The organism is Stenotrophomonas sp. TWI1151, assembly GCF_039673135.1.
In the GTDB taxonomy this organism is placed as follows: Bacteria; Pseudomonadota; Gammaproteobacteria; order Xanthomonadales; family Xanthomonadaceae; genus Stenotrophomonas.
The window spans coordinates 1-915,932 of sequence record NZ_JBDJLA010000001.1 but is presented as its reverse complement, the minus strand read 5'-3'; the positions used below and the strand labels follow the sequence as shown (position 1 = coordinate 915,932).

The 915,932-nt window shown below is 66.2% G+C and carries 790 protein-coding genes, 12 tRNA genes, 6 pseudogenes and 1 riboswitch; of the genes and pseudogenes, 430 read left to right on the top strand and 378 right to left on the bottom strand.

Features of this window, described 5'->3' with window-relative positions; all coding sequences use genetic code 11:
- Positions 1 to 29: 29 nt before the first annotated feature.
- Both gyrA and ABE422_RS04035 read left to right on the top strand, forming a co-directional pair.
- Positions 30 to 2,729 (top strand): DNA gyrase subunit A, encoded by a 2,700-nt coding sequence (gene gyrA, locus ABE422_RS04040; RefSeq protein WP_313210711.1) that lies wholly within the window; start codon positions 30 to 32, stop codon positions 2,727 to 2,729.
- 201 nt (positions 2,730 to 2,930) lie between these two features.
- Positions 2,931 to 5,423, top strand: a complete 2,493-nt coding sequence (locus ABE422_RS04035) for a membrane-bound PQQ-dependent dehydrogenase, glucose/quinate/shikimate family (protein ID WP_346482524.1) — start codon at positions 2,931 to 2,933, stop codon at positions 5,421 to 5,423.
- Positions 5,424 to 5,506: 83 nt separating this feature from the next.
- Here the strand turns inward: ABE422_RS04035 and ABE422_RS04030 are convergent, their stop codons facing one another.
- Complete coding sequence (locus ABE422_RS04030) at positions 5,507 to 5,899, bottom strand: DUF3037 domain-containing protein (RefSeq protein ID WP_313210715.1); 393 nt, start codon at positions 5,897 to 5,899, stop codon at positions 5,507 to 5,509.
- Entirely contained in the window at positions 5,877 to 6,653 is a 777-nt protein-coding gene (locus ABE422_RS04025; RefSeq protein ID WP_346462666.1) for a HipA family kinase, read from the bottom strand. Before ABE422_RS04025 ends, ABE422_RS04030 begins: the two co-directional genes overlap by 23 nt.
- Positions 6,654 to 6,926: 273 nt before the next feature.
- On the opposite strand from ABE422_RS04025, the gene ABE422_RS04020 reads away from it, so the two are divergent.
- The 4 genes from ABE422_RS04020 (at position 6,927) to ABE422_RS04005 (ending at position 12,994) form a co-directional block, all read left to right on the top strand.
- On the top strand, positions 6,927 to 9,335 hold the full coding sequence (locus ABE422_RS04020) for a prolyl oligopeptidase family serine peptidase (protein ID WP_346482543.1): 2,409 nt from the start codon (positions 6,927 to 6,929) through the stop codon (positions 9,333 to 9,335).
- Positions 9,336 to 9,601: 266 nt separating this feature from the next.
- Positions 9,602 to 11,899 (top strand): patatin-like phospholipase family protein, encoded by a 2,298-nt coding sequence (locus ABE422_RS04015; RefSeq protein ID WP_346482523.1) that lies wholly within the window; start codon positions 9,602 to 9,604, stop codon positions 11,897 to 11,899.
- A gap of 96 nt (positions 11,900 to 11,995) precedes the next feature.
- Positions 11,996 to 12,307: a hypothetical protein gene (locus ABE422_RS04010; RefSeq protein ID WP_346482522.1), complete on the top strand. Its 312-nt coding sequence runs from the start codon at positions 11,996 to 11,998 to the stop codon at positions 12,305 to 12,307.
- Positions 12,308 to 12,322: 15 nt separating this feature from the next.
- Positions 12,323 to 12,994 carry an HAD family hydrolase gene (locus ABE422_RS04005; RefSeq protein ID WP_346465922.1) on the top strand — a complete coding sequence of 224 codons (672 nt, stop codon included), beginning with the start codon at positions 12,323 to 12,325 and terminating at the stop codon, positions 12,992 to 12,994.
- 32 nt (positions 12,995 to 13,026) lie between these two features.
- Here ABE422_RS04005 and ABE422_RS04000 read toward each other — a convergent pair whose 3' ends face one another.
- On the bottom strand, positions 13,027 to 13,566 hold the full coding sequence (locus ABE422_RS04000) for a thioesterase family protein (RefSeq protein WP_346482521.1): 540 nt from the start codon (positions 13,564 to 13,566) through the stop codon (positions 13,027 to 13,029).
- Between the two features lie 82 nt (positions 13,567 to 13,648).
- Here ABE422_RS04000 and ABE422_RS03995 point away from each other — a divergent pair, with 82 nt between their 5' ends.
- Both ABE422_RS03995 and ABE422_RS03990 read left to right on the top strand, forming a co-directional pair.
- The gene (locus ABE422_RS03995; RefSeq protein WP_313210729.1) at positions 13,649 to 14,224 is read left to right on the top strand and encodes a TetR/AcrR family transcriptional regulator; all 576 of its coding nucleotides are present in this window, start codon (positions 13,649 to 13,651) and stop codon (positions 14,222 to 14,224) included.
- 133 nt (positions 14,225 to 14,357) lie between these two features.
- The gene (locus ABE422_RS03990) at positions 14,358 to 15,044 is read left to right on the top strand and encodes an SGNH/GDSL hydrolase family protein (RefSeq protein WP_346482542.1); all 687 of its coding nucleotides are present in this window, start codon (positions 14,358 to 14,360) and stop codon (positions 15,042 to 15,044) included.
- Between the two features lie 20 nt (positions 15,045 to 15,064).
- Here ABE422_RS03990 and ABE422_RS03985 read toward each other — a convergent pair whose 3' ends face one another.
- Positions 15,065 to 15,748, bottom strand: coding sequence for a MarC family protein (locus ABE422_RS03985; protein ID WP_346482520.1), 684 nt, complete (start codon positions 15,746 to 15,748; stop codon positions 15,065 to 15,067).
- Between the two features lie 204 nt (positions 15,749 to 15,952).
- Between ABE422_RS03985 and ABE422_RS03980 the strand changes: the two genes are divergently transcribed.
- From ABE422_RS03980 to ABE422_RS03965, 4 genes are read left to right on the top strand one after another with little or no spacing between them, the layout of a single operon-like run.
- Positions 15,953 to 16,321 carry a hypothetical protein gene (locus ABE422_RS03980; protein WP_346477655.1) on the top strand — a complete coding sequence of 123 codons (369 nt, stop codon included), beginning with the start codon at positions 15,953 to 15,955 and terminating at the stop codon, positions 16,319 to 16,321.
- Positions 16,322 to 16,357: 36 nt separating this feature from the next.
- Entirely contained in the window at positions 16,358 to 17,947 is a 1,590-nt protein-coding gene (locus ABE422_RS03975) for a multicopper oxidase domain-containing protein (RefSeq protein WP_346477654.1), read from the top strand.
- Positions 17,947 to 19,095: a hypothetical protein gene (locus ABE422_RS03970; RefSeq protein WP_346482519.1), complete on the top strand. Its 1,149-nt coding sequence runs from the start codon at positions 17,947 to 17,949 to the stop codon at positions 19,093 to 19,095. The genes ABE422_RS03975 and ABE422_RS03970 overlap by 1 nt, the downstream gene beginning before the upstream one ends.
- A gap of 1 nt (position 19,096) precedes the next feature.
- Positions 19,097 to 19,696, top strand: a complete 600-nt coding sequence (locus ABE422_RS03965; protein WP_346482518.1) for an SCO family protein — start codon at positions 19,097 to 19,099, stop codon at positions 19,694 to 19,696.
- Here ABE422_RS03965 and ABE422_RS03960 read toward each other — a convergent pair whose 3' ends face one another.
- On the bottom strand, positions 19,697 to 19,981 hold the full coding sequence (locus ABE422_RS03960; protein ID WP_046273347.1) for a hypothetical protein: 285 nt from the start codon (positions 19,979 to 19,981) through the stop codon (positions 19,697 to 19,699). It abuts the gene before it with no gap.
- A 380-nt stretch (positions 19,982 to 20,361) separates the two neighbouring features.
- On the opposite strand from ABE422_RS03960, the gene ABE422_RS03955 reads away from it, so the two are divergent.
- The gene (locus ABE422_RS03955) at positions 20,362 to 21,129 is read left to right on the top strand and encodes a cyclic nucleotide-binding domain-containing protein (protein WP_346482517.1); all 768 of its coding nucleotides are present in this window, start codon (positions 20,362 to 20,364) and stop codon (positions 21,127 to 21,129) included.
- Positions 21,130 to 21,157: 28 nt separating this feature from the next.
- On the opposite strand, the gene ABE422_RS03950 is transcribed toward ABE422_RS03955, so the two are convergent.
- From ABE422_RS03950 to hutI, 7 genes are all read right to left on the bottom strand, one after another.
- Positions 21,158 to 23,290, bottom strand: coding sequence for a TonB-dependent receptor (locus ABE422_RS03950; RefSeq protein ID WP_346482516.1), 2,133 nt, complete (start codon positions 23,288 to 23,290; stop codon positions 21,158 to 21,160).
- Positions 23,291 to 23,524: 234 nt separating this feature from the next.
- Entirely contained in the window at positions 23,525 to 23,779 is a 255-nt protein-coding gene (locus ABE422_RS03945) for a hypothetical protein (protein WP_346482515.1), read from the bottom strand.
- Entirely contained in the window at positions 23,745 to 24,827 is a 1,083-nt protein-coding gene (locus tag ABE422_RS03940) for a serine hydrolase domain-containing protein (protein WP_346482514.1), read from the bottom strand. The genes ABE422_RS03945 and ABE422_RS03940 overlap by 35 nt, the downstream gene beginning before the upstream one ends.
- Before the next feature lie 116 nt (positions 24,828 to 24,943).
- Entirely contained in the window at positions 24,944 to 26,611 is a 1,668-nt protein-coding gene (hutU, locus tag ABE422_RS03935; protein ID WP_346482513.1) for a urocanate hydratase, read from the bottom strand.
- The gene (hutG, locus tag ABE422_RS03930) at positions 26,608 to 27,441 is read right to left on the bottom strand and encodes an N-formylglutamate deformylase (RefSeq protein WP_313218760.1); all 834 of its coding nucleotides are present in this window, start codon (positions 27,439 to 27,441) and stop codon (positions 26,608 to 26,610) included. Before hutG ends, hutU begins: the two co-directional genes overlap by 4 nt.
- A complete protein-coding gene (hutH, locus tag ABE422_RS03925) occupies positions 27,438 to 28,979 on the bottom strand; it encodes a histidine ammonia-lyase (protein ID WP_346465927.1) in 1,542 nt (513 codons plus the stop codon). The genes hutG and hutH overlap by 4 nt, the downstream gene beginning before the upstream one ends.
- Positions 28,980 to 29,002: 23 nt before the next feature.
- A complete protein-coding gene (hutI, locus tag ABE422_RS03920) occupies positions 29,003 to 30,202 on the bottom strand; it encodes an imidazolonepropionase (protein ID WP_313218757.1) in 1,200 nt (399 codons plus the stop codon).
- A 63-nt stretch (positions 30,203 to 30,265) separates the two neighbouring features.
- On the opposite strand from hutI, the gene ABE422_RS03915 reads away from it, so the two are divergent.
- Both ABE422_RS03915 and hutC read left to right on the top strand, forming a co-directional pair.
- Entirely contained in the window at positions 30,266 to 31,642 is a 1,377-nt protein-coding gene (locus ABE422_RS03915) for a formimidoylglutamate deiminase (RefSeq protein WP_346482512.1), read from the top strand.
- A gap of 27 nt (positions 31,643 to 31,669) precedes the next feature.
- Positions 31,670 to 32,398 carry a histidine utilization repressor gene (gene hutC, locus ABE422_RS03910; RefSeq protein ID WP_313210751.1) on the top strand — a complete coding sequence of 243 codons (729 nt, stop codon included), beginning with the start codon at positions 31,670 to 31,672 and terminating at the stop codon, positions 32,396 to 32,398.
- 3 nt (positions 32,399 to 32,401) lie between these two features.
- Here hutC and ABE422_RS03905 read toward each other — a convergent pair whose 3' ends face one another.
- The 3 genes from ABE422_RS03905 to ABE422_RS03895 form a co-directional block, all read right to left on the bottom strand.
- On the bottom strand, positions 32,402 to 33,415 hold the full coding sequence (locus ABE422_RS03905) for a restriction endonuclease (RefSeq protein ID WP_346482511.1): 1,014 nt from the start codon (positions 33,413 to 33,415) through the stop codon (positions 32,402 to 32,404).
- A gap of 274 nt (positions 33,416 to 33,689) precedes the next feature.
- Entirely contained in the window at positions 33,690 to 34,184 is a 495-nt protein-coding gene (locus ABE422_RS03900) for a phasin family protein (RefSeq protein WP_313210755.1), read from the bottom strand.
- A gap of 98 nt (positions 34,185 to 34,282) precedes the next feature.
- Complete coding sequence (locus tag ABE422_RS03895) at positions 34,283 to 34,558, bottom strand: polyhydroxyalkanoic acid system family protein (protein WP_313210757.1); 276 nt, start codon at positions 34,556 to 34,558, stop codon at positions 34,283 to 34,285.
- Positions 34,559 to 34,679: 121 nt separating this feature from the next.
- Here ABE422_RS03895 and ABE422_RS03890 point away from each other — a divergent pair, with 121 nt between their 5' ends.
- The 4 genes from ABE422_RS03890 (at position 34,680) to aroA (ending at position 39,497) form a co-directional block, all read left to right on the top strand.
- A complete protein-coding gene (locus tag ABE422_RS03890) occupies positions 34,680 to 35,480 on the top strand; it encodes an FHA domain-containing protein (protein ID WP_313218752.1) in 801 nt (266 codons plus the stop codon).
- Between the two features lie 252 nt (positions 35,481 to 35,732).
- Positions 35,733 to 36,818 (top strand): 3-phosphoserine/phosphohydroxythreonine transaminase, encoded by a 1,086-nt coding sequence (serC, locus tag ABE422_RS03885; RefSeq protein WP_102787964.1) that lies wholly within the window; start codon positions 35,733 to 35,735, stop codon positions 36,816 to 36,818.
- 51 nt (positions 36,819 to 36,869) lie between these two features.
- A complete protein-coding gene (gene pheA, locus ABE422_RS03880) occupies positions 36,870 to 38,066 on the top strand; it encodes a prephenate dehydratase (protein WP_102787963.1) in 1,197 nt (398 codons plus the stop codon).
- 117 nt (positions 38,067 to 38,183) lie between these two features.
- Entirely contained in the window at positions 38,184 to 39,497 is a 1,314-nt protein-coding gene (aroA, locus tag ABE422_RS03875; RefSeq protein ID WP_346482510.1) for a 3-phosphoshikimate 1-carboxyvinyltransferase, read from the top strand.
- 162 nt (positions 39,498 to 39,659) lie between these two features.
- On the opposite strand, the gene ABE422_RS03870 is transcribed toward aroA, so the two are convergent.
- Positions 39,660 to 40,238, bottom strand: a complete 579-nt coding sequence (locus ABE422_RS03870) for an energy transducer TonB (protein ID WP_313212491.1) — start codon at positions 40,236 to 40,238, stop codon at positions 39,660 to 39,662.
- A 148-nt stretch (positions 40,239 to 40,386) separates the two neighbouring features.
- Positions 40,387 to 41,022: an energy transducer TonB gene (locus ABE422_RS03865; protein ID WP_313212492.1), complete on the bottom strand. Its 636-nt coding sequence runs from the start codon at positions 41,020 to 41,022 to the stop codon at positions 40,387 to 40,389.
- Positions 41,023 to 41,134: 112 nt separating this feature from the next.
- Between ABE422_RS03865 and serS the strand changes: the two genes are divergently transcribed.
- Positions 41,135 to 42,415, top strand: a complete 1,281-nt coding sequence (gene serS / locus ABE422_RS03860; protein WP_346482509.1) for a serine--tRNA ligase — start codon at positions 41,135 to 41,137, stop codon at positions 42,413 to 42,415.
- A 126-nt stretch (positions 42,416 to 42,541) separates the two neighbouring features.
- On the opposite strand, the gene ABE422_RS03855 is transcribed toward serS, so the two are convergent.
- The gene (locus tag ABE422_RS03855) at positions 42,542 to 42,901 is read right to left on the bottom strand and encodes an SH3 domain-containing protein (protein ID WP_346462646.1); all 360 of its coding nucleotides are present in this window, start codon (positions 42,899 to 42,901) and stop codon (positions 42,542 to 42,544) included.
- Between the two features lie 381 nt (positions 42,902 to 43,282).
- Between ABE422_RS03855 and ABE422_RS03850 the strand changes: the two genes are divergently transcribed.
- Positions 43,283 to 43,876: a hypothetical protein gene (locus tag ABE422_RS03850; RefSeq protein ID WP_346482508.1), complete on the top strand. Its 594-nt coding sequence runs from the start codon at positions 43,283 to 43,285 to the stop codon at positions 43,874 to 43,876.
- A 103-nt stretch (positions 43,877 to 43,979) separates the two neighbouring features.
- Here ABE422_RS03850 and ABE422_RS03845 read toward each other — a convergent pair whose 3' ends face one another.
- Entirely contained in the window at positions 43,980 to 44,561 is a 582-nt protein-coding gene (locus ABE422_RS03845) for an NAD(P)H-dependent oxidoreductase (protein WP_346462644.1), read from the bottom strand.
- A 123-nt stretch (positions 44,562 to 44,684) separates the two neighbouring features.
- On the opposite strand from ABE422_RS03845, the gene ABE422_RS03840 reads away from it, so the two are divergent.
- The 4 genes from ABE422_RS03840 (at position 44,685) to ABE422_RS03825 (ending at position 48,595) form a co-directional block, all read left to right on the top strand.
- The gene (locus ABE422_RS03840) at positions 44,685 to 45,677 is read left to right on the top strand and encodes a LysR substrate-binding domain-containing protein (RefSeq protein ID WP_019184298.1); all 993 of its coding nucleotides are present in this window, start codon (positions 44,685 to 44,687) and stop codon (positions 45,675 to 45,677) included.
- 154 nt (positions 45,678 to 45,831) lie between these two features.
- Positions 45,832 to 45,921 (top strand) — tRNA-Ser (locus ABE422_RS03835).
- Positions 45,922 to 46,005: 84 nt separating this feature from the next.
- Complete coding sequence (locus ABE422_RS03830) at positions 46,006 to 47,472, top strand: site-specific integrase (RefSeq protein WP_346482507.1); 1,467 nt, start codon at positions 46,006 to 46,008, stop codon at positions 47,470 to 47,472.
- 385 nt (positions 47,473 to 47,857) lie between these two features.
- Positions 47,858 to 48,595 carry a hypothetical protein gene (locus ABE422_RS03825; RefSeq protein ID WP_346482506.1) on the top strand — a complete coding sequence of 246 codons (738 nt, stop codon included), beginning with the start codon at positions 47,858 to 47,860 and terminating at the stop codon, positions 48,593 to 48,595.
- Positions 48,596 to 48,848: 253 nt separating this feature from the next.
- On the opposite strand, the gene ABE422_RS03820 is transcribed toward ABE422_RS03825, so the two are convergent.
- The 4 genes from ABE422_RS03820 to ABE422_RS03805 are packed head-to-tail and all read right to left on the bottom strand — an operon-like array spanning position 48,849 to position 50,656.
- Positions 48,849 to 49,136 carry a hypothetical protein gene (locus tag ABE422_RS03820; protein WP_346482541.1) on the bottom strand — a complete coding sequence of 96 codons (288 nt, stop codon included), beginning with the start codon at positions 49,134 to 49,136 and terminating at the stop codon, positions 48,849 to 48,851.
- 12 nt (positions 49,137 to 49,148) lie between these two features.
- Complete coding sequence (locus ABE422_RS03815) at positions 49,149 to 49,610, bottom strand: hypothetical protein (protein WP_346482505.1); 462 nt, start codon at positions 49,608 to 49,610, stop codon at positions 49,149 to 49,151.
- A gap of 7 nt (positions 49,611 to 49,617) precedes the next feature.
- Positions 49,618 to 49,938 carry a hypothetical protein gene (locus ABE422_RS03810; RefSeq protein WP_346482504.1) on the bottom strand — a complete coding sequence of 107 codons (321 nt, stop codon included), beginning with the start codon at positions 49,936 to 49,938 and terminating at the stop codon, positions 49,618 to 49,620.
- Positions 49,939 to 49,969: 31 nt separating this feature from the next.
- Entirely contained in the window at positions 49,970 to 50,656 is a 687-nt protein-coding gene (locus ABE422_RS03805) for a hypothetical protein (protein WP_346482503.1), read from the bottom strand.
- Positions 50,657 to 50,833: 177 nt separating this feature from the next.
- Here ABE422_RS03805 and ABE422_RS03800 point away from each other — a divergent pair, with 177 nt between their 5' ends.
- From ABE422_RS03800 to ABE422_RS03785, 4 genes are all read left to right on the top strand, one after another.
- Complete coding sequence (locus ABE422_RS03800) at positions 50,834 to 51,172, top strand: helix-turn-helix transcriptional regulator (protein WP_346482502.1); 339 nt, start codon at positions 50,834 to 50,836, stop codon at positions 51,170 to 51,172.
- 112 nt (positions 51,173 to 51,284) lie between these two features.
- On the top strand, positions 51,285 to 52,337 hold the full coding sequence (locus ABE422_RS03795) for a CHAT domain-containing protein (RefSeq protein WP_346482501.1): 1,053 nt from the start codon (positions 51,285 to 51,287) through the stop codon (positions 52,335 to 52,337).
- Between the two features lie 172 nt (positions 52,338 to 52,509).
- Complete coding sequence (locus ABE422_RS03790; RefSeq protein WP_346482500.1) at positions 52,510 to 53,475, top strand: hypothetical protein; 966 nt, start codon at positions 52,510 to 52,512, stop codon at positions 53,473 to 53,475.
- A gap of 27 nt (positions 53,476 to 53,502) precedes the next feature.
- Positions 53,503 to 55,326 (top strand): P-loop NTPase fold protein, encoded by a 1,824-nt coding sequence (locus tag ABE422_RS03785; protein ID WP_346482499.1) that lies wholly within the window; start codon positions 53,503 to 53,505, stop codon positions 55,324 to 55,326.
- A 117-nt stretch (positions 55,327 to 55,443) separates the two neighbouring features.
- Here ABE422_RS03785 and ABE422_RS03780 read toward each other — a convergent pair whose 3' ends face one another.
- From ABE422_RS03780 to traD, 5 genes are all read right to left on the bottom strand, one after another.
- Positions 55,444 to 55,812 carry an H-NS histone family protein gene (locus tag ABE422_RS03780; protein ID WP_346482498.1) on the bottom strand — a complete coding sequence of 123 codons (369 nt, stop codon included), beginning with the start codon at positions 55,810 to 55,812 and terminating at the stop codon, positions 55,444 to 55,446.
- A 124-nt stretch (positions 55,813 to 55,936) separates the two neighbouring features.
- Positions 55,937 to 57,337 carry a site-specific integrase gene (locus tag ABE422_RS03775; protein ID WP_346482497.1) on the bottom strand — a complete coding sequence of 467 codons (1,401 nt, stop codon included), beginning with the start codon at positions 57,335 to 57,337 and terminating at the stop codon, positions 55,937 to 55,939.
- A 314-nt stretch (positions 57,338 to 57,651) separates the two neighbouring features.
- Positions 57,652 to 58,347, bottom strand: a complete 696-nt coding sequence (locus ABE422_RS03770; RefSeq protein ID WP_346482496.1) for a hypothetical protein — start codon at positions 58,345 to 58,347, stop codon at positions 57,652 to 57,654.
- A 54-nt stretch (positions 58,348 to 58,401) separates the two neighbouring features.
- A complete protein-coding gene (locus ABE422_RS03765; protein ID WP_346482495.1) occupies positions 58,402 to 59,925 on the bottom strand; it encodes a hypothetical protein in 1,524 nt (507 codons plus the stop codon).
- A gap of 286 nt (positions 59,926 to 60,211) precedes the next feature.
- Complete coding sequence (gene traD, locus ABE422_RS03760) at positions 60,212 to 60,517, bottom strand: conjugal transfer protein TraD (RefSeq protein WP_080347497.1); 306 nt, start codon at positions 60,515 to 60,517, stop codon at positions 60,212 to 60,214.
- 261 nt (positions 60,518 to 60,778) lie between these two features.
- On the opposite strand from traD, the gene mobQ reads away from it, so the two are divergent.
- The 4 genes from mobQ to ABE422_RS03740 all read left to right on the top strand — a co-directional run bounded on the left by mobQ (position 60,779) and on the right by ABE422_RS03740 (position 66,870).
- On the top strand, positions 60,779 to 62,362 hold the full coding sequence (mobQ, locus tag ABE422_RS03755; RefSeq protein WP_346482494.1) for a MobQ family relaxase: 1,584 nt from the start codon (positions 60,779 to 60,781) through the stop codon (positions 62,360 to 62,362).
- Positions 62,363 to 63,209: 847 nt separating this feature from the next.
- Positions 63,210 to 64,436 carry an ABC-three component system protein gene (locus tag ABE422_RS03750; protein WP_346482493.1) on the top strand — a complete coding sequence of 409 codons (1,227 nt, stop codon included), beginning with the start codon at positions 63,210 to 63,212 and terminating at the stop codon, positions 64,434 to 64,436.
- Entirely contained in the window at positions 64,433 to 64,915 is a 483-nt protein-coding gene (locus tag ABE422_RS03745; RefSeq protein WP_080347496.1) for a three component ABC system middle component, read from the top strand. The genes ABE422_RS03750 and ABE422_RS03745 overlap by 4 nt, the downstream gene beginning before the upstream one ends.
- Positions 64,912 to 66,870 (top strand): DUF3732 domain-containing protein, encoded by a 1,959-nt coding sequence (locus ABE422_RS03740; RefSeq protein WP_049444353.1) that lies wholly within the window; start codon positions 64,912 to 64,914, stop codon positions 66,868 to 66,870. Before ABE422_RS03745 ends, ABE422_RS03740 begins: the two co-directional genes overlap by 4 nt.
- A 185-nt stretch (positions 66,871 to 67,055) precedes the next feature.
- On the opposite strand, the gene ABE422_RS03735 is transcribed toward ABE422_RS03740, so the two are convergent.
- A complete protein-coding gene (locus tag ABE422_RS03735; RefSeq protein ID WP_346482492.1) occupies positions 67,056 to 68,027 on the bottom strand; it encodes an AraC family transcriptional regulator in 972 nt (323 codons plus the stop codon).
- A 104-nt stretch (positions 68,028 to 68,131) separates the two neighbouring features.
- On the opposite strand from ABE422_RS03735, the gene ABE422_RS03730 reads away from it, so the two are divergent.
- Together ABE422_RS03730 and ABE422_RS03725 are read left to right on the top strand one after the other, a co-directional pair.
- Complete coding sequence (locus tag ABE422_RS03730) at positions 68,132 to 69,376, top strand: MFS transporter (protein WP_346482491.1); 1,245 nt, start codon at positions 68,132 to 68,134, stop codon at positions 69,374 to 69,376.
- 75 nt (positions 69,377 to 69,451) lie between these two features.
- Positions 69,452 to 70,147 carry a thermonuclease family protein gene (locus ABE422_RS03725; protein ID WP_346482490.1) on the top strand — a complete coding sequence of 232 codons (696 nt, stop codon included), beginning with the start codon at positions 69,452 to 69,454 and terminating at the stop codon, positions 70,145 to 70,147.
- Positions 70,148 to 70,152: 5 nt separating this feature from the next.
- On the opposite strand, the gene ABE422_RS03720 is transcribed toward ABE422_RS03725, so the two are convergent.
- The 6 genes from ABE422_RS03720 to ABE422_RS03695 all read right to left on the bottom strand — a co-directional run bounded on the left by ABE422_RS03720 (position 70,153) and on the right by ABE422_RS03695 (position 75,029).
- Positions 70,153 to 70,515 carry a hypothetical protein gene (locus tag ABE422_RS03720; protein ID WP_346482489.1) on the bottom strand — a complete coding sequence of 121 codons (363 nt, stop codon included), beginning with the start codon at positions 70,513 to 70,515 and terminating at the stop codon, positions 70,153 to 70,155.
- 54 nt (positions 70,516 to 70,569) lie between these two features.
- Positions 70,570 to 70,695 carry a hypothetical protein gene (locus tag ABE422_RS03715; RefSeq protein WP_256774474.1) on the bottom strand — a complete coding sequence of 42 codons (126 nt, stop codon included), beginning with the start codon at positions 70,693 to 70,695 and terminating at the stop codon, positions 70,570 to 70,572.
- Positions 70,692 to 71,822, bottom strand: a complete 1,131-nt coding sequence (locus ABE422_RS03710) for a PepSY-associated TM helix domain-containing protein (RefSeq protein ID WP_346482488.1) — start codon at positions 71,820 to 71,822, stop codon at positions 70,692 to 70,694. Before ABE422_RS03710 ends, ABE422_RS03715 begins: the two co-directional genes overlap by 4 nt.
- 8 nt (positions 71,823 to 71,830) lie before the next feature.
- Positions 71,831 to 73,978: a TonB-dependent siderophore receptor gene (locus ABE422_RS03705; RefSeq protein WP_346482487.1), complete on the bottom strand. Its 2,148-nt coding sequence runs from the start codon at positions 73,976 to 73,978 to the stop codon at positions 71,831 to 71,833.
- A 95-nt stretch (positions 73,979 to 74,073) separates the two neighbouring features.
- Positions 74,074 to 74,484, bottom strand: coding sequence for a DUF6624 domain-containing protein (locus ABE422_RS03700; protein ID WP_346482486.1), 411 nt, complete (start codon positions 74,482 to 74,484; stop codon positions 74,074 to 74,076).
- Positions 74,481 to 75,029: a DUF805 domain-containing protein gene (locus ABE422_RS03695; RefSeq protein WP_346465934.1), complete on the bottom strand. Its 549-nt coding sequence runs from the start codon at positions 75,027 to 75,029 to the stop codon at positions 74,481 to 74,483. Before ABE422_RS03695 ends, ABE422_RS03700 begins: the two co-directional genes overlap by 4 nt.
- Positions 75,030 to 75,195: 166 nt before the next feature.
- Between ABE422_RS03695 and ABE422_RS03690 the strand changes: the two genes are divergently transcribed.
- Together ABE422_RS03690 and ABE422_RS03685 are read left to right on the top strand one after the other, a co-directional pair.
- Entirely contained in the window at positions 75,196 to 76,107 is a 912-nt protein-coding gene (locus tag ABE422_RS03690) for an NAD(P)/FAD-dependent oxidoreductase (RefSeq protein WP_346482485.1), read from the top strand.
- A gap of 60 nt (positions 76,108 to 76,167) precedes the next feature.
- Entirely contained in the window at positions 76,168 to 76,854 is a 687-nt protein-coding gene (locus tag ABE422_RS03685; protein ID WP_346482484.1) for a class I SAM-dependent methyltransferase, read from the top strand.
- 51 nt (positions 76,855 to 76,905) lie between these two features.
- Here the strand turns inward: ABE422_RS03685 and ABE422_RS03680 are convergent, their stop codons facing one another.
- From ABE422_RS03680 to ABE422_RS03670, 3 genes are all read right to left on the bottom strand, one after another.
- Entirely contained in the window at positions 76,906 to 77,076 is a 171-nt protein-coding gene (locus tag ABE422_RS03680; protein ID WP_019184192.1) for a CsbD family protein, read from the bottom strand.
- 147 nt (positions 77,077 to 77,223) lie between these two features.
- Entirely contained in the window at positions 77,224 to 77,967 is a 744-nt protein-coding gene (locus ABE422_RS03675; protein WP_346482483.1) for an SOS response-associated peptidase family protein, read from the bottom strand.
- Positions 77,968 to 78,042: 75 nt separating this feature from the next.
- Positions 78,043 to 79,002, bottom strand: coding sequence for a cation diffusion facilitator family transporter (locus ABE422_RS03670; RefSeq protein ID WP_313212511.1), 960 nt, complete (start codon positions 79,000 to 79,002; stop codon positions 78,043 to 78,045).
- Positions 79,003 to 79,285: 283 nt separating this feature from the next.
- Here ABE422_RS03670 and ABE422_RS03665 point away from each other — a divergent pair, with 283 nt between their 5' ends.
- Positions 79,286 to 82,165: a PAS domain S-box protein gene (locus ABE422_RS03665; protein WP_346482482.1), complete on the top strand. Its 2,880-nt coding sequence runs from the start codon at positions 79,286 to 79,288 to the stop codon at positions 82,163 to 82,165.
- A gap of 15 nt (positions 82,166 to 82,180) precedes the next feature.
- Here the strand turns inward: ABE422_RS03665 and ABE422_RS03660 are convergent, their stop codons facing one another.
- The 11 genes from ABE422_RS03660 to ABE422_RS03610 all read right to left on the bottom strand — a co-directional run bounded on the left by ABE422_RS03660 (position 82,181) and on the right by ABE422_RS03610 (position 95,040).
- Positions 82,181 to 82,561, bottom strand: coding sequence for a response regulator (locus ABE422_RS03660; protein WP_313212663.1), 381 nt, complete (start codon positions 82,559 to 82,561; stop codon positions 82,181 to 82,183).
- A gap of 144 nt (positions 82,562 to 82,705) precedes the next feature.
- Positions 82,706 to 85,129 carry a PAS domain-containing protein gene (locus ABE422_RS03655; protein WP_346482481.1) on the bottom strand — a complete coding sequence of 808 codons (2,424 nt, stop codon included), beginning with the start codon at positions 85,127 to 85,129 and terminating at the stop codon, positions 82,706 to 82,708.
- Positions 85,122 to 85,595: a response regulator gene (locus ABE422_RS03650; protein ID WP_313212661.1), complete on the bottom strand. Its 474-nt coding sequence runs from the start codon at positions 85,593 to 85,595 to the stop codon at positions 85,122 to 85,124. Before ABE422_RS03650 ends, ABE422_RS03655 begins: the two co-directional genes overlap by 8 nt.
- The gene (locus tag ABE422_RS03645; protein WP_346482480.1) at positions 85,592 to 87,829 is read right to left on the bottom strand and encodes an ATP-binding protein; all 2,238 of its coding nucleotides are present in this window, start codon (positions 87,827 to 87,829) and stop codon (positions 85,592 to 85,594) included. The genes ABE422_RS03650 and ABE422_RS03645 overlap by 4 nt, the downstream gene beginning before the upstream one ends.
- A 176-nt stretch (positions 87,830 to 88,005) precedes the next feature.
- Positions 88,006 to 90,570 carry a TonB-dependent receptor gene (locus ABE422_RS03640; RefSeq protein WP_346480807.1) on the bottom strand — a complete coding sequence of 855 codons (2,565 nt, stop codon included), beginning with the start codon at positions 90,568 to 90,570 and terminating at the stop codon, positions 88,006 to 88,008.
- Positions 90,571 to 90,714: 144 nt separating this feature from the next.
- Positions 90,715 to 91,251: a TlpA disulfide reductase family protein gene (locus ABE422_RS03635; protein WP_313212658.1), complete on the bottom strand. Its 537-nt coding sequence runs from the start codon at positions 91,249 to 91,251 to the stop codon at positions 90,715 to 90,717.
- The gene (locus tag ABE422_RS03630; RefSeq protein WP_346482479.1) at positions 91,248 to 92,249 is read right to left on the bottom strand and encodes a cytochrome c peroxidase; all 1,002 of its coding nucleotides are present in this window, start codon (positions 92,247 to 92,249) and stop codon (positions 91,248 to 91,250) included. The genes ABE422_RS03635 and ABE422_RS03630 overlap by 4 nt, the downstream gene beginning before the upstream one ends.
- 13 nt (positions 92,250 to 92,262) lie before the next feature.
- Positions 92,263 to 92,712: a protein-disulfide reductase DsbD domain-containing protein gene (locus ABE422_RS03625; protein ID WP_313212656.1), complete on the bottom strand. Its 450-nt coding sequence runs from the start codon at positions 92,710 to 92,712 to the stop codon at positions 92,263 to 92,265.
- Positions 92,709 to 93,290, bottom strand: a complete 582-nt coding sequence (locus tag ABE422_RS03620) for a YceI family protein (protein ID WP_346462628.1) — start codon at positions 93,288 to 93,290, stop codon at positions 92,709 to 92,711. Before ABE422_RS03620 ends, ABE422_RS03625 begins: the two co-directional genes overlap by 4 nt.
- A 116-nt stretch (positions 93,291 to 93,406) precedes the next feature.
- Positions 93,407 to 94,756, bottom strand: coding sequence for a TlpA disulfide reductase family protein (locus ABE422_RS03615; protein ID WP_346482478.1), 1,350 nt, complete (start codon positions 94,754 to 94,756; stop codon positions 93,407 to 93,409).
- Positions 94,753 to 95,040 carry a hypothetical protein gene (locus ABE422_RS03610; RefSeq protein ID WP_313212653.1) on the bottom strand — a complete coding sequence of 96 codons (288 nt, stop codon included), beginning with the start codon at positions 95,038 to 95,040 and terminating at the stop codon, positions 94,753 to 94,755. The genes ABE422_RS03615 and ABE422_RS03610 overlap by 4 nt, the downstream gene beginning before the upstream one ends.
- A 65-nt stretch (positions 95,041 to 95,105) precedes the next feature.
- Between ABE422_RS03610 and ABE422_RS03605 the strand changes: the two genes are divergently transcribed.
- The 9 genes from ABE422_RS03605 (at position 95,106) to ABE422_RS03565 (ending at position 103,517) form a co-directional block, all read left to right on the top strand.
- On the top strand, positions 95,106 to 95,738 hold the full coding sequence (locus ABE422_RS03605) for a hypothetical protein (protein WP_346462627.1): 633 nt from the start codon (positions 95,106 to 95,108) through the stop codon (positions 95,736 to 95,738).
- A gap of 116 nt (positions 95,739 to 95,854) precedes the next feature.
- Positions 95,855 to 96,892, top strand: coding sequence for a hypothetical protein (locus ABE422_RS03600; protein WP_346480811.1), 1,038 nt, complete (start codon positions 95,855 to 95,857; stop codon positions 96,890 to 96,892).
- Positions 96,893 to 97,247: 355 nt separating this feature from the next.
- Positions 97,248 to 98,108 (top strand): STAS domain-containing protein, encoded by an 861-nt coding sequence (locus ABE422_RS03595; protein WP_313212650.1) that lies wholly within the window; start codon positions 97,248 to 97,250, stop codon positions 98,106 to 98,108.
- 1 nt (position 98,109) lies between these two features.
- The gene (locus ABE422_RS03590; protein WP_019184175.1) at positions 98,110 to 98,481 is read left to right on the top strand and encodes an STAS domain-containing protein; all 372 of its coding nucleotides are present in this window, start codon (positions 98,110 to 98,112) and stop codon (positions 98,479 to 98,481) included.
- Entirely contained in the window at positions 98,478 to 98,879 is a 402-nt protein-coding gene (locus ABE422_RS03585) for an anti-sigma regulatory factor (protein WP_346462626.1), read from the top strand. The genes ABE422_RS03590 and ABE422_RS03585 overlap by 4 nt, the downstream gene beginning before the upstream one ends.
- Positions 98,870 to 99,886, top strand: coding sequence for an ATP-binding protein (locus ABE422_RS03580; RefSeq protein WP_346482477.1), 1,017 nt, complete (start codon positions 98,870 to 98,872; stop codon positions 99,884 to 99,886). Before ABE422_RS03585 ends, ABE422_RS03580 begins: the two co-directional genes overlap by 10 nt.
- A complete protein-coding gene (locus ABE422_RS03575) occupies positions 99,883 to 100,743 on the top strand; it encodes an ATP-binding protein (protein WP_346482476.1) in 861 nt (286 codons plus the stop codon). Before ABE422_RS03580 ends, ABE422_RS03575 begins: the two co-directional genes overlap by 4 nt.
- A complete protein-coding gene (locus ABE422_RS03570) occupies positions 100,730 to 102,673 on the top strand; it encodes a response regulator (RefSeq protein WP_346480812.1) in 1,944 nt (647 codons plus the stop codon). Before ABE422_RS03575 ends, ABE422_RS03570 begins: the two co-directional genes overlap by 14 nt.
- A gap of 55 nt (positions 102,674 to 102,728) precedes the next feature.
- Positions 102,729 to 103,517: a CHAD domain-containing protein gene (locus ABE422_RS03565; RefSeq protein ID WP_346482475.1), complete on the top strand. Its 789-nt coding sequence runs from the start codon at positions 102,729 to 102,731 to the stop codon at positions 103,515 to 103,517.
- Between the two features lie 18 nt (positions 103,518 to 103,535).
- Here the strand turns inward: ABE422_RS03565 and ABE422_RS03560 are convergent, their stop codons facing one another.
- The 3 genes from ABE422_RS03560 to ABE422_RS03550 form a co-directional block, all read right to left on the bottom strand.
- Complete coding sequence (locus ABE422_RS03560; RefSeq protein ID WP_346482474.1) at positions 103,536 to 106,280, bottom strand: UvrD-helicase domain-containing protein; 2,745 nt, start codon at positions 106,278 to 106,280, stop codon at positions 103,536 to 103,538.
- A gap of 146 nt (positions 106,281 to 106,426) precedes the next feature.
- Complete coding sequence (locus ABE422_RS03555; RefSeq protein ID WP_313218693.1) at positions 106,427 to 107,641, bottom strand: MFS transporter; 1,215 nt, start codon at positions 107,639 to 107,641, stop codon at positions 106,427 to 106,429.
- A 163-nt stretch (positions 107,642 to 107,804) separates the two neighbouring features.
- Positions 107,805 to 108,023 (bottom strand): hypothetical protein, encoded by a 219-nt coding sequence (locus tag ABE422_RS03550; RefSeq protein WP_313211127.1) that lies wholly within the window; start codon positions 108,021 to 108,023, stop codon positions 107,805 to 107,807.
- A gap of 160 nt (positions 108,024 to 108,183) precedes the next feature.
- Between ABE422_RS03550 and ABE422_RS03545 the strand changes: the two genes are divergently transcribed.
- On the top strand, positions 108,184 to 109,179 hold the full coding sequence (locus ABE422_RS03545) for a GAF domain-containing protein (protein ID WP_346482473.1): 996 nt from the start codon (positions 108,184 to 108,186) through the stop codon (positions 109,177 to 109,179).
- A gap of 38 nt (positions 109,180 to 109,217) precedes the next feature.
- Here the strand turns inward: ABE422_RS03545 and ABE422_RS03540 are convergent, their stop codons facing one another.
- The 4 genes from ABE422_RS03540 to ABE422_RS03525 form a co-directional block, all read right to left on the bottom strand.
- Positions 109,218 to 109,457, bottom strand: a complete 240-nt coding sequence (locus ABE422_RS03540; protein WP_313211129.1) for a DUF1653 domain-containing protein — start codon at positions 109,455 to 109,457, stop codon at positions 109,218 to 109,220.
- A 64-nt stretch (positions 109,458 to 109,521) separates the two neighbouring features.
- A complete protein-coding gene (locus ABE422_RS03535) occupies positions 109,522 to 111,276 on the bottom strand; it encodes an EAL domain-containing protein (protein ID WP_346482472.1) in 1,755 nt (584 codons plus the stop codon).
- A gap of 140 nt (positions 111,277 to 111,416) precedes the next feature.
- Positions 111,417 to 111,785, bottom strand: a complete 369-nt coding sequence (locus ABE422_RS03530) for a response regulator (RefSeq protein WP_121037386.1) — start codon at positions 111,783 to 111,785, stop codon at positions 111,417 to 111,419.
- Positions 111,778 to 112,935, bottom strand: a complete 1,158-nt coding sequence (locus ABE422_RS03525; RefSeq protein ID WP_346482471.1) for an ATP-binding protein — start codon at positions 112,933 to 112,935, stop codon at positions 111,778 to 111,780. The genes ABE422_RS03530 and ABE422_RS03525 overlap by 8 nt, the downstream gene beginning before the upstream one ends.
- A gap of 154 nt (positions 112,936 to 113,089) precedes the next feature.
- On the opposite strand from ABE422_RS03525, the gene ABE422_RS03520 reads away from it, so the two are divergent.
- From ABE422_RS03520 to ABE422_RS03505, 4 genes are read left to right on the top strand one after another with little or no spacing between them, the layout of a single operon-like run.
- Positions 113,090 to 116,200, top strand: coding sequence for a response regulator (locus ABE422_RS03520; protein WP_346482470.1), 3,111 nt, complete (start codon positions 113,090 to 113,092; stop codon positions 116,198 to 116,200).
- Positions 116,173 to 117,021 carry a CheR family methyltransferase gene (locus ABE422_RS03515; protein WP_346462618.1) on the top strand — a complete coding sequence of 283 codons (849 nt, stop codon included), beginning with the start codon at positions 116,173 to 116,175 and terminating at the stop codon, positions 117,019 to 117,021. Before ABE422_RS03520 ends, ABE422_RS03515 begins: the two co-directional genes overlap by 28 nt.
- Positions 117,021 to 117,605 carry a chemotaxis protein CheB gene (locus ABE422_RS03510; protein WP_282257514.1) on the top strand — a complete coding sequence of 195 codons (585 nt, stop codon included), beginning with the start codon at positions 117,021 to 117,023 and terminating at the stop codon, positions 117,603 to 117,605. Before ABE422_RS03515 ends, ABE422_RS03510 begins: the two co-directional genes overlap by 1 nt.
- Positions 117,602 to 118,720, top strand: a complete 1,119-nt coding sequence (locus ABE422_RS03505) for a hybrid sensor histidine kinase/response regulator (protein ID WP_313211133.1) — start codon at positions 117,602 to 117,604, stop codon at positions 118,718 to 118,720. The genes ABE422_RS03510 and ABE422_RS03505 overlap by 4 nt, the downstream gene beginning before the upstream one ends.
- A 45-nt stretch (positions 118,721 to 118,765) precedes the next feature.
- Here ABE422_RS03505 and ABE422_RS03500 read toward each other — a convergent pair whose 3' ends face one another.
- The 3 genes from ABE422_RS03500 to ABE422_RS03490 form a co-directional block, all read right to left on the bottom strand.
- The gene (locus ABE422_RS03500; protein WP_313218681.1) at positions 118,766 to 118,948 is read right to left on the bottom strand and encodes a hypothetical protein; all 183 of its coding nucleotides are present in this window, start codon (positions 118,946 to 118,948) and stop codon (positions 118,766 to 118,768) included.
- 61 nt (positions 118,949 to 119,009) lie between these two features.
- The gene (locus ABE422_RS03495) at positions 119,010 to 119,189 is read right to left on the bottom strand and encodes a hypothetical protein (protein WP_313211135.1); all 180 of its coding nucleotides are present in this window, start codon (positions 119,187 to 119,189) and stop codon (positions 119,010 to 119,012) included.
- Between the two features lie 175 nt (positions 119,190 to 119,364).
- On the bottom strand, positions 119,365 to 119,979 hold the full coding sequence (locus ABE422_RS03490; protein ID WP_313211136.1) for a TlpA disulfide reductase family protein: 615 nt from the start codon (positions 119,977 to 119,979) through the stop codon (positions 119,365 to 119,367).
- Positions 119,980 to 120,220: 241 nt separating this feature from the next.
- On the opposite strand from ABE422_RS03490, the gene mntR reads away from it, so the two are divergent.
- From mntR to ABE422_RS03465, 5 genes are all read left to right on the top strand, one after another.
- Positions 120,221 to 120,679 carry a manganese-binding transcriptional regulator MntR gene (mntR, locus tag ABE422_RS03485; RefSeq protein ID WP_313211137.1) on the top strand — a complete coding sequence of 153 codons (459 nt, stop codon included), beginning with the start codon at positions 120,221 to 120,223 and terminating at the stop codon, positions 120,677 to 120,679.
- Positions 120,672 to 121,196: a tRNA adenosine(34) deaminase TadA gene (gene tadA, locus ABE422_RS03480; RefSeq protein ID WP_313211138.1), complete on the top strand. Its 525-nt coding sequence runs from the start codon at positions 120,672 to 120,674 to the stop codon at positions 121,194 to 121,196. Before mntR ends, tadA begins: the two co-directional genes overlap by 8 nt.
- Before the next feature lie 100 nt (positions 121,197 to 121,296).
- The gene (orn, locus tag ABE422_RS03475; protein ID WP_346480819.1) at positions 121,297 to 121,866 is read left to right on the top strand and encodes an oligoribonuclease; all 570 of its coding nucleotides are present in this window, start codon (positions 121,297 to 121,299) and stop codon (positions 121,864 to 121,866) included.
- A gap of 114 nt (positions 121,867 to 121,980) precedes the next feature.
- Positions 121,981 to 122,841, top strand: coding sequence for an EcsC family protein (locus ABE422_RS03470; protein WP_346482540.1), 861 nt, complete (start codon positions 121,981 to 121,983; stop codon positions 122,839 to 122,841).
- Between the two features lie 118 nt (positions 122,842 to 122,959).
- Positions 122,960 to 124,072, top strand: coding sequence for an alkene reductase (locus ABE422_RS03465; protein ID WP_346482469.1), 1,113 nt, complete (start codon positions 122,960 to 122,962; stop codon positions 124,070 to 124,072).
- Between the two features lie 546 nt (positions 124,073 to 124,618).
- Here ABE422_RS03465 and ABE422_RS03460 read toward each other — a convergent pair.
- Positions 124,619 to 125,086, bottom strand: coding sequence for a transposase (locus tag ABE422_RS03460; RefSeq protein ID WP_346482468.1), 468 nt, complete (start codon positions 125,084 to 125,086; stop codon positions 124,619 to 124,621).
- A 212-nt stretch (positions 125,087 to 125,298) separates the two neighbouring features.
- Complete coding sequence (gene ppsA / locus ABE422_RS03455) at positions 125,299 to 127,677, bottom strand: phosphoenolpyruvate synthase (RefSeq protein ID WP_313211142.1); 2,379 nt, start codon at positions 127,675 to 127,677, stop codon at positions 125,299 to 125,301.
- 143 nt (positions 127,678 to 127,820) lie between these two features.
- On the opposite strand from ppsA, the gene ABE422_RS03450 reads away from it, so the two are divergent.
- From ABE422_RS03450 to ABE422_RS03440, 3 genes are all read left to right on the top strand, one after another.
- Positions 127,821 to 128,642, top strand: a complete 822-nt coding sequence (locus ABE422_RS03450) for a pyruvate, water dikinase regulatory protein (protein ID WP_019184148.1) — start codon at positions 127,821 to 127,823, stop codon at positions 128,640 to 128,642.
- A gap of 82 nt (positions 128,643 to 128,724) precedes the next feature.
- Complete coding sequence (locus tag ABE422_RS03445; protein WP_313211143.1) at positions 128,725 to 129,234, top strand: DUF1249 domain-containing protein; 510 nt, start codon at positions 128,725 to 128,727, stop codon at positions 129,232 to 129,234.
- A 57-nt stretch (positions 129,235 to 129,291) separates the two neighbouring features.
- Complete coding sequence (locus ABE422_RS03440; protein ID WP_313211144.1) at positions 129,292 to 129,780, top strand: 8-oxo-dGTP diphosphatase; 489 nt, start codon at positions 129,292 to 129,294, stop codon at positions 129,778 to 129,780.
- Between the two features lie 18 nt (positions 129,781 to 129,798).
- Here the strand turns inward: ABE422_RS03440 and ABE422_RS03435 are convergent, their stop codons facing one another.
- Complete coding sequence (locus ABE422_RS03435) at positions 129,799 to 130,449, bottom strand: methyltransferase domain-containing protein (RefSeq protein WP_313211145.1); 651 nt, start codon at positions 130,447 to 130,449, stop codon at positions 129,799 to 129,801.
- 375 nt (positions 130,450 to 130,824) lie between these two features.
- On the opposite strand from ABE422_RS03435, the gene ABE422_RS03430 reads away from it, so the two are divergent.
- The 10 genes from ABE422_RS03430 (at position 130,825) to ABE422_RS03385 (ending at position 142,273) form a co-directional block, all read left to right on the top strand.
- Entirely contained in the window at positions 130,825 to 131,439 is a 615-nt protein-coding gene (locus ABE422_RS03430; protein ID WP_070474651.1) for a CDP-alcohol phosphatidyltransferase family protein, read from the top strand.
- Between the two features lie 52 nt (positions 131,440 to 131,491).
- The gene (gene phaE, locus ABE422_RS03425; RefSeq protein ID WP_346482467.1) at positions 131,492 to 132,580 is read left to right on the top strand and encodes a class III poly(R)-hydroxyalkanoic acid synthase subunit PhaE; all 1,089 of its coding nucleotides are present in this window, start codon (positions 131,492 to 131,494) and stop codon (positions 132,578 to 132,580) included.
- The gene (phaC, locus tag ABE422_RS03420; RefSeq protein WP_313211147.1) at positions 132,577 to 133,647 is read left to right on the top strand and encodes a class III poly(R)-hydroxyalkanoic acid synthase subunit PhaC; all 1,071 of its coding nucleotides are present in this window, start codon (positions 132,577 to 132,579) and stop codon (positions 133,645 to 133,647) included. The genes phaE and phaC overlap by 4 nt, the downstream gene beginning before the upstream one ends.
- Entirely contained in the window at positions 133,644 to 134,015 is a 372-nt protein-coding gene (locus ABE422_RS03415; RefSeq protein ID WP_313211148.1) for a YfeK family protein, read from the top strand. Before phaC ends, ABE422_RS03415 begins: the two co-directional genes overlap by 4 nt.
- 47 nt (positions 134,016 to 134,062) lie before the next feature.
- A complete protein-coding gene (locus ABE422_RS03410; protein WP_123729552.1) occupies positions 134,063 to 134,266 on the top strand; it encodes a PspC domain-containing protein in 204 nt (67 codons plus the stop codon).
- Positions 134,263 to 134,721 (top strand): hypothetical protein, encoded by a 459-nt coding sequence (locus ABE422_RS03405; protein WP_313218668.1) that lies wholly within the window; start codon positions 134,263 to 134,265, stop codon positions 134,719 to 134,721. The genes ABE422_RS03410 and ABE422_RS03405 overlap by 4 nt, the downstream gene beginning before the upstream one ends.
- A 159-nt stretch (positions 134,722 to 134,880) precedes the next feature.
- Positions 134,881 to 135,096, top strand: a complete 216-nt coding sequence (locus tag ABE422_RS03400; RefSeq protein WP_313211150.1) for a hypothetical protein — start codon at positions 134,881 to 134,883, stop codon at positions 135,094 to 135,096.
- 206 nt (positions 135,097 to 135,302) lie between these two features.
- Complete coding sequence (locus ABE422_RS03395; RefSeq protein WP_346482466.1) at positions 135,303 to 137,678, top strand: Tex family protein; 2,376 nt, start codon at positions 135,303 to 135,305, stop codon at positions 137,676 to 137,678.
- Between the two features lie 251 nt (positions 137,679 to 137,929).
- Positions 137,930 to 140,128, top strand: coding sequence for a PAS domain S-box protein (locus ABE422_RS03390; protein ID WP_313211152.1), 2,199 nt, complete (start codon positions 137,930 to 137,932; stop codon positions 140,126 to 140,128).
- Between the two features lie 282 nt (positions 140,129 to 140,410).
- Positions 140,411 to 142,273 (top strand): methyl-accepting chemotaxis protein, encoded by a 1,863-nt coding sequence (locus tag ABE422_RS03385; protein WP_346482465.1) that lies wholly within the window; start codon positions 140,411 to 140,413, stop codon positions 142,271 to 142,273.
- A gap of 53 nt (positions 142,274 to 142,326) precedes the next feature.
- Here ABE422_RS03385 and ABE422_RS03380 read toward each other — a convergent pair.
- Positions 142,327 to 142,413, bottom strand: a tRNA-Leu gene (locus ABE422_RS03380).
- A 124-nt stretch (positions 142,414 to 142,537) separates the two neighbouring features.
- Between ABE422_RS03380 and ABE422_RS03375 the strand changes: the two genes are divergently transcribed.
- A complete protein-coding gene (locus ABE422_RS03375) occupies positions 142,538 to 142,918 on the top strand; it encodes a response regulator (protein ID WP_313218662.1) in 381 nt (126 codons plus the stop codon).
- A gap of 7 nt (positions 142,919 to 142,925) precedes the next feature.
- On the opposite strand, the gene ABE422_RS03370 is transcribed toward ABE422_RS03375, so the two are convergent.
- Positions 142,926 to 143,882 (bottom strand): SOS response-associated peptidase family protein, encoded by a 957-nt coding sequence (locus ABE422_RS03370; RefSeq protein WP_346482464.1) that lies wholly within the window; start codon positions 143,880 to 143,882, stop codon positions 142,926 to 142,928.
- Between the two features lie 106 nt (positions 143,883 to 143,988).
- Between ABE422_RS03370 and ABE422_RS03365 the strand changes: the two genes are divergently transcribed.
- Entirely contained in the window at positions 143,989 to 144,405 is a 417-nt protein-coding gene (locus ABE422_RS03365; RefSeq protein WP_102789523.1) for a GNAT family N-acetyltransferase, read from the top strand.
- Between the two features lie 50 nt (positions 144,406 to 144,455).
- On the opposite strand, the gene ABE422_RS03360 is transcribed toward ABE422_RS03365, so the two are convergent.
- From ABE422_RS03360 to ABE422_RS03315, 10 genes are all read right to left on the bottom strand, one after another.
- Positions 144,456 to 144,531: transfer RNA gene (locus tag ABE422_RS03360), tRNA-Glu, on the bottom strand.
- Between the two features lie 49 nt (positions 144,532 to 144,580).
- Positions 144,581 to 144,656, bottom strand: a tRNA-Ala gene (locus tag ABE422_RS03355).
- A gap of 105 nt (positions 144,657 to 144,761) precedes the next feature.
- Positions 144,762 to 144,837, bottom strand: a tRNA-Glu gene (locus ABE422_RS03350).
- Between the two features lie 49 nt (positions 144,838 to 144,886).
- Positions 144,887 to 144,962, bottom strand: a tRNA-Ala gene (locus ABE422_RS03345).
- A 134-nt stretch (positions 144,963 to 145,096) separates the two neighbouring features.
- Positions 145,097 to 145,172, bottom strand: a tRNA-Glu gene (locus ABE422_RS03340).
- Positions 145,173 to 145,222: 50 nt separating this feature from the next.
- Positions 145,223 to 145,298, bottom strand: a tRNA-Ala gene (locus ABE422_RS03335).
- Between the two features lie 224 nt (positions 145,299 to 145,522).
- Positions 145,523 to 145,598 (bottom strand) — tRNA-Glu (locus tag ABE422_RS03330).
- Between the two features lie 53 nt (positions 145,599 to 145,651).
- Positions 145,652 to 145,727: transfer RNA gene (locus ABE422_RS03325), tRNA-Ala, on the bottom strand.
- 82 nt (positions 145,728 to 145,809) lie between these two features.
- Positions 145,810 to 148,095, bottom strand: a complete 2,286-nt coding sequence (locus ABE422_RS03320) for a heavy metal translocating P-type ATPase (protein ID WP_346482539.1) — start codon at positions 148,093 to 148,095, stop codon at positions 145,810 to 145,812.
- An 83-nt stretch (positions 148,096 to 148,178) separates the two neighbouring features.
- Complete coding sequence (locus ABE422_RS03315; protein WP_313218658.1) at positions 148,179 to 148,577, bottom strand: heavy metal-responsive transcriptional regulator; 399 nt, start codon at positions 148,575 to 148,577, stop codon at positions 148,179 to 148,181.
- Between the two features lie 210 nt (positions 148,578 to 148,787).
- Here ABE422_RS03315 and ABE422_RS03310 point away from each other — a divergent pair, with 210 nt between their 5' ends.
- The 10 genes from ABE422_RS03310 (at position 148,788) to map (ending at position 159,779) form a co-directional block, all read left to right on the top strand.
- Positions 148,788 to 149,852 (top strand): helix-turn-helix domain-containing protein, encoded by a 1,065-nt coding sequence (locus tag ABE422_RS03310; RefSeq protein WP_346482463.1) that lies wholly within the window; start codon positions 148,788 to 148,790, stop codon positions 149,850 to 149,852.
- 114 nt (positions 149,853 to 149,966) lie between these two features.
- A complete protein-coding gene (locus tag ABE422_RS03305) occupies positions 149,967 to 150,767 on the top strand; it encodes a TlpA disulfide reductase family protein (RefSeq protein WP_313211158.1) in 801 nt (266 codons plus the stop codon).
- 39 nt (positions 150,768 to 150,806) lie between these two features.
- Complete coding sequence (dsbG, locus tag ABE422_RS03300) at positions 150,807 to 151,619, top strand: thiol:disulfide interchange protein DsbG (RefSeq protein WP_346482462.1); 813 nt, start codon at positions 150,807 to 150,809, stop codon at positions 151,617 to 151,619.
- Positions 151,620 to 152,105: 486 nt separating this feature from the next.
- The gene (locus ABE422_RS03295) at positions 152,106 to 153,539 is read left to right on the top strand and encodes a DcaP family trimeric outer membrane transporter (protein ID WP_346482461.1); all 1,434 of its coding nucleotides are present in this window, start codon (positions 152,106 to 152,108) and stop codon (positions 153,537 to 153,539) included.
- Between the two features lie 51 nt (positions 153,540 to 153,590).
- Positions 153,591 to 154,940 carry an arginine/agmatine antiporter gene (gene adiC, locus ABE422_RS03290; protein WP_346482460.1) on the top strand — a complete coding sequence of 450 codons (1,350 nt, stop codon included), beginning with the start codon at positions 153,591 to 153,593 and terminating at the stop codon, positions 154,938 to 154,940.
- Between the two features lie 21 nt (positions 154,941 to 154,961).
- Entirely contained in the window at positions 154,962 to 157,250 is a 2,289-nt protein-coding gene (locus ABE422_RS03285) for an Orn/Lys/Arg decarboxylase N-terminal domain-containing protein (RefSeq protein WP_346462606.1), read from the top strand.
- A 28-nt stretch (positions 157,251 to 157,278) separates the two neighbouring features.
- Positions 157,279 to 158,181 (top strand): cation diffusion facilitator family transporter, encoded by a 903-nt coding sequence (locus tag ABE422_RS03280; RefSeq protein WP_313211162.1) that lies wholly within the window; start codon positions 157,279 to 157,281, stop codon positions 158,179 to 158,181.
- Positions 158,182 to 158,294: 113 nt separating this feature from the next.
- Positions 158,295 to 158,726, top strand: a complete 432-nt coding sequence (locus tag ABE422_RS03275; protein WP_346480841.1) for a RidA family protein — start codon at positions 158,295 to 158,297, stop codon at positions 158,724 to 158,726.
- 76 nt (positions 158,727 to 158,802) lie between these two features.
- Positions 158,803 to 159,015, top strand: coding sequence for a ParD-like family protein (locus tag ABE422_RS03270; protein ID WP_346482459.1), 213 nt, complete (start codon positions 158,803 to 158,805; stop codon positions 159,013 to 159,015).
- Positions 159,012 to 159,779, top strand: coding sequence for a type I methionyl aminopeptidase (gene map, locus ABE422_RS03265; protein ID WP_313211165.1), 768 nt, complete (start codon positions 159,012 to 159,014; stop codon positions 159,777 to 159,779). The genes ABE422_RS03270 and map overlap by 4 nt, the downstream gene beginning before the upstream one ends.
- A 6-nt stretch (positions 159,780 to 159,785) precedes the next feature.
- Here the strand turns inward: map and ABE422_RS03260 are convergent, their stop codons facing one another.
- Both ABE422_RS03260 and ABE422_RS03255 read right to left on the bottom strand, forming a co-directional pair.
- On the bottom strand, positions 159,786 to 160,562 hold the full coding sequence (locus ABE422_RS03260; RefSeq protein WP_346482458.1) for a response regulator: 777 nt from the start codon (positions 160,560 to 160,562) through the stop codon (positions 159,786 to 159,788).
- Positions 160,559 to 161,683, bottom strand: a complete 1,125-nt coding sequence (locus ABE422_RS03255; RefSeq protein ID WP_346462598.1) for a histidine kinase — start codon at positions 161,681 to 161,683, stop codon at positions 160,559 to 160,561. Before ABE422_RS03255 ends, ABE422_RS03260 begins: the two co-directional genes overlap by 4 nt.
- Before the next feature lie 183 nt (positions 161,684 to 161,866).
- On the opposite strand from ABE422_RS03255, the gene ABE422_RS03250 reads away from it, so the two are divergent.
- Complete coding sequence (locus tag ABE422_RS03250) at positions 161,867 to 162,244, top strand: hypothetical protein (RefSeq protein ID WP_313211168.1); 378 nt, start codon at positions 161,867 to 161,869, stop codon at positions 162,242 to 162,244.
- 35 nt (positions 162,245 to 162,279) lie between these two features.
- Here the strand turns inward: ABE422_RS03250 and ABE422_RS03245 are convergent, their stop codons facing one another.
- Entirely contained in the window at positions 162,280 to 163,197 is a 918-nt protein-coding gene (locus ABE422_RS03245; protein WP_346482457.1) for a LysR family transcriptional regulator, read from the bottom strand.
- A gap of 140 nt (positions 163,198 to 163,337) precedes the next feature.
- Between ABE422_RS03245 and ABE422_RS03240 the strand changes: the two genes are divergently transcribed.
- The 5 genes from ABE422_RS03240 (at position 163,338) to pnuC (ending at position 170,198) form a co-directional block, all read left to right on the top strand.
- Positions 163,338 to 163,727 carry a RidA family protein gene (locus ABE422_RS03240; protein ID WP_346482456.1) on the top strand — a complete coding sequence of 130 codons (390 nt, stop codon included), beginning with the start codon at positions 163,338 to 163,340 and terminating at the stop codon, positions 163,725 to 163,727.
- 72 nt (positions 163,728 to 163,799) lie between these two features.
- The gene (locus tag ABE422_RS03235; RefSeq protein ID WP_346480843.1) at positions 163,800 to 165,998 is read left to right on the top strand and encodes a hypothetical protein; all 2,199 of its coding nucleotides are present in this window, start codon (positions 163,800 to 163,802) and stop codon (positions 165,996 to 165,998) included.
- Positions 165,999 to 166,100: 102 nt separating this feature from the next.
- On the top strand, positions 166,101 to 167,237 hold the full coding sequence (locus ABE422_RS03230; RefSeq protein ID WP_346482455.1) for a phosphotransferase: 1,137 nt from the start codon (positions 166,101 to 166,103) through the stop codon (positions 167,235 to 167,237).
- 39 nt (positions 167,238 to 167,276) lie between these two features.
- Positions 167,277 to 167,372: riboswitch (TPP riboswitch) on the top strand.
- A 67-nt stretch (positions 167,373 to 167,439) separates the two neighbouring features.
- Positions 167,440 to 169,605 carry a TonB-dependent siderophore receptor gene (locus ABE422_RS03225; protein ID WP_346480845.1) on the top strand — a complete coding sequence of 722 codons (2,166 nt, stop codon included), beginning with the start codon at positions 167,440 to 167,442 and terminating at the stop codon, positions 169,603 to 169,605.
- Entirely contained in the window at positions 169,602 to 170,198 is a 597-nt protein-coding gene (gene pnuC, locus ABE422_RS03220; protein ID WP_346482454.1) for a nicotinamide riboside transporter PnuC, read from the top strand. The genes ABE422_RS03225 and pnuC overlap by 4 nt, the downstream gene beginning before the upstream one ends.
- 48 nt (positions 170,199 to 170,246) lie before the next feature.
- Here the strand turns inward: pnuC and ABE422_RS03215 are convergent, their stop codons facing one another.
- From ABE422_RS03215 to ABE422_RS03200, 4 genes are all read right to left on the bottom strand, one after another.
- Entirely contained in the window at positions 170,247 to 172,301 is a 2,055-nt protein-coding gene (locus ABE422_RS03215; protein ID WP_313218639.1) for a TonB-dependent receptor, read from the bottom strand.
- Between the two features lie 191 nt (positions 172,302 to 172,492).
- Positions 172,493 to 173,422, bottom strand: coding sequence for a hypothetical protein (locus ABE422_RS03210; protein ID WP_346482453.1), 930 nt, complete (start codon positions 173,420 to 173,422; stop codon positions 172,493 to 172,495).
- 80 nt (positions 173,423 to 173,502) lie between these two features.
- Positions 173,503 to 173,919, bottom strand: a complete 417-nt coding sequence (locus ABE422_RS03205; protein WP_313212804.1) for an H-NS family nucleoid-associated regulatory protein — start codon at positions 173,917 to 173,919, stop codon at positions 173,503 to 173,505.
- Positions 173,920 to 173,994: 75 nt separating this feature from the next.
- Entirely contained in the window at positions 173,995 to 175,242 is a 1,248-nt protein-coding gene (locus tag ABE422_RS03200) for a VCBS repeat-containing protein (RefSeq protein ID WP_346482452.1), read from the bottom strand.
- A gap of 219 nt (positions 175,243 to 175,461) precedes the next feature.
- On the opposite strand from ABE422_RS03200, the gene ABE422_RS03195 reads away from it, so the two are divergent.
- The gene (locus tag ABE422_RS03195; RefSeq protein WP_259259764.1) at positions 175,462 to 175,839 is read left to right on the top strand and encodes a hypothetical protein; all 378 of its coding nucleotides are present in this window, start codon (positions 175,462 to 175,464) and stop codon (positions 175,837 to 175,839) included.
- A 160-nt stretch (positions 175,840 to 175,999) separates the two neighbouring features.
- Here the strand turns inward: ABE422_RS03195 and ABE422_RS03190 are convergent, their stop codons facing one another.
- Positions 176,000 to 176,248, bottom strand: coding sequence for a hypothetical protein (locus tag ABE422_RS03190; RefSeq protein WP_346482451.1), 249 nt, complete (start codon positions 176,246 to 176,248; stop codon positions 176,000 to 176,002).
- 1,027 nt (positions 176,249 to 177,275) lie between these two features.
- Between ABE422_RS03190 and ABE422_RS03185 the strand changes: the two genes are divergently transcribed.
- The 9 genes from ABE422_RS03185 to ABE422_RS03145 all read left to right on the top strand — a co-directional run bounded on the left by ABE422_RS03185 (position 177,276) and on the right by ABE422_RS03145 (position 191,806).
- Positions 177,276 to 178,919 carry a hypothetical protein gene (locus ABE422_RS03185; RefSeq protein WP_346482450.1) on the top strand — a complete coding sequence of 548 codons (1,644 nt, stop codon included), beginning with the start codon at positions 177,276 to 177,278 and terminating at the stop codon, positions 178,917 to 178,919.
- Entirely contained in the window at positions 178,916 to 181,960 is a 3,045-nt protein-coding gene (locus ABE422_RS03180; protein WP_346482449.1) for an AAA family ATPase, read from the top strand. The genes ABE422_RS03185 and ABE422_RS03180 overlap by 4 nt, the downstream gene beginning before the upstream one ends.
- Before the next feature lie 1,211 nt (positions 181,961 to 183,171).
- Entirely contained in the window at positions 183,172 to 183,435 is a 264-nt protein-coding gene (locus ABE422_RS03175) for a hypothetical protein (protein ID WP_346480851.1), read from the top strand.
- Between the two features lie 199 nt (positions 183,436 to 183,634).
- Positions 183,635 to 184,264, top strand: coding sequence for a TetR/AcrR family transcriptional regulator (locus tag ABE422_RS03170; RefSeq protein WP_346482448.1), 630 nt, complete (start codon positions 183,635 to 183,637; stop codon positions 184,262 to 184,264).
- 62 nt (positions 184,265 to 184,326) lie between these two features.
- The gene (locus ABE422_RS03165; RefSeq protein WP_346482447.1) at positions 184,327 to 185,439 is read left to right on the top strand and encodes an efflux RND transporter periplasmic adaptor subunit; all 1,113 of its coding nucleotides are present in this window, start codon (positions 184,327 to 184,329) and stop codon (positions 185,437 to 185,439) included.
- A complete protein-coding gene (locus tag ABE422_RS03160; protein ID WP_346482446.1) occupies positions 185,436 to 188,501 on the top strand; it encodes an efflux RND transporter permease subunit in 3,066 nt (1,021 codons plus the stop codon). The genes ABE422_RS03165 and ABE422_RS03160 overlap by 4 nt, the downstream gene beginning before the upstream one ends.
- A gap of 35 nt (positions 188,502 to 188,536) precedes the next feature.
- Entirely contained in the window at positions 188,537 to 189,814 is a 1,278-nt protein-coding gene (fabF, locus tag ABE422_RS03155; RefSeq protein ID WP_346462583.1) for a beta-ketoacyl-ACP synthase II, read from the top strand.
- Complete coding sequence (locus ABE422_RS03150; RefSeq protein WP_313218626.1) at positions 189,811 to 190,422, top strand: helix-turn-helix domain-containing protein; 612 nt, start codon at positions 189,811 to 189,813, stop codon at positions 190,420 to 190,422. The genes fabF and ABE422_RS03150 overlap by 4 nt, the downstream gene beginning before the upstream one ends.
- Before the next feature lie 76 nt (positions 190,423 to 190,498).
- The gene (locus ABE422_RS03145; protein WP_346482445.1) at positions 190,499 to 191,806 is read left to right on the top strand and encodes a hypothetical protein; all 1,308 of its coding nucleotides are present in this window, start codon (positions 190,499 to 190,501) and stop codon (positions 191,804 to 191,806) included.
- Between the two features lie 24 nt (positions 191,807 to 191,830).
- Here ABE422_RS03145 and ABE422_RS03140 read toward each other — a convergent pair whose 3' ends face one another.
- From ABE422_RS03140 to ABE422_RS03125, 4 genes are all read right to left on the bottom strand, one after another.
- Positions 191,831 to 192,832 carry an NADP-dependent oxidoreductase gene (locus ABE422_RS03140; protein WP_346482444.1) on the bottom strand — a complete coding sequence of 334 codons (1,002 nt, stop codon included), beginning with the start codon at positions 192,830 to 192,832 and terminating at the stop codon, positions 191,831 to 191,833.
- A 63-nt stretch (positions 192,833 to 192,895) separates the two neighbouring features.
- The gene (locus ABE422_RS03135) at positions 192,896 to 193,759 is read right to left on the bottom strand and encodes an alpha/beta hydrolase (protein ID WP_346482443.1); all 864 of its coding nucleotides are present in this window, start codon (positions 193,757 to 193,759) and stop codon (positions 192,896 to 192,898) included.
- A gap of 26 nt (positions 193,760 to 193,785) precedes the next feature.
- Positions 193,786 to 194,574, bottom strand: coding sequence for an SDR family oxidoreductase (locus ABE422_RS03130; RefSeq protein WP_313218622.1), 789 nt, complete (start codon positions 194,572 to 194,574; stop codon positions 193,786 to 193,788).
- Positions 194,575 to 194,633: 59 nt separating this feature from the next.
- A complete protein-coding gene (locus tag ABE422_RS03125) occupies positions 194,634 to 195,731 on the bottom strand; it encodes an alkene reductase (protein ID WP_346482442.1) in 1,098 nt (365 codons plus the stop codon).
- 178 nt (positions 195,732 to 195,909) lie between these two features.
- On the opposite strand from ABE422_RS03125, the gene ABE422_RS03120 reads away from it, so the two are divergent.
- The 3 genes from ABE422_RS03120 (at position 195,910) to ABE422_RS03110 (ending at position 197,911) form a co-directional block, all read left to right on the top strand.
- Positions 195,910 to 196,491, top strand: coding sequence for a TetR family transcriptional regulator (locus ABE422_RS03120; protein ID WP_346482441.1), 582 nt, complete (start codon positions 195,910 to 195,912; stop codon positions 196,489 to 196,491).
- A 313-nt stretch (positions 196,492 to 196,804) separates the two neighbouring features.
- Positions 196,805 to 197,074, top strand: a complete 270-nt coding sequence (locus tag ABE422_RS03115; protein ID WP_121037094.1) for a hypothetical protein — start codon at positions 196,805 to 196,807, stop codon at positions 197,072 to 197,074.
- A 156-nt stretch (positions 197,075 to 197,230) separates the two neighbouring features.
- A complete protein-coding gene (locus tag ABE422_RS03110) occupies positions 197,231 to 197,911 on the top strand; it encodes a hypothetical protein (RefSeq protein ID WP_313212376.1) in 681 nt (226 codons plus the stop codon).
- Between the two features lie 127 nt (positions 197,912 to 198,038).
- Here ABE422_RS03110 and ABE422_RS03105 read toward each other — a convergent pair whose 3' ends face one another.
- Positions 198,039 to 199,409 carry an FAD-dependent oxidoreductase gene (locus ABE422_RS03105; protein ID WP_346482440.1) on the bottom strand — a complete coding sequence of 457 codons (1,371 nt, stop codon included), beginning with the start codon at positions 199,407 to 199,409 and terminating at the stop codon, positions 198,039 to 198,041.
- Positions 199,410 to 199,457: 48 nt separating this feature from the next.
- On the opposite strand from ABE422_RS03105, the gene ABE422_RS03100 reads away from it, so the two are divergent.
- From ABE422_RS03100 to ABE422_RS03090, 3 genes are all read left to right on the top strand, one after another.
- Positions 199,458 to 199,943 carry a MarR family winged helix-turn-helix transcriptional regulator gene (locus ABE422_RS03100; RefSeq protein WP_313218618.1) on the top strand — a complete coding sequence of 162 codons (486 nt, stop codon included), beginning with the start codon at positions 199,458 to 199,460 and terminating at the stop codon, positions 199,941 to 199,943.
- An 84-nt stretch (positions 199,944 to 200,027) separates the two neighbouring features.
- A complete protein-coding gene (locus ABE422_RS03095) occupies positions 200,028 to 200,828 on the top strand; it encodes a trypsin-like serine protease (RefSeq protein ID WP_346482439.1) in 801 nt (266 codons plus the stop codon).
- Between the two features lie 108 nt (positions 200,829 to 200,936).
- Positions 200,937 to 201,524, top strand: coding sequence for a hypothetical protein (locus tag ABE422_RS03090; RefSeq protein WP_346466193.1), 588 nt, complete (start codon positions 200,937 to 200,939; stop codon positions 201,522 to 201,524).
- Between the two features lie 7 nt (positions 201,525 to 201,531).
- Here ABE422_RS03090 and ABE422_RS03085 read toward each other — a convergent pair whose 3' ends face one another.
- Positions 201,532 to 203,028, bottom strand: a complete 1,497-nt coding sequence (locus ABE422_RS03085; protein ID WP_346482438.1) for an MFS transporter — start codon at positions 203,026 to 203,028, stop codon at positions 201,532 to 201,534.
- 130 nt (positions 203,029 to 203,158) lie between these two features.
- On the opposite strand from ABE422_RS03085, the gene ABE422_RS03080 reads away from it, so the two are divergent.
- The 3 genes from ABE422_RS03080 to ABE422_RS03070 all read left to right on the top strand — a co-directional run bounded on the left by ABE422_RS03080 (position 203,159) and on the right by ABE422_RS03070 (position 205,665).
- Complete coding sequence (locus tag ABE422_RS03080) at positions 203,159 to 203,788, top strand: TetR/AcrR family transcriptional regulator (RefSeq protein WP_313212382.1); 630 nt, start codon at positions 203,159 to 203,161, stop codon at positions 203,786 to 203,788.
- Positions 203,789 to 204,121: 333 nt separating this feature from the next.
- Positions 204,122 to 204,592 (top strand): lysozyme inhibitor LprI family protein, encoded by a 471-nt coding sequence (locus ABE422_RS03075; protein WP_346482437.1) that lies wholly within the window; start codon positions 204,122 to 204,124, stop codon positions 204,590 to 204,592.
- Positions 204,593 to 204,678: 86 nt separating this feature from the next.
- Complete coding sequence (locus ABE422_RS03070; RefSeq protein WP_313212384.1) at positions 204,679 to 205,665, top strand: MDR family oxidoreductase; 987 nt, start codon at positions 204,679 to 204,681, stop codon at positions 205,663 to 205,665.
- A 13-nt stretch (positions 205,666 to 205,678) separates the two neighbouring features.
- Here ABE422_RS03070 and ABE422_RS03065 read toward each other — a convergent pair whose 3' ends face one another.
- From ABE422_RS03065 to ABE422_RS03020, 10 genes are all read right to left on the bottom strand, one after another.
- On the bottom strand, positions 205,679 to 206,986 hold the full coding sequence (locus ABE422_RS03065; RefSeq protein WP_070470811.1) for a chloride channel protein: 1,308 nt from the start codon (positions 206,984 to 206,986) through the stop codon (positions 205,679 to 205,681).
- 358 nt (positions 206,987 to 207,344) lie between these two features.
- Positions 207,345 to 207,500: a hypothetical protein gene (locus ABE422_RS03060; RefSeq protein ID WP_167390404.1), complete on the bottom strand. Its 156-nt coding sequence runs from the start codon at positions 207,498 to 207,500 to the stop codon at positions 207,345 to 207,347.
- Positions 207,501 to 207,570: 70 nt separating this feature from the next.
- On the bottom strand, positions 207,571 to 207,693 hold the full coding sequence (locus ABE422_RS03055; RefSeq protein ID WP_302476400.1) for a hypothetical protein: 123 nt from the start codon (positions 207,691 to 207,693) through the stop codon (positions 207,571 to 207,573).
- Entirely contained in the window at positions 207,690 to 208,457 is a 768-nt protein-coding gene (locus ABE422_RS03050; RefSeq protein ID WP_070470808.1) for a YggS family pyridoxal phosphate-dependent enzyme, read from the bottom strand. The genes ABE422_RS03055 and ABE422_RS03050 overlap by 4 nt, the downstream gene beginning before the upstream one ends.
- Positions 208,458 to 208,568: 111 nt before the next feature.
- Entirely contained in the window at positions 208,569 to 209,075 is a 507-nt protein-coding gene (locus ABE422_RS03045) for a hypothetical protein (RefSeq protein ID WP_070470806.1), read from the bottom strand.
- 111 nt (positions 209,076 to 209,186) lie between these two features.
- Positions 209,187 to 212,288 (bottom strand): error-prone DNA polymerase, encoded by a 3,102-nt coding sequence (locus tag ABE422_RS03040; protein ID WP_346482436.1) that lies wholly within the window; start codon positions 212,286 to 212,288, stop codon positions 209,187 to 209,189.
- Positions 212,285 to 213,700 (bottom strand): DNA polymerase Y family protein, encoded by a 1,416-nt coding sequence (locus ABE422_RS03035; RefSeq protein WP_313212387.1) that lies wholly within the window; start codon positions 213,698 to 213,700, stop codon positions 212,285 to 212,287. The genes ABE422_RS03040 and ABE422_RS03035 overlap by 4 nt, the downstream gene beginning before the upstream one ends.
- A gap of 9 nt (positions 213,701 to 213,709) precedes the next feature.
- Positions 213,710 to 214,327, bottom strand: a complete 618-nt coding sequence (imuA, locus tag ABE422_RS03030) for a translesion DNA synthesis-associated protein ImuA (protein WP_088433373.1) — start codon at positions 214,325 to 214,327, stop codon at positions 213,710 to 213,712.
- A 256-nt stretch (positions 214,328 to 214,583) separates the two neighbouring features.
- The gene (locus ABE422_RS03025; RefSeq protein ID WP_313212388.1) at positions 214,584 to 215,018 is read right to left on the bottom strand and encodes a VOC family protein; all 435 of its coding nucleotides are present in this window, start codon (positions 215,016 to 215,018) and stop codon (positions 214,584 to 214,586) included.
- Positions 214,940 to 216,286: an MFS transporter gene (locus tag ABE422_RS03020; RefSeq protein ID WP_346482435.1), complete on the bottom strand. Its 1,347-nt coding sequence runs from the start codon at positions 216,284 to 216,286 to the stop codon at positions 214,940 to 214,942. The genes ABE422_RS03025 and ABE422_RS03020 overlap by 79 nt, the downstream gene beginning before the upstream one ends.
- A 75-nt stretch (positions 216,287 to 216,361) precedes the next feature.
- On the opposite strand from ABE422_RS03020, the gene ABE422_RS03015 reads away from it, so the two are divergent.
- Together ABE422_RS03015 and ABE422_RS03010 are read left to right on the top strand one after the other, a co-directional pair.
- Positions 216,362 to 216,805 carry a helix-turn-helix domain-containing protein gene (locus ABE422_RS03015; RefSeq protein WP_313218603.1) on the top strand — a complete coding sequence of 148 codons (444 nt, stop codon included), beginning with the start codon at positions 216,362 to 216,364 and terminating at the stop codon, positions 216,803 to 216,805.
- A 267-nt stretch (positions 216,806 to 217,072) separates the two neighbouring features.
- Positions 217,073 to 219,892 carry a glycoside hydrolase family 3 C-terminal domain-containing protein gene (locus ABE422_RS03010; protein WP_346462549.1) on the top strand — a complete coding sequence of 940 codons (2,820 nt, stop codon included), beginning with the start codon at positions 217,073 to 217,075 and terminating at the stop codon, positions 219,890 to 219,892.
- A gap of 100 nt (positions 219,893 to 219,992) precedes the next feature.
- Here ABE422_RS03010 and ABE422_RS03005 read toward each other — a convergent pair whose 3' ends face one another.
- On the bottom strand, positions 219,993 to 220,889 hold the full coding sequence (locus tag ABE422_RS03005) for a LysR family transcriptional regulator (protein WP_346482434.1): 897 nt from the start codon (positions 220,887 to 220,889) through the stop codon (positions 219,993 to 219,995).
- A gap of 106 nt (positions 220,890 to 220,995) precedes the next feature.
- On the opposite strand from ABE422_RS03005, the gene ABE422_RS03000 reads away from it, so the two are divergent.
- The 4 genes from ABE422_RS03000 to ABE422_RS02985 all read left to right on the top strand — a co-directional run bounded on the left by ABE422_RS03000 (position 220,996) and on the right by ABE422_RS02985 (position 226,731).
- The gene (locus ABE422_RS03000; protein ID WP_346482433.1) at positions 220,996 to 222,351 is read left to right on the top strand and encodes an MFS transporter; all 1,356 of its coding nucleotides are present in this window, start codon (positions 220,996 to 220,998) and stop codon (positions 222,349 to 222,351) included.
- Positions 222,348 to 222,743 carry a hypothetical protein gene (locus tag ABE422_RS02995; RefSeq protein ID WP_313212394.1) on the top strand — a complete coding sequence of 132 codons (396 nt, stop codon included), beginning with the start codon at positions 222,348 to 222,350 and terminating at the stop codon, positions 222,741 to 222,743. The genes ABE422_RS03000 and ABE422_RS02995 overlap by 4 nt, the downstream gene beginning before the upstream one ends.
- Before the next feature lie 98 nt (positions 222,744 to 222,841).
- Positions 222,842 to 224,737 carry a CocE/NonD family hydrolase gene (locus tag ABE422_RS02990; protein WP_346482432.1) on the top strand — a complete coding sequence of 632 codons (1,896 nt, stop codon included), beginning with the start codon at positions 222,842 to 222,844 and terminating at the stop codon, positions 224,735 to 224,737.
- Between the two features lie 122 nt (positions 224,738 to 224,859).
- Positions 224,860 to 226,731 (top strand): hypothetical protein, encoded by a 1,872-nt coding sequence (locus tag ABE422_RS02985; protein WP_346482431.1) that lies wholly within the window; start codon positions 224,860 to 224,862, stop codon positions 226,729 to 226,731.
- A gap of 11 nt (positions 226,732 to 226,742) precedes the next feature.
- Here ABE422_RS02985 and ABE422_RS02980 read toward each other — a convergent pair whose 3' ends face one another.
- A complete protein-coding gene (locus ABE422_RS02980) occupies positions 226,743 to 227,837 on the bottom strand; it encodes an alkene reductase (protein ID WP_313218592.1) in 1,095 nt (364 codons plus the stop codon).
- Positions 227,838 to 228,045: 208 nt separating this feature from the next.
- Here ABE422_RS02980 and ABE422_RS02975 point away from each other — a divergent pair, with 208 nt between their 5' ends.
- From ABE422_RS02975 to dld, 7 genes are all read left to right on the top strand, one after another.
- Positions 228,046 to 228,804, top strand: a complete 759-nt coding sequence (locus ABE422_RS02975) for an SDR family NAD(P)-dependent oxidoreductase (protein WP_313218590.1) — start codon at positions 228,046 to 228,048, stop codon at positions 228,802 to 228,804.
- 99 nt (positions 228,805 to 228,903) lie between these two features.
- Positions 228,904 to 229,362 (top strand): MgtC/SapB family protein, encoded by a 459-nt coding sequence (locus ABE422_RS02970; protein WP_313211440.1) that lies wholly within the window; start codon positions 228,904 to 228,906, stop codon positions 229,360 to 229,362.
- Positions 229,359 to 229,793: a VOC family protein gene (locus tag ABE422_RS02965; protein WP_313211439.1), complete on the top strand. Its 435-nt coding sequence runs from the start codon at positions 229,359 to 229,361 to the stop codon at positions 229,791 to 229,793. The genes ABE422_RS02970 and ABE422_RS02965 overlap by 4 nt, the downstream gene beginning before the upstream one ends.
- Before the next feature lie 185 nt (positions 229,794 to 229,978).
- Positions 229,979 to 231,637, top strand: a complete 1,659-nt coding sequence (gene lldP, locus ABE422_RS02960) for an L-lactate permease (RefSeq protein WP_313211438.1) — start codon at positions 229,979 to 229,981, stop codon at positions 231,635 to 231,637.
- A 67-nt stretch (positions 231,638 to 231,704) separates the two neighbouring features.
- On the top strand, positions 231,705 to 232,469 hold the full coding sequence (lldR, locus tag ABE422_RS02955) for a transcriptional regulator LldR (RefSeq protein WP_313211437.1): 765 nt from the start codon (positions 231,705 to 231,707) through the stop codon (positions 232,467 to 232,469).
- A 3-nt stretch (positions 232,470 to 232,472) separates the two neighbouring features.
- Positions 232,473 to 233,633, top strand: a complete 1,161-nt coding sequence (lldD, locus tag ABE422_RS02950; protein ID WP_313218585.1) for an FMN-dependent L-lactate dehydrogenase LldD — start codon at positions 232,473 to 232,475, stop codon at positions 233,631 to 233,633.
- A complete protein-coding gene (gene dld, locus ABE422_RS02945; protein ID WP_313218584.1) occupies positions 233,630 to 235,351 on the top strand; it encodes a D-lactate dehydrogenase in 1,722 nt (573 codons plus the stop codon). Before lldD ends, dld begins: the two co-directional genes overlap by 4 nt.
- Before the next feature lie 79 nt (positions 235,352 to 235,430).
- Here dld and ABE422_RS02940 read toward each other — a convergent pair whose 3' ends face one another.
- Positions 235,431 to 235,736, bottom strand: a complete 306-nt coding sequence (locus ABE422_RS02940) for a hypothetical protein (RefSeq protein ID WP_313211434.1) — start codon at positions 235,734 to 235,736, stop codon at positions 235,431 to 235,433.
- A 170-nt stretch (positions 235,737 to 235,906) separates the two neighbouring features.
- Between ABE422_RS02940 and ABE422_RS02935 the strand changes: the two genes are divergently transcribed.
- The 4 genes from ABE422_RS02935 to ABE422_RS02920 all read left to right on the top strand — a co-directional run bounded on the left by ABE422_RS02935 (position 235,907) and on the right by ABE422_RS02920 (position 239,073).
- Complete coding sequence (locus ABE422_RS02935) at positions 235,907 to 236,401, top strand: DUF1543 domain-containing protein (RefSeq protein ID WP_313211433.1); 495 nt, start codon at positions 235,907 to 235,909, stop codon at positions 236,399 to 236,401.
- A 100-nt stretch (positions 236,402 to 236,501) separates the two neighbouring features.
- Entirely contained in the window at positions 236,502 to 237,131 is a 630-nt protein-coding gene (locus ABE422_RS02930; protein WP_313218581.1) for a decarboxylase, read from the top strand.
- An 86-nt stretch (positions 237,132 to 237,217) separates the two neighbouring features.
- Complete coding sequence (locus tag ABE422_RS02925; protein WP_313211430.1) at positions 237,218 to 238,006, top strand: CDP-diacylglycerol diphosphatase; 789 nt, start codon at positions 237,218 to 237,220, stop codon at positions 238,004 to 238,006.
- A 299-nt stretch (positions 238,007 to 238,305) separates the two neighbouring features.
- Positions 238,306 to 239,073, top strand: a complete 768-nt coding sequence (locus ABE422_RS02920; RefSeq protein WP_346482430.1) for a SapC family protein — start codon at positions 238,306 to 238,308, stop codon at positions 239,071 to 239,073.
- 75 nt (positions 239,074 to 239,148) lie between these two features.
- Here the strand turns inward: ABE422_RS02920 and ABE422_RS02915 are convergent, their stop codons facing one another.
- On the bottom strand, positions 239,149 to 239,865 hold the full coding sequence (locus ABE422_RS02915) for an MgtC/SapB family protein (protein WP_313218578.1): 717 nt from the start codon (positions 239,863 to 239,865) through the stop codon (positions 239,149 to 239,151).
- A gap of 164 nt (positions 239,866 to 240,029) precedes the next feature.
- On the opposite strand from ABE422_RS02915, the gene ABE422_RS02910 reads away from it, so the two are divergent.
- Positions 240,030 to 242,753 carry a TonB-dependent receptor gene (locus ABE422_RS02910; RefSeq protein WP_346480873.1) on the top strand — a complete coding sequence of 908 codons (2,724 nt, stop codon included), beginning with the start codon at positions 240,030 to 240,032 and terminating at the stop codon, positions 242,751 to 242,753.
- A gap of 61 nt (positions 242,754 to 242,814) precedes the next feature.
- Here the strand turns inward: ABE422_RS02910 and ABE422_RS02905 are convergent, their stop codons facing one another.
- Positions 242,815 to 243,453: a LysE family translocator gene (locus tag ABE422_RS02905; protein WP_313211426.1), complete on the bottom strand. Its 639-nt coding sequence runs from the start codon at positions 243,451 to 243,453 to the stop codon at positions 242,815 to 242,817.
- A 79-nt stretch (positions 243,454 to 243,532) separates the two neighbouring features.
- The gene (locus ABE422_RS02900) at positions 243,533 to 244,405 is read right to left on the bottom strand and encodes an AraC family transcriptional regulator (RefSeq protein ID WP_346462527.1); all 873 of its coding nucleotides are present in this window, start codon (positions 244,403 to 244,405) and stop codon (positions 243,533 to 243,535) included.
- Positions 244,406 to 244,410: 5 nt separating this feature from the next.
- Between ABE422_RS02900 and ABE422_RS02895 the strand changes: the two genes are divergently transcribed.
- Together ABE422_RS02895 and ABE422_RS02890 are read left to right on the top strand one after the other, a co-directional pair.
- Complete coding sequence (locus ABE422_RS02895; protein WP_346482429.1) at positions 244,411 to 244,878, top strand: GNAT family N-acetyltransferase; 468 nt, start codon at positions 244,411 to 244,413, stop codon at positions 244,876 to 244,878.
- Positions 244,879 to 245,005: 127 nt separating this feature from the next.
- A complete protein-coding gene (locus ABE422_RS02890; protein ID WP_346482428.1) occupies positions 245,006 to 245,440 on the top strand; it encodes a hypothetical protein in 435 nt (144 codons plus the stop codon).
- A gap of 29 nt (positions 245,441 to 245,469) precedes the next feature.
- On the opposite strand, the gene ABE422_RS02885 is transcribed toward ABE422_RS02890, so the two are convergent.
- From ABE422_RS02885 to ABE422_RS02820, 14 genes are all read right to left on the bottom strand, one after another.
- On the bottom strand, positions 245,470 to 246,858 hold the full coding sequence (locus tag ABE422_RS02885) for a serine hydrolase (RefSeq protein WP_346462522.1): 1,389 nt from the start codon (positions 246,856 to 246,858) through the stop codon (positions 245,470 to 245,472).
- A gap of 118 nt (positions 246,859 to 246,976) precedes the next feature.
- The gene (locus tag ABE422_RS02880) at positions 246,977 to 247,696 is read right to left on the bottom strand and encodes a DUF2968 domain-containing protein (RefSeq protein ID WP_346482427.1); all 720 of its coding nucleotides are present in this window, start codon (positions 247,694 to 247,696) and stop codon (positions 246,977 to 246,979) included.
- A gap of 92 nt (positions 247,697 to 247,788) precedes the next feature.
- A complete protein-coding gene (locus ABE422_RS02875; protein WP_346482426.1) occupies positions 247,789 to 249,960 on the bottom strand; it encodes a TadG family pilus assembly protein in 2,172 nt (723 codons plus the stop codon).
- 13 nt (positions 249,961 to 249,973) lie between these two features.
- Positions 249,974 to 250,417, bottom strand: coding sequence for a DUF3613 domain-containing protein (locus ABE422_RS02870; RefSeq protein WP_346482425.1), 444 nt, complete (start codon positions 250,415 to 250,417; stop codon positions 249,974 to 249,976).
- A gap of 14 nt (positions 250,418 to 250,431) precedes the next feature.
- Positions 250,432 to 251,358: a tetratricopeptide repeat protein gene (locus ABE422_RS02865; protein WP_346482424.1), complete on the bottom strand. Its 927-nt coding sequence runs from the start codon at positions 251,356 to 251,358 to the stop codon at positions 250,432 to 250,434.
- A gap of 5 nt (positions 251,359 to 251,363) precedes the next feature.
- The gene (locus ABE422_RS02860) at positions 251,364 to 252,314 is read right to left on the bottom strand and encodes a type II secretion system F family protein (protein WP_346482423.1); all 951 of its coding nucleotides are present in this window, start codon (positions 252,312 to 252,314) and stop codon (positions 251,364 to 251,366) included.
- Positions 252,315 to 252,347: 33 nt separating this feature from the next.
- Positions 252,348 to 253,286 carry a type II secretion system F family protein gene (locus ABE422_RS02855; RefSeq protein ID WP_346482422.1) on the bottom strand — a complete coding sequence of 313 codons (939 nt, stop codon included), beginning with the start codon at positions 253,284 to 253,286 and terminating at the stop codon, positions 252,348 to 252,350.
- A gap of 2 nt (positions 253,287 to 253,288) precedes the next feature.
- Entirely contained in the window at positions 253,289 to 254,641 is a 1,353-nt protein-coding gene (locus tag ABE422_RS02850) for a CpaF family protein (protein ID WP_313211414.1), read from the bottom strand.
- Positions 254,626 to 255,861 (bottom strand): fimbrial protein, encoded by a 1,236-nt coding sequence (locus ABE422_RS02845; protein WP_346482421.1) that lies wholly within the window; start codon positions 255,859 to 255,861, stop codon positions 254,626 to 254,628. Before ABE422_RS02845 ends, ABE422_RS02850 begins: the two co-directional genes overlap by 16 nt.
- Positions 255,862 to 255,928: 67 nt before the next feature.
- Positions 255,929 to 257,296, bottom strand: coding sequence for a type II and III secretion system protein family protein (locus tag ABE422_RS02840; protein ID WP_313211412.1), 1,368 nt, complete (start codon positions 257,294 to 257,296; stop codon positions 255,929 to 255,931).
- A gap of 19 nt (positions 257,297 to 257,315) precedes the next feature.
- The gene (gene cpaB / locus ABE422_RS02835) at positions 257,316 to 258,353 is read right to left on the bottom strand and encodes a Flp pilus assembly protein CpaB (protein WP_346482420.1); all 1,038 of its coding nucleotides are present in this window, start codon (positions 258,351 to 258,353) and stop codon (positions 257,316 to 257,318) included.
- A gap of 19 nt (positions 258,354 to 258,372) precedes the next feature.
- Positions 258,373 to 258,861: a pilus assembly protein gene (locus ABE422_RS02830; RefSeq protein ID WP_313211410.1), complete on the bottom strand. Its 489-nt coding sequence runs from the start codon at positions 258,859 to 258,861 to the stop codon at positions 258,373 to 258,375.
- Positions 258,858 to 259,403: an A24 family peptidase gene (locus tag ABE422_RS02825; RefSeq protein WP_313218557.1), complete on the bottom strand. Its 546-nt coding sequence runs from the start codon at positions 259,401 to 259,403 to the stop codon at positions 258,858 to 258,860. The genes ABE422_RS02830 and ABE422_RS02825 overlap by 4 nt, the downstream gene beginning before the upstream one ends.
- Positions 259,404 to 259,503: 100 nt before the next feature.
- Positions 259,504 to 259,692 carry a Flp family type IVb pilin gene (locus tag ABE422_RS02820; RefSeq protein WP_019184693.1) on the bottom strand — a complete coding sequence of 63 codons (189 nt, stop codon included), beginning with the start codon at positions 259,690 to 259,692 and terminating at the stop codon, positions 259,504 to 259,506.
- 835 nt (positions 259,693 to 260,527) lie between these two features.
- Between ABE422_RS02820 and ABE422_RS02815 the strand changes: the two genes are divergently transcribed.
- The 3 genes from ABE422_RS02815 to ABE422_RS02805 all read left to right on the top strand — a co-directional run bounded on the left by ABE422_RS02815 (position 260,528) and on the right by ABE422_RS02805 (position 267,242).
- Complete coding sequence (locus ABE422_RS02815; RefSeq protein ID WP_313211408.1) at positions 260,528 to 261,517, top strand: helix-turn-helix domain-containing protein; 990 nt, start codon at positions 260,528 to 260,530, stop codon at positions 261,515 to 261,517.
- Between the two features lie 215 nt (positions 261,518 to 261,732).
- Positions 261,733 to 266,310 carry a YadA-like family protein gene (locus ABE422_RS02810; protein WP_346482419.1) on the top strand — a complete coding sequence of 1,526 codons (4,578 nt, stop codon included), beginning with the start codon at positions 261,733 to 261,735 and terminating at the stop codon, positions 266,308 to 266,310.
- Positions 266,311 to 266,387: 77 nt separating this feature from the next.
- Positions 266,388 to 267,242 carry an OmpA family protein gene (locus ABE422_RS02805; RefSeq protein ID WP_313211447.1) on the top strand — a complete coding sequence of 285 codons (855 nt, stop codon included), beginning with the start codon at positions 266,388 to 266,390 and terminating at the stop codon, positions 267,240 to 267,242.
- A gap of 198 nt (positions 267,243 to 267,440) precedes the next feature.
- Here the strand turns inward: ABE422_RS02805 and ABE422_RS02800 are convergent.
- The 3 genes and pseudogenes from ABE422_RS02800 to ABE422_RS02790 all read right to left on the bottom strand — a co-directional run.
- Positions 267,441 to 267,920 (bottom strand): annotated as a pseudogene (locus ABE422_RS02800) (fasciclin domain-containing protein); the annotation flags it as partial.
- A gap of 399 nt (positions 267,921 to 268,319) precedes the next feature.
- On the bottom strand, positions 268,320 to 269,207 hold the full coding sequence (locus ABE422_RS02795) for a phosphatase PAP2 family protein (RefSeq protein WP_346482418.1): 888 nt from the start codon (positions 269,205 to 269,207) through the stop codon (positions 268,320 to 268,322).
- An 88-nt stretch (positions 269,208 to 269,295) separates the two neighbouring features.
- The gene (locus ABE422_RS02790) at positions 269,296 to 270,858 is read right to left on the bottom strand and encodes a sensor histidine kinase (protein ID WP_346482417.1); all 1,563 of its coding nucleotides are present in this window, start codon (positions 270,856 to 270,858) and stop codon (positions 269,296 to 269,298) included.
- 349 nt (positions 270,859 to 271,207) lie between these two features.
- Here ABE422_RS02790 and ABE422_RS02785 point away from each other — a divergent pair, with 349 nt between their 5' ends.
- From ABE422_RS02785 to ABE422_RS02775, 3 genes are all read left to right on the top strand, one after another.
- Positions 271,208 to 272,179, top strand: coding sequence for a helix-turn-helix domain-containing protein (locus ABE422_RS02785; protein ID WP_167390386.1), 972 nt, complete (start codon positions 271,208 to 271,210; stop codon positions 272,177 to 272,179).
- A gap of 204 nt (positions 272,180 to 272,383) precedes the next feature.
- Complete coding sequence (locus tag ABE422_RS02780; protein ID WP_346482416.1) at positions 272,384 to 273,034, top strand: response regulator transcription factor; 651 nt, start codon at positions 272,384 to 272,386, stop codon at positions 273,032 to 273,034.
- A gap of 116 nt (positions 273,035 to 273,150) precedes the next feature.
- Positions 273,151 to 273,558 carry a response regulator transcription factor gene (locus ABE422_RS02775; protein WP_070470723.1) on the top strand — a complete coding sequence of 136 codons (408 nt, stop codon included), beginning with the start codon at positions 273,151 to 273,153 and terminating at the stop codon, positions 273,556 to 273,558.
- A 21-nt stretch (positions 273,559 to 273,579) separates the two neighbouring features.
- Here ABE422_RS02775 and ABE422_RS02770 read toward each other — a convergent pair whose 3' ends face one another.
- A complete protein-coding gene (locus ABE422_RS02770) occupies positions 273,580 to 274,752 on the bottom strand; it encodes a hypothetical protein (RefSeq protein WP_146027620.1) in 1,173 nt (390 codons plus the stop codon).
- A 186-nt stretch (positions 274,753 to 274,938) separates the two neighbouring features.
- Here ABE422_RS02770 and ABE422_RS02765 point away from each other — a divergent pair, with 186 nt between their 5' ends.
- From ABE422_RS02765 to ABE422_RS02720, 10 genes are all read left to right on the top strand, one after another.
- Complete coding sequence (locus ABE422_RS02765) at positions 274,939 to 275,343, top strand: hypothetical protein (RefSeq protein WP_083298698.1); 405 nt, start codon at positions 274,939 to 274,941, stop codon at positions 275,341 to 275,343.
- On the top strand, positions 275,340 to 275,879 hold the full coding sequence (locus ABE422_RS02760) for a DUF202 domain-containing protein (protein ID WP_254427870.1): 540 nt from the start codon (positions 275,340 to 275,342) through the stop codon (positions 275,877 to 275,879). The genes ABE422_RS02765 and ABE422_RS02760 overlap by 4 nt, the downstream gene beginning before the upstream one ends.
- Positions 275,876 to 276,802: a formylglycine-generating enzyme family protein gene (locus ABE422_RS02755; RefSeq protein ID WP_346466178.1), complete on the top strand. Its 927-nt coding sequence runs from the start codon at positions 275,876 to 275,878 to the stop codon at positions 276,800 to 276,802. Before ABE422_RS02760 ends, ABE422_RS02755 begins: the two co-directional genes overlap by 4 nt.
- Positions 276,803 to 276,844: 42 nt before the next feature.
- Positions 276,845 to 277,228 carry a DUF1622 domain-containing protein gene (locus tag ABE422_RS02750; protein ID WP_121036991.1) on the top strand — a complete coding sequence of 128 codons (384 nt, stop codon included), beginning with the start codon at positions 276,845 to 276,847 and terminating at the stop codon, positions 277,226 to 277,228.
- Positions 277,229 to 277,271: 43 nt separating this feature from the next.
- Positions 277,272 to 278,249, top strand: coding sequence for a transporter (locus tag ABE422_RS02745; RefSeq protein ID WP_346482415.1), 978 nt, complete (start codon positions 277,272 to 277,274; stop codon positions 278,247 to 278,249).
- A gap of 52 nt (positions 278,250 to 278,301) precedes the next feature.
- Positions 278,302 to 279,120 carry a DUF2092 domain-containing protein gene (locus ABE422_RS02740; RefSeq protein WP_346466176.1) on the top strand — a complete coding sequence of 273 codons (819 nt, stop codon included), beginning with the start codon at positions 278,302 to 278,304 and terminating at the stop codon, positions 279,118 to 279,120.
- Between the two features lies 1 nt (position 279,121).
- Entirely contained in the window at positions 279,122 to 279,631 is a 510-nt protein-coding gene (locus tag ABE422_RS02735) for a hypothetical protein (protein WP_070470733.1), read from the top strand.
- 156 nt (positions 279,632 to 279,787) lie between these two features.
- Positions 279,788 to 280,336, top strand: coding sequence for a DUF4136 domain-containing protein (locus tag ABE422_RS02730; RefSeq protein WP_070470735.1), 549 nt, complete (start codon positions 279,788 to 279,790; stop codon positions 280,334 to 280,336).
- A 109-nt stretch (positions 280,337 to 280,445) separates the two neighbouring features.
- Entirely contained in the window at positions 280,446 to 281,639 is a 1,194-nt protein-coding gene (locus ABE422_RS02725) for a BamA/TamA family outer membrane protein (protein WP_346482414.1), read from the top strand.
- Positions 281,630 to 283,927: a patatin-like phospholipase family protein gene (locus tag ABE422_RS02720; protein WP_346482413.1), complete on the top strand. Its 2,298-nt coding sequence runs from the start codon at positions 281,630 to 281,632 to the stop codon at positions 283,925 to 283,927. The genes ABE422_RS02725 and ABE422_RS02720 overlap by 10 nt, the downstream gene beginning before the upstream one ends.
- 181 nt (positions 283,928 to 284,108) lie before the next feature.
- On the opposite strand, the gene ABE422_RS02715 is transcribed toward ABE422_RS02720, so the two are convergent.
- The 6 genes from ABE422_RS02715 to ABE422_RS02690 all read right to left on the bottom strand — a co-directional run bounded on the left by ABE422_RS02715 (position 284,109) and on the right by ABE422_RS02690 (position 289,196).
- Positions 284,109 to 284,285 carry a hypothetical protein gene (locus ABE422_RS02715; RefSeq protein WP_167390385.1) on the bottom strand — a complete coding sequence of 59 codons (177 nt, stop codon included), beginning with the start codon at positions 284,283 to 284,285 and terminating at the stop codon, positions 284,109 to 284,111.
- Between the two features lie 22 nt (positions 284,286 to 284,307).
- The gene (locus tag ABE422_RS02710; RefSeq protein WP_346480894.1) at positions 284,308 to 284,904 is read right to left on the bottom strand and encodes a YSC84-related protein; all 597 of its coding nucleotides are present in this window, start codon (positions 284,902 to 284,904) and stop codon (positions 284,308 to 284,310) included.
- A gap of 11 nt (positions 284,905 to 284,915) precedes the next feature.
- Positions 284,916 to 285,734, bottom strand: a complete 819-nt coding sequence (locus tag ABE422_RS02705) for a hypothetical protein (protein ID WP_346466172.1) — start codon at positions 285,732 to 285,734, stop codon at positions 284,916 to 284,918.
- The gene (locus tag ABE422_RS02700; protein ID WP_217350029.1) at positions 285,731 to 285,898 is read right to left on the bottom strand and encodes a DUF6515 family protein; all 168 of its coding nucleotides are present in this window, start codon (positions 285,896 to 285,898) and stop codon (positions 285,731 to 285,733) included. Before ABE422_RS02700 ends, ABE422_RS02705 begins: the two co-directional genes overlap by 4 nt.
- A 467-nt stretch (positions 285,899 to 286,365) precedes the next feature.
- Positions 286,366 to 287,148, bottom strand: coding sequence for a DUF2092 domain-containing protein (locus ABE422_RS02695; RefSeq protein ID WP_102789324.1), 783 nt, complete (start codon positions 287,146 to 287,148; stop codon positions 286,366 to 286,368).
- 155 nt (positions 287,149 to 287,303) lie between these two features.
- Positions 287,304 to 289,196, bottom strand: a complete 1,893-nt coding sequence (locus ABE422_RS02690; protein ID WP_346482412.1) for a DUF885 domain-containing protein — start codon at positions 289,194 to 289,196, stop codon at positions 287,304 to 287,306.
- Positions 289,197 to 289,617: 421 nt separating this feature from the next.
- Here ABE422_RS02690 and ABE422_RS02685 point away from each other — a divergent pair, with 421 nt between their 5' ends.
- On the top strand, positions 289,618 to 292,293 hold the full coding sequence (locus tag ABE422_RS02685; RefSeq protein WP_346482411.1) for a TonB-dependent receptor: 2,676 nt from the start codon (positions 289,618 to 289,620) through the stop codon (positions 292,291 to 292,293).
- Positions 292,290 to 293,513 (top strand): histidinol-phosphate transaminase, encoded by a 1,224-nt coding sequence (locus tag ABE422_RS02680; RefSeq protein WP_346482410.1) that lies wholly within the window; start codon positions 292,290 to 292,292, stop codon positions 293,511 to 293,513. Before ABE422_RS02685 ends, ABE422_RS02680 begins: the two co-directional genes overlap by 4 nt.
- Before the next feature lie 18 nt (positions 293,514 to 293,531).
- Here ABE422_RS02680 and ABE422_RS02675 read toward each other — a convergent pair whose 3' ends face one another.
- Positions 293,532 to 295,319, bottom strand: a complete 1,788-nt coding sequence (locus ABE422_RS02675) for an FAD-binding protein (protein WP_346482409.1) — start codon at positions 295,317 to 295,319, stop codon at positions 293,532 to 293,534.
- A 249-nt stretch (positions 295,320 to 295,568) separates the two neighbouring features.
- Here ABE422_RS02675 and ABE422_RS02670 point away from each other — a divergent pair, with 249 nt between their 5' ends.
- The 7 genes from ABE422_RS02670 (at position 295,569) to ABE422_RS02640 (ending at position 307,374) form a co-directional block, all read left to right on the top strand.
- Positions 295,569 to 300,362: an ATP-dependent helicase gene (locus ABE422_RS02670; protein WP_346482408.1), complete on the top strand. Its 4,794-nt coding sequence runs from the start codon at positions 295,569 to 295,571 to the stop codon at positions 300,360 to 300,362.
- A gap of 102 nt (positions 300,363 to 300,464) precedes the next feature.
- A complete protein-coding gene (locus ABE422_RS02665; protein ID WP_346482407.1) occupies positions 300,465 to 302,036 on the top strand; it encodes an arylsulfatase in 1,572 nt (523 codons plus the stop codon).
- Between the two features lie 144 nt (positions 302,037 to 302,180).
- Positions 302,181 to 302,597 carry a DUF2231 domain-containing protein gene (locus tag ABE422_RS02660; RefSeq protein ID WP_070473908.1) on the top strand — a complete coding sequence of 139 codons (417 nt, stop codon included), beginning with the start codon at positions 302,181 to 302,183 and terminating at the stop codon, positions 302,595 to 302,597.
- Positions 302,594 to 303,907 (top strand): sorbosone dehydrogenase family protein, encoded by a 1,314-nt coding sequence (locus ABE422_RS02655; protein ID WP_346482406.1) that lies wholly within the window; start codon positions 302,594 to 302,596, stop codon positions 303,905 to 303,907. Before ABE422_RS02660 ends, ABE422_RS02655 begins: the two co-directional genes overlap by 4 nt.
- Positions 303,908 to 304,027: 120 nt before the next feature.
- Entirely contained in the window at positions 304,028 to 306,568 is a 2,541-nt protein-coding gene (locus ABE422_RS02650) for a heavy metal translocating P-type ATPase (protein ID WP_346482405.1), read from the top strand.
- Positions 306,565 to 307,065 carry a Cu(I)-responsive transcriptional regulator gene (gene cueR / locus ABE422_RS02645; RefSeq protein ID WP_346466741.1) on the top strand — a complete coding sequence of 167 codons (501 nt, stop codon included), beginning with the start codon at positions 306,565 to 306,567 and terminating at the stop codon, positions 307,063 to 307,065. The genes ABE422_RS02650 and cueR overlap by 4 nt, the downstream gene beginning before the upstream one ends.
- A 114-nt stretch (positions 307,066 to 307,179) precedes the next feature.
- Positions 307,180 to 307,374 carry a heavy-metal-associated domain-containing protein gene (locus ABE422_RS02640; protein ID WP_346482404.1) on the top strand — a complete coding sequence of 65 codons (195 nt, stop codon included), beginning with the start codon at positions 307,180 to 307,182 and terminating at the stop codon, positions 307,372 to 307,374.
- A 114-nt stretch (positions 307,375 to 307,488) separates the two neighbouring features.
- Here ABE422_RS02640 and ABE422_RS02635 read toward each other — a convergent pair whose 3' ends face one another.
- Complete coding sequence (locus ABE422_RS02635) at positions 307,489 to 308,181, bottom strand: type 1 glutamine amidotransferase domain-containing protein (RefSeq protein ID WP_346482403.1); 693 nt, start codon at positions 308,179 to 308,181, stop codon at positions 307,489 to 307,491.
- Between the two features lie 95 nt (positions 308,182 to 308,276).
- On the bottom strand, positions 308,277 to 308,876 hold the full coding sequence (locus ABE422_RS02630) for a TetR/AcrR family transcriptional regulator (protein ID WP_346466743.1): 600 nt from the start codon (positions 308,874 to 308,876) through the stop codon (positions 308,277 to 308,279).
- Between the two features lie 173 nt (positions 308,877 to 309,049).
- On the opposite strand from ABE422_RS02630, the gene ABE422_RS02625 reads away from it, so the two are divergent.
- The gene (locus ABE422_RS02625; protein WP_083298829.1) at positions 309,050 to 309,319 is read left to right on the top strand and encodes a hypothetical protein; all 270 of its coding nucleotides are present in this window, start codon (positions 309,050 to 309,052) and stop codon (positions 309,317 to 309,319) included.
- 19 nt (positions 309,320 to 309,338) lie between these two features.
- On the opposite strand, the gene ABE422_RS02620 is transcribed toward ABE422_RS02625, so the two are convergent.
- Positions 309,339 to 310,703, bottom strand: a complete 1,365-nt coding sequence (locus tag ABE422_RS02620; protein WP_346480903.1) for a PLP-dependent aminotransferase family protein — start codon at positions 310,701 to 310,703, stop codon at positions 309,339 to 309,341.
- A 190-nt stretch (positions 310,704 to 310,893) separates the two neighbouring features.
- Here ABE422_RS02620 and cyoA point away from each other — a divergent pair, with 190 nt between their 5' ends.
- The 7 genes from cyoA to ABE422_RS02585 are packed head-to-tail and all read left to right on the top strand — an operon-like array spanning position 310,894 to position 317,363.
- The gene (gene cyoA, locus ABE422_RS02615) at positions 310,894 to 311,868 is read left to right on the top strand and encodes a ubiquinol oxidase subunit II (protein WP_346482402.1); all 975 of its coding nucleotides are present in this window, start codon (positions 310,894 to 310,896) and stop codon (positions 311,866 to 311,868) included.
- 2 nt (positions 311,869 to 311,870) lie between these two features.
- The gene (cyoB, locus tag ABE422_RS02610; RefSeq protein ID WP_346482401.1) at positions 311,871 to 313,850 is read left to right on the top strand and encodes a cytochrome o ubiquinol oxidase subunit I; all 1,980 of its coding nucleotides are present in this window, start codon (positions 311,871 to 311,873) and stop codon (positions 313,848 to 313,850) included.
- On the top strand, positions 313,847 to 314,485 hold the full coding sequence (gene cyoC / locus ABE422_RS02605; RefSeq protein ID WP_313211984.1) for a cytochrome o ubiquinol oxidase subunit III: 639 nt from the start codon (positions 313,847 to 313,849) through the stop codon (positions 314,483 to 314,485). Before cyoB ends, cyoC begins: the two co-directional genes overlap by 4 nt.
- The gene (cyoD, locus tag ABE422_RS02600; RefSeq protein WP_346482400.1) at positions 314,482 to 314,835 is read left to right on the top strand and encodes a cytochrome o ubiquinol oxidase subunit IV; all 354 of its coding nucleotides are present in this window, start codon (positions 314,482 to 314,484) and stop codon (positions 314,833 to 314,835) included. Before cyoC ends, cyoD begins: the two co-directional genes overlap by 4 nt.
- Entirely contained in the window at positions 314,832 to 315,314 is a 483-nt protein-coding gene (locus tag ABE422_RS02595) for a copper chaperone PCu(A)C (RefSeq protein ID WP_346482399.1), read from the top strand. Before cyoD ends, ABE422_RS02595 begins: the two co-directional genes overlap by 4 nt.
- Complete coding sequence (locus ABE422_RS02590; protein ID WP_313211978.1) at positions 315,311 to 315,880, top strand: SCO family protein; 570 nt, start codon at positions 315,311 to 315,313, stop codon at positions 315,878 to 315,880. The genes ABE422_RS02595 and ABE422_RS02590 overlap by 4 nt, the downstream gene beginning before the upstream one ends.
- 37 nt (positions 315,881 to 315,917) lie before the next feature.
- Positions 315,918 to 317,363, top strand: coding sequence for an MFS transporter (locus ABE422_RS02585; RefSeq protein ID WP_346482398.1), 1,446 nt, complete (start codon positions 315,918 to 315,920; stop codon positions 317,361 to 317,363).
- Positions 317,364 to 317,451: 88 nt separating this feature from the next.
- Here the strand turns inward: ABE422_RS02585 and ABE422_RS02580 are convergent, their stop codons facing one another.
- Both ABE422_RS02580 and ABE422_RS02575 read right to left on the bottom strand, forming a co-directional pair.
- Positions 317,452 to 318,285 (bottom strand): class I SAM-dependent methyltransferase, encoded by an 834-nt coding sequence (locus tag ABE422_RS02580; RefSeq protein ID WP_346482397.1) that lies wholly within the window; start codon positions 318,283 to 318,285, stop codon positions 317,452 to 317,454.
- Between the two features lie 85 nt (positions 318,286 to 318,370).
- Positions 318,371 to 319,642 (bottom strand): Nramp family divalent metal transporter, encoded by a 1,272-nt coding sequence (locus ABE422_RS02575; RefSeq protein WP_313218519.1) that lies wholly within the window; start codon positions 319,640 to 319,642, stop codon positions 318,371 to 318,373.
- A 185-nt stretch (positions 319,643 to 319,827) separates the two neighbouring features.
- Here ABE422_RS02575 and ABE422_RS02570 point away from each other — a divergent pair, with 185 nt between their 5' ends.
- On the top strand, positions 319,828 to 320,598 hold the full coding sequence (locus tag ABE422_RS02570; RefSeq protein WP_346482396.1) for a hypothetical protein: 771 nt from the start codon (positions 319,828 to 319,830) through the stop codon (positions 320,596 to 320,598).
- Positions 320,599 to 320,650: 52 nt separating this feature from the next.
- Positions 320,651 to 321,628: a zinc-binding dehydrogenase gene (locus ABE422_RS02565; protein WP_346482395.1), complete on the top strand. Its 978-nt coding sequence runs from the start codon at positions 320,651 to 320,653 to the stop codon at positions 321,626 to 321,628.
- A 115-nt stretch (positions 321,629 to 321,743) separates the two neighbouring features.
- Here the strand turns inward: ABE422_RS02565 and ABE422_RS02560 are convergent, their stop codons facing one another.
- Complete coding sequence (locus tag ABE422_RS02560; protein ID WP_346482538.1) at positions 321,744 to 322,637, bottom strand: LysR family transcriptional regulator; 894 nt, start codon at positions 322,635 to 322,637, stop codon at positions 321,744 to 321,746.
- A 201-nt stretch (positions 322,638 to 322,838) separates the two neighbouring features.
- Here ABE422_RS02560 and ABE422_RS02555 point away from each other — a divergent pair, with 201 nt between their 5' ends.
- From ABE422_RS02555 to ABE422_RS02545, 3 genes are all read left to right on the top strand, one after another.
- On the top strand, positions 322,839 to 323,303 hold the full coding sequence (locus tag ABE422_RS02555; protein WP_313211968.1) for a cupin domain-containing protein: 465 nt from the start codon (positions 322,839 to 322,841) through the stop codon (positions 323,301 to 323,303).
- Between the two features lie 78 nt (positions 323,304 to 323,381).
- Entirely contained in the window at positions 323,382 to 324,038 is a 657-nt protein-coding gene (locus ABE422_RS02550; protein WP_346482394.1) for an SDR family oxidoreductase, read from the top strand.
- A 64-nt stretch (positions 324,039 to 324,102) separates the two neighbouring features.
- Entirely contained in the window at positions 324,103 to 325,029 is a 927-nt protein-coding gene (locus tag ABE422_RS02545) for a M14 family metallocarboxypeptidase (RefSeq protein ID WP_313211965.1), read from the top strand.
- Here ABE422_RS02545 and ABE422_RS02540 read toward each other — a convergent pair.
- Complete coding sequence (locus ABE422_RS02540; RefSeq protein WP_346482393.1) at positions 325,002 to 325,868, bottom strand: LysR family transcriptional regulator; 867 nt, start codon at positions 325,866 to 325,868, stop codon at positions 325,002 to 325,004. The genes ABE422_RS02545 and ABE422_RS02540 overlap by 28 nt on opposite strands.
- A gap of 109 nt (positions 325,869 to 325,977) precedes the next feature.
- Between ABE422_RS02540 and ABE422_RS02535 the strand changes: the two genes are divergently transcribed.
- Entirely contained in the window at positions 325,978 to 326,349 is a 372-nt protein-coding gene (locus tag ABE422_RS02535; RefSeq protein ID WP_313211963.1) for a multidrug efflux SMR transporter, read from the top strand.
- On the top strand, positions 326,346 to 326,666 hold the full coding sequence (locus ABE422_RS02530) for a multidrug efflux SMR transporter (RefSeq protein WP_313218506.1): 321 nt from the start codon (positions 326,346 to 326,348) through the stop codon (positions 326,664 to 326,666). Before ABE422_RS02535 ends, ABE422_RS02530 begins: the two co-directional genes overlap by 4 nt.
- Before the next feature lie 7 nt (positions 326,667 to 326,673).
- Here the strand turns inward: ABE422_RS02530 and ABE422_RS02525 are convergent, their stop codons facing one another.
- Positions 326,674 to 327,507 (bottom strand): isocitrate lyase/phosphoenolpyruvate mutase family protein, encoded by an 834-nt coding sequence (locus ABE422_RS02525; protein ID WP_313218504.1) that lies wholly within the window; start codon positions 327,505 to 327,507, stop codon positions 326,674 to 326,676.
- 209 nt (positions 327,508 to 327,716) lie between these two features.
- Here ABE422_RS02525 and ABE422_RS02520 point away from each other — a divergent pair, with 209 nt between their 5' ends.
- Positions 327,717 to 327,917 carry a hypothetical protein gene (locus ABE422_RS02520; protein ID WP_313211960.1) on the top strand — a complete coding sequence of 67 codons (201 nt, stop codon included), beginning with the start codon at positions 327,717 to 327,719 and terminating at the stop codon, positions 327,915 to 327,917.
- Positions 327,918 to 327,939: 22 nt separating this feature from the next.
- On the opposite strand, the gene ABE422_RS02515 is transcribed toward ABE422_RS02520, so the two are convergent.
- From ABE422_RS02515 to ABE422_RS02505, 3 genes are all read right to left on the bottom strand, one after another.
- Positions 327,940 to 329,088 (bottom strand): MFS transporter, encoded by a 1,149-nt coding sequence (locus ABE422_RS02515; protein ID WP_346466430.1) that lies wholly within the window; start codon positions 329,086 to 329,088, stop codon positions 327,940 to 327,942.
- Positions 329,089 to 329,100: 12 nt separating this feature from the next.
- Positions 329,101 to 329,880, bottom strand: a complete 780-nt coding sequence (locus tag ABE422_RS02510; protein WP_346480916.1) for a DeoR/GlpR family DNA-binding transcription regulator — start codon at positions 329,878 to 329,880, stop codon at positions 329,101 to 329,103.
- A 173-nt stretch (positions 329,881 to 330,053) separates the two neighbouring features.
- Positions 330,054 to 330,962, bottom strand: coding sequence for a LysR family transcriptional regulator (locus tag ABE422_RS02505; RefSeq protein WP_346482392.1), 909 nt, complete (start codon positions 330,960 to 330,962; stop codon positions 330,054 to 330,056).
- Positions 330,963 to 331,063: 101 nt separating this feature from the next.
- On the opposite strand from ABE422_RS02505, the gene ABE422_RS02500 reads away from it, so the two are divergent.
- The 5 genes from ABE422_RS02500 to ABE422_RS02480 all read left to right on the top strand — a co-directional run bounded on the left by ABE422_RS02500 (position 331,064) and on the right by ABE422_RS02480 (position 351,950).
- Positions 331,064 to 331,825, top strand: coding sequence for an SDR family oxidoreductase (locus ABE422_RS02500; RefSeq protein WP_313211954.1), 762 nt, complete (start codon positions 331,064 to 331,066; stop codon positions 331,823 to 331,825).
- Between the two features lie 159 nt (positions 331,826 to 331,984).
- On the top strand, positions 331,985 to 332,740 hold the full coding sequence (locus ABE422_RS02495; RefSeq protein WP_313211953.1) for a SapC family protein: 756 nt from the start codon (positions 331,985 to 331,987) through the stop codon (positions 332,738 to 332,740).
- A gap of 99 nt (positions 332,741 to 332,839) precedes the next feature.
- Positions 332,840 to 349,894: a leukotoxin LktA family filamentous adhesin gene (locus ABE422_RS02490; protein ID WP_346482391.1), complete on the top strand. Its 17,055-nt coding sequence runs from the start codon at positions 332,840 to 332,842 to the stop codon at positions 349,892 to 349,894.
- Positions 349,895 to 349,914: 20 nt separating this feature from the next.
- Positions 349,915 to 351,525 (top strand): ShlB/FhaC/HecB family hemolysin secretion/activation protein, encoded by a 1,611-nt coding sequence (locus ABE422_RS02485; RefSeq protein WP_346462465.1) that lies wholly within the window; start codon positions 349,915 to 349,917, stop codon positions 351,523 to 351,525.
- Between the two features lie 113 nt (positions 351,526 to 351,638).
- Entirely contained in the window at positions 351,639 to 351,950 is a 312-nt protein-coding gene (locus ABE422_RS02480; protein WP_346462699.1) for a DUF3817 domain-containing protein, read from the top strand.
- A gap of 52 nt (positions 351,951 to 352,002) precedes the next feature.
- Here ABE422_RS02480 and ABE422_RS02475 read toward each other — a convergent pair whose 3' ends face one another.
- The 4 genes and pseudogenes from ABE422_RS02475 to ABE422_RS02460 form a co-directional block, all read right to left on the bottom strand.
- Positions 352,003 to 352,326 carry a thioredoxin family protein gene (locus ABE422_RS02475; protein WP_313211947.1) on the bottom strand — a complete coding sequence of 108 codons (324 nt, stop codon included), beginning with the start codon at positions 352,324 to 352,326 and terminating at the stop codon, positions 352,003 to 352,005.
- Positions 352,320 to 352,784, bottom strand: coding sequence for a flavodoxin (locus ABE422_RS02470; protein ID WP_313211946.1), 465 nt, complete (start codon positions 352,782 to 352,784; stop codon positions 352,320 to 352,322). The genes ABE422_RS02475 and ABE422_RS02470 overlap by 7 nt, the downstream gene beginning before the upstream one ends.
- 12 nt (positions 352,785 to 352,796) lie before the next feature.
- A complete protein-coding gene (locus ABE422_RS02465) occupies positions 352,797 to 353,837 on the bottom strand; it encodes a ribonucleotide-diphosphate reductase subunit beta (protein ID WP_313211945.1) in 1,041 nt (346 codons plus the stop codon).
- 81 nt (positions 353,838 to 353,918) lie between these two features.
- Positions 353,919 to 356,222 (bottom strand): annotated as a pseudogene (locus ABE422_RS02460) (ribonucleoside-diphosphate reductase subunit alpha); the annotation flags it as partial.
- 549 nt (positions 356,223 to 356,771) lie between these two features.
- Here ABE422_RS02460 and ABE422_RS02455 point away from each other — a divergent pair.
- From ABE422_RS02455 to ABE422_RS02395, 13 genes are all read left to right on the top strand, one after another.
- The gene (locus ABE422_RS02455; RefSeq protein ID WP_313211944.1) at positions 356,772 to 357,971 is read left to right on the top strand and encodes an MFS transporter; all 1,200 of its coding nucleotides are present in this window, start codon (positions 356,772 to 356,774) and stop codon (positions 357,969 to 357,971) included.
- The gene (locus tag ABE422_RS02450) at positions 357,968 to 359,146 is read left to right on the top strand and encodes an isochorismate synthase (RefSeq protein WP_313211943.1); all 1,179 of its coding nucleotides are present in this window, start codon (positions 357,968 to 357,970) and stop codon (positions 359,144 to 359,146) included. Before ABE422_RS02455 ends, ABE422_RS02450 begins: the two co-directional genes overlap by 4 nt.
- 16 nt (positions 359,147 to 359,162) lie before the next feature.
- Positions 359,163 to 360,815 (top strand): AMP-binding protein, encoded by a 1,653-nt coding sequence (locus ABE422_RS02445; protein WP_313218492.1) that lies wholly within the window; start codon positions 359,163 to 359,165, stop codon positions 360,813 to 360,815.
- Entirely contained in the window at positions 360,815 to 361,450 is a 636-nt protein-coding gene (locus ABE422_RS02440; RefSeq protein ID WP_313212179.1) for an isochorismatase family protein, read from the top strand. Before ABE422_RS02445 ends, ABE422_RS02440 begins: the two co-directional genes overlap by 1 nt.
- Positions 361,447 to 361,698, top strand: a complete 252-nt coding sequence (locus tag ABE422_RS02435) for a phosphopantetheine-binding protein (RefSeq protein WP_313212178.1) — start codon at positions 361,447 to 361,449, stop codon at positions 361,696 to 361,698. The genes ABE422_RS02440 and ABE422_RS02435 overlap by 4 nt, the downstream gene beginning before the upstream one ends.
- The gene (locus ABE422_RS02430; protein WP_346482390.1) at positions 361,695 to 365,606 is read left to right on the top strand and encodes an amino acid adenylation domain-containing protein; all 3,912 of its coding nucleotides are present in this window, start codon (positions 361,695 to 361,697) and stop codon (positions 365,604 to 365,606) included. The genes ABE422_RS02435 and ABE422_RS02430 overlap by 4 nt, the downstream gene beginning before the upstream one ends.
- On the top strand, positions 365,603 to 366,373 hold the full coding sequence (locus ABE422_RS02425) for a 2,3-dihydro-2,3-dihydroxybenzoate dehydrogenase (RefSeq protein WP_313212176.1): 771 nt from the start codon (positions 365,603 to 365,605) through the stop codon (positions 366,371 to 366,373). Before ABE422_RS02430 ends, ABE422_RS02425 begins: the two co-directional genes overlap by 4 nt.
- Before the next feature lie 222 nt (positions 366,374 to 366,595).
- Positions 366,596 to 367,225 carry a response regulator transcription factor gene (locus ABE422_RS02420; protein WP_313212175.1) on the top strand — a complete coding sequence of 210 codons (630 nt, stop codon included), beginning with the start codon at positions 366,596 to 366,598 and terminating at the stop codon, positions 367,223 to 367,225.
- Between the two features lie 264 nt (positions 367,226 to 367,489).
- Positions 367,490 to 367,993 (top strand): CS1 type fimbrial major subunit, encoded by a 504-nt coding sequence (locus ABE422_RS02415; RefSeq protein WP_070425221.1) that lies wholly within the window; start codon positions 367,490 to 367,492, stop codon positions 367,991 to 367,993.
- Between the two features lie 51 nt (positions 367,994 to 368,044).
- A complete protein-coding gene (locus tag ABE422_RS02410; RefSeq protein WP_346462459.1) occupies positions 368,045 to 370,768 on the top strand; it encodes a TcfC E-set like domain-containing protein in 2,724 nt (907 codons plus the stop codon).
- Positions 370,765 to 371,895: a CfaE/CblD family pilus tip adhesin gene (locus ABE422_RS02405; RefSeq protein ID WP_313212172.1), complete on the top strand. Its 1,131-nt coding sequence runs from the start codon at positions 370,765 to 370,767 to the stop codon at positions 371,893 to 371,895. Before ABE422_RS02410 ends, ABE422_RS02405 begins: the two co-directional genes overlap by 4 nt.
- A 17-nt stretch (positions 371,896 to 371,912) precedes the next feature.
- Positions 371,913 to 372,608 carry a giant cable pilus chaperone protein gene (locus ABE422_RS02400; RefSeq protein WP_019184595.1) on the top strand — a complete coding sequence of 232 codons (696 nt, stop codon included), beginning with the start codon at positions 371,913 to 371,915 and terminating at the stop codon, positions 372,606 to 372,608.
- A 69-nt stretch (positions 372,609 to 372,677) separates the two neighbouring features.
- Complete coding sequence (locus ABE422_RS02395; protein WP_346482389.1) at positions 372,678 to 376,730, top strand: ESPR-type extended signal peptide-containing protein; 4,053 nt, start codon at positions 372,678 to 372,680, stop codon at positions 376,728 to 376,730.
- A 120-nt stretch (positions 376,731 to 376,850) separates the two neighbouring features.
- Here ABE422_RS02395 and ABE422_RS02390 read toward each other — a convergent pair whose 3' ends face one another.
- Positions 376,851 to 379,190: an ATP-binding protein gene (locus ABE422_RS02390; protein WP_346482388.1), complete on the bottom strand. Its 2,340-nt coding sequence runs from the start codon at positions 379,188 to 379,190 to the stop codon at positions 376,851 to 376,853.
- A gap of 389 nt (positions 379,191 to 379,579) precedes the next feature.
- Between ABE422_RS02390 and ABE422_RS02385 the strand changes: the two genes are divergently transcribed.
- Positions 379,580 to 379,825 (top strand): hypothetical protein, encoded by a 246-nt coding sequence (locus ABE422_RS02385; RefSeq protein WP_019184591.1) that lies wholly within the window; start codon positions 379,580 to 379,582, stop codon positions 379,823 to 379,825.
- Positions 379,826 to 379,829: 4 nt separating this feature from the next.
- Here ABE422_RS02385 and ABE422_RS02380 read toward each other — a convergent pair whose 3' ends face one another.
- From ABE422_RS02380 to ABE422_RS02310, 15 genes are all read right to left on the bottom strand, one after another.
- On the bottom strand, positions 379,830 to 380,549 hold the full coding sequence (locus tag ABE422_RS02380) for a GntR family transcriptional regulator (protein WP_313212168.1): 720 nt from the start codon (positions 380,547 to 380,549) through the stop codon (positions 379,830 to 379,832).
- A gap of 75 nt (positions 380,550 to 380,624) precedes the next feature.
- Complete coding sequence (locus ABE422_RS02375) at positions 380,625 to 381,968, bottom strand: SLC13 family permease (protein WP_123729373.1); 1,344 nt, start codon at positions 381,966 to 381,968, stop codon at positions 380,625 to 380,627.
- An 87-nt stretch (positions 381,969 to 382,055) separates the two neighbouring features.
- Complete coding sequence (gene mdcH, locus ABE422_RS02370) at positions 382,056 to 382,973, bottom strand: malonate decarboxylase subunit epsilon (protein WP_346482387.1); 918 nt, start codon at positions 382,971 to 382,973, stop codon at positions 382,056 to 382,058.
- Positions 382,970 to 383,836, bottom strand: coding sequence for a triphosphoribosyl-dephospho-CoA synthase MdcB (gene mdcB, locus ABE422_RS02365; protein WP_346482386.1), 867 nt, complete (start codon positions 383,834 to 383,836; stop codon positions 382,970 to 382,972). Before mdcB ends, mdcH begins: the two co-directional genes overlap by 4 nt.
- A complete protein-coding gene (gene mdcG, locus ABE422_RS02360) occupies positions 383,833 to 384,471 on the bottom strand; it encodes a malonate decarboxylase holo-[acyl-carrier-protein] synthase (protein WP_346482385.1) in 639 nt (212 codons plus the stop codon). The genes mdcB and mdcG overlap by 4 nt, the downstream gene beginning before the upstream one ends.
- Positions 384,472 to 384,474: 3 nt before the next feature.
- A complete protein-coding gene (gene mdcE / locus ABE422_RS02355; RefSeq protein ID WP_346482384.1) occupies positions 384,475 to 385,179 on the bottom strand; it encodes a biotin-independent malonate decarboxylase subunit gamma in 705 nt (234 codons plus the stop codon).
- A complete protein-coding gene (locus ABE422_RS02350) occupies positions 385,170 to 386,066 on the bottom strand; it encodes a biotin-independent malonate decarboxylase subunit beta (protein WP_346482383.1) in 897 nt (298 codons plus the stop codon). Before ABE422_RS02350 ends, mdcE begins: the two co-directional genes overlap by 10 nt.
- Complete coding sequence (gene mdcC, locus ABE422_RS02345; RefSeq protein ID WP_121036901.1) at positions 386,063 to 386,383, bottom strand: malonate decarboxylase acyl carrier protein; 321 nt, start codon at positions 386,381 to 386,383, stop codon at positions 386,063 to 386,065. Before mdcC ends, ABE422_RS02350 begins: the two co-directional genes overlap by 4 nt.
- Before the next feature lie 10 nt (positions 386,384 to 386,393).
- Entirely contained in the window at positions 386,394 to 388,037 is a 1,644-nt protein-coding gene (gene mdcA, locus ABE422_RS02340) for a malonate decarboxylase subunit alpha (RefSeq protein WP_346462444.1), read from the bottom strand.
- Positions 388,038 to 388,331: 294 nt separating this feature from the next.
- Positions 388,332 to 388,937 (bottom strand): DUF2894 domain-containing protein, encoded by a 606-nt coding sequence (locus ABE422_RS02335; RefSeq protein WP_346482382.1) that lies wholly within the window; start codon positions 388,935 to 388,937, stop codon positions 388,332 to 388,334.
- Positions 388,927 to 389,574, bottom strand: a complete 648-nt coding sequence (locus ABE422_RS02330; RefSeq protein WP_346482381.1) for an OmpA family protein — start codon at positions 389,572 to 389,574, stop codon at positions 388,927 to 388,929. The genes ABE422_RS02335 and ABE422_RS02330 overlap by 11 nt, the downstream gene beginning before the upstream one ends.
- Positions 389,571 to 391,976: a DUF802 domain-containing protein gene (locus tag ABE422_RS02325; RefSeq protein WP_346482379.1), complete on the bottom strand. Its 2,406-nt coding sequence runs from the start codon at positions 391,974 to 391,976 to the stop codon at positions 389,571 to 389,573. Before ABE422_RS02325 ends, ABE422_RS02330 begins: the two co-directional genes overlap by 4 nt.
- A 10-nt stretch (positions 391,977 to 391,986) precedes the next feature.
- Positions 391,987 to 392,664, bottom strand: coding sequence for a DUF3348 domain-containing protein (locus ABE422_RS02320; protein ID WP_346482378.1), 678 nt, complete (start codon positions 392,662 to 392,664; stop codon positions 391,987 to 391,989).
- A 78-nt stretch (positions 392,665 to 392,742) separates the two neighbouring features.
- Positions 392,743 to 393,927 carry a hypothetical protein gene (locus ABE422_RS02315; RefSeq protein ID WP_346480943.1) on the bottom strand — a complete coding sequence of 395 codons (1,185 nt, stop codon included), beginning with the start codon at positions 393,925 to 393,927 and terminating at the stop codon, positions 392,743 to 392,745.
- 75 nt (positions 393,928 to 394,002) lie between these two features.
- Complete coding sequence (locus ABE422_RS02310) at positions 394,003 to 394,995, bottom strand: aldo/keto reductase (protein ID WP_313212150.1); 993 nt, start codon at positions 394,993 to 394,995, stop codon at positions 394,003 to 394,005.
- Positions 394,996 to 395,169: 174 nt separating this feature from the next.
- Between ABE422_RS02310 and ABE422_RS02305 the strand changes: the two genes are divergently transcribed.
- From ABE422_RS02305 to ABE422_RS02275, 7 genes are all read left to right on the top strand, one after another.
- On the top strand, positions 395,170 to 396,282 hold the full coding sequence (locus ABE422_RS02305; protein ID WP_346482376.1) for an alpha/beta hydrolase fold domain-containing protein: 1,113 nt from the start codon (positions 395,170 to 395,172) through the stop codon (positions 396,280 to 396,282).
- Between the two features lie 116 nt (positions 396,283 to 396,398).
- Positions 396,399 to 396,812, top strand: a complete 414-nt coding sequence (locus tag ABE422_RS02300; RefSeq protein ID WP_313212149.1) for a host attachment family protein — start codon at positions 396,399 to 396,401, stop codon at positions 396,810 to 396,812.
- A 9-nt stretch (positions 396,813 to 396,821) separates the two neighbouring features.
- Positions 396,822 to 397,151, top strand: coding sequence for a thioredoxin family protein (locus tag ABE422_RS02295; RefSeq protein WP_346482375.1), 330 nt, complete (start codon positions 396,822 to 396,824; stop codon positions 397,149 to 397,151).
- Positions 397,152 to 397,518: 367 nt separating this feature from the next.
- Positions 397,519 to 399,006: a glycine betaine/L-proline transporter ProP gene (proP, locus tag ABE422_RS02290; protein WP_313212147.1), complete on the top strand. Its 1,488-nt coding sequence runs from the start codon at positions 397,519 to 397,521 to the stop codon at positions 399,004 to 399,006.
- A gap of 190 nt (positions 399,007 to 399,196) precedes the next feature.
- Complete coding sequence (locus tag ABE422_RS02285; RefSeq protein WP_313218471.1) at positions 399,197 to 401,491, top strand: GH92 family glycosyl hydrolase; 2,295 nt, start codon at positions 399,197 to 399,199, stop codon at positions 401,489 to 401,491.
- Positions 401,492 to 401,584: 93 nt separating this feature from the next.
- On the top strand, positions 401,585 to 401,926 hold the full coding sequence (locus ABE422_RS02280; protein WP_261996700.1) for a type II toxin-antitoxin system prevent-host-death family antitoxin: 342 nt from the start codon (positions 401,585 to 401,587) through the stop codon (positions 401,924 to 401,926).
- Between the two features lie 3 nt (positions 401,927 to 401,929).
- Entirely contained in the window at positions 401,930 to 402,553 is a 624-nt protein-coding gene (locus ABE422_RS02275; protein WP_179458840.1) for an AAA family ATPase, read from the top strand.
- 3 nt (positions 402,554 to 402,556) lie between these two features.
- Here ABE422_RS02275 and ABE422_RS02270 read toward each other — a convergent pair whose 3' ends face one another.
- Positions 402,557 to 403,126 carry a LysE/ArgO family amino acid transporter gene (locus tag ABE422_RS02270; protein WP_313209926.1) on the bottom strand — a complete coding sequence of 190 codons (570 nt, stop codon included), beginning with the start codon at positions 403,124 to 403,126 and terminating at the stop codon, positions 402,557 to 402,559.
- A gap of 47 nt (positions 403,127 to 403,173) precedes the next feature.
- On the opposite strand from ABE422_RS02270, the pseudogene ABE422_RS02265 reads away from it, so the two are divergent.
- Positions 403,174 to 403,965 (top strand): annotated as a pseudogene (locus tag ABE422_RS02265) (ArgP/LysG family DNA-binding transcriptional regulator); the annotation flags it as partial.
- 15 nt (positions 403,966 to 403,980) lie between these two features.
- Here the strand turns inward: ABE422_RS02265 and ABE422_RS02260 are convergent.
- From ABE422_RS02260 to ABE422_RS02245, 4 genes are all read right to left on the bottom strand, one after another.
- Positions 403,981 to 405,060 carry a catalase family protein gene (locus ABE422_RS02260; protein ID WP_313209901.1) on the bottom strand — a complete coding sequence of 360 codons (1,080 nt, stop codon included), beginning with the start codon at positions 405,058 to 405,060 and terminating at the stop codon, positions 403,981 to 403,983.
- Positions 405,061 to 405,169: 109 nt separating this feature from the next.
- A complete protein-coding gene (locus tag ABE422_RS02255) occupies positions 405,170 to 405,667 on the bottom strand; it encodes a ferritin-like domain-containing protein (RefSeq protein WP_313209899.1) in 498 nt (165 codons plus the stop codon).
- A 91-nt stretch (positions 405,668 to 405,758) separates the two neighbouring features.
- A complete protein-coding gene (locus ABE422_RS02250; protein WP_313209897.1) occupies positions 405,759 to 406,337 on the bottom strand; it encodes a M23 family metallopeptidase in 579 nt (192 codons plus the stop codon).
- A complete protein-coding gene (locus ABE422_RS02245) occupies positions 406,334 to 406,954 on the bottom strand; it encodes a DNA-3-methyladenine glycosylase (protein ID WP_346482373.1) in 621 nt (206 codons plus the stop codon). The genes ABE422_RS02250 and ABE422_RS02245 overlap by 4 nt, the downstream gene beginning before the upstream one ends.
- Before the next feature lie 179 nt (positions 406,955 to 407,133).
- Here ABE422_RS02245 and xth point away from each other — a divergent pair.
- Both xth and ABE422_RS02235 read left to right on the top strand, forming a co-directional pair.
- A pseudogene (gene xth / locus ABE422_RS02240) lies at positions 407,134 to 407,910 on the top strand (exodeoxyribonuclease III); the annotation flags it as partial.
- A 104-nt stretch (positions 407,911 to 408,014) separates the two neighbouring features.
- Positions 408,015 to 408,812 carry a helix-turn-helix transcriptional regulator gene (locus ABE422_RS02235; protein ID WP_346482372.1) on the top strand — a complete coding sequence of 266 codons (798 nt, stop codon included), beginning with the start codon at positions 408,015 to 408,017 and terminating at the stop codon, positions 408,810 to 408,812.
- Between the two features lie 10 nt (positions 408,813 to 408,822).
- On the opposite strand, the gene ABE422_RS02230 is transcribed toward ABE422_RS02235, so the two are convergent.
- Positions 408,823 to 410,046, bottom strand: coding sequence for an MFS transporter (locus ABE422_RS02230; RefSeq protein ID WP_313218466.1), 1,224 nt, complete (start codon positions 410,044 to 410,046; stop codon positions 408,823 to 408,825).
- A 273-nt stretch (positions 410,047 to 410,319) separates the two neighbouring features.
- On the opposite strand from ABE422_RS02230, the gene ABE422_RS02225 reads away from it, so the two are divergent.
- Both ABE422_RS02225 and ABE422_RS02220 read left to right on the top strand, forming a co-directional pair.
- Positions 410,320 to 410,454 (top strand): hypothetical protein, encoded by a 135-nt coding sequence (locus ABE422_RS02225; protein WP_313209886.1) that lies wholly within the window; start codon positions 410,320 to 410,322, stop codon positions 410,452 to 410,454.
- A gap of 62 nt (positions 410,455 to 410,516) precedes the next feature.
- Complete coding sequence (locus ABE422_RS02220) at positions 410,517 to 411,983, top strand: serine hydrolase domain-containing protein (RefSeq protein ID WP_313218465.1); 1,467 nt, start codon at positions 410,517 to 410,519, stop codon at positions 411,981 to 411,983.
- On the opposite strand, the gene ABE422_RS02215 is transcribed toward ABE422_RS02220, so the two are convergent.
- The 5 genes from ABE422_RS02215 to ABE422_RS02195 form a co-directional block, all read right to left on the bottom strand.
- On the bottom strand, positions 411,922 to 412,674 hold the full coding sequence (locus ABE422_RS02215) for a sulfite exporter TauE/SafE family protein (protein WP_313218464.1): 753 nt from the start codon (positions 412,672 to 412,674) through the stop codon (positions 411,922 to 411,924). The genes ABE422_RS02220 and ABE422_RS02215 overlap by 62 nt on opposite strands.
- 9 nt (positions 412,675 to 412,683) lie before the next feature.
- Positions 412,684 to 413,631: a prolyl aminopeptidase gene (gene pip / locus ABE422_RS02210; protein ID WP_313218462.1), complete on the bottom strand. Its 948-nt coding sequence runs from the start codon at positions 413,629 to 413,631 to the stop codon at positions 412,684 to 412,686.
- A gap of 69 nt (positions 413,632 to 413,700) precedes the next feature.
- On the bottom strand, positions 413,701 to 413,967 hold the full coding sequence (locus ABE422_RS02205; RefSeq protein ID WP_313209877.1) for a hypothetical protein: 267 nt from the start codon (positions 413,965 to 413,967) through the stop codon (positions 413,701 to 413,703).
- Complete coding sequence (locus ABE422_RS02200; RefSeq protein ID WP_346482370.1) at positions 413,964 to 415,310, bottom strand: TFIIB-type zinc ribbon-containing protein; 1,347 nt, start codon at positions 415,308 to 415,310, stop codon at positions 413,964 to 413,966. Before ABE422_RS02200 ends, ABE422_RS02205 begins: the two co-directional genes overlap by 4 nt.
- 21 nt (positions 415,311 to 415,331) lie before the next feature.
- Positions 415,332 to 416,471, bottom strand: coding sequence for an SPFH domain-containing protein (locus ABE422_RS02195; RefSeq protein ID WP_123729339.1), 1,140 nt, complete (start codon positions 416,469 to 416,471; stop codon positions 415,332 to 415,334).
- 197 nt (positions 416,472 to 416,668) lie between these two features.
- On the opposite strand from ABE422_RS02195, the gene ABE422_RS02190 reads away from it, so the two are divergent.
- Complete coding sequence (locus ABE422_RS02190; protein WP_313218458.1) at positions 416,669 to 417,295, top strand: sigma-70 family RNA polymerase sigma factor; 627 nt, start codon at positions 416,669 to 416,671, stop codon at positions 417,293 to 417,295.
- The gene (locus ABE422_RS02185) at positions 417,292 to 417,966 is read left to right on the top strand and encodes a ChrR family anti-sigma-E factor (protein WP_346482369.1); all 675 of its coding nucleotides are present in this window, start codon (positions 417,292 to 417,294) and stop codon (positions 417,964 to 417,966) included. The genes ABE422_RS02190 and ABE422_RS02185 overlap by 4 nt, the downstream gene beginning before the upstream one ends.
- Positions 417,967 to 418,031: 65 nt before the next feature.
- Here the strand turns inward: ABE422_RS02185 and ABE422_RS02180 are convergent, their stop codons facing one another.
- The 4 genes from ABE422_RS02180 to ABE422_RS02165 form a co-directional block, all read right to left on the bottom strand.
- Positions 418,032 to 419,738, bottom strand: a complete 1,707-nt coding sequence (locus ABE422_RS02180; protein ID WP_346482367.1) for a sensor domain-containing phosphodiesterase — start codon at positions 419,736 to 419,738, stop codon at positions 418,032 to 418,034.
- Positions 419,739 to 419,879: 141 nt separating this feature from the next.
- Positions 419,880 to 421,466: an SDR family oxidoreductase gene (locus ABE422_RS02175; protein WP_313218452.1), complete on the bottom strand. Its 1,587-nt coding sequence runs from the start codon at positions 421,464 to 421,466 to the stop codon at positions 419,880 to 419,882.
- A gap of 208 nt (positions 421,467 to 421,674) precedes the next feature.
- Positions 421,675 to 421,869 (bottom strand): hypothetical protein, encoded by a 195-nt coding sequence (locus ABE422_RS02170; RefSeq protein ID WP_313209863.1) that lies wholly within the window; start codon positions 421,867 to 421,869, stop codon positions 421,675 to 421,677.
- Positions 421,870 to 421,875: 6 nt separating this feature from the next.
- The gene (locus ABE422_RS02165) at positions 421,876 to 422,127 is read right to left on the bottom strand and encodes a hypothetical protein (protein ID WP_313209861.1); all 252 of its coding nucleotides are present in this window, start codon (positions 422,125 to 422,127) and stop codon (positions 421,876 to 421,878) included.
- A gap of 182 nt (positions 422,128 to 422,309) precedes the next feature.
- Here ABE422_RS02165 and ABE422_RS02160 point away from each other — a divergent pair, with 182 nt between their 5' ends.
- The 5 genes from ABE422_RS02160 to ABE422_RS02140 all read left to right on the top strand — a co-directional run bounded on the left by ABE422_RS02160 (position 422,310) and on the right by ABE422_RS02140 (position 427,577).
- A complete protein-coding gene (locus tag ABE422_RS02160) occupies positions 422,310 to 422,855 on the top strand; it encodes a sugar dehydrogenase complex small subunit (RefSeq protein WP_313218450.1) in 546 nt (181 codons plus the stop codon).
- Positions 422,856 to 422,901: 46 nt separating this feature from the next.
- The gene (locus tag ABE422_RS02155) at positions 422,902 to 424,542 is read left to right on the top strand and encodes a GMC family oxidoreductase (protein WP_346482366.1); all 1,641 of its coding nucleotides are present in this window, start codon (positions 422,902 to 422,904) and stop codon (positions 424,540 to 424,542) included.
- Positions 424,539 to 425,936, top strand: coding sequence for a cytochrome c (locus ABE422_RS02150; protein WP_346482365.1), 1,398 nt, complete (start codon positions 424,539 to 424,541; stop codon positions 425,934 to 425,936). The genes ABE422_RS02155 and ABE422_RS02150 overlap by 4 nt, the downstream gene beginning before the upstream one ends.
- On the top strand, positions 425,933 to 427,204 hold the full coding sequence (locus ABE422_RS02145) for a carbohydrate porin (RefSeq protein WP_346482364.1): 1,272 nt from the start codon (positions 425,933 to 425,935) through the stop codon (positions 427,202 to 427,204). Before ABE422_RS02150 ends, ABE422_RS02145 begins: the two co-directional genes overlap by 4 nt.
- Before the next feature lie 82 nt (positions 427,205 to 427,286).
- On the top strand, positions 427,287 to 427,577 hold the full coding sequence (locus ABE422_RS02140; RefSeq protein WP_346462409.1) for a hypothetical protein: 291 nt from the start codon (positions 427,287 to 427,289) through the stop codon (positions 427,575 to 427,577).
- A gap of 41 nt (positions 427,578 to 427,618) precedes the next feature.
- Here the strand turns inward: ABE422_RS02140 and ABE422_RS02135 are convergent, their stop codons facing one another.
- The 3 genes from ABE422_RS02135 to ABE422_RS02125 form a co-directional block, all read right to left on the bottom strand.
- Positions 427,619 to 428,866 (bottom strand): arsenic transporter, encoded by a 1,248-nt coding sequence (locus tag ABE422_RS02135; protein WP_346482363.1) that lies wholly within the window; start codon positions 428,864 to 428,866, stop codon positions 427,619 to 427,621.
- A 31-nt stretch (positions 428,867 to 428,897) separates the two neighbouring features.
- The gene (locus ABE422_RS02130; RefSeq protein ID WP_346482362.1) at positions 428,898 to 430,157 is read right to left on the bottom strand and encodes an MFS transporter; all 1,260 of its coding nucleotides are present in this window, start codon (positions 430,155 to 430,157) and stop codon (positions 428,898 to 428,900) included.
- Between the two features lie 153 nt (positions 430,158 to 430,310).
- On the bottom strand, positions 430,311 to 430,781 hold the full coding sequence (locus tag ABE422_RS02125) for a hypothetical protein (protein WP_346482361.1): 471 nt from the start codon (positions 430,779 to 430,781) through the stop codon (positions 430,311 to 430,313).
- Between the two features lie 184 nt (positions 430,782 to 430,965).
- Between ABE422_RS02125 and ABE422_RS02120 the strand changes: the two genes are divergently transcribed.
- Positions 430,966 to 431,322: a YkgJ family cysteine cluster protein gene (locus ABE422_RS02120; protein ID WP_123729320.1), complete on the top strand. Its 357-nt coding sequence runs from the start codon at positions 430,966 to 430,968 to the stop codon at positions 431,320 to 431,322.
- A 29-nt stretch (positions 431,323 to 431,351) separates the two neighbouring features.
- Here ABE422_RS02120 and ABE422_RS02115 read toward each other — a convergent pair whose 3' ends face one another.
- The 7 genes from ABE422_RS02115 to ABE422_RS02085 all read right to left on the bottom strand — a co-directional run bounded on the left by ABE422_RS02115 (position 431,352) and on the right by ABE422_RS02085 (position 440,147).
- The gene (locus ABE422_RS02115) at positions 431,352 to 432,464 is read right to left on the bottom strand and encodes an ABC transporter permease (RefSeq protein WP_313209839.1); all 1,113 of its coding nucleotides are present in this window, start codon (positions 432,462 to 432,464) and stop codon (positions 431,352 to 431,354) included.
- Positions 432,461 to 433,648, bottom strand: coding sequence for an ABC transporter permease (locus tag ABE422_RS02110; protein WP_346482359.1), 1,188 nt, complete (start codon positions 433,646 to 433,648; stop codon positions 432,461 to 432,463). Before ABE422_RS02110 ends, ABE422_RS02115 begins: the two co-directional genes overlap by 4 nt.
- Positions 433,645 to 434,661, bottom strand: a complete 1,017-nt coding sequence (locus tag ABE422_RS02105) for an efflux RND transporter periplasmic adaptor subunit (RefSeq protein ID WP_313209835.1) — start codon at positions 434,659 to 434,661, stop codon at positions 433,645 to 433,647. The genes ABE422_RS02110 and ABE422_RS02105 overlap by 4 nt, the downstream gene beginning before the upstream one ends.
- Entirely contained in the window at positions 434,654 to 435,997 is a 1,344-nt protein-coding gene (locus ABE422_RS02100; protein WP_346482358.1) for a TolC family protein, read from the bottom strand. Before ABE422_RS02100 ends, ABE422_RS02105 begins: the two co-directional genes overlap by 8 nt.
- A 127-nt stretch (positions 435,998 to 436,124) precedes the next feature.
- Positions 436,125 to 437,534: a PepSY domain-containing protein gene (locus ABE422_RS02095; RefSeq protein WP_346482357.1), complete on the bottom strand. Its 1,410-nt coding sequence runs from the start codon at positions 437,532 to 437,534 to the stop codon at positions 436,125 to 436,127.
- Between the two features lies 1 nt (position 437,535).
- Positions 437,536 to 439,575, bottom strand: coding sequence for a TonB-dependent receptor (locus tag ABE422_RS02090; RefSeq protein ID WP_346482356.1), 2,040 nt, complete (start codon positions 439,573 to 439,575; stop codon positions 437,536 to 437,538).
- A gap of 173 nt (positions 439,576 to 439,748) precedes the next feature.
- Positions 439,749 to 440,147 carry a hypothetical protein gene (locus ABE422_RS02085; RefSeq protein WP_346482537.1) on the bottom strand — a complete coding sequence of 133 codons (399 nt, stop codon included), beginning with the start codon at positions 440,145 to 440,147 and terminating at the stop codon, positions 439,749 to 439,751.
- A 344-nt stretch (positions 440,148 to 440,491) separates the two neighbouring features.
- On the opposite strand from ABE422_RS02085, the gene ABE422_RS02080 reads away from it, so the two are divergent.
- The 9 genes from ABE422_RS02080 to ABE422_RS02040 all read left to right on the top strand — a co-directional run bounded on the left by ABE422_RS02080 (position 440,492) and on the right by ABE422_RS02040 (position 451,730).
- Positions 440,492 to 441,550 (top strand): alpha/beta hydrolase, encoded by a 1,059-nt coding sequence (locus ABE422_RS02080; RefSeq protein WP_346482355.1) that lies wholly within the window; start codon positions 440,492 to 440,494, stop codon positions 441,548 to 441,550.
- Positions 441,550 to 443,169, top strand: a complete 1,620-nt coding sequence (locus tag ABE422_RS02075) for a D-aminoacylase (RefSeq protein ID WP_346482354.1) — start codon at positions 441,550 to 441,552, stop codon at positions 443,167 to 443,169. Before ABE422_RS02080 ends, ABE422_RS02075 begins: the two co-directional genes overlap by 1 nt.
- A gap of 37 nt (positions 443,170 to 443,206) precedes the next feature.
- Complete coding sequence (locus ABE422_RS02070; RefSeq protein WP_346482353.1) at positions 443,207 to 443,743, top strand: hypothetical protein; 537 nt, start codon at positions 443,207 to 443,209, stop codon at positions 443,741 to 443,743.
- On the top strand, positions 443,724 to 444,695 hold the full coding sequence (locus tag ABE422_RS02065; protein ID WP_346482352.1) for a serine hydrolase: 972 nt from the start codon (positions 443,724 to 443,726) through the stop codon (positions 444,693 to 444,695). The genes ABE422_RS02070 and ABE422_RS02065 overlap by 20 nt, the downstream gene beginning before the upstream one ends.
- A 184-nt stretch (positions 444,696 to 444,879) precedes the next feature.
- Positions 444,880 to 445,878 carry a dipeptide epimerase gene (locus ABE422_RS02060; RefSeq protein ID WP_313218426.1) on the top strand — a complete coding sequence of 333 codons (999 nt, stop codon included), beginning with the start codon at positions 444,880 to 444,882 and terminating at the stop codon, positions 445,876 to 445,878.
- A gap of 245 nt (positions 445,879 to 446,123) precedes the next feature.
- Complete coding sequence (locus ABE422_RS02055) at positions 446,124 to 448,355, top strand: TonB-dependent receptor (protein ID WP_346482351.1); 2,232 nt, start codon at positions 446,124 to 446,126, stop codon at positions 448,353 to 448,355.
- 109 nt (positions 448,356 to 448,464) lie between these two features.
- Entirely contained in the window at positions 448,465 to 449,400 is a 936-nt protein-coding gene (locus tag ABE422_RS02050) for a hypothetical protein (protein ID WP_346482350.1), read from the top strand.
- Positions 449,401 to 449,550: 150 nt separating this feature from the next.
- Positions 449,551 to 450,456, top strand: a complete 906-nt coding sequence (locus ABE422_RS02045; protein WP_313209800.1) for a LysR substrate-binding domain-containing protein — start codon at positions 449,551 to 449,553, stop codon at positions 450,454 to 450,456.
- 101 nt (positions 450,457 to 450,557) lie between these two features.
- On the top strand, positions 450,558 to 451,730 hold the full coding sequence (locus tag ABE422_RS02040) for an MFS transporter (protein ID WP_346482349.1): 1,173 nt from the start codon (positions 450,558 to 450,560) through the stop codon (positions 451,728 to 451,730).
- Between the two features lie 58 nt (positions 451,731 to 451,788).
- Here ABE422_RS02040 and ABE422_RS02035 read toward each other — a convergent pair whose 3' ends face one another.
- The 3 genes from ABE422_RS02035 to ABE422_RS02025 all read right to left on the bottom strand — a co-directional run bounded on the left by ABE422_RS02035 (position 451,789) and on the right by ABE422_RS02025 (position 455,229).
- Complete coding sequence (locus ABE422_RS02035) at positions 451,789 to 452,976, bottom strand: hypothetical protein (RefSeq protein WP_313209795.1); 1,188 nt, start codon at positions 452,974 to 452,976, stop codon at positions 451,789 to 451,791.
- Between the two features lie 77 nt (positions 452,977 to 453,053).
- A complete protein-coding gene (locus ABE422_RS02030) occupies positions 453,054 to 454,808 on the bottom strand; it encodes an autotransporter outer membrane beta-barrel domain-containing protein (RefSeq protein ID WP_346482348.1) in 1,755 nt (584 codons plus the stop codon).
- 7 nt (positions 454,809 to 454,815) lie between these two features.
- A complete protein-coding gene (locus ABE422_RS02025) occupies positions 454,816 to 455,229 on the bottom strand; it encodes a hypothetical protein (protein ID WP_346482347.1) in 414 nt (137 codons plus the stop codon).
- Position 455,230: 1 nt separating this feature from the next.
- Here ABE422_RS02025 and ABE422_RS02020 point away from each other — a divergent pair, with 1 nt between their 5' ends.
- On the top strand, positions 455,231 to 456,430 hold the full coding sequence (locus ABE422_RS02020; protein ID WP_346482346.1) for a hypothetical protein: 1,200 nt from the start codon (positions 455,231 to 455,233) through the stop codon (positions 456,428 to 456,430).
- Here ABE422_RS02020 and ABE422_RS02015 read toward each other — a convergent pair.
- Positions 456,322 to 456,840, bottom strand: a complete 519-nt coding sequence (locus tag ABE422_RS02015; protein WP_346482345.1) for a hypothetical protein — start codon at positions 456,838 to 456,840, stop codon at positions 456,322 to 456,324. The genes ABE422_RS02020 and ABE422_RS02015 overlap by 109 nt on opposite strands.
- Before the next feature lie 294 nt (positions 456,841 to 457,134).
- Between ABE422_RS02015 and ABE422_RS02010 the strand changes: the two genes are divergently transcribed.
- From ABE422_RS02010 to ABE422_RS01990, 5 genes are all read left to right on the top strand, one after another.
- On the top strand, positions 457,135 to 458,790 hold the full coding sequence (locus ABE422_RS02010) for an acetolactate synthase large subunit (protein WP_346482344.1): 1,656 nt from the start codon (positions 457,135 to 457,137) through the stop codon (positions 458,788 to 458,790).
- Positions 458,791 to 458,824: 34 nt separating this feature from the next.
- The gene (locus ABE422_RS02005) at positions 458,825 to 460,207 is read left to right on the top strand and encodes an aldehyde dehydrogenase family protein (protein WP_346482342.1); all 1,383 of its coding nucleotides are present in this window, start codon (positions 458,825 to 458,827) and stop codon (positions 460,205 to 460,207) included.
- A gap of 7 nt (positions 460,208 to 460,214) precedes the next feature.
- Positions 460,215 to 460,682, top strand: coding sequence for a hypothetical protein (locus ABE422_RS02000; RefSeq protein WP_313209785.1), 468 nt, complete (start codon positions 460,215 to 460,217; stop codon positions 460,680 to 460,682).
- 155 nt (positions 460,683 to 460,837) lie between these two features.
- Positions 460,838 to 461,365 (top strand): DUF6622 family protein, encoded by a 528-nt coding sequence (locus ABE422_RS01995; RefSeq protein ID WP_313209782.1) that lies wholly within the window; start codon positions 460,838 to 460,840, stop codon positions 461,363 to 461,365.
- A gap of 130 nt (positions 461,366 to 461,495) precedes the next feature.
- Entirely contained in the window at positions 461,496 to 462,020 is a 525-nt protein-coding gene (locus tag ABE422_RS01990) for a GNAT family N-acetyltransferase (protein WP_313218412.1), read from the top strand.
- A gap of 12 nt (positions 462,021 to 462,032) precedes the next feature.
- Here ABE422_RS01990 and ABE422_RS01985 read toward each other — a convergent pair whose 3' ends face one another.
- Complete coding sequence (locus tag ABE422_RS01985) at positions 462,033 to 463,121, bottom strand: LacI family DNA-binding transcriptional regulator (protein WP_346482341.1); 1,089 nt, start codon at positions 463,119 to 463,121, stop codon at positions 462,033 to 462,035.
- Positions 463,122 to 463,419: 298 nt separating this feature from the next.
- On the opposite strand from ABE422_RS01985, the gene ABE422_RS01980 reads away from it, so the two are divergent.
- From ABE422_RS01980 to ABE422_RS01945, 8 genes are all read left to right on the top strand, one after another.
- On the top strand, positions 463,420 to 466,551 hold the full coding sequence (locus ABE422_RS01980) for a TonB-dependent receptor (protein WP_313209776.1): 3,132 nt from the start codon (positions 463,420 to 463,422) through the stop codon (positions 466,549 to 466,551).
- Between the two features lie 68 nt (positions 466,552 to 466,619).
- Positions 466,620 to 467,378 (top strand): SapC family protein, encoded by a 759-nt coding sequence (locus ABE422_RS01975; protein WP_313209774.1) that lies wholly within the window; start codon positions 466,620 to 466,622, stop codon positions 467,376 to 467,378.
- Positions 467,379 to 467,381: 3 nt separating this feature from the next.
- The gene (locus ABE422_RS01970) at positions 467,382 to 468,401 is read left to right on the top strand and encodes a cupin-like domain-containing protein (protein ID WP_313218408.1); all 1,020 of its coding nucleotides are present in this window, start codon (positions 467,382 to 467,384) and stop codon (positions 468,399 to 468,401) included.
- Positions 468,402 to 468,414: 13 nt separating this feature from the next.
- Entirely contained in the window at positions 468,415 to 469,944 is a 1,530-nt protein-coding gene (locus tag ABE422_RS01965) for a tryptophan halogenase family protein (protein WP_313218406.1), read from the top strand.
- A gap of 64 nt (positions 469,945 to 470,008) precedes the next feature.
- Positions 470,009 to 471,502 (top strand): xylulokinase, encoded by a 1,494-nt coding sequence (gene xylB / locus ABE422_RS01960; RefSeq protein ID WP_313218404.1) that lies wholly within the window; start codon positions 470,009 to 470,011, stop codon positions 471,500 to 471,502.
- Between the two features lie 42 nt (positions 471,503 to 471,544).
- Positions 471,545 to 472,879 carry a xylose isomerase gene (gene xylA, locus ABE422_RS01955; protein ID WP_313209767.1) on the top strand — a complete coding sequence of 445 codons (1,335 nt, stop codon included), beginning with the start codon at positions 471,545 to 471,547 and terminating at the stop codon, positions 472,877 to 472,879.
- 47 nt (positions 472,880 to 472,926) lie between these two features.
- A complete protein-coding gene (locus ABE422_RS01950) occupies positions 472,927 to 474,336 on the top strand; it encodes a sugar porter family MFS transporter (RefSeq protein ID WP_313209765.1) in 1,410 nt (469 codons plus the stop codon).
- Positions 474,333 to 476,897, top strand: coding sequence for an exo 1,3/1,4-beta-D-glucan glucohydrolase (locus ABE422_RS01945; RefSeq protein WP_346482340.1), 2,565 nt, complete (start codon positions 474,333 to 474,335; stop codon positions 476,895 to 476,897). Before ABE422_RS01950 ends, ABE422_RS01945 begins: the two co-directional genes overlap by 4 nt.
- Before the next feature lie 17 nt (positions 476,898 to 476,914).
- Here the strand turns inward: ABE422_RS01945 and ABE422_RS01940 are convergent, their stop codons facing one another.
- Complete coding sequence (locus tag ABE422_RS01940) at positions 476,915 to 477,970, bottom strand: LacI family DNA-binding transcriptional regulator (protein WP_313209761.1); 1,056 nt, start codon at positions 477,968 to 477,970, stop codon at positions 476,915 to 476,917.
- A 111-nt stretch (positions 477,971 to 478,081) separates the two neighbouring features.
- On the opposite strand from ABE422_RS01940, the gene ABE422_RS01935 reads away from it, so the two are divergent.
- From ABE422_RS01935 to ABE422_RS01895, 9 genes and pseudogenes are all read left to right on the top strand, one after another.
- Entirely contained in the window at positions 478,082 to 480,196 is a 2,115-nt protein-coding gene (locus ABE422_RS01935; RefSeq protein ID WP_313209921.1) for an alpha-glucuronidase family glycosyl hydrolase, read from the top strand.
- Positions 480,193 to 482,205 carry a sialate O-acetylesterase gene (locus ABE422_RS01930; RefSeq protein ID WP_346482339.1) on the top strand — a complete coding sequence of 671 codons (2,013 nt, stop codon included), beginning with the start codon at positions 480,193 to 480,195 and terminating at the stop codon, positions 482,203 to 482,205. The genes ABE422_RS01935 and ABE422_RS01930 overlap by 4 nt, the downstream gene beginning before the upstream one ends.
- A complete protein-coding gene (locus tag ABE422_RS01925) occupies positions 482,205 to 483,896 on the top strand; it encodes a glycoside hydrolase family 43 protein (protein WP_346482337.1) in 1,692 nt (563 codons plus the stop codon). Before ABE422_RS01930 ends, ABE422_RS01925 begins: the two co-directional genes overlap by 1 nt.
- Positions 483,897 to 483,967: 71 nt before the next feature.
- Complete coding sequence (locus tag ABE422_RS01920; RefSeq protein WP_346467168.1) at positions 483,968 to 486,592, top strand: glycoside hydrolase family 3 C-terminal domain-containing protein; 2,625 nt, start codon at positions 483,968 to 483,970, stop codon at positions 486,590 to 486,592.
- Positions 486,585 to 488,066 (top strand): annotated as a pseudogene (locus ABE422_RS01915) (MFS transporter); the annotation flags it as partial. The gene ABE422_RS01920 and the pseudogene ABE422_RS01915, both read left to right, overlap by 8 nt.
- A gap of 48 nt (positions 488,067 to 488,114) precedes the next feature.
- Positions 488,115 to 489,065 carry a glycoside hydrolase family 43 protein gene (locus tag ABE422_RS01910; RefSeq protein WP_346467169.1) on the top strand — a complete coding sequence of 317 codons (951 nt, stop codon included), beginning with the start codon at positions 488,115 to 488,117 and terminating at the stop codon, positions 489,063 to 489,065.
- Positions 489,055 to 489,894 (top strand): aldose epimerase, encoded by an 840-nt coding sequence (locus tag ABE422_RS01905; RefSeq protein WP_346462355.1) that lies wholly within the window; start codon positions 489,055 to 489,057, stop codon positions 489,892 to 489,894. Before ABE422_RS01910 ends, ABE422_RS01905 begins: the two co-directional genes overlap by 11 nt.
- Positions 489,895 to 489,999: 105 nt before the next feature.
- On the top strand, positions 490,000 to 490,710 hold the full coding sequence (locus tag ABE422_RS01900) for a hypothetical protein (protein WP_346467090.1): 711 nt from the start codon (positions 490,000 to 490,002) through the stop codon (positions 490,708 to 490,710).
- A gap of 137 nt (positions 490,711 to 490,847) precedes the next feature.
- Positions 490,848 to 491,744 carry a BRCT domain-containing protein gene (locus ABE422_RS01895; RefSeq protein ID WP_346467091.1) on the top strand — a complete coding sequence of 299 codons (897 nt, stop codon included), beginning with the start codon at positions 490,848 to 490,850 and terminating at the stop codon, positions 491,742 to 491,744.
- Positions 491,745 to 491,753: 9 nt separating this feature from the next.
- Here the strand turns inward: ABE422_RS01895 and ABE422_RS01890 are convergent, their stop codons facing one another.
- The gene (locus ABE422_RS01890; RefSeq protein ID WP_346466462.1) at positions 491,754 to 493,325 is read right to left on the bottom strand and encodes a PQQ-dependent sugar dehydrogenase; all 1,572 of its coding nucleotides are present in this window, start codon (positions 493,323 to 493,325) and stop codon (positions 491,754 to 491,756) included.
- 152 nt (positions 493,326 to 493,477) lie between these two features.
- Between ABE422_RS01890 and ABE422_RS01885 the strand changes: the two genes are divergently transcribed.
- Positions 493,478 to 494,869 (top strand): aldehyde dehydrogenase family protein, encoded by a 1,392-nt coding sequence (locus ABE422_RS01885; RefSeq protein ID WP_346467092.1) that lies wholly within the window; start codon positions 493,478 to 493,480, stop codon positions 494,867 to 494,869.
- A 141-nt stretch (positions 494,870 to 495,010) separates the two neighbouring features.
- On the opposite strand, the gene ABE422_RS01880 is transcribed toward ABE422_RS01885, so the two are convergent.
- The 5 genes from ABE422_RS01880 to ABE422_RS01860 are packed head-to-tail and all read right to left on the bottom strand — an operon-like array spanning position 495,011 to position 498,081.
- Positions 495,011 to 496,081: an ArsO family NAD(P)H-dependent flavin-containing monooxygenase gene (locus tag ABE422_RS01880; protein WP_346467093.1), complete on the bottom strand. Its 1,071-nt coding sequence runs from the start codon at positions 496,079 to 496,081 to the stop codon at positions 495,011 to 495,013.
- A gap of 24 nt (positions 496,082 to 496,105) precedes the next feature.
- Positions 496,106 to 496,384: an FAD-dependent oxidoreductase gene (locus ABE422_RS01875; RefSeq protein WP_346467094.1), complete on the bottom strand. Its 279-nt coding sequence runs from the start codon at positions 496,382 to 496,384 to the stop codon at positions 496,106 to 496,108.
- Between the two features lie 3 nt (positions 496,385 to 496,387).
- Positions 496,388 to 497,446, bottom strand: a complete 1,059-nt coding sequence (arsB, locus tag ABE422_RS01870) for an ACR3 family arsenite efflux transporter (RefSeq protein ID WP_346467095.1) — start codon at positions 497,444 to 497,446, stop codon at positions 496,388 to 496,390.
- Between the two features lie 20 nt (positions 497,447 to 497,466).
- Positions 497,467 to 497,739, bottom strand: coding sequence for a hypothetical protein (locus ABE422_RS01865; RefSeq protein WP_346467096.1), 273 nt, complete (start codon positions 497,737 to 497,739; stop codon positions 497,467 to 497,469).
- A 27-nt stretch (positions 497,740 to 497,766) separates the two neighbouring features.
- Positions 497,767 to 498,081 (bottom strand): metalloregulator ArsR/SmtB family transcription factor, encoded by a 315-nt coding sequence (locus ABE422_RS01860; RefSeq protein ID WP_046272489.1) that lies wholly within the window; start codon positions 498,079 to 498,081, stop codon positions 497,767 to 497,769.
- Positions 498,082 to 498,122: 41 nt separating this feature from the next.
- Between ABE422_RS01860 and arsH the strand changes: the two genes are divergently transcribed.
- Both arsH and arsC read left to right on the top strand, forming a co-directional pair.
- Complete coding sequence (gene arsH, locus ABE422_RS01855) at positions 498,123 to 498,863, top strand: arsenical resistance protein ArsH (RefSeq protein ID WP_346467097.1); 741 nt, start codon at positions 498,123 to 498,125, stop codon at positions 498,861 to 498,863.
- A complete protein-coding gene (arsC, locus tag ABE422_RS01850) occupies positions 498,860 to 499,279 on the top strand; it encodes an arsenate reductase (glutaredoxin) (RefSeq protein WP_346467098.1) in 420 nt (139 codons plus the stop codon). Before arsH ends, arsC begins: the two co-directional genes overlap by 4 nt.
- Before the next feature lie 324 nt (positions 499,280 to 499,603).
- Here arsC and ABE422_RS01845 read toward each other — a convergent pair whose 3' ends face one another.
- The gene (locus ABE422_RS01845) at positions 499,604 to 500,020 is read right to left on the bottom strand and encodes a hypothetical protein (RefSeq protein ID WP_346467099.1); all 417 of its coding nucleotides are present in this window, start codon (positions 500,018 to 500,020) and stop codon (positions 499,604 to 499,606) included.
- 391 nt (positions 500,021 to 500,411) lie between these two features.
- Here ABE422_RS01845 and ABE422_RS01840 point away from each other — a divergent pair, with 391 nt between their 5' ends.
- The gene (locus ABE422_RS01840) at positions 500,412 to 500,612 is read left to right on the top strand and encodes an antitoxin (protein WP_282262339.1); all 201 of its coding nucleotides are present in this window, start codon (positions 500,412 to 500,414) and stop codon (positions 500,610 to 500,612) included.
- A 2-nt stretch (positions 500,613 to 500,614) separates the two neighbouring features.
- Here the strand turns inward: ABE422_RS01840 and ABE422_RS01835 are convergent, their stop codons facing one another.
- Positions 500,615 to 501,544 carry a DNA-binding protein gene (locus tag ABE422_RS01835; RefSeq protein WP_282262341.1) on the bottom strand — a complete coding sequence of 310 codons (930 nt, stop codon included), beginning with the start codon at positions 501,542 to 501,544 and terminating at the stop codon, positions 500,615 to 500,617.
- A 122-nt stretch (positions 501,545 to 501,666) separates the two neighbouring features.
- Between ABE422_RS01835 and ABE422_RS01830 the strand changes: the two genes are divergently transcribed.
- The 4 genes from ABE422_RS01830 (at position 501,667) to ABE422_RS01815 (ending at position 505,492) form a co-directional block, all read left to right on the top strand.
- Complete coding sequence (locus ABE422_RS01830) at positions 501,667 to 502,728, top strand: site-specific integrase (RefSeq protein ID WP_346467100.1); 1,062 nt, start codon at positions 501,667 to 501,669, stop codon at positions 502,726 to 502,728.
- A gap of 81 nt (positions 502,729 to 502,809) precedes the next feature.
- Positions 502,810 to 503,928, top strand: coding sequence for a DUF262 domain-containing protein (locus tag ABE422_RS01825; RefSeq protein ID WP_346467101.1), 1,119 nt, complete (start codon positions 502,810 to 502,812; stop codon positions 503,926 to 503,928).
- Between the two features lie 23 nt (positions 503,929 to 503,951).
- A complete protein-coding gene (locus tag ABE422_RS01820) occupies positions 503,952 to 504,572 on the top strand; it encodes an MAE_28990/MAE_18760 family HEPN-like nuclease (protein WP_346467102.1) in 621 nt (206 codons plus the stop codon).
- Positions 504,573 to 504,640: 68 nt separating this feature from the next.
- The gene (locus tag ABE422_RS01815; protein WP_346467103.1) at positions 504,641 to 505,492 is read left to right on the top strand and encodes an abortive infection family protein; all 852 of its coding nucleotides are present in this window, start codon (positions 504,641 to 504,643) and stop codon (positions 505,490 to 505,492) included.
- 174 nt (positions 505,493 to 505,666) lie between these two features.
- Here the strand turns inward: ABE422_RS01815 and ABE422_RS01810 are convergent, their stop codons facing one another.
- From ABE422_RS01810 to ABE422_RS01790, 5 genes are read right to left on the bottom strand one after another with little or no spacing between them, the layout of a single operon-like run.
- Complete coding sequence (locus tag ABE422_RS01810) at positions 505,667 to 506,137, bottom strand: nuclear transport factor 2 family protein (RefSeq protein ID WP_313212626.1); 471 nt, start codon at positions 506,135 to 506,137, stop codon at positions 505,667 to 505,669.
- A 12-nt stretch (positions 506,138 to 506,149) separates the two neighbouring features.
- Positions 506,150 to 507,145 carry a saccharopine dehydrogenase NADP-binding domain-containing protein gene (locus ABE422_RS01805; RefSeq protein ID WP_346467170.1) on the bottom strand — a complete coding sequence of 332 codons (996 nt, stop codon included), beginning with the start codon at positions 507,143 to 507,145 and terminating at the stop codon, positions 506,150 to 506,152.
- A gap of 30 nt (positions 507,146 to 507,175) precedes the next feature.
- Positions 507,176 to 507,529, bottom strand: a complete 354-nt coding sequence (locus tag ABE422_RS01800; RefSeq protein WP_346467104.1) for a nuclear transport factor 2 family protein — start codon at positions 507,527 to 507,529, stop codon at positions 507,176 to 507,178.
- Positions 507,522 to 507,926 (bottom strand): VOC family protein, encoded by a 405-nt coding sequence (locus ABE422_RS01795; RefSeq protein ID WP_313212623.1) that lies wholly within the window; start codon positions 507,924 to 507,926, stop codon positions 507,522 to 507,524. Before ABE422_RS01795 ends, ABE422_RS01800 begins: the two co-directional genes overlap by 8 nt.
- A gap of 19 nt (positions 507,927 to 507,945) precedes the next feature.
- The gene (locus ABE422_RS01790) at positions 507,946 to 508,689 is read right to left on the bottom strand and encodes an SDR family oxidoreductase (protein ID WP_313212622.1); all 744 of its coding nucleotides are present in this window, start codon (positions 508,687 to 508,689) and stop codon (positions 507,946 to 507,948) included.
- A 138-nt stretch (positions 508,690 to 508,827) separates the two neighbouring features.
- On the opposite strand from ABE422_RS01790, the gene ABE422_RS01785 reads away from it, so the two are divergent.
- Entirely contained in the window at positions 508,828 to 509,736 is a 909-nt protein-coding gene (locus ABE422_RS01785) for an AraC family transcriptional regulator (RefSeq protein WP_192083500.1), read from the top strand.
- A gap of 25 nt (positions 509,737 to 509,761) precedes the next feature.
- Here ABE422_RS01785 and ABE422_RS01780 read toward each other — a convergent pair whose 3' ends face one another.
- Positions 509,762 to 510,505, bottom strand: a complete 744-nt coding sequence (locus tag ABE422_RS01780; protein ID WP_192083499.1) for an SDR family oxidoreductase — start codon at positions 510,503 to 510,505, stop codon at positions 509,762 to 509,764.
- Between the two features lie 129 nt (positions 510,506 to 510,634).
- On the opposite strand from ABE422_RS01780, the gene ABE422_RS01775 reads away from it, so the two are divergent.
- Positions 510,635 to 511,273 (top strand): TetR/AcrR family transcriptional regulator, encoded by a 639-nt coding sequence (locus ABE422_RS01775; RefSeq protein ID WP_192083498.1) that lies wholly within the window; start codon positions 510,635 to 510,637, stop codon positions 511,271 to 511,273.
- A complete protein-coding gene (locus ABE422_RS01770) occupies positions 511,270 to 511,665 on the top strand; it encodes a VOC family protein (protein WP_192083497.1) in 396 nt (131 codons plus the stop codon). Before ABE422_RS01775 ends, ABE422_RS01770 begins: the two co-directional genes overlap by 4 nt.
- A 700-nt stretch (positions 511,666 to 512,365) precedes the next feature.
- Here the strand turns inward: ABE422_RS01770 and ABE422_RS01765 are convergent.
- From ABE422_RS01765 to ABE422_RS01755, 3 genes are all read right to left on the bottom strand, one after another.
- Positions 512,366 to 512,710, bottom strand: a complete 345-nt coding sequence (locus ABE422_RS01765) for a hypothetical protein (RefSeq protein ID WP_346467105.1) — start codon at positions 512,708 to 512,710, stop codon at positions 512,366 to 512,368.
- 831 nt (positions 512,711 to 513,541) lie between these two features.
- Complete coding sequence (locus ABE422_RS01760; protein WP_313212620.1) at positions 513,542 to 514,051, bottom strand: ferritin-like domain-containing protein; 510 nt, start codon at positions 514,049 to 514,051, stop codon at positions 513,542 to 513,544.
- A 100-nt stretch (positions 514,052 to 514,151) separates the two neighbouring features.
- Positions 514,152 to 514,505 carry a response regulator gene (locus ABE422_RS01755; RefSeq protein WP_019184262.1) on the bottom strand — a complete coding sequence of 118 codons (354 nt, stop codon included), beginning with the start codon at positions 514,503 to 514,505 and terminating at the stop codon, positions 514,152 to 514,154.
- A 184-nt stretch (positions 514,506 to 514,689) separates the two neighbouring features.
- On the opposite strand from ABE422_RS01755, the gene ABE422_RS01750 reads away from it, so the two are divergent.
- The 3 genes from ABE422_RS01750 (at position 514,690) to ABE422_RS01740 (ending at position 516,674) form a co-directional block, all read left to right on the top strand.
- The gene (locus ABE422_RS01750) at positions 514,690 to 515,832 is read left to right on the top strand and encodes a PAS domain S-box protein (protein ID WP_346482336.1); all 1,143 of its coding nucleotides are present in this window, start codon (positions 514,690 to 514,692) and stop codon (positions 515,830 to 515,832) included.
- 1 nt (position 515,833) lies between these two features.
- Positions 515,834 to 516,190 carry a response regulator gene (locus tag ABE422_RS01745; RefSeq protein WP_282261692.1) on the top strand — a complete coding sequence of 119 codons (357 nt, stop codon included), beginning with the start codon at positions 515,834 to 515,836 and terminating at the stop codon, positions 516,188 to 516,190.
- Between the two features lie 115 nt (positions 516,191 to 516,305).
- The gene (locus ABE422_RS01740) at positions 516,306 to 516,674 is read left to right on the top strand and encodes a response regulator (RefSeq protein WP_282261695.1); all 369 of its coding nucleotides are present in this window, start codon (positions 516,306 to 516,308) and stop codon (positions 516,672 to 516,674) included.
- 257 nt (positions 516,675 to 516,931) lie between these two features.
- Here the strand turns inward: ABE422_RS01740 and ABE422_RS01735 are convergent, their stop codons facing one another.
- Positions 516,932 to 517,633: a glycosyltransferase gene (locus tag ABE422_RS01735; protein WP_282261697.1), complete on the bottom strand. Its 702-nt coding sequence runs from the start codon at positions 517,631 to 517,633 to the stop codon at positions 516,932 to 516,934.
- A gap of 180 nt (positions 517,634 to 517,813) precedes the next feature.
- Between ABE422_RS01735 and ABE422_RS01730 the strand changes: the two genes are divergently transcribed.
- The 7 genes from ABE422_RS01730 to ABE422_RS01700 all read left to right on the top strand — a co-directional run bounded on the left by ABE422_RS01730 (position 517,814) and on the right by ABE422_RS01700 (position 523,132).
- Positions 517,814 to 517,978, top strand: coding sequence for a hypothetical protein (locus ABE422_RS01730; protein WP_282261698.1), 165 nt, complete (start codon positions 517,814 to 517,816; stop codon positions 517,976 to 517,978).
- A gap of 40 nt (positions 517,979 to 518,018) precedes the next feature.
- Positions 518,019 to 518,504 (top strand): DUF4126 domain-containing protein, encoded by a 486-nt coding sequence (locus tag ABE422_RS01725; protein WP_282261699.1) that lies wholly within the window; start codon positions 518,019 to 518,021, stop codon positions 518,502 to 518,504.
- Positions 518,501 to 518,887: a sensory rhodopsin transducer gene (locus tag ABE422_RS01720; protein WP_313218350.1), complete on the top strand. Its 387-nt coding sequence runs from the start codon at positions 518,501 to 518,503 to the stop codon at positions 518,885 to 518,887. Before ABE422_RS01725 ends, ABE422_RS01720 begins: the two co-directional genes overlap by 4 nt.
- 107 nt (positions 518,888 to 518,994) lie before the next feature.
- Complete coding sequence (locus ABE422_RS01715; RefSeq protein ID WP_346482335.1) at positions 518,995 to 519,861, top strand: SDR family oxidoreductase; 867 nt, start codon at positions 518,995 to 518,997, stop codon at positions 519,859 to 519,861.
- A 33-nt stretch (positions 519,862 to 519,894) separates the two neighbouring features.
- Positions 519,895 to 520,794: an SDR family oxidoreductase gene (locus ABE422_RS01710; RefSeq protein ID WP_346467108.1), complete on the top strand. Its 900-nt coding sequence runs from the start codon at positions 519,895 to 519,897 to the stop codon at positions 520,792 to 520,794.
- Positions 520,791 to 522,614, top strand: coding sequence for a glycoside hydrolase family 15 protein (locus tag ABE422_RS01705; protein WP_346482334.1), 1,824 nt, complete (start codon positions 520,791 to 520,793; stop codon positions 522,612 to 522,614). Before ABE422_RS01710 ends, ABE422_RS01705 begins: the two co-directional genes overlap by 4 nt.
- Positions 522,615 to 522,628: 14 nt before the next feature.
- The gene (locus ABE422_RS01700; RefSeq protein WP_346482536.1) at positions 522,629 to 523,132 is read left to right on the top strand and encodes a glycoside hydrolase family 15 protein; all 504 of its coding nucleotides are present in this window, start codon (positions 522,629 to 522,631) and stop codon (positions 523,130 to 523,132) included.
- A gap of 538 nt (positions 523,133 to 523,670) precedes the next feature.
- On the opposite strand, the gene ABE422_RS01695 is transcribed toward ABE422_RS01700, so the two are convergent.
- Genes ABE422_RS01695 through ABE422_RS01685 form a run of 3 tightly spaced genes read right to left on the bottom strand, consistent with a single transcriptional unit; the run spans position 523,671 to position 527,308 of the window.
- Positions 523,671 to 524,480, bottom strand: coding sequence for an OBAP family protein (locus ABE422_RS01695; RefSeq protein ID WP_282261705.1), 810 nt, complete (start codon positions 524,478 to 524,480; stop codon positions 523,671 to 523,673).
- A gap of 41 nt (positions 524,481 to 524,521) precedes the next feature.
- Positions 524,522 to 527,119 (bottom strand): DNA ligase D, encoded by a 2,598-nt coding sequence (gene ligD, locus ABE422_RS01690; RefSeq protein ID WP_346482333.1) that lies wholly within the window; start codon positions 527,117 to 527,119, stop codon positions 524,522 to 524,524.
- A gap of 12 nt (positions 527,120 to 527,131) precedes the next feature.
- Positions 527,132 to 527,308, bottom strand: a complete 177-nt coding sequence (locus tag ABE422_RS01685) for a DUF3606 domain-containing protein (RefSeq protein WP_346467112.1) — start codon at positions 527,306 to 527,308, stop codon at positions 527,132 to 527,134.
- A gap of 1,158 nt (positions 527,309 to 528,466) precedes the next feature.
- Here ABE422_RS01685 and ABE422_RS01680 point away from each other — a divergent pair.
- The 5 genes from ABE422_RS01680 to ABE422_RS01660 all read left to right on the top strand — a co-directional run bounded on the left by ABE422_RS01680 (position 528,467) and on the right by ABE422_RS01660 (position 531,136).
- Complete coding sequence (locus tag ABE422_RS01680) at positions 528,467 to 528,889, top strand: low affinity iron permease family protein (RefSeq protein WP_282261711.1); 423 nt, start codon at positions 528,467 to 528,469, stop codon at positions 528,887 to 528,889.
- 84 nt (positions 528,890 to 528,973) lie between these two features.
- Complete coding sequence (locus tag ABE422_RS01675) at positions 528,974 to 529,471, top strand: ferritin-like domain-containing protein (RefSeq protein ID WP_313218342.1); 498 nt, start codon at positions 528,974 to 528,976, stop codon at positions 529,469 to 529,471.
- Positions 529,472 to 529,482: 11 nt separating this feature from the next.
- The gene (locus tag ABE422_RS01670; RefSeq protein ID WP_346482332.1) at positions 529,483 to 529,830 is read left to right on the top strand and encodes a hypothetical protein; all 348 of its coding nucleotides are present in this window, start codon (positions 529,483 to 529,485) and stop codon (positions 529,828 to 529,830) included.
- Positions 529,831 to 529,924: 94 nt separating this feature from the next.
- A complete protein-coding gene (locus ABE422_RS01665) occupies positions 529,925 to 530,563 on the top strand; it encodes a DUF6766 family protein (RefSeq protein ID WP_346467113.1) in 639 nt (212 codons plus the stop codon).
- Positions 530,564 to 530,578: 15 nt separating this feature from the next.
- Positions 530,579 to 531,136 carry an isochorismatase family cysteine hydrolase gene (locus ABE422_RS01660; protein ID WP_313218340.1) on the top strand — a complete coding sequence of 186 codons (558 nt, stop codon included), beginning with the start codon at positions 530,579 to 530,581 and terminating at the stop codon, positions 531,134 to 531,136.
- A gap of 191 nt (positions 531,137 to 531,327) precedes the next feature.
- Here the strand turns inward: ABE422_RS01660 and ABE422_RS01655 are convergent, their stop codons facing one another.
- Both ABE422_RS01655 and ABE422_RS01650 read right to left on the bottom strand, forming a co-directional pair.
- Complete coding sequence (locus ABE422_RS01655; RefSeq protein ID WP_282261718.1) at positions 531,328 to 531,474, bottom strand: hypothetical protein; 147 nt, start codon at positions 531,472 to 531,474, stop codon at positions 531,328 to 531,330.
- Between the two features lie 181 nt (positions 531,475 to 531,655).
- Positions 531,656 to 532,036, bottom strand: coding sequence for a hypothetical protein (locus ABE422_RS01650; protein WP_346482331.1), 381 nt, complete (start codon positions 532,034 to 532,036; stop codon positions 531,656 to 531,658).
- Between the two features lie 302 nt (positions 532,037 to 532,338).
- Between ABE422_RS01650 and ABE422_RS01645 the strand changes: the two genes are divergently transcribed.
- Positions 532,339 to 532,986 carry a hypothetical protein gene (locus ABE422_RS01645; RefSeq protein ID WP_346467114.1) on the top strand — a complete coding sequence of 216 codons (648 nt, stop codon included), beginning with the start codon at positions 532,339 to 532,341 and terminating at the stop codon, positions 532,984 to 532,986.
- A 47-nt stretch (positions 532,987 to 533,033) separates the two neighbouring features.
- Here ABE422_RS01645 and ABE422_RS01640 read toward each other — a convergent pair whose 3' ends face one another.
- Both ABE422_RS01640 and ABE422_RS01635 read right to left on the bottom strand, forming a co-directional pair.
- Positions 533,034 to 533,591, bottom strand: coding sequence for an autotransporter outer membrane beta-barrel domain-containing protein (locus ABE422_RS01640; RefSeq protein ID WP_282261724.1), 558 nt, complete (start codon positions 533,589 to 533,591; stop codon positions 533,034 to 533,036).
- Between the two features lie 766 nt (positions 533,592 to 534,357).
- Complete coding sequence (locus ABE422_RS01635) at positions 534,358 to 534,993, bottom strand: hypothetical protein (RefSeq protein WP_346467115.1); 636 nt, start codon at positions 534,991 to 534,993, stop codon at positions 534,358 to 534,360.
- Between the two features lie 413 nt (positions 534,994 to 535,406).
- On the opposite strand from ABE422_RS01635, the gene ABE422_RS01630 reads away from it, so the two are divergent.
- Together ABE422_RS01630 and ABE422_RS01625 are read left to right on the top strand one after the other, a co-directional pair.
- On the top strand, positions 535,407 to 544,118 hold the full coding sequence (locus ABE422_RS01630) for a glucoamylase family protein (RefSeq protein WP_346482330.1): 8,712 nt from the start codon (positions 535,407 to 535,409) through the stop codon (positions 544,116 to 544,118).
- The gene (locus ABE422_RS01625) at positions 544,115 to 544,375 is read left to right on the top strand and encodes a hypothetical protein (protein WP_346481011.1); all 261 of its coding nucleotides are present in this window, start codon (positions 544,115 to 544,117) and stop codon (positions 544,373 to 544,375) included. Before ABE422_RS01630 ends, ABE422_RS01625 begins: the two co-directional genes overlap by 4 nt.
- 27 nt (positions 544,376 to 544,402) lie before the next feature.
- Here ABE422_RS01625 and ABE422_RS01620 read toward each other — a convergent pair whose 3' ends face one another.
- The 7 genes from ABE422_RS01620 to ABE422_RS01590 all read right to left on the bottom strand — a co-directional run bounded on the left by ABE422_RS01620 (position 544,403) and on the right by ABE422_RS01590 (position 550,927).
- On the bottom strand, positions 544,403 to 545,746 hold the full coding sequence (locus tag ABE422_RS01620) for a DcaP family trimeric outer membrane transporter (protein WP_346482329.1): 1,344 nt from the start codon (positions 545,744 to 545,746) through the stop codon (positions 544,403 to 544,405).
- Positions 545,747 to 545,836: 90 nt separating this feature from the next.
- On the bottom strand, positions 545,837 to 546,625 hold the full coding sequence (dmpH, locus tag ABE422_RS01615; RefSeq protein ID WP_346482327.1) for a 2-oxo-3-hexenedioate decarboxylase: 789 nt from the start codon (positions 546,623 to 546,625) through the stop codon (positions 545,837 to 545,839).
- Positions 546,622 to 547,662 (bottom strand): 4-hydroxy-2-oxovalerate aldolase, encoded by a 1,041-nt coding sequence (gene dmpG, locus ABE422_RS01610; RefSeq protein ID WP_346482326.1) that lies wholly within the window; start codon positions 547,660 to 547,662, stop codon positions 546,622 to 546,624. Before dmpG ends, dmpH begins: the two co-directional genes overlap by 4 nt.
- 10 nt (positions 547,663 to 547,672) lie before the next feature.
- On the bottom strand, positions 547,673 to 548,611 hold the full coding sequence (locus tag ABE422_RS01605; RefSeq protein WP_346482324.1) for an acetaldehyde dehydrogenase (acetylating): 939 nt from the start codon (positions 548,609 to 548,611) through the stop codon (positions 547,673 to 547,675).
- A gap of 40 nt (positions 548,612 to 548,651) precedes the next feature.
- Positions 548,652 to 549,446, bottom strand: a complete 795-nt coding sequence (locus ABE422_RS01600; RefSeq protein WP_346482323.1) for a fumarylacetoacetate hydrolase family protein — start codon at positions 549,444 to 549,446, stop codon at positions 548,652 to 548,654.
- Entirely contained in the window at positions 549,443 to 549,646 is a 204-nt protein-coding gene (locus ABE422_RS01595; RefSeq protein ID WP_346482322.1) for a tautomerase family protein, read from the bottom strand. Before ABE422_RS01595 ends, ABE422_RS01600 begins: the two co-directional genes overlap by 4 nt.
- A gap of 18 nt (positions 549,647 to 549,664) precedes the next feature.
- Positions 549,665 to 550,927 carry an MFS transporter gene (locus tag ABE422_RS01590; RefSeq protein WP_346482321.1) on the bottom strand — a complete coding sequence of 421 codons (1,263 nt, stop codon included), beginning with the start codon at positions 550,925 to 550,927 and terminating at the stop codon, positions 549,665 to 549,667.
- A 147-nt stretch (positions 550,928 to 551,074) separates the two neighbouring features.
- Between ABE422_RS01590 and ABE422_RS01585 the strand changes: the two genes are divergently transcribed.
- Both ABE422_RS01585 and ABE422_RS01580 read left to right on the top strand, forming a co-directional pair.
- Positions 551,075 to 551,746, top strand: a complete 672-nt coding sequence (locus tag ABE422_RS01585; protein ID WP_313211010.1) for a hypothetical protein — start codon at positions 551,075 to 551,077, stop codon at positions 551,744 to 551,746.
- 64 nt (positions 551,747 to 551,810) lie between these two features.
- The gene (locus tag ABE422_RS01580; RefSeq protein ID WP_346482319.1) at positions 551,811 to 552,668 is read left to right on the top strand and encodes an IclR family transcriptional regulator; all 858 of its coding nucleotides are present in this window, start codon (positions 551,811 to 551,813) and stop codon (positions 552,666 to 552,668) included.
- A gap of 21 nt (positions 552,669 to 552,689) precedes the next feature.
- On the opposite strand, the gene ABE422_RS01575 is transcribed toward ABE422_RS01580, so the two are convergent.
- The 4 genes from ABE422_RS01575 to ABE422_RS01560 all read right to left on the bottom strand — a co-directional run bounded on the left by ABE422_RS01575 (position 552,690) and on the right by ABE422_RS01560 (position 559,039).
- The gene (locus ABE422_RS01575; RefSeq protein WP_313211012.1) at positions 552,690 to 553,421 is read right to left on the bottom strand and encodes a hypothetical protein; all 732 of its coding nucleotides are present in this window, start codon (positions 553,419 to 553,421) and stop codon (positions 552,690 to 552,692) included.
- Between the two features lie 91 nt (positions 553,422 to 553,512).
- Entirely contained in the window at positions 553,513 to 556,617 is a 3,105-nt protein-coding gene (locus tag ABE422_RS01570) for a CusA/CzcA family heavy metal efflux RND transporter (protein WP_346482318.1), read from the bottom strand.
- Entirely contained in the window at positions 556,614 to 557,792 is a 1,179-nt protein-coding gene (locus ABE422_RS01565; RefSeq protein ID WP_346482316.1) for an efflux RND transporter periplasmic adaptor subunit, read from the bottom strand. Before ABE422_RS01565 ends, ABE422_RS01570 begins: the two co-directional genes overlap by 4 nt.
- Positions 557,789 to 559,039 (bottom strand): TolC family protein, encoded by a 1,251-nt coding sequence (locus ABE422_RS01560; protein ID WP_346482315.1) that lies wholly within the window; start codon positions 559,037 to 559,039, stop codon positions 557,789 to 557,791. The genes ABE422_RS01565 and ABE422_RS01560 overlap by 4 nt, the downstream gene beginning before the upstream one ends.
- 62 nt (positions 559,040 to 559,101) lie before the next feature.
- On the opposite strand from ABE422_RS01560, the gene ABE422_RS01555 reads away from it, so the two are divergent.
- Both ABE422_RS01555 and ABE422_RS01550 read left to right on the top strand, forming a co-directional pair.
- Entirely contained in the window at positions 559,102 to 559,776 is a 675-nt protein-coding gene (locus ABE422_RS01555; protein ID WP_152153215.1) for a response regulator, read from the top strand.
- Entirely contained in the window at positions 559,769 to 561,166 is a 1,398-nt protein-coding gene (locus tag ABE422_RS01550) for a sensor histidine kinase (protein ID WP_313211017.1), read from the top strand. Before ABE422_RS01555 ends, ABE422_RS01550 begins: the two co-directional genes overlap by 8 nt.
- 6 nt (positions 561,167 to 561,172) lie before the next feature.
- On the opposite strand, the gene ABE422_RS01545 is transcribed toward ABE422_RS01550, so the two are convergent.
- Positions 561,173 to 561,868 carry a hypothetical protein gene (locus ABE422_RS01545; protein ID WP_313211018.1) on the bottom strand — a complete coding sequence of 232 codons (696 nt, stop codon included), beginning with the start codon at positions 561,866 to 561,868 and terminating at the stop codon, positions 561,173 to 561,175.
- A gap of 80 nt (positions 561,869 to 561,948) precedes the next feature.
- Positions 561,949 to 564,942 carry a TonB-dependent receptor gene (locus tag ABE422_RS01540; protein WP_346482314.1) on the bottom strand — a complete coding sequence of 998 codons (2,994 nt, stop codon included), beginning with the start codon at positions 564,940 to 564,942 and terminating at the stop codon, positions 561,949 to 561,951.
- A gap of 306 nt (positions 564,943 to 565,248) precedes the next feature.
- Between ABE422_RS01540 and ABE422_RS01535 the strand changes: the two genes are divergently transcribed.
- Entirely contained in the window at positions 565,249 to 566,802 is a 1,554-nt protein-coding gene (locus ABE422_RS01535) for a thioredoxin family protein (RefSeq protein WP_346482313.1), read from the top strand.
- Positions 566,803 to 566,815: 13 nt separating this feature from the next.
- On the opposite strand, the gene ABE422_RS01530 is transcribed toward ABE422_RS01535, so the two are convergent.
- From ABE422_RS01530 to fusA, 4 genes are all read right to left on the bottom strand, one after another.
- The gene (locus ABE422_RS01530; RefSeq protein ID WP_346482312.1) at positions 566,816 to 569,569 is read right to left on the bottom strand and encodes a serine/threonine-protein kinase; all 2,754 of its coding nucleotides are present in this window, start codon (positions 569,567 to 569,569) and stop codon (positions 566,816 to 566,818) included.
- A 33-nt stretch (positions 569,570 to 569,602) separates the two neighbouring features.
- Entirely contained in the window at positions 569,603 to 570,160 is a 558-nt protein-coding gene (locus ABE422_RS01525; RefSeq protein ID WP_346482311.1) for an ECF-type sigma factor, read from the bottom strand.
- Positions 570,161 to 570,280: 120 nt separating this feature from the next.
- Positions 570,281 to 571,207 carry a M14 family metallocarboxypeptidase gene (locus tag ABE422_RS01520; protein ID WP_346482309.1) on the bottom strand — a complete coding sequence of 309 codons (927 nt, stop codon included), beginning with the start codon at positions 571,205 to 571,207 and terminating at the stop codon, positions 570,281 to 570,283.
- A gap of 165 nt (positions 571,208 to 571,372) precedes the next feature.
- The gene (fusA, locus tag ABE422_RS01515; RefSeq protein ID WP_346481026.1) at positions 571,373 to 573,415 is read right to left on the bottom strand and encodes an elongation factor G; all 2,043 of its coding nucleotides are present in this window, start codon (positions 573,413 to 573,415) and stop codon (positions 571,373 to 571,375) included.
- 567 nt (positions 573,416 to 573,982) lie between these two features.
- Between fusA and ABE422_RS01510 the strand changes: the two genes are divergently transcribed.
- Positions 573,983 to 576,181, top strand: coding sequence for a TonB-dependent siderophore receptor (locus ABE422_RS01510; protein ID WP_346482308.1), 2,199 nt, complete (start codon positions 573,983 to 573,985; stop codon positions 576,179 to 576,181).
- 30 nt (positions 576,182 to 576,211) lie between these two features.
- Here the strand turns inward: ABE422_RS01510 and ABE422_RS01505 are convergent, their stop codons facing one another.
- From ABE422_RS01505 to ABE422_RS01475, 7 genes are all read right to left on the bottom strand, one after another.
- On the bottom strand, positions 576,212 to 576,979 hold the full coding sequence (locus tag ABE422_RS01505; protein ID WP_313211025.1) for a heme ABC transporter ATP-binding protein: 768 nt from the start codon (positions 576,977 to 576,979) through the stop codon (positions 576,212 to 576,214).
- Positions 576,976 to 578,010, bottom strand: coding sequence for an iron ABC transporter permease (locus ABE422_RS01500; RefSeq protein WP_313219192.1), 1,035 nt, complete (start codon positions 578,008 to 578,010; stop codon positions 576,976 to 576,978). Before ABE422_RS01500 ends, ABE422_RS01505 begins: the two co-directional genes overlap by 4 nt.
- A gap of 20 nt (positions 578,011 to 578,030) precedes the next feature.
- The gene (locus ABE422_RS01495) at positions 578,031 to 579,065 is read right to left on the bottom strand and encodes an ABC transporter substrate-binding protein (protein ID WP_313211026.1); all 1,035 of its coding nucleotides are present in this window, start codon (positions 579,063 to 579,065) and stop codon (positions 578,031 to 578,033) included.
- A gap of 69 nt (positions 579,066 to 579,134) precedes the next feature.
- Positions 579,135 to 580,517, bottom strand: a complete 1,383-nt coding sequence (locus ABE422_RS01490; protein WP_346482306.1) for an ATP-binding protein — start codon at positions 580,515 to 580,517, stop codon at positions 579,135 to 579,137.
- 122 nt (positions 580,518 to 580,639) lie between these two features.
- Complete coding sequence (locus ABE422_RS01485) at positions 580,640 to 581,647, bottom strand: alpha/beta hydrolase-fold protein (protein ID WP_346482304.1); 1,008 nt, start codon at positions 581,645 to 581,647, stop codon at positions 580,640 to 580,642.
- Between the two features lie 82 nt (positions 581,648 to 581,729).
- Positions 581,730 to 582,545 carry a hypothetical protein gene (locus tag ABE422_RS01480; protein WP_346482303.1) on the bottom strand — a complete coding sequence of 272 codons (816 nt, stop codon included), beginning with the start codon at positions 582,543 to 582,545 and terminating at the stop codon, positions 581,730 to 581,732.
- 27 nt (positions 582,546 to 582,572) lie between these two features.
- Positions 582,573 to 583,133 (bottom strand): TetR/AcrR family transcriptional regulator, encoded by a 561-nt coding sequence (locus ABE422_RS01475; RefSeq protein ID WP_346482302.1) that lies wholly within the window; start codon positions 583,131 to 583,133, stop codon positions 582,573 to 582,575.
- A gap of 119 nt (positions 583,134 to 583,252) precedes the next feature.
- Between ABE422_RS01475 and ABE422_RS01470 the strand changes: the two genes are divergently transcribed.
- Positions 583,253 to 583,858, top strand: a complete 606-nt coding sequence (locus ABE422_RS01470) for an NAD(P)H-dependent oxidoreductase (RefSeq protein WP_346482301.1) — start codon at positions 583,253 to 583,255, stop codon at positions 583,856 to 583,858.
- Between the two features lie 170 nt (positions 583,859 to 584,028).
- On the opposite strand, the gene ABE422_RS01465 is transcribed toward ABE422_RS01470, so the two are convergent.
- Together ABE422_RS01465 and ABE422_RS01460 are read right to left on the bottom strand one after the other, a co-directional pair.
- Positions 584,029 to 585,474, bottom strand: a complete 1,446-nt coding sequence (locus ABE422_RS01465; RefSeq protein ID WP_346482300.1) for an amidohydrolase family protein — start codon at positions 585,472 to 585,474, stop codon at positions 584,029 to 584,031.
- 113 nt (positions 585,475 to 585,587) lie between these two features.
- On the bottom strand, positions 585,588 to 586,193 hold the full coding sequence (locus ABE422_RS01460; RefSeq protein ID WP_346482299.1) for a glutathione S-transferase family protein: 606 nt from the start codon (positions 586,191 to 586,193) through the stop codon (positions 585,588 to 585,590).
- A gap of 72 nt (positions 586,194 to 586,265) precedes the next feature.
- On the opposite strand from ABE422_RS01460, the gene ABE422_RS01455 reads away from it, so the two are divergent.
- Both ABE422_RS01455 and ABE422_RS01450 read left to right on the top strand, forming a co-directional pair.
- Positions 586,266 to 587,303, top strand: a complete 1,038-nt coding sequence (locus ABE422_RS01455; RefSeq protein ID WP_346482298.1) for a YafY family protein — start codon at positions 586,266 to 586,268, stop codon at positions 587,301 to 587,303.
- A 51-nt stretch (positions 587,304 to 587,354) separates the two neighbouring features.
- A complete protein-coding gene (locus ABE422_RS01450) occupies positions 587,355 to 588,248 on the top strand; it encodes a LysR substrate-binding domain-containing protein (protein WP_346482296.1) in 894 nt (297 codons plus the stop codon).
- Here the strand turns inward: ABE422_RS01450 and ABE422_RS01445 are convergent.
- From ABE422_RS01445 to ABE422_RS01420, 6 genes are all read right to left on the bottom strand, one after another.
- Positions 588,241 to 588,513: a hypothetical protein gene (locus tag ABE422_RS01445; protein ID WP_019184750.1), complete on the bottom strand. Its 273-nt coding sequence runs from the start codon at positions 588,511 to 588,513 to the stop codon at positions 588,241 to 588,243. The two genes, ABE422_RS01450 and ABE422_RS01445, sit on opposite strands and share 8 nt — an antisense overlap.
- Positions 588,514 to 588,608: 95 nt before the next feature.
- Positions 588,609 to 589,007 carry a fluoride efflux transporter CrcB gene (gene crcB, locus ABE422_RS01440; RefSeq protein ID WP_313211036.1) on the bottom strand — a complete coding sequence of 133 codons (399 nt, stop codon included), beginning with the start codon at positions 589,005 to 589,007 and terminating at the stop codon, positions 588,609 to 588,611.
- Positions 589,007 to 590,308: a replication-associated recombination protein A gene (locus ABE422_RS01435; protein WP_346482295.1), complete on the bottom strand. Its 1,302-nt coding sequence runs from the start codon at positions 590,306 to 590,308 to the stop codon at positions 589,007 to 589,009. Before ABE422_RS01435 ends, crcB begins: the two co-directional genes overlap by 1 nt.
- Before the next feature lie 121 nt (positions 590,309 to 590,429).
- Positions 590,430 to 591,068 (bottom strand): outer membrane lipoprotein chaperone LolA, encoded by a 639-nt coding sequence (lolA, locus tag ABE422_RS01430; RefSeq protein ID WP_070471577.1) that lies wholly within the window; start codon positions 591,066 to 591,068, stop codon positions 590,430 to 590,432.
- Positions 591,069 to 591,175: 107 nt separating this feature from the next.
- Positions 591,176 to 593,149 (bottom strand): DUF3857 domain-containing protein, encoded by a 1,974-nt coding sequence (locus tag ABE422_RS01425; protein WP_346482535.1) that lies wholly within the window; start codon positions 593,147 to 593,149, stop codon positions 591,176 to 591,178.
- Between the two features lie 78 nt (positions 593,150 to 593,227).
- On the bottom strand, positions 593,228 to 595,585 hold the full coding sequence (locus ABE422_RS01420) for a DNA translocase FtsK (protein ID WP_121036781.1): 2,358 nt from the start codon (positions 595,583 to 595,585) through the stop codon (positions 593,228 to 593,230).
- A 255-nt stretch (positions 595,586 to 595,840) separates the two neighbouring features.
- Between ABE422_RS01420 and trxB the strand changes: the two genes are divergently transcribed.
- The 5 genes from trxB to ABE422_RS01395 all read left to right on the top strand — a co-directional run bounded on the left by trxB (position 595,841) and on the right by ABE422_RS01395 (position 599,674).
- Positions 595,841 to 596,803, top strand: a complete 963-nt coding sequence (gene trxB, locus ABE422_RS01415) for a thioredoxin-disulfide reductase (protein ID WP_102788476.1) — start codon at positions 595,841 to 595,843, stop codon at positions 596,801 to 596,803.
- A 114-nt stretch (positions 596,804 to 596,917) separates the two neighbouring features.
- The gene (locus ABE422_RS01410) at positions 596,918 to 598,045 is read left to right on the top strand and encodes a GNAT family N-acetyltransferase (RefSeq protein ID WP_346482293.1); all 1,128 of its coding nucleotides are present in this window, start codon (positions 596,918 to 596,920) and stop codon (positions 598,043 to 598,045) included.
- Positions 598,042 to 598,791, top strand: coding sequence for a leucyl/phenylalanyl-tRNA--protein transferase (gene aat / locus ABE422_RS01405; protein WP_346482292.1), 750 nt, complete (start codon positions 598,042 to 598,044; stop codon positions 598,789 to 598,791). Before ABE422_RS01410 ends, aat begins: the two co-directional genes overlap by 4 nt.
- 86 nt (positions 598,792 to 598,877) lie before the next feature.
- Positions 598,878 to 599,096, top strand: coding sequence for a translation initiation factor IF-1 (gene infA / locus ABE422_RS01400; RefSeq protein WP_005409596.1), 219 nt, complete (start codon positions 598,878 to 598,880; stop codon positions 599,094 to 599,096).
- A 215-nt stretch (positions 599,097 to 599,311) separates the two neighbouring features.
- Positions 599,312 to 599,674 carry a hypothetical protein gene (locus ABE422_RS01395; protein ID WP_070471582.1) on the top strand — a complete coding sequence of 121 codons (363 nt, stop codon included), beginning with the start codon at positions 599,312 to 599,314 and terminating at the stop codon, positions 599,672 to 599,674.
- 82 nt (positions 599,675 to 599,756) lie between these two features.
- On the opposite strand, the gene clpA is transcribed toward ABE422_RS01395, so the two are convergent.
- Together clpA and clpS are read right to left on the bottom strand one after the other, a co-directional pair.
- Positions 599,757 to 602,036: an ATP-dependent Clp protease ATP-binding subunit ClpA gene (gene clpA / locus ABE422_RS01390; RefSeq protein WP_313212303.1), complete on the bottom strand. Its 2,280-nt coding sequence runs from the start codon at positions 602,034 to 602,036 to the stop codon at positions 599,757 to 599,759.
- Between the two features lie 374 nt (positions 602,037 to 602,410).
- Positions 602,411 to 602,743, bottom strand: a complete 333-nt coding sequence (gene clpS / locus ABE422_RS01385) for an ATP-dependent Clp protease adapter ClpS (RefSeq protein ID WP_121036775.1) — start codon at positions 602,741 to 602,743, stop codon at positions 602,411 to 602,413.
- A 94-nt stretch (positions 602,744 to 602,837) separates the two neighbouring features.
- Between clpS and ABE422_RS01380 the strand changes: the two genes are divergently transcribed.
- From ABE422_RS01380 to ABE422_RS01355, 6 genes are all read left to right on the top strand, one after another.
- On the top strand, positions 602,838 to 603,302 hold the full coding sequence (locus ABE422_RS01380) for a YbjN domain-containing protein (protein WP_313212302.1): 465 nt from the start codon (positions 602,838 to 602,840) through the stop codon (positions 603,300 to 603,302).
- A 1-nt stretch (position 603,303) separates the two neighbouring features.
- The gene (locus tag ABE422_RS01375; RefSeq protein WP_313212301.1) at positions 603,304 to 603,765 is read left to right on the top strand and encodes an NUDIX hydrolase; all 462 of its coding nucleotides are present in this window, start codon (positions 603,304 to 603,306) and stop codon (positions 603,763 to 603,765) included.
- Entirely contained in the window at positions 603,762 to 604,901 is a 1,140-nt protein-coding gene (mnmA, locus tag ABE422_RS01370) for a tRNA 2-thiouridine(34) synthase MnmA (protein ID WP_313218289.1), read from the top strand. Before ABE422_RS01375 ends, mnmA begins: the two co-directional genes overlap by 4 nt.
- Complete coding sequence (gene hflD / locus ABE422_RS01365; RefSeq protein ID WP_152150794.1) at positions 604,898 to 605,512, top strand: high frequency lysogenization protein HflD; 615 nt, start codon at positions 604,898 to 604,900, stop codon at positions 605,510 to 605,512. The genes mnmA and hflD overlap by 4 nt, the downstream gene beginning before the upstream one ends.
- Positions 605,513 to 605,658: 146 nt before the next feature.
- A complete protein-coding gene (locus ABE422_RS01360) occupies positions 605,659 to 606,849 on the top strand; it encodes a methyl-accepting chemotaxis protein (RefSeq protein WP_346482291.1) in 1,191 nt (396 codons plus the stop codon).
- A gap of 99 nt (positions 606,850 to 606,948) precedes the next feature.
- On the top strand, positions 606,949 to 607,245 hold the full coding sequence (locus ABE422_RS01355; protein ID WP_313218288.1) for a hypothetical protein: 297 nt from the start codon (positions 606,949 to 606,951) through the stop codon (positions 607,243 to 607,245).
- Positions 607,246 to 607,614: 369 nt separating this feature from the next.
- Here ABE422_RS01355 and ABE422_RS01350 read toward each other — a convergent pair whose 3' ends face one another.
- Entirely contained in the window at positions 607,615 to 610,401 is a 2,787-nt protein-coding gene (locus tag ABE422_RS01350) for an EAL domain-containing protein (protein WP_346482290.1), read from the bottom strand.
- A gap of 150 nt (positions 610,402 to 610,551) precedes the next feature.
- Here ABE422_RS01350 and ABE422_RS01345 point away from each other — a divergent pair, with 150 nt between their 5' ends.
- Both ABE422_RS01345 and ABE422_RS01340 read left to right on the top strand, forming a co-directional pair.
- Positions 610,552 to 612,657 carry a PAS domain S-box protein gene (locus tag ABE422_RS01345; RefSeq protein ID WP_346462275.1) on the top strand — a complete coding sequence of 702 codons (2,106 nt, stop codon included), beginning with the start codon at positions 610,552 to 610,554 and terminating at the stop codon, positions 612,655 to 612,657.
- Positions 612,658 to 612,660: 3 nt separating this feature from the next.
- The gene (locus tag ABE422_RS01340) at positions 612,661 to 614,418 is read left to right on the top strand and encodes an EAL domain-containing protein (RefSeq protein WP_346482289.1); all 1,758 of its coding nucleotides are present in this window, start codon (positions 612,661 to 612,663) and stop codon (positions 614,416 to 614,418) included.
- A gap of 198 nt (positions 614,419 to 614,616) precedes the next feature.
- On the opposite strand, the gene ABE422_RS01335 is transcribed toward ABE422_RS01340, so the two are convergent.
- The 4 genes from ABE422_RS01335 to flgA all read right to left on the bottom strand — a co-directional run bounded on the left by ABE422_RS01335 (position 614,617) and on the right by flgA (position 617,319).
- Complete coding sequence (locus ABE422_RS01335) at positions 614,617 to 615,840, bottom strand: ATP-binding protein (protein WP_313212295.1); 1,224 nt, start codon at positions 615,838 to 615,840, stop codon at positions 614,617 to 614,619.
- 84 nt (positions 615,841 to 615,924) lie between these two features.
- The gene (locus ABE422_RS01330; RefSeq protein ID WP_026070037.1) at positions 615,925 to 616,257 is read right to left on the bottom strand and encodes a hypothetical protein; all 333 of its coding nucleotides are present in this window, start codon (positions 616,255 to 616,257) and stop codon (positions 615,925 to 615,927) included.
- Positions 616,258 to 616,259: 2 nt separating this feature from the next.
- On the bottom strand, positions 616,260 to 616,562 hold the full coding sequence (gene flgM, locus ABE422_RS01325) for a flagellar biosynthesis anti-sigma factor FlgM (RefSeq protein ID WP_313212294.1): 303 nt from the start codon (positions 616,560 to 616,562) through the stop codon (positions 616,260 to 616,262).
- A gap of 109 nt (positions 616,563 to 616,671) precedes the next feature.
- Positions 616,672 to 617,319 (bottom strand): flagellar basal body P-ring formation chaperone FlgA, encoded by a 648-nt coding sequence (gene flgA / locus ABE422_RS01320; RefSeq protein WP_313218283.1) that lies wholly within the window; start codon positions 617,317 to 617,319, stop codon positions 616,672 to 616,674.
- Positions 617,320 to 617,424: 105 nt separating this feature from the next.
- On the opposite strand from flgA, the gene ABE422_RS01315 reads away from it, so the two are divergent.
- The 58 genes and pseudogenes from ABE422_RS01315 (at position 617,425) to ABE422_RS01030 (ending at position 677,305) form a co-directional block, all read left to right on the top strand.
- Positions 617,425 to 618,369, top strand: a complete 945-nt coding sequence (locus ABE422_RS01315; protein ID WP_070471614.1) for a chemotaxis protein — start codon at positions 617,425 to 617,427, stop codon at positions 618,367 to 618,369.
- 230 nt (positions 618,370 to 618,599) lie between these two features.
- On the top strand, positions 618,600 to 618,995 hold the full coding sequence (gene flgB, locus ABE422_RS01310) for a flagellar basal body rod protein FlgB (protein ID WP_152150781.1): 396 nt from the start codon (positions 618,600 to 618,602) through the stop codon (positions 618,993 to 618,995).
- A gap of 3 nt (positions 618,996 to 618,998) precedes the next feature.
- Positions 618,999 to 619,406, top strand: coding sequence for a flagellar basal body rod protein FlgC (flgC, locus tag ABE422_RS01305; RefSeq protein ID WP_088435081.1), 408 nt, complete (start codon positions 618,999 to 619,001; stop codon positions 619,404 to 619,406).
- A 26-nt stretch (positions 619,407 to 619,432) separates the two neighbouring features.
- Entirely contained in the window at positions 619,433 to 620,119 is a 687-nt protein-coding gene (locus ABE422_RS01300) for a flagellar hook capping FlgD N-terminal domain-containing protein (protein WP_313212292.1), read from the top strand.
- 31 nt (positions 620,120 to 620,150) lie between these two features.
- Positions 620,151 to 621,374 carry a flagellar hook protein FlgE gene (gene flgE, locus ABE422_RS01295; protein ID WP_313212291.1) on the top strand — a complete coding sequence of 408 codons (1,224 nt, stop codon included), beginning with the start codon at positions 620,151 to 620,153 and terminating at the stop codon, positions 621,372 to 621,374.
- A gap of 32 nt (positions 621,375 to 621,406) precedes the next feature.
- Positions 621,407 to 622,162 carry a flagellar basal body rod protein FlgF gene (locus ABE422_RS01290; protein ID WP_121036760.1) on the top strand — a complete coding sequence of 252 codons (756 nt, stop codon included), beginning with the start codon at positions 621,407 to 621,409 and terminating at the stop codon, positions 622,160 to 622,162.
- A gap of 105 nt (positions 622,163 to 622,267) precedes the next feature.
- Complete coding sequence (gene flgG, locus ABE422_RS01285) at positions 622,268 to 623,053, top strand: flagellar basal-body rod protein FlgG (RefSeq protein ID WP_102788470.1); 786 nt, start codon at positions 622,268 to 622,270, stop codon at positions 623,051 to 623,053.
- Between the two features lie 22 nt (positions 623,054 to 623,075).
- Positions 623,076 to 623,768 (top strand): flagellar basal body L-ring protein FlgH, encoded by a 693-nt coding sequence (gene flgH / locus ABE422_RS01280; RefSeq protein WP_346482288.1) that lies wholly within the window; start codon positions 623,076 to 623,078, stop codon positions 623,766 to 623,768.
- A 106-nt stretch (positions 623,769 to 623,874) separates the two neighbouring features.
- The gene (locus ABE422_RS01275) at positions 623,875 to 624,990 is read left to right on the top strand and encodes a flagellar basal body P-ring protein FlgI (protein ID WP_346462694.1); all 1,116 of its coding nucleotides are present in this window, start codon (positions 623,875 to 623,877) and stop codon (positions 624,988 to 624,990) included.
- 1 nt (position 624,991) lies between these two features.
- Entirely contained in the window at positions 624,992 to 626,206 is a 1,215-nt protein-coding gene (gene flgJ, locus ABE422_RS01270) for a flagellar assembly peptidoglycan hydrolase FlgJ (RefSeq protein ID WP_346482287.1), read from the top strand.
- Positions 626,207 to 626,214: 8 nt separating this feature from the next.
- Positions 626,215 to 628,095: a flagellar hook-associated protein FlgK gene (flgK, locus tag ABE422_RS01265; RefSeq protein ID WP_346482286.1), complete on the top strand. Its 1,881-nt coding sequence runs from the start codon at positions 626,215 to 626,217 to the stop codon at positions 628,093 to 628,095.
- On the top strand, positions 628,092 to 629,300 hold the full coding sequence (flgL, locus tag ABE422_RS01260; RefSeq protein ID WP_346482285.1) for a flagellar hook-associated protein FlgL: 1,209 nt from the start codon (positions 628,092 to 628,094) through the stop codon (positions 629,298 to 629,300). Before flgK ends, flgL begins: the two co-directional genes overlap by 4 nt.
- Positions 629,301 to 629,386: 86 nt before the next feature.
- Positions 629,387 to 630,928 carry a flagellin gene (locus tag ABE422_RS01255; RefSeq protein ID WP_346482284.1) on the top strand — a complete coding sequence of 514 codons (1,542 nt, stop codon included), beginning with the start codon at positions 629,387 to 629,389 and terminating at the stop codon, positions 630,926 to 630,928.
- Between the two features lie 223 nt (positions 630,929 to 631,151).
- The gene (locus ABE422_RS01250; RefSeq protein ID WP_346482283.1) at positions 631,152 to 632,702 is read left to right on the top strand and encodes a flagellin; all 1,551 of its coding nucleotides are present in this window, start codon (positions 631,152 to 631,154) and stop codon (positions 632,700 to 632,702) included.
- A gap of 183 nt (positions 632,703 to 632,885) precedes the next feature.
- Positions 632,886 to 634,226, top strand: a complete 1,341-nt coding sequence (fliD, locus tag ABE422_RS01245; protein WP_346481047.1) for a flagellar filament capping protein FliD — start codon at positions 632,886 to 632,888, stop codon at positions 634,224 to 634,226.
- A gap of 137 nt (positions 634,227 to 634,363) precedes the next feature.
- The gene (gene fliS / locus ABE422_RS01240; RefSeq protein WP_019184789.1) at positions 634,364 to 634,783 is read left to right on the top strand and encodes a flagellar export chaperone FliS; all 420 of its coding nucleotides are present in this window, start codon (positions 634,364 to 634,366) and stop codon (positions 634,781 to 634,783) included.
- Positions 634,780 to 635,067: a hypothetical protein gene (locus tag ABE422_RS01235; RefSeq protein WP_019184790.1), complete on the top strand. Its 288-nt coding sequence runs from the start codon at positions 634,780 to 634,782 to the stop codon at positions 635,065 to 635,067. Before fliS ends, ABE422_RS01235 begins: the two co-directional genes overlap by 4 nt.
- Positions 635,064 to 635,363, top strand: a complete 300-nt coding sequence (locus ABE422_RS01230; RefSeq protein ID WP_346482282.1) for a hypothetical protein — start codon at positions 635,064 to 635,066, stop codon at positions 635,361 to 635,363. Before ABE422_RS01235 ends, ABE422_RS01230 begins: the two co-directional genes overlap by 4 nt.
- Complete coding sequence (locus tag ABE422_RS01225; protein ID WP_313218271.1) at positions 635,360 to 635,941, top strand: PilZ domain-containing protein; 582 nt, start codon at positions 635,360 to 635,362, stop codon at positions 635,939 to 635,941. Before ABE422_RS01230 ends, ABE422_RS01225 begins: the two co-directional genes overlap by 4 nt.
- Before the next feature lie 87 nt (positions 635,942 to 636,028).
- Positions 636,029 to 636,661: a response regulator transcription factor gene (locus tag ABE422_RS01220; protein WP_121036749.1), complete on the top strand. Its 633-nt coding sequence runs from the start codon at positions 636,029 to 636,031 to the stop codon at positions 636,659 to 636,661.
- 264 nt (positions 636,662 to 636,925) lie between these two features.
- Positions 636,926 to 638,338: an RNA polymerase factor sigma-54 gene (gene rpoN / locus ABE422_RS01215; protein ID WP_313218269.1), complete on the top strand. Its 1,413-nt coding sequence runs from the start codon at positions 636,926 to 636,928 to the stop codon at positions 638,336 to 638,338.
- A gap of 14 nt (positions 638,339 to 638,352) precedes the next feature.
- Complete coding sequence (locus ABE422_RS01210; protein WP_026070040.1) at positions 638,353 to 638,730, top strand: response regulator transcription factor; 378 nt, start codon at positions 638,353 to 638,355, stop codon at positions 638,728 to 638,730.
- On the top strand, positions 638,727 to 640,223 hold the full coding sequence (locus tag ABE422_RS01205) for a sigma-54 dependent transcriptional regulator (protein ID WP_313211862.1): 1,497 nt from the start codon (positions 638,727 to 638,729) through the stop codon (positions 640,221 to 640,223). Before ABE422_RS01210 ends, ABE422_RS01205 begins: the two co-directional genes overlap by 4 nt.
- Positions 640,224 to 640,533: 310 nt before the next feature.
- On the top strand, positions 640,534 to 640,896 hold the full coding sequence (gene fliE, locus ABE422_RS01200; protein WP_313211863.1) for a flagellar hook-basal body complex protein FliE: 363 nt from the start codon (positions 640,534 to 640,536) through the stop codon (positions 640,894 to 640,896).
- Positions 640,897 to 640,908: 12 nt separating this feature from the next.
- Entirely contained in the window at positions 640,909 to 642,549 is a 1,641-nt protein-coding gene (fliF, locus tag ABE422_RS01195; RefSeq protein WP_346482281.1) for a flagellar basal-body MS-ring/collar protein FliF, read from the top strand.
- A 13-nt stretch (positions 642,550 to 642,562) separates the two neighbouring features.
- Positions 642,563 to 643,549, top strand: a complete 987-nt coding sequence (gene fliG / locus ABE422_RS01190) for a flagellar motor switch protein FliG (protein ID WP_026070041.1) — start codon at positions 642,563 to 642,565, stop codon at positions 643,547 to 643,549.
- Complete coding sequence (locus ABE422_RS01185) at positions 643,546 to 644,181, top strand: FliH/SctL family protein (RefSeq protein ID WP_088435059.1); 636 nt, start codon at positions 643,546 to 643,548, stop codon at positions 644,179 to 644,181. Before fliG ends, ABE422_RS01185 begins: the two co-directional genes overlap by 4 nt.
- Positions 644,178 to 645,557: a FliI/YscN family ATPase gene (locus ABE422_RS01180; RefSeq protein ID WP_346482280.1), complete on the top strand. Its 1,380-nt coding sequence runs from the start codon at positions 644,178 to 644,180 to the stop codon at positions 645,555 to 645,557. Before ABE422_RS01185 ends, ABE422_RS01180 begins: the two co-directional genes overlap by 4 nt.
- A gap of 3 nt (positions 645,558 to 645,560) precedes the next feature.
- Positions 645,561 to 646,019 (top strand): flagellar export protein FliJ, encoded by a 459-nt coding sequence (fliJ, locus tag ABE422_RS01175; RefSeq protein WP_070471607.1) that lies wholly within the window; start codon positions 645,561 to 645,563, stop codon positions 646,017 to 646,019.
- Positions 646,019 to 647,170: a flagellar hook-length control protein FliK gene (locus ABE422_RS01170; RefSeq protein WP_346482279.1), complete on the top strand. Its 1,152-nt coding sequence runs from the start codon at positions 646,019 to 646,021 to the stop codon at positions 647,168 to 647,170. Before fliJ ends, ABE422_RS01170 begins: the two co-directional genes overlap by 1 nt.
- Positions 647,171 to 647,284: 114 nt before the next feature.
- Positions 647,285 to 647,803 carry a flagellar basal body-associated FliL family protein gene (locus tag ABE422_RS01165; protein ID WP_313211868.1) on the top strand — a complete coding sequence of 173 codons (519 nt, stop codon included), beginning with the start codon at positions 647,285 to 647,287 and terminating at the stop codon, positions 647,801 to 647,803.
- A gap of 8 nt (positions 647,804 to 647,811) precedes the next feature.
- Entirely contained in the window at positions 647,812 to 648,819 is a 1,008-nt protein-coding gene (fliM, locus tag ABE422_RS01160; protein WP_313211869.1) for a flagellar motor switch protein FliM, read from the top strand.
- Positions 648,816 to 649,154 carry a flagellar motor switch protein FliN gene (fliN, locus tag ABE422_RS01155; RefSeq protein WP_121036738.1) on the top strand — a complete coding sequence of 113 codons (339 nt, stop codon included), beginning with the start codon at positions 648,816 to 648,818 and terminating at the stop codon, positions 649,152 to 649,154. The genes fliM and fliN overlap by 4 nt, the downstream gene beginning before the upstream one ends.
- Positions 649,151 to 649,552, top strand: coding sequence for a flagellar biosynthetic protein FliO (fliO, locus tag ABE422_RS01150; RefSeq protein WP_346482278.1), 402 nt, complete (start codon positions 649,151 to 649,153; stop codon positions 649,550 to 649,552). Before fliN ends, fliO begins: the two co-directional genes overlap by 4 nt.
- A 2-nt stretch (positions 649,553 to 649,554) precedes the next feature.
- A complete protein-coding gene (gene fliP, locus ABE422_RS01145; protein WP_121036736.1) occupies positions 649,555 to 650,337 on the top strand; it encodes a flagellar type III secretion system pore protein FliP in 783 nt (260 codons plus the stop codon).
- A gap of 39 nt (positions 650,338 to 650,376) precedes the next feature.
- The gene (locus tag ABE422_RS01140; protein WP_019184809.1) at positions 650,377 to 650,646 is read left to right on the top strand and encodes a flagellar biosynthetic protein FliQ; all 270 of its coding nucleotides are present in this window, start codon (positions 650,377 to 650,379) and stop codon (positions 650,644 to 650,646) included.
- Positions 650,647 to 650,656: 10 nt separating this feature from the next.
- Positions 650,657 to 651,448: a flagellar biosynthetic protein FliR gene (gene fliR / locus ABE422_RS01135; protein ID WP_313211871.1), complete on the top strand. Its 792-nt coding sequence runs from the start codon at positions 650,657 to 650,659 to the stop codon at positions 651,446 to 651,448.
- A 205-nt stretch (positions 651,449 to 651,653) separates the two neighbouring features.
- On the top strand, positions 651,654 to 653,798 hold the full coding sequence (locus tag ABE422_RS01130) for an EAL domain-containing protein (RefSeq protein ID WP_346482534.1): 2,145 nt from the start codon (positions 651,654 to 651,656) through the stop codon (positions 653,796 to 653,798).
- Between the two features lie 173 nt (positions 653,799 to 653,971).
- Positions 653,972 to 655,102, top strand: coding sequence for a flagellar biosynthesis protein FlhB (gene flhB / locus ABE422_RS01125; RefSeq protein WP_346482277.1), 1,131 nt, complete (start codon positions 653,972 to 653,974; stop codon positions 655,100 to 655,102).
- 17 nt (positions 655,103 to 655,119) lie between these two features.
- Positions 655,120 to 657,201: a flagellar biosynthesis protein FlhA gene (flhA, locus tag ABE422_RS01120; protein WP_183073735.1), complete on the top strand. Its 2,082-nt coding sequence runs from the start codon at positions 655,120 to 655,122 to the stop codon at positions 657,199 to 657,201.
- A 149-nt stretch (positions 657,202 to 657,350) separates the two neighbouring features.
- Positions 657,351 to 658,997, top strand: coding sequence for a flagellar biosynthesis protein FlhF (gene flhF / locus ABE422_RS01115; RefSeq protein WP_346482276.1), 1,647 nt, complete (start codon positions 657,351 to 657,353; stop codon positions 658,995 to 658,997).
- Positions 658,984 to 659,871, top strand: a complete 888-nt coding sequence (locus tag ABE422_RS01110; protein ID WP_313211874.1) for a MinD/ParA family protein — start codon at positions 658,984 to 658,986, stop codon at positions 659,869 to 659,871. Before flhF ends, ABE422_RS01110 begins: the two co-directional genes overlap by 14 nt.
- Positions 659,868 to 660,614 carry an RNA polymerase sigma factor FliA gene (locus ABE422_RS01105; protein WP_019182907.1) on the top strand — a complete coding sequence of 249 codons (747 nt, stop codon included), beginning with the start codon at positions 659,868 to 659,870 and terminating at the stop codon, positions 660,612 to 660,614. Before ABE422_RS01110 ends, ABE422_RS01105 begins: the two co-directional genes overlap by 4 nt.
- 16 nt (positions 660,615 to 660,630) lie before the next feature.
- On the top strand, positions 660,631 to 661,023 hold the full coding sequence (gene cheY, locus ABE422_RS01100) for a chemotaxis response regulator CheY (RefSeq protein ID WP_019182908.1): 393 nt from the start codon (positions 660,631 to 660,633) through the stop codon (positions 661,021 to 661,023).
- Positions 661,023 to 661,637, top strand: a complete 615-nt coding sequence (locus ABE422_RS01095; protein ID WP_088435045.1) for a protein phosphatase CheZ — start codon at positions 661,023 to 661,025, stop codon at positions 661,635 to 661,637. The genes cheY and ABE422_RS01095 overlap by 1 nt, the downstream gene beginning before the upstream one ends.
- 5 nt (positions 661,638 to 661,642) lie before the next feature.
- Positions 661,643 to 663,466, top strand: a complete 1,824-nt coding sequence (locus ABE422_RS01090) for a chemotaxis protein CheA (protein WP_346482275.1) — start codon at positions 661,643 to 661,645, stop codon at positions 663,464 to 663,466.
- A 113-nt stretch (positions 663,467 to 663,579) separates the two neighbouring features.
- Positions 663,580 to 664,320, top strand: coding sequence for a flagellar motor protein (locus ABE422_RS01085; protein WP_121036725.1), 741 nt, complete (start codon positions 663,580 to 663,582; stop codon positions 664,318 to 664,320).
- 1 nt (position 664,321) lies between these two features.
- Positions 664,322 to 665,167, top strand: a pseudogene (motD, locus tag ABE422_RS01080) (flagellar motor protein MotD); the annotation flags it as partial.
- A gap of 161 nt (positions 665,168 to 665,328) precedes the next feature.
- A complete protein-coding gene (locus ABE422_RS01075) occupies positions 665,329 to 666,111 on the top strand; it encodes a ParA family protein (RefSeq protein WP_346482274.1) in 783 nt (260 codons plus the stop codon).
- On the top strand, positions 666,108 to 667,262 hold the full coding sequence (locus tag ABE422_RS01070; RefSeq protein ID WP_346482273.1) for a chemotaxis protein CheW: 1,155 nt from the start codon (positions 666,108 to 666,110) through the stop codon (positions 667,260 to 667,262). The genes ABE422_RS01075 and ABE422_RS01070 overlap by 4 nt, the downstream gene beginning before the upstream one ends.
- A gap of 70 nt (positions 667,263 to 667,332) precedes the next feature.
- On the top strand, positions 667,333 to 667,641 hold the full coding sequence (locus ABE422_RS01065; RefSeq protein WP_313211878.1) for an STAS domain-containing protein: 309 nt from the start codon (positions 667,333 to 667,335) through the stop codon (positions 667,639 to 667,641).
- On the top strand, positions 667,638 to 668,003 hold the full coding sequence (locus ABE422_RS01060) for a response regulator (RefSeq protein WP_088435039.1): 366 nt from the start codon (positions 667,638 to 667,640) through the stop codon (positions 668,001 to 668,003). The genes ABE422_RS01065 and ABE422_RS01060 overlap by 4 nt, the downstream gene beginning before the upstream one ends.
- A gap of 45 nt (positions 668,004 to 668,048) precedes the next feature.
- A complete protein-coding gene (locus tag ABE422_RS01055; RefSeq protein WP_313211879.1) occupies positions 668,049 to 670,025 on the top strand; it encodes a chemotaxis protein CheA in 1,977 nt (658 codons plus the stop codon).
- Between the two features lie 386 nt (positions 670,026 to 670,411).
- The gene (locus ABE422_RS01050; RefSeq protein WP_346481185.1) at positions 670,412 to 672,655 is read left to right on the top strand and encodes a methyl-accepting chemotaxis protein; all 2,244 of its coding nucleotides are present in this window, start codon (positions 670,412 to 670,414) and stop codon (positions 672,653 to 672,655) included.
- Positions 672,656 to 672,837: 182 nt separating this feature from the next.
- Positions 672,838 to 673,617, top strand: coding sequence for a flagellar regulator YcgR PilZN domain-containing protein (locus tag ABE422_RS01045; protein WP_346482272.1), 780 nt, complete (start codon positions 672,838 to 672,840; stop codon positions 673,615 to 673,617).
- Positions 673,618 to 673,799: 182 nt separating this feature from the next.
- Positions 673,800 to 674,291 carry a chemotaxis protein CheW gene (locus ABE422_RS01040; RefSeq protein ID WP_121036718.1) on the top strand — a complete coding sequence of 164 codons (492 nt, stop codon included), beginning with the start codon at positions 673,800 to 673,802 and terminating at the stop codon, positions 674,289 to 674,291.
- A 173-nt stretch (positions 674,292 to 674,464) separates the two neighbouring features.
- Complete coding sequence (locus tag ABE422_RS01035) at positions 674,465 to 674,848, top strand: hypothetical protein (RefSeq protein WP_088435034.1); 384 nt, start codon at positions 674,465 to 674,467, stop codon at positions 674,846 to 674,848.
- Positions 674,849 to 674,944: 96 nt separating this feature from the next.
- Positions 674,945 to 677,305, top strand: coding sequence for a methyl-accepting chemotaxis protein (locus ABE422_RS01030; protein WP_346482271.1), 2,361 nt, complete (start codon positions 674,945 to 674,947; stop codon positions 677,303 to 677,305).
- Here the strand turns inward: ABE422_RS01030 and ABE422_RS01025 are convergent.
- Positions 677,302 to 677,472: a hypothetical protein gene (locus ABE422_RS01025; RefSeq protein ID WP_313211890.1), complete on the bottom strand. Its 171-nt coding sequence runs from the start codon at positions 677,470 to 677,472 to the stop codon at positions 677,302 to 677,304. The two genes, ABE422_RS01030 and ABE422_RS01025, sit on opposite strands and share 4 nt — an antisense overlap.
- A gap of 51 nt (positions 677,473 to 677,523) precedes the next feature.
- Between ABE422_RS01025 and ABE422_RS01020 the strand changes: the two genes are divergently transcribed.
- The 4 genes from ABE422_RS01020 to ABE422_RS01005 are packed head-to-tail and all read left to right on the top strand — an operon-like array spanning position 677,524 to position 682,380.
- Complete coding sequence (locus ABE422_RS01020; protein ID WP_346482270.1) at positions 677,524 to 679,806, top strand: methyl-accepting chemotaxis protein; 2,283 nt, start codon at positions 677,524 to 677,526, stop codon at positions 679,804 to 679,806.
- A 53-nt stretch (positions 679,807 to 679,859) separates the two neighbouring features.
- Entirely contained in the window at positions 679,860 to 680,720 is an 861-nt protein-coding gene (locus ABE422_RS01015) for a CheR family methyltransferase (RefSeq protein ID WP_313212465.1), read from the top strand.
- Complete coding sequence (gene cheD / locus ABE422_RS01010; RefSeq protein WP_313212466.1) at positions 680,717 to 681,313, top strand: chemoreceptor glutamine deamidase CheD; 597 nt, start codon at positions 680,717 to 680,719, stop codon at positions 681,311 to 681,313. Before ABE422_RS01015 ends, cheD begins: the two co-directional genes overlap by 4 nt.
- Positions 681,310 to 682,380, top strand: a complete 1,071-nt coding sequence (locus ABE422_RS01005; protein ID WP_346462221.1) for a chemotaxis response regulator protein-glutamate methylesterase — start codon at positions 681,310 to 681,312, stop codon at positions 682,378 to 682,380. Before cheD ends, ABE422_RS01005 begins: the two co-directional genes overlap by 4 nt.
- Positions 682,381 to 682,401: 21 nt before the next feature.
- Here the strand turns inward: ABE422_RS01005 and ABE422_RS01000 are convergent, their stop codons facing one another.
- From ABE422_RS01000 to ABE422_RS00975, 6 genes are all read right to left on the bottom strand, one after another.
- Positions 682,402 to 683,277: an amidohydrolase family protein gene (locus ABE422_RS01000; RefSeq protein WP_346482269.1), complete on the bottom strand. Its 876-nt coding sequence runs from the start codon at positions 683,275 to 683,277 to the stop codon at positions 682,402 to 682,404.
- 11 nt (positions 683,278 to 683,288) lie between these two features.
- A complete protein-coding gene (locus ABE422_RS00995) occupies positions 683,289 to 684,311 on the bottom strand; it encodes an amidohydrolase family protein (protein WP_313212469.1) in 1,023 nt (340 codons plus the stop codon).
- Between the two features lie 23 nt (positions 684,312 to 684,334).
- The gene (locus ABE422_RS00990; RefSeq protein WP_313218243.1) at positions 684,335 to 685,630 is read right to left on the bottom strand and encodes a carbohydrate porin; all 1,296 of its coding nucleotides are present in this window, start codon (positions 685,628 to 685,630) and stop codon (positions 684,335 to 684,337) included.
- A 76-nt stretch (positions 685,631 to 685,706) separates the two neighbouring features.
- Positions 685,707 to 687,020: a C4-dicarboxylate transporter DctA gene (gene dctA, locus ABE422_RS00985; RefSeq protein ID WP_313218241.1), complete on the bottom strand. Its 1,314-nt coding sequence runs from the start codon at positions 687,018 to 687,020 to the stop codon at positions 685,707 to 685,709.
- Between the two features lie 42 nt (positions 687,021 to 687,062).
- Positions 687,063 to 688,118, bottom strand: coding sequence for a 4-oxalomesaconate tautomerase (locus ABE422_RS00980; RefSeq protein ID WP_313212472.1), 1,056 nt, complete (start codon positions 688,116 to 688,118; stop codon positions 687,063 to 687,065).
- A complete protein-coding gene (locus tag ABE422_RS00975) occupies positions 688,111 to 688,782 on the bottom strand; it encodes a 4-carboxy-4-hydroxy-2-oxoadipate aldolase/oxaloacetate decarboxylase (protein ID WP_313212473.1) in 672 nt (223 codons plus the stop codon). Before ABE422_RS00975 ends, ABE422_RS00980 begins: the two co-directional genes overlap by 8 nt.
- A 101-nt stretch (positions 688,783 to 688,883) precedes the next feature.
- Here ABE422_RS00975 and ABE422_RS00970 point away from each other — a divergent pair, with 101 nt between their 5' ends.
- Entirely contained in the window at positions 688,884 to 690,137 is a 1,254-nt protein-coding gene (locus ABE422_RS00970; RefSeq protein WP_346482268.1) for a LysR family transcriptional regulator, read from the top strand.
- Positions 690,138 to 690,240: 103 nt separating this feature from the next.
- Here the strand turns inward: ABE422_RS00970 and acnB are convergent, their stop codons facing one another.
- Genes acnB through ABE422_RS00955 form a run of 3 tightly spaced genes read right to left on the bottom strand, consistent with a single transcriptional unit; the run spans position 690,241 to position 693,506 of the window.
- Positions 690,241 to 692,826 carry a bifunctional aconitate hydratase 2/2-methylisocitrate dehydratase gene (gene acnB / locus ABE422_RS00965; RefSeq protein ID WP_313212475.1) on the bottom strand — a complete coding sequence of 862 codons (2,586 nt, stop codon included), beginning with the start codon at positions 692,824 to 692,826 and terminating at the stop codon, positions 690,241 to 690,243.
- Between the two features lie 49 nt (positions 692,827 to 692,875).
- Positions 692,876 to 693,274 (bottom strand): type II toxin-antitoxin system VapC family toxin, encoded by a 399-nt coding sequence (locus ABE422_RS00960; protein ID WP_346482533.1) that lies wholly within the window; start codon positions 693,272 to 693,274, stop codon positions 692,876 to 692,878.
- Positions 693,275 to 693,281: 7 nt separating this feature from the next.
- Positions 693,282 to 693,506 carry an AbrB/MazE/SpoVT family DNA-binding domain-containing protein gene (locus tag ABE422_RS00955; RefSeq protein WP_123729167.1) on the bottom strand — a complete coding sequence of 75 codons (225 nt, stop codon included), beginning with the start codon at positions 693,504 to 693,506 and terminating at the stop codon, positions 693,282 to 693,284.
- Positions 693,507 to 693,706: 200 nt separating this feature from the next.
- Here ABE422_RS00955 and bamE point away from each other — a divergent pair, with 200 nt between their 5' ends.
- The 6 genes from bamE to ABE422_RS00925 all read left to right on the top strand — a co-directional run bounded on the left by bamE (position 693,707) and on the right by ABE422_RS00925 (position 701,261).
- Entirely contained in the window at positions 693,707 to 694,084 is a 378-nt protein-coding gene (gene bamE / locus ABE422_RS00950) for an outer membrane protein assembly factor BamE (RefSeq protein ID WP_346462216.1), read from the top strand.
- 247 nt (positions 694,085 to 694,331) lie between these two features.
- Complete coding sequence (gene acnA, locus ABE422_RS00945) at positions 694,332 to 697,088, top strand: aconitate hydratase AcnA (protein ID WP_313212477.1); 2,757 nt, start codon at positions 694,332 to 694,334, stop codon at positions 697,086 to 697,088.
- A gap of 232 nt (positions 697,089 to 697,320) precedes the next feature.
- Positions 697,321 to 697,692 carry a type II toxin-antitoxin system prevent-host-death family antitoxin gene (locus tag ABE422_RS00940; RefSeq protein WP_313218235.1) on the top strand — a complete coding sequence of 124 codons (372 nt, stop codon included), beginning with the start codon at positions 697,321 to 697,323 and terminating at the stop codon, positions 697,690 to 697,692.
- The gene (locus tag ABE422_RS00935; RefSeq protein WP_346462211.1) at positions 697,692 to 698,357 is read left to right on the top strand and encodes a hypothetical protein; all 666 of its coding nucleotides are present in this window, start codon (positions 697,692 to 697,694) and stop codon (positions 698,355 to 698,357) included. Before ABE422_RS00940 ends, ABE422_RS00935 begins: the two co-directional genes overlap by 1 nt.
- A 199-nt stretch (positions 698,358 to 698,556) precedes the next feature.
- The gene (locus tag ABE422_RS00930; RefSeq protein WP_346482267.1) at positions 698,557 to 700,233 is read left to right on the top strand and encodes a long-chain fatty acid--CoA ligase; all 1,677 of its coding nucleotides are present in this window, start codon (positions 698,557 to 698,559) and stop codon (positions 700,231 to 700,233) included.
- Between the two features lie 158 nt (positions 700,234 to 700,391).
- Positions 700,392 to 701,261, top strand: coding sequence for a crotonase/enoyl-CoA hydratase family protein (locus tag ABE422_RS00925; RefSeq protein WP_346482266.1), 870 nt, complete (start codon positions 700,392 to 700,394; stop codon positions 701,259 to 701,261).
- Between the two features lie 50 nt (positions 701,262 to 701,311).
- Here ABE422_RS00925 and ABE422_RS00920 read toward each other — a convergent pair whose 3' ends face one another.
- The 4 genes from ABE422_RS00920 to prfB form a co-directional block, all read right to left on the bottom strand.
- On the bottom strand, positions 701,312 to 703,486 hold the full coding sequence (locus ABE422_RS00920; protein WP_346482265.1) for an ATP-binding protein: 2,175 nt from the start codon (positions 703,484 to 703,486) through the stop codon (positions 701,312 to 701,314).
- A 1-nt stretch (position 703,487) separates the two neighbouring features.
- On the bottom strand, positions 703,488 to 704,627 hold the full coding sequence (locus ABE422_RS00915) for a two-component system response regulator (RefSeq protein WP_313218230.1): 1,140 nt from the start codon (positions 704,625 to 704,627) through the stop codon (positions 703,488 to 703,490).
- Between the two features lie 201 nt (positions 704,628 to 704,828).
- On the bottom strand, positions 704,829 to 706,346 hold the full coding sequence (gene lysS / locus ABE422_RS00910) for a lysine--tRNA ligase (protein ID WP_313218228.1): 1,518 nt from the start codon (positions 706,344 to 706,346) through the stop codon (positions 704,829 to 704,831).
- Positions 706,347 to 706,473: 127 nt separating this feature from the next.
- A protein-coding gene (gene prfB, locus ABE422_RS00905) for a peptide chain release factor 2 (protein ID WP_179459037.1) occupies positions 706,474 to 707,599 on the bottom strand; the annotation gives its coding sequence in 2 pieces (ribosomal slippage) (positions 706,474 to 707,523 and positions 707,525 to 707,599; 1,125 coding nt in all).
- A gap of 204 nt (positions 707,600 to 707,803) precedes the next feature.
- Between prfB and ABE422_RS00900 the strand changes: the two genes are divergently transcribed.
- The gene (locus ABE422_RS00900) at positions 707,804 to 708,553 is read left to right on the top strand and encodes a M48 family metallopeptidase (protein WP_313212485.1); all 750 of its coding nucleotides are present in this window, start codon (positions 707,804 to 707,806) and stop codon (positions 708,551 to 708,553) included.
- A 50-nt stretch (positions 708,554 to 708,603) separates the two neighbouring features.
- On the opposite strand, the gene ABE422_RS00895 is transcribed toward ABE422_RS00900, so the two are convergent.
- A complete protein-coding gene (locus ABE422_RS00895) occupies positions 708,604 to 709,473 on the bottom strand; it encodes a LytTR family DNA-binding domain-containing protein (RefSeq protein ID WP_346482264.1) in 870 nt (289 codons plus the stop codon).
- 190 nt (positions 709,474 to 709,663) lie between these two features.
- Between ABE422_RS00895 and ABE422_RS00890 the strand changes: the two genes are divergently transcribed.
- The gene (locus ABE422_RS00890; RefSeq protein ID WP_346482263.1) at positions 709,664 to 710,677 is read left to right on the top strand and encodes a phosphatase PAP2 family protein; all 1,014 of its coding nucleotides are present in this window, start codon (positions 709,664 to 709,666) and stop codon (positions 710,675 to 710,677) included.
- On the opposite strand, the gene ABE422_RS00885 is transcribed toward ABE422_RS00890, so the two are convergent.
- Positions 710,616 to 713,495: a VIT domain-containing protein gene (locus ABE422_RS00885; protein ID WP_346482262.1), complete on the bottom strand. Its 2,880-nt coding sequence runs from the start codon at positions 713,493 to 713,495 to the stop codon at positions 710,616 to 710,618. The two genes, ABE422_RS00890 and ABE422_RS00885, sit on opposite strands and share 62 nt — an antisense overlap.
- Positions 713,496 to 713,643: 148 nt before the next feature.
- Between ABE422_RS00885 and ABE422_RS00880 the strand changes: the two genes are divergently transcribed.
- Complete coding sequence (locus ABE422_RS00880) at positions 713,644 to 714,693, top strand: DUF1176 domain-containing protein (protein WP_346482261.1); 1,050 nt, start codon at positions 713,644 to 713,646, stop codon at positions 714,691 to 714,693.
- Between the two features lie 39 nt (positions 714,694 to 714,732).
- Here the strand turns inward: ABE422_RS00880 and ABE422_RS00875 are convergent, their stop codons facing one another.
- The 8 genes from ABE422_RS00875 to dapB all read right to left on the bottom strand — a co-directional run bounded on the left by ABE422_RS00875 (position 714,733) and on the right by dapB (position 724,549).
- Positions 714,733 to 715,377 (bottom strand): hypothetical protein, encoded by a 645-nt coding sequence (locus ABE422_RS00875; protein ID WP_346462204.1) that lies wholly within the window; start codon positions 715,375 to 715,377, stop codon positions 714,733 to 714,735.
- The gene (gene recJ / locus ABE422_RS00870) at positions 715,370 to 717,034 is read right to left on the bottom strand and encodes a single-stranded-DNA-specific exonuclease RecJ (protein WP_346482532.1); all 1,665 of its coding nucleotides are present in this window, start codon (positions 717,032 to 717,034) and stop codon (positions 715,370 to 715,372) included. The genes ABE422_RS00875 and recJ overlap by 8 nt, the downstream gene beginning before the upstream one ends.
- A 155-nt stretch (positions 717,035 to 717,189) precedes the next feature.
- Complete coding sequence (locus ABE422_RS00865) at positions 717,190 to 718,110, bottom strand: phosphoglycerate mutase (RefSeq protein WP_313212713.1); 921 nt, start codon at positions 718,108 to 718,110, stop codon at positions 717,190 to 717,192.
- A gap of 5 nt (positions 718,111 to 718,115) precedes the next feature.
- Positions 718,116 to 718,580 (bottom strand): transcription elongation factor GreA, encoded by a 465-nt coding sequence (greA, locus tag ABE422_RS00860; protein WP_026069738.1) that lies wholly within the window; start codon positions 718,578 to 718,580, stop codon positions 718,116 to 718,118.
- Between the two features lie 8 nt (positions 718,581 to 718,588).
- Positions 718,589 to 721,831 (bottom strand): carbamoyl-phosphate synthase large subunit, encoded by a 3,243-nt coding sequence (gene carB, locus ABE422_RS00855; protein ID WP_313218218.1) that lies wholly within the window; start codon positions 721,829 to 721,831, stop codon positions 718,589 to 718,591.
- Positions 721,832 to 721,885: 54 nt separating this feature from the next.
- Positions 721,886 to 722,440, bottom strand: coding sequence for a hypothetical protein (locus ABE422_RS00850; protein WP_346462690.1), 555 nt, complete (start codon positions 722,438 to 722,440; stop codon positions 721,886 to 721,888).
- On the bottom strand, positions 722,440 to 723,570 hold the full coding sequence (gene carA, locus ABE422_RS00845) for a glutamine-hydrolyzing carbamoyl-phosphate synthase small subunit (protein WP_313212716.1): 1,131 nt from the start codon (positions 723,568 to 723,570) through the stop codon (positions 722,440 to 722,442). The genes ABE422_RS00850 and carA overlap by 1 nt, the downstream gene beginning before the upstream one ends.
- 241 nt (positions 723,571 to 723,811) lie before the next feature.
- Positions 723,812 to 724,549, bottom strand: coding sequence for a 4-hydroxy-tetrahydrodipicolinate reductase (gene dapB / locus ABE422_RS00840; protein WP_313212717.1), 738 nt, complete (start codon positions 724,547 to 724,549; stop codon positions 723,812 to 723,814).
- A gap of 192 nt (positions 724,550 to 724,741) precedes the next feature.
- Here dapB and ABE422_RS00835 point away from each other — a divergent pair, with 192 nt between their 5' ends.
- The gene (locus tag ABE422_RS00835) at positions 724,742 to 725,143 is read left to right on the top strand and encodes a MerR family transcriptional regulator (protein ID WP_313212718.1); all 402 of its coding nucleotides are present in this window, start codon (positions 724,742 to 724,744) and stop codon (positions 725,141 to 725,143) included.
- A gap of 54 nt (positions 725,144 to 725,197) precedes the next feature.
- Positions 725,198 to 725,779 carry an NAD(P)H-dependent oxidoreductase gene (locus ABE422_RS00830; protein WP_346482260.1) on the top strand — a complete coding sequence of 194 codons (582 nt, stop codon included), beginning with the start codon at positions 725,198 to 725,200 and terminating at the stop codon, positions 725,777 to 725,779.
- Between the two features lie 45 nt (positions 725,780 to 725,824).
- Here ABE422_RS00830 and ABE422_RS00825 read toward each other — a convergent pair whose 3' ends face one another.
- From ABE422_RS00825 to ABE422_RS00815, 3 genes are read right to left on the bottom strand one after another with little or no spacing between them, the layout of a single operon-like run.
- Entirely contained in the window at positions 725,825 to 726,079 is a 255-nt protein-coding gene (locus ABE422_RS00825) for a DUF6587 family protein (RefSeq protein ID WP_346482259.1), read from the bottom strand.
- On the bottom strand, positions 726,079 to 727,938 hold the full coding sequence (locus tag ABE422_RS00820; RefSeq protein WP_313218212.1) for a ferrous iron transporter B: 1,860 nt from the start codon (positions 727,936 to 727,938) through the stop codon (positions 726,079 to 726,081). Before ABE422_RS00820 ends, ABE422_RS00825 begins: the two co-directional genes overlap by 1 nt.
- A complete protein-coding gene (locus tag ABE422_RS00815; RefSeq protein ID WP_313212722.1) occupies positions 727,935 to 728,192 on the bottom strand; it encodes a FeoA family protein in 258 nt (85 codons plus the stop codon). The genes ABE422_RS00820 and ABE422_RS00815 overlap by 4 nt, the downstream gene beginning before the upstream one ends.
- A gap of 114 nt (positions 728,193 to 728,306) precedes the next feature.
- Between ABE422_RS00815 and ABE422_RS00810 the strand changes: the two genes are divergently transcribed.
- The 7 genes from ABE422_RS00810 to ABE422_RS00780 all read left to right on the top strand — a co-directional run bounded on the left by ABE422_RS00810 (position 728,307) and on the right by ABE422_RS00780 (position 735,049).
- A complete protein-coding gene (locus ABE422_RS00810) occupies positions 728,307 to 729,095 on the top strand; it encodes an enoyl-CoA hydratase-related protein (protein ID WP_313218210.1) in 789 nt (262 codons plus the stop codon).
- Between the two features lie 11 nt (positions 729,096 to 729,106).
- Positions 729,107 to 729,493, top strand: a complete 387-nt coding sequence (locus ABE422_RS00805) for a VOC family protein (protein WP_313212724.1) — start codon at positions 729,107 to 729,109, stop codon at positions 729,491 to 729,493.
- 168 nt (positions 729,494 to 729,661) lie between these two features.
- Positions 729,662 to 730,555, top strand: coding sequence for a hydroxymethylglutaryl-CoA lyase (locus ABE422_RS00800; RefSeq protein WP_313212825.1), 894 nt, complete (start codon positions 729,662 to 729,664; stop codon positions 730,553 to 730,555).
- Positions 730,552 to 733,140 carry an EAL domain-containing protein gene (locus ABE422_RS00795; RefSeq protein WP_346482258.1) on the top strand — a complete coding sequence of 863 codons (2,589 nt, stop codon included), beginning with the start codon at positions 730,552 to 730,554 and terminating at the stop codon, positions 733,138 to 733,140. Before ABE422_RS00800 ends, ABE422_RS00795 begins: the two co-directional genes overlap by 4 nt.
- Before the next feature lie 52 nt (positions 733,141 to 733,192).
- Positions 733,193 to 733,963, top strand: coding sequence for an SDR family NAD(P)-dependent oxidoreductase (locus ABE422_RS00790; protein ID WP_102788428.1), 771 nt, complete (start codon positions 733,193 to 733,195; stop codon positions 733,961 to 733,963).
- A gap of 68 nt (positions 733,964 to 734,031) precedes the next feature.
- Entirely contained in the window at positions 734,032 to 734,598 is a 567-nt protein-coding gene (yeiP, locus tag ABE422_RS00785) for an elongation factor P-like protein YeiP (protein ID WP_121036675.1), read from the top strand.
- Complete coding sequence (locus ABE422_RS00780; protein ID WP_346465091.1) at positions 734,588 to 735,049, top strand: hypothetical protein; 462 nt, start codon at positions 734,588 to 734,590, stop codon at positions 735,047 to 735,049. The genes yeiP and ABE422_RS00780 overlap by 11 nt, the downstream gene beginning before the upstream one ends.
- Before the next feature lie 60 nt (positions 735,050 to 735,109).
- Here ABE422_RS00780 and ABE422_RS00775 read toward each other — a convergent pair whose 3' ends face one another.
- Both ABE422_RS00775 and ABE422_RS00770 read right to left on the bottom strand, forming a co-directional pair.
- The gene (locus ABE422_RS00775) at positions 735,110 to 735,853 is read right to left on the bottom strand and encodes an MliC family protein (RefSeq protein WP_346482257.1); all 744 of its coding nucleotides are present in this window, start codon (positions 735,851 to 735,853) and stop codon (positions 735,110 to 735,112) included.
- A 103-nt stretch (positions 735,854 to 735,956) separates the two neighbouring features.
- Positions 735,957 to 736,352 carry a nuclear transport factor 2 family protein gene (locus ABE422_RS00770; protein WP_346482256.1) on the bottom strand — a complete coding sequence of 132 codons (396 nt, stop codon included), beginning with the start codon at positions 736,350 to 736,352 and terminating at the stop codon, positions 735,957 to 735,959.
- A gap of 222 nt (positions 736,353 to 736,574) precedes the next feature.
- Here ABE422_RS00770 and ABE422_RS00765 point away from each other — a divergent pair, with 222 nt between their 5' ends.
- The gene (locus ABE422_RS00765; RefSeq protein WP_313212835.1) at positions 736,575 to 737,324 is read left to right on the top strand and encodes a response regulator; all 750 of its coding nucleotides are present in this window, start codon (positions 736,575 to 736,577) and stop codon (positions 737,322 to 737,324) included.
- Positions 737,324 to 738,391 (top strand): ATP-binding protein, encoded by a 1,068-nt coding sequence (locus ABE422_RS00760; protein WP_346482255.1) that lies wholly within the window; start codon positions 737,324 to 737,326, stop codon positions 738,389 to 738,391. Before ABE422_RS00765 ends, ABE422_RS00760 begins: the two co-directional genes overlap by 1 nt.
- Here ABE422_RS00760 and ABE422_RS00755 read toward each other — a convergent pair.
- The 3 genes from ABE422_RS00755 to ABE422_RS00745 form a co-directional block, all read right to left on the bottom strand.
- Entirely contained in the window at positions 738,369 to 740,186 is a 1,818-nt protein-coding gene (locus ABE422_RS00755; protein ID WP_346482254.1) for a DUF4105 domain-containing protein, read from the bottom strand. The genes ABE422_RS00760 and ABE422_RS00755 overlap by 23 nt on opposite strands.
- Positions 740,186 to 740,482 (bottom strand): DUF2388 domain-containing protein, encoded by a 297-nt coding sequence (locus tag ABE422_RS00750; RefSeq protein WP_272713931.1) that lies wholly within the window; start codon positions 740,480 to 740,482, stop codon positions 740,186 to 740,188. Before ABE422_RS00750 ends, ABE422_RS00755 begins: the two co-directional genes overlap by 1 nt.
- A gap of 61 nt (positions 740,483 to 740,543) precedes the next feature.
- Positions 740,544 to 741,932, bottom strand: a complete 1,389-nt coding sequence (locus tag ABE422_RS00745; RefSeq protein ID WP_346482253.1) for an FAD-binding oxidoreductase — start codon at positions 741,930 to 741,932, stop codon at positions 740,544 to 740,546.
- A 205-nt stretch (positions 741,933 to 742,137) separates the two neighbouring features.
- Here ABE422_RS00745 and serA point away from each other — a divergent pair, with 205 nt between their 5' ends.
- Positions 742,138 to 743,379 carry a phosphoglycerate dehydrogenase gene (serA, locus tag ABE422_RS00740; RefSeq protein WP_313212845.1) on the top strand — a complete coding sequence of 414 codons (1,242 nt, stop codon included), beginning with the start codon at positions 742,138 to 742,140 and terminating at the stop codon, positions 743,377 to 743,379.
- A 113-nt stretch (positions 743,380 to 743,492) separates the two neighbouring features.
- On the opposite strand, the gene ABE422_RS00735 is transcribed toward serA, so the two are convergent.
- Positions 743,493 to 744,077, bottom strand: a complete 585-nt coding sequence (locus tag ABE422_RS00735; protein WP_313212847.1) for an NUDIX hydrolase — start codon at positions 744,075 to 744,077, stop codon at positions 743,493 to 743,495.
- A gap of 185 nt (positions 744,078 to 744,262) precedes the next feature.
- Here ABE422_RS00735 and ABE422_RS00730 point away from each other — a divergent pair, with 185 nt between their 5' ends.
- The 5 genes from ABE422_RS00730 (at position 744,263) to mtnC (ending at position 749,373) form a co-directional block, all read left to right on the top strand.
- Positions 744,263 to 745,741: an amino acid permease gene (locus ABE422_RS00730; protein ID WP_313218194.1), complete on the top strand. Its 1,479-nt coding sequence runs from the start codon at positions 744,263 to 744,265 to the stop codon at positions 745,739 to 745,741.
- A 69-nt stretch (positions 745,742 to 745,810) separates the two neighbouring features.
- Entirely contained in the window at positions 745,811 to 747,235 is a 1,425-nt protein-coding gene (locus tag ABE422_RS00725) for an amino acid permease (protein ID WP_313211775.1), read from the top strand.
- 113 nt (positions 747,236 to 747,348) lie between these two features.
- Positions 747,349 to 747,990, top strand: a complete 642-nt coding sequence (locus tag ABE422_RS00720; protein WP_346482252.1) for a methylthioribulose 1-phosphate dehydratase — start codon at positions 747,349 to 747,351, stop codon at positions 747,988 to 747,990.
- Positions 747,991 to 748,107: 117 nt separating this feature from the next.
- Positions 748,108 to 748,671 (top strand): acireductone dioxygenase, encoded by a 564-nt coding sequence (locus ABE422_RS00715; RefSeq protein WP_313218192.1) that lies wholly within the window; start codon positions 748,108 to 748,110, stop codon positions 748,669 to 748,671.
- A 3-nt stretch (positions 748,672 to 748,674) separates the two neighbouring features.
- Positions 748,675 to 749,373, top strand: coding sequence for an acireductone synthase (mtnC, locus tag ABE422_RS00710; protein WP_123729131.1), 699 nt, complete (start codon positions 748,675 to 748,677; stop codon positions 749,371 to 749,373).
- 316 nt (positions 749,374 to 749,689) lie between these two features.
- On the opposite strand, the gene ABE422_RS00705 is transcribed toward mtnC, so the two are convergent.
- The 6 genes from ABE422_RS00705 to ABE422_RS00680 all read right to left on the bottom strand — a co-directional run bounded on the left by ABE422_RS00705 (position 749,690) and on the right by ABE422_RS00680 (position 759,633).
- Positions 749,690 to 752,347 carry a glycoside hydrolase family 2 protein gene (locus ABE422_RS00705; RefSeq protein WP_346482251.1) on the bottom strand — a complete coding sequence of 886 codons (2,658 nt, stop codon included), beginning with the start codon at positions 752,345 to 752,347 and terminating at the stop codon, positions 749,690 to 749,692.
- An 89-nt stretch (positions 752,348 to 752,436) separates the two neighbouring features.
- On the bottom strand, positions 752,437 to 753,630 hold the full coding sequence (locus ABE422_RS00700) for an AGE family epimerase/isomerase (RefSeq protein ID WP_346482250.1): 1,194 nt from the start codon (positions 753,628 to 753,630) through the stop codon (positions 752,437 to 752,439).
- Complete coding sequence (locus ABE422_RS00695) at positions 753,627 to 754,622, bottom strand: carbohydrate kinase (RefSeq protein ID WP_313211780.1); 996 nt, start codon at positions 754,620 to 754,622, stop codon at positions 753,627 to 753,629. Before ABE422_RS00695 ends, ABE422_RS00700 begins: the two co-directional genes overlap by 4 nt.
- 7 nt (positions 754,623 to 754,629) lie before the next feature.
- Positions 754,630 to 755,874: an L-fucose:H+ symporter permease gene (fucP, locus tag ABE422_RS00690; protein ID WP_346482249.1), complete on the bottom strand. Its 1,245-nt coding sequence runs from the start codon at positions 755,872 to 755,874 to the stop codon at positions 754,630 to 754,632.
- A 110-nt stretch (positions 755,875 to 755,984) separates the two neighbouring features.
- Complete coding sequence (locus ABE422_RS00685; RefSeq protein ID WP_313219179.1) at positions 755,985 to 757,028, bottom strand: LacI family DNA-binding transcriptional regulator; 1,044 nt, start codon at positions 757,026 to 757,028, stop codon at positions 755,985 to 755,987.
- Positions 757,029 to 757,146: 118 nt separating this feature from the next.
- Positions 757,147 to 759,633, bottom strand: coding sequence for a GH92 family glycosyl hydrolase (locus ABE422_RS00680; RefSeq protein WP_346481210.1), 2,487 nt, complete (start codon positions 759,631 to 759,633; stop codon positions 757,147 to 757,149).
- A 569-nt stretch (positions 759,634 to 760,202) separates the two neighbouring features.
- Between ABE422_RS00680 and ABE422_RS00675 the strand changes: the two genes are divergently transcribed.
- Complete coding sequence (locus ABE422_RS00675) at positions 760,203 to 763,286, top strand: TonB-dependent receptor (RefSeq protein ID WP_346465111.1); 3,084 nt, start codon at positions 760,203 to 760,205, stop codon at positions 763,284 to 763,286.
- 79 nt (positions 763,287 to 763,365) lie between these two features.
- On the opposite strand, the gene ABE422_RS00670 is transcribed toward ABE422_RS00675, so the two are convergent.
- From ABE422_RS00670 to hisS, 15 genes are all read right to left on the bottom strand, one after another.
- Entirely contained in the window at positions 763,366 to 764,097 is a 732-nt protein-coding gene (locus ABE422_RS00670) for a copper homeostasis protein CutC (protein ID WP_346482248.1), read from the bottom strand.
- Positions 764,094 to 765,092: a N(4)-(beta-N-acetylglucosaminyl)-L-asparaginase gene (locus ABE422_RS00665; protein WP_313218176.1), complete on the bottom strand. Its 999-nt coding sequence runs from the start codon at positions 765,090 to 765,092 to the stop codon at positions 764,094 to 764,096. The genes ABE422_RS00670 and ABE422_RS00665 overlap by 4 nt, the downstream gene beginning before the upstream one ends.
- A 33-nt stretch (positions 765,093 to 765,125) precedes the next feature.
- Positions 765,126 to 766,127, bottom strand: coding sequence for a glucokinase (locus ABE422_RS00660; RefSeq protein ID WP_346482247.1), 1,002 nt, complete (start codon positions 766,125 to 766,127; stop codon positions 765,126 to 765,128).
- A 145-nt stretch (positions 766,128 to 766,272) separates the two neighbouring features.
- On the bottom strand, positions 766,273 to 767,871 hold the full coding sequence (locus ABE422_RS00655; protein ID WP_346482246.1) for a calcineurin-like phosphoesterase family protein: 1,599 nt from the start codon (positions 767,869 to 767,871) through the stop codon (positions 766,273 to 766,275).
- Positions 767,872 to 767,964: 93 nt separating this feature from the next.
- Entirely contained in the window at positions 767,965 to 768,591 is a 627-nt protein-coding gene (gene hisIE / locus ABE422_RS00650; RefSeq protein WP_346482531.1) for a bifunctional phosphoribosyl-AMP cyclohydrolase/phosphoribosyl-ATP diphosphatase HisIE, read from the bottom strand.
- A 1-nt stretch (position 768,592) separates the two neighbouring features.
- Positions 768,593 to 769,369, bottom strand: coding sequence for an imidazole glycerol phosphate synthase subunit HisF (gene hisF / locus ABE422_RS00645; protein ID WP_152150670.1), 777 nt, complete (start codon positions 769,367 to 769,369; stop codon positions 768,593 to 768,595).
- Positions 769,363 to 770,097, bottom strand: coding sequence for a 1-(5-phosphoribosyl)-5-[(5-phosphoribosylamino)methylideneamino]imidazole-4-carboxamide isomerase (hisA, locus tag ABE422_RS00640; RefSeq protein ID WP_346482245.1), 735 nt, complete (start codon positions 770,095 to 770,097; stop codon positions 769,363 to 769,365). The genes hisF and hisA overlap by 7 nt, the downstream gene beginning before the upstream one ends.
- Positions 770,094 to 770,696: an imidazole glycerol phosphate synthase subunit HisH gene (hisH, locus tag ABE422_RS00635; protein ID WP_313211798.1), complete on the bottom strand. Its 603-nt coding sequence runs from the start codon at positions 770,694 to 770,696 to the stop codon at positions 770,094 to 770,096. Before hisH ends, hisA begins: the two co-directional genes overlap by 4 nt.
- A complete protein-coding gene (hisB, locus tag ABE422_RS00630; RefSeq protein WP_346482244.1) occupies positions 770,693 to 771,766 on the bottom strand; it encodes a bifunctional histidinol-phosphatase/imidazoleglycerol-phosphate dehydratase HisB in 1,074 nt (357 codons plus the stop codon). Before hisB ends, hisH begins: the two co-directional genes overlap by 4 nt.
- Positions 771,763 to 772,851, bottom strand: a complete 1,089-nt coding sequence (hisC, locus tag ABE422_RS00625; RefSeq protein WP_346482243.1) for a histidinol-phosphate transaminase — start codon at positions 772,849 to 772,851, stop codon at positions 771,763 to 771,765. Before hisC ends, hisB begins: the two co-directional genes overlap by 4 nt.
- On the bottom strand, positions 772,848 to 774,143 hold the full coding sequence (gene hisD / locus ABE422_RS00620) for a histidinol dehydrogenase (protein WP_346482242.1): 1,296 nt from the start codon (positions 774,141 to 774,143) through the stop codon (positions 772,848 to 772,850). The genes hisC and hisD overlap by 4 nt, the downstream gene beginning before the upstream one ends.
- On the bottom strand, positions 774,140 to 775,051 hold the full coding sequence (hisG, locus tag ABE422_RS00615; protein ID WP_102788409.1) for an ATP phosphoribosyltransferase: 912 nt from the start codon (positions 775,049 to 775,051) through the stop codon (positions 774,140 to 774,142). Before hisG ends, hisD begins: the two co-directional genes overlap by 4 nt.
- Before the next feature lie 12 nt (positions 775,052 to 775,063).
- Complete coding sequence (locus tag ABE422_RS00610; protein ID WP_346482241.1) at positions 775,064 to 775,384, bottom strand: YerC/YecD family TrpR-related protein; 321 nt, start codon at positions 775,382 to 775,384, stop codon at positions 775,064 to 775,066.
- A gap of 216 nt (positions 775,385 to 775,600) precedes the next feature.
- On the bottom strand, positions 775,601 to 775,894 hold the full coding sequence (locus ABE422_RS00605) for a hypothetical protein (RefSeq protein ID WP_314404750.1): 294 nt from the start codon (positions 775,892 to 775,894) through the stop codon (positions 775,601 to 775,603).
- The gene (gene hisS / locus ABE422_RS00600; RefSeq protein WP_341986726.1) at positions 775,891 to 777,288 is read right to left on the bottom strand and encodes a histidine--tRNA ligase; all 1,398 of its coding nucleotides are present in this window, start codon (positions 777,286 to 777,288) and stop codon (positions 775,891 to 775,893) included. Before hisS ends, ABE422_RS00605 begins: the two co-directional genes overlap by 4 nt.
- A 141-nt stretch (positions 777,289 to 777,429) precedes the next feature.
- Here hisS and ABE422_RS00595 point away from each other — a divergent pair, with 141 nt between their 5' ends.
- Positions 777,430 to 778,191, top strand: a complete 762-nt coding sequence (locus ABE422_RS00595; RefSeq protein WP_346482240.1) for a helix-turn-helix domain-containing protein — start codon at positions 777,430 to 777,432, stop codon at positions 778,189 to 778,191.
- Between the two features lie 7 nt (positions 778,192 to 778,198).
- On the opposite strand, the gene thrC is transcribed toward ABE422_RS00595, so the two are convergent.
- The 6 genes from thrC to ABE422_RS00565 all read right to left on the bottom strand — a co-directional run bounded on the left by thrC (position 778,199) and on the right by ABE422_RS00565 (position 785,026).
- On the bottom strand, positions 778,199 to 779,491 hold the full coding sequence (thrC, locus tag ABE422_RS00590; protein WP_313218157.1) for a threonine synthase: 1,293 nt from the start codon (positions 779,489 to 779,491) through the stop codon (positions 778,199 to 778,201).
- 31 nt (positions 779,492 to 779,522) lie between these two features.
- Positions 779,523 to 780,455 (bottom strand): homoserine kinase, encoded by a 933-nt coding sequence (locus ABE422_RS00585; RefSeq protein WP_346482239.1) that lies wholly within the window; start codon positions 780,453 to 780,455, stop codon positions 779,523 to 779,525.
- Entirely contained in the window at positions 780,452 to 782,974 is a 2,523-nt protein-coding gene (thrA, locus tag ABE422_RS00580; protein ID WP_346482238.1) for a bifunctional aspartate kinase/homoserine dehydrogenase I, read from the bottom strand. The genes ABE422_RS00585 and thrA overlap by 4 nt, the downstream gene beginning before the upstream one ends.
- Before the next feature lie 89 nt (positions 782,975 to 783,063).
- Positions 783,064 to 783,192 carry a hypothetical protein gene (locus tag ABE422_RS00575; protein WP_346465131.1) on the bottom strand — a complete coding sequence of 43 codons (129 nt, stop codon included), beginning with the start codon at positions 783,190 to 783,192 and terminating at the stop codon, positions 783,064 to 783,066.
- A gap of 129 nt (positions 783,193 to 783,321) precedes the next feature.
- The gene (locus ABE422_RS00570) at positions 783,322 to 784,269 is read right to left on the bottom strand and encodes a DMT family transporter (RefSeq protein WP_346482237.1); all 948 of its coding nucleotides are present in this window, start codon (positions 784,267 to 784,269) and stop codon (positions 783,322 to 783,324) included.
- Between the two features lie 67 nt (positions 784,270 to 784,336).
- Entirely contained in the window at positions 784,337 to 785,026 is a 690-nt protein-coding gene (locus ABE422_RS00565; protein WP_313218151.1) for an AraC family transcriptional regulator, read from the bottom strand.
- A 103-nt stretch (positions 785,027 to 785,129) separates the two neighbouring features.
- Here ABE422_RS00565 and ABE422_RS00560 point away from each other — a divergent pair, with 103 nt between their 5' ends.
- Entirely contained in the window at positions 785,130 to 785,618 is a 489-nt protein-coding gene (locus tag ABE422_RS00560) for a GNAT family N-acetyltransferase (protein ID WP_346482236.1), read from the top strand.
- 54 nt (positions 785,619 to 785,672) lie between these two features.
- Here the strand turns inward: ABE422_RS00560 and ABE422_RS00555 are convergent, their stop codons facing one another.
- From ABE422_RS00555 to ABE422_RS00510, 10 genes are all read right to left on the bottom strand, one after another.
- Positions 785,673 to 785,960: a hypothetical protein gene (locus ABE422_RS00555; protein ID WP_046272599.1), complete on the bottom strand. Its 288-nt coding sequence runs from the start codon at positions 785,958 to 785,960 to the stop codon at positions 785,673 to 785,675.
- A gap of 201 nt (positions 785,961 to 786,161) precedes the next feature.
- On the bottom strand, positions 786,162 to 786,611 hold the full coding sequence (locus ABE422_RS00550) for a PA2169 family four-helix-bundle protein (RefSeq protein WP_019183020.1): 450 nt from the start codon (positions 786,609 to 786,611) through the stop codon (positions 786,162 to 786,164).
- Between the two features lie 169 nt (positions 786,612 to 786,780).
- A complete protein-coding gene (locus ABE422_RS00545; RefSeq protein WP_346482235.1) occupies positions 786,781 to 787,050 on the bottom strand; it encodes a PQ-loop domain-containing transporter in 270 nt (89 codons plus the stop codon).
- Positions 787,050 to 787,763, bottom strand: coding sequence for a glycosyltransferase (locus ABE422_RS00540; protein ID WP_346482234.1), 714 nt, complete (start codon positions 787,761 to 787,763; stop codon positions 787,050 to 787,052). The genes ABE422_RS00545 and ABE422_RS00540 overlap by 1 nt, the downstream gene beginning before the upstream one ends.
- Positions 787,760 to 788,356, bottom strand: a complete 597-nt coding sequence (locus tag ABE422_RS00535; RefSeq protein ID WP_346482530.1) for a class I SAM-dependent methyltransferase — start codon at positions 788,354 to 788,356, stop codon at positions 787,760 to 787,762. The genes ABE422_RS00540 and ABE422_RS00535 overlap by 4 nt, the downstream gene beginning before the upstream one ends.
- Positions 788,344 to 789,102 carry a PIG-L deacetylase family protein gene (locus ABE422_RS00530; protein WP_346482233.1) on the bottom strand — a complete coding sequence of 253 codons (759 nt, stop codon included), beginning with the start codon at positions 789,100 to 789,102 and terminating at the stop codon, positions 788,344 to 788,346. Before ABE422_RS00530 ends, ABE422_RS00535 begins: the two co-directional genes overlap by 13 nt.
- Positions 789,090 to 790,082, bottom strand: coding sequence for an acyl-CoA dehydrogenase (locus ABE422_RS00525; protein WP_346482232.1), 993 nt, complete (start codon positions 790,080 to 790,082; stop codon positions 789,090 to 789,092). The genes ABE422_RS00530 and ABE422_RS00525 overlap by 13 nt, the downstream gene beginning before the upstream one ends.
- A gap of 1 nt (position 790,083) precedes the next feature.
- Positions 790,084 to 791,247, bottom strand: coding sequence for a zinc-dependent alcohol dehydrogenase (locus ABE422_RS00520; protein ID WP_313211835.1), 1,164 nt, complete (start codon positions 791,245 to 791,247; stop codon positions 790,084 to 790,086).
- Positions 791,248 to 791,439: 192 nt separating this feature from the next.
- Complete coding sequence (locus ABE422_RS00515) at positions 791,440 to 791,679, bottom strand: hypothetical protein (RefSeq protein WP_346482231.1); 240 nt, start codon at positions 791,677 to 791,679, stop codon at positions 791,440 to 791,442.
- 92 nt (positions 791,680 to 791,771) lie between these two features.
- Positions 791,772 to 792,260: a YetF domain-containing protein gene (locus tag ABE422_RS00510; RefSeq protein WP_346482230.1), complete on the bottom strand. Its 489-nt coding sequence runs from the start codon at positions 792,258 to 792,260 to the stop codon at positions 791,772 to 791,774.
- Positions 792,261 to 792,416: 156 nt separating this feature from the next.
- Here ABE422_RS00510 and ABE422_RS00505 point away from each other — a divergent pair, with 156 nt between their 5' ends.
- Positions 792,417 to 792,788 carry a hypothetical protein gene (locus ABE422_RS00505; RefSeq protein WP_346482229.1) on the top strand — a complete coding sequence of 124 codons (372 nt, stop codon included), beginning with the start codon at positions 792,417 to 792,419 and terminating at the stop codon, positions 792,786 to 792,788.
- A gap of 353 nt (positions 792,789 to 793,141) precedes the next feature.
- On the opposite strand, the gene ABE422_RS00500 is transcribed toward ABE422_RS00505, so the two are convergent.
- The 3 genes from ABE422_RS00500 to ABE422_RS00490 all read right to left on the bottom strand — a co-directional run bounded on the left by ABE422_RS00500 (position 793,142) and on the right by ABE422_RS00490 (position 795,089).
- Positions 793,142 to 793,208: transfer RNA gene (locus ABE422_RS00500), tRNA-Ser, on the bottom strand.
- Positions 793,209 to 793,660: 452 nt separating this feature from the next.
- Positions 793,661 to 794,881 (bottom strand): acyltransferase, encoded by a 1,221-nt coding sequence (locus ABE422_RS00495; RefSeq protein WP_346482228.1) that lies wholly within the window; start codon positions 794,879 to 794,881, stop codon positions 793,661 to 793,663.
- A 131-nt stretch (positions 794,882 to 795,012) separates the two neighbouring features.
- A tRNA-Arg gene (locus ABE422_RS00490) sits at positions 795,013 to 795,089 on the bottom strand.
- 151 nt (positions 795,090 to 795,240) lie between these two features.
- On the opposite strand from ABE422_RS00490, the gene ABE422_RS00485 reads away from it, so the two are divergent.
- The 6 genes from ABE422_RS00485 to ABE422_RS00460 all read left to right on the top strand — a co-directional run bounded on the left by ABE422_RS00485 (position 795,241) and on the right by ABE422_RS00460 (position 801,098).
- A complete protein-coding gene (locus ABE422_RS00485; protein ID WP_346482227.1) occupies positions 795,241 to 795,834 on the top strand; it encodes a phosphatase PAP2 family protein in 594 nt (197 codons plus the stop codon).
- Positions 795,835 to 795,943: 109 nt separating this feature from the next.
- Entirely contained in the window at positions 795,944 to 796,267 is a 324-nt protein-coding gene (locus ABE422_RS00480) for a hypothetical protein (RefSeq protein ID WP_346482226.1), read from the top strand.
- An 82-nt stretch (positions 796,268 to 796,349) separates the two neighbouring features.
- On the top strand, positions 796,350 to 797,462 hold the full coding sequence (locus tag ABE422_RS00475; protein WP_346482225.1) for a polysaccharide biosynthesis/export family protein: 1,113 nt from the start codon (positions 796,350 to 796,352) through the stop codon (positions 797,460 to 797,462).
- Between the two features lie 139 nt (positions 797,463 to 797,601).
- Positions 797,602 to 798,153 carry a YjbF family lipoprotein gene (locus tag ABE422_RS00470; protein WP_346482224.1) on the top strand — a complete coding sequence of 184 codons (552 nt, stop codon included), beginning with the start codon at positions 797,602 to 797,604 and terminating at the stop codon, positions 798,151 to 798,153.
- Between the two features lie 3 nt (positions 798,154 to 798,156).
- Positions 798,157 to 798,909 (top strand): capsule biosynthesis GfcC D2 domain-containing protein, encoded by a 753-nt coding sequence (locus ABE422_RS00465; RefSeq protein ID WP_346482223.1) that lies wholly within the window; start codon positions 798,157 to 798,159, stop codon positions 798,907 to 798,909.
- A gap of 14 nt (positions 798,910 to 798,923) precedes the next feature.
- Positions 798,924 to 801,098: a YjbH domain-containing protein gene (locus tag ABE422_RS00460; RefSeq protein WP_346482222.1), complete on the top strand. Its 2,175-nt coding sequence runs from the start codon at positions 798,924 to 798,926 to the stop codon at positions 801,096 to 801,098.
- 52 nt (positions 801,099 to 801,150) lie between these two features.
- Here the strand turns inward: ABE422_RS00460 and ABE422_RS00455 are convergent, their stop codons facing one another.
- The 9 genes from ABE422_RS00455 to ABE422_RS00415 all read right to left on the bottom strand — a co-directional run bounded on the left by ABE422_RS00455 (position 801,151) and on the right by ABE422_RS00415 (position 812,334).
- Positions 801,151 to 801,837, bottom strand: a complete 687-nt coding sequence (locus tag ABE422_RS00455; protein WP_346482221.1) for an acyltransferase — start codon at positions 801,835 to 801,837, stop codon at positions 801,151 to 801,153.
- Between the two features lie 42 nt (positions 801,838 to 801,879).
- Positions 801,880 to 802,689, bottom strand: coding sequence for a hypothetical protein (locus tag ABE422_RS00450; protein WP_346482220.1), 810 nt, complete (start codon positions 802,687 to 802,689; stop codon positions 801,880 to 801,882).
- Positions 802,686 to 803,858 carry a DUF1972 domain-containing protein gene (locus tag ABE422_RS00445; RefSeq protein ID WP_346482219.1) on the bottom strand — a complete coding sequence of 391 codons (1,173 nt, stop codon included), beginning with the start codon at positions 803,856 to 803,858 and terminating at the stop codon, positions 802,686 to 802,688. Before ABE422_RS00445 ends, ABE422_RS00450 begins: the two co-directional genes overlap by 4 nt.
- A complete protein-coding gene (locus tag ABE422_RS00440) occupies positions 803,851 to 805,170 on the bottom strand; it encodes an O-antigen ligase family protein (RefSeq protein WP_346482218.1) in 1,320 nt (439 codons plus the stop codon). The genes ABE422_RS00445 and ABE422_RS00440 overlap by 8 nt, the downstream gene beginning before the upstream one ends.
- Positions 805,171 to 805,342: 172 nt before the next feature.
- The gene (locus ABE422_RS00435) at positions 805,343 to 806,431 is read right to left on the bottom strand and encodes a glycosyltransferase family 4 protein (RefSeq protein ID WP_346482217.1); all 1,089 of its coding nucleotides are present in this window, start codon (positions 806,429 to 806,431) and stop codon (positions 805,343 to 805,345) included.
- 72 nt (positions 806,432 to 806,503) lie between these two features.
- Positions 806,504 to 807,928, bottom strand: a complete 1,425-nt coding sequence (locus ABE422_RS00430; protein WP_346482216.1) for a lipopolysaccharide biosynthesis protein — start codon at positions 807,926 to 807,928, stop codon at positions 806,504 to 806,506.
- Positions 807,929 to 808,091: 163 nt separating this feature from the next.
- Positions 808,092 to 810,302, bottom strand: a complete 2,211-nt coding sequence (locus ABE422_RS00425; RefSeq protein ID WP_346482215.1) for a polysaccharide biosynthesis tyrosine autokinase — start codon at positions 810,300 to 810,302, stop codon at positions 808,092 to 808,094.
- Positions 810,303 to 810,350: 48 nt separating this feature from the next.
- Positions 810,351 to 810,785, bottom strand: a complete 435-nt coding sequence (locus ABE422_RS00420; protein ID WP_346482214.1) for a low molecular weight protein-tyrosine-phosphatase — start codon at positions 810,783 to 810,785, stop codon at positions 810,351 to 810,353.
- Positions 810,786 to 810,927: 142 nt separating this feature from the next.
- Entirely contained in the window at positions 810,928 to 812,334 is a 1,407-nt protein-coding gene (locus tag ABE422_RS00415) for an undecaprenyl-phosphate glucose phosphotransferase (RefSeq protein WP_346482529.1), read from the bottom strand.
- 387 nt (positions 812,335 to 812,721) lie between these two features.
- Here ABE422_RS00415 and ABE422_RS00410 point away from each other — a divergent pair, with 387 nt between their 5' ends.
- Genes ABE422_RS00410 through ABE422_RS00380 form a run of 7 tightly spaced genes read left to right on the top strand, consistent with a single transcriptional unit; the run spans position 812,722 to position 819,183 of the window.
- Positions 812,722 to 814,254: an aldehyde dehydrogenase family protein gene (locus ABE422_RS00410; RefSeq protein ID WP_319623922.1), complete on the top strand. Its 1,533-nt coding sequence runs from the start codon at positions 812,722 to 812,724 to the stop codon at positions 814,252 to 814,254.
- Positions 814,254 to 815,039: an SDR family oxidoreductase gene (locus ABE422_RS00405; RefSeq protein ID WP_313218108.1), complete on the top strand. Its 786-nt coding sequence runs from the start codon at positions 814,254 to 814,256 to the stop codon at positions 815,037 to 815,039. The genes ABE422_RS00410 and ABE422_RS00405 overlap by 1 nt, the downstream gene beginning before the upstream one ends.
- 50 nt (positions 815,040 to 815,089) lie before the next feature.
- A complete protein-coding gene (locus ABE422_RS00400) occupies positions 815,090 to 815,374 on the top strand; it encodes a DUF4190 domain-containing protein (RefSeq protein WP_313212673.1) in 285 nt (94 codons plus the stop codon).
- Positions 815,375 to 815,381: 7 nt separating this feature from the next.
- Positions 815,382 to 816,152: a class I SAM-dependent methyltransferase gene (locus ABE422_RS00395; protein WP_346482213.1), complete on the top strand. Its 771-nt coding sequence runs from the start codon at positions 815,382 to 815,384 to the stop codon at positions 816,150 to 816,152.
- A 9-nt stretch (positions 816,153 to 816,161) separates the two neighbouring features.
- Positions 816,162 to 817,217, top strand: a complete 1,056-nt coding sequence (locus ABE422_RS00390; RefSeq protein ID WP_313218104.1) for a quinone-dependent dihydroorotate dehydrogenase — start codon at positions 816,162 to 816,164, stop codon at positions 817,215 to 817,217.
- Positions 817,214 to 818,263, top strand: coding sequence for a UDP-N-acetylmuramate dehydrogenase (gene murB, locus ABE422_RS00385; RefSeq protein WP_102788374.1), 1,050 nt, complete (start codon positions 817,214 to 817,216; stop codon positions 818,261 to 818,263). The genes ABE422_RS00390 and murB overlap by 4 nt, the downstream gene beginning before the upstream one ends.
- A 32-nt stretch (positions 818,264 to 818,295) precedes the next feature.
- Positions 818,296 to 819,183, top strand: coding sequence for a DMT family transporter (locus tag ABE422_RS00380; RefSeq protein WP_313219175.1), 888 nt, complete (start codon positions 818,296 to 818,298; stop codon positions 819,181 to 819,183).
- A 114-nt stretch (positions 819,184 to 819,297) separates the two neighbouring features.
- Here the strand turns inward: ABE422_RS00380 and ABE422_RS00375 are convergent, their stop codons facing one another.
- Positions 819,298 to 820,464 carry a nucleotide sugar dehydrogenase gene (locus tag ABE422_RS00375; RefSeq protein ID WP_346482212.1) on the bottom strand — a complete coding sequence of 389 codons (1,167 nt, stop codon included), beginning with the start codon at positions 820,462 to 820,464 and terminating at the stop codon, positions 819,298 to 819,300.
- A 332-nt stretch (positions 820,465 to 820,796) separates the two neighbouring features.
- On the opposite strand from ABE422_RS00375, the gene ABE422_RS00370 reads away from it, so the two are divergent.
- The 3 genes from ABE422_RS00370 (at position 820,797) to ABE422_RS00360 (ending at position 825,706) form a co-directional block, all read left to right on the top strand.
- Positions 820,797 to 821,147: a helix-turn-helix transcriptional regulator gene (locus tag ABE422_RS00370; protein WP_313218099.1), complete on the top strand. Its 351-nt coding sequence runs from the start codon at positions 820,797 to 820,799 to the stop codon at positions 821,145 to 821,147.
- Positions 821,144 to 822,451 carry a HipA domain-containing protein gene (locus ABE422_RS00365; RefSeq protein ID WP_346463106.1) on the top strand — a complete coding sequence of 436 codons (1,308 nt, stop codon included), beginning with the start codon at positions 821,144 to 821,146 and terminating at the stop codon, positions 822,449 to 822,451. The genes ABE422_RS00370 and ABE422_RS00365 overlap by 4 nt, the downstream gene beginning before the upstream one ends.
- Before the next feature lie 135 nt (positions 822,452 to 822,586).
- Entirely contained in the window at positions 822,587 to 825,706 is a 3,120-nt protein-coding gene (locus ABE422_RS00360; protein ID WP_346482211.1) for a discoidin domain-containing protein, read from the top strand.
- A 12-nt stretch (positions 825,707 to 825,718) separates the two neighbouring features.
- On the opposite strand, the gene ABE422_RS00355 is transcribed toward ABE422_RS00360, so the two are convergent.
- Positions 825,719 to 826,354 (bottom strand): cupin domain-containing protein, encoded by a 636-nt coding sequence (locus ABE422_RS00355; RefSeq protein ID WP_070427228.1) that lies wholly within the window; start codon positions 826,352 to 826,354, stop codon positions 825,719 to 825,721.
- Positions 826,355 to 826,743: 389 nt separating this feature from the next.
- On the opposite strand from ABE422_RS00355, the gene ABE422_RS00350 reads away from it, so the two are divergent.
- The 8 genes from ABE422_RS00350 to ABE422_RS00315 all read left to right on the top strand — a co-directional run bounded on the left by ABE422_RS00350 (position 826,744) and on the right by ABE422_RS00315 (position 839,150).
- Positions 826,744 to 828,618, top strand: a complete 1,875-nt coding sequence (locus tag ABE422_RS00350) for a serine hydrolase domain-containing protein (RefSeq protein WP_346482210.1) — start codon at positions 826,744 to 826,746, stop codon at positions 828,616 to 828,618.
- Between the two features lie 33 nt (positions 828,619 to 828,651).
- Complete coding sequence (locus tag ABE422_RS00345) at positions 828,652 to 829,650, top strand: dipeptide epimerase (RefSeq protein ID WP_346463102.1); 999 nt, start codon at positions 828,652 to 828,654, stop codon at positions 829,648 to 829,650.
- Positions 829,647 to 831,647 carry a serine hydrolase domain-containing protein gene (locus ABE422_RS00340; protein WP_346482209.1) on the top strand — a complete coding sequence of 667 codons (2,001 nt, stop codon included), beginning with the start codon at positions 829,647 to 829,649 and terminating at the stop codon, positions 831,645 to 831,647. The genes ABE422_RS00345 and ABE422_RS00340 overlap by 4 nt, the downstream gene beginning before the upstream one ends.
- 19 nt (positions 831,648 to 831,666) lie before the next feature.
- Positions 831,667 to 832,998 carry a peptide MFS transporter gene (locus ABE422_RS00335; RefSeq protein ID WP_313212691.1) on the top strand — a complete coding sequence of 444 codons (1,332 nt, stop codon included), beginning with the start codon at positions 831,667 to 831,669 and terminating at the stop codon, positions 832,996 to 832,998.
- A 514-nt stretch (positions 832,999 to 833,512) separates the two neighbouring features.
- Positions 833,513 to 835,720, top strand: coding sequence for a TonB-dependent receptor (locus tag ABE422_RS00330; protein WP_346482208.1), 2,208 nt, complete (start codon positions 833,513 to 833,515; stop codon positions 835,718 to 835,720).
- Positions 835,721 to 835,912: 192 nt separating this feature from the next.
- Positions 835,913 to 836,956 carry a DUF1611 domain-containing protein gene (locus ABE422_RS00325; protein ID WP_313212689.1) on the top strand — a complete coding sequence of 348 codons (1,044 nt, stop codon included), beginning with the start codon at positions 835,913 to 835,915 and terminating at the stop codon, positions 836,954 to 836,956.
- Positions 836,953 to 837,957: a class A beta-lactamase gene (gene bla / locus ABE422_RS00320; protein WP_313212688.1), complete on the top strand. Its 1,005-nt coding sequence runs from the start codon at positions 836,953 to 836,955 to the stop codon at positions 837,955 to 837,957. Before ABE422_RS00325 ends, bla begins: the two co-directional genes overlap by 4 nt.
- The gene (locus ABE422_RS00315) at positions 837,954 to 839,150 is read left to right on the top strand and encodes a hypothetical protein (protein ID WP_346482207.1); all 1,197 of its coding nucleotides are present in this window, start codon (positions 837,954 to 837,956) and stop codon (positions 839,148 to 839,150) included. The genes bla and ABE422_RS00315 overlap by 4 nt, the downstream gene beginning before the upstream one ends.
- On the opposite strand, the gene ABE422_RS00310 is transcribed toward ABE422_RS00315, so the two are convergent.
- Positions 839,120 to 840,031 (bottom strand): LysR substrate-binding domain-containing protein, encoded by a 912-nt coding sequence (locus ABE422_RS00310; protein WP_313212686.1) that lies wholly within the window; start codon positions 840,029 to 840,031, stop codon positions 839,120 to 839,122. The genes ABE422_RS00315 and ABE422_RS00310 overlap by 31 nt on opposite strands.
- Before the next feature lie 262 nt (positions 840,032 to 840,293).
- Between ABE422_RS00310 and ABE422_RS00305 the strand changes: the two genes are divergently transcribed.
- Genes ABE422_RS00305 through lpdA form a run of 4 tightly spaced genes read left to right on the top strand, consistent with a single transcriptional unit; the run spans position 840,294 to position 845,349 of the window.
- Positions 840,294 to 841,544: a 3-methyl-2-oxobutanoate dehydrogenase (2-methylpropanoyl-transferring) subunit alpha gene (locus ABE422_RS00305; protein WP_070427219.1), complete on the top strand. Its 1,251-nt coding sequence runs from the start codon at positions 840,294 to 840,296 to the stop codon at positions 841,542 to 841,544.
- A gap of 4 nt (positions 841,545 to 841,548) precedes the next feature.
- Positions 841,549 to 842,592, top strand: coding sequence for an alpha-ketoacid dehydrogenase subunit beta (locus ABE422_RS00300; RefSeq protein ID WP_070427218.1), 1,044 nt, complete (start codon positions 841,549 to 841,551; stop codon positions 842,590 to 842,592).
- 3 nt (positions 842,593 to 842,595) lie between these two features.
- Complete coding sequence (locus ABE422_RS00295; RefSeq protein ID WP_070427217.1) at positions 842,596 to 843,939, top strand: dihydrolipoamide acetyltransferase family protein; 1,344 nt, start codon at positions 842,596 to 842,598, stop codon at positions 843,937 to 843,939.
- Between the two features lie 3 nt (positions 843,940 to 843,942).
- A complete protein-coding gene (lpdA, locus tag ABE422_RS00290; RefSeq protein WP_346482206.1) occupies positions 843,943 to 845,349 on the top strand; it encodes a dihydrolipoyl dehydrogenase in 1,407 nt (468 codons plus the stop codon).
- Between the two features lie 162 nt (positions 845,350 to 845,511).
- Here the strand turns inward: lpdA and ABE422_RS00285 are convergent, their stop codons facing one another.
- Together ABE422_RS00285 and ABE422_RS00280 are read right to left on the bottom strand one after the other, a co-directional pair.
- On the bottom strand, positions 845,512 to 847,977 hold the full coding sequence (locus ABE422_RS00285; RefSeq protein ID WP_346482205.1) for a M20/M25/M40 family metallo-hydrolase: 2,466 nt from the start codon (positions 847,975 to 847,977) through the stop codon (positions 845,512 to 845,514).
- A 129-nt stretch (positions 847,978 to 848,106) separates the two neighbouring features.
- On the bottom strand, positions 848,107 to 848,553 hold the full coding sequence (locus ABE422_RS00280; RefSeq protein WP_346482204.1) for a PACE efflux transporter: 447 nt from the start codon (positions 848,551 to 848,553) through the stop codon (positions 848,107 to 848,109).
- Between the two features lie 96 nt (positions 848,554 to 848,649).
- Between ABE422_RS00280 and ABE422_RS00275 the strand changes: the two genes are divergently transcribed.
- Complete coding sequence (locus ABE422_RS00275; protein ID WP_346482203.1) at positions 848,650 to 849,534, top strand: LysR family transcriptional regulator; 885 nt, start codon at positions 848,650 to 848,652, stop codon at positions 849,532 to 849,534.
- A 94-nt stretch (positions 849,535 to 849,628) separates the two neighbouring features.
- Here ABE422_RS00275 and guaA read toward each other — a convergent pair whose 3' ends face one another.
- From guaA to ndk, 12 genes are all read right to left on the bottom strand, one after another.
- A complete protein-coding gene (guaA, locus tag ABE422_RS00270; RefSeq protein WP_346482202.1) occupies positions 849,629 to 851,194 on the bottom strand; it encodes a glutamine-hydrolyzing GMP synthase in 1,566 nt (521 codons plus the stop codon).
- A gap of 111 nt (positions 851,195 to 851,305) precedes the next feature.
- Positions 851,306 to 852,763: an IMP dehydrogenase gene (gene guaB / locus ABE422_RS00265; RefSeq protein ID WP_123729717.1), complete on the bottom strand. Its 1,458-nt coding sequence runs from the start codon at positions 852,761 to 852,763 to the stop codon at positions 851,306 to 851,308.
- 393 nt (positions 852,764 to 853,156) lie between these two features.
- Positions 853,157 to 854,038 carry a bifunctional methylenetetrahydrofolate dehydrogenase/methenyltetrahydrofolate cyclohydrolase FolD gene (folD, locus tag ABE422_RS00260; protein ID WP_346482201.1) on the bottom strand — a complete coding sequence of 294 codons (882 nt, stop codon included), beginning with the start codon at positions 854,036 to 854,038 and terminating at the stop codon, positions 853,157 to 853,159.
- 139 nt (positions 854,039 to 854,177) lie between these two features.
- Positions 854,178 to 856,004 carry a monovalent cation:proton antiporter-2 (CPA2) family protein gene (locus ABE422_RS00255; RefSeq protein ID WP_313212314.1) on the bottom strand — a complete coding sequence of 609 codons (1,827 nt, stop codon included), beginning with the start codon at positions 856,002 to 856,004 and terminating at the stop codon, positions 854,178 to 854,180.
- Positions 856,005 to 856,255: 251 nt separating this feature from the next.
- On the bottom strand, positions 856,256 to 857,395 hold the full coding sequence (moeB, locus tag ABE422_RS00250; protein ID WP_346482200.1) for a molybdopterin-synthase adenylyltransferase MoeB: 1,140 nt from the start codon (positions 857,393 to 857,395) through the stop codon (positions 856,256 to 856,258).
- A gap of 137 nt (positions 857,396 to 857,532) precedes the next feature.
- Entirely contained in the window at positions 857,533 to 858,924 is a 1,392-nt protein-coding gene (gene der / locus ABE422_RS00245; RefSeq protein WP_259261070.1) for a ribosome biogenesis GTPase Der, read from the bottom strand.
- A 12-nt stretch (positions 858,925 to 858,936) separates the two neighbouring features.
- A complete protein-coding gene (gene bamB, locus ABE422_RS00240) occupies positions 858,937 to 860,145 on the bottom strand; it encodes an outer membrane protein assembly factor BamB (RefSeq protein WP_313212316.1) in 1,209 nt (402 codons plus the stop codon).
- Positions 860,145 to 860,783, bottom strand: coding sequence for a tetratricopeptide repeat protein (locus ABE422_RS00235; protein WP_019183086.1), 639 nt, complete (start codon positions 860,781 to 860,783; stop codon positions 860,145 to 860,147). Before ABE422_RS00235 ends, bamB begins: the two co-directional genes overlap by 1 nt.
- A 59-nt stretch (positions 860,784 to 860,842) precedes the next feature.
- Entirely contained in the window at positions 860,843 to 861,706 is an 864-nt protein-coding gene (locus ABE422_RS00230; RefSeq protein WP_313218068.1) for a RodZ domain-containing protein, read from the bottom strand.
- Positions 861,707 to 861,712: 6 nt separating this feature from the next.
- On the bottom strand, positions 861,713 to 862,510 hold the full coding sequence (gene pilW / locus ABE422_RS00225) for a type IV pilus biogenesis/stability protein PilW (RefSeq protein ID WP_313212319.1): 798 nt from the start codon (positions 862,508 to 862,510) through the stop codon (positions 861,713 to 861,715).
- A complete protein-coding gene (rlmN, locus tag ABE422_RS00220) occupies positions 862,497 to 863,702 on the bottom strand; it encodes a 23S rRNA (adenine(2503)-C(2))-methyltransferase RlmN (protein WP_313218066.1) in 1,206 nt (401 codons plus the stop codon). Before rlmN ends, pilW begins: the two co-directional genes overlap by 14 nt.
- Before the next feature lie 10 nt (positions 863,703 to 863,712).
- Entirely contained in the window at positions 863,713 to 864,138 is a 426-nt protein-coding gene (gene ndk / locus ABE422_RS00215; RefSeq protein ID WP_008265389.1) for a nucleoside-diphosphate kinase, read from the bottom strand.
- 319 nt (positions 864,139 to 864,457) lie between these two features.
- On the opposite strand from ndk, the gene ABE422_RS00210 reads away from it, so the two are divergent.
- From ABE422_RS00210 to ABE422_RS00200, 3 genes are read left to right on the top strand one after another with little or no spacing between them, the layout of a single operon-like run.
- A complete protein-coding gene (locus ABE422_RS00210) occupies positions 864,458 to 865,120 on the top strand; it encodes a TetR family transcriptional regulator (RefSeq protein WP_346482199.1) in 663 nt (220 codons plus the stop codon).
- Between the two features lie 44 nt (positions 865,121 to 865,164).
- Positions 865,165 to 867,537, top strand: coding sequence for a 3-hydroxyacyl-CoA dehydrogenase/enoyl-CoA hydratase family protein (locus ABE422_RS00205; RefSeq protein WP_346482198.1), 2,373 nt, complete (start codon positions 865,165 to 865,167; stop codon positions 867,535 to 867,537).
- 22 nt (positions 867,538 to 867,559) lie between these two features.
- Complete coding sequence (locus ABE422_RS00200; protein ID WP_141058424.1) at positions 867,560 to 868,768, top strand: acetyl-CoA C-acyltransferase; 1,209 nt, start codon at positions 867,560 to 867,562, stop codon at positions 868,766 to 868,768.
- Positions 868,769 to 869,165: 397 nt separating this feature from the next.
- On the opposite strand, the gene galU is transcribed toward ABE422_RS00200, so the two are convergent.
- The 8 genes from galU to cmk all read right to left on the bottom strand — a co-directional run bounded on the left by galU (position 869,166) and on the right by cmk (position 877,470).
- The gene (gene galU / locus ABE422_RS00195) at positions 869,166 to 870,047 is read right to left on the bottom strand and encodes a UTP--glucose-1-phosphate uridylyltransferase GalU (RefSeq protein WP_313212327.1); all 882 of its coding nucleotides are present in this window, start codon (positions 870,045 to 870,047) and stop codon (positions 869,166 to 869,168) included.
- Positions 870,047 to 871,954 carry a nucleoside-diphosphate sugar epimerase/dehydratase gene (locus ABE422_RS00190; RefSeq protein ID WP_313212328.1) on the bottom strand — a complete coding sequence of 636 codons (1,908 nt, stop codon included), beginning with the start codon at positions 871,952 to 871,954 and terminating at the stop codon, positions 870,047 to 870,049. The genes galU and ABE422_RS00190 overlap by 1 nt, the downstream gene beginning before the upstream one ends.
- Before the next feature lie 16 nt (positions 871,955 to 871,970).
- Positions 871,971 to 872,945, bottom strand: a complete 975-nt coding sequence (locus tag ABE422_RS00185) for a glycosyltransferase family 4 protein (protein ID WP_346465215.1) — start codon at positions 872,943 to 872,945, stop codon at positions 871,971 to 871,973.
- Positions 872,946 to 872,948: 3 nt separating this feature from the next.
- Complete coding sequence (gene lapB / locus ABE422_RS00180) at positions 872,949 to 874,127, bottom strand: lipopolysaccharide assembly protein LapB (protein WP_121042140.1); 1,179 nt, start codon at positions 874,125 to 874,127, stop codon at positions 872,949 to 872,951.
- A gap of 6 nt (positions 874,128 to 874,133) precedes the next feature.
- Positions 874,134 to 874,418 carry a LapA family protein gene (locus ABE422_RS00175; RefSeq protein ID WP_313212332.1) on the bottom strand — a complete coding sequence of 95 codons (285 nt, stop codon included), beginning with the start codon at positions 874,416 to 874,418 and terminating at the stop codon, positions 874,134 to 874,136.
- Between the two features lie 98 nt (positions 874,419 to 874,516).
- A complete protein-coding gene (locus ABE422_RS00170; RefSeq protein WP_019183098.1) occupies positions 874,517 to 874,822 on the bottom strand; it encodes an integration host factor subunit beta in 306 nt (101 codons plus the stop codon).
- Positions 874,823 to 874,909: 87 nt separating this feature from the next.
- The gene (rpsA, locus tag ABE422_RS00165) at positions 874,910 to 876,595 is read right to left on the bottom strand and encodes a 30S ribosomal protein S1 (RefSeq protein ID WP_121042136.1); all 1,686 of its coding nucleotides are present in this window, start codon (positions 876,593 to 876,595) and stop codon (positions 874,910 to 874,912) included.
- Positions 876,596 to 876,789: 194 nt separating this feature from the next.
- Positions 876,790 to 877,470, bottom strand: coding sequence for a (d)CMP kinase (cmk, locus tag ABE422_RS00160; protein ID WP_046273768.1), 681 nt, complete (start codon positions 877,468 to 877,470; stop codon positions 876,790 to 876,792).
- A 194-nt stretch (positions 877,471 to 877,664) separates the two neighbouring features.
- On the opposite strand from cmk, the gene ykgO reads away from it, so the two are divergent.
- From ykgO to ABE422_RS00130, 6 genes are all read left to right on the top strand, one after another.
- On the top strand, positions 877,665 to 877,790 hold the full coding sequence (gene ykgO, locus ABE422_RS00155; protein WP_057628212.1) for a type B 50S ribosomal protein L36: 126 nt from the start codon (positions 877,665 to 877,667) through the stop codon (positions 877,788 to 877,790).
- A gap of 181 nt (positions 877,791 to 877,971) precedes the next feature.
- Positions 877,972 to 878,298, top strand: coding sequence for a hypothetical protein (locus tag ABE422_RS00150; protein WP_123729053.1), 327 nt, complete (start codon positions 877,972 to 877,974; stop codon positions 878,296 to 878,298).
- Between the two features lie 46 nt (positions 878,299 to 878,344).
- Entirely contained in the window at positions 878,345 to 879,379 is a 1,035-nt protein-coding gene (locus ABE422_RS00145) for an agmatine deiminase family protein (protein WP_346482197.1), read from the top strand.
- A gap of 329 nt (positions 879,380 to 879,708) precedes the next feature.
- Complete coding sequence (locus tag ABE422_RS00140; RefSeq protein WP_152151648.1) at positions 879,709 to 880,596, top strand: carbon-nitrogen hydrolase; 888 nt, start codon at positions 879,709 to 879,711, stop codon at positions 880,594 to 880,596.
- Between the two features lie 19 nt (positions 880,597 to 880,615).
- Positions 880,616 to 881,146: an N-acetyltransferase family protein gene (locus tag ABE422_RS00135; protein ID WP_313218056.1), complete on the top strand. Its 531-nt coding sequence runs from the start codon at positions 880,616 to 880,618 to the stop codon at positions 881,144 to 881,146.
- Between the two features lie 4 nt (positions 881,147 to 881,150).
- Positions 881,151 to 882,371, top strand: coding sequence for a TraB/GumN family protein (locus ABE422_RS00130; protein WP_123729051.1), 1,221 nt, complete (start codon positions 881,151 to 881,153; stop codon positions 882,369 to 882,371).
- A 298-nt stretch (positions 882,372 to 882,669) separates the two neighbouring features.
- On the opposite strand, the gene ABE422_RS00125 is transcribed toward ABE422_RS00130, so the two are convergent.
- Genes ABE422_RS00125 through ABE422_RS00115 form a run of 3 tightly spaced genes read right to left on the bottom strand, consistent with a single transcriptional unit; the run spans position 882,670 to position 890,413 of the window.
- Positions 882,670 to 885,765 carry an efflux RND transporter permease subunit gene (locus ABE422_RS00125; RefSeq protein ID WP_346481323.1) on the bottom strand — a complete coding sequence of 1,032 codons (3,096 nt, stop codon included), beginning with the start codon at positions 885,763 to 885,765 and terminating at the stop codon, positions 882,670 to 882,672.
- Positions 885,762 to 889,271 (bottom strand): efflux RND transporter permease subunit, encoded by a 3,510-nt coding sequence (locus tag ABE422_RS00120; RefSeq protein WP_346482196.1) that lies wholly within the window; start codon positions 889,269 to 889,271, stop codon positions 885,762 to 885,764. Before ABE422_RS00120 ends, ABE422_RS00125 begins: the two co-directional genes overlap by 4 nt.
- Positions 889,268 to 890,413, bottom strand: coding sequence for an efflux RND transporter periplasmic adaptor subunit (locus ABE422_RS00115; RefSeq protein ID WP_313211586.1), 1,146 nt, complete (start codon positions 890,411 to 890,413; stop codon positions 889,268 to 889,270). The genes ABE422_RS00120 and ABE422_RS00115 overlap by 4 nt, the downstream gene beginning before the upstream one ends.
- A gap of 204 nt (positions 890,414 to 890,617) precedes the next feature.
- Between ABE422_RS00115 and ABE422_RS00110 the strand changes: the two genes are divergently transcribed.
- Both ABE422_RS00110 and ABE422_RS00105 read left to right on the top strand, forming a co-directional pair.
- Positions 890,618 to 891,010: a c-type cytochrome gene (locus ABE422_RS00110; RefSeq protein WP_019183109.1), complete on the top strand. Its 393-nt coding sequence runs from the start codon at positions 890,618 to 890,620 to the stop codon at positions 891,008 to 891,010.
- A gap of 8 nt (positions 891,011 to 891,018) precedes the next feature.
- Positions 891,019 to 891,480, top strand: a complete 462-nt coding sequence (locus tag ABE422_RS00105; protein ID WP_019183110.1) for a cytochrome c — start codon at positions 891,019 to 891,021, stop codon at positions 891,478 to 891,480.
- Positions 891,481 to 891,646: 166 nt separating this feature from the next.
- On the opposite strand, the gene ABE422_RS00100 is transcribed toward ABE422_RS00105, so the two are convergent.
- Together ABE422_RS00100 and ABE422_RS00095 are read right to left on the bottom strand one after the other, a co-directional pair.
- Positions 891,647 to 893,530: an ATP-binding cassette domain-containing protein gene (locus tag ABE422_RS00100; protein ID WP_313211584.1), complete on the bottom strand. Its 1,884-nt coding sequence runs from the start codon at positions 893,528 to 893,530 to the stop codon at positions 891,647 to 891,649.
- A gap of 35 nt (positions 893,531 to 893,565) precedes the next feature.
- A complete protein-coding gene (locus ABE422_RS00095; RefSeq protein WP_346482195.1) occupies positions 893,566 to 894,462 on the bottom strand; it encodes a LysR family transcriptional regulator in 897 nt (298 codons plus the stop codon).
- A 104-nt stretch (positions 894,463 to 894,566) separates the two neighbouring features.
- On the opposite strand from ABE422_RS00095, the gene ABE422_RS00090 reads away from it, so the two are divergent.
- Positions 894,567 to 895,643 (top strand): YeiH family protein, encoded by a 1,077-nt coding sequence (locus tag ABE422_RS00090; RefSeq protein WP_346482194.1) that lies wholly within the window; start codon positions 894,567 to 894,569, stop codon positions 895,641 to 895,643.
- A 33-nt stretch (positions 895,644 to 895,676) separates the two neighbouring features.
- Positions 895,677 to 897,059, top strand: a complete 1,383-nt coding sequence (gene dbpA / locus ABE422_RS00085) for an ATP-dependent RNA helicase DbpA (protein WP_259260417.1) — start codon at positions 895,677 to 895,679, stop codon at positions 897,057 to 897,059.
- A gap of 145 nt (positions 897,060 to 897,204) precedes the next feature.
- Here the strand turns inward: dbpA and ABE422_RS00080 are convergent, their stop codons facing one another.
- From ABE422_RS00080 to ABE422_RS00065, 4 genes are all read right to left on the bottom strand, one after another.
- Entirely contained in the window at positions 897,205 to 897,741 is a 537-nt protein-coding gene (locus ABE422_RS00080; RefSeq protein ID WP_123729042.1) for an adenine phosphoribosyltransferase, read from the bottom strand.
- A 42-nt stretch (positions 897,742 to 897,783) separates the two neighbouring features.
- A complete protein-coding gene (locus tag ABE422_RS00075) occupies positions 897,784 to 899,349 on the bottom strand; it encodes a protein adenylyltransferase SelO family protein (protein WP_313218046.1) in 1,566 nt (521 codons plus the stop codon).
- Positions 899,350 to 899,386: 37 nt separating this feature from the next.
- Complete coding sequence (locus ABE422_RS00070) at positions 899,387 to 900,079, bottom strand: glutathione S-transferase (protein ID WP_313211580.1); 693 nt, start codon at positions 900,077 to 900,079, stop codon at positions 899,387 to 899,389.
- Between the two features lie 208 nt (positions 900,080 to 900,287).
- The gene (locus ABE422_RS00065; RefSeq protein ID WP_017356920.1) at positions 900,288 to 900,497 is read right to left on the bottom strand and encodes a cold-shock protein; all 210 of its coding nucleotides are present in this window, start codon (positions 900,495 to 900,497) and stop codon (positions 900,288 to 900,290) included.
- Positions 900,498 to 900,798: 301 nt separating this feature from the next.
- Between ABE422_RS00065 and ABE422_RS00060 the strand changes: the two genes are divergently transcribed.
- Positions 900,799 to 901,275 (top strand): YaiI/YqxD family protein, encoded by a 477-nt coding sequence (locus tag ABE422_RS00060; RefSeq protein WP_346482102.1) that lies wholly within the window; start codon positions 900,799 to 900,801, stop codon positions 901,273 to 901,275.
- Between the two features lie 127 nt (positions 901,276 to 901,402).
- On the opposite strand, the gene ABE422_RS00055 is transcribed toward ABE422_RS00060, so the two are convergent.
- Positions 901,403 to 902,287, bottom strand: coding sequence for a pseudouridine synthase (locus ABE422_RS00055; RefSeq protein ID WP_346482193.1), 885 nt, complete (start codon positions 902,285 to 902,287; stop codon positions 901,403 to 901,405).
- 41 nt (positions 902,288 to 902,328) lie between these two features.
- On the opposite strand from ABE422_RS00055, the gene ABE422_RS00050 reads away from it, so the two are divergent.
- The 3 genes from ABE422_RS00050 (at position 902,329) to ABE422_RS00040 (ending at position 906,223) form a co-directional block, all read left to right on the top strand.
- Entirely contained in the window at positions 902,329 to 902,880 is a 552-nt protein-coding gene (locus tag ABE422_RS00050) for a YaeQ family protein (RefSeq protein ID WP_346482100.1), read from the top strand.
- Positions 902,877 to 904,061: an NAD(P)/FAD-dependent oxidoreductase gene (locus ABE422_RS00045; protein ID WP_313218039.1), complete on the top strand. Its 1,185-nt coding sequence runs from the start codon at positions 902,877 to 902,879 to the stop codon at positions 904,059 to 904,061. Before ABE422_RS00050 ends, ABE422_RS00045 begins: the two co-directional genes overlap by 4 nt.
- Positions 904,062 to 904,153: 92 nt before the next feature.
- Positions 904,154 to 906,223, top strand: coding sequence for an EAL domain-containing protein (locus ABE422_RS00040; RefSeq protein ID WP_313211575.1), 2,070 nt, complete (start codon positions 904,154 to 904,156; stop codon positions 906,221 to 906,223).
- Between the two features lie 166 nt (positions 906,224 to 906,389).
- On the opposite strand, the gene fabV is transcribed toward ABE422_RS00040, so the two are convergent.
- The 6 genes from fabV to queA all read right to left on the bottom strand — a co-directional run bounded on the left by fabV (position 906,390) and on the right by queA (position 914,122).
- Positions 906,390 to 907,649: an enoyl-ACP reductase FabV gene (fabV, locus tag ABE422_RS00035; RefSeq protein ID WP_313211574.1), complete on the bottom strand. Its 1,260-nt coding sequence runs from the start codon at positions 907,647 to 907,649 to the stop codon at positions 906,390 to 906,392.
- Between the two features lie 838 nt (positions 907,650 to 908,487).
- Entirely contained in the window at positions 908,488 to 909,462 is a 975-nt protein-coding gene (secF, locus tag ABE422_RS00030; RefSeq protein ID WP_313211573.1) for a protein translocase subunit SecF, read from the bottom strand.
- A 19-nt stretch (positions 909,463 to 909,481) separates the two neighbouring features.
- Positions 909,482 to 911,335, bottom strand: a complete 1,854-nt coding sequence (gene secD, locus ABE422_RS00025; protein WP_313211572.1) for a protein translocase subunit SecD — start codon at positions 911,333 to 911,335, stop codon at positions 909,482 to 909,484.
- Positions 911,336 to 911,393: 58 nt separating this feature from the next.
- Positions 911,394 to 911,738, bottom strand: coding sequence for a preprotein translocase subunit YajC (gene yajC, locus ABE422_RS00020; protein ID WP_019183141.1), 345 nt, complete (start codon positions 911,736 to 911,738; stop codon positions 911,394 to 911,396).
- 155 nt (positions 911,739 to 911,893) lie between these two features.
- Positions 911,894 to 913,024, bottom strand: coding sequence for a tRNA guanosine(34) transglycosylase Tgt (tgt, locus tag ABE422_RS00015; RefSeq protein WP_176989755.1), 1,131 nt, complete (start codon positions 913,022 to 913,024; stop codon positions 911,894 to 911,896).
- 66 nt (positions 913,025 to 913,090) lie between these two features.
- Complete coding sequence (gene queA, locus ABE422_RS00010; RefSeq protein WP_346482192.1) at positions 913,091 to 914,122, bottom strand: tRNA preQ1(34) S-adenosylmethionine ribosyltransferase-isomerase QueA; 1,032 nt, start codon at positions 914,120 to 914,122, stop codon at positions 913,091 to 913,093.
- 247 nt (positions 914,123 to 914,369) lie between these two features.
- Here queA and ABE422_RS00005 point away from each other — a divergent pair, with 247 nt between their 5' ends.
- Complete coding sequence (locus ABE422_RS00005; protein ID WP_313218031.1) at positions 914,370 to 915,866, top strand: aminotransferase class III-fold pyridoxal phosphate-dependent enzyme; 1,497 nt, start codon at positions 914,370 to 914,372, stop codon at positions 915,864 to 915,866.
- Positions 915,867 to 915,932: the final 66 nt, after the last annotated feature.

Sequence of the window (915,932 nt, the reverse complement as noted above, 5' to 3'; positions counted from 1 at the left end):
CTGGACCGCTACCAGACAACGGAACCCGAATGGCAGAAACCGCCAAGGAAATCATCCAGGTCAACCTGGAAGACGAGATGCGCAAGAGTTACCTCGATTACGCGATGAGCGTGATCGTGGGGCGCGCACTCCCGGATGCGCGCGATGGCCTCAAGCCGGTGCATCGCCGCGTGCTGTTCGCGATGAGTGAACTCAACGCGCACGCCAACAAGCCTTACTTCAAGTCGGCGCGTATCGTCGGTGACGTCATCGGTAAGTACCACCCGCATGGCGATCAGTCGGTGTACGACACGCTGGTGCGTCTGGCGCAGCCGTTCTCGCTGCGTTACATGCTGGTCGATGGCCAGGGTAACTTCGGTTCGGTCGACGGCGACTCCGCCGCCGCGATGCGATACACCGAAGCCCGCATGTCCAAGCTCACCCATGAGCTGATGGCGGACATCGAGAAGGAAACGGTCGATTTCCAGCCCAACTACGACGAGAAGGAACTGGAACCGACGGTCATGCCGACCCGGTTCCCGAACCTGCTGGTCAATGGTTCGGCCGGTATCGCGGTGGGTATGGCGACCAACATCCCGCCGCACAACCTGACCGAATCGATCAACGCCTGCATCGCGCTGATCGACAATCCCGAGATCGACGTCGATGGCCTGATGGAGTTCATCCCGGGCCCGGACTTCCCGACCGCAGGCATCATCAACGGCACCGCCGGCATCGTTGCCGGGTACCGGACCGGTCGTGGCCGTGTGCGCATCCGCGCCAAGGCCGAGGTCGAAGTGGCCGACAACGGCCGCGAATCGATCATCGTGACCGAGATCCCGTACCAGGTGAACAAGGCCCGGTTGATCGAGAAGATCGCCGAGCTGGTCAAGGAAAAGAAGCTCGAAGGCATCAGCGAACTGCGCGATGAGTCCGACAAGGACGGCATGCGCATCTTCATCGAGATCAAGCGTGGCGAGTCGGCGGAAGTTGTGTTGAACAACCTCTACCAGCAGACCCAGATGGAGTCGGTGTTCGGCATCAACATGGTGGCGCTGGTCGATGGCCGCCCGCAGTTGATGAACCTCAAGCAGATGCTCGAGGCCTTCGTGCGCCACCGCCGCGAAGTGGTCACCCGCCGCACCGTGTTCGAGCTGCGCAAGGCGCGTGCCCGTGCGCACGTGCTGGAAGGCCTGACCGTCGCGCTGGCCAACATCGACGAGATGATCGAACTGATCAAGACCTCGCCGAACCCCACCGAGGCGCGCGAACGCATGCTCGCCCGTCTGTGGGAGCCGGGCCTGGTCGGCTCGATGCTGGGCGCCGCCGGTGCCGAAGCGTCGCGTCCGGATGATCTGCCCAAGGGTGTGGGCCTGCTCGAGGGCGGCTACCAGCTGACCGAGATCCAGGCGACCCAGATCCTGGAAATGCGCCTGCACCGCCTGACCGGGCTGGAGCAGGACCGCCTGACCGACGAGTACAAGCAGCTGCTGGAAGTGATCGCCGGGTTGATCGAAATCCTGGAAGATCCCGACCGTCTGCTGCAGGTCATCCGCGAAGAGCTGATCAACGTGCGCACCGAGTTCGGTGACGAACGCCGCACCGAAATCCGCCACAGCGAAGAAGACCTGGACATCCTCGACCTGATCGCCCCGGAAGACGTGGTGGTCACCCTGTCGCACGCCGGCTATGCCAAGCGCCAGCCGGTCAGCGCCTACCGGGCCCAGCGCCGCGGTGGCCGTGGCCGCAGCGCCGCGTCGACCAAGGAAGAGGATTTCATCGAGCAGCTGTGGCTGGTCAACACGCACGACACGCTGCTGACCTTCACCAGCGCAGGCAAGGTGTTCTGGCTGCCGGTGCATCAGCTGCCGGAAGCCGGTTCCAACGCCCGTGGCCGCCCGATCATCAACTGGATTCCGCTGGAAGCCGGTGAGCGGGTGCAGGCCGTGCTGCCGGTGCGTGAGTATGCCGAAGGCCAGTTCGTGTTCTTCGCTACCCGCAACGGTACCGTCAAGAAGACCCCGCTCAGCGAGTTCGCGTTCCGTCTGGCACGCGGCAAGATCGCGATCAACCTCGATGAGGGGGACGCACTGGTCGGCGTCGGCCTGACCGACGGTGAGCGCGACATCCTGCTGTTCGCCTCCAACGGCAAGACCGTGCGCTTCGGTGAGGACAAGGTCCGCTCGATGGGCCGTACCGCTACCGGCGTGCGCGGCATCAAGATGCCCAAGGGCGAGGAAGTGGTCAGTCTGATCGTGGCCGAGAGTGCGGGCGGCAGTGAAGACGAGAACGAGGATGAGAGCCAGGTCGACGAGACCGTGATCGACAGCGGTGATGCCGTGATCGAGAACGGGGCTGACGACGACAATGCGCTGTACATCCTGACCGCGACCGAGAACGGCTACGGCAAGCGCACCCCGCTGCCGGATTACCCGCGCAAGGGCCGTGGCACCCAAGGCGTGATCGGCATCCAGACCACCGAGCGCAACGGCAAGCTGGTGCGTGCGGTGCTGATGGGGCCGCGCGACGAAGTGCTGCTGATTTCCGATGGTGGCACCCTGGTGCGGACCCGTGGTTCGGAAATCTCGCGCGTCGGCCGCAACACCCAGGGCGTGACCCTGATCCGACTGTCCAAGGAAGAGAAGCTCCAGGCCGTTGAACGCATGGATGCTTCGCTGGACGAGGGTGTGGAAGAAGAGGCACCGGCAGCCGTCGAGGCCAGCCCGGTGGTGGCACCGCCGGAGGCGTAAGCCTGCCAGTGGGAGCCACACGGAGAACGCCGGCACACGCCGGCGTTTTTCGTTGGAGGGCAGGGACTTGCCGGGTTTCATCTTCGGCTGTGCCGACGTTGGCGACCGCTGCAAAGAACGCGCAACGTTCACGACCCCGGTGGGATAAGAGCCGCGGGGCCGGCAGCAACGTCGGCGATCTTCGCGCTTCAGGAGAAACCGATGTCCACCACGACGCAGACCCGCCACCGCCGCCATTGGCTGGTGGCTGTGCTGGCAATTGTCATTCTGTTGCTGGGCGTTGTATTCACCGCGGGGGGCGCCTGGCTCGCCAGCCTCGGTGGTTCCTGGTACTACGTGCTGGCCGGTGTCGGCCTGTTGATCTCCGGCGTACAGCTGTGGCGGGGCCGTTATAGCGGCGCACTGTGGTTCGCGCTGGTGTTCGTCGGCACGTTGTTGTGGACGTGGTGGGAGTCGGGCAGCAATTACTGGCGCTGGGTGCCGCGCCTGGGCCTGATCGTGGCCATCGGCTTCGTGCTGTCGCTGCTGTTGCCCACGCTGGATCGTCCGGTTTCGCGCAAGGTCTCGCGTGGCATCGCCGGCGTGCTCGCGCTGGTGTTCGTCGCCGCCTTCACCCTGGCCTTCGTGCCCCACGGCGTCACGGCCGCGCAGGGCGCGTTTCCCGAACCGATGACCAGCACCGGCCTGACCCCGACCGCCGATGCGCCCCTGCAGCCGGCCGACCGGCCGGTCGATGGCGACTGGGCCGCCTATGGCCGCAACAATGCCGCCACGCGCTTCTCGCCCCTGCAGCAGATCACCCCGGACAACGTCGGCAAGCTTGAACAGGCCTGGTTGTTCCGCACCGGGGATCTGCCGGAGAAGCGCTGGGGCGCGGAAACGACGCCGCTGAAAGTCGGCGACAGCCTGTACCTGTGCACCGCGCGCAACCAGCTGGTCGCGCTCAACGCCGCCGATGGCACCGAGCGCTGGCGCTATGACCCCAAGGTCAAGGACAAGTCCATTCCCTACACCGCGGCCTGCCGGGGCGTCTCCTACTACGAAGTGCCGGCTACCGCGCAGGACACCGCGCTGAACGATGTCGCCGCCGATCTTGCCGTCCCCAGTGGCGTGCCGGTGCTGACCCAGGTGCCGCGCGGTGCCTGCGCCGCCCGCATCATCGAAGGCACCCTGGATGGTCGACTGATCGCAGTCGATGCCGCGACCGGCAAGCCGTGCACGGGCTTCGGCAACAACGGCCAGGTCGACATCACCGTCGGCATGGGCGACAGCCCCGCCGGCTATGTCTCCATCACCTCACCGCCGGCGATCGTGCAGGGCGTGATCGTGACTGGCCACCAGGTGCTGGATGGCCAGCGCCGCGACGCGCCGTCCGGCGTGATCCAGGCCTACGATGCCGTCACCGGCAAGTTGCGCTGGGCCTGGGACATGGTCCGCCCGGAGCGCAACGGCGCACCGCCGCCGGGTGAGACCTATACCCGCGGCACCCCCAACATGTGGACCACCGCGACCGGCGACGACGCACTCGGCCTGGTCTACCTGCCGATGGGCAACTCGGCCGGCGATTACTGGAGTGGTTCGCGCACCGAAAACGAAAACAGGTACGCCACCTCGCTGGTGGCGATCGACGTCAACACCGGCAAGCCGGCCTGGCACTTCCAGGCGGTGCGCAAGGATGTCTGGGATTACGACATGGGCTCGCAGGCGACCCTGATCGACTACCCGACCGCCGCCGGCAAGGTCCCGGCGCTGCTGCTGCCCACCAAGCAGGGCGATATGTACATCCTCGACCGCCGCACCGGCAAGCTGCTGACCCCGGCCGAAGAGCGCAAGGTGCCCACCGGTGGCGTCGAGCCGGAACAGCGTTCGCCGACCCAGCTGTTCTCGCTGTATCACACGCTGCGCAAGCCGGACCTCACCGAGCGCGACATGTGGGGCATGACCCCGATCGATCAGCTGGTGTGCCGCATCCAGTTCCGTGAAGCCAGCTACGAAGGCTTCTATACCCCGCCGACCGTGGACCGTCATTCCATCGAATATCCCGGCTACAACGGTGGCTCGGACTGGGGCAGCGTTGCCGTGGATCCGCGCCGCGGCGTGATCGTGGCCAACTACAACGACATGCCCAACTACAACCGGCTGGTGCCGCGCGAAAAGGCGGACAAGCTGGGCTGGCTGCCGCGCGAGGACGTCAAAGCGGACAAGGGCGGCGCGGAAGGCGCGGGGGATCCGCAGGTGGGCACGCCGTATGCCATCGACGTCGACGCCGGCTGGCGCCTGCCGTTCACCAAGCTGCTGTGCAAGCAGCCGCCGTACGGCGGCATCCGCGCCGTCGACCTGCGCACCGGCAAGACGCTGTGGGACCGCCCGTTCGGTAGTGCGCGCGGCAATGGGCCCTTCGGCATCCGCTCCGGCCTGCCGATCGAAATCGGTACGCCGAACAATGGGGGCTCGGTAGTGACGGCCAGTGGACTGATCTTCATTGCGGCGGCAACCGATGATCTGCTGCGCGCGATCGATCTGAAGACCGGCAAGGAACTGTGGCATGCCAAGCTTCCCGCGGGCGGCCAGGCCAACCCGATGATCTATGAATTTGCTGGGCGCCAGTACGTGGTCATCATGGCCGGCGGCCACCACTTCATGGAAACCCCGGCAGGCGATTACGTGATCGCCTACGCGCTGCCGAAGGGGTGAGGGGCAGGGCCGCGGTTCGCGCGGCCCGCAATGCCAGTGACACAGCACCGGGCTCTGCCCGGTGGCTGGTCAGGATCGACGCACTACGCCGGCACCCGCACCATCTTCCGCATCAGATGCGCCACCACACCTGACGGATCGGCGGTGCGGCCCACATGCGTACTCGACATCTGCACCACCGAGCTGCGCTTGGCGGTCAGGAAATGGAAGCGTGCGCGCGCGGGCAACTGCGCAATGGGGCCTGCGTTCGCGTCGCCGCGGCAGATTGCCACGATGGCATCCAGCCACGGCTGCAGGCCTTCGATATCCAGGGCCGGCGCGAAGGCGCGCAGCCGTTCCAGATCCAGCTCGATCGCCGCTTCCAGGTGCTTGGCGCCCGGGCAGGACACGATCACCCCGACGTTGATGAACTCCTCGCGCTCGACGCGGGGCACCACGCGGATCACCGCATAGTCATACGTGTGCAGTGTGGGCACGGACGGCCTCCTGGACAAAGGCGGCGCGGACGCGAAGACGGTGTTGCAGGTAATCGATGTACGCCTGGCGGTAGGCGGTCGGGCTGTTGAAGGCGGGTTCGTCCACCAGCCAGCTGTCCGGCACCAGGCCGACGATGCGCTCGATCTCCGCATCGGGCAGCATCACCGCGAGACCGGCATCGACCTCGGCAATCTGCGTGGCGACAGGCAGCAGTACATGATCGCGGATCAGCACGAAGGGCTTCTTGCAGGCCTCGCCGGCACTGGCCCAATCGTGATGGAAGTACATCGCTGCACCATGGTCGATCAGGTACAGCTTGCGATGCCACACCATCAGGTTGGGATTGCGGGCGGTGCGGTCCACGTTGCTGGTGAACGCATCGAACCACACGATCTTCGAGGCCAGCTCGGCGTCGGGTTGCATCGCGGCCGGGTCGTAGTTGATCGCGCCGGGCAGGTAATCACTGCCCAGGTTCAGGCCTTCGCTGGCGCGGATCAGGTCCTGGATCTCCGGGTCCGGCTCGGTCCGCGCGAACTCGCGGTCCAGTTCGACGAACAGGATCTCCGGAATCGGCAGGCCGAGCGTCCGGGCGATTTCACCTGCGATCAGTTCGGCGATCAGGGCCTTGGGCCCTTGGCCGGCGCCGCGGAATTTGAGCACCACCATGCCGTCGTCGTCGGTCTCGACCACGGCGGGCAGGGAGCCGCCTTCGCGCAGCGGGGTGACATATCGGAGGGCGTGCACGGTCCGCACAGCAGGGCACCTGGAAGCAGTTGAACGACAAGGGTACCGCACCGCGATACCGGTCTCGATGACCGCCTGCGGCAGGCTTTGCCGGATCAGGTGAAAAGCCGCCGGCCATTTCTTCTGGCCCATCTTCGGGAAGGACGGCAGTGCTAGATTCGAGACGTGCCGACCGACGACCCTGCCGTGCCGGCTCCCACCATATCCAAGGGGACACGCATGCTTGCTCGTACGTTCTGGTCCACGGCGTTCACCGTGACAGCCTTCGCCACGCTGGGCACGATGCCCGCCCATGCCAGTGGCTACGCCACACCACCGGAGAGCCTGCTCAAGGTGCTCAAGGCACCGCCGCCGCCGACCCCCAGTGTCGATCCGACCGGCCAGCGCCTGCTGCTGACCACCACGCAGACCTATCCTTCGATCACCCGCGTTGCCCAGCCGTACCTGAAGCTGGCCGGTGTGCGCCTGGAGCCGAAAAACCGCAGCCGCCACGACACCCCGGGTGGCTACGGCATACCACCGTGCGTGGGCGACTTCACCGTGGTGGAGACCGCCACCGGCCGCTCCACCAAGGTGGCGCTGCCCAACGGGTGCGCCGGCATGGCGCAATGGTCGGCCGATGGCCAGCGCTTTGCGTTCCAGAACGTGGCCGATGACAGCGTGCAGCTGTGGGTTGGCGATGCGGCCACCGGCCAGGTCCGCCAGGTGCCGAGCGTGGCGCTCAACCCGATCTTCGGCAGCACCGTGCAGTGGCTCGGTGGCAGCCAGCAGTTGCTGGTCAAGCTGGTTCCCGCCAGGCAGGGCTCGGCACCGTCGGCGGACGGTGCGATCGGCCCGGACATCCAGGAGTCGCTGGGGACTGCCGGTGAGAGCAGCACCTATGAGGCCCGCGATACGCTGACCAGTGCCTACGATGAAGCGCTGTTCGCCTATTACGGCCAATCGCAGCTGGCGGTGGTGGATACCGCCTCCAACACGGTGCGTACCGTCGGTGCCCCGGCGCTGTTGGACAGCATCGGGGCCGCGCCGGATGGCGTGCACGTATTCACCAGGACGCTCAAGGCGCCGTTCTCGCATGCGGTGACCTACCAGCGTTTCGCCAATGACGTGGCGGTGCTGGATATCGTCAGCGGCCGCAGCACGCCGATCGCCAGCCTGCCGCTGGCCGACCGCGTCCCGGTTCACGGCGTACCGGAAGGCCCGCGCGATTTCGATTGGCGCGCGACCGATCCGGCCACGCTGGTGTATGCCGAAGCCTTGGACAAAGGCGATTGGAAAGTCACCGTGCCGCAGCGTGACCGCGTGCTGATGCTCAAGGCGCCGTTTACTGCCAAACCGAGCGAGATCGCCCGTACCACGCAGCGTTTCGAAGGCCTGGCGTGGACCGCGCAGCCTGACGTCGCTTTCCTGGACGAGAACGACGAGAACCGCCACTGGCGCCAGACCCGCATCGTCAACGTGGACAACCCGAAGCAGGAAGGTCGCCTGCTGTGGGATCTCTCCAGTGATGAGCTGTACGAGGACCCGGGCAATTTCGTGTACCAGCGCCTGCCCACCGGCGCCTACGTGGTGCGCCAGGAAGGCAATAGCGTGTTCCTGCGCGGGCAGGGCGCTTCGCCGCAGGGGGATCGTCCCTTCCTGGATGCCCTCAACCTCGACAGCCTGAAAACCGAGCGCCTGTTCCGCAGCGATGCCGATGCCTATGAGCAGTTCATCGGCTTCAGCGCCCTCCCGGGCCACCTGATCACGTGGCACCAATCGGTGACCGATGCGCCGAATGCGTTCGTGCGCCTGCTGGGCGAGCGGGTCGCGGCCGCCAGGGCGGGCGAAGCGCAGTTCGTGTCCAAAGCGGACGCACTGACCCACCTGGTGGATCCAACCCCGGAAGTGCGCCAGATCAAGAAGCGCCTGGTCACCTACAAGCGCGCCGACGGCGTGGACCTGTCGTTCACCCTGTACACCCCGCCGGGTTACAAGGAAGGCCAGCGTGTCCCGGCGATTTTGTACGCGTACCCGGCTGACTTCGCCAACGCCGCGCAGGCAGGACAGGTGTCTGGTTCGCAGCAGACGTTCACCCGCCTGGCGCCGTACCGGCTGATGCTGCTGGCCGGCTACGCGATCATCGACAATGCCTCGTTCCCGATCGTCGGCGACCCGAAAACCGCCTACAACACGTATCTGGAACAGCTTGAGGCCGATGCCAAGGCCGCGGTGGACAAGGCGGTGGACCTGGGTGTGGTCGACCGCAACCGGATCGGTGTCACCGGGCACAGCCATGGGGGCCTGATGACCGCCAACCTGATCGCGCATACCGACCTGTTCAAGGCCGGTGTCGCCACCAGTGGGTCGTACAACAAGACGTTCACCCCGTTCGGTTTCCAGAACGAACGCCGCTCGGTCTGGCAGGCGCAGGACGTGTATCTGAAGGCCTCACCGTTCTTCTATGCCGACAAGATCAAGCTGCCGCTGCTGCTGGTCCACGGCGAGGATGACGCCAACCCGGGCACCGAGCCGTTCCAGTCGCGCAAGCTGTTCCAGGCGATCCGCGGCAACGGGGGCACCACCCGCCTGGTGATGCTGCCGCACGAACCGCACTGGTACACCGCGCTGGAATCCAATGAGCAGCTGGTGTCGGAAATGCTGACCTGGTTCGATACCTACGTGAAGAATGCGCCGCCGGCCAAGCACTGAGGTAAGGCATCGGTAGCGCCGTTCATCAGTCAGCTGCGCTTCGCATCAGACCCACGGCCGCCCTCGATGGGCGGCCGTTCTGCGTTCCGGGCGGGTGATGGAATTACACTCGGGGCAGACCACAAGGACGCAGGCATGGATATCCAGTCGTGGGGACCGGCGGGCAGCGGTGTCGTCGGCGCCGTCACCGCACCACGATCCGGGCTGCCAACGCCCTGTTCTTCGTGGGATTACCAGGGGGCGTGGACCGGGGAATGAGGGATCGAATGCAGCAGTCACCACTACAACCCACCGGTACTGCCACGCGGCGTGGGTGCAGCCGCTGGCTGTTCGTCCTGGCAGCGCTGGCGTGCGCCCCGCTCATGGCGGTGGCGCAGACCGCTCCAGCATCCGTTGATTCGGCAACGCAGGATCCCGACCGCCCCCGCACCTGCCTGGTGCTCGGCGGCGGTGGTGCCCGCGGCGCGGCCCACATCGGCGTGCTCAAGGTGCTCGAGCGCGAGCGCGTACCGATCGACTGCATCGTCGGCACCTCGATGGGCGCGGTGGTCGGCGGTCTGTATGCCTCCGGCTACACCGCCGATGAGATCGAGGCGGTGCTGGACCGGATCGACTGGGCCGAGGTGCTGCGCGACAAACCGCCACGCGATGAGCGCAGCATGCGCCGCAAGGAAGATGACCTGCGCCTGCTGGGCGGCGTCGAAGTCGGCCTGAGCAACGGCAAGATCGCGTTCCCGCAGGGCCTGATCCAGGGTCAGAAGCTGGAGATGCTGCTGCGCCGCCTGCTGCTGCCGACCTGGCAGGTGCGCGACTTCGATCATTTGCCGATTCCGTTCCGGGCCATCGCCACCGATATCGTCAGCGGCGAGAAGGTGGTGTTCGCGCAGGGCGACCTGGCGTTGGCCATCCGCGCGAGCATGTCGGTGCCGGGCGTGTTCGCGCCGGTGCGCTATGAGGACCATCTGCTGGTCGATGGTGGTGTGGTCGACAATGTCCCGATCGATGAAGCGCGGCGGCTGGGAGCGCAGCGGTTGATCGTGTCGCGGGTCGGCTCGCCGCTGATGACCGAGGCGCAGCTGGATTCACCGTTGGCGATCAGTCACCAGATGGCCAGCGTACTGATGCAGCGCGAGGTACTGGCGCAGTTGGCCACGCTCGGCCCGCAGGATCTGCTGATCACGCCGCCGCTGGGCGACATGGGCAGCCAGGATTTCAACCGCTCGCCGCAGGCCGTCGGTGTCGGTGAGCAGGCGGCGCAGGCTGAGGTCGCGGCGGTTCGTCGCTTCCAGGTGGACGATACTCGCTACGCCGCCTTCCAGCGCCAGCATCGGCCGCCGGCGTATGAAACGCCGATCGTGGCCTTCATCGATGTGCTGCGCGATAAGACACGTACCGCACGCTATATCGAGCAGCGGCTGCAGCCGGAGGTCGGCCAGCCGCTGGCGCCGGACCGCGTGGAGGAGAAGGTGGCCACGGCCTACGGCGAAGGTCGCTACCAGCAGGTGCAGTGGCGGCTGGAGGAGCGCGACGGGCAGCAGGGCCTGGTGCTCGCACCGCAGGACAAACGCTGGGGCCCGGATTTCCTGCACTTCGCGCTGCGCCTGTCCGACGACTTCGACGGCAGCAGTAATTACCAGCTGATCACCGAGCTGACCCGGACCGGCCTCAGCGAGCAGGGCGCCGAGCTCAAGCTGCGCCTGGGGCTGGGCGAAGTGGAAGAGGCGTTCGCCGAGTACTACCGGCCGTTCGGCAGTAGTGGCCGGCATGCACTGTCCACCTATGCCAAGTACCGCGCCACCGATCTGGACCTGGCGCTGATGCGCGGCGGCGCACTCGCCGAGTTCCGTTACAGCCAGTGGCTGGGTGGACTGCGCTGGGCATATTCGCCACATCCGGATTGGGAAATCGCGCTGTTCGGCGAGCGCGGCCGTGAGCGCCTGCGCCTGGACGTCGGCAACCCGACCGAGCTGGGCAATTACCGCGCGGACATGGGCAGCGTCGGCTGGCAGCTGCGCCACGATTCGATCGACAGCTCGGCCTTCCCCAGTCGCGGCCAGCGCGTGTCACTGACACGCCAGCACTATCTCGATGCGCTCGGCACCGACAATTCGGCGGCGGTGACGCGGGTGCAGTGGGATGGGGCATGGGCGCACGGCCACAACCGCTGGCTGGGGGGCCTGCGCGCCTCCTCGGCACACGGCGGCGACGATCTGCTGGCCACCTACGGCTTCCTGGGCGGGTTGGGCAATCTGTCCGGGTACCCGGAAGAATCCATCTTCGCGCCGCAGACCGCGCTGGCCCGGGTGGTGTATTACCGTCGCGTCGCGCACGCCGACTCTCTGCTCACCATCCCGCTGTACGTCGGCGGCAGTGTGGAGTGGGGCGGATTCTGGCAGCGCCGTGAGGATGTCAGCCTTGATGGCATGCAGACCGCGGGCAGCGTGTTCGTCGGTGCCGATACGTTCCTTGGGCCGGTGTTCCTGGGGTATGGGCGCGCGCAGGGTGGACACGACTCGTTCTATTTGACCTTCGGCTCATTGCTGCGGACGCTGGATGGGTTCTGAGCTGACAGGCGCAGTGACGTCCCGCAGCGCGCCCCGCGCTTTATCCTGTGCAGCCGCACCCATGATGTGATGCCGATGAAACCGATGTTCCTGTCATTGTTGCTGCTGCTGTTCGCCGGCCACGTGCATGCCGCTGATGCCCCGGCGTTGCCCGCAGCCTGGACGCAGATCGGTATTACCGTCGGCATGCCGTACGCGCAGGCCAAGGCATTGCTGCTCACAGCGGGCTGGATCGCCGGTGCGCCGGACAATGAGGGTGACCCCGTCTTCGCCGCGCATCCCGAGGTGGATTGCGGGCAGGGCTGGGACGCGATCTGCTCGGCAGGCTTCCATCGCGGAAACGAGGCTTACGGGTTGGTGCTCACACCGACCGATGACGACAAACTGCTGGTGCAAGGCATCTTCTGAAAGGAGCTGATACGGATGTCGCACCGAAACGTGGTGGTGTTCGATTTCGACTTGACGCTGACCCGCTGGGAAACGGCAAGCCGGTTCTTCAAATGTCTGCTGCGACGCCAGCCATGGCGGATTGCCGGTGTGGTGCTCGCGCTGCCGGTGCTGGCGCCACTGTGGGCATTGCCGCGCACGCGACACCTCCCGGTACGCTTTGCCGTGTGGATGGCGACGTTCGGACGCAGCCACGAGACACTGGCCAGGCTCGCCGTGGCACATGCCGATGAGGTGTTCGCCGGGCCTGACCCTGTATTCCTGCCCCAGGGCGTGGAGCGACTGCGCCACCATCTTGCCCAAGGCGACGAGGTTGTCATCGCCACCGGCTGCTGGGAGCCGTTGGCGCGTGCGTTGCTGGAACGCGAAGGTCTGAAGGACGTACCGCTGGTCGCCTCGACCCTGCGGCCGTGTGTCGGCGGTTGGGTCAGCGAAAAACACTGTCTTGGCGCCAACAAGATTCCCATGCTGACCGAGCGCGGGTATCCGCCACCGTGGCGCACGGCCTACACCGATCATCGCGCGGACCTGCCGCTACTGCGCAACAGCGAGCAGTGGTATCTGGTCAGCCCGGGGGAGAAGTGCCTGCGCCTGATCGAACAGACGATGATGACCAAGGCGCAGATCCTTCCTTGGCGCAACGCCTGAGCGCTCCCGTCACTGCGCGACCAGCGCGAGCCTCAGTCCTCTTTCATCGCCACTTCCGCCGCGAGCAACGCCTGCGCGGCCTTGCTCAGTTCCGGCGAAGGCACGATGGGCGCGCCGATGGCCTCCATCATCTGATCGGTGGAGACGAACCGGCGATGCCGGCGGTCGTAGATGCCGGTGATCAGCAGGGCACGCGTGGCGACCTTTTCCTCCTCGCCGATCAGCACCCGCTGCTCCATGATGATGCGCGTGCCGACCCAGCCGGCCAGACGGGTTTCCAGCACGAAGCGCTGGAACGGCTTGAGCTCCCGCCGGAACTGGATGCTGCCTCCGCTGACGATCGGGGCCCACTTGGAGCGCCATGCCACCCGGTCCAGGCCCATCCGGAACACCAGATCCAGCCGGCCCAGGTCGAAGATCGTCCAATAGCGGCCGTTGGTCATGTGCAGGTTGCTGTCGATGTCGTTGGGCAGCACCCGGAAGTTCAAGCGCGACACCGCGAACGGCGCGCTCAACTTCGGGCGGAATGGCGAGGACAGCAGCAGGAACAGGAGGCGGAACCAGAGATTCATGGGCAGGGACGCTCATCTATAACAGGTGTCATAATCGAAATACGCTAATCTATGACACTCGTCTTAGCAAGGAGTCCGGCTCATGAGTGCACGTCATTCCGATGCACCGCAGCGCGTCGTGGCTGCGGCCGCGGAAATGCTGGCCACCTACGGACTCAATGCCTCCAGCGTCCGTGAGGTCGCCAGGCGCGCGCAGGCGCCGTTCGGCTCCACCTACCACCACTTCCCTGGCGGCAAGCAGCAGGTCCTGGCCGAAGCCACGACCTTGGCGGGCACCAAGGTGGATGCGCTGCTCGATACCTGCCTGCAGGGAGCGGCCCCCGACGGGCTGTACCTGTTCCTGGCAGCGTGGCGCGAACGCTTGATCCGTTCGGATTTCCACGTGGGGTGCCCGGTGCTTGCGGCGGCGGTCGAAGAGCCGATCGACGATGCCCCCGACGATGCACGGCGGGCCGCGGCCGAGGTATTTGCGCGCTGGGAAGCCCGTCTGACCGAAGCGCTGGCCCGCGGTGGCCGCTCGCCCGAGCAGGCCAACGGCATTGCGACCATGATCATCGCCAGCATCGAGGGCGCGGTGGCGATGAGCCGGGCCACGCGCGACATCGGCCCGTTTGATCGCGTCGCAGCGCAGCTTGTTTCCCTGGTCGCCGATCGCTGAGACTGTCGGCCTGCCGCAACCGGAGTGCCGCGCTTTGACCGCCTTGATCCGTTCCACCGTGTTCGCCGCGACGCTCGCCGCGTGCGCCCTGCATCCGAGTGCGCACGCGCAGGAGTCACCTGCGACCAATCCGCTGTATCGGGTGCCTGCCGAGCAGGCGACGCCCGCGCAGATCACGGAGATGCAGCAGCGCCTGCTGGACTGGCCACAGCTGCAGCGCTACCGCGGCGAGAACGCCGCGCTGGCACCGGTCGCGCCGGGGACGAAGCGCGTGGTGTTCTACGGCGACTCGATCACCGAGGGCTGGGGACCGACCGGCAGCGAGCGTTTCTTCCCGGGCAAGCCCTACGTCAACCGGGGTATTTCCGGGCAGACCACGGCGCAGATGCTGTTGCGCTTCCAGCAGGACGTCATCGCACTGAAGCCGGCGCTGGTCGTGATCCTCGCCGGCACCAACGATATCGCCGGCAATACCGGGCCCACCACGCAGGCGATGATCGAAGACAACCTGCATGCGATGGTGGAACTGGCGCAGGCGCACAACATCCGCATCGTGTTGGCCTCGGTGCTGCCGGTCAGCGATTACCCGTGGCAACCCGGCGTGCAGCCCGCGGGCAAAGTGACGGCGCTCAATCGGGTGTTGCGTGCTTACGCGGAGGAGCAGGGTCTGGTCTATCTGGATTACCACACGGCCATGACCAACAAAGACGGCGGCCTCGACCCGGAACTGGCTGCCGATGGCGTGCATCCCACGCCGGCCGGTTACGCGAAGATGGTGCCGTTGGCCGAAGCGGCGATTGCCCTGGCACAGGGGCGCTGAAGCAATCCCCGGGTCGCGGCTTACCGTGCCGCCTGCTGCGCGAGCAGCTCGGACAGACCGAGCCACCCGATCCGCACGCCGATGCACAGAATCACGAATGCCAGCAGCCGCAGCACCACCTGGGTGCCGGTGCGACCCAGCAGTGACTGCAGTCGCCCGGCGTAGCGCATGCACAGGTAGATCAAGGCGCACAGTGCAAGCAATGCGCACGCGGCGGCTGCGATGTGCACGGCCTCCGGCCCCTGTGCCGGTGAGCTCGTGCCAACCGCGATGGCCACCGCGATGGATCCCGGCCCCACGGTAAGGGGCAGGGTGAAGGGATAGAACAGCAATGAGTCCAGCGAGGCCTCCGCATCGTCGCGGGCCTCCTGCTGGGCGGCGCCGGCCAGCGAGCCATGCTCGCCCTGCGCGGGTGCCTGCAGCAGGCGCCACCCGGTCACCGCGATCACCAGCCCGCCCGCCAGCCGCAGCACCGGGATCGAGATGCCGAAGAACGACAGTACATAGGCCCCGATGCCGATCCAGGCGGCAAGCATCACCAGGCTGTTGAAGGCCACCGCGCGGGCCAGCCGGCTGCGCTGGGCGGTGGTGGCTTCAGGCACGATGCCGAGGACCATCAGCGCCGCGCCCGGCGGATTGATCACCGGGAGCAGGCTGGTGAAGATCACCAGGAAGGTATGGCTGAAGTCGTTCCACATGGCCATGTTTGCTCGCAACACGCGGGGAGCCGCGCCCTACGATGCGGCCAGGTCGGTGAAGGCGGCTTGATCCTGGTCAAGGGGCTGAATGCGCCGGTCGCGCACGGCAAGGCGTCCCGGCTTGATCTAGGTCATGCGTCGGGGCGGCAGCGCTCGCTACCGTGGGGTGGCCTGTGACCGGCGCAGGTCCGAACGCTCCGAGCGAGACCCATGCACGAGCCAGCCTCTCCCCCACCTGCAGCGGACAAGCCGCCAACACATGCGGCCTCCCTGGACGAGGACATCTGCGTCCACATCTTCACCACCTCGGCCGCGATGCTGGGCGTGTGCATGACCGTGGTCGGCGTGCTGCACGTGGTCACGGTACTGCGCCAGGTCGACACCCTCGGCGATGACCTGCTCAGCATCAACTCGCTGATCTACCTGGCCGCGTGCCTGAGCGCCTATTGGGCGCTGCGTACGCGGCGACGCAGGCGCAACCAGTTCCTGGAGGGGATGGCCGACTGGCTGTTCCTGACCGGCCTGGTGGTCAGCACCATTGCCACCGGTTTCATCACCTGGGCCATCGCCGGCACCTGACGCGCCGTTCCCTTCTTCTCTCCAGCAGGTATCGCCATGGCTCTGTCCCGCACCGCAGCGATCACCCCGCGCAGCCGGCAGCGGCGACGGCTGCTCGATGCCTGTCTCGTTGCCCTGACCGGCGTGCTGCTGTGGGTTGGCGCGACGATGGCGCAGGCACCGCCGGACAGCGCGGACCCGGGCGCAGCGCTGCAGGCCCCCACGGAAATCCGCTACGGGGCCGATGGCATCAGCGCGGGCACGCTGCGCGCGGCGATGTCGGCGGTATCCGTGGGCGGGCAGCCATATCGCGCGCTGGTCTTCAACGGCAACTACGACGCCCCGCTGATCCGCACGCGACCCGGTGGCACGGTGGCGATCACGCTGGACAACCAGATGGACGAGAAGACCAATCTCCACTTCCATGGGATGACGGTCACGCCGCTGGACTCGGGTGACAGCATCTTCCGCGAGGTTGGCCCGCACGAGAAAGGGCTGTACCGTTTCAAGCTGCCCCCCGATCACAGCCCGGGCGCCTACTGGTACCACAGCCATTTCCACGGCGGCGCGCAGCGCCAGGTGGAGTCGGGCATCGCCGGGCCTATCCTGGTCGACGGCATCCTCGATCCGTTCCCGGAACTGAAGGGCATCCAGGAGCGCGTTCTGGTCCTGCGCAATTTCCAGAAGACCCGTACCGGCAGGCTGGCCAGCGAGATCGTGACCAGCGCGCCATCGATCCGGACAGTCAACGGGCAGGGCGATCCAGTGATCGCCATCGAGCCCGGCGAAACCCAGCTGTGGCACCTGCTCAACATCTCCGCCAACCAGTACTTCCGCATCCGCATCAACGGGCAGAACGTGCAGATCCTGTCGCGCGACGGCAATACGGTGAACAAGCGGGTGATGACCGATGAACTGCTGATCGGGCCGTCCGCGCGTTTCAGCATTCTGGTGGTCGGCCCGTCCGCGGGCGATCACCCGGTCGAGCTGGCCGCCGGCAATACGGGTGCGGCAGGTGACCAGTACAAGGGCGCGCGCATCGCGACCCTGCGTGCCGGCGGAGCAGCTGTGGCCACCCGGGCGATCACCAGCGCATATCCGGTGTTGGAAGATCTGAGCAATGTGCGTGTGGCCAATGTCCGCCAGTTCGCCTTCCAGGATTCGGCGACTGACGGCGACGCCTTCCTGATCAATGGCGAGCGCTTCGATCCACGCCGGGTGAACACCACCGTCAAACTCGGCGATGTCGAGGAGTGGCGCCTGTACAACCCGTCCCAGGAGCTGCATCAGTTCCATATCCACCAGACCGATTTCCAGGTGGTGGCGATCAACGACAAGCCCGTCCCGTTCAGTGGGTACCGCGATACGGTGTTCATCCCGACCCGCGGTTCGATCACGTTGCGCATTCCGTTCCGTGATCCGGTGATGCTGGGCAAGTTCGTGTACCACTGCCACATCCTCGAGCACGAGGACGGCGGAATGATGCAGGTGATTCAGGTGGTACGCCCGGAGGACTACGCGCAGGCGGTCAAGCTGGCGCCGCTTGGTGGCATCTACGGCGACAACCAGACCTGCAGCTATCTCAGGAACACCGGCCGCGACTTCGCGCTGCCGGCCAACGTGCAGCTGCCTGCGGAGGTGCCGTGATGCGCATCGTGTGCAGATCCCCTCTGTGTGCCGGGCTTGTTGCCGGGCTGGGCCTGCTGGCCAGCCCGGGCGCGCATGCCGACAAGGGCTATTACCCGAACCTGGGCATGGATTACAACGCGGTGATGCAGTACGACGTCAGTCGCACGGAAGGCAGTGGCGTGACCTCCCCGCGCAACACCACGGATTTCTATCTGGACATCCAGAGCAGCTTCTACATCCGCTTCAGCCCCAATGACCAGCTGCGGCTGTCCACCGAGTTCAACCCGGTCAATCCGCCCGCCGCCGGTGAAAAGCGCACTTTCGGCGATCTCGGGCTGGTGGTGAACGAGCTCAACTACTACAAGCTGACCCAGCACACCCAGCTGCAGATCGGCAAGCTGCAGGTGCCGTTCGGGCGTGCGATGGATGCTTCGCCCGGCCTGTATACCAACGATTTCGTCGCCGCCTACGACCTTGGCGGGATGCTGGGCGCCACGTACGCCTACCGCTGGTTCGGCCAGAAAGTCGGGATGATCGAAGGCGGGCTCAACCTGTACATCGCTGACACCACCGAGCTGAGCCGGCCTTTCCTGCGCAGCGGTGCGCGGGCGCAGCGCTCGGACGGCGGGCCGGCCAACACCGGCAAGCTCGATTCCTATGCGGTCACCGTGAACTGGGATGCGATTCCGGCGCTGCCGTTCCTGGAGATGCAGGCCGGCTACATGCGCAACCGCGCCGGCGTCGCGCAGCCCGACAGTGGGCCGGCCGATGACGAAGTGATCCGCATTGTGTCCGCGCGCTACATCTGGGCACCCGATTCCAGCGCGGACCTGGATACGACGCTGCGGTTCCGCTATTTCGATATCGTGCCGCTGGTCGAGTACGCGGATGTGCAGAATGAGAATGCGATCGCCGGCAATGACACGCGCTATCTGACGACCTCGGTCACCGTCGACTACGGGCGCTGGGTCTTCGGGGCGACACGTACCGACAAGCGCCGCCCGTGGGCGGCCGGTGCGGGCCGGCATGACTATCTTAACGAAGTGAGCTGCGGCTATCGCGTGACCGGCCAGCTCAGTATCGGGGTCTCAATCGGCAGCCAGGCAGTGGGTGGGCAGGAGGCCAACCTGGTCGGCATGGCGCTGTCCTACAACGGAGCGCACTGAGATGGGGCGCACTCTGTGGACAGTGGCGTGGGTGGGGATCGCGCTTCTGGCGCTACCGGCGTGGTCAGCCTCGCCAGCCAACCCGATCGGCGGTGGTTTCACGCTGGTCGACCAGGACGGGAAGGTAGTCACCGATCGCAGTTTCCATGGCAGGCCGGTGCTGCTGTACTTCGGCTTCACGGCCTGCCCGGATGTCTGCCCGACCGACCTCGCACGGCTGGTGCGCATTGCGCAGCGGGTGCGCGCACTCGGTGGGCCGCCGCTGAAAACGATCTTCGTCAGCGTCGATCCGGCACGCGACACGCCGTCGAAAATGAAGGCCTATGTATCGCTGTTCGGTCCCGATGTGATCGGGCTGACCGGCACCCCTGCGCAGATCGCGGCGGTTACCGATCGCTATCACGTGTATTACCAGAAGGTGCCCTACGGCAAGCAGGGCCAGTACATGATGGATCACTCGACGTTCGTGTTCCTGCTTGATCGCGAGGGCCGCTATGTCGACCATTTCGGGCGCACCGTCGACGAAGCCGCGGTGGCAGGCGATATCGCCGCCGGGCTGGGCGGGACGTCGCCTCGAGCGCACGCGGCCCGGCAGCGATGATCAGGGGCGGCCGCGGTCGTTGGCCGAATTCGCCGCCATCCGCAATTCCTGATCCGCCTGGATCAACAGCTGGCGTGCACGCTCTGCATGGCCGCCGAGGCGCGAATTGTTGTCCTGCTGTGCCACGCCGATCAGTTGGTAGGCCTGCACGATGTGTTCCTGTGCGGTGCGGAGGTTGCCATGGCGCTCGCCGATGTTGACGGTGGGCGCCTGCGCCAGGGCGAGCCCGGCGAGGCCAAGGGCGCCGACCAGAGCAAGGGGGGCGAGAAGGGAATGAGGCTTCATGGGATCGACTCCGGAAAGGACAGGACGTCCGGACGGTACCCCGCTGCGCCCGGTAGGGGACACATTACGACCGCCTGGTAACGGTCAGCTTGATGTGGGTCAAGCGCGCAGCGCTTCGCCGGATTTCCTCGACGGCGGAACTGAACGCTTCAGCCTGGCGCGCGCCCGGAGAGGGCTCGACGGCATAAACCAGTAGAAATACTGATCGTTCGGATATTGCACAACGCCGCGGCTCAAAACAGTATGAATCCGCCACCGGCAAGGGCAGCAGTATCAGTGCGGATGGGGTGTGTCAGTCACAGGGGGAAAGGCGGCAGGTGCAGTACCTGCCAGACGCGCCCGCGCACCGGGTGACGCAGCATCGCAGGAGGCCCACGATCATGCGCATCCTCTCTGGCACGCCGTTGGCGCTGCGCTGCGCATGCCGTTCCTGCCCGCTGGGTCCGGGGTGCTTTCCGGGATCCGCCGATGCGGCCCATCTGCAGGAGTTGGAGAGGCTGGTCGAGCACACGATGCCCGTGCATGCCGGCCATCTGTTGTTCCGGCAAGGTGATCGGTTCCAGTACCTCACGGCGATCCGTTTGGGCACGGTCAAGACCTATGCAGTGGATCGCGAAGGCCGCGAGCAGACCCTCGGCTTCCACATGCCGGGTGATTTCCTCGGCCTCAGTGCCATCGATGAAGAGCGCTACCCCTGCAATGCGGTGGCGCTGGATACCGTGAGCCTGTGCCGGCTGCCGTTCCACGAGATCGCGGAACTGGCCACGAGAATGCCGATGCTGCAGGCCACGTTGTTCCGGTTGATGAGTCGTGACATCGCCCGCGCCACCCAGTTGGCGTGCAACAGCATGGCCGACGAGCGGCTGGCCGCGTTCCTGATCGACATGGCCGACCGCATGGCGGCGCGGGGCTACGCCCCGAACCGGTGGCAGTTCACGATGTCGCGGATGGATATCGCCAGCTACCTGCGGCTCGCACCGGAAACCCTGAGCCGGTTGTTGCGCCGCTTCCAGGCGGAAGGGCTGGTGACTGTAGAGGGGCGTGATGTCGAAGTACGCGGCCGCGACCGCCTGCAGGCATTGGCGGCCGCCGACCCCATGCGGCGGAGCGCTGCAGCCGGCGTGCAGGTCCGCAACCAGGCGGCCTAGCGCGGCATGCAGTAGCGGGCCCTGTCGCTCAATCAAAGCGCCAGCGCACCCCGGCATACACACCGCGCCCATCACCCGGCGTCGATCGCGCGACATCCTTGCCCGCATCGTCATAGCCCGGGGTTACCGTGGCGGCATAGTGGCGGTCGCTCAGGTTGCGCAGTTCTGCCCAGGCCTGCCAGCGGCCACCGGGGGCGTCGTAGCCGATGCGGGTGCCGAAGATTACGTGGCTGTCGGCGGCCATGCTGTTGGCATAGTCGACGAACATTTTCGACGCGTACTCGGTGTTCAGCCCGGCGTAGAAGCCGGCCGGGTGGTCGTAGCGCAGCTCGGCCTGGTAGTAGTGGCGCGGCAGGCCGGGCAGGCGATTGCTGCCGAAGCGTGCATCATCGCGGTAGCGGAAGTCGCTGAAGGTGTAGGCCTGGCGCAATGACAGCCGCCCGCCGACGCCCTGCCACAGCGCACTGTCCAGGCCGGCTTCGATGCCACGGTGCACGGTCGGGCTGGCGTTGGATTCGGTGATGAACAGGTTTGGCACCGGTTGCACTTCCACGGTGAGCAGTTCGTGGTTGAGGCGTGCGTAATAGCCGGTCAGCTCCCAACGGCCGAGTGCGCTGTCGCCGCGCGCGCCGAGTTCCAGCGTGGTCGCGGTCTGGTTGTCCAGGTTCACCGGTCCGCGCTGGCGGCCCGTGGAGGCACCGTTGCCGGCGGCGAAGTACTGGTTCGAGCCCCAGATCATCGACCACGGATGCGCCGGTTCCAGCGAGCGGCTCAGGTTGCCGAACCACTGCGTCTGCGGGGTCTGCTGCCAGGTGAAGCCCAGCCGCGGCGCGTAATCCCACTGGCGCTCGGACAGTTTCTCCGGCGTCGCCGGCCAAGTGACTTGCACATCGCGGCGGGTGTGGATCAATGCCATGCCGGTCTGCAGGCGCAGCGTGTCGCTCAGTCCCAGATCATTGCCGATGTGGAGCACGCTGTCGGTGCCGTAATGCTCAAAGTCGCGGGTGTGCGTGCCGGCCGCGTACCCGTTGCTGGCGAAGCGCAGGGTCTCGCGCACGTTGGCATCCAGATCGTGGGTCACGCGCAGTCCGATCGTGGTCACGCTGTCATGCCCGAACATCGCGTGCCGGCGGCGGTAGTCGAGCGTGCCGTTGAGGTTGGCGTAGTCCAGCTGCTGGCGGTACAGGCTCTCGTTCAAGTCCATCGGGTACTTGTGATACACGAGGCCGGCCTGCAGCGACGCATCTTCATCGATGGTGTAGGTGGTGGTGTTGCCGATCCAGGTGCTGCCCGGCTGCGGGCGGCGCGCGTCGATCGCCAGGTTGGCCGGATTGGCAGCGCGGGGATCGTTGCGGATCTGCGCGCGGGTCAGGCGCCCCGGGGTTTCGTGATCGGTCTCGCGGTAGCGCAGGAAGAAGCGCGTCTCCAGATCCGGCGTGAGCTGCCAGCCGACGTTGGCCACCGCACCCTTGCCCTTGCCGGCGGCGTGCTGCTGATAGCCGTCGTACTCGGTGTCGGTGTAGGCGATGAAGTAATCGACCGCGTCCTGCACGCCACCCAGGCTGATCCCGCGCTTCTGGTACCCGCGTGCGCCGGCTTCGTAGTGCAGCTCCAGCCCCGGCGTATCGCGGCCGCTGCGGGTGATGTAGTTGATCGCACCGCCCAGCGCCAGGGCACCGCGCTCGAACCCGTTGGCACCGCGCAGCACTTCGACGCGGCCCAGCCACAGCGGCTCAAGCAGCTCGTACGGCGTGCCACCCGGGCCGGTCAGCGGCAGGCCATCCAGCGAGACCGACAAGCCGGAGGCATGCGCACCCGGCGCCCGGTTGAGGCCCGAACCGCGGATGGAGACCTTGACGCCTTCATTGCCGGCGCTCTGCGCGCTGATGCCGGGCTGGTAGGCGAGTACATCGGCCGTGCCGGCGACGCGGCCCTGGCCCACCTGCGCCAGATCCACCACGTTGCCTGCACCGGGGACCCGGTCGAGCGCGCGGCGCGCAGCCTCGGTGGCGTCGGCGGCAGTGACGTTGACCGCGTCCAGAGTGACGGCCTGGCCAGCAGGGGCGGCGCGGGCGGTGTCGGTGGCGGCAAGGCTGGCCAGCAGGGCGGCGGCGAGCATGGAAAGGGCAGGGGCGGTGGAGCGATTCGGGAGGACAGTCATTCGTGCGCGCTATCAGTGTCGACAGGGCGCGTGTTGGCGCGACACCCTGTCAACTTAATGTGGGGCGCGCAAGTTAACAGGATGTGGGGGTGTTCGTCACCCTTGTGGGGCGTATGGGTGACGAACGCCGACGGCGGGATGTCGGTAGTGCCGGCCGCTGGCCGGCTCGCCAGGATCTACGCGATCCCGTCGCGTGAGACCCATGATCGCGTGGTTGCCGGCCCGCGGCCGGCATTACCGGGCCGCTGCCAGCGCTTTCGACTTGGCGTACAGCCGTTCGGCCTGCTTCGCGTCGCCCAAGGCGGCATACGTTTCTGCCAGGCTGTCCCAGGCATTGGCCGAGCGCGGGAACAGCGTCGCGTTGAAGGCGAACAGCGGCAGCGCGGTGGCATGGCCCAGGTTCTCGGCCACCGCGTAGCCCACGCGGTTGATGTCCTGCTCCAGCATCGGCTGATCACCGCGCCCGGTAGTGATGAGCCACTGTTTCAACGCGGTTGTGCGTGCGGCCGTCTGCGGCTCCAGTGCGTAGGTGATCAGCCTTTCCGACAAGGCCTCGCGAGGGAACTGCATCGGGGCCACCACCGTCATGCCCCACGAAGCGGTACTCGCCGCTTTCTTCGAATTCCCAACCCGTGGAGAAGCCGCTGCGCCGTCCGTTGTCCAGCAACTGTGGCTGCCACAGCTGCTGCAGCGTGGCACGACCCACCAGCTCACCGCGGGTCAGGGCCATCAGGAAGCGGTCCAGATCACCGACGGTGGTATGCAGTGCGGCATGCCCGTAGGCATAGGGTTGCCAGGCGATGTCGTCTTCGCGCTGCAGGGCGCCCTGCTTGCCGATGTAGGCGATGGCGATCTCGTGGCGCGCATCCGTCGCCGGGCCGAGCGAGGTATGCGTCATCGACAGCGGTCGCAGCACGCGGTCTCGTACGATCTGCGCATAGGGCTGCTGGTATTGCGCTTCCAACAGCGCGGTGAGGACCAGATAGTTGGTCTGCGTGTACCGGTTGGCGGTACCCGGCGTGAACTGGAGCGGCGCCCCGGCAAGTTCCTTGAACACCTCTGCCGGCGTGGCCTGGAAGCGGCGGTTGCCCTGCGAGGTGATCACCTCACCATCCCGATACTGGAAGTACTCGGGAACGCCGGACGCATGGTTGAGGAACTGCCGCACGGTGATCGCCTGCCAGGCCTCGGGCAGATCGGGAAGATAGCGGCTGGCCGGTGCATCCAGCTCGACCCTGCCGGCCTCCACCCGTTGCATGACCAGAGCGCTGACCAGCAGTTTGGCCAGGGAGTAAGCATTGAACACCGTTTCGGCGGTCACCGCCCGATGCGTGGTGACGTCGGCCTCTCCGGCGACGGCCTGTGCGAGAAGCGCGCCGTTGTGCCGTATCAGCACCGACTGCCCGGCGATGCCATAGCGCTCCGCGTTGGCGTGGAGCTGACGGGAGATCCGAGCGTCGAGGTCATCGGCACGAGTGGCGCCGGACGGCGTCGATACCGCGAGCAGCAGGACCGCGACAAAGGCGAAACGACGCATTGCGGGCATCCTCGTGGGTGAGCCCGCACAGTAGGAAGCGCTGGCACCCCGGTCAATGCGGCGGAAGTCACCCCTGGTCGTGAAAGGCCCCGACCGTCGGCCGGGGCCTACCCACATCAGCCCAGAATCCCAGGCAGATCCAGGCCCTTGTCCTTCGCACACTCCACCGCGATGTCATACCCCGCGTCGGCATGCCGCATCACGCCCGTGGCCGGGTCGTTCCACAGCACGCGCGCGATGCGCTTGGCCGCGGCTTCGGTGCCATCGCAGACGATGACCATGCCCGAATGCTGCGAGAAGCCCATGCCGACGCCGCCGCCGTGGTGCAGCGAGACCCAGGTGGCACCGCTGGCGGTGTTGAGCAGGGCGTTGAGCAGCGGCCAGTCGGAGACGGCATCGGAACCGTCCTGCATGGCCTCGGTTTCGCGGTTGGGCGAGGCGACGCTGCCCGAGTCCAGGTGATCACGGCCGATCACCACCGGCGCCTTCAGCTCGCCATTGGCGACCATCTCGTTGAAGGCAAGGCCCAGTCGATCACGATCGCCCAGGCCAACCCAGCAGATGCGCGCGGGCAGGCCCTGGAACTTGATCTTCTCGGCGGCCATGTCCAGCCAGCGGTGCAGGTGCGGGTTGTCCGGGATCAGCTCCTTGACCTTCGCATCGGTCTTGGCGATGTCCTCCGGATCGCCGCTCAGCGCGGCCCAGCGGAACGGGCCGATGCCGCGGCAGAACAGCGGGCGGATGTAGGCAGGCACGAAGCCGGGGAAGTCGAAGGCATCTTCCACACCTTCTTCCAGCGCCATCTGGCGCAGGTTGTTGCCGTAGTCCACGGTCGGTACGCCGAGCGAGTGGAAACCAAGCATGGCGCGGATGTGGTTGGCCATCGATTCGCGCGCGGCCGCTTCCACTTCCTTCGGTGCGGAGACGCGCTTGTCGTCCCATTCTTCCACCGTCCAGCCCTGCGGCAGGTAGCCGTTGACCGGGTCGTGCGCGGAGGTCTGGTCGGTCAGCAGGTCCGGCTTGACGCCCCGGATCAGCAGCTCGTCCAGCACGTCGGCGACATTGCCGAGCAGGCCGACCGAGAGCGGCTTCTTCGCGGTGCAGGATGCCTCGATCAGGCGCAGCGCTTCGTCGAGGTCGTCGGTCCAGGTGTCCAGATACCCGGTGCGCAGACGCATCTCGATGCTGCTCTTGCGGCATTCCACCGCCAGGCAGGAGGCGCCGGCCATCACCGCGGCCAGCGGCTGTGCGCCGCCCATTCCACCGAGCCCACCGGTGAACAGCCACTTGCCGGCCAGGCTGCCGTTGTAATGCTGGCGGCCCATTTCCACGAAGGTCTCGTAAGTGCCCTGCAAGATGCCCTGGGCGCCGATGTAGATCCAGCTGCCCGCGGTCATCTGGCCGTACATCGCGAGGCCCTTCTTGTCGAGCTCGTTGAAGTGGTCCCAGTTGGCCCACCGCGGCACCAGGTTGGAGTTGGCGATCAGCACGCGCGGGGCATCGACGTGGGTGCGGAACACGCCGACCGGCTTGCCGGACTGCACCAGCAGGGTCTGGTCATCTTCGAGCCGCTGCAGGGTCTCGATGATTTTGTCGTAGCTCTCCCAGTCGCGCGCCGCGCGGCCGATGCCACCGTAGACCACCAGCTCCTGCGGGCGCTCGGCCACGTCCGGGTGCAGGTTGTTCATCAGCATGCGCAGCGGGGCTTCGGTCAGCCAGCTCTTGCAGGTCAGCGTGGTGCCGGTCGGGGCGAGGATGGTGCGGGTGGAATCGAGACGGGTCATGCAGCACTCCGGGACGTAGCGAAGTCGAGACAGGCATCGAGCACCTGCTGCAGCGTGGCGCGCAGCGGGGCGGCGTGATCGGGATCCAATGGCGTGGGCCAGCTGTGCTCATCCACGGCCTCGGGCTCGTGCAGGTAGCCGCGGCAGGCCAGCTCCATCTGCAGCGTATGCACGCCGCCGGGGATGTCGCTGTAATGGCGGGTGATGTAGCCGCCCTTGAAGCGGCCGTTGCGCACATGGCTCATGCCGCTCATCGCGCACAGGTTGTCGACCACGTCGGTCAGCGCGTTGTCGCAGGTGGTATCGCCGTTGGTGCCGAGGTTGAACTGCGGCAGCTGGCCATCGAACAGGTGCGGGATGTGCGAGCGGATCGAGTGCGCGTCATACACCACCACGGTGCCGTGCAGGGCACGCAGGCGCGCGATCTCCGCGGCGAGGGCGTCGTGGTAGGGCGCGAACCAGGTATCGCGGCGGCGCGCGATTTCCGCTTCGTCCGGGCCGTGGCCATCGCGGTACAGCGGCTGGTTGTCGAAGGTGGTCAGCGGGCACAGGCCGGTGGTGTTCTGGCCCGGGTACAGCGAGGTGCCGCTGGGGTCGCGGTTGACGTCGATGACCGAGCGCGACACCGCGGTGCGCACCGTGGTGGCGCCCATCTGCTGCGCGAAGCCGTACAGCTCATGCACCCACCAGTCGGCGTCGCGGCGGGCCAGCCACGGCGACACGAACTGCGCGGCCAGTGCATCGGGCAGCTCGGTGCCGGTGTGCGGGAAGCTGACGATCAACGGCACATCGCCGCGGTGGATCTGCAGCCAATCCGGTGGGGTCGTCATGCCAGCGGCTCCAGCGGCGGCAGGATGTCGGCCAGCCCTTCAGCCAGCACGCCACTGCGCACCAGGTCGGTCGCGGCCACCATGTCCGGGTGGAAGTAACGGTCGTCTTCCAGCGTCGGCACCTGTGCGCGCAGGCGCTGGCGCACCGCTTCCAGCGCATCGCTGGAGCGCAGCGGGGCATGGAAATCGCAGCCCTGTGCAGCGGCGAGCAGCTCGATGCCGATCACATTGGCCGCGTTCTCGGCCATCGCCATCAGGCGGCGTGCACCGTGCGCGGCCATCGAGACGTGATCTTCCTGGTTGGCCGAGGTCGGGATCGAGTCGACGCTGGCCGGGTAGGCGCGCTGCTTGTTTTCCGAGACCAGCGCCGCGGCGGTGACCTGCGGAATCATGAAGCCGGAATTCAAGCCGGGCTTCGGGGTGAGGAAGGCCGGCAGCCCGGACAGGGCCGGGTCGACCAGCATCGCGGTGCGACGCTCGCTGATCGAGCCGATTTCGCACACGGCCATCGCCAGCATGTCCGCCGCGAAAGCGACCGGCTCGGCGTGGAAATTGCCGCCGCTCAGTGCCTCATTGGTATCGGTGAATACCAGCGGATTGTCGGACACGCCGTTGGCTTCGATCGCCAGCGTGGTGGCGGCCTGGCGCATCACGTCGAACGCGGCGCCCATGACCTGCGGCTGGCAGCGCAGGCAGTACGGATCCTGCACGCGCACGTCGTTGTCGCGGTGCGATTCGCGGATCGCCGAGCCCTGCATCAGGGTGCGCAGCGCGGCGGCGGTGGCGATCTGCCCGCGCTGGCCACGGATGCTGTGGATGCGCGGATCGAACGGGGTGTCCGAGCCCTTGGCTGCTTCCACCGACAGCGCGCCGGTGACCAGCGCCGCGCGGAACACGGTATCGATCGCGAACAGACCGGCCAGTGCATAGGCGGTGGAGTACTGGGTGCCGTTGAGCAGCGCCAGGCCTTCCTTCGCGCCCAGTACCAGCGGGGCCAGGCCGACCTTGGCCAGCGCCTCGGCCGCCGGAAGGCGCTCGCCCGACACGAAGGCTTCGCCCACGCCGATCATCACGCTGGCCAGGTGCGAGAGCGGGGCCAGATCGCCGGAGGCACCGACCGAGCCCTGGCACGGAATCACCGGAATGAAGTCGTGCTGCAGGAAGGCTTCCAGCAGGGCCAGCGTCTGCGGGCGGATCCCCGAGGCGCCCTGGGCGAGGCTGGCCAGCTTCAACGCCATCATCAGGCGCACCACCGGTGCGGGCATCGGCTCGCCGACGCCGGCGGCATGCGAAAGCACGATATTGCGCTGCAGGGTTTCCAGGTCGTCGCGCTCGATGCGCACGCTGGCCAACTTGCCGAAGCCGGTATTGATGCCGTACACCGGTGCGCCCTTGGCGACGATGTCGGCCACGGTCTGCGCGCTGCGCAGCACGGCCGCGGCCGAGGCCGGGTCCAGCCGCACCCGCGCGCCGTCATGGATCGCGCGCCATTGCGCCAGCGTGACGGCGCCGGGGTGCAGGGTCAGGGTAGTGCTCATGAAATCTCCAGACATCACTAGATTCAGACGGGTTGGCCGCGCATCACGCGGCCGTGCAGGGGGTTGAAACCCATGCGGTAGACGAGGTCGGCAGGCGCCTCGATGTCCCACAGGGCGAGGTTGCAGTCCAGGCCGACGGCGAGCCGGCCAATCCGGTCCTGCCGGCCAAGGGCGCGCGCCGCTTCACGGGTGAAGCCGGCGATGCACTCCGCCACGGTCATGCGGAACAGGGTGGCGGCCATGTTCATCGCCAGCAGCGGGCTGGTCAGCGGCGAGGTGCCGGGGTTGGAATCGGTGGCCAGCGCCAGTGGTACGCCGGCCGCCCGCAGGTCGGCGATCGGGGGCAGGGTGGTATCGCGGGTGAAATAGAACGCGCCCGGCAGCAGCACCGCCACGGTGCCGGCGCTGCGCATCGCGGCGATGCCGTCGGCGTCGAGGTGTTCGATATGGTCGGCCGACAGTGCGCCGTGACGTGCCGCCAGGGCGGCACCGTGCTGGTTGCTGAGCTGCTCGGCATGGATCTTGATCGCCAGCCCGTGTTGCTGCGCGGCGAGGAAGACCTGCTCGGCCTGTGCGGCGCTGAAGGCGATGTTCTCGCAGAACACGTCTACCGCCTCGGCCAGCCCGGCCGCCGAAACGGCCGGAATCATGACGTTGCAGACCTCGTCGATGTACTCCTGCGCTTCGCGGCCCGGCGGGATCGCATGCGCGCCGAGGAAGGTCGGCACGATCTCGACCGCGCGCTGGCGGCCCAGCTCGCGCGCGACGGTCAGCTGCTTGGTCTCATCGGCCAGGGTCAACCCGTAACCGGATTTGATCTCGAGCGTGGTGATGCCTTCGGCCAGCATGGCGTCCAGCCGTGGCAGGCTCGCGGCGAGCAGGTCGGCCTCGCTGGCGGCGCGGGTGGCCCGCACGGTGGAGACGATGCCGCCGCCGGCGCGGGCGATGTCGGCATAGCTCACGCCCTGCAGGCGCTGCTCGAACTCGCCGGCGCGGTTGCCGGCATAAACCAGGTGGGTGTGGCAGTCGATCAGGCCGGGGCTGATCCAGCGCCCGGCGCAGTCGATACGCTGGACCGGCTGCAGGTGATCGGCAGATCCGGCCGCACCGACATGCACGATGCGCCCATCGGTCGCGGCGATGACGCCCTCCTCGATCACGCCCAGGCCCGGGCCGTCGACGGTGATCAGGTTGGCGTGGTACCAGAGGGTGTCACAGTGCATGGCAGCAACCACATCGGTGTATATGTCTATACAATATAGACGCCTCTTCCGGGATGTCCAGTAATGCCAGCCACCCCCGCACCGATCCTTCGTTTCCACGCCGCTCATGCGCTGCTGCCACATGGCTGGGCGCGCGATGTGCGCATCCTCAGCCAAGGCGGCAGGTTCATCGAGGTGACCGAAGATGTGTCGGCCGCGCCGGGCGATACCGCGTTGGCGATCGCGGTGCCGGGCCTGGGCAACCTGCACAGCCACGCTTTCCAGCGCGGCATGGCCGGACTGACCGAGATCGGCGGCAACAGCGGCGACAGCTTCTGGAGCTGGCGTGAGCTGATGTACCGCTTCCTGGCGCATCTGCAGCCCGAGGCCATGCAGGCGATCGCCGAGCAGGCCTATGTGGAAATGCTGGAATCCGGCTTCACCCGGGTCGGGGAGTTCCATTACCTGCACCATGGCCCGGACGGCGCGGCCTATGCCAACCGTGCCGAGATGGCCGAGCGTATCGCGGCCGCTGCCCGGTCCAGCGGCATCGGCCTGACCCTGCTGCCGGTGTTCTACGCGCATGCCGATTTCGGCGGCGCCGCGCCAAATCCGGCCCAGCGCCGGCTGATCCACGATGTCGACGGGTTTGCTGCGCTGCTGCAGGGCTGCACGCGCGCGCTGCAGGACCGGGACGATGCGGTGCTCGGTTTCGCCCCGCACAGCCTGCGCGCGGTGACCGGCGAGGAATTGTCGGCGTTGCTGCCGCTCAATAGCGGGCCCGTCCACATCCACATCGCCGAACAGACCCGCGAGGTCGATGCCTGCGTCGCCTGGAGCGGCATGCGGCCGGTGCAGTGGCTGTACGAACACGCGCCGGTGGATGCGCGCTGGTGCCTGGTGCATGCCACCCACATCACCGAGGCGGAGATGCAGCAGATCGTCGCCAGCCGTGCGGTGGCCGGGCTGTGCCCGATCACCGAGGCGAACCTGGGTGACGGCCTGTTCCCGATGCAGGCCTTCGCACGTGCCGGCGGCCGGTTCGGCGTGGGCTCGGATTCCAACGTGCTGATCGACGCGGCCGAAGAGCTGCGCCTGCTCGAGTACGGCCAGCGCCTGCAACTGCGCGGGCGCAATGTGCTGGCCCCGGGCGATGGGCAGTCCACCGGCCGCTGGCTGTACGAGCAGTCGTTGAACGGTGCTGCACAGGCGCTGGGCGTGACCACCGGGCTGCAGGCCGGTGCGCCGGCCGACCTGGTCGAACTCGATCCGGACCACCCGGCGCTGATCACCCGCGACGGAGACGCCTTGCTTGACAGCTGGGTGTTCGCCGCACGTAATGGCGCCGTGCGATCGGTGTGGCGCCAAGGGCGCCAGTGGGTCCGTGATGGTCGCCACCCGCAACGCGAGGCGGTGGCCGCACGGTTCGCCGCGGCACTTCGACCGTTGTTGAGGGTCTGATCAGACCCTCCCATGCAGGAATCCAGAGTGACGGGCAAGAAAGCAGCAACCCTCAATCAGCGCATCCGTGCTGATCTGGAAAGCCGCATCCTCAGTGGACAGTGGGAGCCTGGCTTCCGCATCCCCTACGAACACGAGCTGATGGAGCAGTACGGCTGCTCGCGGATGACCGTGAACAAGGTGCTGACCGCGTTGGCCGAGAGCGGCATGATCGAGCGCCGCCGCCGTGCGGGCTCGTTCGTCGCGCGCCAGCCGCCGCACCTGGAACAGGTGGCGCTGGAGATTCCCGACATCGCGATGGCGGTGGAAGCGCGCGGGCACGTCTATGGCTACCAGCTGCTGGAGCGTGCCTACCGGCGACCGCGCGAGCAGGTAGCGGAGGAAACCACCCTGGCCGGCGGCGAGAAGCTGCTGGCGATCCGCTGCCTGCACCTGGCCGATGGCCGGCCGCTGGCGCTGGAGCACCGCCTGATCAGCCCGGTCGGCGTGCCGGAGGTGTTGGCGGTGGATTTCGAGACCACGGCGCCGGGCAGCTGGCTGCTGCAGAACGTCTCGTGGACACGCGCCCAGCACCGGATCAGTGCCTGGGGCGCGGATGAGGCGGCCGCCACGCTGCTGCAGGTCAAACCCGGCACGGCGTGCCTGGTCATCGACCGCCTTACCTGGCGCGGCGAGCAGCCGATCACCTGCGTGCGGCAGATGTTCCTGGGCGATGCCTACGATCTGGTTGCCCGTTTCTCGCCGGGCGCGCGCTGAGCCTTACAGTGTGGTGCACTGCCGCCAGCGGACCGGCTCATCCACGCCGGGGCGCGGGTTGAGCTGGATGCGCACGGTGCGCAGCGCCGGGTAGCGGGTCACTTCCTCGCAGATCAGCGGCCAGATCGCATCGATTTCGCCGGTGCGGTTGATCGCCAGCGTCTGCCGGGTCAGCCAGATGCCACTGGCCACGCCGGGGCGGCTGGCCACGTTGCGTGACAGTTCCTGCTGATAGCGGTCCAGCGTGGCGTCGTCCGGGTTCGCTTCCATTGCAGGCGGGGCGGCGTCGGCAGCGCGGCCAGCGGTCTCGGGGGCGGCGGGGGCCGGTGCCGCCGGCGTGGGCTGGGTGCCGGCCGGCGCGGGTGTTTTCGCTGCAGCCGGCGCGGCCGCCGCAGTTTCGTCGTCGGCCCACTCCGTTTCCAGCCCGGCGGTCAGCGAGCCCAGCCCGACCATCAGGCCCAGCGTCGCCGCGCCCAGTGCCGCGATCGAGATGCGGCGGAGGGCTTCGCCACGGGCACCGGCCTCGACACGGGCCTCCATGTCGCCCGGCAGGTAGGGCTTCAGCAACGGCCACAGCAGCGGGCCGTCGAGGACCTCGACGCTCTGTTTTTCAGCGGCGATGCGTCCATCGCGCTCGACCTTGCCCTCGGTGATCAGGATGCCGCCACGCGCACCGGCCAGGCGCGCGGCGGCGCCCAGTTCGTTCACCGCCGCCGTGCCGATCCGGTAGGCGCGCCCGTGCTTGCAGGAGAGCAGCCAGCGCTGCGGCCCGTCGTGCATCAGGAAATCGCTGCGGGGTTCGCGGCTGTCCACGGCCTCGTCCGGCACGTCCTGCAGCCCGCGCTGCTCGTACATCGCGCGCCGCACGATCAGGGAAAACTCGCGCCAGTGCATGCCGGCCAAGGCATTCAGGCCGAGCTGGGTCTCCTTGCGCTTCCGTTTGATCAGCCAGAAGTAGGCCGTGGCCAGGAACCAGGCGATGAGGGCCAACAGCAGGGCCAGAATCCAGGAGAGCATGCAGGGGGATATGAACAGGGAAGTGCGATAGACAGTTTATATGCGCCTTTGCACGTCAGCGGCGCGTCGTTTTCGAGCCGGTTCGCATCCGGCGGTCACGTCGGTGACGGCCGTCTCACTTTGCGGGGCCTTGCGGTAGCAGCGCCCACAAAAAACCCGCCAATCCAGAGCCGTGAGGGGAGGGAACAAACGGCGGTGGAAGCGATTGGCGGGTCGATTTCGATTGTCAACAAAGTCGTGCTGCTTTGCAACAAACGTGGTCGGATCAGTTCAGTCAGGCGTCGGAGGTCGGCGACTGGTGCGTACCCGGCGACGGATCGGCCGACGGCGAGGCGTTGCGGGCCTCGGCACGGTTGACCCGGGTGTTGAGCGCATCGATCCGGGCATTGAGCGCGGCGACATCCTCGGCGGTCGGGATGTGGAGACGCTTCAGCACGCCCTGGACCCGGTCATCGAAGGCCTTCTCGACCTTGTCCCAGGTGCCGCTGGCCTTTTCACGGGCCTCGCCGAGGTGTTCCTCGACATTGTCGCGCCAGCGCGGTGTATCGCCGGTCTGCTCGCGGTTGCGGGCCTCGATGTTCTCGCCTTCCTTGACCAGGTTGTCGAAGACACGGCTGCCTTCGGCCTGCGCACGCCCGAAGGCGCCCAGACCCGCCAGCCATATCTGCTGGGCCGAATCGGTCAGCTTGCGCGAGAAGCGCTCGGCCTGATCCTGCAGCGAGGGCTTCTCGCCGGGGATGCGATCGTCGAAGTCGTTGGGTGAATGCATGGGGCGATCCCTTGGGTGGACACCCTTGGATCGTATGCATCGCCGGCTTCAAGCGGTGTGATGGCCGGCGCCTGTGCAGCGCCGGGCCGGGCGTCGGTTCAGCCGAGCTTTTCCTGCAACACGCGCTGGATCTCGCTTTCCACCATGCCCTTCATGGCCGAGAGCAGGAAGCCGAGCTTGGCGGTGACCTGCACCTGGCCGGGCTGCAGCGCGATCGCGCCGTCCACGCCGGAGCCGCTGAAATTCAACACGTCGCCCACCCAGTTGGACTGCAGACCGAAACGCTCGGACAGTTTGGCGGCGACTTCTTCGATGGCTTTGCGCGCATTTTCGGCGGGCAGGGAGTGGGCGTGACGGATATCGATGGTGGACATACAGCCTCCTGGCGGACAACGGCGCGGATTTGGGCGTGCATTGTGCGCATCCTCAGGCACAACTCCAAGGTCTGCGTCACACTTCTTCTTCCCTGACAGTCAACCTGCTAGGCTGCGCCGCGTGCAGAACCTGCTAGTTCACTTTACTCAACGCCAACATCCCGACCAGCCCCTGCGGCCCGGGGTGCAGCGCATCGTGCGTCATGCATCGGGCACCGTCCGGCTTTGCGATGACGCCCCCGGCACCTTGCTGCTGGCCCAGTTCTGCCTGGATGACCGCGGCCTGTGGCTGCAGGTCGCCAACGGCATCCGCGGCATCCACGTCAACGGCCGCCCGGTGCGCCGGATGGCGCTGCTGCGCGCCGGCGACGCCGTCTACGCCGACGGCGTGGAGATGGTGGTGCAGGGCGATTGCGAAGCTGTCGCGCACGCGCCGCCACGCAGCGATGATGGCGGCGACGACCAGCGCCTGTTGCGCGGGGTCGGCGGCCAGCACCACGGGCGCAGCTTCACCCTGGATCGTCCGCGCGTGATCGGGCGGGGGCCGGAGGCGGACATCGTCATCGACGACCCTGCCTTCGCCGAACAGCACGCCCGCCTGGAGCAGCATGGGGAGCGCCTGCTGCTGCGCGACCTGGGCGCCGGCGAGTCCACGCGGGTCAATGGCGTCACCGTTCGCCATTGCTGGCTGCAGCCGGGCGATCAGCTGGTCTTCGATGCCCAGCACCGCTTCGTGCTCGAAGTCCCACACGACGGCCGCAAGCGCATCGTGATCGACGAAGAGGACGACGGCTTCGAGGCACGCCAGCGCCCGGAACCGGTGGCTGCGCCCAAACGGGTGAGTCGCTGGCCGTGGCTGTTGGCCAGTGCGTTGCTGCTGGCCGCAGCGCTCAGCGGCCTGCTCTGGTTCGGGGCGCGGTAAACGTCATCGCATCCGCGCTGACGCCCCGTGATTTGCTACGCAAACCACGGGCCCCCGCGTGACATTGCTTCCAGACCCCGCCGCGTCGCGGCGCCCCCTGACTCAGGGGGCTCGCCTCCAGACATATGGCGGTGGCTCTGGCAGACAGCCGGGCCCTGGATAGATTCGTTTGCAACCAAATTCGCCTTGTCCTGCAAGGCCTAAAGGCTGGTGCGCTGCGGCATACTAGGGGTCTTGCCCCATAGGTGTGACATGACGCGCGCGTTCAATTTCAGTGCCGGCCCTGCAACGTTGCCGGAATCGGTCCTGCGCCAGGCGCAGGAAGAGATGTTGGAGTGGAACGGCGCGGGCGCCTCCATTGTCGAAATGAGCCACCGCGGCCCGGAGTTCATGGCCGTCGCCGCCCAGGCCGAGGCCGATCTGCGTCGCCTTATCGGCATCCCGGACGACTACGCGGTGCTGTTCCTGGCCGGTGGCGCGACCACCCAGCAGGCCCTGCTCGCACTCAACTTCGCCCAGCCCGGGCAGACCGTGGATTACGTGCTCACCGGGCACTGGGGCAAGACCGCGATCAAGCAGGTCAGCCCTTACGTCACGGTCAACGTCGCCGCGAGCAGCGAAGCCAATGGCTTCCACGACATCCCGGCACGCGCCAGCTGGCAGCTCTCCGATGACGCGGCCTACGTGCACATCACCGCCAACGAAACCATCCATGGTGTCGAGTTCCGTGACACCCCGGACGTGGGTGACGTGCCGCTGTTCGCCGATTTCAGCTCCTCGATCGCCAGCGAGCCGCTGGATGTCAGCAAGTACGGCCTGATCTATGCCGGCGCGCAGAAGAACCTCGGCCCGGTCGGCGTCTCGGTGGTGATCGTGCGCCGCGACCTGCTCGAGCGCAGCGGCCAGCCGCGTGCGGACATCTTCGATTACCGCTCGCACGTCGCGCGCGATTCCATGCTCAACACCCCGCCGACCTGGAACTGGTACCTGGCCGGGCTGGTGTTCCAGTGGATGCTGGCCGAAGGCGGCGTGGAAGAATTCGCCCGCCGCAACGCGGTCAAGTCGGGCCTGATCTACGGGGCGATCGACCAGTCCGGCGGCTTCTACCGCAATGAAGTCGTCCCGGCCGCACGCTCGCGCATGAACATCCCGTTCTTCCTGCCGGATGACACGCTCAACGCGCGTTTCGTCAGTGAATCCAAAGCGGCCGGCCTGCTGGCGCTGAAGGGCCACAAGGCGGTCGGCGGCATCCGCGCCTCGCTGTACAACGCCATGCCGGTGGAGGGCGCGCAGGCGCTGGCCGCCTTCATGCGCGATTTCCAGCAGCGCAACGGCTGACGCATTCGTTTTTCCCGGGGCGCTCGCCGCCCCACCGCAATTGGAACCCAGATGGCCACCAAACCCGCCAAGCCCAAGGCTGCCAAGCCAGCGCCGACCCCGCCCAAGGCGGCTGCCCCCGCGAAGAAGGCCAAGGCCGCCAAGCGCGATGCCGCGCCGGCCGTTGCCGCGCCCGTGCTCTCGGACGTGCGCGCCAAGATCGACCATATCGACCGCAGCATCCAGGCGCTGATCGCCGAGCGCGCCAACTTCGCCCACCAGGTCGGCAAGGCCAAGGGCAAGCTCGCTGCCGCCGTGGATTACTACCGCCCCGAGCGCGAAGCGCAGGTGCTGCGCATGGTGGTGGACCGCAATGAGGGCCCGCTCAGCGATGAAGTGCTGGTCCACGTCTACCGCGAAATCATGTCGGCCTGCCTGGCCCAGCAGGAGCCGCTGAAGATCGGCTACCTCGGTCCGGAAGGCACCTTCAGCCAGCAAGCCGTGCTCAAGCACTTCGGGCGCTCGGCGCTGGGTCTGCCGCTGGCCAGCATCGAGGAAGTCTTCCAGGAAGTGGAAGCGGGCAACGCCGATTTCGGCGTGGTGCCGGTGGAGAACTCGGGGCAGGGCACCATCCAGATCACCCTGGACATGTTCCTGACCTCCAACCTGAAGATCTGTGGCGAAGTGGAGCTGCGCGTGCAGCAGTACCTGATGTCGCGCAGTGGTCGGCTGGAGGATGTCGAGCGCGTGTATGGCCACCCGCAGTCGTTCATGCAAACCTCCTCGTGGCTGCGCGCCAACCTGCCCAAGGCCGAGAAGATTCCGGTCTCCAGCAACGCCGAAGGCGCGCGCCGCGCCCGCAATGCCGATGACGCGGCGGCGATCGGCGGCGAGAGTGCCGGGCATGTGTACGGCCTGAAGAAGGTGGTGACCAAGCCGATCCAGAACGATGCGGACAACACCACGCGCTTCCTGGTCATCGGCCGCAACATCTTCCCCACCTCCGGCCACGACCGCACCTCGGTGCTGGTGTTCATCCACGACAAGCCCGGTGCACTGTTCGACGTGCTCAGCCCGTTCGCGCGGCATGGCATCAGCATGAACCGGATCGAGTCGCGCCCCTCGCACAACGCCAAGTGGGAGTACGGCTTCTTCATCGATCTGGCCGGCCATGTCGACGACGAGGCGATGCAGGCGGCCCTGGCCGAACTGAAAGCCCACTCGGCGCAGATCAAGATCCTCGGCTCCTATCCGGTCGCCGTGCCCTGATCCAAACGGCGCAGCCGCCTCGCGCGCTGCGCCCGGCCCGGCGCCCGTGTGGGCGCTGTGGCCCCTCCCGTACACCGTTGCATCGCCGCTGCGGCGGCCCGCCCCCTAGGATTTCCGATGACCGCATCTCCGTACTGGATCGCCCACAAGGGCCAGCCCCTGCAGGGCAGCCTGACCATTCCCGGTGACAAGTCCGTCTCGCACCGCTCGGTGATGTTTGCCGCGCTGGCCGATGGCGTGTCGCGCATCGATGGCTTCCTGGAGGGCGAAGACACCCGCGCCACCGCCGCGATCTTTTCGCAGATGGGCGTGCGCATCGACACCCCGTCGCCCTCGCAGCGCATCGTGCACGGCGTCGGCGTGGATGGCCTGAAGGCACCGGGCGCCCCGCTGGACTGCGGAAACGCCGGCACCGGCATGCGTCTGCTGGCCGGGCTGCTGGCTGCACAGCCGTTTGACTCGGTGATGGTCGGCGACGAATCGCTGTCGCGCCGCCCGATGCGCCGCGTGACCGGTCCGCTGGCCGAGATGGGTGCGAAGATCGATACCGAGGCCGATGGCACCCCGCCACTGCGGGTGCATGGTGGCCAAGCGCTGCACGGCATTGCATTCGCCTCGCCGGTGGCCAGCGCGCAGGTCAAATCCGCCGTGCTGCTGGCCGGTCTGTATGCCGATGGCGAAACGTCTGTCACCGAGCCGCACCCGACCCGCGATTACAGCGAACGCATGCTGCGTGCATTCGGTGTGGATATCGAGTTTTCGCCGGGCAAGGCACGCCTGCGTGGCGGCCAGCGGCTGCGCCCGACCGATATCGTGGTGCCGGCCGATTTCTCCTCGGCGGCGTTCTTCCTGGTGGCGGCGAGCGTGATCCCAGGCTCCGAGCTGCGCCTGCGTGCGGTGGGCCTCAACCCGCGCCGTACCGGGCTGCTCGCGGCGCTGCGCCTGATGGGCGCGGACATCACCGAAGAAAACCATGCCGAGCAGGGTGGGGAAGCGGTGGCTGATCTGGTGGTGCGGCATGCGCCGCTGCACGGCGCCGAGATTCCCGAAGCGCTGGTGCCGGACATGATCGACGAGTTCCCGGCCTTGTTCGTCGCGGCGGCGGCGGCACAGGGCAACACCGTGGTGCGCGGTGCGGCCGAATTGCGGGTCAAGGAATCGGATCGTCTGGCCGCAATGGCGACGGGCCTGCGCACGCTGGGCGTGCAGGTCGATGAAACCGATGATGGCGCCACGATCCACGGTGGCGCCGGGCTTGGCAGCGGCACCATCGAGAGCCACGGCGACCACCGCATCGCGATGGCCTTCGCGATTGCCGGCCAGCTCAGCAGCGGCGAAGTGCGGGTCAATGACATCGCCAACGTGGCGACGTCCTTCCCGGATTTCGATGGCCTGGCGACCGGTGCGGGTTTCGGGCTTCGCGCCGGCTGAGGTAGCGCCGGGTTCTGCCGGGCTGCTGCTTCCAGATGTCAGGTATGCGTGGTTGCCGGGCAGCGCCCGGCACTACCTTGACCTCGCGCGGACGCCGTGCTCCGCAGAACAAAAAAGGGAGGCCATTGGCCTCCCTTTTCGTTTCCGCCTCAGTGCATCCGCTTAGCGCTCCGTACGGAAGTCCACCGGGACGCGCACCACGCTCGCCACTGCGCGGCCGTTATTCATCGCCGGCTCGAACTTCCAGTCGCGCACGGTGGTCAGCACCGCACGATCCAGATCGCGATCACGCGTACCGCTGCGCTGCACGATGTTGGCGTCGGTCACCTGGCCACGGGTATCCACGTTGAGGCTGGCCACCACGCTGCCCTGCACGCCGCTGCGCAGCGCCGTACGCGGGTAGACCGGCTTGGCATTGCTCGCCAGCGGGCGGGCCTCACGGTTGCGTACGGCCGGCGTCGCCTTGCGCTGCTCGGCGGCCGGTGCGGCCTGGCGCGCAGCGGGTGCCGGCGTGGTCGCCACCGGTGCGGTCTCGGTAGCGGGCAACATGCGCTGGCCCACCGGCGCCTCGTTGGTATCGCCCGGGGTGGCATAACGCAGCCACACCAGCGCAGCGGCGAACATCGCGACGATCAACGCCACCCACAACCAGGGTGACGTACGGCGATGGGCGGGCTCATCGATCACGTCGCGCTGATGCTGCGGCGAGCGGGGCATGTCCGGGGCATGGGTAACACTCATGGCTGACTCCTGGTGTCGATGTGACACCCGCAGTCTTGCCCGGACACGGTTGCGGATGTGTCAGCGCACCGTCAACGCGACGACTGCATTCCCATCGAGGTTCAGTTTGCTGAGCCGTTGCACAATCGCCGCACGTGGCGGCGATGAATCACCGCGGCGTGAAGTCGAACGGCACTTCCAGGCTGCCAGGCACTGGCACACCGTTGTTCTGCGCCGGCTGGAAACGCCAGCGACGCACCGCATCGGACGCTGCGCGGTCAAGGTCGCGTGAACCGCTGCGCTGGATCAACGTCACGGCCGATGGATAGCCGGTGGCATCCACATCCACGCGCACCACCACCGTTCCACTGTCACCGCGGCGCAAGGCGGCCGGCGGGTAACTCGGCGGCGGCGACTGGTCAGCAATCGGCTGCGGGCGGTCGCTCGGCGCCATGGCCGTGGGCGCGGCGGGTGCGGCGGGCGCAGCCGGGGCGGCCGGCGGTGGCGGCGGGGCCGTCTCCACCAGCTGCGGCTTTTCCTCGTTGACCGGCGGGGCCTTGGCGTCGGGCATGTCGCTGGAGCCGGCGGCAGCGGCCAACGGCTCGGGCAGCGGCACCACCTCGGCCACCTGGGCGGGGGTCTGCGCGGCCGGGTCGGCTTTGTAGAAGTCGTTGTTGCGGCTGCTCAGCCATACCACCAGGAACAGCAGCAGGCCCACGCCGAAGGCGATCGCGGCGATCACGAGGCTGCGGCGGGGCAGGTGGAAGGTGATGTTCTTGCCAGAAGTCGAGCGGGGAGCAGACATGGGGCATACCGTATGGATCACCGCGATTCTGCCACGCCCGGGATGAACCGGCGGCAGAAAAACGCATAACAGGCGATAATCCCCCTCCGAATCCGTAGACCCCTCTGCCGCCATGCTCGATCCAGCCCTGCTCCGCCAACAGCCCGCCGACCTTGCCGAACGCCTGCGCACCTCGCGCGGTTTCGAGCTGGATGTCTCCGGGCTGGAGTCGCTGGAAGCCGATCGCAAGCGCATCCAGGTGCGCACGCAGGAGCTGCAGAGCCTGCGCAACAGTCGTTCCAAGGCCATCGGCCAGGCCAAGGCCAAGGGCGAGGACGTCTCGGCGATCATGGCCGAGGTGGCCGCGTTCGCCGATGAGCTGAAGGCCTCGGAAGTGGCCCTGGATGCGCTGCGCGAGAAAATCGAAGCGATCGCGCTGGGCATTCCGAACCTGCCCGCCGAGGATGTGCCGGCCGGCAAGGATGAATCGGACAATGTCGAACAGAAGCGCTGGGGCACCCCGCGCGCGTTCGATTTCCCGGTGCTGGACCACGTCGAGCTCGGCGCCCGCAACCGCTGGCTGGATGGCGAGACCGCGGCCAAGCTGTCCGGCTCGCGCTTCACCGTGCTGCGTGGCCCGATCGCCCGCCTGCACCGCGCGCTGGCGCAGTTCATGCTCGATCTGCACACCGGCGAGCACGGCTATGAAGAAACCAACGTGCCCGCCCTGGTCAATGCCGAGTCGCTGCGCGGTACCAGCCAGCTGCCGAAGTTCGAGGACGACCTGTTCAAGACCGCCGTGGGCGAATCCACGCGCTACCTGATCCCGACCTCGGAAGTGCCGCTGACCAACATCGTGCGCGACGAGATCATCGACGCCGAGCAGCTGCCGCTGCGCATGACCGCCCATTCGCTGTGCTTCCGTGCCGAAGCCGGCAGTGGCGGCCGCGACGTGCGCGGCATGATCCGCCAGCACCAGTTCGAGAAGGTGGAGCTGGTCGCCGGGTGCACCCCGGCGCAGAGCGATGAAGAGCACCAGCGCATGACCCGCTGTGCGGAAGTCGTGCTGGAAAAGCTCGGCCTGCCGTACCGCAAGGTGCTGCTGTGCACCGGCGACATGGGCTTCTCGGCCATCAAGACCTATGACCTGGAAGTGTGGCTGCCCTCGCAGGACACCTACCGCGAAATTTCCTCGTGCTCGAACTGCGGTGATTTCCAGGCGCGCCGCATGCAGGCCCGCTGGCGCAACCCGGAGACCAGCAAGCCCGAGCTGCTGCACACGCTCAACGGTTCGGGCGTGGCGGTTGGCCGCGCGATGATCGCGGTGATGGAGAACTACCAGAACGCCGACGGCAGCATCACCGTGCCGGACGTGCTCAAGCCCTACATGGGCGGCATGGACGTCATCGGCTGATCCAGCGCCGTGACGCATGAAAAAACCCGCCGAACGGCGGGTTTTTTGTTGGCGCCCCGGTAGAGCCACCCCATGGGTGGCTGCCGTTCCGGTCATGCATCACCTGCAGCCACCCATGGGGTGGCTCTACCCGTCCGTCATCGGCGCCAACACGCCCAGCGGCACCCAGCCGGACGTGGTGCCGCCAACCAGCTCGCACCACACCCAGCTGTTGAGCACGCGCTCACCGCGCACGTGCTGGCCCACGTCCACATCCAGTTCGCGCGCACAGTAAGCCTCGGCCGCCATCGCATCGCCCTGCGCGTTCCTGCCGATCACCTGCGCCGGTACCCAGCCTGCAGCCTGGCCCGGTGTCTCGCACAGATACCAGTTGTCCCAGCCTTCGGGCCCCTGGTAGCGCTCGCCGACCTGCAGCGGATCGCCGGGCTGCAGGGTGATCGGGTGGGGGAACTCGCTGCGGTGGGTCTGGACGACGCGGTAATCCATGCGGAATCAGCTGTGTGCAAAGGGCCCCCAGCTTAGCGGCCATTCCCGCGACGCCGCAGCGTTGATTGCGTCATCGGTGCGGCTTCCAGAAAGGAAGAGGGGCAGGTCAGAAAGTGCCTTGATTACATGTAGGAGAAGTTGACGGCCGAGTGGGCGGCACGCGGCGTGGAGGGCCGCAGAGACGGCAGGCACGGGGCTTCGTGGATTGAGCATCCGGTGGGCGGCCCGCACGGCCCTCACGTCGCGGTGTGATCGACGCCCATTTCCTGCGGCACACAGCGAACAGGCTGGGCACTGACCTCTACTTCCACAGGACGCCCGGTGAATACAGCGGCTGCACCCCTCCCATCCTCAAATCCCGCCGGCATCGCTGCATGGCTGATGCTGGGCATCGCCTGGCTGTGCTTCCTGATCCCGTTTCCGGGGCTCGGGATGTTCCTCGGCTGGCCGCTCAATCTGGTCGCCTTCATCCTGGCCGTCGTGGCGATGGCCAAGGGCGGCGCCGGCAAAGGCGTCGCCCAGCTATTGCTGTCCCTTGTCGCCTCCCCGGTGGTCTACCTCGTGGGCGTCGTGGTATTCGCCGGCGCCGTCAGCGCGATCAGTCAGCCGGCGCCCGATGCCCAGACCCACGCGGACAAGGGTAGCCAGCAGGACACCGCGGTCGCGCCCGTCGCGCCTGTCGAAATCACGGCGCGCCAGCTCTATCGGGACTACGAGGCCAATGAGGTCGCCGCCGACGTCCTGTACAAAGGCAAGCGACTGCTGATCTCAGGTGAAGTTGCCAGCATCCAGACAGATCTGATGGATAAGCCGCAGGTGCAGCTGAAGGCCGGAACCGTCAACCAGGTGATGATCTCCGGCCTCTCCAGGGAAGAGGCCGGCGCGCTCGGCAAAGGCGACACTGTGCTCGCGGCCTGCACGGGCAACGGCATGATCCTGGGATCACCGGTGACACGCGACTGCGAACTCCAGTAGGGCGGGGCCGCGTTCAAAAAAAAGATGGCCCCGGAAGGGGCCATCTCTGCCACACCCACACCGTCACGACGAGGGGGAGGGAACGGTGTGGGTCCCGCGTGGATCAGGCTGCGGCGAGTGCTTCCGGCTGCGGCAGCGCGGCCAGGGCCTGGGCAATCGCGTCGGTGCGGTGCTGCGGCGAGTAGGCGATGCCCTCGGCCCGCACGAATTCGACGTTGTCGATGCCGAAGAAGGCGAAGACCTGGCGCAGGTACGGATCCTGGAAATCGGTCGGGGCGCCGGTGTGCAGGCCGCCGCGGCTGCTGGCCACGATCACGCGCTTGCCGCCGGCCAGGCCCACCGGGCCGTTCTCGGTGTACTTGAAGGTGCGCCCGGCCACGGCCAGGCGGTCAATCCACGCCTTGAGGGTGGAGGCGACGCTGAAGTTGTACATTGGGGAGCCGATGACAACCACGTCGGCCGCCAGGAACTGCTCCAGCACCTGCTCGGCATCGGCTACCTCGGCCGGGTCGGACTGGGCCAGGGACGAGCTGCGCAGGTGCGCAACGGGCTGGGCATCGAGGTCGCGGTAGCTCACCTCCAGGCCCGGGACCTGGTCGCGCCACTGCTGGACCACGGCGGCGGAGAGCTGGCGGGAGACCGAGTTTTCGCCAAGCACGCTGGCGTCGATGTGAAGAAGCTTCATGGCAATCACCTGATTCTGGGGGAGGGGCGGTAGATGCCGCCGACGGAGATCAGGTTAGGTTGTTGCCTGTTTGGAATAAAGGTGGTTGAATACCACGTATTGTTCTATATCTGGAACTTCGGTATGCAAGACCTCAACGACCTCTACTACTTCGCCATGGTGGTGGATCATGGTGGCTTCGCCGCAGCAGAACGCGCGCTCGGCATCCCCAAATCCCGCCTGAGCCGCCGTATCAGCCAGCTGGAAACCGATCTGGGCGTCCGCCTGCTGCAGCGCTCCACGCGCCGCTTCGCGGTGACCGACGTCGGTACCAGCGTGCATCGCCACGCGCAGACCATGCTCGCCGAGGCCCAGGCCGCGCGTGAGGTGGTCGACCGCCTCAGCGCCGAGCCACGTGGCCTCGTCCGCGCCAGCGTGCCGGTCTCGCTCGCGCAGATGCAGCTGCCCAAGCTGCTGCCGATCTTCCTGGCGCAGTACCCCAAGGTGCGGCTGCAGCTGAACATCAGCAACCGCCGCGTGGACATCATCAACGAAGGCTACGACGTCGCCCTGCGCGTGCGCTCTCGCCTGGATGACGATGGCAGCCTGGTGATGCGCAGCTTCGGCCAGGTGCAGGAACTGCTGGTGGCCAGCCCCAAGTACCTCGATCGCGCCGGCCGCCCGAAAGACCCGGACGAGCTGACCAATCACGTCACCCTGAGCATCAGCGAAGACGAAGCCCGTCAGCGCTGGGAACTGCACGGCCCCGAGGGCGCGGTCCGCCGCGTGGACCTGCAGCCGCGCGTGGCCGGTTTCGATTTCCCGCTGCTGCAGAGCATGGTCAAGGACGGCTTCGGCATCACCATGCTGCCGGAAACCGTCTGTGCCGACGCCGTGCGCAACGGCGAACTGGAAGTAGTGCTGCCGGACTGGTCGCTGCCGCAGGGCATCTGCCACGCCGTCTTCGCCTCCCGCCGCGGTCTGCTGCCGGCGGTGCGCGTGTTCATCGACTTCCTGGCCGAGCACCTGCCGCCGCAGCTGGAGGCTTCGCGTCTGGACTGCGGTGGCGCGTGCGAGCGGGCCAAGGAGAAGATCAAGGCCAGTGCGCTGGGTGCGTTGGCGGTGGATGCGGGCTGAGCCCGACCGCTGGCGGGTGGGCAAATCCCACCTGAAATGCGAGAATGCGACCCCCGGCCCATGCCGGGGAGCCATGCCGGACGGGGCGCTGCCCCGACCGGTTGCCTGGGTTGCAATGACCTGGGCACGCGGGGTGCGGAAGCGCTGCCGATACGGAGAGATGGCCGAGCGGTTTAAGGCACCGGTCTTGAAAACCGGCGAAGGGTCATTCCTTCCGTGGGTTCGAATCCCACTCTCTCCGCCAAAAGACCCTAACTCGTTGATTTTTAATTGAAATCATCGATTAGGTCGGATTGGAAAGCAGGAAGCATGCAGAGGAAACACTCGCATGCGCATCCCCCATCATTTGAGCCGGTCATCCACCGGCCGCTGGTCGTTCGTCCAGCGCGTTCCTACTGATTTGCAAGCCGTGCTCGATTGCCGGCTCATCAAGCGCACCCTCAAGACCCACGATCTCGCCCAGGCGCACGTGCGTGCAGTCGTGCTTGGAGCGGGCTATGCTCGGCTCTTCGCACAGTTGAAGGATCAACGCGTGGACAAGCTCAGCAAGCAGGAAGCCGATCTGCTCATCGCTCGCCTGACGAGCGCCGAGAACCTCCGTGAACTGACGTTGGACCGCACGCGTCAACCGGATGGGACGGTGACGGAGCGGTGGCAAATCGACAGTCCCAAGGACCTCAAGCTGTATCGGCAGTTGATGGAGCTTGAAGCAACCGCGGGAGGGATCTCTCAATCCCTCGCAGTAACCGTGCCGTCCCTGTTTGGCTCTGCATACGCCGGCAGCCACAAAGGTCTGGCCTCCACGCCTGCCATTGAGACGATGACGCTGGGCAAGGCTCGGGATGCATTCTTGGCGACGCTCAAGGGTTCGACTCTGCCCAAGACCTATACGATCAAGAAGACGGCCATTGAGGCATTGGTGGCCTACCTGGGGCCGAAGGCGAAGGTTCACGCCATTACCAGGTCCGACCTAGCGCGGTGGTATCAGGACATGCGTGAGAAGGGCGCTTCAACGCCAACGCTCACCAACAAGCAGAGCTACATCGGTGGCAAAGGTGGCTTCTTCGAGTGGGCCATGGCGTCGGGACACTACCCCAAGGGCGACAACCCGGCCAGCGGCCATGTCAGCTATTCCCAGCGCGAGAAGCGGGCGCGGAAGAAACTGGGGTTCAAGGCCTACGACAGAGCCCAGATCCACGCCCTGTTTGCCCCCGAGGCGCTTGCCAAGCTGTCCGAGGCGGCCCGCTGGGCCTCCCTCCTTGGGCTCTATACGGGGGCGAGGGCGTCAGAGGTCGGCCAGTTGCTGGTCCGAGACGTGTTCGAGGAGGACGGCATTCCGTGCCTCCGTATCTCCGACGAAGGCGAGCACCAGAAAGTGAAAACCGAGGTCAGCCTTCGTACGGTTCCTCTCCATCCTGAGCTCCTCAAGATGGGCTTCCTGGATTGGGTCGATGGCAAGAGTAAAGCCGGTGAAACCAGGCTGTTCCCGGCGGCCAAAGCCACTGCCGTGAACGGACAGGGGAACTGGATCACCAAAGCGTTCAGTCGACACTTGGCTGAGGTCGGGAAGAACTGGGAGCCAGCCAAGCGCGGGTTCCACTCGCTCAGGAAGACGTTTATCCAAGAGTTGCAGGGGGCTGGCGTGGTGTCGGAACTCAGGGCCCAGATTGTTGGGCATGAACTCGATGACGAGCACCATTCGACCTACAGTCGTGATTTCACAGCGGTGGAGAAACTCAACGGAGTTGGTGCGCATTCGCCAGGCTTAACTTCCCTTGTTTGGGACTTGCGGTGACATCGCCTGCGTGCGCATTGGCGAAGCATCGGCAAGGCTTGGGAGTGTTCCTAGCCTCTATGGTCGAGGGTAGGCACTTTGCCGTGAACCCATTGGCGGGCATGTATGCGATTGCCAGAGCGGACTTGGAAGACACTGGCTCGCCTTTAACTGACGCCGACTCGGAGGCGATTATCGAACCGGTCGGGTTTCCGATCTTGGCATCGAAATGCCGCGATCGGTGGTTTTTCGTTCCAGGCTTGGGGCTCTACTGAGGGGTTCTGGTCAACGAGAGTAGGCGGCTTATGCGAGCGTTTTGGCTGGATGGTAAATTTTAGCTTATATGCTGGTTCTAAGTGATGGGCGTATTCTTGTCGCGTGGCACAGCTTGAGGAAGGGGGGGGGGTTGGGGATTTACGTTGATCCGGGAAACAAGACGGTTTATTTCCATCAGTCAAATGAAAGAGTAGATAGCTCGCCTGGCAGGAATCCTTCACGTCAGAAGTCATCTGCTGGTGATGAGGTGTTTTCAATATTCAGGAGGGTGAGGTCGGATGATGGACGCGATGGAAATCCTCTCATATACGCTCTAAAAGGGAAGGATGGCTTCACCATTTCGCGCAAAGAGGTTGGCAAGTTCATCCCTGATCTTGATGTCTCCATTGGCGGTCTCTTGCCGCATGTCAATATTGATGGCGTTATGGCGGCTCCCTCGTCGCACAAAATTGCGAGCATTCTCGCAAAGAGGATATCGAAGGCAGCAAATCTGCCGCTGCTGTCTTGTGGATTTGTTAAGAAGAGTAATGGGCTTGTCGCTAGCGAGCTCTTTCATAAAATGAATGCTGGGGGCATGGATAAGAAGCAGCGGGTGACAGTCCGCAGAATTATTCGTATCTTAAATAAGAATCCGCGCGCGGATTTCGCGATGAAGAACCTGAGTGTGGCTGACAGGTTCCACGTAGAGCCAATTCAGTGGGATGGTTCTGTTCAGTTCCCGGTTAATTTATCAATACTTCTTGTGGATGATTTGCTGGCTAGTGGGCAGTCTATGGGGGTGATGAAGAGGCAGTTGCTTCAGCTAGGGACGCCTAGAGTCCAATGTGTCTGTCTCCTGGGGTCCTTAGACAGGTATGTGAAGCTATAGGGGTTGACCGGGAGGCGAAGATCAGATAAGTTTGGCGCAGACCGTCAATATGCCCGACGGTCGTTAAATATGTAGGGTCAACTTGCGACACGTAAAAGAATTTGGGTTGACCCATGGGTCCGCGGTGCACCTGGTGAGGGTCAGGACGTAAGGTTCAAATACTCATCGTTTGGCTAGGTAGCGGCTAGCATAGTTCTCGGGGCCCGGCATTGCCGGGCCCCGTCTATTTTTGTGTTGCGTATTGCACTTCTATTCACTCATTGCTGCTTGGCTTAGAGTTGGTGCGCGGTGTTTGGCGGCCTATTTTTGCTTGGCTTGAAGAGAAGAACATCGGCAGCCCACTCAGTACGGCGAAGGCCCTGAACGCGTCCATCAGGGTGAGGGTGGTCATGACCCGCCGCTGCCACCGCGCGAAGCCTTTGTCCCGCGCCTGAGCCACACGGGCCTCGGCCGGATGCCGCGGTGCCGCCTTCCGGCTTGCGCGTCGGACCATAAACGGCCCGACGACGCATCCCAGAGGTCCGATGGGAAGCCGGAGCAGCCCGAAACCAGGCTACGGCGACGACGTCGATCGGACCAGGGTGTAGACCACTCCACCCAAGGCCGGCACCACCACGTGTGCCGGCACCAATGCCAGGACGAGCAGGCTGAAGATCGCCCGGGCTTGCTCAGGATGTGGCAGCAGGTCGGCAAAGCCCATTCCCTGGAAAGCTGCCATGTGGATGGCCGCCAGGATGGCCCAGGTCACGAAGAACCCTTTCCAGAACCCGCCGCGCTGGGGCGAGGGTGGGGCGTACGATTGGCCTTGGGCCTCCTCCTGGCGCGGATAGGCCCGGGCGTTGATCCAGTAGAGAAAGCCCAGCACGGTCCAGATGGCCAAGCCGCCCGCGATGGCGAGCCAGCCCAGCGGGGCGCCCTGCTGCAGGGCCTCAAGGCCACCGGCCACGAACAACAAGCCGGCGCCTCCCAGCAGGACCGTCGCGCAACCGACATGGGCGTAAGAACGCGTGGTCATAGCGGCCTCAGAGCTTGTGGGCGGCCCATTCGCCGGATGCTTTCGAAAAGCGAACCGGCTGAACGAATGGCCGCGCCTGGGCGACGCCACCGATGTCGAGGACGACCGAGCCGCCCACGTCGCAGATCACCCCCTCGGCCGTTTTCGATTTCTTGCAGCCGCTGAGGCTGAAATCTCGGTATTCCTTCACCCAGACCTGGCTTCCCAGCACCCGTTCAAACTCGGCAGTGATGGCCTTCTGAGCCTGTTCGTCGGAGGGTTTGCTGCCGCAGGCCGCCAGCGCCAAAACGGTGGTCACGGCGAAAGCGATGGTCCTGATCGTGTTCATGAGGGTCTCTTCCTAGTTGAGGGTTGGGGTCTTACTTGTCGCGGTTGTCGGCCGGATCGAAGCCGGCGATCCACATGCGGGTGTCGCGGAAAGGCGTGAGCATTCCCGAGGGGCCGGGATACAGGTCGTCCGCCCGCAGGAAACCGGAGACCCAGGCGGCGCTCAAAGCCACTTTTCGGGCCTGCCACGCCACACCGTCGCGGGTAGTGCGCACGTTGAACGGTTCGCGGGGCGGGCTAGGGCCAGTGTTCCGGTCGTCGCCGGTGTTCGGCTTCCCGGGGCGAACCCTCAGGCCCACCATCAGGTCGGTGGTGGCCTTGGCCCGGGCGTTGCTGTTGAGCTCCGCTTCTTCCCCCAGGTCGTCCCGGATGGTCAACGCCGCATCCGCGCATGCCTGGAAGGTCTCGGTGGTGGAGGCGGTAGCGCTCGTCCAGATCCGGGCCTCTACGGTCCAACAAGGAAGGGAGGCACCCCATTCGCGGAAGGTCAGGGCGACCCGCGGCCAGTCCAGTCGGCCCTGCTGCGCGCTTTGGTGGTCCTCGTTCTTGAACAGCCCGTTGATGCGGCCCGCACCACTGATCGGGGTGTAGAGCGGACCATTGGCCGACACGGAGCCGGTTGCCGGCTTGGCCCCCAGTGCTTGCTGGCCGGCGTCTTTCAGGCTCTTACCCAGCTGACGGAAGAGGCCGGGCTTCGTCTCAGCGGGTGCTTGGGCCAAGGCGGGGAAGCTGGCGATGGCCCAGTGCGAGGAGCGTGACGGCTCCTTGTCGTGCGTGCTGCATGGGTAAGCCCCCTGTAGACCACCGGCGTGGTGGCATTTACGATAATCGCAGATGTGCAATCCGGTTCCAACCGTCAGACTTGGAGGGAGTTAAGCTGTGGTGCAAGATTCCGGATGCCGCAACCCAAGACGCCCGCGACGGTCTATGGCAAGCGACTGCGCAGTGCGCGGGTCGCGAAGGGCTGGACGCAAGCCCAGCTCGCCGAGCGCATCGGCATGGTCGACTCCGTCTCGGGAGCGACGAGGGTGAGCCGCTACGAAACAGGACAGCACGATCCTGACCCAGCCACTTCAGAGGCTCTGGCGAAAGCGCTAGGTCTTCCGGTGGCCTACTTTCACGCCACCTCCGACACTCTTGCTGAGGTGATCCTGTTGGTATCAAAGCTACCTGTGTCCAAGCAGAAGGAAGCTCTTAAGCGCCTGCGTGAGATCGCCGATTCGAGCGATAGATAGTCCAGGCGGGCTTCGTCTCAAGGCGTGATACACGCGGCTGGCAAAGTCAGCCCCATTCGGTGGCTTGTAGACCCAGACCCGTCTCTAGACTGAATTCAAGCAGGAGTAAGCGATGTCGGTAGATCTGCGACGGCGCGCAGTGGAGGTGGTGCAAAAGACCATTGCGCGGCTACAGACTGAGAAGTCGCGCGAAGTAGGCAAAGCGGCAGCTGAGCGAAAGAAGGCTCTGGATGCCTCGGCCGCGGCGGCACGGACGAAGTCGTTGCCTACGAAGATGGCCAAGCTTAAAGACGCCCAGCGGTATGAGGCGAGCGCGGTAGCCCTTGAAAAGAAAGTCGCTGACCTAGAATCCAAACTGGCGCGGGAGCAAGTGAAGCTTAGTGATGCTAATAAGCAGCTCACGACCGTGCTGCAGCAGGACGAGAGAAAGCGGGCGGCTATGCAAAAGCGTGAACGTGCGTCCCAAGTCGTAGAGCTCTCGCGAGTTCAAGGTCGTCTAACTCAGTACGACCAGCTCCATCGAACCACGGCGGACACGTTAAGGCGTTTGCAGGAGCTTCCCGAGCGTCTTACGGTGCTTTTCCTTGCCTCCAATCCCATCGATCAACAGCCGCTCCGGCTAGACGAGGAGGCTAGGTCCATCCACGAGATGGTGCGGAAGTCTGAGCACCGCGACGTGGTGAGGCTGGAATCTAGGTGGGCGGTTCAACCGCTGGATGTGCTTCAAGCCATCAATGAATGCAAGCCGGGTGTTGTGCACTTCAGTGGTCACGGGTCTGAAGATGATGAAATTTTGTTCCAAGACAGCGCCGGCCGAACGAAGCTGATTAGTAAAGAAGCCATCGTGCAGACCATGATGGCTGCATCCGGCGACATCCAGCTCGTGTTCTTCAATACCTGTTTTTCCCACAGCCAAGCGGCCGCAATCGTAGAGCACGTGCCCTGCGCGATTGGAATGAACACAGCCATCGGCGATCAGGCGGCTCGCGTCTTTGCCGCGCAGTTCTATTCCGCAGTTGGATTTGGGCTTTCTGTAGCGATGGCCTTTAACCAAGCCAAGGCGGCCCTCATGCTGGAGGGGATCAATGAAGCGCGGACGCCTGAGCTGTTCGCTGCGCCAGGGGTTGATCTTTCAGGCGTATTTCTTGTCCGGCCAGAAGGATAGAGCGAGGTTACCCGCTATTTTGTCCGTGCCAGTTTTAGGAATTCTCCTTGGCTGCCTGCGGGATAGTCAGCGCTGTTCTTCAACTTTGGGCAGTGCCGCGTGGGCGCATGGCTTAAGAACCCAACTCCCAGGCCGATAGGGGCATGACTTGCTGCTACGTGAGGACAAGGACGTGAGGAAGACACTGATTTTTGGAAACGGGCTGGGAATGGCGCTCGATCCCAATCTGTTCTCGCTTGATGGCGCGATTGGACGGGCATGGGAAGGTGAGGGCATCTTTGATCCGGAGACCCGGGCGCTGGTGCGCTGTTGTCTAGTAGACGATGGCGACACGGAGCGGCCCCATGGGGAGGACGACTTGGATGCGCTTCAGTTGGTGGTGTCGTCGTGTGATTTTCTGGATAGGATGAGCCAAGGCGGAGCGCATTGGCTTAGTTTGCACGGACAGCAGTTCCCTGCCGCTGTGCGTAAGTTTCTTTATCAGACGGCCCTCCAGTTCCATCAATGTGAAGTCGTTCTTCCGATGGAGTTCGCGCAGCCGCTGGCCGCTTTCCTTCACGATACGCATTCTCACGTCGCGACCCTCAACTACGACAATCTGCTGTATCAGCGAATGATCGAAGCCTACGTCCTGAGAGGCTACGGTGGCGCATTGGTAGATGGGATGCTGACCGCTGGCTTCGCTTGCGAGAACTTGGAGCGTAGACAGGGGAGAACTTTCGGATACTACCTTCATCTTCACGGTTCGCCGCTTTTCGTAGACCAGGATGGCATTACCCGAAAGCTGGCGCAGGCAGAGTTGAGAGAGGCTGGGGATGTTGTGGGCTCGCATATCGTGCTTACGCACGTCAAGCATAAACCCACCGTGATTGCGGCCTCTCCCTTATTGCAGAGCTATTGGAACCACTTGGAGCTGGCCCTGGCTGAATCTGAGGAGGTCATCTTGTTCGGCTATTCAGGGCTGGACACTCACCTCAACGAACTGCTTGAGCGGCGCTCCCCTGAAAGAATTCGCGTTGTTGAGTGGCAGGGTGCAGGGGAGCAGGCTGATCGCGAGCTATTCTGGGGGAAGTCCTTGGGCAAGAATGCCACCGTTCTTCGCTTGGCTAACGTGTTGGATTTCACCGAGTGGGCCTGACGCCGGGGTAGGAAACTGGTTGTAGTTTTGGCCTTGCCAGAAGCGTTGGTCGGTCAGCAGCATTGCATTAGGGCACTTTTCGATAAAGGGGACTTTCTTATGCAACAACTGGACAACTACCTGCGAGCGCCTCAGCCGGGCTACGCTGTGCTGATTTCCGGGGACTGGGGCGTTGGGAAGTCTTACCAATGGGAACGCTACGCCTTGCGACTGTCAGAGCGTTCGCCGATCACCATTTCTGCGGCGGGGCTTGAGACGCTGGAGGATCTCGAACGGACTTTGCTCCAGGCATCAATAACCCTAGCAGTCCCCGGTGTCGTTGCAGAAGTGGGATCTGTGCTCGGAAAAGCATTGCTTCGCGTGGCAAAAATTGAGCCAAAAGACATTACTTGGCGCGCGGAGCTGACCCGTGAAAAGACTGTGGTCTGCATCGACGATATCGAACGTTTTGCAGGTTCCTTCAGCATCATCTTCGGCTTTGTCGTCAATCTCATTGACCGCAGTGGTGTTCATTGTGTCCTCATCGCTGACGAAGCTCGCGCCGGAGAGAGGTTTGATGATTTCGGGAAGTATAAGGAGCGAATTGTTGGCGCTACCATCCATGTGGATCCTAATCTTCCGGAGTTTTGTGAACTGACCATTAATGGCTTCTCGGACGACAGGTCGCGTCAGGTTCTTGAAGGAGGAGTCGAGCAGATTACTAGCCTCATCGAGAGTGCTCGCGTCACCAACTTGCGAACAGTCAGGACGGTGATCGGCGAGATGAAAAGATTGGCCGAAGCGCTTCCGCAGGACTCAATAGATCAATTTTTCAAGAGTTCCCTGCCAAGCGCAGTGTTCTTCTGGACAGTTGCCCTTGCCCGTGATGCCAATGGACGCGAGTTGGTCAGGAAGGTCTTCTCGACCGATCAGGTGGGCATCATGCTTGCCCTTCACGACGTGATGAAGGAGAAGGGGCAGGCCACGGAAGATGAGACATCCTCCCTCTCATCCACGCTGGAGCAACTTGGACTAAGCGCGGCTGTCCACAGTTGGCCCGCGTCGCAAGAGTTCATCGATCACATGCGTGGATCGGCGGCCGTCGACTACCAAATTATCGCAGCTCAGTTTGGGCTGCTCCCCGAGGTTCGGCCTTATGATCCCCTCACGATCATCGGAGATTACGCCTCTGCTACCGATGAAGAAGTGCAGGCGGCCATCAGTTGCGCCCAGTCCGAACTGGTAACGGGTGGTCAGAATGGACAAGCGGTCAAGCTGTCTCGGATCTTCAGCATCTATAGAAGCCTCTATTTCCTCAGCTTTAAAGGGGTGTTCGTCGAGACCCAAGAAGAGTGGACTCAAAACGTGCTGCGCCAGCTGGATTTTTATCTCGACGCACCTGATCTCATCGATTGCGACGGTTATGAAGTTTGGCCGGCCGACTACAGTGCCGAAGAAAAGGAAGTAATCGCTAAGTGTGACGAGATCGTCGAGGTCGCCCGACAGCATGCAAAGGGAGTGGCGAGCACGGGTGCACTTTCCTGGATTCTCAGCGGGAAAGGCGTGGCACCCGATACAGACACCACGCCTGTGTTCAGTTCTGCACCGCCACCGGAGGACTTCCTAATAAAGCTTCGAGAAAACGGCATAGCGGCCGTCATCCGTTTGACTAAAGCTTTTCGGAAGCGGCTCAATGTCATCAATTCGCCTGATTACGTGGGTGGGGACAGGGACTACGCCCAGCAGCTCATGATCTGCATCGAGCGGGGCGTTCCCTCCAAGCGCCCAATGACGTTGCTTGATGCGGAACTCAGGCAAGCGATGACCTACCTTCGCTCCTTCGTTCAAAAAGTTGATAGCTATAAGCGCTAATCCGCATGGCCTCCCCGGGCTCCGGAGAATGCCTGAGCACTAGCACGTTGCCTTCCCTGGCACTGGTGCTCAATCGGGCTCGCGCGGTCACGTAACTCTAGTCTATCGAGCAAGGGCTCATTCGATGAGAAAATCGCTGGGCGACTTGCCCTTCTGGACCAGCGCAGCAAGCCACCTCGGTTGGCGGCCTCGGCCGGACCAGGTTTCGCTAGGGTTGGCCGGATTGCGGTATTTAGGGGCCACCTTACTGCCGGCCGTCTTCGCGGGCTTGCGGCCGGTCCGCTTCTTGGATGTATCGGAAGAGGCCGTTGAAACCGATCCGTAAAGCTCCTCAATCGTGTAACCGTGGTCTTTGACGTATTGGTTGATCTTGGCTCGCATGGCCGCAGCCTTGGGTCGGGTTAGCACCTTGGTTTGCTGCTTTTCTGCCTGAGCGATCAGGGTCTTGAGTTCTTTGGCCGACAGGCCGCTGACATCGACGGTCATCTTTTTTTGATCCGAGCGTTGAGGTCTTTAGCGTAATTCCAAATGGGATTCGATGCGAACGCTCCCTGACGAGCCCTGGCCGACCTTCAGGACTTGGTTGGGGCCTGGGCAACACCTTTTGGCCTCATGGATAGAACTTGCTCCGATCGCCCAATTGTTCCGCAAACTGCCCACGCTGGTAACGTGGCAGTTCCACGTTGGGCTGATATAGCTCCAGGGCACTGATCTGCTTGCTCCGGGTGACCTGTGGTTTCTTGTGGAGGTAGTGCTTGCGCAACACCTGGACCCGATCCCGGGGATCGGTGCTGTGGCCGGTGACCAGCGCAATCTCCTTCTCCGGAACATCGTTCACATCGAGCTCGGTCGCCAGAGTGTGGCGGAAGGCATGGAACCCGATCCCTTTGGCGAACCCAAGGCTCTTCAGGTAGCGGCCGAAATCCACCACGAATTGCTGACTGTAACGGGCGTTGGTCTCTCCGGTCTTCCGGTTCACGCCGGCAGACAGGAGGGGGAACAGCCGCGGGTGGCCAGTGGCCTTCATGTCTTCGACGAACTCGATGAAACCGGCGTCCAAAAGGGGCTTGGCGATGGGGACGATGCGCATGCACCCAGCTCCCTTCATGCTTTGCCGGCTCCGCCGTTGGCGCTTCGGATCAGCGGCGAGATCCTCATCGATGGTCTTTTGGAAGGCGATGCACCAGACGCCGCGCTCCTGGAGGATGTCGGTCAGCTTCAGCTGGCAGACCTCGTTGACCCGAGCGCCCGTGAAAAGGCCAATCATAGGGGCCCACCAATACTGCGGCTTCTTCGCCCAGGGGATGAAGGTGGCCGGGTCGAAGATGGCCTGCAGGTCCCCGTCTTCGAACAGGCGGATGGCTTTGTCGGGATCGATGGTGTGATCTTCTTTGGGTTTGCGGAACGCCTTCATGGGCGAGGACGCGATGGCTTGCCCGTTGACTAGGTGGTTGAAGAAAGCGACCAGGAAGCGGCGGTGGCGCTCTTCGGTGGCCCGAGCCAAGGGTGCCACGTCCTGCGCTTGGCCCAAGGCGATCGCGTCCTTGTAGCTGAGGCGCTTCAATCGGGGATCAGACAGCAGGTTCCTCGGGGTCCAGCGCAGCAGTTGCCACAATGCTTGGATGTGCTTGTAATCCACGCGGCAGGCCGAAATGTTGCCGCAGGTCAGCAGGAGAAGCTTCAGGGTGCGTTCGGTGGCGTGCACTGTCTTGGGATCCAGCTGCCGGCGACGCATGTCCGCGAGATGATCATCGATCTCTTTGGCCAAGGGACGCGCTGGTGTCCCCATCGGCAGTTGCTGGGGATACCGGGTGCCGCTTCTCAGGGTGTTCTTGCGGCCGGTCTCGTCCAAGGCAGCCAGGATGCATTCCTGGAGATTGATAGCCGCCTCGCGACCTTGGATGGTGGCTCTGTCGATGCGGAAGCGACCGATATGGACGCCTTCCAAATGAAGGGTGCCGAAGGGCGATGCGATGTAGTCGGTGAGTGCTGCGGAGGGGAGAGCGGTCATTGGTTCACTTCCATCTGGGGGATGGAAGTACGGATAAAACAGGCCGCAAATTCGTCAACCGGGTTAATACAAAAATTTGCACGCCGCGTAACCACCCTAGGCGTTGCATTGCTGACGAGGTCGCTTCTCGGAAACGACTGAATCCGTTATCAGTGCGAAACCCTATAGAACAAGGGGTTTTCTCGAAATTTACTTCGATTTATCGCAGTCAATTCCGTACTGTTTGCACAATATTGACTAACAAGTAAGGGGCTTGGATGGCTGATTTTATATTAACACACGTTAAATGGGTGGTGGAGCTGTTAGGTTATCAGTTATTCGCTTTGGTCGGAACTTGCATCGCCATCCGGGAAGTTCTTCTTCCTCAGTTCCTCGATCGCCCTCCTATCTCTGTCTCTCTCGCCTTGCCGATCGTCGCTCGAGAAGCTATCCACTTTCAACCTGACCGATCCGCGCAAAACTGGGCTAAGTCGCTCGTCAATGTGCTTGAGCGAACTTGCGAGCTGGATCAGCGGGTCGTTGCCGAGGCGGCTAACGCCTGAATGGTCGTTCATGCTCAACGTGTAGATGTTGGATTGAATTTCACTCGCATTCGCTGCTTTGCGCCACGTGATCTCAAGCTGATAGACATTCCCCTTGAGGTGCGCGAACTCGCAGAGATAGCTCGACAAGCCCTGCCCGGGCTTTAGGACACTGAGGCGCTGGAGAGGGATTGCGTCGCCCGAACGCGGCTCTCCGTTTGTAAGTGGAGGGTCGAAGTGGATCGCGATGTCGTAGGCAGTAGCGTTGCCCGTGTTGTCCACGTTGAGGTCAAAGTGAGTGAGGGACCAACGGTTGGGCACAAGGGTCGCTACAACATGGGGCTGAGCGGACGCCTCTGCCATGCGCTTGGTTTCAACGGCTAGGACACGGGTAACCCTGAAGAGAAAGTAGGTGGCGACAGCAGTGAGCACAGTGGCCAGCGCTCCGGTCCCCGCTACCAAGAAACTAATCACCTGATCGGTATTCATACTGTCCTTTTGCTCAGGCCCCTAAGGGCGAGGTTATGGGGCTGCCGGCGGCGTCTAGCTAGCGGGCCTCACAGTAGCGAGAACTCCCAACATCGACTTCGCTGCCTGTCGCTTTTCCACCTCTTCTCCAACCTTCTCCTTCCCATAACCCCAAGCGGCGCCGGCAATGGCCGCTGCTGGGACGGCGGCAGCGATAAGAGGGGCTAGGCTGGGAAGTAGGGTGGCCGTTGCTGCAGCGCTCGCACCTATGAGACCCCCAGCCACGGCTGCGGCCTTCTTCGGGGCATATTTGCGCTCGATCTCCGCCAGGACCTTCTTCTGTCTTTGAACTAGGGAGCTCAAACCATGGCTGACTTCTCTAACCATTGCGTCGGTCTCAATGGGACCGGCCGTCGCCAGCTGACTGGTGTATTTATTAAGCTCCTCTCGGAACCAGCGGTGCTCATTGTTGACGAGTAGGTTGGCAAGCGTTGCAACCGGGATGTTGGCCAGCCATGAAAGGCTATCGTCCTGAATTGACCTGAGGGTCTGAAAAGCCTGCTCAGATAGAATGTCTTTCGACCGGAGTTCCATTGCACTGGCCAAGGAAATCTTTTCGAAGTAGTGCCAATGAACCGGTTGAGACAGCAAGGGCTGAGCTCCCATTTCACTGGCATTTTCCAGTAGGTGATATTGGGGGCGCAGTCGCTCCAAAACTCCGTAGGTGAGCAATACGCCCGTGGGCAGCCGCTTCAGTTCTTCCAGATAGTCAGTTGCCCTGACGCCTTCAAGCTCTTGGAGGTATCGACTGGCGGCTTCGGTAGGCGGCAGAATAATGTTGGGCCGAGCCCCGGGCGCAACAAAGAGACCGGAGGGCATCAATGCTGCTAGGAACGCGTCTTCATGGTGCAGGGCATAGTCGAACACACCCTCGATGGAAGAGACTTCTCCGTTGCACAAGGGGCCGAGTAGCCTTACGGCCAGCTGTTCGATACCAAGTTTGGTGTGCGCATCCCGTTCCTCAAGCTGTTCTTCGAAGCTCGGGAAGACGAAGACGGGGGGCACCGGCAACTCAGCTTCAACCAAGGGGCGCAGACGAAGGACATAGAAGAGCTGGATGGCGAGCTGTAGATGGACAGCGTTAAGGCTCAGGTTTGATCCTATGAAGGGATAGATGGGATCGGGGATGAGCTGGGTGTCAGCGTAAAGACCCGTGATCCGGACGGCATTCAGAGCGGATGGTCCGAATGTCCTCTGGCCTCCGGTCACGAGCCTCATTCCACCCAGGGTCTTGGCATGTCGGAAGGTCTCTACCGCATGCTTCTGATAGAACTCTTCTAGCTCTTCAATGGCGCGATTGACAGAAGAGCCAAATAGACTCGGTTGATCCTGGATGCGCGACAGGATGAGTGGCTTTATTTCCTTCTCGTCATCGATGAGGCCGTGCGCGCGACCCGTGATGCCGCTGAAGAGATTGTTGAACAGCTGGAAAAGCTCAGCCTGTAACTCTGAAGCAGGTTTTGGGCTTGCAGCGGGGCTATCTTCCGGTGAAGGCTGCCGGTCCATTGCGGTGGCAGCAGCGAACGACTTCGCCATCATGACTGTCTCTCTAGACAAGCCTGTCGGGTCCACTAAGCCGAGGGCAGTCAACGGCGCCGACGTAAGCTCATCTGCAATGCGTTGGAGGTGTGGAGGAAGATGCAGTCGTCCCTCCAATATCGCTTTGCGAGCCAGTAGGAGTCCATGAGCAGTTGACGAGTCCTTTTCATCCGCGCGATTCATGAAGTTTTCCAGGTCGATTGTCGGTGCTTGATGGAGAACGCCCGCCATAAGCATGCCACTCGACCAGAGTGATCCACAAGACAGGATGGCGGTATGCCTGGTGCTACTCTTGCGAGCCGCCGAGACGCTCAATGCCCCGTGATCGGGCAGCAGCGCTTAGCGCTTGGTTTTTCCTATTCGTAATGTGCTCTAACAACGCCCCAAGGAGCTCTGCATCGTCGAGTTCGTTGGCACCAGCCAAGAAGATCAAATCGGCTACCCGCTTGCGTCGCTTTGCTTCCTCTCTCCTCGCCGTTTCCCTAGCTTTTGATTGAAGGCGCTGGTTGGCTAGGAGCTCTCTCGCTTGCAGCTGAGCCAATCGTTCCGTGGCTCGGTGGATTTGGTCTCGGTAGTGATTTGTTGCGGCCATGTGCTTCTCCTGGAATGGCCCTCGAGTCAAACATGCAAACGGGCATCGTCAAGTTCTGGGCGGTCTCGAACATTTACTCGGCGTAGGAGTGTCGCAATGTTGAAGCGCCCGACAATAGAGAGAAGAGCAAGAGTGCACCTAGGCGTTCCTGCGGAACGCGTGCGCAAAGGGCTTCGCCCCTTGAACCCCAATCGCTTTCAGCGCTTGCGAAAATCCAATACCACGGCATAAACAAAGCCACATCCACTGCTTTGGAGCCGCATGGCCATCTACCACGCCAACGTCAAAACTTTCAGTCGAGCCAAAGGCCACTCGTCCATTGCCGCTGCCGCTTACCGCGCTGGGCTTCTTCTCGAAGACACGCGCACCGGGCAACGTCACGACTACCGCCGGCGAGACGGCGTGGTCGAAACACGCTGCATCATCCCTGAGCATTCGCCCGATTGGGCCTTGGTGCCTGCCGCACTCTGGACGGAAGCAGAGGCGGCGGAGCGTCGCAAGGACTCTACTATCGCGAGGGAGTTCGAGTTCGCGCTGCCCCACGAGCTTGACGATGACCAGCGATCGTCCCTCGCTCTCGCAGTGGCGCGGGCATTGGTGGACCGCTACGGCTTTGCCGCACAAGCCAGCATCCACAGTCCTGGCAGCAAAGGAGGCATGAATTGGCATGTCCACATCCTTACAACAACCCGCCGGCTTGGCCCTGACGGCTTCCTGGACAAAACCCGAGAGCTCGACGGGGGACCTGCGGGCCGGGCCGAGGTCGAGTGGATCCGGGAACTGGTGGCCGCGACGACGAATGCGCATCTGGAAGCTGCGAACTTGGACGTTCGCGTGGATCACCGCAGTCTGAAGGCCCAGGCAGACGACGCGCTGGCACGCGGCGACCTCGTGGCCGCTGCGGTGCTATCGAGGGCTCCCACGCGACACTTGGGGAAGGACGCGTCTGCCATCGAACGCCGAGGGGAGCACTCAGAGCTAGGGGAGAGGAACAGGTCCATTCAAAAGGCCAACGGGGATGCCTTGGATGAACTGCTAGCAACGTTTGAACAGGAAGGCCGGGCCATGCAGGTTCCAGAGGGGCACGATGAAGCGCGGGCCCAACAGGAGGCGAAGCGATCGAGCATCAATCAGTCGCTTGCCTTCTCCGATGGCCAGATCGTCGTCTCAAAGGGATTGGGTAAAGCCATTGACCAGAGGCGCTTAGACGGCAGCGACGAGGATGTGACAAGCGAAGGCCCGTCTGTTGAGGCAATTCGGATTGAGCTGGTCCGCCAAGGTGAACTGCTCAGGGATCAATTGGTCGTCCATGCGCTCCATTCCACGCTGAGGTTGGTCAATGCACTGGCGAGCGGAGAAGTGGTTCCCGAAGAGTGCAAGGAGCATCGTTCTGCGCTCAACGGGCTGCTAATCGGCTTGAAGAGGTTCGCCGCAGCGTTGGTCCGTTTCCCGAAGCGCCTTAAGGCTGTGCGTCGTTCAATCCGGTTGCGCCACATAGCCGAGCAGGCGTGGGACGACTTCGTGGCGAACCACCCGGAGCCCGGTGTGTCTTGGACGGCTCGTGAGTGGGCCAGACGCCGCGGCCGCCGGTTGGCAGCTCTGGAGCAGCGGTCTGCTGAGTTGGCCGCAGCCCAAGCTGCCGCAACCCCGGAGCAAGAGGCGATCGTGGCCGAAGAGCTGCGGTCACGGGCTGAGTGCCTGGAAGCTGCGAGCCGGGCGGTCTTGGCGCGTTGCTCTGGTCCCGCCGAGCCAGCAACAGAAGCGTTGCAGACTATCCAGGAGGCGACGGTCGCGGTCCACGCGCCCCAGCTGGGCCTGCGCCTGCGGCGCCCCCGGTTGCACTAAACGCAATGAGCCCCGCTTAGCGGGGCTCCTCTCGTTTCAGGTGGCATCCTTCAGTGAACAGAAGGCCCCGAGTGCCGCGACACCGAAGGTGAGGTGCTCTTCTTGGCGCGATTGCGCCGCCACTCCTCTGTGGGGATGAACGTGCGGTCTACCACGGCTTCACGTGTGCGCGTTTGGGGGACCGGCGTTGGGGGTGTGAACTTGGCACCCCGTGGCTGGTCCTCCTCCCACTGTCGAATCAGTTCGGCGGACACGTCCAAGGCATGCCTCACGTCTTCGACGCGATCGCTCAATTGGCGAGAGGCTCTCCGGGACATGAGTCCGATAAGCAGTTGGCTGGCGATTTGGAACTGTGGGTGGGACAGCATAGTTGGTCCTCTTAGCGTTGATGGTGCAATCATCAAAGCGTGGATCGCCTCAAAAGCAAGGGTAGAGACCGAGGCCCTACTCACAGAAATGAATCTTAGTTTCTTCATGCAATCGGTAACTCCTGCGAAAGCTTAGGAATATGCGAAGAGGGGCGAGTCTGCACTCTGCTGTCAGCGACGGCCGTAGTCTGGATCTCCCCACGCTCCGAAAGCGCTGAGGACTGCCATTTCAGGGAGGAGCTGAGAGAGGGGGAAGGCCAGATTTGCCTACCATGATCGGTCTCCAGAAGGCTATCCGGCACCGCGTCTTCCGTTTGGCTGCCGCGTCCTGACCTGGATGTCGGAGTGTCTGGGCACATGGGCGAGATCTAGCGCGATTCGGTCTCTTGTCCCCTGAGTGGAGGGGCTGTCGGAATTGTTAGGTTGATTTTCTGAGTAATCGCAAATATGTTAAGCATGTGTGAGTGCAGGGGGCGCCCATGTCCACGGAAAGCGATTCAGGTCAATCGGGTTTACACTCAGCTGAGGCATCTGCGCTGGGCTTCTATTACCAATCGTTGTTTGCTCTAAAGACATTGCTCGAGTTGGACTCGGACAATGCCGCTGTAGCTATCGAGCGACTGGACGATGTAGAGGTAGTTGCGGATAAGCAGACGCTGCTTCTTCAGTTGAAGCACTCGTTGAGCGCCACACCTGCCCCAATCACCCTGGCTTCACGAGCGCTTTGGAAGACGCTCAAGGCGTGGATCGATACGCTGCCGAAGCTATCCATTGCGGAAACAGTTCTGCATCTTGTCGCAGTTGGGCATGTCCCAGCAGGAAGCCCTCTCCTAGCACTTTTACAGGAAGGATCTGACCGGGAGGAGCTCATCGACGCGCTGGTCGCCGAGGCCACTCGTGTTGTTGAAAAGCGTGCAGAAGCTAAGGCTGCGAAGAAGGATTTGCCATACGCTGACCGTGCTGACGGGTGTGAGGCCCTCTTAAATCTGCCCGCGCTTGGTCGCGAAGCGCTAGTGAGAAGGATAAGAATTCACCCTAATTCGCCCAATATCGCGCTGATTGAGAGTGAAATTGCTAAGAGTTTGAAGTTGTTGCCATCCGAGCAGCGGGCGCTCGTGGCGTCCAGGCTCGTCGCATGGTGGGACAGAGAAGTCATTTATTCGCTGTGCGGTCAGCGCGATAGAGCCATTGCCAAGTTGGAAGTCCAAGCTCAAATCTCGTCGATCATCGGGGAGATTGAGTCTGGTTTGCTTCATGCAGACTTCTCAGGAGCCAAGCCTCCGCCTTCGCACGAGCCTGATTCGATGCTTCTTCGACAGATCCGCCTTGTGTGCGGCAGTAAGACAGACGAGAACAAGGCGACCGTGGAAGAATGGCGTGCCCGCGCTCAACGCTCCAAGTGGGTTGAGGATAATCCCGCTATGGCTTCCACTATCAATCGACACGATGAACACCTTTGCGAAGAGTGGTCGAATCGACACGAACAAATGACTGAGGACTGTCAGTTTTCTGGTGAGTCTGAAAAATGCACAAAAGGCTTGGCCTTGCTGCGTTGGACGCATGAGGATGCCCCGGGAGCCGTTGAGGCAATTGCGGCAAAGTGGAGCGCTGTGTTCTACGTGAGGGGCAGCTACCAGGTGCTAGCGGTGGATAAGAGGGTAGGGTGGCATCCAGACTACATCCACCGTCTGGAGGATGACGTGTGAGAGGCACTTATGACGTGTTCGCTGAGTCGAATCCCGCATTCTGTGCCTATGCATTGAATCGGTTTATCGAAGCTTTTGAATCTTTCAATGCCGATGGGCCAGAACTTCCCCTTTGTTACCTCGCACTTCCCATCGCGTTATCAGGTGACTTGTCTCAGACATTTGAAGGGACAAACAAAAATACTGGCCTGCTCGAGTGGTTGACGAGGCGGCCCGAGGTGCAGATTGAATTGGTTGATCGACTAAACGGATCAATCGCAGTCGTTACGGAAGCGGTCCGTTTCAGTTGTTTCATGAAGGTTCTGACTTTGCAAGATGGGCGATTGAAGTTAGGTCCAAAGAAGCTAAAAAAAAGCGCTGTAAATGGACTGAGCGCAGGGCCTGCTTCGGTGATCAGGAGTTCAGAGCGACTTGGCTACTGGTTCGCAATGGCAGGTTCGGCACGGACGACATTTGATATGATGGGGCTTACTGTATGAAGCGCTGGAATGTGCTTGACATCTTCTTCCTGGGCGTCGAAGGTCAGCGCCGCATAGTGACTCTAAAGCCGGACCAAGTGAACATCATTACGGGTGCTTCTGGGACCGGAAAGTCGGCTCTTATCAAGGCCATCGATTACTGCCTAGGATCCAGCAAGTGCGAACTGCCGGCGCATGTGCGTCGCAGAGCGCTCGCGGTAGGCGTGCGATGGGCAAAGGGTGATGAGCAAATCATCGTCGGACGAATCATTCCGCCGGTTGGACAACAAACCAGCGGAAGGATGTTTGTTTCCAAAGGGCGAGATTTGGAAATTCCCTCGAGCGTAGATCGCTTTGAGGGCAGTAGCACGGTCTCCGCAGCTAAGGCTTTTTTAGAGCGAGCTTTTGGCATCGGCGACACAGATAGTCCGGCTACTGATTTTGTGTCGAAGGGGCGCGCGAGTGTTCGTCAAGTCACGCCCTATCTTTTCCTAACCAAAGAGGTCATCGACAGCGAGACGGTGTTGCTCCACGGCTTGGAAAAACTGGAGAAAGCTAAAGACATTGTTGCAACCTTGCCTTACTTTCTGCGAGCAACCGACGAGGAGAGCATTCTCGCGGAGCGTCGTTTGCGTCAGTTGCAAAGAGGTCTGGAGATTGCAGAGGCAAGGGAGCAGGCGAAGGCATCCTCCGATAGCTTAATGATGAATCGTGCGCTCGGACTACTAACAGAGGCTAGACAGATTGGACTCGTGCGCGCCGGTGCGTCCTTCTCCGAAGAGCAGGAGGTCTTGCAAGCCCTGCGGGAAATTCTGAGCGGGCGTATGATCGAAGGAGAGCAGCCTTCCGACGACGAGCTTTCCGTGCTGCACGCATCTCGTCGTCAAGTTCTTGCACAGCTAGAAGTTGTGAGAAGAAGATCCAGAGCGACCAAGTCGGCGATCAGAGAGTCTTCCGGCTACCAGGGGGCGGTGAAGCAGCAACATGAGAAGTTAATGCTTGTTGATCACTTAAAGTTGAGCGATGTTTCACATGTCTGCCCAGTGTGTGATAGCCCGTCGGATCGAGGTCGGGAAGTGGCAGCTGCATTGCAATCAGCTTTGTTCAAGGTGCGCAATGAGAGCATGGTTGCCGACCGTGTCAAGCCTCAGTTGCTTGAGGTCGATACTGAGTTGGATAGCGAAGCGCAGCGCTTAAACAATGAGCTTCGGCGCATAGATAGCCGCATTGAAGGTTGGCTAGGTCAAAGTGAAAGAGCGCGCGAGCTCACCAGCCTGGCGCAGCTTCACAGCCATCTAAAGGGGCGAATCTCTTACTTTGTCGAGAATATTGTTGATGAGTCGCCAAGGTTGGGGGTGGACTTAGAGGCTTTAAGAGCAGAGATTGATGAGCTTGAGGCACTTGCGAACAGGGACGCTAGGAACGTTCGACTGCAGATCGCGGAACGCAAGGTATCCGGGTTTGCATCAGAAGCGCTAAAACAGTTGCCTACCGTCGCCCCGTGTGTTGGAGCTGAACTAGAGTTTCTATCGCGAGGTCCAGATGTAGTGATGATCGAGGGTGGTAGCAACGCGGTCCTCCGTATGCCTGATGTGGGATCTGATCAGAATTACTTGGCTATTCACATCGCACTGTGCTTCGCTCTTCATCGCTACTTTGAACTGGTAAATTCACCCGTGCCGGGATTGTTAGTTCTGGATCAGGTTAGCCGCCCCTATTTCCCTGCCAAAGGTGATGATTATGACGTCAGTGAAATCGGGGCTGGCGTAGAAGATGAGGATACTCAGGCGATGAGGCAGCATATCGATTTCCTTTTTCGAGAGACGAAACTCCGCAGCGGTCTCCAAGTGCTCCTGATCGAGCATGCCTATTTTGCTGATGACGCGAGGTATAGGGAGGCTACTCGGGAGCGTTGGACCAGGAAGTCAAAGGAGGCGCTGATCCCTCTCGATTGGCCTGTGCGCAAGGATGCCTGACAGCCCTGGCAGAAGGTGTCCTGTTCAGGCACTGGATGTGGGGATACTTGACCAGCTATGATCAAGGAAACTTCGAAAGGAAACCTGCCCGGCAGGCTTTCTGCAACGGTTTGAAGGGGTTGGGTCGAAGGTGATCCGATCCCACTCTCTCCGCCAATGTTCGAACACAGGGCTTGCGCTGCCCCCTACGGAGAGGCCAAGGCGCGACCCCGCCGAGTCGCGCCAGGCGAGTGCCCCATGACGCGCTTATACGCCCGACTGAAAGCAGCCTGCGACGCGTAGCCAAGACGCTCTGCCACTACCTCGATGGATAGATTCTGTTGGCTCAACCATTGACTCGCCAATTGCATGCGAAGCTCAGTCACGTATCGCAGAGGCGCGGTCCCAATGACGCTCTGGAACCGGTCTGCAAAGACCGAACGCGAGATGTTCGATTCCGCAGCCAGTGCTTCGACAGTCCAGTCACGCCCAGGGTCTCTGTGCAGGGCAAGCAACGACAGCGACAGACGAGGGTCGCGCATGGCCACGACTAGGCCCGAAGTTCCGTCGCAACCGCGCTCGACCCAGTCACGGACGATCATGGCGGCGACTGCATCCGCGAGGCGGGCGAGTATTCCTGCATAGCCAATGCGTCCGGAGCACACCTCGCGCTTCATCGCGTCGACCATCGGCAACAGCCCGGTGAACGGAGTGGCGTTGCCATCGGCCAGCATCACCGCCGGCATCACCTTGCTCAACCCTTGCATGCCACCCAGATCGAACACCATGCATCCGTGGAAGAGCACAGCGCTTGGCACGGCATGGGTGCTCGGGCATGTGTCTATCCCGCTCACCGCGTCGCCTAGTGGGGCGGCGTATATCGTTTCCAGACACTGGACGGGATGGTCCTCGCCCGACAGCAACGCGTGGCCGTCTCCGCGGGGAAGCAGCACGACATCCCCGGCGGAGAGAAGGTATTGGCTGCCGTCCGCGCCACGAAGAATCGCATTGCCCACGGCCAGGTAATGGAAGTAGGCATGGCCTGGCTTCTGTGCAAATTCAAGCCCAAAGGTCGGCCCGGTCTGAATGCGTCGGTATTGAACGCCATGCAGCCGCATGCCGGTCAGCAGCTCGCTGATCAGGTCGGAGGACTGGGACAGGTGTGGAGCGTGGCTCACTGAGGCGGCCCGGGGTTTCGATCAAAAATACAGGTTGGACAATCATAGATCATCCTGACCTGGCTCCCTAGACTCTCGGCTGCACCAATGCACTGGGATCTGTGATGAGCAATAACGTAGTTGATGCCGCGAACACGCCTGATTCGTTGGCGAGGGGGAGCGGGGAGCCGTCCTCATCGGCATGGGTGGCCGTGTTTTCGCTGGCCATGGGGGTCTTTGGGCTGCTCACGGCGGAATATCTGCCTGCCAGCCTGTTGACGCCGATGGCGGCGGATCTGGGGGTGTCGGAGGCGCTGGCCGGTCAAGCCGTGACGGTCACCGCTGTAGTCGCCCTGTTCGCTGGCCTGCTTGTGCCTCGGCTGACCCGTTCGATCGACAGGCGCCTGGTGCTGTTGAGTTTCACGGCTCTGATGATCCTCTCCAACGCCCTGGTGGCGTTGTCGTCCAGCATGGCGGTCCTGCTGGTGATGCGCGTCCTGCTGGGCATCGCGCTGGGCGGTTTCTGGAGCATGGCAGCTGCCGTGGCCATGCGGTTGGTGCCGCCACAGCGCGTGCCTCGCGCGCTTTCCATCATCTTCAGCGGCATTGCGGTCGGCACGGTGGTGTCGGTTCCTTTGGGGAGCTACCTCGGCGGGCTGCTGGGCTGGCGCAGCGCCTTCTGGGCCGCGACGGCGGTGGGTGGACTCACGTTTGCGTTCCAGTGGTTCACGCTGCCCCGAATGGCACCGCGCAAGGCGGCGCTCCCGGAGTCGGTGGTGGGCCTATTGCGCCGGCCAGGCATTGCGGTCGGAATGCTGGGCTGCGTTCTGGCGCACACCGGTCAGTACTCGCTCTTTACTTACATCCGCCCTACGTTGGAGAGCCTGGGGCAGATGAGCGCTGATGGCCTGGCGCTGATTCTGCTCGGATTCGGTGTGGCGAACTTTGTCGGCACACTCCTGGCCGGCTGGCTCATGGAGCGCAGCTTGAAAGTCACGTTGGTGATCATGCCCGCTTTGGTCGGCGTCGCCGCGCTAGGCATGGTGCTGTTGCCGGTGGGCGTTGGCGGGCTTTCGATGCTGGTCGCGCTCTGGGGCCTGGCCTTCGGTGGCGTGCCTGTTGCCTGGTCGAGCTGGGTCGCGCGCGCAGTGCCCGATCAGGCCGAGAGTGCCGGCGGGATGGTGGTCGCTGCGGTGCAGTCCTCCATCGCAGCGGGCGCCGCCTTGGGCGGTCTGGTGTTTGGGCTGGGGGGCATCGTTGCCGTCCTCACCGTTGCTGCGGCAGTAATGCTGCTCGCCAGCCTGCTCATTGCGTTGAGGGTCAGGGTGAGCCCGCCGACGTTGTCGGCAGGTCAGGCGTTTCATATTTAGCCGACAGTCGACCACTTCCGCTAGAGTGTCGCACCCCGTTGAACTGGCGCTCGCACCCGAGCATGCGCTTAGAGGATGTCGTTGTTGATGGTGTTGAAAGGTCTGTCGGTTTTGCTTTTGGTTGTTGCTTCAGTTCCTGGTGCGGCAGCAGAGCTGGTCGGCCGCGCGACGGTCACGGACGGGGACACCCTTATCGTGGCGAAGCAGCGCATTCGCCTGTGGGGCATCGATGCGCCGGAAAGCGCCCAGCAATGCACCACCAACGACGGACGTGCTTGGCCCTGTGGCCGACGGTCCGCTGCTGCGCTGGACGGCTATGTGCTGGACAAGACGGTTCGTTGCCAGCCCAAGGACACGGACCGCTACGGTCGGGTGGTGGCGGAGTGCTTTGTACAGGGGCAGTCGGTCAATCAGCGGATGGTGCGCGCCGGTTGGGCGGTCGCGTATCGCCAATACGCGACGGCATTCATCGCAGACGAAGCCGACGCGCGCCAGCACCAGCGGAACCTCTGGCAGGGGACGTTCCAGATGCCAGCTGACTATCGTCGCAGCAAACGTGAGCAGACGGCACGACAAGCCCCGGTGGCCGCGCAGCCGGCGCCGGGCGGATGCCGCATCAAGGGCAACATCTCCCGCGAAGGCAGGAAGATCTACCACGTGCCCGGCCAGCGGGACTACGCGCGCACGAGCATCGACCTGGGCCACGGCGAGCGCATGTTCTGCAGCGCGTCGGATGCACTGCGAGCGGGGTGGCAGCCGGCGAAGCGCTGAGCGTCTCAAACCCTCCCATACAGGCGGCGACGCAGCGCGCCCGCCGCTGCCGCGATTACCATCGCCGGCAAGGCCAGGACCAGGGCATATACCAGCCCGGCCAGCAGCAACGGTCCAACGCCGGACATCACGGCCACCACCGGCACCTGCAGCGCCACGAGCAACAGTCCCCATAGCCACGCCTTCCGGGGGAAACAGGCGCCTAGCACTGCAGCGATGCCCAGTGCGATGGGATAGACGACGGTCCAGAACGCAGGCGCGTCCCAAGGCTCACCGCCGGGCGTCCGCCAGGCCACCAGCACCCAAAACACCACGCCGACCTTCAGCGTGACAGCACTGGCTGCAAGAAGATTTCCCGTCATCCGCATCGTTGCTCTCCTGCACGAACATCCAGCATGCCATTGTTCGATGGGCGAGCGCGTCTACTTCATTGCCTCCAGCGGCACCAGCGACGCCCACACCAGCAGCAGGGCCAGCCACAGCCAGCGCCAGCGACCCATGCCGTGCCACGCCGCGCGCCAGGGGCCGGGTAGCTTTTCATGACTCATGTCTGCCGCCTTTTAGCCGCTGATCGCAGCGAATCCACTGTGCGAAGTCCGTAGAGATACACGCCGGTGAAGCACAGGCCGGTCAACAGCGTGCCGGCCAGCAACCACAGCAGTCGGATGGACCAACCGCCGAAGCTGCCGAAGTGCAGGGGGTCAGCCATTTCGGCGATGCGCTGGTGGATCCCCAGCGCACGGCCGTCATGCATGCCGATCACGTGCCCGGTGCGCAGGTCCACGGCGATATTGTTCGCCCGTTCCCGCACCAGCCAGGCGTCGGCCTCCCCCATGAACAGGATGCTCCCGCCATCGCGTGCGGGGATGGCGCCGAGGATGTCGAGGGGGGGCCATTGCTGGCGGACGGTCTGCACAGCGGCGTCGACGGCGGCCGGGTCGACCGCGGCAGCGCGGTCATCGCCCTTGGCCAGCCGCATGGTCGGCGCGGCCGGTGCATCGCCGCCGAGGGATTCGATCAGATACCACGCCCCGGTCAACCCGATCAGCAGCAGAAACCAGAGTGACCACACCCCGGCCAACCGATGCACATCCCCCCACAGGCGGCGCGGTCTCGAGGCGTCAGGCCGTTTGAAGAAACCGCGCCACCACTTCTTGTAGATGTACAGGCTGCTCAACAGCGACAACAGCAACGGGATGGACAGCGCCGCCACCAGTGGCACGCCCCAGGCCACCGGCAGCATCAGGTGGCGGTGGGTGTTGCGCAGCAGCCGCTGCGTATTGAACCAACCGGTGTCGCCGGTCACCTGCGCCGTGTAGGGATTGATCCAGACAAAGCGTCGCTTGCCATCGGGCAGGCGCATCTGCGCGCGCGCCGCGAACAGGCGCGTGTGGCCGGCGGAGATGCCTTCCAGCTCCCAGTCCGGATGTGCCGCCTGCGCGGCATGGATGACCGGCCCCCAGCCGGCGTGCTCACCACCATCGGCGGCGCGCATGGGGGCGTGCAGCAGCCAGTCGATCTCCTGCGAGAACACCGCCAGCGTGCCGGTGAGGCAGACAAAGCCCATGAAAAGGCAGAGCTTGAGGCCGAGCCAGCTGTGCAGGTCGAACCACAGGCGGCGCCCACTCCCGCTGCGCGCAGGGCGGTCAGGATGCGCTGGCGTAGGCTGGCGCATGGGCAGGCTCAGAAGGCGTACGCCGCTTGCACGTATACGCGGCGTGGCTCACCCGGGAAGTGGCCGGTGCGCTCGGTGAAGCCACTGGCGGCATAGACCTTGTCGAACAGGTTTTTGACGTTGGCCTGGAACTGCCACTGCTGCCACTGCGTCTTCCAGCTCATGTCGAACACGGTGTACGGCTTGACCCGTTGGCCATCCAGGCTGACGCGCTCATCCACGTAATCGGCGCCGAAGCCGATGGCGGAGTTGATCGCCGGCAGGTCGTAGCGCGTCCACAGGCCGAGCTTGTTCTGCGGCGCATTGGCGAAGCGATCACCCGAAGCATTGGTGATGCCGTTGCTGCCGGCATCCTTCACCCGCGCATCGTTGTAGGCGTAGGTCAGGTTGAGCACCCAGCGGTCGGTGACATCGGCCAGCAGATCCAGCTCCATGCCCGTACTGCGCACCAGGCCCAGGGAGGCCAGCTGGTTGACGCCGTCCACGATCTCGCCGGTGGCCTGCACGATATTGCTGCGGTCGATCCGGTACGCGGCCAGGTTCAGGGTGACGCGCTCGGCCAGCAGGGATTTCAACCCGACTTCCCATTGTCTGCTGCGCTCTGCATCGAACGGGCCGCCCGCTTCGGCGCTCTGGTTGGCCGCGCTCTGGGGCATGAAACCGCTGGCGATGTTGGCGTAGACATTGACGCCTTCCCGCACGGTGTACGTGCTGCCCAGCCGCCAGCTGATGTCGTTGCCATCCACGGCGGTGCCGGCAATGCGGTCATCGTCCTTGAAGCCATCCCAACGCAGTCCGGCCAGCACATGCCAGCGCGGGGTCAGCGTCAGTTCGTCCTGCAGGTAGCCGCCATAGCGCTTGCTGCGCGTGCTCGTGCTGCGCCAGGGCAGGGCGGCCAGGGTGTAGTCGCGCCACGAACTTGCGCCATACACCGGGTTGAACAGGTCGATGCCCGGCACCGGGCCGGCACCCCGCGCCAGATCCGCGCTGTTGGCCGTCTGCGCGGTGAAGTCGGCATCCTGCTGGTACACATCGGCACCGAACAGCACCTTGTGCTCGATGCTGCCGGTGCTGACGCGCCACACGGCGTTGCCGTTGGCGGTAAATGCATCGTTGTCGCGGATCTGGTTGCGCAGCTGGCGGGTCATCCATTCGGGCACGCCGTCGCGGTTTCGGTCGATCAGCCCCATCGGCTCGTGGTAGATCTGATGCTCGTTGTTCTCGAACCAGCGCGCACCCACATCAACGTCCAAATTAGCGCTGGGTGAGAAGCGGTACTGCGCCAGCGCAACCTTGGCGCGCATGTCGAGAAAATCGGTGGCTTCGTTATGGTTCCAACGACGGTCGGTCAGAAAACTGCCGTTGTCGTCCACCGGCACGCCACGCAGGCGGTTGCCGCCCAGGTTCTGGGTGATGTCGGTGAACTGCAGGGTCAACTCGCCGGTGTCGCCCACGTCGAAGGCCAGCGACGCATCACCGATCACGCTTTCGCTGTCCGCGTTCCAGCGCACACCCTGTTCGGTGTCGCCATACAGCCCGGCGCGGTAACGCACGCTGCCCGCGGTGTTCAGCGGCCCGGTGGCCTCGATCGACGCCGCCCGGAAATCGTTGTTGCCGGCCTGCAGTTCGATACGGCGCTCGGGTGTGGCTTTGGGCTTGCGCGTCACGTAGTTGATGACGCCGCCAGCGTCACCGCCGCCGTACAGGGCGCCGGCCGGTCCCTTCAGGACTTCCACACGCTCGATGTTGAACAGCTGCGGCACCGAAAAGCCGGCATAGGGGTCGCCGCGCAGGCCGTCATACAGCACGTTTTCCTGGCGGAAGCCGCGCAGGGTCACGCCGGCATAGCTGAAGAAACTGATGCCGCTGATGCTGCGGTACAGGTCGGTGATCTGGCGGGCCGCCTGGTCTTCAATCAGCTCACGCGGCACCACCTGGATGGACTGCGGCACCAGCGCCAACGGCGTATCCGTCCGCGTGCCCACCGTGGCGTCGTCCACCCGGTAAAGCGTCTGGGCGCGACCGAGCACCTGCACGGCGTCCAGCTGGCGCACATCGGGCGAGGAGGGGGAGGAGGGCGGGGCCGCATGGGCCGACGCGCAGGCCAAGGTCAGGGCCAGGCCCAGGGCAGAGAGACGAAGCGATGGGCGGGTCATCGGGCGCGGGGAGGGGGTAGGTGCGAATGAGAAATATTAACATGTAGGGAGGTGTAGTGACGGTTGCTCGGCACCGCCGCTGATCCTGCGGCAGCCTACCTGACCTGCTTGCCGTACATCTCCGACAGCATCGCCTTGTAAGCGTCCAACGGCTGCAACCCAACCGCCCTCCGCCGTGCATCCAAGGTTGTCAGATCCTCGGTAGGCCGAAGCTCCAAGACCCCATGCCCGGCGTCAGCGAACTGGGTCCCGTAGCGCTGCGGCTTCCCCTGCGCCAGCAACACCCGATCGGTCAGCAGTGCCATGTCCGCAGGGTCGGCATCACCCGCCTCGCTGGCCTTCTGCATCAATGCCAACGCCTGCGCCTGGTGAGCGTCGCCGCGCGGGTCGCAGGGTAAGAGCGTATCGACCTTGAACGCATCGCAGTTCTTCCATGAAGGGCGTACAGGAAACGTAGCCGCTACCCTGCCAGAGAATTCAAGCCCTCGTCCCGCCGCTTGGGTCATGCGTCCGGTTGCATGAGGTCTGGTTCACGCGAGCCAAAGCGGTTCGATCCCGGCGTAGGGGGAAGCAGCATCAACGGGAAGAACACGAACACGCCCAACGGCACGAGGACGAGGAGCGCCAGCCAACCGGACTCGTCGATATCGTGAAGCCGCCGGATCGTGACGGCGATCAGGGGAATCACGAGCACAGGGGCCAGCAGCGCCGCCAGCACCATGCCCGTGATGACCCATCCGGCACTGTAGGTCCACATCATCATGGCGTAGCAACCGCCAAGCACGCCGAAGGCAAGCAGCGCGAACGCCCAGAATTCCCTGCGGCTGGCGCGGCCGGAGAACGTGCTGTAGCGCCTCATCGGGAGAAGTGCCAGTGCAATGCCGCGGGTTACGCCCGGCCAGCGGAGAGGTGTCGTAGAGAAGATCGATGTCATGCGGGCTTCATCCAAATGGCCTGTTGGCGACACGGCATTGCGCAGATACGTGCTGTCGCTTGCCTTCGGGACGGGTTGTGCGACGCCCGAGGCGGTGCTTGTTCGGTTGTATAGCATGGCGAATTCCAGTGCCTGCTGAACTGCCCTGCGGCGATAGAGGCACCTCGGTGTCCGGCTCGATAGCGCGCTGTGATGCAGGGGCTCACACGCTGTACGCGCGACGTTGATCCCGCCTCACGCACTCTGGCGCATTCGTCACTCTGCGAGCTCGCAGGACAGCGCCATGGCCGATCTGCGTCTTGATCGTTTTGATGTGGTCATCATCGGCGGCAGCTACGCCGGCATGTCCGCAGCGCTGCAGCTGGTCCGCGCCCGGCGCAACGTGCTGATCATCGACGGGGGAAAGCCGCGCAACCGGAATGCGCGCGTCGCCCATGGCTTCCTCGGCAGGGAAGGCCTGCCGCCGGCAGACATCGCCTCCCAGGCCCGCGACGAGCTGCTGCGCTATCCCACCCTGAGGTGGCTCACCGGTACTGCGGTGTCGGCGCAGGCGATCGATGACGGCGGAAGGTTCCAGGTCACGGTCGAAGACCGCCAGACATTCGTGGCGGATCGAGTGATCCTGGCCCACGGGGTGACCGACGACCTGCCCGACATCGACGGCATCGGCGAACGCTGGGGCCGGAGCGTTTTTCATTGCCCGTACTGCCACGGCTACGAGGTGTTCGAAGGGCGCATCGGGGTGATTGGCTGTGCGAAGGATGGCGGCGCGGCCCAGGCCCTGTTGCTCTGCGACTGGGGTCGGATCACGCTGTTCTGCAGCCAGGCATCCGCCAGGATCGATGCGGAGCAGCATGCACGGCTGGAGGCGTGCGGCGTCGTGATCGAGTCGGCCCAGGTGCAGCGCGTGGAGGACACCGCCACCGTGGTGCTCGCCGATGGGCGGCGGGTGGAGGTGGATGCGCTGTTCATCTCGCCGCACTCGCGGCTGTCTACGGATCTCGCCGAGCAGTTGGGCTGCGAATTGAAGGATGGCGGCTGCATCACCACCGATTCGGCCAAACAGACCACGGTGCCGGGCGTGTTTGCCTGCGGCGATGCGGCCCGGATGGCGGGCAGCATCGCGTTGGCAGTGGGCGAGGGCGCGCTGGCAGGTGTGGCGGTGCACCACTCGCTGATGGGGCTGCTGGAGTGACGCAGTCTTAATGTAACTAAGTGTGTTACATTAAGGTTCGCTGCAACCAAGGTGGTCCGGATGTCCTTCTCTGATCCTGATGCCGTCGCCCAGTACGCCGACAACCTGGTCCGTCAGGTGCCCGGCGTCCACGCGCTGCACCAGATGACCCACGTCCTGCTGGCCGAACACGTGCCACCGCAGGGGCGCGTATTGGTCCTGGGGGCGGGCGGTGGCATGGAGCTGAAGGCATTCGCGGAAGCGAGTCCCAGCTGGCGCTTCACCGGCGTGGATCCGTCCGCCGAGATGCTTGGATTGGCGAAGCGCGTGTTGGGAGTCGAACTGTCTGCCCGCGTGGAGATGATCGAAGGCTATATCGACAGCACGCCGGATACCGCGTTCGATGGTGCCACCTGCTTGCTGACGCTGCATTTCCTGTCAGCGGAAGACCGTCTCGAGACGCTGTGCGCACTAAGGCGCCGCCTCAAGCCAGGTGCACCGTTGATCATCGCGCACCACAGCGTGCCGAGCGGCCCGTTGGAGAAACACAGGTGCTTCCAGCGCTGGGCTGCGTTCGTAGCGGCGCGCGGTCTGGCGGGAGAGACGGCAGCTGCACGTGCCGATAGCATCGCCAACCGGCTGCCCACGTTGTCGCCGGAGCAAGAGGTCGCGATGCTGGAGGAGGCGGGATTCGAGCGGCCGGATTTGTTCTATGCCGCGCTGTCATTCAGAGGTTGGGTGGCGTACGCCGGCGATGCACACGGCTAACCTCCCACTGCTCTCTGCCCGAGGTGGGTCAGAGAGCGGTGGGGTCAAGACTCAGCGCCGAGCGTCGTCGCGCGCCTTGCCCACGTCGCTTTGGACTTCGCCAACACCCTTCTGGATCTTGCCTTCCACTTCTTTCGTCTTGTCGCCGGTGACCTTGCCCACGACTTCCTTTACGGTGCCCTTGACCTGGTTCTTGGCGCCTTCAGTGCGATTCTTGTCCATGGTTGACTCCACGATTGGTTAGAGAGAGGGCCCGTGTTGCTGGGCATCTCCACCCTGACGGCAGAGCGGTGGCGCGAAGGTGAAATTCGCCGCGGGCGCGGAATCCATTCAAGCGCCGGAAAGGTTGATGCTCACGTGCGCTGCACGTCACTCCTCCGCATCGCGTTCATCCCATCCATCGCCATCCCATGGCTGCGGTTCGGTGCTGGCTACGGTGGTATCCGGATCGACAGGCTCCAACAGGGTGTAATCGTCACGCGAAGGATCACGAAACGCGCGGCTGACCGGATAGGCTTCCAACGCCGGGGTGGAGGCGTGGGTACGCAATGCCGCAGGCGTCTGGAAGGCGCCACTCAACCAGTCCAGGGCGGTGGCCGGCGCGATGAAGATCGGCCCGTCCGGTGTGAGTGGGGAAGGGATCGCGCTGTTGGGGCCGGTCAATATGGTGAAGCTGTCCAGCTGCTGGCCGTCGTCGCTTTCCCAGTGCTCCCACAAGCCCGCTGCGAGCAGCGCGAGGCCATCCTTGCGCTGCACGAACAGGGGCCAGGGGGGCCGGCGCTCGCGATCCCATTTGTAGTAGCCGGTCATGGGCAACACGCACGGGCGCTGCGCCCAGGCCTGCGCGTAGATGCGGCTGCGTGGCGCGCGGTCAAGCCGTGCGGTCACCGTGGTATACGGCGTGGCCGGCTCCTTGGACCAACGCGGCACCAAGCCCCACACCATGTCGGCCACGGCGATGGAGCCGTCATGGTCGCGCGCGAGCACCGTGGCCACGCCCCCCTTGGCGATGTTGTAGTGGTCCGGCGCGGCCGCCAGCGTCCGCGCCAGCGCAGCAGGAAGGCCAGCGGGAAGTGACTCGCTATCAGCGATGGCTTGTGCGAAACGGCGCATGGCAGGTGAGCATCCAACGGCATCCGTGACGGTGTCGTGCGCACCGCCTGCGATGCTGCACGCGTTGCACGGGGGTCACGTGTCGGGATGGGGTTCCCCCAACGCTGCCCGCCGCGCCTGGAACACTTCCGGCGTCTGCGGCTTCACGAACAGCGCGACCAGCTCGGGGTACTCGGCTTTCACCGTCTTTTCAATCCGCGTGATGCAGGCCTCGATCTGTGGGGTGGTGCGATCGTCCTCGAACTCCGCACTCAGCATCGCGACCACCTGGTCCGGGCCCATCTGCATCGTGGTCACGCCATTGGCGCGGCGCAGGTCCGCATCGTGGGTGGCGACGGCCAGAATGCGTTTGGCGACACTCGGGTGCGCGGGCTCACCGACCAGCAGGCCCTTGGTCTCGCGGGCAAGCAGGAAGGCGGTGACCGCCAGCACGCCGGCGATGCACAGCGACGCCACGCCATCCAGGATCGGCATGTCCAGCAACTGCGCGGCAAGCAGGCCGACCAGCGCAAAAGCCAGGCCGAGCAGGGCGGCGCTGTCTTCCAGCAGCACGGTGAAGGTGGAGGGATCCTTGCTGCGGCGGAACGCCTCGAAGTAACCCATCGCCCCCTTGGTGGCGCGGAACTCGCGCAGCGCGATCCACCATGAGGTGCCTTCGAAGACAAAGGAGATGCCCAGCACCACGTAACTGATCAGGTGGTTGGTGGCCGGCTCGGGGTGGCGGATGTGCTGGATGCCTTCATAGGCCGATACACCGGCACCGGCTGCGAACACCAGCAGCGCCACGATGAAACTCCAGAAGTACAGCTCGCGCCCGTAGCCGAAGGGATGGAGCGTATCCGGCTTCTGCTCGGCACGGCGCAGGCCGTACAACAGCAGCAGCTCGTTGATGGTGTCCACCAGCGAGTGGACACCCTCGCTGAGCATCGCCGAGCTGCCGGAGATGCCGGCGGCGACAAACTTGGCGATGGCGATGGCCAGGTTGCCGGCAAGGGCGGCATAGATGACGAGACGGGAGCCGGTTGGCTTGGCCATGGCAGTCGTGGGGTGGGGAGGGTGCGCGCATCATCGCCAACGGTGCGTCCCGGGCGCGTGCACATCCCGCCAAACGCTGGCACCGGCTCCCGGCCTTGACATGGATTTGCCCCGCTTGGCTTACATTGCTTTCCGCCTTCCGGCTGGCCCCCGCTGCCTGCCGTTCCCCCAGCTCCTGCAATGCCTTCAGTTCAAGGTTCGGTGCCCCGATGATGTCCATCCTTCCCTGGTCTGCCGCGCAGCTGCGCGGCACGCGCGCCCCGGTGGTGCTGGAGCGGTGCGCATGAGCGCAGTGGCGGGGCGCTTTCCCGGCAGCACCGGGCCGATGGCCGAGCAGGTCCGTGCACTGGCGTGGCAGGCGACACCGGTGGGGCCGATCGAGACCTGGCCGGGCGCGTTGCGCAATGCCGTCAATCTGATCCTGGCCTCGCCCGAAAGCATGTACGTGGTCTGGGGCGATGACCTGACATTCTTCTTCAACGATGCCTACAGCCCGATTCTGGGGCCCCGCCTGGAGGGCGCGCTGGGCGCACCGTTGAGGGAGCTGTGGGCCGATGCCTGGGACGCTGTACGCGCGCCGATCGAGAACGCCTTCGCCGGTGAATCCTCCCGCTACGAGAACCTGCCGGTGTCAATGAGCCGCCAGGGCGTTCCTGAAGAGACCTGGTGGACGTTCTCGTTTTCGCCGATATTCCTCGATGATGGCAGGGTCGGCGGCGCGTTCTGCGTGACCAACGAGGTGACCAGCATCATCGTGGCCCAGCAGCGCCTGGCCCAGGAGAACGAGCGGCTCATCGCGCTGTTCGACAAGTCGCCGATGTTCATGGCCTTCCTCAGTGGGCCCGAGCATCGGGTCGAGTTGGCCAATCCGGGTTACCAACGGCTGGTTGGCAATCGCCATGTGCTCGGCAAGTCGATCCGGGACGCGCTGCCGGAAATCGTCGAGCTGGGCTTCCTGCCGCTGCTGGACGAGGTGTACCGCACCGGCAAGCCGTATATCGGCAGCGAGGTGGTGTACGAGGCGCCGTTCCCGAGCGATCCGTCCTCGGCCCGGCGCATGCTGGATATCGTCTTCCAGCCGGTGGCGGGTGAGGATGGCAATACGGCAGGCGTCTTCGTGCAAGGCCTGGACGTCACCTCCCACATCGAGCTGCAGCGCACGATGCGGCAGGTGGAGGCGCGCAATCGCCAGATCATCGACAGTGCCAGCGATTACGCGATCGTCGCCTCGGACCTGCAGGGCAGGGTGACCCTGTGGAATGCCGGGGCCGAGCACATCTTCGGCTGGACCGAGGCGGAGATGCTGGGTCAGAACGTGGAGGTGATCTACACCGCTGACGATATCCAGGCCCAGCGCTTGCGGCACAACCAGGGCGTCTCGATCGCATCGGGTGGGGTCAGTGGTGAGCGCTGGCTGGCGCGCAGGTCCGGCGAGCGCTTCTGGGCCAGCGGGGCGATGACCGTGCTGCGCGATGAAGATGGCGCCGTGCTGGGCTTCGTCAAGGTACTGGGCGACCGCACCCAGGAGCGCCGCGCCGGCGATGCACTGGCCCATAGCGAGCGCCGCCTCGGCGCGCTGGTGAGCGCCTCCTCGCAGTCACTGTATGCGGTCACCGCGGACTGGCGCGAGATGCGTCAGATTCTGGCGACCGGGCCGGTGGCACAGGACGAGAGCCTGCCTGCGGTCACCGACTGGCGAGAACGCTACGTACACCCCGATGATCTCGCCCTGCTCGAGCAGGCCATTGCGCGTGCGATGGCGCAGCGGCTGCCGCTGGAACTGGAGCACCGCACCCTGCTCGCCGATGGCAGTGTGCGTTGGGTGCAGATGCGTGCGGTGCCCTTGCTGGACAGCGCCGGTGAGATCACCGAGTGGTTCGGTACCGCCTCGGATGTGACCGAGCGGCGCCAGGCCGAAGAGCAGCTGCGCGAATTGACCTTGACCCTGGAAGAGCGCGTGCAGACCCGCAGCGCCGCGTTGCAGGTGGCCGAGGAGCGGCTGCGGCAAAGTCAGAAGATGGAGGCCGTGGGTCAGTTGACCGGTGGCCTGGCGCATGACTTCAACAACCTGCTGACCGCCATCTCGGTGGGGCTGGAGCTGCTGGAGCTGCGCATCGATCAGCGGCGCTATGACGACATCGGCCGCTACCTGGAGATGGCGCAGTCCAGCGCGTCGCGTGCCACGGCGCTCACCCAGCGCCTGCTGGCGTTCTCCCGCCGGCAGACGCTCGCACCCACGCCGGTAGTGGCCGATGCGATGGTGCGCGGCATGCTGGATATCATCTCGCGCACGCTGGGGCCTTCGATCGCGATCTCCACGCAGTTGGCGTCCGATCCCTGGGCGGTACTGGTGGATGTGCCGCAGATGGAAAATGCGCTGCTGAATCTGTGCATCAATGCCCGCGACGCGATGCCCGACGGGGGGCCGCTATGGATCAGCGCGGCCAACGTGAGCCTGCGTGGCGAGAGTGCGGCGGCGCTGGATACGCCGCCCGGCGATTACGTCCGGCTGGCCGTCAAGGACGCAGGAACCGGCATGGACGCGGCGGTGATCGAAAAGGTGTTCGAGCCGTTCTTCACCACCAAGCCGATCGGGCAGGGCACAGGTCTCGGGCTGTCGATGATCTATGGGTTCACCCGCCAATCCGGCGGACAGGTGCGGATTGATTCCCAGGTTGGCCACGGCACCACGGTGGAACTCTATCTGCCGCGCTTCATCGGCGAGAGCCCCGCGGACGCCGCCGAAGAAACCTTACAGGACCTGCCGGCGTGTTCAGCGCCCAGCGTCGGCACGATTCTGGTGGTGGAAGACGAGGAAGCGATCCGCGCGCTGTTGACCGAGGTGCTTGGCGGCGCGGGTTACAGGGTGTTGCAGGCACCGGAAGGCGGCCAGGCCATCGACCTGCTGCGCTCTGACGAAACGATCGACCTGTTGATCACCGATGTGGGGCTGACCGGTGGGCTCAATGGTCGTCAGGTCGCTGATGCCGGCCGCCAGGTGCGCCCTGCGTTGCCGGTGTTGTTCATCACCGGCTACGCGGCGTCGGCAGCGGTGGGCGCGGGCCAGCTGGAGGACGGCATGGAAGTGCTGACCAAGCCCTTTACGGCTGCGGAACTGGAGCGACGCGCCCGCGCGCTGCTGGCGATCAGGAACCCGTCGTGACCAGGTCAGCTGCTGTCAGAGCAGCGACCTGACCGAGGTCACCAGCTGCTTGAGCGTGAAGGGCTTGCGCAGCAGCTTGATGTCCTCGCCGCGGAAGTCGGGCCGGGCTCCGGCGGGGCCCGCGTAGCCGGTGACCAGCAGGATCGGCATGGCCGGATGCAGGGTCGTGGCGATCGTGGCCAGATCGCGGCCGTCCATGCCGGGCAGGCCGACATCGGAGACCAGCAGGTCGAACGGGCCGTCGTGCCTGAGGCATCCCAGCGCGGCCTCGGCATCGCCGACGTCGAGGACATCGAAGCCATCGTCGCTGAGGATGTCCTTGGTCATCTCCCGGATGGGCGCATCGTCTTCGACGAGAAGCACGCGGCATCGTGGGTGGGTTCGTGCAGCAGTCATTGCGGGCGGAGATCCTCGTGGCGTGCAGCCACCTGTGCGGATCTCCACCTTAGCGCCCGTGCGTGTTAGCCGGCCGTGCATCGCGCGCCAGCCCCATGTCATGACCGGGGGCGGGTGCCCGTCACGGCACCGCTGGCGATGGCCTCAATTCAAGGCGGTGCCGCTCTGGGTGGGGCTTTCATCCAACAGGGCGGTGCGGATGGACCGCGCCAGATCGCTGCGGGTGAAGGGCTTGGCCAACAGGGCGATGGTGCGGCCAACGGTGCCGCTTGCGTCGATATCGCGCGGATAGCCCGAGGTGAACAGCACCCGCAGGCCGGGCTTGTGGGCCAGTGCCTGCTTGGCCAGGGCCCAGCCGGACATGCCCGGCATCACGATGTCGGAGAACAGCAGATCCACGCTGACGTCGGTGCGATCCAGCAACCGCAGCGCCGAGGGGCCGTCATGCGCTTCGAGCACGCGATAGCCCAGCTGGCGCAGGGTATCCACGGTGTAGGCGCGCACATCGTCGTTGTCCTCGGCGACCAGTACGGTCGTTTCCGCCTCGACCTCGAAGGCGTCCAGCGCCTGTGCATCGGCCGGGCGCACGCTCGGCAGGGCGGCGGCCGAGCGCGGGAACAACAGCGTGATCGTGGTGCCGCTGCCCTCGGTGGAATCGAGCAGAACGTGCCCGCCGGACTGCTTGGCGAAGCCATACACCATCGACAGGCCCAACCCGGTGCCACGGCCGACCTCCTTGGTGGTGAAGAACGGCTCGAACACCCGCGCCATGACCTCCGGCGGCATGCCCTGGCCGCTGTCACGGACGCGCACCATGGCGTACTGGCCGGGCGGGACATCCGGGTGCTGCGCCGCGTAATCCTTGTCCAGGTGGATGTTGTCCATCTCGATGGTCAGGCGGCCGCCCTCGGGCATGGCATCGCGTGCATTCACCGCCAGGTTGAGGATCGAGGCTTCCAGCTGGCTCGGATCGATCTCCACGCACCAGATATCCGGGCTGTGCACCATGTCGATCTGCACCAGCTCGCCCAGCGAACGTTTGAGCATGTCCTGCATGCCGCGCATCTCTTCGTTCAGATCCACCGGCATGTTCTTCAGCGGCTGCCGGCGCGAGAAGGCGAGCAGGCGCTGGGTGACGTTGGCCGCACGCATGACGCCTTTCATCGCGTTGTCGAGCGCGCGTGAGGAATTGCCTGCCGTGTCGCCGAGCCGGTCGGTCAGCATCTTGGCGTACTCGATATTGCCGGCGATGACGGTCAGGATGTTGTTGAAATCATGCGCGATGCCACCGGTCAGCTGGCCCACCGCCTCGATTTTCTGGCTGTGCCGCAGCGCTTCTTCGGCCTGCCGCCGCGCGGTGGTTTCCACGGCCTCGGAGACGACGGCGGTGATCCGTGCCTGATGGTCGAACAGGGGGCGGAAGGAGAAATCGAACGTGCGCTTGCCGGTCGGCAGGCGCAGTTCCAGTTCGTGGCGCGACGCCGTGCCCGCCGCAGCCTCCAGGATGGCGGTGCAGACCACGCCGGGAACGCCGGGCGTGTCGGCGAACCACGCCGATTCGCAGTACAGGTTGCCGCGCACGTCCTGCTTGTCCGCCAGGATGGCGGCCAGCGAGGCCGAATTGGTGTCGATGATGTGGCCATCCAGGGTCAGCAGGTTCTGGTGCTGGAAACTGGATTCGAACAGCGCCTGCAGCCGGCTTTCGCTCCGGTGCAGTGCCGAGGTCCGCTCATCCACCTGGCGCTCCAGGGACTCGTTGCTGGCCTTCAGCAACGACTGCGCTTGCTTGAGGTCGCTGATATCGCGCGCCATCGCGTAGTAGCCCAGCACCGACCCATCCGGTGCCAGTTCGGGTACGCAGTCCACCTGGGCATGGCGGGCGGCACCGTTGCTGCGCAGGGAGAGCATGTCGAAGCTGACTTTCTCCCCCAGCAGCACCCGGTCGAGATGCTGCTGGATGCTGTTGAAGGTGTCCTCGCCGACGACCTCGCGGGTGTGCCGGCCGATCAGGCTGTCGGGCGTGCGGCCGTGCCACTCGACATAGGCATTGTTGGCGAAGCGGTAGCGATGGTCGTGACCGAAGTAGGCGATCAGCGCGGGCAGCGAATCGGTGATCAGCTTCAGCCGCTGGTGGCTGTCGTGCAGTTCGGCCTCGATACGCAGCAGCCGGCGGCGCTCCTGGGCTTCATGGATGGCCCGGACAACGGCATCGGGCAGGCGCTGCAGGCGCGACTTGACCACATAGTCGCGCGCCCCGCGCTTGAGCGCCTGCACGGCGAGCTCTTCGGTGAGCGTGCCCGAAACGAAGAGGAAGGGAATCTGGGGGGCGATCTCGCTGGCCAGGGCAAGGGCAGCGTCGCCATCGAAGCCTGGCAGCACGTGGTCGGCCAGGATCACATCGAACGAGGCGGTGGTCAGGGCATCGAGCATGCCCTGGTGCGACCAGGTGCGTTGGGCCGTGAACGGGATCCCGGCGCGGCGCAGCTGCGCGGTGATCAGCTCTGCATCCAATGCACTGTCTTCGACCATCAGGATCCTGATGGTCTTGGTTGTGGCGGCCTCAGCCATCGTTTCTACTCTTCCCGCCGAACAATGTGCCGTGGGGTGGCGGCTGGTTGGTGATGCCCCAGAACATGCCCAGGCCCTGGATCGCCTCGAGGAATTCCTTGAAGTCCACCGGCTTGACCACGAAGGCGTTGACGCCCAGCTCGTAGCTGCGGATCAGGTCCTGCTCCTCGCGCGAGGAGGTCAGCATCACCACCGGGGTGCTGCTCAGGGCGCGGTCGCTGCGGATTTCCTTGAGCACTTCCAGGCCATTGAGCTTGGGCAGTTTCAAATCCAGCAGCACCACCACCGGGCCACCGTGCATGGCGCCTTCATAGGGACCCTGGCAGCGGAGATACTCCAGCGCTTCCACGCCGTCGCGCACATGGGTCACGTCGTTGAGCAGCTGGCAGCGCGCAAGCGCCGCCATGGTCAGCTCAGCGTCTTTCGGGTTGTCTTCTACGAGCAGGATCGGTCGCAGATCTCTCATAGGTGGTCTCCAGTAACAAAGGGGATGGTGAAATAGAAGGTGGCGCCGGCGCCTACCTGGCCTTCGGCCCAGGTCCGGCCGCCATGGCGGGTGATGATGCGGTGCACGTTGGCCAGGCCGATGCCGGTGCCTTCGTACTCATCGACGTGATGCAGCCGCTGGAACACGCCGAACAGCTTGTCCACATAGCGCATGTCGAAACCGCAGCCATTGTCTTTCACGAAGAAGATGTCCTCCGTGTCATTGCGTTCGTGTCCGATCTCGATGCGTGGCTCGGGCGTGTCGCGGGTGAACTTGATCGCATTGGACAGCAGGTTCTGCCAGACCAGCCGCAGCATGCCCGGATCGGCCAGCACCTTGGGCAGGGCGGCGATCCTCCAGTCGATGGCGCGCCCGGTGTACTCCATGTCGAGCTTGCGGCGCACGTCGTCGGCCAGGGCGGTCATGTCCATCGCGATCTGGCCCATGGTCGAGCGGCCCATCTGCGAGAAGCTGAGCAGGTCATCCACCAGCGTCCCTGCCGATTTTGCCGACTCCACGATGGTCTCGAGGAATCTCTTTTCTGAATCGTTCAATCGCTCGCCGGCCGAGGACCACAGCAGTTCCGAGTAACCGACGATGTGGCGGAACGGCGCCCGCAGGTCATGGCTGACCGAATAGGAGAACGCTTCGAGCTCCTTGTTGCTGCGGAGCAGTTGTTCATTCAACGCCGCCATCTCCTCGGCCTTGCGCAGCACGATGTCCACGATCGCGGTGCGCAGCTCCAGCGCGGCATCACGGTCCACCTCGTTCCAGGGCAGCGACTGCTCGCGCACCGTCTGCTTCCAGCCTTCGAAGGAGGTGCGTGGCGACAGTGGCTGATCGGTCTCTACCTTGCGTGGGTCACCGCCCCAGCGAACGGTGCGGACGACCTCCGGCCGGAACCAGATCACGAAGCTGTCGTGGATCTGCGAGATCGAGATGGCCAGCACGCCACTGGCGACGCCGGCGAAAGCTTCGGCGTGCTGCCATTGCTGCGGGAGCGTGTCGGTGCAGAAAATGTCGCCATCGATCGGCTGGGCGGTCAACCACTGGACCAGCTGCATCACCTGGGGCTGGCTCGGGCAGTCGCCGTGCAGGATGCATTCGCCACGGTGCACGATCGCCGCACCGGCCGATTGGGTCAGTGCGAGCAGGCTGCGTTGATCGCGGCCGAGCGCGGCCATGAAGTCGGTATCGCCGGCCATCCGGCCGAGCAGCCGCACCTGGATGGCGCGGCGTGCAATGCGTTCTTCGACCAGCACCGCGCGCTGTTTCAGCGAAATCTGCAGCGACAGGATCTGGCCGATGAACTCGCAGGCCGTGCGCACGTGGTACGGCACGCGGCGCGCGAGCTGGTTGTGGCAGGAGATCAGGCCCCACAGTTCGCCCTCGCACAGCACCGAGACCGACATCGATGCACCGGTGCCCATGTTGCGCATGTACTGCAGGTGCACCGGGGAGACGCTGCGCAGCATGGCCGGGCCGAGGTCGGTGGGCGGCGCCTCGGCGATCGCGGGCACGCGCACCAGCGGCACCGGGGTGTAGTGGCTGTCAGCGATCAGCCGGATCCGGTTCTGCCGGTACAGCTCACGCGCCTGCGCGGGAATGTCCGATTCCGGGAAGCGCAGATCGAGGTAGGAGGGCAACACGCTGTTGCGGTCCTCGGCCACGACCGCACCGTTCCAGTCCGGGTCGAACTGGTAGATCATCGTGCGGTCGAAGCCGGTCAGCTCGCGGATATGCACGGCGGCGATCTCACACAGGGCCTGCGTGGTGGGCGCCCGCTCGATCGCAGCCATGAAGCGGCGGATCGAGGGATAGAGGTCTTCCAGCGAGCCTGGCTCGCCCGGCACCGGGGCCTCCAGCTCGATGATGACGTCATCCCCGATGCGGTGCGCCACCGTAGGGTGGTGGCCGGCCGTGCCGACCGGATGCGCGCCAAGGAATTGCGAGGCACCTTGCTCCAGCGCTACCAGCAGCGGCCTGCAGTGGGCCAGCGTACCGCCGAGCACTGCCTCCAGGGGCTGGCCCAGCGGATCGCCCAGCACCTCGATGAGCTCCGGTCGCGCGACGGCGCGGGCCTTGACGGTCAAGGTGAAGTGATCGAGGACCAGGATCAATCCGTAGGGCTGGATCGCGCCAGGGGTGCGGATCGGCTCACGCGCGCAGCTGGACAGATCCAAGGCGCTTGCGCCGGAATTCCTCGAGGACATTCATTGACTCCTGCTCGTTGCCAGTGGTGACCACCGCGCGAATGGCACGGCGTCGCCTGGTCGTCAGGAGCTCACACCGTCCACTGCGACGCGGTGTGCCACAGTTCCCTCATTTTTGCATAGGCGATCATCCTGGTCCGTGAGGATGAGACGGGGTTCCTTGCGTTGCTGGAATGCTAGTCCCAACGGTAACGCACCGTCGCCGACCACAGCCCGCCCGAGCCATCGACCGGGCCGCCATTGGCGTACCGGTAGTATTCGTTCGCGGCGAGCAGCGGCTCAGGCAGTTTCGTGACCTTGCGGTCGAAGACGTTGTTGGCGTTCAAGGCCACGTCCCAGCCACCGGGCAGGGTGGCGCCCAGCTGCAGATCGGTGATCCACAGGCCGCCGATGTCATACGCGATCTCGGCCTGGCCGGCATACGGCCCGCTGGTGGCCACCGTGGTGGGGGAGCCATAGCGCTGGATATCGCCATAACGGCTCTGGCGCAGGCCGACCCGGTAGCGGCCGAGCGACCAGTCCAGGCCAAGCACCTGGCGGGACTTCGGCGCCTTGTACAGCAGTTCGTTCTGCGAGCCGGTGCTGAAGACCGGCACATTGAAGGCCGCCAACACCGCGGGCGTGGGGGCCAGGCCGGTGATCTTCGCGCGGGTATGGCTGCTGGCCAGGGTCCAGCGCAGGGCACCGGCGCGGCCAAGATCCCAGCGCCCTTCCAGCGTCGCCTCCACGCCTTCGGTGCGGGTGTCGGCGGCATTGATGAAGTAGCGCACACCGTCCTGGGCACCGAGCCCGACCGAGGTCACCAGCGCACCGGAGCCGGGATACAGGCCCTCGCGGAAGGTGGTGGACAGGGCAATGCGATCGTCCACATCGATGCGGTAGGCATCCACGGTCAGTGATGCGCCCTGCCACGGCTCGGCCACGATCCCCAGGCTGAGGCTGCGCGAGGTTTCCGGGCGCAGTGGCTGCGCGCCCAGGGCGATGGCCTGCGGCGAGCCGGCCTGCAGGATGTGGTCGGTGTAGAAATTGCCATTGGAGGTGTTGCGGTAGGCCTGCGCGGCCAAGGAGGGAGCCTGGAAGCCGTTGCTGATCGTGCCGCGCAGGGCAAGCCGGGGGTGCAGGGCAAAGCGGGTCGAAAGGCGGCCGGTGCTCTCGCTGCCGAAATCGGAGTAGCGCTCGTGCCGGCCGGCAAGGTCCACGCGCCAGCGTGTGCCCAGATCGGCAGCGACGCCCACGTACACCGCGCCGCTGTCGCGGCTGACATCCACCGCATCTTCCGGCCGATAGCCGGGCAGGGCCTGCGAGCCGCCCAGGCCGATGCCCAGTACGGTGCCGGCATACGGACCATCCAGCACCCGCTGCCCGCCATGGGTATAGGACTGTACGTCGCCGGCGCCGATCCGGTAGCGCTCGTCGCGGTACTCCGCACCCGCGCTGAGCTCCAGTGGCGCGGCCAGCCACGCGGTCTGCAGCTGGCGGCGCACATCCAGATTGTGGGTCCAGGCGCTGTAGCGCAGGTCGCCGATATAGAAGTCGGTCTGGCTGTCCAGCCCATAAGTGGGGTTGATGCTGTTGTGCAGGTTGATGTCCATCGCATCGCGCCCGTAGCCGCTGCTGAGGTCCCAATCCCACTCGCCGAACTGGCCGCGCACGCCCAGCGTCAGCGCGCCATCGTTCTCGTCGATGTGCTCGGTGGGGGCGAAGCCATCCGGATCGATGGCCCGGACCACTTCGTTGCGCAGTGGCTGGCGGAAGTTCTGCGGTGCCCATGCATCGCGCTGGGCGAGCGTCAGCAGCCCGTAGGCCTCTACCGTCGCCGCCAGAGGCAGGCTGGCATTGGCGGTGGCGGTCTTGGTGCGGAACGCGCGGATGCCACGATTGCGCCAGGCATTGTTGTCGCGGGTCGCTTCGCGCGGATCGGGCGTGGCACCGGCGGGCAGCGTCGGGTTGCTGGCCTGGTTGCCCCCCGGGCGGATCGCATTGCCGGCGGCGTCCCTGGGGAAGTAGTACAGGAAGGTGTCGCGGGCGGGGCTGGTGTAGTTGGTGGCGTGCTGGTCGTCCAGCTGGGCGGCCAGGTGCAGATAGCCGCCGTCGCCGATGCCGAAACCGGCATCGGCCTGCACCACGCGGGAGCGACCCTCGCCGGCGAAGTAGGTGCCATCGCGGTAGGAGACGTTGCCGCCACGCGCCGCCTTGTTGGTGACGATATTGATCACCCCGGCGATGGCGTCCGAGCCATAGATCGCCGAGGCGCCATCGCGCAGCACTTCGATGCGTTCGATCGCCCCGGTGGGGATCAGGGCGAGATCGGCCGGTGCGGCGCCGCCGAAACCACCGGCGCCCAGCAGTGCGGTGGCGTGGCGGCGTTTGCCATCCACCAGCACCAGCACGTGGCTGGCGTTGAGGCCGCGCAGCTGTCCGGCGCGCACCATGCTGTTCAGATCGCCGGTTTCCAGCGGCAGGTTGAAGCTGGGCACGGTGGTGTTGAGCACATCCAGCAGGCTCGTCGCGTTGGCCGCGCGGATGTCGTCGGCCGACAGCACGTCGATCGGTGACGCGCTTTCGCGCACGGTGCGGCCTTGCGCGCGGGTGCCGGTCACGGTGACGGTATCGAGCGTGGCGGTGCTGGTAGCGGTGATGGCACTGGCATTCGTCTCCGGCGCTGCGTGGGCGGCAAGCGGCAGGGAGAGCGCGGAAACGATGGCGAGGGCCAACGGCAGGCGATGGTGCGTGGACAGCATGGAAGATCCCCAGGGAGAAGAAAGGCCGATGCGCAGGGACATGCGGCGGGCAGGCTACGGCGGTAGTGCCGGATCAGCAGGTGCGGTGACGCAGCGCACCCGGACAACAGCGTTCGGCCGCGGCGGCGATGCGCCGGGCGTGGATCACGGCGCGCCCCTCGCGGCAGCGGCCCAGCGCTCGAGATCGGCCGGATGCAGCGGTCCGTTGTGGACCTGCAGCACCGTGCCCTGCGCATCGATCAACACCGAGAAGGGCAGCGTGCCGATGCGGTTGCCGAACGAGGCGGCGGTACCGGGGGGGCCGTCGCTCTCCACCAGTTGCGGATAGGTGAGCTGAAGCTGGTCGCGCAGGGCGTTGGCAGCCTCGATGTCGTCCAGTGCGATGCCGACCACCTGCACGCCGTTCGGCAGCGGTGCCTGCGCCTGCGAGAAATGCTGCAGGTCCGGCAGCTCCTTCAGGCAGGGCCCGCACCAGCTGGCCCAGTAATTGAGCAGCACCGGGCGGCCGCGCCATTGCGCCAGCGCCGCCGGGGCGCCGTCCAGATCGGTCCAGTGCAGGGCAGGTGCCGCCTGGCCGGCAGGGGCGGGGGGTGTTGGCGGGGCGGCGTGCGATGCCAGGGGCAGCGCGAGCATCAGTGCGGTGGCCAGCAGCGCCGGCAGGTGCGAAGCAGGAGAAGTCATGGAGGGGAGGCCGTCGAAGACGTCGCACGCGACGCGAAGCGGTCATCGGTCAGGGTGTGCAGGAACTGTTCGATATCGTCGATCTCCGCTTCGGTCAGGTGCAGCGGATCGCGCAGCTGTGCATCACGGCCGATCGAATCGGGGATCACCTTGCCGGGGTCGTCGTAGTACACGATCACCTCGCGCAGGGTCTTGAACATGCCGTTGTGCATGTACGGCGCGGTCAGTGCGACGTTGCGCAGGCCGGGTACCTTGAACTCGCCCTTCTGCGTGGGATCGCCGGTGATGCCGCCGCGGCCCTCGTCATTGAACTCGCGGCCGTTGTAGATGCCGATGTTCTTGAACCGGTCCGAGGTGAAATCCTCGCCGGCGTGGCAGCTCACGCACTGGGCCTTGGTGATGAACAGCAGGCGGCCGCGCTTGGCAGCGTTGCTGATCGCGTCTTCCTGGCCGAGCGCATAGCGGTCGTAGGGACTGTCCACGGTATTGAGGGTCTTCTGGTAGGCGCCCAGCGCCCGGCCCAGCGTCCGCGGGCTGGGTGCGGCGTTGTAGGTTGCCTGGAAGCGCGCGACCCACGCCGGGTCTGCAAGCAGTCGGGCCACTGCCTGATCCACCGGCAGATCCATTTCCAGCGGATTGGCGATCGGCGCCAGGGCCTGCTCTTCCAGGGTTTCGCTGCGGCCATCCCAGAAGAAGCGGGTCCGCCCGGCACTGTTCATCACGCTGGGGGTATTGCGGGTGCCCACACGGCCTTCCACGCCCAGGCTGAGCGCACGGTCATCGGCGAATGCGCGGGCAGGCTGGTGGCAGCTGGCGCACGACACCGTGCGGTCGCGCGACAGGATGGGATCGAAGAACAACTGGCGGCCCAGCTGGGCGCGTGGGTTGTCGGAGAGATCGCCGTCGTAGGTCGGGGCATCGGCGGAAAACACCGGCGCCAGTACCGCAACGCCGATCAGCGCGGCCAGCAGGGCAAGGGAGCGGACAGGGCGGGGCATGGTGGCGCCGCGCTCAACGCGCGGCGATCTCCTGCTGGACCAGCTCGCACAGCCCACTCTCTTCGAAGCACACCTGGGCACGCAGGGTGCCGTTTACCGGTCCGGTGCCGGCGGCGACCGGCAGGCGCAGCTGACCGCGTTCGCTGAAGTAGGTATAGCGATACTCGCCGGCGAAACTGCGGCCGTGCCCTTCGCGCGGCGCGACCGAGTGCAGCGGTCCCTGCGCCTGTTCGCCACCGGCCAGGGTCACCCGCGCCGCCCGCGGGCCGATCTGCGGTTGCTCGAAATCGGAGGCATACAGGATCCAACCCGGTTCGATGCGGGCGTCGATCACCAGCTCACGGGTGCCGTCGGGGCGCGCTTCCACGCGCGGATCGAGTGCGACTTTCGGGGTGTCGGCGGCGGCCGCGCCGAACGGGATGAGCAGCAACGCGGCAACCCACGGGGCAAGGCTGCGACTCACTCCTTCGCCCCCTGGCCCTCGGTGGTGATGCGCAGCTGCACCTCGTCGGCGATATTGGGCAGGAACCCGGTCAGGCCGAACTCGCTGCGGCGGATGACGGCGGTGGCGTTGAAGCCGATCGTGGGCACCTTGCGGCTGGGATGCTCACCCACCTTGTTGAGGGTGGCGTCGAGTACGACCGGACGGGTCACCCCATGCAGCGTCAGATCACCGGTGATTTTCAGGCGGCCGGTGCCTTGCGGCACGACCGAGGTACTGCGGAAGCTGGCCTGCGGGTGCTTGGCGACATCGAACAGCTTGTCGCCCTTGACGATCTCGTCCAGTTTCGGAACGTGGGTGGCCAGCTCGGCCAGCGGCAGCTCCACCTGCACCTGCGACGCAGCGGGCTTGGCCGCATCGTAGATGAGCGTGCCGCTGCTGATCGCCGCGCGGCCGGTCGGGAAGGAGAAGCCGTTGTGGTTCCAGGTGAACAGCACATCGGTGTGGGTGGGGTCGAGCTGATAGGTCACCGGTGCGGCGGTCGCCACGGCGGGCACGGCGGCCGCGGTGAACAGGGCCAACAGGAGGGCAGTACGCATGTGAGGTTCTCTGGGCAGTGGCGCGCGGCCGCCCGCGGCATCACGAAGAGACCGTGCCGGGCAGGCAGCGCAGGAGCGGGTGAGCAACGGCCAGACGCGCTGGCCGCTGCAGCGGGTTACGGGGCGATCGCCAGTGATGTGGTCGTCGCCGGGGCGGCGGGAGCAGCGGCGCTGGCCGCGTACGGATCCGGTTCGGCGATCAGCCCATCAAGCAGGCTGTTGAAGCGGGTCACGTAGTCCTGGTGATACTCACCGGTGACCGTGCCGGTGTAGCCGGTATAGATCTCGCGGACCTTGCCGTCGCGGCCGATGATGATCGTGGTCGGGAAGGCGGCCATGTAATTGAGCCCCTTGAGTTTCTCGGTGGCGACTTTCTTGTCGGCGATACCGCCGAACACGATGTCGTAACGGATGTCGAAATAATCCTTGAAGGTGGTCAGGGTCTTCTGGAAATAATCGAAGTTGTCTTCCTGCTCGAAGGCGACGGCCACCGCTTCCACCCCACGGTGCTGGTTCTGCTTGAACCACGGCGCCAGGAAGTAGGTCTGGTCGGTGCAGTTGGGGCACCAGGTGCCGATCACTTCAACGATCACCACCTTGCCGCGGTACTTGTCGTCCTGAAGCGTGACCGGCTTGCCCTGCAGATCGGGGAAGCTGAAATCAATGCGATCCTGGCCATCCTTGAGGAAGGTGAGCTTGTACGGATCGGGCAGCTCCACCTTGTCGCTCTTCTCGGCCTCGAACTTGACCACGTTGTAAATGCCGCTGCCGAACGCGCCCTGGATGTTGCCGTCCTCATCGATCGTGCCGCGGATCAGCAACGGGCTCGGCCCGCTGAAGCCGGACAGATAGAAGCGGTTGCCCTGTACGGTGCCTTCCAGCTCGCGGGTGTCGCCAACGACGGTCATGAACACGCCGGAGAGGCGGTTTCCTTCCTGCTTGAGCAGGGCCACCTGGTTGCGCTTGTCCTGGCGGGCCGCCTTGTCGATGGTCTGCACGGCCCACTTGCCGCTGAGGTCCGCCGCGGGCGCCTCGTCCTGGCCTGGCTTGACGAAGCGCCATGCCGCGCCCTGTTCGGCGGTGAAGGCAAGGTTGCGCGCCCCGTTGCGGCTGGGCACCAGGTCCTTGTACTGGCCAACGAGATGTTTGCCATCCTCGGAGACCTTGCCTTCCAGGACGGCATCGTAGGTGTTCATCCGCACCGAAAATGTCCCGTCATCGCGCGGGGTGACCTTGAATTTGTCCGTGCGCGTGCCGTTGAGCAGGGTGAAGGTCGCGTCCTGCGCGCGCTTGCCCTTTACTTCGAAGTTGAAGGGGATGGGGTCGCCATCGATGGTGAATTCGCCACGCCACACGCCTTCGGCAGGAAACGGTGCTTTGGCGGCGGCCGCGGCAGGCAGGGCGAAGGCCAGGCTTGTAGCGAACAACAGGGTCGCGACGACGCGACCGGATAATGCCAGTGTCATGAGAGTGCTTCCAGATAATCCCCTTGGTCGCGCCAAGTCGCCGGCGATGCAGCCCCCGTTCCACTGCATCCGCTGAAAGGCCATCCCTGGCCGGTCACGTGCCATCCCTGGCGTGACTGGATTATTGCCACGTGAATGTCGTAAAAGTTCATCGCCGCTTGGTACGCATGTTCATCAGCATATTCAGCGGCGCGACGATGGCAGGCTGATAACCGTTTTGATATCAGCACGCGCCGGTGCTGCCGGGTTGCGTATTTGCCGCCGCCCGCCACATCGAAGACCATGGCGGCCTGAAGCGCCCACTGGCCGGGCGCAATGCCGCAGGCAGGCCGAGTAGCACCGCCGCCGCGTGCCGATAGAGGAGCAAGTCATCGTGAAGCCCAGGGAAGGTATCCAGGTGTCGGTCTACACCCGTTGGCACCAGTTGGCGGTGCCGCTGGCATTCGTACTTGCTGCCGGCAGTTTCATGTTCATCGTGCTCAATCGTGGGCCGGTAGGCGTCGCGATCGTGGTCGCCATGGCGTGCCTGGTGATTCCGCCGTTGCTGGCCTTCCAGGGATTCCCTACCCGTAACGAGGTCATGATCATGCCCGACGGCCTGATGTTCTCGCGCCGCGACGCGGTGCCATTCGATGCGCTCTCCAGCTGGGGCACCGATGATTATCTGAAGCTGGTGCGTCCCGGCCGGGCGACGCTGATGGTCAGCGCTGCCGATCTGCAGAGCCGGGAGCGCTTGCTGCGCGAGTTCCAGCAGGCGTTGGATGCCTGGCAGCGGAAACAGCCGGCACTGAGTAAGCCGATCCGCCGCACGCACTTCTACGGCTCCGCGCGTGCCGCTGCCATCGGTGCGGTAATCATGGCGCTGGGAGCGGTGTGCATTGTCATGGCGCTGCGCTTGCGTGAGCCATCCATCGAGCTGGCGATCGTTGGCGCGCTCGGTGGGCTGTTCGGGATGTTCATGCTGCTCGGCCGACGGGTCTGAGCCGGGCAACGCGTCCACACGGTCTTGTTTTCAGCGTCTCGCGTATTTCACGAGCTCAAGCGCAGCCTGCCGATGCGAGCTGCATCCGCAGCGCATGAAAAGGAGTGCCATACGCTATGAATACCCGAGGCGATTACGCCCACCCCGAACCCGTCGCTGCGGCGACCGTCGCCGTGGTCACCCCACCGCCCGTGGTGGACCTGCCGCGCGATAGCGCGGTGTCATGGGGCGCGATTCTGGCCGGTGCCATTGCCGCCGCTGCGCTGTCACTGATTCTGGTGATTCTCGGCGTGGGCCTGGGCCTGTCGTCGGTGTCGCCGTGGTCGTTTGAAGGCGTGACGGCAGAAACGTTTGGCTGGTCCAGCATCGCGTGGCTGACCTTTACCGCCATCGCCGCGTCCGGTCTGGGTGGCTATCTGGCTGGCCGCCTGCGCACGAAGTGGAGCAACATCCACGGGGATGAGACCTACTTCCGCGACACCGCGCATGGGTTCGTCTCCTGGGCGGTGGCCACGTTGCTCACTGCCGCACTGCTGACCTCGGCCATCGGCGGCATCCTGGGCGCCGGTGCCAAGGTTGCCGGCGCCACTGCCGGTGCCGCCGCCTCGACGGCAGGCGGTATCGCTGCCGCCGGTGCAGGCTCGGCTGCGATGGGCAGCGACCAGGGTGACGTGCAGTACTGGGTGGATTCACTCTTCCGTGCCAACCCGACCGCTGCGCAGCCCGCGCCGCCGGCCGGCCCGGCCGACGCGTCGGCACCGGCACCGGTCGCCAACGGTGCACCGCCGCCGCCGCGCCCGATGCCGGGTGCCGACCGTCGTCCGGACAGCGGTGAAGTGCGTACCGAGGTCAACCGCATCATCCTCAACAGCCTGAAGTCCGACACCATGGACCCGGCCGACACCCAGTATCTGGGGCAGCTGGTGGCGGCGCAGACTGGCATGAGCCAGGCCGAAGCACAGGCCCGCGTCACCGATGTGCAGACCCGCCTGCGTGCGGCGCTGGACAACGCCAAGGTGCAGGCCAAGCAGGCGGCTGACGATGCCCGCAAGGCAACCGCCTACGCCGCGTTGTGGCTGTTCATCACGCTGCTCATCGGTGCGTTCATCGCCAGCCTGAGCGCCACCTGGGGCGGCCGTCGCCGCGATCTGTGATCCTGACCACCTCAAGGGAGGAAACACCATGAAGTACATTCTGCTGTGGATGCTCGGGATTCCGATTCCGCTGCTGCTGTTGTTCGCGCTGCTGCGCTGACCGCTCACCCATCAGGCCGCCTTCGGGCGGCCTGATGCGTTGTAGGGACCCGATGTTGTAGAGGCGCTGGGCGCTCGCTGCGGCGTGGCTGTCTGAACGAGTCAGGGAGGTGGAGAAAACCTTCACGTTGCGGGCATCGGCCTTCGTGCCCAATCTTCCTGAATTCATTTAAGCTTTCACCATTGCGGCCCCCATTCATATCGGAGACGGGTCGCGCGTCACCCCCGTATCCCCCCTTTTTCCAGGACCCTCTCCATGGCGGCTTTGCAGCAGCGCACGATCGATCTCATCCGCAGCCACCAGGAGCCTGTGCTCGCCGCATGGGCCGGCAATCTGGCCGGTACCAGCCAGGCGCAGGACGGCCGCCTTTCCTCCCGCGAGCTGGATGTCCAGGTCCGCGAGTTCTGGCGCCTGTTCCTGGATGCGCTGTCGGCCACCGACGTGAGTGCCGTCGCGCGGGCAGAGTGGCAGGATATCCGGCGTTTCCTGGAGGAACTGTCGCGCGAGCGCGTCCTGAAGGGATTCAATTCCGCGGAGACCGCCAGCTTCATCTTCTCGCTGAAGCGACCGCTGTTCGACGTGATCCAGCAGGGGTATGCCAATGACCCGGCGCACCTGGGCGACCAGCTGTGGGCGATCTCCGAGCTGATCGATCAGCTCGGGCTGCACACGGTCAGCGTGTTCCAGAAAACCCGCGAAGACGTGATCCAGCGCCAGCAGGAAGAAATGCTTGAGCTGTCCACGCCCGTGGTGAAGCTGTGGGACGGTGTGCTGGCGCTGCCGATGATCGGCACGTTGGATTCGCAGCGCACCCAGGTGGTGATGGAGTCGCTGCTGCAGCGCATCGTGGATACCGGTTCTGAAATCGCCATCATCGATATCACCGGCGTGCCGACCGTGGATACGCTGGTGGCCCAGCATCTGCTGAAGACTGTCACCGCCATCCGCCTGATGGGCGCCGATGCGATCATCAGCGGCGTGCGGCCGCAGATCGCCCAGACCATCGTGCACCTCGGGCTGGACCTGCAGGGCATCGTGACCAAGGCCAATCTGGCCGACGCACTGGCGCTGGCGCTCAAGCGCACCGGCCAGACCGTCACCCGGACCGCCCGCTGAGATGGAGCGCATCCCGATCCTGCAGATGGGCGATCTGCTGCTGGTGACGATCCAGGTGGACATGCATGACCAGCTCGCGCTGACGCTGCAGGACGACCTCACCGAGAAGATCCGCAGCACCTCCGCGCGCGGTGTGCTGATCGACATTTCCGCACTGGATATCGTCGATTCGTTCATCGGCCGCATGATCGCCACCATTTCGTCGCTGGCCCGGATCATGGATGCCACCACCGTGGTGGTGGGCATGCAGCCGGCCGTGGCAATCACGCTGGTGGAGCTGGGGCTTACGCTCAGTGGCGTGCGCACCGCGCTCAATGTGGAGCGTGGCATGAAGCTGCTGCAGCGTACCGACGAAGACGAAGCTGCCTCATGAGTGCGTCCAGTGGTTCGCTGCCGATCCGCATCGAGCAGGACGTCGTGCTGGCCCGCCAGGCCGCACGCCAGATCTGCGTGGCATGCAAGCTGCGTCTGATCGACCAGACCAAGCTGGTCACGGCCGCCAGCGAGTTGGCCCGCAACGCCGTGATCTACGGCGGCGGCGGGACCATGGACTGGGAGGTCGTGGAGAAAGGCCTGCGCAAAGGCGTCCGGCTGGTCTTCGCCGATAGCGGGCCCGGCATCCCCGATGTCGCGCAGGCCCTGACCGATGGCTGGTCATCCGGCTCGGGCATGGGCCTGGGGCTGTCCGGTTCGCGTCGCCTGGTGGATGAATTCGAACTGGAGAGTGCGCCGGGGCAGGGCACCCGCATCACGATCACCAAATGGAGCTGAACTTCGCCGGCCAGGTAACGCGGGCCGTGCTGGTCGAAGAAACCTCCCAGGTCGGACAGGCCCGGCGCGAAGCGCTGGCGCTGGCCGATCATGTCGGCCTGGATGAAATGGACGCCGGCCGCGCGGCGTTGGTGGCCACGGAGATGGCGACCAACGTGCTCAAGCATGGGCGCGGCGGACGCATGTACCTGTCCGTGGTCTGTGGCCGCGGCGGTAACGGCGTGGAGCTGTGCACCGTGGACACCGGTCCGGGCTTTTCCCTGGCCGAGTGTCTTCCAGACGGCTACTCGACCGGGGGCACCCAGGGGTTGGGGCTGGGTGCGATCCAGCGCCAGGCCACCGTGCTGGATGCCTGGTCCGATGCCAAGGGAGCGGTGGTGGTGGCGCGGATCTACGCCAGTCGTGCGCCACGCGATATCGATGTGGCCTACGGTGCGCTGCGCATTCCGATGCGGCACGAGCTGGCCTGCGGCGATGCCTGGCATATCCGCGCCGACGGACAGACCGTGGCGGTGACCGTGATCGATGGACTCGGCCATGGACTTCCCGCCGCCGATGCCTCGCGGGCCGGCGTGGAGGCGGTCGCGCACACGCACGCGGGCGGCGCACCGGCATTGATCGGCGTCCTGCACGCGGGCATGTCCGGCACCCGGGGCGGTGCAGCGGCCGTTGCCTGCGTGGACGTGGCCACCCTGCAGGTGGAGTTTGCCGGTATCGGCAATATCGCCGCGAGCCTGTGCGAGCCCACCGGTTCGCGTGGGTTGGCGTCACACCCGGGTATCGTGGGCGTGCAGTACCGCAAGGCACAACCATTCCATTTTCACGCGGCCGCAGGCACGCTGCTGGTCATGCATAGTGATGGCCTGCAGGCACGCTGGAGCCTGCGTGACTACCCCGGTCTGCTGCACCGCCACCCGGCATTGATCGTGGCGGTGCTGCAGCGTGATTTCGATCGTGGCCGGGATGACGCCGGCATTGTTGCCCTGCGTCTTGGAGATCTGCATTGAGCGCTTCACCCGATGATCAGGAGCTGCAACGGCTGCGCCTGGAAGCCGATGCGCTGCGCGCTGAGTTGGATGAAACCAATCAGGGGGTGCTCGCCTTGTATGCCGAGCTGGACGAGCAGGCCGAGCAGCTGCGCGAGGTGTCCGAGCTGAAGAGTCGGTTCCTGTCCTACATGAGCCATGAGTTCCGCACGCCACTGGGCTCGATCCTGAGCATGACGCGGCTGTTGGAGGACGGCATGGATGGCCCGCTGACCGAGGAGCAGCGCCGGCAGGTGCGTTTCATCAGCGCCTCGACCAGTGAACTGCGCGAGATGGTGGACGACCTGTTGGATCTGGCCAAGATCGAGGCGGGGCGCATCACCATTTCACCGGCCTGGTTCGACCTGATGGACCTGTTCTCTGCGCTGCGTGGCATGTTCCGCCCGCTGGTGGAGGGCAACCAGGTGGACCTGGTATTCGAAGACCCGCCGGTCATGCCGCTGCTCTATACCGACGACAAGAAGCTGGCGCAGATCCTGCGCAATTTCATTTCCAACGCATTGAAGTTCACGCCCAATGGCCAGGTGGTGGTATCAACCCGGCTGGAAGGTGAGAACGCCGTGCGCTTCAGCGTGCGCGATACCGGCATCGGTATCCCCGACGAACTCCAGTCGACCCTGTTCGAGGATTTCGTGCAGGTGGATACCCCGCTGCAGAAGCGCCTGCGCGGAACCGGTCTTGGTTTGTCCCTGTGCAAGCGATTTGCCGAGCTGCTGGGTGGGCATGTCGGGGTCGAGAGTGACGTCGGTAAAGGCTCGGACTTCTATGTCGTACTGCCGCTGACACTGGCCACGGAGGCCACGCATGCCCAGCCCTGATCGCATCCTGGTGGTGGATGACAATGTGGCGACCCGCTACGCGGTGCGCCGCGTACTCGAGCACCACGGGTTCCACGTCGAGGAAGCGGGCACCGGCGGTGAGGGGCTCGCGCGCCTGGCCGAGCATGATTTCGGCGCGCTGGTGCTGGATGTGAATCTGCCGGACATGAGCGGCTTCGATGTGGTGCGCCAGTTGCGTGAGGACGCGCGGCTGCAGTTGCTTCCCGTGGTGCACGTCTCGGCCGCATCCATCGCGACCGGTGACATGATCACTGGCCTCAACGCCGGCGCCGATGCCTATCTGATCCATCCGGTCGATCCGGATGTGTTGTTGGCGACGCTGCGCAGCCTGCTGCGCGCCCGTCGTGCCGAGGAAGCCCTGCGCGATACCGAGGCGCGGTTCCGCGAAATCTTCCGTCACATCAATGCCCCGATCGCGGTATTGGATGCGTCGCTCAACGCCCATGATGCCAACGATGCCTTTACCCGTCTGCTGGGTCAGCAGGCAGGACCAGGCCAACTCGATCAGCTGCTGCAGGATCAGCTCGCCCCGCTCAGTGCATTGAAAGTGGCGTTGGCCGAAGGCGAGCGCTGGCAGGGTACCTTCAGCCTTCGGGTCGGCGGGGTCCTGCGCATGACCGAATGGCGGGTGACCCCGTACCAGGCCGCCGGGCAGGGCCTGGTGCTGATCGAAGACACCACCGAACACCATGCGCGCGCCAACGAGCAGCGCCAGGAACTGGAAAGCGCCACGTCCGAACTGGCGTTCCAGATCGCCGAGCGCGAGCGCACCGAGATCGAGTTGATGCAGGCGCAGAAGATGGACGCGCTGGGCCAGCTCACCGGCGGCATCGCGCACGATTTCAACAACCTGCTGACCACGATCATCTCCGGGCTGGACATGATCGAGATCGCCGCCTCCAGCGGTAAATGGGACAAAGCTTCGCGCTACGTCGAGATCGCCACGGGCTCGGCACACCGTGCCGCTGCGCTGACCCAGCGCATGCTGGCGTTTGCCCGCAAGCAGCCGCTCGATCCGCAGACCTTCGATGTGGTCGCGCGGGTGCGCTCGCTGGAAGACATGCTGCAGCGATCGATCGGTGAGAACATCGAACTCGAGCTGGAACTGGGCGTTGAACCCCTGATCGCGGTCGCCGACCCGAACCAGTTCGAGAACGTGATCCTCAACCTGGTCATCAACGCCCGCGATGCACTGGCGGGCCAAGGGCTGATCCGCATCCGCGCCGGGCGTGCCCGGATCGAGCGCGACCACGAGCTGGCGCCTGGCCACTACATCACCGTGACGGTGCTCGACAATGGCGTCGGCATACCCGCGGAGCTGTTGACCAAGGTATTCGAGCCCTTCTTCACCACCAAGCCGCAGGGCGAGGGCACCGGGCTGGGGTTGTCGATGACCTACGGGTTCGCGCGGCAGTCCGGTGGCAGTGCGCGCATTGCCAGCGAACGTGGCGAGGGCACCGAGATCGAGCTGCTGCTGCCCGAGGGGCAGCTCCAGTCTGCGGCCCACGACACATTGGCACCCGCACAGCTGACCCGTGGCAGCGCCGAGCGGATTCTGCTGGTCGACGATACCGATTCGGTACGCATGATGGTCCGGGAGATGCTGGTCGAGGCCGGTTACCAGGTCGTGGAAGCCATCAACGCACAGCAGGCCCTGTTGGAACTGCATTCGGACCGTGACCTGGACCTGCTGCTGTCCGATGTGGGTCTGCCGGGCATGAACGGCCGTGAGCTTGCCGATGCGGCTCGGGTGTTGCGCCCGCATTTGCCGGTGCTGTTCGTCACCGGTTACACGGAGAGTGCAGCCGTCCGCAATGAATTCCTGGGGCAGGGCATGTCATTGCTGCCCAAGCCGTTCAGCGTGAACGAGCTGCTTCGGGGCGTGCGGCAGATGTTCAACCCGGGCTGAGCTGGCGGACCGCCGGCATGGGTACAATCCCCCGACGCCTCCGGGGGAAACCGCCATGTCGCCACCCGCCATCGGCCCTGCCGCCCGCGCACTGGCAGACCGTGAGTGCAGGGCCATTGCCGCTGCGCTGGCGCTCCAGCCCGATGTCCACGATGCCGTGCATCGGGCGCGCAAGACGATCCGCCGCCTTCGCGCGCTGCTCGCCGTGCTGGAGAGCAGCGACCTTGAGACCGCCCGGACCGACGCGAGCCTGCGCCGGCTCGGGCAAGGGTTGTCGGCCTTGCGCGATGCCCATGTGGTGGTGGAGACCTGCCAGCACCTCGCCGCGCAGCAGCCCGCCCCGCCGTGGACGGAGGTGTGCAGGCGGTTGATGGCGCGGCGCGACGTAGTGCTCGCCCGGGCGCTGGCGCGCGACCCGGCGTTTGCGCGTCGTCACGCGGCGCTGCTGCGTATCGCCGGCGAACTCCAGGCGCAGCCATGGGACGGGCTGAGCGGGCGCGATCTCCGCAGGGGTCTGGCCCGCAGTGAACGCCGTACTGCCAAGGCGGAGAAGCGCGCTGCCCGCACCGGAGATCCGCAGGACCTGCATCGCTGGCGGCGCAGAGTGCGTCGCCTGCGGATGCAGCTGGAGGCGATGCCCGCGCTGGACAGTGCGCTTGCGGCCTCGATCAAACGGAAAGGGTCGGGCCACCAGGCGCGCGCGCTGCATGCCCTGGGTGATCAGCTTGGCAGGCAACAGGACCTGCGGATGGTCCGCAACCTGGTGCGGGTGATGCCGGGCGTGCCGGAACGGCGTGGCTTGCTTGCGCAGATCGATGCCGCACTGGCCGCTGCGCTCGGCTGAGCAAGGCAAGCGTATCCCTCAGGCCCCCGCGACCGTACGCACGCCGGCATGGCCCCCTGCCTTCGGCGGCTTGTACTCGCAGCGGGGATACGCCGAGCATGACTGGAACGCGCCATACGGCCCGGTGCGCGGCACGATCACCCCCACCTTGCAGGCGGGACAGGCCTGCTCGTGGATCGTGTCTCCGGCCATCGAGGTCACGCGTACCGCGCCGTCGTTGACCAGTTCGGTCAGGAACGCCGAACGTAGGCCCTGCACGGTGAACATCGCCACCGAACGGCGCGCGCGCGTCAGCGCGACGTAAAACAACCGGCGTTCCTCACCGAGCGGGTACGCATCGCCGTCGGGCATCGCCAGCGCCAGTACGGGGTCATCCGCGCGCGCGTTGGGGAAGCGGCGATCCAGCATGCCGGGCAGGATCACGTAGTCCGCTTCCATGCCCTTGGACCGGTGTGCGGTGAGGAAGCTGACCTGCATGTGCTGCCCGTAACGCGCGTTCCAGCTGGCCGGAAGCATCGCGCGCTCGGCGTTGTAGCGGCCCAGCACGAAGACGGTGACCTTGCCGTCCCGGCCTGGCGGTACCTGGCCGGTCAGCAGCTGCTGGTGCAGTCGTTCGAGGTACTGCTCGACCGCGCCGGCCAGCCGGTCGCGCGAGGCCACCTGGAAGGCCTGCAGCACCGCGCCATACGCCGGGGTGAGCGAGTGGACCTGCTTGGGTATCTGCGTTGGATTGCGTGACACGAACGCACTGGAGACATCGCACAGCGCCTGCGGGCAGCGGAACGTCTGTTCAAGCTTGAGCACCTGGCCCGGGCCGAACCAATCCAGGAAGCCGGTCATCACCGAGACGTCCGCGCCGGCGAACCGGTTGATCGACTGCCAGTCGTCACCGACCGCGAACAGATGTTTGCCCGGCGCCTGCACCAGCGCGCGGCACAGACGCGCCCGGGCGCGCGAGGCATCCTGGAATTCGTCGGCCATCACCAGGTCGAACGGCGCGACACAGCGACCCTGTTCCAGGTGCTCGGCAGCCTGGTTGAGCATGTCCTCGAAGTCGATCCCGCCTTCGGCGACCAGCGCATCGTCCCAGCCGTCCAGGATCGGAATGATGAGCTCGAGGAACAGGCGGTAACGGTGTTTGAAGTGATCGTCCGGCAGCCCGCGCAGCCGCTCGACCATGTCCTGCACGTGCAGACCGTTGCTCTTGGCGTGGCTGATGAAGGTCCGGACCAGGCCGATCAGGTCGGTATCCGGCATCGGTGTCGCGCCGCCCTCGGGCAGTTCGCGGTCGGGATTCGGGTCGAGCTCGAGACCGCGCTGTGACAGTGCATCGCCCAGCCGCAGGAACAGTTCGCCCGTGCGCAGTTCGTGCGAGGAGGTCTCGATCCGCTCGGCGCCGTGGGAGCGCGGGTGGCCATCCGGCGGCGCCGGCGACGGGCCGTGTCCATCCGGGGCGAGGTGGTCGTGGTTCAGCCCGATGCCCGGGTAGCAGAAATCCGGCCGGTACTGGCGGTACTCGTCCGTGCCGGCATCGAAGGCGTGCCGCCGGGCGTACGCATAGTCCACGCCGTTGTAGAACAGCCAGTCCGCGATCACGCATTCTTCGATGCTGCGCACGCGCTCACCCTGCAGCGTACGCACGTAGCCCTGCCCATCCTTGTCCCATTCCTCGGCATCCAGCGGCCCGCCGGTGACGGGCAGATCACGACCGAACACCAGCCGGAACAGGTCCCACTGGGTACGGAAATGGAGAGAGCGGTCCTTGAGCTGGTCGATGATCTCGGCCAGCCGGTGGAAGCCCTGCGTGGCATCCACGGCCCACTCCGGCACCTGCGGCATCCGCCCCGTGGCCTGGGCGATGATGTGCCGGCCCAGCGCGTGGAAAGTACGCGCCTCCACCCGGACCTCGCCCAGGCCAATGCGATGGAACGCGCGATCGGCGCGTGTCTGCAGTTCCGTGGCGGCCTCCTTGTTGAAGGCGAGCATGACGATGCGCTCTGGCGCGACTAGGCCGCGTTCGATCGCGTACGCCGCCTTGGCCACCATCGTCGAGGTCTTGCCCGAACCCGCGGCGGCCACCACCTGGACGCGGTTGTCGAAGCAGATCACTGCCCGGGCCTGCTCATCGGTGAGCGGGCGGCTTTCCACGTGATCCAGCAACGCACGGCTGGCCATCCGCTCGCGCGCCTGATGGGCCTCATTGCGGCGTGCCCACATCGCTGGCCAGTCGCCCAGCCACAGCATCAAGGTTGCTTCGATCGCAGCGGGATCACCCTCGAGTTGGCTGCGCAGCGCGGCGTTGTCGAACACCGCCCACAGCGCCTCTTCCTCCAGTGGCAGGGCGGGGCGCGCCTGCAGCAGCGCCTGTTGTTGCTCGTGGGTCAGCCACAGCGCTTCCTCGTCGGCCCGTTCGGTGGCGGTCTGCACCTGGCCAAGCCAGCGCTCGATCGCGGCGTAGGCCTGCTGGAACAGGGCGACATGGTCGCGCTGGCGCTGTTCACCGCGCAGCTCGGCCAAGGTGGAGGCCAACTGTCGAGCCGAAGCGGCGTTCAGGCCGCCGAGCGTCAGCGGGGCCTGCCCGTCGCGGTGCAGGGTAAGCCGTGCCCACGGCAGGCGCGGGTGCACCTGCAGTGCCTCCAGCGGCGCGGGGCAGGGGCGGCCGTCCACGGTCAGCACAAGCTGGTCGCCTTCCAGGCGCAGGCGCCAGTGCGGTGATCGCGTGAGGCGTTGACCCCAGTCGCTCGGGGCCCATTCGTACGTCATCGGTGTATCCAGGTGCGGCCATCGTTGCGGCCGTGGCCGGAACAGCACGGGTGGCGCGGTTTGATCGGATGCCCATGATAGGGGAAACCAAAAAAACTCCCTGCCTGGGCAGGGAGTTGAATTGGCCGACGGGGCTGGCGGTGCGCTTACTGCTGCAGCACCGGCTCGCTGCGCGAGCGGCGATCCACCAGCATCGCCACGCCCCAGAGCAGCAGGCCGCCCAGCGCGGTGGCGGCGCCCACGTAACCGGTCACCGCCGGGCTGAAGCCGGCGCCGATCGCCATGCCGCCGAACCACGGCCCCAGTGCGTTGGCGGTGTTGAACGCCGCGTGGTTGGAGGCGGCCGCCAGCGTCTGCGCTTCGCCCGCCACATCCATCAGGCGGGTCTGCAGTACGGCCGCCAGGGCGCCCATGGTGCCGACGGCAATGATCATCGGGAACACGCTCCACACCGACTGCGCGGCCAGCGGGAAGGCGAGCAGCACCAGGATCGACCAGACCAGCACCACGGCCGCGGCGCGGAACTGGAAGCGGTCCACCAGCCAGCCCCCGGCCACGTTGCCGATGATCGCGCCGATGCCGAAAATGCCCACCGCCAGCGGCATCCACGATTCGGCCAGGCCGGTGACCTGCACCAGGGTCGGGGCGAGGTAGGTGAACACGCAGAACATGCCGGCAAAACCGACCGAACCGATCGCCAGCGCCAGCCACACCTGGGTGCGGTTGAAGGCGCGCAGCTCGCGCATCGGCGAGGTGCGGACTTCATCCGGATCGGGCAGCAGGAAGCGCGCGATCATGGCCACGGTGGCAATCGCCAACACACTGACCACCGCGAAAGCAGTGCGCCAGCTGAGCTGCTGGCCGAGCCAGGTGGTCAGTGGGTTGCCGACCAGGATGGCAACGGACAGGCCGAGCAGCACCTTCGAGACCGCCGCGCCGCGCTGGGCCGGGGGACTGATCGCGGCGGCCACCAGCATTGCCACGCCGAAATACGCGCCATGCGGCAGACCGGCGACGAAGCGGGCCAGCAACATCGTGCCGTAGTTCGGCGCCAGCGCGCTGGCCAGGTTGCCGATGGCATAGAACCCCATCAGCGCCAGCAGCAGGTTGCGGCGAGCGAAGCCGGCACCGGCAAAGGCCAGTACTGGTGCGCCGACCACCACGCCGACGGCGTAGGCACTGATCAGGTGGCCGACCTGTGTTTCGCTGATGGACAGACCACGGCTGATCTCAAGCATCAGCCCCATGCTGGCGAACTCGCTGGTGCCGATGGCGAAGCCGCCCAGCGACAAGGCCAGCAGAATCAGAGTGCGCTCGCGCGGCGAGAGCCGGGCGGCCAGAGGGACGGAGGAGGAGCTCATGCAGGCGGCGGCGTCGATCGGGGGAGCGCGGCATTGTACTGCTGCGGCGCAACATTAATCAGGCCCTTGGGTAGAACGCTGGATCCGCGGGACACTGCGCCCCTGCGGCAAGGGCATCCGGGTCAGCCCGGGACGCCCGTCCTGATGGGCTGTTGTCGAGTCTTCACGGATAGCGCTCGGGCCTGAACGGCAGTCCCTCCGGCGTGTCCAGCGGGGGGCTGACCCCATGCGCACGGCTGAGAATCTCGTTGGTCCGCTTCTGTTCGGCCAGAATCTCCCGCAGCAGCCCCTTGATGCCGAAGATGGCGAAGGGAACGAAGATCCACAGCAGCCCGAACAGCGCCCAGCCGAGGCCAATCAACAGCGAGAAACCGTCCAGCATGTGCATTCCTTTGTCAGTGGCAGAGATGTCCGTGCGCGCATGATGGCCGCTGCACCGTTCGGGCGGCTTCGGTCAAGGCCAGTCTCGCTCATTCGTGCGACAATTTGCCTTCAAAGCCACCACCTGTCGATGGCTGCGCCATGTGGCCATAGGGGTTGTGATGTCTATCAGTACGGGCTTTCCAGCGCTCATCGGCTTTGATCTGCCCGGTCTGCAGGATGGGGCTGGCGCGTCACGCGTGATCGTCACCGCGCTTGTGGATGGCACGCCCCCCAATGACTGGATGCGCATCCTGCACCGTCTGGCGTGGCCATCGCTGCGCCTGGATCACGGCGTCGAGCAGATCCGGCTGGTCGGGCAGGGCATCCATTTCGTGGGCGCCATCAAGGACCCGCGCGCGTTGTCCGCGTCGGTGCGCGGTCTCTTCAACGAGGTCAACGCGAAGGTGCTGGATCGCCGCTTGGCCGCGATGGAGAACCCGCTCGACGACGACGGTCCCGGCGCGGCGCCCTTGGCGGATCCTGCGATCTCGGCGGATCCACGTCTGGACGATGTCGCGGCGTTGCTGGCGATGCCTGCCGTGCCGGGCATGCTGGAACTGGCCAGTGCGATGACCGGCATGCGTTTCGTCGCCGTGGCACGCGTCACGGCGGATCGATGGACGGCATGCGCCGTCCATGACGGCCTCGATTTTGGTCTGCGGCCGGGCGAAGACCTGGTGCTGGAAACCACCATCTGCGATGAAATCCGTGAGCATCGCCATCTGGTGCAGTTCGATCAGGCCAGCACCCACCCGGTATTTTCCAGCCACCCCACGCCGGCGTTGTACGGGTTCGAGAGTTACATCTCGGTTCCGATGTTCCGCCGCGATGGCGGGTTCCACGGCACCCTGTGCGCGCTGGATCCGAATCCCTCCAGGCTCGATACCGCCACGGTGAAGGCATTCGAGATCCTGGCCGGCGTCATCGGCGCGCAGCTGGAGGTGCCGGAGGCATCCGCCGAGGCGGGCCAGAAGGTGGCCAGCATGAGTGATGCACTGTCGGTGCTGTCCGGTCAGGTCGACGCACTGGAGGCGGCGATGCTGCCGGAGCAGTTCCGCACGGTGACCGCGCGGTTGCGTGAGCTGGTGGACGCGCGAGGGGCAGTCCTGGGCTGATCCCGCCGCTGGGCAGCGCTGCGCAGGTCTTTGTCCCCTCAGCCGTCTACCTCGACCCGCGCAAAACGCGCACGCCACTGCCCGTCCACCTCCACCTGCGCGACGAACATCTCGAACGGACGCACCCACAGCCCGATCTCCGAATCCAGCGGCCGGTACAGCACCATCGGCGCCAGCGTTTCGCTGTGGCGGACAACGCCGATCACTTCGTAGTTGCCGCCTTTGAAATGGCGGTAATGGCCGAGCGGCAGGGCGGGCAGCGGGGTGAGATCGGTCATGGTCTGGCAGCGAGGCAGGCGGGCTGGCCATTATCGCCCGAGCTGCCGATGGCGTCGCGGGGTCTCAGCCGGCATCCGGCAACGGACCGGCGCGGCAGGCACTGACCAGCTGCAGCACCGCGTCAGGGTGCATGGGCCGCGCGAGGTGATAGCCCTGTGCTTCGTCGCAGCCCCACAGCCGCAACAGCGAGAGCTCGGCTTCGTTCTCCACGCCTTCGGCTACCGTGCGATACCCGAGCTGCCGCGCGAGCTTGATGATGGCCTCCACCTTGAGCCGCGCGGTGCGCGAGCGCGCCAGCCCGGTGACCAGCGTCTGGTCGATCTTGATGTGGCTGATCGGCACCTCGCTGAGGTAACCGAAATTGCTGTAGCCGCTGCCGAAGTCGTCAATCGCGATGCGCACGCCGGCAGCCGCCATGTCGCGCAACTGCGGCAACGCCGCAGGATGATGGTTGAGCCATTGGCCTTCGGTGATTTCGATTTCGATCACGCCGGGGGCGAGACCGTACGCGTGCAGTCGCTCCGACAGGACGCTCCATACACACTGATCATCGAAGTCGCGTGGCGAAAGATTGATGGAGAGGCTGAAGCCGGGCACGCGCTCCTGCCATTGCGCGGCCTGGGCCAGGGCGTGATCGATGACCCAGCGGCTGATCGCCGGCATCAGCGCGGTGCGCTCGAGCACCGGGATGAATTCGCCGGGGCTGACCGGACCCAGCATCGGGTGGGTCCAGCGCAGCAGTGCCTCGGCCGATACCGGCAGCCCGTCGAGCAGATCGAAGCGTGGTTGGTACACCAGGCTGAACTGGTGCTGGGCCAGCCCGCGCCCGGCGTCGGAGGCCAAGCGGTAACGCCGGCGAAGCGCATCGTCGCGTTCCTGCGAGTACCAGCACAGGCAGGCATCGGTCTGGATCGCGTGGTGCATGGCGACCAGGCATTTGCGGACCAGATCCGCGGTCTGGCCCGGGATGGGGCGGAAGTCGCATACACCGGCGTGGAACTGCGGCGACATCGGAATGCGGCCGGCCATCAGCGGCCGGCGCATGCGGATGCGCAGGCGCTCAAGCAGTGCCTCGGTCTGGTGGTGCGAGTGGTCCGGCAGCAGGAAGGCGAAGCGGGTCACGCCCACGTGATAGACCTGTGCGATATCGCGCAGCACGTCCTGCACCCGCAGCGCCGCTTGGCGCAGCAAGGTTTCCACCGGCTTCATGCCCAGCGCCTGGCCGGCCTCGTTGGCACTTTGCAGATCGAATACATCCAGCAGCACTGCGGTGAATGCATGCGACTGGCCACGGCGGGACAGGGCATTGAGGTCGGCCTGGAACTGCTGCCGGTTGGGCAGGCCGCTGATCTGCTCGCGCCGGCCCAGCGACATCTTCAGCTCCATCTGCGCGACCACCACCCGTGACAGCGTCTGCAGCTGCAGCTGTTCTTCGGCCGACAACTGACGGGGCTCACGGCCCATGATGCACAGCGTGCCGAGTGCGATGCCGGCCTTGGTGATCAGCGGGGCACCAGCGTAGAAGCGCAGCTGCTGCGGGCCGGTCACCAGGGCATTGTCGGCAAAACGCGCATCCAGGCGCAGGTCCGTCACCTGCAGCACGGCGCTGGCGCCCAACGCCCATGCGCAGATCGATGCGTGCCGTTCGTTGCGGGTGAGCGTCAGCCCGACGCGCGAGATGATGTGCTGGTGCTCGGCATCGAAGATGGACACAAGCGCAATTGGAACGCCGAAGGTAAACGCCGCCAGTTCGGTGATCGGGTCCAGCGCAGTACCCAACGCAGGGTCCATCACGTTGAGCGCTTCGATCAACGCCATCCGATCTACATCATCACTTCTGTCCAGCATCTACCGCACCCTGTTCCGACTACACCACTACTATCCCCAGTGGAATGCAGATCCGATGTGAAGCACGAGTGGCGCGGATGAAGCGTTCACGCTGGCGGCTGTGCGCTCGCTCAGCAGGGCGCGACCGGTGACTGCAGTAACGTCACCAGCTGGCGCAGACGATACGGTTTGGGCAGGAATTCGACATGTTCGGGCAGCGGCGGCAGCTGCGAGCGGGCGTAACCGGAGGCCAGGATGATGCGCGCATTGGGCAGCACATCGGCCACATGCTCGCTCAACTCAACCCCACTCATGCCGTTGGGCATGCTGATATCGCTGAACACCACATCGAAACCGCCCGGGTCCTGCATCAGCCGCAGCGCGGCCGGGCCGTCGTCGGCGGTGTGGATTTCAATGCCGAAGTCCTGCAGCGCCTGGCCGATCAGTTCACGCAGGTCCTGCTGGTCTTCGACCATCAATACGCGTAGGGGCTCAGACATGCTCGACTTCCTCAATGACAGGTAACAACAGACGGACGGTGGTCCCGCGTCCGGGGGCGGTTTGTACGTCGACGAAGCCGTCGCACTGGGAAACGAAGCCGAACACCTGGCTCAGCCCCAGTCCGCTGCCTTTGCCGATTTCCTTGGTGGTGAAGAACGGCTCGCTGGCGCGCTCGGCGATGTCCGGGGGCATGCCATTGCCCTGATCGGTCACCGCGATGGCGACATAGTGGCGGCGCATGGGCTGGGACAGATCCGGCGCCAGCCGCTGTTCGACCTCGGCCGTGATCGTGACCGTGCCGCCTTGGGGCATCGCTTCGCCACTATTGAGCACCAGATTCAACACGGCGCTGTGCAACTGTACGCCATCGGTGACGATCGGGGGCAGATCCGAGGTCAGATCCAGCTGCACCTCGATGCCCGGCGGGCAGGCGCGGCGCAGTACGGGCAGGGCATCGAGCAGGAAATCCTGCACCAGGACCTCCTCGCGCACCAGCGTCTGATCAGCGGAGAACGCCAGTAGTTGGCGGGTCAGCAGCGAGCCGCGGTCGGCGGCGGCATGGGCCAGGTCCACCAGCGCCTGGGTGCGCCCGTCGGCGCCGGGGCGCAGGGCGATCAGGTCCAGGGCGTTGCCGATGGTGGTCAGCAGGTTGTTGAATTCATGGGCCAGGCCGCGGGTCAGCCGGCCGACATTGTCCAGTTGGCGCTGCTGCACGTGCGCGCGCTGCGCATCCTGCAGCAGGCGCTGGGCCTGGTAGCGTTCGGTGACATCCTGGGTGACCTTGACGAAACCGAGCAGGCAGCCGTCTTCGCGGACAGGCTCGATCACCTCGCCGGCGCGGAACCGCTCGCCATTGCAGCGCACCCGCCACCCTTCACCGACGAAGCGGCCATGGTCCCGGGCGTGCGCCAGCGCCTGCTCCGGGACGCCCAGCTGCTGGTCTTCGGGGGTATAGAACAGGCTGACGTGCTTGCCGATGACGGCCTCGGCGGCATAGCCCTTGACCCGTTCGCAGCCACGGTTCCAGCTGCAGATACTGCCCTGCGTATCGAGCAGATAGATCGCGTGATCGCTCACGTTGTCGATCAACAGCTTCAGCTGCCGGCTTTCGTCGGCGAGCGGTGCAACGCTGGATACGGCCTGGACCACGACGGTTATCGACTCCCCCGATAAGGGACCGAACCGTAGGGGCGACGATGTGAAGAAAGTGTCAAGAACGTGCGGCAAACACGCTGACTTCCGGCGCTTAACACCCGTTTACCGCTTCGGGTACCATCAGGCCCCTTTTAAGCTGGAACACGGCATGAATTCTGCGCCTACCTCCCGTGACCGTTGGATCTGGCTTGCGTCGGCCGCCTTGATGGCCGCCACGCTGGGCACGGAGATGGTGGTGCCGCTGGGCTACGCGGTCTGGTTGACCTACTTCATGGCGGTCGGCATCACGCTGTTCCAGCGCCGGATGGAAGTACCTCTGCTGGTGGCGATCGGGTCCTGCATCCTGCTTGCGGTGGGCTACAACGTGGCGCCGTCCAGCAGCAACTCGGCGTTCTCCTTCGTCAACCGCAGCATCGGCGGCGTTGCTTTCCTGATGATGGCGCTGACCGTGATGAAGGCCATCGGTGCGCGCCGTGAAGCGGCCGATGCGCTGTGGCTGCAGGCCGGCGAAAACGTGGTGGGTACCAGCCTGCAGGGTGATCCCACCCCGCGTGAACTGGCCGATGCGGCCATGCGCGCGCTGTGCGCGCAGCTCAATGCGGATGTGGGGGCCATGTATCGCCTGCAGGGCGAGCGGCTGGTGCTGGTCGGTGGTGCGGCGCTGCCTTCGCAGCTGCCGGAGACGCTGCCCGCCCATACCGGGCAGTGGGGCGAGATCATCCGGGAGGGCCGCGCGCGTCGGCTGGAGGACAGCGACAGCCCGCTGGATATCGATACCCCCCTGGGCCGCACTACCGTGCACCAGCGCCTGCTCGGGCCGATCACCGCCGATGGCGTGGTGATCGGCGTGATCGAGCTGGGCCGGGCCGGCGTCTCGCCTGCGCGTGGCCTGGAGATGGCGCTGCTGCTGCAGTGCGCCGAGCCGATCGGCATCGCGCTGCGCGCGGCGCTGCTCAATGCGCAGCTGGTGGAACTGCTGGAGGAAACCCAGCGCCAGAGCGAAGAGCTGCAGACGCAGCAGGAAGAGCTGCGCGTGGCCAACGAGGAACTGGAAGAGCAGAGCCGCAGCCTGCTGCATTCCCAGGCCAACCTGGAGCAGCAGCAGGCCGAGCTGGAACAGACCAATGTGCAGCTCGAAGAGCGCACCCACGAGCTGGAGTCGCGCCAGCAGGCGCTGCTGCTGGCCCAGGCGCAGCTGGTCCAGAACAGCGCCGAACTGGAGGCCAGTTCGCGCTACAAATCCGAATTCCTGGCCAACATGTCCCACGAGCTGCGCACGCCGCTCAACAGCTCGCTGATCCTGGCCAAGCTGCTGGCCGACAACAAGGACGGCACGCTGACCGCCGAACAGGTCAAGTACGCCCAGGCGATCCATTCCTCCAACAACGACCTGCTGGCGCTGATCAACGACATTCTGGACCTGTCGCGGATCGAGGCTGGCCATGTCGAGCTGGTCGAAGAAAACCTCGCGGTTTCCAGCGTCCTGCAGCGCCTGAAGGAAACCTTCGAGCCGATGGCGGTGCAGAAGGGGTTGAGCCTGGAGATCAGCGCCGCGCCGGACGCGCCGGCCCAACTGCTGGCCGACAGCCAACGCCTGCAGCAGATCCTGAAGAATCTGCTGGCCAATGCGGTCAAGTTCACCGAACACGGCGGCGTGTCGTTGAAGGTGCGCAGTGCCGGGGCAGGACGGATCCAGTTCGCCGTGTCCGATACCGGCATCGGCATTCCCGAAGAACAGACCGCGGTCATCTTTGAAGCTTTCCGCCAGGCCGATGGCAGCACCCGCCGCCGTTACGGTGGCACCGGGCTGGGGCTGTCGATCTCGCGCGATCTGGCGGCACGCATGGGCGGCAGCATCACCGTCTCCAGCGAGCCGGGCCGGGGTAGCTGCTTCACGCTGGAGCTGCCGCTGCTGGCCGGTGGTGGTACCGGCAGCCCTCACAACGTCGTGCACGACGTACGTCCCGCCGCCGTGGCAACACCGGCCGTGCCTGCCGCTGCTTCGCTGGGCCGTGCCCACGCCGAATCCACCCCTGCACCCGCGCCCGCGGCCAGGGTGATGGATGACCGGGGCCGCCGCAGCCGCGCGGGCCGGATGATCCTGGTGGTGGAGGACGATACGGCGTTCGCCAGCGCGCTGGTCTCGATGGCGCACGAACTGGACTTTGATTGCGTGGTCGCCGGCACTGCCGAGGAAGCGCTGAGTCTGGCTGCCGAGTTGCGCCCCAATGGCATCCTGCTCGATATCGGCCTGCCCGATGTCTCCGGGCTGAGCGTGCTGGAGCGCCTCAAGCGCGACCCGGCCACGCGTCACATCCCGGTGCACGTGGTGTCCGGGCTGGAGCGTTCGCAGGTGGCGATGGAGCTGGGCGCGATCGGCTATGTGATCAAGCCGGCCACGCGCGAGCGCCTGCTCGGCGCGATCCAGCAGCTGGAGGCCACCAGCCAGCGCGACATGCGCCGCCTGCTGATCGTCGAGGACGACAGCGAGCTGCGCTCCAATCTGCAATTGCTGCTCGGCCGCGACCAGCTCGAGATCACTGGGGTAGGCACCATCACCGAGGCGATGGCCGAACTGGCCGGCTCCACCTTCGATTGCATGGTCACCGACCTGGCGCTGCCCGACGGCACCGGCTATGACCTGCTCGAGCGCATGGCCGGCAATGATGCCGTCGCGTTCCCGCCGGTGATCGTCTATACCGGCCGCGCGCTGACCCGCGATGAAGAGCAGCGCCTGCGCCGCTATTCCAAGAGCATCATCATCAAGGGCGCGCGTTCGCCCGAGCGCCTGCTCGATGAGGTGACCCTGTTCCTGCACAGTGTCGAGGCCTCCCTGCCGACCGACCAGCAGCGCCTGCTGCGCGAGGCCCGCCGCCGCGATGCGGTGCTCGATGGCCGCACCGTGCTGCTGGCCGAGGACGATGTGCGCAACATCTTCGCGCTGTCCAGCGTGCTCGAGCCGCTGGGCGTGACCCTGGATATCGCCCGCAACGGCCGCGAGGCGCTGGAGAAGCTGCGCCCCGAGATCGACCTGGTGCTGATGGACATCATGATGCCGGAGATGGACGGGCTGACCGCCATGCGCGAGATCCGTGCCGACAACCGCTGGCGCGACCTGCCGATCATCGCGCTGACCGCCAAGGCGATGCCGGACGACCGCGAGCACTGCCTGCAGGCCGGTGCCAATGACTACATCGCCAAGCCGATCGACGTGGACAAGCTGGTCTCGCTGTGCCGGGTGTGGTGCTCGCGCCGATGAATGAAACGGAGCTGTTCGACCTGGAGTTGAAGCTGTTGCTGGAGGCGGTCTACCAGCGCTACCACTACGACTTCCGTGACTATGCGCTGGCATCGCTGCGGCGGCGCATGCGGCATGCCATGGCGCGCTTCGACTGCCCGACCATGGGGGCGCTGCAGCACCGGCTGCTGCACGAACCGGAGACCTTCGCCCAGGCGATGCAGTACTTCACCGTGCAGGTCTCGGAGATGTTCCGCGACCCGCCGTATTTCCGGATGCTGCGTGAGCACGCCGTGCCGGTGCTGCGCACCTATCCGTCGATCAAGCTGTGGATCGCCGGGTGCAGTACCGGCGAAGAGGTATGGTCGCTGGCGATCCTGCTGCATGAGGAAGGCCTGCTCGACCGCGCGATCATCTACGCCACCGACATCAATCCCGAAGCACTGCAGGCGGCCGAATCCGGGGCGTTCGCGCTGGACCGGCTGGCGCAGTTCAGCCGCAACTATCTGGCCGCCGGCGGCACCGGGTCGCTCTCGGATTACTACAGCAGCGGCTACGGCAGCGTGGTGTTTGATCGCCGCCTGAAGCGCAACATCGTGTTCGCCGACCACAGCCTGGCCACCGATACCGTGTTCTCCGAAGTCCACCTGGTGTCCTGCCGCAACGTGCTGATCTATTTCCAGCGGCCCCTGCAGGACCGCGCCATCGGCCTGTTCCACGAGGCGCTGGTCCATCGCGGCTTCCTGGGGCTGGGCAGCAAGGAATCGCTGCAGTTCGGCGCGCACGCCGATCTGTTCGAAGCCTGCGCGCGCGACCAGCGCCTGTATCGGAAGCTGGCCTGATGAGCGGCGCGTCGCAACGCAGCCGGTTCGATCTGGTGGTCATCGGCGCGTCGGCCGGGGGGGTCAGTGCGCTGCAGGCGCTGCTGTCATCGCTGCCGACGACACTGGCGCTGCCCGTGCTGGTGGTGCTGCATCTGCCACGTGATCGACCGAGCCGCATTGCCGGCCTGCTCGACGCCGGCTGCCCGCTGCCGGTGCGCGAGGCCGAGGACAAGCAGCCCCTGCAGCCGGGCACCGTCACCTTCGCGCCGCCGGATTACCATCTGCTGGTCGAGGACCGTGCCACGCTGGCGCTGTCGGTGGACCCGCCGGTGCTGTTCTCGCGTCCTGCCATCGATCCGCTGTTTGAAAGCGCCGCCGATGTGTTCGGCGATGGCGTGCTGGCGATCCTGCTGACCGGCGCCAGCGCCGATGGCAGTGATGGCGTCGCCGCTGTCCGCCAGGCCGGCGGCGAAGCCTGGATCCAATGCCCTGAGGAGGCGTATTCCTCGATGATGCCCGCATCCGCCCTGGCGCACGCCGGTGCCGATGCGGTGCTCCCGCTCACCTCCATCTGCACGCGTATGAAAGGTCTTACCCGATGAACCTGATCGAACCCGCCGGGTCGACTGCCACCACCGATTGCGTGAAGCTGCTGATTGTCGATGACATTCCGCAGAACCTGGTCGCGATGGAGGCGCTGCTGCGCCGCCCCGGCCTGGAGATCCTGTGCGCGTTGTCCGGTGCCGAAGCGCTCGAGCTGCTGCTGGAGCATGAAGTCGCGCTCGCGCTGCTGGATGTGCACATGCCGGAAATCGACGGGTTTTCGTTGGCCGAGCTGATGCGTGGCTCGCAGCGCAGCCGCGATGTACCCATCATCTTCCTGACCGCCTCACCGAACGACCCCGTGCGGGCCTTCAAGGGCTACGAATCCGGTGCCGTGGATTTCCTGCACAAGCCGATCGAGCCGCAGGTGATCATGAGCAAGGTCAATGTGTTCATCGAGCTTTACCAGCAGAAGCAGTTGCTGAAGACGCGCAACGAGGCGCTGGAGCATGCGCTCAAGCTCAATGAGACGATGATGGCTGTGTTGACGCACGATCTGCGCACGCCGCTGGCATCGATCCTGCTGTGCGCCGATAAGCTGTCGCTGGATCTGCCCGACGATGGCGCGGTGCAGCGCACGCTTGGCCACCTTGAGAACAGTGCGCAGCGGATGGCGCGGATGGTGGATCAGCTGCTGGATTTCTCGAAGATCCGCACCGGTGGCCTGCGCCTGCACAGCACCGAATGCGATCTGGCGGACGTGGCCGCCTCGGTCGTGGCCGAGATCGGGCGTGCGCATCCGCAGGCGACGATCGAGCTGCAGGTCCAGGGCGATGCCCACCTGCAGGGCGATCCGGATCGCCTGGCGCAGCTGCTGTCCAACCTGATCGGCAACGCTGTGCTGCACGGTGGCGATGCGCCGGTGGTGGTGCGTCTGGAAGGCGAGCGCAGCGCGCCGCTGCGGTTGCAGGTGCGCAATGCCGGGCAGATTCCCGAGGCGTTGCTGCCGCGGTTGTTCGAACCGTTCAAGGCCAGTTTCCACGATAGCCGCGGGCTGGGGCTGGGCCTGTTCATCGCCAGCGAGTTCGCGCGTGCGCATGGCGGCACGCTGGTGGCGCAGAATCACGATGGCACGGTGCTGTTTGAGACTACGCTTCAGCGTCGACCACGCTGATGCCGATAGAACCATCCCGGCATTGTGCCGGGATGGTCGTGGTGCTTACAGCGGCTCGCAGCACAGATACAGGCCATGGCCGCCGTAGGTGCAGCCGGGCTGATCTTCGCAGCCTGCCAGGGGCTTGGGCTGGCTTGAGGTCGCCAGCGCCTGGCTCGATGCGAAGGCCAGTGCGCAGATCATCGTGACGGCGCTCAGGGACGACAACAACAGCTTCTTCGACTTCATGGTCTATCTTTCCCTTTGTGGATGATGTTGACGGTCGAACGTGCTCGCACGGAAGAGGGCGTTACACCGGCTGGCAGCAGCGGATTTCGCTATGCCCGCCATAGGTGCAGCCGGGCTTGTAGGGACAGCCCTCCAGCTGTTTGGGTTGGCTGGAGGTTGCCACCGCCTGGCTCGAAGCAAACGCCAGGGCACAGACAACAGCGATACCGCCAAAGACCGAGACGAGTTTCTTGGACTTCATGGTGTTTCTCCTGTTGTGGATCATGCGGATGCAGCGGGTGGTGCGCGATGCGGTTTACCGGGCAGGCGGATCCGTCAGCGGGGAGGGGAAGGAAAACCGACGAACTGTCGATCCGCCCCATAAGCCGGCGCGGACAGACCTTGGGTACGCCGCCGGGGAGCGGCGTCAGGGGGAATCAGCCTGCCGGAGCGGGCACCGCACTGCGCGCAGCGTTCACCACGAAGGCGCCGGTGATGGCATTGACCGCGCTGTCCTTGAGTTGGCCGACGTGGCGATAGATCACTTTGCCGTCCTCGATCACCACCACCATCGGCACCATGGTTGCGGTGTAGCGTTGCCGGATCCGGTCATCGGTATCGTTCACCACCGGAAACGCGAAGCCATGCTGGCGTGCATAGTCCGCAGCGGTTTCATGCGGCGGCAGGCTGACGCCGATCATCTCGAAGGCACGGTGGCCGTTGTTCCGTCCGGCGGCGTCCAGCGCCTGGATCTGCGGCACGGAGGCCAGGCAGAACTTGCAGGCAGGAGAGAAGAAATACAGGACCTGGCGGCCGCTGGCCGGGCCGGCGAGGGTGACCGCCTGGCCGTCCAGTGCCGTGGTGCCGAGTGCTTCAGGCTGGGCGCCTTCCGGAAGGCCGTGAGCGGCCTTGGAGATCTGTTCGACCTTGCTCACCAGCAGCGCCTGCTGCTGGCGGAGCTGCCGGTTCTGCACGGCCAGCGCGGTCATCAGCGCGGCCAACACGATGATCAGAGCGAGGCTGCCGTACTTCCGTAGCGCGGATGCGTCCATGCTGCTCCTTGGCCTTCGGCCGGGTCCATGGCTGAGTAGGTGGGGTATATATCCGGCACCAAAAATCATTTGTCAAACGAAAGATCCTGTGAATGAGACGTCGGTTTGATTCTGGTCTCTATCTGTTGCCAGCCGGGGCGCTCCGACCACGCGAGGCCCGCCCGGATCAGTCGCAAACCCCCGTGAGGTAAACTGTCCGGGTGCCGCAGCCCTTCGCCACCGGCCTATTGCTGGAGCCACCATGCCGTCCCCGACCCGTAAAGCTACCTCGCCCCTGATCGACGCCCAGGTGCATGTCGAGGGCTTTGTGCAGGTGCGTGAAGCGCGCCGGTCCGAGCTGGTCGAGGATTACGTGGAGCTGATCGCGGACCTGATCGCCGATGGCCGCGAAGCCCGCCAGGTGGATATCGCCACCCGGCTCGGGGTTGCACAGCCCACGGTGGCCAAGGCGCTCAAGCGGCTGGTCAAGGAGGGTTGGGCGATCCAGCGGCCGTATCGCGGCGTGTTCCTGACCCCGGCCGGCGAGCAGCTGGCGGTGGAGATGCGCGCCCGCCACCAGATGGTGGAGCAGTTCCTGCTGGCGCTGGGCGTGGACGCCGATTCGGCGCGCCGCGACGCGGAAGGGATCGAGCACCACGTCAGCGAGGCCACCCTGGCCGCCTTCGAGGCCTTCGTGCGCAAGGCCAACGGTCATGGTTGAGCGCCTCGCCCCGCCACCACCACTGGGCGTGCCGGTGCACGACCAGGATGAGCATTGGATGCGCCACGCGCTGGGCCTGGCGGAGCGTGCCGAGCGTGAATTCAATGAGATTCCGGTCGGCGCGGTGCTGGTCGGTGCCGATGGCACCGTGCTCGGCGAAGGCTGGAACCTCAACATCGCCGACCATGATCCCAGCGCGCATGCCGAGATCGTGGCGATGCGGCAGGCGGGCAGGGCGATCACCAACCACCGGCTGATCGGCAGCACGCTGTACGTGACGCTGGAGCCGTGTGCGATGTGTGCCATGGCCATCGTGCACGCACGCGTGGCGCGGCTGGTGTATGCGGCCACAGACCCCAAGACCGGTGCCTGCGGCAGCGTGTTCGATCTGATCGGCGACGCGCGCCACAACCACCGCGTGGAGATCCATGGTGGCGTGCTCGCCAAGGACGCCAGCACCCGGCTGACCAACTACTTCCGCGCCAAGCGCGGCAAGCCGCCACTGCTGCTGGAATAAGGTCCCGGCAGCGACAGGGTCGTGACGGGTTGGCGGTATCATGGGCGCCTTATCCATTCCCGGTCGCGGCGCAAGCGGTGGCCCAGCACAAGGCGAACACATGGCGGACAACGGCGCAGAAGGCGAGCGACTGATCTGGATCGATCTGGAAATGACCGGTCTGGACACCGACAACGATGCGATCATCGAGATCGCCACCGTGGTGACCGATGCGCAGTTGAAGGTGCTGGCCGAAGGCCCGGAATTCGCGATCCATCATCCGGTCGAGCGGCTGGAAGCGATGGACGAGTGGAACCGCAACCAGCATCGTCGTTCCGGCCTGTGGCAGCGCGTGGTCGAGAGCACCATCACGCTCGGGCAGGCCGAAGCGCAGACGATCGCCTTCCTGCAGCAGTGGATCAAGGCGGGCGCCTCGCCGATGTGCGGCAACTCGATCTGCCAGGACCGTCGCTTCCTGCACCGTGAAATGCCGCGTCTGGAAAAGTACTTCCATTACCGGAATCTGGACGTTTCCACGATCAAGGAACTGGCCAGGCGCTGGGCCCCGGGCGTGGCCGCCGGCGTCGGCAAGACCGCCAGCCATACCGCGCTGAGCGACGTGCATGATTCCATCGAAGAGCTGCGCCATTACCGTCAATTCATGGGCGCGCTGTCGGGCCTGCCGGCCTGACCCGAACGCCGGGCGTCGCCCGGCAACGCGGCCTGTGCGCAGGCGTTCAGCCACCGGCAGGCGAGGCAACGAGCGGTATACATCGGCGGCGCTATGATCGCGGCCATGAACGCCATGACCTCGCCACAACCGCCGCCGTTGGAGTCCTCGATCCTGCCCACCTCGCAGGACTGGCGCGACCTGCAGCGTGCGGTGGACCTGCTGGAATCGCCCACGCTGACCGCCAAGATGGCCAATCTGATCGGTTCGCCGCTGGAGTTCGCGGTCAAACGCCTGCCCGATTCGGTGTCCCGCCGCATCCATGGCGCGGTCGAAGCGTCGCTGTTCAAATCGGCCCAGGCGGCGTTGTGGACGATGGACAACACGCCGGGCAAAGCGGCGTCCACCCGCTGGCACAAACTGGCCGCGGCCACCTCCGGTGCGGTCGGCGGCGCGTTCGGTTTCACCACGCTGTTCATCGAGCTGCCGGTGTCCACGACGATCATGATGCGCTCGGTGGCTGACGTGGCCCGCAGCGAAGGCTTCGACCTGCGCGAGATGAGCACCCGGCATGCCTGCCTGGAAGTGTTTGCGCTGGGCGGCAACTCCGGTAAGGACGATGCCAGCGAGACCGGCTACTACATCACGCGTGGCTTCACTGCCGAGGTGATGCGTCACCTGTCGGCCGAGTTGGCCGGCCGCGCGGTCGGCGGCAGCCCGGTGATGATCGGGCTGACCCCGAAGGAAGCCGGCAAGTGGCTGGCCAAGCTCGTGGAGAAGGTCGCCGCGCGTTTCGGTGTGGTGGTCACCGAGAAGTTCGCCGCGCAGGCGGTGCCGATTGTCGGGGCGGTGGCCGGCGCGACGCTCAACACCATGTTCACCGACTACTACCAGGACGTGGCGCGCGGCCATTTCATCGTGCGCCGCCTGGAGCGGACCTACGGGTACGAGACCGTGCGGGCGGCCTACTCGATGCTGGCGGCCGAGCGTACCTGATCGATCGTTGCATCGGCGGCACAACTGTTTTGCCGTCGCAGGTCTGTTGAGCGGGCAGCCCTGTCCCCATCCTTGTTGGCATCCCCGCTGCGGCGGCGCTCCCGATCAAGGATTTCCCATGTTGTTCTCCCCCTATACCCGCGGCACCCTGACGCTGCCCAACCGTATCGTGATGCCGCCGATGACCCGCTCACGGGCCGGCGAGGGCAATGTCGCCACACCGTTGATGGCCGAGTACTACGCCCAGCGGGCCTCGGCCGGCCTGATCGTCAGCGAAGGCACCCAGATCAGCCAGCAGGGCCAGGGCTACGCCTGGACCCCGGGCATCCACGACGAGGCCCAGATTGCCGGCTGGCGCGGCGTCACCGATGCTGTGCACGCTGCCGGTGGCCGCATCGTCGCCCAGCTCTGGCACGTCGGTCGCGTCTCGCATGTCGCCCTGCAGCCGGGCGGTGCCGCCCCGGTGTCCTCGTCGGCGCTGCTGGCCGAGGGCGTCAAGGTGTTCGTCGATCCCGAGGGCCGCGGCCCATTGAGCGGCGTCGGCGAGATGGTGCAGCACTCGATGCCGCGGGCACTGGCCATCGACGAGATCGCCGGGATCGTGCGCGACTACGCGGCGGCCGCGCGCAACGCGATCGCGGCAGGGTTCGATGGTATTGAGCTGCACGGTGCGAATGGCTATCTGATCAACCAGTTCATCGATTCCCAGGCCAACCAGCGCACCGATGCCTACGGTGGCTCGCTGCAGAACCGCCTGCGCTTCCTGCGCGAGGTGGCCGAAGCGGTGGCCGAGGAAATCGGTGCCGAGCGCGTCGGCGTGCGTCTGGCGCCGCTGACCACGCTGCAGGGCGCGGTGGACGACACGCCGCAGGCGACCTACCTGGCCGCCGCGCACCTGCTCGATCAGATCGGCGTGGGCTATCTGCATATCGCCGAAGCCGACTGGGAAGATGCCCCGGTGATGCCGGCCGCCTTCAAGGAAGCGCTGCGCATGATCTACCGTGGCACGCTGATCTACGCGGGCAAGTACACCGTGGAGCGCGCTGAGGAGGCGCTGGCGAAGGGCTGGGCCGACCTGATCGCCTTCGGCCGGCCGTTCATCGCCAACCCGGACCTGCCGGATCGGCTGCAGCAGGGCCTGCCGTTGAACCCGTCGGACAAAGCGACGTTCTTCGGGGGCGGGGCGGAAGGGTTCACCGACTACGCGGTGGCCGAGACCGCCGAGGCCTGAACGCGCACCGCGTAGAGCCGACCGTTGGTCGGCTGCTCTCCCATCCGACGCCATGCATACGTGATCCGCCGCGCAATGCGCGGCAGCCGACCAACGGTCGGCTCTACCAGCCGACTAACAGTCGGCTCTACCGGTGCTTCGGCCCCCGATCCATGGTGGGTAGAGCTGACCGTTGGTCAGCTGCTCTCGCATCCGACGCCATGCATACGTGATCTGCCGCGCGATGCGCGGCAGCCGACCAACGGTCGGCTCTACCAGCCGACTAACAGTCGGCTCTACCGGTGCTTAGGCCCCCGATCCATGGTGGGTAGAGCTGACCGTTGGTCAGCTGCTCTCTCCTCCGACGCCATGCATATGTGATCTGCCGCGCGATGCGCGGCAGCCGACCAACGGTCGGCTCTACCAGCCGACTAGCAGTCGGCTCTACCGGTGCTTAGGCCCCGATCCATGGTGGGTAGAGCTGACCGTTGGTCAGCTGCTCTCCTCTCCGACGCCATGCATACGTGATCCGCCGCGCGATGCGCGGCAGCCGACTAACAGTCGGCTCTACCCGGGCGGATGGTCTTCGGTGGGCCATCTGCACCACGAGAAGGGATACTCACCGATCGCTTCCGCCAGGCCGGCACGGACCGGGTTGGCGAGGATGTAGGTGGCTTGGCGTCGCAGGTCTTCGTCCTTGCGCAGTGCGTGGTCGTAATAGCCGGGTTGCCAGACAGGCCCGCTGCGGCCCAACTGCCGATTGATGAGCAGGCTGCTGCGTGATTTGAAGCGCTGCATGCATGTGCCCAGTGCGCCCTGCCGGAGCTGCATCAACCAGTGGACGTGATCTGGCATGACCACCCACGCAAGGTTGCAGACCCGATGCTCGTCTTCCATGGCATGCAGCACCTGCATGACGGGCCCGGCCAGGTCGGGCTGGTGGAAGTGGGGTACACGCGCATGCGTGATGGTCGTCAGCGCGTACACGATGCCGATGCACGAGTGGCGACCGTAATGAAGGCGTGGGCTGGGCATGCCTGCAGGGTGCCCGTCGGTGTGCAGGGCAGCCATCAGGCGATGTGCCGTTGGGGTGTGGGGGATGGGGGGGTACAGCCGACCGACGGCGCAGCCGACCAACGGTGCAGCCGACCAACGGCGCAGCCGACCAACGGTCGGCTCTACCGATGCCGCACAAAACAACACCCCGCTTGCGCGGGGTGTTGATTTTCATCGCGTTGCCGAGGGGATCAACCCTTGGCTTTGAGCTTGGCCAGACGCAGCCAGGTATCCACCACGGTGTCCGGATTCAGCGACACCGACTCGATCCCTTCCTGCATCAGCCATTCGGCCAGGTCCGGGTGATCGGACGGGCCCTGGCCGCAGATGCCGACGTACTTGCCCTTGGCGCGCGCCGACTTGATCGCCATCGACAGCAGCTTCTTCACCGCCGGGTTCCGCTCGTCGAACAGGTGCGCGACGATCGACGAATCGCGGTCCAGGCCCAGGGTCAGCTGGGTCAGGTCGTTGGAGCCGATCGAGAAGCCGTCGAAGATCTCCAGGAACTCATCGGCGAGCAGTGCGTTGGACGGCACTTCGCACATCATGATGATCTTCAGGCCATTCTCGCCCTGCTTGAGGCCATTCTGTTCGAGCACCTCGACGACCTTGCGGCCTTCTTCCAGGGTACGCACGAACGGGATCATGACCCACAGGTTGTCCAGGCCCATCTCGTTGCGCACGCGCAGCACGGCCTGGCATTCCAGGGCGAAGGCGGCCGAGAAACTCGGATCGACGTAACGGCTGGCGCCGCGGAAGCCGATCATCGGGTTCTCTTCGTGCGGTTCGTAGTTGCTGCCGCCGATCAGGTTGGCGTACTCGTTGGACTTGAAGTCCGACAGGCGCACGATCACCGGGTTCGGGGCGACCGAGGCGGTCAGCGTGGCGATGCCTTCGGCCAGGCGACCGACGTAGAAGCTGACCGGATCAGCGTAACCGGCGATCTTCTCGTCGATCTTCTTCTTGGTCGCCGCGTCCTGGCGGTCGTACTCCAGCAGCGCGTTCGGGTGGATGCCGATGTGGCTGGCGATGATCATTTCCAGACGGGCCAGGCCGATGCCGGCGTTCGGCAGCTGGCCGAAATCGAAGGCACGTTCCGGGTTGGCCACGTTCATCATGATCTTCAGCGGCGCCGGCGGCATGTTGCCCAGGTCCGTGGTGGTGCGCTCGAACTCGAGGATGCCGTCGTAGATGAAGCCGGTATCACCCTCGGCGCAGCTCACGGTGACCTGCTGGCCGTCCTGGATCAGCTGGGTGGCGTTGCCCGAGCCGACCACGGCCGGCACGCCCAGCTCACGGGCGATGATCGCCGCGTGGCAGGTACGGCCACCGCGGTTGGTCACGATGGCCGAGGCGCGCTTCATCACCGGCTCCCAATCGGGGTCGGTCATGTCGGCGATCAGCACGTCGCCGGGCTGCACGCGGGCCATGTCGTCCAGGGTGCGCACCACGCGGGCGGTACCGGCACCGATCTTGGCACCGACGGCGCGGCCTTCGGCCAACACCTTGCCGTCCTTCTGGTTCAGTGCGAAACGTTCGATCTGGGTGGCATGGCCACGCGACTTCACGGTCTCCGGACGCGCCTGCACGATGAACAGCTTGCCGCTGACACCGTCCTTGGCCCACTCGATATCCATCGGGCGGCCGTAGTGCTTTTCGATGACCAGCGCCTGCTTGGACAGTTCCTGCACGTCCTCGTCGCTGATCGAGAAGGTGTTGCGCAGCTCGGCCGGGGTGTCTTCGATGCGCACGCGCTCACCGGGGACATCCGAATACACCATGCGGATCGCCTTGCTGCCGAGCGAGCGGCGCAGGATCGCCGGCTTGCCGGCGCTCAGGGTGGGCTTGTAGACGTAGAACTCGTCCGGGTTGACCGCACCCTGCACGACCATTTCGCCCAGGCCGAACGAGGAGGTGACGAACACCACGTCGCGGAAGCCGGACTCGGTGTCCAGGGTGAACAGCACGCCGGAGGACCCCACGCCCGAGCGCACCATCAGCTGCACGCCGGCGGACAGGAACACGTCCTCGTGCTTGAAGCCGTGGTGGACGCGGTAGGCGATCGCGCGGTCGTTGTAGAGCGAGGCGAACACTTCCTTGACCTTGAGCACGACATCGTCGGCGCCGGTCACGTTGAGGAAGGTCTCCTGCTGGCCGGCGAAGGAGGCATCGGGCAGATCCTCGGCAGTCGCCGAGGAGCGCACCGCGACTGCCACGTCGCCGCCGCCGTTTTCGCTGCACAGTTTGGCGTAGGCGGTGCGGATGTCCTGGTCCAGCGCCGGATGCAGCGGGGCATCGATCACCCAGCCGCGGATTTCCTTGCCGGCCACGGTCAGGGCACCGACATCTTCCACGTCCAGCGTGGCCAGCTTGTCGAAGATGCGCTTGGACAGGTCGTTGTGGGCGATGAAGTCCTTGAAGGCTTCAGAGGTGGTTGCGTAACCGCCGGGGACAGACACCCCCAGACCGGCAAGATTGCCGATCATTTCGCCAAGCGACGAATTCTTGCCGCCTACGCGGGCCAGATCGGCCAGGCGCAGTTCGTGCAACCACAGGATGTTCTCGTTCAAGCGCGATGCTCCGTTTGGCCATCGCCCGAGGCGGGCTGGATGGCCACGTCCGTAGGAAGAAGCCGATATGATGCCGGGCAGACCGCTGTCGGCACAAGCTTGTATCGACGGCCTTTTTAAGCTTCGGAGGGGGTAAAAGCCGTATGTCGACGATCCGTCCGGTGTTCTACGTGTCCGATGGAACCGGTATCACCGCTGAAACCATTGGGCATAGCCTCCTGACCCAGTTCTCCGGGTTCAGCTTCATCACCGACCGAATGTCGTTCATCGATGATCCGGAAAAAGCGCGGGAAGCCTGTGAAAGGATCCGTGCAGCGGGGGAGCGGTACCAGGTTCGGCCGATCGTGGTCAGTTCCTGCGTGGACAGCGGACTGAGCATCATCCTGGCCGAAAGCGGCGGGTTGATGCTGGACGTGTTCGCCCCCTTCATCGAGCCCCTGGAGCGCGAACTGGCGGTCAACCGCCACTCCCGGGTGGGCCAGGCGCACGGCATGGTGGACTTCGAGACCTACCACCGGCGCATCAACGCGATGAACTTCGCGCTGACCCACGATGACGGCATTGCCATCAACTACGACGACGCCGACGTGATCCTGGTGGCGGTGTCGCGGGCCGGCAAGACCCCCACCTGCATCTATCTGGCCCTGCATTACGGGGTCCGCGCGGCCAATTACCCGCTCACCGATGAAGACCTGGAGCAGGACCGCCTGCCGCCGCGGCTGCGCCCCTACCGCAAGAAGCTGTTTGGGCTGACCATCGACCCGGACCGCCTGCAGCAGATCCGCCAGGAGCGCCGCCCGAACTCGCGCTACGCCAATCTGGAGACCTGCCGCCGCGAGGTCGCCGCCGCCGAGACGATGTTCCGGATGGAGCGGATCCCGACGTTGAGCACCACCCACACCTCGATCGAGGAGATCTCCAGCAAGGTGCTGGGCACGCTGGGGCTGCAGCGCGAGATGTATTGACCGGTTGAACCGGTGGTGGGCCGCCCCTTTGGCCGGGCGGCTGCTGCCCCCACGTTGGGAGATCAACGTGTAGGATCGACCCATGGCCCAGGCATCGCCCCGTATCGAACGCATTCCCCGGCTCAGCCGCCTGAGCTGGCTGATGGGCCTGTACGCCGAGAACTACCAGCACCTCGTGCGCCTGTTCGCACCGGCCGAGCTCGTCCCTGGCAGCTACGTCTCATCGATCGGTGATGGGCTGGATGTGCGCCTGGACGTGATCGAGTGCCACCGCTATACGGTCGAGCTGCGCCTGACCTACGACTTCGCCGACCCGGTCACCGGGCAGCCGGATCCTTCGGCCTATGTGCGCCTGTACCGTGACGCCCGCCAGGCCGAGACGACGCATTGCTACGTCGGTCGCCGCTGGCAGGACGTGATGGGCATGTACCCGCCGCCGGCCCAGCTGATCAGCCACCGCATGCGGATGAACACCTTCCTCGGCAAATGGCTGGAATACCTGGCCGAGCGCGGCCACGGCGTGGCCACGCTGCGCCGCGATGGCGCGGTGGCGGCACCGGCCGACGCGCGCCGCACCAGCGTGGTGCCCTGAGCCGGCCCCGGACGGATCGCGCATAATCGCGGGTCTGTGTTCCCGAGCCTGTGCGAAATGCCCTATACCCCCATCGTGGCCACCCTGGGCTACGTGCTGTCCGCCGACGGCAAGCAAGTGCTGATGATCCACCGCAACGCCCGCCCCGGTGACCTGCACCTGGGCAAGTACAACGGCCTGGGCGGCAAGATGGAGCGCGATGAAGACGCCGCTGCCTGCATGCGCCGCGAGATCCGCGAAGAGGCCGGCATCGAGTGCGGCACCATGCGACTGCGCGGCACGATCAGCTGGCCGGGCTTCGGCAAGAACGGCGAGGACTGGTTCGGCTTCGTGTTCGTCATCGATGACTTTACCGGCACGCCGCTGACCTCCAATCCGGAGGGCACGCTGGAGTGGGTGGACGTGGACAAGATCGACGGCCTTCCGCTATGGGAAGGCGACCGCAGCTTCCTGCCACTGGTCTTCGACGATGAGCCGCGCGCCTTTCATGGCGTGATGCCGTACCGCGATGGCGCCATGCAGTCCTGGAGTTACACCCGGCTGTAGTGCCGGCCAGCGCCGGTATTACCGGCGGGCCAGCAACAGGTGGAAGTGCTTGGTCACCTCGCGCCCATCGTTGCTGCGCCCGGTTTCGTGATGGGCGCGCCAGCCTTGTACGGTCAACCCAGCGCTGCGCAGGGCCTGCTCGACCTCGGCCAGCTCGTGCAGGTGGAACCCATGTGCTGTGAACGGCAGCGTGCGCATGAAAGCGGCATCGCCGAAGGCCAGGCAGAGCCGGCCGCCGGGGCGCAGCACGCGCGCCAACTCGGCGAACGGGAATTTCAGTTCGTCCCAGAAGTACAGCGTGTTCACTGCCAGCGCCGCATCGATGCAGGCCGACTCCAGGGGCAGGGCATGGGCATCGCCCAGGTGGACCTCGGCACGATCCAGCAGCCCATGCGTGGCCAGCACCGCAGTGCCGGCCGCGACCATCGCCGCTGAAACGTCAATGCCCACATAGCGGCTGTCCGGTGTACGCAGCAGATCGGGTGCGAAGGCTGCATTGCCCGGGCCGATCTCCAGGACCTGTTCACCGGGGGTGACTGACAGCAGGGCGATGGCGGCCCGGTTGAGGTCGCCGTTGCTGCGGTTCATCGATTCGGCCACGACGAGCGCGTGCTCACCGTGCGGGTGGCGCAACTGGGCGGCCAGATGGTCGGGGGAAAGCACGCGCAAGACTCCTGTCGGTGGGCGGCAGGACCTGGCGGCGGCGGAGTCCATCCACCAGCTTAGCCCACTGATGGCACCGATGGGCGCACGTGTGAAGGGATCGCGCCGCGGCAATGAGGATCGGTGATCAGGAAATCACCATCGTCGCCTCTGTTGAGACGGAGTTGTCCACAGGGGGTGTGGATGACTCGTGGGCAAGTTTGTGGATAAGCCGCGTCGGCCCCCGCCGGTGCTCGCTGTCAAGATGGGTGGCCAAAAATTCACCGCAGGTCGTGCCGGCGTGAACCGCGCGGCAAGGCTGGAGTACGGTGGCGTAGGGAACGCTGTCCCGGCGCGGGCCGCTCGCGGTACTCTCTTGCGATTGCCGCCACCTGATCCTTCATGAAACGTCACTTCTCGATGTTGCGCGAGTTCCACCTGGCCGACTGGTTCACCTTGGCCAACGCGTTCTGTGGCACCGGCGCGGTCTTTGCCGCCATGCGCTATCTGCAGGATGGCGAACGCAGCTATCTGCTGTTCGGCATGGCCCTGATCCCCTTGGCCTTCATTTTCGACGCGCTGGACGGGCGCATCGCACGCTGGCGCAAATCCAGCTCCACGCTGGGCCGTGAGCTGGATTCGCTGTCGGACATCATTTCCTTCGGTGTCGCCCCGGCCGCACTGGCCTACGCCTGCGGCATGCAGGGCGGCTGGGACTGGCTGGTGCTGAGCTACTTCGTCTGCTGCGGCGTCAGCCGCCTGGCCCGCTACAACGTGACCGCCGAAGCACTGGCCGGCGAGGGCGACAAGGTGCCGTACTTCGAAGGCACCCCGATCCCGACCAGCCTGGCGCTGGTGGTGGTGCTGGCCGTGGCGGCGAGCGTCGGGGCCACCGGCGCGGACCTGTGGCTGGGCCAGTGGCAGCTGGGCCCGTGGCAGTTGCACCCGCTGGTGCTGCTGTTCGCGCTGTCCGGCTCGCTGATGATCAGCAAGACCCTGCGCATCCCCAAGCCGTGAGGCAGGGCAGCGCGGCATTGCTATCATCGTTTCCCGAGACGGGAGGACGGTCATGACCACGGCGGGCAGCGGCAGCGGCGCAGGCGATGTAGAAGCCCTGGCGCGGCAGTATTTCAGTGCCTGGGGCGATGCCCTGCGGCACGCTGCGGCACCGCCCGGCCACACCGCCGGCCCCGAGGGGCAGGGCAACTGGCAGCAGGCGATCGACTGGTGGGCGCAGATGATGCCCAACGCGGCCAGCCGCCCGGCCGACGAGGCCGTGCACCGTTTCCGTGAACAGGCCGGTGGGTGGTACGGCACGATGCAGCAGGTGGCCGCGCAGTTTGCCGGCCGCGACACCACCAGCGCCGAGGTGGCGCAGGCGTGGCGCACGGCGGTGCTGGGGCAGGGTGACGGGCTGCTGCAGTGGATGCTGCAGGGCGCACGCGGACATACCCACACCGAGGGCCCGGACCTGCTGCAGCTGTTGGAAACCCTGCAGCGTCAGCTCGGACCATGGCTGCAGAGCCCGGCGTTTGGTCCCGGCCGTGAGCACCAGGCCCGCTGGCAGGCGCTGCTGCGGGCCCAGCAGGACTACCAGGCGCACTCGCGCGATTACGTGGATCAGATCAAGCAGGCGCTGGACGATGCGTTCACCCTGTTCGAGCAGCGCCTGGCCGAGCACGAGCAGCCGGGCAACCAGCTGACCAGCGCGCGGGCGATGTTCGATCTGTGGATCGATGCGGCCGAGGAGGCCTATGCGAAGGTTGCGCTGTCAGAGCCGTTCCAGGCGGTGTACGCCTCGCTGGGCAATGCCCAGATGCGGCTGCGCGCGGCCACCCAGCAGGAGATCGAACGGCTGACCGAGAGTTTTGGGCTGCCGACGCGCACCGAAATGGATGCAGCGCATCGCCGGATCGCCGAGCTGGAGCGGCTGGTGCGCCGCATGGCCGCTGGCGCAGCCGCGGGTGCGGCACCTGCCAGCACGGCCAAGGTGCGCAAGGCTGCAGTGAAGCCAGCCGCCGCGAGCAAGCGCACAACCCGCGCTTCCAGGCCAGCCAACCCCACCAAGGCCACCGCCAACCCCAACAAGGCCACCAAGGCCACCAAGGCCACCAAGGCCACCGGAAAACCCACCAAGCCAAGGAAACGCAGCGCATGAAGGGCCCCCTGGGCTTCAATGCCGAAGACCTCCTGCAGGAGACCCTGGCCATGCAGCGAAAGCTGATGGATGGCCTGAAGCTCCTGCCTGCGGTGGACGATGTCGATTACGGCGTGACCACCCGCGAGGAAGTCTGGCGCGACGGCAAGGTCACGCTGTACCGCTTTGTCGGCACCGAGCCGCCGGTGCACGCCACGCCGCTGCTGATCGTCTACGCGCTGGTCAACCGGCCGTACATGGTCGACCTGCAGACCGACCGCTCACTGGTTCAGAAGCTGCTGGCTCTGGGCCACGATGTGTATGTGCTGGACTGGGGCTACCCGGACCGCTCCGAGCGCTACCAGACGCTGGAGGATTACCTCCTGCGCTTCGTGGATGGCGCGGTGGATCACCTGCAGGCGCACAACGGCGGCGAACCGATCAACATGCTCGGCATCTGCCAGGGCGGCGTGTTCGCGCTGTGCTATGCCGCGCTGCGCCAGGCCAAGCTGGCCAACCTGATCACGATGGTCACCCCGGTCGATTTCCACACGCCGGACAACATGCTCTCGCACTGGGCGCGCCAGGTGGACGTGGACCTGCTGGTGGACACGCTGGGCAACATCCCGGCCGATCTGATGAATGCCAGCTACCTGATGCTCAAGCCGTTCCGCCTCAACGTGCAGAAGTACGTGGGGCTGCTCGACATCCTGGACGACAAGGACGCGCTGGAAGATTTCCTGCGCATGGAGAAGTGGATCTTCGACTCGCCCGATCTCGCCGGCGAAGCGTTCCGTGACTTCATCAAGCAGTTCTACCAGGGCAATGGCCTGATGCACGACGGCGTGCGCATCGGCGACGCAACCGTCGACCTCCGGCAGGTGACGTTGCCGGTGTTGAACATCTATGCCGAGCAGGACCATCTGGTCCCGCCCGATGCGTCACGCGCGCTGCGCGGCCGGATCGGCAGCGCGGATTACACCGAGAGCAGTTTCCGCGGGGGCCATATCGGTATCTATGTCTCCGGGCGGGCCCAGCGCGAAGTGCCCGCAACCATCACCGGTTGGTTGAACGAGCGTTCGCAATGAAGCGTCCTCGCCTTCTCTGGCTGGCTGTGGGTCTGTTGGGCATTGGTACCGCCCACGCCGCACCCGGTGAAACCGCCCGCCGCGAGATCGCCGGCCTGATCGGCGCGCTGGACGGCTCCCCTTGCCGGTTCCAGCGCAATGGCAGCTGGCACGATGCGCCCGAGGCGCGGGCCCATCTGCAGCGCAAGTACGACTACCTGCTCAAGAAGGACAAGGTCGACACGGCCGAGCAGTTCATCGAACGCGCCGCCAGCCAGAGCAGCCTGAGCGGCAAGCCCTACCGGATCGCCTGTCCGGGCCAGCCGGAACAGACCGCCGCGGTGTGGTTCGGCGCGCGGCTGAAGGCCCTGCGCCAACGCACCCCGTAGACACGGTTCGCGCTAGAGTCGGCGCATTCCGGAACGAGACCCCGTGCATGAACACACCGCCGCGCCCGCTGTCCCGTTCGCTCAACGACCGCATGATCGCCGGCGTCATGGGCGGTATCGCGCATCGCTACGGTTGGAACGTCACCCTGGTACGGGTGCTGTTCGTGCTGATCTCGATCGGCTCGGCGGCCTTCCCCGGCATCCTGGTCTACCTGATCCTGTGGCTGTTGATCCCCAACGAGGCCGATTGAGCCTGTCACCGGTGCTGCTGCGCGCGCTGCAGGGGCTTGGCGCACTGTGGACCTCACCCAACACCCTGATCGGCCTGGCCGCCGGCACCGCCGGGATGCTGGCCGGTGCGCGTCCGTCATGGAACGGGCGCGACTGCGCGATCGTGTTCCGCGAATTTCCGTGGGGGCCGGGCGGAGCGATCACGCTGGGCAACGTCATCCTGCACACGGGACCGGTGCTGGACGTGCCGTGCCGCACGTATGCGCACCAGGCCGGTTACGCCACCGAGCCGGTGATCGGGCTGCACGACCACGAGCGTGCGCACGTCTACCAGTATCTGGTGCTGGGGCCGCTCTACCTGCCGGTGTACCTGCTGTGCGGTGGGGTCAGTGCACGCAACCCGTTCGAGCGCGCGGCCGATGTGTATGCACTGCAGGGGCGGGGCTGGTGGCCATCACGTCGTGATGCGCAGTGAGGTTATCTCCGCGTTAAATCCATGTAAGAAAAACGTCGACAACGCGACGTCATCTGCATGCAAAAAAACGTTATTAGCCTGCATGACGAACCAGTCAGGTTTACCGGGGTAAGCTTGCAGCGCTGTATGAGCAACCGTTTTTCTGGAGGAACACATCACATGGCAATCGTTCTTTATGTCGGTGGTAGCAAGGATGGCGACAAGGGCCTGGTGCCCCATGGTTTCAGCAAGTCCCAGGCCGATACCGAGCTGGGTCCGGAGATCTACACCGAGCGGTTCATGGAACTGCAGGGTGTAGGCAAGGTGCGGGTGATGGCGTTGGAGTCGATGCAGGACGACATCGTCCACCAACGCGCGGCCGTGCATTACCGGTAAGCCAGCGATCCCGCGGAGGTGCCCGGTTGTCGCGGGCGCCCGCGCCGGCATCCCAGCCCCACGCAGGATGCCGGCGTGAATGCATGACCCCTCGTGTGGTCATCGCCACGGGGCGACAGGTTCGGCCCGGCCTGTCAACGGCTTTCCCCCGCCGCCGCGCATCGCCAGAATGGGTTCTTTCCGCAAAGCGGCTCCGGCCGGAAGCAATGCCTGACATCAAGCTCGCACAGCAGATCGCCCAGACCATCGCCGATGAGATCGGTGCCCAGACCGCCCAGGCGCTCGCCGCCATCGCCCTGTTGGACGAAGGCGCCAGCGTTCCGTTCATCGCCCGCTACCGCAAGGAAGTCACCGGCGGGCTGGACGACACCCAGCTGCGTATCCTCGAAACGCGCCTGACCTACCTGCGCGAGCTGGAAGACCGCCGCGCCGCGGTGCTGTCCAGCATCGACGAACAGGGCAAGCTCAGCGACGAGTTGCGCAACGAGATCCTCGGCGCGGACACCAAGTCGCGCTTGGAAGACCTGTACCTGCCGTACAAGCCCAAGCGCCGCACCCGCGCGCAGATCGCGCGCGAAGCCGGACTGGAGCCGCTGGCCGATGGCCTGCTGGCCGATCCAAACCTGGACCCGCAGGTGTTCGGTGCCACCTTCGTCGATGCAGACAAAGGCGTGGCCGACACCAAGGCCGCGCTGGAAGGTGCCCGCGCGATCCTGATGGAGCGTTGGGGCGAAGACGCCGCGCTGGTCGGCGAGCTGCGCACCTGGCTGGGCGAAAACGGCGTGATCCGCGCACGTGTCGCCGAGGGCAAGGAAGAGCAGGGCGCCAAGTACCGCGATTACTTCGAACACGCCGAGTCGCTGGCGAAGATTCCGTCCCACCGCTTGCTGGCACTGTTCCGCGCACGCCGCGAGGAAATCCTGTTCCTGGAACTGGATCCGGGCAACGATGCCGAGGCCGGCAATCTGTACGCCGAAGGCCGTGTCGCGCACAACGCGGGCATCCGCGACGCCGGCCGCCCCGGCGACCGCTGGCTGCTCGACGCCTGCCGCCTGACCTGGCGCGCCAAGCTGCACATGCACCTGCTGCTGGACCTGTTCAACCAGGCCCGCGAGAAGGCCGAAGCCGAGGCGATCGCGGTGTTCGGCGACAACCTCAAGGACCTGCTGCTGGCCGCCCCGGCCGGCCCCAAGAGCGTGCTCGGGCTGGACCCGGGCATCCGCACCGGCTGCAAGATCGCCGTGGTCGATGCCACCGGCAAGCTGGTGGCCACCGACACCATTTACCCGCACGAACCGCGCCGGCAGTGGGACCAGTCACTGCAGACGATCAAGCAGCTGTGCATGAAGCACAACGTGGAGCTGATCGCGATTGGCAACGGCACGGCCAGCCGCGAAACCGACAAGCTGGCCGGCGAGGTGATCAAGGCGTTGGGCGAGACCAGCCTGCAGAAGATCGTGGTCAGCGAGGCTGGTGCGTCGGTGTATTCGGCGTCCGAATTTGCCGCCAAGGAATTCCCGGACCTGGACGTGTCGATCCGCGGCGCGGTCTCCATTGCGCGTCGCCTGCAGGATCCGCTGGCCGAGCTGGTCAAGATCGAACCCAAGGCGATCGGCGTGGGCCAGTACCAGCACGACGTGGACCAGTACCGCCTGGCGCGTGCGCTGGATGCGCGCGTGGAGGACTGCGTCAACGCGGTCGGCGTGCACGTCAACACCGCCTCGGCGGCGCTGCTCTCGCGCGTGTCCGGGTTGTCGGCCACGGTGGCCGAAAACATCGTGCGCCACCGCGACGACAACGGTCCGTTCAAGCGCCGCAAGGACCTGCTCAAGGTGCCGCGCCTGGGCGACAAGACCTTTGAACAGTGCGCCGGCTTCCTGCGCATCGCCGATGGCGACCAGCCGCTGGACGCGTCCTCGGTGCACCCGGAAGCCTACCCGGTGGTGGAGCGCATCGTGGCCGCCACGGCACGCCCGATCAAGGCGTTGATCGGCGATGGCAGTTTCCTTCGTGGGCTCAAGGCCGAACAGTTCACCGACGCCACCTTCGGCGTGCCGACCGTGCGCGACATCCTGAAGGAACTGGAAAAGCCCGGCCGCGACCCGCGCCCGGAGTTCAAGGCGGCGCGTTTCGCCGAGGGCGTGGAAGAGCTCAAGCACCTGCAGCCGGGCATGATCCTGGAGGGCGTGGTCAGCAACGTGGCCGCGTTCGGTGCCTTCGTGGACATCGGTGTGCACCAGGACGGCCTGATCCACATCTCGGCGCTGTCGGACACCTACGTCAAAGACCCGCGTGATGTGGTCAAGGCCGGTGACATCGTCAAGGTGAAGGTGCTGGAGGTGGACGTGGCGCGCAAGCGCATCGCCCTGACCCGGCGCCTGGACGACACCCCGGCCCCGGCCAAGGCCCCGGGTGAGCGCGATGTGCGCCCGGCCGGTGGCGGCCGCCGTGACGGCGGGGCGGGCAATGGTCCGCGCGGTGGCGGTCGTGGCACCCCGTCCGGCCCGCGTCCGGGCGGCGCCGCACCGCCGGCCAACAATGCGCTGGCCGACGCCTTCGCCCGGGCCAAGCGCGGCGGCTGATCCCGCGGTGGGTGCCTGCCAGGGGCCGCCTTCGGGCGGCTTTTGGCGTTTTCCGGGGTCTCCAGGGGCAGGGGCACTTCTGGTTTGGCCCGGGTTTACGCACACTTCGCGTTGAATGCCCGTAGGGTGGGTGGACGGCGGGGAGCCCAGATGACAGACGACCAGGCAGGACCGGGCAACCGGGCGGGCTCCAGCGCCGATTACCGCGCTGGCGCAGGGCTGTGCGTGGCGTGTCGGACCGGAGCGCACACATGAGCCGGCAACCGGACGTCCCCCGGGATGCGGCCGCCGCGCTGCGCGACATGGCCGAGCAGCGCCACCGGCTGGAAATGATCATCGAAGGTACTGCGGCGGGCACCTGGGACTGGGACATCCCGGGCAACCAGATGCGGGTCAACGAGCGCTGGGCGGAGATCGTCGGCTATACGCGTGAGGAACTGGCACCCATCACGCCGGAGACGTTCTTCAAGCTGGTGCATCCCGACGATCTGGCCCAGTCCAATACGTTGCTCGAAGCGCATCTGGAAGGTCGCTCGCCGCATTACGACAGCCTGTGCCGGATGCGCCACAAACAGGGCCACTGGATCTGGGTGCAGGACCGCGGTCGCGTGTATGAGCGCGATGGGCAGGGCCGGCCGCTGTGGATGGCCGGTGCGCATGCCGACGTTACCGAACTGCAGCAGGCCCGGCAGGAGGCGGCCAACATGCGCCAGCGCCTGCAGGCGGTGGTGGATGCCTCTGACGAGGTGGCGGTGATCGCCACCGATGTCGATGGGGTGGTCAACCTGTTCAATACCGGTGCGCAGAAGCTGCTGGGTTACCGCCCCGATGAAGTGATCGGCCGGGTCAACCCGGGGCTGTTCCACGATCCGGAAGAGATGCGCGCCTACCTGCAGCCCCATATGGAGGCGGACGGACGCCTGCCGACCGTCTTCGAGGCGTTGAGCGCGCGGGCGGCACAGGGCACCTGGTCGCATCAGTGGACGTTCCTGCGCAAGGACGGCGAGCGCAGGCAGGTGCGCCTGTCGATCAGTCCGCTGGACTGCGCCGGCGGCAACCGAATCGGCTACGTGGGCATGGCGGTCGACCTGACCCCGCTGCTGCAGGTCCGCGAACAGGCGTTCCTGGCCTCGGAAAAATTCGCCGGGGCGTTCTCGTCGGCCGCGCTTGGCATGGCCCTGGTGTCGCTGGAAGGGCGCTGGCTGGACGTCAACGATTCGCTGTGCGGCATCCTCGGCTACACCCGTGCCGAACTGCTGCAGATCGATTTCCAGACGCTCACGCATCCCGATGACCTGCACACCGACCTGGCCCTGCTCGGTGACCTGCTGGCCGGCCGCCGCGCGCATTACCACATGGAGAAGCGGTACCTGGGCAAGGCGGGCAACCTGGTCTGGGGGCGGCTGTCGGTCTCACTGGTCCGCACGGAAAATGGCGAGCCGCTGCACTTCGTCTCGCAGATCCAGGACGTGACCGCCCAACGGCTCAGTGGTCAGCAGTTGCGTGAATCCGAGCAGCGCACCCGCGTCACGTTGGATGCGGTGGCGGACATGGTGCTGACCCTGGACCTGCAGGGGGGGATCCAGTACGCCAACGCCGCGGCCACCCGCGCGCTGGCCGGGGAGGGCGCCGGGGTCCTGGCCGGCAGCCAGCTGCAGGAGGTGATGGAGCTCACGACCGAATACGCGCCGCGCTCCCCCTTGGATGTGGCCGTGCTGCTCGACCCGGACAGCAATGCAGTCGACCTGCATTCGGACCTGTTGCTGTCAGTGGGTGCGCATCTGCTGCCGGTCGACCTGACCCGTGCCTGGCTGCGCGATGAGGATGGCCTGACCAGCGGCGCGGTCTGGGTGATCCGTGACGTCACCCAGCAGCGTGCGCGCCAGCGCGAGGCGCGGCATCTGGCCGAGATCGATCCGCTGACAGAACTGAGCAACCGGCGCGGCTTCGAGGCGCATCTGCAGCAGGCCATCACCCGGGTCGCGCGGACCGGGCAGTCGGCCTCGTTGATGTATATCGACCTGGACCACTTCAAGCCGGTCAACGATACCCACGGCCATCTGGCTGGCGATGCCGTGCTGTGGGCGGTGGCCAGCGTGCTGCGGCATGGCGTGCGTGATTCGGACATCGTGGCGCGGCTGGGCGGCGACGAGTTCGCGGTGATCCTGGCCGGCTGTTCGCTCAAGCGCGCCCGCCGTATCGCCAGCGATCTGCTCGAGGCGATGCGGGGGTTGTCGATCCCCTGGGACCAGCGGCGGTTGAGCGTGGGCGCCAGCATCGGCATCGCGCCATTGTTCGGGGGCATGAGCGTGGATGACGCCGTGGCCGCCGCCGACGCGCAGTGCTACCGGGCCAAAGCGATGGGGCGCGACAACGTGCAGGTGGAGGCCGACGCTCTGGGTGCCGTGGACCCTCTTGACGCCCTGGATTCGAGCGAAAGCGGCGAGTGACGGCCGGCCGGGCCAGGCCCCGGCCGCGGCCGTTGATGGCCCTAAAGCTTTCAGAATGTCCGCCGTTATATGACTCGCAGTTGCTGCCCGTCTGCTCACGTGGATATCTGGCCGTACACCTTTTTTGCATGGTTCATGTTCGCCGGCCCGCCCGGTGTTTGAAGCCCATCGAAGTTGCGTCATCCCCACTGACGATCTTCGTGAGTCCCAGCCAACGGAATACCGCCACCGGGCCACCGCCCGGCGCTGACCTATTCGCTAACCGGACACCGAGGTCTAACGATGATTACTTCAGGCTTGCACACGCATGTGCCAGGTCGTGCCAGCGACGCCGACGCCGGGTCGTTGTGGCGAACGCTCACGGCACGGTTCGTTTCCCGTCGCGCGGCCCATGGCGCCGCGGCATCGGCCGCGCTGCAACGGCAGGCCGAGCTCGAAGATCAGATCAAGGCGCTGCATAGAGTCCAGGTCGTCATCGAGTTCCACCTCGATGGCACCATCGTGCACGCCAACGACAATTTCCTGCAGACGCTGGGCTACACGCTGGAGGAGATCCAAGGCAGGCACCACGCCATGTTCGTCGATGCCGAGTATGCGAAGAGCGCGGAGTACCGCGACTTCTGGGCCAACCTGGGCCGCGGTGAGTTCGACGCCGGCCAGTACCGGCGGATCGGCAAGGGTGGACGCGAGATCTGGATCCAGGCGTCCTACAACCCGGTCTTCGACAGCCACGGACGGCCGTACAAAGTGGTCAAGTTCGCGACCGACATCACCGCGCAGAAATTCCAGGCGGCCGATTTTGCCGGCCAGCTCGCCGCGATCAACAAATCACAGGCGGTGATCGAGTTCGATCTCGAGGGCCGCATCCTGGCCGCCAACGAGAACTTCCTCGCTGCCATGGGCTATGCACTGGAGGAGGTGCGCGGGCAGCACCATTCGATGTTCGCCGAGCCCGAGCATCGCCAGAGCGGCGAGTACCGGGCGTTCTGGGCCAAACTCGGCCGTGGCGAATACGACGCCGGCCAGTACAAGCGCCTGGGAAAGGGCGGTCGCGAGGTCTGGATCCAGGCCTCGTACAACCCGATCTACGATATGAACGGACGGCCGTTCAAAGTGGTCAAGTACGCTACCGACATCACGGCCCAGGTGCGTGACTCGCTGGCGCTGCAGCAGGCCGTCGCGCAGACGCGTGAAGTGGTGGCGGCGGCGCAGGGGGGTGATCTGACCGGCCATATCGCCACCCAGGACAAGACCGGCCCGATCGCCGAGTTGTGCGAGGGCATCAATGCGCTGGTCGAAGCGATGGCCGGCATCATCACCCAGATCAAGCTGGCAGCGGACACCATTGCCGTGGGTGCCAGCGAGATCGCCGAAGGCAACAGCGACCTGTCCGTGCGCACCGAGCAGCAGGCCGCTTCGCTGGAGGAGACCGCCGTCTCGATGAAGGGGCTGACCGCGACCGTGCGGCGCACCGCGGACAACGCCCGCCAGGCCAATGAGTTGGCCGGTGGTGCGGTCGAGGTGGCGGCGCAGGGTGGCCATGTGGTGCATGAGGTGGTCTCCACCATGTCGCTGATCAACGACTCCTCGCGGCGCATCGTCGATATCATCGGCGTGATCGACAGCATCGCGTTCCAGACGAATATCCTGGCCCTCAATGCCGCAGTGGAAGCGGCCCGTGCCGGCGAGCATGGGCGCGGCTTTGCGGTGGTCGCCTCGGAAATCCGCTCGCTGTCGCAGCGTTCGGCCGAAGCCGCCAAGGAGATCAAGCAGCTGATCGGCGACTCGGTGGAGAAGGTCGGGGCGGGTACGCGTCAGGTCGAAAGCGCGGGGCGCACCATGGACGAGATCGTGGTCAGCGTGAAACGCGTGAGCGATCTCATGGCCGACATCAGCGCGGCGGCCCAGCAGCAGAGCGAGGGCATCGAGCAGATCAACCAGGTGGTCGAGCACATCGACGAGAGCACCCAGCAGAATGCCGCGCTGGTCGAAGAGGCCTCTGCGGCGGCCCGCAGCATGGAAGAGCAGTCCACCCAGTTGCTGCAGACGGTGGCGGCATTCCGGGTGGCGGGGGCGACGGGAACGTCGCGACCGGCTGCGCCACCGGCGGCCAATGCCGCACATCCGACGCTTCGGCTGGTCTGAGCGGTAACGAAAAACGCCCCGGATCCGTCGATCCGGGGCGTTCTGGTTTTCCATGGTGCCGAAGGTGGGACTCGAACCCACACGCTTTTAAGGGCGGCGGATTTTGAGTCCGCTGCGTCTACCGATTCCGCCACTTCGGCTGGCTGGCCGCGTAGTGTATACAAGATGTCGACGTTTGTGCAGACCTGAATGCTTAAGTTCCTGTCAGGGTTTCACCTACGCAGGACGCTATACTCATCGCGCTGAACCATACAGGGAGTCGTCATGAGCGCGCTGCAGGATCTTCGGGTGCTGGTGGTCGAGAACGACGAAATGAGTGCCGCCCTGCTGCAGATGCAGTTGGTGCAGTCCGGCGCGGTGGTGGTGGGGCTGGCGGCCTCGGTATCCGAGGCGCTGCGTCTGCTCGGCGAGACCCAGCCACAGGTGGTGCTGCTGGATTACCGCCTGGCCAACAATGAAACCAGTGAAGCGGTTGCTGCGGCGTTGGCCGCGCGCCAGATTCCCTTCGTACTGGCCACCGGCATGGCGACCGAGCACCTCCCCGAAGCCTTCCGGGCAGGCATCATCCTGACCAAGCCCTACCTGACGGCCGAGTTGAATGCCGCGCTGGGGCGGGCACGGATAGGCGATTCGGTCGTCGGCTGAGCAGCTCTCACGCCGCTTCGGCGTGCGCCAGTGTGACCGGTTCGCGATCGTCCAGGATCCGGTACAGCGCAGCGAGGTCGTGCGGGTCCGGGTTCAACCAGGCATCCAGATGTTCGCGCCGGATGGGTACGATGCAGCGGTCGTGCCCGGTGCGTGCCACATCGGACGGTGGCTCGTCGGTGATCGCGGCAAACGACAACAGCCGGCCCTCCGGCCCTTCCCACGCCGACCACAGGCAGGCGATCAACAGATCGCGCGGTGGCTGCGGGCTGAATTCCAGCACCACGTTCTCGGCTTTCTCGCCCGGCGACAGCATCCGCTGCTCCAGGGCATGCCGCGGCACGTGCTCGTAGAACGACTGCACCACCACCACGCCATGCTGGTGGCCGAACGCGGATTTCCAGTACACCTCCAGGCTGTCGCGGCGCGCGTTGTAGGTGCCGGGATACAACACGTCGTTGCGCGCGGGCTTGTCCGGCAGCCGGCATTGGTAGCGCATCGGCTTGATCACGCGCTGGCCCTGCTCGGACACGATCACCGGCGCATAGACGCCGGGGAAAATGCGGCTGTCGCGCGGCACCAGGCCGGCGCGCTGCAGATCGGCCAGGCGCGTCTGCGCACGTTCAATCCGGTTGCCCGCCACGCGCAGTTCATTGCGCGCCTTCTGCGTGGGACGTGCGGCCAGGTGTTCTTCGGCCGCCTTCCGCCGGGCGCTCTGCAGGCGCACCTCCTCATCCAGCGCCTGCATCTCCTCGGCATGCCATTGCTGTATTCGCGCCACGATCTCCTGGCCCTGCGCGGTGCGCGCGCCGGCGAAGCCATCGTCCATCGCCTTGGGCGTTTTCGGGCGTTGCTTGCCGGCGTCGTGGGCATACAGCTGGGCGAACTCGTCCAGGGACAGCATGGCCCCGTACTCACGGACCAGCTTGGTGTAATCGGCGCGGATCTGGGCGGAATAGCACATGGCGACGGAACAGGGTGGGCAGGGGGGACAGGATAGGCCGGTGGGTCGCACATGCTGCGAATACGTTCGGGCATGCTGAGCGTCCATTCATTGCCGGACCCGTCTCATGTCGCTGCCTGCTGGTGTTCATTGCATCCCCCTGGCGCCCAGCGTGGAGGAATACCGCGCGCTGCGGGTGCTGGCCGGCCTGAGCCCGAAAACGGCCGAGGCGGCGGCGCGTGGCCTGCCCAACACGGTCTTCGGGGTGAGCCTGCGCGAGGATGACCGGTTGCTGGCGATGGGCCGGCTCATCGGCGACGGCGGCTGCTTCCTGCAGGTGGTGGATATCGCCGTGGTCCCGGACCGCCAGGGGCAGGGTCTGGGCAAGGCGGTGATGGCCGAGCTCGATGCCTGGCTGCACGCGAATGCGCAAGGTGCGTATGTGAGCCTGATCGCCGATGGCCAGGCGCACCGGCTGTATGCGCAGTTCGGTTTCACCGTGACCGCGCCGCGCTCGGTGGGCATGGCGAAGGTGGTGGCGTAGGCCCCATAAACAAACAGCCCCGACCGAGGTCAGGGCTGTTTGTTTGAAGCTGGCGTCCCCACGGGGATTCGAACCCCGGTCGCCACCGTGAAAGGGTGATGTCCTAGGCCTCTAGACGATGGGGACGCGTTAAACCGAATTTTGGCTTCTATCGGACGGCCTGTGTCCGGAGAAGTGGTGGAGCCAGGCGGGAGCGAACCGCCGACCTCCTGCATGCCATGCAGGCGCTCTCCCAGCTGAGCTATGGCCCCACAGTTGTGCTGCGAGCCGCCTATCATAGCGGCGGTCTTGCCGAATGGGAAGGGGGCTCGTCAAACAAAAAGCCCCGACCGAGGTCAGGGCTGTTTGTTTGAAGCTGGCGTCCCCACGGGGATTCGAACCCCGGTCGCCACCGTGAAAGGGTGATGTCCTAGGCCTCTAGACGATGGGGACGCGTTAAACCGAATTTTGGCTTCTATCGGACGGCCTGTGTCCGGAGAAGTGGTGGAGCCAGGCGGGATCGAACCGCCGACCTCCTGCATGCCATGCAGGCGCTCTCCCAGCTGAGCTATGGCCCCACGTTGTACCGCGAGCCGCCTAGTATATCTGCCTGTTCACGTTTGTGGAAGCCTTTCGGGCATCCGCATCGCAACCGCAGTAGGCGGTGAACAAAAAGACCCGGCATGCCGGGCCTCCGTGTTCTTCTGATGATTGGCGTCCCCACGGGGATTCGAACCCCGGTCGCCACCGTGAAAGGGTGATGTCCTAGGCCTCTAGACGATGGGGACGCATAAACTCATCAAATTGTTCAGCACACCGAACGGCCTAAGGTCCGGAGTGGTGGAGCCAGGCGGGATCGAACCGCCGACCTCCTGCATGCCATGCAGGCGCTCTCCCAGCTGAGCTATGGCCCCACGATGCTGGAGGCGGAATTCTACGCGGCCGTGAAGCATTCGCCAAGTCTTTTTTCTGAAATACCGAAGAAAGAATGCATGCGGGCATCCATCTGCAGAGGCTGATCGTTGCCCGCGCGAGTGCACCAGCACGCACGCGATAAAACAGGCCGCCAATGCCGAGCGTTGCTCGATGCGGCACAAACAAAAAGCCCCGACCGAAGTCAGGGCTGTTTGTTTGAAACTGGCGTCCCCACGGGGATTCGAACCCCGGTCGCCACCGTGAAAGGGTGATGTCCTAGGCCTCTAGACGATGGGGACGCACGAAAACTTCAAATTTTGTCACTGCAATCTGATCGGCCTAATGATCGGATTGGTGGAGCCAGGCGGGATCGAACCGCCGACCTCCTGCATGCCATGCAGGCGCTCTCCCAGCTGAGCTATGGCCCCACGTCGTGAGGAGCGAAATCATAGCGACGACGTTTTGGATTGGCAAGAAAAAAGTGAAGAAATATCGTCATGCAATCCGCGGTCACTCGCCGGGCAGTCGTTGATGGCGCAGCCGCAGTGCATTGCTGATCACCGAGACCGAACTCAGACTCATCGCCACCGCCGCCAACATCGGCGACATTACGATGCCCAGCGGATACAGCACGCCGGCTGCAACAGGAATGCCGAGGCCGTTGTAGAGAAACGCAAAGCCCAGGTTCTGCCGCATGTTGCGCACGCTTGCAGTGGACAGCTGGCGCGCACGCAGGATGCCGCGCAGATCGCCCTTGACCAGCGTGACCTGTGCGCTCGACATCGCCACATCGGTGCCGTTGCCCATCGCGATGCCAACGTCCGCACTCGCCAGCGCCGGCGCGTCGTTGATGCCATCGCCGGCCATCGCCACCTTGCGGCCCTGCGCCTGCAGCGAACGGATCAACGCGGCCTTGTCGGCGGGGCGCATCTCGCCGTGGACGTCATCCAGGCCGAGTTCCCGCGCGACGGCTTCCGCGGTGGCCGCGCCGTCGCCGGTGGCCATGACGATGCGCAGGCCATCGCGGTGCAGCTGCACGATCGCTTCGGCGGTGGAGGCCTTGATCGGGTCAGCCACCGCGAGCAGGCCGCCAAGCTGGCCGTCGACGGCGAGGTACATCACGCTGGCCGCGGTGCTGCGCAAGTGCTCGGCACGTTCGCGCAGCGTGTCCAGCGCGATACCGTGTTCGTCCATCAACGCGGTATTGCCAAGCAGCAGCTGCCTGCCGTCCACCGCGCCCTGCACACCCATGCCGGTCAGGGAATCGAAATCGTCCACGCTGGCCAGCGGCATCCCGCGCGCGCGTGCTTCGGCCACGATCGCGGCCGCCAACGGATGCTCGCTGCCCTGGTCCAGGCTGGCCGCCCATTGCAGGATCTGATCGGCAGCGAAGGGCGCCACCGCCTGTACGTCACGGAACGCTGGCTTGCCCTCGGTCAAGGTACCGGTCTTGTCGACCACCAGCGTGTCGATCTGGCGCAGTGCCTCGATCGCCTCGGCATCGCGGAACAGCACCCCGTGCTGCGCGGCGCGACCCGTGGCGACCATGATCGTCATCGGTGTGGCCAGCCCCAACGCGCACGGGCAGGCGATGATCAGCACCGCTACCGCGCTCAGTACCGCATGCGTCCATGACGGCGCCGGACCGAACAGTCCCCAGCCGAGGAACGTCAGCACCGCGACCGACAGTACCGCCAGCACGAACCAGTACGCGACGGTGTCGGCCATGCGCTGCATCGGGGCGCGTGAGCGCTGCGCCTGCGCCACCAGCTGCACGATCTGCGCCAGCATGCTGTCATCGCCAAGGCGATCGGCACGGACGACCAGGCTGCCAGTGCCGTTGAGTGTCGCGCCGATCACCGCGTCGCCCACGGCCTTGGCCACTGGCACCGGCTCACCGGTGAGCATGGATTCATCGATGGAGGAGCGGCCTTCGACGACCGTGCCATCCACGGGCACCTTCTCACCCGGGCGCACGCGCACGCGGTCGCCGGGCTGCAGCGCGGTAATGTCGACGTCTTCCTCGCGGCCATCCGCGCGCAGCACGCGTGCGGTTTTCGGTGCCAGGCCGAGCAGCGCCTTGATCGCGGCGGATGTTTTTGCCCGTGCGCGCAGCTCCATCAACTGGCCGAGCAGCGTGAGCGAGATGATCATTGCTGCGGCCTCGAAATAGACGCCGACATGCCCGTGCTGCTGGAACGACGGCGGGAACAGACCGGGCGCGACGGTGGCGACCACGCTGTAGCCGTACGCAGCGAGCACACCCGTCCCGATCAGGGTCCACATGTTCGGGCTGCGGCTGCGGATCGACTGCGCCCAGCGCTGCAGGAACGGCCAACCGGCCCACAGCACCGCCGGCGTCGCCAGGGCCAACTCGATCCACACCCGCAGATCGGGCGCAAGGCCATGCAGCACGGGGGTCATCGCCAGCATCGCCAGGGCCATCGTCGCCACACTCAGCGGCAGGCTCCACCAGAAGCGGCGGCGGAAGTCGGTCAACTCGGGGTTCTCGCCTTCCTCAAGGCTGGGCATCTTCGGCTCCAGCGCCATGCCGCACAGCGGGCAGGTGCCGGGGCCTTCCTGCACGATCTGCGGGTGCATGGGGCAGGTGTACAACGTGCCGGTGGGGCCTGGTTCGGCGATGTGCGATGCCGGATCCAGATAGCGCTGCGGGTCGGCCAGGAATGTTCGTCGGCAGCCATCGCTGCAGAAGGGGTAGTCGCTGCCGTCATGGTGGGCATGGTGGGCCGTGGCGGCCGGGTCGACTGCCATGCCGCAGACCGCGTCGGTGGTCATCCCGGCGCCGGGCGACGTCTTGCCACCGCAGCAGGTTGGGCCGTTGTCCGCACGGGAGGCCTTGCTGTGGCCGTGGGTGGCGTTCATTGGCGTGACTCGGTCAATGCCGTCAGGATCGGGCACTGTTCCTGATCGCCATGCCCGGGGCAGGCATCGACCAGCTGCTTGAGCGCGCCGTGCATCCGCTGCAGTTCGTTGATGCGCTGTTCGATGTCGGTGAGCTTGCTCACCGCACTGTGGCGGATCTGCGCCATGTCCTGGCCACGTTGATCGCTGAAGCCAAGGAGATCGGCGATTTCATCCAGGCTGAAACCCAGTGCCTTGGCGCGGCGGATGAACTGCAGGCGCGTCAGGTCGCTCTCGCTGAAGACCCGATAGCCGCCGGCGCTGCGCCGTGCGGTGGGCAACAGCTGCTGCCGTTCGTAGTAGCGCACCGTGTCGATGGGCACGCCGGCCTGGCGCGCGAGCTGTCCAATGTTCATGAGCACCTCGTGGATGACCGCGCCATTCTGAACCTTGGAGTCTGCTCCAGAGTCAAGCCTTGCTGGAACGCCACTGGAAATTCAGTTGGCGTGAAATTTACAACTAGTTGCATGGTCGCCCTCCCGGGACGGCCGTAGCCTCAGGCCATCTTATGTATCGATCTGTTCTGCCAGCCCCACGTTGGCAGACACTGTCCCAGGAGAATGGCCATGGACGCACCCCGCAACACGTTGCAGCCGGACCGCCGGCCGGACACGCCAACCCTGATGGAAGTCGCCGTGGTCGAATTCCCCGGCAGCCTGCGTGCAGCCGCCCCGATCCTCTCCGAGCTGGCCCAGCGGTGCAACCGCACGGTAGCCGCCGGCCGCCGCACCGGCGCACGGATGCTGGTCACCCGCTGGACGATGTCCGCCCGCGGCATGCAGCGGGTTGCCGGGGTGGAACTGTTCGGCGATGCGCTGCCTGCGATCATCGTGGTGCCGGGCAGTGAATCCAGCTGGACCATGGCGCCGCCGGATGAGCGCCTGCTGGCCTGGCTGCAGGAATGCCACGATGGCTGCAGCCTGCTCGCCGGCTGCGACGAAGGCGGGCTGCTGCTGGCCGCCGCCGGCGTGCTGGCCGGGCGCTCGGTCAGCGTTCCCGATCCCGCGCGCTGCCCGGCGCTGCGCACGATGGTGCCCAGTTGGCTGCCCAGCGAACGCACCCTGGTCGATGATGGTGACCTGCTGACCTCCTCGGGCCAGGATGCCTGGAAGTACCTCAGCCTGCGCCTGCTGGCACGGGTGTACGGGCAGAGCGTGATGAACACCGTCATCCAGCAGCTGCAGCTGGTGATCCCGCGCACCGAACTGCATGACCTGGAACGTTTCAGCCCGAATTTCGCCCACGGCGACCGCTGCATCCTCAAGGCACAGCGCTGGCTGCACGGCATCGCCGCACGCGGCGCGGGGCTGGACGACATCTGCGCACAGGCCGGCCTGGAGCCGCGGACCCTGCAGCGCCGGTTCCTCAAAGCGACCGGCATGCGTCCGATCGAGTACTGCCAACGCCTGCGCATCGCCAAGGCGCAGTTGCTGCTGCAGGCGGGCGGGCTGGTCGACCAGGTGGCGTGGGCGGTGGGCTACTCCGACCAGAGTGCGTTCCGGCGGCTGTTCCTGCGCATCGTCGGGCTGACGCCGACACGCTATCGGCGCCAGGTGGCCGCGCAGCAGCGTGAGCGTGCGGCGGCGCACCCCGGCACCCGGGCGGTCGAACCGCTCCGCTCGGCGGCCTGAATCGCGCAACACCGGCACGCTTGATCCATTGACGCCTTGCTGGGACCATGCCGGCGGGCCCGATGCAACAGCCGTCGCCGCGTGGCAGGTCCCGGGCGATCGCGGAGAGAAACAATGATCAGCAGTGTAGGCCCGGTACCGCTTGCGGTCGTGTGGGTGTTGGTGGGTCTCGGCATTGCGATGCTGGTGGCCAGTGTGGTGCGTGCTCCGGCAATCGAGGGCGCACCGCGTCCGCGATCGGTGGTGGTGGACATGCTGCTGCTGGGCCTGCTCGCCGGGCGGGCAGGTTTCGTGATCTGGCATGCAGGCGACTATGTGGCCGATCCCTGGTCGGTGCTGCGTGTCGGCGATGGCGGGTTCCTGCTGTGGCCGGCACTGCTGGTCGGGCTGGGGTGGGGCGGGTGGCGCCTGCGTCGCTGGCCCACCCTGCGCCGCCCCGTGGGTGCCGCTGCGCTGGCAGGCCTTGTCGGTTGGGCCGTGCTGTCCACGGGCGCCGGCTGGCTGCAGCAATCGCGGGTGTCATTGCCGGCGATCACGCTGACATCGTTGCAGGGCGCGCCCGTCGCGCTTGACGAGACCCGCGGCGAGCCCGTGGTGATCAACCTCTGGGCGAGCTGGTGCGGCCCGTGCCGCCGCGAAATGCCGGTACTGGCACGCGCGCAGCAGCGCCATCCTGATATCCGCTTCCTGTTCGTCAACCAGGGCGAGACGCGTGAGGAAGTGGATGCCTTCATGTCGGCCGAACACCTGTCGCTGCGCAATGTGCTGCTCGACGAAGAGGCGCGTGTTGCCGAACGGCTGCAGGTACATGCGTATCCGACTACCCTGTTCTTCGATGGGCAGGGCCGGCTGCGGCACCTGCACCTGGGCGAGCTGACAGCCGCCGGCCTGCAATCCAAGCTCGACGACCTGTAAGGGTCGCGGGTCGTTTGTTCCATGAATCCAGGAGTCTCCATGACGTTGAAATCCTCGCGCACGCTGATCACCGCGCTGTCCGCCGTGCTGCTGATCACACTGGCCGGCTGCAGCCAGGCGCAGACGCCGAAGGCCGCGGCCGAGAAAGCCGGCGGTGAACGCCCGGCGGTGCTGAAGGGCATCGAGAAGCATGGGTTCGAAGTGATCGGCGAGTTCGACGCACCCGGCGGCCTGCGCGGTTTTGCCGGCGTGGTGGGGGGGCAACAACCGGCGGCGGCGTATGTGACGGCCGATGGGAAGAATGTCGTGGTGGGCAGTCTGTTCGATGCCAACGGTGAAGATGTGGGCGCCGCGCCGCTGGAGAAGCTGGTGGCCAAGCCGATGTCCGAGCGCTCGTGGAAGAAGCTCGAGGAGAGTGCGTGGGTGCGTGACGGCAAGGCTGACGCGCCGCGCGTCGTCTATACCTTCAGCGATGCGAACTGCCCGTACTGCCATCGGTTCTGGGAGGCCGCGCGGCCGTGGGTGGACGCGGGCAAGGTGCAGCTGCGCCACGTGATGGTCGGTGTGATCCGCGAAGACAGCCCCGCCAAGGCGGCCGCGATCCTCACCGCGCCCAACCCCAGCGCGGCGCTGCTGGAGAACGAGCGCCTGTTCGACAAGGGCGGCATCAAGCCGGCGGCATCGCTGACGGCGGAAGTCGCCAACAAGCTCGATGCCAATCAGGTGCTGATGATCGAGCTCGGTTTCCAGGGCACACCCGGCATTCTGTTCAAGGACGCCCAGGGAATGGTGCAGCGCCGTTCCGGCATGCCGCAGGGGGATGACATGACCGTGGTGCTCGGCCCGCGCTGAGCACTGGCGACCGTAGTGCCACAACGCGCCGGGCATTGCCCGGCGCGTTGCGTTTGGGCGGCCGGATATCCGCCGGGTAGTAGGGGGGCGACGCGCTGTCGCGTTCGACTTGATCTGGATCAAGGCTGAAAACGCCTGCGTCGCTACGCTTCCCTGCATGCGCTATCTCCTGGATTTCCCCGCCTGCAGCGGACACCTAGCCACCCAGTCAGAAAACTGCCTGAGAACGTTCACGGCGCTCTCACTTTGCGATTGTTACTCAGAGCGCTGGCGGCCGCGCGTCAACGCGGCGGTCATCAGGGATGAGGGGATCCCGTGCGAGCGTACCCATGCAGGCGATGTGTCCGATGGCGTGACCGCCACCGAACCACGCGTCGGCAGAGGTCGCGCGCATTGCAGTGCCGGGCTGCGTGCTCACCACCTGCGACGTTGTGAACGTCAGCCGGTGTTGACCCGCGGGACTGTGTACGGTTCAAGGAGGACGTGATGCGCTTGGCTGTGTTGACGGTCGCATGCGTGGCAGCGTTGGCTGCGGCGCCGGTCCATGCACAGGATTCGGCTGCCGCGTTGCGGCAGGACATCCAGACGCTCCGGCAGACGCTGGAACAGATGGAAGAGCGCCTGCAGGCCATCGAATCCGGCAAACCTCCGCCCACGTCACCGAGGGTCACGGCGGCACCTGCGCCGAGCACGAGCGTCCCCGCCGCACCTTCGCCAGCGCCCCTGACCGCCCAGGCACAGGTGCCCGGCATGGGGCAGGCCATCCTTCCGCAACGCGACTCCGTTGCTGATCCGTCCACCGCCGCATCCCGCCCGGACAGTGCCGCCGGCCCGACCGATCCCGAGCTGAAAGGCTTCTTCGCGATCCCCAACACCGATACGCTGATCCGCATCGGCGGCTACGCCAAGCTCGATGCGATCGCCGATTCACGGGCGGCCGGCGACCAGGAGCAGTTCATTACCTCCTCGATCCCGGTCGGCAGTGCGCACCGGGATGTCTCCAACTTCACCCTGCATGCCAAGCAGACCCGCTTCAGCTTTGAAGCGCGGCGGCCGACCACCCATGGCAACCTGCGCTTCTACCTGGAGAACGACTTCTTCGGCAGCAGCGACAGCTATCAGTTCCGCCTGCGCCATGCTTACGGGCAGCTCGGCAATACCTACGCCGGCTATGGCTATTCGACCTTCATGGATGCCGACAGCCTGCCCGACACCCTGGATTTCGCCGGGCCAGGGGGGGCGGGCTACCTGCTGGTGGCCGGCATCCACCACAGCTTCGCGATGGGCAAGGGCAACACGCTGACCGTGGCTGCCGAAGATCCGGATACCCAGTTGAGCAACCCCGCCGAGGGGATCATGCCGGTCGATCAACTGCCGGATGTCACCGTTACCGCGCGCATGGAGCGCGACTGGGGCCATCTGCAGTTGGGCGCGGTCGCCCGCAGCCTGGGCTACGACGGCGATGCAGGCGACGGCCGTCGTTTCGCCGGCGGCCTGCAACTCAGTGGCTCGGCCGCGGTGGGCGAGCAGGACCTGCTGCTGTTCGGGATGCTCGGTGGCAAGGGCCTGGCCCGCTATACAGCCGACCTGACCGGTTCGGGCATGGATGCGGTGGTGACCGCAGACGGGCGCCTGCAGGCGTTGTCGCTGTACGGCGGTTTCGTCGGTTACACGCATTACTGGTCGCCGTTCTGGCGTTCCAACCTGATCTACGGCCAGCTCACCAGCGGGCGCAACGAGGCGCTGGCCGCCGATGCGTTCCGCCAGAGCCGCTATGGCGTCTTCAATCTGCTCTGGAGCCCGGCACCGTCGTGGACGATGGGCATGGAACTGCTCTACGGACAACTGGAACAGCAACGCGGGCAACGCGGCGACACGATGCGGCTGCAGGGCAGCCTGCAATACAACCTCATCAAGTAACTCCCACCGCCCGGCACGACCGGGTCCCTGCCTGGCAAAGGAGCAAACGTCATGGCACAAGCAAAGAAAATCGGGGTCGTCGGCGCCACCTTCCTGGTGGCCGGCAACATGATGGGGTCGGGGGTGTTCCTGCTGCCCTCCAGCCTGGCCAAGATCGGCACCGCCTCCATCTGGGGCTGGCTGATCACCACGGCCGGCGCGCTGCTGCTGGCGTTCGTGTTCGCCAAGCTCGGCAGGCTCGCGCCCAAGGCCGGTGGCCCGTATGCCTATGCACGCGATTGGTTCGGCCCCTACATGGGCTTCCAGACCAACACCATCTACTGGTTCGCCAACTGGATCGGCAACGTTGCCATTCCGATCGCGGCGGTCGGCTACTTCAGCTACTTCTTCCCGATCCTGTCCGAGCCGCTGCCGCGCTGCATCGCCGTGCTGGCGCTGGTGTGGGCGCTGAGCTTCGCCAACGTCATCGGCCCGTCGTTCGTCAGCAAGCTGCAGACGGTGACCACCAGCTTCGCCCTGGTACCGATCCTGGGCATCGCGATCTTCGGCTGGTTCTTCTTCGATCCGACCATTTTCAAGGGCGCCTACAACGTCTCCGGTGAATCCAACTTCGGCGCGATCTCCAGTGCGGCGGCGTTGACGCTATGGGCCTTCATCGGCGTGGAATCGGCGTCGGTGACCGCGGGTGTGGTCGAAAACCCCGAGAAGAACGTGGCCCGCGCGACGCTGGCCGGCGTGTTCCTGGCGGCGATCGCCTACATCGCCAGCTCCTCGGTGATCATGGGCATGGTGCCCAACGGCGACCTGCAGGTGTCCGATGCGCCGTTCGCACTGGCGGCTGCCAATGCGGTGGGCGGCTGGGGCGGGGCGCTGGTGAGCCTGTGTGCGTTCGTGGGTGCGGCCGGCTCGCTCGGCGGCTGGATCCTGCTGACCGCGCAGAGCGCCAAGGCCGCCTCCGATGACGGTCTGTTCCCCAGCATCTTCAGCAAGACCAACAAGGATGACGTGCCGGTAAAGGGCGTGCTGATCGTGGCGGTGCTGATGACCCTGGCGGTGCTGGTCACCTCCACCTCCAAGACCGCCTCGGCCCAGTTCGATGTGATCACCTCCGCGGCGGTCGTGCTGACGCTGCTGCCGTACATCTACTCCTGCGTGGCCTGCTATTTCGTGGTGGAGCGCTCGCACACGCTGGTCCATACCGGCGCGTTCTGGCTGCTGACCAGTGTCACCGTCGTGTACTGCCTGTGGGCGATCTTCGGCTCGGCCGGCAGCATCGTGCAGTACGCCTTCCTGTTCGTGTTGTTCATCACGGTGTTCTATCCGTTCTTCAGCGAGGAGCGTCGCCGCCAGCGCGGCCAGCTGCCCGCGCTCGACGCCGCCGTCCGCACGACGCTTTCGTGATCTTCCCCCAGGAGAATCCCTGTGTACTTCAAGTCCCTTGATTACCCGATCATCGTCATTGACGATGACTACGAATCCCCGCGCATCGGCGGCATCCTGATCCGTGCACTGGTGGACGAGCTGCGCAAGAATGACCAGCGCGTGCTGTGCGGGTTGACCCTGGCCGATGCGCAGGCCGGTGCGCGCACCTATGTGGCGGCCTCGGCGGTGCTGATCTCCATCGATGGCACCGAGGAGAACCCGGAGCAGTTCCAGCGCCTGCTGGGCTTCCTGCGCGAGCAGACGGCCCGGCGCGCCAACCTGCCGGTCTTCCTGTACGGCGAACGGCGCACGATCGAGAAGGTGCCGAGCAAGCTGCTGAAGTTCGTGCACGGCTACATCTTCCTGTTTGAAGACACCAAGAGCTTCATCTCGCGCCAGGTGATGCGTGCGGCCGAAGACTACATGGCCAATCTGCTGCCACCGTTCTTCAAGGCCCTGATCCACCACACCGCCGAATCCAACTACTCCTGGCATACGCCCGGGCATGCCGGCGGCGTGGCGTTCACCAAGTCGCCAGTGGGACGTGCGTTCCACCAGTTCTACGGGGAGAACACGCTGCGCAGCGATCTGTCGATCTCGGTGCCGGAGCTGGGCTCGCTGCTGGACCATACCGGCCCGATCAAGGAGGCCGAGAACGAGGCGGCGCGCAACTTCGGCGCCGACCATACCTTCTTTGTCACCAACGGCACCTCCACCGCCAACAAGATCGTCTGGCACGGAACCGTGGGGCGGGGCGATGTGGTGTTCGTCGACCGCAACTGCCACAAATCCCTGCTGCATTCGCTGATCATGACCGGCGGCATCCCGGTGTACTTCACCCCCAGCCGCAACGCGCACGGCATCATCGGCCCGATCAGCCTGGATCAGTTCACCCCCGAATCGCTGCAGCAGGCCATTGCTGCCAACCCGCTGGCCAGCAAGGCCTACAAGGCCGGGTCCAAGCCGCGCATCGCAGTGGTGACCAACTCGACCTACGACGGCCTCTGCTACAACGCCGAGAAGATCGCCGAGGAGATCGGCAGCGCGGTGGACTTCCTGCATTTCGACGAAGCCTGGTACGCCTACGCCGCCTTCCATCCGTTCTACGAGAACCATTACGGCATGGCCAAGGGCAAGCCGCGTGAGCAGGATGCGATCATCTTCACCACGCACTCCACGCACAAGCTGCTGGCCGCGTTCTCGCAGGCCTCGATGATCCACGTGCGCAACGCGGCTTCCCGTGAGCTGGACGCCGAGCGCTTCAACGAAGCCTTCATGATGCACACCACCACCAGCCCGCATTACGGGGTGATCGCGGCCTGCGATGTGGCCTCCAAGATGATGGAGGGCGCGGCCGGCGAATCGCTGGTGCAGGAGATGCATGACGAAGCAATCGCCTTCCGCCGCGCGATGCTGCATGTGCGCGAGGACCTGGGCCGGGACGACTGGTGGTTCAGCGTCTGGCAGCCGGACAAGCTGGAGCGCTCGCTGGCCAAGGGCGACGCACCGGCCCCGATGGTGGCCAAGCGCAGCGAGTGGTACCTGCAGCCGGATGCGCACTGGCACGGCTTCGATGGCCTGGTCGACGACTACGTGCTGATCGATCCGATCAAGGTGACCCTGCTCACGCCCGGGCTGTCGATGGACGGCGAAATGGGCCAGCGCGGCATTCCGGCCGCGGTCCTGAGCAAGTTCCTGTGGACCCGCGGCATCACGGTGGAGAAGACCAATCTCTATTCGGTGCTGTTCCTGTTCTCGATGGGCATCACCAAGGGCAAGTGGAGCACCCTGGTCACCGAGCTGATGGCGTTCAAGGAGCTTTACGACTGCAACGCGCCGTTGACCCGCGCGCTGCCGCAGCTGGCCGCCGAGTTCCCGATCGCCTACGCGGGCTGGGGCCTGCGCGATCTGTGCGATGCGCTGCATGCCTTCAACGCCGAGTTCGGCGTGGCCCAGGTGATGCGCGCGATGTACGTGGATCTGCCCGAGCCGGTGATGACGCCGGCCGAGGCCTACGACCACCTCGTGCGCGGCCAGATCGAGCGGGTCGACATCGAGCAGATCAGCGGCCGTATTGCCGGGACCATGCTGGTGCCGTACCCGCCGGGCATTCCGACCATCATGCCGGGTGAGCGCTTCGGCACCAGCGATGAGCCGATCATCCAGTCGCTGCGGATCGCCCGCGAGCAGAACGCGCGTTTCCCGGGCTTCGAGTCGGATGTGCACGGGCTTATCATCGATACCGACGGCGATGCGCCGAGCTACAAGGTGGAGGTGCTGAAGGTCTGACGCCTGCGCGCAGGACCCTCGGCCAGCGATGGATACAGCACGCGAGCAGCGGGTCCTCACGTTTTCCATCGGGGTGACGATGGCGGTCAGCGCCATCGGCTTCGTCGGTGGCCTGCTGGTAGGCTCGCAGGCCATCCTGTTCGACGGCGTCTACAGCCTGGTGGATGTGGCGCTGACCCTGGTGGCATTGTCGGTGCTGCGGCTGGTGGCGCGGGAAGAAAGCCCGCGCTTCCAGTATGGGTACTGGCACCTGGAGCCGATGGTGGAGGCCCTTGGCGGGGCGATCCTGTCGCTGGCCTGCATCTATGCGTTGGCCAACTCGGTGATCGGGCTGACCACCGGGGGTCATGAGGTCAAGGCGGGGCCTGCGCTGCTGTGGGCCGCCGTCCTGTGCGTGAGCAACCTGGCCATGGCGGCGTTCGTGCGTACCCGTGCGATGCAGCTGCATTCGGCCCTGCTGTGGCTGGACGTACGCGCCTGGCTGCTCAGCGGGTTGATGAGCCTGGCCGTGGTGCTGGCCTTCGCGATCGCCTTGCTGCTGCGCGGTGGCGCGCATGCCCACTGGATTCCCTATCTGGATCCGCTGGTGCTGGCCGCGATCAGTGTCGCGGTGTTGCCGGTACCGCTGCGCAGCGCCTGGAAGGCCATGCGCGAAGTGCTGCAGGTGGCGCCGGATACGCTGGATGCGCGCGTGCAGGCGGTGATGAAGGACTTCGTCGTCGAGCACGGCTATCTGGATTTCACCAGCCACGTGGCCAAGATGGGCCGCATGCGCTTCGTCGAAATCCACATCCTGACCCACCCGGACACGGTCATCGGCACCATCGGGAACGTGGACCGGCTGCGTGATGAGATCGCCGAGCGACTGGATGCGCGCGGCAGTGAGTTCTGGCTGACGATTGATTTCACGGCCGATCCGGCCTGGACCTGAGGCGCGCAGGCGGAACCTTGATGTCTGCACCGCAGCATTCCAAGGCACTGCGTTGACCTCAACCGCAGTTGAGGCCGGACACTGCGCGCCCACCCCCTGAAGACGCCTGACCCATGTTGATCGATGCTCCTGTTGCGCCCGCCGGCCTGTTCGGCTTCATCAATCCGTCCGGCCTGTACGACCCGACCGGGAACGGCTATTCCCACGTGGCGGTGGTCCGGCTGCCGGCTCGCGTGATCCACATCGCCGGGCAGGGCGGAGAAACCGCCGATGGCGCTCTGTCGCCGAGCTTCGAGGCGCAGGTTGCCCAGGCGCTGGACAACCTGAGCCTGGCGTTGGCCTCGGCCGGTGCAACCCTGGCCGACGTGGCCAAGCTGACCGTACTGGTGGTGGATCACGATCAGGATCGGCTCGGCATCCTGTCCGATCAGATCGGTCGCCGCTGGCCCTTGGGTCGTGCGCCGACCTGCACGCTGATCCCGGTGCCGCGCCTGGCGTTGGACGGCATGCTGTTCGAGATCGAGGCAACGGCTTACACCGCCTGAACACCTTGGGCGAAGGCCCCACACATCAATATATGAAACATATATGATGCGTATATCAACATTCAGAGGGCTGCCCATGGGCATCGTCAACATCGACGACGAACTGCACGACAACCTGCGCCGCGCCAGCGGCGTCTCCGGCCGTTCGATCAATGCCCAGGCGGGCTTCTGGATCAAGATCGGCATGCTGTGCGAGATGAATCCCAGCTCGACCTACCAGGATATCGTCAACCGTGAGCTGCGGGCCGCGGGCGTCGAGCCTGGCGCGTTGCGGGTGGCCGAAGCATGATCAAGACCGCTGAAGAACAGGCACTGATGCGCGCATCGGGGCGCCTGCTGGCCCAGGTGTTCGAAGCCCTGGACCAGCTGCCGCTTGAGGGCATGAGCACGCTGCAGGTGAACGACTGGGTGGAACGTTTCATCATCGATGAACTGCACGCCCGTCCGGCGAGCAAAGGCCAGTATGGCTTCGCTTACGTGCTCAATTCCTCCATCGACAACGTGGTCTGCCATGGCGTGCCATCGTCGGATGACATCCTGCGCAGCGGCAGCATCGTCAATCTGGACATCACTCTGGAGAAAGGCGGCTACATCGCCGATTCCAGCAAGACCTATCTGATCGGCGAGGTGGACTACGCGGCCAAACGGTTGGTGCGGGTGACCCGCGAGGCGATGTGGAAGGGGATCGGGGTGGTGCGCCCGGGGGCGACGCTGGGTGACATCGGTTTCGCGATCCAGCAGCATGCCAAGGCGCACGGCTACAGCGTGGTGCGGGAGTTCTGCGGCCACGGCATCGGCCAGGAGATGCACGAAGAGCCGCAGGTGCTGCATTACGGCCGTCGCGGTGATGGGCTGGAACTGGAGGAAGGCATGACCTTCACCATCGAGCCGATGATCAACCAGGGTCGCGCGGCCATCGACATGAGCGACGACGGTTGGACCGTCACCACCCGTGATGGAAAGCTCTCGGCGCAGGCCGAGCACACGGTGCTGGTGACTGCCGATGGCGTTGAGGTCTTGACCCTGCGCACGGGCGAGCGGCTGCCCGACTGAACCGCCTCATTCGCTACGTGTGGCCACCAGCTTGAGAAACGCCTCGTTCTGATACCGGCTCATGCGCAGCTGCTGGCCGGTATCCATGGTCACCACGTGGTGGCCGTTGAACCACGGGTGGATCGCTTTGACCCGGCGCACATTGACGATCGCCGAGCGGTGCACGCGCGCGAAATGCCGCGGGTCCAGGCGGGCGGCGAGGGTGGCCATGGTCTCGCGAAGCTCGTGCACGCGGTCGACCAGGTGGATCTCGACCGTGTTGCGCGCGGCCTTGATCCAGACGATGTCATCCACCGCCACCAGCACCACATGCTCGTCCACGCGCACCGGCATGCGCTGCAGGTAGTCGTCCCGCTGCCGCAGTGCATCCAGCGCCTGCAGGATCTGCATCGAGGCCTGTGAGCCCACGCCGCTGGCCGCCGACAGCCGCGCCTTCGCCCGCTGCAGCGTGGCGGCAAAGCGCTCCCGGCTGAACGGCTTGACCAGGTAGTCCACGGCATTGGCTTCGAAGGCCTTTACCGCGTACTGCTCGTAGGCGGTGACGAACACCGTGGCCGGCATCCGCTCCGCGCCGATGGTGGCGACCACGTCCATGCCGGTGATCGCCGGCATCTGGATGTCCAGGAACACCAGGTCCGGCGACTGGTTGCGGATGGCATTGACCGCCGATACGCCATCGCCGCATTCGCCGAGTATCTCGACATCCGCATCATCGCGCAGCAACCGGATGACCGCATGCCGCGCGATCGGCTCATCATCCACCACGAGCACGGTGAGGCTCATGCCGGTGCACTGCCCGGGAAGAACTCGGGTGCATCCTCGGCGCTCTCCAGTTCCCGGAATGGCACGCGGATGCGGCACACCACCCCCTCCGGCCACATCATGTCCAGCCTCACCTCGGCCGCCTCGCCGTAGAGTTCCTTCAGGCGCAGGCGGGTATTGGACATGCCGATCCCATGCCCGGCCGCTGCGGTTGGCTCGGCCGTCAGCGTGCTGTTGCGATTGCGTACCTCGATGCACAGTGCGTCACCGTCGCGGCGGGCCTCGATCTCGATGGTGTCGCTGCCCAGGCGCTGGCCGATGCCATGACGCAGGGCATTCTCCACCAGCGGCTGCAGGATCAGGCTGGGCACCGCGCAGTCCAGCGTGTCCGGGGCGATATACGTGCGGGTGGTCAGCCGATCCTTGAAGCGGATGCGCTGGATGCCCAGGTACAGCTCGATCAGGTCCAGCTCCTGGCGCAGGCGGATCTCCTGGCCGTCATAGTCTTCCAGGAAGGCACGCAGCAGATCGCTCAGGCGCAGCAGCATGTCCTCGGCCGAGACCTTGTCCTCGTCGAGCAGGGTAATGATCGCGTGCAGGGTGTTGAACAGGAAATGCGGCTGCAGCTGGGATTTGAGCGAGAGCAACCGCGACTGCGCCAGTTCGGTGGCCAACTGGCTGGCTTCCAGTTCGCGCCGGGCTTTCTCAGCGTGGAAGTGGATCGCCTGCTGGATGGCGAACAGCGTCCAGTAGGTCAGCAGTCCGATGGCGAAGTGCTGCTCCAGGAAGTAGCCCAGCTGCTGAAAGAAACCGCTGGGCTCGAACAGGGTGGAGACCATCGCACCCACGATCATCGCAATGAACGTCATGCACAGGCTGGCCACCACCTGGGCACCGAGCCCATGCAGGCGCCCGGCGCCGCGCACCGGGAAGCGTTCGGCGAGGCGGAAGACGGTGGGGGCCAGCGCGGCCCACGTGTACCACTGGATCAGCGACCAGCGCATGAGGTCCCAGAGGGGCCATCGACTGTTCGGCAGGCCGGCGTTGATCGAGGTCTGGAGCGCAAACACCAGGGCCACCGTCGTCCACAGGGCGATATAGCGGGACAGGCGGATCCGGGTGCTGCCGAGGCGGATGTACATGGTCGATTCCGGGCCAGGCATCTCTGGCGACGCTCATCTTAGGCAGGCGGGGGGAGCGCGGGAAGCGCCATGACGGCCCATTACGATTGGCCACGTCGTGGCGACGATTCGTCCCGGATCGGTTGGCGGATCCAGCCAGCAGGCGCGTGATGCGGGCGTCCATCACCCGCCTGGAGCACCACCATGATCCTGATCCGACCCCTCCTGCTCGCCTCGTTGATGTGCGCCGGTACCGCCCACGGCGCAGAGGCGCGTTACCTGGGCCTGCTCAACCGGGCGCACGACAGCGTGGTGACTCTCGACGTCGCGCCTGCAGGCTCGGAAGCGTTCTCGCCCCGGTCGATCGATGTCCTGGCGGGTGGCGGCGGCAGCGCCATGGTCCGCCTGGCCGACGAAGGCTGCCGGTTCGATCTTCGTGTCGCGTTCCGCAACGGACGACGGGTGGTCTACCGCGATGTGGATGTCTGCAGGGGCGACACACTGGTCATCGCACCGCTGAAGAAGACACCCGGTGATCGTGCGGTCGCGCTGGAACCACGGACGCCAACGCGTGGCCGATAGCAGGGGGCGCGGCGAGTGCGGTCCGCCGTCCGCGCTTAAGGACCCGTAGGTGGCATGTGCTGCGCCACCAACCTCGCGACCCAGTCGATGAATACCCGCAGCTTGGCGCTGACATGCCGGTTTGGCGGGAACGCGAGATAGAGCGGCATCGCATCGATGTGCCACCCAGGGAACAGCCGGACCAATTCACCGGCGGCTAGATGCGGGGCGGCCATGTAGTCGGGAAGCCATAGCGCGCCCAGGCCCGCCACGCCTGCGGCGAGGTAGGCGTTGCCATCATCGACCGCAAGCAGCTGGCGTCCCCTCACGGTGACCTGTTCGTCGCCACGTTGCAGGGTGTAGGGCAGTACCGTGCCACTGCGCGAGCGAAGGTAGCCGACCACGCGATGCGGGGCCTGCTCCAGGTCCTGCGGATGGGCGGGTAGGCCTGCCTGCTGCAGGTAGGCAGGCGAGGCGTGGATGGCCGCCGGCAGATCGCCGATATGGCGGGCGACCAGCGATTGATCCGTGATCTGTCCACCCCGGATCACGCAGTCCACGTTCTCGTCGGTCAGGTCGACGTGGCGATCGCTGACGCCCAGATCGAGCTGGATCTCCGGATAGCGGGCCAGGAAGTCGCGCAGCGCAGGGACCAGCACCAGCCGCGCAAACGGGGCAGGCACATCCACCCGCAGCCGCCCGCGCGGGGCTGACGCGGCACTGGACAGACTGGTTTCTGCATCATCGATATCGGCCAGCAGCCGGATCACGCGCGCGTAGTAGGCCGCCCCATCGGCAGTGACATTCACCTGCCGGGTGGTTCTGTTGAGCAGGCGCACCCGCAGCCGCGCTTCCAGCTGCTGCACCAGTTGGGTGACTGTGGTGCGGCTCATGTGCAGCGTCTGGGCCGCCTTGGTGAAGCTGCCCGTGTCCACCACCCGGGCGAAGGCCTGCATTGCATCGAACCGGTCCATCTGCCTTCCACGGGGAGGATGATTGTTTGGATTCTACAAACAATGTGGGACAGCAGACCGCGTTTATCCGGTGCGCATGGCGGTCTACTGTGGCCTTTCATTCGTGATGGGCCGGTATCGGCCCAAGGCAGAGGTGGTTCATGGCAACACGTGACGTCGTTTTTCCGCCGGGCCGCCAGCCCCTGTACGAGCGCAACCGCTACTCGCCGGCAGTGCGGTCCAATGGCTTCCTGTTCGTGTCCGGCCAGGTCGGCAGCCGCGAAGATGGCTCGCCCGAACCCGAGCTGGAGGCGCAGGTGCGGCGTGCATTCGACAACCTCAGTGCGGTGCTCGGCGCGGCCGGCTGCACGTTCGATGATGTCGTCGACGTGACCGTGTTCCTGGTAAATCCCGAGCAGATCTTCGAGCGGGTGTGGGCCGTCGTTCCGGAGTACTGGGGTGAGGCGCCGTATCCCACGCTCACCGGTATCGGCGTGACCTGGCTGTATGGATTCGACGTGGAGATCAAGGTGATCGCCAAGCTGCCGTAGCACGCCTTCACGCCGTGACGGCTGCACCTTGCCGATAGTGGGCCGTCATCCTGCTTCCTGTTGCGGACCCACATGCCCCTGATTCCCGAGCGCGTGCGGCGCTGGCCCCGGCCGTGGCGCGTGGCGTTGCTCTCGCTGCTGGCGCTGTATGCGCTGTACCTGCTGGCGGGCAATGTATTCCTCAATACGCCGCTGTTCGATGCGGTGACCAACCGCAAACCTGAAAAATTCACCATGCAGACCGGGCCGGCACTGACCCTGATGCCTGGGCAGGCCGTGGTCTGGAACATCCGCATGCGCGGCCAGGCCAATCGAACGCAGTATGTGTTCCGTGCCGACCGCGCGAGTGCCTGGATCGATCTGCCGGCACTGTTGCGCAGGGAAGTGCGCATTCCGCGCATTGATGCGACAGGGGTGGAAGCCGAGGTCGAGCGGGTCGAAAAGGCGATCCCACCACCCCCGCGCGGTGACCGTGGCTGGACGCTGCGGTTCGATGCGATCCACAGCGACACCATCCGTAGCGGGCGCTTCGGCAAGCTGCTGATCGTGGGCCAGGGGCACGGTAACGTCGGTTTCCTCAAGCAGCTCAAGGGCGGCCCGTCGGAGCTGTTCGATTCCACGGCGGGCTTCGATGATGCCCAGGTCAGCTTCGACGGTGTCAACGTGCTGGACGATGCCCAAATCGCCGCGCGCTTCCACTTCCCGCGGCACTATCGTGATGACGCGCCGGGGTTGCAGAAACTCGGCATCACCTGGGCGCAGCTGCAGATCGATGCGCGCAGCCAGGGCCTGCGCATCGATACCGGCGGCCCACATGTCAAGGTGGGTAGTGCGGTCTCCAATGCACGCCTCACCGCGGACGTAACGCTGGAAGAGGGCGCCCTGCGACCGGGCAGCCGGTTGGTCTGGCGGCTTCCCCTGCACGCGGGCGTGAACGCCGATGACCGCGGCCTGCTGTCCCTGCAATTGGACGTGGCGCAGGACATGCGTGTCCAGGCCCGGCTCCCGCGTGACCCGGAAACGGGTAGCGAACTCAATGCCGATCTGCGCGTGACCGGCCGGAAGATTCCGTTCCAGGCGCCGGCCGAGCTGCTTCCGCGGCTGTCTGGCAAGGTGCAGGGCGCCTGGCAGTTCCAGTCGCTCAACTGGATCAGCGATCTGTTCGTGAAGAAACCCTGGTTCCACCTCGACGGCGGTGGGCTGCTCAAGGCAGACGTCATCATCGCCGACGGTCAACTGGCGCCGGGCAGTACGGTGGATATCCCGCAGGTGGCCGCCGTAGCCGAGGTTGCAGGGGTCCGGATGCGCGGCGACGCCCACGCACAGGGTCGGATCGTGGAGGGCGAACCACCGCAGGCCGAGCTGAAGGTACAGATCCCGCGCTTCCAGGCTGCGCCAACCAACGCGCCGAAGGCGGTGTTGTTCGATGGCCGCCAACTGGCGCTGACCCTGCGCGGGGATGCGCGGTTGAAGCAGTTGAGCGACGGCATGCGCGCCCAGCTGCGCTTCACCGATGCGCGGGTGCCCGACCTCACCGCCTACAACCGTTATCTGGGCAACGACAACGTGCGCCTGCTCGGCGGTACCGGTCTGCTCAGCGGTGATGTGTCGCTGGATGCCTCCGGTCGGGTAGGCAAGGGCAGTGCCGATCTTCGTGGCACCGGCGCCCGGCTCAGTGTGGCCGGCATCGCGATGCGCGGCGATGCGCAGCTGCAGGCGCGTCTGCAGCGTGCGGATTTCGACAGCCGCCAGTTTGATCTCGGTGGCACCACGGTGGACCTGCGCAACATCCACGTGGGTGATGAAAAGAGTGACGGGCGTTGGTGGGGCAAGGTGGCGATCCGCAGTGGCCACATCGATGCGGCCGCGCCGTTCCAGGTGGATGGCCTGGCCGACCTGCGCCTGCGCGATGCCGGGCCGTTGCTCGGCGTGTTCGCCCAGCGCAGCGAATACCCGCGCTGGGTGCTCGGGATGCTGGATTCCGGAGAGGTGCAGGCCAGTGGGCAGCTGCGCTGGCGAAGTGGCGAGCTGATCGTGGAGGATCTGCAGGCCGAGAACGAGCGACTGTCCCTGCAGGCGCGGCTGGATCTGAGTCATGGCAAGCGCCGTGGCGATCTCTACCTGCGCTGGGGCGTGCTGGGGGCCGGCATCGAGCTGCAGGGCGAGCAGCGCAAGTGGCACCTTGCCGGGGCCCGCGACTGGTATGCGGAGCAGCCGCGGCTGCTGCCGGCCAAGCCCGCCGCAACGAAGCCGGGTGACGGCACGCGCTGACCGGACGCATCTGTTCCCCCCTGGCCGGCGTGGCTTGGTATCCTCGCCGCGCCCACTGTCTGGTGACAGCGTGCCTTTTCGCCGTCATCGACCCGTCATCCCATGAGCAACAGCACCCACCGCGTCCAAGGCCTCAACAACGATGAGGTGGCCGCCGACTGGCCCGCCATCACCGACCGCGAGATCACCTGGCTCAGTGAGCGCTTCGCGCCGCTGGCGGGCGCGTGCCGGCTGCTGTGGCACAGCCCGCGACCGATGTCCGCCGCGGCCATTGTCGAGAGCGACGCGGGCCGGGTGTTCGTCAAGCGCCACCATGGCAGCGTCCGCACCGCGGCTGGCCTGGGCGAAGAGCATCGTTTCATCCGGCACCTGGCCGATCACGGCGTGCCCGTCGTCGAGGTACTGCGTGACCGCGATGGCGCCACTGCGGTGGAGCACGAAGGGTGGACCTACGAACTGCATGGCGTGGGCCATGGCCAGGATCTGTATCGCGATGCGCCCTCCTGGACGCTGTTGACCGATACCGCGCAGGCGCACGAAGCGGGGCGGATGCTGGCCAGACTGCATCTTGCATCGGCCAGCTACCACGCGCCCCAGCGCACCACTCATCTGCTGGTTGCCCGCGATGACCTGATCCGTGCCGCTGATCCCATCGCCGCCCTGCAGGCCGGGCTGGACGATCGCCCCGGGTTGGCGGCCTATCTTGCGCGGCAGGACTGGCAGGCCGATCTGCAGCGGGCGGTGCTGCCATGGCATGACGGCCTGGCCGAGCGGCTGCAGGCCGAACCGCGCCTGTGGGCGCACAACGACTGGCACGTGTCCAATCTGCTATGGCGGCAGGACGGCAGGTCCACCGTGGTCGATACCGTGCTCGATCTTGGGTTGGCCTCACCGACCAGTGCCTTGTTCGATCTGGCCACCGCCATCGAACGCAACGCGATTGCCTGGCTGGCGCTGGAAAGCGGCGAGGCGGCGGTGCGCGTGGATATCGCGCTGGCGCTGCTGGCCGGCTACCGCGCGATCGTGCCGCTGTCTGCCGAGCGCGTCCACCTGCTGGCCGATCTGCTGCCGATCGTGCAGCTGGATTTCGCACTCTCTGAAGTCGAGTACTTCGAGGCCGTGACCCACTCGCCGGCCAATGCCGACGTGGCGTACCACACCTTCCTGCTGGGGCATGCTGACTGGTTCAGCAGCCCGGCAGGGCAGGGCCTGCTGAAGGCGCTGCACGCCGCCGCCTGAGCGCAGGCTCGCAAATCCGTACGGTTTGTAGTGAAATAGTCACAGAAGCGGGGGTGCCTGGCGAAACCAGGCTGAGAGAGTCCCTTGGAACCTGATCCGGTTTGCACCGGCGTAGGGAGCTTTGAGCAGCAGGCATACCGCCGTGATGGGTCGGTGCGCGTGCTCGCCTTCGCTTCGTCTCCCCCAGCTGATGACGAATCGAATGAACCGTTGCTTCCGCCCCACGCTGTTGTCCGCCGCCCTCTGTGCCGCGCTGCCTCTTCATGCCAACGATCTCGCGGACGCGCCCGAGCGCTCGCCGACCGAGCTCGCCGCCGTGCGCGTGCAGGCGCATCAGCCGGCGTCCACCGCCACGCAGACCAGCAGTTTCGGCGCGGGTGACTGGAAGAGCACGCCTGCATCGGTGAACGTGCTGGATCGTGACCTGCTGGACAGCCGCCAGGTGCGCACGCTGTCCGAGCTGGCCAGCAACGATGCCTCGCTGGGCGACAGCTATGCACCGGTCGGTTACTACCAGAACATCGCGATCCGCGGTTTCCCGCTGGATACCGGCACCGGGTATCGCTTCAATGGCTTGGCCATCACCGGCGAGCAACGCCTGGCGCTGGAGAACATCCAGTCGGTGGAGATCCTCAAGGGCGAGGCCGGCCTCGCCGCGGGCGTCATGGCGCCGGGTGGGATCATCAATTACGTGGGCAAGCGCCCGGCCGAGGTCCGCAACGTCACCCTCGGCACCGATTCGGAAGGCTCGCGCTATACCGCGGTGGATCTCGGCCATTGGCTGTCGCCGCGCTTCGGCGTGCGCTTCAATGCGGCCTGGGAAGACAGCGATTCCTATATCGACCATGCCGACGGCCGCCGCAACTTCTACTCGCTGGCCACCGACTGGCTGATCGGCGAACGCGGCAAGCTGGAAGTGGATGCCAACTACCAGACCAGCGCGCAGCGCTCGGCCTCGGGCTATCAGCTGCTGGGCGCCACCGGGCTGCCGCGCGGCGTGGACCGCAAGCACCTGCTGGGGTACCAGGCCTGGCAGCGGCCGGTCGGCATCGACAGCACCAACCTGACCGCGCTGCATACCTACGATTTCAGCCCGAGCTGGCAGTCGCGGGTGTCGGCCAGCTACAGCCGCTCGGTGATCGACGACAACGTCGCCTTCGCCTACGGCTGCTACTACGCCGCCGGATGCGCCGATGGCAGCGTGCCGGGCAACTACTTCGCGCCCAACGGCGATTACGACATCTACGATTACCGCAGCCCGGACGATACCCGCCGCAACCTGGAATTCCGTGGCGAGCTGCGCGGCAGTTTCGCCACCGGCGATATCCGGCACGAGTTGAGCGTGGGTGCGGACCGTTTCGAGCGCACCGTGGACAAGCGCCGCAACGTCAACGAATACGTGGGCACTGCCAACATCCACGATGCACAGGTGCCGCAGTTCGACCCGTCGCCGCTGATGCCGGGCCCGTCCGCGCGGCGTCTGGACAGCGCGCAGACGGCGGTCTTCGCACTGGACCGGATGAGCTTCGGCGATTGGCAGTGGCTGGCCGGTGGGCGTTTCGTGCGCCTGGACGAGCGTGCCTACGACAAGCGTGGCAACCCGGAGCGGCACAGCCGCCTGTCGCGCTTCCTGCCGCAGACCGCGCTGGTCTGGAAGGCGACCGACGAGGTCAACGCCTATGTCAGCTACGTGCGGGGCATTTCGCTCGGCCAGGAAGCGCCGTTCTGGACCTCCAACGAAGGCACGTTCCTGCCCGCGGTGCTGTCGCGCCAGACCGAAGTGGGCGTCAAGTATGTGACCAGCGATGCGCTGACGTTGGGTGCCGCTCTGTTCCGCACTTCGCAGCCGTTCCAGTACGCCAAGCCGGACGGCAGTGATGCCGGCTACACCTTCGTCGAGGAAGGGCAGCAGACCCATACCGGGCTGGAGCTCACCGCACAGGGCCAGCTCACCGAGCGCCTGTCGCTGACCGCCAGTGCGAGCGTCCTGCGTGCCCGTGCACGCGATGTCGGCACGCCGGATTACGAAGGCCACCAGCTGATCAACGTGCCCAAGACGCGCGCGACCGTGCATGCGGAATACCAGCTGCCGTTCGTGACCGGCCTGGGGCTGACCGGTGGTTGGCGTTACGCGGCCTCCAACGTGGCCACTGCCGATGGTCGCGTGAGCGCACCGGCCTACAGCGTGTTCGACGCGGGCCTGCGCTTCAAACATCAGCTGGGCGAGCATCCGGTGACCTGGAACCTCTCGGTGGACAACCTGTTCAACCGCTTCTACTGGCGCGATACCGGCAGCAGCTCGGGTGACTACTACCTGTTCCCGGGCGCGCCGCGTCAGGCCCGTTTGTCGGTGACGTTCGCGCTATGAACCCGGCGATCCTGGAATGGTCGGCGGCCGGCGTCAGCATGCTCGGCGTGTGGCTGATGACGCGCCGGGTGCCCCTTGCCTGGCCGGTCGGTCTGATCTCGGTGGCCCTGTACGCGCTGGTGTTCGCCGAGGCCCGGCTCTACTCGGACACGCTGCTGCAGATCGTGTTCGGCGGCTTCCTGGTCTACGGCTGGGTGCGCTGGCGTGGCCAGGTCGAGGACGATGGGCGGGTCGCAATCGTGCCGCTGGCGCGGGTGGCCATGTGGCGTGACCTCGGCATCGGCGTCGCCTTCGGGATTGCGCTCGGCGCGGCGATGCACTTCCTCACCAATGCAGCGTTGCCGTGGCTGGATGCAATGCTGGCTGCGCTGAGTCTGGTCGCCCAGTGGTGGCAGGCGCGACGTCACACGGCCGCATGGTGGCTGTGGATCCTGGTCGACGTGGTCTACGTCGGCATGTACATGGTCAAGTCACTGCACGTGACCGCGGTGCTGTATCTGGTGTTCGTCGGCCTGGCCGTGATGGGGTTGCGGGCATGGACGGTGGCGCGCAACGACGCGCTGCTTCACAACGTAGAAGGGCGGCGCGTTTAAGTCCGCGCCGCCCGTCGTTACGTCAGGTCTGCACTCGACCCGGCGCGGTCAGAACCGCGCCGTGGCACCCACGAAGAAGGTGCGTGCACCGCCGTCGTAGTTGTTGCCTTCCTCGATGGTGGAGACATCGCCGAGGTTGAGCACGCCCGCGCGCACCGTCAGGTGCTCGTTGACGTCGTAGCCGGTGACCAGGTCCCAGGTGGTATACGCCTTGGCGAACGTGGCGCTGGTGGAGGACACCAGCTGTTCGCCGATGTGCTGCGCGCTCAGGTTGAGCGACCAGTCATCGGTGACCTGCCAGTCCAGCGAGGTATTGGCGGTCAGCTTGGGCACCACCAGCAGGCTGGCGCCGGTGGTGCGGTTCTTCGATTCCAGCATGCGCGTGGCGTTGGTGATCCAGTTCAGTCGCTCATGCAGGGGCACGGTGACGCTGGCTTCGACGCCGCGGGTACGGGCCTTCTGGATGTTCTGCGCGACCGTCCACCAGAAACCGTTGACGAAGCTGGTCGTCTGGCCGGGGATGTCACGCAGCGGGACCTGCTGGATCTTGTCATCGAAGTCGGTCAGGAAGTAGGTGGCCGAGGCCGACCAGCCGTTCTTGTCGTAGCCGACGCCCAGCTCGTAGTTGGTGCTGGTTTCCGGTTCCAGGTTCGGATTGCCGGCCATGTAGCAGCCGGTGGTCCCGTCGGCGCTGATCGAGCGGTTGGTCCAGCCTTCCACGGTCAACGCGGTGCAGCCGTTGCCACCGGACTGGGTCGCCGCGCCGGCGGTGCCCTGCTTCAGGGTGGGCGCGCGGAAGCCCTGCGAGACACCGCCGCGCACGGTCCAGTCATCGGACGGGTGCCAGACGCCGTAGACGCGCGGGCTCAGGTTGTCGTCGTAATTGTCGGTGTTGTCCCAGCGCAGGCCCACGGTGAGGATGAAGCGCTCGTGCAGCGTGATGTGGTCTTCGGCGAACAGCGCCCAGGAGTCGGCCTCACTGACCGGGCTGATCCGCCCGGTACCGGTCCAGGTGACCGGCACGGTGCCGATGGTGTCGCCGTTTTTCAGCTCTTCGCGCTTCCACTGGCCACCCACATTCAAGCTCTGCTCGACGCCCCAATGGAAGCTGCGGGTGAACGCGGTATCGAACACCGTCTCCTTGGAATGGTTGCCGACGGCGCTGCCCTTGTCTTCGTAATCGTTCTGTACCAGCGTCGTCTTGGACGTGGCGGCGTCGCCGTAGCGACCATCGTGCATGACCACGTAGCCGGTCTGCACCAGCTTGGACAGACCCCACGCACCGACCGCGCCCGCACCGCTGTTGCGCTGCTCGCCACGCGAGGCTTCAACGCCCACGGTGTGGTCATCGTTGACGCGCCAGTTGAGCAGGGCGTTGGCGTTCTCGGCCTTGTTGCCGGGCGTCTCCCGGCGGCCGGTATCCGATTCGCGGTTGGTGACATTGGCACCGACGCGCAGGCCCAGGTTCTCGGTCAGCGGACCACTGAACAGCGCGCCCATCTGGGTGGTATCGCCGCGGGTCGGGGAATCGGGCTTGCTGTAGTTGAACGTGACCGAGCCGCCCCATTCGCTGGCGATCTTGCGGGTGATGATGTTGATCACCCCGCCCATCGCATCCGAGCCGTACAACGAGGACATCGGCCCGCGGACCACCTCGATGCGCTCGATCATGTCCGGCGAGAGCCAGTTCAGGTCCTGCGGACCCAGGTCATCGCGGTAGTTCACGCCGGAGGAATTGCCCTGGCGGCGGCCGTCGATGAGGATCAGGGTGTACTGCTCGGGCAGGCCGCGCAGGCGGATCTTGGACTGCGCACCCGAAAGTGCATACCCGCCGGTCACGCCGGGCACGGTGCTCAGCAGCTGGCCGATGCTGCTGACCGGCTTGCGTTCGATCTCCTCGCGGGTGATCACGCTGATGCTGGCCGGGGCGTCCTTGATCCACTGCTGGGCGCCGGTGGCGGTGACCACCACGGTATCCATCTGGCGGGGTGAGGCGGCGGCATCCGCAGCGGCGTCGGCATGCGCCTGGGCGGTCAGTACCAGACCAATGGCGACGGCGAGGGTGGCGCCGGAACGACGGGAAGAAGGGGAGGGGTGCGACATCGCGAAAGTACTCCGTGGCTATGGGAGCCCGCTGGCGATGGCTGGGGACGTCCGTGTGGGGGTTTCAAGTAATCTTAACAATCGTATCACGAACCATTCGCATTTGAAATGTAGCGATACACAGCGATATCGACGGCTGCCGTTATCGCTGTGCGGGGTCGATCACGAGAAACCCTTCACAGCCGCGCGGCTCACTCCACAACACTCAACTGCCGGGTAAGGCTGGGCCGCAATGCCAGCTTGTGGGTGATGCTGGTGATGGTCCGGCGCGGGTCGGTCGGGTGCGTCCGGGAGGTGGTGCTGCTTCTTCCCTGGCGCCACAGCCCGAACATCACGATCTCCGCGCCCACCGGGTAGGCCTTCAGCCACGCCGCATCGGTGTGCCCGACGCTGACTTCGTAGAAATCCCGGCGGTCGGTCACGCCGGTCTGCTGATACTTCGGGGCACAGTTGAGGAAGGTAACGCCATGGGGGTCACCGGGCTGCGGCATGCGATGTGAGCGCACCGTCCCGAGCAGGGCCAGCGGCAGCTCGCTGGATGCCGAGCCAAGCCGTTCCCATGCTTCGTCATAGCGGTCCTGGCAGTAAAGGAAATTCGCCCAGTCGACCCGCTTCTTGCCCAGGCGCAGGGTCAGGTGCGCGGTCAGCAGCGTGTCGTCCTCGCACATCGCCTGCAGGATCAGCAGGTCGGTGAGGGTGCGCAGGTAACCGTCGAGTGGCGCGTCTCCCGGGAGAAGGGTCGGCCCGGCGCTGCCCCGCTTCAGGGCCTGCTGGAGGATCAACAAACGCAGCTCATGCCGGCCATCGCCCAGCGCAGGCAGGAACTCGGGATCGGTTCCGCTGGCGAGCAGGGTCTGCAGATGTGAGGGAGCGTTGTAACGGCACCCTGGCAGATGCTCAGCGCCCTTGTTCAACGCGATGTACGCAGGAACCGCGGCGGGAAGAGCACCGTCGGCACCGCTTCTGTCGTGCGCCGGGACGAATCGGACCGGCACGCTGCAGCCATCGCAGAGCAACGTGGGCAGGGTCTGCTGCGCGTCATGACGTTTCTGCAGGTCGGCCAACCGGTGCAGGGTGCCGTGCGTTCCCACGGCCTTGCGCATCTTGATTCCGCGACTCATCTGCAACCACTGCTTCGTTCAATGGCGACCATGATAGTCGTTTCGATCCATCGCCCTGCGTCGCGAACCGCAGCGCCTGCTCAGCCCGGGTAGGACGGGAAGCGCTGATCCGGGTGCGTCTTCTTCCATTCGGTGTGGGCCACGGTGCCCTCCCACGCAAGGAACGCAGCGGGGATGCGCCCGCGACCGGACCAGGTGGCACCGCTGTGCGGCAGCCAGAAGCGCGGCGGCAGTGCTTCGCGGGGAATCTTGGCCGGCTTGGCGCGCGGGGCGGGGCTGGCCGACCCCGCGCTGTCCACGACTGCCCGGATCCTGCGCTGCTGTTCCGGGCTGAAATCGGCATAGGAGGTCGTGAGCAGCACGAGTGCGCGCTCGAACGCCTCCTTCGTGGCGGCCCGCAGCAGCGCGCTTTCATCCATTCCCGATCGCGCGACCGCAGCTGCCAGGCTGGCCTTCATCGATGATGCGGAGGGGGCGGCGGAGGGCTTACGGGGCATGGGATTCCTGAGAAGGAGGGACGGACGGAGGGCACGATAGCAAATGCCAGCGTGAAGCCATCGGTTTGCGCAGGCCTACTCGTCGATCGTGTTGCCGGTCAGCAGCAGGCGGGCCTGCGACTGCCACCCGCCAATGAACAGATCGGGCTTGCCATCCCCATCCAGATCACCGCGCGCCATGCTCCAGCTGCGTCCGACCGCGGTGCCGGGAATCACCGAGGCAGTGACGTCGGTGAAGTTGCCCTTGCCATCGTTCTGCCAGGCGCGAACCTGCAGCGGCACGAAGCCGGGCACGTCGATGGCGCTGACCACCAGGTCCGGATGGCCATCCTCGTTGACATCCACCACCGTCCCGCCCCAGCTGGAGAAACGATGCGGGGGCAGACGTGCGGCGGTGTCATCCTTGAAACGGGCCTCGCCTTGATTGATCAGCAGGCGCGTCTGCGGATTCTTGTCCCAGGCCTGGTTGTTGCTGGTGAGGTTGAAGAAGACCAGGTCCAGACGCCCATCACCGTTCGCATCGAACGCATGGACTTCCCGCGTCTCGGTGGGAATCTGCGCTCCCAGGCGGTCGGTGGCATCGGTGAAGCGGCCGCGGCCATCGTTGATCAGCAGGCGGTTGATGGGATCCTGGCTGGCGATGGCCATGTCCAGATCGCCATCGCCATCCAGATCGGCCAGGGTAATGCCCTGTTCCTGCACGTTGATCGATGGCAGGTGGGTGGAGGTGGCATCGACGAAGTAGCCCGGGCGTGCGCGGTCATTGAGCCAGAGGAACGGTTGCGCCACACCGGCTTTGCCCTCCGTCGTGTTGCCCACCACGATGTCGGGCAGGCCATCGCCGTTGACATCACCGATGGCGACGCCGTTGGCCTGGCTCATCGCAGGAAGGCGCTCGCTGACCCGTACGAATCCACCCTGGCCGTCACCCAGGAACAGGTTGTGCTGCTCGGTGTCTTCAGCGATGAACAGCGCATCGATATGGCCGTCACCATCAACATCGGCCACGCGTACATGCTCGTTGTCGCCGGTGATCGTGCCGAACGCATCGGGCGCCTGTGTGAGCTTGCCGGTGCCATCGTTGAGGTAGAGCCGGTTGGCACCATTCTCCACCGCCACCGCGACATCCAGATCGCCATCGCCATCGGCATCCAGCAACGCCGCATCCAGTGCATGGAGCTCCGCGTCGGTGGGAACGTGAGTGGCGGTGACGTCGGTAAAAATGGTGCGCGACGGTTGCGACGGGGCAGCGCACGCCGTGACGGAGACGCCGAACAGGGAAGCGGCGAGGGCGAGGGCGAGGGAGGGGATCGTTGAGTGCATGCGGCTCGGGCTCCGAAGCGGTCGTTGAGTGCGTCCGTTGCGAGGGACACGCGTGCCACTGTAGGGGCGCTGGCGTCGGCTGGGTGCGAGGGCATGGCCCCACCAAGCTGTACTTTCGCCAAACTGAACAGGGGTCGGTTCATCCGCGGGTGCGCAATGTTCCGGCAATCTTCGGCCACCAGATTCGATTTCACACCGATACGTTTGGAGGATCCAACGATGCTCACCTCAACCGCTTTCAGCTTCCGTGGCCTGGCCATGGCATTGGCTCTGACCGCTGGCGTCATCGCCGCAGGCGATGCCTCCGCGCTGTCGCGCAAGGACAAGAACACACTGGTGGGTGCCGTGGTGGGTGGCGTCGCGGGGCACGTGCTGTCCAACGGCGACCCGATGATGACCGCAGGCGGTGCAGTGGCCGGCGGCGCGATCGGCAATGTGACCACCAAGGATCGCCGGGACAACCGCGACTATCGCCACGATCGCGATCGCCGCTATGACCGCGACCATCGTTACGAGCGCACCAGCCGCCACGACCGCCGTCACGACCAGCGTCGCTGGGACCATGACCGCCGTAACCACAACCGCGGCTGGCGCTGATCGGGGAAGAACGGACTCCTGCCCCGGCCACCGACGCGGATGCATGCCCCCGTTCCGTGTAAAAGCGCGCGCTTATGCCACCGGCGACAGGGTCTCTCCGGGGACCCGATTCCCCGCCGCCGCCAGCGGCACCGCAGTGATGCGGTGAGTGGCATGACGGTCATTCGCTGCGCGTTGCCTCAAAGCGATAGGGATTGCCCTGATCGGCAAAGCGCAGCAAATAGCGCGAACTGCGTGTCTTGCCATCGGACAACACAGGGTCCACCTGCACGCCGGTCCGACGGTGTTCGTGGTCAGCGCCGAGGTAGGTGTTGCTCGGATGGCTGAAGCCGTCATGGGGCGCTTCCCGTACGGCTGCACACGTGGCAAACAGCGGCGGCAGGGTGTGCAGGCGGCTACCCTGCAACAACCCGCAAAGCTGGGTGCTGCGGCGCCCGCGCTCACCTACGAAACACCCCTTTGAGCGATACCGACGAACCGTTTCGTCGGTCGGTTGAATCCAAGACCCATATCGGACATCGTTGCGGTCGCCGAGCTCATCGCTGGGACCGGCCAGACGCTGGCTTGTTAGCTGCACCCAGCCGCCCTAAGATCCAGCTTCCGTGCCCAAGGACTTCACTCGCTACGCGAGTCGGCTTGATTCCGGAGTTGAATGCGCTTGGAGCAAAAATGCATCGAAAATGTGCAGTTGCCATTCTTCTCGTCGCCGCCGGCTCCGCAGCGGCGGCGACGTCGCCCCTCAGTCCGTCAGATTTCTTTGGCACTTGGCGGTGCGGCCCAACTGTCATGCAGGGACCAGGCTTCACTGTCACGGTAACTGATGAAACCACCAAGCTTCCGGACGGCACCTTCACTGGTCACTCCCGTAGCGTGATATCAGCTCCAGGTAAGGCTCCTCTCACACTCCACGATCGCAGTAGCGGCACGTGGGAGCTTGTGGGTGACGTCGTGAGGTCTCGGATCAACCATGTCGAGTTTCTCTCGGCATCAGATCCATCAATCACAAAGGATGCCGGGCAGAGAGCGCAAGACGAGCAGCTAGCCAAGAAGTCCGTCTATGAATCTCGCATCCTTGAGTTCAATGGCACGCACTCGCGCTCCATTCCAGTCAACTCCATGTACAAAGATGCGGCTGTCGAGTCCACCTGTGAGCGGATCTAAGAATTCATTCAAGCCGACGCCGCTTCGCGGCTCGGCTTGACTGTCTGCTGGGAACGTTCGCTCCTGGCCGGAAGCGGAGCTTCGCCCAACGGGTAGGGCAGGGGAGAAACTATCCAGCATTGGGATTAGGGATGTTTATCGAGGGTAGGTAGGAAGACGCCGACCTTGCTATTGACACTTCGGATAGAAGCGCTGGCCTGCTTCGTGCGCACCACTCGCGATGTCGATTCCGGTCTCAGTTTTTGAGACTACTTCGGTCATAATTGGGAGGGCAGTTGGATGCCAAGCTGGCATCGACGCAATGGAACGTGTCAACTACAGGGGGCGTGACGATGGACAAGGAAGCCGCGCAGAACGCGCAGCAGCAAGGCGAAGGGCAGGACCCGCAGGAGAATGCGGACGCGCGCAACGGCGATGGCATGGATACGCCCGCGATGGACCATCAGCTGGAGCTGGCTCAGGTAGCGCTGGACTTCCACAAGCGCCAGGGCGAGAGCACCGCTGACAGCCAGGATCCGCAATGGGTGGCTGAGGGGCTCCAGCAGCATGTTGCCCAAGGTGCGGTGGGAGATCGTTACGACCGCGAGCAGGCCCACCGCGATGCGGTGGCGATCGCGGCCACGGTGGTGGGTTTCCGCGCGAACCAGGCGCAGGTGGCCGACTACCAGGCCACCGGTGGCGGCATCCGCAGCTGGTTTGCCGATGCGCTGGGCCGGGCATCCCAAGGCAACAGCGCCGACGGCACGAGCAAGTATTCGGTCCGCATTGATGCTGAGCTGGAAAAGGCAACGGCCCATGCCCGCGACACCATCAACTGCAGGAGCACGGGGTCGGTCAACCAGAGCGAGCACCTGCACGGGCACATTGCCGAACAGCACCACACCGATTCCTTCAACATCGATGCCGCGACACAGGATTCCGGCGTCCGCGCCGAGCGCCTGCAGTCACTCGAACCGAATTCTGTGGATATCCGTGTCAGCGACGGCAAGGAGACCGTGGACTATCAGTCCAAGTACGGTAAAACCTCCGATCACTCGGAACGCGGCTTCAAGAGGGGCGACTACGAAAACCAGGAGCGCCTCGTGCCGGCGGGGCAGGAAGGTCAGGTGGAGGGCGGCGCCAACCGCGTTCGCCACGATGGCGTGGAATCGGACCCACTCAGCCACGAAGAGGCCAAGCAGCGGCAGAAGGATGCACAGGAAGACGGCCGTTCCAAGGAATACAACTGGGACGACGTGGACCTGTTCACCATGGGCAAACAGGTGGCCAAGCAGGCGCTGCTGGCCGCCGCGTTGGCAGTGGCTGTGCAGGGCGTGCGCATTGGCGGCCGCCGTGCCTGGAATGCGTGGCAGGGAAACAAGAACCCGAGCCTGAAGGAAGACTGGGATGAGTTCTGCGATTCGGCCCTGCGCAGTGGCGTGCAATCCGGTGTGACCGTCGCTCTGGTCGGAGCCGTGGTGGCGGCGGCTCGGAAGGGTTTGTTCGGCACGGTGCTACAGTCGACCGATGCCACGCTCATCGCAATGGCGGTCTGCGTTGCGGTTGAGAATGCCCGCGTGCTGTACAAGCTCAGCAAGGAGGAATGCACCCTGGCCGAAGCAGCGGCCGAGCTGCTGGAAACCAACTTCATTGCCATTGCCACGTTGGCCGGCAGCTACGCGGGCGGTTCGCTTGGCTTTGCCATCGGTACGGTTTTCGGGGGTGTGTGCGCGCCGATCGGTGGCTTCATCGGCAGCTTCCTTGGCGGCACCCTCGCGTCGGCCGCTGCCAATGCCATCGTCAAGGTGACCCCGCGCCTGGTGGACTACTTGGTTGACCGCTCTAGCTCCATTGGCGCCAAGGTGCGCGATACGGCATCCGACGCCCTGTATACCTTAGCCGATTCGGTGCGTGCCGCAGCCCGCTGGGTGGGCGCATGACCGCCTCGATGCTGGATTCGCGCAAGCGGTTTCTGGATGACATGCAGCGCGCACTGCGCGGCGGCCACCCGGGCGTGGTGGTGACGACCCGTGAAAATGGGCGCTTGGACGTCCTGCTGGCCGAGCTGGCCGGCTCGCTGGGCCTGAAGCTGATCGAGTGGAATAGTGCCTTTGGCGAGGTGGACCCGCGCAGCAAGCTTCCGCGATTGGAGGTGGACGAAGCGCTGCCCGACCTGCGTGAAGCCATGCGAGAACTGATGGCGACCACGCTGACCGGCCGCCTGATCGTTGTGGCCGATGCGGGCATGTCGCTGGCCTCTCACCCGCGTGCCGTGCCGGCGCTGGGACAGATGCTGCAGCGGATGGCTAAGCAGGCCGCTGGGCGCTCGCTGGTGGTGCTTGTGACCCCGGATGGCGAACTGCCGCAGGCCGGCCAGCTGCCGGTGCTGCCGCAGGTGCGCCTGCACGCCCCGGGCGAGCAGGAAATTGCCCAGCTGGTGGCCGAGGAGTTCGGGCGGCATGACAAGGGCGCGGATGAAGCGTTGGCCGCGCCGCTGCGACAGGCGTGCATGGGGCTTGGTGAGAGTTCGGTGCGTGCGCTGCTTATGCAGGCTGCGCTGGACGAGCCGCGCGAAGCACGCAAGGTGCTGCGCGATGTGAACCGCGAGAAGGCGGCGCTCATCGCGGGCAGCAGCCCGCTGCAGGTGGTGTCGCCTATTGAAGAGAACGCCACCATCGGTGGCTTGGAGCAACTGCGTGGCTGGCTCAAGCAGCGCGGTGAGGTGTTCGCCGATCGCGCGGGCGCGGCCAAGCTTCGCGTGCGCCTGCCCAAGGGCGTGCTGATTGCGGGCATGCCCGGCTGTGGCAAATCGCTCACCGCCAAGCTGACGGCTAAGGAATTCAACCTGCCGCTACTGAAGCTGGATGTGGGACGCCTGATGGGCCGCTACGTGGGCGACAGCGAAGCCAATATGCGCAGCGCGTTGGCCACGGCCGAGGGCATGAGCCCTTGTATTCTGTGGATGGACGAACTTGAAAAGGCATTCTCGGGACTCGGCACTGGACAGGCATCGGAGGTATCCACCCGCCTGGTGGGCTATCTGTTGACTTGGATGCAGGAAAACACCCAGCCGGTGTTCGTGGTGGCCACGGCCAATGATGTGACTAAGCTGCCTCCGGAGCTACTGCGCAAGGGACGCTTCGACGAAGTGTTCTACGTGGACTTCCCCAACCACGGGGAGCGCCGCGCCATTCTGGATATTCATCTGGATGCGGACGAAGACGTAATCAGTGGGGTCGAGCGTGATGCGTTGTGCAAGCAGATGCGCGATTTCAGCGGTGCCGACATCGAGATGGCGGTGAGCGAGGCCCGGTTGCAGGCCTTCATCGCCAAAGAATCGCTGGCGGCCCATCACATCCAGCTGGCGGTGCACGAGACGGTGCCGCTAGGACAGACGCTTGCCGAGCAGATCCAGAAATCGCAGGAAAAGTTCTCGACGCTCAAGCTCCGGCCGGCCTCCGAGCCCGCTGCCGATGGTATGACCCTGGTACGCCTGCGGGAAATGGCGGTCGGGAATGAGAAGCAGCGCGCCCAGGCCGGCGGGCACGGCGATGCGCCCAATGACGTGCTGGAAAAGCTGGGCAAGGATGAAAGTGAGGCCGTGGCGCTGGCGGTGCTAAGACACCCGCACTGCCCGCAGAAGGTTCTGAGCTACTGGCTGGAGACGGACGCGTCGAACAAGCGGTTCAAGACTGCGTTGTTCGAGGCGGCGGCGCTACACATGGATGCACCTTCGGAATTGTTGGCAGATCTAGTGCGGTCGCGGGATAGACGGTTTGATGGGAAGCTTGCCGCCCAACTGCATACATTGCCCCATTGCGCGGGCAGTGTGCTGGAGGCCTTGATGGGTCTGCGTACCGACAACCAAGGGCGCCTGGCGATCCTGAAACACGCAAACTGTCCTTCGACAGTCTTGGGGAAATTTGCAAAATCGGTGGATGCCCAGCTACGCGCCGCTGCAGCATCACATGCATCGCTTCCTGATGTGACGCGTTCTACGTTGCTCAAGAGTGATGATGTCTTCGTGCTGGCTGCGCTGTCGGTCAATATCGCTTGCAGCCCTGAAGAGCGCGCACTCTGCCTCGACCTGGTCAAGGCTCATGGCATCGTGCGTGATGGCAAGTCTAGCCTTCTCTTTGATAAGGTGATGGACCAGCCGGCCCCCATGCACGAACGCGTGCAGGGCGTGCTGGCCACGTCCAGCGACGTGGCGGTACTCCGCGCGCTCGCGGCGCGGACGGATTTGACGGAGGAAGTGCAGCTTCAACTTGCTGGAAACGCGGAATTGATTGATGCCTTGGCAGTAAATCCAGCGCTGTATCCTAAGGCACAGGACAAGCTCCTTTCTGGCGAAGTAACCGAGTTCACTCTCGGTGGGGTGGTTACCGATCAGCTTTTGGCAAGCATGGCGTCTTCCGTGGTCGGCGTGGCATTGGGCTCGATCAAGCAGTTCCTGCGGACCAAGGATTCACAGAAGGTCGCACGTTTGCTTGCTTCAAACCCCGCGCTGGACACGCGGCTGATCGGCAAGGTCGCCGGCATCGGTGATGAAGAAACGCGCGTCCTGGTTGCAACGCGTGAATCGATTTCACTTGTGTGGGCACAGTGGCTAGTGGATACCGTGCCGACTCCTGGCGTCCTCATGGCATTGTCCAGAAACACTGCGGTCGCCGGCAGCTTCACCCAATCGTTTGCAGATGCTGCAATCGCTGTCTGCAACGGCGTGGACCGGCTGGAAATGATTGAAACTGGCGGCCTTTCCAAGGCGGTCATCCGTACCCTGTCCAGTTCCATCGGCGATGCGGAAGTGCAGGACGTGCTGGCTGATTTCACTCGCTGGGAGGGTCTGCTCAAGACGCAGCCGTCAGAAGACGAGGTGGAGGCAAAGAAGGGCAAGGCGCGCGCGCAGTTGCTGCGTGCATTACGCGACCGCGCCTACACGTTGGTGCAGGAGAATGCCGCGCTATCGAGCAAAGCCTGACTTGCAAGAGAAGCATTTCAAGGGCGTTGAAGTGCTGATCAGAAGGGGAACAGGGGGAATGCCATGCAAAAGGCACCCCCAGAACGCTTGCCTTGCTGCGAAGCGCACGTACGTGCGCGAACAGACGTGGCTCGATCCTGACGCTAACGCCTAAAACCGCAATGCGCGGCTGCTTGCCTTGCTGAAGGAGCCCGAAACCCGCGATGAGCTAGAGATCGGGCACATCTCCGATGCACGGTCCGACCATCTGTTCCCTAGAGGCAGTTGCACCCATTGGACAACGCATCGCGCGGCTCGCCATGGGCGAGTTTGCTTGGGAAGGGCCGCCGGAAGTGCGCTGGTACTGACTGACGTTGTTAAAGCTGGGGCACTTGCAGGCCCGCAATGACGCCGGCGAAGAAATCCAAACATTGCTGGGCCAACGGCGGATTGAGCTACTTCCCGACTAGGGATCGTTATCGGGGGGGGCGTCCGCCTCTGGCCGGAAGCGGACAGTCCAACCCTGCTTGCACTTCTTCATCTGCGCCGGCCGCGCGTCCAAGCAAACCAGTCTGACGGCATGTATCGGCCGGGCAGTTACCGAGACGGAGGCTTCGGGAACATGAGCTTGGGTGTCGCGGACAGCAGCCAGGCACCCATAGCAGCCCCGTATGCGAGTACCCCGCCCACTAGAAAGGTACCGAATAGGCTTCCGGTGAACAGTAGGTACAAGCTCCGAGGGCTGCTTCTGGCCGGTAGCGGACACACGCAAGTCTGTCCACCCGAGCTTGGTGTGTTCGTCGAGCCTGCCGCTGGATCAGGCGATGCGCTAGCCTGTTAGCGTGACTCAGCCGCCGTAAAATCAATCTGTATCGGAAGTTAAGACTCAAGCGTTGCGCGCAGGCGTCCTGAGCGACATGGCGAAGAGGCGAAATGCCCGGTCAAATGAATTATAGTTTGATCGCTTCGACAATCAGCTCGCGGACGTCTGCCGCGCCTAATTCTGCGGTATGCCGTTGGGTTGCGGTCTCTATGACGATCGAGAACATTCGCATCCCTCATGTGGTGATGCTCTCGAGCCGGCGCTTCATGCATCTTATCAACCGCTGTCCAGCAATTTCGGCTGCTGACCACTACTAATTTCACTCAAGTCGACTTTGCTTGGCGGGTCGATTATCTTCGGCGTTAGACCTCAATCACGGGTGATAGCGAAAGTGGCAGAAGCAGCCTCCATGTCTTACACGGTGTCGCGCGGCAACGAGCCCGGTGCAGTTCTCACCCCGCATTTGCACGAGGACGGCAAGTACGTAGCTAGCATGACCCGCTTCGAGCAAGATTATGTTCGTGTTGAGTCAGTCCGGGAGCTCGGCATCCTTGCTCAAAACGGCTTCAGTGTCCGGATGAGTAGTTCCTGCAGCGCGAATCATCGGGCACCCAGTCTTATCGCTCCCGGTTCGCTGCAGATTTCGTTTCTAGATCCGGTCGTGGATCCCTAACCGTTCATTGAAGCCGCGCACGCTTCTCTGGTCGGCTTGATTCAGGCGTCGGACAGCTTCCGCTTCTGGTCGGATGCGGCATGGAAGAAGGACAGCGGGCACGTGGCATTGTGATCGGGGCGTATTGTATGGCGGGGGTGAACCGATACCCGAATGGTCACCATTTGCCCGCATCTCTGCCCAGCGTTACTCTTGCCTCATGTCTACTTCAATCTCCGCAGCGCTCGATGCCGAGCGCGGCCCCGCTGAGCATGATGTGCGCACCCAGATCATCCAGGCTGCCACCGCCCATTTCAGCCACTACGGCTACGACAAGACCACGGTGTCCGACCTGGCCAAAGCCATCGGCTTTTCCAAGGCCTACATCTACAAGTTTTTCGCCTCCAAGCAGGCGATCGGGGAGGTGATCTGCGCCAATTGCCTCGCCCAGATCGAAAGCGACGTACATGCCGCCTTGGAAGGGGTTGAAGCGGCGCCGGATCGGCTTCGGGTCCTCTTCACCGCCATCGTGGAGGCCAGTCTTCGCTTGTTCCTCCAGGATCGCCGGCTCTATGAAATTGCCGTGGCGGCCGCGACGGATCAATGGCCGTCGACCCGGGCCTACCAAGGCCGCATCCGGCAGCTTGTCGAGGAAATTTTGAAAGATGGCCGCGCCTCCGGGGCGTTTGAGAACCAGACGGCGCTCGATCAGACCAGTCGCGCGGTGTACCAGATCCTTGTCCCGTATCTGAATCCGGTGACGCTTCCACACGTGTCGGTCATGCACGAAGAATCGCCCAATGCCCTGCAGGAGCTGGTTCTCAGGAGCCTTTCACCTCAACGGATGTGACTATTGACGAAAACGGTCACTAGGAACAGAATGCGTCCGGATACCCCACTCCGGAAGGCCGTATGCGTCGCCGTTTTGTAGTCCTAGCCATCTCCTGCGTTGTTCCGTTGTTCCTTGTGGCCTGCGGAACGTCGGACGATATCGACCCCCGCACCGCGCCCCCCATCGTCCGGGTTGCCCAGGTCCAAACGGGCGCGGGGAACGCACGCACGTTTACGGGCACCATTGCCGCACGGGTGCAGAGCGACCTGGCGTTCCGAGTGGGAGGCAAGGTCACCGAACGCCTCGTCGAGACCGGGCAGACCGTCAAGCGTGGTGACGTGCTTTACCGGATCGATCCCATCGATCTGAATCTGGCAGCGGCGTCCCAGCAGCAAGCGGTGATTGCGGCCCGGGCGCAGAGCGTCCAAGCCATTGCCGACGAAGCGCGGTATCGCGATCTGGCCGCCAAGGGTGTCGTGTCCCGGTCGGCCTATGATCAGATCAAGGCGGCGGCAGAGGCGGCCTCAGCGCAGCTCAGAGCAGCCGAAGCGCAAGCCCGGGTAGCGCGTAATGCCAGTCAATACACCGCGCTCATTGCCGATGCTGATGGGGTGGTCATGACCATCTCCGCTGAGCCCGGTCAGGTTGTGGCGGCGGGGCAGATCGTCGCCCGGCTTGCCCGTGCAGGCAGCAGGGAGGCAGTGGTCCAACTGCCCGAGACGCTGCGTCCCCAGATCGGCTCCGTGGCCTCGGCGTCCTCGTTCGGGGGCAGCGGCAAGGTCCCCGCGCGGTTGCGCGTGCTCTCAGAGTCCGCAGACCCCGCAACCCGGACCTTTGAAGCCCGCTACACCCTGGAAGACGGCAATACGCCGCTGCCGTTGGGGTCGACAGTGGCCGTAGCGCTTGCTGGCGCAGAGCCTGCCGGCGTCTCGGCTGGCGTTGAGGTTCCGCTGGGCGCGCTGTTCGATCCCGGCACCGGAACCGGCGTATGGGTGATCAGCGGTGAGCCGCTCAAGGCTCATTGGACGCCGGTCGCGGTCAAGCAGCTGGGCGACGACCAAGCCTTGGTGGAGGGCACTTTGAAGGCCTCGGATCGCGTGGCGGCGCTAGGCGCACATCTGCTCCGCGAAGGGCAGGTGGTTCGCCTGGCTGACAGCGCCACGAGCACCGCTGCGAACGGAGCCCGTCAGTGAGTGGTTTCAATCTGTCGGCGCTTGCGGTGCGCGAGCGTGCCATCACGGTCTTCTTGATCTTCCTGATTTCCGTTGCCGGCATTGTTTCTTTCTTCCAGCTTGGCCGCGCGGAGGACCCCGCGTTTACCGTCAAGGTCATGACTATCGTGACGGCCTGGCCGGGCGCTACGCCCACGGAGATGCAGGACCAGGTCGCCGAGAAGCTGGAAAAGCGATTGCAGGAGCTTCGCTGGTATGACCGCAGCGAAACCTATACGCGGCCTGGGCTGTCCTTCACCACGTTGACATTGCAGGACGGCACGCCGCCTTCGGAAGTGCAGGAGGAGTTCTACCAGGCGCGCAAGAAGATGGCCGACGAAGCGGCGAACCTGCCCGCAGGCGTGATCGGTCCGATGGTCAACGACGAATACGCGGATGTGACCTTCGCTCTGTTCGCATTGAAAGCGAGGGGTGAGCCGTTCCGCCTGCTTTCGCGTGATGCCGAGACGCTGCGTCAGCGATTGCTGCACGTTCCTGGCGTGAAAAAGGTCAACATCATTGGTGAGCAATCCGAGCGCATCTATGTGGAGCTGTCCCACGAGCGGTTGGCGAACTTGGGTATCACGCCACAGGAGGTATTCGGAGCGCTGAACGGACAGAATGCCCTGACCCCCGCAGGCTCGGTCGAGGCCAAGGGCCCGCAGATCTTCATTCGCCTCGATGGCGCACTGGATCAGCTGGACAAGATTCGCGATACGCCCATCGTTGCACAGGGAAAGACCCTCAAATTGCAGGACATTGCCACCGTCAAGCGGGGCTATGAGGATCCGTCGACCTTCATGATCCGCAACGGCGGCGAGCCGGCGATGCTGCTTGGGATCGTCATGCGCGACGGCTGGAATGGCCTGGATCTTGGCACCTCACTCGATGCGGAGGTCAAGAAGATCAATGACGGGCTTCCTGTGGGCATGGCACTGGACAAGGTCACCGACCAGGCCGTGAACATCAGCGCGTCGGTCGACGAGTTCATGATGAAGTTCTTCGCCGCGCTGCTGGTGGTGATGCTGGTCTGCTTTGTCAGCATGGGCTGGCGGGTGGGTGTCGTGGTGGCGGCAGCCGTGCCGCTGACGCTGGCTGCTGTGTTCATGGTGATGGCCGCAACCGGCAAGAACTTTGATCGCATCACGCTCGGCTCGCTGATCCTGGCACTGGGCCTGCTGGTGGACGACGCGATCATTGCCATCGAGATGATGGTAGTGAAGATGGAAGAGGGTTACAGCCGGGTCAAGGCATCGGCCTACGCGTGGAGCCATACGGCAGCGCCGATGCTGGCGGGCACCTTGGTGACTGCGGTGGGCTTCATGCCCAATGGCTTTGCACGGTCCACCGCGGGCGAATACACCAGCAACATGTTCTGGATCGTGGGCATCGCGCTGATCGTGTCGTGGGTGGTCGCGGTGTTCTTTACGCCGTACCTGGGTGTGAAGCTTCTGCCTGAACTCAAGGTTGTGGAAGGCGGTCACAGCAGTCTTTACGACACGCCGCGCTACAACGGCTTCCGGTCGATCCTGGCGCGCGTGATTGCGCGCAAGTGGCTTGCCGCAGGCTCGGTGATTGGCCTGTTTGTGCTTGCTGTAGTGGGCATGGGGCTGGTGAAAAAGCAGTTCTTCCCCATTTCCGATCGGCCGGAAGTGCTGGTCGAAGTGCAGATGCCCTACGGCACGGCCATCGAACAGACCAACCTGGCCACCAGGAAGGTGGAGCAGTGGCTCGCTGGGCAGGAAGAAGCGAAGATCGTCACGGCCTACATCGGTCAGGGCGCGCCCCGGTTCTATCTCGCCATCTCGCCGGAACTGCCGGACCCGGCGTTTGCCAAGATCGTGGTGCGTACCGACAGCCAGGAACAGCGCGATGCCTTGAAAGCACGGCTGCGTCAGGCGGTGGCGGAGGGCTTGGCGCCCGAAGCGCGGGTGCGTGTGACCCAGCTGGTGTTTGGGCCTTACTCACCTTACCCGGTGGCGTATCGCGTCAGTGGTCCGGACCCGGACGTCATCCGTGGCATTGCGGCCAAGGTTGAGCAGACCCTGCACGCCAGCCCGATGATGCGCACGGTCAACAGCGATTGGGGCGTGCGCACGCCAACGCTGCACTTCACGCTGGATCAGGACCGCCTGCAAGCGATGGGAATGACGTCGGCCTCTGTCTCGCAGCAACTGCAGTTCTTCCTGAGCGGGGTGCCGGTCACTGCCGTGCGCGAGGACATCCGCACCGTCGAGGTTGTCGCTCGGTCAGGCGGGGACACACGCCTGGATCCTGCGCGGATTGCGGATTTCACGTTGGTCGGCGCTGCGGGCCAGCGCGTGCCGCTGTCCCAGATCGGCACGGTGCAGGTCCGGATGGAAGAGCCGGTGCTGCGCCGCCGTGACCGGGTGCCTACCATCACCGTGCGCGGTGACATTGACGATGCGTTGCAGCCACCGGACGTATCGGCAGCGATCAGCAAGCAGCTTGAGCCCCTCATTGCCTCGCTGCCCGAGGGCTACGCCATTGCCCAGGCCGGTTCCATTGAGGAATCGGGCAAGGCAATGAGCGCCATGCTGCCGCTGTTCCCGATCATGCTGGCGGTGACCCTGCTGATCATCATCCTGCAGGTGCGGTCCATCTCGGCAATGATCATGGTCTTCATGACCAGTCCGTTGGGGCTGATCGGCGTGGTCCCAACGCTGCTGCTGTTCCAGCAGCCGTTCGGCATCAACGCGCTGGTGGGGTTGATTGCGTTGTCAGGCATCTTGATGCGCAACACGCTCATCCTCATCGGCCAGATTCACGAGAACGAAGAAGCCGGGATGGAAACCTTCCACGCCATCATCGAGGCGACGGTTCACCGAGCGCGCCCGGTGATCCTGACGTCCCTGGCAGCGGTGCTTGCGTTCATTCCGCTGACCCATTCGGTGTTCTGGGGAACGCTTGCCTACACGTTGATTGGCGGCACCATCGCCGGCACCGTGATGACGCTGGTCTTCCTGCCGGCGATGTATGCCATCTGGTTCAAGGTCCGAGCGGAAAAGACCCCCGTTGCCTGACATTGGCCCGGACCGCTTTTATATGGGAGTGATTCATGAGCATTGCTGACAAAGACCGCATCGTGGTGACCGGAATGGGCGTAGTCAGCCCACTCGGCTGCGGGGTTGAAACCGTGTGGTCCCGTCTGTTGGCGGGGCGCTCCGGCATCGGATCGCTGGGTGCTGATCTTGCGGCCGGAACCGGCAGTGAAGTCGGCGGACGTGTGCCTGACCGCGTTCAAGACCCGGAGGCGGGCTTTGATTCCACCGGGATCATTGCGCCAAAAGATCTCAAGAAGATGGATCGGTTCGTTGAGTTTGCGCTGGTTGCCGCGCATGAAGCGCTTGAGCAGGCGGGCTGGCATGATGCCGATGAACGCGGGCTGCTGCGAACCGCCACCGTGATTGCCACCGGGATAGGCGGGTTTGGATCGATCGTCAATGCGGTCCACACCACCGACAGCCGCGGGCCTGGTCGATTGTCGCCGTTCACTGCGCCCACCTTCCTGGCCAACATGGCGTCTGGGCAGGCATCGATCCGCTACGGGTTCAAGGGACCGCAGGGCGCGCCCGTGACGGCGTGCGCAGCGGGCGTCCAGGCGATCGGCGACGCAGCGCGCCTCATCCGGGCCGGAGAGGCGGACATCGCGCTGTGCGGTGGGGCGGAGGCCGCGATGCACCGGGTCAGCCTGGGGGGCTTCGCGGCGGCCAAGGCGTTGAGTACCTCTTTCAATGACACCCCACAAGCAGCGTCTCGCCCCTTCGATGCGCAGCGGGACGGGTTCGTCATGTCGGAAGGGGCAGGGTTGCTGGTCATTGAGCGGCTGGACCACGCCCTGGCGCGTGGGGCCAAGCCGCTTGCCGAACTGGTTGGCTACGGCACAACCTCTGATGCCTACCATCTGACGGCCGGTCCCGACGACGGCAGTGGCGCGCGGCGGGCGATGGAGATTGCGCTGGCGCAGGCGGGCATCACGCCGGCGCAGGTGGATCACATCAATGCGCATGCGACCTCTACGCAGGTCGGTGATCGGGCAGAGCTCGCGTCGATGCGGGCGCTGTTTGGTTCCCGCTCCGATCTGCTGATCTCTGCCACCAAGTCCAGCACGGGCCACCTGCTCGGAGCGGCTGGCGGCATTGAGGCCATCTTCACCGTTCTTGCCCTGCGTGATCAGGTTGCGCCCGCGACCCTCAATCTCGAACATCCTGACGCGCTGGCAGAAGGGCTCTCAATCGTCGCCGGTCAGCCACAGAAGGCAGATATCGAATTTGCCCTGAGCAACGGGTTTGGGTTTGGCGGCGTCAATGCCAGTGTGCTGTTCCGACGCCTATGAACGCGGCTGCCTCAAGCTCCTTCGCAAGCAAAACCACGCTGCGCTGGGAGAATGCCAGGGCGCAGAGCCGACGGTGCATCCTGGACGCGGCCGCTACCGTGTTCGCAGAGGAAGGGTTTGAGGGCGCAACGATGAGGCGCATCGCTGCTGTCTGTGGCGTCACCAAGGTCACGATCTACGCGCATTATCGTGACAAAGAGCGCCTCTACAAGGCGGTCATGGACAGCCATCTCGCAGCGATGGCGTCGGGTAAGCCCGACATGCAGGGAACGGCAGGCCTGGGCGACGCGCTGATGCGCATCAGTAGTGGTATCGGACGACTGGCGGCAGATGCTTCCTGTCGGGCATTCTGCGCCTCGTTGTCGCGCTCCATTTACGCCAGTGAGGTCTACATCGAACATTGGAACGCGATGCTGGAGCCGTATCTCACGTGTGCGGAGCAAGCGTTTGCGAAGGCTTCAGTCCGCGCGAGCAATGCCGGTGACGGCGAGAAGTTCCTCACGCTCCTCCTTGCAGGGCATGGCCTGCCTGGTGGGGCAAGGCCCATGGCCGAGTGCGGTGCAACCGTCGCGCTTTTTGTGCGGGCCTATGACGCCTTCGGGCAGTGACCCGTATGGCTTAGAATCGGCCTGAAACCTGCCATCGGATCGTCAAGGAGACGTGCCTGCAATGATAAGGATATCCATGCCCACTTTCCTCGCCGCTGCGTTTTCCGCTGTCGGCTTGACGACGTTTGCAGCAGCGACCGAGGCGCTGCCCAGCGGATTGGAGGTGGCGCTCCACCGCGTAGCGGCCGTCGCGCAGGCGCCCGCCTCGACGCAGGCAGCAGAGACATTGTGGGGAACGCCGTTGGATGCGCCCGTGGTGCTGCATGACCGCACCACCGGAACACGTTGGCGTTTGAATGCCGTCACTGGCGGTGTGGAGTCTGTTGCGCTGCGCAAGGATCAACCGCCCGCGAACACCTGCATCGACATCGACGGCACCTCCAACGTGCTGTTGGTGCTGCCTCTGCCCGTGGACAACGACGGACTCGCGACCCTGTTCTGGCATGAACAATGGCACTGCGTGCAGACAGCGCTTGGACTCTCGGCGTCTGAAGGCGATACAGCGCATCTGGATGACGAGAGTGGCCGAACGGCAGTGCGATTGGAGCTGCGTGCGCTCGGGCAGGCGCTGTCCGCGACCGATGATGGCGATCGCCGAAGGCATATCGCGGCCGCGTTGCGGTTCCGGGCGCTTCGATCTGGCGAGGTGGCGTCGGGCGCCCGCGCGCTCGCCGAAGAGGCGAAGGTTGAACGCAACGAGGGCCTTGCCGAGTACACAGGCCGCAAGGTGGCGGCCGCTGCCAACGGAGAGAGTGTGCTGCCCGTGTTGGTGAGGACGCTGGCTGCGGCAGATGCCTCGGCAAGCTATGTCCGCTCGGCGGCGTACGTGACCGGGCCGGCGTACGGCGTTCTGCTGGATCGTTGGTCCCCGGGCTGGCGCAGCGGACTGTCGACCACGTCCGACCTGCCCGGGCTGCTGGCCGATCAACTCGGTATGCCGCCCAGCGCGTCCGATCTCGAGGACATCGGGCGCGGTTATGGGATGGACGAGGTGCGTGCGCAGGAGCAGGAGCGCGCAGCGATCCGGGCGCAGCGCATTGCTGTGTATCGCGAACGGTTCCTCGGAAGCGATGCCGTTCGGCTGCCACTGAGCAAGCCCTCCGCGTCGTTCGATCCGCGCACGCTCCTTCCGCTGGGCGAGGTGGGAACGGTCTATACGCCGCTGACGGTGCGCGACGAATGGGGCGAGCTGACGGCGGAATCTGGTGCGTTGCTGTCGAAAGACTGGAGGCTCGTGACCTTGGGCGGCGGCGCGCTTGCTGGTGGTGCCTCGAACTGGACAGGACCAGGCTGGAGCCTCGCTCTCAGCGAGGGCTGGCAACTGGAGAGGGACTCTGACGGGTGGCGTCTGACGCGCCGGAAGGAAGACGGTAACCGCAGGTAGAAGAGGTGCTGGATCGTCTGCGACCTACCGCATCTCCACCACCACCTTGCCCTTGGCCCGGCCGCTCTCAACGTGGGCCAGGGCGCCTTGGGTCTGCTGGAACGGGAAGACCCGGTCGATGACCGGATGGATCGCACCAGCCTCCACCAGCGAGGTGATCTCGCTCAACTGCTGGCCGCTGGCCCGCATGAACACGAAGGTGTACGTCACGCCCTTCTGCTTGGCCTTGCTGCGGATGCCATGGCTGAGCAGGCGCATGACCTGCTTGAGCGGCCAGGCCAGCGCGCGCGCACTGGCAAACGCGGGCGTGGGTGGCCCCGAGATCGAAATGAGATGCCCGCCCGGCCTGAGGATCTGCAGCGAGCGGGTCAGTTCATCCTTGCCGAGGCTGTTGAGCACCACATCGTAGTCGCGCAGTTCCGTCGCGAAATCCTGCTGTTTGTAATCAATGACGACGTCTGCGCCGAGATCCTTCACCCACGCGACGTTGGCGGTACTGGTGGTGGTGGCCACGAAGGCGCCCAGATGCTTGGCCAGCTGGATCGCCACCGTCCCGACGCCGCCGGAGCCGGCCTGGATGAAGACCTTCTGCCCAGCTTTGAGCTGGGCGGTTTCGACCAGTGCCTGCCATGCGGTCAGCGCGACCAGGGGCAGCGAGGCGGCCTCCACCATGGCGAGGTTGCCGGGTTTGAGCGCCACCGAGGCAGCATTGACCGCAATGAATTCGGCGAACGTGCCGATGCGATCATCGTCGGGACGCGCATACACCTCATCGCCGGGGTTGAAGTGGTGCACCCCGGCACCGACACTTACCACCGTGCCGGCCATATCGTTGCCAAGAATCAGCGGCAGGCGATAAGGCAGGATCAGCTTGAACTCCCCGGTGCGTATCTTGGTGTCCAGCGCATTGACGCTGGCCGCGTGCACGCGGATGAGCACATCGTCATCGCGCAGCGGAGGCTGTGGGGCGTCGCCGATGCGGCCGGTCTCTTTTTTGCCATAACGGTCGACGAGGAAGGCTTTCATGGGCGGTGTGTCTCTGGTGGAGGGTTGCCGTCAGGCTGCGGGGCAGGGAACGTGGTGGGCGCATCAGTTATCGAGGAACGCTAGCGCGTCCCGAACGAACTCGTCGTGATACTGGAATATCCCGCCATGACCGGCGTCGTCGTAGAGGACCAGCGTTGCATCGGGAATGCGGTGGGCCAGATCGCCACTGTTGGGTGTGGGGACCATGATGTCGCTGTCCCCATTCGCGATGAGCACCGGGATACGGATGTCGCCCAGGTCCTGGGGCGATTGCCTGCCCCACGCGGTGATCGCCTTCAGTTGCCGCAGGAACGCCCCGGGTGAGGCTGGCCTGTCGCGATCATTCGTGCGTTCCTTCAACCGTTGCAGGAACGCGGTGGCCGCCTGTCGGCTGCGGGCGCTGGCGGTGAAGAACAGGTAGTACTTGGGATCGCGCCGCGTCAGCAGGCCCTTGAGGATCAAGGGCCAGGACACGCGGCCCACCCGGTCGATACCGCGGCCACCCGCTGGCCCGGTACCGGTCAGGATGAGCCGACGCACCAGGTCGGGCGCGTCCAGCACCACCTGCTGCGCAACGAAACCGCCGAGCGAGAAGCCGAGCAGATCGACGCTGCCCAAGCCCATCGTGCGAATCAGCGCGATCGTGTCCTGCGCCATTTCCGCGACGGTTACCGGTGCTTTGCCACCTGATCCTCCAATGCCACGGTAGTCGATGGCGATGACGCGATGCCTGCTGGCCAGGCCATCCACGATGTGCGGGTCGAAGTTGTCGAGCACCGCGCCCCAGTGGTTGAGCATGACCAGCGGGGAGCCGTTCTGCGGCCCCAGTTCGCGGTACGCGAAACGGGTGCCATCGACCTCCAGCGAGCGGGTCGGTGCATTCTCGAACGAACGTCTGGAGGCGGGGGGCGTGCTGGGAAGCGTCACGGTCGCGTACCTGTGGGGTCAGGGCTTCACTCGGTGGGGCGATAGCGTTCCGCCGCCTGCGCCTGCCGGATGTCCGAGAGCAGGCCCTGACGCGATGCGTCCAGCGTGTCCCAGCGTTCGGCCACATGCAGCGGTGGAATCGTGACGGTCTCGCGGCGATCAAAGCCGACCAGCGCCGCATCAACCAGCTCGCCGACATCCATCACCTCCGGCAACGTGTTGATGTCGATACCGGCCCGCTGCCAGATCTCGGTGCGCGTCGTCGCCGGCAGCACAGCCTGAACGTAGACCCCCTTGGGCGTCAGCTCCAGGCTGAGCCCCTGCGACAGGAACAGCACGAAGGCTTTGGTCGCACCGTAGACGGACATGCCGAACTCCGGCGCCAGCCCAACCACCGAGCCGATGTTGATGATCGCGCCTTCACCGGCGTTGGCCAGTCGCGGTGCAACCGCAGCGGCCAAGCGGGTCAGGGCGAGGGTGTTCAGCGTGATCAGTTGTTCGATGCTGTCGGCCGACTGCTCGGTGAAGCCACCGGATTGGGCGATGCCGGCGTTGTTGATCAGGATGCCGATGCGCGCATCCTCGCGGAGGCGGGCTTCAACGGTGGCCAGGTCGCTGCGCAGGGTGAGGTCGGCCGGAAGTACATCGATGGCAACGCCGGTGTCGTGGCGCAGGCGCACGGCCAGTGCGTCCAGCCGCGCCGTGTCGCGCGCGACCAGTACCAGATCGTGGCCGCGGCGAGCAAATCGTTCGGCGTAAACGGTGCCGATGCCGCTGGAGGCGCCGGTGATGAGGACAGCAGGAAGCAGGCTCATGGTGTGTCTCTTGACATGTAATGGGGGAACGGGGATGCAGCGCGGCGATGGCGACGGGGTTACTGCGCGAACGTGTCGGTCAGGGCGGGGTAGTCGGTGTAGCCTTCCGCGCCGCCGCCATACAACGTGGCCGGGTTAAGGGCGTTCAAGGGCGCGCCGGTTTCCAGGCGTTCGACCAGATCCGGATTGCTGATGAAGGCACGGCCAAAGGCGAACAGGTCGGCCTTGCCACCGGCGAGATGCGCGTTGGCCAGCTCCAGGTCATAGCCGTTGTTGGCCAGGTAGGTGCCGGTGAAACGGCGGCGCAGGCCGTCGAAGTCGAACGGGGCGACATCGCGCGGGCCGCCCGTCGCGCCTTCGACCACATGCAGGTAGACGACGCCCAGCGCGCTGAGCTGATCGACGATGTAGTCGTACTGCGGCTGCGGATCGCTGATGGTCGCGATGGCGTTGGCCGGCGAGACCGGCGAGAGGCGCACGCCGGTGCGATCGGCGCCGATCTCAGCGGCTACGGCCGCAGTGACCTCCAGCAGCAGGCGTGCACGGTTTTCGATCGAGCCGCCGTAGGCATCGGTGCGCTGGTTGGCGCCGTCCTTGATGAACTGCTCGAGCAGGTAGCCGTTGGCACCGTGGATTTCGACACCATCGAACCCGGCGGCGATCGCATTGGCGGCGGCCTGACGGAAGTCGTTGACGATGGCCGGCAGTTCGTCGATCTCCAGTGCACGCGGCTCGGACACATCGACAAAGCCGTTGTGGACGAAGGTCTTGGTGTGCGCCCGGATGGCCGAGGCGGACACGGGCGCGGCGTTGCCGGGCTGCAGATCCACGTGGGAGATGCGGCCCACGTGCCACAGCTGCACGAAGATGCGCCCGCCGCGCGCGTGCACGGCATCGTTGACCTTGCGCCAGCCATCGATCTGATCCTGCGTGTAAAGCCCCGGCGTGTCCTGGTAACCCTGGGCCTGCGCCGAGATCTGGGTGGCCTCGGTGATGATCAGGCCGGCCGAAGCGCGCTGGGCGTAGTAGGTGGCGGCGAACGGACCGGGCACAAGACCGGCCCCGGCGCGGTTGCGCGTCAACGGTGCCATCACGATGCGGTTGGCCAGGGACAGCGGGCCAAGGGGGTAGGACTGGAAGAGCGTCGAGGTCGTCATGGTGGGTGCGGGGTCGTGAGCGGTGAGGGATGGCGCAGGCGGGCCGGCAGTGGCGTCGCCTGGAAGTGACTCAATGATGATGACCGTAATCTTAGATGTCAATGGTTTGATGATGGTGATCATCTATCCGTGGTAAAGTGCGCGTCTATCGAGGCAGAACGGCAAGAGACCACCCGTCATGAAGGTCACCAAGGCACAGGCGCAGGCCAACCGGGCGCACATCGTCGACACCGCTTCCACGCTTTTCAGGGAGCGGGGCTACGACGGTGTGGGCGTCGCAGACCTCATGGCGGCCGCCGGCTTTACCCATGGCGGCTTCTACAAGCACTTCGGCTCCAAGGCCGACCTGATGGCGGAGGCAGCAAGCTGCGGCCTGGCGAGATCGGCCGATGCCGCCGCCGACATGGACCTGGCGAGCTTCATGCGCTACTACCTGTCCCGGCAGCATCGTGACGCGCCAGGCCAGGGCTGCACCATGTCGGCGCTGTGCACCGACGCGGCGCGTCAGCCGGATCCGGTCAAGGCGGCCTTCGCTGCAGGTATCGAGGCGCAGCTGGCCGTCTCTCCCTACGCGGAAGGGCAGGCCGACGGCCCCACGTCGGAACAGGCGCGTGCTCGGCGCATCGCGTTGATGGCCCAGGCGGTCGGCGCGATGGTGTTGTCCAGGTCCTGCCCGGACGACTCGCCGCTGGCGGACGAGATTCTGGATGTGTGCCGGGAAGACGTGCTGGCGCGGTTGGGTGGTGTGCCCAACGGCTGACGCGTGCTGGCCCAGATCCGCAACGCGCAGTACGTGGCGCGCAACGCGTGTCCTGCCACTCGTCCGGTCGCCTCATGTCGTCGTGCGCGCGCCTCGTGCGCTAGCGATGGAAAAGCGTGCACGTCGCCTCTAGCTGGCTCACCGCTTGGTTCGCCTGACCGGGCCTGAAAATCGGAGGCTGCGTCTTGTACCACGCCGGTGGCAGCCCATCATCACGCTCCCTCTACGTCTCCCAGCTTCAACTGAATGCCGGTCATGGCGCTGGTGAAAAGGCCGCTATAGTCCGAACACCCCAGACAAAGGAGGCACTGCAATGTTTCTGACCACAAAACAAATGACGACGGCGCGTACGCTGGCTGTGGCAATCATCGCTACCGTAGGCCTCAGTTCCTGCGCCACGTACAAGGACGAGTTCGCAACGATCAACTCACGCCTTGATCAACTCGACACGAAAGTGCAGGGCGCGGCCCAGAGCGCCGAATCGGCCAATCAATCCGCGCAGCAGGCCAACCAGCGTCTGGATCAGATCGAAGGCCGTGTGCAGCAGCTCGAACAGGCGCCCCGCCGCAAGCCACGCGGTTGATCGCTCGTGCTCCGTGTGTGAGCAACGTTTGAATCGACAACGGGTGGCCTACGCAGGCCACCCGTTGTCGATGATCGTGCAATCGTCATTGCAAGGAAGTGTCCCATCCGTACGCACTCTTACCCCGTAGTCCTGGCCCTTCGCGGCGCACTGACCATGGCGCTGGCGCTGGCAAGCATCGGCGTGGCAAACGCCGAGGATGCGGCTGCGCAGCCGACAGCCGCTGTCGATGAACTCCCGCCAGGCCAGGAAGTATCCAACACCGTGATCGAACTCGCGGGCTGGGTGGTTGCCACCAAGGACAGCCAGGGCTATCCGTTCGCCATCATGGACAAGGCCGCTGCCCAGGTGCTGGTCTTCGATGGCGAGGGCCGGCTTCGCGGCGCGGCGTCCGGGCTGTTCGGCTCGGCCACCGGTGACCATACGGCCCCCGGTATTGCCGGTCTTGCGCTTCGCGAGATTCCGGGTCGGGACCGTACGACGCCTGCAGGTCGCTTCGTGGGCGGGTACGGCCCGTCGATCGATGCCGGTCGCGTGCTGTGGGTGGATTACGAGTCCGCCGTCTCCATCCATCCGACGGCGATGGGCGTCCCGGCCGAAAGGCGCGTGGAACGTCTGGCATCTCCCTCGCCGGACGACAACCGCGTTACCCATGGCTGCATCAATGTGTCGCCAGGGTTCTACGAGAAGGTCATCCAGGCGACGTTCGAGCGGGGCGGGGTGTTCTACGTCCTGCCGGACAAAGCGTCGATAGCGGAGACCTTCCCGGAGTTCGCGAAGAGCCGTGCGGCGACGCAGGGCGACGAGGGAACCCGGGCTGGCCCTGCCGGCAAGTGAGGAGCGCATCGCATCACGGTGCATGCCGTTCGAAGTGTGCTTCAAGCACGTTGATGTCTGCCTCAACAACGACAGCAGCCACGTAGCCATCCGGCCGGATCAGCAGCCACTCACCCGGCTCCAGACCCTAGGCCTCGGCGAAGTGTCCGGCCGCATCACGCAGATCGCCGCCCTGGCCGATGACATGCATGCGCAGACCCTTCCGCGCAGGTGCGGCGGCGCGGCGGGTTTCGTAACCCAGCAACGTCCAATGGGTCCCGCGAAAAACCTCGAACAGGCGTACTGGCTGACCCCCCGCACCCTGCAAAAGGGCGTCAGGGGCGCGGCAACCCGGCGTGATACGCCCACTTCGGAGCTCGGCAGGTAGCGAGAGCGAGGCGTCGGCGTACCCGAGGTCGAGCTGCTGGACCTCGCGCCCACGTCGATTGTCGCCGCGTTGTGCGTGGTCAAGCAGCGTGGTTGCAAGCCCGAGCATGGAGGCCGCAATGGGGCGTCGCTCTTGTTCGTACGTACCGAGAAGCGCGTCCGGTGCACCCTGCAGCACTGCAGCCAGTTTCCATCCAAGGTTGTACGCATCCTGCACGCTGGTGTTCAGGCCCTGGCCGCCGGTGGGTGGATGCGTATGGGCAGCATCGCCTGCCAGGAAGACGCGGCCGTCGCGGTAACGCTCTGCCAGCCGGGCGCTCATCTGGTAGGCCGAGGCCCATTGCACGTCGAGAACGGTGAGATCATGGCGACCGGTCCGCGCACGCACCATGGCACCGAGGCCGTCGGCCGAGAGGTCCACCTCACCCTCCAGCGGGACCGGCGCCTGCAGTTGGAACAGGCGTGTTCCCATGAGTGGACACAGAGAGATCCGTTGCGCCATGTCGTCCTGGTTGAACGTATGCCAGGCGTCGCGTGGCAGCCCTTGCAGCACGATGTCGGCCACCACCGCGCGCACGCCCAGCGTTTTGCCGGGGAAGCCGATACCCAGCGCCTGGCGCACGAAGCTGCGCCCGCCGTCGGTGCCGATCAGGTAGCGCGTGCGCACGGTCTGCTCGCCCGTTGGCGTGGCAAGACGGACGCTTACCCCGGTGTCGTCCTGCTCGACGCCGATCACTCCGTGTCCGAAGTCGACCCGGTGCCCCAGCTCCGCCAAGCGGTCGCGCATCACGGACTCGGTCAGGAACTGCGGCACCATCAGCGGCTGTCGATACGGTTCGGCCGGGGAAGCCGGCGCCGCTTCGATGACGGCGGCGTCCGTGTGGGTGCCATCAGCATGATGCGAGCGCGAGACCGGGTAGAGGCCGCCGGCCGCGAACAGCTGATCGACGATGCCCATTTCTTCGAAGACTTCCTGGCTACGCGGCTGGATACCTTTGCCACGCGACCCATGGAACGGGTTTTCCCGCTGCTCCACCAGGCGGAATGCCACGCCACGGCGGGCCAATTCGATGGCCAGGGTGAGGCCGGCTGCGCCGGCGCCACAGATCACTACGTCAGGGGTGTTGCCCATTGCATCGCTCCAGGTATGTGTAATATGCACTTACTTGGAGGGGATGCTATGCCGGTGAAAAAGAAGGTGCAAGATACACATAATTCGGCCGAGTTGAGGTCGCTTCACCTGTCGATGGTCAGCCTCGCCAGTGTGATGAACCGCCCGCGCAACGATGAACGGCTGATCCAGGAGGCGGGCGTGACGCTGGACCAGGCGTTGTTCCGGCTGCTGGTGGTGATCGAACGGGTAGGGCCGATCGGGGTGGTTGAGCTGGCCGATCGCCTGGGCCGGGATTACACGACCATCAGCCGTCAGGTGGCCAAGCTGGCTGCGATGGAACTGGTCACGCGTCGCGGTAACCCCCAGGACCGCCGCATCCGTGAGGCGACCATTGCGCCGAAGGGCAAGGACATGACGGACCGGTTGGATGCCGCACGTGAGCGGATCGGCCGGGAGATCTTCGCCTCCTGGCCTGCGCAGGATGTATCGGAGCTGGTGCGTTTGATGGCAAAGTTCGCCAGCGCGCTGGAAGCGCGGGAGCGCGAGCCGTAACGACGCACCGCGGACGTTTCAGCCCACCTGTTCGTCGCTTGGCCCAGTCACAACCTCAAGGCATTACACGTGAAAGGATTCCCGTTGCTTCCGCTGCTGCTTGCAGTGTCGTTACACGCCAGTGCCATCGTCATTCGCCACGATGTGGAGGATGCCGCGTACCGCGTTCGCGCCACCGAGTTTCCCGCCCTCGTGGACATGCCCGGCGAGGGCCACGGCGCGTTGATCGCACCACAGTGGGTGCTGACTGCCGCGCACACGCTGCCGATGCAGGCCGATCTCAAGCAGGTGATGATCAACGGTACTGCGCGGGAGGTTGAGCGCGTCATCACCCATCCCGGCTACAGGACGCTGCCCCAGACGTTGATCGATCAGGCCATGGCCAGCGGCGAGGCGATGCTGATCGTGGTGTTTCTCGCCTCGGGCGATGATGTTGCGCTGATCCGGTTGAAGGCGCCGGTCACCGACGTGGCGCCGGTGGCCCTTTACGGCGACAGCGACGAGGCCGGTCAGATCGCGAAGATTTTAGGAAAGGGTGCAACGGGTACCGGCGCCACCGGGCATTCTCCCAACGGCCCCAATCGCACCGAGCTCCGGCGTGCGTTCAACCGGATCACCAGTGCCTACGACCGCTGGCTCTGCTACGTGTTCGACGAACCGCCGGAAGCGTTGCCCCTCGAGGGCGTGCTGGGCAACGGCGACAGCGGTGGTCCGGTGCTCATCGAGCGCGATGGCCAATGGCTGCTGGCCGGGCAGGGCGCCTGGAAGGTCGTGCAGGGTAATGTGCTGACGGCTCGACCCGGGCGCTATGGTCAGGTGACCTGCAATGTGCGGATGAGCCACTACGCGGATTGGATTGAGCGCGTGATGACCGAGCAGCCGTAGGCAGTGCTGGAGGGCAGGATCTGGCGGACTGGCGTCGCCGCCAGCACGACGTCAGCTCCGATGCCTGGGCTATGATCCAGACGCCAGTAGCAAGGGAGCATCACTCACATGGATGTCGTGGAACCGCTGGATGTGCTTCGCACTTCCGTACGCCGCCTCACTTGGTTGACTGTCGCGCTTGCAGTGCTTGTCGTGGGCCTGACGGTGGCGGTCATCGCACTGTCGATGGCGCCGCGAGGTGCTCTCACCGTTGATGAAGTCCGCGCCCGTCGCATCGTTGTGCTGGATGACCAAGGCGTCATGCGCGTTGAGATGGGCCAGGATTCACATGATGCCGGCCGACGATCGCGCACAGCCGGCGTCTGGCTGTACGACGCCAAAGGCGACGAACGCGGTGGGATGGCAACCCACGAAGATGGCCTGGTAGGTCTTGCCTTCGATGCTCCGGTGGGGAAGGGCGAGGATCACCTGCGTGATCGCCTGAGCCTGCGCGTGGATGCCGATGGTGCGGCCCAGGTGCTGCTCACGGACAACCTGACCCGTGGCATCGTGGGCCTGCTGTCCGACGGTGCAGGCAACGGCGGGGTGGAGACGTATCGCTGGGACATGGGGGCAAAGCTCATCCATCGCCGTTACATCACGTTCGATCTGGACGAGCGGCAGGAACGCCCGTTGGGCGAGCCGCAGATGCAGTAGTCCGGCCTCAAGGGCTGTCGTCTGGAGGGCAGCCTGTGCGCGTCGGCGTACGCCGGTGAAGTGCGAAAGCGGTAGCCAGCATGCAGATGCCGGCGATGCCCATCACCCAGGCGAAGCCACCGGCCATCGCGCTGCGGTAAATCACTGCTGGCAAGGACCCCGTAACGGCAGCCGGGTGCTGGATCATGCTGTGCGCGTGCTGTGCGAGCACGAACTGCCCGGTTGCCGTCGCAGTGGTACGGAACTGCTGTACGGCCCACAGGCTCATCAGGCTGCCAAGCAATGCGATGCCCAGGCTCATCCCGGCTTGGCGCAGGGCATTCATGGTGGCTGAGGCGATACCTGCGCGTTCCGGTGGGGTGCGCGCCATGACCGCCATGCCCGTAGCTGGCACCGCCAGACCCATGCCTGCTCCCAGCGCCATGAGGCACATAGTGGCAAAGCCTCCGGCGGTGTCCGTAGTGAAACGGGCCATCGCACACAGCGCCAGCCCTGCCAATGCATAGCCCCACGCCAGCGCCGCATGCAGCCCGAGGCGCACGGCAATGCGGCCGAACATCAACGACACCACCCCCATCACCAGGAATTGAGGGGCCAGCTGCCATCCGGCCTGTGCCGCGGTCTTTCCCTGTACCTGCTGGAAGAACAATGAAAGGAAGAACAGGCTGGCATAGGCAGTTAAGCCGAGCACGAACGAGGCGAGATTGAGCAGGGCGAAGCGACGGTCGGCGAAAAGATCCAGCGGCAGCAGCGGGCGCGTGACCCGACGTTGTACCAGCGAGAACGCCAACAATGCCACCAGCGCCGTGATCAACGAGAACCAGGTAGCGGGTGCGGACCACCCGCGCCCGCCGATACCGATCAGCCCGTAGGAGAGGGCTGCCAAGGCCAGCGTGCTGAGGATCTGCCCAGCGGGATCCATGGCCGCGTGCTGAGGATGACGTCGCTCGGGAATGCTCCAGGCGCCCAGCGCCAGTGCCACCGCCCCCAACGGAAGGTTGATCAGGAAGATGCTCTGCCATCCGGTCCACTGTACGAGCAGGCCGCCCAGCAACGGCCCAAGCACCAGCGCCAGCGCGCTGAAGGCGGACCATCCTCCGATGGCGCGCGCCCGTTGGCCGGGGTCCGGAAACGCATGGGTGAGGAGGGGCATCGCACTGGGGATCAGCAGCGCTCCCGCCACGCCCTGGATCGTGCGGCCGATCACCAGGACCGGCAGATCGGTGGCGCACGCGCAGACCAGTGATCCGGCAATGAACGTTGCCACGCTCGCCAGCCACATCCGGCGATGGCCATGGCGGTCACTGAGAGGGCCGGCCGAGAGCATGAAAGCGGACAGCGCGATGGCATAGGCATTGATGACCCACTGCAGCCCGGCGAGGTCGGTCTGCAACGCCCGTTGCAGCGTCGGCAGCGCGACGTTGACGATGCTGATGTCCAGCGAGGCAAGGAAGGTACCGAGGTATGCGGCCAGCACCAACGCTGGCTTTTTGAAGTGCTGCATGGGACGGAGCCTGTAGAGCGACCGCGCTTATCCTAGATAATGACTGACCGTCGGTCAATGACCGACGGTCAGTCATCTGTCTCGGCGGATTACACTACCGACACCCATCGCTCCCCTTTCAATACCCACGATGCAGACCCCAGCCCCGGCCAGGCCACGCACCAAACCCGCCTCCATCCGTCTCGAAGAACTGATGGATGCGGCCGAGACGCTGTTCCTGTCGCGCGGGGTGGAACAGACGACGATCAGCGAGATCGTCGCTGCCGCCGATGTGGCCAAGGGCACGTTCTATACCTACTTCGCTTCAAAAACGGATGTACTGAGAGCCCTGGCGGAGCGCTACACGCAGCGCTTCGTGGACGCACTGGAGCAGGCGATGCAAGAGCATCCGGCGGATGATGGAGAGGCTCGCCTGCGCGCCTGGATCGAAGCGAGCATCGCCCTCTATGCCCGGACCCATGCCGTGCACGACGTGGTGTACGCCAACCATCATCATCTTGATCGAGCCAACCGCGAGCGGAATGCGCTCCTTCAGCAGTTGCAGGGCATCCTGGAAGTGGGGGTGGCATCCGGGCTATGGCAGCTGCCCAGTCCCAGGGTGACGGCCTCGTTGATCTATGCCGGTGTGCATGGCGCAACCGATGACTTGATCGCGACACCGGAGCAGGATGCGGCGGCATTCAGTGCGGCTGTGGTGGAGGATTGTCTGGCGATGGTCGGCGCTCGAAGACCATCCGTGCGCCCGAAGAAGCGCGGCTGAGCCGGTGGACAACTTCACCGTGGCAATGCCATCGCCAATGTCGCGCTGTATGCGGAGATCACCGCCGAAGCGCATCGCGATCCGGTGATTGCCCAGGTGCTGCGCCGGCACGACAGGCAGACCCGTGCGGCGATCACCGCGTGGTTGCGGCAGCACGACATCGCGCGCGGCCGCACGCCCGAAGACGCCGACACACGTAGCGGGCGCTGCTGGCAGCCACGATTGCAACCGTGCTGGGGAAGCAAGCGCAGTCACGTGGATTTCACGGATCGGCGCGGTTAATCCGCCTGTGGCGGCCTCCCCGCTGTCCCGTGTGGAGCGGATCCAATGCGCATGCTTCCTTCGCTTCTCCTTGTCTGCGCGCTGGCCCCGGTGGGGGCGACATACGCCCAGGCACCCAAGGCAGCTGTCGGGGCCGTGGCGTCACCGCATACCTCCGATGGCATGGCCTGCGACAGCCCGAACCAGTCGCAGGCCGGGCTCAACCAATGTGCCAGCAACAGCGCGCAGCGCGCCGATGCCGAGCTCAATCGGATCTATGCCAAGGTGCTGGCGCTCAATGCCCAGGACACGGTGTTCCTGGAACGGTTCAAGGCAGCCCAGCGCGCCTGGCTGGTGTTCCGCGATGCCCAGATCGCGGCGCGGTATCCGTCTCCAGACGACTATGGGAGCGTGCTGCCGATGTGCCAGAGCGTTGAATACGAGCAGCTGACCCTGGATCGGATCAAGCAGCTCAAGGCCTGGGTTGGCGGGGTCGAGGAGGGTGACGTGTGCGCCGGGTCCTATCCCATGAGCGGGCGCTAGCCGGGGCCGTTTAACGCGTCGGTACGGCCAGGTGCGCACACTGGTCCTGTCTGCACTGTCCCTCATGCACAGGAACCGGAGATCCCATGTCCTTCAACGCCCTCCTTGCGACCAAGACCGGCGATACCATCGCGGCCGGTGTCGTCCCGCTGACCGAGCAGGATCTGATGCCCGGCGACGTCACCGTTGCCGTGGAGTACTCCACGGTGAATTACAAGGACGCCCTCGCGCTGAGCGGGCGCTCGCCGGTGATCCGCACGTTTCCGCTGATTCCCGGTATCGATCTGGCCGGTGTGGTTGAAACGTCGACCCACCCCGGGTTTGCCCCGGGCGATCGCGTGCTGGTCAACGGCTGGGGTTTGAGCCAGACCCACCACGGAGGCTATGCGCAGAAGGCGCGCGTGCCCGGCGAGTGGCTGGTGAAGATTCCCGCGGCATTTTCCAGCCGCGATGCGATGGCGGTCGGTACCGCCGGCTACACCGCGATGCTCTCGGTACTGGCACTCGAGCACGGCGGGGTGAGTCCCGATCACGGCGATATCCTGGTCACCGGGGCCAACGGCGGCGCCGGCTCCATCGCGATCGCACTGCTGTCCACGCTGGGCTATCGGGTGGTTGCATCGACGGGTCGGCTGGAGGAGTCCGCGTATCTCAAGGCGCTGGGTGCGGCCGAGATCATCGATCGGGCGACCTTGTCCGCGCCAGGTGCACCGATCGCCAAGGAACGCTGGGCCGGTGCGATCGACGCGGTGGGCAGCCACACGTTGGCCAATGTGCTGGCGCAGACGCGCTATCGTGGCGTGGTGGCGGCCTTCGGATTGGCCCAAGGCGCGGATCTGCCGGGTTCGGTGCTGCCTTTCATCCTGCGCAACGTGACGCTCGCCGGCATCGACTCGGTCAACGCGCCTTACGCCGCGCGCGAGCAGGCCTGGACGCGCCTGGCTACCGATCTGGACCTGGGCAAGCTGGCGCGCACCACGCAGATGATCGGGCTGGCCGAGGTGCCGGCGCTGGCCGACCAGGTGCTGCAGGGGCGTGTACAGGGCCGCACTGTGGTCGACGTCAACGCGTGATCCTGTCGCGGCACTAAGCCGGGTGGGGGCCAGGCAGCTGCTTGACCAGCTGTTCGGCCATGGCCTTGTAGATCGGCACGCGGCACACCAGGCCGGAGACGCCGCGCGCGATCAGCACGGTGGCCAGAATGGGCAGCAGCATATCGCTGCTGTCGGTCAGCTCCAGCGAGATGACCGCCGAGGTCAACGGTGCCTGGGTGACGCCGGTCAGGTAGGCACACATCCCCAGCAGCACGAAGATGCGTTCATCGACCGAAGGCATGAGGGCGGCGAGGTTGTGGCCGAGCCCGGCGCCGACGGCCAGGGCGGGCGAGAACAGGCCGCCGGGAATACCGGCGACGTAAGAGACCAGATTGGCGACCAGCTTCATCAGGCCGAACTCGTGACCCACCGAGGGCGCTCCCTGCACCAGTCCCTTGGCCTGCTCGTAGCCGGTGCCGAAGGCCCCTGCGCCAAAGGCGGCGCCCAGCAGCACCAGGGCGAGCCCGCACAGCGCCGCCAGCAGGACCGGATGGCGCTGGCGCAGCGTGCCCAGCCAGCGTGGCCTGCCTTCCATGGTCAGCAGCACGGCTTTGGCGAACAGGCCGCCAAGCAGTCCCGCGACGGTGCCGCACAGCACGATCGCCAGCCAGGCCTGCCCCAGCGGCAACGTGGCAGTCACCTTGCCGAAGTACGTGTAGTTGCCGAGCAGGCCCAGCGACACCACGCCACCCACGATGACCGCGGTGAGCAGCGTGCCGGAGAAGCGGTGCTCGAAGCGGCCGCTGAGTTCTTCGATGGCAAACACGATGCCCGCCAGCGGGGTATTGAAGGCCGCCGCGATGCCGGCTGCGCCACCGGCGAGCAGAAAGTGGGACAGCTCTTTCGGATCGCGGAACCCGAACCATCGCCCGAACATGTACATCACGCTGGCACCGACGTGCACGGTAGGGCCCTCACGGCCGACCGAGGCGCCCCCGAGCAACGACAGCGTGGTCAAGGCGAGTTTGCCGGCCGATACGCCCAGCGAGAGATTGTCACGCCGGAACGTGGGCGTCGGGATCTCCAGGGCCGCGATCACCTGCGGAATGCCGCTGCCGCGGGTGGGCTTGAGCGCACCACTGGTCAGCCACGCCAACAGCGCGAACACGGTTGGGGTGAGCAGCAGCGCCCACCAGATCGACTGGGCGATGATCGACTGGAAGACCCGGAAGGCCGCATCGCTGGCCTTGGCAAACACGATCGCGACCAGGGCGACAGCCACGGCACCGCCCCACAGGGCCGCACGGCGCTTCCACGCATCCCTGGACAGGAGAGGGCGTTGAGGGTCTGGCGAGGTCATGGGGCGAATTATCCCACGGTGATTCGCCGGTCCTCTTCACCGAATCTGTCGGTTTGCGCTTTCAAGCGCGGGTGCCCGCGCGGTGCCCGGTCAGGCACGCTGCGGGTTTACGTGCCGCGAGTGTCCGCGCGATCGTGTGGATCCGGGCGAATTTCAGCGGTGTCTGGCGTACCGATGAGGTGGCGCGCGTTGCGTGCATGAGTCGCTCGAGCTTCCATGCCCATTTCAGGGCGGTCACGGCGATGAGCCCGCTGGACTTCCGCCCGGTGGTTGCGCGATGACATCGGGAGGAGCTGCGGGACACCGTGGTGTGGCCGCACTCCCATGATGCCCGCGATGTAAGCGGAGGTGCCGCCGGTCAGACCGGGGCGAAACCGCGGGTGGTCTTCTTTTCGTTCTTTTCCGCCTTCTTTTCCTTGGCGGTCTTGGCAGGTTTCTTCTTCTGCTCTTTCTGTTTGTTCAGGCCTTTGGCCATGGCGACGCTCTCCAGGTGGGTTGCAACGGAGGCGAGCATGGCACATCCGGTGTCGGCCGGCGCATCGGCGTGCGATGGGTGCGCTGAAGTGAATCCGGGGTGCGCCCGTTCATGGCGCAGGGATATCCCGATAAACCGCCTCGCTGCTCAGCACCTTCAGTCCATCCGGACCACTGTGCAGCCGCCGCTGCTCACCGACCGCCTGCTGCGATTGCAGGCGATAGCCGCTCATGTCGGGGTCGGCCAGTAAACACTGTCCGGCGTCGAACGCGCGCCGAAGATGGCCTGGCCCACGCGCACCACGGTCGCGCCTTCTTCGATGGCGATCTCGACATCACCTGACATGCCCATGGAGAGCTCCTCCAGGCTGATGCCCGTCGGCAGGGTGGGGCGCAGCCGGTCGCGCAGTTCGCGCAGGCGCGCAAAGCACGGGCGCACCTGTTCCGGATCCGGGGAGAACACCGCCAGGGTCATCAACCCGCGCACATGCAGATTCGGAAACGCTGGCAACTGCTGCACGAAGTCGGCGACCTCGATCGGGTCCAGGCCGTACTTGCTGTCTTCGCCCGAGGTGTTGACCTGCACGAACACATCCAGCGTGCGCTGCTCCAGTTCCAGCCGCTGATCCAGCGCCTGTGCCACGCGCAGGCTGTCCAGCGCCTGGAACTCGCTGGCGAAGCGTGCGACGTCACGTGCCTTGTTGGTCTGCAGGTGGCCGATCACCGACCAGCGCAGGCCGGGCAGGTCGGCCATCGCCGCCGCCTTGCGCTGGGCTTCCTGCACCTTGTTCTCGCCCAGCTCATGGCAGCCGGCCTCCCACGCCAGGCGCAGGCGGGCCTCATCGACGGTCTTGCTGACCGGCAGCAGGCGCACGCCGGCCGGGTCGCGGCCGGCCAGTGCGCAGGCGCGGGCGATGCGTTCGCGGACCATCGCCAGGTTGTGGCGGATCTCGTCGACAGTGGTGGCCTGGGGCCAGGTGGGGGCAGCGATGGGCATGGGGAGCTCCGGAAGCGGGGACGGCTGCGGCGCGTCGGCGCGCCAGCAGGGCGGTCCCGTAACAACGGACAGGTTGTCATAGCGCTACCCGAAAATCACCGCCCGCCGATGTCAGGGCGCGGCGGCGGCGTTCGGGCTGACGTAGTGCGTCTGTTCGTCGTCGTTGAGGAAGATCAGTTCCGGTTTGCCCTGCCAGGAGGTCAGCATCGCGCCGGTGCTGTTCTGGTGTTTGACGACCAGGGTGGCGCCGCGATCCGGGTTGGCGGTGACCTTGAATACCTCGGTGGTGCCGGTGGCATCGTCCAAGGTGAGGATGGCCTCGTCGCCGACATCGGCGGTGCCGTAGCCGCCACGCTCGGAGCCATCGGCGCCCAGCAGGATCAGGCCTGACAGCGGTGACGCACGCGGCCCCTGGGTGATGCCCTTGGTGAGCGGATCGGGGACGGGGGCGCCGAGAATCACCCGCGCCTGGCCACTGGCATCGCGGATCACCACGCCACGGGCGGTGATGACACGCTCCTCGGACTGGCTCTGGTGCAGGCGCAGCGCGGTCCAACCGGAAACGATCAGGGCGAGGCTGGAAACGACCAGCGTGGTGACGGTCAGCGCGCGCGACATGGGGTTCTCCGGATCCTTGGAAGGCTGCGACCATACCGGATACGCCCTTCACGGCACCAGTCGGAAAAGTCTGGGATTACATTCAGAGCGTGAGGTTGGTCACGGGATGGCTCAGCGGAAATCGCGGCTGTGGGTACGCACGCCGTCGATCAGGGTGTCGATGTTGTGCATCTGGCGGACGATCAGGTGCTGCACGCCGTCCACGCGCTCGAGCCGGCCGTCGATCTGCATCAGTTGCGCTTCAACCAGCACGCGATGCTGGCGGTCGGCGATTTTGCGCCAGACCACTGCATTGACCATGCCGCATTCGTCTTCCAGGGTGAGGAAGGTGACCCCGCTGGCAGTCTGCGGGCGCTGGCGCATGCGTACCAGCCCGGCAAACCGCACGCTGCGCCCGTGCGGCAGGGCGGCCAGTTCGTCGGAGCGGTGGCAGCGGCGCTGGCGCAGCTGGCTGCGGATGAAGGAGACCATGTGCCGGCCCAGCGTGGTGCCGGTGGTGTTGTAATCGGCCTGCATGTCCTCGAACGCGCTGGGCAGCGGCAGCGCGACGGCGGCTTCGGCGGTGGCGCGGGCCATGTCGAACAGCGGCAGCGGCTTTTCCACGCCGGAGACGTCCCAGCGCGCGCGATGGCGATGGCCGCTCAGGCCCTTGAGTGCACCGGCATCGGCCAGCAGGCCCTGGTGGCGACGGTCCAGCTGTGCGCGCTGGCTCAGGTCGGCCACGCTCTCAAAGGGCGAACGGTGGCGCGCCTGCACCACGCCGGTGGCGACCGCCTCGCTGAAGCCATCGACCAGGCGCAGCCCCAGCCGGATGCCAAATGGCCGGCCTGGCGAGGTGGGCGGCACCAGCGTGCAGTCCCAGTCGCTATAGCGCACATCCACCGGCAGCACTGGCACGCCATGACGGCGCGCGTCCTGCAGGATCTGGTCCGGGGTATAGAACCCCAGCGGCTGGCTGTTGATCAGGCTGGCGGCGAATGCGGAGGGGTGATGGCACTTGAGCCAGCAGCTGACATAGGTGATCAGCGCGAAGCTGGCCGCGTGGCTTTCCGGGAAGCCATAACTGCCGAAGCCCTTGATCTGCTCGAACAGGCGCTCACCGTATTCGCGGCTGTAGCCGTTGGCGGCCATGCCGGCGAGCAGTTTGTCGCGGTGCGGCTCCAGCCCACCGTGGCGCTTCCAGGCGGCCATCGAGCGGCGCAGTGCGTCAGCCTGGCCGGGGCTGAAGCCGGCGGCGGCGACCGCCAGCTGCATCACCTGTTCCTGGAACAGCGGCACGCCCAGGGTGCGTTTGAAGACCTTCTCCAGCGCGGGTGGGTAGTCGATCTCTTCGATGCCTTCTTCCTTGAGCTTCTTCCGTCGGTTCAGATACGGGTGGACCATGTCGCCCTGGATCGGGCCGGGGCGCACGATCGCCACTTCGATCACCAGGTCGTAGAAACAGCGCGGCTGCATGCGCGGCAGCATCGCCATCTGGGCGCGGGACTCGATCTGGAACACGCCCAGGGTGTCGGCGCGGCAGATCATGTCGTAGGTGGGCTCATCGCCCTGCGGAATCTTCGCCATGGTCATCGTCGGTCCGCCATGCGCTTCCAGCATCGCCAGGCATTTGCGTACCGCGGTGAGCATGCCCAGCGCCAGGCAGTCGACCTTCATCAGGCCGGTGACATCCAGGTCGTCCTTGTCCCACTGGATCACCGTGCGGTTGGCCATGGCCGCGTTTTCCACCGGCACCATCGTGGACAGGGGGTGTTCGGAGATCACGAAGCCGCCGGGGTGCTGGGACAGGTGGCGTGGAAAATCGACCAGTTCACTGGTCAGCGCCACCACCCGCCGCATCAGCGGGGTCTCCGGATCGAAGCCGCGCTCACGCAAGGCCTCCGGCAGCGGCTCATGGCTGCTCCAGCGGTCCAGGCAGGCGGCCAGTTCGTTGACCTGGTCCGGCGGCAGGCCAAGCACCCGCGCCACATCGCGTACCGCGCTGCGGCCCCGGTAGCTGATCGCCACGGCAGTCAAGGCGGCGCGTTCGCGGCCGTAGCGGTTGAACACGTACTGCAGCACTTCCTCGCGGCGTTCGTGTTCGAAGTCGATGTCGATATCCGGCGGCTCGTCGCGTTCGGCGGAAATGAAGCGCTCGAACAGCAGCTCCATCTCGCTGGGGTCGATCTCGGTCACGCCCAGTACGTAGCACACCGAGGAATTGGCGGCCGAGCCACGGCCCTGGCAGAGGATCTGCTGCCGGCGCGCGAAGCGCACGATGTCGTGCACGGTCAGGAAGTACGACTCGTACTGCTTGGTGTGGATCAGCGCCAGTTCGTGTTCGATCTGGTGGCGCTGCTGGGGCGTCTCGCCCGCGGGCCAACGCCATTGCATGCCTTCTTCCACCAGCACCCGCAGCCAGCTGGCCGGGTCGTGGCCGGCCGGTACCAGTTCGCGCGGGTAGGTGTACTTCAGTTGCTTGAGATCGAAGTGGCAGCGCTCGGCGATGCGCAGGGTCTCGGCCAGCAGCTCGGGCGGGTACAGCGTGGCCAGGGCCTGGCGGGTGCGCAGGTGACGCTCGCCGTTGGGGAACAACCGCCAGCCTGCCTCGCCGAGCGTGCAGTGGTGGCGGATTGCGGTGAGGGTGTCCTGCAGCGCGCGGCGGCGGCGCACGTGCATGTGCACATCGCCGCTGGCCACCAGTGGAATGCCCCGGTCGCGGCCGAAACGACGCAGGCGCTGCAGGCGCGCGCGATCATCGGCCTCGCGGTGCAGTTCAACGGCCAGCCACAGCCGCTGCGGAAAGCAGGCTTGCAGCCACTGCGCATCCTCGATGCCCGGGGCAGGGTCTGCCCACAGGCACAGCAGGCCGGCGTGCAGCGGTTCGATGTCGCTGCGCAGGCAGCGGTACTCGCCCTTGGGCGCGCGCCGGCGGCAGGTCGTGATCAACTGGCACAGCGCGGCGTAGCTGCCCTGGTCGGTGCACAGCAGCACCAGTTTCGGGCCGTCCTCCAGCTGGAATTCGGCACCGGTGATCAGGGGCAGTGCGTGCTTCTTCGCAGCCTGCCAGGCGCGCACGATACCGGCCAGCGAGCACTCATCGGTGATCGCCAGCGCGTGGTAGCCCTGGCCCTTGGCACGCGCGAACAACTCCTCGGCGATGGACGCGCCGCGCTGGAAACTGAAGGCCGACAGGCAATGCAGCTCGGCGTATCCGGGCAGCGGTGCGCTCATGCGAACCAGCCGTGCAGCATGAACGGTCCGCTGCGTGCATCGGCGGCGGTATACGCCCAGCCGCGCTGGCCTTGCGGCGTTTCGATGACGTAATAGTCGCGGCGGATGTCGCCGGCATCCCACCAGCCCGATTCGATCCGCTCCGGCCCAGACAGGATGCGCAGGTGCGGATCCTGCAGCGCCTGCGGCTGGGCCAGCAGCCAGCCCGGGCGCATCGGCAGCACCGGGGGCGGGGGCTTGGGCGCGCCCTGGGCGTCACCGGTCGCGCGTTCGGGCCGATGGTCGGCACGCAGCCCCAGCCCCTGCACAGCGTCATCGCCGAGCCGGGCGCGAAGACGCTCGCGCAGCTGCTCCCACGGCATCGCCTGCTGCGGGCGCGGGTCGAACAGATCGCGTGCGGCCGGGACGAACGGCGGCAGTTGCTCGGCCTGCAGGCGCAGGCCGCGGCTGCCCGCTGGCAACTGCAGATGATCCACACGGTTGCGGGCCAGTTCGAACAGCATCGCCGGTTCGCGCTCGGGCGCGAGCAGGCCGATCGAGAGGCGCGTATCGGGGTGGTGTTCGTGCTCGAACCACAGATCGAACTGCAGCACGCCGCCATCGCGCGAGCACAGGAATGCGGCCAGATCGGCGGTCAGGCGCCGCAACGGGAACAGCATGGCCTGGGTGGACTCGACCTCGTACTCGAACTCGATGCGCGCATCGAAGCGGTCCGGCGGCTGGAAATAGCGCAGCGGCGGCGTGCTGATCCCGCGCAGCGCATCCAGGTGCGCCAGCACCTGCGGCGGGAAGCGCCGGGCCAGGCTCTCGCGCGGCAGGCCGAACGCCGCGCCCAGCGTGCGCAACCCCGAGCGCGCCAGCACCGTGACCGCCTCGGCCGGCAACCCGCTGCGTTCGATCGGCACCTGGGCCAGCGCCGCCTCCACCTGGTGCGCACCCACGCCGAGCCGGCCATGCACGCGGGCCAGCACGCTGGCGGCATGCGGATTCGGTGCGGCCACCAGCCGGTGGCGGAAACCCAGTTCGGTCAGGCCACGGGTCAACCGCTGCTCGACCTTCGGCCAATCACCAAACAGCGCGCGGCTGGCCCGGATTTCCAGTGCCAGCGCGTGCGGGAAATCCAGGCTGACCTGCGAGCTGATGCCGTACAGCCAACTGGCCAACAGCTGGCGGGTGGCCTGTTCGGCGCGCGGGTCGTACTCCACGGTGAGCATGTCGCGGGTGAGCACCTGCGCAGCTGAGAGCAGCATGCCGCGGCGCAGCCCGAGCTGCCGGGCCGAGGGACTGACCGCATGCAGCACGCGTCGCTGCGCCGGGCCGGTGACCAGCACCAGCGGCGCGGCCGGGTCCGGTTGCTGGCGCAGGGCGGCATCCAGCGCCAGGTGCGGCAGCAGCAGGCAGGCCCAGTCCACGGCGGCGGCTCAATGAGCCACGGCCAGCGGCAGCGGCTGCGCCGGTGCCAGCCCGCCGCGGCACTTGAGCACCCGCACCTGGCCATCGTCGAGCTGCAGGCGCAGCGCGGCCGGGGAGGGGTTGCGCGCATGCCGGGCATCCCGGAAGGAAAACCCCAGGCACTGGCCGGTTTCGGCCGCCACCTGCAGCCGGCGCAGCGCGCGGTCATCGGCCTGCTGCGGCCAGCACAGCACCGCCGCACATGCGGCCGAGCGCAGGCATTGCTCGGCGGCCCACAAGGCATCGCGCGGGCTGGCCTGGACCACCTGCACCTGGTTCAGTGCCAGCCCGGCGCGGGCCCAGGCCGGGGCATGCGGCAGGTGCGGCGGGGCGATCAGCACCACGGTCTGCTGTTGCTGGCTCAGCCGCGCCAGCGTCGGCCAGACCAGGGCCAGCTCACCGACCCCGGGCGAGGCCAGCAGCACCTCCGACAGCGCCGAGGGCGGCCAGCCACCGCCGGGCAGTCGGGCATCCAGCGCCGGGTGGCCGGTCGGGTGCGGGGCCACCTCGGGGAAGGCCGCACGCGGCTGCCCCCGCCAGACCCGGCGGGTTTCCAGCAGCCGGTCCAGGGCCAGCACGGCGCCCATCAGCGGGCCTCCCGGCAGGGCTGGAGCAGGCGGAAACGGGCAGGAAACAAGGGCATGGCGGCGAGTATCGGCAGCACGCGTGTCAAAGGCTGAGACCGACAATCCTACCCGCAATTAGTAAAAATGCTAACGAATTCGGCGGCCGGATTCCGAACCGGTTGAGGGTGATGAATGCTTCAGGAGAGCGGAATGGCAGCGCGCCAGATGGGATGGCCACGCGCGTGATGGAGGGCATCCACGCATGGCGAGGATCTACTCAGCGCCCCTGCGGATCGGGCCGGTGGTGCACGTACTCGACCACGGTGCCGTCCGGATGCACGGCGTTGAAGGCCGCGCCGGTGGGCACGACCTGCAGTGGAAAGATGATCTGCGCCCCGGCCGCCACCAGCCGGTCGTAATAGGGCTGCACGTCATCCACCAGCAGCGTGCCGGTGGTGGAGGTGAACGGAGCCAGCTTGTCCGGCGCGCCCTCGATCAGCAGGAATGCCCCGACCATCGCCAGGCGCAGGCCGGCCTCGGGGAACGGAAAGCCCGCATCGGCGACCAGGCCCTGCAACTGCTCGTAGAACGCCACCCGTGCTTCCAGTTCGCCCGGGCCGACGAACACCCGGATCAGCACCCGCGGGCTGCGTTGCCGGGAGGTGTCGTTGCGGTCGCGCCAGAGTTGATCGAAGTGGCGGTGTGGGGGCATGCGGCGGCTCCGGGACGTGAGCGGTCATTATCGAGCCGCGATCCGCCCGGAACCGGGCAGGGCTCATGACCACCGGTGATGGCGTGATAACCCGGCATCGCCCACCACACCACCAGCGCGAGCAGCGACACACTGGCACCCGCCATGCAGACCCCGGGCCAGCCGAACGCGGCATACAACGCACTGCCGGCCAGCGCCCCCAGCCCACTGCCGGCAGCGTAGAACAGCATGTAGGCGGCGATCACCTGCGCCTGCGCGTGCGGGGCTGCGGCCAGAATCCGACTCTGGTTGGTCACGTGCAGCGCCTGCACCGCCAGATCCAGCAGCAGCACGCCGAGCACCAGCCAGCCCAGGTGGTGGGACATCGCGGCGATCGGCAGCCAGCTCAGCAGCATCAGCCACAGGGCGCCGGTGGTGACCCGCCCGGCATGGCCCCGGTCACTCCAGTGCCCACTGCGTGCCGCCGCCAACGCACCGAGCAGGCCGACCAGCGCGAAAGCGCCGATGCCGGTGTGGCTGAGCGCATACGGCGGCGCGCCCAGCGGCAGGCTCATGCTGCTCCAGAACAGGCCGAACACGGTGAACAGCAGCAGGCCCAGCACGCCGCGCTGGCGCAGCACGGGCTGTTGCCGCAGCAAGGCGATCAACCCGGTGCGTGCGGTGGATGCAGTCGAGGCCGGCAGACGTGGCAGACACGCCCACAACAACGCGCCTGTCACCACCATCAGCGCCGCCGAGAGCAGGTACACCGCCCGCCATCCGCCCAGATCGGCGACTGCGCCGGCCACGACGCGTGCCAACAACAACCCGACCACCACGCCCGCCTGTGCGGCACCAACCACGCGGCCACGCTCGTGCACGCCTGCAGCGGCGGCGGCATAGGCGATCAACCCCTGGGTCATCGCGGTGCCGAGCAGGCCCACTGCGAGCATGCCCAGCAACAGACTCCAGGCCTGCGCCGCCAGCGCGACGGCCAGCAGGGCCAGCACCAGGCCAATGGTCTGGATCGCGATCAGGCGGCGGCGGTCCACGCGGTCACCCAGTGGCACCACCCACAGCAGCGCCGCCACCGAACCCAGCTGGGTGGCGGCGATCACCGCGCCGATGCGGGCCGTACTGATCTGGAGATCGGCGGCCAGGGCATCCAGCAAGGGCTGGGCGTAATAGACATTGGCCACGCTCAAACCGGCGGCGCAGGCGAACAGCATCAGCAAGGCGGAGGGGAGCGGGGAGGTGGATGCCCGCGAGGCGGAGGCAGGGAGCGGCATGATGTAGTCTCAAAACAGAACCGGTTGATTCTGGAGTATGTGGTTCTAAAATGAAACCTCGAAAGGAGGCCGCACATGACAACCGATGCCACTACCCCCTGCCCGGTGGGGCGCGCGCTGGATCTGGTCGGTGACCGTTGGTCGCTGCTGATCGTGCGCGAGGCCTTCGACGGGGTGCGTCGCTTCAGCGATTTCCAGCGCCGCCTGGGGATGTCGCGCAGCATGCTCAGCCAGCGCCTGCAGGCCTTGCTGGAGGCGGACGTGCTGACGCAGCAGCCGCTGGGCGAAGGCCGCAGCTATCAGGAATATGTGCTCACCGAGCGCGGTCGCGCGCTGTTCCCGCTGGTGGTGGCGCTGCGCCAATGGGGCGAGGCCTTCCTGTTCGCGCCCGGCGAGCCACGCTCGGTGCTGCAAGCCGACAGCGATGGGCTGCCGTTGGCGCCGATGCAGCCGCGCGACCAGCGTGGGCAGGTGGTTGAGGGTGCCGACACCCGGGTGATGAAGCCCCCGTCACCCTGATTTCGCGCGGGTTGCGGTGTCTCAAATGTAAGCATCCTGTTGACAGGCATGAACACGCTCGCCCACTCTTCCGGGTGGGGCGCCGGTCACGGGCTCCCGGGTGGTGCGGCTGTCACGACGGGCGGAGGGGCCTGGACGTAGCCGTCATCGCCTTGCGTTGTAAACGGTTCCGCGCGCCCGCGCGTGGTTCCCGCCGACATGGCGCTGCACCCTTCTGCGGCAAGACTCCCTGGATTTATTGCGCAAGCAAAGGTGTTTCGTCCGCTCATGAAAACGATTTCAAAGCCCCTGGCCCTGACGGCCGCCATCGCGCTCTCGCTGAGCGCTTCCGCCTGGGCTGCTGCCCCGGCCGCCACCACCGACGCGTTCACCGTGCTGACCCTGGAACAGACCCCGGGTGACCTGGACGCCGCCGTGGTCGCCGCGCAGCTGGAGCAGCTGCAGGTCGATGCAGTGACCGTGCGCAACGTGGAGCGCCGCGCGGACCGCGTGGACCCACTGCAGGGCCTGGCCGATGCGCTGGGTTATCACTATCGTTTCGTGACCGCCGATCCGGCCGCCGCGCAGCAGACCGGCAGTGTCGTGCTCACCCGCCTGCCGATCGAGGCCGAATCGGGCACCGAGCAGCCGTCGCTGAACTACCTGCGCCTCAACGATGGCCGCCACGTGGTCGCGCTGTACACCAGCGCCGCCGATGCCGCGGCACTGCCGCCGCTGGTCACCGGTTCGCGCCTGGGCGCGCCGGCCGTGCTGCTGGGCGCGGTCAGCGCCGATGCGGCCACCACCGCGGGCTTCGATCCTTCGCGTGTCGCGCTGGAAGCCAATGAAAGCTACTTCAGCGATGGCTTCCAGTCGGCCACGTCGGCGGCGATCAAGCTGCGCACCCATGACGGCAAGAAGGGCACCACCGCCGCCACGCTGCTGACCCTGGGCTATGCCGCGCCGGTCGGTGGCGACACGCCGTGGATGGACACCGGCCTGAACGCCGATGCCCGCGCCAAGGCCCTGGTCGCGCAGATGACCGTGGATGAGAAGTTCCAGATGCTGCACAGCTACTTCGGGCTGGGCAAGGATGGCGGTCCGCTGCCGGAGGGCGCGGTGGGTTCGGCCGGTTTCGTGCCGGGCGTCCCGCGTCTGGGCATTCCGGCGCAGCAGTCGGCCGATGCCGGTGTTGGCGTGACCAATCCGGGCGGCCTGCGCAAGGGTGACCACGCCACCGCGATGCCGTCCGGCCCGTCCACGGCCTCCAGCTGGAACCCGGATATCGCCTTCGCTGGCGGTGCCACCATGGGTCGCGAAGCCTGGCAGCAGCGCTTCAACATCCTGTTGGCCGGCAGCGTCAACCTGCAGCGCGATCCGCGCAATGGCCGCAATTTCGAATACGCCGGTGAAGATCCCCTGCTGGCCGGTGTGCTGGTCGGTGAGTCGATTCGCGGCGTGCAGAGCCAGCACGTCATCTCCACGATGAAGCACTTCGCGCTCAACGACATGGAGACCTCGCGCAATTTCCACAGTGCCGAGATCGGCGAGCAGGCGATGCGCGAATCGGACCTGCTGGCGTTCGAGATCGCCATGGACATCGGCAAGCCCGGTTCGGCGATGTGCTCGTACAACCGCATCAACGGCACCTACGGCTGCGAACACGATTACCTCATGAACGAGGTGCTCAAGCAGGAATGGAAGTTCCCCGGTTTCGTGATGTCCGACTGGGGTGGCGTGCACAGCGGCTCCAAGGCGGCGCTGGCCGGCCTGGACCAGCAGTCGGCCGGTGAAGTGTTCGACAAGGCGGTCTATTTCGACGAACCGCTGCGCCTGGCCGTGGCCGGTGGCGTGGTGCCGCAGGCGCGCCTGGACGACATGGTCGGCCGCATCCTGCGCACCATGTTCGCGCACGGCAATTTCGATCTGCCGCCGGTGCATGAGCCGATCGACGATGAGGCCGGCTTCCACGCCGCGCAGCGTACCGTTGAAGAAGGCAGCGTGCTGCTGCGCAATGCCGATGATCTGCTGCCGCTGGGCAAGGACGTGCAGCGCATCGTCATCATCGGTGGCCATGCCGACAAGGGCGTGATCGGCGGCGGCGGTTCTTCGATGGTGGGTTGGACCGCGCGGGGCACCAATGCGGTGCCGGGCGTGATGCCGACCACCTGGCCGGGCCCGGTGATCTTCCACCCGTCCTCGCCGCTGGAAGCGCTGCGTGCCGAGCGTCCGGATGCACGCATCGATTACGTGGATGGCCGCGATGTGGCCGCCGCCGCGCGCGCTGCCGCAGCCGCCGATGTGGCCATCGTGTTCGCCACGCAGTGGTCGGCCGAATCGGTCGATCTGCCGCACATGCAGCTGCCGGACAACCAGGACAAGCTGATCGCCGGTGTGGCCAAGGCCAACCCGAAGACCGTGGTGGTGCTGGAAACCAATGGTCCGGTCGAGCTGCCGTGGCTGCAGCAGGTGCCGGCCATCCTGCAGGCCTGGTACCCGGGCATCCGGGGCGGTGAAGGCATCGCCGCGCTGCTGACCGGCAAGGTCAATCCGTCCGGTCGCCTGCCGGTGACCTGGCCGACCGATGTCAGCCAGCTGCCGCGCCCGCACGTCAATGGCCTGGGCTTCAACCCGAAGAACAAGCCGGATGACACCATCGATTACGACATCGAAGGCGCCAACGTCGGCTACAAGTGGTTCGCCGCCAAGGGCCTGACCCCGCAGTACGCGTTCGGCCATGGCCTGTCCTACACCAGCTTCGGCTACGACAACCTGCAGGTGGTCGTGGAAGGCCAGCGTGTGGTCGCCAGCGTGGACGTGCGCAACACCGGCAAGGTCGCCGGTGCGGATGTGCCGCAGCTGTACCTGCAGCTGCCGCAGGGCAGCACCACTCCGATCCGCCTGATCGGCTTCCAGAAGGTGACGCTGCAGCCGGGCGAAAGCCGCCGGATCCGCATCGAAGCCGAGCCGAAGACGCTGGCCAGCTTCGATACCGCCGCCAAGCAGTGGAAGATCGCCGGTGGGCAGTACGAAGTGCAGCTCTCGCGCGCGGCCAATGCACCGGTGCAGCGCGTGCCGCTGGAGCTGGCCGAGCAGGTCGTCCGCTGAGCTGACGAACGCGCCGGTACCGACCCACGGGCGGTACCGGCCGCGGATCGGACGCAACGCGCGTTACGGGGTGGGGCACGACCGGTGGTCGTGCCACCGCTCACCCCGGCAGGTGCTCGCGCAGGTGCGCCAGCAGCAGCCGGACCCGGCGCGAGGGCTGGGCGGTGTTCGGAAACACCGCATATACGCCCTGGCGCGGGAAGCGATGACGGCGCAGGATCGGCAGCAGCCGGCCCTGCGCCAGATCGTCATCGATCAACCACTGCGGCAACACGGTCGCGCCGGCCCCGGCCAGCGCGAAGGCGCGCAGCGTGGATGCGTTGTCGACCGTGACCACCGCATGGGCGGGGTTGCAGGCAAACACCTGGTCGCTGCCATCGGGCGCCACCAGCGGTAGATCCGCCAGGCGCGGATACCCCAATCGTGGCAGCGTGCGGATCCAGTCCGGGTCATCGCGCGCGGCATCATCGGGCAGCGTGGACAACAACGACGGCGCGGCGACCGCGCACAGCGCGTGTTCGTCCAGCAGGGTCGCGCGCAGCTGCGAGTCCTGCAGGCGCCCCAACCGGATCGCCAGATCGAACCGCTCGGGAATCAGGTCCGCCGGCGCCGATGAGCTGGACAGGTGCAGGCGCAGCTCCGGATGCAGGGCGCGGAATGATTCCAGCACCGGCACGACCCGGGCGATCGCATACTCCGGCGTGGTGGTCAGCCGCAGCGTGCCACGCAGCTGCAGCTGTTCGCTGCGTGCCTCCTCGATCGCCAGCTCGGCAGTCGTCAACAGGGCAGTGCAGTGCTGGTAAAAGCGTTCGCCGGCCTCGGTCAGCGCCAGGCTGCGCGTATTGCGCACCAGCAGCGTCACGCCCAGTTCCTGTTCCAGTCGCTTGAGGTTGAAGCTCACCACGGCGCGGCTCTGGCCGAGGCGCTGCGCGGCAGCGGTCAGGCTGCCGGCGTCGACAATCGCCTTGAAGGTCTCGAAGCGGTCCAGGCTGACCATGGCGGCGCTCTGACTGTCAAAAAAGGTTTGACAGTCTTGCATCCGGTTGCCTGTATATCCAGCCGCCGCCAACGCGCATGCTGCCGCCTCGCAATCGGAGCGCCGCATGACATACCGGGCCAGGGTGGAAACGTTGTACCTGCTGGGATTCTCGCTGGACCTGGTGAACATGTTCATCGGTACCGTCGCGTATCCGGCCATCGCCACCGAGCTGCACGCGTCCGTGCCCCAGCTGGCGTGGATCGGCAATGCCTACATGCTTGGTCTGACCCTGGTCATTCCGCTGGGCAGCTGGCTGGCGGCGCGTCTTGGCGAACGCCGGGTGCTGTGCGTCTCGCTGGCGTTGTTCACGGTGGGCGCGGTACTGGCGGGCACCGCGGCCAGCATCGAGGGGTTGATCGGCTGGCGGCTGCTGCAGGGGCTGGGCGGCGGACTGCTGATTCCGGTCGGGCAGGCGATGGCCTACCGCGAATGCCCACCGGCCGACCGCGCGCGCCTGACCGCCCGCATCATGGCGGTGGCGCTGCTGGTGCCGGCGCTGTCCCCCACACTGGGCGGTGTGCTGGTGGAGTGGGGCTCATGGCGCGGCGTGCTGCTGGTCAGTGTGCCGCTGGCCATGGTGGCCTTCGCGCTGGCGGCCGCGTGGGTACGCCCGCGTGCGCCGGTGGCCGTACCTGCGCTGGACCGTCGCGGGCTGTTGCTCGGCTCACTGGGCCTGAGCGTGTTGCTGGTCGCGCTGAGCCTGCTGGCAGAGCCGGGGCAGTGGATGCTGGGCGCGGGCCTGCTCGTGGTCGCCACCCTGGTGCTGGCGTCGTATGCCCGCAGTGCACGCCGTACGGATCATCCGGTCCTGCAGTGGTCGCTGCTGCGGCATGCCTCGCTGCGGCTGGCGATGCTGGTCTATCTGCTGGTGCCCGGTACGTTCATCGGCACCCAGCTGGTGGCCACGCTGCTGCTGCATCGCCAGGGCTACGGCGCCGCAGCCATCGGCGGCTTCATGCTGCCGTGGGCGATCGCCTCGGCCTGCGCCATCGCCACCACACGGCACTGGCTGCCACGCATCGGGGCGCGCCCGCTGTTGACGGCCGGCATGGGATGCCAGGCGGTCGGCATCGCGCTGTTGATCGGCATACAGGCCAGCCAGCCGTGGCTGCCGGTGCTGGCCTTCGCACTGATGGGCCTGGGCGGGAGCCTGTGCAGCAGCAGCGCACAGACGCTCGCGTTCCAGAGGCTGGCGGACGCGGAGCTGCTGCCGGGCAGTGCGCTGTGGAATCTCAACCGTCAACTCAGTTTCTGTCTGGCCGCCGCGCTGCTGGCCTGTGTGCTGGCAGTGCTGTCGTCCGTGCTGCCAGCGCACGCGTTTCCGCTCACCCTGATGCTGGCGGCGGCCATGAGCCTGCTGCCGATGCTTCTGCTATGGCGCCTGCCGGCGTCTTCCCTTGCCTTGAGAACCTCCCCATGAATGACACGCTTGCCTTCAACGAGATCCATGACCTGCATGTGCTGATCGAAGACTGGTTCACCGGGCGCTCGCCGGTGGCTGCGTTGCACACACTGCTGGCCCACTTCAGCGAGGACTTCAGCATGGTCGGGATCCGTGGCGTCCGCCTGGACACGCCCGCGCTGGCCGGCTTCTTCGCCGCCGCCCATGGCAGCCGGCCCGGGTTGCGGATCACGGTCGATGCACTGCAGTACCTGCCGCTCGCGCCAGCCGCCTGCGCGGTGCGCTATCGCGAGGATCAGATCGGTGCGGATGGCACCGGCCATCGACGTGAGGCCTTGGCTGTCCTCGTGAGCCGCCCGGACGGCACGCTGCGCTGGCAGGCTTTGCACGAAACGGTGGTTGGCAGCTGAATGCGCGAAAAGGCCACGGAACAGGCCGATCGGCATCTACCGGGGCCGCGCCTGCGGCGCTAGGCTGCGGGAGTTGCCATCACTGCCGGGAGAGCCCCATGCGTGTGCGTGTATTGCCAGTTGCGTTGTTGAGTCTGATGGTTGCGGCCAGTGTGTCGGCGCAGACCTCGCCGATGACCCCGGACATTCCCGCCAAGGGCTTCGTGACGCCCACGGCGCAGGACAACTACGACAAGCGCGTGGTGATGGTGCCGATGCGTGACGGAACGAAACTCTACACGGTGATCGTGGTGCCCAAGGGCGCCAGGAACGCGCCGATCCTGCTGACCCGTACCCCGTACGATGCCGCCAACCGTGCCAAGCGCATGGATTCGCCGAACATGCGCGACATCCTGCCGCAGGGGGATGAGGTGTTCGTTGATGGCGGTTACATCCGGGTGTTCCAGGACATCCGCGGCAAGTACGGCTCCGAGGGCGATTATGTGATGACCCGGCCGCTGCGCGGGCCGCTCAACACCACGAAGGTGGACCACGCGACCGACGCATGGGACACCATCGATTGGCTGGTCAAGCATGTGCCCGAAAGCAACGGCAAGGTCGGCATGCTGGGCTCGTCCTATGAGGGTTTCACCGTGGTGATGGCGCTGACCAACCCGCACCCGGCATTGAAGGTGGCCGCGCCGCAGAGCCCGATGATCGATGGCTGGATGGGCGATGACTGGCTCAACTACGGTGCGTTCCGGCAGGTCAATTTCGGCTATTTCACCGGTCAGCTGGCCAAGCGCGGCAAGGGGCCGTCGATTCCCAGCGTGGGCTACGACGACTACACGACCTTCCTGCGCGCCGGCTCGGCCGGGGACTACGCCAAGGCCAATGGCCTGGATCAGTTGCCGTGGTGGCACAAGCTGATCGAACACCCCAGCTACGACGCGTTCTGGCAGGAGCAGGCGCTGGACGCGCGCATGGCCAAGACCGAGTTGAAGGTACCCACCATGTGGCTGCAGGGGCTGTGGGACCAGGAAGACATGTGGGGCGCGGTGCACAGCTATGCGACGATGGAGCCGCGTGACACCGGCAACACACTGAACTATCTGGTGATGGGGCCGTGGCGGCACAGCCAGGTCAACTACGACGGCAGCAGCCTGGGCGCCTTGAAGTTCGACGGCGACACCGCGCTGCAGTTCCGCCGCGATGTGCTCAAGCCGTTCTTCGATCAGTACCTCGTGGATGGCGCGCCCAAGGCGCAGACGCCGCCGGTACTGATCTACAACACCGGCGAAAACCAGTGGGACAAGCTGCAGCAGTGGCCGCGCAGCGTGGCCCAATCCAGGCCGCTGTATCTGCGCGCGGGCGGCAAGCTGTCCTTCGAAGCACCGCAGGCGGGAGAGGCGACGTTCGAGGCGTATGTGTCCGATCCAGCCAAGCCGGTGCCGTTCGTGTCGCGCCCGGTGCGGTTCGCTGACCGCGATATGTGGACGAGCTGGTTGGTGAAGGATCAGCGCTTCGTGGACGGCCGGCCGGACGTGCTGACCTTCGTCAGTGAGCCCTTGACCGAGCCGCTGCGGATCGGTGGTGCGCCGCAGGTCAATCTGCAGGCGGCGACGAGTGGCAGCGACAGCGACTGGGTGGTGAAGCTGATCGATGTGTATCCCGACCAGACGCCGTCGACGCCCGAGATGGGCGGGTACGAGCTGTCGGTCTCGATGGCGATCTTCCGTGGCCGGTACCGCGAGAGCTTCAGCGACCCGAAGGCGATCGCGGGCAACCAGGTGCTGGACTATAGATTCGGCCTGCCAACGGCGAACCATGTGTTCCAGCCGGGCCATCGGGTGATGGTGCAGGTCCAGTCGAGCCTGTTCCCGCTGTATGACCGCAATCCGCAGACGTTCGTGCCGAATATCTACCTGGCCAAGCCGGGCGATTACCAGAAGGCGACGCAGCAGATCTGGCACGCGCCGCAGCAGGCCAGTTTCATTTCATTGCCGGTGTACTGAGCGGACACAGCCTGCTTTCCCTCGCGGCTGCGCTGGCACGCCGCGTGCGGGGCCGCTCCGGTTGCATTGCATCGTCCGTGGACAGGCGGTAGCGTGCAGCTCCGCTTTTCCTGATATGACCGATGAAAAGGATGTTCGTGGTCGGCGCGCTGATGTCGCTGGCAGGCGGCGCGCCCGCGCAGTCGTTCACCGTGCTGGGCAACAGTTTCGGCGCCGAGGCGCTGGTGTCCGTCGATGGCCGTCTGCTGGTGCCCCCCAACGGTGCGCGCATGCATCGGCTGTCCGCCGACCGCTGGATGCGCGCGCAGGGCCCCACTACGCCGCAGCAGTGGTACGACGATGCAGGACGCCTGCTGCGCGAGGACCGCGGCTACACCGAGTACCACGAACGGTTCGTGCTGCGGCAGGCCCCACCCGGTGATCCTGTGTGGGAGGCGTTCATCCAGGCGGATGGTGAGGCGGTCGGTGGCCGGGGTGTGGTGGATGCGCTGGGGCAGGTGCGCCTGCCGGCACTGAAGGATGGCGAATGGCTGCCGTTGGCGGTGCCCGATCGCGTGCTGTGGAACGCGCGCAGTGGTCCGCTGCGTTTCCATGACCTGCAAGGGCGCCCGGTCATGGAACTGGACGAGCGACAGGTCCAGTGGGTGGCCGGGCCCTTCGCCGGCCGCCACGTGTATGTTGCTTGCAGTGTCCAGGTGCCTGAGCACTGCGAGGTGCGGGATGAAAACGGCACGACGGTGTTTTCCGATGACATCGACGCGCTGTTGCCGGTTAGCGACGGTGGCTGGTGGCTGCGTCAGGGCGAGCTGTGGCGGCGGGTGGATGCACAGGGCAGGGCGACGGACATCGCCCGCTATCGGCAGGATGGCCTGTATCCCCGCTACCGAAAGTACGGCGGTACCGCAGGCCGGCGCGACTGGCCCGAGCAGGTCTATCGGCACGCTACCGGCAGCGCCGACGACACGCCTGAGCCCGGCTGGCTGATGGCCGACGGACACTTTGCCGCGCAGCGTGGCACCGTCCGCCTGGACTACTGCGGTGGCCGCTGGCAGGTGCTGGACAAGGAGGGCGCCCACCCGCCCACCGCCGCCCCGGCCGCGCTGGCAGCGGTGCTCGACGAACCCGATGCCGAACAGCGGCAGGCACCGCCGTGGCGCGTGCGCCATCCCACCCAGACCGAGACCGCAGCGGTGCTGGACTGCCATGGCGAGGTCGTGTTCGCGCCTTCAGACGTGACCCGGTTCGACGCCGTCGGCACTGGATTGCTCGGCAGGTTTGGCAGCGAATCCTCACCGCGCCTGTGGTGGGATGGACGCACGGCCTACATGGTGCCTGCCGACATGGCCATCGACGAAAACCACGTCACTCCGCCGTTGCTGTTGCTCCGGGATCAGGCCGCCGGCGTCAAGCACCTGTACAACCTCGAGCGTGGCCGTATCGTGGGTCGTCCCGTCGACGATGTGGTGCGCATGGACGGTAGCCGGGTGGTATTCCGCCGGGACGGAAAGCTGGGCATGATGCTGGCCGATGGCAGCGAACCGGCGCCGCCGGAGAGCTTCGATATCCTGCCCTGGGGCGCGGACCGCACCTGGACGCGCCGCTATCTGGACGGGGGCGATGAGGAACTGGTCCTGCTGGATGCCAACCATCAGGTGCTGCTGCGACGACGCCTGCTGTTCAGCGGCGTGGAACTGCAGTCCACCTGGCAAGGGGACGTGGAGAGTCAGCCGCTGACGCTGTTGAATCTCGGCACCATGCGCTTTGCCGAGGGTGAGTACTTCGTCCAGCAATGGCTGGATCGCGACGGACAGGTGCTGCTCAGTGACATCAGCTGTCCGGCACCCGGCAATGGCCCGCCCTCGAAGGGGAAGGGCATCCTGCTCGGGCGCGGGTGGCGCGTGGACAGTGTGCCCACGCGCCCCTGCACGCTGCCCCGGGCGCTGCTGCCGGTGCTTGCCGGCGGCGATGTGACCGATGCGATGCGCGACCGGTGACCGCGCGCGGATCAGCCTGAAACGCTGGGGTAGTCGGTATAGCCGTGCGCACCGCCGCCGTACAGCGTGTCCTGGTCCAGGTCGGACAGCGCTACGCCGAGACGGAAGCGTTCGACCAGATCCGGGTTGGCGATGAAGGGGCGGCCGAACGCGATCATGTCGGCATAGCCCGACGCCACGGCCGCTTCCGCGCGTGCCTGGTCATAGCCGTTGTTGGCGATCCAGGCCCCCTTGAACTTGGCGCGCAGGGCGGCGTAGTCGAAGGCGATGTTGTCACGCGGGCCACCGGTCGCCCCTTCGATCACATGGATGAAGGCCAGCGGGCCGATGGCATCCAGGCGTTCGACGGCGCGTTCGAACAGCGGCTGCGGGTTGGAATCGGCAGCGTCGTTGGCCGGTGTCACCGGCGACAGGCGCACACCGGTGCGGTCGGCGCCGATTTCCGAGACGATCGCGCGGACCACTTCCTCCAGCAGACGGGTGCGGTTCTCGATGCTGCCACCGTAGTCGTCGGTGCGCTGGTTACTGCCATCGCGGAGGAACTGATCGATCAGGTAGCCGTTGGCGGCATGCACTTCCACGCCATCGAAGCCGGCGGTGATCGCGTTGCGCGCGGCCTGGCGGAAGTCCTGGATCAGGCCGGGAATCTCATCCAGGCGCAGGGCGCGGGGCTCGGAGACATCTTCAAAGCCCTCGGCGGTGAAGGTCTTGGCATTGGCGCGCAGTGCACTCGGTGCCACCGGGACTTCGCCCTCCGGCAGAAGGCTGGTATGCGAGATACGGCCGACATGCCACAACTGCAGCACGATCTTTCCGCCGCGCGCGTGGACGGCATCGGTAACTTTTTTCCAGGCGTCGATCTGGGCCTGGCTGTAGATGCCGGGCGTGTCGAGATAGCCCTGGCCCATCGGGCTGATCTGGGTGGCCTCGGCGATGATCAGGCCGGCGCTGGCGCGCTGCTCGTAGTACTGGATGGCGAGCGGATTGGGGATGCGGTCGCGGATCGCGCGGTTGCGTGTCAGCGGTGCCATCGCGACGCGGTTGGCGACGTCGATGGCCCCCAGACGGGTGGGGGAGAACAACTGGCCGTCATTGGAGTCTGTCATGGGTTTACCTTGGGGGAGGGCGACCGCCATCGGCCGCTGAAAGAAGGGAGGCAGGCGTACGACCCCGAGCATAGGCGCAGGTGCGTTGCAGCGATGGGAAGGATTGTTGCGGAGCACGCTGTGCACGTTCTGTAACGTTTTCGCGGCGTATGGTCGAGGCATGGGCAGGCACTGCCCGCAGCCTTATTCCAACCCGAGGAACAACGCGATGATTGATTATCAACTCAAGGGAAAGGTCGCCATTGTCACCGGCGGCGTCTCCGGCATCGGCCTGGCCGTGGCCGAACTGCTGGCCGATTCCGGCGCGGCGGTGGCGGTGTGGGACCTCAAGGCCGATGCCGTGGAGAAGACTGCCGAGGCGCTGCGCAGGAAAGGCGTGAAGTCGATCGGCATCGCCTTGAACGTCACCGACGAGAGCGCCGTTGAAGCGGCCGTGAAGCAGACCGTCGAGGAACTCGGCGGGCTGGATATCGCAGTGAACAACGCGGGTATCGGCGGGCCGTCGGCGGCCAGCGGCGACTACCCGGTGGACGGCTGGAAGAACGTCATCGACGTCAATCTCAACAGCGTGTTCCTGTGCCAGCGGGCGCAGATCCAGGCGATGCGCAGCGCGGGCAACGGCGGCAGCATCATCAATATGGCCTCGATTCTGGGCCAGGTGGGGTTCGGCAACTCCTCCGCCTACGCGGCTGCCAAGCACGGTGTGGTCGGGCTGACCCAGACGGCCGCGTGGGAACACGCCGCAGACAAGATCCGCATCAACGCCGTGGGCCCCGGTTTCATCGCCACGCCGTTGCTCGACAAGATGGACCCGAAGGTGAAGCAGGCGCTGGAGAGCAAGCACGCGCTCGGCCGGCTCGGCACGCCGGAGGAAGTCGCTGGGCTGGTGGCCTGGCTGGCCAGTGCGGACGCCAGCTTTGCGACCGGCACGTACTACGCCATCGATGGCGGGTACCTGGCGCAGTAAGCCCCGCGACGGCAGGCTCACCGGGGCCTGCCGTTGGCTTCACGGTCCTCAGACGCCCTTGTCTGCGACGCTCCGTCCATTGCCGGATGAGAGGTGCAGATGGGACTGGAACAAGATCTATCAATCCTGCTGCGGATCGCCGTGGCAATGCTGCTCGGCGCCACGCTTGGGATCGAGCGGGAGATGGGCAAGCATGCGGCCGGGCTGCGCACGCACATGCTGATCGCCGGTGCTGCCGCCCTCATTGTCGGGCTGGGTGACAGCATTGCCGAGCACTTCCAGGAAGAGCGCTACCGCGACCTGCTGCAGGTCGATCCGGTCCGTCTCATCGAAGCCGTGGTGGCCTGCGTCGGCTTTGTCGCCGCCGGTACGATCCTGCGCGGTTCGCGCGACGATCAGGTCAGCGGCCTGACCACCGCCAGCTCACTGATCATGGCCGCGGCGATCGGTATCGCGGTCGGCATCGGTGAGTACGTGATCGCTATCGGGGTGAGTGTGTTGTGCCTGATCGTGCTGGTGGTGTTCAGCCGTATCGCTAAAAAACTGGAGTCGTCATGAGCAGTGAACGTCCCTTCGAGATCCAGCGCATCGACCATGTGGTGCTGCGCGTGCAGGATCTCCCACGCGCGGTGCGCTTTTACTGCGACGTCCTCGGCTGCACGGTCGCCCGCGAGCGGCCCTCGTTGGGCATGGTGCATCTGCATGCCGGCGAATCGCTGATCGATCTGATCAGTGTCGACGGCCCGCTGGGGCGCGAAGGTGGCGCAGCACCTGGGCGGGAAGGGCGCAATGTCGAGCATGTCTGCCTGCGCGTGGAGCCGTTCGACGCCGAACAGGTGCGCGCGCATCTGCAGGGGCTGAACGTGGTCCTGAGTGGACCGGCCGAGCGCAACTACGGCGCGGAGGGTGACGGTCTGTCGCTGCGCCTGCGCGATCCGGATGGCAACTCGGTCGAGCTCAAAGGCCGCTCGAACGACTGCGGCTGCTAAGTGGTACTACCAATAGGCGGGCCTAGACCTATGGTCTAATAGGCTCGCCTTGCGTTTGGCGTTTCAATGCGGGCAGTTTCAACGACTGACATGAGTATTGGTACTACCAATGGTCGTCGTTGAGCGTTCTTGGTTCGCGCGGTGCTGACCGCGCGGACCCCTGTCCGTCTTGATGAGATCCGCCGATGCAGGCCTGGCAACAACTGTATGACCCCGCTGGCAACCTCTGGCTGTCGAGCCTGATCGCGCTGCTGCCGATCGCCTTCTTCTTCGTCGCGCTGGCCGTGCTGCGCATGAAGGGGTGGCTGGCCGGCACGATCACCGTGGCGATCGCGTTGGCGGTCGCCCTGCTGTTCTACCGGATGCCGCTGTCGCAGGCATTCGCGGCGGCCGGGTATGGCTTCGTCTATGGCCTGTGGCCGATTGCCTGGATCATTCTCGGCGCGGTGTTCCTGTACAAGGTCTCGGTCAAGACCGGCCAGTTCGACATCATCCGCGCCTCGATCCTCTCGGTCACCGAAGACCAGCGGCTGCAGATGCTGATGGTCGGCTTCGCGTTCGGCGCGTTCCTGGAAGGGGCGGCCGGCTTCGGTGCGCCGGTGGCGATCACCGCCGCGCTGCTGGTCGGGTTGGGCTTCAAGCCGCTGTATGCGGCCGGCCTGTGCCTGATCGTCAACACCGCGCCGGTGGCGTTCGGCGCGATGGGCATTCCGATCATCGTGGCCGGGCAGGTGACCGGACTGGACGCCTTCGAGATCGGCCAGATGGCCGGGCGCCAGCTGCCGTTCCTGACCCTCATCGTGCTGTTCTGGATCATGGCGATCATGGATGGCTGGCGCGGTGTCAAGGAAACCTGGCCGGCGGTGCTGGTGGCCGGCGGTTCGTTCGCAATCGCCCAGTACCTGACCTCCAACTTCATCGGCCCCGAGCTGCCGGACATCACCGCCTCGCTGACCTCGCTGGTGTGCCTGACCCTGTTCCTGCGCAGGTGGAAGCCGGTGCGGATCTTCCGCTTCGATACCCAAACCAGCGCCGAAGCCGCGGCACAGGCTCTGGAAGCGCCGCGGCATTCCACCGGCCAGATCGTCAAGGCGTGGTCGCCGTTCCTGATCCTGACCGCCATGGTCACGATCTGGAGCATCCCGCCATTCAAAGCGCTGTTCGCCGCCGGTGGCGCGCTGGAGCACTGGGTGCTGAAGATTCCGGTGCCGTCGCTGGATCAGCTGGTACAGAAGATGCCGCCGATCGTGCCGGTGCCGACCGGGTACGAGGCGATCTACAGGTTCGATGCGGTCTCGGCGACCGGCACGGCGATCATGCTGGGCGCGGTCATCGCGATCGTGCTGCTGAAGATGCGCCCGGCCGCGGCGCTGCGCACCTTCGCTGAAACCGCCAATGAACTCAAGGTCCCGATCTACTCCATCGGCATGGTGCTGGCCTTTGCCTTCATCGCCAACTACTCCGGGCTGTCGGCGACGCTGGCACTGGCCCTGGCGCACACCGGCAAGGCCTTCACCTTCTTCTCGCCGTTCCTGGGCTGGCTGGGCGTGTTCCTGACCGGGTCGGACACCTCGTCCAATGCGCTGTTCTCGGCGCTGCAGGCGACCACGGCCCAGCAGATCGGCGTGTCCGAAGTGCTGCTGGTCGCGGCCAACACCACCGGCGGGGTCACCGGCAAGATGATCTCGCCGCAGTCGATCGCGATTGCCTGCGCGGCGGTCGGCCTGGCCGGCAGGGAATCGGACCTGTTCCGCTTCACGGTCAAGCACAGCCTGATCTTCACCGTGATGGTCGGCATCCTCACCACGGTGCAGGCCTACTGGCTGACCTGGATGATTCCCTGAGCCCATGCGCGGCAGTCCGGCTACTGGCATCGACCCCATCGCCCGCCACGCGGGCGACAATGGCGGCATGAAGAACGAACGCCTGTCCGACAAGGTGGCCGCGCAGCTGCGTGGCCTGATCCGTGAGCAGAACCTGCAGCCGGGCGACCGGTTGCCGGCCGAGCGGCCACTGGCGGTGCAGCTGGGGGTCTCGCGCACCGCGCTGCGCGAAGCGATCGCGCAGCTGGCCAGCCAGGGCCTGCTGAGTGCACGGGTCGGCGGCGGTACCTACGTGAGCGAGCCGGCGGCCCGCGCCCGCCAGACCATCGATGAGCCGTTGATGCCGTACCTGCCGCTGTTCCAGGGTGACCCGGAATACCGCTTCGATGTGCTGGAGATCCGCCATGCACTGGAAGGGGCGACCGCCTGGCATGCGGCCTTGCGCGCCACCGACGAGGACCGCGCGAAGATCCGCCAGGCCTTCGACACCATGATGGCCGCGCACGGCAAGGACGACCCCGCCGGTGAGGCACGGGCCGATGCAGCCTTCCACCTGGCCATCGCCGAGGCCTCGCACAACCTGGTGCTGCTGCAGGTCATGCGCGGCCTGTTCGAACTGCTGCAGACCAACATCTCGCAGAGCCGCGAGAAGCTCTATACCTCGGCCCGCACCTTTGAGCCGCTGTCGGTCCAGCACCGCGAGATGATGGAGGGGGTGCTCTCCGGCGACCCCGAACGCGCGCGTGCCGCCGCGCACGCGCACCTGGAATTCGTGCACACGTCCCTGCGCACGCTCGACGACAACGAAGCCCGGCGCGCCCGCGCGTCGCGGCTTCCTTCTTCCCACGGTTGACCCATGATCATCTCCGCCTCCACCGATTACCGCGCAGCGGCGCAACGCCGCCTGCCGCCGTTCCTGTTCCACTACATCGATGGCGGCGCGTATGCCGAGCACACCCTGAAACGCAATGTCGCGGATCTGTCGGACATCGCGCTGCGCCAGCGCATCCTGCGCAACATGTCCGATCTGAGCCTGGAAACGACGCTGTTCGGCGAACGCCTGGCGATGCCGGTGGCGTTGGCGCCGGTCGGGCTGACCGGCATGTACGCGCGCCGCGGTGAAGTGCAGGCGGCGCGGGCGGCGGCGAGCCGGGGGATTCCGTTCACGCTGTCCACCGTCTCGGTCTGCCCGATCGAGGAAGTGGCGCCAGCGATCGACCGGCCGATGTGGTTCCAGCTGTATGTGCTCAAGGACCGCGGCTTCATGCGCAATGCGCTGGAGCGGGCCAAGGCGGCCGGCGTGACCACGCTGGTGTTCACCGTGGACATGCCGACGCCGGGCGCACGTTACCGCGATGCGCATTCGGGCATGAGTGGCCCGAACGCGCCGGCGCGGCGCATGCTGCAGGCGATGACCCACCCGCGCTGGGCGTGGGACGTCGGCCTGTTCGGCCGCCCGCATGACCTGGGCAACATCTCCACCTACCGTGGCAGCCCGACCGGCTTGGCCGATTACATCGGCTGGCTGGGCAACAACTTCGATCCGTCCATTTCGTGGAAGGACCTGGAATGGATCCGCGAGTTCTGGACCGGCCCGATGGTGATCAAGGGCATCCTCGATCCGGACGATGCGCGCGATGCCGTGCGGTTCGGCGCCGACGGCATCGTGGTCTCCAACCACGGCGGTCGCCAGCTGGACGGGGTGCTGTCCACCGCGCGGGCGCTGCCAGCGATCGCCGATGCGGTCAAGGGAGAGCTGAAGATCCTGGCTGACTCCGGCATCCGCAACGGCCTGGACGTGGTCCGCATGATTGCCCTCGGCGCAGACAGCGTGCTGCTTGGCCGGGCGTTCGTGTATGCGCTCGCGGCGCAGGGCGAGGCCGGCGTGGCCAACCTGTTGGACCTGATGGCCAAGGAAATGCGCGTGGCGATGACGCTCACCGGCGCCAGGACCATCGCCGATATCAGTGCCGATTCGCTGGTGGACGCCACGCGTCGCCTCGCGGCGGCGCCATGAACGCCCCATCCCAGGGCACGGCAGCGCTGCTGGCGCAGCTGCGCGCGATCGTCGGCGATGCACACGTGCTGTGCGGCGACAAGCCGACCCGGCGCTTCCGCAAGGGCTACCGTTTCGGCGATGGCCCCGTGCTGGCGGTGGTCCGCCCGGGCACGCTGCTGGAACAGTGGCGCGCCCTGCAGGCCATCGTGGCGGCCAACGCGATCGTAATCATGCAGGCGGCCAACACCGGCCTCACCGGCGGTTCCACGCCGGATGGTGCCGACTATGACCGCCCGGTGGTCATCCTCAACACGCTGCGCCTGACCGGCGTGCAGCTGATCAACGCGGGCCGCCAGGTGGTCTGCCTGCCCGGGGCGACGTTGGACCGGCTGGAGAAGGAACTGGCGCCGCTGGGCCGCGAACCGCACTCGGTGATCGGCTCGTCGTGCATCGGTGCCTCGGTGCTGGGCGGGGTCTGCAACAACTCCGGCGGCTCGCTGGTGCGGCGCGGCCCGGCTTATACCGAGATGGCGTTGTTCGCCCAGGTCGATGCCCACGGCCAGCTGCAGCTGGTCAATCATCTCGGCATCGCGCTGGGCGACACCCCCGAGCAGATCCTGGAGCGGCTGCAGCGCGGCGACTACGTGCCGGCCGACGTGGACAACGGCAACGACCGCGCCGCCTCCGACCCGCGGTATGCCGAGCAGGTGCGCCAGGTCGATGCGGCCACGCCGGCCCGCTACAACGCCGATCCTTCCCGCCACTACGAGGCCTCCGGCTCGGCCGGCAAGCTGGCGGTGTTCGCGGTGCGGCTGGATACCTTCGCGCGCGAGCCGGCTGAGGTGTTCTACATCGGCAGCAACGCGATGGAGGATCTGACCGCGATCCGCCGCCATCTGCTGACCGCGTTCGAACGCCTGCCGATCTCCGGCGAGTACCTGCACCGCGAGGCGTATGACATCGGCGAGCGCTATGGCAAGGACACCTTCCTGCTCATCGATCGCTTCGGTACGGCCCGGGTGCCGGCCGCGTTCGCGCTGAAAAGCCGCGTCGATGGCTGGTTCGAAAGCCTGGGCCTGCGCGGGGTCACCGACCGGGTGATCCAGTGGGCGATGCGCTGCCTGCCGCGCCATCTGCCCACGCGCATGGGCCAGTTCCGTGACCGCTACGAGCACCATCTGCTGCTCAAGGTCTCGGCGGAGGATGCCGCCGCAACCGGAACCTTCCTGCGCACTCACTTCGCTGATGGCGAGGGCGACTTCTTCCAGTGCACGGCCGAGGAGGGGCGCAAGGCGTTCCTGCATCGCTTCGCCGTGGCCGGCGCGGCCGTGCGTTATCGCGAAGTGCACCGCGGCGAGGTCGCAGACATCGTGGCCCTGGACGTGGCACTGCGACGCGACGACCGCCAGTGGGTGGAACACCTGCCGGCGGAACTCGACGCACGCCTGGCTGGCAAACTGTATTACGGGCACTTCCTGTGCCATGTGTTCCATCAGGACTACATCGTGCGCAAGGGCGAGGATCCGCTAGCCATCGAGCACGCGATGTGGACGCTGCTGGATGCACGCGGTGCCGAGTATCCAGCCGAACACAACGTCGGCCATCTATATCCGGCCAAGCCGCCGCTGGCGGCGTTCTATCAGCAGCTGGATCCGAGCAATACGTTCAATCCGGGCATCGGCCAGACCGCGAAGACGCGCGGATGGGGCAGCTGCGACTGCACCACCCACGGGTAGAGCCACCCCATGGGTGGCTGTGCCGGCGTATCGCAGGTTTCAGGGCAGCCACCCATGGGGTGGCTCTACCCGCGGGGCATCATTCGCAACGGACGGCGGTGATCACGTTGTCCTTGTCGATGAACACGCGCAGGCGATCCTTGCGCAGGTCGCGCGACGTGATCGTGGCCGGGCCGATCGGGTTGATCAGGCCGGCGCCGCTCTGCAGCAGCAGCTTGCGCATGTTCGCCTGGTCGGCCGGCTGGCCGATGGCCCAGCCCAGGGCATCGGCCTTGCACAGGCCCGGCCCCTTGATCTCCGGGCCCGGCGTGCTGACGCAGGCGGCCAGCGAGAGGGTGCCGGCGAGCATGATCGCGGCGAGGGGATAACGGGAAAGGGATGACATCGGGTCGCTCCTGCGGGGTCAGGCGCCGACCATACCACCGCCGTGTGCAGCGCCGCGTGGTGGGGACCCCGCGACCGTTGGACGCAGCCTGCGCGGCTGATGGGGCAGGGCGCAACGGCCGCCGGCGCTACACTGGCGGCCCCTCAGATCGGCCATGCCGGGAGTCGCAGGTGCTGCACGTGTTCATGCTTGGCGGGCGCCATGCCCGGGCCAGGATCGAGGTCCACGATGTGGCCTTCGCCAATGTCGATGTCATCGAAGAGGCTTACCCGCAGTTGCGCCAGGAGTGGTTCGGCGAACGCAAAGGGCTGCATGTCGATGGCTGGCTCGCCGTGGATGGGGTGGAGGCGTACCGGGTGCGCTTCGGCGAGGTGGCCCCGGCCGCGGGCGCGCCGCGGCTCTACTTCCTCAATCTCGGCGGGTATGCCGCCGGCGCGCTGGGCGAGGCCCATGACTACCGGCTGCTGGTCGCCACCAGTGTCGAAGAGGCCAAGCACAAGGCCAAGGTGCTGCGCGATGCCAGCTGGTTCAAGCCGCATACCGATGCCCTGCTGGAGGTCGATGACTGTATCGCCATCGACCAGGTCGGCGGCCGGTATGTGCAGCTTGAGCGCGGGGAGCACCAGGGCATCGCGCTGGTCAGTGACTACATCGTGATCGGTTGAACGGCCCCGATTGCCCGCGGCCGTCCCGCTGGCGCATAGTGTCGCGGTCTTGTGAGGTCCGGCGATGTCGCCGCGACAGGTCAACCAACGGAAGTAGCGCATGCAGAGCAGGAAGATCACCGCAGCAGTGATCGTGACGCTGGGAATGATGATGGCCGGCAACGCCGTGGCGGCCGAGCCGGACGCACCCGTGTTCGGTGGCTGGCGCAACCTGCATTCGGCCAGTGGCGCCGAGCCGGTGCTGAGGAACCAGCCGTTTGCGATCCTGCCGGGCGAGGTTGCCAAGGGCGAGCGGTTCGCGATCCTGGACCGCGAGAACAAGCAGGCAGTGTGCTGCCTGGTGGTGGACAGCGACCGTCTCGATGCGATCGCGCTGGAAACCCGCTACCGGCTGCCCGGGGTATGGATCGCCGATCTGCTCGGCAACGAGGACTACAACCGCCGGCACGGCGACCCGCATGTGTTCGCGATGGCGCGCGAGGGCGAGCTGGTCGACCATGTCTTCTCGCAGGAAGGCGGCGGCTACAGCGACCTCGGCGGCCTGCTGCTGCCGGCCGGGGCCGCGCTGGATGCCAGTGGTGGCAGCATCAAGTTCGGTACCACCACGTACCGCCTGCAGGTGCAGTCGCAGCGCTTCGCCGATGACAATGGCGCGCTGGATCGCTACATCCTGCTGCCGCCGGCACCGGCCGCGCCGGTGGTGGTCGAGGTGCCGTACAGCACCTACTGACACGGAAGCGACAGAACCGGCACGGTACAATCGCGCCCGCCCACCGGCACTGCCGGCCGGGCCCGCATCCTTGTCCGAGCCTGTCCGTGATCGCCCGATTCTTCCTGTCCTGCGCGCTGCTGTTGTTGGCAGCCTGCGCCACGCCGGCCCGGCCGCCGGCCAAGCCGCCCGCCAATCCGGACGCCCTGTGGGGCATCATCCAGCGCGACTGCGCCGACGCAGCCGCCCCCCGTGGCAGCTGCCTGGCGGTGGCCGTCGAGGCGCAGCGCCGCGATGTGCTGCTCAAGGATTCGCACGGCCACTACCAGTTCCTGGTGTTGCCGCTGGACCGGGTCTCGGGGATCGAAAGCCCCGCGCTGCTGCGGGCCGGAGCGCCGAACTACTTCGCCGCGGCCTGGGCCGCCCGCAGCCACACCGAGCAGGCGCTGGGCCGGTCACTGCCGCGCGACGTGGCCAGCCTGGCCTTGAACTCGCCGCATGGGCGTTCCCAGCACCAGTTGCACATCCACGTGGATTGCCTGCGGGCCGATGTCCTGACCCAGCTGCGCCGGCTGCAGCCCTCCATCGGCGCGGATTGGCAGCCACTGCCGGAGCCGCTGCGCGGGCATGCCTATCTCGCCCGCCAGCTGCCGGGTGCCGCGCTCACCGCGAATCCGGTCCGTCTGCTGGCCGCTCATCTGGCCGAGCCCGCCGATATCGGCAACTGGTCGCTGGTGGTGGCCGGGCAGACGGACCCCGCCGGTGCGCCCGGATTCGTGCTGTTGGCCACCCGGCTGGACCTGGCAGCGGGCAACAAAGCCAGTGGTGAGGAGCTGCAGGATCACGCCTGCGCCGTATTGACCGGTGCCGCCGGCCCGCTGGACGGTGTGCTGTGAGGCGTTGCCGGGGCAGGGCGCGCAGCAGTGGCTTGCGCACGGCCGGGTAAACACGTCGGACCTGCGCACCGTGTCGGATCCGGCCCGCTCGTAGCGGCGTGTATCTCGCTTCCGGGACGGCGCCTGTATCGCCGATCAGGCAGTGCCGGACTGACGTGGACTCACCGGACACTCGCGCGGCGCGGGGAATCCAGCGTGATTGAAATAAAAACCACGGACGTGGCACGTTATAGTGGCCGTTCAATGCGGTTCCCGCTTTCGCGCCCGGGCTGACTGGCGCGACGTATCCGACTTAATCCATGACTGCTGAAACCACGACTCCGCCCGCCGCTGCGCCGTCCCAGGCCACCGGTCCGCTGTTCTACCAGACGCCCGTGCCGCTGCGCTCGGATCTGCATGCCGCCTGGCGCCTGGTGCCCGACACCGCGCATTTTGCTGCCGACACCAATGCGATCCCCGCCGTGATCGGCGAGTTCGGCTCGCTGGCCCAGCATTACCCGATCATTTTCACCGGGAAGGACGCGATGCCGCTGGTGGCCGTCGGCCTGGCCCAGCGCAACCTGTTTGTTGCCGATGGTGTATGGGACGAGCAGAGCTACGTGCCGGCGTACGTGCGGCGCTACCCGTTCGTGTTCATGCAGGCGGGTGAGCAGGACGAATACGTGCTCGCGCTCGACTCGGCCGCCAAGCAGGTCAACCAGGGCCAGAGCGAGGACGGCGTGCCGCTGTTCCAGGATGGCAAGGCGACCGAGATTGTCGACAACGCGATGCGCTTCTGCGGCGATTACACGCGCGAGCATGACCAGACCCGTCGCTTCACCGCCGCGCTGATCGAGAACGAACTGCTGATCGACCGCAACATCGACGTCACCCTGGCCGATGGCCGGCAGATGTCGATCAACGGCTTCCAGGTCGTGGACGTGCAGAAGTTCGCCGCGTTGCCGGACGCCACCGTCGTGGCCTGGCACCGCAGCGGCTGGCTGGCGCTGGTGCATCACCACCTGAGCTCGCTGGCCCGTTTCAGCGCGCTGGTGAGCCGTCAGAGCGCGCTGCCTGCCGACGCCTGATTCAAGGCGCGTGGGCGATCACGGAAACGGCGGCCGCAGGGCCGCCGTTTTTCGTTGTGCCGGGCAGGGCGCGGATCAATCGCGGGTGCTGACTTCCCAGTTGGCATGCACCACGCCGGGCTGACGCTGCAGCCGCGCGACCACGGCATCGAGCTCATCGGCACTGACGGCGGTGCTGACCAGGATCGCGACCAGCTCCACCGGGCCGTCGCCGTGTTCGATCACCTGCACGTCGCTGACCGGGTACTGCGCGGCCTCCAGCGCGTCCACCAGGCGTTCGCGTGCCAGGGGCGTGGCCGCAGGGTCCACGCTCAGGCGCACCTCGTAGGTCGCTTCGGAGGCGGCCTCATTGATCGGGATGCGGTTGATCGCGTTGACCAACGGGCGCAACAGCGTGTTGCCAGCGATGATCAGCACGGTCAGCAGCGCGCCTTCGGCCAGCATGTCCGCACCGGTGCACGCACCGACCGCCGCCGAGCACCACAGCGTCGCGGCGGTGTTCAGGCCACGCACGTTCATGCCTTCCTTCATGATCACGCCGGCGCCGAGGAAACCGACCCCGGACACCACGTAGGAGATCACCCGCACGGCTTCAGCGTTGCCGGCGATGCGCATGCCCAGATCCACGAAGGCCGCTGCGCCGACCGCGACCAGCACATTGGTGCGCAGTCCGGCGGTGCGCTGGCGGTACTGCCGTTCCGCGCCGATCAAGGTGCCGAGCACGAACGCGGCGACCAGGCTGACCACGGTGTCCAGGAAGGGATACAGCTCGAAGGTCTGGATGAAGCGCATGCGGAATCCTTGCAGGGCAGGGCTTAGGCAAAATCCCGATAAGCATATCCCGGGCGGTCATTTCCTCCTTTTCCGCCTGTTCAGCAGAATCACGGCCCCTCCCTCACTACGCTCTGGCACGGGCTTGTCCGCGCCGGGACGTAGCTCTTTTACCGGAAATCTGCATGTCTGTGCTGTATCGCCCGCTGCGTCGGCGGGTCTTGGTTATGTCGTTGTTGCCCCTGCTCGGCGCAGGTTCCGTGGTCCACGCGGCCGATGCGCCGACCCAGCTCGATGCGGTCACGGTCACCGGCTCGCGCATCCCCCGCGCCAGCGTGGAAGGGCCCTCCCCGGTCACCGTGATCACCCAGGAGCAGATCGAGGCGCAGGGCTACCGCAGCGCCTTCGAAGCGCTCAGCGCGCTGACCGAGAACACCGGCAACGTGCAGGGTGAGGATTTCGGCAACACCTTCACGCCGGCTGCCAACACTATCAACCTGCGTGGCCTCGGCCCCAACCGCACCCTGGTGCTGGTCAACGGTCGCCGCCAGTCGGATTACCCGCTGGCCTACGAAGGCTCGGTCAATGTGGTCAACCTGGCCAACATCCCGAGTGCGCTGATCGACCGGATCGAAGTGCTGGCGGGGGGCGCGTCGGCGGTCTATGGGTCGGATGCGATCGCCGGTGTGGTCAACATCATCCTCAAGAAGACCTACGACGGCGTCGGCATCAATGTGCGCGCCGGCACCACCGAACAGGGCGGGGGCGACAACCAGCGCCTGCAGGCGGTTGGCGGCGGCTCGGGTGAGAACTGGGACGCGATCTTCGGGCTGGAGATCGCCAACCGCAAGGCGATCTACGGCTCGCAGCGCGATTTCATGGATTCGCTGACCGATGATCCACGTGGCGTGGCACCGCTGGCGACGGCGGTGGCGTATCGCCGCAACGCCTCCACCAACAACTACATCGATCCCGGTACCGACGGCTGCGATGCCTCCAGCACGCTGTATGGTGGCAGCGTGTTCCGCGCGCAGAATCCGCGCCAGGGCGGATACTGCGGCAGCAATGAGGCCGCGCCGACGTTCTGGACCGTGCAGACCGAGAAGCGCAACATCGATGCTTACAGCGCGGTGACGTGGCGCTTGAACGATCGCCAGGAACTGTTCGCCGATGCGGCCATCGGCACCGCGCGTATCTACAACAACACCCGTGCACCGAGCTGGACCTCCTCGCGCAATTACTTCTACAACCAGAACAGCGGTCAGCTGGAAAGCTGGTACCGGCGTTTCGCACCGGAAGAGATCGGCGGCGTGCAGCGCAATGCCAACCGGTTCCTGGAGCAGTCCTGGTCATTCAACGTGGGCGCGCGTGGCAGTATCGGCGGCTCGGACTGGGATTACGAAGCGGCCTACAGCCGCTCGCGCTATGAGAACAAGACGCAGCGCCCGGGCCTGCTGATCGACATCAATACGTACATGCTCGGCCCGCAGCTGGGCACCCGTAATGGCGTGGAGGTGTATGCACCGGATCCATCACGCCTGTATCAGCCGCTGACCCCGGGCGAGTATGAAGGCCTGTCGGGCCGCTACGAGAGCCGCAACGCCGCGTGGCTGCAGACAGCCAGCGTCAGCGTCAACGGCCAGCTGTTCGATCTGCCCGGTGGCCGCGCCGCGCTGGCAGCCGTCGTCGAAGCGGGCAGCCAGGGCTACAGCAACCGCCCGGACCCGGCACTGGCGCAGGGCGTGTTCTGGAATCTCAACGCAGGCATCCCCGCCGGTGGCGAACGTGATCGCTACGCAGCCGGCGTGGAACTGCAGCTGCCGTTGCTGGAGCGCCTGACCGCCACCGTGGCGGGACGCTACGACCAGTACCGCGCGGCCGGTGACCACCTGGGCAAGGCGACCTGGAGCACCGGCCTGGAGTTCCGTCCGTTCGATACGCTGCTGCTGCGTGCCAGTGCGGCGACCAGCTTCCGCGCGCCGGACATGAACTACGTGTTCGCGACCGAAACGCGTGGCTACAACCCCGGCATGACCGACTACTGGCGCTGCCGCAGTGCCGGCCAGGCGTATGACGACTGTGACTTCAGCGGGCTGGCGATCGACTACACCAGCGGCGCCAACCCGCAGCTGCAGCCGGAAACCGCCAAATCGTATGGCCTGGGCTTCGTGTGGTCGCCCTCGGCCAACCTGGACTTCACGGCGGACTACTACGACATCCGCATCGACGATGAGGTCACCAATCTCGATGCGACCCGCATCCTGAAGGACGAAGCGGACTGCCGCCTCGGCCAGACCGTGGGCGGTGACGCACGCGATATCGGCTCGGCACAATGCCAGGATGCACTGCGCCGGGTGATCCGCAACCCGGCCGATGCCGCAGTGCAGCCGAACCAGGTCGTGCGCGTGCTGATCAACCCGATCAACGCCGCCTCCGAAACCGTGCGCGGCATCGACCTGAAGTCGAATCTGCGCTGGGATGCAGGCCGTTATGGTCGCTTCTCGGCCCGCGTGGCGTACTCGCTGGTGATCGATCACAGCTACCGCCAGTTCGCTGGCGATGACGTGCAGGATCAGCGCAATTCGCTGGATTCCTACCAGTGGCGCAGCAAGGTCAACGGCAGCGTCACCTGGGCGATCAATGACTGGACCGCCACCCTGTATGGCATGCGCTACGGCTCGTTGCCCAAGACCGATGGCAGTGGCCGCATCGCCCCGTACATGACCTACAACGCCAGTCTGTACCGCAAGCTCAATGACAACGCCACGCTCGGCCTGATCGTCAACAACCTGCGCGACAGCCGCCCACCGGCGGACAAGAACGGCGGTGGCTGGCCGTTCTACCCGGTCGGCAACTACGACCCCTACGGTCGCCAGCTGTGGCTGGAGTTCGACTACCGCTTCCTGTAATCCGCTCGCGGGCCCGGCAATGCCGGGCCCCCTGCGTTTGGGTCACAGGCGCCGAAGCTGCTCAGATCACCATCGCGCCCAATACCGCCAGTGCCAGGATGATCAGCAGCACGCCAGACAGGCGCTCGATCCACGGCAGCGCTGCGTTGAATCGGTCCATCGCTGCCGCGCGCCCAACCATACCGGCCATCAACAGGTCCCAGCCGAGCACTACCGCGAACATCCACACCGCGTAGAACAGCCGTGTTCCGGCGGTATTGTCCGGCCCACTCAACATGGCCGCCAGGCTGGCGTAGAACAGGGCGTTCTTGGGGTTGAGCAGGGCGGAGACGGCGCCCAGTCCGAGGGCTCGAATCCACGCGGAACGCTGAGCCGGGCGGGACAGCTCCGCCGGTTGCTCGCCAGGCAGACGCAGTGAGGCGGTCCCGGCATGACGCAGGAACAGCAGGCCGATGTACAGCAGGAAGGCGCAGCCCGCTATCTGGATCACCCGAAAGAGCGCGCTGCCGGATTGCAGCCCCGCGACGCCGGAGAACGCCAGCGCAATATAGGCACCATTGGCCAATGCAACCCCGATGCATGCGCCGCTTGCAACACGCCAGCCCTGATGGATTGCGGTGCGGGTGATCAGAAAGAAGTCCGGCCCGGGCGACAGCAGCGCCAGAAAGTGCACGGCAGCAACGAGCAGAAACTGTTCCATGGGGGGCGGGCAGGCTTCAATGGGGCGCCTGACTGTGCCGATGTTGCGCGGCGATGTATTGCACGATATTGCGCAGTACTCAGCGGCGATAACGGCCTGGCGTAATACCGGCGTGAGCTTTGAACAGGCGCTGGAAATGGCTCTGGTCTGCAAAGCCGAGCGCGTGTGCGACCTCGGCCAGCGGTTGCCCTCGACCAAGGCGCTCGCGGGCGAGATTGATCCGCCGATTGAGCTGCCAGGCATGTGGCGTCAGTCCAGTGGCATTGCGAAACGCCCGGATCATCGCGTAGCGGTCCATCCCCGTGCATGTGGCCAGATCGGCCAGCGACACGCTCGACATCGGCGCGGCGTCCAGCAGGGCGAATGCTGGCTGCAGTCGCCGGTGTTGCGCTGCACTTGCGTGCGGGGCGGGAACCGGCGCCCCGGCAAGGACGTCGAGATCGTCGATGAAAGCGACGACAGCTGCTTCCTTTTCACCGGGATCGACACTGGAGAACAGCAGGGCATTCATGTCGCAGAACAGCCGGTAGCGCACCGGGCTGCGGTCGATCCGGATCAGCGGCGCCGCTGGGGCGTCTTTGTCGATGGGGTGCCTGTCTTCCGTGACTGCCGCCACCCATGCTGCATCCAGATGCAGCATCTGGTAGCTCCAGGCGGTGTTGGGCGCTGGATTGCAGGCGTGTACACGGTGCGCCGGCACGATGACCAAGGTGCCGGGTTGAAGGCGGTGCTGTCCGCCAGGCGCGCCGCTGAACATGCTCTCACCCGCGTCCACGGCGCCGATCGACCAGGTGGGATGACTGTGCGGGCGGTAACAGGCCCGGCTGTTGCACGCGCGACGTGACTCAACCCACGGCAGCTGGGGGTCCCGCCAGAAGTCGTTCTCCGAGGCAATGCGGCCGGAAGCGGGGCGCTCGCGTATGCTTGCCGCCTGAAACTCACTGCAATCCATGCGCCATGATAAATCACCTTCACTACCGCCGTGCGCTGCCCGACGATGCCGCTGCCTGCATCGATCTGCGCGGACGCACCCGCGAGAACGCCTTCTCCGCCGCACAGCTGGCCGAACTGGGCATCACCGAAGACAGCTGGGCGGCCGGTATCCGTGACGATGCATTGCCGGGCCATATCGCACTCGAACACGGGCGGATGGTCGGGTATTGCTTTGGCGATCGCGAAGGCGGGGAGATCGTGGTCCTGGCGTTGCTGCCGGCCTATGAAGGGCGGGGCATCGGTCGGCACTTGCTGGATCTGGCCATCGCCGATCTGGTCGAGGCAGGCCATACGCGGCTGATCCTGGGGTGTGCAGCGGATCCGGCGGTGCGCTCGCACGGCTTCTATCGTTACCTCGGCTGGCGGCCCACCGGTGAGATCGATGCGCTGGGCGATGAGGTGCTTGAGCTGCATGTGGGCGCCACGCCGTAGGATCGGGGTAGGGCGTAGTACTGACGTCGTGTCGGGATCATGCGCGTCGCGCGTCCAGCGTGCGGCAGGTCACGGCCGGGGATAAGGGGCCACGGACATGCTGCAGCCTCGTGGAGGGAGCTGAGCCGTGTCTGTATGGATGTTGGCCATCATGATGAGCGCTGCAGCGAGCGAGGCTTTTCCGCAGCAGGTGCACACCTGTGTCGTGCATGGCAGCCGTCAGTACCAGTCCACGCCGTGCACCGGCCGGACCGAGCGCATCCGTGACATGCCGCCGCCTGCGGAGACGCGCGCCAATACGTTGTACATCGAATCGCTTCGCCAGGAGCTCAAGGCCAAACGGCGCGCAGAGACTGCACCGGCGCGCCCGCGCCGGTCGCCGCGCCGCAACGTGCAGCCGGCAGCCGCCTTCCTGGGCGCAGTGATCTCGGTGCATGCCGATCCGGTCCGGTGCGATGCCGCGCGCCGCCAGCGCGAGACAACCTACGCGAAGGCGGGTGACCGCCCGAGCCTGGCACTGAGCCGGCGGATGGATGACCTGGTGCACGATGCCTGCCGGTGAGATGCAGGCATCATTGGCACTCACTGCCGTCAGTGGCGGTCCATCAGATAGCGCGCCACGGCATCGAACGCCGGCAGGGTGGTCGGGTCATTGGCGCTGTTGCCGGCCACCGGGTGCGAGCCGAACCGCGCGATCACCACGCGTGCGGTGGGATCGATGTACAGCGCCTGGCCGTGCACGCCGCGCGCCATGTAGGCGCCATGGTCGTTGTGCGATATCCACCACATGCCGCGATAGCTCCAGCCCGGCAGCTGGGGATAGCCGGCCTTGGCGAAGGCCTGCTTGTTGCCACCCGCGCGGATCCGGGCGATCGCGGCGGCGGGCACGATGGGCTGACCGTTGACCGTGCCGTCGTCGAGCAGCAGCTGGCCGACGCGGGCCAGATCACGCAGGCCGGCATTGAAGCCGCCACCCGCAAACGGCGTGCCGCTGGAGTCAACGGTGTAATAGGCATCCTGCTCCGCACCAAGCCGTTGCCAGATCCGCGATTGCAGCAACTGTGCAACCGACTGCCCCGTACGCCGGGCGATGATCCAGCCCAGCGCGTCCGTATTGATCGTTTTGTAGCCAAAAGCCTCGCCGTGGCGGCCCTGCTTCTGCACGGTCTGCAGGTAATCGTAATAGCTGCGCGGCCCGGTGTAGCCGGCAGGCGGGGGCAGAGTGCTGCCCGCCGCGGAGAACGCCCAGACCTCGGCGTTGGGGTCGGCGTAGTCTTCGCTGTAGCGCAGTGCCGTGGTCATCTCCAGTACCTGCTTGACCGTGGCATCGCCGAACGCACTGTCCTTCAGCTCGGGAACAATCGCGCTGACGCGCTGGGTTTCATCGATCACCCCCTCGGCGACCAGCATCTCGCCGAGCAGACCGGTCATCGACTTGCTGACGGACATCGCACCGTGCTGGCCGTGCTCGTCCAGGCAGCCGCTGTAACGTTCGTAGACCACCACCCCGTCGTGCAGCACCACGATGCCGTCGGTGTAGTTGGCCGACAGCGACTGTGCCCAGGTCATCTGACTGTTGGTGCCGGTGGGCGTGAACGACAGCGCGTCGATCGCGGCATCCAGCCGACGCGGCAGGTCATGCGCGGCACCCGGTCCCCGGCTGACGCCCACGGTGGGCATCAACTGGCGGAAATGGCAGGCCGTCCAGCGCAGCTTGGGGAAGCTGAAATAGTCGTCATCCGTGTAACGGATGCGCTTGTCTTCCGGCGGCGGCGCGCCCTGCATCCAGCCCAGCAGCCTGGGATCGGATGCTTCGGCCGACAGTGGCGGCAATGTAGGCGATGGAGGCGAGGGCGGGGCGGCAGGGGCGGCGACCGGCAGGGCGAGCGCGGCAACCAGGGCCGCGGCCAGCCGTGTGCGGGAGGACACCAGGGCGGCGCGCGCGCGGGACAGGGCGCTACGGGGGCGTGGAACGGGCATGGTGCACTCCTTGCTGATGCGCAGTACGTCTGCGCCATCAAGGGTACTGCACCGGAAAGAAAGACGGCGCCATCGGCGCCGTCTGTCACGTGCCCCGCAACTACAGGGCCGGATGCCGTTACGGGTTGGCGGGGTTGCCCTGCGGGGCAGGGTCCGGCGTGGCCGTTTCGGCCGAGGGCAGCGACAGTGCCGGGTTCAGCTGCTGGGCCTGCAATGTCTGGATGCGCTGGTTGAGCGCGTCCAGTTCGCTGTGGCTGCTGCGCAGGTCCGTGCTCAGGCTGACCGCCTGCTGCTTGGCCTGTTCCAGCGAGGCGCTGACCTGCAGCGACTGCTGGCGCTGGAGATCCGCTTCCTGCTGCAGGCTGCGCAGCCGCTCTTCGTTGTAGGCGACCAGGTTTTCGGTATAGCGCTTGCCGGCCTGCAGGCGGGTGGTGTCGATATACACCTGCGCCAGCTGCTCGGTCTGCTCGACGAACGTGCGGTAGACCTTCTCGGCGTTGTCGACCGAATCGGTCTTGATCACGCGCCAGAAGTCCTTCTCGTGGAACAGCGCCACGTAATAGTTCAGCGTGCTGGTATTGAACAGCAGGCTGGCACCATAACTGCCGTTATAGGTGGTGCGCAGCTCGGTGAGCTGCTTGGAATCCACCAGCTGGCGCAGTTCATCCACGGTATTGCGGACTACCGGCGCCGGGCGCGCCGCGGTATCCACGGCCGGCTCGGCACGCGGTGCGCGCGCGGCCAGGGCCTGCGGGACGACGCTCAATGTCAGCAGCAACACAATCCCACCGGTCAGCGCGTGCGCGACGATGGAACCAACCCCTTTTCTCTCTCGCATATTCAGGCCATCCACGAGTGGATTATCAGTGAAGTAAAGTCCCCGCCGAAGTCTAGCACGCACAATCGCGTGGTCTGCACTTCGCCGCAGCGTCAATAAACCAACTGCGCCGGGCTGCACTGGATGGACTGCATGTGCACGTCGGTCCGGCCCAGCTCCAGCCCGAGTATCTGGGCCAGGGTCTGCGAGAGCAGGATGCCGACGCCGTTGAGCAGCGGCTTGAGCCTCTCCAGCACCGGGGTCAGTGCCAGGCACAGCAGGCCGCTGCAGCGGAACTGGTCGGTGCCCGGGTCGATCACCCCGGTGCCGTCGCCGAGATCCTGCAGACCGCCGGGCCGGGTCTGCATGTAAGCGGCCAGGTTGGATTTGACGCAGTTGTTGTAGTTGAGCAGCGTGCTGAGCAGGCTGTTGCAGCGGTTGATCACCAGACCACCGAGGATGGGGCCCAGCACGCCACTTAGTCCGCCCATGCCTTCACCCGTGACCGTGGCGTTGTATCCGACCCAGACCGAGCCCGGCTTGAAGCAGGTCTCGAGGTTCAGGAGGCCACATGGGTAGGGCACGGCGTTGGGTAGTTCCCAGTCACCCAGCGCACCGATGCCGCGGGACGGATCACCCATGCGCAGGAGCTCGATGGTCTTTTTGGCATCGTAGAACCCGTTCCCCGGATTGGCCGCCTTGAGATACTGATCTGCCAGGCGGGCGGCCGTTGTGGCATCACTACTGCCCTGCTTGCCCGGGGTGAGCACGTTGCTCAGCACGCGCAGCAGTTCGCTGACCAGGCCGGAGACGGCTGTGCCGACCTGGGCCTGGTTGAAGTAAGTGGACGCGGTCTCCCCGGCGGCCAGGGTAATGCTCTCATCGCGGGTCAGCGCATTGAGGGAAATCTTGTCGGTGACCAGTGGCGCCCCCAGCAGGGTCAGCAGCTGCTCGTTCTGCAGCCCCGTATCGCACACGTTGCGCTGCGAAAACTGATTGGCCGCATCCACACGGCCTACGCAGGCGCGCAGCAGCGACGACTGCACCCGCACCGTCGCCGTTGGCGGGGTCGCGCCGCAGTTCAACGCCTCCAGTGTGCCCATCGCGTTGGTCACGTCGGCATAGATCGGCAGGTTCAGGCGGATGCCCAGCGAGTTGAGTACGGGGCCGAGCAGCGCCAGGCCGCCAGTATCGATGTTGATCTTCAGCCGGACCTGCGCGTTGTAGGCGCGCGTGCCGACACCGCCGATGGCGATGGACGGCGGTTCAATGATCGCCGCCTGCGTTTTGACCATGCCAAGGATGTCGAGATTGTTGACAGCGACCCCGTTGCCGCCGCTGGCGATGCTGATGCTGGTGGTGATCAGGTCCAGCGCGTTGACGTCGGCCTGCAATGCGGGAGAGGCAGGGCCTTCGGGAGCCACGATGTGTGCAAACAGGCCGCCCGCGGCATCGGTGCTGCCAAGCTGGACATTGAGTTGATTGAGATCGAGCTTCGCCGCGAGCGCATTGCGCAGCGCGCGCAGATCCACGTTGGCGACCCCACTGTTGGTCAGTACCGTCGTGGTGGCATCCAGCAGCTGGCCGAGCGAGACCCGGTTGGCGGCCAGCAGTGCGTTGAACTCGGCGACGCCGATATTGGCTTTGACCGGAATCCCCAGCGCCTGCAGCAGGCCGCCCGGCGTGACGTTCGCCTGGGCCAATCCGTCATAGCCAAGCAGGGTGGTGCGGTCCAGATTGACGCCCACCAGGTTGAGCACATTGCCCAGCGGCGTATTGCCATTGACCCGCAGCAACTGCGAGCCCACCGAGAACACCGCGATTGGCGGTGCACGGGTGGCCACGGCCTCCGCACGCAGCGTGGGCAGGCGCGTGTTCTGGCCGAAGAACGGCACGACCGAGCGCGTCGCGACCACTTTGACCGCATTGAGCGGGCTGGCCGCGTCCAGGGTCATGCTGAAATGATCGTCCGCGCCGCGGCCCGGGTTCCAGTTGCCGCACTGGATTGCCAGCGTGCCGGTGAAGCCGTTGTCTTTCTGCGCGTTGCCGCGGGCGGCGCTGTTGTCACGGCGGTCGGCACTGCACAGGTCCAACCGCTGCGCGCCGGCCATCGAGGCCAGGTCGACCACCTTCTGCGCATCCCGCTTGGCCCAGTACAGATAGCCCACTTCGACCAGGCCGAGCATGCCGACCAGGCCAAGCAGCACCAGCATCATGGTGACCGACATCCCGCCGCGCAGCCGCCGTCGGGACGGCCGGGGTGCGTAGGCGCTGGAGTGGTACATGGCCTTGCCCTCCTTAGTTGGTGTCAGCGCCGTCCTTCTTGACGCTGGTCTTGAGGAACTCGGGAATCTCGTGCTCGAAGCTCTTGAGGTAGCGCGCGTAGCTGGCGGCGGCCTGGTCACCCAGGATCGGCAGTCGCGCCCCGGCATGGGTGCCCTGGGCCTGCATGCGCAGCAGGTCGCGGGTGGTCTGTCCGATCTCGCCGCGCGGTGGCGGTGCGGGCGGCGTGTAGCGCTCGGCAGGTGTGGCGGCTGCGTATGCAGGGGCACGTTCCACGTAAGCCGGTACGGGCTCAACGCGCTCAACGGGCGTGGGCGGGGGCAGCGGCGTGGTGACGGCCGTGGGGCCATCCTGTCCGCCCAGCATCTGCCCGGTGAGCGGTGCCTGCTGCGCGATCACGGGCACCGCCCAAGTCACCAGCATCAGCAGCAGGGCAGTGTGCAGGAGGGGAACAGGCATGCGACGCAGCTGGCTCATGGCGTGGTCTCGCTGGCAGTAGAGGGCGTGCTGAAGCGTTCCAGCATCGATGGCGCAAGGCGGGCATCGGCACTGGTGCGGCGATCGGTGTCCACCGCCACGTGGCGCGAGGCCGACCGCGCGGCAGCCGGCTGCGGCGCAGGCAGCGCGACGGGCCGGGGCCCGGGCGCGGGCGCGGCGGCCGCTGCCGCTGCCGCGACGCTGGCAGGCGCGCGTTGCACGGAGGGTGCGGGGGTCGCCTGCTGGCGCAGTTGCTCGGCCAGGCGGCGCACCTCTGCCTGCGCACCGTCGGTCAGGCGCGCATTGCGCATGATCGTCTCGGCCATCGCTGTCTGGCCACGCAGCAGTGCCCACACCGCCAGATTGGCATTCGCCTTGGCGCTGCCCGGCGAAAGCTCGGCGGCCTTGGCCAGCGGTTCCTGCGCGCGGGTCCAGTCACCTGCCCGCAGCCGGGCGAAGCCGAGATCGCCCAGGTAGCCCGTGTTCAACGGTTGCAGCTGCACCGCCTTCGCCAGTGCCTGCTCGGCCCGTGCCGGGTCGCCATCGCGGGCGGCGATCAGGCCCAGGCCGTGCCATGCCGCGGCGGCTTGTGGCCCGTTGGTGAGGCTGCCGTACATGGCCAGCGCGGCCTCGCGCTGGCCGGTTTCGCGCAGCGCATCGGCATTCAACAGCCGCAGCTGAGGGCTGTCGCCATACCGTTGCCGATAGGCATCCACGTGCGCGAGCGAGGCGTAGTACGCACCTTGCTGCTGCATCTTCGAAATCAGCTCGGCGTAGAGCTGCTTGTCGTCCTGGGGCGCTACCTCCGGCGACGCCAGCGCCATCGGGTCCTGGCGGTAACCGTTGCGCACGTTCGAACAGGCCGCGCAGAGAGCCGTCGCGGCGAGCAGCAGGCAGAGGCGGGGAAGCACGGCGTGGCGCATGGCGTTCAATCCAGTTTGGTCAGGGCGGAGGCGAGGGCGATGATGGCCGGACCGGCCAGCACCAGCATCAACGCCGGCAACAACGTCAACATCATCACTACGGTCATCTTCACCGAGAGCTTGCCGACCTTCTCCTTGAGCGTGGAACGGCGCTGCTCGCGCAGGCGGAGGCTGAATTGACGCAGCGGTTCCTGCACCGCGCCGCCATGTGCATGGACCTGCAGGATCAGTTGCACCAGGCTGCGCAGGTCTTCGTCATCGAATGATTCGCCGAGGCGACGCAGTGACTGCTCCCGGCTGCGACCATGCATGTAGGCGATGTTGGCCTGGTGGATCTCCCGGCCCAGCACCGGGACCGCGTTGCGCAGTTTGTCGCCGAGGGTCTGCAGGCTCTGGTCCATGCTGAAGCCCACGCCCTGCAGCAGCCGCAACAGGTCGATCAGCAGCGGCAGCTCGGCGGTCACCTGTCTGCGCAGGCGCATCGCCCAGGCACGCAGGGCGAATTTCGGCAGCAGTATGCCGAACGCCAGCGCGCCGAAGATCACCATCGCGCGGCTGAAGCCGGTGCTGTGGTTGAAGGCCAGCACCAGGGCCAGCGTGGTGACCGCGATCAACAGGCGCAGGCCGAGGAAGATCGCGGTGCCGGCGTGGGTGTTCCATCCGGCTTGATCGAGCAGCAGCCGATCTTCCGGAGCCAGCAGCGCCGCTTCGATACGCCCGCCGTTGAAGCGCTGGCCGAACGCGGCGACACCCTTGAGCCAGCGCTGGCGCAGGCTCACCGCCGGCGGGGGTGGGGCGGCCGGTGTGCCCGCCACATCGCGCGGCCGCAATGCGGCCTGCAACGCATCCTGGTGGCGTTGTTCGCGTCCGCTCAGCACCCAGCCACGCACCCCCAACAGGGCCACGCCGGCGGCGAGCACCAACAACGTGGCGATCCACCAGCTGCTACTGGTCATGCGGGCCTCCGATCTGGACGTGCAGGCAGGTACTCATATGGATTTGGCCAGCCGGTACAGCAGGAAGCCGCCGATCAGCTCCAGTCCCAATGCCCACAGCAGCAGCTTGTGGCCGAGCGGCTCGTGCAGGATCGGCTGGAAAAAATCCGGGCTGGTGATCGCCATCAGTACGGCACTGATCGGTGGCAGCAGGCCGAGCACCCAGGCCGACATCCGGGTCTCGGAGGTGGTGGCCATCAGTTCCTGCTGGGCCTGATCCAGATCGCGCATGAAATCGGCCATGCGCTGCAGGATCTGATCGGCGCGCCCGCCGATGCGCACGCTGACGCCCAACACCACCGAGAGCACATTCAAGGCTTCCAGCCGATAGGGCTGGGCGGCCTGCGCCAGCGCGCGGTCCAGGTCCAGGCCGCTGCGGGTGTAGGACAGGGTGGCATCGAGCAGGCCCCGCAGCGGCATCGGCATCTGCGCGGCCGATGTCTGGAAGGCCATCTGCAGGCTGTTGCCCAGACCGGCCAGACGCACCAGGTTGTCGAGGAAATCCGGCAGCTGGCGCAGCAGCTTGGCCTGCAGACGGTTGATCCGCCGCGACACCCAGAACCAGGCCGCCAGAGCGCTCAGTACCAGGACAATCGGCGCAGCCCACACCGTGCCGAGGCGTGCACTGGCGATCCAGGCCAGCAGCGACGCGGCGGCGAGGATGAGCAGCGGTACCCGCCAACCGGTCGGCAGTGCAGCGCGCTGCATCAACGCGTCCCAAGGCAGCCCCGCCGGCGCCGTGCTCACCGGCATCGGCGCCTGGCTGTCACTCAAGCCTGCCAGGCGCGGCGAGGTGTCCGGACGCGCCAGCCGCTGCTCGGCGTGCTGCAGCGACAACCTGCGTTGCTCGCGTGCGGCAGCGCCGCCCCACAGCTCCACGGCCAGGGCGATCAGCACCAGTGCCGCACTGCACAGGAGCAGGACGAAGGCCATGCTCAGAAGCCTCCGCCCAGTGCTTCGCGCAGCTGCCGGCGGAACGGTTCGAGCTTGTGCGAGTGCGGCTGGAAGCCGAGCCCGACCCAACGGTCGTACTCGTTGCCATCGGCGTCGATCTGCACTTCGTGACGGAACATCTCCTGGGTGGCGATCATGTTGTCGGTGACCCCGGTGATTTCCGTGATCGAGATGAGCACGCGGCGGCCGCTGCCCAGTCGCGAGATCTGCACGATGAAATCAATGGCGCTGGCGATCTGTCGGCGCAGACTGTCCTCGCTGCCCTGGAAGCCGGCAAACCCGGCCAGCATCTCGATCCGGTACAGGCAATCGCGCGGTGAGTTGGCGTGGATGGTGGCCATCGAGCCGTCATGGCCGGTGTTCATCGCCTGCAGCATTTCCAGCACTTCGGCGCCACGCACTTCGCCGACCACGATCCGGTCCGGGCGCATGCGCAGGCTGTTGCGGACCAGATCGCGGATGCTGATCGCGCCATTGCCGTCCGCGCCGCCGATACGGCTTTCCAGGCGCACCACGTGTGGATGGTTGAGCGAGAGCTCGGCAGTGTCTTCAACGGTGATCACGCGTTCGTTGGCTGGAATGTAATTGGCCAGTGCATTGAGCAGCGAGGTCTTGCCCGAACTGGTGCCGCCGGACACCAGGATGTTGCAGCGCCCCAGTACCATCGCATGCAGCAGCGCCTGCATCGGGCGGTCGAACGTGCCCATGCGCAGCAGTTCATCGGGGGTGAACGGGTCCTTGCGGAACTTGCGGATCGAGACCATCGGCCCATCCACGGCCAACGGCGAGATGATGGCATTGAGGCGGCCGCCGTTGGGCAGGCGCGCATCCACCATCGGGTTGGACTCGTCCAGGCGGCGCCCGAGCGGGGCCAGGATCCGGCGCAGGATCCGCAGCAGGTGGCTGTCATCGCTGAAACGCTGCGGCGCCCGCTTGAGCATGCCGCCCTGGGAAACGTGGATGTCCTTGTAGCCGTTGATCAGGATGTCCTCGATCTCCGGGTCATGCAGCAGGTCATCCAGCGGGCCGAAGCCGGTCAGCTCCTTGACCAGCGCAGTGGCGACGATGTCCTTCTCGGCTTCGTTGATCGGGATCCGCCATTCGTGGACGAAGCCGGCGGTCTGCGCGTGCACGTAGCGCGACACGGTGTCCGGCGCCCACGCATCGATATCGATGCGCTCGTCCTCGATGCTGTTGAGAAGATGCTCATGTGCGGCGATCAGCACCTTCTGGTACTGCTCGGACTGCTCGAACGGCTGCACGCCGTGCTCGGCCTCAGTGCCGGCGTCGGCGCGGGCGGTGGCAGTCGGGAACGGGGTCACTTTGTCTTCCATGGGGAACCACTCAGGCGGAGGGCGAGGTGTTCCCGCCAGCCCCTGGCCGGCGCGGGGGCCGTCGGATCCAGGTGCGACAACAGCGGGGCAAGGGCACGCACATACGGGTCGCGTGGCGCATCCTGCAGCAGCAGGCGGCCATGGCTGGCACTGGAGCGCAGTGTGGGCCGATCCGGCAGCACTGCCAACAGGGGCAGCTCGAAGCGGGCGGCGATCTGCGCCGGGCTCAGTCCACTGGCATCGTCGTGGCGGTTGATGATCAGCTGCACGCGGGCATCGCGCGCGCCCACCTGGGTGAGATGACGGAGCATCTGGTCGAGCGAGACCAGGGTGCCGATCGACTGGTCGGCGATCAGCCAGATCTCATCGGCGCTGTTGAGCAGCGACACCGGCAACTGGCGCAGCGGGACACCGCCGAGATCGCACAGCACGGTGTGGAAGACACTGCGCAGGCGCTGCATCAGCATGCCCGGATCCGCAAGCGTGGCGCCTTCCATGCCGGGCGGCTGGCCGAGCAGGGTGACGCCGCTGGGATGATGGGCCAGCGCCGTGCGCACCAGCGTCGCATCGATACGCCCGGCATTACGCAGCGCGTCGTCGAAATGGAAGGTGGGGTCCACATTGAGGTACAGCGTCAGATCGCCGGTGGGCTGGCCCAGATCCAGCAGCAGGGTCTGCGCACCGGCGGGCACCGTCGCGGCCGGGGCACCCTGATGGGCCGTATCGGTCTGCTGGGCGAGCACCCCCAGGTGCGCCGCCAGGGTGCTGCTGCCCACGCCAGGCCGCACGCCCAGCAGCAGAACCATGCGTGCACGTGCCGGTGATGTGGCCGGAACGCTGCTGCGGCCCTGCGCGGCGAGTGAGGCAGCACGGCGCAGCACCGCCTCCATTTCCTGCGGCGCGCTGTCCAGATCGAGCAGATCTCGCAGCCCGGCGCGCAGCGCAGCCACGACGCCATCCATGTGGTCGGCATGGGTGGAGCCGATCGCCACCAGCGGCAGCTCCGGTGCCTGCGCCTGCAATTGCCGGGTCAAGGCGGCGGAAAATGCCGCCTGCTCATGCCGATAGTCCAGCAGCACCACACAGCCGGTGTCGCGCAGCGGCTCCAGCGCCGAGGCCGGTGCGGCGCTGTCCAGCCACTGCACCACGCCCAGCGACGGCAGCAAGGCCGAGAGCAGGGTGGCGAGTTCGCGGTCCGGTGCAAACAGCACGAGCTTCATCGAAGCATCCCGTGGTTGGACCAGTTGCAGAGTGGCGGACATGAGGGGCGGGTTCCTGACATTGGGCTCAGCGCGAGAAGCCGGGCAGCTGGTCCGAGGAGGCCGGGCTGAGCAGCCAGGCGCCCCATACCGGCAGGTTCGGCGATGCCTCGCGCTGGCCCGGCAGCGGCACTTCGGTGCCCTGGGCCAGCGGCTGCACCAGGCGTGGCGTGACGATGATGACCAGCTCCTTCTCTTCCTTCTTGTAGTTGAGGGTGCGGAAGAACGAGCCGATGATCGGCAGATCGCCGAGCAGCGGCACCTTGTCCACGTTGGAGCTGACGTTGTTGCTGACCAGCCCGCCGATCACGAAGGTTTCGCCGTCGCCGAGCTCGACCGTGGTGTCCGCGCGACGCGTGGTGATCGAGGGCACCTGCACGTCGTTGTAGGTGATGCCGGCGGCATAGTTGAGATCGCTGGCTTCCGGGGCGACCTTCAGCGCGATGCGGTTCGGCCCGAGTACGGTCGGCGTCACGGTCAGGCCGATGCCGAAGGGCTTGAACGTCACCGTGGTGGTGCCCAGGCCCTGCGGCTCGAGGATCGGCAGCTCGCCACCGGCCAGGAAGCTCGCGCTCTGCCCGGACAAAGCGACCAGGGTCGGCTCGGCCAGCACCCGGGCCATGCCGTTGCTCTGCAGCAGGTCGATGTTCGCGTCCCAGCCGTGGGTGAGGGATTTGAACACCAGCCCGAACGCCGAGGAAAGCGGGTTGGTGATGATGACGTCGTCCGGGCCTGCCGATTCGCCTGCCGGCAACACGCCGGGCAGGGTCGCGCCCGGCCGGGTGATGCCGTAGTAGAAGCCGTTGTTGCGGTTGAAATTCTTGTTGCCGAAGCTCATGCCGATCTGGCGCAGCACCGACTTGTTGAACTCGACGATCTTCACCTCGACCTGGACCACGCCGCCACTGGCGATGGTGGAGACATCGGCCAGCTGCCCGTCTTTGCCGACCGCCATGGCGGCTGCCTTGACGCTGTTCTGGTGGTCCAGCAGCGAGGGGCTCAGGCCCTGCAGCAGGCCTTGACCGTCCTGCACGATCAGCTCGGTGCCACCGCCCTGCGCGCTCAGTGCGCCTTGGACGGCGCTGCGCACCTCCACCTGCAGCCGTTCCGGCTCGCGGTTGCCATTACGCCACAGCAGCAGGGTGGTGCTGCCGGGCGCCTTGCCAACCAGCAGCGCCTCGCGGCCACGCAGCATCACCACGTCGGCCACGCTGGGGTCGGCAATGGCCACCCGCTCCAGGTTGGCAGGCAGTGACCACGGGCGCTGCTCGCGGGTCTGCAGCACCAGCTCCGCCTCGGCGCTGGCCAGCAGTGGGCTGCTGATCAACACGCCGGCCAGCAGGCAGCGCGGCAGGGCGTGGGAGAGGCGGCGCGCGAGGGTGGGGCGTTCGGTCATGGGCTGTCTCGGCATGGGCTTAACGCGACCCGCTATGGGAGGAAATGTCACCACGGATGATCTCGATGCCCCGGTCCGCGCGCGGTGCAGCGCGGCGCGGGACGCTGCTGGGAACGGGCAGTGCCGCGTTGGAACTGCGCCCGCGTCCGGCCAGGGCGTCGGTGTCGATGCCGGCGTAGGCATCATTTTCCGGGCGCTGCAGGGCAAGGCGTTCGTCGGCGGAAAGCTCGCGGCGCGGGCTGAGCACGCGGCCGGGGGTCGGGAACAAGGCCTGGTCCGGCAGCGCGATGTCAGCCGGGTTGCGCAGCGCCAGGAACAGCTTCCCCTGTTGGGCGCCGAGCAGCAGCCGGTTCGCCTCGGCGACCGGCACCGCCAGCACCGCGCTGCGTGCCGGTGGCGTGGTTCCATCATTGCGTGATGCGCCGGCCGAGGAGTCTGCGCCAGTGATGTCCTGTGCGCGGCTGTCGGCGGGTGCAGGCGCGCTGCCATCGGCGGGCATGCTGGCCACGCTCTGCAGATCATCCGCGCCATAGCTGAGCACGCGCAGCCGCGACAACAGCAGCCGCGTCTGCGCGTCACCGTCGTCGCGCAACCCGCCCGACGCGCGCAGGTTGAGGAACACATCGACAAAATCGCCCGGCTGGATGCGATTGCCTGCGGCCACCAGTTCGTCCACTGGCACCGCGAGTGCGCGCTCGCCGGGATTCAGGCGCAGCGAAAAGCCCCGTGCGATCTGCGCGGTCTGGATCTGGGTGCCGGCCGGGATGTCCTGGGTCGGTACCGCGCCGACCAGGGCGTTGATCGAGGTGTAGGCGCCCACCGGGCGTTGAGGATGGCCGGCGATGCGCAGGTCCTCGGCTGTGATCGGTCGCCCGGCCGGCAAGGCGCCGGCCGCCTCGACCACCGGCCAGGTGGCAGGTTGTGCAGGAGCAGTGGCGGTCGCCGGCGTGCCGGGCGGCGCCTCGCTGGCGCGGCGGCTCACCCCGAAGGCGACAATGGCCAGGATCACCGCCAGGCCGATCAACAGGATTGCGGCGATGCGGGTCAACTTGAGCATGCGGTTCTCCGGAAGGTCATCAGTTGCCGCCGAGGTCGAGTTGGGCGACAGCGGTGCTGCGCAGCGCCCGTGGCATTACCCAGCCGTACACGCGCCCGGTACCGGGCAGGAAGGGGTGGGCACGGTAGTCGTAGCTCACCTCCACGCGGATGCATTGCGCGGCCGGCAGGTCGGCGCAGGGCGCGGGCGTGGAAACGGTGATCGGTGGCGCGCCAGCCGCGGCGCAATCGGGGGTCTGCTTGGCGTAAGTGAGAAGCCACTGCATGGAGCGTCGTGCCGCCAGGCAGGCGGCGGTGCGGCGTTCGGTCGGCGTGGCATGGCGGAACGCAGCACGTGCGCCTTCCGCCGACGCCGCCGACAGCGTCTGCTGCACGGCCATGATCATCACGCCTGAATAGGTGACCAGCAGCAGTGGCAACAGGCCGAACAACAGCATGAGCGCGAACTCAAGGGTCGCGATGCCGCGTTGGCGCGTCGGGCGGCGGAGGGGGCTGGCGGTGATGCTCATGCGGCACCGCCGGATGGCTGCTGCAGGACCCACCAGATACTGGCGAAGGCCAGGTACGCCGCATAGGGAATGCCGACCCGGCCCTGGCGCGCCTGCCGCCACTGCGCGATCACCGGCTGCAGGCGGCGCGAGGCCGCATTGTCCGTCTCGGGACGCGGACCGGAATGGGACAACGCAGGCGCGATGCGCCGCGCGACGATCACGCACGTCGCATGCGCACCGGCGAGCAGGCTGGCGATGATCCAGATTGGAAGCAATGGCGCCGCGCCGAGCAGCAGGCCGAGCACGGCGAAATACTTCACATCACCGGCACCCATCCAGCCGATGGCATAGAACGGCAGCAGCGACAGCAATCCCAGTACGAAGCCGAGCAGGTGCGTGCCCGGAAATCCGCGGCCAGCCATCCACCACTGCCACGCCAGCGCGACCAGCGCGACGCCGGTGGCCAACAGCAACCCGCGATTGGACACCCGTCGGGCGTACAGGTCATGGATGGCGACCTGTACGCCCAGCAGCAGTGCCACCAGGGGAAGGAGTTCCATATGCGTTATGTCCCCCGAATCGGTCGTACGACGCACTTGCGTGCCATGCCGTCGCCGCGGGGAGAGCCGGGCGACAGCGCAGGCAGTCAACGACAGTCGATCAGGCCGCGGCCGCGGTTGCGTCGTCGACCACTTCACCCAGCTTGGTGAACAGATTTTCGAAGAATCCGGTGATCTGGTCTTTACCCACCGCCACCAGGATGCCCGCGATCACGGCGGCCAGCAGGCCGTATTCGAGCGCGGTCACGCCATCTTCTTCAACGAGGAACTTGCGAACGGATGCATTCATGACGGTTTCTCCATTTCCCAATCAGAGCCCGAACGGGCGGATACAGCCCCTGGTACCGATGGTGTTGCCTGGCTCCGCCAGGACCGCCATCACGACCGCGCATCCTGCGCGGTGCGGCCCTTACAGGCCTGCGCTATCGACCGGGCGGAGCCCGGGCGACGTCATTGGAGGCGGATCGCGCTGGACAGTGCGGTCATTGCTGCCGAAACGCGGCGTCGGCAATTAGGGCAGTGCGTACGAAGATTGCTGTCCATGGCGTTCCCCTTGTTTCTCGATCACCGCGTCGGTATCGCCGCGCGTCCTGAATTCGATGCTCGACGAATCACGTGGGATCCAATACACAAAATCGGCAGGCGTGGGGTCAACTTTAGAAACTTCGCGCCGCGTGTGCGTCGTGCATGAGCCCTGATGTAATGGCGGCAAAGTGAAGCCCGGGTAGAGATTATGTGATCACGGTGTGATGTCAACTATTTGACGCCATGCGAGCACGCTTTAACGTTGGGTTTCAACGGTTTCGGACACAGTTGTGACGATGATTGTGATTCTGTTTACCTGGCGTCCAGTTCGGGCATAATTGCCAAAAATGCGCATCGAAGGCTTCGCCGACAATCGCTGTCGCATCGGCTGAAGGGTTTAGCTGCAATCAGTGAATGATTTAGCTGCGATCAGTGAATGATTTAGCTGCGGTCACGAACGAGTTACATGGGCGGGCTGGCGGGCATCGTCGCGGCGGGTTGGCCGCAACAGAATGCGCAGCAGGAAAACGCAGGAGTGCGCACCCGGTGGCCATGCGGCGCAGGCATCGGGTTTCCAGGCCAAAGGGGGCATCACTGTCATGGTAGATGGTGTGGTGGAAGACCAGATCGACAGCGGGCTGCGGGCATTCGACCTGACCTCGCTCAGCGGTGTCCTGCGCGTGTGCGATCTGGAGATGGTCCTGCTCGATGGCAACGGCCCGCGTGCCGCGATCGAATCGCAGGTGCATGACGAAGCGCTGTTCTGCACCGCGGTGAGCGGGTTTCATTTCCGTGGTCGTTTCATGCTGCCCCAGGACTGGTGCCTGCTTGGCTTGATCCACGCCACCAATGAGAACGTCAGCTGGTGCCATGGCATGCCGCTGGCCGCCGGGATGGCGTTGACCGTGCTGCCGGAGGGCATCAGCGAGTTCACGCTCAGCGCCGGCACCCACCTGACGTTGCTGCTCGCGCCGATGCAGCGCGTTCAGCGCAAGCTGACCGAGTTGAGCCTGCGCAGCACCTTGCCCTCAGGGCAGGCCCTCTCCCTCTTCCAGGCCGGCACAGGCAGCAACGCAGCGCGACTGGTGCAACGCTACGGTGATGTCCAGCAAGCGCTGCTCGGGCAGGGCGGGACGTTGCCGGCCGACGCCGTGGACGCCCTTCTGCATGACCACATCCAGGCGCTGCTCGGCGCGGGCAGCGATGACCACCCCACCTGCAGCCGTGGCCGGCGCACGCATTATCTGATCGCGCAGCGCGCCGAGAACTTCATGCGGCTCAATCTGCGTCGTTATATCTATATGAATGAAATCTGTGATGCCGCCGGTGTAAGCGAGCGCGCATTGCGGTATGCCTTCGAAGATCTGTTCGGTACCTCGCCGAACCGGTATCTGTCGATGTTGCGGTTGTGCGCGGCGTGCCGTGGGTTGTCGATGGCCGATTCCAGCCGAAAATCGGTGAAAGCCATCGCACTCAGCTGCGGGCTGTGGGACCTTTCGCGATTCGCCGACAACTATCGCCGCGTGTTCGGCGAGCTGCCGCGCGACACGCTGATGCGTGCGCCGGCCCAGATGGGCAGCCCGGCCTGAGGGTTTACGTGGGCAGCTGCGCGCCCGCCGTGCACATATTCGGCAACCTGCCGAAATTGCCCATAGGCCTGCCGGTTTTACCCCTCGTCTTGCCGGAACGCACGTTTGCGCTGCCGGAATGAAGTGCTCACGGTTTGACCCCTCGACTGTAATGACATCCACGTGCCGTCAGGCACCGGTGATGTTCAACGCATTCGTAAGCGGGGGAATACCTGATGAACCGTATCTTTCGATTGGTGTGGAGCCACCGGCTGAACGCCCTGGTGGTCGTCTCCGAAATCGCCACCGCGCGCGGCAGCCTGGCGGCTGGTCCGGTGGTGGTGCATCTGAAGGTGCCGATGTCGGTGCTGTCGCTGGGCCTCTCGCTGGCCCTGTGCACGGGCAGTGCATGGGCGGGTGAGAACCAGACCCTCACCGACCTGCAGGCACTGACCGCCAAGTACACCGCACCGCTGCCGGTGAAGCTCGATGCCGACGTGGCGCTGGCAGCCGCGGCACGTGATCGTGGCACGGCCCCCCTGCTGAGCGTGGATGCCAAGGTCAATCTCAACCTCGGTACACCGACGGCCCACCGGGCGGCGCTGCAGGTGCATGCCGCTGCGCAGGCCAACGCCGACCTGCCCAGGCGCGTTGCCGCACCCGGGGGCCAGGTGGCAGCCTTGGCCGATCTGGGCATCGCGGCAGGTACCAGCAACGGTGCCGGGTTGAATGCCCATGCCGATACCAACGCGGTCGCCTCGATTGCGCCGACCGCAGCGACGGTGCACGTGCCGGTCAAGGCCGATGCGCGACTCACCGCGGCAGCGGATACGGCACGGGCAGTGAACGCCGAGGCGAAGGCGGCGGCGAACGTGGCCGTCGCGACGCCGTCGCCGCGGAAGGCCGCACTGGAGGCCAACGTCGATGCGGCAGTACAGGCACGGCTGGCGGCGGCCGAGGTGGAGGCCAAGGCGACGCTGATCGCCGAGGCCACGGTCACGCCCGATGCCCCGGACGCGGTCCAGGCATCGCTGGCGAGCAATGTCGCTGGCGGCGTGCGCGTGGATGCGCTCGGCCACGTGGTCGATGCGGCCGACCGCAATCCCAAGCTCGTCGATGCCGGCGTCAGCGCCGTGCAGACCAGCTCGATGGCGCTGGCGCCGAACGGATTGGGCAACGCGCTCGGTGGGTTGTTGAACGGTGTGGGCGGTGCGGTCGGCGGCCTGCTCGATGGCGTCGGCACGACGGTGGGTGCGATCACGACTCCCGTGCTCGGCGCGGTTGGCGCGGTCACCACGCCGATACTGGGTACGGTGTTCCCGGCGCCGACGTCGCTGCCGCCGGGCAGCCCGAAGGGGCCGGCGCCGGCCGATCCGAACGCCGGGCTGATCATCGGTACCGGTGGCCTGGTCGGCTCGCTCTCGCAGCTGGTCGGACCCACCGCGCAGGGGTTGCTGGGCGGCGACGGCTACGTGCGCAATGGCAACCTGGCAGTCAGCAGCGCCAACGTGATGCAGACCTACTCGGTCACCAACGTGCTGGGCCTGCCGGTGGTCAACCTGAGCCCGGTCGGCACGCTGCTCGATGGACTGGGAAACGCCAGCACCGGTGGCAGCTCGCACCTGACCCTGATCGGCGGCGTCACTTCCGACAGCTACATCTACAACATCAACAACGGCGATCCCAACGGCCTGCTCGGCCTGGTGTTGCCGGACGGGTCGCCGGCATGGTCGAACAAGTGCCTCAACCTGCTGGTGGCCAGCGTGGACTGCTGGGCGGTCAATGCCGCGCAGGATTACCAGGTGCTGGTCGGCGATGGGGCGTTTGCCAACGGCTCCAAGGAAGTGGTGATCGGCGCCAACGCACGTCATGAGCTGCCGCGGCAGGACGCCAGCATCGCGTTCCCCGGCGCCGGGCTCAACGATCCGACCGACCCCACCGGCGTCCCGACCGCCGACTACGCCGCGCGCATGGGCCATTCCGTGGTCGTCGGCGATAGTGCGACGGGCACCGCCAACGGCCAGACCATCCTCGGTGCGGAAGCCACCTCCAACCAGGCCAACAGCGTGGCGCTGGGGTACCGATCGGCCGCCAACCGCGGCGCGCAGGCCGGCTACAGTGCTTACGGGTTGAACGGGCAGCAGGTGTCGGCCGGTGAAGTCTCGGTCGGCTTCGCCGGTGGTGAGCGCCAGATCAGCAACGTGGCTGCCGGCAGCGCCGCCACCGACGCGGTCAACGTGGCCCAGCTGCAGGGCGCGATCTCGCAGATCGATGCGGTCGGCACGCTCGCGGTGACCTATGACGACGATGGCGCGGGCGGCGCCGACTTCCGCCGGGTCACCCTCGGCGGCGGCACCGGCACCACCACGATCGCCAACCTCGCCAACGGCGCGGTCAACGCAACCAGCACCGAGGCCATCAACGGCGCCCAGCTGTTCGACACCAACAGTGCGATTGTCGACTACTTCGGCGGCGTCACTGCCTACGATCCGGTCACCGGCGCGTGGACCGCACCGAGCTTCCAGATCTCCACGATCTCCACCGGCGGGGCAGTCGCGCAGGGGGTGTACGACAACGCCAGCGATGCCTTCTCCGCGGTGGATGGTTCGCTGGTCAACCTCAACACGCAGATCACCGATATCCGCAACGGTGTTGGCAGCCGCTATCTGAAGATCAACTCGACCGGGGCAGAAGCCGCCGCCGCGGGCCTGGACAGCATCGCGGTCGGCACGGGTGCCTCGGCCACGGCCGCCAACAGCGTCGCGGTGGGTGCCGGTGCACTGGCCGACCGCGAGAACACAGTGTCCGTCGGTGCGGTCGGTGCAGAACGCCAGGTGGCGAACGTGGCCGCGGGCACCGAGGCCACCGATGCAGTCAACCTGGGCCAGCTGGAGGCGTCCGAACAGAGCGCGCTGCGCTACGACCTCAATCCCGATGGCAGCGTGAACTACGCCAGTGCCACACTGGGCAACGGTGGCGGTGCTACCACGCTCAGCAACCTGGCCGCTGGCAGTGTCACCGCCAGCAGCAGCGAAGCGATCAACGGGGCCCAGCTGTTCGCTGCCAACCAGGCCGTGGCCACCCACCTCGGTGGCGGCGCTGCGCTGGATACCAACGGCATGGTCACCGCGCCGAGCTACACCATCAACAACGTCGCCAGCGATGGCCAGGTCACCGCCGGCAGCTATGACAACGTCGGCAGTGCCTTCGATGCGGTCAGCACCTCGCTGGCCAACGTCGCCGACCAGACCGACACCGTGGACCGCCTGGCGGTGAAGTACGACGCCGATGCCAGCGGCAATGCCACCAACACCATCACCCTGGCCGGTGATGCCAGTGGCGCGGCGGTCGCACTGACCAACCTGGCCGAGGGTCGCGTGCAGGCCGGCAGCCTGGATGCGGTCAATGGCAACCAGCTGTTCCAGACCAACAATGCGCTGGTGGGGTACTTCGGCGGCACCACCAACTTCGACGGCAACACCGGGATCTGGACGGCGCCGACCTTCCGCATCTCCTCCATCGCCACCGACGGCAGTGTCATCGCCAACGATTACAGCGACGTCACCGTGGCCTTCTCGGCGGTGGATGCCTCGCTGACCAACCTCAATACCCGCATCGACCAGATCCAGCCGGGTGGCAACAGCCAGTACGTGCAGGTGAACTCGACCAAGGGCGCGGCCACTGCGGGCGGTGCCGACAGCATCGCGATCGGGCCGCTGGCCAGCGCCGCCGGAAGCGGCAGTGCGGCCATCGGTGACGGCGCCAGCGCCAGTGCGGACAACAGCGTTGCGCTCGGCGCCGGCTCGGTTGCCAGCGTGGGGGCACAGACGGGGTACACCGGTGCCTACGGCCAGACCGGGGCGAGCAGTTCGGTGGGCGAAGTGGCCGTCGGCAGTACCGGGGCCGAGCGCAAGGTCACCCATGTGGCCGATGGTTCCGAGCGCTACGACGCGGTCAATGTGGGCCAGCTGCAGAACGGCGTGAACTACGCGATCAACGAGTCCAAGGCCTACACGGATACGCAGATCAACAACATCAACAACGGTACCTCCGGCATGTTCCAGGTCAACAACACGCAGAACCTGGCTGCGCCCTCGGCCTCCGGCGACAACGCCGTGGCCGGTGGTGCCGGCGCCGCCGCCGCGGGCAACAACGCCACGGCGCTGGGCAACGGAGCCAGCGCACAGGGCAGCAACAGCGTCGCGCTGGGCGCTGGTTCGGTGGCCAATCGGGCCAACACGGTCTCGGTAGGCAGCAGTGGTGCGGAGCGGCAGATCGCCAACGTGGCTGATGGCAGCGACGCCACCGACGCGGTCAACGTGCGCCAGCTGCAGGCCTCCCAGCAGGGCACGATCCGTTACGACACCAACGTCAACGGCACCACCAACCTCAACAGCGTGACCCTGGGCAGCACGGCTACCGGGCCGACCACGGTGCGCAACGTCGCCCCGGGTACCGCCGGGACCGATGCCGTCAACGTGGACCAGCTGCGCAGCGGCATGGCCCAGACCCTGGACTGGTCCAAGGCCTACACCGACGAGCGCATGGACTCGTTCGACCGCAACCTGCAGAAGACCGACAACCGTGCCTCGGCCGGTGTCGCCTCGGCGATGGCGGTGGCCGCCCTGCCGCAGCCCTATGAGGCCGGCCGCAGCATGGCCTCGCTCGCCGCCGGCAGCTTCAACGGTGAATCCGGCGTGGCGGTGGGCATCTCGGGGGTCTCCGAAGGCGGGCGCTGGATCTACAAGTTCAGCGGTTCGACCAACAGCCGCGGCGATGGTGGTGTCGCGGTAGGTGCCGGCATCCAGTGGTGACCGCCTCCGGTGCCGGCGCGCTGCCGGCACCGGACCTGCGGTCCGCATTCAACGCATACAGGGGGAACACCATGTCCATGCAGTCCACATCCACCACCCAGGTGCCGCTGTTGCGGTCACTGGGCCTGAGCCTGGCGGCCCTGCTGCTGGGCGCCTGCGCCAGCCACGGCGAACAACGCACCACACCGTCCACTGCGACCGCCGACACCGCCGACACCGATGCGGCGAACTTCCCGGATCCCCGCAAAGCCACGTTGAAGGAGGGCCTGTTCGTGGATGTCGACACTCTGCGCCTGTTCGCCCGTGGCATGAGCAAGCGCCAACTGTACGCCCTGCTGGGCACCCCGCATTTCGGCGAGGGCATGTGGGGCGTGCGCGAATGGAACTACCTGTTCAACTTCCGCAGCAGCCCGGGCGGGGACTATTTCACCTGCCAGTTCAAGGTCGACTTCGATGGAAAGGGGATCGCCCAGGCGGCGCACTGGAAGCCGCAGGCCTGTGCGGCCGTGCTTGATCCGCCGCGCCCCCCGACGCCCCCCGCACCCGCGCCGATGCCGAGCGAGCCGCTGCGGCTGGCAGCCGACGCGATGTTTGCCTTCGACAGCGCCGTGCTCACCCCCGAGGGGCGCCGGAACGTGGACGCCCTGCTGCAGCAGGTCCGGGATGCCAGCCGGGTGCAGACCATCCAGGTGATCGGCTATACGGACCGGATCGGCAGCGACCGCTACAACCTGGTGCTGTCGCAGCGGCGCGCTGAAGCCGTGCGCGATGCGCTGGTGGCCGGCGGAGTGCCGACGGCGGCCATCATCGCCGAAGGGCGCGGCAAGGCCGATCCGCTGGTGCAGTGCGAGCAGGCGCAGCGCAAGGCCCTGATCGTCTGTCTGGCACCGAACCGGCGCGTCGAACTGTCGGGCAAGGCACTGCCGCGCTGAAGCCGCACGGGGCCGCCTGCTCACCTCTCTGCCCATACCCCGTCGGCGCACCCGTGCGCCGGCGAGGGACCGTCTTGACCTGGCGCGTCGTCCGCACAGCGTGATGTCTCCCCCGTCATCGTTCTGAAGACGGCGCGCCAGGTCATCTCTTCCTCCCACCCGGGGCGGCCGCAGGCGATCTGCGGCCGCCTTTTCCGGTTACGGCATCAGGACCTTATCGATCACATGGATCACGCCGTTGCTCTGTTTCACATCGGCAATGGTCACCTGCGCGACCTGGCCCTTGCTGTCCGTCAGGGTGATGCCCTTGCCGGCGACACGGGCGGTCAGCGCTTCACCTTCCACCGTCGTCAGGCTCGCCTTGCCACCGCCCTGCTTGATCTTGGCCATCAGATCGGTGCTGGTGACCGCGCCGGGGACGACGTGGTAGGTCAGGATCCTGGTCAGGTCGGCCTTATTTTCCGGCTTCAGCAGTCCCTCCACCGTGCCCTTGGGCAGCGCGGAGAAGGCCGCATTGGTCGGCGCGAACACGGTGAACGGGCCGGGGCCCTTCAGCGTATCGACCAGGCCGGCCGCTTTGACCGCCGCGACCAGCGTGGTGTGATCCTTGGAATTGACGGCGTTGTCGATGATGTCCTTGTTGGCATACATCGCCGCGCCGCCCACCATCGGATTGCTGTGCTGCGCGCCCATCATGGGGGCAGGGGCCTGCGCGAAGACGAGCGGGGAAGCGGCGGCGGCGAGACAGCCGATCAGTACAAGGCCTGCGAACTGGATCTTCATGACCAAACTCCCAAATGGATGCGCCGGTATGACGCACCCTTAGCTACGGCGGGAGTGTCGGGGCGGATGCACGCGGAGCACACTATTTTTCAACTGTCAGGCGCAGGTGAGGATGGTGTCTGCGCGGTGCGATGGCGGCGCCCGGGTGCGAGGTTCAGCGGCCCTGTTCGCTACTGCGGATCTGATGACGTAGTTCACGCCATCGGAAACAATCTGGACCTGTGCCATGCGCTGCGCCGTGGGGGGAGATCGGCGCAGGATGGCACGGGTCGGCGGGTCACGCACGGCCGTGCGCTAGAGGACCCCGGGAATCGGGATGGCCAGCGCTGTTTTCTCCGCCTCGCAGTTGCTGGGCTGCACACTGTTGCTGCGCAGCGACTGGATCTCCGCCCGCGCCAGCGCCATGTCGCGGTTGAAATCAGCATTGGCATGCAGGGCCGCCACCGCGCCGGCAGCGACCGCACGCCCTTCGAGCACGTCGCTCTGCCAGTGCGCGTTGCAGATCAGGCGGTTTTCACCGAACGCGCGGCCACGTGCGAGCAGGGCGTCGGCGCGGTCCGGGCTCAGCTCGGTCAGCAGCAGGGCCCAGCTCCAGCTGATGGCGGTGTGCCCGGATGGATAGGAGCCGTCGTTCCGCAGGGAGGCCTCATCGGCGGGCGCACAGGTGCCTTCCTTGTAGAACACGAAGGGGCGCGTGCGCTTGTAATGGTCCTTGGCGGCGTAGGTGGCCAGCCCGGCATCGACCAGCGTGCGCTGCAGCAGCAGGTACAGCGCCGGCGATGTCTGCTGGCTGATCGGAACCCCGAGCGCGCAGGAGAACGTGTTGGCCACCTGCGGGAAGTGCAGGTCCGAATCCGTGGTCGCCAGCGCGTACCGGGGCGTGCCTCGCAGCTGCTGCGCCGCCCGATGGACGGCCTGATCGTTGGCGAATGCCGCCGAGCCCTTGGCCGGGGGCGCCGGCAACAGGGCCAGACTGTCCGGCAGTGCGCGCCCGAGGTAGCCGGCCGGAATGCCGGGGCGCAGCTCCGGCACCGGGGCGGGGGCAGGCACGGCGGCGGGTGCAGCGGTCGGCGGTGCCGCGGTCGACCGGGGCGGAGACGACGTGCACGCCGTCAATGCGCAGGTCAGCGCGAGCAGGGCCGCGCCATGGCGGCAGCGGGAGGGCAGGGCATTCCAGTGCATGGGGCGCTCCACGGGCAAGTGTCGGTTCACTGTGTCCGGCCGATGCGGCACGTACAACCGCCTTTCTACGCGTCCGGCCTCAGTATCTTTACGGGTGCGCGACCACGCGCACCGGCGGCAGCCCGGTCGCCGCATCACCCAACGGAAAGCGCACTTCGACACGGGTGCCGCCCAGCGGGCTGGAACCGATCTGCAGGCTGCCACCCAGCAGCCGTGCGCGCTCTTCCATGCTGATCATGCCCAGCCCCGGCGCCGCCGGCGTGCTGCCCGCTACCGGCATGCCGATGCCATCGTCGTCGACCCGCAGCAGCAGTTGCTCGCCGCGCACCGTCACCAGCACATGGGCGGTACTGGCATGCGCGTGTTTGTCCACGTTGTTCACCGCTTCCTGCACGATCCGGAACAGACTCAGCTCGCGGTCGTCACCGAGCCGGGGCGGGTTTTCGATCCGGCATCGCACGCGCAGCGCGCCACGTGCATTGCGCTTGATGCAGAACGCATCGAGGGCACTGGCCAGGCCGGTGAAACGCAGGATGCTCGGATGCAGTTCGTGGGAGATCGACCGGATGTCATTGGACACCGTCAACAGCTGGTCCTGGAGCTCGACCACGCTGTGGCGTTCGGCGTCGGGAATCTGGTTGCGCAGCGTACTCAGGCAGATCGAGATCGCCGCCAGCGACTGGTTGACGTCGTCATGCAGGTCGCGCGCGATGCGTGTGCGCTCTTCTTCCTGCACCACCAGCATCCGCCCGGTCACCTCCCCCAGCCGACGATAGGCCTGCTGCAGCTTCAGGTGATTGGACAGCTTCTGTTCGGACAGCGCGCCAAGGAACAGCAGGGCGCAGCTGGTGCCCAAGGTCCACACCTGGGCGGTGATCAGGTTGCGCTCGGGTGTCCAGAAGGCAAACGGTCCTATACCGGCCATGCTCAACTGCATCGCCAGCACCGCCACGACCAGCATGCACACCGCCGCGCCGCTGACCCCGAACACGATCAACGCCCAGATCAGCAGCGGAATGGGGGCCAGCACCAGCAGCGGGGTCATGACCCCTTCGGGCCAGTCCATGCCCCAGATCACGCCGAGCACGCCCAACAGCAGCACGGCGACGGCGACGGTACGCCAACGCCAGCCGGCCCGACGTTCCGGTGTCTGCAGCACCCGCGCGATGTTGACCACCGCCGGCACGATCAGCAGGTAGCTCACGCTGCTGCAGAGCAGCCGTGTGAGCAGCACGCCCGGTGCCGCCAGCCCGCGGGGCGCATCGGGAACGACGAGCATCTGCCACCACGCCACGCATACGGGAAGCGCGATGCCCCCGAGCACGACGAACAACGCGATATCGCGATATCCCTCCAGCGGCGAACCCGTGCCGCGCCAGCGCAGCAGCAGCCAGGCCGCGGCGGCCACGAGGACGAGTTCACCGGCACTGGCCACCAGCCCACTCAGCCCGACGAACGGCACCAGCACGGACGCCAGCACGGTACCGGCCGCGGCCGCCAGCAGGCAGGTGCGCCACTGCGGGCGCGGGGTGAACAGCAACCAGCCCATCAAGAGCGGTCCTGGAATCCACAGCACGTGCAGCCGAAACCCGGGCATCTGCGCCAGCGTTGGCAACAACTGGCCGAGCAGGCAGCCGACCAGCAGCGGCACGACGTGCGTGAATGCGATGCGAAGCGCGGGTGATGGGTGTGTGGAGGTGGTGGGGCTGACCGAATCGTCCGATGCTGCTGCACGGGTGCTGTCGACAGGAGCGATGTGCGTAACAGACGCGTTGACGCGCACGTGGACCTCGGTGGGTGCGTGAGGAAGCTTCGGATCGAGGCCCGTCCCCGAGGCGCGCAACGCCTCCCCCGGACAGGTCTTAATGTGATGCGTTTCACGCTTGCGGGTCAGCGTGTCACCGCTTGTAGCGATGTCGTTTCCGCCCCACAATCGCGCCGATGTAAACAGCTTGTGCTCCGTCGCGCTATCCGATTTCCGACCTGTTCGAGGAACTGGCATGGACGAACCGATGGCCCCGTACAGCCGCTTCGTCGTCGATGGCTTCGACGCCGATGCGTTGCTGGGGGTAGTGCGCGACACCCGCTTCGAACAGCGTCTGCTCGCCGCCGGACACTTTCGCGCGTGCCTGCAGCGGCTGGTCTTTCCGGAGTTCAGCCTGGACAGTGGCGCCTATACGCTGCCGATTTTCGCCAGCGGCAGTTTCGGCGAAGGATTGATCGCACTGGCGATGGCCGTGTCCTGCCAGCAGCCGATGTGGGCCAACGGACGCTGGGTGCCCGCGGGCCAGGTGATGGTGTTCGCCGAGGACAGCGAGCTTAATGTGCGTCCGCAGCCCGGGGGCTGGCAGTGGGCCGTGCTGCTGATTCCACGCGAGGTCCTGCAGCGCGAGGCCGTGGCGCGGGTAGGCCGCGAACTGCGCCTGCCACGCCGTGGCTGGTGCAGCCGACCGGCCACCCCTGCGCACGCGCAGGCACTGCGTTACGGCGTCTTTTCCGCACTGGACACGGCCGCCCGTTGGCAGGGCCTGATCACGCCGGAGCAGCTGGCGGCGCAGTCGGCGGTGCTGCTGGGCGTGTTCGTGGATGCCGTCAGTGCCGCCGATGCCGGGCCGCAACGACGTGCCGATGGCAGCTGGATCGAACGCCACCGCGCCGCCGTGGTGCAGCGGGCCGAGGACTATCTGAAAGCCCATCTGGACCGGCCCTTCGACAGTGCCGCCCTGTCGCTCGCGCTGGGCGTGGGCGAACGCCAACTCGAACGTCTGTTTCGTGATGCCTACGGACATGGGCCCTGCCATTGGCACCAGCTGGCCCGCTTGAACCGCGCGCGCAGCGCATTGCTGCAGGCTGACGCGCACGACAGCGTGACGGACATCGCCCTGCGGCTGGGCTTCGGGCATCTCGGACGCTTCTCGGTGACGTACCGGAATGTCTTCGGGGAATGTCCACGAGACACGCTGAGACGCTGAATGCCGGCCTGAACACGCTGCGGGTCGAGCGCCGTGATGGCATGCATCGCATCACGATCCCATCACGGCGAGGCTCGCATGTTCGGCTGGCTGCAGATGCACCGGGACGACAGAACGGGATGCCATCACGCCCGGCGTAGTGGGCGATGGCGGTCGCACCTGCAGGTCAATCAGGGGAAGATTGAAACCAATGGAGACAATGCAATGGGCGTTTCGTGCGCGCAGCCGATGTCCGTACCGTTCCGCAAGGTGGTCGTCGCCGATGACCACATGCTGGTGGCGCAGGGTATCGAGAGATTGCTGATGGACTGTTTCGAATCGATCGTACTGGTGTCCTCCGGCGAGGAACTGCTGGACTCGCTACGCCGCGAATCGCCGGACGTGGTGGTCTCTGATATCAGCATGCCCGGTATCAGCGGCATCGACGTGATGCGTCAGGCCCGCAGCGAGGGCTGCCTGACGCCCTTCGTGTTCCTCACCATGCACGACGAATCGAGCATGGCGGCCGAGGCCATCCGGGCCGGTGCGCGGGGCTACATCCTCAAAAGCGCGGCCGGCGATGAACTGGTCCGCGCGATCAATGGGGTGATGGACGGCCAGACCTATGTGACCCCGACACTGGCGGCCAACGCGATCGTGGCATCGGGTCGCTGCCAGTATGTACTGACCGACAAGCAGCTGCGCATCATGGAATACGTGGCGCGCGGCCTGCGCTCCAAGCAGATCGCTTACGAGCTTGGGGTATCGGTGCGGACGATCGAATCGCACAAGTACGCGATCATGCAGGAGCTGGGCGTGCATGGCACGCTGGAGCTGGTGCGCAAGGCCGAGTTGGAAGGTCTGATCCGTCACTAGGCCGCCCGCCTGCGGATGGGCAAGTAGATTTACTTGCCCGCCACCGGTTGTTTTTCCCTTGTTACCGTACTGTGTCCGGCCACACCATCGTGGCAGGCATCGAGCGGGCGAGTGCGATGAATGCTGTCCGTGTGTTGCTGGCCGAAGATGGATGCGCGATGGGGCGGCAGCTGCGTGGCTTGCTGTCCCAGCAGTTCCAGGTGATTGGCCTGGTCCAGGATGGCGCCTCGCTGGTGCAGGCGGCGCAGAGCATGTTGCCGGATGTGGTGGTCACCGATATCGCGATGCCGGAAATGAACGGATTGGAAGCCGCACGTCGACTGCGCCTGCAACGCCCCGTGCTGGGCGTGGTGTTCATCACGGTGCATGCCGAGCCCCAGATGGTGTCGCAGGCGATGGCCCTGGGTGCGTGCAGTTATGTGCTCAAATCCGACGCAGGCGATGACCTGCTGCCGGCGGTGGCGGCCGCCCTGAAGGGTGAATCGTTCGTATCGCGCTCGCTGCGCGGCCTGCGCAAGGGCTGATCCCGCTAATGGCGAGGGCCGTCAGACCAGGATGCCGAGCAGCTTGCGGGCCAGCTCATCCACCGACATTGCCAGCAGCACCAGCGGCAGCAGAGGCACGACGGCGTGCAGGGCGATCCAGAGCAGATTCCAGCGGTTCAACGGCAGCACCGACATGCTGGCCAGGCCCTTGTAGACGCCGCTGAAATCAGCGAACGCGGATGCATCACCATGGTCCAGCAGGGAGTCCGTGTCGGCCTCCTGTCGTGACCCTGATCGCCAGCGCTGGTCGAACAGCGCCGCGGCGCGGTTGCCCAGCGCATCGAAGCGGTACAGCGCATGGCGCTTGGCCCGCATCATGCTCGGCATCATGACCAGCAGCGGCGCCACCAGCAGGAGCGTGGCACCGATGACATAGCCGGCCAGCAGGTGGCGCAGGTCATACAGACTCTCGCCCAGATAGTGAACATGGTTGACACACGCACCGGCGACCAGGATGCCGCCGGCCAGGGCGAGCACCGCGAAGCGTTCCTGCGCCATGCCCAGGAAGGCCAGACCGCCAGCGCCATCCGGGTGCTCTGCGTGCAGTGCCAGCCCTACACGCGGCAGGCGCCAGAGCAGGCCGGTCCACAGCACGAAGCGCCATAGCCAGAGCAACGCCACCAGCCGGAACAGCGGCACGGCGACCCATTCGTACCAGCGTCCGGCGGCCGTCAATGCACCGTGCTCCAGGCGCCAGTCGGCGACGCCCGGCAGCAGGCTCACGCTGTCCGTGCCGAACAGCAGCGGCAGCCATGCGATCACCACACAGAGCGCTTCAGGCAGCCAGCCATCGCGCCAGCGGCGCACCTTCGCCAGCAGCGCGGTCAATCTGCCCTGTCGCTGCGGTGGCACCAGGCCGGCGCGGGTCAGTTGGCGAAACGCATTGCGCAGCAAGGTGTCCGAGCGCGGGGCGGCAATCACCAGCAGAGGCATCGCCAGCAGTACGCGGGCGAGGGTGGCGTAGTCCCCCAGCAACGGCATGCCCGGGGGGAGCGTCCACAGGGTGCCCGCGCGCGCGGTCAGCACCACCAACGGCGCCAGCGAGATCACCACCAATGCCGCGGCCATCCACAGCGAGAGGCGGGCGGTGCCGCGCAGCATGCCGGCGGCCTGCAGCAGCCGATGCACCAGTCCGCCGCGCATCAGGGAGTAGTGGTGCTGGTCCAAGTGCATGGGGGGCCCGTGGCGAAGAAAGAGAAGGCGCGGCTGCAGCGGGCAGCGGACGCGATATCGCTGAGCATAGCGCTGCCTTTCCACGCGTTGGACGCAGTAAAAATACTGGAGAGGTTGCAGTAACAACTCGATTGTGTGGCTACCGGGCGGCGCCCAAGCTGGAGGCCTGACGCAAGGATCCCGCCCATGCTCCTGGTGATCGATATTCTGACGCGCTTCTGGACCGACATGATCGATCGCGCGGATGGCCCCATGACCTTCCGCTTCTTCCTGCAGCCGACGATGGCGCTGATCGCGGCGTTGATCGATGGCATCAAGGATGCCAAGGCGGGCAAGGCGCCCTATGCCTGGCTGATGGCGCACAGCTCTGCTGGTGACCGGCTGGTCGCCTGGCGCGAAGGGGTCACCGCAACCGCCCGCATTCTTCTGCTGGGGGTCGGCATGGATGTGATCTACCAGTTCCGCATGTTCGGCGCGTTCAAGTATCCGGTGGAAGCCTTCGTCATCGCGGTCGTGCTCGGCTTCCTACCGTATCTGATCCTGCGCGGACCGATTACCCGCATCGCCAGCTACTTCCTGCACCGCAAATGACCCCCTCACGAGACGACCAGCCGATGAGTGCCCAGGACCCCCGCGAGCAGCTGACCGAGCGTGCGCTCACCATCGAGCAGGCCAAAACGCTGCTGGGGGGTGCCGATGCCACCTCGATGGAGCTCTCCTCGCGGCGCACCGGGATGTCATTCCAGCGCACGCGCATGAGCGCGGACCGCACGCTGATGTCGATCATCCGCACGGCGCTGTCGCTGATCGGTTTCGGTTTCACCATCTATCAGTTCTTCGGCCACATGCTGGAGGTGCCCGGCGTCGGCCTGCGTCCGCATGCGCCACGCAACTTCGGCATCGCGCTGGTCGGCCTCGGCATGGTGCTGCTGACCCTCGGCATCCTCTATCACATCCGCTACATGCAGGGCCTGCGTGCCGAGCGCGAGGAGATGATCCGCGAAGGCCTGATCCACGGGGAGAGTCACTACCCGATCTCGCTGACCCTGATCACCGCCGGCCTGCTGTGGCTGCTTGGCCTGCTGGCGATCGTCAGCATGACCTTCAACGTGGCGCCGTTCGCATGAGTGTCGTGGCCGATAGCATGATCGAGCTGGCTGGCGGGGTCTTCAGCATGGGATCCAACGATCACTATCCTGAAGAGCGTCCGGCGCACAAGGCGCGGGTAGGGCGGTTCCGGATCGATCGCTACCCGGTGACCAACCGGGAGTTCGCCCGCTTCATCCAGGCCACTGGCCACGTCACCGCAGCCGAGCAGTCAGCCGATCCGCGCGACTATCCCGGCGCGGACCCGGCGCTGCTGCAGCCGGCCTCGGTGGTGTTCGTGCAGCCTCCGCACCCGGTGGACATGGGCAACACACACAACTGGTGGCACTACATTCCCGGGGCAGACTGGCGGCATCCGCGGGGTCCGCTGTCCAGCCTGCAAGGCCTGGAGGATCACCCGGTGGTCCACGTCACCTTCGCCGATGCGCTGGCCTATGCCCGGTGGATGGAGAAGGACCTGCCGACCGAGGCCGAGTGGGAATTCGCAGCGCGTGGCGGCCAGGAGAGGGGTGAGTTCGCCTGGGGCGACACCCTCATTCCCGGCGGCCGCCACCAGGCCAATACCTGGCAGGGCGAATTTCCCTGGCAGAGCCTGGATGAGGACGGCCACCGCTGGACGTCACCGGTCGGCAGCTATCCGCCCAACGGATACGGGCTGTACGACATGATCGGCAACGTCTGGGAATGGACCCGCGACTGGTATCAGCAGCATGACCAGCTGCAGGGCAAGCCGTGCTGCGCGATCGACAATCCGCGTGGCGGGCTGCGTGAGCGCAGCCACGACCCGCGCGATCGAAGCGCGGTTCCGCGCCGGGTGATGAAGGGCGGCTCACACCTGTGTGCGCCGAACTACTGCAGGCGCTACCGGCCTGCGGCGCGCATGGCGCAGCCCATCGATACCTCCACCTGCCACCTCGGCTTCCGTTGCGTGGAGCGCGGATGAACCCGAACGCCCCGCAATGCGATGCCTACCGGAGCCCCGACGATGCTTCCTCTCAAGGCGTGGCTGATCGCCATCACCGAACCGGTGGTGGTGATCATCGATGCGATGGCCCTGGTGCTGATCGCGATGGCCACCGTGGTGGTGTTCGTGAGGGCCGTGCGGCTGGCGCTGCGCGGCCACCTGACCAACGTCGAGCGCCGCGACCTGTGGTTGGGCTACGGGCGTTGGCTGGTGGCCGGGCTGACCATGCAGCTCTCGGCGGACATCATCGAATCGTCGATCTACACCAGCTGGGACGCGATCGGTCAGTTGGCCGCGATCGCGGTGATCCGCACGTTCCTGAACTATTTCCTGGAGCGCGACATCGCCGATGTCCGCGAACGTCAGCGTGCCACGCGGCCGGCGCCGGAGCCGGAGCCGCTGTGAGGTGCGTATCCATGAACCTGCACCCGTGCCGGAGGGCCACCGCATGACCATGTCCTTTCTCCGCCTGCCGCGTCGCTGGCCACTGGCCCTCGCGCTGGGCTCGCTGGCTGCACTGTCCGCCGCGCCGGCATGGGCGACCGAGGGCGCGCTCGGGCGCTCGATCACCGGCATGCAGATCACCTCGTACGCCGGTGTGATTCCGCCGGAGCCGGGCATGCAGTGGTCGCTGAGCTACATCCGCTACAACGGCAAGATCAGCGGCGACCGCCCCGCGCCCATCGCCGGGCAGATCTCGCTGGGCCTGGAGGCCGACGTGAACCTGACCGCTGCCACCGGGGTGTACGTATGGCCGACCCAGGCCGGGCGTTGGAATTTCGCCTCGATGCTGACCGTGCCGTACATCGATGCCGAGGTCACCGCCAACCTGGCAGGCCCACTGGGCAACCGTTTCCAGACCAAGGACCATGCCTCCAATCTGTTCGACGTGTACTTCGCCCCGGTGATCGCCGGGTTCCACATCAGCGAGGTGCAGCACCTTTCCTTCGGCGTATACGTATATGCGCCCACCGCCAAGTACGACCCGAACCGGCTGGCCAATCCAGGCATGAACATCTGGACGTTCTCGCCCAGCGTGGGCTACACGCACCTGTTCCAGAAGGGCACGCTGGAATTCAGTGTGCTGGGCGCCACCGACTGGTACACCCGCAACGACGATACCGGCTACAAGAACGGCGTGGTCGCACGGGCCGATGCGCTGCTGGTCAAGCGCACCGCCAGTGGCTGGGGGTTCGGGGCGGCCGGTGGCTGGATCCAGCAGTTGCAGGACGACAAGGGCGACACCGCCGACCGCCTGGGGGGCTTCAAAGGCCGCTCGTTTGGTATCGGCCCGGTGCTGACCTACGGCAAGAAATGGTCCGGCGGCGAGCATGTGGATGTGTCGTTCCGCTATGTCGGCGAATTCAGCGTCAAGAACCGCTTCGAAGGCGACCCGTGGAGTCTGTCGATCAGCGGCGGCTTCTGATCCCGGTCGCCTGACGGCGGCCACCTGTTTACCGTGCCATGGAGTAACGGTCATGTCCTCTGCCATTCCCCCGGTTGCGTGGTCGGCCTGCCTGATGCTGGCGGCGCTGGCGCCCGTCGCGCACGGCGCCACCCGTGTTGCCACTCCCGTCTCCCCCCCGGCTGCACCGGCCGACGCGCCCGAGCGCGATCCCGAGGCGTTGGCCGCTCTGGACCGCATGGGCGCTGCGCTGCGTGCGCTCAAGCAGTTCTCGCTGACCTCCGATGCCAGCACCGAGATCGTGCTGGAGGACGGCCAGAAGGTGGAGCTGGATGGTGTGGTGACCTACAAGGTGCGCGCCCCGAACCAGCTGTTCCTGGAGCTGCGAAGCGATCGCCAGCTGCGCCAGCTGTTCTACGACGGCAAGGCGTTGTCGCTGTATTCGCCGCGCCTGAAGTACTACGCCCAGGTGGACGGACTGAACAGTACGCTGGGCGAACTGGTGGACGATGCCGCCGCCCGCTATGGCATCGACATGCCGCTGGCCGACATGTTCCTGTGGGGCACCGACAAGGCGCCCAAAACCGCCATCCGTGGCGCGCTGCACATCGGCGGTGGCACGGTGGACGGCGAGGCGATCGAGCAGTACGCGTTCAAGCAGGATGGCGTGGACTGGCAGCTGTGGGTCAGCAAGGCCACCGCATTGCCGAAGAAGCTGGTGATCACCTCACTGGATGATCCGGCGCTGCCGCAGTATCGCGCCCACCTGCGCTGGGACACGCGCAGCGCCGTGCCCGCGACCGCCTTCCAGTTCACGCCGCCGGCCGATGCGGCCCGCATCAAGCTGGTGCCGGTCGCGGTGGTCGTCACCGATGCTGGGCAGGAGAACTGACATGCGTATCGTGATCAACCGCTTTTTCGTGGCCTCCTCCCTGGCGGCGGGCATGCTGCTGGTGGTGTTGCTGGCCGTGTCCGCATCGGCGAGCGCGCAGCGCAGCGGCTTCCATGGCGGTGGCGCGCGCGCCAGTGCGCATACCAGCATCAACCGCCCGGTGCAGCGCCCGCAGGGCGGCAACGTGAACCGCGGGGCCAACATCAACCGCAACATCGACAGCAACCGCACCGTCAATCGCAACGTGAACCGCAACGTCAATGTGGATGTGAACTACCACGACGACCACTGGAACCACTGGGACGATCATCCCTTCGCCACCGCTGCAGCGGTGACGGCGGGCGTGGCCGTGACCTCGGCGGTGATCGGTTCGATCGTCAATTCGGTTCCGCCCAGCTGCGTGACCACGGTGATCAACGGCATGGCCTACCAGCAGTGCGGCAATGTCTGGTATGAGCCGCGCTATGCCGGGACCACCGTGCAATACGTGGTGATCAATCCGCCGCGTTGACTCGGTAGTTTTTCCCGCCTCTCTACCGTAGTTATGCGCATTACGCGTGGCCGGCAGTGCACTACCGTGGGGCTGGAACCACTGGCCACCACGGCCCGCCCCAGGACGGCTGCGACCGCAGCGCGTCTTTCCATCCCGCCTTTGGAGACTCGCGTCATGAAAGCCTTTGCCATCGCCGTCCTGGCGACTTCTCTGGTCGCCTGTGCATCCACTCCGACCGTCAAGACCGACTTCGATCCGTCAGCCAGTTTCGCCTCCTACAAGACCTATACCTGGGCGATGAAACCCCAGGCGAGCTCGCCGCTGGTGCAGCAACGCATCATCGACGGCATCAACGCACGCCTGCAGGCCAAGGGCCTGCGCGAAGCGCCCAACGGCGACATCGCCCTGGCGGCGCATATCGCCACCGGTCAGAAGCAGACCCTGGATACGTTCTACTCCGGGACGGGCATGGGCGGCTGGGGCTGGCGTGGCGGCGGCTGGGGTGGCGGGATGGCCATGGGTAATGCCACCACCACGGTGCACACCTATGACGTCGGCACGCTGGTCGTGGATATGTTCGACGCCAAGACCAAGCAGGCGGTCTGGCGCGGCACCGCCAGCGGCACCGTGCCGACCTCGCCGGACAAGGTCAACGCGGCGGTGGAAGCCGGCCTGGACAAGCTGTTTGCTGCGTTCCCGCCGGGCACGACCGCCGCACGCTGATCACTGCGGCACGGCCTGAGATGCGTTCAACCGCGTGGGCCCGCGCCGGGCTGTTCCCTCCCACCGGCACGGGCCCGCGCACTTGGCTTCCCATCCCCGAGGTGCCCCCGTGTCGATCGGCCATGCCGTATGCCTGCTCTCGCTGTTGGGCGTGCTCACGCCCTGCGCCGCGATTGCCCAGCAGCCCGCCGCTCCATCGCCTGCGCCGGCGCCCGCGGCCGCTCCGGCGCCACGGGCGTCCCTGTTCCGTGACGCCGAAGACGGCCGGTTCGACATGTCGCGCTGGTTGCTGGAGCACCGCGGCTTTCTGCCGGTTCCGATCATCGTCACCGATCCGGCCGTCGGCAACGGCGGTGGCGTGGCGCTGGCGTTCTTCCACCGCCCACCGTCCTCGGGGGCGACGGGCGAGGACGGTGCCCCGAAGATGGTTACGCCGGACATCTACGGCGGTGGGGCCATGCGCACCTCCAACGGCAGCGAAGCGTATGGCGTGGGCGCCTCGCTCCACTTCGACGATGACCGTTGGCGCTACCGCGGCGGCGTGGCCAAAGCGTCGTTCAACCTGGGCTTCTATACGCCCGGCACGGTGCTGCCCGCGCAGAAGATCGACTACAACATGGACGGCCTGATGTCCTTCCAGCAGGGCTTCCGGCGCCTGGGTGACCGCAATCTCTATGTCGGCCTGGCCTGGATCTACATGGATCTGGATATCGGCTTCGATGTCGCCTCCGACCGCGATCGTTTCCAGCCACACGAACTGTCCAAGCGCAGCTCCGGGCTGGGCCTGTCGCTGGAGTACGATTCGCGCGACAACCCGTTCACTCCTTCCAGCGGCTGGCTTGGCATGATCGAAGGCAACGCGTATCTGCCGGGGATCGGCAGCGATGCCAGTTTCCAGAGCTATCGCGGGCATGCCTACGGTTACTGGCCGATGGGCAGGCATTTCGTGCTCGGCGCGCGCGCGGATGCCCGCTGGGCCAACGGTGACATTCCGTTCTATCGACTGCCCTACATCGACCTGCGCGGCATCGGCTCGGCGCGTTACCAGGACACGCGGGCTGCGGTACTGGAGAGCGAGCTGCGCTGGAACATGACCCAGCGCTGGGCGCTGATCGGCTTCGTTGGTGCGGGGCGCACCTGGGGCCGGCACAACAGTTTCAGCGACGGCGCCAGCCAGGTGTCGAAAGGCGCCGGCGTGCGCTATCTGATCGCCCGCCAGCTGGGCATGCATGTCGGCGTGGACTATGCGTGGGGCCCGGAAGACGACACGTTCTACATCCAGGTCGGCAGCGCGTGGCGCTGAAACGCCCCGGGCACCCGGCGTCGCGCGCCTCGGCGCTCGCAGTGGCGTGGCTGTGCGCCAGTGGCGCCGTGTCGCCGCTGCAGGCTGCCGAACCGGTGGTCGCTGCCGCGCCCGCAGGCCAGGCAGACCACTGCGGCGTGCGCGGCCCGGGTGACACCCGGCCACGGATCGGGCTGGCGCTGGGCGGCGGCGGCGCACGCGGTATCGCACACGTGCGCATCCTCAAGCAGCTGGAGGCGCTGCATATTCCGGTGGACTGCATCGCCGGTACCAGTGCTGGCGCGCTGGTCGGTGCCTTGTACGCGTCCGGCTCCACGCCCGAGCAGATCGAGCAGCTGGTGCTGAGCACCGAATGGCTGAGCCTGTTCACCGACACCCTGCCACGCCGTGAGCGCTCGCTGCGGCGCAAGGCTGACGATTACGCACAGCTGGCACCGATCGGCATCGGGCTCGGCGGCGAGGGCAAGGCGGTGGCACTGGCCGGGGGTGTCTCCGAGGGCGAAAAGCTGATCGCCCTGTTCGAGCGCGCCACCGGCGGCGGCCGGGTCAATGGCCGCTTCGATGACCTGCCGATCCCGTTCCGGGCGGTCGCCACCGACATCAATACCGGCATGCCGGTGGTGCTGGCCGAAGGCAGCCTGCCGATGGCGATGCGCGCGAGCATGTCCTTGCCGGGCATCTTCCGGCCGGTGGTGATCGACGGGCACGTGCTGCTTGATGGCGGCCTGTCCAACCAGGTGCCGATCGACGTGGTGCGCGCGATGGGGGCCGACCGGGTCATCGCGGTGGACGTCGGCACGCCCTTGAGCGCGCTGAATCGCGACGCCAGCCTGGTGGATGTGATCAGCCAGCTGAGCGGCTTCCTGACCACCCGCAGCGCGCAGGCACAACTGGACAGTCTGGGCGCGCAGGATCTGCTGATCTCGCCCGATCTGACCGGCAAGGTGGCCACCGGCGATTTCGACAAGGCGCCCGAGGCGTTGCGGATCGGCCAGCTCGCCGCCGACCAGGCCGCGCCGGCGCTGCAGGCGTTCGCGCAGGCGCCGCAGGAGTACACCCGACTGGCCGCCCAGCGTGCCGGTCGCACGCATCCGGTGGCACCGGCCACCATCGACTTTGTCGAGGTCGACAACCACACCGGCTATGCCGATGCGCTGCTGCTGTCCTATCTCCCGGTCCAGGTCGGCGCGCCGCTGGATATCGAGGCGATGCAGGCCGGTGTACTGCGCGCCTACGGCATGGGAACGCTGGCCAGCATCAACTATGAGGTCAAGGAGCGTGACGGACGCACCGGCGTGGTGGTGTCCGCGTATGCCAAGCCCAACGGACCGGTGTACCTGGAAGCCGGGCTCAGCCTGAGCAACGATCTGGAAGGCAACCACGAAAGCAACCTGCGCGCCGGCCTGCTGTTCTCGCCGCTGTCGCCCTACGGTGCCGAAGCGCGTATCGCCCTGCAGATCGGCAGCGAGCCGGGTCTGACCGGCCAGTACTATCATCCGTTCGATCTGCACGATCGTTACGCCTTCCAGGCGGGCGGCGGGTTCCAGACCCGCAGCTTCAATCTCTACGACGATGCCGGCGACAAGATCGCGCGCTATCGCGTGCGTCGTACCGGTGCGACGCTGGCCGTGTTCCGCAATGTGTCCAATGTGCTGGCGCTGTCGGTCGGCGTGCAGCGGTATACCGGCAATGCGGAGGTGGAAGTGGGCGACCCCACCATTCCGCGGGTGAACTTCGACGAGGGCGCGTGGATCGCGCAGGCGACCCTGGACGATATCGACAGCGTGTACTTCCCGCGCGATGGCTATCTCGTCACGGCGGGGACGTATCAGTCCAGCCCGAGCCTCGGCGCAGATGCCCGCTTCGGGCAGATCGATCTGGATGCCGTGGCCGCCAGATCGTTTGGCAAGCATGCGCTGCAGCTGGGGCTGCGCTATCACGTGACCGCGTCGGGCACGGCGCCGGTGCAGAACCTCTACCGCCTCGGTGGGCGCTGGCGGCTGGCCGGGTTCCAGCACAACCAGTTGACTGGCCAGGACTATGCGCTCGGGTTCGCCGGCTATACCTATGAGCTGGGCAAGCTGTTGGGCCGCTCGGCGCAGGTCGGGGGCACGGTGGAGTACGGCAATGCCTGGCAGCGGCGCAGCGACATGTCACTGAGCGACGGCATCTGGAACGGCAGTGTATTCCTCGGCTTCGATTCGTGGGTCGGCCCGTTGATCTTCGGCATGGGATTCCGCGAAGGCGGCGAGAACGTGCTCTTCATCGAGCTGGGGCAATCGCTGTGATGCCGGCCCGCGGCCGGCCCAAACCGGGGGGGCACGCCTGCCGGGGTAGTGCCGGCCGCGGGCCGGCCGCGCGGGCCGGGCGCACACGCAATTCACAGGGAGTGCCGGCCGCTGGCCGGCAGCGCGGGCAGGGCGAACACGCAATGCACAGGTAGTGCCGGCCGCTGGCCGGCAGCGCGGGTCACCACACCTGCGAGAGAATTACCCCGAGCGCCCCGCACCAGCACACGATCACGAACCAGGCCAGCACCGCATTGGCACTGATGCCGCGGTGGCGGACGAACAGGCTCAGCACCAGCGCCGCCACCAGGGGCAGCACGAACAGGCTGACGATCCAGACCAGCGGATGGCCATGCATGGGAACTCCTTGGCCTGCCGGCTCAGTTCAATGTCTTGTCGGGGTAGTAGCGGGTGCCTTTGACGGTCAGCTCCGCCGCCAGGCCGCTTTCGGTCATCTGGTACACCCAGACGTTCTCGGAAATCTGCACCGCGCCGGTGAGTCCACCGCCGGCCTTGTCCACCTTCGCTGCCAACGTTGCCTGGCCGCCGATCTCGATGCCGCGGGTGATGAAGTCCTGGTACGCCTCGGGCGTCTTGAAGACCCAGACCAGGTCGAAGGTCTTGGCGCCAAAGCCCAGGCCCGCCTGGATCTCGACCATGCGCATGAAGGTCTCGCGGCCGCTGCGGTTGTCGATGGCCACACCATGCCCGCCGCCGCCGCCGGCAATCAATACCTTGACCCCGAAGCTGCGGAAGACCGCGTAACCCGCCGATTGCTCCACGGCCTGGCGTGCACCGGGCTGCGCGGCATACAACCGCGAGAGCACTGCGGCGGTGGCGGTACGCGCCTGGTTCTGCGCCTCGATCTTTTCGGTGGAGGGCGGTGCGTCACTGCGTGCGGGCGTGGAGGTGCTGCAGCCGAGGGGGGCCACGCCCAGCAGGATCAGGGCGGTGCCGACAAGAAGAGAACGGTTCATGGGAAGCAGCCTCATTCGGGAAAGACCAGGGTCACGATCAACCGGCCGGTCCAGCGACTGGCGTACTGCGGCCGGTCCACGTTGTAGAAGCCGCCGACACCGATGCTGATCGGGGTATGCCCGAGCCTGAGCACTTTGGAGACGGTGGCACCCAGCGGTACCGTCCAGGCATCGCCGCTGGCCGCCTTCCAGTTGTAATTGGTTTCCGAGGTGACACTGAGTGACCAGCCACCGGGCAGGTTGCGGGTCACGAACGGCTGCACGCTGGTGCTGCTGACATCCTCGCGGTCGTCATCGCCGGCAACGGACCAGACATGGTTGGCCAGTGCGCCGACGGTCCACGCCTTGGTCTTGTGGACCAGGATGAAGGCCGGGCCGAGCGAGTACTTGCCCGTGCCCAGACTGTCGTGCGAAGCGGTGTCCAGCAGCGCGGCGAAGCCGTAGCCGAATTCGGTGCCATGCGCTTCCGCCGCGGTCTTGGGGATGTAATACCCCTGCACGAACAGATCGCCGGTGCCGTGTTTGTCCTGCGGAAACTGGTTCCAGCTCAGCGGCAGGATAGGGCGCAGGATGAACTTGCCGCTGTCGCCGACGAACGGAATCACCGGCTGGATCTTCAACTGCTGGTTGTGCGCGTCGCCGCCAGGCCCGACCGAGCCTTGGTAGTTGTACTGGAACGGCACGGAGATCAGCGCCGCACCGGGATCGGCCAGCTTGCGTGCGATGTCGTCGGAGGACGCCGATCCGGCCGGCGCCTGCTGCGCGGCGAGGGGCGCGGCACCCAGCAGGGCGAGCAGCGCCAGCCAGGCCCGATGCCGCCGACACCTCATCGCGGCGCATCCACGACGATGTACTGCACGGTGGTGCCCGCATAGCGCGGCTGATACCAGGCGTTGTCGCACTGCTGGTAGCCGATGCCATTGACGACGACCGTGCTGCAATCCACCGGCAAGGAGTACACCACCGAGCCGATCACGGCCGACGTGACGGCCACGCCTGCGGTGAACGCGGCGGCGTCCCAGAACGGATGGTCCCAGTACGGCGGCGGGGGCGGTGGAGGGGGTGGCCCGGGCGGATGCGGCCCGGGGCCAGGACCGGGTCCAGGTCCAGGGCCAGGGCCTGGGCCTGGTCCAGGACCTGGAGGATGAGGTCCCGGGCCGGGACCCGGCCCCGGAGCAGGGTGGGGACCGGGACCTGGGCCAGGATGCGGGCCGGGCTCCGGGCGCGGGCCCGGACCGGGATGCGGGGCGGGGCCAGGCCCCGGCGGGTGCGGCGCGAACCCGCCGCCTCCATGAGGCAGACCGCCGCCGCCGAAGCCGCCGGCATGGGCGATCGAAGGATGGGCAAAGCCGCGCAGCCCGGGGCGCGCGTCGGCGTCGGCAGGCAGCAGCGCGGCGCCGAGCATCAGGGTCATCAGGGCCGGGGCCAGCGTGGCGCGCAGGCAAGCGGAACGGTCCATGCTCAGTTCTCCCCGTCAGTGGTCTGTACGGCCAGCGCGACCGGTACGAACACGATCTTCGTCGCGCCCTTGGGATCGAACGCCAACTCCCTGGCGGTCACCGCGCGCCGCGTATCCCAGTTCAACGTGGCCTGGTAGGTCGGCAACGCGGGGTCGCTATGGCTGGTGATCGCCAGCTGGCGGGGCAGGTGGGTCGCGTCGGAAATCCAGACCTGCCAATCCACCCCGGGTTGCCGGAAGGCGTAGTGCTGGGTTGCCTCGCCACCGATGCGGGCGCTGCCGATGCGCAGCGCGGACTGCAGCTGATCGGTCGGAAACGCCGGCGTGCCCCACAGGAACAGATCCGCCAGCGGCAACTCGATGCCATACGTCGTCGCCGATTCGGTCAACAGCGCCTGGCTGCTCTTGTTCAGGCCATCCAGCGTGGCGTAGTACTTGAGTCGCGGCGAGTAGATCGTCAGCGCCTTGCCGTCGTAGAACAGCTGGCGGTGCTGGTCCTCGCTCTGTATCTCCACGAAGAAGTGGTCCGGTCCCAGCACGCGATACGCGACGGTGCCCGGCAGGGCGATCTTCTGGCCATCATCGAGCACGTACTCGGTGCTGGTGGTGGCGTTGAGGGTGAAGTGCGGCAGCGCGCGCAGGGCTGCGCCCATGCGGGTGAGTGCCTGTACGGCCTGGGCATCAACGCTGGCCGCCGCGGGCTGCGCCGCCAGCGGAGGAGGAAGCAGGAGCAGGGGTCCGATCAGGACCAGCGCCAACAGCAGGCCCGATGAGGTGCGCGGCATGACAGTCTCCAGAGTGTCGTCAGTGGGGCGCGCGACGGGCCGACCCTGCTGACACTCTGCGCACCGCCCACGCGACGGACAACCGGAGTTACACGGTAAGTCGCTAGGTATTTATACGCAGGCACCGGCATCGCGCCGCTGCCTGCGTGGTGGGCTCAGGGGGTGCGGGCGGAGGGCGGTCCACCCGCGGCGATCCAGGCGTCCACGGCCTGGCTGACCACCGTCATCGGCATGGCGCCGTTGCCCAGGATCAGGTCGTGGAACGCACGGATGTCGAAGCGGTCGCCCAGCTCCCGGCGTGCCTGCTCGCGCAGTTCCAGCAGCCGCAGTTGGCCCATCTTGTAGGAGGCGGCCTGACCGGGCTGCACCAGGTAGCGGTAGACCTCGATGCGCACATCCGCCGGGGTCATGCCGGTCTTGTCCTGCATGTAGGCGATGGCCTGCTCGGGGGTCCATCGTTTGCGATGCAGGCCGGTGTCGACCACCAGCCGCACCGACCGGAACATCTCGGCCTGCAGGCGGCCCAGATCACCGGCGGGGTCGTCGCGGTACACGCCGGTCTCGGCCATCAGCTGTTCGGCATACAGTGCCCAGCCTTCGCTGAAGGCGCTGGGATTGAGACTGCGGCGGAGCATCGGCAGCGCGGTCAGGGTCTGGCCGATCGAGATCTGGAAATGATGCCCCGGCGAGCCCTCGTGATAGGTGAGGGTGGGAATGCTCCAGCGCGTATTGGAGGTGATATCGCCCAGGTTGATGAAGAAGGTGCCCGGCCGCGAGCCGTCCATCGCCGGTGGGTAATAGTAGCCGCCGGGCGAAGTGGCCTGCATGTGCGCGGGTACCGGTTGAACCAGCAGCTCCTGCGTCGGCAGATGGCCGAAGTAGGTCGGCAGGATCGGATCAAGATCACGCAGGCGCTGTTCGATGTCGCCGATCAGCTGCCTGCGGCCGGCGTCGCTGTCCTCATACAGGTAGCGCGGGTCCTTGCGTAGCTGTTCGATGCGGGCGGCCACGCTGCCCTCGCGCAGGCCCAGCTGCTTCAGGCGGTCATCCATCGCCGTGTCCAGCCGCGCCACTTCGCGCAGGCCGATCTGGTGGATCGCATCGGCATCCAGGTCGGTGCTGGTATACCAGCGCAGCGCGGCATCGTAGTAGGCCTTGCCATCGGGCAGTGCCCACACACCGTTGTTGCCAGGATGGGTCGCCAGCGTGGCCTGCACGTTGTCGAGCAGGCGTTGATACCCCGGGTTCACCGCGTCTCGCACCGCAGCGGTGGCCTGCGCGATCAGTTCAGCGCGCCGGGCCGCCGGGATGGACGGGACCTTGTCCAGCTTGCGCTGCAACGACTGCACCCACAGGCTGTCCTGCGGCGCCGGTTTCAGCAGGGCACGGTACTGGTTGGCCGCCCCTTCCAGCGCAACCGCCGGCGGCACCACGCCCTGTTGGGCCTGCATGTCGACGTTGGCGCGGACCTGGTCCAGCTTGGTGCCCATCGCCTGGAGCCGTTCAATGTAGCGGCGGGCGCTGGTGTCGTCGGTCACCGCATGCTGGTTGTCCATGAACTGCGGCAGGTTGACCGGCAGGCTGAACAACTGGTCGATCGCGTAGGTGCTGCCGCCGACCGGCAACCAGGCCGCGGCCCATGGCACGGCCATCAGATCGATCTGGGTCTGGTAGAACCAGCGCGCCAGGCCGTCGCTGAGGCGTTGCTGCGGATCCAGCGGTGCACCTTTCCAGGCACGGATCTGCGCCAGGTTGTCGACAAGAAAGCGGCGGTTGATCGCGCGCCGGGCCAGCGAGACGTCGGTCAGCTGGCCGGACAGATCACCGCCTGCATCGTCGCTGATGCCGAGCATCGTGCGCAGTTCCGGATCGGCGTTGATCGCGGCCATCGTCTGCGCATCGAGCAGGGCATTGAACGAGGGGGTGGCCGATGTGCTCGCCGTGGACGGGGCCTGCGCATGTGCGTCGGCTCGCGGCAGCAGCAGTGCGCCGGCGATGGCCAGTGCGAGCAGGACAGGAACACGGCGGGCAGGCGAGGTCGTAATCACGGGGCGATCTCCGTTGGCGGCAGGCTGCGGGCAGGCTACGCCTGCACAGGTGCGGCTGCACCTGCAGATTGTCATGTCTGCGCAGGCGGGCAGATGCGGGCAGGGTACAGGCACTGCCGGTCGCGCACGGTTGGCTATCTGGATATGCCTGGAAGTAAGGACCTCGGTGCGAGGCCGTTGGCCGCGCCGAATGAAATCAGTGACTTGCCCCGCGCTCGTTACCCACCTGAGCAGCCCGGCGCGAATGCACGAGTCCGCACCGATTGACGCTCTGCAACAAGTTTGCAACATGTCCGGCAGGGTCACCTGGGGACGTGTCTTGCCTGCTTCGAATCTGCCACGGCGATGTCGCCGCTGACGTACCGCCTGCGCTGTTCCATCGTCTTCCTCGGGCGTGATGCCCGATCTCTTCGGAGTTGTCATGAATCCTCGCACCACCGCGCTGCGACGTCGCCGCCTGTCCGTCGCCGTGCTTGCCAGCCTGTTCACCGCCGTTCCGGTGCATGCTCAAACCGCGGCAAGTGCGCCGGCGGTCACCCAGCTCGACCAGCTCACCGTCCTGGGTAACCGCACCCAGGCCCGCACCGTGCTCGAATCGGCGGTGCCGATCGATGTGCTAGGCGCGCAGGACATTCGCAGCAGCGGCTACACCGATATCAGCCAGATCCTGCAGTCGCTGTTGCCCTCGTTCAACTTCCCGCACCCGACCACACCGGACGGCAACACGCATATCCGGTCGGCAACGCTGCGCGGGCTGTCGCCGGATCAGACCCTGGTGCTGGTCAACGGCAAGCGGCGGCATGCCAGTGCATGGGTGAATACCGGCGGCACGGTGGGCAAAGGCGCGGTCTCGACCGATCTCAATGCGATCCCGGTGAGTGCGATCGAGCGGATCGAAGTGCTGCGTGATGGCGCGTCAGCCCAGTACGGTTCCGATGCCATTGCCGGGGTGATCAACATCGTGCTGCGCGAGGATGCCGGCTTCGAAGGGCGGGTCAGCCGCGGCACCACCCGCGATGGCGGCGGTGGCACCACCGCCGTCGCCCTGGACACCGGCGTGGCCTTTGCCGACGGCGGCGGTCTGCACCTCACCTGGGACTATCGTGATCGCAAGGCCGCCAACCGCGCCCTGCCCGATACACGTCAGCAGTACTTCGGGATCGGTCGCAACGGTGCGCCGGTGGCGCCGTCGGGCACCTTCGGCTCCGGCACCGGCCTGGCACTGATCGGGGGTGCGGCGGCGGGTGCCGTGGCCGACCCACGCGAAGCCACCATCGACCGCGATGCCCTGTGGCGCTTCGCCGACTCGGCCGACACCGTGGAAAAGACCGTGTTCGGCAACCTGCGCAAGCCGCTCGCCTGGGCTGAAGGATTGGAGGCGTATGCCTTTGGCGGCTACGGAGTAAGCGAGGGCAGTTCCAACGCCTCCCTGCGCCGCGCCGGCCAGGTCGAGAACGTGCGCGCGATCTACCCGGACGGGTTCCTGCCGTGGGTCGATACCCAGAGCACCAACGCCTCGCTCGGCGCAGGCATCAAAGGTCTGCTCGGCGACTGGCACTGGGACCTGAGCAGCGTCTACGGCCGCAACAAGCTGGTCTACCGCACCCGCAACACGCTCAACGCCACGCTGGGTGCGGCCAGCCCCACCGCGTTCTACAACGGTGCGCTGGAGGCCTCGCAGTGGACCACCAATCTGGATGCCAACAACAGCATCGAGCTGGGCTGGCATGCACCGCTGCGGCTGGCGCTCGGGGCAGAGTTCCGCCGCGATACCTACGGCATTTCACCCGGTGAGCTGAACTCATACGTCTGGGGGCCGGCGCGGGTGCTTGATGGCCCCTCGGCCGGCGCGGTGCCGACGATCGGCTCGCAGGGCTTCGCGGGCATCCAGCCGGCGGACGCCGGCAACCATCACCGTCACAACGTCTCGGCCTACGCCGAAGCGGAAACCGATGTGACGGATCGCTTCCTGGTCTCGCTGGCCGGGCGCTGGGAGGACTACAGCGATTTCGGCAGCACCACCAACGGCAAGCTGGCCCTGCGCTACCAGCTCGACGGCGGGGTGGCGGTGCGGGCCTCGGTCAGCACCGGCTTCCATGCGCCGGCCTTGGCCCAGCAGTACTTCAGTTCGACCAGCAGCCGCACGCTCAACAACGCGGTGACCGGGGTGCCCGAGTATGTGCTGGTGCGCACCGCACCGGTGGATACGGTGGAAGCGCGTGCCCTGGGGGCGCGCTCGCTGGAGCCGGAGCAGGCGACCAATGTCACGGCGGGCCTCACCTGGGGCATCGGTGGGCTGAGCGCATCGGTGGATGTGTACCGGATCGACATCGACGACCGGATCTTCCTGTCCAGCAACTTCGTTGATGCGGCCGGGTCGAGCGCGATCCGTGACTACCTGGCCGCGCTGGGCTCGCCGGGCGTGACCAGCGTGCGCTACTTCAGCAACGCCGCCGATACCCGTACCACCGGCGTGGACGCCTCGGCGCGCTACCGCTGGGAGCTGGCGGACTATGGCAGGCTCACCGCGACCGTCGCGTACAACCGCAACAAGACCGAGCTGACCCATGTCGCCTCGACCCCGGCGCAGCTCACCGCGCTCGGCGTGCGCACGCCGTTGTTCGATGTCACCGAGCGCACCCGCGTGGAGAAAGGCCAGCCGCGCGACAATCTGACCGTCGCGCTGGGCTGGGATGTCGGCCGCTGGGGCATCCACCTGGGCACGCACCGCTACGGTGAGATCGAAGGGGTGGCGGCAACCAACCAGAGCGCGGCCAATGTCGCCGCTTTTGCGCAGGGTTCGACCCGGTTCCGTACGCTGCCGACCGAAGCGGGTAGTGCTGGCAATGTCGACGTGATCCAGAAACTGGAGGCGCGCTGGGTCACCGATCTGGACATCGCCTTCCACGCCACCGACACGGTCACTGTCGTGCTGGGCGCGAACAATCTGTTCAACACCTATCCGACGCGCAACATCGCGACCACCCCGCAGGTCTCCGGCGCGGATACCTTTGGCGTGTTCCCGTACAGCGAGCTGTCGCCGTTCGGTTGGAGTGGCACCTACTACTACGCACGCCTGGAGGCCCGTTTCCAATGACCCGTAACACGACTGCAGGCCACCTGCCTGCCGACCCGCAGCGCCGCCACTGGCTTCGTGCCGGGCTGACCAGTGCCGCAGCGGTCGCGCTGGCGCCGGCCGCTGGATCCGCTGCGCCGCCCGCGCCGGCCGCTGGATCCGCTGCGCCGCCCGCGCCGGCCGCCGTGACGGCCGCCGGCCGAACCACGGACCTGCTGCGGCTGGATCTCAATGAGAGCAGCTACGGCCCGTCACCTCGGGTCGGGCCCGCGGTACAGCGTGCGCTGGCGGAGGCGCCGCGGTATGTCAGCGCCGCGCAGCTGCAGGCGTTGCAGGGCCAGATCGCCACGCTGGAAGGGGTCGCGCCCGAACAGGTCATCGTCGGTGAAGTGCTCGAAGCATTGGGCCAGCATCTTGCGCTGAGCCAGGGCGCGGGCGGTTTCATCTACAGCGTGCCCGGGTATGGCGCCCTGGTGGATGCGGCCAGGCCCTTTGGCGGCCGGGCCGTGGAAGTGCCGTTGAACGCGCAGCTGGAAAATGATCTGCCCGCATTGCTGGCGGCGATCGCGCCGGATACCCGCGCGCTGTTCGTGGTCAATCCGCACAACCCGTCCGGCACGCTGAGCCCCGGGGCCGAGTTCGATCGTTTCGTGAGCGCCGCGCAGGCGCGCACGCTGGTGATCGTCGACGAGGCGTACCTCGACTACCGCGAGGATGCCGCCACGTTGAGCGCGGTGCGGCTGCTGCGGCAGGGCCAGAACGTGGTGGTATTCCGCACGCTGGGCAAGATCCATGCGCTGGCCGGGCTGCAGGTCGGGTATGCGCTGGTGCCTGTGGCGCTCGCCGAGGCACTGCGCCAGCGCGGCGTCGGCGGCGCGCACGCGCAGAACCAGTTGTCGCTGGCCGCTGCATCGGCGGCACTCGCCGATCCCGCCCACGTGGCCCAGGTCCGGCGCAGCGTGGCGGCGGAGCGGCAGCACTGGCAGCAGGTCCTGAGCGGGCTGCGCCTGCGCTCGACTGAAGCGGCCGGCAATTTCGTGTTCGTCGATACCGGGCACCCCCATGCAGTCGTCGCCGCCGGGCTGCTGCAACAGGGCGTGCGCATCGCCCGGGTGTTCGCCCCGTATGACACCTGGGTACGGATCACCCTCGGCACGCCGGCGGAGAACCGGCGTGCGCAGCAGGCGTTGCGCAGCGTGCTCGCCCAGCTGGGCAAGGCCCAGGGTGGAGCGGCGGCGTAGACGCTGCCCGTCGCGCCGTCAGCCGCCGATGCGCTCGAAGCCGTCCGCGCTCCAGTCCTCGCTGCCCACGCCGTGATGGATCACGAACAGGCCCTGCGGATCGTAGCGGCGCTTGGCGGCCTGCAGCCGTGGGTAGTTCGGCCCCCAGAACGCCTGCTGCCAGTCCTGCTGGAAGTAGTCGCTCTCCGAGACATAGGCCGGGGCCGAGGGAGCCACCACGCTCAGGGCCTGGTAGGCGCGCGCCACGTTCAAGGCGCCCCGGCGTGCCCGGGGCTCATCCACGGTCCGGCCCAGGCCCGGATACACCGGCCCGCTGGCATTGCCGATGATCGCCAGCGCGAAGGCGTCCAGTACCGCCGGATGGGTGGCCGTGTCGCGGCTCGCGGCCAGCGCGGCCGCCGGTGCACCGAACAGGCCCTTGTTGCAGTGCAGGCCGACATCCATGTGATCGGCGGCGGCACAGATCGCGGCGGCCGCCTGCTCACGCTGCGCATCGTCCAACAATCCCGACGGCAGCCAGGCCGATGCGTAGCCATGCAGGAACCAGCCGACCTGGCCCTGGTCGCCCTTCCACAGCATGTGCCGGGAGGAGGCGCCTTCGCGGGTGTCCTCGGCGATGAGGGCAGGGGCGTGCTGGCGGAAGAAATCCGCGTCCCAGAAGTCTCTGGCCGGCATCGCCAGTGCCTGCAGGGGTTCGGTGATGGTATAGGCCGGTCGTGCGCGGACCCAGTCCAGGAACGGCGTCCAGGTCGCCTCGGCGACGTCCCGCGACATGCCCTGGAACACCATCGAGATCGACAGCCGGCGCGTGTCCTTGAAGGTGAACTGCTCACCCCAGTGCGGGTTGCACAGCGTGTCGCGGTAGAAGCGGAGCATCTCTGCCGCCAGTGCCCGCCAGCTGGCGTCGTCGCTGGCCTGGATCTGGCAGGAGACGCCGCCGAAGGTATCGGGCAGGTCATGGGTGCGCAGCGTCATCCGGGTGACGATCCCGAAACTCGCCGCGCAGCCCCCCTTCAAGGCCCAGAACAGGTCCGGCTCGTTGTCGGCGTTGACGGTGCGGATCTGCCCGTCGGCGGTGACGATCTCGGCTTCGAGCAGGCTGGCCGCGGCCGTGCCATGCGCCTTGGAGAAACTGCCGAAGCCGCCGCCGGTGACCAGACCGGTCACGCCCACCGAGGTGCAGCCGCCGCCCTGGACATAGCGCCCGCCGCGGGTGGTGACCGCGTCGTAGGCGTCGATCCACATCGCCCCGGCGCCGGCGCTGACCGCCGGCTGCGGCGCCGTGCCCGGGCGGGCGTTGTGGGCGACGAAGGCATCGTGCAGCTCGACCTGGTTCATCGCGCGGGTCCAGACCAGCAGCGAATCCGGCGCGCAGGAGGTGCCGTGATAGCTGTGCCCGCCGCCTTTGACTACCAGCCGCAGGCGGTGGGTGCGGGCGAAGTTCACCGCCGCGGCCACATCGGCGCTGTTGGCGGCGGCCACCACCTTCGCGCTGGGCACTGACCGCCATGCGCCGAAGTAACCACTGGTCTGGGTGAGCGCGGGCGCATCGCCGAGGAAGAACGGATTCTGCAGCTGCTCCAGCGCGGCGGCCCGGGTGGCGGCGTCAGCGAGGAAGGGGGACTGCGGCACCGACAGCCGACCGCCGACCGCACGCGACAATCGGTCCCACTCGGCGGCAGCGGGCCACCCCGCAGCGCCCGGCCGGACCCTCGAACGCATCGCTGCGAAGGCAGGGCCAGCCTTGAGCAGCATCGGCAGCAGCGGGAGGGTCAGCCCGGCTTTGAGGCAATCGCGTCGTTTCATGAGGGTCGTTCCTGCGGCGGCAGCGTGGTCGATGCCAGCGAGTGTGTTCCCGCAGAGGCCCGCGGGCCCTGGCCTGGGGCCGGATGTGGGTGATGAAGGGACGAGTGGCGGGGGCTCAGGGGCGGGTGGTGCCAGGCGGAGACGCGTCGGTCCCGCGCCGATTGACGGATGCCCGACGCGGCATACCCTAGTCTGGTTCCATTGCGCTCGCGGCCGTCGCTGGGCGAGCGTCCCATGACATCCGGATCCATGCCCACCTCGAACGACCCCGCCCCCGGCGCACTGGCCACCTTCACTCCGGCCACGCGCGATTGGTTCACGGCAGCCTTCGCTGCGCCCACGCCCGTGCAGGACCATGCCTGGGCGGCGATCAGCGCCGGCCAGCACACGCTGGTCATCGCGCCGACCGGCTCGGGCAAGACCCTCGCTGCGTTCCTGCAGGCGATCGACCAGCTGTTCCGCAGCGGTGAGCCTCCCAGCGATGAGCAGCCGGGCGATGCGCAGCGGGAGGCGTCGGCGCCGAAGAAGCGCGGCACCCGTGTGCTGTATCTCTCGCCGATCAAGGCCCTCGGCGCCGATGTCCAGCGCAACCTGCAGATACCCCTGCAGGGCGTCAGCGCCGAACGTGCGCGGCGTGGCGATCCGGCGGTCACCCTGTCCGTCGCGATCCGGACCGGCGACACCACCCCGGCAGAGCGGGCGCGGCTGCTGCGGCGTCCGCCCGACATCCTGATCACCACGCCCGAATCGCTGTTCCTGATGCTCACCTCACAGGCGCGCGAGACGTTGCGCGACGTGCATACCGTGATCATCGATGAGATCCACGCGGTGGCCGGCAGCAAGCGCGGCACCCACCTGGCGTTGAGCCTGGAGCGGCTGGATGCCCTGCTGCAGGTGCCCGCGCAGCGCATCGGGCTCTCGGCCACGGTGCGCCCGGTGGAGGAGGTCGCGCGGTTCCTCGGCGGCGACCGTCCGGTCACCGTGGTCCATCCGCCGTCGCAGCGGGCGCTGGAGGTCCGGATCGTGGTGCCGGTCGAGGATATGGGCGACATTCCGCCGCATCCCGCTGCCGCCGATGCACCCGCGTCCGCGGGCCGGGTCGGCTCGATCTGGCCGCATGTGGAGGCCAGCATCCTGGACCAGGTGCTGGCGCGACGTTCGACGATTGTGTTCGCCAACTCACGGGGCGTGGCCGAAAAGCTGACTGCCCGGTTGAATGAACTGCATGCCGACCGTGTCGCCCGTGGCCAGCTCCCGGCGCGTGCCTCGATGGCGGCGGCTGCCCCCGAGCACTACGGGTCGTTCAACGGCGGCACCGCCGGGCGGGCCGCCGGAGCGGAGGCGCTGATCGCCCGGTCGCACCATGGTTCGGTCTCCAAGGAACAGCGCCGCGAGATCGAACAGGCGCTCAAGACCGGCGAGCTGCGCTGTGTCGTGGCGACCTCCAGCCTGGAGCTGGGCATCGACATGGGGCTGGTCGACCTGGTGATCCAGGTCGCCGCGCCACCTTCGGTCGCCAGCGCGCTGCAGCGGGTGGGGCGGGCCAGCCATCAGGTCGGGGGCATCTCCACCGGCCTGGTCTACCCGCGCACGCGGCGCGACCTGATCGATGCGTCCGTGGCGGTGGAGCGGATGCTGGCCGGTGAGATCGAAGCGATCGATCCGCCGCGCAACCCGCTGGACGTACTGGCCCAGCAGACAGTGGCCGCCGCGGCGATGGAAACACTGGACGTGGAGGCCTGGTATGCGCGCGTACGCCGCGCTGCGCCGTACCGTTCGCTGCCGCGCAGCGCGTTCGATGCCACCCTGGACATGCTGGCCGGGCGTTATCCCTCCGATGATTTCGCCGGCTTCCGCCCGCGGCTGGTCTGGAACCGCGACACCGGTGCACTGAGCGCGCGGCCGGGCGCGAAACAGCTGGCGGTCACCAGCGGGGGCACCATCCCCGACCGCGGCATGTTCGGTGTGGTGCTTCCGGAAGGCGAAGAGCGTGCCGGGTCGCGCCGGGTCGGTGAGCTCGATGAGGAGATGGTCCACGAATCACGGGTCAATGATGTGATCACCTTGGGCGCCACCTCGTGGCGGATCGAGCAGATCACCCATGACCAGGTCGTGGTGACCCCCGCGCCGGGGCGTTCGGCGCGCTTGCCGTTCTGGCGCGGTGAGGGCGTGGGCCGCCCGGCCGAACTGGGCGAGGCGGTGGGTGCCTTCATCGGTGCGCTGGATGCCGGTGCCGCGGAAGCGGGCCTGCCGGCCGGGCTGCGCGAGCGGCTGCAGGCCTGCGGATTGGCCGACAACGCGATCACCAACATCGCCGGCCTGCTGGCCGAACAGCGTGAGGCCACCGGCGTCCTGCCCACCGATCGCACGCTGGTACTGGAGCGCTGCCGCGATGAGGCCGGCGACTGGCGGCTGATGCTGCATTCGCCGTATGGGCGGCGCGTACACGATCCCTGGGCGCTGGCGGTGGCCGCGCGCATCCGCGAACGCTGGGGCGTGGATCCAGCAGTGGTCGCCAGCGACGACGGCATCATCGCGCGGCTGCCCGACGCACAGGGGCGCCTGCCGGGCGCGGAGCTGTTCCTGTTCGAGCCCGAGCGTCTGCGCAGCGACGTCACGCGCGCCGTGGGCGGCTCGGCCCTGTTCGCTGCGCGCTTCCGCGAATGTGCCGCACGCGCGCTGTTGCTGCCGCGGCGCACGCCGGGTCGTCGCTCGCCGCTGTGGCAGCAGCGCCTGCGCGCCGGTGAACTGCTGGCCATCGCGCAGGGCTATCCCGAGTTCCCGATCCTGATCGAGACCGCGCGTGAGTGCCTGCAGGACGTCTACGATCTCGATGCGCTGGGCGTGCTGATGCATCGGCTCACCGACGGCCGCGTGGCGATCGCCGATGTCACCACCGAGGTACCGTCGCCATTCGCGGCGAACCTGCTGTTCGGCTATGTCGCCGAGTTCATGTACGGCACCGATGTGCCGCTGGCCGAGCGCCGTGCGTCGGTGCTGTCACTGGACAGCGGCCTGTTGGGCGATCTGCTCGGCCAGGTCGATCTGGGCGAACTGCTGGATGCGGCCGTGGTGGAGCAGGTGGGCAACGAGCTGCAGCGCCTGGCGCCCGACCGCCGTGCGCGCGGCAAGGAAGGGGTGGCCGATCTGCTGCGGGAACTGGGCCCGCTCACCGATGAAGCGATGGCGCTGCGGCGGGTCGATGACGAACCTGCCGGGGATCTGCACAATCTCGCCGCTGAGCGGCGTGCGATCCAGGTCCAGATCGCCGGCCGCCTGCACTGGGCCGCCATCGAAGATGCTGCGCGCCTGCGCGATGCGCTGGGGGTCACCCTCCCGCGCGGCATCCCCGAGCCCTTCCTGCAGGCCTCATCGGACCCGCTGGGCGAGCTGCTGGGCCGATATGCGCGTACCCATGCGCCGTTTACCACGGCCGAGGTGGCGGCCGCGTTTGGATTGGGCGTGGCCGTGGCCGATGCGGCACTCACGCAGCTGGAAGCGCAGGGCAAGCTGCTCAAGGGTCGTTTCGGTGTGGCGCGTCGCGATGCCGAGGCCGTCGGCGCGGCCGCCGAGCCGGCGCCGCTGGCCCGTCACGAATGGGTGGGTGAGGCGGTGTTCCGTCGGTTGCGGGTGCGCTCGCTGCAGGCGGCGCGCGAGGCGACCCGGCCGGTCGCGCGCGACGCCTATGCCCTGTTGTTGCTGGAGCGGCATGGGCTGCTGAGCGATGCCGAACAGGCTGCACGTGGCATCGCTCACCGCGGGCCGGGTGCGCTGGAAGGCATCGACGGCGTGCTGCGCGTGGTGGAACTGCTGGCGGGCGTGGCGCTGCCGGCGTCGGTGTGGGAACAGCAGATCCTGCCCGCGCGCGTGGTCGATTACGCGCCGGCGATGCTCGATGCGCTGCTCGCCACGGGTACCGTGGTGTGGGCCGGGCACGGGCGGCTCGGCGAGGAGGACGGCCTGGTCTCGCTGCACCTGCAGGAATTCGCGGCAGAAACGCTGCCCGCGCCTGCAGTGGCAACCGCGCTGTCGCCGCTGCAGGATGCGCTGCTGCAGGTGCTGGCCGACGGTGGCGCGTACTTCGCGCGTCAGCTGGTCACCGCGGTGGGCACGCACGGGGGGCGGGCCGGCAGCCCGCCCATGGAGATCACCGCCGCGCAGCTGCACGACGCCTTGTGGGGCCTGGCATGGTCGGGGTACCTGACCACGGATCTGTGGGCGCCGCTGCGCGGCATGGCCGGGGGCCGCGCGCCGCGGCCGCGGGTCGCGCGCGCCTCGCGGCGCGGTCGACGCGTCCGTGGCGTCCCGATGCACGACATGCCCTTGGCCGACGGAGCGCCGGCCGTGATCGCCAGCTTTGCGGCCCCCGCGCTGGCCGGGCGCTGGTCGCTGTTACAGCGTGAGGCGATCAGCGACACGGCGCGCGCGGTGGCGCTGGCCGAGGGGCTGCTGGACCGGCACGGCATCGTGACCCGCGGGGCCGCGATGGCCGAAGGGATCGCCGGCGGCTTCCCGGCGCTGCAACAGGTGTATCGCGGCATGGAGGATGCGGGCCGGGTGCTGCGCGGCCGCTTCGTCGAAGGGCTGGGCGGGGCCCAGTTCGCCGATCGCCTGATCGTGGATCGACTGCGTGGCGTCGCCGATGCCCTGCGGCCCGGTGCTGGCGAGGTGGCGATCGGGCTGTCCGCGGTGGACCCGGCCAACCCGTTCGGTACCGTGGTGCCCTGGCCGGTGCACGGCTCGGCGGTCCGGCCGGTGCGCCGCGCCGGTGCCGTGGTGGTGATCGGCGGTGGACGGCTGCTGATGTACCTGGCCCAGGGGGGCCGCCAGCTGCTGACGTTCTTCGATGCGGACGATCCGTCCCTGGCAGGCACGACGGCTGCCGCGGCGCAGGCGCTGGCCAGCGCACTGCGGCGGGGCCGGCGCAGCTCGTTCACCGTGGAGCTGATCGACGCTGCGCCGGCCCGACGCGACGGCCTGATGGACGCGCTGCGGGCCGCCGGTTTCTCCAGTGCGCCAAAAGGCATCAGCTGGGAGGGATGAGCGGGGGAGGCGAAGACTTACTGACGCCGTCTAAGTAGAAACACGCTGGCCGCGACGATGACCGACACGGACTATTGAGCACCACCGTCGTCGGAGAAGTGCATGGCCAGCTCATCCGCAAAGAAGAAGCCCGGTTCATCCGCAAAGAAGCCCAACATCCTTGTCATCTGGGGAGACGACATCGGCATCTCCAACCTGAGCTGCTACTCGCGCGGCTTGATGGGATACCAGACGCCGAACATCGACCGCCTGGCCAACGAGGGCATGCTGTTCACCGATTCCTACGGCGAACAGTCCTGTACGGCAGGGCGTTCGTCCTTCATCACCGGCCAGAGCGTCCTGCGGACCGGCCTGTCGAAGGTCGGCATTCCGGGCGCGCCGGTCGGCATGAACGAGAAGATCGTCACCATCGCCGCCCTGCTGAAGAACGAGGGCTATACCACCGGGCAGTTCGGCAAGAACCACCTCGGCGACCTCAACCACATGCTGCCCACCAACCATGGGTTCGATGAGTTCTACGGCAATCTGTACCACCTCAATGCCGAAGAAGAGCCGGAGATGTACGACTACTTCCCGAAGGACGAGTTCGGGGATTTCATCGAGACCATCAAGCCGCGCGGGGTGATCCACAGTTTCGCCACCGATAAGGATGACAGCACCGACCAGAAGCGCTGGGGCAAGGTAGGCAAGCAGAAGATCGAGGATACCGGCCCGCTGGACCGCAAGCGCATGCTGACCTGCGATGACGACTTCGCCGACCGCGCCAAGGGCTTCATCAAGAAGGCGAACGACGACGACACGCCGTTCTTCGTCTGGGTCAACTTCACCCACATGCACCTGATCACGCATACCAAGAAGGAAAGCCTGGGGCAGGCCGGGCGCTGGCAGTCGCCGTATCACGACACGATGATCGACCACGACAAGAACGTGGGCGCGTTGCTCGATTACCTCGACGAACTGGGCATCGCCGAAGACACCCTGGTGGTGTACTCCACCGACAACGGGCCGCACCGCAATTCGTGGCCGGATGGCGGCATGACGCCGTTCCGCAGTGAGAAGGACACCAACTGGGAAGGCGCGTTCCGGATTCCCCTGGTGGTTCGCTACCCGGGCAAGATCAAGCCGGGCTCGGTGTCCAACGAGATCGTGCAGCACCATGACTGGCTGCCCACCTTCCTGGAACTGGCGGGCAACAAGGGCGTGGTCGAGGACCTCAAGAAGGGGGTCAAGGCGATCGGGCGCACCTACAAGAACCACGTCGACGGCGTCAGCCTGTTGCCGTACCTCACCGGCAAGCAGGACAAGTCGCCGCGCAAGCTGTTCGTCTACATCTCCGATGATGGCGACATGCTCGGCATCCGCTACGACAACTGGAAGGTGACCTTCATCGAGCAGCGCTGCAAAGGCACGATGCAGCTGTGGGGCGAACCGTTCACGGTCATGCGCATCCCCAAGATCTACAACCTGCGCACCGATCCGTACGAGTTCGCGGATGTGACCTCCAATACCTATTGGGACTGGTACATCAACCACGTCTACATCGTGTACGGCGCGATCGCGCTGCTCACGAAATTCAACGAGACGTTCGTGGACTTCCCCAAGATCCAGAAGCCGAACACGTTCACGGCCGACCAGGCGGTGGAGAAGCTGCAGGAAGCGGTGACGGGCAAGTAGCGGCGAGGTCCATCGCAGCGCTGGCATGGCGACGAACCGGGGGGCAGGCTGTCCCCCGGTTTCGTGTGGGCGGCATCTCAGCACCCCCATCACACCAGGGGTGGCAGGATCGGGAGAGATTCGCCCCCTCACCAGGAGACCACCATGGCTTCGACCGTTGTCCTGACCCGATCATGGGTCATCCATCCGTTCCACGCCGCTGTACTGGGCGGGGTGCTGCCGCTGTTCCTCGGCGCACTGCTGGCGGACTACGCCTACTGGAGTTCGTACGAGATCCAGTGGGCCAACTTCGCCTCCTGGCTGCTGATCGGTGCGATGGTGATGACCACGCTGGCCCTGCTGTGCGGGATCGTCGGCCTGGTCCGTCGCAGCCGCAACCTGGCCTACGTCGTGATTCTGGCGGTGACCTGGGGCGTGGGCTTCATCAACTGTCTCCACCATGCGCGTGATGCATGGGCGGTGATGCCGGCGGGCCTGGTGCTCTCGGTGATCCTGACGGTGCTGGCGCTGCTCGCCACCTGGGTGGGGCTGTCCAGCCTGCGCGTGGGAGGTGTGCGATGAGCCGCCAGATGACGATCCGGATGCTCTCGGTTTCCGCGCTTGCGGTCGCGCTGGCGGCCTGCAGCGGCAAGGCCCCCGAGCTGGAACAGTACGGCGGCAACCCGGAGATGCCCAAGCCGCATCGCGGGCTGATGCCGGACATGACCATCGCCAAGCCGGCGCAGTGGGGCGACACCCTGCCGACGGTGCCCAAGGGCTACCGCATCTCGGCGATCGCCACCGATCTGAACATTCCGCGGCAGACCCTGGTGCTGCCCAACGGTGACATTCTGGTCGCGGAAGGTCGCGGCGGCAGTGCGCCTGCCCTCAAGCCGAAGGATGTGATCGCCGGCAAGATCAAGGCCAAGGGCAACACGGCGGTCAAGAGCGGCAACCGCCTGACCCTGCTGCGCGACGCCGATGGCGACGGCACCTACGAACTGAAGACGGTCTTCGCCGACAAGCTCAATGCGCCGTACGGCCTGGCGATGATCGGCAACGCGATCTACGTGGCCAACCAGGATGCGGTGGTGCGCTTTGACTACCAGGAAGGCCAGACCAAGGCGAGCGCACCGGCGAAACTGACCGATCTGCCCGCGGCGATCAACCATCACTGGACCAAGGCGATGACCGCCAGTGCCGATGGCCGCTATCTCTATGTAGGCATCGGCTCCAACAGCAACATCACCGAGCGCGGCATGGCGGTGGAGATCGATCGTGCGCGGATCTGGCAGATCGATGTGGCCACCGGCGCACACAAGGATTACGCCACCGGTATCCGCAATCCCACCGCGCTGGCGATCCAGCCGGGCACCGGCACGCTGTGGGCCGTGGTGAATGAACGCGATGAGATCGGCCCGAACCTCGTGCCCGATTACCTCACCTCGGTGAAGGAGGGCGGCTTCTATGGCTGGCCGTACAGCTACTGGGGCAAGAATGTGGATCGCCGGGTGATGCCGCAGAATCCGGAGAAGGTCGCCTCGGCCATCGCGCCGGATTACGCGCTGGGCTCGCATGTGGCCGCACTCGGCGTGGCCTTCTCGTCGCCGGTGATGGGCACCCAGTTTGCCGATGGCGTCTTCGTGGGCGAGCACGGCAGCTGGAACCGCAATCCACCGGTCGGTTACAAGGTGGTGTTCGTGCCCTTCAGCAATGGCCGTCCGGCCGGCGAGCCGATCGATTTCGTGAGCGGCTTCTTCGGCGAAGACGGCAAGACCCGCGGCCGCCCGGTGGGTGTCACGGTCGACCCGCGTGGGGCACTGATCGTTGCCGATGACCTCTCCAACACGATCTGGCGGGTCACCCACGACGGCACGCCCGCCCAGCCGTAAAGCGCCTTGATGGGGATGGAGGGGATGAATAATTACCTCCGTCCCCATCAAGCGGGGGCTTGACCTTCCCACGATGGGAATCTTTAGGGTGGCGGGTAACCTCACCCCAAGGACTGCCCCATGTCTTCTGTTGCTTCCCGGTCCGGCGCGCCGCTCAGCCGCCTGAGCCTGCCCATCGAGGGCATGACCTGCGCCTCCTGTGTGGGCCGGGTGGAGCGCGCGCTGACGGCCGTCCCCGGCGTGCAGACGGCGTCGGTCAACCTGGCCACGGAGCGGGCCGATCTCAGCTTCATCGGGGCGCCCGATCCCCAGGCGGCGGTGCGTGCCATCGAACGCGCGGGCTACACCGTGCGCGAAGCCACCACCGAGCTGAGCATCGAGGGAATGACCTGCGCGTCCTGCGTTGGTCGCGTGGAGCGCGGCCTTGCGCAGCTGCCGGGCGTGATCGCGGCCAGCGTCAACCTGACGACCGAACGGGCGCAGGTGCGCCATCTGGCCGGTACGGTCTCCGTCGCTGATCTGGTCGCTGCCGTGGAAAACGCCGGCTACACCGCGCGCGCTGCAGGCGTGAGCACGGCTGCGGCCGGTGACCAGGAGGAGGAACGCCGCGAGGCTGAAGCCCGTGCGCTGCGCCGCTCCCTGTTGCTGGCGGTGGTGCTGACGCTGCCGGTCTTCATTCTGGAAATGGGCTCGCACCTTGTCCCAGCCATGCACCACTGGGTGATGCATGCCGTCGGCCTGCAGACCAGCTGGTACCTGCAGTTCGCGCTGGCCACGCTGGTGCTGTTCGGGCCGGGCCTGCGCTTCTTCCGCAAAGGCGTGCCGGCACTGCTGCGCGGCGCCCCGGACATGAACTCGCTGGTTTCGCTCGGCACCGCGGCGGCCTATGGCTACTCGGTGGTCGCCACCTTCGCCCCGGGCGTGCTGCCGCCGGGCACCGCCAACGTCTACTTCGAAGCGGCCGTGGTGATCGTCACCCTGATCCTGCTGGGGCGCACGCTGGAGGCGCGGGCCAAGGGCCGCACGTCGCAGGCGATCAAGCGCCTGGTCGGGCTGCAGGCGCGGACTGCACGCGTGCAGCGTGGCGATGAGACGGTCGAGGTGCCGCTCGACGAGGTCACGCTCGGCGATGTCGTGCTGGTCCGCCCGGGCGAGAAAGTACCCGTGGACGGCGCGGTGGTGGAGGGGGCGTCCTATGTGGATGAGAGCATGATCACCGGCGAGCCGGTACCGGTGGCCAAAGCCGTGGGCGCCGAGGTGGTCGGCGGCACCCTCAACACCACCGGTGCCTTCAGTTTCCGTGTCACCAAGGTGGGCGGGGACACCGTGCTGGCCCAGATCATCCGTCTGGTCGAGCAGGCACAGGGCTCCAAGCTGCCGATCCAGGCGCTGGTCGACAGGGTCACCATGTGGTTCGTGCCGGCGGTGATGGCTGCTGCCGCGCTGACCTTCCTGGTGTGGCTGGTGCTCGGCCCGGCACCGGCGCTGACCTTTGCGCTGGTCAATGCGGTGGCGGTGCTGATCATTGCCTGTCCCTGCGCGATGGGCCTGGCCACGCCGACCTCGATCATGGTCGGGACCGGCCGCGCGGCGGAGCTGGGCGTGCTGTTCCGCAAGGGCGAGGCGCTGCAGGCACTGCGCGATGTGAGTGTGATCGCGCTGGACAAGACCGGTACGTTGACCAAGGGCCGCCCCGAACTGACCGACCTGGAGCCGGCCGATGGTTTCCAGGCGGATGAGGTGCTGGCCCTGGTTGCCGCGGTGGAAACCCGCTCCGAGCATCCCATCGCCGAGGCGATCGTTGCGGCCGCCAGAGCGCGCGGTCTCGCACTGGCCGCCATCGAACGCTTCGAGGCGGTGCCAGGCTTCGGCGTTTCCGCGCGTGTCGCCGGCCGCACCGTGGCCGTCGGCGCGGACCGCTACATGACCCGGCTCGGCCTGGAGGTGGCGGCGTTCCGGCCCACCGCCCAGCGGTTGGGTGAGCAGGGCAGGAGCCCGCTGTACGCCGCAATCGATGGCCGCCTGGCGGCCGTGATCGCGGTGGCCGATCCGATCAAGGAAAGCACGCCGGCGGCGATCCAGGCGCTGCACGCCCTGGGCCTGAAGGTCGCGATGATCACCGGCGACAACGCGGCCACCGCCGCGGCGATCGCACGCCAGCTTGGCATCGATGAGGTGGCGGCCGAAGTGCTGCCCGATGGCAAGGTCGCCGCGCTCAAGCGTTTCCGTGCTGGTGGCGCCAAGGTGGCCTTCGTCGGGGACGGGATCAATGACGCACCGGCGCTGGCCGAGGCCGATGTCGGCCTGGCGATCGGCACCGGCACCGATGTGGCGATCGAGGCGGCCGACGTGGTGCTGATGTCCGGCGACCTGCGCGGCGTGCCCAACGCGATCGCCCTGAGCCAGGCAACGATCCGCAACATCAAGCAGAACCTGTTCTGGGCGTTCGCCTACAACGCGGTGCTGATCCCGGTGGCCGCTGGCCTGCTGTACCCGTTCAACGGCACGCTGCTCTCGCCGATCTTCGCCGCGGCGGCGATGGCATTGTCCAGTGTGTTCGTGCTCGGCAATGCGCTGCGGCTCAAGCGCTTCCATGCACCGATGCAGGCCGATACGCTGGGCACCGGCATGGCGGAAAGTGAGAGGAGGACCGGACGATGAATATCGGGGAAGCCGCGACGTTTTCGGGGGTGTCGGCAAAGATGATCCGCTATTACGAGCAGATCGGCCTGATCCCGCCGGCGGCGCGCTCGGAGGCGGGCTACCGGCATTACAGCCCGCAGGACGCGCACAGCCTGCGCTTCATCCGCCGTGCGCGTGACCTGGGGTTTTCGGTCGAGCAGATCGGCGAGCTGCTGGTGCTGTGGCGCGATCGCGAACGCGCCAGCGCCGACGTCAAGGCGGTGGCGCTGTCCCATGTGGCCGGGTTGAAGGCGAAGATCGCCGAGCTGCAGGCGATGGTGCAGACATTGGAGCATCTGGCCGAACACTGCCACGGCAATGACCGCCCGGATTGCCCGATCATCGCCGACCTGGCCCAGCCCGTTTCCGCGCCGGCGGAGACTGCATCCGCCGGGAAGCCCCGCAAAACGCCGCTGTTCGGTGCGGATACGCCGGTGTCCTCGCGCGGGCGCGCGGCCCGCAAGCCACGTTCCTGATCGACCCGGCCGCGTCCATGCCCTGCAAAAAGGACACGGACGCGCTAAGGCCTTGACCTTGCCACGTTGTCAGCCCCGACAGTGGGCACATACCCACCACGGCGAGGTCGCCCGATGCATCGTTTCACCCTTCCCACCATGACCTGCGGCGGCTGCGCCCGCTCCGTCACCAAGGCCCTGCAGGGCGTCGATCCGCACGCACGCATCGAGACCGATCCGCCCTCGCGCGAAGTACGTGTGGAGAGCGACCGCGAGCGGGCCGCCTTCCTGGCCGCGCTGGCCGATGCTGGATTCCCTGCCACGTCATGAGCGGGCGGTCCCACGCCATCCCGGAGGACAACGCATGTGCATGAAACATCTTCTGCCGCTGCTGCCGTCCCTGGCGGCGTGGGGCACCGTGACATCCGATGCCGTCGCGGCGGCTCAGGCCTTGGTGGCGGACGCGAGTCGCTCCACCAGCACTTCAGCCGCTTCGGCCGACGAGGCCGGATTCTGGCCGGTGATCAGCAAGCCATCGCTGACGACATACGAGCCCCAGTCCGGCCCCTTGGAGTAGGAACCGCCCGCGGCCTTGAGCATGTCCTCGACCAGGAAGGGCACCACCTCGGTCAGGCCGACGCCCTCTTCTTCGGTGTTGGTGAAGCCTGTGACCTTCTTGCCCTGCACCAGTGGGGCACCCTCGGCCGTCTTGACGTGACGCAGCACGCCCGGCGCATGGCAGACCAGCGCGACCGGCTTGCCGGCGGCGATGAAGGCTTCGATCAGCGCGATGGAGTGGGTGTCTTCGGCGAGGTCCCACAGCGGGCCGTGGCCGCCGGGATAGAACACGGTATCGAACCCGTCCTGCGAAATGCTGTCCAGGCGCACGGTGTTGGCCAGCTGCGCGTTGGCATCCACGTCTGCCTCGAAGCGGCGGGTGGCGTCGGTCTTGAAGTCCGGCTCGTTGCTTTTGGGATCCAGCGGCGGCCGCCCCCCCTTGGGCGAGGCCAGCACGATCTCGGCGCCCGCATCCTTGAAGGTGTAGTAAGGCGCAGCCAGCTCTTCCAGCCAGAAGCCGGTCTTCTTGCCGGTGGTGCCGAGTTCGTCGTGCGAGGTCAGAACGATGAGGACTTTCATGGATGATGCTCCTGTGGGTGCTTGATTAGACTGGTCGTCTAGTGATGGGGCCGAGAAAAACACGCCGATGCCGGCGTGCGTGAGACATGCCTTTGTCAGGGGCCGGTATGCAGAAGGCGGGCGGTCAACGCAACGGCGTCGTCGAACGGGCCGGTGGTGCGGGCGATCTTGACCATGATGCTGGTCCCCAGCCACAGCTGATACACGCTTCGGGCGACCGCCTCGGGTGGCTCCCGGGTCGCCACCGATCCGTCGGCCAGGCCCGCTGCAATGGCACGCGCCAGCCGATCGGTGATCCCCGTGGTGCCACGCTGGAGTGCGGCCCGCATGGGTTCGGAGAGGTCCGCCACTTCGGCACCAAGCTTTACGGCCAGGCACTTGCCCTGGCAGTCCTCGAAGGACTGGCTGTCCTGCCAGGCGCGGAAGTACGCGGCCAGTTGCTCGGCCTTGGTCTGGCCCGGCTGGCGGAAGATGCGGTCCATATCGGCGAGATAGGCGCTGAAGTAGTCCTCCAGCAATGCCTCGCCGAAGGCTTCCTTCGAGGCGAAGTAGTGGTAGAACGAGCCTTTGGGGACGCCCGCCGCCGCGAGCACTTCATTGAGGCCGACGGCGGAGAAGCCCTTGGCGCCCATGATCCGCTGGCCGCTGGCCAGGATCGTGTCGCGGACGGTGGAGGGGGTGGTGGGCGAGTTCATGGACGCCACTGTACGCCTGATTAGACCGGTCGTCTAGTGCCTGCTTGCGTGGTCCACGGGAAGCCGGCCAGCGGCCGGCACTACCCCGTCCCCGGGCGGCGATTGCCGACGGGAAGGGGGCGGATCAAGGTATATTCCCCGGCCCCATTTTCATTGCCAGATATCGCCCCGCCATGAGCACGCCCCGCAAGCACTACAAACACCCCGCAGAATCCGAGATCGGCAACGGCACGATCTACCTCGAGGCGCAGGGCGATGTGATCGTGCGGCAGGTGGAAAGCTACCGCAGCGTGCTGGTCTGGGCGGACAAATCCGGGCAGGCCGATGAGCGCTTCCCGCTGTCCGATCAGCCGCTGTCCTGGCTGGATCTGGATTCGGATGACGCCATCACTGCCAGTCAGTTTGAAGCCGTCTGGAAGCAGGCCAAAGCCGTTTCCGGCTGAGCGTGCCGAAAGGCGGGCGTCACACCGTCCAGCCGGGGCTTTCCGCCGCCACATGCATCAGCTGATCCAGCTGGCGCAGCGCACGGTGCAGTTCCTGCCGGTTGGCGGCCGCGCCCAATGAGATCCGCACCGCATCGTTGATCGCCACCCCGTCGGGCGTGAACGCCGATGACGGTGCGATGCCCAGCCCCTGCAGGCGCGCGGCGTGGGTGAGGCTGGCATCGGTCCAGTGCGCGGGAAGACGGCACCAGGCGTGCACGCCCGCGCAATGCTGCAGGAACCGCGGCGACAACGCCGACCGCGCCAGATAGCGTCGTTCGGCCGCTTCGTCCTGCACCAGTTTCAGCATGGCCTGCGCGGAGCCATCCAGGATCAGCTGCGTCACCAGGGCGTTCATCAGTGGTGGTGCCATCAGGTTGACCGCGCGCAGGGCATCGAGCACCGGTTGCCGGTCCATGCCGTCGGGCAGGCGCACGAAACCGGTGTGCAATCCCGGACTGAGGCACTTGGAGAGCGTGGAGATGTAGCAGGCCTGCTGCGGTGCCAGCAGCGCGAGCGGGGCAGGGGCGTCCTCCAGCAGCAGCCAGTAGGGGTCGTCTTCGATCAGCAGCAGGTGCTGCGCGCGGATCACCTCGGCCAGTGCCTCGCGGCGTGCCTGCGGCATCGTATGGGCGGTGGGGTTCTGTGCGGTCGGGTTGAGGTAGACCACGCGCGCGCCGCGTTCTTTCGCGATACGGGCCAGCGCGTCTGGACGCATGCCGTGCGCGTCGCACTCGACCACGTGCAGCCGTCGCTCCAGCACCCGCGCGGCGTGCAGCAGTCCCGGGTAGACCAGGGGCTCGCACAGGATCGTGTCGCCGGCGTCGGTCAACGCCAGCAGCAGGGCAGACAGCGCCGCCTGCGCGCCTTCCGTGACGACCAGCGTATCGGCATCGACCTTGCCGAGGATCGGTTTGAGCCAGTGCTGGGCCGCCCGGTGATCGGCGCGGCTGCCACCGCCCACGTGATACGTCATCAGATTGTCCGCATCACTGCGGGTGAGCACGGACGACAGGCCACGCCGCAACACGTCGGCGACCTGGCCGCCGCCGGGGCTGGGCGGCAGGTTCATGCTCAGGTCCACCAGCTGGGTGAGTTCCACCTGCGGCGGCGCGACGAACGACCCCAGCGGGCCACGGGCATCGATCAACCCGCGCTTGCGTGCCTCGGTGAAGGCACGGGTGATGGTGGTGAGGTCCACCTTCAGCTCGGTGGCCAGCGCGCGCTGTGCGGGCAGGCGCTGGCCGGGACGTAACGCACCGGACCACACCGCACGTTCCAGGGCCTGCACGATGCGCAGGTACACCGGCCCGTGGCCATCGGCGATGAGAGGGCTCCATTCCATGCGCGCATGGTACGCGCGGCCGGGAGTGCGGCTGCGACAGTGTGTCGCATCATGTATGGATCATGTCGTTGCCTAACGTACGCGGCTGCGGCGGGCACCCCCCATGCATATCGGTCATGCAGGGGGGTGTTCGCCACTTTTCATGATCCGGGCCGCCCGGCCCGGCACTGCGTTGGAAGGGCCGTCACGCATGAACCCCGCTACACACTCCGCTCGCCGCGCCACGCTGGCCGGTCGAGCCCGCGCCGGACGCTGGTTCGGCCTGGCAGCGCTGCTGCCGCTGCTCACAGGCTGCAAGAACCTGGAGCTGTTCAACCCCATGGGCAGCATCGCCGAGCAGGAAATGCAGCTGATCCTGGTCTGCACCGGCCTGATGCTGCTGGTGGTGATCCCGGTGATCATCCTGACGCTGTACTTCGCGTGGCACTACCGCGAGTCGAACAAGAAGGCGACCTACGCCCCCACGTGGTCGCACTCCACCGCGATCGAAGTGGTGGTGTGGACGATTCCGTGCCTGATCGTGGTGGTGCTCGGCGTGTTGATCTGGAAGAGCACCCACGCGCTGGATCCCTACCGCCCGATCAAGTCGGACACGCCCGCACTGCGCGTGGAAGTGGTCTCGCTCAACTGGAAATGGTTGTTCATCTACCCGGACCACAACGTGGCCACGGTCAATGAACTGGTGATGCCGGTCGATACGCCGGTCGCCTTCAAGCTGACCTCCGAGTCGATGATGAATGCCTTCTTCGTGCCGCAACTGGGCAGCATGGTCTACACCATGCCCGCGATGCAGACCCGCCTGCACCTGATCGGGCACACGCCGGGCACCTATGCCGGGATGTCATCGGCCTACAGCGGCTCGGGCTTCTCGGACATGACGTTCGATGCGCGGGTGATGACCGAGGCGGACTTCGACCAGTGGCTGGCGCAGTCGCGTGGCACCGCCCAGCACCTGGACCAGGCCCGCCTGGCCGAACTGGAGAAGCCGACCCACGGTGCGCCGATGCAGCGCTTCGCCAGCGTGGATACCGGACTGTTCGACAGCATCCTGCGCCGTTACGGCGGCATGCCCGATGACGAGATCTGCCTGCCCGGCGAAGAACCCGGCGCGAAATCCCAACTCGTAAGCCTGGCCGCGTCTGCCAGCCGTACCGCGGAGAACTGATTGTGCTTGGAAAGTTGAACCTCGAAGCGATTCCCTACCACGACCCGATCATCATGTCGGCGCTGGTGGGCTCGCTGCTGCTGGGCGTGGCGATCGTCGCGGCCATCACGTATTACAAAAAGTGGGGCTATTTCTGGACTGAGTGGATCACCTCGGTGGACCACAAGAAGATTGGCGTGATGTACATCATCCTGGCCCTGGTCATGCTGGTGCGCGGCTTCGCCGATGCGCTGATGATGCGTGCCCAGCAGGCCATCGCCGCCAATGACAGTGCCGGCTACCTGCCGCCGGAGCACTACGACCAGATCTTCACCGCGCATGGCGTGATCATGATCTTCTTCGTGGCCACCCCGCTGATCGTGGGTCTGATGAACATCGTGGTGCCGCTGCAGATCGGCGCGCGCGACGTGGCCTTCCCGTTCGTCAACTCGCTCAGCTTCTGGCTGTCTGCCGTGGGTGCGGTGCTGGTGATGCTGTCGATGTTCGTCGGCGATTTCGCCGCGACCGGCTGGGTGGCGTATCCGCCGCTGTCCGGCATCGAGTACAGCCCCACGGTGGGCGTTGACTACTACATCTGGTCATTGCAGGTCTCGGGCATCGGCACCACGCTGACCGGCCTGAACTTCATCGTCACCATCCTCAAGATGCGTGCGCCGGGCATGGACCTGATGAAGATGCCGGTGTTCACCTGGACCGCATTGATCACCAACATCCTGATCGTGGCGATCTTCCCGGTGCTGACCGCGACCCTGGCGCTGCTGACCATGGATCGCTATTTCGGGATGCATTTCTTCACCAATGACGCCGGCGGCAACGCCATGATGTACGTCAACCTGATCTGGATCTGGGGCCACCCGGAAGTCTACGTGCTGATCCTGCCGTGCTTCGGCGCGTTCTCGGAGATCATCGCCACATTCTCGGGCAAGCCGCTGTTCGGCTACCGCTCGATGGTCTATGCGACCTCGTCGATCGGCATCCTGTCGTTCTTCGTGTGGCTGCACCACTTCTTCACCATGGGCTCGGGTGCGAACGTCAATGCCTTCTTCGGCATCATGACCTCCATCATCTCGATCCCCACCGGGGTGAAGCTGTTCAACTGGCTGTTCACCATGTACCGCGGCCGGATCCGCTACCACTCGTCGACGTTGTGGACCATCGGCTTCATGGTCACCTTCGCGCTGGGCGGCATGACCGGCGTGATGCTGGCGATCCCGGGCGCGGATTTCGTGCTGCACAACAGCCTGTTCCTGATCGCGCACTTCCATAACGTGATCATCGGCGGCGTGGTGTTCGGCTGCCTGGCGGGCATCAGCTTCTGGTTCCCGAAGGCGTTCGGCTTCACCCTCAACGAGCGCTGGGGCAAGATTTCGTTCTGGTGCTGGCTGGTCGGCTTCTACCTGGCCTTCATGCCGCTGTACGTGCTCGGTTTCAAGGGCATGACCCGGCGCATGAACCACTACGGCGTGGAGGGCTACCAGCCGTGGCTGATCGTGGCCGCCATCGGTGCGCTGGTGATCGCCGCCGGTATCGCCGCGATGTTCATCCAGTTCTATGTCAGCGTGCGTGACCGCAAGGCCAACATGGATCTCACCGGCGACCCGTGGAATGCGCGCAGCCTGGAGTGGGCCACGTCTTCGCCACCGCCGTTCTACAACTTCGCCAAGCTGCCGGCGATCACCTCGCTGGAGCAGCATTGGGACGACAAGCAGCACGGCCGTGCCTGGCAGCGCCAGGACACCTACGAAGACATCCACATGCCGCGCAATACCGCGTCGGGTGTGGTGATCTCGGTGTTCAGCCTGGTGCTGTGCTTCGCCCTGGTCTGGCACATGTGGGTGCTGGCCGGCATCGGCCTGATCGGGGTGATCGCGACTTTCGTGCTGCGCTCGTATGACCGTGATGTGGACTACTACGTGCCCGCCGCGGAGGTGAAGCGCATCGAAGACGCGCACTTCGCGCAGATGGAAGGAGCCAAGGCATGAGCGGCGATACCCTGACCGCTGCCACGCAGCACGGGCAGCTCACGGCCGGTCACCACGACCACGCCCATGAGCACCACGACGACGGCAACAAGACCGTCGTCGGGTTCTGGATGTACCTGATGGGCGACTGCCTGATCTTCGCGGTGCTGTTCGCCACGTTCGGCGTGCTGCTCAACGGCACGGCCGATGGCCCCAGCGGCAAGGAGCTGTTCAAGCTGGGCTTCGTGCTCTCCGAAACGGTGGTGCTGCTACTCAGCAGCTTCACCTTCGGCCTGGCGATGCTCGGCATGCAGGCCGGCAAGCGCAACCAGGTGGTGGGCTGGCTGGCCGTGACCGGCGTGCTCGGTGCGGTCTTCATCGGCATGGAGCTGTATGAGTTCGCCGAGCTGATCCATGAAGGCGCCACCCCGGACGTGAGTGCGTATCTGTCGGCGTACTTCACGCTGGTGGCCACCCACGGCCTGCACGTCACCTTCGGCCTGCTGTGGCTGGCGATCATGATCCACCAGGTGCTGAAGTTCGGCCTGGACGGCATCGTGCGTCGCCGCCTGGCCTGCCTGAGCCTGTTCTGGCATTTCCTGGATCTGATCTGGATCTGTGTGTTCACCTTCGTCTACCTGAGGGAGTTTGTATGAGCGCGAACGCGCCTGATGCCGATCACGGTGGCGGCCACGCCACCCTGAAGGGCTACCTCCTCGGCCTGCTGCTGTGCCTGGTGCTCACCGGTGCCTCGTTCGGCGTGGTCATGACCGATCTGGTGCCGCAGCCGCTGCGCCTGACCGCCATCGTGGTGCTGTGCGTGGTGCAGCTGGTCGCCCAGCTGGTGCTGTTCCTGCATATCGGGGCAGGGCGCAGCCAGCGCGAGAACACCGGCATCTTCCTGTGCACCGCGTTCCTGATCGCCATCGTGGTGGCCGGCTCGCTGTGGGTGATGCACAACGCCAACCTCAACATGATGCCGATGCAGACGTCGGGCACGCCATGAGCGGGTCACGCTCGGGTGTCCTGGCTGCCGCGCTGCTGTTGACGTGTTCCGTGATGCCGGTGGTGGCTGCGGCCGCGCAGGCCCACACCGCGGCAACGGTGTCGGTCAGCGATCCGTGGGTGCGCCTGCCACCGCCGGCGGCGAACGTGGCCGCCGGGTATGTGCAGCTGCATAACGGCGGCGGCGAGGACCGGCTGCTGTCGGCCGCGTCCTCGGCGTTTGCCGAGGTGCAGATCCATGCCATGCGCATGGACGGGGAAGTGATGCGCATGCAGGCGCTGCCCGATGGCCTGGCGTTGCCTGGCGGCCAGACGTTGGCGCTGCAGCCCGGGGGGGTCCACCTGATGCTGCTGAAGCCGAAGCGGCCGTTGTCGGCCGGCCAGACGGTACGGGTGACGCTGCAGTTTGCCCGCAGCGCAGCGCAGGTGGTGGACTTCAGTGTGCGCGATGGCCTGGTGCCGCACGGGGCGGTGAAGTGACGCGCTGGGCGGCCGCGGGCCTGCTTACACTGGGACTGCTGGCCGGCTGCGCCGACGGCCAGGCGCCGGTGATGGGCCAGGCGGCACTCGGGGCGGTCAAGCTTGCGAGCAGCGACGGGCGTACGCTTGCCATCCGCGATCTGCAGGGCACGCCGACCCTGCTGTTCTTCGGCTTCACCCATTGCCCCGAAGTGTGCCCGCTGAGCCTGGTCAAAGCGGTTCAGATCAAGCGGCTGCTGGGCCCGGCGGCAGAGCACCTGCAGGTCGTCTTCGTGACGGTCGACCCGCAGCGCGATACGCCGGCGCACCTGCGCGAATATCTGGCGGCCTTCGATACCACGTTCCTGGGCCTGGCCGGTGACGAGGCCGGTACCCGCGCCATCGCCGAGAGCCTGGGCGTGAGTTATCGGCGCGTCGGCGAGGGTGACGCGGCCACGTTCGAGCACACCGCCTCCTGGTTCCTGCTCGGCGCTGACGGGCAGCTGCAGGATGTGTACGGCTATGCGATGAGCGAGCAGGCTATCGTGGAGAAGCTTCGCGTGCGGCTGGCGGCGGCCGAAGGGTGAGCCGGTGGGCCGCCACACCCCGGGGGATTGCGCTGCCATGAGCCGTGCCGGCGCGCACCGCGCGGATGCCGTCCTGCTGCTCGGCTCGGCCGGCTGCGCGCTCACCGTGCTCGATACCAACGTGGTCGGTGTGGTGCTGCCGACCCTCGCCCGCGATCTGTCGGCCTCGTTCGCAGACATCGAATGGGTGGTCAGTGCCTACGTGCTGTGCTTCGCCTCGCTGCTGCTGCCCGCCGGCACCCTGGCCGATCGGATCGGGCGTCGCCGTCTGTTCCTGGTCGGCTTGAGCCTGTTCGCGCTGACCTCGGTGGCGTGCGGCATCGCCGGCACCGCGATGGCCTTGTCTCTGGCACGGGCCGGGCAGGGTGCTGCGGCCGCGTTCATGCTGGCACCGGCGCTGTCGTTGATCGGGCATGCGCACCAGAGCGCGCCCTCGCGTGCGCGTGCCTGGGCAATCTGGGGCGCGATCATGGGCCTGACCATGGTGCTCGCCCCGCTGATCGGGGGCGCCATCGCGACCTGGTGGGGTTGGCGCTGGGCCTTCCATATCAATCTTCCGCTGTGCCTGCTGCTGGCGGGCCTGAGCTGGGCTTTCGTGCCGGAGTCGCGCGATCCGGTCAGCCGCCGCATCGACGTGCCGGGCGTGCTGCTGTTCGCCGGCAGCATGCTGTGCTGGACCTGGGCGCTGATCCGTGGCCCGGTGGAGGGCTGGGGCAGTGCCGCGGTGCTGCCATGGCTGCTGGCCGGCACCGCGTTGGGCGCAGGCTTCATCGTGGTCGAGCAGCGCCGCGCCCAGCCCATGCTGGATCTGCGCCTGTTCCGCGCGCCGGCACTGGTCGGTGCGGTGCTGGCGATGTTCGCCTACGCCGCCTGCGTACAGGTGATGGCCTCGCTGCTGCCGTTGCTGCTGCAGAACGCCCACGGCGACAGCGTGCTGCAGGCCGGCGTGCACATGCTGCCGTTCGCGCTGGCGATGCTGCTGCTTCCGTTAGTGGGGCGCCGCCTGGGGACGCGGTGGGCCTCCGGGCGGATCCTGGCGCTGGGCCTGGGCGTTGCCGTGATCGGCAACCTGGGCATCGCGGTGGCGTTGTGGCAACACAGCGATCTCGGCCTGCTGCTGGCGATGGCGGTGCTCGGCAGTGGCGGTGGCCTGCTCAACGGCGAAACACAGAAGGCGATCATGAGCGTGATTCCGCCGGACCGCGCCGGGATGGCCTCCGGCATCAGCACCACCGCGCGCTTCTCCGGCATCCTGATCGGGTTCGCCACGCTGGGCGCGGTGTTGTCCAGCCACGTCCGTGACGCCGCCCGCGGGGCGCTGACCGAGGCCGGGCAGGCAGGGTCGCCGGCGCTGATCGAGCGCGTGGTGGCCGGCGAGCTGTCCGTGTCCGGGGCTGCACACGACACCCTGACACTGGTGGCGCGCCAAGCCTATGGCGATGGCGCGGCGTATGCATTCGTGACCGCGGCGGCCATGGCATAGGTGGCGATGCTGCTGACCAGCACGCTGATGGCCAGGCGCTAGACAGTCCGAAGGTGGCGTCCGCGCATGGCGTGGATCCGGCCGGCGGTCACCACGCGCGGGCGCGCACGTCCCAGCAGGCGGCAGTGAATGTCACCGAATCGCCGTCGACGAACGGCTCGAAGGCATGCAGCACCGCGTCGAGCACGTGCGTTCGGACGTCCGCGGCAAGGTCGCCGTTTCGCAGCGCGCTCCCGACCGGTCCGAGCAGCGAGACGTACGTCGCCAGATCCGCACGGTCGATGCGGCACACGACATCCAGCGGCAGCAGCTCGATATCCTCCCAGCCGCCGTCGCTCAGGATCTGCTCGACCCGGACCTGGTCGGCAAACGCGAACTGACCCGGTGCCCCGGATTGACGCGGCGGCAACTGCAGCCAGGGTGCCGCCGCGCGCTCGGCGGTGGTCATGAACGCGTTCTCGTCCGGCCCGCGCCAGGCCAGCGCCTGCAGCACGCCGCCGCGTCTGGCGGCGCGCTGCAACTGACCGAAGGCCTGCACCGGGTCATCGAAGAACATCACGCCGAAGCGCGACACGATCCGGTCCAGACGTCCGGGCGCGAACGCATGCTGCTGCGCGTCGGCGACGATGAAGTCCACTGCCAGCCCGGCTCGCTGCGCGCGCTCACGCGCCAAGGCGATCATCGGGGCGGAGAGGTCGACCCCGATCACGTGTGCCTCCGGACCCAGCCGTCCGGCAATGGCCAGCGCCACCGCCCCAGTCCCGCAGCCCACATCCAGCACCTGCGCATCGGTGCCCGGCGCGATGGCATCGAGCAGGTGAGTGGCCAGCGGCGCGAACATCTGATCGAGAATGCGCTGCGCTTCCACCCATGCCTCACCGGCCGGGCCATTCCATAACGCGTGCTGCGAGGTGTCGGTCATTACAGGGCTCGATCTGGCATTGCCAGTGGGATGAGGAGGCTGCACTGTGCCACCTCAACCATCGTTGAGGTCAAGCGCGTAGGCCTCAGCCCCGCCACACGTCCACCAGCAGCTTCACGTTCAACACGATGATCAGGCCGCCGATCAGCCAGGACAGCACGATGAGCCAGCGTGGCGCCACCAGCGCGCCCATCTTGGCCTTGTCCGAGACGAACCGGACCAGCGGCACCACCGCGAACGGCAGCTGCATCGAGAGCAGTACCTGGCTCAGCACCAGCAACCGTGCGGTGCCTTGCTCCCCATAGATCGCGGTCACCACCACCACCGGCACGATCGCAATGCCGCGGGTGATCAGGCGCCGTGCCCACGGGGCGATCCGCAGGCGCAGGAAACCTTCCATCACGATCTGGCCGGCCAGCGTCGCCGTCACGGTGGAGTTGATGCCCGAGGCGAGCAGGGCGACCGCGAACAGGGTCGAGGCCAGCCCGACGCCGAGCATCGGCGCCAGCAGCTCGTACGCCTGTTCGATCTCCTGCACGTCAGTACGGCCCTGCGCATGGAACACCGCGGCGGCCAGGATCAGGATCGAGGCGTTGATGAACAGTGCCAGCATCAACGCAATGGTGCTGTCCGTCACCGCCCAGCGCAGTGCACTGCGGCGCCCGGCATCGGTGCGCGGGTAGGCCCGGGTCTGCACGATGGAGGAATGCAGGTACAGATTGTGCGGCATCACGGTGGCACCGATGATGCCGATCGCCAGGTACAGCGCCTTGGGGTCGGTCACCACCTGCGCGTGCGGAATGAACCCGGCCAGCACCGCCTGCAGCGGTGGCGCGGCGATGACCATCTGGATCGCAAAGCAGCCGAAGATCACCAGCAGCAGCGCGATCACGAAGGCCTCCAGCGCGCGGAAGCCGCGGTTCATCAGCAGCAGCACCAGCACCACGTCCACCGCGGTGATGATCGCGCCAGCCAGCAAGGGGATGCCGAACAACAGCTTCAAGGCGATCGCGGTGCCGATCACCTCAGCCAGGTCGCAGGCAATGATCGCGATCTCGCACAACAGCCACAGGCCGAGGTTCACCGGGCGTGAGTAGTGGTCGCGGCAGGCCTGCGCCAGATCCCGCCCGGTTGCGATCCCCAGCCGCGCCGACAGCCCCTGCAGCACGATCGCCATCAGGTTGGAGAGCAGGATCACCGAGAGCAGCAGGTAGCCGAACTGCGCGCCACCGGCGATATCGGTGGCCCAGTTGCCCGGGTCCATGTAGCCGACCGAGATCATGTAGCCCGGGCCGAGGAACGCCAGCAGGCGGAACCACCAGTGGCCGCCCGTAGGCACCGCGACGCTGGCGTTCATCTCGCCCAGGCTGGGCGTATGCCCGGCCGACGAAGGCCAGGCGGGGGAGCTCTCGGGGCGGCGGCGACTGTCCACGGGCGCAATATAGCAGAGGCTATATTAGTAAGGCTTTGCAATCTGAGGCATCCCAGCGCCTTAACCCTGAACCGCGTATCGTCACCGCTCTTTTCAGCTGGAGTGGATGCATGCGTTGGATCGTGTTGTTGGCCGCATTGGCCATGCCCGTGGTGGCGTGGCTCTCACAGACCGGCATGTTCGGCCCGACCAACGGTGCAGTCTCCGACCAGTACCCCACGTTGCTGGTCGCGGCCGGGTACGCCTTCGCGATCTGGGGCGTGATCTTCCTGTGGGATGTGCTGTTCGGGTTCTGGCAGCTGCGCCTGCGCAAACCGGACATCACCGGGGTTCGCCCGTGGGCCGCGGCGGGCTTTGCGCTGACCGCCGCCTGGATGCCGGTGTTCTCCAACCAGTGGTTCCTGCCGGCGCTGGCGATCATCTGGGCGGCCCTGATCTGCCTGATCGTGGCCGCCTACCGCGCCTCACCGATCACCGCCCCGGGCGGGCAACGTGCCTGGGCGGCGTACCCACTGGGGCTGCACGCCGGCTGGCTGTCGTTGGCGGCCTACCTCAATACCGCCCAGGTGATCGTCGCCTACCGCTGGCTGCCGACCGACAACATGCTCGGCTGGAGCCTGGTGCTGCTGGTCCTGGCCACGCTGCTGGTGCTGGTGGTCAACCAGCTGCTGCGCGGGCACTTCGCCTATCCAGCCGCCGTCATCTGGGCGCTGGCCGGGATGTACGTCAAGCAGTCCGGCTGGGAGCTGCCGGGCGCGGCCAACATCGCCACCCTGGCCCTGGTGCTGATCATCATCGTGGTGATCCAGACCGTGTGGCTGCGCGTACGCGCGTACCGCCAGCCGCGCGCGATCGCCGCCGCCCACCGTCATCGCCGTTGATTCTTTCTGCAGGAGACACCCCCATGAACATCGTGATGAAGGAGCGCTGCTGATGCGCGCTGCCGTCCACACCACCTTCGGTGACCCGACCCAGGTCCTCCACGGCGGCGACGTGCCGCAGCCGACCCCCGCGGCCGGTGAGGTGCGGATCCGCACCGTGCTGGCGCCGATCCACAACCACGACCTGTGGACGGTGCGCGGCCAGTATGGCTACAAGCCCGAGCTGCCCGCAGTCGGCGGCAGCGAAGGCACCGGCGTGATCGATGCGCTGGGCGAAGGCGTCGAGGGCCTCAAGATCGGCCAGCGGGTCAGCGCTGCCTCGGTGCATGGCACCTGGGCCGAGTCCTTCATCGCGCCGGCGCGCATGGTCATCCCCATGCCGGACAGCATCGATGACAACACGGCCGCGCAGCTGATCGCCATGCCGCTGAGTGCGCTGATGCTGCTGGAATTCCTGCAGGTGCAGGAAGGCCAGTGGATCCTCCAGAACGCCGCCAATGGTGCGGTCGGCAAGGCGTTGGCGATGCTGGCCAAGGCGCGTGGGGTGCACTGCATCAACCTGGTGCGGCGCGATGCCGGTGTGGCCGAGATGGCCGAGCTCGGCATCGACCACACCATCTCCACCGCGCAGTCGGACTGGATGGCCCAGGTGCAGGCAAAGGTAGGCAAGGCCTCGATTGCGGCCGCCGTGGATTCGGTGGGCGGTCGCGCCAGCAGCGAGCTGATGACGCTGTTGGGCGATGGCGGCACACTGGTCTCCTTTGGCTCCATGACTGGCGAGCCGATGCAGCTCAGCTCGGGCGATGTGATCTTCAAGCAGGCCACGGTGAAGGGCTTCTGGGGCAGCAAGGTCAGCCAGGCGATGGCGCCGGATGACAAGCGTCGCCTTGTTGGCGAACTGCTGCAGCTGGCCGCGCGCGGTGGATTGAGCCTGCCGGTGGACGGCGTGTTCGGGCTGGATGAGGTGGCCGATGCCGCCAAGGCCAGCCTGGAACCGGGCCGCAATGGCAAGGTGCTGCTGCACCCCTGAGGTGCACGGTAGAGCCGACCGGTGGGCGGCTGCGCGTGATAGGGCGCCCCGCCACCCCACCAACCGGCGGCGCTCCGGGGGTTCGGGCGCTGCGCCAGCCGACCAACGGTCGGCTCTACCGGTCTGCGCGCAGTGCTTCGATCACGACCTTCATCGCGCCCGAGGATTGCCGGCGGCTGGGGTAGTAGGCGTAGTACCCGTCGAACGGGTCGCACCAGTCCTCCATGACACGCCGCAGGGTACCCGCGGCGATGTCATCGCGCACCATGTCCTCGGGCAGATAGGCCAGGCCCGCACCGGCCAGCGCCGCGCGATGGATCGCACTGCTGCCGTTGAAGGTCCATTGACCATCCACGCGCACGTTTACTTCTTCGCCGTTCTTTTCCAGGTCCCACACCATCAGCCCGCCATGGGTTGGCAGGCGCAGGCCGATGCAGTTGTGCGCGGCCAGGTCGGCCGGCAGCTGCGGCGCGGCATGCGTGGCGAAGTAGGCGGGGCTGGCCACGATGGCCATGCGCAGCGGCGGGCTGATCGGCACCGCGATCATGTCCTTGGCCACGCGGCCGCCGAGACGGATGCCGATGTCGTAGCGCTGGGCGACGATGTCGGCCAGGCCATAGTCGATGGTCAGTTCCACATGCAGATCGGGGTAGGCGGGCAGCACGGCGGACAGCCGGGGCCAGACGATCGTGTTGGCGGCATGCTCGGCCGTGGTGATGCGGATCGTGCCAGCGGGCCGGTCACGGTACTCGCTGATCGCGGCGACCTCGGCCTCGATCTCCTGCATGCGCGGGGCGACGGTCTCGTACAGCCGCTCGCCGGCCTCGGTCATCGAGACGCTGCGCGTGGTGCGGGTCAGCAGGCGCACGCCGAGGCGCTCTTCCAGCCCGCGCACCGTGTGGCTGAGTGCGGATTGTGAGACACCCAACTGCGCGGCCGCACGGGTAAAGCTGCGCTCGCGCGCGACGGTGACGAACACGTGCAGGTCGTTGAAATTCTCGCGGGCCATGGGCAGGGCCAAGGGCGCATGGCAGTCATGCGCGTCCATGATGCGCGCTGCCGACTGATGAGCTCAAGGAGCTTCGCTTTGCGATTGATGAGCTGCGGTCATGGCTGCATGCCGATCGCGATGGCTAGTACCCACGTGGGTGCGCGCCTACAGTGACCCTCCCGGCGGTGCGAACCGCTGCTCCCCACAGGAGATCGCTTCATGGACCTGTTCACCGCAGCACTGTCGCTTTCCATGGTGGCCACCGTACCCGCCGAGACCGCGCCCATCCGCATCACCACTGCCGGTACTGCCCCTTCGGCCGCCGGCCCGGCCGAGTACTTCACCGGGCGGGTGCGCATCGATGCACCGTTCCAGACCGATGCGCCGGCGCGCGTCAGTGGGGCCACGGTCACCTTCGAGCCCGGCGCACGCACCGCCTGGCACACCCATCCGCTGGGCCAGACCCTGATCGTCACCGCAGGCATCGGCAGCGTGCAGGAATGGGGCAAACCCGCGCGTGAGATCCGTCCGGGCGACATCGTCTGGATTCCGCCGGGCGTCAAACATTGGCATGGTGCGAAAGCTGCCACCGCAATGACCCATATCGCGATCGCCGAAGCGGTCGATGGCTCACCGGTGACGTGGCTGGAGCAGGTCAGCGACGCGCAGTACAGCGGCAACTGAACCACGCCCCGCGATGGGGACGGCTGTGTCACATCCACCTGCGTACCCTCACAGGCCGATTGAAACAGGAGAACCGTCTTGAGTACCGTTTTCATCGTCGGCGCGGCCGGCAAGGTCGGCCGTCCCCTGGTCAAGCAGTTGGCCGACAAGCAACATCGCGTGCTGGCGCTGCATCGCCGCGCCGAGCAGGGCACTGAACTGAGCGACCTGGGCGCAACGCCGGTCACCGGCGATCTCACCGTCACCGACGTGAACACGCTGGCCGGCCAGATGCGCGGCAGTGACGCGGTTGTTTTCACCGCCGGTGCGGGTGGTGCCGGTATCGAGGTCACTAACGCCATCGATGGCCGCGGCTTGGAGCTTGCGGTGGATGCGGCGCGGCAGGCGGGCGTGCGCCGCTTCCTGCTGGTCTCGGCATTCCCGGAAGCCGGCCGCAACAAAGGCATGGGCGAGGGCTTCGAGAATTACATGACGGTCAAGAAGCGCGCCGATGTGTATCTGGCCGCGACTGATCTGGATTGGGTGATCCTGCGCCCCGGCACCTTGAGCGATGCGCCGGGCACCGGCCGCGTCACGGCGGGCCCGGCGATTGCCTATGGTGATATCCCGCGCGCCGATGTGGCCGCCACGCTGGTGGCGCTGGTGGAGCATCCGCAGGTGCGGCGCACGATCATCGAGTTGACTGAAGGCGACCGGCCTGCCGATGAGGCGATCGCGCAGCTTGCCCGGGCGTAACTCGGGCCGCCGTGTGCGGCGATGGTAAAATCACGTTTCCACCCGCAGCACAGACGAGCACGCCATGACCAACGCCCCCTTCTATCCCATCGGCACCCCCGGCCAGCCCTGGGGCGCAGCGGAGAAGGCGCAGTGGCGCGCTCGTCAGGTGCCGCAGCGCCGCTATGCCGATGACGTGTTGCCGGCCGTCGAGGCGCTGCGCGGCAGCTTCGACGTGACCCGGTACGGCACGCTCGAGTACGCCCCGGACCAATACCCGCTGTTTGCCGTGCGCAGCCGCGACTGGAACCCCGCACTGCCGACGATGCTGGTCACCGGCGGCATCCACGGTTACGAAACCAGCGGCGTGCAGGGCGCGTTGCAGTTCCTGCAGACCCGCGCGGCCGAATACGCCGGGCGCGCCAATCTGCTGGTCGTGCCCTGCGTCAGCCCGTGGGGCTACGAGCGCATCCAGCGCTGGAACGCCGAGGCGATCGATCCGAACCGTTCGTTCATGGCCAACAGCCCGGCGGCCGAATCGGCTGCGCTGATCGCACTGGTCGCGCCCCTGCGCGGCAGCATTGTGATGCATATCGACCTGCACGAAACCACGGACACCGATGAAACCGAGTTCCGCCCGGCGTTGGCCGCGCGCGACGGCAAGCCGTTCGAGCCCGGCCTGATCCCGGATGGTTTCTACCTGGTCGATGACACCGAAAACCCGCAGCCGGCCTTCCAGACCGCCGTCAATGCGGCCGTCGAGCGGGTGACCCATATCGCCCCGGCCGACGACAAGGGCGAGATCATCGGTTCCCCGGTGGTCGCCCCGGGGGTGATCGAGTACCCGCTGGAAAAACTGGGCCTGTGCGCCAGCGTCAGTGGTGCCCGGTACACCACCACTACCGAGGTGTATCCGGACAGCCCGCGTGCCACACCGCAGCAGTGCAATGACGCCCAGGTGGCGGCAATCTGCGCGGCGATCGATTACGCGTTGGCCGCCCCCAGGAACTGATCCAGCAACCACAGCGCCGCTGGCCCCAGCGGCGCGCCTTTGTGCCATACCGCATCGGTGGAGACCAGCCGCGGCCAGCCGGGCAGGGGCAGCTCCACCAGCATGCCCCGGCCATAGCGCGCCACCAGTGCGCGCGGCAACGCTGCCCAGCCGAAGCCATCCTCGGCCATCTCCAGCACCATCAGATAGTCCGAGGCCGACCACGTGCGCCCGCGTGCGTGGCCCTCGCGCGCCGCATCGCCACTCAGGCAGATCTGCCGGTGGCTGGCCAGGTGGGATTCGTCCGGCGCGTGCAGCGCGGCCAGCGGATGACCGGCGGCAACAAACACCGCCATCTCTGCGCGCAGGGGCAGGGCGCGCACCGCCAGTTCGGACGGGTAGGCCGGCTGATGCGGCATCAGCCCGAGATGGGCACGCCCACGCTGCACCACGTCCAGCACGTCACTGCCTTCGGCATCCAGCCACTCCAGTTCGATATCCGGAAAACGCTGCTCGAACCGGCGCAGCAGGTGCTGGTCCGGGTTGAGCTGGTAAATGTCCGAGAACACCAGGCTCAGGCGCGGCTCGACCTCATCCGCCAAGCGGATGCTGAGCTGCTCCAAACGGTCGGCGGCCGCGAGGATTTCCTGTGCATGGCCGAGCACCTTGCGGCCGTCCTCGGTCAGGACCGGGTAGCGGCCGCTGCGCTCGAACAGCGTGAGGCCCAGGTCGGCCTCGAGCGTGGCGATCGCGGTGCTGATGGTCGACTGGGTCTTTTTCAGGCGGCGCGCGGCGGCGGAGAACGAGCCTAGCGCAGCCGCTTCCACGAAGGCGTGCAGGGATTCGGGGCCGTAGCGCATTGATGTATCGCCTTTATCGATGGATTCCATCTTTGGTCTGACGGAAATGGCGATGATAATGGGCGCGTCGCCCGGGTGTCATCCCGCGGCCGCAATCAAGGAGCTTTCCATGCACACACAGGTGCATTCGCAACCCCGTGCCCGTGGCGGTCTGATCGCCTGGGCCTGCCTGACCGTGGCGATCGTCGCCGAAGTGGTCGGCACCTCGTTCATGGCCGATGCCGCCCGTCATGGGGGCTATCTGGGCTATGTGGTAATGGCCGTGGCGCTGGCCATTTCGTACTACTTCCTGGCGCTGTCCGTGCGCGGTATCGCGGTGGGCGTGGCCTACGCCGTGTGGGAGGGCCTGGGCCTGACGCTGCTGACGCTGGTCGGCATGTTCGTGTTCAAGGACAGTCTGTCCGTGCAGCAGATGATCGGACTGGTGATGGCGGCGGTCGGCATCGTCTGCGTCACCCTCGGCGAGGCGCACACGCCATGAACCTCACTGCCTTCCTTTTCGTGCTGTGCTCGGCACTGATCGATATCGCGGCAAACATGATGGTGGCCAAATCCGATGGCTTCCGTAAGCCGGCCTGGGGTTTTGCCGCGATCGTGCTGGTCTGGATCGCCTTCGCGCTGCTCGGTCAGGCGGTCAAAACCATGGATCTGGCCACGGCCTATGCGATGTGGGGTGCCATCGGCGTGATCGGCACGGCCCTCTGCGGGCGCATGCTGTTCGGCAACCGGCTGCGCCCGATCGGCTGGGTCGGGATCGCGCTGGTCACCGGTGCGGTGGTGGTGCTGTCGAGCCATTGATCCCCGATCAGCGGAACAACTGATTCAACACCGCCCCGGAGGCCGCATCGGCGAAGCCGTCGAAGCGGCCTTCGTCCATCAGCAGCTGCGAGGCCCGCATCATCCCGCCCCAGGCGGTGCGCGCCATCGCACCACCCACGCTGACCCGGCGCACGCCCATGCCGGCGATGTCCTGCAGGGTGAACGGCAGCGCGCTGCCAACCAGCAGGTTGACCGGTCGCGGCGCCACCGCGGCCACCACCGCTTCGATCTGCTCGCGGTTGGTGATGCCCGGCGCATACAGGCAATCCGCACCGGCTTCTGCATAGGCACGCAGGCGGGTGATCGCATCGTCCAGGTCGGGCCGGCCGACGAAGAAATTCTCAGCGCGGCCGATCAGCAGCACGTCCTCGCCGGACGCGTCGATCGCGCGGCGGGCGGCACGTACCCGTGCCACCGCATCGTCCAGCGTGCGCAGCGGATGCGCGGGATCCGGGCTGGCATCCTCGATGGAGATGCCGGCCACGCCGGTGGCGATGGCAAGGGTGACGTTGCGGCCGACTGCTTCCAGCGAGCCGAAGCCATCGCCGAAATCGGCATTCAACGGCAACGGGGTCGCCGCGGCCAGGCTGCGCAGATGTGCGAGGGTCTCCTCCAGCGTCAGCGTGCCGTCGGCCTGGGCCTGGCTCCACGCATAACCCGAACTGGTCGAGGCCAACGCCTGGAAGCCGAGACTGTGCAGGTAGCGTGCGCTGCCTGCATCCCACGGGTTGGGCAGCACGAAGCAGCCTTCCTCGTGCAGCGCACGGAAGGCCGCGCGGCGCGGCCGGGGATCGAAGGAAAGGTCCGTCATGGTGCGCATCCGGTCAGCAGTCACCCGATGGTAACGCCAGCGGCCGCCACGCCCTTGTTGAGGGAGCGGCGTGCGGGAAGGGTGTGCATGCGTACGGCGGTCCGGAGCGGGCAGGGGCAGGTTGCGCGTGTGCGGCGAGGCTGAGCGGGGTTGCCCGGGGCCTTGCCGCGTGCAACGCTGGCGCAGCGCCGTTGGCCCGGGCGCCCAAGGAGACAGGGATGCTCGAGGTGATCGATCTGCTGTTGGCGCCGCTGTTCAGGATCAGCCCCATCCGTTATCTGCGTGACCCGGCCTACCGCCAGCGCCTGCGCCGCGAACAGGGCAAGGCCGCGCGCTATCGCATGGTCTTCCTGCTGGTGCTGGTACTGAGCGCCATCGCGCTGCTGGCGCTGGTGATCCTCGCGCGCTACGGGCGCTAGCGTCTGAGCGGCCTGGGCGGCCTCAGGCGCGCACCCACCGCGCGCACAGCCCGACCAGTACCAGCGTCACTGCCACCGCGCTGAACGCGAACACCAGGCTGCTGGCCTGCGCGACGAAGCCGATCAGCGCCGGGCCGGCCAACACACCGGCATAGCCGAGCGTGGTGATTGCCGGGATGGCCAGGCTCTCCGGCATGACCTTCTGGTTGCCGGCCATCGAGAACAGCGCCGGAACGATGTTCGCGCAGCCCAGGCCGACCAGCGCATACCCGCACAGTGCCAGTGGCATCCAGGTGGCGAACGTTGCCAGGGCGAAGCCGGATGCCGCCACCAGGCTGCCGATCAGGATCGAACGATGGCGGCCGAGCTTGGCCACCACGCCATCGCCGACGAGCCGGGTGATGGTCATCGCGATGGCAAAGGCCAGATAGCCGAGGCCGGCGCGGGAGGGATCAACGTGCTGCACTTCATGCAGGAACACCGCGCTCCAGTCCAGCACCGAGCCTTCGGCCAGGAACGCCACGAAACACAGCACGCCGATCGCCAGCACCACCCCATGCGGCACCGCGAACATCGGCGCATCGCTGGGTGCCTTGTCGGTCCGCCAGTACGGCAGCGAGAGTGCCAGCAGGGCGGCCATCACCGCCGAGGCCAGCAGGCACACCAGCCACGGCGGCAGGTGGAACGCCAGCAGAGCGGTCATCGCACCGGCACCGACCGCGCCGCCGATGCTGTAGAAGGCATGGAAGCCGGACATCATCGGCCGGCCGCTGTCGCGCTCGACCATGATCGCCTGCATGTTCATCACGCAGTCGCAGGCACCCACGCCGGCGCCGAACACGAACAACACCAGGCCCAGGGTCAGCGGCGAAGGGGCAACGGCGAGCAGGGGCAGTGTGGCGATCACCATCAACAGCGTGGCGATCATGACCGCGCGGCAGCCGTGGCGCGCAGCGAGCATGCCTGCGATCGGCATCGCCAGCAGCGAACCGGCACCCAGGCACAGCAGCACCAGGCCGAGCGACCCTTCATCCAGGGCGGTGCGGTTCTTGGCGAACGGGACCAGCGGCGCCCAGGCTGCGGTGGCGAAGCCGGGCAGGAAGAAGGCTGCGCGGGTGGCGTGCTGCTGGCTGCGGGCAAGCAGGGACGAAGGAGCGGAAAGCGTCGACATGGAATTCGGGCCTCAGTGCTGCGCAGCGCGCTGGAGGGCGACACCGCGACGCTCGAACGCCACCACCTGGGCGGGCGGGGCATCGGCTTCGACAACCAGCAGATCGATCTGGTCCACATCGCCGATGCGGTGTGAGGCTTGTGCACCGAGCTTGTCATTGGTGGCGACCACCACGCAGCGGCTGCTGGCGGCAAGCAGGGCGCGCTTGAGCGTTGCTTCCTCGCCATCCACCGCCCAGATGCCAGCCTCGGCATCCACCGCGCAGGTGCCGACGAAGCACACGTCCACGCGCAGCGCACGGATCGCTTCCAGTGTCTGCGCGCCCACCGTCGCGCCGATGCGCGGGTCCATGCGGCCGCCGACCAGGCTGACCTCGATGCCCGGACGCGCCATCAAGGCCAACGCGATATCCGGCGCGTTGGTGACCACCCGCAGGCCCTGGTGCTCGGGCAGGCAGCTGGCGATCACGGTATTGGTCGAGCCGGCGTCCAGGAAGACCAGCTCCCCGGGCAGGACCTGGGCCGCCGCGATCCGCGCCAACGCGCGCTTGCGGTCATGGTCCTTTTCGTGGCGCTCGGCCAACGCCGGGAACGCCGGGGCCGCCGGCAGTGCGCCGCCATGCACCTTGCGGCACAGACCCTGCGCAGCCAGCTCGCGCAGGTCGCGGCGGATCGAGTCTTCCGAGACCTGCAGCTCGATGGCCAGCTGCGCGGACATGACGCGGCCGTGGTCGCGCAGCAGGCGCAGGATGGTCTGTTGGCGTTCGCCCGGCAGGGCGTCCTGGGTGGTCATGGGTAACCTCGGTCAGGGCGGGTAGCACCATGCCGACATGCCTGAGCATGCGCATTCGTGCGTGGTACTGCTTGTATTGGCCGCAGACTTTACCAGAATCGGCGCGCTTGTGTGCGGTAATCTGCATGAAGGTGCGTCAATGTGCGCCTTTGCGCTGCGCCCGCGCTGTTGCGTCACAGGGCAGGGAGCAGTTCCGGCCGGATCACCGCTGCCGCCCAGTCCATGAAGGCGGCGACGCGACGCGGCAGGTGGCGGCGCTGGGCATAGAGCAGCGTCACCGGCATCGGCTCAGCCTGCAGCCCGGGAAGTATCTCCACCAGCGTTCCTGCGGTCAGCGCCGGGCGCGCGCCGAGCAGCGGCACCTGGATGATGCCCAGCCCGGCCAGCGCCGCAGCGGTATACCCATCCCCGCTGTTGACGGTCACCGCCCCGCCCATCGGCAGGCTGCGATAGGCCTCGCCGTCGTGATACTCAAACCCCGGTGAGCGCTGGCCCAGCGTGCCGACGTAGTGGACCAGGGCGTGGCTGGCGAGATCGTCCAGCGTGGCGGGCGTACCGCGGTCCGCCAGATACGCGGGACTGGCGCAGTTGATGATCCGTAGCTGCCCGAGTGGGCGGGCGACCAGGGTGTTGTCATCCAGCGGCCCGACCCGCAGCACGCAGTCGAAACCCTCGCGGATCAGATCCACCCGGCGGTCGGTACCGCTCAGTTCGATTTCCACCCCGGGGTGCTGGGCCAGGAAGTCCGGCAACTGCGGGATCACCAGCTGGCGGGCCAGTCCGCTGGACATATCCACCCGCAGGCGGCCCTTCAACTGACTGGTGTCCACCCGGAACATGCCCTGCAGGTCGTCCATGTCGTGCAGCAGATCGTGCGCGCGGGTCTGGAACTGGGCGCCATCGGCGGTCAGCTGCACACGGCGCGTGGTGCGGTGGAGCAACTGCACACCCACCTCTGCTTCCAGGCGCTGAACGGCGAGGGAGACACTGGCCTTGGGCAAACCGAGGCTGTCGGCCGCCCCGGTGAACGAGCCCAGTTCGGCGACGCGCAGGAAGCAGCGCAGGTGATCGAGGCGATCCATGGATTGTTCGCAATGTCTGGACAGTCAAATCAGCATCCACTGATTTATGCCGCACGGCAATATCAATACGCTGGCCCCACTCCCCAAGCAGGTGCACTGACATGAGCAACGCAACCCGAGTCGTCCTGATCACCGGCGGCAGCCGTGGCCTCGGCCGCAACGCCGCCCTCGCGTTGGCCGCCGATGGCGCCGACATCGTCCTCACCTACCGCAGCCAGGCCGATGCCGCGCAGGACGTGGTCGCCAAGATCGAAGCACTGGGCCGCCGCGCCGCCGCGATTCCGTTGGACATGGCCGATAGCGCCGGCTTCCCCGCATTCGCCAGCCAGGTCCGCCGCGTGCTGGAGGGATGGGGGGAAACCCAGCTGCAGGGCCTGCTCAACAACGCCGGCGAAGGCCTGCACGCAATGATCGCCGACACCACGGTCGAGCAGTTCGACGCGCTGGTCGCCGTGCACCTCAAGGGCCCGTACTTCCTGACCCAGGCGTTGTTGCCGCTGATCGCCGATGGCGGCCGCATTCTCAACGTGTCCAGCGGGCTGGCGCGTTTCTCGCTGCCGGGCAGCTCGGCCTACGCGATGATGAAGGGCGGCATCGAGGTATTCACCCGCTACCTGGCCAAGGAACTGGGCGCACGTGGCATCAGTGCCAACACACTCGCCCCGGGTGCGATCGAAACCGACTTCGGCGGTGGGCGCGTGCGCGACGATGCGCAGGTCAATGCGATGGTGTCCTCGGTCACCGCGATGGGCCGCCCCGGCAAACCCGATGACATCGGCCCGGTGGCGGTAGCGCTGCTGTCGCCGCAGACCGCGTGGATCACTGCGCAGCGCGTGGAAGCCTCGGGCGGCATGTTCGTCTGAGGGGGCGCCACGGCCATGACCCCCATGGCCGGGCGGCAGCTGTTTATGAACGGATTCATTAAAAAAGTGTGACGAATAGCCGGCGGGTTGATGGGAGTGGCCTGTTTTCCACGGTTATTTGGCAAGGGACACTTTTTGATCACTCCAGGGGGAACCACCATGAAGCAGCTGCTCATCTACGAACGTCCGATCCAGCTCAACCGCGTTGCCCATCGCAACCATCGGGTGGTGGCGACCCCGGGCGATTTTGCCTTCGCCGCTGCGCTCAATTCCGTCCCGCTGGCCTGCGTGGAATTCGCGCCGGTCGCCCGCGAGTACCCGATCCTGTTCGCCGGCAGCAGCGCCGACGCGGTGGTGCCGGCCGCACTGCTGGGCCTGCGTGCCGGCCAGAACCTGATGGTCGATGAGCAGGGCAGCTGGGCCGAAGGGGCCTATGTCCCGGCGTTTCTGCGCCGCTATCCCTTCGTGCTTGCCGAACGTGATGAGAAGGGCAGCGACTTCACCGTGTGCCTGGATGAGGCATATGCGGGCATCCGCGAAGGTGGCGAGGAAGGTGCGCCGCTGTTCGATGACGAGGGCAAGGACAGCCCGCTGCTGAGCAACGCACTGCAGTTCCTGCAGGAATACCAGGTGCATCTGGCGCGTACGCGTGCCTTCAGTGCGGCGCTGGCCAGCCATGGGCTGCTGGTGCCGCGGCAGGTGAACGTGCAGACCGCGCTGGGCGAGGGCTTCTCGCTGGATGGCTTCTTTGTGGTCGATGAGCAGAAGCTGCGCGAATTGAAGGGCAAGGCGCTCCAGGATCTGGCGCGTTCGGGCGACCTCGGGTTGATCTACGCCCATCTGCTTTCGCTGGGCAATGTCGAGCTGCTCAGCCGCGCGCTGGACAGCCGTCCAGCCGCTGCCGCAACGCACTGATCCCTTTCCAGTAACGCCACCGAGCGGCAAGGCACGCCTGCCTTGCCGCGACCCTTGCTGGCCCGCGGTTGCCCCGCCTGCCACTGCCCGGAGCCTGCCATGAACCATCGCGACCCTTCGTCCTGCCCGTCCTCCAGCGTGCGTCCTGTGCCCCCGGCGCAACGCCGCCTGCGTCCTGCGGGCCTGGCCGTGGCCATCGGCTCCGTGCTGGGGCTGGCGTTGCCAGGCAGCGTGATTGCCGGCGATGACGGCAGTGCGATGGTCACCGACGGTCGCACCGATACCCGCGTGACCCGCCAAGGCAACGATCTGCACTGGAAGGTGACCACCGGAACAGTGAAGGGGGCCGCCGGCAACCAGGTCGCCTTCAACGCCTTCCGCGAATTCGGGGTGGACGTCGGCCAGACCGTTGATCTTGTGCTGCCCACCCAGGGTCAGCAACAGGTGCACAACCTGGTCAACCTGGTCACCGACGCGCGTGCCTACATCAACGGCAACCTCAACAGCGTGCTGGAGTCGACCAATGCGGTGGGCGGCAAGGTGTTCTTCGTCGCCCCGGATGGCCTGTTGGTCGGCAACGGTGGCGTGCTCAATGTCGGCTCGCTGTCGGTGGCCACGGCCAACCGCGCCACGGCCGACGACATCCTCAACGCCGGAAAGGGCCTGGATGCCCTGATGTACGGCACGCTGACGCCGGGTCAACTCACCGACAAGACGGTGGCGCTGCACGGGACGGTGAATGCAAGCAACGGCATCCGCGTACAGGCCAGGGCCATTGATGTCACCGGCACGCTGTTCGTACAGGCCGGCCCGCGCGATGCCAATGGCGATCTGCAGGGCATCGAGGCGGCCGTCAATACCGGCGCCTCGCAGCCGCTGGTACTGGTCAACGAGGGCGGCCGGATCCAACTTCGCGCGGCGGCGATCTCCGATACCGGGTTGGGTGTGCGCAGTGCCGAGGCAACGGTCACGGTGGGCGGCAACGCACGTCTGGCGGCGGACGATATCGAGTTGACCGCGCTTGCGGTCATCGATTCCGGCTACGACAAGGACGGTGCGGTATTCGACGAGCTCAAGGCCGATCTCGTCAACAGCGTCACCGACTCCAGCACCCTCACGGACCTCGGCGATGCGTTGGTGAACCTGGGGGCGGGCAAGCTGCTGGGTGAGCAGATTTCGTTCCTGCATGGCGCCACCACGGCGCGGGTAGAGGTGAAGGACAACGCAGTACTGGACGCGCGCGACGACATTACGCTGCATGCCAGCACCCGCCAGGCCATCGACAACTCGGCGGCCGGCAAGGCGTACGAGAAAGGTGATGTCGTCACCGATGCCAACGGCGATCCCGTGAAGGATGCCAATGGCAACAGCATTCCGAAGAAGCACATGCTCAGCCTCGGTGCGGCGTACGCGCAGATCAACGCCACCACGGAAGCCATCGTGCGTTCGGGCGCAACCCTTGCGGCTGGCGGCGACGTGGCGGTGAAGGCCGATGCCGATACGACGCTGAAGCTTGCGGCCGAATCGTTCGCGGTGAACAACACGGCCGCTGCGTTCACGGCGGCGATCAGCAATGTCAACGTTGACACCCGCGCGGTGATTGAAGCGGGTGGGCCACTGCAGGCCGGCAGTGTCAACGTTTCGGCGGTCAACGCGGTCTCTCTGGACACCTCCGCCACGGCGCGCGCCGACAAGAATGGCGCGGTCGGCCTGGCTGGCGCGATCAGTCTGCAGGATATCGCGGCCGAAGCGCGCCTGGACCGCGACACCCGCACCACGGCAGGCGACGTCACCGTGCAGGCGGCCAGCATCACCCGCCTCAACAAGACCAGCACGCTGATTACCGGCCCGAAGAGCGAGCCGCTGCCCGGCCAGGAGCAGGTGGAAGCGATCAGCAGCGGCAGCGATGGCCTGATGAGCGTGGCGCAGTCGCTGGCCGGCGCCGGCGTGGGTGGCGCCATCGCCAAACTGACCGGCAGCCAGGACGGCGGCAGCACGCCGCCGGCCACTACACCGACCACGGCGTCGCCCTTCCGCCTCGGCGGGGCGATCAGCGTTGTCGACGGCGACCATACGGCCACCGCCAGTATCGGCGCCGGTACGACCATCGACAGCGCCGGCGCGATCGTGGTCGACAGCCAGGTAACCGATGCACAGATCGGCAACCATGCGATGAGCAATGTGCTGGCCAAGGGCAAGAGCGCGGATGGTTCGGCGTTCGCGTTGTCCGGGGCGGTCAACATCGCCAACCTCACCCATGAGGCACGGACCCTGGTGGGCAGTTCGGCTGAGCTCTCGGCGCAACGCATCGGGTTGTCGTCGGATGTGCGCCTGCCTCGGGATTTCAGTGCGCTCACCGGGGCCGTCCCGGACTTCAGCAGCTTCGACGCGTTCAAGACGTCGATCTCCGCCGCCAAGGACCTGATCACCGACCCATCGGAGTTGTTCGCCTCGTACGCGGCGGCGCGCGGCTCGGCCGAGGAAGTGGCCATCGGGGGCGCGGTGAGTTGGTTCAAGGCGACCAACAGCGCACGTACCGATGTCGCCGCCGGTGCTTCGCTGACCACCCGCGACACCAGCACCGCGGCGTGGAGCGCCGCACTGGAAGGTGAGGACCATGCCGGCGCTGCGCGCGGAAGGACGTTTGACGCCACCGCCACCGTGCGTGCCAACACCGATGTCACCGGTCTGCACGCGGCGGGTGATCTTGCCCTGAAGAACCTCAAGGACAGCAACGTCGGCAACGGCGGAACTGCCTTGGGCGGCAGCGTCGGCTATATCGACTACCAGAACACGGCGGCAGCGATCCTCCATGATGGCGTCCGCGTCGACGCCGGTGCAGGCAGCCTGGCAGTGCAGGCCGACAACAAGGAAACCGTGGTGGCGCTGGCGCTGCAGTCCGGCCAGGGCGGCAGCATCGGTGTCAGCGGAACCGCCACCGCGCTGGACCTGGACAGCACCACGCTGGCGGGGATCAGCAACCGTGCCGACATCCGCGCCGCAACGGTCGGCGTACGTGCCGACGAAGATCTGTTCGTGTGGTCCGTGGCCGGCGCGGTTGCGATGAGCGACAGTGTGTCGGTGGGGGCCAGCGTCGCCTACCAGCAGCTGGACACCGATACCCGCGCCTTCATCGGTGCGGTGCCTGCAGCCTTCGCGACCGGCAGCAGCACGGCGCCGGTCGGCGCGATCACCACGGGTGAGCTGGCGGTCAACGCCACCAGCGGTGGGCTGGCCGGTGCGGTGGCCGCCGCCGGCGCAGTTGCCAAGAGCTCGTCCGAACAGCTGCAGAAGGCCCAGGACGAGCTGGCGGCAAAGCAGAACGCGGAGAATCCCGGCTTCCTGGATTCACTCAAGACCCGTGCGCTCGGCAAGGTGACCGCGCTGGAAGGCATGGCCAACAAGGCCGACAGCAACGGCAGCGCCGGGCTGACCGCGTACTTCGACAAGGCCAAGGGCCTGCTGGGTGGCGGGAATGCAGCACCGGGGCAGGGCCAGGGCGCGCAGACGCCACAACCCAAGTTCGGCATCGCCCTGTCCGGCAGTGCGACGGTGAATCGTGCCCGGCAGAACACCAAGGCGGACATCAGCTCGGCCGTGATCAAGGACAACAGCGGCAAGGGCCTGAAGCTGGATCTTGCCGCGACCAACCAGACGCTGCTGGTCAGCGTCAGCGGCGCGTTGTCGGTGGCCGCGGCCGGCTCGGACAACACCCAGGGCAGCGCTTCGCTGGCCGGTGGTGTGGCCTACGGTGACATCCAGAACACGACCACCGCGCAGTTGCGTGACAGTAGCGTGGAGGATGCCGGCACCGTCACGGTGACCGCACGCAACGAAAGCGAACAGGTCAACGTCGGGCTGAGCGTGGGCGTGAATGCCTCCTCCAACCAGAGCTCGGCCGGTGCCGGCGCGATCTCGGCGACCGTGGCGATGTCCCACAACGACACGGCCGCCAGCATCGTCGGGGGCAGCCTCCGCGGCATGGGCGGCGCGGCGGCCGATGTCGATGTCAAGGCCGTGAACGCCTCCAAGATCGCCAACGGGGGTGGCGCACTGTATGCGGGTGGCAAGGCCGGCCTGGGGGCGGCAGTGACGTACGCCGAAGTGGGCGACAGCACCCGCGCGTCAGTCAGTGGCGCCAACATCGAAGGCGTACAGGACGTGCGCGTGCGTGCAGCCGATGCATCCCGGATCGTGGCGGCGGCCGCCAGTGGAGGGGCGTCCACGCGCAGCGACGGCGTGGCGATCGCCGGTTCGGTGCTGGTCAACCAGATCGCCAGCCAGACCGCCGCCAGCATTGACGGCGGCAGCCGCATCACTGCCAGTGGTGACATTGAAGCCTTCGCCGGGACGGCGACCATCGACGACGTGCGTGGCACTGGTGACGGCTGCGGCTCGGGCTTCGCGGTCGATTACTGTGGCACCGGGATCGGCAGCATCGAGGTGGATGCCAATGCCGATACCGCGAGCACTGACGATACGCGGGTGGATGCGGCGGGTCGCAACAATGCCCGCAGCTCGATCATCGCTGTTGCCGGCATGGTCCAGGTGGGTGGCAACAATGCCGGCGTGGCCTTCGCCTACAACACCATCAACAACACGCATACCGTCTCGGTCAACGATGCCACGCTCAATGCCGGGCGCATTGCGCTCACGGCCAGTGACCAGTCCGACATCCTGGCAGTGAGTGCCGGCATCGGCGGCAGCACCGGCAACTTCACCGGGGTGGGCAGTGCGTCCTACAACGCCATCGGCAACACCACCTCGGTGCTGGTCGGTCGTGGCCTGGCGGACGCGCAGGGCCAGGTGCCCCGGGATGGCGCACAGCTCAACGCGGGCAGCATCCACCTGCAGGCACGCGATGAATCCTTCATCGGCTCGCTGGCGGGGGCGGCAACGCTGGGCTCCAAGGTCGCCGTGGGTGCGGCGTTGACCATCAATGACATCGGCAATACCACGCTGGCGCTGGTCGATGATGCGCAGCTGACCGCTGGCACCGGCCGGGTCGACCTCGAGGCCGCCAATGCCGCCAGGATCCTGTCCGGTGCGGTTGCCGCAGGCGCAGCCAACAATGTCGCCATTCAAGGCTCGGTGGGCTGGAGCATGATCGACAATCATGCCGAGGCAGCATTGCAGGGCGGCACGGTGCAGGCAGGCATCGTGCAGGTGGCCGGCAGCAACGAATCGCGTATCCACACACTGGCCGGTGCGGTTGCCGGCAGCGGCACCGCCGCCATCGGCGCGGCGATCAACGTGGCCACCATCGGCGATACCACGCTGGGCGAGGTGGATGGCACCGCGCTGGAGGTGAGTACTGCGCTGGAGGTCAGTGCGACGTCGGCCGCCACCACCAAGACACTGGCCATTGCCGGTGCGCTGGGGGGCACCGCGTCCATCGCCGGCAGCAACACCACCAACCTGATCGACACCCTCACCGAGGCCCGCCTGCGGGGTGTCACCGGGCAGGGGAGTGGCATCACCGGTGCGGTGTCCGTCAGCGCCGACACCTCGGGTGCGGCCTATTCGTTGGGGGGCGCGCTGTCGGCGGGGGGGACGGCAGGCATCGGCGCAGCCAGCAGCGTCAACGACATCGGCGGCCGTACCCGTGCCGTGGTGGAGAATGCCACGCTGGGCGGCGCCAGCGCGCTGAGCATCGATGCGGCCAACCGCAGCCTGGTGCGCACGGCAGCCGTTTCCGGGGCGGGGGCGGGCACGGCAGCGATGGCCGGCAGTGTCACCAGCAACCTGATCCATTCCGATACGCAGGCCAGCCTCAGTGACAGCAGCCTGCACAACACGCTGGCCGATGTGAAGGTGAGCGCCCGTGACGAGCGCAGCATCGATTCGCTGGCGGGTGGCGCAGCGGTCGGCGGCAGCGTGGGCGTGGGCGCGGCAGTGGCCTACAACGATATCGGCGGCACTACCTCAGCGGTGGTTGCCGGCAGTGCGCTGGACCTGGATGTTCGCAATCTGCTGGTGCAGGCCGATGCCTCTGGACAGGCCGGCGGTCAGGGCAACCGCATCCGCACCGTGGCTGCTGGCCTGGGCGGCGGCGGCGCGGTCGGTGGCGCAGCGTCGGTGGCGGTGAACCGGATGAAGGGCGCCGTCTCGGCACGGATTGAAGCAGGCGCCAATGTCCTGGCACAGGACAACGTCGGCGTGCTCGCCGCCCAGGCGCAGCAGATTGACGTGTACGCCGGCAGCATCGGCGGGGGCGTCAACGCGGGCATCGGCCTGGGTACCGTCGTCAACCTGGTGGATGGCAGCACCGAGGCGGCGATCACCGGTGCCGGAACTGCCGTGACCGCGCTGGGCCTGGGCGATGCGCTGGCAGGCGTGGACAGTGGCCGGCGCACGGCGGGCAATACCCACAGCACCCGTACCGACGCCGCCGGCATGGCCTTCGATACCGTGGACCTGGGCACCGGCCATATCGACGTGCATGGCATCGCGGTCAATGCGGCCACGCGCCAGCAGGTCAGGACCATCGGCGTCAGTGGCGCGCTGGGTACCACCCCGATCGCCAGTGGTGCGGTAGCGGTAATGGCGGCCGTCAACGACATCGCCGGCAGTACCACCGCGATCATCAAGGACGCACGGATCAACCAGCATGGGCTGGGCACCAGCAGCGACCCCGACCAGGACAGCGCAGGGCTCGCCGCAGCGGAGCAGAGCGTGGATGTGCGCGCCAGCCATCACGTGGCCTCGGCCAATTATGTGGCCGGCATCGCCGCCAGCGCGGGCGTCTTCTCGGGCGCAGGGGCGCTGTCGACCAACCTGTTCGACAGCCATGCCAGCGCCAGCATCGAGGGCGCCACCGTGTCGGCCGCCGACGCGGTGACCGTGGAGGCCAATGCCAGCCAGAACGCGCTGGCGATCGTGGTCGGCGCGGCCGCGGGCCTGACCGGCGGCGCTGCCACCGGCGTGGTCAACAATTTCACCACCGATACCCGTGCAAGCGTGCTGGGCGGCACCCTGCGGGCGGGCTCCCTGGCGGTCAACGCCAACAGCGATAACGCCGCCTCGCTGGTCGGCGGCGCAGGCGCGGTCGGGGGGGGCGCGGCGGTGGCCGGCACCGCGCTGGTCAACATGGGCGCTGCAACCACGCTGGCGCAGGTGGGCGAACGTGGGCGCGTGACCCACATTTCCGTGTCACGCGACCTCGACGTGAACGCGCACAGCCGTTCGGATTTCAACGGCGTGGCGGTGAGTGGCGCGGGTGCCGGCGCCGCCGGCATCGCCGGCATGGCACAGGTGCACCTGCTGCAGAACGACACCCGTGCGCTGGTCACCCAGGCCTCGGTGGATGCCACCGATATGGCGGTGGTGGCCGAGGATATCCTGCGGCTGTCCGCGTACTCCGGTGCGGTGGGCGTGGGCATCGCCGGCAGCGGTGTAGGTGCGGGCGCTTCGGTGGCCATTCTTGGCAGCACCGTCAAGGCCACCGTGGAAGACAGCACGCTGTCGACCACGGGCAGCGTTGATGTGAATGCCGTCTCCGATCGTGCGGTGGACATGGTCACCGTGACGGCTGGCGTGGGCGCCACCACCGGCATCGGCGGCGCTGCCGGGCTGCTGCTGGCCGGCATTGGCGACCGCGGTGACAGTGATACGGAACTGGGTGGCACCTTTGCCAGCCTGAAGCAGCTGGGCACTGGCCAGAAGATCGACGCCGCCGCGCTGGACGGCACCCTGGGGGCGCAGGGCGCCGGCGCGCTGAACAGCCGCGCCCAGGTGGACATCGGCAGTCTGCAGGGACGTGGCGATCTGGTGAGCGCCAGCATCCGCGGTGGCACCGTGCAGGCACGCGCGCTTGAGGTGAGCGCGCAGACCCTGATGAGCAGCAGCAACACCGTCGGTGGCATCGGCGCTGGTGGCGTGGGCGTGGGCGGCGCATTCGGCATGACCGGCCTGTATGGCAGCACCGAGGCGGTACTGGCGGCGAACAGCACGCGGGCCGGCTCCATCGCGGTGCTCGCCAACGCCGGCGACGGCAGCGCAGGCAAGGCCGCAGGTCTGGACGTCTATGCCGGCGGTGCCGGCCTGGTGGGCGTCGGCGCGGCCATCGGCTTGGCGCGCCTGGAACAGACGGTCACGGCCACGGTGGCCGGTGACCTGCAGGCAGGCAGCCAGGGCGAGGGTCTTGCGGTCCGTGCCAGCGATGCCAGCACGCTGGATGTGACAGCCACCGGCATGGCGGCCGGTGCACTCGCGGCCGGTGCGGTCGTCGCAACCGCTGCTCGCAACGCCAACGTCCAGGCGTGGTTGCAGAACGACAGTACCTTGGCCGGCTTTGGCAACGTGACCTTCGCCGCCAGCTCGCTGGGCGGCGCGCATGCGGGCGCGTGGGGTGCGGCCGGTGGCGTGTTGGCCGGCGTCAGCGCCGCCGTCGCACTGGCCGACGATGGCTCCGACGTGCGCGCCTGGCTGGGCGAGCGGACACGCGTATCGGGGGTGGGTGGCGGCATTGAGGTGCATGCCGAGGCCACCCCGCAGGTGTCCGCCGAAGCCTTCGGTGCTGCACTGGCCGGCGGCCTGGCGGTCGGTGCGGCGGTCGCTGATGCCACCTCCCGTGCCAAAGTGGACGCCCATGTAGGCAATGGTGCGGTGCTGTCCAACCGCGGTGGGCTGGACATCCTGGCCAGCGTCCACGGCGGGATCGTGGATGCACGCGCGGTCGCCGGTTCCGGTGGTCTGTATCTGGCCGGCGCCGGCGCCTTCGCCACCGCTGCCAGCACCAACGCGGTGCAGGCAGCGCTTGGATCCGACGTGGTGGTGCAGGGTGAGGCCTATTCCATCAACAACATCATCGACTACGCGCGCGGCGGCACTATCGCGATGCGCGCAGTCAACAACAGCAACCAGCGTGCCGATGCCACCGGCCTGAGCGTGGCGGGCCTGCTGGCCGCCGGCATCGTCGACGCCAACGCCCGGTCCTCGGCGACCACCGGCGTCACCGTGGGGGCAGGGAGCCTGCTGTACGCAGGCAACACCACGCTCGCCGCCAGCGGCAAGGACGAGAATCGCGCCAACGCCACGGCGGGCACCGGCGGGCTCATTGCGGGCAACGCGGCGCTGGCAGCGACGCACACCGACAGCACCACGCAATTGTCCATTGGCCGCAACGCGGTGCTGGATGTCAGTCGCCTTGATGCCCGTGCGCTGCACGACAGCAACTACGCGGGCAGCGCGAACAGCACCAGCGCCGGCGTACTCAACGCCAGTGGCGCCGACGTGAAGAACCGTGCGGACGCGACCGTCGGCCTGCTGGTGGACGAGGATGCCCAGATTGTCTCGGCCGGATCGCTGGTGCTGCGCACCGACAACAACTACACCGGCACACTGGGCAGCGAGCTTGCCGCCAGCGCGGCCGGCGGCGGTGTCCTCAGTGGCAGTGCCGCACAGGTGGTCACCCGGCTGGATGGCAGCAGCACCATCGATATCGGCAAGGGCGCCCTGCTGCGCGCCGGCGTCGCACCGACGCCGGGCGATGGCGGCGCGCTGGACATCGTGGCAAACACCCGTGCGAACACCGATGACCGGGCGGGGCTGACCACCGGCGGGGCGATCAATGCCGCCGTGGTCAAGGCGCGCACCGATGCGGTGCTCGGCAACCGCGTGAACATCGGCGATGATGCGCGCCTGCAGAGCAGCTACATGCTCAACGTCGGTACCTACGCCGCGACCGACATCGGCGCCACCGCCCTGGTGAACACCTGGGGTGTGCTGGCCGCGGTCGGCATCTCCGACGCGGACGTGGCGCTGGCGATGGACCAGCAGGTCAATGTCGGCCGCGGCGCGAAGCTGGAATCGCTGCACAACGCCTTCGTCTCCGCCGGCCAGGATGGCATGAATGGCTGGACCTCACGGCTGGCCGCCAATGCGGTCTCGCAGGGGTACAGCCGCGGGCTGATCGCGGTGCCGGATTCCTCGGCGTCCTCCACGGTGGACAGCAACGCGAGCACCGCTCTGGCGGCGGGTAGTGAGCTGCTCAGCGGCGCATTCGTGTCGCTCGGTGCCTACGGTGAGAATGTCTTCCGCAACGCCGATGGCGCCGCCACCGGCTACCAGTTGGGGTTCATTCCGGTCACCGTGCGCGACAGCCGCAGTGGTGGCAGCACCCGCGGTGATGTGCTGATCGATGGCCGCGTCGTTGCCGGGCGCTACAACGTGCTGGACATCCTGATCGATGCCAATGGCAAGCTGACCAGCAGCGGCGCGGGCGGCGATGTGCTGCCGTTCGATACCCAGCGCGAGCTCAGCAGCGCGCTGAAGGCGCGACTGAACGCGTCGGGCATCCACGATTTCGATGCGATCGCCGGCAATGCGGTCTATACCCACACCATCGGCGACCTGTATGCGGCCGGCGGCGATGTGATCCTGTATGGCCGCAACATCCGCGGTGGCGGGTCCGTCACCGCCAAGGGCGCGCCGAAGATCACCATCACCAACCGTAGTACCGACAACCTCCTGCTGGCGGGCGACATCCTGGTGCCGGAGTACAGCGGCGGCAACGTGCTGTTCACCGGCAACAGCAACCAGGCCGTGGGCATCGGCGTCAGCCAGAACCCGGGGCAGAGCAATGCGCTGGTGAGCATCCGCAACGAGGCGGCCACGGGCACCGGCGCGATCGGTGCGGGCGGGCTGATTTCGGTCACGGGTGGCGACCTGGACATGTACAACGCGCTCGGCAACATCCAGAGCTGGGGCGAGCAGCTCGCCGAAAGCGTGACGATCAATGCGCCCAACGGTGAGGTCGGCTACAACCTGGGCTCGGCAAACTGGTACGGCAATGTCGTGAGCGCGCTGTGGGCACGCCACAGCGTGGCATCGGGCATCACCAATGCCGATGACGCCGCGGCGTACATCGCCAACGCCAAGTACGGCGCAGCGGCCGCCGCCGCCGGCATGAGCTTGACCGACTACCTGTTGTATGGCACCGGTAACGACGTCAACAACCCCAGCATCCTTGTGTTTGGGGCATGCCGCTATCGCATCGGCGACAAGGACTGCACCGCTTCAGCGCTGGGTGGGCAGTATTACGACGGTGGCGTGGTATCGCGGTACAGCCACAAGGACACCAATTACCTGCCAAAGGTGAATGCCCGGAATCTGCGCACCGTGCTCAACACGCAGCCCGACGACGTCAGCAACGCCAGCCTTGGCCAGGTGCCCAGCACGGGCAGCGGTGTGAACGCCGGCAGTGGCATCAAGATCACGGCCAACTACATCGACGTCAACGTCGCGCTGAAGGCGGGCCGGCCGGTGGATTACTCGGCAATCCTGGTCGAAAGCAGCGCGTTGCGCGCCTGGATCGACGGCAAGGACAACCAGGCCAGCAAGGGCATCTTCGATGTGCCTGCCATGTTCGTGGCGAAGTCCGGCGCAGATTCTTCCCGCATCGCCCTGAAGTACGATTCGCTCAACCGCCAGTTCATCGTGCCGGACATTTCGGCCAACGGGGGCGGTTCGATCTACCTCGATGGCCGTATCGTCAGCACGTCCACCGCCGGCTCGCTCAATGTGGTCAGTGGCAAGGGCTCGGTGGTCATCAACAATGGCCTGGCCGATGTGGGCCTGCAGCTTGGCAACATCCTGGTCGGCAACGGGGCGCCCGGGCAGATCACCATCCGCGACCGTGAGCTCAATACCGCGTCGTGGTATCTGCGCGACGGCAACGGCAACGTGAAGGGCTATCAGGGCGGAGTCAATGCCCTGAGCTGGGATGCCCCAGGGGTATCGGCCATCAGCAACACGACCGGCTATGACCCGCGCGCCGGCATGTTTGCGCGTTGGACACAGACGGCCCGCATCGCGCGCAACATCCAGTCCGATAACGGCGTGCTTACTGCTGAGAACTGGCGCTGGGTGGACAGGAACAACAACAGCGTCTTCAACGGCCAGCAGTGGGAAACCTCGGGCGTCACGTACGGCAACAAGGCCGGCGGCGTGGCGGTGTTCGAGTCGCAGCTGACCGGCGACTTCGGCAGCAACCTCAATTCACGCGTCAACTACCGCTGCGAAAAGAAGAACGAAAGTGGCTGCCGCTACAACTACGGCTTCCCCGGCAGCAATCAATTCGATGACGGCGGCACGTGGCGCACGAGCTGGTACCAGCGCGCCCCGCGCACTGGCACGCTGGTCGTCACCAACACGGCCAAGGCCGACAACCGGATCGGCATCAACTTCAGCGCCAACGATGCAGGCCTCCTCGACGTCGACTCCGGCCAGACCATCCGCATCAATGGGGTGCTGAAGAACACCGATGGCCGGACCTTCCTGACCAGCGAGAACGGCAGCATCGTCAGCGCATCGCGTGACGCCCGGATCATCACGAACCAGCTTACCCTCGACGCGGCCGGCAGCATCGGCAGCATTGTCGGCGCCCAGGCCGGCGAGGCCGCCAACCCGCTGGATGTCCAGATGGTGTCCTACACCAACGCCAACGGCGCCACCGTTGCCGCTGGCAACCTGGTGGCCCGTGCGGGCGGTGACATCGCGCTGGATGTCGATTCGGCAGCCAAGGTGCTGATCAGCGCCGGCAGTGGCACCGGCCGTGGCGATGTGTGGCTGCGCGCCAAGTACGACATTGAAGGTGCCGCCACCGGCAATGCTGCTTCGATCATCGGTGCCGACATCACCCTGGACAGCGTCTACGGTGCCATCGGCTCGCTCGCCCGGCCCCTGGTGGTCGATGCCGGCGAGCGTACCCGCAGCGATGGCGTGCTGGAGGGTGGGCTCATCTCGGCTCGGGCGACCGGCGACATCGCGCTGCGTGACCTCGGCGGCGACTTCTGGGTACAGCGCATCGAGTCGCTGGCTGGTGACGTGCTGATCGAGGCACCCTCGGGCTCGATCTACAGCGGTGCCCAGCGCGCCTCGTCCAGCTTCCTCAGCGAAGCGCAGCTGGCCAGCCTGCGCGACAACCTCAAGCTGTTCCAGGGCGGCGGCCAGCAGTCGATCGTCAGCTACCAGAGCCAGGTCGACGCCAGCTACGCCGAGTACTTCCAGCTCCGCGCGCTGGGCAGTGTCGTCGATGGGCGCTACCTGGCCGGTGGCACTGCCATCAACCTGTTCCGCTCCATGGCGGAAGCCGCGCGGGGCGGCAGCCTGGATGATGCAGGGGTAAGTGACTACCTCGCCGAGCGCTTCAACCGTCTGGGGACGGTGTTCACCGATGCCTTCGGCACCGGCTGGCAGCAGGAGGCGATCTTCGCGTCCTTCAACGCGGGATACCGCTATGAGCTGGCCGCCAGCAGTGGCGACAGCGCGAGGGTCGCGGCACGCAAGGCCACACTTCTTGATGGCATGACGGCTGACTCACAGTGGAGCCAGGACCAGCTGCGCTACGTGTTCAACGCCAATGCGCTGGAACCCTCCACCGGTTCCGCCCTGAATGCCGAACCGGTGATCATCGGGCGCAATGTCAGCCTGCGTGCCCGCGATGACCTGGGCCGCCTGGACAAGGAATACACGGTCAGCCTGGCCGACGTGAACAGCGGCAACCTCAGTGCCGAGGCGATGCTGGCCATGCGGCTTGCGACCACGCCGGGCGATGTGCAGATGCTTGACGCGGCCGGCCATGTGCTCACGCCCGATCAGGTGCGCGGCGGTGCGGTGGTGGTCTCGCTGCGCATTCGCAGCACGGCTCCGGTGGTACTGGCAGCCACGGGCGGGATCGATGCCGATGTGGGCGGCGACGCCTACCTGCACGGCAACACGTCGCTGGCGCTGAACAGCTTCGCCGCCGGTGGCGATGCACGCATCGGCAGTGACGGCGATATCACCGATGCCGGGGGCAGTGCGGGCGGTGCGATCCTGAGGGTCGGCAGGGACCTCAGCCTGAGCGCCCTGCGCAGCATCATGGGCCACGATGGTCAGCCGCTGCGCGTGCAGATCAACGGTCGCCTGCTGCTGGCCAACGCGGGTGAACACGTGCGCGTGGCGCAGCAGAACGGGAACCTGCGTATCGGCCTGGTGAGGGCGAACCAGGACGTCGTACTGGACGTCGGCGGCGGCAGCCTGCTGTCGTACCTGAAGGGCGTGAGCACGCTGACCGGGCGCGACATCCAGCTCGCCGTGCGCGACGACATCCGCGACGAGGACGGCGGTTCGCTGGCCTTGCGGATCGTTGCCGGCGGTCGGCTGGATGGCGCGGCAGGGGGCGAGGTGCGTCTTTCCAGCGACGTGGACATGCCGATCGGCACGCTTACCGCGGGGGGCGACCTGCAGCTGATGAGCACAGCGGGCAAGCTGAGCGCAGTGCGTTTGCAGGCCGGTGGCGATCTGGGCGCCACCGGGTACAACGGTGCCGACCTGGCTTCGGTGCAGGCCGCGGGCGAAGCGATTGTCAGCGCCCCGATGGGGGACATCCGCATCGGCAACCTGCGCGCAGCATCTGCCAATGTCGCCGCCGGTGGCGGCCTGCAGTTGGGGGATGCGGCCATTGACCAGGTCCTGCAGCTGCTATCGCTGCAGGCCACATCGCTGGCGACAGGCGCGCAGGTCAACGCCGGCGACAGCGTGCAGATCGACGCGGGCGGCGTCGCGATGGGTGCCGGAAGCCAGTTGAGTGCTGGCCGGGTGGTCGCGGTGCGTTCCAGTGCGGATATCAGCGTGGGCCAGCTGGCCGTGACCGGCAACTCGGCCACCGGCAACGTGATGCTCGAGGCGGACGGTCGTATCCACTCCAATGGGGATGCCGCGGTCAATGTCGGTGGCGGCAGCCACGTGCTGGCCAGCCTGCAGGCCGGCGAAGGAATCGGGAGCGACGCGCAGGCCCTCACGATCGATGTCGGCCGGCTTGTCCTGGCACGCAGCGATCGAGGCGACATCCACCTGCGCCTCCCCAACGGGGGTGTTGTGGGCGACGTGGTTGCCGCATCGGGAGCGCTGTCGCTGCACAGTGACGCGCACCTGCAGGTAGATCTGCTGGATGCGGCAACCGATGTCCGGCTGGGGACGGCCTCTGCCGATATCGGCCACGGGGTCGCCGGTCACTCGGTGGCGATGCAGGCGCAAGGAGCGCTGGACATCGGCCGTCTGGAGGCTGGCGCGGAGGCCGTGGTGACCAGCGCCGGCACCCTTGCCCTGGGCCAAGGAAGGATCGGTGGCGATGCGCAGCTTCGCAGTACCGGGGCCATGCGCATTGGCGAACTGCAGGCGCAGGGCGCAATGAACGCGGCCAGCGGTGCCGCGCTGGTGGCGCAGACACTGTCTTCCGGTGCGGCGATGCAGCTGGAGGCGTCCGATGCGTTGGATGTGCAGCAGCTGGGCAGCGGGGGCGATCTGGCCGCCACGGCAGGTGGGCTGCTCGCCATCGTCGATATGGTGGCCGGGGGTGATACGCGCCTCGAAGGTAACGCCGATGTGCGCCTGGGCCAGGCGGTGGTCGGGCAGTCGCTGGGCGTTGCCGCGGCCGGCACGCTGGAGATGCGTACCGCCACGGTCGGCGGCGATGCGCAGCTTCGCAGCGGCGGGGCGATGGGCATTGGCGAACTGCAGGCGCAGGGCGCAATGAACGCGGCCAGCGGTGCCGCGCTGGTGGCGCAGACACTGTCTTCCGGGGCGGCGATGCAGCTGGAGGCGTCTGGTGCGCTGCAGATTCAGCAGCTGACCAGCAAGGGCGACCTCATCGCGGACGCTGGCGGTCTGCTGGCCATCGACGATGCCGCCGTGGGCGCGCAGGCACGCCTGGATGGCGGCACGGATGTGCAGCTTGGCAGTGCAACGGTCGCGCAGTCACTGGGGTTGAACGCTGGCGGTAACGTGGATGTTGGCAGGGCACGCATCGGCGGCAACGCCCAGGTCGGCAGCGGTGGCGATACCCGCCTCCAGCATTTCGATGGCCGCGGTGACCTGGTGGCGGATGCCGGCGGCGCTATCACCCTCGTCAGCGCGGCGGTCGACGGTTCGATGACGCTGCGCGCCGGCCAGTCCATCGATGTGGGCACCGCGGTGATCGGTGTGGATGGTGACTGGATCGCAGGCACCGACCTTTCCGCCGATGAGGTGACCGTGGGCTGCAACTTCCGCGGCGATGCCGGTGTCGCGTTGGTCATCGGCACGCTCAACGTGGGCTGCAATCTTGGGCTGTCCTCCAGCGAAGCGCTGCGGTTCGACGCCTTGCAGGCGGCCGGCGGTATCGCCCTGGCATCGCGCGGCTCGGATGTCCAGGGCCGGCAGGTGGATGCAGGGAAGGCGCTCCGGGTGCAGGCCGCGGGCGATATCCGGATCGAAGCTGTCCGCGCCGGCAGCGACCTGGTGGCCACCAGCGGCGGCAGCCAGCAATGGGGTCTCTACCAGGCCGGCGGCGATGCAGCGCTGCAGGCGGGTGGGGATATCCATTTCGATGACGGTCGCAGCGGTGCCGCACAGTCCATCCTTGCGGGCGGCAGCATCGGCTTCGGGCGGGCCAGTGCCGGTACCACGGCCTACATGGACGCCCAGGCCGGTTCGCTGGCCGGCGGGCAGTTGCAGGCGGCGTCTGCACAGCTGGCCGCGCGCGACACCTTGTCGTTGGCACAGGCGATGGTCGATACCCGCCTGAACCTGGCCGCCGATGAGGTGCAGGCGCAGGTAAGCCAGTCCGATGCTGGCCCAGGCCTGCTGACGACGACCCTGACCGGCTACCGCAACGGTGTCGCCAGCCGGATCGTGGTGGATGTTCAGCCGCGTGATGCCTGGCTGATCGATGCGCTGCAGGCCATGGAGGCAGAGCTGACGTCCTCCTCGGCGCGCGTCGCCATCGCCGATGGCCAGGTGGAACGCACGATGAGGCTGACCACCCCGGCACTGCAGGTGCTGATGGACAACACCAGCCCGGTGCTGCGCCCGGCGGACGCGCAGCTGCTGCAGTTGAACCGTCGCTTCCACCTGGCGGCCGATGGCCGCCTGCTGGATACCGACGCCTATGTGGTGCGGTTCAACGATGGGGTCCGGGTGAACAGCCCGAACTACAACCGCGACCACCTCGAGGCCGGGCCGGCCTACCTGGGCGAAAGCGCGGTGCGCTACATGGGCCGCATGCTCAATCTCCGGTCGCCGGAGATGGCGGTACCCGCCCGTGCGCCCGCGGAAGGCGATGAAGCAAACGCCCGCGACGTGGTGGCTCCGGCCCTGGGCGGCGCGGTCAACCTCGGGGCGCCCAACTGATGAACGACGGAAAACACACCATGTACCGAGGGATGTTCCTGATCGGCAGCGCGCTGCTTCCCTGTCTTGCACATGCACAGAACAGTAGTGGCACCGCGGGGAAGGACACCGCACAGCGCATTGACGGCTACTACGAGCAGCGCCAGCCGTTGCAGCCGGAGCGCCCGGTGGTGGACCCGGTGCAGCCGGCGACTGCGCCGGCGGGGCAAAGCGGGCTGGCCGACGTCCGCGGCAGCTTCGTGCTCCGCGAGGTGCGTTTCAGTCCATCGGCGCTGCTGCCGAAGGCCACGCTCGATGCGATCGCCGCCCGCTACCAGGGGCGCGAGGTCCACCTGACCGAGCTGGAAACACTGGTGGCCGACGTCAATGCGGCTTACGAGGCCGCCGGGATCAGTACGGCACGCGCGCTTCTGCGCGAGCAGTCGATCAACGAAGGGCGCGTTGACGTCACCCTGCTGGAAGGCACGCTGGGTACGCTGGAGGTGACCGGGGAGGGCAAGGTGCCGGTGCGCTTTGTGGAACGGCGGGTGCGGCAGCCGGTAGGCGAAGTGGTGCGCAGCGATCGCCTGCGCGATGAACTGATCTACCTCAACCGCACCACCGATCTGCAGGTGCGCGCACTGATGCGGCCCGGCCAGGCCGCCGGCCAGACCGATATCGTGCTGCTGGCCGAGGTGCCGGACCGAAGCAACTGGGGCGTGTTCGTCGATAATTCCGGCGTAGAGACCACGGGCCGCGAGCGCTACGGTGCGCATGGCCAGTTCTGGGGCCTGGCGGGTATCAGTGACCTGCTGGCCGGCTCGGTGGCGTGGTCGCGCGGTGGCCTGGAAGGGCGCATCGGCTACTCCGGCATCGTCAACACGCGCAACGGCCGTGTCGGCGCCAGCGTGTCGCGCAGCCAGATCAACATCATCGACGGCGCATACCGGGCCCTGGACATCACTGGCGAGTCGACCAGCTATGGTCTGGACTTCACCCAGCCATGGGTGGCCACGCCGAACTGGCTGCTGTCCACCATCGCCAACGTCTCGCGCAGCAACGCCGTGTCCGATATCGGTGATGTGCGGGTGTCGGAGGTCGATTCGACCACGGTGACCCTGGGTGTCAGCACCGGCTACCGCAATGACGGCTACGACTGGACGTTCTATCAGGGCGTGTCGCGCATCCGTACCGATGAGACGCTGGCCGAGGGGCGTGCCTTCACGACCGCCAACGGATCCACCAGCTGGACACAGCGCATCGGCAGCAGCGGCCTGCTGTACCGGGCACAGTTGGGATGGCAGTTCACCAACGGCGATTTCCTGCCCTCAAGCAACCTGTTCCAGGTGGGCGGCATCGGCAGCGTGCGTGGCTATGTTCGCGGCACCCTCTCCGGGGTGAAAGGCTATTTCGGTAGCGTCGAACTGCACCGGCCCTATCGGCAGGCGCACGATGTCTACGTGTTCTTCGATCACGGCGAGGTGCGTGGCGACTATCCCACCTCGGCCAGCATCAGCAGCGTCGGCGTCGGCCTGAATGGACAGCTCGCCAAGCGCTACAGCTACAGCCTTGACCTTGGCCACCCATTGGACAAAGTGCTGCAGGACGATGACAGCCTGCGCGCCGACTTCCGGATCAGTGCACGCTGGTGAACGGCAGGGCCGGCGCTGCATGCTGAGAATGATTCGCATCAAAACCGTTCGCTGGCTATGATGCGGGTCCTTTCCGTTACGACCCCGAGCCCATCTTGAAGCGTGCCTTGCCAATCAGCCCCATGGGCCGCGTGTTCGCCACGGTCGCCTTCGTCGAAGCCCTGACGTGGGCCGGCCTGTTGATCGGCATGTACTTCAAGTACCGGGCGGCCGATCCGACCCCGGTCGGGGTCAAGATCTTCGGCCCGGTGCACGGTGTGGCCTTCATGGTCTACGTGGTTGTGTCGGTGCTCGCCGCGATCCGGCTGCGGTGGCCGTGGTGGGCCGCGCTGCTGGCGCTGGCCGCGGCGGTGCCACCGCTGGTGACGCTGCCGTTGGAGTGGTGGTTCAAGCGTCGTGGGCTGTTGTCGGCAGCGGTGCGATAACGCACGCGCAATGAGGTCTCTGCTCCTTGCGGGGGCCTCCTTGTTTCAGGCATCACCCAGCCCCCAACACCGCCAGGATCTGCTTCGGCGACTGGAACCCCGCCAGCCGCGCCGTTTCGTGACCGTCGCGCACCACCAGCAGCGTCGGCGTCTGCCGCAAGCCCAGTTCGCGGAACAATCCCTCGCCGACTGTTTCCAGCTTGACCTTCAACAGCGTCATCCCTGCATCCGCGATGGCGCCAGCGACACTGGCCAACGACATCTCCAGCATCCGGCACCCTGGGCAGTCGTCCTTGTGGAAATCCACCAGCAGGGCGGGGTGTTCGCGCACGGCGGCGTGGTAGTCCTCGGCGGTCTGGGCGTGCAGGGTCAGCATGTCGTAGGGCTCTCGGTACGGGCCAACACGCTGTCGGCCCAGTGGTGGATGGTGTGGGTGTCTTCGGCGCCGTGCGGCATCTGCTCGATCTCCAGCACCGGGTACGGGGAGCCGAAGAACCGCGCCAGCCGGTGGGCGGCGCCGCAGTAGTACTCCTCGCCCCATTGGGTCTCGCCGGTACCGAATACCGCCACCGGGAACGGCAGTGGCATGCCGAAGCGATCACGCAGCGCGGCCACGCAGTCCTTCATCTCCGCCGGGGTACGCCCGGCGTTGTCCGTCCAGGAACCGACCAGGCACAGGGCAGGCGGCTCTCCCGCCAGCGCCACGGCCGCGTCAACGGCATCCACGTCGACCCAGTGCACCCGGTACCCCAGTGCCTCGCAGCGCGCCCGGATCAACGTGGCCACCTCGCGGGTGTTGCCGCTCAGCGAGGCGAAGGCCAGCAGAATGTGCATCGCCATGCCTCCTTACAGGTCATCGAATCCGTTGTCCGCGTTGGTCTTCTTGTAACTGGCGTTGCGCATTTCGAAGAAGTCGGTCTTGGTCTCGGTGAAGTTGTCGGCGTAGGCCTTGATCCACGGCATCACGTTGACATTGGTCTCGCTGTACAGCTTCTCGATGCCGAGCATGCCGGCCATCTTGTTGGCGCGGTACTTCACGTAGCGGATCATCTCGTCCACGTCGATGCCGTCGATGCCATCGAGCACTTCGCCGGTCCAGCGCGTTTCCAGCTGGATGGCGTGCTCGAAGGCCTCATGCACGTAGGCGGTCAGCTGCTCGCCCTGCAGCGCCGGGTTCTCGCCGATGATGGCGCGGATGAGTTCGCTGATGAACTTGGTGTGGGCCAGCTCGTCGCGGTTGATGAAGCTGATGATCTTGCCGGTACCGGTCATGCGGTTCTGGCGGACCAGGTTGTAGAAGAACGCGAAGCCGGAGTAGAAGTTGATGCCTTCCAGGATCGAGGACTGGATCAGTGCGCGGATCAGCGTCTCGGCGGTCTTCTCGCGCATGAAGTCATGGTAGGACTGCATGATCGGCGCGTTGCGGGCCAGGATGGTCGGGTGCGTGCGGGCGATCTCGAACACCCGGTTCTGGTCGGCCAGCCCGGCGATGGAGGCGAGCACGTAGCTGTAGCTTTCGTTGTGGATCACTTCCTGCTGGCCGATGATCGCCGCATTGGCGTGCGCGGCGGGATCGGTGATGTACTCGGCAACGTTGTAGATGAAGCGCGTCTGCGGCGAGTCCAGCGTGGCGAGCAGGCCGATGATCGAGTCGTAGGCGTTCTTCTCGCGCGCATTGAGCTCGCCGTACTGGCGCGCGTCGCCCTTCATGTCGACTTCGTCGGGAATCCAGAAGTTGGTCGAGAGCTCCTTGTACGCCCGGTAGAAGGACGGGTAGGGGATGTCGTTCCAGTTGAGGATGCCGCTGGTGCGGCCATTGATGATGCCGGTGGAGCGGTTGGGGTGGCGCGGTTCGAGGATCTTGATGCGTTCGAGGGGGATGGCCATCGGGGTGTGTCCTTGTTTCTCTTCGGGCAGTGCGAGTTGCCGGCCAACGGCCGGCACTACAGGTCAAGGGGCTGACGTGCGTCAGCTGCTGCACCATTCGCACTCGCTTATGTCGATATCGTTGGAGCGCACGTAGTAGGTCGTCTTCAGTCCCTCGCGCCAGGCACTCATGTGCAGCGCGAGCAGGGTGCTGGCGCGGATGGTGCTGGGCACGTACAGGTTGAAGCTGATCGACTGGTCCACGTGGCGCTGGCGGCGGGCGTTCTGGCGGATGCTGGCGAACTGGTCGACCCGGTAGGCGCCTTTCTCGTAGTACGGATAGGTCTCCAGCGACAGGCCCGGCGCAGCGACGGGGCGGCGGAAGTCCTTCTTCTCCTCGTAGTAGAAGGCGCCGTACACCGGATCGATCGAGGCCGTGGAGCCGGCGATCTGGGCGGTGCTCATGTTCGGTGCCACCGCCATCAGCCAGCCGTTGCGCAGCCCGTTGACGCCCACCTGCGCCGCCAGTTCACGCCAGGCCGGGCTGTCATAACCACGGGCGCGGAAGTACTCGCCGTTCTGCCAGTCGCTGCCGACGAAGGCGCTGTAGCGCCCCTTTTCCTTGGCCAGCGTCATACTGGCCTGGATGGTCAGGTAGTTGATGCGCTCGTAGAGGGTATCGGCGTACTCCTCGGCCTGGACTCCGTTCCACTCGATCTGCTGCAGGGCCAGCAGGTGATGCCAGCCGAACGTGCCCAGGCCGATCGCGCGGTACTTGCGGTTGGTGATGGTGGCCTGCGGCACCGGCAGCTGGTTGAGGTCGATCACGTTGTCCAGCATCCGCACCTGGATCGGCACCAGGCGCTCCAGCACGTCACTGGTGAGCAGGTCCGGTGCGGCCGTCACCGCGCGGCCCAGGTTGATCGAGGACAGGTTGCACACCACGAAATCGCCGGCCTGTTTTGTCGTCACGATCTGGTCGCCGCTGATCATCTCCTGGATCATGCGGGTGGGGCTCATGTTCTGCAGGATCTCCGTGCACAGGTTGCTGGAGTAGATGCTGCCGGCATGCTTGTTCGGGTTCTTCCGGTTCGCTTCATCCCGGTAGAACATGAAGGGATTGCCGGTCTCCAGCTGGCTCACCATGATCCGCTTGAACAGGTCGATGGCCTTGATGGTGCGCCGGCTGATCCGTTCGTCGGCCACGACCTCCTCGTACTTCTCGCGGAAGCTGCCCTGGCCGCGCTGCTCATCATGGAAGTCCTGCAGGTACCAGCCCTTGATCCGCTTCACCTCGTACGGGTCGAACAGATACCAGTCGCCACGGCGCTCCACCGCTTCCATGAACAGGTCGGGCAGGCACACCGAGGTGAACACATCGTGCGCGCGCAGGCGCTGGTCGCCGTTGTTCAGGCGTAGATCGAGGAAGGCCTCGATATCGCGATGCCAGACATCCAGGTACACCGCGATCGCGCCCTTGCGCTGGCCGAGCTGGTCCACGCTCACCGCGGTGTTGTTGAGCTGCTTGATCCACGGCACCACGCCGCCGGAGGAATTGGCCACCCCGCGGATCGAGGAACCGGCCGAGCGCACATAGCCCAGATAGGCGCCCACGCCGCCGCCGTGCTTGGAGACGCGCGCGACATCGGTGTTGGAGTCGTAGATGCCCTGCAGGCTGTCGTCCACCGTGTCGATGAAGCACGACGACAGCTGGCCGCCCACCTTGCCGGCATTGGCAAGCGTAGGCGTCGCCACGGTCATGTACAGGTTGGACAGCGCCCAGTAGGCCTCACGCACCAGCAGCATGCGCCGCCGCCGCGAGCGGTCGCCGTGCTCGTGTTCGTGCTGCATCAGGTACAGCGCAATGGTCAGCCAGCGCTCCTGCGGCAACTCGTAGACGGCGCGCGAGTGATCGGTGGCGAGGTAGCGGGTGGCCAGAAGGTACAGGCCGTTGTAGGCGAACAAGGTGTCGCGCTCGGGCTCGATCATCTGCCCGGCCTCGTCCAGTTCGTCCTTGGAATACGCCTTGAGGATGTCGATCGAGTAGACGTTGCGGTCGGCCAGGCTCTCCTGCAGCCCCACATACGAGCCGTACTTCAGCGTGGCATCGTAGAACCGGTTCTTGCTGGCGCGCTTGTACAGCCGCCGCAGGTAAAGGCGGGCGGCGAAGTGCTCCCAGTCCGGCGCGGTCAGGTCGATGCGCGATTCGGCCTCGCGGATCAGCAGGTCCACCATCTCATCGGCGCTGAGCTGCTGCCGCCGCGCGATCTGCCCCAGCACGCTGCGCAGGTAATCGGCCACGTCCAGCTGGGGGAACTCGGCATGCACGCTGTGCACCGTGCGCTGCAGCCGCGCCTGGTCGAACGGCATGCGTCGATTGCCGCCCTCCTTGGTGATCCACAGCGTGTCACTGCCGGGGGCCGCATCAACGGGGGTGTCCGTGGGCGGGGTGAGGGTCGAAGCGACGGTGTCGTCGGTGTTCATGCGTTCTCCATGCATGGCGCAGAGCCCGGCAGGCAGCGCGGCAGCGCCGTGCGGCAGCCGGACAGAAGGCGTGATTGGTGGGCAGGCCCTGCGTGTGCAGGAATACGTCGCCGCAGGCTCACATCGGTGGCGACGGGCCATGCTTCCAGGCGCCGGTCAGGTGGGCGCAACGGGGCGTCAAACAGCAACGCGGCGTTGCGACGATGCACCGGGCCTGGCGGAAGCGGGGAGCCGATGAGCACAACATAGTGGGGTTAAGGTGGATCGTCAACCGGATATGTAGTGCTTTTTTGTCGCAGGGGGGCTCTCCTGTACACATGAACATCCCATACAGATTGCACTATCAAACGCAAATGCGAGCCGTTATCATTTGATAGATCACATGGCGGTGATGCGTTCGCAACCGGATGGCGGAACCGCGCGCGCGTCAGCGCACCGCGTGGTTCAACTTCTTATTGGCTGTGGTGTTCAATGTCTTCACGTCCTGTCGTTTCCGGTTTGCCCGCCCTCGTTTCCGCCGCGCTGCTCGGCACCATGGCGATGATGGCGTTCGTGTCCGTGATCGGCCCGGTGGTGCGGGTGTTGGGCCTGGCCGAGTGGCACGCTGGCCTCTCGGTCACCGCGGCGGGTGTGTTGTGGATGCTGTCGGCACGTCGCTGGGGTGCACTCAGCGATCGCGTCGGGCGCAAGCGCGTGCTGCTGATCGCACTGGCGGCCTATGCCGTAATCTATGTAGCGCTGGCGGTGTTCGTGGATGTGGCGCTGACCTCGCCGCCGGCGGTCTGGATATCCGTGCTGGCACTGGTCGGCACGCGTGCCCTGGTCGGGCTGTTCTACGCCGCCGTCCCGCCAACCGCTGCGGCCATCATCGCCGACCAGGCCGCCCCGGGGCAGCGCGGCAGCGTGATGGCCAAGCTTGGCACGGCCAATGCGCTGGGCATGGTGCTGGGTCCGGCCGCTGCCGGTTGGATCGCCTACCAGAATCTCTCGCTCACGCTGTATGTCGCCGCGTTGCTGCCGCTGCTGTCGCTGTTGATGATCTGGTGGCGACTACCGAACACGCCGCCCGTCGCGCCGACGCACACCGGCCCCAAACCGACGCTGGGCCTGGGCGATGCGCGCCTGCGCCTGCCGTTGCTGGCGGTCTTCGCCGCGATGATCTCGGTGACCATCGCGCAGGTGACGGTCGGCTTCTTCGCGATTGACCGCCTGCAGCTCTCCCCGGCAGACGGCGCACGCATGGCCGGGCTGGCCCTGACCGCCGTCGGCGTCGGCCTGATCTTCGCGCAGGGCCTGGTGATGAAGCTCAAGGACATCCGCCCGACGCGCTGGATCCTGGTCGGCGCGCTGATCTCCGGGCTGGGCTTTGCGTCGGTCGCGCTGGTCAGCGTGCCGTGGCAGCTGCTGGCCGGTTATGCGATCGCCGCGTTCGGCATGGGTTTCGTGTTCCCCAATTTCCAGGCGCTGGCGGCCGATTCGGTGGAGGCGCACGAGCAGGGCGCTGCCGCAGGTACGGTCGCCTCGGTGCAGGGCATGGGCATGGTGGTCGGGCCGATGATCGGTACGCTGCTGTATCGGTGGTCGCCGAGCGCACCGTACCTGCTGGTGGGCGCGGTGCTGCTGATCCTGGCGCTCTCTGCCGCGCTGCATCGCGCGCGGGGTGCGGCATGAACGAGATGCTCGCCAGCGGCGTGGTCGATGCGCTGGCCGAGACCGCCACCGTTGATGCGGCCGACGCCCCGTACTTCCTGCTGCGCAGCCCGCAGCAGGCGATGGAAGCGCACGGTGTGCGTGCGCGGCTGCCGTCCGGTGCCACCGCCACCTTGGCCGAGCGCGTCGCCGCGTTCTTCGCCGCGCCGCGCTCCGGCCCGCGCCTGTTGGTGGGGGCGGTGCCGTTTGATCCCGAGCAGGGCGATGCGCTCTATCAGCCGGATCAAGTGACTGGCCACCCCACGGTGATCCACGTGGAAACACCGACGCTGGTCGGCGATGTGCTCGCCGAGCCATCCGCGGAGGCCTATGCAGAGGCGGTGGCGACCGCAGTCACGGAACTGCAGCGCACCGACAGCCCGTTGGAAAAAGTCGTGCTTGCACGCAGCCTGCGGGTCACCACCGCGCAGCCGCTGCATCCGCGCGTGCTGGCCGCGCGCCTGGGGAAAGACCCCAGCGTGGCGACTTACGTGGTGCCGGTACCCGCAGCGGGCGCCGCCGATCCGGCCTGGCTGGTCGGCGCCACCCCGGAGCTGCTGGTCTCCAAGCGCGGTGATCGTGTGCTCTCGCATCCACTGGCCGGCTCAGCGCGTCGTTCGGCCGATCCCGCCGAGGATGCACGCGCCGCGCAGACGCTGCTGGCGTCGGCCAAGGACCATGACGAGCACCGCCATGTGGTCGAGGCCATCGTGGCCGCGTTGGCCCCGCTGTGCCATCACGTCGAGGCACAGCCGCGCCCGACACTGCACGCCACCGCCACCATGTGGCATCTCGGGACCCGCATCCACGGCACGCTGAAGGATGCCTCGGTGTCCTCGGCCGCCCTGGTCGCGCTGCTGCATCCCACCCCGGCGGTCTGCGGCACGCCGCGTCCGCAGGCACTGGCGCTGATCCGTCAGGCCGAACCGGTCGCACGGGGCTTCTACGCCGGCGCCGTCGGCTGGACCGAGGCGCAGGGCGATGGTGACTGGTACGTGGCGATCCGCTGCGCACGCGTGCAGGGCACGCAGGTGCGCCTGTATGCCGGTGCCGGCATCGTCGCCGAGTCCCAACCCGATCTCGAGGTGGCCGAAACGGCTGCCAAGTTCATGGCCCTGCTGACCGCGCTCGGCGTCCATGACGTTCGTCCTTTCTGATGTGCGGGAGCTGTCCATGAACACATCCTTCTCTTCTTCCCGGGTGCCGCTGCGCCAGGTATGGCCGCCGGCCCTGGTCTCGCGCTATCGCGCGGCCGGCCATTGGCGCGGCGAGACCTTTCCGGGCTTCCTGCGCGAACGCGCCGAGCGCTTCGCCGGTGATATCGCGGTGGTCGGCGGCGATACGCGCCTCACCTATGCCCAGCTGTGGCAGGAGGCCGGTCGCATCGGCGCCGGCCTGCTCGCGCAGGGCTTGATCCCGGGTGACCGGGTGGTGGTGCAGCTCGGCAACGTGCCGGAATTCGTGACCGTGGTCTGCGGGTTGTTCCGCGCTGGTTTGATTCCCGTGTATGCATTGCCCGCGCATCGCCTCACCGAGGTTGCGCACTTCGCGCGCAAGGCCGAGGCCAATGCCTATATCGCTGCCTCCAGCTACGAGGGGTTCGATTACAGCACCCTTGCGCGCGAACTGCAGGCGCAGGTACCCGACGTGCAGCACGTCATCATCGCCGGTGACGCGGCCGGGTTCACCGCGCTGGCGGTGCTGGCGGGCGATCTCGAACAGCTGCCGCCGGATCCTGACCCGCAATCCGTTGCGTTCCTGCAGATCTCCGGGGGCAGCACCGGTCTGTCCAAGCTGATTCCGCGCACGCACGACGACTACCTGTATTCCTTCCGCGCCAGCAACGCGATCTGCGGCATCACCCAGGACAGCGTCTATCTGGTGGCGCTGCCTGCCGCGCACAACTTCCCGATGAGCTCGCCGGGGTTCTTCGGCACGCTGTACGCCGGTGGCCGCGTGGTGCTGAGCCCGGGCGCCGGCCCGGAGACCGCGTTCGGCCTGATCGCGCGCGAGCGGGTGACCTGTGTCGGCCTGGTACCGCCGCTGGCGCTGCTGTGGGCGCAGGCCGCCGCAACGACCACGCAGGACCTCTCCAGCCTGCAGGTGGTGCAGGTCGGCGGCGCCAAGCTGGTCCCGGAAGCCGCGCGCCGGGTGATCGCAGGGCTGGGCTGCACCCTGCAGCAGGTATTCGGCATGGCCGAGGGCCTGGTCAACTACACCCGCCTGCACGACAGCGAGGAGATCATCGTCTCCACCCAGGGCCGCCCGATCAGCGAAGACGACGAAGTGCTGGTGGTCGACGACCACGGCAACCCGGTTGCAGACGGTGAGACCGGCCATCTGCTTACCCGCGGCCCGTACACCATCCGCGGCTATCACAACGATCCCGCCGCGAACGCGCGCGCCTTCACCGAGGATGGCTTCTACCGCACCGGCGACAGGGTGCAGCGCCTCCCCGGTGGCTATCTGGTGGTGCAGGGCAGGGCCACCGACCACATCAACCGTGCGGGCGAGAAGATCTCGGCGGAGGAAATCGAAGACCATCTGCTGGCGCACCCGAGCGTGTTCGATGCGGCGGTGGTCTCCATTCCCGACGCCTACCTTGGCGAGCGCAGCTGCGCCTTCATCATTGCCCAGGGCGAGCCGACCAAGGCTGCCAGCCTCAAGGCCTGGGTGCGCAGCCGCGGCCTGGCCGCGTTCAAAGTGCCGGACCAGATCGTGTTCGTCGATGCCTTCGGCACCACGGCGGTCGGCAAGATCAGCCGCCGCGAGCTGCGTGCGCAGCTGCGCGAACGTTTCATGCAACAGACAGGAGAAACGCGCTGATGGCGCTGCCCAGGATCCAACCGTACCCGCTGCCGACCCACGCCGAACTGCCCACGCCGCGCGGCGCCTGGCAGCCCCGGACCGAGCGCCTGGCGCTGCTGGTGCATGACATGCAGCGCTACTTCCTGGCCGCCTTCGCGCCGGATGCCGCGCCGCTGGCACCGGCCGTGGCCAACATCGCCCGCCTGCTCGTGCATTGCCGCGCCCGTGGCATTCCGGTGTTCTACACCGCCCAGCGGGGCAACCAGGATCGCCGCGACCGTGGCCTGCAGGCCGATCTGTGGGGCCCGGGCATGTCCGCCACCGAGGACCACGAAGCCATCGTCGAGGCCGTGGCCCCGGCGCCAGGCGACCATGTGCTGGTCAAGCACCGTTACAGCGCGTTCCAGCGCAGCAATCTGGAGACGATGATGCGCGCCCGTGGCCGCGACCAGCTGCTGGTCACTGGCGTGTACGCGCACATCGGCTGCACGGCCACCGTCGCCGAGGGCTTCCAGCGCGACATCGAGAGCTTCATCGCCGCCGATGCCGTCGCCGACTTCTCGCGTGCCGATCATGACCTGGCCCTGCACTGGATCGCCCGTACCTGCGGCGTTGCGATGACCACCGATCACCTGCTGGAGACACTGGCATGACCGTACTTACCCTGGAGCGCATGCGCGCCGATGTCGCCGAGATGATCGGCGAAGCGCCCGAGGACATCAGCACCGATGAGAATCTGATGGACCTCGGGCTGGATTCGATGCGGGTGCTGGGACTGGTATTGGCGTGGGGCAACACCGGCATCGCACTGGAGTTCAGCCACCTGGCCGAGCACGCCACGCTGGGCGGCTGGTGGATGGTGGTGCAACGCCTGCAGGCACAGGCTGCGGCCAGCGCATGAATGCCCGTGCGGTGCCGGGTGCGGCCGAGCCCATCGTGCGCGGGCTGAGCGAGGCGCAGGCGGGGCTGTGGTATGCGCAGCGCCTGGCGCCGGACAATCCGGCGTTCAACACCGCCCATGCGGTGTGGATCGAGGGTGCGCTTGAGGTCTCTGCGTTCGTCCGCGCGGTCGATCAGGCCGCGCGCGAAGCCGACGCGCTGGCGCTGCGCATCGTCGAGAGCGCACAAGGTCTGCCCGAGCAGTGGGTTGACCCGCAGCACGCGCCGACCGTGCAGGTGGTGGATCTGCGCGATCAGCCGGACCCGGCCGCCGCCGCGTGCGAGGCAATGCGGCGTGACCGGCTCACCCCCGTCGATCCCGCCCGCGACCGGCTCAGTCAGCAGCGCCTGTTCCTGCTCGGCCCGGCGCGCAGCGTCTGGTATCTGCGTGTGCATCACCTGGCCACCGATGGCTACGGCATGGGTCTGCTCACCGAGCGGGTCTGCGCGCTGTATGCAGGCACCCCGCAACATGCCGCACTGGCACCACTGGCCCCCGCGCTTGATGAAGACACCGCCTACCGTGGCGGCGAGCGCCGCACGCGCGACGCAGCGTACTGGCATGAGCACATGGCCGACGCGCCGGCCGCCACCGGTCTGCAGGCCGGTCTCGCTGCCGCCGCGCCGGATGCCCTGCGCCACGTACACCCCGTTGATCCGGGCCTGCGCGAGCGTCTGCACCGTGCCGCGGCCGCGATCGGCCAGCCGTGGCCGGACCTGCTGACGGCGCTCGGCGCCGAGTACTGCCGCCGGATCAGCGGCGAAGCCGAGGCCATCATCGGCGTGCCCTTCATGGGCCGCCTCGGCAGCGTCTCGGCCCGTGTGCCGGCGATGGTGATGAACGTGTTGCCGCTTCGGGTCACGGCCGGCGAGGGCAGCGTGGACACCTTCGTGCGCGACGTCGCCCTGCGGCTGATGCGCGGCCGTCGCCACGGACGTTACCGAGGTGAACAACTGCGTCGCGATCTCGGCTTGATCGGTGGCCAGCGTCGCCTGCATGGCCCGCTGGTCAATGTGCAGCCGTTCTATCGGCCGCTGCAGCTGGACGGCGTGCACGCGACACTGGAGATTCTGTCCACCGGCCCGGTTGACGACGTGACGCTGGGCTTTCGTGGCGATGGCGCCGCCGTGCTCGATCTGGAGATCGAGGCCAACCCGGCGCTGTATACCCGCGCGCAGGTGCGGGCCCATGCCGCACGCCTGCTGCATTTCGTGTCGGCCGCACTGGACGTGCAGGCTGCCGGTGGCCCCATCGCCTCGGTGCCGTTGTGTACGCCGCAGGAGGCCCAGCGCTATCTCTACGAGGTCAACGCCACCGCACATCCGGTGCCCGAGGTCAGCCTCGCCGCGCTGATCACCGCTTGCATGGCGCGCACGCCCGACGCCGTGGCCGTGGTCTACGGCGCGCAGCAGCTGACCTTCGCCGAGCTGGAGCAACGCAGCCGGGCGCTGGCGCTGCACCTGCAGGCGCAGGGCACCGGCCGCGAGGCGAGGGTGGTCGTGGCACTGCCGCGCTCGCTTGAACTGGTCATCGCCCTGGTCGCCGTGCTGCGCGCGGGCGGCGCGTATCTGCCGGTGGATCTGGCCCACCCGGATGAGCGCCTGGCGCGGATCCTGCGCTCGGCCGGGCCGGTCTGCGTACTGGCGCTGGAGCAGGACCGCCACCGGTTCCCCGGGATGACCGTGCTCCCGCCGACGCAGTGGCCGCACGCCAGTGACGGCGCCCTCGGCACCGTGCCGCAGCCGGACGATGCCGCCTACGTCATCTACACCTCCGGCTCCACGGGCGAGCCCAAGGGTGTGCTGATCGAGCACCGCGCCATCGTCAATCGCCTGGAATGGATGCGCACGCATTACGGTATCCAGCCGGACGATTGCATCCTGCAGAAAACCCCGTCCACCTTCGATGTCTCGGTCTGGGAGTTCTTCCTGCCCTTGATCAGCGGCGCCACTCTGGTGGTCGCACCGCCCGAGGCGCACCGCGATCCGCTCGCCCTGGCCGCGTTGATCCGCGAGCACTCGATCACCACGCTGCATTTCGTGCCGTCGATGCTGGCCGCGTTCCTGGCCGCGCCAGCGGCCCGTGGGCTGCAACTGCGCCGGGTCTTCACCAGTGGCGAAGCGCTGGATGCCGCCTTGCGCGACCGCTTCCATGCCACGATCCAGGCCGAGCTGCACAATCTGTATGGGCCGACCGAAGCTGCCGTGGATGTGAGCTGGTGGCCGGCCAACCGCGACGACGCCTCCCAGCCCGTGCCGATCGGTTTCCCGGTCTGGAATACGCAGCTGTACGTACTTGATGCGCGGATGCAGCCGCTGCCACCCGGTGTCGCAGGAGATCTGTACCTGGGCGGCGTGCAGCTGGCGCGCGGCTACCTCGGCCGCGACGACCTCACCGCCGAGCGCTTCCTGGCCGATCCCTTCGTGCCCGGCAACCGCCTGTATCGCACCGGCGATGTGGCGCGCTGGCGTGAGGATGGGGCGGTGGAATACCTCGGTCGCAACGATCATCAGATCAAGCTGCGCGGCCTGCGCATCGAACTTGGCGAGATCGACGCCGCCCTGCGCACGGCACCCGGCGTCAGCCGGGCCGACGTCCTGCTGCGCGAAGATCGCCCCGGCGAGCCGCGGCTGGTGGCCTACCTCAATGCGGGCAGCCCGCAGGCGGATGAGCTGCGCACCCACCTGGCCACCCGCCTGCCGGATTACATGGTGCCCAGCGCATTCGTTGTACTGGAGCACTGGCCGGTCACCGCCAACGGCAAGCTGGATCGTGCCGCGCTGCCCGCCCCGGCGCAGCGTGTATCCGAGGGTGTGGCGCCGCGCACCGGCACCGAACAGGCGCTGGCGCAGCTGTTCGCCGAGACCCTGGGGCTGGGCAGGGCGGTCGGTGCCGACGCCGACTTTTTCGCCCTGGGCGGTGACTCGCTCGGCGCCGTGCACCTGCTGCTGGCGATCCAGCAGCGCTGGCGCTGCGATCTAGGCCTCGGCGCGGTGTTCGCTGCCCCCACGGTTGCGGCGCTGGCCGCCCGTATCGACGCACCGCCAGCGGCTACCGATCACGGGCTGGCGCCGATGATCCAGCTGGCCGCGGGTGACCCGGCGCTGGCGCCGCTGTTCGTGATCCACCCGGCCGGTGGTATCGCCTGGAATTATCGTGACCTGGCCCGGGCGCTCGCCCCGGCCCGCGAGGTGCAGGGCCTGCAGTCGCCCGTGCTTGATCCTGCCCAGCCACTGCCGGCCAGCATCGAGGCACTGGCGGCCAGCTATGCCGAGCGCATCCTCGCGCTGGGCCGGCCCGGCCCGGTGCATCTGCTTGGCTGGTCGGTCGGCGGCATCCTTGCCCAGGCGATGGCGGTGCACCTGCGCGCGCTCGGCCACGAGGTCGGGGTACTGGCGCTGCTGGATGCCTATCCCAGCGAGTGCTGGCGTGCCGAACCCGAGCCGGACCCGATCGCCGCGCTGCGCGCCCTGCTGGCCATCGCCGGCCATGACCCGGAGGCGCATCCCGAGCTGGACAGCCGTGAGCGGATCCTGGCGTTCCTGCGCCGGGGCGACAGCGCGCTGGGCAACCTCCCCGATGTGGTCGTCGATGGCGTGGTGCGTGCGGTCACCGGCACCAACCGGCTGATCCGCGCCCATCACCACACACTTTACGACGGTCCGCTGCTGCACGTCCGTGCCGGCCGCGACCATCTCGACCGCCCGCAGCTGCAATCGGCCCTGTGGCAGGCGCATGCCGCCAGCGTCGAAGCGATTGAACTTCCTTTCCTGCACGCTGAACTCACCGGCCGCGATGCCGTGGCGCAGATCGCGCCATGGCTCGATGCGCAGCTTCAGCGCTCTGAAACGATCAGGACACCCGCATGAAACTCACCGGATTCGACGGCACCATCGCCTTGGTCACTGGCGCGGGCGGCGGCATTGGCGCGGCACTGGCCGAGCACCTTCACGACAGCGGCTGCACCGTGATCGCGACGGATCTTGAGGCCCCCGTGTTCGCCGCGCGGGCAGGGCAGCCGCGCATCCACGCCTGCGCGCTCGACGTGAGTGATCCAGTTGCGGTGGAGGCACTGGTTACCTGGATCGAAGCCAGGATCGGTGCGATCGGCTTTGCCATCAATGTGGCCGGTGTCCTGCAGACCGGTACGGTCGTGGAGACGGATGACGCGCAATGGCGCCGCGTCTTCGCGGTCAATACCGATGGCGTGTTCCACGTCTCGCGTGCCGTCGCACGGGTGATGTCGCCGCGGCGGAAAGGCGCCATCGTCACGGTCAGCTCCAATGCCGCGGGCGTACCCCGGCACGGCATGGCCGCCTATGCCGCATCCAAAGCGGCCGCGACCATGTTTACCCGTTGCCTCGGCCTGGAACTGGCACCGCTCGGCATCCGCTGCAACATCGTGGCGCCCGGCTCAACCCTGACCCCGATGCAGACCGGGATGTGGGCCGGACCCGAGGGCGAGCAGCGCGTGATTGAAGGGAGTTTGGAAACATACAAGGTAGGCATTCCCCTGCAGAAAATCGCTCGCCCGAATGACATCGTGTACGGGGTCATGTTTCTTCTCTCCGACCAGGCCGGTCATATCGCGATGAGCGATCTCTACGTCGACGGTGGCGCAACGCTGCGCGGTTGAACGGCGGCCAGAACGGAACTACGCCGCAGATTCACGTTTATGCAAGTTGATTCATAGTTTGGGGTGCAGCGCTTCGCCTAAGGTTCACCCGAAACAATCACAACGGCCTGCCGCGTTCCTGCCGGCAGGCCGTTGAGCGAGAGTTTCAGAACGTATTCGTCATCGCCCAGTGTGGCGAGGCCATGCGCCGTGCGCGTGTAACTTCAATTCACGGGCTCTTGCATGAAAAACATACTGATTGCGGACGATCATCCAGTGGTACGCGTGGGCCTCCAGTGCCTGCTCGCCCGGCACCCCGGGGTACGGGTCATCGGCGAAGCAGCGGATCCCGGGCAACTCGAAGCCCTGCTGGCGGAAAAGACGTGCGACCTGGTCATCACCGACCTGTCCATGCCGTGGGGTGGTCGCCCCGATGGCGTGCGCATGCTGGAGAGCATCCGCCGTGATCACGGCCATGTGCGCTTGATCGTCGTCACCTCCTTCGCCAACCTGCAGGTGCTTCGAGCGGTGGTGCGGCTGGGCGTGGAGGGCATCCTGGAGAAAACCGGCGGCCTGTCCGACCTGCTGGCCGCAGTGGACTGCGTCCTCGGCGGCCGTAGCTATTTCTCCGGCGATCTTGCCCAACGCTTGCGCTCCGGTCGCAACCGCACCGGGCCCAGCTCGCGCGAGAGCGAAGTCATCCGGCTGCTCGCGCACGGGCTGAGTGTCAAGGAAATCGCCGATGTGCACCGGCGAACGATCAGTACCATCAGCCGCCAGAAAGGCGCGGCGATGCGTCGGCTGGGCCTGCGCTCGGACTATGAGCTGCTCGACTACGCAAAGTCCATTGGATTGTCTCCCGGCGGGCAGTGAGCCGCTGTTGTGGCAGCAGGTGTGCATCCGGAATGCCGCTGATGAGACCCGGCGACACTGTCGATCTGCGGGCGATCGGCGCACGCGGTTGCACCCATTTTTCCAGTCGATCGTCCAATGCTGCACGCATTCCATTTTTGTCAAGTTGTTGCATGGTGCAACGCAGCTTGCATCTTTACTGTTGCGTCCTGTCCGCAGGCGCCGACGTTCGGCCTCCCTTGCCTGCGGTCAGTCTCATTACTTATTACGCAAGGAAAGATCGCAATGACTCTGCTCAGGAAGCTGTCCCTGGCCGCCGCGCTGGCCACCGTCTCGCTGTCGGCCAACGCCGCCGAATCCCACATCAAGGTCTACACCAATGTGGACACCACGCTGGCGCTGATGAAGGCTGACGGCAGCGCCTTGCCGGACCTGATCACCCTTGCCCATATTCCGGGGCAGGGCTTGAACGCCCACACCGAACGTGTGCGTATTTACACCAACGATGAAGACAAGGACATCGCAGTCCGCCTGACCGCGGATCCGTCGCTGGTGCTGCGGAGCGGCGGCGGCACGCCCATCCCGCTGGCAGTCAGCCTCAACAAGAAGCGCCTGACGGTTGCCGCACAGGACTTCCTCGCCTCGGATATCTACGACGGCGCGCTGCCGGGGGCCTCGGTGGTGATGGATCTGCAGATCGGCCAGGCCACCCGTGCGCCGATCACCGTGGCAGGCGAGTACGAGGGCATTGTCAGCATCGCCATGGTGCAGAAGACCGGCACCCCGTAACACCCTGCGCCGGCCCGGCACCCGGGCCGGCCGCTTCAGGTAGTAACCCCCATGAAAGCTCACGCACCCGCCATCACCCGGCTGGCGATCGCGCTTGCCTTGTCATTGGCCACCCCGCTGGCCACGGCACGTGGCGTTCCAGTCGGTTTCGAGGAACTGGCCGAAGGCCAGATCGAACAACTCGACGTACGTCTGTTCGGCCTTTCAGCCGGACTGTCGCCCGTGCGCGTGACCCTGGAGCACGTGCAGCTGGAGGATCCGGCACAGGTGCTGCAGGCGCTGGAGCTTTCCCCCGAGGCGCAGGCGGCGTTGCTGCCCGCGCTGTCGCAGCCGTTGCCGCGCAACAGCCATCTCGCCTGCCGCTATGGCGGGGGCAGTGCGGGCTGTGGCTATCTCGATCCCCCCGAGGACTCCAACACCGTGCGTGCCCTGTATGACGAAGGCGAGGGCGCCGTGCGCCTGTTCGTCGCCCGCCAGTGGATCGCGGCCGAGCCGGCCGCCGAGCGCTTCCATCAGGTCAGCACCAACGCCGAGAACGCGTTCCTGCACCAGCAGACCCTCAATTTCAGTGGCGGCCGCGGCTACCAGGCACTGACCGCCCAAGGCGCGGGTGCGCTGGGCGTGCTGCAGCGTGGCCACATTGCCGTGGACTGGAACTTCAACAGCCAGCAGTACCGCGGTGGCCGCCGCCACGATGATTTCCAGTTCGACAGCGCCTATTACCGCCATGACCTGGGCCAGCAGCATTATCTGCAGGCCGGGCGCATGGACCGCCGGAACCTGTCCAGCCCGCAGGGCGGCACTTTCAGTTTCAGCATGCTGCCGATGGATCGCTTCGCCGGCCTGCGCGTGGGTACCACCCAGGCCTACGTGGATGCCGATGCCGCCGTGCAGGCGCTGCCACTGACCGTGCTGCTGGCGCGCGATGCACGGGTGGACGCCTTCGATGGCGAGCGCCTGCTGCAGACCTTTTACCTGCCGGCCGGCATCAACCAGCTCGACACCCGCCGGTTCCCGTTCGGCAACTACACCGTCACCCTGCGCGTCTACGAAGATGGCCAGCTGGTGCGCAGCGAGGACGCGCCGTTCGATAAGGGCGGCGACTGGACCGACAGCAGCGTGCAGTGGTTCCTGCAGGGCGGCCGCCGCAACGAGCGCCGCAGCGACCGCTTCGACGGCGAGATGGCCGCCATGGCCGGCCTGCGCGTGCCACTGGGCCGCGCCACGGCGGTCACCGCGGGCGTCGCCGACCTCGGCGGCTTCAGCTATGGCGAACTGCGTGTGGACCTGCGCCATGCCTTCGACACCCAGGATATCCGTGCCACCTTCAGCGGCCTGCTGGGCAGTGATGGCAGCAGCGGCCAGCAGCATCAGGTGTCCTATCGCCGCCACGCCTCGTGGAATCTCTATCAGCAGCGGGTACGCGGCAAGGCCTGTGTGTTCGAGGATGATGCGCGCGACCGCCTGGGCTGCGCCGATTCGCTGAGCGCATCGGTTGCGCTGCCGGTTGCCGGTGGCAGCGCCTACATGGCCTATACCCGCCGCCAGACCTGGGGCCGTGGCTCGCTGCTGCCGGGCGACATCGACGATCCGATGGCCGGGCTCGACCCGCTGCTGCCCCCGTGGCAGCAGCGCTACACGCGCGAGCCGCAGCTCAGCCGCACCTGGCAGGCCAGCTACAGCCGCGTGCAGCGCTGGCAGGAGTTCAGCGTGTCCACCCGGCTCGGCCTGTGGCAGCAGGATACGCGCAGCAGCCTGCGTGTCGGTCGCGACCGCGGCATCTACCTCAACGTCAGCCTGACCCGGCTGCAACGCGGCAACCGGGGTAGTTCGCAACGCCGCTATGGCATCGACTACCGGCAGCCGCAGCACCTGCGGCCGGACATCAACTACAGCGCCGGCCAGACCGTGCGCCAGGAAGTGGATACGCAATACCGTGAGGCCTCGCTGGATGTGCGCGGCAACAACAACGACCGCTACAGCGCCGCGCTCAGTGCCCAGCTGCAGAACAGCATCGGCCACACCGGCGCCACCTTGGCGCACTACCAGCAGCGCGGCGGCAACGAGATGGCCTACAGCGCCACGCACAGCTCCGGGCTGGCGCTGGGCCGCCGTGGCTTCTACTGGGGCGGCGGCCTGGGCGCCGAGGCCGGCCTGGCCGTACAGGTGGATGACACCGACGACCTGGAACTGACCGGCGTGGCCGCCGAGCTGCAGGTGGGCGGATTGCGCCGGCAGCGCCTGGCGCTGGGCGAGCGCCGCCTGCTGCCGCTGCCGGCCTACCAGACCCACCGTGCCGAAGTGCAGGATGCCAGCGCGCTGACCAGCGATGCCGCCATCCGCGTGACCGGGGTGGGCGGCGCACGGCCGTTGTTCCTCTCTCCCGGCCGGCTGGTGCAGGTGCCGGTACCGATCGAGGTGACCTACACCTTCATCGGCAGCGCCCGCGACATCGCCGGCGCGCCACTGCGCGGCGCCCGCATCCTCAACGCGCCGGTGCCCGGTACCGGCGCCAACGGCGGCTTCGTCGCCGATTTCCCGCGCCGCGAACGCACGCTGTACCTGCTGCAGGACGACAGCCTGCTGCAGTGCCCGCTGGAGGTTCGCGAGCGCCGCAATGTCGTGATGCTGGTGGGCCAGGTGGAGTGCGCGCCATTGAGCGTGGCCCAGCTGCCCGCCGATATCCGCCAGCAGGCACGGGTCACCCGCCTGCTGCAGGAACAGGCGCTGATCGCCGCCGTGCCGCAGACCGCCGCCGCTGGAGGTACGCCATGAACCGGCGTGGCGTATGGGCGGTGATGCTGGTGCTGGCGTTGCTGCTGGTGATGCCGAAGGCGTGGGGGCAGCGGCCGCCGGAAACCCATCCGGTGAGTGCCACGCAGAACATCGTGATGACGTGGGATCGCTCGGCGATGCCTGGGGACATGTCGATCTGGCTTCCGGAATTCGTTCTCGGTTACAGCGTGGATAGGTCACTGAAGTACGGACAACTTCATCTCACATGCGCGTCGTCCAGCGACTCCGCCACGGGTGCGTGCCCTACAAGCGGGATATCCGCCATTGGCGACGGCGCAGGGCTCATCTCCGTTCAAGCGCGGGAACGGCGCTCGGGCATGACCACGAACATAAGCGTGCGCGGGTGGATTAATCGCGCGATGGATACGCGTGTATGCGGAACGTACTGGCTTTCACCCATTCGTCCGCCTTGGATAGCAGTGGGAGATGCCTGCGGGGGCGACCCCACAGTTGGAACACGCGTTGGTTTGGTCTTGCCGGAGAACGAGCTTTCTCGGCTGGTGGCTGGTCACTGGGACGCCGTTTTAGTGATGACCTTGCATGACGAACCTGATGGGGGTTCAGTCGCGACCTATCGCTTTAACTTCGACTTCACTATCACTGATCGAAACGCCGTCTCGATCTACTTCCCCGCATTTCACAACGTTAGTCCGCTGGTACAGCTCAACGCTGCCTATGATCCCATCGGGCAGACCGTGGGTGGACGCACGGTGCTGGAGATGTGCCTGTACGACGGTCTCGGTTCACAGGCGCAGTATCTCGGCGTGACGGTTCGCGATCGTGGCGGGCATCCCCCTGGTCCCAGCGGCTACTCGCTCTGGCACACCGATGGCGGTACCGACGACACGCGGCGCCTGGACTACACCGTCAGCCTCGCCCATAGCGGCGCGACGGTGCGGATGCCCAACGGCGTGGAACAGCAACTGCACGGCATCGACAGCGCCCAGCTGCGGCTGGTGATCCTGCCGGGCATGAGCCAGCCGGTGTTCTGTGTGCCCACGCCGATCACCTTCGATATTCCCCGCGTCCCCATTTCCGCCCAGCAGGCCGGCACTTATTTCGGCGAGCTGCAGGTGGAGCTGCGTGTGCCCACCACCACCCCCTGATCCCCCCAGGAAGCCGCATGAAACGACTCGCCGCCTGCCTCATCCCGTTGACGCTGCTGCTGGCATTGCCGGCCCAGGCCAATCTCACCGTGCATCCAATGCGCGCCTCGGTGGATGGCAAGCGCAGCACCCAGATGCGCATCTATTCACAGTCCACCCAACCGCAGTACATCCAGGCCTCGTTGCGGCGCATCGTAGATCCGGCCAGCGACCAGGAGCACGAGGTGGAGGTCGAGCCGGGCGAGGCGGCCATTGCCATCACACCCGGGAAGTTCGCACTGGCGGGCGGCGGCAACCGGTTGATCCGGTTGATTCCGCTGCAGCCCGTGGAGGCCGAGACAGCCTACCGCGTCTACTTCGAGGGCGTGCGTGGGCCCGAGGAAACCAGCATCGAGGGCGGTGACGGTGCGCAGGCCAGTATCGGTGTGAATCTGGTCTGGGGTGCGCTGGTCAATGTGCTGCCGGCCGAAGGCACCGTGCAGCCGCGGGTGCAGGGCGATGCGCTGTACAACGACGGCACGCTGCGCCTCGGCATCACCAGCATCGCCGATTGCGAGGGCAGCCGCTGCACCGCCCATGACGTATCCCACAGCCTGTATCCCGGCAGTTCCCTTGCGCTGCCCTTCACGGTGGTGCCCGGCCATACCGTGCAGCTGCGCTATCGGCTCACGCGCGATGGCTATCGGGAACACGTGACCACCCTCACGCCCTGATTTTTCCACGCCCGCTACGCAGATTTCCGTGGCGGGTGCGTTGTTGACATCGCTGTTAAGGAGAGTTCGATGAACAAGATCTACCGTCGCCTATGGTCCACCGCACGGCAATGCTGGGTGGTGGCCAGTGAACTGAGCGCCGCCAGAGGCAAGTCCAGCCAGTTGGTCGGTGCCGGTGCACTCGCCTTGGCGCTTACCCTGTCATCTCCAGGTGCCTGGGCTGCCGAGGAGGATACGGTCGATGAGTCGGTGGATGTTCCAGTGCTGGACGCGTGGGCATTGCAGGCCGCGTTTGGAAGCCGGGCGGCCATCAGCGGTGCAGGTGCTGCGCCGTTCGCAGACGCGCTGGCTGAGCGGATCATAGGGCAGGTCGCGCTGACGACAGATCACTACTATCGGGACTCCACTGTTGATGGAGACCTGCTGACCGTGCTGGGCTCGCGATCAACGCTGAGCGGCAGCCGCTCTGTGGCCTACGGAAGCGTGATCACCAGCCGGGGGACCAACAACACTGCCATTGGCTACAACGTGCAGATCACCAATGGTGGCTACGCAACGGCGGTTGGTGCACAGTCGGTAGCGTCTGGTGTCGGCACCACGGTGCTCGGCAACAACGCGAAAGCCTATTCGGAGAACTCGATTGCCGTCGGCAGCGGTGCCAACACGGTCAACAGCAGTGCTGGCGTGTCCCGGATCGCCATCGGTGGCAATGCATATGCAGGCACGGCCGGGTGGTCTGGCGCAGTAGCGCTGGGCGGTAACAGCCGTGCGGAATACGATGCGGTAGCCGTCGGGCACGAGGCCCGCTCAACCGCAGAAGGTGCCTTGGCAATGGGCCGTGGTGCCCAGGCCACCGCCGCCAATGCGCTGGCGATGGGCAAGGGGGCGAAAGCGCAGACAGCCTCGTCGCTTGCCGTCGGTCGCGATGCCCAGACCGCGGCCACGGGCTCCATTGCCATCGGGCAGGGCGCCCGGATCACCGACGCATTCGCCCAGGATTCGATTGCCATCGGCCGCGGCGCCAACACCCAGCATTTGAGCTCCATTGCCCTGGGCAGCGGCTCGGTCACCACCGGCAACTGGCAGGTCGCCGTTGGCAGCAGCAGCCGGAAGCGTCGTATCGTCGGCATGGAGGACGGCGGCCTTTTCCGTGGCAGCGACCATGCCGTGACGGGTGGACAATTGTTTGTCACCAACGAGAACGTTACCCGCGCACAAAGGACGGCAGATGAGGCCGCAGCGGGAGCACGTCTGGTGACCCAGAGTTCACCCAGCAGTGCCATCCGCATGGGCGCGGAGAACACCGGTACGGTGATCGACGTGGCGAACGCCGGAGGGACGAAGCGCCGCATCCAGAACATCGCTAATGGCGTACTGAGCACCGGCAGCACGGATGCGGTGACAGGTCAGCAGCTCAACGCCACGAACGTGGAAGTGGCCTCGGTCCGCACCACGGCCACCAGCGCGCAGACGACTGCTGGGGCTGCAAAGACCGCCGCCGACAATGCACTGGCCAAGGCCAATGCGCTCGGCGGACTGGTCAGTCAGACCTCGGCCACCAGCAACGTACGCTTGGGCGGAGAGAACACCGGCACCATGGTGGATGTGCGCAACAAATCCAACGCCAATCGCAAGGTCACCGGCGTCGCTGAAGCCACGCTCAGCGCCAGCAGCACCGAAGCGGTGAGCGGCAAGCAGCTCAACGCGACGAACGTGGAAGTGGCCTCGGTCCGGACCACGGCCACCAGCGCGCAGACGACGGCGGGCGCTGCGAAGACCGCCGCCGACAATGCACTGGCCAAGGCCAATGCGCTCGGCGGTCTGGTCAGTCAGACCTCGGCCACCAGCAACGTACGTCTGGGCGGAGAGAACACCGGCACCATGGTGGATGTGCGCAACAAGTCCAACGCCAACCGCAAGGTCACCGGCGTTGCTGAAGCCACGCTCAGCGCCAGCAGCACCGAAGCGGTGAGCGGCAAGCAGCTCAATGCCACGAACACGGAAGTGGCCTCGGTTCGAAGTGCCGCCGCCAACGCCCAGACCAGCGCAAACGTTGCGCAGACGACCGCGGACAGCGCCTTCGCCAAAGCTCGCGCCACGGGCAACGCAGTGGCCACTGCCGCTGAGGTGAGCGACGCGAACAAGGCCACCGCGACGGGGCACCTGGCCATGGCCATGGGCAATGTCGCCAAGGCCAATGGCGTGGCGACCGTTGCCGTGGGCAACAACGCCAATGCCGTTGGCACCAATGCGATCTCGATCGGTAGCGCCTCCGGTGCGACGGGCCAGTTCGCGCTTGCACTGGGTGGAAACGCGAAGGCGACGCACGAAAATGCGGTGGCATTGGGCGAAAAGTCGGTGACCGGTGGCACCAATCAGGTCTCCATTGGCAACGCAACACTGAAGCGCAAGCTCGTGAACGTGGCTGATGCCACGTTGAGCAGCACCAGCACCGATGCAGTAACGGGCAAACAGGTATTCGCCGTCGATCAGAAGGTCACTGCGAATCAGTCTCTGCTGGCCAGCCACGCCACCGAGCTGACTGGACACGAGGCGCGTATCGCCGGCAACCGGCGGGATCTGGATGACCTGCGTACCGAGTTTGACAACTTCGATCCCGATCTGGAAGGCGTGGCCCGTTACGCAGCCGACGGTTCGATCGATATGGACGGCGGCAAGGTACGCGGCGTGGCAGCGGGCGATATCAGTTCGGCGGGGAGCACCGATGCTGTGAACGGTGGGCAGTTGTTCGTCACCAATCAGCGCCTGTCACAGGTTGAAGAGACGGCTAGGTACATAGCTATCGGGCAGGATGACGAAAGTATTGACGCCAAGGCAGGAGAGTTTTCAGTAGCCATTGGTGATGGCGCTGAGGCTGGTGAAGGCACTGATGGAGCAACTGCTATAGGAGCTTTCTCTAGAGCTAGAGGAAAGGGATCTGTCGCCTTAGGGCGCGCGTCGTTCGTCGATAGCTCTGCCGAAAATGGGTTCGCTCTGGGTATCGGGTCATCGGTTCATAGCAATGAAGGCGTAGCGCTTGGCGGATTTGCAAGAATTGAGGCGGGTGCAGAGTATTCAGTTGCATTGGGCGCATCATCGACCGCGACCGAAGAGAATGTGGTTTCTGTTGGAAACCTGACTAGGAAGCGACGAATCGTCAATCTGGCTCGAGGGCGGGGGGCTGAAGACGCCGTCACTGTGGGGCAGCTCGGTGACTCATTAACAGCACTGGGAGGGGGGGCGGCCATTGATCCGGGCGGAAACATTATCCTTCCAACCTACAGAATGCAGGGCGGAAGCCAGAACAACGTTGAAGACGCCCTTAATGTTCTCGACGGCGCGGTGCTCACCGCTGGCACCCGGGTTGATCGGGTCGAAGACCAACTGCGCTCGGCGTTCCAGGAAAGCCCCGCAACCCGCAGCGATGGTCTGGGCCAGCTCAACCTCGCCGGCGCCAACGGCATGGTGCTGGGCAACGTGGCCAACGGCCTGATTGCCCCGGGCAGCCGCGATGCGGTCAACGGCGGTCAGCTGCATGCCATGGAGCAGCGCCTGGACGGTCGCATCGATGGGCTGGAGCAGCGCGTTGATGCCACGCCGGAGGGCAGGGCGCTGGCGTCGGCCAGTGCACCCACGCCGCCGGCTGCGCCGGAGGCCGAGGGCCCTGCCGGTGCATCGGGTGAACCGGCGGCGGCTTCCGCAGGCCGTGCCGGTGGCGGCATCGCCAGTGCTGATGGTGGTGGCTCGCCTGCGCCGGCCGACGCGCCGGCGCCGACCCCACAGGTGAACACCGCCGATCTGGAGAAGATGCTGGCCCGCGCCAACGAGTACACCGATGGGGCGATCAGCAATTTCGAACGCCGCCTGGACAAGATGGACAAGCGCTTCAACCGCATGGCGGCGATGAGCAGTGCGCAGAGCGCGATGGCGATGAACACGGCGGGCCTGGCGACGTACAACCGCCTGGGCGCTGGCGTGGGCTACAGCGATGGCGAGTCGGCACTGGCGGTCGGCTATCAGCGGGTGCTCAACGAGCGTGGCTCGGCCACCTTCAGCCTCAACGGGGCGTTCACCAACAGCGGTGAGCAGAGCGTGGGCCTGGGTGTAGGCATCGGCTGGTAATCCTCCCGGCCCATTGCAGGGATACACCGGCGCTCCCCGGTCCGTCATTGCGGACCGGGGAGTTTCTTTTTGTGTCGTGCCGTGCGGGCCCGGGCGGGCAGGTGCCACGCCGCCGTGGGCTCAGGTGCCTGGGTCCATCTGCGCCAGCAGGCGGTCGATCTCGTCCAGGTCCGCGGCGCCCGGGTCGCCGTTGATGGCATGGTGCTTCAAGCAGCCGTCGATCTGGTCCAGCGTGACCAGCGTGGCCGCATCCCCGACCATCGAGGCCGCCCCGCGGATGCGGTGGCTCATCCCCAGCGCCCGCCGCCATTCGTGGGCCACGATGGCCTCGCGCAGTGCGGCAACATCCTGGGGGATCTGCGTGCGATACACCGCCAGCACATCCAACGGCGTCGCCGCCGCCGGCCGCAGGGCCCTGGCCGGATTCATCGCCGTGCAGTGCGTGGCCACATCAAACGCAGGCCAGTCGATGGGCTTGCACAACGTCGCTGCGATGCCCGCGGCCCGGTAGCGGAGTGGACGGGTGACGTCGGGTGATGCCGAGATCGAGACCACTCGGGCGCCCAGCCACGCGCGCGTCCGCTCCAGGGCGCGGATCGCCTCGATTGTTTCCAGGCCGCTGGCATCCGGCAGTGCATCGTCCAGGGTGATCAGGTCGAAGGGGCCGGCCTGCGCCAGTTGCTGCAGTGCCTCATGGCGACTGGTGGCGCAGCGCACCTCGAACCCGCGCTCGCGCAGCCGGTGGCTGATGACGTCGGCGATCAGTGGCTGGTCTTCGATGACCAGGGCGCGCGCGGGCCGGTCGTTGTGGTCGGACAGGTGGCCGGGCAGGGCCGGCGCCGGCTCCGTGCGCCGCTGCGCGGGCAGGGTGGCGGTGAAGGTGGACCCCACGCCTGGTTGGCTGCGCACGGTGATCTGCCCGCCCTGCGCCGTGGCGATGCGGCGACACAGGGACAGCCCCAGCCCGGTCCCGCCGCGCTGCCGGCCGTCACGGGTGGTGCTGAAGGCGCCGAAGATGTCGTTCAGATCTTCGGCGCTGATGCCTTCGCCGGTATCACTCACACGCAGCACCATCCGGCCGCGCTCGCCCACGCCCGCCTCGAATCTCAGGCGCACCGACACGGTTCCGGCATCGCAGAACTTCACGGCGTTGGAAATCAGATTGCTGGCGATGTGGCGCAGGGCGCGGGTGTCGCAGCTCGCGTGCTCCAGCACCGGCTGGTCGAGATCGAACAGCAGGGCGGTGCCCTTGGCCGCGGCCACCGGCCGGGATGCGCTCAGGCAGCCGGCCAGTACGGTGGCCGCGCCGGGCTGCCACTCCACGGGTGCATGGCTGTGGCGATCCAGGAACATGAATTCCAGCGCATTGGCCAGGGTGTGGTGCAGGGAAGAGGTGGCCGCGCGGGCGGATGCGATCACGGGCGCGGCGGCCGGGGTGGGGACGGTGGATTCAATCAGGTCGATGGCGGAAATGACCGAGGCCACGCCATTGCGCACTTCGTGATTGACCAGGGTCAACATGCGCGCCGTGCTGGCCTGCAGCGCCGCGGTCGCCCGCGCATTGCGGTAGGCCTGGATGATCACGAAGGCCGCACCAAGGATGGACAGCACCAGCACGATGATCGGTGTGCGATAGAAAGAGAGGACGGCATGGAGAGTGGGAGGCGAGCGATACAGGGCATCCATCCACCGGCCGACCAGATCCTGCTGGGTGTCCAGTGGCAACGAGCGGAACGCCTGATGGGCCCGGTCCATCTCGGCGGCACGCGCAGGATGGGAGGCGACCCGGATTCGCACGGAGGGGCCATCGCTGGCCGGATGCACCGCCAGCGTGGTGCTGTTGCCCCGTCGTGCGAGCGGAATCAGGATAGCGTCCATGCCCAGCGCCGCGTCCACGGTGCCGCTGTCCACCGCGGCCACCATGTCTGCCGCGGCAGGCAGAGGAATCACCTCGATCGCGGGGTGGTGAGCGGCGAGATAGCCGTGGTACTCCCCGTTGCCGATCACGGTGACACGCTTGCCCTCCAGGGAAGACAGGGCCCGCACGGGGGAGCTGCTGCGGGTGAGCAGGACCGAGTCGCCGGCATAGAAGACCGGTGAAATCACCGTGGCCCTGGGCAACAGTGCCGTGGTGCCCGGCAGCGCGAACGCCAGCCCGTCCACCTCCTGCTGCGCAAGCAGGCCGAGTGCGTCGCTGAAGGTGGTGGCGCCGGCCACCTGGATCTTGATGCCTGAGAGTGCCTCCACCGCCTCCACGTAGGCACGTGCACCGCCCAGCGAGGAAGGCCCGCCCAGCCCGTACGGGCCGCCCAACTGCGGGCCGGCGGCCAGCACGAAGGGCGGCTGCCGATCCGAATGAGCGGGGAACAGCGTAAGCAGCAGCGCCCCGGCGGCGAGGAGGATGGTCGCCAGCAGGCTGGCCTGCAACGCGACCCGACGTTTACCCGCGATGTTTTTCATGTAAGTACGCTCGCACCCGATCCACGCACAAGAACGGCACCGGCAAGGCGCCGACGGTGCTGTGGAAGCTGGTGCGCGCAGCCACGAATCCAGCCTTGCACGACACCAGGAGGCGCTCAATGTGCGTTTCCGACGATGGGGTGTCGTATCCGGCACGAGGCGCTCGGTCTGCGCAGTGCGTCTCGCAGGCCTCCACGCGCCCTTCACGGCGATTGGCTCGATCGGCATGGCAGTCGAAGCTCATCAACGTGCATCGCGCAGCTGGCGACGATGCGATCGGTCAGCTGCCTGCATCACCTTGGACACTCGCACCGTCCTCACGATCGTTCCACGCGTTGCTGCGTGTGCGCCACCTAAGCTGGCATTCCCGTCGCGAAGTTTCTTTTCCCATGACCACAGCACTACATGATCTGGACGCCCTTGAACCCATCGATATCGATGCGCTCAAGGCACAGGGTGTGCCGCCGGTCGCCCAGTACCTGGTGGACCAGGAAAAATTCGTTCTATTGGGCGGCAAGCGCGGCATCTACCGCTTGGCCGGCGCCGATACGGCGTGCTACTTCACCAGCCTGGACCAGATCCGGCTTCACCTGCTGGGGCAATCATTGACGCGGCTGACGGTGGAGCTGGCCTGAGCGCTCAGATCCCGCCATGGCGAGGCAGCGGCGCAGGCACGTTCAACTGGCCACCGGCTGCCACATAGGCCGCCAATGCTTCGCCTTGACTGAGCAGATGGCGGTTCATCATCTGCTCGGCGGCTTCGGCATCACGGTTGCGGATGCATGCCATCAAGGCGCGATGCTCGGCCAGTGACTGGGCCATGCGGCCCGGCGTGAGCAACTGGCGGCCGCGATGCATCTTCAGGATGCGATGCAGGTCGTGGGTGACGCGGATCAGCCACGGGTTGCCGGCATGGGTCTGCAGGCTTTCGTGGATCAGATAGTTGTTGCGGTAGTACTCGGCCAGGTCGCCCGCGGCTGCGGCGACTTCCATGGCATCGTGCAGCGCCTGCAGCTGGACCACGCCCGCTTCATCGATGCGCTTGACCGCCTCATGCACGCAGCGGCCTTCCAGCATGGCCATCACCGGAAAAAGCTGGTTGAGATCTTCCAGGGTCAGCCGGGTGACCCGGCTGCCGCGGCCCGCATCGAGCTGCACCAGGCCTTCAGCGGCCAGCAGCTTCAGGCTCTCGCGCAGCGGGGTGCGGCTGATGCCCAGTTCTTCGGCGAGCAGCGGCTCGTCGATCCATTCACCCGGTGGCAGCTCGTAGTCGTAGATCTTCTGGCGCAGCCGCTCGGCCACTGCTTCATAAAGCGGCACGCGTTTCTTGGACAGGCGGGGACCAGGGGCCAGGGGCATGGCAGGGCTTCATGGGCAGGTGTGCAGCATTCTACCGGGTCATGGCGGGCCTGCCGGTGCAGACCCGCCGTGCGCTTACATCCAGCCCGGCACGACGAACAGCAGCCATGCCAGCAGCGGACCGAAGGCCACCACCAGGCCGCTGTAGACCAGGAAGCGACGGAACAGGGCTTCGCGCTCTTCCTTCGCCGCCGAGGCGACCACCAGTGCGCCGTTGGTCGAGAACGGGCTGACATCCACCACGGTGGAGGAGATCGCCAGTGCGCAGATCACACCGGCAGCGCTGAGATGCCCCTGCATCAGGAACGGCACCGCCAGTGGAATCGTGGCGCCCAGCACCGCCGCCGAGGAGGCGAACGCCGAGACGATGCCACCGACGTAGCAGACCAGCAGCGCGCCCAGCAGCGGGATGCCGATCGCACCCACGCCATGGCCGATGTAGTCCACCGCGCCGGCCTGCTGCAGTACGGCCACGTAGGTAACCACGCCGCTGATCAGCAGCACGGTCGACCAGCTGATGCCATCCACCGCGCCCTTCTGCGAGTTCGGCGAGAGCAGGGCCAGCACCACCGCGACGGTGATCGAGACCAGGCCGACGTTGAGGTTGTAGACCAGGGCCGCGATGCCCAGCCCGAGCAGGCCGATCAGGGTGAACACGCGCTCGCGGTTGATGCGCACGTCATCCAGCGCATCCGGATCATTGGAGAGCGTGCCACCGCCCGCCGAGACCAGGGCGCCGTGGCCTTCGATCGCAAACTGGCGCGAGGACGCCTGGCTGCCGGCGATCAACGGCTCGGTCGCGGTTGGTGCGCGACGCATCAGGGCCAGCCCGCCAAAGGCGAAGAAGCAGATGATCCCCATCAGCAGGTTGAAGCCCAGGCTGGTCAGGAACACGGCCATTTCCGTGACTTCCAGGCCAGCTTTCTGCACCACCTGGTTGGTGATGCCGCCATACACGCTGATCGGCGAGAAGCCACCTGCCTGCGCGCCGTGGATCACCAGCAGGCCCATCATCAGCGGGTTGATCTTGTACTGCTTGGCAAAGCGCAGCGCGACCGGGCCGATGATGGCCACTGCGGCCGGGCCGAGCGCACCGAAGGCGGTCAGCACCGCGGTGACGACGAACATCACCCACGGAATGGCGACGATATGCCCGCGCACCGCCTTGACCGCCCAATGCACGAGCAGATCGATGGTGCCGTTCTTCTGCGCGATGGCGAACAGGTAGGTGATGCCGACCAGGGTCAGGAACAGGTCGCCCGGGAAGCCGGCCAACACCTCCTTGCCCTCCATCCCGACGAACAGGCCGCCGATGATGAAGGCCAGCGCGAATGCCACGGCACCCATGTTGATGGGCAGGGCCGTGGCCACGATGAACATGATCACCAAGCCGATGATCGTTGCGATTTGCGGACTCATGCGCCCTCCCGAGACACTTGATACGCGTGCAGCATGATGGCGACCCGCCATCGAGGGTTACGGGGTGCAACGGTTACCGGCGGACCCTCATGCGCGTGCGCATGCGCGGTCCACCCACTCCAGGACGCCCTCCAGCGTCTGGAAATCCTCGACGGAACGCGCCTCCTGCTGCGGGTGCATTTCGCGAACCCGGCGGCTGAGCGCCGCGCCCGGGCCCAGCTCCAGGAAGACGCGCCCACCGCGCTCGACCGCCTGCTGCAGCACGTCCTGCCATTGCACCGGCTGGGCGATCTGCGCCGACAACGTCGCCACGACACGGCTGACGTCACTGACCAGGCGGCCATCGATGCCGGCCAGCAGGCGCAACCGGGGTGCGTGCAGTGGGAGTGCGCGCAACGGCTTCTCAAAGCCCTGCGCCGCTGCGGCCAGCAACGGGGTATGCGCGGGCACGTCCACCGGCAGCGGGACGGTCCGGGCACCGTGGGCAGCCACGTCAGCGGCGACGGCCTCCAGCGCAGGCCGCAGGCCGCCGAGGACCACGTGATCGGGCCCATTGACGATGGCCAGGAACACCCCGTGCGTCACGCACAGACGTGCGATGCGACGTTCGTCCAGCCCGATCACCGCCAGCAGGCCGGCATCGGCCGGCGCTGCAGCGTCCATCAACCGGGCACGCTCGCGCGACAGGGCCAGGCAGGTGGCCGTGTCGACGCTGCCCGCCACCGCGTGCGCGGCCAGCTCGCCGGCGCTGTAGCCGGCGACGGCGGTGATGGGCGGCAGCTGCGTCTGCAGCGCCGCCCAATGTGCCAGCGCCGCGGCGCAGACCAGCGGCTGGGCCACTGCGTTGTGGAAGCGCGATGGGTCGGCCGCCAATGGTTCGACCGGTGCGCCGAGGAGCGCGCTGGCCAGATCGAGCACCGGCTGCGCCTGCGGATTCCCGCGCACCCGCTTGAACATATCCGGATGCTGGCCGCCTTGACCGGGACAGAGCAGGACCAGGCTCATGCGCGCTCCTGCAGGTGCAGGAACCATGCGCAGGCCAGCAGATCGGCACTGCCGCCCGGGCTGAGCCGACGTGCTTGGAATGCGTGGCACACCGGCCCCAGCCGTGCCCGCCAGCCGGATTCCAGCGCGCCGCCCTCGGCGAGGAAGCGACGTGCCTGCTGCTGTGCAAAGGCCAGCCCGCGTTCACCGCCGCGATGCAGGAGGTTGAGATCGGTAGTGACCGCGACGAGCGACATCAGTGTCTGCACCATCGCGGCCTGCCGGTCAGCGGTGGTGCGCAGAGTGGCCTGCAGGGTGGGCAGGGCGACCTCGCGCAGCAGCGGGAATCCCTGCGCCGCCTGTTCGCGCACGCCGGGGACGCCATGCCGCTGGCGGGCGCGCTGGCCAGGGCTGGCGCCGTTCAACGGTGCGGCGAGCAGCGCGGGCGCCCAGTACCCGCGTACCGCATGACAGACCGCAGTGCCTTGAGGCGCAGCATGCTCGACATGACGCAGACGCGCGGACGCGGCGACCAGCAGGCCGAGACTGAAAATCGCGCCGCGATGGGTGTTGATGCCACCCGTCGCCCGCAGCATTGCGGTTTCCGCCTCGATGCCGAGCATGCGCAGATGATCGAACGGCGCGCTGTGCGCACCGGCGGCGGCGACCGCCACGAAGTAGCCACGCAGCGCGAACAGGCTGCGCAGGAAGGTGGCCGCGTCCATGTCATCGTGGCTGCCGCGGCTCCATGGCGTGACCAGCCCGGGTTTGGGGGCGCAGGCCAGTTCGGCATGCAGGCTGGTGATCGCCATCCGGGCCAGCCGATGCGCAGCCGCCGTGGGGGAGGGCGGTGGCAACGGGACGGGGCGGGGCACGGCGTTCATGCGGCCACCGGCTGCGTGAGCAGGGCATCGCGTGTGGACAACCAGCAGGCGTCATCCGCTTTGACGAGGAGGCGGGCGGCATCGCCGGTGTACTCGCGCCAGCTCACGGAACGCCCGGCGGGGAAGCGCAGCTCGCCATCGATGCGCAGGCCGTGCTCGCGTTCCCAGCGCCGCATGCGTTCGGTGAGCGCCGCGGCATGCGCGTGATCGGTGATCTCCCAGAGCAGGTCCAGATCGGAGCCGGCGTGCAGATACGGCAGGCCGGTCAGGCCCTGCCAGGCGAAGCTGCCGAACACGCGGGGCGGTCGGGTGGGTTCGAGCAGGTCGGCCAGCAAAGGGCGCAGTGCATCGCGCCAGGGGGCGGACAGTGCTTCGGCGACCTCGGCCAGCAACGGCGGCGGTGCGGTGCGCTGCACGTGGATGCGTTCGACCCGCAGAGACAGCCGCTGGCGCCGCTCGGCCAAGGGCAACGGCACGCCCAGCCGCAGCTGATCGCCATCAGTGACCGGATCGCGTCGCGCCACGACAAAGGGCAGGCGCGCTTGGGCCCACGCCCGCAGGCGCGCATCCGCGCCCGGGGTCAGCACCTGCCACGGTGCCTGCGGAGCGAGCCAGACCAGGTCGTGACGGCGCATGGTTCAGGCCTCGCCTGCGGCCACGGCAGCGGCGACATCGCGCGCCAACAGGCGGCCACCACGCTCGGCGCCACGGGCGCGACGCTGATCGCCGGAGACAGGCGCGTGGAGCGCATCGACCAGGGCCTGCGCCAGATCGCCCTCCCAGACGGCCTCCACCGCGCCCATGCGTACGTAGTTCTCCACGCCCGGCGCGAACACCGGCGAGCTCTGGCTCAGCGCCTGCAGTTTCTCAAGCGGCTGTTTGGTGACGCGTGCCATCGCGCGCAGATCCATCACGCGCACCTGCGCTTCGGGCAGGGCATAGATGCGGTCGGCCATCAGCCCGAACGACAGGAAACCGCCGCTGACGGATTCACCGTAGACCAGGCTGACCAGCGGCGCACCGCGGCGGCGGGCCAGATCCAGCGTGCGGGCCAGGTGCGCGAAGTAGCTGTTGATGCCGAGCATTTCATCGCGGCGCGCCAAACGCTGACCGGCGGTATCGACGAGCATCACGATCGGTCGCTGCGGATGCGCGCGCGTGCTGGCCATCACGGTGGCGGCCAGCGCCAGTGCGTGATCGACACCCACCTCCAGCTTGTTGGCGGTGCCGATGACGGTGACGTCGCCGGCAGCGGTGGTGGCCGTACCGCCCAGTACATCGTCATCGCGGGTGACCGCATGGCCGAGCGGGAACAGCGCATCCAGCAGCGGGGTCAGTTCCATGGCAGGCTCCTATCCTTGACGGCATCAAGGAAGTCAGCGGTGTCCAGCAGGGGCAGCCGCCCGGCATCGGCGATGCCCTGCAGCGTCCAGACCTCCAGGCCATCGCGGCAGCCGCCATAGGCCTGCAGCCGCGCGCCCAGCTGGGCGTGTGCCTGATCGAGGGCCTGCAACGGGTCTTCGGTCTCTGTGTGGGCGTCGATGAGTGACAGTGCCGCCTCGGTAAACGCCTCGATGCGATCCGGCACCAACTGCACCGCGTCGCCGATCAGATAGCGGTGTTTGCCGCCGGTCACGCGCCACACCAGGGCACGGTCGCGCGAGTCGAACTCTTCCACGCCGCGTACGGTCTCGATCACTTCCGGGCCGGACAACGAGAGACGGCCTTCTTCGGACATCACCACCGCCGTGCAGCAGCGGGCAACGATGCCCATCCCACCGAAGGCCCCGTTGCCGCTGCCGATCAGGGCGAACACGGGAATCCCGGCGGCACGGGTGGCCAACACCGCCCGCATGATCTCGGAGATGGCGACCAGGCCGGCGTTGGCTTCATGCAGCCGCACGCCACCACTGTCGAGCAGCAGCAGCACCGCCTCCGGGCGCACCGCAACGGCACGCTCCAGCAGCCCGGTGAGCTTGGCGCCGTGCACTTCGCCGACGCCACCCCCCATGAACTGGCCCTGCTGCGCAGCGATCAGGACATGACGACCGCTCAAGCTGCCCGTGCCCACCACAATGCCGTCATCGAAGGCACCGGGCTGATCCAGCTGGGCCAGGTGTGGGCTGATGATGCGGCGGGCCGGGCCCACGAACTCGCTGAAGCTGCCGGCATCGAGCAGTCCGTGGATACGCTCGCGCGCATCGGCCTCGTAAAAGCTGTGACTGCTCACGCGGCGTCTCCTTCCTGCAGGGTTTCCAGCGCCTGCTGCAGGCGCAGGCTGACCACCGCCGGTGTCGCGCCGGCATCGTTGATCGACAACCGCACGTTGCGCAGCGGGTGGCGCGCCGCAAAGTCGGCCAGCACGGCCTGCCAGATGGTGTCGAAGCCGGTGGCCGAAGTGATCACCTCGATCTCCATCGCACCGTCCAGCGGGGTGGGTTCGATCAGCACTTCCAGATTGCCCGAGGCGACCACGCCGACCAGCGCGTGATGGTCGCGCTCGGTGAGATCGTGCTGCCCGGGGAAGCGATAACGCAGGGTTTCCATGGCGTGCCCCTTACCAGTTGCGGAAGCGTTTGGGCGGGTTGTACAACCCACCGGACCAACGCACGAGATCCTTGACCGAGCGCGCGGCAAGCAGGTCTCGGCTGGCGTCGCGGGTGCGGATGCCGAGGTCTTCCGGGCGGCGGATGATGCCGCGGTCGCGCAGGTTCTCGACCATCGCGCGGTCACGGCCCAGGCCGACCGCGGTGTAGCCCGCCACGCCGCGGATCGCCTGTTCGCGTTCCTCCGGGCTGCGGCACAGCAGCAGATTGGCGATGCCTTCTTCGGTCAGTACGTGGGTGACGTCATCGCCGTAGATCATCACCGGCGGCAGCGGCATCTGCGCGCGCTCGGCCAGCTCCCAGGCATCGAGGCGGTCGACGAAGGCCGGCGCCATGTGCTCGCGGAAGGTTTCCACCATCTGCACGACCAGCTTGCGCCCGCGTGGCATCTGCCCGGGCAGCGCCGCCTCTTGGCCGGCCTTGAGCCAGGCCGGGCTGGCATGGCGGCGGCCGCGGGCATCCGAGCCCATGTTGGGCGCGCCGCCGAAGCCGGCGATGCGATCACGGGTGGCGGTGGAACTGTTGCCCTGCAGATCGATCTGCAGCGTGGAGCCGATGAACATGTCGCAGGCGTACAGACCGGCGGTCTGCGAGAACGCGCGGTTGGAGCGCATGCTGCCGTCGCTGCCGGTGAAGAACACATCCGAGCGCGCTTCGATGTAGCGCTCCATGCCCAGCTCGGAGCCGAACGAATGCACGGACTGGACGAAGCCCGATTCAATCGCCGGGATCAGTGCCGGATGCGGATTGAGTGCCCAGTGCGTGCCTATCTTGCCCTTCAGCCCCAGTGATTCGGCATACGTGGGCAGCAGCAGCTCAATCGCCGCGGTATCGAAACCGATGCCGTGGTTGAGGCGCTGCACGCCGTACTCGGCGTAGATGCCCTTGATGGCCATCATCGCCATCAGCACCTGGATCTCGGAGATCTGCGCCGGGTCGCGGGTGAACAACGGCTCGATGTAATTGGGGCGCGGCGCCTCGGTGACGAAGTTGACCCAATCGGCCGGGATGTCGACGCGGGGGAGGGTGTCGACGATTTCGTTGACCTGTGCGATCACGATGCCGCCCCGGAACGCGGTGGCCTCGACGATCACGGGGGTGTCTTCGGTATTCGGGCCGGTATAGAGGTTGCCGTGACGGTCGGCGGCCTGGGCGGCGATCAGTGCGACCTGCGGGGTGAGATCGATGAAGTAGCGGCCGAACAGTTCGAGATAGGTGTGGATCGCCCCGATCTCGATCCGGCCCTCGGCGACGAGATTGGCCAGCCGGCCGCTCTGCGGACCCGAGAAGGAGAAGTCCAGGCGCTGGGCGATGCCGCGCTCGAAGACGTCCAGGTGCGAGGGCAGGGAGAGCACGGATTGGACCATGTGCAGGCCGTGGACCTGCGCGGGATCGAGCTGGGCCAGGCACTCGGCGAGGAAATCGGCCTGCTTCTGGTTGTTGCCTTCCAGGCAGACCCGGTCGCCGGGTTCGAGCACGGTATGCAGCAGGCGGGGAACCTCGGCATGGGGCAGCAAGCGCCCGAGCCCGGCATCGGCGGCCCGCTGCAGCCTTGCCTGGCGGCGATCCGCTAGCGTGTTCCAGTCTCGAGCCATCTGCCGCCTCTTCATAATTACGCTGTAATTACAAAGCTATCACCCGAGTTTGGCCGGGGCAAGAGGCCTGATGAGGCCAGTTCTGGGCCTGTCGTATTCAGTTAGAGCCGACTCCCCTGGCCATCCTCAGCGTCAATGCGCCGAGCGTCGCGGCATCGTTGCTGAGCGGGATGGCTGGCGAACGCGCAGGCATGTTTGTTCAAAGCGGGCAATACCTTGCTGGCGCGACCTCGGCTCAGCGTTGCTCGGGGCAATGTCGTGCGGCCATCAAGGCACGCAGATGGAACGCCTGGATCAGCCCGCTCCCTTTCCCGCACGCGGCCGCCGCGGCTTCGCCCCCCGCGGCACCACTTTCGGCGTCGCCACCAGCACGCCCCACTGATGCAGGTGCTCCATGCCCGACAGCGCATCCAGGTACGCCATGAAATGCGTCAGGTAGCCGGGCGAGGTCTCTTTCATCAGCGTCAGGGCGCGATGGACCAGTACACCGGAGTTCAACGGCCCACCATTGGTGGGCATCTGGGCCAGCGATTGCTTGAGCTGGCTGGCATTGCGAAGCCTGGCCCACGTCGCCCGGACCTCACCCAGCACCGGCAAATCCGGATACGCAGCATTGTGCTGCCCCGTTAATTCCGTGACCAGCGCCTGCAGACCGATGCGTCCCGATGACAGGCCCGGCGCGGTCACTACCGATGCCGACGCCTCGGCAACCCGCTCGGCGTAACCCGCGACCAACGCATCCAGCTTCCGTTGCAACAGCGCCCGCACCTCACCGTCATGCGCTTGCATGCGGGCATGCAACGCCTCGATCATCGCAAAACGCGTGCGGTCCAGCCCGTCGAGCTTGTCCGCTCGCCAGTTCTCGAGAATCTCAGCGGTTGCGACAGGGTTACGGGGCATCCGCGGCCTTGCTCGCCTTGGGTTTCGGGATCGGGGCGATTTCGACGCGGCGGTTCTTGGCGCGGCCATCCTCGTCGGCGTTGGAACTCACCGGCTGCTCCGAGCCAAACGCTGCGGCAAACACCGCATCCGACGGCACGCCTTCGGCGATCAGGGTGCGGGTCACGGTCAATGCACGCTCGGCGGAGAGTTCCCAGTTGTCGGCGAAGCGCCAGTTGCCATCGCGCACCTGCTGGTCGTCGGTGAAGCCACTGACCATCAGGATCTCCTCGCGCGCGGCCAGGTAGCCTTTCAACGGCCCGGCCAGACTCTCGAGGACGTCGGCACCTTCCGGCTGCAGCTGATCCGAGTTCAACGCGAACAGCACATTGCCGCGGATGCCGATGCGGCCATCCACCAGCGTCACACGCCCGGCCGCGAGCGGGCCGGCCAAGGCCTGCTCCAGCGTCTGGCGGCGCTGCACTTCGGCCTGGCGCTGCTTGACCTCTTCATCCAGCCGGTTGGTCAGCTCCAACTGCAGCGCGACCACGCCGACCAGGATCAGCACGAACGCACCGAGCAGCACCGACATCAGGTCGCCGAAGGCGGCCCAGATCGGCGCGCCTCCGTCGGCCTCGACTTCGATCTCGTCGCTCATGCAGAGGCGGCCCCGGCCTTGCTGCTGCGGCGGCCCGCCAGCTGCTGCAGTTCATCGATGATCTGCTTCTGCGACAGCACGCTGAGATCGATCACCTCACGCGCCTGGGCCACGTAATAGGCCAGCTGCTCGTCACTGCGGGCCAGCGAACCATCCAGCGAGGCGGCGATCTGGGCCAGGCGCTCGTTGAGGCCGTCGCTGGCAGTGCCGAAGGACTGCACGGCGCTGCCGAGCGCATCGGCCAGGCTCGCTACTTCCACCGCACTGCCGGTGACCTGCGCGGCCACGCTGCCGAGTTTGCCGGTCTCGGCTTCGATGTGGTCGGTGAAGCGCGTGCCAACGCGGTCCATCAGCTCGGCCGAGGTCGAGACCAGGGCATCCACGGCGACGCGCTGCTCGTTGGCGGCGTGGTTGACCGCATCCAGCAGGGTCTCCACGGTCGCCAGCAGACGGCTGCGTTCTTCCAGCGTGGCGGTGTCGCGGACCAGACTGTCGGACAGTTTGCTGCGCAGTTCGGCGACCACATCGGCCGCGGCCTTGGGCGCTTCCGACGCCGCCTGGACCAGGCGCGAGATCTCGCTGATCGTCTCGCTGGCGTGCGCCTGTGCCTGCTGGGTGATGTCGTTGGCGGTGCGGGCGAGGGTGTCGCAGATCTCCTGCTGACGGCTGGCGACACTGGCGCCGGTCTGCTCCCAGCGTTCGCCGAGGCTGGCGCTCATGCCGGTGAAGGCCTCGGTCCACGCGTTCAGACGCTGCTGATCGCGCGCTTCCAAGGCGTCCTGGAGCTGGGCATGGGACTGCTGCATCGCCTCGCCGAGCGACACCGCCTGGGCCTGCAGCGTCGCGGCGGCAGCATCCAGCGCGTGCTGGTGACGCGCGCTCACTGCGGTCGCAGCGGCATCCTGGCGGGCCAGCGCCTGCTGCCAAGCATCGGCAATCTGCGCGGTGGTGGCCTCCATGCGGCTGCCGACCGCGTCGATCAGGCCGGCGGCCCGGGCGTCATGCGTTTCGGTGAAGCGGGACAGCGCGCTGCGCAGGTCGGCAGTCAGCGCAGCATGGGTCTGCTGCTGCGCGGCCTGGGCATCCTGCCAGCGCGTCGCGGTCGTGTTGAGCTCGGCCGAGACCGCCTCAAGCAAGGCGCTGGAGCGCTCGCCATGCTGCTCGGCGAACGTGGCCAGCGCATTGCGCAGCTCGGTCGCCATGGCTTCATTGGTCTGCTGCTGTGCGGACTGGGCAGCCTGCCAACCGTCAGCGGTGCTGACCAGCTTCGCGGAGACCGCATCGAGCAGGCCAAGCGCGCGTTGATCGTGCTGCGCGGCGAATCCGTCCAGCGCGACGCGCAGGTCGGCGGTCAATGCGGTGTTGGTCTGCTGCTGGCTGTCCAGTGCGGCCTGCCAGGTCGCGGCGGTCGCGACGCGGCTGGCGTCGAAGCCCTCGGTCAGGCCGGCCAGCTGGCGCTGTACTGCCTCGGTCACCGTCTCGTGCATGGCGGCGTTGGCGCGGGCGATGCCGGCCAGGGTGGTGTCCATCACCGGCTGCAAGGCCGCGCCAACCGTGCGTGCGCTTTCGGCGACGCTGTCCTTGAGTGACTGCTCGATCGCGGCGGTCAGGCGCGCGTATTCTTCGTCGGCCTTGGCATGGAAGTTCTGCTGGTTGGTCAGCAGCCGCTCGCCCGAGGCGCTGCTCTGCTGCTCGATCGCGGCCGTCATGGCCTGCAGCCGATCCACCAGCGCGGGCATGAGCTCGGCCTGCTGCTGCAGCAGCCGGAAGGCTTCATTGCGCTGCCAGGACTGGGAATGGGTGTGCAGGGTGGTGGCGATCTCCACGTCCAGCCGCTGCACCGCTTCCAGCCGTTCACGCCGGCACAGCGCCGAGAGCAGGCCCAGCATGGCGGAGGTGGCGACACCGGCAATCGAGGTGCCGAAGGCGACCGCAAGGCCTTCCACCGGCGCACCCAGCGAGCCGCGGATCGCCTGCAGGTCGGTCGCGCTTTCCAGCGCCAGTCCGGTGCCGCGCAGCGTCGCCATCATGCCGAGCAGCGTGCCGAGCATGCCCAGCAGCACCAGCAGGCCGACCAGGTACGGCGTCAGCACCGGGCCGGGCAGGGCGACGCGCTCGCCTTCCACGCGCAGGCGCACGGCATTGCGCAGGCTGGGATGCAGCTGGCCCAACCAGGTGGCGAGCCCGGCGCTGGCGGCGCCCGCACTGGCGCTGGCCGCCGCCAGCGAGGCGGTCGCCTGCCGGTAGCGATACAGCTCGAGGCCACCGGCGAGGTAGCAGACGGCGATCAGCGCGGCGACAGCGAAACCGACCGGATTGGTGCTGGCATAGCCCGCCCCGATCCAGCACACCGCCACAAGGCCAAGCAGGAAAACAACGTAGTGAAGACTGGTTCTGAACATGACGTCCCGGTTAGTGGGTGCGAAGCGCTGCAAGCAGGCCTTCGATCGGTTGAAAACGGATATCCAGCTCGGCCAACAGCAGGCTCTGCATGTCGCGGCGGAACACCTCGAGCCAGGCATCGTCGGTGCCGGCCTCGCGCAGGCGTTCGAAATGCACCCTCAGCAGCACCGGCACCTTGGCCAGCAGGCTGTACTCCCGCGCGCTCAGGGTCTGCTCCATCAGCGCGTCCACCTCGGCCAGCCGCGCCATCTCGGGCGAGCGGCGGGTCAACATGTCGCGCAGGCGCCCGCGCAGACGGCTGGTGGCGCTGAGCATGGCGCGCTGGAGGGTGAGATAGCGCTCGCCGTACACGGTGTATTCGATAGCGGCGGCAGCACCGTCGGCGTCAACCACCCGGCGAGGCGGCTTGGTGGTCTCAGGTTCCTGAACAATACTCGCCTCCAGCGCCGCGCGAAGGCGTTGGCACTCGGCGTCCTCGTCGGCATCGAAGTCCGGCCCCTCGACCGCGGCCGGCAGCCGGCCATCGAGCGCCTTGGACAACGTCACCGCCCGCGTCCAGTCCACCCACTCGCTGAGCCGGTCTGACAGGGCAGGGCCCGTCGAGGACAGGTTGCTCTCAGCGAGGCGGGCCAGCAGCCGGATGAAGGCCGGGCCCGGGACAGGCGTCCGTTGCGCGGTTTTGGCCATTGTTCCGGTTAAAACGATGAATTTTACACCGTAATGACCGGTAGCCGCCCGGCGCCGGGGTTCAGGCTCGGCCGGCCCTCACTTCGCCAGCAGGGGCCAGTAACCGTCCAGTTGCCTGCGCTGGCGGGCGGTGAGTTCACCGCCCAGCGCCGTCCTGAGCCGGTCTGCTTCAGCGCGGCGGCCGGCCCGAATCGATTCACGCGCCAGCTCCAGGTGGGCGCGTTGGCGCACGCTGAGGTTACCGAAGGGGTCGAACCAGGAATCCAGACGGCGGATATCCTTCACCCCGGTCCAGGTGAATCGTGCCTCGCCGGCGATGGCCGCAATCTGTCTGTAACGCCCGATCGCCTCGGCGCGACTGATGCGGCCCTGCAGCAGGTCCAGTCGTGTCGCCAGCAACTGCACCTCAGCGGCAGCACCACTCCCGGACAGGGCGTCCACCGTTTCGCGCAGGAATGCGTCGTCGCGGTTGCCTGTTTCTGCCTGTCTGCCGAGCAGGTTGAAGCTGGCGACCGCGAAGCGGTACGCCGGCAGTTCCCGTTGGTGGACATCCGCATCGTTCGGGGCACCCAGGCTCGACGGTTGCACCACCACGATGCCGGGCTCATCGGCCAGCACAGCATCGATGTCGCGCTTGTGGAACTCACCGACCACCACGACCACGGTGCCGCCTGGATGCGCCCGCGCGGCGGCCGCGATGCGCTTGGCCTGCAGGAAGGTGCGATACAGGAACAGGCGACGTGGCAGGTCCTGTGCGGTACGTGCCGCTGGGGTGAGGCTCCATTGCGTGGAGCGCGTCACATTGTGGGGATCGTCGGCATGGAAAAGCGTTCGGTGCAATTGCGCCGGCTCGGGGAAGGTCAGGAACTGTTGGAAGCCCCGGATCGGCCGGATTTCAGGAATCGCCTCCAGATCCATGCCGAAGCCCAGTTGGGCGTCTTCCGTCGAGGGATGCCAGTCGAAGGGGCACACGTCAATGTTGCGCTCCCGGGCGAACGGCACCACCACGTCCTGCACTTCGTAGGTGAACTCATAGAAATCGTTACGTGCAAATGCCTCCGGCGATCGCTCTATGCAGATGGCATCGGGCGCAGCGCGATCGAGGAACGCCGCCAGCACCGCGGGCCGATCCTCACGCGCCACGAGCTGCGCGGCATGGTCCACGCCCAGCACGATCACCTGTGTTGCTGTTTCAGGCGGCGCGCTCTTTGCAGGCAACGACAGCATTGCCACTACCACACCCACGACCAACATCCTGTTCATTACGGCTCCTGCGCACACGGTGTGTAGCGCAGGGTGGCAGGCTGCAGGACCGAATGCGGGTGCCAGAAGTTGTAGTCACGGCAACGGCGCGTGCGGGGAGACCAAGCCCTGCTCGCGCAGCGCGCTCCAGAATGCCGGCGGAATCGCGACCTCGGCCAACGCCAGATTCTCCGCGATACGGCTGGGCTGGCTGGCGCCCGGGATCACCGCCGCGACCGCCGGATGGGCGAGCGAGAACTGCAGCGCTGCGGCACGGATATCCACGCCGAACTGCGCGCACACCTGCTGCAGGCGCCCCACGCGATGCAGCACCTCGGCGCCGGCTTTCTGGTACTCATAGTGCGCGCCGCCGGCGAGAATGCCGGAGTTGTAGGGACCACCGACCACGACGCTGGCACCACGCGCTTCGGCCGCCGGCATCAGATTGGCCAGCGCTTCGTGGTGATCCAGCAGGGTGTAGCGCCCGGCGAGCACGAAGCCATCCGGGTCGGCCTGCTGCAGCGCCATCACGCAGGGCTCGACGCGGTTGACGCCCAGGCCCCAACCCTTGATGACACCTTCCTCGCGCAGCCGGGTCAGCGCGGTCGCGGCACCGGACATGGCCTGGTGGAACACGGCGCGCCAGTCATCGCCATGGAAATCCTTGGCCGGGTCATGGATCCAGACGATGTCGAGGCGGTCGGTCTTCAGGCGCTTCAGGCTCTCTTCGATCGCGCGCAGCGTGCCGTCGGCGCTGTAGTCGTAGACGATTCTGTTGGGCAGTCCGTGCTCGAACAGGCCTCCTTTCTCACCCAGATCACGCTGGGCGGTGTCTTCGGTTTCATCCAGCAGGCGACGGCCGACCTTGGTGCTGAGCACATAGGCATCGCGCGGATAGTGTTGCAGCGCTTCGCCTAGGCGCAGTTCGGCCAGGCCGGCGCCGTACATGGGGGCGGCGTCGAAGTAGCGGATGCCGTGGTCCCAGGCGGCGTGCACGGTGTCCAGTGCCTCCTGTTCGGGGATGGCGCGGTACATGTTGCCCAGAGGGGCGGTGCCGAAGCCGACGCGGCCGGGGAGATCAATGCGCATGCGGTGGGGTCCGAGGTTGCAGGCCAGGCAGTCTGCGCGCGGCGTTGGTCCGCAAACACCCGTCCAGCGGCGAAAGACAGTTGCCCTGGGCGCAAGGATCCCGGCCCGGCTGCGTAGCGTCTGCGGTGAGGCAACGATTACTCTGTGACCCGATCTCACAGGGGAGTGCGGAAGATGGGTTGGACCGGGAAGATCGCGCCGATGGCGCTGTGGTTGACCGCCAGCGGGACCGTCATGGCGGCCACGCCCGCACCTTCAGCCGCGGAGGGCGTGCGGAACGTCCCCGGTTTTGCCTTACCGCTCTCGCGCTATCTGAGCCCTGAAGCACAGGCGGCGATGCGCAGCGCGGTGGTCAACGGTGATCCCGTCGCAAAGATGGACAACGCCACCGTGCTCAAGGAATTGGCAGCGATCCGCAAGGGCGCGGACGCGTGGGCCTACGGAGAAATCCAGGCGCTGCGCGAGCGCTATCCGGTTGAGCTGCACCATGAACGCTGGAACGGGGTGCCGGTGGTGCGGGTCGAGCCGCACAGTGCACCCGCCGACCCGGCGCAGCGGCGGCTGCTGATCGAGCTGCATGGCGGCGCCTTCGTCTTCGGGCGTGCCGACAGTCTCGGCCTGCTCGAGGCGATCCCGGTGGCGGCAATGACCGGTGCCACGGTGGTGGCGGTGGAATATCGGCAGGGGCCCGAGCACCACTTTCCGGCCGCCAGCGAGGATGTCGCGGCGGTATATCGCGCCGCGTTGGAGAAAATGCCCGCGCAGCACATCGCCCTGTTCGGCTGCTCGGCCGGCGGCGTGCTGACCGGTGAATCGCTGGCGTGGTTCGACAAGGAGAAGCTGCCGATGCCGGCCGCGGCCGGGTTGTTCTGCGCCGGCGGCGATGCCCGTTACGGCGGCGACTCGCGCTATGTGGCCGCAGCGGTGACCGACGCCCTGCTGCCGCATGCCGATGGCACGCTGCCGATCATGGAAGATCTGTACTACGGAAAGGTCGATTTCCGGGATCCACTGGTGTCGCCGGTGTTTTCCGATGCGGTACTGGCCCGGTTTCCGCCCACGCTGTTCATCACCGCCACCCGCGCGGCCGAAATGAGCAACGTCGCCTACACCCATTCCCGACTGGTGGACCTCGGCCGCGAGTCGGACCTGCACGTCTGGGACGGCCTGGGCCACGCCTTCCACCTGGACGCGCGCTTGCCGGAAAGCCAGCAGGCCTACCGGGTGATGGCGCGCTTCTTCGCCAGGCACCTGCAGATGCCGCTGCCGGCATCCCCGGGGGAGTAGGGCGCACAGGGCCTGCATACGCTGTGCATACATCCGTATGCACGGTGCTTACATGCCGTTGCCTACGGTGGAACCCGAGTGCACCCGCGCTCGGTTTTCCCCATAAGGAGTAGATGATGAGTCAGCAGATTCCCGAAGGTACCCTGGTCGTTGTAGCCGATGGCGGCTCGGCCCGCGTGTTCACCAACGTTGGCACCGCGCACAAGCTGCAACTCAAGCAGGAGGGGGAACTGCAGCTGCAGGCCGTGAGCGATACCGGCGCATCCGGGCAGGGGCCGTCCGGCTCGGTGCCCCAGGAAATGTCGATTTCCCAGCTCAACGAGGCGACGTTTGCCAAGCAGGTGGCGGCGCAGTTGAACGAAGACGCGTTGAAGAACCGCTACGCGCACCTGATCCTGATCGCCGACCCGCAGACCCTGGGCCGTATCCGCCCGCTGCTGCACAAGGAAACCCAGGAGCGTCTGCTCAAGGATCTGGCCAAGGACTTCACCAACGCGCCGCTGGAGGATATCCAGCGCGCGCTGTCCTGAGAATCGCCCATGACCTTCGTTCGTGAGTACAGCCCATCGGACATCACCCGTGCCGACATCGATGCGGGCAGCGGATGGGTGCTCCTGGAATTCGGTACCGGTTGGTGCGGCCATTGCAGTGCCGCCCAGCCCCTGCTGCAGAAGTTTCTGGGTGGCTACGACGCGACACACCTGAAGGTCGAGGACGGGAAGGGGCGGCCACTGGGCCGCTCCTTTGCCGTGAAGCTGTGGCCGACCGTGATCCTGCTGCGCGACGGCCACGAAATCGCGCGGGCGGTGCGACCGCATGAGCGCGAGGATCTGGCGCCACTGATCGATGCGCTTGAGAGCCGGCAGTAACACACGGCCCACTCTCAACCGCCGTGCGATCACAGTCAGTACAATCCATTTCCCGCGTTGCGCAGGCGTGTATGCATCGCGTGAAAAGCGTACCCAAACAGCTTGAAACACGCTGTTCCACGCTGCCAGACAGGGCAGTACGGGGCTCGCGCTGGCCAAATGTAGTAACATGGCTCGCTTGATCACCCCCGGGCCATTGCCCGCTTCCTGGTCATCCATCCCGCAGCGTCGCTGAGTCCACGCGGCCGTCCGGGATCGTCTGTTGCAACCCCTCTTCGCGCATCGCGCTGTGTCATCAGAGGCGGTATTTCCTGTGCCGTGCGCGGGACCTCGGGCGCCGTGATGGCCTGCTTCCAGGAGAAAGCAGATGCAGGACCTGCCTGCCGCACACGCTCATTTCGGCTGGTTCAAACGCCGCCGCCAGATGCATGTCGACGAAGTCACCGTCGTTGATCGTCCCATGTTGAAGAAGGCCGTTGGCGCCGCCGCACTCGGCAACGCGATGGAGTGGTTCGATTTCGGCGTCTACGGCTACCTCGCCGTGACCCTTGGCCAGGTGTTCTTCCCCGACAGCAGCCCGACCGCACAGCTGATCGCCACCTTCGCCACCTTTACCGTCGCCTTCCTGGTGCGCCCGCTGGGCGGGCTGGTGTTCGGGCCGCTGGGCGACAAGTACGGGCGGCAGAAGGTGCTCGCGGCCACCATGATCCTGATGGCCGCCGGTACCTTCAGCATCGGCCTGATTCCCTCGTACGACCGCATCGGGATCTGGGCGCCGGCGCTGCTGCTGCTTGCCCGCATCGTGCAGGGGTTCTCCACCGGCGGTGAGTATGGCGGCGCGGCAACGTTCATCGCCGAGTATTCGACCGACCGCAATCGTGGCCTCATGGGTAGCTGGCTGGAGTTCGGTACGCTGGGCGGCTACATCGCCGGTGCCGGCACGGTCACCGCGCTGCACATGGCCCTGAGCAGCACGCAGATGCTGGACTGGGGCTGGCGCATCCCGTTCCTCGTCGCCGGTCCGCTGGGTCTGCTTGGCCTGTACATGCGCATGAAGCTCGAAGAGACGCCGGCGTTCCGCGCGTATGCCGAAGAGGCCGAGAAGCGCGATCACGAACGCCCCGGCCTGGGCGCGCTGTTCCGTGTGCATTGGGCCCAGCTGCTGATCTGTGTCGGCCTGGTGCTGGTGTTCAACGTCACCGATTACATGCTGCTCACCTACATGCCCAGCTATCTCAGCGTCACGATGGGCTATGCCGAGAGCAAAGGCCTGCTGCTGATCATCATCGTGATGCTGGTAATGATGCCGCTCAATGTGCTGGGCGGGCTGTTCAGCGATCGCCTGGGCCGCCGCCCGATGATCATCGGTGCCTGCATCGCGCTGTTCCTGCTCGCGATCCCGTGCCTGAAGCTGGTCGGCAGTGGCAATGACTGGCTGATCTTCCTCGGGCTGATGCTGCTCGGCGTGGCGCTGGTGTGCTTCACCAGCTCGATGCCGTCCACGCTGCCGGCGCTGTTCTATACGCCGGTGCGCTACAGCGCGCTGTCGATCGCGTTCAATGTATCGGTTTCGCTGTTCGGTGGCACCACGCCGTTGGTGACCGCCTGGCTGGTGGAGCGCACCGGCGATCCGCTGGTGCCGGCGTACTACCTGATGGGCGCGGCGGTGATCGGCGTGATCACCATGCTGTTCGTGCGTGAGACGGCCGGGATGCCGCTGCGTGGTTCGCCGCCGGCGGTGGCCAGCGAGGCCGAAGCCCGTGCGCTGATGCACAGCGACGAGCCGGTCACGGTGGATGCGACCCAGCCGACGCTGCCGGTGGCCGCCGTGCCGGAGGACGCGCGTCCGGCGTAACGCCGGTCCGCGTCCATCATCAACGGCGCACCAATGGCGCCGGGCGATCGGCCCGGCGCCGGCAACACCCGCACCGCAACATGTCAGCCCGTTCGGCCAGTGCTAGGATCGACCTCACCTGAATCGATCTAAATTCAACGCCATGACAAAAACGGGGACGGTGCGGTGGTTGGGGCTCGCGGTAGGGGCGATGTTGGTGGCCAGCACTGCCACAGCAGCACCGGCCAAGGTCGGCGAACGCGCCTATGCGGCGGTCGATCCGTTCATCGGCACGGCCGGGGAGGGGCACACCTATCCCGGCGCGACCGTTCCGTTCGGCATGGTGCAGCTCAGTCCGGACACCCGTATCCAGCCGCGCGAGAAGGCCTATGGCTGGGCCGCCGGCTACAGGCATGACGACACCAGCATCGTCGGCTTCTCGCACACGCACTTCTCCGGCAGCGGCCATTCCGATCTGGGCGATGTGCTGCTGATGCCGGTGCGCACCGATGCCAGCCTGGAGCGGGGCGCCCCCGACAAACCCGGCAGCGGCTATACCTCGCGCTTCCGCCACGGCGACGAGCGCGCCGAACCAGGCTACTACGCCGTCACCCTGGATGATCCGAAGGTGCGCGCCGAGCTGACCACCAGCACCCGCGTCGGCGTGCATCGCTATACCTATCCGGCCAACCAGCCCGCACGCGTGCTGCTGGACCTGCGCACCAGTCTGTACGACTACCCGGGCAAGATCATGTGGTCACGCCTGCGCGCCCGCGAGGACGGCACCATCACCGGCTTCCGCGAGACCCGCGGCTGGGCACCGGGCCGGCAGCTGTATTTCGCGATGCGCTTCTCGCGGCCGCTGACCGGTCACGCATTCCACAACACCGAGACCGACATCGCCTACAAGGGCTTCCCGCCGCCGGGGCACCAGAGCCCCGCGCAGCGTGCGCAGATTGAAGGGCGCCAGCTGGTCGGCACGTTTGATTTCGGCACGCTGGACACGCCGCTGGTGGTGACGGTGGCGATTTCCTCGGTCAGCGAGGCCGGTGCGATCGCCAACCTGGAAAGCGAAGTGCCCGGCTTCGATTTCGACCGTGTCCGCGCCGAGGCGAAAGCGCAGTGGACGCAGGCACTGTCGGTACTGGATATCGACGGCCCCGAGCACGACCGCCGCAGCGCCTACACCGCGCTGTACCACAGCCTGCTCGGGCCGACCGTGTTCATGGACAGCGATGGCCAGTACCGCGGCTCGGACAATGCCGTGCACCGCGCCGAGGGCTATACCAACTACTCGACGTTCTCGCTGTGGGACACCTACCGCGCCCTGCATCCACTGCTGACCCTGGTGCAGCCGGAAAAACGCAACAGCGATTTCATCAATTCGCTGCTCGCGCACCAGCACAACAGCGCCTACGGGATGCTGCCGGTATGGGCGTTCCACGGCCAGGAGACCTGGTGCATGATCGGCTACCACGCCGTGCCGGTGATCGCCGATGCCTACCTCAAGGGCATCCGCGGGTTCGATGAGAACAAGGCGTTGGCGGCGATGGTGGCCACCGCCAATTACGGCCCGTACGATGGCATCGCGCAGTACCGCGAGCTGGGCTGGGTGCCGATCGATGAAGAAGGCGAGGCCGCCAGCAAGACACTGGAATATGCGTTCGACGACTGGACCATCGCGCGCATGGCCAAGGCCATGGGCAACACGAAGGTTGCCGGGGAGTTCGAGAAGCGCGCCACGAACTGGCGCAATGCCTATGACAAGGACACTGGCTTCATGCGGGCGCGCAAGCGCGATGGCAGCTTCCGCACGCCGTTCGACCCGAGCGCCAGCGGCTACGGCACGGATTACACCGAAGGCAACGCCTGGCAGTACTCCTGGTATGTGCCGCACGACGTGGCCGGCCTGGCCGCCGCGCACGGGGGCAGCGACGCGCTGCTGGCCCGTCTGGACCAGGTGTTCGAGGCCAAGGTCGACCCCTCGATCTTCGAGCATATGGAAGACATCACCGGCCTGATCGGCTGGTACGCGCACGGCAACGAGCCCAGCCACCACGTGGCCTATCTGTATGCCCATGCCGGGCAGCCGTGGCGCACCCAGGCGCGCCTGAAGCAGATCATGGACACCCAGTACGCCGACCGTCCCGATGGCCTGGCCGGCAATGACGACCTGGGCCAGATGTCGGCGTGGTACGTGTTCACCGCGCTGGGCTTCTATCCGGTGGCCCCGGGCAGTGGCGAGTACATCATCGGCCGCCCGTTCCTGCCCAAGGCGGCGCTGCACCTGCCTAACGGCAAGACCTTCACCATCGTCACCGACGGGCTGGGCAAGGGCCACGACTACGTCGGCTCGGTGACGCTCAATGGCCAGCCGCTGCAGCGCACCTTCCTGCGCCACGACGAGATCCTGGCCGGCGGCGAGCTGCGCTTCACGCTCCAGGCCGAGCCGAACATGGCCTGGCCGGGGCAGGGCGCCGAGCAGCCCTACTCGATGTCCCGCTGACGGGCCTCTGGACCCTCCTTCTGGCCAAAATGGGATTTATGTCCAATTTGGCCAGAAGGGGTATAGTGGGCCCATCCCGTCCTGGAGCGTGCCATGACCCTGCCACTGGATCTGCCCGGCCTTGAGAAGGCCACGGCCTCGTCGGTGAAAACCCGCGGTTGGCCCAGCCTGATGCGCACCGTTCGCGAAAAGCAGGCCCTGGTGATCACCAACCACAATCATCCCGAAGCGGTGATCGTGGACATCAAGACCTACCAGGAACTGCTGGCCAAGGCCGCCGGCGGCGACCTCGATGAGCGCATGGGCGAGCTGGAACGCCTGCGCGCCGCGTTCGATACCACCCTCGCCAGCCTGGGCCGCGATGGTGGGCTGGGCAAGGTACTGGGGCAGCCGATCCGACGCGGCCGCAAGGTCGCCCTCGGCAGTCCGCTCTGACCAATGGGACGGATTCTGGTGCTGGCCGGTGTCAATGGCGCCGGCAAGAGTTCGCTGCTGGGCATGTGGCTGGAAGAAGAAGGCCTGACCTGGTTCAACCCGGATACGTTCACCCGCCGCCTGGTGGAGACGGGGTGGTCGTTGGGCGAGGCCAACGCTGCGGCCTGGAATGAAGGCGCGCGCCGGCTGCGGCAGGCGATCGACGAGGGCACCGACTTCGCGTTCGAAACCACGCTGGGCGGCAACACCATCCCGCGTCTGCTGCGTGAGGCGTGCGAGCAGCACGACGTGGCGATCTGGTTCTGCGGCCTGCAGAGCGTGGAGCTGCACATGGAACGTGTCGCGGCCCGGGTCAGCCGCGGCGGGCATGACATCCCCGCCGACAAGATCCGTGCCCGCTACGATTCCTCGCGCGAAAACCTGCTGGCCCTGCTGCCGCACTTGGCCGAGCTGCATGTCTACGACAACAGCGCCCCGGCCGATGCCGATGGCGCCGAACCGCTGCCGGTGCTGCAGCTGGATCGCAACGGGCTGCACTATCCTGCCTCGGCGATCGAGCTGCTGCAGACCCCGGACTGGGCCAAGCCGATCGTGATGCGGGCCATGGAGCTGCATACCCCTGCGTAAGCGTTACTGCAGGGGCCGGAGCAGCAACAGCACGCTCAGCGTCAGCATGAAGACCGCGATGCCCGCGTCCAGCCAGCGCCACGCCCTGGCATGCGCGAACCACGGTTGCAGCCAGCGCGCCCCGACGCCCAGCAGGGTGAACCACGACACGCTGGCCAGGCACGCGCCTGCCGCGAACAGCCAGCGGGCGTCGCCCGGGTAGCGGGTCGAGAGGCTGCCAAGCAGCACCATCGTGTCCAGGTAGACGTGCGGATTGAGGAAGGTGAATGCCAGGCAGACCAGCAGCGTGCGCCGCCATCCCGCCTGCATGTCAGAAGCTGCATCGAGCCCGCCACCGCCGGACCAGGCCCGGCGCGCTGCCATAAGGCCGTATACCGCGAGAAAGGCCGCCCCACCGAAGCGCAGGACCTCGAGCAGCAATGGGAAACGCGCCACGGCTGCGCCGATGCCGGCGACCCCCAGCAGTATCAGGGCGATGTCGCCGGCTGCGCAGACCGCGACCACCAGCGCGACGCGCTGCTGTTTCAGGCCCTGGCGGAGCACGAAGGCGTTCTGGGCGCCGATGGCGATGATGAGACCGGCGCCTGTGAGAAATCCGGCGAGGGCGGCAGCTGGCTGCCTCCCAGCGGATCAAGGCGCTGGAGGACCGTCTCGGCCAGGTCCTGATCGTGCGCCAGGCACCGTGCCGCCCCACACCTGCCGGTGAGCAGCTGCTGCGCCGGGTACGTCCGATGCAGACCCTGGAAGAAGAGGTGCTCGCCGATTTCCTGCCGGATGCGGAGGTGCAGCATCGCAACGTCTGCCTGGCGGTCAACGACGACTCGCTCGAAACCTGGTTTCTTCCCGCGCTGGCCGCGTTGCATGCTGCGCATGGCTATACCTTCGACCTGCGCGTGGACGACCAGGACCACACGCTGGATCTGCTGCGAGACGGCTCGGCACTGGGCGCGGTGACGGCGGATGCCAAGGCCCTGCAGGGCTGCAATGTCCATCCGCTGGGCACGATGCGCTATCTGGCGATCGCGGCGCCGGCATTCAAAGCGGCGTATTTCGGTGTGGGCGTGAGCGCGGCATCCCTGGCCACTGCCCCGATGATCGTCTTCAACCGCAAGGACCGGCTGCAGGCGCGGTATCTACGCACCGTTACGCGCGCCACGCTGTCCCCACCGGTGCACTACCTGCCTACGTCGACGGGTTTTGTCGAGGCCGCTGCACTTGGGCTGGGCTGGTGCCTGGTGCCCGAGTCGCTCGCCTCCACTGCGCTGCAGAGAAACGCCGTGGTCGAGCTTGATCCAGCGCGCTGGATCGACGTGCCGCTGTACTGGCAGCACGCCGCGATCCGCTCGACCACGCTTCAGGGCATCACGGCTGCCATGCGGGACGCGGCAGGCAAGGTGCTCCGCGATCCGTAACGGGGCCGGCGCGTTTCAGCCGACGGGCTCGTGGATCGGGCATCCATTGAATCGGGAGCGGAACTGACGCGAGGCGGCCATTACCACGCGGCGTGCACGATTCAGTCCGCCGAGAGGACGATGCTCGGCCAGCGCGTGCCACGGCGCGAACGCGAGCGCATCCTCGACGCCCGGCGAGGTGTCAGGCTGCCACGCCTCCTGCTGCGCCACGCTCAGGCGTGCAACCGGCAGGAACGGGCTGTCCGCCTCGGCCCAGGCAACCGACGCATCTTCGATCGGCATGCGCTCCACATCGCGGCACAGCTGCACGCGCAGCTCCCATTCGACCGGATTGGGCAGGTCGGTGAAGAAGGCCACCACCGCGTCGCGCTGCGCATCCTCGTCCGAGCCGATTTTGTCGCCGGTCAGTGCGAGTAGGGCAGGTGAGACCGGTGCCAACGAAAACTTGGCCATGTACGGACCGTAGAGAAACGGCACCTGGCTGAAGAAGGTCTCCCCCAGCGGATGGTGCTGCGGCTCCCCGCCCATGCCTTTGAGCAGGGCGCTCTGGCCACCGACCGCCTCCAGCGCCGCCTCCGCACCCCGCAGCGTGGCGGAGATCATCCGTTTGGTACGCGGCATCCGTTCGGTGGTCGCGGCAAGCAGCTTGGCCGAGCGCAGGAAGCCGGCCACGCCGGGCGTGTTGAATGCGGGACCGTTGACCATCAGGAAGTCCTGCGTGTGCTGCTCCTCGGCGCCTTCCGCACGCGCGCCGTCCACGCCGATCACCTTGAGCGCCATCGCGCGCGGGGTGGAGACCGAATCGGGAAGCTGCTCGGCCGGCGGCGAGGACAATCGCACCCGCGCGTCGTAGCTGCCGGGCCGCGCAAACAGGCCGTGGCGCAGCTCGGCCGGCAACCCGTCCAGTACGCGCAGCCGGCCCTTCAACAACCCTTGGCCCTTGGCGTGCACCGCGCGGTGGGCGTGGCCTTCCTGCTCGGCCACCGTCAGCGCCATGCGGGCAAACACCTCGGTCAACTCACGGATATGCGTCGCCTCATCTTCGTCGGCATGCTCGAGCGAGGCGTGGTAAAGAACGGGTGGGGGCAGTGACATGCAGGCTCCTGTTGTGATCAACGGCGGCGATCAAGCGCGGAAAGGGCAACGCGCTGCGCGGGGAGGACGGCTCCCCGTGCAGCGCAATGCCAGAGAGGAAACGGGAAGGTCAGGCCGCGGCGGCCTTGGCATTGCCGCCGCCGGCCAGGGCCAGCAGCGTCAGCTTCTCGTCGGTGTCCTTCTCCTCCTTGAGCGTTTCCAGCAGCAGTGGCACGGCTGCCTTGTAGCCCAGCTGTTTGGCCAGTGCGGCAATGGTGCCGTAGGAGGCGATTTCGTAATGCTCGACCTTCTGCGCGCCACCAATCAGTGCAGCATCGCGGACCGGGCCCTCCTCGATACCGTCGATCGCCTCTTTGCCTTCCTCGACCAGGCCTTCCATCGCGGCGCATTTGATGCGCTTGAGCCGGATCCCCAGCAGTTCCACCACCTGGTCGATGCGCTCGATCTGGCCCTGGGTCTCTTCCAGGTGCGTCGTGAACGCGGCGGCCAGGTCAGGACTGGAGGCGGCGCGCGCCAGTCGGGGCAGCGCCTTGGTCAGCTGCTTCTCTGCACTGTAGATATCCGAGAGCTCGTGGATGAACAGGTCTTCTGCGGTCTTGATCGCCATGGAGGTGCTGCCGGTGGGTTTGAGTGTCCGACGCTAGGCGCGTGGGTGTTAGTCCGGTGCGCTTTGTTGTGAAGGGCCCCTGCACGCGCGCTCAGGGCGCGTCGGGCCACGCCTTCAGCAGGGGCAGCGGATCGTAAGCGCCGTCGGCACCGTAGATGCCCCAGTGCAGATGCGGCGGCGTGCCCTTCGCGTTGCCGGTATCGCCGACGTAGCCCAGCACGTCGCCCTGCTCGATGATGTCGCCACGCGCCAGGCCTTCGCGCCAGTCATCCAGATGGGCGTAGTAATAGCGCTCGCGTGCCGGCCCCATCACCCAGACCTGACGCCCGCCCAGACCGCTCTCGCGGATATCGGCAACGATTCCCGGGGTGGCGCTGCGCACCTCGGTGCCCCGCTTGGCGAAGATGTCCACGCCGGCGTGCGTGCGGTCGCGTCCACGCGGTGCGCCGAACGTATTGGCCACCTGGCGTGCGGCCACGCCCGCCACGGGGACGGGCAGCGCGGTGGGTGCAGGCATCTGTGACAGGCGCCAGAGTGCCCGCGGTGATTCGGCGATGTGGCTGTTCCACACCACCCCTGCCACTACGATGCAGACGACAAGGATGAACAGCCGCACCAGCCAGCGTCGTACGCGGCGGGCCGGGGAGGGGGCGGGCGGCGAAAAGCTCACGGTGTTGTCCCGCCCGTCTTCTTAGCCGCCGTGCGTCCCGACACATGCACATGCGCCGGCACGTGCCACCGCCACGGAAATTCGATTGCCTTGCTGATGCCGATCCGGGGCCCGACCACCGGGTCCTGCGGTGGCGCCATCCCATCGGACACGATGCGGATGCCGCGGTCATTGCGCACCAGATCCGCGCCGTCCAAGGCCTTGGTGATGCCCATCGCCTGCGACAGCCGACCGGGGCCACTGGCCAGATCGCGCGCGCGCTTGATCGCCGGCCGCGCTTCCTGGATCAACGTCAGTCCCGCCACCGGCTCCAATGCCCGCAGCAGCACGCCCCAGCCTTGACCGATCTCGCCACACACCGCGTTCGAGCCCCAGTGCATGCTGTAGCTGAAATACACGTAGAGATGACCGGCTTCACCGAACATCGTGGCGGTGCGCGCGGTCATACCGCGATACGAATGCGCCGCCGGGTCCTGGTCACCTGCGTATGCTTCCACCTCCACGATGCGCCCAGCGCGACCGTCATCGCGCACCAGCAGCTTGTTCAGCAGCTCGGGCGCCACCTCGGCTGGGTGGCGTTGGTAAAAACGCCGCGGCAGAACCGTCCACGTTTTCATGACCCTCCACGCAATGGATACCCTTTGCCAGTCCGAAACGAGCGCCTACTGTGACGCGACGAGGGTCAATGCACGATCAACGCCGCCATCGTCACGCCACGCTCGCCCGGCATTCGCGGCAGATTGATTGACGCAGGGCAATCCTCGAGGCCTGTCTCCGCCGCCATGCAGCACGCACCATGCCTGCCAGAAAGCGCCTGAAAATCGCAACCTTCAACGTCAACGGCGTGCTGACCCGGCTGCCGCATCTGCTCGCGTGGCTGGCGCGCGAACAACCGGACATCGTGGCACTGCAGGAACTCAAGGCGACCCAAGAGGCCTTCCCGGAGACAGCGATCCGCGATGCGGGATACGGCTGCATCTGGCACGGCCAGCGCTCATGGAATGGCGTCGCGCTACTGGCGCGCGGCCAGGACCCGATCGAGAGCCGGCGCGGCTTGCCCGGCGACCCGAACGATGACCAGAGCCGTTATCTGGAGGCGGCCGCGCACGGGGTGATCGTGGGCGGGCTGTACCTGCCCAATGGGAATCCGCAGCCCGGCCCGAAGTTCGATTACAAGCTGAAGTGGATGCAGCGCCTGCAAAAACACGCCAAGAGCCTGGTCGCGCTGCCGCATCCCGTCGCACTGATCGGCGATTTCAACGTCGTCCCGACCGATGCGGACATCTACGAGCCCAAGTCCTGGCGGAAGGACGCGCTGCTGCAGCCGGAGGTGCGCGAGGCCTACCAGGCACTGCTTGCCCAAGGCTGGACCGACAGCCTGCGTGCGGTGCACGGCGACGCACAGATCTTCACCTTCTGGGACTACTTCCGTGAGCACTTCGCCCGTGACCGTGGATTGAGGATCGACCATCTGCTGCTCAATCCGGTCCTTGCTCCCGGCCTGAAAGATGCCGGCGTGGAGAGGTGGGTGCGCGCATTGGAGAAGCCCAGCGACCACGCGCCCACGTGGATCGAGGTGGTGGCGCCTTCCAAGCCCCGATAACCGCGCCGGCCCGATATCGAAAACACGCCGGACGCGCTAGAGTCCCCCGGAAGGTTGTTTGCGAGGGTATTGCCATGCCATATCGGAAAAGGGACATCGCCCCGGGTCTCGGCGAAGGTAAACGCCTGCCGGTAGGCCCGGAGACGCCCGTATTCTGCCGGGCGCGCGAATATCGCGCCGGCACGATCATCGCGCTGCATCACCATCCGGACCGTCATCAGCTGGTGTATGCCGAAACCGGCGTGCTGGTGGTCCAGGCCGGGACAGGGCGCTGGGTCGTCCCGAGCACGCGCGCGATCTGGATCCCGGCCGGTACGGGCCACAAGGTCAGCTGCATCGGCGCGGTCGGCATGCGCAGCCTGTACATCCTGCCGGAGGCGATCGCCCAGCCGCCGGCCAGCGCATCGACGGTCTCGGTGACACCACTGCTGGCCGCCTTGATCCACGCAGCGATGGACGTACCGACGCCATACCGCGCGCAGTCGCGCGACGGGCGGCTGATGCAGTTGATCCTGGATGAGCTGCAGATGCTGCCGGTACTGCCGTTGCACCTGCCGCAGCCTGCCGATCCACGCCTGCAGGCGATTGGCCGGCAGCTGGAATCCATGCCGGACGATCCGTCCACTCTGCAGGACTGGGCCGGCCGCCTCGGCGTGGATGTCAAGACCATCCAGCGGCTGTGCGCACGCGAGCTGGGTATGACCTTCGGGCAATGGCGGCAACAGGCGCGCCTGCTGCGTGCACTGGAACAGTTGGCGCACGGCGAAAAGGTGATCGACGTGGCGCTCGCGCTGGGCTATGCCAGTCCGAGCGCCTTCACCGCGATGTTCAAGAAGCGCTTCGGCCAGTTGCCGAGCCAGTTCTTCCACTGAGGCAAACGCCTCAGTGCATCGTCGTCTTCGGCAGGAACGCCGTCGCCAGCCCGAGCAGCGGCAGGTACGAGGTGAAGTGGTAGACCCATACGATGCCATGCACGTCGGCCAGGTTGCCCAGCCCGGCCGCACCGATACCGCCGATGCCGAACATCAGGCCGAACATCAGGCCCGACACCATGCCCACGCGGCCCGGCACGGCCTCCTGCGCATACACCACCAGCGCAGCGAACGCCGAGGACATCACCAGCCCGATCACCACCGCCAGCACCGCCGTGCCCATCAGGTTGGCGTAGGGCAGGGCGAGCGCGAACGGCGCCACGCCCAGGAAGGAAATCCAGATCACCGCCTTGCGCCCGATCCGGTCCCCGACCGGGCCACCGATGAAGGTGCCCAGCGCGACCGAGGCCAGGAAGATGAAGAGGTACATCTGGCTCTGCTGCACGCTCAGGCCGAAGCGCTCGATCAGGTAGAAGGTGAAGTAATTGGTGAACGAGGCGATATACACGAACTTGGCGAACATCAGCACCGCGATCACCGCGATGGCCTGGATCACCTTGCCACGGCTCAGCCCGACGCCATGGCTCTTGGCCAGGCTCTTCATCTTGGCCTGGCCATGCTGCACGGTCCAACCGGTGAGGCGGAACAGCACGGTGATGGCCAACGCGGCCGCCAGCATGAACCAGGCGATGGCACGCTGCCCATGCGGAATCACGATGACCGCGGCGAGCAGCGGCCCGATCGCCGAGCCGGTATTGCCACCGACCTGGAACGTGGATTGTGCGGTACCGAAGCGACCGCCCGAGGCCATCCGCGCCACGCGCGAGGCTTCCGGATGGAAGGTGGCCGAACCGATCCCGACGATGGCCGCGGCGATGAGCAGCATTTCGTAACTCGTGGCCATCGCCATCAGGGCGATGCCGACGAAGGTGGCGATCATGCCCGACGGCAGCAGATACGGCAGCGGCCGTTTGTCGGTGTACATGCCCACCCATGGCTGCAAGAGCGAGGCGGTGACCTGGTACACCAGGCCGATGATGCCGATCTGGCCGAAGGTGAGCGAAAACTCGCTCTTGAACATCGGATACACCGCCGGCAGCACCGCCTGGATCATGTCGTTGAGCAGGTGCGCGAACGCCGCGGCACCGACGATGCGGATTGCAAAGCCCTGGTGGGGGGCGGGGGTGAGCGGTTCGGTGGGGATGACGGGCGGGGCAGCGGTTTCAGGGGTCATGGGCCGGGATCGGGAACGGGAGGCTGCCGATGCGTGTGGTATCAGCCGCATGGGCATCACGGGAGCGGACGGGAGGCAAGCGTAGACCGCGGCTGGCCCCCCGTCTCTCGCGATAGGGGCGGTTGTCGTCGCAATCAGGGCAGGCAGCCACGCCATATTTGCAACTAATTGGATGTCGCAGGGCGAACGCACCGCATAAAGTAAATGCCTGTGAAGTGACCGGCTACCACGCACGAAATCGCATCAACGGCTCTACGACGAGGACATCGGATCATGAGCAGCATCTGGATAGGGCTTGCCATCTTCTTGAGCAGCTGGACACTCATCGCAGTCACGCTGGGAGTATTGACTGCCCGCTGGATGGGCATGCAAAAAACGATTGAAAGGCAGGCGGCACGATCCAAGTGATCCCGCGCCGCTGCATAATCCGTCCGACTGCCGGGCGGCAGCCCAGCGGAAAGGAGCACAGGATGTTGCTGATCAGAACACTCATGGTGGTGCTGCTTCTCTTCAGTACCTCGACCTGGGCCAGGGTGCCCACAGACTCTGCGCAGGCCGAGCAGATATTCCGCCGCTGGCTGGCGGCCTACAACGCCGGTGACAGCCAGGCGCTGCAGGCGGTGTTGTCGAGCCACGGGATCGACCACACCGCGCAGCGGTATCTGGACATCCGCGAGACCTTCGGCCCGTTTGAGGTACTGACCAGGACCGTCGATACGCCCGATACGATCGCCGCGATCGTGCGCGGCACCTCAAGCGATCGCGGGATCCTGATCACCGTGGCCATCGATCCTGCGAACCGGCCGTACCTGAAGACGCTGCAGCTGGAAGGGGTGGAGATACCCGACGCATTCAAACCCGCGCGGCTTGAGATGCCCGCGCTCATCGCGCAGAGCCGTGCCCGTCTGGACACGCTGGCAGCACAGGACAAGCTCTCCGGCACCTTTCTACTGGCGCAGGACGGCAAGGTGCAGATGGCGTGGCAGGGCGGGCGGGCCGACCGGGAGCAGGGCATTCCGGTCGATAGCTCCACGACATTCAGGCTCGCCTCGTTGAACAAGATGTTCACCGCGGTGGCGATCCTGCAGTTGGCCGAGGCTGGCAAGCTGACACTGGACGATACGATTGCCCGCCACCTGAGGGACTATCCCCATCAGGCGGTCGCGACATCCATCACGATCCGGCAGCTGCTCAACCACACCAGTGGCCTGGGAGAGATCTTCGACGAGGCGTTCGAACGCCGGAAAGCATCACTCAAGACGTTGGCCGACTACTGGGAGGTCTATGGTGCTGCGGCACCGGCCTTCCAGCCGGGCACCCAGGACCAGTATTCCAACTACGGCTACATCCTGCTGGGCTCGATCATCGAGGCGGCATCGGGACAGTCGTATGACGCCTACGTCGAACAGCACATCTTCGGGCCGGCGGGCATGACCGCCACCGGATCGGCGCCCGAGGCGACCCTGGTGCCAGGCCGCGCGGTGCCCTACACGCTGAGCGACGGCCGGTGGGTGCGCGAGACCAAGACCCTGCCATTGCGCGGTACGTCGGCGGGCGGCGGTTACAGCACCGCCCACGATCTGCTCCGGTTCGCCGAGGCGTTGCGCAGTGGCAGGCTGATCCCGGCCTCGGCATTGGACGCGGCCACCTCACCGCAGAACACCAAGGGGTGGTACGGCTACGGCTTCATGGTGAGCGGCGAGGGCGAGCAGCATCAGTATGGCCACGAGGGTGGGGCGCCCGGTGCGAACGCCGCGCTCATCGTGCTACCGAGCCACGGCTACGTGGTGATCGGGCTGAGCAATGTCGATCCCGATGCGATGGAGAACGTGGTCAACTTCGTCGGCAACCGTCTGCCGTTGTCGCAGCGCGGCCTCAGCGCCCGCCCAGCAGCGCCGGCAACGACGAGGCGAGCAACGCGATCCCCGACACGGTGAGCAGACTGAGCACGATCTGCCGGAACCGCAGGTCGCTGATGCCGATGTAGAGGCGGGTGCCGAGCAGGGTCGGGATCAACATGGCGGGTGCCACGATGGCGAACATCGGCAGCATCTCGCGGGTGACGATGCCGGTGCCGACATAGGTGCCCATCGTCACCAGCAGCATGGACAGGTTGAAGTTCTGGACCACGGAGCGCTGCACGTCACGCTCGTAACCGCGCAGCGTGCACCACAGCGTCGGCAGGGTGCCGGTGAAGCCGCCCAAGCCGCCCATGATGCCGCCGGCAAACCCCACCACGCCATCCGCCGCGCGCCCGCCTGCCGTGACCCGTGGCAGCTGGCGTGACAGCAGCATGGCCGGGCACCACAGCACCAGCAGAGTGCCCAGGATCGCTTTGAGCCAGTTCATGTCGAGCATGGGCAGCAGGTAGACGCCCAGCGGAATGCCGGCCAGCCCACCCAGAACAAAGGGCAGCAGGGTCTTCAGATTGAAGCCGCGGCGCACGGTGAAGGCCGCCAGCAGTTGGCCGGTCAGGGCGCCGAACACGGAGAGGGTGGCCGCGAGCTTGGGATCCAGCACCCAGGTCCAGAAGGACAGGGCCACCAGCCCGAAGGCGAAGCCCGACAGCCCCTGCACGAAGCCCGCCACGATGGCGCCCAGCGCCACCATCAGGTAGATCGAATCCACGACGCCTCCTTACTGGCGCTCTGCGAACGCATCCGTCGCGCGCACCAGCGCATCTGCCGTGGCGGGTTCCGTCGCACTGTGGCCTGACAGCACCATCTGCAGCGAGGCCTCGGGCCAGGCACAGGCCAGGTCCCAGGCACTGCGCGCCGGGCAGATGATGTCGTAGCGACCCTGCACGATCACGCCGGGCAGATGCCGGATGCGGTCGATATCGCGCAGCAGCTGCGCATGCTCGAGGAATGCGTGGTTGCGGAAGTAGTGCGCTTCGATGCGCGCCTTGGCCAGGGTGTGCAGTGGGTCATCACCCGACACGGCATCGACGTCGTGTTCCAGCGTGGCCGCGTGATCTTCCCACCCCAGCCAGGCCTGGGCGGCGGCGATGCGGGTCGCTTGGTCCGGACTGTCCAGACGACGCCAGTACGCGGCGATCATGTCGCCGCGTTCGTCTTCAGGGATATGTGCCTCGTAGCGCGCCCAGCGCTCCGGAAACACCCAGCGTGCACCGCCATCGGATTCGGCGAACCAGCGGTTCTCTTCGGCACGGCCGAGATAGACCCCGCGAAGGATGATGCCGGTTGCACGTTCCGGATGGGTCTGGGCGTAGGCGAGTGCCAGCGTGGAGCCCCACGATCCACCGAACACCAGCCAGCGCTCGATACCCAGCAGGGCGCGGATGATTTCTACGTCCGCGACCAGGTGCTGTGTCGTGTTGTCACGCAGCTCACCGAACGGCGTGGAGCGACCGCTGCCGCGCTGGTCGATCAGGACGATGCGATAACGCGACGGATCGAAGAAACGCCGGTGGGTCGGCGATACGCCTGCGCCGGGCCCACCATGCAGGAACACCACGGGGATGCCGTCAGGATTGCCGCACTCCTCGACGAACAAGGTGTGCAGGTCGTCGACCGCCACCTGATGGGTGAGGAAGGGCGTGATCGCTGGATAAAGCGTGCGCATGGGGGCGTCCTACGGAAAACTGACGCCACATGATACCGCCCGGGTTCGTCGAGCCGCGTCCGTGACGCGTCACAAGGGTGGGGGGCTGTCCCTGTCGCGCTGTACCCGCGTGCGATACGCCGCCACGTTGTCTCCGCGGATGCGTCGCTCCTGCGTGCCCGTCACGGTATCGACCTTTCGGTCCGCGCCCGTGACCGGCTTGGCCTCGATGGCGGTATCACGCTCGAACGCATGCGATTTGTCGGTATTGCGGTAGTACCGGTACAACGCCCAGTACAACGCCGTCGCGCCGGCGGGGCCGGCGGCAAGCAGCCAGAGTCCACTGTCATCGCTCATGAGGCAGCTACCAGGAAGAAGAGAACGAGGGCTTCAATGATCGTGCCGGTGGTGAGCGCGGCCAGCAGCAGCTTCCACTGCTGCACCGGCACGCTGCCCATGGTTTCACCGGTGCGGCCATTCACCGCGATGTAGTGCAGCATGCCGCCATTGCGGCCCGGCTGGTGGTACGAGTACAGCCAGACGGGCAGGTACATCGATACCCAGCGCGTCCCGTGCACATCCACGCGCTCGCGTTCCCAGCGCACGCCACGATCGTAGCGGCGTACCGAGCCCTCCACCTGGGCGCGGGCGATCGACAGCAGCTGGTCTTCCAGCCGTGGGCGCAGCTTTTCCACGTCGAGGTTGCGCTTTTCCGAGGTGAAGCCGGCCAGATAGGAGGCGTTCCACTTCAGGGCGTTCTTGGTATCGAACGGCAGGATCGCGTTGATGATGTTGTTGGTGTTGGTCTGCGTATCGAGGTTGCCACGCTCGGCCGAGGATTCCAGGGTGAGATCGTCCACGGTGAAATCCACCTGGCGATCCACCTGGTACACGTCGGCGTCGTAATACGTCTTCTTGTTCTTCTCGGTGCCGCGGGTGTACTGCCGCGTCTGGATCTCGCCCTTGCCGGAGACGCTGGCGCTGACATTGCTGTCCACCACCATGTAGGGCAGGTAGACGCCGGAGACATTCTCGGGCGTGAACTGATCCTTGAACGCCTTGAGCGCGAACAGGCGGCGCTTGTCCACGAACTGGCGGATCCGCGCGACCGCATCGTCCTTGCTGATATGGAACGGCAGTACCGCATCGGGCACCGCGCCGTTGGAGATCTGCTCGTTGACCCCGAACACATGCCGGCACCAGTGGCAGCGGGCGGTCATCGTGCTTTCGGTATTGATCGTGACTTCGGCGCCGCAACCGGTGCACTTGAAGCTCATCAGGCTGGCGGTATCGGCGGCGATGTCACGCGCGCCCGAGGCGATGACGGTGCCGCGCAGCTGGTCGATGCCTTCACCAAAGCCGAAGGCCTCCTCAACGCGCTCGCCGTGCCATTCGTGACGGCAGAACTGGCAGACCAGCACATCGGTGCCCAGCTTGAGCCGGATATCGCTGGAGCCGCACTTCGGGCAGCGGTTGAGGCCGTCCTTGAGTTCGGCCGCGGCGGTGTCCAGCGCGACCGGATCCGGGGCCTGCACCTCATCGCGGATGTGCTGGGGCAGGGTGGCCGGATCCACCGGGAAACTGCCCGGCAACGGCGGGACCTCCCGGGGCGAGCCCGGGCCGGAGACCGGCGCCGCCGGAGAGGGCGGCAACGGTGGCGGAGCCGCCGGGATCGGCGGTGGCATCTTGGGGTCGGACATGGTGTCGATGCGCTCGGTGTCTTACAGCCCCAGCGCCTTGGCCTTGAGCTTGTCGTAGTCGTCCTGGGTGATCAGGCCGAGGTCGAGCATCTCCTTGGCCTTCTTCAGCTTGGCGACCGGATCATCCGCCGCCGGAGCAACCGGCTGCTGCATGCCGCCGACCCCGAGCATGCCCGAGGCCATGCCCACGCCGACCAGGCCGGCAGCACCGCCGTTCTCGCCCGCCGACTGGATGCCCTGGGCAACACTGGCCTGCAGGTTGGAATTGCCACGCGAGCCGGCCAGCGCATCGGCGCGCTGCACGGTCTTGAGCAGCTCGCGGGTGTTGGCGTCGTACTCGATCGAGACAATGGCGGTCTTGACGATGGCCAGGCCACGGTCGGACTTCCACTGGTAGCCCTGCTCGACGGCAGCGGACAGGCTCTGTGCAAAGCCGAGCGAATCCTGCTGCAGCTTGGTGATGCGGTTGCCCTTGCCCGGGTCGTTCGTATACAGGCTGAAGGCTGGCGCGAGCGAGCCCACCACTTCATTGAACAGCTGGCTGGCGGCCGCGTTGTCCAGATCGGTGAAGTCGAACACCTGACCCGGCTGCAGGTAGCTGGCGGGTACGAAATTCTTCACGAACAGGATCGGATCGACGATCTTCAGGGTGTACGAGCCGCGCGTGACCGCGCCGACCTGCGTGCCGAGGAAACCATCGTCCCAGTAGATTTCGGACTGCGTGCCGAAGCGGTTGTCCGGCAGCTCCTTCAGCGAGACGAAGAACGCCGCCTGCTGCGACCCCGGCTGGCCACCGAACTTGAAGCGTTCCCAGCTCTGCTTGATCAGCGGGCTGACGAAACCGTCGCCGGCGAAGATCGACTGCGAGTTCAGGTCATCCGAGCGCCATTCATAGCCACCCGGTTCGGCGACAAAGCCGGTGATGGCGCCGTCCTGGAACAGCAGCAGGCCGTACCCTTCGGGCACGACGATCTTCGAGCCGTTGGTGATGATGTTGGAGGAGGCGCTGGTGTTGGAGCCACGACCGGCATTGGTGCCGCGCGGCACCGCCGCAAACAGCGCTGCCGTGGAGGGCAGGCCCGTCGGCACGGTGTAGAAATCCTTCCACTGGTCGGCCAGAACGCCACCGACTGCCCCTGCCACTGCCTGACGAAGACCCATGACACACTCCCTGCGATTCGTGGCCGGGCACCGTGCCCGCCATGCTCGGCTGACTATATCAGCAGCCGGTGTATCGACAGTGGCGCCTCTGGCCCGGCCGCGGTGCCGGGTCCGGTAGCGGCTGCATCCAAACCGCGCGGCCGTCCGTACACACGTCCATGAAGCCCATGTCCCCGATCTGCCGGAACTCGCCTACGATGGACACTGACCCGTCCACCGCCAGGATGACGCCCTTCGAGGCAGCCCGGATGATTGCCGTTCCCGCTCAACCCAACCCGGAGCTGAAAACCTGGGCGGCCGACATGGCCGGCGTCGCCACGTCGCGCGATCGGGAGTGCTTCATGCGCATCTACGATCACTTCATGCCGCGCCTGTGCCGCTACCTGAGTGGGCTGGGGGCGCCCGATGGCGTGGCCGAGGATCTGGCCCAGGAAGTGCTGCTGAAACTGTGGAACCGGGCCGAGCTCTATGATCCGGCGCGCAGCAGCCTGGGCACGTGGCTTTACCGGGTGGCGCGCAATCTGCATATCGACCGGGTACGTCGCGAACATATCTGGGTGCATGCCCATGAGGTGGTCGAGCAGGCGGCGGAGGATGAGGATGGCGGTGGCTCTCTGGCCGAACGGCATACCGAGCACGTCAGGCTCAAGCAGCGGCTGGACGAACTCTCCGCAACGCAGGCCCGATTGATCCGGATGTCCTACTTCGAAGCAAAAACCCACGCCGAGATCGCCAACGAGCTGCATATGCCACTGGGCACTGTGAAATCCCATATCCGACGTGCGTTTCTTCAGCTGCAGTCCTTGATGGGAGAGCGGCAGTGAACCCTCGTCACCATCTGGACCCGACCACCGTCCTGGGCTTTGCCACCGGCACCTTGGCGCCGGAAATGTCCGTGGTCGCCGCCGCGCACCTGGAAGCCTGCGCCCACTGCCGGCAGCACCTGCGCTCGGCCGAACGGGTGGGCGGACTGCTGCTGGAGCAGCAGTTGTCGCCGCCTTCGGCAGAGGATCGCCAGGCCGCACTGCGGCAGACCATGCTGGAGCGCCTGGATACTGCCGCGCCTGCGGGTGGCGTGCAGGACCAAACGGTGGCCCGCAGCGCCGCTGGTTACGATCCGGATCAACTGCCGGCCGCGCTGGCACCGCATTTCGGGACGTCCTACCGCTCGCTGAAATGGCGGTGGGTGGCCCCGGGTGTCCACTGCATCCGTGCACCGGCGCACCCCTCGTTGATCATGCTCAAGATCGCCCCGGGCAAATGCCTGCCCATGCACAGCCATGGCAACAGCGAGCTGACCCAGATTCTCCGCGGCGCCTATGACGATTCCCTGGGGCATTTCGCCCCCGGCGATGTGGCCGATCTGGACAGCGACGTCGAGCATCAGCCCGTGACCACCCCCGGTGTGGCGTGCATCTGTGTGTCAGCGCTGGATGCGCCGCTGGTCTTCAGCGGGTGGTTCGCGCGCAAGCTGCAGCAGGTGTTCAAACTCTGACGGGGCCTGGCACACGCTGCCAGGTCGCATCGGTGTCCGGCGGGTGATCAACGCACCGTCTGCGGCTACCCGGTATTCGCCGCCTGTTCGAACACCTGCATCACCGCGGCCGGCGCCATGGGCCGGGCAAGCAGGTAGCCCTGAACTTCGTCGATCCCCATGTTTGCCAGCACGTCCATCTGCGCCTCCTGCTCAACTCCTTCGGCCACGGTCAGATAGCCCAGCTCGTGCGCAAGATGATGGATGGCCGAAACTTTGGCGCGGGCGCGCGAGCTGCTGGCGATGCCATCGACCAGTGACTTGTCCAGCTTGACGGTGTGGATGGGAAGGTCGGACAGGTAGCTGAAATTGCTGTAGCCACTGCCGAAGTCATCGATCGCCACCGTGATGCCGGCCTGTGCCATCGCCGCGATGTGGCCGATGGCCGGCGACCCCGGACGCAGCCATTCGCCTTCGGTGATCTCCAGTTCGATCATCGAGAACGGCAGCGCCCTGTGCTCAAGCTTGCTGCGGATGTCCTGCCAGGCCGAGGCATTGGACAGATAGCTGCTGGACAGGTTGATCGAGACCGGAATGTCCTGCCCTTGGGCGCGCCACGCCCGGACCTGATCCAGCGCCGTGTCCAGCACCCAGTTGGTCACCTCATCCATCAGTGCGGTCCGCTCGAAAACCGGAATGAACTCGGCCGGGCTGATCGGCCCCAGGGTGGGGTGGTTCCACCGGATCAACGCTTCGGCCGAGACCGGGCGCCGACCGTCAAGGGTGAAGCGCGGCTGGTAGTCCAGATGGAAGTCGCCGTTCTGCAGGCCGCGTTCGGCATCCGAGGCCAGACGGTAGGCGCGGTGCATCTTCTCGTCGCGCTGTGCGGAATACCAGCAGAATGGCTGCCGCGCATCGAACGCGCCCTGCATGCTCACCAGCAGCCGCCGCAGCAGGTCATGGCTGTCCTGCTCATCCGTATCGACCGCACAGATACCCGCATGGAAGCGGGGGGACATCGGGACGGCGGCGGCCATCAACGGACGCAACATGCGCGTCCTCAGCTCCAGGACCAGGCTCTCGACGTGGCCTGCCGTCGGCATCTCGGCCACGAAGGCAAACCGGGTCACTCCGACGTGGTACACGGTCGCCACGTCCTCCAGCGCGGTGCGCAGCCGGACGCCGGCACGCCGGATCAGTGCTTCCAACGGGCGCAGGCCCAACACCTGGCCGACCTGGCTGGCACGCGGAATATCCAGCACGTCCACCGCGACGGCGTAAGCCGTTCCTTCCGCGCAGCGCGAAAGAACGCCTGGCAGATCCGTATGAAACTGGTGCCGGCTGGGCAGGCCACTGACCGGGTCGAGGTTGCCGGAGAGGTTGCGTAGTTCGAGTTGCGCGATCACCAGCTCGGCCAGAGTGGCCAACTGCTCCTGATCCCGCTCGTCAAAGGTGCGCGGGCGGGTGTCCATGACGCACAGCGCACCGATGGCCACGCCATTTTTGGCCACCAGCGGCGCGCCCGCATAGAAACGCAGGTGGGGACTGTGCGTCACCAGCGGGTTGTCGCGGAAACGCGGATCCTGCTCGAGGTCCGGGACGACCAGGACGCCGCCGGAGGTGACGGCGTGGGCGCAGATCGACGAGCGGATGTCGGTCTGCGCCATGGGCAGACCGATCCGGGAAATGAAGCGCTGCTTTACATCCCCCAGGACCGAGACGAAGGCCACCGGCGCGTTGAACGTGTAGCCGGCAAGCGCGGTGATCCGGTCCAGCGCGGGCAACGACGCCACGCCGTCGACCTGCATGGCGCAAAGCACCGCGCGTCTTTCATCCAGGGGGGAGGGTGGGGGGCTCATTTCGTATCGACTGGGGGCCGGGCGCAAGCGGCCCGCTGTCCACTCTATACGCACCGAACGCGGTTCCGGATGCAGTTACCAGTCCGTGGGCGCGTAGTCCTTCAGGAACTGGCCCCAGACGTGTTCGCCGGTGTTGAACCCGTGGATGATCGGATCGACGATGCGCGCGGCGCCGTCGACGATATCCAGCGGCGGGTGGAAGCGTTCTTCCTTCACCTTCTTGGCCGCGATGTCCGCCGGATCCTCGTCGGTCACCCAACCGGTGTCGACGCTGTTCATGTGGATGCCGTCGTTCTGGTAATCGGCCGCCGAGGTGCGCGTCATCATGTTCAGCGCGGCCTTGGCCATGTTGGTATGCGGGTGGCGGGTGGTCTTGAAGTTGCGGTAGAACTGCCCCTCCATCGCCGAGACGTTCACGATGTGCTTGTCACGCTCGGGCGTGCGCAGCATCAGCGGCTTCAGGCGCGCATTGATGATGAACGGCGCGATGGCGTTGACCAGCTGGGTTTCCAGCAGCTCGACCGACGGCACTTCGGCCATCAGCATGCGCCAGGAGTTGCGACCGCGCAGATCCACCTGCTGCAGGTCCTGATCCAGCCGGCCATCCGGGAACAGGTGCTGCTGGGCGACCAGCTCGTCCTCCAGCAGCGGCACCTGCGACAGCTCGGCGGCACGGGTCAGGCCATTGGCGGCGTTGAAATCGCGCCCCTGGACCACCGGCAGCGCGGCCGAGGCGGTGGTGCCGAGCAGTTCGGCACTGCGCAGCCCCTCGTAATCGCCGATCAGCTTGCGCAGCGTCTCGGGTACCTCATGCAGCGCGGCGGTTTCGCCGGCCATCATGTGCGCATAGAACTGCGGCGGTCGGCGCACGGTCTGGCAGGCGTTGTTGATGATGAAATCCAGGCGCGAACGGGTGGCCAGCAGCTCGTTGCAGAAGGCCTCCACGCTCGGGGTATGGCGCAGGTCCAGGCCGTACACCTGCAGGCGGTGGCCCCACACGCCGAAGTCCGGCTCTTCGGCGTAACGCGCGGCCGAATCCCGCGGGAAGCGCGTGGTCACGATCAGCTCGGCACCGGCCCGCAGCAGCTTCAGGCCTGCCTGGTAGCCGATCTTGACCCGGCCGCCGGTCAGCAACGCGACGCGCCCGGTCAGGTCCGCCGTCTCGGTGCGCTTGACGAAGTTCAGCTCGGCGCAGGCCGGGCACATCTGGTCATAGAAGTGGTGCAGCTGGGTAAACTTCTGCTTGCACACGTAGCAGTGGCGCAGTTCCGGGGAATGCACCGGTTCCGGCGTGGGTGCCGCATTCTCGCCGTTGGAGGCGTCATGCAGACCGGCCGCGTGCGGCGGGAAGTAGTTCGGGGTGCTGAATACCGGCTTGCGGCGCAGGGCGCGGATACCGGTCTGCGCCAGCAGCGCCTCGGATTTGGCCACCTTTTCCTGATGCCGCGCCTTGGCCTGCTGCTTCAGCTTGGCCCGGCGGGCCTTGGGCTCGGGGTGATACACCTTGGCCACCACCTGGTGCAGGCGGACGCGATCAGCCTCGGGCAGCGTATCGAGCACGCTGCGGTCGGCTTCGATGGCCTCCAGCAGGTCCAGCGCGGTGCGCAGGCGGTCGGTCAGGGGCAGGTCGTCGTCGGCAAGGGGCAGGGCGGTGGTATTCAATTCAGATCCGGGAAAAGCGGCAGGATGACGGGCATGGGGCGCCGCGCGACGGCCCCTGACGGGGGCATCCGCCAGCAGCCCGGGGCATACGGTGGGAGGCTATTGTCCCTGATCCTGGGATTTGGTGCTGATCAGGCGGCACCCATGCAGCCCGATGTGCAGATGGCCATGGGGGTCATTGCAGCTGGTTGCCGCCGGCCTGGGGGCTTCAGCGCACCTGGAGCGAAGCCTGCAGCGCCGTCGCCAGCGCCGCGTCACCATTCACCAGCTCGGTCCACTTCAACGTGAGGCCGTTCCGTTTGCCCTTGGACACCAGCTTCATCCCGTCTGGATCGATGGTCAGCGTATAGGTCTCGTCGCCGATCTGGACTTCCCGGCGCAGTGGTTTATCGAGTGGCGTCATGACGTGCTACGGCTTCGGCGGCGCTGCGTGTTTCGGCTCCGCGGAGCTCTCGGTGCCATGGCCGGAGTCCTGCTCCTCGGAGGCCGCCGTGCCACTGCCACCCCCGGGCACGTTACGCGCGGCCTCACCACCCGCAGGCGCCGTCGCGGCGGCAGGCTGCTCGATCGCATCGGCATGCTGGCCTTGCTCGTTACGCTCATCCTGGCTGCAGGCCGACAGCGCGAGGGTCGCGAGGGCACTCAACAACACGATTCGCATGGCGATTCTCCTGCAGTGATGACGAATCCGGTTTGTAGCGCCGACGCCGTTGGCGATGCGTGATCACCCCGTTGATCACTCTTTGACGACAACCGCATGGAGTACCCTTGCCGCCGTCGATGCTTAGCCGTTCCGTGGTCTACGGGCGGGGAGCCGGCGTGTTACGGAGCAGAGTTCACATCATGAGTATTCCCGAGGGATTGGACGGGCATCGTCGGGGGCAGGGCCTCACACGACGAGGCTTCCTTCTTGCGGTCGGTTCGGTGTCGCTGCTCGCGGCCTGCCGTGACAAAGCGCCTGCGGTGGCAGCGCCGGCTGCCACGGCGCCTGCGGCAAAGACCGACACCGCCTTCCTCGACCTCTCTCATGCCCTGACCGGCAAGACCGATCTGGACCCGGCCACGGCCGACCGGATCGAACAGGCGTTTGCCACCCTTCAGCCAGCGCTGCATGCGCAGTTCCCCGCCTTGGTCACCCTGGCAGGACAGATCAGTGGCGCGCAGGCGCTGATCGCGGCCGCTGGCGATGCCAAGCCCGCGGCCTTGGCCATCATCACCGCGTGGTACACGGGCACCGTTGGCAAAGGCGTGCATGCCGTGACCGTGTCCTACCGCGATGCGCTGATGCAGCGCTGCGTGGATGACGGTCTTTCACCGCCGACCTACGCCCAAGGTGGCCCCGCCTGGTGGACCGCTGAGCCGCCGGCCCCGATTCGCGCCCACGCCTGAGCCTGCGCGGTCCCTTTTTCCCTGTTATCGATCTGGAACCCCTCCCATGAAAGCTCCGGTTTTCCGTGATGGCGACGCCGATGCCGACGTCGTGATCGTCGGTTCGGGCGTTGTCGGTGCATTGATCGCCCACCAATTGGTGCGCGCCGGCAAATCGGTCCTGGTCCTTGAGGCCGGCCCCCGTCTGAACCGTTCCGACGTGGTCGAGAACTGGCGCAACGTCAGCTTCGAACGGCGCATCGGCAGCGATTTCCAAGGGCCGTTCCCGCAATCGAAATTCGCCACGGCGCCACTGTACTTCCCCGCCAACGACTACGTCGGCCTGACCGGCCCCGATGCCAGCAGCTTCCATCAGGGCTTCATCAAGGCGGTCGGTGGCACCACCTGGCATTGGGCTGCCTCCTGCTGGCGCCATCTGCCGGTCGATTTCAAGATGCAGTCCGCCTACGGGGTCGGGCGCGATTGGCCGATCAGCTACGAGGACATCGAGCCGTACTACTGCCGCGCTGAAGAGGCCATGGGCGTCTCCGGGCCGAACGACCCCGCGCAGCAGAGCCCCTCGGAGCGCTCCAGGCCGTACCTGGCCGACATGATTCCGTGGGGCAACGGCGACAAGGTGTTTGCCGAGGTAGTCAATCCGCACGGCTACAACCTGGTGCCGATTCCGCAGGGGCGCATGATCAAGCCCTGGAATGATCGCCCCGCGTGCTGTGGCAACAACAACTGCCAGCCGATCTGCCCGATCGGCGCCATGTACAACGGCGTCCATACCGTGCAGGCCGCCGAAGCGCTGGGCGCCAAGGTGCTGGCCGAAGCGGTGGCGTACAAAATCGACACAGATGCGCAGAACCGGGTCACCGCCATCCACTGGTATGACAGCGACAAGGTCAGCCACAAGGCTACCGGCCGCAGTTTCGTGATCGCCTGCAACGCGCTGGAAACGCCACGCCTGCTGCTGCTCGCTGCCAACGAACAGAACCCGAACGGCATCGCCAATTCGTCCGACCAGGTCGGGCGCAACATGCTGGACCACTCCGGCTTCCACTGCTCCTTCATTGCGGACCGCCCGATCTGGCTGGGGCGTGGCCCGGCGCAGTCCAGCTGCATGGTCGGGCCACGCGATGGCGCGTTCCGGTCGGAGTATTCGGCGACCAAGATCATCCTCAACAACATCAGCCGGGTGGCGATCGCCACCGACCAGGCGTTGAAGATGGGGCTGGCCGGTGAGGCGCTGGACGCGGAAATCCGACGGCGCGCGATCTACGGCGTGGACCTGTCGATCAGCCTGGAGCCGCTGCCCGACCCGACCAACCGCCTGACGCTGTCCACGACCCGCGTCGATGGCCACGGCCTGGCGTGCCCGGACATCCATTACTCGCTGGGCGACTACGCGCGCAAGGGCTACGACAAATCCTGCGAGCAGCTGCGGCACATCGGCAAGCTGTTCAACGCCGAAGAATTCGTGATCACCACGGCGCTCAATGCCAACAACCACATCATGGGCTCGACCATCATGGGCGCGGACCCGCGCGATTCCGTGGTGGATGGCGATTGCCGCGCGCATGATCACCCGAACCTGTGGCTCCCAGGTGGCAGCGCGATGGTCTCGGCCAGCGTCGTCAACAGCACCTTGACCATGGCCGCGCTGGCCCTGCGCGCGACCGATGCCATCGAGCGTGCGGCATGAAGACCTTCCTGCTCATCGCATTGGGCCTGCTGGCCGGCGTCAGCGACACCGCGCGCGCCGACGACGCCGTCGAACGTGGGCGCTACCTGTCCGTGGCCGCGGACTGCGTGGCGTGCCACACCAGCCCGAAGCAGGGCAAGCCCTACGCCGGCGGCTACGCGATCGCCTCGCCGCTGGGTGAGATCTGGGCGAGCAACATCACCCCGTCCACGTCCCACGGCATTGGCAACTACACGGAGGCCGATTTCGCCAAGGCGGTCCGGGAGGGCGTGCGCAAGGATGGTGCCCATCTGTATCCGGCGATGCCGTACACCTCGTACGCCAAGCTGACCGACGAGGACATCCACGCGCTGTACGTCTACTTCATGCAGGCGGTCGCCCCGGTCGGTGAGGAGGCACGTACCACCGAACTGCCATTCCCCTTCAGCGTGCGCTCGTCCATGGCGGTGTGGAATCTGCTGTTCCTCGACAAGACCCCCTTCAAACCTGATCCGGCGCAGAGTGCCCAGTGGAATCGGGGTGCCTACCTGGTGGAAGGGTTGGCGCACTGCTCCAGCTGCCACAGTCCACGCGGCCTGATGATGCAGGAAGTGGGCGGCAAGGCCTTTGCCGGTGGTTCGCTGGGCGATTGGTACGCGCCCAACATCACCTCGCATCCGATCAGCGGGATCGGCGGGTGGACCGATGACGAACTGGCCCAGTACCTGAAGACCGGCCGAGCTGAAGGCAAGGGGCAGGCCGGTGGCGGCATGGCCGAGGCGGTGACGAACAGCCTTTCCAAACTGCGCGACGAAGACATCAGCGCGATCGTGACCTATCTGCGGACGGTGCCGGCGGTGGCCGACAAGGACGCCACCCGCGCGGCCTTCGCCTGGGGCGATGCCGCCACGGCGCCGGGCGAGCCCGCGATTCGCGGCACGGACGCGCCCATCGCCTCCGGTGCGGTGCTGTATTCCGGCCTCTGCGCCAGCTGCCATGGCTCGCGTGGCGAGGGCAGCAACGACGGCTACTACCCGTCGCTGGTGCACAACAGCACCGTGGGCATGGTCCGGCCACAGAATCTGGTCGCCACCATCATCGGCGGCATCGACCGCGAAGTGGATAGCGAACATGTACTGATGCCGCATTTCTCCGAGGGCTCGTACGTGCAGGCGCTGAGTGACGCGGACATCGCGGCCGTCGCCACGTACGTGCGGACCACCTTCGGCCCGGGTGACCAGGTCACCGAAGCGCAGGTCGCGTTGATCCGCGACGGCGGTGAGAAGCCGCTGCTGGCCAAGATCGCGCGCCTGTGGCTACCGTTGCTCATCCTGGGGCTTGCGGCTTTCGTGGTGGTGATCCTGCTGGTGCGACGCGCGTGGACCAGGCGCAAGCAGCGGAGGGCTTCGGCATGAAGCGCCCCTCCTTCGTTGTAAGCCTCGGGCTGATGGCCTCCGCGGCCGTCTTGCCGGCATGGGCAGCTGAACCAGAGGTCCCCAAACCCAAGACCGTGGACACCATTGCCCAGACACCGCTCAGTGCGGACTGGGCGGCCCGTATCTGGCTGCAGGACCGTGGCGTGACCCCGAGCGCCCGCATCGTGATCGCTACGGGCGTCAACAGCGACGGCTACAAGGGCACCGGCTGGTCCACCGCCGAGCACGTTGATTTCGGTGCCATGATCGATACCGGCAAGGCCTTCGGTTTCGACGGCACGATGCGGGTGGTGTTCTCCGACCGCTTCGGCAATGCGGTCAATGACCGCTCGACCGGTTCCTACGTGCAGAACCAGGCGTTCTATGGCCAAGGGCAGAACCTGCGCTTCAACGAGCTCTCCTACGAGCGCTGGCTGCTGGACAAGCGGTTGAGCCTGAAGGGCGGCTTCTACTCGATGGGCAACGACTTCGGCGGCTTGCCGTACACCTGCAATTTCAACAACAACGGCCAGTGTGGTCATCCGCTGGGCCCGATCTACAGCTCCGGTTGGCTGGACAATCCGACCGGCCAGTGGGGCCTGCGGGTGAAGTGGGCTGATCCCTCGGGCTGGTACGCACAGACCGGCATTTACGATGTCGTGCCGATGCGCAAGCAGGAGGGCAGTGGCTTCCGCGTGTCCGACCGTGGCAAGACCGGCCTGTTCCTGCCCGTGGAAGTGGGCTACAGCCACGGCAACACCGGCGAGCATTACGGTGGCACCTACAAGGTCGGCTATTACCTGGACACGTCCAACGCGGACGACATCGGCAATCCGGCCGCACCGCGCGCGTCGCATCGCAGCGGTTCGTACATCCAGCTGGCGCAGCGTGTGCTGAAGCCCGAAGGCGACACCGTGCGCGGTCTGTCGGTATTCGGCGTGGCCACGCGTGCGGATGCCAGGACCGGCCTCATGCGGTACTCGTGGGAAGCCGGCCTGAGCTGGCGCGGTGTGGTGGCATCCCGCGAGGATGATGTGCTGAGCCTGGCGTGGACCCGGCTGGACATCTCCGACCGCCTTGCCCAGTACCAGCGCATCACCGGCAAGGACGTGCAGAGCAACGAGCAGTTCGTGGAGCTCAATTACGGTGTGCAGGTCACTCCGTGGCTGATCCTGCGGCCTGCGGTGCAGTATGTAGCCCGTCCCGGGGCGTATGAGAGCCGCCCGGACAGCTGGGTGTTCACGCTGCAGGCGCAGGCTACGCTCTGATCACACGACACGGTCGTCCAGTGCACGCACGCTCCACAGCGGGCTCACTAAAGTGGGTGCCACTTCATCGAGGCTGGCACGCGTGAACCTGCAGACGACCGTTTCCCTTCCGTTCCCCCGTCGCGCGATGCCCGACAGCTGCCACTTCGACCTGCTGGATGTGAGCGCGCTGCAGGACCCCTGCAGCGGCCGCATCGTCCACCTGTATTCGATGGTGGCGCGCTGCCTGTCGTGTGAGGTGATCTTCAAGGCGCAGGAAGGCGCTGGCTTTGTCAGTACCTCGGCCGCGCGGGTACTGCGTTGCCCGACCGGCTGCGGCGAGCAGTCGCTCAAAGCCGCCACGCTGCGCCAGTGGACCCCTAAAGCCGCCTGAGCGTGTCGGCGTCACGGCATTGCCGCGACGCCACGCGATCATCAGAGCAGCAGCAACGCCGCGATCAATGCCGGTGGCATCACCAGCATGCCCAGCTTGAAGAACTGCAGCGCGCTGACGTTCTCGCCCTCCCGACGCAGCGCGACCAGCCACAGCATCGTCGCCAGCGATCCCGTCACCGACAGGTTCGGCCCCAGATCGGCACCGATGAGCAGCGCCGCGCGGGTCTGCGCCGGCAGCTCCGCCATCTGCCCCAGCGAGCCGGCCACCAGCCCGATGGGCAGGTTGTTGGCCAGATTGCTCGCCACCGCTGCCGCGATCCCTGCCACCCAGCTGGCTTCCGAAGGCGAGGTCCGTGCCAGCGCATCCAATGCGTGCGCCGCCGTGCGGATCACCCCGGTCTGGGCAACGGCTTCGACCAGCACGAACAGGCCAGCCACCAGGGGCAGCACCCCCCAGGCGACGTGACGCAGTATCGGCAGCGGGCTGCGACGCTGGCGAAGGCGAACCGCCGCCAAGGTGAGCGCACCTGCGCAGAAGGTCGTCACGCCGAGCGGGCCGTTCATCGCCGAGGTCACCAGCAGCACGATGCCGGTGAGCCCGACACCGATGGCGCACAGGCGACCGCCCTCGGACAGGGCGCGGTACTCGATCCGCTCCGCCAGGGGGTGCGCGATCTCACGGCGCTGAGCCAGGCGCAGCACCAGATACGTCATGGTGATCGCCGCCAGCGACGGCAGGCTGAACTGCCGCAGCCACTCAGGCAGCGAGGGCATGTGGCTGCCGAACACGACCAGGTTGGCGGGGTTGGAGATCGGCAGCACGAAGCTGGCTGCGTTGGCAATGAAGGCGCAGACGAACAGGTAGGGCAGTGGATTGGCGCGGGCCGCTTTGCAGGCCGCGTAAACCGCCGGTGTGAGCACCACGGCGGTGGCGTCGTTGGACAGGAAAATGGTCACCAGCGTGCCAACCAGGAAGACCAGATCAAACAGGCGCCGCCCGGATCCCTTGGCGTGCTGGACGGCATACATGGCCAGCCAGTCGAACAGGCCTTCGTGACGCGCCAGCTCGGCCAGCACCATCATGCCGATCAGGAACAGGTAGACGTCGCCGCCTTCGGCCACCGCCCCGATGGCAGTGGGGATGGGCACCAGACCTGTCGCCACCAGCACCACGGCAGCGCCCAGTGCCCAGACATACTCGGGGATCCGCCAGGGACGAAAGATGACACCGCTGGTGGCAACGGCGGTCACCATCCAGATGATCAGGGAGGTTGTGGGGACGTGCATGCATGGCTCAGGAATAACGCAGTGGCTGGCGTCAGGTCGCGTCCGTCGGTGCTGCCACCGTGGAAGCGCGGCCTGTGTGAGGTCGGGTCTCCGGCATGGCCATTGCCAGCACGAAGGCCAGGGCTGCAATCGCCGCCAGGGTCAGGAACGCGACATCATACCCAGCGAACTGCACGATCACCCCGGCCAAGCCCGGACTGAGCGCAGCACCCAGCCCGAAGACCGTCGAGACTGCACCGAGCGTGACGTTGAATCGGCCGGTTCCCTGGGTCAGATCACTGACCATGACGGGGAGCAGCGCCCCGAAGATACCCGCACCGATGCCATCCAGCAGTTGCACGCCCAGCAGCCATGCCGGCGCATCGGACAGTGGGTAAAGCACGCCACGGATCGGCAGGATCAGAAAGCCGGCCAACAGCAGTGGCTTGCGCCCCCACACATCGGCCCGTGTTCCGACCAGCATCGCGGCCGGCACCATGACCAGTTGTGCCGCGACGATGCACGCCGCCGTCAAGGTGGTGGCCAACGCAGGGTTGGTATGGGAGAGTTTCTGACCGACCAGGGGCAGCATCGCCGCGTTGGCCAGGTGGAACAGCGCACAGCACGCTGCCAGCATGAGCAGGGTACGGTCGCGCAGGAGCATGCCAAAGGAGGATGGCCCCGGCTGTCGCTCCGGTGCGGCCGGCGATCCGCGCGCCTGCTCATGGTCAATGGCTTTGGCCGGCACCATCAGCACCGCGGCCACGCTGGCCAGGGTGAGTGCGGCCATCAGGTAGAACACCACGACCGGGCCTCCGATGTACGCCAGCCCCCCGGCCAGGACCGCCGCAACGGCGTTCCCTGCGTGATTGAACGTCTCATTGCGACCCATGCGCCGCGCGAACGCCCGTGGCCCGACGATGCCCAGCGAGATGGCCGCGATCGCCGGGGCAAAGACGGTACCCGCGACGGCGCTGACAGCCTGGGTCGCGGCCACGAGCGTGAACGAGGTGATCCACGGCAGCACGACGCAACTGCCGGTGACCAGAAGGGCAGCGATGACGACCGTGGCCCGCTTGGCGTTGACCCGATCCATCAGCGCGCCTGCCGGCGTCTGCGCCAGCAGGGCAGCGAGTCCCGCCACCGTCATCACCAGGCCGATGCTGGCTGGGTCCCATTTGTGCACGGCCAACAGGTAGATCGCAAGATACGGCCCCAATCCATCGCGGACATCGGCCAGGAAAAAGTTCACGGCGTCGAGCGCGCGATCAGCCGAGCGCACGGGCAAGGGGGCAGGGGGAGGTGGGTTCACGTGCGTTGGCTCGATGCTCGCTGGGTCAGCCCCGATGCCGGTGGGGCGCGCATGTTATGCGCGTCCGCCTGTGATGGTCGTGTGGCGCCACACGCAGAAGAGCCCCGGAATCTCCAGGGCTCTGGGTACCATGTGCTTCAGACCGACCGGGTTTTACAGCCCCCACTTCTCCGGGTCGGCGTGCTTCTCTTTGTAGATCACACCCGAGAAGTCCACATGGAGCTCGGTCCACTCGCCACCCTTACGGCGTGCGAGCACTTCGAAGTGCTTGGGCTTGCGCGCGGGTTCGCCGGTTGGCGTCCAGCCATCCTTCTTCACTGCGGCCACGGCGACACGAGGATCCGCCGGCCCCTCCGGGTGACGATGCTTGGGGCCGTGATGCGGCTTCTTGTGCTCCACCTCTACAAAGCTGCCGCCCTTCCTGGCGATACGGGCCACTTTGATTTCCGACGGACGCCGTTCCCCTTCCAGCCTGACGGCAACGCCTTCCTTGAGCGCAAACGCCTCTGCCCCTTTGGGGCCGAGGTCTGCCAGATACGTCTGATCGTGGCAGATCAGGGTGAAGCGGTGCGCGAACACGTGTTCGATGACGCCGGCGAGGGCGACCTTTTCATGGTGCGGCATGCATTTCTCCTGAGAGCGCCCAACCGCGGGCGCTCTGGTTCAATGCGTCTGTCCGCCACAGATTCAAGCGGCGCGTCCGCGGCGTTCAGGTGGCCGCAAGCCGGCCCACCGACCCTGTCGGCGTGAACACTGCGCCAACGCGTTAAAATGGCACACCGCCGACGCCGTTCCAGGGCCCATCGCAATGCCATACACCACCCGCGACGCGATCCAGCGGCTGCGCGAGCAGATCCCGACCTTCCGCTGCATCGTGGGGTGTACGGACTGTTGTGGCCCGGTCACCGCCTCAAGTGAGGAAGTGGCGCGGCTGCCGGTCAAGAGCGATGCCGAGCACGCTGCCGCGCTGGCGGACCTGAGCTGTCCCTATCTGGGCAAGCAGGGCTGTGAGGTGTACGAAGAACGCCCCTTGATCTGCCGCATGTTCGGGACGACCCCCAGCCTGCGCTGCCCCAACGGCCAGCGGCCGGTCTACATGCTGGATGAATCGGTGGAGAAGGAGATCCATCAGTTTCTTCGCAGCACCCGGCAGGTGCTCATCTAGCAGCGCTGGGCCACCAGCGAGGCTCAAGGTCAGTTCGGCCTGCGTGCGCCCAGCCGCCATATCGCCAGACCACCGTAAAGCGCCAGCAGCGCGAGCAGGGTCCAGAGCTCGTGGCTGACTTCACCCAGGCTGGCATCCATCTGATTCAACCGCACCATCAGGTTGATGCCGGGCGTGGTCGGCAGCAGGTGGGCCAGGGCCACCAGTACGGGCGGGGAGGTGACCGCCGGCCAGGACAGGTTGGCCAGGAAGAACAGCGGGATGGAGCAGGCGACGACCACCTGGAAGGCACGTTCTCGGGTCGCGAAAAAGCTGCCGATGAACAGCCCGAACGCCACCGTGGCGGCGATGAACAACGTGCCGCCCAGCAACTGCCCGAGTGGATTGCCACCACGCGGGTAGTCCTGCACCCACGCGGTGAAACCGGCGTAATACAGCAGCCCGAGCAGGCCGATGGCACCGAAGCCAATCGCCATACCGGCCAGTGTCGGCATGTCAAAGCGCAGGCGCCGGCCCAACGCCAACCGCCGCGCGCCGAGCAGCACGCCGATGCCCATGAGCAGCGTCTGATGCACGATCAGCTCGGCCACGCCGGGCACGATGGCGCTGCCGTAGCCTTCCTGCGTGTTGAACAGCGGGCGCTGCACCAACGTGATCGGCGGTGCCTGGGGTGCCCCCATGAACGCCGCCTGCGACACGGCCGCCTCGCGCGCGAACGCGGTCAGGGCCTCGGCCACGCCGCCGAGCACCCAACTGGCGCGGCCCAGGTAGGCGCCGTTGCCCATCAACACCAGATAGCCGTGGCTGCCGCGCAGAATGTCGCGTTCAAGGTTGGCCGGGATCAGCAGAATGCCTTCGGCCTTGCCGGTTTCCAGCACATGGCGTGCCTGGTCGATGCTGGCCGGCTGATCGACGATGCGGACCGTGTGCAGCGCGTCCACCCGCCGCAGCAATTCTCGACTGGTGGCACTCTGGTCGTGGTCAACCACCACGATGGGCAGGTTGCTGGCTACCTGATGGCGGTAGGCCGCCGGGTAGAAGAACGAGTACAGCACCACCGCGCCGACCATCAACACGACGGCATACCGGTCGGTGAGCACCGTGCGCAGGGTCAGGCGCAGGCTGTCGACGAAGCGGCTCATGCACCGGCCTCGCGCGGTGCGCCCGGCAATGCTGGATCGGCGCTGCGCGCGGCAGCAATCAGCCGCCAGCCACCGATGCCACCGGCCACCACCCCCATCAGCAGCAGCGTGCCCAGCGGCCACAGCGAGACACTCCAAGGCGCGCCGACGAACTGCTGCTGGGTCTGCAGTTTCACGTAGGCGGTCAGTGGCAGCAGGAGATTCCAGACCCGGGTGAACAGCGGCGCATCGACCACCGGGAAGGTGGCGCCGGAAAATGCCAGCGCGGTGCCGATGCTCAAGCCGATCGCGGAAAGCGATGTGCCCATGTCCCGGGTGAGCCCGACAAACAGCAGGGCTACCGCCGCACAGGCCAGGTAGAACACCGGTTGCCCCAGCATCAGCAACAGCGCACTGCCGGCGATGCCATCGCCACGGAGCAGGGCAAGGTAGAGCACCCCAAGTGCACCGTACATCGAGAACAGCAGCACGTATGGCACGACCTTGCCGGCGATCGCCGACCACGGGGTGTCGCCCAGCCAATCGCGCAGGTGCCCATCACGGACCTCACGGCCCAGGCTGGCTGCCACGGCCAGTGCCAGCCCCAGCGACAGGATCGCCGGGAACAGCAGTGGCAGCAGGAACAGCTCATAGCTGCGTGCCGGGTTGTGCAGGATGTCCGACTGCACGGCGATCGGCGGGGCGCGCAGCGTGGCCGGGCCGACCTGCTTGCCGATGCGCTCGCCCAGCAGCCGCGCATTCCAGGCGCTGACGGCTTCGACGATATCGCGCACGGCGGATTGGCCGGTGGTGAGGTAGGTGGCGTTGTAGTACGCGAACACCGTGCCCTGTTCACCACGCAGCGCCTGCCGGGTGGCATCGCGCGGCACCAGCACCACCGCGAACACCTCCAGCCGGCGCAGCTGCGATTGCGCTTCGGACAGGGTGGACGGCTGGCTGGCAATGGTCACGCCGGGGCTGGCATCCAGCATGCGGGCCAGCTGTCTGCTTTCCGCGCTGCGGTCGAGGTCGACCATGGCGATGGGGATATCGCGCATCACCGAGGCGGCAAACAGCCATGCCATCAACCCCAGCATCACGGCCGGCAGCAGCGTGACCAGCAGCAGATCGGCACGATCGCGGCGCAGGTGCTCAAGCTCGCGCTGGAACGAGGCTGTGGCACTCGCCCACACCGACCGGCTCATCCCTGCGGCCACCCGAACAGCACACTCATGCCGGGGCGGAAGCCTTCCACCGGGGCGACCGGGCGCAGCCGGATCTCGAAGCTGCGCACGTCATAGCCGGACGACTGCCGGGTGGCACGCCACGTGGCGTAGTCACCGGCAGGATTGATGAAATACACCTCGAACTCGGCATCACGATCCAGCGCGGGTACGTTGCCGCGCAGGCGGGTACCCACCTTCAGGCCCCGCATCTGCGATTCGCGCAGGTTCACCGACACCCACATGCGGTCGATGTCGACCAGGGTGAAGACCGGGTAGCCGGCCGGGACCAGCTCGCCGATATCCGACATGCGCTTGTTGATCTCACCGGCCATGGGCGCGCGGCCGTTGATCTCGTCGCGGGCCGCATCCACCTCGGCCACGGCGCCCTGCGCCTGGCGAACCTGGCCCTGCGCGGCGCGCTTGTCCTGGTCGCGCGCGCCGGCCAGCGCCTGGTCGTACTGCGCCCGTGCGGCATTGGACAGCTCGCGCGAACTGCGCGCCTGGGCCAAGGCCTCGTCACGTTTCTGCCGCGTCATCACGCCTTCGTTGTACAGGTTCTGCACGCGCTGATAGGTGGCATCGGCCAGGGTGGCACCCGCCTCGGCGCGTTTCCAGTTGGCCTGCGCAGCACGGATGTCCTCGCTGCGTGCCCCTTCGTCGGCCTTGTCGGCCACCGCACGCGCCGCTTCCAGCGCGCCCTGGGCCTGCTGCTCCTTGGCTGCCACTTCGGGGCTGTCCAGCACGAACAGCACCTGGCCGGCGGTGACCCGGTCGCCCTCGCGCACCTTCAGCTCGGCCAGCCGCGCGGTGATCTTCGCCGCCACGTTGACGGTGTCGGCATCGGCCATGCCCTGCAGCTGTTCGGCCGGCGTGCGCCAGGCCAGCCACAGCCCGACCACGACGACGATCGCCAGTACCAGCGCGATGAGGATGCCGGCCTTGCGTTTCTTCGGCGGCGGCGCGTCGGCCGGCGCCTGCAATGTGTCATTCATGCGCGATCACCTCGTCGCCCCGGCGGCGGAATTCTTCATATCGGTCCATCTGTCCACTGATCTCCAGCAGCTGTGCCAGCGCCACGTCGTACTGATACGCGGCCTGCGCGCGTTCCACCTGTGCGCCGCCCAGCCCCAGGCGCGCATCGATCACATCCAGCGAGGTGGCCTGGCCCTCGCGGAAGGCCAGCTCCTGCAGCCGCAGGTTCTCGCGGTTCTGTTCGATGCTGCTGTCCAGCAGCAGGAACTGTTGGCGGGCGGTATCCAGTTCGTACCAGGCCTTGCGCACGCCCAGCGTCACCTGGTTCTCGGCTTCGCGCAGGCCGGCTTCGGCCTGATCCTGCTGCGCGCGGGCGGCGCTGATCTGGGCAGGACGCGAGTTGGGCGACAGGAAGGTGTACTTCAGGCCGATGCCGAACGCCCAGTCCGGGTCGGTCAACATTTCGTCGCGGCGGCGGAAATCGTACTGGCCGAACAGGAACACGGTGGGCTTGAGCTTGGCCTGCTGCACGCGCACGCCTTGCTCGGCCTGGGCCACCAGGGCCCGCAGGCGGGCAATCTGCGGTTGCCGGGCCTGTGCATCGCGTTCGAAGGTAGGCAGCGCACCGATCGGCGCGCGATGCACAAACAAGGGCGACAGCGGGCGGACGTCGCCACCGCTGCGCAGCAGGGTGGCCAATGCGGCCTTCAGCGTCTGCAGATCATTGAGCGATTTCTGGTACTCGCGCTCGGCCTTGTCGCGGGCCACATTGGCCTGCAGGCGCTGCGCGCGGGTGGCAAAGCCTTCGCGTTCCAGCTTCAGGGCATCATCGAGGTGACGCTGCAGCCCATCGCGCACCACGCGGCGCACGTCCACTGCCTGCTCGGCGAGGCGCTGGCCGAAATAGGCCTGGACCAGTTGCACGCTCAGTGACTGGCGCTGCGATTCGCGCTCGGCGCTGGCCTGATCGGTCGCGCCGGCAGCGGCCTGTTGGGCGGCCGGGATCAAGCCACCGGTGTACAACGGCAGTACCGCAGTGACCACCGGGCGGGTGCGCCAGTCGCGCTCGGTGAACTGCAACGGCGAGTCGATGCCGAAGGCCTCAGCGACCGGCGCCAAGGACCCCAGCGGCAGGGTGAGCGTCTTCTGGAACTGCAACCGGCGCACTTCACCGGTGACCTCGGGCAGGCGCAGCAGGCGCGTGGCGTCCTGCAGGTCCTGCTTGTTGCGCACCGACGCATCCGCCGCGGCCAGGGCATCGGACACCTGTTCCAGCCGCTGCTGGGACTGCTGCCAATCCAAGGCGGGGACCGTAGCGCTGTCCGGTACGGGCTGGGCGATGGCAGCGCCACTCATGCAAAGCAGGGAGAGACAGGTAAGTCCTTTTAACGCGCGCGTTGGCGGCCAATGCCGGCTCACGAGGGGGCAGCTCCATGGGGTGTGACGGCAAGAGGGTAGTGTGCGCCGCGTGAAGTGCGGGTCTTCACGTCCGTCGCCAGCCACGGGTGGCGAGGTGGTCCAGCAGCCCCACGACCAACAGCGACAGGCCCACCAGCGGGAACACCACGCCGCCGATGCACAGCAGCACGAAGACACCCGCCACGCTTCGCCCGTGCTTCGGCAGTGGCGGCACGCCGATCCCGCCGATGGGCCGCCGCTTCCACCACATTACCGCACCGCTGAGGCAGAGCAGGAGGATCGCTGCGCACGCGATGATCAGCACCACACGGTTGACCGTGCCGTACTCGTTGCCGAGATGGACATTGATGCCCCATTCCAGTCCTCGCCCAAGCGCACCGTAATCGGCGTAGCCCATGTCCAGCAGAACCCGGCCGCTGTACTGGTCCAGATGCACCACCCGCTGGCGCGACAGATCCTCCGGATAGACCGAGGCGGTGTAGACCCCCATGGGCCCACGCGGCAGCGCGATGCTGTAACCCGGTGCCAGCCCCAGTGCGCTGAACCGGCGCATGGCCGCGTCGATGCCGAGCGCACCGGGCTGCGGCGACAGATCCCCGAGTGGACCGCCGCCATGTGCGGCATGCCCGTCATCGGCAGCGGCGTGCGGGGCATGCGGCACCGCTGAGACCGGTAGCTGTGCCTGCGCCATCGACCAGGCTGGCGTGGTGGTGTCGGCAAGCCGATGCGCGGACATCGGCACGTTCACCCGCACCCCGGTCGGGTAACCATAGTCGTGACCGTTCGCCCAGGCATTGACCTGATGGCCCCAGACCACCGACCAGGGCATGCCGGTCACGGCCAGGAACACGAGCACACCGCCGACCCAGACGCCGGTCACCGCATGCAGATCGCGCCAGAACAGCCGCTGTCGCGGCTGCCCGCGAACCGTGGTGATCCCACCGTTCTGCCCGCGCGGCCACCACAGGTACACGCCGGTCGCCACCAGCAGGATGGCCCAGCCAGCGGCGATCTCGATCAGGGCACTGGCGTAATCGCCGAGCAGATCGAGGCTGTGGAGCTGCCGCACCACGCCCGAGAACGTGCCTTTGTCGGGCAGGTGCCCCAGCACCTGCGCGGTGCCCGGGTCGACGTAGTAGACCTGCCGTCGACCGTCGGCCTCCTGGACGCCGATCTCGATGGTGCCGTCGGCGTAGTCCGGCGTGGTGTAACGGAAGATCTCCCCGTGACTGACGGCATTGACGGCCGCCAGCTGGGCGCTGGCAGGCGAGGGTGGCAGCGCTGCGGTCTCCACGACCTTCAGATCGTGATGGATCCAGCGATCGATCGGCTTCTGGTAGACGTACACGGCCCCGGTCAACGCCAGCCAGGCGATGAAGGGCAGCACGAACAGGCCGGCATAGAAGTGCCACCGCCACACCGCGCGGTAGAAACGCCAGCGATCCGATGCACGCGGGGTAGCGGGGGTTGGCATGTCAGAGCTCCCGGGTCCAGCTCAGGTACAGCGCCCGGCCATCACCGGGTGAGTAGCCCGAGGAACCGCTGTCGTACCAGGCATACACGTAGAAACGATCTGTCGCGTTCTTCAACTGCAGGGCCAGGCTGTTGCGCGCGTCCAGGCGGTACGTGGCGCTCAGGTTCAACAGTGCATAGCCGCCGTAGCGTCCCAGCGTGTTGGTTCGTTCCACGAAGTAGTCGCCCTGGCCATTGCCCCAGGCGCTGAAGGCCCAGTCGGCCGTCGGGGCGTAGTCCACCCCCGCGCTGGCCAGCCAGTTCGGCACGTTCTCGATCTGCCGCCCGCGGGTCTGCGGCGCACTGGGGTCGGGCACCTCGATCACCGCCTTCTGCCGCGAGTACGCGGCCCAGGCGCGCCACTGGGCGCTGGCCTGCCATGTCAGCTGGGCGTCCCAACCGCGGCGCAGCGTCTGGCCCACGTTGCCGACCTCATTGGCCCCGACCACGCCATTGACGCCCAGGACGGTGGCGACCTCATCGCTGGCCCGCTGCTCCCAGTACGCGATCCGGGTCTGCAGCCCCTGCACGGGCGCCCATTTCATACCGGCCTCCCAGCCCTCGTTGAGGGAGGGAGCAAGATCGTTCAGCTGCGTGCGATACGCGCCATTGCCGCTGCCGATCTGGAACGTTCGCCCCCAGTTGGCGTACACGACCGTGGTCGGGCTGAGATCGTAGGACACACTCAGCTTGGGTTGTTTGATCAGGCCATAGTCGTAGACCGGTGCGCGCAGGCCGGTCGCCCCATTGTGGAAGTCGCCATACACGCGATCGACCCGGTAGGCGGGTACGATCTTCAGCGCGTCCATCGGCCGGATTACCGCCTGCACGTAGGCACCCCGGGTATCGAGGGTGTAGTCCCAATCGCGCAGGGTCGCCTGGCGCTCGCGCGCGACGGTCCTGTAGCGGCGGGCCGTGTTGTCCTGCCACTGCCCATCCACGCCGGCATCGAGGACGAACTCGGCCAGCCGCGAGTCCGGGCGCCAGGTGGTGTTCAAGATCACGCCGCGATGGGTCTCATCATTGAAACGTTCCTGTTGAGCGCCTCCCGCGGTGAACGTCACCCAGCGCTGGTTGCGATAGTTGTTCTGGTAGGCCTTGGCGTTCCAGCTCCAGTCGCTGCCCAGTGCGCCATCGATGTGCACGGCGGTCTGGACCGTCTCGCGCTCACTGCGGTCATCGCGTGCGTAGGCCGGCGATTGCGTCGGATTGGCCTGCACCTCCGGATAGCTGAGGTAGCCGGCTTCCAGTGCGGCGTTCTTGTAGTAGCGGCTGGTCAGCCCTGCGCGCCATCGGCCGTCAGGGTCGGTGTAGAACCACTTGCCGGCGAAGCTGCGCTGGGTGCCATCGGCATGGTCGCGCTCGCCGTCGGACGTGCGCCAGCCGACGAAATAGTTCTGTGACCAGGGGCCGCGCTCGAACCCTTTGGCCAACTGCACATCCTGCGTGCCAAAGCTGCCGGCGGTGATGCTCAGCTGGCCGTCAGTGCCGCCCTGGCGGGTCAACACATTCACGTCACCGGCAATCGCATGCAGCCCGTGACGGGCATCGTTGGTGCCGCGCACGATCTCGAGCGCGGCGATGTCCAGCGGAAACACCGCATCCAGGTAGGGCATGCTGCCCGAATTGTCATTGCTCGGAATGCCGTCGATCAGCAGCTTGACCGCGTTGATGCGGCCCTCGCCGTTGAAACCCCGGAAGGAAAAACGGCCGGCGTCGGTGCCCATCTTGAACTGGGTGACCTGCACGCCCGGGGCGTTCATCAGCAGCTCCCAGCTATGGTCGACCTTCTGCGGTTGAAGGACGTCGCCGCCGATGAGATCCACCGAGGTGAAGACCGAACGGGCCGACAGCTCGCGCTCGGCGGCCGAACGCGCCTGCACGGTGCCCAGGGTCAGCACGGTACCGTTCTGGGCGGCGACGGTGGCGGGAAGAAGAAGGGCAGCGGCAAGCACGGCCGTGATGGCCTTGGCCAACGGTCGATACGAAAAGGAAGTTGTCATGGTCCACAGCACAGGTCGCCACGGTCAGATCGACCGGGGCAGGAACAAGGTCCGGCAGAGACGCCGGATGGCGCGGGGCATCGGTTCCAATCCGGCATCGCCTGGCCCCACCGAACACGGTGGATCAGCAGACAGGGCAGGGCGCAGCAGCGCTGCACCTGGTCAGGACCGGATCAGCAGGCCAGCAGCGGCGGGCCGCGAGCTCCCAGCGTTCCCCGTGCGGGGGCGCGGCGACAGTCGACCAGACCCGACAGCGATCGAAACACGGCCGGCCATTGCGTCAGCAGCAGGAACAGCGCCACGAGCAGGCTGATGAGACGGGCCGCAATCAGGCAGTACTCGCAGTCCACGCCCATCTCATGGTTGGCATGCGGATCGGCAGGCGCTTCGGCAGCGGGGCTGGCCTTTCCCTGATCCCTATCGTGATGCGCGTGATGGCCCGCATGCGCGTCGGCATCCGTCATGGCGTGATGCGCCGCATGCGGATCGGGTGCCGGCGAGGCCTCCATGACGGGCGCATTCACCGGCGCCAATGCCCGGCTGACCATGGGCGCCACGATCACCAGCGCAATCGCCAGCAAGGCCCATGCATGAAGCCAGCGGTGGAGGAGGGACGCACGCACCGGCCCGATGGTAAGGCATGTCTGTCGGGATTCCCGGCGAAAATGCCCGGTTCGTGCTCGATTGCGACGGTTTGTCGCAGTCTGGCGCTGGGCAGCGTGCCCTCCGGAGTGGCCCATGGGCTGGCCGCGCGCCCCGCACTGCACATTGACAATTCTCCAAATAGGACGCTTATATCCTATATGGGCCTGAACCTGTCCCCGGTCGTTTGCGTTGGCCGGGCAGGCAGGTCACAGGATTCTCAACCGCCTGCGGCGCAACGCAGGCTTCAGCACGCCATTCAAGAGAGCACGACATGACAGCAGTGAAGGGTTGGCGGCGGTTTCGTCGGTGGGTGAAGTGGATCGCGTTGGGTCTGCTGGCGGTCGTGATCCTGATCACCCTCATCGGGGTGGTCTACGAGGCCTTGGCACGCCGGAGCGCGGCGACCGATCATCCACTGCGCGGCCAGATGGTCGATGTCGGCGGACGCCAGATGCATATCGAGTGTCGCGGCAGTGGCACCCCGACCGTGATCTTCGAGTCCGGCCTCGGCACGGGCGGCACGATGGACTGGACCCGGGTGCACGACCGGATCGCCCGCTTCACCCGCGCCTGTGCCTACGACCGCGCCGGCATCATGCGCAGCGATGCGAAGGACACCCCGCAGCGTGCGTCGGCCGTGGCCGATGACCTGCACGCCCTGTTGAAAGGCGCGGGCATCACCGATCCGCTGGTGCTGGTCGGCCATTCCATCGGCGGGCCGTACATCCGGACCTATGTGGGGCGCTACGGCGATCAGGTCGCCGGGCTGGTGATGGTCGACCCCTCGCACCCGGATCAGATCGCCCGGCTCGGCAGCGTGGTGAGCATCGATGTCCACCCGAAGAAGGTGTCGCTGTTGATGCATACCGCCACCACACTATCGCGGACCGGCCTGGTGCGCTTCCTGTTCTCGCGCGCCGATCATGGTCCACGCCCGAAGGATGAGGCCGCAGAGATCACCGCCTTCTCCAGTGCCTCGGTCACAGGCGCGACCGCAGAACTCGACGGCTTCGACAGCACCATGGACGATGCCCGCGCGGTTACGTCGTTTGGCGACCGCCCGGTGATCGTGCTGACCGCGTTGAAGCCGTTCAAGCCCGACGAGCTGAAGAAGATGGGCCTGACGGCGGAGGAGGGCGCCCGGTTCAAGCAGGAATGGCGCACCTTGCATGCCGAGCAGGCCGCCCTGTCCAGCCGCGGGCAGCAACAGATCGTGAGCGATTCCGGCCACTACATCCAGATCGATCAGCCTGATCGCGTGGTGGATGCGGTTCGCGAGGTCGTGGATGACGTGCGTGCGCAGGCGCGCACCAACAAGGAGATGCAATGATGAAGCGCACCCTGCTCTGGGCGGGCGTATCGATGCTGTTCGCCGCCAACGCGGCCGCGGCCGACTATGACCTGGTGATCCGCGGTGGACGCGTGCTCGACGGTGCCGGCAATCCGTGGGTCCGTGCCGATGTGGCGGTCAAGGAGGGGCGGGTGGTCCAGGTCGGCCAGGTCCCCGGCAAGGGCACCCGCGAGATCGACGCAACGGGGCGCTATGTGTCGCCGGGCTTCATCGACATGATGGATCAGTCCGGCGCGGCGCTGCTCAAGGACGGCGCGGCCGAGAACAAGTTGCGGATGGGCGTGACCACGCTGATCGGCGGCGAGGGCGGACCGCCGGTGCCTGCGGCGGGGATGCCGGGCTACTTCAAGCAGCTCGAAACGCAGGGTATCGCGGTCAACTTCGGCACGTACTACTCCTCCACCCAGGCCCGCGTGCACGTCATGGGCGATGCCGCTGGTGCGCCGACCAGGAAGCAGGTCGATGCCATGGGCGAGCAGGTGAAGATTGCGATGGAGGCCGGTGCGTTCGGTATCTCCAGCGCCTTGATCTATGCACCCAGCAGCTTCCAGAGCACCTCCGATCTGGTCTCGCTGGCCAAGGTGGCCGCGCAATGCGACGGCTTCTACGCCACGCATATGCGTGACGAGAGCGAGGGCGTGGTCAAGGCCATTGAAGAGGCCATCGAGATCGGCGAGAAGGGCGGCGTCAAGGTGGAGATCTTCCACTTGAAGGCTGCCTATGCGCCGGAGTGGGGCAAGCTGATGCCCCAGGCACTGGCGACGATCAATGCAGCGCGGGACCGCGGCGTCGATGTTGCCGCCGATCTCTATCCCTACACCGCCGGCGGCACCGGGCTGGAGATCATCGCGCCGAGCTGGGTCTGGGCCGACGGGCTTGAGAAAGGTATCGAGCGCGTGCGCGATCCGAAGGTGCGCGAGCGCATGAAAAAGGAGGTCGCCGCCGGTTCGATGCCGGGCTGGTCCAACCTGGTGCATGCGTCGGGTGGCTTTCAGAACGTGCGCCTGGCCAACAGCTTCAGTGAGAAGTACCGGCGCTTCCATGGCAAGACGCTGGCCGAGATCGGTGCCGAACTGAATCTGGACCCGGCGGATGCGGCCTGGGACATCGCGCTTGAAGGGTTGCCCAATCGGGCGGTCGCGCTGTATTTCATGATCAGCGAAGAGGATGTGCAGCTCGCGCTGCGCCAGCCCTGGGTGAGTATTGGCAGTGACGCGGCCGCCGCGGTGAACTACGGCAGCGACGGCGCCATCGGCCTGCCACACCCGCGCGCGTATGGCACCTTCCCGCGGATCCTCGCCGAGTATGTGAAGCGGCGTCATGTGCTGACGCTGGAAGACGCGGTCCGCAAGATGACCAGCTGGCCCGCACAGCGGATGGGGTTGAGCGATCGCGGGCTGATCCGCGAGGGGATGCGCGCCGATATCGTGCTGTTCGATCTGGACACGCTGGACGATGTGGCGAGCTGGGACGCGCCCGCCGGCGCGCCGACCGGCATCGAAACCGTGATCGTCAACGGTGTGGTGAGTTTCGAGGGTGGCAAACACACCGGCGCCCGGGCGGGCTCGGCGCTGCGCCACCCATGCCGCACGCGCTGATCCACGTGCGCGCTCCAACAAACACAGGACACACCTCATGATCCGACACGCCTCCGGCTGGAGTCTTCTCTCTCTGGCGCTCGCCGCCTCCGCGCCAGCACTGGCCGCCGCACCACCGATCACCAGCGCGGAGGATCTGGGCACCGCGGTCTCGGCACAGATCGCCTGCGCCGGCATCTTCGTGGCCAACCGCGCCGAGGCCGACGTGCTGCGCGACGACATCCACGCACTGGCGCCATTCACCAGGACGGTGGCGCTGGCGGTCGATCGCAAGGCAGGGACGGTCACCGCCTCCGCGCCTGGGACGGCCAGCCGGACCGCGTTGCATCGCCCGGCGGTCGGCTGCACGCTGACCACGGGCGACGTGCCGCTCGCGGCGCTCAAGGCCCAGGCGGCCCAGCTCACGCCACTATCGCCACTGGCGGCGCGCCCCTGGCCACAGGGTGACCGGCCTGTGCCGGCGCTGCAGGCCGCCGCAGAAGCGAAGCTCGACTGTGCCGGCGCTGCAGGCCGCCGCAGAAGCGAAGCTCGACCGTGCCGCACTGGACGCGGCCGTGAGTGCGGCCTTCGATGAGCAGAACGTGGGCGGTTACCCGGACACCCGTGCGATCGTGGTGGTGCAGGGTGGGGCGATCGTTGCCGAGCGTTACGCGCCTGGCTTCAACCAGAACACCCGCATGTTGGGCTGGTCGGCTACCAAAAGCATCATGGGCACGCTGGTTGGCCTGCTGGTGGATGACGGCGTGCTCAAGCTGGATGACCCCGCGCCGGTGCCGGAATGGAAGGGCGAAGGCGATCCGCGCGGCGCGATCACGCTGCGCCAGTTGCTGACGATGTCGAGCGGGTTGGCCTTCGTGGAGAGCTACAAGCCCGGTAACGAATCGATCAAGATGCTGTTCGAGGCCGGTGACATGGGCGCGCTGGCGGCCGCGATGCCGCTTGAACATGCGCCAGGCACGCACTGGAGCTATTCCTCGGGTACGACCAACATCCTGTCGCGGATCGTCTTCGAGGCCACCGGCGGCACCCTGGAAGGCATGACCCGATTTGCACAGACACGGTTGTTCGAGCCGGCCGGCATGCGCAGCGCGCTGATCGAGCCGGACGAGTCCGGTGTCCTGGTCGGCAGTTCCTACGGGTATGCAACGGCACGGGATTGGGCGCGCTATGGGCTGCTGCATCTGAACCACGGCGAGGCCGATGGCAAGCGGCTGCTGTCGCCGGAATGGCTCCAGTTCGCGGTGACGCCCACGCCAGCATCACCGCGCCCCTCATACGGCGCGCAGCTGTGGTTGAACCGGGCCGCGGCTGCAGAAGAAGGTCGGAAGGTGCTGCAGGACGTGCCTCCCGATGCCTTCATGGCGATGGGCCACAACCATCAGATCATGGCGGTGATTCCCTCGCAGGATGCGGTGATCGTGCGTCTGGGCTGGACACCGGAAGGGCAGAAGTTCGACTGGAACAAGTATCTGTCGCAGATCGCGGCCGCACTGGCACCGGCCCCGGCCCCGGTAGCTGCGAAGTAATCCGTAACGCGGCACGAGGGAGGGGCGCCGGACACGGCGCCCATTGACAGTTCTCCACGCGGAGAACTAATGTCTCGATGTGAGAATTACTCACCTTGAGGCAGGGAAAGCAGATGTGCTCGATCAAGCTGTTGGGAACGCCCGCTGTGGCGCGTGACATGGCCGCATCCGGAGTGAACGCCTGATGGCCCGCCTCACCCTCGGCATCGCCGTCGACGCGCTGCGTCTGGCCGCACCGTTCCGCATCGCCAGCCACGTCTTCGACAGCCGGCTGGCCTGCCTTGTCACCCTGGATGACGGCACGCACGTCGGCCGCGGTGAGGCGACCGGCGTCTATTACCTGGGCGAAGACATCGAGACCATGCGCCTCCAGCTCGAAGCGGTGCGTGATGCCATCGAGGCACACCCCACGCGCGAGGAACTGCGCGCGATCCTGCCAGCCGGTGGCGCTCGCAACGCGGTTGATGCTGCCCTCTGGGAGCTGGAATCGAAGCAGGCAGGCAAGCCCGTATGGGCGCTTGCAGGGCTGCCGCCGCCGCGGCCGCTCCCCACGACCTTCACGGTCGGCGCCGATGAGCCGACGGCGATGGCGGCCGCCGCGGTCGCGTATCGCCAGGCGCGTTCGATCAAGGTCAAATTGACCGGTGATCTCGACCTGGACATCGCGCGCGTCGCGGCGATCCGTCAGGCGCGGCCCGAGGTATGGCTGGGGGTCGATGCCAATCAGGGTTACCAGGTCGGCGATCTCGAGCGGCTGGTGGCAGCCATGGTGGACGCCGATGTAGCGCTGATCGAACAGCCACTGGCCCGGGGGCGCGAAGCCGATCTGGACGGATTCGTGTCGCCGATTCCTCTGGCCGCCGATGAAAGCGCGCTCACCCTGGCCGATGTCGACGGCCTGAAGGGTCGCTTCAACGTATTCAACATCAAGCTCGACAAATGCGGCGGCCTGACCGAGGCGCTGCTGATCGCCGCCGCGGCGCGCGAGGCCGGGCTGGGCGTCATGGTCGGGTGCATGGTCTGCAGCAGCCTGGGCGCTGCGCCGGGCTTCGTGGTCGGGCAGTTGTGTGATCTCGTCGACCTGGACGGGCCCACCTTCCTCAAGCAGGACCGCACGCCCGGGGTGCTCTATCGCGACGGCACGATCTGGTGTGACGAAGCGGTCTGGGGCGCCGGACGCTGAGGTCCGGGGCGGGCCTGGCGCATGAATTCATGTCAATGCTGCGACGCAGGATTGACAGTTCTCTGAACAGGACTATTGTGTCCTACATGGGCTTACGCATAGCCATTCATCCCAGGAGCGTCACTGCCAGGCCGGCCCCCACCCCAGCACGACGGGGTGCCCTGACTGCCGCATTCCGTGCCCATTGCCGTGGGCGTCCAGCTTCGCTACCGAGGTCTCATCACATGAGTCACTGTTCGCTCCGAATGAACGCGTTGTCGCTGGCCTGCACTGCAGGCATCCTGGCCCTGGGCTGCAGCGCCACGGCACTGGCACAGGTCGCCGCCGAGAACCCCAACCGCGACGACGTACATACGTTGGGCACTGTGACCGCGACCGCGCAGAAACGCGTGGAAGTGGTCACCGATATCCCGATGTCCATCAGCGTCATCAGCGAAGAGCAGCTCGACCGCCTCCAGGTCAACAACATGAATGACCTGGCCGGGCTGGTTCCCGGCCTGCAGATCACCAGCCTCGGTGCGCCGGGCCGCTCGACGATCTCGATCCGCGGCATCACCCCGATGGGCAATACCGCCTCGACCTCGATCTACGTTGACGACGTGCCGCTCACCGCCAATGGCTCACTGTCCGGTGCGACCTCCGGCATGTTCGACCTGCTGCCGTACGACGTGCAGAACGTGGAAGTGCTGCGCGGCCCGCAGGGGACGCTGTACGGTGCCAGTGCGCTGGGCGGCGTGGTCAAGTACGTCACCAAACGGCCGGACCTGGAGTACTTCTCGGGCCGCGCCGGCGCCACGATGCGCGTTGTCGACGATGGCGGCCGGGTGGGCCATTCTGAGCGCGCCGCCATCAATGTGCCACTGGTGAAGGGTCAGTTGGCCCTGCGCGCCAGCTACGCCGAGCAGACCAGTCCGGGCTGGATCGACAACAGCGTCCTGCATCGCCGCGACACCAACGATGTGTACCAGAACGCCGGCCGCCTTTCGCTGCTGTGGAAGGCCTCCGATACGGTGGACGTGCTGCTCACCGCGATGCGCCAGGAAAACAAGGGCGACAATTTCGCGACGGTCGCGCTCGACCCGGCCACCTTCAAGCCGAAGCTGCCCGGCTACTCAAACGAGTATCTGTTCCTGCAGCCGAGCACGATCAAGTACGACGTGTACGGCCTGACGGTGGACTGGGATCTGGGCTGGGCCGACTTCACCTCCGCCAGCAGCTGGATGAAATCCAATTCATGGCGCCTGCAGGACCAGTCGGTGGAGTACATCCCCTTGCTGGGGCAGAAGCCCGGCGTGGGCCCGGTGATGGCGTACGCCGGCCTGGACACGGATATCGAGCTGAAGAAGTGGACCCAGGAATTCCGCCTGACCTCCAAGGGCGACAGTCGCCTGCAATGGCAGCTCGGCGCGTTCTATACCGATGAAGATGCCGCCTACATCGAGCGCGGCAGTGCACTGAGCCCGGCATTCAATCCGGTGCTTGATCTGTTCACCGCCTCGGTGCTGACCACGTATAAAGAGAAGGCCCTGTTCGGCAATGCCACCTGGAAGTTCACCGACCGCTTCGATCTGGCCCTGGGCGTGCGCCATGCGCGCAACGACCAGGAATTCCGCCAGACACTCGGCGGTCCGTTGGGCGGCGATGGCGTGCAGCGCATCACCGACTCCTCGGAAAGCGTGACCACCTGGAGCGCCAGCCCGCGCTTGTTCCTGGGCGAAGACACCATGGCCTACGTGCGGGTCGCCACCGGCTACCGCGCCGGCAGCCCCAATCCCATCCTGCCGGCCGCCCCGGAGGTGCCCGCGCAGGTCAAGTCGGATACGTTGATCAACTACGAAGCCGGCCTGAAGAGCCACTTCTGGGATCGTCGTGCGCTGGTGGAAGTGGCGGCATTCCGGATCGACTGGGACGACATCCGCTTGAACCTGCTCACGGCGCAGGGCATCTCCTATGGTGTCAATGGGGGCGAAGCACGCAGCCAGGGCGTTGAATTCACCGGCGCGCTGATGCCCGTCGACGGCCTGCGCCTGAGCGGCAGCCTGACCTACACCGACGCCACGTTGACGGCTCCGATTCCCCCGGCCCGTCCGGGCGGCCCGAACCAGGCCGAATCCGGCGCCCAGCTGCCGCAGGTGCCCGAATGGGCCGGCAGCCTGCAGGCCGACTACCAGTTCCCGACGAGCGGCGAATGGGGCTGGAGCGTCGGTGGCGCGCTGCGCTATTACGGCGAGCGTGCGGCATCGGTGGCCTCAACGCAGTCCTTCGACCTGCCCAGCTACACCACCGTTGACCTGACTGCCGAAGTGAGCAGCCAGAACACGACCGTGCGCTTCTTCATCACCAACCTCACCAACAAGGACATCTACGTCGCCGCTGGCAGGACGATTCCTGCCGCGGGCGCGCAGCAGTACCGGCGCTGGAATGCGGTGATGATGCAGCCGCGTACCGTGGGTGTTTCGTTGGATTACAGCTTCTGATCCAGCGGGGCAGGGCAGTGCGGCCCCTTTGGGGCCGTGCTGCCCGGTAACCGTGGCCGAAGCGGATATGCTTGCACGGATCCCATCCCGACCCGCAGGCAGCAGCGCGATGCACGCCAGAACATGTTCCGTCCTGCTTTCTGCTGCGCTGCTGCTGTGTGCAGCGCTGCTCACCACTGGATGTGCACGCACCCAGCGGGAGACCGTGTTTTCGTCAGACACGCTGAAGGTCGTGGCCGTGACGGAAAGCAGGCTGGATATGAACAGCAGCAAGTACCAGCACCACACCACGTACGCCGTTTACGAGAATGGCAGTGCGCTGTCAGATAAGGACTTCGCGACGCTGCTGCAGGATCATGCCGCCACAGACGCCCCGTTTGTGCATACCGATGCGGTGGTGCTGGACGAAGACGCAGTTCTGATGGCATCGCACAATCGTGACAGCTCACGCTGCTGGACAACGCGGCTTTCCGCGAGCCGCGGCAGGGCGACGCTGGAGAAGATCACGGCAGGGACCGTCGACTGCGGCATCCGTCCGGCACCGCCGGGCTGGCGGGCGCTCTACACAGACCGCAGTGATCTCATCCTGGTCCGTGAGCACCCGTTCCAGGTCCATCCCATCGCGGGGTACGCGTACGTCCTGTGGATCGATGGCGATATCGCCGCCCTGTATCACAAAGACCGGGACCATGAGCGACTGGTCGTCAGGCTGGCGAGGATTTCGTCCGACACGCCCCTCGCCGAGCAGGCACTGCCGATGCGGACCTATGCGGAGCCGGACCTTCTGTATGCCTCGCCTGAGCTGCGCCGCCAATGGCTGTTCGATAACTTCACGGTGGCCATGGGGGCGTCCCCCTCGATCCAGCTGCGCCCCGATCATCGACTGGAGACGATCACGCCCGAGGTGTGGGCGCAGTACCAGGAAAACGACCGGCAGAACAAGGAACTCGATGCCCAGGCACGTGCCGCCGGGGACGCCTGGATCGAGGCCCAGCGCCGGGAGCTGATGGAAGCGGACGCGACAGCGCGCGACGCCACGAAGTAACGCTGTCCGGCCCCTCGTCGAGCATCGCTGACGAGCAGCAGCATCATGACCAGTCCCTCCAGCAGGCGCCTGCTGGCGCGCTCTGGACAACGTAGAGATTTGGTATGTTGAACACCCTCAATTCCGGCATTCCAGAGGTCTGGTGTTTCAGTGATAGAGACCCGTCTGCTCCAACAGTTCATTGCCGTGGCCGAGGAGCTGCACTTCAATCGCGCCGCCGAGCGGCTGCACATGGCGCAGCCGCCGCTGAGCCAGGCCATCCGCAAGCTGGAGGGCGCCGTCGGAGCCCCGTTGTTCGAGCGCACCCCTCGCAGCGTCGCGTTGACACCGGCGGGGGCAGCCTTCCTTGAGACCGCGCGCCGTACCGTGCAGTCGCTGGAGGAGGGCGTCGCCCAGACGCGCCGCGTGGCCCAGGGCATGGAGGGCCACCTGACCCTGACCTTCATCAACATCGCCCCCTATGCCTCGTTGCTGCAGGCGTTGCGCCACTTTCGCGAGCTCAACCCGGGCATCGCCTTCACGATGCGGGAGGCCACCACCCAGGAGCAGGTCAACGCCCTGGAGCAGGGAGAGGCGGATATCGGCTTCATGCGGACGCCGGGCACCACGACGCCGCACCTGCGCATGGAAAGGCTGCTGAGCGAACGGATCTGCGTCGCGCTGCCGGCCGGTCATCCGCTGGCGGCGAAGGCGGGCATCGACCTGGCATTGCTCAGGGACGAAGCATTCGTCGCCTCGCCCCGGACACTCGGCAAAGGATTTCATGACCAGCTGATCGGCCTGTGCCAGACAGCCGGGTTCGTGCCCGACATCGTGCAGCACGGCCGGCAGATGCAGACCTTGATTGCCTTGGTGGCCGCGGGGTTCGGTATCGCGCTGCTGCCCGCTTCGCTGGCGACGGAAACGCGCGAGGACGTTGTGTTCCGTCCGCTCCAGGTGGAAGCGGCGGAGGACGTGTCACGGCTGGAGCTGTTCATGGCGTGGAACGAGACCCGGACCTCAGCGATCCGCGACCGGTTGATACAGGCGATTCTGCAGACCCGTTCTCTGCCCTGAGGTGACAAGACGCGCGGCGTCTTGCTGCAGTATGTAAACCGTCCTTCACCCGCACATGGCCAGGCACTAGGCTTCCGCAGCTCTGCTGGATAGGACCTGCGATGCCTGCTGCCATTTATGTGTTTTCCCTGTGCGCGTTCGCGTTCGGGCTCTCCGAGTTCGTGGTCGCGGGATTGTTGACCACCATTGCCGATGACCTCGGGGCGCGGATATCCCTCGTCGGCACGGCCATTGCTGCCTATGCACTGGGCGCGGCCATCGGCGCACCGTTCATCACCGCGCTGGTCGCGCACTGGCGGGACCGGCAGATCCTGCTGCTGGCCACGGCGTTGCTCGGACTGGGCAGCCTGCTGATGAGCGCCTCGCCCAATCTGGTCACACTGCTGGCCATCCGCTTCGTGGTCGGCCTCGGCCACGGCGTCTTCATGGCGGTCGCCTCCGACGCGGCGACCCGGCTCGTGGACCCGCAGCGATCCGGCCGGGCGCTGTCGGTCGTGTGGATCGGGTTGACCCTCGCGCTGGCGTTCGGCGTTCCGATCGGCACGTACCTGGGCAGTCTCTGGTCGTGGCGCGTGGTCTTCCTGTCCATCGACGTCCTCAGCGTGGTCGGCATGCTGGGTCTGGCGCTGTGCATGCCGAGGGGAGCTGCCGGTTCGGCCCCGTCCCGCGGCGGCGCATGGAAGGGCATCCAGGCCATCATCCATCCCCAGCTCCTGACGACGGCCGGCATCGGCGCGCTGGTGAGCGTCGCGACGTTTTCGTTCTTCACCTTCGTCTCGCCGTATCTGCAGCAGGTCACTGGTGTGGACGTGCAGTGGCTGAGCCTGGGCATGCTGTTGTTCGGCGTCTGTGCGATCGCAGGCAACCTGCTCGGGGGAGCGCTGGGCGACGCGATGGACGGGGACCGCAGCCTTCAGTTGGCACTGTGCGCGTTGGCGTTGAATCTGCTCGGGCTCTACGTGTTCGCCAGCATGCCGGCCATGATGATGCTGCTGATCGGCACGCTGGGCATCTGTTTCTTCTGCATCGTGACGCTGCTGACGCTGCGTCTGCTCAAGCAGGCGCAGCGCTTGATTCCCGCCTACAGCCCGGTCGCGGCCGGGTTGAACATCGCCTCCTTCAACCTGGGCACCGCGCTCGGGGGCGCCATGGGCAGCCTCACGATCAGCTATGCAACGCTGGCATCGGTACCGCTGACAGGGGCCGTGGCCGCGGTACTGGCTGGCACCGTGTTGTATCGCCTTGCTCGCCGCAGGCACGGATCGCCTGTTTGAAGTGGTGGATCACGTCCGCTGCCGTTCAATACCCGCGAGATGCTCTGGAGCAGTCACCTCACTTGAAGCCGGCTGCCTTGCAGGCATCGACGAACGTCGCGCCTTGTTTATCCATGGCCGTTCTCACGCGCTTGCTGGCGTTCACAAGCGCCCCGCTGGGGGTGGCCCATTGCGCTTCCGGCAATGCCTGGGACCAGGCTTCCACCACGGCCGGCAGCGAAGGACGGCCGCGGCGATGGACCCATTCGGCGAGCAGGTAGGGCAGCTTCCAGAAGGTAAGGACACGCCACGCGTACCAGCGACGGAGCGGCCAGTAGGAGCGTTTGTCGTAGCCATACTTCTCCCGTTGTTCCAGCGTCAGATCATCACCGCCATCGTCGAGCGAACCCATCGCGCGAGCATCCTCACGCTCGATCTCAAAGGTGTGCATGCCCTCATACGGCTTCAGTCGATCCTTGGTCGGGACCAACCCCAATGCCTGGAACCATGGGTTGGGTGCATTGAACAACTGCCCGTCCTCCATGTAGTTCCGGATCGACGCCCACAGGCCCAGTGAGTGCGAATCACTGGGTTGTGGCAGCAGGACAAACTGCACGGTGTCGCGCTCTTCATCCTCCAGGCCCATGCCGAAGGTGTACTGGCGCGTTGTGCCATACGGGGTGATGCCTTGTGAATTGGACACCCAGGCAACGATGCTCTTCCAGGGCACGATCAGGGCACGGCCGCTCTCGCGGTCGATGTAGCACACCTCGCGACGCTGACGGTTGAAGCGCACCGGATAGGGCTTTGCGCGTTTGAACTCATCCGAGAACATCCCGTAGGCGAATGCCCCCAAGGGGAGGATGCCGAGAAGCGCGCCGGCAGAAAACACTTGAATGAACATCTTCAAATCCGCCCATGGCGTCGGGAAGTTCTCCGGGTAGGCGAGCACCAGGTAGAGCATGATGAGCGCGGGCACGATGAACGCGAGCACGAACAGGCCGACGATTCCGCCGGCAAGCATTTTGCCGCCCTCTACGGTTCCCCAGTTGCTCCCTCCCAGGTCCAGGAACACATCATTGATGTCCGAAAAATGGCGACGGGAGGATTGCACCTGCCCGGTGTACACCGGCAAGGGAGACAGGAACAGCGTCTCGGTCGCGCCTTCAACCCGGATCTCGCCCGCTGAAGGGCGTTGACTGCGGACGTCGAGCGCAGCGGTCGCTGCCACAGTCGTGCGGCTCTTCCTGAAGAATCGTTGAAACATGCAAGCTCGCCGGGCGGACAACCGCGCATGATTTCACAGGCACTATCGGCTGTCACCATCCCCTGGAATCACAGCGTCTACCAGTTCCACCGCATGCCCAGCTTGCCGTTCCACGCGTTCTCGTCGCCATTGAAGCTCCAGCTGTAATCGAGATCGGCAAACAGGTAGCCGGTCTGGGTGACCTGCCAGGTTCCGCCGATGCCCACTTCGCCCCATGAGCCGCCCATATCCACGGCGAACGGCACGTAGCCGCTGTTGGTGGCGAACGCGGCGCGGGGCGTGCCGCGGAACTCGTGCCACACGTTGGCGCGCAGCCAGGCATTGCTGCTGCGGGCCTCACCCTGCGCGGTCTCGTGCTGGCCGGTGCGATTCAATCGCGCGCCGATGCGCCCGACCAGCGAGTCACCGTCGCTGAAGTGCACCTGCGCGGTGTGATCATCGAGGTCGTCGACGTCGATCTGCTGCCAGATCACCTGCGCCTGCGGCTCCAGACGCCAACGCCCGTCCTCGCCGGAGGACCCGTCGCCCTCGTTGAGGATGAACGGCCAGCCGCCTTCCAGCGACAGCGCCAGCCCATCGGCATCGACAAAACTGTCGGACGTGCGCGGGGACTGCAGGCGCATGTCATACCAGGTGTACTGGGCCACGGCGTCGATATAGGCGCCTTTGGCGGAGAACGCTGTCCAGTAGCCGCCGACCGAGCCGGCCTTGAACCGGTCAGTGCCAGCATGGAAGCGGTAATCCAGGAGGTTGTGCCGCACCTCGCCCTTGCCTTTGCCATACGCGAGGTAGACACCGGCGTGACGGCGACGCAGGTCATCGGCATCCACGCGCCGGTAGAGGTCGGTACCGATCTGCAACGCATCGAAACGGTAGTCGAAGTCGGGCCCGCGATCGCCATAGATGCCGCGCCGGCCACCATCATGTTCGCCGTCGTGGCCGAGATAGCGCATCCAGGCGCCATTGAATCCGCTACGTTCGGTATCCAGGTCGCCGCGCTGATGCAGCAGCTGCTCATCGCCGACCCGTTCGTGCAGGGTATCGATCAGGGTGCGGCCGTACACCTGGGCGATCGCCGGTACGGCCGCGATCAGCGACACCTCCTGGCGATAGGCCGGGGGCGGCGAGGGGCTGGGCGGTTCAGGGGGCACGGGATCCGGCGGAGCAGGATCCGGTGGCGGCGGGAGAGGAGGGGCGGGGCAGGGCGGTACCGGCGCACCCGGGCTGGCGCAGTCGATCACCGAGCGCAGGTACCAGCTGTTCTCCACATCCGCGCCGGAGACCGTGGCCGCGCCGCCGCGGTACAGGAAGTACTCGTACGGACCCGCCACCACCGGTGCCGCCAGCGCGAAGTTGTCGGGCGTGCTGGTGGCGTTGCGTGCCTGCACCACACGGATGCCATCGGCCAGCGTCCGGTCGCCACGTCCGCCGGTGTTGTGTATCTCCAGCACGCCCGGGCCACTGCTGCTGCCATCCACCACGACCAGCTGGTCCGAGGGCGAGGCATCGTCGCCCAGCCAGGTGTTCAGCGCGAGCGTGCCATTACCGCTGTAGCGCGACACGGTCAGGGTTCTGTAGCTGGCCACTTGGACGGGATCTCCGCCAGGCACCGCGAACGCGATCCGGCTGCGATCATTGAGCAGCGTGGTGAGCGTGGAGCTGCCGGTCAGGTTCCACAGCGTGTCATGCAGCGCCACATTGGAGAGGCTGCCGGGCAGGGTGATCGCGGCGCCGGTGAGCACGCTGCCGGTCGCGGTGATGCTGGCAAGGGTCGGGGTGTCGGCGGCCGGCAACACACCCTGCGGCGCCGGTAAGGCCATCGGCAGGGGCACTGGCGGATCATCGGGCGGAAGGTCCGGGGGAAGGAGCGGGACAGCGGCGTCCCGCGGTGCCACCGCTGGCGTTGAGCGTCATCCCGGGGCGGCCTGAGTTGATGATGGTCGTTCCAGCGCTGTCGATGGTGCCGCCGGTGGCGTTCAGCCCGATGCCACCCGCGCCACCGCCGCCGATGTAGAGATTGCGCGCGGTGATGCGGGTTGCCGCGCCATCGGCACGGATACCGCCCCCGCTTCCCGAGGTGGTCAGGATACTGTCGGTGACGCTGACCTGCGCGCCAGCCTGGCCATACACGCCGTTGGCATTGAGATCGGTGGTGCGCGTGTCCAGGCGCAGCAACGCCGCCTGTGGTCCGACCCCGCCGACGGCGCCCTGGACCAGCACGGCGTTGGCGTTCATCCCGTGCGTGGTGATCACCGTGTCTGCTGCCTGCAGCCGCGAGGTCGCGGAAGCCGCCTGGGCTACCAGCACGCTGGGGACGCAACCCGGCAATCCCGCCACCTACGGTCTGCCGGTGGACGCCAGCGGCAATCTCGTCACCGATCCCGATGCCTACGTGGGCAAGGCCGCAACGGCGGCCCACGGCATCAGTGCCATTGACGGCACCGTCCGGTTGAATGTGGACAGCGCCGGCGTTCCCACGGGTGGCACCACATCGATCCATATCCTCGGCACCGGCGCCGGTGCAACCAATGGCAGCCACGGGTTGCTCGGCGCCAGCGGCGCGCAGTTCGACGTGCATGCGGTGAACATCCTCACCCGCGGCAACAACAACAGTGGTGGACGCTTTGCCACCGGTTCGCGCCTCCAGGCATCCCAGCTTTCCATCGATACCACCGGCACCGGCGCGACCGGCCTGGTGTTCGCTGATGCGCAAGGCACCTTGTCCGGGCTGACCATCAACGCCACCGGCATCACCGCGCACGGGCTGTCGGCCACCGGCACCTCCCAGGTGCAGGTTGATGGGCTGGACATCCGCGTGGCCGGGCAGAATGCGCACGGCGTGCTGGCCGGGAGCGGCAGCACGGTCACACTGGCAGGAGCGCCGGGTGTCGTCATCGCTGCAGGACAGACCGGCAATGCGCTGCGCGCCGAAGGCGGTGGCAGCGCGCTTACGGCAAACGGGCTTCGCCTCTCAACGCTGCTCAACGGTGCCATCGCTGGCCATGCGCTGACATCAGGCACGCTCACGCTGAGCGGCAGTGCGATCTACACCTCCGGCATTGCCGGCGGCAACGCGGCGGTTGGCCTGCAGGCCGCCAGCGGCGGTACCGTGGTCAGCCAAGGCAATGCCCTGCTGACCGGCGTACAGCTCGGTACGGATCCTGCCGCCGCCAGCTATGGCCTGCCGGTGGATGCCGGCGGCAATGCCACCACGGATCCTGCCGCGTATGTGGCCACCGGCACCACCGGGGCGAACGGCGCGCAGGTGTCCTCCACGGGTGGCACGCTGCGGCTGGACGTGGCGGCCGATGGCTCAGCGTTGGGCACCACGACCCGTATCGAGACCTACGGCAACAACAGCACCAGCAATATCCCGGTGGCAATGACATCGCCGCTGCCGGTGAAGCGGCCGCCTGCGACCTGGATGCCTTCACTGTTGGCCAGGGACGTGTAGAAACGCGTGCCGTTGGAGGTCAGCGTGGTGCCTGCCTCCAGGCGGGCAGCAGGCCCCCCGGCGCCCAGCCGGCTGACGGTGGAGCCGGCCGCCAGGAAGTTGACCGCGCCCGCGTTGGTCGAGCAGACCGTGGCCGTGTTGGCGGCACTGGTGATCAACGCCACCGCGCCGGTAGCGTTGATCACGCCGGCATTGGCGGCATAGAAGGCCGGTGCACCGACGGTGGTCGGCGCGTAGGTGCCGCTTGCGACCGTCAGGACCGTGCCGTTCGCGCGGACCTGCTGGGCGGGTACGCTTGCCGGTACCGTGATACAGCTGGCCGCGTCCACGCTCTGCGCCAATGCGCACCAGGGCGCCGACGCAGCCAGCCCGACCACGAGCAGGCTGCCGCGGATCGATTGCGGTGACACGAACGTACCCGCACACGTCACGCCGGAGGCTGCTCGGCGACCAGATCGGGAAGTCTCCACGTTTTATCCATGATGTGCTGTGTTGATCTACATGCACGAAGTCGCCACGCATGGCGGGCACCGGGTGTGACTCGAGTCTGGCCCCAGCGCTCCACGTGCTCAACCGCAATACGTGCGGGGTGAGGTCAGTAAAACTACCGGCACCCGGGGCGCACAGCCTCCCGCAGACATCCGACGCAGCGCTGACATCGGCCCGGGTATAGTGATCCTGACTTCACCGTAAGGATCGAAGCTATGCAGAAGGGCTCGGATCTACTGGTCAAGGCGCTGGAGAACGAAGGCGTCGACCGCATCTTTGGTGTCCCGGGCGAGGAGAATCTGGACTTCCTTGAGTCGCTCCGGACCTCGCACATCGAGCTGGTGCTCACACGCCACGAGCAGGCGGCCGCGTTCATGGCCGCCACCCACGGCCGGCTCACCGGCAGGCCAGGTGTATGCCTCGCCACGCTCGGCCCGGGCGCGCTGAATTTCTCCACCGGCGCGGCCTATGCCCACCTCGGCGCGTGGCCGATGATTCTGATCACGGGGCAGAAGCCGGTGATGAGCGCCAAGCAGGCACGGTTCCAGATCGTGGATATCGTGGCCTCGATGAAGCCGCTCACGAAAATGACGCGTCAGATCGTCAGCCCGGCCGCGATTCCGGCCACGGTGCGCGATGCCTTCCGCGTGGCCATGGAAGAGCGCCCAGGGCCGGTGCATCTGGAGCTCCCGGAGGATGTCGCCGGCGAGGAGGTGGAGGATATCCCCGTCATCCCGGTTCATCCGCTGGAGCGTCCGATCGCACCGTCTGCCGCGCTCGACCGCGCAGAAGCGGCCATCCTGGCCGCCAAACGGCCGCTGGTGATGATCGGTGCGGCGGGAAGCCGCCCGTGGCTCGCCGAGGCGCTTTCCGCGTTCGTCACGCGGACCCGCCTGCCGTTTTTCAACACGCAGATGGGCAAGGGCGCCGTCACCGGCGGTTCCAACCTGTACATGGGAACGGCCGCGCTCTCCGAGGGCGACTATGTCCACGAAGCCGTTGCCCGTGCTGATCTGATCATCGCCATTGGCCATGACACGGTCGAAAAGCCGCCCTTCCTGATGAAGAGCGGCGGCGGCCCCAAGGTCGTCCATATCAGCTTCCAGTCCGCCACGGTGGAGCAGGTGTATCACCCCGATATCGAGGTGCTGGGCGACATCGGGGCTTCGGTGGATGCCCTGGCCGGGCGGCTGGAAGGCCGCTTGGCGACTGACGAAGGCATGATCGAGCTGCGCCAGAAGATCCTGGCCCGTCTCAACGACCGTGCCGAGGAGGACCGCTTCCCGGTCACGCCGCAACGGCTGGTACATGACGTGCGCCAGTCCATGCCGGACGACGGCATCGTCTGCCTTGACAACGGTATGTACAAGATCTGGTTCGCGCGCAACTACCGCACGCATGTCGCCAACACGTTGCTGGTCGACAATGCGCTGGCCACGATGGGGGCCGGCCTGCCGTCCGCCATGATGGCCGCGATGCTGTACCCGAAGCGGCGCGTCCTGGCCGTATGCGGTGACGGCGGCTTCATGATGAACTCGCAGGAGATGGAAACCGCCGTGCGCCTCGGACTCAACCTGGTGGTGGTGATCCTCAACGACAGCGCCTACGGCATGATCCGCTGGAAACAGGCGGTGGATGGCTTCGAGGATTTCGGGATGCGCTTTGGCAATCCGGATTTCGTGAAGTATGCCGAGGCCTACGGCGCCAAGGGGAGCCGGGTGACCGCAGTAGGCGACCTGGTGCCCATGATCGAAGCCGCCTTCGCAGGCGGCGGTGTCCACGTGCTGGATGTGCTGATCGACTATGCCGAGAACACCCGCGTGCTGGTGGACGAGCTGCGCAACCGCACGCCGGACGTGGGCTGCGCGTGATCGCCCTCGCTGACCCTTCCGCAAGGAGCTCAAGATGTTGACCGTCGTACAGGCTTTTGACCGCGCCCCTATCGCTGAGATCGGACTGGATACCGCCGCCGCGCTGGAGCGCAAGCTCAGTGCCGCCGAGCGGGTTTTCAAGAACCGCGACGGCTGGCTCGCCCCGCACCAGCGTATCGCCATCCTGCGCAAGCTTGCCGCCCTGATGGATGCCAAACGCGACCACCTCGCCCTGCAGATTGCACGCGAGGGCGGCAAACCGCTCCCGGATGCGATCATCGAGACCACACGTGCGATCGATGGCGTCCACAATGCGGCCGACGAGCTGCGCAACTTTGCCGGCCGCGAAATCCCGATGGGTCTTTCCGCAGCGTCCGAAGGCCGCTGGGCGTTCACGACCCGGGAGCCCATCGGCATCGTGGCGGCCATCTCGGCGTTCAATCACCCGCTCAACCTGATCGTCCATCAGGTCGCGCCGGCCATCGCCGTGGGGTGCCCGGTCATCATCAAGCCGGCCTCGGCAACGCCACTGTCCTGCCTGGAATTCGTGGCGATGGTGCATGAGGCCGGGCTGCCCGAACCGTGGTGCCAGAGTTTCCTCCCCGAAGGCAACGACCTGGCCGAGGCGCTGGCCACCGACAGGCGCATTGCCTTTCTGAGCTTCATCGGTTCGGCGAGGGTAGGGTGGTCGCTGCACGCCAAGCTGGCACACGGCGCACGTTCGGCGCTGGAGCACGGCGGGGTTGCGCCCGCCCTCGTCGACCGCAGTGCTGACCTGGCCAGGATCGTCGAGCCGATCGTCAAGGGCGGCTACTACCATGCCGGCCAGGTGTGCGTGTCCACACAGCGCATCTTCGTCCACAACGACATTGCAGACGCCTTCACCCAGGCCCTCGTCGCCCGGGTTGAACGGCTGCGTACCGGCGACCCGACCCTGAAGGACACTGAGGTGGGCCCGCTGATCCAGCCGCGCGAGGCCGACCGCGTGGCCGAGTGGATTGACGAAGCGGTGAGCGGCGGTGCGCAGCTTGCCACCGGCGGCAAGCGACTTTCCGAGACCACACTGCAGCCCACCGTGCTGCTCGATCCGGCCAGCGACGCGCGGGTGACCACGCAGGAAGTCTTCGGCCCGGTGGTGGCCGTTTATCGCTACACCGACCTCGACGAGGCGATCGCGCGCGCCAACGCCCTGCCCACCGCCTTCCAGGCCAGCGTGTTCGCGCAGGATATCGACATCGCCATGCGCGCCGCCAACCGGCTGGATGCCTCGGCCGTGATGATCAATGATCCGACTGCGTTCCGCACGGACTGGATGCCTTTCGCCGGCCGCCGCGAATCGGGCTATGGCACGGGCGGGATTCCGTACACGATGCGGGACATGTCGCAGGAGAAGATGATTCTGATGCGGCGGAGTTGAACCTCATATGGTCAGGTCGGTATCTGCAGAAAAGCAGCGTGAGTACGACGAACTGAAGCGCTTCTTTGTTCACTGGGAGACACATCTCACGCCGCAACGGGTGTTGGGGCTCGAGCACCCGCACAATCCAATCAATGTGCTTGCGGTCTACGAGCGCCAGCTGGGTGTTTCACGTGTCCTGCCAGGCCTGAAACAAGCGGTCAATGACATCCTGGAGGACTTCGGGGATTTCTCGCCACAGCAGATCGCTGCAGCAGATGCCTCTCTAGCCGGGGCTGGTGCACCGACGATGAGTCAGCTCTGGCAGCGCCGCTCTCGTCACTACAAGGCCCTCCTGCGGCGTGGCCGCCTCCGCAATGACACCGAGTACTATCTGGCCTCGTCGATTGTGTGTGATACCGCCTCGCCAGTTCCTCCCAACGAACTGGACCTTCTGGACAGGATGGTGGCCAACTATGAGTTGCAGCGGACCTGACCCTCTACACGCGCCATGGCTCGACGCCAGGGAAATGATGGTCGTACTTACTGATGCCTGACACCTGTCACTTGTGATGGGTCGGTGCAAAGCGAGAATGGAGCCATTCCCGCGCGGCGTGCATCGCCGGCACCCGCCCACATCAAGGACTCCCCGTGATCATGCTGCAGCACCTCATCTCGAACACCCCTGTGTGGGTCTGGGCGCTCCTGGTCTTCCTGGTCAGCCGCGGCATCGCTGCCATGAGACCCGGTGAAACCTCGCTCACGAAACTGGCCATCGTGCCGGCTCTCTTCACCGCCTGGGGGGCCTGGTCGCTCGGCCACCGTTTCGGCAGTTCCTGGGAGGCGTGGGGGGAATGGGTGGTCGGCATCGGTGCGGGCATGGGCCTTGGGTGGATGCTGCTGCGACGGGCAACGCTCACCGTCAACATATCCACGGGGAGGTTGTGGCGCAGTGCGGACTACAGCCTGCTGCCGCTGCTGCTGCTCACGTTTGTGGTGAAGTACGGCTTCGAGGTAGCGCTTTCCGTCTCCCCTTCGCTCAACCTCGATGTCGGCTTCCGCGCCGCCTATCTGTTGTTGTCGGGTGGGTTCACCGGCGTCTTCATCGGAAAGTACCTGCGATACCTGCGCGCCTCGCGGCTTGCCATGCCGCGCTCGGCGCTGGAAGCGGCCGGCTGAGGCCACCTGGCGTTACACGCCCCGTCTCTGCGATGCCAACATCGATCTCGCGAGAGGCTTGGTGTCTGCCACCGATGGCGGCACACTGCTGCTGGTTGTGGCGTAGCGCCACCAGGCAGGAGAGGTATGCGTGACTGATGCAGCAAAACAAACACTGACGATGCGCCGCGCCAGCGTGGCCGATGCGCCCGCTGTACTGCGGTTGTTCGACGAGGTGATTGCCTGGTTCGTGGCCATCGGCAACCCACAGCAGTGGGGTAGCGAAGCGTGGTCATCGATTCCACGCCGTATCACCCAGGTGACCGACGCCTGCGCGCTGCCGGGTGCGTGGGTAGCTGAGACCGCACAGGGCGAGGTGCGTGCGTTCCTGGCGTTGGGAGACGCCATGCCTTACGTGCCGGCAGCGGTCGAGCCAGAGCTCTACGTGCGTGTGCTGATTGCTTCGCGCGATCCGCGCGTGCGCGGTATCGGCCGCCGGCTGATGGCGTTCGCCGACGAGCAGGCACGTGCCGCGGGTGTCGCTTACGTGCGCGTGGATTGCTATGCCGGGGGCAGTGGCGACCTGGTGCGTTTCTACGAATCGTGCGGTTACGAACGGTTGTCGACCTTCAACATAGACGGTTGGCCGGGTCAGGTTCTTGACCGCCGTTTGTGAAGCAGTCGTCGGCTAAAGGGTCAGCAAAGGCCTCGAAACAGACGCCCGCGTGATCAATTGGTAGGGCAGCACATGGTTCACGGTGGCGCGCGCCGAGGACGCGGGATGCCGGATCGCGCGCAGCAGGATATCGATGGCCGTGTCCGCCATCGCGGCCACCGGCTGATGGATGGTCGTCAGTTCCGGCCACACCATCGTTGCCGCGGAGGTGTCGTCGAAGCCCACCACCGAAAGATCCCCTGGCACCTCCAACCCGCGGCGATGGGCGACGGACACCACGGCCGACGCCATGTCATCGTTGCTGGCGAAGATCGCGCTGGGCGGCTGGGGCAGCGTCAACAACCGTTCGGCCGCCTCCAGCCCGGAGCGGTACGTGAAATATCCCGGCTGGACGAGCGTGTCGTCGTAGCCGATGCCGGCGTCAGCCAAGGCATCCCGGTAGCCTTGCCAGCGGTGCGCGCTGGCGGTCTGATTTGGATCGCCGGTGATGTAGCCGATGCGGGCATGCCCGTAAGCGATCAGATGCGACACCATGTCGTGGCTTGCCTGGCGGTCATCAATGCGCACGCACGACAGCCGGTCGCTGAAATGGCTGGATGCGATGGAGACGACGGGAATGCCGGCGGTCACGAAGGTGTCGACGATGTCCTGTGATTCGCACAGGGGCGGCGGAAGAATCACGCCCGCCACGCTGTTGGACAATTGCCGTGCTGCCTCGCGACGTTGCTGGCTGCCCAGTTCATCCCAGGTGGCGATCACCAGCTGTGCCGCTGCCCGGGTGGAGCCACGCAGCGCGCCCACCAGCAGTTCGCGCAGATAGCTGGAGCTCGGATTGGTGTAGATCAACGCGATGCAGGTGTGCTGCGCCGCGGCCAGTGCGCTCGCCGCAAGGTTGGGGCGGTAATCCAGTGCGAGCACGCTGCGCATGACACGCTCCCGGTTGCCGTCACGCACCCCCGCATGGCCGTTGATGACGCGCGACACCGTCATGGCGGACACGCCGGCGTGCGCCGCGACGTCGTCGATGGTGATGGCGCTGGCTTTCCGACGCACGGCTTTCGGGCTGTTTTTCAGGACACGCGCTCCTTTGTTGCGCTGCATGATGACAAGCGCGACCCCGGATGATTAGTCTGCGGCCGTGACGTGATGGTAGCGCTACCACTTGGCCGGGGTAAGGGCCAACGGGTACCCCCCCTTTACCACGCGGCTGTTCTGGCAAGCCTGAAAGCGAGTGTAAGTCGCAGCACGCGCACAGCGCGCTGCGATGTTCGGTGTGGAAGACGGGCATCGCCCGTACGTGCCCCCAGGAGGGGCGGTGCATCCATTCGATCGTTATGTCAGAGGGGAGAGTCATGAGCGCTTCTACGTTCCGTCGTACCCAATGCCGGGGGGCTCGTTCATGAGCCGCACGCTGGCGAAGTTCACCTCCAGGGCCATGTTTACGTTTGTCGGTGGCGTCCTGGTCATCAATCCCGCGTTTGCACAGGACGCGCCAACGCCCGCGCCCGTCGCCCAGCCGCAGGCCCAGCCCAGCCCGACACAGCTGGATACCGTGCAGGTCACCGGCATCCGCAACAGCCTCAGCCAGGCGATGGACATCAAACGTGACTCGGCCGGCGTGGTGGATGCCATCAGTGCCGAGGATATCGGCAAGTTTCCGGACACCAACCTGGCCGAATCGCTGCAACGCATCACCGGCATCTCCATCGAACGTCGTGATGGTGAAGGCGCGCAGGTCACGGCACGCGGCTTTGGCCCCCAGTTCAACATGGTCACGCTCAACGGACGGCAGATGCCGGGCGCAGATGCGTTCGGTGCCTCTGGGCAGGTCGCCATCGGCGGCGTCGACGGGGGTACCCGTGCCTTCAACTTCGCCCAGCTGGCCGCCGAATCCATCAATGGCATCGAGGTCTACAAGACCAGCCAGGCCAATGTCCCCAGCGGCGGTATCGGCGCCACCATCAACATCCTGACCGGACGCCCGTTCGATCATGACGGCACCGTCGCCAGCGCCGGTGCCAAGGTCGTTTCCGACCAGAGCCAGCCATTCGACAGCGACCTGACGCCTGAACTGTCCGGCATCTTCAGTTACAGCAACCCGGACAAGACCTTCGGCGTTGGCGTGAGTGCGAGCTACCAGAAGCGCAAGGGTGGCTCGGTGCAGGCCACCAACAACTACTGGAACATCCAGCCGTGGACCGGCACGATGCCCGGCAACCCGACCGTGGTCAATGCACCGGCGGTGGGCGCGCTGTACGGTCGTCCGAACGACCTTCGCTATGCGTTCTCCGAGTTCGAGCGTGAGCGCATCAATGGCCAGGCGGTGCTGCAGTTCGCGCCGACCGACGCGGTGACCCTGACCCTGGACTACACCTATTCGACGAACGAGATCACCGAGAATCGTGGCGAACAGGGCATGTGGTTGCAGAACAGCAACTACACCGATGTCACGTTCGACACCAGCGGTGCGGTTGCGACGCCGGTCTATATCCGTGAAATCGCGGGCACCAAGGATTTCGGGCTTGAGCAGCAGCGCAGCATGCAGAAGTACAAGCTGGGGTCCCTCGGCTTCAATGCACTGTGGAACGTCACCGACCGCTTCAAGCTGACCTTCGACGCGCATAATTCAAAGAACGAAAGCCGACCCAACGACCCGCTCACCGGCGGCGGCTCCATCTTCAGCAGCATCGCCGGCACCAACAACTGCACTACCGGGCCGCATTGCGGTGGGTCGTGGGTACAGGAGATGAACTTCAACAACGGCTTGCCCGTGGGCACCCAGGTCTGGTACCCGAGCACGGCCGATGCCATCGCCAAGACCAACGGCGTGGTCAACCCGGGCTTCGTGCCGGGCGAAATTGGTTCGCAGGTGCTGCGCATCAATTCGCAGACCCAGGTCAGCGAGATCAAGCAGGGACGCGTCGACGGTGAATGGAGCTTCGACCGGGGGCGCTTCCAGTTTGGCGTGGACTCCAGCAAGCAGACCACCCACCGGATCCAGGCCGCGGAGAATTACAACACCCTGGGCGACTGGGGCGTGGCCAACGTTGACGGGGATGTGGCCAACGGGCTGATGGACCTGCTGCAGCCGGTCAACATCGTCGGGTTGTTCAACGACTTCAATGCCAACAGCTTCACCGCCTGGCGCGGCGATGCGGGCCGCCTGGCGCAATGGGCCGCGGACAACTATGGCGCCAGTCTTGGCGTGAGCCCGCAGCGCGCCGCCGACAACCTGGTGGAAGAGAAGACCAAATCGGCCTATTTCCAGGTCGAGCTGGACGGCGAGCTGGGCGGCCTGCGCACCAATACCCGCCTGGGCGTGCGCTATGAGACCACCGATGTGGTGTCGACGTCGGTCATCGCCATCCCGGAAGCCATCGAATGGCAGTCCAACAACGACTTCCGCGTGGTGTTGTCCGATGAGCAGCAGCCGTTCACCGAGAAGAACAGCTACAGCTACATCCTGCCCAACCTCGATTTCAGCATCGACCTCATGGACGATCTGAAGGCGCGCGTCTCGTTCGGCAAGAGTATCGCGCGCGCGCCGATCGGCAACCTCTACGCAGGCCCGACCGCACAGCAACCGTTTGGCTCGGTGCTGATCGATCCGTCTTCGCGGGCCAGCGGCACCGCACAGAACCCGCAGCTGAAGCCGCTGGAGTCGGACAACCTCGACCTGGCACTGGAGTGGTACTTCGCCGATGCGAGCTACGTGTCGTTGACGTACTGGAACAAGTCCGTCAACAACTTCATCGGCAACACCATCGTGCAGGAGAACCTGTATGGGCTGAGGGATCCTACCGCCGGCCCGGATGCGCAGGCCGCGTTGGCGTTCCTCAACAGCGGCGCCTGTATCACCCAGGTCGGCGCGGCCAATGCGGCGGCATGCTCGGCCAACGATACGGCCCTGTTCACCGCGCTGGCCTTGCTGCGCAACAATCCGGCCGGACTGGGCGCCTACAACGGTACCGACGCGCAGGTCCTGGCCACCGAAGCGGCCTATGACCTGTACGGGGAGGGCGATGATCCGCTCTACCAGTTCAGCGTCAACCGTCCCATCAACCAGAACCAGGCAAAACTGCACGGTTGGGAGCTCGGGGGTCAGTACTTCTTCGGCGATACCGGCTTTGGCGTCCTCGCCAACTACACCCTGGTGGATGGCGATGTCGGCTACAACAACGGGGGCGACCCGGGCATCGACCAGTTCTCGTTGACCGGCCTCAGTGACACCGCAAACGCCGTGCTAATGTACGAAAAATATGGTTGGTCGGTGCGTTTGGCGTGGAACTGGCGCGACCAGTACCTGATCCTCGCCAACCAGGGGACCAGTCGCAATCCGTACTACGTGGAAGCGTACGAACAGTGGGATCTCAGTGTGAACTACACCCTGGATGATCACTGGTCGTTCGGTCTTGAGGCGATCAACCTGACCGGTGAGGACGTCCGTTGGCGCTCGCGCACCTCGCAGATGATCGTGAAGCTGGCTGACCAGAGCCCGCGTTACATGCTCGGCGTTCGTTACAGGTTCTGACGTGTGGGGGTGCCGCTGCCCTGGCAGCGGCACCCGTTCAAGGGTCCTGATGGGGTTGGAAGAACACCATGCCGCGTTACGAAATGCTCAACAACATCGCCCACCGCGATCTGCGCGTGGCCACCGATTTCGGGTCCGCGTTTGGCGATGCGGTCGGCATGGTGCCGGCCTACCCGAGCGAGTTCGCCGAACTGCAGCGCGAATACCCCATTTTCCTTCGCAGGGACGCCGCCACGGGTGAGTGGCAGTCCGTGGTCCTGCTTGGGTTTGAGCAGCACGAGAATCTTTACCTGCAGGACGGCCGCTGGAATGCGTCCTACCTGCCCGGGGCGGCGGCCAAGGGGCCGTTCCTGATCGGCTTCCAGGAAAACCGGATCGATGGCACGCTCACCCAGGAAGCGGTGCTGCACGTGGATCTGGATCACCCGCGCGTGACGGCGATGCAGGGCGAGCCGGTATTCCTGCCGCAGGGGGGAAACACACCTTATCTGGACCACATCGCAGGCGTGCTGCGCGGTATCCACGAGGGACACGCCTTCGGGGCGGCGATGTTTGCCGAGCTGGATGCTAAAGGCCTCATTCACCCGATCACGCTCGACGTGCAGGTTGCCCAGGAGCATCGGGTCGGTGTCAACGGCCTGCACGCCATCGACCGTGACCGGCTTGCCCAGCTGGACGGTCCGGCGCTGGCCGAACTCAATCGCGCCGGCTACCTGGAAGGGGCGTACCTGATGCTGGCGTCGCTGCACAACATGCGTCGCCTGATCGCAGAGAAACAGAAACGTCTGCGTCTGCAGGATGCCGCCGCTGCGGCGGGCAGGAACTGACCGGTGCTGGACGGCATTGCCATGCGGACACTGGAAGGCCTGGCGCCTGGCGCGCTTCCGCTGGAGGCACTGGTGGCCGCTGGCGAGCCGGTGATACTGCGCGGCATCGCGCGCGACTGGGCGCTGGTGCAGGCCGGGTTACGCTCCACGCAGGCGGCACTGGGCTATCTGCGCGGCTTCGAGGCAGGTGTGCCGGTCCCGTACTCCTTCGGCGGGCCTGAAATCGAGGGGCGCCCGTTCTATAACAAGGATTTCACCCGGTTGAACGTCGAGGTCCGGCGCGGATTGTTGACGCAGGTGCTGGACGAGATTGAAGCCACCCTCGAGGCACCGCGGCCGCCCACCTACTATGTCGCGTCCTTGCTGATCGATCGAGCACTGCCCGGGTTCGCGCAGCACAACGATGCCGGCCTGGCCGGGCAGGGCATCGACGCTTCGGCAAGCATCTGGATCGGCAACCGCGTGACCGCCTCCTGCCATTTCGACACGCCCGACAACCTGGCGTGCTGCGCCGTAGGTCGGCGCCGGTTCACGCTGTTTCCGCCGGAGCAGATCGACAACCTGTATCCCGGGCCGCTGGAACCCACCCCGGGCGGACAGGTAGTGAGCGTGGTGGATTTCGACCGCCCGGATTTCTCGCGCCACCCGCGATTCCGTGATGCATTGGCAAGCGCACAGAACGCCGAGCTGGAACCCGGCGATGCGATCTTCATTCCCAGCCTGTGGTGGCACCACGTGCGCAGCCTCGCGCCTTTCAATGTGCTGGTGAACTACTGGTGGCGCAGCTCGCCGGCCTTCCTGTCCTCGCCGCTACCGGCACTCCACCACGCGATGTGGGCCGTGCGCGACCTGCCGGCGCGCGAGAAGCAGGCCTGGGCAACGATCTTCGAGTACTACGTCTTCGGCCCGGGTGAGCGTGCAGGACACCACCTGCCCGACGCCGCCCGGGGCGACCTGGCACCGTTCGACGAGCCGCAGGCGCGCCGCATGCGCGCCCAGCTGCTGGCTCGACTCAACCGCTGATGGGAGCACCGCATTGAACGTGGCGAACACAACGCAAGGGCGCATCCGCAAGGTCGTCATCGCCGGTGGCGGCACGGCCGGCTGGCTGGCCGGGTGTGCGCTGGCGCACCAGTTCCGCGATCAGTTGGACATCACCTTGGTGGAGTCCGAGCAGATCGGCACGGTGGGTGTCGGCGAGTCGACCGTGCCCCCCATCCGCACGTTTCACCGTTTTCTGCAGATCGATGAGCAGGAGTTCCTGCAGGCCGTCGCCGGCACGTTCAAGCTCTCGATCTCGTTCGAGAACTGGCGTCGCCCCGGGGAACGTTTCATCCATCCGTTCGGCACGATCGGGCAGGGCACCTGGGCCACACCGTTCCACCATTTCTGGCTGGACAGCCTGCGCCGCGGCATGCCGTCGGACCTGGGCGATTTCTGCCTGGAAAGCGCGGCCTCGTGGCATGACCGGTTTACGCTGGAGACCCAGCCCCAGGTCAACTACGCCTATCACTTCGACGCCGGGCTCTACGCGAAATTCCTGCGCCGCAAAGCCGAAGGCCACGGGCTGCGACGGGTCGAAGGCAAGATCCGCGAGGTCCGCCAAGATGCCCACGACGGCTCCATTGCCTGCCTGGTGCTGGAAGACGGGCAGGTCATCGAGGGCGACCTGTTCATCGATTGCACGGGCTTCCGCGGCCTGTTGACCGAGCAGACCCTGCATACCGGCTATGAGGACTGGCACGAATGGTTGCCCAGTGATCGTGCCGTTGCGGTGCAGACCGCATCGGTCGCGCCGCCGGTTCCGTATACCCGCGCCATCGCGCACGAAGCCGGGTGGCGGTGGCATATCGCGCTTCAGCACCGGGTCGGCTGCGGGCTGGTGTTCTCCAGCCGCCACATGTCCGATGACGAGGCGCACGCCAAGCTGCTGCGCGACGTTGACGGCCCGCCCCTGCGGGACCCCTGGCTGGTGCCGTTCCGCAGCGGGCGCCGGTTGAAGGCATGGAACAAGAACGTGGTGGCACTGGGGCTTGCCAGTGGCTTCATCGAGCCGCTGGAATCGACCAGCATCCACCTGACCATCAGCGCGGTGGTGCGCCTGATCCAGCTGTTCCCGTCCGACGGCATCAGCCCGGCGCTGGTGGACCTGTACAACGAGGTCAGCCGGCAGGAGATGGAGCACGTGCGCGACTTCATCATCCTGCACTACCACGCCAACCAGCGCGACGAGCCGATGTGGAAGGCCTGTCGTGACATGGACCTGCCCGAATCGCTCGCGGTCCGGCTGCGGGCCTGGCGCGAACGTGCGCATGCCTGGCAGGACCCCGGCGAGCTGTTCCGGGTCGACTCCTGGACGAGCGTGCTGATGGGGCAGGGGATCCAGCCGGGACCTCCGCATCCGCTTGCCGCTGCCATCAGCGACGCGGACCTGCGCACGCTGTTGATGCGGATCCGCCAGCCAGTGGAGCAGGCGGTCGCGACGATGCCGTCGCAGGCAGCGTTCATCGAACGCTACTGCAGGGCGGCGCGGGACGTCTGGCCACGGGTCTCAGCCCTGGCATGACGGGGCAGCTCGCTGTTGCACAGAAATGGTAGCGCTACCTCCATACACCCACGGGATGAGATAGATGGATCTGGTTGCAGGAATCGATGCAGGTACGCAGAGTCTGAAAGTCGTGGTGTACGACCCTGCCGGGCGGCATCTCATCGCCAGCGCGAGCTCACCTCTGGAGCTGGCGTCCGCCGCCGATGGCAGCCGTGAGCAGCAGCCGGCCGCGTGGGTCGCCGCCCTTCAGGCCTGCTTCCGTGCGATCGATTCCAAGGTGCGTTCCCGCATCTCCGCGCTGGCGGTCTCAGGGCAACAGCACGGCTTCGTACCGGTCGATGCCGCGGGGGAGGTCCTGGCACCGGCCAAGCTGTGGTGCGACACCAGCACCTCGGCCGAGTGCGTGCAGATCATGGACGCACTCGGCGGACCCGCGCGCACGATTGCGCTGGCCGGCAACCCCATCCTGACCGGTTACACCGCGTCCAAACTGCCCTGGACGAAGACGCATCGGCCCGACGCCTACGCCCGGCTCGCAACGATCCTGCTGCCGCACGACTACCTCAACTTCGTGCTGACCGGCCAGCGCTTCTGCGAGTACGGCGATGCGTCGGGCACGGGCTGGCTGGACGTGCGCACCCGGACCTGGTCGGCCGCGCTGCTGCGCGCGACCGATCCGGCGCGCGACCTGGCCCTGTGCCTGCCGCGCATCGCCGCACCCGACGAGCTGTTCGCTATCGATCCGGCCACGGCGGGCGTACTGGGGCTTCCCGTGACGGTGATGGTAGCGGTCGGCGGGGGCGACAACATGATGGCCGCCATCGGTACCGGCTGCGTCGTGCCCGGCCGCCTGGCGATGAGCCTCGGCACCTCGGGCACCTTGTTCGCCTACTCGGACACGCCCGTGGTCGATCCGGACGGCGCCTGGGCCGCGTTCTGCTCGTCCACCGGTGGCTGGCTGCCGTTGATCTGCACGATGAACTGCACCGTCGTGACCGAACAGGTCGCCGACGCCTTCGGTTTCAGCACCCGCTATGGCGATGGACACCTGCGGGCGACCTCGCCCGGCGCCGACGGCTTGGTGATGCTGCCGTTCCTCAATGGCGAACGCACGCCGGACCTGCCGCTGGGCAAGGGCGTCCTGGCGGGTCTGGACACGACGAACATGACCCCGGCGCACCTCTACCGCGCGGCCATGGAAGGCGCCACGTACAGCCTGAAGTATGGGTACGACGCCTTTGTCCGCGCGGGCATGCGGTTCGACCGCATCGTGCTGACCGGTGGCGGCAGCAACAGCGCGCAGTGGCGGCAGATGGTGGCCGATGTCTTCGGCCTGCCGGTGGACGTACCGACCCAGTCCGAGGGGGCGGCGTTCGGCGCGGCATTGCAGGCCCTGTGGGCGCTGGGTCACGCACGCGGTGACGCTGCCTCCATCGCCGACATCGCGGACCGGCACGTTGCGGTCGACCCGCTGCAGTCCGCTCACCCGGATCCGATGCGTACGCACGCCTATGCCGCGGCCTATGCACGTTTCCTGCGACATCTCGACGCTCTCACGCCGCTGTATCGCGGCTGATCCCTCTACGCACCACCTCGCACAACGACAGGAAGACGCACCATGAGCAATCAACCCTTCATCGGCGCCAAGGAATACTTCCCGGGCATCGGCCGCATCCCCTTCGAAGGCCGCGGCTCGGACAACCCGCTCGCGTTCAAGGTCTATGACGCGAACAAGGTCATCGGCGGCAAGACCATGCAGGAGCATCTGCGTTTCGCGGCCTGCTACTGGCACACGTTCTGCAACGCCGGGCATGATCCGTTCGGTCCGGGCACCCGCAATTTCCCGTGGGAGACCGGCTCGCCGATGGCGACCGCCGAGGCGAAGGTGGACGCGGCGTTCGAATTTTTCACCAAGCTCGGCGTGCCGTACTGGTGCTTCCACGATATCGACCTGGCGCCGGATGCGGACGACGTCGGCCAGTACGAGAAGAATCTGAAGCACATGGTGGGCCTGGCCAAGGCGCGGCAGGATGCGACCGGCATGAAACTGCTGTGGGGCACAGCCAACCTGTTCTCGCACCCGCGCTACATGAACGGTGCGTCCACCAATCCGGATTTCGCCGTGGTGGCGCGCGCCGCCGTGCAGGTGAAGGCCGCCCTGGAGGCGACGGTTGAACTGGGCGGCGAACACTATGTGTTCTGGGGCGGCCGCGAAGGCTATGCCTCGCTGGCGAACACGCAGATGAAGCGCGAGGTCGATCACTTCGCGCGGTTCCTCACGATGGCGCGCGACTATGGCCGCAGCATCGGCCTGAAGGGCAACTTCCTGATCGAACCCAAGCCGATGGAGCCGATGAAGCACCAGTACGACTTCGACAGCGCGACCGTGGCGGGCTTCCTGAAGGAGCATGGCCTGCACAAGGACTTCAAGCTCAACATCGAGGCGAACCACGCCACGCTCTCCGGCCACACCTTCGAGCACGATCTGCAGGTCGCCTCGGACCACGGCCTGTTGGGCAGCATCGACGCCAACCGCGGCAACGCGCAGAACGGCTGGGATACGGATCAGTTCCCGACCGACCTCTACGACACCGTGGGCGCGATGCTGGTCGTCCTGCGGCAGGGCGGCCTGGAGGGCGGCCTGAACTTCGACGCCAAGCTGCGTCGCGAATCCACCGACATGGAAGACCTGTTCATCGCCCACATCGGCGGCATGGACGCGTTCGCACGCGGGCTGGAAGTGGCCCACGCGCTGCTCAACGACTCCCCGCTGGAACAGTGGCGCACGGCGCGCTACGCCAGCTTCGACACTGGTGCCGGCAAGGAGTTCGCGCAAGGCGCGCTCAGCCTCACGGACCTGGCCGCACTGGGTGCCAAGGGCGGTGAGCCCAACCAGACCAGCGGCAAACAGGAACGCTACGAGAACCTGCTCAACCAGTACCTGCTGCGCTGAGCGCGACAGCTCGCAGCGATGACACCGAACCGGGGAGGGGCAGGGCAATGAACCAGGCAGTGAGCGGTAGGGAGAACACCCGGCTGATCGTATTGATCAGCGTGGTGGCGACGATTGGCGGATTCCTGTTCGGCTTCGACAGCGGCGTGATCAACGGCACCCAGGACGGCCTGCACCAGACGTTCCGGTCAGGCGAGTGGATGCAGGGGTTCGAGATCGCCTCGATGCTGTTGGGCTGCGCCATCGGTGCCTTCAGCGCCGGGCGACTGTCCGACCGCCTGGGACGCCGCAACGTGTTGATCGTCTCGGCGGTGTTGTTCCTGCTGTCGGCGATCGGGGCAGGCGCGGCGGCGTCCTCGACCCTGTTCATCATCGCGCGGGTGTTGGGGGGCTTTGCGGTCGGCGCAGCCAGTGTGATCTCGCCGGCGTACATCGCCGAAGTTGCGCCGGCGCGTTACCGTGGCCGCCTCGCGACGGTCCAGCAGATCGCCATCATCAGCGGCCTCACCGTCGCGTTCCTCTCCAACTATCTGTTGGCGGCCACCGCCGGTGCCTCGACCGAGGCGCTGTGGGGCGGGTACGCGGCGTGGCGCTGGATGTTCTGGATGCAGGCGGTGCCATCGCTGTTGTTCCTGGCGCTTCTGTTGACCATTCCGGAGAGCCCACGCTACCTCGTGGTGAAGCGCCGCAAGGACGAGGCGCTGCACGTGCTGACGCGGCTGTTCGGCGGTGCGGAGGCACAGGCCAAGCTGGCCGAGATCGACGCCTCGCTGTCGACGGACCACCATCGCCCGCGGCTGTCGGACCTGCGCAGCAAGGTCACCGGGAGGATGCGGCCGATTGTCTGGGTCGGCATCGGCCTGGCCATCTTCCAGCAACTGGTTGGCATCAACGTGGTGTTCTACTACGGCGCCGTGCTCTGGCAAGCGGTCGGTTTTTCCGAGAACGACGCACTGCTGATCAACGTGCTGTCTGGTGCGCTCAGCATTGGCGCCTGCGTCGTCACCGTGCTGCTGATCGACCGCATCGGGCGCAAGCCGCTGCTATGGATCGGCTCGGCCGGCATGTCGGTGTCGTTGGCGCTCCTGGTGGTCGCCTTCGCGAGTGGCTCGCTGGTCGATGGGCGCCTGCAGCTGCCCGGGAGCATGGGCACGCTGGCGCTGGTGGCGGCCAATGCCTACGTGGTGTTCTTCAATCTTTCCTGGGGGCCGGTGATGTGGGTGATGCTGGGCGAGATGTTCCCCAACCAGATCCGCGGCTCGGCACTGGCCGTGGCGGGTGCGGCGCAATGGACCGCGAACTTCGCGGTCACGGTGACGTTCCCCATCCTGTTGGCCGCCATCGGGCTCGCGGCGACCTACAGCCTCTACCTGGCCTCGGCCATCATCTCGGTCTTCTTCGTGCTCAGGTACGTGCGCGAAACCAAGGGCAAGGAACTGGAGCAGATGGAAGGATGAACACGATGACGAATCGACGCCTTGCGCACGCCCGCCGTGGCGTGCTGCTGGCCGCGCTGATGGGGGTGTTGGCTGCCTGCGGGAACGATGACAAGGCCGTTGCACCGGCGGCGGCCGATCCGGATCCGTGGCCGCAGGTGGCCTGGCCACTGCCCCAGGATGCCGCGCTGGAGAAGCGGATCACCGACCTGATGGACACCATGACGGTGGAGGAAAAGGTGGGTCAGCTGGTGCAGGGTGACATTGCCAGCATCACGCCGGAGGACCTCCGCACCTACCGGCTCGGCTCGATCCTCGCGGGCGGCAACTCCGATCCCGGCGGCCGCTATGATGCCTCGCCGGCCGAATGGCTGGCGCTGGCCGATGCGTTCTACGCAGCCTCGATGGACACCTCGCAGGGCGGCAAGGCGATTCCAGTGCTGTTCGGCATCGACGCCGTCCACGGGCAGAGCAATATCATCGGCGCGACCCTGTTCCCGCACAACATCGGCCTGGGCGCGACCCGTAACCCGGAGCTGCTGCGCCGTATCGGTGAGATCACCGCGCTGGAAACCCGTGCGACGGGCATGGAGTGGGCGTTCGCGCCGACCGTGGCAGTACCGCAGGACGACCGCTGGGGGCGTACCTACGAGGGGTACGCCGAGTCGCCCGAGGTGGTGGCCAGCTATGCCGGCGCGATGGTCGAGGGCCTGCAGGGCAAGGTGGGCTCGCCAGGCTTCCTTGACGGTCGCCATGTCATCGCGTCGGTCAAGCACTTCCTCGGTGATGGCGGCACCACCGACGGCAAGGACCAGGGCGATACCCGGATCAGCGAGGCCGAGCTGGTGCGCATCCACGCGGCCGGGTATCCGCCCGCCATCGCGGCGGGCGCGCAGACGGTGATGGCCTCCTTCAACAGCGTCAACGGCGAAAAAATGCACGGCAACAAGCCGTACCTGACCGATGCGCTGAAGGGGCGCATGCACTTCGGTGGTTTCGTGGTGGGCGACTGGAACGGCCACGGGCAGGTCAAGGGCTGCACCACCACCGATTGTCCGGCCACGATCAATGCCGGCCTGGACATGGCCATGGCGTCGGACAGCTGGAAGGGTTTCTACGAGACCACGCTGGCCGCGGTGAAGGACGGCTCCCTTCCCCAGCAACGCCTGGACGACGCAGTGCGCCGGATTCTGCGGGTCAAGATGCGGCTGGGCCTGTTCGAGGCGGGCAAGCCATCGTCGCGCGCGGTCGGTGGGCGGTTCGCACTGGTCGGTGCGCCGGAGCATCGTCAGGTTGCACGCCAGGCGGTGCGCGAATCGCTGGTGCTGCTGAAGAACCAGGGCGGCGTGCTGCCGCTGTCGCCGAAGCAACGCATCCTGGTGGCCGGTGACGGTGCCAACGACGTGGGCAAGCAGGCGGGCGGCTGGACGCTGAACTGGCAGGGCACCGGCACCACCCGCAAAGACTTCCCGAACGCGGACACGATCTACGAGGGCATTGCGCAGCAGGCCAGGGCCGCTGGCGGCGAAGCGCAGTTGGCGGTGGATGGCGCTTACACCACGAAACCGGATGTGGCCGTGGTGGTGTTCGGCGAGAACCCCTATGCGGAGTTCCAGGGCGATCTGGCGACCCTTGCCTACAAGCCGGGGGACGACGCGGATCTGGCGTTGATCAAGCGGCTCAAGGCCGACGGCATCCCCGTGATCGCGGTGTTCCTCAGCGGACGCCCGCTCTGGGTGAATCGTGAGATCAACGCCGCCGATGCCTTCGTGGCGGCCTGGCTGCCCGGTTCGGAAGGTGCCGGCATTGCCGATGTGCTGCTGCGCAGGCCGGATGGCAGCGTGCAGCACGACTTCAAGGGCAAGCTGAGCTTCAGCTGGCCGCGCACCGCGACGCAGTACGCCAACAATGTCGGGCAGAAGGACTACAACCCCCTGTTCGCCTTCGGCTTCGGCCTGACCTATGCCGACAACGGCGATCTGGCCGCGCTGCCGGAAGCCTCGGGCGTGACGGGCAACGAAGGGGCCGCCGGGGTGTTCTTCGCGCGCGGGGATGCCGGCTCCGGCATGGCCCTGCGGTTGGAGGGCAGCGCCGGGCAGGGGGTAACCGTCACGCAGGTGCCGGAATCCCTCGAGGGCGACCTGCTGAAGGTCACCGGCGTGGATCACCTGGCACAGGAAGATGGTCGCCGTCTGGCGTGGTCGGGCAAGGGTGAGGCGATCGTCGCGCTGCAGTCGCACACGCCGCTGGACCTGCAGCGCGAGAGCAACGGCGACCTGATGCTGTTGACGACGATGCGCGTCGACGCCGCACCCCAGGGCGAGGCGTGGTTGTCCGTGGGCTGCGGCACGGGTTGTTCGGCACGCGTCGCGCTCGGACCGACGCTGGCAACGCTGCCCGTGGGCCAATGGACCCGCGTGGGCGTGCCCTTGAAGTGTCTGGCGGCGGCCGGCGCGGAGGTCGGCAAGCTGGATCGCCCCTGGTCGCTCGGGACGGCAGGCGCGATGACGCTCTCGGTGTCACGCGTTGCCCTGGGCGCCTTGAATGAAGCGGAGGCCACCATCGCATGCCCCGGCGCGTGACGATGCGGCCTGCGCCCTCAGCGCTTGGGCGGGCGCGCGACCGAGTCGCGCACCACCAGCCGGTGCAGCATGACGTGATCGGTCAGCACGCGCGTGTCGTCGCCCTTGCGGCGGATGGTACGCAGCAGGATATCGATGGCGGCGTCGGCCATCGCGGCGATGGGTTGATGGAGGGTGGTGAGCTCGGGCCAGACGGTCGTTGCCGCCGAGGTGTCATCGAAGCCCACGACCGACAGATCGCGGGGCACCTCGAGGCCGCGTCGGTGTGCAACGGAGATGGCCGCCGCGGCCATGTCATCGTTGCTGGCGAAGATGGCCGTGGGCGGCCGACGCTGGGACAGCAGCTTCTCGGTCGCGGCAAGCCCCGAACGGTAGGTGTAATCCCCCTGTTCGACGAGGCCGGGTTCGACCTGCAGCCCTGCCTCCTGCAGGGCGGTGACAAACCCATCGTAGCGACGCGCGCTCGCACTGAGGTCGCTGCGGCCGCAGATGAAGCCGATCCGTCGGTGCCCGTGCTGGATCAGGTGTTCGGCCATCTCCTTGCCCGCGTGGAAGTCGTCGATGCGGACGCAGGAAAGATCGTCTCTCAGGTGCCCCGATGCGATCGCGACCACCGGGATGCCGGCGCTGACCAGTTCGGTGACGGCCGCCTGCGACTCGCACAGCGGCGGCGGCAGGATGACGCCATCCACACGTCCGGCCAAGGCGCGTGCAGCGTTGCGCTCGGCCTCGGGGTCGAAGTTGTCCCAGTAATGGATGACCAGCTGGATGGCCGCGTTGGACGCGACACGCAGCAGGCCCACCAGCAGCTCCCGCAGGTAGGCGCCACTGGGATTGGTGTAGATCAGCGCGATCCGCGTGTGCTGCGCCGCGGCCAGCGAACTCGCGGCCAGGTTGGGCGTGTAGCCCAGTTCGCGCACCGCGCGCATCACCCGTTCGCGCGTGACATCGCGCACCTTGCCTTGGTTGATCGCGCGCGACACGGTCATCGGCGATACCCCGGCCAGGGCAGCCACCTCGTCGATCGTCACGCCACTGGTTTTGCGGCGGACCGATTTCTTCGGCTTGTCCAATGCGTGTTGCCTTTCTTCTTTGTGACGCTGCCGCGAGGCGGGCACATCCCCAGCTTACAAGGTTTGCTGGCGACGCTGCTGCTGCGCCGGAATGTCGAGCGGTGTCACTGGATGCTGGGTGTCGCCGTGGCGCTTTTCGCATGCGCAGGCAGCGTGCGGGCAGAAGACGGTTACGCCCTATGGCTGCGCTACGCACCGCTGGAACCTGCGCTCGCGGCGGACGACCGGGCACGGCTGGGCGGGGTCGTGGCTCCCGATAAGACCCCGACGCAACGCGCCGCGCGCGAGGAACTTGTGCGTGGCCTCACCGGCCTGCTGGGTCGCGCGCCGCGGATGCAGATCGCGCCAAGCGCAGACCCCACCGTGGTGCTGGGCACCCCGGATTCGTCGGCCGTGATCGCGCCCCTCCGCCAGGAGATTGGCTCACTCGGCGACGATGGCTACCTGCTCAGGCGTGCGCACATCGGCGGGCGCGAGGTGCTGCTGGTAGCCGCGCGCCGGGATATCGGCGTCCTGTATGGCGTGTTCCATCTGCTGCGACTGCTGCAGACCGGCGCGTCACTCGATGCCCTCGAGGTTCGCGAATCACCCCGCCTCCGACTGCGCGTGCTCGACCACTGGGACAACCTGGACGGCTATGTGGAGCGCGGCTATGCGGGCCGCTCGCTGTGGGACTGGCAGACCCTGCCGGAGTGGCGGGACCCACGCTATACGGACTATGCGCGTGCCAACGCCTCGCTCGGCATCAACGGCACCGTGCTGAACAATGTAAACGCGAGCGCGCAGAGCCTTGCGCCGGCATATCTCATCAAAGCCGCCGCGCTGGCAGACAGGTTCCGCCCGTACGGCATCCGCGTATACCTGAGCGCGCGCTTCAGCGCGCCCATCGAGCTGGGCGGGCTGAAAAACGCCGATCCACTCGACCCGGACGTGCAGCGCTGGTGGCGCGACAAGGCTGACGAGATCTACGCGCGCATTCCGGATTTCGGTGGCTTCCTGGTCAAGGCCAATTCGGAAGGACAGCCCGGACCGCAGGACTATGGCCGTTCGCATGCGGACGGGGCCAATCTGCTGGCGGACGCGCTGGCACCGCATGGCGGCGTGGTGATGTGGCGCGCCTTCGTCTACGCGCATGAGGTGCCCGAGGACCGCGCCACGCAGGCCTACACCGAATTTGCCGGGCTCGACGGTGACTTCCGCCCGAACGTGATCGTGCAGGTGAAGAACGGGCCCATCGACTTCCAGCCGCGGGAGCCGTTCCATCCCCTGTTCGGGGCCATGCCACGCACGCCGCTGATGATGGAGGTCCAGATCACCAAGGAGTATCTCGGCTTCGCCACGCATCTGGTCTACCTGGGGCCGCTGTACGAGGAGGTGCTGCAGTCCGACACCCACGCACGCGGTGCGGGCGCCACGGTCGCGCAGTTTCTGACCGGGATCGCCGGCGTCGCCAACATCGGCAGCGATCGCACCTGGAGTGGGTCGCACTTCGACCAGGCCAACTGGTACGCCTTCGGCCGTCTCGCCTGGAATCCGGCCCAGTCCGCCCGCGACATCGCGGCGGACTGGGCCGCGATGACGTTCGCGCCGGATCCCGAGGTGGTCGTGCCCATCGTCGAGATGATGATGGTCTCGCGCGAGGCCGCGGTGAACTACATGACGCCGCTGGGTCTGCACCACCTGATGGCGCGCGGGCACCATTACGGGCCCGGCCCCTGGGTGGACGGCGGTCCGCGCGCGGACTGGACCGCCGTGTACTACCACCGCGCCGACCGCGATGGCATCGGCTTCGATCGCACCGCGAGCGGCAGCAACGCGGTGGCCCAGTACGCCCCCGAGGTGGCCACCGTGTACGGCGACCTGGCGCGGGTGCCGGAGCCGCTCCTGTTGTGGTTCCACCATGTCCCGTGGAATCACCGCATGGCCTCGGGACGACCGTTGTGGGACGAACTGGTGGGGCGTTACTCCCTGGGTGTGCGTCAGGTGGAAGGAATGCAGGCCACCTGGGCAGGCCTGCAGGGCAGGGTGGATGCGCAGCGGCATGCGCAGGTCGCCGCCTTCCTCAGCATCCAGCGGCGCGAAGCGCAGTGGTGGCGCGATGCCAGTGTGGCGTACTTCCAGTCGATCAGCGGCAGGCCCTTGCCTGCGGGCGAAACCGCGCCGCCACACGCGCTGACCTGGTACCAGCATCTGCAGTTTCCTTCCGCGCCGGGAGATGGGCGATGAGTCGGCCACGGGCGATCCTCTGGATGCTGGCGACCGCCGTGACATGCGCTGCCATGCCGGCGGTGGCACAGGAACCGGCAACACCGCTGCTGCATCCGCTGTTCCAGGACCACGCCGTGCTGCAGCGCGACCAGCCGATTCCGGTCTGGGGCCATGCTGCGCCGGGCACCCCGGTTTCCGTGGCGTTCGCACGCCAAACCGTCACCACGCGCGCGGATGCCGGCGGCCAGTGGCGTGCAACGCTGCAGCCCATCCCCGCTGGCGGCCCCCACGACATGACCGTCCGCGCAGGGCAGGCCACCCGGAACGTGCATGACGTGCAGATGGGCGATGTCTGGTTGTGTTCCGGGCAGTCGAACATGGACCTGCCGGTCTGGCGCGCGCTTGATGCAGACAGTGAGATCGCCTCCGCCACGCACCCGACGATTCGCCTGCTCACCGTGCCCAAGGCCGCAGCCGTTACGCCGCAGAGCACGTTCCCGGCGCCGACGGCGTGGAGGCCGGCGTCGCCAGCCGCGGTGCGCGACTTTTCCGCCGCCTGTTACTACTTTGCGCGTGAACTGCAGAAGACCGTCAACGTCCCGATGGGGCTGATCCAGGCGGCGTGGGGCGGCTCGCGGATCGAGGCGTGGACCAGCGCCGACGCGCTGCGTACGCAGCGCGGCATGGACCCCGCGCTTGACCTGCTCGCGCTCTACGCAAGCAACCCTGCGGCGGCAACCGCGGGCTGGGGCGAGGTATGGCAGCAGTGGTGGTCGACGCGCGACGGAGCCCGGCAAGGCGACACTCCCTGGCAGCCAGGCGCGGCCAACACGGCATGGCACACGGCCCCCGCCGCGCTGGGGGCATGGGAGTGTTGGGGCGTGCCGGACCTTGCCGCGTACAACGGCATGGTCTGGTACCGCACCCAGGTCACGCTGACGGCCGCGCAGGCGGGGCAGGGTGCACGGCTTGCGCTGGGGCCCGTCGATGAGACGGACATGACCTGGGTCAACGGCGTGGCGGTGGGCAGCCAGTACGGTGCCGGGGAGGCGCGGCGTTACACACTTCCGGCCGGGCTCTTGAACGCCGGTGAGAACACGGTGGTGATCAACGTACTGGATACCTACGGCGAGGGCGGGCTGTCGGGACCGGCCGACGCTCACGCCGTGCAGCTGGACGACGGCACGCGCATCGTCCTGGACGCACCGTGGCACTACCGGGTGGCGCCCGGCACACAACCACCGCCGCTGGCGCCCTGGCATGCCGCCACCGGTCTGTCGACGCTGTACAACGGCATGATCGCACCGCTCGGCGGCTATGGCCTGCGTGGGATGCTCTGGTACCAAGGCGAGTCGAACACGGCGGACGGTGCCGCTTATGCCAACCAGCTGCGCAGCCTGCGCGATGACTGGCGCAGCCGGTTCGGTGCGCGGTTGCCGTTGCTGGTGGTGCAGTTGGCCGGCTATGGGCAGCCGCCCCAGGCGCCGGTGGAGAGTGGCTGGGCGCAGGTGCGCGAGGCGCAGCGTCGCGTCGCGGCGGAAGACCCGCTTACCGGGCTCGCGGTGGCCATCGACATCGGCGATGCGTACGACATCCACCCGCCCAACAAACAGGAGCTGGGCCGGCGCCTGGCCCGGGTGGCACGTCACGTGGCCTACGGCGAACGGGCGCTGGCACCTTCCGGCCCGACGGTTCGCACCGTGTCGCGCGGGCAGGGCGAAGCAAGGATTGCGTTCGACAATGTCACCGGCACCCTGGTCACGACCGGTGCGAACGGCCCCATAGGATTCGAGCTCTGTGACGCCGATGCACGGCACTGCCGCTATGCCGACGCGGTGCTGGAGGGGCGTGAGGTTGTGTTGGATTGCATGGATTGCGTGGAGCCGGCCAGCGGCCGGCACGACCGGAGCGGCGCGTTGCGTGTGCGCTATTGCTGGGCGGACGGTCCGGTCTGCACGCTACGCGACAGCAGCGGTGCGCCGGCCGGGCCCTTCGAGCTTTCCCTTAACGCTGCGGAGGTTCGCTGATGCGCCTGCTGATGGCCACGGTCGTTCTGCTGTTGTCGGCGACAGTGTCGCCACTGGGCGCTGCGCCTGCGCCACCGGTTTATTTCGACTGGTTCGACTATTCGGGTCACGACGCGGCCTTTGAAGCACCGCTGCCCGCCGGTCACTACCGCAACCCGATCCTGGCCGGCTTCCATGCGGATCCCAGCATCGTCCGCGCCAACGACCGCTTCTATCTGGTCAATTCGAGCTTCACGTTCTTCCCGGGCATTCCGGTATTCGAGAGCATCGATCTGGTGCACTGGAAACAGATCGGCAACGTGATCGACCGCCCGACGCAGCTGGACTTCGATGGATTGAACGTATCGCGCGGCATCTTCGCGCCGGCGATCGAGTACCAAGACGGCATGTTCTATGTGGTCACCACGGCCGTCGACAGTGGCGGCAACTTCATCGCGACCGCGCGCGACCCTGCCGGCCCCTGGTCCGACCCGCACTGGCTGCCCAGCGTGGAGGGCATCGACCCGTCGCTGTTCTTCGACGAAGACGGCGCCGTCTACCTGGTCAACAACGATGTGCCACCCGGTCCGCAGCGCTACGAAGGCCACCGCGCCATCTGGATGCAGCAGATCGATCTGGCCGCGTTCAAGCCGGTGGGGCCGCGCAGGGTGCTCATCGACGGCGGGGTGGAGCCGGCGAAGAACCCGATCTGGATCGAGGGTCCGCATGTCTTCAAGCGCGATGGCTGGTACTACCTTTCCGATGCCGAGGGTGGCACCGGACCGCAGCATTCCCAGGTGGTCCTGCGCAGCCGCGAGGTCTGGGGGCCCTACCTCCCGTATGCGGGCAATCCGATTCTTACCCAGCGCGACCTGCCGGACGACCGGCCGCTGCCGATCACCAACGCCGGCCATGCCGATCTGGTGGAAGGTCCGGACGGCGCCTGGTGGGCGGTGTTCCTGGCCAGTCGCAATTACCAGACGCGCCACTACAACACGGGGCGGGAGACGTATCTGCTGCCCGTGCAATGGCGGGATGGCTGGCCGGTGATCCTGCCGGCCAACCAGGCCATTCCGTACGTGGTCAAGGCGCCGTCGTGGATGCAGGGCGATGCCTCGCAGGCCCCATCAACCGGCAACTTCGTCGATCGCGACGGCTTCGATGCACCGACGCTCGGCATGGGATGGTTGCGGGTACGCGTCCCCAAACAGGCGTGGGCAGACCTGGGCCTGCGTCCGGGTAGCTTGGCCGTGCATCCGTTGCCGGAGAACCTGGATACGCTGCGCAACCCCGCCTTCCTTGGCCGCCGTCAGCAGCATCTGCGCTTCGAGGCCAGCACCGACATGACGCGGCCGGCGACGGGTGTGGCGGCGGGCCTTGCTGCGTTCCAGAGCGAGCGTTACTGGTACTTCCTGGGCGTGCGCAGCCTCGGCGGGGATCGCGTGGCGATCTTCCTGGAAGGGCGCGATGGCAGCGGCGTGACCCGCACCCTGGCCACGCGCACCGCGACGGCGTCCACGTCGCTGCGCCTGAAGATCGCCGGTGACGGGGGCCGCTATGCGTTCGCATTCGACACGGATGATGGGCAGGGCTGGCAGACGCTCGCCGACGACGTGGACGGAACGGTGTTGAGTACGGATCGCGCAGGCGGCTTTGTCGGCGCGCTGCTGGGACCATTCGCGCGCGACGAGCGCGCCTTGAGGAGCAAATGATGACGCGTGCGCCTTACCTCTGCAGTGGCCGTCGTGGCCCCACCTTCCGCACCCTGGTGCTGTGCGCTGCCATGGCAGCGGCGACCGCCGGTCATGCCGCGGAAACCCAGCCGTGGCTGGACACCTCGGCCAGCTTTGAAACCCGCGCCGCCGCGCTGGTGGGGCAGATGACCCTGGAGGAAAAGGCCGCCCAGATGCAGAACGCCGCGCCGGCCATCGAGCGCCTTGGCGTTCCGGCCTACGACTGGTGGAACGAGGGCCTGCACGGTGTGGCGCGGGCAGGACAGGCCACGGTGTTCCCGCAGGCCATCGGGCTGGCCGCCACGTTCGATGTGCCGTTGATGGGGCAGGTGGCCACCACCATCAGCGACGAGGCACGCGCCAAGCATCACCAGTTCGTGCGCGAGGGCTCGCATGGCCGCTACCAGGGCCTGACCTACTGGTCGCCGAACATCAACATCTTCCGCGATCCGCGGTGGGGCCGGGGCCAGGAAACCTACGGCGAAGACCCGTACCTCACCGCGCGCATGGGCGTCGCCTTCGTGCACGGCCTGCAGGGCGACGACCCGGTGTACCGCAAGCTCGACGCCACGGCAAAGCACCTGGCGGTACACAGTGGTCCCGAGGCGGATCGCCACCACTTCGACGCGCGGCCCAGCAAGCGCGACCTATACGACACCTACCTCCCGGCCTTCGAGGCACTGGTCAAGGAAGGCCAGGTCGACGCGGTGATGGGCGCCTACAACCGGGTGTACGGCGAGTCCGCCAGCGCCAGTAAGTTCCTGCTGCGCGACGTGCTGCGCCGGGACTGGGGCTTCAAGGGCTACGTGGTGTCCGACTGCTGGGCCATCGTCGATATCTGGAAGCATCACAAAATCGTGCCGACCCGCGAGGCCGCCGCGGCGCTGGCGGTCAAGAACGGCACCGAGCTGGAGTGCGGCCAGGAGTACGCCACGCTGCCCGCAGCCGTACGCCAGGGCCTGATCAGCGAAGCGGAGATCGACGATGCGGTGACGCGCCTGTTCACCGCGCGGATGCGGCTGGGCATGTTCGATCCACCCGAGCGCGTGCGCTGGGCGCGGATACCCGCGTCGGTGAACCAGGCACCGGCGCACGATGCGCTGGCCCTGAAGGCCGCACAGGCATCGCTGGTGCTGCTGAAGAACGATGGCGTGCTGCCGCTGCCACGCACCCTCAAGCGCATTGCCGTGGTCGGCCCGACTGCCGATGACACCATGGCATTGCTCGGCAACTACTTCGGCACACCGGCGGCACCGGTGACGATCCTGCAGGGCATCCGCGACGCGGCGAAGGGCATCGAGGTGCGCTATGCACGCGGCGTGGATCTGGTCGAAGGACGCGATGATCCCAGCGCGACGCCGCTGATCGAGGCGGCGTATCTGCGACCCTCAGCCGACTCCCCGGAACGCGGCCTGCGCGGCGAGTACTTCCGTACGCCCGATCTGTCCGGGACACCGGCGCTGGTCCGCACCGATGCGCAGATCGGCTTCCGCTGGGACCGCGGCTCGCCGACCGACAACCTGCTGGCCCGCGGTGAAGCGGCGCCGGGGCAGGGCATTCCCAACGATGGCTTCAGCATCCGCTGGCGAGGCCAACTGCTGCCGCCGGTCTCGGGCCGTTACCGGATCGAGGCGGCCGCCGATGACGGCTTCCGTCTCTACGTGGATGGCAAGCGGGTGCTGGACCATTGGGCCAACAGCGATCGCCTGCGCAGCGACGGGGTGGATCTGGACCTGCAGGCGGGCCGTGCCTATAAACTGACGCTGGAGTACTACGATGCCGAGCGCGACGCCGGCGTGCGGCTGGGTTGGCGCATGCCCGGGGCGAAGCCGCCGTTCGAAGAAGCCGTCGATGCTGCCCGCAGCGCGGATGTGGTGGTGTTCGTCGGCGGCCTGACCGGCGACGTGGAAGGCGAAGAGATGACGGTCAACTATCCGGGCTTCGCCGGCGGCGACCGCACCGACCTGCGCCTGCCCGCCACCCAGCGCGCCCTGCTGGACGCGCTGCACGCCACGGGCACGCCGGTGGTGATGGTGCTGACGGGAGGATCGGCGCTGGCGGTGGAGTGGGCCCAGGCGAACCTGTCCGCGATCCTGATGAGCTGGTATCCCGGGCAACGCGGCGGCACCGCCGTGGGCGAAGCGCTGTTCGGCGACGTCAACCCGGGCGGCCGGCTACCGGTAACGTTCTACAGCGCAGACCAGGTGATGCCCGCATTTGATGATTACGCAATGGAGGGCCGCACCTACCGCTACTTCCGCGGCACGCCGCTGTATCCCTTCGGCTACGGGCTGTCCTATACCCGTTTCGACTACGGCAAACTGAGCCTCGATGCGCCGCGCATCTCCGACAACGGCGCGCTCAAGGTGCAGGTGGAGGTGGCCAACACCGGCGAGCGTGCGGGCGATGAAGTGGTGCAGCTGTACGTCCGGCGGTTGGCGGCCGGCGCAGGCGATGCGCAACAGACGCTGCGCGGCTTCCAGCGCGTTCATCTGGCGCCGGGCGAGCGGCGCACCGTGGCGTTCGATCTCGAGGCGCAGCAGGCGCTGCGCGAGTACGACGACGCGCGCGGCACCTATGCCGTGCCGCCCGGGGCGTATGAGGTACGGATAGGCGGCTCAAGCGCCGATGCCCGCGTGCGGAGCCGCTTCACCGTGGAGGCGAATCGTGACTGATACCCGCCACGGGGAGACCCCCGAGCACACGCTGTCCGTCCGGGAGAAGCTGGGCTACAGCCTGGGCGACCTCGCGGCCAACCTGATCTTCCAGACGCTGATCACCTACCTGGCGTTCTTCTATACCGATGTGTACCGGTTGCCGCCCGCCACGGCGGCCACCATCATCTTCGTGATCGGCCTGCTGGGTGCCTTCGTGTTCACCCCGCTGATCGGCATTGCCGCCGACCGCACCGCCAGCCGCTGGGGAAAGTTCCGGCCCTGGATCCTGTGGACGGCGATCCCGTTCGGCGTGCTGTCACTGCTCGCCTTCAGCACGCCGGACCTGGGCGCACAGGGCAAGGTCCTCTATGCAGTGGTGACCTATGGCCTGCTGATGTTCGTGTACGCGGCCAACAACCTGCCGTACTCCGCGCTCAGCGGCGTGCTGACCGGCAGCATGGCCCAGCGCAACAGCCTCTCGGCCTACCGCTTCGTGGCGGTGATGATCGCGCAGTTCATCATCCAGGTCCTGCTGTTGCCGCTGGTGCTGATCCTGGGCGACGGGGATCGCGTGCAGGGGTTCGAACGGGTGATGACCGTGTTCGCGGTGGTGGGCACGCTGTTCTTCCTGATCACCTTCGCCACCACCCGTGAGCGCATCGTGTCGGCGAAGGAACAGACCGGCGGGGTGATGCAGGACCTCACCGACCTGCTGCACAACCGGCCGTGGAAGGTGATGCTGGCCCTGACGGTGCTGGTCTTCATCAACCTGGCCCTGAAGGGCGGCACCTACATCTACTACTTCCAGTACTACATGAGCGAGGCCGCACTGGCGGGCTTTCTCGATGCTTCCGGTTTCAACCGTTTCATCGGCGGATTGAACGCGGCCCTCAACGGATGGGGCCTGTCCGGCTTCACCTGGCCGGAGGATCCGGCGACCTCGGCCTTCAGCCTGTTCAACGCCTGCGGCATCCTTTGCATGATCCTGGGCATTGGGGTCTCCCGGCGCCTGGCCGACCGCTTCGGCAAGCGTGATGTGTTCGGTGGCGCGCTGCTGGTCTCGACCTTGTTCCTGCTGGTGTTCTACCTGTTTCCGCCTACAGCGGTGGGGGTGGCCTTTGGCGCCTTCATGCTGCACGGGTTCTGCTACGGCATCACCATCCCGCTGCTCTGGGCGATGATCGCCGATGTGGCCGATTACTCCGAATGGAAGAACCATCGCCGCGCCACGGCAATCATCTTCTCCGCGATGCTGTGCGGGCTGAAGATCGGGCTCAGCATCGGCGGTGCGCTGGTTGCCGGCATTCTTGCGCACCACGGCTATCAGGCCGGCGCGGAACAACAGCCCCAGGCCGTGGTGGACGGCATCCGGCTGACCGTAAGCATCTACTGCTCCCTGCCGTTCCTGGTCGCGGTCGCGCTGCTCTTCTTCTACAAGATCGACAAGCGCATGGAGACGCGCATCGAGCAGGACCTGCACCTGCGTCGGCAGGGAAGCACCCTTGATCAGCTCAAGGCGCATGCCATCTCCCCGCCGCTGGTGACCCACATCTACACGGCCGACCCCTCGGCCCATGTATTCGAAGGGCGCCTGTACATCTATCCGTCGCACGATATCGACGGCGGCGCGCCCTTCGACGACGAGGGTGGCCACTTCCGCATGGAGGATTACCACGTGCTGCGGATGGACTCCCCCGAGGGCGAGGCCACCGCTTGCGGCGTGGCGCTGCATGTGCGCGACGTGCCCTGGGCCGCTCAGCAGATGTGGGCACCGGATGCGGCGCACCGCGACGGCCGTTACTACCTGTACTTCCCGGCCAAGGACGCGCAGGGCATGTTCCGCATCGGCGTCGCGGTGGCAGATCACCCCGAGGGCCCGTTCACTGCGGAGCCCGAGCCGATGGAGGGCACGTACTCGATCGACCCGGCCGTGTACGAGGATGATGACGGCACCCATTACCTCTACTTCGGCGGCATATGGGGCGGCCAACTGCAGAAGTACCGCGACAACCGCTTTGATGTGGCGCATGAGGAGCCCACCGGCGACGCGCCGGCACTTGGCCCGCGAGTCGGCCGGTTGGACGCGGGCATGACACGGCTGGCGGAGCCCACGCGCGAGATCGTCATCCTGGACGAGCACGGACAGCCGCTGCGGGCTGACGACCATGCGCGCCGGTTCTTCGAAGGGCCGTGGCTGCACAAATACCAGGGGCGGTACTACCTTTCGTATTCGACCGGCGATACGCACCTGCTGTGCTACGCCATCAGTGACAGCCCATATGGACCGTTCACCTATACCGGCGTGATCCTCAAACCCGTGGTGGGCTGGACCACGCATCACTCCATCTGCGCGTTTGGGGGGCAGTGGTACCTCTTCTATCACGACGCCTTGTTGTCCGGCGGCGTGACCCACCTGCGCTCGGTCAAGTGCACGCCGCTGCAGATGGAGGCGGACGGCAGCATCCGGACGATCGATCCGTATGGCGCTTGAAACCGCATCACCGAAAGACGATGCGCAGGCGCCGTTGCCTGCTGGGCGCCTGTACTGGTTGCGGGCAGGCAGGCTGGAGGTCGCGCTTGCACCGGACGCCGGTGGACGCGTTGCCCAGATGCGGTACGACGGCGTGGACTGGCTGGTGGGCGAGCAGGAGGGTGGGGCAGCTGCGATCGGATGGGGGTGCTATCCGATGGTGCCGTGGGCGGGGCGCCTGCGGCGCGGGCGCTTTGTGTTTGATGGAAACCGATATGCGCTGCCGACGAACTTCGGCGGGCACGCGATCCACGGGGTGGGATTTTCACGGCCGTGGCAGGTCGACAGTCTCGGGGCGGACAGCGCGACCCTGTCGCTCGAGTTGCCTGAGGATGGGTATTGGCCCTTCGGGGGGCGCGCGACCCAGGTAATCCGTATGCTGGCTGACCGTCTGGAGCTGCGCCTTGCGGTGCAAGCCGGCGACCAGGCGATGCCGGCGACGCTTGGATGGCACCCGTGGTTTCGGAAGCCCGATCAGGTGCTGTTCTCGCCGAGTGCGATGTATCCACGGGACGGGGAGGGCATAGCTGTATTGCCCTGTATTGCTCCCACGCCTGGGCCTTGGGATGACTGCTTCATCAGCCAGGCTGAGGTGACGCTGGTGTCAGGAGACCAGCGGCTGCAGCTGCGGGCGGATACGGATCACTGGGTGGTGTATGACGGTGCTGCGCACGCGACGTGTGTGGAGCCGCAGACCGGGCCGCCTGATGGGTTTACGTTGGCGCCGAAGCGGCTGGAGCCAGGACAGACGCTTGAGCTGAACCTCATGATCGAGTGCGCGAAGGCGTAGAACACGCCCCGCGTGGCCCCGCGATCTGCCAACGTCGCAGATCCATTCAATTCGCCGAACTATGCCCACATCGCTATAGTTGAACTTCAGGGTGGGGGATAGCTGATGGAGCGGATAAAGAAGGAACTATCGATCGCCGACGTCGCCGGCTGGGGGTCTGGCCTCGTAACGTTCGGGCTCGTCCAGGGCGCGCTATATCTGCAGTCGTACTGGAGCCAGTTCGGCGTAGATCCATTCCAGTTTGTCGCCGTGAGCGAGATTGCACTGGCCGGCCTAGCGGGTATTGGAGTGGTGCTCGGCCTCATGCTTGTTGCCATTTTGTTGGGAGGCTGGCTGGAGGGCAAGATAGTCAGCACCAGCCCAGATCGCAGAGTGCTCACGCGGATCGCACCAGTTGCTCTACTCATAGGGACGGGAGCGATCATCTGGTGGGCAAGCGCATGGACCATCCTGCTGGGCGGTCTGCTCACGGTTGTCTGCCTAGTTGTAGTAATGAATGCACCGGCAGTGCCCAGCTCAGTAAAAAGCTCGCCCTTGCTGACGTCCGCTGTAGCGATGCTTGTTTATGTTTCGACAGCTTCGAGCTGGTTGGGCGCTGAGCGTGCGGAAAAGATCATACAAGGGGACAGAAAGTACGTCGCAAGCGTGACGGTCGGCCGCAAGACGCTTGATGGGCTGAGTCTGATTGGCCGCTTGGGCGACACCTATGCTTTTTGGGATATGGCGCGAAAAGCGACATTACTTCTGCCAGCGAGCGACCTCAAGAGCCTAGAGATAGCACGCGGACGTGCCGCAAATGCGCCAGATCGCCCGTGACCGATTCAAAGCTGATGTAGTCTTGGCTGTGACGCGTATCAGCTTCAGCCCCACATCACGGGAAGGTTGGATACCGTATTCAGGCGGTAAGTTTCCATAACACGCCGCCGGACGGCGTCGAACAGGGACGTAGCTCAATGCACACGGATCACCGCAATTACTTCAAGTTCACTTCGAAGGCCCGCCTGGACAAGTCCGTCAACGCGCTCATCGGCATCGTCGAAGGTATCGTGATCGACGGCCAGATCAACGCCCTTGAGCTCGACTACCTCAACCTGTGGCTGGCCGAGCACGACGCCGTGCGTGACCAGCACCCCTTCAGCGAGCTCGTGCCGGTTGTCACTGCCGCGGTAGCCGACGGCGTCCTGACCGAGGAAGAGCATGCAGACATCGTGTGGCTGTGTGAACGTCTGCGCTCGACTGAGTTCTACGACGACGTGACTGCGGACCTGCAGCGGTTGCACGCCATCATGGGGGGCATCGTTGCGGACACGCATATCTCCGTGGAAGAGCTGCGCGCCCTGTCCGATTGGATGGCAGATCACGAGCACCTGAAGACATTCTGGCCCTTCGACGAGGTGGGCAGCCTGATCACAGGCGTGCTCGCCGACAAGCAGATAGACGCGAAGGAACACGCGTTGCTGCAGGCTTTCTTCGCGGAGTTCACGCCCTTGCTTGACGATCGCACAATCACCAGTCCGCCCGTATTGCAGGGGCGGCAGATCGTTGGCCTATGCGCGGTAGACCCAGAGATCAGCTTCCTGGACAGGGGGTTCTGCTTTACAGGCGCGTCATCGCGCTTCACCCGCGCCGAATTCCAACGCGCCGTTGAAAAGCTGGGCGGATCAGCCCATTCATCTCCGTCGAAGAAAGTCCACTACCTGGTCATCGGTGCGGAAGGCAATCCTTGCTGGGCATTTGCATGCTACGGACGCAAGGTCGAGAAGGCCATTGAGCTACGTAAAGCAGGATCACGGGTCGTCATCGTCCACGAGCTCGACTTTCACGATGCATTGGCCGATCACGGCAGCTAGTGGGCACGCTCAAGGGATGTCCTTCGGCACCAGCCGCAGCAGTTTCCCATCCGCGCCGTCGGTGAGCGCGTAGATGGCACCGTCTGCGGCGACCTTGACGTCACGAATGCGTGCACCTAGTTCAGCCAGCAACAGCTCCTGGCGTTCCACCCGATCACCGTCGCGAACGAGGCGTCGGATACTGTGCTCACGCAATGCAGGCACCAGGAAATCTCCCTGCCATCCCTTGAAAAGGGTGCCGTGATAGACGGTCAAGCCAGAAGGTGCGATGGACGGCGACCAGATCACCTCCGGGTCCTCGAACCCCTGGTGCTGCGTAAACGGGCTCACCCGGGCAAACGGGTAGTCGATACCGTGACTGACCAGAGGCCAGCCGTAATTGCCACCCGGTCGAAGCCGGTTGAGCTCATCGCCGCCGCGCGGCCCGTGTTCGCTGACATAGATGGCGCCGGTGACGGGGTCACGCACGATGCCTTGCGGATTGCGGTGCCCTGAGGTGTAAACGGTCGCGCCGCTGGCATTCGGGGCGAGAGAAATGCGCATCACTTTGCCCAGCGAGTTGTTTTCGTTCTGGGCGTCTTCCCGGCGTGCACTGCCGTCGCCCACCGTCATCAGCACGGTGTGCGTGCCAAGAAACGCCAAGCGCCCGCCGTTATTGCCGTCGCTGGGTTTTGGCGTGGACTCGAATAGAACCTCCACCTGATCTACGGACCACTCACCGTCGGCGAACATCAGCGCGCCACGAATCAAACGGACGCCAACGCCGCGAGGATCACGGTAGCCCTGCGTCAGATAGATGCGGTGGTCTCTCTCGAAATCCGGTGAAAGGGCAATGTCCATCAGGCCGATCACACGCTCCCGCTGATATCCCGCGGGTATCCTGGAAAGGTTGACGCCCACACGTTTGCCGGCCCGGTCAATCACCTTAAGCTGGCCAGCCATTTCGGTGACGAGCAGGCTTCCGTCCGGCAGTTCCGCCAACGACCACGGCCACTGCAGGCCGTCAGCGACGATGGTGGCTTGGTATCCCGCCGCCGCAGGCGGCTGTTTCGGCGTCGGGCGCATCAACAGGAACGACGTAAGCGGCAGCAACACCAGGCAAGCAGGCAGCAGGTAAGCACGGACACGGTGCAGACGCGGCCCGCGCACGGCACGCGCCGCCAGCGCGTGGCTCACATATCCTCCGACCAGCCCACACAAGCTGAGCGCGGCGAAGCCCGGCATCTCCCGGATCGCAGCGATCGCCGGCATCGGGATCACACTGCGCAGCAGCGCCAGCACGATGGCCAGCCCGGCCACACCGGCGAGCAGCGCGCAGGGCAGGGCGCTCAACCCCAGGCGCCGCAGGCCTGCTTGCAGACCCAGCGCGAGGACGCCGCCTGCCAGTGAAAAGCCGAACATCACCGGCCCGAACCGGGCCAGATCCTCCACGGTAACGTCAGCCCGGGCCTGCCAGCCGACCTCCAGGCCGAGCTGGGTCAGCGCATGCAGATTGATCTGGGTCTGCAGCAGGCTGGCAACCGCGGCGGTAGCCAGTGTCGCCGTCAGAGTGATGGAGACTGTTCGCAACCAAGAGCGCATGCAGGGAGTTCGTCAGGACAAGCCGAAGGCGCACTGTAGCAATGGGGTCCAGTGAACCTCCAGTGATGCCCTCTGCTGAAGAATTCACGGCAGAGGAACTGCACGAAAGCGACCCTTTACGGACCGCCTTTTGAAGTGAAGAGTCTCTCTCCATGCCCAACAAGCAACTCACCACGATCAATCCGCTGACCGAAGCAGTGCTCGCCACCTATTCCTACATGTCTGACGCCGAAGCCGCCGCCGTCGTGAAGGCAAGCCATGAAGCCTTTTTGCAATGGCGTCTGCGCAGCCTGGATGAGCGCGCAAAGATGATTGCGAACATCGCCAAGGCGCTTCGTGAGCGCAAGGAAGAATTTGCACAGCTGATGACCGACGAGGTCGGCAAGCTCATTGAAGACAGCCGCACCGAAATCGAGCTGTGTGCCGCTATCTGTGACTACACCGCCAAGCAGGGTCCGGTCGCTCTGGCCGATGAGGAGCGCGACGTGGACGGTGCCACAGGCATCGTGACCCACGCGCCCATCGGCGTTGTGTACGGTATTCAGCCATGGAACTTTCCGGCCTACCAGGCGATCCGCTATTCCATCGCCAGCCTGATGGCCGGCAATGGCGTATTGCTCAAACATGCCGAGAGCTGCACCGGCAGTGGGCTGCTGCTGCGTGATATCTACGAAAGCGCCGGGCTGCCCAAGGGGCTGTTCGGGGTGCTGTTGATCAGCCACGACCAATCCAATGACATCGTGGAAAACGATCTGGTGCGCGCGGTGACCCTGACCGGCAGCGAGGCGGCGGGACGCACCGTGGCTGCCAAGGCGGGCGCGGCCCTCAAGAAGACCGTGCTTGAGCTGGGCTCCAACGACGCCTATCTGGTGCTGGACGATGCCGACCTGGATCTGGCGGTGGCGACCTGTGTGAAAGGCCGCCTGTTCAACAACGGGCAGACCTGCGTCAATGCCAAGCGCTTCATCGTGACAAAGAAGAACTACGACGCCTTCGTCAGCGGCTATGCAAAGGCGTTCGAAGCGATCCGGATGGGCGATCCGAATGCCGACGACACCCAGCTCGGCCCAATGGTCTCCAAGGCGCAGCGCGACAAGCTGCACGAACAGGTGACCAAGAGTGTCTCCCAGGGGTCACGTCTGGTGGTTGGCGGCGAAGTACCAGACCGCACCGGCTGGTTCTACCCGGCCACGGTGCTGGCGGATGTGGCGCCGGGGCAGGTGGCCTACGAAGATGAGCTGTTCGGCCCTGCTGCGGCCATTATCCGCGCCGAGAACGATGAGGATGCGATGCGCATCGCCAACGACAGCCGCTACGGCCTGGGCGGCGGCATCTTCAGCCGCGACGTGCAGCGTGCCCGGGAGCTGGCCACCAAGTACTTCGACACCGGCATGATCTTCATCAACACCTTCGACGTGGCATCGCCAGCGCTTCCGTTTGGTGGTGTGAAGGCGTCGGGCTATGGTCGCGAGCACGGTCCGGAAGGTCTGAAGGAGTTTGTGAACGTCAAGTCGATCAAGATTGCCGCGAAAGCATCGGCTTGATTTCAGCACAGGCGCATGGCCAAGGATGGCCAGGGCGTCGATGGCGGTCAGACATCAGTGGGACACGGCAGGGATCAACTGCTCCCCCTGTTCGCTGAAACGGGCAAGCAGCGCCGGGGCTACTGTCGACACGGGTCTTCGCTAGATGTCATTGGGTACGCAATAGTCAGTGACCTGCCTGACGGCCTCGCGTGCGTAACGCGTGACCCCAATCAGCGTGGCAGAGGCCATACCATTCCAATCCCCGTATCCCAACAACCAAACTGAGGGCATCGCCACCGCGCGCAGGCCGCTGCCGTCGACCTCCACCCGGCCCTTCGGGGTTACAAGGTCCAAACCCTTCAGGTGGGACAACGCCGGGCGGAAGCCGGTGCACCAGATCACCGCATCGAACGGCCGTTCGGTGCCATCGGCCCATTGCATGCCGGCGGGGGAGAAGCGGGCAGGCGGTGGGACCGCGGCGAGTACCCCTCGCGCCCGCGCGTCGAGCACCGGCGGCACCATCACGATGTCGCCGAAACCACCTGGCGGCAGCTCGGGCTCCCTGCCTTCTTGCTGCGCCTTCCATCGCTCAGTGGCGCGTTCGAACAGCACGCGGCCATCGACGTCATCGGCCAAGAAAGCCGGTTCGTGCTGGGTGATCCAGGTGGTTTCAGCCACCATCGATACTTCAGCCAGAATCTGCGCACCGGAATTGCCACCGCCCATGATGGCCACCCGCATTCCGGCAAAAGGCGTGGCGGTACTGTAGTGGGCAGAGTGCAGCTGGATCCCGGCAAAGGAGTCCAGCCCCTCGTACTCGGGCGTGTAGGGTTCTCCCCATGTTCCGGTGGCGCTGATCACCGCCCGCGCCAACCATTGCCGACCGTCGCTGGCCTCCACCCGCAGCCGTTCGCCGACGCGGGTGATTCGTTGCACGCCGATGGGGCGAATGATCGGCAGCGCATATTTCTGTTCGTACTGCGCCAAGTAGGCCAGCACCTCCGCACGCGGAGGGTAGGGGCCTTGGCTGGCGGGCATGGGCCATCCGGGAATGGAGCTCCAGCCCGCCGGGGAAAACAGATGCAGCGATTGCCACGCATGCTGCCATGCGCCGCCGGGCGACGCTTGTGCATCGAGAATCACATAGGACAGCCCGCTGCGACGCAGGAAATAGCCGGCTGAAAGACCCGACTGGCCACCTCCAATTACCACCACATCAACGCTGTCCATCTGTGCTCCCTCGCGCCGCCGCGCTCAGGCGGCGTTCTTACGCTGCTGTTGATCGGAGATTTTGACTGCATCCAGGTAGCGCTCGGCATGCGCCTGCATGCGGGTCATCAGGTCCGGGCCCATCAGGCCGTGTGCATCTCCAGGCCAGTTGTCCACCTCGGTGGTGGTCATCAGCTGGCCGCCCTGCTGCAGGCCGGTGATCACGACGGGCTTGAGGTTGGCGCGCGCGGCGTAGACGGCGGCGGTCCAGCCGGCCGGGCCGGAACCGAGGATCAACAGCAGGATGTGTCGGATCGTGCTCATGACTCAATGACTCCGTGCGTCGGCAGGAAAGTAGCGCTTGCCCAGCCGCAGGGCGACATGGACCAACAGGATAAGCACCGGCACCTCCACCAACGGACCGATGACTGCAGCGAAGGCGACCGGCGAAGCCAGACCAAAGGCGGCGATGGCGACGGCAATGGCCAGCTCGAAGTTGTTGCCAGCCGCCGTGAAAGCGATTGCAGTCGTGCGTGGGTAGTCCTTGGCAATGAACTTGCCCATGAAGAAGCTCAGCACGAACTGAATGATGAAATAGAGTGTCAGCGGGATCGCGATGCGCACTGCGTCCATCGGGATGCGCAGCACATCGCCCCCCTTCAGGCTGAACATGGCAACGATCGTGAAGAGCAGCGCCGCCAGCGTGATCGGACTGATCGCCGGCAGGAACTTATCTTCATACCAACGCACGCCCTTGCGCGCCTTGAGCCAGCGGCTGGTGAGGAACCCTGCGAGGAAGGGGATGCCCAGATAGATCAACACCGCCTCGGCAATGGTCCAGAAGCTGACGTCGATCACGCTGCCCTGCAGCCCGAACACCGGCGGCAGCCACGACAGAAAGAACCAGGCATAGACAGTGAATAGCGCGATCTGGAAGATCGAGTTGAAGGCCACCAAGCCCGCCACGTACTGTCCATCACCGCGGGCGAGCTGGTTCCAGACCAGCACCATGGCAATGCAGCGTGCCAGGCCAATCAGGATCAGGCCGGTCATGTATTCGGGGTAGTCGCGCAGGAACAGCGCCGCCAAACCGAACATCAGGAACGGACCGATGATCCAGTTCTGCACCAGCGAGAGCATCAGTACGCGCTTGTCGGCAAACACCTTGGGCAGCTCTTCGTACTTCACCTTGGCCAGCGGCGGATACATCATCAGGATCAGGCCAATGGCGATCGGGATGTTGGTCGATCCGATCGATAGGCCGTGGAGCGCGCTGGGCACGCCTTCGAACATCGCGCCCAAGCCGACGCCCAGGGCCATCGCCAGGAAAATCCAGAGCGTAAGGTACCGGTCCAGGAAGGACAGGCGGGGGGAATCAGTAGTCATGGCAGGTCTCGGAAAAGCGCTTAGTCAATCTGCGCGATCGGGTCGAGGCGGGCCTTCAGCGCCACGCGGTCGTCCCAGGCGCTGTCAGGAATCTCCAGGAAGGCCTGCAGGCGTCGCTTGATGATCTGATGGGCACGATCAAAGGCTTCTGCCTTCTGGGCATCCGAACCTTCCACGCCGGCCGGGTCGAACAGGCCCCAATGCACGCGGGCGGCCCATTTTTTAAGGGTCGATTCGGCAAGCACGCTGCGGGCGGAGTTGCCAGTACACAAGAACAGAACACGACGGGTCATTTGAGCGATCTCTATGACGGGGGAAGGTCAGCAGCCAGCAGGACGTTCGCAGGCTTGTTCGTCGGCGCAGCAGTTTTCGGTCAGGTAGGCCACCAGCGCGCTCATTGCCTCGAACTCGGCCCGGTAGCAGATGGTGCGACCGCGCTGCTCGGCGGTGATCAGGCCAGCGGCCAGCAACTCCTTCAGATGGAAGGAGAGGGTGGCGCCGGGAAGGGAGAGGGACTGGGCGATGTCGCCGGCCAGCTTGCCGCCACTTCCGGCCTGGACCAGCAGGCGGAAGATGGAAAGCCGGGTGGCGTGACCCAGGGCGGCCAGGGCGTGAGTTGCGTTTTTATGTTCCATGATTCTAGAATAGTCGAATCGAATAAGCAGGACAACCCCCCATGCAACACCTTCCCAATGTCGTCCCGGGCGCCTTGAACCCTCCGGTGGCCGAAAAGCTGAGCGAGCCGAATGCCGCGCCGCACCGGCCCCGCATCCTGATCTTGTACGGTTCCCTGCGCCCGCAGTCGTTCAGCCGAAAGCTGGCGTTGGAGGCACAGCGGTTGCTGGAACATCTGGGCGCAGAGACCCGAGTGTTTGATCCGCATGCGCTGCCGATGCTCGATTCGGTGCCCGCCTCCCACCCCAAGGTGCAGGAGCTGCGTCAGGCCTCGTTGTGGTCCGAAGGGCACGTGTGGGTCAGCCCGGAACGGCACGGGACGCTGACTGCCGTGTTCAAGAACCAGATTGACTGGCTACCGCTGGAAGAGGGCAGCGTACGCCCGACCCAAGGTCGCACCCTGGCAGTGATGCAGGTCTGCGGTGGCTCCCAGTCCTTCAACGTGGTCAACGCGTTGCGCGTTCTCGGCCGCTGGATGCGGATGGTCACGATTCCGAACCAGTCCTCGGTGGCCAAGGCCTGGCAGGAGTTCGATGACGAGGGGCGCATGAAGCCTTCGGCCTACTACGATCGCGTCGTGGATGTGATGGAAGAGCTGGTCAAGTTCACCCTCCTGGTGCGTGGACGCAGTGACTACCTGGTTGATCGCTACAGCGAACGAAAGGGGGCTGTCGAAGCGGCCGCGCTGACTGCCGCGGCCGGCGTCGTCGAGACCGCATTGAATGACAAGGAGAGCGCATGAACGCTGTCATCTATCACAACCCCAGGTGCGGCACCTCGCGAAACACCTTGGCGTTGATTCGCCACGCCGGCATTGAGCCTGAAGTCATTGAGTACCTGGTCACCCCACTCAGCCGAGCGCGCCTTGCCGAGCTGATTGCCGCCGCCGGTTTGGATGTTCGCAGCGCGATCCGCCAGAAGGGCACCCCCTATCTGGAACTGGGGTTGGACGATCCCGCGTTGAGCGAGGACGCACTGCTGGATGCCATGCTGGCCAATCCTATTCTCATCAACCGCCCCTTCGTCCAGACCACCATGGGCACGCGCCTGTGCCGGCCTTCTGAGGTGGTTCTGGACATCCTGCCAGCAGTGCACGAGCCCTTTATCAAGGAAGATGGCGAAGTCGTGATCGATCAGGACGGCAAGCGCGTCCGCTGAGTTGCTAAGTGGCAGGGAGAGTTCGAGAGTATGCAGAGCGCGTCCAGACAGCCGCAAAAGCTGCCCCGGCTGATCGTTGCGCTGGGAGTGGGCCAGATCATTGCGTGGGCCAGCAGCTATTACCTGTTGGCCATTCTGGCGCTTCCCATGTCCAGAAGCACTGGCTGGTCGCTGGGGCTGTTGGTCGGAGGCCTCTCCGCTGGGCTGGTCACAGCCGGACTACTCGCTCCTCTGGCCGGTCGGACCATCGACAGGCGGGGAGGGCGGACCGTACTGGCGGTCAGCTCCGTAGTGTTTGCCATGGGCCTAGCGGTGCTGGCCACGTCACACTCCCCAACTACCTATTACCTTGGCTGGGTGGTACTGGGCGTTGCCATGTCTGCGGGCCTGTATGACGCTGCGTTCTCGACACTGGGACAGCTGCTCGGGGCAAACGCGAAGCGATCCCATGCCCAACTGCCGTTGGCGGCGCGCCTCGAGCACGTCGCGAAGATTGATAACGCTGGAATCCTTGTGCCGCAATGGTTCCGAGGCGCGACGACCTGGCACTTTGGAACGCGGCCGGGCTTCTTCCATCATTAGCCGCCATTCCCGGGCAATGTTGCAGGTCAGCGACCACCACGTCATATCGCAGGGTTCAAGCTGGTGACCCTCCGGGGTGAACATGTGGCCGGCCTGAAAACCGAAACCGGCACAAGGGCCGGTCAAGTTGATTCGTTCGTGCGGGTCCATCTCGCTCATGCTGCGATCTCGTCCTTGCTGGGGGAACGAGCAGGGAAGCAAGAGCCGAGCCAAAGGCCCAGCCATTGCCAGCAAGAGCCCACGAAATAGGTCATGCAAGCGCGCAGCCTGCGGCCAGCCGTGCCGATTACGGCATTTCGCATAATGTATATTATGTTAAACGTCGGCCGGTACTACGCAGGCCTGATTCGCCTTCTGCTTGTCGGCTTTCCTAATTGTTGTCAATTTTACCCTTAACCCTGCCAGCCATTGATTTCATTGAGGTTTTTGTTACTCAGATGACAGCATCTAGGGAAACAGAGTGGCCGCATAAGAGCGTTCGCCCAGGCGCCTTCTCCATAGTTCCGAGTGCCTGTAAGGCACCCCGAAGAAATTGGGGTACGCTCTGACAATGGACAAGCCCGATGCCCGACCCACCGAATTTGGCTCTGCTGAGGACTTTGCTGAAAAGGCAAAGAGCCACACTCAGTGGTTCCAGGCAAAGGTCGAGCGCGCCCTGGCTGACAGTAGGCCGACGATTCCGCACGACCAAGTGATCACTGAAGTACGCGCCGCAATCGCCGCTGCCGCGAAGCCGAAGACACTCACGTGAGCCTATGGTGCCTTGGCCGTGGCCTTCTTAGCTCGTTTTGAAGCTTTCTTAGGAGATTTTTGAGCTTGCTGATTTCGCCGAAGCGCTGCCTCGAATTCGGCGGGCAGACTTTGGAGCCTCGCAAGTTGCTCCTCAAGCGCGGCGCTCCTTCCGCGCTGGTTGTCCGCCTCAGCGGTTGCCGAACTGGCTGCGGCTTGCGCTCGCTCCACGGCATGCCGGAGGTCCGCCTCAACGCCGGCGTGTTTCTTTACCGTCGCAGCAAGCTGCGCTTGCAGCAGTCTGACTTCTTGCCGGGCCTGATCTACGTCTCGTAGCGCTCGATCCTCGGCAGATCTGACGTACTGGCCAAGCGATTCTCGCTCAGATCTCGCCAACTCCTGGACTTCCTGCACCCTAGCGTCGAGTGAATCCCGCGCTGCCTCCAGCAGTTCCACACGCTGATGACTGGATTTCAGTTGTTGCTTCAGCTCGCCGATCTGGGCATGGAGTTGCTCCACTAGTCTCTGAAGCTCTGTCGCACGTGCAGTGGCAAGCTTCTCCGAAAGATCGGCTGCCTCTGAAAGAGAGCGTATCTCGCTCGCCTGTTTTTCTAACTCCTCCTGCTGACGGTGGTGCTCTTCGCGCTCAGCTGAGAGCTCCCGCCTGGCCTCGGCCAGATCTACCAGGGCCGCCTCTCGAGCATGCTGTAGGGCCAGTGCCCACCACTGCCCGGCGATCTCCGCAAGAACGGCGGGAGCGTCCTTCAGATCTGGTCGCTCCGGCTGCAGGCGAGTGCCTAGATTCTTCCACCAAGTCTCCAGCCAGCGCGTCACCGTGTTGGGTGACCCCGTACCAAGGTGGCCGCGGATGCGCTCTACCGTTGGTCGCTCGCCGCTGGCGACCAGTTCGTCAGCAGCCGTGTGAACGTCGGATTCGGTGATGCCGCGAGCCATAGAATTGCCTCCTGTATGGGCACCCTGCCCCTTTGATTCCGTACTGGCGATAAGTGATGATTATCGCGAGTAGGAACGTAAGCTCATAGCGTACATTACATAATATGAAGCATAATTCCACCATGTCGACCTTGCCGTCGACGGTCGCGCATCTGGTTTTGCCAGAGCAACTAGCCCAGCAAGCCGACGAGGCGGTGCGCGAACTGCTGGCCGAAGCAGCTGCGGCCAACACTACCCGTAGCTATGCCACTGCCCTGCGCTACTGGGCCGGTTGGCACCAGGGGCGCTACGGGATCGAGCTGGCGCTGCCGGTCAGTGAGGCTGTGGTGCTCCAGTTCCTGGTTGACCATATCCAGCGCAAGAGCAAGGCCGAACTGGTCAGCGAGCTGCCGTCGGCGCTAGACCAGGCGCTCGTGGCCGCAGGGCTCAAGGCTAGGATCGGGCCGTTGAAGCTGTCGACCGTGGTCCAGCGCGTGGCCGTGCTGTCCACTGCCCACAAGCTCAAGCGGCTGGCAAATCCTTGCGAGTTGCCTAGTGTCCGCACCCTGCTCAGCCGCGCCCGACGTGCTGCGGTGAAACGGGGGGAGCGGCCGACCAAGAAGACCGCCATTACCCGTGCCGAGCTCGAGGCCATGCTGGCCACCTGCGATGACACCTTGGAGGGCCTGCGCGACCGCGCCCTGCTCTGCTTCGGCTTTGCCAGCGGCGGGCGCCGGCGCAGTGAAATCGCGGCCGCGGATATGCGGGACCTGCGCAGGGTCGGTGAGGACGGCTACATCTACCGGCTGGAGTACTCCAAGACCCAGCAGGCGGGGGTCAGGACGGATTCGACCCCTGACAAACCGATTCTGGGGCGCAGTGCTGAAGCGCTCGCGGCCTGGCTCGATGAGGCAGAAATCCGGGAAGGGGCGATCTTCCGGCGGATTTGGAAGGGACGGGTCGGCCCTCCCCTGCTCCCAGGTTCCATAGCGACGATAGTTAAGCGGAGGGCTAGTTTGGCAGGTCTAGAGGGGGACTTTGGGGCACACAGCCTGCGTTCCGGCTTCGTGACCGAGGCAGGCAGGCAAGGTGTGCCTCTGCCGGCTGTAATGGCGATGACCGAACACCGGTCGGTGGCGAGCGTGATCGGGTACTTCCAAGCCGGAGCAGCGGAAGACAATCCCGCAGCGCGGCTGCTGAGGTAGGCGCATCGCCCGATCTAGACGCCGCCTTTGTGTGTTCAAATTGCAGCCGGAATGATGAACATTAGTCCCTAAGAGAAATTTATGACAGTGCAAGAATTGGCCACTGAGCTGAAGGATGCGCGCAGGCAGGTAGTCACTGATGGCTACGATATGTCTTTGGGTGAGCTTGCCTCAATGTACAGGGCGCGAGAATTAGTAATTGACCCAAACTATCAGCGGCTCTTTCGATGGCATCCATCACAACGCACTCGTTTTATCGAATCCCTGCTTCTCGGAATCCCTGTTCCACCAATCTTCGTCTTCCAACGCGAGTCAGGCGTGTGGGAGCTTATTGACGGACTGCAGCGCCTTTCTACAGTGTTGCAGCTGATGGGAGAATTGCGTCATCCCGACGAAGGGCTCTACCCGCCTCTGACCCTCGAAGGGACAAACTTGCTCCCCGGCTTGGCGGGAATGAAGTGGAGCCAGGAGAACGTCGCCGCGGCGGACCTGGCGTTCGACATCCCTATGCAGCTCGAGTTGAAACGCGCTCGTATGCGAGTCGAAATTCTAAGGAAGGAGAGTGATGAAGATGCCAAGTATGAGCTCTTCCAGCGGCTAAATACGGGTGGCTCACATTTGAGCGAGCAGGAAGTAAGAAATAGCGTACTCGTTATGCTCAATTCGCAGTTCTACGATTGGCTGGTCCAACGTACAACGCTGCATGCCTTTTCGCAAACTGTCCAGCTCACTCCGAAGCAGCACGAGGAGCAGCAGGCAGTTGAGATCGTGCTGCGCTTTTTGGCATATCGCCGCCACCCTTATAAGAGGGGGCTGGATGTGAACGAGTACTTGGACGTCGCCGCTCGTCAGCTGGTGAAGCTCGATGACCGCGCTTTGAACGAGGAGCTCAATATGTTCGATTGGACGTTCAATAGTCTCTTTGAGTTGTGCGGCACTGAAGTATTCAAGCGCTGGGATGGTCAGCGTCACTTGGGGGGGTTCTCGATATCTGCGTTCGATGCCATCGCGTACGGCGTGGCGGTTAATCGTGACGCAATTGAAGCAATTCCTGCCCAAGATCGCCGCGACTGGTTCGTTAACCGTGTTCGCGGCCTCTGGGGCGACCAGACCTTCCAGGCTAATTCTGGTTCTGGCGTGCGAGGGACCACGCGCATGACAAACCTCCTTCCGTATGCGGCTCAGTATTTTCAGCCATGACTTTGGGACTTCGGACCGCTGCCATGCTGCTTGACCATCTTGACCAAGATATGGCCTGGAGGATCAAGGAAATTCATCAGTTCAAATCTGCGGTGGACCAAGCAAGAGGACGCAATGTCGAAGCGCACATTCGCGCCGGCGTTTCGATGCTATATGCGCACTGGGAAGGCTTCATTAAGGGATCTGCCAATGCTTACGTCAACTATCTGTCATACCGCTCAGACCACAATCGATCCCTAAAGCCCTGCTTCATTGCACTGGCAATGAAGGCTCGGCTTGCGTCCGCGGGCGAATCAGCCAAGTCCGACGTCGCGGTCGAGGCCGTTTCCTATCTGCTGGGAGAGCTAGACCGGCCTGTGCGACTTCCTCGTGAAGATGTCATTAGTGCGGAAAGCAACCTAAGCTCTAAAGTTTTTGTGAACATTTCTGGTTGGATTGGTATTGACCATGCTCAGTACTCAACTCGATTTCCCTTGATCGACAATGTGCTTCTGAAAAGCAGAAATAGTATCGCGCATGGTCAGTATCTAACCATTACACCCCTGTCGTTCCAGAGTTTGATCGACGAGGTGCTGGAGATGCTGCGCTGGTTCAAAACTGACATTGAGAATGCAGTGGTCAATCAATCATTCTTGGCTGCATAGTTGCGGTAGCACCAGTATCTCGCGACCCATAGTGCTCGCTTCAACTTCCCTTGCATCAGGAGAACAGGATGTCTAGCCTGCCAGTCACCGATACGATCGCCCACGCCCTGATGCAACTTGTGGATGATTCAAACAATGGTGGCGCATATAGAGAGCCTTCTCACGCCGACATCGAATTTCACGTAAATCAGGCCGGATTGGGAGAGTTTGACCCGAAACAACAGGGACAGCTTATAGGCAAGGCCAAAAGAGTTCGTGCCGTGCTTTACGCCGCTATGGACACCAACCCACAAGCTGCAAGTCGCTTTGCTTCCGGCTTGCTTGCAAAGGTCCGCGCATGTGGCGGCTTCCGAACCGAATCCACGAACTACGTGGGCCGCGAGGCGGTCGAGAATGCCAAGGCTGCCTTCGATGCGGAAGGATTTGTGCTGACCGATCAAGGTTCACTCGAACCCAAACTGCTTTCCTCTCTTACCGGCTTGCAACTAACCGATGCGTTAGCCGCCTACGCTAGGCGTGCCCAGAAAGGCGCGGAAGATGCAGCCCTTGTCACTGGCACCGGCAAAGACTTGACTGAGGCTACAGCGGCGCATGTTCTTACAACGCTCCAAGGGGGATATCCAAGTGGCGCGAACTTCCAAGCGTTGCTTGGCATGGCTTTTGTCGCGCTTGAGCTTGCAGTGCCCGAACTGCCTGAGCAACCTGGCGAGCCAGCAATTAGACTGATGGAACGTGGGCTCTTTCAGGCTGCCATGGGAGCAAATCGCGTCCGCAACAAGGAGGGAACTGGCCATGGTCGACCATGGGTGCCTGCGCTCTCTGACGAGCAGGCTAAGGCAGCGGTTGAAGTTATGGGGACGGTTTCAGCCTATTTGCTTGCGAGACTACAAAGGCGCGAGCGTCGCCCTGCAGCGCTCTGACGATCCGGTGGCGATCATGACACCGCTTGTGATCGCGCCTTTTTCCTGCTTAGATCCTCTTCGTACCCTCGATAAATCCCTCTAATCCTAAAACTGGATAGCGGCTCCCCTGTCCTATCCGGTGGGCCAAGGTCCGCTTTCGGCCAGAAGCGGACCACTGACCACCCACTCCGCTCAGATTCCGGCGAGCACGCCCGGATCACCGGTCCTCCAGACGTTGTCCACTATCACATGCTTGATCTCCCACCCCGCGTCGCGGCGGGCCAAGAAAACGTCATAGCGGTTCTTCATCAGATACTGGCGTGTGCCGTCGACCCTCGATACGTGCTGCGCTTCGACCAACACATCCACCCGGGCCGTATCACCGTCCACCGCCACCCTCGGGTTGCTGAACGAGTGGGAGGTATCGAGCCCGTTGAGCGAAGTGGACAGCGCCTCGACGATGGTTTCCCGCCCCTGCAGCACCGGGTACTCGAAGCCCGCCTTTGCGCCAGCGGGGCGGAAGTCGGAGATGGCGTCCTCTGTAAAGGCCGACGAGAGCAGCTTGCGGTCGCGAAGATCGATACCTGCGGCGAAGCGGTACAGCGTGTCGACCACGGCATGTATGTCGTGAAGAGTATCGGGAGCGTTGAGGTGCAGCGACATGAAGTGGATTCCTTAGCGAGCCGTGGGGGTGGTTGGGTCAATGAGAGTGATACGGGTGTCGGCGATGGTCTCAGCGAAGCCGCTGCCGAATACACCTACAGGCGTCTGGAAGCCTGGACGCGCCTCCCCTGCCAGCACACGGCGCGCAGCCACGACCGCGGCAAGGGGAGTGAAGCTGTAGCCGTTCACCGTATCCAGCACTGCGCGGGTTACGGTACCGTTGGCGCCGACTACCTCTACCGCTGCCTGGTACCGGTTGTCGGTGCGCTCCTGCGCGGTGGGACCATCCGGCAGTGCATCGATGCCGCCTTCGGGGAAAGCGCTGCCAGAAACATGTACGTAGGTTTCGATATCGCCCACCCCGGTTTGCCGGGCGATGGTGATCAGGTCAGGCAGCGTCACTGGAAAGCAACTCACCGGCCCGTTGCCGAAATCGATGTCGCGCAGCGCGTCCGGGGCACGTGCCGTGAGCACATCGTCCTTGCGCATAAGGCACGTGGCCGTTACGTGTTGGCTGGCGCTGATAGCCGATCCGCGCGACATCGAACCTGCTACATGCAACGCGATACGGATGGCCACCGGTGACGGCACACGCTCCACGGCACGCGCGGCCAGGCTGCCAAGCATCGCCACGCTGCCCCCGCTGCCCGGCATCAGCATTACCCCGGCCTTTGCGGCGTTCAGGTCATGGCGCTCGGCCAACTGGTAGCTGTCCAGCTCGGCGGCAATATCCAGGTAGTGGACGCCGGCGCGCAGGCACGCCTCGATCAGCGCTCCTGCGGTATGCGCGAACGGACCTGCGCAGTTAAGCAGCACCGCGATATCCTGCAATCCGTAGTCCACATCGGCAGCGGAATCCAGCGCGAACACGCGGTACGCCACGCCAAGGCGTGTGGCCAGCGCCTGCAGCGGAGCTTCGTCGCGCCCTGCCAATACCAGCTTCAGCCCAGCTTCCTTCGCGTGTGCTGCAGCCATGCGCCCGGTGTAGCCGGATGCACCGTAGATCATCAATGTTTTCATGGTGTGTTCCTCGCCACCCTATTCGAGTGAGGCGTCAATGCGGGAGATGCGGCCTGCGGAATCCACGGCCACCAGAAGCAATCCGATCTCGTGACCGAAATCGCCGGTGAAATCGACCCGGACGCGTGCACGTACATCGCCAAGACCTTCCAGCGACAGCAGCCGGGTGACCGTGTGGTAACCCAGGAAGTACCTTTCCAGATAGTCGCGCACCCCGGCATGCTTGTTGAAGGTGGATCCGGTGGAAGGGTCATCGATCACTGCCGTCGTGCTGAACAACGCCAGGGCCCGTTCGATATCGAAGGCGTTCGTGGCGTTGATGAAGGCCACCACTGTGGCCTGCAGGGGGTGCGACTCGACGCCGTCATTCATGGCCGTGCTGCCAGCTCTTGTAGACGAACTCCAGGCTGTAGCCATCCGGATCGCGCACCTGCGCGGCGTAGTAGCGGGGGTCGTAGTGCAGCTGCGGGCCGGGCGGATGGATCTCGCTGGCGCCGGCGGCCATCGCGGCGGCATAAGCCGCGTCGACCATCGCGCTGGAATCCGCCACGAATCCAATATGTGCCGCCTGCGCTGCCGCCACGCCCTGGCGCAGCCAGAAGAAGACCCGGCCGCCTGCGCCGAAGCCCTTCAGGTCCGGGTGGCCGGGTGGGCCCTGCCGGCCGTCGTAGTCGAGCCGGTTGACGATTCCCAGCGGGGCCAGCGCGGCCGTGTAGAACGCGACCGAGCGGGTGGTGTCAGTGACAGTGAGGAAAATGTGGTCGAGCATGTCGTACTCCCGTTGCGAACTAGATGTTGTAGCCGCCTGCAACTTCAATGGTCTGCGCATTGACCCAGGCCTGCTCATCACCGAGCAGCCCAGCGATTACGCGGCCCACGTCGTCCGGCTCGCCTACCCGGCCCAGCGCCGTCTGCGCGGCCAGCAGGGCTTCGAACTCATCATTGAGGCCGCCGCCCAGTTCGGTACGGATCGCCCCGGGTGCGACGGCGTTGACGCGGATGCGGCGCTCGCCGAACTCCTTGGCCATGTAGCGGGTAAGCACCTCCAACCCGCCCTTGAAGGCGGCGTATGGCGCCACCCCGGCGGTGGCCACACGCGTGGTGGCACTGGTGACGTTGACGATGCTCGCGCCAGTACCCAGCAGCGGCAGCAGTGCCTGGGTAAGGAAGAACGGCCCCTTCAGGTGCACGTTGAACAGACCGTCGAACTGTTCCTCGGTCACCGTCTCTATCGGATTGAACAGCCCGAACCCGGCGTTGTTCACCAGGCCATCCAGCGCGGAGGCGCCCCAGGTGCCCTGCAAGGTGTCCTTCACCTGCGCGGCAAACGCCGCAAAGCTGCCGGTTTTGCCCACATCCAGCTGCAGGGCCACTGCCGTACCGCCCTCTGCCTGGATGCGCTCCACCACCTGCTGGGCAGCATGGGGCTGGGCGTTGTAGGTGAGGACGACGCCCATGCCGCGCTGCGCGCAGTGCAACGCGGCGCTGGCACCAATGCCACGGCTGCCGCCGGTGATCAGTACATTTTTCATGCAGGTACTCCTGTGCAGTGAAGGGTGATCCACAGGCTAGGCTCGCTGGCCGTGGAGCGCCGCCCTGATCCTCGCTATTTCCTGCCTATTCCTGCTCCTCGCCTTGCCAGCCCGCTCCGGTGGGTGTCCAATGTGGCCATGGAAAACGCACTGGATGAACTGCGCCGGCTCGCGGCGCATGCCGAAAATCGCCGCACTGATACGGGTATTCCCCGTGTGGCCATGGTGCAGGGGGAGATCCCGGAGCATGCCTTGGCGGCCGTATACGAGCCGATGATCAACCTGATCCTGCAGGGCACCAAATCCATGACGGTGGGTGAGAAGACGCTCCACTACGACCCCGCCACTTATTTCATCATGTCCGTGGACCTACCGGCGGTGGGTGCCGTGCACCCGGCCAGCAGCGGCGAACCGTACCTGGCGGTGAGCCTCACGCTGGACCCGAGCATCCTCGCAGCGCTGCTGTGCGACACCACCGATGCCGCCACCGGGCGCGGCGAGCCCTCCACCCAGACCGAGGCCTTCAACGTCGCTGCCGTCACCCCGGAGCTGATGGATGCGTGGGTGCGCATGCTGCGCCTGATGGAACGCCCCGGCGAGATACCTGCACTGGCCCCGGCCTACGAGCGCGAGATCCTGTACCGCGTGCTGCAGGGACCACACGGATGCATGCTGCGACAGTTGGCCACGCCGGATTCGGCGCTGGCGCGTATCAGCAGCGCGATCCAGCGCATCCGTAGCGACTACGCCAAACCGCTTCGAATCGCCGCCTTGGCCGAACAGGTGGCAATGAGCGAGTCGGCCTTCCACCGTCACTTCAAGTCCGCCACCGCACTGAGTCCGCTTCAGTACCAGAAGCAGCTGCGCCTGCTGCAGGCACGCCAGCTGTTGACGGCGCATGGCAAGAGCGTGACCGCGACCGCGCTTGATGTGGGCTACGAAAGCCCGACGCAGTTCAGTCGAGAGTACGTACGCGCGTTCGGTCTGCCGCCTTCCCGGGACGCTGCACGCATCATGGCGAGCGTCCGCGGACCTGCACTCGCCTAGCCGGCGGGTGCAGCCCTGCCCCCGGTCAGCTCTGGGAAGCGCCACCGTCAGCAAACAGCTCTACGCCATTGACGTAGCTGGCTGCATCACTTGCCAGGAACGCGACGGCCGACGCGATTTCCTCCGGCTCGCCGATGCGGCCCAGCGGACTTTTTGCCGTCAGAAACGCCATGCCCGCCTCGGCATCGTCTCCGAAAGCTTCGCGCAGCGATGGCGTATTGGTCGGCCCAGGGCTCAGGATATTGATCCGGATCCCCGTCCCTTTGAGTTCGGCCGTCCAGCTCCGGACCATGTTGCGAACTGCCGCCTTGGTACCGCCGTAGATGCTCATGGTAGGGCCCGGATCCATGGAGGACGTCGACCCGATGATCACCACGCTCGATCCGGAGCCAAGCAGGGGCAGCGCACCCTGCAGCGTCAGCACTACGCCCTTTACGTTGGTCGAGAACTGCTGGTCGATCTGCTCCTCGGTGATCTTTCCAAGTGGTGCATGTACACCACCACCTGCGTTGGCCACCAGCACGTCGATCCCGCCGAAAAGCCGTTTCACCTCGGTATACAGCGCCTCCAGGCTGGACGCGCTGCTGACGTCGGCGACCAGCCCGACCGCGTTTTCGCCCAGCGTGGCAAGCGCTTCATCCAGTACCTGCTGGCGCCTGCCTGTGATGACCACCCGGGCCCCCTCCTGCGTCAGCCGTTTGGCGATCGCCAGGCCGATTCCACTGCCACCGCCAGTCACAACAGCTGTTTTATTGTTCAAGTTGTACATTGCACGCTCCGCGTTGTAGTGATCACTAATCTAGTATATAGTGACCACTAAAGCAACGGACGCAAACATGCCACTGCGTCCTCGCAACACTTCGCCACCCACGCAGCTACGCCGACGTCGGAGGAAACCATGAGCCAGAAACTTCCAGGATCGACCCGCTTCAAGGATTCGCCTTCGTCGGCGCGGCCATCACGGCGCCCCTTTGACCGCGAGGCGGGCGTTCTCATCGCAAAAGATCTTTTCCACGAACGGGGATATGACGCGGTGGGCATCTCCGAGCTCGTCCGCGCGCTCGACATCAATCCACCGAGTCTGTACGCCGCCTATGGAAACAAGGCTGGCCTGTTCGAGCGATGTCTAGCGGTTTATGTGGAAGAGGCGAACCTGCCAGCAGACAGGATCCTGACGCCTGATCGGCAGCTGGGTGAGGCCATCAGCGACCTCCTGCTGCATGCCGCAGCCCTCTATACCAGATCGAAATCCCGGCGTGGCTGCATGGCGGCCGAAGGGATGCGCGCTGATGATCCGCAGGCGCGTGCATTGGCCGGTGCCTACGCGGACGCCTCTGCCACCTTCATCGAGCATTACATCAGCCGGTCAGAGCCGCAGCGTGCGCGCGAACTGGCCGATTACGTCGTGACGACATTGCAGGGCTTGTCTGCTTCGGCACGCGCCGGATTGTCCAGGCCCCGAGTGACTTCGGTCGCCAAACTTGCCGGCCTCGCCTTCGAAACGTTCTTAGCTACCTCGGAGCAATCCACGTCATGACGATCCTTGATCACATTGAGTTTGCGGTCAGCGATGCTGAGACATCCCGGCGCTTTTACGAAGCCGCCCTGGCTCCTCTAGAAATCCTCCTCGTCATCACCATTGGCCCCGAGCGCACTCGCACCGGCGGCTCCCGCCATGGTTTCGGCAAGGAGGGCTATCCATGCCTATGGATTCACGACCATGAGGCACCGGGGACGGGCACGCACATCGCGTTCGCGACCGACAGCCGGGCAGCCGTCGACGCATTCCACCGTGAGGCGGTGGCCGCTGGTGGTGTCGACAATGGGCCACCTGGCATACGGCTGCAGTATCACCCGCACTACTACGCCGCCTACGTGCTGGACCCAGATGGCGTCAACGTGGAGGTGGTCTGCCAACGTCAGTCCTGACCGTGCAGAAGCTTCCTGCCTTGGTGATCAGCAGTATCTGCTCCCGCATGTTTAAGGAACTAGTAGGAATAGTTGGACTAAGGGCTTTCTCTAGCAAACGGGGACGCGCGGGCGACGGTGTGGTCTCGTCAACCTTAGTCGTGATCTGGAGCCCTGATCCATTGCTCGGGGAACGCTTGCTTCTGCCAGTAGCGAAACTCCGCCTACCCCCGATAAACATCCCTAACCGATCCCGTTGAGCGAGAAAGCTAAGACCGAGCCTGCACCCCATTTTGGCCAGCGGACGCCCCGACACTTGAGACAGGCGCGGCGAGTGACCAAGGGTGCATCCAAATAGGGGCGCCTGTTGCCTCGTCACCAAAGCGATAAAATTGGATAGCAGGTCCCTTGTGCTATCCGTGGGGCCAAGGTCCACTTCTGGCCACGAGCGGATCCCAGGTAGTCCGCCGGGAACTGGCCGCCTGTGTGGAGCGCCATCGCATTGGGTGGCATGGGTGGCATGGCTGAGGGTCATGCGCTCGCTCATCTGAACCCTCTGCACCTTCGATCTCCCCCGGGGGTACTAGAGTCTAGTTGAGTTATTCCGGCTGGATAACACCGCGCAGGGAATCGATACCGTGTCCAGTCTCTTGTCATCAGCCATGGTCATCCCGTGAGCGCCCTTGGAAGCATTTGGGCGGTCGGCGTCACTGGCGCCGTGTCACTGCATCGCTAAGTCCGCGGCCGAGGTAAACAATGACGGCCGAACGGTGTGGGGGCCATAGGCCATCTCGCCTGCGGCTGCGATGACCTCCAACAGGCGGGGCGCAACAGGGCCAACAGCCTTCCGTACTCCGATGAAGTGGACCCACGAGCCCTCCACCTCCACCTTTGCTCCGGCGAGCTCTGGGCACTGACTCACTAATTCTCGGAGGTTCTGGACCCAATCCTCGCAGGGGAGCGCGTCCAGCTGGACCACGGTGGTGCCATCGCCCACGTACAGATCAGCCATCTCCATTCGAGTTACACGCGGCGTTGCTGCCGTAAATTGTGGATAAGCGCTCATACGTTTCTCCTGACAAGGTTGAAGACGAATATCCGCTCCACAGACGGCACGGGGTGTCAGCGTGGCGTCAAGGGTCCGTCAAACCGATGGAGTTCCTAGCCGTCAAGCGGAACGGGTAAGTCACCCGTGCCGAAAACACATCGTCGTGCGAGCGGCTTTTCTAGAATTTCCGGACCAACCGATGCTTGACCTGTCAGGAGGAATCGCTATGAGCTATAGACGCAGCCGGCCCTTCAAAATCGAAAGTTCGACCTCACCATGGACGTGACGGTCTGGCATGTCCTGTACGTGCTCTGGTTGGCCGCGGGCGCCATGGACTTCTGGCTGCACAGCGCCAGCAGTATCGAATCCACCTCGGGCATTCCAGAGTCAAGGCTGCACTTGGCTCAGATTGCGATCCTCGGGTTGGCGACGGTTCTTTGGCTGGGATTCCGAGCCTCGCATGGGCTTTTCGCCATCCTCTTGGCACTGGTGTGCCTGCACGCAATAACAGGCTACTGGGACACGCGGGTGGCCTATCCCAAGCGCGCGATTCGCCCGTTGGAGCAGCACGTCCACAGTGTTCTGGACTTAGCGCCGTGGGTCGCGACAGGTGCCGTTTACTGGTCACTGCCTAGCGCCCATGTCGGACCAGTCTTGGCATTTGACCCTGCCCCAGCCGGCCTATGGGCCTTTGCACTTGTGCCCGCAATCCTTCTGGTGGTCTTGCCGGCTCTGGGTGAACTCCGTCGATGCTTTAGCTATCGACGGACAAGATAAGCCGGGCGCCCCGACGCCCTGTCGGAGAGTGGAAGCCCCTCCGACGGGGCGTCGGCGATGATGAGCGGGACTTTACTTCTTCGCCTCAACACCGGGGGCAGCATCGCGCACCAGGAATTCCTCGGTAACTTCCGGCAAATGCGTTCCAAGCCAGTCGGCCATCGCCTCTTCCTGGACCAAAATTTCCTCACACACGCGTGCCGTTTCCGGGTCACCGGCGGTCTTGGCTGCCGCGATCAACGCGGTATAGGAGGCAATTTCAAAATGCTCGAACACGTAGCCGGCCATCGCGCCTTTCACGATTTCGTCGGATGCGGTCATCCCACCCAGCGCCTGGCCGAATGCGGCCATTTTTCCCATCACGTCTTTGATGGTGGATGGAGAGCCGCCGAGGCGCTTGATGCAGCCCTCGAGCAGCTCTCGTTGTCCGATCGTCTCTTGGATGTGCTCTTCGATCCGCGCCTTCAGCACGGGATAGTGCTCAATACGGGACGCCTGCCCCTTCAACATCGTCTCCGCCTGCTGCTCCATTGCATGGGCGTCGCGCAGCCAGTCAAGCAGGTTCTCTTTGGGTTCGGCCATGGAAATCTCCTGGTTGGACAAGGGAGAACGCACCCTATCCAGCGAGGCATCGCCGGGAGGCGATGGTTGGGTGAAGACCAGGCGAAGTCATAAGACCCGGTCAGGCCGATAGCTCCCCTTGAAGCTCAGTGATCGCGCGATGGATGTCTTTCAGACGGAACGGCTTCTCCATTACGGGGGCGCGCTTAAAGCGCTCAGGCAAAGTGGTTTTACCAAACCCCGTTGTAAAGACAAACGGAATTCCGCGCTCCATCAGAACGTCTGCAACGGGGAAGGACTCTTGCCCATGCAAATTGACATCCAGCATTGCCACATCGAACGCGACGCTTTTCGCACGCTCTAGAGCGTCTGGCAAATACTCCGCCTTCTCAACGACTGCGTAACCAAGGGTCTTGATCGATTCCTCGAGCACATACATCAAGCTCGGCTCATCCTCTACCAGGAATACACTCACTGCTCCCATTCCGTCTGCCATACGGCCACCCTCCCGCGTGTCGCGTTCTGTCCATGCAGATACAGTGTGACCATGACGCAGCATCAGTGTGTAAAGGCCACATCAAAGCGAGCACGGGAGCACGCATTTTTACGATTTCTTTACAAACCATCCCTTAGGGTGACGCGATGCCGGGGAGATGGACGTGACACAGTTGGAACACCCCAAAGACGTGTTGAATGACGAGTCCCGACAGTTCGCCCTCTTGGTCAACTCCGTCACTGACTATGCAATTTACATGCTTGACGAGCATGGCGTAATTCGGACTTGGAACCCGGGCGGGCAGCGGATCAAGGGCTACACCGCCCAAGATGTCATTGGAACAAATTTCTCCCGGTTCTACCTCCCCGAGGATGCCGCTGCGGGCGTGCCTCAGCGCAACCTGCGGACAGCAGCCGCGGAGGGACGGTGTATCGAGGAGGGGTGGCGGGTCCGGCAAGACGGTTCACGCTTCTTGGCAAGCGTAGTGATCGATCCCATCTGGATCGACGGCACGTTGGTGGGATACGCCAAAGTGACCAGAGACATCACTGAGCGTCATGACGCTCAAGAGCGGCTAGAAAAGGTCCAGCACAGCCTGCTGCAAGCACAGAAAATGGAAGCCATCGGCAAGCTGACCCTTGGATTGGCCCATGACTTCAATAACCTCCTGACCATCATTGTCAACTGCCTTGACCTCATCAGCTTGAGGGTTAAGGACGGCCCTGCGTCGAAGCTGATAGAGACGGCCCTACGGGCGGCGGAGCGTGGGGCGCTGCTCTCGCGACAACTACTGACGTTTGGCCGAGGCCAGAAGCTGTCTCCCGAACCCTTGAATGTCGCCGCCGCGCTGCGAGAATCCCATGAACTCTTGCAGCGTTCGGCGGGAGACGGGGTCGAGGTGACCTTCGACCTCGACCAGCATCTCCCCTTGGTATTCGTCGACAAGGCACAACTTGAGGCAGCGGTCCTAAACCTCGTGTGCAACAGCCGCGATGCGATGCCCGACGGCGGCACTATCACCATCTCAGCCAGCGCCAAGGAGACCCTCGATCCTGCCTCAGAGGGTCACGCCCCTGCGCCTCACGTCTGCGTGACCGTTGCGGATGATGGTGAGGGCATTCCAATCGCCCAGCAGGCACGCGTGTTCGAACCATTTTTCACCACAAAGCCCGTGGGACGGGGCAGCGGTCTAGGGCTTAGCCAGGTGTTTGGTTTCACGAAACAATCAGGCGGCTTTCCCCAACTGAACAGCGTTCCGGGAAAAGGGACCCGCATCGTGCTTTGCTTTCCTATCCACGAGCCTTGATATGCCCATTAATTTGCTGTTCGTTGAAGACGAAGCCGATTTGCGCTCGGTGGTGACCCAAGCGTTGTCCGATCAGGGTTTCGCGGTCACTCCCGCATCCGATGGAATAGAAGCGATCGCCCAGTTGAGGGGTGAAACGCAATACGCCGTGGTGGTTACGGATGTCAGCATGCCGGGTGGTGTTTCAGGCCTTGAGGTGGCGGCTGCGGTCGCCGAAACGCAGCCCGGCGCCCGTGTGTTGGTGGTGTCCGGGCTCCAGCGCTCCCAGCTCCCCCCCATTCCTGCGTCCGTGCGTTTTCTGCCGAAGCCTTACCGCTTCAAACAGCTCATCACTGCGATCCACGAACAATTGAATTGAGCCACGAATCCATCGCCTATCGGCGCGTGCATGTCAACGCAGAGCCAAAAGCCCTTGGCTCGACGTTGACACGTCGAAGAGGACGATTCGATTCTCTCCGCAACTTCATTAGTTCATGACCCGTCCGGCTGAATCTGAATCAGGCAGTGTCATTTTGGTAGTCGAGGACGAGATCGAGCTCTCCAGGCTTTTTGTCGAGGCTTTAGGCGATGCGGGATTTCGGGTCGTGCCTGCGTATTCTGTTGCCGATGCGCTAAGCTCCCTTGCCAGCCACACCGTTGATGCGGCCATTTTGGACGTTGAGCTGCGAGACGGGCCGGTGTTCCCTGTTGCAGATCAAATGGCGGCTCGTGGAATCCCGTTCTTATTCGCTTCCGCTGTCTACTTTCAAGCGGTTCCGAAGCGGCATCAGGGCGCGCCATTTGTCACCAAACCGTTCAGTGTCAAAGAGCTTCTGCACCTGGTGAGTAGGCTCAGGCCCTAGTGCAGCTATGGCGATTCAGGGCGCACATGAGCATCCCTGCTCCCACGTGCAACTTGGGGCTATTCGTAGATGCTCCAACTTTGCCCTCGTCCCGCTTTTCCACCTTGTGGACGAATGCCCCTCGCCCAAGATGGTCACGCGAGACCATGCACCCCCGGACTGCCGGGAGCTTGGAGAGCACCGGACATTGTCCCCGCATACGGAGACCGGGCAGCGGAGCCATCCACCTGGGGTCTGGACTTCCTCTGGCCTCAGCGTCATCGCACCAGTTCCCGCGATGGTAACAACGCCCCACCCGCTTCGAGCACTTCGCGTTCCAAGGCACGCAGGAAGCCACTGAACCCGTGAGGTGCCCTGGCTGACCGGCGGGCACTCGTGGTGACGACTGGTCGAGCTCGCCAAGCGATGCTGGCCCCCGAGCGCTGAAGCGCCTGAGCCAGCGCCACATCCTCCCCCGTGAACAGCGGTGAGAAGCCGCCCACCTCCCGATAGGCCGCAGCACTGACACCCATGTTGGCACCGTGGATATGGCGATGGCCTTCGCGCGCATGCTCGCGCCTAGCGAATGCTTGGCGCACGGCAGCCGGGTAATCAAGCCAGTCACGCACCTCCACTACGCCGCAAAACGCATCGGCCCCACAGCTTGCTTGTTTCCAGAGCCAGTCAAACGGGACGTGCGTATCGGCGTCAGTGCTGGCTATCCAGCGCGCACCCAAGCCAAGGGCATGGCTGGCAGCCGCCGCACGTGCCACGCCCACGCACCGTGCCTCAATCGAGATGGCCACGGCACCGTGGTGCAAACATACGTCTGGCGTTTTATCGGTGCAGGCATCGAGCGCCACGACTGCCACTACGGGCTCGCCTCGAAGTCCAGGATGCCTGGCGGCCACGGTGATTGATTCCAGGCAGCGGCCAATGTCTGCTGCCTCATTGTGGGCCGGAACTATCACTGCGATCACCGCAGGCCCTCCCTGGTCGGTCCATGCATCGTAAGGTCCTCCGTCCGTTGCGACGAACAGATACCCGCGTCAACGTAGCCAGACGGTGACCGCGGCGTCGTGAAAATGTGGAGTCCGCCCAAACGCCGTTCTCATGGCGGCGGGAGCAGCATAGAGGTTGACACCAACACGGAGCGACCCATGAGCAAACTGCCCCTTAATCCCGGCGCCGACGTGGATGACCAGGATAAAGCGCACACCCCGGACAAGCTCCGGAACGATGACGCCACGTGGAAAGACAAGGACATGCCTGAGGCGGAGCACACCGCCAAACCGGAAGATTACGAGCGTCCGGCAAAGCCCTGAGGGCCGGCTCCGGCGATTCCACCCTATTCAGGAGAGCCAGATGGCCTTGATCCATTCGATTTTGATGGGAGCCGTCGCAGGAATGCGCGCGATGACCCCCTTGGCCGCGGTGACCAACGCCGCGCGGAGCGGTAACTTGCCGGCCGATAACGGTGCCCCTCGCCTTCTGGCCAACAAGCTCGCTTCCGCAGGGATGCTCGCGTTGGCAGGCGGTGAGCTCGTTGGTGACAAGATGAAAACGGCCCCCGACCGCATCGTTCCGGCAGGCATGGTTGCGCGCGTCGCTACCGGGATGATTGCAGGCGCAGCGCTCGCTCCCCATCGGCAGCGAAAGCTGGGCGCGCTTCTGGGTGCAGGCGCCGCCGTTGGTATGGCCTACGTGACCTTCAACCTGCGCATGCGGGCGATCGCCCGCTACGGTCAAAGCAGCACCGGCGCCGTGGAAGACGCCATTGCCGTCGGCAGTGCTGCCCTCATCACACAATGGGCTGCCGGGGGCGCCAAGCCAAGGGGACGTCGCGGATGAACCTCAATGAGCGGACGTCCCTCGGTCGGCGGTGCTGGGCTATCGCCGAGGGCTACATCCCTGCGTGGAGCAACGGGCCGGAACCAGAGCTGCAAAGCCACGAGACCTGCTGCATCCTCAACACCGGTTCCACCGATGCGGCGATCACCCTGACGCTGTATTTCGAGGATCGCGACCCGCAGGGCCCTTACCGCTTCACCGTCCCCGCCCGGCGCACGTGTCACAAGCGCTTCAACGATCTCGAGGTGCCTGCCCCGGTGCCCCGTGGCGTGGGTTTTTCGTGCGTCATCGAATCCGATGTTCCGGTCGTCGTCCAGCACACCCGGCTTGATTCACGCCAAGCCGAGAACAGCATCATGACGACCATCGCCTACCCGCTCTGACCCTCCGGTCGATCCGACCCCTGCACATCGCATCGACACCACTGGGCCGCGACGTTTACCAAGGCGTCCGCACACTGACCTTCCTCAACCCAATAGAGGCTCAGCAAATGCCCCTGCCCAACTATCCCCGGCCGCCGTTCAAGGCGCAGCAGCAGTCGTTTCCCGGCAAGACCGACAAGCTCGATCCTCGGCCAGACCACGGTGAGGAAAGCTACGTTGGTCACGGCATGCTGAAAGGCAAGAAAGCGCTGATTACCGGCGGCGACAGCGGTATTGGTGCGGCAGTAGCCATTGCCTACGCCCGGGAAGGCGCCGATGTGGCGATCGCGTTCCTTGAGGGCGAGGAGAAGGATGCCGCCAGCATTGGGGTCCTCATAGAAGAGGCGGGCCAGAAGGCCGTCCTGTGCCCCTGCGACATCAGCGACGACGCCCAGGCTGAAGCGCTCATCGAGCAGGTCACTCGCGAACTTGGGGGCCTGGACATTCTGGTCAACAACGCCGCGTATCAGCGCTACTACGAATCCTTTGATGACATCACGTTGGACGACTGGCGAAAGACGTTCGATACCAATGTGCATGCCGTCTTCAACCTGACCCGTTTGTGCGTGCCGCACCTGCAGGACGGCGGCTCGGTCATCAATACCGCCTCCGTGAACTCCAAGAAGCCCACGCCCAACATCCTGCCTTACTCGGCCACCAAGGGCGCGGTGGCCAACCTCACCATCGGCCTGGCCGGTCTTCTCGCCGAGAAGGGCATCCGTGTCAACGCAGTATTGCCCGGCCCGATCTGGACGCCTTTCATTCCCGCCGGCATGGCCGCAGAGGAAGTTGAGCAGTTCGGCAGCCAGACCCCGTTCGGTCGTCCCGGCCAGCCGGCAGAGCTCGCCTCGGCCTACGTGATGCTCGCTGCCGACAGCGCGAGCTACACCTCCGGCGCACTGCTTACCGTCTCCGGCGGCGCGGTCACCCTGTAAGGCCTGTATCTCCCTCCTCCCCCAAGGATTCCAATGACGTCCCGCAACCAATACGACATGCAGAACCCGCTGACCCAGTTCCCACAGCCGACCTACCCGGCCCAGGTTCAAACCCCGCCCGGCACTGTTCATGAGCTCAAGCCGGCGGCCGACCATGGCGAGAAAAGCTACGTAGGCCTGGGGCGCATGAAGGGTCGCAAGGCGCTGGTGACCGGCGCCGATTCCGGCATCGGCCGCGCGGTGGCCATTGCCTTCGCGCGCGAAGGCGCCGACGTGGCGCTGAACTACCTGCCCGAAGAAGAAGACGACGCTGCCGAAGTGGTGGCGCTGATTGAAGCCGAAGGCCGCAAGGCGATCGCCATCCCGGGTGACCTCCAGGACGAGCAGTTCTGCGGCGACTTGGTGGCGCAGGCGGTCAAGGGCCTGGGCGGGCTGGACGTGGTCGCCAACATCGCCGGCAAACAGTTGGCCGTGGAAAAGATCGAAGACCTCACCTCCGAGCAATTCGACGCCACCTTCCGCACCAACGTGCACGCGCTGTTCTGGGTGTGCAAGGCTGCCCTGCCGCATCTGCCGGCCGGCGCCACCATCATCAACACCGCGTCCATCCAGGCTTATCAGCCCTCGCCCAACCTGCTGGACTACGCTCCCACCAAGGCGGCCATTGTGAACTTTACCAAGGCCCTGGCCCACCAGGTGGCCCAGCGCGGCGTCCGCGTGAACGCGGTCGCTCCGGGTCCGATCTGGACGCCCTTGCAGCCTGCAGGCGGACAGCCGCCCGAGGCTATCCCGGAGTTCGGCTCGCAGACGCCGCTGAAGCGTGCGGGCCAGCCGGTGGAAATGGCGTCGGCCTACGTCCTGCTGGCCACCCAGGAGTCGAGCTACATCACCGGCGAGGTGATCGGCGCCACCGGCGGCATGCTGCTGCCGTGACCGCTGGCTCCAGCGATGCCGATAGCGTGCCTGCCGAGCGCGACGCGGACGGGTATGCGCCCATCCACTCCTACGCCGCCATTGGCGATGGGCGCTCCAGTGCGCTCATCGCGCCGGATGGCAGCATCGACTGGTGGTGCGCCCCGTGCATGGACGCACCGCCCTTGCTCGACCGCCTGCTCGATGCCCCGGCCGGCGGTCGTTTTGTGCTCCAAGCCCGCGACGTTCAGCAGGTGCAGCGGCGCTACCGCGACAACAGCAACGTGTTGGAAACGCACGTCCGCACCGACACCGGCCTGGCCCGGGTGACCGAGTCGCTCAACAGCGGCCCGGCCGGGCGGCTGCCTTGGTCCGAGCTGGGCCGCCGGCTGGAAGGCTTGGAGGGAGAGGTCACCTTCGATCTGCTCTACCAGCCGGGCACCCGGGCTGGGGCCTGCACGCCCTGGATGAGCGATACCCCAAACGGATGCGTGCATCACGCCGGCCCCGTGATGACGATGCTGCGCTATTCCGAACGCGTGCAGATCGGCAATTGCGATGACCGGGAACTCCGCGGCACCGTGACCCTTCGGACCGGCGACAAGGAGATCATCGCTCTGCTCGCCTCTCAGGACGAAGTGCTCCCAGTTCCGCCTTTAGTGGATATCGATACCCGCATCGACCGCTCCGATCGGGAGTGGCGCCAGTGGGTGGACGACCTGCACTGCGACGCAAGCCGCCGCGCTGAAGTCATCCGATCGGCGCTGGCGCTCAAATTCCTTTGGTTCGCGCCCACCGGGGCCATCGCCGCAGCGGTGAGCGCTTCGTTGCCCGAGCGCATCGGCGGCGACAAGAACTGGGACTACCGCTACGCCTGGGTTCGCGATGCCGCATACGTCATCAAGACCTTCCTGCGCGTGGGTGCCCTGCCCGACGCCGAGGCCGGCTTCAGCTGGCTGATGACCACCATCGGTCGCCACCGTCCCGGGCTTGCGCCGTGCTACACCCTTCGCGGCGAGCGGGTCGAAGAGGAACGCTGTATCGATGTGCCGGGCTACCGCAACAGCCAACCAGTGCGCGTGGGTAATGCGGCCTCTGAGCAGTTGCAGACCTGCGCCTACGGCGACGTATTGGAAATGGCCAGCCGGATGATCGAAGCCGGCCACATCCTCGACCCCACAACTGCCCGGCTCTTGTTCGAACTGGCTGACGAATGCGCCGACAACTGGATGCGCAAGGACAGCGGCTTCTGGGAACTGGGCGACGCGCAGCACTACACGATGTCCAAGGTGGAATGCTGGATGGCGCTCCGCCGAGCCTGCGAACTCGCCGAGGCTGGCCACATCACCACTGCCCGTCTGCCGCGCTGGCAGCGCGAGAAAGAGCGCATCCTGGACTGGATCGACGAGCACTGCTGGGATAAGGCAAAGCAGAGCTACGTGATGCATGCCGGCAGCGACCGGCTGGACGCGAGCCTGATGCTCGCTTCGCGCTTCGGCTTGGGCGAACTGCGCCGGGAGCGTTTCATCGCTACTCGGGAGGCCATTCGGTGCGAACTGTCGGATGAAAGCGGGGATCTGCTGTGGCGCTACAGCGGCATGCAGGACTGCGAAGGCACTTTCATCAGTTGCGCGTTTTGGATGGTGGAAGCCTACGGCCTGCTGGGGGAGGCAGAAGAAGCGGATCGCTTGTTCGGATCGTTGCTGGCCCGCGTCCAGAACGACGTGGGCCTTATGCCAGAGATGTGGGATCCCGAAGCCGATGAAGGGCTGGGCAATACGCCGCAGGGCCTGAGTCACTTAGCCTTGGTGCACGCCGCTTATGCGATAGATGGCGACTAAGGCGGACGTCGGACATCTCGAAATGCGGTCTGAGGGGTCCGAGCTGGCAGCGCGAGAAAGAGCGCATCCTGGACTGGATCGACGAGCACTGCTGGGATAAGGCAAAGCAGAGCTACGTGATGCATGCCGGCAGCGACCGGCTGGACGCGAGCCTGATGCTCGCTTCGCGCTTCGGCTTGGGCGAACTGCGCCGGGAGCGTTTCATCGCTACTCGGGAGGCCATTCGGTGCGAACTGTCGGATGAAAGCGGGGATCTGCTGTGGCGCTACAGCGGCATGCAGGACTGCGAAGGCACTTTCATCAGTTGCGCGTTTTGGATGGTGGAAGCCTACGGCCTGCTGGGGGAGGCAGAAGAAGCGGATCGCTTGTTCGGATCGTTGCTGGCCCGCGTCCAGAACGACGTGGGCCTTATGCCAGAGATGTGGGATCCCGAAGCCGATGAAGGGCTGGGCAATACGCCGCAGGGCCTGAGTCACTTAGCCTTGGTGCACGCCGCTTATGCGATAGATGGCGACTAAGGCGGACGTCGGACATCTCGAAATGCGGTCTGAGGGGTCCGAGCCCGTCATCGGCATCCCTATCCCAAGGGGCGGTGCAGCGTTGACGGAACAACGCTGCGTCCCTTCACGACAACCCCGTCACGGGTTTCCGGAGATGCTCTGGTCAGCCCCCCCTGTTCAGGAGCAACGATGCCCACCTCAGCATCTTTTGTCATTCGCTCCTTTGAAGCGAGCTATGCATCTACTGGCGACGTAGAGCGAATCCTGGCGCTTACCGTCGAATGCAGCCATTGCAGCACGACCACCGCGTCCTCCCGTGGCTCCCTAATAGAGCTTCCGGGCGGCGCGCTTTTCCGCTGCGGCCAGTGTGGCTCGCATCACGCCGTCAGCAACGCGCGGCTCTCGGCTTTTGGGGAGCCTTCCAAGCGTTCGGCGCAGCACCCTTTGGCACCGAGAATACCGCTCAGCCCAATGCTGCCGGTGTTCCAACGGGCTCTGGTCATCGAAACCCGGTAACAGCCTACGGACGTCTTGGTCTTGACCTCGACGCCCGCCATCACACTTCTGAGCTGCCCTTGGACGTCGCGTTCTTGTCCCCGTCGGACGGCGCGTCAGGTTCATCTTTCCCTGCGTGAACATGCCCGCCGGTCGGGTCCTCGATCTGGATGACCTTCCCCTTCTGCCACGCATCCGCCCCTGCATCGATGGGGGGCGCGGCGATATCGGCACGACGCTTCCGCTTGTCCTCACTACTGACCCCGAGCCGGGCGTCACGGGCAGCGACCATGGCCGGGTCCGCTTGGCCGTCTGCGGTGAACCCCATCATCAGCTGCGGCATGCCTCGGGGCAGGTCCTTGTCCAGGTCTGTGTGCCATGTGTGCCAGGTCTTGCCATACGTGTGGATGAGCTTCTCCATCAGCGCATGCTCGGCCACCTCGGGAATCCCCGGCGCAATGAGCTGACCCGATTTCACCTCTTGAACATGGCTGTGCCACAGCGCTTTTTCCTGCTCAGGAAGGCCTGCAAACAGCTTCTCACTGATGATGTATTCCACCCCCATCAGCTTGGCGTCTTTCACATTGCCGTCGTAGATCGTGCACTGGATGACATCCTCGTTGAGGATGGAGCAGTAGTGATGGGCTTCCATCTGGACCTTCATCTGGCCGTTGTAGAAATGGAACCCGTCCAGATAGGCGTTGATGGCGTCGACCGGAGGCCGGTCCTGCAGCACGGCCGCCCCGGTCTCTAGCGCTTTGGTCTTCGCGCTTTCTTCGGCCCCGGGCGCTTGGACGCTGGACTCTGTGTTCCCACCGCCGCACGCAGACAGGACAAGCGCGACGGCGGCGCAAACGATGGATCGACGCATAGTGATTCCTCCTGAAAAGCAACGGCAGCTGGTAAGTGGGATCAGTCGTCCTGTGCCCACCGTGCCAAGTTCTGTTGGATTGATTCGATACCTTCCCAAGGATCCTTGCGCCTGCGTTTGAGCTTGGCGGGCACGTCCTTCATGGTGAAGCTATCGGCCCGGGTGAGCTTCGACAGCTCGCTCCACGCGATGGGCATTGCCACGGGCGCGCCGGGCCTGCCTCGCAAGGAATAGGACGCCACGGCGGTAGCCCCTCGGCCGTTGCGCAGGTAGTCGACGAAGATGCGTTTGTTGCGCAGGCTTTTGGTCGACGTCGCCAAGAATCGCTGCGGCTCGGACTGTGCCAAAGCGTCTGCGAATCCATGAGCAAACCGCTTGGTCAAATCCCAATCGCATCCCGGATTCAACGGCACCACCACGTGCAAGCCTTTGCCTCCGGAAACGCGCAGGAAGGACTCCAGCTCCAACTGCTGAAGGAGCTTCCTTATGTCGGTTGCAGCTTTCTTGACCTCGGAGAACGGCACGTCTGGGCCCGGGTCAAGATCGAACACCACACGATCGGCGCGGTCGGGCGAATCGGCGTGGCTGCCCCAAGGGTGGAACTCCAAGGCGTTGAACTGCACAAGCTCCAAGAGACTGGCGGCGTCGTCGACCACCAGGTAGTAGGCATTGATCCCACTGTCTTCCTTGAGCTTCACCGAAGTGACCAACTCCAGACCCGCAGTGTGGTGTTTCTGGAAGAAGCACGGCCGGCCGGTGCCAGCTGGGCAGCGGATGATCGACAGTGGACGCCCAACGATCTCAGGCAGCAGATGGTCCATAACCGCGCTGTAGTAGTCCCACACCTCCTGCTTGGTGGCCTTGATGTCGGGAAAGATCACCTTGGACGGGCTGGAGAGCTTTGGGGGAACCCGCTCTCCTGCACCCGCCCTGCCCTTGCTGTTCGTGGGTTTGACGGCGACACCGCGCTCGGGTTTGGTGACGGCTTGCTTCCCACGTTTGTTCGGCTTGGCAGATGTAGCACCGCCGCCGGTATCGCTGCTCCAATCCGAGTCCTTTAGATCGGCCACGTCTTTGTCGGGCCGCACCGCTTTCAGCGACGCTTGGCGCAGCAATTGTTGCCCGCCAATGCCTCGGTAAAAGACCTCGACGACAAACCGGGGCGCAAACCAGGTGGCGGCCCGCAAGTCCGTCTCTGTCGTTGGGACATGTGCGGTGGGCTTCTTCCCGCCGGCGATGCCGATCAGCGCCGTCAGCTCCCCGATCAGGGTGTCCGAAAACCCCGAGCCGACGCGCCCCACGTAGAGCCACCCATGCTCGGGGTCGGGCTTGGCCAGTAGCAACGATCCGAAACCAGTGCGGCTTCCTTTGGGTGCCGTGTAGCCGACCACAGCAAATTCGTCGCTGGCCAACTGCTTGGTCTTCTTCCAATCCTCACCTCGGCCGCCGTGGTAGCCGCGATCGGCGCGCTTGGAGATGATGCCCTCGAAATGCTGCTCACCCGCCAAACGATAGGCCGCCTCCCCATCGCCGGCGATGTGCGAGCTCATGGCCAAATGGGATGAGGCTCCCTTCAAGACGTCCTCCAACAGCTCCTTTCGTTCCAGCAGCGGCGCATCCGCAATGTCCACGCCATTGATATGCAGAAGGTCAAAGAGCGCATACGACAGCGCACCCTGGCGCTCGCCAGATAGGGTGGCTTGAAGCAGATTAAAGTCTTCCTTCGTCCCGCGCCCCGCGATCAACTCCCCGTCCAAGGCGGCGGATTTCAAACCAAGTGCAGCGACGGCATCACGTATCTCGGGAATCTTGTTGGTCCATTCCAACGCGTTGCGCGACCACAAGCGAACCTCGCCTTGCGCTACCGTGGCCAGGATCCGGTAGCCGTCCCATTTGATCTCGTGAACCCACTGGTCGCCCTTGGGTGGCGAGTCGCCCAGCTTGGCCAACTGGGGTTCGAACGGACCCTGGGGGGCCTCTGCCTTTTTAGCACTGGTCAGCGCCAACGCCCTCTTGGCCCAATCCACGCGTCGAGCGGATTTTGCGACGGGGACCGCCTTGAGCCGCTTCTTATCAGGCTTCCCGCTGCCGGCCCGTTTGAGGTCTGCGGCAGGGGGCGCGGCGACATCGCCCAACAGGTCATCGGCTTCGACCTGGCTGGCGTAGGCATCATCCTCCTTGAAGAGAAGCCACTGCGGCTGACGCGCCGGCTTGCCGGATCGAACCAGGTGCCATCCGCCTTTGAGCTTGGATCCGAACAGTTCGAAGCGCAGATGCCCTTTGGCGAGTTGGGCCTCGGGATCCCCTTCGGTGGCCCAGACCCCGTGATCAAACTGGGCGACGTGACCCCCGCCATACTCGCCCTTGGGAATCTCGCCTTCGAAGCTGGCGTAGTCGACGGGATGGTCTTCCACCTCAACAGCCATCCGCTTGACCTTCGGGTCGTAGCTTGGCCCTTTGGGCACGGCCCAACTCTTCAGCGCGTCACCAACCTGGAGGCGGAAGTCGTAGTGACGACGGCTGGCATGATGCAACTGAACGACAAAAATGGCCCGCTGCCCGGCGGGTACTGCCTTGCCGGGTTCGGGCTCTTTGGTCTTGCTAAAGCTGCGCTTGCGGCGATATTCGGTGAGGGACATGCCCCGCGCCCGTCACTTGCCCAGGTGCTTACGAACCGCCGCCGAGGTGGGGCCGACGGCCTTGACCGCTTCCTTTAGCTGGGCCGCCGTTACGCCCAAGGTCTTGGTCCAGTACTGGACCTCGTAATCTTCATTGACGTTGATTCGGTCACGATCCGGGAAACCGGTCTTCTTCTTGTCGTCAGTCATGGCATCTACTCCCAGGCAAGTAGACTGTTTCTAGTCCCACCGCCGTAGGCCCGCCGTGAACAGGAATTGCGCGCCCCTTCACAGATGAGGCTCAGCTCCGACACATCACCTGCGCTCCTGACTTAGCGACCTCGGGACCTCGAAGCGTTTCTGGCCCTCATCGTAGGCCACCACATTGGGCTCCGCCGGGCTCTCTGGCTACGGCAGTCTTGGGCACTTATGATGAAAGCCATACTTAGGCCCGGGCTTCCACCTTGGACCCCAAACGCGAAATCTCTGGCATGCCAAATACCGGGCTGTTCTATCTGTTTGAAGTCAACGTGCAGCCAAGCCACCCCGGCTCGGAAGAGGATCCAAAAGTCCTCAACGTCCAAGCTAAGTGCCTTTCCTGCCACCGCGTCACCAATGCTACTGCCCCGCCGAGCCTCATGAACATACCTGGCGGCGGGGCGGTGCTTGAGTGCCCTGCGTGCGGGAGCCGCCAGGCGATTTCTGCTGCTCGTTTGCTGGAGTTTTCGCAAAGATCAGCCGGCGGCCCTGCGTCCTCAGATCCACCGCAGCAGTGATCTAAGCCTCAACTGCTGCCTCGGGCTCGCGAGCCTGGACCAACGCGGATCCCTCGCGGTACTGGGACTTCCGCCCCGCCATTGGACCGGTCACCGCCCACAGGCCGGCCGCATTGCGCAAGATGCCCCATTCGGGACCGCCGAGCAGTTCCCTCGCGCGATGGGGTCGCCGTCCTGCCCTGTGGATAGCGTCCGCGACTGCCTCGACCTCCTCGGCAAACCACCGGCACCCATTTACACAAATCTCCACCGGTTGATCGAAAGGATCTGGGTAGCTGGGTGCAAGTTCTTGCAGGTGCAGGGCAGCCTCCCGCACGGTCAACTCTCGGAACGCAGGCTGGGCAGTCCAGTCACTCAAACGCCTCAATGCGTCGGCCATCATCCTCGGATCCTCCGCTGGCATGAGCCGGCAATCCTCGTTCTAAATGCGTGAAAACGGCGAAAGGACATTGTCAACGGCCCGCACACATCCCTTTTGCCGTAAGCGTCCCCTCGAAAGCGTTCACTTCGGGTTTCCTACGATGCTGAAAGTCACCAATCCTCGACATTCGCGGTCGTAGGTTCTCTTCCACTCAACACGCATGAGTGGACCATGTCGAAACCGTTTTTTAGCAAAATTGCCTGTTCTGCTTCGCGCGCCTCGGGATCGTTGGGCGCCTTCGTAGCGGCCTTGGGTGTGGTTATTGTCTGGGCGAGCAGCGGACCGTTCTTCAGGTTCAACGACACGTGGCAGTTGGTCATCAATACCGGAACGACGATCGTGACCTTCTTGATGGTGTTTCTGATTCAGCACACCCAGAATGCCGACACCGCCGCCATCCACATCAAGCTGGATGAGCTGATCCGAGTGACCAGCAACGCCAACAACGAGTTGCTGAATCTGGAGGAGATGGACCAGGAGCGTCTGGAGGAAATCCGCCTTCGATACGAGCAGTTGGCCAAGACTGCGGCCCATCTCAAAGCGAAAAAAGACCTGTGCATGCCGTGCGCGCAAGAAGACGTTGCAGGCGTGTAGCAGGCCTTCACAGATTTGCGCACCAACCTAACGAGAGGGCGCTTAGCTTCAGGGCTCCACCCACCACGAACCCGGAGAACCATCATGGCGATCAAGACCGCTGAAGACCTGTTCATCCACGAACTGTCGGACATTTACAGCGCGGAGAAGCAGCTGACCAAGGCACTGCCGCGCCTCGCGCGAGCCGCCTCCAATCCGGACCTGGCCGCCGCCTTCGAAACTCACCTGGAAGAGACACAGGGTCAGATCGAACGCATCGACCAGGTTGTCGAGCTGCTGGGCATCCGTCTCAAGCGCATCAAGTGCGCCGCCATGGAGGGGTTGGTTGAGGAGGGTAAGGAAGCCATCGACAGTATCGAGGAAGGCCCGGTGCGGGATGCCGCCCTTATTGGCGGTGCCCAGAAGGTCGAGCACTACGAAATCGCTTCCTACGGCACCATCTCGGCCCTCGCCAAGCAGTTGGGTTACAAGGACGCGCTCCCGCTCCTGCTGGAAACATTGGAAGAAGAAAAGGTAACCGACGAGAAGCTGACGATCCTGGCCAAGTCGGGTGGCAACGCCAAGGCCGCGAAGGCCGCTTGAGGCGCATGGTTATGAGCCGAGACGAGAAAGATCTCCCTGTGCCCGGGGAGAAGGCCCGTAGCGAAACACCGGCTGAGGAACATCACCGGAAGACCCGGACGGACAGGAACCACGAAGAGGCCTTGGAGGAGACGTTCCCCGCGAGTGACCCGATTTCGCCGTTCGTTCCTGCCAAGCCGCCTGCTGCGGATGAAGGCGCCGCCAACCGTGCCACCGAGAACGCTGGCTACAACCAGCGTGGGCATGGAAAGGGCGGTAAGGAGGGAGAGCCCGAAGGCGCGGGCGAGCGCGATGGAAAAACTCAGCCCGACTTTGGGCAAGGCAACACGTTAGGCAAAAAGCCAGGACTTAGTGGCTGAACCGGGGAGCGGCGTGGATCGCCGCTCCTTCTCTGCAATTCGCTAGTCGCAGGACTACTGTCGAGACGTTCGTTCAACTGTAGGCAGTGTGGGCATGTGGAAGAGAAACGGTTTGTCGATCGTGCTTCTGGCTTTTCTCCTAGTCTTCTTGGGAGGCCAGATATGGACTGGCTTTTTGACCCACAACGAGGAACTCGCTGAAACGCACCGCGCTGCACTGAGCCTATTTGACTACCTGCATAGCGGCCATTTCTTCAGCGCAACCTTCGAGAACTGGGAAAGCGAGTTCCTTCAGATGGGCATGTATGTCCTGCTGACCGTCAGCCTCCGCCAGAAGGGTTCGGCCGAATCGCGCCCACTGGATGATGCGCAGGAGCAAGAGCGAGTTGAGCCGGGTCCCATGCCTTGGGCCGTTCGGAGAGGCGGGATCTGGAAAATGCTTTACGGTCACTCCTTGGCGATCGCATTCACGGCCTTGTTCCTGCTGAGCTTCTCGCTGCATCTTGCGGGCAGCTGGCGTGAGGAGGTCGATGAGCAGCTCGCGAAGGGATTGCCCGCTCCCACCTGCTGGGAACACCTGTGGAGCAGCAGCTTCTGGTTCGAATCCTTCCAGAACTGGCAGAGTGAGTTCTTGGCCGTGCTTGCCTTGGTTATCCTGACCATATTCCTTCGTCAGAAGGACTCACCGCAGTCCAAACCGCTGGCGGCGCCTCACAGCCAAACGGGCGATTGAGGGGCAAGAGCAGCTATGAATACACCCAGCCCAGCGCTCCTGATCATCGACATGTTTACGTTGTTCGACTTCCCAGAAGCCGGCCAGGTGAAGCCGAAGGCGCTGGAAGCCGCTCGGCACATCGCGACGCTCGCCCAGCGCTTCCGGGCGCTCGGCCATCCGGTCATCTACGCCAACGACAACTTCGCCAACTGGCAGATGGATTTCAAGGAGTTGGTGAGGCTGTGCTTGGCCACCGAGGGGGAGTCATCGGCGATCGCGAAGATTCTGGAACCGGAACACGGTGACTATTTCGTGCTCAAACCCAAGCACTCCGCATTTCTCGCCACCCCACTGGCCGTGCTGCTTGCCAAGCTTGGCGTAAGGGAGCTCCTCGTTGCAGGAATGACGGCGGAGTCGTGTATCACGGCCACATGTTTCGATGGCAACGCCAGGGAATACGACACGATCGTGGTGCAGGAAGCGGTTGCCGGCATCGGCTCTCGAAAGATCACGGCACTCCGATTGCTTGAAGAGTCCAAGGCAGCGACCGTTCTCAAGCTTGCGAGCTACCTGCGCCGCCTTGGGACTTAGGATGACTCATTCCCGCCGAATGCATGCGGTTTGAACGAAGGCATCGAAAGACTGAAGAGCGATCGCGGGCGTGCGCGCCCTCCACTGAAGGCAGGCGCGGCTGCTCTTTTGCGTTACGGCCCCAACAACGACGATGGCCCGACATCGAGCCGGGCCATCCTGGTATTCAGGTCCGGGCGATTGGCAGCTGCTTATTCCTCTTCGTCCTGGCTGCCCTGCTGGCCGGAGCGCTCCCGCTTCTGATCCTGATCCTGTTGCTGCTGACCCTGGTTGTCCCGCTCCTGCTGACCCTTCTGGTCCTGCTGGTTCTGCTGACCCTGCTGATTCTGGTTGCCCATGTCAGTTCTCCATTGACAGCATCGGCATTGATGCTGACGATGAGGCTATCGGAGCTTGGGTTATGCGTCCGTTGAAACCTATCCAAGTCCTCGAACGAAATCGCCACGTAGTTAAACAGTTCATTTGCTCAGCAGTCCGTCCGCGCGAGTAGGCCGCGGGCCCAGCGTTGCATCTATTCCTTCAGGCACCGCTGATCACGCGGGCAGCCAGGCCAGCATTTGATGGGGTCGGAAGGCGTGCTGTAGCCATCTCCGTCTCCGGAGAATTGCCATTGCCCGGCACCAGCCTTTCCTGAACTGCGGCAAGCAGTCGGCTGACTCGGCGGGCAGCGTCTCCGATGCTCGGTTCCAGTCCCAGAACGTAGACAAAGCAACCGTCGAACTTGGCAGGGGCAGACTCAAGCCCTTCCGTGTCGGACATTTCGCGCTTGAGCGCCTTAAGCCAACGCTTAGGCGGCTCAGACTTCAGCTCCACCACCACCGCAGCTTCGCCGAAGTCCAGCGGCATCACCTCGAGCCTCAGGACCTTCGGAGTCGACAAAATTTGTGATGAGTTGCCCACTGCCGTTCTCCTCCAGAGCAATGGACGGAAAGTATGCGCAGCCCGTGCCGAGGCTACGTCAAAATTCGAGGCCAGATGGATGACACCTACCTGAAGGTGCGCGTCCTTCTGCACAGCGCGGGTGAAGCTGAAGTGTCATGCGCTGCAGGATGCCCCTGAGCAGGAAACGGAGCTAATTCAGCTGCGCGTGCCCGCAGGCCCTAACCGCAGGTGCTGAACGCTTCACAAGATGAAAGCGGCTCAAACGCGAGTATTGGCATCCGCCTGCTTACACGCATCGAAGCGATGGGATCAACCTCAACGTGCTACAGAACCTGCTTCATTTCGCGCCCCTTATAACCGCAGCCATGACGTGCGTGACAGCGTTGATATGGGTCGTTTATCTGGGTTTTTTCCTTCGCAGTTACCGACGCCAGCAGCGACCGTCCATCCTGATCACCTCGGGCGCGGGCAAGGACCTGGATGCGCACTGCTTCGTGACCAATTTGGGATTGGAACCGGTGTACTTGCTCGATGTGGTCATCGACCTGACTGAGCCAAGTGGCAAGGTCGTACGAGCAGTCATTCCCGAACGCACCGAGCGGTGGAGTCAAGCTGTTCCCGGGGACGAAGATGATGTCCGCCGTGCAACCAATGTCGGAGCGCTCAGCAGCGGCGGCGAACGAGACTTGGGGCGATTCCGGACCTTGATCGAACGCGCCAGCACTGAGAACCCCGACATCGCCGCGGAGGTTGCCTTCACCAGCCTGGAAGTGACCGTGGTGACGGTCACCGCGAGCCAGGCAGAGCTGTGCGGGGCGTCACGTTGCTATCGCATTGAGCATCGCGAGGGTGGCCAGGCTCGCCTGAGAGCAAGAACCATCAAGGCCCGACAGTTGCAGGGGTACTTTGCACGCCGCAGCCTGACTCGCCTGTTGACCGCGCAGTTGAAGTCCTTGGATGCAGCATAGTCAGCATTGCAGCCATTGACGCACTTACGCCGATTCGGACGACGCTGCTAAGCACTGTGCGCGTTGATCTGCAACGGTCCATCGGTATCCTGGCTTGGCTGGGCGTCGATCACCCCTTGCGCCATTCGCGCAGATGACCAGGTGCTGCGCCTTGGGGCTTGGCCCCGCCTTTCCTGTCCTGCCTTGCCCATCATCGTCACCAGTTCCAACGCATGCCCACCTTGCTCGGCCGTAAAAGGCACATACCCCGTTGCGCTGGAGAACTCTGTCCTGGGTGATCCGTTGAACTCGTGCCACGCGTTCAGGCGAAGCCACGCGTCGCTGGCCCGGGGCCCGCCGTTGCGGCCCTGGCCACTGCCGATGCGATTGAGCCGGATGCCCAACCGGCCGACCGTGGAAACGCCGTCGCTGTAGCGTACGCGCGCGATGTCATCGACCAGGTCGTCGACGTCCACGCGCTGCCAGATCACCTGCGCCTGGGGTTCGATTCTCCAACCGGTCAGATCTTCCGCGGTGTCACCCGAACCCAGGGCGAAGGGCCACCCGCCCTCCAGCGAAAGAACCGTGCCATCGCCGTTGGTGAAGGTGTCGGGCAGCGTGGGCAAGGGTTCCAACCCATGGTCTGGAGGCGGGGCCGCAAAGGTTGCGTAGCTCATGAAGCAGGCGGATGCCAACGCGGTCAGCCGCAACACCTCTCGAGAGCCCCCCCGGACATCCCCCGTCCCCTTTGCCATACACATCGGCGTAGACGACATGTCGAGCTCCACTTGGGAGCATCGAGTCTATTTTTGCCTTCTGCCACGCGCATCCGCACAACTGCCGGTTACTCGCCAGTATGTTTACTGATTTCCACGGTGCCAACCGGCTGCTACACGCCATTCAGAGACTAAACGCGACCGCCCTACCGCTGATAAAGAACCCTAGTCACCTGCGGCGACCGCATGTCTGCTTCCGGCCAGAAGCGGACCTCCGCCCTACCCCTGATAACGCCCCCTAATCCCCGTAATCCCGTCACTCTTAGCTGACAGGGGGATGTGCCGAGGATCTATTCCTGCGCTCGGGAAGGCAGCGACACACTGACGATGGCGGTCTGTCACCACTCCCGAGCAGCTCTGGAGTCTAAGCCGCTCTGGAGTCTAAGCCGCTTTTTCGAGAAGAGCAGCAATCAGCGCTTGATCCGGAGCCGTCTTGAGCCGGATCGCAACAAATGTTCAAGTTCCATTTTGCATGTCCTGAGTTCGAGTGTGCGGCCTCTGATTTGCACTGAGATAGTGTCCCTGCAGCTCAGATCACCTTCGAAAGGCACTGCCAAGTCAATGAATTCCATTGAACATCATTGGTTTTCCATAGGCATTTTTCCCGGAGCATCAATTAGGATGCGCTCACACCATGCTTCGCTTCAGCCAGCAGTCGCTCACTAGGACCAAGGTGAGACTCCTCCCTGTCACCTACCGCTAGCCTGTTCACATCTTCCAAGAAACCATCACCAAGCCTCACTGCCGCTGACCAAGCGTCGGTTCGCAATAAAGCAACGCCCGATACGGCTATCAGGATGATGCCCCACAAGGAAGAGGCAACAGAAGCCGAAATGCTTACGTTGGTGGAACCGGCTATAAGCACAAAAAGAATCATTGCTCCTGAGAAAGCCGACACGAAGTAGATACCCCAGAAGGCCAGATTCCACTTCGCTCGCTTCGCAGCCGATGCCGCCTTGGCCTTCCAACCAACCCGCTGGGTTTTCTGTTCCCACTCAACCAAGCTCCATACGTCGGCGAGATCACCTAGCATCCGACAAACCTCAGCACCTGATCGATCACATACCCTTCTGACCACAGCTGCCGGTAAATAGGCGCCGAACAACTGGCGAGAAAGAACCTCCACACTTAATGCGTCGAGTTCCCACGGATTCTTCCAGTACTGAAGGAATTCGCGTCGGCGGACGAACTGAAGATCTCTTCGTCCAATCAGCCACCGAACGCCCCCAAGTACCAAGATAGCCAAACCCATGACCATCTTGAGCTGACCCCCAGCCAGACCTATCAAATGCTCCATATTCCCCCGGCCACGATCGATGCGTTACTCGAACGATCACCGACCAGGTGTGGCAGGTCAACATCTAGATCTCACCCAGGCAGATGGTTGCCTAAGGCAGCCTCGTAACGAGGCTGGATTCCGTCAGGCGCGCGACCTGAAACACAGCGTGGCAGCCCTCCTCCTGCTGGTCCACCGTCCGGGCGGCTAGCACCATGGCCGCCCCCGCTGGCTCCCTGACGAGAACCAGTCACAACGCGCCGCTAAGTGGAGAGCGCCAAACGCCTGTCGCGCGTCTATGGCGGTCCGGCAATCAAGCCCGCCTTCACAACTACCACGCCACCCCGAATGCAACTATGAAGGCCGCGACCTGCCCCCCTCGGTAAACCATGCCACACTTTCGCCGTCTTTTTGGTCGTTGGCTCCGCCTGCGTCGTCTTGTCCGTTGGCGTTGGCGTGAGCGCCAGGCCTCGGTCCCGGCCATCGAAGCCACCGAGGTCCCACTGCGTGCCGCGCTGTACAGCGTTGAACAGATGGAGGTGTACGGCCGCGCATTGGCGCGCCAGCACCGGGTGCGGATGCGACCTGGCGCAGAGCGCCTGCTCGATCGCCTGCAGGCCAACGAGCGTGTCCTCGAAGACGCCAACACGCTGCTCAGCAACGTAGTGCGCGAACAGCGGCCGGTGACCCCGGCCGGGGAATGGCTGCTCGACAACTACTACCTGATCGAAGAACAGATCCAGACCGCGCGACGCCACCTGCCGCGCGGCTACAGCCGGCAGTTGCCGTCGCTGGTCGCCGGCCCCTCGGCCGGGTTGCCGCGCGTGTATGAACTGTCGATGCAGGCGATCGCGCACGGCGATGGCCGCATTGACGGCGATACGCTGGGCCGCTTCATCGCCTCGTACCAGTCGCTCGCGCCGCTGAGCCTGGGCGAACTGTGGGCCGTTCCGATCATGCTGCGCCTGGCCCTGCTGGAGAATCTGCGGCGCATGGCGGCGCGGGTGATGCGTGACGGCACGGACCGTGGCCTGGCTGCCCAATGGGCGGACAGCCTCAATCGCGCGGCGTCGGACACCCCGACCGATGTCGTCCTCGTGGTGGCCGACATGGCACGCTCCGAGCCACCCTTGACCGGCGCGTTCATCGCCGAGCTGACCCGCTCGCTGCAGGGGCGCGGCGGCGCGTGGGCCATGCCCATCGCCTGGCTGGAACAGTGGGCCGCCGCGGCTGGGCAGCGCATCGACGAACTGGTCGCCGCCGAGGGGCAGCAACAGGCGGCTGACCAGGTCTCCATCGGCAACAGCATCGGCAGCCTGCGCTTCCTCTCCACCATGGATTGGCGCACCTTTGTCGAAGACATGAGTGTGGTCGAGCAGCGGCTGCGCGAAGACCCGATGGCCGTTTATCCGCAGATGGATTTCGGCACCCGCGACGCCTATCGCCACGTCGTAGAGAAGATCGCGCGGGGTAGCCGCGTCGCCGAAGAGCGCGTTGCGACCATCGCGCTGGATCTGGCGCGGGCGGCTGCGCCGATCGATGGCCCACGTACGCACGTGGGCTATTGGCTGGTCGGCGAAGGTGTGAACGCCACCGTTGATGCCGTGGCCGAGGCGGCCCCCCGCCACCGCAAGGCCAGGCGACTGGCGCATCGCGTGCCCCTTGCCCTGTACCTGCTGCCGATCGCCCTGCTGGCGGTGGTGGCCACCGCTGGCCTGCTTGCCTCGGGCAGCGGCTCGGTGCCCGTATGGCTGGCCGCGCTGTTCGGGCTGCTGGTATTCAGCGAGCTGGGCATCGTCCTGGTGAACTGGACGGCGACGGTACTGGTCACGCCCAGGCCGCTGCCCAAGCTCGATTTCAGCGAAGGAATCCCGGCCGCCTGCTCCACCGTGGTCGCGGTCCCCTCGATGCTGTCCAGTATCGAAGGCATCGATGTGCTGACCGAGGCGCTGGAGGTCCGCTTCCTGGCCAATCGCGATCCTCAGCTGCGCTTTGTGCTGCTGACGGACTTCCTCGACGCCGCGGCCGCCGAGACGCCGACGGACGACACCCTGCTCGCGCACGCGGTTGAACGGATCGAGGAACTGAACAGTCGCTACGCGGCCGAGCGTGGCGATCGCTTCTACCTGCTGCACCGCCCCAGGCAATGGAACCCGGGCGAAGGGGTGTGGATGGGACACGAGCGCAAGCGCGGCAAGCTGGCAGCGCTCAACGCCCTGCTGCGCCAAGGCGATGCGGCCGCATTCATGCGCACCGTCGGTGACACGGCCGCCTTGGTCGGGGTCCGCTACGTCATCACCCTGGATTCGGACACGCAGCTTCCGCGGGATGCCGCACGCGCCTTCGTCGCCACCTTGGCGCACCCGCTCAACCGCCCGCGCTTCGATCCGGCGCTGCAACGCGTGGTGGAGGGCTACGGCATCCTGCAGCCCAGCGTCGGCACCAGTCTGGGCACGCGCCGCACCTCGCGGTTTGCCCGGATGTTCGGCAGCGAGCCCGGCATCGATCCGTACTCGCGCATGGTCTCGGATGTCTACCAGGACCTGTTCGACGAAGGCTCATTCGTGGGCAAGGGCATCTATGACGTCGAAGCGTTCGAGCATGCGCTCGAGGGCCGCCTGCCCGAGAACCGCATCCTCAGCCACGACCTGCTGGAAGGCTGCTATGCCCGTGCTGGCCTGGTCAGCGATGTGCGCCTGTACGAGGACTACCCCGAACGCTACGCCGCCGATGCCAAGCGCCGTGCGCGCTGGATCCGCGGCGACTGGCAGCTGTTGCCCTGGTTGATGCCGTGGACACCGCGACCGGGATCGGGATGGGAACGCAACCGGCTCAGCCTGCTGTCGCGCGGCAAGTTGCTGGACAACCTGCGCCGGAGCGTGGTGCCGATTGCTGCCTTGGCCTTGCTCGTGGCGGGCTGGCTGCATGCCGAAAACCCGGTTGCGTGGACGGCGTGGGTGCTGGCGCTGTGGTTCGCGCCGCCGCTGATCGGCATGCTGCGCGATGCGCTGAGCGTTCCGGACGACACCCCGCTGGAAGCGCACTACATCATGGTCGGGCGCGGCACGCTGCAGTCGTTGCTGCGCGCGGCCACCCAGGTCGCGTGTCTGCCCTACGAAGCGTTGCTGGCCGGTGGCGCGGTGCTGCGCACGCTCTGGCGCATGACCATCACCCGACGCCACCTGCTGCAATGGAACCCCTCCAGCGAAGTCGAGCGCCGCCTTGGTAGCGACCGCGGCGCGGAATGGCGGGTGATGGCGCCGGCGTCGGTGCTGGCGGTTGCGCTGGCGGCGGTCGTGGCCAGCGTGGCTCCGCACGCGCTGCCTGTCGCCCTGCCCCTGCTGTTGGCGTGGACCTTCGCGCCCGCGTTGATGGCCTGGCTGGGCCGGCCGCCGGCCGCAAGCGTGGCCGAACTGTCCGTGACCCAGCGGGCGTTCCTGGGCCGGCTGGCGCGGCGCACCTGGTCGTTCTTCCAGGCGTGGGTGCGCGAGCAGGATCACTGGCTGCCGCCGGACAATATCCAGGAGCACCCGACGCTGGTGGTGGCGCGGCGCACCTCGCCGACGAACATAGGCCTGTCCCTGCTGGCCAATCTGTCCGCGTGGGATTTCGGCTGGCTCCAGCTGGGCGCGGTCGCGGAACGTACTGCCCTTACCTTCGATACGCTGGACCAGCTGCCGCGCCATCGCGGCCACTTCCTGAACTGGTACGACACCGAAACCCTGGCGCCGCTGCAGCCGCGCTACGTCTCCACCGTGGACAGCGGAAACCTGGCCGGCCACCTGCTGACGCTGCGCCAAGGCCTGCTCGCGCTGGTGGACGCGCCGGTGCTGGCGCCGCACACCTTCGACGGCCTGGCCGATACGCTCGGTGTGCTGGAAGAGGAACGGCAGCGCCATCGCCCCGCTGACGCACTCCTGGGCGAGGCGCTCAACCACCTTCGCCAGCGCCTGGCATCTGCGCGTACCGACCATCCACGGGGGACGGCACAGCTGCTCGCCCGGTTGCAGGAGCTGGCCGCTCTGGCCGACGCCGTGCTGGCGCAATGGCCGGCACCGGAGTCGCCCGAGGAAGGTGCGCTGCACTGGCCGGCCCTGTTCGCTGCCGAATGCCATGCCGCCCATGCAACACTCGCCGACCTCCCTGCCGATGCCGGCGCCGACGAAGAGGCGCAAGTACCGAGCCTGCGCGAGTTGGCCGCCCTGCCCGGCTCCGTCGGTGCGGACGCGCGCGCGCGCATCGAGCAGCTGCAGGCGCTGGCGCATCGTGCCGGGCAGTTCTCGCTGATGGAGTACGGGTTCCTGTTCTACCGCACTCGGAACCTGCTCTCGATCGGCTACAACGTCGACGACCATCGCCTCGACAACAGCTTCTACGACCTGCTGGCTTCCGAAGCGCGGCTGTGCGCCTTCGTCGCCATCGCCCAGGGCCAGTTGTCGCAGGAAAGCTGGTTCGCGCTCGGGCGGATGCTCACCGAGGTCAACGGCACGCCGACGCTGTTGTCATGGAGTGGCTCGATGTTCGAGTACCTCATGCCGCAGCTGGTGATGCCCAGCTATCCGGATACGCTGCTCGATCAGACCGCGCGACATGCGGTCGAGGCGCAGATCGTCTACGGCCGTAGCTTGAACCTGCCGTGGGGTGTGTCCGAGTCCGGCTACAACGCTGTCGATGCCCGCCTGAACTACCAGTACCGTGCGTTCGGGGTGCCGGGATTGGGTCTCAAACGCGGCCTGGGCCAGGATCGAGTGATCGCGCCCTATGCCAGCATGATGGCGCTGATGGTGGCGCCGGAGGCGGCGTGCCAGAACCTCCAGGCACTCGAAGGTCTCGGGTTCTCCGGGCGCTTTGGCATGTACGAAGCGATCGACTACACCCCCGCCCGGGTACCGCCGGGGCAGGATCACGTGCTGCTGCGTTCGTTCATGGCCCACCACCAGGGCATGGGCCTGCTGTCGCTGGATTACCTGTTGCGCGACCAGCCGATGCAGCGCCGTTTCGTTGCCGATACCGAGTTCCAGGCCACCTTGCTGCTGCTGCAGGAACGCATCCCGCGCATCGGCGTCTTCCATCCGCATGAGGTCGAAGCCCTGGGCGAGCACTCGGCCATGGCCGAGCACGAGACCTCCCTGCGCGTCCTCCGTGATCCGGCGGGCCCGCGCCCGGAAGTGCAGCTGCTTTCCAACGGCCGCTACCACGGCATGCTGACCCATGCCGGCGGCGGCTACAGCCGCCACGGTGACCTGTCGCTCACCCGCTGGCGCGAAGACGGCACCACCGATGCCTGGGGGTCGTTCTGCTACCTGCGCGACGTGGACAGCGGCGAGTTCTGGTCTGCCGCCTACCAGCCCACCTGCGTGGCGCTGGACCATTACGAGGCGATCTTCTCCGACGCCAAGGCAGAGTTCCGCGGTGCCCGCCGCGGCTGCGAGAGCCACCTGCAAGTCGCCATTTCCGCCGAGGATGACATCGAGCTCAGGCGCCTGCGCCTGACCAACCGCGGCCGTCGCCAGCGCACGGTGGAAATCACCACCTATGCCGAAGTGGTGCTGGCGCCCGCAGCGTCGGACGACGCGCATCCGGCCTTCAGCAACCTCTTCGTGCAGAGCGAGATCCTGGCCGCCAAGCAGGCCGTGCTCTGCACGCGTCGGCCACGTTCGCACGATGAGGTGCCACCGTGGATGTTCCATCTGGTCGCGGTGCATGACGCCGAGGTCGTGTCGATCTCCTACGAAACCGACCGTGCGCGCTTCCTGGGCCGTGGCAACACGCCGCGGACGCCGCAGGCGTTGACCACCGATATCGACCTCTCCGGCACGGACGGCTCGGTGCTCGACCCGATCGTGGCCATCCGCGTGCGGGTGGTGCTGGAGCCCGAGCAGACCGTGCAGCTGGACATGGTGTTTGGCATCGGCGCCGACCGCACCGGTTGCGAGGCGATGGTCGACAAGTACCGGGATCGCCGCCTGGCAGACCGCGTCTTCGACCTGTCCTGGACACACAGTCAGGTGGTGCGCCGGCAGATCAACGCCAGCCAGGCCGAGGCCTCGCTGTACGAGCGCCTGGCCAGCCACGTGCTGTATGCCAATCCGCTGCTGCGCGCGGGCGACGCCGTCCTGCAGCAGAACCAGCGCGGACAATCCGGGCTGTGGGGCCATGCCATCTCGGGCGACCTGCCCATCGTCCTGCTCAAGGTCACCGACGCGGAGAACGTGGAACTGGTCAGGCAGCTGGTGCAGGCGCACGCGTATTGGCGCCAGAAGGGACTCAACACCGACCTGGTGATCTGGAACGACAGCAAGGCCGGCTATCGGCAGGAACTGCAGGACCAGATCCTGGGGATGGTGGCCGCCAGTTCGGAGACGGGCCTGCTCGATCGCCCCGGCGGCATTTTCGTGCGGCCGGTGCAGAACATGAGCCACGAGGACCGCGTTCTGCTGCAGGCGGTGGCACGGGTGGTGCTCAGCGACGAGGACGGCACGCTGGCGGCGCAGGTGGGGCGCCAGCCGCTGCCTGTGCGGCGGATTCCGGCGCTGGTGCCGCAGGCGGAGCAGCAGGAACTGGCACTGGCGATGGACGCGACGCCGGGGCTGCCCGTCGTCGCCGACCCGGGGCCCGAACCCGGCCTGCCCCCGGGCGTTGAGCACGACGAAGAGGTGGACGACCCGTGGCCGTTCCTTCCGTACCGCGGCGCCGGCCGATTCGACAACGGCACCGGCAGTTTCAGCGAGGACGGCCGCGAGTACGTTGTGGTCGTGCGCGAAGGCGCCCCGACCCCGGCCCCGTGGGCGAACGTGATCGCGAACGCCCGCCTGGGCACGGTCGTCAGCGAAAGTGCACCGGGCTATACCTGGTTTGAGAATGCACACGAATTCCGCTTGACGCCCTGGCTCAACGATCCGGTGTCCGATACCGGCGGCGAAGCCTTCTACGTGCGCGATGAGGACACCGGCCGTGTCTGGTCGCCGATGCCACTGCCATGCCGGGGCACCGGCGCGTACCGTACCCGCCATGGCTTCGGCTACACGGTCTACGAGCACATCGAAGACGGCATCGCCAGCGAGTTGTGGGTCTTCGTCGATGTCACCGCACCACTGAAGTTCTCTGTCCTGCGCTTGCACAACCTGTCGGGCCGGCCACGGCGGCTGTCGGCCATCGGCTACGTGGAATGGGTCATGGGTGACCTGCGCCCGAAGTCGCGCATGCACGTGGTCACCGAACGCGATCCGCAGACCGGGGCGCTGCTGGCGCGCAACAGCTACAGCACCGAGTTCGGCGGCCGGATGGCCTTCTTCGACACCGATGCCGAGGGCTGCGGCTGGACCTGTGACCGCCTGGAGTTCATCGGCCGCAACGGCGGCCTGCACGCACCGGCGGCGCTGCGTCGCGAGCGTCTGGATGCACGGGCCGGTGCGGGCATGGATCCCTGCGCGGCGATCCAGGTGCCGCTGGAGCTGGCGCCGGGTGACCGCAGTGAAACCACGTTCCGCCTTGGCGCGGGGCGCGACCGAGAGGAAACGCTGGCGTTGGCACGAAGCCGCCAGGGCAACCAGGAAGCCATCGATGCGCTGGACGCCGTGCGCATCCACTGGCGCAACGTCCTGGCCACGGTGCAGGTCCGCACGCCGGACCCGGCGTTCGACGCACTGGCCAATGGCTGGCTGGTCTACCAGACCCTGGGCTGCCGCTACCTGGCACGCAGTGGCTACTATCAATCCGGCGGCGCGTTCGGCTTCCGTGACCAGCTGCAGGACGCGCTCGCCCTCGTACACGCGCGCCCGGACCTGACCCGCGAACACCTGCTGCTCTGCGCGGCACACCAGTTCACCGAAGGCGATGTGATGCACTGGTGGCACCCGCCGCAAGGTCGCGGCGTGCGCACCCGCTGCTCGGACGACTATCTGTGGCTGCCCCAGGGCGCATGCCGCTACCTGGAGGTCACCGGCGACGCCAGCGTGCTGGACGAAGTGGTTGGCTACATCGAGGGTCGCGCGGTGACGCCGGAGGAGGAAGGCTACTACGACATGCCCACCCTTTCGGCACAGCGCGGCACACTCTATGCACACTGCGTCGTCGCGCTGGAACGCGGGTGCCGGTTGCTCGGCGAACGCGGGCTTCCGTTGATGGGGAGCGGCGATTGGAACGATGGCATGAACCGCGTCGGTGACCAGCAGCGCGGTGAAAGTGTGTGGCTCGGGTTCTTCCTGCATGACACGCTTCGCCGGTTCGTCGGGCTGGCCAACGCGCGCGGCGATGCCGCCCGTGCGCAATGGTGCGAAGAACAGGCCGAACGCCTGCGCCAGAACCTGGAACAGCATGCCTGGGACGGCGCGTGGTATCGCCGTGCCTGGTTCGACAACGGCGCCATGTTGGGCTCGTCACAGAATCAGGAGTGCCGCATCGATTCGATCTCCCAGAGCTGGTCGGTGCTGTCAGGCGTTGCTGCGCCTGAGCGTGCCAGCCAAGCACTGGATTCGCTGTACACGCATCTGGTGCGAAAGGACGCCAAGCTGATCCAGCTCCTCGATCCGCCGTTCGACCAGACCACGGAGGACCCCGGCTACATTCGGGGTTACGTACCGGGCGTGCGCGAGAATGGCGGCCAGTACACCCACGCGGCGGTGTGGGCGGCGATGGCATTTGCTCAACAGGGCGATGCCGTGCGTGCCTGGGAGCTGGCCGGCATGATCAACCCCCTGAACCACACGCTGGACGCCGAGGCGGTCCAGACCTACCGCGTCGAACCCTATGTGTTGGCTGCCGATGTCTACGCCGTGTCGCCGCACGTCGGGCGAGGCGGCTGGACGTGGTACACCGGGTCGGCCGGTTGGATGTATCGCCTGCTGGTGGAATCCCTGCTCGGCATCCGTCGCGACGGTGATCGTCTTTCGCTTGAGCCTTGCCTGCCCGATCATTGGCCGTCGTTCGAATTGAGCTACCGCTTTGGGCGCAGCCTGTATGAGTTCGTGGTGACCCGCATTGCGGAAGGTCAGCCTACGCTGCATGTGGATGACGTCCTGCAGCCGGACCTCACCGTCCTGCTCCGCGACGACGGCCATTACTACCGTGTCGCGCTGGATCTGGGTGCACCTCCGGGATGAGCGTTCGTCCCGACATACAGGTGCAGCTTGATGCGCTGGCCGACAAGCTGGACCACTGGGTGGCGCGAGTGCGCCACCCAGCGCAATTCTGGCCGCAGTTTGAACAGCTGACTGGTGAGATTCTCGACCAATGCGCGAACGCGGAGAGGGACCATGCGCGTGCGTCTATACAGGCCATGCTCGAACACCATGCGCTGGAACTCCCATCCTGGCACGAACGAGGCGACACCCTGCCGCCGGGGAAGCCGGGTGCGTGACAACGGATCCCCCGTGCGTGCTCAGGATCAGAAGCTGTACTTCACGTGCGTGTGCAGCCGGTTCAGATCGCCGGCCTCTCCATTCTCCAGGCGGCGCTGGGCGTGACTCAGCTCAGCGCCGAGGTCCAGCTTCGGGAAGGGCGAGTAGATCAGGTTGACGCGCCAGGACTGCGCGCGCTCGGTGACAAGCGCGCCGGTCCATTGCGCATCGTTGTCGAGCCAGGCACCGGAGTAGACGAGGTTGCCGCGCAGCTTGGGTGAGAACGCGTGACGCCACGCCACGAAGCCGCCGTAGCCATCCTGAGAATGCAGCTCCCCTTCGGCGTCCAGCACACTGTCGGCACCGAGTGCGAAGCCCAGGTAGCGACCAATGCCCTGCCCACCGCTGACCATGTAGCGCAGGTCGTCATTGCTGCCGACGTTGAGGCGCCCGGACAGGCTTGCCGCAATCCCGGTGTCGGTACGGCCGTCGTAACGCAGGTTGCGCACCATGGCCGCCACCGTGAAGTGGCCCCAGGCACCGCGCTGCGCCCAGCGGGCGGTGATGTCCGGCACGGTGTCATCGCCACTGTTGAGGCGGGTGCCGTTGCCCCGGTAGGTCGCCACCGTCGTCTGCGGATTCTCCAACGAGAACGACCACGGGCCACGCGTGTAGCGAAGCTGCGCCTGACGGTTGAAGATGGTGCCCTCGGACGGACCGGTGAAGTCCACCGTGTCCGGCAGTGCCGCTACGTCCTGGAAGTTGGACCAGGTCTGGCCAGCCAGCCAGTGGTTCCAACTGACATAGGCATGGCGCGAGGTCAGCGCGTAGGTATTGGTGATCACTTCATTCCCGGCGAAGGCGTTGTTGCCGCCGCCATACATGTCTGCCTCGATATAGGCCTTGAGCGTGTCGCCACCTTCGGTGACAGTGTCCGCGCCCAGCCAGAACCTGGAGAACTGGGCATGCACGTCGGTGTAGCTGGCGCTCTTGCCGTTTCCATCCGCGGCGATCGGGGTAGCGGCCGGGAAGTAGAACAGACGGCCGGCCGAGCCATCGGCAATGGCGCCGTCGCTGGTCCGCGTGGTCATGGCATCGAGTTTAATGAAGCCGCCTGCCGTGAAGCGGGTGCCCGGCATCGCCCCGGGCAGGATCGGCGTTGACGCTTGCGCGAGCGGCGTTGCAACCGCCACCGTCGGGGTGTTCTCGGCCGCTTTGGCATCGCGCTGTTGGTACTGCTGCAACAGCCCTCGCATCTGCTGCATCTCCGCTTCCAGCTCGGCCATACGCGCCTCCAGCGTGGCGGTATCCACGGCCTGCGCCAGCGCCGTGTGCGGCAGTGCGGACAACGCCAGCCACAACGGCACCGAGGCCGCTGTTCTCCTCTTCATTCCAACCATGATTCCCCTCCCAGGGCATAGCGATGCCGGCACGGCCTGGGTGAACAGGCCGTGCGGCGTTGACGAACGGGGTGGAGCGTTCTAGATGAAGCGCATGGCGACGGTACCGATGCCGTCGCCGCGGACCAGGACGTTGTCGCCCGCCTGCACGGCAATCGCCGCGGTGATTGCGCCCGACAGCACGACCGCGCCCGCTTCCAGTGGCTGGCCATGCTCGGACAACATGTTGACCAGCATGGCCACTGCAGCGGCAGGGTCGCCGAGCACGGCCGCACCGGCCCCCACCTCTGCGACCTGGCCGTTCTTCTCCATCACCACCCCCAACGTCTGTAGATCGAGCCTGGCCGGGTCCGTCGGGCGCGAACCCAGGACATAGCGCGACGCCGAAGTGTTGTCTGCGATGACGCTGGGCAGGTCGAACCGGAAGTTTTCGTAGCGCGAGTCGATCAGCTCGATGGCTGGCACCACATAGTCCGTCGCAGTGAGCACATCACTGGCGGTGCACCCTGGGCCTCGCAGTGCATCGCGCATCACGAAAGCGATCTCGGCCTCTACCTTGGGATGGATCAGCACGCTGGTGTCCACTGCCGCGCCATCATCGACGGCGTTATCGCTCCCAAGGAAACCGTAAATGGGCGTGTCCACGCCCATCTGCTGCATCTTCGCATGGGAGGTCAGGCCCATCTTCATGCCCACGATGCGCACTCCCTCAGCCTGCTTCAGCGCACACAGGCGTTGCTGGATCCGATAGGCATCAGCCACATCGAGCCCGGGATAGGTGTCGGTCAGTTTGCCGACGTCACGTACGTCGCGTTCGGCGTCGCGCAGCAGGCGGGCGCAACGATCAAGGGTTTCGTTATCAAGGCTCATGCGGGTTCCTTTACTGCGGTCGCATCACGGCGGCGCAGCATGTCCAGGGCGACGTCGACAATCATGTCTTCCTGGCCGCCGACCATGCGGCGCTTGCCCAGTTCAACCAGGATGTCGACGGTATTGATGCCAAAGCGCTGCGAGGCGGCCTCGGCGTGGCGCAGGAAGCTGGAATAGACGCCGGCATAGCCAAGCGCCAACGTTTCACGGTCCACGCGCACCGGGCGGTCCTGCAGCGGTCGCACGATGTCATCGGCCGCGTCCATCAGGGCGTAAAGGTCGCAGCCATGCGCCCAGCCCAGGCGCTCGGCCGCTGCAATGAACACCTCAAGCGGTGCATTGCCGGCACCGGCACCCATGCCTGCCAGGCTCGCATCGATGCGGATCGCACCGGATTCTGCCGCGACGATGGAGTTGGCCACGCCCAGCGACAGGTTGTGATGAGCATGGATGCCGATCTCGGTATCGGGCCTCAAGGCCTGGCGTAGCGCCTGCACCCGATCACGCACATCATTCATGCCCAGCGCGCCACCGGAATCGACCACGTACACACAGGACGCGCCGTAGCTCTCCATCAGCAGTGCCTGCTCGGCAAGCGCGGCAGGGGCGATCATATGGCTCATCATGAGGAAGCCGACCGCATCCATCCCCAGGGCGTTGGCCGCCTCAAGGTGCTGGCGCGAGATGTCCGCCTCGGTGCAGTGGGTCGCCACACGCACGATCCGCGCGCCCGCAGAATAGGCGTTCTTCAGGTCGTGTACGGTGCCGATGCCGGGCAGCAGCAGCGTGGCGATGCGCGCATGGCTGACCGACTCGGCCGCTGCTTCGATCCATTCCAGGTCGCTGTGCGCGCCGAAGCCGTAGTTGAACGAGGCGCCTTGCAGGCCGTCGCCGTGGGCCACCTCGATGGAGTCCACGCGCGCCTTGTCTAGTGCGCCTGCAATGGTGCGCACCTGCGGGAGGCTGTACTGGTGACGCACCGCATGCGAACCATCGCGCAGGGTGACATCGGAGATGTAGAGTTTGTGTTGGGTCATCGGAGTCTCCTCAGGCGCCTGCCGGCTGGGCCAGCAGCGATTCGGCCATGCGCTCGGCAGTGGCCAGTGCGGCCGAGGTCATGATGTCGAGGTTGCCGGCGTACGCTGGCAGGTAGTGAGCAGCGCCCTCCACTTCCAGGAAGATGGAGGTCTTCAAGCCCGTGGTGGGGCCGATGCCGGGGACGTTGAGCGGTTCGTCGATGACGTCGAACTGGACCTGCTGCTTGAGACGATACCCAGGCACATACGCAGCCACCCTCGCCACCATCTCGCTCACCGCGGCTTCGACCTTCGCCGTATCGACGGCCTCGGACAACACATACACGGTGTCGCGCATCAGCAGCGGCGGATCGGCCGGATTCAGCACGATGATCGCTTTGCCGGCGCGGGCGCCACCGACGCTCTCGATGGCGCGCGAGGTGGTTTCGGTGAACTCATCGATGTTGGCGCGGGTTCCCGGGCCTGCCGACCGGCTGGCAATGGACGCCACGATCTCGGCGTAGTGCACCTTGGCCACCGAGGCGACGGCGGCCACCATTGGGATGGTGGCCTGCCCACCGCAGGTGACCATGTTGACGTTCAGCGCGGCCAGGTTGGCCTCCAGGTTGACCGTGGGCACGCAGTACGGCCCGATGGCCGCAGGGGTCAGGTCGATGACCCGGATCGACGGCCGCGCCTGGCGCAGCAACGCATCATTGCGGACATGCGCCGACGCGGACGTGGCATCGAAAACGATGTCGATGTCGGCAAATACCTCCGATGCGATCAGCCCTTCTACGCCGGTGGCGATGGTCGGGACGCCGAGCCGGGCCGCACGGGCCAGGCCGTCGGAGGCGGGGTCGATGCCCACCAGCGCGCCCATTTCCAGGTGCCTGCCGTTGCGCATTACTTTGATCATCAGATCGGTGCCGATGTTGCCGGGACCGATGATGGCGACTTTCAGGGTCATACCGCACTCCTGTGGGGATACTTGGGGGGATGAAGCGGGATCAGGCAAAGTGCACGTCGGCGCTGCCCAAGGCGCCCATGCGTACGCGCATGTGGTCGCCGCGCTGCACCGGGATGAGTGGCACCAGGGCACCGGAAAGGATCACCTCGCCCGCCTTCAGCGAGGTGCCGAGGCGGCCGAGCGTATTGGCCAGCCACACCACACAGTTGATCGGCGACCCCAGCGCAGCCGCGCCGGCGCCGGTCGCGACGAGCTCACCGTTTTTTTCCACCACCATGCCCAGCGTGCCCAGGTCCAGGCCCTTGGGTGGCACGCGCTGGTCACCCAGGACGAAAGCGGCAGCGGAGGCGTTGTCGGCCACGGTGTCGGTGATGCCGATCTTCCAGTCCCGAATGCGCGAATCGACGATCTCGAAACACACCGAAACCGCCTCGGTAGCCGCGATCACTTCGTGATGGGTAATGCCAGGCCCGCACAGGTCGCGCTTGAGGTGGAAGGCGATCTCGCCCTCCGCGCGGGGTGCGATCAGACCATCAAGCGACAGCGTGCCGCCGTTGCGCACTTCCATGCGGTCGGTGAGGAAGCCAAAATCCGGCTGGTCCACCTTGAGCATGCGCTGCACTGCCGCGCTCGTTGCGCCGATCTTCTTGCCCACCACGCGCTCACCGTCGGCCACGCGCCGGGCGAGCAGGTTGCTGGAGATCGCGTAGGCGTCCTCGATACGCAGCCCGGCAATGCGCTCGCTGAGCGGGTCCAGGGGCGCGCCTTCACGCAGCGCACGGTACAGCTGCGCGGCCTGCTCGCCGATGTCGGCCGGGGTCAGGGCGGCGCTCATGCGGATGCCCCGGTCGGAGAATCGCTCTTGAGTAGATCGCCCACCGCGAAGCGCTGCGGTGGCACTTCATTGACCATCACACGGATGGTCTGCATCGGCGCGCCCAGCTGCTCATGTGCAGCGCGGGCTACCGCGCGGATGAAGGCCTGCACCTTCTGTTCGTCGCGCCCCTGCACCAGGGTTACTTGGATGATTGGCATGTCAGTCTCCAGGGTGAATCAAGTCAGTTCCGCGCCCTTGGTTTCAGGCAGGAACAGCAGCACGATCAGACCGGCCAGCGCGAAGAAGCCGGCGGTAGCGAGCAAGCCGCTGCCCACGCCATGCTGGTTGGCCAGGTAGCCGATCAGCGCCGGTGCGATCGCGGCGATGGCACGGCCGCCGTTGTAGACGAAGCCCTGCGCGGTGGCGCGGATGGACGTCGGGAACATTTCCGCGAAGGTGGGAGCGAACCCGCTGTAGAAGCCAGTGCCGAAATAGGCCACCACGATGCCGAATGCCATCAACAGCCCCGGCGTGTGGATCATCACGAACAACGGCACCGACAGCGCCGAGCCAGCGAAGAAGATCAGGAACGCCTTCTTGCGCCCCAGCCGATCGGCGATGTAACCAAAGGTGACGTAGCCCAGCGCCGCACCCACCTGCATGATCACGATCCACACCGTGGACTTGACCAGGTCCAATCCCGGACCGCCCTCGGCGACCGGCGTGGCCAGGTAAGTCGGGATCCAGGTGAAGAGGCCCCAGTAGCCGCACATGGCTGCCGTGGTGAACGCCAGGCCGATCAGCGTGTTGCGCCGATGGACACTGAACAACGCACCCAATGTCTCAGTGAAGCTCAACCGTCTGGCCTGGTTGACCCAGATCTCCGGCTCCTTGACGTGACGTCGCACGTAGAAGGCCAGCAGTGCCGGCAGCAGGCCGACCGCGAACACCCAGCGCCAGCCGTACATCGGCACCACCACAGCCGCGACGATGGCCGCCGCCGCATAGCCTGCCGCGAACGCGCTCTGGATCCACGCCATCACCTTGCCGCGGTGCTGGGCTGGCCAGGTTTCGCTGACCAGCGCCGAACCGGCCGACCATTCCCCGCCGACACCCAGGCCGACGATGACCCGGAACAGCATCAGCTGGCCAAGCGTGTCGGAGAGCCCGCACAACGCAGTGCCGATCGAGTAACAGATGATGCTGAGGATCATCGACTTGGCGCGCCCCATGCGGTCGGCCAGGAACCCGAACAGCAGCCCGCCGCCGGCGGTCGCCAGCAGGGTGGCGGACATCACCATCCCCGCGTCGGACTTGTCGAACCCCAGGTCGGCACTGACGTGCTTGATGACCATGGCAAACAGCATCAGATCCATGATGTCCAGCGCCCAGCCGAGATAGGCCGACCGGAAGGTGCCCCACTGCTGCTGGGTGGCGCCTTGCCACCAGCGCTTGTTGCCGGCGTCGCCTGATGGCGACGTGGACGTACTACTGGCCATTTGTTCCCCCTCCGGAATTTTTGGCGGTTGTGATGTATCGGCAATCGATACCGAAGGGCGACTATAGACCACATTTTTGAGAAACGGAACATATACGATACACGGGTATCGCTGTACGATACGTCCACACTTCCAAAGGATTACGCCATGTCCGATCTCATCCTGCGCCTCTACGAAGACCGCCTGCCGGCAGGCTGTCCGCCGATCCACCTGCCGGCCCTGCCGCGTGCGGTGTACGTGCGGTCAGGTGGACTGGCCGTCGACGCGCACGACCAGGGGCAGTGGCTCGGCGAAGGCCACGCTTCTGTGGCGCAGGACGAACTCACCCTGATCAATGGCACCGAGGAAACGGTGCTGTGGCGCTGGGAACTCACCGGTGCTGGACAGCCTGGTACCGGCGACCTGCCCTCGGCGCCTGCAGCCACAACCCTCTTGAAACTGGAGGCGCCAGTAACGTTGGATCCGCGTTTCAGCTGGCTCATGCGCTGCGATCGCGTCGAGTTCCCGCCGGCCGGAGTGGCACTTACCCACGTGCATCAAGGACCGGGTATCCGCATTTGCCTGAATGGCGAAATCCGTATCGAGACGCTCGGCGAAACGCATGCCTATCCCGCCGGGGAGGCGTGGTTCGAACTGGGCCACGCACCGGTACTGGCTCCCACCACGGAGCGCGAATCGACAACATTCATCCGCTGCTTCCTGCTTCCTCGTCAGGTCAAAGGCCGCAGTTCCATCCGCTATGTTCATGCCGCCGACGCCGCAGCCAAGAAGGTTCAGCAGTACCGCGTTTTCGCAGAGCGATACATCAACCTGCCATGACCCTGCTTACCGTGAGGTAATCTAGCGCCTGCCTCACGTCCCTCACGTTCGCCAGAAGGTTCCCATGCCCCGTCATACGCCCAGTGCCATCAAGGAAATCAATGCCAGCGAAGGCGTGGACGTCATCGAATCGGGCGCGGCGGAGCTGAGCGCTGAACAAGGGCTTCCCACCGCCATTGTCTCGCTGAAAGTGATCGAGGCACTGGCCGCGGCCCCTGCGGGACTGGGCGTCACGCGTCTTGCTGAAATGCTCGGCATGCCCAAGGCCCGCGTCCACCGCCATTTGAGCATGCTGCGCGAGCACGGCTATGTCGGCCAGGACCCGCGCACGAACCAGTATCGGGTCGGCTGGCAGATGTTCCTGCTGGGGCGTGCCTGCACCAGCCGTTTCGACGTGATGTCGCTGGCCAAGCCGGTGCTTGAGCGCCTGCGCGACCAGGTTGGGCAGACGGTTGTCATTGCCACCTACTCGGACAATGAGGTGGTGGTGATCGACTTCCTGCGCGGAACCGCGCCGGTGGAGATCAGCCTCCGGCCTGGGACGCGGTTCCATCTGAACACCGTCGCCCAGGGCAAGGTGGTACTGGCGTTCGCTCCGCAAGGCGTTAGCCAGCAGTTCCTCGACCAACCACTGCAGTCCTGCACGCCTCGCACGATCACCGACCCGGATCGATTGCGTGCCGAGATCGAGCTGGTGCGCCGCCGAGGCTGGGCCGACGCACCTGAAGAGCTCTATATCGGTGTCAACGCGCTGGCTGCGCCGCTCCTGCAGGCCAACGGGGAGCTGTTCGGAACGGTGGCGATCATCGGCTCGATCCACTACCTGCCCGGAACGCCAGAGCCAGCACACGTCCAGGCGTTGCTGGACGCATCACGGAAAATCTCTGAACTGATGGGACACGACACACGATTACAAGATTGAAAACGCGCCTGGATGAATGCATCACTCCCTCTGAAGCGCGGTTTCAAGCAGGCTGACGTAGGTGTCCAATCGAGTTCGCAACCCGATCAGCATCCAGCCCGCCACGTACAGCACCACCATCATCCAGATGATCAGGCCCGCAACAGGGTTCACGTCGAAGGCGGCGGCCCAATCGCCCCACGTCCAGTCGCGGAACTGTAGATAGAGCGCCACCAGCACCGGGAATATCCCAAGTTGCTGCATGCCACCGAACACCAGCCCCATGCGCTCGTTCATGCGCTGACGCAAGCCAGTTGAGAAGCGAAGCATTTCCTCACACTGCGCGCGCGGGAACGTTCGAAGCTCACCCACCAGATATCGCCAGTAGGCGAAATCGAAATCCATGTCCACGGCATGCGTGCGTCGCAACTTGAGCGCCTGGGGGAGCTCACGCTTCGCCATGAGAAGCAGGTGCAGCAGAAAGCCGGCCAGTTCCACACCCAGACAGATGGAAAGCGTCATGGCCGCCGGCGCTTGCGCGATGACACGGGGGCTGAGCGCACCGGCCAGCAGGCCCAGGCCAGCTGCGCCCAAGCCAATCCAGAGCGATGCACGTTCCACGCGGGACGGCTTCGGGTAACGGCTGCGGGCCACGTAGGCAGCGACGTTGTCGTGCAGCCACGAGAAGCTGAGCACTGGCTCAGAACCGGCCGTTTCAGCTGCTGCCGCAGCTTCCGGTACCCCAGCTGCCGTGGCCTCCGCCATCATCTCCATTCCTGATCTGCTCCGCTTCCCCTGCGATGGCCGATCATAGCGCCACCGGCCGGGCAATGGCTCCTCCCCACACTGCCCGGCCATTCGTCACCTACACCGCTTCGGCCTCCATCGCCGCCCCACCCCGCCGCTGCTCCCGTCGACGATGCACCCAGTAGTACAGCGTCGGCAGCACCAGCAAGGTCAGCAACATCGCCGACAACAGCCCGCCAATCACCACCACCGCCAGCGGCTTCTGGGTCTCAGCCCCAATCGCATGCGACGTCGCCATCGGCAGCAGGCCGAACATCGCCAACAGCGCCGTCATCAGCACCGTCCGCAGGCGCTGCAGTGCGCCCTGCACCACGGCGTCGTAGAGCGCCATGCCCTGCTCGCGCAGCTGGCCGAATCGCGTCAACATGATCACGCCGTTGAGTACCGCTTGCCCAAACAAGGCAATGAAGCCGATCGCCGCCGACACCGACAGCGGAATCCCGGTCAGCAGCAACGCCAGGATGCCGCCGATCATCGCCAGCGGAACGTTGGCCAGGATCAGCGCGGCGCTGGTGACGTCCTTGAAGGCATCAAACAGCAGCACGAAGATGATCAGCACCGACAGCGGTACCACCCAGCCCAGGCGGGCCATGGCGCGCTGCTGATTCTCGAACTCGCCGGACCAGTCGATGCGGTAGCCTTCTGGCAATTGGATGGTGGCATCCATCTGCTTGCGCATATCGGCAACGACGCTGCCCATGTCGCGCCCGGCGATGAAGATGCTCACGGCTTTGACGCGCTGGGCGTTCTCACGCGAGATGTTGATCGCACCGCTGGCCATGTTGAAGTCCGCCACATCTCCCAGTGTCACCGTCTGGCCTGAGGCCGTACCCACCGGCACGGTGCGCAGGCGCTGCAGATCGCGGTCGGCATCGGACAGGCGCAGGCTGATCGGGAACTGGCGCTCGCCCTCCCACAGCTGGCCGACCTCGCGGCCGCCGATGGCGGTCTCGATCACGGCATCGATATCCTGCACGTTGAGGCCGTAGCGCGCTGCGCGATCACGATCGATATCGATGCGCAGCTGCGGCAGGCTGCCGTCGCGGTCGATGAAAGCACTCTCCACGCCCTCCACGCCTCTGACCTGCGCCAGGATCGCCTGGGCCTGGCCGGTCAGCACGTCCAGATCTTCGCCGCTGACCTTGATCACCACCTGGCCCTTGATTTGGGAAATGCTTTCCAGGATGTTGTCGCGCACCGGCTGGGAGATCGAGAACTCGGGGCCGGGAATACGCGCTTCCAGCATGCGCTGCATCTGCGCCACCAGCTCGCGCTTGTCGATCTTCCGGGTCCATCCGGATTCGGGCTTGAGCGCCACCAGCGCTTCGATCTGGTTGGCGCCCTTGGCATCGGAGCCATCCTCGGGGCGACCGAGCTTGGCCACCACCGTCGAAACCTCGGGCAACGTCCGCACCAGGTCACGGATGCGCCGGGACTGGGCCTGCGCCTCGGCCAGGCTGGTGCTGGGGTCGAGTGTGGCGGTCAGCCAGATCGAGCCTTCGTCCAGTTCGGGCAGGAATTCCGAGCCCAACCGCGTGCCCAATGCCAGCGTCACCACCAGCATGGCCACTGCCGCAAGCACCACCGCACGGGGCCGCGCCATCGCCCCCTCCAGCCACGGGCGGTACCAGCCGACCAGCCGGTTCATCACCGGGTTCTCGCCCTTCAGCCGCTCGCGCCGCAGCCACCAGAAGCACAGCAGCGGCACCACGGTCAGGGCAAGGATCAGTGCGCCGATCAGCGCCGACGTCACCGAATAGGCCATGGGGGCGAACATCCGGCCTTCCTGGCGCTGCAGGGTGAAGATCGGGATGTGCGCGGCAATGATGATCAGCATCGAGAAGAAGGTCGGCCGCCCCACCTCCGACGCAGCCGACAACACCGTCGCCATGCGCTCGCGCCGGGTGCTGCCGGGCGGCATCTTCGACATGCGCGAGACGATATGCTCGGTCACGATCACCGCACCATCGATGATGATGCCGAAGTCCATCGCGCCCAGTGAGAGCAGATTGGCCGGCACGCCCCACAGGTGCAGGCCGAGGAAGGTCGACAGCAAGGCCAGCGGCATCATCGCTGCCACGATCAACGCCGCACGGGCGTTGTAGAGGAACAGCCACAGCACCAGGAACACCAGCACCGCACCCTCCACCAGGTTGCGGAAGACGGTCTTCAGGGTGGTCGCGACCAGCCAGGAGCGGTCGTAGAACGGTTCAAGCGTGACGCCATCCGGCAGGTGATCGGCCTCGATCTCGGCCACGCGCGCATGCAAGGCATCCAGCACCAGGGACGGGTTCTCGCCCTTGCGCATCAGCACCATGCCGAACACGGCGTCGTCGTTCTCATCCTGGCCAACCAGGCCCTGTCGCGGCAGGCCGGTATCGACGATGCGGGCCAGGTCGCGCACCAGCACGGGGGTGCCTTGCCGCTCTCCCACGACAACGGTGCCGATGTCGGCCGGCGAACGCATCAGCCCAACCCCGCGGATCAGATACTGCTGCTGCCCACGCTCCACATAGCCGCCGCCGGCGTTCGCACTGCCCCGCTCCAGCGCCTCGGCAAATTCCTCCAGGCTGATCCCGCGGTCACGCAGCTTGCCCAGGTCCGGCTCCACCTGGAAGGTCCGCGCATAGCCGCCAAAACTGACCACGTCGGCCACGCCCGGCACGGTACGCAGGCGCCGCTCCATGACCCATTCCTGCACGGTGCGCAGCTCGGTGGAGCTCATGTGTGGTGCGTGGAGGACATAGCGGTAGATTTCGCCCACCGCCGAACTCATCGCCTCCATCTCCGGCTGCACGCCGTCGGGCAGATCCACGCCCTGCAGGCGCTCCATCACCTGGGCGCGCGCGAAATAGTCGTCGGCACCGTCGTCGAAGGTCAGGATGATCATCGACAGCCCGAACTGGGTGTGCGAGAACACGCGCACCGAGTGCGGGATGCCGGACAGCGCCACCTCCAGCGGCATCGTGACTTCGCGCTCAACCTCTTCGGCCGCGCGCCCCGGGTGCAGCGTCACCACGGTGACCTGGGTATCGGAGACGTCCGGGAAGGCTTCTACCGGCAACTCGCGGAACGCGGCGAACGAGGCGCCGATGAAGATCAGCAGCGCCAGCATCACCATCAACGGCTGACGCAGGCAGTACGCAATCAGACGATCGATCATGGGGCAGCCTTGGCGGCCGCCGCACCACCGGCGGGTGCGTCAGCGCTGCCAACGTTCTGGTCGAGCACCTGCTGCAGCAGCAGACCACCGTCCACGACCACGCGCGCGCCAGCGGCCAGCCCCTGGCCCACCCACAAGCGCCCTTGGCCCAACTCCTCGGCCTGCACGGATCGCCGCGCGAACCGGCCCTTGCCCTCGTCGACGAACACCACCTGCTCGCGCCCGAGCAGCAGCACCGCCCCCTCCGGCAGCGATACGCCCCCGTCCATCGGCACCGTGATCGCAGCCCGTACGTACTGACCCGCTTTGAAGCGTCGCTCACGGTTGTCCAGCTCGGCACGCGCCTGCACCACGTGGCGCTCGGTGTCGATGTAGTCATCCACATGGCCGAGTACGGCGTGCGCTGCCTCGCCTTGGCCGGGCGTGAGGCTCACGGCCATCCCGGGCTTGAGGCGACCCGCAAGCGCCTCGGGAACATCGACGATCAACCATAGGCGGTCCGGATCGCTCACCACCGCCAACGGCAGCTCGGCATCCGGCGACACGTTCATGCCCGGGCTCATCCGGCGCTCGACCAGGATGCCGTCGATGGGCGAACGCAGCGGCATGCGCTGGTCGATGCTGCGGCTGCTGCCGAAACCGCGGGTCAGCGCCCGCAGGCGGGCATGCTCGGCCTCGTTGGCCGCCAGTGCGGATTCGGCTTCGTCCAGTTCGCGCCCCGAGGCGACGCCGGCCTCATGCAGTTCGCGGACGCGGGCCAGTTCGTTGCGTGCCTGGCGAAGCTCGGCGGCGCCACGGGCGCCCTCGGCCTGCACCTGCCCGAACTCAGGCGAGGTCACCCACGCCAGCACCTGACCCGCCTTGATCTTCTCGCCGGGCGCCGCCTCGATACGCGCCACCTGGCCCGGCAGCGGTGAGCGCAGCTGGCTGGAACGCGTGTCATCCCAGGTGATGCGCGCCGGCAGCTGCAGGACCGAGGCCGAGCCATCGGTCACGGCTTCGCTTCGCAACACCTTCAGTTGCGGGCTGTCGGCAGCGAAGCGGATGGTGGCGCCGTCGACCGTCGGGGCCGGCACGGCCACAGGTCCGGCATCGCGCGCGCAGCCACCGGCCAGCACGGCGGCCACGAGCAACGAAAGCAGCCGGGCCGAGCCGGCGGTGCGGGAATACATCATCGGGGGTGTCCTTCGGAAGCAGTAACGGCGGCATTCCAGCGCGCCAGGGCGGAGGCATGCGCCAACCGCGCATCGATCAGATCGGATTCGAACTCGCGCCAGCTGCGCCTTGCATCCAGCAGATCCGTCAACGTGGCGGCACCTCGGCGATAGGCCAGTTCCAGGCCGTCCAGGCTCTGCCTTGCCGCCGGTCCCTGCAGCTGTTCGTACTCGGTGCGGCGCTGTGCGGCGGCGGCCAGTGCGTGCTGCAACTGATCCAGTTCGGCGGTCGCTGCGCGCCGCAACTGCTGCCGTTCCAGGACAGCGGCGTCGTAGTCCGCCTCCGCTCGCTGCTGCTCGCCCCGCCAGCGCTTGGCACCGCCCAGCGGCACGCTCATCGAGACGCCCCAGGTCACCCCGCCGATATCGGCTGGCTCGCGCTCGGCTTCGAGGCCGAACTGCACATCACGCCGGCGTTCACTGCGGGCCAGTGCACGTGCTGCGTCCGCCGCGATCACCCGCGCCTCGGCGGCACGCAGATCAACGCGCTCCTCCAACGCGGTCGGTGCGGGTGTTGCGGTCGCGCTCGCGCGCGGCCACGCATCGTCGGCGCTGAGCGCAGCATCGATGTCGTTGCCCAACAGCAGCGCAAGCACATGGCGTGCCTCGCGAAGACGACGCTCGGTCTCACGGGCGGCATCGGCCACCTTGAGGTCATCCACCGCCAACCGTGCGCGCTCGATCGGGGCCAGGGCGCCGGTCGCCACCTGCTTGTCCGCTGCAGCCAGGCTCTCCGCCGACGCACGCCGGTCCTCCGCCGCGATGCGTTGCAGTTCCTGCGCAGCCTTCAACCCGAAGTACGCCTCGGTGAGCGCCACCTGCTGTTGGCGTCGCCCGTCGAGCAGGCTGAGGTTGGCCGCCTCGACCAAGGCGTCGGCCTGACGCATGCGCCAACCGCGCTTGCCACCACGCTCCCAGGTCCAACCCAGGCCGAGGGTGGAATCCACGCGCTTGTCTTTCCATCGGCCCGGGCCGATGCCCTCCTGCCGGCTGATCTTGGAGGTGCCCACGCTCAGCTCCGGGCTGGGGCGTCGCGATGCACTCACGGCATCGCCCTGCGTGCCGCGCAGCGCGATCGCTGCCGCGAGCAGATCCGGGTTATGCGCTGCCATGGCCTGTTCCGCCTGGGCCAGCGTCAGTGCCGAAGCGGTGCCCGGCGCAATCAGAAGTGCGGCCATCAGGGCGGCACAGCGGGTGGTGGTATTCATTGCCGACACGGTAAGGTGCAGCGCTTTCGTCAAACTTTCCCGAACCTTGCGTCAACCTTGCAATGCGCATTCTGCTGATTGAAGACGATGCCGCGCTGGCCGATGGCCTGGTGCGCGCACTCACCCGTGCCGGTCATGCCTGCGATCATCTCGCCCGTGGCCTGGCCGCGCCGTCGGCGCTGGCCAGCGTCAGCTACGACCTGGTGGTGCTGGATCTTTCCCTGCCCGACATCGATGGATTGGATCTGCTGGCTCGGTTACGGCAGGAGGGCTTTTCCGTCCCCGTACTGATTCTCACCGCACGCGATGGCGTGGAGGACCGTATCCGCGGGTTGGATAGTGGCGGCGATGACTACCTCGCCAAGCCCTTCGCCCTCGGCGAACTCGAAGCGCGCCTGCGTGCGCTCGCCCGTCGCCAGTCCACGGCCCCTGCCCTGCGCCAGCTGGGCGCCCTGCGCCTGGATACCGGCACCCGCGAACTGCGTGTTGGCGATCAACCGCTGGAACTTACTGCACGCGAGCTGGCCCTGATGGAGATCCTGCTGCAGCAGCCGGGGCGCATCGTGGCCAAGCAGCGCCTGTTCGATGCGGTCTACAGCTGGGATCACGAGGCCAGCCTGTCGGTGATCGAAGTCCACATCAGCCGCCTGCGCCGCAAGCTGCAACTGGCCGATGCCAAAGTCGGCATCCGTATGCTCCGTGGTCTTGGCTACCGCCTGGAGGCCAGTGATGGCTGAGGCGCCGTACAGCCTGCGCGGCGTCCTGCTGCGGCGCCTGTGGCTGCCACTGCTGGTGCTGCTGCTGGCCAGTGCGGTCGGCTCGTTCGTGTTGGCGCGGCACTACGCCGAACAGGTGTACGACCGCTGGCTGCTGGATTCGGCGATGTCGCTGGCACAGTTGATCGAGGTGCGCGGCGAGACCGTCCACATGGAGATTTCCCCCGCCGTCTCGCGCATGTTCACCTGGGACACGGTGGATCGGATATATGGCGACGTGACCCGCGCCGATGGCACGCGACTCTACGGTACCGGCGCGCTGCCGAGGGCCACCGCCGTGCTGGCCGAGGACGCCGATGACAGCCCGGCGCGCAGCTACTATGACGCGGTGATCGATGGCCGCGACGTGCGCGTCGTGCAGGTCGCGATGACCCCGCCGGGTTCGGCCACCCCGATTGTGATCCGCGTGGCCGAGACCCGCACCAAACGCCTTCGATTGGAACATCGCCTGCTGCTGGCGAGCATTCCGCTGCAGGGTACGATCCTGCTGCTTGCCGCGTGGCTGGCCTGGTCAGGTACCGGCGCCGCAGCGCGGCATACCAACGGTGCCGCACGGCGGTTGGCCAGTGCTCCGCTTGATGCGTTGATGCCGCTGGACCCACAGGACGCCGCGCCGCGTGAGCTGTGGCCCGCCGTGGACGCCTTCAACCAGCTCGTGAGCCGGCTTTCGGCGATGCAGGATGCCCAGCAGCGCTTCATCAGCAACGCGGCACACCAGTTGCGCACGCCGCTGGCCGGGCTGCAGATCGAGCTGGAGAGCGCGCTGCGCGAACAGGATCCGGCCGCACAGCGGGACGCACTGGCAGGCCTGCTGCGGGGGCTGACGCGCCTGCGCCACCTCACCCATCAACTGCTCATCTTGAGCCGTTCCGAGGACAGCGCCGGCGCGATGCTGGCGATGCGGCCGGTGGACATTGCCGAGCTGGCGCGCGAAGCACTGGAGCGCCTCATGGATGGCGCCGTGATCGCAGGCGTCGACCTGGGGTACGAAGGGCCGGATGCCGGTGTGATGCTGATCGGAGAACCGCAGTTGTTGCGCGAAGCGATCAGCAACCTGGTCGACAACGCGATGCGTTACGGCGCGCTTGAAGGCGTGATCACGGTGAGCGTGGAAACGATCCAGGGCGAGATCCGTATCAGCGTCAATGACAACGGCCCCGGCATCGATCCCACGCTGCGCGGCCGCGTCACCGAACGCTTCTGGCGGGGGGACGCCAGCGGCGATGGTTGCGGGCTGGGCCTGGCGATCGTCGCCGAGATCGCCGGCAGGCACGGCGCCACGCTGTCCATCGGCACGTCGCCACTGGGCGGCGCCAAGGTCATGCTCGCCTTCCCTGAGCAACGCGGGTGACCGCCTTCACGGCACCCAGTACACCGCCGTGAGTGCGTCGGCCAGCCGTGTCGCGGCCTCCTGCTGCGTAAACGGCGGCGTGCGTGGCGGATCGTAGACCTCCGGGCGCGTGCCAGCCACGACCAGGTCGATCGCATAGCAGCTGCCGTGGTGAACCGCACGATAGCTCTCGGCCGACACGTAGTGGCTCATCGCCGCATCGCCCACGGTGAAGTGCGTGAACGGGACGCCGCCGATATCCACCGGTGCCGAGGCGGCAGGACCGCTCGCTTCTGCTGGCGTATCCAGGCAGGTGCGGACCGATGCGGCGTTGTCGCTGCGTCCGATCCGCAACTCCCCGGCAGTGACCCGATCCGAGCCTTCCAGCACCAGCGCCACCAAGGGCATGCCCACGCTGTCCGGCGGCGCGAACAGCTTCCAGGTCGGGGACGCCAGGTAATCGCGCTGGAAATCGCGGGCGACCCGGGTACCGACGACCGGGCCAACCGCTATGCCGGGCGCCGCGTCCTGATACACCGGTGACGGGCGCCCGGCCGTGGCCGCGGCGGGACCCGGATCAGCGGCCTTCGCCGCCCCCGGGTCCGCACCGCTGGGCTGCACCACGGCTGTGGCACCGCCTTCGCCCTGCGGCGAACAGGCACACAGCAGGGCCGTCAAACCGACCGCCATCCACCCTGCGTTGTTCCGGATCTGCTTTTGCATAAGGGGCTCCCCTGACAATGGCCCCAGACTGCCTCGCGATCCGTGAACGTCATGCCATACCGCCGCTCGCGAGGCACCGCTCAGTAGTCATAGCTCACGCTGACCCGCAGCGATCGCGGCGCCTGCCGGATGGTCGCTGCGCCATACAGCGGATCGGGCTGGCCCGGATCCAGCTCGGAGTACGGCGACTTCCACAGCGCCACCTGACTGTTGAACACGTTGAAGACATCCAGATTGAAGCCCAGCCGCCCCTCGGCCACCGCGGGGCGGTAGGACACCCCCAGGTCCAGCTGCTTCAGCCACGGCAGGCGCCCCTGGCTGCCCGGAGGCGCCGGCTGCCCGTTGTAGAAGTGATACGCGATGCCATAGCCGGAAGGGTCTTCGAAGTCCGGCCCATACGAGCCCAGCGCACTGAACGGCGAGCCGGAGAGCACCTTGAGATTGGCCGAGAGCAGCCACTCCGGCGCCAGCTGGTAATAGCCGTGCAGCTTGAACTGATGGGTGTGATCGTTGCTCTGCGGTCCGTTGGTGTGCTCCATCAGCTGGGCGTAATCCCACGCCTGGGTAGTGGATACGGCGGTCTGGCCGATGCCGGAGAGCAGCTGCCCTTCGGTGGTGCCGTAGCTGCGCGACCAGGTGTAGTCGCCCCGGGCATACCAGCGGCCATCAAACGGATGCTCCAGCGAGAGGTTCACGGCGTAGTAGTTACGCTTGAACTGCGGGAAGCCCATTTCCGCGTTGCTCAGCGGGACGGTCACGTAATTGCCGCCGGTGTCGACCAGATTGAAGGTGTTGGCGCGCCCGGGGTTGATCAGCCAGCAGCTGACCGGGTTGCTGTCCTTGGTCACGTTGTAGCCCAGGCTGCTGGCCTTGCCGAGCACCGCATCGATATCGCAGTAGTCGTCCACGCCGCTGCGCAGCACGCGGTAGGTCGCCTTGGCCCCGTACACCCAGTTCTGGCCCAGTGCCTTGCTGAAGCCGAGGATGAACTCGTCCTGGTAGGACGGCTCGATGCCGGAGGTGGCCACCGTCTTCGCATCCGGCAGCAGGCCATAGTTGTTGTTGGCCGACACCGCGCCGGAGAACTGGGTGAGGTCGGTCGGGTAGCCGTTGCTGTCGATGCCGCCGTAGGTGTAGTACGTCGAGGTGGCAAGCGTCGCACCCGCCGCATTGAAGGCCGGGTTCAGCGGCAGTGCGAGGTAGTAGCGCCCCACGTTGCCGAACACCTTGAACCGCCCATCGCCATCGACGTCCCAGCTGAAGCCAAGACGTGGCGCCCACTGACCGCTGGTCTGCTTGATGTAGGCATCGCCATCGCGGTTGAAGTTGGTGAACTGATCCAGGCGCAGGCCGAGGTTGAGCAGCAGGCGATCGGTCACCTGCCAGTTGTCTTCGATGTACTGCGCCCGCTGCGACGCACGCACCGAGGCCAGCGCACTGTAGATGTACTGCCGCACGTAGTAGCCGTCTTCGCCATTGCGGATGCCGCCGGTGGCCGGCACGCCCAGGCCGGTGTTGATCGGCACGTTCGGGTTGGACTGCCCGTAGATCCAGTAGTAGCCATCGGCCGAGGCGACCGAGCCACGGTTCAAGGCACGGGCGTTCTGGTTGTCGATGCCGACGGTGATGCTGTGGTCGCCCCACACGTAGTTGGCATCCAGCCGCAGGTTGTTGCTGCGGTTGCCCCGGTCCGGGTTGACCAGCAGCGAGGTGGTCTGCGCATTGGTGATCGGCACACCACCGGTCAGGGCCGGGTTCTGCAGCGTGGGGCTGTTGATGTACGTCAGGCTGCCGTCGTAGGCCGGGTTGCCGATGTAGTCATCCGTGCGCATTTCGCCGTACTGCGCGCTGACAGTGAGCCGATCGGTGAGGTACCCGGTGTACTTGGCCGTCCACAGGTCGCCACCGGTCTTGGTGGTGTCTTCCTTGCCGCGCTGGGCGCCACGGGTGAGCGTGTCGTAGTCGTAGGCGAAGATGTCGCCCCGGAAGACGTTGCGACTGGAGGCGCCGGTCAGTTCGAGCAGGTGGTTGTCGGTGATGTTCCAATCCACCTTGGCGTACCAGCGCGGGCGCTCGTACTCGTAATTGGAATACGCATTGGTGGCCTCGACATTCTTGACGTCGGTGCCCTCGCGGCGCTCCAGCTCGTAGGAGCCAAAGAAGAACAGCCGGTCTTCGATCAGCGGGCCCCCAGCGTAGATGCTCTGCGTGCTGACCCACTCGCGGTCCTTGCTCTCCGGCGCATACAGCGCACCGTCACCCGGATACCGCACGTCATCTTTGTCCGAACGCGCTGACGCCGGTTCCCAGGTCGCCTGGCCACCGAAGTGCCACGCATTGGTGCCGCGCTTGCCGACCGCATTGATCACGCCGCCATCGGACCGGCCGTACTTGGCGCTGTAGCCGCCGGTATAGATTTCCTGCTGGTCGATGCTGCCGTAGGGCAATGTCAGGCCGCCCAGGCCGCGCAGTGGGTCGGTGCTGTTGAAGCCGTTGATGTAGTACGCGTTCTCTGCGGCAGACGAACCGCCGAAGCTCACCAGCTGGGCGCCGGTCGGGCCGGCATACGTGCCGTTGCCGCTGTTGCCGATCACGCCGGGCGCGAGCTGGGCAATGGCCTCGGCCGAGCGGCCCAGCGGCAGCCGTTGCAGCTGCTCAGCCGTGATCACGGTGCGCGAATCCACGCTGCTGACATCGATGGCCGCCGCGGCGCGGTCGGCGCTGACCTGGACGCCATCCAGCCGGGTGACCTCGGCGAAGGAGACCTCGGTGCTGGTGCCGACGGTGAGCGCGACGTTCTGCCGGGTCTGCAGCACGTTGCCGTCGGCATCACGCGCCTCCACCGAGTAACGACCGAGCGGCAGCTGGGGGATGGTGTAACGACCGCGCGCGTCCACCGTCACTTCACGGGTAAGACCGGTGTCGCTGCGAACGAACATGCGCTGCGCCGATGGAGGCGCCTGACCGGCGATCGCGCCGGTGGTGGACTGTGCATGTACCAAGGGAGATGCGGTGGCGAGCAACACCGCCACTGCCAGCAGGTGCGGGCGCAGGGAAGAACGAGCTATTGTCATCGTGGGGCAATCGGTAGTGGGGGAAACGATTTCATTAATCCCGCTCCTGCCCCAATGCAGAAATGCGCAGGCGTTATGTCGTGTTCGCCGATGGCGATATCGCGTGCGACCAAACCATGACATTCGTCACCGCGCGAGCGGCATGGCAACGCTACGCAGGCGAAGCGCGCAGGCTGGCTGCACGCGCCTTATCACGGCAAGGCCTGCCGTCATGAGCAATCCGAATCAAGGGGATGCGGCCGGAGCTGCCCACGCTTCCTACAATCAGGCACGCCTCCTGCCCTGCCTCCCCTTCTGGATTCCTCAATGCGCCTTGCTCTGTCCCTTGGTCTGCTGGGTGTGGTCACCCTGCTACCTGCCTGCACCCCTGCCCCCTCCCCCGCTGCCACCGCCACGCCTGCTGCGACCGGGCAGGCGCCTGCGGAAATTGCCTGGCGCCACGGCGACGTGGACGACGCCTTCGCCGAGGCGCGCGACAGCGGCAAACCGGTGCTGCTGTACTGGGGCGCGGTGTGGTGCCCGCCCTGCAACCAGCTCAAGGCCACGCTGTTCAAGGATCCGGCCTTCATCGCGCTGACCCGGCAGTACGTGCCCGTCTATCTGGATGGCGACGAAGAAGGCGCGCAGGCCTGGGGCGAGCGCTTCGGCGTGCGCGGCTACCCGACGCTGATCGTGCTCGACCCCGAGCGCAACGAGCTCACCCGCCTGGCCGGTGGCAACGACAGTGAAGCGCTGACCCGCGCACTCACCCTGGCCGCCGGCCGCCGCACGGCCGTCAGCGAGGTGCTGCAGCACGCCCTGAGCACACCCGGGGACGTCAGCGCCGACGACTGGCGCGTGCTCGGCGATTACGGCTGGGAAGTGGATGTCAATCGCCTCGCCGGTGAACGTGATGCAGCGTCATTGCTACAGCAACTGGCCACGGCGGCGCCCGAGCCTGCGCTGCAGCGGCGGTTCGCGTTACTGGCGCTCGGCGCCGGCAAGCCGGACAAGACACCCACACCGGCGCAACGCACCCGCACCCGCACCCTGCTCGATGCCGTTCTTGCAGCACCCGCGGAGGTCCGGGCCAATCGTGACCTGCTGGGCTACCAAGGCCCTGCCCTGGTGGCGCTGGCCAGTGCCACGCCGGAACAGGCGCAGCAGCTGGGAGTGCAGCTGCTCAAGGCGCTGGATGCCGCCGACCACGCACTCGGCGACAAGGCCGATGCGCGGCTGGGCACGGTGATCACCGAACTCGCCCTGCAGCGCGAGCAGCACCCCGACCAGGCCATTCCGGCCGCGCTGAAGACAAAGGCGGCGCAACGCGTCGCCGCCGCCGATGCGGCCGCGACCACGCTGCACGAGCGCCAAGCGACGATCAGCACCGCGGTGTACGTGCTGCGCCAGATCGACGACGACGCTGCGGCAGAGAAACTGCTGCTCGCCGAGCTTGATCGGAGTGAGACGCCGTACTACTACATGCCTGAATTGGCCGACCTTGCCGAAGAACGCGGCGACAAGGCTTCGGCCATCGCCTGGCTGCATAAGGCCTACCAGGGCGCACAGGGGCCGGCCACCCGCGTGCAGTGGGGCGTGCTGTACGTGGAGGGCCTGCTGCGCCTGAGCCCGGATGATGCGGCGGCGATCGAGACCGCCACGGGCGAGGTGATCGCCGATCTCGCCGTGCAGCCGGCCGGCTACCACCAGCGCACCCGCCAGCGCTTCGAACGGCTCGGTACCGCATTGCAGGCGTGGAGCCGCGAGCATCACGGCGCGGAGAGCCTCACCCGGCTGCAGGCGCGGATGACCGCAACGTGCGCAAAGGCGGCCACCTCGGACGACGGAAGCGTGGGCTGCGAGGGGTGGCTGAAAAGCTGATGCGGGGCGTCGCCTAACCCTTGAGGCGCTCCTCCAGCGCATGCAGTCGCTGCAGATAGGGTGCGCCGGGCACCAGCTCTGCCTCCAGCAGTGGCTTGGCCTGCGCGATCTGCCGGCGCGCAGCCTCCCGCTCGCCGTTGGCCTGCAGCGCCTCGGCCAGCGGTACGCGGTAGCGTGCCACGGACGGCGCTTCTGCCCCGAACAACGCAACATTGCCCTCCAGCACCGCGCGCCAGCGCGTCGCCGCCAAGGCGGCCTGCCCGGCACGCAGCGCCGCTTCGGCCTGCATCTGCTGGTAGCGCAGCTGCAACGGCGGCGACATCGACGGTACGATCGGCGCCATCGCCAGCAGCGCCTGCTCTGCCTGCGCCGATTGCCCGCGGTGGATCAGCCACTCGATCTCGCCCAGGTGCGAAATGCGCAGATCCGGCGCGTCGGCCGGGCTGATCCGCTGCCAGATCGGCAACACGCGCTGGATCAGCGGGCTGGCCTGGTCGGCACGACCGCTGCGCATCAGCAGCCGCGCCAGGTTCATCTCTGCCCGCAGGCTGGAAGGCTTGTCCGGCCCCAGGACCTGGCGGCGGATCGCCAGCGAGCGCCGGTACAGCTGCTCCGCCTTGCCCATATCGCCGCGGGCTTCTTCCAGGTTGGCGTAGTTGTTGAGGTTGATCGCGTGGTCGATGCTGTCTTCGCCACTGGTGAGCGCACTGATGCGCAGACAGGTATCAAAGCCCTCCGCACTCTCCGTGTAACGACCGAGATCCATGTGCAGCAAGGCCAACTCGCAGTACGCCAGGGCCGTGCGGGAACTGTCCTGTCCATACAGCTGCAGGCTGAGATCGCGCGACTGCAGCAGCAGCGGTGCAGCCTCGTTCGGCTTGCCGCCTTCCTGCAGGGTCATGGCCAGTGCGTGCAGTCCGTGCTGGTAATCGGCACTGGTCTCACTGCGGCGCCGTTTGATCTCCAGCGAGTCGCGCAGCAGCTGCTCGGACTTGTCCAGCTCACCGCGGTTGCGGTACATCAGCCCCATGTTCTGCATCACCGTGGCGGTGCCGCCTTCCGTGCCCGGCTCGCGGACGGTGCTGCGCATTGCCAGCGACTGCTGGAACGCCGCCTCGCTCTCGGGATAGCGCTCCAGCTGGCTGTAGGCCAGGCCCAGCGAGTTCAGCACATGTGCGCGGGTGCGTGCATCGTCTTCGCGATCAAGCAGCTGCAGCGCACGTTCGGCGTACTTCAGGCCTTCTTCGCCCCGCTTGCCGTTGCTCATCTCCACCGACAGATCGCTGTAGGTCTGCGCCGCCAGGCGCGCGCGATCGACCGACGGCGATGCCAGGCCTTCAGCCGCGCTTCGCAGCAGCGTCTCGGCCTGCTTGGGCAGGCCGATGTTCTGGTACGCGCGCCCCAGCACGCTCTGCAGGCGCGCCCGCAACGCCGGCGAATCGGCCAGCTCCGCATCGACCTGCGCCGCGCTGGCATCGAGCACTGCGCGTGCACTGACATCTTCGGTGCCGCGTGCACCGCGCTCGCGCGGATCGGCGGCATCGAAGGCGGCGACCAGGAACTCGCTGACCTGCTCGGCGATCGCCGCTTCTTCCTGAGCGCGCGCACTGGATTCGCTCAATCGCCAGACGAAGCCGCCCGCCATGGCCGTCACCGCGACGGCCACGCCGGCCGCCTGCCAGTGCCGACGCAGCCACCGGTGCGTGCGGTAGCCCGCTCGCCCGCCTCGCGCCCGCACCGGGTGATGCGTCCGCCAGCGCTCGATGTCATCCGCCAGCGCCTCCACCGAGCCATAGCGCTGGGCCGGGTCACGTGCGCTGGCCTTGGCCGCGATCGCATCGAGGTCCCCCTCCAGGTGCTTTCGCCACGCGCACGATGGCCGCGCCCAGCGGCTTGGCAACGGAACCGCGGCACCTGCCGGCTGCCCATCATGGCCAAGCCGGCGATCGGCCAGCATCTCGACCAGGATCACACCGAGGCTGTACACGTCGGTGGTGACACCCACCGGCTCGCCCGCAATCAGTTCAGGGCTGGCGTAGACCGGCGTGTAGAAACGGTCGGCGCGGGACTCGGCTGCGCTGTCCAGCCAGCGTGCGATGCCGAAATCCAGCAGCACCGGCTCGTTGTCCGCGCGCACCAGGATATTGCTGGGCTTGAGATCGCAGTGCACGACCAGGCGTGCGTGCGCGGCCTGCACCGTACGGCAGATCCGAACGAACAGCTGCAGGCGCTGGAAAAGATCGAGCGGACGGTCACAGCAGGCGCGGTCCAGTGGCTCGCCGTCCACGTACTCCATCACCAGATAGGGTTGGCCGGAAGGGGTGCTGCCACCGTCGTACAACCGGGCGATGTTGGGGTGCTCCAGCCCGGCCAGCATCTGCCGCTCGGCGGCCAGGCGCTGGCTGATCTCGGTCGTCGCCACGCCGCGAAGCAACTTGATCGCCACCCGTAGCTGGTAGGTCTCGTCAGCGCGCTCGGCGAGGAACACCGCTCCCATGCCGCCACTGGCCACGCGCCGGGTGAGCCGCCACGGACCGATCCGTTCACCCACCTGCACATCCGGCTCGGCAAGCTGGACAATCAACTCGCGCAGGGGGCGCTGCGCGCTGTCCAGCGCCATGGTCTGCGCTTCCAGCAGCTCGATCACCTCATCCAGCAGGGCCGGATCGTTGGTCATCCGCCCCAGCTCGGTGCGCCACGCGGTCGGCGGCAGTTCGCACGCCGCATCGAACATCGTGCGCAGCTGCTGCCAGCGGTCATCGGTCATTGCCCCATCCCCCTGTCACGATAACGCCCCCGATCAGGCCAGGCGCTGATTGAGCCAAGCCTTCGCAAAGCGCAGATCGCGGTCGACCGTCGGCACCGACACCTCCAGCACGACCGCGATTTCCTGGCGGTCCATCCCGCCGAAATACATGTATTCCACCGCACGTGCGGCGCGCTCATCGTGCCCGGCGAGCTGGTTCAACGCCTGGTGCAGCGCCAGGACCTCGTAGTCGCAGGTCGGCGCATAGGGCACGTCCTGATCAGCATGCGACAAGGTCAGGTTCCACGCCCCGGCCCCGCGCTTGGCTGCCGCGCCACTGCGCGCAAAATCCACCAGCACCGCGCGCATCTTCAAGGCCGCCAGCGCGAGGAAGTGCGCGCGATCCACGAACTCCACGTCCGAGCCCATCACCCGCGACAGCGCTTCATGCATCAACGCGGTCGGCCGCAGGGTCACGTCGGCATGGCGCTGGCCGATACGGGCTGCTGCCATCTCGCGCAGCGCGGGATAGATCAGATCAAACAGATGCGCCTGCGCCTGCGGATCCCCGCGCCGCCACCGGTGCAGCCACTGCGTGACATCGCCACTCATCATCCCCGCTCCCAAGACGCCAGCCTCTCCGGCCAGACGCCCCCGTCCCTGATGGCCGATGATAGCGCACGGGCGCCTTGGCACCAGCGCGCCGGGGGGGGCGGGAACGGGGGGGGGCGATCAGGCGCGCGGATGGGCCAGGGCGAAGTCCAGGCCAGCGCATACCGCCGCGACCTGCGCATCGTTGCATTCCTGCGGCGAGGTCCGCGGGCTGTCCGGGTACACCTCGGTGGTGGTGGCGTACAGCGCGTCGGTGAACCCGGCGCAGGCGCCGATCGAACGCGATTCGCCCCAGACCACGCCCGGTGACTGCAGCGGCATGCCGATCAGCTCGCCATTGGCGTCGGCAGGGGCGATGTGCGTGATCTTCTCCACCGCGGCGATCAACGCCTGCTGGAACGCCGGCTGCGGATCTTCGCTGTTGCCGATCACGTAGAAGCCATCGGGAATGATGTCCGGCACCAGGGCGATGCCATCGCGGGCGCAACGCGCCGGATCGAACTCATGCAGATCGCTGTCGGTCGTTTCATGCAGGTCCAGGTGCACCAGCAGATCATCGCCACGCGCAGCCATCCAGCGCATCAACGAGGCCGCTTCTTCGATCTGGCCCTCATCGCGGAAGCTGCGGTTGGGATCGATCGCATGGGGATTCCAGCGCTGGATGCGCTCATAGCCCCACGGGCTGACGCAGGGCGCGACGATCAGATTGATACGGCCCGCATACGCCTCGGCATGCTGATCGAGGAACTGCAGCGCGCCATGCACGCCGCTGGTTTCATAGCCATGCACGCCGCCGGTCACCAGCGCGGTCGGCAGTGCCGGATCCCACGCATGGCTGACCACCGCAAACAGCGGGTAATGATCCGGCGCGTAGTCCAGCTGGCCGTACTGCACCACATCGAAACGCTCGCCCAGGCGCTCGAGCGCGGCCACCACATCGTCGTGGTAGCTGCGCTGGCGCTGCTGATTGGCGCGCCACTGGGCCCGTTCGGCATCGCCCCACGGCTGGCCGGGGGTGCCGATCGGATAAAAATGCGTGTTGCTCATGGCCGTACTCCAAGGAGAAATCCGGTCGCTGCGGCCGTTGGCTGCGTGCGACATTGCGGCAGACATTCTAGCTGCGGGCGGGCATCCGGCGCTGTGCGGACTACCAACGCTGACACGGAAAAAGAGGACCGGTTGCCCGGCCCTCTTCTCGTTCCACATCGACGGTCAGGCCGTCTGCGCCGCCTCATACCCATTCAAGCGCATGTCGCTGGACGCGCGCCCTTGGGTCAGCGAACGCAGCGAGGTGGTGTAGCCACCCAGTCGCGCCAGCGGTGCATAGCCGAGCACTTCCGCCTGCCCATCCTGGTCCTCGATCGAGGCCACCCGCCCGCTGCGGCGGTTGAGGTCGCCCACCACATCGCCGACGTTCGCCGACGGCGCGTGGATGGCGATCTCCATCACCGGCTCCAGCAGCTGCGTGCCCGCCTCGGCCAGCGCGGCTTTCACCGCCTCACTGCCAGCGCGGTGGAAGGCCATGTCCGAGGAGTCCTTGACATGGGTCTGGCCATCGACCAGCGTCACCTCGATACCGACCACCGGATGGCCCAGCGGGCCTTCGCCCAATGCCGCGCGAACGCCCTTCTCCACCGCGTTGACGAACCCGCGCGGGATCGCACCGCCGACGGTGCGGTCGACGAAGGTCACCTCGCCATCCTCGCGCGGCGTCACATCGATCAGCACCTGGGCGAACTGGCCCTGGCCGCCGGTCTGCTTGGCGACCTTGCCCTCCACCCGCTGTACCGCGCGCTTCGGGGTTTCCTGGTAGGCCACGCGCGGCTCGCCGGTGCGGATGGCGACGCCCCACTCCGTGCGCAGACGCTCGACCATCACCTCCAGATGCAGCTCGCCCATGCCCCAGATCAGGGTTTCACCGCTGTCCGCATCGGTGTCGACACGGAACGACGGATCCTCCTGCGCCAGGCTGGCCAACCCTTGGCTGACGCGGATCAGGTCCGAGGCCTTCTCCGCCGTCAACCGCCATGCCAGCACCGCATGCTGCGCCTGGATCGTATCGAGCAGCAGCGGGCGCGAGGGCGCACTCAGCGTTTCACCACTGACCGCATCCTTCCAGCCCAGCACCGCGACGATGTCACCGGCCACGGCCTGCTTGATGTCGTGGGTCTGGTCGGCCTGCACCCGCACCAGGCGACTGACACGCCGCCCCTGCGGATGCTGTGAACTGGCCAGTGCATCACCCACCTTCAGCGTGCCCGAGTACACCCGCACGAAGCTCAGCGCACCGTGGTTCTGGTGCGTGATCTTGAACAGCAGCGCCGCAAGCGGGCCATCCGGGTCCGGTGGCAGCAGCACGTCGTTGCCGTTCTCGGTGGCCACCACCGCCGGGCGATCCAATGGCGAGGGCAGATAGTCGACCACCGCATCCAGCAGCGTCTCAACGCCCTTGCTCTTGAACGCGGCGCCGGCCAGCACCGGGACGCCCGCACCGGCCAGGGTGCCGCGACGGATCGCCGCGCGCAGCTGTGCGTTGTCGATTGGCGCGCCTTCCAGCCACGCCTGGGCCAGCACGTCGTCGGCATCGGCCACGGCCTCGATCAGCGCCTCGCGCTGCGGCATCCACTGGGCAGCCTCATCGGTCGTCCAGGCATGACGCAAGGCAGTGCCCTTGTCATCCCAATGCACGGTGCTGCGGTCGACCAGGTCCACCCAGCCGTTGAACTGGCTTTCCGTCCCGATCGGCACGCCGAGCGCCCACGGCGTGGCACGCAGCTTCTCGCGCAGCTGGGTCAGCACGCGTTCGAAGGACGCCCCGGTGCGGTCCATCTTGTTGGCGAAGGCAATCAGCGGCACACCGTGGCGACGCGCCTGGCGCCAGACCGATTCGGACTGGGGCTGCACCCCGTCCACCGCGGAGAACACCGCGACCGCGCCATCAAGCACGCGCAGGGACCGTTCCACTTCGATCGCGAAATCGATGTGGCCGGGGGTGTCGATCAGGGTCAGGTGATGGATCGGCTGGTCGCGCGGTGCCCAATGGGCCTGCACGGCGGCCGCGCCGATGGTGATGCCACGCTCGCGTTCGATCGCCGAGAAATCGGTGGTCGCCGCGCCGTCATGCACCTCACCGACGCGATGGATCTCGCCGGTTTTCCACAACAGCCGCTCGGTGAGGGTGGTTTTGCCGGCGTCGATGTGGGCAATGATGCCGAGGTTGCGCCGGAGGGTAAGGGTCTGGGTATGGGTGTTCATGGGATAGGTCTCGCTGCCAACATCGGGGAGCCGCACGCCGCCGTTGGCTAACGGGCGTGCGGCCAGGTTTGGGGCTCGGCGATCTGGTGCATGGCACGTTCTCCTTCAGACAGTTCTGCTACGTGGAAACGAAAAGAGCGCCCGGTGGGCGCTCTGCGTGGGGTCCAGGGTGACCGGTGTTCCGGTCAGCAGCCTCGCACTCCGATTGGCAGACGCGCCCGTGCCGCGACATCGCGGGTCAGGGTAAAAAACGTCAGAAGCGGCATCGAAGTCATGTGGGTCACCTGGGGTGTAGCCGGCATTGTAGACCTCTGATGGCCGGCTACAAGTCTTTATTCGAACCACCAGCGCAACACTGAGCATCAATGTCGAACATGCAACCTTAAATTGGCACAATCAAATCGAGCCGGTCGCAGATATGCGAATGGGTCGCAATTGCGTATACACCGGAAATCCTTAAAATGGTGGCCCATGCGTCGCCTACGGCGACCCCCGCAAGACTGACGCCGTACGACCACGAGACGGCACGCCAGCGCCCCCTTCCTCCGCGTTCTCGAGTTGTTGCCCATGCCCTGCTCCCTGCCCCTGCCTCCGCGCCGGTTGCGCCCCAACCTGCTGGCCCTCGCCTGCCTTGCCACCGCATTGGTCCCCGCCGCCTACGCCCAGACCGCCACCGATCTGGACGCGGTGCGCGTCAATGCCTACCGCGCTGCCAACAGCATCAGCGGCGCGACCAAAACCAACACCACGCTGGCCGAGACCACGCAATCGGTATCGGTGATCGAGCGGGCGGAACTGGATGCGCGCGGTGTTCAGTCACTCAACGATGCGATGCGCTATGTCGCCGGTGTCAGCCTGGAGAGCTCGGGCATCGACAACCGCGTGGATGACTTCCGCATCCGTGGCTTCGATGCCGGCAGCTGGGCGAACAACGTCACCCTGGACGGCATGCGCGCGCCGCAGGGCACGCAGTGGAACCGCAGCATGTTCGACAGCTGGAACCTGGAGCGGGTGGAAGTGCTCAAGGGCCCGTCGGCGGTGATGTATGGCCAGGTCGCCCCGGGCGGCATGGTCAACCAGGTGAGCAAGACGCCGACGCCGGATCAGGAGCAGCAGCTGCGCGTGGGTGTGGATGCCAATGGCCAGTACAACGCGGCGTTCGACGTCGGCGCCGGCACGGCCGAGAACGACCACCTGTTCCGCCTGGTCGGCCTGTATCGCGACGGCGACACCCAGATCAAGCACACCGCACAGAAGCACTGGTTCCTGGCGCCCAGCTACACCTGGCAGATGGCCGAGCGCACCCGCATCACCCTGCTCGGCCTGTACCAGAAGGATGACGGCGGTTCGACCTACCAGTTCCTGCCGATGGCCGGCACGCTCAACGCCACGCCGTATGGCCACATGAAGAACACCACCTTCATCGGCGAGCCGAGCTGGAACACGTTCGACCGCACGATGTGGACCGCAGGATGGCTGTTCGAGCACCAGTTCAATGATCACCTCACCCTGAGCCAGAGCGCGCGACGCACGCATGTGGATTCGCTGTACCGCGGCGTGGTCACCGATGGTGCGCTCAACGCCGATGGCCGCACCCAGAAGCGCCGCGCCACCTACGGCACCGGCGATTCCGATGGCGATACGCTGGACACGCGGCTGCAGGCACGCTTCGCCACCGGCGCGGTCGACCACACCCTGCTGCTGGGCTGGGATTGGCAGAAGGCCGATTGGGAAGGCGTGCGCGGTGCGATGAGCAACCCGGCACCGATCGACATCTTCAACCCGGTCTACAGCGGGTATACGCCGCGCGTCACCTCGCTGAGCCCCACCGAAGGCATCAACCGCCAGAGCGGGCTGTACCTGCAGGACCAGTTGGCGCTTGGCCGATGGCGCCTGACCCTCGGCGGCCGGTATGACTGGACCAAGGATGATTCCTCCAGCACCACCCGCAACCTGGTGACGGGTGCGACGGTGCTGCAGCCGCGCAGCGTGATCAAGAGCGAGGCGTTCTCAGGCAATGCCGGCCTGCTGTACGTGTTCGACAGCGGCTTCACGCCTTATGTCAGCTACGCAGAATCCTTCCAGCCCTCCACCGCGAGCGCGCTGCAGAGTTTTGATCGGCGCGCGTTCGATCCGGTCTATGGCAAGCAGTGGGAGGCCGGCGTCAAATACCAGCCGGCCAGCATCGACGGCCTGATCACGCTCGCTGCCTACGACCTGCGCCAGGAAAACCTGGTCACCCAGGATCCCGACCTGAGCCACATGAGCTGCGGCAACACCGGCAACGCGCGGTGCTCGATCCAGGACGGCGAAGGCCGCATCCGCGGCGTTGAGCTGGAAGGCCGCGTCACTCCCACGCAGGGCTTCAGCCTGATCGGCGCAGCCACCTGGATGGACTCGGAGATGACCCGCAGCGATCAGTACAAGGGCAAGGAACTGATCATGGTGCCCGACTACAGCGCCTCGTTCTGGGCGGATTACACCGTCCAGGGCGGCGCCCTGCAGGGCCTGAGCCTGGCCGCCGGGGCGCGCTACAACGGCAAGAGCTACGGCGACAGCGCCAACCTGTATCTGATCCCGTCGTACACCTTGTTCGATGCTGCGATCCGATACGACCTCGGGCAGTTCGGCAGCACCCGCGTGCAGCTGGCCTTGAACGCCAGCAACCTGGCCGACAAGCGTTTCGTATCCACCTGCACCGGCGTGTCGTCGTGCTACTACGGCAGCGGCCGCACCGTGATGGCGACGGCGCGCTTCGGCTGGTAAAGGGTGGCGGCGCCGGGGTAACGCCCGGCGCTACGCGTCGGTCACCACCACCAACGGGACATCGCGCTGCGGATGCCGCAGCACCAGCACCGGCTGCTGGTAGACACGCTCGATGTGTTCCCGCGTCAGGACCTCGGTCGGCGTGCCATCGGCCGCCACGCGGCCCTGCTCCAGCAACACGATCCGGTCCGCATACGCGGCGGCCAGATTCAGATCATGCAGCACCACGATCACACAGGCGCCGGCATCGGCCAGTTCGCGCACCGCGCGCAGGGTGCGCTCCTGATGACGCAGATCCAGGGCGGCCGTCGGCTCATCCAGCAGCAGCAACGGGGTGTCCTGGGTCAGGACGCGGGCAAAGGTCGTGCGCGCGGCCTCGCCACCGGACAGATGCTCCACTTCCCGCTCGATCAACGCATGCAGGTCCGCCCGCGCCAGCGCATCGGCGATGCAGGCGGCGTCTTTGACCGGATCCGGCGGATGCGGCAGCCGCCCCATCGCCACCACTTCATGCACACGGAAGGCGAACCGCACCGCGTGCTCCTGCGGCATGACCGCGCGCTCGCGTGCCAGCGGCTTGGCTTTCCAGTCCGGCAGCGCCTGCCCACGCAGCAGCACCCTGCCCTGATCCGCCTCCAGATCGCCCGCGGCCACCGCCAGCAACGTCGACTTGCCCGCGCCGTTCGGCCCGACCAGCGCGGTGACCGTGCCCGGCACGAAATCCAGCGTGATGTCATCCAGAATGCGTCGTGCGCCGCGGCTCAACTGCACCGACTGCAACTGCAGCAGCGCGCTCATGCGCCGCTCCGGTGGCGCTGACGCATCACCAGCCACAGGAAGAACGGCGCACCCAGCGCGGCCGAGAACAGGCCCAGCGGAATCTCCGACGGCGGATCCAGCGTGCGTGCGGCGGTATCGGCGACCACGATCAACAGCGCACCGGCAACGCCCGAGACCGGCAGCAGCCAGCGATGGCCGGGGCCGACCAGCAGGCGCACGACGTGCGGCACGACCAGGCCGACGAAACCGATCGAGCCGGCGAAGGCGACGGCGGCACCGACCAGCAGCGCGCTGAAGGCAATCAACTTGAGCCGCGTGCGCTTCACATCCAGCCCGAGGTGCTGGGCCTGGCGCTCACCGAGCGCGAGCATGTCCAAGGGCGTGGCCAGACGCAGCAGCGCGATCGTGCCCAGCACGAACACGGGCGCCACCGCGACCACGTCCATCCAGTCGGCCTGGGCCAACGAACCCATCTGCCAGAACACCAGCGATTGCAGCTCGCTCTCGCTGGCGATGTAGGTCAGGAACCCGATCATCGCCGAGCAGAACGCCGCGATCGCAATGCCGACCAGCAGCAATGTCGCCGTGCCGGTGCCCTGCCCCGGCCGCGCCAACAGATACGTCAATGTGATCGCGCCACCGGCACCGGCGAAGGCCGCCAGCGGCAGCGTCCACGCACCGAAGGCGCCGGCACCGAGCACGATCGCCGAGACCGCACCCAAGGCAGCGCCCTGGGTCACGCCGACAATGCCGGGGTCGGCCAAGGGATTACCGAACAACCCCTGCAGGCTCGCGCCGGCCATCGCCAGTGCGGCGCCCACCATCGCGCCCAGCAAGGCACGCGGAATGCGCAGCTGCCAGACCACTGCCAGATCACGGGTACTGACGCTGGCCGGATCGGCCAGCCCCAGTTTCACGCCGATCGCCTGCAGCACCTCCATCGGCGGCAGCCGCAACGGGCCCACCGCGAACGAGGCGATGACTGCGATCAGCAACCCCACCGCAGCCCAGATCAACACGGTCGCGCCGCGCCGGCGCGCAGGACTCAATACCGCCATGCCTCAAGCACTCACGGGCGTGGCACGGTTGCAAATGCCGCGGCCAGCGCCACCGCGCCACTGCCCGAGGCGACGCTGGCGGACTTCAACTCCACATCCGGCATCACCCACACGCGGTTGGCCGCACCGGCCGGCGTCTGCCGGAGCGTTGGATAGGCGCGCCACAGCCCGGCCTGGCCACCGAACAGGGCCAGATCGTTCTCGGTCACCAGAATCACATCGGGCGCCGCAGCCACCACGCCCTCGTTGCTCAGCGCGGAATAATTGGCCACACCGGCTTCGTCGCCGATGTTGATGCCACCGGCGAGCGTGATCAGCTTGCCCGAGGCGCTGTCCGAGCCCGCCACCGTCGGCGCGCCGCCGGCACCGGTCGCGGACACGTGGATCACGCGCGGGTGCCATGCCAACGCGGCACCACTGGCCTTGGCCGCATCCAGCTGCGACTGCACTTTCGTAGCCAGTGCTTCACCCTGCTCGGCCATGCCGACGGCGGCGGCGACCTTGCGCACCTTGTCCGCGGCCGGCTGCAGATCGTCGACGATCACCGCCGCTTCGCCTGCACCGCGCAGCTTGGCGGCCAGATCGGAATGGCGGCGCAGGCTGTTGCCCAGGAACAGGGTGCCCTGCAGGCTCAACACGCCCTCCACACCGGTGGTGCGGTTGAACAGAAATTGTTTGGGGGCCTTGCGGCCGGATTCGGTGGCCGAGCGCAGCGGCGCGGCGTACACCTGCTCGTCCAGGCCGAGCGCTTCGAGCACGGCGATGATGTCATCGCCACCGGCAATGATCCTGGAGGTATCGGTCACCGTGGTGGCCACACCGTCATCGGAGGTGACCTGTGCCGGCAACTGCTGCGTGGCGCCTTCAATGTCGGGTACGTCCACACCCACCACACGCTGCCAGCCCGCCGGCAGCGCTTCGGCGGGCTGCGCGGCCGATGCGGCGGCGGTATCGGCAGCCGGCGCGGCAGGCTCTTTCGAGCACCCGGCAATCACGGCGACCAGGGACAACGCCAGCAGGCTGCGGCGGACAACAATCGACTTCATGGCAGTTCCTCTTTCATCAGAACGGCGGGGCTGATCGCCCCGCCGCCAGTGCAACGCACTGCGCGAAATTCAGTTCGCGCGGGTGCTGATGCGGGTGATGCGGTCGCCCTTGGGATCCTGGGCATCACGCGACTTGTTGACGGCAAACACGCTGCCCTTGCCATCTTCACGCACATGGTTCGGGAAGGTGCCGCCATCCAGGTTGCCCACCACCTTGCCGTTGCCATCGACCACCGTCACCGTACCGGCACCGCGGTTGGTCACATAGGCCAGCTTGGACACCGGCTCGAAGGCCACGTTCAGCGCACCCGCGCCGACCGGCACGTCGTGCAGCACCTTGCCGCTGGCGACATCGACGATCAGCAGGTTGTCGGTGCCCTGCGAGGCCACGTACAGGCGACCGGCCGAGGCGTCATAGGCCACGCCGGAGGCGCTGATCGCGTTGCCCAGATCGATCACCTTCTCCACCTTGCCGGTGGTGGTGTCGATCACCGCCGCTTCCGGCGTGCCGATGCTGACGGTGAACAGCTTGCCGGCCGCTTCATCCAGCACCAGGCTCATCGGGACGAACTTCTTGTCGTCCACGCCCGAGGCCAGGGTGATCGACTCCAGCGGCTGCAGGGTGCGGGCATCGAATACCGAGAGATGATCTTCGCCGGCGGCCGAGGCGAACACCTTGCCATGACGACCGTCGACCACGATGTCGCGGGCATGCGGCACCGCACCCACATCGAACTGGCGCACCAGCGACAGGTCCTTCTGGCGATACACGGCCACGGTGTCCTGGCGGGTATTGGTGACCCACACGTTGCCGTTGGCATCATCCACGCCCACGCCGTACACCGCGAACACTGCACCGCCCTTGCCGCCGGGAACTTCAGCCGGGGTGATCCTGGCCGTGACCTTGAGGGTCTTCGGGTCCAGCTTGAGCAGCTGCGACTGGGTGACCGGCGGGCGACCGACGGCAGCGGTGACGAACACCGCGTTGCTGGCCGCGCTGTACGCGGACTGGTACAGGCCCTGGACCAGTTTGGCCGAGGTCTGGCTGAAGTTCTGCTGGCCGCTCAGCGGCAGGTTCGGCGAGACGCGCAGCGACAGCACCGTGGCCGCGGACGGCTGGCTGGCGCGCACGATCACCGGCTGCTGACCGGGCACGGCATCGGCCGGAATCGCGACGCTGCCCTTGAAGTTGCCCTCGGCATCGACCACGTACGGCGTGGCATTGAGTACCGTCTCACCGCGCAGCAGGGTGACCTGCTGGCCCGGCACGAACTGGCGGCCGATCACTTCGGCATCGCTGCCCGGCACCACGTTCTGGCCGCGGCTGACGACTTCACCACGGAAGCCGTTGGCCGGCGCATCGAACACCGGCTGGGCGAACACGGTCGGGCTGGCCAGCGACAGCGCGAGGGCCAGGGTGGCGACGCGCGGGAGGGTTTTCAGGGTGTACATCAGCAGACTCCTTCTGTTGGGGGCGCGCCGGTTGGCGCGTTGTCACAGTGCTTGCCTTGGCGTGGCCGCGGTCCGTTGCGGCGGTGGCACAGGGCCACGGAACTGCCTGGGTAACGAAAAAATCAGGGGGCCGGCGCGGGTGTGCCGCTGCGATCGGTGATGCCATACAACTGGCTCAGCGTCGCCTTGAGCGATGCCGGCAGCATCGGCCCATGGCCAAGGCCGGGGAACTCGCGGTACTGCACGGTCAGGCCCGGCACCTTGGCCAGGCGGGCGGCCAGCTGCTGCGCTGCATCGGGCGTGGCGCCACCAATGCGGCGCAGATGCGCGACCACGCGCGGATTGGTCATGTCACGCACGCCCCGGTTGCCGGTGCGCTCGTCGCCACCCAGCATCACCGTGACCTGGGCCGGCTGGCCCTGGGCGTTGGCGATGAACTGGCGCTCCATGTCGCCCAGCGGGGCGCCCTGGTTCCACCACAGTGACGGGCTGGCCGACACGTAATGCTGGAACGCGGCCGGCCGGGTATACAGCGTGCTGACCACGAACAGGCCGCCCAGCGAATGGCCCCACAGCGACTGCTGCTGCAGATCGATGCGGGCACGGCGCTGCACTTCCGGCTTGATCCGGCGCTCGATCAGATCCAGGAACGCATACGCATCGCCACCGCTGGACTGCGACGTGCCGTTCTCGTCGTCGGCGGTATCGATCCACGCCGTGTAGTCGCGCGTGCGCGCCGGGGAATCGATGCGCAGATCGTTGTCGTAGCCGATGAACACCAGCACCGGCGCGGCATGCGCAGCCAGATCGGCAAGCATCGCCTGGTCGAGCACCATCGCCGCGGCGTTGCCATCGAGCATGTACAGCACCGGTGCCGGCGTGGCCGAGGCCTTGGCCGGCACACCGACATTCACCCGCCAGCGGCGGGCCTTGTCGGGGCTGTCGAGCACGAAGTGTTCAAAGCGATAGCTCTGCGCCGGCTGATCCAGCACCGTCTCACCGACCTTCTGCTCGGGATTGCGCTGCTGCGCCGAAGCGGGCGACAACGCCGCCATGCCGATGGCGGTCGCTACGCCCAGCGTGCGCAACCACGGCGATACGGAAGAGATCAGCGACGACGAAACAATCATGACTACCCGGAGCGAGGGACGGTGCTATCGCGCCAGTGTAACTCAAATGAGAATGGGTATCACTGACGTTGCGCCACCCGGTTCAGCGCGCGCAATCGCCCGAGGCCTTGCGCGCCGCACCTACCGTCGCGCCGCCCTTGCCACTGGCGGATATCCAGCCCTGCAACGACATCGCGTCCGGCACGCCCTCCGCCATGGGCGCCGCAGCGATCACCAGTTCGCGCGATGTCCCTACCGGGTCCAGTTCGGCCAGGCGTGCTGCCTTGTCACCATCGGTATTGACGATGTCATCCGGACCGGAGGACGGCGTCCGGGTGGTGTTCTCCGTCTTGGTCATCTTGATCCGGATCTCGCCGCCGGCCACATGAGTCACCGCTACCGCGTACAGCTCATTGCCATAGGCCCAGGACGTCTCGCGTTGCGCTGTCGATGTCTGTCCTTCGGCCGGCAGCGCCAGGGCATCGCCCGTGATCCCCTGCACCATCGCCATCCCGCCCATCACCGCCATGTACATGCCGTATGCGCGCATCTGCTTCTCCTCCTGGGTCTTCGCTGCGGGCGCGCCCGGCCAGCTCGCCTCGAGATTCAGATGTGCTTTGCCCTTGCACAGGGTCAGCACGACCGGCTGACCCTCACCGTCGCCGAGGCTGATCAGGCTGTCGCCGTTGCGGAACTGCTGCACACGCCCGATCAGTGATGCGCCGCTCACCGGCACCTGGTTGACCTGCACACTCGAGGCCGCCTCCAGGCGCGCATTCAACGAATCCGTCGCAGCGGTCGCAGGCAACGTCGCACCGATCGCGGCAGCAAGTACAAGAACAGGCAGGAAAACGCGCATGGCATCCAGTCCAACAAGGCGGGACATCATACGCGCCCGATCCTCGGCGGCGCCGCGCATGACACTGCCAAACAGACGGTAGAACGCTCAGCCGCGCGCAACCATCGCGGCGATCGTCGCCGCCAGTTCGCGCACGGCCTGCTCAGAGGTGATGTCGCCCGTCGTCGCCGCATACGAGAGCCCTTCGGCCGCGCCGAGCATGCCCCATAGGCCTGCCAAGGGCAGCGCGCCGGCCGGTGCAAACGGTGAGAGCAGCGCGCGGCACTGCTCGAGAAACACCACGTCGTACTCGCGCTTGATGCGCGCCAGCTCGGGCGAGCCGGCCAGCGCGGCGATCACGCCGGGAATCTCACGCCCCTGCTTCATCACACAGGCCACGTAGACATCGGCGATGACCTGCGCCTTCTCCGCAAGCGTCGAACCGCTGTCGGCAAACCGCGCGTCCATCACCACGCCCTGGCGCGCATCGAAATCCTGGTACAGCGCCGCCAACAGTCCGGCGCGGGTGCCGAAATGGTCATACACCACCGGCTTGGTCACCCCGGCCTGCTCGGCAAGGCGCCCCAACGTCAGTGCGTCAGTACCCTCCTCGCGAATCAGACGCCAGGCCACCTCCAGCAACTGGCGCAGGCGGTCGTCGCGGCTCATCCGGCGACGAGGGGTGGCAGAGGCAGGATCGTGCGGACTTGACATTGCTATATACCAATCGTAACTTACGAGTCGTAACTTACCAAAAGTATACAGCCTCCGCCTCTTTCTGGAATTCCATGCACACCTTGATCGTCACCTCCCATCCCGACCCCGACGGGCTGACCCACGCCGTCGCCCGCCGCATTGCCGACGGCATCGCCGAAACCGCCGGCGCGACAATCGAACTGGCCGACCTGACTGCAGAGGGCTTCGACCCCCGCTTCACCCTGGACGACCTGAAGGGCCATCATCGCCAGGCGCCCTTTCCCGCCGATGTTCTGGCCGAACAGGCCCGCCTGGACCGGGCTGACGCGCTGGTCCTTGTGTTTCCGGTCTACTGGTGGAGCATGCCGGCGCTGATGAAGGGCTGGATCGACCGGGTCTTTACCGGTGGCTGGGCCTACGACGACAGCAGCGGCCAGGGCGTACTCAAGAAACTCGGGCACCTGCCTGTCCACCTGGTCGGCCTGGGTGGCGCCGATGAGCGCACGTGGCACAAGCGCGGCTATACCGAGGCGATGAAGACCCAGATCGACACCGGCATCTTCGACTACTGCGGCGCGCCGGTGCTGTCCTCCACGCTGCTGCTGGAAACAGATGCGGGCGATGCACAGACCCATCTGCAGACGGCGCATGCGCTGGGGCAGCGCATTGCCACCACGCCCGGCGCGGCAGCCCACTGAGCCGATCCGGTGCAACGGCAGGTGCAGCAGACCACGCTCGCCGATGGCAGCGCGACCGCGCGCTTTGCCGACGGCCGCACCGTCAACTGCACCTCGCTGACATTGCCGCAGCCCGGCGCATTGTCCAGGCCGGAGCGCGCCCACCACGCCGGTGAGCGCGCTCGCCTCCATTACTCCTTCGTTTCTTCCGCCTTCCAGGCCGCGACCTTCGCCCTGGTCTGGGCCAGCAGCGCATCCAGCGCCTTGCGGTCATAGCCTTGGCCACGCAGCACCACGTACTGGATGCTGCGTGTGGCCTCGATGTCTTCCAGCGGATTGCGCTCCAGCAACACCAGATCGGCCGCCTTGCCCGGCGCGACCGCACCGTAACGATCCAGCGTGCCGAACCAGGCCGGGCCCGCGCGCGTGGCCGCCGAGAGTGCCTGCGCTGGGGTCAGCCCTTCCTTGACGAACAGTGACAGTTCATCATGCAGGCCGATGCCCGGGTAGTTGAACGAGTTGAGGAAGCCCGCATCGGTGCCGGCCATGATCGTGACCCCGGCCTGCTGCAGCATCGGCAGCACCGCGGCGACCTGGTGGTACTCCTGATGCCGCGCCTGGATCTGTGTCGGCGTGGCCTTGGCCGCACGCTCGACGCGCCAGGCGTAGGTGGCCTGCAGCTTTGGGCCGATGTAGGCCAGATAGGGATCGTCGCGATGGTCGTTCTGGTCCAGGAAGTCCAGGATGCGCCCGCCATTGAGGGTCGGCGTCACGAACACCCCCTTCGCTGCGAAACCGCGATAGGCGGCCATGGCGGTGTCACGGTCGAAGCCCGCATCCAATCGTGCGTTGGCCTGCGCGCGATCGATGCGCTTGGCCGCGAAGTCCGCCGCAATGGCGGCCTCGTCCTTGACGCCGGCCTTGTAGGCATAGTCCAGATGCTCGATGGAGCTGATGCCGGCATCGACGGCCTGCTGGACGGTCAGTGCCATCGGGATATGCCCGGACGCACGCAACCCGTTGGCGCGCGCGCCACGTACCGCGGCCAGGAACAACTCAGGCGTCAGCGTGCTGTCGGTGATCTTGACGAAATCGACGCGGTCGCGCTTGAGGCGCACGAACGCCGCATCCAGATCCGCCTGCGAACCGACTTCGATGGTGCCTTTCCAGACCGGCTTGATGCCTTCGATCTTGGCACCCGAGGTGAACAGCTGCGGGCCGGCCAACTGGCCGCTGGCGATCTCGCCGCGCCACTGCAGCACCTGCTCGGGCAGATCGCCGGACGCGTCACGGATGGTGGTGATGCCATGGGCGATGTACAGCGGCAGCAGCGCCTTGTTCTCTTCGATCAGATCCGGGCCGCCCCCGAAATGCACGTGCATGTCCCACAGGCCCGGAATCAGATAGCGCCCCTTGCCGTTGACCTCCTCGCGGGCCTTCCACGCCTTGCGCATCGCACGATCGCTGCCCATCGCCACGATGTCCTGGCCGCGTACCACGACGGTCTGGTCCGGCACGGTGGAGGCATGCTCCACATCGACCACGGTCGCATGCCGGATCATAAGGTCGGCCTGCTCGGCCGCGAACGCGGAAGGGGCCAGTGCAAGCAGCACGGGAAGGGCAAGACGCAGGGACATGGGCAGTGCACCGGAAAATGGAGAACCGGGCCACCTTACGGTCGGGCCCGGTCCATTCACCAGTTAAATTTTGGAATGCGCGTCATGCACATTCCCGATACACAGTGCCCCGCTCAGACCGCGCCCTGCATCGCCGGCCGCGCCTGCACCTGTTGCAGCCAGGCCGCCACCGCCGGGTGCGCCTCCACCGCAGCGCCCAGATACGTGCCATAGCCGACCACCTGGCCAACCACCAGATCCACCAGCGAGTAGGCCTCACCGAGCATCCAAGGCTGCTGCGACAGGCGCGCCTGCAGCAGGTCCAGCAGCGCGGTGGCGGTGCGGATTGCGGCGGCGGCATGGTCGGCATCGCGCAGCGCATCGTCCGAGGTGGCCAGCCACACGCGACCGATCACCGCGCCATAGGTGACATACGCCCAGGTGCACCAGGACATCGCCTCCAGGCGCGCCGGCGTACCGTCGTGCGGCCACAGACCCTTGGCCACGCCGAAGTGCTCGCCCAGCCACAGGTGGATCGCCAGGGCTTCGAACATCGGCGTGCCATCCACCACCAGGCACGGCACCTTGCCGTTGGGATTGATGGCCAGGTAGTCGGCCGTGCGCTGCTCGCCGGCGCGGATGTCGATCCTGACCCGCTCATGAGGGACGGCCAGTTCGGCCAGGACGCAGGCGATCGGGGTGGCGCTGGACATCGGGTGCCAATAGAAGACGAGGGACATCTGGAACTCCTTGAGTGTGGTCAGGGGTGCGACCGAAGTGGTCCTGCACCGTGGCCTCAAGGCTAGCCACCCTTGCGGACAGAACCCGCCCGCAATGGCTGCTACGCTTTCTCGATGCTGACCGCCTCCGCCCGCCTGCTGAGCCTGCTGTCCCTGCTGCAATCGCGCCCGCATTGGGGCGGCGGCATGCTGGCCGAGCGCATGGGCATCCATCCACGCACGCTCCGCCGCGACATCGACCGGCTGCGCCAGCTGGGCTATCCCATCCACGCCAGCACCGGTGTCGCCGGCGGCTACGCCTTCCGCCCGGGCCGGGCCCTGCCACCGCTGCTGCTGGATGACGATGAAGCGCTGGCGGCCGCAATCGCGCTGCGCACGGCGGTGACCGGCACCATCAGCGGGATCGAGCAGACCGCGATCACCGCGCTGGTCAAACTTGAGCAGGCCATGCCCCCGCGCCTGCGCCCCCGGTTGGACGCGCTGCGCTCGGCGATCCTGCCGACGGACCAGATCGGCCCGCTGGTCGATGCCGGCCGGCTGACCACTCTGGCTGCCGCCTGCCGCGACCAGCTGCAACTGGCCTTCGATTACATCGACCGCGATGGCCAGCCAAGCTCACGCCAGGTGGAGCCCCAAGGCGTGGTGCACACGGACCGGCGTTGGTATCTGGTCGCCTGGGATCCTGCACGCGACGACTGGCGCACCTTCCGCATCGATCGCATCACCAGCACGCCCGTGGTGGGCGCGCATTTCGCGCCGCGCGCCGGGCCCGGCGAAGGCGATCTGCGCCAGTGGGTCGCCCAGGCACTGTCGCTCGGGCAGTACCCCGACGAGGCGCGGATCATCCTGCACGCGCCCTTGGCTGCCCTGCGTCAGCAGATTCCCGCATCGACTGCCGTACTGGAGGTCGTGGATGCGGGGCGTTGCCTGCTGCGCTGCGGCGCCAACCCGCTTGGCTCGGTGATCTATTGGCTGCTGGCCATGGACCTGGAGTTCGAGGTATTGGGACCACCAGCGCTCATCGAGCGACTTCGCCAGACCGCCGAACGGGTGGCCCGCAGCCTGACGCAGCGCCCTGCCGATGCCGAGCCGATGCCCACGGGCGATTAGCCGCCCTGCATTGCCATGGCGGCCGCTGCCATTGCGCTCCACAATGGCAGCATGACCGCCAGTGAAAAACCGAATCGCACCCTGTTCGATCTTGATCTGCTGCGCGCGATGGTGATGGTGGCCGATTGCGCCAGCTTCACCACCGCCGCCGCACGCCTGCACTCCACCCAATCCACCATCAGCCAGAAGATCCGCCGGCTGGAGGAGATGGCGGGCCATCCACTGCTGGTGCGCGGCAACCGCGACGTGCACCCCACCGATGCCGGGCAGCTCGTCCTGGGCCACGCGCGTCAGCTGCTGGCGCTCAACGATCAGCTGCTGGAAGCGCTGGCCGGCACCACGGTGGCCGTCACGGTGCGCTTGGGCGTGCCGGAGGATTTCGTCAGCGCCGCGACCACCCAGCTGCTGGGCGCCTTCAACCGCGAGCACCCCCAGGTCAAGCTCGAAGTCACCAGCGGCCTCAGCCGCGACCTGGCCAATGGCTACGATCACGGCGAACTGGATCTGATCCTGGTCAAGCAGCGCCGCAACAGCCGCGCCGCCGTTGCCTGCTGGCCGGAGACCATGGTCTGGATCGACAGTGCCCGCAATGGCTGCATCGGCCTGGATCCGGTGCCATTGGTCACCTTCCCGCCGCGCGGGCTGTATCGCGACGACATCATCGATGCCATCGAAGCACTCGGCCGCCGCTGGCGGATCAGCTTCACCAGCTCCAGCCTGAGTGGCATCCAGGGCGCGGTAGCCGATGGCATGGGCATCAGCCTGCTGCCGGCACGCGCCCTGAGTCGCGATCACACCGTGCTCGGCGCCGAACAGGGCCTGCCGCCGATCGATACGTTCGAGATCGCCCTGCTCCATCGCGCCACCGCCGACCCGCTGGTCAAGGCGCTGGCACTGCGCTTGGCCGAGCTGCTCAACCAGGAGCGGGCGGTCGCGCCTACTTGAGCTGCAGCGGGTAGCGCTGCCAGAGCACGTGCACCAGGAAACCGGTCAGCTCCGGGTCCTTGCTGGTGATCGAGGCACGGATCTTGTCCAGCAGCACCATGTCGCTGCAGTTGCGCACATCGGCGTGACCGGCCTGGCCGGCGCGGCGCGCACGGTAGCGGGCCGCACGCTGCGCATCGGTCATCGCGTAGCCGAACGTGGGCGGACGGCCGCGCTTGCGCGGCAGCGTCAGTTCCAGTGTTCCGGGGTCTTGTTCATCGCGCATGACGGACGAGGATGCAAACGGGGGCGCGCACGATATCGTGAGACATCACTTTAATCCAGCGTTTTCCGTGGATTTCTGCATTTGCGACGCAAGCGTCAGCGCCACGCCTCTGCCACGCGCGCGCCCGCCCACACCAGCAGCATCCCGCCGACCAGGCTCACCCCGAGGTACAGCGGCACCATCAGGCTGCGATCGGTACGGGTGAACACCAGCGACTCGAGCATCATCGAGGAGAACGTGGTCAGCCCGCCCACGATCCCCACGATCAGAAAGGCGCGCCAGTACACTGCGGCCGTGCCCCGACTCTGCAGCCAGATCATCACGTAACCCGCCACGAACGCGCCGACCAGGTTCACCGTCAGCGTGCCCCACGGGAAGCCAGTCCCGAACTGGCGCAGCATCGCATCGCCGATCATGAAACGCAGCGCCGCGCCCAGTGCGCCACCGGCCATCACCAGCCCAAGCTGCTGCCACCACAGGCCCAGGCCTTCCATCAGTCAGCGCCTTTCTCTGCCCGCGCCTGTGCCCGCGCCGCACGCAGGCGGTCCAGCTTCTCTTTCAGCTTGATCTCCAGCCCGCGCGGCACCGGTTCGTAATACACGCGCTCACCCATCGCATCGGGGAAGCCGGTCTGATCCAGCGCAATTCCCCCGTCCGCGTCGTGATCGTACTGATAGGTCTTGCCGTAGCCCAGCTCCTTCATCAGCTTGGTCGGCGCGTTGCGCAGGTGCAGCGGAACCTCCTGGGTACCGGTCTCGCGCACTTCCTGCTTGGCCTTGTTGAAGGCGGCGTAGCCGGCGTTTGATTTGGCGGTACTGGCCAGATAAAGCACGAGTTGCGCGAAGGCGAGCTCGCCCTCCGGGCTGCCCAGGCGTTCATAGATATCCCACGCCTCCAACGCCATCGACTGCGCGCGCGGATCGGCCAGGCCGATGTCCTCGATCGCCATCCGGGTCAGGCGCCTTGCCAGATACGACGGATCGCAGCCGCCATCGAGCATGCGGGTCAGCCAGTACAGCGCGGCATCGGGGTTGGAGCTGCGCACGGATTTGTGCAGCGCCGAGATCTGGTCGTAGAACTGCTCGCCGCCCTTGCCGAAACGACGGGTGCGATCGGCCAGCACCTGCACCAGCATCTCCGGACTGATCCGCCCGCCGTCGCCGCTGGCCAGTTCGGCCGCGATCTCCAACAGCGTCAGTCCACGGCGCACGTCACCATCGGCTGCGGTTGCGATCTCCAGCAACGACTCGGGTGCCACCTGCAGATGCTCCGCGCCCAGACCGCGCTCGGTGTCCTGCAGCGCACGTTCCAGCGCCTCGACGATGTCACTTGGCGACACCGACTCCAGTACGTGCACGCGGCAGCGCGACAGCAGCGCCGAGTTCAGTTCGAACGAGGGGTTTTCGGTCGTGGCGCCCACGAACACGATCGTGCCGCGCTCGATGTGCGGCAGGAACGCATCCTGCTGGGCCTTGTTGAAGCGGTGCACCTCGTCCACGAACAGCACCGTGCGGCGCCCCTCGGCGAAGCGCTGCGCGGCCTCGGCCAGCACCTGGCGCACCTCCGGCAGGCCGGACAGCACGGCGGAGATCGCGCGGAACTCGGCATCGGCGTAATGCGCCAGCAGCAGCGACAGCGTGGTCTTGCCGCAGCCTGGCGGGCCCCACAGGATCATCGAGTGCACATGGCCGGACTCGACCGCCCGGCGCAGCGCGCTGCCCGGTGCGAGCAGGCGCTTCTGGCCCACCATCTCGTCCAGCGTCTGCGGGCGCATCCGCTCGGCGAGCGGACGCATGTTGTCCCGATCCACGGTCAGCAGATCGGGCCCATTGAAAGTCGTTCGGTTTCTGGCCACGTGTCTAGTGTATCGCGGCAGATTGCAGCGGGCATGCCGGCCAGCGGCCGGCACTACACCGTCATTCGCCGATGACGTCCACACCCTTGGCCGGGGTGAAGCTGAAGGTGCCCGAGGCGAAGCTCGGGTTGCGCTTCCAGCCAGTGAAGCTGATCACCGTGCGCTGGCCAACCGCATCCACGACTTCCATGCGGGCCAGGCCCTGGCCATTGAAGCCCAGTGCGGCGTACTGGAAGGCGGTATCGGTATCACGCTTCGGGCTCAGCGCCAGCCACTGCAGGCCATCACGCACGGCCGCCTCTTCGCTGACGTCGTACTGCTTGTCCAGCAGCGCCGGATTGATCAGGGCGGTCAGCGGGCTGTTCTGCTCTTCCTGGCCCTGCGGGCGCACGCTGGCCTGCTCCAGGTCCGGCTCATACACCCAGACCTTCTTGCCATCGGCCACGATCAACTGTTCGTGCGGCTTGATGTACTCCCAGCGGAACAGGCGCGGCGCGGACAACGCAACGCGGCCGCTGGTGGTTTCCTTGACCTTGCCCTTGCTGTCGAACACCTGCTGGCTGAACTGCCCGTCCAGGCCCTTCAGACCCTGGGTGAAGCGGTTGAGCTCATCACGGGCGCCCGCCCAGGCCGACGCCGAACCGACACTGGCGACAACCAGGGTGGCAGCAAGCAGGGAGCGGCGGAAAGTGGTGTGCATGCGGGTATCCAGGCGAATGGGAAGGATGGGAGGCAGTGTGCCCATTCAATCCTGAATGGGCGATCAGGGACACATTATGCGCTGGAAACCAGATCCATCCAGCGCCCTCACGGGCCAGCCTGCACCGTCTTCAGATCCCCGTACACCACCTGCCCACGGAACCCGCGCCGGACCTGCTGGTACAGCTCGCGGAAGGCGGCATAGTCCTGCGGCAGGCACAGCGCATCGGCCCCGCGCACGGCGCGCTGGTGCAGTCGATGTCGCGCGGTGATCACCTGCCCGTCGCGCGTCCACTCCACCTGATACTCACCGGCCGCGTTGGCGAAGTGCTGGCTGCGCGGAATCGCCACGATCGGCACGTTGGCCGGGAAGGTCAGCTGGTAGCGCTCATCGCGCAGACTGTCGTTGCAGTAGAACGGCGTGGCGTTGTCCGGCGCCGATGTGCTGGCGTACAGGTCGCGGAACGATTGGCTCCCCGGTGCGTCAGGCACCCCCATCCCGCCGACCGCGCCGAAATCGACGTAGTCGCTGGCCTGGAAGTCATAGCGGAAGTTGAACGGCCGGGTCAGGTCCTGCGGGTCGCCCAGCAGTGTCAGTGCGCCACTGCCGTCGAAGCCGGACGCGGCCATCATCGATTCTTCGGCACGCGCCCGGTTCTGCGCGTTGAGCCGCGCGAAGGCGCCGCGCATGCCAATTTCGGTCACGCCGCTGGGGTGCAGCACGGTCTGGCCAGACAGATTGCCCGCCGCATCGAACCGGAACGCCGCCTCGATCCCGGTGCCGTTGCGCGAGGCATCGTTGGCCGGGGTGCGCGCCAGCACGGCCTGGCGGGTATGCAGCACCGGCGCACCGAGATCGCCCTCGGGCAACTGGCCAACACGCGCATAGGGCGCGGTCGAGTCCAGGTACAGATCGAACTCGGGGATGTAGGTGATGGCGTGGTCGAAACGGCCCAGCAGCGGAATCGCCGGCAGCGTCGGCCCGCCGCCGGCACCGATCAGCACCGGCGTGCTCTGGATGCCCCGCGCAGCCAACAACGCCTCCAGGATCACGACATGGTCTTTGCAGTCGCCGTAGTGGCTGTCGAGGATGCTCTGCGCCGCGTTGGGCTCCAGCCCGCCGTTGCCCAGGTACACCGCCACGTAGCGGATGTTCTGCGCCACCCAGCGGTACAGCACGGCAGCCTGCTCGCGGCGGTCGGTGATGCCACGGGTGAGCTCGTCGGCCAGCGCCTGGATCTGCGGCGTGACCGCGGCGGCCTCGCCACCTTTGAGCTGATAGGCCTGCGCCACCTGCGACCAGTCACGATACGTACTGGCCATGATGGTGGGGCTGTACTCCCACGCGGCGGCGGACCAGTTCTGCGCCTTCAGTGGATCCGTGCGCCGGTACGTCCATTCCCAGCGTGCCATGCCATTGCGCACACGCGGCGCCTGGCTGCCCTGCACGCCACGCTGTTCCACCTGCATGGGCAGATCGGCAGGCGCACTCAGGGTCACGCGGGCATCGTCGTACTGGGTGAACACGCTGAAGGTTTCCCACAGGCCGAAGTAGCCCGGGAAATACGGCGTGTTCTGGGTGCGCCGGGTCTGGTAGACCACGCGGGTACCGGGCGCCAGATTCGGGAAGACCACCACGCGCACCTTGCGGTCGGCGTACATCGCCGCGGCCGCGCTGGAATAGCTTTCCTGGGTATAGATGCGGTCAGCCGGCACGTCGCGGCGCTGGCCGTCCGCCGTCAGGGTGTAGGCCTGCAGCACCTCCAGCGTCTCCATCTTCTCGCTGTAGCTCAGCCGCACCTGGCTGAACTGCTCGACCGCCGATTTGGTCTTGAGCAGGATGTCGTACTCTTCGGTCTGCGTATTGCCCGCATCGGGGCGCACCACGTAGTCGGCACGATAGCGTACGAAACTGAAGTTGTTGCTGGCCTGCGCTTCAGCGCCCGCGGCCGGGCCGCCCTGCCCGCCCGGGGTGGTCGGTGCAACGGGTGTCGCGGGTGTCGCGGGTGCCGGTACGGGCTGGGCATCGGCCCACGCCACTGCCGGCGCAAGCGTCATGGCGCCCAGCATCGTCCAGATCATCGGCTTCATTGCAGGTTCCTTGTGCTCGGCAACACCCGGGCAGCGCCCGGGTTCCATACAGCCAGGCCGCGCCCGGCGTTACTTGGGCGGGGGCGGCGCCAGCACGCTACGGTCGCCATTGTGCTCGGGCGGGCTGACCACGCCAGCCGCCTCCATCGCTTCAATCAGGCGCGCAGCACGGTTGTAGCCGATCTTCAGGCGACGCTGCACGCCGGAGATGGAGGCACGGCGGGTTTCGGTGACGATGCGCAGGGCCTCGTCGTACAGCGGATCGGACTCATCGCCGCCACCGCCGCCCGCCTCGGGCAGGCCACCGGGGCCGACCACGACGCCATCGCCCATCATCTGCACTTCGTCCAGCACGCCGGTGATGTAGTCGGTCGGGCCGCTGGCCTTGAGATGTTCGACCACGCGGTGCACTTCCTCATCGGAGACGAACGCACCGTGCACGCGGTCCGGCAACGCGGTACCCGGCGGCAGGTACAGCATGTCGCCATGGCCGAGCAGCGTTTCCGCGCCGGACTGATCCAGAATGGTGCGCGAATCGATCTTCGAGCTGACCTGGAAGCCGATACGGGTCGGGATGTTGGCCTTGATCAAGCCGGTGATCACGTCCACCGAGGGGCGCTGGGTGGCCAGGATCAGATGGATGCCGGCCGCACGCGCTTTCTGCGCCAAGCGCGCAATCAGCTCTTCCACCTTCTTGCCGACGATCATCATCATGTCGGCGAATTCGTCGATGAAGATGACGATGAACGGCAGCGTCTCCAGCGGGCGCGGGGCCTCGCCGAGTTCCGGGTTGGGCTTGAACAGCGGGTCCATCATCGGCTGCCCGGCGTCCTGGGCATCCTTGACCTTCTTGTTGAAGCCGGCCAGGTTGCGTACGCCCACCGCGCTCATCAGCTTGTAGCGCCGCTCCATTTCGGCCACGCACCAGCGCAGGCCGTTGGCGGCCTCCTTCATGTCGGTGACCACCGGCGCCAGCAGATGCGGGATGCCCTGGTAGACGCTCAGCTCGAGCATCTTCGGGTCGATCATCAGCATCCGCAGGTCTTTCGGCGAGGCCTTGTACAGCAGGCTCAGCACCATCGCGTTGACCGCCACGGACTTGCCCGAGCCGGTGGTGCCGGCCACCAGCAGATGCGGCATGCGCGCCAGATCGGCCACGGTCGGGCGGCCGGCGATGTCCTTGCCCAGCGCCAGGGTCAGTACGCTGGCGGACTTGTCGTATTCCTTGGAGCGCAGCAGCTCGGAGAGATAGATCATCTCGCGGGTGACGTTGGGGATCTCCAGACCCACCACCGACTTGCCCGGAATCACATCGACCACGCGCACGGATTTGACCGACAGCCCGCGCGCGATGTCCTTGTCCAGCGAACTGATCTGGCTGACCTTGATGCCCGGGGCCGGCTCGATTTCGAAGCGGGTGATGACCGGGCCGGGATAGGCACCCACCACCTGCGCATCGATACGGAAGTCCTTGAGCTTGAACTCGATCTGGCGCGACAGCGTTTCCAGCGTGCCCTCGTCGTAGCCCTTGGGCTGCGGCTTGGGATCGTCCAGCAGTGCCAGCGGCGGCACGTCCGAGCCATCGCCATTGACCCCGCGGAACATGGGAATCTGGGTCTCGCGCTTGGCGCGGTCGCTCTTCTCCAGCACCGGCTCCGGGCGCGGCTCGATCTTGACCGGCTCGCGCTTGGCGCGGACCTCGGCGTCGACCTTGCGCACTTCCTGGCGCTCCTCGCGCATCGCGCGGGTCTGCTGCCACTCGGTGGCCTGCTCTTTCTTCTTGTTGAACAGCGGCGGCAGCGCCAGCACCCAGTTGCCGATCTTCTCCATCACCACGAACCAGGAGATGCCCGTGGCCAGGGTGATCGAGGCCAGCAGCAGCACCAGCACGAACAGGTTGGCGCCCAATGCGCCGAAACCGACGCTGAGCGAGCTGCCCACCAGCTTGCCGAGGATGCCGCCGGCATGGGCCACATCGGCCACGAACAGGCGCAGATGCAGGAAGCCGGTGCCGGCGATCAGGAAACCGACCAGGCCGACCAGGCGCAGCGCCGGATCCAGGTCATGCTCGCCCTTGGCTTCCCGCTTCAGGCCGAACATCGCGATCCAGGCCAGTGCGCCCAGCACGATCGGCAGCACGAAGGCCATGTAGCCGAACAGCTGCAGCAGGACATCGGCGATCCAGGCACCGGCGCGACCGCCCATGTTGTGGACCGGCGCGACCACGCTGCCGGTATGCGACCAGCCAGGGTCGGTGGCCGAGTAGGTGAACAGACTGGCGACCAGATACAGCAATGCCGGGGCGACCGCGATCAACCCCAGGTCGCGCCACAGGCGCTGCCGGCGCGGATTGTCCTCGCCGGCCGGTTTGCGCGGCGCTGCCTTGCTGTCGGACGCCTTGGCTCGTTCCGGGACCTGTTTCGCCACCTTAGACCACACCTTGGGAATGCACTGTTAGTGCTTGATAATAAACGACTGGATCCCACCCCGGTAGGTGCCGGCCGTTGGCCAGCACGGCCAGCGTCAAAACTCCGGCACCGGAATGGGCGTCGTGCCCGGCGGGTCGCCGCGTTCCACTGCGCGCCTTGAATCGCCCCGCCCCTGCCGCCACTCTATGACTTCGCTCGGACGCCGCGCAATCACCCTGCCAGTGTCCCGCCCTACCTTCTATTGCGAGCTTACATGAGCAACTCCAAGCACTCCCGCCTGTTGATCCTTGGTTCCGGCCCGGCCGGCTGGACCGCCGCCGTCTACGCCGCGCGCGCCAACCTCAAGCCCGTCGTGATCACCGGCCTGCAGCAGGGCGGCCAGCTGATGACCACCACCGAGGTGGACAACTGGCCTGGAGATGCACACGGCCTGATGGGCCCGGACCTGATGACCCGCATGCAGGCGCATGCCGAGCGCTTCGAGACCGAGGTCATCTTCGACCACATCCACACCGCTGATGTCTCCCAGCGCCCGTTCAAGCTGATCGGCGACAGCGCCGAGTACACCTGCGACGCCCTGATCATCGCCACCGGCGCCACCGCCAAGTACCTGGGCATCCCCAGCGAAGAGGCCTTCAAGGGCCGCGGCGTGTCCGCCTGCGCCACCTGCGACGGCTTCTTCTACCGTGACCAGGACGTGGTCGTGGTCGGCGGCGGCAACACCGCCGTGGAAGAGGCCCTGTACCTGTCCAACATTGCCCGCAAGGTCTACCTGGTCCACCGCCGCGACACCCTCAAGGCGGAAAAGATCATGCAGGACAAGCTGTTCGCCAAGGTCGCCGCCGGCAAGATCGAAACCGTGTGGCACCACCAGGTGGACGAAGTGCTGGGCAACGACGCCGGCGTGACCGGTGTGCGCGTCAAGTCCACGCTGGACGGCAGCACCCGTGACATCGAGGCCCATGGCTTCTTCGTGGCGATCGGCCACCACCCCAACACCAGCCTGTTCGATGGCCAGCTGACCATGAACAACGGCTACCTGGACATCCGCTCGGGCCTGGGCGGCAACGCCACCCAGACCTCGGTGGAAGGCGTGTTCGCCGCCGGCGACGTGGCCGACCAGCACTACCGTCAGGCGATCACCTCGGCCGGCTTCGGCTGCATGGCCGCACTGGATGCCGAGCGCTATCTGGATGCGAAGGGTCAGGCGAGCTGATCTGACGCCCGAATCGCGCAGCACACGAAGGCCGGTGAATCATTCACCGGCCTTTTTACTGGCCGGTACGTTCCGCCCGCCCTGCGCCCGTCCCACCTGCTCTATCCTCTGCCCATGCCCGATCCACGTTTCCTGCATCGCCTGTCCGATGTCCCCGCCGCCGCCTGGGACGCCCTGCACGACGGCCGCAACCCCTTCCTGTCGCACGCCTTCCTCGCCGGCCTTGAAGAACACGGTTGCCTGCGTCCCGAATGGGGCTGGCGGCCGCGCCACTTCACCCTGTGGGACGGGGGCACCCTGGTCGCGGCGATCCCGGGTTATCTCAAGGACAACTCGCACGGCGAGTTCGTGTTCGATCACGCCTGGGCGCACGCGTACGCCCAGCACGGGCTGGACTACTTCCCCAAGTGGCTGGGCGCGGTGCCGTATTCGCCCGTGACCGGCCCGCGTCTACTTGCCGGCACAACGGAGGATCGTGGCGCGCTGCTGGCATCGCTGGCGGGCGAAGTGGCACGCCTGGACTGGTCCTCGGCCCACATCAACTTCCACCCCGCCGAGGAAGACCCCGCCTTCAGCCCGGACTGGCTGCTGCGCGAGGACATCCAGTTCCAGTGGCACAACCCCGGTGGCTGGCAGACCTTCGACGACTTCCTCGGCGCGATGGACCACAAGCACCGCAAGAACATCCGCCAGGAACGCACCAAGCTCGCGCGCAGCGGCGTCACGTATCGCATCGTGCATGGCGATGAGGCGACCGAGGCCGATCTGCGCGCCATGCACGGCTTCTACCTGCAGACCTTCGCCGAGTACGGCAACTCGCCCGCGCTGACGCTGCCCTTCCTGCAGCATCTCGCCCGCACGATGCCGCGCGCGCTGGTGATCTTCCTGGCCGTGCTCGATGGCGAGCCGGTCGCCGGTGCGCTGTGCCTGCGTGGCGCGGACACGCTCTATGGGCGCTACTGGGGCGGCGCCACCCTGCCCGGCCTGCATTTCGAGACCTGCTACTACCAGGGCATCGCCTACTGCCTGCGCGAAGGACTGGCCCGCTTCGAGCCCGGCGCCCAAGGTGAGCACAAGCTGGCGCGCGGCTTCCTGCCGCACCGGGTGCGCAGCCGGCACTGGATCGCCGAGCCCGCCTTTGCCGAGGCACTGGTTGCGTGGTGCGCACAGGAGCGCGCCGAGGTCGCCCACTACGCACGTGTACTGGCGTCGCACAGTCCGTTCAAGGCCGACCTGGCATGACCCGCCGGCTGCCCTGGCGCCTGGACGATGCGCCGGACGCTCCCTTCCCGCCCGCCGAGACCGCGCTGCGCGATCCGGATGGCCTGCTGGCGCTCGGCGGCGACCTCTCGCCGGTGCGGCTGCTCAACGCCTATGCCGGCGGCATCTTTCCGTGGTTCTCCGAAGGCCAGCCGCTGCTGTGGTGGTCGCCGGACCCGCGCATGGTGTTTCGTACCGACGGCGTGCACCTGTCCAGCCGCTTTCGCCGCTCGCTCCGGCAGAGCGCCTGGACGCTACGGGCCGACACCTGTTTCGAGCAGGTGATCGATGCCTGCGCGGCCAGCCCGCGCCCGGGCCAGGACGGCACCTGGATCACGCGCGACATGCGCGACGCCTACGTCGACCTGCACCGTCTCGGCTTCGCGCACTCGGTGGAGGTGTTCGATGGCGATGCCCTGGTCGGCGGCATCTACGGGGTGGCGATCGGGCGGATGTTCTTTGGGGAGAGCATGTTCAGTGCGGTCTCGGGCGGCTCCAAGGTCGCCCTGGCAGGGTTGGCCCATCGGCTGGCCAGCTGGGGGTGGCCGCTGATCGATGCGCAGGTCGAAAATGACCACCTGCTGCGCATGGGCGCTGAGCACTGGCCCCGGCAGCGCTTTCTCGCGCTGACCCGTGAACAGGTCCAACAGCCAGCCGCCGCAGGCGATTGGGTGGATTTGTTCGGCACACTGACCGCCGCCGAAATCGCTGATCCGGACCGGCCTTAACCAAAACTTTGCATCAATCGCCCGACGCGCGTAAAATGCCCGCTCTTCAGGCCAGCTCGGCCGGTTACAGAACTGCACAGGACTACATGTCGAAAGACGACTCCATCGAGTTCGAAGGCACCGTCAGCGAGACGCTGCCGAACACCACTTTCCGCGTACGACTGGAAAATGGGCATGAAATCATCGCCCACATCTCCGGCCGCATGCGCAAGAACTACATCCGCATCCTGACGGGCGACCGCGTCAAGGTCGAAATGACCCCGTACGACCTGACCAAGGGTCGCATCACCTACCGCATGAAATAAGCGGTCCGGGGGTTGTTCCCGCCAGAAGGCCAGCCAGGTGCTGGCCTTTTCGCGTGGGCGGCATTCTGCCGGCAGCGGCCTTACCCTGCCAAGCGACACCCTGACCCAGTGCACCCTGACGTCGGTCAGGATGCCTTGATGCAGATTCGCCCTGGCACGCAACGGTCCACGCTGGCGGTCGATCCAATCCGGATCATGACCCGATGGCCCCCGCCATGAAGTACCTGTCTCCCCTGCTCCTGATCACCTGTCTGGCGGCCGCGTCGGCCCAGGCCGCCGAACCCACAGCCCCCGGCGACTGCATCACGCTCTCTGCGGATCAACAGCTGGTACGCAACGGGGCTGACCGCGACGTGCTGCTGCGCAATGGCGACCAGCATTACCTGGTGCGTTTCGAACGCTCCTGCAGCAGCGCCGCGATGTCGCCGAAGCTCGCCTTTGTCACGCCCGGCCGGGAGGGCCAACTCTGCGGCGCAGGGGCCAGCAAGCTGCGCACCAATGGACAGAGCTGCGCGATCAGTGCCGTTGATCCGATCACCGCCGAGGAATTCACACGTAAGGCGCGCGCGCGCCAGTGATCGGCCAAGCGCCCACGCACGCCTAAACAAAAGCCCCCTTTCGGGGGCTTTTGCATTCATCTCGACAACACCTGCGACCCGATTACACCGTGGCCGGCAACAGACGCTCCGGCTCGGCCTCGGTCTCGACAAACAGCTGGTCGTCGCGGACGTCGATGCTGACCTTGCCACCGTTGACCAGCTTGCCGAACAGCAGCTCGTCGGCCAGCGGACGCTTGATCTTGTCCTGGATCACGCGCGCCATCGGGCGGGCACCCATCAGCGGATCGAAGCCATGGTGGGCCAGCCAGTCGCGCGCGGTCGGGGTGGCCGACAGGCTGACGTGCTTTTCCTGCAGCAGCATTTCCAGCTCGATCAGGAACTTGTCCACCACGCGCAGGATGTGCTCGAAGCCCAGCGCCTGGAACTGCACGATCGCATCCAGACGGTTGCGGAACTCCGGCGTGAAGCTCTTGCGGATGACCTCCATCGCGTCGGTGGCATGGTCCTGGCGGGTGAAGCCGATCGAACGCCGCGAGGCCTGGGCCGCGCCGGCATTGGTGGTCATCACCAGCACCACGTTCTTGAAGTTCGCCTCACGGCCATTGGTGTCGGTCAGCACACCGCGGTCCATGACCTGCAGCAGGATGTTGAAGATGTCCGGGTGGGCTTTTTCCACCTCGTCCAGCAGCAGCACGCAGTGCGGGGTCTTGACGATCTTCTCGGTCAGCAGGCCTCCCTGGTCGAAGCCGACATAGCCCGGAGGGGCACCGATCAGGCGGCTGATCGAATGCGACTCCATGTACTCGCTCATGTCGAAGCGGACCAGCTCGATGCCCAGCTGCAGCGCGAGCTGCTTGGTCACCTCGGTCTTGCCCACGCCGGTCGGGCCGGAGAACAGGAAGTTGCCGATCGGCTTTTCCGGATTGGCCAGGCCCGAGCGGGCCAGCTTGATCGCCGAGGACAGTGTCTCGATGGCCGGGTCCTGGCCGAAGATCACCATCTTCAGGTTGCGCTCCAGATGCTGGAGCACGTCCTTGTCGGTCGCGCTGACCTGCTTGGCCGGGATGCGGGCCATCTTGGCGACGATGGTCTCGATCTCCTCGATGTCGATCAGTTCCTTGCGCTCACCGTCCGGCAGCAGGCGCTGGCGGGCACCGGCTTCGTCGATCACATCGATCGCCTTGTCCGGCAGCAGGCGGTCGTTGATGTGCTTGACCGACAGATCCACCGCAGCCTGCAGCGCGTCATCGGCGTAGGTCACGCCGTGGTGCGCTTCGTACTTGGGCTTGAGGCCCTGCAGGATCTCGTAGGTTTCGCCCACCGTCGGCTCGACGATGTCGATCTTCTGGAAGCGGCGGGCCAGGGCCCGATCCTTCTCGAAGATGCCGCGGTATTCCTGGAAGGTGGTCGAGCCGATGCAGCGCAGCTCGCCCGAGGCCAGGGCCGGCTTGATCAGGTTGGAGGCATCCATGGTGCCGCCCGAGGCGGACCCGGCACCGATGATGGTGTGGATCTCATCGATGAACAGCACCGCATTGGGCAGCTTCTTCATCGCGGTCAGCACCCCCTTCAGGCGCTTTTCGAAGTCGCCGCGGTACTTGGTCCCGGCCACCAGCGCGCCGAGGTCCAGCGAATAGATCACCGCATCGGCGAGCACATCCGGCACCGACCCTTCCACGATGCGCTTGGCCAGGCCTTCGGCGATCGCCGTCTTGCCTACGCCCGCCTCGCCCACGTACAGCGGGTTGTTCTTGCGGCGACGGCACAGGACCTGGATGGTGCGCTCGATTTCATCGGCACGGCCGACCAGCGGGTCGATCTTGCCGTTGCGGGCCTGGTCGTTGAGGTTGCTGGCGAACTCGGCCAGGGCATCGCCCTTGCCTTCGCCCTCGGCACCCTCGGTGCGGCCCTCGCCATCGGCGGCGGGCGGCACTTCGCCCTCCTCGCCCAGCTTGGCGATGCCATGGGAGAGGTAGTTGACGATATCCAGCCGGGTGACGTCCTGCTGGTTGAGGTAGTACACGGCGTGCGAGTCCTTCTCGCCGAAGATTGCCACCAGCACGTTGGCGCCGGTGACTTCCTTCTTGCCCGAGGACTGCACGTGGTACACCGCGCGCTGCAGCACGCGCTGGAAGCCCAGCGTCGGCTGGGTATCGCGCCCATCATCTTCGGCCAGGCGCGAGACCGAGGCCTCGATGGCCTGTTCCAGTTCCTGGCGCAGGCGGTCGGCATCCGCGCCGCAGGCCTTGAGGACGGCCTGGGCGGACGGGTTGTCGAGCAGTGCCAGCAGCAGGTGTTCCACCGTCATGAATTCATGCCGGGCCTCACGGGCGCGCTTGTAGCACTGTCCGATGGTGTGTTCGAGGTCTTTACTGAACATGATTAACTCCGGCGGCAGTTAGGAACAATATGCGGCCAACCTTCACGATTTCCATCACCCTAGCGGATCCGTGCGTTCAGACGGCGTTAGCACTTGCCTGATCGCTCCGTCCATTCGACGAGCCGCCATCATGCACGATCTTCCGGCCACGAAATGGCAGTTTGGCCGTGATGGCAATGTCACGGCCAGCCAACGCTGCTGCAGCGGCCCGCGGGTGGCGCCGGGAGGGACTGGCGCGCGCGCCATCGTCGGACCGCCAGAGCGGGCTTCGTAGCAGGCACGGCGCAGCGACACGCCGGCCGCTGAGGGCCGGATGTCAGTGTTGGTGGAACAGTGCGGATCGCGGGCACACGCAGTGCAGGCCCGTCAGAACGTCAGCCGCTGGCCTTTTCCATCGTGCACAACAGCGGATGCTGGTTCATGCGCGAGAACTCGTTGACCTGGGCGACCTTGGATTCGGCGACCTCGCGGGTGAATACCCCGCACACGCCGCGACCGCGGGTGTGCACGTGAAGCATCACCTGGGTGGCCTGGTCCAGATCCATCGAAAAGAAGTGCTGCAGGACCGTCACCACGAAATCCATCGGGGTGTAGTCGTCGTTCAACAGCATCACCTGGTACATCGGCGGTGGCGCGACCTCAGGGCGTGCAGGCTCAAGCAGCACGCCATGGTCGTGATGAGTTTCGTGGGAAGTCTCGCGGGGCATCCCCACATTATAGGGCTCCAGCCCCCGGATTGGACGTTGCCCCCCGCCGCCCTTCACAATCTGCACTCTCCAACCAGACCTTCACAGGGATTTCATGAAAAGGATTGCTGCCGCACTGCTGCTGGCCGTGACTGCCACCGGCGCCCATGCGGCCGAGCCGGACAAGGCGGTCGGGCGTGCCCTGGACACGCTGAAGTACACCTACGAGGTGGACGAGGACGGCGACTACAAGATGGTCTTCGACATGGATGATGGCCGCAGCCAGCTGGCCTTCGTGCGCTCCACCGTCGAGGAGTTCGGCAAGCACAAGATCCGTGAGATCTGGTCGCCGGCCTACAATTCGCCGGGCAAGCAGTTCCCCGCTGCCGTCGCTAACCGCCTGCTGGAAGACTCGCAGGATGCCAAGATGGGTGCCTGGGTGAAGCAGGACCAGCTGGCGATGTTCGTGGTCAAGGTCGATGCCACTGCCACCCCGGAGCAACTCAGCGACGCCATCGATGCGGCCATCCGCACTGCTGACGCCATGGAACTCGAACTGACCGAGCAGGACGAATACTGAAGTGAATGCCGTGCAGGAACCGCGCTGGACGCCCCATGTCACCGTGGCCACCGTGGTGGTGCGTGATGGGCGTCTGTTGCTGGTCGAGGAGGCGATCGACGGGCGCCAGGTGCTGAACCAGCCCGCTGGGCACCTGGAGCCGGACGAATCGCTGGCGGCGGCTGCCGTGCGTGAAACGCTGGAAGAGACCGGCTGGACGGTGCGCTTGAGCGCCTTCATCGGTACCTACCAGTGGACCGCCCCGGATGGCACGCCGTTCCTGCGCTTTGCCTACGCGGCCGAACCGGTGTCGCACGATCCCGACCGGCCGCTGGACGACGGCATCCTGCGCGCGCTCTGGCTGACCCCGGCCGAGCTGAAGGCCGATCCCGACCGCCTGCGCAGCCCACTGGTCTGGCAGGTGGTCGAAGATTACCTGGCGGGCCAGCGCCACCCGCTCTCCATCGTCAAGGAGGCTGCATGAGCACCCCGCGCATCATGGTCGGTGTCTCCGGTGGCGTGGACTCCTCCGTCGCGGCCTGGCGGCTGGTCCAGCAGGGCGAGCCGGTGGCCGGGCTGTTCATGCAGAACTGGGCCGATGACGGCAGCGGCGATTGCCGCGCCGAAGATGACCGCCGCGATGCCGTGGCCGTGTGCGGCCTGCTCGGCATCCCGTTCCACTTCCGCGATTTCTCCAGCGAGTACTGGCAAGGGGTGTTCGAACACTTCCTGGCCGAGTACGCCGCCGGCCGCACGCCCAATCCGGACGTGCTGTGCAACCGCGAAGTGAAGTTCAAGCATTTCCTCGATGCCGCGCGTGAGCTCGGCGCCGAGCGCATCGCGACCGGGCATTACGCCCGCGTCGCGCAGGTCGGCGGCCGCTGGGCACTGCTGCGTGGTGCCGACCGCAGCAAGGATCAGAGCTACTTCCTGCACCAGCTGGGCCAGGAACAGCTGGCCGCCACGCTGTTCCCGATCGGCGATCTGCAGAAGAACGACCTGCGCCGGATTGCCCGGGACGCGCGCCTGCCCACCCACGCCAAGAAGGATTCCACCGGGATCTGCTTCATCGGCGAACGCGACTTCCGCGAGTTCCTCGGCCGCTATCTGCCAGCGAAAACAGGCGAGATCCGCGATCCCGATGGCGCCCTGATCGCCGAACATCCCGGCGTGTTCTATTTCACGCTCGGCCAGCGCGAGGGCCTGAACATCGGCGGCGTGCGAGGCCGGCCGGCGGCGCCGTGGTATGTGGTCGGCAAGGACGTCGCCAGCAACGTGCTGTACGTGGACCAGGACCGCGAGAGCCCGTGGCTGCAGTCCACCCGGCTGCACTCCGAGGCCGCCCACTGGATCGCCGGCGCCCCGCCCGCGCGCCGGTTCGCGTGCACTGCCCAGACCCGGTACCGCCAGCCCGATGAACCCTGCACGGTGTCTGTGCGCGATGACGGCACCCTGGAGGTGCGCTTCGCACGGCCGCAGCGTGCCGTCACCCCCGGTCAATCGCTGGTGTTGTATGACGATGAGGTCTGCCTTGGCGGCGCCGTCATCGCCGCCACCGATGCCCCCCTGGAACAGCGCCTTCGCGCCACCCCTTCTCCTTTCGAGGTATCTGCTGCATGAGTTTTTCCGTCGACGACCGCGTTCTTGCTCTGGCCGGCATCGCCCAGGCCCTGCAGCAGGTCCGCCGCATCGCCGAAACCGGCCACTCCGAAGCCGCCGTGGTCCGCACCGCGGTGGAGAGCGTGTTCCGCATTGACGCGGCCAGCCCGCAGGAGATCTACGGCAGCGCCAGCAATGTCGCCCCGGGCCTGCGCCTGCTGCACAACTACCTGAGCAGCCAGGGCCAGGATGAGCACCTGCCTCGCCTGGCCTTGTCCGTGCTGCAGCTGGAACGCCGGTTCGTGCGCGAGAACGAGATCGTGGCCAAGGTCAGCACCGGCATCGAGCGCGCCCAGGCCCAGGCCAGCGAGCTCGGCGACAGCGCCCACCCGGACGTGCTCGCCGCGCTGGGTGGCCTGTACGCAGACACCATCAGCAACCTCAAGCCGCGCGTGATGGTCCAGGGCAATCCGCACTACCTCGGCCAGGCCGGCGTGGTCGCCGAGATCCGCGCCCTGCTGTTGGCGGCGGTCCGCTCGGCAGTGCTGTGGCGCCAGACGGGCGGCCAGTACTGGGACTTCCTGTTCTCCCGCAAAACGATGCTCGAAGCGGTCGCGCGCCAGCTGCGCTGAGCCGCGGCGAAGGGGCCGCCGGCGGGATCGGCGGCCCAGCCTCGTGCCCCTTGGGTCGAGGGCGACGGGCGGAAAAATCATGCGGACGGCTAAAGCAAACCGGGGTACGGCCGATACAGCATCCGTGCACCTCCCCGAGAACGTCCATGTACTCACGCCTCTTCATCCGTCTGGCCGCCCCCCTGGTCCTGACCCTTCTGCTTCCCTTTGCCATCGGCTTCGAGTGGCCAGCCGCCCTGCGTTGGGCGATCCTGAGCACGATGACGCTCAGCTGGCTCGGGTTTGCCTGGTGGAGCGCCCGCGCCCAGACCCAGCGTTCGCCTGAGCAGGCCCGCATCCTGCGCGAGCAGGACCAGTTGCTGACCGAGCTGCGCTCGTTTGTCGGCAACGAAATCGAAGGCTCGCGTGGCGAGGTCGAACGTGCCCGCGATCTGATCCGACATGCGGTCGGTGGCCTGGGCAGCAGCTTCGATGCCATGAACCGCAAGTCGCGCCAGCAGAGCCAGGCCCTGGCCCGTATCGTCGACCGCGCCGGTGACGAAGGTGGCGCCGGCGTCGACGTGGCCCGTTTCGCCCAGCACGCCAGCCATCGCATGGAGCAGCTGGTCGAGGCACTGGAGCAGGTCAGCGGCCAGAGCAGCACCACCGTGCAGCACATCGACCAGATGGCGCAGCACCTGGATGGCATTTTCGCGCTGCTGGAAGACGTCAAGTCGATTGCCGACCAGACCAACCTGCTGGCCCTGAACGCCGCCATCGAGGCCGCGCGTGCTGGTGAAGCCGGCCGCGGTTTCGCGGTGGTCGCCGACGAAGTCCGCAACCTGTCCGAGCGCTCCACCACCTTCAACGAGCAGATCCGCAAGCTGGCCCACAGCTCCAAGGACGCCATCGCCAAGGTGCGCGAGACCGTCTCGCACATGGCCTCCCGCGATATGGACCGCTCCCGCGAAGCGCGCCATGAAGCGGCGCAGATGCTGGACAACGTGGCCCAGATCAACGCATCGCTGGGTGACGGCATGCGTGAGATCTCCGAGTGCGGCCGCGCCATCGACAGCAGCGTCGCCGAAGCCGTGCGTGCCCTGCAGTTCGAGGACATCGCCACCCAGGCCCTGGGCGGCGTGCATACCCACCTGGATCGCCTGACCGCGATCAACCGCGAGGCGGTGGCCCTGCAGGAACTGCTGCATCGCAGTGGCGGCGTATTCGACGAAGAAGTCGTGACCGCCCTGCAGCGCACCGGCACCCGCCTGCGCGACATGCGCACCGAGTGGGAGCGCCCGCCGCACAAGGCCGTCGTCCAGCAGAGCATGGCCGCCGGCGCGGTCGAGTTGTTCTGATCCAGCTTTACCGTGCCCTTCCCGGCACACCCTGCGGCCCCGGTTTACCCCGGGGCCGTTGTGCTTGCACTACCCGCCTTGGCTGCAGATGATTACCTGATGTTGAACGCGTCCCTGCTGTCGGTTGCCTCTGTTGTCCCCGCCGAGCTGGAGCCGGCGGTGCCGGGCAGTGACGCCGTAACTCTCGCAGCCGCACCTGCCGCTGCGGCTGCGCCACTGCAGGGCCGCGCCCTGATCGCCCGGCTGGAGCAGCTTGCCCAGCAGGAACTGGCGCAGCTGGCCAGGCGCCCCTCGCCCGCCATTGCCGCACTGCCACCCGCGATCGATCCTGCCCTCGCCGGCCTGGCCTGGGATCTGGGCTTGAGCGGTGATGATCTGGGTGCTGCTGCGCGCTGAAGGCGCGGCATCCGCCACGTCCCCCGATCAGTCTGTATCGATGCAGTTATCGGAGCACAATTGCTCCGTCGCGGATCCGCGAAAGGCATTCAACATGGATATCCTACCGCCTTGCCTGGCGTGAGCCTGCCGATGCGCGACTACTACCGGATCGAATGCTACACAGCCGAACGTAAACGCACGCTCGGCCATTGCTGCCTGCCCATCCTGTTGTGAGAGTCGCTGGTGGCGAGGATCGACTGCAAAGGAAGTCCTCCCGCATCTCGCCAGGGCGCTGCACCAGTCAGGCTGGCGACGCCGTTGGCACCCCCGCCTGATTCTCAGTGTCAGGTCAGGCGGGAAGCCCCGCACAGGGCGACGACGCCGCCCTCAAACGCTTTGCGTCACCGCCGCATAACTCTCGCGTGGCGGCGTCTGGGTACCCAGCTTCAACCACTGCGCCAGATCGCGCGGGGCCAGCGGGCGCGAGTACAGGTAGCCCTGGATCTCATCACAGCCCTGGCGGCGCAGCATCGCCTCTTCCTGCTCGGTCTCCACCCCTTCGGCCACGACCTTCATGCCCAGCGCATGGCCCAGATGCACGATCGCCTGGGTGACTTCGGCGGTGCCGGCATCGTGCAGCATGCCCTGCACGAAGCTGCGGTCGATCTTGAGGCGGCCGACCGGGAAGCGATTGAGATAGTGCAGGTTCGAGAAACCGGTGCCGAAATCGTCGACGGCCAGCGGCACGCCGTGGCGCTCGAGGACATCGAAGCAATGCCGCAGCACCTCGGTGTCACGGATCAGGGCGGACTCGGTCAGCTCCAGCTCCAGGCGCTGCGGTGACCAGCCGTGGGCGTGGCAGATGTCGATCACGCGCTCGGCAAAGCCGCGGTCGCGCAGCTGCACGGCCGAAACGTTCACCGCCACGCGGTCGAACTGCAGGCCGGCAGCGTCCCACGCGGCGGCCTGGCGGCAGGCTTCGGCCAGCACCCAGTCGCCGATGCGCACGATCTCGCCGCACTTCTCGGCTATCGGGATGAACTCGGCCGGGCTGCAGTAGCCGATGCCGGGGCGATGCCAGCGCAGCAGCGCCTCGATCGCCGGGGGCTGGTCGTTCTCGGCATGCATCAGGGGCTGGTAGGCCAGGGTGAACTCTTCGCGTTCGATCGCGCCAAGCAGCGCGTGCTCGATCTCCAGCTTGCGCTGGATCTTGGCCAGCGCGTCCTGGCTGTAATACTGGTAGGTGTTGCGCCCGGCTTCCTTGGCCGCGTACATCGCCGCATCGGCGGCGCGCAGCAGTGATTCGAAATCCTGGCGGCTGTCGTCGAGCATCGCGATGCCGACGCTGGCGCCGACCTTCAACGTGCTCTCGCCGCGGTGCAGCGGCTCGGCAAGTGAGGCGATCAGCTTGCGCGCGACGTGGCCCGCGTCTTCCGGCGCGGCCAGGTCGCGCAGCACCACGATGAACTCGTCCCCGCTGAAGCGCCCGAACAGGTCGTTGTTGCGCAGGCTCTGGTGCAGGCGCGAGGCGGCCGCCTTGAGCAGCGCATCGCCGGTGGCGTGGCCGAAGGTGTCGTTGATGGTCTTGAAGCCATCCAGATCGATGAACAGCATCGCCAGCGGGCTGCCGCGGTCGCGGGCTTCCTCGATGGCGTCTGCGGTCTGCTCGCGCAGCAGCATGCGGTTGGGCAGGCCGGTGAGCAGATCGTAATGCGCCAGCAGCTCGATGCGCTCGTTGGCTTCGCGCTCGCGGGTGATGTCACGGAACAGCACCACGAAGCGGGTCGGCAGGCCATCGCGGCGGTCCAGCTCGATCAGCACCTGCACCCAGATGCGCAGCCCGGACTGCCGGTAGAAACACAGGTCCAGCTGCTCGGGCAGCCCGCCCTCGGCGATCCGCAACAGGGCCGCCTCGAACGCGTCGCGCGAGTCCTGGGTGTACAGGCTCAGTGCCTGGTCCAGGCTGATCGCCTCCTTGCGCAGGCCGTGGATGCGATAGCACTCCTCGGTCCACTGCATGTGGCGGGTGCCCACCTCGATCTCGCAGCCGCCGATGCGACCCAGCGCGGAAACGCGGTTGAGCAGCTCGGTGCGCCAGCGGATCAGCGCATCGGTCTGGTGTTGCTCGGTGATGTTCTGGACCTGCCCGAGCAGGCGCTGGATCCGCCCGTCCGGACCGATCAACGGCTGCATCCACACGCGCAGGTGCAGCGCGCCGCCGTTGTCACGGATCAGCTCCAGCTCCAGGGTGGTGGCCGCGCCATCGCGCCACATCCGGCGCCAGGCGCCACGCAGCCGGCCGCGGGAGTGCGGCTCCAGCTGGCGCAGCCAGTGGCGGCGGCCGTGCAGCGGTGCATCACCGGTCTCCAGCAGCGCCCGGAACTCGGGCGACCACCAGAACTGGCGCGCCTCCGGATCCCACGACCAACTGCCCATGCTGGCGATCCGCTGGGCTGCGCGCAGGTGCACCTGCTGCTCGCGCAGCTGGGCTTCCATCTGCTTCTGGGCCTGGATGTCGGTGTGGGTACCGACCATCCGCAGCGGCTGGCCGTCGGCCGTGCGGGTGACCACGCGGCCGCGATCCAGCACCCAGCGCCACTCCCCGTTGGGATGGCGGGCACGGAACTGGGTGGTATAGGCATCGCTCTCGCCGCGCAGGTGGGCATCCATCGCCACGCGCACCGCGGGCTGATCGTCCGGGTGGACGTTCTCCAGCAGCGCGCTGACACCGTCGGCATGACTGTGGGAATCCTCGATGGGCTGGCCGTCCCAGCGCCGTGAGCGGCGCACACTGTCACTGGGCAGATCCCAATCCCACAGTCCGTGCCCGGCGTGATCCAGAGCCACTTCCCAGCGGCTGCCCGCATAGGCGGCGACCGGCTCGGGCACGCTCAGGGTGAAGGCCAGCAGGTGCCCATCCGGATCGTGCACCGCGCGCATCCAGCCATCGAAGCGACCACCGGACCCGCCGGGAAGCTGGCAGGGCACCAGCCCACCGTCGGCGGCGAGCAGGCGCAGGTCTTCCAGCACCTCCCCGTAGGCGGCGACCGTTGCCGGCAGGCCATGCTCGCGCGCGGCCGGGTTGGCGGCGATCGGGCGACCGGCACGGTCGAGGATCACCAGCGCCGAGGCCAATGGGTGCTGCAGCAGACTCGCGATAATCCCTTGGTCCACGCCCTGTAACTCCGATAACGCACCCGACAACCGGGGAACGCAATCGTTAACGGCGGAGATTGCGGTTTATTGAGTTCCCTGGTGCCCTGCATCCTCGCCCGGGGCAGGTAAGATGACACTCGCCTTGTCCGATTGGCCCCGCCCTGCCCCATGTCGACCCGCCTGCCAGGCCCTTCCGAACCCGCTGCCGAGACCCCGCTGGCACGCGATCTGCGCCGCGACCGCTGGCGTGTGGTCGTGGCCTACCTGGTGCTGGCCCTGGTGTGGATCCTGAGCAGCGACGCGGCGGTCAAGCTGGTGGCCGGGGATCTGCAGACGGCCGCACAGTGGCAGACCATCAAGGGCACATTCTTCGTGGTCGCCAGCGCGGCACTGATCTATCTGCTGCTGCGCCCGCTGGCCCAGCACGTGCTGCACACCCACGCGCGGCTGGAGAGTTCGGAAACGCGCCACCGGCAGATGTTCGAAGGCAATCCCGGGCCGATCCTGGTCTACGACCTGGCGTCGCTGGCGATCCTGGACGTCAACCCGGCCGCGGCCAGCTTCTTCGGCTTCAGCCGCGAGGCCTTCACCGCGATGCCGATCACCGCGCTGTGGCCGCCCGGGCACGAGGCCATGCTCGAGGCCAAGCTGGACCACATCCGCGCCAATCCCGAGCAACTGTGCGTGATCACCGCCGACCTGCGCCTGAGTGACGGCAGCACCCGGCGGATGGAGATGCGCAGCAATTTCATCGATTACGGCGGCCGTCGCGCGCGTCTGTTGATCGCGATCGACCGCACCCGCGAAGACCAGGCGTTGTTGCGCCGCGACCAGGCGCTGGCCCGGGTGGAAGAAGCGCACGAGATGGCGCGCATCGGCGCATGGGAGATCGATCCGGCCACTGGCCTGGGCCGGTACGCCAATCAGGTGTATCGCCTGCTCGGGCGGCGCGCGCCCGACGCCCGGCGCTGGCACCGGTTCGATGAGCTGCTGGTGCCGGCCGATCCGGCCACGGCGGCGCTCAGCGAACAACTGTTGCAGGAGATGAGCTCCGGCGAGCCCGTGCAGATCGATGTACTACTGCCGTTGCTGGCGATGGACGGGCGCGCCCTGATGGTGCACCTGCGCGCCGAGAGCGGCCAGGACGACGCCGGCCGCCCGCGCGTGCTGGGCACCTTGCAGGATGTCACCGAGCGCGAGCAGTCGCGGCGCCTGCTGCGTGAGCGCGAAGAACAATTCCGCGAGCTGGTGCGGGTACTGCCTGATGGCGTGGTGATCCTGTCCGAGGAGCACGTGCTGTACGCCAATGCCTGCGCGGCCACCCAATTCGGCTACGGCCACCACACCCTGCTCGGCGAACCGCTGGCCGCCCTCGTCACCGACGACGACCTGCCCCGCGTGCGGGCGCAGTTGTTCGCCCAGTTGCCCCTGCAGAGCGCCGGGGCTGGCGAAGTGATCGGCATGCGCCGCTTCAACGGCCAGGCCTTCCAGGCCGGCCTGGCGGTCGGCGATGTGCGCTACGGCGGGCGCAACTGCAAGCTGCTGATCGTGCGCGACCTCAGCGAGCCCGAGCGCATCCGCGAGGCGCTGGAAACCAGCAACCGTGAGTTGCAGGCGATGGCCGGGCGACTGTTCTCGCTGCAGGAGGACGAGCGCCGGGCGATCTCGCGCGATCTGCACGACGACATCGGCCAGGCGATCACCGCGATGAAACTGTCTGCCTACGCCGCCCAGGACGAGCAGGACGCCGCCCGCCGCGATGAAGACCTCGCCCAGATCATCCAGCTGGCCGATGCGACCGTCGGCAAGCTGCGCGACATCTCCACCCTGCTGCGCCCACCGCAGCTGGATGCGCTGGGGCTGGAAGCGGCGCTGCGCTGGCAGGCCGGCGTGCTGTTCCGCTCGGCGGCGATCGAACTGCTGCCGGACATCCAGTCCCTGCCCCGACGCCCGGCCGGCGACATCGAACAGGCGTGCTTCCGCATCGCACAGGAAAGCCTCACCAACGTGCTGCGCCACGCCCGCGCCAGCCAGGTCAACCTGCACCTGCGCGATGTGGACGACCACGGCCTGCACCTGCAGGTCCGCGATGATGGCGAGGGCTTCGACCCGGACGGCCCGCGCGGGCTGGGCCTGATCGTGATGCGCGAGCGCGCGCAGAGCGTGGGTGGCACATTACGCATCGAATCGGCGCACGGCGCCGGTACCCTGATCGACCTTTACCTGCCGTACCGCGCCGCCGGCGCGACGGCTCACGACGCTCTGGAACACTGACCCATGTGGAACCCTTCCCTGCCCCTGGTCAGCATCGAGGATGCACCGCCCCGCCTGGGCGCGGGCAACCCCGAGCTGCAGACCATGGTGACCGAGGCTGCCTCCGGCGGCACGCCGCTGATGCTGATGCACGTGGATATCGACCACTTCGCTTCGGTCAACGAGAACATGAGTGCGGAGGTGGGCGATCAGGCCCTGGTGCTGGTCGCACAACGCCTGCAGCACCACCTGCGCGGGCGCGGCAAGCTGTGGCGCCACGGCAGCGATGAATTCCTGCTGGCCGTGCCGCGCACTGCGGACATGCCGCTGCCCGAGGACCTGGCCGAGGAAATCCGCCAGCAGCTGGAGCTGCCGCTGTCGGTGCTGCCCTACACGCTGTTCATGACCGGCAAGCTGGGCGTGAGCCTGTGCCCGGAGCACGGCACCGGCGTGTCGCGCCTGCTCGACCACGCCGAAGATGCGCTGCACCAGGCCGCCCGCGAAGGCGGCAATGCGGTGCGCATCCACGCGGTGGATACGCCGTCCAGCGCACATAGCGAGAGCATCATCGCGCGCCAGATTGTCGACGCCATCCCCAATGGCGAGCTCAAACTGCGTTACCAGCCGCTGGTCAGCGCCCGCGACGGCCACGTGGTCGGCATGGAAGCACTGCTGCGCTGGCAATCGCCCACGCTGGGCATGCTGGTGCCGGAGCGCTTCATGCGCACCGCCGAGCGCCTGGGCATCATCGTGCAGATCGGCACCTGGGTGCTGGAAGGCGCGCTCAAACAGGCCAAGCTGTGGCGCGACCAGGGCTTCGATGACTTCACCATCGCAGTGAACGTATCCACCCTGCAGTTGCTGCGCCCGAACTTCTTCGCCGAGGTCATGTCGCTGATGCAGGCCGCTGGCGTCCCGGCGCAGATGCTGACGCTGGAGATCAACGAAAGCGCGCTGACCAACAACGTCAACTTCGTGCACGAAACCCTGGTCAACCTGCGCAACGAAGGCATCAGCCTGAGCCTGGACAACTTCGGCACCGGTGATTCCAGCCTCAGCGCGCTGGTCCGGTATCCGGTGGACAAGCTCAAGATCGACCGCAGCTTCATCAAGAGCGCGCCGGCCGGCAACCGCGAAGCCGCGATTGCCCGCGCGATCATCGCCATGGGCCACCAGCTGGGCATGACCGTGATCGCCAACGGCGTGGAATCCCAGGCCCAGCTCGGCTTCCTGCGCCGCAACGACTGCGATGTGTTCCAGGGCTATCTGTTCGGCGAGCCGATGTCGGCCGATGCCGCCGGCATGACCCTGCGCCGCCGTTACCTGCGTCCGGAGGCCTTCGCAGAAACCCGTCCGGACCGCACGCTGTTGCTGCTGGATGACGAAGAGAACGTGCTGCGCTCGCTGGTGCGCCTGTTCCGTCGCGACGGTTACCGCATTCTCGCTGCCGGCAACGTGCGCGATGCCTTTGATCTGCTGGCCATCAACGACGTGCAGGTGATCCTGTCCGATCAGCGCATGAGCGACATGAGCGGCACCGAGTTCCTGGGCCGGGTGAAGATGCTCTACCCGGATACGATCCGCCTGGTGCTGTCCGGTTACACCGACCTCAATACCGTGACCGACGCGATCAACCGTGGCGCCATCTACCGGTTCCTGACCAAGCCGTGGAACGATGATGAGCTGCGCAAGCACATCCACCAGGCATTCCGCACCCACGAGGAGCAGCGCCGGGCGAACACGGCACCGGCGCCAGCGCTGCCGGCGGTTGACGCGGAGTGAGTCGGAGTGAGTCGGAGTGAGGCGGATTTAGACGGATTGACGCGGAGTGAGGCGGCAGCCGACCAACGGTCGGCTCTACGTTGCACGCGCCGGAGATCCTGGTAGAGCCGACCGTTGGTCGGCTGCTCTTGCCCAACCGAACGCGATGCCTGAAAGCCCGCGCAATGCGGGCCAGCGGCTGGCGCAACCGTTGTCGGATCAGCGCGGCTGTTTGATCGGCAGCACCAGCCGGAACTTGGAGCCCACGCCCGGCGTGCTCTCCAGATCGATGCGGCCATGGTGCTTGTTGATGATGCTGTAGGAGATCGACAGCCCCAACCCGGTGCCGCTGCCGACCGGCTTGGTGGTGAAAAACGGATCGAAGATGCGCTGGCGCAGGTCCGGCGAGATGCCGCCGCCGGTGTCTTCGAATTCCACCCAGACCGTGTCGCCCTCCACCCCGGTGCGCACATGGATCGTGCCGCGGTCGGCAATGGCGTGGCCGGCGTTGAGCAGCAGGTTCATGTACACCTGGTTCAACTCCGACGGCAGGCACTCCACCAGCGGCAGCTGGCCGAACTCGCGGTGCAGGGTCACCTTGTACTTGAGCTCGTTCCAGATGATGTTGATCGTGGATTCCAGGCCCGCATGCAGGTCCACCAGCTTCCACGACTCATCCCGGCCGGAATACGAGAAGTCCTTCAGATCGCGCACGATCCGGGTCACCCGCTCGATGCCCTCGCGTGATTCGGCCATCAGCTGCGGAAGATCGCGGCTGATGAAATCGATGTCGAAGCGTTGGCGGATGTCATCGATTTCCGGGATCAGCGCCTTCGGGTCCGGCGCACGCAGGGCCCGCTCGTAGGCTTCGATCACGGTGAACAGGCTGCGCAGGTATTCCTGCAGGCTGCCGAGGTTGGAGTGCACATAACCGATCGGGTTGTTGATCTCGTGCGCCACACCGGCGGCGAGCTGGCCGATCGAGGCCATCTTCTCCGACTGCAGCAGCTTTTCCTGGGTGCCGTTGAGGCGCAGGTAGGCCTGGCGCAGTTCGGCATGGCGCTGCTGCAGCTCGCGCTCGTAATCCTCCTGGCCTTCGATGCGGCGGAACAGGGCCAGATAGTGCCGCTGGCCGCCATCGTCATGATGGTAGACGTGGGCGATGACCATGCGCTCGTCGACCGGCAGGCTCCCGTTCCAGTGGCCGTTGAGGCGCGCCTGTTCCAGCGCATCCGGTGGCAGCAGCTGGCGCAGCCATTGCGCCGGGGTGAGGGCGGCATCGCGCTCGGCCTGGCCGAGGATCTCGCTGACGGCGGCATTGGCCAGCGCCACGCTGCCATCCTCGCGGAACAGCAGCACGCCCTCCTTGATCCGTTCAAACAGGGCAAGCAGGACCGGATGCGGGGGCAACGGGGCGGTGACAAGGGCGGAAGTTACGGTCACGGTCACATCGAGGCGGCTGGAAACAGGCGCTCAATATACGCGGTGACGTTCACATCGGCAGCCGGGGGCCGCCAGACGGGGAGATCAGGCGACCGCGAGGGGCCGCCGGGTATGCAGGATGTGCGACTGGCCCTTGGCGTCATACGCCGAGGATTCTTCACTGCGGCCGAGCTGGCGCAGGGCCCAGTTGACCTCGCGGCGGCGGCGCGACAGCAGCACACCGTTGGCGTGGTTGCGCTCGGCCAGTTCCTGCACGCGTTCGGCCTGGCCGACCGGCAGCGCGGCCTCGAGCGCCCGAAGCGCTTCCAGTTTGGCGCCGGTCGCACGGATCAGCGCGTGCACGTCATGCTCGACCAATGCCTGGCGTTCGACGTCCAGGGCATCGCTGAGGCGTTGCAGCGGCTCGCTCATCGCCAGCTTCATCCCTGCAGCTGCTGGTCCAGCTCAAGCATGCGCGAAGCGATCGCGTCAGGATTGATCTTGTAGCTGCCGTTCTGCAGCGCATCGCGCACCGCCTGCACACGCCCGGCATCGATCGCCGGCGCCGTGGACAATTCACGCTGCAGGGTCTGCAGGCTGGTGGCTTCGCCGGTCAGGCGCAGGCTGTCAGCGGCTTCCACCGGCCGGGCCGGGGCATCGGTGCTGACGCTCGGCTTGTTACCCGGAGCGACGCTGCGCAGATGGGCGGTGGCCGGGAGGTTGCCGTCGATTTTCTGGCTCATGGAGTTGTCCTGGGAATGCGGTTCACAAGGGATAACGGCCGGGCGGACGCCATCTTTAGGGGAATATTGCAGGTTTTGCCGGAAAAGTGGCGCGTATTCACAATCGTGTTCAGCGCGTCACTAAAACGTCACCGCTGGCCGCGACGGTGCCCTGCACGATCTTGCGGGACGACAGGTTCTCGACCGAGACCCGCTCGTTTTCGCCGGCATCGGCCATGGCGCGTCCGGCCACCCGGACCTCCACCCCGCCCCGCCGCGACACCAGCGCGACGCTGTCGCCCCGCCGCACCAGCCGCTGCGCGACCAGGTCATTGGCCGACAGCAGGCTGCCCGCACTGAGGGTCCTGCGTGCCACGCGACCGACCGCCGCGGCCGGATCGGCCAACGCGGCGCCGGCGATCCGGGCCGCATCACGCTGGCCAGTGGTGATATCGGCGGCCGCCAGGGTTTCTCCAGCGGCCACGCCACGGTTGAGGATGAGCACCGTCTGGTTGCGACGCACTTTTACGGGTACGAACAGGCGCCAGCCGCCCGCATCGGGGCAGCTGACCTCCACGGTGCTGCTGCCGGTTGGCTGGGCCGCCAGCGGCTGGCCGCAGGCCGGCAGGCGCAGTGCCGAATCCAGCGTGGTGTCACCTTCGCTGCCGGCCGGGAGGGTGCCCAGCGCCGCCTGGCGGATGCTGTCCACGGGTTGCCAGCCGCCGGCGGCCCAGGCGGGCGCCACCAGCACCAGCGCGGCAAGGACAAGAGAACGCATGGGCACTCCAGGGGCAAGGAACATGGGCAGCACGATGCAAGCGCCGTGCCGAAGCCTGGCGCACGCCGCGCTCAAGTCATCGCCACCGCCGCCGATACCAAGCCCATGTCCCATGACCTGCTCAACCGCATCGACCAGCGTACGCGCCTGGCCGGCCACAATCGTCTGGCCCTGCTGCTGTTCCGGCTGGGGGGACGTCAGCTTTTTGGCGTGAACGTGTTCAAGGTGCAGGAAGTCCTGCGGCGCCCGGATCTGTTCCAGGTGCCCGGGCTGCCCAGCCAGTTCGCCGGTGTGGCCGATGTGCGTGGCCGCTCGGTGCCGGTGCTGGACCTGGGCCTGGCGATCGGCCATCCCGAGCGTGAGCCCGATGCCGACAAGGCGCCGGGCTATCTGGTGGTGACCGAGTTCAACCGCTCCATCCAGGGCTTTCTGGTCAGTGGTGTGGAACGCATCGTCAACATCGCGGTGGAAGACATCCATCCGCCACCGGAGCTGGGCGCCGAATCGAGCTACCTGACGGCGGTGACCCGCTTCCAGGGCGAGCTTATCCAGGTGATCGACGTGGAAAGCGTGCTGGCCGACATCGCCGAGATCCGGGGCGAAGCGGTGCTGGACCCGTCCATGGCCCTGCCCCCCGATGCCCCGCCGATGCAGGTGCTGGTGGTGGACGATTCGCGCGTGGCCCGCCAGCAGATCCGCAGCGTGCTGGATCAGCTGGGGGTCGGGGCGACCCTGCTGTCGGACGGCAAGCAGGCGTTGGACCACCTGCTGCAGATCCACGCCTCGGGCGAGAACCCGGCCGAGCGCTACGCCATGGTGATCTCCGATATCGAGATGCCGGCGATGGATGGTTACACCCTGACGACGGAAATCCGGCGTCACCCGGGCCTGGCCGGCCTGTACGTGCTGCTGCACACGTCCTTGTCGGGCGTGTTCAACAACGCGATGGTCGAGCGGGTCGGTGCGAACGCGTTCGTGGCCAAGTACTCCCCGCATGAGCTGGCGGACTTCCTGCTGGACCGCCTGCGCAAGGTGGCGATGGCGGCGTAAAGGGCGGCCGGCCCTGGTGTCGGCGCCCTCCCTGGGGTTGGTTGACGGCATCCACGCATGGCGTGGATCTACGCCGGGGGCTGTTTCCTGACTCCACGCGGGGCCTTGGCCTCCCTGGCGTGGTGAATCTCCCGGCGTGAATGATGCCGCCGGGCACCGGCCCCTCTCTTCTGGCGCCCCTCTGGCACGCCGCTTGCACTGCCCCAGGCATCGTCCCGTGGGAGTGCGTCATGCCCAATCTGATTTCGAACTATCTGGGTGTCCACGCCCAGGCCATGCCGTTGCGCGAGCAGCGGATGAAGCTGATCGCCAGCAACCTGAGCAATGCCGACACCCCCGGGTACAAGGCCCAGGACCTGGACTTCGATGCCGCCCTGCGCAATGCCCAGGGCCTGGATGGCAACGGTCTGCTGAAGACCACCAGTGAAAAGCACTATGAGATCGGCGGCGGGTTGAACCCGTTCCAGATCGCCAAGGAAGGCGTGCAGCCGAGCATCGACGGCAACACCGTCGACCCGGATGCCGAACGCGCCGCCTACGGCCGCGCCGCGCTGGAGTACCGCGCCTCGCTGAGCTTCGTCGAATCCAAGGTGCGCTCGATGCTCACCGCGATCACGGGGCAATAAGCCATGAGCAATCTGCCCATTTTCGATATCGCCGGCTCTGCGCTGCAGGCGCAGTCCGTGCGCATGAGCACCATCGCTTCCAACCTCTCCAACGCCGATACCGTCGCCGGGTCGGCCGATGCGGTCTACAAGCCGCTGGAGCCGATCTTCCAGTCGGTCACCAGCCGCACCGACCCGAACATCACCACGGTGCAGGTCAAGGAAATCAGCCAGAGCAACGCCGCGCCGATCCAGCGTTACGAGCCGGGCCACCCGCTCGCCGATGCCGATGGCTACATCTACCAGCCCGATGTGGATCCGGTCGCGCAGATGGTCAACCTGATCTCCACCTCGCGCAATTACCAGGCCGGCGTGGAAATGCTGACCACCGCCAAGGAACTGGCGCTGGCCACGCTGACCATGGGTCGCTGACCCTCTTACCGCAGGAATCCCCTCCCATGAGCAGCACCAACGGCGTTGGCCAGAACAGCAGCGATATCTACACCGCGCTGGGCCTGAACGCGCCCAACAGCGATACCAGCAAGAAAAAGAGCACCCTGGACCAGGCCGATTTCATGCGCCTGATGACCGAGCAGCTGCGGCACCAGGACCCGCTCAAGCCGATGGACAACACCCAGATGGTCGCGCAGATGGCGCAGCTGTCGCAGGTCCAGGGCATCACCGACCTCAATAACACGGTCAAGGGCTTCCAGGATTCGATGTCCAGCGACCAGATCCTGCGCGGCGCGGCCCTGGTCGGCCACGAAGTGCTGGTGCCGTCGGAGAAGCTCGCGCTGGAGAAGGACGGTGACGTCACCGGCATGGTCGCCGCGCCCGGCGCCGGCTTCGTGACGGTGGACATCACCGATGCCAACGGCGTCAAGGTCAACCAGATCAGCGTGGAAGCCAAGGCCTCCGGCGAAGTCACCTTCGACTGGGACGGCAAGGACGCCAACGGCAACCGCATGGCCGAAGGCACCTACACCATCGCCGCCTCGCATACCGATACCGCCGGCACCAAGACCAAGCTCAACACCTACGTGCAGGCCCCGGTGGAGAGCGTCACGGTCGGCACGGACGGCCTGTACCTCAACCTCAAGGGTCTGGGCACGGCCCCGATCGACTACGTGCTCCGCATCAGCTGAGCCGCCTTACCCGCATCCACAGGAGCATCCCATGGGCTTCAACGTCTCGTTGTCCGGCATCAACGCAGCCAATGCCGATCTGAACGTCACCGCGAACAACATCGCCAACGTCAACACCACCGGCTTCAAGCAGTCGCGCGCGGAGTTCGCCGATCTGTTCTCGGCCACCAGCTATGGCCTGTCCAAGAACGCGGTCGGTTCCGGCGTGCGGGTGACCAACGTCGCCCAGCAGTTCTCGCAGGGCAACAACGAACAGACCGGGCGCAGCCTGGACATGGCCATTTCCGGCGAAGGTTTCTTTACCCTGACCATGAACGGTGAGCGCGTGTACTCGCGCGCCGGCAACTTCCAGACCGACCAGGCCGGCTACGTGACCAACCCGCAGGGCGCGCGCCTGCAGGTGTTCGCCCCGAACGCGGACGGCACCAACTTCGATGCCGGCCGCCTGACCGACCTGCAGCTGATGACCACCGACAGCCCGCCGCGGCAGACCGGCAAGGTCGATGTGAGCTTCACCCTGCCGGCCAACGCCAAGCAGCCGACGGTCGACACCTTCGACCCGACCGACTCCAACAGCTACAACCACTCCACCGGCGGCATCACCGTGTACGACTCGCTGGGCGTGAGCCACACCCAGACCTCCTACTTCGTGAAGACCGACAACCCGAACGAGTGGCAGGTCTACAACTATGTGGACGGCAAGGCTGCCGGTACCCCGACCACGCTGCAGTTCTCCGACAGCGGTGCGTTGACCAGCCCGGCCAACGGCCAGATCGTCATGGATCCGTTCACCCCGACCACCGGCGCCGGCGTGCTGTCGATGTCGCTGAACCTGAGCGGTTCGACCCAGTACGGCGAGAAGTTCGCGCTGCGCAACACCCAGCAGGACGGCTACGCGGCGGGCAAGCTCAACGAGATCACCGTCTCCGAAGAGGGCATCGTCTACGCGCGCTACTCCAATGGCGACGACAAGGCGCTGGGCCAGGTGGCCCTGACCACCTTCAACAACGCACAGGGCCTGGAAGCCAAGGGCAACAACCTGTGGACGGAGAGCTTCGCTTCGGGCACGCCGCGTACCGGTGCACCGGACAGCTCCAACCTGGGCAAGATCCAGGCCGGTTCGCTGGAAGCCTCCACGGTCGACCTGACCGAGCAGCTGGTCAACATGATCACCGCCCAGCGCAACTTCCAGGCCAACTCGCAGATGGTCTCCACGCAGGACCAGATCACCCAGACCATCATCAACCTGCGTTGATGAGCCACTGACCGCAACACGGGACTACACCGATGGACAAGGCACTCTACGTCGCGATGACCGGTGCACGCGCTTCCCTGCAGGCGCAGGGCACGCTGTCGCACAATCTGGCCAACACCGATACCCCCGGCTTCAAGGAGGCGCTCGCCAACACCGAGGCCTTCCCGATCAAGGGGACCGGCTATGCCTCGCGCGTGGATGCCCTGCACGTGGATGCCGGCTTCAACCGGCGCATGGGCGCCCAGCAGATCACCGGCAACCCGCTGGATCTGTCCCTGCAGGCCGGCAACTGGCTGGCCGTGCAGGCACCCGGCGCCAATGCGGGTGAGGCGTATACCCGGGGCGCGGCGCTGTCGATCACGCCCAATGGCCAGCTGGTGACCGCCGGCGGCCATCCGGTGCTGGATGAGAACAGCAATCCGATCGCGATCCCGCCGCACCAGGCGATGGACATCGGCAACGACGGCACGATCTCGATCATTCCGTTGGGCGAAGGCCCGCAGACGATGGCCAACGTGGGTCGCATCCGCGTGGTGCAGGCCGACGACGCACGGCTGGAACGCGGCCTGGATGGACTGATGCGCAACACCGACCCACAGCAGCCGTTCGTGCAGGCCCAGGGCAAGTCGCTGGAAAGCGGCCAGCTGGAAGGCAGCAATGTGGATGCCGCCGGTGCACTGGTGCAGATGATCCAGCTGCAGCGCCAGTACGAAATGCAGGTGAAAGTCATCAAGCACGGCGATGACAACGCGCGCAGCGCCAACAGCCTGCTGCGCCTGGGCGGCTGACCGCGCGCCGTGACGTAATCCCGGCGCCGTTCTGGCACGCGCCATGCATTGCCCTTCGCAAGGGCCGCACCACGCGGCCACCCGCTACAACACAGGAATGACGCCATGAACCAGGCATTGTGGATCGCCAAGACCGGACTGGATGCGCAGCAGACGCGCATGTCGGTGGTTTCCAACAACCTCGCCAACACCAACACCACCGGTTTCAAGCAGGACCGTGCCAGCTTTGAAGATCTGCTGTACCAGCAGGTCCGTCAGCCCGGCGGCGCTTCCTCGGCGCAGACGCAGTTGCCGTCGGGCCTGCAGCTGGGCACCGGTGTGCGCGTGGTCGCCACCTCAAAGAACTTCGAGCAGGGCAGCCAGCAGCAGACCGGCCGCGCGCTGGATGTGATGGTCAACGGCCGCGGCTTCTTTGAAGTGCAGATGCCGGATGGTTCTTCGGCCTATACCCGCGATGGCTCATTCCAGCGCAACCAGGATGGCGAGCTGGTCACCAACAGCGGCTACCCGGTGCAGCCGGGCATCCAGATTCCCGAAGGCGCGCAGTCGCTCACCATCGGCACCGACGGCACCATCAGCGTGAAGATGGCCGACGACGCCGCCTCGGTGGAAATCGGCGCGCTGACCCTGACCGACTTCGTCAATCCAGCGGGCCTGCAGGCGCGCGGTGAAAACCTGTTCCTGGAAACCACCGCCTCCGGCCCGGCGCAGAACGGCAACCCCGGCCTGAACGGCCTGGGCACCGTGGTGCAGGGTGCACTGGAAGGCAGCAACGTCAACGTGGTGGAAGAACTGGTCTCGATGATCGAAACCCAGCGCGCCTACGAAATGAACGCCAAGGCGATCTCCACCACCGACGCCATGCTCGGCTACCTCAACCAGAACGTCTGATCGGTCGACCCGGGAACCTGCCATGTCGCGTCTTGCCCCTGCCCTCCGCCTGCTCGCCGCCGCCGTCATCGTCGCCACCCTGAGTGGCTGCGTGATCGCCGGCGATGTCCGCCCCTACCCGGCCATGGCGCCGGTGGAACCGATCATGCCGCCCTCGGCCCAGGCCACGGCCGGTGCGATCTACGCCGCCGGCCCCGGCCTGCAGCTGTACTCGGACCGGCGCGCCCGCGATGTGGGCGACCTGCTTACGATCACGCTGACCGAGAACACCACCGCGCAGACCACCGCCAACACCTCCACCTCGAAAGAGTCGGAGCTGAGCATCGGCACGCCGACCATCTTCGGCGCCCCGGTCACGCTCGGCGGCAAGGACATCCTCAGTGCCAGCGCCGCCGGTTCGCGCGATTTCACCGGCAAGGGCACCAGCGCGCAGAGCAACCGCCTGCAGGGCAGCGTGACGGTCACCGTGATCCAGCGCCTGCCCAACGGCAACCTGGTCGTGCAGGGCGCCAAGAACCTGCGCCTTAACCGGGGCGATGAGCTGGTGCAGGTGCAGGGCATCGTGCGCGCGGCGGACATCTTCCCGGACAACACCATTCCCTCCAGCCGCGTTGCCGATGCCCGCATCGTCTACGGCGGCCGCGGCGCGATCGCCCAATCCAACGCGATGGGCTGGCTGAGCCGCTTCTTCAACTCGGCGCTGGCGCCGTACTGAGCCTGACATGACCTTCTCCCTTTCCCTGTTCCGGCAGCGACGCATGGCGTACCCCCACGTGGCGAAGCAGCGACGCGCGGCGTCGCTCTACATGGTGACGCAACGCATGGTGTCGCACGGCGCGACGCGTGCCGTGCTGGCGCTGCTGGCCGTGTTCGCGCTGGTCGCGCCCGCCTCCGCCGAGCGCATCAAGGACCTGGCCCAGGTCGGCGGCGTGCGTGGCAACGCGCTGGTCGGCTACGGCCTGGTGGTCGGCCTGGATGGCAGCGGCGACCGCACCAGCCAGGCGCCCTTCACCGTGCAGAGCCTGAAGAACCTGTTGGGCGAGCTGGGCGTCAACGTACCGGCCAACGTCAACCCGCAGTTGAAGAACGTGGCGGCCGTGGCCATCCATGCCGAGCTGCCGCCGTTCGCCAAGCCCGGCCAGCCGATCGACATCACCGTTTCCTCGGTGGGCAACGCGGTCTCGCTGCGCGGCGGCTCGCTGCTGATGGCGCCGCTGCGCGGTGCCGATGGGCAGGTCTACGCCATCGCCCAGGGCAACCTGATCGTCGGCGGCTTCGGTGCGCAGGGCAAGGATGGCTCGCGCGTGTCGGTCAACGTGCCCAGCGTCGGCCGCATTCCCAATGGCGCCACCGTCGAGCGTGCGCTGCCGGATGTGTTCAGCGGCGGTGGCGACATCACCCTGAACCTGCACAAGAACGACTTCACCACGGTCTCGCGGATGGTGGCGGCACTGAACACCGCCTTCGGTGAAGGCGCCGCCCGCGCGATCGATGGCGTCACCGTGGCGGTCAACGCGCCGTCCGATCCGGGCGCGCGCATCGGCCTGCTGGCGCGTATCGAAAACCTGGAACTGACCCCCGGCAGTGCGCCGGCCAAGGTGGTGGTCAATTCGCGTACCGGTACGGTGGTGATCGGCGCGCAGGTGCGCGTGGGCGCTGCGGCGATCTCCCATGGCTCGCTGACCGTGACCATCAACGAGAACGCCAACGTCAGCCAGCCGGGGGCGTTCAGTGGCGGCCAGACCGTGGTGACGCCGCAGTCGACCATCACCGCGACCAACGATGGCAGCCGCATGTTCAAGTTCAACGGCGGCACCACCCTGGATGAAATCGTGCACGCGGTGAATGCCGTGGGCGCGGCCCCGGGCGATCTGATCGCCATCCTGGAAGCCCTCAAGCAGGCCGGCGCGCTCAGTGCCGAACTCGAGGTGATCTGACATGCGCATCCAACCGGCCCTGGAACTCAATCCCGCCCAGCCCAACAGCCCGGCCAAGGTCGACAAGGTTGCCCGCCAGCTGGAAGGCCAGTTCGCGCAGATGCTGATCAAGAGCATGCGCGAGGCGAGCTTCGGCGATTCGCTGTTCCCCGGCGAAAACACCATGTTCCGCGAGATGTACGACCAGAAGATCGCCGATGCGATGACCCGCGGCCGCGGCCTGGGGCTGTCGAGCATGATCGCGCGCCAGCTGGGCGGCGCCGAGGGCGAGACGGCCAAGCCGGTTGATACCACGCTCAACCCGGCCGCGGCCCTGCGTGCCTATCAACTCAATGCACCCGCCGTCGGCATGCCGTTGCCGGCCAGCACCGCGCCGTCCGCGCCACGCGAGGTCGACCTGCTGCAGCAGTTGAACGGCGATGCACCGTCCGCGGTGCTGCAGCCGATGGAACGCGCGCTGGACCTGATTGCCGGCCGTGAAAGCAGCCAGATGCACGAGGCGATCGGCCGCAGCGATCCCTACGCGGCGACCCCTGTGACCGATCCAGCCAGCGCCGACTGGGCCATGGCCGATGACCGCTGGACCGGCGTCAACCGCACTACGGCCACCGGCCCGAGCGCCGCCGATACCCTGGCGGCCAACACAGCCGCCGCCGAGCTCGGCCCGCACACGCCGGAAGGCTTCGTGGCCAGCATCTGGGGCCATGCGCAGCAGGCCGCGCGCGAACTGGGCGTGGATGCCAAGGCGCTGGTCGCCCAGGCCGCGCTGGAAACCGGCTGGGGCCGCAAGCTGGTCCGCCGCAGTGGCGGTGACAGCTCGCACAACCTGTTCGGGATCAAGGCCAATGGCTGGCAGGGTGAGCGCGCCACCAGCGGCACCCACGAGTACGTCAACGGTGTGCGCCGCAACGAGACGGCGAGCTTCCGCGCCTACAACTCGGTGGGCGAGAGCTTCGCCGACTACGTGCGCCTGCTCAAGACCAGTCCGCGCTACCAGAACGCCCTCCAGGCCGGCAGCAACGTGCGCAGCTTTGCGCAGGGGCTGCAGCGCGCCGGCTACGCCACCGACCCGACCTACGCGGCCAAGATCGCCGCGATCGCCGGCGGCCCGACCATCGAGCGCGCCGTCGCGGCGGTGAGCGATGCCGGCGAGCGCCTGGGCCGCACTTTTGCCAGCACCGCCAGCCCGACCGGGCTGGGTGTCATCCGTCGTTGAGGTAACCCATGTCCAGCGTACTCTCCACCGGCACCAGCGCCCTGCTCGCTTTCCAGCGGGCCCTGGCGACCACCAGCCACAACGTCGCCAACATCAAAACGCCCGGCTACAGCCGGCAGAAGGTGGACTTCGCCACCGCCAACCCGCAGAACTACGGGTATGGCGACGTCGGCAATGGCACCCGCATCACCGATGTCCGCCGCGTGGCGGACCAGCTGGCCATCTCGCGCCTGCTCGATGGCAGCGGTGAGCTGGCGCGCCTGAAGCAGTTGTCCACAATGGCCGACCGGGTCGATGCCATGTTCTCCGACGCCTCCACCAACGTCGCCGGGGTCTGGTCGAATTTCTTCGATTCGGTCAGCGGACTCTCGTCCAACGCCTCGGGCAGCGCCGACCGGCAGAACGTGCTGGACAGCGGCAAGACCCTGGCCAACCGCTTCCAGCAGCTCAATACCCAGCTCAACAACCTCAATGGCGAGGTCAACAATGGCCTGATCGCCGGCGCCACCGAGATCAACCGGTTGGCCCAGGAGATCGCCCAGCTCAATGGCTCCATCGGCAGCAACGCGGCCACGGCCGCCCCGGACCTGCTCGATCGCCGGGACCAGCTGATCGCCAACCTGGTCGGCTACACCGGCGGCAACGCGGTGATGCAGGACGGCGGCATCATGAATGTCTACACCGCCGGCGGCCAGGCCCTGGTGGTCGGCACCACCGCCTCCAAGGTCACCACCGTCACCGATCCGTACCAGCCCGAGCGCCTGCAGCTGGCGCTGGAAAGCCAGGGCCAGAAGATCACCATCAATGGCAAGACACTGGGTGGCCAGATCGGTGGCCTGCTGGAGTTCCGCGATACCGTCCTGACCCCGGCCCAGGCCGAGCTGGGCAAGCTGGCGATCGGCATGGCCAGCAGCTTCAACGACGTCCACCGCCAGGGCGCGGATCTGTACGGCAACATGGGCGGCGATTTCTTCACCATCGGCAACCCACGCATCACCGCCAACAGCAGCAACACCGGCACGGCCAGCATGAGCGCCAGCTTCGGCGATCTGTCCAAGCTGGATGGCCAGAACATCGTGATGAAGTTCGATGGCACCCAGTGGCAGGCCACCCGTGCCGACACCGGCGCCGCGATCCCGATGACCGGCACCGGCACCCCAACCGACCCGCTGGTGCTCAATGGCGTCAGCCTGGTCATGAGCGGCACGCCGGCCAAGGACGACCGCTTCCTGCTGCAGCCCACCGCAGGCGTGGCCGGCAGCATGGAAGTGGCGATCACCGACACCTCGCGCATCGCCGCCGCCGCGCCGATCAAGGGCGCCGCCGCGATGGCCAACACCGGCACCGGCAAGCTCACCGGGGTCAAGGTGACCGACGCGGAGAACGCGGCGCTGCGTAATCCGGCGGCGATCGTGTTCATCAGTGCCACCGAATACACCATCGATGGCGGGGCACCCAACACCTACACCGCCGGGCAGACCATCACCGCCAACGGCTGGAGCTTCGTGCTGGACGGCGCACCCAAGCAGGGGGACACCTTCAACATCGGGCCGACCCCGGCCGGTTCCTCGGACAACAGCAATGCGCTGCTGTTGGCCAAGGTCGAAGACGCCAAAACGTTCAATGCAGGCACGGTGACGCTCAACGGCGCGCTGGGCGGCTTGACCACCCAGGTCGGCGCCGCCGCCCGCTCGGCCGAGTACTCGCTGCAGGCCCAGCAGGTGATCACCGACCAGGCCCAGGCCGCACGCGATTCGATCTCCGGCGTGAACCTGGATGAGGAAGCGGCCGACATGCTCCGCCTTCAACAGGCCTACCAGGCGGCATCGCAGCTGATCTCCACCGCCGACACCATGTTCCAGACGATCCTTGGAGCCGTACGCTCATGAACAACCGCATCTCTACCGGCATGATGTTCAACCAGTCGGTTTCGCTGATGCTGGCCAAGCAGGCCAAGCTGAACCATCTGGAGAACCAGATCGCCACCGGGAGCAAGATCGTCTCCGCCAAGGACGACCCGGTCTCGGCCGGCGCTGCCGTCGGCCTGGATCGTGTCGTCGCCGGGCTGGAGCAGTTGGGCAAGAACGCCAACAACGTCCAGAACCGCCTCGGCATGCAGGAGAACGCGCTGGCGCAGGTCAACGACCTGATGTCGCGCGCGGTCGAGCTGAGCATCCAGGCCAACAGCCCGGTACCCAAGAGCAGCGACCTGAAGGCCATCGTCAGCGAGCTGAAGACCATCCAGCAGAGTCTGTTGTCGCTGGCCAATTCCAAAGACGGCAGTGGCCGCTACCTCTTCGGCGGAAACAACGATGCTGACGCCCCCTTCCTGCTCACCGGCGGCAGTGTCAGCTACACCGGTGACCAGAGCCAGCGACAGGTGGAGGTCGCCCCCGGGCAACTGGTGTCCGACGCCTTGCCCGGCAGCGACATCTTCATGCGCATCCGCACCGGCGATGGCGCGGTGGATGCCAGTGCGAGCGCCGCCAACACCGGCAGCGGCCTGCTGACCTCGGTCAGTCGCGACGGCACCGGCGCGTGGGCAGGCGGTTCGCTGACCGTGCACTTCACCGATGCCGGCGACGGCGCTTACGAAGTTCTGGACGCCGGCGGCGCCGTAGTCGGCACTGGCACGCATGCTGCCGGGGAAGACATCGTGGTCGCCGGGGTTCGTCTTCGTATCGAAGGCAAGCCCGCCGCAGGCGATGCGTTCAACGTTGGCGATGCGGATACACGCGACATCTTCTCCACCTTGGACAAGCTGGTCAGCGCGCTGGAAGCTGATCCGTCGACCGACAGCGATCGCACAGCACTGCAGAACACCCTGCAGTCCAGCATCCGCGACATCACCCGCGCATCGGAAAACATGATCGATGCGCGTGCCAAAGGCGGTGCCCAACTGGCCGCCATCGAGAGCGCGGCCAGTGCGCGTGAATCCACCGCTGTCACCGTCAAATCCACGCTGTCGACCATGCGTGACCTCGACTACGCCGATGCCATCGGCCAGTACAAGCTGGAGAGCGCTGCTCTCCAGGCCGCACAGACGATTTTCAGCCAGATGCAGTCGATGTCCCTCTTCAACATGATCCGCTGATCCCCCTTCCCTTCATCTGAATCCACGCAGGGCGCATCCCGCGCCAGACCCACCCGACCCGAATCGAGCACCCACGGAGACGCAACATGGCACAGATCATCAACACCAACACGATGTCGCTGAATGCTCAGCGCAACCTGACCACCAGCAGCAACTCGCTGGCCACCTCCATCCAGCGCCTGTCGTCCGGCCTGCGCATCAACAGCGCCAAGGATGATGCGGCCGGCCTGGCGATCTCCGAGCGCTTCACCACCCAGATCCGTGGCCTGAACCAGGCCGCGCGCAACGCCAACGACGGCATTTCGCTGGCGCAGACCGCTGAAGGTGCACTGGGCGAAGTCGGCAACAACCTGCAGCGCATCCGCGAGCTGGCCGTGCAGGCCCGCAGCGCCACCAACTCCTCCTCCGATCGCCAGGCGCTGAATGCCGAAGTGCAGTTGCTGAAGCAGGAAATCCAGCGCGTGGCCGAACAGACCACGTTCAACGGCACGAATCTGCTCGACGGCAGCTTCACCAACCAGGCCTTCCAGATCGGTGCCGATCAGGGCCAGACGATCAGCATTTCGCAGATCGCCAATGCGAATGTGCATAAGCTGGGCAGCTGGACCAGTGCCTCGACGAACGCGTCTGCTCAGGGCATCACGCCGGATGGTGGTGCCGTCAAGGCGGAAGCATCCATCTCGGCAGCGTCCGGCACCTTCCAGCCGGTCGGTGCGGGTGGAACGGTTGCGTACAACCTCACTGTCGGCAGCGTAGAGATCCTGGGCCGCGCAGCCGGCACTGCTGTCTCGGCGGCTGAAATGCAGACGGCAATCGACGCCAAGACTGAGCAGCTCAAGGCCGCCGGCATTACCGTTACGGGCACCGTCGCGGATGGGGATATCCAGTTCAGCCGCGCAGATGGCGGCAACTTCACCATTACCCAGACCGGCGGCGGCTTCGACGGCGCTACGTTTGCAGCCGCCGTCGACAACGGTATCGAAGCCACACCCGCGACCTTTGGCAAGACCAGCTTCACCATCACCGGCACCGTGGACGGCATCCCGGGTCAGGCAGTGACCATTGACCTTGACAGTGCCAAGACCGCAGCAGAGCGCTCGACTCAGATGGTCAACGCCATCAATGCCAAGACCCACGAAACCGGCGTAAGCGCGTCGTTGGTGGATGGGGCGCTGAAGCTGACGTCGAAGGACGCGAACTTCACCGTCGGTGCCATCGGCACGGATCAGGCCGTGGCTGCGGCCGCGTTGGCGCAGCAGACCGGCCTGACCGCCGGTGCCACCACCAACTACGCCGCTGGCGCTGCTCAGGTTGGCTTCGCCGAGCTGGACATTTCCAACCAGGAGAACGCTGACAACGCCATCCTCGCGATGGACGCGGCGTTGAATTCCATCAACTCGGCCCGCGCGGACCTGGGCGCGATCCAGAACCGATTCACCTCGACTATTGCCAACCTGAACACCACCTCGGAAAACCTTTCCGCCGCGCGCAGCCGTATCCGCGACGTGGACTACGCACAGGAAACCGCCGAGCTGACCCGCGGCCAGATCCTGCAACAGGCGGGCACGGCCATGCTGGCCCAGGCCAACCAGGTGCCGCAGAACGTGTTGCGACTGCTGCAGTCGTAAGCCGCCGCCGGTAGTGAGCTCAGAAGGGGCCCCGCCATGCAGATGGCGGGGCTTTTTCGTTGGCCGCCGGGAAAAAAACAGTAAAGACCGCTAAAGGCAGGACGTGCAGTGCCGTTATTGATTTCAGCAGCGGTAGCACACCCCTTGGTGGGGCGCCAGCCACTGCCCCCCGAAACCGGTCAGGCTGCTCTGCCGGACACACTGCCAACAAGGAAACCGCACAATGGCACAAGTCATCAACACCAACACCATGTCGCTGAACGCCCAGCGCAACCTGAGCACCAGCGGCACCAACCTGGCCACCACGATCCAGCGCCTGTCCTCCGGCCTGCGCATCAACAGCGCCAAGGATGACGCGGCCGGCCTGGCCATTTCCGAGCGCTTCAGCACCCAGATCCGCGGCGCCAACCAGGCCGCCCGCAACGCCAACGACGGCATCTCGCTGGCCCAGACCGCCGAAGGCGCCCTGGGTGAAATCGGCAACAACCTGCAGCGCGTCCGTGAACTGGCCGTGCAGTCGCGCAGCGCCACCAACTCCGATTCGGACCGCCAGGCGCTGAACGCGGAAGTCCAGCTGCTGAAGCAGGAAATCCAGCGCGTCGCCGAGCAGACCAACTTCAACGGCACCAACCTGCTGGACGGCAGCTTCACCAACCAGGCCTTCCAGATCGGCGCCAACCAGGGCCAGACGATCAACATCTCGCAGGTCGCCAACGCCAACATCAGCAAGCTGGGCAACTGGACGACGGCATCCAAGGCGGCCACGGCTAGCGGTGACGTGCCCGTCGGTGGCGCCAAGGATGCGATCGCGAATGCAACGGCAGGAACGATCAATGGCGCCAGCTTGGAGGATGCCACTGGCGCCGACGGCGCAAGGGCGTACGCAGCGTTCTCGTTCAGCATGTCCGGCGTTCAGATTGATGTTGCTGGCGTCACCGGCGGCGCAGATGTCGCCGCCGCACGCACGTCGATGATTGCCAACATCAACACGGCGCTTGCTGCAAAGTCCAGCGAACTGGCTGCGGCTGGCGTGTCCACGTCCTCAGCTGCCGGCGCCATCACCGTTTCGAACTCCGGTAAAGGCTTCAGCATCACTGGCGCGCCTTTCGTTGCTGCTGGCGTGACCGTCGCTGACGCCACTCAGATCGCAGAGGCCGCCGACTTCTCGACCGGCGTCACCGCTGGCCAGCTGCAGATCAGCAAGAGCGATGGTTCGGGCTTCGTCGACATCACCGTCGGTGGCGCAAAGACCGCTGGCGATCGCAGCACCGCGCTGGTCAACGCAATCAATGCGAAGACCCACGAAACGGGCGTCACCGCGTCGCTGCTGGAAGGCAAGCTGCAGCTGACCTCGGAAAAGGCCAACTTCGAAGTGAAGAGCAGCCTGACTGCCGACAAACTGAAGGATGCCACCGGCCTCGCCGCCACCACCGCCAAGTTCACTGCCGGCAAGGCTGCTGAAGGCTTTGCCGACCTGGACATCTCGTCCAAGGACGGTGCCGACAACGCCATCCTGGCAATGGACGCAGCCCTGAACTCGATCAACTCCTCGCGAGCTGACCTGGGCGCCATCCAGAACCGCTTCACCTCGGTGGTTGCGAACCTGAACACCTCGTCGGAAAACATGTCCGCAGCCCGTAGCCGCATCCGCGACGTGGATTACGCTTCGGAAACCGCCGAGCTGACCCGCAACCAGATCCTGCAGCAGGCCGGTACCGCCATGCTGGCCCAGGCCAACCAGTCCAGCCAGAACGTGCTGAGCCTGCTGCGCTGATCCAGCGGTAGTACCTTGCAGTAACGGGAAGGGGGCGAAAGCCCCCTTCTTCGTGTCCGGAACAAACGTGGCACGGAGCTTGCAGCACGCCGGGATGCGCCCAGGCGCTCAAGCTCGTCCATCACCCGCCGATAGCAGATGCAGGACATCCGCACGGCCCGTCCCAGAACAAGGATCCCCTTCATGGCCCTCGGCACGATTGGCTCCGGCCTCGACATTCCCTCCCTGGTTTCACAGCTGGTCGCCAAGGAGCGCGAACCCCGGGAAAAGCAGATCAATACCGCCGGCGTGGCCGCCAGCGCCAAACTCTCGGCGCTGGGCACCATCAAGAGCGGCATGACCGGTCTGCAGACGGCACTGACCGCGCTGACGAAGGGCATGGCCACCCCCGGGCTGAAGACCAGCACGCCGACCGAGTCCAATTTCACCGCCGCATTGGATACCAGCACCACGGCTGGCAAGGCAGCCGCGGGTACCCACCAGGTGGAAGTCAAATCCCTGGCACAGAACCAGAAGCTGAGTTCGAAGGCCTATGAGAAAGAGGCGGTCGTCGGTGACGGCACGCTGACGATCGGTTATGGCGACAAGAGCGTCAGTGTCACCATCGAAGCGGGCGCAACGCTGGCCAAGATCGCGGCGGAGATCAATTCCGCCGCCGCCAGCAAGGGCGTGACCGCGGCGGTCGTCACCGCCGACGATGGCGAGCACCTGGTGCTGACGGCGGTCGACGCCGGCAGCAAGGGCGCCCTCAAGGTCAGCGCCAGCGGTGGCAACGGCGGGCTCGCGGCGCTGCAGTACGATGGTACCGATGCCTCGACGATGGATGTCATGGTCGAAGCCAAGGATGCGGTGGTGGTGGTGGACGGGTTCACCCGGACCAGCAGCTCCAACACCATTACCGATCTGGTGCCGGGCGTCAGCCTGACGTTGACCAAGGCCAAGGAAGGCGAGACCCAGACGCTGACCATCAGCCCGGACAACAGCACGCTCAAGACCAACCTCAACGCGTTCATCACCGCCTACAACTCCATCCAGTCCACGCTCAAGAACTCCAGCGCCTACAACGCCGAAACCGGCACCGCCTCGACCATGACCGGCGATGCCATGGTGCGCGGCCTGCAGCAGCAGCTGCGCGGCCAGATAAGCGCAAACGTCAACGACCTCAAGGCGCTGGGCGTGACCATCGCCGCCGATGGCACCCTGAGCCTCAACTCGACCACGCTCGATACGGCGTTGTCCAAGAATCCCGAGGCCGCCACGAAACTGTTCGGCGCCGAGGGCGCCATGGGCAAGCCGTTGACCGAGCTGCTCAAGAGCAATCTCGATGCGACCACGGGCACCATCACCCAGCGCACCAGCTCGCTCAACAAACAGATCAAGGCGCTGGAAAAGCAACTGGACGACCTGGATGCGCGGATGGAAAAAGTCTCCGATCGCTACACCAAGCAGTTCACCGCCATGGAAACGCTGGTCACCCAGATGCAATCGGCCAGCAGCTCGCTGGCCTCGCAGCTGACCAGCTGATCCGCCCTGCCTTCCCCCTTTGCATACGGCAGCCTCAAGTCGGCGGCCGTATGCGCCGATAACCCAGTAAGACCTGTGCCACGCTGCGCCAACCGCGCAGGTACTCCGGCACGCAGGCAACTCAGGAGAGTCCATTCATGTACGGTCCCAATCGGCAGTTCGCCGAGCAGTACCGCAAGGTCGGCGTCACCACTTCAGTGGTCGATGCCGATCCACACAAGCTCGTCGCCCTGCTGCTGGCCGGCGCCTGCGAACGCATCCGTACCGCCGAAGCATCGCTGCAGCGCAATGATCAGCCGCGCAAGGGCAAGGCGATCGGCGAAGCCTGCGCCATCGTCGGGCACCTCAACGGGTCGCTGGATCATGAGGCCGGCGGAGAGATCGCGGCCAACCTTTCGGCACTCTACGATTTCATCATCATGCGCCTGACCGAGGCCAACCTGCACAACGATCCGACGGCATTGAAAGAGGCCCTTGGACTGGTGATGGAAATCGACTCGGCGTGGAACGCCATTCCGGCCGACCACCGCCAGGTGCGGCCGGTTGCTGCGCCATGAACCTGCGCCCGCTCCACGACACCCTGGATACCCTGGAAGCTGCGTTGCCCAGCGGCGACCACGAAGCCAGCCAACGCCTGATGACCGACCATCTGCAGGCGGTCGCGGCGCTGTCGCTGGTGGTTGAACGCCCGACCGATGCTGCGATCCAGGCGTTGCGCGACCATCAGCAGCGCGTGCTTTCGCGCATGGTCCAGCTGCGCGACGAAGCTGCCGCGCAGTTGCAGCACAGCGGTCGCTCCCTCCGCGCCGCCCACGCCTACCTGCAGGCAGAGGCACTGTGATCGCCTCGCTTGGCTCGATCAACGCACGGCTGGATGCACTGGAAGCGGCGCTGCAGGATGAGAACCTCGTCGAAGCGGGTCGCCAGCTGGATGCCCTCGATGCCGCCCAGCGCAATTATCTGGCCGGTCCATCAGCCCTGTTCGACGTGCCGGGGCTGGCTTCACTACAGGCACGCCAGCAGCGCATCATGCTGTTCATGATGCGGCAGCGCGAGGGAGCCAGCCGCTCTGGCCGTGACCATCGCCACCCACCCCGCGCCGCACAGGCGCGCCTTTGCGCAGAATCCCTGTCATGAACGAGCTTCGCACCAGCGCCATCCATCACCCGGCCGAAAGCGAGCTGTTCGATGAGACGCTGAGCTGCGAAGTGGCGCTGCCGGCCGAGTTCCGCATCGGCAGCGCGGTGATCCGCCCCGGCACGGCCGAGACCCTGCTGCGCAGCGTGGCGCTGGTGGAGGATGCCCGCAGCGATGACGGTCATGACGACCGCAGCGATGCCACGCTTCAGGTGCAGCGCCTGGAAGCCAAGCTCGATCTGGTCATGGTGCTGCTGGGCCGCCTGGTCCGGCAGAGTGCGCAGGACCTGCCACTGCGCCCCCTGCGCTGGTCACGCCGTGGCATCCGCCTGGAACAGGGCAGCCGCAGCGGCGCCGCACCGGGCAGCATGGGCGTGATCCGCCTGCAGCCCTGCGATTGGCTGCCCGACCATATCGACCTGCCCGTGGTGATCGTGGCCGAAGCGGCCAATGGCTCGGGCGCGCATTACCTGTGGTTGCGTTTCGAAGGGCTGAGCGACGCGCTGGAAATGGCCCTGGAGCGGCATCTGTTCCGCCTGCACCGCCGCCAGATCGCCGAAGCGCGTCGCCTGCGTTGACCGTACGGCCCCGACTGTGACGTATTCGGCTTGGCGGTAGGCCTTCACTCCGTTAAGGTGACGGCCTCCCCGCTCCCCAAGCAGCCTGTGCGCGTTCTCATCGTCGATGATCACACCCTGGTCCGTGCCGGCCTCAGTCGCCTGCTGCAGGGCTTTGCCGACGTCGAGGTCATCGCCGAGGCCAGCAACGCCGAGCAGGCGCTGCAGCTGAGCGTGCAGCATTCCCCGGACGTGGTCCTGATGGACCTGTCCCTGCCCGGCCGCACCGGCCTGGAAGCCCTGAGCGACATCCTGCTGCGTACGCCCGGCTCGCGCGTGGTGATGATGACCATGCACGACGATGCCGTGCATGTGCGCGATGCGCTGGACCGTGGCGCGGTCGGCTTCGTGGTGAAGGATGCCGCCCCGCAGGAACTCGAACTCGCCCTGCGCGCCGCGCATGCCGGTCAGGTGTTCCTCAGTCCGCAGATCTCGGCCAAGATGCTGGCGCCCATGCTGGGCAGGGAAAAGCCGGTCGGTGTGGCCGCACTGTCGCCGCGCCAGCGCGAGATCCTGCGTCAGATCGGCAAGGGCGAGAGCAACAAGGAAATCGCGGCGGACCTGGGCATCAGCGTCAAGACGGTGGAGACGCACCGCGCCCGCATGATGGAGTCGCTGGGCTGCCGCCGTGCCAATGATCTGGTGCTGCTCGCCGCCCGTCATCAGCACGAGCTGGAGTGATTCGCGCCGGTTCTCCGGCGCACGGCGTGTGTCCACCGGGCAGGGCGACGGATTTTTGAAGCCCGATCAGGCGGACTGGCACGGAAGAACAAGGCCTCGACCCCGGACACCCGTCAAAATACCGCGCCGATGTAGGGGCGGCCCCTACACGCTGTCAGGGATTTGACGACCCGACTCAGGAACCCCCTGATTCCCGGCGTACGGGAAGAGAAGCAAGATGTGTTCCATAACGCACCGGGGAGTCGGTGCGAACGGGACACCACTTTGAAAGCCTCCATGTCGACCCAGATGGGTCAGCAGCTCCACCTCACCCCGCAACTGCTGCAGTCGATCCGGCTGCTCCAGCTCGACGGCATGCAGCTGGAACTGGAAATCCGCCGCGCCCTCGAGACCAACCCGCTGCTCGAGATCGAAGAAGCGCCGGAGCCGGTGGCTGCCGACACCGCCGAAGCCACCACCGCCCAGGATGTGGCCGCCTTCGACGAACTGCCGGAAAGCACCATGTGGGACGTGGCCGGTGCCGGTTGGCAGGACGGTGACGATGACCGCATGCAGCGCGTGGCAGCCGGCGAGTCCTCCGATCCGCAGCTGCGCGCCCTGCAGCGGCTGGCGATGGAGCTGGATGACCGCGACCTGGCGGTGGCTGGTTTCTGGCTGGAGCACTGCGACGACGCCGGCTATCTGGATGCCCCGCTTGCCCAGCTGACCCTGCTCGCCAGTGCGCGCTGCGATGTGGACGCTGCCGGTGTGGAAGCGGTCCGTCAGCGAATCCTGCACGGCGATCCCATCGGCCTGGCCGCGCAGGACCTGTACGAATGCCTGAGCGTGCAGCTGCGCGCCCTGCCCGGCCGCGTGCCGGCCCGCCACCTCGCCCAGCGCGTCCTCGACGACGGCCTGGCCGCGCTGGCCGCACACGACTACCCGGCCCTGGCCCAGCAGCTGGATGCCGAAGTGGCCGACATCCATGAGGCCGTCCGGCTGATCCTGTCGCTGCAGCCCCGCCCGGGCGAGAGCCTGCTGCCGGACAGCAACGGCGTCGTGATTCCGGACGTGGTCGCCTGGCATGCCGATGGTCAGTGGCGCGTCGCGCTGAACCCGGCCACCAGCCGCCGCCTCAGTATCAACCCGCACTACGAACAGGCCCTGGCCGAGACCAGCGAAGCGGCGCAGCCGCTGCGTGACATGCTGCAGGAAGCGCGCTGGCTGACCCGCGGCCTGTCGATGCGTTACGACACCCTGCTGCGCACGGCGCGCGTGATCATCGAACGCCAGGCCGGCTTCCTGACCCGTGGCGAAGAAGCCATGGCGCCGCTCACCCTGAAGGAAGTGGCCGACGCGATCGGCATGCACGAGTCCACCGTCTCGCGCATCACCACCGGCAAGTACCTGCAGACCCCGCGCGGCACGCTGGAGCTGAAGCACTTCTTCGCCGTGCGCCTTGAAGGTGCCAGCGTCTCCGGCCAGGCCGTCAAGGCCATGGTGCGCCGTCTCATCGAATCCGAACCGGCTGCCCGGCCGCTGGCCGATGAAGCCATCGCCGGCCTGCTTTCGCGCCAAGGGGTGAACATCGCCCGCCGTACCGTTGCAAAATACCGCGAACAACTGGACATCGCCCCGGCGCGCGAACGCCGCCGCAGCCATGCCAGCACCCCGCACCTCCTGGCCCGGGTGGGCTGAAGGAAATGGAAGACATGAACAAGCTCACCGTCCTGCTGGTCGACGACCACGAAGGTTTCATCAATGCCGCCATGCGCCACTTCCGCAAGGTCGACTGGCTCGACGTGATCGGCAGCGCCGCCAATGGCCTGGAAGCGATCGAACGCTCCGAGTCGCTGCGCCCGAAGGTGGTGCTGATGGATCTGGCCATGCCGGAGATGGGCGGCCTGCAGGCGACCCGCCTGATCAAATCCCAGGATGATGCGCCGTACATCGTCATCGCCAGCCACTTCGATGACGCCGAACACCGCGAGCATGCGCTGCGCGCCGGGGCCGACAACTTCGTCAGCAAGCTGTCCTACATCCAGGAAGTGATGCCGATCCTGGAAGGCCTGAAGGGGAACGGATCATGAGCGAATCCCGCATCCTGGTACTGGACAACGACGCCGTCCGCGCCGAGCGCACCGTCGCCCTGCTGGAGTTCATGGACTTCAACCCGCGCTGGGTGGCCGATGCCAACGACTTCGACATCACCCGCCACCGCCCGAACGACTGGATGGCCGCGATCATCGGCGGGCTGGACAATTCCGACCGCAGCGACGCGCTGTTCGCCTGGCTGGGCAAGGGTGCCCTGCCCCCGCCGGTGATGCTGATCGACGGCGACACCACCGCATTCGCCCAGCAGTTCGGCCTGCACGAGGCCAATGTGTGGCCATTGGAAGCGCCGCTGCGCCACGCGCAGATGGAAGGCCTGCTGCGCCGTGCCAGCCTCAAGCGCCTGGATGCCGAGCACCAGGCCGGCGCCGTGCAGGACCAGGGCCCGACCGGCGATGGCGCGGCCGTCACCCAGCTGCGCCGGATGATCGAGCAGGTCGCCGCGTTCGACACCACCGTGCTGGTGCTGGGCGAATCGGGCACTGGCAAGGAAGTGGTCTCGCGCTCGATCCACCAGCGCTCGCCCCGCCGCGATGGCCCGTTCGTGGCGATCAACTGCGGCGCCATTCCGGCCGACCTGCTGGAAAGCGAATTGTTCGGTCACGAAAAAGGCGCCTTCACCGGCGCACTGAGCGCCCGCAAGGGCCGCTTTGAAATGGCCGAGGGTGGCACCCTGCTGCTGGACGAAATCGGCGACATGAGCCTGCCGATGCAGGTCAAGCTGCTGCGCGTGCTGCAGGAGCGCAGCTTCGAGCGCGTCGGTGGCAACCAGACCATCCGCTGCAACGTGCGCGTGATCGCCGCGACCCACCGCGATCTGGAATCGCGCATCGCCGACGGCAAGTTCCGCGAGGATCTGTTCTATCGCCTCAACGTGTTCCCGATCGATGTGCCGGCCCTGCGCGAGCGCAGCGAAGACCTGCCGGCACTGGTCACCACCATCGCCGGCCAGCTGGCCCGTACCGGGCGTGGTGAAGTGCGTTTCACCGGCGAAGCGCTGCAGGCCCTGGCCGCCTACGAGTGGCCCGGCAACGTGCGCGAGCTGACCAACCTGGTCGAGCGCCTTGCCGTGCTGCACCCCAGTGGCAACGTGCGCGTGCAGGACCTGCCGGCCCGTTATCGCGGTGACTTCGCCGCCGCCGCGCCGGTGGCCGTAGCGGCGCCAGCCGCCGTGGCCGACGAACGCCTGGACCTGCGCAGCTTCTCCTTCCACACCCCGGGCGCCCAGAGCACCCCGGCCCTGGACAACGGCAACGGCCCCGTCAGCCGCGCCCCGGCCCTGCCCGACGACGGCCTGGACCTGCGCAACCACATGGCCAACATCGAGTTGAACCTGATCAACGAAGCGCTGGAACGCACCCAGGGCGTCGTCGCCCACGCCGCCCAGCTGCTCGGCCTGCGCCGCACCACCCTGGTGGAAAAACTGCGCAAGTACGGCATCGAGCGCGACCAGACCGAACTGGCTGGCTGAGCCGATCAACACGTGGAAACCAGAAGCCCGGGCCTGTCCCGGGCTTTTTTGCGGATCTGTCAAATGGTCTCCGCCTCGAAGGCTCAGAGCACCCTCCGCCGGTTTTCCGGCGTCGACTCTCCGGCACGCCACCGCGTCACACCGCCGCTCGGCCACTCCCCGGCGCCTGACGAAGATCACGGCCGCGCCTGCAGGCGCCGCTGAATACGCAAACCCGCGCCACCCTTACAAAACTGAACCACTCATCCGTTTCGGCACGGCACTTGCAACGTATTCCCGTGTAACCCACCCCTGCTTCGGAACGTTCCAGATGTCGCACTCCGTCACCTCGATCCTTTCTCAGATCCGCACCTTCCAGACCCAGATAGGGCAGCCCGCCGTCAGTCCGCTGACGGAGCTGCCGCGCAGCAATGCCATCCAGGGTCTGGTGTCCCCCCAGGAGATCCAGGGCCCGAGCTTTACCGAAACGCTGCGCGGCGCCATCGCCGGCGTCAACGATGCGCAGCAGAAATCCGGTGCCTTGGCCAAATCCTTCGAACTGGGTGAACCCGGTGCGGACCTGGCCAAAGTGATGGTCGCCTCGCAGCAGTCCCAGATCGCCTTCCGCGCCACCGTGGAAGTCCGTAACCGTCTCGTCCAGGCTTACCAGGACGTGATGAACATGCCGCTGTAAGGATAGAAACGCATGGCCCTGTCGCTCTCCAAAGAATCGCTGAACACCGAAAAGGCTGGGCAGTGGTTCGACCGGCTGCAAAGCCTGCAGATCACCCGTCGGCTCGGCCTGATGGCGATGATCGCCGTGGCCGTGGCGGCAGGGCTGTTCGTGTTCTTCTGGTCGCAGAAGCCGGGCATGGTGCCGCTGTACACCGGGCTGGACCAGAAGGCCACGGCCGAGGCCACCGACCTGCTGCGCGCGGCGCAGATTCCCTTCCAGCTGGATCCCGCCACCGGCGGCATCACCGTGCCGGAAAAGAACCTGCACGATGCCCGCCTGAAGCTGGCCGGCTCCGGCCTGACCGACAGCGGCCGTCTGGGCTTCGAACTGATGGAGCGTGACCCGGGCTTCGGCGTCAGCCAGTTCATGGAAAACGCCCGCTACCAGCACTCGCTGGAAACCGAGCTCTCGCGCACCATCAACACGCTGCGCCCGGTCCGTGATTCGCGCGTGCACCTGGCCATCCCCAAGCCCAGCGCCTTCACCCGCCAGCGTGACGTGGCCAGTGCCTCGGTGGTACTGGAGCTGCGCGGTGGCCAGCAGCTTGAACGCGGCCAGATCGATGCGATCGTGCACATGGTCGCCGCCAGCATCCCGGACCTGGCGCCCGAGCGCGTCACCGTGGTGGACCAGAGCGGGCGCATGCTCAGCGTCTCCGATCCGAACAGCGAAGCGGCCATGAATGCCGCGCAGTTCGAGCAGGTGCGCCGCCAGGAAACCTCGTTCAATCAGCGCATCCGCGAGCTGCTCGAGCCGATGACCGGCCCCGGCCGGGTCAACCCGGAAGTCAGCGTGGACATGGATTTTTCGGTGATCGAAGAAGCCCGCGAGCTCTACAACGGCGAGCCGCAGAAGCTGCGCAGTGAGCAGATGAGCGAAAACAGCAGCAACGTGCCCGGCCCGCAGGGCGTGCCCGGGGCTGCCAGCAATACCCCGCCCGGCCCGGCCGCCGCACCGGCCACGGCGCAGGCGCCGACGGAAACCTCCAAGAACGCGACCCGCAACTACGAGCTGGACCGCACCCTGCAGCACACCCGCCAGCCGGCCGGCCGCATCAAGCGCGTCTCGGTGGCGGTGCTGGTGGACAACGTGCCGCGCGCAGGTGCCAACGGCAAGATGGTCGACCAGGCCCTCTCGGCGGCCGAGCTGACGCGCGTCGAAGCGCTGGTCAAGCAGGCGGTCGGCTTCGATGCCGAACGAGGCGACACGGTCTCGGTGATGAATGCCCCGTTCGTGCGCGAAGTGACGCCGGTCGAAGGGCCGAAGTGGTGGGAGCTGCCCCAGGTGCAGGACGCCTTGCGTCTGCTGCTCGGCGCGATCGTGGTGCTGGCCCTGGTGTTTGGTGTGCTGCGCCCGGCGCTGCGCTCGATCACCGGCCAGACCAAGCCCAAGGATGACGCGCTGGAACCCCACCGTGCCGATGTGCAGCTGGTCGACGATGGCGAAGGGCTGCCGGCGATCGGCAGCGAGCGCCTGCACGCGGCCGGACATGAACCGCTGGCGCTGCCGGTGGACTCTTACGAGGAACGACTGCGCATGGCGCGTGAAGCTGTAAAGACCGATTCCAAGCGCGTGGCCCAGGTGGTCAAGGGCTGGGTGGCCAATGATTGATGCACCTCCCCCGCTGACCGGCGTTCAGCGCGCTGCCGTCCTGCTGCTCTCGCTGGGTGAACTGGACGCGGCCGAAGTGCTGCGCCACATGGAGCCCAAGGAAGTCCAGAAGATCGGCATCGCGATGGCGACCATGACCGACATCACCCGCGAGCAGGTCGAGCGGGTCATGGACCAGTTCGGCAGCGAGCTGGGCTCCAAGACCTCGCTCGGCGTGGGCTCGGACGACTACATCCGCAACATGCTGGTGCAGGCGCTGGGCACCGAAAAAGCCGGCAGCCTGATCGACCGCATCCTGCTGGGGCGCAACACCACCGGCCTGGACGCGCTGAAGTGGATGGATCCGCGTGCCGTCGCAGACCTGGTCCGCAACGAGCACCCGCAGATCATCGCCATCGTGATGGCCCACCTGGAAACCGACCAGGCCGCCGACGCGCTCAAGCTGCTGCCCGAACGCACCCGCGTGGACGTACTGCTGCGCATCGCCACGCTGGATGGCATTCCGCCGAACGCGCTCAATGAACTCAACGAGATCATGGAGCGCCAGTTCGCCGGCAACCAGAACCTGAAGTCGTCCAACGTGGGCGGCGTGCAGTGTGCGGCCAACATTCTGAACTTCATGGACAGCGGCCAGGATCAGGCGATCCTGGGCGAGATCGCCCGCATCGATGCCCCGCTGAGCGGCCGCATCCAGGACCTGATGTTCGTGTTCGACGATCTGGTCGACCTGGACGACCGCGAACTGCAGCTGGTGCTGCGCGAAGTCAGCGGCGAGCGCCTCGGCCTGGCCCTGCGCGGCGCCGACATCAAGGTACGCGACAAGATCACCCGCAACATGTCCCAGCGTGCCGCTGAGATCCTGCTCGAAGACATGGAAGCCCGCGGCCCGGTGCGCCTGTCCGATGTGGAAGTGGCGCAGCGCGAGATCCTGGCGATCGTCAAGCGGATGGCCGATGAAGGCACCGTCACCATTGGCGGCAACGCGGAGGCCATGCTGTGAACAACGCCGTGCGCTGGCTTGCCCCGGACCTGCTGGCGGTGCCCGAGCCGCCGCCGGAAGAGCAGTTCGAGCTCACCGAACCGGATCCGGAGCACGAGCCGGAACCGCTGCTGCAGCTGCCGACCCTGGAAGAAATCCAGGCGATCCAGGACAGCGCCGAGAAAGACGGTTTCGATCAGGGGCACGCCGAAGGGCTGGCCCAGGGCCAGGCGGAAGTGCGCCGGCTGATCGCGCAGATCGAAGGCATCCTGGACAACTTCAGCCGGCCACTGGTGCGGCTGGAGAACGAAGTGGTCGCCGCACTCGGCGAGCTGGCAGTGCGGGTGGCCGGCAACCTGGTCGGGCGTGCCTACGAGGCCGAACCGGAACTGCTGGCGCAGCTGGTCAATGAAGCGGTGGATGCCGTTGGTGGCGCGAGCCGCGATGTGGAGGTCCGCCTGCATCCAGACGACATCGCTGCGCTGGCGCCGGTGCTCAACCTGGCCCCGAACCAGCGCCTGACGCCGGATCTGAGCCTGAGCCGCGGCGACCTGCGCGTGCATGCCGAGGCCGTGCGCATCGACGGCACGCTGGATGCACGCCTGCGCGGCGCCCTGGATGCGGTCATCCGCAAAGCCGGAACCACCCCATGAACACCGATACCCTGCCCCCACCCGCCGATTGGACCGCCGCGCGCAACCTGCGGCTGGCGTCGCGGCTGGACAACATCCGCCCGGATACCGCGCATGGCCGCGGCCTGATCCGCGAAGGCGTGCTGCGCCGCGCGGTTGGCCTGACGCTGGAAGCAGTCGGCTGTGAAGCGCCGATGGGCGCCAGCTGCAAGGTCGAGGTGGCCGACGGTGGCTGGGTCGATGCCGAAGTGGTCGGCTTCGCCGGTGAACGCACCTACCTGATGCCCAGCGCCGAACTGCACGGCCTGCTGCCCAATGCGCGGGTCGTGCCCTCGCTCGGCCGCGGTGGCGTGGAAGTGGGCGAAGGCCTGCTCGGCCGCGTGATCGACAGCGACGGCGTGCCGCTGGATGGCAAGGGCCCGATCCGCGCCGAAGGCACCGTCGGCATGGCCGGCGTCTCGATCAACCCGCTCTCGCGTGAGCCGATCACCCAGCCGCTGGACGTGGGCGTACGCGCCATCAACGCCTTGCTCCCGATCGGTCGCGGCCAGCGTGTCGGCCTGTTCGCAGGCTCCGGTGTCGGTAAATCGACCCTGCTGGGCATGATGACCCGCTACACCGCCGCCGATGTCATCGTGGTGGGCCTGATCGGCGAACGTGGCCGCGAGGTCCGCGATTTCGTGGAAAGCACGTTGGGCGAAGAAGGCCTGCGCCGCGCCGTGGTGGTGGCGGCCCCGGCCGACCGCCCGCCGCTGGCCCGCCTGCACGGTGCCTACCGCGCCACCGCGATCGCCGAGTGGTTCCGCGACCAGGGGTTGAACGTGCTGTTGCTCATGGACTCGCTGACCCGCTTCGCCCAGGCCCAGCGCGAGATCGGCCTGTCCGTCGGTGAGCCGCCGACCACCCGCGGCTATCCGCCCTCCGTATTCGCCAAGCTGCCCGCACTGGTTGAACGCGCGGGCAATGGCGCCAAGGGCCGCGGCTCGATCACCGCGTTCTACACCGTGCTGACCGAAGGCGATGATCCGCAGGATCCGATCGCCGATGCCGCACGCGCGATTCTTGACGGCCACATCCTGCTCTCGCGCCGCGTCGCCGACAGCGGCCTGTACCCCGCCATCGACGTGGAGTCCTCGGTCAGCCGCGTGGTCACGGAAATTGCCGACGAACCGTGGCGCCTGCGCATCCGCAAGCTCAAGCGGCTGGTCTCGGCGTATTCGTCCAACCGCGACCTGATCGCGATCGGCGCGTATCAGCGCGGCAACGATCCGGCGACCGACGAAGCGCTGGAGCGCTGGTCGGGCATTGTTGAATTCCTCGGCCAGGACGTCGGCAAAGCCGCCGACCTGCCGCACAGTCAGGCCGCCCTCAAGCGGCTGGTGGAACCAGAGAGTTAAGCCATGATCCAATCCAAGCGCTTCGACCCCTTGCTGAAACGTGCCCAGGACCACGAAGACGAGGTCGCCCGCGACCTGGCCGAGCGCCAGCGTGCGCTCGACACGCATGTGTCGCGCCTGGATGAGCTGCGCCGTTACGCCGAGGAATACGCCGGTGCCCAGATGTCGGCCACCAGCCCGGCCCAGCTGATGAACCGCCGCGCCTTCCTGGATCGCCTGGACAGTGCGGTCGCCCAGCAGCGCCAGACCGTGGACAACAACCGCGAGAAGGTGGACGCCGAGCGCGCCCGCCTGTTGCTGGCCAGCCGTGACAAGCAGGTGCTGGAACAGCTCGCCGCCAGCTACCGCGCGCAGGAAAAGGTGGTCACAGACCGCCGCGACCAGCGCGAGATGGACGATCTCGGCGCCCGCCGTTCGCGCCAGGCGCAGCGCGAAGAAGGCGAGAACGGAGGCAGCCCGTGATGCCTTCCGGCCTACTCGGCGGCGCCGCCTCCGCACAGAATGCGGGCGGCACCTCGTCCAGCCCCCGCGCGGACAGCACCCGCGGCACCGACCGTCGGGACTTTGACGCGCTGCTCAAGCCAGGTCGCGAGGCGCCCCGCAACGACACGCCGCGCAACGCCGGCAGCAGCCGCGACGCAGGCAAGAGCGCCACGACCGGCACCGCCAGCCAGGACAAGGACGCCGCGACACGCCCCGCCAGGCCCAGCGCCAGGAAGGCAGACGACACGGTCGCCCCCCCCGATACCGCTGCCACGGCACCGGCCACGGCGGAGAAGCCGGCCGCCGAACCGGCCGACGACACCGAGGCCGCATGGCCCCCGCTGGGGCTGGCCGGGCTGGCATTGAACGGCCTGCAGGTACCGGCGCCCACGCCCGTCACACCCGTGGCGACCGGCGCCGCCGCGGGCGCCAATGCGGCCCTGCCGGCCGTGGCCACCGCAGCCCCGGACGCCAACGCGACCCCGCCGGCGCTGGCAGCCGCGCCATCCACCGACGGCAGCATCGCCCTGCCCGCCTTGGCTGCCGAGGCTGCGCCGGCCGACGATGCCTTGCTGCTCAAAACCTTCACGGACGCCTTGAACGCGGCCACCAACGACGGCCCCGATGCCCCCGCCAGCCCGCTGCTGCATGCACTGCAGGGCATGACCGAGGCCAAGCCGACGGTGGCCAGCGTGTTCACCGGCTCGCCTACCGCCACCCCGCATCTGGGAGGTGAGGATTTCGACGATGCCGTCGGCGCGCGCGTCGGTTGGCTGGCGGACCAGAAGATCGGCCACGCCCACATCAAGATCACCCCGAACGACCTCGGTCCGATCGAGGTGCGCCTGCAACTGGACGGCGACAAGGTCCATGCGAGCTTCACTAGTGCCCACGCCGACGTGCGCCATGCACTGGAAAGCAGCCTGCCGCGCCTGCGCGACCTGCTTGGCGAGCAGGGCTTCCAGCTTGGCAATGCCGATGTAGGCCACCAGCAGACCGCGCCCGATGGCGGACGAGGCGATGGCCGCGGCGGAATGAATGGCGAGGACGGAGAACCGGCGCTGGCCGACACCACGCTGTCGCCCTCGCAGTTGATCCGCCAGCGCGGCCTGGTCGACGCCTACGCGTGATCGCACGCGGCGGCGCGGGCTCGACCGCGCCGCCAGAAAGCCGACACGTCGTCTTCAGCATTCAGGCACGGCCTTTGCATGTAGGCAGGAAGCAATCCTCTGGAGCTTCCCCTCGTGGCCGCAGCCGCCGATAAAACCAAGAAATCCGCCGAGAAGGACAAGACCGCCAAGCCGCGCAGTCCGCTCCTGGTCACCGCCCTGGTCGCGGTGCTCGCCGCTGGCGCCGCCGGTGGCGGGGTCTGGTACTTCACCCAGTCCAAGCATGATGACAAGGCCGCCAAGCCGGCCGCCAGCAAATCCGCGGTGCCTGCCCCGGCGCAGTACTTCGGCCTTGAGCCGCCGTTCGTGGTCAACCTCAACAGCAGCTTCGACGGCCCGCGCTACCTGCAGGTCGAAGTGCAGCTGATGAGCCGCGACCCGGCCGCGATGGAGGCGATCAAGCTGCATGCGCCAGCCATCCGCGCCAAGCTGCTGATGCTGTTCTCCCAGGTCGAGCCGAGCGACATCGCCGACCGCGCCGGCAAAGAGCGCCTGCAGGCCAGTTCACTGGCTGAAGTGCAGAAGCTGCTCAAGGCCGAGACCGGCAAGCCCGGTGCCGACGAATTGCTGTTCACCAGTTTCGTGACCCAGTAAGGGCGACCATGAATGACCTGCTTTCCCAGGACGAGATCGATGCCCTGCTGCATGGCGTGGACTCCGGTGCGGTTGAGACCGACCTCGATGCGCCCACGCCCGGCGAGGCGCGCTCGTACGATTTCGCCAGTCAGGACCGCATCATCCGCGGCCGCATGCCGACCCTGGAAATGGTCAACGAGCGCTTCGCGCGCCTGTGGCGCATCGGCCTGTTCAACCTGATCCGCCGCTCGGCTGAACTCTCCGTGCGTGGCATCGAGCTGATCAAGTTCAACGACTACATGCACTCGCTGTACGTGCCGACCAACCTCAACCTGATCCGCTTCAAGCCGCTGCGCGGGACCGGGCTGATCGTGTTCGAGCCGACGCTGGTGTTCGCGATCGTGGACAACTTCTTCGGCGGTGATGGGCGCTACCCGACCCGTATCGAAGGGCGCGAGTTCACCGCCACCGAGATGCGCGTGATCCACCTGCTGCTCAAGCAGACCTTCGCTGATCTGCAGGAAGCCTGGGCGCCGGTGATGGATGTGGAGCTGGAGTACATCAACTCCGAGATCAATCCGCACTTCGCCAACATCGTGACGCCGCGCGAGTACGTGGTGGTCTGCCGCCTGCATGTCGAGCTTGACGGCGGTGGCGGCGACATCCACGTCACCCTGCCCTACTCGATGCTCGAGCCCATCCGCGAGCTGCTTGACGCGGGCATCCAGAGCGACCGCAACGACCGCGACGCCAGCTGGGGCGTGATGCTGCGCGAGCAGCTCAACATCGCCGAGGTCACGCTCTCCAGCGTACTGGCCACCAAGCGCATGAGCCTGCGCGACCTGACCAAGCTGAAGATCGGCGATGTGCTGCCGATCGAGCTGCCCAAGCAGGTGCCGGTGTGCGTGGAAAACGTGCCGGTGTTCACCGGCGAGTTCGGCGTCGCCAACGGTTTCAACGCGGTGAAGATCACCGCCACCCATCCCCCGGGCATCCGCCCACGCGTTCCCGTACTGCAGGAAGACCCGCAATGAACGATATCGAATCCAACGCGCCGGCACCGGCACAGTTCACCCAGCTGCAGTCCGATGACACCACGGTCGGCGACGAGCTCAACCTGGATGTGATCCTGGATGTGCCGGTGACGCTGTCGCTGGAAGTGGGCCGCGCCCGCCTGCCGATCCGCAACCTGCTGCAGCTCAACCAGGGCTCGGTGGTGGAACTGGAGCGCGGTGCCGGCGAATCGCTGGACGTGTTCGTTAACGGCACCCTGATCGCCCATGGCGAGGTGGTGGTGATCAACGACCGCTTCGGCGTGCGCCTGACCGACGTGGTCAGCCCGAGCGAACGGATCCGGAGACTGCGTTGAGTGCCGGGCTGCTGATCGCGGCCGGCGCCTCGACCGTCAAGGTCGGCCAGCATGCCGCCGCTGCACCGGGCATGTTCGGTGCGGTGCTGGCACTGCTCGGCGTGCTGGCGTTGATCGTCGGGCTGGGCTGGTTGCTCAAGCGCATGCCCGGCAGCGGCTTCCGCCCGGCCGAGGGGCTGCGCGTGGTCGCCAGCCTGACCGTCGGCGCGAAGGAGCGCGTGGTGGTGGTCGAGGTCAATGGCACCCAGCTGCTGCTGGGCGTCACTGCCGGTGGCATCAACACGCTGCATCAGCTGCCCGACCCCCTGCCGGCCCCGACGCCGGCGCGCCTTCCCGATTTCAAACACCTCTCGAATTTCGCCCAGCTGCTGCAACAGCGGCTGCGCAAGGAACCCTGACCATGCGTGGCCCCCGTACTTCCTGGACCCGTTACCTGCCGCTGTTGCTGACCGCCCTGCTGTGCGCGCTGCCGGCCCTGGCCTGGGCCGCGCCCGGCGTGCCGGGTGTGCCGGCACTGCCGGATGTGAATGTCGGCAAGATCGGCGGGCAGCCGGTCAGCCTGCCTTTGCAGACGTTGCTGTTGATGACGGCGATCACCCTGATCCCGTCGATGCTGCTGGTGCTGACCGCCTTCACCCGCATCATCATCGTGCTGGGCCTGCTGCGCCAGGCGCTCGGCACCGGCCAGACCCCGTCCAACCAGGTGCTGCTCGGCCTGGCGCTGTTCCTCACCGCGATGGTGATGCTGCCGGTGTGGCAGAAGGCGTGGGGCAGCGGCATGGCGCCCTACCTCAACGGCGAGATCGATTTCCAGACGGCCTGGACCCTGACCACCCAGCCGCTGCGCGCCTTCATGCTGGCGCAGATCCGCGAGACCGATCTGATGACCTTTGCCGGCATGGCCGGCCACGGCACCTACGACAGCCCGGATGCCATCCCGTTCCCGATCCTGGTCGCCTCGTTCGTTACCAGCGAGCTCAAGACCGCCTTCGAAATCGGCTTCCTGATCTTCATTCCCTTCGTGATCATCGATCTGGTCGTGGCCAGCGTATTGATGTCGATGGGCATGATGATGCTCTCGCCGATGCTGGTCTCCGCCCCGTTCAAGATCCTGTTGTTCGTGCTGGTGGATGGCTGGGTTCTGGTGGTGGGCACGTTGGCTGCCAGCTTCAATGCAGTCTGACCGCCCCACCCTGTTGATCGAAACGGACCCGAGACTGACATGACGCCCGAACTTGCCCTGACCGAACTGCGTGGTGGCCTGATCACCGTGTTGTGGGTTGCCGGCCCGCTGCTGCTCACCGTGCTGATCGTCGGCGTGGTGGTCGGCGTGGTCCAGGCCGCGACCCAGCTCAACGAACCCACCATCGCCTTCGTCGCCAAGGCCGCGGCGTTGACCGTGGTGTTGTTCGCGCTGGGCAGCCTGCTGATCGGCCACCTGGTCGAGTACACCACGCTGCTGTTCCAGCGCATTCCCCATCTGATCGGCTGAGGCAGCCGCCGTGGATTCCGCAACCCAGATGGCCGCCGATGGCCTGCAGGCCTTCGGCATGATCGGCACGATCCTGTGGACCATGCTGCGGATCGGCGCGATGCTGATGGCCATGCCGCTGATCGGTACACGCGCGGTGCCGTCACGGATCCGCGTGCTGCTTGCCGGCGCATTGGCGATCGCGCTGTCGCCGATGCTGCCGCCGGTGCCGGAATGGACCGGCTTCGATGCGGCCACGGTGCTGACCATTGCCCGCGAACTGGCGATCGGCGTATCGATCGGCTTCCTGCTGAGGCTGGTCTTCGAAGCCGGCGCGATGGCCGGCGAGCTGGTCGCGCAGGGTACCGGCCTGGCCTTCGCGCAGATGAGCGACCCGCTGCGTGGCGGCAGTTCCGGCGTGATCGGGCAGTGGTTCTATCTGCTGTTCGGGTTGCTGTTCTTCACCGTCAACGGCCACCTGGCGCTGATCTCGCTGTTGATGGACAGCTACAAGGCCTTGCCGATCGGCACCTCGCTGCCCGATCCGCAGGCATTCCTGAGCATCGCCCCGACCTTCCTGCTGCAGGTGTTCCGTGGCGCGCTCACGCTGGCACTGCCGCTGACCGTGGCGATGCTGGCGATCAACCTGGCCTTCGGCGTGCTGGCCCGTGCGGCGCCTGCGTTGAACCCGATCCAGCTCGGCCTGCCGGTCGCACTGCTGCTGGGCCTGTTCCTGCTGACCGTGCTGGCCGGCGAGATGGGGCCGCCGGTGCAACGCCTGTTCGATGCGGCCTTCGATGCCGCCGACAGTGTCAGCCGCTGACCCGGGACACGCGGCGGGACACCTCCTGCCGCCATGGGTTGGGGGCACTCACGCCACTTGCGGGGCACCGGGGGCCTGACGGTAGTCTTGACCGCTCGACGGCAGTGCCTTTGCAACGCAACGACAGAATCTTCACCGTATCTTTGCGGTGATGGCCGTGCGTCCTGTCGTATCGCTCAGATGTTGACCAGGGAGAGTGTCTTCCATGCTGATCGGCAGCTATACCCCGTGGTTGGTGGTGATTTCGTTCCTTGTCGCAGTACTGGCCTCCTTTACCGCGCTGGATATGTCCAGCCGGGTGACGACCGCCACCACGCGCCGCACCACCTGGTTGTGGTTGGTCGGCGGCGGCTGCGCGATGGGGCTGGGCATCTGGTCAATGCACTTCATCGGCATGCTCGCCTTCCAGTTGCCGATCCCCCTCGGCTATGCGCTTGGCCTGACCACCGTCTCGCTGCTGGCCGCCATGGCCTCTTCCATCTTCGCGCTGTGGCTGGTCTCGCAGCCGACCCTGCCGCACGGGCGGCTGGCGCTTGGCGCCGTGCTGATGGGCAGTGGCATCGCCTCGATGCATTACCTGGGCATGGCCGCGCTGCACATGCAGCCCGGCATCGACTACCACGCCGGCTGGGTGGCGCTGTCGCTGCTGATTGCAGTGGCGGCCTCGTGGACGGCCCTGTTCATTGCCTTCCGCCTGCGCAGCACGCACCGCCGCCTGCGCGACCGCGCCGCACCGGCACTGGTGCTGGGCACCGCGATCGTGGGCATGCATTACACCGGCATGGCCGCCGCCCGCTTTCCGGCGGACAGCATCTGCGGTGCTGCGGCCGGTGATGGCCTGCAGGCGCAATGGCTGGCACTGGTGGTGCTGGCCCTGACCATCGCGATCCTGGCGGTGGTCCTGATCGTGTCCTGGCTGGACCAGCGCATGGAGGCGCAGCTGCTGCGGCTGCGCAACACCGACCTGAGCAGCTCGCTGGATGATGCGCAGGCGGAGTTGACCCAGGCGGCCCTGCACGATCCCCTGACCCGCCTGCCGAACCGCCGGCTGCTGCAGCAGCGCATCGAGCAGGCCCTGGCCGAGGCCGAGCAGCGCGGCAGCCGCTTCGCGGTGATGTTCATGGATCTGGACGGCTTCAAGCAGGTCAACGATGCCTACGGCCACCAGACCGGCGATGCGCTGCTGGTGGCCGTCGCCGACCGCACCCGCAAGCTGCTGCGGCCGGCGGACATGCTGGCACGGCTGGGCGGCGATGAGTTCGTGCTGGTGGTGCCGATCGAGAACGACGAGGACGTGGCGACACTGGCCAGCCGCCTCATCCAGACCGTCGGCAACGAGCCACTGCTGCCGCGCCACGACCTGCAGGTGACCGCCAGCATCGGCATCGCGATCTGCCCGGACCACGCCGCCAGCGAGCGCCAGCTGATGGCCTTCGCCGATGCGGCGATGTACCAGGCCAAGGAAGCCGGCCGCAACGCCTACGTGCTGTTTGCGGACTGGATGAATGACAGCGCCGAGCAGCAGTTCCAGCTGCTGGCCGACCTGCGCCGCGCCATCGGCAGCGAGCAGCTGTTCCTGCACTACCAGCCCAAGACCCGCGTCGCCGGGCAATCGATCAGCGGCGCCGAAGCGTTGATCCGCTGGCGGCATCCGCAACAGGGCCTGATTCCGCCGGACCGCTTCATCCGGCTGGCCGAACGCAGCGGCGTGATCAACGAGATCGGGCGCTGGGCACTGGATGAAGCCTGCCGCCAGCTGCGCGTGTGGCACGACGCCGGGCATGACGCCTGGACGGTGTCGGTGAATCTCTCGCCGATCCAGTTCGCCTCGCCCAACCTGCTGAAGGAAGTCCGCGAGGCGCTGCAGACCCATCGCATCGAGCCGCGCCGGCTGATCCTGGAGATCACCGAAAACACGGTGATGCGCGATACCGAGGCCAGCCTGACCCTGTTGCAGGCCATGGCGGCGTTGGGGGTGGGCATCTCCATCGATGACTTCGGTACCGGCTACTCCAGCCTGTTGTACCTCAAGCGCCTTCCCGCCACCGAGATCAAGATCGACCATGCCTTCGTGCGCGACCTGGAAAACAGCTCCGAGGATGTGGTGATCGTCTCGGCGATCGTGGCCCTGGGGCATGCCCTGGACATGGACATCGTGGCCGAGGGGGTCGAGACCGCCGGTCAGCGCGCCTACCTGGAACGGCTGGGCTGTGATTACCTGCAGGGCTATCTGCTCGGCAGACCGGTAGACGCCCTGCGCTTCATGCAGCTGCATGATCTGCCCCGCCCCAGAGTGGAGGTTGCGGCAGGCTGGAAGGCCCAGGCGCGGCCAGGGGCCTCGGCGGGGTGATGCCGGCCCGGCGGGATGATGCAGGCCCGGTGAGGTAGTGCCGGCCGCTGGCCGGCTCCTCGAGGGCCAGCAGGCATCACCTTGAGCCGCCCCGCGGCCGGCACTACCTTGGCTCGCGGCTCACGGAACGGTTCTTGCACCGACCCGGGTATCTCCTCCCGTGTCGTGCCCTGATGTCCGAAAACGAACAAGCCGGCGAAAAGACCGAATTACCGACCGAAAAACGCCTGCGCGATGCCCGGGAACAGGGCAACATCCCGCGCTCGCGGGAGCTGGCGACGGCGGCCGTGTTCGGTGCCGGCGTACTGGCGTTGATGGCGTTCTCCGGCACCATCGCCAGCAACGCCAAGAGCTGGATGCAGTTCGCGCTCAGCCCCGAGCCGGGCCTGCGCCTGCACCCACAGGCGCTGTTCGGCCACTTCGGCGAATTGATGCTGCGCTTGATGCTGGCCATGTGGCCGCTACTCGTGATCTGTCTGCTGGCCTGTTTCCTGTCGCCGGTGGCGATGGGCGGGCTGCGCTGGTCGAACAAATCGCTGATGCCCGATTTCAAACGGCTCAGCCCGATGGCCGGCATGAAGCGCCTGTACGGGCCTGAAGCGATTGCCGAGTTCACCAAGTCGCTGCTGCGCATCGCCTTCGTCGGCACCGCGGCGGGGCTGGTGGTGTGGCACGGCACCCGCTCGCTGCGCGACCTGCTCAACCAGCCCCTCGAGGCGGCGATGGTGCATGGCCTGGGCTTCACCCTGAAGCTGATGCTGGCCACCGGCGGCGCGATGATGCTGCTGGCTGCCATCGATGCGCCGTACCAGCGCTGGAACTGGATGCGCAAGCTGAAGATGACCCGTGAAGAGCTGCGCCGGGAGATGAAGGAAAGCGAAGGCAGCCCCGAGGTCAAGGGCCGCATCCGCCAGCTGCAGCAGCAGATGTCCAACCGCCGGATGATGGAGGCGGTGCCCACCGCCGATGTCGTGGTGGTCAATCCCACCCATTACGCGGTCGCCCTGAAGTACGACGGCGGAAAGATGGGGGCGCCCACCGTGGTCGCCCTGGGCGTGGATGAAACCGCCCTGCGCATCCGTGAAGTGGCCGACGGCAACAAGGTCGCCATCGTCTCCGCCCCGCCTTTGGCACGCGCCTTGTATCGGGAAGGTCAACTTGGAAAGGAAATTCCCGTGAGACTGTATTCGGCCGTGGCCCAGGTGCTCTCCTACGTCTACCAGCTGCGCAGCTGGGGGACCGGCCCGATGCCGGCGGCACCGAGCATCGATATCGATGAATTCGGCAAGGGAGGCCGCCCATGAGCGCGCAACCTGCCGGGATGAACGTTCGCCGCGCGCTGGACATGATCCGCCACGGCCTGGGGGCCCCGCTGATCGTGCTGGCCCTGCTGGCCATGGTGGTGGTGCCGCTGGCGCCGCCGGTGCTCGATGCACTGTTCACCTTCAACATCGCCATCTCGCTGATGGTGCTGCTGGCGGTGGTCTACGTGAAGCGCCCGCTGGATTTCACCATCTTCCCGATCGTGCTGCTGGTCACCACGATGCTGCGGCTGGCATTGAACGTGGCCTCCACCCGCGTGATCCTGCTCAACGGCCAGAACGGCCACGAAGCGGCCGGCAAGGTGATCGCCTCCTTCGGTGAGTTCGTGATCGGCGGCAACTACGCGGTCGGCATCGTGGTGTTCGCGATCCTGACCATCATCAACTTCGTGGTGATCACCAAGGGTGCCGGGCGCGTCTCCGAAGTGACCGCACGCTTCATCCTCGATGCCATGCCCGGCAAGCAGATGGCGATCGACGCCGATCTCAACGCCGGTTTGCTGACGCGTGAAGAGGCCAAGGCCCGTCGTGAGGAGGTCCGCGAGGAAGCCGACTTCTACGGCGCGATGGACGGTGCCAGCAAGTTCATCCGCGGCGATGCGATCGCCGGCATCCTGATCCTGTTCATCAACCTGGTCGGTGGCCTGGCGGTCGGCGTGCTCCAGCACGGCATGCCGTTTGGGGATGCCGCCGCGACCTACACCCTGCTCTCCATCGGTGACGGCCTGGTCGCCCAGCTCCCGGCGCTGCTGGTGTCCTCGGCGGTCGCCATGCTGGTCACCCGCGCCTCGCGCTCGCAGGACATGGCCCAGGCCATGATGGGCCAGGTGTTCGGCCAGTACCGTGCGCTGACCATCGCCGCCGCGATTCTGGCGGTGGTCGGCCTGGTGCCGGGCATGCCCAACGTCGCCTTCTTGACGCTGGCCGCGATCCTCTTCTTCATCGCGTGGAAGGCCTGGAAGAAGAGCACGGCCGAAGCCCGCGCCGCCGAATCTCCCGCCGCCAACCGTCCCGATACCCTCGGCCTGCCCGGCGCCGCGCCCTCGCCCACCGCCGAGCTGACCTGGGATGAACTGCGCCCGGTCGATCCGCTCGGCCTGGAAGTCGGCTACCGGTTGATCCCGTTGGTGGACAAGAACCAGGGCGGCGAGCTGATGGCGCGGATCAAGGGGGTGCGCCGCAAGCTCACCCACGACATCGGCTTCCTGATTCCCTCCGTCCATATCCGCGACAACCTGGAACTGCCGGCCACCGCCTACCGTCTGCTGATCCACGGCGTGCCGGTGGCCACCGCCGAAATCCACCCCGACCGCGAACTCGCGTTGGACCCGGGCAGCGCCCTGGGGACCCTGGAAGGCATCGCCGGCAAGGATCCCGCCTTCGGCCTGGATGCGACCTGGATCCAGCCGCACCAGCGCGCCAATGCCGAATCGATGGGCTACACCGTGGTCGATCCGGCCACCGTGGTCGCCACCCATCTGTCGCACCTGATCCGTGAGCACGCCCCGGAGCTGCTTGGCCATGAAGAAGTGCAGCAGCTGCTGGCCAACCTGGCCAAGAGCGCGCCGAAGCTGGTCGAAGATCTGACGCCCAAGTCGCTGCCGCTGTCGGCCGTGGTGCGCGTGCTGCAGAACCTGCTGATCGAGCGCATTCCGATCCGCCAGCTGCGCAAGATCGTCGAATCGCTGGTGGAAAGCGCGCCGACCAGCCAGGACCCGGCCGTGCTCACCGCTGCCGTGCGCAACGCGCTGGGCCGTTTCATCGTGCAGGAGATCGCCGGGATGTCGCCGGAGCTGCCGGTCTTCACCCTCAACCCGCAACTGGAACGGGTCTTGCAGGAGTCCACGCAGGGCAACGGCGCCGCGCTGGAACCCGGACTCGCCGAGCGACTGCATCAAAGCCTGGCCGAATGTGTCGGCAAGCAGGAAGCGAAGAACGAGCCGGCGGTCGTGCTGGTGCCTGGCCCGGTTCGTGCCGCGCTGGCACGGCTGGTACGCCACAGCGTCCCCTCGCTGTCCGTACTCGCCTACAGCGAGGTGCCCGAGGACAAACGGTTGAAGCTGGTCGGCACGATCAGTTGAGCCGGACACCCAACGGCACCGCGACAGAAAACAGACACCTCATTCGATTTCACCGCAGCAGGAAATAAAGGGACTCCCTGACCGTGCAGACCACCGACAACCAGCGTTTCCCTTCCACCACTCCGCCGCCCCAGTCCCGGTATCACAGCATGAAAATCAAACGCTTCGTCGCCTCCGATATGCGCTCGGCCATGAACCTGGTGCGCAAGGAACACGGTCCGGACGCAGTGATCCTGTCCAACCGCCGGATCGAGGAAGGTGTCGAAATCGTGGCGGCGGCCAACTACGACGAAAGCGCCGTGCAGCGTGCGCTGGAAGCGGCCCGCAAGGACGTCGCGCCGCCGGCACCGCGCCCGCGCAGCGCCGCCGATGCCGTGATTGCCGCCGTGACCCGCCGCAAGGCCCCGGTCGCCACGCCCGAACCGGTGGCCGCGACCACCTCGGCGGTGGCCGCACTGGCCCGCGCCGCCGTCGGCGCCACCGGTCGCACGCTGGATACCGCCAACGAAATTGTGCCGCCGCCGGGCAGCGACGGTTTCGCTGCCACCCTGGCCCGCGCCAGCGTCAGTCCTGCCGTCAATGAACCGTCGCTGCCGGAGCAGATCTTCGCGCCGTTCAATGTCGAGCAGGCCGCGGCCGCCTCGCCTGCCGCACCGGTGGATGCCGTCGCCACGCCGGCCCCGATCAACCGCGCCCGCTTCGTGATCGATCCGCCGTTGGAGGAGACGGACGAGACCGTACTGCAGGGCGCCGCCGCGCCGGTGCCGGTCGTCGCTGCTGCCCTGCCGCCGGCACTCCCGCTGCCGATCGCCGAGACCGTCATCGCCGCCGCCAATGAACCGGCACCGGTCGTGGCGAGCGTGCCGGAACTGACGGTCATCCAGCGCGACGACGAAGAAATCCGCCAGCTGCGCCATGAAGTGGCCGGCATGCGCCATGTCATCGAGCGTGAGATGCACCGGTTCACCGATGAGCGCCTGCGCGGCTCGCCGGTCCGCGCCGCCGCGCTGGACCTGATGGACGAGTACGGCTTCGACGCCGGCATCAGCCGCGACGTGGCCATGCAGATTCCGCTGGATACCGAGGCCCACCGTGGCCGCGGCCTGATGCTCGGCCTGCTCTCCAAGAAGCTGCCGATCGCCCCGGTCGACCCGCTTGAAGCCGGCGGCGTGATCGCCCTGGTCGGCCCGACCGGCGCCGGCAAGACCACCACCATCGCCAAGCTGGCCTCGCGTTTCGCCGAGGCGCATGCCGCCCGCGACGTGGCCCTGGTCACCACCGATACCGGCCGCATCGGCGCCCGCGAGCAGCTGTACGGCTTCGGCCGCCAGCTCGGCATCGCCGTCCACGAGGCCAGCAGCGGCAGTGATCTGAACCAGCTGCTGGAGCGGCTGAAGGACTACAAGCTGGTCCTGATCGACACCGCTGGCCTGGGCCCGCGCGACCGCGCCCTGGCCGCCCAGCTGCAGTGGCTGCGCGCCGCCGAGCAGATCCGCACCCTGCTGGTGCTGCCGGCCAACACCAGCTTCGGCGACATGGACGAGGTGGTGCGCCGCTTCAGCGCCGCCAACCCGCAGGGCGTGGTGTTGAGCAAGCTGGACGAAACCGGCCGCTTCGGTACCGCCCTGTCAGTGGCCGTGGATCACCGCCTGCCGATCACCTGGGTCACCGATGGCCAGGACGTTCCTGAAGACCTGCACCGTGCCAGTGCGGCCAATCTTGTACTTCGCCTTGAAGATTTGCGCCGCGCGGCCGATATGCCCTGCAACCCGGAGTTGAACCATGCCGTCGCGTGAGTATGCCAAGCTGACCAAGACCTTCCCGTTGTCGGCTACCCGAAGCCAGCCGCTGGGCCCGGTCCGCACCATCGCCGTCACCGGCGGCAAGGGCGGCGTGGGCAAAACGAACGTTTCGGCCAATCTGGCCGTGGCGCTGGCGGACATGGGCAAGCGCACGCTGCTGCTGGACGCCGACCTCGGCCTGGCCAACATCGATGTGATCCTCGGCCTGCAGCCGAAGGTGACCCTGGCCGACCTCGTCGCCGGGCGCTGCACGCTGGAAGAAGTGATCATCGAAGGCCCCGGCGGCGTGCTGGTGGTCCCGGCCGCCTCCGGCCGTCGCCACATGGCCGAGCTGCAGCCGGCCGAGCACGTCGGCCTGGTCAACGTCTTCTCCGAGCTCGAGCGCGAGCTGGACATCATGATCGTGGATACCGCCGCCGGCATCACCGATGGCGTGCTGACCTTCTGCCAGGCCGCACAGGACACCGTGGTGGTGGTCTGCGATGAGCCGGCGTCGATCACCGACGCCTACGCGCTGATCAAGGTGCTCTCGCGCGAGCGCGGCGTGGACCGCATCCAGGTGGTGGCCAACATGGTCCGCGACCCGAACGAAGGCCGCGTGCTGTACGAAAAGCTGAGCCGCGTCTGCGAGAAGTTCCTCGCCGATGTCTCGCTGAACTACCTGGGCTGCGTGCCGCAGGATGACTGGCTGCGCCTGTCGGTACAGCGCCAGCAGCCGGTGGTGAAGGCCTACCCGTCCAGCCCGGCCGCCCTGGCGCTGACCGAGATCGCGCGCCGCACCGCCCGCTGGCAGGCCCCGACCGAGCCGCGTGGCGGCGTCGAGTTCTTCCTGGAACGCATCCTCAAGCAACGCGGGGTGACGGTATGAAGGGCGCAGCACAATACAAAGAGGTCCAGCGCACCGCGGCCAACGAGTGCATTGCCCAGCACTCGGATCTGGTCCGCCGCATCGCCCACCATCTGGCGGCACGTCTGCCAGCCAGCGTGGAGGTCGACGACCTGATCCAGGCCGGCATGATGGGCCTGATCGAGGCCTCGCGCAGCTACGACGCCGACCAGGGCGCCTCGTTTGAAACCTACGCCTCGATCCGCATCCGCGGTTCGATGATCGACGAGATCCGCCGTGGCGACTGGGTGCCGCGCTCGGTGCACCGCCGCGCCCGCGATGCCGCCGCGACCATCCGTCGCCTGGAGCAGAGCACCGGCCGTGCCGCCAGCGCCACCGAAGTGGCCGCCGCGATGGACATGCCGCTACCCGATTACCTGCGCCTGATGGAAGACGCATCGCGGGGCCAGGTGCTGAGCCTGGAATCGCGGATCGAGGACCAGGGAGAACTGGACACCGTCGCCCAGGGCGGCCCGACCCCGCAGCAGGTGCTGGAACGCGGTGAGTTCGGGCGTGAGCTGGGCAACGCGATCGGCCTGTTGCCCGAGCGCGAACAGCTGGTGCTGTCGCTGTACTACGAGCAGGAACTGAACCTGAAAGAGATCGGCGCCGTGTTGGGTGTCAGCGAATCGCGCGTGTGCCAGATCCATGGCCAGGCCGTGCTGCGCCTGCGGGGCCGGCTGAAGATCTTCGAGGCGGCAGACGCCGGCCTCGAGAACCATTGAAATCGAGGAAAGTGCTTTGAACAAGAACATGCGTATCCTGATCGTCGACGACTTCTCGACCATGCGTCGTATCGTCAAGAACCTGCTGGGCGATCTGGGCTTCACCAACACGGCCGAAGCCGAGGACGGGCATGCGGCGCTGGCGATGTTGCAGAGCCAGCCGTTCGATTTCGTGGTCACCGACTGGAACATGCCGGTGATGACCGGCATCGACCTGCTCAAGGCGGTGCGTGCCGACGCCAAACTCAAGACGCTGCCGGTGCTGATGGTGACCGCCGAAGCCAAGCGCGAGCAGATCATCGAAGCGGCCCAGGCCGGCGTGAACGGCTACATCATCAAGCCGTTCACCGCCCAGACCCTGGAAGAAAAGCTCGGCAAGATCTTCGAACGCCTGGCGGCGAGCGCCTGATGGACACCCTGAGCGACAAATCCGCGCTGGTGCAGCGCCTGCAGGACGCCCTGGCCGCGCTGGAAAGCGGTGACGAAGCCGGTTGGCGCCGGGAAATCGACGCCCTCGCCGCGCTGCGCACGCAGCCGATGATGGCCGGCCTGAACCGCCTGGCCCGCGAGCTTGGCCAGGCCCTGGGCGAACTGCCCAGCCTGCCCAGCGAAGCCGGCGAGCTGGATGATGCCTGCGCGCGCCTGGACCACGTGGTGGCGATGACCGAACAGGCCACCCACCGCACCCTGGACCTGGCCGAGGAATGTCGCTCGCTCACCGAACAGCTGCGCGCCAATGGTCTGACGCCCGACCAGGGCCAGCAGCTGGACCGGATCCGCCACAACCTCACCGAAATCGCGCTGACCCAGAGCTACCAGGACCTTACCGGGCAGATCATCCGCCGCGTGGTCGGGATCGTGCGTCGCGTGCATGAGGGCTTCGGTGCGCTCGGCCTGCCCCCGCAGGAAGACGACAAGAAGCGCGACACCAACGGCCTGGCCGGCCCGGCCGTGAATGGCCTGGATCGCCACGCGGTGTCACAGAACGACGCCGACGACCTGCTCTCGGACCTGGGACTGTAACGCTCATGAGTGCTGTGCCAGACGATATCGCTGCCGACTTCATCCTCGAGGCCCAGGAAATCCTGGATCGCCTCGGCGAACAGCTGGTGTCGCTGGAGCAGGCGCCCCAGGATGCCGACCAGCTCAACGCCGTGTTCCGTGGCTTCCACACGCTCAAGGGCGGTGCCGGCTTCCTCGGCATCCAGGCGATGGTCGAGCTGTGCCACGCGGCCGAGGAAACCCTCGGCATGGCCCGCTCCGGCCAGGCCACGCTGCAGGCTCACCACTTCGATGCAGCCCAGCAATCGCTGGATTACCTGCAGTCGATGCTGGACTCGGTCTCGGCCGGGACCGAGCCGGGCTATGCCCCGCCGGAGCTGATCGCCCAGTTCGACGTGAATGGGCCGGCCTCGCCGGCGCCTGCGGCCACCGCCACGGCCAGCAGCGGCGGCGAGATGATCACCGATGATGAGTTCGAGGCGCTGCTCGACCAGTTGCACGGCGGCGCCGCACCGACCGCCATCGCGGCCCCGAAGAAAGATGACGGCCTGATCGGCGAGGACGAGTTCGAAGCCCTGCTGGACCAGCTGCACGGTGGCGCCGTTCCTGGTGCCAAGGCCATTGCCGCCGCGCCGGTGGCTGCACCGCGCGCCGTGGCTGCGCCGGCCGCCCCGAGCGCCAAGCCGGCCCCGGCCAAGCCGCTCGCCGAAGCCGAACACACCGTGCGCGTGGATACCAAGCGCCTGGATGCGATCGTCAACCTGATCGGCGAGCTGGTGCTCTCCCGCAACCGGCTCAAGACCCTGCGTGCGCGCCTGCACGATGAAGAACTGGACCGCGCGGTCTCCACGCTGGACATCGCCACCGCGCGCCTGCAGTCGGCGGTCATGCGCACCCGCATGCAGCCGGTCGGCAAGGTGTTCTCGCGCTTCCCCAAGGTGGCACGCGATGTCGCGCGGTCGCTGAAGAAGGAGGTCGAGCTTGAGCTGATCGGCGCGGAAACCGAGCTGGACCGCAACCTGGTCGAAGCGCTGGCCGATCCGCTGGTCCATCTGGTCCGCAACGCGATCGACCACGGCGTGGAAATGCCGGACCTGCGCGAGGCCCAGGGCAAGCCACGCAGTGGCCACGTGCGCCTGTCGGCCCAGCAGGAAGGCGACTACGTCAGCATCGAAGTGCAGGACGACGGCGCGGGTATCGACCCGGAACGCCTGCGTCAGAAAGCACGCGAGAAGGGCTTGATCGATCCGGAGGCCGCCGCCCGCCTGAGCAGCGAGGAATGCCTGCACCTGGTGTTCCTGCCCGGCTTCTCGACCAAGCAGCAGGTCACCGACATCTCCGGCCGCGGCGTGGGCATGGACGTGGTCCAGTCCCGCATCCGCGAGCTCAGCGGCCAGATCCAGATCCAGTCCGAGCTGGGCCGCGGCAGCCGCTTCATGATCCGCGTGCCGCTGACCCTGGCGATCCTGCCAACCCTGCTGGTGCAGGCCGGCGAAGACGTCTACGCCCTGCCCCTGGCCCGCGTGATGGAGGTGCTGCACGCCCCCAACACGTCCCTGGGCTGGTTCGACGGCCGCGCCGTGCTGGACCGCAAATCGCACACGCTGGCCCTGGTGGATCTGCGTCACTGGCTGGATGTGGAGCCGATGCCGTCCTCGCTGCTGACCATCGTGGTGCTGCAGGCCGGTGAAGCCCGCTTCGGCCTCGTGGTCGACCAGGTCCGCGGCCGCGAGGAAGTGGTGATCAAGCCGCTGCCCAAGGCCCTGCGCGGCCTGCGCGGCTACGCCGGTGCCACCCTGATCGGCGACGGCCGCATGTCGCTGATCCTCGACGTAGACGGCCTCCGCTGACGCCGGTAGAGCCGACCGTTGGTCGGCTGCTTTACCCCCAAAAACTGTGACCGCCGCCCCACCGGATTCCTTCGGCATCTCAAGTCCCATTCACACAAGCCGATAACGGACCCATGGACAGACTCAGCCTCATTGGACTTTTCCTCGCGTTGGCCTCACTGGTCGGCGGCAGCATCCTCAAGGGGGCTGGTCTGGCGTCGCTTTGGTCGCCGGCCGCCTTCGTGATCGTCATCGTCGGCACCATCGCCTCGATCCTGCTGCACACCTCGCCGGCCGTGTTCAAGCACGCCTTCAAGATCGTGAAGTGGGTGATCCTGCCGCCGAGCAGCGACCGCCGCCACCTGATCCAGCAGATCGTGGAGTGGAGCAACATCGCCCGCCGCCAGGGCCTGCTCGGTCTGGAAGCGCAGGTCGACGCCCAGGACGATCCGTTCCTGCGCAAGGGGCTGCAGCTGCTGGTGGACGGCGTGGAGCCGGAAACCATCCGGCACATGATGGAGATCGAGCTGAGCAGCCAGGAGAGCCAGGACCTGGCCGCCTCCAAGGTGTTCGAGGGCATGGGCATCTATGCGCCGACGCTGGGCATCATCGGCGCGGTGCTCGGCCTGATCGCGGTGATGAAGAATCTTGCCGATCCGAGCAAGCTCGGCCACGGCATCGCGGCGGCCTTCACCGCCACCATCTACGGCATCGCCTCGGCCAACCTGCTGTTCCTGCCGGTCTCGGCCAAGCTCAAGAGCGTGATCCACCACAACAGCCGCGACCGCGAGATGATCATCGAGGGCCTGATCTCGATCGCCCAGGGTGAGAACCCGCGCAACATCGAAACCAACCTGTCCGGGTTCCTGCACTGACATGGCCCGCCGCAAGCACCACGAAGAACATGCCAACCATGAGGCCTGGGCGATCCCTTACGCCGACCTCATGACGCTGCTGCTCGCCTTCTTCGTGGTGATGTACGCCATCTCCTCGCTCAACGAGGGCAAGTACCGGATCATGGCTGACGCGCTGACCACCGCCTTTGGTGGCGCGCCGCGCACCATCAACCCGGTGCAGGTCGGCAACCAGCAGGTCCAGGGCGGCGGCTGGGACAGCCCCTCGGTGATCAGGGCCGGGACCAAGATCGGCCCCTCCGCCCCCGCCCCCAGCAACGACCCGACCCTGCTGCCGGCGATGGCCTCGCAGATGCGCATGCCGGTCTCGATCCGCAACCAGGCACAGCTGCAGCGAGCCGAGCGCCAGCTCAACGGCATCGCCGACAAGCTCACCGCCACGCTGGCGCCGCTGATCGAACGCGGCATGATCACCGTGCGCCGCACCGAGCTGTGGATCGAAGTGGAGATCAACAGCGACATCCTGTTCCCGACCGGCTCGGCCACGCTGGATGTGCACGCGCGCGACACCCTCTCCAAACTGGCCGAAGTGCTGCGCGATGCGCCCAATGGCGTGCGCGTGGAAGGCCACACCGACAACATCCCGATCGCCACCTCGCTGTTCCCCTCCAACTGGGAGCTGTCGGCCGGGCGTGCGGCCAGCGTGGTGCATCTGTTCGCTGATCAGGGCCTGCAGCCGGCACGGCTGGCGATGGTCGGCTACGGCCAGTTCCGCCCCCGCGAAGACAATGCCAGCGCCGAAGGCCGCAACCGCAACCGGCGGGTGATGGTGATCATCCTGGCCGACACCGCGCAGAGCATCGATCCGATCACCGACCGGCTCAGCGCCGATGCCGAGGCGGCCGATGCCACCCAGGCAACCGCCGCCGGCACCCCTGTTACCCCCATCGCACCGGTGCAGTTGCCACCGGTGCCGGCCGGCAGCCGCGTTGGCGCCGCCGTTCCGCCCGCAATGAAGGAGTGAACCGCATGCGTATCTGGGCTGTTGCCAATCAGAAGGGCGGCGTGGGCAAGACCACCACGACGCTTGCGCTCGGCCGCGGTCTGGCCACGCAGGGCCACCGCGTACTGTTGATCGATCTGGATCCGCATTCGTCGCTGACCCGCGCCTTCGGCGTGCCGCTGGATCCGCCGCCGCAGGGCGTGCTGGAACTGTTCGCCGCACCACCGGCCGAGCTCTCCACCCTCGCCCACCGCAGCGACATCCCGGGCCTGGACTACGTCTGCGCGCAGGCCGCGCTGGCCACGCTGGAGCGCCGCAGCGCGAACCAGCCTGGCCTCGGCCTGGCCCTGCAGAATGCATTGGGCCGCCATCAGGGCCAGCACGATTACATCCTGCTCGATTGCGCCCCCACCCTGGGCCTGTTGATGATCAACGCACTGGCTGCGGCCGACCGCCTGATCATCCCGACCCAGGCCGAGCCGCTGGCCCTGCACGGCCTGGATGGCATGGTCCGCACCGGCGAAATGGTCGAGCGCTCGCGCCGCCGCCTGCTGCCGATGTCGATCCTGCCGACCCTGTTCGACCGCCGCACGCGCGCCGGCAACGAAACCGTCAAGCTGATGCAGGACAAGCACGGCCACCGCGTCTGGGAAGACGCGATCCCGGTCGACACCCGTATCTGCAACGCCGCCAGCCTTACCGTGCCGCCGCAATCGGAGGATTATCCCGGGCGTGGCCTGGCCGCCTATCGCCGCGCCCTGGAATGGATCCTGGCCGACGACGCGCAGCAGATGGAGCGCGCGGCATGAACACCGCGGGGGTCCTCGACGACTACCTGGAGCAGCTGCTCGGCGACGCGATGCCGGCGCCGGCAGAGGCGCCGGTGTCCGTCGCGGGGGTCGAGGTTGACGCGCTCGCCGCAGTCGACGCAGTCGAAGCAGTCCAAGCCGAGTCTGCCACCGGCAACGCGGGCGTCGCCGAACTAGCCGCGGCGGCTGAAGCGAGTGCCGTCGCGCCAGGCTTCGACGACCTGCTGGATGAACTGCGCAACGATCCGCTGCTGAGCGGCGCGATGACGCTCCCCACGGAGGTGCAGGCGCTGGACGCCGCGCCTGTGCAGGCTGCCCTCGCGGCGCCTGCGCCAGGCTTCGACGACCTGCTCGATGAGCTGCGCAACGACCCCCTCCTCAGCGGCGCGATGCCCGCGCCCGTGGACGAATCCCGCCCAAGCTGGGACGACCTGCCAGCCGAGGTCGTCTACGAAACCGATTCCGTGGATGCAGGCACCGACGCGCCTGCGACGGCACCCTCGCCGGCGGTGGCGCCCGCCCCGGCACCGGTCGCCGCGCTGCCAACCGCCCGCGCACCGATCGCCCGGCCGATGCCTTCCATGACGCCGATGCCGCCGATGCCGGCCGCCACCAGCGTCCGCGCCGGTACCCCCTCACTGGCGCAGAGTCGCCCTGGCAGCTGGGAGGAACTACAACGCCAGGCACGCGACCCGGCCTCCAGCCCGCGCGAGAGCCGCCGCGCCAGCGAGCGCACCTCGCGCTGGCTGCGCCTGCGCTGCGGCGCCCAGGCCTACGCACTGGAGCTGCTCAAGGTCCAGGAAGTGGTCCTGCCGGTGCCGTTGCTGCCGCTGCGCGGCACCTCGCCGGCAATGCTGGGCATCATGAACCTGCGCGGCCAGGTGGTGCCGGTGATGGACCTGGGGATCCACCTGGGCAGCAGCGCGGCCGGCAACGACGCCAATACCCGCATCGTGGTGCTGGAAGAGAACGGCGAGACGATGGGGCTGCGCGTTTCGGCCGTGGAGGATGTCGCCAACCTCACCGATTCGCAGATCGAACCCCCCGATACCGCCCGCATCTGCCAGATCTCCAACGACCTCTTCCGCGGCGTGGCCCGCGGCGGCGCCCAGCCGATGATCCTGCTGGATGCAACCCAGCTGCTGAACTGACCGCCGCAACGGCTAAAGCTTCCCGGGTTATTGCCGTTATAGACCTCGGAACCGTTTGTCCGGAGCAATGATGAGCACTGTGGCCCTGGGTGATGATCTCGGTATCGAGACCAGCACCGAGCTGAAAACACGTTTGGCCCCCCTGGTGGATCAGGCCGGCGATCTGATGCTGGATGCCAGCCAGGTCGGCCGTATCCATACCGCCTCGGTGCAGGTGCTGTGCGCATTCGTCGAGGCCCGCCGCAAGGCCGGGCATCCCACCGGATTCCACGGTTGCACCGCAACCTTCCGTGATGCCGCGCGCCTGCTCGGCGTCACCCAGGCCCTCGGCCTGGATGCACCCCATGACAACCTGAAATCTGTGGAGAACGCTGCATGAGCGCACGTATCTTGGTGGTGGACGATTCGGCGTCGATGCGCCAGATGGTCTCTTTCGCCCTCACCTCGGCCGGCTTTTCCGTCGAGGAAGCCGAAGACGGCGCGGTCGCCCTCGGTCGTGCCAAGGGCCAACGCTTCAACGCGGTGGTCACCGACGTCAACATGCCCAACATGGATGGCATCGCGCTGATCCGTGAGCTGCGCCAGCTGCCGGACTACAAGTTCACCCCGATGCTGATGCTGACCACCGAATCGGCCGCGGACAAGAAGTCCGAAGGCAAGGCCGCCGGCGCGACCGGCTGGCTGGTCAAGCCGTTCAACCCGGAACAGCTGGTCGCCACCGTCCAGAAAGTCCTGGGCTGATCCCGCTTCACCCTTCCCTCCCCTCGCAACTGGACACCCCGCACCATGAGCATGGATCTGCAACGTTTCCACGCCACCTTCTTCGAAGAAAGCCGCGAGGGGCTGGATGCGATGGAAGCTGGCCTGCTGGCGCTCGAATCGGGGCAGCAGGACCCGGAGATCATCAACTCGGTGTTCCGCGCCGCGCACTCGATCAAGGGCGGCGCCGGCACCTTCGGCTTCGATGCGATCGCCGCGCTGACCCACGTGCTGGAAACGCTGCTGGACGAACTGCGCGCCGGCAAGCGGGCGCTGGAGCCGGCCGCGGTTGATGCGATGCTGGCGTCGGTGGACGTGCTGCGCGCGCTGCTGCGCGAAGCCGAACACGGCCAGGCTGCAGATCCGCAGGCGGTCGCCGAGGTCAAGGCGCGCCTGGAAGCGGTGCTGTCCGGCCACGCAGCCGCGGCGGCACCGGTCGCGGCCGCCAAGGTCGATGACACCCCGGAGGCGTGGCAGATCGGTTTCGTGCCGGCGCCATCGCTGTTCATGAGCGGCAACGACCCACTGCGCATCATCCGCGAGCTCGAGCACCTGGGCTCGCTGCAGGTCGCCGCACGTCTGGATCGCCTGCCCGGTTTCGACCAGCTTGATCCGCTCGAAGCTCACCTTGCATGGGACCTCGGCCTGGTCGGCAAGGTACCGCGCAGCAAGATCGAAGATACCTTCGCCTGGGTCGTGGACGACTGCGAACTGGACATCCGTCCGGCCGCACCGCCGAGCCTGGCCACCAGCGCGCCGGTCGAGGCCAAACCCGCCGTCGTCGCCCCTGCGGCACCGGCGGCGGCCGCACCGCCCGCCGCCGCCGCTCATGAAGCCGAGACCTCGATCCGCGTCAGCGTGGACAAAGTCGACGCGCTGATCAATCTGGTCGGCGAACTGGTCATCACCCAGGCCATGCTCAAGCAGGTCTCGCACGCGCTGGATCCGGCGCAGGCCGAGCAGCTGCTGACCGGCCTGGATCTGCTGGAACGCAATACCCGCGATCTGCAGGAAGCGGTCATCGGCGTGCGCATGCTGCCGGTGGACGCGGTGTTCCGCCGCTTCCCGCGCCTGGTCCGCGATCTGTCCTCGCGCCTGGGCAAGCACGTGCGCCTGCGCACCATCGGCGAAGGCACCGAACTGGACAAGGGCCTGATCGAGAAGATCGCCGATCCGCTTGTGCACCTGGTCCGCAACTCGATCGACCATGGCCTGGAAATGCCGGACGTGCGTCGCGAGGCGGGCAAGGACGAAACCGGTACGATCACCTTGGCGGCCTCGCACCAGGGCGGCCACATCGTGATCGAAGTCAGCGATGACGGCCGCGGCCTGAACCGCGACAAGATCCTGTCCAAAGCGCTCGAACGCGGCCTGAGCGTGCCGGACAACCCCACCGACGCGCAGGTCTGGGATCTCATCTTCCAGCCCGGCTTCTCCACCGCCGATGCCGTCACGGATCTGTCCGGTCGTGGCGTCGGCATGGATGTGGTCCGCCGCAACATCCAGGCGCTGGGTGGCGAAGTACAGCTGGAAAGCCAGGCCGGCAACGGCACCCGCGTGCTGATCCGCCTGCCGCTGACGTTGGCGATCCTGGATGGCATGACCGTTTCGGTCGCCGGCGAAACGTTGATCCTGCCCCTGGCCTATGTGCTCGAAGCCCTGCAGCCGCAGGCCGACGATGTGCGCACCATGGCTGGCGAAGGCCGGGTGCTGCGGGTGCGCGGCGAGTATCTGCCGATCCTCTCGCTCAGCGAGTACTACGGCTACGGTGGCCGTGCCATGGACGATCCGCTGGTGGTGGTCGTTGAAGGCGATGGCCAGAAGATCGCGCTGGAAGTGGACGAACTGGTCGGCCAGCAGCAGGTCGTGGTCAAGAACATCGAGAACAATTACCGCCGTATCAGCGGGGTTTCCGGTGCGACCATTCTCGGCGACGGCCGGGTTGCCCTCATCGTGGACATCGGCGGCCTGGTGCGTTCGCTCAAGGTGCCACAGGCCGCATAACGCGGCTCCATCATGCTGTCCCCCACGCCGCCGCTCCCCCGGAGCGGCGGCGTTGTTTCGTGGGCGTGCGTGGGTGTTGATCAGGGCGCATCGAACTGTGAACTCCGTCAGCGCGCAAGGCGGCGAACACCCCCTCCCACCGTCCGCGTGCGTACGGAAGAAACCGCTCAACCCCTTGCAACAGCAAGCATCGCCGCCCATCGCGCCGTGATGGCGAATGTGAAAAAAATGTGACGCGGCACTATCAAGTTGCGGTCGATCAGCGCCGCTATCCGAAGTAGCGACCACGGCAACCGTCGCGCTCCTCCGCTCCACTCTCTCCCATCCCGCTGATTCCGCCCAGCACCCCACGGCTGTGCGTCACTGCCCTGCCCGGAGTTTCAATCATGAAGTGGTTCCACGACCTGCCCATCGCCCGCAAGCTGGCGGTAGGCTTCACGCTCACCACGTTGATGACGCTGGCCCTGGGCAGCTTCGCCCTGGTCCGCCTGGGCGAGGCCAACGCCCAGCTGCGCGCGATGAGCACCAACGACATTCCCTCGGTCCAGCACCTGGGCGAAGTGCGCGCGCAGCTCGGCGAGTTCCGCACTTACGAAATGGCCCAGCTGACCGTGCTGGACAAGCCGGAGTCGGTCGCCGACTACGACAAGCGCATGGCCGACACCGGCAAGATCGTCAACGCCGAGCTGGCCGCCTACGCGCTGCTGCCGGCCGGCGACAAGGAACGTCAGTTGTACGACGTGGTGGCCGCGCGCACTGCCGACTACTTCAAGGCCAACGGCCAGATCAAGGACGCCATCGCCGCCGGCGACGGCGTCACTGCCCAGCAGATCTCCGATGAACAGTCGCGCCCGGCACGCCGCGCGCTGTTCGCCGCACTCAAGGACCTGGGCGAGTTCAGCAACGGCGTGATGGCCAGCCGCATCGAAAGCGCCAACGCCACGCACCAGAACAGCGTCTACGCGATCATCGGCTGCATCGTGCTGCTGTCGCTGCTGGCTGCCGTGATGGGCGTCGTGATCTCGCGCGCCATCACCCGCCCGCTTGGCCAGGCCGTGCACGCCATCCAGTCGGTCGCCCGTGGCGATCTGTCGGTCAACATCCAGGCCACCAGCAAGGATGAAGCCGGCAAGATGCTGACCGCCACCCGCGACATGACCGTGATGCTGCGCCGCTTCTCCGAGCAGACCCAGCAGATGGTGGAAATGCACGCCGGTCCGGACATCAGCCACCGCATTCCGGAAGATTTCCCGGGCGTGTATGGCCAGCTGGCCGTCGGCATCAACACGGTGATCTTCGAGCACCTGGATTCGATCAAAGACGCGATCAACGTCCTGAACCAGTACGCCGCCGGCGATCTCTCGCCGAACGCCCGCCGCCTCCCCGGCACCCGCGCGATCCTGCACGAATCGATGGATGCGGCCAAGGCGAGCCTGCTGGCGATCAACACGCAGATCCAGTCGCTGGCCCAGGCCGCCGCCGCCGGTGACTTCACCCAGCGTGGCGATGCGACACGCTTCGACCACGACTTCCGGGTCATGATCGAGCACCTCAACACGATGATGCAGGTCGCCGACGGCAATCTGTCCCAGCTCTCGCACCTGCTGCAGTCCATCGCCAATGGCGATCTCACCGCGCGCATGCAGGGCCAGTTCCACGGGGTGTTCGCCTCGATGCGCGACGATGCCAACACCACCGTCGCCCAGCTGACCCAGATCGTCGGCCGCATCCAGCAGGCGTCCTCCAGCATCAGCACCGCCGCCGGCGAGATCGCTTCGGGCAACAACGATCTGTCGCGTCGTACCGAGCAGCAGGCCGCCAATCTGGAAGAGACCGCCGCCTCGATGGAGGAACTGACCTCCACCGTGCGCCAGAACGCCGAACACGCCCGCCAGGCCAACCAGCTGGCCATCGGCGCGCACTCGGTCGCCTCGCAGGGCGGTGATGTGGTGGGCCGCGTGGTCAGCACCATGCACGAGATCGACGCATCCTCGCGCCGCATCGCCGACATCATCACCGTGATCGACGGCATCGCTTTCCAGACCAACATCCTGGCGCTGAACGCCGCGGTGGAAGCCGCCCGCGCCGGCGAGCAGGGTCGCGGCTTCGCGGTCGTCGCCTCTGAAGTGCGCACCCTGGCCCAGCGCTCGGCCGGCGCGGCCAAGGAGATCAAGGGCTTGATCGATGCGTCGGTCGGCAAAGTTGCCGAAGGCTCGCAGCTGGTCAACCAGGCCGGTGCCACCATGGGCGAGATCGTGGCCTCGGTGCAGCGCGTGACCGACATCATGGCCGAGATCTCCGCCGCCTCGCAGGAGCAGTCCGCCGGTATCGAGCAGGTCAACCAGACCGTGGTGCAGATGGATGAGACCACCCAGCAGAACGCCGCGCTGGTGGAAGAAGCCACCGCCGCCGCCCGTGCCATGGAAGAACAGGCCGGCCATCTGACCGATGCGGTCGCGCTGTTCAAGCTGGAGGGCCAGGCGCACGCGGCACCGGCAGCCGTGCTCCGCGCACCCGCCCTGCCGCGCGCGGCGGCACCGGCCAAGCCGCGCAGCGTGGCGGCCGCGCCCCGCCGTGTCATGAGCCGTGAACCGGCCCTGGCCAACGATACCGAGTGGCAGGAATTCTGATCGCGTTCGACACGTGATCGGTCGACCTTCGACGCCCCGCTCCGGCGGGGTGTCGTCGTTTCGCCGGTGCCATGCCACGCCACCGCGGCACAATTCCCCTACATAAATGTGAACTGCTGCCGATAAAGGGACTGAGCCCCGGCATCTCCGCACGCCGGCACCCGCCCAACCCAGTAGATTCCATGTCCGAAGGCAGCCTCGACGCACACGACCGTCCCCATGGCATCCACGACGATGCCACGGATGACATGTACCTGGTCCGCAACCCCCGACAGATCCGGCAGTTGCTGCAGGCGCTGATCGACCAGCGTTCGTTGATCAACGCCCATCTGGGCGGCCGCGATCAATCCTTCCCCACCGCGGTGCTGGAACTGGACGAAGACGACGATTGGCTGCTCCTGGACGGCAGCCCGTCCGAGCCCTCCAACCGCGCCGCCGAAGACGCCGGCCACCTGCTGTGCTTCGCCCAGCTGGACCGGGTGATGGTGCGCTTCCGCCTGGATGGCCTGCAACGCGTGCGCAACGAAGGCCATGTTGCCTTCCGCGTGCCTTTCCCCGACGAGCTGGTGCACCTGCAGCGCCGCGAACTGTACCGGCTGGAAACGCCGATCACCGATTCGCCCCACCTGCAGTTCCCGATCAACGAAGACCGCGGTGAGGTGCTGCAGCTGCGCGTGGTCGACATCAGCGGCGGCGGCCTGGCCGTCACGGTACCGGTGGACTGCAACGTATTTTCCCTGCAGAAACGCTACGCCGCCCAGCTCGACCTCCCCGATGGCAGCCCGCTGCACGTCTCGCTGATCGTCTGCAACCAGTTGGCGGTCAAGCTGCCCAACGGTGTCGAGATGAAGCGCATCGGCATGCGCTTCGACAACCTCCCGCGCGGTGGCGACAGCGCGATCCAGCGCTACATCTTCCGTATCGACCGGCAGCGCAGTGCGAGGAAGAACGGGGAGAGTTGATGGCTGCTTCAACTGCGTGGCTCAGTTGATGCGTGGTTGGGTCAGCGCGCCGCCCCATGGACAGTTGGCCGGGCCCGAGTTGAAGGCAGGGTGGGTGTGGGAGCTAAAGTCGCCCCCGAGCAGGCCGATATCCAGCGTGACCCCCGGTTATTCGACCGCCACGCCCGACCCAGGACCCCTCGATGAACGACAAGAACACCAACGCCGCCAGCGACGGCGGCGAATACCTCAGCTTCACCCTCGGCGCCGAGCACTACGGCGTGGACATCCTCAAAGTCCAGGAAATCCGCGGCTACGACTCCGTCACCCGCGTCCCCGACGCCCCGGATTACATCAAAGGCGTCATCAACCTGCGTGGCACCATCGTCCCCGTCATCGACCTGCGCCTCAAACTGCGCCTGGAAAATGCCACCTACGACGCCTTCACCGTCATGATCGTCCTCAACGTCGAAGACCGCGTCGTCGGCATCGTCGTTGACAGCGTCTCCGACGTCATCCCGTTGGCTGCCGACCAGATCCGCCCGACGCCCGAGTTCGGCGCCGCCGTCGATACCCGCTTCATCTCCGGCATCGGCACCCAGGACGATCGCATGCTGATCCTGCTGGATATCGAAACCCTGCTCGACAGCGCCGACATGGGCCAGGCCCCGGTCATCGACGACGTCGCCGCCTGAGACATCCGTCACAGAAAAACGGCCGTCACGCCGCTGTCGCCACCGGCAACGGCCACCGTCGAAAAAATTGCTTCAGTTCCCCGCTGACCGGCCGATAGCTGGTTTCAGAACCCGGCTGCACTGGATCGCCCATGGCCGGGCCACCTTGCCCATATCCCCGGAGAATTTTCCCGATGAAGTCCCTGCTTGCCCTGTTCTCGGTCGCCGTGATCGCCTCTTCCGCCTCTACTGCATTCGCCCAGTCCGGTGAAATGATTCCGCCGGAAATGGCCCCGCGCTCGGTCGGCAAGGACGGCATGGTCTGCGGCAAGGTCGAGAAGGCCCGCTACGCCGAAGGCTCTGAAGGTCAGCCGACCTTCCTGTACATGGGCGGCGCGTTCCCGCGCCACACCTTCTCGGCCCGCATCGCCGGCGCCAACCGCGACAAGTTCAGCTTCCCGCTGGAATCGCTGGAAGGCAAGACCGTCTGCGTGATCGGCAAGATCGCCCGCGATGCATCGCGCGCTGAAATCGAAGTCAGCTCGCCGGCCGGCCTCAAGCTCGCCAACATCAAGTAATTGCCCGTACGCCCTGCCACGCCGGCCCAGGCCGGCGTGGTCGCTGCAACCGGCCCCGACGGCCGGACGCGTTTGCCACTGGAGACCGCACCTGCCATGCCGTGGATCAACAACCTCAAACTGATGCCCAAGTTGATGCTGACTTTCGGCGTCCTCCTGCTGGTGATGCTGCTGCAGGGCATCGTGGCCTATCGTGGCCTGCACTCACTCAACAACGTCACCACTGAACTGGCTGGCCCCCGGATGGACAGCATCCGCATGGCCGGCGAACTGCGTGGCATGGTCGGCGAGTACCGCAACTCCGCTTACCAGGGCCTCATCCGCGCCAGCGATGACGTCAAGGCCGAAGCCAAGTCCCGCGCGGCGGAGCTTCGCACCCAGATCGACGCCTCGATCAAAAAATACCCCGCGCTGATCGACAATCCCCAGCAGAAGAAGCTGTTTGACACCTTCGCCAAGGATTGGACCGACTCGCTGGCGTCCTACGACGCCGTCACCGAAATGCTCGAGCTGGACCTGCCCGACGATGCCGTGGACACCTTCGTTGGTGAAACCCGCGCCAAGCATCGCAAGGCCTCGGCCGCGCTCGAAGCCCTGATCGCCGAAGACAACCGTCTCTCGCGCGCCTCGCGCGAAGAAGCCGAATCCACCTACGCCGCCTCGGCCATGCTGACCGTCATCACCCTGCTCGGCGGCGCCGCCCTGGGCCTGGTGCTGGTGTATCTGTTTGCCCGTTCGCTGGTGGGCAGCATGCGCGGCGCCGTCTCGGTCGCCAGCGATGTCGCCAGCGGCAAGCTGGACGGCCATATCGATGTCAGCCGCAAGGATGAAGTCGGCGATCTGCTGCAGGCCATGCAGCGCATGCAGCGTGATCTGCGCGAGCGTACCGAAACCGACCAGGCCATTGCCCGCGAGAACCTGCGCATCCGTACCGCGCTGGATTACAGCTCCACCGGCGTCTACCTGACCGATGCGCAGCACACCATCGTGTACAGCAACCGCGCCCTGCAGCAGACCCTGAGCCAGTACGAAGCCGACATTCGCAAGGACCTGCCGGACTTCGACGCCGCCGCCTCGCTGATCGGCAAGTCGGCCGCCGCGCTGGAGCACGGCAGCGAAATGGATCCCAAGACCCTGGCCCAGCTGCAGCAGCACGGCGTCAGCCGCCGCCCGATGCAGTTCGGCGAGGCCCAGTTCGCCCAGGTCATCTCCTCGATCGCCAACGAACAGGGTGAGACCGTCGGCCACGTCATCGAATGGCGCGACCGCACCCCGGAAGCCCTGGTGGAAGCCGAAGTGGCCCGCGTGATCGCCCAGGCCGCGGCCGGCGATCTCTCCGGCCGCATCGACAGCGATGGCAAGGAAGGCTTCTTCCTGCAGCTGGCCCAGCAGCTCAACGGCCTGCTGGATGCCAACTCGGCCAGCATCGAACAGGTTTCCAACCTGCTCGCCGCGCTGTCCCAGGGCGACCTGACCGTGCGCATGCACGGCGACTTCCAGGGCGTGTTCGCCCGGATGCGCGACGACGCCAACGCCACCGCCGAGCAGCTCAGCGGCATCGTCACCCGGATCAAGCACTCCAGCCAGCAGATCAACTCGGCCGCCAGCGAGATCGCCACCGGCAACAGCGACCTGTCGCGCCGTACCGAACAGCAGGCCGCCAACCTGGAAGAAACCGCGGCCTCGATGGAGGAACTGACCTCCACCGTGCGCCAGAACGCCGAGCATGCCCGCCAGGCCAACCAGCTCGCCATCGGCGCGCACACCGTCGCCTCGCAGGGGGGGGATGTGGTCGGCCAGGTCGTCACGACCATGAGCGCGATCCAGACCTCGTCCAAGAAGATCGCCGAGATCATCTCGGTCATCGACGGCATCGCCTTCCAGACCAACATCCTCGCGTTGAACGCGGCCGTCGAAGCGGCGCGTGCCGGTGAACAGGGTCGTGGCTTCGCGGTCGTGGCCTCCGAAGTACGCACCCTGGCCCAGCGTTCGGCCGGCGCGGCCAAGGAGATCAAGGGCCTGATCGACGACTCCGTCGGCAAGGTCAATGATGGCTCGGCGCTGGTGCAGAAGGCGGGCGCCACCATGGGCGAGATCGTGGCCTCGGTGCAGCGCGTGACCGACATCATGGCCGAGATCTCCGCCGCCTCGCAGGAGCAGTCCGCCGGCATCGAGCAGGTCAACCAGACCGTGGTGCAGATGGACGAGACCACCCAGCAGAACGCCGCGCTGGTGGAAGAAGCCACCGCCGCCGCCCGTGCCATGGAAGAGCAGGCCGGCCATCTGACCGATGCCGTGTCGATCTTCAAGCTCGATGAGCAGGACATCGCGCCCGCCCCGGCCGTGGTCGCACCGCCGCGTGCCGCCCGCGCGCCGCTGGCGCAGGCGGCAGTGCGTCGCCCGGCCTCGCGCCCGGTGGCCACCGAACTGGCCGACGGCGACTGGCAGGAGTTCTAAGCCGCCCTGCGGCGTGCTGTGAATGACAGGCCCCGGTGCTTCGGCACCGGGGTTTTTTGTTGTCCGGCTGAATGGCCGATGGGCAACGCACTCAATACTCGCCGGATCCGGCCGATAACAGCATTGCCCGACACTTCGTCGCGGCCAGCCAGGATGGTGATCGCCACCGCGTGCTCCTGGCATCGCCACGTGCTTTTGCCCGCTCAGATGCCCTGCCCATGAATCTATTCCGCCGCTGGAACCCGTATTTCTCCAACCTGTCCGTCAGGCGCAAGCTCAACCTGCTGACCGTGCTGATCGCCCTGGGTGTCATCGCCCTGTCGGTGGTCGCTGCGCGCATGCAGTACCTGGATCTGACCGACACCCGCAAGGACAGCCTGAAGACCCAGGTCGAGCTCACCTACGGCATCCTGGAGCACTACCACCGGCTGGCGGACAGCGGTGAACTGACCGACGCTGCGGCCAAGCAGGCCGCGCTGACGGCGCTGGAGAGCATGCGTGCCGACGGCGATACCTACTACTTCAACGTGTACGACACGAACTACCGGATGCTCATGCATCCGTTCCGCAAGGAGCTGATCGGGCAGGACATGAAGGATTACCGCACCGATGACGGGGTGCGCGTGTACTACGACCAGATCGGCATGGCCCGCCTCGGCGGTGGCTTCGTTTCCTACCAGTGGGCCAAGCCGGGCACCGAGAAGGTGGTCGAGAAGGTGGCCTATGCCGGGATGTACGCACCGTGGAACTGGGTGGTCAGCAGCGGCGTCTACATGGACGATGTGCAGCAGCAGGCACTGGTGTTCACCGCGATCATGGCGGCGACCGGCGGCGGCGTGGTGCTGATCGTGCTGGCGCTGAGCTGGCTGATCGGCAACCGCATCACCCTGCCCCTGCGCCAGGCCACCCATGTGGCCGAGAGCATCGCCCGCGGCAAGCTGGACAGCCGCATCGGCGAACAGGCCCATGACGAACCCGGCCGCCTGCTGGAGAGCATGGCGCGCATGCAGGAACAGCTGCACGCGGTGATCAGCGGCCAGCGCGAGATGGCCAGCCGCCACGACGCCGGCAACACCGGCTACCGGATGGATGAAACCGCCTTCCCCGGCGAGTACGGCCTGATGGTGCACGAGACCAACAGCCTGGTCGGCGCGCACGTGCAGACCATGGACGAGGTGCTGGCGGTGGTGCAGCGTTACGCACAGGGCGACCTCAGCGCCGATATCGCGCGCTACCCGGGCGAAAAGGCCGCCATCACCGGCACCGTCGATGCGGTCAAGCAGAACCTGGGCAGCATCAATGGCGAGATCCAGCGCCTGGCTGCGGCCGCCGCCGCCGGCGATTTCAGCCAGCGGGGCGACACCGCCCGCTTCGATCACGATTTCCGCCGGATGATCGGTCACCTCAACGCGATGATGCAGGTCAGCGATGAGAACCTGGGCAAGCTCTCGCAGCTGCTGTCGGCCATTGCCGAGGGCGATCTGACCGCGCGCATGCACGGCGATTTCCAGGGCGTCTTCGCCACCATGCGCGACGATGCCAACGCCACCGTCGCGCAGCTGACCCAGATCGTCGGCCAGATCCAGGAGGCCGCCAGCAGCATCAACCTGGCCGCCGGTGAAATCGCCACCGGCAACAGCGACCTCTCGCGCCGCACCGAGCAGCAGGCCGCCAACCTGGAAGAGACCGCCGCCTCGATGGAGGAACTCACCTCCACGGTGCGCCAGAATGCCGAACATGCCCGCCAGGCCAACCAGCTGGCGATCGGCGCACACACGGTGGCCTCCCAGGGCGGCAATGTCGTCGGCGAAGTGGTGACCACCATGGCCGCGATCCAGACCTCCTCGAAGAAGATCGCCGAGATCATCTCGGTCATCGACGGCATCGCCTTCCAGACCAATATCCTGGCGCTGAACGCCGCGGTGGAAGCCGCCCGTGCCGGCGAGCAGGGCCGCGGCTTTGCGGTGGTCGCCTCCGAAGTGCGCACGCTGGCCCAGCGTTCAGCCGGCGCGGCCAAGGAGATCAAGGGCCTGATCGACGACTCCGTCGGCAAGGTCGCCGAGGGCTCCCAGCTGGTCAACCAGGCCGGTGCCACCATGGGCGAGATCGTGGCCTCGGTGCAGCGCGTGACCGACATCATGGCCGAGATCTCCGCCGCCTCGCAGGAGCAGTCCGCCGGCATCGACCAGGTCAACCAGACCGTGGTGCAGATGGACGAGACCACTCAGCAGAACGCCGCCCTGGTGGAAGAAGCCACTGCCGCCGCCCGTGCGATGGAAGAACAGGCCACCCAGTTGGCCGATGCGGTGGCGATCTTCCGCCTCGACAACCAGGTCGCCCAGGCGGTCAGTGCCGTGACCGCCCGTGCGGTTGCCGAGCTGGCCCCGATGCGCCGCCCCAGCCGCCCGGCACCGCCGGCATCCCCTGCCCCGCGTGCCACCGCCCCGGTGCGCACCCCGCGCAGCACGTCGGCCGATGACGGCAACTGGCAAGCGTTCTGAGTTCCCGCGGCGATCCCACGATCGCCGCGCCCCCTTCCCCTGCGAGTCCGCCCGTGTCCACGCCCCCAGCCAACGCCGCTTCACCGAACGCTCGCGAATTCGAGTTCGCCGACCGTGACTTCCGCCGCGTCTGCGAGCTGATCTACCAGCGCGTCGGCATCTCGCTGGCCCCGGCCAAGCGCGACATGGTCTATGGACGGCTGTCGCGGCGGCTGCGTGCGCTCGGCATGCGCAGCTTCAGCGACTACCTGGACCAGCTCGAAGCCCACGGCGGTGACGAATGGCAGGCGTTCACCAACGCCCTGACCACCAACCTCACCGCGTTCTTCCGCGAACCGCACCACTTCGAGAAGCTCGCCGAGGAACTGCGCCTTCGCGCCGGCCATGGCACGCTGCAGCTGTGGTCGTGCGCGGCCTCGACCGGCGAAGAACCCTACTCGATGGCGATCACGGCCTGCGAGACCTTCGGCACGCTCAAACCGCCGGTGCGCATCCTGGCGACCGACGTGGACACCCAGGTGCTGGCCACCGCCAGCCGCGGCGTGTACGCGATCGACCGGGTCGCCGGACTGGATCCGGCGATCCGCAAGCGCTACTTCCAGCGCGGTACCGGCCCCAACGAAGGGCATTGCCGGGTCAATCCAGCCCTGCGTGACCTCATCGACTACCGTCCGCTCAACCTGCTCGCCAGCCGTTACGACGTCGGTGGCCCGTTCGATGCCCTGTTCTGCCGCAACGTGATGATCTATTTCGACAAACCGACCCAGCGCGGGATCCTCTCGCGTCTCATCCAGCACATGGGCGATGACGGCCTGCTCTATACCGGCCACTCGGAGAACTACCTGCACGCCGCCGACCTGATCCAACCCTGCGGCCGCACGCTGTACAAGCGCGCGCCGGGAGCACCGGTATGAGTGTGCCGATCCGTAACGACGAGGTGATGCGCTATTTCGACAGCCGCTTCCAGGTGACCGCCGCCAAGCTGCTGCCGACCCAGTACCTCGCCGTGGATGACAACACCGCACTGACCACCACGCTGGGCTCCTGCGTGGCCGCCTGCCTGCGCGATCCGGTGCTCAAGATCGGTGGCATGAACCATTTCCTGCTGCCCGAAGGCAACGTCGGTGATGGCGCGCCCGCGCGCTACGGCAGCTACGCGATGGAACTGCTGATCAACGATCTGCTCAAGCGCGGCGCGCACCGCAAGCGGCTGGAGGCCAAGGTGTTCGGCGGGGCCAACGTGCTCAAGGGCTTCACCAGCAACCCGGTTGGCACCCGCAACGCCGAGTTCGTGCGCCAGTACCTGCAGGCCGAGCACATTCCGATCATCGCCGAGGACCTGTGCGGCATCCATCCACGCAAGGTGTGGTTCTTCGCCGATACCGGCCGCGTGGTGGTGCAGCGCCTGCCGCACGCCCATGAAGCTGAAGTGGCCGCGACCGAATCGGCCGTGCGCGCCCGCCTGTCCAAGGCCCCGGTCACCGGTGGCGTGGAGCTGTTCGAATGACCCACGGTGTGCCCTGCAAAGTCCTGATCGTCGACGACTCGGCGGTCGTCCGCCAGATGCTGAGCGAGATCCTCGCCAGCGATCCCGGCATCGAGGTCGTCGGCACCGCTGCCGATCCCCTGCTGGCGCGCGAGAAGATCAAGCGCCTGGCGCCGGACGTGATCACGCTGGACGTGGAAATGCCACGGATGGATGGCCTGGCCTTCCTGGAAAACCTGATGCGCCTGCATCCGCTGCCGGTGGTGATGATCTCCTCGCTCACCGAGCGCGGTGCCGACACCACCCTGCAGGCGCTGGCGCTGGGCGCGGTGGACTTTGTCTCCAAGCCGAAGCTGGATGTCGCCCGTGGCCTGCAGGGCTACGCCGACGAGATCATCGCCAAGGTCAAGATGGCCGCGCGCTCGCGCGTGCGCCCGCTGTCCCGGCCCAATCCCCCGCGGATCACCCTCGGTGCCGTGGCGCCGGTGGCGACACCGCGCTCCATCCAGTTCCGCACCACCGACCGCCTGATCGCCATCGGCGCCTCCGCCGGGGGCACCGAAGCCCTGCGCGTGGTGCTCGAAGGCCTGCCGGCCGATGCCCCGGCCGTGGTGATGACCCAGCACCTGCCGGCGCAGTTCAGCACCCCGTTCGCCGAGCGCCTGGACCGCCATTCGGCAATGTCGGTGCGCGAAGCCACCGACGGCGAAGCGGTCCTGCCCGGCCATGCCTACCTGCCGCCCGGTGGCAAGCACCTGCGCGTGATCCGGGACGGTGCGCGCTGGCGGTGCCGGATCGACGACGGTCCACCGATCAACCGGCACAAGCCGGCGGTGGACGTGCTGTTCCGCTCGGTGGCCGAAAGCGCGGGCGCCAATGCCATCGGCGCGATCCTGACCGGTATGGGCGACGATGGTGCGCGCGGCTTGCTGGATCTTCGCAACGCCGGTGCCCCGACCCTGGTGCAGGATGAAGCCACCAGCGTGGTCTGGGGCATGCCGGGCAGCGCGGTGAGGATCGGCGCGGCCGAGGAAATGGTGCCGCTGGAGCGGATTGCGGAGCGGTTGATGGCGTTGGCCCGCAGCTAGCGGCGGCGGGCCGGTCGACACCTACGCCCAGTACAGCCGCATCGGGTTGTCCGCCAGCAGCCTGCGCTGCAGATCCGCGGTCACTGCGATACGCGGAATGACGTCCACCAGCGTACCGTCGTCGGGCATGTGCGAGGTCAGATTGGGGTGCGGCCAGTCCGTCCCCCACAAGACCCGGTCCGGGAATCTCTCCACCAGGTGGCGCGCGAACGGCACCACGTCGTCGTAATGCGGCGGCCCACTGCGCGAGAGGCGCTCCGGGCAGCTGACCTTGCTCCACACATTGGCGTGCTCATCCATCAGCCGCACGAACTGCTGGAACGCCGGACCTTCCACGGGCTGGGTCACGTCCGGTCGACCCATGTGGTCCACCACCACGGTGGTCGGCAGTGAGGTGAAAAAGTCCCAGCGCTCGGCCAGATCGGCCGCCTCGAAGTAGACCACCACGTGCCAGCCCAGCGGCGCAATGCGCTCGATGATCGCGCGGTAGTACGCATCCGGCTTGGGATCGACCAGCCGCTTCACGAAATTGAAGCGGACCCCGCGCACGCCCGCCGCGTGCAGCTCACGCAGTTCAGCATCGGTCACGCTGTCACGCACGGTCGCCACGCCACGGGCGCGGCCGCCCGCACTGCGCAGGGCATCGACCAGGGCGCTGTTGTCGGCGCCATGGCAGGTGGCCTGGACGATCACGCTGCGCTCGAATCCCAGCAGGTCACGCAACGCGAACAGCTGTTCCTTGCCGGCGTCGCATGGGGTGTACTTGCGCTCGGGTGCGTAGGGGAAGCGGTCGCCCGGCCCGAAGACATGGCAATGCGCGTCCACGGCGCCCATGGGCGGCACGAAGCGCGGCACGCTCGGTGCGGGGCAGAAATCCAGCCAATCGGCGTCTTTCACGAAATCACTCATCACAGGCCCCTCGCCTTCAGCTGCGCATCCAGACGCGGATAGACCCGCCGCGCGTTGCCTTCGCACACCTTGCGGCGATCGCTCTCGGACAGGCCCAGCGCGTTCACATACCGCAGCGTGTCGTCGAAGAACTGCCCCGTTTCCGGATCGATGCCGCGGACCGCGCCGACCATTTCCGAACCGAACAGGATGTTGTCGATGTCGATGACCTTGAAAAGAAGATCAATGCCCGGTTGATGATAGACGCACGTATCGAAGAACACGTTCTTCATGACGTGCTCGTTCAGCGGCGGCTTGCCCAGCATGTCGGCCAGGCCACGGAAACGCCCCCAGTGATAGGGAACCGCACCGCCGCCGTGCGGAATGATGAAACGCAACGCAGGGAAGTCACGGAACAGATCGCCCTGCAGGAACTGCATGAACGCGGTGGTATCGGCGTTGAGGTAGTGCGCGCCGGTGGCATGGAAGTTGGCGTTGCAGCTGCCCGAGACATGCACCATCGCCGGAACGTCCAGTTCCACCATCTTCTCGAAGAACGGATACCAGGCCTTGTCGGTGAGCGGCAGGCCGGTCCAGTGGCCGCCGGACGGGTCCGGGTTGAGGTTGCAGCCCACGAAGCCGAGCTCGTTGACGCAGCGCTCCAGCTCGGCGATCGAATGGGCGATCGGCACGCCCGGCGACTGCGGCAGCTGGCACACGCCGATGAAGGTCTCCGGATACAGCGCCACCACGCGGGCGATCAGGTCGTTGCAGCGGCGTGTCCATTCCGCGCTGACCCGTTCGTCGCCGATGTGATGGGCCATGGTGCTGGCACGCGGGGAGAAGATGGTCATGTCGGCACCACGCTCGCGCAGCAGGCGCAACTGGTTGGCCTCCACGCTCTCGCGCAACTCCGCATCGCTGATCTCCGGGTAGACCGGCGCCGGCAGCGAGGGGTCGTGGTAATGCGCGATCTGCTGTTTGCGGAAGGCGTCGTGGCTGGCGGGGGCGGTCGTGTAATGACCGTGGCAATCGATGATCATGCAGGGGCCTCGTGGGGGATCAATCACCAGCCGAACAGCTGGGCGAAGTGGATGTCCATGCGCAGCCCGACAATCAGCGCATCGGGAATGTCGGTGGTACGGGTAGGCGCGTAGAGGGGATCGGGGTTGATGACGTACTGCAGGTTGGGCATCAGGCGGATGCCCTTGTGCACGGCCCAGCCATAGCTGAGCTCGGCGATGATCTCGTCCGCATGCGGCGCACCGTTGCCGCCATTGCGGGTACGCCGGTCGCGCAGGAAGTCGATCTGTTCGTCACTGAAGTGGGTGTTGGAGACAAACATCGCCAACGTGTCCTGCTCGCGGCCGGCGAAGGTGCCGGTCTTGACGAAGCCGGCCGAGACGAAGGTGTCGACCGGCGCTTCGTTGCCCGTGTTCACGTACGCGCGCGCAAACAGCGCGAGGTTGCGCTTGCCTGTACCCCGCCAGACCGTCTGATCGGCCATGGCATACCCGCCCGACCGCGCACCGTCCTGCACCGCGGTCGGCCTGCCGGTCAGCGCTGCGGAGGTGCCGTTGGCATCGTAGTAGGAGCTCTTGCCACCATCGCTGTTGCGGTACATGCCCAGCCGGAAGGTCCGCGGCAGACGGTCATTGGCGAAGCTGGTCTGGTAGCCGACTTCATACGCGGTGATGGTCCCGGTACCCTCGCCCACCGAGAAGTCCAGGCCGTTCTTGCCGGCCTTGTTCAAGGCGTTGTTGTAGTCGAAGGCACCGGCCTGCGCATACCAGCGGTCATTCACGTCGTAGCGCACGATCCCGGCCCAGGACGCGTTCGGGTAGGCAGTGATGCCCAGATCGGTGATCGCCCCATACGGGGTCAGGCACATCGCGTTGCTCATGAACACGCAGTTGAGCGCGGAGCTGTTGAAGTAGCTGTTCACCGGGGCACGACCGGCAATGATGCTCAGGCCGTTGTCGAAGCGGTGGCGCAGGGTCAGCCGGGTCAGGCGCCCGCCGGCCACCGGCCGCCAGGTCTGCTGGGCACTGATCGAATTGCCGATTTTCTCGCGCGCCAGGTTGCGGCCGGCGAACCAGGCCCACTGCGCATCGACGTCGGTGTTGTGGATACCCCACAGCGTGTCCAGATCAAACCTGGACTGGGCCATCACCCAGTACGAGCCTTCGGTGCCCTGCTCGACACCACCGACCGGATTGGAGGCGACGTTGCCGACCAGGTCCAACGTGAGATCGACGCCATCGGGCAGACTGCCCTTGGGTGAAGCGGACGCGGCGAACGCCGGCGCCGCCAGGCTGGCAGCCACCAGCAGGCAAAGGGTATTGCGGGGAAAACGGGACACAAGCGCCTCCTGTGCGCGGCCGCAGCCGCGCAACGGATGGATGTCGGGAGGCCGCGGCAGCGCCGCGGCGGCAGGATCAGACGGTGGCGGCAGTCAGCACGCGGCGTCTCAGCCGCCGAGTGCCGATCTGCTCGGCCAGCACCTTCTCGTCGAGCTTGCCTTCCCACTTGGCGATGACCAGCACCGCGATCGCATTGCCGATCAGGTTCACGAAGGTCAGGCCCTCTGCCAGGATCCGGTGGATGCCCAGGATCAACGCGATGCTCGCCACCGGAATCGTGCCGGTGGTACCCAGCGTCGCCGCCAGCACCACGAATGCCGCGCCGGCCACACCGGCCGCTCCCTTGGAGGTCAGCAGCAGCACCGCGATCAGGCCCAGCTGGTGCCAGACGGTCAGCTCGGTGTTGGTCGCCTGGGCCAGGAACAGCGCGACGGTGGTCAGGTACAGGCAGGTGCCGTCGAGATTGAACGAGTAGCCGGCCGGGATCACGAAACCCACCACACCTTCTTCGCAGCCCAGCTTCTTCATTTTTTCGATCAGGCGCGGCAGGACGGTTTCGGTGGAGGTGGTCGCCGCGACGATGACGATCTCATCGCGCAGGTAGCCCAGCAGCCGCCACAAGCTGGCACCGGTCCACCAGCACACGCTGCCCAGCACCAGCACGGTGAACAGCCCGCAGACCACGAAGAACTCGATGATCAGCTCGCCCAGCGACAGCAGCGAGCCCGCACCGAACTGGCCAACGGTGAAGGCGATTGCACCGAAGGCGCCGATCGGGGCGAAGTACATGATGTAGCCGATGATCTTGAACAGCGCGCCCGAGGTGGACTCGATCACCTTCATCACCGGCGCGCCACGCTCGCCGATCGAGGCCAGCGCCACACCGAACAGCACCGCCACGAAGAGCACCTGCAGCACGTGCGCTTCGGTGAAGGCGCTCACCAGCGTGTTGGGGATGATCGCCATGATGTAGGACACGATCGACTGGTCATGCGCGCTGTGCACGTAGCCCTGGATGCTGGCCATGTCGATGGTGGCCGGGTCGATGTTCATCCCCGCGCCCGGCTTCCAGACATCCACCACCACCAGGCCCACGATCAGCGCCAGGATCGTGATGACTTCGAAGTAGATCAGCGATTTCAGGGCCAGGCGGCCCACGCTGCGCATGTCGCGCATGCCGGCGATGCCATGCACCACCGTGACGAAGATGATCGGACCGATCATCATCCGGATCAGCTTGATGAACGCGTCGCCGAAGGGCTTCATCGCCGAGCCGATGTCCGGCTGCAGCCACCCCAACAGCACGCCGATCACGGTACCTGCCAGCACCTGGAACCAGAGCTGGCCCACAATGCCGAAGCGGCTCGGCCGCTTCTCTACAACGGTCATATCAACCCTCCCAGGTCACAAGAATAAGGACGTCGTGCGTATTCAGTCGAACAGCACGCCGTCGAAGAGCTTTCGCGCGGTGCGCAGTACCGCGGCGCGGGTCACCTGCCCGGCCGCGTCCAGATCCAGCACGGCAGCGGTGCTTCCACTGGGGTGCTCGATCTCCAGCGTCTGATGCGGGCCGCCGGGCAGCGCCGCGAGGGCATGCGCGGGGGAATCGGGCAGCAGACAGGCCGTGGCGACCGTCACTGCCCCAAGCACCCCGATGGAGGCGTGGCAGCGATGCGGAATGAACGAACGGACGCTGATCGCCCCGCCTGCGCGAGGCGCCGCCACCAGCATCATCTTGGGGACGGACTGGGCACTGACATCACCCAACCGCATCAACGGGCCGGCCTGCAGGCGGATCGCCTCCAACGTGGCCTTGAGCGCCTCATCGGCGTCCAGCGTGGCGCGGTCCTCATGGCCGGTGATGCCCACATCGGAGGCGCGCAGCACGACGCACGGCATGCCGTTGTCGATCAGGGTGGTCTCCACCCCGTCAATGACATCCACAGCATGACCGGTCGGCAGCAGCGCGCCACAGCTGGAGCCGGCGATGTCGGCGAACGCCAATGGAACCGGGGCGGCGCTGCCGGGCACGCCGTCGATGCGTGCCTGGCCGTCATACGCCACCGTGCCCTGCGGCGTCTGCACGGTCGCCGAGGCGAGCGTGCCGGTGTTGCACATGAAGATGCGTACGTCGGTCTGCTCGCCCGTGGCTGCAACTAATCCACGCTCGATGGCGAACGGGCCGACGGCGGCCAGCATGTTGCCGCAGTTCTGCGCATCGCTGACCACGGCCTGGTCCACGAACACCTGCAGGAACAGATAGTCCACGTCGGCATCCGCATGGCGGGAGGGCGCCACGACCGCCACCTTGGAGGTCAGCGGATCAGCGCCGCCCATGCCATCGATCTGGCGCGGATCGGGTGAGCCGAACGCACGTAGCAGGAAGGCATCGCGCGTGGCCGGCTCGGCCGGCAGCTCCGAAGCGAGAAAGAACCCGCCCTTGGAGGTGCCGCCGCGCATCCACATAGCGCGCACGGCCTTACTCATAGCGCAGGCCCTTGGCCGCCAGGCGCTCGCGCATCTGGTAGATGTCCAGGCCCAGCTCGCCCTTGGCCAACCGTTCGCGCTTGTCCGCTTCACGGGCCTCGCGGGCCTGTGCCTCGCGGGCCACATGCGCCGCATCCGCACGCGGCACGATGCAGACCCCGTCGTCGTCGGCGATCACCACATCGCCCGGCCGGACCAGTGCCCCGCCACAGACCACCGGCACATTGACCGACCCCAGCGTTTCCTTGACCGTGCCCTGCGCGTGGATCGCGCGGCTCCAGACCGGGAAGCCCATCGCGGTGAGGTCACGCACGTCGCGTACGCCGGCATCGATCACCAGCCCGCGGCAGCCACGCACCTGGGCCGAGGTCGCCAGCAGATCGCCGAAGTAGCCGTCGGTGCAGTCGCTGGTCGGCGCCACCACCAGCACGTCGCCCTCGCGGAGCTGCTCGATGGCCACGTGCATCATCCAGTTGTCGCCCGGCGGCACCGACACGGTGATCGCGCTACCGGCGATGCGCCCACCGCCATAGATCGGGCGCAGCCGCGGATGCAGCAGACCGCTGCGGCCCTGCGCTTCATGCGCGGTGGCAACACCGGCCTGCGCAAGCACCTGGATCACCGCCGCATCGGCGCGTTCGATAGAAGAGACTACCCGGGACATCCATCCATCCTTCGTTGACGATGGCGCAGTCTGTCCTTGCGCCGCCCAACCCCTCAAGATCGTTTTTCGAAACAGCCATTGGGTTTGGTTATAGTTGATCCATGAGCACATCTCTGGACCTGAACCTCAAGCATCTGCATGCCCTCGCCGCGGTCTACCACCACGGCGGCATCAGCGCGGCCGCACCGCACGTGAATCTGTCCCAGCCGGCGTTGACGCAGGCCATCGCGCGGCTGGAGAAACAGTTGGACGCGCCGCTGTTCGATCGCCAGCCCGGCGGCATGTCGCCGACCGAGGCGGCCGGGCTGCTGGTGCCGCGGATCGAACGCGCGCTTGCCTACATCGCGCACGGTGTCCGCGGGGCCCGCCGGGCCCAGCGCCTGCCGGCGATGCCCGCTGTGGAGCGGCGGGTCACCTTGGGCCAGCTGCGCGCCTTGGCCGCAGTGGATACCGCCGGCAGCTTCACGCTCGCGGCGAGCCGCGCGGGCGTGTCCCAACCGGCCATCTATCGCGCGGTGCACGAGCTCGCCGAGGTGATTGAGACACCGTTGATGGTGCGCCGCGGGAAAACCGTGCAGCCGACTCCCGCGGCCACACGCATGCTCCGTCTGGTCCGCCTGGCGCTGTCCGAGCTGAGCGCCGGCGTCGATGAACTTGCCTCACTCCGCTCGCAACAGGGCGGCCGGGTCGCGCTCGGCGTCATGCCGTTGGCCCGGGCCATCCTGTTGCCCCAGGTGCTTGCCCGCTTTGCGCGCGCGCATCCGGGGGCGACGGTGAACGTGATCGAAGGCCCCTACGCCGAGCTGCTCGGTGACCTGCGCGAAGGCAGCCTGGACCTGTTGATCGGCGCGATGCGCGACAAGCTGCCGGTACGCGACATCGCGCAGGAAGGACTGTTCGACGACGACCCGGTCATTGTCGCGCGCAGCGGACATCCACTGGCTGCCACCCAAGGGATCCACTTTCCACAGCTGCTCGACTACCCCTGGGTGATCGCCGCGACGGGGGCCCCCGTCCGGGCGCGCTGGGAGCGGATGTTCCGCCAGCATGGCCACGAACCCCCGCGGCTGCGCATCGAGTGTGGTTCGGTGTTGATCACCCGCGGCCTGCTGCTCGAAGACGACTGGCTCACGCTGATGTCGCGCGATCAGTTCGTGTTCGAACGTCGGGCCGGCCTGCTCTGCGAGATCGGCCGGGCCGGCGATGACCTGCGCCGCCGTATCGGCCTGACCACCCGCGCTGACTGGCACCCTACCCGGCTGCAGCAGGCGTTCGTGGAGACGTTCCGGCAGGTCTGTACCGAACGCAACGATGCAGGCGACGAGGCCTGGCCATTCCGGTTTCCGACACCCTGAGCGTCGCGCATGAAAAAACCCCCGGCGTTCACCGGGGGTTCTTGTGTTCATCCATCGACCCACGGTCGATGGCTACCGAGGCCGGGCAGCGCCCGGCACCGGATCAGGCAGCCACCGTACCGGCGACTTCCTGATAATCCTCGATCTGGTCGAAGTTCATGTAGCGGTAGATGTCCTTGCTGCTGGCATCCAGCACGCCGATGTCGGCCATGTACTCTTCCTTGGTCGGGATGCGACCCAGACGCGAACAGATCGCGGCCAACTCGGCCGACCCCAGGTACACGTTGGAGTTGCGGCCCAGACGGTTCGGGAAGTTGCGGGTCGAGGTCGAGAACACCGTCGCACCCTCACGCACCTGTGCCTGGTTGCCCATGCACAGCGAGCAGCCCGGCATTTCCATGCGTGCGCCGGCGGTGCCGAAGGTGCCGTAATGGCCTTCCTTGGTCAGCTCCGAGGCATCCATCTTGGTGGGCGGGGCCACCCACAGCTTGGTCGGGATGTCGCGCTTGCCTTCCAGCAGCTTGGCCGCCGCACGGAAGTGACCGATGTTGGTCATGCACGAACCGATGAAGACTTCATCGATGGCCGCGCCGGCCACATCCGACAGCGTCTTGACGTCATCCGGATCGTTCGGGCAGGCCACGATCGGCTCGTGGATGTCGGCCAGGTCGATCTCGATGACGGCGGCGTACTCTGCGTCGGCATCCGGGGCCAGCAGCTCCGGGTTGGCCAGCCAGGCCTCCATCTTCTCGATGCGCCGCGCCAGCGAACGGGCGTCCTGGTAACCCTCGGCGATCATCCACTTCAGCAGCGTGATGTTGCTGGTGAGGTACTCGATGATCGGCTCCTTGTTCAGGTGCACCGAGCAACCGGCGGCCGAACGTTCGGCCGAGGCATCGGACAGTTCGAACGCCTGTTCGACCTTCAGCTCCGGCAGACCTTCGATCTCGAGGATGCGACCGGAGAAGATGTTCTTCTTGCCGGCCTTGGCCACGGTCAGCAGACCGGACTTGATCGCGTACAGCGGGATCGCGTTGACCAGGTCACGCAGGGTCACGCCCGGCTGCATCGTGCCCTTGAAGCGCACCAGCACCGATTCGGGCATGTCCAGCGGCATCACGCCGGTCGCCGCCGCAAAGGCGACCAGGCCCGAGCCGGCCGGGAACGAAATGCCCACCGGGAAACGGGTGTGCGAATCGCCACCGGTGCCGACGGTGTCGGGCAGCAGCATGCGGTTGAGCCAGCTGTGGATCACGCCGTCGCCCGGGCGCAGCGAGATGCCGCCACGGGTGGAGATGAACTCCGGCAGGGTGTGGTGGGTCTTGACGTCCACCGGCTTCGGGTACGCGGCGGTGTGGCAGAACGACTGCATCACCAGGTCGGCCGAGAAGCCCAGGCAGGCCAGGTCCTTCAGTTCGTCACGGGTCATCGGACCGGTGGTGTCCTGCGAGCCCACCGAGGTCATCTTCGGTTCGCAGTAGGTGCCCGGGCGCATGCCCTGGCCTTCCGGCAGGCCACAGGCGCGGCCGACCATCTTCTGCGCCAGCGAGAAGCCCTTGCCGGTATCCGGCGGGTCCATCGGCAGGCGGAACAGATCGGTCGGGGCCAGGCCCAGCGCTTCACGCGCCTTGGCGGTCAGGCCGCGGCCGATGATCAGCGGAATGCGGCCACCGGCGCGCACTTCGTCGAACAGCACATCGGACTTGACCTTGAACTCGGCAATGACCGCGCCGTCCTTCAGGGCCTTGCCGTCGTACGGACGCAGCTCGATCACATCGCCCATGTTCATCTGCGACACGTCGAGTTCGATCGGCAGCGCGCCGGCGTCTTCCATGGTGTTGTAGAAGATCGGGGCGATCTTCGAACCCAGGCACACGCCACCGAAGCGCTTGTTCGGGATGAACGGAATATCTTCACCGGTGAACCACAGCACCGAGTTGGTGGCCGACTTGCGGCTGGAACCGGTGCCGACCACGTCGCCCACGTAGGCGACCAGGTGACCCTTGTCCTTCAGCGATTCGATGAACGTGACCGGGCCGCGCTTGCCGTCTTCTTCCGGCTCGATGCCATCACGCTTGTTCTTCAGCATCGCCAGGGCGTGCAGCGGGATGTCCGGGCGGGTGGTGGCATCCGGGGCCGGCGACAGGTCATCGGTGTTGGTTTCGCCGGTCACCTTGAGCACGGTGATGGTCAGGCTTTCGGGCACCTGCGGACGGCTGGTGAACCACTCCGCATCGGCCCAGCTCTGCAGCACGCCCTGGGCGTTGGCATTGCCGGCCTTGGCCTTTTCCTGTACGTCGTGGAAGGCATCGAACACCAGCAGGGTGTTTTTCAGCGCATCGGCGGCGATCGCACCGACGGCAGCGTCGTCCAGCAGCTGGACCAGCGGGGCGACGTTGTAACCGCCGAGCATGGTGCCCAGCAGTTCGGTGGCGCGCTCGCGCGTGATCAGCGGATTGACTTCGCTGCCCAGGGCGATCGCGGCCAGGTACGAGGCCTTGACCTTGGCAGCGTCATCGACGCCGGCCGGCACGCGGTGGGTCAGCAGGTCCAGCAGGAACTCGGCTTCGCCGGCGGGCGGGTTCTTCAGCAGTTCGATGACGTCGGCCGTCTGCTGGGCGCTCAGCGGCAGCGGCGGGATGCCAAGCGCGGCGCGCTCGGCTACGTGGTGGCGGTAGGCTTCCAACATGACAACTCCCGGGTGATTCTTTTGAAAGAATGCGGTTTAAAGAATGGGCTCAGGCTTGCGGCACGATCAGCTTCAGGCCCTTGAAGTAGTCGCGGTAAAACGTGTCGTTCCAGGTGATCAGGCCATCGCACTGCAGCAGTGCATGGGCCCCCACCATGAAGCCGTCCAGGCTGCGCCGGCCTTGGCCACGCTGCCGGTGGCGGCGCTGCATCTCGCCGGCGCGCAGGGCCGATTTGGCCTCCAGCGCGTTGAAATGGACACCCATTTCCTCCAGCGCTTCGAGCACTTCGGCGCCGCCGCGCAGCGAGGCGCACAGCTCGGCCAGGGTCGCGCCGCAGACCACCACGCGCCCGCCGACCAGGCTCTGGCGCAGGCAGGCCTCGACGGCATCGGCCTGCGGGCCGTTGCTGAGCAGTTCGATCAGCACCGGCGAATCGACGGCGATCATCGCGGGCTCAGTCTTCGTCACGGACAGCCTTCACGGCGGCCTCGGACGACTCGAAGCCATCCAGTGCGAATTTACCGCGGGCGCGGGAGATCGCATCGTCCACGCTCTTGCGCAGGATGATGCGGCCGCCTTCCAGCTCCACGGTCAACTGGGTGCCCTTGGTCAGCCCCAGGGCGTCACGCACGGCCTTGGGCAGCGTGATCTGTCCGCGTTCAGCAACAGTAGCTTCCATGGGGTACGCCTCGAAAAGTATGTATAAATTGTACGTACTTTGACGTTCAGGGGCAAATCCAGGCGGCGCCCGCCTTTCGGGCGTCCCGGGCCCGGCAAGAAGGCTAGACTGAACGAGCAGCAACCGCTGCCGCCTGGACCCGGACGCTTGCCGCCCTCCTGGCGACCCGCACCCCCATCGATAGACAAGGACATCCCACGATGCGCGCCACCACCCTCGCTTTTGCCCTGCTGATTGCCGCCCCGCTGGCCCTGGCTGCCCCATCGGCGCATGCCAACCCGTTTGGCGCCTACACCACCGGCACCGAGATCACCCAGCAGCAACTGGATGCCGCCGAAGTGGGCAAAACCACCCAGGATGATGTGCGTGGCGCCTTCGGCGCCCCCAGCCGCCGCGAACAGCTCGGCGACACACAGGTCTGGTACTACGACTTCGTCAAGATCAAGTCGTTCGGCAAGAACATCCAGGAAGCCACCGTGTTCGAGTTCGGCAAGACCGGCGTGTTGTCCGCCAAGTCCAAGACCAATGCGGTGGGCAAGACCGGCAACCCCCTGATCGACGCCGCCAACGGCAAGTAAGCGGCCGCGGCCGAGCTACTTCCAGACGGGGCGCTCATGGCGCCCCGTCTGCATTCGGGATGCAGGCGATGACATCGGCACTACACATGCCTGTGTAACCTTGCGTCCTGAGCCCAAGGGCTGGCACGCCCCGGCCGCTGTCGCATACTGCGAGGGATCGGCGGGCGCAGCGAGCCCGACGGCAGCCGCAAGCAGGCGCGCGTTCCGGCGCAGCCGTTGCAAGCCATCAGCAAAGGAGTCATCTGCAATGAGCGATTCGTTCTCCACCCGCAGCCAGCTGGACGTCGGCGGCACCACCTACGACTACTTCAGCCTGCCCAAGCTCGGACAGACGTTCGACATTTCCCACCTGCCCTATTCGATGAAGATCCTGCTGGAGAATCTGCTCCGGCACGAGGATGGTGGCGTCACCGTCGGCAAGGACCACATCCAGGCCGTGGCCCAGTGGGACCCCAAGGCCGAGCCCGACATCGAGATCGCCTTCATGCCCGCGCGCGTGGTGCTGCAGGATTTCACCGGCGTGCCCTGCGTCGTCGATCTGGCCGCGATGCGCGATGCGGTGGTCAAGCTCGGCGGTCGACCGGAGCAGATCAATCCGCAGATTCCGTCCGAGCTGGTGATCGATCACTCGGTGCAGGTCGATGTGTTCGGCACGCCCGACGCGCTGGATCTCAACGGCAAGATCGAATTCCAGCGCAATCAGGAACGCTATGGCTTCCTGCGCTGGGGCCAGAAGGCCTTCGATGATTTCAAGGTGGTGCCGCCCAACACCGGCATCGTCCACCAGGTGAACCTGGAAAACCTGGCCCGCGTCGTCATGACTGCGGACAAGGATGGCAAGGCGGTGGCGTACCCGGACACCGTGTTCGGGACCGACAGCCACACCACCATGATCAATGGCATCGGCGTGCTCGGCTGGGGCGTAGGCGGTATCGAAGCCGAGGCCGCGATGCTCGGCCAGCCGTCCTCGATGCTGATCCCGCAGGTGGTCGGCTTCAAGCTGACCGGTCGCATGCCCGAAGGCGCCACCGCCACCGATCTGGTGCTGACCGTCACCCAGATGCTGCGCAAGCACGGCGTGGTCGGCAAGTTCGTGGAGTTCTTCGGTGAGGGCCTGCAGCACCTGCCGCTGGCCGACCGTGCCACGATCGGCAACATGGCACCGGAATATGGCGCCACCTGCGGCATCTTCCCGATCGACGAAGAATCACTGACCTACCTGCGCCTGTCCGGCCGCAGCGAAGCACAGATCGATCTCGTCGAAGCCTATGCCAAGGCCCAGGGCCTGTGGCACGACGCCAACACCGCGCACGCCAGCTACAGCGCCACCCTGGAGCTGGACATGGGCGAGGTCAAGCCGTCGCTGGCCGGCCCCAAGCGCCCGCAGGACCGCGTGCTGCTGGAAGACGTCAAGCAGAACTATCGCGAGAACCTGGTCGGCCTGACCACCAACCGCGACAAGCGCAACGATGACGTCTCCAAGTTCGTCAACGAAGGCGGCGGTGCGGCGGTCGGCAACGAACAGCTGGCCAAGGGCTACAGCGATGTCGAGCTGGAGGGTCACAGATTCCGCCTGAAGGATGGCGCGGTGGTGATCGCCGCGATCACCTCGTGCACCAACACCTCCAACCCGGCGGTGATGATCGGTGCCGGCCTGCTCGCCCGCAACGCGGCGGCCAAGGGCCTGGACCGCAAGCCGTGGGTCAAGACCTCGCTCGGCCCGGGCTCGCGCGTGGTCACCGATTACCTGGAAAAAGCCGGTGTGCTTACCGAGCTGGAAAAGATCGGCTTCTACGTGGTCGGCTATGGCTGCACCACCTGCATCGGCAACTCCGGCCCGCTGCCGACCGAAGTCAGCGCGGGCATCGCCGCTGGTGACCTGGTGGTGGCCTCGGTGTTGTCGGGCAACCGCAACTTCGAAGGTCGCGTGCACCCGGAAGTCAAAATGAACTACCTGGCCAGCCCGCCGCTGGTCGTCGCCTACGCCATCGCCGGCACCACCGATATCGACCTGACCACCGAGCCGCTGGGCACGGGCAGCGATGGCCAGCCGGTGTATCTGCGCGATATCTGGCCGAGCAACAAGGAAATCGGCGACGTGATCGCCGCGACCATCGGGCCGGAGATGTTCAAGAAGAACTATGCCGACGTGTTCAAGGGCGACACCCGCTGGAACACCATCAAGTCGCCCGATGGCGATCTGTACGAGTGGGATGGCAACTCGACCTACATCAAGAACCCGCCCTACTTCGACGGCATGACGATGGACGTCGGCCACATCGAGGATGTGCATGGCGCGCGTGTGATGGGCCTGTTCGGCGACTCGATCACCACCGATCACATCTCCCCGGCCGGCAACATCAAGAAGGATTCCCCGGCGGGCCGCTTCCTGCAGGAGCGTGGCGTGCAGCCGGCTGACTTCAACAGCTACGGCAGTCGCCGCGGCAACGATGACGTCATGGTGCGCGGCACCTTCGCCAACATCCGCATCAAGAACCTGATGTTCGGCGGCGAAGAAGGCGGCAACACGCTGTACTTCCCGAAGGACGGCGGCGAGCCGCAGAAGCTGGCGATCTACGACGCGGCCGTCAAGTACAAGGCCGAGGGCGTCCCGCTGGTGGTGTTCGCCGGCAAGGAATACGGCACCGGCTCCTCCCGCGACTGGGCGGCCAAGGGCACCAACCTGCTGGGCGTCAAGGCGGTGATCGCCGAGAGTTTCGAGCGCATCCACCGCTCCAACCTGGTTGGCATGGGCGTGCTGCCGCTGCAGTTCAAGAACGGCGAGAACGCACAGAGCCTGGGCCTGGATGGCTCGGAGGTGGTCGACATCACCGGCCTGGAGGATGGCGCCAGCAAATCGGCCACCCTCACCGCGACCCGGGCCGATGGCACGAAGAAGACCTTCGAGGTCCATGTGATGCTGCTGACCCCGAAGGAAGTGGAGTACTTCAAGCACGGCGGCCTGCTGCAGTACGTGCTGCGCCAGCTGGCGGGGAAGAAGTAAGCGTCAGCCACTTGGCGAAGTACGCCGTCTCCATCCAGGGGATGACGTGACAGCAAGGGGGCGCAACGCCCCCTTGCTGCTTTCCGGATCCTCGCGAATCTGCGTCTTGGGCGTGCCCCGGACAGGCGTCCCAACGCCCCATCTTCTTTTTCATAAATTTCATAAATCACATATTTATCCCATTTCGTACGCAATGAGCTAGGCTGGAGGCATCCGTCAGGGAGCCACCGGCATGCGGCACGCGCTCAAGTTCGACCCGATCACCGAGCTGACCCGCACCACCGCCTCGACGGTGAAGGAGCACTGGCGAAAGGTCATGCAGGACGTCCGCGAACAACAGGCCGTGCTGGTGACCAATCACAACGAGCCCCAGGCCGTCATCCTCTCCGCCGAGCAATACCAGGCCATGCAGGCCGAAGTGGTATCGCTGCAGCGTGATCTGGCCTCCCTGCGCGAGCAGACCCCGGCCCTCCAGCACCTGCGGCAGCGCTTCGATGATCGCCTTGCCGTGCTGGACAGTGCTGCGGCGGGCACCAACGCGCGCGCGCTGCTGCGCAAGCCGGCAGGGCTCAAGGGCAAGGTAGTCGCAGGCAGCGGGTACTGATGGCGGCGCGCCCCTTCCTGTTCGTCCTGGCAGGGGTCAACGGCGCAGGCAAGAGTTCCATCGGGGGGCACCTGCTCCGCGAGGCCGGGCTGGACTGGTTCGATCCGGACGACTGGGCCCGGCAGCTGTGCCGCGGACTGGGCATGAGCCAGCGCGAGGCCAATGGTCAGGCGTGGCAGGAAGGCTTCTCCCGATTGCAGGCCGCGATCGCCGAACGTCGCAACCACGCCTTCGAAACCACCCTGGGCGGACAATCCATCGCCGCGACCCTGGCCGAGGCATGCGCCACGCATGACGTTCTGGTCTGGTACTGCGGCCTGGCCTCTCCCGAGCAGCACATCGCACGGGTGCGCGCATGCGTTGCGGCCGGTGGACACCCCATCAGCGATGCGGACATCCACCGCCGCTATCCGTTGGCGCTGCAGAACCTGATCACCCTGTTGCCAGCACTGGCACAGCTGCAGGTGTACGACAACAGTGCAGAGGCCGGTCCTGGCCAGCCCGTTGCCGACCCGCAGCCTGTGCTGCAGATGGACGGTGGCCGTTTGACCTGGCCCGCCGCCGATGACGCCGCTCAATTGCGGCAGGCACCCGACTGGGCCGTGCCGGTGCTGGAAGCTGCACTGCAGTGTCACGACGCCTGCGCTGGCGAGCCGCCGCGATGAGCGAGCATAGGCGGATGAGCGAACACATGCGGCTGCAAACGTCATCCATCGTCGGCGCGGCCCTGCCCCGCTGCCCCGCGTCCACCTTTCTTCACCGGCCCTTCGCGTTTCCCATTCGGGACGGTATGCTGCCGAGGCATGAAACGACGGATACTCTCCGTCATCGCATCACATCATCCACGTTTCCTGGAGGGGGAATATGAGTCTGGAACGACCCTGGCTGCAGAGTTATCCCAAAGGCGTACCCGCCGAGATCGACGTCAACGAGTTCCATTCGGTCTCGGCCGTCTTCGACACCTCGGTGGCCAAGTTCCGCGACCGCCCCGCCTACTCCAGTTTCGGCAAGGTTCTGACCTACGGGGAAACGGACGCACTGGTCGAACAGTTCGCCGCCTACCTGCTCGGTGAGCTGCAGCTCAAGAAGGGCGACCGCGTTGCCCTGATGATGCCCAACTGCCTGCAGTACCCGATCGCGACCTTCGGCGTGCTGCGGGCCGGCCTGACCGTGGTCAACGTCAATCCGCTGTACACCGCCCGCGAGCTCAAGCACCAGCTGGTGGATTCCGGCGCGGCCGTGCTGGTGGTGGTCGACAACTTCTGCGACACCGTGCAGCAGGTCATCGCCGATACCCCGATCAAGCAGGTGGTGACCACCGGCCTGGGCGACATGCTCGGCGCCAAGGGCATCGTGGTGAACTTCGTGCTGAAGTACATCAAGAAGATGGTGCCCAACTACAGCCTGCGCGGTGCGATCCGCTTCAACCAGGCGCTCAAGCTGGGCAGCCGCCACACCCTGCCCAAGGTCGAGATCGATCACGACGACGTCGCCTTCCTGCAGTACACCGGCGGCACCACCGGCGTGGCCAAGGGCGCGATGCTGACCAACCGCAACCTGGTCGCCAACATGCAGCAGGCCTCGGCCTGGATCTCCGCCTCGGGGATCGAGATGGGCAAGGAGGTGATCATCACCGCCCTGCCGCTGTACCACATCTTCGCGTTGACGGCGAACGGCCTGGTCTTCATGAAGTTCGGTGGCTGCAACTACCTGATCACCAACCCGCGCGACATGAAGGGCTTCGTCAAGGAGCTCAAGGCAACCCGTTTCACCGCGATCACCGGCGTCAACACGCTGTTCAACGGCCTGCTCAACACCCCCGGCTTCGACGAGATCGATTTCTCCTCGCTGAAGGTCACCCTGGGTGGCGGCATGGCGGTGCAGCGCGCCGTCGCCGAGCGCTGGAAGAAGGTCACCGGCGTGACCCTGGTCGAGGCCTACGGCCTGACCGAGACCTCGCCGGCCGCCTGCATCAATCCGCTCAGCCTGGCCGAGTACAACGGCGCGATCGGCCTGCCGATCCCGTCCACCGATGCCTGCGTGAAGGATGACGCCGGCAAGACGCTGGCCGCCGGCGAAGTGGGCGAGCTGTGCATCAAGGGCCCGCAGGTGATGAAGGGCTACTGGCAGCGCCCGGAGGACACCGCACAGGCAGTCGATACCGAGGGCTGGCTGCACACCGGCGACATGGCGCGCATGGATGAGCAGGGCTTCTTCTACATCGTGGATCGCAAGAAGGACATGATCCTGGTGTCCGGCTTCAACGTGTATCCCAACGAGGTTGAAGACGTCATCGCGATGATGCCCGGCGTGCTCGAAGTCGCCGCGGTCGGCGTGCCCGACGAGAAGTCCGGCGAAGTGGTCAAGGTGGTCATCGTCAAGAAGGACCCCAACCTCACCGCCGAGATGGTCAAGGAGCATGCGCGTGCCAACCTGACCGGTTACAAGCATCCGCGCATCGTGGAGTTCCGCAAGGAGCTGCCGAAGACCAACGTCGGCAAGATCCTGCGCCGCGAACTGCGCGATACGCCCGCGCCGTAACGGTTCCCCAACGGCTGCATCTTCACAGGGCCCCTGCCGGCAACGGCGGGGGCCTTTTGCATTGCGTGAGATGCCGGGGGTGTAGGATCGCGGCGTGTGGACCCGTCAGGCCCGCCGCCCACCGTCCTCCCAGCGGGCCAGCCTCCGAGGAAATCGCCATGAGCACCATTGAAAAGCTGCCCGTCAACCAGCGCTACGCCACCATCCGCACCGAAACCACGGGTAACGACGATGCCCATTGGCTGTACATGCACGCCGATGCCGCCAGCGGCATCCGCCCGTGCTGCCGGAAGGACATGCTCGATGAAATGTGGAATTTCATGAGCGCCATCACCCGCACCCCGGCCGAGCGCAACAGCGGCAAGCTGCGGCATTTCGTGCTCGCCTCCGATGCGAACGCCTACAACCTGGGCGGCGATCTGGACCTGTTCACCCGCCTGATCCGCGAGGGCAACCGCGACCGCCTGCTGACCTACGCACAGCGCTGCGTGGAAGGCGTGCACCACCTGCACACCGGCTTCGGTGGCGACGTGCGCTCGATCGCGCTGATCCAGGGCGACGCGCTCGGCGGCGGCCTGGAGATGGCGCTGGCCTGCCACACCATCGTGGCCGAAGAAGGCTGCGGCATGGGCCTGCCGGAGGTGCTGTTCGGCCTGTTCCCGGGCATGGGCGCGTACTCGTTCCTGTGCAAGCGCGTGGCACCGCAGCTGGCCGAGAAGATCATCCTCGACGGCCGCGTGTACTCCTCCGAAGAGATGCATGCCATGGGCGTGGTCGACGTATTGGTGCCCAAGGGCCACGGCGTCAAGGCGGTCGAGGATCTGATCCGCCAGCATCAGCGCATTCCGCACTCGTACCTGGCGATGAATGCCGCGCGCAACCTGGCCCAGGCCGTGCGCTATGACGAACTGCTGGAGATCACCAAGGTGTGGGTCGATTCCGCACTCGCCCTGGGCGACAAGTCGCTGCGCACCATGGACCGCCTGATCAAGGCCCAGACCCGCCGCGCCACCCTCGACGTGGCCTGAGTCCTCCCCTCCCCTGTGTTGTTCAAGCCCGGCTGCCGCCGGGCTTTTTTTCAGCGCATGTCGCCGCCGTCGTCGGCCTGCCCCTGCGCCTTGCGCTGCGCACGCGCATCCAGCGCCTGCCGGCCTTCCTTGATGCCCGCCTGCAGCAGGGTCACGCGCTGCCGCCATTCGCTCTTGAGCTGCCAATCGGCCATGCGCATCAGGTCGCCCGCACGGTTCGCCACGCGGACCAGGCCCAGATTGCTGGCCACGCCCTTGATCGCATGCGCCTGCTCACGGAAATGCACCCAGTCGGCGCGCTCGCCGTCGGCCAGTGCGACGCCGACGCACTGCTCGGCATCGGCCAGGCATTGGCGGATGAACTCGCGTTCGAAGCCATCGCCCATGCCGAGCGAGGCCAACTCGTCCAGCACGCCTGGATCGAGCACCCCATCGAGCACGGTGGCGGTGCGCACGATCGGCGCGCTCGCCTTGAGCTGACCGTTGGAGGCGATGTCGGCCAGCACGTCCAGCAGCCGCACGGCCACCACTGGCTTGGCCAGGAAAGTATGCGCACCGGCCTGGGTACAGCGCTGGATCGCCTCTGGGGTGACATCGGCACTGAGCACCAGCACCGGCGTGCGCGGACCGCCCCCGGCCTGCATCACGCGCAGCTCCTTGAGCATGTCCAGGCCACTCATGCCGGGCATGTGCAGATCGACGATGGCGGCATCGAAATCGCTCTCGGCCATCGCATCCAGCACCGCTTCGCCGCCGTTGACGCACAGCACCTTGTGACCGGCTTTCTGCAGCAGGCGCTGCAGTACCATCCGGTTGGCCTCGTGATCATCGGCGACCAGGATGTGCATGCTGCGCACGCGCGCGCGGTGCCGCAGGAACGGATCGGCGAAGGCGATGACATTGCCGTTGCGGTCCGGCAGCCCGTCGCCGACCAGGGCCGGGGTGACGGTGCCCAACGGCACGCGCGGCGGCGCAAACGGCAGCTCGAACCAGAAATGACTGCCCTGCGGCGGATTCTCTTCATAGCCGATGTCGCCGCCCATCGCCTCGACGAGGCCTTTGGCGATGGTCGTACCCAGGCCGGTGCCTTCGTGCCGGCGGGCCATGCTGACATCGGCCTGCTCGAAGGCTTCGAACAGACGTGGGCGCATTTCCGGCGCGACGCCGATGCCGGTATCGAGGATGTCAAAGCGCAGGCGCACCCCGCCATCGGATTCGGCATTGAGCACGGCGACGCGGATCTCGACCCGGCCATGGTCGGTGAACTTGACCGCGTTGCCGGCGATGTTGAGCAGGATCTGGCGCAGGTGACCCAGATCGCCGCGCAGCAACGGCGGCACGGTGTCGGCCACCTTGACCCGGTAATCCAGCCGCTTGGCCTTGGCCTGTGGCAGCAGGATCAGCCCGATCGCCTGGATGACATCGGTCAGGGCGAAGTCTTCGGCGGTCACGCGCAGCTTGCCCGCTTCGATCGCGGAGATGTCCAGCACCTCTTCAACCAGCGCCAGCAGACTGCGCGAGGAGGCCTGGATGGTATTGACGCACTCGCGCTGCTCTTCATCGAGCTTGGTCGTGGCCAGCAACTCGGTCATGCCCGACAGCCCGTTGAGCGGCGTGCGGAATTCATGACTCATGTTGGCCAGGAAGCGGCTCTTGGCCTCGCTCGCACGGCGCGCCTCGGCCATCGCCCGGGTCAACTGGCGCAGCAGCGTGGAGAAATACAGCGGCACCGCGGCCAGGCCCAGCCACAGCCCGAACGCCAGCCGGGCATTGCGTTCCCAGTACGGCGTCAGCAGCGCGGTGCTGCCGAAGCTGACCATGGCCATCGCCACGGCCACATAGAGATAGTTGTTGCCATAGCGCATGCCGTTGCCGACCGTCACCCACATCACCACGATGTAGACCCAGGCCAGCGGCTCGCCCATCTGCACCATCCCGGCGGCAATCAGCCCGTAGTCGGCCAGCATGCCGGCCACCCGGCGCGGGTCCGAGCGCCCCGGCCGCCACAGCAGCCAGCCGAACAGCCCCAGTGACAGCGTCAGGCCGGTCAGCACGATCGCCAGCACGCCGTGGTACTGCGCCGGCGGCAGATCGTGCCGCGGCCCCGGCATCAGTACGTACAGCAGGATCAGGGTGATCAGCACGATGCGCACGATCGCCTGGCCGTGCTCGGTATCCGGGCGCTGCGCCAGACGTTGCTTCAGCCGCGGGTACAGATGACGCATATCACATCCCCGGGCGGGATGACGCAGTGGAGTGCTGTGCGCAGATCTCATCAAGCTGGAGGCGGCCGCGCAGCAGGGCATCAACGCAACGCGGGTCGAACAACCGGCCACGCTGGGCGTACAGATAAGCCAGCGTGGCTTCCATGGTCCATGCTTCCTTGTACGGACGGGGTGAGATCAGGGCATCGAACACATCGGCCACCGCCACGATCCGCGCTTCCAGCGGAATGGCATCGCCGACCAGCCCATCCGGGTAGCCGCTGCCGTCGTAGCGCTCGTGGTGGCGCAGCGCGATCAGCGCGCCGACCTGGATGAAACGGTTCTGGCTGCCACTCAACAGTTCATAGCCGATGCGCGGGTGCCGGCGCATGATCGCCTGCTCCTCTTCGCTCAGCTTGCCCTGCTTGAGCAGCACGGCATCGGGAATGGCGATCTTGCCCATGTCGTGCAGGGGCGCGGCCATCTCGATCAGCTTGACCTCTTCCTCCGGCAGCCCGAGCTGCTCGGCGATCAGGCCCGCCACGTGCGCCATGCGCTCCAGGTAGGCGCTGGTGCCGGCATCACGGAACTCGATCGCACGCGCCAGGCGCGAAAGCGTCTCACGCTCGCGCTCTTCCACCTCATGCATGCTGGCCAGCAGCCGCTGCTCCAGCGAGAGCGCGCGCTGCTTCACGTTCTCCGACTGCTGGCGCAGCTGCAACAGGTTGTAGCAGCGCGCGCGCAGTTCGCGTGGGCGGATCGGCTTGACCAGGAAATCGATCACCCCCGCTTCCAGCGCGGCCTGACGGATCGGCTCATCGCCGACCACGGTGATCAGGATCACGGGGATGTCGCGGTGTTTGGGCAGGCGGCGGAACCGGCGGGCGAACTCCAGCCCATCCATCTCCGGCATGCGGTAATCGAGCAGCAGCAGATCCACGGCATGCGACTCGCACCAGGCGAGCGCCGTCAGTGGATCGCCGAAGTCGTGCACGGACAGTTCCGGCGCGATGTCTTCGATGACATGGCGCAGCATGGTTCGCGCGGACGTCTGGTCGTCAACGATGACAATATTCAAGGCTGCTTCTGCCTTCTTCCTTGACCACACTGGAACATGCTGCGGAGAGGATACTCCGCCGCTCAGCACACTGGCACCTTGCATGGGTCCGCCTCCCGTCATGAACACCCCAGTTCATGATCGTCGTCACAGTGTGATGCCAATGTAAGCACCCGCTGCAACCCGTCATGGTCCGTGGCCATCACGCCATAGCACCTTGCTAAGGCCACGCAGAAACCATACTCGCGCGGCCACGGGAGCGGAACCCCCATCCGGACGTGCCCCAAGCACGTCCGGACCCAGGTCTCAGTTTTCGGGACGCATATACGGGAACAGCAGCACGTCACGGATCGAGCTGCTGCCGGTCAGCAGCATCACCAGGCGGTCGATGCCGATGCCCAGGCCGCCGGTCGGCGCCATGCCGTACTCCAGCGCGCGGATGTAATCGGCGTCGTAATGCATGGCTTCGTCATCACCGCCCTCCTTCGCCGTGACCTGGGCCTGGAAACGGGCGGCCTGGTCTTCCGGATCGTTCAGCTCGGAGAACCCGTTGGCCAGCTCCTTGCCGTTGATGAACAGCTCGAAGCGGTCGGTATAGCCCGGCTGGTCATCGTTGGCACGGGCCAGCGGGGACACCTCGACCGGGTGGTCGGTGATGAAGGTCGGCTGGATCAGGGTGTGCTCGACGGTGGCTTCGAAGATCTCCAGCAGCAGCTTGCCCCAGCCGTAGGACGGCTTGATGCGGATCTTCAGGCGCTCGCAATGGGCGACCAGCGCATCGCGGTCGGTACAGTCGGCCGCACTGATTTCCGGGTTGTGGTGGCGCACGGCTTCATCCATGCGCCAGCGGCGGAAGGCCGGGGCCAGATCGATCGTGGCGCCGTCCCACTCCACCGTGGTGGTGCCCAGCACCTTGCTGGCCACGTCACGGATCACGCCTTCGGTCAGGTCCATCACTTCGGTGTACGTGGCGTAGGCCTCGTACAGCTCCATCATGGTGAATTCCGGGTTGTGGCGGGTACTCACGCCTTCATTGCGGAAGTTGCGGTTGATCTCGTACACGCGCTCCAGCCCACCCACGACCAGGCGCTTGAGGTACAGCTCCGGGGCCACGCGCAGGTACAGGTCCAGGTCCAGCGCGTTGTGGTGGGTGGTGAACGGCTTGGCCGTGGCGCCGCCGGGGATGTAATGCATCATCGGCGTTTCGACTTCCAGGAAGTCGCGGCTGTCCAGCCAGGCGCGCATGGCGCGGATGATCCGCGAGCGCTTGATGAACACCTCGCGCGACTCCGGGGTCACGATCAGGTCGACATAGCGCTGGCGGTAGCGCTGCTCCACGTCGGCCAGGCCGTGCCACTTGTCCGGCAGCGGGCGCAGCGACTTGGTCAGCAGGCGGATGCTGGTGGCCTTGACCGACAGCTCGCCGGTCTTGGTGCGGGTGAGCCCGCCTTCCACGCCGATGATGTCGCCCACGTCCCAGCCCTTGAACGCCGTGTAGGCATCGCCCAGGGTGCTGCCCTGCAGGAACAGCTGGATGCGGCCGGACTCGTCCTGGATCTGGGCGAAGCTGGCCTTGCCCATCACGCGCTTGGCCATCAGGCGGCCGGCCATCTTGACCTGGCGGTCACTGGCTTCCAGTGCTTCGGCGGTCCACTGCTCGGCGTCGGCGAACTCGGCCTGCAGGGTGCCGGCGAAGTGCTCGCGGCGGAAATCGTTCGGGTAGGCAATGCCCTGCCCGCGCAGGGCGGTCAGTTTCGCGCGGCGCTCGGCGATGAGGCTGTTCTCGTCGACGGGGGGCTGCGGCGCGGCGGTCTGATCGTTCATGGCGTGGGTCTATGTATGTCGGGGGGAAGGTACGGTCCCCGCCATCATGCCGATGGTCGGGGCGGATTGCGAAACCGGGCGCGGCCCGGGCACAACGGATCGGGGCCGCACGTGGCGGCCCCGACGGTCAGGCGTCGGTGCGTTTGGCACCCACGGCCAGGCCGGACTTCAGGCTGGCTTCGACGAATTCGTCGAGGTCGCCATCCAGCACCTTCTGCGTATCGGAGCGTTCGATGCCGGTGCGCAGGTCCTTGATACGGCTCTGGTCGAGCACGTAGTTGCGGATCTGGCTGCCCCAGCCGATGTCGGACTTGGTGGCTTCCACCGCGTCACGCTCGGCGTTGCGCTTCTGGATTTCCAGCTCGTACAGCTTGGCGGCCAGCATCTTCATCGCGTTGTCGCGGTTCTGGTGCTGGCTGCGGCCGGTCTGGCAGGCCACGACCGTGTTGGTCGGGATGTGCGTGATACGCACCGCCGATTCGGTCTTGTTCACGTGCTGACCACCCGCGCCGGAGGAGCGGTACACGTCGGTACGCAGGTCGGCCGGGTTGATGTCGATCTCGATGTTGTCATCGACTTCCGGCGACACGAACACCGAGGTGAAGCTGGTGTGGCGGCGGTTGTCCGAATCGAACGGCGACTTGCGTACCAGGCGGTGCACGCCGGTTTCGGTCTTCAACCAGCCGTAGGCGTAATCGCCTTCCACGCGCAGGGTGGCCGACTTGATGCCGGCGACGTCGCCACCGGACACTTCCATCAGCTCGGTCTTCCAGCCGCGCGATTCGCACCAGCGCAGGTACATGCGCAGCAGGATCTCGGCCCAGTCCTGGGCTTCGGTACCACCGGCACCGGCCTGGATGTCGACGAACGCCGCCGCGGTATCCATCTGCCCGGAGAACATGCGCTGGAACTCCAGCTGCTCCACGTGCTTCTGGTACTTGTCCAGGTCGCTGACCACGGCCAGGGCGGTTTCTTCGTCCTGTTCGCTTTCGGCCAGTTCCAGCAGTTCGCCCGACTCGGTCAGGCCGTCGAGGATCGTGGCGATGCCGCCGACGGTCTTGTCCAGATTGGCGCGTTCGCGGCCAAGATTCTGGGCGTACTCGGCGTTGTTCCAGATATCCGGGTTTTCCAGTTCCCGGGTTACTTCTTCCAGACGCTCTTTCTTGGCGTCGTAGTCAAAGATACCCCCTGAGCGAGAGCACGCGATCGGTGAGATCGGTGATGCGCTGGCGGACAGGATTGAGCTCGATCATGTCGGCGATTAATGCGTGCGAAAAGACTGTCCATCATAGCCTATCCGGGACTTTCCGGCGGTGGCCGGGGTGGGAATCGCCCTGTCCCGGCCAGGAAAACGACATCGCTGAACACGGGCGCCCGGGCAGACGGTAGACTTCCGCCCCGCTGCGCGGCCCCCTGCCCGCGGCGTCCCCCAACGCACTACATGGAGCACTACCCCGATGAGGACGTCATCCTCCGCCCTGCTGCTGGCTCTCGCCTGCCTGACCGCTTCCACCACCGCCTCGGCCCTGGACCTCAAGCAGCTGGCCAGCACCGGCCTGAAGGCCGGCCAGGCGTTGACCCTGTCCGACCAGGACGTGGCCAAGGCCGCCGACGAAGCCTGCGTCTACATGGACCAGCAGAACAAGGTGGCCCCGGCCAACAACCCGTATGCCCAGCGTCTGGCCAAGATCACCCAGGGCCTGGCCAATGAAGACGGCATGAGCCTGAGCTTCAAGGTCTACCTGACCGAAGACGTCAACGCCTGGGCCATGGCCAACGGCTGCGTTCGCGTGTACTCCGGCCTGATGGACATGGCCTCGGACGATGAAGTGCGCGGCGTGATCGGTCACGAGATCGGCCACGTCAAGCTGGGCCATTCCAAGACCAAGATGCGCACCGCCCTGCTGGCCTCGGCCGGTCGTGACACGCTGGCCGCCTCGGGCAATGCCAATGTCGCCACCCTGACCCAGGGCCAGCTCGGCGAACTGGCTGAAGGCTTCGTCAACGCGCAGTTCTCGCAGAAGGAAGAGAGCGCTGCCGACGAGTACGGCTACCGCTTCATGAAGCGCCACCAGTACGACCCGGCCGCATTGGCCAGCATGTTCCGCAAGCTGTCCAGCGATGGCGGCCTGATGTCCTCACACCCGGGCTCGGAAGCCCGCGCCGGGCGCATCGACGCGATGATCAAGAAAGACAGCAAGCGCTGAGTGCCCTGCCGGCACCCGGGTCCGCCCGGGTGCCGGTCAGCCAGACAAGGTCAGGCCGGTGCCTGCACGGCCAGCGCCTGGCGGAACGAGGGCAGCTGCCGGCGGCTGCACGGCACCCGGCCGCCATCGTCCATGTGCAGCAGGGCCTCACCCCCCTCCAGCGGCTCGATCGAGACCAGGTGCCGCACGTTCACCAGCCAGCTGCGGTGGGCACGCACGAAGATCCCCGGATCCAATCGCTCTTCCAGCGCCGCCATGGTGCTGCGCAGCGGGTAGTCGTGCCCGCGCACCCGCAGATTGACGTAGTTGCCCGCCGCCTGGGCGTACTCGATATCACCGGTGGCGACCAGGAAGTCGCGGCCCAGCTTGCGCACCAGGAACCGCGCCGGACGCTCCACCGCGTCCACCGGGGGCGCATCGTCCGGCGCGGCCAGCAGATGCGCTTCGCCCTGCCGGCGTCGCCCGAACCAACTGAAGAAGTGCTCGATCGCCACGAAGCTGAAGAAGGCACGGACATCCTTGAGGTACTCGTACATCAGGCGTACCGGCCAGGTGGCATCGTCCTGATAGTGGTAGCCGAGCGCGGCATAGGCTAAATGGCGCAGCCCCATCATCCCGGTCACATGCACCAGCGACCACGCCACGCTGGCCAGCAGATACAGCGGCAGCCGTCGCTTCCAGGTATCGGCGTGCAGCGGCCAACGCTGGCAGCCCCACCACAGGACCGGCAACGTCAGCAGGATCATCGCGACGCTGCTCAACTCCCAGATCATCGGCTGCCACAGGCCAAGGTCTTCGCCACGGCGGCCCGCATCCATCACTTCCACCAGCGCATTGGCCACCGCGGTAGTCAGCAGGATCACCGACCACACCAGCATCCGCGCACCCGGCCGCCACCGCGCGGCACGTCCGTTCGCCATTGAATCATCCATTTGCAAAGGGTCGTCAGCCTGACTCATCAGGCCATGGTAGTGCGCCCCACCCGTCCCCTGGCGACCGCCATTCGTCACTTGGCGCGGCGTCGGCTGGTTGCGCCCACTGTTCGGACTGCGCCGGCAGCCGGTATCGTTGCCGGTCCCGCGGGCGGTGGCCCGGCACTGAGGAATACGGATGTTCCAGACCCATTGGCATGTGTGGCTGCAGTCGTTCTTCGATGCGGCGTGGATGTTGCCGCTGATGCGCGTCGTCAGCACGCTGGGCTACGAGTGGGCGTACGTGCTGTTGAACGTGGTCTGCAGCTTCGGGATACGTCTGCGCGCGGGGTTGGGCATCATGATGGCGGTACTGCTGATGTCGATGGCCACGCACGCGATCAAGCAGGGTGCTGCGCTGCCCCGTCCCAGCGATGTCGACATCCACGTGCTGGACAAGGGCCGCCCGGGCCAGGCGCTGGTGGCCGATGGCGCTGCCGGAGCGTTCTGGTCGCTGCCGACCGATGAAGCCATTGCAGCGTTGCGTGCGCAGCCGGAGCCGGACTATGGGTTCATCAGCGGGCATGTGGGCGTAGCCACAGCGGCGATGACGGCTCTCGTGCTGTGCTTCGGCATCCGCAGCCGCGGCTGGCGGCTCGCGCTGCTGATCGGCTGGCCGCTGTTGATGGCGCTGTCACGGATGTACCTGGGCCGGCACTTCCTGTCCGATGTGGTGGGCGGATGGCTGGTCGGGATGGCCTTGGGCTGGCTTGCCTGGCAGTGCCTGCCAGCGCCCGCGCGCCGCAATCGAACCCGCCACCTCATCCTCGCCACCCTCGGCGTCGGCGTGACGGCAGCGGCGCTGACGACCGAGTTCGTCCCGCCAGACAGCGCGGGGCGGTATCTGGGGCTGCTGCTGGTCTTCGCCTTCCTGGACTGGCGCGGCTGGCCGGTGAATCCGCAGACACCGTGGCAGCGGATCGGGCGGGTACTCGCCGTGATCGGGCTGTATCTCGTCATCAGCCCGGTACTGGAGGCGGTTGCCACTGCACTGGCACTGCCTGATACGGCGGTGGTGGAGGTAGTGTTGAACGCCATCGGCAACGCGGCGATCTTCATCGGCGGCATCGCCTTGGCGGGGTATTGGCCGCTCACTTCACCTCGAACTCCCCCACCAGCACCGTCTCTGCCCGGTCCTTCAACCGCAGCGTGACCTGCTGGTCGTGCTGGTCGCGGCTGCCCCATTTGGTGCTCAGGCGCAGCATCAACGTGGTCGCGCCAGTAACCAATTGCTCGCGGCTCCCGAAGTAGTTCGCTTCGATCTTGTAGGTGCCCGGCTTGGCATCACGCAACGAGAACTGCTCCGGGCCATAGCCGCCGGTGAAGTCCTGCGACATCTGCCCGCCCTGGTAGGTCAGCCGGTTGCCGTAGTACGCGCGCTCGCCATTGGGATCGGTGACCCACAGGTCCATGTCGCTGTTGTCGCTGTCCCAGCTCAGCACCACGCGCAGGTCCAGCGGCATCGCACGGCGCAGGCGCGGGTAGATGGCCGAGGCGTCGACGCGCTCGCGTGCGATCAGTCGGGTCAGTTCATCCAGCGCGATCAGCGAGATGCCGTCGAAGCGGCCATCCCACGGGCGCACCACCACTTCATACAGCGATGCCACCGCCGCCTGGTACTGCCCGACCGCTTCGAGCGCCAGGCCGAGGTCACGGAAACTCTGCGGCTCCTCCTCGCCCATCGCCAGCACCTGCCGGAATACCGGCACGGCCAGCGCCGGTGCCTTGGCCTGCATCAGGCGGTAGCCAAGCACACGCAACACGTGGCGGTTTTCCAGGTCCATTTCGGCAAGATTGGAAAGCACGCGCAGGGCCAGCTCACGTTGTCCGCTGGCCAGCAGCAGATCGGCCACGTCCAGATAGAACGCGCTGCTGCCAGCGTGCTGTTCGCGCTCCTGCAGATACAGTGGATACAGCTGCGCCGGCGTGGCATCGCGCAGGCGGCGTGCATAGGCCGAATCCGGTTCCCACGGCGCGAGCGTCAGGGTGATCTGGCCATTGTTGGCCTTGGGTGCGGACTTGGCGCGACGTTCAGTGGTGGCCTCTGCCTGATCGGCAACCGCCGAGGCGGTCAGCTCCACACGGTCCAGCGACATCGGCGCCGCAGGTGCCGGCGGTGGCGCGGCCATCGCCATGGCGACTGGCGCGGCGACGGCGTGCACGTCCGGCTTGGGCCGCGGTGGCGCATCCTTGGGCCAGCGGGTATTCCACCACTGCTCGCGCTCGGCGAACTGGCGGGCGATGCCATCCAGGCGGCGTTTCCGCTCCGTGGCCACGTCCGCCACCGTCACTGCATGGCGCTGATCGTAGGCCGCGCGCAGCGGGGCCGGCGGACGGATGCCGTAACGCAGGTAGTCGTCCAACGTTTCAAGAACCAGCAGCGAGGTATCGGCGGTCACCACACCGAACTGCTGCGACAGCACCTTGGCCGCCGGCGCCCCGGCCGGGTCCGCCGCCAGGGCTGCCAAGCGGGCATTCGCCCACGCGTGGGCGACCAGGCCGCCTTCGGCCACCCGTGCGTTCGCGACGTTGAGCGTGATCGGCTGCGGATCGTTGCCGCCACCGCGCAGCGACAGCAGCACCGTCGCATCGGGACGCAGCACGCGGCCGGTGACACGGATCCAGCCCTGTGTGGCGCTGGAGACATCCACGTTCACGTCCTCCACGCCACGTGCCACGACATCGGCCACGTCGACCGGCTGCTGGAGCAGCAGCGGCAGCACGCCGGGCACCTCCGCCTCGCTGCTCACCTGCAGCAGCTGGCCCTGATGGGCGCTGGTCCAGGCGCGCAGGCGCGGCGTGTCGGTCTTCGCACCGGCGCTGCTCAGCGCATACAGGCGTTGATCGGGCGACAGCGTGGGCAGCCTCTGGCTGCCGTAGTTGGCCAGGCCATCGCTGACCAGAAGGTACTCGCCGATGGCCGGGTTGGGGGTCCAGTCGCCCAGTGCACTGGCGCCATCGTTGGGCAGTGCCCGCAGGTACTCGCGCAGTGCTGACCAGTCGCCCTGGGTCACCGGGAACTGCCGCGGCGTTTCGCTGCGGTCACGCAGCACCGTCAATTGGACCTGGCCAGTGCCGAGGGCCTGGAAGTACCGATCCAGTACCGCCAGTTCGACCGCGCGGTCGCGTGACCCTGCCGAGCCCGATGCATCCCAGAGCAGGCCGATGCGCCGAGGCAGGACACGTGGCGCGGTGGATGCACGCACCGGCACGCTGGCCAGCAGATAGCGCTGCCCCTCATGCAGGCCGGTGACCACGTCAGTGCTGCGCGCGAGCGGCAGGCTCCATTGCAGTTGGGCAGGCAGATCGGCGCCCCGCCCCTGCCACTGCGCCGCGTAGGCACCGGCCTTCAACGTGAACGCGAGTGGATTGATGCCCACGGCGACCGGCTTGCCCGTCCCGCTGGCCTCCAGCGTCACCGTTACCTGCTCGGCCTGGCGCGCAAAGAACACGGGCAGTGACCACTGCAGGCCCTGCGGGACGGTCGGCAGGCTGTCGCGCAGCACCAGGCGGACGCGACGCTCACCACGCGCCGGGATGGGATAGAGCCGCAGCCGGAACTGATTGCCGGCGGTCTGTTCCAGCAGCCCTGGGTCAACCTGGCCGCGTTCGATCGCCTCGAACACCTGGCGACCCTGCGCCTTGGGGACTGGCACCGCGTCGCGCAGCTCACCATCGATATCCAGTGCGAACCCGGCCACCTGTTGGCCCCCAGCCAGCGGGAACGCCAACTGCCCTTCCAGCACCCGCGCATTGGGATTGTGGAAGGTCAGCTCGATCGTGGTTTCACCCAGCCCCACCATGACACGGCTGTCGATACGGGCCTCGGTCAGCCGCACCGGCACCTCGGCGCCAGCGACCTGCAGGATCGGCGGCCGTGGCGGCGGGAAACGCCGCGCCTGTGCGTGGGCGCTGGGCAGCTGCCAGCACAGCAGCGCAAGCAGACCGATACTGCGCAGTGCGAGTCCCATGTGACGCTCCTGATCCGATGACACCTCATTGAACGCACGGCGCACGAGAACGGGGTTGAGCGGCGGCAATCGCCTGTTCCGGTCATGGACGCCTCATCCGCGCTGGGCCAAGATCGCCCTCCACGGATTGATGGACCAAGGTTGCCGCATGCGCCTGTTGTTGACCGCCCCGCTGTTGATGGGGCTCGCCCTGCCCGGTTACGCCGCCGCGCCCGTCGAGGGCGTGACGTTCACCCACCACGACTGGACGCTGGCCTGCGACAACACCCGTACCTGTCGCGCCGCAGGTTACCAGGCCGATGACAATGGCGGCGACCCGGTCTCGATCCTGCTCACCCGTGCCGGCGGGCCGGACCAGCCGGTGCAGGCCGAACTGATGCTGGGCCAGTACGACGACAACACCGCCACCCAGCGGCTCAGCCTGCAGATCAACGGCACTTCGCTGGGCCCGATGCAGTTCGATGCCGCCGATGGCACCGCTACTTTTTCCGCCAAGCAGCTCGCTGCCCTGCTCGCCTCACTGACACGCAACAGCCGCATCGAGCTGATCGGCGACGATGGCGCGCGCTGGACGGTCTCTGATCAGGGCGCCTCGGCCGTGCTGTTGAAGATGGATGCGTTCCAGGGTCGCCTTGGCACACCCGGCGCGTTGATGCGCAAGGGCACGCTCGCCGAATCCTCGGTGCCGCCCGCACTGCCGGTGCCGGTCGTGCAGCTGGGCAAGCCGGTGGCCACCCGCCCGGCGGATACCGCGCTGGCCGCATCGCCGGCGCTGCGTGCCGCCCTCGCAGCAGTGACTTCAGCCGACGATTGCGAAGCGCTGGGACCCAGCGGCAGCGTGTCGCCCGGCGAGGAACCCGAAGCGCTGACGGTGCAGCGGCTCAGTGCCGACAAACTGCTGGTCTCGCTGAGCTGCTGGCGCGGCGCGTACAACACCGGTGACGGCTACTGGGTGATCAACGACCGCGCGCCGCACCAGCCGCGGCTGGTCACCACGGCAGCGGTCGGTGATGAGGTGCGCACCATCCAGGAGGCGCACAAAGGCCGTGGCCTTGGCGATTGCTGGTACTCCACCACCTGGGGCTGGACCGGCACGCAGTTCGTCAAGACGGAAGAGAGCAGCACCGGGCTGTGCCGCCTGGTCGCCGCTGGCGGCGCCTGGGAGATGCCGACACTGGTGACCAAGGTGCAGGAATAAACCACTCGATCGACGCGATCACCATTGGCCCGGCGATGCTCAGTCGTCGCCGTCTTCCCAGCCGTCGAACGGGAACAGCGCGGGCAGGATCGTCTCCATGACCGCCATGCTCTGCATGACGGCGTGGTCGGCCGAGTACGGGCGCGAGACTACGGCGTGATGTGCGTGCACAGGCCTGTCCGGTGCGCTGGAGAGGTGTTCGACGTAAGCGACAAGCAGACGTTGCGCGGCCTGATGCCGATCCGGGCCGTCCTGGGCCGCGCGCAGCGCTGCATGCGCGGGACGCAACGCGGCGGCATCGGGCAGGTGGCAGGTGTACGCCAGCGTACCGGTCTGATCGTCGGCATCCCGGTAGTCATCCGGGTCGTCCGAGGGCTGGTAGGCCGTGGCCACGCAGCGGGTCCGGCGTAGCCGCGCCATCACCGCAGCAACCGCATCGTCGACGGTGATCGGACCGGTGGACGCGCCGTCTCCGCCCTCGATCCGTGCGGCCAGTTCCTGCCGCAGCAGCCACGCCACACTTTGGCGCGAGCCTTCCAGGTCCGGGAATTCGAAGCCCTCGCGGGCGGAGAGTTCGGTGCGTGCGGTCTCGTCACCCTGCAGCACGATGCGACTCTGCAGATCGAAGCGTTCGGTAGGCGACAGGCGCATGTGGGTCTGCGCGGTGCGGCTCAGGTCAGGCATCCGCGCAGTGCTCCACGATCAGCTGGATCGCGCCACCGCCCCGGTAGTCATCGCTGACCAGCCGGTAGGCGATATGGACGTGGTTGGCCGGCGCATTGCCGGTCCAGCCGCTGAAGTGGATGGCGCTGACCGGCTCGGGGCGGCCCGGCACGCGCAGGCTCAGCTTGAGATGTTTCTCTTTGAGCACCTGCCAGCGCGCCACCTGGAAGTGACCATCGAACAGTGGCTCGGGGAAGCCCTGCCCCCACGGCCCGGCCAGGCGCAGCGCCTCGGCATGGGCGAAATCCAGTTCCTGCGGCAACAGCTCGCCATCGGTCAGCAGCAGCTGCTGCAACGACAGCGGATCGAGCGTGCGCTCCACCACCTCCACGAAGGCCTGCTCGAACGCGGCCAACTGCGCGTGCGGCAGACTGAGGCCGGCGGCCATGGCGTGGCCACCGAATTTATCGATCAGGCCCGGGTGCGCCGCGTTGACCAAGGCCAGCGCGTCACGGATATGGAAGCCGGGGATCGAGCGCGCCGAGCCACGCAGCGAGTCGCCGCCGGGCTCTGAAGGTGCGAACGCGATCACCGGCCGGTGCAGGCGATCCTTCATCTTGGAAGCCACCAGCCCGACCACGCCGGGATGCCATCCGGCATCGAACAGGCAGGCGGCGACCGGGCGCACGCCCTCGGCACTGAGCACCGCCCGCGACACCGCCAGTTCGGCGTCGTCGGTCATCAGCTGCTGGACGGCGCGGCGCTCGGTGTTGATCGATTCCAGCGTCGTGGCGATCTCACGCGCGTGGGCACGGTCTTCGGTGAGCAACAGCTCGATGCCCAGCGCCATGTCTTCCAGCCGGCCGGCCGCGTTCAAACGTGGGCCGAGCGCGAAACCGATGTCACTGCCGGTAAGCCGCGAGGCGTCACGCCCGCTGGCCTCGATCAACGCCTGCAGCCCCACGCACCCCTGCCCGTTGCGCAGCCGGCGCAGGCCGGCCGAGACCAGGGCGCGGTTGTTGTCATCCAGCGCGACCAGATCGGCGACCGTACCCACCGCGACCAGGTCCAGCAGGGTCAGCAGATCCGGCTCTGGCGTCGTGGCAAACGCGCCCTGCTCGCGCAGGTGGCGGCGCAGGGCCATCAATACATAGAAGATCACCCCGACGCCGGCCAACGCCTTGCTCGGGAAGGCATCGCCGCTGATGTTGGGGTCGACGATGGCATCGGCCGGCGGCAGATGTTCGCCCGGCAGATGGTGGTCGGTGACCAGCACCTTCCAGCCGAGTGCCTTGGCCGCATTGACGCCAGCGTGGCAGGCGATGCCATGGTCGACCGTGACCAGCAGACCCGGATTGAGCGGGGCCAGCTCGGCCACCAGCGATGGCGACAGCCCATAGCCATGCAGCATGCGGTTGGGCACCGCGTGCACCACATCGCGCGCGCCGAGCATGCGCAGGCCGCGCACCCCGACCGCACAGGCGGTGGCGCCATCGCAGTCGAAATCGCCGACGATCAGGATGCGTTCGTTGGTGGCGATCGCATCGGCCAGCAGCGCTACCGCGGCCTGCATGCTGCCCAGCAGATCCGGCGCATGCAGCTGGGCCAGCTTCGGCTGGGCCTGCGCGGCATCGGTCACCCCGCGCGCAGCGTAAAGGCGCTGCAGCAGCGGCAACATGGAGGACGGCCACTCGCCGACGGCGGCGGCAGGACGGCGCTGGATACGGGGTGCTTCAGACTGGGTCAAAACGGGCTCGATCGATGACGTGCGTGACCATGATACCGCCCTGCCATGGGTAGAGCCGGCCGCTGGCCGGCTGCCGATCGTCGCACTCAGAGGTCGTGCAACTGCACCGGCTTCTTCCAGAACCGCCAGCGCTGGGTCTTGTCGATCTCCACGCGGGCGCCGTCCTCGAAATCCAGCACCAGCCGCTTCAATTCCCCGCGAGCAATCGCCGCCAGCAACGGGCGGATCGCCTCATTGCCCAACTGTTCCAGCGAACGCAGCTGACGCAGGTCCACCAGGGCATCCACGGTCTGCTCGCCATCGGCTTGCAGACCCGCGGCCTTGGCCAGCGCCTGCAGCAGCGCATCGCGGCTGCGGACCTGGGCATGCGCGGTGGTCACGCGCTCCGGCAGCTCACCGCCGCCCCAGAACCACAACGAGTTGATCGCACGTTTGCCGTCGGCCACGCGCTGCTGGTTCCACTCGTGCTGGTGCAAAACCACCTGCGCTTCGGTCAGCAGGGCGCGCCAACGGCGGCCCGCATCGCCTTCAGGCAGATGGGCAAACAGATCATCGCCAAGCACTTCATCAGGCTCGGCGAACGCGGGCAGCGTGGTGCCTGGCGGCAGGCGCAGGTACCAGCGTGACGGCACCGGGGCATCCAGCACGAAACCGAACCCGGCAAACAACGGCTGCAACGCCGGCAGCAGGTGCATGACATCGGCCAGATCGGGACGCAGGGTGTCCCCGTGCCCCATCAGGCGAGCACCGTGCATGTCCGGCACCACGTTGGCCGGATCGGCCCGCAGCCACACCGCCCCGTCGGCATCGCCGACATCCAGCTGGCGGGTCAGGGCGGCGGCAGACCACGCGTCCGGCTGCGTCTGGAAATGCCGACGCAGCTGGGCGCGTTCGCCTGCCTCGGCGCTGCGGCGCTGCGCACGCCCCAGCGCCTTGGCGACGTCATCGGGCAACGGCGCCGCCGGAAACCGGCTGCGCGCCGGCAGCAACAACGTCGCCGTGGCCATCGCCGTCAGTCCAGGTACTGGACGCTGACGATTTCGTACTCGCGCTGGCCGGCCGGTGCGTCGATGGTGACCGCATCGCCTTCCAGCTTGCCGATCAAGGCACGGGCCAGCGGCGAGGAGATCGCGATCAGGCCCAGCTTGATGTCCGCTTCCAGGTCACCCACGATCTGGTAGCGCTTTTCTTCATCGCTTTCCACGTCCGACAGCTCGACGGTGGCGCCGAACACCACCTTGCTGCCGGCGTTGAGCTTGGTGATGTCGATGATCTCGGCATGCGACAGCTCACCTTCCAGCTGCTTGATGCGGCCTTCGATGAAGCCCTGCTCCTCGCGCGCGGCGTGATACTCGGCGTTCTCCTTGAGATCGCCGTGCTCGCGTGCCTCGGCGATTGCCGCGATGACCTTCGGGCGCTTGACCGACTTCAGGTGGTCAAGCTCTTCGCGCAGACGCTGCGCGCCCTTCAGGGTGATCGGTGCTCTCATGCGTTCAACTCCTTGTGCAGTTCCTGCAGCGACCAGACGGGGCCGGTGCCGCGGAATTCCAGTGATTGCACCAGCGCCATGGCGCCGGCGATGGTGGTCGAATAGGTCACGCGATGCTGCAGCGCTTCGCGACGGATCGAGAAGGAGTCATTGATCGCCGCGCGACCCTCGGTCGTGTTGACGATGTAGACGATCTCGCCGTTCTTGATCGAATCGACGATGTGCGGACGGCCTTCGACCACCTTGTTGACGATCTCGCAGGCCATGCCGTGCTCCTGCAGCCACGCGCCGGTGCCACGGGTGGCCACCAGGGTGTAGCCGCGCTCGAGCAGTGCCTTGGCGACCGGCAGCACGCGCTTCTTGTCCGGGTCACGGACCGACACGAAGGCCTTGCCCAGCGGCGGTGCCTTGATGCCACCGGCTTCCTGCGCACGCGCGAAGGCGGCGCTGAAGCTGCGGCCCACGCCCATCACCTCACCGGTGGAGCGCATCTCCGGCCCGAGGATCGGATCGACGCCCTGGAACTTGGCGAACGGGAAGATCGCTTCCTTGACCGAGTAGTAGCCCGGCACGATTTCCTTGGTCGCGCCCTGCTCGGCCAGCGTCTTGCCGGCCATGCAGCGCGCGGCGATCTTGGCCAGCGGCATGCCGGTGGCCTTGGAGACGAACGGCACGGTGCGCGAGGCACGCGGGTTCACTTCCAGCAGGTAGACGATGTCTTCGCCGTTCTCGCCAGCCTGGATCGCGAACTGGGTGTTCATCAGGCCGACCACGTTCAGGGCCTTGGCCAGCTCCACCACCTGGCGACGCAGCTCGGCCTGGGTCTCGGCCGACAGCGAGTACGGCGGCAGCGAGCAGGACGAATCGCCCGAATGCACGCCGGCTTCTTCGATGTGCTCCATCACGCCGCCGATCAGCACGTTGCCGTCCTTGTCGGCAATGATGTCCACGTCCACTTCCACCGCGTTGTCCAGGAAGCGGTCCAGCAGCACCGGCGAATCGTTGGAGACCTTCACCGCGTCGCGCACGTAGCGGGCCAGATCGGATTCGCCGTAGACGATTTCCATCGCGCGGCCGCCCAGCACGTAGCTCGGGCGCACCACCAGCGGGTAGCCGATCTCGCGCGCCAGCAGCAGGGCTTCCTGGTCGTTGCGGGCGATGCGGTTCGGCGGCTGCTTCAGGCCGAGCTTGTCGACCAGCTGCTGGAAGCGCTCGCGGTCTTCCGCCAGATCGATGGAGTCCGGCGAGGTGCCGATCACCGGCACACCGTTGGCTTCCAGCGCGCGCGCCAGCTTCAGCGGGGTCTGGCCACCGTACTGGACGATCACGCCCTTGGGCTGTTCCAGCTCGACGATCTCCAGCACGTCTTCCAGCGTCAGCGGCTCGAAGTACAGGCGGTCGGAGGTGTCGTAATCGGTGGACACGGTTTCCGGGTTGCAGTTGACCATGATGGTTTCATAACCATCCTCGCGCAGCGCCAGCGCGGCGTGCACGCAGCAGTAGTCGAACTCGATGCCCTGGCCGATGCGGTTCGGACCGCCGCCCAGGATCATGATCTTGTCGCGGTTGCTCGGCGCCGCTTCGCACTCGTCCTCATAGGTCGAGTACAGGTACGCGGTGCTGGTGGCGAACTCGGCGGCGCAGGAATCCACGCGCTTGTACACCGGGCGCACCTTGTGGGCACGACGCAGCGCGCGCACGGCCGCTTCGTTGGTGCCGGTCAGTTCGGCCAGGCGGGCATCGGAGAAACCGGCGCGCTTGAGCTTGCGCAGACGTGCCGCATCCAGCGCGTCGATGCCGTCGGCGGCCACCTCGGCTTCGGCCTGGATGATCTCTTCGATCTGGTCCAGGAACCACGGGTCGATGTGCGAGAGCGCGAACACCTCTTCCACGCTGAAACCGGCGCGGAACGCATCACCCACGAAGAACAGGCGCTCCGGGCCCGGGGCCTTGAGCTCGCGCTTGATGGTGGTGATGTCGTCTTCGTTGGACAGGTCCAGGCCGGTCGGGTCCAGGCCGATCTTGCCGGTTTCCAGACCACGCAGCGCCTTCTGCAGCGACTCCTGGAAGGTGCGGCCCATCGCCATCACCTCGCCCACCGACTTCATCTGGGTGGTCAGGCGCGCATCGGCCGCCGGGAACTTCTCGAAGGCGAAGCGCGGAATCTTGGTGACGACGTAATCGATCGACGGCTCGAACGAGGCCGGGGTCAGGCCGCCGGTGATCTCATTCTTCAATTCGTCCAGGGTGTAACCCACGGCCAGCTTGGCCGCGACCTTGGCGATCGGGAAGCCGGTGGCCTTGGAGGCCAGCGCCGAGGAACGCGACACGCGCGGGTTCATTTCGATCACGACCACACGGCCGGTGGTCGGGCTGATGCCGAACTGCACGTTCGAACCGCCGGTATCCACGCCGATCTTGCGCAGCACGGCGATGGAAGCATCGCGCAGGCGCTGGTATTCCTTGTCGGTCAGGGTCTGGGCCGGGGCCACGGTGATCGAGTCACCGGTGTGCACGCCCATCGGGTCCAGGTTCTCGATCGAGCAGACGATGATGCAGTTGTCGGCGGTGTCGCGCACCACCTCCATCTCGAATTCCTTCCAGCCCAGCACCGACTCTTCCACCAGCACTTCGGTGGTCGGCGACAGTTCCAGGCCGCGGGTCACGATATCGACCAGCTCTTCGCGGTTGTAGGCGATACCGCCACCGCTGCCGCCCAGGGTGAAGCTGGGACGGATGATGGTCGGGTAGCCGACGCGGGTCTGGATGTCGATCGCTTCTTCCAGCGTGTGCGCGACCGCAGCGGACGGGCACTCCAGGCCGATCTCACCCATGGCCACGCGGAACAGCTCGCGGTCTTCGGCCATGCGGATCGCATCGCGCTTGGCGCCGATCAGCTCGACGTTGTACTTCTCCAGCACGCCGTTGTCGGCCAGGTCCAGCGCGCAGTTCAGCGCGGTCTGGCCGCCCATGGTCGGCAGCAGCGCGTCGGGCTTTTCCTTGGCGATGATCTTCTCGACCGTCTGCCAGTTGATCGGCTCGATGTAGACGGCGTCGGCCATCTCCGGGTCGGTCATGATGGTGGCCGGATTGCTGTTGACCAGCACCACGCGGTAACCCTCGTCGCGCAGTGCCTTGCAGGCCTGCGCGCCAGAGTAGTCGAACTCACAGGCCTGGCCGATGACGATCGGGCCTGCACCGATGATGAGGATGGTTTTAAGGTCAGTGCGCTTGGGCATTGTCTTCTCTAAGTCTGGACAGCGAGGCAGATGGGGGTGATCGCACGCTGTCGATCAGGAAATATCGTCGGGGTTCAGCGCGATCCGGCACTGGTCCTGCAGTCCTTTCGCCAGCTGCACGCCGATGTCGTCGGGCAGCTCCGATTCGATGTCGAGCGTGGCGATGAAGCGGGTGTAGGCCGGGCTGGTCAGAAACGCCGCCACGTCGGCGCGTTCCTTTTCACTCAGGTCGGCGTTGGCCTTGGCGGCAATCGTCGATGGATTGGCACCGGCGAAGGCCGAGGCGAGGCTCTTGCCGCCCGGGGTCCCCAGGAAGCGCGACCACTCCGCGATCACCTGGTCGCCGTCGTTGCCGAGGCCGCTGATCACCGAGCGACGGAACTGCGCGTCGAGCAGGCCCTTGATCGGCGCATACGCGCACTGGCGATCGGTCTCGGGCAGCGCATTGAGCGCCGGCACGTTCTCGACCATCAGTTTGGCCATGTCCGTGCCCAGCGTGCCCAGGCCCAGCGACTGGACCACCGCCCGCACCTCGGCATCCGTGGCCGGCGCGGCCTGGGCCACACCGGTGAGGCACAACAGCGACAGCAGCAGCGCGGGGCTGCGCATCACGCCTTGGCCTCGGCCATCAGGGTCACGAAGCGATCGAACAGCGGGCCGACGTCGTGCGGGCCCGGCGAGGCTTCCGGATGGCCCTGGAACGAGAACGCCGGCACGTCGGTGCGGGCGATACCCTGGTTGGTGCCATCGAACAGCGAACGGTGGGTCACGCGCAGGTTGGCCGGCAGCGACGCCTCATCGACCGCGAAGCCATGGTTCTGCGAGGTGATCATCACGCGGCCGCCGTCCAGATCCTGGACCGGGTGGTTGGCGCCGTGGTGGCCATGGCCCATCTTGACCGTCTTTGCGCCGGAGGCCAGCGCCAGCAGCTGGTGGCCCAGGCAGATGCCGAAGACCGGCACTTTCTTCTCGAGGAAGGTCTTGATCGCGGCGATCGCGTAATCGCACGGTTCCGGATCGCCCGGACCGTTGGACAGGAACACGCCATCCGGATGCATCGCCAGCACTTCGGCGGCCGGGGTCTGCGCCGGCACCACCGTCAGCTCGCAGCCGCGCTCGGCCAGCATGCGCAGGATGTTCAGCTTGGCGCCGAAGTCATAGGCCACCACCTTGAAACGCGGTGCGGCGTTGACGAAGGCATTGCTGTCCAGATCCAGCTGGCCCTCGGTCCAGGTGTAGCGCTTGTCGGTGCTGACGACTTTGGCCAGATCCATGCCCTTGAGGCCGGGGAACTTGCGTGCCGCTTCCAGCGCGGTGTCCACGCTCAGGCCTTCGCCGGCCATCAGCGCACCGTTCTGGGCGCCGCGCTCGCGCAGGATGCGCGTCAGCTTGCGGGTATCGATACCGGAGATGGCAACCACGCCGCGCTGGATCAGCCAATCCTGCAGCGACACCTGGCTGCGCCAGTTGCTCGGGCGGCGCGGCACATCGCGCACGATCAGGCCGGCCGACCACACCTTGGCCGCTTCATCGTCCTGGTCGGTCATGCCGGTGTTGCCGATATGCGGGTAGGTCAGCGTGACCATCTGCCGGGCGTAGGAAGGATCGGTCAACACTTCCTGATAGCCGGTCATGGCGGTGTTGAACACCACCTCACCAACGGACAGGCCGGGCGCGCCTACGGATTCGCCCTCGAATACGGTGCCGTCTTCGAGGACGAGGATTGCGGCTTGGGTCACGGAAATCTCACTTTGGCTACCGAGGGGTCGCCGAAGTCACGCCTGCGCTTCACGAAAAAGCGGCTGCAAAAAAGCGCGGACTGCGGTTCTGGACCGGTCCGGCTGTCGTGATTCGGCGAGCGGGAATTGTAAAGGCAAGCCGGGTGCGACGCCAGTATCCGCGTGCAATTGCCCTGTTCAGGCCGACGGAGGGCGCAGCGCCGGTTCAGGCGCGCGCCCATCCTGCCCGGAGGCCCCCAATTCAGACGGCGGGCGGCGTGGCCCCATCCAGCAGATCCCGGACCCGGTAGCTGCCCGGCGCGCGGCCCGGCAGCTGGCTGGCCGCAAACAGGGCCCCACGGGCAAAAATGTCCCGATTGGTGGCACGGTGGGTCAGCTCGATGCGCTCGCCCAGCCCGGTGAACTGGACCAGGTGCTCACCGACGATGTCGCCGGCGCGCAGGCTGGCGTAGTGCGGGTGCGCCCCGCCCTTCTCCGCCGCCGCGCCCAGGGTCAGGGCCGTGCCGGAGGGCGCGTCCTTCTTCTGGGTGTGATGGGATTCGACGATGTCGCAGTCCCAGCCGGCCAGTGCAGCGGCAGCCCGCTCGACCAGCTCGTCCAGCACCGCCACGCCCAGGCTGAAGTTGGAGGCCCAGACCAGTGGAATCCGGCCGGCCGCCTGGATCAGTGCCTGGCGCTGCGCCTCACTGATGCCGGTGGTGCCGGACACGAAGCCCGCACCGCGCTCCACGCACAGCGCCAGCACCGGATCGAAGCCCTCGGGCAGGCTGAAATCGATGGCGACATCGAACTGGGGGGCACCAGCCAGCTCGCTGCTGGCGAAATGCGGCACGCCCTCGACCACGCGCTGGGCCGGCGAGCGGCGGTTCACCGCGGCCACCACCTGCAGGGCGGGATTGTCAGCGGCAAGGCGGAGCAGCGCCTGGCCCATGCGGCCGGAGGCACCGTGGATGAGCAAACGTAGGGGAGTGGTAGTCATGCATGCAGGCTAGCGGGTGGCAGCGACGATGTACAAGAGGAAAACCACCCACGGCTTGCTACGCTGGCCGACCGGTCCGTCTCTGGCAGCCTCTCCATGCAGCGTTTGAAACAGCGCCTTCCCGTCGCCCGCAGCGCACCCGACCTCGGTCATCACCTGACGGTGCATGGCGGGCTGATGCGGGATTGATCCATGCGCATCTCCGACATCGCCCGACGCAGCGGCGCGAGCCAGAAGGCCATCCGCCTGTATGAAGCACGGGGCCTGCTGGCGCCGATCCCGCGGGTCAATCGCTACCGCGACTACAGCGAACAGGATCTCCACCTGGTCCAGCTGATCCGCCAGGCGCTGACGCTGGGGTTCCGCCTTGCCGACGTGGCCTGCCTGCGTCGTGCCGATGGCGGCATCGATTGGCCACGCGTACAGACACTGCTGGTCACGCGCCAACTGGCGGTACGCGCAGACATGGAGCGCCTCCACCAGCTTGACCAGGCACTCACCGTTCTACGCGATGAGGTGGCCGAACTCGTCGTCCACGGGGATACCGGCGCACTGGAAAGCTGCATGGCTGCTGGCGACTGCCGGGCCGCTTGACTCTGCCCCATGGGGCAGACCGCAGGCTTGCGCTCCCCTCCTGCGAGTTCGCCCATGACCCGCTCCATCGTCATCCTGCTTGGCCACCCCGACCGTGACAGCCTGTGCGGCGCAATGGCCGAGCGCTACCGGGACGCCGCGCAGGCGGCCGGGCACTGCGTCCACCTGTTCGCCCTGGGCGAGGCCGATTTCGATCCTGTCCTGCGCCATGGCTACCGGCAGATCCAGCCGCTGGAGCCGGACCTGCAGGAGATCATGGCCGCCATTGCCCAGTGCAACCACCTGGTGCTGGTCTACCCGACCTGGTGGGGCGGCATGCCGGCACTGTTGAAGGGCTTCTTTGACCGTGCCTTCCTGCCTGGCGTCGCGTTCCGCTATCGCAAGGATTCGGTGTGGTGGGACCGGTTGCTCAGTGGGCGCAGCGCGCGGGTGATCACTACCCTGGACACCCCGCCCTGGTACTACCGCTGGGTGTACCGCATGCCCGGATATCAGCAGATCCGCCGCACGATCCTGGAATTCTGCGGGATCAAGCCGGTCAGGATCAGCGGATTTGGCCCGGTGCGCAGCACCGCGCTGGCGCAGCGTGAGGCCTGGTTGCGGCAGGTGGAGCGACTGGGCAACCAGGGCCGCTGACTGTGTTCCTGCAGGGGAATCCACGCAAGGCGTGGATCCCGCCCCTCAGTGCTGCTTCGGCGCCGTGGGCCCACAACTGTCGCAGCCGCCACACGCACCACCGCCACCCGTGGCAGGTGGCGCGATCCTGCGCCCCAGCGCCTGCAACCAGGCGGCGCGCTGCGGTTTGACCAGCCCCAGCGCGATCGCCCCGCGTGCCTTGCGCACGGTACCCGGGAACTGCTTCTTCATCACCACCCACGCGCTGAAAAGCACGGCCAGCGCGATCACGATGTACTGCAGCAGCAGACCGGTCTCCATCAGCCGCCGCCCAGTGCCACGGTCACCTGATAGGTGATCAGCGAGGCGATGTAGGCGGCCGCGAACAGGTAGAACGTGGCAAAGCCCATCTGCTTCCACGAGTTGGTCTCACGCTTGATCGTGGCCAGCGTGGAGATGCACATCGGGGCGTAGATGTACCAGACCAGCAGCGACAGCGCGGTGGCCAGCGACCAGCCATCGCTGATCAGCGGGGTCAGCGCCTGGCTGGCGGCATCGTCATCGGCGGCGGACAGCGCGTACACCGTGGCCAGCGAGGCCACCGCCACTTCACGCGCGGCCAGGCCCGGGATCAATGCGATGCAGATCTGCCAGTTGAAGCCCAGCGGCGCGAAAAACACCGCCATGGCATGGCCGATCTGACCGGCGAAGCTGTAGTCGATCGCCGGCATGGTCGCGTTCTCCGGCGCCCCCGGGAACGACAGCAGTACCCACAGCAGGATGGTCAGCGCCAGAATGATGCCGCCCACACGCTTGAGGAAGATCATGCCGCGCTCGTACAGCCCGACCGCCAGATCGCGCGGGTGCGGGATGCGGTAGGACGGCAGTTCCAGCATCAACGGATGCTCGCTCTTGTCGCGGCGCCACTTCTTCATCGTCCAGGACATCAGCAGCGCGCTGAGGATGCCGGCCGCGTACAGGCCGAACAGGACCAGGCCCTGCTGGTTGAAGACGCCCCAGATCTGCTTCTGCGGGATGAAGGCGCCGATCAGCAGCGCATACACCGGCAGGCGCGCCGAACAGGTCATCAGCGGGGCCACCAGGATCGTGGCGAGCCGGTCGCGCGGGTCCTGGATGCTGCGGGTGGACATGATGCCCGGCACCGCGCAGGCGAAGCTGGACAGCAACGGGATGAACGAGCGCCCGGACAGACCGGCCGCGGCCATCATGCGATCCAGCAGGAAAGCCGCGCGCGGCAGGTAACCGGATTCTTCCAACGCCAGGATGAAGGCGAACAGGATCAGGATCTGCGGCAGGAACACGATCACGCCCCCCACGCCGGCAATGATGCCGTCGGTAAGCAGGCTGTTGAGCGGGCCTTCCGGCAGCGCGCCACCGATCCAGCCGCCCAGTGCCGCCGTACCGGCCTCGATCAGGTCCATGACCGGCGTCGCCCAGGCATACACCGCCTGGAAGATCAGGAACATCACCACGGCCAGGGTCAGCAGACCGAACACCGGATGCAGCAGCCAGCGATCCAGCGCGTCATCGATCTTCGCCGTACGTGTCGGCATGCTCACCGAAGCGGCCAGGATGTCGCGCACCTGGGCGTGGTAATCGGCCTCGGCGGCAGGCACCGCCACCGGGGCCTGCAGGTGCGGCACCATCGCATCCAGGCGCTCGACCAGCTGGGCCGCGCCGTTGCGGCGCACCGCCACGGTCTCCACCACGGGCACGCCCAGGGCCTGTTCCAGCGCCTGCACGTCGATCTTGATGCCGCGGCGCTGCGCCGCATCGACCATGTTCAGCGCCACGATCATCGGCTTGCCCAGCTCACGCAGCTCCAGCGCGAAGCGCAGGTGCAGGCGCAGATTGGTCGCATCGATCACGCACAGCAGCACGTCCGGCGCGGCCTCGCCCGGGTAAAAGCCCCGGCACAGATCACGGGTGATGGCTTCGTCCAGGCTGGCCGGCTGCAGGCTGTAGGCGCCCGGCAGATCGAGCACGGCGAACTCGCGCCCGGACGGTGCACGCAGGCGACCTTCCTTGCGCTCAACGGTGACGCCGGTGTAGTTGGCCACTTTCTGGCGGCTGCCGGTGAGCTGGTTGAACAGCGCGGTCTTGCCGCTGTTCGGGTTGCCGACCAGGGCGATGCGCAGGGCGTTGCTGGCGGTACTCATGCGCGGGCCTGCTGGGCCTGCAGCGCGGTCACCACGATGCGGGCGGCTTCACTGCGGCGCAGCGCGAAGCGCGTGAACCCTACCTGCACCAGCAGCGGCTCGGCGCCGACGGGACCACGGGCGACCAGACGCACCTCTTCCCCTTTGACGAAGCCAAGCTCCTTCAGTCGGCGGGCGATCGCATCGTTTGCGTGTGTTTCCTGCACGGACTCCACCACGGCGGAGCTGTACAGCGCCAGATCGGACAACGTCACGGAGCGCCTTCTCGATGATAGGAATGGTTATCAATTCTACCATCGACGCGCCGCGCCATTGCCCGTGACCGATGGCCCGCTATGATCTGTACATATACTGGAGCAAGCCGACCCATGAGTGATGCACTACGGATTGAACGCAGCGCCTCGGTGCTGACCCTGTGGCTGAACCGCCCGGCCCTGCACAACGCTTTCGACGCCTCGTTGATCGCCCAGCTGACGGCCGCCCTGGAGGCCGCCGGCCGCGACGACCACGTCCGGGCGGTGGTGCTGGCCGGCGAAGGCGCCTCGTTCTCGGCGGGCGCGGACATGCAGTGGATGCGTGGCATGGCCGCCGCCAGCGAGGAGGACAACCGCCAGGACTCCCTCGCCCTGGCCCGCCTGATGCGGACCCTGGATGAGCTGCCCAAGCCGACCATCGCCCGTGTCCAGGGCGCCGCCTTCGGTGGCGGGGTCGGCCTGGTGGCCTGCTGCGATATCGCCATCGCCAGCACCAGCGCCCGCTTCGGCCTGACCGAGAGCCGCCTGGGCCTGCTGCCCGCCGTGATCTCGCCCTATGTCATCGACGCGATCGGCCCACGCCAGTCGCGGCGCTGGTTCGCCACCGGCGAGCATTTCGACGCCGAGACCGCCCTGCGCATCGGCCTGGTCCACCAGCTGATCGAGCCTGAACGGATCGACGAGGCCGTCCAGCGCCAGCTCGGCCTGCTCGACAAGGCCGGTCCGGTGGCCGCTTCGTCTGCCAAGGCGCTGGTCCGACGGGTCGCACTGGGCCGCGACCGCGACGCCACCGACCGCGACAACGCCGCCCTGATCGCCCGCCTGCGGGTCTCGGCCGAAGGTCAGGAAGGCCTCGGCGCCTTCCTGGACAAGCGTGCCCCGCACTGGGTCACCCAGGACTGAGGAGACGTACCATGCTCGACCACGTTGGCATCCGCTGCGGCGATTTCGCGCGCAGCCTGTCGTTCTTCCAGCAGGCCCTGGCCCCGCTGGGCATCTCGGTGGTGATGCAGGTCTCGGCCGCGCAGACCGGCGACCATGACCATGCCGGCTTTGGCCGCAGCGGCAAGCCGGACTTCTGGATCGGCAACGCCCCGGGCGCCCATGGCGGCGTGCACGTCGCCTTCAGCGCGGGCAGCCGGGCCGATGTGGACGCTTTCCACCGCGCCGCACTGGCAGCCGGCGGCACGGACAACGGTGCCCCGGGCATCCGCGAGCATTACCACCCCCACTATTACGGGGCGTTCGTGCTCGACCCGGATGGCAACAACATCGAAGCGGTCTGCCACCTCCCGGGCTGACCGCCCATCGCCGGCGGGATGGCCGCTTTGTCGCCCATCCCGCGTATCCCCCTTTCGTGGCCCGCCGGGGAACGTGGGCCGCCTTTCGTCTGACAGGAATCTCCGTGATCTCTACCCCGCCCCGCCCCCTGCTGGTCGTCCGTCGCTCCGTTCGCGGAGGGCTGGCACATGGATGACTTCGTCCGCATCGTCGAGGTCGGCCCGCGTGACGGGCTGCAGAACGAAGCCCAGCCGGTGGCCACCGCCGACAAGATCGAACTGATCCGCCAGCTTTCGCTGACCGGCCTGCGCACCATCGAGGCGACCAGCTTCGTCAGCCCGCGCTGGGTGCCGCAACTGGCCGACGCCGCCGAGGTCTACACCGGCATCGAGCGCCGCCCGGGCATCGACTACCCGGTGCTGGTGCCCAACGAACAGGGTTACGACCGCGCACGCGCGGTGGGCGTGCAGGAGGTGGCGGTGTTCACTGCCGCCTCGGAAACCTTCAACCGCACCAACACCAATGCCGGCATCGACGAGTCGCTGGCGCGCTTCGCGCCCATCCTGGCGCGGGCCAAAGCCGACGGGGTCAAGGTGCGTGGCTATGTGTCCACCGTGCTCGGCTGCCCCTACCAGGGCGAGGTCGCGGTGAGCGAGGTGGTCCGTGTCGCGCGCGCGCTGCATGACATGGGCTGTTACGAAATCTCGCTCGGCGACACCATCGGCGTCGGCACGCCGCGCAAGGCACGCGCGATGCTCAACGCGGTCGCCAGCGAACTGCCGATGGCCGCGCTGGCCGTGCACTTCCATGACACCTATGGCCAGGCGCTGGCCAACATCGATGCCTGCCTGGAAGAAGGCGTGCGCGTGGTCGATTCGGCGGTGTCCGGTGCGGGTGGCTGCCCGTATGCCAAGGGCGCCAGCGGCAACGTCGCCAGCGAAGACGTGGTCTACATGCTGCATGGCATCGGCATGCGCACCGGCATCGATCTGCCGGCGCTGGCCGCCACCGGGCGCTGGCTGGCCGCACGGCTGGGGCGCGAGACCGGCAGCAAGACCGGCAGGGCGCTGGCGGCGACATGAAAAGTGGCGGCCCGCGCAAGGACGCTGCGGTGGGTGATCACCTCACCCCCCACGTCCACGCGCTGGCTGCCCTGGAACGCGCCCTGGCCCACTCGCCGGGCGACCTGCGCGGCCTGCTGGTGAAGGTCCAGCAGGCCCTGCAGGAAGCGATGGACGAGCGGCAGCTGGCCCTGCGTCGCTATGCCGCCTTGTTCGATGCCGTCCCCGACCCGGTCAGCATCCTCAGCGAACGCGGCGTGGTACTGGACCTCAACAAGGCGGGCGTGCGTGCCTATGGCCGCCCCCGCGAGGAGATCGTCGGCCAGCCGATCGAACTGTTGAACCCGGACCTGCCCGGCGACCACCTGGACCCGGTCTGGGAAGCCCTGCATCGGGGCGAGACCTACGTCATCGAAGTCACCAATATGCGCGGCGATGGCAGCCGCTTCCCGGTGGAGGTGCATTCGGCCGGCTTCGAGCACCAGGGCGAGCACTGCATCGTGGCGGTGGCGCGCGACCTGAGCAGCCGCTGGCAGGCCGAATCGCGTTACCGGCTGCTGATGGAATCCATCGACAAGGGCGTGATCCTGTTTGACCGCCAGTTGCGGGTGGTCTCGGCCAACCCGGCCGCGCACCGCATTCTGGGCACCGCCGGCAATGGCGGCAGCCTGCAGGCGATGCTGGCGCCGGAGGACTGGATCAGCGTGGACGAGCACGGCCACCCGCTCACCCGCGACCAATGGCCCGCCAGTGTCTCGCTGCAGACCGGGCGCATCGTGCGCAGCACCATCGTCGGCCTCTACCACCGCCCGCGCGGCCGGATGATCTGGATCTCCACCACCAACGTGCCGGTGTACGGCAACGGGCGCGATGCGCCGGACCACGTGTTCGGGCTGTTCAGCGACATCACCGAGCTCAAGCGCAACAACACCCTGTTCGACCGCGCGCAGTCGCTGGCGCACATCGGCGGCTGGGAGTGGGACCGCGGCCTGCAGCGCCTGTACCTCACCGACGAAGCGACCCGCATCCTTGGCCAGAACCTGCCGATGCACGACATGGCCGAGCTGCTGGAGTGCCTGCGCCTGGATGATCGCGCGCTGCTGCAGCAGGCGCTGCTGGAGGTGATCGACCGGCAGGTGTCCTTCGAACTGGAGCTGCAGGGCCAGCGCAGCGACGGCCACTCGTTCTGGGTGCGCATGATCGGCGAAGCCGAGGCCGGTGATGTCGATGCCGCCCGCATCGCTGGCACCGTGCAGGACATCACCGCGCGCAAGCAGGCCGAAGAGACGCTGCGCATCCAGGCGCGCACCGATCCGCTCACCGGCATCATGAACCGCGATGCGGTGCTCAATGACCTGGCCACACGCATGGCCAACCCCACCCATTGCCGGGTGGCCGTGCTGTACATCGATCTGGACCGCTTCAAGATCGTCAACGACCTGCTCGGCCACAACGCCGGCGATGAGCTGCTGATCGATGCCACCCGCCGCATCGCCACTGCGATCGGTACCGAGGGGCTGCTGGCCCGGTTCGGCGGCGATGAGTTCCTGGTGGTCTGCGATACCCGCGACCAGGCCGATCAGCCCGAGCGGCTGGCCGATGCGATCACCCGTGCGTTCAGCACCCCGTTCCGCTTCGGTGCCGACGAATTCCCGGTGACCACCAGCATCGGCATCGCGCGTGCGCCGCAGGATGGGCTGCGCCCGCAGCAGTTGATCCAGAACGCGGACATCGCCATGTACGACTGCAAGCGGCGCACACGCAATGGCTGGCAGGTGTTCTCGCCCGCGCTGGCGCAGCGCCAGCATGATCGGCTGCAGATCGAGAGCCGGCTGCACCGGGCGCTGGACGACGACGAGTTCCACCTGGTCTACCAGCCGCAGGTCAACCTGCACAGCGGCCAGCTGATCGCCGCCGAGGCGCTGATTCGTTGGCGCAACACGCAGCTGGGCGAACTGCGCCCGGACATCTTCATCGGCCATGCCGAGAGTACCGGCGACATCGTCCGGATCGGCCTGTGGGTGCTGCGCGAGGCCTGCCGACAGGTGCGCCAGTGGCAGGACGACGGGCTGGGCATCGTGCGGGTGGCGGTCAATGTGTCCTACCGGCAGTTCGTTGGCGAGGATCTGGCCCGGAACGTGCGCGCCGTACTGGACGAATTCCACCTGCCCGGCAGCGCACTGGAGCTGGAGTTCACCGAGCGGGTCTTGATCGAAGATGCCCCGGATACCCTGCGTACCTTCGCGCAGCTGCGCGAGATGGGTGTGCTGTTGACCATCGACGACTTCGGCGAAGGCTACAGCGCGCTGAACTATCTGCGCCGGCTGCCGATCCATGGCCTCAAGCTGAGCCAGCTGTTCGTGGAGGGCGTGCCGACCAACCGTTCGGACGTGGCGGTCTGCGAGGCCGTCTGCGGCATCGCGCGCAGCCTGGGCCTCGGGCTGGTCGCCGAGGGCATCGAATCGGAGGCCCAGCGCCAGTTCCTGACCACGCTGGGGGTCTCGGTCGGCCAGGGCTTCCTGTTCGCGCCGGGGCTGGCGGCGGACGAGTTCGCCCGGCGGCTGGCGCTGCGTGCCAAGGTCGCCGTGGGCAGTGCACAACGGTGATGGCGGCCGCTTCCGCTAGAATCGGCGGTTCTTGAACCAGCGGGATCGTGCAATGCAGCTGTCTTCTGTCCGCGCCGTCATCACCGGCGGTGTTTCCGGCCTTGGCCTGTCCGTGGCCCAGCACCTGGTCGCCCACGGCGCCAAGGTGGCCCTGTTCGATCTAAATGACGACAAGGGCGCGGCCGCCGTGGCCGCGCTTGGCGAGTCCAACGCGCGCTACTACAGCACCAATGTCAGCGACGAAGCCGCCGTGGCCGCGCAGATCGATGCCGCCTGCGACTTCCTGGGCGGGCTGAACACCGCGATCAACTGCGCCGGCATCCTGGGCGCGGGCCGCGTGCTTGGCAAGGAAGCGCCGATGCCGCTGGCCAACTTCCAGGGCACGGTGATGGTCAACCTGGTCGGCAGCTTCAACGTCGCCAAGGCCGCCGCCAACCGCATGCAGCACAACACCCCGGGCGAGGATGGCGAGCGCGGCGTGATCATCAACACCGCCAGCGTGGCGGCCTATGAAGGCCAGATCGGCCAGGCCGCCTATGCCGCCTCCAAGGGCGGCGTGGTCAGCATGACCCTGCCGATGGCCCGCGAACTGTCGCGGTTCGGCATCCGCGTGATGACCATCGCCCCGGGCATCTTCTGGACCCCGATGGTCGATGGCATGCCGCCGGCCGTGCAGGAATCGCTGGCCGCCTCCATCCCGTTCCCGCCGCGCCTGGGCAAGCCGGAAGATTTCGCCGGCCTGGTCGCCTATATCCTGGGCAACACCTATCTCAACGGCGAGACCATCCGCCTTGACGGCGCCGTGCGTCTGGCGCCGAAGTAAGCGAGCACGCAACCCGCTGGGTGCCCGGTTCCGGCACCCGCCACCTCCACGAACCGACCTTCATTCCCATGAAAGCCAGCGACATCAAGAAAGGCAACGTCGTCGAATTCAACAACGGCGTCTACCAGATCCGCGACATCGAACGCAGCTCCCCGCAGGGCCGCGGCGGCAATGTCCGTTTCCGTTTCATCATGTACAGCGTGCCGGGCGGCAACAAGCTCGATTCCAGCTTCGATGCCGACGACAACCTGCCGGAAGTCGAGCTGCTGCGCCGCCAGGCGACCTACTCGTACATGGATGGCGACGCCTTCGTCTTCCTGGATGACGAGGACTACACCCCGTACATGGTCGATGCGGATGTGCTCGGCGATGACGCCGGCTACATCACCGATGGCCTGACCGGCATCTACGTGCAGGTGATCGACGAAACCCCGGTGGGCGTGCAGTTGCCGACCAGCGTGGTGCTGGAAGTGGTCGAGACGCCGCCGGAGCTCAAGGGCGGCACCGCCACCAAGCGCCCGAAACCGGCCAAGCTCAGCACCGGCATCGAAATCATGGTGCCGGAGTACATCGCCAACGGCGAACGTGTGCTGGTCAACACCACCACCGGTGAATTCGCCGGCCGTGCCGACTAAACGGTCCGCACTGATCGTCCTGTTCCTGCTGCTCGCGGCGTGCTCGCCGCGGGCAGTGGAGCGTGAGACATTGGATACCCCGCGCGCACCTGCCCCGTTGGCTGATACCGCCAGCGGGGCGCGCTGCGACGTGCCAGCGGAGGTGTTCGTGGCCGAGGACATCCGCATGTACTGCGCGATGCCCGGCGATGTGCAGGCCTTCCTGGCGCGCGAAAGCGCCTGCCAGCACTTCGCTGGCGAAGAAGCGTACGACGAAGACCGTGCGCGCGAATTGGCGTACGCGATCCACGAGAGCTGCGACGACCGTGCCAGGCTCTTCAATCAGCTCCTGCACCGTCATGCCGACAACTGCCTGGTGCACACCGAGCTGATGCTGCTGGGCACCCGCAATGAACTGATCCTGGATGCCGACAGCCGGGCGCTGCCCAACCCCTGCCCGCGCGGCATGTGATGATTCACCGGACGCGCATGCGCGCATCCGGTGCCTTCAACGGGATCCGAGCTTGCTGGATCAGGGCTTGGCCGCCAACGATGGCGCGCCGGCAAAATCACCACAGCCGTGGTACTGACGCGCGCCGACCGTGAGCATGGCCGTGGCACCGAAGGCTTGGCCGCTCATGTCGTCCTGGCACACCGTGCGCTGGAAGGTCAGCTTGACCGGGGTGCCATCGGCGGCGGTACCGGACCAACCGTCACGGCCCTGCGTGGGGCTGGCAATCTCGAGCGTGCGCTCGCCGTAGTCCATCTCGATGTGCAGCGCCGGCGTGGCACCCGCCCCGACCTGGGCCAGCCAGCCGGGCTCATTGCCGGTCGCGCGGAACCCGCCTGCGGCATCGGCCTGCGCAGCCGCATTGGTGGTCGCATTGGCCGGCGGTGCTTCGCCGCCCTGTTCGCCGGTGCCGGTGCAGGTACGGTCCGGCTCGCCCTTCAGGATCAGGATCCCGTCGGTGGTGCCCTTGGTCCAGAATTCGTTGCCCTGCCCATCGCCATACTTCGCGCCCGACGCCGCCGGCTGCGAGGACATCGCGAAGGTGCGGTCATCGACCACCACCGTCGCCGAATCCTGTCCGCGGTAAGTGGCATGCACTTCATGCTCGCCACAGCGGAACGCATAGCTGCGCTCATCGGTGGTGGAGGCATCGCTCGGGGGCGGCGCTTCGCTGCCATTGGCGGCGGGGCTGCTCTGGCTGGCCGGTTGGCAGGCGGCGAGTGCGCCGGTAATGGCCAGGCTCAACAACCAGGGAGATGCGCGCATGAGGTACTCCTTGCGATAACGTCGACAACACTTGATCGTACCTGCCGCGCCGTGAGAACAGGTGAAGCGATACTGACCTCGCAGGCATCGCTGAACACGCGGTTCAGTGCGGACGCGGCGCCGCCGGCAGCATGCACAGCGAGAGCAGATGGACGCCCGGCGCGCCCGTGCAGCGCGCCCAGACCCGCAGCAGGCGCATCGCATGCAGCTGCCTGCCGTGCTCGCCATCGAGGTGGATGCGCAGCTCGCCGGTGACCAGCACCATCGCGCCGCAGGCCAGCTGCTCGGTCTGCTGCCGCTCGATCGCGGCGATGCGGATGCGCCGCGCGTTCCAGCCCGCCAGCAACGGGGAGGCATCCTGACGCTGGCCGTCGAGGTCGGTCAGGAACAGTGCCGGTGACAGCAGTGCGCTCAGCGGCTGCGGCTGCCACTGGATCAGCGCATCCCACAGCCGTGCCTCGGCCGCCTCGACGTGTGCCGGTTGCAGTACCGCGCTCATGTGCGCACCTGCCATCGTCGCTGCGGCACTTCGCTGTGCGCGCGCAGCGCCTGGATCACCGCCACCGGGGCGGCATGCCTGTTCTTGCTCTTCATCTGCAGCACAGCTGCCGGGATACCGGCCGAAATCACGATGGCGGCAGTCTGCGCGGCCTCGGTGGGGTTTCGATGGAGGAAGTGTGGAGATACGATGGAGCTCAAGCACCTTACGGCCCTGCCCTGCATGCCCGCCTCCGATTCACCCGGCGCCCCCACCGCGCGCTGGGATCATTCGCTCAACGCCCTGGTCCTGATCGTCGAGGACGAACCCGAGATCGCCGATATCGTCGCGGCCTACCTGGCCCGCGAGGGCCTGCGCACGCTGCGCGCGCAGGATGGCCTGAACGCCCTGGCCCTGCACCGCAGCGCACGGCCGGACCTGGTCCTGCTTGACGTGCAGATGCCGGGCATGGACGGCTGGACCGTGCTCAACACCCTGCGCCAGCGCGGCGATACGCCGGTGATCATGCTGACCGCGCTGGACCAGGACCTGGACAAGCTCACCGCCCTGCGGATGGGCGCGGACGACTACGTGGTCAAACCGTTCAACCCGGCGGAAGTGGCCGCACGGGTGCGTGCGGTACTGCGGCGCACCTTGAATGCGCCGCGCCAGAGCGCACCGGAGATCCTGCGCGTGGGCAGCCTGGTGATCGATCCGGAACACCACACGGTGCATGTCGAAGGCGATGGCTACAGTCACGAGCTCCTGCTCACCCTGACCGAATACAAGCTGCTGCACTGCATGGCGCTGGCGCCGATGCGCATCTTCAGCCGCAGCGAACTGATGCACGAGTGCCTGCCGGAAAGCGAAGCACTGGAGCGCACCGTGGACAGCCACGTCAGCAAGCTGCGCCGCAAACTCGATGATGTGGGCCTGGCCAATGTCCCGGCCAGCGTCCGCGGCGTCGGCTACCGGCTGGCGGCGGACCACTGATGCGCCGCTCGGGCCTGAGCCGGCACATCGTGCTGTCGATGTCGATGATGGTGCTGGCGGTCATCGTGATGGTGATCCTCAGCTCCTACCTGCTGTACGCGGTGCTGGTGGCCTTCTATCCCGGCGGCGTGGACGAGCCGGTCAGCTGGGTGCCCAGTGGCCCGGAACTGGTCTGGATGGTCGGCGTGACCCTGATCGGGTTGACGTTGGCGGTCGCCGCGTCCGTGCGCCTGTCCCAGCGCATCCTGACCCCGCTCAACGCGGTGGTGGACAGCATTGGCCGGCTGGCCGATGGCGATCTTGGCGCACGTGCGGCAGTGAGTGACCGCTCGCTCGGCGAAGTCGCGCTGCTGGTGGACGACTTCAACGCGATGGCGCGGCGGCTGCAGAACATCGAGGCCGACCGGGTGATGTGGCACGCGGCGATCGCGCATGAACTGCGCACGCCGGTCACCATCCTGCGCGGTCGGCTGCAGGGCCTGGCCGAAGGCGTGTTTGCGCCGGACGAAGGCCAGTTCCGCAGCCTGCTGGCGCAGGTCGAGGGGCTGTCGCGGCTGATCGAGGACCTGCGCGTGCTCAGCCTGGCCGACAGCGCGCGCCTGGATGTCTGCCGTGCCCGCAATGACGTAGTGCAGGAAGTGCACTCGGTGATGAGCCTGGTGGATCCGGGTTTCCGCAGCAGCGGCTTCGTGCTGGAACTGGAGACCTCCCGCGAGGAACATCCCGCGCATTGCGACCCGACCCGGGTACGCCAGGCACTGATGGCGCTGTTGGAAAATGCGCGCCGCTATGCAACGCCCGGCCGGGTCCGCATTGCCGTGCACGACACCGCCACCCATGTGCAGATCGCCATCGACGATGAAGGCCCCGGCATCGATGCGGCGCTGCGCGAGCAGATCTTCGATCCCTTCCTGCGCGGCGACGGCTCGCGCTCGCGTCAGCGGGGTGGCAGCGGGCTGGGGCTGGCGGTGGTCAAGGCAATCGCCGATGCGCATGGCGGCCACGTCGCCTGCGGCGCCAGCACCTTGGGCGGAGCGCGCTTCGTCATCGAGCTGCCCCGGCAGTAACACCGTCCTGCCGGGCCAGTTCGCGCATCCGCACACCCAGCCGGGCCAGATTGCGGTCGATCGTGGCCAGTTCGCGTTGCTGTGCCTGCGGCAGGCGGTGTTTGAGCTGCAGCTGCAACGCCTGCCAGGCCGGCACCCCCTGTGCGCTGAGCCGCGCCGCCGCCTCGCTGGCCTGCACCCGCTCGTCCGCCGAAGGCAGCCCGTAGCCGGCCCCCGTCACCAGTGCCGCCGGGCTGATCAGCTGGCCGGTGTCCTCCAGCAACGCGCGCAGCGCGTCGCGCGCCGCCGCATCGTCCCTGGCCGGATCGCCCAGCAGCCGTTTCAACACGTCGCGTGCGCGCAGCTCTTCGCGACGCAGGGCGGCCTGTTCCAGCAACAGCAGGGCGGCGGTGGCGCGCAGATCACCCTGCTCTACCCAGCGTGCACGCTCGCTGGCCCGCTGCCGCAACCACTCGCCGACCGATGTCGTGCCCAGCGGCAGCTGCTGGCGCGCCGCATCGAACAACTGCTGGTAGTGATCCTCGGCGGAGGCAAAGTAGTAGCCCTGTCGCGTCGCCTGCCCGCGATCGGCCAGCACGCTGGCGTCCGCCACGCCCTGGCGCGCCAGGCGGGTCAGCAGCCCGCGCGGCGTGAGCCGGTTCAACCCCGGCGACGCCAGCCGTGGCACGCCTTCCTGCAGCAGCTTGCCGGTCTCCACCGCGCAGTTGTTGCTGACGAACAGATAGCGCCCGTCATAGCTCCAGTGCACCTGCGCGACACGCTCCAGCAGGCTGGCGATGTCCGGCGGATCCAGTGCCAACGGGACTGAAGAGAGCCCCCGCAGTTCCACCTGGGTGTATTCGTTGATGACCTGGTTGAGTGGCAGCACGAACAGGCGCGAAGGATAGGCGCCGGTCAACCCCCGCCAACTGGAGATCTGTACATCGCCGACGAAGGCACGGTAGGACAGCACGCGGTGATGGGACAGATCCATCCGGCAGGCCGGCCCACGCGGCCGGCCGGGCGCGCAGATCACCAGGCGCAGCATGCTGTGGCCCCAGCGGCTCATCAGCTGGTCATTGCCTTCGGCAAGCAGGTAGTCCACCGCGTAGATCCGGGCCGGATCCAGCTCGAGCAGCGTCGCCGCGCCGACCTCCTCTTCGGCCTGCATCAACGGCAGGCGGCTGTCGCATCCCACGGCCTGGTCGTTCGGCCCGAGGTTCGCGGCAAACCACGCAGCGACGGCCGGCCGGCGGCAGGCGTAATCCGGATCGAGCAGGAGGTGCTCGGCGTTGACCGCCAGGAACTCGGCCGGTCGCGTGCGTTCGTAATCGTCCGGACTGCGCTCGCGGAAGGCGTTCGCCGTGCGACCCAGCTTCCACGGGCGTCTCTGCCAGCCGGCCAGATCGCGAAGACGTGCATCGCGCGACCAGCCACCCTGCGGCGAACGGTCCAGCACATGGGTCAATTCATGGATCAGCGCGGCTTCCAGCGGGCGTGGCAGCGGTTGATCGTCCTGCACGGCGTCCAGCAACGCGCGCTGCAGGGTGATCGTGCCGTTGCGGGCCCGGCCATGCACGTGCGCGGGCAGCGAGTCCGACCAGCGCACCTGCACCGGGTGCTGGAAACGTGCCTGCCACGGCGGCGGCAGGCGCGTGTGCACCTGCTTCAGGACACGCTCGGCGGCCACGATCTGCGCTGCGTTCAATCCCTGCGGCTGCAGCTCCAGCTGCAGGGCCGCCTGTGCGAAGGGCGCGGCAAGCCACGCGATCAGGACCGCCCAGCGCCAGCGGCGGACCTGACCAGAGGGCTGCATCAGCGGGCCAGCAGGGTCCTGGCCAGCGCCATGTCACTGGCCTGCTGCTGCGCGACACCCTGCTCGCGCAGGTGCAGCAGCGCCGCTTCCAGACGGGCGCCACGGATCGCACCGTCGCTGGCCACGAAGGCGGCAGCATCATCGCGCGCATCAAGCACGATCTTGTCATCGCCCGAGCTGGACGAACCGGCCGAGGACGCACCGGACGCGGAGCCGGCAGAGCTGCCGGCAAAACTGGAGGCCATCGCCGACAACGGCAGGGCGAGCACGGCAACAAGCAGGATCGGACGCATCATCGGAGTGTCGTTCGCGGTGGAAAACACAGAGCGTATAGGCTGCGTGAAATCCTGTCTTGTCTCAGAGGTCAAAGACCTTGCCGGGATTCAGCAGCGCTTGGGGATCAAACGCACGTTTGACCGCCTTCATCAGGGCGATTTCCGGCGCGCTGCGCGTGCTGTCCAGATAGCCCTTCTTGACCAGGCCGATCCCGTGTTCAGCCGAGATGCTGCCGTCAAAGCGGGCCAGCACACCGGCCAGCAGCTTGGTGACGTGCTCGCACTGGGTCAGGAACTCGGCGTCGGCGGTCTCGTCCGGCTTGAGCACGTTGATATGCAGGTTGCCGTCGCCGATATGGCCGAACCAGACCACTTCGAACTGCGGGTACGCCTGCCCGATCAGCGCCTGGGTTTCGGCGAGGAAGGCCGGCATCGCCGAAATCCGCACCGAGACATCGTTCTTGTAGGGCTTGTAGCGCGCCACCGCTTCGGTGATGCCCTCGCGCAGGCGCCACAGCTGCGCGGCCTGGGCATCGCTCTGGCTGACCACGCCATCGCTGACCCAGCCGTGCTCCATGCAGTCTTCGAAGGCAGCCATCGCGGCGGCTTCCTGCGCCTCGTCGCCGGCCGCGAATTCGGTCACCACGTAATACGGATGGACCTCGTCGAACGGTGCCTGCGCGCCATGCGCCAGCACGTGCTCGAGCGCCCGGTCGGTGAAGAATTCGAAGGCCTGCAGCTGCAGCCGCTCGCGGAAGGCGGCGAATACCTGCATCAACACCTCGAACGAGGGCAGCGCCAGCAGCATCACATTGCTGGCCGGCGGCGGATCGGTGAGCTTCAAGGTGGCTTCGACGATCACGCCGAGCGTGCCTTCCGAGCCGATCAGCAGCTGGCGGAAGTCATAGCCGCTGGAATTCTTGATCAGGCCCTTGTTGAGCTCGACCAGCTCACCGGCCATCGTCACCACCTTCAGGCCGGCGATCCACTCGCGGGTATTGCCGTAGCGGATCACGCGGATGCCACCGGCATTGGTGGCGATGTTGCCGCCGATCGAGCACGAACCACGCGCGGCGAAATCCACCGGGTAGATCAGGCCATGCTCGAGCGCCGCGTTGTGCACCGCCTCCAGCGCCATGCCCGCCTGGACGGTCAGCGTGCGGTCGACCGCATCGAAGGCCAGCGGCTTGTTCATCCGCTCCAGGCTGAGCACCAGTTCGCCGTGCGCCGCCACCGCGCCACCGGAGAGGCCGGTGCGGCCACCGGAGGGCACCACGGCCACGCCCTGGGCGCTCGCCCAGCGCAGGATCGCCTGCACCTCCTCCACCGTGCCCGGCAAGGCGATCGCCAACGGTGCCGGGGTCCAGCGCCGGGTCCAATCGCGGCCGTAGTGCTCCAGATCGGCTGAATCGGTCTTCAGGCGCAGCCCGGGGCAAGCGAGCAATAGCGAATCGAGGCGCGGATCGGTCATGGGGCGTCTGGTGGTGCCGGGGGAGCCCGCAAGCCTGCCAGCCCCTCCGGGCCGCGTCCAGTAGCGGGCCCTGTTCTCGCGGCGCGTCGGCCTCGCCCAAATAGGTGCATCTGAAACCGTTTGAACATCGATTGGCGCACCGCACCATCGCGGCCGGCTTCTGGCATAGTTGAGGGCTCCCGCCGCCACACGTCGCACGCCGCCCATGTCGCCGAAAAAGACCTCGTTCCCGAAGCAGGATATCCGCGTACTGTTGCTCGAGGGGGTCAGCCAGACCGCGATCGACGTGTTCACCGCGGCCGGCTATTCGCAGATCGAACTGCACAGCAAGGCGCTGCCGGAAGATGAACTGAAGGCGCGCATCGCAGAGGCGCATATCGTGGGCATCCGCTCGCGCACCCAGCTCAGCGCGGACGTGCTGGCCAACGCCAAGCGCCTGATGGCGGTCGGCTGCTTCTGCATCGGCACCAACCAGGTGGACCTGGAGGCAGCGGAACTGGCCGGCATCCCGGTGTTCAACGCGCCCTACTCCAATACCCGCAGCGTGGCCGAGCTGGTGATCGCCGAGGCGATCATGCTGACCCGCGGCATCCCGCAGAAGAACGCCGAATGCCATCGCGGCGGCTGGTCCAAGTCGGCCGCCGGCAGCCATGAGGTGCGCGGCAAGACGTTGGGCATCATCGGGTATGGCCACATCGGCACCCAGGTCGGCGTGATGGCCGAGGCGATGGGCATGCAGGTGATCTTCCACGACGTGGAAACCAAGCTGTCGCTGGGCAATGCCCGTGCGGCGATCAGCCTGGACGACCTGCTTGCACGTGCGGACATCGTCACCGTGCATGTGCCCGAGACACCCGCCACCCAATGGATGATCGGCGCCGATGAACTGGCCCGGATGCGCCCCGGCGCGCACCTGATCAACGCCGCGCGCGGCACCGTGGTCGACATCGACGCGCTGGATGCAGCGCTGCGCTCGGGCCACCTGGGCGGTGCGGCGCTGGACGTGTTCCCGGTCGAGCCCAAGGGCAACGGCGATGCGTTCGTCTCCCCGCTCACCGCCCACGACAACGTGATCCTGACCCCCCACGTGGGCGGCAGCACGCTGGAAGCGCAGGACAACATCGGCGTGGAAGTGGCGGCCAAACTGGTGCGCTACAGCGACAACGGCAGCACCCTGTCGGCGGTCAACTTCCCGGAAGTGACCCTGCCCGAGCACGCCGAGAGCCTGCGCCTGCTGCACATCCACCAGAACGTGCCGGGCGTGCTCTCCAAGGTCAACGAGATCTTCTCGCGCCACAACGTCAACATCGACGGCCAGTTCCTGCGTACCGACCCCAAGGTCGGCTACGTGGTGATCGACATCACCGCCAGCGAAGCCCAGGCCGGCGCGGTGCGCGACGAACTGGCGGCCATCCCCGGCACGTTGCGCACCCGCGTGCTGTACTGATTCAGCTTCGCTGACAACGTGCGTCATCAGTTGATGGTGCGGCTCCACGGCGCCATACATCTGGTGTGGAGCCCCCCTTGAGTCAAGGGGGGCGCGCCAACGGCGCGAATGCGCTATCGCCGCGCCAGCCAGCGCTTGGCCATGCGCGGGAGGGAGTCATCCCCATCGGGGGTCTCGATCGCCGCGTTGGCCACGTCACGGATCTCGCGCCAGGCCAACGCCAGCGATTCCTCGCTGATCGCGAACTGCTCACTGCCCAGCGCCCGCACGACGTAGCGGGCGTCGTAGTGCCAATGCCCCGGCACGTCCTTGCGTTCGGGAATCCAGTGCTTGTCGATGTCGAACAACTCGCCATCCTCCAGCACCAGCGCGGTCAGCCCGGATTCCTCCTCGGCCTCCTTCAGCGCCACCTGGGCCAGATCGCGCTCGCCATCGGCGTGGCCGCCCAACTGCAGCCAGCGGTCCAGTTTGCGGTGGTGGGTCAGCAGCACGCGCTGCCCGTCGGCGCTCACCAGCCACGCGCTGCCGGTGAAGTGCCCGGCCAGGCGCTCGCGCAGGAACGGGTTTTCAGGATCATCCAGCAATGTGCTGAATTCGTCAGCCAATGCCGCGTGCTCGGGGTGCCGGCGAGCGTAAGCATCAAGCTGACTGCGCAGGGCGGCGTCAGGAATGGCAACGGATTCGGGGTTCAGCGACATGGCAGGTGCAGGCATCGTGCGGATTTGGCCGATTATCGCTCGGCCATGCTGCAATTGTGCTTGTACAGCGGCTTCAGCTTTGGCTAAGGTACAGCGGGCCCCGCACCGCTGGGGCGCCCAGTCGCCATCAGGGCGTGCGGCAATGTACCGCGCGCCTCACCTTTGTTCATTTAGGGAAGCACTGCATGCTGAAGTCTCTGTTGAGGGTCAAACCGGTCGCACCGGCACCGCACGTCGATGCCGGCGAGCCCATCGAAGGCAGCCTGGACGGCGAGCCCACACTGAGGCGGACCCTCACAGCGAAACACCTGATCCTGCTGGGTATCGGCGCGGTGATCGGTGCGGGTATCTTCGTGCTTACCGGCCAGGCCGCAGCGAACCATGCCGGCCCGGCGGTGATGCTGTCGTTCGTGTTCGCCGGCTTCGCCTGCGCGCTGGCCGGCCTGTGCTACGCCGAATTCGCGGCGATGATGCCGGTCTCCGGCAGCGCCTATTCCTATTCGTACGCCACCCTCGGCGAAGGCATGGCCTGGTTCATCGGCTGGTGCCTGGTGCTGGAATACCTGTTCGCCTCGGCCTCGGTCGCGGTGGGTTGGTCGGCATACCTGATCAGCTTCATCACCACCACGCTGAACATGCCCTTCCCGGACGCGCTCAGCGCCGCACCCATCGCCTGGACCGGCCATGAGTTCATCTCCTCCGGCAAGCTGTTCAACCTGCCGGCGGTGCTGATCGTGGCAGCTGTCTCGGGCCTGCTGTACGTCGGCGTGACACAGTCGGCCTTCGTCAACGCGATCATCGTGGCGATCAAGGTCACCGTGATCTGCCTGTTCATCGGCTTCGGCGCAGCGCACCTGGATCCGGCCAACTGGACTCCCTTCATCCCGGAGAACACCGGCGTGCCTGGCGAGTTCGGCTGGAGCGGCGTGTTCCGTGCGGCAACCATCGTGTTCTTCGCCTACATCGGCTTCGATGCAGTTTCCACCGCCGCCGGCGAAACCAAGGACCCGCAGCGCAACATGCCGATCGGCCTGCTCGGCTCGCTGGCCGTGTGCACCATCGTCTACATCATCGTCTGCGCCGTGCTGACCGGCATGATGCCGTACCACCTGCTGGGCACGGACAAGCCTGTCGCCACCGCGCTGGAGCCCTACCCGACCCTGTCCTGGTTGAAGACCGCCGTGGAAATCGGGGCGATCGCCGGCCTCTCCTCGGTGGTGCTGGTGATGATGATGGGCCAGACCCGCATCGCCTACACGATCTCCCGCGACGGCCTGCTGCCCAAGATCTTCGGCAAGGTGCACAAGCGCTTCCGTACCCCGTACTGGAGCACGATCGTCGTCGGCGCCATCGCTGCCACCCTGGCCGGTACCGTGCCGCTGAACGTGCTCGGCGAGCTGGTTTCCATGGGCACCCTGCTGGCCTTCGCCACCGTCTGCATCGGCGTGCTTGTCCTGCGCTACACGCGCCCGGAACTGGAGCGACCGTTCCGCGTGCCGCTGGTGTGGGTGATCTGCCCGCTGGGCGCGATCGCCTGTCTGTTCCTGTTCTACCAGGCGTTCGTGGTGCATTGGCACCTGTTCGTGGCCTGGACCCTGCTGGGTCTGTGCATCTACTTCGGCTACGGCATCCGCCACAGCAAGCTGAACAAGAAGAACGCCTGAGTGCTGCCGGGCCGGCCCAGTGCCGGCCCGGTCGTTTGATACGTCGCGCCTGAGAAGAAAAATCAAACCATGTTCAAGCAACTGTGGGCCACCAAGCATCCGCACGCCGCCCATGAAGACGCCAACGGCCTGAGCCTGCGCCGTACCCTCGGCCCCTGGGGCCTGACCGCGCTGGGCATCGGTGCGGTGATCGGCGGCGGCATCTTCGTGATCACCGGCCAGGCCGCGGCCAACCACGCCGGCCCGGCGATCATGCTGTCGTTCGTGCTGGCCGCGATCTGCTGCGCGTTCTGCGCGATGGCCTACGCCGAATTCGCGGCGATGGTGCCGGTCTCCGGCAGTGCCTACACCTATACCTATGCCACCTTCGGCGAGCTCTCGGCCTGGTTCATCGGCTGGATGCTGGTGCTCGAATATGGCGTCTCCGCCTCGGCCGTGGCGGTCAGCTGGACCGGCTATTTCCTGAGTCTGCTCAGCCATTTCGACATCCATCTCCCGGCCGCGCTGGTCAGCGCGCCACTGGATGGCCAGCTGCGCCCGACCGGCGCCATCGCCAACATCCCGGCCGCCGTGCTGGTACTGCTGCTGACCTGGCTGTGCTACGTGGGTATCAGCAAATCCTCGGCCATGAACATGGCGATGGTGGTACTCAAGACTGCGCTGATCCTGCTGGTGATCGTGGTGGGTTGGAAGTACGTGGATCCGGCCAACTGGACCCCGTTCATTCCGGAGAACGAAGGCCCGGGCAAGTACGGCTTCGATGGCGTGCTGCGCGGTGCGGCGATGGTGTTCTTCGCCTACATCGGTTTCGAGGCGGTCTCGGTGGCCGCGCAGGAATCGCACAAGCCGCAGCGCGACATGCCGATCGGCATGATGCTCTCGCTGGTGATCTGCACCGTGCTGTACATCGCCATGGCCGCGGTGATGACCGGACTGGTGCCGTACCAGCTGCTGGGGACCGATGAGCCGGTGGTGACCGCCGTGGCGGCGCATCCGCAGCTGGGCTGGCTGCGCGTGGTCGTGGAAATCGGCGCGCTGATCGGGCTGTCCTCGGTGGTGCTGGTCATGGTGATCGCGCAGCCGCGCATCTTCATGATCATGGGCCGCGATGGGCTGCTGCCGCCGCTGTTCACCAAGATCCATCCCAAGTACCGCACCCCCCACATCAACACCGTGATCACCGGCATCGGCATCGCGCTGCTGGCGGCGGTGTTCCCGCTCGATGTCCTCGGTGAACTGACCTCGATGGGCACGCTGATCGCGTTCGCGGCGGTCTGCGCGGGCGTACTGATCCTGCGCCGCACCCAGCCGGACCTGCCGCGTCCGTTCCGGATGCCGATGGCGTGGCTGATCTGCAGCCTGGGCGTGCTCAGCTGCATCGCGCTGCTGACGGCGATGACGGCGCACAACTGGATGCTCATGGGCTTCTGGACGCTGGGCGGTTTCGCGATCTACTTCAGTTATGGGTATCGCCATAGCCGCCTGCGCAAGTAGTGCCGGCCGCTGACCGGCGCCCCGGACCCCCAGGACGCTCCGGCGGAGCCGGCCCGCGGCCGGCCCGACCCCGGGCCGCGCGAAATCGATGGAAGCGCCGGAAAATAGCCCCCATGAACACCCCCACCTTCCCGTACGACACCGCGCGCCTGAGCGAACTGGCCCAGCTGCTGATCGACAACGTCCGCGAGCTGGCCCACGCCGGCTGGACCCCGGCCACCAGCAGCAACTTCTCCCACCGCCTGGATGACCGCCATGCGGCGATCACCGTGTCCGGCAAGGACAAGGGCCGGCTGGTGGAGGACGACATCATGGTGGTGGATTTCGACGGCCAGGCCGTCGGCCGCCCGCTGCACCCGTCCGCCGAGACGCTGCTGCACACCCAGCTGTACCGCCGTTTCCCGGAGATCGGCTGCGTGCTGCACACCCATTCACCGGTGCAGACCATCGCCTCGCGCCTGTATGCGCCGCAGGGCCACATCCGCCTGGAGGGCTACGAGCTGCTGAAGGCCTTCCACGGCAACAGCACGCACGAGATGGCGGTCGACGTGCCGGTGTTCGCCAATACCCAGGACATGGACGTGCTCTCGGCACAGGTCGATGCCCTGCTCGACACCCAGCCGCTGTGGGGCTATCTGATCGACGGCCACGGCCTGTACGCGTGGGGCCGCACCATGGCCGAGGCGCGCCGCCACATGGAAGCGTTCGAATTCCTGCTGCACTGTGAGCTGGAGCTGCGCAAGCTGCGTGGCTGATCGCGCTCAGATTCCTGAAGAGAATCTGTATTCCGCGCATCGGCATCAGTGCGTCGCCCCCACCCCGGCGCCGCACTGGTACCCTTTCCTTCCCCTCTTCGCCTCGATGCCGCCGCCATGAGCCGACTCCGTATCTTTGATGACACCGCCCCGGATGTCCCGCTGTTCGACAGCCGGGATGGCGAGGCGATCGCTGCCGAACTCAAGCGGATCGGCGTCACGTTCGAGCGCTGGCAGGCGGCCCATGAGGTCGCGCCGGGCGCCAGCCAGGACGAGGTCTTCGCCGCCTACAAGGTCGATATCGACCGTCTCGTCGCCACGCACGGTTTCAAGAGCGTGGATGTCGCCTCGATCGCGCCGGACAACCCGAACCGCGCCGAGCTGCGCAGGAAGTTCCTGGACGAGCACTTCCACAAGGAAGATGAAGTCCGCTTCTTCGTCGCCGGCTCCGGGCTGTTCACCCTGCACGTGGACGGCAAGGTCTACGAGATCGAGTGCGTCAAGAACGACCTGATCGCCGTGCCCGATGGCATCACGCATTGGTTCGACATGGGCGAGGAGCCGAGTTTCGTGGCGATCCGCTTCTTCACCGAGCCGGATGGCTGGGTCGGCCATTTCACCGGCAGCGACATCGCCCAGACCTTCCCGCGTTACCACCCCGCACAGCACCAGGCCGACTGATCCATGCCGCAACCGACCGTCATCCTCACCGATATCGAGGGCACCACCAGCAGCATTTCGTTCGTCAAGAACGTGCTGTTCCCATATGCGCGCAAGGCACTGCCGGCGTTTGTCGCCGCGCATGGCCAGGAGCCGCAGGTGCGCCGCTGGCTGGACGCGGTAGCGGTGGAGATCGGTGGCGCCTGCCAGGACAGCCTGATCGTGGAGACGCTGCAGGGCTGGATCGACCAGGATCGCAAGCACACCGCGCTCAAGGCGCTGCAGGGCATGATCTGGGAAGCCGGCTACCGCAACGGCGATTACAAGGCGCATTTCTATCCGGAAGTGGCCGCCGTACTGAAGGGCTGGCATGCCGAGGGCAAGCCGCTGTACGTGTATTCCTCCGGCTCGGTGCCGTCGCAGAAGCTGTTCTTCGGCTTCAGCGAAGCCGGTGACCTGACCGGGCTGGTCTCGGGCTGGTTCGATACCGAAGTGGGCGGCAAGCGTGAGGCCGACAGCTACCGCCGTATTGTCGAGGCGATCGATGTGCCGGCCGCGCAGATTCTGTTCCTGTCCGATGTGGTGGAAGAGCTGGATGCCGCGCGCGACGCCGGTCTGCAGACGCGCCTGATCGACCGCCTGGACGATTACCCGCTGCCACGCAGCGGCGAGGCCACACACGGGCACGACCGCGTCGAGAATTTCCAGCAGATCACGCTGTAGAGCCGATGGGTAAACCCGACCGGTAGAGCCGAAGGGTAGAGCCGAAGGTAGAGCCGACGGTAGAGCCGACTGTTAGTCGGCTAACGCCATGCCGATCGAAGAAGAGCAGCCGACTAACAGTCGGCTCTACCATCGGCTAACGCCATGCCGATCGAAGAAGAGCAGCCGACTAACAGTCGGCTCTACCGTCGGCTAACGCCATGCCGATCGAAGAAAAGCAGCCGACTAACAGTCGGCTCTACCGTCGGCTCTACCGATCGCCTCTACCGATCGCCTCTACCCCCATCGGCTGACGCCATGCCGGTCGCCCGTTGCGTTACCTTGCCTTCGTATCCGCAAGCGAGGTGAAGCGCAGCGCATCACGCAGCGTGTCCAGGTCCGCCTCACTGCGCAGGCGGATGGTGACGGTCTCGCCCGGCACCAGGTCCAGCGCGTTGTCGTCCAGGGTGGCATCCACGCCGTCGAAGTCGATCCACAGCGCACGCACCAGCTTCGGCGAGCGCAGCGTCAACACGTAGCCGTCGCCGTCGCCGTTGCCGTCGGCGCGCAGCTCAGCATCAATCGTCGCAGGTGACAGCGCCAGCGCCTTGGCCGGGACGAAATACACCACCTGCTGCGACAACAGCGTCGCGCCATCGAACAGCTCGAGCACCGCCACGGTCCGCGCAGGATCGGCCCCCTTCAACAGGTCTGCATCGGCGAACCGGCCCACCTCCAGCGCGGACAGCGGCGGCAAGGCCACGGTGTGCCGCTGCTCACTGCGCTGGGTGCCATCAAGATCGAGCACGCGCAGCCGCCATGTGGCCTGCAGGCCCTGCTGACGATCATTGAGCAGGCTCACCCGGGTGACCCCATCGTCGCGCAACGCCGCCACCGCGTGATCGGCGAAGAAACGTTTGGCGTGGAAATGCAGCGCCTTCCAACGGCCGGCGTAGTCGATGCTGGACCACGACGCACCCGGCCACACATCGTTGAGCTGCCAGTACAGCGAGCCCATCGTGTACGGGCGCGAGGCCCGGTGATGCAGGGCGGCGAGCTGGATGCCGTCGGCCTGCATGACCTGGCTCAGGTAGACGAACGTGGGGAAGTCACGCGGCGTGCCGTACTCCTCCTCGATGTACTTGAGCAGGCGCTGGTTGCCCTCGCCCGCCATGAACTTCTGGTGGGCGCGCACCGTGGCGCTGTCCACCTGCTGCTCGGCGGCCGGAATGATGCCGTCCAGCGTGCGCAGCACCGGCCAGGCCTGCAGGCCGTACTCGGACATGAAGCGCGGGGTCTCGTGCAGGTACGCCGTTACCGGCAGCGCCGGATTGCCCCATACCTGCCAGTAGTGCTTGTCGCCGCGGGTGGAATCGTTGGCCTTCTCGTCCAGATCATTGCTCGGCGAGCTGGACCAGTACGGCACGCCCAGCCCTTCGTCGGCCACCACCTGGCGCAGATCGTTGCCGAACAGGTCCACATAGCCCTGCCAGACCTTCGCGGCGAACGCGGGATCGGCGGCGGTCAGGTCACGGCCATGGCCCCAGTCCTTCCACGCGGTCTCTTCTTCATTGTTGCCACACCACAGCACCACGCTCGGGTGATGGCGCAGGCGGCGCACATTGTCGCGCGCCTCATGCACCACATTCGCCCGGAACGCCGGATCGTAGCCGGGCTGCATGCCGCCCCCGAACATGAAGTCCTGCCAGACCAGCAGGCCGAGTTCGTCGGCGATGTCGAAGAACACGTCATCTTCGTAATACCCGCCGCCCCAGTTGCGCAGCATGTTCATGTTGGCATCGCGCGCAGCGGTCAGCTCGCGACGGATCCGCGCCGCGTCCACGCGCGCGGGGAACATGTCGAACGGGATCACGTTGGCGCCCTTGGCGAAGATCGGCACCCCGTTGATCACGAACGCGAAGCCCTGTCCGCCGTTGCGATCCACTTCGCGGCGCAGCTCGACGGTACGCAGGCCGGCGCGCTGCTCGATGTGCGTCGCCTTCGCTGTCTCAGGCGCCAGGGTGGCACGCACGGTATAGCGGGCCTGCTCGCCCTGCCCGGCCGGCCACCAGCGCCGCGGCTTCTGCAGCGCCACCGGCACCGCGATGCGGTTGTCCCCGGCCTTGAACACCGGCTTGCGGTCGATGCGCGCCACGCGCCTGCCCTCCGGATCCAGCACCTCGATCTGCACCGCAGCGCTGCCGACCGCGGCACTCTCGATCTCGACCGTGATCTCCAGATCCGCCCGGGTCGCATCCAGCGTACGGGTCTGCACGGCCAGCGCGGTCAGCCGCTGCGCGTCCCAGCTCTCCAGTGTCACTGGCCGCCAGATGCCCGCGGTCACGTAACGCGGGCCCCAGTCCCAGCCGAAGTGGTAGCCCGGCTTGCGCACGAAATTGCCGACCATCGCGTCTTTGGGCTCATCGCCATACGGCGAGGGGTAGTTGCCGGCGATCTTGTGCGGCATCGCCTGCACGTCCGGCAGCAGGCTGCGGATCGGCGAACGCAGCACGATCCGGAGGTCATTGCCGCGAGGCCGCAGCTTGCCGTCCACCCGTGCACGCCAGGTGCGATGACTGTTGTTGGCCTGCAGCAGCGGCTGGCCGTTGAGCGTGACGGTGGCGAACGTATCCAGGCCTTCGAACGCCAGCTCGGCGTGCGCGCGTGCCACGGTTGCCGCATCCACATCGAATCGTGCGCGGTACTCCCAGTCGGCCAAGCCGATCCACTGCAGCCCGGCTTCCGGCGCACCCACGTAAGGATCGGGAATCTGCCCCTGCGCCAGCAGATCGGTATGCACGGCCCCGGGCACCTGCGCCGGGCGCCACTGCTGCAGGTCAGGGTGCGCGGCACCGCGCGCGTCACCGGGCAGCAGGCGGAATGACCACTCCGCCGCCAGCGGGGCGGCGGCCACGGGCAGTGCCCATGCTGCCAGCAGGACCAGCAACAGCCAGCTGGCCGGTGCAACGACATGGAGACGGCTGTGCGCGCGCATGGGGACCTGCCTGGCTGCGGGAGCCGCCGACCAACGGTCGGCGCTACCGGGGTTTTGGGGCAGCCGACCAACGGTCGGCGTTACCGGATTCAACGCACCACGTTGAGCACTTCGTAGCACGCGCCCATGGTGTGGTAATCGGTCTTGCCGGCCGGGCTCTTCTCGTCGCTGTACGTGCGGTTGTCCGCATCCAGGATGCGATACCAGGCACCGTAGCGATGGTCGATCATGTGCTGCCAGGCGTAGCCCCACAGCTTGTCGTACCAGTCCCAGTACACGGCATCGCCGGTGCGCTTGGCCAGCAGCGCGGCGGTGGCCAGCGATTCGGCCTGCACCCAGAAGTACTTGTCGTCATCGCAGACGCTGCCATCCGGCGCGAAGCCGTAATACAGCCCGCCACGCTCGGCATCCCAGCTGCGTTCCACCGCCACATCGAACAGATGCCGCGCGGTCGGCACCAGCCAGTCGGCCTGTACGTGGCGATCCAGGATCAGCAGCAGCTTGGCCCACTCGGTCTGATGCCCGGGCTGGAAACCCCACGGACGGAACAGATGTTTGGGGTTGTCGCGGTTGTAGTTCCAATCGATCTGCCACTGGGTGTCGTAGTGCTCCCACACCAGGCCATCGCCCTGCGCCGCCTGGCGGCGGGTCATGTGGTCGGCCAGCAGCAGCGCACGATCCAGGTAGCGCTGCTCGCCACTGGCCTCGAACGCGGCCAGCATCGCCTCGCACATGTGCATGTTGGCGTTCTGGCCGCGGTAATCGCTGAAGTTCCAATCGGCGTCGGCTTCGTCCTTGTACAGGCCGAACGCCGGCTCCCAGAAGCGCGTCTCCAGCAGTTGCCAGGTCTCGTCCATCCACGTACGGGCGTCGTTGATGCCGGCCTTCAGCGCGCAGCTGTAGGCCAGCAGCACGAACGCCACGCCGTAGCAGTGGTTGGTCGCGTCTTCGACCACACCATCGCGCAGCGTCCAGGCATAACCGCCGGTCGCCGGATTGCGGTGCACCTCGCGCAGGTAGCGGATGCCGTGTTCGGCTGCGGCCAGATCTTCCGGCTTGCCAAACTCGCGGTAGGCCATGGCGTGGTTGAACACGAACCGGGTGCTGCTGACCAGATGGCGGTGGCTGGCGTCGTACACGCTGCCATCGTCACGGTAGTAGTGGAAGAAACCGCCGTTGGGGTCGATTTCATGCGGCTGGTAGAACGCCATCGTCTGGGCGATGTGGGCGCGCAGGAACGCGGGCGAGCGGAAGTCGGGGGTCGGCGGAACCGGCGTGGTCATGCGGCGTCATCCTGTTGTTGCTGCAGCAGTTGCTGGACTTCATGAAGGCTGGGCATCGCGGCGAAGGCACCCTTGCGGGTCACGGCCAATGCACCGACGGCCGCACCGAAACGGATCGCATCCACCAGCGCCGTGGGGTCCTGGCAGAACGCGCCAAATCCAGTGCCGTCACCGCCGCGCTCGCCGATGCCGAACAGCAGGCCGCCGACAAAGGCATCGCCCGCCGCGGTGGAATCAACCGTGGTCACGCGGAAACCGGTCAGTACGCCGTGGGTGTGGCGGGTATGCCAGCGGATCGGCGCGGCGCCGTCGGTGATCACCACCGCCTGCGCCTGCGCACCCAGCAGCCGCTCGATCACGGCCGCGTCACCGCCCGGCACCGCGGCCGCGAGGTACTCCAGTTCTTCACGCGAGAGCTTGACCAGGTCGGCCAGCGACAGCGCTTCCCACAACCGCGGCAACGGGTCGACACCGGTCGGCCACAGCGCCGGGCGCAGGTTGAGATCAATGCTGACCATCGCACCGGCCTGATGGGCGCGGCGCATGCCCTCCAACGTGGCCTGTGCGATCTCGGCCTCGGTCAGGCTGTTGGAGCACACATGGAAGCTGCGCGTGCCTTCAAAGCAGTTCGGGTGGAAGTGCGCACTGCGGAACAGCAGATCGGCCGCCGGCGGGCGGTAGAAGCTGAAGCTGCGTTCGCCGCTGGCATCCAGTGCCACGAACGCCAGCGCGGTTTTGGCCGCGTCGGTACGCACGATGCAGTCGGTCGCCACGCCGGCACTGGCCAGGCTCTCGGCGAGGAAATCGCCGAACATGTCCTGGCCGAGCATCCCGGCAAAATGGGTGTCCGCACCAAGCCGCGCCGCCGCAACGGCGACGTTGGCGGGCGCACCGCCGGCATACTGCAGGAAGGCACGCGGGGTGTCCGGGGTGGCCGGCGGTTGGGCAAGTAGATCGATCAAAATCTCGCCGAAACAAACAATCTTGGACATCGTGGCCTCAAGCTCCCTGGCGGATTCCAGCGGCCGGGCGCGAGCCCCACAGGCCGTAGAAGATGATGTAGCCGTAGCACAGCAGCGGCAGGATGAAGGACGGCTGCAGGCCGATATGGTCGGCCAGCTTGCCCTGCAGGACCGGGATCAGCGCCCCGCCGACGATCGCCATGATCAGCAGGCTCGACGCCTTGGTGGTCAGCGTGCCCAGGCGTTCGATGCTCAGCGCGAAGATCGTCGGGAACATGATCGAGTTGAACAGGCCGATCGCCACCACCGAGTACAGCGCCACCTGCCCCTGGGTGAGCATGGTCAGCGCCAGCAGCGCCACGTTCATGCTGGCGAACAGGGTCAGCAGCAGGCGCGGCGAGAAGCGGGTCATGATGGCCGAACCGGCAAAGCGGCCGATCATCGCCATCGTCCAGTACGCAGAGACGTAATGCGTGGCCTGCTGTTCGCTGAAGCCGCCGATGTTCGGCAGCGACAGGTAGTTCACCAGCACGCTGCCGACCGCCACTTCCGCACCCACGTAGAAGAAGATGCCGAGCACGCCGAACCGGACGTGGCGGTGACGCAGCGCCTCCATCAGGGTGTGCTTGTCGCCGCTGTTCTGCTCGGTCGTCTCATTCAGTGCCGGCAGGCGGAACAGATAGACGAACACGGCAAGCAGGACCAGCGCGATTGCCAGGCCGACATACGGGCCCTGCACCGACTGGGCTTCCTGGGTGCGATAGGCCAGCTGTTCAGCTATCGGCAGCACATTGATCTCGTCCGCACTCTTGACGGTGTTGCCCAGGATGAGCAGCCCACCGAAGATCGGCGCGATCGCGGTCCCCAGCGAGTTAAGCGCCTGGGCCAGGGTCAGTCGGCTCGACGCGGTCTGTTCCGGACCGAGCAGCGCCACGTAGGGATTGGCCGCCACCTGCAGGACAGTGATGCCCGTGGCCAGCACGAACAGCGCACCCAGGAAGGCTTCATACACGCGCAGCTCGGCTGCGGGCCAGAAGCCGAGCGCGCCCACTGCGGCGATGGCAAGACCGGCCACGATGCCGTTCTTGTAGCCCAGCCGTGCGACCAGGCGACTGGCCGGCACCGACATCAGGAAGTACGCGCCGAAGAAGGTGAACTGCACCAGCATCGCGCGGGCGTAGGTCAGATCGAACACGGCCTTAAGATGCGGGATCAGGATGTCATTGAGGCAGGTGAGGAAGCCCCACATGAAGAAGATCGTGGTCGCCACGGCCAGCGCCATGCGCGTGTTCACCACGGGCGCGGCGGCGGATGAGGATGGGAGGCGGGGCGTAGGAGAGATGGGCATTCAGGTACGCGCCTCAGTGCGCGAGCAGGTGATTGTGGGAGCCATCAGACGGTCATCGAGCCACTGCTCTCGCGAACGCGGAGCTGGACCGGTGCAACGGTACGGGCCGGCGCCGCGTCGGGATGATCCAGACGCAGCAACAGCAGTTCGGCGGCCTGTCGCCCGCGCTCGCGCGGGTTGACGGTCAGCGTGGTCAGCGGCGGCGATGCCACCGAGGCCTCGGAAATATCATCGAAACCGGTCACCGCGAAGTCGCGGCCCGGCTGCACGCCACGCGAGGCCAGGCCCAGCATCAGACCCAGCGCGACGCTGTCGTTGTAGCAGACCGCTGCGGTCGGGACGGCATCCAGGCCGAACAGCTCCCCGGTGCGCGCGGCCGCATCCAGGCGGCTGGGCGAGGTTTCAATCAGCCACTCCGGTTGCACCGGCATGCCAGCTTCCACCAGGGCCTGCGCATAGCCGGTACGGCGCTGATGGCAGGAACTGGAGACCGCATGGCCGCCATAGAACGCGATGCGGCGGTGGCCCTGCTCGATCAGATGACGCGTGGCCAGGTAAGCGCCCTGCTGGTTGTCCAGGGTCAGGAAGTCCCAGTCGGCACCGGGCAGCTCGCGGTTGAACAGCAGCACGTTGGCGTGCCCGAGCACCTGGCGCAGCTGCCCGGCATCGCTGCCTTCGGCGGGCGACAGGATCAGCCCGGCAGGCATGTGCTCCATCAACGTGGTCAGCACCGCCTGCTGCCGCTCCGGCGATTCACCGGTGCTGCCGAGCAGGGTCACGAAGCCCTTGCCGCCCAGCGCTTCGTCCACCCCGGAGGCGAACTCGGCGAAGAACGGGTTGGACAGGTCGTTGATGACCAAGGCCACGCTTGAGGACGTGCGGCGACGCAGATTGGCCGCGCCGCGGTTGTACACGTAGCGTTGGCGTCGCAGTTCGGCCTCCACCTTGGCACGGGTGTCGACGTTCACCAGCGGGCTGCCACGCAGCACCAGCGAGACGGTCGCGCGCGACACGCCGATCGCTTCGGCGATGTCGGTCACGGTGACCGCGCGCGTGCCTTTGCCGGCGGGGGTGGCCTTGTCTTTCATCGGGTCGTCGGGTTCCTCAAGCAAGGTGCAAGCCTAAACGATCGCATTGACCAGCGGTCCGTGCCCGTGCCGACGGTCAACCCCGGTGGGCTGGCCACGGCGCGGGCCGGCGCGTGGCTCATTCCAGTACCGCGCCGGGGGTGGCGCAGAAGGACGCCGGCAGCGCCTCGGCCTGCGTACCCCAGCCGTTCTCCTGCGCGGTGCTGCCCAGGGCGAAGGCGATGGTGCCACCGCGCTGCAGCTGCGCCCAGTCCAGCCACACCGGCGCATGCGCGCGGCCATCCACCTGCACGTTCTGGACATACTGCAGCTGGCGGCCGTCGGCGCCCGGCGCCTTCAGGGTGAGCGTCCTGCCCTGGCCCAGATCGATCTCGGCGCGGGCGAAGCGCGGCGTATGCAACAGGAACTCGCCGCTGCCCGGCACCGCCGGGTACAGGCCCAGCGCACTGAACAGGTACCAGGCCGACATCGTGCCCAGGTCATCGTTGCCGGTGACGCCGTTGGGCGCATTGGTGAACAGCTGCTGCGCGGCGCGCACCACGGTGGCGGTCTTCCACGGCTGCCCGATCAGCGTGTACATCCACGGCGCGTGCAGGTCCGGCTCGTTGTTGGGGTTGTAGCGGAACTGGTTGTAATAGCTGTACGGCCCGACCACCCACTCCTTGCGCGCGGCGGTCAGCGGCGATGTCACGAGGGCGTCGTACGCGAAGAAGGTATCCAGACGCCGCGCGGTCTGGTCGCGGCCGTGCATGGCCTGGACCAGGCCCGGCACGTCCTGCTGCACCAGCCACTGGTACTGCCACGCGGTGCCTTCATGGAAGCCATGGTGCGAGCGCGGGCTGTAGCTGCCATCGGCGGGCAGGTACCACGCGCCATCGTCCATGCGCGGCCGCGGGAAGCCGTTGAAATCGCCCTCCTCGTCACGCACCGACGGGTCCCATACTTTGTGCCAGTTGCGGCCACGCTCACGCAGCACGCCGGCATCGGCGGCATGGCCGAGGCCATCGGCCATCTGTGCCAGCGCGCAGTCGGCCAGTGCGTACTCCAGCGTCGCCGAGCCACCGTGGTGCGGGTCCACGTCCATGCCCTTGGAGGGGAAGGCGCGGTCGTACTGCACGTAGCCGTTGGCCAGGTAGCTCGGGTTGCCCGAACGACCCGCGTGACGCGAGTTCATCGGCGGCACTTCGAAGGCGTTCTTGCGCAGCGCGGTGTAGGCCTCGCCCTCGCGGCCGGCGAGCGCACCGAAACGCCACAGGTCGACCAGGAACGGCGTCACCGGGTCGCCGGTCATCACGTTGGTTTCGAAGTTGGCGTACCCCCAGCGCGGCAGCCAACCGCCCTGCTCCTCGATGGCCAGCAGCGTCCGGCCAATGTCGCGCGCGACCTCCGGCTTGGTCAGGGCCAGCCACTGGTTCTGCGCCCGGTAGGTATCCCACAGCGAGAAGTACTCGTAGTAGGTCCAGCCGTCAGCGCGATGGATGGTGTCGTCGTAGCCACGGTAACGGCCGTCGGCATCGCTGCCGGTCAGCGGCTGCAGCAACGCGTGGTAAAGCGCGGTGTACAGCACGGTGCGGTCGTCGCTGCTGCCGCCCTGGACACGCACGGCCGCCAATTCCTTGCGCCACTGCTGCTGGGCCATCTGGCGCATCTGATCGAAGCCGAGCAGGCGCTCACCCTGCATGCCATCGCTGCGCAGATTGGCGCGCGCACCTTCGGCATCCACGTGGGAGATCGCGCTGACCGCGGTCACCGCACGGCCCTTGGCCAGATCGAAGCTGAGCCAGGCGCCGCTGGGCTTGAGCTCGCCTTCCATGCCATGGCGTGCACCCGGCAGGCCGCCGCCCTCGCCCCAGGTCCCGAACGCCTTGAACGGGCGGTCGAACTCGATGCGGAACCAGGTGGTGTACTGATGCCCGCCACAGAAGCTCTTGGTGACCAGCTTGCCTTCCACCGCACGGTCGCCGACGACATCGACCACGCTGCCGATCACCGAATGGCGCTCGTTGGCCTGGCCGAGGTTGACCAGCACGTGGCCGGTGCCCGCATCGGCGGCGAAGGTGTAACGCTCGGCTGCGGCACGGGTGCGTGCGGTGGCCTCGGCATCGATGCCGCCGTAGTTGGTCAGGCGCACCTTGTAGTAGCCCGCCTGCCCGACTTCACCCTCGTGGGTGTAGCTGGAGGCGTAGCGCTTGTGGTCGAAGCTCTTGGCGTCGTCGGTATTGAAGTCACCGCCCGGGCCGATGCTGCCGGTCACCGGCAGGACCGAGACCTGGCCGCCCTGCTCCCAGCAGCCCGCGCCGGACAGGAAGGAATGCCCGAAACCGCGGATCTTGGGATCGTCGTAGCGCCAGCCAGCGTAGTGCTCACCGATCGGGCTGACCTGGATCAGGCCGAACGGCGCCGAGGCACCCGGGAACGTATTGCCATCGTCCTTGCTGCCGATGAAGGTGTTGACCTCGCGCTCCAGCGCCGCAGGCGCGGCCTGAAGCAACAGCGGCGCGCAGCTCAGCGCCAGCAGGCAGACCAGCCCAGCCAGCGGGCGGCGGCGGGCCCGGACGGCACCGGCGGCGGGAACAACGGAAAGACGTTGAGAAAAACGGGTCACGGACACGGACTCCTTGGCGGACGTGGCGGCAGCGCGAACCAGTGGCGGCGGGCGCCGCTGGTTCCCTGGACTGGGGCGACCCAATCCACACCCCGGTGAATTTAGATCGATTTAAGTAAAGCACGGAGATTTCAACGGATGCATTCTGCGCTGCAACATCGATGGCTGATCGCCAGTACCCGACCCTGCCCCAAGCTGCGCAGTGCCTGGCAGTGCCCGCTGCCGACAGCCGACAACCCGCCTCATCGGTCGATATACCGGGCTAACGCCCCGGACCCAGCAACGTCGCGGGATCGGCCGGGGTCAACCGAAAGCACGCCCCGTGTCCATATTGCGGAGCAGCATGCTTCCGTTGCGCGGTCGTGCTAAAAATCCCCCGCCAATCGTTTAGATCGATCCAACTTAAAACGGTCACGATTGCCGGAAGTGGGGAGCCGGGGGACTGCCCACGCGATGCATGCGGGACGCGCCAGGCAACTCGACGCTCGAGAGAATTTGGCTCCACCCATTAGATCGATTCAAAGAATTCGTATCGCCACCGTTTCAATCCAGGAGAGGGAGAGAGTGGAATGAAGATGTCACGCATGCACCGCCGCGTTGCGTTGTCCGCGGCCATTGCCAGCGCCTTGGCCACGGCCGTCGTGCCGGCCGCGTTCGCGCAACAAGCCACCCCGGCCACCGGCACACCCGATGCCACCACGCTCGACAGCGTGACCGTCACCGGCTACCGCTACGCCATCGAAAAAAGTCTGCAACAGAAGCGCGACGCCAACGCCGTGGTGGAAGTGATCACCGCCGAAGACGTGGGCAAGTTCCCCGACAAGAACGTGGCCGACGCGCTGCAGCGCGTGCCGGGCGTGGTCATCGAGCGCAGCGGCGGCGAAGGCAAGACCGTCAGTGTCCGCGGCCTGGCCCCGGACCTGACCCTGACCCAGTTGAACGGCAACTACGTGGCGACCTCGGAAACCAACAACGAGGCCACCCGTTCGTTCAACTACACGCTGCTGCCGGCCAACATGCTCTCCAGCGCCGAGCTGTTCAAATCGCCGGAGGCGCGCCTGGATGAAGGCGGCATCGGCGGCACCGTGATCCTGCACACCCGTCGTCCGCTCGACATGGAAGCCAACTCCGGTTACGTGAACCTGGAGGGCACTTCCTCGGACACCAGCCACGACGTGGATCCGCAGGCGTCGGCGCTGTACTCCTGGCACAGCAAGGATGAGCGCTTCGGCGTGCTGGTCGGCGCGACCAAGCAGACCCGCACCAGCCGCACCATGCAGGCGAGCACCGAGGACTACCAGTGGTACGGCAACGGCACCGACGCGGTGGATGCGTACGGCAATCCGCAGCTGCAGGACGGTATCCACTACTGGTGGGGCCAGTCCGGCTTCAATGACCAGAGCGGCCGCAACTACAGCGAGTTCTTCATGCCGACCTCGGTGAACTTCGCCGTGAAGGAAGAGAAGCGCGAGCGCACCGGCGGCCAGTTGACCTTCCAGTTCAAGCCGACCGACAACCTGACGCTGACCGCCAATTACTTCCGCTTCGAGCTGGAAGGCAATTACACCCAGAACATGTTGAAGATCCCGGAATGGAACCTCGCCCGCTTCAACGGCGATGGCAACTGGGACGGTGGCCGCCTGCTCAACGGGCTGAACTTCGACCCCTCCGGCAGCATCGTGACCGGCGCGCAGTACGAAAAGCTGGCCGGCAAGACGTATTACTGCAGCGAAGAACAGGCCGCGGCCGCCGGCATGGCACCGGGCGGCTGGGGTCCGGACGACTGCACCATCCCCACCCCACAGCTGACCGGTACCTACAGCAAGGAAAAGGCGCTCTCGCAGACCGGCGACCTGACCGTCGAGTGGGATATCAGCCCGCTGTGGAAGGCCTCCTTCACCGGTGGCCGTACCTGGTCCGAAGGCGGCCCGTCGATGAACTTCGGCATGTCCGCCAAGCCGCGCCGCCAGGTCGACGGGGTCTGGCAGTCCGGCAACTCGTACAGCGCGTGGGATCTGACCGGTACGCCGAGCGCCACCTTCTCGCCGAACCTGCAGGACCAGTTGATGGCCGGCATCGCCGAGATCGACACCGGCTCGACCGGCTCGTCGTGGATGCAGACCGAGGTCAAGCAGAACTACTTCCAGGCCGACTTCACCAAGCTGTTTGAAAGCGGCTGGCTGGACTCCATCCAGTTCGGTGCCAAGTACCGCGACGGCGATGTGCACCGCAATACCGGCAACACCTACTGGGTGTGCCAGGGCAAGGATCCGGCCGACTACGACAACAACCGTTACCAGGCCGGTTGCGATGCCACCGCCGGTGTCGCCCAGCCGGGCTTCTTCCTGTCCAACCCGATCAGCAACATCGCCGGCGGCTTCAACGCCAACGTGTTCCCGGGCATCAACTATCCCGCCTACATCAACTACCTCAACGAGAAGTACGGCGGGTCGCACAGCCGCAAGGAAGAGGACTTCGTCTACAACGTCAACGAGAAGATCTACTCGGGCTACTTCCAGGCCAACTTCCGTACCGAGCGCCTGCGCGGCAACGTCGGCGTGCGCGTGGTCCGGACCAAGCAGTTCGCCGAATCCAGCGACTCGGTGGAGAAGTTCAACGACTACTTCCAGGACAACGCCGCCGGCTCGCCGATGGGCTGCAACGATCCTGCTGCAGCGCCGCTGATCGCCTCCAACACCGGCTACGTCTGCCAGAGCGGCTTCGTGCGCCTGCCGGACGGCCTGGCGCGCGAGAAAACGTACGCGTTCACCTCGATGGACAAGACCTACACGGACTTCCTGCCGAGCTTCAACATCGCCTGGGACATCACCGATACGCTGGTGCTGCGTGGTGCGGCCTCCAAGGTCATCGCACGCCCGAGCTACACCAGCATCGCCGCCCCCGGCGCGCTGAACTACATCAGCGAGGAGTACAGCAACGACCGTCGCGTTGCCGGCGGCACGGACACGCCCGGCTGGTACGGCTATGGCAGCAACAAGAACCTGGAGCCGTTCGAAGCGACCCAGTTCGACGTCGGCCTGGAGTGGTACTTCAAGCCCGGCGCGGTGGCGGGCCTGGGCCTGTTCCGCAAGAACGTGGACAACTTCACGGTCCCGGTGGTCCGCGACCAGCAGATGAATGTCGGTGGCGAAACGGTCACGGTGCAGAAGTACGAGACCCAGGCCAACGGTCGTGATGGCGTCTCCCAGGGCGTGGAGCTGTACGGTCAGTACACCTTCGACATGGGCTTCGGTATCCAGGCCAACTACACCTACAACGACACCAACCTGGCCGCCATCGTGCTCGATGGCGAAGAGATTGGTTCCTCGCCGCTGGTGGGCAGCGCCAAGAACCAGGCCAACGTCACCATCTTCTACGAGAACGAGACGTTCCTGGCACGCGCGTCGTACAACCGCCGCGGTGAAGTCGTGGGCGGTCCGGTCAATGGCATGAGCCAGTACTCCGAACCGTACGACCAGCTGGATCTCAACGTGGCCTACAACTTCACCGAAGCACTGACCTTCACCGCCTCGGTGCTGAACGCGACCAAGTCCGAGCAGCGCATCCATCTGGGCAACGACACCAAGGCCCGCCTGGTGTCCAACACCTACACCGGCCGCCAGTTGTACTTCGGCGTGAACTGGAAGTTCTAAGCGTCACCCGCCCCCGCCTCCGGGCGGGGCAACGGTCCTCCACGGCAGCTGCGCTTGCACAGGCGGCTGCCGTTTTTTTTTAATCCAGCGCCGCGCGCAGTGCGTTGACCTGCGCCACGTCGGTGGCGGTCCAGTCCGGTGACAGTCCCATCAGGGCGGGATTGTGGTGACGCATCGCCGAGGGCTGCGTCGTCTTCGCTGAGGCGTGAAGTTCGGTGCACCCACTGCGCTCGGCGACCTCCACGGCGTTGGCCGCCGTGATTCCCGCACCGGCCATCAGTGAGATGCGGTTGCCTGCCTGCGCCACCAGGGCGGCCAGCATATCGGCACCGGCCAGTGCACTGGCCTGCCCGCCCGAACTCAGGATGCGCTGGCAGCCCAGCGTCACGATCTGCTCCAGTGCCGCCGGCAGATCACGCGCCGCATCGAAGGCACGGTGGAAGGTGATGCCGAGTGGGCCTGCTGCGGACACCAGTTCCCGGCACAACGCCATGTCGATGCCACCGTCGGCATCCAGAGCGCCGATCACCACACCGTCGCAGCCGAGCGCACGGCAGTACGCGATATCGCGCAGCATGATCTGGGCCTCCAGCGCGGTGTAGAGGAAATCGCCGGGACGCGGCCGGATCAGCACGAACAGGGGAATCTGCAGGCGCTCACGGGCGACCGCGATGCTGCCCTGCGACGGCGTGGTGCCGCCCTCGGCGAGGTTGTCGAACAGTTCGATCCGATCCGCGCCGCCCTGCTGGGCGGCCAACGCAGAGGCCACCGAATTCGACGCGATCTCCAGCACCCGGCGCGGCGCGCTCACGTCTGTTCGCTCGTGTACACCGAAGCGGAATCGCGCAGGTCGTCCTGTCGGTCCTTGTCGCAGACCGCGTAGACAAAGCCGCGATGCAGCGCGTAGGCGCCGACCTCACCGTGCTTGTTCAACGCGAGGAAACACACCTGCAGGGTCTTGCTTGCCTCAGGGCGCTTGCGCACGACCCGGGCGATCGCCTCGCGGCAGGCCTCGGCCGGCGAGCGGCCCTGGCGCATCAGCTCGACCACCAGGAAGGAGGCCGCGTTGCGGATCATTTCCTCACCCACGCCCGAGGCCGTCGCCGCACCGACCTCGTTGTCCACGTACAGGCCCGCACCGATGATCGGGCTGTCGCCCACGCGGCCGTGCATCTTCCAGGCCATGCCACTGGTGGTGCAGGCACCGGCCAGACGCCCTTGGGCATCGATGGCGAGCATGCCCAGCGTGTCGTGGTTGCTGCTGTCACCGGGACGGCTGCGCCGCTCGGCATTGATCTCGGGGGTGTACTGCGCGGTCTTGAGCCACTCGCGCCAGGCCTTCTCGGCTTCCGGGGTGAGCAGCTTCCTGCGCTCGAAGCCCTGCTGCACCGCGAACTGCTGCGCGCCCTCGCCCACCAGCATCACGTGCGGGGTCTGCTCCATCACGCGACGCGCCACCGAGACGGGGTGCGCGATATCGCTCAGCGCTGCCACCGAACCGCAGCGGCCATCGCCGTCCATGATGCTGGCATCCAGGCTCAGCACACCGTCACGGTCCGGATTGCCGCAGCGCCCGACGGTGGGATTGCACAGGTCGCTCTCGGCCCAGCGCGCACCGGCTTCCACCGCATCCAGCGCGGAGCCGCCGGTTGAGAGGGTCTTCCAGGCGACCTGGTTGGCCCCTACGCCGAAATCCCAGGTGGACACCACGCGCGCACCGGAGGCGGAACGCGCCTGCAACGTCGGCAGCGCGAGGGCGCCAGCGGCCAGGGCACTGGCCTGGAGAAATCGCCTGCGGTCAGTCATGGGTACGTCTCCAGTGAACGGACAAAGAGGGAATTACACGACGATACAGCGATGCTCCGCATGCCAGACCGCCGCGCCAAGAACACCGAGCTCGCCGTGGTCCACCCGCCAGATCGGCACCTGGCGCAGCACATCGTGCATCACGCCCTTGGCCAGGAACCGCGCGCGGAAACGGCCATCGCGCAGGAACCGGTCCACCCGCGTGGAGATCCCGCCGGCCAGGTAGACCGAGCGCGCACCGAAGGTCGTGGCCAGGTCGCCGGCCAGACTGCCGAGCCAGGCGCAGAACACCTCCAGCGTCTCGACCGCCACCGGATCCACGCCCTCGTGGGCGGCCGCGATCAGGGCCTCGGTGCTGGTCCAGTGCGGTGTGACCCCACGGATGTCACACAGGCAGGGATACAGGTTCATGAGCCCGCCACCGGACAGCACGCGCTCGTTGTCCACGTGCTCCCAGCGCTGCAGCAGGCGCGAGAGCACCTCCAGTTCCAGCCCGTTGCACGCGTTCAATGCAGCATGGCCGGCCTCGCTGGCCAGCACCGGCCGCTCGCCGCCCTCGAAGCGCAGCGCTGCGCCCAGGCCGGTGCCCGGGCCGAGCACCAGCGCCGGCCAGCGCGGGGTAGCATCGGCGTCCCCGTTGAGGGCCACCAGCGTGTCCGGGGCCACGTGCGGAATCGCATAGGCCACCGCTTCGAAATCGTTGATCAGCGCCAGCGACGCCAGCCCGGAATCGTGACGGGTCCGGGCGACCGAGACCGGCCACGGCAGATTGGTGTTGACCAGGTGGTCACCATCCAGCAGGCCAGCGATCGCGACCACGGCACTGTCTGGCGCTGCCGGCAGTCTGGCGATGAAAGCGGCCAGGATCGCGGCCAGGCTGGGGTGCTCGGCGCAGGCATAGCGCTGCAGGCCGCTCAGCTGTGGCGCAACGCCCGCCCGCACGGTGGCCAACGCGACGCGGGCGAACGTGCCGCCCACATCGGCCACGATCAGCGTATCAGGGGAGGAATCCCGGTGGGCCGCGGTCCGCGCCACATCAGGTTGAGCCGGAACCGGTACCGCTGCGCTCACTCGCTTGCCTTGGTTGAATCGATTGAATCCCGGCGATTCTCAGGCATCGCCGGGGGAATGCAAAGCCGCCTGCGCCATACAGCGCCGTACTGAACCCACGGCGCCGTGATCAGGGCTTGGCGGTCTGCAGGCGGTAGCTGGTGCTGGCCGTGGCCGTCGGGCCATCGCCCTGCACGGCACGCACCTCCACCTTGTGCTCGCCTACCGGCAGGTTGGTCGGCAGCGCGCCGCGCCACAGGTGCGGCGACGGCGTGGCTTCCGGCGAGCGGTCGAAACCGCGCAGGCGCTCGGCGGTATCGTCGGCGACGTTCTCCTGCAGCAGCCGCGGATCGGGCTGCTCGACACGCTTCATCGGCTGCCAGGCGCCATCGTCCACGCGGTACTCCACCAGCGAATCGGCCTGGCCCATGAACACGTTGGCGTACACGCCCCACGCCGGATACGCGCCCTGGCGCAGCACCTTCGGCGCATGCAGGGCGATCTGGTAATCGTCCGGTGCACGCGCCACGTAATAGCGCAGGCCGTAGTCGCCACCGGTCTTGACCGACAGCACCGCATAGCCGTTCGGGGTGCCATCGCTCATGGTTGCGTCGGGGATGCCGCTGCTGTCCTTCACGCCCGACCAGAATGCCCCGCAGGCCGCGCCCACGTTGTACTCGTGCAGCGGCTTGCTGCCCTGCCAGCCTTCGGCCGCGCCGTGGTAGTAGTGCTGCTGGGTGTGGCTGTGGCCGCTGAGCACCAGCACGTTCGGGAAGTCCTTGAGCAGCGCGAACAGGCGCGTGCGATCGGCATGGCGGAACGTCTCCCGGCCGGGTGCCGCATCGAACAGCGGGATGTGCATGCCGAGCACGATCAGGCGATCACGCGGCAGGCCCTTGAGGTAATTGCCGAGGAAGGTGAACTGGTCCGCGCGCAGGCCGCCCACGTAGCTCGGCTTGGCCTTGGGGTCGTAGACCACGTCATCGAGGAACACGAAACTCGCGCCCCCCTCTTCGACCGCATAGGTATCCGGGCCGTACACGGCGCGCCAGCTGTCCAGCGAGTGCGCATCGTTGCCGGCGTCCATGTCCAGGTCATGGTTGCCCGGCACGTGGAACCACGGCACCTGCAGCTGCGCGGTGACCTTGTTGATGTCCGGGTACAGGCCCAGGTCGTCATTGACGATGTCGCCCAGGGTCGTGCCCAGTCGCGCCGGGTGTTTGCCGATGATCGGCTCGACGATGGCGCGCTGGTAGTAGCCGATGTCCTGGCGGCTGGCGGTCTGCGAATCGGTGAACACCAGCATCTCGAAACCGTTGCGTGCCGCATCGGTGCCCTTGGCCGGTTCCAGCGCGAAATCCCAGTTGCGGGTGGCGCCGCCGGTGGCGCGGATGCCGTCGTACTTCAGCTTCGGCGATCCCTGCGGCGCGTAGTGGCGCCAGTACGAGGGCAACCCGTTGGCGGCGGCCGGGAAGCGGTACTCGTCCGGCTTGATCACGAACACGGTCTGGCCCTCGCGCACCGGCAGGCTGTAGCTGCCATCGGCGGCGGTGCGCACGATCCTTTCGCCGTTGGAGACCTGCACACCGGCCAGCCCGGGATCGGTCGGGCCGCGCCCGGGCTTGCCGTCGCGCTCCTGATAGACCTTGCCGGTGACGGTCGTTTCAGCAGCCCAGGCAGGCGAAGTCATCAACAGCAGGCAAGCCAGCCAGGCGGCAGTACGGGTCATCGGGGGCGGTCCGGTCGGGGGTGGGGAATTGTAGAGCCGCACATCATCGCCTGCACCGCGTTTCACCGACGTTAAACGATGTGCAGCCCTGCCCTACCCGGCGTGGCGCGCCGCCAGCACCGCGACCGCATCATCCATCGACAGCCCACGCGCACGCAGCAGCACGGTCAGATGGAACAGCAGATCGGCCGACTCGCCCAGCAGCGCCCCATCGTCCTGCACCACGCCGGCCAGCGCGGTCTCCACCCCTTCCTCGCCCACCTTCTGTGCGATCCGGCGGATATCGCCCTCGAACAGGGAGGTGGTGTAGCTGCCGGCCGGGCGCTGCTGTTCGCGCTCGCGCACCACGGTATCCAAGCGGCCCAGGAAGTTGCCCGGTGCCTGCGGGAAGCAGCTCTCGCTGCCGGTGTGGCAGGTCGGCCCGGCCGGGCGCGCACTCACCAGCAGGGTGTCGTTGTCGCAGTCGATCCGCACGGCGGTCACCGCCAGCACGTTGCCGGAGGATTCACCCTTGGTCCACAGCCGTTGCTTGCTGCGGCTGAAGAAGGTCATATGGCCCGTGGCCAGGGTCTGCTCCAGCGACGCCGCATTGGCATAGCCGAGCATCAGCACGCGCAACGTGTCGGTGTCCTGCACCACCACCGGCAGCAGGCCATCGCCCTTGCCCCAGTCCAGCTGCGCCAGCGCCTCGCGCGACGGCTGCACGTCAATCAAACCCACTTCAATAGACATCTCGAACCTCGATCTGCTGCTCGCGCAGGAACTGTTTGAGCGCGGGAATGGCGATGGCCCCACTGTGGAACACGCTGGCGGCCAATGCGCCGTCAACGTCGGCCTGGTCGAACACATCGGCGAAGTGCTGCATCTCGCCCGCGCCGCCGGAGGCGATCAGCGGCACCTGGCACAGCGCACGGGCCTGGCGCAGCTGGGCCACGTCATAGCCGCGACGCACGCCATCGCTGTCCATGCAGTTGAGCACGATCTCGCCGGCCCCCCGGCGCTGTGCCTCCACCACCCAGTCCAGGGTACGGACCGCCACCGCCTGGGTCTTGTCCGGATCGCCGCTGAAGCGGCGCACCCGCCATTCGCCGTCCGCCTCGCGCACCGAATCGATACCGACCACCACGCACTGGACGCCGAAGGCATCGGCCAGCTCCTCGATCAGCTCGGGCCGACCGAGGGCCGGCGAGTTGATCGAGATTTTGTCGGCGCCGGCATGCAGTACGCGCCGTGCGGTCTCCACATCGCTGATGCCGCCGGCCACGCAGAACGGAATGTCGATCAGGCGCGCGATGCGCTCGATCCAGGCCACGTCCACCGCGCGCCCTTCCGGGCTGGCGCCGATGTCGTAGAACACGAGTTCGTCGGCGCCCTGGTCGCGGTAACGCATCGCCAGTTCGGCGATATCGCCCATGTCCACGTGATCGCGGAAGCGCACGCCCTTGACCACGCGACCATCGCGCACATCCAGGCACGGAATCAGGCGGCGGCTCAACATGCCAGCGCTCCTTCCAGGGACATGCGCCCCTCGAGCAATGCCTTGCCGAGGATCGCCCCGCCGCAGCCGACCGCCTTGGCCTGGGCGACATCGTCGGCATCCCGCACGCCGCCAGAGGCCTGCACCGCCACGCCGGGAAGCAGTGTAGCCAGATGCTGGTACAGATCGATGTTCGGCCCGGACAGCATGCCGTCGCGCGCGATATCCGTGCACAGCAGGTGCTGCATGCCGGCCTCGGCGTAGCGCTGGGCCAACACGTCCAGCGTGTCCTCGGCGGTCTCGGTCCAGCCATGCACCGGTAGCAGCCAGCGGCCATCCTCGGCCTGGCGCGCGTCAAGCGCGATGGTCAGCCGGTCCGGGCCGAACTCGCGCAGCCAGCCGATCACCGTCGCCGGTTCGCGCACCGACACCGAGCCGACCACCACGCGGGAGGCACCGGCGTCGAGGATGCGCGCGACGTCATCGCGCGAGCGCACACCGCCGCCGGTCTGCACCTTCAGGCCGGTCTGCGACGCGATCGAGGAGAGCAGCGGTGCCAGCGTGTAACCACCGGCACGGGCCGCATCCAGATCCACCAGGTGCATCCAGCCCGCGCCCGCCGCGGCAAAGGCCTGCGCGCGCGGCAGCGGGTCATCGCCGTAGGTGGTCTGTTGCGCGTAGTCACCCTGCAGCAGCCGTACCACGCGGCCTTTGCGGATATCCAGGGCGGGATAGACGATGAAACTCATGTCGGTTCGTTCTCGATGAAATTGCGCAGGATGCGCGCGCCGGTATCGGCCGAGCGCTCCGGGTGGAACTGGGCGCCACTGTGCCGGCCGCGCTGCACGACGGCCGCGAACAGCCCGCCGTGATCGCACGCCGCCACGGTGTCTTCGCCCAGGGGGGCGGCGTAGCTGTGGACGAAGTACGCGCTGGCCCGGGCCGGCACGCCCGCCAGCAGCGGCGACGCGCGCAGGGGCAGCAGCCGGTTCCAGCCCATGTGCGGCACACGGATGCCGGTGGCAGGACGCAGGTGGCGAACGACCCCGGGCAACAGGCCCAAGCATTCGACATGGCCCTCTTCAGAGCCATCGAACAGCAGTTGCATGCCCAGGCAGATCCCAAGCAGCGGTACCTGCAGCTCGCGCAGCGGCTGCACCAGACCCTGCGCATGCAGACGCGCCATGCCGTGCGGGGCCGCGCCGACGCCGGGCAGGATCACCCGCGAGACACCTTCGAGCCCCTGCGCATCGCGCACCAGCCGCACCTGCACGCCCAGCCGTTCCAGCGCATAGCGGACCGAACCGAGGTTGGCCCCACCCGCATCGATCAGCGCAACCTCGGTCACAGTGCCCCCTTGGTGCTCGGCAGCGCGGTGCCCTGCCGCGGCAAGGCCTGGCGCAGCGCGCGCGCCAGCGCCTTGAAGCAGGCCTCGACCTTGTGGTGGTCGTTGTCGCCGCGCACGCTCAGGTGCAGATTCAACCCGGCCGCATCACACAGCGAGCGGAAGAAGTGCGGCACCAGCTCAGTCGGCATGTCACCCACGCGCTCGCGCTTGAACTCGCCTTCGAACACGAAATACGGGCGGCCGCTGAAATCCAGCGCGGCACTGGCCAGGGTCTCGTCCATCGGCAGGGTGAAGCCGTAACGGCCGATGCCACGCTTGTCGCCGAGTGCCTCGCGCAGGGCCTGGCCCAGCGCCAGGCCGGTGTCTTCAATGGTGTGGTGCTCATCGATGTGCAGGTCGCCCTCGGCCTGCACACTCAGCGCGAAGCCGCCGTGCTTGCCGATCTGCTCCAGCATGTGATCGAAGAACGGCAGCCCGGTGTGGGTCTGCGGCTCGGCGGTGCGGTCCAGATCGACGTCAACCCGGATCTTCGTTTCCTTGGTATTGCGCTGCACGGTGGCGCGGCGCGGCGCATCGGCCAGCTCGTGCGCGATCGAGGTCCAGTCCCAGTCGCCGCCGAACTGCTCGGTGCGCAGCTGGAAACTGCGGATCTTCATGTTCTCGGCGAACTGGATATCGGTCAGGCGGTCGCCCACCATCGCCGAGCGTGCCCAGTCGATGCTGCGGTCCTGCAGATACGGCAGCATCAGGCCGATGCCCGGCTTGCGGGTCGGTGCGTTGTCCTGCGGCCAGGTGCCGTCGATCAGTACGTCACGGAAGGTGATGCCCTGGCTGGCGAAGATCTGCAGCATCAGGTCGTTGGGGCCATCGAAGCTGGCCTGCGGATAGCCTTCGCTGCCCAGGCCATCCTGGTTGCTGACGATCACGAACTGATAGCCCGCATCGCGCAGCTTGAGCATCGCCGGGATCACATCGCGCACGAAGCGCAGCTTCTCGTAGGCGTCGATCTGGAAATCGGCGGGCTCTTCGATCAGGGTGCCGTCGCGGTCGACGAACAGAATCGGGGTCATGCGGCAGCCCTCCGGGCCATCAGGGCGGCGAGTACGCGGTCGTTCTGTTCCGGACTGCCGAGGGTGATGCGCAGTGCATCGCCCAGCTGCGGCGCGGCACGCTGGTCACGCACCACCACGCCGGCCGCGAGCAGCGCATCAAACGCGCCTTGGGCGTCGGCAAAACGGACCAGCAGGTAGTTGCCCTGCGAGGGATAGACACGCACCACACCGGGCAGCGCGGCCAGGCCGGACTGCAGGCGGGTACGTTCGGCTTTGATCTGCGCGATGCGCCGGGTGGTCACGGCCAGGCTCTCGGCGCCGAGACCGGCCAATGCCAACTCGGCACAGGGCGCGGGCACCGGGTATGGCGCCTGGCAGCGGCGCAGCAGCTGGATCAGGGCGGCATCGGCGATCAGGCTGCCAATGCGGGCGGCCGCCAGCGCATGCGCCTTGGACAGCGTGCGCAGCACGGCGATGTTCTCGTAACGGCTCAACAGCGTGGTCGCGGACGGCTGCTCGGCGTACTCCCCGTAGGCCTCATCCACCACCACCAGCGCCCTGCCCTGCAATGCCGTGGCCACCCGCTCGATCTCGGCCAGGGTGATCACGCTGCCCGCGGGATTGGACGGCGAGCACAGGAACACCAGCTTGGCGTTGCCCGACAGCGCCGCGGCAATGACGGCATCGATATCGGCGACCAGCGCATCGCCCTGATCGACCAGCGGCACCTCGATCAACGGCGCGTTCTGCAGGCGCGCGCAGACGGCATACATGCCGAACACCGGCGGCGTGGTCACCACCGCATCGCGGCCCGGCTCGCACAGCGCGCGTACCAGCAGATCGATGGCCTCGTCGCTGCCGCGGCCGATCAGCAGTTGTTCGGACGAGCAGCCGTACAGCTCGGCCAGGCGATCACGCAGCGCCGCTGGCTGCGGGTCGGGATAGCGGCGCGCGCCACCGTCGACGTCGGCCGGATTGGCCCAGGCCGATTCATTCGCGTTGAGCCAGACATCCCCGACCAGCGCACTGCTGCGCGCCGAGGAATAGCCGGCAAACGCCTGCAGGTCGGCACGGGCCAGGGACAGGATGGAGGCAGTGCTCATGCGGCCGCCTCCATGCGCAGGGTCACCGCGTTTTCGTGGGCGTCCAGGCCTTCGGCGCGGGCCAGCACGCGGGCACACTCGCCGATCGCCGCGATGCCAGCGGCCGTGGCCGACTGCACGCTGATCAGGTTCTGGAAGCTGGCCACGCTGACGCCGCTGTAGGCGCGGGCAGCGCCGGCGGTCGGCAGCACGTGGTTGGTGCCACTGCAGTAATCGCCGAGCGCTTCGGGGGTGTAGTCGCCCAGGAACACCGACCCGGCCGCTTCCACCTTGTCCAACCACGCGCGCGGCTCGCGCAGCGCCAGGATCAGGTGCTCCGGCGCATACCGGTTGCTGATCGCGAAGGCGTCGTCCAGCGAATCGACCAGGATCAGGCGCGAGGACGCCAGCGCCTGCGCGGCGATTTCCGCACGCGACAGCTGCGCCAGCTGCGCTTCAACCGCCGCCTCGACCCGGTCCACCATCGCCGCGTCGTCGGTCAGCAGCAGTACCTGCGAATCCGGGCCGTGCTCGGCCTGCGAGAGCAGATCGGCGGCGACGAACGCCGGCGTGGCACCCGCATCGGCAATCACCAGCACTTCGGACGGCCCGGCCGGCATGTCGATCGCCGCGGCACCGTCCTGGGCAACCTGCTGCTTGGCTTCGGTCACGTAACTATTGCCCGGGCCATAAAGCTTGTCGCAGGCCGGGACGCTGTCAGTGCCATACGCCATCGCCGCGATCGCCTGGGCGCCGCCCAGCTTGAACACGCGGTGCACGCCGGTCAGGCGTGCGGCCACCAGCACGGCCGGATCGGCACTGCCGTCCTTGCGTGGCGGCGTGCACAACACGACTTCCCGGCAGCCGGCCAGCTGTGCGGGCACCCCCAGCATCAGCGCGGTGGACGGCAACGGCGCGCTGCCGGCCGGCACATACAGACCCACCCGACCGATCGGCCGCACCACGCGCTCGCAGCGCACGCCGGGCGCCGTCTCGACCGCATACCCTTGGCTCATGCCGGCCTGGTGGAAGGTACGGATGCGCGCAGCGGCATCGTTCATCGCCTGGCGCAGCTCGGCGGAGACGGCCTGCTCGGCGGCGGCGAACTCCGCCTCGCTGACCTCGAAGGTCGCCGGTGCCACGCCGTCGAATCGCAGGGTGATCTCACGCAGTGCGGCATCACCGCCCTGGCGCACTGCCGCGATCAACGCGGAAACGGACTCACGGGTGCGCGCCGCCACGGCCTGGACCGGGCGTTGCAGCGCCTGCGCCTGGGCGCCGGCATCCAATTGGGACCACGTCAAACGATTCATGCCAGCGAACGCTCCACACTCAATACCATCAAGCCCTGCGCGCCCGCGCGCTCCAGGTCCTCCAACCGCTGCCAGGTCAACGCACCGTGGCACATGGTCTGCAAACGCAGGTGGCCGCCGTCATCGGGCAACTGCACCAGCGGATCGGCGTCGGGCAGCAGGCGGGTCAACTCGGAGACCCGGTCCAGCGCGGCGCGGAACATCAGCAGCTTGCTGTCCTGCACGTTCACCACGCCATCGAGGCGACGCAGCAGCATCGCCATCAGACCGGCGCGGGCGTCATCGGGCGTGCGGACCGGGCCGGCCAGCACCGCCTCGCTTTCCAGCAGGGTTTCGACCGGCTTGAGCTGGTTGGCGGCCAGGGTGGCGCCGCTGGAAACCAGATCGCAGATCAGGTCGGCGGTGCCCAGGCGCGGGGCGATTTCGACCGAACCCGACAGCTCGACCACCTGGGCATCCACGCCGCGCGCGGCCAGCCAGTCGGCCAGGATCGCGGGGTAGCTGGTGGCGATGCGCTTGCCGGCCAGCTGCTCCACGCCCGTCCATTCCCACTCCTCCGGCACCGCCAGCATCAACCGGCACTGGCCGAAGTTCAGCCCGCGCAGCGCCTGGTAGGCATCCGGCAGGCCGATCCGGCGGCGGGCGGCGCCCTGCTCGTCCAGCTCGTTGCGGCCGACGATGCCGAAATCGCAGACGCCATCGGCGATCAGGCCGGGGATGTCGTCATCGCGGACCAGCAGCAGGTCCACCGGCAGCGACTCGCCGTAGCAGAACAGCTTGTCGCGGCTCTGCCGCCAGCTCAGCCCGCAGGCGGTCAGCAGGCTGCGGGCGGGCTCGGCCAGCCGCCCGTTCTTCTGGATGGCGATACGCAGCCGGTCACGTGCCGGGGCGGTCTGGGTTGCACTCATGGGGAGGCTCACTTACTCGGATTCGGGGGAGGACGGCGTGGCGGCAATGGCGGCGGCATAGCCGCCGTGGCCATGCTCCAGCGAACGCGCCACGCGCCCGGTGGTGGTCACGCTGACGCCGGTCAGTTCGTGGATTTCGCGATACGGCACGCCCTGCTGCAGCAGCGGCACCACCTTCCAGCGGTCCGACAGCGCCTCCAGCTCGGCCGGGGTGCACAGGTCGCGCAGGAATGCGGTGACCTGTTCGGCGCTGGACAGCGCGGCGAAGGCCGCAGCCAGGCAGGCCAGATCGGCCTGGGCGTCTTTTTCTCGGGGGACGGGGCGTAGTTTCATCGTATCAATGTAATAGCGTGCTATTACATTAGCGCAAACGAAGCTCCAGGGTCAAACCGGGTCGCTGCTCGGATCAGGTTGGTTCAGGGGCGGGAACGAAAAACGCCCGCGGAGCGGGCGTTTGTTGTGGGTATCGGGCGTTCAACGGCGTACCGACCAACGGTCGGTACCTACCGGCACGTTACGCTCATCGGCGTACCGACCAACGGTCGGTACCTACCGGCACGTTACCTCGGCGCGGAGGGCGCCGCTGCGCAGGCACTCGCCGAACAGGCTGCCCTGGCGGCTCGGGATGGACTGGACGGCCTGCAGCTCCCCTGCCCCGTCCGGGCACTTCTTCCCGGCCAATCCGCGCAGGTCACGCTGCAGCTGCTCCCGGTCGATCACGTGGCAGCGGTCGACCGTCAGCCGGTACTGGCCCGGACCGATCCGCTGGCCATGCAGCGCAGGATCGGTCCGGCACGCGGTCAGCAGGAGCAGCAGCGTTGCCGCCACCCCCAGCCGCCTCACGGCATGACCTTGGCCTGCTCCAGTTCCACCTGCAGGGTGCTGGCCAGTTCCTCGCGCGAGACCTCGAACTGCTGCTCGCGCAGCAGATCCTTGACCGCGACCACGCCACGCGCCAGCTCGTCGTCACCGGCCAGCACCACGAAACGAATGCCGGCCTTGGCCGCGTACTGGAACTGCTTGCCGATCTTCTTCGGCTCCATCTGCACTTCGGCGTTGATGCCACCGGCGCGCAGGCGGCGGGCGATATCCAGCGACTGCGGCAGGCTGGCGTCGTCCATCAGCGCCACCAGCGCGTGCACGCTGCTGTCTTCGATCCCGGCGATCAGGCCGGCTTCGCGCAGCTGCCAGAACAGACGGGTCAGGCCGATGGAAATGCCCACGCCCGGCAGCTTGGACTTGCTGTAGTGGCTGGCCAGGTCTTCGTAACGGCCACCGGAGCAGATCGAGCCGATCTGCGGGTGGTCGGTCAGCGTGGTTTCGTACACGGTGCCGGTGTAGTAATCCAGGCCGCGCGCGATGGAGAAATTCAGGCAGTACGCGGTTTCCGGCACGCCCAGCGCCTTGACCAGCTCCAGCACTTCGCGCAGTTCGGCCACGCCCACCTTCAGCGTCTCGCTGGCAGCCGGATCGGCCAGCAGCGCGTCCAGCTGCGCCAACGCGTCGGCGTGGCTGCTGGAGCGGACCGCCACGAAGGCCAGGATCCGCTCGACCTGCTCGGCCGGGATCTCAAAGCCTTCGCCCACCAGCGTCTCGCGCACGTAGTCGGGGCCGCGCTTGTCCAGCTTGTCCACTTCGCGCAGCACCGCCAGCTGGCGCTCGCCATCAGCCACGCCCAGGCTTTCAAAGAAGCCGCGCAGCAGCTTGCGGTTGTTGAGCTGGATACTAAAGGCGCCGATGCTGAGCTCGGCGAAGACCGCATGGATCACCGCCAGGACTTCGGCGTCATAGCGGATGCTCAGCGCGTCCTTGCCGATCACATCGATGTCGCACTGGTAGAACTCGCGGAAGCGACCGCGCTGGGCACGCTCGCCGCGGTACACGCGCTGCATCTGGTAACGACGGAACGGGAAGGTCAGGTCGTGCTCGTGCTCGGCCACGTAGCGGGCCAGCGGCACGGTCAGGTCGAAGCGCAGGGCCAGCTCGGGCAGCGTTTTGTCGCCGGCTTCGGCCGCGTTGGCCAATGCGCCGGTGGACTGCACGAAATACACCTGGCGCTCGGTTTCACCGCCGGACTTGGTCAACAGCACATCGGACAGCTCGAACACCGGGGTTTCCACCGGCAGGAACCCGAACCGCTCGTAGTTGCGGCGGATGACGTCCAGCATGCGCTGGAACGCGATCTGCTCGCGCGGCAGCAATTCCATGATGCCGGGCGGCGTACGGGGCTTGATCACTTGCGGGACTCCTGCGGAAACGGGGGGATGAGCGAGCGGCATATTCTAGCCGCAGCCAGCGCAACGAGCCGCATCCGGGCATCGGGACCGGGCCAATGGCGGCATGACGTATCATAGGCAGGTCCCGCTTGCTGACCTGACATGACCCGGCCCCACTCCGGTACCGCGCTTTCCGCTGTTGAAGACCCCGCCGCCCCCGGTTGCTCGCCGCTGCGCGACTGCCTGCATTGCTCGGTACGGCACCTGGCGGTCTGCTCGGCGCTGTCGCCGGATGAAGTGCAGGCGCTGGAGCGGGTCACCGTGTCCCAGGCACTGCCGCTGGGGTCCACCCTGGCCCGTGCGGGTGAGCCGCGCCAACATGTCTATACGATTACGGCCGGTGCGCTGCGCCTGGTCCGCACGCTGGCCGATGGCCGCCGCCAGATCAGCGGTTTCGTGCTGCCCGGCGACTTCCTGGGCTTGAGCGGCAGCGATCACCACCGCTATGACATCGAGGCCATCGCCGACAGCCGGGTCTGCCGCGTGGCCCTGCCGCAGATGAAGGACCTGCGCTCGCGCTTCCCGCACCTTGAGCGCAAGCTGCTGCAACGCGCCTGCCAGGAGCTGGATGCCGCGCAGGATGCCGCCATGGCGCTGGGCCGGCTGCAGCCGGCCGAGAAGGTCGCCGATTTCCTGCTGCGCCTGGCCGCGCGCGAAGCGCTGCTCGGTGAGCCGGGGCTGCGCGTGACCCTGCCGATGGGCCGCGGCGACATCGCCGACCATCTCGGCCTGACCATGGAAACCGTCAGCCGCACCTTCACCAAGCTGCGCCAGCAGGGCCTGATCGCCCTGCCCCATCTGAACACCGTCGAGATCCTGGACGAAGCCGGTCTGCAGAAGCTGGCGGCCGACGAGTCGTACTGACCCCGCCTCACCCGCGCAACAGCACCTCACGCAGCGCCCCATACTCCGGTGCGCACGCTTCGGCCTGCGCGGGCCGCTCCAGCAGTGCGGCCAAGGCCGGCGGCACGTCCAGCACCTGCCCGATCAACGGCTCCACCACCGATTCGAACTTGGCCGGGTGCGCAGTCGCCGCCACCGCCCAATGCCCCTGTGCGCCCGCGGCCCGCAGGTGCTCCAGGCGCGCCACCGCCGTCGCCGTATGCGGGCAAAACACCTCGCCATGCAGGTCATGGCGCCGCTTGATCACTTCGCGGATCGCCGCATCATCCACGGCCTCGGCCGTGAACGCGCCCCGCAGTGCCACGTCATCGTCGTTGTAGAGCCAGCGCAGCCGCTCGAAATTGCTGGGCGCCCCCACGTCCATCGCGTTGGCAATCGTCGCCACGCTGGTTTGTGCCTGGTAGGCCTCGCCATGGAAATAGCGCGGCAACACCTCATTGGCATTGGTCGCCAGCGCGATCTGCCCCAGCGGCAGGCCCATCGCCCGCGCCAGGATCGCCGCCATCGCATTGCCCAGGTTGCCGGTCGGAATCACCAGATTGAGCACGTGGCCGGTCTGCGCTTGATGCACCAGGGCCGCATGGGCGTAATAGCTCATCTGCGGCAGCCAGCGACCCAGGCTGATGCTGTTGGCCGAGCTCAACGGCACTGCGTGCTGCAGCTCGCGATCGCCCAGCGCCTGTTTCACCATCGCCTGGCAATCGTCGAACGACCCGGCGACGCGCAGTGTGTGGATGTTGTCGCCGAAGCACCCCAGCTGATGCGCCTGGCGCGGCGAGACGCGGCCATCCGGGTACAGCACCACGACGCGGATCCCCGGCTGCCGATGAAAGGCCGCGGCAACGGCCGCCCCGGTATCGCCCGAGGTCGCCACCACGATCGTCAACGGTCGCTCACGGCCCTGCTGCAGGCGGGCAAGACACGCCGCGAGAAAGCGCGCACCGAAATCCTTGAATGCCGCCGTCGGGCCATGGAACAACTCCAGCACATGATCATCAGCGGTCGCCAGGGGGCGCAGTGGCGCATCGAAATCGAAGGCCTGCTCGCACAGTTCGGGCAGTGCTCTCTCCAGGGCATCGTCATGGAAATACGGGGCCAGTACCGCCGCGGCGGTCTGCGCGAAGGAACCCTGCGCTGACCAGCTCTGCAGTTGCGGGCGGTGTTCGGGAACGTACAGACCACCATCCGGGGCAAGGCCGGCGGCGAGCGCCTGGCTGAGCGAGGCGGCGGGCGCGGCGTGACGCGTGGAAACGAACTTCATCGGATATCCCAAAGTAGAAAGAGTGGACGTGTCACAGCACGCGCGCGGCGGGCGCATTCAAGGGTGACACCCAGCCTTGGCTGTCGAAGCCCGCGTCCGCGAACGCCTGCTGGACTGCCGCCTGCGCGGCAAGCGCGGCATCGCGCTGCTCGAACCAGGCAAACACGCTCGGCCCCGCACCGGAGATGCTGGCGCCCATCGCCCCGGCATTCAACGCAGCATCGCGGGCCGCCGCAAACCCGGCGATCAGACCGGCCCGACGCGGCTCGACCAGCACGTCGCGCAGGCCGGCACGGACCAGTGCGGCATCGGAGGTGAAGCAGCCACTGAGCACCAGCGCCAGATTCGCGCTCTGCGCGACGAACTCGCCCAACGCGTAATGCCCCTGCAGCGCGGCGCGCGCGCGGCGCGTCTCCAGCACCGCGTTCGGATGCACCAGCAGGCTGTGCCACGCCGCCGGGACCGGCACCGGTACCAGCCGGTCCGCCGTGCTCAGTACCAGCCCGCCCAGCAGCATCGGCCCGAGGTTGTCGCCATGGCGGCCACCACTGGCCACCGCCTCGCCGGTCAGCGCGAACGGATACAGCGCCTCGCGCGACAACGGCTGCGGCAACAGCGCATTGGCCGCGACCAGCGCGGCCACACACGACGCGGCCGAACCGCCCATGCCCGAGCCCAGCGCGATGCCCTTGTCGATCTCCACCTCGAAGCCGAACGGCAGATCCAGCGCGGCACGCAGCGCGATCAACGCCGCACCGGCGGTGTTGTCCTCGGCCACCCGTGGCAGATCCACCGTGGTGCCGCGGATCGCGTGGATGCGAACCACGGGCTCGTCGATCCGCCGCGCTGTCACGGTATCGCCAACGCCCTCGATGGCGTGCCCAAGGATGTCGAACCCGACCCCCACGTTGCCGACCGAGGCCGGCGCAAATGCGCGTGCTTCCGTCCTCCTGCCCTCACTCACAGACGTGCTCCTTCGCCCACCGCCACGCGCAGCACATCGGCGAACACGCCGGCGGCGGTCACCTCCGGCCCGGCGCCCGGGCCCTGCACCACCAGCGGATTGTCGCAGTAGCGGCGCGTGGTGAACTGCACCACGTTGTCGGTCAGGCGCAGGTTCGCGAAGGCATGCCCGGCCGGCAGCGCGACCAGGCCGACCTCAGCCCCATCCGGCGTGAGGCGCGCCACATAGCGCAGCACCGCACCGTCCGCTTTGGCGACTGCCAGGCGCTCGGCGAACACCACATCGATCTGCGGCAGGCCCGCCATGAAGTCGTCCACGCTGGCCTGGCGCAGTGCTTCGGGCACCAGGCTTTCCACGCGCACCTGCGCCAGGCTGAGCTCACGGCCCGCCTCACGCGCCAGGATCACCAGCTTGCGCGCGACATCCACGCCGGAAAGATCATCGCGCGGGTCCGGCTCGGTATAGCCCATGCCACGCGCCTGGCTGACCAGCGCGGAGAACGGCACCTGGCCGTCGTATTTGTTGAACAGCCACGCCAGCGTGCCGGAGAAAATACCGTCGATCGCCAGCACCTCATCGCCGGTGTCGACCAGGTCGCGCAGCGTGGTGATCACCGGCAGGCCCGCACCGACCGTGGCTTCGTAGCGGAAGCGCGCGCCACTGCCAGCCGCTGCCTCGCGGATCGCGTGATAGCGCTCCAGCGGGCCGGCACCGGCCTGTTTGTTCGGGGTGACCACGTGGATGCCTGCGGCCAGCCAGCCGGCATAGCGGTCGGCCACGTCGGCGCTGCCGCTGCAATCGATGATCAGGGCGTGCGGCAGATGGGCGGAGACCAGGTGTTCGGTGAATGCGTCCAGATCGCTCGGCTGCGCCGGGCCGGACAGCGCCGCGCGCCAGTCACCTTTCAGTCCGCGCTCGTCCAGGACCATGCGGCTGCGCGAGGCGACCGCACGCAGGCGCAGATCCACATTGGCGCGGCCGAGCAGCTGTACCTGGGCCGCCTGCAGCTGGTCCAGCAGCGCCGCACCCACATTGCCCGGGCCGATCACACCGACCGAGAACGTCTGCGGCGACAGCCAGAACCCGGCATGCGCCGCGCGCAGCGCCTTGGTCGCATGGCGGCTGTCGACCGCCACCGAGATGTTGCGCTCCGAGGAGCCCTGCGCGATCGCCAGGATGTTCACCTGCGCGCGGCCCAGCGACTCGAACAGGCGCGCGGCCACGCCGGGCTGGCCGGCCATGCCATCGCCCACGGCGGCCAGCACACTCACGTTGTCGGTCAGCTGCACGCGCTGCACCTGGCCCAGGCTCAGCTCATGGGCAAAGGCCTGCAGCAGCGATTCGCGCGCCCGCACCGCCTCGGCCTGCTTCACCACGCAGCAGATCGAGTGCTCGGAGGAGCCCTGCGAGATCATCACCACCGACACATGCGCATTGCGCAGCGCCGCGAAGACGCGCTCGGCCGTGCCGGGCACGCCGATCAGGCCGGTGCCTTCCAGGTTGATCACGGCCAGGTCCGGGCTCAGGGTCAGCCCCTTGATCGGACCGGACGCGGTGCGCTCGGCAGTGATACGCGTGCCTGGATGATCCGGGTGGAAGGTGTTGCGGATGATGATCGGCAGGCCACGCTCGATCGCCGGCGACATCGTCTGCGGGTGCACCACTTTGGCGCCGAAGTAGGCCAGCTCGCAGGCTTCGTCGTAGCTTAGCGCTTCCAGCTGGACCGCCTCGGGCACCACCCGCGGGTCGGCCGAGAGCACGCCGTCCACATCGGTCCAGATGTGCAGCTCGTCGGCGTTGAACAAGGCGGCGAAGATCGCCCCGGAGTAATCGCTGCCGTTGCGGCCCAGCGTGGTGATGCGGTCCTGGCGGTCGCGGGCGACGAAGCCGGTGGCCACGATGCGCGATTGCGGATGCTGCAGGCGCCACTGGGCCAGGCGCTCGGCGCTGCGCGCCCAGTCCACGTCCACGCCCAGTTCACCGCGCTCGATCACCAGCACATCGCGCGCATCCAGCACCGCGCAGTCTTCGCCCAGCGTCTGCAGGTACGTCCCGAGCAGTTGCGCCGAATACACCTCGCCCATGCCCTGCACGCGGTCCAGCACTTCGGTGGGCAGGCCGCCGATCACCGCCAGCGCACCCAGCACCTCGGCCAACTGATCGAAGCGCTGGTCCAGCCACTCCACCGTCGCCCCGGCGTGCTCGCCGAGCAAGGCAACGGCGGCACCGCGATGACGTGCCCGCAAGGCGTGCCACTGTTCGCGCCAGGCCGAGCCGTCTTCCGCGGCCAACGTGGCCACCCCGATCAGTGCATCGGTAACGCCCTTCATCGCCGAGACCACGGTGACCTGCATCGTCTCCTCACGCGCCAGCAGCAGCTGCGCCACATGACGATAGCGCTCGGCATCGGCCACCGAGGTGCCGCCGAACTTGTGGACCACGGTGGTCACGCCGGCCCGCGCGGCGACGGAGACGGCGGGCTGGGCGGAAGGTGGAGCGGAAGCGGCGACAGAAGACATGCTGACCTCGATGGGAGGCCCCGCGTCACATCAGGTTTGAGAGTTTCCCCCGCCACCTGATCTGGGTGCGGGGCCGTGGTTTTCGGAAATTACGCGAAGACGACGGGCCGCACCGGGCGAGTGGTGGCGGTGGTAATGATGGTGGTACCGGTCGACACGGCCTGGCCGCCCGCGAAGGCGGGAACGAGCAGGTAGGCGTGGGCGGCGGTGATGACCATGGATCAAGAAAACTACGCCACCGCCCTGCTTGTCAAGTGCTGCGCTGCAAAAGATCGCGGCACGTAAATCGCGGCGATCGTCGGCCAACAAGTTGCGATTGTGACCATCCAGGCGGGGCAAGGCCTGCCCTACCCCACATGCTCCGCCACCGCCGCAGGGGGCCGATGCGCGTGCGCGCACATCAGCACGCCCGACACCAGGCAGACGATGGCCACCGTTTCCATCAGCGTCGGCCAGCGTTGCTGCCAGGCAAAGCCATACAGCAGGGCGAACAGGGTTTCGAAGACGATCATCTGCCCGGTGAGGGTCAGTGGCAGGTTGCGGCTGGCGCGGTTCCAGGAGGCATTGCCGAGCACCGAGGCGACCACCGCCACGCCCGCGCTGATCAGCCAGAAGTTCAGCCACTCGCCCGGCGGATGCACCGTCGCGCTGGTCAAAAACGCACTGGGCACCAGCACGAGCGCGAGCCCGCCGGTGGTGATGCCGGTCAGCAGCGACCAGTCATGCCCGGACAGATCCGGCCGGCGCGCCAGCCAGCGGCTGTTGCCGATGGAGTACACCGCCCAGGACAGCAACGCGCCGACCGCGCACAGCAGCCCGAGCAACCGGCGCCCGGCCGAGCCCTGCGCATGTTCGGCCATCAAGGCTTCATAGCCCACCAGCGCCACGCCAAGCAGGCACAGCAGCAGCGCCGGGGCCAGGCGACGCAGTGGCACCGCGCCTTCCTCGCGTACGCCGGCCAGGGTCACCACCACCGGGATCAATCCCACGATCAGCGAGGCGGCCGCACCACCGGCCCATTGCACGGCATTGGCCAGCAGCAGGAAGTAGACCAGGTTGCCGGCCAGGCTCAGCCACAACAGACCCCGCCACTCGGCCCAGGCCAGCCGCTCCTTGAGCTGCCGCCAGCGCGGCGCAAGCAGAACGACGGCAATCAGGCCGTAGACCAGATAGCGGCCGGCGGAGAGCTGTACCGCGTTGAAGCTGTGCAGCATCGCCGGGGCCAGGAACACCACGCCCCACAGCGCGCCGGCGGCAATGCCGTTGGCGATGCCCACTCCCATCGATCGTTTCATTGCGGCTCACGCGGTATGCATTGGCCGCGCAGTGTAGAAGCCGCGCACCGCGACGTCTTGACCGAGGCTACTGCCGCCGGAAAGCCTGCGGGGTCAGCCCGGTTTCCCGGCGCAGGGCTCGGGTCAGCGCACTGTGCTCGGAATAGCCGGCATCCAGCGCGATCGTGGCGATGCTGTCGCTGCTGGTGAGCAGCCGGTGCTTGGCCCAGCGCAACCGGCAGGCACTCAGCCACGCCTGGGGAGGCACCCCGAATTCCTGGACGAAGGCCGCATGCAGGCGGCTGCCGCTGATGCCGACCAGCGCGGCCATGCGGGCCACGTTCCAGTCCGCGCCGGGGTTGGCCGAGAGCCGGGTACACAGGGCATGCAGGCGTGCCGCGCTGCCAGCGGGCGCGTACTGCTGCAGCAGGGTCGCGAGCAGACCCTCACTGCCGTGTGCGGGCGCACCGGCCAGGCGCTGGCGCACTCCCTTCGGCAGTGCCAGCCAACGCTGCCGGCGCAGGTGCTCCAGGGTGTGGTCATCGATCACCCCCGCCGGGCAATCGACGATCACCATCAGATGATCGCCATCGCCGGTCTGGGCATGTCCCTCGCCGGGCGCCACGAAGGCCCCCTGCAGCACATCCAGGCGGCCGCCAAACGCATCGACCTCGACCTCCAGATCGCCGCGCAGCGGCAGCACCCATTGCGCAAAGTCATGCCGGTCCACATCGGTGGACGTTCCGTAACACCGCAGGTGGCAGGCGCTGGCGTGCATGGGGATAGTCTGCGCGCTGGGTGAAGGCCGCTGCAAGCGGCGGCGAAACGCCCGCGCATCCGCGTACCATGGCAGCCGACCCGTCCAACATGGAGCGTTCACCGTGGCCTGCACCATCGTTCCTCTCAGTGACCGCCCCGACCTGCTGCCGATCCTGGCCGAGTGGTATTTCCAGGAATGGGGACGCCACGTGCCGGACCTGACCCTGCTCGATCAGCAGCAGCGGCTGGAAGTGTTCCTGCAGGACGACGAGTTGCCCCTGCTGCTGATCGCACTGGATGACGCGGTGCCGGTCGCCGCAGCGCAGCTCAAGTTCCATGAGCGGACCGAGCGCCCCGAACGATTGCACTGGCTGGGCGGCGTCTATGTCCATCCGGCGCACCGCGGGCGCGGCCTGGCCGAGAAAGTCATCGACGAATTGCTGGTGCGCGGTCGCGCGCTTGGCGTACGCGATCTCTACCTGCAGACCGAAGCCGATGATGGGGGCCTGTATCGCCGGCTGGGCTGGGCACCGCTGGAATCACTGCAGCATGCCGCGGGCATGCCGGTCCGGATCATGGTCCGCAGCGTGGCCGCCGACCGCGTCGACTGAACGCGCGGTTGCGGCACCTTGGTTGAAGAATGAATGCGACGCCGGTGAACGGCGTCAGCGGAAGCGCACCGGCTGCGGTGCCGGGCGGTCGGCCAGCGAGCCAAGCGTGAACGTGTATCCGGCCTCTTCCAGCAGCTTGCGCATGCGCAGCTCCGCGCGCTTGGGATAGGCCAGCGAGGTCGGTGCGTGCAGGGCGTAGGAGGTCGATTTCCCGGGCAGCGTTTCGCGGGTCACCGAGGACTGATTGGTCTCGCACGCGTTGGCCCACAGGTCCATCAGCACCTTCGGGCCGATGGATTGATTGTTGCTGAGACGAAGCGTCAGCCAACGCATGTGTTCCATGACAAATCCAAGCGGCTCTTTGTCCCGAGTATGCACCAATTCCCCCACTACCGTTCGGGGCCGTCCGGTGCGCTGGCAGCCACCCGGCAGTGTCGGGCAAAAACGAACAGCCCCTGCGGGGCCGGGGCTGTTCGGGTACCGCTCCAGGAAGCGGACTACTGGCAACCGTGGGGAATCGCCAGCGCACCGCCTGTCTGAAACTCAGTGCTTCATGGCGTGCTTGCGGTCGCGCATGACAGCATGGCATTCCTGCACCTGCGGCAGCAGACGCTGGACTTCCTGGCGCGCGGCCGGCGAGGTGTCGGCGTCGGTCAGGGTGTCCTTGAACGCCTTCAGCAGGCGATCTTCGGATTCTTCCAGCTCGGCCACGTAGCCGTACTGCTTGTCGCCCAGGGTGGCGCGCACCTTGCCGTAGAACTGCTGCATGGAACCGACGAAGGTGCCATGGTCGGCCGGCTTGCCGCCCGCGGCGACAACGGTGGCGCTCAGCGAGCGGACGATCTCATTCTTGACACCGGCGATACGGGTGAAGAGCGCCGCCAACTCGGCATCTTCGACCTTGCCTGCGGCCTCGGTGTAGAACTCCTGGCCATCGCGGGCGATTTCGATCAGGTCGTTCAAGTTATGCGCGGTCTTCGATTCGGTATTCACTGCGATGTACTCCTGTTGGTCCGGTTTGGCCCGTGTGTTGTTGTCGGGGTGAGTCGACTTTTCCGCATCGGCCATGAAGTCGGCGTGACACTGAAATGCGAGTGTTCAGCGAGCTCAACGCACTGCGCGACAGATGTGCACGGCGCGTCGTCGAGGCGCGAAATGCGTGTTACTTCCCTGCCCGTCTGCGCTTGATCCAGGCCAGACATTGCCCGGCAATCGCCGTGAGCAGAATCAGCGAATTGGTCACCACGAAAACGATCGAGCCGGTCGCCGCGCTGTACGCAATGAACAACACGGAGGCCGTGATCTGGCCAACGAACAACCACGTCGATACCGCCTGTGCATCCTTGGCCGTCCACTGCTTCCATATCTGCCGCCACAGCGTGGCGATCAGCACGGCGGTCGCCGCCCAGCCGAGCAGATCAATGGGCGCCATCAGCGCGCCAGCAGTGACAGCGGCGCCACGTCGCCCGCCACCTCATCTGCCGCCAAGCCAACGCGCTGTTCCAGGCGGCGCAGGAAGTCACTGAAACCGTGCGGTGCACGCGCGTGCCGGCGTGCGCTGGTCATCACCCGTGGGCTGGCCAGCCGCGCCACCTGCATGCCGGCCCCGTGCATGGCCTGGATCAGCGCGACGTCCTCACCGGTGGCCAGCGGCGCAAAGCCGCCGGACTGCCGATACGCCACTGCGCTGAAACCCATGTTCGCGCCGTGTACGTGCGGATGCCCATCCACTGCATGCTCGCCCTGCACGAACTGCTCGCGCACGGCCTGCGGGTAGTCCAACCAGTCACCCACCGCCACCACGCCACAGAAGGCATTCGCACCACACTGCAGCTGGCGCGCAAGCCAGTCCGGCGGCACCACGCTGTCCGCGTCGGTGCAGCCGATCCAGCGGGCCCCCAGCGCCAACGCGCGCTCACTCGCCGCCGCCCGTGCGACACCGACACACCCGGCGTCCACGCTGACCACTTCCACGCCCATGCGCTGGCAGATCCATTCCGTGGCATCACGGCACCGATCCAGCGCCACCACGATCACCACCGGCTCGTTGCGCAGGGCCGGATGCAGCGCCGCCACCTGCAGCGACTGCAGGCAGACCGCGATCATTTGCTCTTCGTTGTGCGCGGGAACGGTCACGGCAATCATCGCAGGCCCTCGCGTTCGGCCACCGAGGTGGTCTCGGCCGACCAGCCTTCCAGCAGCATGTCCTCGTCGCGATACGAGAACAGGCGTGGCAGGCTGTCATCAAACTGCGCGTGCACGAACGCGGCGCTGCAGCGCGCCTGCTCGAACGGCACGCGCCAATGGCAGGCGATCACCACGCCCTGCGGCGTGAGCGATTGAACCACCTGCGCCGCCAGCTGACGCATGTCGTCCTGTGAGAGGTAGTAACCCATTTCACCCACCACGATCAGGTCGAACCTGCCTGCTGGCCAGTCGTGTGGATGACGCGCCTGCTCGACGGAAACGTGCGCCTGGCGCCGGGTGATCGCGCGCGCCGCGGCGACAGCGCCTTCGCTCAGGTCGGTGGCGAGCAGGTGATCGCAGCGCTCGGCCAGGGCCGCGGTCAGCACGCCGTTGGAGCACCCCAGCTCCCAGCCACGGCCAAAGCGCTCGCGCGGCAGGCTGGCCAAGGTGAGCGCGCGCTTGCGCTGCTCGTACCAGCGGGTCCGGTACTGGAAGGGGTCCTCCTTCTCATACAACGCGTTGAAGTAGGCGACATCACTCATCCGATCAATACCTCGTAGTTCCGTTCAAACCGCTGCAGCACAGCGGCAGGCAGGATGGGCTCGCACTCGAGCCCCGCCACTGCGCCGGTCTGGGTCACGAACTGCTGGATCGCATCGCGCTTGCGGTCCAGCAGGTCGTCCTCCAACGCATAGCGCGTCGCCGGCGCCCAAGCGGACGGTGCCGCCTGCGGGTCCAGCCAATGCCAGCCCCACACCGGGTATTCCTTCAACGCGGCGCCGCGCGCGGTGCAGGCCTTCACGCAGGCACGCGCGACCGCTTCATGGTCCGGGTGCCCATCGAAGCGCCACGGCGCCAGCACCAGATCGTCCGGCTGCAGCAAAGCCGCCAGCTGCTCGCCCATCCATGCTTCGCTGGCCGTCACGGCGCCATCGCCGATGTGCCAGGCAATCCGCGCTGCGCTCGCCAAGCCCAGGCAACGCAGCGCATCGTCCAGCTCAGCGGCACGGGCCACGCGCAGCCGCTCGGGCGACCACGCAGGCTGATCGGGATAGCAGGCTTCGCCGTCCGTCACCGAGACCACCGTGACCGCCAGCCCTGTCTGGTGCGCAAGCGACATCAGGCCGCCGCAGGCGAGCACTTCATCGTCCGGGTGCGGCGACACCACCACCAGCCGACGCGCATCGCCGAACAGCGCCGCAGGGGACGCAAGCGGCAGCGACTGCAACCACGGCGATGCTGCCCACTGCGCCTCGGTCACGCCGCCGCCTTCGATCTGACGGTTCACAGCGTCCACGTACGCCCCTCGCGATGCATCAGGTTGCCAAGATGCTGCCAGTCGCGGTCGGCATGGCTCTGGCGGATGAAGACGGTCAGGTCAGCCCAGCGCCGGGCGTGCGCCGGGTCCATGCACATCGGGCCCGGCCCAAGCGCCCTGCCGACCCGATCCAGCGTCACGGAGGCGGCGCGCTCCACCGCACTGCGCGCTCGCACGATCTCACGCTGATGGGGTTGGTCGGGCTGTGCATCGATCAGCGCGGCCAGCTCGCGCAGCAGTGAGGCGCATGGCGACAGCGCCAGATCGATCTCACCCAGCAGGCCGGCCGCCGTGCCCGGTTCGTCCGCGCGCGCGCTGTGCAGCAATGGCTCGGCCAACGCGCTCGCCCCGCCGAACCAGCACGCCGCGATGCCTGCGCCACCATGCCAGAACCCCGGACGCTGCAGATAGGCATCCGCCGCGCCGATCTCGACGGCCGGCACCTGATCGAAACAGGCTGTCCCACTCGGCACCCGCCCCATGCCCGTGGCCTGCCACGTCTGCGGCAGGAAACGCACGTTGGCCCGGCGCACCGGCACCAGGAACAGCCGCGAGCGCCCGTCATCGCGCACCGTCACCAGGGCATGGTCCACCCAGCCGGCACCGGAGCACCACGGTTTGTCACCGGACAGCGTGCCGCTGGCGCGATCAAAGCGCAGGGTCGCCGCCGGCCCTTCGGCCGCCCATACCGCGCCCAGCTGATCGTGGTCCGGCATCGCGGCGCCCAGTTCTTCCAGGATCGCCTGCGCGTCGTAATGGGCTTCCAGCACCTTGGCCAGGCAGAGATCCCGCGCGGCGATATGCGCCAGCGCCTGCCAGCGCAGCAGCGTGCCCCCGCTGCCAGGGCGCGGCAAGGAGGGTTGATGCTCGATCCAAGCGCGGGCCTGCGCCTGCAGGTCGTCGCCATCGCTCACCGGCTGCGGTGCCGCCGGCGGTACAAGAGAAGCCACGGCATTCATGTCAGGGCGTCAGGATCACCTTGCGGCAATCCTCCTCTTTGCGGTCGAAGATCTCGTAGCCACGCACCGCGTCTTCCAGCGACAGCCGGTGGGTCACGATCACGCCCGGATCCAGCCGGCCTTCGCCGATATGGTCGAGCAGCTCTGGCATCAGCTTCTGCACATGGGTCTGCCCCATCTTGAAGGTGAGGCCCTTGTCGAACGCATCGCCGAGCAGGAAGCCGTGAATGAAGCCCGCATACACGCCCGGGATGCTCACCGTGCCACCCCGACGGGTCGCAGCGATGCACTGGCGGATCGCCACGCCGCTGCTGCCTTCCACCTTGAGCGTCGTCAGCGCCGATTCCAGCGCACTGCCCTCGGCCTCGAAGCCGACCGCTTCGATCGTGGCATCCACGCCGCGGCCGTTGGTCTGGGTGATGATGTATTCCGCCGGATCCTCCACCTGGGTGAAATCGATCGGGGTCACGCCGTAGGTCTGCTGCGCGAAGGCCAGGCGATACGGCAGGTGGTCGACCATGAAAATCGTCTCCGCCCCCAGCAGGCGGCAGCAGGCCGCACTCATCAGCCCGACCGGGCCGGCACCGAAGATCGCCACCGTGGAACCCGGCTTCACGCCTGCGTTGATCGCGGCCTGGTAGCCGGTCGGCAGGATGTCGGAGAGGAACAGTACCTGCTCATCGGACAGCGCATCCGGAATACGCAACGGCCCGACATTGGCCTTCGGTACGCGCACGAACTCCGCCTGCCCGCCGGATACACCACCATAGAGATGGCTGTAGCCGAACAGCGCTGCCGGCGGGCGGATGCCCTTCTGGTTCACCGCGGCGCCCTTGCCGGTGTTGGTGGTCTCGCAGGCCGCGAACTCGGCCAGGCGGCAATGGAAGCACTCACCACACGCAATCACGAATGGAATCACCACGCGGTCGCCCGGGCGCAGATCCATCACCCCCGCGCCCACCTCCTCCACCACGCCCATGAACTCGTGGCCCAGCACGTCGCCGGTATGCAGATCCGGGATCTTGCCGCGGTACAGATGCAGGTCCGAGCCGCAGATCGCCGTGGCGGTCACGCGCAGGAGGATGTCATCCGGGGCGGCCAGCGCGGGATCGGGCACGGTATCGACCCGTACATCCTTGCTGCCGTGGTAAGTCAGTGCGCGCATAGCAGACTCCGTTATCCAAGTACCTCTGTGGTACGTGGTACGGCGTGGCAGCGTCGTGACCGCACCGTGTGCGGCGTGTCTATCCGGATCAGCGCGCCGCCCTGCAGAGGCTGGCGCGCATGGCGCTGCGCAGCGCATGAGGACTGAATCATTCATTCTGCGCGCGCGGCGAGCGCCGCACGCGACGGTCGCTTACTCCACCGAGGGCGCCGAAGGCGTCTCCGGGTCCGGCGGCAGTTCCTGCGGCGGCGATGCGGGTGCGGGGTCGCCCTCCGGTGGGATTTCCTGCGGCGGCTCCTGCGCAGGCGGATGGCCACGGCCGGGCTCTTCCACCGGCGGCGCGGGCGGCACGGGTTCCGGGGTCGGGTCCGGCACCTGGGCGATCACATCATCGAATGGGGCCATCGTTTCACTGTCCAGTGCCATGTACATCGCGTGTGTTCCTGTTGTGGGACTGCGCCCGACACTACGCGGCGCACCGTCAAGATCCAGCGAGCGCGAGCGTGACCGACGAGCGCTCCCGCTCAGTCATCGCCTTCAGCACGGCGCTTGTTCACCGTGATCTCGCCGGAGGTTTCCAGCACTGCCAGGTCGACCTGCCCGAAACCTTCACAGCCGTTGGCGCGCATCGCCACTTCCAGATCCGCCGGGCTGACATTGCAGCGTTTCACCTGCTCCCAGTAGATCGTGCCGTGCCGCGCCAGCACCACCGGCACGCCCTCCACGATCTCGTTGAGGCGCTTGCTGCGCGCCCCCAGAAAGCCGACGAACCAGTTCAGACCGATCAGCGTCGCGGCCAGGATGAGCCCGCCGGGCAGCGAGGTGTCCTCACCGATCAGCGAGTTCTGCACGGCCGTGCCCAGCAGCACGATCACCAGGATGTCGAACGGGGTGGACTGCCCCATCGAACGCTTGCCGCTCATGCGGGTCAGCAACAGGACCACCACATACACCGCAACCGCGCGGACCACGAACTCCCACCATTCCATTCCCAGCTCGAACATCTCATGCATCGCGGCAGCCTCCGTGTGGCGAGGTCTGGACGATAGGAACTCCCGAGTGAAGCCGATGGGAGCACCCGCCCTTCACGGCACCCCCGCTCCTTCGTAACAGCGGCAGGGCTAGCGTCGAGGCATCACCGCCCTACCCGTTCGCGCAGGAGACACACCATGCAGCACGACAAAACCCCGCCCGCCTCCACCGAAGACGCTCACGCCGCGCACAACTGCCCGCCGGCGGAAGGCACGGTCGACAAGCAGCGCACCTCGGAGAACCACGACGAGGCGCTGGAAGAGACGTTTCCGGCCAGTGACCCGATTTCTCCGTTCGTTGCGGCCAAGCCGCCGAAGGATGACAAGGATGAGAAAGGTCCGGATACAGCGCGGCTGAAGACGGAGAACGAAGGCTACAACCAGCGCGGCCACAGCAAGGGTGGCAAGGCCGGTGAAGGGGAACCGGATGGCGTCCGCGAGGATGACGGCATCACCCAGCCGAACTTTGGGCAGGGTGGTACGTCTGGCAAGCAGACGTTGGATCGCTGACCGAACGAGGACCTGTCATGACTACTGCACCGCGAGCGCCCGCCACGAAAGAAGACGACCAGCAGAAGAGCCACACGCCGGACAAGCTGAGGAACGATGACGCCCGCTGGAAGGACAAGGACATGCCGGAGGCGGAGCATGGGGCTACGCCTGAGGACTATGAGCGGCCGGGGAAGGTGTAAATGCCAGCGAGGCCCTGCAAAGGCAGCGCCGGGAATGATCATCGGGATCAGGGGGGGCTTACCCATGACCGGGGAGCTCTTCTGATCACACCCTTGCTCACCTGAGGGGCCCGGGACCCGGGTAGCTCCGCCCGGGCCATAAGCTGGGCGCGGGTACACAGCGAATGTGATTGGTGACCCCGGCCCGATTCGAACGGGCGACCTTCCCCTTAGGAGGGAGCTTTGCCGGCTATGTGCCGCAAGGGCTTCCAAGGCTGCTGTGCTGAACGTGTGCCATCTTGGCCCAATATTCCGAGGCTTGATGGGGCTTGGGGCATGGTTCGGCATCGCCCGACTGGGGCGGCCTGAGCTCCCTTGCTTGGATTGCATCGTGTCGGAGAGGCCCTTCGCATAAGCGGTTCGCGCATTGAGGAGGCGGCTCCGCGGGCAGCAGAGCGGGCGGTTTGTCTGGACATGCGCCTAAGCGGGCAGGATCGCAGTGAAGCGAACATGGCGCGTGCGCTACTACTAATCGCGGAGCTGGACGGGATGAGCGGGATCGCACGCGAGTGCTGGGTCAGCCCCATCACGCTGCGCCGGCAGTTAAATGGCACGCGGCAGCGGTACTTCGATGCGGTGGTCAAGGTGATGCGGGCGCTGAGGTTGGATGCGGGTCGAGGTGGGGTGAGTGCAGTTGAAGCTCCCCATGGATCAGGCGCGTCCAGGGACGACGCGTCGAGCCATGCCACACAGGTAGCCCCTGGCATGGCCGAGGGCCTCCATGACCCTCGACCTGGACAGCATCGCGGGCAGTTCAACAACCCGGTACGCGACAACGCAGGTGATCAGCAGGACCGGGATGAGGCAGAACGTAACCAGCCAGTGCTGCGTTGGCGAAAGTGCAGTGTAGGCACTTCGGCCCAACAGTTCGAACGCGCCAAACAGGTAAAAGCCATGGAAAAGGTAGATGCCATACGAGACTTCGCCCATCGCCACCGATACCTTGTTGGAGAGGACTCCAAAGAAATCATTTCCACATGCAATGGATGAAAAGACGAACGTCCACAGGATGACAGCGGCCGGGTGCCGGGCGGACTCAAAGAAAACAACAGACGAAACAGCGCACGCGATCGCGAGCAACGTAGCCCAACTCTGCCTAAGCGCCGCACTGATTCTCGGGCTGCGGCAAGCGTGAAGGCCTACGATTCCGCCTGCAAAAGGCAGAAGCAGAAGAAGCTCCAGCCTCAAGGCGGCGTATAGCAGTGCCAGCGCGGAAATCAACAAGATGCGCTTGGAGGGCCGTGATCCAACCAGCATGGCGATCAATGGCAGTGCGCCATACCAGACCCATTCGTAGGGCAACGACCAGACCACTCCAGCCATGATGTACCGGGTTCCCACCACGCCATTGATGTCTGGAGCACCGAGCACCGTGAAGGACAGCCATTGGATGACTTTCATACCAAGAGCAACTGGAGCTTCTACCAGCAGGAAACCGCTTGAGTAAAAGATCAAAGCGAGCAGTACAAAGAAACTGACCAGAAAAAGCGGAAACATGCGCAGAAAGCGACCGACATACAGACGCAGCCAATCCACGCCAGCGCTATCGATGACCATCCTGTAGAACAGGAAGGAAGAGATCATGAAAAACATGGCGACGGCTGCCTCACCCAACTGGGCATACAAGGCAGACGGTGGGGCAGACCATTTTCCAGTTCGCGCGTAGACGTACCAGATGGAAGAATGGTGAACCAACACGGCCAGAGCCAGATAACCCCTCAAGCCATCGATGGCGAGGAAGCGCGAACCCGACACTGGTTGCGGCACGAATCGAGACAACGGCACGAAGGCTACAAAGGCAACCAGCCCCGCGATGAACGCGAACACTGGCAGATAGACACCGCCCGCCGTCAATGAACTCAGCTCAAACATGCCGGCACCTTTCCTAAGAACTTAGTCGATCGCTTATCACGCAATAGGAAGAGGCACGACAGCTCAATTCATGCGTCTGCGGGCACCCAAGTGCACCGGCCCCATAGTTCCAGTGGCACATGAGCAATCTATGGTGACCCCGGCCCGATTCGAACGGGCGACCTTCCCCTTAGGAGGGGGACGCTCTATCCAGCTGAGCTACGGGGCCAGATCGAGGGTGTGGAGGATACAGCCTGGCAACGCGCAGGACTACTCCGGACGGCTGACGGTCAGCTGCACCGCATGCCGACGCCGTATGCTGTCGTGCCGTCCCCGTCCCCGTCCCCGCCCTAATGCCCCAGACTTGGCACCTCCTCTCGATGCTCGGCGACAGCCGCCTGCTTCTGCCCACAGCCGCCGTGCTGATGTTTGCCGGCTGGCGAGCACACAGCTCGTGGCATTGGCGCTGGGCCAGTGCGCTGACCGTCGTCGGCCTGCTGGTGTTGGGCTCGAAGCTGGCCTTCCTGGGATGGGGAATCGGCGTGGCACGGTGGGATTTCACTGGATTCAGCGGGCACGCCGCCATGGCGGCCGGCGTCTGGCCAATGGTCTGCTACATCGCGATGCCTGGGGATCGCTCTCGTCGGCTCATGGCGCTGCTCGGCCTCTCATTGGCAGGGGCCGTCGCTTATTCTCGACTGCCGTTGAACGCACATTCCTGGTCTGAAGTAATCAGCGGCTGGCTGCTCGGTGCAGTGGCAAGCAGTTTGGTGCTGCGTGGCGCACAGCCAGTGCTTGGTCTGCGCTGCAGGTGGCTTGTGCTCGCCTTAGGCATGGGTATCTGCATGCCCTTGGCGTTCCCGCAGATCCGCACCCATCAGATGGTGGTGGCCTTGGCTAAAACACTGTCCGGCACGGCGAAGGAGTTCGATCGCAGCATCTGGAGTGGCGGCGAACCGCGACGCGGCTCATGAAAATGTCTGTGAATCAGGAATTCGTGTCATGAATTCCTTGACTTCAAAAGCCACTACCGGTGACCATAGGGGCGATAAATCCCCCAGACGGAGTAGGAGACCCCGTTCTATGAAGAAGATCTTTGCGGTTATGGCCCTTGTGGGTCTGTCCTCCCCGGCCCTGGCTCAGGTTGAGCAGGCGCCGAGCGAAGTAGTGGCGACCAGCAGTGAAGTCGCCGGTACGAGCGCTGCTGGCTATTCGACGGTAGCTATCGCAAGCACGGTGGTGGCTGCTGTTGCAACGGCAGCGGTTCTGTACAGCGTCGGTGGCGATAGCACCAGCGGCCCGAGCGACGGTGGCGGCAATGGCGGCGGTGGCACTGGCGGCACGGGTGGTACCGGCGGCACGGGTGGTACCGGCGGCACGGGTGGTACTGGCGGCACTGGCGGCTGATAATAGTCTTCTGTACCGAACGAGCCCTCGCCGGGCATTGCTTGGCGAGGGTTTTTTTTGCCTGCTGAAAATCTGGAAAAAAATGAAAACGAAGCGCGTTAGCATCGCTGCTGCCATCCTGACAGCCACCCTCCTGCCGGGCTGCATTTGGGCTCCAGGTCAGCATCTGCGCCAGGGCGATGTGACGCGCCAAGGAGGAGTCAGCGATGATGGACGTTTGGAGCTGGTCGACATAACGCCCAAACTCATCGCAATGAACGCGGCAAGTGAGCAGGCGCGCAATCTGCCTGCCGCGCTGCTTTCATTCAAACCAGACGCTTACCGCGTTGGAGTGGGCGATTCGCTGTACATCACTGTCTGGGACCATCCGGAATTAACTGTTCCGGCAGGGCCGCAGCAGACGCCCAACCTAGCTGGTCGCGCAGTGCAGAGCGACGGCACCGTCTTCTACCCCTACATTGGCAAAGTCGAAGCGGCTGGCAAGATGCCAGGGGAACTCCGAGAAGAAATCGAGAGGCGGCTCGCCAAGTACATCGAATCGCCGCAGGTTGATGTGTCGGTCCTGACCTTCGGGAGCCAGCGCGTATGGGTCACAGGTGCGGCCCAGCAGTCGACGCCGGTATCGCTTGGAACCTCGCCACTGACCTTGGCTGACGCCATAAGCCAGGCAGGGCTCAGCGCTGCAGGTGCCGACCTGTCAGGGGTTCAGCTGAGCCGCGACGGCGTCACCTACACCATCGATCTTGAGGCCTTGGCGAGCCAGTACGGCGGGCAGCAGCTGTACCTGAAACCAAGCGATTCGATCTACGTACCATTCCTGGATCGCAAAGAAATTTTCGTGGTCGGCGAGGTAGGTCAACCTGGTGCGTTCAGCTTCCGCACGGGCGACGTCTCGCTCAACCAAGCACTAGGTCGCGCACGCGGCTTGCTTCAGACCACCTCCGACGGCAATGCCGTCTATGTGATACGAGGCTCCAAGGATCTGCTCGCCCAGCCTTCCATCATCTATCAGTTGACCGCCAGATCTCCAGCGGCATTCGCAGTGGGCAGCCAGTTCAAGCTGCTTCCGGGAGACGTTGTCTTCGTGGGCGCCGCAGGTGTCACTCGCTGGAGCCGCTTCGTCAATCAGCTCCTGCCCTTCACTTCCATCATCAGCAATGCCGCCAGCGCGCGCAATGATCTAGACACCAACTGATATGGAACCAGTGTTGGCAAATGCGGCGTCGTTACGACGCGCGAGTCGCAAGCGGGCAACCCTTCTCTTCTGCGTCCTGACGCTGGCCTCAATGAGTGGATGCACAACCGGTAGCCGCGCGACGAGTGACGCATTCAGGTTGTTTCTGAACAGGAATGTCGAGGCTAACGCGGAGCAGGTAGCCTCCATCCCGTATCCGCAGTTGCAACTTAAAGCCAATGACCTGAGTTCGGTTGCTGTGCTGGGCCACGTCGACGATCAGCGTTTGGCCTGGTACGCGGGCAGCGAGGCGATCTTCTACACCACGCCGAATGGGCTTTTGACTGGAACTGCCGGACTGAGCCGCACCTACGAGACCCGTATCGTCGGCGACTCACCCTTCGACAACCTGAACATGGTTACCGGAGTAGTTGAGGTGCGCCGAGAGTTCGACTGGCTTCCAGCCTACGAACTGGGCGCCGAAGTGAATGGACGCCTCATGCGGAAGCGTGAGGAATCGGTAGAAATCTTGGGACGCAGCATGAAGTTGATTCGCTTCGAAGAGCACCTCACCGGTGCTGGGCTCAATGAGACGAGTATTTACTGGACTGACCCTCGAACGGGTTTCATCTGGAAAAGCAAGCAGTACCTCGCGCCCGGCTACAGCGTTGATCTGATTCAACTCAAGCCCTACCGTCCATCGAGAAAGTAGGCGATGAAAATGACCTATTTGTTCGCGCTGGCGTTCGCGCTGGCCGCGCCTGCGACGACAGGCGGCGCGTCTGAGATAAGCGTCCAAGGCGCCGTCGACCATCCAGGAACCCTGAAGCTGCCAGCTTCGGCGCGCCTGGCAGATGCCATCGCCGCCGCCGTACCCCGGCACGATGCTTATCTGCTCGGCACCACGTTCAACCGGGATGCGGCCAAGCAGCTACAGCGCCGGCTGAAAGCTGGCCTGCTCCATGATCTGGGCGTCCTTGAGCGTCACGAATCGGTGAGCGTGCAGGAAACGGCGGAACAGCTTGCGACATGGCTTGAACAAAGACCTGTTACGGGCCGCGTAGTGCAGTCGATCGACGTGCACCTGATGCAGGTCCAGCCGAGGAACAACCCAGAAGTCCAGGATGGAGACAGCGTGATCTTCACCACACGCCCTGCGACCGTAAATGTCGTGGGCGCGGTCTCAGCCCCTTGTGCGCTCGCGCACGAAGCGCGCAAAGGCGCCCTTCAGTACGTCACTGAATGTGCCGCTCGGCCCACGAGGGATCCAGACAACATATACGTTATTCAAGCCGATGGCCTGATCACCAAGCTCGGTGTAGCGGCCTGGAATCGCGCCGATCCCCAGGCGGTCTCTCCAGGGGGCACGATTTACGTGCCAGTTGCTGCGGGCGCGCTTCAAGGGATTGATCAGGATTTCAACGAAGAATTTGCCGCCTTCATCGCTACTCAGCCCATCAACCCGTGATGAAACACCGCTCAATGTCCAGCTTGCCGAGCCGAGCACGCCTGTCTGCAGCAATAGTTCTCTCCCTGGCCTCAATGCCCAGCCTGCATGCACAGGAGGCCCCGCCTCCGACTGCCAGTGAGTGGGGCGGTATTGGCCTATTGCAGACGCCAACGGCAAGGATGGCGGATGACGGAACGTTTGCGTTTACCGCTTCGCATAACTCGCCCTACAGCCGTTACAACATCACCATGCAGCCATTCCCCTGGCTGGAGGGATCCTTTCGATACATCAATGTGTCGAATCTACGATACGGCGTACCCTCCGTCAGTGGTGACCAGAACTACAAAGACAAGTCGATCGATTTCAAGATCCGGCTTCTACAAGAGTCGAGGTGGGTGCCCGCCTTGGCGTTCGGTGTGCGCGACGTTGGCGGAACAGGCCTTTTCTCAAGCGAATATATCGTGGCGAACAAGAACATCGGGCGTTTCGATGCCTCGATCGGTCTTGCCACGGGTTACATCGGCAATCGTGGAGATTTCTCCAATCCGCTCGGCGCGATCGACGACCGCTTCAAGACTCGTCCTGTGCCGACGAGCGCTATCGTCAACGCCGGCAAGTTCGGGGCAAGTGCGATGTTCCGGGGCCCGGTGGGAGTGTTCGGTGGCATTTCTTACCAGACACCTTGGGACGCCATCATCGCCAAGGTTGAATACGACGGCAATGATTACAGGAACGAGCCCCGAGGGAGCAATCTCCGTCAAACTACCCCTATCAACGTTGGCCTGGTTTACAGACCCAACCAACACGTAGAGGTCACGGCGGCATGGGAGCGTGGCGACGCCGCCATGTTCTCCATCTCACTAAGGGGAAATCCCGGACGCGCGACCGCCGCACCGAAGCCATTCGATCCCCCACCGATGAGCATTTCGCGCGACGCGGTGACAGACGCTGACGCTGTCCACCTTCGGCGTGATCAAGGTATTGATCCGCCCGTCGCTGATGAGCCTGACTGGGCAGCTATCACGGAAAAGCTGGGAAGCAATGCGTCATTCCGTGTGGATGCAATCGCAGAACGCGATGGAGAGCTTATCGTCAGCGGGTACCAGACACGTTTCATGAACCCCGCCAAGAGTCTTGGCCGCGTTTCGCGCGTGTTGTCTTCCGAACTTGGAACTCGTTATCACTGGTATACGGTGCAGACCGTGCGACTTGGGCTGCCCATCGTCGATACCTCCATACGCCGTGAATCGTTTGAATCTTATCTCGATGGCACGCTCGATAAACCGTCACTCAAGCGTAGTGTCGACTTTTCAACCCCAGACGCGCTCAAACGCACAGAGCTTTACAAGCCTGTCGCAAAACCCTTCGGAGGGGGATTCAGCGTGGGTTATCGCCAGAATATCGGCGGACCTGACGGCTTCATCTTGTATCAAGTCGCAGCAAACTACAGCGCCACCCTGTTCTTTGCACCCGACGTGTGGGTCACTGGAACCGTCAGCCAGAACCTGCTCAACAACTACGATAAGTTCAAATACGAGGCGCCAAGCTTCTTGCCCAGAGTTCGGACTGACCTGAGGCAGTACATGACCACATCCGAGCTTACCCTTCCGAATCTCCAGATAAACATCTCGCGCCGCCTGGGGCGCGATCTATACGGAATCGCCTATGCAGGCTATCTCGAATGGATGTATGCCGGCTTCGGCGGCGAGGTGCTGTATAGGCCGATCGGAGAACCGTGGGCACTCGGCGCAAACCTGAACTGGGTAAAGCAACGCGACTATGATCAGCATTTTGGGCTGAGGGATTATTCGACCACCACCGGTCACGCCACGCTTTACTACTCATTTGACAGGGAAGAGCGGGTAATCGCTTCACTGAGCGCTGGCCGGTATCTTGCCGGCGATTACGGTGCCACCCTGAACCTCGCGCGGGTATTCCCCAACGGAATGACCATGGGCGCGTTCGCATCGAAGACCAACGTCTCTTCACGCGAGTTCGGCGAAGGAAGTTTTGACAAGGGAATCTATTTCAGCATCCCACTCGACAATGTCCTTCCTCGCTCAACCGGGGCACGGGCGACAATCACGTGGAATCCCCTGGTCCGAGACGGCGCCGCGATGCTTGCGCGAAAACATCAGCTGTACAATCTGACTGGCGAGCGCGACCAGAGATACTTCTTCGAGAACATCGGTGAAATAACTGACTGATACGTCAGCGGCTGGTCATGACTGACCAGCCGGAACCGTCCTTCAAAGCTGCTCAGTAGCTCTTGAGCAAGCGGGCCGGGGCGCCGCCAATTACCGAGTAGGCCGGGAAACTGGAGTTCACAACACTGCCGGCAGCCACGACGCAAGAATCACCGATCTGGGTACCGGCCAGCAGTGTCACCTTGGCGCCGATCCAGCAGTTTGATCCCACGACGATTTGAGCCCGCTGCGTTCCCTGCAGGCGGATCAGCATGCTTTTATCCTGGAAAAGATGATTTTCTGGGTGCGCGCTGAAGTATTGCCCGATGATTGTGTCATCACCGATCACAACACCCCCAGAGCCACCGATCCGGGAATACTCGCCAATCCCCACGCGCCTCCCGATCTCAACGCCGACACCCAGCTTCTCCAAGCTGCCAGAGCAGATTACCCTGCTGAAGTCCCCCAACTTGGCGCCGTCTCCGAAAGACACTCCATTCAAGCTCAGCCCATCAACGTGCGAGTATCGGCCAAGACGTACACCTCGCCCCACCTTGATCAATGAGCTGCAGCGCACCGTCGCGCCCTTCCCGCGAAAGAAAGGTACCAGTCGTCGCTTACGCACTCCCAGACTCAAACTACCGCGCAGCATGCTTGTTAGATACTCCACCGCGAGACCGATCTTGTACCCCAGCGGAATGCGCTCATCGAGCTTGAAGCGCAGCGAAAGAACGGACCCTACGCGAGTGAACAAAGACATCTGGTAAACACCTACCTGAGAGAGTCATGGGCCAGCAATACATCAAGCCAACAAAAACCTGGAATCGCGATACCTCACCGCGAGCCTGATCATCATCCAACGCGCATAGAGGACCGCCATGAAGGAGGCGAATGGCCGTCCCTCGAACACTATGCGCCAAGACGCAGTCAACGAGCTTGCCCTGAACAGCATGGAATCGGCATCGATATCCGACCACAACGCGGTATCGTGCTGGAGCACGAAAGGCATTACCACGATGGAACGCTCGACTTCTGCGTAATCCAGCATGAACTTAGTATCAATGCCGTACAGGCTCAAGCGTTCGTCAAATCGCGGCCGGGAAAGATATCTCTTGGATATCATCATCCCGCTGGTTATCGCCAGTACGCGCTCAGCACTGCGCTTGCCCAACACGGGATCTGGCACATGCCGTCCCTTGAAGCACATCAGCTTCCCAGGACTGACAATCAATCCGTCTGATTTTACAATCGGCAGGAACAGATCCTGCCCCTCAAACTGGCGTATCTGATCAACGCAGCAATCAAAATACTCGACCGGAATATCCGTATCCTGGTCCAGAATGATCGCAAAATCATGCCGCACATTCTCCAGAACCGTATTGTAGACCTTTGATAATGCCTTGTTCTCGGGGCACGCGACGTATGTTACGTCAAGGGCACCAAAATCGAGCGCATCAGTTTCCTCTGACCCGCACGGTATGGGACTGTTATCCCATATGGTCAGTGCCCCCGCCGCATGCGAGGATAGCCGCGCGCCCCTCGCAAGCGTCTGTAGGGTCCGTGATTCGTGCGGCGAAAGTCTGTAGAGGACGACAAGGATGTGAAAGGTCATACGTCGTCCACCTTGCGGCCGCCGATGTCAGGTTCGAGCCTACCGGACGCAACGTCCGAGCGACCTCCATCGATCCATTTTGACAAGAGCTCCTCGTAGTCCTGCAGGATCTTGGGCCATGTAAAGCACTGTTCGAAACGGACCAGCGAAGCCTGTGCCATGGTGGCCAAAGGCGCAGAGTCCGCTTCGATCTGATCGATGATCCGCGCAAATGAAAGCGCACCATCAAAATACTGCGCACCCTCTCCAGCGACCCAACGATTGAACCTGTTGTCGTGTGCGATGATCGGGTTTCCCGCGCCCATGGCTTCAACGAGCGACGGGTTTGTTCCTCCGACCTGATGACCATGAACGTAGGCGGCCGAGTGGAATCTCAACGCGTGGACGACCGATCTCTCATAGATTGCACCGACAAAGACAACATCCGTCCCGGCAGCCGCCCGTACCTTTTGGTGGTAGGAGTTGGAGTCGCTGTAACTGCCCAGAACCACCAACTTTAGTGATCTGGATCGCCGCGAGAATCCATCGACGATTTCGAGAATCGAATTTTCAGGCTCGGGACGAGCGATGACAGTCAGGTAATTTCCTGGAACCAGACCCAAGCCTTCTACAATCGAACTGTCAGCAGAATCTATCCTTTCTGACCCGTACGCAATGGTGCTGATACGATCCGCTCGCGTACGGGTAGCGAGGTGCGCCTTGATCTCAGGATGATCCGCAATCAAGTGGTCTCCAAGCCAGCAGCCCGCCCTTTCGTTCAGATAAAACCAGGTCTTGGCGACGGTGCCCCACTTCGCACGCGCCCACTCGATGCCATCCATGTTGATGACGTTCGGCGCCCCTTTGAGCTTGAGCACTGCGGCGAACACCGCCGTGTTATAGCCAAGCGTCAGGCAGAGGTCCTGAGAACGTGAGGCATGCAGCGTCGAAAGCCAGTCGAACAGGATTGTTCCAGCGGCACCTCGTACGCCCACGGGGATCCTGACTCTTTCTATGCCTTCCCACGTATCAGTGAACAGCTTGCCCTGGCCATCTTCCTGACAGTAGACGACGACGCGCCACCCACGCGCCACAAGATGGACTGCGAGGTATTCGGCGAACGTTTCAAAGCCGCCGTGAGCCGCGGGCACTCCGCGGATACCGAGGATGCGAAGCGTAGGCTTACTCATGTGATTTGATCTCACGCGGCTCGCCCAATTTAGCACCTGCCAGCTCCCCAACATCCATTCTCACCTGCGAAGATTCCTCGGAGCTAACTGCAGCGCCATAATAGTAAATAAAACCACTGAGAAGAAGAAACAGTTGCAATGTGTCCATTACTCCGGTGGACACTACAAAGATCGTGTAACCAGCGGACATACCGAGATACATCCTTCTCGCAAGCAACCCGCTCAGCACAGCTGAGACCCGCCTGTATACCAAAGCCAGAAGACCAAAGAACCCGATGAAGCCTAGAATTCCCTGATCGATCATGAGTTTAAACAGGACACTTTCGGCATCATAAAGGTCGGAGGTCGAGCCGGAGGATACAATCATGCGGGTCGCATCAAGTCCATGCCCCCACATGGGAGATTGCCAGAAATAGCCCAATGCGACCAGGAACTGGCCTCCCCTCATCGCCAAGTCCGACCCGTTCTGCTCCACACCGACACTTGAGTCGAAAATATTGACAACGGAAAGAAATTTCTCAAGGAACAAGTCCGACGTGGAGAGCAGCACAGCAAGGAGGAGCAGCCCAAGCACCACGTACTTGATTGACCGAACAAATCCTACTGATAAGCCAAATGCCAGTACGGCGACGAAGAAGAGGATCAATGGGCTGCGTGAGTTCGTGAGAAGCGCCGCAGTCAGGATGACAATCGACGTCATAGCGATCGAGACTACTTTCCGCACGCCGAAGCGACCGGCAAGCCTGACCACATAGACGGTCAAAAGCATCAACACAATAAGCGCGCCAAAGGTGATGGGATGAGACACCGTACCTTGCGCGCGAGCACCACGGAGCGTATCTGAGTACGTCCGTGCCATTACCCTCCCGGTCTCAGTGGTCGTGTTTATGAAATCGATATAAGGGTTGATGCCAATCAGGTAAGCACCGATTGCGTACAGACAAACAGCTATGTAGGCAGCGATATAGATCTTGATAAGGCGTGTCATCTCAGAGATGCTGAGCCTACTCGCAAAGTGACAGAACACAAATACCGGGATGGCGATCTCGAGAAGAAGAGCCAACCAGGTCAGCAGACCGGCATTTTGGCCTCCAAAATTCACGAGAACGGACACCAATGCGGTGCCGAGAAAAAGAAACAGCGCAGTGAAGAAGGGCCCCTTGCGGACCGCGCCTCCGTTAGCAAGCGCGACGGTGATGATATACATCGCCAACATCACCATGCACATGAATCTGTACATGCTGAGTACGGGAAGAGATTCGATATCAATCAGCAAGAGCGCCTTGGGTGTCAGTAGCATCCATGCGGGCATCAACAGAACCGTTCTCCGCAGCGCGAAGATCAGGCAACATGCTCCTAACGCAGCAAGTATGAAGACCACGCTTGCACCTCCGCGTTGGACCCGAAGCCAAGATTTGATCGTCGATACAGGCCAGACACCGCATGAACCGAGAAGCTTGAATGGGAAACTGTGAGAGTGGCCGCTAGTAGCACAGCGAACTCCTTATCTGCGCCTTGTAGCTTTCAAGAGAGAAACAGGTGGAAAACTTACGACGCGCGTTGCTGGACAAGGCGTGGTACGCGGCACTACCGGGTGGGGAAGCAGCGACCAATACAGACAACAACGCTGGCTCGGATCCAGGATCGAACAGCGCTCCGTTCACCCCCTCGTCGACTATCTCTGGAAGCCCGCCGTGACGCGCTGCAATGACCGGGCGGCCGTACGACAACGCCTCGACTGCCACCCGACCAAATGGCTCGGGTTTGATCGAAGGCACTACGACATGGCTTGACCACAGAAAGTGGTCAGTGGGGTCGTCGCAGAAATCGATGAACTCGCACGTTACGTTGTTCGGCAAACGAGCTGCCAGAGAATGAAGATCATCAAGGAGGCCGAGCTGCGAAGAGATCGGCGATCCGACAATCCTGAGAGAAACCGCCCGCTCGCAGGCAAGCAGACTACGAAGGAGGAGATCCTGTCCTTTCCAGGCATTGATACGGCCTATCATCAGCAATCGTAGTTCGACGGACTCCGTGGATTCTGCAATGTCCGAAACAGGCTCAGAAACGCCGTTGTAAATAACGACGCCACGCATGCCCAACGCATCCATGGTGGCCCTAGAATTGTAGATGACGTCTGCTCGCGCAATCCTGATCAGCAGCTTGAAGAGCCAGCGCTCCTGAGCGCCCGGAATCTCACGCACATGCACGAAGCGACGAATGCGACTTCCAAGCAACGCGCAGGCGATCAAGGCCGAGGCACAGACCAGCGTATTTACGTACACCACGTCTGACCGAACGAATCGGCTTCTGAGCCTAAGGGCGGTTGTGATGGTGCGCACGAGGAAAGAGATTGGCTGCTTGAGAACATCACGCCGAAGGTAGCCGTACGGCTCGTAGCTGACAGGAATGCCGGCAGCCTCCATCAGTTCGGCTAGCGGCCCTTCCTCCGGAAGGATCACCAAGGCGTCGATAGTGCGCTCATCCTGGACCACCAAGGCCTCCATGGCAGACAAAAAGCTCCTGTCAGAACCGTAAAGCTCAGAACTCTGATGGACTCCCACGATTCTCATGACACTCTTGCCTCTGTCTGACGCATATTTCTGGTGCGAGACCAGAAGCGAGCCGCGCAGTGCGCCGATTCATTAAACATTGATTTTTCCGGCAAGAGCACCAACTCTCGCCCTCCATTTTCTAGAACACACTAGTATCAACATCAGATAGATGATCGAACCAAAAACTGCCCGCAGAGCCAACTCACCAATACCGTTGCAGGGACCCCATACCCTTTCTACCACGAGGAGCACGCCCGCCATCGCGCCTGCGGCAATGACCGCAGGCAAGGCAGCAACCAGCATGTCGAGAGCGCGCCCGCCAAGCGCATGCATACACGAAATCGCGACGGGTACACAGTTGATTACGTTCGCGACGAGGTAGAGCTTGGCCATGAGTACGACACCGTACGAGATGCCGACCCCGAACGCAGTTACCTGCAGTACCGCGCCCAGGACACCCAGCCACATCAGCCGAGACGTTTCCCGGGTTGCCATGAACACAACGCCTGTTGTGCTCATTACAGCCTGCAGCACGGCTGTCGGTGCAAACCAAGCGAGCAATTGAGATGTAAGTGTCCAATCACGCCCAAAGAACAATGAAATGAAGTCCGAACGTAATGCAAAAAGCCCGGCCATCATCGGCGCGACGATGAAAGTTACACCGGCCACAGCGGTGAGATATACGCGCAAACGCTCGCTAGGCCTGTTCTGCAGCCGTGAGAGCACAGGGAGAAGCGAACGCGCAGTCACCAAGGTTATGCTCTGAAGCGGAAAGAGCATAATCCTATAGGCCAACGAGTAGTTACCAAGGACTGCAGAAGAGTAGAACTTTCCGACGAGAATGCTGTCTGCATTGCGGGACACGTAGTTAACCAGATTGAATCCAAGAATTCCGGAACCAAAGCTGACCAAGCTGTGATAGCCATCGACCGCTTTCAGCGAGGGACGCCAGCCTGAGGCATGCCAAAGTTGCAACGACGACAGCGCACTGATAGTAATCACTTGGGCAACCAGACTCCAGGCACCCAGCCCTGCAAATGCCGAACCTGCACCAATTGCAGCCCCGGCAATATTGCTAGCTACCTCGATTCTCGCGATGGTACGAAACCGACCCGAGCGCTCCAACAGCGCCTGATGCACCGTTGATGAAGCTGCAAGCGGAAAACTGAGGCCGACAGCTACCAAGAGTCCAATGAGCTTGGGCAATGAGAAGAACGCCGAAACTACAGGCGAAGCCAGCGCCACAGCAGCCGCTACGAATGCACCAATGGATAGCGAGATTCTGAAGGCCGCATCCATGTCAGAGTTCAGTAGATCCCGTTTCTGGATAACGGCCGCGCCGACACCAACATCTCTGAACATCAGAGAGAAGTTAACTACGATTGTCACGATCGCCACCACTCCGTACTCGGACGGAGGGAGCAGGCGTGCAAGCGCGAACACGACAACAAACTGAGCGCACAGCTTTGAAAGCTGGGCGAGTGCCGTCCATTTAATATTATCGCTCAGGCGCATCGCAAAATATTCATTTCATCCACATTACGGCTTCGGGCACCGAGCTGGTGCCCCGTGCTCCAAAAGCTCGGCAAGGATGCCGGCAGCAGCAGTACAGAGTGAGCTGAACCACATCGGACTCATGCGAAGATTGAGCATCAAGCAGTACGCAGCAATGCCAAACTCAGTCAGCCGACTTGTATTCGTAGTATCCGTAGCTGTAATAGCCTGCGGCTCTACGTTGGACCGCATTAAAGATCGCGCCTTTTACTTTGACGCCGTTCTGCTCAAAGCGCTTCTTCGCCAAAGCAATCTCCTTTTGCTGATTTAGGCCGAAGCGAGCCACAAGCAGGGAAGTTCCTGCGTGATTTGCCAGGATCGCAGCATCGGTCACTGCCAGAATCGGCGGCGTGTCGACAATCACCAGATCGAAATCTTGCGAAGCCTGCTGCAGCAGAGCGGTCATGTTGGGATGCATGAGCAGCTCGGAAGGATTTGGCGGAATCTCTCCGCGTGCGATGTAGCTGAGATTCGGCAAAGAATCCAAGTTGCGTACTACATCGGACGTCGTCGCCGTTGCAGAGATCAGCTCAGAAAGGCCAGGTCGTTGATTGACGCCAAACGCTTTATGCAACGTGCCCTTTCTCATGTCGGCGTCGATGACCAGCACGCGTTGTCCTGCTTGCGCGATCACCGTAGCTAAGTTAGTCGATACGAACGTCTTACCCGCGTTAGGACTTGCGCCTGAGATCAGCACAATATTGTTCTTTGCCTCAAGTCGAGCGAAATGCAGACTCGTGCGTAGGCTGCGAATGGCTTCGATGGCCAGATCGGCAGGATCCTTCAAAGCGAGGACGTGAATCCTTCCATCCTGCTTGAACCTGCCGCGTACGGAGTCCGTCTCCTGACTCACGCTGGCTGGAATGGACGCATAAACGGGTAGCCCGAGCTCCTCGATCAGTGCCGGATCTTCTATACCGCGACTCAACATGTGCCGCAGCATCACGGCCATCACAGCTAGCAGAAGACCTGCCAGCGCCCCAATCAGCACGATGATCTTCTTCTTTGGCTTGACTGGTGTGCTGTCATCAACTTTCGCGCTGTCAACGATCCTCACGTTGCCGACGGTACCTGCACGCGCGACGTCGAGCTGCTGGGCTTGGCTGAGCATCACCGTGTACATCTCATTGGCGACTGTCAGATCGCGCGTGAGGCGGAGCAGCTCCTGCTGTGCTTTGGGCAATTGCTTGACCTCGCCTTGAAAGCCGTTCTTCCTGGCCTCCATTCCGGAAATCTGCTTCAACAACGCCTGATATGCCGGATGATCGCGGGTGAACTTGCGGTCCATCTCCGCTTGTTGAAGTCGCAACTGCTGAATACTGGTTTCTACAGCTACGCCTTGGTCGAGTAAGCCCTTAGTCTGAAGCGACAGATCAACCGAGTTTTCCTTCATCTGAAAGTCGCTGAGCGCCTTCTGAGAGGCGTCCGCCTGCATCCTTATGCCTGGCAGCTGCTCCTTGACGAAGGTCAACTGCGCGGAGGCCTCCGCGGAGTTCCTATCGACGTTCTGACGAACGTATGCAAGCGCGACTTGGTGAAGAAAATCTTCTGCCAATTTCGGGCTACTGTCCTCAAAAAACAGCGCCAAGATACCTGAGTCCTTGCCCACTTCGGCAATGCCAATTCGGTCCTGAAGCTCATTCACTACAGCGAGCTCACGGCGCTTCATTACGTTGAAACGCGTACCCTCATTGGCCGCCAGCTCGGAGACTTCGATAAGAACCCCCGACCGGGTCGACGTCTCGCCTACCTTGCCATCAACAAGCACGTCGCCATTGGGGTCCAGCAACTTGTAGCCCCCATTCGCGGCAGCGATCAGGGTGAGGTCTTCGTCGATCAATGCACGGGGCACCTGCAGACGATCGACTGTTAGGCGTTCACCCCCCCAAGCAAAGCTGTTGAGCCCGAACATCGGGGCCGCTACCGTCTCTGAATACTGAGCGTCAGCACGTCGCGCGAGGAACCCACCGATGATTGGCAAGCGACGAGGCCGGATCTCCGTATCCATATGAAGTGCTTTCACTGCACTACCTATGACCGCCCTCGATTTGATCAGCGCGATCTCCGTAGTTGCCTCACCTGATCCTGAGCCCAACCCCAACGACTGACTCAAGTCGGTGAGTCCGGGAATGGACGGCATCTTGGACTCAACCTGCACGATTGCGTCCGCGCGATAAACAGGCGGAGTAAGAACTGCATACGCTGCTGCTAGCGCAAAGAACAGCGCAGTAGTACCGACGATCCACCAACGGTGATCAAGCAGCGTCCCGAGAAACTGACGCAGATCAATTTCGTCCGAGCCTTCTTCGCTATTAAGTCGGGTAATGTTTTTCATTTTGCCTTGCCACATCAAAGTGAGTTTCAGGATCTGCGGAAATTGAGATCAAAGATGACGCGACCAGCTTTCCACGCCTTCAGCCATTAATCTGTAGACATGTTCGAACGCCGGACGTTGCTGGCGATACGGATCAGGAATCTCGCGGTCCTGCTGCCATTTACCCAGAAGGAAGGTCTTGCCGGATGCCTCCGGCGCGATCTCGGCAATGCGCCGCACGTGCTTGCGCTCCATCGTCAGCACCAGGTCAGCCTGCCCAAGGATGCCGCCGCTGATCTGCCGGCCGCGGTGCCCCGCGCCGTCAAGCCCGTGCTCCAGCAGCAACGCCTGCGCGGTGGGATCCACGCCGTGATCCACCAACGCACCCAGACCTGCCGAGGAAACCTGGATGCCCTTCCCTGCCACCAGCTGACGCAGCATCACTTCAGCTGACGGACTCCGACAGATGTTTCCAACACACACGAAGAGAATATTTTTGAACACAACGCGATCCTGTAACCAGCCGTGCACACAACGCTGTCCGTGGGGACGTCAGCGGCGGCACAGGGTACCGCACGAAATTCCATTGCGCGCGGCATTTGAAGATTATTTCATTGATTTACATCGCAAATTTGACTGCCGACGGTCAGTAGGCGGTCCTCTGCCCCAACACCTTCAACACCGTAAGCGCAATGATCCGCACATCCAGCAACGGACTCCATCGCCGGATGTAGTCGATGTCGTACTGCACGCGCTTTTTCATCTGCCGCAACTGGGGCGTCTCCCCTCGAAGCCCGTGGACCTGAGCCCAGCCAGTGATGCCGGGCTTGACGTAGTGACGATGCATGTAACGTTCGATCAGCCGCTCGTATTGATTGTTGTGTTGGACCGCATGCGGCCTCGGCCCAACTACCGACATGCTTCCACCCAACACATTGAAGAACTGCGGCAGCTCATCGAGGCTGCTACGACGCAGAAACGCACCGAACCGGGTGACCCGCGGATCGTTGCGAATAGCCTGCGTCACCTTGTCAGGCGCTTCGGCATGCACGCGCATCGACCGGAACTTGAGCATCCAGAATTCCTTGCCATCCAGCCCATGGCGCCTCTGCCGGAACAGTATCGGCCCAGGCGAACTCAGCTTGACCCCAAGGGCCAGGACGCCCAACAGCGGCGACAGCAGGACGACGGCAATGCCAGCGACCAGAAAGTCCTCAACACGCTTGATGATGAGGAAACGCGGCTCCACCACACCTTGGCGCACACCGATCATCGGCACGTTGCCGACCTGATGCACGCCTGGATTGAGCGCCCCCAAGCCAGTGATATCCGGCACGAGCCGCACCTGCACGGGATAGCGCTCCAGCAAACGCAGTACGCCTTTCAACCGCGCACGGCCACCCAGCGGAAGCGACACCCAGATCTGCTCGATCTGGCCGCGATGCGCGTCGAGATAGGCCTCGAGACCATCGAGATCACCCAAATATTTTGGCGCATCCGCCCCCTCTCTACGCAGTGCAATGTCGTCCGGGCCGGCGAAGTAGCCGATCACCTCTTTGCCGATGTCCGGCCGACTGCGCAGCAATCGATGCACCTTCAACGCCGGTGCACGCAGGCCAACCAGAAGCACACGCTGGCGATCCAGCCCGCGCTCACGCAAGCGGTGCAGCCGCAAGCGAATGCCAAAACGGGTGGCACTCATGGCAACGAGGGCCAACGAGTACCAGCCGACCAGCCATGAAGCGGGCACCGTGTCTGCCATATCGATCAGGACCGCGTACATGGAGAACAGAGCGAATACACCCGTCCAGCCAAGGAACAGAGTCCACAAATCGGCGAGGAGGCCGCGGTTACGCCAATCGCGGTAGACCGGCGCCACGCCGAAGCAGACGAGGGCACATAGCAGCACTGCGCCGAACACCACCCGCTGCGGATGCGTAGGCACCAGCCAGCCGTAAGTGACGATATGGGTCAACGCCGCGGCGCCTGGCACCAACAGCAAATCTCCCACTCGCAGCCACACATCGAGTGCAGCCCGAGCCTCGGCAGTCACACGCTGGCGTCCACGCCGCGCGGGCAACTCTTCTACGGATCCATGTAGCAAAGGCAATTTCTCCATCAGGGATGACCGCCGGGACGTCCTCCCGTTCCAGCCTGTGCAACCGACCTCCCCGTCGTTTCACAAGACCTTGAGCGAATGTCTGGTCACTAAACCGGCGCCAATCTTACAGACTTCTCACAAAGATGACCGTCCGGCAACCTGAACTTATTCACTCTCCCATTAAAATCAATGACATAAGGTCCATTGTCGCCCGTACGCTTGCGCGTCAAAGTCCCGGCAGGTCCGATTGCTGGCTCTGTTACCATTCAATGTTCAGCTTGCCGCCCCCCACCCTGCCAGCGGCCAGCGCCTTACAAACGCAACGCAACAGGAGTTTGCATGTCCTCTGACCTGCTCAAGGCCCTCGGCCTCGACGCGACCAACGCTGGCACCTACCTTGGCAACGGCGAGTGGTCCTCGGCCACCGATGCCGGTGTGATCACCCCGGTGAACCCGACCACCGGCGAAGCCATCGCCAAGGTCTACGCGACCACCGACGCCGACTACGAAACCATCGTCGCCCGCGCCCAGGAGGCCTTCAAGGTCTGGCGCACCACCCCGGCCCCGCGCCGTGGCGAAGCCGTGCGCCTGTGTGGCGAAGCCCTGCGCGCCAACAAGGACGCCCTGGGCTCCCTGGTCGCGCTGGAAATGGGCAAGAGCAAGCCCGAGGGCGATGGCGAAGTGCAGGAGATGATCGACATCGCCGATTTCGCCGTGGGCCAGAGCCGCATGCTCTATGGCTACACCATGCATTCCGAGCGCCCGGGCCACCGCATGTATGAGCAGTACCAGCCGCTGGGCCTGGTCGGCATCATCAGTGCGTTCAACTTCCCGGTCGCGGTGTGGGCCTGGAACTCGTTCCTGGCCACGATCTGCGGCGACATCTGCCTGTGGAAGCCGTCCAACAAGACGCCGCTGACCGCGATCGCCTCCATGCGCATCTGCAATGAGGCGCTGCGCGACGGTGGCTTCCCGGACCTGTTCTTCCTGATCAACGATGCCGGCACCGAACTGTCGCAGAAGATGGTGGCCGACAAGCGCGTGCCGCTGATCAGCTTCACCGGCTCCACCCAGGTGGGCCGCCAGGTCGCCGAAAAGGTCGCCCACCGCCTGGGTCGCTGCCTGCTGGAGCTGGGCGGCAACAACGCCATCATCCTGGACGAAACCGCCGATCTGAAGCTGGCGATCCCGGGCATCGTGTTCGGCGCGGTCGGCACCGCCGGCCAGCGCTGCACCACCACGCGCCGGCTGATCGTGCACGAATCCATCCATGACGACGTGCTGGCCACGCTGATCAAGGCGTACAAGCAGGTGGAAGGCAAGATCGGCGATCCGACCGACCCGGCCAACCTGATGGGCCCGCTCAACAGCGACGGCGCCGTGCAGCAGTTCCTGGCCTCGATCGAGAAGGCCAAGGCCAGCGGCGGCACCGTGCAGACCGGCGGTACCCGCATCGACCGCGCCGGCAACTTCGTGCTGCCGGCCATCGTGACCGGCCTGAAGAACAGCGACGAGGTCGTCCAGCACGAGACCTTCGCCCCGATCCTGTACGTGATGAAGTACAGCACGCTGGACGAGGCGATCGACATGCAGAACGGCGTGCCGCAGGGCCTGTCTTCCTCGATCTTCACCACCAACCTGAAAACCGCCGAGCGCTTCCTGTCGGCAGCCGGTTCGGATTGCGGCATCGCCAACGTCAACATCGGCACCTCGGGTGCGGAGATCGGCGGTGCGTTCGGCGGCGAGAAGGACACTGGCGGTGGCCGTGAGTCCGGCTCGGATGCCTGGAAGGTCTACATGCGCCGCCAGACCAACACCATCAACTACTCCGACTCGCTGCCGCTGGCCCAGGGCATCAAGTTCGACCTGTGATGGATCCCGTGCCCCACCTGCCGGCCGGCCCGCGCCTGGAGTTCACCGGGCGCCGGGTGCTGATTGCCGGTGGCAGCAAGGGCATCGGGCGCGCCATGGCGCTGGCGTTTGCTTCGGCAGGCGCCCGCGTCTCGGTCTGCGCACGCGGTGAGGCCGGTCTGGCCGCGCTGCGTGAGGATGCCGGGGCGCTCGGCTTGGCCGTGCATACGGTCAGTGCCGACCTCTCCCGGCTGGACGACATCGGCCGTTGGCTGGCCGATGCTGCGCAGGCCTTGGGCGGCATCGACGTGCTGGTCAACAACGCGACCGGTTATGGCATGGCCGACGATGAGGCGGGCTGGGAGGCCAGCTTGAACGTCGACCTGATGTCGGCGGTGCGTGCCTCGCGGCTGGCGCTGCCCTGGCTGCAACAGTCCAGCGATGCCTGCATTCTCAACCTGGCTTCGATCGCCGCCCAGCAGCCGCGCCCGGGTGGCGCACCGTATGCGGCGGCCAAGGCCGCGCTGATGCATTACACCACCTCGCAGGCCCTGGCCCTTGCGCCGCAACGAATCCGCGTCAACGCCATCGCCCCCGGCTCGATCGAGTTCGAGGACGGGCTGTGGGCGCGCCGGCGCGAACAGGACCCGGCGCTGTATCGAAACACCCTGGCGAAGATTCCGTTTGGCCGCTTCGGCGAGCCGGCGGCCGTCGCCAACGCCGCGCTGTTCCTGTGCTCGCCACTGGCGGGCTGGATCACCGGGCACACCTTGAATGTCGATGGTGGCCAGGTCCTGATGGGATAAACCCGCCGCTGGCCCTATCATCGAACCACCCCACCGCGACCAGGACCTGCATGAGCCTTCCGCCCCGACAAACCAGCGCCATGGCCGTGGTCAGCCTGATCATGGGCATCCTCGGCTGGACCGCCCTGCCCTTCATCGGCAGCGTCGCGGCGATCATCACCGGCCACCTGGCCCGCGCCGAGATCCGCCGCCGCCCACTGGAGCTGGAAGGCGACGGCATGGCCTTGGCCGGCCTGATCCTGGGCTGGATCATCGTGATCGGCAGTCTGCTTGCCCTGGTGGTGGTGCTGTTGTTCTTCGGCGGACTGGCCTGGTTTGCCGCTACCCAATCGTGAGGTGCACATGAGCCGCTCGGATTCGACCGAACGCTTCAGCAGTCGGGTGGCCGACTACGTCCGCTACCGTCCCGACTATCCCCCGGCATTGCTGGATTGGCTGCACCAGGACATCGGTGTACCCACCGAGACCCTGGTCGCCGACATCGGCGCCGGCACCGGCATTTCCACCCGGCTGTTCCTGGCCGCTGGCCACCCGGTCATCGCGGTGGAGCCGAACGCGGCCATGCGCGAGGCGGCCGAGCAGCTGCTGGCGCCGGACTATCTGCGCCTGAAGGTCGCCGACGGCACCGCCGAGGCCACCGGCCTGGCCGACAACAGCGTGGGCCTGGTCGCCGCCGCGCAGGCCTTCCACTGGTTTGACACCACCGCGGTGCGCCGCGAATGGGCGCGCATCCTGCAGCCCGAAGGCATGGCGCTGGTGTTCTGGAACTCGCGCCTGCTCGATGCCTCGCCGTTCCTGATCGGCTACGAACAGTTGCTGCTGGAGTTCGGCACCGACTACACCGAGGTGGCCGAGCGCTACCAGGACGATGACACCATGCGCGCGTGGTTCGGCGAAGGCCTGCGCGGCATGGCCCGCCTGCCGAACGTGCAGCGCATGGACTACGACGGCCTGCGCGGGCGCCTGTTGTCCTCTTCCTATGCACCGCAGGCCGGCCACCCGCGCCACGCGGCGATGCTCGATGCACTGCAACAGCTGTTCGACGCCCATGCGGTGGACGGCCAGATTGCCTTTGAATACCAAACCCGTGCCTTTGTCGGCACGCTGGACTGATTGAACGCCATGTACTCGCTTGCCCGCCCCTTCCTGTTCGCCCTTGATGCAGAACGCGCCCACGGCCTTGGCCTGAGCGCGCTGGACCTGGCCTATCGCACCGGCACCACGCCGCTGATGGGCCGCCGCATCGACCCGCTGCCGACCACCGCGTTCGGATTGAGTTTCCCGAATCCGGTGGGCCTGGCCGCCGGCCTGGACAAGAACGGCGAGCACATCGATGCGCTGCTGGCCCTGGGCTTCGGCTTCGTGGAGATCGGCACGATCACCCCGCGCCCGCAGGCGGGCAACCCGAAGCCGCGGCTGTTCCGGCTGCCGGACCACCAGGCCATCATCAATCGCATGGGCTTCAACAACCTGGGCGTGGATGCACTGGTCCGCAATGTCGAGCGCGCCAAGCGCCGCACCGGCCTGCTCGGCATCAACATCGGCAAGAACAAGGACACCCCCAACGAGCAGGCGTTCGACGATTACCAGCACTGCCTGCAGAAGGTGTATCCGCTGGCCGACTACATCACCGTGAACATCTCCTCGCCGAACACCGCCGGCCTGCGCGAGCTGCAGGAAGAGACCGCGCTGCGCCAGCTGATTTCGCAGCTGCGCGAAAGCCAGGAAAGCCTGGCCGCCCAGCACGGCAGGCGCGTGCCGATGCTGGTCAAGGTGGCCCCGGACCTGAGCGACCGCGACATCGATGCCGCCGCGCGCGTGCTCGGTGAGCTCAAGGTGGACGGCGTGATCGCCACCAACACCACCATCGACCGCAGTGCGGTGGCCGGTGACCCGCGGGCGAACGAAGCCGGCGGCCTGTCCGGTGCGCCACTGCTGGGCCAGTCGACCCTGGTGCTGCGCCGCCTGCGTGCACGCCTGCCCGAGTCGATGCCGTTGATCGGCGTGGGCGGCATTCAATCCGGCGCGGATGCGGTGGCCAAGATGGCGGCCGGCGCCGCACTGGTGCAGTGCTACAGCGGCCTGATCTTCCGTGGCCCGGAGCTGGTGCATGACTGCGTGGAGGCGATCCGCCGCCGCAGAGAGGCGCCCAGCCGCGGCGCGGTGGCACCACTGTGAACGACGCCATGACTGCCTGGGCCATCACTGAAAACGCCTCGCTGAAGGCGCTCAACACCTTCCACGTCGACGCCACGGCAGCGCAGCTGCTGGAGGTGTTCGATCCCTCCGTATTGCCGGAGGTGCTGGCCCTGCCACGCGTCGCAGAGCAGCCGCTGCTGGTGCTGGGCAGCGGCAGCAATGTGCTGATCGCCGACAACGTGGAAGGCACCGTGCTGGTGTTCGCCAACCGCGGCATCGAGATCCTGGAGCACCGCGCCGACCACACCATCGTGCGCGCCGGTGCCGGCGTGAACTGGCATGGGCTGGTGATGTGGTCGCTGCAGAACGGCCTGTCCGGCCTGGAGAACCTGGCCCTGATCCCGGGCACCGCCGGCGCCTCACCAATCCAGAACATCGGCGCCTATGGCGCGCAGGTCGGCGAGTTCATCCAGGCCGTGGATGCCTGGGACCGACACGAAAACGACTGGGTGCGCTTCGATGCGGAAGGCTGCCAGTTCGCCTACCGCGACAGCATCTTCAAGCACGACCCGGACCGTTACCTGATCACCGCGATCGAACTGCGGCTGCCGCTGCTGCATGGCCTGCGCCTGGGCTATGCCGGGATCGCCGAAGAAATGGAGGCGATGGGCGTTGAACTGCCGGTGGCCGCCGATGTGGCCAACGCGGTGATCAACATCCGCCGCCGCAAGCTGCCCGATCCGGACGTGCTCGGCAATGCGGGCAGCTTCTTCAAGAACCCGATCCTGCCACTGGAACAGGTGGAGGTGCTGCTGCAGCACTTCCCCGAGCTGCCGGTGTTCCCGGCCGACGACGACAGCCGCCGCAAGATCTCCGCTGCCTGGATGATCGAAAGCTGCGGCTGGAAGGGCTATCGCGATGGCGATGCCGGCGTGGCGCCAAGCCATGCGCTGGTACTGGTCAACCATGGCCAGGCCACCGGTGAAGAACTGCTCGCGCTGGCGCGGCGGATCTCCGCCTCGGTCCTGGAGAAGTTCGGCGTGCCGATCGAACCGGAGCCCAGGCTGATCGGCGCACAGTGGTGAACCCCGCCCCCGCGTTACCGGTGGCCACGCCGTTGCGGGCCGCCTTGCTGATGCTCGGCAGTACCTTGGCCTTCGGCCTGATGGCGATTGCGATCCGCTACGCCACCCGGTACGTGCCGACCCAGGAAGTTGCGTTCTTCCGCAACGCCTTCGGCCTGCTGGCGCTGCTGCCGATGCTGATCCGTCCCGGCAGTGCACCGCTGAAGACGCAGCAGCTGCCGCGCTACTTCCTGCGCAGTGCGATCGGGCTGGCCTCGATGCTGTGCGCGTTCTGGGCGATCGGGCATCTGCCGATCTCCCAGGCGATCTCGCTCTCCTACTCCACGCCGCTGTTCGTCACCATCGCTGCCGTGTTGTGGCTGGGCGAAACCGTGCGCATGCGCCGCTGGGCGGCGGTGATCATCGGCTTCATCGGCGTGCTGATCATCGTGCGTCCGGGCTCGACCAGCTTCACCCCCGGCACCCTGGTCGCCGTGGGCGCCGCAGTGCTGAGTTCGCTGGTGGCGATCCAGATCAAGCAGCTCACCCGCGTGGACAGTGCCGATACGGTGGTGTTCTACACCTATGTGTTCTGGGTGCCGCTGTCGCTGGTGCCCGCGCTGTTCGTATGGGTCTGGCCGACCGGCCTGGCGTGGGTCTGGCTGGTCGCGACCGGCGTGCTCGGCACGCTGGGCCAGCTGCTGTGGACCCGTGCGCTGCGCCTGGGCGAGGTCTCCGCATTGACCCCGATCAGCTTCATGCAGCTGCCGCTGGTGAGCCTGTTGGGCTGGCTGCTGTTCAATGAGGCGCTGGACCGCTGGACCGTGATCGGCGCCGGCATCATCCTCGGCGCCAACGCCTACATCGCCCACCGCGAAGCGACGCTGGCACGGCGGGCGAAATCACAGGCAGTCACAGCGGCCGCCAAGCCGGGGGAATAGCCCCCGCATGGGGTGATGCGGGGCCCGGAGCAGTCGGCCACGCACGGCGTGGCCCTACCGCGACAAACGGTCGCCTGCGGGTAGATCCACGCCATGCGTGGATGCTCTCCAGGCTCAATCCGAACCGAACAGATCCCGCGTGTACACCTTGTCCGCCACGCCCTCCAGCTCCGGCGTCAGCCGGTTGGCGACGATGATGTCCGCCTCGGCAAGGAACGCCGCGAAATCGTTCACCACGCGGGAGCGATAGAACGTTGGCTCGGTGAGCACCGGCTCGTGGACGATGACCTCGATGCCCTTTGCCTTGACCCGCTTCATCACGCCCTGCACCGCCGAGGCGCGGAAGTTGTCCGAGCCGGCCTTCATCACCAGCCGGTAGATGCCCACCACCTTCGGATTGCGGGCCACGATGTCATCGGCGATGAAATCCTTGCGCGTGCGGTTGGACTCGACGATGGCGTGGATCAGGTTCTGCGGCACCTTGCTGTAGTTCGCCAGCAACTGCTTCGTATCCTTGGGCAGGCAGTAGCCGCCGTAGCCGAAGGACGGGTTGTTGTAATGACCGCCGATGCGCGGATCCAGGCTGACGCCCTCGATCATCTGGCGCGTATCCAGCCCGTGCGAACTGGCGTAGGTATCCAGTTCGTTGAAGTAGGCCACCCGCATTGCCAGGTAGGTGTTGGAGAACAGCTTGATCGCCTCCGCCTCGGTCGCGTCGGTGAACAGCACCGGCACGTCCTTCTTGATCGCGCCTTCCTTCAGCAGTTCGGCGAATACCGCGGCGCGCTCGGAGCGCTCGCCGACGATGATCCGGCTCGGGTGCAGGTTGTCATGCAGCGCGCGGCCTTCGCGGAGGAACTCCGGCGAGAACAGGATGGCGTCGGTGTTGAACTTGGCCCGCAACGCGGCCGTGCAGCCGACCGGCACGGTCGACTTGATGACGATGACGGCAGACGGATGGATCCGCAGCACATCGCCGATCACCGCCTCCACGGAGCCGGTGTTGAAGTAATTCGATTTGGGATCGTAATCCGTCGGCGTGGCGACGATGACGAAATCTGCGCCCTCATAGGCCTGCGCCGGATCCAGCGTCGCGGTGAGATTCAGCGCGCGGTTGGCGAGGAAGTCTTCGATCTCGACATCTTCGATGGGCGACTGGCGGGCATTGATCATCGCCACTTTGGCCGGATCGATGTCCAGCGCCACCACCTCGTGATGCTGTGCGAGCAGCACCGCGTTGGACAGGCCCACGTACCCGGTACCGGCGACGGCAATCTTCATTCAAGGTCCTTTTTTTACAGCGTCCAGAGTGAACTGCGAATTTTAGCAAACGCCGTGCACTGAACGCCGGCGCAGGTGGGCGGCATTTCGACCCGATTCCTGTGATTGCCGCTGCCTGGCCGGTGCCCATCGTGCGAGCTCCGGGTTTCGGGGTCCCAATGGCCTTCGTGAACATAGGTTTCTTTACATGTCATTTGTGGCGCTTTATATGCATTTAGGCCATTAAAACGCCATCTTTGACGCTTTATATCAATCTAATGTAAATGACACAAAGCGTCATTCTTGACGCCGCATCCAAATAGCGGATGATAAAGCGTCAAGAGGGCCACTTTATGACGATCACACATCTGATGACCGACGAGGCTGTCCTGGTGGAGCTCGGGCACCGCCTTGCCCGCATGCGCCTGTCGCAGGGCATCACCCAGGAACAGCTCGCTGATGCGGCCGGCGTCTCCAAGCGCACCGTACAGCGGCTCGAAGACGGCACGCCCGCCCAGCTGGCCAACCTGATCCGTTGCCTGCGGGCCCTCGGCAGGCTGGATGCGCTGGACGTGATGCTGCCCAGCGACGGCCCCAATCCGCTCGATCTGCTGAAGCGCCGCGGCCACCCGCGCCAGCGCGCGCGACCGGGGGCGGCCGCGGCGGCACCGGCCAAGCCGTGGACCTGGGGCGATGAGCAATGAGCACCACGGCCGAGGTGCGCCTGTGGGGCAGCCGGATCGGCGCGGTAACGCTGGCCGACGGCGAGCGGATCGCACAATTTGCCTACGACCCGGCCTTCGCACGTTCCAGCATTGAGGTCGCCCCATTGACCATGCCGCTCGCGGCGGATCGGATCTACGGTTTCCCCTCCCTCAACCCTTCCGGCTTCCATGGCTTGCCCGGCCTGCTCGCCGACGCCCTGCCGGACAAGTACGGCAATACCCTGATCAATGCGTGGCTGGCGACCCAGGGCCGCACGCCGGACAGCTTCAATGCGGTGGAGCGGCTCTGCTATACCGGCACGCGCGGCATGGGGGCGCTGGAATTCTCGCCTGTGCATGGGCCGCGCGTCCGCACGGCACACAAGATCCAGATCGATGCCCTGGTCGCGCTGGCCACCGAGGTCCTGAGCAACCGCGACAACCTGCGTGCCTCGTTCGGCGATGAAGAACGCGCCGATGCGCTGCGCGATATTCTGCGCGTGGGCACCTCGGCCGGTGGCGCACGGGCCAAGGCCGTCATCGCCTGGAACGAAGGCACCGGCGAGGTCCGATCGGGCCAGGCCGCGGCGGCGCCAGGCTTCAGCTACTGGCTGCTCAAGTTCGATGGCGTGCAGAACAACCGCGACAAGGAACTGGCGGACCCCAAGGGCTACGGCGTGGTCGAGTACGCGTACGCGCTGATGGCGCGTGATGCGGGCATCCAGATCAGCGAGTGCCGGCTGCTCGAGGAAGGCGGCCGCCGCCACTTCATGACCCAACGCTTCGACCGCACCGATGCAGGGGGCAAGCGCCATATGCAGTCGTTGGCGGCGATGGCCCACTTCGACTTCAATGATCCCACTGCCTACTCCTACGAGCAGGCCTTGCTGGTCATGCGTCAGTTGCGCCTGCCCATGGCGCAGCTGGAGGAACAGTTCCGGCGGATGGTGTTCAACGTGATCGCGCGCAACCAGGACGACCACGTCAAGAACATCGCCTACCTGATGGACCGGCAGGGCCAATGGTCGCTGTCCCCGGCGTTCGACATCACCTGGGCGTACAACCCGGACGGCGACTGGACGGCCCGGCACCAGATGTCGATCAACGGCAAGCGCGAGGGGTTCGACGTGGCCGACCTGGCCGCATGCGCCGCCACCGCCTCGATCAATGCCCGCCGCGCCCGGGACATCATTGAGCAGGTCCGGCAAAGCGTGCTGCGCTGGCCGCACTTTGCCGACGAGGCCGGCGTCGCCGGGGTCTGGCGCGATCAGATCCGCGGCAGCCTGCGCACGGACATTCGCTGACGCGCGCGAGCCGATCGCAAATCCACTCACCTGATGCCGCGTTCGATATTGCGACGCGTCATGTAAACGGTTACAGCCCCTGCTAGCGTGACCTCTACCCCGCCGTCGGGGTCGTTTCAGATCAGGAGCACGTTGATGGGGCTGCATGCTGACCGTTCGACTGTTGTGCACCGGCCGCGCCGCGTCATGGCCGCTACCCTGCTCTTCTCTGCGCTCGCGCTGAGCTTCGGCGCTGCCGCCCAGACCCTGCCGCCGCGCAGCCAGTGGCAGGCCAGCAGTTCCTCGCAGCAGGTCTCGGCGATGGCGGTCAGCCACCTGATCGATGGCGACCCGAAGACGGTGACCGGCGGCGCCTTCAGCCCCGGGCACTGGTTCCAGGTGGACCTGGGCACGCCGAGCACGCTCAGCGGCGCGCAGATCACCTGGGACGTTTCCAATCCCGAGGGCTACAGCCTGCAGACCTCGCTGGACGGCCAGCAGTGGCAGCCGGCTTACACCATGCGCGATTCGCTCGGCGGTATCGAGACGCTTTACTTCGCGCCGCGCCAGGCCCGCTACCTTCGTCTGGCGAGCCCGGAGCGCACGTCGGACTGGGGCGTGTCGATCTTCGAACTGGAGCCGTTGGACAGCACCATCAGTGCGCGCGTGGCCGGGGTGGACGCAGCCCAGGCCGCGGCGCTGTGGCAAGGCGGCAGCGCGGTCACGATTCCACGTGGCAAGGACGGTACGCACACGCTTGAGATCACCTTGCCGCGTGCCGTGGCTACCACCGGCCTGGCCGTGGAGTGGACAGGCGCGCATGGCGCCGCACGGCTGCAGGCGCGTGATGCGCAGGGCAGTTGGATGGAGCTTGCGCGCGATCCGCAGGCCGGTTCACGCCAGCAGAGCTGGCTGGCCGGCACTGCGGCGGTGAGCGCCACGGCGCTGCGGCTGACGGTGGAGGGCGACGCGCCACAGGTCGACCGCCTGCGCCTGCTGGGGCCGAAGGCGGTGATGACGCCCATGAAGCGTTACCAGATTGCCGCCAGTGGCGCGCAGCGCGCGTTGTTCCCGGCCTCGCTGCACCTGCAGCAGACCTACTGGACCGCAGTCGGCATCCATGCCGGCCGGCAGAAATCGATTTTTGACGAGTACGGCAACATCGAGGCCTTCAAGGGCGCGCCGCTGGTGCAGCCGATCTGGCGCAATGCCGACGGTGTTGCCGCAGGCGCCGCCGACCAACCGGTGCAGCACGCACTGCGCGACGACTGGAAGCCGATGCCCTCGGCGACGTGGTCGCCACAACCCGGGCTTGAACTGCAGAGCGAGGCATTCGCCGTCGAGCTCGATGGCCAGCCGGTCACCTTCATGCGTCACCGCCTGCGCAACACCGGCAGTGCGCCCGTCGACGGCACCCTGACCCTGGCGGTGCGGCCGATGCAGATGAATCCGCCGTGGCAGAACGGTGGCCTCTCACCGATCCGCGAGGTCGCCATCGAAGGGCAACGTGTGCGCATCAACGGTCGCGCCCTTCTCCAATCGCTGACGCCGGTGGATGCGGCCGGTGCGGCACCGTTCGGCCCGGACGGCAGCAGCGAGATCACCGCGGCGATCGCCAGCGGCACCTTGCCCGCCGCCATGCAGGCACGCGATGCCGATGGCCTGGCCTCCGCGGCGCTGGCCTACCGCGTGCAGCTTGCGCCCGGTGCCAGCCACTCGGTGGTGGTCGCCTTCCCGCTCGGCACCGCGGCAGCAGCCAAAGACGGCTCCCTGCCGGATGCGCCCGCGCTGGGTCTCTCCGGCATACCCCGTGCACCCGATGCCGCGTACGACGCGCTGGCCAAACGTGCGTCGGACGACTGGCAGGCGCGCCTGGGCCAGGTCGGCCTGCGCCTGCCTGATCCCTCATTGGTGGACATGCTGCGCGCGCAGGCCGCTTACATGCTGATCAACCAGACCGGCCCGGCGATGCAGCCCGGCCCGCGCAACTACAACCGCTCCTTCATCCGTGACGGCATGGCCACCTCGGCGGTGCTGCTGCGCATGGGCGAATCCCAGGTCGCCCGCGATTACCTGGCCTGGTACAGCGAGCACGGTGTACACGCCAATGGGCTGGTCTCGCCGATCCTCAACGACGATGGCAGCGTCAACACCGGCTTCGGCTCGGATATCGAGTACGACAGCCAAGGCCAGTACATCAGTCTGGTCGCCGACGTCGCGCGGCTGGATGGCGGCCCGGAATCGGTGCGCCCCTACCTGCCCAAGGTGAAAGCAGCGATGCGCTTCCTGCAGGAACTGCGCGAGCGCACGCTGGTGCCGGGCTACATGGCCAGCCAGCCCGCGCCCGAACGCTTCGCCGGCATCCTGGCGCCATCGATCAGCCACGAGGGCTACCCGTCGCCCACGCACAGCTACTGGGACGACTACTGGGGCCTGAAGGGCTGGCATGACGGCGCGTGGTTGGCCGAATCCCTCGGCGATCACGAAACCGCCGCATGGGCGCGCGAACAGTACGCAGCCCTGCACGATGCGCTGGCTGCTTCGATCCGCGCCACGATGGCGTGGAAGGGCATCGACTTCATTCCCTCTTCGGCCGACCTTGGCGATGGCGACCCGACCGGTGTGTCGATCGCGCTCGACCCGACCGGCGCACAGGATGTGCTGCCGGCGGAGGCACTGCGCACCACGTTCGCGCGGTATCTGCAGGATGTGCGCAAGCGCGGCGAGCCGGGCGCGTTGTACGCCTACACGCCGTATGAAATCCGCAACGTGCTGAGCTACGTGCACCTGGACCAGCCCGAGGCGGCCGACGAACTGCTGCAGGGCCTGCTGCACGACCGCCGCCCGCTGGAATGGCAGGTACTGGCCGAGGTGGTGCACTCGCGGCTGCGCTTTCCGCGCTACCTCGGCGACATGCCGCATACCTGGATCGGTGCCGAATACGGGCGCACGCTGTTCGGGATGCTGATGCGCGAAGACGATGACGCACTGTCACTGCTGCCGGGCACCCCGCCGTCATGGCTGGTCGGCGATGGGCTGGCCGTGGATCGCCTGCCGACCGCCTATGGCACCTTGGCGCTGCAGGCCCGGCAGCGCGACGGAGCGCTGCAGGTCACGCTGGGCAAGGGACTGCGCAAGGACACCGCGGTGCGCGTGTGGTGGCCGAGCCGGACACGCCCGACGTCCGTGCGGGTGGATGGGCGCAGGCTCACTGACTACGACGCACGCGGTGTACTGCTCACGCAGCCGTTCCGCCGGCTGGAGGCGACGTGGTGAGACTGGGGAACGTCAGACCCCGCCCTCCTGCTCATGCAGGGTGATCAGCGATTCCATCAGATCCTCGTCCGCGCTGGCACAGACGGCCAGCAGCACCGCTTCCTCGCAGCCGGTATCGACGATGTAGGCGTGGCCCATCTGGCTGTCGATGTAGATGCCCTGCCCGGTCTCCAGCACCACAGGATCGTAGAACTCGGTGTGAACCTGGATGCGGCCTTCGATCACATGCACGTACTCCTCGCCCGGGTGGCGGACCAGTTCACCGAACTCGGCGGTGGTCTTGGCCCGCACCTTGGTGAGGATCGGGATCATCCGCTTGCGCCGCAGTTCGGTGCACAGGTAGTAGTAATCGTAGTTGTCGGTCTGCACCCGCAGCGCTTTGTCGAGCGAGCCGAGGCTGCGCCGCGCGGTGACCGGCTTGGGCGCGCTGTCGGTCTCCGGCTCGGAGAACAGCTCGGACATGCGCAGGTTCAAGCGCTGGGACAGGTGCTGCAGCTTGTCGTAGGTCAAGGTCAAGCGGTCATGCTCGATCTTGGACAGCGTGGACAGCGGAATTTCGGTGTGCTCGCTCATTTCCTTGAGCGTCCATCCCTGGCGGGTGCGCAGACCGCGCAGCAGGGTTCCGAGCGTCGGGCTTTTGGGGCTCATCGACAGGACCTTTGGGCTATTGCTGGTGAAGTTGCCGATACGATACTACGTAGAGATGAATGCCATCCTGATCAGGATGCTTTCTTGTCGCGTTCGCCGCGTTAAGCGCTTCTCTGCGCCCTGAAAACGTTCTCAATGGTCAAAAAACGGCCTGCGCTGGGCATCCAATCGTCACATTCAGCCCGGTTTGCGCGATCCAATCGCGATCACGCGCATTTGACATTTCTCTGATCAGGAATATTGTTGTCTGATTGAGATGGTTTGAAGGGGATCGTCACATGCGTGCGTTGTCAGGGCTTGTCGGCTTGTGCTGTGGGCTGTTGCTGTCTTTCCAGGCCGACGCACAGCGGCCATCCTCCCCACCCCAGGCGGCCACACCGCCTGCCGGCGTGGATTCCGTTGCCCGGCTGACCGCCGACGATGCGACCACCTGGCTGGATGGCTTCATGCCGTATGCCATCGCGCGCGGCGATATCGCCGGTGCGGTGGTCACCGTGGTCAAGGACGGCAAGATCCTGGTCCGCCGCGGCTACGGCGTCTCCGATGTGGCCAAGCAGACGCCGGTGGATCCGGACCGCACGCTGTTCCGGATGGCCTCGGTCTCCAAGCTGATGACCTGGACCGCGGTGATGCAGCTGGTGGAAGCGGGCAAGCTGGATCTGGACGCGGACATCAACCAGTACCTGGATTTCAAGGTGCCCGAACGCGGCCTGCCGATCACGCTGCGCCAGCTGATGACGCATACCGGCGGCTTCGAGGCCAACATCAAGTACATGTGGACCAGCGAGGCCGTGGCCGAAGCCGGTGGCATTGAACTGGGGCCGTACCTCAAGCGCCGCGTGCCGGCGCAGATCTTCGCGCCCGGTACCGTGCCCGCGTACTCGAACTACGGCACCAGCCTGGCCGGCTACATCGTCGAGCGCGTGTCGGGCCAGCCCTTCGCCGAGTATGTCGAGCAGCACATCTTCGTGCCGCTGCAGATGCAGCACGCCAGCTTCCGCCAGCCGTTGCCGCCGGCGCTGCGCGCCCTGGTCACCAAGGGCTATGCCCTCGGCTCGGGCAAGCCGCGTGAGTTCGAAGTGACCCCGTCCGCGCCGGCCGGCGCCCTCTCGGCCACCGGCAGCGACATGGCGCGCTTCATGATCGCGCACCTCAGTGCGGCCGGCGGTCACGACACCGCCATCCTGAAGGCCGCGACCAGCCAGCTGATGCTGACCCCGCAGACCCGCTTCGCGCCGCCACTGAACACCATGGCGCTCGGCTTCTACGAGATCGATGTCAACGGCCAGCGCGTGGTGTCACACGCCGGTGACACCTACTCGTTCCACTCACAGCTGTTCCTGTTCCGCGATCACGATGTCGGCCTGTTCGTCTCGCTCAACAGCGCCGGCGCCAATGGCATCACCGGCCCGATCCGGCGTGAACTGCTGGAAAACTTCGCTGACCGCTACTTCCCGGCGGGCACCGCGGCCCCGGCAGCGGCCGTCGACGCGGCGCTGGCCAAGGCGCAGGCCCGCCAGCTGGCCGCACCGAGCTATCTCGATTCGCGTCGCGCCGAGACCGGCATCGGCCGCACCGGCATCCTCACCCAGACGCGCCTGGAAGCCCTCGACGATGGCAGCCTGCGCTTGCCGCGCCTGAAGCAGCCCAACGGGCAGCCGACCACCTTCAAGCCGATCGGACCGTGGCTGTGGCAGGCGAACAACAGCGAACTGCGCTTGGCCGCCATCCTCAAGGACGGCAAGCCGGTCGGCTTCGCGGTGGATTCCTCCTCCCCGTTCAACGTGTTCCTGGTCGCGGAAGGCTTCCGCTCGGCGCTGTGGCTCAAGCCGTTGCTGACCGCTGCGGTGGCGGTGTTGGCACTGGCCGCGCTGGCGTGGCCGATCGCCGCGTTCGTCCGCCGCCGCCATGGTCGCGTGCTGGGCTGGCCGCGCAGCACCGTGCTGGCCTATCGCCTGAGCCGCGCCGCCTGCTGGCTCCTGCTGCTGGTGCCTGCCGCCGCGATGGCCGTGATGGCCTGGGCGTCGGCCGATTTCGCGCGCCTGGATGATCGTCTGGATCCGGCGGTGATCGGGCTGGGCATCGCCACGGTGATCGCGATCATCGGCGGAATCGGCGCAACGGCCTGGAACCTGGTGCAGACGGTCCGCGCTGGACGCGGCTGGCTGGCGCGCCTGTGGGCCGCGCTGCTGCTGCTGTCGGCCTGCGTGCTCGCTTACGCCCTGGTCCTGATGGGCCTGGCCGACTTCGCTCTCAACTACTGACCCATGGCCCCGCCGTGGGGCTGGAGACATCCTGTGAAACTGACCCTGCAGATCGACTCGCTTGCGTTGCTGGCCCCGTTCCGGATCAGCGGTTACGTGTTCGAAAACGCGCCGGTGCTGCGCGTGGAACTGGAAGAGGACGGCCATCGCGGCCGTGGCGAAGCCAGCGGCGTGTACTACTTCAATGACACGCCCGAGCAGATGCTGGCCACGCTGGAACTGCTGCGTGCGCGGATCGAAGCCGGCATCACCCGCGCCGAACTGCAGCAGCTGCTGCCCCGCGGCGGTGCGCGCAACGCGCTGGACTGCGCGCTATGGGATCTGGAAGCAAGCCGCACCGGCAAGCATGCCTGGGCGCTGGCCGGACTCTCACAGACCCGGCCGCTGCTGACCACCTGGACGCTGGGCGCCGATGACCCGGCGACGATGCAGTCGATCGCCACCGGACGCTATGCGCCGGCCAAGGCACTCAAGCTCAAGCTCAGCGGTGACCTGGATATCGACATCGAGCGCGTGCGCGCGGTGCGCAAGGTGCGCCCGGAGGTGTGGATGGGCGTGGACGCCAACCAGGGCTACAGCGTGGATGTGCTCGATGCGCTGATTCCGGTGCTGCTGGAGAACGACATCAAGCTGCTGGAACAGCCGCTGCCGCGCGGTCGCGAAGCCGAGCTCAAGGGCTTTGCGCGGCCGCTGCCGTTCGCCGCCGACGAAAGCGTGCAGGACGCTTCAGAGATCGAAGCGCTGGCAGGCCTGTTCGACGTCATCAACATCAAGCTCGACAAGGCCGGCGGCCTCACCGAAAGCCTGGCGATGGTCGGCAAGGCGCGCTCGCTGGGCATGCAGGTGATGGTCGGCAACATGATCGGCAGCAGCTGGGCGATGGGCCCGGCCTTCATCGTGGGCCAGCATTGCGACGTGGTGGATCTGGATGGCCCGCTGTTCCTGCGCGACGATCGCGTGCCGGGCCTGCGTTACGACGAGGGCCTGGTGCATTGCCAAGATGCCGTGTGGGGCAAGGGAGTGCAGGCATGAGTCTCTGGCGCCCCCTGATCTGCGGCCTGCTGCTGGCCTCCACCGCCGCGTTCTCGCCGCTGCATGCGCAGGCACCCACGCCCGTCGCGACACCCGCCGCACCGGTGGCTGCCGAGACGCCGGACACCCTCACGCCCGCACCGGCCGCCACCGGCACGCTGGATGCGGCCCGTGTCGATACGTTCCTGGATGGCCTGGTGCCCTATCTGATGGCGCAGGGCGATCTCGCCGGCGCCGTGGTCACCGTGGTCGAAAACGGCAAGGTCGTCACCGAGCGCGGCTTTGGTTTCTCCGATGTTGAAAAGCGCACGCCGGTGGATCCCAAGACCACCCTGTTCCGCCCGGGCTCGATCTCCAAGCTGTTCGTCTGGACCGCGGTGATGCAGCTGGTGGAACAGGGCAAGCTGGACCTGGACACCGACATCAACACCTACCTGGACATCAAGGTCCCGGCCAAGGGTGAGCCGATCACGCTGCGCCAGATCATGACCCACACCAGCGGTCTGGAAGAGCGCATGCGCTACCTGATCGTGCTCGGCCCGGACCATCCGGCCAACCGCGACAACTACCTCAAGGAATGGGTGCCCAACCAGATCTCCGCACCGGGCACCACGCCGGCGTATTCCAACTACGCCACCGGCATCGCCTCGTACATCGTCGAGCGGGTCAGCGGCCAGCGCTTCGAGGACTACGCCAGGCAGCACATCCTGCAGCCGCTGGACATGCAGTACGCCAGCTTCGAACAGAAGCTGCCGGCCGAGCTGCTGCCGCACGCCGCCAAGGGCTATCTGCTGGGCTCGGGCAAAAGCTATCCGGCCGAGAAGAACACCGCGCCGGGCGTGGGCGGTCTGTATGCCTCCGGCTCGGCGATGGCACGTTTCATGATGGCCACGCTCAATCATGGTGAGCTCGACGGCCAGCGCATCATGCGCGCCGAGACCAACGCACAGATGCTGACCCCGCAGCCGGCGATCCTGCCGCATCTGCCGCGCATGGCCCTGGGCTGGATGGCCTCGGACACCGGCGGCTACGACACGCGCTCGCACGGCGGCACGATGCTGTTCTTCTACTCGTGGCTGTGGATGATCCCGGAACGCAACATCGGCGTCTTCGTGTCCACCAACAGCGTGGGGCGTGATGCGGCCGGTTCTGCCCTGCGCGCCCAGGTGTGGGAGCGCTTCGTCGAGAATTTCCTGCCGACCCTGCCGATCGAACGCGCCGGCCCGGGCGTGGATGCTGCCACGGCCCGCGAGCACGCCGCTGCGCTGGCCGGGACGAGCTGGCAGAGCACGCGCCGCTCGGACAGTTCCTATCTGCGCATGCTGACGCTGTTCGCACCGATCCGTGTGCACCCGCAGGATGACGGCACCATCACCGTGGATGGCCAGAAGGGCCTCAACGGCCAGCTGCTGCGCTGGCGCGAGGTGTCGCCGTGGTTGTGGCAGCAGGAAAACGGCCGCGGCCTGTTGGAAGTGAAGGTCAAGGACGGCCGGCCGGTGTACTTCTCCGGTGGCCCGTTCGCCTCGGTGTTCGGCTTTGAACCGATTCCGGGCTGGCGTTCGCCGGCGTGGCTGCGCCCGGCGCTGTTCGTCGCGCTCGGGTTGCTGACGCTGTCGGCCGTGCTGCGCACCGGGGGCGTGTTCGTGCGCCGCTACTACCGTGTCGGCGCGCCGGCAGAACGCCGCGGCCTGCGCTGGCTGCAGACGCTGTCGATCACCACGCAGCTGGGCACCGTCGTCGCCTGGGCGCTGTATGTGAAATCGATCGCTGGCCCGGGCGCGATCTCGTCGTACACCAACGGCCCATTGATCCTGGTGCAGGCGCTGTCGTGGCTGAGCGTGTTCGCCGCCGTGGCCCTGGTGTGGGTGGCGGTCCGTGCGCCGGCCAGCTGGCCGCGTGTGCGCCGCCATGGTGCTTGGGTGGTCGCACTGGCAGGCGTGGTGGTGGCGTTCGTCGCCATTACCCAGCGCCTGATCAGCACCGGTCTGCAGCTCTGACCTACGGACGCCCTGCCCGATGACCCTCGATGCACCGCGCAAGGCCTGGTTCGGGCAACCGCCAGGCCTGACCATCCTGTTCCTCACCGAGATGTGGGAGAAGTTCTCCTATTACGGCATGCGGGCGCTGCTGGTCTATTACATGACCAAGCAGCTGCTGTTCTCGCAGGAACAGGCCTCGATGGTCTACGGCCTGTACACGGCGCTGGCCTACCTCAGCCCGGTGTTCGGCGGCATGCTCGCCGATCGCTGGCTGGGCAAGCGGCGGGCCGTGATCCTGGGCGGCGCGATCATGGCGTTCGGCCACTTCCTGATGGCCTTCGATGCACTGCTGTATCCGGCATTGCTGGCGATCGTGCTCGGCAACGGGCTGTTCCTGCCGACCTTGCCCGGCCAGGTCGGCGATCTGTACCAGCGCGATGATCCGCGCCGTGGCTCGGCGTTCAATGTGTACTACGTGGGCATCAACCTCGGTGCGTTTCTCGCCCCGCTGATCTGCGGCACGCTGGGTGAGGTGTATGGCTGGCACGTTGGCTTCTCCGCGGCCGGCATCGGCATGCTGCTCGGCCTGGTGATCTACATCACCGGCCGCCGCCATCTGCCGCCGGATCCGCCGCGCAGCGAGCGCGCCACGCTGCCCTTCTCCGCCCTGTGGCAGCCAGCCTACCGCCCGCTGCTGCAGGTGATGGCGATGATTGCCGGCTTGATCGTGGTGTTCCGCCTGGCCTACGAGCAGATCGGCAACACCATCGCGATCTGGCTCGATACCGGCGTGGACCGCGTGCTCACCGCCGATTTCACCCTGCCGATGACCTGGTTCTTCTCGCTCAATCCGCTGCTGGTGTTCCTGATCACGCCGATGCTGGTGCAGCACTGGACCCGCCAGGCCCGCAACGGCCGCGAGCCGGCCGCACTGACCAAGATGGCGATCGGTGCTGCGGTGGTCGGCCTGTCCTTTGCCCTGGTGGCGATGCTGGGCGGTGAACCGTCGGCCAAGGTGGGCTGGCTGTGGGCCGTCCTGTTCTTTGCGATCTTCACCTTCGGCGAGCTCTTCATCCTGCCGGTGGGACTGGGCCTGTTCGCACGGCTGGCGCCGGTCGGTTTTGGTGCCACGATCATCGCGTTCTGGTTCCTGGCCTCGTTCGGCGGCAATCTGCTGGCCGGCGCGGTCGGCACGCTGTGGTCAACGCTCTCCAGTGCCGTCTTCTTCTCGCTGATGGCCGGCACCTGCATGCTGGTTGCGGTGCTGATGCTGCGCCTGGAGCGACGTGCCCGACCATTGCTCGCCGGCAATGCTGCACCTGCACCACAGCGTGCCGCCGCGGCCGACGGTGCCGTGACGTCGGGTTGAGCCGGCAGCGTTGAGCATCGCGATCGGCCGCAGCGACGATCGCGGCCGATAGCGACCCGTTTCCCGGCGTACGCCCCTGGGACAGATCAGGCCGCCCGGCAACGCCGTTCGGCACCCGCTGAATTGTTGCAGCGCAATAGTCCGCAATGGGACGATGTTTTCTGATTGCGCTTGACATATGCCTGATCAGGCTAAATATTCCTTGCATAGGATTTGTAGGGATGTCGAAATGCCCGATCAGTTTCCGTACGACCCCAGCCGCCGGTATGCCCGCGCGCCCGCACTGACCGCCGGCTTCCGCGCCCATCTCGCCGCTGGCCAGCAACACGGCCTTGCACCTGCCAACGCCCGTTACCTGCCGTTTCCTTCCCCCACGCCCCCTCCCCTTACCGACGTGCCAACCCGGCGCGGCTGCGACAGCGCGCGCGTCCCTACCCCTGCACGGCGGTTACCGCCGTGCACGGCCGTCGTTTTTCCTGCCTGACCCCGTTGCTGATTCCGGAGAGCCCGCCACATGCGCAAGCCGATGAAACGTTCGATCCTCGCCTCCACCGTCACCCTGTGCTGCATGGGCCTTGCCACCGCGGCGATGGCCCAGGATGCCGACGCCGATGGCAGCCGCAGCACACCCGATGTGGTGGAGCTTGATCGCGTGGTGGCGACCGCACAGAAGCGCGCCGAGAACGTGATGGAGGTGGCGGCCGGGGTCAGCGTGATCAGCGAAGAACGTCTCGAGGCGTTCGGCGCCACCCGCCTGAACGACTTCGCCGCCTACGTACCGGGCTTCCAGGTCGACAGCGGCGGCGCACCGGGTCAGACCACGATGGCACTGCGCGGTGTCGCGCCCCTCGGCGGTGGCTCGATCATCGGCACCTACATCGATGACACCCCGATCGGCCCGAGCAGCAACAAGCAGCGCGCGACCACCTATGCACTGGATCTGCTGCCGTATGACATCCAGAGCGTGGAAGTGCTGCGCGGCCCGCAGGGCACGCTGTACGGCGCCAGCTCGATGGGCGGCCTGTTCAAGTACGTCACCAAGGCGGCTGATCCGGATGGTTTCGAGTTCCGCGCCGGCATGGACGTCAATGCCACCAAGGAAGCGGGCGACGTGGGCACTGGCGTGCGCACCTCGTTCAACGTGCCGCTGATCGAAGGCAAGCTGGGCCTGCGCGCCAGCCTTTCGCGCCAGGGCACGCCCGGCTATGTGGATCAACCCGACCTCACCGGCGAGGACGCCAAGGACAGCAACGGCTACTACCAGCTGGCCTCCCGCCTGGCGCTGACCTGGCGCATCAGCGACACCGCCAGCCTGCGCGTGCAGGCGTTGTCGCAGATCGTGGATGCCGACAACTCCAGTGCGGTGGGCTTGACCTATCCCACGCTGGAGCCGATCCGCGGCCCGCTCGAAGGCATCCTCCAGCGCGCCACGCCGTACCGGATGGAAACCGACTACTACTCGGCGATCCTGGACTGGGATCTGGGCAACGTCGATTTCGTCTCCGCCACCAGCTTCTCCGAAACCCGCATGGACGAAGTGCAGGATTCCACGCTGGTCTATGGCGTGGCCTGGCCGCTGCTGACCCCGTACCCGGCCGGCCAGGCCCAGTTCGATGTCTTCCTCGGCACGCGCAAGTGGACCCAGGAGTTCCGCCTGAACTCCAAGGAGAACGAGCGCTTCGAATGGTTGCTTGGCACCTTCTTCACCGGCGAGAAAAACACCAACCGCCAGCAGGTCAGTGCCTACGATGCAAACGGCGCCCCGCTGCCGTTCAACCCCGGTGCCGCCAGCCTGCCCGGCACCTACGACGAGCAGGCGATCTTCGCCGACGTCACGTATAAGTTCAGCCCACGCTTCGATGTCTCCGCCGGTGTGCGGCACGCGCGCAACCAGCAGGATTTCGAACAGCACAGCACCGGGCTGCTGTACGGCCCGCGGCCGATCGATCTGGCCGACTCCGCCGATGACAGCGTGACCACGTGGAAGCTGGCCTCGCGCTGGCACCTCAACGACAGTTCGATGATCTACGCGCGCTACGCCACCGGCTATCGCCCGGGTGGACCGAACGTATCGACCTCCGGCGTGGTGCCGATGACCAAGGCCGACACGCTGGACAACCTCGAGCTCGGCTTCAAATCGCACTTCTGGGACCGCCGCGCGATGATCGACCTGGCGCTGTTCCGGATCGACTGGGACGACATCCAGGTGCGCGTTTCCGAGAACGGCCTGAGCTGGATGGGCAACGCCGGCAGCGCGCGCAGCCAGGGGGCGGAACTGAGCTTCATGGTCCGCCCGGCCGAGCGCCTGACGATCGGCCTCAATGCCGCCTACATCGATTCGAAGATCGGTGATGTACCGCCGTCCAGCGGACTGGTGTCCGGCAGCCGGATGCCGATGACGCCGCGCCTGAGCTGGTCGAGCACGATCGACTACGACTTCGATGTGAGCGACCAGTGGCAGGGCCGGGTCGGCGCCGGCTACCGGGTCACCGGCGAGCGCGTGGCCGGCGCGTACGACATCGACAGCTACAACGCGCTGGACCTGCATGCCGAGCTGACCAACATGACCTGGACGGTCCGCCTGTACGCCCGCAATGCCACCGACGAGCGTGCCTACGTCTCCACCGGCTCGGTGCGGGACGCGCTCAACCGCTACGTCGCGGTGACCGGCGTGCCGCTGCAGCCCCGCACGATCGGCATGTCGATCGACTATCGCTACTGAGTGCCGTAGCGCCGTGCCCGGTGTTGCGCACGCCGTCGCCGGGCCCACCGTCGGAAGAGACTAAAGGATTATCCTGATTGGGTTGCATATTCCCTGATTAGGACTTATACAGATCCAACCAGGTCTAACAACTGCGAGCCCCTCGTCGTGAATGCCTCCCCTCTCTTCTCTCCGCCGACTACTGGATCCCTCATGAGCGCAACGCCCACCGCTGCCGTACAGGCTCTCGCCGCCCTCCCCCAGCCGTACCTGCTGTTCCTGGGCGATACCACCGAAGCGGGCTTCGCCAAGACCGCGATCGGCCTGCACGACTGGGCGCCGGAAGTGTGCGTGGCCGAGTGGAGCCTGCCCGGCTGCCCGATCACCACCGGCCTGCCGAGCATGACCCCCGCGCAGGCGCGCGCCGCCGGTGCCCGTGCGATGGTGATCGGCGTGGCCAACGGCGGTGGGGTGATTCCCTCGCAGTGGCTGCCGGCGCTGGTGGACGCACTGGAAAACGGCCTGGACCTGGTCAGTGGCATGCACCAGAAGCTGGATGACATTCCGGAACTGGCTGCCGCGGCCGAACGCCACGGACGCGAGCTGATCAACGTGCGCGTGCCGCCGCGCGGCATCCCGGTTGGCAACGGCCGCAAGCGCACCGGCAAGCGCGTGCTGACCGTCGGCACGGACTGCGCGCTGGGCAAGAAATACACCGCGCTGGCGCTGGCACGCGGCCTGCGTGGACTCGGCGTGGATGCCGACTTCCGTGCCAGCGGCCAGACCGGCATCCTGATCGCCGGCAGCGGCATTCCGATGGACGCGGTGGTCGCCGATTTCTCGGCCGGTGCCGCCGAACTGCTCAGCCCGAATGCGGCCGACAATCACTGGGATGTCATCGAAGGCCAGGGTTCGCTGTTCCATCCCGCCTACGCCGGCGTCAGCCTCGGTCTGCTGCATGGCAGCCAGCCGGATGTGTTCGTGGTCTGCCACCAGCCGGGGCGCAAGCACGTGCTGGGGTATCCGGACTATCCGCTGCCCTCCATCGAAGAGGTGATCGCGTTGACCGTACAGCTGGGACGCCGTACCAATCCTGATATCCGCTGCGTCGGCGTCAGTCTCAACACCCATGGCATGACCGAGGCCGCGGCATCGGCCGCCTGTGCCGAGGTCAGCGCGCGTCTTGGTCTGCCGGTGGCCGACCCGATGCGGCAAGATGGGGAATTCAACCGTTTGCTGGAGGCCTGCATCGCATGAAGATGACATCCCGTACCTTGAGCCTGTGCGTTGCCGCGTTGCTGGGCCTGAGTCCGCTCGCCGCGTTCAGCGCCAGCAAGACCAGCCCGGTGGAAACCGAAGTCGCGCGCCTGGCTACCCTGGTCGACGGCAAGGTGGGTGTCTCGGCGTGGCGCCTGGATGGCAAGGGGGCGCAGGTCCATCTCAATCCCGACGAAGCATTCCCGATGGCCAGCACGTTCAAGGTCGCCGTGGCGGCCGTGATCCTGACCAAGGTCGATGCCGGCGAACTGGCGTTGACCACGATGGTGCCGGTGCCGAAATCGTTCTATGTCGATTCGGAAGTGATCGCCGATCGTTTCATCCACGACGGCGTGAGCCTGTCGGTGCACAACCTGCTGGAGGTCATGCTGACCCAGAGCGACAACACCGCCACCGACGTGCTGGTGGCGCAGGCTGGCGGGCCGGCTGCGGTCACTGCCTGGCTGCGCGCGCAGGGCATTGAAGGCCAGCGCCTGGATCGCAACACCCGGCAGCTGCTCAGCGATATCTTCGGCCTCGGTGACGAGCCGCTGACCAAGGAGCGCGTGGCCGAACTGACCCTCGACCCCGAGGTCGTCAAGCGCACCAAATCCGGCAATGAAGCCTTCGACAAGGATCCGCGCGACACCTCCACGCCGCGGGCGATGTCGACCCTGCTGACCCAGCTGTTCACCGGCAAGGCGCTGAGTCCGGCCAGCACCGAGGTGCTGGTGCAGATCATGGAACGTTGCCGCACCTGCAGTGCACGCCTGCGGGGCAGCCTGCCGCCGGGCACCAAGGTGGCCGACAAGAGCGGCACCGTGGCCGGCACCGTCAACGATGTGGGCGTGGTCACCCTGCCCGATGGCAGCCAGTTCGCGATCTCCGTGTTCGTCAAAGCCAGCAATGCCCCGCGCAGCGAACGTGAGCGTGTGATCGCCGAGATCGCCCGCACCGTGCGTGACTTCTACCTGCTGCAGCCCACGGCCGCCCGCAAGTGACCGCCGCCGCCAGCCGGTTCCAGCGGTATCTGTTGCCCGGTCTGGCGTTCAAGTCGGCCGTGATCGGCGGCGGCTACGCCACCGGCCGTGAGCTGGCGGAGTTTTTCCTGCCCTCGGGCCCCTGGGGCGGCCTGGCGGCGATGGTGTTGTCGATGCTGATCTGGAGCGTGATCTGCATCCTGACGTTCCTGTTGGCACGGGCGATCCGTGCCAACGACTACCGCACCTTCTTCCGGCATCTGCTCGGCCGTGGCTGGTGGACCTTCGAGGTGGCCTACCTGGCGCTGATCGTGGTGGTGCTGGCCGTGTTCGGCGCCGCCGCCGGCGAACTGGCCGCGACCATGTTCGGCTGGCCGCGCATCGTGGGCACCCTGCTGCTGGTGGCGATCATCACCGGCGTGGTGCAGGCCGGCACCAATGCCGTCGAACGTATGTTCAAACTGATGTCGGCCTTCATGTATCTGGTCTACGCCATTGCCGCGTGCCTGATCCTGTACCGCTTCGGTGGCGGCGCGATGGCACAGCTCTCCAACACCCATGAACTGGGCAAGGACTGGGTGCTCAACGGCGTGACCTACGCCGGCTACAACATGTTCGCGGCGGTCTCGATCCTGCTGGTGGTGCGCCACCTGCTGTGCCGACGCGATGCGGTGATCGCAGGCGCCCTGGCCGGCCCGCTGGCGATCCTGCCGGCGATCGTGTTCTACGTCTGCATGATCGCGTTCCTGCCGGACATCGCCGACGCGCCGCTGCCGTCGGACCTCATGCTTGGCCAGCTCGGCCTGCCGTGGTTCCAGCTGTTGTTCCGCCTGATGATCATGGTGGCCCTGGTCGAAACCGGCGTCACCCTGATGGCCTCGGTGGACGGCCGCATCAGCGTCAACTGGAAGGAACGCACCGGTACCGCACCGAAGCGCGGGGTCCGCGTGGCGATCATCGTGGCGATCCTGCTGATGGCCGTGTTCATGGCCGATGGCATCGGCCTGGTCGCACTGATCGCAAAGGGCTACCGACTGCTGGCCTACGCCATCCTGGCCACCTACGTGGTGCCGTTGCTGGCCTATTCGGTGTGGCAGATCTGGTCACGCCGCGGGCAGGCCTTCACCGCGCCCGTGGGTGAACTGCCCGGTCCGCGCCCCGCGCTGGCCGATGCTATCGGCGCTCATCCGCCACAGGCGAAGACCAGGAACTGATGCAGTGCGCGTGCCGGCGCGGACAGGTCTTCGTCCGGGCGCCAGACCAGGCCGACTTCCATCGGCGGCACCGCATCGGTGAGGGTGCGTACGTCGATCCGGCGCCCCTCCAGCGACCACGGTCGATAGACCATGTCCGACAGGATGCTGACCCCGAAGCCGTAGGCGACCATGCCACGCAGCGCTTCCAGCGACGAGGTGCGGAACACCACGTTGGGTTCGCGCCCGACCGAGCGCCAGTAGCGCATCGCCGACTCCTGCCCTTCGTCGACCATCAGCATGATGTACGGGTACGGCTCGACGTCGGCCGGGCTGATCACCGGCAGCTGCAGCAGCGGATGCGACTCGGCCAGCCACAGCTGGCGGCGCGAGCGGATCAGGACCTGGCGCCGCAGCACATAGGGCTCGGCCATGTTGGAGATGATGCACAGCCCGAAATCGAGCTCACCGCTGCTGACGCCCTGTTCGATCGCCGCGCGGTCCATGTCGACCAGATCCACCTCCACCTGCGGGTAGGAGCGCTTGAAGCGCGCCAGCAGGCTCGGCAGGAAATAGCCCAGCACCGTGTAGGAGGCGCCGATCCTCACCCGGCCTGGCAGCGTGTTGGCCAGGAACATCGGCTCGCTGAGCGCGTCCTGCAACGTATCCAGGATGTGCCGCACATGCTGGTGGAAGCGGTGCCCCTCGGCGGTCAATCCGACCCCGTGCGGCATGCGGTCGAACAGCTTCAGCCCCAGCGAGGTTTCCAGCTGGGCGACCGCGGTGGTGATGACCGACTGGGAGACGTGCAGCTTGCGCGCAGCCTGCGAAAACTGCCCCAACTCGGCCGCTTCGGCAAAGTACCGCAGCTGGCGCAGGGTCATGTTGGCGGGGATTTGCATGCACGGGCTCCCACGGAATGAAGATATCTGAATAAACAATACCTCATACGCAATTAAACAAATTTACGATAAGCCGCTGTGCCTCTAGACTTCACACCGGGTGCAATGCGCCATGGCCCCAGCCGCCTTGCAAGCGCTGGCCCTTACCCGCTTCGCGACGAGATCCCGCCCGGATGTCGGCGCGCCAACATCGCCATTACCGTTGCCCCCCGCCTGCGGTATGCCTGTAGCTCCATGACCCAAGCCCAGCGAGGCCCCTGACATGTCATCACCCCAGATCCCCGCCACGCGTGAACCGTTGCGTTTGCACGTGCCCGAGCCCAGCGCCCGTCCCGGCGAGGCCACCGACTTTTCCTATCTGAAGCTGAGCCCCGCCGGCGCGGTCGACAAGCCGCCCGTGGATGTGAGCGCCAGCCAGACCGCACCGCTGACCGGCCAGCTGATCCGTGTGCTGGACGACAACGGCGACGCCGTGGGCCCGTGGGCCGCCGACATCGACGACGCCGTGCTGCTGCGTGCCATGCACGCCATGCTCAAGACGCGCGCCTACGACGCCCGCCTGCTGATCGCCCAGCGCCAGAAGAAGACCTCGTTCTACATCCAGTGCCTGGGTGAGGAAGCGATCGCCGTCGGCCAGACCCTGGCGCTGCGCGATGACGACATGCAGTTCCCGACGTACCGCCAGCAGGGCATCCTGATCACCAAGGAAGTCTCGCTGGTCGACATGATCTGCCAGGTGCTGTCCAACGCGGCCGACCCGCTGAAGGGCCGCCAGCTGCCGATCATGTATTCGTACAAGGACTACGGCTTCTTCTCGATCTCCGGCAACCTGACCACCCAGTACATCCAGGCGGTGGGCTGGGCGATGGCCTCGGCGATCAAGGGCGACACCCGCATCGCCACCGCATGGGTGGGTGATGGCGCGACCGCCGAAGGCGACTTCCACGCCGCGCTGACCTTCGCGCACGTGTACCGCGCGCCGGTCGTGCTCAACGTGGTCAACAACCAGTGGGCGATCTCCACCTTCCAGGCGATTGCCGGCGGTGAGAACACCACCTTCGCCGCGCGCGGCGTGGGCTACGGCATTCCGTCGCTGCGTGTGGACGGCAACGATCTTCTGGCCGTGTACGCCGCCTCGCGCTGGGCCGCCGAACGCGCCCGCAGCAATCTCGGCCCGACCCTGATCGAGTGGGTGACCTACCGCGCCGGGCCGCATTCGACCTCGGATGATCCGTCCAAGTACCGCCCCGCCGATGATGCCCAGCAGTTCCCGCTCGGCGATCCGATCGACCGCCTGAAGCAGCACCTGATCAAGCGCGGCCTGTGGAGCGAGCAGCAGCACGACGAACTGCGCACCGAACTGGATGCCGAGATCCTGCGTGCCCTCAAGGAAGCCGAGACCCACGGGTTGCTCGGCAGCGACAACCGTCCCGGCGCGGCCCTCATGTTCGAAGACGTCTACAAGGACATGCCCGAACACCTCCGTCGCCAGCGTCAGCAGTTGGGAGTCTGAACACATGAGCGGGATTGAACAGAACAACACCGGCGGTACGCCGATGACCATGATCCAGGCGCTGCGCTCGGCGATGGACGTGATGCTGGAACGCGACGACAACGTGGTGGTCTTCGGCCAGGACGTGGGCTACTTCGGCGGCGTGTTCCGCTGCACCGACGGCCTGCAGACCAAGTACGGCAAGCAGCGCGTGTTCGATGCGCCGATTTCCGAGAACGGCATCGCCGGCGCGGCGATCGGCATGGCCGCCTACGGCCTGCGCCCGGTCGCTGAAATCCAGTTCGCCGATTACATCTACCCGGCCTACGACCAGATCGTGTCCGAAGCGGCGCGCATGCGCTATCGCTCCGGCGGCAGCTTCACCTCCTCGCTGGTGTTCCGCACCCCGTGCGGCGGTGGCATCTACGGTGGCCAGACCCACAGCCAGAGCCCGGAAGCGATCTTCGCCCACGCCACCGGCCTGCGCACGGTCATGCCGTCCAACCCGTACGACGCCAAGGGCCTGCTGATCGCCTCGATCGAGAACGACGATCCGGTGATCTTCCTGGAGCCCAAGCGCCTGTACAACGGCCCGTTCGATGGTCACCACGACCGCCCGGTCACCGCGTGGTCCAAGTACCCGGACAACCTGGTGCCGGAGGGCTACTACAACGTGCCGCTGGACAAGGCCGCCATCGCCCGCGAAGGCAAGGCACTGACGATCATCACCTATGGCACCACCGTGTGGGTGGCCAAGGCCGCCGCCGAAGATGCCGGGATCGATGCTGAAGTGATCGACCTGCGCAGCCTGTGGCCGCTGGACCTGGACGCCATCGTCAATTCGGTCAAGAAGACCGGCCGCTGCATCGTGCTGCACGAAGCCACCCGCACCTGCGGCTTCGGCGCCGAACTGGTCGCGCTGGTGCAGGAGCACTGCTTCTACCATCTGCAGGCCCCGGTGGAACGCGTAACCGGCTGGGACACCCCGTATCCGCACGCGCAGGAATGGGACTACTTCCCGGGTCCGTCCCGGGTCATCGATGCAATGCAGCGCGTGCTGGAGGACTGAACCATGGGACATCACGTCATCAAGATGCCGGACATCGGTGAAGGTATCGCCGAAGTCGAACTGATCACCTGGAAGGTCGAGGTCGGCGGCCCGGTCGCCGAAGACCAGGTCGTGGCCGAGGTCATGACCGACAAGGCCATGGTCGAGATCCCCTCGCCGGTGTCAGGCACCGTGGTCTCGCTGGGCGGCACGCCCGGCCAGATGATGGCCGTCGGCAGCGAGCTGATCCGCCTGGAAGTGGAAGGCGCCGGCAATGCCAGTGCTGCCAGTGCACCGGCTGCTGCCGCGCCGGCCGAACCGGTTGCTGCACCCAAGGCGGCTGCACCGGCCGCTGCACCTGCCACCGCCGCCGAGGCCGCACCGGCTGCGACGCCGGCCAAGGCCGCCGCTGCCTCCGCACCTGCCTGCGCCGCCAAGCAGGACGCGCGTGGCGCGGTCACCAACGGCGTGCTCAACGCCGGTGAAGCCCCGCTGGCCTCGCCGGCCGTGCGTCGCCGCGCCTGGGACCTGGGCATCGAGCTGCGCTACGTGCCGGCCACCGGCCCGGGCGGCCGCATCCTGCAGGCCGATCTGGATGCCTACGCCGCCGCCGGTGGCAAGGCGCAGCCGGTCGGTGGCAGTGCCGGCGGCAGCAGCTACGCGCGCCGCACCGGCGAGCAGCAGGTGCCGATCATCGGCCTGCGCCGCAAGATCGCGCAGAAGATGCAGCAGTCCTGGACGACCATTCCGCACATCACCTATGTGGAAGAAATCGACGTCACGGAAGTGGAAGCCCTGCGTGCCAAGCTCAACGAACGTTGGGCCAAGGAGCGCGGCAAGCTGACCCTGCTGCCGCTGCTGGCACGCGCCGTGGTGCTGGCCGCACGCGACTTCCCGCAGATGAACGCCCGCTTTGATGACCAGGCCAACATCGTGACCCGCTACGAGGGCGTGCAGCTGGGTATCGCGACCCAGAGCGAGGTCGGCCTGTCGGTCCCGGTGGTCGCGCATGCCGAGTCGCTGGATCTGTGGCAGACCGCCACCGAGATCGCGCGCCTGGCCAATGCCGTGCGCGTGGGCAAGGCGACCCGTGAGGAGCTCTCCGGCTCGACCATCACCATCAGCAGCCTCGGTGCGGTGGGCGGTGTGGTGTCGACCCCGATCATCAACCATCCGGAAGTGGCGATCGTCGGTGTGAACCGCATCATCGAACGCCCGATGTTCCGCGAGGGCCAGGTGGTGGCGCGCAAGCTGATGAATCTGTCGTCCTCGTTCGACCATCGCATCGTCGATGGCATGGATGCGGCCGAGTTCGTGCAGGCGATCCGTACGCGCCTGGAAACCCCGGCCCTGCTGTTCGTGGAGTAAGCGATGTCCAATACCCTTCAAACCCAGTTGCTGATCATCGGCGGCGGCCCCGGCGGTTACATCGCCGGCATCCGCGCCGGCCAGCTCGGCGTCAAGACCGTCGTGGTCGAGGGCGTCAATCCGGGTGGCACCTGCCTCAACATCGGCTGCATTCCCTCCAAGGCGCTGATCCATGCCGCCGAGGAGTTCGCCAAGGTCACCGCCTATGCCGCAGGCACCTCGCCGCTGGGCATCAGCGTGCAGGCGCCGTCGCTGGATCTGGCCAAGACCGTGGCGTGGAAGGCCGGCATCGTCAAGAAGCTGACCGGTGGCGTCAGTGCACTGCTGAAGAAGAACGGCGCGCAGCTGATCAAGGGCTGGGCCACGATCGTCGACGGCAAGACCGTCGAGATCGCCGGTGCCGCCGAAGACGGCGGCACGCTGCGCATCACCTGCGAGCACCTGCTGCTGGCCACCGGCTCGGTGCCGGTGGAACTGCCGTTCCTGCCGTTCGGCGGCAAGGTCATCTCCTCGACCGAAGCCCTCTCGCCGACCTCACTGCCCAAGCAGCTGATCGTCGTCGGTGGCGGTTACATCGGCTTGGAGCTGGGCACGGTGTATCGCAAGCTGGGCTGCGAAGTGACGGTGGTCGAGGCCCAGGAACGTATCCTGCCGGCCTACGACGCCGAGCTGACCAAGCCGGTGGCCACGCACCTGGAGAAGTCCGGCGTGAAGCTGCTGACCGGCCACAGCGTGCTTGGCCTGGCCGACAACGGCCAGCTGCGCGTGCGCGACAAGGACGGTAACGAAATCGCGCTGGACGCCGACCAGATCCTGGTCGCAGTCGGCCGTCGCCCGAAGACCGACGGCTTCAATCTGGAATCGCTGCAGCTGGATCTGACCGGCAAGGCGATCAAGATCGACGACCAGTGCAAGACCTCGATGCGCAACGTGTGGGCCATCGGCGATGTCGCCGGCGAGCCGATGCTCGCGCACCGGGCGATGGCGCAGGGCGAACTGGTGGCCGAGATCGTCAGCGGCAAGAAGCGGCACTTCGTGCCGGCCGCGATTCCGGCGGTGTGCTTCACCGATCCGGAAATCGTGGTGGTCGGGCTGTCGCCGGACGAAGCCAAGGCACAGGGCATCGAGACCAAGGTCGCGCTGTTCCCGTTCGCGGCCAATGGCCGTGCGATGTCGCTGGAATCCACCGATGGCTTCGTGCGCGTCGTCGCGCGCAGCAGCGACCACCGCATCCTCGGCTGGCAGGCCGTGGGCGTGCAGGTCTCGGAACTGTCCATCGCCTTCGTGCAGTCCATCGAGATGGGCGCCACGCTGGAAGACATCGCCGGCACGATCCACCCTCACCCGACGCTGGGCGAGGCGGTGCAGGAAGCGGCGCTGCGTGCGCTGGGGCATGCGTTGCATATCTGAGGCAGGTCTGTAGGTCCGAGCCATGCTCGGACGCTTTGCAGCACCAAAACAAACGGCCCGCACTGCGGGCCGTTTGTTTGCATCGGTTCTGGTAGATCGCAACGGGCAGCAGTGGAGGCTGGCCGTGACGGAGGGGCCACACGCCCTCCATCCCGTCGGGCGTCAGCGCCCACCCTGGTGCGCGCCGCCCTCCCGGCTCACGCGCGTCGCGCCCAGAATCCAGGTCATGTCCGAGGTCGACCACGGCACGATGTGCGCAGACCGCGCAGGCAATGGCGCCGCATCCCTGGGCCAGCCATCGATCCCGGCTGCGGCCTGCACCTCGACCGGGCCACTGTCTGCCGGCCAGCGCAGCTCGATCCCGTCCGGGCCCGGCGCCTGCCAACGCAGTCGTGACCAGCGACCTGCCTCGTCCAGCAGGGGCGCATCCTCGCCCTGCAGCTGCACATTGCGCACGATTGCCCCGCTCTTGAGCCGTACACGGAGTTCGCGCGTGCCTGCTGGTGCCAGCACGCGCAATATCGCCTGGCCCGTATCGGCATCGTAGGAGCGCTCGAAACGCACCGGCCCTGGCACCGCAATGGCGTCCGCCGTCGTTGCCCAGACAGATGTCAGATCCATCGCAGGAATCGGCAGGCGGGCAGGTTCAGCCTGCGCGCCGCCCAACGCACGCCGGCTCCAGTCAGACAGCTGCGGCAGTGAACTGACGCGGTGGTAGTGCTGGTTGTCTGGGTCCGCAACGAACAGCACCTGGGACAGCTCGGGGTAGCGCGTGCGGTCCGCCTCGGTGAATGACGCGGCGGCCAGTACACCCGCAGCCGCCAGCAACGTCACGAGCGCAGCGATCGCGAACCCGCGTCCACCCTCGGCTATACGTACCCACGGCAGCAGCAATACGGCCAGCCACGCGAACGGCAACGCCAGCACCTCCGGCGTGCCGAAGCCGATCGCCTCGAACAGCTGCAGGGCAAAGTGGAAGACGTGCGCCAGAGCAAACGCGGTGATCACTGCCGCGACAAGGACACGCAATGCGGACAGCGGCGCATGCGCCGGCAGCAGCCAGACCACCGCCGCCATCGCCAACAGCGGCCACAGCAGCAACGGCGCCAGCTCCGGCGCCAGCACCTGCACGGCTGCACCGATGATCCAGCCCACCAGCAAGGCGCCCAGCCGCACGCTTTCACCGCGTGCAGCGGTTCCCGCGCTTGTCCAGGCCAGCAGCGCAACCAGCACGCCCAGCACCAGCCCGATCACATCGAACCCACCCCGCAGTGAGGCGCACGCACCGGCCAGCAGCGCCAGTGCGGCAGCCGGTTTGCGCGCAGCCTTGCAGGCCAGCAACGCACCCAACCCCACCACCACCCCGATGGACAACAGCCCCTCGCCCGCCGCCAGCGTCGAGAATGCCGCCAGCAGGTCGCGATTGATCACCAGCGTGGCATCGCCACCGCCCAGCAACCGGTAAGACACACGCACCGCCAGCGCGACCGACAGCAGTGCCAGCGGCCACCAGGCCACACCACTGACCACGCCGCGCCATCCGCCCAGGTTGAACGTGGCACGCCGTGCGACCACGACAATGACCAGCAGCCCGACCGCCAGCACGCACCAGCCTGACCACATCGGCACGCTGATCATCCAGCCGCCAGGAAGATCGCTGTAGATCGCATCCTGGGTGGAGGTCGGCAGTGTCGCCGAGGTCGCCAGCCGGCGCACCAGCGGCAGCACCTGCGCGCCCATGTGCTGCACGCTGCCCGGGTCGAGATTGGCCACGCTCGCGGTCGCGGCGTGGTAGTCGATCTGGCTGCCGATGATCGCGAAATTGAGGCCGGGAATACCTTTCTGCGCCGGCACCGTGAAGTCGGTGCCGTTGGGCATGTAGCGGTAGACGAAACCGGTCAGCGAATTGCCCAGCGGCTGCGGCGCGAGTTTGGCGAACGTGCCCAGCAGCGCCGCGTTGCCCGGCCCGGTTTCAAACAGCACCGCACGGCCGCTGCTGCCGCGGGCTTCCAGATTGACGACCGTGCCGATACGCGACGACAGCGGATGCGAGGCGAAAAACGCACGCGCGCCAAGCAGGCCGGCCTCCTCCGCATCGGTGAACAGGAACACCACGTCACGCTGCCGCGCGTCGCTCTGCAGCGCACGGGAGATCTCCAGCATCACCGCCACGCCAAGGCCATCGTCGGCCGCGCCGGGCGAATGCGGAACGGTGTCGTAGTGCGCCATCAGCAGCACCGCCGGCAGGCTGCGATCGCGGCCCGGCAGTACCGCGACCACGTTCTCGACATTGGCCGCGCGCACACCACGTCCGTCGCCCGAACCGTACTCGGCGGCTGCGTGCCCGCGGTGCACGGCCACCTGCAGTCCGGCCTGCTGCAGGTGGTTTACCAGTTGGTCGCGAACCCTTGCCGCGGCCGCTGAGCCGGTGGGATGCGGCTCGGCTGCGATCCAGCTCAGGTGCTGCATTGCGCGTGCGGCCGAGAACTCGGCGGTGGCGATGCTGGCGGGCTGTGGCGGCGGGGTTTTCTGCGCGCTCCAGGCGGACCATGCGGCGATGGCGATGCTGAGGAGCAGCAGTGGCAGCGTGTAGCGTGCGACGCCACGGGATGACCGGAGCGCGCTCATGCGCGCACCCTGTGGTCTAGGTCATTCGCCAAGCTGCAGAGGCGCGGGATAAGGAGCACTGGGGCAATCCAGCAAGGGGACCTTCACAGGATTACAAAGCAATTTCCGATCTGTCAAACAATTTTCTGATCAGCCAAGATGCGGGTTCTCCTCGTGATTCACTGCGGAACTGGGAACGCCGAAGCACCGGTCGAACGCCCAGTTGTAGGCGAACGTATAAAAAGGGATGTAGACGATGAACACCAGGTCCAGTACGAACGCCTGCGTCAACGTGATGCCCAGCCACCATGCGATGAGCGGGACCAGAAAGCACACCAGGGTCAGCTGGAACGCCACGGCATGCAGCACACGTCGGCGTACCGTGCGGGTGCGGTCGCGCTGGCGCCGCTCCCATGCCTCGAACAGGTAGTTGAAGCTCACGTTCCACACCGTGGCTATCCCCGTGATCATCAGCGCCAGCAGTCCGGTCGTGGCCGGTGACTTGCCGGTCAGCACCGTCATGACCATCGTTCCCACCGCGAGTCCCAGAAGCTCATAGCACCCGACGTAGATCACCTTGCGCTTTACGCCCTGCATCACATCCTCCTGCTTGGTCACTGGCGAAGGGTGTGATGCTATATTCAGAATCACTGACTGAAAAAGTCATCTCCTTTCAGAATTATTGAAAGATATATGTCCCTCTCCAGCGATGACATCGATCTCTTCCTCGCTGTGATCGACCACGGCTCCTTCTCCGGCGCGGCCCGCGCGCTGCGTCGGGTGCCCTCCGCAGTAAGCATGGGCATCGCAAACATCGAGGCCGGATTGGGTTATCCACTGTTTGACCGCTCGCGCCGCGAGGCGTTGCCGACCGCACAAGCACTGGCCCTGCTGCCCCACGCGCGCTCCGTCGCCAGCAGGTTGCGGCTGTTGCAGATCCATGCCGTGGAGCTTTCGCAGAATCTGGAGAGCACTCTGACCGTCGCTGTCGCCGCCGGCGTTCCGGACCAGACGTTGCTGGAGGCGCTCGCCCGGGTGGGCTGTCGGTACCCTCTGCTGCGGGTGAACCTGCTTCGACTGCCCCAGGACCAGGTTCGCGAGATGCTGCACCAGGAGCGGGCCGATCTGGTCCTGCTGCCCGTCTCCACGGAGGTGGATCGAGAAGAGGCCTTCACCTATGTCACCAACGTTCTTTTCATCGCCGTCGCTTCGGCCACGGCGGACACGCCCGGTCTCCCGGCGGGCCTTCGGCGTCTGGAGGATCTCAGCGGCAGCCGCCAGATCGTGGTGGCTGGGCCAGACGACGACGTCGCAGATCGTCGGCTGCTGGTGTCCGACGCCCGCTGGCATGTGGACTCTGTGGAGGCTGCGCTGGGGCTGGTGGAACGCGGTGCTGGCTGGGCCAACCTGCCGGCGGATGTCGTTGAGGTCGCCGTTTCTGCTGGACGCGTGAAAGTGCTGGCGTTCGACAACCTGGAGAACGGCGTGACGATGCCGGTGCACCTGGTGTGGCTGCGCAGGAAGCCGGTGCGACGTGCCGCTGGCGATGTGATCGCGCTGATGCGCGACCACCTCTGACCCCGTACACCCGAAGAGAACAGAAAAGCCCGCATTTCTGCGGGCTTCCGTGTACGTCCGTGTGTCTTGATACCAGCCAGGGCTGGACGCTGACTCACTCCCACTCGATCGTCGCCGGCGGCTTCCCCGAGATGTCATAAACAACCCGCGACACTCCCCGCAGCTCATTGATGATCCGGTTGCTCACCGTGCCCAGGAACTCATACGGCAGATGCGCCCAATGCGCCGTCATGAAATCAATCGTCTCCACCGCGCGCAGTGCGATCACCCACTCATACGCACGCGCATCACCGACCACGCCCACCGACTTCACCGGCAGGAACACCGCGAACGCCTGGCTGGTCTTGTCGTACAGATCGGCCTTGCGCAGTTCATCGATGAAGATGGCATCGGCCTTGGCCAGCAGTTCGGCGTATTCGCGCTTCACTTCGCCGAGGATGCGCACGCCCAGGCCCGGACCCGGGAACGGATGGCGGTAGACCATGCTGCGCGGCAGGCCGAGCTCGACGCCGAGGCGACGCACTTCGTCCTTGAACAGCTCACGCAGCGGCTCGACCAGGCCCAGCTTCATGTGCTCCGGCAGGCCGCCGACGTTGTGGTGGCTCTTGATCACGTGGGCCTTGCCGGTCTTGCTGCCGGCCGACTCGATCACGTCGGGGTAGATGGTGCCCTGCGCCAGCCACTTGGCATTCTTCAGCTTGGTGGATTCTTCATCGAAGATGTCCACGAACAGGTTGCCGATGATCTTGCGCTTGGCTTCCGGATCGCTGACGCCTTCGAGCTTGCTGAAGTAGCGGTCCGCTGCATTTACGCGGATCACCTTGACGCCCATGTGCTCGGCGAACATCGCCATCACCTGGTCGCCTTCCTGCCAGCGCAGCAGGCCGGTATCGACGAACACGCAGGTCAGCTTGTCACCGATCGCCTTGTGCAGCAGCGCAGCCACGACGGACGAATCGACGCCGCCGGACAAGCCCAGGATCACTTCGTCATCGCCGACCTGCTCGCGCACGCGGGCGATCTGGTCGTCGATGATGTTGGCGGCGGTCCACAGGGTCTCGCAGCCGCACACATCCACCACGAAGCGGCGCAGCAGCGCCTGGCCCTGCAGGGTGTGGGTCACTTCCGGGTGGAACTGCACGCCGTACCAGCGCTTCTCTTCGTTGGCCATCGCGGCCACCGGGATGCGATCGGTCACGGCGGTGACGGTGAAGCCCGGGGGCGCGACGGAGACGTGGTCGCCGTGGCTCATCCAGACATTCAACTTCGGCTCGCCACCGTGGTCGCTCAGACCCTTGAACAGCGCATCCGGGGCGACGACGTTGACTTCGGCATGGCCGAACTCACGCTGGTCGGCCGCTTCGGTGGCGCCACCGAGCTGCGCGGCCAGGGTCTGCATGCCGTAGCAGATGCCGAAGATCGGCAGGCCGCTGTCGAACACTTCCTGCGGTGCGGCAGGCGCACCCGGCAGCGTAGTCGATTCCGGGCCACCGGACAGGATGATGCCCTTGGCGCCGAACGCGGCGATGTCGGCCGGATTGTGGTCCCATGCCCAGATCTCGCAGTACACGCCGAGCTCGCGGATGCGGCGCGCGATCAGCTGGGTGTACTGGGCGCCGAAATCGAGGATGAGGATCTTGTCGTTATGGATGTTGGTCATGGTGCCCGGGCAATGCAGGAGTAAATACGGGAAACACAGCGTCGTTACCGGCGGCCGATAGAGAAAGAGGAACGGGAATCAGCTTCCTCGTTCCTCTTTGCTCATGCCGCGTCAGGCGCGGTAGTTCGGCGGCTCTTTGGTGATCTGCACGTCGTGGACGTGGCTCTCACGTTGGCCGGCGCCGCTGATCTTGACGAACTTCGGCTTGCTGCGCATGTCTTCGACGGTGCCGCAGCCCACGTAACCCATGGTGGCGCGCAGGCCGCCCATCAGCTGGTGGATGATGCCGCCGACCGGGCCGCGATACGGCACGCGGCCTTCGATGCCTTCGGGCACCAGCTTGTCGGCGCTGGAGGCGTCCTGGAAGTAGCGGTCCTTGGACCCCTTCTCCATCGCGGCCAGCGAGCCCATGCCGCGGTAGCTCTTGTAGGAGCGGCCCTGGAACAGCTCGGTCTCGCCGGGCGATTCCTCGGTACCGGCCAGCAGGCCACCGATCATGATGGTGGAGGCACCGGCGGCCAGCGCCTTGCCGATGTCGCCGGAGTAACGGATGCCGCCGTCGGCGATCAGCGGGATGCGGTCCTGCAGCGCCTCGGCGACCAGGTCGATCGCGGTGATCTGCGGCACACCGACACCGGCGACGACGCGCGTGGTGCAGATCGAGCCGGGGCCGATGCCGACCTTGACCGCGTCCGCGCCGCTGTCCAGCAGCGCCAGTGCGGCTTCACCGGTGCAGATGTTGCCACCGACGACCTGCACCTGCGGGAAGTGCTTCTTGACCCAGCTGACGCGGTCCAGCACGCCCTGCGAGTGGCCGTGCGCGGTGTCGACCACCAGCACGTCCACCCCGGCGGCGACCAGCGCCTCGACCCGACGGTCGGTATCGCCACCGACGCCGACGGCCGCGCCGACCAGCAGGCGGGTGGCGGTGTCCTTGGCGGCGTTCGGGTAATCGGTGTTCTTCTGGATGTCCTTGACGGTGATCAGGCCGCGCAGGGCGAACTCATCGTTGACGACCAGGATCTTCTCGATGCGGTTGCGGTGCAGCAGCTGCAGCACTTCATCGGAGGCCGCGCCTTCCTTGACCGTGATCAGGCGATCCTTCTTGGTCATGATGTGGCGGACCGGATCGTCCAGCTCGGTCTCGAAGCGCATGTCACGGTGGGTGACGATGCCGACCAGCTGGCCGCCGCCGTCCACTACCGGCACGCCGGAGATGTTGCGCGCCTGGGTCAGGGCCAGCACGTCGCGGATGGTGGTCTCCGGGCCGACGGTGATCGGGTCGCGGATGACGCCGGCCTCGAACTTCTTGACCTTGGCCACTTCGGCAGCCTGCTGCTCGACGCTCAGATTCTTGTGGATGATGCCCATGCCGCCGAGCTGGGCCATGGCGATGGCCAGGCGGGCTTCGGTGACGGTATCCATGGCAGCCGAGAGGATCGGAAGCTTCAGCCGCAGGTCGCGCGTCAGGCGCGTTTCCAGACTGACATCCTTGGGCAGGATGATGGAATGAGCGGGGACGAGGGAGACGTCGTCGTAGGTGAGAGCTTCAGCCTGGATGCGCAGCATCGGCATACCCGAGATGTGGGGAAGCGCGACATTTTACCCTGATTCGGGCGTCTTTGGCAGGGGGCAGGTGCGACGCTGTGTCGCGCCGACGAACCCGGTAGAGCCGACCGTTGGTCGGCTACGCCTGGATCGGGTAGAGCCGACCGTCGGTCGGCTGCGCCTGGATCGGGTAGAGCCGACCGTTGGTCGGCTGCGCCTGGATCGGGTAGAGCCGACCGTTGGTCGGCTGCGCCTGGATCCGGTAGAGCCGACCGTTGGTCGGCTACGCCTGGATCGCCCTGCCACCGCGCCAACAGCAGCCGACCAACGGTCGGCTCTACCAGGGGCGGCAGGTGTCGGTCGGCCCGGACGCGCGGCCGCGGGAGATGCCGACCGTGGGTCGGCACAGGGCGGTCAGAACGCCTCGGCGGCCTCGATCGTGTTCTGCATCAACGTGGCCACGGTCATCGGCCCTACCCCGCCCGGGACCGGGGTGATCCAGCTGGCGCGCTGGGCGGCGGCCTCGAAGCCGACATCGCCGACCAGGCGGCCATCATCCAGGCGGTTGATGCCCACGTCGATCACCACGGCGCCCGGCTTGACCCATTCACCCGGGACGATGCCCGGGCGGCCCACGGCGACCACCAGGATGTCGGCGTTGCGCACCGACTGCTCCAGCACGTACTTGGGAGTGAACTTGTGGCAGCTGGTCACGGTGCAGCCGGCGATCAGCAGCTCCAGGCCCATCGGGCGGCCGACGTGGTTGCTGACGCCGACGATGGTGGCGTTGCGGCCGCGCACCGGCTGGTCGGTATGGCCCAGCAGGGTCACGATGCCGCGCGGCGTGCACGGGCGCAGGCCGAATTCGCGCAGGGCCAGATGGCCGACGTTTTCCGGGTGGAAGCCATCAACGTCCTTGCGCGGGTCGATGCGGTGGATCAGGCGATTGGCGTCCGGGATGCCCGGCAGCGGCAGCTGGACCAGGATGCCGTGGATCTTCGGATCGGCGTTGAGCTGGTCGATCAACGTCAGCAGCTCGGCCTCGGTGGTGCCGGCCGGCAGATCGTAATCAAAGGCTTCGATGCCCACTTTCTCGGCCGCGCGGCGCTTGTTGCGCACGTACACGGTCGAAGCCGGATCGCCACCGACCAGCACCACGGCCAGGCCCGGACGGCTGCCACCGGCAGCCAGGCGGGCATCTACCCGGACCTTGAGGCTGTCCAGCAGGTCTTCGGCGATGCGGCGGCCGTCGAGAATGCGGGCGGAAGAAGCGGTGTCGGAAGTCGGTGAGCTCATCGAGGGCGGCAGGCGTGGGGGCGACGGTCGGCTATTGTCCCTGATTCGGCCCGCCCCGCCCACCGGTAGTGCCGGCCGCTGGCCGGCACGTGGGATGGGCCCACCTGGGTGCCGGCCAGCGGCCGGCACTACCGGAGCCTCATTCCTCTTCCGGCACCTCGTCCGCGTTGAGCGTGCGCGCTTTGCGCTTGGGCGCGGTGAACGGGGTCGGCGTGGGCACGCCGGGCAGCGCCGTGCCGAACACCATGTGCGCCCCGGCGCGCAGGTCTCCGCCCGCCATCTCCAGCTCGAAGCGTTCCGCATCACGCTCGCGGATCTGCTCGGCGATCTCACGCGCATCGTCCGGATCGGCACCCAGCTCCATCAACGCGGCCTGGCCGAACTGCAGCGCCGACTCGAAGGTCTCGCGGATCTGGAAGTCCACGCCGGCATGGATCAGGCGCAGCGAATGCTCGCGATCGAACGAGCGCACCAGCAGCTTGGCCTGGGGGAACTCGTGGGTGACCAGCTCGACGATGCGATCGGCATCCTGGTCGCTGTTGACGCACACCGCGATCGCACGCGCCGACCCCGCGCCGGACGCATGCAGTACATCCAGCCGGGTACCGTCGCCGTAGTAGATCTTGAACCCGAAGCGCTCGGCGTTGTGGATCATGTCCACGTCGTTGTCGATGATGGTCACATCCACATCGCGCGCCAGCAGCGACTGACTCGCCACCTGGCCGAAGCGACCAAAGCCGATCAGCAGCACGCTGCCGGACAAGCCGTCGGCTTCTTCGACACCATCGAGCGAGACTTCCCGGTCCGGCATCAGCTTGTCGTGCAGCAGCACGAACAGCGGCGTCAGCGCCATCGAAAGCACCACGATCGCGGTCAGATTGGCATTGACCTGTACGTCGATCACACCGGCCACCGCCGCGGCGGAGAACAGCACGAAGGCGAACTCGCCGCCCTGCGCCATCACCACGCCACGGTCCAGCGCCTGCCGATGATCACTGCCCAGGATGCGCGCGACCACGTAGATGCAGACCGCCTTGGCCAGCATCAGCGCGAACACGCCGGAGACGATCAGCGGCCAGTTGTTGGCCACGACGGTGAGGTCCAACGCCATGCCGACGCTGAGGAAGAACAAGCCGAGCAGGATGCCGCGGAACGGCTCGATGTCCGCTTCGATCTGGTGGCGGAAGGTGGATTCGCTGAGCAGCACGCCCGCGAGGAACGCGCCCATCGCCATCGACAACCCACCCAGCTGCATCAGCAGCGCGGCGCCGAGCACGACCAGCAGGGCAGCGGCCGTCATCACCTCGCGCGCCTTGGCGGCGGCGAGGATGCGGAACAACGGATTGAGCAGGAAGCGGCCGACCAGCACCAGGCCGACGATCGCACCGGCAGCGATACCCACGGTGACCCAGCGCGAGCTCTCGCCCGCATCACTGTGCACCGGCGCCATGAACGCGACCACCGCCAGCAGCGGCACGATCAGCAGATCTTCGAACAGCAGGATCGAGACGATCTTCTGGCCGGTCGGCAGCGCGATGTCGCCGCGTTCGGCGAGCAGTTGCATCACCACCGCGGTGGAGGTCAACACGAACCCGGCGGCGCCGATGAAGGCCACCGGCAAGGGGAAGCCGAGCAGCATGCACACGCCGGTCAGCACCGCGCCGCAGACCACGATCTGCAGCGTACCCAGGCCGAAGATCTCGTTGCGCAGACTCCACAGGTGCGAGGGCCGCATCTCCAGGCCGATCACGAACAGGAACATCACCACGCCGAGCTCGGCGGTATGCAGGATGGCCTGCGGATCGGAGAACCAGCCGAACCCGAACGGGCCGATGGCCAGGCCCGCGGCGAAATAGCCCAGCACCGAGCCCAACCCGAGCCGGCGGAACAGCGGCACCATGACCACTGCCGCACCCAGCAGAGCAACGACTTTCACCAGTTCACTGGCACCTGCTTCCACCGCCATGCGGTTGTTTCCCCGGACTACACAAGATGGGTCAACGATAGGGCAAAGCGGTGAAGGGCAATAGCGCGGATGATGCGTTTTATCGTGCTGAATTCAGAACGATATCGAATCTGGATGCCGCATCGTCCCGAAATCGCCACCGAACCCACCGGTAGAGCCACGCCACGCGTGGCTGCGCTCACCCGGCGGCCCGTCGACAACGGCATCCACGCATAGCGTCCCGGCGAACCGCATCCACGCATGGCGTGGATCTACGCGCCGCTGCAGAACGCGGCGTAATCGATGTACCCAGGGAACGCGCGCCCGGGCGCGCAGAGCGGACAGGCCGGGTCCGGCCTGAGCCGCGTCTCGCGGAAGCGCATGCCCAGCGCATCGAAGGTCAGCAGGCGCCCGATCAGTGGCTCGCCGATGCCGAGCAGCAGCTTGAGCACTTCGGTGGCCTGCAGCAGACCGACCATGCCCGGCAGCACGCCGAGGACCCCGGCCTCCGAGCAGTTGGGCGCGAACTCGGGCGGCGGCGGCTCCGGGAACAGGCAGCGGTAGCACGGCGCAGTGCCACGCTGGCGACCGGCATCGAACACACTGACCTGGCCGGTAAAGCGCTCCACCGCGCCATACACCAGCGGGATGCCGTGCTGGAGGCAGGCATCGTTGAGCAGATAACGCAGCGGGAAGTTGTCCGAGCCATCCAGCACCACGTCGACCCCCTCGAGCAGCGCATCGATGTTGTCCGAGGTGACCCGCGCCTGCACGGCCTCCACATCCAGCGAGGGATTGAGCGCCAGCAGGCGCGCGCGGGCGGAGCGCACCTTGGGCTCGCCGACGCTGGCATCGGTATGGATGATCTGCCGATGCAGGTTGCTGCGATCCACCACGTCGTCGTCGGCGATGCGCAGGTGCCCTACCCCGGCCGCGGCCAGATAGAAGCTGGCCGGTGCGCCCAGACCGCCGGCGCCGAGCACCAGCACGCGCGAGGCGAGCAGCGTCTTCTGGCCCTGGACACCCACCTGCGGCAACAGCAGATGACGCGAGTACCGTTCGTTGAAATCGCGCTCGGCGTCGCTCTGCATCGGCTGCACCAACGGCAGCCCGTCAGCGCGCCACGCGGACGTCCCGCCGTGGACGGAGGCGACATGCGTATAGCCGAGACCGGCCAGGACGTTCGCGGCCTCCATCGAGCGCTTGCCGCTCTGGCAGATCAGGACGACCTCGCGGTCGATGGCCGGCAGGTGCGTGCCAGGTTCGGCCTGGAGATCGCCCGTGGCGATGCCGAGGGCGCCTTCGGCCATGCCGGTGGCACGCTCGTGCGCCTCTCGGACGTCGATCAGCAGTGTGCCCTGGGCGAGGCGTTCGCGGGCCTGCGCAGGGGTGAGTTCGGGGATCGTGCTCATGCGGGGATTATCGCGCACGGGCGCGCCGGCCGCCGGTTTGTCCGGGTTGCCGGCCAGCGGCCGGCACTACCGCTGCGTGCGGCCACTGGCCGGCAGCCCCAAATGAAAAGAGCCGGCTTGCGCCGGCTCTTTCTGCATCACTTGCCCTTGACGTGCTTGATCAAGCGGCGTTTGCGCTTGAGCTGACGTTCGGTGAGCACGTTCTTCTTGCCCTCGTACGGGTTCACACCCTCGCGGAAGATGAACTGCACGGGCGTGCCGACCAGCTTGAAGCGCTTGCGGAAGAAGTTCTCCAGATAGCGCTTGTACGACTCCGGCAGGTCTTTCAGACGGGTGCCGTGGACGATGAAGGTCGGCGGGTTGGAACCGCCCGGATGCACGTAGCGCAGCTTGGACACGTGACCACGGATCGCCGGCGGCGGGTTGGTCTCGTAGGCCGTTTCCAGCGCCTTGTTGACTTCGCTGGTGCTGAACTCATGCGTCGCCGAGGCATGCGCGGCGTGGATGCAGCGGAACAGCTCACGCAGGCCCGAGCCGTGCTTGGCCGAGATGCGCACCACTTCGGCCCACGGCACGAAGCCGAGCTTGCGCGACACCAGTGCTTCAGCCTGCTCGCGCTGGTAATCGGTCAGGCCATCCCACTTGTTGATCGCCACCACCAAGGCACGGCCGGCATCGAGCACCGCACCCAGCACGCTGGCGTCCTGATCGGTGACACCTTCAGAGGCATCAAGCATCAGCACCGCGACCTGGCACTGCTCGATGGCCTGCAGGGTCTTGATGACGCTGAACTTCTCGACCACTTCCTCGACGCGCGCCTTGCGACGCAGGCCCGCGGTATCGATCAGGCGGTACTCGCGCCCGTCACGCTCCATGTCCACCGCGATCGAATCACGGGTGGTACCGGGCACTTCGGAGGCGATCATGCGCTCTTCGCCGAGCAGACGATTGACCAGCGTCGACTTGCCCACGTTGGGGCGGCCGACGAAGGCGATGCGAATGCGGTTCGGATCGGTGTCCAGGGTCTCGGTGGTGCCCTCTTCCGGCAACCGTTCCACGACCTCGTCCAGCAGATCATCCAGGCCCTGACGGTGCGCGGCCGAGACGGTCAGCATTTCGCTGAAGCCGTAACGGGCAAACTCCGAACGCACGGTGTCTTCGTTCATGCCGTCGATCTTGTTGATCAGCAGCAGGGTCGGACGGGCCAGTTTGCGCAGCCAGGACAGGATCTCGTCGTCCATCGGGCCCTCACGGGCATCGACCACGAACAGGATCAGGTCCGCCTCGGCGGCGGCGGCGCGGGCCTGGCGGGCAGTAGCGCCGGCCAGACCTTCTTCTTCACCGGCGATACCGCCGGTATCGACCACCAGGAACGGGTGGTCTTCATCAAGACGACAAACACCGTAATTACGGTCCCGGGTCACGCCGGGCTGGTCATGGACCAGCGCGTCGCGCGTACGGGTAAACGCATTGAACAGCGTGGACTTGCCGACATTCGGCCGTCCAACCAGGGCGACCAAGGGCAGCATCGCGGTAACTCCTTATTGTGCCAACCGGAACGCGGTCAGCTTTCCATCAACGTTCTGCACCAGCAGAATCCCATCGGCAGCTACCGGCTGTGCCAGGAGGGCGTCGCCGCCACTCTTGGCGCGCGCCGCGAACTCACCGTTATCGGTCCGCAACCAGTGCAGATACCCCTTGTAATCACCGACCACAACGTAATCGCCGTGGATGACCGGACCGGTCAGCGAACGACGGGCCAGGCCCGTCTGCGACCACATGGCCGAACCGCTGGCCTTGTCCAGGCCGAACACGCCGCCCTTGTTGTCGGTGACGAACACATTGCTCGAGGTCAGGGCCACGCCACCGGCGCCACCATGATCACGTGCCCACAGCGGACGGCCGGTCGGGCCTTCGATCGCCATGGTCTGGTTCTTGAAACTGCTGACGAACAGCGTATTGCCTTCCAGCACCGGGGCGCCATCGATATCGGCCATGCGCTCCAGCTCGGTACGGCCTTCGCCGGTGCCGACCATCTGGTCCCACAGCGTGCGGCCGTCCTGCATGGCCAGCGCGGCGATGGAACCGTCGTCGTTACCGATGAACAGCACGCCCGGGCCGGCGACGACCGGCGCGTTGCCACGCACGGTCAGTGCCGGCAGCTCGCGCGGGTTGAACCAGCGCTGGGTGCCATTTTCGGCATCCAGGCCGGTCACGCGGCCGTCGTTGCTGCGCACGAACACCATGCCCTGGCCCACGGCCGGCGCGGAGATCACTTCACCCGGCACCTTGGCACGCCACTTCTCAGTGCCGTCGGCCGCGTTCAACGCGATGACTTCGCCATCCAGGGTGCCGATGACGACCAGGCCGTCACCCACGCCCGGGCCACCGGACAGACGCAGCTTGGGCTGCTTCTTCACCTTGGCCGGTTCATAGGTCCAGATCTTCTTGCCGGTCTGCAGGTCGATGGCATGCACGCCACCGTAGATGGCGGCCGCGTACACGCGACCATCGGCGACCACCGGGCCCTGACGGACGCCGATGCGCTTCTCACCCTTGCCGACGTTGGCCGTCCAGATCTTGTCGACCTTGGCGGTGGCATCGAACTTGACCAGCTCGGCCGGCTCCAGCGCCTTCTTGGCCGCCGCATCCTTGCCGGCGAACCAGCCCTTCATCGTGCTGCAGCCGGTCAGGGCCATGCCCAACAGGGCAACCGTGGCAACGCGCTTGATCATGACCATCTGATTCATTACACCGACTCCGCAGGATCGGTGACGGTGCCACCGGCATCCGTCAACTTGGTTTCCAGCAGGCGCCGCTGGGGCGCTGCCACGTCCAGCGTCTTGAGCGCCTTCTCATACTGCTCGCGGGCGGCATCACGCTTGCCCTGCGCCATCAGTGCGTCGCCATGGATTTCCAGGCTGGCGCTGTCGGTTGCGGTGCCGAGCTGCTTGATCGCATCCTCGGTCTTGCCGGTGGCCACCAGCAGGCGCGCAACGCGCTGCTCGATCACCGGCTTGAATTCGGGGTCGGCCTTGATCGCGCGCAGGGTCGCCAGCGCGTCTTCGTTCTTGCCGGCATCGACCTGGGCCTTGGCCAGCTGCAGTGCGGCCAGATCGGCATAGATGTTGGCCTTGCCGCTTTCCAGGTCCTTCACACCCTTGGCGGCCTGCTCCAGATCCTTTTCTTCCAGGCTCTTGAGGACGATCTGGTATTGGACGTTGGCGCCGGCCAGGCTGTTGCTGTGCCGGGTCTGCCACTCTTTCCAGCCCCAGATGCCACCAATCGCGATGGCTACGCCAGCGAGGATGCTGACACCGTTCTTCCGCAGCCAGCCGCGGACGCGTTCACTTTGTTCGTGCTCGTCGAGCAGGTCGTCGATCGCCATGCGTACTCTCGCCCCGCCCATGAGGAGGAGCTATTTGAATTGGATTGGGGAAACGCGGTTCAGTGCGAAACTGGGACCACGGAGCCGTCAGAGGATACCGTAAAGCGTGCCACGTTGGCTCGCTGGTACGGCGAAAGGTCGACGATAGTGCCGGCCTGCTGAACCTCGACCGCCGATGCATTGCCCAGCACCATGCGGGCCACCTGGCCTGGCGCGAAGCTGCGGGTCTCGCCCGACTTGATCAGGGCCTTTTCGACGGTGGTGCCGTCGGGCCCGGAAATATCCACCCAGCTGTCGCCTTTGAACTGCAGGCTCAGGGCGCCGGCCTGCGATGCCGGCGCAGCGGCCGGACGCGGAACCGGGGTCAGCGATGCCAGATACGGCGCCGCCGGTGCCGAAGGCTTGGCCGCTTCGACCGCCACCGGTGCGGCCGGGTCCGGGGTGTCGCCACCGGCCACCGGTACCGCCGCCGGGATCACATCCAGCGAGGCGGTGTTCGGGGTGGTCGCCGTGCCATCGAAATGGCCGCGGGTGGCGAACCAGACCGGCACGGCCAGAACGGCGGTGATGCCGACATACAGGACACGACGCCCCAGGCTCTCGGCAATGCGCCGGGCCCGCGGGGTATGGGTGTGGCTGACCAGCTGCGGCGGCACGATCGGCCCGATATGCGCCTGCTCGAGGATCTCGCCGATGTCCACCTTGAGCAGGCGGGCATAACTGCGCAGCTGGCCGCGGACGAAGACCGGCGCGCCGAGACGCTGCCACTGTTCTTCTTCGAGGGACTTGAGTACCTGAACCGGCATATGCAGCTGCTGCCCCACCGCCTCCAGGGTCAGTCCGGCCGCTTCCCGGGCCTGGCGAAGACGAGCTCCGCAACCGGCCGCAGTATCAAAAGCGTTCACAGTCTGGTCATCAATCACAATGCTTCAACCCCGGGGATTAGGTGCCGCATCCTGCGGAAATTCGTCATGAATTCGCTGCAGATAGCGACCGGATGCCACGCTGTCGCCAAGCCGCGCCTCGATTTGAGAGGCAAGTTGTAACACGGAACGTGTGGCCGGTGCAGCCGTCAAACGCCGTTGCGAAAAGGCCCGGGCCTCGAAATAGCGCCCTTGGGCGTACTCGTTGCGGGCCATCGACTCCAGCGCATAGGCATTGACGGGATCTATCTCAAGCGCCCGTCGCAGGTCCGGCACGGCCCGTTCGGGCTGGCCTGCGTCCAGCGCACAGCCACCGGCATTGGCCAGGGCGGACGCCGGCGTGGTGTAGCCCGGCGCCTGCAGCGCCCGGTCGAACCAGACCAGCGACTCGGCCGGCCGGCCATGAGCACATAGCCACGCGCCATAATTGTTGAGGACGTCGCCGCGCTCCGGGCCCAGTTCGGCGGCCTTGGCGTACAGCTGGCCGGCCTCGGCCTCGTTGCCGCGCTGGGCGGCGATGGCCGCCAGCAGCATGTAGGCCTCGGGACGCCGCGCATCGATCTTCATGGCCGCCCGCACCCGCTTCTCGGCGGCATCCGGGGCACCTGCGCGCAGCGATTCGCCAGCCAGGACCATCTGGTCCTGGTAGTTCACGCGCTTGCGGATCTCAGGGTTGTCCCGGGCCTCATAGGTCGGCGCGACCTCAAGGGGCCCGGACGGCGGTTTGATGCCTTGCTTGCCACAGCCGACCACTGCCAGCGCGAGGAAAACAACGGCTGGCAATCGGCAATCAGGCAGCCGCATCCCGGCCTTTCCCGTCCTGCAGCGTTTTATTGAACTCGGCCTGGCGGCGCGTGCGATCCATGACCTGGCCCTTGAGCTGGCCGCAGGCGGCATCGATGTCGTCGCCACGGGTGCGTCGCACCATCGTCAGCACCTTCGCATCGAGCAGGATCTTCTGGAAGGCGCGGATGTCGGTTTCGCCGGAGCGCTCATAGCGCGTGCCCGGGAATGGATTGAACGGAATCAGGTTGACCTTGCCCGAGTTCGAGGCCTGTACGGCGTTGTCGAACTGGCGCATCAGCCGCGCCAACTGGCGGGCGTGCTCGGGCTGGTCATTGATGCCCTTCATCAGGGTGTATTCGAAGGTGACCGATTCGCGGCGCTTGTTGGCGCGCAGGTAACGTGCGCACGAGGCCATCAGCTCGACGATCGGGTACTTCTTGTTGAGCGGGACCAGGGTCTCGCGCAGTGCATCGTTGGGCGCATGCAGCGACACCGCCAGCGACACGTCACTCTCGGTGGAGAGGCGGTCGATCTGCGGCACCAGGCCGGAGGTGGACAGCGTCACGCGCTTGTTGGCCAGGCCATAGCCCAGATCGTCGCGCATCACGCTCATGGCGCGCACGACGTTGTCGAAATTCATCAACGGCTCGCCCATGCCCATCATCACCACATTGGTGAGACGACGCTGCTTGTGCGGGATGTTGCCCAGATGGCGCGCCGCGACCCACACCTGGCCGATGATCTCGGCGGTGGACAGGTTGCGGTTGAAGCCCTGGGTGGCGGTCGAACAGAAGGTGCAGTTCAGCGCACAGCCGACCTGCGAGGACACGCACAGCGTGCCGCGGTTCTTGTCCGGGATGTAGACCGCTTCAATCGCGTTCTTGCCGTCGGTGCCCATGGCCAGCAGCCACTTGTGGGTGCCATCGGCGGAGGGCTTGTCGAACACGATGTTCGGAACCAGCACCTCGGCATGCTGCTTGAGCTTGGCGCGCAACGCCTTGCCGAGGTCGGTCATGTCATCGAAATCGGTGACGTAGTGATGGTGGATCCACTTCATCACCTGGTGGGCACGGTAGCGCGCTTCGCCGAGTGTCTCGGCGAAGAAGCGCTCCAGACCCTCGCGATCGAGGTCGAGCAGGTTCTGCTTGGCCACAACCGGGCTCGAGATGAGCACGGATGGGATGGCGGTTGGCTGTACGACCTCGTTCACGGCATCACTCTCAGCGCGAGACGACTTCAGTCGCGGCGAAGAAGTAGGCGATTTCGATCGCGGCATTCTCAACCGAGTCCGAGCCGTGGGCGGCATTGGCATCGATGGATTCAGCGAAGTCGGCGCGGATGGTGCCTGCGGCGGCTTCCTTCGGGTTGGTGGCGCCCAGCAGGTCGCGGTGGGCCAGCACGGCGTTCTCGCCTTCCAGCGCCTGGATCATCACCGGGCCGGAGATCATGAACTCGACCAGCGCGTTGAAGAACGGACGCTCGCGGTGCACGGCGTAGAAGCCTTCGGCTTCACGGCGCGACAGCTGCTTGTACTTGGCGGCGACGACCTTCAGGCCGGCCTTTTCAAAGCGGGCGTAGATTTCGCCGATGACGTTCTTGGCGACGGCGTCCGGCTTGATGATGGAAAGGGTGCGCTCCAGCGCCATGGGAATACTCCGTTGGGCGGGCCACTTGATCGGCCCGAGGTTAACATGAAAAAAACCCGCGTCAAAACGCGGGCTTAGCCTGATATACGTGCGCCAATTCTAACGTGTCCTCCCCATCTCCGGTAGTGCCACGCCTTGCGTGGCAGGCTTGGACCGCATGGGATCGCTCGCCCCGTTCAGGGAATGAAGGGTTGCCGGCCAGCGGCCGGCGCTACCCGGGGGCGGATGAACGGACGCCCATTTCTGCTGCGCCGCACAATGCGATGCCGCAGCCGCAGGTCTAATATCAAACAATCGTTTGATTGAACTGCCCTGCCCCATGGCCAAACTTGCCCACTTCTCCACCAAGGACCGCATCCTCGGCGCCGCTGAAGAACTGTTCGCCCTGCACGGGTTCGCGGGCACCTCGCTGCGCCAGGTCACCAGCCAGGCCGATGTGAACATCGCCGCGGTCAACTACCACTTCGGCTCCAAGGAGAACCTCGTCAACGAGGTCTTCCGCCGCCGCATGGACGAGATGACCTCGGCCCGCCTTGCCCAGCTGGAGGCTGCACGCCGTGAGCACCCTGGCGCGCTGCGCCCGGTGCTGGCCGCCTTCGTCGAGCCGGCGCTGGCGATGGCCCAGGACCGCCAGACCGGCGGCGCGTTCGTGCGGGTCATCGCCCGCGCCTACGCCGAAAAGAACGACAACCTGCGCAAGTTCCTGTCCGACCATTACGGCCACGTCCTGCGCGACTTCGGCAAGGCGATCTCCGCCTGCGTGCCGGAGCTGAGCAAGGAGGAGCTGTACTGGCGCCTGGATTTCCTCGCCGGCTCGCTGACTTACGCGATGGCCGACTTCGGCCTGATCAAGCGACCCGCCGGTGTCACCGAAGCGGCGCATCGTGCCCATGCCGCCCAGGAACTGATTCATTTCGCCGAAGCCGGATTCCGCGCCAGCGGGGCCTCGAGCGCTTCGACGACCTCCCTTTCCACCCCGTAGAGCCGGGCGTTGACCGGCTTCCAGACAACCAAAGGCTTATCGACATGTCCAATTCCCTGCTAGTCCGCCGTGCCGCCGTGCTGGGTGCCGGCGTCATGGGTGCCCAGATCGCCGCCCACCTGACCAACGCCGGCGTCGACACGGTGCTGTTCGACCTGCCCGCCAAGGAAGGTCCGGCCGATGGCATCGTGCTCAAGGCGATTGCCAACCTGGGCAAGCTCAGCCCTGCCCCGCTCGCCAGCAAGTCCTACGCCGAGGCGATCACGCCGGCCAACTACGAAACCGGCCTGGAGCAGTTGAAGGACTGCGACCTGATCATCGAGGCCATCGCCGAACGGATGGACTGGAAGCAGGACCTGTACAAGAAGATCGCCCCGTTCGTGGCCGATCACGCCGTGCTGGCCTCCAACACCTCGGGCCTGGGCATCAACAAGCTCGCCGACGTGCTGCCAGAGCAGCTGCGCCACCGCTTCTGCGGTGTGCATTTCTTCAACCCGCCGCGCTACATGCACCTGGCCGAGCTGATCCCGGCGACCACCACCGATGCCTCGGTGCTGGAAGGCCTGGAAGCGTTCCTGGTCACCACCCTGGGCAAGGGCGTGGTGTACGCCAAGGACACCCCGAACTTCATCGGCAACCGCATCGGCGTGTTCTCGATCCTGTCCACCATCCACCATACCCAGGAATTCGGACTGGGCTTCGATGAAGTGGACGGCCTGACCGGCCCGCTGGTCGGCCGCCCGAAGTCCGCCACCTACCGCACCTCCGACGTGGTCGGCCTGGACACCATGGCCCACGTGATCAAGACCATGGGCGACACCCTGCCCAACGATCCGTGGCATGAATTCTTCAAGTCGCCGAAGTGGCTGGACGCGCTGATCGCCAAGGGCGCGCTCGGCCAGAAGACCGGTGCCGGCATCTTCCGCAAGGTCGGCAAGGACATCGTGGTGCTGGACCTGGAGAAGCAGGACTACCGCACCGCGGACCGCACCGCCGCACCGGAAGTGGTCGAGATCCTGAAGATCAAGAACCCGGCCGAGAAGTTCGCCAAGCTGCGCGAAAGCCAGCACCCGCAGGCGCAGTTCCTGTGGGCGACCTTCCGCGACCTGTTCCACTACAGCGCCTACCACCTGGCCGACATCGCCGAAACCGCGCGCGACGTCGATCTGGCCATCCGCTGGGGCTACGGCTGGTCGCTCGGCCCGTTCGAAACCTGGCAGGCCGCCGGCTGGAAGCAGGTCGCGCAGTGGATCGCCGATGACATCGTGGCCGGCAAGAGCATGAGCAGCGCACCGCTGCCCGATTGGGTGTTTGATGGCCGCGACGGCGTGCACGCCGCCGAAGGCAGCTACAGCCCGTCGCGCAATGCCAAGCTGCCGCGTTCGGCGCTGCCGGTGTACCAGCGCCAGCGCTTCCCGGATCCACTGCTGGGCGAGACCTTCAGCCCGGGCGAAACCGTGTTCGAGAACGACGGCGTGCGCATGTGGCACGACGGCGACGGCATCGCGGTGGTCAGCTTCAAGACCAAGATGAACACTGTGTCCGACCACGTGCTCAACGGCCTGCAGGAAGCGATCAAGCGCGCCGAGCAGGACTACAAGGGCCTGGTGATCTGGCAGCAGAAGGAACCCTTCTCCGCCGGCGCCGATCTGTCCGGTGCGCTCGGCCTGCTGCAGGCCGGCAAGGTGGACCAGTTCGAAGAGATGGTGCACAACTTCCAGCGCACCAGCCAGGCGATCAAGTATTCGCTGGTGCCGGTGGTGACCGCGGTGCGCGGCCTGGCCTTGGGCGGTGGCTGCGAGTTCCAGATGCACAGCGCCAAGAGCGTGGCCGCGCTGGAAAGCTACATCGGTCTGGTTGAAGCGGGCGTGGGTCTGCTGCCGGCCGGTGGTGGCCTGAAGGAACTGGCCGTGCGCGCCTCGCAGGCCGCCGGTCCAGGCGGTGACGTGTTCGCCGAGCTGAAGAAGACCTTCGAAACCGTCGCGATGGCCAAGGTCTCCAACTCGGCGGTCAACGCCAAGGAACTGGGCCTGATGCGCGCGACCGACAAGGTGGTGTTCAACAGCTTCGAGACGCTGCACATCGCCAAGGCCGAAGTGCTGGCGCTGGCCGAAGGTGGCTACCGTCCGCCGATGCCGGCCCGCCGCATCCAGGTCGCCGGTGACGTCGGCATCGCCACGTTCAAGATGATGCTGGTCAACATGCTGGAAGGCCGCTTCATCAGCCCGTACGACTACGAGATCGCCGTGCGCATCGCCACCGTGCTGTGCGGTGGCGAAGTGGATCGCGGCACGCTGGTGGACGAAGAGTGGCTGCTGACCCTGGAACGCAAGCACTTCGTCGAACTGGCCCAGCAGGAAAAGACCCAGGCCCGCATCGCGCACATGCTCAAGACCGGCAAGCCGCTGCGCAACTGACCCTTTTAGAGAGATCACTGCAATGACCAAGCAAATCCAGGACGCCTACATCGTCGCCGCCACCCGTACCCCGGTGGGCAAGGCGCCCAAGGGCGTGTTCCGCAATACCCGTCCCGACGACATGCTGGCCCATGTGCTCCGCTCCGTGGTCGCACAGGCGCCGGGCATCGACCTCAACCGCATCGATGACGCGATCATCGGCTGCGCGATGCCGGAAGCCGAGCAGGGCATGAACGTGGCCCGCATCGGCGTGCTGCTGGCCGGCCTGCCGGACACCATCGCCGCGCAGACCGTCAACCGCTTCTGCTCCTCCGGCCTGCAGGCCGTGGCCATGGCCGCCGACCAGATCCGTCTGGGCAATTCGGACCTGATGCTGGCCGGTGGTACCGAGTCGATGTCGATGGTGCCGATGATGGGCAACAAGATCGCGATGGCACCGAGCGTGTTCGACAACGACCACGTCGCCATTGCCTACGGCATGGGCATCACCGCCGAGAAGGTCGCCGAAGAATGGAAGGTCTCGCGTGAGGAGCAGGACGCCTTCGCCCTCGCCTCGCACCAGAAGGCCATCGCCGCGATCCAGAACGGCGAGTTCAAGGACGAGATCAGCCCGTACGACGTGCGCACCCGCCAGCCGGACCTGGCCGACGGCCGCCGCATCATCACCCGCGACACGATCGTGGATACCGACGAAGGCCCGCGCCTGGATTCCTCCGCTGAAGGCCTGGCCAAGCTGCGCCCGGTGTTCCGCAACGGCCAGTTCGGCGGCACGGTCACCGCCGGCAACTCCTCGCAGATGAGCGATGGCGCCGGTGCGGTGCTGCTGGCCTCCGAGCAGGCGATCAAGGACTACGGCCTGACCCCGCTGGCCCGCTTCGTCAGCTTCTCGGTCGCCGGTGTGCGCCCCGAAGTGATGGGCATCGGCCCGATCGCCGCGATCCCCAAGGCGCTCAAGCAGGCCGGCCTGACCCAGGACCAGCTGGACTGGATCGAGCTCAACGAAGCCTTCGCCGCACAGTCGCTGGCGGTGATCCGCGATTGCGGCCTGGACCCGTCCAAGGTCAACCCGCTTGGCGGCGCGATCGCCCTGGGCCACCCGCTGGGCGCCACCGGCGCGATCCGCACCGCCACCCTGTTGCACGGCCTGCGCCGTCGTCAGCAGAAGTACGGCATGGTGACCATGTGCATCGGCACCGGCATGGGCGCGGCGGGTATCTTCGAATCGCTGTAAGGCATTGATCGGTGCCGGCCCACGGGTCGGCGCCGATCCGGCGGATAACCGGCCCAACCGGTGGCACCAATGCAACGGGTATCACCGGCCCTACCGGTGGCACCAATGCAACGGGTATCACCGGCCCAACCGGTGGCACCAATGCAACGGGTAGGCACCGACCGTTGGTCGGTGCACGGTCGGAAATGAAAAGGGCAGCCTCGCGGCTGCCCTTTTCTGTTCTGCCGGGAGCCGGCCAGCGGCCGGCACTACCACAGCTGCTTGAGGAGCCGGCCAGCGGCCGGCACTACCACCGCTGCTTGAGGAGCCGGCCAGCGGCCGGCACTACCACAGCTGCTTGAAGAGCCGGCCAGCGGCCGGCACTACCGCCGCTGCATCGCGCGGCGGCAGCTCGTCCTCAGCCTTCAGCCAGCATCTTCTGGAGCACCTCGCGCGCCGGACCGGCCAGCTTCTCGTTGTCGAGCGCAAAGCGGATCGTGGCTTCGACCAGGCCCAGATGGGTGCCGCAGTCGAAGCGACGGCCTTCAAAGCGGAACGCGTCGACACGTTCGCTCTTGAGCAGCTCGGCGATCGCGTCGGTCAGCTGGATTTCGCCACCTGCACCGGTCCCGGTTGCTTCGAGCAGCTCGAAGATCTTCGGGCTGAGCACGTAACGGCCGACCACGGCCAGGTCGCTCGGGGCATCTTCGGGCTTGGGCTTTTCGACGATGGCACTGATCCTGCCCTGGCGGCCGTCGAAGGCTTCGGTGGCCACGATGCCGTAGCTGCCGGTCTTGTCATGCGGTACGTCTTCGACCGCGATGATGCTGGCGCCGGTGGCTTCGTTGGCGTCGGCCATCTGCTTGAGCGCACCGTTGCCGCGGTTCCAGATCAGATCGTCCGGCAGCAGCACGGCGAACGGCTCGTCACCGACAATCGCCTTGGCGCACAGCACCGCATGGCCCAGGCCCAGCGCTTCAGCCTGGGTCACGAACACGGCGCGCACGCCATTGGGCAGCACATGGCGAACCAGTTCGAGCTGCTCCTGCTTGCCGGCGCGCTCGAGTTTCTGCTCCAGCTCGTAGGCCTTGTCGAAATAATCCGCGACCGCATGCTTGTAGCGGTTGGTGATGAAGATCAGCGTGTCACAGCCCGCCTCGATCGCCTCATCCACGGCATATTGGATCAACGGCCGATCAATGATCGGCAGCATTTCCTTCGGAACGGTTTTGGTAGCCGGAAGGAATCGCGTTCCCAACCCTGCGACAGGAAATACCGCCTTGCGAATACGCTTGCTCATCAGAACCTAGTGGCCTCACGCGCCGGAAAGGCGAGCACTTTAGCAGAGCTGACGTGATCGTCCTGTTGCAGCGGAGAAAATTCCGGCATGGTCGCAAACAGAATGCTGTTGATCGCATCAGTATCGTAGCTGGCAATCGCCTCGCGCAGTTTCGGCACATTGGCCAATACCTGTTCGCGCGCGAACGTGCGTACGCCGGCCTCGAGAATCTTCGGGTGCGCGGTCGGACGATAATCTTCGTCGGAATAGAACAGCGTTTCGTGCAGTTTCTCGCCCGGGCGCAGGCCCGTATAGACGATGGCGATGTCCTTGTACGGCTGCTTGCCGGCCAGGCGGATCATCTGCTCGGCCAGCACGCGGATCGGCACCGGCTCGCCCATGTCCAGCGTATAGATCGCCCCATGCGAGGCCGACGCGGCCGCCTGCAGGATCAGCTGACAGGCCTCGGGAATGGTCATGAAGTAGCGGGTGACTTCCGGGTCGGTCACGGTGACCGGGCCACCCTTGAGAATCTGCTCGCGGAACACCGGCACCACGCTGCCGGCCGAGGCCAGCACGTTGCCGAAGCGCACGGTCACGAAACGGGTATGGCTGGTCTTCTGGTCCAGGCTCTGGCAGATCATCTCCGCGTAGCGCTTGCTGGCGCCCAGGGCGTTGACCGGATCGACCGCCTTGTCGGTGGAGATGAAGACGAAATGCTCGATGCGCGCTTCGACGCAGGCACGCGCCACCGTTTCGGTGGAGAGGATGTTGTTGCGCACCGCCTCGCGCAGCTGGCGCTCCAGCACCGGCACCTGCTTGTAGGCGGCGGCATGGAAGACCGAGTCCACCCGTGACAGCGACAGCGCATGGCGGATCACCGCGGGGTCGCCGCAGTCACCCAGCACAGCTTCCACCACCAGATCCGGGAAGCTGCGCTGCAGCTCGGCCTCGATGGTGAGCAGGAGCAGCTCGCTCATCTCCACCAGGACGATGCGCCCTGCCCCGTGGCGTGCACACTGGCGGCACAGCTCCGAACCGATCGAACCGCCCGCGCCGGTGACCAGCACGGTGCGCCCGCCCAGCCAGCCACGGATCAGCGCCCAGTCCGGCAGGATCGGCTTGCGGCCGAGCAGGTCCTCGATCGCCACTTCCTTGAGCTCACCCGGCAAGGAATGACCCAGCAGGATGTCGTTGAGCTTGGGCACCATCCGGAACGGCACGCCGGTGCTTTCGCAGATGGCCACCACCCGCTGCATGCCCACGGCATCCAGCGAGGGAATGGCGATCACCAGCAGCTTGGCGGCGGTCTCGCGGACCACGGCCGGGGCATCTTCCAGGGTGCCCAGGATCGGCAGGCCCTGCAGCTTGGCGCCCTGCAGGTGAGGGGCGTCGTCGAGCAGGCCGACCGGCTCGAAATCACCCGAGCGGCGCAGGTCGCGGACGAGGGCCTCGGCCGCCTGGCCGGCACCCAGGATCAGCACACGGCGCGCGGTGACGTCGGACTGCAGCGCCTGATAGTCCTTCCATGCGCGGTACAGCAGGCGCGGCGCGCCCAGCAGCGCCGACAGCGCGAAGGGGTAGATGACCAGCACCGACATCGGCACGCCTTCAAAGCGCTTGTACGCCAAGGCCACCACGATGGCGAGCAGGCCGATGAAGCTGGCTTTGAAAATATTGAGCAGATCGGCGACGCTGGCAAAGCGCCACAGGCCGCGGTACAGGCCCACCCGCCAGAACACCACGGCCTGGATGACCAGCACCAGCGAGGTGTCGATGTTCCACAGCGGCAACGCCGGCGCGTCGACCAGCATCGAGTAGCGTCCGGCGTGCAGCAACTGCCAGCACGCCCAGACCATGAACAGGTCGTGGGCGACGATGGCCGCGCGGGGCATCAAGCCGGTAAGTCGGTCCTGCCAAGGCGTCATAAACAACGTAATCCTTCTAGTTGCGCATTCCCTTGCGCAGGAGCAGCCAAAGGCCGGACGCGAAGATCAACCACGCGATGGCCACGGCAGCCTCCCACCTCGGCTGCAAATTCGTGCATGCATTAAACACTGCCGCACTGAATATTCCAAAAACAAGATACATCCCGGTGACGAAAGTGTGGCTTGCACCACCTTTCACCGCGCGCTGATAGAGATGCTGCGTGTGGGGTTCCATCCAGCGCTGTCCGGACAGGATGCGCGAAAGCAATGTGAAGCCTGCGTCCACAAGAAAGGCCGAAAGCGGCACCAGCAACAGCAGCCAGTGGATATCGGTGCGCACACTGACCAGACAGACCAGCGCCGCGATCGCATAGCCCAGCGCCCCGCTGCCCACGTCACCCATGAAGATGCGCGCCTTCGGGTAGTTGAACGGCAGGAAGCCCAGGCAGGCCAGCCCCAACACCACGCCGGCCAGCCCGTATGGTGGCGGCAGGACGAGGGCGAACGCGAGACCGGCCAGGATCGCCTGCGTGGTGGCTATCCCGTTGATCCCATCCATGAAGTTCCAGATGTTGATCAACGAAGTGGCAAACAACAGCGCCAGCAGCGCCTGCCAGGGATTGCCACTGGCGTGCCAGACCAACCCAGCCAGCAGCGCGGCCGCGATGACATGGACCAACAGGCGACGCACCGCCGGCAGCGGCCGATGGTCGTCCCACCAACCGATGCCCGCGACCAGCACCAGCCCCAGCGCGAATATCGCCAGGGTGAGTCCGGCCGTGGGCCAGATCACCGCGGCGACCACGCAGGCCAGCAGCAGGGTCAGCACGATCGCGATGCCGCCGCCGCGTGGCGTCGCCACCCCGTGGCTGCGGCGCTCGCCGGGCTCATCCAGTAGATTGCGGCGCAGCGCATAGGCGCGTGCGCCCCAGGTGAGGCCCGCCGATACCGCCAGCACCGCCAGCAGCCCCGCCATCCAGGCGACCATCATGGTTCAGAGCACCGCGTAGTTGAGCAGCGGCTTGACGGTGCCCCATTCCTTGCAGCTCGGGCACTGCCAGTGATGCGTGCGCGCCCCAAAGCCACAGCGGGTGCAACGGTACGCCGGATTGCGGACCAGCAACTGGTCGGTGATGTGCTTGAGGTCGTGCAGGGTCGCGGTGGAATCCGCGCCCTCGGCCAGGGTCAGGTCGATCAGGGCCGACTCGCCACGCACCGACGGACGATCCTTGAGCTGGCGGCCGAGGTAGGCGCGCGCCGGAGCGACACCCTCCTGCTCTTCCATCAGCTGGGTCAGGGCCAGCACCGGGGCGATGCCGCGATAGTGCTCGGTCATCTCCGAGAGGAACGCGCGCGCGCCACCGAGGTCGCCGACCTTGCGGTAGTTCTGCATCAGCGCCTGCAGCACTTCCGGCAGGTACTCCGGATCGTTGCGGGCGGCCCGCTCGAAGGCACGCACGGCGGCTTCGGCATTGCCCGCATCGTTCTCCAGGCGCCCTTCGATGATGCCGGCCCGCACCGACATCGCATCGGCCTGGTAGGCGCGCGCGATGGCCGCGCGGGCCTCTTCGATCTTGCCAGCGCCACGGTAACGCTCGGCCAGCTCGCATTCGAACTGTCCGATCAGCTTGCCCATCGGCTCGCCGGTGACCTCTTCGAAGCGGCTGGCGTTGTCGATCGCCTTTTCCCAGTCGCGCTCGGCCTGGTAGATGCCGATCAGGTGCTTGAGCGCCTGCGGTGCGCGCTGGTCGATCTGGGCGAGCTCGGTGAACACGGTTTCGGCACGATCAAGCAGGCCGGACTTCATGTAGTCCTCGCCCAGCGCCAGCAGTGCCTGGACACGCTGCTGATCACTCAGGTCCGCGCGGTTGACCAGGCCCTGGTGCAGGCGGATCGCACGATCAACCTCACCGCGGCGGCGGAACAGATGGCCCAGCGCGACCTGGGTCTCGAAGGTTTCCTTGTCCAGCTCGGCGATGTGCAGGAACAGCTCGATCGCCTTGTCCGGCTGCTCGTTGAGCAGATAGTTCAGGCCGCGGAAGTACGTGCTGGACAGATGGCTGACCTGGTTGTCGCCATGGCGTTGACCGCCGCGACGCCCGATCACCCAGCCCGACAACGCGGCCAGGGGCAGGAACAGGAAGAACCAGAACCACTCGGAGACAAATTCCATCGGCGCTCAGCGTCCGTCGAATGTAGAAGAAGAAGGGGGTGCCACGACCACGGCAGGCGCGGCCTTCTGCGCACGGCGCAGTTTGGCGTACAACGGGATCACCACACTGGCGAGCACGAGGCCGCCGCCGATGATTGCACCGGACAACAGGGCGATGATGATCGCCACGCCGGTGGTGGAATTGATCTGGGTAAAGCCCAGGCTGATGATGATCGGCTGCGAGTTGAGGGCGCCGATGATGAGACCCACGACCAGAACCGCCAGCAGGATCAGCAGACGTACGATGTTCATGCAGCAGCTCCAGTTCCGGGAGATTCAAGAGTAGCGGAATATAGAGCAGCGGGACAAAGAGGCCCGGAACGAAAAAAGCAGCGGACCAACGGTCGGCTCTACGCAGGATCGCTTTCCAGCGGCACCACGGCGCTGACGCGCTCGCGCAGTTCCTTGCCCGGCTTGAAGTGCGGGACATGCTTGCCCGGCAACGCGACCGATTCCCCGGTCTTGGGATTGCGCCCCAGCCGTGCGGGCCGGTAGTGCAACGAAAAACTGCCGAACCCGCGGATCTCGATGCGATCCCCGCCGGCCAGCGCCCCACCCATCATTTCCAGCAACGACTTCACGGCCAGATCGACATCGTCCGACTTCAAATGCGCCTGTCGGCGCGCCAGGATTTCGATCAGCTCGGATTTGGTCATTACGGGCTCTTGGGGAGGAACTCAGACCCTGAAACGGCCCGGACTGATGTCCGGGCCGCCCAGGAAACTACGACAGCGTCAGACCGATTACTCGGACTTGTTGCCGTTCAGCTGTGCACGCAGCAGCGCGCCGAGCTGGGTGGTGCCGCTGGAAGCCGAAGAGGACTGGTATTCCTCCAGCACTTCGCGCATTTCAGCGTCGTCCTTGGCCTTGATCGACAGCTGCAGGGTACGACCCTTGCGATCCATGCCCACGAACTTGGCTTCCACCTTGTCGCCGACCTTCAGGAACTGGGTCGCGTCGTCCACGCGCTCGTTCGCAACGTCGCGAGCGGCCACGTAGCCTTCGATGCCGTCAGCCAGTTCGATGGTAGCGCCCTTGGCGTCCACTTCCTTGACCACGCCTTCGACCTTGGAACCCTTCGGGTTGGCCGCCATGTACTGACCGAACGGATCCTGCTCCAGCTGCTTGACGCCCAGGCTGATGCGCTCGCGCTCCGGATCGACGGCCAGGACCACTGCGTCCAGGTTGTCGCCCTTCTTGTAGTTGCGGACCACGTCTTCGCCGGTGGTGTTCCAGCTGATGTCGGACAGGTGCACCAGGCCATCGATACCGCCGTCCAGGCCGATGAAGATGCCGAAGTCGGTGATCGACTTGATCTGGCCCGACACCTTGTCGCCCTTCTTGTGGATGGCAGCGAAGGTTTCCCACGGATTGGCGGCAACCTGCTTCATGCCCAGCGAGATGCGGCGACGCTCCTCGTCGACGTCCAGGACCATGACTTCAACTTCGTCACCGACCTGCACAACCTTGGACGGGTTGACGTTCTTGTTGGTCCAATCCATTTCGGAGACGTGCACCAGACCTTCGACGCCCGGCTCGATCTCGACGAATGCGCCGTAATCGGTGACGTTGGAGACCTTGCCGAAGACGCGGCTGTTGGCCGGGTAACGACGGGCGATGTTGTCCCACGGATCTTCACCCAGCTGCTTCAGACCCAGCGAAACGCGGTTGCGCTCGCGGTCGAACTTCAGCACGCGCACGTCCAGCTCGTCGCCGACGTTCACGACTTCGGACGGATGGCGCACGCGCTTCCAGGCCATGTCGGTGATGTGCAGCAGGCCGTCGATACCGCCCAGGTCCACGAATGCGCCGTAATCGGTCAGGTTCTTGACGACACCCTTCAGGATCGCGCCTTCCTGCAGCTTGTCCATCAGCTGCTCGCGCTCTTCCGAATGCTCGCTTTCGACGACTGCACGACGGGACACAACGACGTTGTTACGCTTGCGGTCCAGCTTGATGAGCTTGAATTCCAGCTCCTTGCCTTCCAGGTAGGCCGGGTCGCGCACGGGGCGCACATCCACCAGCGAACCGGGCAGGAACGCGCGGACATCCTTGATGTCCACGGTGAAACCACCCTTGACCTTGCCGCTGATGCGGCCGGTGATGGTTTCGTTCTTTTCCAACGCTTCTTCCAGCTCGTCCCACACCATCGCGCGCTTGGCTTTCTCACGCGACAGAACGGTTTCACCGAAGCCGTTCTCGATGGAATCGAGGGCGACCTTGACGACGTCGCCTTCAGCAACGTCGATCTCGCCAGCGTCGTTACGGAACTGTTCGATCGGCACGATGCCTTCGGACTTCAGGCCGGCGTTGATCACCACGACATCGCCGCGGACTTCAACAACGACACCGCTGACGATCGAGCCCGGCTTCAGCTTGGCCAGATTGGCCTGACTGGCTTCGAACAGCTCTGCAAATGATTCGGTCATTAGATTTACTCTGTTGGACACATGGGCATTGGCCCCCGAAGGGAACCGCTTACTGCCCGCCTGTTGGTCGACCCCGGTAAGGCAGGTCGTGTGTTAAGTAGGAAAACCGCCACGCATCATTGCGGGACGGAGCTTTTGTTGCCTTGCGATGGTGCGACACCGTCGATGGATTGACGGCCCTCCTTTACAACGGATCAGGCACCCGAAACCGGAAGCAGATCCAATACCTTGGCAACGACAGCGTCGATGCCAATACCACTGGTGTCGATGACGACGGCATCGTCTGCCGGCTTCAGGGGCGCCACTGTGCGCTGTGCATCACGGGCGTCGCGGGCCATGATCTCGCGCAGGAGGTCGTCAAAGTTAACCGAAACACCCTTGTCTTTCAACTGCTTATGCCGCCGCTCGGCCCGTTCCTCGGCGCTGGCGGTCAAAAACACCTTGAATGGAGCGTCCGGGAAGATGACCGTACCCATGTCCCGTCCGTCGGCGACTAGCCCCGGCTCCATCCTGAATGCGCGCTGGCGCTCTTTCAGCGCCGCCCGGACCTCCGGGATGGCGGCAATGGCCGAGGCCAGCGCGCCGGTGGTCTCCAGGCGCAGCTCGTCGGTGGCATCGGTCTCGTTGACCAGCACCCGCAGCCCGCCATCGGCCGATTCCACGAAGCGCACGTGGGTGTCGAAGGTGCAGCGCACCAGCGCCGAAGCGTCGGAGGTATCGATATCAGCCCAGCTGGCGGCCACGCCCACCGCCCGGTACAGGGCGCCCGAATCCAGGTAATGCCAGCCCAGGCGGCGTGCGACAATGCGGCTGACAGTGCCTTTGCCGGCCCCGGAAGGACCGTCGATGGTGAGCACGGATGGAAGCTGATTCATGGGTTTCCCGGTAGATGTGACCGCCCATTCTAGCCCCTGCCCGGGGCGCCCTGAGACTTTTTTGGCCCAACCACTTGAAAGGATGGGAAAAAGGCCGGTAGAATGGCGGGCTTGAACGGGCGTCACCTGCCGATTGTCATCTGCATATCGCGGCCGCGCTCCAACCGAATCCAACGTTTACGCCGAGGTATGCAATGAAAGTCCTGTCTTCCCTGAAGTCGGCCAAGACCCGTCACCGCGACTGCAAGGTCGTCCGTCGTCGCGGCAAGATCTTCGTGATCTGCAAGTCGAACCCGCGCTTCAAGGCTCGCCAGCGCTGAGCCGGCTGGCCTCACGGCCGCCATCGGTCCCTCACCGGACCGGGTGATGAACAAAAAGCCGCCTCCGGGCGGCTTTTTGCTGCCATTTTTGGTGTAATCGCCAGGTAGCTCACGACCGTTGGGCGTGAGACCTGCAGTCGTGAGACCTTCCGCATTCTTGACCACTGGGGAGTAGATCGAGATGAAGCGTTACCTGACCACCTTGCCGTTGCTGGCCGTACTGGCCGTTTCCAGCGCCCACGCCGACACGCTGCTGATCGACCGCAGCCGTGAAAAGCCCGCCGTCGCCCTGCCCGTCCGCGGCCAGAGCATGCAGCAGGTCCAAGCCCAGTTCGGCGACCCGGGCGAACGCCTGGAACCCCGCGGCGGGCAGAAGCGCCAGTGGCCCACGATCAACCGCTGGGTCTACCCGCAGTTCACCGTGTACTTCGAAAAGCAGAAGGTGATCGACGTGGTCGCCAACCGCGCCGACGCCAACGAGATCGGGCCGAAACCGCCGATCCGCTGACCCCTTTCCCTTTGCCCGCCAGCCGGCGGGCCATCGCACTGAGATCATGAACGACACGCTCCGCTTTCCGGCCGAATGGGAATCCCAGTCCGCCATCCTGATCGCCTGGCCCCACGCCGACACCGACTGGGCCGACCGCCTGGGTGACGTCGAGGACACCTACATCGCGCTCGTCGCGGCCATCACCCGCTTCCAGCCGGTGGTGATCATCGTTGCCGACGACGACCTGGAGGCGTACGCCGATGCGCGCCTGCGTTCGAACCGGATCGACACGGACCGCGTGCGGTTCGTGACTGCCCAGTACGACGATACCTGGCTGCGCGACTCCGGCCCGATCACGCTCACGCGTGCCGATGGCGAATTCCGCCTGCTGGATTTCCGCTTCACCGGCTGGGGCGGCAAGTTCGACGCCAGCCTGGATGACCAGCTGGTCGGCGTCCTGCACGCGGCGGGCCTGTTCAACAACGCGGAGCTGCAGAGCATTCCGTTCGCGCTGGAGGGCGGCGGCATCGAGACCGACGGCGCCGGCACCCTGCTGACCACCTGGCAGTGCCTGCACGAGCGTCATCCGGACCGCAGCCGCGACTCGCTCAGCGCCGACCTGGCCACCTGGCTGGCCCAGGACCGCGTGCTGTGGCTGGACCATGGCTATCTGGAAGGCGACGATACCGACGCCCACATCGATACCCTGGCCCGCTTCGCCTCGACCGACAGCATCGTCTACCAGGCCTGCGACGACGCCGGCGATTCGCACTACGCCGAACTGCAGGCGATGGGTGCCGAGCTGGCGGCGCTGCGTACCACCGACGGCCAGCCGTACCGCCTGTTCCCGCTGCCGTGGGCGCAGCCGGTGATCGACGATGGCCGCCGCCTGGCGGCTTCGTATGCGAACTACCTGATCCTCAACGGCGCGGTGCTGATGCCGGCCTACGGCGATGCGGCCGACGAAGCGGCGCGTGCGGTGTTGGCCCAGGCCTATCCGGACCGCGAGATCGTGCCGGTGCCGTGCCGTTCGCTGATCTGGCAGAACGGCAGCCTGCACTGCATCACGATGCAGCTGCCCGCGGGATTGCTGGCCTGATCGACCAGTGAGCGCCTCGGCCTGGCGTGTCGGAGCGGGTTTGCGGGGGACGCCGTAAACCCATCCCTGGGGGCTTACGTCGCGGCATCCATGCCGCTCATACCCCCGCAAACCCGCTCCGACCCGCCTTCGACAGTGGGTCGGCAGCCGACGGAAGAGCGACAGCCCACGACCGAGGGTTGTGGCCTGTCCGCCGCTGTTCCGTTCATCCTGCGGAGCCGGCCAGCGGCCGGCACTACCGGTGCGGGTGTTGCCCATTTAGCAGCCAGCACGCTGCGTGCACCCATCCGCGATAAACTGCGTTTTTCCCCTTGCAGGACCGTCTCCGGATGAGCTCACGCCACACCCTTTCCGTCGCCCTGATCCAGGAGCGCAACCACGGCGATGCCGAGGCCAATCTGGCCGTCATCGAAGCGCGCGTGGCTGAAGCGGCCGCGCAGGGTGCCAAGCTGATCCTGCTGCAGGAACTGCACAACGGCGCGTACTTCTGCCAGCACGAATCGGTGGATGAATTCGATCTGGCCGAGCCGATCCCGGGCCCGAGCACGGAGCGCCTGGGCGCGCTGGCCAGGAAGCATGGCGTGGTGATCGTCGGGTCGCTGTTCGAGCGTCGCGCTGCCGGGCTGTACCACAACACCGCGGTGGTCTTCGAGAAAGACGGCACCCTGCTCGGCAAGTACCGCAAGATGCACATCCCGGATGATCCGGGCTTCTACGAGAAGTTCTACTTCACCCCGGGCGATCTGGGCTTCACCCCGATCGATACCTCGGTGGGTCGCCTCGGCGTGCTCGTGTGCTGGGACCAGTGGTATCCGGAAGCGGCGCGCCTGATGGCGCTGGCCGGTGCCGAGCTGCTGCTCTATCCCACCGCGATCGGCTGGGACCCGGACGACCAGCGCGACGAACAGGGCCGCCAGCGTGATGCGTGGGTGCTGAGCCACCGCGGCCATGCCGTGGCCAACGGCGTGCCGGTGCTGAGCTGCAACCGCGTCGGCCATGAAGCCTCGCCGATGGGTGCTTCGGGCATCCAGTTCTGGGGCAACAGCCACGTGCTGGGCCCGCAGGGTGAATTCATCGCCGAAGCCGGTGGCGAGCCGACCGTGCTGGTCTGCGATGTGGACCTGCAGCGCAGCGAACACGTCCGCCGCATCTGGCCGTTCCTGCGTGATCGCCGCATCGATGCATACGGCGATCTGCTCAAGCGCTACATCGACTGACCGACCAGGACACCCCACCGTGACCGTGCACCTGCGCGATGCCACCGATGCCGATATCGCGGCCATCACCGCGATCTATGCGGTGGAAGTGACCGACTTCGTCAACACCTACGAGTACGAGATCCCGGAGGCGGCGGAAATGCACCGCCGCATGCAGGACATCGTTGGCCGCGGCTTTCCGTACATCGTGGCCGAGGTCGATGGCCAGGTGGCCGGCTATGCCTACGCCAATACCTACCGCGGCCGGATCGCCTATCAGTGGACCGTGGAGAACTCGGTCTATGTGGACGCGGCGTTCCAGGGCCGCGGTGTCGGCACCGCGCTGATGCAGGGCCTGATCGATGCCTGCGTCGCGCGCGGTTACCGGCAGATGGTGGCCGTCATCGGCGAGCCCACCAACACCGCCTCCATCAAACTGCACGAGCGTTTCGGTTTCCATACCGTCGGCGTTTTCCGCGGCCTCGGCCGCAAGCATGGCCGCTGGCTGGATACCGTCCAGATGCAGCGCGCGCTCGGCGATGGTGCCGACAGCGCCCCTTCGAATGAATGATGCAATGACCGATACCCTGATTGACGCCGGCGACACGTTGTTCGCCGGCCAGCCCGTCCGCATCGTCGAACGCGATGGCGTGCGCTACACCCTGCTGGGCACCGCGCACGTCTCGCAGGCCAGTGTGGAAGCGGTAGAGCGTGCGATCGAGAGTGGCCGCTTCGATGCGGTCGCGGTCGAACTGGACGCCCAGCGCCTGCAGGCACTGACCGATCCGGATGCGCTGGCCAAGCTGGACCTGGTCGAGGTAATCCGCAAGGGCCGCGTCGCCCTGTTCGCCGCCAACCTGGCCTTGGCCGCCTACCAGCGCCGCCTGGCCGAACAGCTCGAGATCGAGCCGGGTGCCGAGCTCAAGCGCGCGGTCACCCTGGCCAACGAACGCAACCTGCCCGTGCATCTGATCGACCGCGAGGTCGGCCTGACGTTCCGGCGTGCCTCGCAGCGCCTGGGCTTCTTCGGCAAGATCAAGCTGGTGATGGGCCTGGGCGCTGGCCTGTTCGCGTCCGAGGAAGTCGGCGAAGACGAGATCGAGAAGCTCAAGCAGGGCGACATGCTCGAAGCCAGCTTCGGCGAGTTCGCCAGCGAGAGCCCGGCCCTGTACGAAACCATCATCGGCGAGCGCGACCGCTACATGGCCACGCGCCTGCGCGAAGTGCACGATCCGGCCCAGCGCGAAGTGCTGGCCGTGGTCGGTGCCGGTCATCTGGCCGGGCTGGCCAGGTACCTGGAAACCGACACCGACGCGCCGGGTCCGCTGCGCGAGTCGCTGGAAGACGTGCCGAAGAAGCGCAACATCCCGTGGATCACGCTGGCGATCCTGGCCATCGTGCTGACCGGTATCGGCGTGGGCTTCTATCGCGGTGGCCTGGGTGTCGGCAGTGAGCTGCTGGCGGTCTGGGCGATGTACACCGGCGGTCTGGCCGGTCTGGGCTGCCTGTTGGCCGGCAGCCACCCGCTGAGCATCCTGACCGCGATCGTGGTCGCGCCGTTCAAGCCGTTCCGGCTGAGCATCCCGACCGGTGCGTTCTCGGCCCTGGTGGAAGCGCGCCTGCGCAAACCGGCCTACGAGGATTTCCTGAAGCTGCGCGACGATGCGCAGAGCGTCAAGGGCTGGTACCGCAACCGGGTGACCCGCGTGGTGCTGACCTTCATGCTGACCAACCTGGGCAGCATGCTCGGGTTGTGGCTGACCGGGTTCCAGGTGTGGGGCAAGGTCGCGGGGTGATTCCCGCGCCGGCTGTGAATCGAAAGGCCACGCAATGCGTGGCCTTTTTTGTGCACGCATGTGGGAACCGCGGGTAGTGGCGGGGGGGGGGGGGGGGGGCGGGGGGGGGGGGGGGTGCGGGGGGGGCGGGGCTGGGGGTGGGGGTTTGGGCGGGCGCCCCCCCCGCGCCCCCCACGACCGCCCCACGTGCAGATCCACGCCATGCGTGGATGGCGCCCATACCCGCCTGTAGATCCACGCCATGCGTGGATGCGGTCCGCGAAAAAAGGAGGCCCGCCCAACGGGCCTCCATCCACCCTCAAACCGATTCTGCGCCCGGCTCGACCACCGGAGCATCCACGCCGCGGCCACGCGCGCGCCGGATGATCCGCGACACCGCCGTGCTCATGTCATCGAGCATCGCGTAGATGGTCGGCAGGAACAGCAGGCTCACCACCGTGGAGAACGCCAGGCCGCCGGCGATGGCGCGGGCCATCGGGTAGTACGGCGGACCATTGCCGAGCAGCTGGGTGTCGGTCATGGAGATCGGGATCATCGCCAGGATCGCGGTGCCCATCGTCATCATGATCGGGCGCAGGCGCTCGCGTGAGCCTTCCACCAGCGCCTGGGTCCGCCCCATCCCGCGGCGGCGCAGGTTGTTGATGTGCTCGATCATCACGATGCCGTTGTTCACCACCACGCCCATCAACACCAGGATGCCGATGAAGGACATGATCCCGAACGAGGTGCCGGTGATCCAGAACAGCCAGAACACGCCGAAGATCGAGAACAGCACGCCGCTCATGATTGCCGCCGGGAACAGCAGCGACTCGAACACGGCCGCCATCACCACGTAGATCATCACCAATGCGATCACCAGATTGAACATCATCTGCGACATCGCCTGGTCGTCGTCGCCGTAGTCGCCGCCGTCGAAGCTGAAGGTGTAGCCGGCCGGGAAACTCATCGGCGTGAGCATCTCCTCCATGGCCTTGCGCCCTTCCGGCACGGTGACCTTCTCGGCCAGGTTGGCCTTGATGGTCAGCGTGGTCTGGCGGTTGGTGCGGCCGATCTGCGTGGCCGAGGGTTTGATCGCCACATCCACCAGGCTCAGCAGGGGCACCGAGCGGCCGTCACCGGTGCGCACGGTGTAGCTGGCGAGGTCTTCCGGACTGCTCTGCTCGGCACCGGCGAAACGCACCCATACCGGCACTTCGCTGTCACCGCGGCGGAACTCGCGCAGCGGCGCGCCACGCAGGGCCAGGCCGACGAAACTGGCCACCTGCTCGGCATTGAAGCCGAACGCAGCCGCGCGCTCGCGGTCCACATGGATGGACAACTCGCTGCCCTTCTCGCCGTTGTCGATGCGCACGTCGCGCAGTTCCTTGCGCTGGGCCAGCAGCGGCACCACTTCCTCGCCGATCTCCTGCAGCATCTTGGTCGAGTCGCCGACCAGCTGCACCTGCACCTGGTTGTTGCCACCGCCGCCGCCGTCGCCCGAGTTGCCGACCACGTAATCGGCACGCGCCGACCGCGGCAAGCCCTTGCGCAGTGCCTCCTGCACGGCCGGCATGCTCTTGGCGTGCGCGGTATCGAAGGTCACGATCGTGCTGCTGCCTTCCTGCTCGCTGTACCAGGAATACACCTGGGTGATGTGCAGCGCCTCGCGGTTGTCATCCAGGTAGCGTTCGACGCGTGCCACTTCCTCGGACATCTGCCCGAAGGTATAGGCACCCTTCCAGTTGTACCCGATGAACACCTCGTGGCCACCCTCGCCACCGAACATGTCGATCTTGGTCAGCTTCATCGGCACCAGGCTGATCAGGATCACCAGCAGGATGCCGAACACGCTCCAACCGCGATGCTCCAGCGTCCACTGCAGCAGTGTGGCGTAGCGGCGCTGCAGGCGGGCGATCACCCCGCTGTCCGAATGCACCAGCTTGGGCGTCTGCATACGCGCGGACAGCATCGGGATCAGGCTCACCGCGACCAGCCAGGAGGCCAGCAGCGAGACCGAGATCGTGATGGCGATCTGCGACATGAAGATGCTGATGTTGTTGGTCTCGCCGAACAGGTTCGGCACGAACACGATGCAGTGGCACAGCGTGCCGGCGCTCAGCGCGATGGCCACGTTGCGGGTGCCGATGATCGAGGCCAGCCGTGGCTGGTCAGGCATCCGCTCACGTTCCTGGTAAATGCTCTCCACCACCACCACGGCGTTGTCCACCAGCATGCCGACCGCCAGCAGCAGGCCCATCATGGTCAGGATGTTGAGGGTGACGCCGGCGAAATACATGAAGCCCAGCGTGATCACGAAACAGATCGGGATCGCCAGGGTCACCATCAGCGTGGAGGGCCAATGGCGCAGGAAGAAGAACAGCACCGTGATCGACAACAGCAGGCCCACTGCGCCCGCCTCGGCCAGCTCCAGCAGCGAAGACGTCACCATCTTGCCCTGGTTGTCGATCACCTTGATCTGCACATCGCGCATCGAGGGCTGCGTGCGGATCGCCTCCACTTCCGCCAGCGCGGCACGCGAGACCTCCACCAGGTTGGCGCTGCGCTCCTTGTAGATATCCAGGCCGACGGCCGGGTTGCCGTCCAGGCGGCGCCCGTAGTTCATGCGCGTGGGCTTGAGCCGGATCTCGGCGATGTCGCCCAGGCGCAGGCCCTTGGTGTCGATCACCAGATCGCGCAGTTCCTGCAGGTCGGTGATCTCGCCCACCGGCTGGATGCGCACGCGCTGGCCGTTGTCGTCGATCTGCCCGGCCGAGATCGAGAAGTTCAGCGTGCGCAGGCGATCGCTGAGCTCGTTGATGCTCAGGTTGTGCGCGGTCAACCGGTCCGGGCTGATCGCGATCTCGACCTCGTTCGGTGGGGCACCGGAGATGTTGACCCGCGCCACCCCCGGGATGCGCTCGATCCGCCGCTTGAACTCGCGGTCGAGCATGTCGTATGCGCCGGTCAGGTCGGTGGCACTGGCCAGGCGCACCTTCAGCACCGGGTCATCGCTGCTGGACCACTTGAACACGTTGTAGCGCTGCAGGTCGTCAGGCAGGTCGCTGCGGATCGCATCGATGCGCTCGCGGGCATCGGAGGCCGCGATGGCGATGTCGCGGTCCCAGTCGGTGAACTCGATGAAGATGCTGGCACCTTCGGAGGTGGCCGAGGAGCGCATGCGCTTGATCCCGGTCATCGTTGCCAGCGCTTCTTCGGTGGGCCGGATGATGTTGCGCTCGACCTCTTCCGGCGTGGAACCGGTATACGGCACCTGCACGAACAGGAACGGCGCGGAGATGTCCGGCAGTGCTTCCAGTGGCAGCCGGAACGAGGCGATCAGGCCCACCACCGCCAACGACACAAAACACATGATCGTGGTGATGGGCCGGCGGATGGAGAACTCGGCAATGCTCATGCCGGCTCCTGTGCGGTGTCATGGCCGGCATCGGCCAGCGGCGTCTTGAGGTGCCGGCCACGCGCGCGGTAGTAGGCGTCGCCACGACGATCCAGCAGGTCGTACACCACCGGGATCACCACCAGGGTCAGCAGGGTGGAGACCAGCAGGCCACCGATCACGGTGATCGCCATCGGCGCACGCACTTCGGCGCCTTCGCCCATCGCCACCGCCAGCGGCAGGAAGCCGAACAGCGTGCACAGGGTGGTCATGATGATCGGCCGCAGGCGGGAGCGCGCGCCTTCCACCAACGCCTCGCGCTTGGGCACACCGGCCTCGCGCAGCTGGTTGACCTTGTCGATCAGGATGATCGCGTTCTTGGTCACCAGGCCCACCAGCAGGATCAACCCGATGAACACGACCACCGAGATCGGCTTGCCGGTCAGCATCAACGCCAGGATCGCACCGACCAGCGCCAGCGGGATGGTGAACAGGATGACGAACGGGTGCAGCAGCGACTCGAACTGCGAGGCCATCACCAGATACACCAGGAAGATGGCCAGGCCGAAGGCGAAGATCAGCGAGCGCGCCGAATCGGCCAGCTCCTCACCCTGGCCGCCGATGTGCATGCCCACACCGGCACCCAGCGGCTGCTTGGCAACCATGTCCTGCACTTCGCGCACGGCGCCGCCCAGGTCGATATCGCGCAGGTTGGCCGAGACCACCGCCACGCGGGTCTGATCGGCGCGATGGATCTCGCTCGGGCCGTTGGTGGCGACCACCTCGGCCACCGAATCCAGCGTCACCGGCCGGTTGCTGCCCGGATTGACGATCAGCCGGCGGATGCTGTCCACGCTGGCCCGGTCGCCTTCCTGGGCACGGACCAGCACGTCGATCTTGCGGTCGCGGAAGCTGTAGCGCGTGGCCACATCACCGCGCACCTTCTTGACCACCACATCGGCGATCTGCCGCGTGGTCAGGCCCAAGGCACCGGCGCGCTCCTGGTCGAAGCGGATCTGGATCTCCGGGAAGCCCTCTTCCACCGTGGATTTGACGTCTGCGTAGTGCGGGTTGTTGCGCAGCATCGCGGCCAGCGCCTTGCCGGCCGTTTCCAGCGTGGCCATGTCCTGGCCGCGCAGTTCCACTTCCAGCGGGGTGGAGAAGCTGAAGAGTGCCGGGCGGGCGAAATCGACCTGCACGCCGGGATGCTGCTGCATCGACTCACGCAGACGCTCGGTGATCGCCGCTTCGGTGCGTGCGTTGCCGCCACCGGCCATCACCACGGTCAGCTTGCCGATGTTTTCGCCACTCTCGGTCGGGCTGGCATCCAGGCGCGTGCCGCTGCCACTGACGCCGTACAACGAGGCGATGCTGTCGTCCTTGGCATGGGCCAGCTGCATCTCGCGGACCAGTGCATCGGTCTGCTTCAGCGGCGTGCCGGCCGGCAGCTTGGCGGTCATTTCGAAGCGGTCCTGGGCCAGCTGCGGGATCAGATCCGCACCCAGCATCGGCACCAGCGCCATCGTGCCGACGAAGGCCAGCGCGGCCAGACCCAGCACCTTGCCCGGGTGGTGCAGCGCGCCCGGCAGCAGCTTCAGGTAACCGCGTTCGGCACCGGCGTACGGCTTCATCGCCACATCGCTGGCCTTGCGCATCACCGGGCCGACCACGGCCACCAGACCGCGCCAGACGCGGATCACCGACCAGGCCATCCCGAAGCAGATCCAGCGCACCAGCGTGCCTACGCCACGACGGCTGCCGGCGACCGGCTTCAACCAGCGGCTGTCAGGCTGCCACGGCTGATGCGCGGGTTCTTCCGGGAAGGCCAGCGGTGGGCGGCCCTTGAGCGAGCTCAGCATCGGGATCAGGGTCATCGAGACCAACAGGGAGATCGCGATCGCGATCGCCACGGTCAGCGCCTGGTCGCGGAACAGCTGACCGGCGATGCCATCCACGAACACCAGCGGCAGGAACACCGCGATGGTGGTCAGGGTCGAGGCGACGACGGCCATGCTCACTTCACGGGTGCCGACGATAGCGGCCTGCAGGATGCTCAGGCCACGCTCGCGTGCCTTGGCGATGCTTTCCAGCACCACGATGGAATCATCCACCACCAGGCCGGTGGCCAGCGCCAGACCGCCCAGCGACATCACGTTCAAGCTCAGGCCGAGCTGGCCCATGAAGAAGAACGTGGTAATGATCGAGACCGGCAGCGACAGGCTGATCACGAACGTGCTCCAGCCGTCGCGCAGGAACAGGAAGATGATCAGGATGGCGAGGATGCCGCCGATCACGGCGTCTTTCTTGACGTCGCTGATGGCGTGTTCGATGAAGCGCGACTGGTCTTCGATCGTGGTCAGCTCGGCATCGCCGGGCACCTGGCCCTTGATCTGCTCCAGCCGCGCACGCAGCGCTTCGGCGGTCGACACCGTGTTGGCATCGCCCTCCTTGTAGATCGCCAGCTCGACCGCTTCCTTGCCACCCAGACGGATGATCGCTTCGCGTTCCTTGTAGCCCTGGCGCACGGTGGCGACATCCTTCAGCCGCACCGGCACGCCGTTGGCGATGTTGGTGGAGCTGCTGCTGGATGCGCTCTGCGCGGCCGAGGCGGCGGCCACGGCGGCATCCGAGCCGGTCGAGGCGGCGATGGCGAACATCTGCTGCATCGCTGCATCGGCCGCGCTGCCGTTGCTGCTCTGGGTGGTCACCAGCAGGTTGCGGATGTCCTCCAGATCGGCGAACTGGTTGACGGTGCGCACCAGGTAACGCTGCGAGCCTTCCTCCAGGCGACCGCCGGAGATATTGATGTTCTCTTCCTTGAGCCGCTTGATGACATTGTCGATCGGCAGGTTGAGCTGGGCCAGCTTCTGCTGGTCGATGTCGACCTGGATTTCATCCTCCAGACCGCCGCCGACCTTGACCGCCGCCACGCCGGTGACCGGCTCCAGTTTCTTCTTCAGGTCTTCATCGGCGTAGCGGCGCAGCTCGGTGAGCTGGCGCACGGCCTCGGCATCGCTGGACGGATCGGTCTTCGCCGAGATCACCAGCCGCATGATCGGTTCGGTGGACGGATTGAAGCGCAGCAGCACCGGGGACTTCGCCTCCAGCGGCAGGTTCAGCGCTTCCATCTTGTCGCGCACCTCCAGGCTGGCCTGGTCCATGTTGGTGCCCCAGGCGAACTCGAGTACCACATCGCTCTGGCCGGTACGCGAGATCGATTTGAGCTTGCGCAGGTTCTTGACCACGCCGACGGCTTCTTCGACCGGCTCGGTGATCAGCGTTTCGATTTCCGCCGGCGCTGCACCGGTGTACTCGGTGCGCACGGTCAGGGTCGGGTAGCTCAGGTCGGGCAGCAGATTGACCTTGAGATTACCCAGTGCGATGAACCCGAACAGCATCAGCGTGACGGTGAACATCGCGATGGTGACGCGGCGGCGGGTGGCGAATTCCACCAGGCCGCCGCCTTGGGCACCGGGGCGCTCGCCCTGGTGCGGATCATTGCCGTGGTCGTTGCCGGCCGCTGTCATTGACGGCTCTCCGCCTTGGCCGGCGCCGGCTTGGCGACGGCAGTGGCGGCCGGCTTGGCGCCGATCACCTGCACCGCGGTGCCGTCACGCAGCGCCACCTTGCCGGCCGTAACCACCTGATCGCCGGCGGCCAGGCCCTCGCGGATTTCCACCCACGGGCCTTCGGCATAGCCCAGCTTGACCGGCACGCGTGCGGCCTTGCCCTCGCGCACGCGGAACACCGCCGGCTCGCCATCGTCGAGCAGTGCGATGCGCGGCACCACCAGAGCATCGGCACGCTGGTCGTAGTCGATACGGATGCGGCCGAACATGCCCGGCTGCAGGCCTTCAGCATCTTCGCCGAAGCCGCTGACCACGCGGAAGGTGCCGCTGCCGGCATCGACCACCGGCGAGATGCGGTCCACCGTGCCCGGGAAGGTCTTGCCCGGCAGCGCGTCGGCGATCAGCGTGACCGGCTGGCCCGGGCGCAGCGTGGCCAGCTCGCGCTCGGGCACGTTGAGCGTGGCTTCCAGTCGCGAGTTGTCGACGATGCGGAAGATCGGTGTGTTGATCTGCACGAAGTTGCCGGTCTTGATCGAGCGCGAGGCGATCACGCCCGAGATCGGCGCGACCACCGTGGTGTAGGACAGTTCGAGCGTTGCCAGGCGGTACTGCGCGCGGGCGTTGTCGAGGTCGTACTTGATCTGGTCGACATCGGCGGCGCTGACCATCTGCTCGCCGACCAGCTTGTGGGCACGCTGGTAATTGTTCTCCAGCTTGCGCATCTGCGCTTCGCTCTGGGCAACCGCCAGGCGCGCACGGTCCGGGTCCAGCCGCACCAGCGGCTGGCCGGCACGTACCTGCTGCCCTTCCTCGACCAGAACGACCAGCGCGACGCCAGAGGTCTTGGCGACCACCTGCGACTCGCCCCGCGGTTCCAGTGCGGCCGTGCCGGTGTAGCTGGCAGCGACGGCGCGACGGCTGGCAGCGACGGCTTCGACCGGTACCGCATCGACCTTCTTCTCGGCCTTGCCGTCCTTTTCAGCAGCGTTGGCTTCGGCGGGGCCGGCGCCACCGCAGCCGCTCAGCAGCAGGGTGGAGGTGATCAGCAGTGCAGCGGCACAGCGTCCGGTGCGGCCGAGCAGGAAAGTGTGTCGCGACATCGTCGTGTCCCTAAGGATGCGTGGGCAGGTGTGGTAGCAAAGTAATGCACCACGTCACGACCACACCATATCCCAAAGGTCATGGTGACCTGCGGCGATGGCTTCCCGGGCCCGGTTTCAGCTAGATGAAATGGCAGGCTATACTCGGCCCAGTTCCGTACCCCACGCCGGAACGACCAGACCCGTTTATCGGAAAAGGACATCATGCGCCCGCAGCCGCTCGCCGCTTGTCTCGTTCTGGCCGTCCTCCTGCCCCTCGGGGCCGCCGCACAGGCCGCAACACCCGCTCCTGCAGTACCCGCCACCCCCGCTCCGGCCGCCACCGCGCCGGCGCCCGCCGCCGTCACCGGCCGGTTCGACAATGGCCGGGTCCTGGCCTACACGTGCCAGGGGTGCCACGGCATCACCGGGTACAAGAACGCCTACCCCAGCTACAAGGTGCCCAAGATCGGCGGGCAGACCCGTGAGTACCTCAGCCAGGCGCTGACCGAGTACCGCCACGGCAAGCGCAAGCATCCGACGATGCAGGCGCAGTCGATGAGTTTCAGCGAACAGGAGATCGCCGATCTCGCTGTTTACCTGTCCACCGTCAAATAAGCGCGCTCATGTCGAAAGCCACGCCACTCCAGCGTTACGCCATCGCCCTGTCCGTTGCCCTGCTGATGACTGCGTGCTCGCAGTCACAGGTGGAGAACAGCGCAGATTCCGCCGCCGATCCGGGCCACGCCAGTGGTGAACACGGGTCCGGCTCCTCCGCCGGCCTGCCGGCCGGCCGCATCGCCGCCGGTGAGGCGCGTGCCCAGGTGAAGGGCAAAGCCACCGGCCAGAGCTGCATCGACTGCCACGGGGCGGACGGCAACAAGCCGATCGACCCGACCTATCCGAAACTGGGTGGGCAGTACGGGGATTACCTGGCGCACAGCCTGCAGGCCTACCGCGCGGGGGATCGTCAGCACGCGCTGATGACCCCGCAGGCGACCGACCTGAGTGATCAGGACATCGCCGATCTGGCGGCCTATTTCGGCTCACGGCCGACCCAGCTGCGGGATCTGCACGGCTTGAAGTGACGGCGGTAGAGCCGACCGTTGGTCGGCTGCCTTCCGTCCGGGCGCCATGAGGTAGTGCCGGCCGCTGGCCGGCTCTCCTCTGGATTGCCTGGAGCCGGCCAGCGGCCGGCACTACCGGTATGGCAACGCCAGCCGACCAACGGTCGGCTCTACACCGATTGCTGGATCAGGCGTCCAGCTCTTCCCAGCGCGCGTACGCGGCATCCAGCTCGGCCTGCACCTTGGCGAGCTTCGCATTGTGCGCGGCCATGTCGGGCGCGCTGCGCTGATAGAACGCCGGGTCGTTCATCGCGGCGGTGAGGCCTTCGACGTCCTTCTCCAGCGTTTCGATCTTCAGCGGCAGCTGTTCCAGCTCGCGCGCGTCCTTGTAGCTCAGCTTGCGCTTGGGCTCGGCCGGCGCGGCAGCAGCGGCGGCCGCAGCAACCGGCTTGGCCGCCACCACCGGTGCGGACGCAGCCGCGGCGGCCACGCGTGCAGCATGGCGCTGCCAATCGGTGTAGCCGCCGACGTACTCGCCGACCACGCCGTCGCCTTCCATCACCATCGTGGAGGTCACCACGTTGTCCAGGAAGTCACGGTCATGGCTGACCAGCAGCAACGTGCCGGTGTAATCGCTCAGCAGCTCTTCGAGCAGCTCGAGGGTTTCCACGTCCAGATCGTTGGTCGGTTCATCCATCACCAGCAGGTTGGACGGCTGCGCGAACAGCTTGGCCAGCAGCAGGCGGTTGCGCTCACCACCGGACAAACGGGTGATCGGCGCGCGGGCGCGCTCGGGCGAGAACAGGAAGTCCTGCAGGTAGGCGTGCACGTGCTTGCGCTTGCCGTTGAACTCGATGAAATCGCGGCCCTCGGCCACGTTCTCGATCGCGGTCCAGTCTTCGCGCAGCACCGCACGGTACTGGTCGAAATACGCGATCTGCAGGTTGGTACCGGCGCGCACTTCGCCGCTCTGCGGCTGCAGGTCGCCCAGCAGCAGCTTGAGCAGCGTGGTCTTGCCGCTGCCGTTCGGCCCGATCAGGCCGATGCGGTCGCCGCGCAGGATGACGGTGCTGAAGTCCTTGACCATCACGCGCTCGCCGAAGGCGAACGAGATGTCCTTGACGTCGATCACCTTCTTGCCGGAGTTCTCCGCCTGCGCCGCTTCCATGCGCACGTTGCCGCCGAGTTCGCGGCGCTGCGAGCGATCGTTGCGCATTGCCTTGAGGCGGCGCACACGGCCTTCGTCGCGGGTGCGGCGGGCCTTGATGCCCTGGCGGATCCAGATCTCTTCCTGCGCGAGCAGTTTGTCGAAGCGTGCGTTTTCCTGCGCCTGCGCGTTCATGCGCTCTTCGCGGCGACGCTCGTAGTTGGCCCAGTCGCCCGGCCAGCTGGTGACCTGGCCGCGGTCGATCTCGACGATGCGGGTGGCCAGTGCACGCAGGAAGCGACGGTCATGGGTGACGAACACCACGCTGCCGTTCCAGTTCTTGAGGAACATTTCGAGCCAGTCGATGGCTTCGATGTCCAGGTGGTTGGTCGGTTCGTCGAGCAGCAGCAGATCCGGCGAGGACACCAGCGCGCGGCCGAGCAGCACGCGGCGCTTCATGCCGCCGGACAGGCGCGCGAATTCGGCCTCGCCATCCAGGTCGAGCTTGGTCAGGGTTTCGCTGACGCGCTGGTCCAGGCCCCAGCCGTTGGCGGCGTCGATCTTGGCCTGCACGGCCGAAAGCGCATCGCCGTCGAAATCGTCGGCCATGCTCAGGTGATGGAATTCGGCCAGCCACTGGCCCAGTTCGCCCAGGCCGTCGGCGACCACGTCGAAGACGCTGCCGGCGGCACCGTGCGGCACCTCCTGTTCCAGGCGGGTGATGCGCACCCCCTGCTGCACGCGGACTTCGCCATCATCGGGCTTGTGATCGCCGGACAGCAGTTTGAGCAGGGTCGATTTGCCGGCGCCATTGCGCCCGATCAGGGCGATACGCTCGCCCGGCTCGATCGACAGTTCGGCTTTTTCCAGCAACAGGGGGCCGCCGACGCTGAAGTCGACGTTTTGCAGAGTAATCAGAGGCATCTGACCATTGTACGGTCTGACGGCAACCGCGTCGCTTACTCCTGACCGAACGCGTCCGCAGGCAGCCCCAGCAGCGCCCACAGCGCCGCGGGCACCCGCTTGGCCGGATGGCGTACCACCCACAGCTGGCGCGACATCGGCGGCACCGGCGTTTCCACGACGCGCACGCTGCCCAGCGCGAGCAGATCGGCCACCGCATGCCGCGACAGGCACGCCAGGCCAAGCCCGGCCGCAGCCGCCTGCTTGATCGCCTCGGTGCTGCCCAACTGCATGGCGCGGGCAAAGTGATGCAGGTGCGGCAGCAGCGCCTGCTCGACCGCCTCGCGGGTGCCCGAACCCGGCTCACGCAGCAGCCAGCGGGCCTGCGCCAGCGCCCCGACGTCCATGCACGTGGGCGTCGTTCCCGGCGCGGCCACGATGACCAGATCATCGCGTTGCCACGGCAGCACCTGCAGGCCGCTTTCATGGCACGGGCCTTCAATCAGGCCCAGATCGACCTCCAGCCGCTGTACGGCCGCGACAACGTCCGCGCTGTTGCCGATCCGCAGGTCCACCTGCGCCTGCGGGTTATCGGCCAGCAGCGCGGCGACGCAGGACGGCAGCAGGTAGTTGCCGATCGTGGTGCTGGCCCCGAGCCGCAGCAGCAGAGGCAGGACGCCGGCGCTGGACTGCCCTGCGCCGGCGAGCCGCTCCAGATCGGCGGCGGCGACCAGCAGCGCGCGGGCCGGATCCAGCAGCGCCCGCCCCTGCGGATTGAGCACCAGCCGACGCCCGATCCGGTCGAACAACGGGCTGGCCAGGTGGCTCTCCAGTTCGTTGAGCGCGGCACTGGTGGCCGACTGCGACAACGCCAGCTGCGCGCCCGCCGCGGCCGTGGTGCCGGCGTCGGCAATGGAGACGAAAACCTGCCATTGGCGGAGGGTGAGGTGCATGAGGCCAATTAACGCACCAAACAGGTCGAATTGACATGAACAATGCGTTTTACAGGTTCATCGGCGACGCGCAGCCTAGGGCTGTGCTTTGACTGGAGACCCTTGTGAACACTTCTGCCGCCGCCCTGCCCTCACCCACCACCGCGCAGCGCTGGCGCGGCCGCCTGCCCGGGCTGCTGCTGACCGGCGCCGTTGCAGCTGCGGCCATGGGACTGGCGCCACTGCCGTGGCTGCAGGCGCACGGCATCAGCGCGCTCACCCTGGCCATCGTGCTGGGCATCGCGCTGGGCAACACCCTTTACCCGCGGCTGGCGGTCCATGCCGGCGCCGGGGTCGGCTTTTCCAAGCACTGGCTGCTGCGGGCGGGCATCGTGCTGTACGGCCTGCGCCTGACCTTCCAGGATATCGGCCAGGTCGGTATCAGCGGGGTGCTGATCGATGCGCTGGTGCTGACCAGCACGTTCGCGCTGGCCTGGTGGGCCGGCACGCGATGGTTCGGTCTCGAGAAGGAAAGCGCCCTGCTGATCGGCGCCGGCAGCTCGATCTGCGGGGCGGCGGCGGTGATGGCGGCCGAACCGGTGGTGCGCGGGCGCGCCGAGCAGGTGACGGTGGCCGTTTCCACCGTGGTGGTGTTCGGCACGCTCGCGATGTTCCTGTACCCGCTGCTGTACCAGGTCAATCAGGCGCACGGCTGGATCCCGATGAGCGCGCAGGTCTACGGCGTGTTCACCGGCTCGACCGTGCACGAGGTTGCGCAGGTGGTCGCGGCCGGGCGCGCGGTGAGCGCAGCCGCGGCCGACACCGCCGTGATCGCCAAGATGGTGCGGGTGATGATGCTGGCACCGTTCCTGATCGGGCTGTCGATGCTGTTGGCACGCCGGGGTACGCCGGGGGCGCCCGGCCAGCGCGCCAGGATCGTGGTGCCCTGGTTCGCGTTCGGCTTCGTGGCGGTGGCCGGGCTCAATTCGCTGCAGGTGCTGCCGGCGGCCATCGTCAGTGCAGCGATCGATCTGGACACCGTGTTGCTGGCGATGGCGATGGCCGCGCTCGGTCTGACCACGCACGCCTCGGCGCTGCGCAAGGCCGGGATGAAGCCGCTGCTGCTGGCGCTGCTGCTGTTCGGCTGGCTGTTGGCGGGCGGGTTGGGGATCAACCTGGGCGTGCACGCGCTGCTCGGCTGAGGCACGCCGGGCGGACTTCTGCGACACTACCGCATGTCTGAATTCTCCTCCCTGCCGCTGAAACCAGCGCTGCTGCCCGGCATCGATGCCATGGGCTATACCTCGCTCACCCCCGTGCAGGCCCAGAGCCTGCCGGCCATCCTTGAGCGCCGCGATGTCATCGCACAGGCCCCGACCGGCAGCGGCAAGACCGCGGCCTTCGGGCTGGGCCTGCTGCAGGCGCTGGACCCGTCCGTGACCCGCGCCCAGGCGCTGGTGCTGTGCCCGACCCGCGAGCTGGCCGACCAGGTCGGCAAGCAGATCCGCAAGCTGGCCACCGGCATTCCGAACCTGAAGCTGCTGGTGCTGACCGGCGGCATGCCGCTGGGCCCGCAGCTGGCCTCGCTGGAGGCACACGATCCGCAGGTCGTCGTCGGCACCCCCGGGCGCATCCAGGAGCTGGGCCGCAAGCGCGTCCTGCATCTGGGCGGCGTGACCACCCTGGTGCTGGATGAAGCCGACCGCATGCTCGACATGGGCTTTGAAGAGCCGATCCGCGAGATCGCCGGGCGCACCAGCAAGGACCGCCAGACGCTGCTGTTCTCGGCGACCTTCCCGGATGAGATCCGCGAGATCGCCCGCGTGCTGCTGCGCGATCCGGTGGAAGTGACCGTGGAAGGCGCCGATCACGCGCCGGCGATCCGCCACCTGTTCTGCGAGACCGAGCTGGCACTGAAGCAGAAGGCGCTGGCCGGCCTGCTGCTCAAGTACACGCCGGAATCGGCCGTGGTGTTCTGCAACACCCGCCGCGATGTCGACGATGTCGCCATTTCGCTGCAGCAGTTCGGGTTCTCCGCGCTGCCGCTGCACGGCGAGATGGAGCAGCGCGACCGCGATGAAGTGCTGGTGCGCTTCGCCAACCGCAGCTGCAACGTGCTGGTCGCCAGTGACGTCGCCGCGCGAGGCCTGGATGTGCAGGATCTGGCCGCGGTGATCAATTACGAGCTGCCGACCGATATCGAAACCTACGAGCATCGCGTTGGCCGCACCGGCCGCGCCGGTGCCACGGGCCTGGCGATCAGCCTGGTGACGCACCGCGAGCGCAACCGCGCCGATGCGCTGGAAATGGCACAGGGCAAGCCGCTGGACTGGCAGAAGACGCCGCTGGCCACCGCGCGCCCGCCGGTGCTGCCGCAGGCCGCGATGACCACGCTGCGCATCGATGGCGGCAAGACCGACAAGCTGCGCCCGGGCGACATCCTCGGCGCACTGACCGGCGATGCCGGGCTGGCAGCCAAGTACATCGGCAAGATCGACATCTACGCCACGCGTTCGTATGTGGCCATCGCGCGCGAACATGCCGGCCGGGCGATCGCCCAGCTGGAGGCCGGCAAGATCAAGGGCCGCCGGTTCCGCGTCCGCAAGATGGATGTCTGAGCGGTAGAGCCGACCGTTGGTCGGCTGATCGCTTCACGCATTGGGTAGAGCCGACCGTTGGTCGGCTGCACTTGCGTCGGGGCGTTTGAGGTGCCGGCCAGCGGCCGGCACTACCAGTGGCGGCGCGCCCGCGCGGTTTTCCGGCTCAATAGACCAGGTTGGCCAGCAGCGGGACGTCATCCGTCCAGCGGTCGCGGCCGCCAAGGCCCGCCAGTTCCACCAGCACGGCCGCGCCGACCACCTCGACCTGCAGCTGGCGGGCCAGCGACAACGCCGCCAGCAGGGTGCCGCCCGTGGCGAGCACATCATCGATCACCAGCACGCGTGCGCCGGCCGGCAAGGCATCGGCGTGCACTTCGATGCTGTCGGTGCGGTATTCCAGGGTGTAATCCTGGCGCAGCACCTTGCCCGGCAGCTTGCCCGGCTTGCGCACCGGCACGAAGCCCACGCCCAGCACCCGCGCCATGGCCGCGCCGAGGATGAAACCGCGCGACTCGATCCCCATCACCGCCTGCAGATTGGCATCGCGCCAGGGCGCGACCATCGCATCGATGGCGGCCGCGAAATCCGGGCCGTCGGCGAGCAACGGCATGATGTCCTTGAACAGGATGCCCGGCTTGGGGAAATCGGCGATGTCGCGCAGGCGGCCGGCCCAGGCGGGCGTGGCGGAAGACTCGGTCATGATCGGCACAGCACAAAGGGTGGCATAGGGTAACCGAGCGCCCTACGAGCTGCAGGACAGCATCGAGCAGCCGGCCTTCACACGCGCCCACTCGGGTCGCTTGGCCGCGAAGTGCTCGCGCCCGGGCTGCACGTCATACGGGCGCCGCAGCACCTCCAGCAGCGTGTGCACGCCACTGAGGTCGCCCTGCTCCGCCTGCTCGATCGCCTCCTGGGCCAGCCAGTTGCGCAGCACGTAGACCGGGTTGGCGCGGCCCATCTGCTGCTGACGCGCCTGTGCACTCAGGCCATCCGAACGCAGGCGCACCGCGTACTGCTGCAGCCATGCCTGCAGCGACGGCAGCACCGCTTCGCGACGGGCCGGGCTGTAGAACGCCTCCTCCAGCACCGCCACCGAAGGCGATGCAGGATCGATCGCCATCAGCCCGCGGAACGCGAGCGTCATGTCCATCTCGCCCTCGTGCAGGATCTCCAGCCAGGCCGCCATCAACGCCACGTCGTCATCGCGGCAGCCGTCCAGGCCCAGCTTCGCGGCGATGTCGGCGCGCTCGCATTGCGCGTGCACCTGCTGGAAGCGCGCCAGCCCGTCATGCAGCGGGGTGACATCCTCGAACAGCGGCGCCAAGGCCTGCGCCAGCCGGGTGAGATTCCAGTACGCCACCTGCGGCTGCGTGCCGAAACGATAGCGTCGGCCCTGCGCGTCGGTGGTGTTGGGGGTCCACTCGGGATCGTAATCCTCGACCCAGCCATACGGGCCGTAATCGATGGTGAGCCCGAGGATGGAGAGGTTGTCGGTGTTCATCACGCCATGCACGAAACCGACGCGCATCCAATGCGCGACAAGCACCGCGGTGCGCTCGCAGATGTCGGCAAACCAGCGCGCATGGCGCGCCTCGCCCGCCTCTGCCAGCGCAGGAAAATCGCGCGCGATGCAGACATCGGCCAACTGCCGCAGCAACGTCGTGTCGCCGCGCGACGCCGGCAGTTCGAAGCTGCCAAAGCGGATGAACGACGGCGCGACGCGACACACGATCGCGCCGGGCTCGGCTTCAGGGCGACCGTCGTAGAACATGTCGCGCACCACGGCATCGCCGGTGCCAACCAGACTCAGCGCCCGCGTGGTCGGCACACCGAGGTGATGCATCGCTTCGCTGCACAGGAACTCGCGGATGGACGAGCGCAGCACCGCCCGCCCGTCGGCGCCCCGCGAGTACGGTGTGCGCCCGGCGCCCTTCAACTGCAGCTCCCAATGCGCACCATCCGGAGTGAGCAGCTCGCCCAGCGAGATCGCACGGCCATCGCCGAGTTGCCCCGCCCAATGGCCGAACTGATGCCCACCGTAGTTGGCCGCCCACGGTGCCATCCCGGCATACAGCGCATTGCCGCCGAACACCCGCGCGAAATCCTCGCTCTCGATCAGGTCCTCGCCCATGCCCAACAGCGTGGCCACCTCAGGCGAGTACGCCAGCAGCTGTGGCGCGGCGACCGGCGTCGGCATGACCGAAGACCACGCGGCCTCGCGCACCTCCCGCACGCGCGGGCCGGTTTCCGGGTCGCCGGGCAGGTCGCGGATGAAACGGTTGTCGAAACGCAGGGGCTGGGTGCTCATCGGTATGAAATGGGGGCAGACCGGCTGCGCCGCAAGTTCAGCGCGAACCGCCGCCGAGGTTCAACGGACCGCCGCGCTCCACCGCACGCTGGTACGCCGGGCGCTGCTCGATCCGCGCCAGGTACGCCTGCAGCCGTGGATAGGCGGTCATGTCGCCACCGCGCGCGGCGGCGGCCTGGATCGGGAAGCTCATCTGGATATCGGCAGCGGTGAAGCGTTCACCGGCAAACCACGGCGACTGGCCGAGCTCGCGTTCCATCCAGTCCATGTGCAGCTTCACCTGCGGACGCACGAAGCCGTTCAGCGCCTTGTCGGCGATGGAGCGTGCGATCGGCTTGGCGAAGAACGGCATCGGCGCCTTGCGCAGGCGCGAAAACACCAGCGTCATCACCAGCGGCGGCATTGCCGAGCCTTCGGCGTAGTGCATCCAGTAGCGGTAACGCACGCGTTCGGGGGCCTGGGCCGGCATCGGCTCGGGCGAGAGCTGGCGGCCGCTGTCGTAGCGGTCGGCCAGGTATTCCAGGATCGCGCCGGATTCGGCCAGGACCAGGGCGTCGTCCTGCAGCACCGGCGATTTTCCCAGCGGGTGCACGTCGCGCAGCGCCTGCGGTGCCAGCCAGGTCTTGGGATCGCGCTGGTAGTTGACGACCTGGTACGGCAGGCCCAGTTCTTCGAGCATCCACAACACGCGCAGCGAGCGCGAGTGGTCCAGATGGTGCACCTTGATCATCGAGGGTTCCGCAGGGTCAAAGCGGCATCGTAACCGGGCAACAGGAACGATGACGTCTTCAACGGGGTCTGCGATGACGTCTTCAACGGGGTCTGCGATGACGTCTTCAACGGCTCTGCGTCGACGATGGCCGGACGCCGCCCAATAAAAAACGCCGGAAGCTTTCGCTTCCGGCGTTTTAGGCGACCTTACGGTTGCGGGGGGTCGATTAGACCGCCTGCACCTGGTCAGCCTGCATACCCTTCTGGCCCTGCACGGCGACGAAAGTCACCTTCTGGCCTTCCTGCAGCGACTTGAAGCCGGTGCCCTGGATCGCGCGGAAATGCACGAAGAGGTCCGGGCCGCTTTCCGGGGTGATGAAGCCGAAGCCCTTGGCGTCGTTGAACCACTTCACGGTGCCCTGCTGACGATCAGACATGTACTAACTCCTGAAACAATAGTTGAAATAATCGCGGCCGCCGCGTATCGGAGCCGAGACTGAGTTGCAGGCGTTGGTAAAGCGGATCGATGAGCAGATCGTGAGATCAACTGCACCAGGCCACGATTCACGGTGACCCTAGCAAACACAGTGTGGGTGACGATACTCGTGTTTTACCGAAAAAGCGATAGCTGGGTGATTCAGCCATCCTCCCCCTCCCGCCTGACAGGACAAGGGGTCGGGCGATCCTACACGAAATCGCACCCCCTATTCAGATTTTTCCTACCTTAAGATCAGCCAAATGACCGATGCCCCGACCCCTAAAGTTCACATCTGGGTGGACGCCGACGCCTGTCCGGCCGTCATCAAGGAGATCCTGTTCCGGGCCGCCGAGCGCGCCGGGATCGAGATGACGCTGGTCGCGAACCACTGGCTGCGGACCCCTCCGTCCCGTTTCATCCGCTCGATCCAGGTTCCGCCGGGCCTGGATGTGGCCGACAGCGTGATCGTGGAACGGGTCCAGCCGGGCGATCTGGTCGTCACGCAGGACATCCCGCTGGCGGCCCTGGTGTTGGACAAAAAGGCCATCGCATTGAACCCGCGCGGCGACCTGTACACCCCGAACAACATGGCCGAGCGGCTGTCGATGCGCAATTTCATGGAGGAACTGCGCGGCGCCGGCGTTCAGACCGGCGGCCCTCCGCCGCTGCATGCGCGGGACAAGCAGGCCTTTGCCGCGCAACTGGACCGCTGGCTGGCCAAGCGTTCGGCAAGATGAACGGACGGATGGCGGGTCGAGGTCCGGCGCGGCGGAAAGTCGCGGCCCGGTAGTGCCGGCCGCCGGCCGGCTCCTCCGTAGCGCTTGGTGACCACCACACACCCCGGCAGCCGGCCAGCGGCCGGCTCTACAGGTGGAGCGACAGGCCGCTGGTGAACGTGCGCCGCTGCCCGCTCAGCGGGTCATCGAACGTCAGTTCCTTCGCCAGCAACTGCAGCGGCGTATCCGCCGGCCCGTCCGCGAGCAGGTCTGGGTACAGATCATCGCCCAGGATCGGCGCGCCCAGCCCCGCCATGTGCACGCGCAGCTGGTGCTTGCGGCCGGTGACCGGGTGCAGCCGGTAGCGCCAGACCGGTCCGGTGCTGTCCACCACCTCGATGCGGGTTCGGGCATTGGGCTCACCGGGCGCCTCGGTCATGCGGAAGAACGGCTCACCGGGGACCAGTCGCGTATGGCGTTCCAGCGGGAACGCCAGGGGCGGCAATGCCGGCGCCAAGGCTTCGTACACCTTCTCGATGCGCCGCTCGCGGAACAGGCGCTGGTAGGCATCGCGGCTGTCTGGCCGGGTGGAGAACAGCACCAGCCCGGCGGTCAGCCGGTCCAGGCGGTGCAGCGGCACCAGATCCCGGTTGCCGGTGCGCGCCACCAGCCGGGCCAGCAGCGTCTCGCGCACGTAACCGCCGGCAGGAGTGACCGGCAGGAAGTGCGGCTTGTCTGCCACCAGCAGGTCCGCGTCCTGGTGGACGATGTCCTCGGCGAAGGGAATCACCGGCTCATCGGCCACTTCACGGAAATACACGATCTCCAGCCCCACCTGCCAGGCCTGGTCCGGCGCGAGCGGCCTGCCCTGCGCGTCCTGCACCCGCCCCCGGGCGAAGCGGTCTGCCCACTGCGCGCGGTCGATGCGCGGAAAGCGCGCACACAGTCCCTCCAGCAGGCTCGGCCAGTCGCCGGGGGGCAACTGCAGGCGGCTGGGTGCGGGGGCAGCGAGGATCGGATCGGACGGGCTCATGGCGAACCATTATCATGGCGCTCTTTGTTTCAGGTATCCCCATGGCCCTCACCGCCACCATCCGCAAGGCCGAACTACAGATCAGCGACATGGATCGCGGCTATTACGCCAGCCATACGCTGACGCTGGCCCAGCACCCGTCCGAGACCGACGACCGCCTGATGGTGCGCCTGCTCACCTTCGCGCTGAACGCCGATGACCGGCTGGAGTTCGGCCGCGGCCTGAGCGTGGACGACGAGCCGGACCTGTGGCGACGCGACTACACCGGTGACGTCGAGCTGTGGATCGAACTGGGCCAGCCCGACGAGTCGCGCCTGCGCAAGGCCGCCGGCCGCGCGCGCGCGGTGCAGCTGGTCACCTACGGCGGCCGCGCCGCCGACATCTGGTGGGACCGCAACGCCTCCGCACTGAAGAAGCTGTCCACGCTGGCCGTGATGGACCTGCCGGGCGAGTTCGTCACCGAATGGGGCGCGCAGATCGAACGCACGATGCAGTGGGACGTACAGATCCAGGACGGCGAAGTGCAGTTGACGTCCGACAAGGCGCAGCTCAGCGTCATCCCCACCTGGCGCAAGCAGAAGCCGCAGGCGTGAGTGTGATCCGCTGTGATGTGCTGGTCATCGGGGCCGGCGCGGCCGGGCTGATGTGCGCGATGACCGCAGGCAAACGCGGGCGCCTGGTGCAGGTGATCGACCATGCCAACAAGGTTGGCAAGAAGATCCTGATGTCCGGCGGCGGGCGCTGCAACTTCACCAACACCGGCACCACGGCGGCCAACTTCCTGTCGGCCAATCCGCATTTCTGCAAATCCGCGCTGGCCCGTTACACGCCATACCACTTCATCGAGATGGTGGAGCGGCACGGCATCGCGTATCACGAAAAAGAGCTGGGCCAGCTGTTCTGCGACATCTCCTCCAAGCAGATCGTGAAGATGCTGGTGGACGAATGCCAGGCCGCCGGCGTGCAGATCCGCACCGACTGCGGCGTGCAGAAGGTGGAGCGCGGCGCGGACGGCTTCCACGTGCACACCGCGCAGGGGCACTTCCATGCCGCCTCGCTGGTGGTGGCCACGGGTGGCCTGTCGATCCCAAGCATGGGCGCGACCGGCTTCGGCTATGAGCTGGCCCGCCAGTTCGGCCATGAGGTCCTGCCGACCCGCGCCGGGCTGGTGCCACTGACCCTGAGTGGCAAGCATCAGGAGCGCTTCAACGATCTCAGCGGCGTGGCCCTGCCGATCGAAGCGCGCTGCAACGGCACCGAGTTCCGCAACTCCATGCTGATCACCCACCGCGGCATCAGCGGCCCGGCGATCCTGCAGATCTCCTCGTACTGGCAGCCCGGCGATACGCTGCACCTGGACCTGCTCCCCGGCCAGGACGCGCTGGAGTGGCTGCGCCGGATGAAGGCCGAACGCGGCGCCGCCGAGCTGCGCACGGTGCTGTCGGAGGTGTTGCCGCGCCGGCTGGCGCTGCGCCTGTGCGAGCACTGGCTCCCGGACCGGCTGGTGCGCCAGATCGACGAGCCACAGCTGCGCGAGGCGGCCGAGCTGTTGCAGAATTTCCCGCTGGTGGCCAGTGGCACCGAGGGGTACCGTACCGCCGAAGTGACGCTGGGCGGAGTCGACACCCGGAAGGTGTCCTCCAGTACCTTTGAATCGCACGTGGTTCCCGGCCTGCACTTCATTGGGGAGGTGCTGGACGTGACCGGCTGGCTGGGGGGCTACAACTTCCAGTGGGCCTGGGCCTGTGGCCATGCGGCAGGGAGCGTGGCCTGAGCCGAAACCAGCGTTCCGTGATCGGCTACCGTTTGCCGCATGGACGTAGTCACACGCATCGTGTATCAAGTTTGCAGTCCGGGGAGTAGTGAATGCAGAACGCGAATGACATGACGGTCCGCCTGCTGATCGTGGACGACAGCGGCGAGAACGCCGAGACCATCGTCAGCACGCTGCGCAACAGCGGCATCGCGGTGCGCCCGACGCGCCCGCAGCACAGTGAGGAACTGGCCCAGGCACTGGGTACCCAGCCGATCGACCTGGTGCTGGTCACCGCGGCGCAGAGCATCCCACTGCTGCAGGTGACCCAGCAGATCGCGGCCAGCGGCAAGGACATCCCGATGATCCTGCTGGCCGAATCGATCAACGAAACCGAGTGGGTCGAGGCCGGGGCCAATGGCATCCGCGCCATCGCCCTGCGCCACCGCCCCGAGCACCTGCTGGCGGTAGTGCGCAACGAATGGACCGATCTGCATGCGCGCCGCGGGCTGCGCCGGATCGAGGCGCAGATGCGCGAGACCGAGCGCCGCTGCGATGCGCTGATCTCCTCCTCGCGCGACCCGATCGCCTACATCCATGAAGGCATGCACATCCGGGCCAACGAGGCCTACCTGGAGATGTTCGGCTACGAAACCTTCGACGATGTGGAAGGCATCTCGCTGCTGGACATGGTCGCCCCGCAGCATGTGGACGGCTTCAAGCAGCTGCTCAAATCCATGAGCAAGGGCGATGCGCCGCCGCCGCAGTACCAGGTGGATGCGCGCAACCAGGACGGCGCGGTGTTCCCGGCCACGATGGAGTTCACCCAGGCCAGCTATGAGGGCGAATCGTGCCTGCAGGTGGTGTTCCGCCGGCGCATGGAGTTCGATCCGGAGCTGGCGCGCGAGGTCGAGGACCTGCGCCAGCGCGACCAGGTCACCGGCCTGCTCAACCGCCCGACCTTCATGTTGCATGTCGAACATGCCGTGGCCCAGGCCGGTCGCAGCGAGGGCCGGTTCGGTCTGCTGTTGATCGAACCGGATCATTACGCGCGCCTGCTGCCGGAGATCGGCCTGGACTCGGCCGACACACTGATCGGCGCCCTCGCCCGCGTGCTGGCCCACTCGGTGGGCGACACCGCACAGGTGGCGCGCTTCGGCGAGCACAGCTTTGCCGTGCTGACCGAAGCGCCCTACGCGCAGACCGTCGCCCTGGCCGACCAGATCCGTGAGGCATTCGCCTCGCAGGTGTTCAGCATCGGCGAGCGTTCGGCCACGGTCACGGTCAGCGTGGGCGGTGTGCAGGTCGGTGAAAAGATCGCGAGCATCGGCCAAGTGCTGGCGCGTGCCACCGAGTGCACCCAGGCGGCACTGGAGCTGGGCAACACCACCCGCGTATTCGATCCGGCCGCGGTGGATCGCGTGGAAGAAGAACGCATCCAGCACTGGGTCGCACGCATCCGCCAGGCCTTGGCCGGCGATGGCTTCCAGCTGCATTACCAGCCGGTGCTCAACCTGCAGGGCGAAGCGCTGGAGCTCTACGAAGCCTACCTGCGCCTGGACCACAACGGCGAGCTGCTCAGCCCGACGGCCTTCCTGGGCATTGCCGAGGATCACGGGTTGCTGGCCGACATCAACCGCTGGGTGGTCACCCACGCGATCGGCATGCTCGCCGCGCGCAAGCGCGAGGGCCATGTGACCCACCTGATGGTGAAGATCACCCCGGAGTCGTTCAACGACCCGCAGATGATCGCCACGCTCCGGCGCGAACTCGAGGCGCAGGGCGTGCCGGGCGAACAGCTGTGGCTGCATGCGCCGGAGGCCAAGGTGTTCACCCACCTGCGCAATGCCCAGCAGTTCCTGGCCGCGGTCGCCCCGCTGGGCTGCCGGATCGGTCTGGAGCAGTTCGGATCAGGACTGGATTCGTTCCAGCTGCTGGCGCACTTCCAGCCGCAGTTCCTCAAGCTGGACCGCGACTTCACGTCCGACTTCGCCCGCACCCGCGAGCACAGCGAGAAGATCAGCGAGATCACCGCGCGTGCGCAGGCCGCCAACATCCGGACCATCGCCGAGTTCGTCGCCGATGCCAACTCGATGAGCCTGCTCTTCAGTGCCGGCGTGGATTACGTGCAGGGTGAGTTCGTCGGCCCGGCGGGGCCGGTGATGAACTTCGACTTCAGCTGAGCGTCTGAGTGTCACGACCAACGGTCGTGACCTACGGCTTCCCGGACATCCGGGTGCGCTGCCGGCGCATCCCGCTGCGCCGCATGGGCGTCACGGCGCGGCGCGTGGGCATCTGCGCGCACCACACCGGTAGATGCCGACCGTTGGTCGGCATCCCTCCTTCCGATCAGGCCATCTCGACCAGGTTCGGAATCTTCACGTCGGTGGCGACATCGGCGTCGTAATCCACGCCTTCCACGCCGAACCCGAACAGACGCAGGAAATCGGCCTTGTAGCCGGCCAGATCGCTGATCTCGTACAGGTTCTCGTTGGTCACCTGCGGCCACAGCGCGACCACCTCGCCCTGCACCTCCGGTGCCATTTCCTTGTAGTCCGCGCGCAGGCGGCCGGCGTCATCGATCAGCTCGACCTTGCGGCCGCCATCGGTGACCAGATCGTGGCGCAGGCGCTCGGTTGCGGTGCCCGCGTCCTTGCCGCCGTAGAGGATGTCGTACAGCGTATCGAGCTGCTCGATGCAGCCTTCATGCGTGCCCTTGGCCTTCATCACCTTGAACAGCAGCGACAGGTACAGCGGCATGGTCGGGATGGCCGAGCTGGCCTGGGTGACCACCGCCTTGAGCACCGACACGCGCGCATCGCCACCGATCGGGGCCAGCTTCTGGCGCAGACCGACGACCTTCTCGTCCAGATCCTTCTTGGCCGCGCCGATGGAGCCGTTCCAGTAGATCGCCTGGGTGATTTCCTCACCGACATAGGTGAAGGCCGTGGTGGTCGCGCCCTCGGCCAGCACACCGGCCTCGAGCAGCGCATCGATCCACATCTGCCAGTCTTCGCCGCCCATGACGGCGACGGTGCCGGCGATCTCTTCGGGCGTGGCCGGCTCGATCGTGGTCTCGGTGATCACTTCCTTGTCGGTATCCAGGCCACGCAGCGTGATCGGCGCACCGATCGGCTTGAGCGTGGAGCTGATCACTTCACCGGTCTTGGGATGCTTGCGGCGCGGCGCGGCCAGGCTGTACACCACCTGGTCGACCTGGCCGAGGTCCTGCTTGATCAGCTCGATGACCTTGGCCTTGACCTCATCGGAGAACGCATCGCCATTGACGCTCTTGGCGTACAGACCGGCCTGCTCGGCGTACTTGTGGAACGCGGCGGTGTTGTACCAGCCGGCGGTGCCGGGCTTGGTCTCGGTGCCCGGGCGCTCGAAGAACACGCCCAGCGTGGCGGCATCGCTGCCGAAGGCGGCAGTGATGCGCGCGGCCAGCCCGTAGCCGGTGGAGGCGCCGAGCACCAGCACCTTCTTCGGGCCATTGGTGATCTTCGGCTTGGACTGGATGTAATCGATCTGCTGCTTGACGGCCGCATCGCAGCCGACGGGATGGGTGGTGACGCAGATGAAGCCGCGCACACGCGGTTTGATGACCATGTAAACCTCGAGGGGACTGGCGCAGGGCGGACCGGCGCGATGAAAAGGGAGGTCGCGCGCCACCGGAGCGGCTGCGCGGAACGCAAGGGATCGTAGTGCGCAGCGCTGCTTAGTACAACCGACGGGGGTGTATGTTCCTCGTGGCCTGGGACCGGTGAGGGCAGGTCGGGACGCGCCGTGAATCCGTCCGTGGAGGCTCGACACCCGCATCCATGCGGGTGACGGTCCCGCCCTGCCCTCACCGGCCCCTGCCCGACACAGGGTCGCTGCGGACGGAGAGCAGCCACGCATGGCGTGGCTCTACCTGCCACACCTGACGCTGTGACGAGTGCAGTGGATGCTGACTCTTGGAGATTGGCCGACTGTCGCCGAACCAGGATCGCGCGTGCAGAGAGTCACCAATGCCAAGGCCGATTCTTGCCCCACGTAGATCCACGCCAGCGCGGGAGCCGTTGCTTTGCTTTGCGTGGCTTTGCTTTGCGTGGCTTTGCTTTGCGTGGCTTTGCTTTGCGTGGCTTTGCTTTGCGTGGCTTTGCTTTGCCTTGCTTCGCTCTGCCCTACCAACCGCCACCCAGCCCCCTGTCTGGAGGGTGACGGATAGCGATGTGCAGGACCGTTGGAGCGCCATGGATGGCGCTCACGAGCCCCCAGGGATGGGTTTACGGCGGGTCCAGCACAGCGCTATCCGTCGCCCTCCAATAGTGAACATCCAAGGCGCCGCTCTGGCTGCGGCTCTGGCTCTGGCTCCAGCTCCGGCTCTAACTCCGGCTCTGGCCCCAAACAAAAAGAAAGGCCGCGCAATGCGCGGCCTTTCAGATGTTTCACACCACCAGAAACCTTACGGACGACGCTCCAACGCTTCCACGTCCTTGGCCTTCGGCAGCAGATCCTGCTTGGTCACCGCCAGCGCGCCCATCGTCAGCAGCGGGCAGGCAATGAAGATCGACGACAGGGTACCGATCACCGCACCGATCATCTGGCTCAGCGCCAGTCCTTCCAGCGAACCACCGCCGTACAGGTACAGCGCCAGCACCGACAGGAAGAACACCAGCGAGGTGATGATCGTGCGCGACAGCGTCTGGTTGATCGACCGGTTCATCACTTCCAGCGGCTCCACGCGCAGGCTGCGGAAGTTCTCACGCACACGGTCGAAGACCACGATGGTGTCGTTGATCGAGAAGCCCATCACCGACAGCAGACCTGCCAGCACGGTCAGATCGAACTCACGGCCACTCAGCGAGAAGTAACCCGCCACCACCAGCACGTCGAACAGCGTGGTGATGATCGCCACCATCGCGAACTTCCACTCGAAGCGGAAACCGATGTAGATCAGGAAGCCGATCAGCACGAACAGCGCTGCGTACAGGCCGTTCAGCGCCAGCTCTTTACCGACCTGCGGGCCGACAAACTCGGCACCCACGATGGCGGCCTGGTTGCCCTCCATCGAGATCGCTTTCTGCACGGCTTCGGCGGTGCGGTTGTTGGCCTCACCGGCGTTCTCGCCTTCGGCCATCTCCTGCGGCTGCAGACGGATCAGCAGGTTGCTGCCGCTGCCGAAGCTCTGTACCTGGGCACCGGCATAGCCGGCGCCTTCCAGATGGTCGCGCACGGCATCGACGTCAGCGGGCTTGTCGAAGCGGACTTCGACCACGGTGCCGCCGGTGAAGTCCAGCGCGTAGTTGAAGCCCTTGAAGGCAATGCAGCCGATGGCGGCAATGAACACCAGCGCCGCCAGGCCGATGGCCACCCAGCGGGTGCGCATGAAGTCGAACTTGGTGTCGTTCGGGATCAGATGCAACGGGAAAAGTTTCATGGTTTCTATTCGCTTCCCGTCAAATGGCCAGGGTCTTGAGCTTCTTGCGGCGGCTGTAGACCAGCACGGCAAGGGCACGCGAGACGGTGATTGCAGTGAACATGGAGGCCAGGATGCCGACGATCATGGTCACGGCGAAGCCCTTCAACGGACCGGTACCGAACGCATACAACGCCACACCCGCCAGGATGCCGGTGAGGTTGGCGTCCAGGATGGTCCCGGAGGCCTTCTCGTAACCGGCCACGATGGCCGTCTTGGGCGGCATGCCGGCCCGCAGCTCTTCACGGATACGCTCGTTGATCAGCACGTTGGCGTCGACCGACAGGCCGATCGACAGCGCCAGACCGGCGAAGCCGGGCAGCGTCATCGTCGCACTGAACAGCGACATCACCGCCACCACGATCAGCAGGTTGAACAGCATGGCCACCGAGGTGATCACGCCGAACATGCGGTAGTACACGGTGAAGAAGATCAGGGTGAACAGGAACGCGAAGCCGACCGCGGTCACGCCGCGCTCGACGTTCTCCGCACCCAGGCTCGGGCCGACGATGCGTTCTTCAACGAAGTCCATCGGTGCGGCCAGCGAACCGGATTTCAGCAGCTTGGCCAGGTTTTCCGCCTCGGTCTTCTCAAGGCCGGTGGTCTGGAAGTTCTTGCCGAACACGCCGTTGATGTTGGCGACCGAGATCACTTCTTCCTTGACGCGGAAGCTGCGCACTTCCTTGCCATCGACCACGTTCACGGTCGGGATGCGTTCGGTGTAGACCACCGCCATCGGCTTGTTGACGTTGGCGCTGGTGAAATCAAACATGCGCTGGCCGCCGACATTGTTCAGCGTCACGCTCACGGCCGCAGCGCCGTTCTGGTCGGTGGTGGCCTGGGCGGCGACCATCTGGTCACCGGTCACGATCACGCGCTTGTTGAGCAGGATCGGGCCACGGTTGTCACGCTGCTGGTAGACCTTGGCCTCCGGCGGGATACGGCCGCTGGTGATCGCGTCCTGGGCATTGCCCTCGACCACGGCGCGGTACTCCAGCGTCGCGGTGGCACCGATCATGCGCTTGGCTTCAGCGGTGTCCTGCACGCCCGGCAGCTGCACGACCACGCGGTCGGCACCCTGGCGCTGGATGATCGGCTCGGACACGCCGAGCTGATTGACGCGGTTGCGCAGCGTGTTGACGTTCTGCTCGATGGCGCCGTTGGCGATCGCGGTCAGTTCCGTCTCCGGCATGCTCACGGTGATGCGGTTGCCCGCCACCTCGTAGCCCAGCGTCGGCTGCGCCTTGACCATGACTTCGCGGGCACGCGCGGCGGCATCGGCACCGGCGGACGGGCTGATGGTGGCCACGATGGTGTTGTCGCCACGACGCTCAACCGACTGGTAGGCGATGCGGGCATCGCGCAGGCTGGTCCGCACGTCTTCGGCGTAGGCGTCCAGACGCTTGTCCAGTGCCGCCTTCTGGTCGACCTGCAGCACGAAGTGCACGCCGCCCTGCAGATCCAGGCCGAGCACCATCGGCTTGGCGCCGAGGTCGCTCAGCCACTCCGGCACGGTGGAGGCCAGGTTCAGGGCGACCACGTAGTCCTCGCCCATCTCGTCGCGCAGGGCGTCGTTGGCCGCGGTCTGCGCCTGCAGCGTCGGCAGGCGCACGATCAGGCTGTCGCCTTCCTTGGCCACCGACAGCGGCTCCACGCCGGCCTGCTTGAGGTCACCCAGCACGCGGTCGCGCAGGGCGTCGTCGATCTGCCCGCCACGGTTGGCGGTGATCTGCACGGCAGGGTCCTTCTGGTAGATGTTGGGCAGTGCGTACAACGCACTGACCGCCAACACGATCAGGATGAGGAAATACTTCCAGCGTGGAAATTCGAGCATTGCTTGGGTCCCGCGCGGTGCCCGTCCCGGCACCGCGGTTGAACGGAAAGGGAGTGGATCAGTTGGCCGACTTCAGCGTGCCGGTCGGCAGCACATTGCCCACGGCGCCCTTCTGCACGCGGATGCGCACGTTCTCGGCCACTTCGATGGTGATGAAGTTGTCGCCGATGTCGGTGACCACGCCGGCAATGCCGCCGTTGGTCAGCACTTCGTCACCGCGCTTGACCTTCTCCAGCATGGCCTTGTGTTCCTTCTGGCGCTTCATCTGCGGGCGGATCATCAGGAAGTACATGATCGCGATCAGGATGATCGGGAACAGCAGGGTGGTCAGACCCATGCCCTGCGGCTGGCCACCGGCGGCCTGGGCGTTGGCGGTGGGAATCAGGAAGGCGAGCAGGTTCATAGTGTGTCCTTGGGTTGGGAGGCGCCCTGCCCTCTTTGAGGGTCGGGGAGTCGCCGCGAAACGGGGGTCAGCCTCGAAGTATGCCATGGCCCCGGGAGTTCGTCCTTGGGCCGTTTGGCAGGGTTCGCGCGCTGGATCGGCTGGCGGGGGTCACTTTACAGCGCGGGCGTGACCGCACCACGGGCCGCGTAGAAGGACTCGCGGAAGGCGGTAAAGGTTCCCGCCGCGATCGCCTCGCGCATGTCGGCCATCAACTTCTCGTAGTAATAGAGGTTGTGGATGGTGCCCAGCATCGGCGCCAGCATCTCGTTGCAGCGGTCCAGGTGGCGCAGATACGAGCGGGTATAGCCGCTGGTGCAGGCATGGCAGCCGCAGCCCGGCTCGATGGTGTCCATGTCGCGCTCGTAGCGGGCGTTGCGGATGCGGACCGTGCCGAACGAGGTGAAATAGTGGCCGTTGCGGGCATTCCGGGTCGGCATCACACAATCGAACATGTCCACGCCGCGGGCGACGCCTTCGACCAGATCCTCCGGGCGGCCGACGCCCATCAGGTAGCGCGGGCGATCGGCCGGCAGGATCGGGTGCATATGGTCGAGCATGGCGTTGCGTTCGTGCTCGGGCTCGCCCACGGCCAGGCCGCCGATGGCGTAGCCGTCGAAGCCGATCTGCTGCAGACCCTCGGCCGAGCGGCTGCGCAGGTCGTGATGGACGCCGCCCTGGACGATGCCGAACAGCGCCGCGTCGTTGCCCAGTTCATCGTGCGCGTTACGGCTGCGCTGCGCCCAGCGCAGGCTCAGCTCCATCGAGGTGCGCGCGACCGGCTCGGTGGCCGGGTACGGGGTGCACTCGTCGAAGATCATCACCACGTCCGAATCGAGCACCTTCTGGATGCGCATGCTCTCTTCCGGGCCCAGGAACACACGGGCGCCGTCGGTCGGCGAGGAGAACGTCACGCCCTGCTCGGTGATCTTGCGGCGGTGGGCCAGCGAGAACACCTGGAAGCCGCCGGAGTCGGTCAGGATCGGGCCGTTCCAGCGCGCGAAGCCGTGCAGGCCGCCGTGGTCGGCGATCACGTCCAGGCCCGGGCGCAGGTACAGATGGAAGGTATTGCCGAGAATGATCTCCGCACCCAGCGCGCGGATCTGCTCCGGCAGGATGCCCTTCACCGAGCCATAGGTGCCCACCGGCATGAAGGCCGGGGTTTCCACGGTCCCGCGCGGGAAGGTCAGGCGGCCGCGGCGGGCGCGACCGTCGGTGGTCTGGAGCTGGAACTGGAGTCGGGACATGGAGCGGTCATTCGGGCAAATAGTCTGCCATTGTCGCCGAAAACGGCCGCGCCTGCCCCGCTGCCCTCATTCCCCCTGCGGGAACAGCAGCATCGCATCGCCATAGCTGAAGAAGCGGTACTTCTCCGCGATCGCGGCCTGGTAGGCCTCGAACACCCGGGCCTGGCCGGCAAACGCCGAGATCATCATCAGCAGCGTGCTTTCCGGCAGATGGAAGTTGGTCACCATCGCGTCCACGCTGCGGATCCGGTAGCCCGGCGTGATGAAGATCTGGGTTTCCCCGGCGTAGGGCAGCAGTTCGCCCTCGCGCATGGCGCTTTCCAGCGCGCGCACCACGGTGGTCCCGACGCCGATCACCCGGCCGCCCGCAGCCCGGGTGCGGCGCACCTGCTGGACCAGTTCAGCCCCGACGTTCAGCCACTCACGGTGCATCACGTGTTCTTTCAGATCGTCCACGCGGACCGGCTGGAAGGTGCCCGCACCCACGTGCAGGGTCACGTGGCCGAACGCCACGCCCTTGTCCTTCAACGTGGCCAGCAGGGCCTCATCGAAGTGCAGGCCGGCGGTCGGGGCGGCCACCGCGCCGATCTCGCGCGCGAACACGGTCTGGTAGCGCTCGCGGTCGTCCACGCCCGGCTCGCGCTGGATGTAGGGCGGCAGCGGCAGCCGACCGGCGTGCAGCAGCCATTGCTCCAGCGCCTCGGGCACGTGGAACTGCAGCACGTAGAACTCGCCGTCGCGGCCCAGCACCTCGGCCTCGCCACCGGCGTCGAGCGCGATGCGGCTGCCTGGCTTGGGCGACTTGCTGGCGCCGACCTGCGCGCGGGCCTGCTGGCCACCGAGCAGGCGCTCGATCAGGATCTCGACACGGCCGCCGCTGGCCTTCTGGCCGAACAGACGGGCCGGGATCACCCGGGTGTCGTTGAAGACCAGCAGGTCGCCGGGCTGCAGCAGGTCGGGCAGATCGCGCACCTGGCGGTGATCAAACGCGGCCGGGGCCGGCGGCACCACCATCAGGCGGCTGGCCGAGCGCTCGGCGAGCGGCGCCTGGGCAATCAGTTCAGGCGGCAGGTTGTAGTTGAAATCGGACTTCTTCAAGGGAGCGCACGGCAACGTGTAGGCAATGTCGGCCATTGTACGACTGGCCCTCGGTGGCAACGAAGGATTCGCCAAACGTCGCGCAAAATGCTGCTTTGCAACAGTTTTTGACGGGGTTATCGCGCGAAAAACCGCGTGCTAGCATCGAGCCGGAAGTCTGATGCACGAGCAGGAATGCCCGAAGCGCGCGCGAATAGACGCGCGTTTTGCTTTTTCGCCGTGCCGCCATCGTTTCAGGAGATCTGCAATGAGCTTCATCGAACGTCTCGCCCCGCTCCGCGCCCAGCCCGGCACCCGCCTCACCACCGGCCTGGATGACGCCACCCTCGAACGCCTGGCCGCCGGCCACCCCGCCCTGGTCGCCGCCATCGACGCCGCCGCCGCTGAATTCGAGCGCGTGCGCGCCGATCTTGGCGGCCTGCTGGCACTGGACGAGCGCGCCCAGATCGATGCGATGCAGGAGGGGTTCGTCAATTTCTATGCCGATGATGCGGTCACCCCGTACGTTGCCCTCGCCGCCCGTGGCGCATGGGTGGTCACCCTGAAGGGCGCGGTGCTGTACGACGCCGGCGGCTACGGCATGCTCGGCTTCGGGCATACCCCCGAGGCGGTGATGCAGGCGATGGCCGCGCCGCAGGTCATGGCCAATGTGATGACCCCCAGCCTGTCCCAGCAGCGCTTCATCCAGGCGTTGCGCAAGGAGATCGGCCACCGTCGTGGCGGCTGCCCGTACAGCCACTTCATGTGCCTGAACTCGGGCTCCGAAGCGGTAGGGCTGGCCGCCCGCATCGCCGATGTCAACGCCAAGCTGCAGACCGATCCGGGCGCCCGCCACGCCGGTGCGAAGATCAAGCGCGTGGTGGTGAAGGGCAGCTTCCACGGCCGCACCGACCGCCCGGGCCTGTATTCCGATTCCAGTCGCAAGACTTACATGCAGCACCTGGCCAGCTACCGCGGCGAGGACACGGTGATCGCGATCGCGCCCTATGACGAGGAGGCGCTCAAGCGCGTGTTCGCCGAGGCCGAACAGAACCGCTGGTTCATCGAGGCGGTCTTCCTGGAGCCGGTGATGGGCGAAGGCGACCCCGGCCGCTCGGTGCCGCCCGCGTTCTATGCGCTGGCCCGCGAACTGACCCGCCAGCACGGCAGCCTGCTGCTGCTGGATTCGATCCAGGCCGGCCTGCGCGCGCACGGCGTGCTCTCGATCGTGGATTACCCGGGCTTCGAAGGCCTGGATGTGCCGGACATGGAAACCTACTCCAAGGCGCTCAACGCGGCCCAGTTCCCGCTTTCCGTGCTGGCCGTGACCGAGCATGCGGCGCAGCTGTATCGCAAGGGCATCTACGGCAACACCATGACCTCCAACCCGCGGGCGCTGGACGTGGCCTGCGCCACGTTGTCGCTGCTGACCCCGCAGGTGCGCGAGAACATCCGCGTGCGCGGCGAGGAAGCCGTGCGCAAGCTGGAACAGCTCAAGACCGAGCTGGGCGGGCTGATCACCAAGGTCCAGGGCACCGGCCTGCTGTTCTCCTGCGAGCTGGCCCCGCAGTTCAAGTGCTATGGCACCGGCTCCACCGAAGAGTGGCTGCGCAACCATGGCATCAATGTGATCCATGGCGGCGAGAACTCGCTGCGCTTCACCCCGCACTTCGGCATGGACGGCGAAGAGCTGGACCTGCTGGTCGGCCTGGTCGGCCGCGCGTTGAAGGAAGGTCCGCGCCGGGAGCAGTCGCAGGCGGCCTGAGGCCGGCGGTACGAACAACGGCAGCCGACCAACGGTCGGCTCTACCCCCATGAACCCCGGTAGAGC

What these genes read in the sequence shown, in the direction of transcription:
- hutG (WP_313218760.1), bottom strand. Translation starts at nt 27,441, where the DNA reads ATGACGACCCCACCGGATTGGCTGCAGATCCACCGCGGCGATGTGCCG.
- ABE422_RS01475 (WP_346482302.1), bottom strand. Translation starts at nt 583,133, where the DNA reads ATGAGCCGCGACGACCGCCTGCGCCAGTTGCTGGAGGTGGCCTGGCGT.
- ABE422_RS01060 (WP_088435039.1), top strand. Translation starts at nt 667,638, where the DNA reads ATGAGCGCACGTATCTTGGTGGTGGACGATTCGGCGTCGATGCGCCAG.
- hutI (WP_313218757.1), bottom strand. Translation starts at nt 30,202, where the DNA reads ATGCACTGTGACACCCTCTGGTACCACGCCAACCTGATCACCGTCGAC.
- ABE422_RS00430 (WP_346482216.1), bottom strand. Translation starts at nt 807,928, where the DNA reads ATGCGCCTGAGCGATAATATTAAATGGACGGCACTCGCCCAGCTTTCA.
- ABE422_RS01110 (WP_313211874.1), top strand. Translation starts at nt 658,984, where the DNA reads ATGCCGTCGCGTGAGTATGCCAAGCTGACCAAGACCTTCCCGTTGTCG.
- ABE422_RS03145 (WP_346482445.1), top strand. Translation starts at nt 190,499, where the DNA reads ATGCCCACTTTCCTCGCCGCTGCGTTTTCCGCTGTCGGCTTGACGACG.
- ABE422_RS00465 (WP_346482223.1), top strand. Translation starts at nt 798,157, where the DNA reads ATGAAAATGACCTATTTGTTCGCGCTGGCGTTCGCGCTGGCCGCGCCT.
- ABE422_RS02485 (WP_346462465.1), top strand. Translation starts at nt 349,915, where the DNA reads ATGTACCGAGGGATGTTCCTGATCGGCAGCGCGCTGCTTCCCTGTCTT.
- ABE422_RS02795 (WP_346482418.1), bottom strand. Translation starts at nt 269,207, where the DNA reads ATGCACTGGAATGCCCTGCCCTCCCGCTGCCGCCATGGCGCGGCCCTG.
- ABE422_RS03570 (WP_346480812.1), top strand. Translation starts at nt 100,730, where the DNA reads ATGCCCAGCCCTGATCGCATCCTGGTGGTGGATGACAATGTGGCGACC.
- ABE422_RS01075 (WP_346482274.1), top strand. Translation starts at nt 665,329, where the DNA reads ATGCGTATCTGGGCTGTTGCCAATCAGAAGGGCGGCGTGGGCAAGACC.
- ABE422_RS00980 (WP_313212472.1), bottom strand. Translation starts at nt 688,118, where the DNA reads ATGAGTAAGGCCGTGCGCGCTATGTGGATGCGCGGCGGCACCTCCAAG.
- serC (WP_102787964.1), top strand. Translation starts at nt 35,733, where the DNA reads ATGACGCGCGCGTTCAATTTCAGTGCCGGCCCTGCAACGTTGCCGGAA.
- ABE422_RS02170 (WP_313209863.1), bottom strand. Translation starts at nt 421,869, where the DNA reads ATGACGCCACTCGATAAACCACTGCGCCGGGAAGTCCAGATCGGCGAC.
- ABE422_RS02430 (WP_346482390.1), top strand. Translation starts at nt 361,695, where the DNA reads ATGAATGCCCGTGCGGTGCCGGGTGCGGCCGAGCCCATCGTGCGCGGG.
- ABE422_RS02980 (WP_313218592.1), bottom strand. Translation starts at nt 227,837, where the DNA reads ATGACAGACTCCAATGACGGCCAGTTGTTCTCCCCCACCCGTCTGGGG.
- ABE422_RS03310 (WP_346482463.1), top strand. Translation starts at nt 148,788, where the DNA reads ATGGACGCACCCCGCAACACGTTGCAGCCGGACCGCCGGCCGGACACG.
- ABE422_RS01520 (WP_346482309.1), bottom strand. Translation starts at nt 571,207, where the DNA reads ATGAGCAACACGCATTTTTATCCGATCGGCACCCCCGGCCAGCCGTGG.
- ABE422_RS03550 (WP_313211127.1), bottom strand. Translation starts at nt 108,023, where the DNA reads ATGCTGGACGGTTTCTCGCTGTTGATTGGCCTCGGCTGGGCGCTGTTC.
- ABE422_RS03645 (WP_346482480.1), bottom strand. Translation starts at nt 87,829, where the DNA reads ATGTCCTCGAGGAATTCCGGCGCAAGCGCCTTGGATCTGTCCAGCTGC.
- ABE422_RS02965 (WP_313211439.1), top strand. Translation starts at nt 229,359, where the DNA reads ATGAGCAGTGAACGTCCCTTCGAGATCCAGCGCATCGACCATGTGGTG.
- ABE422_RS02515 (WP_346466430.1), bottom strand. Translation starts at nt 329,088, where the DNA reads ATGTCGACGCTTTCCGCTCCTTCGTCCCTGCTTGCCCGCAGCCAGCAG.
- ABE422_RS00115 (WP_313211586.1), bottom strand. Translation starts at nt 890,413, where the DNA reads ATGTCGCGACACACTTTCCTGCTCGGCCGCACCGGACGCTGTGCCGCT.
- flgA (WP_313218283.1), bottom strand. Translation starts at nt 617,319, where the DNA reads ATGCGTTCTCTTGTCCTTGCCGCGCTGGTGCTGGTGGCGCCCGCCTGG.
- phaC (WP_313211147.1), top strand. Translation starts at nt 132,577, where the DNA reads ATGAAGGGCCCCCTGGGCTTCAATGCCGAAGACCTCCTGCAGGAGACC.
- ABE422_RS01595 (WP_346482322.1), bottom strand. Translation starts at nt 549,646, where the DNA reads ATGCCAATCATCCAAGTAACCCTGGTGCAGGGGCGCGACGAACAGAAG.
- ABE422_RS01670 (WP_346482332.1), top strand. Translation starts at nt 529,483, where the DNA reads ATGAGCCGAGACGAGAAAGATCTCCCTGTGCCCGGGGAGAAGGCCCGT.
- ABE422_RS03225 (WP_346480845.1), top strand. Translation starts at nt 167,440, where the DNA reads ATGAACCGTTGCTTCCGCCCCACGCTGTTGTCCGCCGCCCTCTGTGCC.
- dsbG (WP_346482462.1), top strand. Translation starts at nt 150,807, where the DNA reads ATGACGTTGAAATCCTCGCGCACGCTGATCACCGCGCTGTCCGCCGTG.
- ABE422_RS00095 (WP_346482195.1), bottom strand. Translation starts at nt 894,462, where the DNA reads ATGCACCTCACCCTCCGCCAATGGCAGGTTTTCGTCTCCATTGCCGAC.
- ABE422_RS03245 (WP_346482457.1), bottom strand. Translation starts at nt 163,197, where the DNA reads ATGGACCGGTTCGATGCAATGCAGGCCTTCGCCCGGGTGGTGGACACG.
- ABE422_RS04035 (WP_346482524.1), top strand. Translation starts at nt 2,931, where the DNA reads ATGTCCACCACGACGCAGACCCGCCACCGCCGCCATTGGCTGGTGGCT.
- ABE422_RS02205 (WP_313209877.1), bottom strand. Translation starts at nt 413,967, where the DNA reads ATGAGCGATGACAGTGGACTCTGGCTGCTTGCCGCCGGCCCCGCCGGC.
- ABE422_RS02495 (WP_313211953.1), top strand. Translation starts at nt 331,985, where the DNA reads ATGAAGCAGCTGCTCATCTACGAACGTCCGATCCAGCTCAACCGCGTT.
- ABE422_RS02145 (WP_346482364.1), top strand. Translation starts at nt 425,933, where the DNA reads ATGAAGCGCCCCTCCTTCGTTGTAAGCCTCGGGCTGATGGCCTCCGCG.
- flhA (WP_183073735.1), top strand. Translation starts at nt 655,120, where the DNA reads ATGAACGTTCGCCGCGCGCTGGACATGATCCGCCACGGCCTGGGGGCC.
- ABE422_RS02325 (WP_346482379.1), bottom strand. Translation starts at nt 391,976, where the DNA reads ATGTTCAGAACCAGTCTTCACTACGTTGTTTTCCTGCTTGGCCTTGTG.
- ABE422_RS01945 (WP_346482340.1), top strand. Translation starts at nt 474,333, where the DNA reads ATGAACACGATGACGAATCGACGCCTTGCGCACGCCCGCCGTGGCGTG.
- ABE422_RS00655 (WP_346482246.1), bottom strand. Translation starts at nt 767,871, where the DNA reads ATGACCCGTACTGCCGCCTGGCTGGCTTGCCTGCTGTTGATGACTTCG.
- ABE422_RS02620 (WP_346480903.1), bottom strand. Translation starts at nt 310,703, where the DNA reads ATGGAATGGAGCCCTCTCATCGCCGATGGCCACGGGCCGGTGTACCTG.
- ABE422_RS03565 (WP_346482475.1), top strand. Translation starts at nt 102,729, where the DNA reads ATGTCGCCACCCGCCATCGGCCCTGCCGCCCGCGCACTGGCAGACCGT.
- ABE422_RS02000 (WP_313209785.1), top strand. Translation starts at nt 460,215, where the DNA reads ATGGTCAGGTCGGTATCTGCAGAAAAGCAGCGTGAGTACGACGAACTG.
- ABE422_RS03195 (WP_259259764.1), top strand. Translation starts at nt 175,462, where the DNA reads ATGCTCACCTCAACCGCTTTCAGCTTCCGTGGCCTGGCCATGGCATTG.
- ABE422_RS01780 (WP_192083499.1), bottom strand. Translation starts at nt 510,505, where the DNA reads ATGTACAACTTGAACAATAAAACAGCTGTTGTGACTGGCGGTGGCAGT.
- ABE422_RS02475 (WP_313211947.1), bottom strand. Translation starts at nt 352,326, where the DNA reads ATGCTGACCCTGCACGCCCAGACCGCCGAGGACTACCACGCCGCCGTG.
- ABE422_RS03855 (WP_346462646.1), bottom strand. Translation starts at nt 42,901, where the DNA reads ATGGATTACCGCGTCGTCCAGACCCACCGCAGCGAGTTCCCCCACCCG.
- ABE422_RS01980 (WP_313209776.1), top strand. Translation starts at nt 463,420, where the DNA reads ATGAGCCGCACGCTGGCGAAGTTCACCTCCAGGGCCATGTTTACGTTT.
- ABE422_RS02740 (WP_346466176.1), top strand. Translation starts at nt 278,302, where the DNA reads ATGTCCTCTGCCATTCCCCCGGTTGCGTGGTCGGCCTGCCTGATGCTG.
- ABE422_RS01905 (WP_346462355.1), top strand. Translation starts at nt 489,055, where the DNA reads ATGGCGCTTGAAACCGCATCACCGAAAGACGATGCGCAGGCGCCGTTG.
- ABE422_RS03635 (WP_313212658.1), bottom strand. Translation starts at nt 91,251, where the DNA reads ATGACTTCTCCTGCTTCGCACCTGCCGGCGCTGCTGGCCACCGCACTG.
- aat (WP_346482292.1), top strand. Translation starts at nt 598,042, where the DNA reads ATGACCCGCCGGCTGCCCTGGCGCCTGGACGATGCGCCGGACGCTCCC.
- ABE422_RS03590 (WP_019184175.1), top strand. Translation starts at nt 98,110, where the DNA reads ATGGAGCGCATCCCGATCCTGCAGATGGGCGATCTGCTGCTGGTGACG.
- ABE422_RS01695 (WP_282261705.1), bottom strand. Translation starts at nt 524,480, where the DNA reads ATGCGTCGATCCATCGTTTGCGCCGCCGTCGCGCTTGTCCTGTCTGCG.
- ABE422_RS01920 (WP_346467168.1), top strand. Translation starts at nt 483,968, where the DNA reads ATGGCAGCGGCGACCGCCGGTCATGCCGCGGAAACCCAGCCGTGGCTG.
- ABE422_RS01395 (WP_070471582.1), top strand. Translation starts at nt 599,312, where the DNA reads ATGAAGTACCTGTCTCCCCTGCTCCTGATCACCTGTCTGGCGGCCGCG.
- ABE422_RS01095 (WP_088435045.1), top strand. Translation starts at nt 661,023, where the DNA reads ATGGACACCCTGAGCGACAAATCCGCGCTGGTGCAGCGCCTGCAGGAC.
- guaA (WP_346482202.1), bottom strand. Translation starts at nt 851,194, where the DNA reads ATGACCAACATCCATAACGACAAGATCCTCATCCTCGATTTCGGCGCC.
- ABE422_RS01900 (WP_346467090.1), top strand. Translation starts at nt 490,000, where the DNA reads ATGGAGCGGATAAAGAAGGAACTATCGATCGCCGACGTCGCCGGCTGG.
- ABE422_RS01410 (WP_346482293.1), top strand. Translation starts at nt 596,918, where the DNA reads ATGCCCGATCCACGTTTCCTGCATCGCCTGTCCGATGTCCCCGCCGCC.
- dld (WP_313218584.1), top strand. Translation starts at nt 233,630, where the DNA reads ATGAACGCCCCATCCCAGGGCACGGCAGCGCTGCTGGCGCAGCTGCGC.
- ABE422_RS01465 (WP_346482300.1), bottom strand. Translation starts at nt 585,474, where the DNA reads ATGTCCCTGCGTCTTGCCCTTCCCGTGCTGCTTGCACTGGCCCCTTCC.
- ABE422_RS00920 (WP_346482265.1), bottom strand. Translation starts at nt 703,486, where the DNA reads ATGCGTCATCTGTACCCGCGGCTGAAGCAACGTCTGGCGCAGCGCCCG.
- ABE422_RS00200 (WP_141058424.1), top strand. Translation starts at nt 867,560, where the DNA reads ATGACCAAGCAAATCCAGGACGCCTACATCGTCGCCGCCACCCGTACC.
- fabF (WP_346462583.1), top strand. Translation starts at nt 188,537, where the DNA reads ATGAGCATTGCTGACAAAGACCGCATCGTGGTGACCGGAATGGGCGTA.
- ABE422_RS00145 (WP_346482197.1), top strand. Translation starts at nt 878,345, where the DNA reads ATGAACGACACGCTCCGCTTTCCGGCCGAATGGGAATCCCAGTCCGCC.
- ABE422_RS02255 (WP_313209899.1), bottom strand. Translation starts at nt 405,667, where the DNA reads ATGGCGATCAAGACCGCAGAAGACCTGTTCATCCACGAGCTCTCGGAT.
- ABE422_RS00520 (WP_313211835.1), bottom strand. Translation starts at nt 791,247, where the DNA reads ATGCGCGCACTGACTTACCACGGCAGCAAGGATGTACGGGTCGATACC.
- ABE422_RS00485 (WP_346482227.1), top strand. Translation starts at nt 795,241, where the DNA reads ATGCTCGGCGACAGCCGCCTGCTTCTGCCCACAGCCGCCGTGCTGATG.
- ABE422_RS01600 (WP_346482323.1), bottom strand. Translation starts at nt 549,446, where the DNA reads ATGAGCGCCGCCCTGACCCCGGCCGACATCGGCGAGCAGGCCGCGCAG.
- ABE422_RS01720 (WP_313218350.1), top strand. Translation starts at nt 518,501, where the DNA reads ATGAACCTCAATGAGCGGACGTCCCTCGGTCGGCGGTGCTGGGCTATC.
- lapB (WP_121042140.1), bottom strand. Translation starts at nt 874,127, where the DNA reads ATGGAATTTGTCTCCGAGTGGTTCTGGTTCTTCCTGTTCCTGCCCCTG.
- ABE422_RS02580 (WP_346482397.1), bottom strand. Translation starts at nt 318,285, where the DNA reads ATGACCGACACCTCGCAGCACGCGTTATGGAATGGCCCGGCCGGTGAG.
- ABE422_RS00755 (WP_346482254.1), bottom strand. Translation starts at nt 740,186, where the DNA reads ATGCAGCCCTCTGGTCAGGTCCGCCGCTGGCGCTGGGCGGTCCTGATC.
- serS (WP_346482509.1), top strand. Translation starts at nt 41,135, where the DNA reads ATGCTCGATCCAGCCCTGCTCCGCCAACAGCCCGCCGACCTTGCCGAA.
- acnB (WP_313212475.1), bottom strand. Translation starts at nt 692,826, where the DNA reads ATGTTGGAAGCCTACCGCCACCACGTAGCCGAGCGCGCCGCGCTTGGC.
- ABE422_RS01020 (WP_346482270.1), top strand. Translation starts at nt 677,524, where the DNA reads ATGAATCTATTCCGCCGCTGGAACCCGTATTTCTCCAACCTGTCCGTC.
- phaE (WP_346482467.1), top strand. Translation starts at nt 131,492, where the DNA reads ATGACCACGGCGGGCAGCGGCAGCGGCGCAGGCGATGTAGAAGCCCTG.
- ABE422_RS02650 (WP_346482405.1), top strand. Translation starts at nt 304,028, where the DNA reads ATGTCTTCTGTTGCTTCCCGGTCCGGCGCGCCGCTCAGCCGCCTGAGC.
- mobQ (WP_346482494.1), top strand. Translation starts at nt 60,779, where the DNA reads ATGGCCATCTACCACGCCAACGTCAAAACTTTCAGTCGAGCCAAAGGC.
- fliS (WP_019184789.1), top strand. Translation starts at nt 634,364, where the DNA reads ATGTACGGTCCCAATCGGCAGTTCGCCGAGCAGTACCGCAAGGTCGGC.
- hflD (WP_152150794.1), top strand. Translation starts at nt 604,898, where the DNA reads ATGAGTTTTTCCGTCGACGACCGCGTTCTTGCTCTGGCCGGCATCGCC.
- der (WP_259261070.1), bottom strand. Translation starts at nt 858,924, where the DNA reads ATGCTGCCCTTGGTCGCCCTGGTTGGACGGCCGAATGTCGGCAAGTCC.
- ABE422_RS00235 (WP_019183086.1), bottom strand. Translation starts at nt 860,783, where the DNA reads ATGGCGATCGACGACCTGCTCGACGAGCACGAACAAAGTGAACGCGTC.
- serA (WP_313212845.1), top strand. Translation starts at nt 742,138, where the DNA reads ATGTCGCCGAAAAAGACCTCGTTCCCGAAGCAGGATATCCGCGTACTG.
- ABE422_RS02410 (WP_346462459.1), top strand. Translation starts at nt 368,045, where the DNA reads ATGAAAGCTCACGCACCCGCCATCACCCGGCTGGCGATCGCGCTTGCC.
- ABE422_RS00695 (WP_313211780.1), bottom strand. Translation starts at nt 754,622, where the DNA reads ATGTCCAAGATTGTTTGTTTCGGCGAGATTTTGATCGATCTACTTGCC.
- flgC (WP_088435081.1), top strand. Translation starts at nt 618,999, where the DNA reads ATGAGCAATCTGCCCATTTTCGATATCGCCGGCTCTGCGCTGCAGGCG.
- ABE422_RS01790 (WP_313212622.1), bottom strand. Translation starts at nt 508,689, where the DNA reads ATGAAAAATGTACTGATCACCGGCGGCAGCCGTGGCATTGGTGCCAGC.
- ABE422_RS00190 (WP_313212328.1), bottom strand. Translation starts at nt 871,954, where the DNA reads ATGACGCCTTGGCAGGACCGACTTACCGGCTTGATGCCCCGCGCGGCC.
- ABE422_RS02330 (WP_346482381.1), bottom strand. Translation starts at nt 389,574, where the DNA reads ATGAGCGACGAGATCGAAGTCGAGGCCGACGGAGGCGCGCCGATCTGG.
- ABE422_RS02100 (WP_346482358.1), bottom strand. Translation starts at nt 435,997, where the DNA reads ATGAGTGGCGCTGCCATCGCCCAGCCCGTACCGGACAGCGCTACGGTC.
- ABE422_RS02765 (WP_083298698.1), top strand. Translation starts at nt 274,939, where the DNA reads ATGCTCCTGGTGATCGATATTCTGACGCGCTTCTGGACCGACATGATC.
- ABE422_RS02875 (WP_346482426.1), bottom strand. Translation starts at nt 249,960, where the DNA reads ATGTACCACTCCAGCGCCTACGCACCCCGGCCGTCCCGACGGCGGCTG.
- ABE422_RS02695 (WP_102789324.1), bottom strand. Translation starts at nt 287,148, where the DNA reads ATGCCGCGCACCTCATCGGGCCTGCTGTTGGCGCTGGTCCTGATCGGA.
- ABE422_RS03640 (WP_346480807.1), bottom strand. Translation starts at nt 90,570, where the DNA reads ATGCTGTCCACGCACCATCGCCTGCCGTTGGCCCTCGCCATCGTTTCC.
- ABE422_RS01035 (WP_088435034.1), top strand. Translation starts at nt 674,465, where the DNA reads ATGAAGTCCCTGCTTGCCCTGTTCTCGGTCGCCGTGATCGCCTCTTCC.
- ABE422_RS01825 (WP_346467101.1), top strand. Translation starts at nt 502,810, where the DNA reads ATGACAGTGCAAGAATTGGCCACTGAGCTGAAGGATGCGCGCAGGCAG.
- ABE422_RS00865 (WP_313212713.1), bottom strand. Translation starts at nt 718,110, where the DNA reads ATGGCCACGGCGACGTTGTTGCTGCCGGCGCGCAGCCGGTTTCCGGCG.
- ABE422_RS02905 (WP_313211426.1), bottom strand. Translation starts at nt 243,453, where the DNA reads ATGGAACAGTTTCTGCTCGTTGCTGCCGTGCACTTTCTGGCGCTGCTG.
- ABE422_RS02530 (WP_313218506.1), top strand. Translation starts at nt 326,346, where the DNA reads ATGAACCTCACTGCCTTCCTTTTCGTGCTGTGCTCGGCACTGATCGAT.
- lldP (WP_313211438.1), top strand. Translation starts at nt 229,979, where the DNA reads ATGCAGGCCTGGCAACAACTGTATGACCCCGCTGGCAACCTCTGGCTG.
- ABE422_RS00745 (WP_346482253.1), bottom strand. Translation starts at nt 741,932, where the DNA reads ATGACCGATCCGCGCCTCGATTCGCTATTGCTCGCTTGCCCCGGGCTG.
- ABE422_RS03720 (WP_346482489.1), bottom strand. Translation starts at nt 70,515, where the DNA reads ATGCGGATGACGGGAAATCTTCTTGCAGCCAGTGCTGTCACGCTGAAG.
- ABE422_RS02575 (WP_313218519.1), bottom strand. Translation starts at nt 319,642, where the DNA reads ATGAACGCCAGCGTCGCGGTGCCTACGGGCGGCCACTGGTGGTTCCGC.
- ABE422_RS03120 (WP_346482441.1), top strand. Translation starts at nt 195,910, where the DNA reads ATGAAGGTCACCAAGGCACAGGCGCAGGCCAACCGGGCGCACATCGTC.
- ABE422_RS01340 (WP_346482289.1), top strand. Translation starts at nt 612,661, where the DNA reads ATGTGGAACCCTTCCCTGCCCCTGGTCAGCATCGAGGATGCACCGCCC.
- ABE422_RS03905 (WP_346482511.1), bottom strand. Translation starts at nt 33,415, where the DNA reads ATGCTCTCCTGGATTCTGGCCCTGCTGTTGGCCCTCATCGCCTGGTTC.
- ABE422_RS01885 (WP_346467092.1), top strand. Translation starts at nt 493,478, where the DNA reads ATGCCCAACAAGCAACTCACCACGATCAATCCGCTGACCGAAGCAGTG.
- ABE422_RS01510 (WP_346482308.1), top strand. Translation starts at nt 573,983, where the DNA reads ATGCCCTGCTCCCTGCCCCTGCCTCCGCGCCGGTTGCGCCCCAACCTG.
- cheD (WP_313212466.1), top strand. Translation starts at nt 680,717, where the DNA reads ATGAGTGTGCCGATCCGTAACGACGAGGTGATGCGCTATTTCGACAGC.
- ABE422_RS00100 (WP_313211584.1), bottom strand. Translation starts at nt 893,530, where the DNA reads ATGCCTCTGATTACTCTGCAAAACGTCGACTTCAGCGTCGGCGGCCCC.
- ABE422_RS00475 (WP_346482225.1), top strand. Translation starts at nt 796,350, where the DNA reads ATGAAAACGAAGCGCGTTAGCATCGCTGCTGCCATCCTGACAGCCACC.
- ABE422_RS03690 (WP_346482485.1), top strand. Translation starts at nt 75,196, where the DNA reads ATGGCCGATCTGCGTCTTGATCGTTTTGATGTGGTCATCATCGGCGGC.
- ABE422_RS00800 (WP_313212825.1), top strand. Translation starts at nt 729,662, where the DNA reads ATGGATGACTTCGTCCGCATCGTCGAGGTCGGCCCGCGTGACGGGCTG.
- ABE422_RS03555 (WP_313218693.1), bottom strand. Translation starts at nt 107,641, where the DNA reads ATGAGCTCCTCCTCCGTCCCTCTGGCCGCCCGGCTCTCGCCGCGCGAG.
- ABE422_RS03530 (WP_121037386.1), bottom strand. Translation starts at nt 111,785, where the DNA reads ATGTCTGAGCCCCTACGCGTATTGATGGTCGAAGACCAGCAGGACCTG.
- ABE422_RS00675 (WP_346465111.1), top strand. Translation starts at nt 760,203, where the DNA reads ATGAAGATGTCACGCATGCACCGCCGCGTTGCGTTGTCCGCGGCCATT.
- ABE422_RS01795 (WP_313212623.1), bottom strand. Translation starts at nt 507,926, where the DNA reads ATGCTCGACCACATTTTCCTCACTGTCACTGACACCACCCGCTCGGTC.
- ABE422_RS02680 (WP_346482410.1), top strand. Translation starts at nt 292,290, where the DNA reads ATGACCCGTAACACGACTGCAGGCCACCTGCCTGCCGACCCGCAGCGC.
- dapB (WP_313212717.1), bottom strand. Translation starts at nt 724,549, where the DNA reads ATGACTACCACTCCCCTACGTTTGCTCATCCACGGTGCCTCCGGCCGC.
- ABE422_RS00080 (WP_123729042.1), bottom strand. Translation starts at nt 897,741, where the DNA reads ATGACCGAGTCTTCCGCCACGCCCGCCTGGGCCGGCCGCCTGCGCGAC.
- ABE422_RS00765 (WP_313212835.1), top strand. Translation starts at nt 736,575, where the DNA reads ATGCCCGCCTCCGATTCACCCGGCGCCCCCACCGCGCGCTGGGATCAT.
- ABE422_RS03295 (WP_346482461.1), top strand. Translation starts at nt 152,106, where the DNA reads ATGCGCTTGGCTGTGTTGACGGTCGCATGCGTGGCAGCGTTGGCTGCG.
- ABE422_RS00760 (WP_346482255.1), top strand. Translation starts at nt 737,324, where the DNA reads ATGCGCCGCTCGGGCCTGAGCCGGCACATCGTGCTGTCGATGTCGATG.
- ABE422_RS01685 (WP_346467112.1), bottom strand. Translation starts at nt 527,308, where the DNA reads ATGACTGACGACAAGAAGAAGACCGGTTTCCCGGATCGTGACCGAATC.
- ABE422_RS03545 (WP_346482473.1), top strand. Translation starts at nt 108,184, where the DNA reads ATGTCTATCAGTACGGGCTTTCCAGCGCTCATCGGCTTTGATCTGCCC.
- ABE422_RS03015 (WP_313218603.1), top strand. Translation starts at nt 216,362, where the DNA reads ATGACAACCGATGCCACTACCCCCTGCCCGGTGGGGCGCGCGCTGGAT.
- ABE422_RS02830 (WP_313211410.1), bottom strand. Translation starts at nt 258,861, where the DNA reads ATGAGCATCACCGCCAGCCCCCTCCGCCGCCCGACGCGCCAACGCGGC.
- ABE422_RS00450 (WP_346482220.1), bottom strand. Translation starts at nt 802,689, where the DNA reads ATGACCTTTCACATCCTTGTCGTCCTCTACAGACTTTCGCCGCACGAA.
- ABE422_RS03510 (WP_282257514.1), top strand. Translation starts at nt 117,021, where the DNA reads ATGAGCGGCGCGTCGCAACGCAGCCGGTTCGATCTGGTGGTCATCGGC.
- ABE422_RS02990 (WP_346482432.1), top strand. Translation starts at nt 222,842, where the DNA reads ATGCGTGTGCGTGTATTGCCAGTTGCGTTGTTGAGTCTGATGGTTGCG.
- ABE422_RS02710 (WP_346480894.1), bottom strand. Translation starts at nt 284,904, where the DNA reads ATGAACCGTTCTCTTCTTGTCGGCACCGCCCTGATCCTGCTGGGCGTG.
- ABE422_RS00665 (WP_313218176.1), bottom strand. Translation starts at nt 765,092, where the DNA reads ATGACTGACCGCAGGCGATTTCTCCAGGCCAGTGCCCTGGCCGCTGGC.
- mdcH (WP_346482387.1), bottom strand. Translation starts at nt 382,973, where the DNA reads ATGAGCCTGGTCCTGCTCTGTCCCGGTCAAGGCGGCCAGCATCCGGAT.
- ABE422_RS00040 (WP_313211575.1), top strand. Translation starts at nt 904,154, where the DNA reads ATGCAGAACGCGAATGACATGACGGTCCGCCTGCTGATCGTGGACGAC.
- ABE422_RS01050 (WP_346481185.1), top strand. Translation starts at nt 670,412, where the DNA reads ATGAAGTGGTTCCACGACCTGCCCATCGCCCGCAAGCTGGCGGTAGGC.
- xylB (WP_313218404.1), top strand. Translation starts at nt 470,009, where the DNA reads ATGGATCTGGTTGCAGGAATCGATGCAGGTACGCAGAGTCTGAAAGTC.
- ABE422_RS01655 (WP_282261718.1), bottom strand. Translation starts at nt 531,474, where the DNA reads ATGGGCAACCAGAATCAGCAGGGTCAGCAGAACCAGCAGGACCAGAAG.
- hisB (WP_346482244.1), bottom strand. Translation starts at nt 771,766, where the DNA reads ATGACCCCGATTCTGTTCGTCGACCGCGACGGCACCCTGATCGAAGAG.
- ABE422_RS04000 (WP_346482521.1), bottom strand. Translation starts at nt 13,566, where the DNA reads ATGAATCTCTGGTTCCGCCTCCTGTTCCTGCTGCTGTCCTCGCCATTC.
- ABE422_RS02470 (WP_313211946.1), bottom strand. Translation starts at nt 352,784, where the DNA reads ATGCACATTCTGCTGGCCTTCGCCTCGCTGAGCGGCAACACCCGCGAG.
- ABE422_RS00935 (WP_346462211.1), top strand. Translation starts at nt 697,692, where the DNA reads ATGGCGGCGCGCCCCTTCCTGTTCGTCCTGGCAGGGGTCAACGGCGCA.
- ABE422_RS00770 (WP_346482256.1), bottom strand. Translation starts at nt 736,352, where the DNA reads ATGAGCGCGGTACTGCAACCGGCACACGTCGAGGCGGCCGAGGCACGG.
- lldD (WP_313218585.1), top strand. Translation starts at nt 232,473, where the DNA reads ATGATCATCTCCGCCTCCACCGATTACCGCGCAGCGGCGCAACGCCGC.
- ABE422_RS00460 (WP_346482222.1), top strand. Translation starts at nt 798,924, where the DNA reads ATGTCCAGCTTGCCGAGCCGAGCACGCCTGTCTGCAGCAATAGTTCTC.
- ABE422_RS04015 (WP_346482523.1), top strand. Translation starts at nt 9,602, where the DNA reads ATGCAGCAGTCACCACTACAACCCACCGGTACTGCCACGCGGCGTGGG.
- mdcB (WP_346482386.1), bottom strand. Translation starts at nt 383,836, where the DNA reads ATGAACGCCGTGCCCCGCCCCGTCCCGTTGCCACCGCCCTCCCCCACG.
- ABE422_RS00515 (WP_346482231.1), bottom strand. Translation starts at nt 791,679, where the DNA reads ATGTACATGGCACTGGACAGTGAAACGATGGCCCCATTCGATGATGTG.
- ABE422_RS01860 (WP_046272489.1), bottom strand. Translation starts at nt 498,081, where the DNA reads ATGGAACATAAAAACGCAACTCACGCCCTGGCCGCCCTGGGTCACGCC.
- ABE422_RS03025 (WP_313212388.1), bottom strand. Translation starts at nt 215,018, where the DNA reads ATGCCCCCACACCGCCACTTCGATCAACTCTGGCGCGACCGCAACGAC.
- ABE422_RS00540 (WP_346482234.1), bottom strand. Translation starts at nt 787,763, where the DNA reads ATGATTGCCGTGACCGTTCCCGCGCACAACGAAGAGCAAATGATCGCG.
- ABE422_RS03100 (WP_313218618.1), top strand. Translation starts at nt 199,458, where the DNA reads ATGCCGGTGAAAAAGAAGGTGCAAGATACACATAATTCGGCCGAGTTG.
- mdcC (WP_121036901.1), bottom strand. Translation starts at nt 386,383, where the DNA reads ATGGAAACCCTGCGTTATCGCTTCCCCGGGCAGCACGATCTCACCGAG.
- yeiP (WP_121036675.1), top strand. Translation starts at nt 734,032, where the DNA reads ATGAAAGCCAGCGACATCAAGAAAGGCAACGTCGTCGAATTCAACAAC.
- ABE422_RS00890 (WP_346482263.1), top strand. Translation starts at nt 709,664, where the DNA reads ATGTTCCAGACCCATTGGCATGTGTGGCTGCAGTCGTTCTTCGATGCG.
- hisC (WP_346482243.1), bottom strand. Translation starts at nt 772,851, where the DNA reads ATGAGCACTGCCTCCATCCTGTCCCTGGCCCGTGCCGACCTGCAGGCG.
- ABE422_RS03795 (WP_346482501.1), top strand. Translation starts at nt 51,285, where the DNA reads ATGTCGGTAGATCTGCGACGGCGCGCAGTGGAGGTGGTGCAAAAGACC.
- ABE422_RS03585 (WP_346462626.1), top strand. Translation starts at nt 98,478, where the DNA reads ATGAGTGCGTCCAGTGGTTCGCTGCCGATCCGCATCGAGCAGGACGTC.
- ABE422_RS00685 (WP_313219179.1), bottom strand. Translation starts at nt 757,028, where the DNA reads ATGAAAGACAAGGCCACCCCCGCCGGCAAAGGCACGCGCGCGGTCACC.
- ABE422_RS03075 (WP_346482437.1), top strand. Translation starts at nt 204,122, where the DNA reads ATGCTTCCTTCGCTTCTCCTTGTCTGCGCGCTGGCCCCGGTGGGGGCG.
- ABE422_RS00795 (WP_346482258.1), top strand. Translation starts at nt 730,552, where the DNA reads ATGAAAAGTGGCGGCCCGCGCAAGGACGCTGCGGTGGGTGATCACCTC.
- pip (WP_313218462.1), bottom strand. Translation starts at nt 413,631, where the DNA reads ATGCGCACGCTTTATCCAGCGATCACGCCCTTCCTCACCCATCAGGTG.
- ABE422_RS02685 (WP_346482411.1), top strand. Translation starts at nt 289,618, where the DNA reads ATGAATCCTCGCACCACCGCGCTGCGACGTCGCCGCCTGTCCGTCGCC.
- ABE422_RS00915 (WP_313218230.1), bottom strand. Translation starts at nt 704,627, where the DNA reads ATGCAAGGTGCCAGTGTGCTGAGCGGCGGAGTATCCTCTCCGCAGCAT.
- imuA (WP_088433373.1), bottom strand. Translation starts at nt 214,327, where the DNA reads ATGGGCGCCGTGCTGGCCCTGGACCGGCTGCTGGAAACCCGCCGGGTC.
- mdcA (WP_346462444.1), bottom strand. Translation starts at nt 388,037, where the DNA reads ATGGCTCGAGACTGGAACACGCTAGCGGATCGCCGCCAGGCAAGGCTG.
- ABE422_RS03705 (WP_346482487.1), bottom strand. Translation starts at nt 73,978, where the DNA reads ATGACCCGCCCATCGCTTCGTCTCTCTGCCCTGGGCCTGGCCCTGACC.
- ABE422_RS01710 (WP_346467108.1), top strand. Translation starts at nt 519,895, where the DNA reads ATGACGTCCCGCAACCAATACGACATGCAGAACCCGCTGACCCAGTTC.
- flgJ (WP_346482287.1), top strand. Translation starts at nt 624,992, where the DNA reads ATGCGCATCCAACCGGCCCTGGAACTCAATCCCGCCCAGCCCAACAGC.
- ABE422_RS00570 (WP_346482237.1), bottom strand. Translation starts at nt 784,269, where the DNA reads ATGAAACGATCGATGGGAGTGGGCATCGCCAACGGCATTGCCGCCGGC.
- ABE422_RS03040 (WP_346482436.1), bottom strand. Translation starts at nt 212,288, where the DNA reads ATGAGCGCACCGCTGCCCGGATACGCCGAGCTGCATTGCCTGTCGGCC.
- ABE422_RS01355 (WP_313218288.1), top strand. Translation starts at nt 606,949, where the DNA reads ATGTTGAACGCGTCCCTGCTGTCGGTTGCCTCTGTTGTCCCCGCCGAG.
- ABE422_RS03840 (WP_019184298.1), top strand. Translation starts at nt 44,685, where the DNA reads ATGCAAGACCTCAACGACCTCTACTACTTCGCCATGGTGGTGGATCAT.
- ABE422_RS00940 (WP_313218235.1), top strand. Translation starts at nt 697,321, where the DNA reads ATGCGGCACGCGCTCAAGTTCGACCCGATCACCGAGCTGACCCGCACC.
- ABE422_RS03595 (WP_313212650.1), top strand. Translation starts at nt 97,248, where the DNA reads ATGGCGGCTTTGCAGCAGCGCACGATCGATCTCATCCGCAGCCACCAG.
- ABE422_RS02730 (WP_070470735.1), top strand. Translation starts at nt 279,788, where the DNA reads ATGAAAGCCTTTGCCATCGCCGTCCTGGCGACTTCTCTGGTCGCCTGT.
- ABE422_RS02870 (WP_346482425.1), bottom strand. Translation starts at nt 250,417, where the DNA reads ATGCCTGTTCCCCTCCTGCACACTGCCCTGCTGCTGATGCTGGTGACT.
- ABE422_RS01560 (WP_346482315.1), bottom strand. Translation starts at nt 559,039, where the DNA reads ATGAATACCACCACCCGCTGTGCCGCCCTGATGGCCGCACTTCTGATT.
- ABE422_RS02660 (WP_070473908.1), top strand. Translation starts at nt 302,181, where the DNA reads ATGGCTTCGACCGTTGTCCTGACCCGATCATGGGTCATCCATCCGTTC.
- ABE422_RS02425 (WP_313212176.1), top strand. Translation starts at nt 365,603, where the DNA reads ATGAAACTCACCGGATTCGACGGCACCATCGCCTTGGTCACTGGCGCG.
- flgH (WP_346482288.1), top strand. Translation starts at nt 623,076, where the DNA reads ATGTCGCGTCTTGCCCCTGCCCTCCGCCTGCTCGCCGCCGCCGTCATC.
- ABE422_RS00725 (WP_313211775.1), top strand. Translation starts at nt 745,811, where the DNA reads ATGTTCAAGCAACTGTGGGCCACCAAGCATCCGCACGCCGCCCATGAA.
- fliF (WP_346482281.1), top strand. Translation starts at nt 640,909, where the DNA reads ATGGCCCTGTCGCTCTCCAAAGAATCGCTGAACACCGAAAAGGCTGGG.
- clpA (WP_313212303.1), bottom strand. Translation starts at nt 602,036, where the DNA reads ATGTTCAGTAAAGACCTCGAACACACCATCGGACAGTGCTACAAGCGC.
- ABE422_RS03210 (WP_346482453.1), bottom strand. Translation starts at nt 173,422, where the DNA reads ATGAGTCGCGGAATCAAGATGCGCAAGGCCGTGGGAACGCACGGCACC.
- ABE422_RS00790 (WP_102788428.1), top strand. Translation starts at nt 733,193, where the DNA reads ATGCAGCTGTCTTCTGTCCGCGCCGTCATCACCGGCGGTGTTTCCGGC.
- ABE422_RS03660 (WP_313212663.1), bottom strand. Translation starts at nt 82,561, where the DNA reads ATGACTGCTGCACGAACCCACCCACGATGCCGCGTGCTTCTCGTCGAA.
- ABE422_RS01875 (WP_346467094.1), bottom strand. Translation starts at nt 496,384, where the DNA reads ATGAGCACGATCCGACACATCCTGCTGTTGATCCTCGGTTCCGGCCCG.
- ABE422_RS03845 (WP_346462644.1), bottom strand. Translation starts at nt 44,561, where the DNA reads ATGAAGCTTCTTCACATCGACGCCAGCGTGCTTGGCGAAAACTCGGTC.
- ABE422_RS00810 (WP_313218210.1), top strand. Translation starts at nt 728,307, where the DNA reads ATGAGTGATGCACTACGGATTGAACGCAGCGCCTCGGTGCTGACCCTG.
- ABE422_RS01550 (WP_313211017.1), top strand. Translation starts at nt 559,769, where the DNA reads ATGGCTGAGGCGCCGTACAGCCTGCGCGGCGTCCTGCTGCGGCGCCTG.
- ABE422_RS02080 (WP_346482355.1), top strand. Translation starts at nt 440,492, where the DNA reads ATGACAGCAGTGAAGGGTTGGCGGCGGTTTCGTCGGTGGGTGAAGTGG.
- ABE422_RS03955 (WP_346482517.1), top strand. Translation starts at nt 20,362, where the DNA reads ATGCGCATCCTCTCTGGCACGCCGTTGGCGCTGCGCTGCGCATGCCGT.
- ABE422_RS03445 (WP_313211143.1), top strand. Translation starts at nt 128,725, where the DNA reads ATGGCCCAGGCATCGCCCCGTATCGAACGCATTCCCCGGCTCAGCCGC.
- ABE422_RS03710 (WP_346482488.1), bottom strand. Translation starts at nt 71,822, where the DNA reads ATGCGCCAGCCTACGCCAGCGCATCCTGACCGCCCTGCGCGCAGCGGG.
- ABE422_RS02050 (WP_346482350.1), top strand. Translation starts at nt 448,465, where the DNA reads ATGCACGCCAGAACATGTTCCGTCCTGCTTTCTGCTGCGCTGCTGCTG.
- ABE422_RS00995 (WP_313212469.1), bottom strand. Translation starts at nt 684,311, where the DNA reads ATGATCATCGATTGCCACGGTCATTACACGACCGCCCCCGCCAGCCAC.
- ABE422_RS00825 (WP_346482259.1), bottom strand. Translation starts at nt 726,079, where the DNA reads ATGGAGACCGGTCTGCTGCTGCAGTACATCGTGATCGCGCTGGCCGTG.
- ABE422_RS02320 (WP_346482378.1), bottom strand. Translation starts at nt 392,664, where the DNA reads ATGGCCAAAACCGCGCAACGGACGCCTGTCCCGGGCCCGGCCTTCATC.
- ABE422_RS03630 (WP_346482479.1), bottom strand. Translation starts at nt 92,249, where the DNA reads ATGCCCCGCCCTGTCCGCTCCCTTGCCCTGCTGGCCGCGCTGATCGGC.
- ABE422_RS03255 (WP_346462598.1), bottom strand. Translation starts at nt 161,683, where the DNA reads ATGTACATCCGCCTCGGCAGCACCCGGATCCGCCTGTCCCGCTATATC.
- ABE422_RS03395 (WP_346482466.1), top strand. Translation starts at nt 135,303, where the DNA reads ATGCCTGACATCAAGCTCGCACAGCAGATCGCCCAGACCATCGCCGAT.
- ABE422_RS00835 (WP_313212718.1), top strand. Translation starts at nt 724,742, where the DNA reads ATGCGCATCTCCGACATCGCCCGACGCAGCGGCGCGAGCCAGAAGGCC.
- ABE422_RS01105 (WP_019182907.1), top strand. Translation starts at nt 659,868, where the DNA reads ATGAAGGGCGCAGCACAATACAAAGAGGTCCAGCGCACCGCGGCCAAC.
- ABE422_RS02450 (WP_313211943.1), top strand. Translation starts at nt 357,968, where the DNA reads ATGAACGAGATGCTCGCCAGCGGCGTGGTCGATGCGCTGGCCGAGACC.
- ABE422_RS00275 (WP_346482203.1), top strand. Translation starts at nt 848,650, where the DNA reads ATGTCCCTCTCCAGCGATGACATCGATCTCTTCCTCGCTGTGATCGAC.
- ndk (WP_008265389.1), bottom strand. Translation starts at nt 864,138, where the DNA reads ATGGCGCTGGAGCGCACCCTTTCCATCATCAAGCCGGACGCCGTCGCC.
- ABE422_RS03960 (WP_046273347.1), bottom strand. Translation starts at nt 19,981, where the DNA reads ATGAAGCCTCATTCCCTTCTCGCCCCCCTTGCTCTGGTCGGCGCCCTT.
- ABE422_RS01090 (WP_346482275.1), top strand. Translation starts at nt 661,643, where the DNA reads ATGAGTGCTGTGCCAGACGATATCGCTGCCGACTTCATCCTCGAGGCC.
- ABE422_RS03975 (WP_346477654.1), top strand. Translation starts at nt 16,358, where the DNA reads ATGGCTCTGTCCCGCACCGCAGCGATCACCCCGCGCAGCCGGCAGCGG.
- ABE422_RS03080 (WP_313212382.1), top strand. Translation starts at nt 203,159, where the DNA reads ATGCAGACCCCAGCCCCGGCCAGGCCACGCACCAAACCCGCCTCCATC.
- ABE422_RS03045 (WP_070470806.1), bottom strand. Translation starts at nt 209,075, where the DNA reads ATGTCGCGCGCGCTGACCGTCACCACGCTGGTCGTTTCCAGCCTCGCC.
- ABE422_RS03280 (WP_313211162.1), top strand. Translation starts at nt 157,279, where the DNA reads ATGGATACAGCACGCGAGCAGCGGGTCCTCACGTTTTCCATCGGGGTG.
- ABE422_RS03055 (WP_302476400.1), bottom strand. Translation starts at nt 207,693, where the DNA reads ATGAGCGGCTATCGCCTGCAATCGCAGCAGGCGGTCGGTGAGCAGCGG.
- ABE422_RS00175 (WP_313212332.1), bottom strand. Translation starts at nt 874,418, where the DNA reads ATGAACATCGTACGTCTGCTGATCCTGCTGGCGGTTCTGGTCGTGGGT.
- dmpH (WP_346482327.1), bottom strand. Translation starts at nt 546,625, where the DNA reads ATGAGCCTTGATAACGAAACCCTTGATCGTTGCGCCCGCCTGCTGCGC.
- ABE422_RS00395 (WP_346482213.1), top strand. Translation starts at nt 815,382, where the DNA reads ATGAGCCGCTCGGATTCGACCGAACGCTTCAGCAGTCGGGTGGCCGAC.
- ABE422_RS01275 (WP_346462694.1), top strand. Translation starts at nt 623,875, where the DNA reads ATGGTGTCGCACGGCGCGACGCGTGCCGTGCTGGCGCTGCTGGCCGTG.
- ABE422_RS00900 (WP_313212485.1), top strand. Translation starts at nt 707,804, where the DNA reads ATGAGGACGTCATCCTCCGCCCTGCTGCTGGCTCTCGCCTGCCTGACC.
- ABE422_RS02970 (WP_313211440.1), top strand. Translation starts at nt 228,904, where the DNA reads ATGGGACTGGAACAAGATCTATCAATCCTGCTGCGGATCGCCGTGGCA.
- ABE422_RS00425 (WP_346482215.1), bottom strand. Translation starts at nt 810,302, where the DNA reads ATGAAAAACATTACCCGACTTAATAGCGAAGAAGGCTCGGACGAAATT.
- ABE422_RS02150 (WP_346482365.1), top strand. Translation starts at nt 424,539, where the DNA reads ATGAAGACCTTCCTGCTCATCGCATTGGGCCTGCTGGCCGGCGTCAGC.
- ABE422_RS00300 (WP_070427218.1), top strand. Translation starts at nt 841,549, where the DNA reads ATGAGCGGGATTGAACAGAACAACACCGGCGGTACGCCGATGACCATG.
- ABE422_RS02285 (WP_313218471.1), top strand. Translation starts at nt 399,197, where the DNA reads ATGTTGGTGGCCAGCACTGCCACAGCAGCACCGGCCAAGGTCGGCGAA.
- ABE422_RS03985 (WP_346482520.1), bottom strand. Translation starts at nt 15,748, where the DNA reads ATGGCCATGTGGAACGACTTCAGCCATACCTTCCTGGTGATCTTCACC.
- ABE422_RS02775 (WP_070470723.1), top strand. Translation starts at nt 273,151, where the DNA reads ATGAATGCTGTCCGTGTGTTGCTGGCCGAAGATGGATGCGCGATGGGG.
- ABE422_RS02930 (WP_313218581.1), top strand. Translation starts at nt 236,502, where the DNA reads ATGCAGAGCAGGAAGATCACCGCAGCAGTGATCGTGACGCTGGGAATG.
- fucP (WP_346482249.1), bottom strand. Translation starts at nt 755,874, where the DNA reads ATGGCGCTGGCCGTGGCGACCACGATCTTCTTCATGTGGGGCTTCCTC.
- ABE422_RS02555 (WP_313211968.1), top strand. Translation starts at nt 322,839, where the DNA reads ATGGACCTGTTCACCGCAGCACTGTCGCTTTCCATGGTGGCCACCGTA.
- ABE422_RS03170 (WP_346482448.1), top strand. Translation starts at nt 183,635, where the DNA reads ATGTCTACTTCAATCTCCGCAGCGCTCGATGCCGAGCGCGGCCCCGCT.
- ABE422_RS02235 (WP_346482372.1), top strand. Translation starts at nt 408,015, where the DNA reads ATGCCATATCGGAAAAGGGACATCGCCCCGGGTCTCGGCGAAGGTAAA.
- ABE422_RS03180 (WP_346482449.1), top strand. Translation starts at nt 178,916, where the DNA reads ATGACCGCCTCGATGCTGGATTCGCGCAAGCGGTTTCTGGATGACATG.
- ABE422_RS01590 (WP_346482321.1), bottom strand. Translation starts at nt 550,927, where the DNA reads ATGGCCAGTAGTACGTCCACGTCGCCATCAGGCGACGCCGGCAACAAG.
- ABE422_RS01530 (WP_346482312.1), bottom strand. Translation starts at nt 569,569, where the DNA reads ATGACCGATGACCGCTGGCAGCAGCTGCGCACGATGTTCGATGCGGCG.
- ABE422_RS03600 (WP_346480811.1), top strand. Translation starts at nt 95,855, where the DNA reads ATGAATACCCGAGGCGATTACGCCCACCCCGAACCCGTCGCTGCGGCG.
- ABE422_RS02805 (WP_313211447.1), top strand. Translation starts at nt 266,388, where the DNA reads ATGCAGTCCACATCCACCACCCAGGTGCCGCTGTTGCGGTCACTGGGC.
- ABE422_RS03970 (WP_346482519.1), top strand. Translation starts at nt 17,947, where the DNA reads ATGCGCATCGTGTGCAGATCCCCTCTGTGTGCCGGGCTTGTTGCCGGG.
- ABE422_RS02985 (WP_346482431.1), top strand. Translation starts at nt 224,860, where the DNA reads ATGAAAAGGATGTTCGTGGTCGGCGCGCTGATGTCGCTGGCAGGCGGC.
- ABE422_RS01170 (WP_346482279.1), top strand. Translation starts at nt 646,019, where the DNA reads ATGCCTTCCGGCCTACTCGGCGGCGCCGCCTCCGCACAGAATGCGGGC.
- thrC (WP_313218157.1), bottom strand. Translation starts at nt 779,491, where the DNA reads ATGAAGTTCGTTTCCACGCGTCACGCCGCGCCCGCCGCCTCGCTCAGC.
- ABE422_RS02035 (WP_313209795.1), bottom strand. Translation starts at nt 452,976, where the DNA reads ATGTTTCAACGATTCTTCAGGAAGAGCCGCACGACTGTGGCAGCGACC.
- ABE422_RS03385 (WP_346482465.1), top strand. Translation starts at nt 140,411, where the DNA reads ATGATTACTTCAGGCTTGCACACGCATGTGCCAGGTCGTGCCAGCGAC.
- ABE422_RS00955 (WP_123729167.1), bottom strand. Translation starts at nt 693,506, where the DNA reads ATGGAAGCTACTGTTGCTGAACGCGGACAGATCACGCTGCCCAAGGCC.
- aroA (WP_346482510.1), top strand. Translation starts at nt 38,184, where the DNA reads ATGACCGCATCTCCGTACTGGATCGCCCACAAGGGCCAGCCCCTGCAG.
- hutH (WP_346465927.1), bottom strand. Translation starts at nt 28,979, where the DNA reads ATGAGCACTACCCTGACCCTGCACCCCGGCGCCGTCACGCTGGCGCAA.
- ABE422_RS02375 (WP_123729373.1), bottom strand. Translation starts at nt 381,968, where the DNA reads ATGAGTCCGCAAATCGCAACGATCATCGGCTTGGTGATCATGTTCATC.
- hisF (WP_152150670.1), bottom strand. Translation starts at nt 769,369, where the DNA reads ATGTTGAGCCGCCGCCTGATTCCGTGCCTGGATGTGCGCGATGGTCGC.
- ABE422_RS02010 (WP_346482344.1), top strand. Translation starts at nt 457,135, where the DNA reads ATGCAGAAGGGCTCGGATCTACTGGTCAAGGCGCTGGAGAACGAAGGC.
- ABE422_RS02400 (WP_019184595.1), top strand. Translation starts at nt 371,913, where the DNA reads ATGAAACGACTCGCCGCCTGCCTCATCCCGTTGACGCTGCTGCTGGCA.
- fliJ (WP_070471607.1), top strand. Translation starts at nt 645,561, where the DNA reads ATGATCCAATCCAAGCGCTTCGACCCCTTGCTGAAACGTGCCCAGGAC.
- ABE422_RS01840 (WP_282262339.1), top strand. Translation starts at nt 500,412, where the DNA reads ATGGACAAGCCCGATGCCCGACCCACCGAATTTGGCTCTGCTGAGGAC.
- ABE422_RS00170 (WP_019183098.1), bottom strand. Translation starts at nt 874,822, where the DNA reads ATGACCAAATCCGAGCTGATCGAAATCCTGGCGCGCCGACAGGCGCAT.
- ABE422_RS03810 (WP_346482504.1), bottom strand. Translation starts at nt 49,938, where the DNA reads ATGAACACGATCAGGACCATCGCTTTCGCCGTGACCACCGTTTTGGCG.
- ABE422_RS00330 (WP_346482208.1), top strand. Translation starts at nt 833,513, where the DNA reads ATGCGCAAGCCGATGAAACGTTCGATCCTCGCCTCCACCGTCACCCTG.
- arsB (WP_346467095.1), bottom strand. Translation starts at nt 497,446, where the DNA reads ATGACTACTGATTCCCCCCGCCTGTCCTTCCTGGACCGGTACCTTACG.
- ABE422_RS02160 (WP_313218450.1), top strand. Translation starts at nt 422,310, where the DNA reads ATGAGTATTCCCGAGGGATTGGACGGGCATCGTCGGGGGCAGGGCCTC.
- ABE422_RS02860 (WP_346482423.1), bottom strand. Translation starts at nt 252,314, where the DNA reads ATGACCAGTAGCAGCTGGTGGATCGCCACGTTGTTGGTGCTCGCCGCC.
- ABE422_RS02655 (WP_346482406.1), top strand. Translation starts at nt 302,594, where the DNA reads ATGAGCCGCCAGATGACGATCCGGATGCTCTCGGTTTCCGCGCTTGCG.
- ABE422_RS02300 (WP_313212149.1), top strand. Translation starts at nt 396,399, where the DNA reads ATGAGTCAGCAGATTCCCGAAGGTACCCTGGTCGTTGTAGCCGATGGC.
- ABE422_RS03870 (WP_313212491.1), bottom strand. Translation starts at nt 40,238, where the DNA reads ATGAGTGTTACCCATGCCCCGGACATGCCCCGCTCGCCGCAGCATCAG.
- ABE422_RS03010 (WP_346462549.1), top strand. Translation starts at nt 217,073, where the DNA reads ATGAAAACGATTTCAAAGCCCCTGGCCCTGACGGCCGCCATCGCGCTC.
- ABE422_RS01740 (WP_282261695.1), top strand. Translation starts at nt 516,306, where the DNA reads ATGACCCGTCCGGCTGAATCTGAATCAGGCAGTGTCATTTTGGTAGTC.
- ABE422_RS01570 (WP_346482318.1), bottom strand. Translation starts at nt 556,617, where the DNA reads ATGATCGATCGTCTGATTGCGTACTGCCTGCGTCAGCCGTTGATGGTG.
- ABE422_RS01925 (WP_346482337.1), top strand. Translation starts at nt 482,205, where the DNA reads ATGCGCCTGCTGATGGCCACGGTCGTTCTGCTGTTGTCGGCGACAGTG.
- hisA (WP_346482245.1), bottom strand. Translation starts at nt 770,097, where the DNA reads ATGAGTTTCATCGTCTATCCCGCCCTGGATATCCGCAAAGGCCGCGTG.
- ABE422_RS03730 (WP_346482491.1), top strand. Translation starts at nt 68,132, where the DNA reads ATGAGCAATAACGTAGTTGATGCCGCGAACACGCCTGATTCGTTGGCG.
- proP (WP_313212147.1), top strand. Translation starts at nt 397,519, where the DNA reads ATGCAGGACCTGCCTGCCGCACACGCTCATTTCGGCTGGTTCAAACGC.
- cueR (WP_346466741.1), top strand. Translation starts at nt 306,565, where the DNA reads ATGAATATCGGGGAAGCCGCGACGTTTTCGGGGGTGTCGGCAAAGATG.
- ABE422_RS01830 (WP_346467100.1), top strand. Translation starts at nt 501,667, where the DNA reads ATGTCGACCTTGCCGTCGACGGTCGCGCATCTGGTTTTGCCAGAGCAA.
- ABE422_RS01820 (WP_346467102.1), top strand. Translation starts at nt 503,952, where the DNA reads ATGCTGCTTGACCATCTTGACCAAGATATGGCCTGGAGGATCAAGGAA.
- ABE422_RS03275 (WP_346480841.1), top strand. Translation starts at nt 158,295, where the DNA reads ATGTTGATCGATGCTCCTGTTGCGCCCGCCGGCCTGTTCGGCTTCATC.
- ABE422_RS03365 (WP_102789523.1), top strand. Translation starts at nt 143,989, where the DNA reads ATGTCGCTGCCTGCTGGTGTTCATTGCATCCCCCTGGCGCCCAGCGTG.
- ABE422_RS00610 (WP_346482241.1), bottom strand. Translation starts at nt 775,384, where the DNA reads ATGAAACTACGCCCCGTCCCCCGAGAAAAAGACGCCCAGGCCGATCTG.
- ABE422_RS00410 (WP_319623922.1), top strand. Translation starts at nt 812,722, where the DNA reads ATGTCCTCTGACCTGCTCAAGGCCCTCGGCCTCGACGCGACCAACGCT.
- ABE422_RS02565 (WP_346482395.1), top strand. Translation starts at nt 320,651, where the DNA reads ATGCGCGCTGCCGTCCACACCACCTTCGGTGACCCGACCCAGGTCCTC.
- ABE422_RS01540 (WP_346482314.1), bottom strand. Translation starts at nt 564,942, where the DNA reads ATGACAATAGCTCGTTCTTCCCTGCGCCCGCACCTGCTGGCAGTGGCG.
- ABE422_RS00325 (WP_313212689.1), top strand. Translation starts at nt 835,913, where the DNA reads ATGAGCGCAACGCCCACCGCTGCCGTACAGGCTCTCGCCGCCCTCCCC.
- ABE422_RS03650 (WP_313212661.1), bottom strand. Translation starts at nt 85,595, where the DNA reads ATGAGAGATCTGCGACCGATCCTGCTCGTAGAAGACAACCCGAAAGAC.
- ABE422_RS02105 (WP_313209835.1), bottom strand. Translation starts at nt 434,661, where the DNA reads ATGAATGACACATTGCAGGCGCCGGCCGACGCGCCGCCGCCGAAGAAA.
- ABE422_RS01205 (WP_313211862.1), top strand. Translation starts at nt 638,727, where the DNA reads ATGAGCGAATCCCGCATCCTGGTACTGGACAACGACGCCGTCCGCGCC.
- ABE422_RS03270 (WP_346482459.1), top strand. Translation starts at nt 158,803, where the DNA reads ATGGGCATCGTCAACATCGACGACGAACTGCACGACAACCTGCGCCGC.
- ABE422_RS01635 (WP_346467115.1), bottom strand. Translation starts at nt 534,993, where the DNA reads ATGGGTTTGGCTATCTTGGTACTTGGGGGCGTTCGGTGGCTGATTGGA.
- ABE422_RS03315 (WP_313218658.1), bottom strand. Translation starts at nt 148,577, where the DNA reads ATGAACATTGGACAGCTCGCGCGCCAGGCCGGCGTGCCCATCGACACG.
- ABE422_RS03470 (WP_346482540.1), top strand. Translation starts at nt 121,981, where the DNA reads ATGACCTCGCCACAACCGCCGCCGTTGGAGTCCTCGATCCTGCCCACC.
- ABE422_RS00255 (WP_313212314.1), bottom strand. Translation starts at nt 856,004, where the DNA reads ATGGCGGTGGAAGCAGGTGCCAGTGAACTGGTGAAAGTCGTTGCTCTG.
- ABE422_RS00120 (WP_346482196.1), bottom strand. Translation starts at nt 889,271, where the DNA reads ATGACAGCGGCCGGCAACGACCACGGCAATGATCCGCACCAGGGCGAG.
- ABE422_RS02385 (WP_019184591.1), top strand. Translation starts at nt 379,580, where the DNA reads ATGACCACAGCACTACATGATCTGGACGCCCTTGAACCCATCGATATC.
- pilW (WP_313212319.1), bottom strand. Translation starts at nt 862,510, where the DNA reads ATGCGGCTGCCTGATTGCCGATTGCCAGCCGTTGTTTTCCTCGCGCTG.
- ABE422_RS02570 (WP_346482396.1), top strand. Translation starts at nt 319,828, where the DNA reads ATGCGTTGGATCGTGTTGTTGGCCGCATTGGCCATGCCCGTGGTGGCG.
- ABE422_RS03965 (WP_346482518.1), top strand. Translation starts at nt 19,097, where the DNA reads ATGGGGCGCACTCTGTGGACAGTGGCGTGGGTGGGGATCGCGCTTCTG.
- tadA (WP_313211138.1), top strand. Translation starts at nt 120,672, where the DNA reads ATGGTTGAGCGCCTCGCCCCGCCACCACCACTGGGCGTGCCGGTGCAC.
- ABE422_RS02840 (WP_313211412.1), bottom strand. Translation starts at nt 257,296, where the DNA reads ATGACCGAACGCCCCACCCTCGCGCGCCGCCTCTCCCACGCCCTGCCG.
- ABE422_RS02310 (WP_313212150.1), bottom strand. Translation starts at nt 394,995, where the DNA reads ATGCGCATTGATCTCCCCGGCCGCGTCGGCTTCGGCACCGCCCCTCTG.
- recJ (WP_346482532.1), bottom strand. Translation starts at nt 717,034, where the DNA reads ATGTTGCCGCTGCTGCAGCGCCTTTACGCTGCGCGCGGGGTGACCGAT.
- ABE422_RS02880 (WP_346482427.1), bottom strand. Translation starts at nt 247,696, where the DNA reads ATGCGAGAGAGAAAAGGGGTTGGTTCCATCGTCGCGCACGCGCTGACC.
- ABE422_RS03540 (WP_313211129.1), bottom strand. Translation starts at nt 109,457, where the DNA reads ATGACCGATCTCACCCCGCTGCCCGCCCTGCCGCTCGGCCATTACCGC.
- ABE422_RS04005 (WP_346465922.1), top strand. Translation starts at nt 12,323, where the DNA reads ATGTCGCACCGAAACGTGGTGGTGTTCGATTTCGACTTGACGCTGACC.
- ABE422_RS02295 (WP_346482375.1), top strand. Translation starts at nt 396,822, where the DNA reads ATGACCTTCGTTCGTGAGTACAGCCCATCGGACATCACCCGTGCCGAC.
- ABE422_RS03655 (WP_346482481.1), bottom strand. Translation starts at nt 85,129, where the DNA reads ATGGCTGAGGCCGCCACAACCAAGACCATCAGGATCCTGATGGTCGAA.
- ABE422_RS03950 (WP_346482516.1), bottom strand. Translation starts at nt 23,290, where the DNA reads ATGACTGTCCTCCCGAATCGCTCCACCGCCCCTGCCCTTTCCATGCTC.
- ABE422_RS01460 (WP_346482299.1), bottom strand. Translation starts at nt 586,193, where the DNA reads ATGTCCCTCGTCTTCTATTGGCACCCGATGTCCAGCGCCACCCCGATC.
- ABE422_RS04020 (WP_346482543.1), top strand. Translation starts at nt 6,927, where the DNA reads ATGCCCGCCCATGCCAGTGGCTACGCCACACCACCGGAGAGCCTGCTC.
- mnmA (WP_313218289.1), top strand. Translation starts at nt 603,762, where the DNA reads ATGAGCACCCCGCGCATCATGGTCGGTGTCTCCGGTGGCGTGGACTCC.
- ABE422_RS03865 (WP_313212492.1), bottom strand. Translation starts at nt 41,022, where the DNA reads ATGTCTGCTCCCCGCTCGACTTCTGGCAAGAACATCACCTTCCACCTG.
- ABE422_RS01235 (WP_019184790.1), top strand. Translation starts at nt 634,780, where the DNA reads ATGAACCTGCGCCCGCTCCACGACACCCTGGATACCCTGGAAGCTGCG.
- dmpG (WP_346482326.1), bottom strand. Translation starts at nt 547,662, where the DNA reads ATGACCCAACACAAACTCTACATCTCCGATGTCACCCTGCGCGATGGT.
- ABE422_RS01490 (WP_346482306.1), bottom strand. Translation starts at nt 580,517, where the DNA reads ATGTACACCCTGAAAACCCTCCCGCGCGTCGCCACCCTGGCCCTCGCG.
- ABE422_RS02630 (WP_346466743.1), bottom strand. Translation starts at nt 308,876, where the DNA reads ATGAACTCGCCCACCACCCCCTCCACCGTCCGCGACACGATCCTGGCC.
- flhB (WP_346482277.1), top strand. Translation starts at nt 653,972, where the DNA reads ATGTCCGAAAACGAACAAGCCGGCGAAAAGACCGAATTACCGACCGAA.
- pnuC (WP_346482454.1), top strand. Translation starts at nt 169,602, where the DNA reads ATGAACCCGGCGATCCTGGAATGGTCGGCGGCCGGCGTCAGCATGCTC.
- ABE422_RS01525 (WP_346482311.1), bottom strand. Translation starts at nt 570,160, where the DNA reads ATGAGTGGCGATGTCACGCAGTGGCTGCACCGGTGGCGGCGCGGGGAT.
- ABE422_RS01250 (WP_346482283.1), top strand. Translation starts at nt 631,152, where the DNA reads ATGGCACAAGTCATCAACACCAACACCATGTCGCTGAACGCCCAGCGC.
- rpsA (WP_121042136.1), bottom strand. Translation starts at nt 876,595, where the DNA reads ATGACCGAATCATTTGCAGAGCTGTTCGAAGCCAGTCAGGCCAATCTG.
- ABE422_RS03410 (WP_123729552.1), top strand. Translation starts at nt 134,063, where the DNA reads ATGAACACACCGCCGCGCCCGCTGTCCCGTTCGCTCAACGACCGCATG.
- ABE422_RS03895 (WP_313210757.1), bottom strand. Translation starts at nt 34,558, where the DNA reads ATGTCCACCATCGATATCCGTCACGCCCACTCCCTGCCCGCCGAAAAT.
- ABE422_RS01715 (WP_346482335.1), top strand. Translation starts at nt 518,995, where the DNA reads ATGCCCCTGCCCAACTATCCCCGGCCGCCGTTCAAGGCGCAGCAGCAG.
- ABE422_RS02490 (WP_346482391.1), top strand. Translation starts at nt 332,840, where the DNA reads ATGAACCATCGCGACCCTTCGTCCTGCCCGTCCTCCAGCGTGCGTCCT.
- ABE422_RS00975 (WP_313212473.1), bottom strand. Translation starts at nt 688,782, where the DNA reads ATGTCCCGGGTAGTCTCTTCTATCGAACGCGCCGATGCGGCGGTGATC.
- ABE422_RS02510 (WP_346480916.1), bottom strand. Translation starts at nt 329,880, where the DNA reads ATGACCACCCAGGACGCCCTGCCGGGCGAACGCCAACAGACCATCCTG.
- ABE422_RS01770 (WP_192083497.1), top strand. Translation starts at nt 511,270, where the DNA reads ATGACGATCCTTGATCACATTGAGTTTGCGGTCAGCGATGCTGAGACA.
- ABE422_RS02165 (WP_313209861.1), bottom strand. Translation starts at nt 422,127, where the DNA reads ATGCGAATCGTGTTGTTGAGTGCCCTCGCGACCCTCGCGCTGTCGGCC.
- lldR (WP_313211437.1), top strand. Translation starts at nt 231,705, where the DNA reads ATGAAGAACGAACGCCTGTCCGACAAGGTGGCCGCGCAGCTGCGTGGC.
- ABE422_RS03130 (WP_313218622.1), bottom strand. Translation starts at nt 194,574, where the DNA reads ATGAGCCTGCTTCCTGCTGTCCTCATCACCGGCGCCTCCAGCGGCATC.
- ABE422_RS02940 (WP_313211434.1), bottom strand. Translation starts at nt 235,736, where the DNA reads ATGTCATCCCTTTCCCGTTATCCCCTCGCCGCGATCATGCTCGCCGGC.
- folD (WP_346482201.1), bottom strand. Translation starts at nt 854,038, where the DNA reads ATGAGCTCACCGACTTCCGACACCGCTTCTTCCGCCCGCATTCTCGAC.
- ABE422_RS00715 (WP_313218192.1), top strand. Translation starts at nt 748,108, where the DNA reads ATGAGCCGACTCCGTATCTTTGATGACACCGCCCCGGATGTCCCGCTG.
- ABE422_RS00305 (WP_070427219.1), top strand. Translation starts at nt 840,294, where the DNA reads ATGTCATCACCCCAGATCCCCGCCACGCGTGAACCGTTGCGTTTGCAC.
- ABE422_RS01930 (WP_346482339.1), top strand. Translation starts at nt 480,193, where the DNA reads ATGAGTCGGCCACGGGCGATCCTCTGGATGCTGGCGACCGCCGTGACA.
- ABE422_RS03460 (WP_346482468.1), bottom strand. Translation starts at nt 125,086, where the DNA reads ATGCCCAGCCCACGCCTTCATTACGGTCGCCACTCGTGCATCGGCATC.
- fliP (WP_121036736.1), top strand. Translation starts at nt 649,555, where the DNA reads ATGCGTGGCCCCCGTACTTCCTGGACCCGTTACCTGCCGCTGTTGCTG.
- ABE422_RS01040 (WP_121036718.1), top strand. Translation starts at nt 673,800, where the DNA reads ATGAACGACAAGAACACCAACGCCGCCAGCGACGGCGGCGAATACCTC.
- ligD (WP_346482333.1), bottom strand. Translation starts at nt 527,119, where the DNA reads ATGTCCCTCACCGAATATCGCCGCAAGCGCAGCTTTAGCAAGACCAAA.
- mdcE (WP_346482384.1), bottom strand. Translation starts at nt 385,179, where the DNA reads ATGGAACTGACCCCGCTGCTGGATGCGCTGTTCCCGCTCGGCCATGCG.
- ABE422_RS02845 (WP_346482421.1), bottom strand. Translation starts at nt 255,861, where the DNA reads ATGAAGCTCGTGCTGTTTGCACCGGACCGCGAACTCGCCACCCTGCTC.
- orn (WP_346480819.1), top strand. Translation starts at nt 121,297, where the DNA reads ATGGCGGACAACGGCGCAGAAGGCGAGCGACTGATCTGGATCGATCTG.
- ABE422_RS03675 (WP_346482483.1), bottom strand. Translation starts at nt 77,967, where the DNA reads ATGCGCCGTTTCGCACAAGCCATCGCTGATAGCGAGTCACTTCCCGCT.
- ABE422_RS00525 (WP_346482232.1), bottom strand. Translation starts at nt 790,082, where the DNA reads ATGAATGCCGTGGCTTCTCTTGTACCGCCGGCGGCACCGCAGCCGGTG.
- ABE422_RS03615 (WP_346482478.1), bottom strand. Translation starts at nt 94,756, where the DNA reads ATGACACTGGCATTATCCGGTCGCGTCGTCGCGACCCTGTTGTTCGCT.
- ABE422_RS03610 (WP_313212653.1), bottom strand. Translation starts at nt 95,040, where the DNA reads ATGGTCTTCGATGTGGCGGGCGGCGGCAAATACGCAACCCGGCAGCAC.
- ABE422_RS03375 (WP_313218662.1), top strand. Translation starts at nt 142,538, where the DNA reads ATGAGCGCGCTGCAGGATCTTCGGGTGCTGGTGGTCGAGAACGACGAA.
- ABE422_RS01495 (WP_313211026.1), bottom strand. Translation starts at nt 579,065, where the DNA reads ATGAAGTCGATTGTTGTCCGCCGCAGCCTGCTGGCGTTGTCCCTGGTC.
- ABE422_RS03020 (WP_346482435.1), bottom strand. Translation starts at nt 216,286, where the DNA reads ATGCCGCTCCCTGCCTCCGCCTCGCGGGCATCCACCTCCCCGCTCCCC.
- bamE (WP_346462216.1), top strand. Translation starts at nt 693,707, where the DNA reads ATGCGCGCCACCACCCTCGCTTTTGCCCTGCTGATTGCCGCCCCGCTG.
- ABE422_RS01775 (WP_192083498.1), top strand. Translation starts at nt 510,635, where the DNA reads ATGAGCCAGAAACTTCCAGGATCGACCCGCTTCAAGGATTCGCCTTCG.
- ABE422_RS01975 (WP_313209774.1), top strand. Translation starts at nt 466,620, where the DNA reads ATGCCGCGTTACGAAATGCTCAACAACATCGCCCACCGCGATCTGCGC.
- ABE422_RS00820 (WP_313218212.1), bottom strand. Translation starts at nt 727,938, where the DNA reads ATGAGTACCGCCAGCAACGCCCTGCGCATCGCCCTGGTCGGCAACCCG.
- ABE422_RS01765 (WP_346467105.1), bottom strand. Translation starts at nt 512,710, where the DNA reads ATGAGCGCTTATCCACAATTTACGGCAGCAACGCCGCGTGTAACTCGA.
- ABE422_RS00510 (WP_346482230.1), bottom strand. Translation starts at nt 792,260, where the DNA reads ATGCATGAGATGTTCGAGCTGGGAATGGAATGGTGGGAGTTCGTGGTC.
- ABE422_RS01005 (WP_346462221.1), top strand. Translation starts at nt 681,310, where the DNA reads ATGACCCACGGTGTGCCCTGCAAAGTCCTGATCGTCGACGACTCGGCG.
- ABE422_RS02885 (WP_346462522.1), bottom strand. Translation starts at nt 246,858, where the DNA reads ATGCCCGTTCCACGCCCCCGTAGCGCCCTGTCCCGCGCGCGCGCCGCC.
- ABE422_RS00065 (WP_017356920.1), bottom strand. Translation starts at nt 900,497, where the DNA reads ATGTCTGATCGTCAGCAGGGCACCGTGAAGTGGTTCAACGACGCCAAG.
- ABE422_RS00930 (WP_346482267.1), top strand. Translation starts at nt 698,557, where the DNA reads ATGAGTCTGGAACGACCCTGGCTGCAGAGTTATCCCAAAGGCGTACCC.
- ABE422_RS01575 (WP_313211012.1), bottom strand. Translation starts at nt 553,421, where the DNA reads ATGGAGATGATGGCGGAGGCCACGGCAGCTGGGGTACCGGAAGCTGCG.
- ABE422_RS00555 (WP_046272599.1), bottom strand. Translation starts at nt 785,960, where the DNA reads ATGGAACACATGCGTTGGCTGACGCTTCGTCTCAGCAACAATCAATCC.
- ABE422_RS03695 (WP_346465934.1), bottom strand. Translation starts at nt 75,029, where the DNA reads ATGCTATACAACCGAACAAGCACCGCCTCGGGCGTCGCACAACCCGTC.
- hutU (WP_346482513.1), bottom strand. Translation starts at nt 26,611, where the DNA reads ATGACCCGTCTCGATTCCACCCGCACCATCCTCGCCCCGACCGGCACC.
- ABE422_RS01535 (WP_346482313.1), top strand. Translation starts at nt 565,249, where the DNA reads ATGCGCCTTGCTCTGTCCCTTGGTCTGCTGGGTGTGGTCACCCTGCTA.
- ABE422_RS00960 (WP_346482533.1), bottom strand. Translation starts at nt 693,274, where the DNA reads ATGATCGCCGTCGATTCGCCGGTGCTGATCGAACTGCTCAGCAACGGC.
- ABE422_RS00150 (WP_123729053.1), top strand. Translation starts at nt 877,972, where the DNA reads ATGAAGCGTTACCTGACCACCTTGCCGTTGCTGGCCGTACTGGCCGTT.
- ABE422_RS02520 (WP_313211960.1), top strand. Translation starts at nt 327,717, where the DNA reads ATGCTCGAGGTGATCGATCTGCTGTTGGCGCCGCTGTTCAGGATCAGC.
- ABE422_RS00575 (WP_346465131.1), bottom strand. Translation starts at nt 783,192, where the DNA reads ATGGTCATCACCGCCGCCCACGCCTACCTGCTCGTTCCCGCCTTCGCG.
- clpS (WP_121036775.1), bottom strand. Translation starts at nt 602,743, where the DNA reads ATGCCCCGCGAGACTTCCCACGAAACTCATCACGACCATGGCGTGCTG.
- ABE422_RS03235 (WP_346480843.1), top strand. Translation starts at nt 163,800, where the DNA reads ATGCCCCTGATTCCCGAGCGCGTGCGGCGCTGGCCCCGGCCGTGGCGC.
- ABE422_RS01450 (WP_346482296.1), top strand. Translation starts at nt 587,355, where the DNA reads ATGACCGCCAGTGAAAAACCGAATCGCACCCTGTTCGATCTTGATCTG.
- ABE422_RS02825 (WP_313218557.1), bottom strand. Translation starts at nt 259,403, where the DNA reads ATGGAACTCCTTCCCCTGGTGGCACTGCTGCTGGGCGTACAGGTCGCC.
- ABE422_RS03505 (WP_313211133.1), top strand. Translation starts at nt 117,602, where the DNA reads ATGAACCTGATCGAACCCGCCGGGTCGACTGCCACCACCGATTGCGTG.
- ABE422_RS02635 (WP_346482403.1), bottom strand. Translation starts at nt 308,181, where the DNA reads ATGAAAGTCCTCATCGTTCTGACCTCGCACGACGAACTCGGCACCACC.
- fliM (WP_313211869.1), top strand. Translation starts at nt 647,812, where the DNA reads ATGAATGACCTGCTTTCCCAGGACGAGATCGATGCCCTGCTGCATGGC.
- ABE422_RS01055 (WP_313211879.1), top strand. Translation starts at nt 668,049, where the DNA reads ATGAGCATGGATCTGCAACGTTTCCACGCCACCTTCTTCGAAGAAAGC.
- ABE422_RS00880 (WP_346482261.1), top strand. Translation starts at nt 713,644, where the DNA reads ATGCGCCTGTTGTTGACCGCCCCGCTGTTGATGGGGCTCGCCCTGCCC.
- flhF (WP_346482276.1), top strand. Translation starts at nt 657,351, where the DNA reads ATGAAAATCAAACGCTTCGTCGCCTCCGATATGCGCTCGGCCATGAAC.
- ABE422_RS00070 (WP_313211580.1), bottom strand. Translation starts at nt 900,079, where the DNA reads ATGATCAAGGTGCACCATCTGGACCACTCGCGCTCGCTGCGCGTGTTG.
- ABE422_RS02275 (WP_179458840.1), top strand. Translation starts at nt 401,930, where the DNA reads ATGGGACGGATTCTGGTGCTGGCCGGTGTCAATGGCGCCGGCAAGAGT.
- ABE422_RS03715 (WP_256774474.1), bottom strand. Translation starts at nt 70,695, where the DNA reads ATGAGTCATGAAAAGCTACCCGGCCCCTGGCGCGCGGCGTGGCACGGC.
- ABE422_RS00390 (WP_313218104.1), top strand. Translation starts at nt 816,162, where the DNA reads ATGTACTCGCTTGCCCGCCCCTTCCTGTTCGCCCTTGATGCAGAACGC.
- ABE422_RS01805 (WP_346467170.1), bottom strand. Translation starts at nt 507,145, where the DNA reads ATGATCTACGGTGCATCCGGCTACACCGGGCGCATGGCTGCAGCACAC.
- cpaB (WP_346482420.1), bottom strand. Translation starts at nt 258,353, where the DNA reads ATGCTCAAGTTGACCCGCATCGCCGCAATCCTGTTGATCGGCCTGGCG.
- ABE422_RS00340 (WP_346482209.1), top strand. Translation starts at nt 829,647, where the DNA reads ATGAGTCTCTGGCGCCCCCTGATCTGCGGCCTGCTGCTGGCCTCCACC.
- ABE422_RS01085 (WP_121036725.1), top strand. Translation starts at nt 663,580, where the DNA reads ATGGACAGACTCAGCCTCATTGGACTTTTCCTCGCGTTGGCCTCACTG.
- ABE422_RS03940 (WP_346482514.1), bottom strand. Translation starts at nt 24,827, where the DNA reads ATGCGTCGTTTCGCCTTTGTCGCGGTCCTGCTGCTCGCGGTATCGACG.
- ABE422_RS01785 (WP_192083500.1), top strand. Translation starts at nt 508,828, where the DNA reads ATGGAAAACGCACTGGATGAACTGCGCCGGCTCGCGGCGCATGCCGAA.
- ABE422_RS00105 (WP_019183110.1), top strand. Translation starts at nt 891,019, where the DNA reads ATGTCGAAAGCCACGCCACTCCAGCGTTACGCCATCGCCCTGTCCGTT.
- ABE422_RS01065 (WP_313211878.1), top strand. Translation starts at nt 667,333, where the DNA reads ATGAGCACTGTGGCCCTGGGTGATGATCTCGGTATCGAGACCAGCACC.
- infA (WP_005409596.1), top strand. Translation starts at nt 598,878, where the DNA reads ATGTCGAAAGACGACTCCATCGAGTTCGAAGGCACCGTCAGCGAGACG.
- lolA (WP_070471577.1), bottom strand. Translation starts at nt 591,068, where the DNA reads ATGCACACCACTTTCCGCCGCTCCCTGCTTGCTGCCACCCTGGTTGTC.
- ABE422_RS00805 (WP_313212724.1), top strand. Translation starts at nt 729,107, where the DNA reads ATGCTCGACCACGTTGGCATCCGCTGCGGCGATTTCGCGCGCAGCCTG.
- dctA (WP_313218241.1), bottom strand. Translation starts at nt 687,020, where the DNA reads ATGACCGTTGTAGAGAAGCGGCCGAGCCGCTTCGGCATTGTGGGCCAG.
- ABE422_RS02190 (WP_313218458.1), top strand. Translation starts at nt 416,669, where the DNA reads ATGGACACTGACCCGTCCACCGCCAGGATGACGCCCTTCGAGGCAGCC.
- ABE422_RS03215 (WP_313218639.1), bottom strand. Translation starts at nt 172,301, where the DNA reads ATGTCGCACCCCTCCCCTTCTTCCCGTCGTTCCGGCGCCACCCTCGCC.
- ABE422_RS00365 (WP_346463106.1), top strand. Translation starts at nt 821,144, where the DNA reads ATGAGCACCACGGCCGAGGTGCGCCTGTGGGGCAGCCGGATCGGCGCG.
- ABE422_RS02770 (WP_146027620.1), bottom strand. Translation starts at nt 274,752, where the DNA reads ATGCACTTGGACCAGCACCACTACTCCCTGATGCGCGGCGGACTGGTG.
- ABE422_RS03400 (WP_313211150.1), top strand. Translation starts at nt 134,881, where the DNA reads ATGGCAATCGTTCTTTATGTCGGTGGTAGCAAGGATGGCGACAAGGGC.
- ABE422_RS02595 (WP_346482399.1), top strand. Translation starts at nt 314,832, where the DNA reads ATGAGCGGGTCACGCTCGGGTGTCCTGGCTGCCGCGCTGCTGTTGACG.
- ABE422_RS02405 (WP_313212172.1), top strand. Translation starts at nt 370,765, where the DNA reads ATGAACCGGCGTGGCGTATGGGCGGTGATGCTGGTGCTGGCGTTGCTG.
- ABE422_RS00480 (WP_346482226.1), top strand. Translation starts at nt 795,944, where the DNA reads ATGAAGAAGATCTTTGCGGTTATGGCCCTTGTGGGTCTGTCCTCCCCG.
- ABE422_RS03520 (WP_346482470.1), top strand. Translation starts at nt 113,090, where the DNA reads ATGAATTCTGCGCCTACCTCCCGTGACCGTTGGATCTGGCTTGCGTCG.
- bla (WP_313212688.1), top strand. Translation starts at nt 836,953, where the DNA reads ATGAAGATGACATCCCGTACCTTGAGCCTGTGCGTTGCCGCGTTGCTG.
- ABE422_RS01180 (WP_346482280.1), top strand. Translation starts at nt 644,178, where the DNA reads ATGAACACCGATACCCTGCCCCCACCCGCCGATTGGACCGCCGCGCGC.
- ABE422_RS03070 (WP_313212384.1), top strand. Translation starts at nt 204,679, where the DNA reads ATGTCCTTCAACGCCCTCCTTGCGACCAAGACCGGCGATACCATCGCG.
- ABE422_RS00435 (WP_346482217.1), bottom strand. Translation starts at nt 806,431, where the DNA reads ATGAGAATCGTGGGAGTCCATCAGAGTTCTGAGCTTTACGGTTCTGAC.
- ABE422_RS02060 (WP_313218426.1), top strand. Translation starts at nt 444,880, where the DNA reads ATGGCCCGCCTCACCCTCGGCATCGCCGTCGACGCGCTGCGTCTGGCC.
- ABE422_RS03090 (WP_346466193.1), top strand. Translation starts at nt 200,937, where the DNA reads ATGGATGTCGTGGAACCGCTGGATGTGCTTCGCACTTCCGTACGCCGC.
- ABE422_RS03495 (WP_313211135.1), bottom strand. Translation starts at nt 119,189, where the DNA reads ATGAAGTCCAAGAAACTCGTCTCGGTCTTTGGCGGTATCGCTGTTGTC.
- ABE422_RS03815 (WP_346482505.1), bottom strand. Translation starts at nt 49,610, where the DNA reads ATGACCACGCGTTCTTACGCCCATGTCGGTTGCGCGACGGTCCTGCTG.
- ABE422_RS00495 (WP_346482228.1), bottom strand. Translation starts at nt 794,881, where the DNA reads ATGTTTGAGCTGAGTTCATTGACGGCGGGCGGTGTCTATCTGCCAGTG.
- ABE422_RS01835 (WP_282262341.1), bottom strand. Translation starts at nt 501,544, where the DNA reads ATGGCTCGCGGCATCACCGAATCCGACGTTCACACGGCTGCTGACGAA.
- ABE422_RS03050 (WP_070470808.1), bottom strand. Translation starts at nt 208,457, where the DNA reads ATGCCCATCGCTGCCCCCACCTGGCCCCAGGCCACCACTGTCGACGAG.
- ABE422_RS00400 (WP_313212673.1), top strand. Translation starts at nt 815,090, where the DNA reads ATGAGCCTTCCGCCCCGACAAACCAGCGCCATGGCCGTGGTCAGCCTG.
- ABE422_RS00970 (WP_346482268.1), top strand. Translation starts at nt 688,884, where the DNA reads ATGAGCACATCTCTGGACCTGAACCTCAAGCATCTGCATGCCCTCGCC.
- ABE422_RS00750 (WP_272713931.1), bottom strand. Translation starts at nt 740,482, where the DNA reads ATGATGCGTCCGATCCTGCTTGTTGCCGTGCTCGCCCTGCCGTTGTCG.
- ABE422_RS03060 (WP_167390404.1), bottom strand. Translation starts at nt 207,500, where the DNA reads ATGCTCGCCTCCGTTGCAACCCACCTGGAGAGCGTCGCCATGGCCAAA.
- ABE422_RS01505 (WP_313211025.1), bottom strand. Translation starts at nt 576,979, where the DNA reads ATGAGCGCGCTGCTGCAGTTGCAGTCGGTGCAGTTGAGCCGCGGCGCA.
- flgG (WP_102788470.1), top strand. Translation starts at nt 622,268, where the DNA reads ATGAACCAGGCATTGTGGATCGCCAAGACCGGACTGGATGCGCAGCAG.
- ABE422_RS02810 (WP_346482419.1), top strand. Translation starts at nt 261,733, where the DNA reads ATGAACCGTATCTTTCGATTGGTGTGGAGCCACCGGCTGAACGCCCTG.
- fliD (WP_346481047.1), top strand. Translation starts at nt 632,886, where the DNA reads ATGGCCCTCGGCACGATTGGCTCCGGCCTCGACATTCCCTCCCTGGTT.
- ABE422_RS00310 (WP_313212686.1), bottom strand. Translation starts at nt 840,031, where the DNA reads ATGCAAATCCCCGCCAACATGACCCTGCGCCAGCTGCGGTACTTTGCC.
- ABE422_RS00505 (WP_346482229.1), top strand. Translation starts at nt 792,417, where the DNA reads ATGCAGCACGACAAAACCCCGCCCGCCTCCACCGAAGACGCTCACGCC.
- ABE422_RS02380 (WP_313212168.1), bottom strand. Translation starts at nt 380,549, where the DNA reads ATGCCCCTGGCCCCTGGTCCCCGCCTGTCCAAGAAACGCGTGCCGCTT.
- galU (WP_313212327.1), bottom strand. Translation starts at nt 870,047, where the DNA reads ATGAGCAAGCGTATTCGCAAGGCGGTATTTCCTGTCGCAGGGTTGGGA.
- ABE422_RS00565 (WP_313218151.1), bottom strand. Translation starts at nt 785,026, where the DNA reads ATGCACGCCAGCGCCTGCCACCTGCGGTGTTACGGAACGTCCACCGAT.
- ABE422_RS03670 (WP_313212511.1), bottom strand. Translation starts at nt 79,002, where the DNA reads ATGGCCAAGCCAACCGGCTCCCGTCTCGTCATCTATGCCGCCCTTGCC.
- ABE422_RS01485 (WP_346482304.1), bottom strand. Translation starts at nt 581,647, where the DNA reads ATGATTGTTTCGTCGTCGCTGATCTCTTCCGTATCGCCGTGGTTGCGC.
- ABE422_RS03305 (WP_313211158.1), top strand. Translation starts at nt 149,967, where the DNA reads ATGATCAGCAGTGTAGGCCCGGTACCGCTTGCGGTCGTGTGGGTGTTG.
- ABE422_RS02225 (WP_313209886.1), top strand. Translation starts at nt 410,320, where the DNA reads ATGAGCAGCATCTGGATAGGGCTTGCCATCTTCTTGAGCAGCTGGACA.
- ABE422_RS02975 (WP_313218590.1), top strand. Translation starts at nt 228,046, where the DNA reads ATGATTGATTATCAACTCAAGGGAAAGGTCGCCATTGTCACCGGCGGC.
- ABE422_RS00895 (WP_346482264.1), bottom strand. Translation starts at nt 709,473, where the DNA reads ATGGCGAACGGACGTGCCGCGCGGTGGCGGCCGGGTGCGCGGATGCTG.
- ABE422_RS03005 (WP_346482434.1), bottom strand. Translation starts at nt 220,889, where the DNA reads ATGGTCAGCCTGGACCGCTTCGAGACCTTCAAGGCGATTGTCGACGCC.
- ABE422_RS01545 (WP_313211018.1), bottom strand. Translation starts at nt 561,868, where the DNA reads ATGCAAAAGCAGATCCGGAACAACGCAGGGTGGATGGCGGTCGGTTTG.
- ABE422_RS02540 (WP_346482393.1), bottom strand. Translation starts at nt 325,868, where the DNA reads ATGCGCTACGGCCCCGAATCCCTGCACGCCTTCGTGGAAGCGGCTGCG.
- ABE422_RS03110 (WP_313212376.1), top strand. Translation starts at nt 197,231, where the DNA reads ATGGCGCTGGCGCTGGCAAGCATCGGCGTGGCAAACGCCGAGGATGCG.
- ABE422_RS01985 (WP_346482341.1), bottom strand. Translation starts at nt 463,121, where the DNA reads ATGCAGCGCAACAAAGGAGCGCGTGTCCTGAAAAACAGCCCGAAAGCC.
- ABE422_RS02865 (WP_346482424.1), bottom strand. Translation starts at nt 251,358, where the DNA reads ATGCGCCACGCCGTGCTTCCCCGCCTCTGCCTGCTGCTCGCCGCGACG.
- ABE422_RS00110 (WP_019183109.1), top strand. Translation starts at nt 890,618, where the DNA reads ATGCGCCCGCAGCCGCTCGCCGCTTGTCTCGTTCTGGCCGTCCTCCTG.
- ABE422_RS01210 (WP_026070040.1), top strand. Translation starts at nt 638,353, where the DNA reads ATGAACAAGCTCACCGTCCTGCTGGTCGACGACCACGAAGGTTTCATC.
- ABE422_RS00925 (WP_346482266.1), top strand. Translation starts at nt 700,392, where the DNA reads ATGAGCACCATTGAAAAGCTGCCCGTCAACCAGCGCTACGCCACCATC.
- ABE422_RS02745 (WP_346482415.1), top strand. Translation starts at nt 277,272, where the DNA reads ATGACCATGTCCTTTCTCCGCCTGCCGCGTCGCTGGCCACTGGCCCTC.
- ABE422_RS01300 (WP_313212292.1), top strand. Translation starts at nt 619,433, where the DNA reads ATGAGCAGCACCAACGGCGTTGGCCAGAACAGCAGCGATATCTACACC.
- ABE422_RS03775 (WP_346482497.1), bottom strand. Translation starts at nt 57,337, where the DNA reads ATGACCGCTCTCCCCTCCGCAGCACTCACCGACTACATCGCATCGCCC.
- ABE422_RS01725 (WP_282261699.1), top strand. Translation starts at nt 518,019, where the DNA reads ATGGCCTTGATCCATTCGATTTTGATGGGAGCCGTCGCAGGAATGCGC.
- fusA (WP_346481026.1), bottom strand. Translation starts at nt 573,415, where the DNA reads ATGAACACCCATACCCAGACCCTTACCCTCCGGCGCAACCTCGGCATC.
- hisD (WP_346482242.1), bottom strand. Translation starts at nt 774,143, where the DNA reads ATGAATCGTTTGACGTGGTCCCAATTGGATGCCGGCGCCCAGGCGCAG.
- ABE422_RS03000 (WP_346482433.1), top strand. Translation starts at nt 220,996, where the DNA reads ATGACATACCGGGCCAGGGTGGAAACGTTGTACCTGCTGGGATTCTCG.
- ABE422_RS03465 (WP_346482469.1), top strand. Translation starts at nt 122,960, where the DNA reads ATGTTGTTCTCCCCCTATACCCGCGGCACCCTGACGCTGCCCAACCGT.
- ABE422_RS01890 (WP_346466462.1), bottom strand. Translation starts at nt 493,325, where the DNA reads ATGCGCTCTTGGTTGCGAACAGTCTCCATCACTCTGACGGCGACACTG.
- yajC (WP_019183141.1), bottom strand. Translation starts at nt 911,738, where the DNA reads ATGAACCTGCTCGCCTTCCTGATTCCCACCGCCAACGCCCAGGCCGCC.
- ABE422_RS02560 (WP_346482538.1), bottom strand. Translation starts at nt 322,637, where the DNA reads ATGGCCCGCGAGAATTTCAACGACCTGCACGTGTTCGTCACCGTCGCG.
- ABE422_RS01660 (WP_313218340.1), top strand. Translation starts at nt 530,579, where the DNA reads ATGAATACACCCAGCCCAGCGCTCCTGATCATCGACATGTTTACGTTG.
- flgB (WP_152150781.1), top strand. Translation starts at nt 618,600, where the DNA reads ATGCCCAATCTGATTTCGAACTATCTGGGTGTCCACGCCCAGGCCATG.
- ABE422_RS02535 (WP_313211963.1), top strand. Translation starts at nt 325,978, where the DNA reads ATGCACACACAGGTGCATTCGCAACCCCGTGCCCGTGGCGGTCTGATC.
- ABE422_RS00735 (WP_313212847.1), bottom strand. Translation starts at nt 744,077, where the DNA reads ATGTCGCTGAACCCCGAATCCGTTGCCATTCCTGACGCCGCCCTGCGC.
- ABE422_RS03580 (WP_346482477.1), top strand. Translation starts at nt 98,870, where the DNA reads ATGGAGCTGAACTTCGCCGGCCAGGTAACGCGGGCCGTGCTGGTCGAA.
- ABE422_RS01140 (WP_019184809.1), top strand. Translation starts at nt 650,377, where the DNA reads ATGACGCCCGAACTTGCCCTGACCGAACTGCGTGGTGGCCTGATCACC.
- ABE422_RS00595 (WP_346482240.1), top strand. Translation starts at nt 777,430, where the DNA reads ATGACCCGGCCCCACTCCGGTACCGCGCTTTCCGCTGTTGAAGACCCC.
- ABE422_RS02070 (WP_346482353.1), top strand. Translation starts at nt 443,207, where the DNA reads ATGATCCGACACGCCTCCGGCTGGAGTCTTCTCTCTCTGGCGCTCGCC.
- ABE422_RS01585 (WP_313211010.1), top strand. Translation starts at nt 551,075, where the DNA reads ATGTCCGATCTCATCCTGCGCCTCTACGAAGACCGCCTGCCGGCAGGC.
- ABE422_RS02005 (WP_346482342.1), top strand. Translation starts at nt 458,825, where the DNA reads ATGTTGACCGTCGTACAGGCTTTTGACCGCGCCCCTATCGCTGAGATC.
- ABE422_RS03685 (WP_346482484.1), top strand. Translation starts at nt 76,168, where the DNA reads ATGTCCTTCTCTGATCCTGATGCCGTCGCCCAGTACGCCGACAACCTG.
- ABE422_RS00445 (WP_346482219.1), bottom strand. Translation starts at nt 803,858, where the DNA reads ATGAGTAAGCCTACGCTTCGCATCCTCGGTATCCGCGGAGTGCCCGCG.
- crcB (WP_313211036.1), bottom strand. Translation starts at nt 589,007, where the DNA reads ATGGAAGGCCTGGGCCTGTGGTGGCAGCAGCTTGGGCTGGTGATGGCC.
- lysS (WP_313218228.1), bottom strand. Translation starts at nt 706,346, where the DNA reads ATGAACGATCAGACCGCCGCGCCGCAGCCCCCCGTCGACGAGAACAGC.
- ABE422_RS00370 (WP_313218099.1), top strand. Translation starts at nt 820,797, where the DNA reads ATGACGATCACACATCTGATGACCGACGAGGCTGTCCTGGTGGAGCTC.
- ABE422_RS03665 (WP_346482482.1), top strand. Translation starts at nt 79,286, where the DNA reads ATGAGCGCAGTGGCGGGGCGCTTTCCCGGCAGCACCGGGCCGATGGCC.
- ABE422_RS03995 (WP_313210729.1), top strand. Translation starts at nt 13,649, where the DNA reads ATGAGTGCACGTCATTCCGATGCACCGCAGCGCGTCGTGGCTGCGGCC.
- ABE422_RS03535 (WP_346482472.1), bottom strand. Translation starts at nt 111,276, where the DNA reads ATGGCGTTGATCGAAGCGCTCAACGTGATGGACCCTGCGTTGGGTACT.
- ABE422_RS02200 (WP_346482370.1), bottom strand. Translation starts at nt 415,310, where the DNA reads ATGTCCGACCCCAAGATGCCACCGCCGATCCCGGCGGCTCCGCCACCG.
- ABE422_RS03500 (WP_313218681.1), bottom strand. Translation starts at nt 118,948, where the DNA reads ATGAAGTCGAAGAAGCTGTTGTTGTCGTCCCTGAGCGCCGTCACGATG.
- ABE422_RS01625 (WP_346481011.1), top strand. Translation starts at nt 544,115, where the DNA reads ATGAGCGTTCGTCCCGACATACAGGTGCAGCTTGATGCGCTGGCCGAC.
- moeB (WP_346482200.1), bottom strand. Translation starts at nt 857,395, where the DNA reads ATGAGCACGATCCCCGAACTCACCCCTGCGCAGGCCCGCGAACGCCTC.
- ABE422_RS01290 (WP_121036760.1), top strand. Translation starts at nt 621,407, where the DNA reads ATGGACAAGGCACTCTACGTCGCGATGACCGGTGCACGCGCTTCCCTG.
- ABE422_RS03200 (WP_346482452.1), bottom strand. Translation starts at nt 175,242, where the DNA reads ATGCACTCAACGATCCCCTCCCTCGCCCTCGCCCTCGCCGCTTCCCTG.
- ABE422_RS01865 (WP_346467096.1), bottom strand. Translation starts at nt 497,739, where the DNA reads ATGACCCGTCGTGTTCTGTTCTTGTGTACTGGCAACTCCGCCCGCAGC.
- ABE422_RS00720 (WP_346482252.1), top strand. Translation starts at nt 747,349, where the DNA reads ATGAACACCCCCACCTTCCCGTACGACACCGCGCGCCTGAGCGAACTG.
- xylA (WP_313209767.1), top strand. Translation starts at nt 471,545, where the DNA reads ATGAGCAATCAACCCTTCATCGGCGCCAAGGAATACTTCCCGGGCATC.
- ABE422_RS02335 (WP_346482382.1), bottom strand. Translation starts at nt 388,937, where the DNA reads ATGCCCCGTAACCCTGTCGCAACCGCTGAGATTCTCGAGAACTGGCGA.
- ABE422_RS03415 (WP_313211148.1), top strand. Translation starts at nt 133,644, where the DNA reads ATGAAGCGTCCTCGCCTTCTCTGGCTGGCTGTGGGTCTGTTGGGCATT.
- ABE422_RS02815 (WP_313211408.1), top strand. Translation starts at nt 260,528, where the DNA reads ATGGTAGATGGTGTGGTGGAAGACCAGATCGACAGCGGGCTGCGGGCA.
- ABE422_RS02670 (WP_346482408.1), top strand. Translation starts at nt 295,569, where the DNA reads ATGCCCACCTCGAACGACCCCGCCCCCGGCGCACTGGCCACCTTCACT.
- ABE422_RS01315 (WP_070471614.1), top strand. Translation starts at nt 617,425, where the DNA reads ATGTCCCATGACCTGCTCAACCGCATCGACCAGCGTACGCGCCTGGCC.
- ABE422_RS02455 (WP_313211944.1), top strand. Translation starts at nt 356,772, where the DNA reads ATGTCTTCACGTCCTGTCGTTTCCGGTTTGCCCGCCCTCGTTTCCGCC.
- ABE422_RS01630 (WP_346482330.1), top strand. Translation starts at nt 535,407, where the DNA reads ATGCCACACTTTCGCCGTCTTTTTGGTCGTTGGCTCCGCCTGCGTCGT.
- ABE422_RS01605 (WP_346482324.1), bottom strand. Translation starts at nt 548,611, where the DNA reads ATGACCCTGAAAGTCGCCATCATCGGTCCCGGCAACATCGGCACCGAT.
- ABE422_RS00775 (WP_346482257.1), bottom strand. Translation starts at nt 735,853, where the DNA reads ATGCGCGCATCTCCCTGGTTGTTGAGCCTGGCCATTACCGGCGCACTC.
- ABE422_RS00335 (WP_313212691.1), top strand. Translation starts at nt 831,667, where the DNA reads ATGACCCTCGATGCACCGCGCAAGGCCTGGTTCGGGCAACCGCCAGGC.
- ABE422_RS03900 (WP_313210755.1), bottom strand. Translation starts at nt 34,184, where the DNA reads ATGCATTCACCCAACGACTTCGACGATCGCATCCCCGGCGAGAAGCCC.
- ABE422_RS02120 (WP_123729320.1), top strand. Translation starts at nt 430,966, where the DNA reads ATGCCATACACCACCCGCGACGCGATCCAGCGGCTGCGCGAGCAGATC.
- ABE422_RS02305 (WP_346482376.1), top strand. Translation starts at nt 395,170, where the DNA reads ATGGGTTGGACCGGGAAGATCGCGCCGATGGCGCTGTGGTTGACCGCC.
- ABE422_RS00440 (WP_346482218.1), bottom strand. Translation starts at nt 805,170, where the DNA reads ATGCCCGCATGGATGCTACTGACACCCAAGGCGCTCTTGCTGATTGAT.
- ABE422_RS02440 (WP_313212179.1), top strand. Translation starts at nt 360,815, where the DNA reads ATGGCGCTGCCCAGGATCCAACCGTACCCGCTGCCGACCCACGCCGAA.
- guaB (WP_123729717.1), bottom strand. Translation starts at nt 852,763, where the DNA reads ATGCTGCGCATCCAGGCTGAAGCTCTCACCTACGACGACGTCTCCCTC.
- ABE422_RS01435 (WP_346482295.1), bottom strand. Translation starts at nt 590,308, where the DNA reads ATGCGTCCGCTCGCCGAGCGGATGCGCCCGCAGACGCTGGACGAGATG.
- ABE422_RS02095 (WP_346482357.1), bottom strand. Translation starts at nt 437,534, where the DNA reads ATGCCAACCCCCGCTACCCCGCGTGCATCGGATCGCTGGCGTTTCTAC.
- ABE422_RS02665 (WP_346482407.1), top strand. Translation starts at nt 300,465, where the DNA reads ATGGCCAGCTCATCCGCAAAGAAGAAGCCCGGTTCATCCGCAAAGAAG.
- ABE422_RS02155 (WP_346482366.1), top strand. Translation starts at nt 422,902, where the DNA reads ATGAAAGCTCCGGTTTTCCGTGATGGCGACGCCGATGCCGACGTCGTG.
- ABE422_RS01480 (WP_346482303.1), bottom strand. Translation starts at nt 582,545, where the DNA reads ATGCGCGGCGCCGCCGAGGATCGGGCGCGTATGATGTCCCGCCTTGTT.
- ABE422_RS03700 (WP_346482486.1), bottom strand. Translation starts at nt 74,484, where the DNA reads ATGACCCAAGCGGCGGGACGAGGGCTTGAATTCTCTGGCAGGGTAGCG.
- ABE422_RS01380 (WP_313212302.1), top strand. Translation starts at nt 602,838, where the DNA reads ATGAAAAGGATTGCTGCCGCACTGCTGCTGGCCGTGACTGCCACCGGC.
- ABE422_RS02705 (WP_346466172.1), bottom strand. Translation starts at nt 285,734, where the DNA reads ATGAGGTGTCGGCGGCATCGGGCCTGGCTGGCGCTGCTCGCCCTGCTG.
- ABE422_RS00705 (WP_346482251.1), bottom strand. Translation starts at nt 752,347, where the DNA reads ATGCGCGCGCACAGCCGTCTCCATGTCGTTGCACCGGCCAGCTGGCTG.
- ABE422_RS03065 (WP_070470811.1), bottom strand. Translation starts at nt 206,986, where the DNA reads ATGACCTCGCCAGACCCTCAACGCCCTCTCCTGTCCAGGGATGCGTGG.
- ABE422_RS02135 (WP_346482363.1), bottom strand. Translation starts at nt 428,866, where the DNA reads ATGCACGTCCCCACAACCTCCCTGATCATCTGGATGGTGACCGCCGTT.
- ABE422_RS02500 (WP_313211954.1), top strand. Translation starts at nt 331,064, where the DNA reads ATGAGCAACGCAACCCGAGTCGTCCTGATCACCGGCGGCAGCCGTGGC.
- ABE422_RS02395 (WP_346482389.1), top strand. Translation starts at nt 372,678, where the DNA reads ATGAACAAGATCTACCGTCGCCTATGGTCCACCGCACGGCAATGCTGG.
- ABE422_RS01255 (WP_346482284.1), top strand. Translation starts at nt 629,387, where the DNA reads ATGGCACAGATCATCAACACCAACACGATGTCGCTGAATGCTCAGCGC.
- ABE422_RS00355 (WP_070427228.1), bottom strand. Translation starts at nt 826,354, where the DNA reads ATGAGCCCCAAAAGCCCGACGCTCGGAACCCTGCTGCGCGGTCTGCGC.
- map (WP_313211165.1), top strand. Translation starts at nt 159,012, where the DNA reads ATGATCAAGACCGCTGAAGAACAGGCACTGATGCGCGCATCGGGGCGC.
- ABE422_RS02315 (WP_346480943.1), bottom strand. Translation starts at nt 393,927, where the DNA reads ATGAACAGGATGTTGGTCGTGGGTGTGGTAGTGGCAATGCTGTCGTTG.
- ABE422_RS00055 (WP_346482193.1), bottom strand. Translation starts at nt 902,287, where the DNA reads ATGAGCCCGTCCGATCCGATCCTCGCTGCCCCCGCACCCAGCCGCCTG.
- ABE422_RS02505 (WP_346482392.1), bottom strand. Translation starts at nt 330,962, where the DNA reads ATGGATCGCCTCGATCACCTGCGCTGCTTCCTGCGCGTCGCCGAACTG.
- ABE422_RS00730 (WP_313218194.1), top strand. Translation starts at nt 744,263, where the DNA reads ATGCTGAAGTCTCTGTTGAGGGTCAAACCGGTCGCACCGGCACCGCAC.
- ABE422_RS02415 (WP_070425221.1), top strand. Translation starts at nt 367,490, where the DNA reads ATGACTCTGCTCAGGAAGCTGTCCCTGGCCGCCGCGCTGGCCACCGTC.
- ABE422_RS03765 (WP_346482495.1), bottom strand. Translation starts at nt 59,925, where the DNA reads ATGATGGCGAAGTCGTTCGCTGCTGCCACCGCAATGGACCGGCAGCCT.
- ABE422_RS01935 (WP_313209921.1), top strand. Translation starts at nt 478,082, where the DNA reads ATGCTGGGTGTCGCCGTGGCGCTTTTCGCATGCGCAGGCAGCGTGCGG.
- ABE422_RS03560 (WP_346482474.1), bottom strand. Translation starts at nt 106,280, where the DNA reads ATGACGTACGAATGGGCCCCGAGCGACTGGGGTCAACGCCTCACGCGA.
- ABE422_RS00280 (WP_346482204.1), bottom strand. Translation starts at nt 848,553, where the DNA reads ATGCAGGGCGTAAAGCGCAAGGTGATCTACGTCGGGTGCTATGAGCTT.
- mdcG (WP_346482385.1), bottom strand. Translation starts at nt 384,471, where the DNA reads ATGCGCCGTCACGACCTGGTCTGGCTCGCTCCGCAGGCACCGTGGCAG.
- ABE422_RS01425 (WP_346482535.1), bottom strand. Translation starts at nt 593,149, where the DNA reads ATGATCTGGACGATGCTGGGCGCCATGACGCTTGCGCCGGCAGTGGCG.
- ABE422_RS01030 (WP_346482271.1), top strand. Translation starts at nt 674,945, where the DNA reads ATGCCGTGGATCAACAACCTCAAACTGATGCCCAAGTTGATGCTGACT.
- ABE422_RS00295 (WP_070427217.1), top strand. Translation starts at nt 842,596, where the DNA reads ATGGGACATCACGTCATCAAGATGCCGGACATCGGTGAAGGTATCGCC.
- fabV (WP_313211574.1), bottom strand. Translation starts at nt 907,649, where the DNA reads ATGGTCATCAAACCGCGTGTGCGCGGCTTCATCTGCGTCACCACCCAT.
- ABE422_RS03725 (WP_346482490.1), top strand. Translation starts at nt 69,452, where the DNA reads ATGTCGTTGTTGATGGTGTTGAAAGGTCTGTCGGTTTTGCTTTTGGTT.
- trxB (WP_102788476.1), top strand. Translation starts at nt 595,841, where the DNA reads ATGAGCAACTCCAAGCACTCCCGCCTGTTGATCCTTGGTTCCGGCCCG.
- ABE422_RS02260 (WP_313209901.1), bottom strand. Translation starts at nt 405,060, where the DNA reads ATGTCACTGCCCCCACCCGTTCTTTACCACGCCTCGCTCGAGCATGCC.
- traD (WP_080347497.1), bottom strand. Translation starts at nt 60,517, where the DNA reads ATGGCCGCAACAAATCACTACCGAGACCAAATCCACCGAGCCACGGAA.
- ABE422_RS00005 (WP_313218031.1), top strand. Translation starts at nt 914,370, where the DNA reads ATGAGCTTCATCGAACGTCTCGCCCCGCTCCGCGCCCAGCCCGGCACC.
- ABE422_RS02995 (WP_313212394.1), top strand. Translation starts at nt 222,348, where the DNA reads ATGAATGACACGCTTGCCTTCAACGAGATCCATGACCTGCATGTGCTG.
- ABE422_RS03140 (WP_346482444.1), bottom strand. Translation starts at nt 192,832, where the DNA reads ATGAAAGCCTTCCTCGTCGACCGTTATGGCAAAAAAGAGACCGGCCGC.
- ABE422_RS00830 (WP_346482260.1), top strand. Translation starts at nt 725,198, where the DNA reads ATGACCCGCTCCATCGTCATCCTGCTTGGCCACCCCGACCGTGACAGC.
- ABE422_RS02090 (WP_346482356.1), bottom strand. Translation starts at nt 439,575, where the DNA reads ATGACAACTTCCTTTTCGTATCGACCGTTGGCCAAGGCCATCACGGCC.
- ABE422_RS02715 (WP_167390385.1), bottom strand. Translation starts at nt 284,285, where the DNA reads ATGCATGGCCATCCGCTGGTCTGGATCGTCAGCCTGTTCGTGCTGCCC.
- ABE422_RS00130 (WP_123729051.1), top strand. Translation starts at nt 881,151, where the DNA reads ATGACCGATACCCTGATTGACGCCGGCGACACGTTGTTCGCCGGCCAG.
- ABE422_RS01880 (WP_346467093.1), bottom strand. Translation starts at nt 496,081, where the DNA reads ATGGACAGCGTTGATGTGGTGGTAATTGGAGGTGGCCAGTCGGGTCTT.
- ABE422_RS03770 (WP_346482496.1), bottom strand. Translation starts at nt 58,347, where the DNA reads ATGAATACCGATCAGGTGATTAGTTTCTTGGTAGCGGGGACCGGAGCG.
- ABE422_RS03680 (WP_019184192.1), bottom strand. Translation starts at nt 77,076, where the DNA reads ATGGACAAGAATCGCACTGAAGGCGCCAAGAACCAGGTCAAGGGCACC.
- ABE422_RS01130 (WP_346482534.1), top strand. Translation starts at nt 651,654, where the DNA reads ATGCTGATCGGCAGCTATACCCCGTGGTTGGTGGTGATTTCGTTCCTT.
- ABE422_RS02420 (WP_313212175.1), top strand. Translation starts at nt 366,596, where the DNA reads ATGAAAAACATACTGATTGCGGACGATCATCCAGTGGTACGCGTGGGC.
- ABE422_RS02110 (WP_346482359.1), bottom strand. Translation starts at nt 433,648, where the DNA reads ATGAGCCGGTCGGTGTGGGCGAGTGCCACAGCCTCGTTCCAGCGCGAG.
- ABE422_RS03085 (WP_346482438.1), bottom strand. Translation starts at nt 203,028, where the DNA reads ATGCAGCACTTCAAAAAGCCAGCGTTGGTGCTGGCCGCATACCTCGGT.
- ABE422_RS03780 (WP_346482498.1), bottom strand. Translation starts at nt 55,812, where the DNA reads ATGACCGTCGATGTCAGCGGCCTGTCGGCCAAAGAACTCAAGACCCTG.
- ABE422_RS02230 (WP_313218466.1), bottom strand. Translation starts at nt 410,046, where the DNA reads ATGACCCCTGAAACCGCTGCCCCGCCCGTCATCCCCACCGAACCGCTC.
- ABE422_RS03740 (WP_049444353.1), top strand. Translation starts at nt 64,912, where the DNA reads ATGAAGCGCTGGAATGTGCTTGACATCTTCTTCCTGGGCGTCGAAGGT.
- ABE422_RS01760 (WP_313212620.1), bottom strand. Translation starts at nt 514,051, where the DNA reads ATGGCCGAACCCAAAGAGAACCTGCTTGACTGGCTGCGCGACGCCCAT.
- ABE422_RS01675 (WP_313218342.1), top strand. Translation starts at nt 528,974, where the DNA reads ATGGCGATCAAGACCGCTGAAGACCTGTTCATCCACGAACTGTCGGAC.
- ABE422_RS03830 (WP_346482507.1), top strand. Translation starts at nt 46,006, where the DNA reads ATGCGCATCCCCCATCATTTGAGCCGGTCATCCACCGGCCGCTGGTCG.
- ABE422_RS02445 (WP_313218492.1), top strand. Translation starts at nt 359,163, where the DNA reads ATGAACACATCCTTCTCTTCTTCCCGGGTGCCGCTGCGCCAGGTATGG.
- ABE422_RS02855 (WP_346482422.1), bottom strand. Translation starts at nt 253,286, where the DNA reads ATGGCCTTCGTCCTGCTCCTGTGCAGTGCGGCACTGGTGCTGATCGCC.
- ABE422_RS02075 (WP_346482354.1), top strand. Translation starts at nt 441,550, where the DNA reads ATGAAGCGCACCCTGCTCTGGGCGGGCGTATCGATGCTGTTCGCCGCC.
- dbpA (WP_259260417.1), top strand. Translation starts at nt 895,677, where the DNA reads ATGTCTGAATTCTCCTCCCTGCCGCTGAAACCAGCGCTGCTGCCCGGC.
- ABE422_RS02585 (WP_346482398.1), top strand. Translation starts at nt 315,918, where the DNA reads ATGAGCCGTGCCGGCGCGCACCGCGCGGATGCCGTCCTGCTGCTCGGC.
- ABE422_RS03800 (WP_346482502.1), top strand. Translation starts at nt 50,834, where the DNA reads ATGCCGCAACCCAAGACGCCCGCGACGGTCTATGGCAAGCGACTGCGC.
- ABE422_RS03240 (WP_346482456.1), top strand. Translation starts at nt 163,338, where the DNA reads ATGGCAACACGTGACGTCGTTTTTCCGCCGGGCCGCCAGCCCCTGTAC.
- tgt (WP_176989755.1), bottom strand. Translation starts at nt 913,024, where the DNA reads ATGTCCCGACTCCAGTTCCAGCTCCAGACCACCGACGGTCGCGCCCGC.
- gyrA (WP_313210711.1), top strand. Translation starts at nt 30, where the DNA reads ATGGCAGAAACCGCCAAGGAAATCATCCAGGTCAACCTGGAAGACGAG.
- ABE422_RS02785 (WP_167390386.1), top strand. Translation starts at nt 271,208, where the DNA reads ATGGACGAACCGATGGCCCCGTACAGCCGCTTCGTCGTCGATGGCTTC.
- secD (WP_313211572.1), bottom strand. Translation starts at nt 911,335, where the DNA reads ATGCTCGAATTTCCACGCTGGAAGTATTTCCTCATCCTGATCGTGTTG.
- ABE422_RS00700 (WP_346482250.1), bottom strand. Translation starts at nt 753,630, where the DNA reads ATGACCACGCCGGTTCCGCCGACCCCCGACTTCCGCTCGCCCGCGTTC.
- ABE422_RS01070 (WP_346482273.1), top strand. Translation starts at nt 666,108, where the DNA reads ATGAACACCGCGGGGGTCCTCGACGACTACCTGGAGCAGCTGCTCGGC.
- ABE422_RS01810 (WP_313212626.1), bottom strand. Translation starts at nt 506,137, where the DNA reads ATGTCGCTGCACCTCAACGCTCCCGATACTCTTCACGACATACATGCC.
- ABE422_RS02735 (WP_070470733.1), top strand. Translation starts at nt 279,122, where the DNA reads ATGCGTATCGTGATCAACCGCTTTTTCGTGGCCTCCTCCCTGGCGGCG.
- ABE422_RS00210 (WP_346482199.1), top strand. Translation starts at nt 864,458, where the DNA reads ATGGCCAAACTTGCCCACTTCTCCACCAAGGACCGCATCCTCGGCGCC.
- ABE422_RS02435 (WP_313212178.1), top strand. Translation starts at nt 361,447, where the DNA reads ATGACCGTACTTACCCTGGAGCGCATGCGCGCCGATGTCGCCGAGATG.
- carB (WP_313218218.1), bottom strand. Translation starts at nt 721,831, where the DNA reads ATGCCCAAGCGCACTGACCTTAAAACCATCCTCATCATCGGTGCAGGC.
- ABE422_RS02040 (WP_346482349.1), top strand. Translation starts at nt 450,558, where the DNA reads ATGCCTGCTGCCATTTATGTGTTTTCCCTGTGCGCGTTCGCGTTCGGG.
- ABE422_RS03440 (WP_313211144.1), top strand. Translation starts at nt 129,292, where the DNA reads ATGCCCTATACCCCCATCGTGGCCACCCTGGGCTACGTGCTGTCCGCC.
- ABE422_RS02220 (WP_313218465.1), top strand. Translation starts at nt 410,517, where the DNA reads ATGTTGCTGATCAGAACACTCATGGTGGTGCTGCTTCTCTTCAGTACC.
- ABE422_RS01815 (WP_346467103.1), top strand. Translation starts at nt 504,641, where the DNA reads ATGTCTAGCCTGCCAGTCACCGATACGATCGCCCACGCCCTGATGCAA.
- flgL (WP_346482285.1), top strand. Translation starts at nt 628,092, where the DNA reads ATGAACAACCGCATCTCTACCGGCATGATGTTCAACCAGTCGGTTTCG.
- ABE422_RS02910 (WP_346480873.1), top strand. Translation starts at nt 240,030, where the DNA reads ATGTCTGTGCTGTATCGCCCGCTGCGTCGGCGGGTCTTGGTTATGTCG.
- ABE422_RS03320 (WP_346482539.1), bottom strand. Translation starts at nt 148,095, where the DNA reads ATGACCACCGACGCGGTCTGCGGCATGGCAGTCGACCCGGCCGCCACG.
- ABE422_RS00185 (WP_346465215.1), bottom strand. Translation starts at nt 872,945, where the DNA reads ATGATGGTCGCCTGGATGGCGGGGCTGCTGGCGGTGCTGGCGGTATCG.
- ykgO (WP_057628212.1), top strand. Translation starts at nt 877,665, where the DNA reads ATGAAAGTCCTGTCTTCCCTGAAGTCGGCCAAGACCCGTCACCGCGAC.
- ABE422_RS01555 (WP_152153215.1), top strand. Translation starts at nt 559,102, where the DNA reads ATGCGCATTCTGCTGATTGAAGACGATGCCGCGCTGGCCGATGGCCTG.
- ABE422_RS01745 (WP_282261692.1), top strand. Translation starts at nt 515,834, where the DNA reads ATGCCCATTAATTTGCTGTTCGTTGAAGACGAAGCCGATTTGCGCTCG.
- thrA (WP_346482238.1), bottom strand. Translation starts at nt 782,974, where the DNA reads ATGTCTTCTGTCGCCGCTTCCGCTCCACCTTCCGCCCAGCCCGCCGTC.
- ABE422_RS00885 (WP_346482262.1), bottom strand. Translation starts at nt 713,495, where the DNA reads ATGGGACTCGCACTGCGCAGTATCGGTCTGCTTGCGCTGCTGTGCTGG.
- ABE422_RS00375 (WP_346482212.1), bottom strand. Translation starts at nt 820,464, where the DNA reads ATGAAGATTGCCGTCGCCGGTACCGGGTACGTGGGCCTGTCCAACGCG.
- ABE422_RS03430 (WP_070474651.1), top strand. Translation starts at nt 130,825, where the DNA reads ATGAAACGTCACTTCTCGATGTTGCGCGAGTTCCACCTGGCCGACTGG.
- ABE422_RS00850 (WP_346462690.1), bottom strand. Translation starts at nt 722,440, where the DNA reads ATGCGCAGCCCCGCGCTGCTGCTGTCGCTGTTGTGCCTCACCGGTGTG.
- ABE422_RS01665 (WP_346467113.1), top strand. Translation starts at nt 529,925, where the DNA reads ATGTGGAAGAGAAACGGTTTGTCGATCGTGCTTCTGGCTTTTCTCCTA.
- ABE422_RS01845 (WP_346467099.1), bottom strand. Translation starts at nt 500,020, where the DNA reads ATGAGCGAGATGGACCCGCACGAACGAATCAACTTGACCGGCCCTTGT.
- arsH (WP_346467097.1), top strand. Translation starts at nt 498,123, where the DNA reads ATGCAACACCTTCCCAATGTCGTCCCGGGCGCCTTGAACCCTCCGGTG.
- flgM (WP_313212294.1), bottom strand. Translation starts at nt 616,562, where the DNA reads ATGAGCCAGAAAATCGACGGCAACCTCCCGGCCACCGCCCATCTGCGC.
- ABE422_RS01225 (WP_313218271.1), top strand. Translation starts at nt 635,360, where the DNA reads ATGAACGAGCTTCGCACCAGCGCCATCCATCACCCGGCCGAAAGCGAG.
- ABE422_RS00360 (WP_346482211.1), top strand. Translation starts at nt 822,587, where the DNA reads ATGGGGCTGCATGCTGACCGTTCGACTGTTGTGCACCGGCCGCGCCGC.
- cmk (WP_046273768.1), bottom strand. Translation starts at nt 877,470, where the DNA reads ATGAATCAGCTTCCATCCGTGCTCACCATCGACGGTCCTTCCGGGGCC.
- ABE422_RS01800 (WP_346467104.1), bottom strand. Translation starts at nt 507,529, where the DNA reads ATGAATGACGGCGTCGAGTCGCACCCCCTGCAGGCCACAGTGGTGGCC.
- ABE422_RS03205 (WP_313212804.1), bottom strand. Translation starts at nt 173,919, where the DNA reads ATGCCCCGTAAGCCCTCCGCCGCCCCCTCCGCATCATCGATGAAGGCC.
- ABE422_RS02915 (WP_313218578.1), bottom strand. Translation starts at nt 239,865, where the DNA reads ATGCGCTTCATCCAGACCTTCGAGCTGTATCCCTTCCTGGACACCGTG.
- ABE422_RS03915 (WP_346482512.1), top strand. Translation starts at nt 30,266, where the DNA reads ATGCCAGCCACCCCCGCACCGATCCTTCGTTTCCACGCCGCTCATGCG.
- cyoC (WP_313211984.1), top strand. Translation starts at nt 313,847, where the DNA reads ATGAGCGGCGATACCCTGACCGCTGCCACGCAGCACGGGCAGCTCACG.
- ABE422_RS03620 (WP_346462628.1), bottom strand. Translation starts at nt 93,290, where the DNA reads ATGCGTACTGCCCTCCTGTTGGCCCTGTTCACCGCGGCCGCCGTGCCC.
- ABE422_RS02125 (WP_346482361.1), bottom strand. Translation starts at nt 430,781, where the DNA reads ATGCCGCACCATGAAAAGGTCGCCCTCGCCGGCGTCATCGAACACGTG.
- ABE422_RS02625 (WP_083298829.1), top strand. Translation starts at nt 309,050, where the DNA reads ATGAGCACGCCCCGCAAGCACTACAAACACCCCGCAGAATCCGAGATC.
- ABE422_RS03370 (WP_346482464.1), bottom strand. Translation starts at nt 143,882, where the DNA reads ATGTGCTATTCCGCCCAGATCCGCGCCGATTACACCAAGCTGGTCCGT.
- ABE422_RS01445 (WP_019184750.1), bottom strand. Translation starts at nt 588,513, where the DNA reads ATGCGCGATGAACAAGACCCCGGAACACTGGAACTGACGCTGCCGCGC.
- ABE422_RS02525 (WP_313218504.1), bottom strand. Translation starts at nt 327,507, where the DNA reads ATGCGCACCATGACGGACCTTTCCTTCGATCCCCGGCCGCGCCGCGCG.
- ABE422_RS02780 (WP_346482416.1), top strand. Translation starts at nt 272,384, where the DNA reads ATGGGCGTTTCGTGCGCGCAGCCGATGTCCGTACCGTTCCGCAAGGTG.
- ABE422_RS02280 (WP_261996700.1), top strand. Translation starts at nt 401,585, where the DNA reads ATGACCCTGCCACTGGATCTGCCCGGCCTTGAGAAGGCCACGGCCTCG.
- ABE422_RS02245 (WP_346482373.1), bottom strand. Translation starts at nt 406,954, where the DNA reads ATGAAAACGTGGACGGTTCTGCCGCGGCGTTTTTACCAACGCCACCCA.
- ABE422_RS00075 (WP_313218046.1), bottom strand. Translation starts at nt 899,349, where the DNA reads ATGAGCACCCAGCCCCTGCGTTTCGACAACCGTTTCATCCGCGACCTG.
- ABE422_RS02900 (WP_346462527.1), bottom strand. Translation starts at nt 244,405, where the DNA reads ATGGATTGCAGTGAGTTTCAGGCGGCAAGCATACGCGAGCGCCCCGCT.
- mntR (WP_313211137.1), top strand. Translation starts at nt 120,221, where the DNA reads ATGCCGTCCCCGACCCGTAAAGCTACCTCGCCCCTGATCGACGCCCAG.
- ABE422_RS03450 (WP_019184148.1), top strand. Translation starts at nt 127,821, where the DNA reads ATGTCGACGATCCGTCCGGTGTTCTACGTGTCCGATGGAACCGGTATC.
- ABE422_RS03105 (WP_346482440.1), bottom strand. Translation starts at nt 199,409, where the DNA reads ATGGGCAACACCCCTGACGTAGTGATCTGTGGCGCCGGCGCAGCCGGC.
- ABE422_RS01895 (WP_346467091.1), top strand. Translation starts at nt 490,848, where the DNA reads ATGCACACGGATCACCGCAATTACTTCAAGTTCACTTCGAAGGCCCGC.
- fliE (WP_313211863.1), top strand. Translation starts at nt 640,534, where the DNA reads ATGTCGCACTCCGTCACCTCGATCCTTTCTCAGATCCGCACCTTCCAG.
- ABE422_RS00125 (WP_346481323.1), bottom strand. Translation starts at nt 885,765, where the DNA reads ATGAGCATTGCCGAGTTCTCCATCCGCCGGCCCATCACCACGATCATG.
- ABE422_RS01470 (WP_346482301.1), top strand. Translation starts at nt 583,253, where the DNA reads ATGCACACCTTGATCGTCACCTCCCATCCCGACCCCGACGGGCTGACC.
- ABE422_RS02055 (WP_346482351.1), top strand. Translation starts at nt 446,124, where the DNA reads ATGAACGCGTTGTCGCTGGCCTGCACTGCAGGCATCCTGGCCCTGGGC.
- ABE422_RS00060 (WP_346482102.1), top strand. Translation starts at nt 900,799, where the DNA reads ATGACCGATGCCCCGACCCCTAAAGTTCACATCTGGGTGGACGCCGAC.
- ABE422_RS02675 (WP_346482409.1), bottom strand. Translation starts at nt 295,319, where the DNA reads ATGAAACGACGCGATTGCCTCAAAGCCGGGCTGACCCTCCCGCTGCTG.
- flgE (WP_313212291.1), top strand. Translation starts at nt 620,151, where the DNA reads ATGGGCTTCAACGTCTCGTTGTCCGGCATCAACGCAGCCAATGCCGAT.
- ABE422_RS03390 (WP_313211152.1), top strand. Translation starts at nt 137,930, where the DNA reads ATGAGCCGGCAACCGGACGTCCCCCGGGATGCGGCCGCCGCGCTGCGC.
- ABE422_RS01045 (WP_346482272.1), top strand. Translation starts at nt 672,838, where the DNA reads ATGTCCGAAGGCAGCCTCGACGCACACGACCGTCCCCATGGCATCCAC.
- ABE422_RS02760 (WP_254427870.1), top strand. Translation starts at nt 275,340, where the DNA reads ATGACCCCCTCACGAGACGACCAGCCGATGAGTGCCCAGGACCCCCGC.
- ABE422_RS02195 (WP_123729339.1), bottom strand. Translation starts at nt 416,471, where the DNA reads ATGGGTCTTCGTCAGGCAGTGGCAGGGGCAGTCGGTGGCGTTCTGGCC.
- ABE422_RS02850 (WP_313211414.1), bottom strand. Translation starts at nt 254,641, where the DNA reads ATGGAAGACAAAGTGACCCCGTTCCCGACTGCCACCGCCCGCGCCGAC.
- lpdA (WP_346482206.1), top strand. Translation starts at nt 843,943, where the DNA reads ATGTCCAATACCCTTCAAACCCAGTTGCTGATCATCGGCGGCGGCCCC.
- ABE422_RS02390 (WP_346482388.1), bottom strand. Translation starts at nt 379,190, where the DNA reads ATGAAAAACATCGCGGGTAAACGTCGGGTCGCGTTGCAGGCCAGCCTG.
- ABE422_RS03175 (WP_346480851.1), top strand. Translation starts at nt 183,172, where the DNA reads ATGTCTTACACGGTGTCGCGCGGCAACGAGCCCGGTGCAGTTCTCACC.
- ABE422_RS03150 (WP_313218626.1), top strand. Translation starts at nt 189,811, where the DNA reads ATGAACGCGGCTGCCTCAAGCTCCTTCGCAAGCAAAACCACGCTGCGC.
- ABE422_RS03125 (WP_346482442.1), bottom strand. Translation starts at nt 195,731, where the DNA reads ATGACGACCTCGACGCTCTTCCAGTCCTACCCCCTTGGCCCGCTGTCC.
- ABE422_RS03250 (WP_313211168.1), top strand. Translation starts at nt 161,867, where the DNA reads ATGATCCTGATCCGACCCCTCCTGCTCGCCTCGTTGATGTGCGCCGGT.
- ABE422_RS03230 (WP_346482455.1), top strand. Translation starts at nt 166,101, where the DNA reads ATGAGCAACAGCACCCACCGCGTCCAAGGCCTCAACAACGATGAGGTG.
- mtnC (WP_123729131.1), top strand. Translation starts at nt 748,675, where the DNA reads ATGCCGCAACCGACCGTCATCCTCACCGATATCGAGGGCACCACCAGC.
- ABE422_RS01950 (WP_313209765.1), top strand. Translation starts at nt 472,927, where the DNA reads ATGAACCAGGCAGTGAGCGGTAGGGAGAACACCCGGCTGATCGTATTG.
- ABE422_RS02755 (WP_346466178.1), top strand. Translation starts at nt 275,876, where the DNA reads ATGAGTGTCGTGGCCGATAGCATGATCGAGCTGGCTGGCGGGGTCTTC.
- ABE422_RS03850 (WP_346482508.1), top strand. Translation starts at nt 43,283, where the DNA reads ATGCTGGGCATCGCCTGGCTGTGCTTCCTGATCCCGTTTCCGGGGCTC.
- flgK (WP_346482286.1), top strand. Translation starts at nt 626,215, where the DNA reads ATGTCCAGCGTACTCTCCACCGGCACCAGCGCCCTGCTCGCTTTCCAG.
- ABE422_RS03980 (WP_346477655.1), top strand. Translation starts at nt 15,953, where the DNA reads ATGCACGAGCCAGCCTCTCCCCCACCTGCAGCGGACAAGCCGCCAACA.
- ABE422_RS00545 (WP_346482235.1), bottom strand. Translation starts at nt 787,050, where the DNA reads ATGGCGCCCATTGATCTGCTCGGCTGGGCGGCGACCGCCGTGCTGATC.
- ABE422_RS02465 (WP_313211945.1), bottom strand. Translation starts at nt 353,837, where the DNA reads ATGGCCATCCCCCTCGAACGCATCAAGATCCTCGAACCGCGCCACCCC.
- pheA (WP_102787963.1), top strand. Translation starts at nt 36,870, where the DNA reads ATGGCCACCAAACCCGCCAAGCCCAAGGCTGCCAAGCCAGCGCCGACC.
- ABE422_RS02895 (WP_346482429.1), top strand. Translation starts at nt 244,411, where the DNA reads ATGATAAATCACCTTCACTACCGCCGTGCGCTGCCCGACGATGCCGCT.
- ABE422_RS03115 (WP_121037094.1), top strand. Translation starts at nt 196,805, where the DNA reads ATGTTTCTGACCACAAAACAAATGACGACGGCGCGTACGCTGGCTGTG.
- ABE422_RS01345 (WP_346462275.1), top strand. Translation starts at nt 610,552, where the DNA reads ATGTCGACCCGCCTGCCAGGCCCTTCCGAACCCGCTGCCGAGACCCCG.
- ABE422_RS02545 (WP_313211965.1), top strand. Translation starts at nt 324,103, where the DNA reads ATGACCAACGCCCCCTTCTATCCCATCGGCACCCCCGGCCAGCCCTGG.
- ABE422_RS02115 (WP_313209839.1), bottom strand. Translation starts at nt 432,464, where the DNA reads ATGAGCCGCTTCGTCGACAGCCTGCGCCTGACCCTGCGCACGGTGCTC.
- arsC (WP_346467098.1), top strand. Translation starts at nt 498,860, where the DNA reads ATGAACGCTGTCATCTATCACAACCCCAGGTGCGGCACCTCGCGAAAC.
- cyoA (WP_346482402.1), top strand. Translation starts at nt 310,894, where the DNA reads ATGAACCCCGCTACACACTCCGCTCGCCGCGCCACGCTGGCCGGTCGA.
- hisG (WP_102788409.1), bottom strand. Translation starts at nt 775,051, where the DNA reads ATGAGTGCAACCCAGACCGCCCCGGCACGTGACCGGCTGCGTATCGCC.
- ABE422_RS01730 (WP_282261698.1), top strand. Translation starts at nt 517,814, where the DNA reads ATGAGCAAACTGCCCCTTAATCCCGGCGCCGACGTGGATGACCAGGAT.
- ABE422_RS01620 (WP_346482329.1), bottom strand. Translation starts at nt 545,746, where the DNA reads ATGAAGAGGAGAACAGCGGCCTCGGTGCCGTTGTGGCTGGCGTTGTCC.
- ABE422_RS03165 (WP_346482447.1), top strand. Translation starts at nt 184,327, where the DNA reads ATGCGTCGCCGTTTTGTAGTCCTAGCCATCTCCTGCGTTGTTCCGTTG.
- ABE422_RS00140 (WP_152151648.1), top strand. Translation starts at nt 879,709, where the DNA reads ATGAGCTCACGCCACACCCTTTCCGTCGCCCTGATCCAGGAGCGCAAC.
- cyoD (WP_346482400.1), top strand. Translation starts at nt 314,482, where the DNA reads ATGAGCGCGAACGCGCCTGATGCCGATCACGGTGGCGGCCACGCCACC.
- secF (WP_313211573.1), bottom strand. Translation starts at nt 909,462, where the DNA reads ATGAAACTTTTCCCGTTGCATCTGATCCCGAACGACACCAAGTTCGAC.
- ABE422_RS03490 (WP_313211136.1), bottom strand. Translation starts at nt 119,979, where the DNA reads ATGGACGCATCCGCGCTACGGAAGTACGGCAGCCTCGCTCTGATCATC.
- ABE422_RS00285 (WP_346482205.1), bottom strand. Translation starts at nt 847,977, where the DNA reads ATGAGCGCGCTCCGGTCATCCCGTGGCGTCGCACGCTACACGCTGCCA.
- ABE422_RS00205 (WP_346482198.1), top strand. Translation starts at nt 865,165, where the DNA reads ATGTCCAATTCCCTGCTAGTCCGCCGTGCCGCCGTGCTGGGTGCCGGC.
- fliN (WP_121036738.1), top strand. Translation starts at nt 648,816, where the DNA reads ATGAACGATATCGAATCCAACGCGCCGGCACCGGCACAGTTCACCCAG.
- ABE422_RS02750 (WP_121036991.1), top strand. Translation starts at nt 276,845, where the DNA reads ATGCTTCCTCTCAAGGCGTGGCTGATCGCCATCACCGAACCGGTGGTG.
- ABE422_RS00455 (WP_346482221.1), bottom strand. Translation starts at nt 801,837, where the DNA reads ATGTCTTTGTTCACTCGCGTAGGGTCCGTTCTTTCGCTGCGCTTCAAG.
- ABE422_RS01680 (WP_282261711.1), top strand. Translation starts at nt 528,467, where the DNA reads ATGTCGAAACCGTTTTTTAGCAAAATTGCCTGTTCTGCTTCGCGCGCC.
- ABE422_RS02640 (WP_346482404.1), top strand. Translation starts at nt 307,180, where the DNA reads ATGCATCGTTTCACCCTTCCCACCATGACCTGCGGCGGCTGCGCCCGC.
- ABE422_RS02820 (WP_019184693.1), bottom strand. Translation starts at nt 259,692, where the DNA reads ATGAATGCATCCGTTCGCAAGTTCCTCGTTGAAGAAGATGGCGTGACC.
- ABE422_RS00875 (WP_346462204.1), bottom strand. Translation starts at nt 715,377, where the DNA reads ATGCCTGACCTGAGCCGCACCGCGCAGACCCACATGCGCCTGTCGCCT.
- ABE422_RS01580 (WP_346482319.1), top strand. Translation starts at nt 551,811, where the DNA reads ATGCCCCGTCATACGCCCAGTGCCATCAAGGAAATCAATGCCAGCGAA.
- bamB (WP_313212316.1), bottom strand. Translation starts at nt 860,145, where the DNA reads ATGAATCAGATGGTCATGATCAAGCGCGTTGCCACGGTTGCCCTGTTG.
- adiC (WP_346482460.1), top strand. Translation starts at nt 153,591, where the DNA reads ATGGCACAAGCAAAGAAAATCGGGGTCGTCGGCGCCACCTTCCTGGTG.
- ABE422_RS00405 (WP_313218108.1), top strand. Translation starts at nt 814,254, where the DNA reads ATGGATCCCGTGCCCCACCTGCCGGCCGGCCCGCGCCTGGAGTTCACC.
- ABE422_RS03260 (WP_346482458.1), bottom strand. Translation starts at nt 160,562, where the DNA reads ATGAGCCTCACCGTGCTCGTGGTGGATGATGAGCCGATCGCGCGGCAT.
- ABE422_RS03750 (WP_346482493.1), top strand. Translation starts at nt 63,210, where the DNA reads ATGTCCACGGAAAGCGATTCAGGTCAATCGGGTTTACACTCAGCTGAG.
- ABE422_RS02920 (WP_346482430.1), top strand. Translation starts at nt 238,306, where the DNA reads ATGACTGCTGAAACCACGACTCCGCCCGCCGCTGCGCCGTCCCAGGCC.
- ABE422_RS01360 (WP_346482291.1), top strand. Translation starts at nt 605,659, where the DNA reads ATGTACTCACGCCTCTTCATCCGTCTGGCCGCCCCCCTGGTCCTGACC.
- acnA (WP_313212477.1), top strand. Translation starts at nt 694,332, where the DNA reads ATGAGCGATTCGTTCTCCACCCGCAGCCAGCTGGACGTCGGCGGCACC.
- ABE422_RS00050 (WP_346482100.1), top strand. Translation starts at nt 902,329, where the DNA reads ATGGCCCTCACCGCCACCATCCGCAAGGCCGAACTACAGATCAGCGAC.
- ABE422_RS01565 (WP_346482316.1), bottom strand. Translation starts at nt 557,792, where the DNA reads ATGATGTATTCCCGCACCGCCGGCTCGGCCCGGCTGCTTTCGTTGCTC.